Raw genomic sequence first — 922,746 nt, forward strand, 5'->3', positions numbered from 1 at the left:
ATCATACAAAGAAAGCGTGACACCCACTTGAATGGCAGGATTGACCGATTTAATCACCTCTCTTGCTTTTTCGTGGCATTTCATAATAATCAAATCGCCATTTTCAGTACGGGGCGCCAAAAAGGTATGCACATTCTGTGCATCTGTTCCAAAGGCTTCTGCTGCTGCTTTGTAATACTCTTCCATTCTCTTTTTCATATCCATATTGAGCCCAACCTGAACTTCTCCACTTTCTTGCTTAGACTCACCAGCCATATTGCTCATCATATCTTCCATGACTCTTTTAATCTGGATTCCCATATTAGCTTCATTAATTGTGCAAATATACGGAATCAAATCCCCTAATTCTGAAACTACAAATTTACAATATCGTCCAAAATGTTCAATAGTCGTTTCGCTTTCCCATCCACCCTCTGTAATCAGCCATTTAGGTGATGAAAAATGATGCAGTGTTACAATAGGGGTAATTTCCTGCTCATGACAAAAATTCAAAACCTCCCGATAATGCTCAATCTCCTGTTGATTATAGTTACCTAGCGACGGTTCAATTCTAGCCCATTCAATTGTAAATCGATAAGCATCTAGACCTGCATCTATTAAAAGTTTTAAATCCTCTTTGAATTTAGAATAATGCTCCATTGCATCCATAGATGACTCTTTAAATGTGGATCCGGGTATATTCTCCAATACCCAAAAGTCGCTATTTGTATTATTACCTTCTACTTGATGGGCAGATGTGGCAGCACCCATCAAAAAATCACTGTTAAACTTCCTCAAAACGTTCCCTCTTTTCTATATTTAATAAATGGCTTTTAGTTCAGAAGACAAGTACGGATCTTCAGAAAAGTATTCAAAGTTTCTTCTGCATTTCGGTGATCTTTTAATATTCGTACCGGTTCCAGGAAAAATTTGTATTTCTTCTGCCTGACACCCCTCGTCAAGTGCATTACCAACTAGTTTGAATAGCCCCCTGTTCCATGAGCTAGCAAGTCCTGCTGCGGTCGGAAACAGGTTGCCGACACACTTTGGATCAGCCCCATATGGTCTTGAGCACCCTTTTGTTTTCTTAAGCCATGCGGCCCGTCATGCGCCTATGCCAGAACATAAGCTTACTTTCTCTTCCAAGGTCATGCGTAATTACTAAATCGCCTCGTAAACTTCGCCTTCGGTTATCCCGATCTCATTAAAAGCATCCACCCGGACATATAGCGGCTGACCTTTGATCAATGCCTTAATTACCATCTGATTTCTTCCGAATATCATGTGACTATGATACAGCTTATCCGGAGTAAATCCCCAGAGCACGTTGTAACCGACCGTTTCAACACTCTTCCAGGAAACCGAAAGATCAATGTCACCTAAAAGTTCGAGTTGGATTCCGCTTGTTTTATCAGGGAGTGCTCCAACACCAATCCCGAACACGCGAAAACCCGAAATACATGCCTGTTGGTTAAAAGGAAGCTCCTTTACAATGCACCGGAGATACCTTGCCTTTATTCCGCCTTCATTCACTATGAGATCATGTGACAAATCAGTATTTGTATCCGACTTATCCTCAATTACAAAATAGTCTTTTCCGTCTACAGATCCTTCGAGAATCCATCTGGTATAGTGCTGACTTTCGTCGATGAATCGTCCCTCTGTCATAGCGGCTCCCTCTGGAAGCGAAAGATTTAACTGATCGTCGGCAAAATTGATTTGTACGGCATGTACGTCGCATGAATACTTCAAATCTACTTCAAGCCATTCTCCGGAAGCACTAGAAGCTGCTTGCCACCATGTTTGAGCATCCTCATCCATCGCTTTCGAAGCTTCTTTTCCTTCCATAAAGGATGATGCCTTAGCGGGTTTATTGTAAGACAACAGCATCCATTCCGGATTCTCCCATGGATTCATCTGTGCCTGTTCGATCCTGAAGGGCCAGTCTCCAAATCGCTGATTACAGAATAATTCCCCGTCCTTATCGAAACCTGCAGGCCATAACCCCAATCTTCTTTCAAAAATATAATTGACGCTGATTCTCATGGTTGAAGAATGCCAAAGATTCCCGTATTTATCTTCCATTGTCGATCCGTGCCCAGCACCTGGAATGAACCCCCCCGGCTTGTAGGAGAAAGGATTATTATTCGCCAGCGTAAACGGTCCTAATGGTTTATTGGATACGTAGACCCCATCCGAATAAACGTTATACTCCGCCCCAGGGCAAGAATATTGAAGATAGTATTTTCCGTTATGCTTATCCATCCATGCGCCTTCAATGTATGGATCATTCCCTACCGCCTGTCTAATCATATTCAGATGCTCATCTGTACTACCTGGATTTCCATTTGCATAGCCTTGCACTATCTCCTCAATTTGCTCAAGTGTTCTTGCGATATGATTTTCGCCTTTTCTCTCATAACCAATAACCGTATTATTGCTATAGATTAGTTCTAGCGGCTCCCCTTTGGGTTTCATATCCCTTGGATCGAGCTCGACCCCATAGATAGGCGTTTGACTGGAACATCCCCAGTAAAAATAAACCCTTCCATCATCATCTACAAATAGATTTGGATCCCAGAATGGAAATGTCCCTTCTATTTCCTCAAACTCACCGCGAATCGGATCTTTTGTTCTGTAAAAAGAGCAATTCTTCGATTGATTTGATGCAGAAAAATACATATATTCCCCTATAACCCTCACATCCGGAGCATAATCATGAATTGGCAAACCCCGCAAAGGGTAGAATTTCCAGTCATGCAGGTTATCGCTTGCAAGAAATCCCGCTGTCATTGAGGGAAACAGAAAGTATTTCCCATGAAATAGAATCATAGAAGGATCTGCGGCTTCCCTATAAGTAATCATCTTTCCTCTTTGTTCGATAAACTGATATTTGTATTCCATGTTAATCGGATTGCAAACGTACATGTTTTATACACACTCCCTAGAATTATCAATTTTTTGTTTTAAAGTACTACTATGCTTTTGCTCATATGAATCCTCCAAATGTAAATCTTTCAATTTTACTCTTTGACTGCTCCGGCCGTAGCCCCTTTAACGAACCATTTCTGGAAGATCGGGAACAACATGAGCATCGGTAAGACACCAACAACGGCAATAGCCATACGTATGGTAACTGATGGCAAATCTGCTGTCGTTACCGCTGTGCCTACATTGTTCTGCTGTAGAAATTTAATATTCTCGTTAATATTATTTAATATCGTTTGCACACTTTGAATTTTGCTGTTCGTTGAGAGAAAGTACATCCCGTTCATCCAATCGTTCCAATATGTTAAAGCAACTGTCATACCGACAGTGAAGAACATCGGCATGGACAAGGGAATCGCGATCTTGTAGAATATTTTAAATTCAGTGGCACCATCGATTCTCCCGGATTCCACAAGTGCTGCAGGCAGAGTGTACTCAAAGTAATTTTTAAACATGACTACAAAATACGCATTCATTAATAGATTAGGAAGCATCAAGCCCAATACAGTATCCTTAATATGGAATATTTGTGTATATACAATATAAGTGGCTGTCAAACCTCCATTAAACAACATCGTGAAGATCAACAGGAACATTAGCACCTTGCGTCCCGGTAGATCCGGCTTACTAAGCGTATACGCAAGCATTGAGGTTATAAAGACACCGGATACGGTACCGACTACGGTAACGAATATTGACACCAGATAGGCTTTCCCGATTACTTCCCATTGCCCGGCGATATATTTGTAAGCTTCCAGCGAGAATTTCTCTGGAAAGAAGCTATAACCGTTTCTAAGTGCAGTTGTTTCATCGGTGATCGAGGACATTAACAACAGAATAAAAGGTGCTACTGCCATAATGGACAGGATAATCATTACGACATGTCCAGTTATAGACCATTTTTTTTCTTTAATATCTATCATATTGATCACTCCATCTCAGAATAGGGAATCTTCCTTGCTATATTTGCGAAGAACAATATTTGAGGCCACAACCAGAATGAAACCGACTACTGACTGGTATACGCCTGTTGCTGTTGACATCGTGATATCACCGAGCTTCATAAGCGCCCGGAATGAATAAGTATCAATTGTTGTTGTGCTGTCATACAGTGCACCCGAATTCATCGGAACCTGATAAAATAATCCGAAATCGGAATAGAATATTCTTCCGATGGCCAAGACAGTCATCAAGATAATAACTGGCTTGAGAAGTGGTAAGGTAATATTCATAATTTGTTGAAGTTTCGTTGCTCCGTCCATCTTGGCAGCCTCATAATAATCCGAGCTGATGGTGAGAATTCTCGCTGTATAAAACAGTAAGTTGTATCCTATTGCCTTCCATATATTTACGAACAGGAGAATATAGGGCCAGTATTTAGGCTCGGAATACCAAGACACCAGATCAATTCCTAATGGTTTCAAGATGGAGTTATTGATGAACCCGGTTTCACTGCTGAGAAATGCAAAGCCTAAATAACTGACGACGACCATTGAAATAAAATAAGGAATCAATATGGCAGATTGATAAGCCTTGGCAAACTTTTTATTAATGATCTCATTAAAGAGAATCGACACCACAATGGCAACGACTGTGCCTACCACAATAAATAAAAGATTATACAGAACCGTATTCCTTGTCATCATCCAAGCATCGTCGGTTGTGAAGAGGAACTTAAAGTTGTCAAACCATACGAACTTACCCTCGAAAATGCTACCGGAAAAATCAAGATCCCGAAACGCGATTTGCATTCCGTACAAAGGCAAATAATTGTTGATGAACAGGTAAATTAACGCCGGCAAAGCCATCAGATACAAAGGAATATAGGACTTCCAATTTATCTTTTTTTTACGTGCGTTGGGCAAATTCACATCTGTTGTTACTTTCACTCATTCCGCCTCCCAATTTGTGCATTCTGTGAAGTATTTGATCTCCTACTGGACTTCCCTATCCTATCTTACACAGGGAATGAAACCTGACGTTATACATATGACGACGCAAAAGATATCCTTTTCCGACTTGATGATTTCTTCATGTCTGGAAATAAAAAAAGAGCTGTCCGCCTGTAAAAACACTACAGAAAGATAGCTCCAGTTCTTATTACACCAGATTCTATGACAATAGAAAAAGTTTACTTACCGTTTGCTGCGAGCCAAGCATCTAATTGTTGCTGTTTTTCGTCAATAACTTTTTGCAGGCCTGCAGAATAAAGACTCTCGTTAAATTTCTTTATCAACTTATCCGGATCTACAGAACCATTGCCGATCACCTTCGAATATTGTTCGGAAACCGCATCCAATGCCGCGATTTCCGTTTTCACCGGCGTTGGATCGAATAGAAAACCATAAGCTGGAGACTTCACCGTATTGTCATTCCATTCTTTCAGTTTTATCTTATAATCTTCAGGGCTAAATCCACTCGATTCTACAAATGCTGCACTAAGCGGTTTTTTATCATAATCGCCGAACATCAACCAGTTGTTCTGATTGTAATTCGCATTTTTGGTTTCGTCCACGGTCCCATCTGCGTTAAGCTCGTAATGTTCACCTTCTATGCCAAATTGTAACAACGTGGATAGCTCTGCGCTGGAATTCAGCAAGTTAAGAAGTTGTATCGCTTTATCTGGTCGTTTACTGGACGATGCTACTGCCCAAAGGAACAGCTGTGAGTCAGTGGTAGTAAGAACAGGCGGATGCAAAGCTACAGTTTTTTGCTCGATTGGTTTTAAACTGCCTCCATTAAATCCCACAGAACTAGCCGACGTTGCAAAAACCTTTCCATTGTACAACAAAGTGCTGCCATCGTCTTGTGAGGTGCTTACGTCCTTGGAAATGTACCCTTTCAGGTACCATTCCCGAACTTTTTTCACCACATTAATCCATTGCTCCGACTCGTACTCATTTATGACTTTCATACCACTGTCATCCATAAGCCCTCCATATTGATTGCCGAATCCATCGAAATAAACTAAGCTACTCGCAATATTGGATGAGCTTACTTCTGGCGCAATCATGGTCATGTCGGGTTCGCCTTCATTAATTTTCGCAAAAATCGGGTCCATGTCAGCGACCGATTTGATCGAGGTAATATCGATGTTGTACTTATCCATGATGCTTTTATTCATATTGAAGCCAAATGTATTTTTTTGTTCCACTTTTTGAGGAATAGCAAATTGTTTCCCACCAAATTGGCCGGCACCAAGTAGGTTGCCAAGTGTTTCTTTCAGCGCTGGCCCCCACTTCTCAAGCTCTTCGTCAATCGGACGAATCATTTTATTGTTAGCAAAAGGAGCAAGATATCTGTTTCCCGGCATGAGCATCAAAAGATCTACTTTCTCTCCGCTTGAAGCTTTGAGGGCATAAGTATTCGCCATGTTGTATAAGCTAACGCCTTCGAGATCGACTTTCGCATTAATTTCTTTTAAGGTAACCTCATTTAACTTTTCTTCAATTTTCGGGAGGTCTGGTTGCTCTTGCCCCAGAACCGCATAGTTAACTTTGATCGTATAAGGCTCTTCATTAAAATCAATTTTTCCGGATAATTCACTATCACTTTCGTTTGAAGCGCTTACATTATTTGGAGCCGGATTTGTCCCATTGTTGCTGTTACCGCTACTCTTGTTGTTACTGCACCCAACTAAAGATACCGCCAGTAAGGCAGCCAATAACGCTGGTGTGATTTTCTTTTTCATTTAAGTTCCCCCTTATAGTGAATAATCTCTTGCCTGTCTTCTCTTTATTATAGAAAACAGGTGGCAGTTAACGTTATACATGATCCGACTTAATAGATTCCGAATTCCGACCAATTACTGTGTGACGTTGCTAATTTTGAACTTCTGGGGAGACATTCCAGTCTCTTTGGTAAAGATGCGATTGAAACTCGAATAATTATAATAACCGACCAGCATGGCAATTTCACCAATACTTTTGTCCGTATGAATGAGAAGTTCTTTGGCTACTTCCATTTTTTTATTAATCATGTATTTACTGATGGATAAGCCAACTTCTTTTTTGAATATTCTTGTTAAGTAATCTGCATTCAGATGAACATTGTTAGCAATATGCTCCATCGAAAGCTCCTCCGATAAATGAAGATGAATATAATCCTTCGTTCTATCGACTGGATTAACGCAGTTTGTGTTCATCTTATCAAAGTTCTGCATACGATCCATGGCGTAAGTCACCCAATGAAGAAGGGCTGCCAACGACTCTGAAGCTTCCCCTAGTATTTGGTTTGATAGCTCATCACCAAACAGTTCATTCACAAAAATATGGCGGCCTCTGGCAAATTCAAAAATCAAAAAGTAAAATTCCATCGTAAATTTTTTAAGAAAATCACGTGTGATCCTCTGACCATGAGATAATAATTGTTCCCTTATTTCATTCAAAATCTGGACATATCTGCCTTGTAGCATCCAATCTCTCCATCGATTGATAAGTGTATCGGTAAGTATAAAGCCTTTTTGGTTACGTTCTTGATATAGAAAAAATATATCCGACTCATGAATCACATTGTTAAAATCCATCTCTTGCAGTGACTCAATAATAGCCGGCATTTCGTAAATATTGTTTTTTCCTCCTATATAACAACAGATGATTTCCTTAATATGCCATTTTACCATATCAGTCAATTGGCGGCAAGATGCGTCAATCTTTTTAAATAGATACTGTTCCTCTATACCCGCTTCCATATTCAGCATAACCAGAATTGATGTATCAGAAAAAGGAATGACCTCTTTTTCAGTTTCCGGAATAACGAGAAATTCCTCCGTTATGTTTCTCAATGCATACTGCAGTAACTTCTGATCTTCTTTCGTAACTTGTTCAGTCCATTTCTTGGTAACAATTAAGATGGGAAGATAGGAATTCTCGAGATCAATACCAAGTCGTTTCTGCCGCAAGTAATTCGTCAAGCTATCTTTATTGGGTGCAATATCACCAAGAAAAAAATCTTTCCAAAACTGTTTAATTACTGATTTCTTGTTTTGAATCCAAGAGTTGCTATTCTCTTTTAAAATTCTCTCCATTCGGATTTTCTCCATTGTATTTTCAAGAACGACCTCCACTTTAGGGAAGTCCAACGGCTTCAGAATATAATCAACACTGCCCAATTGCAGGGCATTTTGCAAAAACTGAAAATCAGCATGGCATGTCATAAAAACGCATTTTACATGCGGGTGGTGCTCGTTAACCCATTTCAACAGTTCCAACCCTGAACCCATTGGCATTTCAATATCGCTAAGTAAAATGTCAATTGGACATTCACTGAATCTATGAATCGCTTCTTGTAAACTGGCAGCTACATAAATATTCTGGACCCCTACCTTGTCCCAATGAATTCCGTTTCTCACAGCTTCAATCGCACTTAATTCGTCATCTACGATTAACACATTCATGTTCGGTACCCTCCTGCTGCCGTTTTGACATCCATTCCTCTAAGAGTATAATTGTAATAGCCCATTCGGGTTAAATTTCACATTATGGAGCTTGGTTATGAAACGACTTCGACACAAAGGATTTTACAACTCAATATTCTTTAAGTTATTAGCTATTTTCGCTATTTTACTTCCAGTGATTGCAATGTTTATCTACACCAACTATCAATCCCGTTCTACGCTGGTTAAGCAGGTCGAGAACACCCACCAGAATATGCTACAGTCCTATTGGATTCAAATAGACAACGAGCTTAATAATGCGGTAACCTTTGCTGTCAATACTGCCTGGTTCCAAAGTGATCTTCTACTCACGTTAAGCAACGACGAATCCGAATCTGAATTAGCCAAGCAAAGGATTTCCTTGAATCTTTCTAAGCAAATTCTTTATGGCACTAATATAGTCGACACTCTTTTTGTCTATACCGACAATGCTTATTTATCAGCTAGCACCAGCCAGACAAGCCAGAAATCGGAAGAGCGGAGCGCCGTTAAATCCTACGTTATGCAAGTTGCAGAATCTGTGCAGAAAAGTGACTTATCATTAAAAACGGACTGGAAATTCATAAAGATCTATAATCATTCTAGTATGATTCACTTTAGCAAAGGTGACAATGGCGTGCTAACCGGAGTTTACGTTAATCTAGACAGATCTTTAAACTATTATTCAAAAAATAATCCGAATTTCACCTTATACCTTATACCGAATAAGGACTTACAACGTGCAATTTCTGATATCCCTAAGAACAACCTAATTATTACAGCCCCTTCTTCTTCGGCACCAATCTCGTTCGTGGAAGTTATACCTAAAGACACCATTTTGAAAGCACTTCCTTTTATGCAAAAGTATACGCTAGCGATTTCGATAATTGTAGCAGCGCTGCTTCCGGTCCTGTTCTTCCTAGTAAGATTGACTGTGGTTCAACCGCTCCAAAAGCTGAACAAAGCGATGAGACATATTCAACGCGGAGACCTGCAGTACCGGATCTCACCTTACCGGGTATCAAATGAGATTGCTATTGTAAATCAAACCTTTAATCAGATGATGGATGAAGTCCAGCACTTAAAAATAAGCGTATACGAAGAGGAAATCAAGGTTCAGAAGTCCCTCCTTCGAAGTCTCCAAATGCAAATACAGCCGCATTTTATTATTAATTCACTGAATATGGTTTACAATTTGCTTGAGAACAAAGATCCACAGACGGCCAAACAGCTTATTGTTCATTCCGTTGATTTCTATCGGTACATGATCAAAGTAGATAACGACTTTGTCCCGCTTCATGAAGAAATTAAACACGTGGATACATATCTTCAGATTCAATCCATTCGTTACATGGATAAATTCACCTATTCAGTTGACATCAACAAAATGATAGCAGATATGCTTGTTCCCCCTATGCTTATTCAAAACTTTGTAGAAAATTCAATCAAGTATGCTGTGCAATTTAGTAAGTGCATTCATATAGCGGTGAATGTGGACTCATTCGAAATCGACTTCTATCCGTTTGCCAAAATCATCATTTCCGATACAGGAAACGGCTACCCGATAAACCAACTGGAGCTATTAAATCAGGGTAAAATTATTGCCGGCAGAGACGGCGAGCATATTGGTATCCGAAACACCGTGCAACGTCTTTCCTTATTATACGAAGGAAAGGCCAATTGGAGATTTTATAACGATAACGGTGCCGTAAGTGAGTTGATGCTCCCCGCTCTTTTCCCAGAGCTTGCAGAGCCCAGGGAGGGAGACGAAGAATAAGCCATTCCGAGGAATGACTTATTCTTTGCGGTAAAGCAATTAGAGCATTCTATTTCTTGGGATACGGTAAGGCGCCATTTAATAGAAAGTTTTGCTTCAGGCAAACCTTCAACGCTGATAGATAATACAATTTCCCCGACGGAACGGTAGTAGTTCTCCATAACGCTCATATCCATCCTTATTCCCACCTGAACATCACCATACTCTGGGTTGTTCTTGCTGTTCTTTTGACTCATGAAGTATTCCATAATTCTCTTGATTTGGACTCCCATATTGGCTTCATTGATTGTACAAATATAAGGGATCAAATCACCCAGTTCGGAAACCACATAATGAATGTATTCCCGGAAGAAATCAATTGTCGATATACTTTCCCAGCCACCCTCGGAGATGAGCCATTTTGGTGACGAAAAGTGATGCAGCGTTACAATCGGTGTTACACTATTTTCATGACAGCAATTTAAGACATCCCGGTAATGTTCAATTTCCTTCTGATCAAATTGCCCTTTGATTGTTCAATTCTTGCCCATTCAATTGTAAAACGATATGCATTCAGTCCTGCACCTGCCAACAATTTGATGTCCTTGCGATATCAGTTAAAGTGATCTGCAGTTTGAAGAGAGGGCTCCTTATACGTCGATCCCGTCATATCACCCAAAAATCATTATGGATATTATCCCCTTCTACTTGGTGAGCAGAAGTAGCAGCACCTAACATAAAATCACTGTTGAAACTCTTCATTTTATATTCCCCCTTTTACTAATTGATGTGTCAAGCCGTTTCACAATACGAGCCGGCATTCTGAATGCTCTGGTGCAGGTTGGCGACTCCGTTTGCAAGCATTAAACGGAGTACGCCGCCTTCAACCGGAAAAGTATGACGAAGTCCTCCCAACAAGCACAAAAAAGCACTCGTTCTTTCTGCATGAAAATTGACCCGGATCGTCTTCATGCAACTGAAGACGAATACGCGGTCCCCCCCGAGAAGGAGGAATCCTTAAGTTACCGGATTCCTGCTTGTTTTACAGCTGACCCACGTGCGATATGGTATTCATAAAAACGAAAACATTATGGATCTAGTGCAGCATATATTCTATTTTACAAAAGATATTGATTGTAACGGTATACATTAGCCGACGCGTTGATATCCATTATTTTGCTTCTACTTTTTAGCATCATGTTTGTATCTTCAGAAATGGTTAATAGAGTTTACAAACATAAGCTTGTATAACGTATAGCACTAATACAAGATCTCCATAATCTAGCCTATTAGAATTTATCTTTGGCTTCCTGCTTGGTCTTAAATCTGGGTTTATAGTAGATTAATTCACGCTTGAGAATGCTGGTGAAAGGATTCCATGCAGGCTTTGTAGTATCAATTTCCTTTTCGGCTCATACTGGCTTTCATTTTGGACCCACGGTCAGAATGGTGTAGCAGACCCTTACCCGGTTTCTTGGCTGCCTACGCTTGTTTGAGTGCATCCAGCACCAAGACCGTGGTCATCCGAACATTGAGACTTCAGCCTGCAATTTGCTTCTTGTACAGATCCAGGACGCTGGCTAAGTAAATTTTCCTTCGCGGCTAGGGATATACGATTACTGTTAAAAATGGAGTTGAGCATTCTATCAGGTGTCTCGGCCAACCTGGATACTTCGACACGCCCCAAAGCTATGATGTCATCTTCAAAGGCTTCAATAGACTGCTTCATACTGGTATCACTATGGGCGTCAATGCAATCGGCGATATCGCCATTATCAGCCTGATCCATAAAACAGGCCCGACAGATACCGCAACAAGAGATCTGGTGCACGATCTTCACGATCCGTCTTCCAGCCTCGCTTCCGGGAATAATGTCATGCTCGGCGTGACCGGTTTCACCGCTATCAATATTGAAATGTCATCCAAGCTTTCCGATGCATTCCCTGTTTATATCGGAATCATTGTAATTCTGTCGCTGCTCATCCTACTGCTTGTCTTCCACTCGGTCATCGTTCCCATCAAAGCAACCGTTGGCTTTATTCTCAGTGGCTACCTTCGGTCTGACTATAGCTGTCTATCCCTGGGGATGGCTGCACTCCCTGCTTGGTTTCGATACAGGAAGACCGCTGGTCAGCTCCACGTGAGGCTTACGTCCATGGACGCCATGGCAATGATTTCGTCGTTTACGGCTACGATCTCGCCAGCCGCGTCGTACTTGCCTCAGGCGTAATCATGTTTCCCTCTTCGCACCTGATGCGATGATCAAGCAAATCGGCTTCGCACTGGTCTTCGGTATCCTGATCGATGCCTTTATCATCCGTATGACGCTCGTTCCGGCCGAAATGACGATCTTCAGCGACAAAGCTATTCTAACAAAGTCTTCGAAAAGGTAACGGGAGTCACGCCTAAGTTTTATAGGGAAAAATATCATTTTCTGAACCAGTAATGTGCAGCGTTGACAAGAAATAATTTCAAATTTAGACCAAAACATACACCTGTATGTTTTGGCTTAAAAGGAAGTCTCTCATGACGGATTTTTCAAGTGTAAAAGGTAAAGTAGCCATTGTAACGGGAGCTGCGGACGGTCTTGGCAAGGCTATTGCACTGTGCTACGCCGAGAACGGCGTGAAGGTTGTCGTATCGGATATTCATGCTGAAAAAGGGTTAAAGGTTGTTGAAGAACTGGATGCGAACGACGGAGAAGTATCCTTTTTTCAAACGGATGTAAGCAAAGAGGATGAGGTAAAGGAACTGGTCGACTTTGCCGTTAAAACTTATGGCCGGTTGGACGGACTGGTAAATAACGCCGGTATCGCTGCCGACAACAGACCTGCACATGAATATTCAACAGCGGAATTTGAAAAAGTGATGGCCGTGGACTTAAAGTGCGTCTTCCTGGGGATGAAGTTTGCCGTGGAATCGATTCTGAAGTCCAGATCGGTGGGTGGTTTCATCATTAACATCGCTTCCTTGGCCGGAATATTGGGCAACAGTTCCATGTCCCTGTATGCTTCCGCTATGAAAACGTCAGCATCAATATCATTTATAGCCAGCTAAGCGTAACTCGCGGCTCATTCTATCATCACTTCAGCAACAAGAATGATTTATTGTTATATTGGTTTTCTTCTCAAATCAAACAGAATATTGTGATGGATGAAAGTTTGGATCTCCCAGGCAAACTCTAAAAAAACATGCGCTGGATTATGCGAAGATCATCGCCAAAGTCGGCCTTGATTTGATGTATCATATTCTAATGGCGGAGTTCGAGCTTGAGGGAAGCACTTTTATACTTATTTCGAGGCAATGGGCTCTTCTATTGAATTAACAATCAATCGACCAAAAGGAATGAGATTCATTCCCGGAAATCTGCCAAAGAGTTAATGGATACATTCATTGCTGCTATGATTGGCGTCATTGTGCCATGGAAGTTTGACAACGGTAAGTTTGCTATCTCAGAGAAAATCAATTCCATATTCGAAACGATACACCGATAATTTTTCTAAACTCAAGATTCTGAAATCCGGAAGCGTTCTCGCCAGAGCGAAGCTTCCGGACTGCAGAATCTTTTCTATTGCTGGACTTTAATGTGATAAGAGTCGCTGCCTACTTCCAATATGACACGCCCATCTTTATAGTATACACTTTCAAAGTCCGCCAACAAACGTTTCGTGTCCTCTTCACTTCCTTCCAGCATGACGGTTGCTGTTGTGTTGACAGGTACAACAATCCGATAGTCCACCCCTTCATCGGTCTTTTCCCAACTGGATTCGATTTGGCCATAGGGAGATTCATATGTCGCAGAAGCATACGTTAATGTACCACCGATCCAAGGCTTAATAACAAAATGCTCATCTCCCGGCTGCTCTGTGACAGGTCGAATACCGGCCACATCGGCAAAAGGAAATTGCATACCGCCCCATAGGAGTAGTGATTCAGCGAATAAGCCAGCTCTCCCTCCGGCGATACTCCATTCCAGCTTTCCCAAATGGTTGTTGCGCCTTTGGTCACGGCATACAACCAGGACGGACATGACTCCTGTTCCAGGAGTCGGTAAGCGACATCCAGATATCCGTATTCAGCCAGGACGTGGAGAAAAAACGGTGTGGACAGGAAACCTGTATTCAAATGGTAATCCTGTTCGATAACAAGTTCCGCCAGCCGATTGGTTACGGCTTCTTTCCGCTCCTCATTGGCTAGGTCGAAAGCCAATGCGCGAACATGTGAGCTCCTTCCCTCCCCAAGGTTATGTTGTCCTTAGGTTCTTCGGTACTATTAGCCTCTCGGACTCCCTACCTGCAGACGGTTCACTTCGCCTTTTGGACTTATAGAGTGTCTCTTTACGGGTTTCTAAAAAAAATCCCGTGCAGGGGAGGGTCTCCCCAGTATAGTATTAGCGGGTTACCACAAATAAGTTCAAACGACTTACCAATCGATTACATGCTTTCAGGATTGAGCTCAATTTCATAGATAAGCGTTATATTTAAACAACTCGATTAGAAATACATACGGCATCATTATCAATGAACAGATTTAAAAAAAGGAATCTCTAGGAATCTCTAGGAATTTCTAGGAATTTCTTAAAAATCGTAAAATATTCCCCTTACACATACATCCGATACATAGTATAAATCGGTAAGTCCTTCATAGTGTTTGTACATCCATTCTACCAAGTTAGTGCTGGAAAGAAATCTGGCTTACATTAAAAAAGTAGTATCTTTTTTGAAATGATGGAGCCGCTGCTTCTCTGCCTGCTTCCCTACACAATATATCAACCTTTACTATCCTCTATTCATATTTATACAATTCTATTTTTAAAGCTGAAGGTTTATTTCCTACCGAGATTCTGCTACCCTCATCTCCATTAAGCCTTCTGTTCATGATCCATTCATCATTATTGAATGTCCCCTCTTCAATACTAATATAATCAACTTTTGAGTTCTCTCCTCGTTTTGGAAGCCACTCTGCAGTAAATCTTATCCCTGCCAAGATAAATTGATCTTCTGAAACTTCAATGACAAGCCCACCAGAAATCGGGTAGTTTTCTTCCTCTCGTTGATAAGTAATTTTTAGATCATATTTCTCCAAGGATAAAATAGTGCCCCGGTCATGATTCTGCAAAAAGCCTGTCATTTTACCGGAGCCTCTATATTTACAAATTGTACCTGACATATTCCCTAATAACTTATAGCTCTCTGCAAGAAAAGGACCCGTACCATTCAGAGTAAAGCCTGACTTGTCTATATTTAATGCCAGAAGCAGAGCAGGATCAATCGAATGTGCCCATTTTGTCGGCTCCTTGAGAAACTCTTCGATTCCAAAGGGCGCAAAACAAATTGCGTTATGCTTGCCGACTGCATAAAAAACATTGGTTGCAGAAACAAGATCTCTTCGTGCTTCAGGTATAAACAGAGGATTTTTATCTGTTGTATATTCCTCACAAACCTCAGCGAAGTTGGGCAAGTAAATGTCAGGAGCGTATAAAGCTATTGATGGTGCAGCAAGTCTCCAAATTTTCATTACTTTGGCGATAGGTCCTCCACTTGGATACGCACCCGGCCGTTTTGGAAACTGTTCTAACCAGGCATTTACAAACAATGGCAAATCATACTCTGCAGCTCCAGATTTCGCGATCTTTTCTACTGCACAGGCATAATGATATGCCATAAAATATTCATCAGCATCTTCACCAAATAATTCACTCCATGTTCCAACCCTACCAGATGCCTCACAAATCTCTTGTGGAGCAACTTTTCCAAAAAGTGCTTCTGCCAAGGCAGAGAAGTCTCTCGCGCTGTTTAGAAAACCAATTTCATTTTCGACTTGCATCATAATTACTGTATTCTGTTCACCATCAATATCTTTTAAATGTTTCATTAAGCTGCTGAAAGCTTCTGCATCCGCTGTAACAGCGGCTTCACACAACGGGGAGATTGTATTTGAAGGAATACTTCCTCTGTAACAGGCCCGAAAATACGTTTTATAATCTCGTTTAATCCATCCTGGAGTGTACATGGAAGTGCCATTCTTCCAAAGTCCAAACCAAAGTAATACTAGACGAACTTTCTCTTCCCTCGCTTGTTTAACAATTCCGTCCACGATTGAAAAATCAAAATCACCCTTGGTCGGTTCAATTTGTTCCCAGTATACTGGGACAATTACCGTATTTAGATATAATCCCTTTAAATAGGGCCATACCTGTTCTGACATATAAGTTAAGCTGGACGAACTGGAATTATGAATCTCTCCTGCAAATGCGATATAAGGTTTCCCGTCCACAAATAGTGTCGAAAGCCCTTCTTCATTAATTTCAAGATAAGGTATTGGCTTCATATTTAAAGTTCCCTCACAATTTTTACATATAGAACACATTTAAGAAACTGCCAAAATCATTTTAGTCACCAAATCGAGTAAAGAATAGTAATAACCTACCCGCAGGCGGCGATGAAAATAAGAAACGAAGAAATCGAGTAATTGAATGCAGCAATGAAACAATCATCGGATAAACAACTCTACGAAAGGTACCTGGCAGTCCGTCTTCGTCTGGAAGGACACACATTTGAAGAGATCAATGATCTACTAAGTCGCGCGAGTCAAACCATCGGTCTCTATTGGAAAGCCTACCAAACGCAAGGTCTGTCCGGCCTGAAGTTGGATCATTCCCCTGGACAACCGACAAAGCTCACGCAGGAACAGCGTAACAGTTAGCGGCGATGCTGGAACAGCAACAACCGGTAGATATGGGGTTTTGAAGCTCGGTATACCTGGACTCTCCCGCTTGTGGCGGAGTAGATCGAACAGGAATTTGGTATCTAAATGAGCGTACGTTGGATCAGCGCGATGCTAAAATGGATGAATTCCAGTTTTACCAAAGCAACCTATACGCTTGCCTATGCGGACGAGGACACTCAAGCGTATTTCAAAAAGCATACCTTTGCATTGCTCAAGAAACAGGTTGAAGTCGAAAAAATCGATCATTTGCTCTTTGAGGACGAATTAATTCGTTCCTATCAAGCACTGCAATATAATTGGTTCCCTCGTGGCAGACAACGTAAAGTGTCAAGTATAGCAAACATGAAGCAGCCAATTTATGAAGCAAATCAATAAGCATCCGCTGGGGACCGTACATTGTCTGCTCGTCAGGTTATGATCTCAATTGCGGTCTATATAGTTAAATTCTCAACCATTAAACAACTCCAATTTAGCATACATGTCTTCCAAAATAAACCGCGCATCGATATCTCGATATACTCTGATTAATCTCTTCGTTTGATAATGGATATAAGTCATGTCTGGAGATATGCGGGGGGCAGGTTTCAATTCATAATCATAGGGTTGATCATTCATTAGCAACCCTACCGCAGGCGAATCTCCTAAAGTCCATACTTCCCCCCTTGGCCAATCCGGATTGTTTTCCCATTTCTCATATGTCTCCAATAATTGGCGAACTAAATATCGACCAATTGCGCCGTGTGGTTCTACTCTTTGTTTTAATTCAGTGATGCTGACCCGCATCTTGCTGTACACATTTCTAGGAACCTGCCAAAGCGGAATTGTAGAGTTGAATATGATATTTGCTGCGTGAATATCGTTACCCAGATTGTATTCCACCCCCCCGTTTGGCCAGGCTCCACCACCTATCCATACAGCTGTCAAACGATCGGCAATCGCCGGATTCATGAGGTAGGCCGTAGCCAAATCAGTGATAGCCCCTAGAAAAATCACGAACAAAGGTCTTTGATCATCGGACATGGCTTCACGAACAATAAATTCTGCACCGTCGGATAAAGAAGGCGTCCTCTCGTCTTGCATGGCGCGCTCGGCTCCACAAAGAACAGGATACTCGCCAGACAAGCCCATGAGGTCCAAAAGAAGTTCAATTTCCTTCACACTGTCTATCATTGAGGATGTGCTCCTCTCTTCGCCGAAATGGGCACCAATCAAGCCTTTCACGATAAATTGAGACGTTAGCAGTACATGAACGATTGCATACTGGTCGTCCGCTTCATTCTTGGCATCACTGTTGACAATCAAACGAATTTTTTTGAGATCTGACACTTTAAATGCATGCTTCACTAAATCGCTCCTTTCTTGAAATCCTTCAGCCATCCTACATCACTCATGGACATCAATCTCCTCAACATTCTATGGATGCAAAACAATTCGCCCCTGATAAATGTTATTGTTAAGCAAGCTGTGAGGGTGGCTGTCAGGCAAATCTATTCTCTGCTTGGTACCGCTGTGACGTACATGACTGACCGGAGTGGTAAACTAGGATGGACTGGCCAACGCTATCGTGGCCAATTGTGAGGATGATAGTTTGCCCCTATGTAAATTACATAGACTTCCTCCTATCAATTTTTTAATCACTCCACTTTAATGTCACATAGAGGCCAAATTAAGCTATCCGCTCGTTATTTTGATGAATCCGTTTACAATTTAACTATACAATTGATGAATTCCACACTCAATCGGGCATTTTTAAGTTCCTACACGGTTATTTTAATGATTCTTACTGATTCTTCACCACCAAACTGGTAACGTCAAGAAGTTTGTGTAAGAGAACAGCTACTCGGGTGTTTGTTTGTAGGTGTGGTTGTTACCCCACCCCCAGGAACAAGGGAATTAGGCGGGTTCTTCATGCCCTTCCTGCACCGGGTATCGCGAATCAAACATCTCTTTCTTTCTTTTTAACCTCCAGATCGCAAAGCCGCGAATCACCCGTTTGCTAAATCGTTAATTGTAATCCATCACGTCGAGGTAGACGATTTTTTCTCTGCCGCATCCATATTTGTTCGGCCACTTTGACTCCTTCTGCCGCAAGCTTTTCTTTTTCTTCCATAAGGATGGATTTTGCTTCCCTAAATTCAGAAACGGTTGCAATCATTGGGAACATAATTTTCAGATTACCATAGACGCCCGCACGCAATAATGCACGTAATTGTGTACGGAAAACAGCTTGTTCTTCCAAACATAAACGAATTTCCCTAAAGCCTAGAAAAGGGTTCATTTCTTTAGGCAGCTTTAAATAAGTCTCCTCCAATGTCCAAAGTACGGACAACCACCGGTTTCCCTGAGCTGGAATGGTAAGACTCTCCTCCGTTCGCGCTTTTCCAATATAACTGATAGGATCCCGTCTTGGAGTCAAACATGATTTTAGGGTCTTCAACCGCCAACCCTTCCGTATTTATCTAAACACACCGCTGGTTCTTAAAGGAAAGCAGATCGTCCGAATCCCACAAATAGATGGAAGTGCCACAGTTGTTCCCCAATGCAACCAAGCCATATGTCCCATCGAGCTTACGGAATAGGCTGGGCGAACCCATCTGCGCATGGGGATCAGCCTCCACCGAATCCATCCATTTAATACTTTAAATCCAGTCTTAGCGTGGATTCGCTGATAAATAGAGATTCGCTTAAATCATAAACATAAATCGGTTGTTTGGTTTGCACCAATTTTTTCAGAATATAAGCCATTCGTTCAGATTGAGTTTGCGGAATGGCTTTTTGTTCGTTGGTTATAAAGGTATTAGGCCTGTTGATTAACCAAAAAAAGGTAGAAAAAAGGCCGCTCATTCGGTAAAGTGTTTGTACCCCTACAAACGTCGGAAACGAGGCGACCTCATGAAAAAGTCTACTTCATTATCGAATATTCTGCAATTGGTGATTCCCGAAGAAAAAGTACGTTCTCTCCTCGAAGAATTGAATTATATCGATGTTGCACGTAAGTTTACGGTTTATGATTTATTTCTTTTTTTGAGCGAAGCCGCCTTCCAACAGTGGAGGGGTATCGGGACGGAGAACAGCGAATGGCCCTTTGTGGGCAACGTTCTGTAGATCACTCGACGCTCTCGAAAAAAGCCGAAGATATTCCATTTAAATTATTCATGCGTTTGCTGGATCTCATGATTGGGCTGTGTAATCGTAAGACTTGGCCTTCGATCGCGTCCGCCACTTCACACGGAACTGTTACCGGTTTAATCGTAGACATTACGCACGCACCTCCGTATCGTTGACGCCGGGGATAACGATGTTTAACGTGTTAAGCGTGAACTTAATTCCTTGCGCATAAGCTGAGTCCTGTGCAGCGTGACTACGCGCTCCTCTTCCGTTGGCGCAATAATCGTATGCCTCCGCGATTCTCACGTAAGCCTGCTCTTCCTCCGTTAGCTCGCGTTCATATCCGTCAAGCAGAGCGCGCATTAACGTGTTGAACGGGATAGATCGCAAGTGCGTGAGCGTATCGTTGTAACCACGCGTTGGGTTAATAACCTCGTATATTAACGTTTCGTTATCACGCCCCGCTCTCCGTAGAAACTCGATTGCGTCCGCCACCTCGCGTGGAATTGTTACCGGTTTGACTAACGTTGACATTGCACGTTCACTCCTTCGATTTTTATACCAAGCGTATTCAATACGTACATCATTCCGTTAGCGTACGCGATACTCTCCGTACGAAAGCGTTGATGCTCCGGCTCAGGGTAATAGCGGCTTACATAGGTTTAACGTATCATTTCGTGCGCTTCCTCTTCGTGTGGCGGACCGTCGGCGGCCTCGTACGTTTGCGCGAATATCTCCGGCTTACACGGATAGCGCTCGCCGGCAATACCGGTAATAATCCAATCGCCCGCGCTGATTTCGTGGAATCCTTCGAGCGTTCGGATTGCGGGAACCTTGCGGAATCCCGGCGGTATCGGCGTCCTTTTATCGTGATAGCCGACGAATCGGCCGGCGCGGGACCCTCCTTCAATTGCGTAACATGCGTAGCCGTCTTCGAGTCCCGGCGTGTATTGGACCGCGTCGACAATAACGGCTTTCTTGCGGAATTTCATAACGTAGCCCCCTTCGTTTAATATGACGTACGCCAAATTCATAACGTACACTCTACGCGCTAATTTTATCGTAAGCTTCGTAATCCGCGCGTACACGGAGGATTACTGAGCGGATGGCCTGGCGCGACATATCGAGTGAGCGCGCGACCTCCGACTGCGTATAGTCCGCCATTAACATGTGGATAACCCGCTGCGGCTTTGGCTTTAATCGCGCGATAAACTCGTCAGCGGCCAGGTGCGTATAGTCGTCCGTACTGCTGCGCTTATCTTCATCCGCCAGTCCGTCCGTCTTCGCTATACGTATACAGCGGAGGGCTTGGCGCGCTTGCTTAACAGTGATGCCGAGTTCCAGCGCTACGACTTTGGCGCTTGCATCCGCCAGGCCAGCGCGGTTAATCCGTTTAATCAGCGGATACAGCCAGTTCGGTATGCGGATGCCGGTAGATGGCCGCCGGGATAGTGCGTTTCGGATTTCTCCGTATATATGCGGAAAGGCGAACGAGCCGAACGGGACGGATGCGTCGTTATAGCGATCGTATGCGTTAATGAGTCCGATAGCGCCATCGTTCATCGCGTCGGTGCGCGGCGTATGTGTGGCGGCGAGTTGACCGCGAAAATAGCGCACGATTATCTTTTCTATGAGCGGCGTGTTAGCGGTAATGAAGTCTGCGCGGGATAGCGGACCGAGTAGCGGATTATCCGGGAATTTAGCGTTCATGTGCGTGATACCTCCGTTGGTTTAGATAATGAAAGTTTAGCGCGAGAAAGGGGCAGAAATAGGCGGACGCGGCGATAGTCGTAGAAATTAGCGGTTTACATTTGCGCGCACTTGGGTTATTTCTTTTAATTCTTTTAAAGATTTAATATCTTTTAAGTTCTTTTAATAATAGGGATCACGCGGATTAAGCACTGTATTACACATAGACTGGATTAACCCGTTCACCGCTATCCAGCTGCTGTTCATCAACCTGGCGAACGATTCCCTGCCCGCTATTGCCCTGGGCATGGAGAAGGCTGAGCCGGATGTAATGAGCCGCAAGCCACGGGACATTGGCGAAGGCATCTTCGCCGGAGGCATGATGCAGGCTGTCATTACCCGCGGTCTGCTGATCGGGATTGCCGTCATTGTCTCCCAGTACATCGGGCTGCAGCATTCCGATGAAATGGGCATTGCCATGGCCTTCACCACGCTGATTCTGGCGCATACGCTCCAGACCTTCGCAGCCCGCTCCAACAGCCAGACCTCTGTGGAAGCCGGCTTCTTCAGCAACAAATATGTGATCGGCGCTGTCATGGTCTGCTTTGCCTTCTACGGCATTGCCGTCCTGCCCGGCGTCAGAGACATTTTCTCCATCCCCGCTTCCTTCGGGATGGACCACTGGCTCACAGCCACTGGCCTTGCCGTTGGCTCGGTCATCGTGATGGAGCTGGCGAAGCTTGTCCGCCGCGCATTGCCGTCTAAGCAGGCCGCTTAGGCTTAGCTTAGAGGATTGGAAATAACAAAAAGCCTGCACGCCCGGTATGGGGTGCAGGCTTCTTTTATGAAACCAGCCTAATGTATGAAACATATTACTTCTTCAAATGATAAGGAACAGTAGTGACAATAACATCGCTGCGGAACAGTAACCGGGCACGTATTAGCAGACTCGATTGATTATGAAGGATGTTATGCCAGCCTTTCTTCGGAATGAACTGTGGAATGATGACTGTTACCCTATGGTTCAGCTCTGCGGCCTTCCAATTGATCGTATCAATGAATTTGGTCAACGGTTGTACGATGCTTCTATAAGGAGTATACAGTGTCACTAATCTTATTTCCGGCTGCCACTTTCTCCATTTCTCCTCGAATATTGCTTCCTCTTCTCTTTCGAAAGGCACATACACGGCGATAATCTGCTGCGGATTCAGCGATTTGGCATATTCCAGGGAGTTCATCACCACATGAGTAATTCCGGCAACCGGCACGATGATTACATTGCCTTCAATCTTAATCGTTTCCTCACAGGTGGTTATTCTGAGCTGGTCGGCAACGGCCTCGTAATGCTTATGAATCCGGTGGAACACCAGAAGGAGAATCGGCAAAAATACAAATACCGGCCAGACCTGTGTGAACTTGGTCAAGAAGAACATCATCGTAACGATGAGGCTGATTAGAGCACCAACGGTGTTGATGATGAATTTTTGCAGCCAGCCCGCCTGTTTTTCCCGGAGCCACTTAACCATCATTCCTGTCTGTGACAGCGTAAAGGGAATGAACATACCTACAGCATATAATGGGATCAATTGCTCTGTCTTCCCTTCAAATACATAAATCAGGAGCATAGACAGAACACCCAGGATAATAATACCGTTAGAGTAACCCAGCCGGTCTCCACGCATGGTGAACATCTGCGGAATGAACTTATCCTTGGCCAGATTCACAGCCAGCAAGGGGAATGCGGAATACCCGGTGTTGGCAGCCAGAATCAGTATTAATGCAGTGGTTCCCTGTATGAAGAAATACATCGCATTCTGGCCGAACGTTTGCTCGGCTATTTGCGACACGACCGTCACATCAGCACGGGGAGCTATACCATAGTAATAGGCTAGCACAACAATTCCTGAGAACATAACAGCAAGTAAGGCTCCCATGGCCACTAAGGTTTTGGCGGCGTTAGAAGCCTCCGGACTTTTGAAATTCGGAATGGCATTGGATATCGCCTCTACACCCGTTAACGCAGAGCTCCCGGAGGAAAATGCGCGCAGCAGCAGGAATAGACTGATCCCCGCTACCGGCGTGCCCAATGAGGTATGCAGCTCTGCCGGAACGTTACCGGTTAAAATGTTATACAAGCCTGTACCAATCAGAATGAATAAAGCCAGCACGAATAAATAAACCGGATAAGCAAGTACGGAAGCGGATTCCGTTACCCCTCTTAAGTTTAGAATCGTAATCAGGATCACGAAGACAATAGCGATAACTACTTTATGCTCATGCAGGCTTGGAAAAGCTGAGGTAATCGCGTCCGCACCGGCCGATATACTTACTGCCACCGTCAAAATATAGTCCACCAACAACGAACCGCCGGCAATCAGTCCGGGGTATTTCCCCAAGTTTTCCTTGGATACCACATAGGCTCCACCACCATGCGAATAAGCAAAAATTATCTGCCGGTAGGACAAAATGAGTGCGGTCAGCAATACTAATACGCCAATCGCAATCGGGATGGAGTACCAGAAGGCAGCGGCCCCAATTGTAACGAGAACAATTAAGAATTGTTCCGGCCCGTACGCAACGGAAGACAAGGCATCTGAAGACAATATAGCCAGCGCTTTCTTTTTATTTAGCTTTTGTTCTCCTAATTCGGTAGACTTTAAGGGCCTGCCGATCAGAAATCGTTTTAAAAATGAGATCACGTTCCGTTTCAAGATTCACATTTAATCGTTCAAAGATAGAATTTATAATAATATGCAAAAAAACACCTCTTTCTCTAAGCAAAATGAATAGAGCTAGTTGATGTCATTACTTGGCTATTTAGTTGGATTACTATTTTTTTGTTCCATTAATTCAGTAATTTCAAAAACCATGCTACCATCCCTTCCATTGGGTATAAGCATTAATCCCTTATCAATGATTCCATAGTATTTCTATTTTAACCGCATATGACTCACGTTATTCTAATACGGATAGTTTGCGCTGCATAATCCTCTATTAAGTTGAAAGCGATAAGCCATTAAACGATCTAAGGCAAAGTGTCCTAAACATCATAGAACAGGAATAACGAGTTATTGACGATACTGGGAGGGGGTACAATTGACAGCAAAAATTTACTTATTCTCTTATCAACCTGCTAAACCAGGCTGGACAGATCATTGTGTAAATTCACATCTGGATAGTCTATATGACATTAAACATGTCCATGATCGTATTTATCTGATCAAAACTGATGATGATATCGATTTATTGGTAACCGCTAAAACGGTTTCTTTTTTTAAAAAAGTTAAGTCGAGCAAACACATGAGAAGAAAAAAGGTTGAGTAGAAAGATCAAGGAAATCCAGGTTCCTGGTAAAAGAGTGGAAAAAAAGCCGAACGAAAATCAGGAGTTAATTCCTGATTTTCGGCGGCTTAGTGGTAAACTTTAAGTGGTGAGTGGCAGACTTTAAACAGGCGAGATGGAGATAAATGTCGCAATTATGATCAGCCAATTCGCTCAGTGATGAACCTTTGCGGCAAGCTGGCTCGTATTCTGGTTGCCAAAGCTCGCAGCGGTGAAGCTTACGACCGATCATCTCATAATTTTATTTACTCTTCATGCTCAGACAGATCGCCAACGAGCAACCGGATTGGCCCAAGCAACCCGCTTGGCTCGAGCTGCCCCATACGCGACAAGGAATCAGGCGTCTCAAGCACAAGCGTATTGGTCACTTCAATGGCAAGCGAATTGATGCCCTCCCGTGCCAAGTCACTGATGTCGAACCGATAAGGAGCGGCAATGCGGACACCTGCGGATTCCCCATTCAGGAATACCTCAGCCGTTTCGTAAGCTTCGCCAAGATCGATCGCCACGCGATTTCCGGACGCAGATGACCAATCGAATTCAGTCTCATAGCGAATCGTCCCTGAGAAGGAAGGTAGCAACTCCTCTCGGCTTAGATCCGATAACATCTCCAATTCACGCCATGGCGTAAATTCCGGATACTGCTCGGATTTGGCCGTAGAAACCGACCATGGTCCCTCGAGGCGCGAATGTTCGCATACTGCCCTCCGCGGCTCGGTGTTAATCTTGGCTACACCATTTCCTGCGACCACGACAATGCTTTCCGTTGGGTGTAATGTTAGCCGCAGAATGGATCCGTTGCCATCCGGCACGTATTCCAATTCTTGGAGCCTATTGGCATAGGCATCATACGCTAGCACACCCTCCGATACCGGCAGACGAACCTCCGTATCGATGGCCTTGCGTGGGTGCTCGTTGAAGAACATGAAGACGTCCATATCCGAATGTCTCACATGGTAGTAACGCAAGAACGGCTCGCTTTCCCTGACCTGCACTTCGTAATAACCGGATTGATTCATCCTATCCGCGAGTTTTTTGAGAGGAATGACCTCGATCCGCTCGTTCTCGGCAAGCCTGGCTAGCTCATTCGGATGATGCCCCCCCTCGCTAGACCTTCGCGGAAGTTCATCGATGAAGAAAATGGAGAGTCCCTGCTCCGCCAGCTCATGCATGCGAACCAATACAACTGTTGGAAGTGCGTCGCTGTAGGGAACTATAAGACAATCGAAGGTCTCGCCGTGCATGCAGAGCTTGCCGTCTTGAACCGTGACGTCTTGAACGATCGTATCGCATGGCAGCACGTCGCAGTCGATCTGATTTCGAATCAATTCTTTAACGGGCTTGTGAAAATACATGTAGTCCCCAGACCATTCCGCCTCGGCATGATAGAGCACGGCTGCAGATGCAACGTGCGTTCCGCCCGACAGGAGATGGCTCAACCGATTCGTATAAGCATTCAGATATTTGTAATATCGGTATTGCGGGTTCTTGCCTCTGGCATAGAGATGCGGTGGGCAATCCCAGTCCGGATATTCTCGCGGTGAGAAGGCATGAGGAACGAAGTAGTTCACGCCGCGGACAAGCATGTGATCAGTTAGCCACTTCATTAACTTAAGACCTTCTGTCCAACCATAAGCACCGAAAACCTCGGCCATCGTACGCCCTCTCTTCTTCGGATCCAAGTGGGCTAACGACACGGCCATCTTAGCCATGCCATAGTTGAAGAACTCCGAATCGAGTTCTCCTACTATTCCTTTTGTTGGAATTTCGTCGAATCCAGGACGAAGCTGCCAGAGAACGACATCCAGTCCGGACATGTCCTGTCCGCCAAGTGCTCGAAAGAAATGTCCCGCGCCGCTGCCGAGCCGGGCGTGAACACTGTTATCTTCAAGTACATGGCCGATATACTCGCCCCCGCGCTCCCGGCACCAATTGCCGATCTGATCTGTGAAATTTTCCGCGTACAGCTTGCTCACAAGATTCATGTAACAGTAACGAGTTCGAGATCCATTCTCGCCTTCATCATGCCAGAGCAAGGGAAGCAGCCTTTTATAGTCAGAACCTAGCTCCTTCTCCATCAGGCTGTGCATCTCTATGCTCCATGGAAGCGTGGCTCCCTTCTTGCCCGTTTTAGAATTAAAGTCCCATGTATCCCTATCGCTGTAGAAGCCAGGCTCGTCCGAGAAGAAGCCGGCCAACGTTCCACCGAAATCATTACGGTAACGTGCATAGAATGCCTCATGCACGGTATCGATCAGCACGCGAACGGACTCGGCCACGAGATAATTCACATAGTCGCTTTTCTTCGGATCCCCACCATGCTCTCCCTCGATAATCGTGAAGATGCGCCAATAGCCGTCGGGCACGCTCCAGAACAATTTGCCATTCTCTACGCTAGCCGTCAGGTCGATACTCTCCTCCGTTAATCCCCCAGTTACCGGATCACGCTTGACCGCGATTACCGCAACCATACTGCCTCCCCTGCTGAACGCTTCCGGGCGATAAGGCACAGGTGATACCAAGAAAGCGGAATGCGCACGCGGACCTATGGCATCAACATGACTTTCCCATAAAAAAAGACGACGGAGTTCAGGTGGCGCATCCTTCAATCGGCCTGCCGCATGTCCGGTCGGGAAGTGGTCGTCATCCAAAATCCACACCTTCATACCACGCATCCTAGCCTCATCCATAATGACGTCTATATCCATCCACCATTTGGGTCCCAGGTAATCCGGATGCGGCCTCGCTTCCACGCAAACCGCCCGAATGCCAGACTCGTGGATGCGGGCCATTTCTTCGCGCAGCACATCATCCCCTTCCCCATGCAGCCAAAAGAATGGTAAAATATAATTTTCTTCTTTGCCTGATAGCACTTCCAAAAGTTTCGACGTCATGGATGTATTCACTCCCTAGTCCTATTAGTTACTAAATTACGTGCGGTATTCACCAACGGATTCTCTCCATTCCAGTGTGGACGGCAATCGTCATGAAGCGGTTGTGCCCCCGTCGATGACTAGCTCTGTACCCGTTACGAACGATGCTTCATCTGACGCTAGGTACAATATACCGTTTGCGATATCGTTCGCCGTACCGAAGCGCGGCAGCGGCGTCCTCTCCTCGAACTTCTTCTTCAGCTGTTCATGGAGAAGGATGCCTTCCGTCATTGGTGTAATGATCAGCAAGGGTAGACGGAATTTACCCTAATATTGTCCTTTGCATTATCTACGGCCGCCGCTCTGGAGATAGCGCGGATTCCGCCTTTGGATGCGGCATAACCGTTGAACCCTCCTCCGACGAGTCCAGCAAGGGAGGCGATGTTCACGATTGAACCGCCGCCAGCCTGCTTCATGAACGGTATGGCGTGCTTCATTCCCAAGTAGCTTCCCGTCAGATTAATATCCAGCACGCGTTTCCATTCATCCGTCGTATCCGATTTGCTGCTACTGCCTGCGCTATTCACAAGCACGTTAACCTTCCCATAGGCGTAAATTGTCTTCGACATGATGGATATCCAATCTTCCTCTACGGCAACGTTATGCGTAAATGTGATCACTTCGCCATGCGAGGCCCCGATTTCTTCGGCTGCGACGTGCAAGTTCTCCGAGTGAATGTCCGTTAATACGACTTTAGCACCTTCTCGAGCCAACAGAATTGCGCTAGCCCTTCCGATGCCGCTTCCGGCACCAGTTATGATTGCGACTTTTCCGTTCGCGCGTCCCATTCTTCTAGGACTCCTCCTTCAACCGAATCAGCAGCCGCTCAATAATCTGATCCGCTCTCTCCGCACGGTTCGGATCGAAGTAGAACATCTTTCGCATCGGCATGCCCAGTACCATTTCCGCATGATCGCCTTGAAGCGCGTTTTCGATTTGCTCCTTCATGTTCTCCTCGGACAAGATCGCGAACAAGGTTCGTTTTCCGTGAATCGATGTTACCCAGTCTTTCACAAGACTATCGCCGGTTAAAGTTATTTCCAGTTTATCCGTGGATACCACGGTTACGGCTTGTCTCAGGCAAATATCTCTCGATGATTTGCCCAGACAAACTTCGAACTTGCCCGTCTCCATCACCCATTTCTTCCGGGTTGGGTCATAGTAGGAAAAATCCCTTTTCTCCAGCCGGATACGAATAGTTGTCGTTTCGCCTGGACGCAGGTTGACTTTCTCGAAGCCTTTTAGCTCTTTCTCAGGCCTGATTAATTTGGCCTTCGCATTCATCACGTACAACTGCACGATTTCTGCGCCTTCCATTGTGCCGATATTTGTAATGTCGGCTTCAACTATCAGGCCGTCCATATCCTTTACCGTATCCCCGCTAAGACGCAGATTTGCATAGTCGAACGACGTATAAGATAATCCATGCCCGAACGGGAACAGCACCGGCATATTCTTCTTGTCATAATAGCGGTAACCAACGAAGATGCCTTCCCGGTATTCGACCTTCCCTTCTTCTCCTGGAAAATTAAGGTATGATGGATTGTCTTCCACTTGACAAGCGAACGTCTCCTGCAGTTTCCCGGCCGGATTCGCTTTCCCGAACAAGATATCGGCAATGGCAGAGCCGCTTGCCTGACCGGATAGCCAGCCTTCCAGAACTGCCTTCGCATCATCGATCCAAGACATCGATGTTGCCGATCCGTTGCTTAAAACGACAATGATTTTGTCGTTAACATTCGCAACCTCTCGCAGTAGCGTGACTTGATCGTCAGGCAAATCGATATGCGCTCTATCGTAACCTTCCGATTCCATCTTATCCGGCAGTCCGAGGAACAGCACGACAGCCTCGGAGCCCTTTGCGGCTCGAACAGCTCCTTCCAGCAGTGTCTGGCTCATAAGCTCGTCTTCCAACGAATAGCCCTGAGCATATACCACTCCAACCGTTTCTCCAGCATGAGATAAGATGTGATCGAACGGAATATCGATTTGGGTCGCGTTGACCTTCGAGCTTCCGCCCCCTTGAAAGCGGGGTTGAACCGCCATTTGCCCGATGACCGCAACGGATGACGTCCCGTTCGCGTCCAGCGGAAGCAAATTGTCCTCATTCTTTAAGAGAACGATGCTGCTTACCGCGGCTTTCTTAGCCAACAAGTGGTGTGCCTCATAATCGACTGCAGAACCGGTATCCCGCCGACCCAACGCTTGGAACAGGATACGAAGAATTCTACGTACGGCGTCGTCCAAGACTTGCTCATCGAGTTGTCCCGATTTGACCGCTTCGACGATCCTCTTATCGTTCGCTGGAGAAGGGCCCGGCATCTCCAGATCGAGTCCGGCAGAAAGAGCATTGACCCGATCGCTCGTCGCCCCCCAATCGGACAATACGATTCCTTCATAACCCCATTCGTCTTTCAAGATCTCTCGTAATAAGTAGGGATTCTCTGTCGCGAATTGACCGTTCACTTTGTTATAAGCGGCCATGATCGACCATGGCTTCGCTTCCTTGACGATCTTCTCGAATGCGGGTAAGTAGATTTCACGAAGCGCCCGCTCATCGACTTCCGCGCTGATGCTCATCCTTTCGTGTTCCTGGTTGTTGCATGCATAATGCTTCACGCTGGCTCCGACGCCTTGATTCTGGAGTCCCTTAACGTATGCGGTTCCGAGCTCCCCAGCCAAATACGGGTCCTCTGAAAAATATTCGAAGTTTCTCCCGCCAAGAGGCGAACGCTTCATGTTGACGCCTGGGCCGAGCAGGATCTGAATATCTAGCACTTTCGCTTCCTTAGCCAGCGCTTCTCCGACTTCGAACATCAACTTTCTGTCCCACGACGATGCCAATGCGGAAGCGGTCGGATAACAAGTGCTAGGTCGATTGTCTGTCACGTCATGCATCCCGAAATCGTCTTCCCTGTTCGGGTTTCTCACACCATGTGGTCCGTCGCTCACGATCATGGACGGTATGCCCAGTCCGTCGAGCGATTCCGTCTTCCATCTGTTCATGCCCGAGCATAGGGACGCCTTCTCCTCTACCGTCATTTCGGCAATTAATGCGTTCAAATCGCGGATCATGATTGCAAAGCTCCCCTCTGTGCAATGCTCCCAAGATGGTAGGCACTTGGCTTGGGTATGCGCTTCTGCGTCGACCGGTCCACTGCCACGAGCCCGAACGTCTTGGAGTAGCCGAGCTGCCATTCGAAATTGTCCAGCAGCGACCAATGCATATAACCCTTGACCGGGATCCCGTCGGACACGCAAGCATGAACGCCCTTCAAAGCTTGATCAATGAAAGCCACGCGTCTCTCGTCATTGTCTGTTCCCACGCCGTTCTCCGTAACGAATATCGGCATATCCAGATTTTTGGATACGTAACGGATAACGGACTCTAACCCTTGCGGATAATATTCGTAACCCATCTGCGTTTTCTCCGCATCCTCCGGAACCGGCAGTTGACCGTCAGGACCGTATATTTCTCTGGTATAATTTTGAAGTCCGAAGAAATCATCATCCTTCAAATAAGGCAAGAATTGTTGGAATTCCTCCTGAAGGGCATGCTCCGCATGCTCTTCGCCGCCGGAGACGCTTTGGAAATCAAAGAGCGACAGCGTAATTCCGATCAGGATTTCCGGCCGAATTTGCTTCATTGTCCGTCTTGCCTCTTCATGCGCTTGGAATATAATCTGCAACCCCCTCTCCGTTCGAGGTGCTAGAAACGGGTGGACATCTTGCGGTGATATACCGAACGCATTCCCTAAAACCATGTAATATTCTTTCATTCGGTTTGCAAAATCGATATTAATGCCGACTTGCGCGGTAGAAGATGCCGATTGGAATTGCTTTATTATTTTGGCGATGCCAATTGCGCCGTTCGCCTCATTGATTGTGCATGCGTAAGGAATCATTTCGCCCAGTTCCCTAATGACGTAACCGCAGTAACGGGCGAAGCGTTCAGGCGTCTTCTCTGATTCCCAGCCCCCTTCGCGAATGAGCCATGCCGGAGAGCTAAAGTGATGGAGCGTCACGATCGGCGTAATCCTGAATGCCTTGCAGGTTCTTAGAACATCGCGGTAATGCTCGATCGCTTCTTCGTCGAATTTGCCCTCTTCAGGCTCGATTCTTGCCCATTCGATGGAGAAGCGGTATGCATTCAGTCCGAATCCGGCCAGCATAGCGATATCTTCGCGGTACAGCCGATAATGGTCTACGGCATCCCCCGATGGCTCTTTGAACGAGGTTACCTCCAAATGTTCCATGAGCCAAAAATCGGAATTCGTATTATTGCCTTCTACCTGATGTGCGGCGGTTGATGCCCCGAACAGGAACCCGGCAGGAAATTGAAGTGTCATTTTGTACATCCCTCCATGCAGAATTAATATAGTTTTACTTCTCTGATACTACTTTAATTGTAGGGGAAGCAGAACAAGTCAACTAACGTAAAAGCGACTTTCTCAATGGCGATATCTCGACATCTTTAACGATACGTTTACTCAAAACGAAAATAAAGGCCGCTCCCACTGTTTAGAGGGAGCAGCCTTACAATCTTAGTGTTGTTCTTTCGCAGCCACCCAAGCATCCAACTGCTTTTGCTTCTCTGCGATTACTTTATCGATCCCAGCCGTTTTCAATTTATCTATGAACTCTTGCAGCTTCTTAGCAGGATCAACCGTGCCGGTCTCCAGAACCTTCCGGTATTGTTGCATGACGTTATTGATAGCCGTGATTTCGTTCTTGACCGGCTCTGTGTTGAATGCGAAGCCAAGCGCTTTCGATCTAATGGCGCTATCATTATATGCCTTAGTTAAGTTCCAAGTTTCAGGATCTTCCGACTTCATGAGGTAAGTCAGGAAAGCATTGCCCATTAACCAGGATTCGTTGCGATAGCCAACTGTAGTCGCATCGATGCCGGCCGGATAATCGATGGTCGTATCCGTTACCTTCACATAATGTTGGCCCTCGATTCCCCACATCATAAGGTTAGTGATATCTTTGTCCGTATACATGAGGTCCAAGAACATCATGGCACGTTCCGGATTATTGGAGTTTTGGCTGATCGCCCACAACCCGGCCATTACTTTCGAAGTCGTCGCATAATGATCCGGCTGCAACTCAACGAATATCAATTCTTGCCCGATCTGACGCTCTTGTGAACCCTGCATGCCCGGATGATAATTCACGAAGTAGGAAAATGAGCTGCCGGATTTCACAAGATTCGATTCCGGAACCTGAGCCGTTGCCGCGTCCTTATTCACATAGCCTGCCTTGAACCAGTCATGCAACTTATTGACCAGACTTTCGTATTCATCGGATTCGAAGTAATTCTCCACTTTCAGCCCGTTATCGAATCCAGGCAATACGCCAATATGGTTACCCAGCGAATCATACGTTAGATAAGTGGAGGTAACGCCGCCTAATCCGATTCCAAGTGCAACTATTCCAGATTCATTGTCCTTAATGGTCTTAAACACGTTGTCCAAGTCATCCAGTGTCTTAATGGAAGCCACATCGATGTTATGCTTCTCGACCAGGTCCTTCCTCATCATTATTCCGCTTTTCCCCGCATAATCGTGAATCGTAGGCACGCCATAAATCTTGCCGTCGACTTCGGCGCTCTGTAAATATTCAGCCCCAACCGCTTGCACGATTCCCGAACCGTATTTGGACAACAGGTCATCCATAGGAATGATCTGTCCGTTTGCAGCTTGAGTCGGATAGCCTGAACCGAAAGTAAACGCTAAATCCAGCTTTTCGCCGCCGGACATCATGAGATTCATTTGTTGCTGCCATGCGCCGATGCTGATGGGGAGAATTTTCACCGTCGCATTGATTTTGGCTTGCGTAATTTTGTTGATCTCGGCTTGAACTGCTTCCATGTCTTTCGGGACTGTACCGAAGATCGGCATTGCTAACGTGATTTCATACGGGTCTTTCGTGGCGTCATCCCCGCCTTCATTAGCTTGTCCGGCGTTCTCCCCATTGGAAGTCGAAGAAGAATCAGGTGCAATGTTTCCCTCACCCTTGTTGTTTGACGCACAAGCGGCAAGCATGCTGACCAACATGAATACTGCAAGCAATAAACTAGCTAATTTTACTTTCCTTCTCATGATACTTCCCCCTGATTGAGATAATGGTTTGTTGCCTCTTCATATTAGCTCCCTGCGAATATTCAGGCTAACTCGATCTCGACTTCTCTGATAGCGCTTTCTCGACATCCTATTTACCTCGATAATGATTTCTGTAGTCGTTCGGGCCCAGATCGGTATATTTCTTGAATAATTTCGAAAAATGGGAAAAACTGGAATACCCTATAGCTGTTGCAATGTCACTGATCGGGTTGTCCGTTTGGAGCAATAACTCTTTGGCAATGCGAATCCTTTTCAGGATGATATACTCGAATATGGATTGTCCCGTATGTTTTTTGAAAATTCTAGTCAGATGATCGGGATGCAGGAACACTTGTTCAGCAACCATTTCCCGTGATAGGTCTTGATCAATGTTAAGGGCAATATACTGTTTGACGGTCTGGATGAGCGTATCGGTCTCCTGAATCGTTTCCGACTGATTCATCGCCTTGCCGACGGCATGCTCGACCCAGGCCATTGTATCTGTTACGGAACGACCTGCCGTCTCCGCCATGAGCTTCGACAAGTCGTCTCCGAACAATTGGTTCGCCTGGATCCCTTTACTATTGAGATGGGAATAGAGCATCTGCATAAAGGACTGGTTAATTTGATGTAGCGCCCTGGCATCCATTCCATGGTCCCGAACGCGTTCTGCAAGATACGACTCCAATTCGTGAATAACGGCTTCCTTCTTCCCAGCTTTCAACAATGAAGACAAAACGCTAGAGTCAGGTAATGTGATCAGCCGATCCGAATGCTTGGTATCCAGGTAAGTGTGGACTTGGTTTTCGAAAGCTACGTTATTTCGGTCCTGTACCCTTAAGTCAGCCACGATTTCGGCCATCTCATGCGCTTGTACGGGCCTGCCGATATAACAAGAAAGATCGCAATAGAAATAACGATGGCAGGCATTGATATATTGCAAGCAGGCCTCTTGAAACCGATCAGGGCTCCACTCGGTCGCGGGCTCGGCCGAAACGATGACAAGAAGCATTCCCGGCTCTAGATGAAAACAAATGCCATTACCATGGCTGTTCAGAATGATCTCTTCCGCCGTGTTCTTTAAGGCGTATTCCAAAATCTTCTCATCGCTTCGCTTCAACGGTTTGTTCCATCTATGGACGCTAATTAAGATCGGAAGAAAGATCGATTCTTCCGTAAACGGGATATGGTGACGCTCGATCAATTCGCGGACCGCAGCCGGTTGGATCGTTGTCGAATGGTTAACAAGATTGAACCAGAAATGCTCGATGATCAGAGAATGATGCTTTACCCAAAATTGATGGAACTGGTGAGACTTGTTGATCTCGGTGCTGCGGTCAATCGCGCTTTGCGCTTTGCGAATCGCACCTTCCAGATCGGCGGCACGCACAGGCTTCAACAAATAATCGAGACTCCCGAGCTGCAGGGCAGCCCTTGCATATTTGAAATCGGCATGACTCGTCAGAAAGATCGTTTCCGTAATCGGATGATGCTCCCGAACCCATTCTAACAGCTCCAATCCGTTGCCTTTCGGCATTTCGATATCGCAGAGCATGATATCGATGTATTCCCGCTCAAACACCTCTTTCGCCTGCCTGATGTTGTTAGCCGTGAACAATCCCGTGATTCCTAATTTGTTCAGGTCTAGATCCGATTTGACGCCTTCAATGGCATGCGCTTCGTCGTCAACTAGAAGAATTTGATAGGTCATGTCATTTCCTCCATTCTCGGATCGGTAGGAAGAATCATATCCACTTTGGCACCGCCGGTCTCCTCGTCGTTATCGAAGTGAATGGATACAGATTCGTCATATAACAGGCATACACGGCGCTGCACATTCCATATGCCGGTATGCTCTCCCTTGTCATTTTGGATGCTCTTTCCCTCTTGTAGTTCGCTCAGCACCTGTCTGCCGAATCCGCAGCCAGTATCCTTAATGCTTATCATCATCCTCGAACCTACTTCTTTGTCGAAGAAATCGATCTGCACGGTAATGTGTAGCGGATCATCCAACGTGACGGCGTGCTTGATCGAATTCTCTACAATCGACTGGATAATGAGAGGGGGCACAGGTATATCCATCAAATATTCGGGTACAGAGATACTCCAGGTCAATTGACCCGGAAATCGCATGTTCTGGATTTTCAGATAGTTCCGGGTATGCTCTAGCTCGTCCCTGAGCTTCACGAATGAAGTCGTGCTGCGGAACAAGAACCGGAAATAATGCATCAAGGATTCGATCATCTCCAGTATCGCCCCATAGTTCTTGACCTTCGCCAGGTTGTATACAATATTCAAGGCATTAAGGAAAAAGTGGGGGTTTACTTGCTGCTGTAAGCGCTGCAACTCTTCCCGCTGTTTATTCAATTGTTCTTCGAAGACATCCACGCGTAGCTTCTGAATCTCTGTCATCATGGCATTGAACGACTGGCCCAGAATCGTAAATTCGGAAGACGTCTTGCCCATATCGACCTGAATGCTCCAATCTCCTTCGCGGACTCGCTTCATAGCAACCAGAATTCGGTTTAAAGGGACCAAGAATGACTTTCTTAATAAATAGAGGCCAAGCGGGATGAAAATCAACGCTCCGAACATGATCAGCCAGATGATCCGTTGAAGGTACGGTAGGTTGCTCAATATGTTTTGATCCGGAATTAAGGTGACCAAACTGAAATCCCCCATAGCGGAACGTCCGTCTACCACCAGGAATTTCTGATCTGTACCGGATAAATAATAACTATCCATATCCTCACGCAAATCGATCCCATTGTCGAGAATAGCGGTTGTATTTGTGATCGCTTCTCCCTGATCGTTAGCGAGCAAGATTTCCGTTTCCTTCCCCGTCTTCAGCGACTGTGGCGGTGAGACCAACTTATCCGATCGAATCCATGCACTTAGATATGCGTCCCCTGCTTGAACGATATCAATGAGATAGTTATCCTGTCCAATTTCGTAGTTCTGCCACCGTTTCGTTATTTTATCCTTTGAATACTCGCCGCTATGAATCAGTTCCGCGATAAAATCCTTCACATGTTCCATTTCTTCGAACGAAAAATCCCTATTACTGGGGACGTCCAAAAAGTCTTGCCTATCCTCCTCATATACGACGAACGCATTCAGGATTGGATACAACGCAATATCATCTTTAAGCTTGTTAAACAGATAGTACTTTTCAGCGTAATAATCTTCATCCGTCACATTCTGTCCGACAGACAACAACTCGCTGCTGAATGCGATCGTATTCATGTAAGCATCCACGGCGTTCAAAGCATCGTCAATTTGATTCATATTGTGGCTCAGCGTCTCATAGTAGGATAAGGCAACTTGTTCCCGCACGACTTGAATGGCATAGAAGTTGTTGTAGAGCAGCATGCCGACCAGCGGTAGCGTCATTATCAATACGCTAAGCGCTAACTTCATCGGCAGGGAATTGTTCGATCCCAGCCATTTCCGATTGATCATGTTAACCGGCTCCTTACATCTCAGTTTACACCATCATACAAGTAAAGAATGCCCGAACGCCATAACCAGAATGACTCCCCAGTTATGGCGTTTCGGACATTTGCCGAATGACTGATGCTAATCCTTAGTCGATAGCTTTGTACACATTGCCTTCGGTTATCCCTGTCACATTGAAGACATCTACTCTTACATAGATCGGTTGGCATTTGATTAATGCTTTAATCGTTAGCTGATTGCTGCCGAATACCATATAACTGTGAACGATCGGGCATAATCATAAATGGGGACATCCTTCAGGGGATGGAATTCCCACCGTAAGATTATCGCTTACATGGAAGCCCGACATTCATGGAGGAAAAGAGATAATATCTCCCATGAAACCTAATCATCGAGGGAACTGCGGCTTCTCGGTATGCAACCATCGTCCCCCTGGCGTTGGTTAACTGATACTTGTATGCTATATGGATTGGATTGCATACATACTTCATTTCTCCATACCTCTTTTTCGATCGATCAGCCCTTCACGGCCCCGATCATGATTCCCTTGATAAAGTACTTCTGGAAAAAAGGATACGCGATCAGGATAGGAAGGACGCCGATAACTGCAATGGCCATTTTCACCGAGTCGGACGGAAGCTGTTGCATGGCGTCTCCTGCATCGCTGCTAGTCATGCTGGTCGTGATAAACTGAATATCCTGCATAATGCGGTTCAACAGATTTTGGATACTGAAGTAATTCGGATTCGTGATATATACCATGCCGTTCTGCCAATCGTTCCAATACATGATGGATTGGAACAATCCGATCGTTGCAAGCACGGGCGTCGACAGCGGGAGAACGACGGACCATAAGGTTCGGTACTCCCCTGCACCGTCGAGTTGAGCGGCTTCGAGCAGTGCAGTCGGTATGGTGGTCTGAAAGAACGTACGCATCAACATGACGTAGAATCCGTTCATCAAGAGCCCTGGGACAATCAGCGCCCATATCGTGTTCTTTATGTCGAACAGCTGCGTATATACCAGATACGTGGGCACTAAGCCGCCGTTAAACAGCATTGTGAAGAAAACGATGAACATAATGGGATTGCGATGCGGCGTTTCGCTGCGTGCGAGCGGATAGGCAAGCAGCGCGATCATCGCAAGGCCAATGATCGTTCCGAACACCGTGATAAATACAGTCACGCCGTATGCCTGCGCGATATCCCTTCTACTGTCGTATAAATATTTGTAGGCATCGGTGCTGAATTCTTGCGGCCAGAAGGCATATCCTTTTGCGATGATGGCATCCTGATCCGTCAAGGATGCGGAGATCAGCAATACGAATGGGATGAGGCAAGCTGCGGCGAACAGGAACATCGCGATATGACTAAACCATGTTAAGCTTCTGCTTTCTGTTTTCATATAGGCATCCTCCGATTAGAATAGTGCATTGTCTTTGTTATAGCGTCGTACGATGTAATTCGCCATGATGACGAGCACGAATCCGACGATTGATTGATATACGCCGGCTGCGGTCGACATGCCGATATCGCCTGAGCCCATTAAACCTCTGAAGACGTAAGTGTCTATGGTCGCGGTCGTGTCGAACAGCGGTCCGGAGTTCATGGGAATCTGGTAGAACAGGCCGAAATCGGAATAGAAAATACGTCCCACGTTAAGCAGCGTCAGCATGATGATTACAGGGGTCATCATAGGTAATGTAATGTGCTGAATCTGCTGCCAACGGTTCGCGCCGTCAAGCCTTGCCGCCTCATAGTACTCATCGTCAATTCCGAGCAGAGCTGCGAAGAATACGATACTGGAGTATCCGACTGATTTCCAGAAATGCACCACCGTCAGAATCGCAGGCCAATACTTCGTTTCGTTGTACCATAAGATACCTTCTTCAATACCGAACCATGGCAAGACCGTTTTATTCATGAACCCCGTTTCCGGACTCAGAAGGGCATATACCAGGTAGCTGACGATAACCATCGAGATGAGATGCGGCAACGTGATGATGCTTTGGTACGCCTTCAGCAGCACCTTGTTCTTTATTTCGTTCAACAGAATCGCGGATGCCAGCGATAATACCGTTCCGAGCACAATGAACACTAGATTATATAGAATCGTATTCCGGGTAATAATGTACGCATCCGATGTTTTAAACAGATACTCGAAATTGTCTAATCCGATCCAATCGCTTTGTAGAATACCTTTGGCAAAATTCACGTCTTTAAAGGCAATGACGATGCCCATCATTGGAAGATAGTTATTGATTAACAAGTATAAAAGACCAGGAACCATCATGATGAGTAACGGGGAATACTTCCTATAATTGTTCTTTTTTCTTACTTTCGCTTTAGCCTGCGGTGCTGAATCCAACGCAACTTGTCCCATATGCTGTAACCTTCCTTCTCAGTGAATTCGTAGTCTCTGAACGGGAGACACTAATGTTCTCTTTAATCATATTGCTTTGCACGCGTGGCTACTAACTGTATGTCGACATCTTCTTTAGTGCATTGTCGACATATTCATCCTAGTTGTTTTCCGGAAACTTAACCAAGAATCCAGCTCGAGAGAATTTCTGCTAACGAAGTATTGGATATTTGAGTTCAGTTGAGGAAACTGTCGAAGTAGAAACACGCAAAATGTTTGAAATCAACAGCTGGGCCCTCATGCATATGAGGAATACTGTTTTGTCTCCCATGAATACCAAAGCTCCGGATATATTATTATTTCTTCCATCTGGGTTTGGCTCCATTCTCTGAGGCGTTGGTTATTACAACGCATCGAAATATGCTATTGTAGGTGTATTCGAGGACCTTCCCAAGAGCTGGTGTCTGTCAACATCTATGTGACCGTGATCGAACCAAGCGGGTTCCGCGGAATTGGTCGGGCCACTCAGCAGCTAGTGCGAGGAATATCAACCTCTTGTTCTGGCTATGTAGATGGCGTAAATCTTGAAAGGAACCGGGAGATTCTAAAAAGACAGCGAAAGCGATTATTGACGTTGTAGAATCTAGCAACTCTCCACAGCGTCTATTACTTGGCTCTAAACGCATATCATATTGCCGTCTTAATATTTACAGAGTTACTAAAACAAATTGAGGATTCAAAATCAGTCTCCCTAGGAGCTGGCTTCTAAGCAGCCAAAAATGTATATTTATCCTTAATTTGGTTCCATGTGAAAAATATGAGAGTTCTAAATAAACAAAGAATCCCCCACTTGAAGTGAGGCCACTGAAAAACTAGCGTTTCTTAGAAAAAGTACAAACACACATCAAAAAGACGACGCCTATTCGGTTCCTCCGAATAAACGTCGTCATTTTCCCACCTATTTCTTCAACTTTGGTTACTCCATGAGTTTCAATATTCGTTTTAAATTGACAGTGAATATCGCCATGGCTCCCTGAATTTCCATGCCAACCAAACCCGAGGAGGACGCAACGTCGTACCCGTGTCTGTGTTTGAGTTCACTATTCTTGGCTTCAATTTTATATCGTTCTTTGGCCTTGGTCTTAAATATTTCACTTTCCTGAAACTCAGCTTACTTTACATGCACGGTGCTCTTTATGCTCACCGAGTACGTTTTGCTTTGGGCGCCTTCTTTGTAACAGCCTTCCTTCAGTGGACATCGCTTGCATTTTTCAATATCAAAATGGTAAGTGTTCGTTTGGTTTTTGCCCCGGCCTTTTTTCCCTTGCCGTGCTCTACGTATCGCTATATGCCCGGCCTTACAGACATACAGACCCGCATCTTTGTTATACTCAAACTCATCTTCCTTCTTGCGGTTCCTTGGGTAATCATTGGATTTAATTTGGTCACAAGCTCAATTTCATGTTCGGTGCTGTACCCAATGTTATCTCTTTCGGAATAGGCTGTATCTCCAATTACCGTTTCCACGCTCATGCCTGCGGCCTTGCTTTTTTCAATCAGGGTCTGTAACTCTTTCCCGTCCGACTTTTCCCCTGTCGTAATCGTCGCTGCCGTAATGATTCGTTCTTCGCTCATCGCGATATGTGTTTTATACCCGAAAAAGGAGGAGTCCGCACTTTTGTGGCCCACTTTGGCGTCGGGATCGGTAGAGGTTTGCAGATGTTCTGCGTCGTCAATAATCGTTTCTTTCAACAGGTTTAACGCCTCACTGACTTTGGGCAGTCCCGTGAACCGTTCGTCTTGCTCAATCACCGCAATGAGCTGCTGGCAATACTCCATTTCATCCTCCAGCACATTCGTAACGGGTTTCGTCGGAAAGATTCTTTTCCTGGACTCATCCAAGGCGTAAAGCGTTTTTCTTACCTTCTTCGAGCGTTCTCGCAGTACTTCTTGCGGACTCTTTTGGGTATATCGAGCTTTCGTGTGGGTCGCGTTCACAATGATGGATTTGCTGCGGATAATACCTTTTCGAATCGCAATCTCCACCGTTTTACTTATGAGTAAATCGAGCAACTTCATATCTTTCAGGCGTAACTTGCGAAATTTGCTTAGTAGGCTAGGATCAATAACCTCATCCTCTGGAGCCATATGTAGAAAAAACTTGAACGACAAATCAGTTTTGGAGCGTTCCACTAGATCGGCGTCGGACAGGTAATGTATGGATTTGAGCAGTAGATATTTAAACATTCGGACCGGGTCTACCGCAGTTCGACCATTATCTTGACAATACCTTTCGTTCAGTTCCTCATAAACAAAGCTAAAGTCCACCAAACTCGTCCATGCGTCGCAGCAAGTTATCTTTTGGAATGAGTATATTGTACAGCTCGATATATGGGCTCAAGATAAAGCTTTGCTGCTCAGGAAGCATGAAGACCACCCGCCTTTGAATGTGATCCTTTCAGTATATCGAAAAAAAGAGACACCCTTTGTGTAGAATGTCTCTTAAAGATCTTAATGGACTTTTTCAGTGGCCTCGTGTGAAGCTGGAAGCAATTTTAATTGAATAGACATCAGGCAATCAAACCCTCTCCAAATGAGATAATAAGAGTTCCATTTTAATACACACAACAATATAAAAAGTCTTTTCTCACTTATTAACCACTCTTCCATTTACATTTTCCAAATTTTTCGAAATTGAAACGTAGATAATGATATTATAATTTAGTTTGCGACGTATCCTTCTCATAATAAATAAGCTATATAGACCGCAATTAAGATCATAACCTAACAAGCAGACGATCGACGGTACCCAGCGGATGCTTATTGATTCGCTTCATAAATTGGCTCACATGAAACTTAATCTTATAGAATTTTTCAAAAAAGACATTGTTCACTACATCGGCTTTGAGCCACAGCCATAGCCCTTCAACCGGATTGAGGTTTGGGCTGTAAGGTGGTAGAAAGACCAACTCCAGACGCGGATGATCCGCCAAAAAAGGCTGTAACTCCGTAGCATGATGAATCCGGCTGTTGTCCAGAATCAAGGCGATTTCCCCACCTGGATACGCAGAGAGAAGATCCTGAAGAAATCGAATAAAGGCTGCGGTATCGGCCTTTTCTTCTTCTCGGTGATGCACCTGCCCGGTTTCATAATTAATCGCACCGAACAACTTGGCTCCTTCGTGTTTGCCGTACGTGGGCACTTTGCGTTGTCTGCCACGTGGGAACCAATTGTATTGCAGCGCTTGATAGGACCGGATCATCGATTCGTCTTCAAAAAGCAAATGATCGATTTTCTCGGCTTCAACCTGTTTCTTGAGCGCTGCAAAAGTGTGCTTTTTGAAATACGCCTGGGCATCCTCGTCAGCGTTGGCAAGCGTATACGTTGCTTTGGTAAAACTGAAGTTCATCCGTTTGAGCATCGCGCTGATACCACGCACGCTCATTGTGATGCCAAACTCTCGTTTGATCCACTCCGCCACCAGCGGGAGGGTCCAAGTATACCGAGCTTCAAAACCCACATCGGCCGGTTGTTGCTGCTCCAGCATCGCTGCTAACTGTTTTCGCTGTTCCTCCGTGAGTTTTGTCGGTTGTCCAGGGGAATGATCCATCTTCAGGCCAGGCAGACCTTGCGTTTGGTAGGCTTTCCAATAGAGGCCGATGGTTTGACGCGCGCGACTGAGCAGATCGCCGATCTCTTCAAACGTATGTCCTTCCAGACGAAGACGGACGGCCAGGTACCTTTCGTAGAGTCGTTTGTCCGAGGTTTGTTTCATCGCTGCATTCAACCGCTCGATTTCTTCGTTTCTCATGTTCATCGCCGCCTTCGGGTAAGTTATTACTATTCTTTACCCGATTTGGCGATTGGAGTGACTTTGGAAGTTTCTTAAATGCGTTCAATATAGCTGCTTATGGTCAGGAAAGCTTTGGAGACTAATAAAATATTCTTCCGTTCTGCTAAGTCAACTTTATCAAAAAATTGAAGGCTTTCGAATTGAATATAAAACAAAACAAAAATAAACAAGGGCTCCAACTCAAAAGTTGGAACCCTTAGTGTATTTAATTATAAATTAGCCTTTCTTTTTTAGGCATAATTTAACAGCAAGCCATTCCACCATCAACTGCAAGGACAGCCCCATTTATTTGCTTAGCATCATCACTACAGAGGAACAGACAAGCCTTTGCAATGTCCTCTGGTTGTCCATAACTATTCACAGGGAAGCTTGCCACAATTTTGGATAATACTTGTCCAGCTGGATGATATGCTCCCCCCGAATTCTTATGGATGTTAGTGTTGGTTCCCCCAGGATTAATGATATTGCAGCGAATGCCTTCTTTTCCATACCCGACTGCTATGCTTTTGGTCAATCCAGTGAGTCCAGCCTTTGCCGCTGTATAACTAGGACCATGGTTCCCTCTTTCGGAAGCGTAGGAGCCAATATTAACAATACTGCCCCCACCTGATTTAATCATAACAGGCACAGCTTTTCGGCAAATACGAAACGGTGCTTTCAGATCGATATCCATAACTCTGTCCCACCGTTCGTCATCCGTAGCATCTAGGGGATAGCTAAGATCATTGATGCCTGCAATATTACATACACAATCGAGTCTACCAAATTGTTGTTCGGCCTCACCAACCATTCGGTCTATATCTTCCAATTCTGTAACATCCCCAACTAGAGCAATTACATTCTCTGTGTTATCCCACTGTTTAATTGCTTCTTCGGAATAATCCACAGCCACAACCTTAGCCCCTTCTTCTACGAATAACTTAGTCGTGGCATACCCCATCCCGCTGCCGGCTCCTGTAATTAATACTACTTTTCCATTTAATTTACCCTGTACTGTTGACATCAGCTTCTCATCTCCCTGATTATTTTCGGTTTAGGCCTATACAGCATAACTTGCTAAATTAATTATCTAGCTTTACAATTACTCCATCAACCGTCAATAATCAAACATCTGTTGGAATAATGTTCAAGGAGGAAAGATGAACCGAAAAAATAATAAACGTTTTAAAGATACTGAACTATTAATTCAACAATCATTAATTGAATTACTTGAAGGCCGTGAACTCCGCCAAATTTCAGTTAAAGAACTCTGTGAAAAAGCAGGGATTAATCGCTCTACTTTCTATGCTCACTATTTAGATATTTTTGATCTTATGGAAAAAATTGATGTCAATATGAGTCAAAATCTCTTAGAGCAATTCGCAGGAATGGTGGAGCCACACAATTTCCTTTCAATTAGCAATTTAGAAGTTTTTTTTGAATTTATATATAGTAATCAAAAATTCTACCGCGATTTTGTGCACAATCAGCATACATACCCGATTCAAAAGGGGTTTGAGGCTTTGTGGCATGATGTAATGATTCCTCATTATGAATCCTTAGGAATAACCTCTGATGAAGAGATGATGTACCATTTTGTCTACTTTCAGGCAGGATTAACCACAGTCTTGAAACGCTGGCTCGATCAAGGGTGTGAGGAAAGCCCGAAGAAGCTTGCAGAGATTCTAAAACAAAATTTCCTCAAATAAGAAGCGCTGGATATCCAGCGCTTCTTATTTGAGTTATCACTATTTTTTTATAGAGCAGCGGTCCCCCCATCAATGACCAGCTCTGCTCCCGTAACAAATGAAGCCTCATCTGAAGCCAAGTATACTACTCCATTAGCAATATCTTCAGGAGTCCCAAACCGAGGTAACGGTGTATTTTGTTCAAACTGTTGCTTGATCTTGTCGTGATGAAGGATTGCCTCAGTCATAGGCGTAATGGGTACCGCTTATAACCGGAGGGAGCTGCCCGCCAGGGGAATGTACGATTAACGGAATGTTGAACATATCGGTATACCCGTATTCATGTCCGATTAATAAACTTAGCTGTTCCTTTTCTTCTATACTGAGCGTATACATCGGAACTCCCTGATGATCTCCGTAGAATACGATCAGGCTATCCTCCCAAAGCCCGCTGGACTTTAAGTCCTCTAAGAATAAGCCGATAGCATAATCCGCATAATTTTGTGCTCTGATATAGTTTCCGAGAAGCGTATCCTCATAGTTTGGGGGCAACTGTATCTTATATTTTTCCTCTGGAATATGAAAAGGATGATGAGCGCTCATAGAGATGACCATCGCATAGAATGGCTGCTCCTCAGTATCAAGCCTGGAAAGCTCTTGTGTTGTCTTGCTGAACAATACCTCGTCAGATGCTCCAAAGGCAATATGATCCTCGTCACCATAAAAAGACTGGTCGTAAAATTGCTCGAAGCCGATCGCCTTGTACAAAGCAGCTCGATTCCAGAAGTCTACACTGTTAGTATGAAAAGTTGAGGTGAAATAGCCGTTGTCCCTCAATAGGCGCGGCAGACTCGGTACCTTTTTGTTCATATATTCAGAAGAAGTGGCCGGCTTGTTCTCAGGCACATAGAAGGAAGTGTTCACAACAAACTCGGCGTCAGAGGTCGTACCTTGACCAGCGTTTGTGTAAAAGTTGTTAAAGTACGTGTTCTCCTTAACCAGTTTGTTTAGATTTGGCGTTATCTCCTGTCCATCAATGGTCAACCCGATTAGAAAATTCTGAAATGATTCCATTTGGACAACGATAAGATTGTTCCCCTTGTTCATTCCCCAATACTTCGGACTTTCCGGGATTTCTATTCCTTTCAGCTCATTCACAGCTTTCTGTGTTATTTCTTCAGAGTCAATTAACTCTTCCTTTTCAGTTGTGTCTGCAATAACCGTGTACAGCTCATAGCCGAGTATTCCCATGCTTTCAGCTTTTTTGTGCTCATTCATGCTGGCATGGTGAGGCCAGATATTAAAGGTGCAGAGTCCGAGAGAGATTACAGTCAAAGTAACAAGGATTTTACGGTTCATGCGGATTGAAGTGTTCGCCACCCACCTCTTAATGTATTTTGGACGAATGACAAGCAACAAAAAGAACACATTGTCCACAAAAGAGGATATCCCAATCCCAGGAGCATAAAGGTCATTTGAGTCAAATACATTTGGGTCGGTCACCAACTCTTGCTCTAGTCCATTTACGTGGTGAGATACTTGGCGATTGGGCCCTTTTATGAATTATATCTTTATAAATTCCCCTTCCCAAAGTGTAATCCAGTGCTAAAGATGGGTACATCTCTAGATGTCTTCTAAATCCTCTACCTTGTTAGCATATTGAATTAGAATCCTACAGTACCGTTTTTCTTCATCTACTCTATATCTGTCTTCTGTTCCAACCGTTCCATAACGCTCTATACTCGAAGAACCACAGTGTGGACAATATAAATGTTCGGCAATATCATCACGATATTTCTCTGGGCAATTAGCACTTTCCATAATATCTTCAAGAGTTGTCTCTTCACCCAAATTCACCACCATCATACGGTTGACAAGTTACACAATTTTTTAGAAGTGTTTGTAACTTTACACGATATTTTTCTGCAGTCTTATTTAGAACTGGCAAAAGATTAGAATAATCCATCCCTAATCCCCCTGGCCATATCATTACACATTCCGCACACATTCCGCCCTCTTAATCTCTTCTTTTAAGTTCAGAGGATTTAGTTAATACCAATATAATAGATTAAATTACTTGTATGAAAAAAGATAGATATCATCTACTTATTAGGAATCTCAACCCATCTTTTCAAAAGATACGATAAAGAGCGTTATCAGTCTAACCGGGCTTTATTCAACGCTCGAGCTACCCAGTATGAGTAAATCAAGAAGGAGCAATAATGGGATTGAAGTTATACTTGGGGTTACATGAAGAGCATGATTACTCGAAGCTATAGAGAACACCATAAATTGTTATGGTGAGATTCAAGCCTGTGTTCAAATGCCCGAGTTTTTTAACATAGTTACACCTTTAAAAGAGTTTCTGCAAGATTGGATGCGTCGAGATAGCTAAATGATATAAATTGTTAAAATACATGAAAACCAATACCAGGAGTGAACAAAAAAACAAGACCATAATAGTCTTGTTTAGCAGCAGTTTTTACCCTTGATGATCTTATCTAGTATATTCATACGATAGAATTTTATTCAATATTTTTATCTCTATAAATAAAACTATGATGAAAGCTTTAATGAAGTTTTAGAAACAACAAGTTAGTTGATTTCTTTGGTGAATTGTTCAAGCACTACAAAAATCACTTTCCTCTCCAATAAATTCAATAATTTCTTAATCCGCCCTAATTAGAATAGAATTTTCTTTCTTTGCCATCCACATAAGCATCAGATATAATCCGGAAACTGTCCTTCAATCTGATATCATTTGAGGAACTGCCGATCCAAACCTCGACATCACCAGCCTCGATTTTCCACTTCATGGTCTTATCTAAAAACGCGATCTGGCTAGGCTCAACTTGAAAAGTAATAGTATGCTGCTCGCCAGACTTCAATACAATACGTCTAAAGCCCGCCAGTTCCATTACGGGTCTCGTCATACTTGCAAAGCGGTCTTTTAAATATAACTGAACGATCTCAGTTCCCTTTAGTTTTCCTGTATTTTTAATATCAAAGCTTATAGTGACCGTACTATCAGGTGTAACTTCTTTATTCATGATTTGCAGGCTGGAATATTCAAAACTTGTGTAAGATAGTCCATGTCCAAAATAATATCTAGGGGTATGAGGCATATCCACATAATTGGAGAAGGCAATGCTTTCCCCTTGATGATAACTGGACCCGTTGGGATGATTGTAATATACAGGAATTTGACCGGCTACGTGGGCAACAGAAACGGGAAGTTTACCGCTTGGATTATATGCCCCAAGTAACACATCAGTAATGACCTCCGCACCTTTTTCAGCAGGATTCCAGGCTTCAATAATTGCATTTGCATAAGAGTCTGCAGCATCACTTGAAATTGGGCGCCCATTGAAATGTACCGCTACCACCAATTTTTGCAATTCGGATATTTTTAGCAAAAAGCTTTCTTGACAGAACGGTAAATTGATATCTGTGCTATCAATGCCTTCTCCCATAGATGCAATTGAACTTGTACCATGCTTTCCTCCCAGTGTAACAATGACGAGATCAGCATCTTTAGCCATTGCCAAAGCCTTCTCATGACCGGAAATATCATTCCCGGCAATCGGATAACCATAAGAATATTCAATTTCAGCTGCTGGCATGCTGTCTTTTAAATGCTCAAGCAGACTCTTGGTACCTGGCTTCTGTTGTTGCAACAATGCATCAAATGCTGGATCATTATCTACTTGAATAGGGGTACCAGGGATTGTCTCCATAGCCTGCTTCTGATCATCAGCCTTAGTTTCAAGACCTGCCATCGTAGAAATACTGGCCAATAGTCCTTCTGTCATACTGAAATGTGTGTATCCCCCAAAGAAAATTCGTGCGTTGTTTGCATGGCAGCCTATTACTGCAATTTTCTTTACATCCTTTTTAATAGGAAGTACTCCATCATTTTTCAACAGGACTAAAGACTCTCGGGCTGACTGGAGAGTAATTTGTTCATCTTTAGAATCATTAAATGCTTCATACAGTTGTTCACCTGTTAATGCAAACGGCTGCTCGAAAAGTCCCATGCGAAACTTAGCTTCCAACACCCGTTTTACAGCTCGATCCAAAAGAGTAATGTCAGCTTTTCCAGTGTTAAACCAGTCTGCCAATTCATCATTAAAACATTTAATGAAATGAAGCTCTACATCCATTCCTGCGCTTAGAGCTTGAAGCCCTGCTTCCGTGTCACTTTCATAGAGCTTTTGAACATGGTGAACATTCATAATAGCGCAGTAATCAGAGACAGCCATACCTTCAAATCCCATTTCCTCGCGCAAAAGCTTGGTCAGAATTTCTTCCGAGGCTGATATCGGCTCTCCATTAATGGAAGCATAGCAAGGCATTATTCCTTTCAGATCACCTTCAGTAATGGCTGCTTGAAAGGGTTTACCATAAACCTCCTGAAGCAGCCTAGGCGGTATATCGCAATGTGCCCCATGAATTCCACCATCCGAACCATGGAACCCAAGAAAATGTTTGGCAACTCCTTCAGATCGAAGTTTGCCGGTAGTTTCTTCCTGGATTCCTTTTAAGAAAGAAACTCCCATGGCTGAAGCCAATGTAGGATCTTCTCCATACGTTTCCCCTTGACGCCCGAATCTTGAATCTCTGGAAATATCCAGAACCGGAGCGAATACATGAGTAATCCCGACTGCCCGCTCTTGTCTGGCGACAATTCTACCGATCTCCTGTTCCAGTTGCGGATTCCATGAAGCACCACGCCCTATGCCTGAGGGAAAGCTGGTCGCACCTTGAATATAAGCCCCGCAAAGTCCTTCCATGTGAAAAATGGCAGGAATGTGATGTTTGCTCAGTGCCATCACTTTTTCTTGTACTTCCCTCTGAAGTCTCACGGCATCTTCAAGCGTTTCCAACGCTCTCATCTGAAGGCTGCTGACATGTCCGACACCATGGGCATAGTTTTTATCCAGTACATCATATTCCGAAAGTTTTTCCGGCATATAGCAGACGAGCTGCCCAAGTTTCTCATAAACATCCATTTCTTGCAGCAGAGCCTCTGCCCGGGTTTCAGGAGATAATGTGGCGTTTAAATAATCTCTCTTATTATTCATTAATACATTCTCCTTTTATTTACTATCTGCTGACTCTTTTATAGCACTCTTTCTTTTCTCAATAAACATCGCCAGCTTTATATAGAAGTCCTCTAGAATAAACCGGCTGTTTACATCGCGATAAACTCTAATAGGTCTGTTATTCCGTTCATGTACGTATCTCATATCTTGAGTAAACTCTGGAGCCGGCACCCAGTCGTAGTGATATTCGTGATCACATAATAATAGGCCAAATGCAGGTGAATCACCTAGGCACCAGCATTCACCTGTCCTTATAGTCGTGTTAAGAGCAGCCTCTGTATGTCCAAATTCAACCAGCTGTTCGAACAGGTAATTTCCAAGCTCACCATAAGGCTTGACCCGATATTCAAGCTCTGCCATTGAGACCATTACACGCTGATATACATTTTTGGGAACCTGCCAAAGAGGCACCTGGGACTTGAACACAACATTGGCCGCATGAATATCATTCCAGAGATTATATTCATCTTCCCCTGCCGGGTATGCACCTCCCCCAATCCAGATCACAGTCAGGCGGTCTGCAATGCGCGGTTCCATTAACAATGCAGAAGCCATATCTGTAAGCGGTCCTAAAAATGTAACAAACAACGGCCGTGGATCATCTGACATAGCTTCTTTGATGATGAGTTCTGCCCCGGCAGAAGGAACTGGTGTTTGTTCATCTGAAAGAGCTTGCGGAGCTCCCTTGAATACCATATCTTTACTCTCGAATTCCATAAGATCTAAAATCTTCTTAATTTCTTCATAACTGTCATCCATACTGGTGCTGGATCGCCAATTTCCAAAATGAGCAGCAATAATTCCTCTGTTATCAAACTTTGGGCTAAGAAGCGCATGAACGATTGCGTACTGGTCATCTGCTTCATTCTTTGCATCTGTGTCAGTGATGACACGAATCATTTTTTGATTCGGTACTTTAAACTTATAACTGTCATAAATCATAATATTTCTCCTTACAAGTACTCAGGGTATATGGAACATTTTAATTGTAGGCTGAACAGGCACCTCAGCAAAGGAGTGTTTCCGACATTTTTATAGGCATTTTCGGACAACATTAGCTCCTGTTTATCATGTATATCTTAAATTATTCATAGTCTTCTATTTTCCATTCATCCTTCCAATCCAGATATGCCTTATCGCCTTCAAACCGGACAGGAAGCCATACATAATTGGAAATAGAGGTGTTTATAGTTAAATCATTATGTTCGTCTTCTTCACTTTCAGGCTCGATATCATTGTCAAAAGCTGCTTTATACTGGTTTGCAATCTTGGAATAACGCTTTCCAGTGTGATAATCTTCACCGGCGATTTCCGGAAGACTTGGAATCCAACGGTCTGCTAACGCAATGTACAAATTTTTTTTAAACGGATGTTTAAATACAGATGTAATCTGTGAATTATATGATGTACGAGAAAGATCACCCGTATGCGGATCGCCCATTACTTCCCACGGGCCATGAAAAGATTTAGCATAAGCTACTTCTGAAGGGTTAGGATGATACCCGGTTGTGCCTGAGGTATATAAATAATGAAGTCCTTTTCGGTAAAAATAGGCAGGATCTTCCCGTACGTAAGGTGGTTGTACGTTCGGAAAATGCGTTGAATAGAAACCTGTTACATCCGTAAAATCAGCTGTCAGGTCGGCACAAACAAGCTCACTATGTACCCTTTCGAAATAATAGTATGCTTTACCGTCCGGAGCGATTACTAAGTCGAAATCACCAGCGCTCATATTAAGCGGACGCAGACCACTTCTTACGATAGTATAGGACCCTAAAATATGATCTGCCGTCAAAATCGTAGAGGCTTGTATTCCATCTTTTTTCATAATCTTTAGCCAGCATACGAACTTTTTTTGTTTTCTCGTTGTAGATAATGTGTGGTCTGTCCATAAATTGTTTAGGATGTAAAGGGGAGGATTCATCTTCAGTGTCAGGAAGAATAATGATTCCTTTATCCTCCCAGTTGTACAAATCTTTTGAAGCGTAACACTTAACCCCCCAATGCCAATTATCGTTCTGGCCATCAGTATTTTCTTTATTTTCTCCGTACCAATAAAATGTATCGTCCACTGTAATTATGGAACCACCATGCGCTTGAATACGTTCTCCATTTGTATCGAGCCAAATTTGTCCAGGTTTGATTGAGTTATATTTCACATCATACAGTCCTTTCATAATTATAAATATATTTTTCTAATGCCCATTCCCGGCTTAATCATAACTTGCAAATTTAGATCGATGCTATCAACAAAACGACCCGTAATTGTTCCATTTCTGATTACTTATCATTACACTGTTAGGAAAATATAATACATTAGGAGCATCCTATTATCCGCCCTACCATAATAGAATTGTATAGATCGTTTGAAGAATAAAATTTATTTATTTGTCAACGTAAAGCTATAATTTCCAGAGCCAAGCAGAAGTAACTGTTCTGAACCGGATTGCTCCACTTTGAGCAGACCAGAGGTTTGACTCAAGGATTTCTCTCCCTCCAGGATACTATCCATACTACTTGCTGGTAGTATTACTTCAGCCGATGTATTCGCAGGAATGACTACATCCAGCTTCACCGTACCGTCATCCTGTTTGTTCCAAGCCGTGCTGATCGTCCCGTATACAGAATCAAATGATGCTTCCGCCCATGAGAACTGGTCACCCATATGCGGCTGAATCCGAATTTTCTTGTATCCCGGTTCAATCAGGTCAATACCGCTAACGACGCGGTAGAACCAGTCACCAACCGCACCATAAGCATAATGGTTATAAGAGTTCATATCGTCACTCCAGAACGTACCATCCTGTTTGATTCCGTCCCAGTGTTCCCAGATCGTAGTCGCTCCTTGAATAACAGAATATAGCCAGGATGGATATTCCTTTTGCAGCACTAACTGATAAGCGAGGTCCGTATACCCGAACCGGGAAAGAACAAGACAGAGGTAAGGTGTACCCACAAAGCCGGTCGTTAAGTGTACTCCATTCTCTTCAATATGCTCGGCTAACATTTTGGCCGTGCGGAGACGATCATGCTCTTCCATTAAATCGAACATAAGAGCCAATACATATGCTGTTTGTGTCGGTGAAGCTACCCGGCCATTTGGCGTGACAAATTCCTGGCGGAAAGCATCCACGATATTTTTATGCAAGAAGGTATACTTATCAGCGTCTGCCTCTTTACCTATTACTGCCGCGGTTTTAGCCAGCAATTCGGTTGAATACGCATAAAATGCAGTAGCAATTAAGTCCTTTGGCGTAGCGCCGATGTAGCTGTTTTCTTTGGCGTCGAGACCGAGCCAGTCACCGAAGTGAAATCCTGTATTCCATAAGTATTCATTTTCACCCTGTGCCCGGATATATTCGACCCAAGCTCTCATGCTTGGATACTGCGTTTCCAGAACCCGGGTATCTGCATAACATTGATACAATGTCCAAGGACAAATAACAGCCGCATCTCCCCAAGCTGAAGATCCGTATCCTGCTACAGGAACATCTGGGATAACGTGCGGAACTCTTCCGTCTTCTTCTTGATCTGCAGCCAAATCCTTTAACCATTTCTCAAAAAAAGGAACTACGTTCATATTAAAAGCTGCTGTACGGATGAAGACTTGGGCATCTCCTGTCCAGCCTAATCTTTCATCACGCTGCGGACAGTCTGTAGGTACATCAAGGAAGTTTCCCTTCTGCCCCCATAAAATGTTGTGCTGGAGCTGATTGACCAATTCATCAGAACAACGGAAGCTCCCTGTTTTCTCCAAATCGGAATGAATAACGCAGCCTAGAAATTGCTCTAGCAATTGATCTTGTACCCCCGTCACTTTCACATACCGGAAACCCTGAAAGGAAAAGTTCGGATGAAACGTCTCCTTTCCGTTGCCTTTACAAATATACGTCACAGTCTGCTTTGCTGAACGCAAATTTCCGGTGTAGAAATTACCGTCACGGTCTAGTACCTCGGCATGCTGTAAAGTAATGGAGGTGCCTACCTCCGCACAAACAGTGAATTCCACAAAGCCGACCATATTTTGACCCATATCAAGCACGGTATCTCCGTTAGGAGTTGTAATGACAGCTACAGGCTTGAGCGTTTCAATTATTCTTGCCGGCTCGTTCTCTTGGGCAACCAATGCAGATACCGGAGCTTTAATAACCACTGCACTTTCCCAATGCTGGTCATCAAAATCAGGAGAGGACCAGCCCTCCACCTCCAGACGGGCATCATAGGTTTCCCCATGATATATTTCAGACATCAAGATTGGTCCGGAAGAAACTTTCCACCCATCATTTGAAATGAAAACTTGTTCAGAACCGTCAGCCAAAGTAACATGCATCTGGATCATTAAAGCACGGGTATTCCCGTAGTGCGAATTTTCTCCTTCCCATGCAAGGTATCCTTTATACCAGCCGTTACCTAAGATGCACCCAATCGCATTGGAGCCTGAATTCATTAAGGAGGTCACGTCATAGGTTTGGTATTGCAGCCTATTCTTATAACTTGTATAGCCAGGATTAAACAATGTATCATCTGCAGGTATTCCATTGATATATAGCCGATACATCCCTAGCGAAGTTGCATATACTTTCGCTGAGACAATATCTTGGGACAATGAAACCTCTGATCGTATATAATCACACGCTTCGTTTTCTAAATCATCATTCTGTGCCGGTGCCGTAATCCAATATGCCTGCCATTCATCAGCAAACATAAATGCTGTCTCCCAATGCCCCGGCTCACTCCACTCGGATTGGTCACCCTTAGAGTCCCAGATACGGACTCTAAAATAATATCTGGTATGAGATTTCAAAACAGGACCTGCGTATTCAATATGAACGTTTTTATCTGAATCTGTCTTTTTAGAGTCCCAGATAATTTCCGATTCAAAATCGGAACGATAAGCAACTTGAATCTGATAGGCAGATTGAACAAAACCTCTGGCTTCAGTGTTAATCTGCCAGCTAATCCGCGGCTTGGCATCATCGGTTCCGACGGGATTTTTCCGATAATTAATTCGAAGATTAGTGATCGTACAATTGGCCACATATATCACTCCTGATTCATTATAAAGTACATCTACATGTAATATTGTAAGAGGAAATAAGAGTCTGCTTATAGGTTAATATCGACTATTTTATAGGTGTCTATAGACATCCTATCATCAATTACGTAGAATGAGATCAACACTGCAGCCTCTTGGAAGGAAGGTTATTTATGAGTATCAAGCGAAGTACTTATATGATGACTGGCGAAAGTTTTTTTGAACCAGAAGTACCGATCTTTGTGAATCGTGCTTTTGAAACATTTGAGTTATCCGAACACTCTCATGAATTTATAGAGATAACTTACGTAAGTGAAGGAACAGGCGTTCATTACATAGCCAATGAGGCTGTTCCTGTTGAGCATGGAACGCTCTTCTTCATACCTGTTGGTCAAAGTCATGTATTCAGGCCTACAACACCAAAAAAAGACCGGCCGCTTATCGTCTACAATTGCTTGTTTCCATCGTCATTTTTAACAGAACTTCTGGCAGACTTTTCACCATATGCAGATATTTCCAATTCATTTACGGACAAGCACCTGTCCTGGTTCTCCATGAGGGATACCAGAGGGGAGTATCATGCTATGTTCCATGAGATGTACCGTGAATTCTCGGCTAAACCACCGGGGTATATGCTGATCCTCTCTTCACTCGTTTTGCGGATTATAACAGGCCTATACAGACATCAGTTGCAGCTCGGTATATCTGCTGGAGATAAGCCTCAATGGTTAACCGTTGATGAAGCAGTCATTTATATTAACAATTATTATGCAACCGGGCTTACGCTCGGGAACTTGCCGCCAAAGCAAACCTCAGTGAACGGCATTTTAGCCGCTTGTTTCAGCGTCAGACTGGCATGAGTTTTAAGGAGTATGTCCAGAATGTGCGGATGGATGCCGCTTGCCGTCTGCTAACAGGAAGTCGCAATAGTGTCAGAGAAATTGCTGAAGCTGTCGGTTATCTTGATTTAAAGTTCTTCCATCGGTTGTTTAAGAAAAAGATCGGATTGCCACCCAGACAGTACCGCGCTACTGTTCATAAAAACTCCAAAGAGTAACGAACTATATGCAATCAAACAGCGGGGCCGAAGCAGCATTTGATATCTGGTAGCGACCCTCTTTAATCTGAGTATGCAATTATAAATAATAGCCATTCCTTATACTGCCTAATACAATTCCCGTCATAAAGAATCTTTGAAGGAAAGGATACACTAGAAAAATAGGTAAAACTCCTAAGAATATTTGAGCAGATTTGTAAGTGTGGTCACTAATCTTCTGCAGCCCTGCTATCGTTTCCAGACTGGCTTAGTTGAAGTTTTGCTGAATGACTACAGTCTGCAGATAACTTTACAACGGATAGTGATGTGGTGAGTTCATAAAAATCAGTCCATCAAACCAGGAATTCCAATGAAAGACCCATGAAAAAAGTGTAATTGTAGCTAAAACCGGTGCAGATAACGGAACGTATACTTTCCACAGGGTGGTTCACCGACCTGCTCCGTCGATCAAGACTGCTTCTTTCAGTTCTTTAGGCAAGCCTCTGAAAGAGTTCAACAATAAAATTATATTATTAACCGGAACGGCTGACGGCAGGATCAGTGCCCAGACGGAATCGAGGACCCATACTTTACTGTCATATACAGCGGAAAAACCCCGCCGTTAAAGATCAGTCAGGCTGGATGTCCTTCTTCTGTCTGTCAATTCGATAACCTTCTAACGATTTGACTTTAATTACATTCATTCGACAACACGTTTTTTATAAAACTCAAGTTATAAGAAAACTAATCTAAAATTATTAAGAAGAATATCTTATTTTTTTGAAGATAATGTACCTTGAATATGCATATTATTTGTGTTAGTTTGTATTGCGAAGCTGATTTTCTGAAGATGCATTTAAGTTGGTTTAGGATTACTACGGAGGAATTATACGTATTTTTTCATCGCAAATCCCTCTCTCTGTCAAAGTTGGAGAAGCCACTTATCAGCCTTAATCCAAAGTAACAGCAGCTTAGAAAACCTTGGCAAGGGAGTTGGTGAACATGCCTAAGCCACGAATCACTCCTAAACTGGGGGGCATTGATGAACTACTGAAACTTTCGGAGCATCCATCTCATAATGCAACCCCTCTTTCATCAAAGGGAAGATCCAGTTTATTCCTATAAATAAAATCAGATTTTTTTAAAAACCATCCCTTCCACTTGTATGAGGGCGAACACCTCACTGACATGGTGGACAGTATTGCAGCCAAAGGCATCTTTGTACCAGTCATTATTCGTACAATTGAAAATGAAACAGGTTACGAATACAAAATGCTGTCAGGGAATAATCGCATGAATACTGCCCATCTTGTCGAGCTTGAGCAGCTTCCTTCTATTATTAAGGAAGATTTGTCAGATGAAGAGACTTTAATCTAAACATCGACTAACGTTTAGACGACTTTATATATGCCAATATCACGACTTTTTGATATCGCTTTCATTTATGTCGTCCATAACAAAGCTTTATCTTTGAGAAAAAGTCATGCAAACATAATCTTGTATCTATAGAATCGTATACACATATATCTTTACCAGTTGGATTATCTCCTAAGACCCAACTTTCTCCATGGGCAAATGGTATTCGCATCGGAGCTTGGCCGTAAAAATCGTTGAGTTTAATCATTTGCAAAAACAAATACTCACCGAGAGCACCATAAGATTTAACTTTATCAACCAGCTCAGAAAGTGTTTTTCCATTGTGCAGTATACTGACTTTGGCACCTACCAAATCTTAACAAGAGAGTTAAATGCGATTCTCAATGTAATCAAGTCCCCTTTAATATTCATTTCATCACCACCATTTGGTGTTTTAACTGTTCAAACTTTTTTGAACCTCACTCAAAGTGTGATGCTACAATGCCTCGCACCTCCAAACACGGAGACAGTAAATGATGAACAATGGCGAACTGATCGTCAGCTTCAGCTTTAATATCGCTATGTACAATCACCCGTTTTTCGGTAGAGAGAAGTACATAACAACTTTAATTTCTCTATTCACTCGCCTATATCAAGAGAAGTATAATTATCATTCTAAATACACTCCTATTTAGAGGTATTATCCAGAGAGCTTCATTCTTTTCTCCTTAAGAATGCAGGTGGATGTCCTTCAATCTTTTTAAATACTTGAGTAAAATAATTGTAATCAGAGAAACCAACCTTTTCACTGATTTCATAAATTAAATCATTTGTATTAATTATTAACTCTTTCGCTTTAGAGATTCTTAATCTGGTCACGTATTCTTTGAAGGTAATACCTAATTCACGTTTAAATAGGTGGCTAAAGTAATTAGGTGTTTTACCTATATATTCCGAAAGCATCTCAACAGTTAGCTCGTGGGTGAAGTTTCTATGAATAAATTCTTCTGCTCGAACCATTATCGGACTGAGCTTTTTTGATAATCTCTCTTCAATATTCTCCAGTACGTTAAGTACAATATTCTCCACATCATTAAAACTTAAATATTCTGAACGTTCTTCAAGAGAAATAATTTCACCTTGGACAAAATCAAATATATCACCAGGGAGATTTGCAAGTGTAATCATAATTAACTGAAGCAGGCTTCTTGAGTAAGCAGACACACTTTTCCTGCTATATTTACTTCCTGACTTCAAGTGTTCAAATTCATTATGAACCATCAAACCTACTGCTTTAAGATCTCCCCTGGCTAGATAGGACTTAAATTCTACATTTTCCAATAATCCTGATATTGCTCCCTCTTGCAATTCCTCCATTTTACTAAAAAGATGAATAGAACCATTTCCTTTATAAAACCTTACAGCTAATGCTTGATGAGCTTGGTTAAGTAATACTACAAATTCAGAAACATTAATAGGATTACTAATTCCAGCCGAGAAAGTATTTAGCCCATTAGATTTTAATTCCCTATTCCACATTCGTAACTGATTTATTATTTCACTGATATACTGCTGGCAGTAAAGCTGAGAAATGGTTTCAGTCTTTAGCAGGAAAAAGAGTTTGTCCTCTCTTATTTTCAAACATACCCCTCGAGAGGATAGCTCACTGTTCTCAAATATATCAATCATTTTATCTGCAGTTGTTTTTATAAAGTCGCCATTACCATTACCATCAATAATTACTGAAATGCCAATGAGTGTGCCAGTTGCGTCAAAGGAAAAATATTGCTGTAACCCCTCCAAAATAATCAACCGATCAGATATTCCCCCTGATAAAAGCTCAGTGGCAAAATTATTCTTATAAGATTGAAGGTATTTATTAAATTCCTGATTTGTCATTCGTTCTCGAATTATATCCTCTTTGACCTTCTGAATTAAGGCAATTAAGCTACGTGCCTTTATAGGCTTCATTTCATAATCTACTGCGTCCAGTTGAATTGCAGCCTTAAGATATTCAAATTCATTAAATCCGCTCAGAATTATAACTCTGGTAATTGGACTTATTTGTTTTATTCTTCTTAAAAGCTCTAATCCATCCATACCAGGCATTCTGACATCTGTTATAACGATCTCCGGCAAATGCTCGTTAAATCGTTCTAATGCTTCAAGCCCATTTGCAGCTGTAATAACATTTTGAATTCCTAAAGCAGACCAATCAATACCTTCCTGCATTCCTGTTCTAATCTGCTCGTCGTCATCTACGATTAGTAATATCATCTGAACCCCTCCTTCTTTATTTAATAAGGGGAATATGCACCTCAACTTGAGTGCCAATATTATATTGGCTTGCGAACTTGAGACCAAATTCTGAACCATAACTTATTTTGATACGGTCGTCAATATTTTTTAATGCAAAAACATTTCTAGTCTCTGTAGTATCATTCATCATCCGGTTAATTCTATCTTCATCTGTGCCTTTCCCATTATCTGTTACTACAAAGAGAATTCCTTGTTCTGCTTTTATAATTTCAACTTTGATAAATCCTCCTTGGACTACTTCCTCTAACCCATGTACAATTGCATTTTCCACAAGAGGTTGCAATATTAATTTCGGAGTTTTATATTCTAAGAGTTCTTGGTCAACTTCAATTTGATATGAAATTCTTTTTCCGTATTTTCGCTTTTGAATGAGCATATAACTTTCAATAAAGCTAATTTCTTGACGAATCGTGATCAATGAATCCCCTTTATTCAATACATGTCTAAATATTTCTGCGAGAGCTTCTATTTGTTCACTTACATCATAATTTTTATGTTTTACAGCAAGCCAGTGAATTGAATCTAACGTATTATATAAAAAATGTGGATTGATTTTGGATTCTAAGGCTGAAAGTTCCGCTTCTCTTTGCTTAATCTTGGAGAGATAAACATCATCAATCATTTCCTTTAATTGGTGAGCCATTCTTACGAATCCATTGCTGATCTCGCCTATTTCATCTTGAGAATCAATCGTTAGTGTAATGTTAAAATTCCCATTCTTCAGCTTTGCCATTTCTCTTCGTAACTGCAGAAGCGGCTTTAACAAATATTTGTGTTGAATAAAGGAAAAGAGTAGTCCAAAGAAAATACACAGCATAATGACAACAAGTAAAATAAGGTAAATCGCCTGTTGCAACATCGAGAATGATTCTACAGGGATGGTTTGCATTAGAGTCCAATTTGCTTCTTCAATTGTATAAAAAAACACAATTTTTTTAACACCATCGATTTCAGCGTTAAAAAAACCCTCTTTGTTCTTCAAGATTTTCCGGACATATTCTAATTTCCCCAAGTTAGTTCCATGCATACTTCTTTCTGATGAAGATATTACGTTTCCATTAGAATCAAGGAGGGAAATTTGAGAACCCGAATAAGATCCGATATTATTATAAATACGAAAAAGATTATCCTCATTTAAATTAAATCTTACTATTCCAAGCATTCTTCCCACCTTATTAATATCCATTATACCTCGATAATACTCAATCTCTCCTCGTTCAGTGACCCAGAAACCTTTTCCTTGGAGGCTAGAAGCACGATCCAAAACATTCAAATCTATATGCGGAACTTGAATTCTTTTCTGTAGGTATACTTCTTTATCTGTATATATACTAATGGAATTATAGTTATTTTGAGATCCTATAATATCATTCAACCAATTATTTATATTCCAATAGATTTTGTCATGTTCCAATATTTTCTGGTAATCATTTCTTGCGAATTCTTGGATTTGGTCATTTGTTAATATTCGAACTGATAGATCATTAGTATCAGTTATTATAGACTGAAAATTTTGTCGAGTTTGTTTCAAGGTTTCGAGAATGGTATCATTAGTTTTTCTTTGAGCCAAATCTGCAAAATGATTATTTAAGTACAATCCCATTATGATTAATGGAAGAATAATCAACATTGTGATACACGAGTACAATTTCATCTTTAAAGAAAAATCTTTAAATTTTATAATATTAATCAGACTCCGTAATGTGAAAAGACCAAGGTATGTTTAGCTATATAAGCATAACATTCCAATTACCTTGATACCAGTTTACCTTCAATACAAAACTCCCTTTAAAAAGAATGAGTTATTGGAAAAATCATCAACAACCCATTCAGATAAAATGTACCTTTCAACTTAGTTTCAAATACTGTTGTTAACCCTCCTGCAACTTCTGTAGATAGTAAGAAACATTTCCCAGATTCAAATGGTTGTTGTTTACCGTTAGGTTCCGCATAAAAAATAAAAACGTAAGAAGGGTTAGCTTCTACACCGAGTATGATCTCCGTGCTCTCCACATTGGCTTCTAGCTCTTCCACAAGGAACCTATCCGGCGTCGAAGAGTTACCTTACGACCATCATTTACATTATAGGTCAGCGCAATCTCATAGTGAAACTGGTCATTCATATATACAGTTAAGCCGGCTTCCAGGGTATTCCTTTTGTAAAAGCAATCGGTAAGCAAGATCATTGTATCCGAACTTTGAGAGAACAAGGCAAAGATACGGAGTTCAAACAAATGAATCGAGAATGAAATCATCAATTCCTACTGGATTTTCCCGGTAATTAACTTTATGGTGTTGTTAACTGTGCATATTTTCATCCACGATGAGCATCCACGAGGAGATTTGTTCATCCACTTAGGTTTATCTTAGTTAAAGTCAAACTCCATAATGAAGCTTGAGCTTTGCAAACATATCCTCAAGTGTAAATCTCGGATCGATATAATGATACCAACGTACCATTCGTTCATTTTGATAATGCAAGAATCGCATATCATCAGTGATGCGAGGCGCCGGTTTCATTTCATAACCAAACATATGTGAATCCATAAGTACACTGACTGCTGTAGAGTCCCCCATGGACCAACTCTCTCCGTTGGTCCAATCCGTTCGTTTGTTCATCATCAAATTGAAATCAACCAGTTGTTGGTACAAATAATTCCCAATATCTCCATGTGGTTTTACTTTTACAGCCAGCTCAGAGATACTAACCCTTGGATTCACATATACATCTTGCGGAATAATCCACAATGGAATCTCTGATTCTAATACCTCATTAGCTGCATGAATATCATTTGATAGATTATATTCCATATTCCCTTCAGGCCATACTCCACAACCAACCCAAACGGCAGTTAATCTACCTGCAATTGCGGGTTCTTTTAAGTAAGCTGCAGCTAAATCCGTTATTGGGCCCAAAAAGATAACATAAAGCGGTGTTGGATCATCAGTAAGAGCTTCACGGATGATAAACTCTGAACCTTCCGACAAGACTGGGGACTTCTCGTTCGGCATGGCCTTTTCGGCCCCCTTAAAGGCACAGATCTCATTTGTTAAGTTCATCAAATCTAAAAGTCTTTTGATCTCCTCATAACTTTCTAGCATTGAATGTTTTGTTCGGTGTTCACCGAAATGAGCCCCAATTATCCCTCTAACATTAAAAAGAGGAGTTAAAAGCGCATGAACGATTGCGTATTGATCATCCGCTTCATTCTTGGTATCGGAATTAATAATTAATCGAATTTTCTTATCTTCTGGAACATTAAACGTATGTTGAAGTATCATTAAAAATTGTACCTCCTCAGGCTTTATAACTAGAACTTATTAATAATTCAAGAGAATTTGTACAGTTACAGTTATTCTTTTACCCCACCTAATGTAATCCCTTTTACAAAGTATCTTTGGAAAAAAGGGTACATGATAAGTATTGGTAAAATTCCGATCGCTGCAATAGCCATTCTTATAGTGGTCGAAGGTAATTCAGAGACTTTAGCACCTAGCGCGGATGCTTTTGAAGCATTTTGCATCAACACTTGAATATTTTCGTTTATATTATTTAGGAAAATCTGAATCGTATATAGATGATTACCTCCGCGCCCTGACAGGTAGTACATACCATTTTGCCAGTCATTCCAATAGGACAGTGCAGTCATCAAACCAATTGTAGCTACTATTGGCAAACTTAACGGTATGATTATACTTGCAAATATACGGAATTCACTTGCTCCATCAATCGTCGCTGCTTCTTTTAACGCACCAGGAATGCTAAACGATATATAATTCCTAACTAAGATAACATTAAATGCGTTCATCAATAAGCTAGGTACAATCAATGCCCAAATGGTATCCTTGATATCTAGGTATTGAACATAAGTGTAATAAGTAGAAACAAGACCACCATTAAATAACATAGTAAATATCAGCATGAAGCTTATAAATTTCATCCCTGGTACATTTTTTTGGGAGATCCCATAAGCGAATAATGTTGTTATTATTACACTTACTGTTGTTCCAATTGCTGTTACCAACAGTGTCATTAAATAAGCTTTTCCAATCGTATCCCACTGTACACCGATATATCTGTATGCTTCTAAGCTAAACTTCCCAGGAAAAAATGAGTACCCTTTCGATGTTGCCCACGCCTCATCTGTTACAGAGGAGATGATCATCAGCACAAATGGCAACAAAGCACATAAAGCTATGAGTCCGCAAAAAATGTGGGAGATTAGCTGTACTATTCTTGTTTCTTTTGATTTCATTTTTCTCCCTCCTAAAATAGAGCATTTTCGCGGTTATATTTTTTAATCAACTGGTTCGCTGCTATGATAAGAACAAACCCTACGATAGATTGATAGAAACTAGCAGCACTTGACATCCCGTAATCACTATTTTTCAGCAATGCCTGATACACGTACACATCTAAAGTTCTTGTGACCGAATAAAGTGCTCCGCTGTTTTGAGGCATCTGATAGAACAAACCGAAATCAGAACGGAAAATTTGTCCTACGCTCAGAATTAACAGGGTAATGACTGTTGGTTTTAAGAGTGGCAAGGTGATTCCTTTAATTTGCTGCCATTTGCTTGCTCCATCTATCGTTGCAGCTTCATAGTAGTCTTGGCTGATCCCTACAATACTTGCAAGGTAAATAATCATACTATAGCCGATTCCCTTCCAGGTATTCACAAGGATTAGAATTAGCGGCCAATAGGTCTTATCCATGTACCAATTTATTGAATCTTTTCCCAATGGCTTAAGTATTGAATTATTGATCAACCCCGTGTCCGATGAGAGAAAGGCATATCCCAAATAACTGACTACGACCCAACTCATCAAGAATGGTAGCAATGCTACGCTTTGATAAAACTTCGAGGCGAATTTGCTCCGAATTTCATTTATTAATATTGCTAAAGCTACAGAAAGGATAGTACCAACAATAAAAAATGCTACATTATATAGAAGAGTATTTCGAGTAATAGTCCATGCATCTCTGGTTGCAAAAAGGAATTTAAAGTTATCTAAACCATTCCAATCACTTCCCAGAATCCCTTTTGAAAAATTCAACTTTTTAAAGGCAATAATGACACCAAACATCGGAATATAATTATTGATCAGCATATACAAAAGGCCTGGTAAAACCATAATGTAGACAGGGATATATTGCTTCCAGCGCTTTTTTTTCTTTTTATCTAACTGTTTCTCTCCGGTATTCTTCATGAGAATCCCCTTCCTTAAGGGATAGGGCTACTCTTATGGAATAGCCCTGTTCCTATATCCTATATTTTAGATATTTACTACTTCTTGTTTTGGAGCCACTCATCAAATTGGGTTTGATTTTCTTTAATAATTTTATCAATTCCTGCTGCCTTCAACGCAGATAAGAATTCAGGCAATTGCTTATCAGGATCCACTAATCCGCTATTGATTGCTGGTGTATACTGGTCAATTACAGTATTTACTGCTGCCATTTCTGTTGAAACCTTATCCTGAACAAAGGTATAACCAATAGCCGGTGAATATCTTGATTCAGGAATGCTCTCATCAGCTTTTTTCACGATTTCATTTTTGTTAATTGGAACTGTACCAGTCACAGGCCATTCCAATCGATTTCCGTAAATTCCATAAGGCTGATAATATGGAAGCTTCGAAGTATCTTTATTTAAATATTCAATTCTTGTTCCTTGGTCAGTCTTTTCAACGACCTTATAACTTTTTCCTTCAATCCCGAACTGAAGCAACCAAGCCGCTTCTTTATTCTTGTATATGTAATTCAATACTTCCATTGCTTTATCAGGTTTTTTTGAGGTTTTTGTTATATTCCAGGTAATTACTTGACCACCATTGCCCCCAACGTAAGGATCGTACATTGGAATTGCAGTTATATTCACGCCATTTGAAGCGCCATATTCCTCTGCGTTTAAAACATCATTCCAATAAAACATGCCAAAATACTTTTTAGTTGCGAGTAGTGAATCAACCGATTGTTTTGTGATAGCTGCGTCAGGAGAGATATAACCTTTTTGTGCCCAATCATACATGGTTTTTGCATAATTTGCATAGGCATCGGTGGCAAATAGATTCGTAATTGTCGTGTTATCGAATCCTTTGTCAAGCATCAACACTCCAGAAGCAAGAGAGCCACCAATTTTATCGTATTCATTAAAAGAATTGTTCGCCGGGTCTTGTGTTGTATTCCACGGAATCGTAAGGTAGAACTCTTTCCCTTCTCCCGCCTTAACTGTTGCAAAAATCTTGCTCAGATCTTCGTAGGTATATTTTTTATTAGGATCAATAGTAATTCCGTATTTATTCAGAATGTCTGTTTGTGCGTAGAAACCGTAACCATGGCCATTAATAAAAGCCGGTGGAACTCCATATATTTTTGAATTATAGCTCGAACCAAGCAATGCCGCTCCTGTCTGTTCCTTAATATCGGTTCCAAATTTATCAAGAAGATCATCTAAAGGAACAATCATTCCGGTATCAACAGATGGCCCCAAACCGGTAAAAGCAGTCAACATGATGTCTAGTTGTTCTCCTACTGACACAGAAAGAGATGCTTTTTTAGAGGATTCCATCAGGCCTACAGGCTCAAATTTAACACGAGCGCCAACATCTTTTTCTAACATGGCATTGAGAGTATCTTCTACTTCTTGAAAACCGGATCCTAAATTCCCCGGTGTAGGGTACTGCCAGATAATTGTTGGAATATCTGCCGCAGTCTTAGTATCGGCGATATTATTCTTAGATGATTCGGAATTGTTAGAGCAAGCTGTTAAGGCGGACAACGCAAGTACCAATGTTAGCGTTATCAATTTTTTCATATCGCTTTCCCCTTTTCGTTTGTTTGCTAAGTAATGAGCATTTTAACTCTAAGAATAAATACCTACTTTAAAATAAAATTTGAATGCGCGCGCTTTCATTACAAATTATACAAGCGTAGAACTGCTTATGATATCTAGAAAAACTACAAAAAGTACAGTTTTTCTTCGAATACCTAATCGACTGTAATAAGATTTAACAGGAACACACTAATATAGCATGTCCCTATTATCTGTTTTCAGAGTGTTCGAATCGATCTTACATCATTTTCTTATACTCGCTGCAGACGCACTGCGATATATGACCTGCCGGGTAGCTTTATTTGAAATACCCCTTCAAAAATTCCATCTACTTCTTCAATCGTCATGTTCCAAGTATCAAGAATATCCACTTTGTAGAATGAACCCGGTTTCATAATAAAATCGTAGTAACAAGGTTGTCTGGAGCTAAAGTAATACATATAAAATTCATCATTAACACCTGCAATAAACTCAAATTCATTCATCAACGGGTCGAGGACACCAGATGGTGCTTGTTCAATAACTTCACGTAAGAACTTAATTCTCTGAGGGCTGGAACCATGTAATACTCCCCCCTTTGACCACCATAAAATATCCTTAGGATCAAAGTAAGTTTCTCCATGACCGGCATACCCTCCACGCATAGCACCTTCCCAGAATCTCCGAACCATATCCTCACCAGTGATATTGCCCCAAAAAGGACTGATGTTGCCCTCGTAAGCACACTCATCAATTACGATCGGCTTCCCCCACTGTTTTCTCCATGCTGCGGAACAATCAGTTTCCGATTTTTGAAGACTGCAATGCGTAATCCAAGGCCGAGAATAATCAAAGACGTTCACAAAATTATGAATTGAGATTAGGTGTCCGTATGGATCATTATCGGTTACAATTTGTCCGAAACGCTCCCAATCCTCGTCTGGCTTGTCCCATAGCAATTCATGTTCATTAGCTAGCGACCACCAAACATTACGGAACGCTGATAATCTTGCTGTGATATATTTCAGATAACGGGCATCAACGGAAGGATCCATTGTGGAGAAGCCCCATCGATCATAAGGATGAAACAAAATTATATCCGCTTCAATTCCTAGCCGGTCCAAATCACGGATCCGGCGTTCGAGATGTTGGAAAAATTCTGGATTGAATCGGGAAAAGTCCCAGCCCTCTTCCAAAGATCCGGCAAATGGATAACGGAGCGGTTCATTTTCATTAAAAATAAAGGATTTTGGAAATACGCACATACGTATTTTATTAAACGCGGTCTTTGCAAGTGTTGATAGTGTTTGTTCTTCCAATTCCTCGGTTTGATGAGTCCAAACATAGCAAGTAGTACCGATGGGAATATAGCGTGTACCGTCTTCATAAGCGAAATGAAAGGTATCGGCAACACGGACAGGTCCTCGATTTCCCTCTTTGGTAGGCATACATGTAAATCTTCCTGTAATGTCGCTCAACGTTCGGCTATTGCTAGTTGTTCGGTATTCCCACTCGCCCTCAACATTCGGCATGAAACGAATTCGAAAGATCCCATTTCCTTCATAGAAACCACGAACGTTTACAGTCTTGTCTGCGCATGTGAATTGAGCGCCAAGCTCCAAGTCGATGTAGGGATTTCCATGGCTCGGGCCATGAAGTTCAATCTCAAAGATATCCCACTTTTCAGTCGTTCCAGATACTTGAACACTTGCACTACCACTCGCTGTAGTCAAATCTTCGTAATCGGGAGAAGGAGCGCCCTCTGTCTTCCATTCCCTCGAAATATCCACGTTTTCTAAATCTCGTAGTATGAATGAGACCCACTCGTCGGGATTCGGATGGACCAGTTTGCTTGATGCGTATTCAGCCAAAGAACTCGCTTGGACGATTACAAAGAGAGGTTCCTTTTCAATATCTGGGGTGTGCTTTAAAATAACTGACCGTCCAATTTCACTTGACCATATGTTTCCAATTTTCGTGTCCTTAGTTACCTTCATATTTATTCACACCTGTCTGACTGACGATCTCCAATCTTAGCTGTGGTAGGAATTCGTCAGTCCCTTATGGAATTTCACTACTTCACTCGAACGTTATAAACTGTAATAGGTCATCCTTGAGGAATATATTTAAACCAATCAAAATAGGCAGGTTCGGTACAAGGTTTTCCATTTCCCGTTGCGTAGAGACCGAAGTAAACACCTGTGAACCCCCCTGCCACTTCGGTGGATAAGAATGCACATTCTCCAGAACCAAATGCTACTCGTTCCCCGTTTGATTTGACATAGTAAAAAGAATACATAGTCTCATCAGCTTCCAGTCCTAGAACGACATCTGATCCCTCCAATGCTGATTCGAGTTCAATTTTCCAAAGCGATCCAATCCTACGCCTTAGAATCACCTTGCGTCCCAGACTAGAATCGTAAGTTATTGCTATTTCATAATGGAATTTCTCGTTCATGTATACAGTCAGCCCGGCTTCTTCGTCCTCCCGAGTGGGATCAAATCTAAGTAGTGGTTTTTGTATGGTCCAATGATGGAGGTCATTCTTCTCTCTCCTCTTTCTCAAATTTTTCTTTTCAGCCGGTAGGCCCTCCACGCTTTGATGGGAAGAAGATGGTTGCTTTCAATTTCTTTGACAGTCAACGTTTCTTTCTCAATGCAATTCCATGCGTCGTAGACGGTAACCTCATATTCAGGACGACTGCCGTCATATGAGCCGAACCAGAACCCTTTACCTGGCAGATCATAACGGCAGAAGAACAAATACTCATCGATTCCCTTCTTCAAAGCAAAGTAATGATGACCGTCCGAGTTCGCCCAATCTCGCTCCATTTCTTGATAAGGGCAAGACTCCAGAATCTCCTTCATAAACTTAAGCTTTGGTGCACTTTCCCCGATCAACGTTCCACCGTAGGACCAGAATAAGTCGTAGCATTCCCATTAATCTTGAAAACCTCACCATGCGAAGCGTACCCGCCGGCCATGGCGGACAGCCAGTGGCGGAACAAGGTTGTTGCCCCATCGCTGTTTCCCCACTCGTCCTTAATATTGCCTTCATACTGATATTCGTCGTTCACGATCGGTTTTTTATATTGATTCTTCAGTTCCGCAATGAGCGTATAGGTGTCGGGATGTTGGATTGATACATGGCTCAGCCAGTCCCGGTCAGGATAAATGTATCGCATTGGTAGATTATGAACGGAAATCGGGTGCCCATGAGGATCGTTAGCCTTAATAGTGGCACCAATAAGATCCCAATCTTTCCGATCTGTTCTAGCGCAGAACATTCCTTCAGGAGTGCTCGAGATATCGAATTCATTTGCAAGTGACCACCATACGTTGCGATAAGCTGCCAGTCTGGAGATCATATAGTTGACATATAAGAGATCATCAGCCTGCTGCATAAGGGAATCGATGCCCCAATTATCGTACGGATGAAACAAGATGACATCTGCTTCAATGCCTAGCTTCATTAGATCCTTCACTCGTTCCTCATAGTTCCGGAAGTACTCGGGGATCAGAGTCTGAAAATCAAATTCGTTCGGTTGTCCGACGAATGGGAATACTGGTGGATCGTAGTCAACATTGACGTCATTCACCATCCCCCGGTAATACTTTGGAAAGACGAGCATTCTGATTTTATTGAAACCGTTTTCGGAAAACGAATCGAGAGTTTGCTTTCTAATTTCTTCAGGGCGGTAGGTCCATGCATAAGCAGTGGTTCCCATAACGAAAAATGGCGTTCCATCCGCATAGTTAAAATGTGTCCCAGCTACTCGAACGGGTCCATGGCTACCCAATGTAGGCACAGTAGAAACAAAGTCCCCTGTTAGGCCGTTGAAAGCATCCATATTAGACGTGACCTGAAAATGGTGGTCACCGATTTGTTCCGGCATGAAACGGATTCTCCATACCGATTCACCGTCATAGAAACCATAGACGCGTTTATATTCATCGCCTATTTTGAAGGTCGCTTGAACCCAAACATCTCGAAAAGGATTACCTACAATCTCCGAAGCATTCAGCTCGAGTTCAAAAATCCCCCATTGCTCTACCTTTTGTGAATATTTCATGCCCTATCCTCCTTGTAATTGTTACCGCTTCTTTGTGAACAACTCCAACTTGGCGTACATATCCTCTAGAGTATATCTAGCGTCCACATGATGATATACTCGGATCATCCGTTCCTTCTGATGATGAATGAAGTGCATGTCAGCGGTAATACGCGGTGCCGGTTTCATTTCATATCCGAATTCGTGATCATCCAGAATTAGACAAATTTCTGGCGAGTCTCCCAAGCTCCACGATTCTCCCCATGGCCACCCATCCGCATTCTCATCGTTAAACTGAATCAATTGCTCGAACAAATATTTCCCGATTTCTCCGTGTGGTTTTACCCTGCACTCCAGCTCAGCTAAGCTTACCCGCATCATGCCATACACATTTCATGGCACCTGCCAGAGGGGAATACGGGAGTTCATGACCACATTAGCCGCATGGATATCGTTCATAAGATTAAATTCTACCTCTCCGTGTGGATAGGTTCCTCCACCGATCTAAATTGCAGTCAATCGGTCCTCAATCTTCGGTTCCATAAGATATGATGCAGCCAAATCGGTTAACGGTCCTAGGAAGACGACGAATAGTCGATGCGGGTCGTCTGAAAGCGCTTCTCGGATAATAGCTTCAGCGCCTTCAGATACAACTGGTGTATTTTCGTCTGGACGACCAATACGCAATCGTTCATGCACTTCTTACCCCGATCTCTTCTCCTCCTTTTTATATATTGATACTGAATATACAAGAATCGCCCGTCGAATTGTACTTAAAAAAACTACAAATCCCTTAGTTAATCTCTGATTTTTAATCGCCTTTCCTACAATATCTGCATTTCTAAATATGGATATAAAAAGTGATTTCATTATTGTCGTGTAAATAATATCAATTGAAACAATTTCATTTCATTCCCCGATCTGCAAGATCTTTAGCAATCATCTTTTGTGTTTATCTTCCGTAAGATCAAACCAAAATATTGACAACCCTAATGAACCAAGTACCGCAGGAACAATGAATAGGATTATCTTCAATCCAAACAGGGTAGTATTACTTTGTTCAATTTCTGGAACATAACCTATTACTATCGAAGAGTAAGTAAGTTTGAATCATCTGATAATGAAAAGTGTTTGGTGCGTTCCCTAACACTAAAGCCATTTTCTCTCGCAGCTTTAATTTTGGTTCTTCAAAATCATCAGCAGTTTCAGTAATCATTTCATTTGAAGTAACCATGATCCTTCACCATCCCCTCTTATGAATGACAAGCGAATTCAGTTTTCTTCATTTCACAACTACACGGACTCGGCAGATATTTATGACTTGTGTGTATAAATCATCTTTTTTCCCCTTGCGGTTTGAAGAAACTCGAACCATTGGAAAGTAAGTGCCTGGGTTTGAGAAAGAATTAGAAATCTCAGTCGTCCAAGTCAAATCATTATCGTTTATTGGATAGAAAGTAGAGACTCTAATGGGAATGTGCCCTCTCCATAGAAATCCCATTTTGCAGACACATTTCCCCCTGTATCTTGTGGCAAATCAATAAAGGCCTCGAATAGGACAGTCTCTCCCACTTGTTGAATCCCACCACGCACATTAGCTTCGTGTGGTACAATGACGTGATTATCTACAACTTAATATTTAGTGCTGGATGGCGGAATTGTTCCTTCTTCTACCCAAAGGCTTAAATCCCGTAATTCTTGATGCAGAACACTCACGTAGCTGACATCATGAATATTATCCATTCCCTTTTTTGCATCATGATGGAGTGAGTGTTCAACATACCATAACCGAAAGCGATCATGAAGTTGATCTCCCATTGATTCATGAACCTTGTTACGATACCAATCTGCTTGCCACGAAAATGCGCTCTCATCCATTAAGGATTCAACAACGATCATTTTCCATTCAAAATTACCACTTTGAATATGATTAATAATGAGCTACTTATTCGCTTTCAGAAAACCATCAAGATTCCTCTGCAGCACTTTGAACACTCAGGATTTGTACAGCACTATGGATCCAATGTTTTTCTACCAAACCCCGCAATTCATGTCTTGCCTAACGAAAAAAAACACCCCACCGGGTGTACTTTACTATTTCACATGACTTCTTTTATTACTGACTAATTAGATTACAAGGCGTAGACGAACACCTCGTTCTCGGGCCTGCAAATTTTTTTGATTGTACTCGAAAGCAAGCACAAAACATTTTAATCGAACTGCAACAACCAGTAACTTGAACAAACGAATTTATGCGCTGGCTTAATAAATTTCTTAACTGTGACATCGGCCAGTTCTGTGACATCTTGTTTTTTCTTGATTATTCTACTAATAGCATAACAGATGTGGAAGCAATATATATTCCGTATCAAGGCAGCAGTCCTATCCAGTCAAATGAAGAATTTGAACTTACATTTATGGAGCATGTCAATAATTTATGAGAAAAAGAAATGTTATCTTATGTGGAAGACGGCATGCCTGAAATGTTGGAATCGCTTTTGGATAATATCCAAACTCGAGTACACGCTTTTCCAATAGTCACTTCGGATGCAGTCCGCTCATTTAAAAACATTTTCATTTTCTCATCAGGAGTTGTCTCCAGATTTGCTATGAAAGGAGGATTAAACTTAGCAGAACAACTTGATATGAATTGTTCTTACATCTGTAGGCATTTTAAGCAAGAGATAGGAAAGACGATTATCCAGTACGTAAATGAAGTAAAAATTCTAGAGTCCAAAAGGCTGCTTGCAACAACAAATACAGATAGTAACTCAATTAAGCTATTCCTCTCAAAATTATTTTCAAACGGTATTTAAGAAAATAACTGGAATAACACCAGGCGAGTATAGGAATCTTCAAAACTGATTTTAAAAATAGTAATTCATTTCTAAATACGCCAAAAGACGTGTCTGCTCGCCTCTCTCACTGTGAGAAAAGGAACTCAATCCACGCCTGGCCTAATTCTTCTGTACATTACAATAATTTTAAGGAACAAGGATTTCTCCTAGTTCACTCCTCTAAAGTACGGCATGATTTACGTTCTACCACTTCTGTATTGACAAGAAGCTGAACATACTGATTTTCTTGAGTATTAATTTTATTAAGTAACATGTCCAGGGCTGTTATCGCCATCAAATCTTTTTTCACATGAATGGTCGTTAACTCCGGACTGATGACCTTGGCTTCTAAAATATTATCAAACCCCATTACAGCAATCTGATTAGGAACTTTAATATCAAATTCTTGAAAAGTTTTAATAGCACTTATAGCCATATAGTCATTTTCACAAAAGATAACAGTTGGTAGTTGTTTAGTTTCTTGGATAGCATTTCTGAACCGTTCTTGCGTTACAACAGACATAGGACTCATCATAAAGATGTTTTCCGGTTCAATTTCTATATTTTTCTTTCTCAAAGCTGCTAAAAAGCCTTCCTTCCGCTTATTAAAATTAAGTATGCGAACATTAGACTCAACATACCCGATGCTTTGATACCCTAACGACAGCAGATACTCTCCAGCTTGATATCCACCAAGGTAGTTATTAATTGCTACAAAACTAGCATCAATATGTTCAAAAAAGGTATCTAAAAACACAATATTTTGGTGAACAGAAAGAATAGATTCTATATTTTGAGCAGACAAATTAGTACCGAGCATTAAAATCCCTGCGGAAGGTTGCTCATCTTCGAGTGCTAATATCCCATCTTTTATATTCTGAATAGGAATCGAAGAAATAATTAAGGTATGACCTTGCTCACTCGTGTAAGCAGTCAAATGATGGATAAGTTCATTAAAAAAAGGTAAGGAATCATAATGTTCTGTAATAATATCAACGTTTTTACAAACAACAAACCTTAAAATCGAACTATTTTTCAAGGGTATTTTATTGGTTTTACCTGTTCGCGGGGTATAACCATTCGCTCGAGAAATTTCCAGAATATGCCGGCGCGTCTTTTCACTAACTCCAGCTTTATTATTCATAGCAAGTGAAACGGCTGCTTTAGAGACTCCTGCAAGTCTGGCAATATCGTCTATTTTCATGAATATCACTCCTGATTCAAACTGTTTAAATTATAGCACTATTATAAACAAAAGTTTATTAAGTAAACTTAACTCCACATACATTTTAGAGAAAGAAAGCAAGATTTTTGTTTGCTTTCTTTGTGCGGAATACCAATGAGCAATAACATTAAATTCAATCGTTATTTTATATAAATTAACAGCTTATTATCTCACAATTTTAGTTAATTTCAACTTAAATTAAGATTGACTCTTATTTTACCTGATGATAACATGGGGTTGTGATGGAAAACCATTCTCCTCACAAAAATTTATTTTAGTTTATTTAAGTTAAGTTTATCAATGAATTTTACTTTCTAGAGGAGATGTAAAAAGTGAAGAAACTAAAGCTAGGTTATGCCCCTACTCGCCGCTTCACATTCAGCGCTGAAGACGCCTTAAAGTACAAGGTGGAAATCCGTAAGCAAATCGAAAGCTTTGGTATGGATATCGATATTGTGGATTTAGAAGGCCTCAACGAAGAGGGACTTCTATACGATGACCATATCAACGCAGATCAAATTACTAAACGATTTAAAGAAGAAGAGGTAGATGCTGTATTTTTCCCTCATTGTAATTTTGGAACAGAAGATACTGTGGCCCGTGTCGGTAAGGCCTTGGGAAAACCCGTCTTATTATGGGGTCCGCGAGATGAGGCTCCATTAGCTGACGGTATGCGTTTACGTGACACTCAATGCGGTATTTTTGCTACAGGAAAGGTATTACGCCGTTTTAATGTTCCTTTCACATATGTTACTAATAGTTGGGTAACAGATCCGGTATTTGAACGTGGTTTTACCAATTTCATTGCTGCTGCTAATGTAGTGCGTCAATTCAAAAGTCTTCGTATTCTACAAATCGGCCCTCGCCCTTCTTCATTTTGGACAATGATGTGCAATGAAGGGGAACTATTGGAACGATTCGGTATTGAGATTCATCCGATTACACTGATTGATATTCAGTTGCGCAGTAAGAAAATCGCTGCAGGTAGTAGCTCAGAGTTGCAAGAAGCCATTGATTATATTAAGGAAAAATTGGATTACAGCGAAGTAACTGAAGACGATATTCGGCGTATCGCAGCGCTGAAGGTTGCCATGAAATCGTTCGCTCGTGAAACAGGTAGCAGTGCAATTGCAATTCAATGTTGGTCCTCGTTACAAGATGCTATGGGAATCATGCCTTGTTTAGCTAATGCAATTTTAACCGACGAACAAATTCCAGTTACCTGCGAGACAGATATCCATGGTGCTATCACTTCGGTCATGGTGCAAGCAGCTTCGATGAATACAGCACCTACTTTCTTTGCTGATATTACTGTCCGACACCCAGAGAACGAAAATGGGGAACTGTTATTCCACTGCGGAAACTTCCCAGTATCACTTTCTGTGGAGAACAAACCTAAGCTTAGAAAGCACTTCTTATTTGATGACCATGCTCCAGGTACCCATGAAGGAGAAATTCGTGGTGGTGGAATGACTATTGCACGTTTTGATGGAGATCATGGTGATTACTCAATTTTCCTGGGTAAAGCCAAAGGAATTCCAGGTCCTTATACGCGCGGTTCTTATGTATGGGTAGAAGTTAATGATTGGCCTCTATGGGAAGAAAAGCTGGTCAAAGGACCTTACGTACACCATTCTGTCGGTATCCATGCAAATGTCATTCCTGCTATTTATGAAGCATGCAACTACATTCCTGGTCTCAAGGCTGATCCTGTTGATCCAACGGAACAAGAAATTCAGCGCTGGCTTCGCGGTTCAGATCTTGCTCAAAAGAAACCTGCTGGAACACTTATCTGACAAAATAGACCACGGGTATTTCTAAGGAGGAGAAAAATGGACATTCAAGAGTTGAAAATTAAAGCTGCACAAATCCGTATGGACCTTCTCACAATTATTCATCGAGCCAAAACAGGTCACACCGGAGGATCGCTTAGCAACACAGATATTTTGACTGCCTTATACTTTGAAATAATGAATCTTGATCCTACTAACCCTAGACTCGAAAATCGTGACCGTTTTATCGCCAGTAAAGGACATTCTGTAGAATCACTATGGTGTATCCTTGCTGACCGCGGCTTTTTCCCTAAGGAAGAGCTTCTTACGTACAGCCAATTTGGTACCCGGCTTATTGGTCATCCTAACAACAAAGTCCCTGGAATCGAAATGAATACCGGTGCATTAGGCCATGGCTTGCCAATCTCGGTCGGTATGGCACTTGCCGCTAAAAGAGACGGACGACCCTACCGTGTATTCTGTTTGATGGGCGATGGCGAACAGGCCGAAGGCTCGAACTGGGAAGCTGCTATGGCTGGTGCTCATTATAAACTGGATAACCTGATTGGCATCATTGACCGCAATCGTCTGCAAATCAGCGGTTCTACTGAAGAAGTCATGGGACTTGAGCCACTGGAGGAAAAGTGGAGCGCTTTTGGCTGGCATGTTGTATCCATTGATGGCAATGACATGGAGCAACTAATTCACACCTTCCGAGCGGTTCCAGAAGTAACAGGTAAACCGACTCTTATCATGGCTAACACAGTTAAAGGAAAAGGTGTTTCTTTTGCTGAGAATGTTCCAGCATGGCATCATCATGTACCAAGTGATGAGCAGCTTCAATTAGCACTATCTGAACTGCAGGCACAAATTAATGAATTACAACGGAATGGAGAGGTGCATCAATAATGAACACAATTCCGAATCGTCAAGTAATTTGTGAGACGCTCCTGGAACTAGCTAAAGAAGATCGCGATATTATGGTTCTGGCAAGTGACTCCCGTGGTTCAGCTGCTATGGGACCTTTTGCTAACACCTATCCCGAACAGTTCGTTGAAGTTGGAATTGCAGAGCAGAATATTGTTGGTATGGCAGCTGGGTTAGCCCACAGCGGCAAAAAGACTTTTGTTACTTCTCCAGCCTGCTTCTTGAGCATGCGTAGTATTGAACAGATTAAAGTGGATGTTGCTTATTCTCGTACTAACGTTAAGCTCATTGGTATTAGTGGCGGAGTTAGCTATGGGGCACTTGGCATGTCTCATCACTCTGTTCAGGATATCGCGGTTGCCCGTGCAATTCCAGGACTAGCCATTGTGCTTCCCGCTGACCGGCATGAAACCAGAAAGTTGACAGAGGCCTTAGTGAAATATGACGGTGGTGTCTATGTCCGAATCGGTCGAAACGCCGTTGAAGATGTTTATGATAGTGATAACTATCCGTTTGAAATTGGAAAAGCTGTAACAATGAAGGATGGAAAAGATATTACTATTATCGCAGCAGGTGAAACTGTTCGTATTGCCATGGATGCAGCTAATGCCTTGGCTGTAGATGGTGTTTCCTGTCGGGTCCTCAATATGCATACCATCAAGCCACTTGATGAAGAAGCAATTCTCGCAGCAGCGAAAGAAACTAAAGCAATCATTACTGTTGAAGAGCACAGTATCCATGGTGGACTTGGTGCAGCTGTAGCTGAGGTCGTGGTGCAAAATCATCCGGTACTTATGAGAGTGCTCGGTATCCCAGATGAACCAGCAATAGCCGGCAAAACGGCAGAAGTGTTCAATCACTACGGTATTACAGGAGAGAACATCAAGCAAATTGCAATGGAATTGATCCGTACGAGATAAGGTGAAGCGAATGGGAACAAAGAAAAATTATATACTAACTGTCGATCAAAGCACATCGGGTACAAAAGTTTTATTAGTCGATCATCAAGGGGCTATAATAGAGCGCTCTTCCATGGAACATAGACAGTACTATCCTCGACCTGGATGGGTAGAACATGATCCGTTAGAGATTTATGAGAATGTATTAACCTGTATAGCCAAAGTTCTGGAGCAGTCCAATGTATCTGCTGAAGATCTTGCGGCCTTGACCATTACGAATCAGCGTGAAACAGCTGTAATGTGGGACAAAAAGACCGGAAAACCAGTTTATAACGCCATTGTGTGGCAATGCCAAAGAACCGCAGAGGTGTGCCAGAACCTGAAAGATTGTGGTTTTGAGGAAAATGTACGCTCTAAGACAGGGCTGTTATTGGACCCATATTTTTCAGCTTCCAAATTCAAATGGATTATTGACCATACAGATGAAGCTCCCCGTTTGCTAAACGAGAGTAGCCTACTTGCGGGGACGATTGATAGCTGGCTGGTATGGAAACTGACTGGTGGATTAACTCATGTGTCAGATTACACAAATGCCAGCAGAACATCCCTGTTTAACATTCATTCTTTACAATGGGACGAAGAAATGGCAGATCTGTTTGGGGTTCCAACCTCAATTCTCCCTGAAGTAAAAGCTTCGGATGCAGTCGTAGGATATACAGCAGTTGATAAGCTCTTTTCGACACCCGTTCCAATTGCCGGTATCATTGGTGACTCACAAGGAGCATTGTTTGGCCATCTTTGCTTTGAACCGGGGACAGTGAAAGCCACGTATGGTACTGGCACTTCGGTGTTGATGAATGTCGGTGAAAAACCTGTTAATGGCGGACCAGGCCTAGTCACAGCAATCGCATGGGGTGCTGGTGGAAAAATAACCTATGCACTTGAGGCAGTCATTCGTTCTTCTGGTGATAGCATAAAGTGGACCAGAGACAATCTAGAGCTATTTTCTACCTTCGACGAAATGCAGGTTTTAATTGATGAGCTCCCGTCTAACGAAGGTGTATATTTGATTCCTGCATTTGTTGGCCTAGGAGTTCCCTACTGGGATCCTTCTGCTCAAGCAGCTATTACCGGTATGAATCGTGGAACTCGCAAAGCCCACATCGTACGTGCAGCCATTGAAAGCATCGCTTATCAAGTACGTGATGCAGTTGAATTTATGCAAGAACGAACAACTTTTCCTCTAAAAGAATTGCGTACTGATGGAGGAGCATCATCTAATCCTTGGTTAATGCAATTCCAAGCAGACATTCTAAACAGATCTGTAACGCGTTCCAACTGCCCTGAATTATCTGCTCTAGGATCCGTGTACCTGGGCGGATTAGCAACCGGTTTTTGGATGAAACTAGATCATATTGCGCTCAATGAAGATCTCTATGAGACCTTCCAGCCGAAAATGGCTGAAGATACTCGAGAAAGCTATTATACCGGTTGGAAAAATGCCGTTCGCACCATCATTAGTTCCTCCGCACCTGCATAATTAAATCAAAACAATTTAATGGTTAGCAAGTTAATAAAAAGCAGAGCAGTTTATGATATGATCCCCCTATAGTAGACAGATAAAAGCAAGCCGATTAATCTGTCTACTATGGAGGGGATTTTTCTATGGGAGAAATGAGAAGAACGTACGATGAGAAATTTAAGAAAAAGGCAGTGGACCCCCCTACCGCGTTTACGATGCTTAATGACGAACTAGTTCAAGCTTTTTACGAAGAGGAAGAATTCAAAACGTACCACGGCTTTCGCCTACTGGCGATGGACGACAGTGTAATGGAACTACCCAATACATCGGAAACCCGGAGTGTATATGGATTCACGACAACATACAAGATAGGGTTTCGGATCGCCAGAGCCCTTTCCTCCCACCTATACGATGTAGAGAACAAGTTGGTTGTAAGTACCTGTCTGAGCCGCTATGACGATAATGAACGCGATCTAGCGAAGCGCAATATTGAACATTTTCTACAACTGAAAACCTCATCCATTCGGAATTTGATCCTGTTTGATCGTGGCTATCCGTCTGCAGACTTTTTGTTGTACTTGCAAGAGAAGGGAATCGCTTATTTGATGCGAGCTAAAGGTTCATTCTACAAAGAGATCATGAATACCACTCAGCCGGATGAAAACGTGACGATTGAAATTACGAAATCCAGAGCCTACGAACTCAAGAGGCAAGGAACAATAATTTTGCCAGGAACAATGATTCACATTCGAGTCTTAAAAGTAGAACTTTCCACCGGCGAGACGGAAATTCTGCTGACGAATGTCAGCGCAGATGAACTGAATTACGAAGCGTGCAAACCGCTTTATTTCAAAAGATGGGGGATTGAAACACGTTTCGATGATTTGAAACAGAAGTTTGAGATTGAGAACTTTTCAGGACAAAAAACCCAACTTATTGAGCAGGACTTTTACGCTACAGTACTACTAAGTAACATGGCTTCCGTATTGGAAAATGAGGCTGAGGAACAAATGAATGTAAGCCAACGAACGAAGGAACTGAAGTACACTGAATACCGAATTAACCGAAATATCTTGGTCGGCAAACTGCGTAACCGGCTCATTGAAATGGCATTAGAAGAGGATGATGGAAAGAGGGAGTCTCTGCAGGATCACTTTCTGGAAGAGCTTCAGCGCTATATCGTTCCAGTCGTCAAAGGCCGCTCTTTCATGCGAGATAAGCAGACAAGAGCTAATAAATTCACAAAAACCAAAAGGCGGGGGCTATAAATGCTTAACCTGACAACATTGGGGTTCCCCCGCCCCCCAGAAACACCTGCACCCCCAACCCGTAACCCGGGGGTACTTCTACTCTCTTACACAAACTTCTTGACGCTACCGTAGTCTGCAAAATGACCTTGTCCCCGTCCTTCTTTTAATCGTCTTTGCTCTATTTTCCACTGTGGTTGTCCCTTTCTAATCATCCAATTTTCCATTATGAAAACAAAAGTTCAAGATCAGCAAAATCAATTTATATCGACATGTATAACGCTGAAGGTATAGTAGATGCAGTGGTTTTTACGGCTGGGCAAGCTTACTTTGGCCCCATCCAGGAGTTATCGCCTGAGAATAACGAAATTGCTATTTTAGGTAAGATGAAAGGGCAAATTAACCTGGTATTACTTGGGTTAGGCCATGTTCAGGATCGCGGGAGCTTTACACTAATAACAGGTATTTTTATGGATCACCCTATTATAGGAGGTATTTCTTTAACAATGGCTGGAGGGCAATTAAAGCGTTTGTACAGTCTGCGGCTATCGAGTTGCCTAGAGGAATCCGGATTAATAATGTTAGTCCAAATGAAGAGTCTATGGATGTTTATGGACCGTTTTGTGCCGGTTTTGAACCCATCCCCGCCAGAAGAGCTGCATTAGCATTCCGAAAAAGTGTGGAAGGAGCTCAGACCGGATAAACTTATTCTGTCTACTAAAAGGCCTCTTCATGATGGGTAGCAAGACCCGCTTCGTAGGCGATGTTACCCAACGACAGTTAATGTTAGCTTTGAATTGCAATCTTAAGTCTTAGTCCTTTTGGAATCAGTTATAACATTCAAAGGTAGTAAAAAGCATCATAACTGAATGAGTTCATCACCCATATCAGTAGTGGCGTTTTATTTAAGTCAAAATACATTCAATCTTTCTTTAATTCGATACCGTATTACTCTCTTTCTTAGCCGGTTAACTATGAAAGCATCCATTATCCCCCCGCCGATCTTATAAAATAATCCTATCCTTGGAGAGCCGTACTTTCGCTTTTGGTGCGTAACGGACACTTCAATCACCGAATAGCCACTCATTCGGGCAAGTGTGGGTAAGAATCGATGCATCCCTTTAAAAAAGTACATGCTCTCAGCCACCTCTCGCTTAAACAACTTCAGCGGACAGGTTGCGTCATGGAATTTATCCCCGGATATCCAGGTTCGAATGCGATTTCCGGTTTGATAAGCTGTTTTGTTGACCCATGATTCCTTGCTATCTTTCCACCTTCCGTTCACAAAATCAATTTTATCAATGAAAGGCATTAAACTGAAGATGTCCCTCGGATCTGCCTGCAGACCGGCGTCCATCAAAGCAATAAGTTCACCTTCAGAATGCTGAATTCCCGCCCATATTGCAGCAGTCATTCCATACCTTTGTTCCAAATGAATTACCTTTACTAACGAGTTACCCTGTGCAATTTCATTCAGCAACCGAGCACTTTGATCGCGACTACCGTCATCTACAAAAACTATTTCATAATCGTTGAGCTTATCCTTCATAGCTCCAATAATATTAAAGTATAAGTCTATTATATTGTCTTCTTCGTTAAAAATTGGCACAACCACAGAAAGATGAGTCATTAGATGTTACCTCCTAGTTTCAATAATTATTATTTTTATTAATCAGATCACCACTTAAATCGTTGAATGGATGTCATTAAGTCATTCGATAATTCCGATTGTCTTGCCATAGAGTCATTAGTATTATTCATGACCGTACTAATATTTGATAAACTAGAGCTAATCTCATTTGTATAATTCAATGTTTTAGATGAGATGTCAGTAACAGTAACCAAAACCTGATTGATTTCTATAATGGCTCCAGTTACCGCATTAGTAGCTGTACTAACTTCCTCTGACAGGGTATTGATGAGCATTGCATCCTCTTGGTATTGTCTCCCCGTCTGAACTAACAATTCGTAGTCTTCCCTAATATTTTTATCAATATAATTAAGGATATCTTGAGAGCTACTGGCCAAATTATTAAATACAGACTTGATTTGAACTACTAGATAATCTACATCGAGGATAGCCTCCGTCGATTTCCCTGCCAGCTTCCTTACCTCCTCTGCCACAACCTCAAATCCCTTTCCATGTACACCCGCTCTTGCAGCCTCTATAGAAGCATTTAACGCAAGTAAGTTAGTCTGTGACGAAATCTCTTTTATACTCTCAGAAATAACTATAATTTCATCTACAATTTTTCCTGCCTCAAGGGCTCTCATTAAATTATCCTGTTTTTCGATATACGTTAAGTTGGCATACTCAAGTGATTTTGTTGCTTTGTGCTCCATTTGAGCAGCTCTAGCTTTCATATCATTTGAATTTTCAAGAGATAATTCAACTTTGTTTTTCAGAAATTCACTAGTGCTATTGATTTCTTTTACAGAAACATTCGCTTTCTTTGTCGCATCAAACATTTGAGAAGCATCAACTGATAGAGTAGAGGATTTTTTGTGTATACTGTTAATGCTTCCTACAGAATTATCAGTGGCCTCTACAAGACCATCGCTGGCACAATTTAGATTTGTAGAAATATTAGAAATATTTTCAATTAGTTTCTTTATCTTTTCGGTACTTTTGTCTAGTGATTTGCCTAACCTGCTAATATCATCGTTTCCCTTAAAATTCAGCTCACTCGTTAAATCCCCTTCACCCAGTCTCTCTGAGTAGATAAGGACTTTTTTAAGTCGTTTAAAAATTAATTTTTGATACAGAAAAATAAGGATAAGTACCGAAATTAAAATGCTTAAACCAGATGAAACACGAAATCCAATATTGTCCATGTACTCCGTGTTTACTCCTACTGTTTCTATTACTTGTTTTCCTTTCTCCATAAAGAAATTTACAACTTGACCGATATTTGTACTAAGAATCTGTACAATTATTAATGGAAATATCAGTTTAAATCTTAAGGAATACACCGTATGCTTCTTTAAAACATTAATTAATTTATCCATCGTTTTCTCCCTTTGGAACTCTCCTGTTGTCTTCACAATATATTTCTGGGAAGCAACATCATTATGAATATTAAATATTGTACAGTTGTTAGTCTCCTGTTAAAGAATTATTAAGCTCAGTTGTAAGATTGGGGAGATTAACAAAAGTTAAATATAAATATGTTACGATCAAAAATATGCTTGATAAGGGGGTATAACTTTGACCAATATTCTAGTTGTTGAAGACGATTTGGAATTTAACCGTCTGGTTTGTACACATTTGAATGATAATGGTTTTATGGCAACAGGTTGCAAGAATCCTCAATTGGCTTACGATCTGATGTACACAATGTCTTTTGATCTAATCATTTCTGATATTATGATGCCTGGAATTGACGGTTTTGAATTTGCAAAGACTATAAGAGGAACTGACCAAGATATACCTATTCTCTTTATGACCTCACGTGACGACATGTCCTCTAAACAAAAGGGATTTCGACTGGGTATAGATGACTACATGGTTAAACCCATTGAGTTAGATGAAATGATTCTTCGAATTAATGCTTTGATGCGCCGCTCATCTATTGCCAATGAAAAAAAGATCGTAGTTGGCAGCCTTACTTTGAACCTGGAGGAACGTGCTGCTTATTTAAATAGTCATGAGGTATCCCTCACATATCGGGAATTTAGCATTCTTTTTAAATTATTATCCTACCCAAAGAAAACTTTTACACGTGCACAGCTTATGTCTGAATTTTGGGGGATCGATACAGAGACAGGCCCTCGTGTAGTCGATGTGCATATTACAAAACTCCGGGAGAAATTATCTGAATGTAACGACTTTGAGATTGTTACAGTACGGGGCCTCGGCTATAAAGCGGTGATTAAATGAGAGAAGCCAAAGAAAAAAATAATACAGCATCCTTTATTTCGTTTAAAAATTATGTTCAACTGTTTCTTATAATGCTAGCTGTAACGAGCAGTTACAGCTATGTTTTCTTGCAATATACTAAAAGTGGAAGAGATGATTCCTTTATCTTACCCTTAGCACTGTTTGGAAACCTTATGGTTACAAACCTTGTGGTTCTCATAGTGCTTACTTTTTCAAAAAAAATGAGTTATGGCCGTCCGATCCAAAAAATTGCAGAAGCCGCCCGACGCATAACAGAGGGTGACTTTACTGCTCGAGTTGAACACAGCGGGAAAAATAGTCCTATGGAGCCTCTTATCAATGACTTTAATAAAATGGCTCAGGAGCTAGCTGGTATAGAAACAATGAAAAGTGATTTTGTCGCCAATGTCTCCCATGAAATTAAAACACCGCTAAATACAATTCAAAGCTACGCAACAGCACTTAAAAATAGAAAACTCACATCAGAGACTCAAGAAGAATATGTAGATGTTATTATCTCTGCCTCACAAAGATTATCCTTATTGGTTACAAACATTTTGAAGTTAAACAAATTAGAAAATCAGGAAATCTTACCACTCCCTGAGACATATGACTTATGTGAACAGTTACGTTACTGTGCCTTAGCTTTTGAAGAATTGTGGGAAAAGAAAGAGATTGAATTCATCTTTGAAAGCGATTCGGAAGAAGTTATCATTTCTAGCGACCCCTCTTTACTTGAAATCGTCTGGAACAATTTATTCTCTAATGCGCTTAAATTTACGGATCATGGTGGGACAATAAAAGTGACATTAAAGCAGCTTGAAAAGAATGTCTCAATCTCTGTTGAGGACACCGGATGTGGAATGGATGAGGAAACTACCCGGCACATATTTGACAAGTTTTATCAAGGGGATACTTCACATTCTGGTGAGGGTAACGGTTTGGGGCTTGCCATGGTTAAGCGAGTGCTTGATAAAATGAATGGTAAGATATCCGTAGTTACTAAACGCAGAGCTGGCACTACTTTTACCGTGATTCTTCCGTTAGTCAGAACACATTAACGAACAGATCGGCTTATCGCCGGTCTTTTTTTATATTAATAAATCTTTAACAAAAGCCAACCAAACTTAAAACAAATTCCGGATATTATGGTTTTGCTTCAATTAAAAAGTATTAGGAGGAACCCACCATGCCTGCAAAAACGACAAACATTATTGCCCACTTTTTGTTACCTGGATTGGCTATTGCATATTTGACAGGAGATCGCCAGGAAAGCAAAGGTTACTTAATAAGAACTTTATGGTTGAATTTATTATTGATTTTCCTCAACGCCATGAAACTTCTTCCAATCCCCTCAGACAATATGGTCTTTGTCCTAAGCACATTTGCATTATCTATGTTCTGGGGATATAGCTTACTCGGTGCTATCGCCGGTTTACCCAACCCTGCTAGGATTGCAGATGGTGAACATTTAATCCGAGGGATAAATAATATTCATAGATTACATGAACAGCGTGCTATCAGAATCAATCAAAGAAGTAATACTAATCATGACTCATTTTATGAGCCTAATTTTGAACAGCAGGATGAGACTGATTATTTTGAAGGCAGTCTAACCAAGGTTATTATCTACATGATTAAATTGTTCATCTCACTATTTCTTGTCGGGATGGCATTTGCTTGCACCATTTTAGCTATTGTATCCGTGCTTGTGGTTATTCGCGGCACAGTAACTGCAGTAACTCTTAATACATGGTCAATTCCATTTGTTTCGGCTTTATTTGGAGGAATATTAACTGCTACTGCCATTGCAATCCTCTTTGTTACTCTAGCAGTCACAATAATAAGCTTCGTCCGCAATTTACTGTATAATGCAAAAAAATCGTTTAGAAGAACTATTAAGGTTAGTTTTCTCATAGGAACTTTTTGTATGATCGTAGGTTGTGCAGGTTTGATGGTTGCTCTCTTACTTAATGACTTCTCATTTAACGATCTATTCTCGATATTTTGGATAAAATGATGCTTATGAATTACATTAAAGAATTTCTATCTAAAGCTAAGCAAAATGAAAAATACTTATTCCTCTGGGATATTACTTACATTGGCATCATTGGTATGAATAGCTTTATCATTCTCTTTCATCATAATTGGAATAAAGATATGGATTTGGGATATACAGATCCTTTGACCAAAGTAATTGGTGCAGCCACCCTAAGTTATCTGCTCACATTTATTTTTCAAGTCATGATACTAAGGAAAAAAAACATCTATGCTGCCCGCAGAACGATGCTGTATACAACCCGAAAAGTATTTCGTCTTATTTATATGACCGTTTGTCTGGTGATTATTATGATTAAGCAAATTAACATGGGTATATTTGACTCAGTGCCTGTGCCGCAATCAGCTGTATTCCAGAGCGCAACGATGTTCATGGGAACACTAATTATTGGAACTAGCTGCTTATGGTCAGGAAAGCTTTGGAGACTAATAAAATATTCTTCCGTTCTGCTAAGTCAACTTTATCAAAAAATTGAAGGCTTTCGAATTGAATATAAAACAAAACAAAAATAAACAAGGGCTCCAACTCAAAAGTTGGAACCCTTAGTGTATTTAATTATAAATTAGCCTTTCTTTTTTAGGCATAATTTAACAGCAAGCCATTCCACCATCAACTGCAAGGACAGCCCCATTTATTTGCTTAGCATCATCACTACAGAGGAACAGACAAGCCTTTGCAATGTCCTCTGGTTGTCCATAACTATTCACAGGGAAGCTTGCCACAATTTTGGATAATGCTTGTCCAGCAGGATGATATGCTCCTCCCGAATTCTTATGGATATTGGTGTTGGTTCCCCAGGATTAATGATATTGCAGCGAATGCCTTCTTTTCCATACCCGACTGCTATACTTTTGGTCAATCCAGTGAGTCCGGCCTTTGCCGCTGTATAGCTAGGGCCATGGTTCCCTCTTTCGGAAGCGTAGGAGCCAATATTAACAATACTGCCCCCACCTGATTTAATCATAACAGGCACAGCTTTTCGGCAAATACGAAACGGTGCTTTTAGATCAATATCCATGACTCTGTCCCAACGTTCGTCATCCGTAGCATCCAGAGGATAGCTAAGATCATTGATGCCTGCAATATTACATACACAATCGAGTCTACCAAATTGTTGTTCGGCCTCACCAACCATTCGGTCTATATCTTCCAATTCTGTAACATCCCCAACTAGAGCAATTACATTCTCTGTGTTATCCCACTGTTTAATTGCTTCTTCGGAATAATCCACAGCCACAACCTTAGCCCCTTCTTCTACGAATAACTTAGTCGTGGCATACCCCATCCCGCTGCCGGCTCCTGTAATTAATACTACTTTTCCATTTAATTTACCCTGTACTGTTGACATCAGCTTCTCATCTCCCTGATTATTTTCGGTTTAGGCCTATACAGCATAACTTGCTAAATTAATTATCTAGCTTTACAATTACTCCATCAACCGTCAATAATCAAACATCTGTTGGAATAATGTTCAAGGAGGAAAGATGAACCGAAAAAATAATAAACGTTTTAAAGATACTGAACTATTAATTCAACAATCATTAATTGAATTACTTGAAGGCCGTGAACTCCGCCAAATTTCAGTTAAAGAACTCTGTGAAAAAGCAGGGATTAATCGCTCTACTTTCTATGCTCACTATTTAGATATTTTTGATCTTATGGAAAAAATTGATGTCAATATGAGTCAAAATCTCTTAGAGCAATTCGCAGGAATGGTGGAGCCACACAATTTCCTTTCAATTAGCAATTTAGAAGTTTTTTTTGAATTTATATATAGTAATCAAAAATTCTACCGCGATTTTGTGCACAATCAGCATACATACCCGATTCAAAAGGGGTTTGAGGCTTTGTGGCATGATGTAATGATTCCTCATTATGAATCCTTAGGAATAACCTCTGATGAAGAGATGATGTACCATTTTGTCTACTTTCAGGCAGGATTAACCACAGTCTTGAAACGCTGGCTCGATCAAGGGTGTGAGGAAAGCCCGAAGAAGCTTGCAGAGATTCTAAAACAAAATTTCCTCAAATAAGAAGCGCTGGATATCCAGCGCTTCTTATTTGAGTTATCACTATTTTTTTATAGAGCAGCGGTCCCCCCATCAATGACCAGCTCTGCTCCCGTAACAAATGAAGCCTCATCTGAAGCCAAATATACAACTCCATTAGCAATATCTTCTGGAGTTCCAAACCTAGCCAACGGTGTTTTTTGTTCAAACTCTTGTTTCATCTTGTCATGCTGGAGAATTGCCTCAGTCATAGGCGTAATAATTAGTCCCGGATATATAGAATTAACCCGAATATTATCTTTAGCATAATCAACCGCCGCGGCTCTGGAAACAGCACGGATACCTCCTTTAGCAGCAGCATATCCATTGAACCCGCCCCCTGTGATTCCAGCCAGTGAACAAATGTTGATAATTGAACCGCCGCCGTTTCCCTGCATAACAGGAATGAGATATTTCATTCCCATATAACTTCCACGCAAGTTAATCCTGGTCACCCGGTCCCACTCTTCCATTGAGTCACCTCTACTATTTATACCGGCGCTATTCACAAGTACATTAACAGTACCGAATTTGTCTACCGAATCCTCAATAACAGATAACCATTCACTTTCAGAGGCAACATTATGGCACTTATAAAACACTTCTCCATTAAATGATTGAATTTCTTCAGCAACGGCCTCCAGCTTCTCTAACTGAATGTCTGTCAGTACAACCTTAGCACCTTCTTTAGCCATTAATATGGCACATGCTCTCCCAATCCCGCTCCCAGCTCCTGTAACTAATGCAACCTTGCCTTCCATACGATTCATACTCATTTCTCTCCTTTGTAATTTAATGTGAATTCATGGTATCAATATTTTGTTCATAAATTAATTAGATCACGTTAAAGAAATATTAATTTTAAACAAAAGGGACCTTCTGCACTTATTTTTGCAGTAGGTCCCTTTTAGTACTATCTATGCGCTGCTAAATTCGTTTTATCATATGAATGCATTAGGTTAAATTGCTTAGCTAAATAAGCAGGAGAATATGGCATATCAGCTCTTAACCAAGCAATAATAATCCCGATTAGAGCAGCTGAAATATACCAGATCGCAAAACCCTTTTGAATTGTTGATTTATCAGTAAATGGACTACTTTCAAATCGTGCGCTAATTGTTTCTGTTAAAAACTCTTTTAATTTCTCCATAAACAGAGGTGTTCGCTTAGATGCAAGAATAACCTTATAAAATTTAGAATTAGCACCTATATGAGTAAACAACCCTAACACAAATGGCCAATCTCCATTCTCGTCTTCTTGCGGATGCTTCAATACATCTCGTATATCTTCAATCATTTCATCCGCAAACTTCTCAATCATATCTGGAATACTTTGATAATGTAAATAAAATGTAACGCGATTTATTGTTGCCCGTTCAGCAAGGACGTTTACTGTTATTTTATTTATCTCTCTTTCTTCTAATAGTTCAACAAACGCCTCTTTGATCAAATGACGAGTTCTTATAACTCTGGGATCAGTACGCAGATTTACAGGTTCCAATAAAATCATCCTTTCTAATAAAGTATTACCTCTACAAATGTATAGAATCTGTCTTATATTCTGCCGATTTTAAACAACAAAATTATCATCTGTAGTTTAATTTACAAAACTCAAAAATCGGTCGCTTGTAAATATTTGGTTCATAACTATAATCTAATTTATATACAGTTGATTATGCAACAAGTTGTTAATTAGATGAGATCTTAGAGAGGATGACTGAACGTGAATGATGCCCCAGACACAGTTATTAAGAAAGTCCCAATAATTTTCATTGCAATAATAGGTGCTTTCTTAGCTACTTTAAATCAAACTATAATGAGTGTCGCTGTCCCCGAATTAATCCACGATTTCAACATAACTGCAGCCACCGCTCAGTGGTTAACAACAGGTTATATGCTGGTAAACGGCGTATTGATTCCAATTACAGCATTTCTAATGAATCGCTTTTCCACTCGCCAGCTCTTTCAGGGGTCAATGATGATTTTTCTGGTGGGCACATTAATCTCGGCTCTCGCAGTTAATTTTCCGGCATTATTGATCGGGCGTTTGATTCAAGCTGCCGGTGCTGGAATACTTATGCCGTTTCTAACTAACGTTGTACTCATCCTTTTCCCTCCCGAGAAAAGAGGCTCCGCAATGGGCATTGTTGGATTAGCCGTAGTCTTTGCTCCAGCTATCGGTCCTGCATTTGCGGGGTACATGATTGAGAATTACTCTTGGCAGTCTATGTTTTATTGGATGTTGCCATTTACCGTTGTAGTTATTGTTTGTGCATTTATTTACCTTAAAAACGTATCAGAGCCTAAGGAAACTAAGCTGGATTCATTTAGTTTTATCTTATCAAGTGCTGGTTTTGGATTAGTCCTTTATGGATTCAGTCGTGCAGGAAGTATTGGCTGGTCCAGCATTGAGGTCATCATAACACTAATCTTAGGTTTTGTAGCCCTTACATTGTTTACTACTCGACAATTACATTCTAAAGATGCCTTTCTAGATCTGCGTGTTTTTAAATTCAATATGTTCACCCTCACAACGTTGATTAATGTAGCCGTTACAATGGTTATGTATGCCGATATGATGTTATTGCCATTATATCTTCAAAACGCTCGGGGTTTACCGCTTTAGAATCCGGACTTCTTTTGCTTCCAGGTGCCTTAATTATGGGTTTACTCATGCCTGTATCTGGACGTTTATTCGATAAATTTGGAGCTAAGTGGCTCTGTATTATCGGAATGTTTATTATTATCCTTACAACCTTCGGATTTGTTAACTTAAAAGAATCTACGAGTTTTATCTACTTAATTCTATTTTCAACCGGTCGCCGGGTTGGTATAGCACTGCTTATGATGCCTGTTCAAACCGCTGGTCTCAATCAGCTTCCAAAACAGTTATACGCACATGGTACAGCTATCTCTAACACCGTCCGGCAAGTAGCTGGGGCAGTTGGCACCTCACTTCTCGTTACCGTCATGTCCAGTCGTTCAAAAAGTCACCTTAACGAATGGATGGCGTCCAGAACAGCGGTGGATGTTGATGGACAAAAACACATTCAACTAATGGCAACCATTGAAGGAATTAATGATGCATATGTTGTTATTGTAGCTATAGGCATATTAGGTCTTATACTTTCATTTTTTCTCAAAAAAGCTGCACAGCCTAAAGAAGAATCAGAAAATCGCAACCATCCTGCTGCAGTAAACTAAATTCCAATATACTCATATAAAGAATGCCACTGATTTAGTCCCTCGGCTGAATTGTGGCATTTCGAATTTTTAGTATGGTTTAAGCCTACCTAAATTTACTGAAATTGAATATGAGCACACACGTAAAAAGACGGCTTCTGTGTAGAAGCCGCAGTAATAGTAGTTGGAAAAAGGTCATCGGGGAAAACTAATTAACTGGAACAAAGACTGAAGTAACTTATCAAAAAATTCTTAACTAGCTCTGCAACGTCCTCTGCAGTGCTGAGCTGCAGTGCCTTGTCGGCCAACTCCTTCATCTCAGCAGCTGACAGTCTTGCAATTTGGTTGCGAGCAGGCAAAATTGAAGTCGCGCTCATGCTAAATTCGTCGAGTCCCAGACCTAGCAACAGTGGAATTGCTGTAGCGTCTCCGGCCATTTCGCCGCACATGCCTACCCATTTGCCTTGGGCATGAGCTGCATCGATGACGATTTTCACTAAACGCAATATTGCCGGGTTGTACGGTTGGTACAGGTACGATACCTGCTCATTCATGCGGTCTGCTGCCATCGTGTATTGGATCAGGTCGTTTGTGCCGATGCTGAAGAAATCTACATCTTTTGCGAACTGATCGGCTAGTATCGCTGTTGACGGAATCTCCACCATGATGCCGAGTTGGATATTACCACTAATTTCGTAGCCTTCCTCACGGAGTTTTGATCTCTCCTCAAACAGCAAGTCGCGTGCAACACGGAATTCTCTAAGTGTAGCGATCATCGGGAACATGATACGCAAATCTCCATGAACACTAGCTCTCAATAGAGCCCGCAACTGTGTACGGAAGATGTCCTGACGTTCCAGACAGAGCCGAATCGCCCGAAATCCGAGAAACGGATTCATTTCCTTTGGCAATTTCAAATAAGGTAGTTCCTTATCGCCGCCGATATCGAGCGTGCGCACAACGACTGGCTTTCCATTCATGTTTTCCAGTACTGTGCGATACGCATTGTACTGTATTTCTTCAGATGGTAGTTTATCACGGCCCATATACAAGAACTCTGTCCGGTACAGTCCGACTCCTTCGCCCCCGTTCTCTAGTACACCGACTACATCATTTGGTGTACCGATATTAGCGGCCAGTTCCACATGCTTGCCATCCTTCGAAATAGTCGGCTCCTCGCGAAGTTTTTTCCACTCCGCGATTTGCTCGTTATACGTTTCCTGTCTCTTCAAAAATTCAGTCACTTCAGCTTCACCAGGATTGATCAGGACTTCGCCACTTAAGCCATCTACAATCACTAAATCTCCCGATTTAACGGACGAAAGAACCGTTTTTGTGCCGACAACTGCCGGTATTTCCAGCGACCGAGCCATAATCGCCGAGTGTGAGGTGCGTCCGCCGATGTTAGTTGTAAAGCCCTTCACGTACTTGCGATTCAATTGAGCCGTATCTGAAGGCGTCAGATCCTCCGCAATGACAATGACTTCCTCATTGATTTCAGCCGGACTCACATAGTCGATGCCCAACAAGTGATTTAACACTCGCTTCGTGACATCGCGCATGTCGGCTGCGCGTTCCTGCAGATAGGCGCTCTTCATGCTCTCAAACATCGTAATGAACTGTGTGGCCACTTCTTGTAAGGCATAATCCGCATTAATGGCCTCTTCGCGAATTTTATCCTTTACGGGGTTAATCAGCTCTGGATCTTCTAAAATAAGCAGATGAGATTCGAAAATCTCTGCCTTTTTTTCACCGAGCTCAGTCAATGTTCTTTGTTTGATATGCTGGAGCTCACTCTTCGATTTTTTGAGAGCGACCTTCAGCTTAGCAATTTCAGCGTTTGCATCACTTACGGATGTTTTTGTGATCGTGTAGTCTGGATGCTCCAGGATAAATGCGCGGGCCACGGCGATGCCGGCGGAAGCCGCGATTCCTGTGAGTCTATTCATGGACTTCGCCCAGCCCTTCTTTAACCATCACTTCTTGAAGGGCGCTGAGTGCTGCCGATGCATTCCCACCTTCAGTATGCAATGTTACTTTGTCTCCGGGTTCAAGCCCAAGCGACAATACGCCGAGAATAGACTTCAGTGTTACCTTTTTATCCTTAACTTCAGCAAATACTTCTGTCTCTTTAAACTTCACAGCAGTATTAACCAAGGCAGTCGCTGGGCGCGCATGAATTCCATCTTCATCGATAATAGTAAATGTTTGTTGCATATGATTTCTCCACCTTTTACTATCTATTTTTCTACTATCTGCAGAAAAATTAGTTATTCTCCAGATCCTCGCCATTTGTAGCAATTACTTTCTTATACCAATAAAACGACTTTTTCGGAGTTCTCTGCAGTGTGCCTGTTCCATCGTTGTTCCGATCAACGTAAATAAATCCATACCGTTTTTTCATTTCACCGGAAGAGCAGCTCACTAAGTCAATACAGCCCCACGCCGTATAACCAATCAGCTCAACGCCATCCTTTATGGCTTCTTTCATAGCTTCAATGTGCTTTTGCAGATATTGAATACGGTGATCATCATTAATAACACCATCTACAACCGTATCAGATGCCCCTAGTCCATTCTCTGCAATAAATAGCGGCTTTTGATAGCGATCATAAAGTTGATTCAAATAGATTCTCAAACCAATCGGGTCAATTTGCCATCCCCATTCACTTGCCTCTAGAAACGGATTGCCTTCACCTTCCGAGAAGTTTCCTGTCAGCTTACGATCTTTAGTTTCTGTACTTATTACATTGGTCAAATAGAAACTAAATGCCATGTAATCACATGGGTATTTTTTGATCGTTTCTAAATCGCCATCTTCCATTTGAATGTGTACGTTGTTTTCTGCGAAATATCTTTGCATATACGAAGGATACTCTCCTCGCATCTGTACATCGGAAAAGAACAACAGTCTCCGGTTATTCTCCATATTTTTGAGAACATCAGCAGGGTTACATGTTTTAGCGTAAGAAGGTACCCCGCCGAGCATCATACCGATCTTTGCATCAGGAATGATTTCGTGACATGCTTTAACAGCCAAGCTGCTTGCTACAAATTGATGGTGTGCTGCTTGATAAACCTTTTGTAGAAACTCCGGATCATCGCGCTTGACTGGCATCCCTACGCCCAAATACGGGAGCATTTTCAGCACATTAATTTCGTTGAAGGTCATCCAGTATTTCACTTTATCTTTGTAGCGATTGAATACAGTCTTGGAATAGTTTTCGAAAAATTGAATTAACTTACGGTTAATCCAGCCTCCATAACTGTGCAACAAATTTAAAGGCATTTCATAGTGAGACAAGGTAATTACCGGCTGAATACCATAACTTAGCAGTTCATCAAACAAATCATCGTAAAATTGCAATCCTTTTTCGTTAGGTGTTTCGTCATCCCCATTAGGAAAAATTCTCGACCATGCGATACTCGTACGAAGTGCCTTAAAGCCCATTTCTGCAAAGAGCTTTACATCCTCTTTATACCGGTGATAGAAATCGATAGCTTCATGGCTTGGGTAGTATACGCCATCTTTGATTTCAGTTTGAATATTAAATAACCGTTCCCGGAAATCTCCACATACAAGTGTATCCGCAGTGCTTGGACCTTTTCCGTCTACGTTATACGCACCTTCGGTTTGATTTGCAGCAATAGCTCCGCCCCATAGAAAATCTTTCGGAAAACCTTGAATCATTACAACTTCCTCCTCAATTCGTATTATATTGGTAAAGCACCTGGTTCCTGAGCCACCAGTTCCTCTTGTTGTTCTTCTTTAAGTGCATCTTTATCAATTCTTCTGAAAAACGGATAGTAACAAGCGATCCATACCAAGACTAAGCAACCTTGAAACACAGCGAGCTTCCAACCCCCTTGTAGAAGTCCTCTTACTACAATTGGTGTTCCACTTGGAACCGAGGCACCCGACATTCTCGGGAGAACCCCCATTACTGTAAGCACATATCCAATTAACAATGAAATTACTGGAGTAAACACTTGAGGAATTAACATTTTAAAGTTCATTACAATTGGTGTACCGAAAATAAGTGGTTCTGTAATTTGAAAGGCACTCGGTAACACTGCCATTCTTCCCAGCGTCTTGTACCTTTTGCTTTTTGCAAATAGCATACAAATCGCAAGACCAAGGCCCCCACCGGCAAAAGTACAAAGCTGATAAAAAGCAACCCCTGTAATATTCGGTAACGGTTGGCCTGCATTTAAAGCAGCCAAATTGGCAAGGTCAGCAGCATGCCAAGTTACACCTACAATAGGAATTACTACCATTCCGCCATGCACACCAAGCATCCATAGTGATTGGGCAATGATTGTAGCGATGATGACAGCCCAAATATTTGTTCCCAATCCTTGCAGAGGAACTTGAAGAATCGAATAAATAGCTTGATGCAATGAGCCATAAGACGTATGTGTGAATATTACACCGATAATAGCAAAGAAAAGTGTGATCAGAAGCCCTGGAATGATTCCGGCAAAACTGTTGGCAACAACCGGAGGAACCGATTCAGGCAATTTAATGGTCCAGCCTCTTTTTTTGATAAACACAAACATTACTGAAGCCAAATACCCCACAATCAAAGCGCAAAACAATCCCTGACCACCTAACCATTGTGTGGGTAAAGCATACGCTGTACCACGTTCTGTAGCAGTTGCAGTAAATGGTGTAATGATCAGAAATGATGTGAATCCGATTATCCCCGCGGCCAAACTATCTTGTTCTTTTTGTTTAGCATAAGAATAAGCCATACCAAAAACAGTGTATAAAGCTACCAGGTTTGTTGTACATAATACGATTAAATTTAGAACATCCTTGATATTTGTTGATACAAGAAAATCCTGATAAGCTGTGATTTGTAAACTCATCAGAATTGAAGCTATTGATCCAATCATGATGACCGGGAAAGATGCCATCATACCGCCCATTAATGATTTCACAAAAATACTGTTTGAAATTTTCCCGATAACTGGATTAATTGTTTCTATAAATTTATCTAACTTGCTCATGCCTTATCCCCCCAACATAGTTCGCTTTATTTGTTAGCTAACAAATCTTTGGCAAACTTCAGTACTTTTTCCCCGTTCATCATTCCGTAATCAACCGTATTAATTACAGCCACCTTGATTCCGCGAGGTTCATATTCGTTCTTCAATTTACCGAGAGAATAACCGATTTGCGGACCAAGTAATAAAACTTCCGTATCATTAGCGTATTTAGAGAAATCAGTCTCAGAAACAGCCCGGATGGTAAGAGGCTCACCCGCTTTTTCAGCTGCTGCTTTAATTTTCTGTACCAGAATACTAGTCGACATTCCTGCTGCGCAAACCAAGGTAACCTTCATTTTGTAATCCCCTTTATGTTTTTTGAGTTAATAAACTACACTAAAGCTCGCCATAAAGATCAACGAATTCTCCAGCTAAATCCAGTATGGTTAGCGCATTCATTAAATGGTCTTGCGCATGAATCAGCAATACATTAATCTCAAGTTTGTTTCCAGCAGCCTCCTCCTGAATGAACATGGTTTGGATCTTGTGGGCTTTCTGAGAAGATGATTTGGCTTCAGCCAACAACTCCTTAGCCTTATCGAAATCCTTTTTTTTGGCCCATTGAATCGCTTCCATTGATTTGCTGCGCGCTTCACCAGAATTAGCGATCAGCATCATGACTTTTTCCAATTCATCCATTTCACTCTACTCCTTTAATTATCTAAATCAGATCTTCTTGCTGCGTCTTCGTTATCATTATATTAATGAGATTAACTTTTTTAAACTTATTGTTTTTCCATTTGCAAACGAAATCATTGCATCAATGAAAAAACCACCATTCTTTCTGGCGGTTTCATCGGAATTCATATATTGCTATGGATGAATTTGTAAAACTCATCATAACTTCCATAATTAATAATCTGCTGCACATAAGAAGAATCATCAGTGAATTTAACGAGTACATTGTACATAGCTGAAAGATCGCTAGTGCTTCCATCTTCTGCTATACAAAGCATAATCACACACTGAACAGGCTTCCCTTCCCAAAGCACTGGTTTCCGGAGAGTACACACCGCCCATACCGTTTGTTCTGTTTGCGGAATTAAAGGATGCGGTATCGCTATTAAATTGCCGTAAGCCGTTGAAGTGAACTTCTCTCTTTGTAGCACAAAATCGTATAGATTGCCTTTAGCTATTCCCTTTTCAATTAACTGATTACAGAGAAATCGAATTACATCTTCACGTGAGTCAAACTCCCTTGATAAAAACACCAAATCCTTGCGTAAAAATTCCAAATCCGACTTTGGAGCACCGCAAATTGCATTCTCAATCTTTTTTAATTCCTCAATCCCCAACAGCGGATTAACTATTACTACCGGCACAGGTATATCTAACTCGATAGGTACTGTACTTATAACAAAATCTATATTTGAAAAATCTGCTTTGTCTAACTTGTAATAGCCCATTGTCTCTGTGACTTCTATGCGCCCTGCAAATTGAGCACGCAGCCTATAATAAAGCAGCTGTGCGCTTCCCATTCCTGACCCGCACACCACTATGCATCTTCTTATAGGCTCTATTTGTTTTCTGCGTTCCATTGCTGCACCGATATGCAGAGCTAAATATCCGATTTCATTATCGCTAACTTCAAATCCGGTTTTTTCTTTCAATACCGTTCTCGCAATAACTCCTGCCTGAAACGGAAGTGGCAATCGTGTCTTTATAGATTCGAGCATTGGATTTCTTAGACTCATTCCATAACGAATACGATTCAATGCCGGCTTAAGATGTAGATACAACCCTTTGACCAGTTCTTCATCTTCGCCAATACCCAACATTAATTTGCTATCTACCGTTTTAATAATATCTAATGTATATTGGTAAACCTCCTGGTTTAAGTGTAACAATGAGTCGTTATCTTTAGCGGCTGATAGCATTTTGGTACCCATAAGATGGAGCATTATATAGTCTGTTTCTGATTGCGGAAAAGTCACTTTCATAATGTCACTTAATTCTTTGGTAATGCCTTGCGCTATTTGATATTCTGCACTCTGTTCATTGATTTCAATATCTCCTGGCATTGAATCAATGTGATGGTTTAGTAAAACTCTGTTGTAGGATATAGCTATATGAATAACAAGATCGTTTATTCCCACATCGGAAAGCTCTATGTTATGGCTACTCGTATGCTTTATCACTATGTTCCTAATAGTTGTAAGTTCGCTATCAGGAATGGGTACAATCCTTTTGTCCATGTATATTGAATTTTTCGAATCATGCGCAAATAAATATTCGGATATGGCAAATCGCAAATTCATTTCGCTTCCAATTACCTTCAATCCATAATAAGGTTTGGCATCAATAATAATATTGTAAGGTTCAAGCAATTTCTTCAATTCTTTAAGGTCATTCTGTAAAGTTGATTTGCTCACAAACATGTACTCCGCAAGCTCATCCGACTTTATATAATGATCCATGGTGAGAAGAAAACGAATCAGTTCCCTTACCCGTTCCTCTGAGTTCTCGTACTTTAAATGCTCCGTATGGATATGGTGATTTCTTGACAACCATGCTCGAAAATTGGATTCGTTTTCAATCTTTAATATGTAACCCACACTGTGAGCCGAATTAACAATGGCTCCGTTTGTTTTTAAAATATGGTTAATAGCATCCATATCATTTTTCACTGTTCTAGCAGTGACTGCTAGTTTGTCGGCCAGCTGCTTACCTGTGACGGATTTATCGGAAGCAAGCAGTTGTTTGATAATTTCCATTTGCCGTACCGTTAAATCCATAAAGAAGGCCTGCCTCCTCATAACATGATTAGTTTAGTTAATCATATTATACCTTACAGCCAACTTTTTTAACGATGGAAATGTAAAACAAAAAAGATGGCATATAACCTATGAACTTTTTAGAATCATAACTTCAGTAGCATTAATGTCTTTGTTACAACATAATTCAAGACATGCATCAGCAATTCTCTCAGACTGAACCGACTGGTTTTCAGTACAATGTATCACATTACAACGTATTCCATGTCGGATGTAACGATAGGCAAAATTTTTAGATAATCCGACTAGACCAGCTTTCCCAGGATTAAAGTTCAAATTTATATCACTAAGATGGTTTGTATAGAAACCAATATTAATTATTACGCCGCCACCCCCCCTGATCATTGTTGGAATTACTCGGTGGCAAATCTGAAAGGGCTCTTCTAAATCGAAACCAAATAAATCCTCATAATTATCTTCTGACCCATAATATTTTTGATTTGCTTTAATGAGATTGCATACTATATCCAACCCACCAAATGTTCCGTCCACTTAACCATTAAAGAGTCTATATCATTTGGATTGGTAATATCTATCGATAATAAATTCAGTTTGTTTTTAATGTATAAAGGATCTGCCGTTTCTTTACGACTATTATTTACTGCAATTACACTCGCACCCTCCTCCAAGAAACGGTTTATTAATACATCAACAATACTCTCTCCAATTACTAATATAATTTTCCCATCTAATTTTCCCCTTATATTATTCATTCCCTCAAATCCTTTTGTAGTTTTAAAGTTTTTTATAATATTCCATTAGAACGAGAACACCCAATAATATAATAATTAGATTACTTAACACGTTATCACTCCTGGAGTGTTTAGCTTATCACCTAACGGTGCATGCCGTTTGTGAGCACCTTTAATCAACCTCTCCTAACTCATGCATCTAATCCTCACTTATCTACATCAGATCCTTTCCATTTATCTTCACTAACAGAATTGTCGCCAGTCAATTTGGCATCATTACTCTTTTTTGAAGGTGAATAGAACCCCCATTGCAATCACAACAACAACTGCAATAACGAAAAACATCATTTAGTTACTCCCCCTCCTATGATGTAAAAAAGTGTTATGCATCACTTTTTTTGAGTTTGTTATTATGCTGAAAAAGATCATAGCTGCGAAAACTGTACCCAAGAAAATAATTATCATTCTAAAAGTCCTCCTTACAGACACTGACTAACCTGAAAAGATTGTATCCGTAGATTGTTGGATATTTGTGAAACACTCATTTAATATTTATTAACATCCTTGATGACTTGAAATAATCGTACACTACAAGCGATACATCCTTCGTAAATTCATTTTTAGAACAAAAAGAGGCTTTCACCGTCATAGGACAGCAAAAGCCTCAGTAGGTTGGAAAGAAAGCTCTATTGGGTGGTTATAAGAGGTTATCACAAGAGCTGAGATATTCAGGTTAATATTTTTTAAACAAATTACTAATAACTTCTGAACAATTCATCGATATGATGAGTCATATAATTCCATTTATCATTTCAATTAAAAAAATGGAGGTTACCCATATGAGAATTATTATATTCATAGCAAAGCGGTTATTTGGAACTATCGCATTGTCCATATTGATAATGGCTACTATAGCATTATATTTATGTTCCTATATCTGGATTAATTCTTTTTTGCAAACACTACAACAAACTCTCAATTAAGTTTATAAAGTCTATAATACATCTCTCACGTCTTCATAACATGATGATTATATAACCGGTTTTCAGATTAATCTAAGCTTTCTAAATACATTAAAAATCCCATCATTACTTATATCATCCGTTACAATATCTGCTACTTCTTTCACCAGATCATCTGCGTTTCCCATTGCTATACCTATTCCAGATTTCTGAAGTAACGTATAAAAAGAATTTTACGTCCACTTAGTTCTTCCTGATTAAAACTGTTCCGCTAGGAAGTAGCGGAGTAGATACTGTTTTTTCTGCCGGCAAAAAGGAAGCAATCTGTTCCTTGAACCAGCGCTTTATATCGTTGTCCTGTTCTCTCACAGCTCGTTGAGCGATTGCTTCAAGTAGTGTCCCGATTAGTTCTTTTCGCCCTTCAGCAATATTTATTGTGTTGTAGAAGTGTTACAAAGAGCTGCAAGACAATGTCCTCGTTATAAAAATGCTCCACTCGAGCCAGCAGCAGCGACAGCAAACTATTAAGCCTTTCCTCACTTATCAAGGATAGGTCAAATCGTTCGGCCAATGTTTTTGGAATGAGGGATAGTACTAAAAACAAGACAGAGGCACCGATAAATGATCTGGGGGTCCTGAGAATCGAATACTGGGGCAAATATCTCATCCAAATCCGAATTTTCCTCAGTTAAAATTAGCTGGGTTAGCTCACTGCTCTCCATCATTCCAAATAAAGCCTTCAAGAGGTCGTCGATAAGAACTCTTCGATCTGATACAGTTAATCCATTCGTCCGCTTAAGGACGTGTACCACTTACTACAGGGTGAAATCCTGCGAATTCATGAGCTAGAGTGAGGATACTAATCATTTCGAGGGAGTTTAATGAATCAGCGTGAGTCTACTACTTTATTTATTTTCTGAGTCTACAACTTTATGTGCCATTACTTTATTATTCAATCCAATACACTATTTTATTGGGGCGTTCACCGGTTACACGCTAACTTTAAGTTGTACACTTCGTAACAAAATATCTACTTCCTCAACTTATTATTAAAATTTCATAAACACGGATTGACAGAATTATGCTATCTGTATATTCTGTACTTATAAGTTAAGTACAGTTTATTTTCAAATGGTTGGAGGATAAGCATGGAGATTATCTTAAGCAGTGCGAGTAGTAGGCCAATTTATGAACAAATTACATCTCAAATTAAAGAAATGATTATGAAAGGAGAATTGAAACCGGAGGATATTCTTCCTTCCATGCGTAAACTGGCAAAGGATCTGCATGTGAGCGTTATAACGACCCAAAAGGCCTACGAAAATTTGCAACGTGATGGCTTCATTGAGACGATTCCTGCAAAAGGAACCTTTGTCTCCAGTCAGAACAAAGATTTTATTGTTGAGGAGAATCGGCGGAGAATTGAAGAAATGCTTGAAGAAGCAAGTGTTCTTGCTAGAGAAAATGGTATTTCCTTAGACGAAATTATTAAAGTTATAAGGGTAATGTATAAGGAGGATAAAGAATAATGAATGCCATTGAGGTAAAGAACATCTCAAAAACGTATAAGGATTTTAAACTGGGTGAACTGACGCTGGAAATTCCCCAAGGAAGTGTATTTGGCCTGATTGGCGAAAATGGTGCCGGCAAATCCACCTTTATAAAATCGATCTTAGGAATCACGAATTCAGATTATGATGAATTAAAATATTTCGGAAGAGATTTTCAATCGAATGAAAAGAGCATCAAAGAAGAAATCGCAGTTATTTTTGATCAGACACACTATGATTTGGAGTTTACACCGACGATTATAGGAAAGATCATGAGAAAAATGTATAAACGCTGGGACATGCTCAAGTTTAGTGAATATCTTCAACAATTCAATTTACCCGAGCATAAAAAACTCAAAGCTTTCTCACGAGGAATGAACATGAAATTAGAGTTTGCCATTGCGTTCAGTCACCATACAAAGTTCATCATCCTCGATGAAGCAACAAGCGGACTGGATCCGATATTCAGAGATGAAATTCTGGATATATTGCGAAAGTACAGCGAAGCGGAAGAGCATACCATTCTGATGTCAAGTCATATTACCAGTGATCTGGATAAGATAGCGGATTATATCGGTTTTATTCATCAAGGAAAGCTATTATTTGTTAAAAGCTATGAGGATATTAGGGAAAATTACGGAATTGTAAAATGTGGAAAGAATATGATGGATGCATTGCACGAAGGGGATATTGTATCTTATAGAAAAGAATCCTATGTATACAATATTCTAGTGAATAACAAGCACTCCATACGGGAAAGATTCCAGGATTTGGTGGTTGAAAATGCTTCTTTAGAAGATGTGATGTTATTTATGGTGAAAGGAGACAAAGTACAATGAAGGGGATTATTCTAAAAGATATCTACGAAATGATTCACATCAAAAAAAACAGAAACAATTTGCTTTTCCACTATTTCCTGATACTGTTAAGCTTGATTTTTTTCAAGAATGGATTCGGATTTGTGGTCAGCTCCCTTATACTTATTCTCATGTCAGTTTCGCTTATATTACAAGCCACAGTTGAACTTGATGAAAAGTATAACTTCGATAAAATACAATTGACTTTTCCAGTCACAAAAAAAGAAATTGTTTTATCAAAGTATTTTTTGGGTTTGGCTTTCTGTGCCGTAAACATGATTTTTCTTTTCTTAATCATGTTAGTCTATGCTTTACTTTATCAAACTTTCCCGCTAATACTTGGAATTCAATTCGTACTGTTAAGTATCATTATATCTCTGGCTTTGCTGGCTCTATATCATTATTCTTGTATTACTTTTGGCACCAAAGGTGGATTATTGTTATTTGCGTCTATCATGCTGTCTTTAGTTGGTGGATATGTATTAACGAAAATGAACGTAGATTGGCAAGTGGTTTTCGCCAGCGTAATGAGTCTTAATCCAACAATCGTATTATCGACGGGTATGATTTTATCAATTGTATTGCTTCTAATAAGTTATGCAGCTTCAGTTAAAAGCTATATTCGGAAACACTCGTAAAGAATCAAATAAACTCCAATTATTTGGCACCAGCCTCAGTTAAAGATAAATTCATAAAAAGTGTTTAACTCTCCGTCTTTAACGCGGTTCAATTACCAGTTCAGTCCTCCTCATTTCAATACGTGTGGACTTAAGAGTTGACTTTTTGTACTCTCTGTTTGCTCAACCGGATAATCGTATATAATTGTATTACGTTATCCTTGGAGCTGGTCGCTTATCGGCTATCTCAAAAAATGTGGAAGAGCTTGGTGATGGGCGATATAAACCGAATTGTACGAGGAGTGCGTTTATGAAAACGAAGAAAATTTTATATATTGAAGATAATCAGGACATTGCCCGATGGGTTAAGGATGAGTTGGAACAGCGAGGCTATGAGGTTCGCTGGTTGCAGTCTGGCGAAGACGTAGAACGAAAAATTCATGGGTGTGATGTGGTAATCCTTGACATCATGCTACCGGGGCTCGACGGCTTCACAATTGGCCAGCGTTTGAAAAAAATAATACCCTCCAGTGCCCATTTTATTGCTGTCTGCTCGGGCGGCAGTCGATGACAAACTGCTGGGGCTTCAGTTTGCTGATGATTATGTCACCAAACCATTTCACCTCGATGAACTAGCAGCGCGAGTAGAGGTTCTGCTTCGCCGCAATGGATTGGAAATCTCAGATCAAATAAAGCTCGGACAACATGTCATTGTAGACCTGTCTCGACATACAGTGACAGATGAGCGCACCGGAGAAGAAATTATACTGACAGGAAAAGAGTATCAAATTCTAATGTATTTCCTGCGCAATCCAAACCAGCTTCTTACAAAAGAACAGATTTTTGAAGCCGTTTGGGGCCAAACATATATCGATGGAGATAAAACACTTTCGGTTCATATTCGCCACCTCCGCGTAAAACTGGAACAGGATCCTAATGCGCCCGAGATTGTCCAGACAGTACGGGGTATCGGCTACAGGGTAAAACAATGAAACAGAGAATATTCTTCAGGCAATACATGCTGGTTCATTTTTTAATCCTCGTTCTGCTTCCGCTCATGATCCTTGTCATGGTTTTCGGGGTATACCCATCCCCTGATCCAAAGAATATTGATACATTAAATCATTATCGAGATATAGTAATCCTTATCGTACTCATCATTGTCTTATTTATTTTCATTTCAGGGGTATTCTTCCAGCGTCTTCGTCAACGGCTCATCCGCCTACAAAAGGCCATGTCTCTCTCCACAGAAGGTGTTAATCTCCCACATCCAGTTCCTACCCGAACCGCAGGGATGGATGAAATAGCTCAGTTGGAGGCTTCATTCAATCAAATGGTTAGGCAGCTTGAAGAGAGCCGTTTGCGCGAAAAGGAAGAAGGGGTACTCAGACAACAATTGATTGCGGATTTATCACATGACCTGCGGACACCCTTAACTGCCCTGCGTGGACACGCCTCAAAACTGCGCAAAGAAGCCCTTGGCCGGGAAGGTTTAGATTCACTGGAAGCAATTGACCATACTATCACACATGTTGGTAAATTAATGGACGATCTTTTAGCGTACACACTGCTTACATCAGGTAAATATCCGTACCACCCTGCCCGCACGAATATGGTCCGATTTGTAAGGTCATCTATTGCGTCCTGGTATCCAGCATTCGAGGATGCCGGTTTCCATATTCACGTAGACATGCCTAAAGAAGCAACCTTTTCGTGGGAGATAGACCCGCAATGGATGACCCGTGTGTTGGACAATTTATTTCAAAATGTCCTTCGTCATGCTGGAGATGGACGATATATCGCTATTGCCGTGGATGCCACACTGGATAGGTTAATGATTAAAGACCATGGCCCCGGGATGGATCAATCCTCCGCAAACCGCGGTGCCGGTATCGGACTGGGAATTTCAATGTATATGCTAAGCGAAATGAAGCTGCAGGCACGCTTTGTATCAGATACGGACGGAACAAGCGTGTGGATAGAAAAATTAGACCAAACTTAGACAAAGCCATCCCAGATTTTAGACTGAACCAGATATGATGAGAAGCATAACAAAACAAGAAAGGGTGTTATGCTTGCTCACTATCAATCAATTAACAAAAAGCCGTGGTTCTCTCAACATCCTGAATAGCATCAGTTTTCAAGCCAAATCTGGTCGAGTGACCGGGTTTTTGGGACCAAACGGTGCGGGAAAAAGCTCTACCCTTCGCATCCTGCTTGGACTTGATCGAGCTACATCAGGAACTGCGTTAATCAACGGAGTGCCTTATGCTAAGCTTCCCGATCCTCTCGCAACTGTTGGGGCTGTATTCGAAGGTTCAGGCGCTCATCGGTCGCGAACAGGACGGGCTCACCTGAACTGGGTGGCTCAATCTGCAGGACTCTCTCGCTTCAGGGTGGACGAGGTATTAGAAATTGTAGACCTTACAAGCGCCGCTTCAAAACGGGTGGGGTCCTATTCTCTCGGTATGGGGCGCCGACTTGCGCTTGCAGCCGCACTGCTTGGAGATCCGGAGATTCTAATTCTGGACGAACCTACCAATGGCCTTGATCCAGAAGGGATCCGTTGGCTCAGGAAATTTCTTCGTGAACGTGCGGCGTCAGGCCGAACTGTGCTGCTTTCGAGCCATCTTATGGGAGAGACTGCCGAGACAGTAGATGACGTTATCATTATCAATAAAGGGCAGATTGTCGCCGACGGCACCCTTACCGAGGTCGTTGGCTCTCACAGAACATTGGAAGATTCGTTTTTCAATCTCACTACCGGAAATGGAAGGGACATGTGATGAAGACATTTTCCGCAGAACTTTCCAAACTCATCTCCCTGCCTACCATCTGGGTCGCTTTGGTAGTCGGCATACTTGTCTCACCCGTAGTTGCCGCGATTAATTCCTTTTCAGCGCTCTCCTCAATTTCGCGAGGAATTGAGACTGCGGTCGAGGCTGACATTGGCTATCAGGAGTTGGCGTTTGGCGTCATAGGTGCGATTATTCTTGGCGTGGTCGCGATCAGCAGCGAGTATTTCACTGAGAGTGAAGAATCCGCCGGAGGACGCCAAATCACTACCAGCTTAACTGCAGTACCAAGTCGCCTTCGTTTTCTGTTGTCGAAAGCGACCGTCGTTGCAAGTGCTAGCGCCCTTCTCGCCATAGTTACTACCGCTGCCACCATGACTGTGATTCAAATAATTCTTGGCGAGCATGCACCTGCACTGGGAATTCTTGCTATTCCGCGACTGATCGGCGTTGTATGCTATTGGATACTCACCGCACTATTGGCATTTGGAGTCACCGTCCTAACACGAAACGGTGTCATCCCGCTCGCGATTTTGATTATGAATACCTCCGTTGTTACCGTGACCTACCTACTGACAAAAATCACACCTTTAGCGAACTATCTGCCGGATATGGCCGGAATTCGCATGTTTGTTAAAATCAAAGATACAGGTGTTGGGATCGACCCTCTTTGGGCTGGTATGATTATGACTGCTTGGGTAGCAGCATTTCTCACTGCTGCGGTCATTGCGTTTTGCCGGAGGGACGTATGAGTGCGCCGAGTATCCGGCCACGTAGCCGGGAATTCACCCGAGTATTATCTGCTGAACTATCGAAACTATGGTCATTGCCGTTCACATGGCTTACCCTTGTTGGTACATTCATTGTCAATATCATTTTGTCTATCACCTTCACCAGAGCAGGACTGCTGGACTTGACGGGCACACAAAGCATACTTGATATCGGGTTGACCTCTGTTAGCTACGCCCAGAGCGGGTTTATGATTTTCGGTATACTGGCTGCTTGTTCTGAATACACCGGTGGGCAGATCCGCACGACCCTGACAGCAATGCCTCGTCGAGGTATCCAGCTTGTCGCGGTGCTTTTCGCTTTAACAATCGTGCTTATTCCCACCGCGATAATTGTTTCATCTGCTGGGCTTCTGCTGACCGCAAGCCTTATTGGTAGTACCGCCGCACCTGTCGCTCTGGGTAATCTTGTGACGGTCATGATCGGAGTGTCCACCTACCTCACCCTGACTGCACTGATCAGTGCAGCAGTCGGAATCATTCTGCGCCGTTCGCTGCCTTCTGTTGCTGCCGTACTCGGTTATTACTTCATCGCTGGCCCGCTCCTGCGAGATCAGACTGTTTTGGCGAAGTATCTTCCCGACACCGCAGGACTTGTTATGTGGTTTCCCCAGCCCGATGACATGAGTGTGCTCACGCCTATACAAGGCGCTATCTTTTTATCCGCTTGGCTCTTTGCTGCAATTATAATCGCTGCGACTGTATACCGTAAACGAGATATGTGATTTAGGACTATTCCGTTGTTGAAGAATAAGAATAATCCCGAAGCTGTCGAAAAATCTTGTAAGGGATTAGCAGGTAACTGGACATCATCTGCAGAGTGTAATTCACTACCTGGAGTTCCGCAATGATTTGGTCACTAACGACGTAGTATCTTGTGGTGTTCACGCTTCCGTTGCTTCACCAACAAGCCGTCACCGTTGTAGTTGTAGCGGACCGTAATATTCCCCAGACAATGAGTCCCAAAGTTCCAATGGCCGACCGGCCATACCAATTGCCTTTGCGGCTCATACTGGCTTTCATGTGGTACTTTTTTAAACGTTTACGGTAATCTTTGGAGGCATATTGTGAGCCACAATCTGAATGGTGGATAAGGCCTTTCTTCGGTCGTTTCGCCTTATGAGCGTCGTCCAGGGCGCCTAATACGAGGTCGGTGGTCATCCGATCGCCGAGCCGACAGCCTACGATTTCCCGGGTGCATAGGTCAAGAACGCTGGCCAGGTACATTCGTCCCTCCCGGCAGGGAATATAGGTGATGTCTGTAACCCAAGTCTGATTTGGTTTTTCTGTCTTAAATTGCTGGTTTAGCAGTTCGGTGCAATGGGCAAATCGTGATTGGAGTCGGTCGTTTTCACACGAAACTTCTTGGCGACACAGGAGCACAGGCCCAGTTCTCTCATGTATTTTCCAACCGTGCGTTCGCTGACCTTATGTCCTTCACGCTGTAGGAGAATCGTGATTTTGGGCTGCCGTAGCGGTATGGGAATCGTAAAAATGATAAGTAATCCGCTGGCATAGCAACGTTTTCCGAGTTGCCTGCGGGCCCGGCTTGGCCGTTCTCCACTTGTAATAGCCGCTCCGTGACACTTAAAGAACGCCGCACATCTTCTACACACAGAAAAGGGAGCGATGATCCTCGATGAACTGGAATCTCAGTTCTTTGGGTTGCTGAAGATGTGAACTGCTTTTTTTAAGATTCCCATCTCTTCCGCCATTTTAGCGAGGGCTTGATCCTTTTCCTCCAGTTGCCTTTTGAGCTCACTCATTTGTTCTGGGCTGGACACTGGCTCGTTCTGGAACTGCCGGTACTTCCCCAACCATTGATGTATGGTTTTCGCAGGGATATCCAGCTTCTGAGCTAATTCCGCCACCGTCTTAGTCTGCTCTTGGATATACTTTACGGTTTGTCGTTTAAACTCGTCGTTGTAGCTTCTTCGTGTTCCACTCATTATTTGAGAGCATCGAATCACCTTCACATGACATTTTATAGGTTCCTGGATAGTCAATGTGTATCCAATAAAATATCGTTTCCTACCGGCATGGAGCCATCGCTAATGATTACGATCAGGAAGTAAAACCAGTGTGCCCTTCCTTCACCTCCCATTGTATTGCCTCTTCACTCAGATATAATGCAACTTGGACGACGCACAACCAATCAAAAATACCGATATTCTTCCGCTTCGGGTGTTGTTCTCCTACAGCATAACGGGTCTTTCCAATCGTCATGTAATAAGGACGAAGCAAAGTAGCTTTAGTTAGCCATGAATTTTGATGCCTTCACAGGAACCTTTTTGCTTACCACTACATCCGTTGTTTCAACCATTACAGATATCAACAGGAGCGAAAAAAAGATGACTCCTGTGCAATACAGGAATCACCCCAGTCGGTTGCTTTATGATAGTGTCGTGAGCTTACTAATTATCTTGTTGCAACCCGTTAACCCTTTACAAACATTCCGAAATACAGGCTACTAGCTCGTTCAATTATGTGCAGCTCTTCATGTCTCGTCCATGGCTGCAGTTATCTACAGCCTTTTTCAAGCATTTATATCATCAAAGCCATCTTAAAATAATTTAATGGACCAGCTTAAAGGTTGCATCCGCCTTCTCGAGCGTTGTAGAAATAGGCTGAATGGATAGAACATTATTGGAATGTCTGATATACCTGTCAGGATAATTGTAGGATTGGAATGATGACCATGTGCTGTCTGCCAACCCCGCTACTACCCTGAACGTTGCATCCTGTGCAAAACTACCTGTTCCATCATTTTGACTCAATGCTATATTGTAGGTGGAGTGTCTTAAATAATAGCCAGGTTTATTGACAGATTCAAAAGAAATACTTGATGGGTCGGCAAGTCCGGGAACAATCTTCCATTGCGAATCAGCAACCGGAGATACATTTGCATCGACCCGACCCACATAGTTTTGATGCCTCATGTATCTGGTCTGGAAGTTGAACGACTGAACCCGGTTATAGGCCTCTCCTACGGGTACAAAGTTGATATTGCCGGTATAATTGCCGACAGCAAAATTTCCTGCACTTGCACTGGTTATAACATTGCCGTTGACTTTCAGATTCTCAAAGATTACATTTTGAGTTATGCGGGTGGCACTATTGCCGTAAATCTGGTTAGTACCCGTAAGGGTTCCGTTATATGAGAAGTTCCTGATCGTCACACCATTGATTCCTCGCCCCGGAGCCTTACTGTATCCTGCATTTTTGTAAGTAATGATATCGATAAACTTTTGCACGAGCACATCTTCCCAACGAATATCCGTAAATAACACATTGGTCAGCATATTCTCATCACTGGCAGTCACAGAGATGAACCCTACTGCATATAAGGGATTGTGTGTCAGGATATCAATATTTGAAAAGGTAAGCTTATCAATACGATCCGGGTTATCATAGTTTCCATGTGTGCCTATATTAATCGGATGAGCCAGGCCATTCATAAGAACAGAGTTGGTAACGCTGATATTGCTGGTGCTGCCAAAAACATTAAAATCGGGACGTGATGAATAAACAGCAATGGCATCATCACCGGTACGTATATATACATCATTAATGCTAACATCGTTTGATGACATCATATCAATACCATCTGACCACTTTTTATAAGCGAGTAGTTTTACATTATTAATGTTAACATTGCTTGAATTCTGTAGGTCAATACCGTAACCGCCACTATTTAAATTAGCAAAGCCATTAACGATAACACCATCGATGGTAACTCCGCTTGATCGGTCAACAGAAATACCTTCTCCGCCAGGCTGGAGTAAAATACCACGGCCTCTTATTGAGATATTGGTAGTATCATCCGCATTGATTCCACCTCTGACCACAGCTCCACCAGCAAGGTACAGTGTCTTGCCGCTTGGAACTGTAATGTCCCCGCTATAATTACCAGGACCATAATAAATGACATTCGGGTCTGATGCATTAGGAATATTCGTTTCTAGTGAATTGGCAAAAATCATCAAATCGTTGTCTACATTATCATTAACATCCAAAACAAGCTTCATAGGACCGGGAACGGTAAATGTCGCCGTATTCCCACTGATACTAGGCGTAATACCCTTAGCTGAAGGACGGATTTTTACCGACGATATGGTTCCGGCGTTATAAGTTACCGACATTTCTACCGGGCCGTTACTATCGAAAGTTACAAAGGAGGCAAACGAAGCTCTGCTTGGTCCCCCGATTCTAGTTTGATATTCATCCAAATCTATCCATGCTCCTCCAGGAACACGTACCTTTACACTAAAGGTTGTATCCTGTGGAACCCCTGAAGGCGCTGCATAGGTATTTAAAGTAGTTGCAGCATGAGTTTCTGATGGATAAGATACCGACAATGTAACTAACAACATCACACATGCAATAAGAATGGATAAAAACTTTAAATTCTTTCTGCTTCTCATAGTTAACATTTTTCACTTCATCTCCTATAATTACCTTTTTCAATAAATTTTTGTTATCGTTCTACTCAAGTCCTTACTTTCGACATTTTCCAAATTCCAGCAGAAGACACTATCCGTATAGAACCAATGTATCACCCCCTTAAATTAAGCGCTTTCAATAAGTTCAGAATACAAGCGAATCTATTAGATACTCGCTTGAGAAAGCTATGATAAGCGATTTCCTGTTCCAGAAAAGAACAGGATTAATCGCTCATTGCTAATGGGATCATGGTGTCATGATACAATGAGTTCAAATATCCGAAAAAGTAATGCTAACGACAACACACTTTTCTCAAAACATTCGTTAATAACTAGGCTTGAATTTTAGGCAGAATGTTCGGTCTAATTTACAAAATGTGCCTTTATCTAACGTCATTCTTGACTACAACGTTTAAGGTTACTTTCTTTAAATGCGGATTCAGTTCTTCTTCCGGCGTCATGCTGAACACGATGTCGCCATCTGCCTTAAAGTGCACCCGCTTGATATGGGCATGTCTTCCAGGATCACCTAATCCGCCATTTCCCGATCCCTCTTTCTCACCAGGAGTTCTTGCGTGATATACAATCACCGGATTACCAAGTTCGTCTACGGTAAAAGAGTTGTGGCCAGGCCCTAACTGAATTGCCAAATCGTCTGTCGCCAGCACGGGATACCCGTTTTTAATCCAATTCTGTGGATCCAGAAGATTCGAACCCTCGCTTGCAGTCATAATTCCTATGCAGTAAGACCAATTAACTGAGGAAGCCGAAAATGCCAAGTAGACTGTCCCGTCGTGCTTAATAACCGCCGGTCCCTCGTCAATCATCGTATTTCCGTCTGTCGTCTTTTCCCAAGCATATTCCGGTGAGGACAGGATTACAGATTTACTGGTGAGCTCCCATGGTCGATTTGGATCAATTTTTGCAATTAACAGACAGGAGTGGTTAACATACTGAGCCCATGCAACATAATGTTCTCCGCCGCTTTCAAAATAGGTCATATCCAGCGAGAAGTTGCTAAAAGCTATCATATCCTCTTCCATTGGCTCACAATATTTCGCTTCCATATCCCAGTTCTCTGGTTTAAAAGGATCCCCATCGCCTCCGCAGGAAATAACTGACGGTCGAATCGCCCATATATCAGATTGACTCCGGCTTGAGGTAAGGAACACGTACCATTTATCTTGTATTTGATGAATCTCCGGCGCCCAGACAAAGCGGTGATTGGTATTGGAGTTCTTCTCATCCCAAATCACAATCTCATGCACTTCCTCCCTGGCGCTGCCATCCAGGTTAACGGTTCCGCCAAGTCCCTCAAGCGATTTCGAGCGTCGCAAAACAATCCGGTCATAACCCTCAGAGTCCTCGTCACCGTTAATGGGGTAACTTGCAGTAAAGTAATAATAGCCGTCCTTTCCCTTCGTAACATAAGGATCTGCGCGATACTTGATAAAAGGGGCGGCATAAACTTCTTGCTTGACTGTTCCGTTAAAGGTGTAGACCCCAGGAGTAAGAAATTCGATATGGGTTGTGTCCCATTCAACCCCCATATGCTTCGAAGACCCGTCACTGTACCAACACTTCACTTTATCCGGGAGCGCTGCGGTCTCTCCAAATCGGACGGTCGCGGTCTGAGGTTCTACTGCTGTATGGACAATTCTGGAGTATTTCCGAACAACTCGCTCATACTCCACTTTCGATAATTTCAGTTCCGAAACAGGCCCCGATACAACCGGGAAGGGGCTATGCACGACTGGCCGGTCGCTATTCTCAATTTCCGTAACTGACAATATTTCTATGAGGTTGGTTAGCGTCTCATAAAATCGGCCATTTCCTCCTGTCCAGCGGATACGGTAAGCCTGAATTTCATCATCGAATATAGCCCAGGGGTCCTTAACATCAATGCCTGTGGTGTTCAACAGCAGCAGGCGTTCATTTCGGTAGGCGATTAAATCGTCGGTATCCCAAAGATAAATCTGGCTTCCGGCGTTGTTATTTCCCGCAATCAATCCAAACGTTCCATCCGGTTTGCGAAACAGATGGGGCGACCTCATTAATCCCGAACCAATTGGATTAGCGGCATAGCTACTAACCGGGTACAGGATGGGTTTTCCACTATTGAGTAAGGTGTAGTCACTTTCACAAGTCCGCCGAACAGCGGCATACATTGCGGATTCACGCTCGCCAGAAACATGATTATCATCTTCGCCCGCACCCTTGACATAAGTAAGCAGGCTGCTGTAATCGGCAAGGTCCTCTGTGCGACTGGTCATATCCTCGCTTTCACTCACAACTCGGATACAGAGAGTTACCGCTCTGAACTCCGGCTTCAATTCCCGTTCCGGCGTCATATACAGAATTGGAGAACCGTCAAAGGCCCAATGCACAGTGCGCATCCCAGTGCAGCGTTCTTCTCCGTTTAGCCTGGCATGGAACACCAAGACATCATTTCCGTTCTCATCTTTAATAAATGCGTTATGCCCCGGGCCGAGTTGACCGGACACATGGTTGGACGCAAGCACCGGATAACCCGTTACCTTCCAGCTTCCCGGCCGCAGCAAATCAGCAGTCGCTTTGGCGGATAGAAGACCTACCGCATAGGTGTTGTCGGTGTTGCTGCCAGAGAATGTTACGTACACATCGTCATGGTGCCTGATCATATAAGGACCTTCATTTACTTCTCCCTGTCGGTCCCAGCCAAACTGCGGTTTGGCGAGGCAAACAGGGACGCTGGCAATAGAGGCCGGATTCTCGGGATTCATTGCCGCAATCATCAAATTGGCCGAATCCATTCCCTCCGCCAGGTCTCGCTGTGACCACATATAGTAATGAGTACCATTCACCTCGAAATAGGTCATATCCAAGGTGATACCAGTGCCGTTATATAACGGGACATTGGATTCCTTCTGCATAACGCGCTGTGATTGTCCCCAATCCGAGGCACTTAGCGGATCACTGCCGACAAGCTGCATTACTCGGCACTGGACGTTTTTCCACCAATTTTCGGGCGAACTTTCTGTTGAGGCGGCAAACAGTATGGACAGCTTGTTGCCTATAAGATGAAGTTCCGGCGCCCAGAAGAGTCCTGACATATCGCCGGATGGATTTCGATTCAGAATAAGGTGATCCGGTGCGTCGGCTATCCCCTCCAGCCTATCGGAAACACGAATGTATAAATGCTCCTGCAGGTCGTCATCTGTAGCAATAAAGTAATACTTGTTCTTATACAAGACCACATGCGGATCTGCACGCTGGGTGATCATGGGCCAGGCATATTCCCGTATGTCGGCCTTTCCTGTAATCATATAGGTTCCCGGCTGATGAAAAGGAATCGAATCAAATGCTGCTTGATCCCATTCCACCTTCTTCTCGGCAGTGGACGAATCGTTATACAGTGCGGTGAGTTTGGGCAAATGTTTAAAATCAGGCTTTGCTCCTACTCTTACCGAGAGGTCAGGGACCGGATTGACTCCGGTATTCTCCAACGGACCCAGCTTCCGGGTCAGATAATCTTTCTCCAAATCAGTAAGTTCAAAAACACACGACGCATCACCGTTATCCATAGTTACGCTTATCTCGTCACGAGGGACCGGAGAGTCATAAAGGGCGTAGAATGAAACAAAATTCGTGGTGCTGCTGACTTTCACCTCCCCGTAATCTCCCTCCCAGGAAATATAATAAGTGTCTGCCTTCCGGGTAACTTGAGGCCTAGAAATCGTCTCGTCCTCCGTGATCGTCAAGAAGCCTTTGCTTTCGTACGACACCAAATCCGTCGTCGTCCAGAACAGCAACTTACCCGGTGAAGCAGCAACGCTTACCTCTACCTGGTTATAACCACTGCTTTCTGTGCTCTGTGCTACAACGCCGATCGTTCCATCCGACATGCGGAAAATCCAGGGATTTACCAGTCCTCCTGTTGCCCCAGCCTTAGAATCAGATATATTTTCATAATGCGCCGGGGCAAATAGTACTCCGTATCCAAAGTTCAACAGAATCAGCCTATCGCTTCCATAAAGAGCCAAATGCATACTCTGGCCAAGTTTCCACTCTTGCGAGGTGTCAGTGTATGCGATAACCTTTTTGCCTAACATCTTATTCATCCCTCCAATAACGGAATGTCATCTGAAGAGTTATCATCTGACATGTGTTCTTCCATTGGTTCCCCTAGAGCTAAGCTTCTATTAGCGCTTGACAGGTCATCGGTGATCAATAGCATATAGCCCTTTTGAGCTGCGAATTGATCATCCAACAAGCACCATTCGTTCCGATCATTTCAAATATTTCCAGTGCAAATCATCCCTGCTTATAGAAAAAACACCTGTTCCTCGCCTGAGTCCTCAACCGTGAAATAAACAAATAAATACGCTTCGAACGGCTGATTGTAGATTAGCTTACTTTGCATCTGTATCGCCTTGTATTGATAATTCGATTTCGAAATCGTCATCGCGATTACATACGAGTAGGCCATTTATGACATCAAGTCGTGCCGCCTGGATGGACGAACGGCGAGTCTCCCGGCTTTCCTTCTGACCTTCTTTGTCCGGCGTCCTGCCTGGATGGGTAAAATAGAAGATATAGGCCTTCTCTCCCTGAACTACAACATCGGCATGCATTCCGATCATGCCGTCATCCTCGCGTGTTCCCGGCTGGTCCAGGATAAGCCCATTGCGCTCCCAGGTAATCAGGTCGTCCGAACGGAACACTCCCTGACCTCTCCACTCGTCGATAATCATCCAGTAATACCCTTTTAGTTGGAACACATTCGGTCCCTCATGCTGCCGATGTGTAAGAACGGGACCGACAATTTCCCAATGGTAAAGATCCTTACTGTCGGCGGCATACGTATGCGAGCCATGTTCCTCATCCTTGTACCACATGCGGAAGCCGCCCCCTGGAAGTTCATGGATACAGGCATCGATGACGCTGTCTGAACTCAGTTCAAGCTTGGATTGGAATGTCCAGTCGAGCAGGTTCTTACTAGTATAATGAACCAAGTCGCGCCGATGACCCGCCCACATGATTGGCACGCCTTGGATGTAACTGACGTACATGTGGTAAACCCCGTCATGCCAATAAATTTCCGGCGCCCAGAACGTATTCCGTCCCCACTCCAGATCGAGCCCCGTTAGCGTTCCCCGGTACAGCCAGCTTTTTCCGCCATCCCGTGACGACGCCACGCCGAGATCCGTTCCATGTACCCAAGCAACCCCCTCTGCCTCTATTGTCGCCCTGCGGTTGGTATAGATCATCCACCATTCCTGTACTTCACGGTTCCACACGATGACCGGATCCGCCGCGCCGTCATGAATCGGATCGCGAAACAAGGGTGCTTTCATATCTCTTCCTCTTTTCATTATTTTTATTAAAGAAAAAAAGGTGATGCGCTAAAGGTTCCCCTCTGCATCACCCTCCTTGTTTGCCGTTATTGGATTCCCTTTTCGGCGGCAACTTTGGTCGTTTCCTCGATAGCAGCCTGCAAGCCTTTGGCATCCAGAGCTTTAATTTCTTTTTTCCACATCTCAACAGGATCGTCCTTGCCCATGACCACTTTAAACAGGCTGTTCAGAGCATCAGTGCGCAAAGTGGCGACTTTGTCTTTGGCAGGTGTAGACATGGTCATGATTTCAAAATTGATAGGCACAGGTTTCGCCGTTGTTTTAAGTTCATTATACTTGTCAATGGACATTTGGTCGTATGCCGCAAGATTCGGATCCGAGCTTACAACTTTTTGGCCTGAATAGAGAAATCCGCCGTACCAAGATGCAAGAGAACCTAAGGCATCTGTAAAAGGATATTTATCAGCCAGCGTTTGGCCTTCCGGTAGCAGCGAAACAGCTTTTCCGTTCTCCACTTTATAATCCGTACCTTCAATACCGTTTTTTAGTTTTGCTGTATATTCATCGCCAATCATGTAATCAACGAGCCGTAACGCCCGATCAAACTTGGCATCATTCATTTGATTGCTGAAATAAAGTTCCGACCAGAACGGTGTCTCCGCGAACGTATACCGTTGACCGTCCGATGCCGGATACCAGTCCAAAAATCCGTAGGCATCCTTAAATTCAACATCGGGATTTGCCTTAATAAACGGTTCAATATTGGTGGCGGTAAGCTGACCGAAGAGCATGAAGGATTGCCCGTTCACAAACTTCATGGTGCCGTCGCTATCCTTTTGAATCGCGATATCCTTGTCCAACAGTCCTTCCTGATACAGAGTACGCAATTGTTTCACTCCTTCGTACATCCGTGGGGATGCAAAAGCAGGAATCCATTTTCCGTCCTCTTTGACCCAGGATTTTTCGTTTGATTCTTCCGGGAAGCTGCCGAGGAAGGCGGTGAGCAGATACGGCTTGTTCGCCAAAGAAATTCCGGTTACTCCAGGATGTTGTGCTTGAACAGCCTTGATCATGGCGACCAAATCATCAAATGATTTTGGCGACGAGGTATACCCTGCTTGTTCGGCCCAATCCTTGCGGTAAGAAATTGGTCTGTCCATCGACCAATCACTTGAACTAGGATAGGTCATCCGCGGAATCATATAATATTTACCGTCAATCTTAAAGGATTGAATGGACGGTTCCTTCATAAGTGCTTGAATGTTGGGATACGGGCTCAAATCTTCGGGCAACGGTTTAATGATCCCTTGCTTGGCCCAGGTAGTGTAAAGAGCCAGGTTACCTGCAAGATCATTTGGAAAGAGATCAGGAAGTTGGGAAGAAGCCGCCCAGACTTTCAATTTTTCGAGCCAATCATTCCAGGTAATTTGCACCGGCTCGATGGTTACATTAAACTTTTGTTGAAGATCGTTGAAGACAGTGTCACTCGTATTTCCAGCAGCATTAAATGTGTCCTGAATTCCCCACAGAGCCACTTTTAGTTTTTCATTTTCAGTTACAGTATCCGTTGATGTCGATGGCGACGATGCTGTCGATTTCAAATTTTCGTTCGAAGCCCCTTCGTTCGCCCCACCACATGCCGACAAGACAGTCGTCAACAACAGTGCTGCTGCAACCGTACCCATCATTCGATTCTTTCTCATAACAATATTGAGCCTCCCTTTAACTATATTTATCTATAACAACAATCCATGATTGTTATTATCAACCTTTGACGGAACCCAGCATAATACCCTGATTAAAGAATCGCTGTATGAACGGATAGATGATCAAAATCGGAAGGGCGGAAATCATAATGATGGCGGCCTTCACAGACTCCCCGTAAAATCTGGACGTGCCTTGTGCCATTTGTGTAGCCGTCGCACTGTTCAGCAGAGCGCTTAGATTAGTGATCGCATTTCGTAGCACCAGTTGCAGCGGGTAATATTTAGGATCATTGATAAAGAGCATTGCGAGCCACCATTCATTCCAACGATCGACCGCATAGAACAGTGTGATTGTTGCAATAATCGGAAGCGATACTGGAACCACGACACGAATCAATACTGTAATATCGTTTGCCCCATCCAGTTTGGCCGACTCCTCCAAAGCCGGAGGAACGGTACCAAAGAAGTTTTTCATCAAAATCAGATTGAAAGCGTTAACGGCAACCGGCAGAATCATGACAAACAAATTGTTCTGCAAGTGAAGATTTTGCAAAGTAAGAAAATAAGGAATCAATCCGCCGGAGAAAAACATCGTAAAAATGATGCCGTTCAAAATCGCATTACGGCCAGGCATGGTTTTTTTTGAAATAGCATAAGCTCCTGCTGTTGTTACGATCATGCTGACAACCGTGCCCACGACTGTCACAAAAATGGATACGAGCATCCCTCTTGTCACTAACCCCTCGGCAAATAGATATTGGTATGCCGAAAAGTCAATGGAACGCGGCCAAAGAAAAATATGACCGCTGCCCCTGTCATTTAAGGTTGAGAACGAAACAATCAAAGTTTGATAGAAGGGGAATATCGCAAGTATCGCAAGTATGCCGAGCGCAAGCGCTAGAAGTACATTTGTTAGGTTTATTCTCTGTCTCATTTATAGGCCTCCCCCATCCGACATCTTATTCACAATGGCATTTGTACTGAATAAAAAGACAAAACTGATGACTGATTTCAGCAATCCTACCGTGGTGGAATAGCCAAATCCCGTCGCATCGATAAATGCGGTCTTGTATACATATGTGTCCAGAATTTCCGAATAATCAGCCACGATCGGATTGTACAAGTTGAAGATTTGATCAAACCCGCCGTTCAACAGATTGCCCACTGCCAACACCAGAAGAATGAGAGCTGCTGCTTTTACCGCTGGCCACGTGACAGCTTTTACTTTCTGGAACCGGTTAGCTCCATCCACCGTAACCGCTTCGTATAATTCCATATTGACCCCGGCGATAGCAGCCAGGTAGATGATCGCAGACCATCCGGCTTCTTTCCAAATATTCGATATAAATATAAGGGCCGTAAACAAGCCGCTATTTGACAATATTGTGTTTTTCTCAAAACCCAACAACGACAATAGTTGATTAATTACTCCTTGATCACCCAATAATCCGATTAAGATGCCACTCAGAACGATCCAACTGATAAAATGAGGAAACGTAAGGGCAGTCTGATAAAACTTTTTCAATCGTTTGAAGGGTAATTCACTCAACAGAATAGCGACAATAATCGGAACAGGGAACTCAATGAGTAACCGGCCTAATCCGATCAGGATGGTGTTTCGAAAGGCTTGATGAAAATTTTGATCAGACAATACAATGCGGAAATTTTCAAAATGGTTCCATGGACTTCCCAAAATACCCTTCGAATAGTCAAATTCCTTAAAGGCAAGGAGAATTCCATACATGGGGATGTAAGAAAAGACAATAAAATAAATAATCATTGGCGCCACAAGCAAGTACAAGTACTTGTGTTTTTTCATTTCCGTCCAAAGATGCCTTTGCTGATTCAGGCCCCCGTTCGTGGAAGTCAATTGGTATGCAGATGAATCCCTCAAAAACCCTCACCTCTTTTTTGTTATGATTTAATTGTAAGCGCTTTTTATCCCGTTCTACATTAATTATCATTAGCATTATTTGCACAGGAATTATTGTTTTTTCGTAAACACATTTTGCTCCGACTAACAATTGTGCATATTTCTAAGTATGGTACATAATCATATCTGGAATTAATCCGCACAAAAAAGCCTTCAAGAATTAACTCCATATCTTACGATATGGTTGCCTCTTCTTGAAGGTCTGCTTTTTTAATAACGTTACACTTTATGAATCTCTCCGGTAAGCGCTTGGGGACATACCTTTGATACGTTTGAAAAGACGGCTAAAATAAAAATAGTCACTGTAACCGGACTTCTCTGCGATCTCGCTGATCGTCAAATCAGAATTCATTAAGAGTTCGCAAGCGTATCCAATCCTTAGATTCGTTAAGTATTCCGTAAATGTACGGCCTGTTTCTCTTTTAAATAACTGGCTTACATAATTTCCGTTAACGCTAAACATATTCGCAAGCAGCGGGATCGTAAGCTCTTCACGATAATGTTCATCAATATAGGAGCGGATAGCCATCAGCGTACGATTGCCTGCAAGCTTCTGTCCACCTTTGCCTGCCTGCCTATTCTTCACTTCAAGTAGTCCGTGCAGGTACTCAAGCATGTCCATAACGGAATGAAACGAGCTGGTTAGCTGGTCGAAAGAGTACATAAAATCTTCAAACGGCTCCTCATTCTCCTTATAAATTAACATAGTGATCATATTATATGTGTGCAGCGCATCCGGAATTTGCAGCTTGCCCCCGCTAAATTTTGCGGCCAGTTGCTCAAGATTGAAGCTCACAGCGGCGATATCATTCTCTGCAACGGCCTTCTCCAGGCCCTTCAAAGCATTCTCCTTAACAACTGCCGGCCTGAACTCAGAGATGGTGTTGGTCACAAAATATTGATATGCATGAATCTCAGCTTCTCGGATGGCTTTCTGAAGGGCAGCAAGGTCATAGAAGCGGTCGCTCCAACCAAAGCCCTTAAGGGCATCTGTATAAGGCTGATCCGTCAGTAAATTTTCGGGGATTATGTGGCCGGCGATCAACCAGGCATACTTCTCCAGCCCTATGCGGAAGGCAACTCCCCTATTCCGGGGGCCGAGTTTGCGGGTAAGCTTCCCAAGGAATACTACTATTCTCATTCCCTCCGCTGCTTGCGGATCTACACCTGCCAGACGGATTGCTTCCAGCTGATTTCTCTTATTCTCAGGCGGCTCTGCTTCAAGGAATGCCAGGAAATCCAGCTCTTGTTGTTGATGGCGTTCCAATAGTACATTCTTGGCCTTCTTAAGAAAAGGGACAATCTCCGCTTCATCAAAGGGCTTCAGGCAGTACCCGAACGCACCATAATGGATCGCCTTTTGGGCAAGGGCAAATTCAGCATAGCCGCTTATAATAATCATTAGGGCAGGACAGGAAGCCTCGTTCAACTGCTTGATTAGCTCAAGACCACTGATTCCCGGCATTCGGATATCTGTAAAAATAAGATCCGGCTTGACTTCATCCAGCACATTCAATGCTTCAGCTCCGCTTAGCGCATACCCGGCCACCTGGAAACCGTAGGCAACCCAATCTATGCTGGCAATCAAGCTTTTAATTACCAGCTCTTCATCATCCACAATAAAAACGTTATACACTGAAGTCCTCCTTGTACGGCAACCGGATGACGACTTCCGTTCCCGTTCCCCATTCGCTCTTTATGATAATACCGTAGTTTTCCCCATAACGCATTTTAATCCGATTGTTGACATTCACTAAGCCAATAGCCCGGGCCTGCTTAGCCTCTTGCCGAGCTGTTAAGCCTGTCTGAAGCTCCATGAGCTTATCCCTCCCGATTCCGACACCATTATCACGGATAGCAAGGATTAACTGGCCTTCCGATGCCATTCCCGTGATTATCAAGTGACCTTTGCCCATTTTGGGCTCAATTCCATGGAAGATGGCATTTTCAACAAGAGGCTGAAGAATCATTTTGGGAACCTGGCAGGTTAGGATCGAATCCTCGATCTGATAAGTAACTGTCAACCGGTTAACGAATCGGATCTGCTGGATGTAAATATGGCTTTGGACCAGCGTAATTTCTTCCTGCAGGGGGATGATGTCTGCAGCTTTGATGCTGTACCGGAAAACATAAGCCAGGGACTTGACCATATGAAAAATTTGCTCAGAGCCTTGCTCTACAGCCATTCCCTTGATGGATTCCAGTGTATTATACAGAAAGTGAGGGTTGATCTGGCTCTGGAGAAAAGATAATTCGGCCTGCTTCTTGACCAACTCGGCTGTGTAGAGCTTAGTATTGCTCTCCAACAGTGAATTTGTCAGCTCGTCAATTTCATCAAGCATCCGGTTAAACTGGTTTGCCATGATACTGATTTCAGCATATCCCTGCAGATGGATTCTCTTAGATAAATTATGGAGCAGGCCCAGTTTGAAATTGCTCATAAAGTTCATCAGCTTTTTCAATGGCCGTAATATATTGTTGACGACCAAATAGAACGGAAGGATCAGTAACAATATGGAAAGAATCAGGATTAAGAAAGACCGTCCCAAAATTTCTTCGATGCCGCTTAATAATTCCTTCTTGGGCAGTATAAATATCAACTTGCCTTCAAGGTCTTGAATCATTCCCTCCTGCATGAAAGAGTCCTCTTCTTCATCCTTCATCACGGCCTGGGAATAAGGGGAACCGGGCTTTACCGTTTCAACGTTGGAAGAGAACAACTGCCCTGTTCGGTCCAGGGCGTAAAGCCGTGCTCCTTCAATTTCGGCCAGCTTATGAGGAGATCCCAGTAGGGCATTGGCTTCAACCACTATCATCAGGGTTCCAATCCGGTCCTTTCGCTCAAAATTGGTTATTGAATAAATCGGACAGCCGATAATAAAGGTGCTGCGGTTTAACCCGCCAATCACAATGTTCTGAACACCGGAATAATAGTACAGCCGCTTTTCGGGAACTTCGCTTATAAAGGGAGCCAAATTATTGATATCGCCGTTCAGATTGATTTGTGTCCCATCCGTTCCGAATAGGGCAATATCCAAAATGCCTTCCTTCATACTCATCATATCGGACATGTAATCGGTCAATTCGGAATAACGTTCGTACTTCACTAACGGATCGGTTTCATTAAGGTAAGCCTGTACGATGGTACGGTTGTAGGCAGTCTTCTCCAGTATTCTTTTCAGTTGATTGCTGTTAGAGGAGATGGTCTGGTTGATCTGGCTAATCATTTGTGCTAAAAAATTGCTATTCTTCTTACCTACCACTTCCGCTGCTTTGGTATAGTTCATGATTAAATTCAGAAACACAACGATCACAACCACAGCTACCAGCATCGATAGCTGAATTCCAATCCGCAGTCTTTTTAATTTCTTCACAGTGTCACAACCTTATCCTGAGACTAATTCCATTATAATCACCCTCTCCTTGTTTTAATATATTCATTATAATTATTAGCTATTTGATGAAGATTGTGCATTGAGCATTTTTTTAATACGACATATTCTTTAGGATTCCCTAAGAGAGTGTGTTATTTACCGTAATCATAATAAAAGAAGCCCGTCAGCCAGAATGGATGACAAGCTTATTATTATTCATAATCGTTATTCTCAGAAGTGCTATTCTGTTTATTTCACAAGTACGTTGGTAGCTTTCCAAAAGCGCTCTTTATATTCATCGCGATACTTCTCGGGTTCAAAATTTTCCGTTAACTGTTCAATAAGACTTTTAGCCATATCCAGTTCCCTGCGGTCTGCTTCTCCTTATCAGGCAAGTTTGAAATTAAGGATCTGTGACAAAACTCCTCCGCATAGAACATCTTTACTAGAGAAAGCACTCCGTCCGTCTATCCCCCTACTGCGGCCAAGCTGCTTTTCTGGCAAATCGTTATCTGGGCGATGCCGATTTTTGTGTGTTGACTCGAGCGCACTCACAAGCAGCTTATACGCATGCTGACCGGTCTCTTCAGGAGACAGGTAATAGGATTTTGATAATAGATAGGATCAATCTCAGACAATTTCAACTGAGCTCTCCGAAGCCCCTCGACTCTCTCGGACACCTGTCGGGAACTCATTTTGAATTTCATGGCTTCACCCTATGTGGTGCTTGAGTAGCTAAGTACATTTAAACAATAGGCAGTTTTTTGCGGAAATCTCTAGGTTTACAGCCTGTGAATTTTTCAAACATTCGCGCAAAATGCTGTGCATCGAAATAACCGACCTTCTGGCAAATTTCGTATACTTTCAAATCTGTATTTTCCAGCAGTTCCTTTGCTTTATCGATTCGCAGCTGGGTCAAGTAATTCAAGTAGTTGTCGCCCGTTTTCCGTTTAAACAATTGGCTCAAATAATAGGGACTGATAAAGAAACGGGCGGCCAAGTCAGCAAGACTGACCTGTTCATTGTAATGCTGAGACACGTAGAGCTTAATTTCCGAGATAATATCCTTTCTATGGGATAAATGATGCTCCACCTTGAAACCGATGATTCCCCGAATGACTTGGATCATCCACTCCTCCAAATACTCAAGCGTCCTAAACCGCGAGAAGCCATCTAAAGACAGAATATGTCTGCCTACCAGCTCGTTCTGCTGCAGCTGCTGGAATGACAGCTTCCGGATACTTGACAGAAGAATGTTTAAACACCACAGCTGGAGATCTGCCGGGGACATTCCTGGCTCAGCTGTCATTCCCCGGAAAATCTCGTGGATTATAGTCACACACTCTTCCTCATCCATGTTATCAAGTGCAGCTTCCAGCTTGGATATAACTTCTTCAGGCACCGGATAACTGCGGTCTGTTATTTTTATAATCTCATTAAAGGAGATTACAGGATCTCCTCCCTTAATAACCTTGTAGCTTAATGCATTTCGCGCTTCTTCAAAGGACTTACATATCCCGGTTGCTTGCTTATACACACTACCCATTCCTATGCTGATCTGCAGATTCAGATCCCGGTAGGCCGCCTTTTTCAGCTCCTGAATCACATGAAGCAACCGGTTGTGCATAATATTGCTGTTGTGTGCAATCACAATGGCGATTTGCGGGCCGAAGTACCGGAAGCGGTATACTTGATGGTAACTTTTCAAAGTCCGGTCTATCAGATGCAGCAATGGCTGAAAACCAATCTCCTTCAGCGCATCAGTGCTCCCCTCAATTTCAATCAGTATAGAATTGAACCATATACCTGCTGTTGGAATTAGTGCACCGTGAAGCAGTTCGTCTACCAAACGGGTCTGATCATTTCCGATATCAAGAATATCCCGTAAGGTTTCTTCCTGAATTCGGCTATTCATTGCATGCTTTAATTCGTTTAATCCCTGTAGCTCGATCTTCTCTGCACGAATACGATCCGAGACCTGATTCACACTGTCGCGCAGCTCTTTTTCCTCAACTGGCTTGTTAATGTAGAACTGTACTCCAAGCTTCATCCCTCTTCGGGCATACTCAAAATCTGCATACCCACTTAACAGAATATATTTCGTCTGAACGTTTGTTTCTTCCAGCATTTTGATCATATCGAGACCATCTGCTTTGGGCATACGGATATCCGTTATTGCAATATCGGGACGAAGCTTTTGTATCATTTCGAATCCGTCCAGCCCGTTATAAGCTTCGCCGACCACCTTACATTCTGGAAGATAGCGGCCTATGATCTTTTTGAGCCCTTCCACAATACCTTTCTCATCATCTATAATTACTACTTTCATACCAATCTCCTCCTGCTGTCTTTTCTTTGCTACTGTCTTTTCAAATCCTCGGTATCAGAATTTCAATCATTGTCCCCTCCGCAACACTGGGTAAGATGGTTAAATAGTAGTGGTCACCGTAATGAAGCTTAATACGTTCCGCAATATTTAACAGTCCCAAGCCTTTTCCAGTTTGTTCAACGTTGAACTCCAGCTTATATTTATGCACATCCGCTCCGTTCAAAAGCGAGTTCAGCTCTGATTGCTTGTCCATACTCATGCCAGCTCCGTTATCCATAATCCGGAACAACATTTCTCCCTGTTCCGTCCAGCTGCCCTCGATCCTAATGTCCAGCATACGGCTATAGTCTTCAAAACCGTGATTTATGCTGTTTTCAACGATCGGCTGAAAGACCAAGGGGATGATGCTGCACTCCAGCATTTCATCAGGTATTTCAAGCTCAAGCTGGAACATCTGATCGAAACGGATATTCTGAAGCTGCAAATAGTTTGCGGTGTATTCCAGCTCATGCTTAACGGAATGCTGCTTGCCTTCCTTGGCTAAGACCAGCCGGAACATGCGTGCCAGAATTTTAATCATCTCAGCAGTCTCATCATCATCCTTCATCAAGGCTTTCATACGTATAGACTCTAAGGTATTATAGAGCATATGAGGATTGATCTGATTCTGGAGAGCCATGAACTTTGCCTGCCGCTGTTTGATTTCCCCGATATACACATCCTCGATTAACGTACGGATTGTTGTGATCATTTTATTATAGCTGTGTACCAGACTTCCAATTTCATCATTTGCCTGCTCCTTGTCTATAGCCAGATATTGGCCAACTTCCGCTTGTTTCATACTTCTTCGAAGCGCTTTTATAGGCTTTGTAATGGTATAACTTAAGCCAAACGAGAACAGCGTGATAACCAGACAGCTCATCAGAATGACAACGACCGTCATCACTTTAATTTGATTAATCTTTTGTAAAAGCCTTGAGCGGGGGATGTCAGTTTTAATTAAAAGCTCACCTTGGGAGGTCCTTCCCAATAACACAATATGATCCTTGATTTCGTTACTCTTGATGTAGCTGGCGCTTGAGTCCAGAACCTCCTTCCAGGATAACTTTCCGCTGGCAGCATCAGAATGATAGACTATTTGTTGATTAAGATTAGTAATAACCACACTTATACCGTACTTGTCCCGAGCCAGAATGAACTCATGATCAAGCTGTAGCAGGGTAAAGGGATCCAAATCGATTAGCAGCATGCCTGCATAAGCTCCACTCGAGTTGAACAGCACTCTTCCCGCTGTCACCACAGCTCCATCCCCTTTATCCTCATAGTAGGAACGGTCATGCAATCCGGTAATGAAGAAGGTTTCATTCGAATCCCGCAGCCCTTTATACCATTCCTGGGCCAGTAGCATGTTCTCATTCACTTTGTTCGTTGAACTGCTGAACTGATACACACTGTCCTCTCTGCTGACCAGCATCACCGTGCTCATCTCGGATTTGAGCAATGCGACCCGCATCAGTAAACGCTGAACAGCAAGTCTTTGATTAACCAATTCATCAAAAGGCAGGTTCTTCGTATCGCCGAGGCTGTAAATGATATCGTTATCTACAAGTACTGACTTTGTTACTTCCTCGTATTCTTTTAGAAACTCATTCAAAGTGCTCCTTATTTGCGAGGTATACAGAGAAGCAAATTCCTGAGAAGAATCCTCTAGCCCCTTTGCGGATTGCTGAAATATGAATGCGCTTACAGATAATAGCGGGATAACGCAGACCAACACATATCCGAGCATTAATTTGTTTTGCAGCTTCATATTTCTTATTCGTGAAATAAACTTCTTTGCAACCCGTTCCACTCTATATCCAATCCTTCCATAGTTTAAGTCACTTCAACATTATCATACATGAAAACACACTATAAGGAGTTAATGACTTTTGGAATTCAACAATAAAGGAGTCGATCTGTATCAAAATATATTAACCACATTCACTTTCCATACACAAGAAAGTGAACGTGGTTAAGTATTTGTCTATTTTAAATAATTCAACGTGCCGGAGCGATGCAGGTCAGACTTCTATCCACCCGTTAGATATCACTTTTTTATACCAGTAAAAGCTGTCTTTAGGGGTACGTATTAACGAAAGGAAATCCACATGAATCAGACCGAAACGCCTGTTATAACCATCCGCCCATTCAAAATTATCCATTAAGGACCAGGCCATATATCCTTTAACTGGGACGCCCGCCTCGATAGCCCGGCTTAACTGGGTCAGATGCTTGCTCAGGTATGCAATCCGCTTGGCATCCTCAACTTTCCCCTGGATCGGATCGCCATCATAACAGGCTCCATTCTCTGTGATATAGATGGGTATGGCTCCATAGCGGTCTTTAATATGGACCAGTACTTTAAATAAACCTGTGGGATAAATCGGCCAGTTAAAGTCCGTCCGGTCATATCCCTCATCAATATCCTCAAGCTCAAATAATCCGTTATCTTTCTTGTAACGCCCCAAAGAGCCTGTATAATAGTTGATTCCAAGAAAGTCGATTGGTTGCTTAATCTCTTCCATATCCCCTTGACGGATATTCACCTTCGCTCCCACAGCCTCAAAAGCCTCAGTCATAAATTCTGGATATTCGCCTTTAAAAAGTGGGTCCATAAACCATTCGACCATCCAGCCTATTCTCCGGCGGCATGCATCCATATCCTCTTGCTTAGAGCTAAAAGGTTCTCGCCAGCTTACATTCGGAGCATAGCCGATTTGCCCGGGAATCTCCAGCTTGCGGAACAGCTTTACTGTTCTGCCGTGAGCGACCATGAGATGATGGGCAACATCAAGCGCACTTTGCAGATTTTTTTCTCCGGGAGCCAGGTCTCCAATGTAGTGGGCTTTGAAGGAGATACACCAAGGCTCATTGAAGGTAGTCCAGTATTTAATTTTGTGCTGAAACTGCCTAAACATCTCTTCGGCATACCGGGTAAAAGCAATAATAGTCTCCCGGTTCTTCCAGCCCCCTGTATCCTGCAGCGCTTGAGGAAGATCCCAATGATAGAGGGTGCAAAAAGGTACAATTCCGTTCTCGAGCAACTTGTCCACCAGACGGTGATAGTATTCCAGCCCCTCCTTGTTCAGTTCCCCCGTTCCATCAGGAATAACTCTGGACCAGGAGATAGAGAACCGGTAAGTACGCAGCCCGAGTTCTTTCATATAAGCAATATCTTCCTCATACCGATGGTAGCTGTCACAAGCGACATCCCCGTTGTCACCGTTACGGATATTTCCGGGGGTATGCGCATAGGTATCCCAGATGGATGGGCCGCGGCCCCCCTCATTCCAAGCTCCTTCTACCTGATAAGCTGCTGTTGCGGCCCCCCAATAGAAATCTTCAGGAAACTGTATTAATGACAATCTGCTCACTCGCTTTCCTTATAGATAAAATAATCAAAATCTGCCTGGTACCGGGTGCCGCTTAAGTCCTGTACACACATGCCTACTAATGTACCAGTAAAGCGCAGAGGCTCCGCAGCTTCATCCGAAAGATGCAAAATATTGATCTCCCCGCCAATGGCACACCAACAGCCCGCTTCAATTGCATAATAGAACTGTAGGCAGTCACGATTGACAATGGCCTTTAAGTAGACCGGACGGGAATCCGGCAGCTGCAAATCAGCTTCGAGCAGCTCATCGTATACCCCATGCTTGGATTGGATAATCCCAATTACTCTGCCTTGCTGCTCAAGATGGGTAATCCTTAAATACACATAATCCTCTGTGTTGTAATACAGAATCAGGCCGGCCATTTGCTGAAAGCTCACAGGTTCAAATTCGATGACCGTCTCGGCTTCCATGCACAAGGACTGCTGACGACGAGCAACCAGGCTTTGTCTGTGACAGGAGCTTAAGGACTCCATTCCCTTTAATCGCAGAAAGCCTTGCCGCTCAACGAGTGAGAGCCAGCCCGAATTGGGCGGAATCCGCAGGGTGTTCCACTGGTTAGCCAATTCAGGTGTGTCGAAGTCATCTATCTCCGGTTCCTGCTCAAACAGATGAAGTGGCAAGACTGGGGCCTGTACCGTAGTATAAGGAGAATTGTCTCCCCCCTCCAAACGGAGCCACTCTTCCTCATCCCAGTAACATTTTTGCAGTGCTGTCTCCCTGCCCAACATACAATGATGACCGTCCACCGGTCTTGCGCAAAGATGAGCCATATACCATTCACCATTTTGAGTTTCAACTAAGGATGCGTGCCCTGCCTTTTGCAGTGCCAGACCGGGTTTGCCACTGCTGGTCAGCACCGGATTCAGCGGATCGACTTCGTAAGGGCCATGAAGACAAGCGGATCGCGCGACAGTAACCGCATGCTGATACCGGGTTCCGCCTTCTGCAGTAATCAGGTAGTAGTAGCCACCCCGCTTATACACATGTGGGCCTTCTGTAAATCCTAATTCTGTTCCTTTAAAGATGGTTATAACCGGACCCACTAGTCTTTGCTCCGCCTGCGAATATTCCTGAATGACAATGCCTCCGAACTTGTTCTTTCCCTTGCGGAAATCCCATAGCATGTTGAGCAGCCATTTCCGGCCGTCATCATCATGAAATAACGAAGGGTCAAAGCCACTGCTGTTCAGATATACCGGTTCCGACCACGGACCTTCTATGTTTGCTGCTGTTACCAGGTAGTTGTGCGTGTCCTTAAAGGCGCCTTTGTGGGATTTAACATCTGTATATATCAGATAGAAGAGACCGTTATCAAAAGTCAGGCAAGGTGCCCAGACACCGTCGGAATCTCCATTCCCGGACATTGATAATTGTGAAATCCGATCCAATGGCCGTTTCAGCAATCTCCAGTGAATGAGATCCCTGGAATGGTGGATTTGAACTCCCGGAAACCACTCGAAAGTAGAAGTGGCTATATAGTAATCGTCTCCTACACGTAAAATAGACGGATCAGGGTTGAATCCCCGCAGTACGGGATTGATAATGCTGTTCATTGGCTTCCTCCAATCATAGGGTTCGCTTAAACCGCTTGTTTCACAACGCCTTCGGTAATCCCCGATTCATTGAACGCATCCACTCGGACATATACCGGCTGGCCTTGGATCAAGGCCTTGATGGTAACCTGATGACTGCCGAGTACCATGTAACTATGATACAGTTTATCTGGCGCAAATCCCCACAACACATTGTATCCAACCGCATAATCCCGATCCCAGGATACGGAAAGATCAAGCTTACTCAAAAGTTCGGTACGGACACCGCTCACCTCACCAGGAAGTTCGCCCGCGCTGATTCCGAAAATACGGAGACCGGAAATACAAGCCTGCTGGTTATAAGGAAGCTTTCGCACCGTACAGCGTATATATCTGGCTTTCACTTCGCCTTCCAGTATAATGAAGTCATGCGGCAAATCGGAATCCGCTTCCGATTTGTCGGTAAGCATGAAATACGTTTCACCGTCCAAAGAGCCTTCCAGCACCCATCTTGTGCATTGACGGGTTTCATCGATAAATCTACCTTTATGCATCACCGAACCTGCAGGAAGCGGAAACTCCAACTGATCGTCAGCAAAATTGATTTGGATGGCGGCGATGCCACAGGGCTGCTGCAGATCGACTTCCAGCCATTGTCCGGGAGTGGAAGATGCCGCCTTCCACCATGTCTGTACATTCTCATTGGTTGCCAGTGAAGCCTCATATCCTGCTGCGCAGGAGGAGGCGTTGGCGGGCTTCCCGTAGGAGAGCAGCATCCACTCCGGGGCTTTCCAAGGGTCCATCGCCGTTTGTTCGATGCTATAAGGCCAATCTCCGTAACGTTGGTTGCAGAACAGTTCTCCGTCCGCATCGAAGCCTGCCGGCCACAGTCCCACCCGCCGTTCAAAAATATGATTCACACTAATTCTCATCGTTGAAGCATGCCATAGATTTCCGTACTTGTCTTTCATGGTCGATCCGTGTCCTGCCCCGGGAATAAATCCTCCCGGCTTGTACGAGAACGGGTTATTTGCCGCTAACGTAAATGGCCCCAAGGGTTGGTCCGAAATGTAGACGCCGTCGGAATAAATATTGTTCTCCGTGGCCGGGGAGGCATACTGCAGATAATACTTGCCATCATGCTTATCCATCCAAGCTCCTTCAATATAAGGAGCGTTGCCGAACTTAATTCTAAGAGCATTCATTTGTTCTTCCTTCAGGTCGGGAATCATACTTCCATAGCTTACAACCAATTCTTCAATTTGTTCGGGTGTCTTAGCCATGTGATTCTCGCCAACTCTTTCATAGCCATGGACAACGGGTTGGCCAAAAATAAGCTCCTGCGGCTCACTCTTCAGCTTCATGTTCTCAGGATTAAGCTCCACTCCATAAATCGGCGTCAGATTAGAGCATCCCCAATAGAAGTAAATCCTTCCGTCATCATCCATGAACAGGTTAGGATCCCAGAAAGGAAATGTTCCTTTAATTTCTTCAAAACCTTCGTGAATCGGATCTTTCGTTCTGTAAAAAGAACAAACTCTTGACTTGTTGGACGCGGAGAAATAAAGATATTCACCGATCACCCGTACATCCGGAGCATAGTCATAAATCGGCACATGCTCTAACGAATGAAAGGACCAGCCGGTCAAATTGTCGCTTACCAGAAAGCCCGCCGTCATAGAAGGAAACAGATAGTATTTTCCGTGAAAGAGCACCAGGGAAGGGTCCGCCCCTTCCCTGTGGGCTATTATTTTGCCGCTTTCATCGGTGAGCTGATATTTGTATTCCATGTTAAGCGGATTGCATACGTACATGTTTATAAATCTCACTTCCCTTCGTTACGCTGAATTGCCGCCTCCCCTATTTCATAGTGGCTGCACTTTTTTTTGCAATCGCTCTGATCTTTACAGGACCAAGCAGTCCGCTTGGATCTTGTTGGGAAAAGGAGGACAGGAAGTCACGCTGGTCTTTGGCCAAGGTATTGGTAACCTCAATAACCAACTTGTTGGTTCCCTTACGGATGAGTCCCACGATCTCCATGTGGTAGGGTGGACAGAGGTTTAGACCCGCATGCTCACCGTTCATCCATACTTCCGCAGTCTCATATACCTCCCCTAATTCAAGCAAAACTTCGTTACTTGACCCATCCCACTCGAATTCCGTTTCATAGCGGAGGGTTCCTGAGAATTCTGGCAAATCATCAGGTCCACCCATATTCTTCAAAGCAGCTATGGTCCCCCACTCCTTGAACAACGGATAATGATCCGCATCCGACAGGGAGAGAATCCATTCTCCGTTCAATTCCAGACTTGTCTCCGCCGCAATCCTCATTGGCTCGGCAAGCAGACCGTTCAAGGCAGGACCGTGGAGCAGGACGATTGATTCGTAGGGATGAAGCACAATCTCAACTGTTGCTGTACCGCTCTGTCCCACGATATCCATGCAGCTCAGCTTATTAAGAAAAGCATTATAGGCATAGACATCGCCTTGGACCGGCAGAGCAACCGTTGTAGAGAGGATCTGATTCGGGCTCTCGTTAAAAAACATAAAAACTTCCAGATCATCATGGACATAGTGATAATTCCGCAAATAAGGCTCGTATTGCTGAACTCTGACATCGTAATAGCCTTCTGCAATTTGGTCATGTGCCAGCTCATCCAAATCAACCGTCTTCACCTTCGGATGCGCCAGAAGCATCATGAGTTCAGCAGATACATCGCCCCCCTCACTTGAGCGTTCAGGCAGTCCGCCGACAAAACGGATAGGTAGGCCTTGCTCAGCCAACCGGACCAACCGTTGTATCACCGCTGCCGGGAGTGCTTCCGCATAAGGTACGATCAGGCAGCTGTAATTCTCACGATGGACATGCAGCTTCTGATCCTGGACATGCGATGCCTCCAGAAGAACATCTACAGGAATAACCTCGCAATCAATTTGATGCTGCATCAAGACTTTGACCGGCTGATGAAAGTACATAGAGTTGCCTGACCATTCAGCTTCGGCATGATAGACTACGGCTGCGGTAGCCACATGAGTTCCACCGGAGATTAAATGACTGATCCGGTTAATATACTGATTCAAATAACCATAGTAACGGTACTGGGGGTTTTTCCCGCCAGCATACATATGCGGTGGACAATCCGGCTCCGGAAATGCTTTTTGGGTAAACGCATGCGGGACAAAATGATTGACGCCGCGCACAAGCATATGGTCAGTCAACCATTTCATCAGCTTCAGCCCTTCTGTCCAGCCATACGCTCCATAGACTTCACACATCGTCCGGCCTTGTTTCTTCGGATCGATGTGCCCGAGCGACACCCCTAGCTTGGCGAGGCCATAGTGGTAGAATTCACTGTCCGTCTCTCCCCCAGTTGGCTGGCGGAAAGATAATTGATCGAAACCGGGAACAATTTGCCATAGCACTACATCAAGGCCGGACATGTCTTGTCCCCAGAGGGAGCGGAAGAAATGTCCGGTACCTGGACCAAGCCTCGCATGCACATTGTTGTCTTCAAGCACATGACCGATATATTCGACCCCACGGGCTCTGCACCACTCTCCGATTTGATTGCAGAAATTGTCCGCATACAACCTGCTGATGATATTCATATACGTGTAGCGGACAATGTCCGATTGTTCCCCGGCATCATGCCAGAGAAGATGCAGCTGCGCAAGGTAGCCCTCACCTAGCGCCTGCTCCAACAAGTCTGGCATTTCACTGCTCCAGGGAAGCGGCACTCCTTGTTTACCGGGCCTTGAATTGAAATCGAAGGTCGTCTTGTCATTATAAAATCCGGGTTCATCTGAGAAGAAGCCGGCAAAGGTCTTGCCAAAATCCGCTTTATAACGTTCAAATACAGGCTCATACACCGTATCGAGCAGGATGCGAACCGAATTCCGCACCAGCGGATTCAAATAATCCTCCTGCTGTATACTGCCGCCTTCCCTATTCTCTGAAACAATAAACACCCGCCAGTATCCTTCAGGAATATCCCAGTACAGGGTACCTTCCCGCACCAATTCAGTAAGGTCTACAGTTTCGCTGAGCAATCTTCCGTTGGCTGGGTCACGGCGGACAGCCACCACAGAAATCAGCTTGTTGATCCCTCCGGCGTAAGGCCGCAAGGAGAAGGTCGGTCGCAGTCCTGTCATTAGCAGAGTATCAATCAGCAGAGAGCTGCCCTTCGCGGGACCCAGAGTATCAATAAAGCGTTCTCCCAGGAACTTGCGCTGAAGCTCCTCTGAAGCCTCCTTCACCTTGCCTGCCGCATGTCCGGTAGGAAAATGATCGTCATCCAGCAGCCATACCTTCATGTTCCGCTTACGTGCCTCATCCATAATAATATCCATATCCTCCCACCACTTCGGACCAAGAAAGTCGGGATGGGGGCGTGCCTCCACACACAACGCTCCGATTCCGGATTCATGAACCCGGGTGATCTCCTCCCGAATGACAGCTTCTTCCTCGCCGTGCTGCCAGAGAAAAGGAAGAATATAATTGTGCTGCTTACCCTGCAGCACTTCCGTTAAACGACTGCTCATGTCTACCTCCTGCATAATCTAGTTCTGTCTTCCTTTCTTTTGCCTGTATCCTAGATACGTCCTGATACACTTATTTTAATAAATCAGCCCTTGACGGAACCCAGCATTGCTCCTTTGACGAAATACTTTTGCAGGAAAGGATATACAATAATAATTGGAATAATTGCAAAGATAACTGTTGCTGCCCTTAAAGTCCGCTCATTGTAATTAAGTCCCATCGTGGATGTAGCCCCCGCCATAATAACACTGTCATCGGTGATGAATTGGCGGATCTTGATTTGCAGCGGAAACCAATTAGTATCCTGCAGGAAAAGCAGCGGATGCTGGAACTGATTCCATAGTACTACACCATAGAATAAAGCAAGGGTTGCCAGCACAGCCTTGGACAGCGGAAGCACAAATTGGAACAGCATTCGGAAATATCCGCTTCCCTCCAGAAAGGCCGCTTCCTCAAGTTCCTTAGGGAATTGCTTGAAGAAGGTTCGCATGATGATTAGATTGAACGGATTTAAAATATGCGGTACGATCAGAACCAACGGGTTGTCATACAGACCAATACCGCGTACGGTCAAAAAGTACGGTATGAGGGGCGCCTTGAAAATCATCGCGACTACAACAGCCATCATAATGACCGAACCCCACCGGAATTCCGGTTTTGATAATGGATAAGCAAACAAAGCGGTCATCAAGAGGGCCAATACGGTACCAATCAGAGTCGTGCTAAGTGTCAAAAAGAATGATTTCCATAAATCAGGTCGATCAACAATATATTTCCAAGAATCTAAAGTGAATTGCTTCGGCCATAGGGTGACCAGGTTCATATCTACGGCACTTCTGGAGCTCAAGGAAGTGGAGATTACAGACACAAGCGGTATTAGCGCCATGACAGAGAGCAGAATGAGCAAGCCAGTAATGACTCCTACAAACACTTTCTCTTTTCTTGCTTCAAGCATAGTTACCAGAGCCCCCCATCTGAAATCTTATTGGACAACTTGTTAAATGTGTAGACCATAATAAATCCAATGACAGATTGGAATAAGCCTACTGCAGTTGCAAAACTATATTGCCCCTGCTGAATACCCGTCCGGAACACATACGTATCCAGGATATCCCCCACGTTATAGGTCATAGGAGTTAACAAATTATATACCTGGTCAAATCCAAGATCTAAGAAATTCCCGATATCGAGCAGGAAAAGCACAAGCACGGTAGGAAGCAGAATCGGGAATGTAATATGCCTGATTTGTCTGAGTCTGGAGGCGCCGTCAATCATTGCTGATTCATAGAGCTGAGGATCAATGGCACTGATTGCGGCCATGTAGACTACCGTTCCCCATCCCGCATCCTTCCATATGGAAGCCAGGACATAAATAGGTCTGAAGTATGCGCTTTCCTGCATCGCCAGAACAGGCTCAGCCCCAAACCATCCAAGGACAATGTTGAACATCCCGCTTAATGAAAAGAAATCGAACAGAATACCTCCCACGATTACCCACGACAAAAAGTGTGGAATGTAGAGTGCAGTCTGAACTCCTTTCTTCAGTGCTGATTTCCGGATTTCATTGATCATTAGTGCCAGCAGCACGGGAACCGGAAACACAATCGTAAGCTTAAATAGTCCCAGCAATAGAGTGTTGCTGAATACATTGAGAAAATCAGGATGCTGCAGCAGCGTTTCAAAATGCTTAAACCCTACCCAGGGACTATCAATAAATCCCCTGAAAACGGAATAGTCTTTGAAGGCGATTACAGCACCGGCCAGCGGAATGAATTTAAACACGATGAGAAATATCATGCCCGGAATTGCCATCACATAAAGCGGCCAATATACCTTCATCTGATGAGATGCAATAGATTTCAATGTTTCCCCTCCCAAATTCTCGTTGTTGAATTCGTTTACAGTGTAACTATATAATTAACAGATTCATGGCTCAATAAGGCGTTTTTAAGTTCCTACCAGGTCATTTAAAGGAACATTTTCTACTTACTTCATCTGAAATGCGCCTGATCTTCATCAACACTATATGCATCCACATCCCTTTACTGTGGTAGCAGTCTAAATCTAAAAGTATTACAAAAAAAGGCAGCCCGACTGTAACGTGTCGAGCAGCCTTGTAGCGATAACCCGTTTATTTCTTCACTTTTGTGTACCATTCTCTGGCTCGCTTAGTTACCTCTTCGCCACCAGACTTATTCCATTTCTCTACAAATTCGTCAAACTTGCTAAGCGGGTATTGCCCAATAATGATTTTTGAAGCGTATTCCACGTAAAGTGTACGATTGTTTATGTCCGGGTAGCCTTCGTATACACTGGCCGGCATGCCATCACCGGCAATAACCTTCGCATACTTCTGGGCCTCCTGCATATTCCGGTTAACCTGATCCATCTCCCACATTGTATCTTCTGAAGCTGTCGACTTGTTCAGATCGGTCATGAAATCAAGCGTGGATATTTTGGCATAGGGATCGAGAATCCGGTTCTCCTGCGTAGATTTATCGTCCGGAAGTTTGACGGCTTTACCGTCTTTCATCGTATAATGCATGCCTTCTACGCCAAGATACAAATCCTTCCATACTTTCTTGTCATACATATTGTTCAGTAGCTTCAGGGTAGCCATCAGCTTTTTCTCATCCTTGTTATTTTTCACTACCCAGGCAGGAGGCGTGAAGCGTTTCCATGTATAAAAGCCCTCATAACCATCAACTTTTGGAACTGGCAGTACAGTGAAATTAGCTTTCACGCCGGTATTTTTAAACAAGTTTTCAAGCGGCAGATAGCCAGACTCCACCCAGTGGAAGTAATTCCCGGCTTTATCTGACTGAATCTTGCCGTCCCATTTGTCTTTGCTGTTCAGCAAAGATTCTTTGTCGATCAGGCCTTCCTGATACAACTTGGACAAGAACTCCAACGAGGCTTTCATATTCGGAGTCACCGCAGAGTACGTCAGTTCACCGTTATAAATATCCCAGTCTGGATAGCCCTCGAACATCGCTACACCATACATTGCAAATATGTGGTCCATCCAGCGTGCCTGTTCCCGTCCGCCCGTTGGGATCTCATCCTTCTGTCCGTTCCCGTTGGGATCCTTATCCCGGAAGGCTTCTAGCACTTTTACATACTCCTCCTGGGTTGTAGGCATCTGTAGGCCCAGCTTATCGAGCCAATCCTGGCGGATCATACCAGCGTATCTTCCATAGTCCACTACACCCGGAATATAATATATTTTCCCCTGTCCGGTAGGATCGTTCGCTTTAACTACATCCCACATATCCTGCGGGATCGCATTCCACAAATTTGGCGCATATTTAGGCAGCAACTCAGTCAAATCTGCAATCGCCCCGTTTTTGGCCAGGCTGTCCTCAAGACCCTGCTGGGGGAGAAAAAGATCCGGCATTTCATTAGCAGCAATCTTCAGATTCAGTTGATTGAGATAATTCGTACCCCCGTTCCATTCCACATAGGGATGAAGAACTCCAACACCGAGTTTTTCCTTGTAGAATTCGTATAGCTTACTGCCCTTGATGATTGGCTTATACCCGATATTCGTTCCCCAGACTTCAATGTCAACAATCTCATCTCCGCCAGTGTTCTGGTCCTGATTCTGGTTGGCGGCAGTGGAATTTCCGGTGTTGTTATTGTTCCCACCACAGGCGGTAACAGTTGTAATAGCCAGGGCGCCAGCCGCCAGCATTAACCCAATTTTTTTAAATCTCATGATGCTCCCCCTCAAATATAATTATTGAATCCGCTTACAATTTAATGATACAATCATTCATTCTACTACTCAAATGGGCATTTTTAAGATTAAACATGTCATTTTCAATAAAATAAAAGCCGCTCTGAAGAGAATGACTAATATATTCACATGATTATCCAGGCAATCACTGTAGCTATTTACCTTGGAGTCTTGTACCTGCTCCAACTTGAAAACTACGCAATTGCCCATGACGTCACTCAAGATTAGATGATATATTCTTAACATAAAAACCGTCCTTAGTTAAAGGGCGGCTTTTATGTCAGTAATATTTCAGTCTAAGTCAGACCCGTTAGAAGCAATTACCTTCTTGTACCAGGCAAAGCTTTTCTTCTTTATTCTTCTAAGGGTTCCTTTACCATCATTGTCTTTATCTACATAAATGTAACCATACCTCTTTTTCATTTCTCCGGTAGATGCACTGATCAAGTCAATCGGCCCCCAGCTGGTGTATCCGATTAAATCGACACCATCCTGAATAGCCTTCGAGACCTCCAAGAGATGCTCCCGCAAATAATTGATCCGATAATCATCATTAATCGTATCGTCAGCTTCTAGATTGTCTGCTGCACCCAGACCATTCTCTACAATAAATAACGGCTTCTGATAACGGTCATATAATAGATTAAGAGCAATTCTTAGACCCAGCGGATCAATCTGCCACCCCCATTGCGATGAAGGCAAATATGGATTTTTGACACCACCGAACAAATTACCAGCTGTAGTCTCTTTCCCCTCCGGATCTGCACTCACAGCACGGCTCATATAGTAACTGAAGCCAATAAAATCAACCGGGTAGCTTTTCAGAATAAGATCATCCCCGGGTTCTTTTTCAAGTACCACTTCATTTTCCTTGAAAAATTGCGCTGCATAGGATGGGTAGCCTCCTCTGGCCTGTACATCGCCGAACATCAAGATTTCCCTTTCACCTTGCAGAGCGGCAAAGACATCCTCCGGCGCACTCGTCAACGGATATGCGGGAATATAAGCCAACATACAGCCGATTTGGGCATCAGGTATAATTTCATGACAAGCCTTTACGGCAAGTGCACTTGCTATGAACTGATGGTGTGCCGCCTGATATTGAACCTGTTTCTTATTCTCTCCTTCCCGGAGGATAATTCCACCGCCTGTAAACGGATAATGGGCCAGAATATTAATTTCATTAAAAGTCATCCAATACTTGACTTTCCCCTTAAATCTTTCAAATAGAACCTTGGCATACCGTTCATAGCATTCAATGGACTTACGGCTTCTCCAACCTCCATACTTCTTGGCCAATCCTAAAGGCATTTCATAATGAGAGATCGTAATGACAGGTTCTATATTGTATTTGAGCAACTCATCTATCAAGCCTTCATAGAAGCGGATGCCCTCTTCGTTTGGAATCTGTTCATCTCCCTCTGGAAAAATACGTGTCCAAGCAACCGAAGTCCGGAAACAGCGAAAGCCCATTTCTGCGAACATTGCGATGTCTTCTTTATACCGGTGATAAAAATCGATTGCTTCATGAGAAGGATATTCAGCTTCAGGAATCTCCATGATCGGCCCTGTAATACCACGCGGCAATACATCTGCGGTGGACAAACCTTTTCCATCCTCTAAAAAAGCGCCCTCTACCTGGTTGGCCGCTACAGCGCCGCCCCATAAGAAATTTTCCGGAAAACTGTTTGTGTTGGTTTTCAAAGTGAGTCTCCTTTCTGGCCAGTTCTGCTTAGACAACAAGAGTCAGCAACTTATCTTGGGCTGTAACCGATGAGCTTGTTGTTTCAATTACATCCAGGTAATCAGCAGTATTTGAGATAATGATTGGAGTGATCGGATTGTAACCAGCTTCCCTAATCTTTTCAAGCTCAAATTCAATCAGGAGATCCCCTTTTCGCACCTGATCCCCTGCTTTAACCCGAGGGGTGAAATATTGCCCTTTTAATTGAACGGTATTAATTCCAATGTGAATCAATATTTCCGCACCACTCTCAGACAATAGAATTACAGCATGGCCTGACTTGAGAATGGTTCCAATGGTTCCATTCACTGGGGATACGGCTTGGCCAACACTTGGAACAATAGCTATTCCTTTTCCCATAGCACCTTCTGCAAAAGCAGGATCAGGAACTTCAGTCAAGGATTTCACTTCCCCTGTTAGAGGGCTGAATAGCACCTCTTTCTTCAAGAGAGATGAATGATTAGAAGGATTGGCACTTGCCTCCGGTTGAACAGCCTTTACTTCTACAGCAGGAGCAGAATCACTTGTCGCAGTCACTGCAACAGTTTTTTTATCTTGGTATCCGAAAAGAAGTGTTAGAAGCAAACCAATTCCCATAGCAGCGACAATCCCGATTAAATAGTAACCCACCGGTTCAAATGCACCGATCGAGAAAATATTCTGAAAGACAAATGCTGTAGCATACGTATTGAAACCGCCATTAATTGCCCCACCGACAGCTCCGGCAAGAATAACATAGGGGATCGTGCGCTTGTAACGCAGCAATATACCATAAACAGTGGGCTCAGAGACCCCGGCTAACAACAGACTTAATGTAGAGGAACCAGCCAGTGATTTCAAAGTCTTTTCTTTAGATTTAAGGAAGACCGCCAGTGCCACCCCTGCCATTGCAAAGTTAGATGCTGCCCACATTGCAAGGATTGGATCGGTTCCATTCGTAAGATTTGCCAGCACGATCGGAATAATTCCCCAATGGAGCCCAAACACAACAAGGAAAAAGATTAACCCGCCAATCACAGCACCTGTTAACAGCCCGCTAACTCCCATGAGGTAATTGATAGCATCTGCGATCGCGTTTCCGAGATATACTCCAAACGGACCGAAGACTATCGCAGCAAGCGGCACAAGAATGACTAAAGACAACAATGGAACCATGAACGTCTGGAGCTCTTTATGAATAATTTTCTTTAAGTATTTCTCCACATAAGAGAAAATCCAAATGGATACGAATACCGGAAAGACCGTTGATGAATAATCCATTAGAACTACAGGAATGCCAAGAAAAGAAGAGGTATCTCCATTCGCCAATAATCCCGTAAAGTTCGGTTCCATTAAAGCTGCACCAATAACTCCGCCTACATATGGATTTGCCCCAAATTTGAACGATGCAGAAATGCCCAAGAATATAGGCAAGAAATAGAAAACGGCATTTGCTGCTGCTGCCAGAATGAGGTAGGTTCCACTATCCGCAGATAGCCAGTCAAAGTTTGTGAATAAGGTTAAAAAGGCTTTAAGTATCCCCGCTCCAGCCATTGCAGGCAATAGGGGAGAAAGACTTCCAGAAATTACTGCGAAAATCCTGGACATGATCTTCTCCTTGGGTTGATCTGCATCTGCGGAAGCAGAATTTCCTGCCCCTAATTTGCTGGTTTTCATAATTTCCTGATACACGTGAGCAACGTCATTTCCAATTACCACTTGGAATTGACCGCCACTTTCTACTACACTCAAAACCCCAGCTAAGCTTTTCAGTTTCTCCTTATCCGGTAGATGATTGTCTTTGAGATTAAATCTTAACCTTGTTGCACAATGGACAAGATTGTTAACATTCTCTTCTCCGCCGATATTTTGCACGATATCTTTGGCTAATCTTTCGTATTTCATTTGTACTCGCTCCTTTTGATCTCATTCTGGCTGGTTTATATGATATAAAAAAGCCTGAATAGGTGATAAAGCACACTGAAAAACAGTACACTTATCACGTATCCAGGCTTTGCCCAACTAGTGGTAACAACCCTGTTCTTTATTGTAATAGGTTAATCTCTGCTGGTCACACGCCTAATATGAAGCATAAAATAGACCATTTCACCTTCGGTTGTCTCAACTTGAAACTCTTCCCGTAAATAGAATCTTACCTTCTCACTACAGGCAAAGGCTTCAGGATATTTGGTAACAACTTGTTGGTAAAGCTCATCATCCTCAGAAGGAATCGATTCATGACGCATGGTGCGATAAGAGAAATATTTCAAGTGGGTCACAAAGCGACTATAATTTAAGGAATTCTCATCCAGCTCGATCCCATAGTGAAGTGTTACTATATTAAGAATGCCTTGAACCATCTCGGTAACCAGCAAGGTCTGTTCCATTTCTTGACCGTCTTGCTGCCCATTCACGAAATGCATGGCGATAAATCCAGCTTCATCTACAGCAGCTTAATTCCAGTTTCGTTTTCAATTAAATGTAATGCATGTGTTGCGGTTTGATATTCTTTCGGATAAAACTTCTGTATCTCCCACAGCAGCGCATTTTTAAGGCTCAATCCCTCCTTGGAGCGTGTAATGGCATAGCTAATATGATCCGTTAGAGCCAAGTAGATGTTATTACTAAAGGTTGTGCTTAGATCTTTTGCTGCATAACGAATAATTTGATCTGTCAATTCAAGATGCTTTGGGGGAATCTCACTCAGTAATGTAGAGAGCCGTTCAGATAACTCTTTGGTCTCCATCACGAATGTCTTCTCTATTTTTAACGGATCTATATCTTCACCTGGAGTTTTCTGATAGGCCAGTCCCTTTCCAATAACAATGATCTCAGATCGATTTGGTCCTTCAACCAATGCAACATTATTATTAAATACTTTTTTTATCCTCATGAGTTCGCCCACTTTATATTTTTTTACGGACAAAAAAAACCTAAACGAATCCATAACTAAAATTAAACTAGCATGAATTGGTTTAGGCTTTGCCTGCAATGCAGTAACAACCCTAATATAAATTGTATGTTCATTATATAAGAGGTGGAGAACGTTTTCAAGGGAAAGATAATGTAAAAATATTACTTTTTTTATTTTGTAAACATTAAAAATAACTTGTTGACTTTTGCAAAGTTCGTATATATGATTTCGTATGTAGATACGATGTGGATTGTAACCGCTTAATCGGGCAAAACCTAAATCGAATCAGACATGGATTTTTCCTATGTCGGTTCGAGTTAGGTTTTTTTCATTTCAAGCGACTTGATCCGACTCGTGTACAAATAACATAACTTTATAACTGGAGGTACGAAGGATGAACTTGAAAAAGGGTAGTGGCCTGATTCTGTCGGTAGTAATGGCAGCTTGCACCATGCTGACCGGTGGACTGCCTGCGAAAGCTGAAGCAGCTTCACCAGCGCAGATTACAGCAAACACGTATATCGGCGATACTGGACGAATGGTTAAATCATTTGAACTGCAGGTGAGAAGCACTAGCTTATATGCCGATTTGAAGGCATCCGACTTTGTCATTACCGGCAACTTCGACGGTTATCCTGTTAACGAGAAAAACGAGACTGTGCAACACGATTATGCGGATGACGGGGTTGAACTAAGTTGGTCGGATAACATTTTATCGCTTAAAGTAAAGCCATTTAAATATTCGGGGGGGCCAGTGTCAAAGTTTGCCGTGACGAACGAACGTTACCCCGAATTGTCGTTTAATGAGGCCACCGTGACGGATGTGAAAACACAGTCGATTGATGATTTTGTTCCGGGGGAGTATACAGGCACTAACGGGGAGAAGTTGAACTATCGCCTTAAACTTACCGAATCCACAACCCCGAACCCTCTGGTCGTATGGCTGCACGGCGGCGGAGAGGTCGGAACAGATAACCTCAAGCAACTCACCGAGAACAAAGGCGCTGTTGCCTGGCTAGACTCAGGGTACGATGCATCTGTTTTAGCGGTACAATTCCCAAAAAACTACGGGTGGAAGATCTATAACAATCCCGAGGAACTTACGCTAATGCGTGATTATTTTGAAGTACAGGCAGAGTTAATCAATAAGCTTGTCGATTCCGGCAAAGCAGATCCAAATCGGATTTATGTTGTTGGGGTGTCCAGCGGCGGTGGCGGTGCGCTTCGTTTCATGATGCAGTATCCAGATTTGTTCGCGGGTTCCATTATCGTTGCGGCGAAAGACGCCGTAGCCGATTACACAGGATCCGTAGATAAGTTTAAAATGGAACTCAAGGATCTGACGGATGTGCCAGTATGGCTCGTGCATGCACAAAATGACCCGATTACGAATAGCCGGACAAGCACACTGACGTATGCGGCATTGACTGAAATGGGCAACAAGCAGGCCAATCTAACTATCTATGATGATGCGTTTATGGCCTCTCAACAGCTGTTCGGAGATTTCAGACACTGTTCCTGGATACCAGTATTTAACGATAAGAATATGCTGGCTTGGTTATTTGAACAGAAAAAAACTGCTACCGCACCATTCTCTCTACAACAGGATGCTCAAGTGACACGTGCCGAGTTAGCTGCGTTATTGACTGACCGCCTGAAGCTAAGAGAAGTGATCGGTACGGATATTTATAAGGATACCGTAGATTCACTCAGGGATCTGGAAATCCGCCAAATTACGACGGCTGGGATTATGAAAGGAACCGGCGCAGGCCTGTTTAATCCAGATTTGGGTGTGACGCGGGCGCAGCTTGCGACGATCGCTGATAATATTATGCGGAATACGGGCCAAACACAAGCCTCATCTGCAACAAGCCTGGCAGCATTCAGTGACGTGCCGATCGGGCACTGGGCTTCCGGAGCTATTGGACGCTCCGTTGCGGCGGGGATCCTGAAGGGTGATTCCGCAACCCATTTCGTGCCCAATCGACTTGTGACCGGAGCGGAAGCAACCAAATTTGTAGAACTGCTGGCTAGTAGGATGTAGCAAACCGAATACAGTCTGGATGAGCAGTGCTATTACAGAAATGATAAAAGCGGCCTCCTCGGCCGCTTTTTCTGCATAATACTGCGCTCGCATCCTTGGCAGAGTAGTAACCGGCATGATTTTATTTAGGATATCCCCGATAATATCCTCTCGAAATCCAAATTCGTCAACTGTTTGGAGATTTCCCATAATCGTATGGCCGTATTTACATCTTTTGCAGTAGCCGGTATTTTGGCAGGTGCAGGGAATCCCCTTGTTTCTTTAACTCCATCCGGTCCATAATACTGTCCGCTGACGGCCTCCGGGGAGGTTGCTGCAAAAATCGTTGGCAAAGCCCCTTGTTCAGCCGACTGTATCATTATTGGTCCAATCAGACGAAGCGCAAGCGGCATCTTGCTTTTTTCTCTTGTTCCATTGTCAACCAAATCTGATCGAGATAAGCCCGGATGAACGGCAATGCTCATAACTCCCCACTCTTCAGCCATGCTACGGCGATGAAGCTCAAGTGAAAAAATCAAGTTAGCCAGTTTTGATTGACCATATACTGGCATGGGCTTATAAAGGTGTTCTGCCTGCAGATCATCAAAATTAATCACAGCACTATTGGCGGCCAGGGCACAGACATTGACAACTCGTGGGTTGTGTCCTTTTCGTAAAAGCGGCATAAGATGAGCTGTCAACGCAAAATGTCCAAGGTAATTTGTGCCAAACTGCAATTCAAAGCCATCCTTTGTAACTTGTCGTTGCTGGCTCATAATCACTCCGGCGTTGTTAATAAGGACATCCAGCCTTGGATACTTATCGCATATTCGTTTTACGGAAGCTTCTATGGAGGCAAGATCTCCAAGATCAAGCTGTTCAAAATGTATGTTTGCCGAAACAACATTTGACTGAATTTCTTTGACTGCCGCCTCCCCCTTACTTCTGTTTCGTCCTGCCAGAATAACTTCCGCACCTGCACGGACCAGAATTAAAGCGGTTATATAACCTAACCCCCCTGTACCTGTGACAAGAATCAAGCGGCCTTTCTGGGAGGGAATATCGGAAATCGTCCAACGCTCTTTATTCTTCATGTATTCATAACCTCTTCCCCTTCTTTTGCTTATTTGAATATCTTCTCTCATTCATCCTGTCTTATTCGTTATTAAGTTTGTTTGTATACTCTATCATACGGTTAACAATCGTTATCATTTGTTTAACATCATCTTCTCCGAGATGAGTTATGATTTTATCAAGCCTATCGTTAAACTCGTTATCCTTGTTCTTTAGAATCTCACGTCCTTTGGGGGTGAGTGTAACTACAAGGTTTCTACGATTATTCTTGTCTAAGTCTCTGTTTATATATCCTTTCTTCTCAAGTGTCCCCAACATTTGGGAAACTGCCGCTTTGGAGATTGACAGGTATCCCCGAACGTCGGGCAAACCGATGTTGTTTTCGGAATCGGTGGAATTGTCGGCGATTCCTTTCATTAGAACAAGTTCTGTCATGTTAATGTCACTCTTGTTCCCTCCCGTCTCCTTTCCGAGTCCCGCTCCATGTAGCCTCTTTAATTGAAATATCGAATGCACGAATTGAGTTTTTAAGTTTTGATCCATTTTTTATTCCTTTCTTTTAACTGTCAGTTCAAGTCACCTTAAGTTAATAAATTAACTGTTTAGTTATTTACAGTATAGTACTTAACTCTTCCGTTTTCAATATAGGATTTTCAATTCTGCCTGCTTCCCTTCACAATATGACAACCTCTTCAATATTAATATAATCCACTATTTCTCGAAACTATTGACAGCATCCATGAAAAGATATACTTTAAATAGAGTATTCTAAATAAAGTATATGGATGGTGTGAGCGATGAAATCATTTTTCAAAAACAAGGCAATTCTGAGTGGTGTTTTTATGATGATTTTTTACCAAATCATTATGATCGGAGTCTTCACTTCCGGTTATAGTGCGGTTCCGAAGAACATCGGCAATCTCTCGGTGGCAATTGTAAATGAAGATAAGCAGTACGGGATGGAATTTGCGAAGCAGCTTGAGCAGGAGCTGCCGTTTCAGGTGCAGACGGATACCGATCTAAAGACGGCTCAGCAAAAGCTTGAAGACCGGGACATTCATCTGATCATGCACATCCCTCAGGATTTTACACAGAAGCTCTCTGCTCCGGACCAGCAAGTTCAACTGGATTATTATATCAACCAATCCAATCCAGCTACCACCAACAGCACAGTACAAAATGTAGTAACGCAGATCACAGAAAAAATCAGTACCCAGCTGCAAACAAGCGGCATTGAAGGTGTACTGCAAAATATGAAGATGTCGGAGGTGCAGGCCAAGGAGATGGCCGCAGGCATTGTTAACAAAGTCCAGGCCAATGTAATAGATTCCAATCCTCAGCCAGCCGGGATGCATAATCAAATGGCTCCAATGTTTCTGACGATGTCCTCTTATGTCGGGGCTATGATATACTCCATGATGGCAATCGGTGCATTGAACCAATTAAAGGGTAAGCTTGGAAAATGGAAAGCCTTCCTTTCGCTGCAAGGTACCAATGCTATAATTTCTCTGATCGTCCCCTTGATCGGGCTTAGCATTTATTTCGCCATACACGGATATGGAGCTGGTACGTTTGTTCATTTGTGGCTGTTGCACGCTCTCGAATTATTCGCAGCCATTCAGTTCACCAGCATTTTCTGCCTCCTCTTTGGACAGGCAGGCATGATGCTAAATCTACCGTTCTTGCTGATTCAGACCATCGCCAATGGATCGGTGGTGCCACAGGTTATGATGCCAGGATTTTATAAAGCCATTAGCCATATTTCCGTAATGTTTTATACCGTTCAGTTGGACTACAATTTGCTATTCGGCGGAGGGCGTTCTGCTGTACTGCTGTTAGGTCTTAGCCTTATCATGGTTTCAGCGCTTGCTTTGAATACTGTAATCCACCATTTCAAGCCGTACACTAAATTAAGCCCCGGTGATGCACCTCAGCCGCTCTTCATGTAAAATAGAAAGAGCCGAATGCCCTTTACGGCAGACGGCTCTTTTCATATATATTCTAGGAGGAGTCTTATGTCGCTTCAAATATTTATCCTTGGTATCCTGAGCGAGGGGGAGCATCATCCTTACGATCTGAAGAAGCAAGTTCTAAAGCCTCTCGATAATTCATTTCCGATCAACGATGGAACCCTTTATTATAATTTTGAGGTTCTTTTAAAAAAAGGACTTATTCAAAAAATCAAGGTTGAGCAGACCGACAACCGTCCCGAGAAAACGACCTATGGAATTACAGAAAAGGGCCGTGAAACACTGGTGGAAGAAATCTATTCCGCATTTCAAAACTTAACAAATTTCACTTCCCTGTACTCCTCCCTCTTTTTTCTGGATAAGGTTGACAGCAGGAAGCTTGCTTATTTGATCGAAGATGCCATTGAACGGCTGAATAGAAGAAAGCTTTTGATTGAAAATGGCGATTCTGAATTATCAAACATTCCCGATTCTAAAAAATTCTCCGTCCGGCTGATTTCAGAACATGCCCATCAATCAGTCCAAAATGATATTGCCTTGCTGCACAAGCTGCTCCTAGAAGTGAAAGGATGAGCATACAGCAGAAAGCAACTCCAAACTTAGTTCAGTGAGACAAAAAATGCGCGTTACGCCCTTAAACACAAAACTAAATACTTTAGTTCTTGTCCAATTGCGTACCGCGCAAAATTGATGTCAGTTCTGCTGAACCCGCAGGCATTTATTTTCAAATCAAACACTTAGTTTGTTTTTCCTGAAATCTCTGGGTTTGCAGCCCACGAGCTTTTCGAACATCCTTGAAAAATGCTCTATATCTGAATATCCAACCATCTGGAAGATTTTTGTATATATTCAAACACCACAAATGGAGATCTGTGGGATTCATTCATGGCATGTCAACCATCCCTTGGAATATCTCGTAGATTGTCTCTTCAGAATCAGCATGGCTCTGATTATTGCAGGCGGTTATCCGTTACCAATCGTTCTTCCAGCCATTTTCAGAATTAATTTCACTTCTTCTTCCGGTGACTCTAAACAATCTGTGAGAATCCATTCTTTAAGAAGTCTTACTGTTCCATACTGGACATACGAGGCAATTGCCTTCTTTTCCTTCAAATCCAATTTTTCCGGTAAGTGTTTAATGACCATATGATCAAACTGCGGCAGTGAGATAGTAATGCGGGAGATGAGATCATAATTCTCAAGGTTAATTACGAGTTTTATAAATTCAATATTTTCTTTTATGTATTGCAGAATCCGAGTCAGACATTCATCTATATTTTTGCCTGCTGCAAGATCATTTATAACGGTAAATGAAGTATTTTGAATGTACGTCTCAGCAATTTCATTTAATACATCATATTGACTTCCATAGTGATTATAAAATGTAGTGCGATTAATCCCTGCAACTTGGCATAGTTCCCGTATGGATATTTTATTAATATTACGCGTCTTTAACATTTTTAATAAAGCTTCGCCAACCAAGCGTTTCGTTAGCATCACCCTCTGGTTGACATTATTTTTTTCTGACATAAGGCCTCCATTGTATTCGACATTTCCGAAGAATCTGTCGGTTGTAAAATAGACAGATGTTGATATTATTGTAAAGTACTCATGAAATAAGTCAATGAAACGGAGATGTACAAATTGAAAAAAAACAGAAAAAAGGTACTAAAAGTAAGCATTGCGTGTATTAGTCTCATAATAATTCTTGTTGCCGGGTATGAAATCAAAGAAAATATCCGCATTAATAAAATTGTCAAATCACACAAAACGGAGCAAAGCAAAATTGTAAAAAGTAAGGACCGGAATAATTCACAGCATATAACAACTGCAGTTCAACAGATTATGATAGGAACAATGAGTAATAATTATGATAATGCTTTACAAACATTACTTAATATCAAAAATGCAGGTTATGATTCTATCGAATTAAATGATTTTATGATTCACAAGTCTTCCATTCTTGTAAAACTAATGACAAAGTTCTCAGGAATGCCTATTGGCAATGGCGGCAAGCTTGATTGGCCTAAGCTGATTAAGGAAAGCGGACTGAAGGTCGTAAGCCTACATAGTAATCTGGGGAGCATTGAGAAGGATCCAAAAGCGATAGCCGTTGAAGCGAAAAAATTCGGTACAGATACAGTAATTATTACTGGTATGTACAAATTTGATTATAGTAGTTTAGATGACGTGGAAGAACTTGTTCAAAGTCTGAACCAGGCAGGAAAAGCCCTTTCTGAAGAAGGGATACGTCTTTTATATCATAATCATAATGTTGAACTGCAAAAGGTCACCCCTGATAAAACAGCTTACGACATTATTATTGAAAAAACAGATCCTGCATATGTTAATTTCGAGTTTGATAGTTACTGGATGGCCGATGGCGGGGCTAATGTTCCGGCTTTGATGGAAAAACTGGGCAGCCGAATGAAACTATGGCATATCAATGACCGCGGACATACCAAATCAGGTCCCTATATGACACCCATACTGAAAGAAAATGCTACTGAATTAGGATATGGAAATATGGATCTGGATACTCTCTCAGCAATTGCTATAAAAAACGGAGTAGAAGGTGTTATATTAGAAACTCATAAAAATTGGGTGGATAACGACCCAATCAAGAGTATCCAGGTTAGCGCAGGATACATGCAGGAAAAGTTTGGTGGCCAAGAGAAAGAAGTACAGAAAGATAATGCTACCGAACCATTTTAAATTGTGGAGCTGATTCTGCCACCATATTCTAAGCTACCGTTATGCAGTTGCTTCTCCTCCAAGCACCTTCTCTGTTTTTTTGCCCGGAAAGTAAACATATATAAGAGTGTCCCAAGCCATTCTTGGCATTTGGGACACTCTATTACATATTACCTGCCATAGCTCACCTACTACCCCGGCTTGCCCCAGTTCAATTGTGTACCCGAGATAAGCAGAATCATGCCCCTCTGTCTTCAGACTCGTTTGTTCTTGCTATTCAAAGTCAGCTACTCCTAGATAAAGGCTCTTACCCTTACGAGGACATCGAAATAGTGTTATTTATTAATTGATTATTGCTATTTAAGATAGATTTATATTGTTATAATGCTATTGCAAAGTGCATACAAATTAAGGAGAGATTAGAGATGGTTACATTATTGCTGATTATTATTTACCTGGCATTCATAGGTCTCGGTTTGCCTGACGCCTTGCTTGGAAGTGCATGGTCTATTATGAAACTTGATATTGATGCCACAACAGAAATGGCAGGTTATATATCGTTAACGGTCTCATTCTGTACGGTTGTATCCAGTTTATTTGCAAGCAGATTGTTGCATAGATTTGGCACTGGAAAGGTAACCTTGTTCAGCATTCTATTAACAACGTTCTCCTTATTCGGATTTTACTTTTCAAACGAGTTCTTATTCTTTATACTACTGGCAATTCCTTTGGGATTAGGTGCTGGTTCTGTAGATGCAGCATTAAGTAACTATGTAGCGCTACATTTTAAGGCCAGGCATATGAGCTGGTTGCATTGTTTCTGGGGGATTGGAGCAATGACGGGACCTATTGTAATGTCATTTTCGCTGGATCATGGAAATAACTGGCGTATGGGATACCTTACTATAGGGATAGTACTTACTATCATAGCTCTAATTTTATTGGGATCGCTGTCTTTATGGAAGGTTTTTGAGAACGGTAAGATAGAAGAAGGAGACGAGAAGACACTCATCAGTAACAGAGAAGCCTTACGAATCAGGGGTGTGAAAATGTCCATGGTCTCCATGCTTTGTTACAATGGTTCGGAAACAGCCGCTGGTCTATGGATGGCATCCTTCTTTATTGAAAGCAAAGGAATTACTCCTGGCACCGCAGCAGCCTTTTCTTCCCTATTTTATATTGGAATCATTATAGGGCGTATTTTTTCCGGATTTCTTTCGACTAAATTATCCAGCAAAAGGCTGATACGATACGGTGGATTAGTTGGCTGTGTCGGACTTCTAATTCTTATTTTACCGGTTCCACATTGGGTTGCTGCAGGAGCATTGCTCATTGTTGGACTAGGTGGAGCACCCATCTATCCGAGTATTGTTCATGCCACACCAGAACGGTTTGGGGAAAAAGCTTCTTCGAGTGTAATTGGACTTGAAATGGCAAGTGCTTATACAGGTTCTACATTGATACCTTTATTAATGGGGTTTATTGCAAGCCAATTTGGTATGTTTATGGTACCCATTATCTTGCTTCTACTTTTTAGCATCATGTTTGTATCTTCAGAAATGGTTAATAGAGTTTACAAACATAAGCTTATATAAAGTATTGCACTAATACAAGATTTCTATAATCCGGCCTAAGTCGTAGATGCTCTTCTGTCAAGAAAATGGTTGCTACTAATTCCCCCATTCGTTCATAGTAGCAATCTCTTTTCCATTTCACTGTAAATGGGAACACTGATCTTCTCCTAGATCAAATCCTTCATTTTATCAGCAATAAGATTTGACGCTCTTCTAGGACTCAAACGATAGAGTTTATCCATTATTTTGGAATCCTTGCCCGCCAACACTCGAATCCGGTCATTTTCAATCCCCTTCACAATAATTTCGGCAGCTTCTTTAGGCGTTAACAATTGGGACATTTGTTCCTTACTTATCTCCTTATTATCTGCAACATCCAATCCGGAATTCATCATAATGTTTGTGCTTACTCCGCCAGGAAAAACAACGGTTACTTTCACATTTGTATCTTTAAGTTCAGCTTGGAGGCCCTCTGTCAAAAGTTTCACAGCAGCCTTAGATGCGCCATAAATGGTTTGACCGGGAACCGGAAGAAATCCTCCCATACTGGATACATTGGCAATATGCGCAACTGGTCTATTCAGCAGATAAGGAAGAAATGTCTTTACCATATAAAGTGTCCCGTAAAAATTAATATCCATGACTAACTTGATTTTATCGTATTCCAGTTCATTGACTTTTAAAAATGGATGAATAATACCTGCATTATTTATGATTCCATCCACTTTTCCATGATGATCAATAACTTGCTCCGGAAGTGCTTCGACTGCATCCCGCTCCGTTAGATTTACGATGTGTGTAGAAAGCCTCCGGCTTTTATTGTCTGCTTGATTCACAGTTATCTCTAATGCTTCCTTACTTATATCTACAGCAGCAACACTCGCACCCTTTGAAAGCAGATTAAGAACCAATTCTCTACCGATTCCGCCTCCCGCTCCTGTAACAACAATAACTTTGTCCAATACCTTCATTTGTCTTAACACCCTCTCTTAAATAATCGCCTTTTATCAAAGAATCAGACTTTTATAGGAATTACTGATAATCCGTATGTATTGCAATACTACGGTCGCAGCTCTAAGCGCTATCATATCACTGAAAATTAAATCATTATGGTATTTTCGTACTTTTTTTTGTACAATTACCACATGAAGCATTGAGCTTATTGTACTTGAATGAGGAAAGGGGAAAGTGCATGGACTCTTACATTGATAAAAACAAGAAAATATGCGATCTCATTTCCAGTACTTTTGGTTTAAGCGTTTTATATATTGACCCAAACGGGAAAATAATATATGAATCCTCAAATCAACCGTTTTTCAATCCTCTTTATGAGAACCAAAAACAAAAATTATTTGCGCAATTGAATTTCTACGCGAGTAAACCGTATGAATTCCCATTAATTAAGAAGTCGGCATTTTCAGAAAAATTTATACTGATTACTATTTTTAACAATCAAACATTTGAAGGTACCGCATTAATTGGCCCCTCTGTTTCCTACCCTATATCTGAGGATAGAGTGAAAGGAATAATCCATGATTCACGCGGATTTTTTTATCGTGATAAAATCCTACAATATTACAAGTTGATCCCTATTGTTCTACACGAAAAACTGTTAAGTATAAGTACAATAGTATTCTACATGTTTAACCATGTCTTGTTTCCACCGGAATCCGTATGGAAGAAAAATGCTGAAATAACAGAACCTAATGTAAAAATAGAGAAAATGGAGTTAGAGCTCACTAGGAATTTACATTCAAGTCTTTTTCGCGAACGATTATTTGAAAAGAAAATAATAGAAATTATAAAAGAGGGAAAAGTAGAGGACCTAAAAGATCTTCCAATTTCAGAAGAAGAAGAAGCCAGTGTTTTATCGAAAACCAGTTATATTCGTTCTAATAAGAATCATATAATAATCCTCATCACTTTGGTGTCCAGAGCTGCTATTGAAGGTGGATTTCATGAGGAAATTGCCCATAGACTACTTAATCGTTACATTCAACAGGTGGAAGAGCTGGAGTCATTAGATGAGATTAGAGAATTGGCCAAAGAAGTACTTTATACTTATGCCAAAAAAGTTCGGCAAGTAAAAATAGAACGCTATTCTAAAACAATAATTTCATGTAAAAATTATATTTACCAACATATTTACGAAAACATAAGTCACAATGATATAGCCCGGACAGTTGGACTTAGCCCAAAATATCTTTCTGCATTATTTAAAAAAGAAGTCGGTCTCACCGTAAGTGAATATATTCAACAAATGAAAATCGATGAAGCAAAGAAATTACTCACCTATAGCAAAACATCTATTTCCGAGATTTGTACCTTGTTGTCCTTTAATGATCAAAGTTATTTTACTAAGGTATTTAAAAAAGTGACTGGAGTCACCCCCAAGTTTTATAGGGAAAGATTTCACTTTTTGAATGAGTAATTGCCAAAACCACCTATAACAGGTGCACTTGAAAAGCCTTATGGATCTTCGATAGGTGCGAGTTGCTCAAATAAAATACGAATTTCTCCATCCCAAGTTAAAATAAATTGTTGTTGGTTAGATTTCAATAATTCGTGTCATGTTTACTTATCTAATGCATTCTATTTTGAATAATTAGCAAGTTGGACAGCATGAGTGTAATGAAAAACAGCACGCACCGTTGTATCCCAGTACGCGCTTATGATCAGTTATTTACTACTTATCATCCTCGATACAATTAGGTCAAGCCTGATGTAAAGATTCCACTGAACTGACGCCAACCGCGAACATGCCTGCCCGACCGGTATGGACGTTCGATGAACTGGAGCGGCTGGTGACCAAGAAAAATACACATTATACTTTCCAAACGATATTTTGCCCGGCATCGATTAAGGAACTGCGGGCAGAGAAAATTATGTTTTTGGAAATGCTTGACTACTATGAACGTCATCAGACCGGGTAGTTCCTGGCATTGATATGAATACAGTCAAAAAGAAGCTAAATGAGCTATTTGAAGCACGCTCCCCTTCCTTGCCCACACCAAAAGAGGAGTGGCTGATGAATCCTGTTTCTGGGGGGTCGGGGTTCCCCCTTCCCCCTGAAACAACTACACCCCAACCCGTAACCCAGGAGGTACTTCTACTCTTTTACACAAACTTCTTGAAGCTACATGTATAAGTATGTTGTACGTTTATTAGTAGTGCCTAATTTTCTTCCTAGGATAGGCTGCTAATTATCTGACGTACGCCTTCAACGGTTGATGTTAAAGGACGACCCAACAGCTTTTCAAAATCGCCACTTGTGAAGTCCATATAGCCTTCACGATTACCCTGCTGAATACCAACTAGTACTGGGATAGCATATTCGGGTACACCTACACCTTTCATAATTTCAATGTATGTTTCATCATCCACATGCTGCACAATAACTTTTTCACCTATTGCAACTCCTACTGAAGCTGCAAGCTCATCCTGTGGGGGTCCGCTGAGTTCATAGACCGTGTTCTCATGTCCGCTACCAGTAAGTACAGCGGCAATGGCTATTGCATAATCTTCCCGAGTGGCCCAGCCTCCTCTGCCGGTACCAGAAGAGGTTATCCACGGTGCTCCAGCCATTGTAGCTTTAATACTTGATATTTCATTTTCAAGATACCAATTGTTGCGAAGGAACGAATATGGAATACCGCTAGCCTTGATTATCTGCTCCGTCACTCTATGTGCCGGAATTAGTGATAGCTGGCTCTCCTGAGCATTGGTCACACTAGTGTATGCAATAAAGGCGACTTTAGCTCGTACAGCCGCTTCCACCGCGTTAGTGTGCTGGCTAATTTGAATGTCATCAGGTCCACCTGAAGAGATGATCAACAGTCGGTCAACCCCAGTAAAAGCATCATCCAATGTTTCTGGCTTAGCAAAGTCTCCATAACGCACATCGACGCCCTGAGCACGGAGTTGCTCCGCTTTCTCCGGGTTTCGTACACTAACAGCAAGTTCACTAGCTGGAATGGATTTTAGCAGTTGGTTCATGATTTTGGAACCCAACTGTCCTGTTGCTCCTGTCACTAATATTGTCATTGTTATTTCCTCCTAAGTCGTTGTAACTTTTTTTGTTATAACATTATCGGTTACAACATATCTATAAAATAAAAGCCCTTTTTAAGAGCTATTATTGTCTATCCAAAATAATTGGGTTAATTGACCTAGAGTCGTCTGTGTTAATCGATTCTCCATTGCCTCCTGTGCTTCTTTCAGTTCGTCTTGTAATACCTTCTCAATATTTCGGCCTACTAAACAATTTAGACTCCGAGTGTTATGAATATCAAACAAATGATCTTCGTCAGCAACATGAACGGCCCGGTAAATATCTAAAAGTGTAATATGCTCAGGATCCTTTAGCAAATAAGCACCACCCACTCCTGCACGAACGCCTAATAATCCAGCCCTTTTTAACATTCCTATAATTTTGCGTATGACTACAGGATTGGTATTTACACTATTTGCAATAGAATCTCCTGTACATTCCAGAGGACACAGTGCAATCATCGATAGAGTGTGAACCGCCATCGAAAAACGCGAACTAATTCTTTTCATATTCATCACCACCACCGTTGTAACCATTTTATTTACAACGGTGGTTTATGTCAATAATAATTTTATATATGAGTTCGTTATTGGCGGTGAATGCGCACCAAGTTGTAATATATATCCATAATAAGTAAAAGATCAAAATATACTATTGATTAATTATACCTGCATTTACGAGACGAACAGCCTCTTTCTTAAAAAATCTTTACAATGTCGATTAAAAGTTTTGCCTTGCTTTGCTGGCATAACAAAAATCCTCTCGGGTTTAAATAGATCTTTTGTATCACCTTAAAAATGACATTGTATAAAATTGAAAATGACATATTGAGTAGTTTTTTTAAAAGTATAATATTTATATAGTAAGAAAGTAATGCAATTATTACATAGAGAAAATGCAATTTATTTTCGACAAATTTCATGCAATTTCATGCAATTCAAAGAATTCATATAACTTTATATTCACTTCATTTTCACAAATAAAGGAGTATACTTTTAACCCCCACCCTTCAGCAAAGAAGGGTTTTTTTAGTAAGTATGTTAGAAAAACTTCCAAATTTTATTAGTACTTTTCCATTTTATGAATGTTAATTGTATTTTTTTAAAAAAGTAGCCTTTTTCAACTGAAATCGACATTTAAAAATGAAAGGAGGGGATAAGTGTGAGATCTTACACCAAACAAGATTTATTTTCCACAGTTGAAAAAGGATTTAGTAGCTACGTTAAATCTTGTCTCATTCACAGAAGCATAACTTTTTTTAAACACTTCGATATGGAAAGTACACGATTTAGATCTTTAAATGAAATTAAAGAAAACGCTTTATTTAACAAAACGGATTATACAACTCATTTTAATATTCTTGAAGATGAATCATTGTATGAAGCGCTATCTTCCTTAAAACCATTAGAGAAGAGACTCATTTATTTAAAATTCTATAAGGAGTACACAGATCGACAAGTAGCAACAATACTAGGAGTTAGTAGACAAGCGGTAACAAAAGCAAAAAAGAAACTGTTAGAGAAATTAAAGATAAAGTTAGAGAAATAATCTCTATTCGCCTTTCATTTATTCTATATCTAAAATTGATAGGAGATGAGAAGATGCGAGAAGTATTCGAACTTATCAAATTATCACAAGAAGGAAATACTCAGGCTGAAACTGAACTTATACAACGTTACGAAGGGTTAATATATAAATTATCTTGGCATAATGGAAAATTTAATGAAGATTGTAAACAACAATTAACTATAGAGTTTATTATGGCCGTTAGACGCTTTGATCTAACACGTTATATGGGATTTTGAGAAGAATAAAAGTGGCAACTTGGTTGCCCTTTTTATAATTCGACCCTATTTAAAACTGTTACTATTTATAGCGCTCTTTGATAACTCCATAAAACAAATTTCAAGTACATTACTCTTGTATCCATTAGAATGGAAAGCGACTTAGCGGGACCGCCATGACACCTTATACAGAAATCTTAGGAATAGCGACCTATTTCCGGCTTAAATCAATCTGTGGTGGATTGACTCGCAATAACCTACAAGAGGGATAATGATACTCCTGCCCGGCCAACGTAACTGTATTGGGGGCAGCCTGCTCAGTTGAGGGGAGTCTCTGAGAAAATCAGAGCTGTGTTGTCAGCAACCACTGACAACTTGAAATGTTTCTAAAAGATAATTTGTAGTAGTATTTTAGTATTTTATTCGTGTAAATAAAGTGTATCCTTCTTTACTTGTACTTTAAAATCCCAGACAAAAATGGGGGTTGACTATGGACACTGAAGCCCACTTGATAATCAATCAGCAAGAGATTTATGCCCTCTTATTCCAAAGCTACCCAGACGTTGTTAATATAGCTGAAATGTGTGAAATGCTTGGTGGGATAAGTAGCAAAACTGCCTATAAACTTTTACAAGAAAATCAAATAAGTCACTTTAAAATTGGGCGAACTTATAAAATTCCTAAAGTAAATATTTTGTTGTATCTAAATATATTTACATTTGAAAGACCTCACTGTGACGCTTTAGTGCATTGAATCATCTCTACCGTACGTGTTATAATTAACACGTCAATGGTAGGATCAATGCGGGCTGCTATGAAGGAGGAATATTCATGGTAGCAGGCCACCTACAAGAAAAAAAAGGGCTTTTTTATATGGTCTTGAATTGCAAGGATGAAGAAGGCAAGAGAAAACCAAAGTGGATTCCAACTGGTCTTACGGTTAAAGGAAACAAAAAAAGAGCAGAAGCATTGCTATTAGAGACAAGGAGGGAATTTACTCTTCTTTTAGAGGTTCCTGAGGAAGAACCGATAGTTGAAGAAATTATCGAAGAAATGCCAGCTGAAGAGCCAGTCGATCAAGGACCACTATTTTCTGTCTTCATGCTTCAGTGGCTAGCAATGATGAAACATCAGGTTGAATTTATCACCTATGCTTCGTACCACAATGTCATTACTAATCATATCGTTCCTTACTTCGAAGACAAGGGGTTATTTCTAAAAGAATTATTACCAAGTCACATACAAGATTACTATCAGTATGAGTTAGAGGAAAATGAAGTGACAACCAATACGGTTCTCCATTATCACGCTAATATTCGCAAAGCGTTAAAGCATGCTCTCAAAAATGATTTAATTAACACTAATCCCGCAGATAAAATCGAACGACCTAAGAAGAATGATTTTGTAGGCAGTTTTTACAACAAGCAGGAGACTAATATTCTGTTTGAAAAAGTTAAGGGCGAACTGATAGAGCTAGCAGTCATTCTTGCCGCTTTTTATGGATTGCGGCGAAGTGAAGTAGTTGGGTTGAAATGGACAGCTATAAATTTTGAAAACAAAACGATTAGTATTAGGCATACTGTAACTCCGGTTTATTTTGAAGGTCAGGAACACATCATTGAAAAGGACCGGGCTAAAAACAAACCAAGCCGCCGCACCTTACCTCTTGTGCCAGCCTTTGAGGAATTACTGTTGCGTATTCGTGAGATTCAAGCTCTCAATAAAGCCATATGTGGTAAATCCTACTGCACTGATTACGAGGAGTATATCTATCTGGATAAGTTGGGACAACGAATTAAACCGGGCTATATCACACAGAACTTCACTAGAACTCTTAAAAAAAATGGTCTTCGTCATATTCGCTATCACGACCTGCGTCATAGTTGTGCAAGCCTCCTACTCGCAAATGGAGTCAGTATGAAAGAAATTCAGGAATGGCTGGGACACAGCAACTATTCTACAACGGCCAACATTTATTCTCATCTTGAGTACAGTTCCAAAGTATCTTCGGCATCAACAATGAGTGGTGTTTTGGTCTTTTAATAAAAAAAGATCGCACCACCCTCAATAATTCATGAGAGTCATGCGATCTTCTCCTCGTTCTCTCCTTCGGAAAAAGGAGAGAACTGCAGGAGAGAACTCGATAAAAAGTTCTCTCCCAAACTGTTTCAAAAACCAAGGTTTTTCGGAAAAAACCCTTATAAATCAAGGATGCCGAGGACGGGGGTCGAACCCGTACGGTACTCACGTACCGCAGGATTTTAAGTCCTGTGCGTCTGCCTGTTCCGCCACCCCGGCATGTTGTGTGCGTGGTTAACGCGACAAGAAATATAATATCACGTATTATGGGGATACGCAATAAATAATTGCCATTAAATTTTCCTGTATACAGACAAACAGCCCGATCAGCCGAAACTGATGCGGGCCCTTTGCAGTTACTAACCCGTCTAGTGGCGTTCGCGCTCGCCGCTTCTGCTGCGCATACCGACTAGCCCCAGAAGTCCGAGCAGGCCGAGCCAGCCCCAGTTAGAGCCGTTATCGTTATCGCCTGTGGTGCTTTGTGCCCGGTAGATGCCGGTTGGTGTAGTGTTGTTCAGCGGAGAGACGGAGCTGTTGTCTCCGGTACGGATTTTATCCTTCATGATCGTCTCATTCTTATGCATGGTGCCTGTCGTCTGGTTCATCATGGTATTGCCCCGGCCGTTCATCATTTGTGTGCTCCGGCCATCCATGTCACCCATGTTACCCATTGTGCCCATCCGGGTATCCGATGTTGTGCTGTTGGTAACGGGTGCCGTTCCGCCCATTCCTGTCGTGCCAGCCGCAGCAGATGTGTAACCGGCTCCGAGCAGACTCATGGAAAGTACTGTGCCGCATGCAAGGCTTGTAATCAGCTTGTTCAAGATGGTATGCCTCCTCTGTGGTTGTGGTTTATCGCTGATAATTTCCCCACACGGCACATCATCTATGCAACGCAGATTATTCCTTTATGATGTTCACGGTCTTGCTGAGCGCATCATAGGTCACTTTGGCTCCAAGCGCTTCGGCAATGGCGCGTACCGGAGCGTACGTGGTGACGTTATCCAGCACGCCGGTCGTGAGCTTCTGTCCGTTCAATGTGATATTTACTTTAACCTCGGTATTCACCTCTGGGTCACCTCCGTTAATCCGGCTTAATGCGTCCTTCACCTGCTGAACGGTGGGGTGCTTACCGGCCCGGAGCTCAGCAGTGGTTAGTCCGAAGGTCATCTGCAGATGAGAGTAGTCCTTGAAGGAACTCCAGTCCCCGCCCCACTCGAAACCGAGCTTCTTCGCCTCCTGTGCAACCTCCTGCCAGTCCGCTACCTTATCCCCGTCTCCGTCACGTTTCATATCCCAGGATACGCTTTTGCCATCCGGCAGCAGCAGTGCGTAATCAATTGCCAGGCCGTAATTGTGATAGCTGTTCCCGCCCTTGGCATTGGTTACAATAGCGCCTTTCTTCGTTCTTCCCTGCGCGTATAGCGCATTCTGCTCGGCAATGGTGCGCATTCCCTGGGTAATGAGGATCGGAATCCCTCTGGCATAACTCCGCCGGATGAGCTCTGTAGCACCCGCCAGCAGCACCGGATGCAGATTGCCCAGCCACCCTGCCGATTTACTCTTCACTTGATCCAAAGTCAGCATATACTCACCCCCTGGTATAGTAAATGCCCCCTTGTACAATGTTGCATGTACACTTTCCCCCCTGCATCCGCCCAAGTTTGCCAGGCTCCCTGAAGCATACGAAATAAGCCCCCAGGCAATCCTGAGGGCTTTAATGAGGCTTGATCCAGCTTAGCGTAAACAGGAGCCAACAAGGATGAATTGCTGCCCCACAGGCCACACTAACATGGAGTACCTTTAATCCTTAATCCCGCATGGAAAGGTGGACAACCATGGATATTCACAGTGACAGCTATAAGGTAGCCGCACTTAGCGATCAGGAGGATGTTGTTGAGGTGATCCGCGGGGCCGAGTCGGCCATCGCCCGGATGACCGGGAATCCCGGAGTCACGCTGATTGCTTATGAAAAGACGGAAGCCGCCCGGAGAAATTAACCGCTCCGTCCGCTCCGGCCAGCTTCGCCTGCACCCTCAGACGATATAGGCGTCCACAATATCATCCACGTTCAGCCACTTCCATTCCTCCGCCCACTGCAGCTTGATTTCGCGCGAGTGGGTGTGAATGGAGGTTACAAATCCGCTAAGCAGCTTGTGCTCAAGAGGGTCAAACAACACTACCGTTACCCGTACATGACTCCGCAGCGACAAAGCCAGCGTATGCTCAATCTCCTCCAGCTTGTGCTCATCCGGAACCGGCCTGACGCTCTGCCACGTCTCCCGTACACCTCTACTGATTACGCGCATCTGCTCCGGCAGTACTGTCCGGTTGCTGTCCCACAGGTTATTGCCCTCCAGCTTTTTGCCCATTGCCGCTCCCCCAATCTATGGTCTGTATACAATACCGCAATACGTTGTCCGCTCATCAACCGAACGTATGTTTGTATTATATCCGTGATCCGGCTTTTTAAGCAAGCAGAAATATATGTAAGCACCAAGACCTGGAAGGAACCATACCGGACTCCGCCGGCACAACAAAATAACCCCACAGCAGTGGGGCTAGCTTGAATTCATTCTGGTAATTACTCAGGCACTAAACGGGGATGAATACTTTTTAATTGGCCGTGTTTCCTGCCGTGCTCTCTGTCGTTGCAGCTCCCGTATCCGTCTTCGCAGCCGCGTCCGCTTCTGACGGGTCCACAATTAGACCTTCTGTGCTCTCTTCCGGGTCAATCAGTCCGGCGGCCGCTCTGGCTTCATTCAGCTTGGAGATGCCGTACAGCATCGCTACATCCGCCTGCTGGTTCATTGCATTGAATTCCTCGGCAGTTACATCGGGAGAAACCGCGCTTTTGGAGGCCTGCTCTTTAATGGAATAGGCACTTTTAAAAGCAATAATTGAATCTCTGAGCAGCGTCTGGATGGTGTCCGGCAGGCTCTTGGAAATCTTCACATCACTCACCTGATCGGCAATATCGGAGGCTGTATCCTGGAACTCGTCTACGGCCTTCTGCAGCTCCTTCTCGGTTGCCTCTCCGGTTGAATAAGAAGTTAAGGTGGTGTTGAAATTTTCCAGCGAGGATTTACCCATTTCATCGAATTTTGACATTTCATTGTAAAAGCTCTGAACTGTATCCTGCACTACTTCCTGCGAAGCAGGTTCTGCGCTGTCATTGCTGCAGGCACTTAGGACTACAACCATCATAAGTAATCCTGCAAATAAAAATCGTCTCATATTTATATCCCTCCACTTAACAGAATAATATCGAATTTTGTTAAGTGCAAATGAAATTAATGTAAAATCGGCCGGGATGAAACATTTTCCTGAGATAAAGCGTATTCACAGAAAGAAACACAAGAAGAACCCGGTAGTGACTGGGAATTCTTGTTATACTATAATCAAATTATCCGTTATACGAGAGGAAGATATCTTATGCCTTATTGCACAGCCTGTGGTGCGGAATATAAGCAAGGCGCCAAATTCTGCGGAGAATGCGGAGCAGGTACAGAGGATAATAACGCTCCGGCAGCAACACGCCGTCCGGCGGCAGGCCGGGTCTCCGGAACAAGCACAGAAACCGAGCTGTGGCAGGGTAAGCCTGCGGGCATATCCGACCGGCTCAAGGGGCTTATTGGACTCAATACCACCAGATACACAATTACAACCCAGCGGATTATGGTGAAGAGCGGACTGATCGGCAAGGATGTCGAAGAAATCGAGCTGCTGCGGGTCAATGATTTTTCCGTCACGCAGTCGATTCCCGACCGTATATTAGGCATTGGAACGCTTACGATCCTCTCGGATGACGCCTCGTCGCCGCAGCTTCCTTTCCGCAAAATCCGCAAGGTTCAGACCGTAAAAGACGTGCTGCGACAAGCCGTCCGCAACGAAAAAGTCGCCAACAACATCAGCTACCGCGAACAAATCTGACCTAAGGCCTTACTGTTAAGGAAGATACAAAGCCCCTGCCGGAATTACGCTTTTGACCTGGCTGGGGCTCTCCCACATCAGCACGGCCCGCGCATCCCCCTGGTTCTCGTAATACTCCACCTTCAGCTCATGCAGCTTACCCGCAATCAGCTTCACACTGCCTTGCCGTTCCTGCCCGCTCTGCTTCATCCAGCTGTCAATAATCAGCTTGCCGTCGATCCACACCCGGATGCCATCATCCGAAGAAGTATAGATGGTGTAAGTCTCACTGTACACCGCACTTAGCCTGCCGCTCCATCTTACCGAGAACAAATCTGCACCAATAGCCGGATCAGGGGCTGCCTGTCTCCAGATGAAGTTGATGTGGGCATCCGTCCGGGTGAGGGCGGGCGTACCGCTGAGCGTAATGTTATTATAGTACTGGCCATACAAGCCCGGCTTAGGAATACCGCCCGGTGATGGATCCATTGCTGCCGCCTTTGCTGCATATTCGTCTCTCGTGAACACGAAATTATCCTTCATAAAAGCTTTGATCACCGCATCACTGTTCTTCTCATACAGCAGCTTGCCCCAGGTCATCTGGTAGCTCCATTTGTTCTGGGAACCAGCCAGCAGGGCTGCCGGAGGAAGCTCCCCATTCTCGCCAATGGCGATCAGCTTGCCGCGCCCCAGATCCCAGAGGCTGTCATGATGGCTCCCCTTGAAGTCCGCGTCATAGATATCCAGTGCCAGCACATCTACTCTTCCGCTGCCCGGGTAATATTTCGCAGGTTCGTCACACCACTGATTCTTCGCATTCGGACTCCACACCCACAGCAGATTCTGCAGCTTGTGATATACGGTATACCGCTCGAACATAATCTCCCAGAGGGTGCTGAAGGAAGACTTCTGCCCCCACCAGAACCAGCCGCCGTTCATCTCATGGTAAGGTCTCCAGAGCACAGGTACACCAGCATCCTTCAGCTTTTTGAGATACACGGCTACTTTGTCCAGCTCTGCAATCATTGCTGTGTATTGGACGGTTCCCGGAGTAATATATTTGTTGAAATCTGCTTCGCTGAGGCTCATCGAGACATTCGCCCAGGCCGGAGCGGTTCCCGGCAGATTGGCATGATAACTCATCGTCACGATTCCCCCGGCCTGATGCCAGCGGACCGCACTGTCTGTGACGGCCTGCCGCTGGCTGCTGATTTGCTGCTCCGTCTGGTTGCTGATGGCACCCATTTCATAGCCGTGAAGTCCCGCATAGCTCCCGCCGGTATTCTTCAGCTTCACGCTGAATTCATCCGGGCTCTCCAGATAATCATGCTGTCCGCTGATCACGCCTTGCCCCTGCAGCCAGTATAAGGTGTTCAGCAATTTACGCGCCGGCAGGGCCAGCTCCGCATCCGCAGGACTCATCAGCACACTGCGGAAGGCGGCCTGCCATTGTACATCCCCTACCAGCCGTGACGCGGAATCCAGCAGATCTCTGAGTACACGCTGTTCCACTTTATCCACCATCCTTTTCCATCTGTTTGTACATTTTATGGCGAATTATGTAACATCAGAACGGCGGATAGACAAGAATTACGTCTGTTCCAATCCCGCAGTCATACGCTATACTATTGTGAGCGCAGGCTTCATGCGCCCACAATACTTAAGCGTATGCTTCCGAAGCGAGTTTTGCCGGAGCTTATCATTGGAAGCTATGCTAACAAAACTTTTAAGGAGCAGATATGAAAGCCAAAAAATTCATCACCAGTCTCATTATTGTTGTTCTGCTCAGCCTGGCTGCTTACTACTTCGGGGAGAATGGTCAGCTTCCGTCCCAGACGCCGTCTTCTGACAATTCGGAGGTTGTCCGGCTGGAATTCCCATCGGGCCGCTATCCGGAGACCGCCAGACATATTCAGGAAGCGATTGAGAACGGGGAGTCCCCCATCTGCACGATTGACCGGAATGAAGCCGAAGAGAACCGTAAGGAATCCCTGAAGGGCGTACCCACCAAAAAAGGTTATGACCGCGACGAATGGCCGATGGCGATGTGTGCGGAAGGTGGAGCCGGCGCTGATATTGAATACATAACTCCCAGCGATAACCGCGGAGCTGGAAGCTGGGTCGGCAATCAGCTGGAGGACTTCGCAGACGGTACCCGCGTAGAGTTCATGTTCAAATAGGCAGAATGCCTGAATGCTCCGGCTACCGCTACCGCAAATGATTGCTGATAAGAAACAGATCGCATATTAGCCGCTCTCCTCTCCGTCATATAAGGACATTTGCATGCCTGTTATGCGAACGACAGTTCTTTATGCAATTTCACCCAAATAAAGCGTAAAATAGGGTGGGATATTATTCCATAGACGGAGAGCAGGGAGTGTTCTATATCTGTTATCGGGGGAAAAGGCTGTACGGCCCTATGTCCGAGGCTGAAGCCTTACAGGAATGGTTTGCACTTGCAGGTACAGTCAAGGAGTTGTATATCATTGAAACGGATGAGCATACAGGCAGAATCAAACGCCAGATCGGTCCGGCGGCACGCAAAAAAAAGAAATAGCCCCATCCGGCCTCAGGCCAGACAGGGCAGCACTTGTTCAATGCGGTTCTAGAACAAACAGGCTTTAGTGATAATAACCAGCAGAATGAACAGAACCAGAATCGCACCAGTCGAAGTCCAAGGGCTTACAACCGGAACAATCGGAGGACCCTGATTAACTCCACCGACGTTATTTCCACAACCGCAACCATACTCTGCTCCCATAATTTAATTCCTCCTCTTGAATATTGAATACAGCACAGAATATGTGGAAATCTAACCGGTGGCATGGGCCAATTGGCAAAGAAATGCCATTCACCTAACGGCCAAGCCCTATTCGGTCGATATAAAAGGTGGATGCGCTGCTTCAAAAAATCTTGGAGGAGGAACACAAATGGATATTGCTGCACTATCGGTTGTCATGAACCAGTCGTCTTTATTGCAGGCTGCGGGATTACAGGTCATGAGTATTGCCAAAGATCAGGCACAGACGGATGCCCAGAATATGGTCCAGATGCTGAGTCAGGGCGCACACCCCACCTTGGGAAAAACACTTGATATTCGCGCCTGATTGCTTTATGCTTACATACATAGGAACACCCGTTCCATATCCATTCAGCTGCTGAATGTTGAGTGTGCTGATTGCTTAGCCCTTCTGGGCTTTTCTTTTGACCATTAATACGAACATACGATCTTATATTGAGGTGATTGATTATGCAATCCTATTATCAGATGACTGCGTTGGAGAAATGGACAGAGGATTTATATCAGCGCATCGGTGTCCGCCAGCCGTCCGACATATCCATTGAATACATAGCCGAGCGGCTGAATATCTGGATTCATTATTTGGATGTCCGTAGCAAGAGCATTGAGGCCAGCGCTGGAATGTACAGTATGTTTATCGACAACAGGCTTCCTCCCGAACTGCAGCGGCTGGAGTTCCTCCATGAGCTGTGTCATCTGCTCCGCCATGCCGGCAAGCATACTCTGATGCCTGAACAGTTCACGCAGGCGCAGGAGGATGAATCGGAACGGTTTATTCTCTATGCCGCCATGCCCTATTCCATGATTTCTGCACGGACACTGCCTGAACTGCGTGAGGATGCCGTGCCTGAGCTTGCCAGTACCTTCCAGGTTCCTGTGGAGCTGGCTCTGCAGCGAATTGACCAGATCCAGCGGCGGATTTTCCAGGGGCAATTGATGGCCGTAATGGAAAGAAACGAAGACAGAAAATTAATCCATAGACATATTCGCTAAGCGCTGCGGGGATAATACCGGCATAGACATTAGAACAACAGATGTACCTCTATGCATGGTTACATTTCAACCGTAAAGGGGAGCGACATGGAAGCCATAAAAGTCATTCAATTATTGCTGACCCATCCGGATTACAGCGTAGATGCAGTTCATCCCGAAATTCCGGATTTTGTCGGCATTGAGACCATTGAAGTGGACCACGAAACGCAGACCTTCTCCATCTTACTGCAGGAACCCAAGGAGTACGATTAAACCTCCGTGAAGAATAATCAGCATATAGAGAGCTAGCTCAGTCCATAACCTTTCACCCTATAAAAAAGTGACCCCGCCAATATCCGGCAGGGTCTAAGGTTTCTATCAGGGGGTATGTATACACTATACTCACTGTTGCTTAAACCAACCTTAAATCAGGCTGAGCAGGTTCTGATTATGGGCAAAGGGTCAGGGGACTGCAATTTTCAGTTTTCTCTTGTGCTACCATATTGTACAATAATGGGAGTAACTGCAATTTATTATCCCCGCGGACGGAGTGATTCTATCACTATCAGGACAATCAAGAAATGGATCGTAGCCGCTCTAGTCTTTCTAAGCCTATTGAGTATTCTTTACTATTTACTATCCAAGGTCGTATTCGAATACATAACGTTCTCAGATCCCTATAATAATATCTTTCAAATGATCGCAATGGGCATCATGCTTATTGTAGCGCTGGTCTGCACTTCTCTGCTGATTAATGACAAGAATAACGACTAGCCGCTGCTGACAAACTGGATAATCCCAATACCCGCCATTGCCAGGAAGATTCCGAGTATTACCGCAATCACGATCCAGACTACCTTTTTGGTGGACTGCGGGGGCGGGTTATAGTTCTCCATCATTGCAATCCGTTTCTCCAGCGCAGCAACCCGCTTCTCCAGTTCACGGTTGTTATCCTCTGCTTCACTCATTGCCACTCTTTCTCCACTCTCCTCTGGTTATATATTTTTAATCGTTTCATCATGTTTCTGTAACTTATATCCAGCTCCCATCCCTTACTATGGACAAGGGAGGTGTTTGTAGTGGAAATTCTAAGAAGTGTTTGGTTATTGCTGCAACTTGCAGCTGGCCTTTGGGGGTTCACATTTAATCCGATGCCCACACCAGCCGCTGATACAGGTGCTTCTGTGTCTACTGAGAACATTCAGACTTATCAATATAATTTGGATGAGATGCACGGTTGGAAGGTCACTTCGGCCGGTTCCGGGATGTTCAGAGCTGATAATGCGATCTACCAGACGGCCGATAGCGGCAAGACCTGGGATAAGCTCAGTGATTCGGAGAATGGAACCTTACCGTCCGGACCGGTTGGAGCATTTACATTCAGTAGTGCGGATAACGGCTGGCTAACCATCAACACTCCGCAGCCAGGGACCCAGCGGCTGTACACAACCGGAGATGGCGGAGCGCACTGGACCCAAGAGAAGCTTGAAGTGCCTGATCAATACGCCTCTTCCATGTTCGATCCTGCACCGCCTGTTTTTTTCAGCTCAACATCCTATGGAATCATGATTCCGGATCACACGGAGATACAGAATGCACAGGGCGGAAACACTTCGTTTTTCCTGTTTTTCGTGACCCAAGATTACGGGCGGCACTGGAATGCTATAACTGACCCTACCGCCGGTACATGGAACAGTTTGTCCTGGGACGCTGCTGAAATTCAGGATAAGGAGCATTATTCTTGGGAAATCCGCATTGGCCATGCCCTGTGGACTTCACCGGACGGCAAGGATTGGGCTACATCCATGGAAACAGCACATCAAAAATCTTCGTTCCATAAATGACAACCGCAAGACCCAGAAAGATCCCGAAGACTCCGCCCACCCGAAGAACCGTTTGCTGGCCTGGCGTAGCTGTAGACTCCATAGTTTCCCGGAAAGGCCTCCGGGTTCGAATCTTGACCCCTTTTCGGGAGAAGGCCAGCTGCACAGCCGAGTAGATAATTCCTATTCCCACCAGCCGCGAGAACCAATCCATAATGCTCCAGTCTGCGATATTCATAGCCTCACGCTCCTTTTACAAGTTATTACCCAGTAAATGGAATGTGAAGTCACTTCTCCCTGAAGTCATTCTTAGAACTTCGGAACTCTACTTCGCTCTTCTGCGCGCTAATAACCAATCGAACAATAATCCAAACCCCAGCCAGAAGAAGAAGTGAATACCGTACAGTATAGACTGGAACAGAAGTTCATTGTTCATGGTGTAATGCAGATCTGTCAGCTGAGGGTTAAGCCATAACAGTAAAGGACCGGTCAAAAAAAGCAGCAGGTTTTTATCATCTTGTCCTGACAGATTAATCATACATACCGCTACAGACAGAATCGGTAACCACAAACCCAATCTCTTCATTAATTTCATCTAAGCCCCTCCATTTACTAAATACTACCATATAATGATAGACGGGGACCATGATATACATCTTGAATCCATAGAGAAACCTCGCCAGAATATTATATCTATTAATAATTCTCCCCGGCATAATACCGCTCCAGCTTATGCTCCAGATGTATGAGCTGTATTTTCTTCGCTTCTATATCATCCAGGAGCTGTTTCTTCTGATTCTGAATAAGCGTAATCCGCTCCGGTAAGGTAGCCGTACCGGCTTTGACCATATCATGATACTTCTTGATCTCCTCCACACTCATTCCCGTTTCACGCAGACATCTAAGGAAGATCAGCCAGGTAATTTCCTGCTCGGTATACAGTCGGTTGTTCTGCTCATTGCGGGCTACTGCATCCAGAAGTCCTTTTCGTTCATAGAAGCGGATCGCCCCTATGCCCACCCCAACTTTTTTGGCGACTTGTCCTATCGTAAACATTCCGGTTCACTCCCAAATATTTTTGTTGACCTACACTTAGTGTAGCATAATAAGCTTTGAATTGTTGCTAGACCATATCCCACAGAAAGAAGGATTACGATGAACAGAACCGCTTTTGTAAGAGGCGCCAATAAAGGAATTGGATTTGAAATTGCGAGACAACTCGGTGAAGCCGGCTGGAAGGTGTTGCTTGGTGCACGCAGTGTTGAACGGGGGGGAAGCCGCAGCTTCCGAACTGCGAAATGAGGGTTTAAACGCAGAGTTTGTGCAAATTGATATGACTAATCAAGAGAGTATTGAACAAGCAGCCGGCAGCATTCAGGCCAATTACGCTGATCTGAAGCTTTTAATTAATAATGCCGGCATGCCGGGAGCCTTCTCGAGCTCATTCAGTGCAACCCAGGAGGCCGATTTGCGCAATGCCTTTGAAGTGAATTTCTTCGGAACGTTCCGCCTGAATCAACAGCTATTCCCTTTAATCCAAAAGAATGAAGGAACCATTGTGAACGTATCGACCGATATGGCTTCACTTCACTTCATGCAGAGCTCTGCATACGCGCTTAATGCTTTTGACTATAACGCCTCCAAAACCTCCAACAATGCAATGACCGTGGCCATGGCGATTGAATGCAAGGACAGCAATGCTCAAGTATTCGCCGTCACTCCCGGCTTCACCAAGACGGATTTGAACGGCAATGCCGAGGGCGGCAAATCCAAAGCAGACGGGGCAGCTATTATTGTCGGCTACGCAACGGATGGTAAGCGGCATAACGGGGAGTTTCTCGATGTAAATGGGGTTTATGCCTGGTAATGCAGGTTAGACTTGCCACGAAAGAAAAGTGCCCGCCAACGGATTACGGTTGACGGGCCTCAATATAACAGACTATCGTGTCACTTCCATGAAAAACTGCTGTAAATCCAATTCGGATTTTATATTTTCAATCACATTTTTCAAACCAGGAACCCAGAGCAAAGTGTCTTGCCGAATATAGTTTAAAACTAAGGCGCAACTCCGTTCAAATTTTTCAATATGGGGGCTGTGTTCATTTTTCAAAACTTTTCTGACCTCATCTGCTAATTCCATATAATCAGAGTCAATGTGATCTTGCTTATTTATTTCAGCGGGTTTTAATTTAGACCAGGCGTAAGCTCCTCCAGCCACTACTTCTTCAGATCCCTCCACATATTCCAGAGACGAATCCTCGTTAATGAATTCATTAATCCGCGCCTCTAGACCTTTGAAGGTTTGGACAAAATCAATTACGTCTTCCAAAAAGACACCTCCCAAATAGATAAGAAGATGTGATTTTCCGCTGCTGTAAAATTCCTTCAGTTAGCAATCACAATCTTGTGTGAGTCCAGTGTATCGCATTTAGAAACAAAAATACATTGTGAAAATTTGAACCTTCTCCAGAAAACTCACATTAGATCCTTAACAACTAAATGGAACTAATTAATGTATGACGATGAAATAGAATAGAGCTGCTAATACAAACCGATAGAGGGCAAACCATTCCAAGCGAAGACGTTTAATCAGTTTGATAAAGGTCACTACAGCAATCATTGCCACTATAAAGGATGCCGCAAAGCCAATTAACATTAGAAGCACATCGTCAGAATTCAACAAATCACGGCTATCATACAAATCCAACAAGCTTGCACCAAACATGACAGGGACAGAAATAAGAAATGTAAAATCTGCGGCGGCTTTTTGGCTAGTACCGAGCAAAAGGCCGCCTGAAATCGTCGAACCCGATCTCGAGAATCCCGGCCATAACGCCAGGCATTGGAACAAACCGATTCCGAAGGCTTGTTTATAGCTAATTCCATCCATCGTATCAGCGGTTTCTGTCCGCCTATTCCGTGCAGCGATGATCATCAACAAGCCCCCGACTACTAGACCGATCACGACAGGAGTCGGGCCGAATAAACGGCTTTTTATAGTATCCTTGAAGAGGAGATACATGATTAATGCAGGCAACATAGCTAATATCATATGAATGATGTTTAATCCTTTACTTTTGGAGAAATCCATTCTAACCATATTAGACCCAATCTCCAAATACCTTTTCCAGTAAAGAATTAAAACCGCCATTACTGCACCCAGCTGTATAACAATCTTAAAAGTGATTGCAGCTTCTCCCTCAAAGCTAAGCAAATCACCTGCTAAAATAAGATGTCCGGTAGATGATACCGGTAGAAATTCAGTTAAACCTTCGATTATGCCGAGAATGATTGCTTTCATAATGTCAGTCACCAGTGGATAGTCCCCTTTCGGTAATGGAAGCTTTTTATTTCCAGTATACGGGGGACATAATTATTTCCAAATCGATTGACCTTACAATCTTCCATTCAGCATGACATAATTGTCACATTGATCATTTATAATCAGCAAATCCGGATTTTGGCCCATCCCACCGATCAGTAATAAAATATACCGATTGAAACGCATCTACTGGCTTTTCTCGCTTCATAGGTTCACCTCATAGCAAGTTCTTTAGGGCAGCTGCCACACAGTTAATCCATTTCCACTGCTAAACATAGCCGCCTCTGGCCCTTCGTTATCTTCTCCTCTTAACGAAATCTCCAACACCATATTATTATATCTGTCCTAATGTAGGATGATACTAATGAATACCACTGAACTCATTTCTTTGCCTGAAATATCTCTTAGATGACTTACGGAATGCTTATTGGACATGGCTAATTCTCCCCACTAAAAATTTTGGCTGTTGAGCTGTAGCGTTATTTGTGTCCCACAAATTCGCAGGTCTATCCGAATCCGGCATGACAAGTCGTACAGAACAAACGGATCGCCGGTACATGCAGATAGGATTTCCTCTTGAAGACCGACAGATGGCTCATTGTGATTGACAAGCAGAATCTGGCTTACGTGTAACTCTGGTATGTTGAGAAGTTCGTTGATATACTGGGTTAGCATTTTACAATAATACAGGAGTGGCAGGAATGAAGTAGACCGATGAATTCCCGGATTGGCTTTCGTCTAAATAAACGAAGGCATCAATGACAACAAACCATTTTGAAGATGAGGTGTTAAAAATGGCATTAATGTCCACATTCACGAGCTTCAATCTGCCTGTAAACAACGTAGAACAATCGAAGGCGTTCTTCACCGGACTCGGATTCGAGCTCAACCCGCAATTCCCCGATAATGAGAATTCGGTAGCCATCGTGATCGGCGACAACCTGCAGATCATGCTGCTCACCAAAGAACTATTAAAGTCGCTCACGCAGAAGGAAACCGTTGATACGGAAAAGTATGCGCAAATGACGATCGCACTCACCTTCGAGAGCCGAGAAAAGGTGGATGAAATCGTGAATACTGCGGTCTCCTTGGGCGGGAAATCGTACGAAGAGCCTGAGGACTATGGATTCATGTATCATTGGGCCTTCGAGGACTTGGACGGCCATATGTGGGCAATCAACTACATGAACACGGATGCCGCTCAAGGTTAAGGATAACGGAGAGCGCACTGATACTTGGATTAACAAGGGAAGACGACGGGTGCCTTCCCCGGCGTCTTTTTTGCGACAGGGTTATTTTATGTATGCTCTTAATTCAAATCGTTGACCGCACGAACCGCGCACCATAGATTGATTTTCCTATACTTTTTTTCTTAAGGAAGGCCATGCTGAGGATATAAAGTGGCTTACTTTAAAGTGGATTACCCATAAAGGCGGCGATTCTGAAATCACGCAGGATAACCAAAATAAATATGATGTAAAAATCGAGTTTAAAGCTTGAACCTGTGGAATATAAGTCTCCGTTAGCAATTCCGTCAGCATCTCAAAATTAAGACCTTTCCCCACTCAAGCCTATTCGCTCCGTCGACTCTATAAACAGCAAAAAACCCTTACAGGGTAAGGGTTTTAGTGAAGTGGGCCCTACAGGACTCGAACCTGTGACCAATCGGTTATGAGCCGACCGCTCTAACCAACTGATATAGAGGAAAGGGATAAATACCCTAAATCCAGTTCGGGAATCGTTGATTTTCTTGGGTTTCGGGACTATAAGGTAAATTGGATTATAAAGAGTTCGTGACCAAATATGTGACCAATAAACCCTGGAGAAATCCAGGGTTTATTCACTGTCAGGCAACACTAACCAACTGAGCTTGGGGAAAGGTTAATTTATATTAAACTATGTTCCTAAATGATGATTTACATTGTGTATTCAAGACATATATTTATATCCGTTACAGTTGTTTTATATTCAAATAACATTTTTTAGTTTTTGAAGAGTTTCTGTATCAAATATATTATCTATTGATTTAGTTGGCAAATAATCTGCTAATTCTGTTATATAATTAATCCTATCACTATATTTATTTTTGATGAAACTGACATATGACTCGACTATTTTTTTTATATTCTTGTATCTCATAAACGAAGCGTCACATAATATATAATTTTCAATATATTTTATATACTGATCGTGGTGCTTCTCAACTGTTAAAATTACATTATAATCTCTAACTCTTCTACTATTCTCCTCATAATTTATGATAAATTCGGGTAAATGAATTCGGGCTTTTTCAATACCGTGTTTTTCAATATAATCAACAAGCATTTCATTTAAATGATTAAATTTGCTGATATAGATCAAAGAAATATTTTCTACACTATAGAAGTTTATAGGAAATAATTTTTCATGACGGATCTCTTTATAATCATGATCTATTATTCCATAACTATTTGGTTCAGATTCAACTTTAGCTTTAATAGTAGTACAATCACCACCATTATCTATAAATTTATTAGATAACTCATCTAATTGTTGATAAAAAATTTTGTTTGTTTTACCCTCAACATAAATAATTGGTTGAGTAACAAGTTTTAATTTCCCTCTATTATATTTCTCTTTATCATAGTTCATATCATTACACTTCTTTCGAAATATTTCCCTTAATTGCCAAAAAATCTTCGTAGATATATGGAGCGTGAGTTGCAATAAACAACGTCTTACCTTTAGTTAAAACGTGTAAATCAGTAATTATTTTATTTTGGTAATTTAAAGATAATGATAATTCTGGCTCGTCTATTAAATAAATATCCACATCATTTAAAAGTATCTCTAAAAAAAGAAATGTTATTTTTCTTTCTCCTGATGATAATTTATCAAAAGTAATATCTTTGTTATTTTTCCAAAAAGCTAGTTCGGTAATATTTATAAGATCTATTTTAATATCAGCATATTTACTTATAATCTGATTAAATTTAGAAATCTTATCCATTAAATTATTTCGTTTTTGAAAAAAATTACTGAACTCATTATTTAAATTGCTAATACATTCTTCGCTCCAAAAATAAGCTTTCATATCACTATTTATTGCATTAATTTCCAATTCAATTTTTTTGAATATATTGATAATTTCAATATTATCTGTAGTTATATAACGTGCAGATTTTAAAGATAGATTATCCATTATTTTTTTACTGTTTTCTTCTAAACGTAAAGTCAAATCGGGATCATTTAAATTCATATCTAAGATTTGATATTTATCTTTGAGGTATGGCACTATTATTAAAACTTCTTCAATATTATTTAATATAATTTTTGAATCGTTCTCTAAATAAAAATCCTTTGAATGATGCATATTATTTCTAAAACTATTAACCAATAAAAGAAGATCATTTATCCACATATCAAATCCATCAGGATAAAATACATCCCTATTTGACTTTTGGATGAGCCTATTTAGATACTCTAAAATTCGATTAGCTCTACTCTTCCTATTAACAGACCGATAATGATTTTCTAATGGAATTCCGTTTAGTAAAAACAACAATTTTTCAAAAGCCCCTATATTCTCATCTAAATACCGTTCGAAATTTTCTTTTCCTATTTTTTTAAACCTTTCGTTAGCTACAAATAAGGAATTGTAATTCACACCATTTATTTTTAATTTATCCAAATTCATACTATCAATAATTTTGGAGAAATTTTCTTTTTTTTTCTCTTTAGCTAACTCATATAAGGAATTAATTGTTTGAAGAATTCTAGTTTTACCCTGTCCATTGTTTCCAAAAAAAACGGTGTTTTTATTTAAGTCAAACTCTATTTTTTTATTATTATCCTTAAATTGTAAATATAAATTATTTTTTTGCATATAAGCCTCCTTAAACTTGGGTAAAATAAATATAGAGTTATTACAAAAGCCCTCAAAATTAATCTCATTATTATGTAAATCTATTCAACAGAAGGTTTATTCAACCCTATTCCAAATTTGTGAGGCCCCCTCTTCTCCTTGATTATCAAACGACTGAAGCGATAAAGTATCATCGTCAGTATTATAGGTCAAGGTCATTTCATACCACTGACCAGCGTCTCCTAAGTCATATAAATCATACTCATTTTCTTTTACTTTCTTCACATCACGCCATTTAACATTTCCTTGGGCAAAGATTCCTTTATCATCCGCTTTGGTCACTTTTGCTCGGTAATCACCACTATCCAGTTTCTCCAGAGTAACTTCCATCCCCTTGAACTGAGAATCACCATTTCTTACCCATGAACCGGCCATACTACTTTTGGAGTTTGAACAAGCAGTTAAAGTTAAAACTAATACAAATACCATAAATATAGAAAATTTATTTTTCATTTCACCCTCCAGAAGAAACAATTATTATAAAGCATATTTTACTATAATTGTTATCGGCAAAGAAGAGAAATATCTGCACTCTAGTAATGTGTCCAGTACTCTGTGTTCCACACTACAGGCGTATTCTGTGGCTTACTTGTACCTGTTTCAGCCTGTTCTTTATATTTTACGTCTCTTTCCCAAGCTTCAATAACAACGGCGGTTTCCACTGGCTGCTTCTCATCCCATTCAATATAATGACGTTCGACCAGTTGTAGCATACCCGCCTTGATCGCTCCAGTTCTTCGGCCACTCAGCCGTACTAATTCAGTCATTGTGGGCATCCTGCGAAAGTGTCCCTTAAATTGATACATAATCCGGAGCAACTTGCGTGGTGTATCCTCAAGCAAATCTACACCCCCAATACAAGAACATTTGTTTGTATTATAACTGTGAAATCAATTTTTTAGCAATAATTATATAGCTTGAAAAGCAAAAAAAGCCCGTCGACCAGTTAAGGTTGACGGGCTTTTGCCGATGCTTTCGGACACATTCAGATTATCATGAATGGTACATTTTGTAAATGAAATTTTTAGCGTTTCGGATCTACTCTTTGTCGGAATTACTTGCATCTGTGATCGCCTCTGCCAGCATATACACGGCGCAGGCTCCCACTGCCGCAATGATTCCTGTAATCTTGACCGCTGTATCATCCGATGCGCCAACGGCCCCGAGAATTGACGTAGCCAGGGCAACGACCAGCGCCCAAAACTTCCGGCTTGCAAGCTTTGCCTTCCATTCCACTTTGTTTTTCATGATTACTTATCCCCCTTTCTGAATATTCCGGCCCGGTCAAGGATCGTGACCATCCGGTAAAAGTCATAGCTGCCGTTCGCTGTGGTATCCAAATAGCCTGCGGCCTTTGCGGCCTCACAGGCGGCCAGTGCCCACTTAGGGATTTCCGGCAGCTTGGCCGCCTTCTCCAGCTCGGCGATCCGATTGGATAGGCCCAGCGTTACCTCCGCTTGAGCTTTAATCAGTAACTGCATGGCTTCAAACTCTTGCTTCTCTTGTGCGGTCATTTCTTCTATCGCCTCCGTATATTTGTTTACTACAGCGAATGCTTTTGCGATCAAAGACGCTGCAGGTTTCAAGCCGTCACGTAGTTGCGTAGTCGTCAAACCAAAAACCATTTCCAAGTGTGGCATATCCTTAAATGTCCGCCAGTCTCCACCCCACGCAAAGCCGAGCTTCTTTGCTTCTTCCACAACCTCGGACCAGTCCGGCAGGCTGTCCTTGTCATCGTCCCGCAGCGTGTCCCAGGAGACCGTGCGCCCATCCGGCAGGAGTAGCGCAAAATCATTCGCCCAACCGAAATTATGATTACTGTAGCCGCCACGCGCATTGGTCACAATGTCCTCTTTAGGTTGTGGCGTTACCTTGGATAGGCCCACGGCGGCAAGCTGCTTCGCGGTCCGCCCCTTGGCGTAAAGGTTGTCTTGCTCGGCATACGTGCGTAATCCCTGGGTGATGATGATCTGTACGCCGCGGTTATAGCAGCCTGTAATCAGCGCAATCATTCCAGCCGCAATAACCGGCTGCAGCCCGGTCAGCTTGGATTCTGATTTAAGCTTTACTTGTTCTAATGTTAATGACACCTGTATCCCTCCTATGCTGATTGATTATTATCCGGATGATCCGGCTTAGCCGGGTTGTTTTTGGACTTGTCTTCGCTTAGCTGCAGCAGAAAATCTTTAATTCCCTGCGGCAAAGGTATCCCCAGCACCCCGAGATTTTCAACGACAGACAAACCTTCGCGTCCGACGTAAAAGTAAATGGCAGCCGTCCGGAAGATCGGCGCGCCCGGCTGTATCCAATCATCCATAAGCGAAGACAACCCAACAACAAACAGCACTACCGCTTTGCGGATGCCTCCCCAAAACATCACATCACTGCTCACGGTCTTTGTCTTAATTGCTCCAAGAACGCCCGTGCCATAATCGAACACCATTAAGACGATAAGCACCAGCAGCCCCTTATCCCAACCTCCCAGCATCCCTGTAATCGTCGCCAGTAGCCCCGCCATAGCTGTAACTCCCCCCGTTGCTACTTCGCGGCTCCCGGAGCCTACAGCAGCCGTATATATAATTGTTGATAATTGCTTGATATGATTGAGCATCCCCCCGCTCCCTTCCGATGTAAAAAAGCCCCCGAAGCAGCTCCGAGGGCAAAATAAAAACGCCTCTATGGGCGCCAACTACTCTTTTTGTGGTGTGTCCAAGATCATGTCTATCTCATCGGATGTGATATATTTAGGGCTATACGTCTGCAGCTTAGTCTCTGTGACTTTGCCCATCACCCACATATTTAGTAAAAATGGATACATTGTATTCACCTCCCTCCATAAAAAGATCCTAAAGGCCGAAGTCTAACAGGGCCAGAATTGCTGCCTCGTTCGCCTCTGTTCGCTGTTCCAGAGTCGCGATTTGCTCAGTGAGTGGCTGCTGATAGACTGGATTGCTCGGTTCCCCCGGTACCTCGTTAGGATCAGGATAGCTAAACTCCAGCTTTCCATTGCCTGGGTTAACGCGGTATCCACTGCATTCTGCAAAGTCTTGATTATATTGACCGTATTCTAGTTTTATCATTCCTACGGTTTCGGGGATACGCTCTGAGATGGCAACATAAGAGGTAAAGTCTTGTTCCTGTGTAGTTTCCACAACATCACCTGACCGCTCTCCAGTGTCTACCAGGATGTTTCCGGTTGATTTTTCATAGTAGATTTTACGACCTATTTGCATTGTTAGGTTGTCTCCTTTCTTATCCCCAGGCTTCCCAGGGGATAGGCCCACTTGCGGGTTGTCTATATGCATACATTGTAAAACCATTAGATTGAATGCTACTGCCAGAACTTGCATCAACGGTAACGTTGTCTTGATATCCGTTACTTATAAAGTTCAATACAAGAAACCATATACCGTTAAAATATCCGTGAGTAACATTGTAAACACCGCTGACGAATCGGCATATAATTACTTTTGGAGTAAATGATAGTCCGTTGACGGTTAATATATTGCTACTTGTATATCCAGCTCCTGAAGCATATTGCTGGGGGAGCAGAGAGCCAACAAGCTGTCCGCCAAAGGCCGTTATACCGCTGCGTACATTAGAAGGAATCAATCCCGCCTCATGTATCCGCAACCAACTGACGCCTGAATAGTAACGGTTTGAAGTCATGCCCAAATAGATATAGGGCAATCCGTTACCGCTGTACGGACCATAACTGGAATTTATAGCTGTTAATTGATCGCTATAATCTGGATTAGTTATAGGCATTGTTCCCGCCGTACCCGCGACTGTATTCCCTACCAGCAATGCTGCAGCAGGGACAGCAACGGCCGCAACTGTTATCGCTGTATCATATATCCCCGCCGCTTTGACAATCGCAGACGGTCCCGGCGTTACCGTACCGCCCGTCTGAACAGTTAGAGATCCAGTTACATCCCCTGCATCTGTAGCTGCCGTTTTCCCCGCGCGAATATCTCCTGCTACCGCAGTACCGGAGCCACCCGCGCTATCTGCCAAAAAATCCGTTCCAACCTTGCGAAACATATAGGGTTTGCCTGCAAGCAGCTTCCCGGCGGCGTATGCGATACCTTTTTGATCTTTCAATGGAATAGCTCCGAGACCGTTCACATTAAGCGTCGGGCCTGCTGTATTTACCAGATTGGGTACAATTGTAATACCAAATCCTTCGGGCAAACTCGCTGGTGCAGGAGTCAAATTAACAGTATAAGCTGCACCAGTACCTGCCGTTATTGAATAAGCAGGCTGCCGCACGTAGTCCACAGTAGGGGACTTCCCATTCAGCTGCCCCTGAATCCCCGAGGTCACCCCATCCAAATACCCGAACTCCGCATTAGACACAACGCCTGTTCCGATCTTGGTCGCATCAATCGCCGCAGCGGCATTAACATCCGCATTCACAATTACCCCAGGTGCAATCGCCGTTACGCCATCCCCTGTACTGGTTACATCACCTGTATGATTAGGGTGTGTGTATACCGTGGCGTTCGTGCCATTGATGGTGATTACTCCGTTAGTGGCCGAATTGGCTACCACATTTGCCCCAGCTGCAACGCCGTCCAGCTTGGACTTATCTCCAGCCGACATAAGGCCAGCAGCTCCGGAGGTTGCGGTTGCTGTCGATGCCTTGGCATTCCAGGTAGACTTTTCCGTATCGCTGACAAAACGGTTTGAAGCATCTTGCGTAATGATCCCCGGTGGATGTGTGGCGGGGTGGACGTAAGCATTTGCCCCGGCCGCAACGCCATCCAGTTTGGATTTATCTCCAGCCGACATAAGGCCAGCAGCTCCGGAGGTTGCGGCTGCTGTCGATGCCTTGGCATTCCATGCGGTCCGCTCCGCAGCCGTGATATGTTTGACTGCATCGGCGGCATGATCCTGGAGAGATTTCACCGATGTGTCTAATAAGTCGGCATTATCGTTAAGGTCGTCAATATCCACCAAATCCGTGCCTTCGGGTTTCTTTAGTCCTAAATTACTTGTTGTCTTCATGCTGTTCCTCCTATCCGTATGTTCTTAACTCATTCCATGTTTTCAGCTTCGCCGCTGCCCACAACAATGATTTCACCGATTCCCAGAACGTGTAAGTATAGGCGAACTCATAGTCAAGGTGCGCTGGCTTTATTTCCTCCAGGATCTGAATCAGTCCGGCCATATTCGGCGGGATGCCCAAAACACCGATAAACCGCACGATAAATTTATATTCGTCCGGAACCTCTTCTACCGACACTTCACCGCCAGAAAATGCGGAAGCTGTTCGCTGGATCATTTGCGGCGTTGTTGTTCCGATGCCGCGCAGCTTCGCCTTGATGATTTCACGGCGGGCAAGGAGTGATTTCGAAGGATCTATAGATAAGCCGAGTTCAGCTTCCCAGCGGGATAAGCTCCATGTAGCAGTGTCTACCCAATTTTGCTGCCTTGTCTCTTCTGCTCGTTGATTCGATACCCCTATTTGCTCAGACAAAATATCTAATAGCTGCCGGAGCTTATCCTGCTTATTGTAAACATCCGGCAATTGCTTACTAATATCCGGTATCCATCCTGGTTCCGGATCGGCGGAATCCGCACTACCTGTATACAGCAACGTGCTATACAGTGAGTCCCCGTAGGCCATCTATCACACCCCCCTGAGCAGGTTCCAGGTCAGAGGACCTTTACTCATGTATTCAGTATGCGTGTGCGCGGCAGGCGGGAAGGTGGGCGGCTTACCGGAAACGCCAGTCCATGGTACAGCATCCGCATTCGCGGCATAATCCACCTTGCCGTCATTATTCGTGTCGTAGATGCTTTTCAGCATATCCCCCGACGTCTGCGCGGCTACCAGGAGCACATTGCCCGAGGCGGCAGTGCCGATATAGAGCTTGCTGGTGTCCGTACAATACCCCAGCTCCCCGACAGCAAGGGTGCCTATAGCAGATTCCAGGCCGCGCCGGATCTGTATTAATACTTCTCTTGCCATAGCTCCAGCCCCCTAAAATGTACCGCCATCAATGGCCGCTACCGTGAGTCGATTACCATTTGCTGCATCATAGACAAGACTGTCACCGTCGATATTGGCTTCGATCCCTGTCGCATTCACCAGGATACCCTTGCCCGGCTTTGCTGCTACGCTTGTAGCCCCTACCACAATCCCGTTTCCGGCTCCCACGGTAAGCGTTACGGTATCCGCTTGCCCGCCGCCCGTAAGTCCATTGCCAGCGGTAACAGTCTGTAGCGCCCCGCCCGTCCGTACCCAGGCGGTTCCGTTCCAGCTGTAAATTTTCTGCTCATCATCCACATAGGCCGTCCAGCCGACGGCGGGAACATAATACACCCAAGCACCGGAAGTATACTCCGCAATCTGACTGGTTTTCCCGGCCCAGGCTCCGGAAGCGCCTGCAGGAATAATGTAGCGGTCCGCCTCTGCTGGACTTACGGGTGGAGCCGTGATGTTCTGATCCTTCACGGATGCCTGCGGCTCAATATTATGCTTGGCAAGCTCGATCTCATTTTTGATCTTTTGGGCGGACCACAAATCCGTGATTGCTATCCCCGTATCATTAATGAGGCGGTGTTTTGTCACATCATCAATATGTGTCTTGATTTCAGCCGCTGTCTTCGTATTGGTGCCGTCCGACACCTTATTCGGATGACCTGCGGTGATGTCCGCCTTAAGCACCTTGCCATAGGTAGCACCATCAGCCACATTATCAATCGTGCCGGTTAGATCGGCCAGCGATAGCACGTTTACACGTATCCAAGCTGATCCGCTGTCAAAATACATATAGCCCACATTGGAGCCGCTCGTAATGTAATACAGCCGTCCGGCAGAAGCCGCAACTGGCCGGGATGCTTCTGTGCCGGAGAGCGCCCGGCCAACCATTGAATTCGATGTGCCGTCCCCGATGTAGATTTCCTTCGTGTCTGTGCAAAAGCCCATTTCCCCGGCTAACAGCGCTCCAAATGTAGCAAGCTGCGCCTTTGTGCCGCGCTTAATCTGTATGGTCTGCGACATGTTACACCCCTCTCGTAAATGATCCGCCGTCTATCCGTCCGTTTGTCTTATACCGCTCCAGCTCGGTTTGCGTGGCCGTGACGGATGCCTGTACAGCGTTAATATCATCGGCCTCCACGGTGTCGCCCGGCGTCTCATACGTCACATAGACTTCCGCCACGCTGGCAAATATCTTGATGGACCGGCGCCACGGTGTGGCGCTCGGCACGGATAATGTCCAATTTGTGATTTCGTCCCCAGTAAAGCGTGACCCGGTGAATACCCGAATGGATGGATTATTGATATTGTCATGCTGCAGCTCGCCGGTATAACTGCCTGCGGATAGTGCAACCCGCTCTTCGATCACATACGGATTTCTGGTCCCGCTCTTGTTCAATTTATCGTAAAACCTATCAATGCTGTCCGGATAAGCCACCTGCTACACCTCCAGTTCCACGGTCCCGATTAGTGGCACTTCTTCAGCGCCCAACGGAACATTGCCCGTGCCGCCGTTTAAGGTAAGCGCGGAGTAATCAATGACTCCCTCTGTCCCGAGCAGCAGCGCCCCAACTACCGCATGGCTGACATAGGTCACACCAAAGGCGGCATTTCCCCGCCAATCCTCGACCTTCTGTTCGAAGGAATTCAGCACAGATTGCAAAGTGTATCCAGCTGCCAATACCACCATTGCCGATATATGGATCGTCTTGGCAACCGCTGCGGCCACCGTTACAACTGCACCAATGGGAGCTTGCCCCTCCCCCTGTCCTGGGGCGGGATCGATGTAAGTTTGAACCTCCTGCACCAGCGCCACCGAAGCAGGTAGTTTATCCGCATCTGCAATGACCACCTTTACGGTCTTCGGACCGGCCCACAACGGAAATACTTTCGAAGCTCCCACGCCAGGAACCTCCCGGCTCCATCTCAGGTAATCGGCTTTGTTGCCGCTTGTCCCGGGATTCTGCCGACGCTGCAGCACCCGTTCCCTGAAAGCCGCATCCGTTTCCCTGTCCCGTCCATCCTGGGTCTGTTCGGCATTCGTGATACTCAGAATGTCCGGATTGGGATTTACAACAATATGGATTGACCCTGCAGGTACATTCCCTGCCTCTCCCATTGCGACGGCCTTAATTTCAACGGTGCCGCTCCCCTCGGCGGAAAGGGTAACCTCTTTGGTTGTTGCAAAGCGGACGCCGGACTCCGTAGCCAACAGAAACCCGGGAAGCAGTTCATAACCCGGTGTGCCGGTTACGGTGATACTACCGGTAGCAAATTCCTCACTATACACCGAGAGTCCGTCGTTCCCTCCAAGTTTATAGAGGATTGCACCGGTTGCCGCGTTAAGGGATGAGGTATTGTATACATCCTCAAGCCTCTCATCCATCAAGCCCAAATGCCAAGCAAACAGGCGCAGGATCATGCCCATAGGCGATTTTTCCGAGGTGTCCAATTCGTCACCAAAGACTTTTTTGGCCTTATCCGTGACAGCAGCTAAAAACTCCGCAAACCGCTGCCGCTTGAAGCCTTGATCATCCACCAATCTCCACCCCTTCCGCTGTAATGATTTCACCATCTGTACCCGTGGCGGTAAAGGATATGACAAGCCGCCGAAGCTTCCGGTCCACCTCAAAAGTAATCGAATCCACCGTCTGCACTCTCGGTTCCTGGAGCAGACCGGACATGATTTCGTCCTGCAGCTCGTCGCGGGACACGCCTTTACCTAAAAATTTTCTATGATCAATGCCCAGCTCCGGGTTTAGAAACCATTCACCCTTTTGGACGCCCAGGATTAACCGGCAGGATTGGGCGATTTCCTCCGGACCGGATACCATTTGTAGTTGTCCGGACGCAAGCACGATATCTCCGGTATCATCAAGCTTTAGAGTGAGCATGGCAGCACCCCCACAATGACGGCATCCATACGGCTGTGCCGCCTCACGGAGTCCGGAACAGCTACTCGCCCGGACAATGCATTTTTGATCTCTGCATCTGCACAAACGACATACACGGTGTCGCCCCGCTCTAGTGCCGGGCGCATGACCGTTTCAAACGGCTGGGGGCCATTGCCGATATCCAGTTCAAATTTCACCTTCTGCCCGGTGACAGGTACAGACATAATCTGTGCCGGTTCAGCTCCGAACAATTTAAGCAAAGGCTGCACTGAGGCTGTCAGCGTCACCCGATCAAAGGAAATCACCTTGCAGGGCAGGGCCACGTTGATGCCGTCCGCCTGCCTTTCCCCATGCTTCCCCAATATATGGGCCAGCGCTCCAGCCGGGTCTGTTTTACTCACATGATCGCCTCCACCTCTGTAATGAAATCGCCGGTATTTGAAAAGGTATGGCTTCCGCCGCGAACGTGCAGCTTACCGGACCACTCCCGGCAGGTCAGATTAATCACGGAAGCCGTGGTAATCCGGCGCTGCAGCTGCGCTTGAATCTTGTAGCCCTTGTAGCCGTTATCCTCGAAGTACTCCGGGCTGCCGATCAGTCCAGTCGCCGGGGACAACGCAAAGACCGCATCCGCGCCGCTGCGCAGGTTGCGGACATAGAGCTTGCTTTGATTGATATAGCAGGAGGTGCCGCAGTCCTTGCAGACCTCCGCAATGATGTCGGTGACCTTTCCCTTCGCCGTATACCCGTCCTGGTATCGGTAATCCTGGTTAAGCATGAGCTGCGCCACCGGCAGGCCGATATAAGCGGCCATCTGTTTAATGATCGCACTGGCAAGCGTCCCTTTGGCAAAGGCAATTTCGGTTACCTCGCGTTTCGTCAGATCCTCGCTATCCAGGACGTTGATCGTCGTCACCTTGTCCACGCCCTCCCAGCGCGTGCGTACCGCCGATATGCGTCCATGTAGAATGAGGCCGAGATCCCCGGTATAGCCCGCGTTAACCATAATCACACCGTTGCGCTTGATGTTATTAATCGTGGTCTGTGCCAGATTCCAGAGCCGCAGCTCGGATTCATTGGGTAGTGCATCGTTGTCAAATGGCACAGTGCCTTCCATGGTGTACTTACTCAAAGCAAAGGACATGTTGCCGGTCATGATCTCCGCGACCCGGCCAAAATTTGTTTTAGCCATCCGTCTCACCGTCCCACACATACAAAAAGACGCTCACTCCGAGCGTCTCCCAGGTTACGGCTGTGCTTTTTTCGGATTGGTCATACGGGACAAGAGGCAACTTCGGAAATCGATTGTCCTGAACATCATAAAAGAGCGTCTGTCCGTAAACCAGCTTTTCCCCGTACACCAGGACTTCCCCATCCCGGCTTAAATCCACCGTGAAGAAATCGTAACTGGAGTTGTAATGAACCTCAAAGGTGAATACTTCTTCCGCCAGGGAGAGTTCAAACCGATACGGGATAAGATCCTTTTCAATTTCAATGTATTCCATTATGCCTCCCACTTGCTGCCGGACTTGAACTTGACCTTTTCAACCTTGTCCTTGTCCTTATCCTTGGCGGCAGCGCCATCTTTAGGCTTGCCTGTGCTGGATTTATCCTTGGTCTGCTTGGTGCCACTGTTTACAATCGGCGCGGCCTGTGCCTTTATGGGAGGCGGCAGCGTATCGACATAAGAAGATGCGGCAATGCGGATCTCTCGCAGCTCCATCGTAAAAGTCATGCCGTTCGCCGTTTTGTAGCTCGTTGGCGTTGATAATCCGGTGATAATGCCGGTAAACGCATTGCGTCCGACATACTTCACAATCTGGCCTTTGTCCTTGGCCGTGATGAGATAAGCCCGGGTTTTCGCAGCATCCGGGCCGGAAATCACACCGGACAGGGATATGGTACGGGCCTGCGGCTGTACATGGTCTACCAGGGTAATGCCCTTCTCCACCGGCTGCTCCGTAGCGACAACCGGGAAGTCTGGAGACTCCTCTTCTACCGTGATGTATTTCCCATCAATTAGCGCCACTCAGTTCCCCTCCCATAATTCGGGATGCGGATTCCAGTATTTCCTGCATTTCTTCACGGATCGCAGCGCGTAAACTAGCGATCGTCTGATTATCCGCTTGCCCCTGTATATTGATATGGATCACCGGATTCACCTCTGCTCTGCTCGTGTTGTTAGTGGTGCGCGCTGGAGCATTCTCAGGCGTGTACTTGGAGTACTCTTCGTTTTCCTTTGCGGTTAAGACGCGTTCCCCTTTGTGTAGTTCTCCGATATATCCATCCCATGGAACATAGGAAAGCCCCTTGGCATGACTCCCATCCGGTTTTGCACCTAAAACCGCATCAGTATCTACAGAAACATTCGCAGTAGCCTTAAATCCAAATGTTCTTTTTACGGAACTCATAAAATCTTTCCCCATTGATTCAACTTTAGAAATGAGAGTTGAAGTCATAGAGCTGACACCATTAATTAATCCCTGGATAATGTTTTCGCCAATGTCGAAGAGGTTGATCCCATCAAAGAACCCCGTCACCTTGCCCCACATTTCAGTAACCGCCGTTAAAAGACTCACGCCCTTACCCTTGATCCCACTGACAATCTGGTCCCATATGCCGGTGATCTTGTTCCACACCTTAGTCATGAGGGAATTGGTGGTCTCAAATACCTTGTTCCAGGCCCCCTTAACCACTCCCCTAACGTTTGTTACCGCGCCGGATATGGTGTCGGTGATCTTGTTCCAAATATCCCGAACTTTGTCCCGCACCGCTGTAAGCATGGACACTGTGGTTGCTCTGATCTTATCCCAATTTTTATACACTAGGAGAGCAATCATAGTAAACGGTCCACCCAAGACGGCCAGAATCGTGATCCCCCATTTTTTAAGGAATGAAGTGACTGCATTGAAGGCCATCATAAAGTATTTCGGAATCGTCACTCTGAAAAAATTCAAAGTGGCCATCGTCGCCGTCTTGATCCCCGCCCACATCTTATCCATGAAGGCCCGGAACTTATCGGAACGCTTGTAGGCGACCACCAGGGCCACACCCAGCCCAACCAGCGCCAAGACGACAAGCATAATCGGGTTCATGGCAAGGACCGCATTAAACGCTGTCTGCACGGCCGTGAATGCCTTCGTGATCCCGCCCCAGGTTTGCGTAGCTAATCCCGCAATCTTGGTTGCCGTGGACACCGTGAACATAATCGTTTTGTAGGTCAACAATGCTGCTGCAATGCCGGAGACAATCGGAATGAATGGCTCCCACTCCACAATCGCTTTACCGACCTCGTAAATCTGCCCGGCGATGTTTTGAATGTCCGGCCAAAGAGCCGCAGCCTGAGCACCAAAGTCCTGCAAATAGGGTATTAATACCTGCACCCAGCCGCTCACCTTTTCAATTGCCATGCCCAGGACAGTGCCAATCATTGCGCCAAAGGCAGCAATTTCCGATTGATGGCTGGATATCCAGGAGCCGAACATACTCAGATACGGCAGCAGTTTTTGCCCGATGGGGATCAATATCCCTGTTTCGATATGCCGTTTAAAGTACTGCAGCGAATCCCCGATGCTCGTAAAGCCGTTAAATAGATTGGCAGCAGAACCCTTGCTTTGATCAAATCCGGTGTTCACATCATCCAGCGCAGAGAATGCTTTCACGCCAAGCTCCTCGAACATTGTCCCAAACAGTCCGATACCGACAGTATTTTGTTGCACCGGGTCCTCGATGTCTGAAATCATGGATACGATATCTTTAAATGCAGCCTTTGCCGCTGGCCCACCGCTGGAAAAGGTCTTCATCATTTTGTTAGCGTCCAAGCCCAAAGCCTGGAAAGATGCTTCTGCGGTGCCTCCAGCTTCAATTGATAGGATACTGAACTCATTCATCGCGTCACCGAGCAGGTCCGTATTTCTCGCTCCGGCTGCCAAGCCATTTGTAAGGTATCCCATGGTATCTTCCATTGTGAAGCCCATGCTCGCAAACGCCTGAGAATACTCATTGATGGAGTCAAGCATGTCGCCTTGTGTGTTTGTGCCGTTCTCCTGGCCTTGGGTCAGCAGGTTAAAAGCTTCGGTACTGGTCACTCCAAAGTTTTTCATGGCGACCGATACCCCGGCAATGGACTCCGTAACATCGCCGTCAAACGCGTCAGCGTATAACATGGACTCTCGGGAAGCCGACTCCAAAGCATTGCCTGTAAGCCCCGTAGCTTTAGCTACAGCAGATATAGAGCCGCCCAGGTCCGCCCAATTCTCGCCAAAATTATCATTGTATAGGTCCATGGCGATTCCTCGCGTGGCTTCCATTTGGTCTGTGGTCTGCCCGGTCGTAAGTTGTACCTTGGACATAGCACTCTCAAAATTGGACGCTGCGCTGAGTGCCGCCGTACCAATTCCGACCATAGCTGTGCCTGCCAAAGCCCCCATGCCGATTACACCCTTGGTTAGTGCCTTGACCTTGCTGTCTGCCTCATCTATTCCTGCACTATTGAACTTAAACCCCACCGCGTACATAAGTGATCCTATAATGCCGCCTGCCATTCACTCACTCCTTTCCAGCAACAAAAATAGACGCCCCAGAGGGACGCCTATGACTTGCTCTTATTCAAATCCTTTTGCTGCTTGATATGGATATCCAAAGCCGCGTTTGCCTCTGCAAGATCCTCATCATCCATGATCAGCAAATCAGAATACGTAATTCCCATATCTGACAGCAGCAAACGCCACTGGCTCCAATTTTCAATCGCGCGGCGTTTGGCTTCGCTCTTACTGATCCTCGGCATCGTCTTCTAGCTCGTCGGCATCGTCTTGCCCAGTGATAAAGGCATACGATTTCCCGATGATCTCAGTCAATTCAGCAAATGATTCGAAATCATCAAGCTTCAGCTTCGGTTCTACCACAACATGTGCAAGCATTTCTTCGGCTAACCGTTCATCGGAAGGAATGCCGTGTTTGTTCTTAATGCGGTCCGTAATTTTGGTGACCGCCCGGACACCCGGGAACTGCAAAGTATACTTACTACCGGATTTTGTTGTTACTTCTTTAAGTTTAAAATTTGCCATGATGAATAAGGCCCCTCTCGAATTTTAGATTAGTTCATGCTCAAATCAAGACATTGGAACTCATACGTTTTGTCGCCTGCTTCAGCCCCGTATTCCCGGTCCGCAGGTTTCTTGAGATATGCCTGTGTGGAAATGTTCGTTTCCTTCGGTGTTCCAGCATAAACAACGGAAACGGGAACCAATTTCCCGCTATTCGCCAAACCGTCCAGGTATGGCACCTGTGGACTGGTGCGCTGCAGAGTGACTGTGATTGTGCCCAAAGGATTGTTCACCTTGCTGCGGGTTACATCCCCTTGAGCACCTACAGTCACCGTAAACTGTTCTTCGTCCTTGACGACAGATACCAAATCCTCGCCGTACCCCGTCAAAAAGACGCCACCCACAATGGTGGTGACGTCCATCGGATCATATGTTTTTGGTTCAGCCACTCTTAACGCCTCCTATACAAATTTAATCGTGCCGCGAATCGCGGCCTTCTGAATCGATCCAGCAATGACAAAATCGAATTGTCCATCTGGATAATTGCGGGCGGCGACCTGCGCCGGGTCCACCTGGGATCTTGGCGGGAATGTCGTATTATACAACGGCACGTTGTCCTCATTCGCAGCAATCATCCCCTGCAAGTAAGCCCGCTGCAGCACCGTACGCACCGCGCTCTCGATCTGTGCAATCCCCCGGTTGTCATACGGAATTTTGGTAAGGGATGCCTGCGCCTGATTAAACAAGTCCTGAACCGCGTACTGAATCGAATACACGATGTAGTCCTGACTATGAATGAAGTCAATAAACTCCCCGCTGACAGACCGTCCGTCACTGGTGACATTTGTCCCCGCTGTGGTGACGTAGGTATTAGCACCCAGCGCGCGAATAGCATTCAGCTCCGTGGCGTCAATGTCTAACGGCGTAATGCCAACCAGCGTCCAGCCCTTCCAATCCACCGATCCCACCGGCAGACTACCAACAGCGCCCACCCATGCCGCATCAGGGTAGTTCGTGATGGTCGTGTGATACATCGGTGCCGTGCGGTCATAATTTTTCGCCTTGATCGTCGCTAAGTCGGCTTTGCTGCTGGTTCGGAACAAAAAGTAACGGGTCTTGTCCGCTTCTACCGCATCGGCGATTAAAATCAAGTCTTCGACCGTGGTTGTGGTCGTAACCAGGAAATGCCAATCCTTAAGAAACAGTGTCGGCAGCAGATCCGCCAGCGTCACGGGGCTTGCTCCAGTCTTGCGGGAAATAATCGCAATCTCTGCTGGCGGATTTTTCTGAGCGAATAATGCGGCAGCTGCCTTGTATTCCTCCGTGCTGGCGGTATAGTCTACCTTCACTGCATCAATATCTGCATAATTCTTAAAATCCTTACCTGCCGCGCTGGCCCCGAGAATCAAGGGCTTACCGAAACCGCCCAGGATAGGCGTCGGTTTAAGCACGGCAATGGTTACTGTAACGTCGCTAATGCTCAACATAATCACTCCTTTGTATTGGTGCTGTCTCGATCCAGCCGGACAGGTTGGTAATCACAAGATCTGTAGCCCGAAATTCAACGTCAAAACCCTGCCGCCGCTCCCACTCTTCACCGATGTTAATATCCCGGTTCTGGATTTCCCCGATCTCGATCACAATAACGTCCAGCGTGTCTTTCAGCAGTTCCCGGCCCGTCACCTTGAACCAGTCACGGGCGCGCATAGCATTGACCATAGCAACGTCTGAATCATCGGCATAACAGTTAAAAGAGACGGTGAATGTCACAGCCTCCCGCCTCTGCTGCTGCCCGGCCTGCTGGGTTATGATCGGTTGGCCCCCGGAGGACTCGAAGCCGCCTACAAAACTGTAAGTCATGAAATCGCCGGGAGGAATGTCCCCGCCGCCGTTCATCTCTATTACCAGCCTGCCGGAAACCAACTCCAGCCCCTCTACAATAGCAACACGGATATCCTCAAACGGGAGCATTGGCGACCACCTTCCGCAGCAGATATTGATTGATGTCGGAATACTCACGGTCTGGCGACTCCTCGACGGTATACTGCACGCCCAGGTACTCGATACGTTCCCCGGTGCTGTGCGTAGCCGTCGTATAGAGCATGCGGTCTGTCTTGGTGTAATTCCCACCCTCCGTGGCCTGTAGGATGGCACTGACCGGCTGTATGCTTCCGCTCCGTTGCACACGCTCCGGTGGGGAGGGCACCCATTTCCCTGTGACCCATGCACCGCCGCTGTCTCGTACCTGGGTATACGGCCGGAAATACTTCCGGACCACGGCAGCAAATCTAAAGCTCCGCATCCTTAATCCCCCTTCGGCACAATGTCATAGGTCAGGGAGTCGTGCAGTTCCTCTTCGCGCTGCAGCAGCTTCCGGGGGCCGGTCTTATGGGCTGCATACCGGGCAGACAATGGCGGCTGCTTGATCCGTTCAAAGTTCTTCTTCATCCGGTCAAGCCCCGTCTCGCCGATCTCGGCAAATAGCTCATCCACCGACTTACGCCCGTGAGCGATTTCTGTCACCCCGGCGCGGACCAGCTTCCCAATGGCGGCTTGCCCCTTCTTCTTGCCCGTGCCGATGAAAGACCGGGCTGGAATGTTCATTTTGATACTGCCGTATTCGTGGACGCCTGCAATCATAGCCAGCTCAGCGTCCCCTTGCATACCAATGCGGACCTTCTGTCCCGCAAGTGGCCGCAGCATTTCGGCCAGCTGCTGCAAGTTATCCTCGCCGCTGACCTGGACACCGACCCGCCGCGCCCGTGCTCTTGAACTTGCCATAGGTTCACCTCACAATTCTGGCCGGATATGCGGGGCTATCAAAGACTTGACCGCCAGAGGCATGTCCGCCTCTGCTGCCGCATACGCAACCGATATATCCCCGACCCGCTCCGAAGCAACTCCTGGCTCCCGCTGCAGATGTTTTGCCATCAGCACGCAAGCATATTCCAGCGTTTCCGGAAGGGTGGACGGGTTTTCCTCCGTGGCATCTTCCGGCAGGACGTAACCGGCGGTGTAGGTCACCGACAGCCCGCGCTCCCCGCCCGGCCAGCCGCAGCGCCGGAAGAACACACCGTTATCCAGTGTCTCCACATCCGTGAACGGGTGCTCCGGCTTCTGATACACGGATATAGAATGAACCGGATAGTTAGGCAGATACAAATACTGCCCGCTCATCCCGTTCACCCGCCCGGTGTACTCCTGGAGCTTGAAGGTCCGGCGGCATTTCTCTTCAATCGCTGCGGAAGCCACGATAAGCAGCGCCGTCAACTCTACATCTTGCAGGTCACCCGTCGGATCAACGCCCAGCAGCCTAGCTTTTGCCAGCGTCGTCAGCATCCGGCGTCACCTCGTCCGCTTTTCCCTTTTCTGACGTCTGCACATCCGGCTCTTTCTCCTTCTTTTCGCCGGATTTCGGGGCATCCTGTGCCTGCGGTTCAGCCGCCAGATAGCCCGCTTCCTGCAGCTCCATGACACGCTCCAGGTCCTTTCCGGGGTACGAAGCGCCCACAATGTAGCGCTTTTGGGTCTCCTTATCCCGGAATACCTTCAGAACCTCATACATTTCTGCTGTTTTAGCCATAATTGGCCTCCTTCTGCCGGATCATCCGGCCATGGGTTTAAAAAAGGGGCGAATTGCCCCTATGCTTCGTCCGAAATATCCAATTGGCCGAAAACAGCCGCGCCCGGGTCCCAAATCTTGATATCGTCCCGCATAATAGCCCGGAACTCCGTAGTATCCCGTCTCCAAGCGTCGCCGCCTTCTTTAGTGCTGGCCAACTCGAAAAATTTACGGGAAAACAGCTTGATCAGTTGTTTGAGATTACCAATAATGATAGGCGCTTTCCCGGTTACGGTATCGCTTGGCAAATACCGATTGGCAACCACGACAATCCGGCGACCCTTGTACACCATGCCGGTAGGTGAAGTGATATCCGGCTGCAAGAGTGGCCGTCCCTGGGTATCAACCAATTGATCCAACCAGTTAAACCCGTCTTGATTGGTCATGATTATGGACGTTTGGCTAATTGCCGGGTCCAAATCTACATTGAGAACGCGCTTGACGTCACCAAAATTAGCTAAATCCACCTTCGGGAGCGTTTTTGCAAGCGTCGTGATTAGAACATTCCGTGTGACTACCGCCTTGCGGCCCAGCCAATCTGTGATATATTCAATCAAATTCTGATCGCTATCAGCCAGAAGTTCATTCGTGAGTGGAAGGATACCCCCACGTTTCCGAACCTTATAGTCGATATCCTGGAAGGTTGGGTTGTCGGTTTCTGGAATTGGCGCATACTCATCAATAATCGGGAAAGGAACCATGTCCTGAATCTTCTCCATCACTCGAGAACCAGACAAAGAATTTACCGAAATGACGTCAACATACTGTGAAAGATCATCCAAGGAACGCATAAATGTATAAATCTTTGTTTGGATATCCTTCGGAACCAACAAATGCGAATCCCCAGCAGGAATGGCAGGGTTTGTCTCTCCTTCATTCATCACAGCCCGGCGTTCATATTCCTTAACCACACTCCGCATATCCGCCGTTACCCCTTGACGACGAAGGCCCCGTAAGAAGATACCTTGATACTCCTTCTCGAGTTCGGCATCCTCGCGCTTCTCCATGCCTGTAGCGCGGCCACCCAATTCCTCACCACCGCCCAGAATATCGCGTTCCTCATTCTCCAGCTCCTGCAGCATCTTCGCCTTCGCTTGCAAGGAACGGACTTCGTTCATTAAATCCTCTGCTTCTTTCGTCTTATCCTGCGCCAGGAAAGAGCGCACTTCCGTTTTACGCTGCTCTAGCTTCGCCAGCAGCTCACGCAATTCTTTATTCATAGGTTGTAACCCTCCGTATAATGGTTTTTGGCCAAACAAAAAGAGCCGATCAAATCAGCTCCAGTTCAATCAACATTTTCTGTTTTAACACCTGATCGGAAGCCCGCTGTTCGTTGGCTTTGAAATCCTCCAAGGATCGAACAGAAACTTCATTTTCAGGATAAGCAGCGAACGGTGTCGGTGAAATTTCTGGCAATGTAGCATTTAAAACAGTGCGTCGATAGAGTGTTTTTCCATCACGCTCAATTTTAGACCACCGGTCTCCGTTGGTCCGAACGTTAAAACCGAAGGAAATACCGTCCACATCACCACGGCGAATACTTTCATAAGCATCATTTCCCCAAGTGCTATTTGGAAGGTCCAGTTCAAAGCGCAACTCTGTTTGACCGTCAAATAATCGCAAAGTGTTTGATCGGGTATTCCCTAGGATCTGATCAGTACTATGGCACCAAAGGGATACGGTGTTACTCTCACGCATAAACTCCGTGAAAGCACCCGGGGCAATCACTTCTACAAAGTCGTCACCATACCAATCTCGCATAACGTGAGACTCGGAGTCATACTTGATTGAACCGCTCAAGGTTCGCTTACTCGCTTCCGTCTCCGTCGCTTCCGTCTCCCGGATCTCTAATGTCGCCGGCATTGCCCTCTTCTCCTTCGTCGGAGTCGGGTTCGTTTTCTTCTGGCTCAGTTTCTTCACCCCCCTTCATGTATTGCTGGCCTGCCATGGTCAGCGGTATGACATTTCCATTGAACACCAGCTGATCCCCGCCCGGCATTGGCGGCTTGTCTTCCGCTGCCCGTGCTTCATTGGGCGTAAGAAATCCACCCGAAATCCCTTTGGCATGGGCTTCATACCGGGTTTTCAGGTCAGCGCGCAAAATAGAATCCACATTGAACTTGCAATAATACCCGTCGTCCAGCTCCGAATCGATGAACAATTTGTAAGAGAGCTCCTGTTCATAAGTGGTAAGAATCGATTGCTGGGTATCACTGTAGAAAGCAAGCTGCTGCTGCTCCACGTTGCTGTACGTGGCCTTCGCTAAATCGTTCAGCTGGTGCATTTTGACGCCGAAGGCATTGGCAATCTGTCTGAACGTCAGTTCCGTGTTTTGCAAGAACTGAGCGTCGGCCATGCTGATGGCTATCGGCGTGAATTGATAGCCGTAAGGCATCATGGCGACCCGGTGACTGTTCTTCAGTCCGGATGTCATGCTTTCAAAATTATCCTTGAATACCTTTTTGGCTCCATCGTCCAGCGTACCGGTGTATTGCACCAAACCTTTGACCTGAAGCCCTTGCTTATAAAAATTGTTAATGAACTTGCCCGCAGAAGCCGCATTCTCGGCAGAAGTCCGCAAGTAATCCATGGTATGCACGCCGATTAAGCCGTCCAGAGTAATGCTCCCTTTAAAATGCAACACCTCTTCCGGCAGCAGCTTGCGCTTTTGCCCGTTGCCTATGTCCACCTCGTACCATAATCGTGTCTGGCTGGAAGCAATGCGAAGTGTGGGGTCCGGTAAGATCCCGGCATCATCCACAATGACCCGGACTTTGCTGGCATCCATCGGCCATAGCCCAATGACTCTACCTGTGCGTTTATCAAATTCAATAGAGGCATAGGCGTTCCCCATGGCCCGGTTCGCCTCGATGGCCTTCCAAAAGTCCGCAGCGGACATGTATGGATTCGGCCGCAGCTTGAGTAGCCGGTACAAGTAATGTTTGGCTGACTTGGTGATGCCTGAATCGTCCTCCTGGTACACCTTTAGCGGCAGCTTGGAAATAGCATCGGATAAAACCTTAATGCAGGCATATACTGTGTCAACCTTCAGGGCATTCCATCCTTTAATGTTGACTTCGCCCGGACCCACATCCAAACCCAACCACTCCAGCAGCTTGCGGTCATTTAAACCCACTTCCTGGCTACGTGTTTCCACTTTATCTCGACCAAACCCAAACATTCGCGTTAACAAATTCTGTCTCACACAAGCACCCCCTCCCCTCGGAACATCAGCCCCATAATTTTTTCAAGAAATCATCTTCGGCAAACTCATCCACGTTAGGATTGATCTCTTCAAACATCATGGCCGTAGCCATGGCGTTAATCATGGCGACAATTAAATCAATGCGTTCTTTCGACTTATTTTTCATGGGCTTCACGTTCTCGTTACCATCCACAGCAACGACGATATTCCCCCAGCACCAGCGGGCAACCGGATTGATTTCATGACTCATCAGTCCGCGCTTCATCAGCTGCTCAATCATCTTCATGGCCGGGCTCATGTTCTTCATGTCCTGGGCGATTTCTACAACCTCCATGCCTTCCCGCATTAAGTGCTGAGTTAGCATTCGGCTATTCCATGGGTCCGTTCCGAGCGTGTGGATGTCATACTGCTTGTTGGATGCCAGTAACCGGGCTTCCACAAAGTCATAATCCACCACATCCCCGGGCGTAGTGAGCATAAATTTCTGATCAACCCAGCGATCATATGGAACCTTATCCCGCTTGACCCGCTCCCGCATGTTATCTTCCGGAATCCAGGCATCAAAAATCACCCGCCAGTCTGGAATTCCTTCCTGCGGTGGAAACAGGTAGCAAGCAGCCGTAATATCCGTGGTGCTGGATAAGTCAACGCCCGGATAGCAGCGTTTGCCCACCAGCTCCGATAATCCCCACTTGCCCGCCGTCTTGTCCCACAAGGTCAGGGGCTGCCAGCCGGTCCGCTTCAGGCTGATCCATTGATTGAGTCGCAGCCAACGAAAAAGGCGCTCCGCCGACTCCTTGTTCCGAGCGGTTAGCGCCTCCTGCCTTACAGCATCTATGTCTATGGTATGCCCAAGGCTTGGATTCACCTGGTACCATAGATTTTCATCGTAAATATCAATCTCCTGGCCGTTTTCGTCTTCTCCATCCTCCGGTATGCCATATATTTTGACATACCATGATGGGTCAATCTTCACCCCGTCACGGATCTGCTTGGCATATTCATGCTGCTCCCAGCCGATAGAGCCCCGATCTGGATCGTCACCGGCCGTGGTAATCACCCACCACAGCGGTTCTTTACGGGCAGCTCCTGAACCAAAGGTCATAACATCCCACAAATCACGGTTCGGCTGAGCGTGAAGCTCATCGAAGATAACAACCGTCGGGTTAATGCCGTGCTTGGTGTATGCTTCCGCCGACAACACTTTCATGACGGTGCCAGTAATCAGATTTTTAATTTCCTTGGAGCTGTCTAGCACCTTTAGGATGCCTTCAAATTCCGGCTCCTGTTCAATCATAGCGGCAGCTGCTTTATAAACGAGCTTCGCCTGTTCCTTATCTGCCGCGCAGCAGTAAATCTGTCCGCCCGGCGGATCGCAAACCAAATGATATAAACCCACGGCAGCAATCAGACTGGTTTTCCCGTTTTTCTTCGGGACTTCCAAATAAGCATATTTGTATTGCCGGTATCCCCGCTCCGTTACGGTCCCATACACATTCCACAGAATTTCATGCTGCCAGTCCAGCAGGATAAACGGCTGTCCATAGAAATCATCAACCGCATGCAGCATCTGAATGAACTCAATGGGTTCAAGCGCCCGCTGTTTATCATGTGCCATGGCTGCCGCCAGCTCTCCGGCTCATAAATTGAGCCATCGCGGACTTCTTGTCCTCTTTTTTGGGAATCGTTACGTTCTTCACCTTAGCCAGCGGATTAAGGAATAGCCGGTCCTGCAATTTCAGCAGCATATCGACCTTTTTATTGATGGCCGTTTCCACCTTCAGAATCCCTTCCAGGCTGGCTAATTGCGAAAGATATTGAAGCGCCTTTAAATTGACGTCCAGCGCCGCTTCCGCTTCTCCGATATATTCATCCAGGATGTGTTCGTCAATGACGATGTTCTCCAGCTTTTGATATTGGTCCAGAAGGTTCTCATATTCGCTGTAGGTCTTACAGTAAAGAGCAAATGTCCCCACATCCGTACTGCTTAATAATGAAACTCCCTGATTAGCGGACTCTTGGTACTCTTTAATCAATTCGCCCCAAAGCTTATTCGCAACTTTGTCTTGAGAAATGTACTTTGGCTTTTTTAATTTTTTCAAATCATTTTTTCCAAGCTTCAATTCGGACTCCGTCCGCTGTTTAATTTCCTCCTTGGTCAAACGATTAGGGTTGCCCTCTGCAATGTGCAGAGCAACCGGCTTGGCGTTTCTCCCTGCCATGAGGGCGCACCTCCAATTTCTAAAAAGTTTCAAAAAACGAAAAAAATTAATACGAGAGTCCGATGCGGTCTCTTAGGGGGGGTAAAAAAAGTTTTTTTGGGGGCCCCCCGGGTCTAAAATATTTTTCAGAAGAAAATATTTTAAAAATAATTTAAAAAAAATATTTTAAAAATTAAAAAACAATTTTATTTCCAAATCCGCCGTCTTCTTTGGCCGTCTTCTGGCTGTGATGGGAAGCACAAAGCGGCTGCCAGTTACTACGACGCCAGAACAGCTTATCGTCACCCTTGTGCGGAATGATATGATCCACTACAGTAGCAGCCCCTGCCACACCTGAAGCCTTACAGACCACGCACAGCGGGTGCAGCTTCAGGTACTCCAGTCGTTCCTTCTTCCACTTGTGTCCATAGCCTCGACTCGCTGACGTTCCTCTGTGCTGCTCTCGCTGCTGTCTATGCTTGTCACAATAACCGCCGTTGCTGACCAGCTCACGGCATCCGGCCTTATTACACGGGCGTTTAGGTCTGCTCGGCATCGCCTGCACTTATCCCTACAGATACGTAGTCAGAGAGTGGGCGGCTCATCATTGACTCTACGCCAGCTATCACCTTCTCAAATTCCTTGGTGAACCTTTCGGAGAAGTCCTCTATATTAGAGACCATATTCACGTTAATGGTCAGGTCTCCAACGCCGTAACTCTTCGTGCCTTCCTGCTCGTCTACTTCTGTTATTGTCCACTCTATTACTGGAGGATGGCGTATACCGTCCTTATCACCAATCCTTGGCACGGGCTGTTTTATCGTCTTGGTGATGTTGTACTCCTTATCCAGAGAGTCCAGCGCCTCCATAGTCTTGTGAACTGCTCCTATTGTTTTAACTGTCTTTTGGTACATTGTCTTCACCCTTTCCTGTTCGATTGCCACATCATCAACACGAAAGAAGCGTTGAACAGCAGCCAATAAATCCACCACGGCATGTATTCAACCTCCCCAAATGGTCAATGTATAAATATTCATCGGCTTTTTTAAGCGTGCAACGCCAAATAACCCTTATTAGAAAAGGGCTCTTTCTGCTGCTATTCAATTCATAACAACCACCGAATGAGGCTAAAACTGCATACTTTGAATAAAAAGGCAGTTCCTCATATCTTATTATTCTGCATAACTCGATTGGCGGCTGCGATCCCTTGATACATAAGGGTTTATGAACACCTCTCCAGCATCAGTTATACACTCGCTAAATATGAATAACTTATAGGCCAAAACGATTCATAGCCGTGTTCATCATATCTTGATCCATACCAATGTAACCCATGGTGATACTCTCATTCGAATGGTTCAGCAGACGTTTCACAAGTGTAATGTCCTTCGTCTTTTGATACATATGATAGCCGAACGTCTTCCGTAAGGTGTGAGTACCGATGTCCACAAGGTCAAATTCATCCGCCGCTTTCCGCATGATCTTGTACGCCATATCGCGCTTGATGGGTCTATTCTTTCCACCTTGCCGAGAAGGGAACAAGTAATCATCCATGTCCATGTCAGCCGTATACTTTTTAAGTTCACGCTTAAGGGTTGGGTTGATCTGAATAATCTTCCTCTTTCCGGTCTTCATTTCGTTCATAACGATCTGATCCCCGATAACATCCCGTTTGCGGAACTTCAAAATATCCTGAATCCGCAACCCCGTGTTAATGCCCAAGACAAACATCATGCAATTTCGTTCACCCTGTTTGCCAAATTCCTTCCGAAAGAATCCCTTAATATTATCAATCGTCTCTTGATCGCGAATCGGCTGAACAAAGTTCATTTGCTCTCACCGTCCACCTTAATACAGCCTGACGGTTTGGAACAGAACTGAGCAGCTGCTTCCCACTTCCCCCAGATACAACCCTTGCAATTAACCGGCTGCTTCGGTTCTGGCGGTTCTCTAAGCCTCCTTATCTCTTTCATTGCTTTTCCCCCAATATAAAAAGCCGCCCTATAATAGGGCGACTTCGAATGTTCACATTGTACATAATCCCGTATTTGCATGGTGACGGACGGCAATGCCGTAACATATCCCCTATGCGCCTATCGCGCCCGGGTGGAGCGCGTTGAGAGCATTATGAACTCTCATTCCCCGCATCCATACCGCCGCGAACACCTACTTGCTACTTGTGCTACAGCTCCACTCCCTTTGCGTCTTGCGCTTGTCAAAGGTGCTTCATCACTGATTCAGCATGGCCGAGTCCTGCTGGGGTAAGGGGTAGCAGGGACACCCGGGAATAACTTCTTCCCTATGTCCCTACTGTAAATCCAAAATACAGACGCTTTGCTGACGTTAAACTGACCTAAAACAGACGCTTTACAGACAGATTACAGACACGTTTTAGATAATGCCGAGCATTTTAAGGGTACCGGCTACTGATTCTGTCCCTTCCTGGATCTTCCTATCAAATGATCGCTCCGAGAAAATGGACCATTTTATTAATGCTGCTTTACGTGGGTTTCGGTCAATGAACCGGTATTCCATGATCTCTTTAATTTCTAAGTCCAAAATGGCATGAATCGCCAACTCAATATTTTCAATTATGGGGTCCCACTTTTTAAGTGTAGATTTCTCTTTAGGGGAAAGCGAACCTCTTAACTTTAATCCATTGACGGTAATTGCCATTTTGGGATATTTGCGAAGCAAAACTTTTGTAATTTCGATATCAAATTCGGTCGCACTTGGAAACAATTCCCCTTGTTCCAATACCATTGCCATTCCCCTCGCCCCTTTATGCTATAATGGGTTTGAGGTATAATTTACCGTTTATTGACCCCCGGGACCGGCCAAGGATTAAGGGGTCTTTTTTTGTGCATTTACCTTGCGATTGTCATAATTATTTCCATTATCATCACAGTACGTGCAGCGCACAGGTGTAGCATACTCTTTTCCTTGAAACGTCTGAAGCAGGATGTACTCTTTTGCACCTCCACATTGCTTGCAGACACGAACATATTTCCTCTTGGCTTTCAGCATTCCAATGTTCACTCCTTCGCTACACTCTCGTACTGCGCATTACGTGGTTAGAATCTCCCCGACCCAGCCACATTTACAAAAATAGTTCCAGCATGTCGTTTCAAGAAATCCTTCAATCTTCAGCACCTTGCCAGTTTTAACAGATCTGATTCTTCCGACTGCTATTTGCTCATAAACCTTCAGGTTTTCATTTCCACATTGTGGACATTTCTCTTCTTCCATGAAACACATCTCCTCTAATCAATCTTGATCCCTATATGATCCTCCAGGCTGATCGGCTGTTTCCCCTTCATAAACATGGTGTGTCCAATTTGTTTCTCCAGATCAACATACCTGCGGTATAAGTCTGGGTTGCAGATGGCTCCATGTCGGAGGTCATTGACTGAACCCATGATGCAGAACACACAGCTCAGACGCTCATTTCCGTCAGCGTATGCCCAGAACGGTTCCTGCCCAGCATCTCCAATTACTTGAAATACCTGCTCAGTAGTTAAATCAAAAATCGGCATCCAGTTGTATACGTCTCGGCTCCGGCAACTCTCGGAAACGTTATATTGGAACGGCTGTTTCTTAGCTCTGGCTGAGGACTCCTCTGCCCGGATGCCCATGCAATTCACCGCTATGGAAGCACCACGTTGTTTAAGGTCATTTCGGATAAACTTAAATATCGGCCCGCGTTTCAGGTCACTGGTGCACTGTCTGCATGATGAAGAAGGCCATTTCCCCCGATCCTCAACCATGCCAAGCAGCGTCTTCACCTCACCGTTATGCTTAATCGCTCTGACTACATTTACAGGATGCCGGGTATTAGAAGTAATATGGTTTTGAACGCCCGTCCACTCAACTTCACCCAGGTCTGCATGAACCACAACCAATTGATCATTTGGAATGAAGCCCTGGAGCAAGGCATACATTGCTTGCGAATCCTTACCACCTGAATGAGAACAGTAGAAAATTGCTCCAGATTCTACTAAACCAGCAATCTCTTCTGGTAGATTCATAACCATGACCTCCCTTGATACGCCTTATAAGTCTAATCTTCATCAGGCATGTTTCTGATCTTTTCTATTCTCAAATATGTTCGCCGTCTTTGGATAGCAGACCCAGGCAAAACCTATTTGCCCGCCGCCCCAATCTTCCCGGATGTAGGAATAGCCTTTTGACAGGTATTCATCCGGGCGAATCCGTATATCTCCAAACGCCGTTTTTATCGTCTGGTACTTTGCCAACTCGGAATAGGGCCACACATACAATTGAAATCGTTCAGCCTTTCTCCCCTTGCGGACCACCTTGCCCAATGCCATATTGATCATATTCAGCGCCTGCGGATGAATGCTCATAGCAGCCTCCCTCCGGCAGCTTGACCCAAATGACCGCGCCTTGCGGGTGAATGTAAGGAATCGGTTCCGGGAAGATAACCGGATTTCCCATTACCCATGCATACGGGGTTTTATAATTGATATCTGCGTAGGGAACAAGGTGCTTGTCCTGGTTGGCATCCCAGACGAACATTGTAAGGGGAATGCATCCTAGTAGCTCAACCGTACCGAACACCTTGCCCGTGCCACTCTTAATAATTCCAATGCTCCCGCGCTTCGACGTCCGACTGCCTCTTATTTCCCATGTCTTTCCTCCAGATAGAATCAAGTCCGCCCATTTCGCTTTAATAATCAACCCGTCCACTTGGATTCCCTCCTTTGGTCATGACGCCGCATGTACCCTCTCATAATTAACAAATTTATTGAATTGCTTCAGGAATACTAGTTCCACCGTACCCACCGGGCCATTACGCTGCTTAGAAATGATAATTTCGATTATGTTCTTTTTCTCTGTATCCTGGTTGTAGTAATCATCCCGGTAAAGGAACGCCACAACATCCGCATCCTGTTCTATGGCTCCCGATTCCCGAAGATCGCTCATCATCGGTCGTTTGTCCTGGCGCTGCTCAACGCCCCGGCTGAGCTGGGACAAAGCAATGACAGGAACGTCAAGTTCCCGAGCAATCTGCTTCAGGGTACGGGATATTTCGGAAACCTCTTGTTGACGGTTCTCCCCCGACTTACCCCGGCCTTGAATCAATTGCAGATAATCAATCACTATCATACCCAGGCCATGACTCTTCTTTAGGCGACGGCAGCGCGCGCGTATCTCCTGAACAGTGATTACAGCCGGATCAGCGATGAAGATGTTTGCCCCACCTAGAATGGAAACAGCCCCAGCCATTTTGTCCCAGTCATGCCCTTTCATTTCCCCGGTCCGCATGGCATTGGAATCCAGATTACCCTCAGCGCTTATCATGCGCTGCACAAGTTGAGGCGCGGACATTTCCAAGCTGAAGATAGCAACCGTCTTCTTCGTTCGGACTGCGACATTCTGCGCGATGTTCAGGGCGAATGCTGTTTTCCCAACAGAAGGACGGGCTGCAACAACAATGAAATCGCCGTTTTGGAAGCCTGCAAGCATAGCGTCTAAATCGGTGTACCCGGAATAAAGTCCCGTTGTAATGCCATTTTTGACGTTTGTACAACGTTCCTCCGTCGTATCAATGACCTGCATCATCACCTTATTGATGGGCTGGAAATCATCGTCGGATGAAGCCTGATCCGATAAGGCCGACGCTTCGTTGAGCATGGTACTAACCACGAGTCCGGCGTCGTCGCTTTCATACGCCTGCCGCATCTGGCGTTCGGCGGCATAGATCGCCTTGCGCAGCGTGTGCTTGTCCTCCAGAATACCGATGTAATACCCAATCTCTGCCGCCGATGGCACCGAATGAGCCAGTTTGAGTAAATAGCTTGTCCCGCCAATCTTGTCCAATTGCTTTCGGCTCTGCAACTCATTCGCCATCGCCGGAAATTCAATAGGATCACCGCCCCGATGTAAAGTGACGATGGACCGGAATATCTCCTGATGCACAGGGTTTAAGAATGATTCAGGCTGAAGAGCGGACGCCAACTCTACCGCATCCCCCGTTTTGTCCATGAGGACCGCCCCCAGAACCGCAGCTTCCGCAGCCGGGCTATTCGGTAATTCTCGAATCTCTTCCAAGCTTTGCATATAGTGCCTCCTTCCAGCCCGCAGGCGGCAGCGCCACTTCTGCGCGATTATTTTGTCTCTCAGCCAGTACATGCGCGGCCTCTATTTTGCTTCGCATATCCTCAGTCATATCACCGTGCCCAGCACGTATCTGGGCGATTTTGGGTGCCCATGAATTTGTTAAAATATGATGCCGGACGTTTTCGATGGCTTTATCAAACGGGAAGTCTTTCAGCGCTTCGTAAAGCCGGGTAACTTCCTGGTCGCTGGTGTCTATCTGGTGCGTATACTCCCGTTTGAGTTCTATCAGGAGTTGTATCACTTGCGCTCTTTTCAAGGTCTTCGGCCTCCTTCATGCGACGTTGCAGGTCTTCCATTTCCTGCTGCTGCTTCGTTTTGCGCGGCGGCTCTGATGGAGCTGCCTTAGCTCCCGGCTGACTACCAGGCTTGCCGTCCGTCTTGCTGACAGTTTGGGTATTCTTCCAGGCTTTCTTGATGCCGCCTGTGTAGTAAGCGAAGCTATTAGCCTGTTCAAAGTCTTCGCCCTCACGCGCCTGTTTTTCCCTGTACATGGTTTCCATAGTTCGGATGGTAAAAGGGATAGGAATCCCTCCGGTGACCATCTTACCCATGGCTTCACGTTCTTTCGGGGAAACATGTATATCTGATCGGCCGTGTAAAACGCAGTAAGCTTTCATCAGGACGAACATGTCATTTTCTGGCGGGGTTTGGTTTGGTTCTTCTTCCCACCACTCTTTTTCTAAGTTAGTAATAGTAGTAGTAATAGTAATATCTTTTGCATCGGACATTTTTGTCTGATCACTACCTAAACCCGGCCTTTGATCGGACATATATGTCTGATCACTATCGTACTGAACGGACAGAAATGTCTGATCACCATCCGTGTGAACGGACAAATATGTCTGATCTCTGTCGTCCTGATCGGACATTCCTGTCTGATCACTTTCGTTCTGATCGGACACAATTGTCTGATCACTTTTTAATGTAGGAACACGTTTATCTGATCGCTTCAGAAGGTCTTTCTTGGATTTCCTAACCCTTATGATCAAACCCCGGGGCGCTCTGGTGATATGGAGGTAACCGTGCTCCTGCAGGTCACTTATCCATCTGCTGATGCTCTTGTCGGTAACCCCAAAGTTTCCGCCGATCTCAGATAGCTTCATCGGCTTCCCACCGAGGACAAGCCCCCAGACAGTTCCGTCCTCTTCGACTTCCTTAGTCGTGGAGCTGATGCACCAAGCAAATAGCCATATCGCGCTGCCTATGTTGTTGTAATGCTGCGGCGAAAACAGCCCGGAGAAGATCGGAAAAGGAAAGCTATCTGCTGGCATAAGCTCACCTCTGCTGTATCATCATCGTTTGCCCTTCTTTACAGGCGGGCGTTTCACAATCTCCGTTACATCCGTGCGGAGAAAGAATGCTAATTCTCCGTCTTCCTTTCGGAGCTTTGCCCATGGGCGGGCGATGCCCCATGTATCCAGTACCTCACCATACAGGCCGCAGCTTGTCCGCACCGTGTCACCTTTGAATACAAGCATATTGCGCCCCTTTACCTATCAAGGCGAAGCAGCAAGGCTTCACGCAGGATTTCAGTGCTCTTGTTGTCTAAGCGGTCAGCCTGTGAAAGATCTATTTTGTTGATGCCGTTAAAAAGGTGTAGCGCAACTTCCAACATGAATTTTTCGCATGGACTCCAACCCTTCGATGCTTTCAACAAAGCTTCTACATGCAAAGACAGTTCTTCAAAATCAAAATAATCCGGATTGGATAAGAATTGCTTAAGCTTGTTATGATTCGTGAAAATATGAAGCAGCCCCCGCCAGTAACGATCCTGAAATAAATGTTCAGGTATCATAATGCCATTCCCCTTTCATAAGATTATTGCGTCAGCTGCATCGTGCAACGCCAAACCGGAGGAAGGTTACTTCTAAGGTTCGACGCTGCACGATGCAGCTGCGGCGGATATCCGCGACCCCTTGCGGGGTTTCGGCCTGTATCCCTCAGGCCTCATCAGGCGGGAATGTTTTTTGATATGCATCATTCAAAGCCTTGATCTGTTCGAACTTTTCAGATTCAGAATCATAATTTTTAATTAAAATATTGCGGAGAAAAGAAGCCAAAAGCTTGCCGCAGTAACAAGACGCATACCATAAATCTTCACGACTCTCCTTTTCCCTCGTAAAAATTTCAAAGTAAGAGTTATAATAACGTTCATAATCCGACATATCCCTTGTCCCCCTTGCGCTCGGCACGATCTACGGTAAAAATGGACACAACGAGGCTCTTTAGATGGGTTCTCAACGGAGTCCGCCCTGCCAGGCGGGCTTTTTCATTTTCTGCTACGCGAATGACCATCATTAGATAATCTTCAATGGATTGAAATTCTCCATGTTTTACAGCCTCTGGATTTTTCTGAATTACCTTCAAGTTGTGCTTCGCAATCTGCCCGGCCTCAATGGCTTCGGCAATCAACGCTGTTCTTTCCATCCCTCTACCTCATTTCATGTAATTTTTAAGCTTTAATTCGGCGCGATGCTCTGACCAAAGCGCTATGTACGAAAATTCATACTTGCGGCACAGGGCGGCGGCATTATGAGTTAGTGCCGTTATTGCCTCAAGCTGTTCCATGATGCCGTTTTTGATAACATCCCTGTCCCCGGCCTTTAATTGGTCTAGGCTCTTCGTGATCGGTAGGGTAAGTAGTGCCTGCAAAGCTTCCTGAATCTCTTCAATAGTTTTGATATGTGTAGAACTTGGATGAAGATCAGCGTTATTGAGCCAGGGGACCGAAGCGCCCCCGGTTACCTCAGCTGCCGCAGCCAATAATAATTGAGCATCATCATAATAAGTCGCTGCTGCCTGCATCACCTGTTTGGATGCTTTGCGGCTACCATTAACAATTTTGCCGATCTGTGACCCGTCTACATGTGCGGCTTGACCAGCTTTAGCCAACGTCACACCCTTGCGCTGCATAACTTCCTTTAGCGCTCCAGGAAAATGTCCAATTGCCATATCAATTCCTCCTGTATTTGTCCAAATATAGGGAATGCTTTTGGACAGAGGCGTGATGTATGATTAATGCAAGCAATTCCCCTTGCCCACCATTCCCGGCCGCCGCATTGTACGGCGGCTTTTTCTTACTCATATCTCTCGGTCTTAAGCCATTGGTAAAGATCAGATTTAAGGACGGTAACGGCCTCGCCCTTTCGGCGGTTGCGATTTAAGTGTGGGAATGTCGGATGATTGGTAAGCTCATTTACCTTCGGAGGGCTGAGCCTAAGGAGTTTCTGAATATGTGCTGGTCGAAGCACTTCAGGATATTCCCCATTCAGCCGAAGTTCTGCGAGTTGCCGTTCTAGCTTTTCATTCTGTTCTGCCAAATCAGCAGCCAAGCGAAGAGCCTCTGCGAATGTTAAAGGTGTTTTTAATGCCTTTGCCATGATCAGACCACCTCATTAGCTAATGATTGTTCAATTCTTAGAGGAAGTAATTTTGTTTCGAATTTCAACACATCAGGATTAAAAAAAATATCTCCTAACGGACGCTTTAGAGCATCGGATATTTTTTTCATAGTTTCAGCACTAGGGTTATATGCTCCAGTCTCTATTTGTGACAAAGATGTACGCTCCATTCCTATAGAATCGGCTAGTTCTTGTTGTGTTATCTTCGATTCCTTACGGATTAGCGCGATATTGTTGCCTAATACCTTACTCATGTGCATCACCTCGCCCTCTGTTTTGTATTTCTAAACAAATAATAATCCTAAGTGTTTTGTTTGTCAACACATGTTTTGAAATTAAGAACATCTTTTGGTTATGTGTTGTGTTTTGTATTACAAAACGTTTAATATCTGATTAGGTGATGATAAATGAAAAACACTCTTCTGCTTGGGAAGAAAATTAAAGAGCTTCGCTTAAAAAACGATTTATCTTTAAGAGATCTCGAAAAGAAATCAAAGGTCAGTTATTCTTTCATCAGTTCAATAGAAAATAATAGATATCAAGCCTCAAGAGACAAAATTATCAACATCGCTAACGCACTTGAAGGTTCTAATATCAATGAACTGTTACTGTTGGCCGGTTTCGCACCAGAGGACAATACTTCAAGTGAGGATAATGAAGAAAAATCACTTACTTACGAAGAATTTATTAACAATCCCGAACATGGAATATTTTTCCGTGACTATCTATCTGCACCCGAAGAACGCCGGGAAGAAATGCGAGAAATTTTTAGAATACTGCAGGAAAAGGAAAAAGGCCGAAAGCCTGGTGATATCCAAGGCGAGAGCTGATTGGATACTACTAGCCAGAAATGGCTTTTCTTTTTAGTCTTAATAAGAACATACGATCCCATTTAGAGGTGAACAACATGATTATGAATTACAAGACCCCCCCACTCGAACAAAAGATAAACGAATTGTACAAAATGCATAGGATTACCAAACCTGCGCATTTATCTGTTGAATCATTGGCAGCAAAATTCAATGTGTGGGTCCATTACCATAATAAAAAAAGCAAAGGAATTGAGGTTTCCCCTGGCGTGTACACCATATTCCTAGATAACCGTCTTGCAGAAGATCAACAGCGTCTTGAATTCCTTCATGAGCTATGTCATATGCTCCGCCATGCTGGAAATCAGACAATAATGCCCGAGCTATTTACTAAAGCGCAGGAAAGTGAAGCGGACCGTTTTGTTTTTTACGCCGCAATCCCTTTCTTTATGCTAGAAAGGTTAAGTTTGTCATCCGTGAGAAGTGAAGCGATAGGGTACATATCCCGGGAATTCAATGTCCCGTTAAATTTTGCAAAAAAACGCTATGAACAAATTGAAGATCGTATTAAGCAAGGAGAATTTTTATCCGCTATTGAATCAGCTGCTGCGACTCATGAAATCATTCGTGACTCCCCAGAAAGCTACACCGCTAATCGCACCAACCTACTTATTCGTGCTTATTACAATTGGGATGGCGATTGCTCCCGGCCGGATACGCTGATCATCGAACAGCCCCATGGCTTTGACTGGGACAACCAGTTAGAAATTGAGGTTGATGGCAATTATGAAAGCTGCGATATGCCCTCATACATGTCTCATGATTCAGCAACTATACTTTCTGGAGATCTCTCTATCCTGCCAGATCGCAAAGGCTTTATTGCCATTAACCTATCGCGTGTAGCATGGCGACATGGCAAACTGTCAACACGGTTGTATTTAACGATGGAGGCAATAGACGACGCTTTGAATTTTTAAAATTTTGAAGGGAGTGATGAATATAGGAACTATCTGAAATTTTCGTTAATTCTAGGAGGTAATTTATGAAAGGGAAAGTATTCAAACGAGGGAAGACCTGGACTTATGTTGTTGATCTACCACCGGATCAGGGGACGGGAAAGAGAATTCAAAAAAAGAAAGGAGGCTTTGCAACACAAAAAGAAGCAGATCGTGCATTGATAGCTCTTCTTGCCAGTGTTGACAAAGGGGACTATGTTTCTGAAATCAATCTTACCATTGCTGATTTTTTTGATATATGGTTAAAAGATTATGCCCTTCAGAAGTATAAATCCACGGTTTACGATGTCGAAGAATCCATTATTAGAAGCCGCATTGTGCCCGTTATTGGTCGGCAAAAATTGCAGCAAATCAAGCCTTTGACCATAAACAGATTTTACAATGGATTATTAGAGAAATATTCTTCGGATTACGTTCGTCACGTCCATGCTATATTGCGTAAAGCTTTTGGTCAGGCCGTGAAATGGGAAATGCTTGTCTCTAACCCTATTGATAAAGTGGAAGCACCAAAACTGCGTAGGAAAGAAATGAAAACTTGGACTATGGAACAATGCTTGCATTTTCTTGAAACCGCCGAAGGACATGTTCATTATATTGTTTTTTCTCTAGCCATTCACACGGGAATGCGCAAAGGTGAAGTACTGGGTTTAAGATGGAGTGACATAGATTTTGAAGCGAAGAGTTTGATGATCCAGCAAACAGTCAATTGGACTCCATCCAAAGGCATTATCATCCAAGATACCAAGACATCAAGCTCAGCCCGCAGAATTCCTATTGGTAATATGCTTATCACTGACCTAAAGCATCGTCTACAAATTATTGAAGATAATAAGCAAAACATTGGGATAGAGAACTATAAAGATCATGATCTAGTGTGCTGCTATGCTAATGGTGAACCAATTAAGCCTCGACGTGTTACAGAAACGTTCGCATTCTTAACCGGAAAGTCAGAGCTACCCAAAATCCGGTTCCATGACCTTAGACATTCACATGCATCCATGCTATTGAATAATGGGATAAATGCAAAAATCGGCGCTGAACGTCTAGGTCACAGTAGCGTACAAATTTATCTTGATAGATATTCTCATTTACTCCCCGATATGCAGCGAGATGCTGCTGACTTGATTGATTCAAAAATGAAAATGAGCCAAAAACCTATTGAATGAATAGCCACCGTGACCAAAATGTGACCAATTCTTATTTTCACAATTTCATAGCTCGTCCTCTTCCAATCATTTGCACTCCCCAACACAGCAAAAAACCCTTACAAAGTAAGGGTTTTAGTGAAGTGGGCCCTACAGGACTCGAACCTGTGACCAATCGGTTATGAGCCGACCGCTCTAACCAACTGAGCTAAGGGCCCGGACTAGGATATCCGTATTATACAAGTGCTGTCTGATGAAATAAAATTGGTTGCGGGGGCAGGATTTGAACCTGCGGCCTTCGGGTTATGAGCCCGACGAGCTACCGGGCTGCTCCACCCCGCGTCAGTAATCATATTCAAACAGCGACAATAGATAATATACAATATAAGCATAGATAAAGTCAAGGATGAATTTGGTTAATTTGTTTATGGCAGAAAACGCACACCGTAGCGGCCCTTGCGCGAACGGTAAATTTCCACAAAACGCGGATCATGATAGCCGTAGATCCAGCCGTCCTGTTCGAGTCTTTTAGCCAGACAACCCGCTTGAAATCTTGTCCTGAACAATTTCGCGAAGTATATCCAATTCATGATGCCCTTCTCCTTTTTCGTATTAATGTTTGCTGCTGCTCTGATCATTATCATGCCCAGTTTTTCATTAATAACAGGAAAAAAGCCCTGCGGAACGGCTGGCAATTTCTGCACCGCTTGTCTGAAATTATTTTCCATTCAAGAATTCAGAGGATAGTTGTATAATGTACAATTAAAAACAGCAAAAAGGGATGCTTGCCTCTTATAACTGTAGTCTGTACAACTAAATCTGCCCGAATCGGGGAAAACCGTCTGCAACTCGAAGTTTAATTGCACGAAATACAACTAAACGATTATTTAGTTATAAATCAGACGATTTAGTTGTACAAAGTGCACTTAAGCATACCGGATCGGATATACCATAATGGGGTCACTACAAACCATTGGCAAATGATTTTCCAAAGTGGTTCTCACTAGTTTAAATTTGACGCTATACTACTTGCCCTTCGCACTTCGCTCCAGCCAGCCGTTGTCCAGATTGAACAAGACCGCGGGATCTTTGCGCATCGCGTTAAGCATATGGTTGCCCTGCTGCTCCCAGGCCTTGAGGGCATTCGCTACCGTCCGTTTGCCTTGAATGACTTCGCTGAACAGCATTTGTCCGGCCAGATTAATCTGATAAATATTAGGCATCTTGTACGCTAGACTCTCCACATTAGCGTCCGTCACCGGCACAGGCTTCACATTGTAAAAGGGTTCAAGGCTTACTCCAGCTTTCTGTGAACGGTTGAAATCCATCCGGGAGGTAAGCTGATAAGGATTGGCCGCCTTGATTCTGGCTACTTCGTTGCTGTTCACAAATTTGATCAGCTCCCAGGCATCCTCTTCATTCTGCGCGGTACTGCTGATGGCCAGCATCTGATCCAGTCCCGCGCCGACGGCCACGCCCGGCTTCTCGGCAAACGTAGGTACGGCGGCGATTCCCCAATCCACATGTCTGAAATTAATGTTCTTAATCAGGAGCGCATTGCGGTCCGCGGAAGCCAACTCGTTGATATAACCATATTCCCCGATGACCATTGCCGCTTTGCCCGTCAGAAACCAGTCTCCCAGAAACGGGTTAAATCCGGTCTCTGCAGGTTCGGCAACAGCTGCGGCTGCGGCTTCAATATCATCCGGGCCGGGGATAATCTTCTTCTGAATCAGATTGCTGAAGGTAGTCCAGCCTTTACTCCACAGCGCATTGTTCACTGTCATTGCCCCGCCTTGGTTATCGTACATAGCAGCTTGCAGAGGAGAAAGATACGCCTGCATATCCCCGAACGGATCGCCGACATAACGGCTCCTTGAGAAGCCATATATCCGCTCATCCATCTGCTTGGAGGTCTTCGTCACCATACCTGCAAGCTTGAAGAATTCATCCCAGGTCATCCCGTCCGTTGGATAATTCACTCCGGCAGCATCGAATATCCCTTTGTTATAGAAAACTACACTGGCGTTGAAAGTAGGTGCCAGCGCAAATAGATGGCCCCTTCCGAGCTCACGGACACCATTCAGCATCGTTGGTGCCATATTGCTGATATCATAGCCGTCACGGTCAATCAGCGGCTGCAGAGGCTCAAGCATGTTCTGGGCTGCCAGACTCCTGATCAGGCTGCTGTCTCCTATGACCACATCTACCGGATCACTGCCAACCATGATGTCACGCATATGCCCCAATGCTTCCGGTCCTTCCACCATGTACGTGTTGGTGAAGCGGAACTGCTCCTGATCCACCGCCGGAACAAACTCCAGCTTCACGTCCGGATGCGTGAACTCATAGAGGTCAGTCAGATTCTGGCGCAGATAGGTATCATCGCTGTTACTCCACAGACTGCCGATCCGCAGGACCCGCTGTCCTCCCGATGGCTGCGTCACCACGGATGCCGTCAGGGGTTTGGCCGAAGTGGCAGAGCTGACAGGGGCTGCCGCCGCTTCAGCCGAAATAACAGGCAACAGTACCGCCGCACAGAGTGCCAGCTGAAGACCGCGCCTGAGCAGAAGAGGAATCGTTGATTTAGCCATATTTATAGCCTCCTAATGAAATATCATAAGCCTGGACAAGTGGCTGAGCATGCCTTTATTTAGCATTATATAGCCTATTCGAATATCGGAAGTGACATCCCGTTTAAACTAAAAAGACAGTTTGTTCACCTTGGCACAGACTGCTTTTGTCTAACGCAAAAAAAGAAGCCCTGCTGTACCTGTGAAGGCACGGGGCTTCTTGCTGTATTTCTGGCCTGCTTCCGGGCGGCGGCTGTTGTCGCATGAATTTCCCGATTCATCCGCCTTTTATTGTAGGGATCCGTCAGCTTTACACAAAATCCTGCACAGAATACAACATTTTCCTCATCCTATCGGCCAAAATCGAAGATTGTTGTAGAAAATGCAGCATTTCCTCTTCACCAAGCGGCTTAGCAGGAATATTCTTGTATTTCATACAACAATCCTCCTAAACACCTGGCTATGCATGAGACAAAGTTGTAAAACGTACAACATTAATGTCCACACCGCTCACTAAGAAGTTTCATAAGAAGTTTCAAATGAGCCGGTAACAAATCAAGTGTGAGGTATTGATGTATCTGCAATCCAGCTTATACGCCGAACGCTGCCGGGTCTTTACGCCACGATTGCAGCAGCGCTACATCCGAGTCAGCGATCGTGCCTTGAGCCAGCGCCACATCAATGAGTGTGCTGTAATTGGACAGGCTCTGCAGCGGGATTTCCGCAGCGGCGAAGGCATCTACGGCGCGGTCCAGCTCATAGCTGAAGATAGCCAGTACGGCCAGCGGTACGCCGCCCGCTTCCTGCACAGCCTGCGCGGCCTTGATCGAGCTGCCGCCGGTGGAGATCAGGTCCTCGATCACGATCACCTTCTGGCCGGGAGCGATCAGGCCTTCGATCTGGTTCTGCTTGCCGTGGCCTTTGGCCTTGTCGCGGATATAAGCCATCGGCAGACCGAGCTTATCGGCCACCCAGGCCGCGTGCGGAATTCCGGCGGTTGCAGTCCCGGCAATCACCTCAGCGTCCGTATAGCTGCTTCTGATCAGCTCTGCGAAGGCCTCAGCAATATAGTTACGGACAACCGGGAAGGACAAGGTCAGGCGGTTATCGCAATAGATCGGCGATTTGATGCCGGAGGTCCAGGTGAACGGCTCCTGCGGGCGCAGGGCTACCGCTCCAATCTCCAGCAGGTAACGTGCAACTTGTTCACTTTTATTCTCTAATGGGCTCATACTTCGCTCATCTCCTCAATAATGGTAAGTGCTGCGGCGCGCGGATCTGCCGCCGCTGTAATCGGCCGGCCCACTACCAGGTAGTGGCTGCCCTGCCGTATAGCTTGTCCGGGTGTCATAACCCGGGACTGATCGTCAAGGGAGGCACCGGCAGGCCGGATACCCGGGGTCACCGTGCGGAAATCCGGTCCGCAGGCTGCTGCGATCACCGCTGATTCCTGCGGCGATGCTACCACACCATGCAGGCCGGCTTCCGCCGCAAGCTTGGCGTACCGTACAACCGTGTCCGTCACCGTTCCGGCGATGCCGATTTCGCTGTTCATAACCTCCTGGCTGGTGCTGGTCAGCTGGGTCACCGCGATAATGAGCGGAATATGCAGCGACGGATGCAGGCTGACGGCCTTCGCTGCGCCTTCCAGAGCAGCAGCCATCATGGCAGCTCCTCCGGCGGCATGCACGTTGAACATATCAACGCCCAGCATGGTCAGGCTCTCCGCCCCGCCCCGGACGGTGTTCGGGATATCATGCATTTTGACGTCCAGGAAGACCGAATAGCCGCGTTCCTTCAGCTCCCGGATGAAGTCCGGCCCGGCAGCATAGAACAGCTGCATGCCGACCTTCATATAGCAAGGGATACCTTCCAGCTGGTCGAGTAATAGCCTCGCCTGTGCCGCATCCGGATAGTCCAGGGCAACCATCAGCCGTCCGGCCATTTCATTACGCTTTTCTACTTGCCCGATGTTCTCATGTTCGTGGTGCTGCTGTGCTGCGGTCCCGTCCATTTGCCAGCCTTCTTTCTGTAATCAAGTGGTAATGAGCTCTTCAAGGTCCCGGGCATAGGTGAACGGTCTGCGCTAACGCAAACCGTCCTTGTAGCAGCCTGTAGCGGCTGCCCTCACCCTATTTATTATTGTCCGACAAAAGCAGGCATCGACTGTGACGAGAAGTTGATCGTCTGCAGCATTCTCAGCAGCGCGGTTACAGTATCCAGCGAAGTCATACATACAACGCCGTTCTCAACCGCTTCCCGGCGGATACGGAACCCGTCACGCTCAGGCGTCTTGCCTTTGGTCAGTGTATTGAAGACGAAGTTCGCCTGACCGCCGCGGATCAGATCCAGAATGGTCGGCTCACCTTCATCCAGCTTGTTGACGTTCATCACGTTCAGCCCGGCCTGCTCAAGCGCAAGCGCGGTACCGCCGGTAGCGATGATTTTGTAGCCCATGGCATGGAAGCCTTTCATCAGCTCAACCGCTTCAGCTTTGTCTTTATCTGCTACGGTAACGATGATTGCTCCGGTGGCCGGAATCTTCATTCCCGCACCGATCAGCCCTTTGTAGAGCGCTTTGGCATACAGCTTGTCGCGGCCCATAACTTCGCCGGTCGATTTCATTTCCGGTCCAAGCGTCGGTTCTACTCTGCGCAGCTTGGCAAAGGAGAACACTGGCACTTTTACCGAAACGTAGTCACTTTCCGGCCACAGCCCTTCTGTGTACCCGTCTTCCTTCAGCTTGCCGCCGAGGATGATCTTGGTTGCCAGATTAGCCATTGGAATGCCTGTCACCTTGCTCAGGAAAGGAACCGTACGCGAGGAGCGCGGGTTAACCTCGATCACATACACTTCGTTCTGATAGATGACAAACTGGATGTTAACCAGTCCGATCGTCTTCAGCTCCTTAGCGATCTTAATCGTGATCTCAGAGATTTTCTGCTTCAGGCCTTCATCCAGATATTGCGGCGGATAGACGGCGATGGAGTCACCGGAGTGAACCCCAGCACGTTCTACATGCTCCATAATTCCCGGAATCACTACGGTCTCGCCATCGCAGATCGCGTCGACTTCAACCTCTTTGCCCAGCATGTAACGGTCGATCAGCACCGGATGCTCCGGATTAACCTTCACCGCTTCGACCATATAGCTCAGCAGCTCTGTATCGTTGTAGACAATCTCCATCGCACGGCCGCCGAGGACATAAGATGGACGAACCAGCACCGGATAACCCAGCGCTTGTGCTGTTTCAACGGCTTCGTCAATGTTGATAACCGTCTTGCCTTTTGGCTGTGCGATATCCAGACGGGCCAGCAGTGCTTCAAATTTCTTGCGGTTCTCTGCTTCATCGATGCTCTCCAGGCTCGTGCCCAGAATGTTCACACCTGCTGCTGCGAGCGGTGCAGCCAGATTGATTGCTGTCTGTCCGCCGAACTGTACGATAACCCCGATCGGATTCTCCTGGGCGATAACGTTCATGACATCCTCGAAGAACAGCGGTTCAAAGTACAGGCGGTCTGATGTATTGAAATCCGTTGACACCGTCTCAGGATTATTATTGATAATTACGGCTTCATAGCCGGCTTTCTGGATGGCCCATACTGCATGCACGGTAGAGTAGTCGAACTCAATACCCTGGCCGATCCGGATTGGACCGGAGCCGAGCACGATAACCTTCTGTTTATCGGAATGTATCACTTCATTCTCGGTCTCATAGGTCGAGTAGTAGTATGGCGTTGAAGCTTCGAATTCGGCGGCGCAGGTATCGACCATTTTGAATACCGGAACCAGACCCTGCTGCAGACGCAGCACGCGTACTTCGGATTCCTTGGTGAATGCCCCGCCCGGACGCCCTTCGGCACGGATCTCGGCAATCGCCCGGTCGGTGAAGCCCTTGCGTTTAGCCTGATAGAGAATTTCTGCGGACAAGGTTTCTTCCGCGCGGATCTCGTCCTCGAAGTTCACGAGGCCTTCGATCTTGGACAGGAACCACCAGTCAATATTCGTCGTATCCTGAATATCCTGCAGCCCGTAGCCGCGGCGGAACGCTTCTGCAATCAGGAACAGGCGCTCATCATCCGCTTTGGCGAGTCTATTACGCAGTACACTGTCTTCAAGCAGCTCTGCGCCAGGCAGACGGAAACGGTGCACACCGATCTCCAACGACCGGATCGCCTTGTGAATCGACTCTTCGAAGGTACGCCCGATGGCCATCACTTCTCCGGTTGCCTTCATCTGGGTACCCAGCTTACGGTTCGCAGAGATGAACTTGTCGAAGGGCCAGCGCGGGATTTTGCTGACGATATAATCCAGTGTCGGCTCGAAGCAGGCATATGTCTGTCCGGTAACCGGATTGACGATTTCATCGAGCGTGTAGCCGAGGGCGATTTTGGCGGCCATCTTGGCAATCGGATACCCGGTCGCCTTCGACGCCAGCGCCGATGAGCGGCTTACGCGCGGATTCACTTCAATGACATAGTATTGATAGCTCTGCGGGTCCAGTGCGAACTGCACGTTACAGCCGCCTTCGATATTCAGCGCGCGGATAATCTTCAGGGAAGCGCTGCGCAGCATCTGGTACTCACGGTCAGACAACGTCTGGCTTGGCGCTACTACGATACTGTCGCCTGTATGTACGCCAACCGGATCAAAGTTCTCCATGTTGCAGACTACGATACAGTTGTCATTCTTATCACGCATGACTTCATATTCGACTTCCTTCATGCCGGCGATGCTCTTCTCCACCAGACATTGGCCGATCGGACTGTAACGGATACCTGCTTTGACGGTTTCACGCAGCTCTTCCTCATTGTCGCAGATCCCGCCGCCTGTTCCGCCCAGCGTGTAGGCCGGACGGACGATCAGCGGATAGCCGATGCCGGCGGCGAAGCCCATCGCTTCTTCCACACTTGTGATGATGGCACTCTCAGGAACAGGCTGATCCAGCTCACGCATCAGCTCGCGGAACAAATCGCGGTCTTCTGCTTTCTCGATGGATTCCAGCTGTGTACCCAGAAGCTTCACATTCTCGGATTTCAGTACGCCTGCACGGGCCAGCTCCACTGCCATGTTGAGGCCGGTCTGTCCGCCCAGTGTCGGCAGCAGGCCGTCCGGACGCTCCTGGCGGATAATCGCCGTCACGAATTCGAGCGTAATCGGTTCAATATATACTTTGTCAGCCATATTGGTATCGGTCATGATCGTAGCCGGGTTGCTGTTAATCAGCACAACCTCTACGCCTTCTTCTTTGAGCGCCTGGCAGGCTTGTGTGCCCGCATAGTCAAACTCGGCGGCTTGGCCGATGACAATCGGACCGGAGCCGATAACCAGAATTTTTTTGAGTTTATCGTTCTTAGGCATGTTATAGTGCTCCTTTCACGGCTTCAAGCTGTGCTGCAGGTTTCGGTGCCGTGATTCTGGCATTGGCCGCAAGCTGCGCCTGGCGCGAGCCTGCCGGCAGTTTCGCCTTGTGGTCTGCGATCATCTGCAGGAAACGGTCGAACAAGTAGCTGCTGTCATGCGGTCCCGGCGCCGCTTCCGGATGGTATTGCACCGAAAAAGCGGGGTAACGGGTATGCTTCAGTCCTTCGACGGTCTTATCATTGTTGTTAATATGCGTTACTTCCAGATCCGTGTTCACTACGGATTCTTCATTAACCGTGTAACCATGGTTCTGCGATGTGATGAAGCAGCGTCCGCTCTCCAGCTCTTTGACCGGATGGTTACCGCCGCGATGGCCGAATTTGAGCTTCTCGGTATCGGCGCCGCATGCCAGCGCGAACAGCTGATGACCCAGACAGATGCCGAAGATCGGATATTCGCCGAGCAGCTCGGATATGGTTTTAACCGCATAAGGCACATCCTTAGGGTCCCCAGGGCCGTTCGACAGCTGGATTCCGTCCGGATTCAGGCGGCGGATCTCATCTGCAGTCACATCGTGAGGCACGACAACCACATCACAGCCGCGGCTGTTCAGCTCGCGCAGAATGCCTGTCTTCGCGCCGTAATCTACCAGCACGATACGTTCCTTATTCCCCGGGCTGCTATATGTCTTGGTTGTGGAGGTACGGGCTACCTGATTGCGCAATTCTTCAATTGTAGTATCGCCCATCATTTCCATCAGTTCTTCCACACGTTTATTCGAAGTGGTGAGGATCGCCTTCATCGTGCCGTGATGGCGGATAATGCGGGTCAGCATCCGGGTATCAATCTCGCTGATTCCGGGAATGCCGTATTCCTTCAGCAGATCGTCTACACTGTATTCAGCACGCCAGTTGCTGGGCACAGTCTCGTGACGACGCACCACAAAGCCGTGCACAAAAGGGCGCACAGATTCGAAATCATCACGGGTAATGCCGTAATTTCCGATCAGCGGATACGTCATTGTGACGATCTGGCCGCAGTACGAAGGGTCCGACAGCACCTCCTGATATCCCGTAATTCCTGTGTTAAATACAACCTCGCCCGTCTTTTCGCCTTCCGCGCCAAATGCGGTGCCTGTAAACAGCGTTCCGTCCTGAAGCAGCAATCTCGCCTGCATTCCCTTCCACTCCTTCTTGTTTCTGTAGTCTGATGCTTATGTCACGGCCGGCAGCCTGGCTGCCATAACCGTCAGTTATACTTCACTCCATACGGCTCTGCCGTCTACCCAAGTCTTCACCGGCCAGCCCTTAAGCTTCCATCCGCCAAAAGGAGTATTCCGCCCTTTGCTGGCAAACGTTGCCGGGTCCACTTCCTTCTCTTCATTCAAATCAATCAGTGTCAGATCGGCAGGCGCCCCTACTGCAAGGCTGCCAGTGTTCAATCTGAACACCCGGGCCGGATCAGCGGTCATCCGCTGGACCAGCAGGGACAGATCCCATTTGCCAGTGGCCACAAAAGCGGTATACAGCAGCGGGAAGGCTGTCTCAAAACCGACAATGCCAAACGGTGCAAGCTGCATGCCTTTTGCTTTCTCTTCCGCACTGTGCGGTGCGTGATCGGTAACGATGATATCTAGTGTGCCGTCCAGCAGTCCTTCGATGCAGGCCTCCACATCGCGGCGCGAGCGCAGCGGCGGGTTCATTTTCCAGTTCGCGTCCATTCCCGGAATGTCTTCCTCCGAGAGCAGCAGATGATGCGGGCACACCTCAGCAGTCACCTTGATGCCGATCTGCTTAGCCTGACGGATCAGCCGTACCGATTGCTCGGTGCTGACGTGGCACACATGGTAGTGAACGCCAGTAGCCTCAGACAGCAGTATGTCGCGGCCTACATGGATGGCTTCCGACTCATTCGGAATTCCCTTAAGCCCATGCTTGTCGGCAAACGTACCTTCCGCTACCGCGCAGCCCTCAACCAGCGAGTTGTCCTCGCAGTGCGCGATGACCGGCATATCCATTCCTGCCGCCAGCTTCATGGCATCCTTCATCATTTGTGCGCTCTGTACGCCTACACCGTCGTCGGTGAAGCCGATCGCTCCAGCCGCTTTCAGTGCCGCAAAATCAGTCAGCTCAAGTCCGAGCTCATTCTTCGTAATGGCCGCATAAGGCAGCACCTTCACGAGTCCGGCTTCACGCGCCTTGTCTTTTACCAATTGAACGATCTCTGCACTGTCTGTTACCGGGCGTGTATTCGGCATGCAGGCGATGGTCGTGAATCCGCCCTTGGCCGCCGAACGTGCGCCGGTCTCAATCGTTTCCTTATGCTCAAACCCCGGTTCACGTAAATGCACATGCATATCGATCAGTCCCGGAATCAGCAGCTTGCCTTCCGCTTCAATAATCTCCCCGGCTTCTTCAACCACTTCCGCGGCATCCAGAATCTTAGAGATTACCCCGTCCAACACTACAATATGCTTACGCTCCAGCACGCCTTCTTGGCCCAGTACACTGGCGTTTTTAATGATCACGGTTATGATTCTCCTTTGTGCCTCAGGCCGCAGCCGTAAGCTCTTAAGTTATTATATAATAAAAATTCATCTTTGTGTATATTTATTAATGAAGTTATGTGAGGTTTTTTTGCGGAATCTTGCTATTGAAGTGCTCTCTCCATCACTGCCATCCGTACCGGGACTCCATTCGCCATCTGCGGGAAAATCCGTGACTGGCTGCTCTCCACCACTGCATCATCGATCTCGACATTGCGGTTGACCGGCGCCGGGTGCATGATGATCGTCCCCTTGTCCAGCTTCGCAGCGCGTTCTTCCGTAAGTCCGAAGTGCTCCCGGTACTCTGCTGCCGATAAAATAATACCGGAGGAATGCCGTTCCAGCTGCACTCTCAGCATCATAACCACATCCGCTTTCAGCGCTTCTTCCATTGAAACGTATGGGGCGTAGGCGGCAAGCTCAGGAGCCTGCATATTCGCCGGTGCGCAAAACTGAACGCTTGCACCCATCTTCGTCAGTGCCCACAGGTTGGAGCGTGCCACCCGGCTATGCATAATATCTCCGATAATCGACACTTTCAGGCCCTTCAGTTCTCCAAAATGCTTGCGCATCGTGTACAGATCCAGCAGCGCCTGTGTAGGGTGCTCATTGTTGCCGTCTCCGGCATTAATCAGCGGGATGCTTACCTTCTCGGCCAACTGCTGCAGCACGCCTGCAGGCTTCAAACGCACAACTCCGGCATCGATCCCCATCGATTCTAAGGTGCGTACGGTATCGTAGATCGACTCGCCTTTTTCTACACTGGAAGCTGCCGCCGTGAAGTTCAGGACCTGAACGCCCAGCCGTTTCTCGGCCATTTCGAAGGAGAAGCGGGTCCGTGTGCTATTCTCAAAAAACATGTTGGCAACAAAATGCGCTCTCAGTACCGGCGTGAGCTTCTCGCTCTGATTGTCCCAGTAAGCCGTTCTGTTCAAAAGCTGGCTGATTTCCGAAGCGTCCAGCTCCTTAATCCCCAGCAGACTGCGTTCCTTCACTTTGGTTGCCGTCATCATTGTTATCGTTCCTCCCGGTTTGAAATAATGTACACTTCGTCCTTGCCGTCGTATTCGGTCAGTGACACTTCAATCTGCTCATGCCTGGAGGTAGGTACGTTCTTGCCGATATAGTCGGGGCGGATGGGCAGTTCCCGGTGTCCGCGGTCAGCCAGTACCGCCAGCTGGATCATCCGCGGCCGTCCGCAATCCATCAGCGCATCCATCGCCGCCCGGATCGTTCTGCCGGTGTACAGCACATCGTCGAACAGAATCACTTTCTTATCCTGGATGCCGTTGCTGCCCGGGGGCAGGGTCAGATTGCTGTTGACCACAGCCTTGTCCATCGACTCCCTGTTGTCACCGCCGCCTTCGCGGTCATCGCGGTAATGCGTGATATCCAGCTCACCGTAAGGTATATCCACGCCTTCAATCTCCTTGATGCGCTCCGCAATCCGCTGGGCCAGATAAATCCCTCTTGTACGGATGCCGACCAGCAGACAATTCTCAATACCCTTGTTCTTCTCCAAAATCTCATGTGCAATGCGTGACAGTGCCCGGCGAATCGCCGTTTCGTCCATAATGACATTTTTTTCAGTAACCATCATCGTGCCATCCTCCTGCTTGATCGCCTGTTCAAGTTCCCGGATAAACAAAAAACTCCTTGCCCGAAACAGGCAAGGAGTGAAATCCGCAGATTCAAAAAGATGGCGTGTCCGCGCGCATAAAAAGGCTCTCCGTACTCATACGGATTCCTGCTTCCATGTTCGCGAACCTCGATTCACGTTACCTTGCCAGCCTCACGGGACTGAATTAAAGGCGCATATTCAACTATAGGGAATTATGACAGATGAAAGGGGTGGTGTCAAATTTTCTTCACAGGCAAAGGGCGGCTGCGTTTTGGTGAAGGGCGCGGCTGCGGTGATTTTGGACTTCCGGCCGCTGTTGTCTCCAGATTTATTTGATTAACCGCTAAGCGGATTAAATCCGGAGACAAAGGCGGACGCTAACGCTCCTACAGTTCCAAAAACCCCTCCGCCGCTTCCACCTAAACGGGGTAAACCATTACCGATTGCCACCACCCGGGGAGGGGTGGGGCAGGCAAGGTGCACTATAGCACTGCGCTGATAGTGCATATTTGGAACTAAAGCTATCCTGAAAAGCATGGCCTTTTCATTAAACATGTCTTTCTAAGCTAACATTTTCTTACATACAACAATGCTGAAAAGAGAATGAACCTTTTATTCAGATTCCTTCCGCAATAATGTCAAAAGATCATCAAAGATTCCGGGTGTCGTGAATACGGCCTCTTCACCATAGAGTTCATTAGGAATGTGTTCGGGCACCACATGTACATTGCAACTTAATGCTCCCGCCTCCCGTGCAATCAAGCCTGCGGCGGCTACGTCCCACGGTGAAAGACTTTCCGTATGCGCATCTAATTTTCCGGACGCCACATAACAAATGTCTACTGTCGGTGCGGCAAAACGCCTAATATCACGACAGTTTCTTCTGAGTCGGTTCACTCTTTCGATTGCTGGTTCGACTTTTGCTGGATCATGCGGAAAACCTGTGCCTATGACAGCATCTTGCAGCGAAGTACATGTACGAATTCGTAAACGCTCACCATTGCAAAAGGAGCCTTCCCCTTTAATCCCAACATAAGTACAGTGCAAATCCGGCGCATATACTGCTCCTGCCAGCACTACACCATCAAGGGCAAAAGCCAATGAAACGCCGTAATGCGGCAGGTTGCGGGCAAAATTAACTGTTCCATCTAAGGGATCAATTACCCAAACCGGACCGTCAAACTTGAAATTATCCCAGTTATGTACTCCATTTTCCTCCGAAAGAATTCGATGACCTTGAAATTTACCCATTATGGCTTCTTGAATGATTCTTTCCGATAACAAATCAGCGGATGTCACAAGTTCACCATAATCCTTGTAATTCACTTCAATTTTTTCCCGGCTGCGCAATTCGGAAATCCTGTCACCCGCTTTTGTTACAGCCTGCTCTGCAAACAACGCTAATTCTCGGGGGTCGAATTTCATTTCGTTCATTTTCCTCCTTATCGTGCGTTTCTTTTAAGTAATTTCTTAAAAACAGTAATGATTATGGTATCTGCTTAATAAGGAATCATCAACATTTTGAGAGACAACTTTGATGATCTCGCTTGCTTCAATTTAATCATACCTTCAAAAAATAATCATTGCGTAATTTATAAAATTATCCAGCTTATAAAAAGGCTTATTTTCGTTCCCGCCCCGCCTCTGCTATGATTAAAAATGGAGGCGAACAAATCATGGACCTGGAGTTTATTACAGTAGATAAATGGGATGAACAGCTCTGGAAGCAGATGGAGCCGGTGTACCGGGAGGCTTTTCCCAGCGGAGCCAAACCGGAAGGGATTCTGCGCGGTATGCTGGAGCGGCGAATTGCTTATCTACATGCGGGACTGGATCAGCAAGGGCAAGTTGCCGCTATGGCCGTTACTGGGGTCGTGGAAAAGACTGAAGATAAGGTACTGATCATAGATTACTTGGCTGTCGATAAGAAGCTGCGCGGGGCGGGTACGGGAACCCGGTTCCTCGGACAGATCAGGGACTGGGCAGTGCGAGATCACGGCATCCGAGGGATTATTATCGAAGCTGAATCCGGAACCTCGGATACACACAAGGAGCGCATTCGTTTCTGGGAGCGGAACGGATTCGTCCTGACCTCCTATGTCCACCAGTATATCTGGGTGCCGGAGCCGTATCAGGCGATGCTGCTGCCGCTGGATGGTAGCGGACATGTACCGGATGACGGCGAAGCATTGTTCCATCATATTAATGCCTTTCACAGCAAGGCCTACCGGAAGGGTTAGGCTATTGTTCATTAGGTCAGCCGGGAGTTCCCGGCTGGCTTATCTTTATATTCGAGGCTGCTAACGCCACCTCATTCTCAACACCGTCCCGTGCATGCTGTCCCCCCTGTTACCGGCCTGCCTGTCCAAGTAATGTTGCACATTTTACAGGATTTTTGCTCCGCAAATACATCATTGGACTAAATGTTGTATTTTTTACAGCATTTAGGATGAATATTTACTTTTCTGAAACGGATTGTTGTAAAAAGTGCAGGATTTGCGCTTTCAGGGCCTGTTTCGTCTGAGTAAAGTTGCAGTTTGTACAACATTTGACCAGACCGGAGCGGATAGTGAGGCTCGGGAGCGATCGGCTGCCATAACAAAAAGCCGCTGCAGATTTCTCTGCAGCGGCCCATCAACCAAACTTAAAATTCGAATTCAACGTCGCTCAGGCGTCTTTGAATTTCGGAAATTACACGCTTCTCATCTTCCTCGCCTTTGGCAACGAAAGTCACGGAGAAACGGACGAACGCGCCGGCATCATCCCAAGGCACGGTGGAGATCAGCTTCTCGCGGATCAGGAACTGTGAGAAGTCCTCGCCGGATTCGAAGCGGCGTCCGCCTTTAACCCCTTTTGGAGCAGCTACATACAGGAAGAATGAACCCTTCGGTTTCTCTGCCTTGAAGCCCAGGCTGTTCAGTGCATCCACCAGCATGTTGTGGCGGCGGGAGTACTTGGCGGCAATCGCTTCGGTAATCTCAGGATGAGACAGACCGTATGCGGCAGCTTTTTGAATCGCGATGAATTGACCGGAGTCATTGTTGTCCTTCACATCACTGAACGCCTTAACGATCAGCGGGTTGCCGGCAACGAAACCGATTCTCCAGCCAGTCATATTGTAGGACTTGGACAGGGAGTGCAGCTCAACGCCGACATCCTTGGCACCAGGTACGGACAGGAAGCTCAGCGGCTTCACGCCATCATACGTCAGCGCTGCATAAGGAGCGTCATGGATAACGACTACATCATATTTCTTCGCCCAGGCTACTACTTCGCTGAAAAATTCAGGAGTTGCGCTTGCGCCTGTAGGATTGTTCGGATAGTTCAGGTAGAGCAGCTTCGCCTTGTGGGCTACGTCTTCGGGAATAGAGTTCAGGTCAGGCAGGAAGTTGTTCTCCTTCTTAAGCTCAACGGAGTAGACTTGTCCACCCAGATATTTGGTGTGAGTGCCCAGCACCGGATAACCCGGAACGGTCATGATCGTGATGTCACCCGGATTAATGAAGACCGATGGCAGCATAGCCAGTGCAGGCTTCGAACCGATGGAATGTACGATTTCATTTACAGGGTCGATGCCGTCTACCTGGAATACTTCCTTCAGATAAACTGCAGCCGCCGCTTTGAATTCAGGAATCCCGTTGTCGGAATATCCGCGGTTTTCTTCTTTGGCAGCTTCAAGGGCAAGTCTGGCCACAATGCCTTCATCCGCCATTTCGTCCGGCTCGCCGACGCCCATGTCGATCAATTCAATGTTAGGAAAATCCTGCTTCGCCGATGCTTTGGCGCGTTTGATTTTCTCGAATTTGTAGATGGAAGTGTCCTTGCCATATCCGGCGCCGCCGATGCGGTCCGCAAAATTAGTCTGAATGAATGTTTCCTGATAGTGTTCAATACTCATAATCTTCGTCTCATCTCCTGGCTTTTGTTGTGAATCCATGATCTAAATATGAAGCAAAGCTGCCTTAGAAGCCATGGACTTATAATCTATTCATTTGTACTTATCTGCTGCGCAGTGTGTACAGCACTTCTTCCATATCTGCCGGAAGCGGCGTGCTGAACTCCTTATACTCTCCTGTGATAGGATGCACAAATCCCAGTACAGCGGCATGCAGAGCCTGTCCAGTCATCGTCGTGCCTTTGCTGCGTCCATAGATTGGATCGCCGACCAGCGGATGACCGATGAACTTCATATGCACACGGATCTGATGCGTCCGTCCGGTCTCCAGCTGCAGCTCAAGCAGTGTGCAGTCGCCGAAGCGCTCCAGCACCGTAAAATGCGTCACAGAACGTTTGCTGTTCTTCTCAGTGACCATATACAGCTTGCGGTCATGCGGATCACGGCCGATTGGCGCATCTACTGTGCCCTTATCATGAGACAGATTGCCATGCACCACTGCGATGTAGCGGCGGGTTACACTGTGCTCCTTCAGCTGGGCGGCCAGTGAAGCATGACTGGCGTCATTCTTGGCAGCCATAATCAGACCGGAGGTATCCTTGTCGATGCGGTGCACAATGCCCGGACGAATCTCGCCGTTAATGCCTGACAGGTCCTTACAATGATACATCAGCGCATTGACCAGGGTCCCTGAGGGATGTCCTACTGCAGGATGCACCACCATACCACGCGGCTTATTCACCACGATAACATCGCTGTCTTCATATACAACCTCAAGCGGGATATTCTCCGCAATTAAATCCGTAACTTCGGCTTCCGGAACCGTAACAGCCACCTTGTCGCCTTCATACAGCTTGTAGTTAGCTTTGACCGGAGCGCCGTTCACCGTCACATGGCCACCGCTGATCCACAGCTGAACCTGCGAGCGGGAAACCTCTTCTTCCCAAGACTCCGTAATGTACTTATCAATCCGTTCCCGGGCATTCTCCGCGGCAACCATCCATTCGGTGACGTCTCTTTCTTCTTCGAGGGCGCCAGAAACCGCCTGCTCATTGACGTCTTTATTCAAAATCATTCATTCCCTTCTTTGACTTCCTGTGATTCCTTAACTTCGGTGACTTCCTGCTCGCCTTTCACATCCAGCAGCGTATCGAGAATAATCAGGGCTACCCCGACCACGATGCAGGAATCGGCTACGTTGAAGATCGGGAAGGTATAGCTGCCGAAATTGAACATCAGGAAATCCACAACTTCACCGTTCAGAATCCGGTCGAGGAAGTTTCCGACGGCTCCTCCAAGCACCAGCGACAATGCCGTAGGCAGCAATTTGCGGGTCTTCCGGGCCTTGTTCAGATACCAGACGATACCGGCAACAACTATAACCGTAATTACAATGAAGAACCACTGTTGTCCTTCAAGAATTCCGAAAGCGGCTCCACGATTGCGGTGGGACGTGATAATGAAGAAATCCTTTATAACCGGAATCTGCTCTGCGATCTCCAGCCGGGTAGCAATCAGATATTTGGTACCCTGGTCAATCAAAAATACAATTAGCGCAATCAGAAAGTACACCACAGAAGTTGTCACTCCGTTCTTATTTTTCCCGCGGTCCGCGGTACGAATACTGTATAAAGACTTGTATATTGTAGCACAGGCCTCAAGATACCGTCCATTGCAAGGCACTCTAAACCCGCCAAAGTCCGGGCACTATTTTCCATCGCTAAAAAAGGGCCCCTGCGGCCAAGCTATACAAGCGGAAACGGCTTTGCCCTTCTTTATAAAGACGGTACCGTTTCAGCGAGGATTAAGCCACCGAAAGGAGCTCACAGCAATGAGCCATCTGACATCAACCCAGCTCTCCGGGCTGCGCGCATTACTGCTACAGCAGCAGGAGGACATCAAGCACAGGCTGCAAAATAATGAGCATTACGGACTGCAGGAGGCCATACGCGATAGTACCGGAGAGCTGTCCGAGATCGACAACCATCCCGGCGATGCCGCCACCGAGCTGTATAACCGTTCCATGGATATTTCCCTGCTGGAGCGGGACGAGCATGAGCTGGACGATATCGAAGCGGCGCTGCGGGCGATGGATGAAGGCACCTATGGCATTTGCATAGCCAGCGGCGAACCGATTCCTTATGAACGTCTGGCCGCGATTCCATCCACCCGTTACACCAAAGAGCATGCTCCCCGCCAGAGCGCTCCGTTTACCCGCCCGGTGGAGGAGGAGCTGCTGTCTCCGCCTTTTGGACGGACCAGCCTGGATGAGCGGGAGGACCAGAACGGCTTCGACGGGGAGGATGCCTGGCAGATTGTAGAGAGCTGGGGCAATTCCGATTCCCCTGCCATGGCCGAAGGCAATAACATCAGCTCCTATAATGATATGGAGATCGAAGCGGACGAAACCGAAGGCTTCGTGGAGCCATGGGAGAATTTCGTCGCTACCGACATTACGGGAAATCATCTAACCATCATCAAAGGCAACAGTTACCGCCATTACATGGACGACGGGGAAGGTGACTACCTGCTGGACCCGCTCAAAAAAGAAAGGGAGTAGCCGTGTGCTGCTCTTTTTTAATTTGGACCCGGTTCAGAAGGTCTTCAGCTCCAGCTGATGCTGCACGATCCGCACAATGTCCGCAATATAGTCCCCGATAATCGGCAGATTCAATGCCCCGAGCACCTGAAGCACATAAATAATCGTCGCCGCAAAAAAAGTAAACCCGAGCGCAATCCCCAGCCCCCGGGCTACTCCGGATAAAATATTCAGCCAGATCAGCCGGAACGGCGAATGCAGCAGCTCCGTATATTCCGAAATCCGCGATTTCTCCATCTGCTGGGCCAGCTGGGTGGTCATCCGGTACAGCGCGTTCAGCTTTTCCTCCTGCGGCAGATCCGCCGGATCACCGGCTGCTGCGAGCGCGGCTGCAGGCTTTTGAGAAGAAAATGGTGTCTGTATACGCTCCCCGGAATGCAGGAATTGCCGCTTCTCCTCCGGTACTTTACCGGTATCCCTGCTGCTGTCTACTCCCGAGGTCTGAATTGAAATTCTGCCCGGCCCTTCCGGCCTCTCCGGCTTCCCGGCCTCCGTATCTACATCTTTCCATCCGCCCATGCCTCCGGCACCTCCCTCGAATCTCTATGACCCGCAAAGCAAACGAGCCCGGTTAAAGAGACTTATCTCTTTAAGCACGGGGCTCGTCATTTTGCATTCTAACCCATAGAAGCTTTTCCTTTGCGGCTAGTATATGCCATATAGGGACAAGTGATGCAGGGTGTGTGTTACTTAAGCGCCGATATGAATTCCGATGCTCTTGCCGCCGGCATCCACAGTTTCATAGGTATAATCTCCGTCAAAATCAACCGTAGTCACCAGTACATTCTCGCGCAGCACATGCTCGAATGCGGTAACCGCTGCCTTCAACTCGTCATCCACATGCAGCGTAAGAGCAATCCGTTTGTCGATCGGCAGATCCAGGCGTTTACGGTAATCCTGCACCGCACGTACGACTTCGCGTACCCAGCCTTCCTGCACCAGCTCCGGTGTGATTTCGGTATTCAGCGCCACCGTCAATCCATAGCCGGAAGCCGAGGCAAAGCCTGGTTTGGCCTGCTTCTCAACCAGCAGCTCCTCGGATGTGATCTGCAGCTCTTCCCCGTCCGGCGATACAATGGCGAGTCCGCCGTCCTGTACGGTTTTGCGGGTAGCGTCACTGTCCATGGCCTTAAGGTAGCCCTGCAGGAAGCCGACGTTCTTGCCGTATTTCTTGCCTGCGACCTTCAGGTTCAACTTCAGGGTGAAGTCCACAAATCCGCTGTCGCTGTGCTCGATTACAATATGCTTCACGTTGATTTCGTCTTTGATCAGCTCTTCATAATCCGCCACATTGAAGTCATCATCAATCGATGCGATCAGCTCAGACAATGGCTGGCGGGTCTTGATGCCGCTCTCGTTGCGTACGTTACGGGCCAGTTCCACGATCCCTCTGGCGCTCTCCATATCTTTTTCCAGTGCAAGATCGATCAGATTCTCATCCGCTACCGGGTAATCCGCGAGATGCACGCTTTCGCCGCCGCCCAGGTTCGTAAAGATATCCTCGGACAGCATTGGTGTGAACGGTGCCATCAGCGTAGCTGTGGTCAGCAGGACATGCGTAAGTGTGCGGTATGCGTCCAGCTTCTCTTCGCCCAGCCCGCTGCCCCAGAACCGGTCACGGGAACGGCGGATGTACCAGTTGCTCAGCTCATCTACGAAATTCTCAATTGCTTTGGACGTATTCACGAAATCGTTAACGGCAAGACCTTTATCCACCAGCAGGATCAGACTGTTCAATCGGGACAGAATCCAGCGGTCGAGCTTATGCTCTGACAGCTTGAACGGGTGATCCGCAGGATCGTAGCCGTCGATACCGGCATACAGCGTCAGGAACGCATGCGTGTTAACCAGCGTATCCACAACCTTGGACTTCGTCTCTCCCACCAGACCGCGCGAGAACCGTTTGTTGTTCCATGGCGCACTGTCAGACAGAATGGCCCAGCGGAACGCGTCGGTGCCGTATTCGTTCATGATCTCCCAAGGGTCGATGACATTGCCCTTGGACTTGGACATCTTCTGGCCGTTCTCATCGAAAATATGACCATGGGCGATTACCGCCTTGTAAGGCGCTTTGCCCGTGAACAGCGTCGATACGGCAAGCAGGCTGTAGAACCAGCCGCGTGTCTGGTCGATCCCTTCGCAGATCATATCCGCCGGATACTGGTCTGCGAATCTGTCCTCATTCTCAAACGGATAGTGACTCTGGGCGAACGGCATCGAGCCGCTGTCGAACCATACGTCGATGACTTCCGGTGTGCGCACCATTACGCCGCCTTCACTGAACGGACTCCGCAGCTTGATGTTGTCCACATACGGCTTATGCAGCTCGATATCCTCTGCTACTTCGCCGATCGCCATCGATCTCAGTTCAGCAATACTATGCGGAGCGAACTCCTTGCCGGTGTCCTGGCAGACCCAGACATTCAGCGGCGTGCCCCAGTAACGGTTACGGCTGATATTCCAGTCCACCAGCTCCTCCAGGAACTTGCCGAAGCGGCCTTCACGCACATGGTCCGGATACCAGTTCACACTGTTATTGTTGGCGATCAGCTGATCCTTGATCGCTGTTGTCTGGATGAACCAGCTGTCTGTTGCATAATAGAGCAGCGGAGTATCGCAGCGCCAGCAGAACGGATAGCTGTGCTCGTACTTCTCTTTACTGTAGAGCAGTCCCCGTTCGGACAATACCTTCACGATATCGAGGTCGACGTCTTTGACGAACCGTCCGGCAAAATCGCTCACTACACTGGTGTATTTACCGGAGGTATCCACCACATTCACGAAGCTGATGCCATTCTCGCGGCAGCTCTTGTAGTCATCTTCACCATGTGCCGGAGCCATATGCACGATCCCGGTACCGCTGGAATCCGTAACAAACGATGCGCCTACGATCACATTATGCTTCTCTGCCTTGATATAATCGAACGGCGGAGTGTAGCTCTGGCCGATAAAGTCCGCACCGGTATGGGTGGACAGGATCGTATACTCGCCTTTGAGCACCTCATCCACTAGATTCTTGGCCAGTACATATACGCCGTCTTCCTGTTGGGCACGCACATATTCCATATTCGGGTTCATTGCCAATGCCATATGCGCCGGAAGGGTCCAAGGTGTGGTCGTCCAGGCCAGCACATAATCGCCGCTGCCGTCCAGCTTGAACTTAGCTGTAGCACTCAGGTCCTTGACTGTCTTGTAGCCCTGCGCCACTTCATGGGAGCTCAGCGTCGTCTGACAGCTCGGGCAGTACGGGCTGACGCGGTGTCCGCGGTACATTAAGCCTTTGTCATGCACGGTAGCGAGGATATTCCACACGCTCTCGATGTAGGTGTTATCCAGCGTAACGTAAGGGTTATCCAGATCCGTCCAGTAGCCGATTGCTTCGGTGAACTCACGCCACTGCTTCTCATAGCCGAATACACTTTCCTTACATTCCTTGATGAATTTCTCTACACCGTATTCTTCGATGTCCTGCTTGCCGGAGATGCCAAGCTTCTTCTGCACGCCGAGTTCAACCGGCAGGCCGTGGGTATCCCAGCCCGCTTTGCGGATTACGCGGAAGCCCTTCATCGTCTGGTAGCGGCCGACGAAGTCCTTGATGACCCGGCCCAGCACATGCCCGATATGCGGCACGCCGTTCGCCGTCGGAGGTCCTTCATAGAACACATAGTTCGGGCGTCCCTCGCGGTTCTCCATGGATCTGCGGAACGTATTCTCGTCGCTCCATTTTTTCAGGATACGGACATCTCTGGCCCGTGCTTTTTCTTTTACATCTACTTTATGCATGATGGTCAATCCTTCCGTGGTTTAGTCTTTAAACCTTTTCGATCCCTCCCAAACCCTCCCTTCGCCAAGGGAGGGCCCCAAGGGCTCCGCCCTCTGGACACCCGGAAAGTTTGTCGATCTCCAGGGGAAAGGTGTTTGGTAAGTTAATTTTGTTGTAATGCCCGCTTACGCCGCAAGCGGCACGCTCTACCTCAGGCACCCGGCCCGCGAACCCGTTAGGGCAGCGCTGGGCCGGGGCCTCGCTCTTGATCTTCGCCCTAGGTCTTCCGCAGTTAAGGCCCCGCAGGCGTACCCGTCAGGGCAGCCTAAGAAGGGCCGCGCCATTCGCCGCAGTAATCCTTCCCCTTCCGCCATCGTCACTCACCACTCGGAGCACTTGTTGCAGGTGTCCAGAGGGCGGCCAGCCCTTGGGGTCCCCCTTGGAAAGGGGGATTTAGGGGGATGGACCCACACAAAAAAAGCGTCATCCAGCCCCCAAAGGGGCGAGACAGCGCTCGCGATACCACCCTAATTTGCACCTCATGCACATCCTTAGGGGAGTGTATTCAGTACAATCTCAGTTCCGCATGCAGAAATGCCACACGGGTCCGGGATAACGTCCGGCAGACGGCATAGCTTACACACGTATGCATATACGCTTCAGCTTAGCTTCTAGGGGAGGATCTTCCGGCAAGGCGTGAACGATCGGCTCGCAGCAATCACCGACTCTCTGGAGAACGTTACCTTATCGTACTTGTCCCGTCATCGAATTTCGATTCAATGGATTACAGATATGTTCTAGTTATAGTCTGTTTAGAACCAATTGTCAAGATCCATAGGCCCGGAACCGGGAAGGCAGGGTTATATTAACAGCTCCCAGCTTACCGGAGTGCCGAGGGTAAGATCCTTTTTCATTTGTTTTCCTAACAGCAGGTCGTAGTATTTCGGATCTAGACCATATCCTGGACGAATTACTTTAATATTATCCCCCGTCAGCACTTCACCAGCCTTTATATCCTTAGATACATATATCGACCGCCTGAATTGAAGTGATTTCTCCTCGTCCTTCGTGGGACCGATGGAAACCCTGCCGAGTGCCCTCCAGGCCGTATCCGTCTCTCTCACGAGGGAAGCAAATTCCCCGGGCTCCAGAGAAAAAGCCGCATCAACCCCGCCATCCTCACGGTTAAGGGTGAAATGCTTTTCAATGACAGTGCTGCCCAGCGCTACACTTGCAACGGCGGCCCCCACGCCCAGGGTATGATCTGATAAGTCTACCTGGCAATGAAACACTTCGCTCAAATACGGAATGGTGTTCAGATTTGAGTTTTCGGGCGAAGCCGGATAACTGCTTGTGCATTTTAATAGAATATACTCACTGCAGTCTGCACCCGGTTATTGTGTTTACCGCATGTTCAATTTCGCCGAGAGAAGCCATTCCTGTAGAAATAATCATCGGCTTTCCCTTGGAGGCGACTTTGAGGTTTCATCAAACGGTGTACTGAGGGGAATCATCCCTAGTTCCCTGCAGGCATCAAATATTCTTCCGTGCCATTCCCAGGGGGTATACGCCTCCTTATAGAGCTCAAATAGAGACTTTCCCTACCAAAGCCCGTTGGATTCAGAATCATGAAATCTCTCTCCTGGATATTCAGCGTCATCGTTTCGGGTGTATACGTTTGAATTTTAAATGCGTGTGCGCCAGCCTTGGCCACCGCCTTAACCAGCTCAAGTGCCCGGTCAAGTGGCTGATTATGATTGCCGGACATTTCCGCGATGATAAAAGGAGGATCCCCGCTTCCTATACGCCGGTTACCGATCGTGATTTCCTTCATTTGCTCCAGCAGCCTCCTCTTTCAACACTTCACTGTGCTTCTCCCATTGCTCCTGAAAGATCGCCATTAATACCACATCGGTATATTGTTGATTTCTATGCCCCATTCACAGGTTTGGTTGGTGAGGTTGATCTGTGAGAATTGAACGAGACCTATAGGCTGTTCTTGATAAAAGCATAATTTCACAAGCTTGCTTGCATCCTTCTCCGCAGAATTCAGCCATCTGTAATGCTCATCTAAGGGAATGGGCTCAGCATGATTCATAAAAGGACTGATATGGCCGGCGTTGCGCCACTCCAGGACAAGGCTCTTATGTTCTTGACCCAGGTTCTCCAGCTTATAGTCATTAATGTCTGCCATAGTCCCCTCCCATGATCCTGTCTATAACCTCATTGAACCGGCCCTCTCCCATAAGCTGAAGTGCCTTCTCACACATATCTTTCACCAGTGAGGTGTTCCAGACCATCCTTAGGAATGTGTCTGTAGGACATCATGTTTTTCAGGTATTTGCCACAAACCAAGAGGATCTTCAGGGAGACATTACTGTAACTGGCCCTGTTATCATTACTGCAAAGGTTTTCGCGCCGCAATAAAACACAAAAAAACTCCTTTGTAGAAGTCTTGTTTATTAAACAAACAAGATCAATAACTTCTACTAAGGAGTTTTTTATTCAAATGAATGGCCCGGATTCCCGCTCACAAGGCGTTCTCAGTAACCTCGCGGCTCTCAAGCGCATTCCAGTCATCCTGCGACAGCAGCTCCAGCTGGGCCTCCAGCAGGGTCCGGAAACGGGTGCGGTAGATTGAAGCCTGCTTGCGCAGCTCTTCTGTCTCGATCGCTACCTTGCGGGATTTGGACAACGCTTCGTTGATGATCCGGTCCGCATTTTTTTCCGCTTCCTTAAGGATCAGCTGTGACTCTTTTTTGGAGTTGTTCTTCACATCATCTGCAGCCTCCTGAGCCACGATAATGGTCTTGGACAGGCTTTCTTCAATATTGACAAAATGATCAAGGCGTTCCTGAATGGATAAAAGCTGGTTGTGCAGCTCTTTGTTCTCACGAATAACGCTTTCGTAATCCTTAATGACCTGATCCAGAAATTCGTTGACCTCATCTTCGTCATAACCGCGGATTCTCCGAGAGAATTCCTTGTTATGTATATCGAGCGGTGTTAATGGCATGCTGTGCACCTCCTAGAAATTTCGGACATCCATTGTCCCTGAACGATAGTCTGTCCGGAAGACAAAGATGAAAGACTGCTTGCTTGGATATCCCCAAAAGTGAAGGGGGGTGTTTCCCTTGAGAATATCAATTTCGACAAGCACGCCTGTAATCCTGCAAAGAACTCAGACAAATTTGCCTACCAGAATCCGGTAACGGCCTTTCTTCGTCAAGCTGCCGATCTCCAGCACCTTGAACCGTCCGAAGCCCTGGATAGAAACTACATCACCGTCTTTCAGACTGCAGGACGGATCCTCCTCCACCTTCCAGTTCACCCGCACACGTCCGGCTTTGATGGGAGCCAGAATTTTGCTCCGGCTAAGCCGGGTCACATCCGCTGCAATTCCGTCAAGTCTCAGGGAAGCCACGGTGAAATCCATCGTCTCCAGCTTAACCTGGCTGCTGCGTAAGCCGGATAGCGGCAGTATCTCTGTACTAACGTTGATCCGGTGTACACCGGTCAGATTCATGGACAGATAATCGACGATATCCTCAGCTACCACAACGTGACAGCCGTCCTCCAGCACATGAATATCACCGATCTTGCCTCTTTTGATGCCCAGTCCCAGGATGGCCCCCATATAATCACCATGCTCCAGCGCAAGAAATTTCTGCTCCCCCGAGGTAATGGCCAGCACCTTCAGCTCCATGTCCTCACCCGTGAGATCACGGTAATCCGGCGCAACCATAGCCCGCTTCCGCTCGGCATCGTCAGAACCGCCCTCCCAGCGTACAATGACATCGGGGTGGCGGTTCACCAGGCTCTGCAGTATATATCCCTGACGGGGATCGAGAAATTCGGTCAGCTTGGTCTCATGGTACTCTCCTGCATTCGTAACCCATTCCCAGGCCTTGTCCACAAATTGCCGTTCATCCGGGTGGAAGTGGCCGTAAATTTCATTCTTCATGTGATTAGCCGAACACCAGGGCCACAATGGAATGAAGTCCGCCTACCGCAAACCGGAGCACGACAATCGCAATAATCGGGGAGATATCGATGGTTCCGAACAGAGGCGGGATGATTTTCCGGAATGGCGTAAGATACGGCTCCACAAGCTTGCCAAGCAGCTCACCGATAAAGTTCTCACGCAGATTAGGCAGCCAGGACATGAGAATGTATACGATAATCATGTAATAGTAAATTGTAAATAGGATGTCTATAATTGAAGATATTTGATCCAAAACCTGCTCACCTCATTCTGTTGTAATCTTGATCGTCACCAAGAATTTCTGTTATGGAGCCTTGAATTTCCACTGTATCCGGAGTGCACATAAATATATTGCCCCCAATCTTGGATATTCCTCCACCCAGGGCATAAACCGTTCCGCTTAAAAAATCAATAATCCTCATTGCCTGATCGTTACGCACCCGCTGCAAATTAATAACTACCGTGCGGTGCGCACGCAGATGGTCGGCAATCTCCTGGGCCTCGTCATACGAACGCGGCTCGTAGAGCACAACCTTCACATTTTTTTGCGAATGGATACTGACGACGTTGGCCCGCTGATTTTTGCGTGTTTCTACAGGGGCGGGTTCGTATTCATCCTCATCACGGGAAATTTGCTCCCGCTCCACTATTTCCTCTTCCTCCTGCAAACCCAAGAAACTCATAAACCGGTTCATCACGCCCATCAATCTCCCTCCTAATGACCTACTAGTACCGTACCCAGGCGCACCCGGGTGGCTCCTTCCTGTATCGCCACTTCAAAATCATTCGACATTCCCATCGACAGCTCTTGTATAGGCTCAGGTGTCAAAGCAAGCTGATTAAGCGAATCGCGCAGCGCACGCAGCCCCCGGAATACGGGACGGGTAAGCTCCGGATCTTCCTCATGCGGGGCCATGGTCATCAGTCCGATTACCTTCACACGGCTTAGCGGGGCGATGTCCTTCAGGAAACCCTCCACCGCTCCGGGCGGCAGACCGAACTTCGTATCTTCTCCGGAAATATTCACTTGCAGGAACACCTTAACATCCAGTCCGGCGGCGTCCGCCTTCTTGTGCAGCTCCCGTGCCAGCGATAGCCGGTCGAGCGAGTGTATATATTCAAATTTACCTATAACGTCTTTTACCTTATTGGTCTGCAAATGCCCGATAAAGTGCCAGATTCCCTTGTGTCCAAGCGCATTCCATTTAGGCTCTGCATCCTGCCAGCGGCTCTCCGCAATCTCCGTGAGCCCTGCTTCCAGCACAGCGGCTACCGTATCCAGAGGTACATATTTCGTCACCGCGATAACCTTGACGTCACTTACATCACGGCCGCTGACCGCGCAGGCCTGTGCGACACGTTCCAGGGTGATGGCGATTCTTTCCTGTAATGAGGCCAAAATTCAACTCTCCTTTATTCCGATCCAGCTCGTCATTCTCCCTGTAACCCCATTTTCCTTGCGGTACGAAAAGAACAGATCACTGTTACAGCTTGTACACCAAGTTGTACATTCGATATGAGTCGGCAATATTCCTGCTTTTATCATAATGCGTTGATTCATTTCTTTCAAGTTAAGCATACTTTTGCTGCTGTCCTTATCCGAGCTTCTATATAAGTCCGGCGCCCCTTCCACCATCATCAGCGGGTTCAGCCCGGCCTCCAGCCGGCGGACGTGGTCCATTACATAATCATCTACCTCGTAGCAGCATTCGCCAATCGAAGGGCCTATGGCAGCCTGGATATCCTCCGGACGGCTTCCATACTCCTGTTCCATTCTGTCCACCATCGCTGCTGCGATCTCTGCCACAGTCCCCTTCCAGCCTGCATGCGCCAGCCCCACAACACTGTGCACGGGGTCATAGAAGTAGAGCGGCACACAATCCGCATAAAAGGAAGTCAGCAGCACACCCGGCACATTAGTCAGGAGCCCGTCGGTAGCCTGAAAAGCTGTAGACCGGTCCAGGCTGCCTTTTCCGCGGTCCTGTTCTGTAATTACCGCTATATCTTTACCATGGGTTTGTTCTCCGCAGGTCCAGGACTGGAGCCCGAAACCAAGACTTTCGGCCAGCAGCTTTCTGTTGCTGAGCACAACAGCCGGATCATCACCGACATGAAACGCACAGTTGAAGCTGTCATACGGCTTCGTACCGCTGCCGCCCTCTCTGCCTGTGAATCCTGCTGTGATTGCATTATACTTCTCTCGCCACGGCTCCAGATGAAGCAGCATAGGCGTTCCGTCACTCCGCATAAACGGTTCCATATCTTCACCTCCGCTTAAGTGTAACATAAACTCAGCCCCACAAACTCTACCCCATAAACTCTACCCCATAAACTCTACCCCACAAAGTGATGTTATGCTCCGATGCCTATCCAAGTACTTTGCGGGGACCCCGAAAACCTGCCACACAAAATAATCCCCACAAAGTGACGTTATGCTGCACACTCCTGAGCCCACCCTATGCCTTTACCCATATACGCAGAAAAAAGACGCACCCGATTAATAAGTGCGCCGCTCGCTGCGTTCCGGCCGCTCCAGATACATCATCTCCCGCTCTTCCTGGCCCTGAGGCATCCGGGATTCCTCAATCTTCACCAGGACGACATCAGCACCGATCTTGACGATATTCCGCCACGGGATAATCAGATCCGCACCGCCTCCGAACAGTCCCATGAACCTTGTATATCCCGGTACGATGATGGCATCAATAACCCCCCGGCGCAGATCCAGCTCCAGATCACTAATCTGTCCAAGCCGCTTGCCGTCCACAATATTAATAACATCCTTGGTTTGAAAATGAGAGATTTTCATCTTTTTGCCCGACCCTACGGAATCTTCATTCATCCTGCCACCCCTGTACATTCAGACCTATAGCTCCAGTATATGTCCTTAAGGCTTGGCAACATGTCTTAATTCATTTCCGGCCTTCGCCGTTACATACAAAAGGATACCCCGGGCAGCCGCTCACGCGCCTTCCGGAATATCCCCCGCTTATCTATAGCCTGCTGTTTAAGACTTCACATGCTTTTGCATTTGCTGAATAGCCGACTTCTCAAGCCGCGATACCTGCGCCTGTGAGATCCCAATCTCATCCGCTACCTCCATCTGGGTTTTACCTTCAAAGAACCGCATGGACAAAATACGTTTCTCGCGCTGTCCCAGCCGCTGCATGGCTTCACGAAGAGCAATCTCTTCAATCCAGGATACATCTTTGTTCTTATCGTCGCTGATCTGATCCATAACATAGATCGGATCACCGCCGTCATGATAGATCGGCTCGAACAGGGATACCGGGTCCTGAATAGCATCAAGGGCAAAGACGACATCCTCTTTAGGTACACCGAGCGCTTCTGAAATCTCGAGGATCGTCGGTTCCCGCGAATTCTGATTGGTCAGGCTGTCACGGACCTGAAGGGCCTTATAGGCAATATCCCGCAGCGAGCGCGATACCCGGATCGGGTTGTTGTCACGCAAGTAACGGCGGATCTCTCCGATGATCATCGGCACCGCATAGGTAGAGAACTTGACATTCTGCGATAAGTCAAAATTATCGATGGCTTTCATGAGTCCGATGCAGCCTACCTGAAACAGATCATCCACGAACTCCCCACGATTATTGAACCTTTGAATTACGCTAAGAACAAGTCTAAGGTTACCATTTACCAATTTCTCTCTGGCGGATCGCTCGCCCTGCTGCTGCAGCGAAGTGAACAATGCCCGCATTTCCACGTTCGTAAGAACGGGTAGCTTAGCGGTGTCCACACCGCAAATCTCGACTTTATTTCGGGTCATGATGATTTACCTCCCAAGGAGAAACATTACTGTACATTATCTCCCCGGTCCGGCATTTTATTCCTCGGTTCCTTCAGCTTACACCATCTTGTTGAACTCCTTGCGCAGCCGCTTGATAATTCTTTTCTCAAGCCGCGAGATGTAGGATTGGGAAATGCCAAGCAAATCAGCAACATCCTTTTGGGTTTTTTCCTCACCGCCGCGCAGTCCGAACCGCAGCTCCATAATTAATCTTTCCCGTTCACTGAGCTTCTCCAGCGCCTTCTGCAGCAGCTTGCGGTCCACCTGTTCTTCGATATTCCGGTAAATCGTGTCATTCTCCGTTCCCAGCACATCCGATAGCAGCAGCTCGTTGCCGTCCCAGTCAATATTCAGCGGTTCATCAAAAGAAACCTCGCTTCTAGTTTTGCTGTTGCGCCGCAGATACATCAGAATTTCGTTCTCAATACAGCGTGAGGCATAGGTGGCCAGTTTTATTTTTTTCTCCGGATCGAAGGTGTTGACTGCTTTAATCAGTCCAATCGCCCCGATGGAAACAAGATCCTCGATATTGATCCCTGTGTTCTCGAATTTCCGTGCGATATACACCACCAGCCGCAGGTTGCGTTCAATCAGCATGGCCCGGACCGCCGCATCACCGCTTGAGAGCCGCTGCAGCAGGAATTCTTCCTCTTCCCGTGTAAGCGGAGGAGGAAGCGCTTCACTGCCCCCGATATAATAAATTTCCTGGCTCTTCAGTCCCAGCAGAAACAGCATGCGGTAATACTGCAGTTGCAGCACAAGTTTGAATTTGACCATTTATTGTTCCTCCTATATGTTCCTTAACTCATAGCCTTGTCTGCCGGCGCCTCTACAGCGCTCTCATTGTGGGTCAGGTCAGGATGTATGACCGCCCGGTACGCTCCGTCTCCCGACAGTGTCCCGCCATCCAGCCCGATGAGAACCCTCTTGCTGTAAAAGGTTTCGCCGCCAAGCTTTATCATCACTGAATCCGGCTTCAACGCGAGCATGAAGGATGCCCCGCGGTTAACGCCTCTGTACGGCACCAGCCGTATTCTGTCCTGCCAGGCAAACGACTGCCCGTCCGCTTCCAGCACAAGTGTATCTGCCCCTGTCTGTGTCAGCCTCCCTTTCCATGAGGCCGGCAGATGGCCTTCCCATAGTGAGGATTCCATAACCATGACCGGAATTCGCGTAAGCGGATCATTGAGCCGGTTTCCGGTGTCCAGCAGCCCTGGACAGGTAACAGATACTCCGTCAATCTCCACAGTCACTTCACCGATATATGTCTCCAGCTGCTCCCTGCGCCTGCGCGAGGATTGAATCAGCTTGAAGAGAAGAAGCACCAGCGGAAGCATCGCAAGCACGAACCAGAATCCAATTTTCAACCGGTAAGCTTGGCCGCCTGAAGAAGTAAAGATAATGCCGTTCCAGATGTCGCCTGAGCTTTGCAGCAAATAATGAATCCCTACTATACCTCCTGCCGCCGCAAAATTAATGATATAAAATGCCCCTAATGCACGAAGATAGCTTTGCAGACTTCTAAATCCGAACGCGATCCACAGCATCACTACCGACAACCCGAACTTGATGAGGAAGGTGTACATGAAGGACAGCTCCGGTACAAACATCATCACGACATAGAGCGCGCCAACCAGCGCAGAGAGAGACAGGCGCCACCAGGACACCTTCAGCTTGACCAGCCAGCTGGTCAGCCACAATAGAATTCCGTCGATCAGCAGATTGGCGGCGAAGATCAAGTCAATATAAACAACCAGTGTTTTCACCTGCCTGGTAACGGATATCTAGCCGGAGGCCAGGGTGAAGGCTCTCTTTTTAGACGATAAGATTAGTATAGGAACTCTCGCATTCAAAGTCTGTCTAAACTTGGGGGGCGTACTTACGTTTTTTTTGTCGAGTTATAGGTCAGCAGAGATATTAAGAGGATAAAAGAAAAAGCCAGCCTGTTGAGGCTGACTTCAAGTTCGAATATTCATTCAAGTGATAGATTTCAATTCTTCTTCAGTCAGTCCGGTTGCCTTTATTACAGCAGGAAGATCCAGCCCCATAGCCAGGAGATTTCTGGCTATTTCCAGTTTTGCCTCGAGCTCACCTTCTGCTCTGCCTACTGCTATGCCTTTAGCAAACCCTTCTCTTTGTGCACCGTCTCTCTGCGAGGCTTCGTCAAGCAGAAACTTCTGGCGGTCCTCATATTTACGCCGGGCTTCCGAATCCTGACTCAGAAACTCCAGGGTTTCCATCGCCTTCCTCAAAGCAGGCTCGTTCATCAACAGCACCTCCCAATCCGAGTGGTTTATTCCCTTCAAGAACAGCAGCCAGTTCACCAGACCGCCTTGGCCGGGAACAGCTCGCTGATTCAGCTTGGGTAATTCCAGAAAATGAATTTCAATATCATCCGTGAGCGGCGTTCCGGTTGCATCCTCCCGTAAGTGAAACACACTATGCGGATGTTCGTTAGGCAGCACCTTATAATTCATAATGTTGATTGTTACGCATTTCTTGAGGTCTGTATATTTGCCGCTTACCTGAAGCTGGCCCGCATAACGTTTGCTCCAGTAATATAAGGTCCTTTTCTCAATATCGTATTTGTTGAACAGCTGCATTTCAATATTGATCAGCTTGCCGTCTGCAGACTTCGCCCAAATGTCAAATATCGATTGCTTATCCAGCGGATCATCCTTATCCGTATACGGATTGAGCAGCACTACTTCCTCCAGCGGCGGATCTCCCGCATCCATGAATATCCGGTTCAAAAAAGCCAGCAGCACATCCTTGTTACTCTCGCTTGCAAATATCCGTTTAAATACGAAATCTACCCGGGGGTCCAGCAGTTCCATTCCATCGTCTCCCGTTATCGTTATTATAACAGCCTGAAAAACAAAAAAACACCGTATTCGTCCCGGCTAAATGCGGGTCGAATACGGTGCTTCCGTAAAAAGCTATGCAGTTCATTGCTCTTAGTTCTTAATCATTGTTGCCGCGTGTCCGGTTGCGCAGGAAGGTTGGAATATCCAGCTGATCAGAGGTTGTCTGATTGCCGAACGGACGCAGATTCGCATTCTTATCCTTGTCCGCTGCCGGCTCACTGCTGGATGCAGGACGGCGAGCAGGCGCTACAGGGGAAGGCTTATGTTCAAAGCCGGTAGCAATTACCGTAACCTTGATTTCGTCCTTCATGCTCTCTTCGATAATCGCACCGAAGATCATATTCACTTCAGGATCGGAAGCAGAGGTAACAATCTCAGCCGCTTCATTAACCTCATACAAGGAGAGGTTGGAGCCGCCTGTAATGTTCATAATTACGCCGCGTGCACCTTCGATGGAGGTTTCGAGGAGCGGGCTCATAATGGCTTTGCGGGCCGCTTCCGAGGCACGGTTCTCGCCGGTCGCAATACCGATACCCATAAGTGCTGAACCGCGCTCCGTCATAATTGTCTTCACATCGGCAAAGTCAAGGTTGATCAGGCCGGGAACGGCAATGAGGTCAGAGATCCCTTGCACAGCCTGGCGGAGTACATTATCCGCTTCGCGGAAAGCCTCCAGCATTGGTGTTTTCTTATCCACAATTTCCAGCAGGCGGTCATTTGGAATCACGATCAGCGTATCCACTTTTTCTTTCAACGCTTCGATTCCCAGTTCTGCCTGATTGGAACGTTTTCTGCCTTCAAAAGTAAACGGACGGGTCACGACGCCAACCGTCAATGCTCCGCACTCTCTGGCAATCTCAGCAATTACAGGCGCTGCGCCCGTTCCGGTACCCCCGCCCATACCTGCGGTTACGAATACCATATCTGCACCTTTAAGCGTATTTGAAATCAGATCGCGGGATTCTTCAGCCGCTTTCTTCCCCACCTCAGGATTGGCTCCAGCGCCAAGTCCGCGGGTCAGTTTATCCCCGATTTGCAGTTTATGCTCCGATTTGGCCATATGCAGCGCTTGGGCATCTGTATTAACCGTGATGAATTCAACACCCTGAACGCCATTTTCAATCATCCGGTTTACAGCATTGCTTCCGCCGCCGCCTACTCCGATGACCTTTATTTGGGCTAAGCTCTCCATTTCAAAATCAAATTCCAACATATTGTTTCCATCTCCCCCTTGAGTAGTGCTTGGATGGCCAGTCCAAGTATATCTGGACTTACAGTTATATGAACTCGCTGAACATATTCTTTAGACGTTCTACCAGTCCCGGCTTCTTGGAAGAATCCTGGCTAGGTGCAGCACTTTGCTTGCTGCGGTTAACCGTCTTCTTATTGGCGCTTCCACCGCTGCTTCGTCCGCGGAATCTGCGCACAACGGTATGGAGTATACCCACACCGCCGGTGAACCCGGGGTCACGTACTCCAATATAATCAGGTACGGCAATACGTACGGAGGCTGCCAGCTCAGTCTGGGCTACCTTCAGCACGCCCGGCATCGAAACGGTGCCACCCGTTAGTATATAACCTCCCGGAAGCTCATTGTAACCAAGCCGTTTCACTTCCTGGCGGATCAGATGGAAGATTTCTTGAACTCTGGGCTCAATAATCGCCGCCAGATCTTCCTGGTTGAATTCCTTCTCAACATTGCTGCCGATCCGCAGAACCTTGAACACGACATCCGAGGCAGCGTCATCAATCCAGGCACAGCCATATTTCAGCTTGACCTTCTCGGCCTGATCCGTAAGTGTTCGCAGACCGTATGCAATATCATTGGTTATAAATTCTCCGCCGATCGGAATCGTAGAGGTTGCGCACAAGGAACCTTCTTCATATACGGCTATCGTCGCCTGGCCGGCACCGATATCCACCAGTACTGCTCCCATTGATTTCTCATCCTTGGAAAGCGCTAATCCGCCTGCCCCGAGAGACATAAGCACAAGATCTTTAACCTTCAGACCTGATTTCTCCACGCAGCGCAGCAGATTATGTATTGGTGTCTTAGCCCCGGTAATGATCGTCGCTTCAACCTCGAGGCGAACTCCGATCATTCCGCGCGGATCTTGAATTCCTTCAAGCCCGTCGACGATATATTGCTTGGCGACAACATCAATGACTTCGCGCTCAGGAGGCAGTGCTATGACCTCAGCAGCCTTGATTACGCGGTCGATATCATCTTCGCCGATCTCACGGTCTTCATTCTGCACGGCAACTACGCCGTGACTGGATTGCAGGCCGATATGATTACCGGATATACCGACATACACCTCGGATATTTGAATACCGACCATTTGCTCCGCATGTTCTACGGCACTCTTGATCGATTGCACAGTCTGATCGATGTCTACAATCGCACCCTTGCGTATTCCTTCCGAATCAGCAGATCCAACGCCAATAATATTAAAGGTTCCATTGGTAACTTCCCCAATAATTGCCCGAACTTTGGATGTACCGATGTCCAAACTAACAATGATGTCATTGTTGCTCAAGCCCTATGGCACCTCCTGTTATAATCATAATGAATTGTGAAGCCAAATAAATAGAAAATACGCTTTGATCCCGGTCCCGGGAAACTTCTCTGTACATATTCAACATCCCTAATCCTTTCCCTCTTTTTTCTACAAATTTTTTGAATGGAATAATATAACAGCCTTTTGGCATGCAAACAACTGCTTTCAATTTTTTCTAAAGCATATAAGTTCTACCTTTTAAGAAATGACAGCTATATCCATGAATGCATTTCAAAAAATCCGCAGAAAAAAGAGGGATATTGCTTATTGCCCGTAAAACCGATTGTAGCATTTTTTCCGCTCTATTAGTAGGGACTATTTACTCTTGTGTGTCTGAATCCTCCCCGGAATCCTCCGCTTCCGTATGAAATGGGACATAAGAATCGGCCTCAAGCATCTTGATCAATCCCGGCTGCTCGTTTTCAATCACTTGATTCAGGTATTCCACCTTATCCTTAAGCAGTGAAATTGCCGTAATGACCTCAAACCGTGAACGTGTATACAGCTTAATACGGTCCGGAAAAGACAAAGTCGGGGAGGGGACGATCTCGGATATATCACTGGTCAGTTCATTCGGAATATCAGCCAGCGCCTGGCACAGCTTCGTCTTGTAAGGATCATCAGCTTTCCAGTTGGTTAATATCGGCTTCTCAACGGCAATCCCAGTATCCTTGACAGATACTGCAGCTCCGCTGGACAGAATCGCCTCAAGCGATCCAGCCTCATCCAGCTCGTATGCCACTGCGGGGAATTCCTTAATGCTGATGTTAATCACACCGGGGAATTTCTTGTCCACAGCCGCTTCCTGAACCGTCTTCAGTCCTGTCAGTGCACTTTCCACGGAATCTCCGGAGACCGCGAAGAACTGTCCGCCGATTGTAAGACCGCTTGCGGCAAGCAATTCCTCCCGGGATGTATATTTATCCCCCTGGAAATTGATTGCCGTAATCTTACTGACGGACGAACGGAAAAATATCACGGCCAGCAGCGCAATAAACAGCAGCAGCAGGATAATGGTGATTTTACGGCTCATTCTCTTACTGGGCTTGTCCTCTTTAAGAAGAGGCATTCGGGTTTTAGGCATTCTCATATCTCCGTAATAAGGCCCTGTCTCCTTCCCGCGCACTCGGGCCGAAGGAGACAGGGAGCTTTAATTGGCCAAATCCAGCGGGTCCGGTACAGGTACCTTGCGGCTAATGCGTGCACCCAGCTTCTGAAACAGTATCTCGATGCCGTCATATCCGCGGTCAATATGATGCGCCTGCTCAACAACGGTAGTTCCTTGAGCGGCAAGTCCGGCGATAACCAGGGCAGCTCCGGCACGCAGGTCGGTGGCTTCTACCGTAGCTCCGTATAATCTCTGCACTCCGCGTATAAACGCCCGGTTCAGGTCAATGGAAATGTCGGCTCCCATCCGGGCCATCTCTTCCACATGCTTAAAGCGTCCTTCAAATACAGTTTCTTTAATCACACTGAATCCGTCAGCCAGGGACAAAAGGACCATCACCTGGGATTGCAGATCTGTAGGGAACGAAGGATAAGGGGAGGTTACAATTCTTTCTACTGCACGCGGACGCCCCATACAGCTGATATTAATTATATCATTGCAAACTGTAATTTGAACACCGGCACGCCTCAGAACATGGATCAGGGATGTCAAATGTCCTGCGTTGGTGTGGGTCAGTGTCACATTCCCCCTTGTAGCTGCAGCTGCGATCATTACGGTCCCGGCAACTATCCGGTCGGGAATGACCTCATAATTGCAAGGATACAGCTTGGAGACGCCCTGAATGGTGATCGTATCTGTTCCCGCACCGATGATTTGCGCACCCATCGCATTCAGGAAATTCTGCAGATCCTGGATTTCCGGCTCTCTGGCCGCTCCGGACACCGTTGTGGTCCCCTCCGCCATAGCGGCAGCCATCATGATATTCTCCGTGGCTCCGACGCTTGGATAATCCAGATGAATATCACAGCCTGTCAGTTTGGCAGCCCGGCAGCAGATCATCCCGCTGGTCTCCTCAATCTCCGCCCCGAGCAGCTTCAGACCCTGCAGGTGAAGATCAATTTTGCGTTCCCCGATGGCACAGCCGCCCGGCTGATAAATCGTTACTTCACCAAACCTGGACAGAAGCGGTCCCATTAGAAAAATGGAGGATCTCATCTGCCGCATTAAATCCTCCGGAACATGGGAGGTTGCGACGCAGGTTGTATCGACCGTAACCGTTTCATCTTCATGCACGGCCCTGCAGCCCAGCCTTTCCAGAATATCCAGCATAGTTTCGATGTCCAGCAGCTTCGGCACATTATGCAGTGAGTGAACTCCTTCGGCCAGCAGGCTTGCCGCCAGAATCGGCAGGGCCGCATTTTTCGCTCCATGGATACGTATGGTGCCTGACAGGGGATTTCCACCCTCAATCACCAATTTGTCCAATGTATCACCTCCGAGATTACCGCTCACCCACCGTTGGGCACTTCCTGTACACAGATCAACAGAAATAGGCCGGGAAGCTACCCCGCTCCACATTTCATGAACTGGAAGTGCTCTGGGTGATTGTCACGATTATAGGATCATCCTATGTTCGTGACCTCTCGTGTGTGACAATGTAAGCCCGGGATTCTAGCGTTTCCGGCCTGCGGCCAGTCTGCGGAGCTCGGCGACAACCAGCGAGGCGGAGTCTCTTTTACCCAGCCGCCTTGAGGCATCGGACATACTGCGGCGTGCAGCGTCCGCTCCGATAATTTTATGCACCGCTGCGAATAGTGCCTCGCCGCTTAAATCCTTCTCCAGCAGCACAACGGCTGCCCCTTCACGTTCAAGCTGTCTGGCATTCGCTTCCTGGTGATTATTCGTCACATTGGGAGAAGGGATAAGCACAGAGGGAATGCCAAGCGCAGTAATCTCTGCAAGAAACGATGCCCCCGCCCGGTTCACGATGAGTGAAGTACAGGCCAGTACCTCGGGCATATTATGAATATACGGAAGAATATGCAGGGAGTTCGGCAAGCTTCCGAGCTTCTCGCGCACAGCTTTACGGGTTTCCTCGAAATAAGCCTCTCCGGTAACATACACATATTGAACACCATTACCCTTACCCACAAACGGAGCCATTTCAATCATCGCCCGGTTAATTGCCCTGGCGCCTCCGCTTCCTCCGACTACCAGCACAACCGTACTGCCTTCAGGAATCCCAAGTGAAGCGAATCCCCGCTGCGGGTTGGCAGTCATTACCGTAGTTGCCCGGGGGTTACCTGTGTAGATTACGTTCTTAGCCCCTGGAAAAGCCGGCTCCGTGCCTTCAAAGCTTACGGCGACCGTATCGGCATACCGGCTGAGGAAGCGGTTGGTCAGGCCCGGGATCGCGTTCTGTTCATGGATAAGCGTCGGGATGCCGAGCCGTGATGCAGCGTACACTACCGGCCCGCAGACATATCCGCCCGTGCCGATAACGACATCCGGCTTGAACTCCCGCAGCATGGCTTTGGAGGCCTTCACCCCCTTCAGGAAACGCATTACCGTCTTCACATTGTCCATCGAGAGCTTACGGCGGAAGCCGGTAATATCAATCGCTTTAAAGGGCAGATTCTCTTGGGGAACAAGCTTGCTCTCCAGACCGCGTTTGCCCCCGATATACAGGAAGACGGATTTCTCTTCTTCGGATTCCAGCTGTCTGGCCACGGCTACGGCCGGATAGATATGTCCGCCCGTACCGCCGCCGCTTAATACAATACGCATGTCTTTCACCTCGCATAACGGGATAAATTAAGTAGAATGCCAAGTGCTGTAAGCATCAGGGTCAGCGATGAGCCTCCATAGCTGATCAGCGGAAGCGTAATGCCGGTAACCGGCATGAGGCCGATAACCACACCGATGTTGATGATCACCTGAATAGCGACCATACAGACGATGCCCACGGCCAGATAGCTGCCGAAACGGTCCGGCAGACTCATCGCTACCTTCATTCCGCGCCAGATCAGAATCAGGAAGAGCAGCAGCACTGCCAGTCCCCCGATAAACCCCAGCTCCTCAGCCAATATGGAAAAAATAAAATCGGTCTGCGGCTCCGGCACATAGCTGTACTTCTGCCGGCTCATGCCGAGACCCAAGCCCCCCAGTCCGCCGGGGCCAATCGCGTACAGCGACTGTATGATCTGATATCCGGCCCCGAGCGGATCAGACCAGGGGTCCAGGAAGGCCGTAATCCGCTGCAGACGGTAGGGTGCGGCGGCAATAAGCCCCACGAACCCGGCAACACCCAGCGCGCCCAGGGAGAGCAGATGCTTCATCCGGGCCCCTGCCGTGAAGACCATCATCAACGCAGCCCCGAACATGACAGTGCCTGTACCGAGATCCGGCTGGAGCATGATCAGCGCAAAAGCGGAACCGATCAGCGCAAGCGGCGGAAGCAGGCCGCGGGTGAAGCTGGAAATATCGTAATCCTCTGTTCCGAGCCATTTGGCGAGAAAGAGGATCATCCCCATCTTCATGAACTCCGAGGGCTGAATGCCGAAAGAACTGATTCCCAGCCAGCTGCGCGCACCTCCGCGCACGACCCCGATGCCGGGAACCAGCACCAGCACCAGCAGTATGAAGCAGAAAATCAGGGCCGGCCTGGCGAACTTCTTCAGCACCACATAATCCGTATTCGCAGTGATGAACATGGCGATAAGACCCAGGCCTGCGAACAGCAGCTGTCTTTTGACAAAATAAAACGAGTCGCCATAATTGCGGAAGCCCAAAACGGACCCGGCGCTGTATACCATTACCATACCGATGGCCAGCAAAGCCAATATCGGAAGCAGCAGCCAGATATCGGGCGCATGACGGGATTTGTTCATCAGGAGCACACCTCTTGCATCCGTAGTAGGGGCTTATCCACCCCCCTACTTAAAGGTTATGCACCGCCTCTTTAAAAATACGCCCGCGCTCCTCATAGGATGTAAACATATCCCAGCTGGCACAGGCAGGAGAGAGGAGAACTACATCTCCTGCTTCCGCAAGAGCGGAAGCCTCCCGCACGGCCTCTTGCAGCACGGCGGCGGCGCTCTCCCCATTATCGACGGAGATGATTGTCTTTACTCCTGCCAGCTGCGCAACCGCGGCCAGCTTGTCCTTCGTCTCCCCAAGAGCCACCAGTGCCTTGACGTTCCCTCCGAGGACAGGCAGCAGCTCCATATAATCAGAACCGCGGTCCAGACCTCCGGCAACGAGGATGACCGGCTTCTTGAAGGACCCCAGCGCCATGGCTGTAGCTTTGGAATTGGTAGCCTTGGAATTGTTATAGTAGGCGGCCCCCGCCTTGTCTGTCACATATTCCAGCCGGTGCTCCACACCGCGGAAGGAAGCCAGCACTCCGCCAAGCACTGCCGGGTCCGCGCCTGCGGCAATAGCGATGCCGCAGGCGGCCAGCGCATTCTCTACATTGAAGCGGCCCGGAAGGCCGATCGAATCCACATCGGCTATTTCGGTCTCGCTCTCCGTATAATCCCGGTAAATGATTACCCGCTTCAGATCATCTTCTGTCTCCGGCACAAAGGATGGACGGACAAAAATGCCCTGAACCAGTTCTTCAGTCATGGAGAAGGGCAGGATGGCTGCTTTGATATATGGAACCAGCTCGCGGCAGACCGGATCATCCCAGTTCAGTACAGCGGTGTCGCCCGGCCCCTGATTCGCGAACAGCTTGGATTTGGAGGCCACATAATCCTCCATCCCCCCATGATAATCCAGATGGGTCTCGGCAACATTCAACAGGGCAGCGACCTTGGGCCGGAAGGCTTCCGTCCCTTTGAGCTGGAAGCTGCTGAGCTCGACAACCATCCAGTTGTCCACGTCAGCCTCCTGAGCGGCCTGACAGAGCGGCGTACCGATGTTCCCGGCAACTATGGGCCTCATCCCCGCTGCCTCCAGCATACGGCCAACCCAGGTCGTTGTAGTCGTCTTCCCGTTGGAGCCCGTAATACCGATCATAGGTGCGGCGCAGAGATGGTAAGCCACCTCTACCTCCGTTACGACTTCGATGCCAAGCTCAAGAGCCTGCTGCACCGGAGCCACGGAATAGGGAATCCCCGGATTCTTTACAACAAGCGCAACACCCTCATGAATCAGCCCTTCCGGATGCCCGCCGCATATAACAGAAATTCCCAAAGATTCCAGTTCGGAAGCTTCGGGACTTTGATCTCTTTCCTTTTTATCATTGACCGTCACAACCGCGCCGCGCTCATGCAGCACCTTGGCCACCTGGACGCCGCTTTTGGCGAGCCCCAGGACGACCACTTCTTCACCACGGTACAAATCCGGATGCTTCATATGTTACAACCCCTTGATGAGATATAGTCCAACAGCCGCTAGCACCAGGCTCACCGCCCAGAAGGAGACAACCACACGCCACTCCGACCAGCCGCCCAGCTCAAAGTGATGATGGATCGGGCTCATTCGGAATACCCGTTTGCCGCGTGTTTTGAACGAAGCGACCTGAATAATTACGGACAGCATTTCGACTACGAAGACACCGCCGATCACCACGAAGAGCAGCTCGGTCTTCGTTACAATGGCAATCGCGCCAATGGCGCCGCCAATCCCGAAGGAGCCGAAATCACCCATGAACACTTTGGCCGGATGGGCATTGAATACCAGAAAGCCAAGTACTGCACCAATCATCGCAGCAGCGCAGACACCGGCAGCAATGGAGGTTGCCTGCATGGCAACTACAGCAAAAGCAGCGAGCGCGATCGCACTGACACCGGACAGCAGTCCGTCCACACCATCCGTGAAGTTAACCGCATTGGTTACCGCCATCATCATCAGGACAATAAACGGATAGTAGAACCAGCCGCCCCAGTCAAAGCTCACCGATGTTCCCGGAATGCTGATGTTTGTATGATGTCCGCCGGAAATGAGCAGGGCGCATAGAACGATACCGACCAGCAGCTGGCCGGCAAGCTTCTGGCGTGCCGTCAGCCCGAGGGAACGTTTGAAGGCAATCTTAATATAGTCATCCAGGAAACCGATCAGACCGTAACCCAGCGTAGCTACCAGAAGTACGTAGAAATCCGAATTAATCACCGAAAATTTCAGAAAAGATAACGTGAATGCCACCATGATGATAATTCCGCCCATCGTAGGCGTTCCCGCCTTCTTCAGATGGGTCTGAGGCCCGTCGTCGCGAACCTGTTGTCCGAACTTCATCCGGCGCAGCAGCGGGATAATCAGCGGAGCGGCAATGACCGCAAGGATAAAGGACACAGCAATAGTCAGCAGAAGTAATTGATAATCCATGGGTACACCCCCTCCATTAGTTTAAGTCAGCTTCAGAATATTCTTTCAGGCGGTGAAGCACTTCCTCCAGACGCATCCCCCGGGACGCTTTGAAGAGTACTACATCCCTGGAACCACATTTGGTGTTCAAGGCAGTGATCAATGCTTCTTTGTCTTCAAAAGCAAATACATGTCCGGCCCCGAATCTCTCCGCCGCAGCCGCAGCAATATGAGCAGCGAGCGGTCCGTAAGTGTATACCGCATCCGTCAGTGCAGGATCGAGATAGGTACCGATCTGCTGGTGGAACAGAACTTCATCAGGCCCAAGTTCCAGCATGTCCCCCAGCACCGCGATTCTGCTCCCGCTGCACTTCATGGACTGCAGCACATCTATCGCTGCTCTCATGGACGTAGGGCTGGCATTGTAAGCATCGTTCAGCAGCGTCAGCCCGTTCGCCGCCTGCATCACTTCAATCCGCATGCCGGTCAGCTTAAGTCCGGCTATTCCGGTCTCTATATTCTCGTCAGTCACACGGAAATGGCGCGCAACCGCTAGTGCAGCGAGTGCGTTAATGACATTGTGACGCCCCGGCAGAGGCAGCGTGAAGGCACGCTCGGCATGAAGATGCGAAGTGAAGGTCATTCCAGCGCCATGAGTCATGAGACCTGTAGGATAGTCATCATTGTCTCCGGACTGCCCGAAACGGAAGCTGAGCATCCCTTCCGGCGGATTAAACCCTGGCTCTGCCATAACTTCTGCGAGCAGCGGTTCATCCCCGTTATAAATGAGCAGGCCGCCCGGCTTAAGTCCGTCCACAATCTCCAGCTTGGCCCGGGCAATTTCCTTGCGGGACCCGAGCTGCAGCAGATGGGATTCGCCCACGTTGGTAATCACAGCCACATCAGGGGCAGCTATCCTGGACAGCAGGGAAATCTCACCGCGCGAGCTCATGCCCATCTCCAGCACAGCAATCTCAACATCGCTGTCCATGGAGAGAATCGTAAGCGGCAGACCGATGTGATTATTGAAATTGCCCTGTGTTTTGTGTACCTTGTACTGCACTTCAAGAAGAGCGGTAATCATATCTTTGGTCGTTGTCTTGCCGTTGCTGCCTGTCACGGCGACTACACGCGGCGCGAGCTCGCCCAGATAAGCCGAGGACAGTCTCTGCAAAGCGGCCAGTGTATCCTCCACCAGAATGGCAGGACCGTCTTCAGGCGCAGGCCCCTTATCCCGCTGCCAGAGCGTAGCGGCCGCTCCTGCTGCCAGAGAAGCAGCAGCGTAATGATGGCCGTCAAAGTTATCTCCGGCCAGAGGAACGAACAGGCAGGCAGGCGTAATTTTGCGGGAATCGGTTACGACTCCCGCAAGTTCAATATCCTTATCTTCAGCAGAGGACAGCTCTCCCCCGCACATTTCCGCAATAGTATACAGCGTTCTTGTAATCAATAGCTTCGGCCCCTTATCACTTCTTTGGCTACGATGCGGTCATCAAAATCATGAACGACTCCGCCGATTAGCTGATAGGTCTCATGACCTTTCCCCGCAATCAATACTACATCGCCGGGGCTTGCCATTTCAATAGCTTTTCTGATCGCTTCCCGCCGGTCGGGAATCATCTCGTACCGTTCCTGTGACACGCCGTCCTCAAGAAGTCCCGCTTCAATATCGCGCAGAATCAGCAGCGGATCCTCTGTCCGGGGATTGTCGGAAGTAACCATGACACGATCACTGTATTTGGCAGCTATTTTGCCCATCAGCGGCCGTTTGGTCGTATCCCGGTCTCCGCCGCAGCCAAAGACGGTAATTACCTTGCCGGCAGCGAATTCACAGACAGCCTTCAGCACATTCTCCAGACCATCCGGCGTATGCGCGTAGTCTACGATGACTGCGAAATCCTGTCCGGCATCCACAGACTCGACACGTCCGTCCACACCGGCTACTGACTCCAGACTGGCTTTGATATCTTCCAGCGGCACATCCTCCAGCAGAGCAGCAGTAATGGCCGCAAGTGCATTATAGACATTGAACTTGCCGACCATCCGGAGCGAAATATCTGTCTTCCCCTTAAACGTATCCACATGGAAAAAAGTTCCTTTGGACGTGATCGAAATTTGAGAGGCCCGGACATTGGCAGGGGTGTCGATACCATATGTAATCACTTCCGCAGCGGTCTGGTCAGCAAAATAGCTGCTTGCTGCATCATCCGCGTTGAGAACTGCATATTTACGTTCTTCCTTCCACGGTGAAATCACATTGCCAAGCCGCGAGAAGAACAGCGCCTTAGCCGCGCGGTACTCCTCCATCGTATGGTGATAATCCAGATGATCCTGAGTCAGGTTAGTGAATATCGCTGTGCGGTAGTCCGTTCCCTTCACCCGTCCCTGCTGAAGTGCATGGGAGGATACCTCCATCACACAGCACTGCACACCTTTGGATGCCATTTCGTTCAAAGTGCGCTGAAGCTCAAGCGATTCCTGCGTAGTACCGGACATTGGATAACTTTGTCCGTCGTAACGCATCTGAATCGTCCCGATCAGCCCCGTTTTCACGCCATTGTCCTGCATAATTTTCTCAATGAGATACGTAGTGGTGGTTTTGCCGTTGGTTCCGGTAATCCCAATCATCTTCATCCGGCTGCTGGGTGAGCCGAAGAACGCATTCGACAGCACGGACATCGCAAACCGGCAGTCATCTACCACGATCTGCGGCAGATCGATTTCCAGCTTCCGCTCACAGACTAGTGCAGCCGCACCGCTTGCGGCTGCCTGCGGTGCATAATCATGTCCATCCACTGTATGACCGGGCAGGCAAATGAACAAATCGCCCGGCTTAACCTTGCGGGAATCCACCTGCAAATCCGTAATCTCGGTCTCACCTTCCCCGTATAGACGCGAAGCGGCAAGACAGGATGACAATTCATTAATTTTCATAGTAATCCCTCACTCTACATTTGTCAGACTATCCTATTATTCACTGGAAGTTCCCATATAAATCCGGATGGTTGAACCCTGCTCCACTCTTGCCCCCGCTTTGGGCGCCTGATTAATCACTGTATTGCCTGATCCGGAGCGGGCCAGCATGAAATTCATGTTCAAATCCTCATAAATATCCTGAACGGTAGCTCCTGTCAGATCGGGAACTGTCACAATCGGAGTCTCCCCATATTTATAGGTCTTCGGCAGCTGATCCTTACGCTGCGGAACCTTCAGATAATGAAGCGAATCCTCAAGAATATTCTGGACGATCGGAGCTGCTACCACACCCCCAAACTGAATTCCCTTGGGATTATCAACTGCGGTGTACACTACGATCTGCGGATCATCCGCTGGTGCAAATCCGATAAAAGAGACGATATGCTCCGTAGGAGAATACCGGCCGTTAATAACCTTCTGTGCCGTCCCTGTCTTGCCGCCCACACGGTAGCCGTCAATAAACGCCGGCCGGCCTGTGCCTTTGGCAACTACGCTCTCAAGGGCGGCCCGCACCTTCTTCGAAGTCTCCTCCGAGATCACCTGCCGCACTTCCTCCGGCTCAACCTCGGATACGACATTACCGGTATCCGGATTAATCCAGGCTTTGGCAACATGCGGAGTATACAGCCTGCCGCCGTTAATCGCTGCAGACACCGCAGCAATCTGCTGGATCGGTGTTACGGATACCCCTTGGCCAAAGGCCGTGGTAGCAAGCTCGACCGGCCCTACCTGCGCCGGCTTGAACAGAATCCCGTTCGCTTCACCGTTGAGGTCGATCCCTGTCTTCGTGCCAAACCCGAAATCACGGATATACTTAAACAGGGTATCCTTGCCGAGACGCTGGCCCAGGGCAACAAACCCAGGGTTGCAGGAATTCTCCACCACTTCAAGGAACGTCTGGCTTCCGTGGCCGCCTTTTTTCCAGCAGCGCAGCTTGGCACCGCCCACTTCAATATATCCCGGATCGAAAAAATGCTCATGCTGCAGATCAACCTTCCCCTCCTGCAGCGCAGCAGCCAGGGTAATGATCTTGAAGGTGGAGCCCGGTTCATACGTCATCCAGATCGGAAGATTCCGGTTATATACTTCGGCATCGTATTCCTTATAGGAGCCCGGCTCATAACCCGGCCGGCTCGCCATGGCCAGAATCTCACCATTGCGGGGGTCCATCGCAATCGACCAGGCACCTTGCGCCTGATACTTCACCATGGCCTGATCGAGCTCGCGTTCCATGATCGACTGAATCTGCTTATCAATTGTCAGCTGCAGGCTCAGCCCGTCCTGAGGCTCGGTATACTTCTCCGAGGAGCCTGGCATCAGCCGTCCTCCGGCATCGGACAGATACGATATATTGCCTGCGCTGCCTTGAAGCAGCTTATCGTAGATGCTCTCTATCCCGGTGATCCCCTGATTGTCAATTCCCGTGAAGCCGAGAATATGTGCGGCTAAATCGCCATAGGGATAATACCGTTTGTTATCCTCAGCCACAACGATGCCCGGCAGCTGCAAATCACGGATGCTCGCGGCAAGCTCCATCGTAATTTTGCGGCCGCCGGGCTGCAGTTTCACCGAGGCTTTCTTTTGGGTCAGCAGAGTGACCAGCTTCTCCTCGGTCATACCGAGCAGCGGAGCCAGCTGCTTCGCGGTCTGTTGCTTTTCCTTCACCTGCACAGGAATGGCATAGATCGTTGGCGAGCTGATATTATATGCCAGGGCAACGCCCTCCCTGTCCAGAATCTCGCCGCGTTTGGCGGTGAAGGGAATATTCCGCCGCCAGGATTCCTCAGCCTTGGCGCTCAGCTTCTCCCCTTGTGATAACTGTACATAGGCAAGACGCACGGCCAGCGAACCGAACAACACGGCCAGTCCCAGCAGCGTCCACAGCATTCTCCGCCGAGTTACGACTTTCGAAACCTTCATTCCGTTCTCCCCGCTTTCGCTCGTATAGACATGATCTCTTATCTTCATGACTATTCGGGACAAACAGGGGTTAGAACAAGCCTATATAGGCGCTACTCCGCAGGATCCTCTGCATCGGGGTCAACGTTGACGGCTACAGGGATATTCTCCCCGTATTCATTCAGGGGACTGAGCTTCAGAGAAATATGCGTTTTGTTGTTATTCTTGGTCTGCGTCTGCTCTGTGACATAACCTTCGCCCTCAACCGTTATCCCTACTTTGAGCAGATTGAGAATTTCCAGGGCATCACGCAAAGATTCTCCCTTCAAATCGGGAATGGTCATTGCTTCATCCTGCTGGGTAAGCAGATAAATCCGCTGTCCGGCGGCAAGCTTTGTGCTCTTATCCGGATATTGGCTGATTACCTTTGCCCCTGTGCCGACAATCTCGAAGTCAAAGCCTTGATTAAGGAGCAGCTGTCTGGATTCCTTAACGGTTTTGTTCACGAGATCAGGCGTACTGCGCAGCTCTGAGGAGTCAGCCGCCAGCTTGACTGACGTTTTACTTCCCACTGCTTTATCCGAATCAACCGTTTTGGGTACGCCCATATATTGCAGGGACTGCGAGACTATCTCTTTGAAAATAGGTCCGGCTGCGGCTCCTCCGCCGGCAGCATCCGCAGGCTCATCAATTACGACGAATACCGCGATCTTCGGATTATTGGCCGGAGCGTAGCCGAGGAAGGAAGCAAGCACCTTATCCCGGTCATACCCGCCCTTGCCGTCAGGCTTAATCGCCGTTCCGGTCTTGCCGGCCACCCGGTATCCTTCGATATAGGCATGCCGTCCGGTTCCGATTACCTGGTCTGCCACGACCTGCTCGAGATAGCTGCCGGTTTCACGGGCGCTGTCCTCGGAAATGACCTGCCGCACAACCTCCGGCTGAGTCACCGTCGTCTTGCCTGTATTAGGATCGGTAACTTCCTTCACTACATGCGGCACCATCAGCTTGCCGCCGTTCGCAATCGCCGCCATCGCCGTGAGCTGCTGAATCGGTGTAACCAGCAGCTTGCCATGGCCATAGGCCAAGGTAGCATTCTCTATCGGCCTGTTCGGATTCGGGTTGACAATACCGGTGGTTTCACCCGGGAGGTCAATGCCCGTCTTTTCCGTAAAGCCGAAATCCTTGATATATTTCAGCAGCTTTTCCTGGCCCAGCAGTTCATAACCAATCTTGACAAAGGCTACGTTACTGGAACGTTTGACCCCTTGAAGCAAGGTGATATCTCCGTAACCGGCTCTGTTCATATCATAGATCGGTTTGCTGTACCCTTTGATCCGGATAGAGCCCGAATGGACTGTCTCTTCCGGATTAAACAGCTTCTCCTGAACGGCACCGGCCAGCGGTACAATTTTGAACGTGGAGCCCGGCTCAAATCTCGACATGATCGCGTGGTTATAGAAGCCAGCCGCATCCTGATTAAGGTCATAATATTCATTCGGATTGAAGGTCGGCATATTGGCCAGTCCAAGAATCTCCATCGTATTCGGATCGGCAGCAATGACGCTTATCGACTTCGGTTTGTACTCGGCATAAGCCTTCTTCATCGCCTCTTCGATATAGTGCTGAATGGTGCTGTCGATGGTCAGCTTGAAATTACTTCCGTTCACTACAGGCTGGTAGCTATCCTGTGAATCGGGCAGCTTGATTCCCTTGCCGTCACTTTGATAATTCAGCTTGCCATCCGTACCGGCGAGCTGTTTGTCGAAGTACTTTTCCAGACCCATGACCGCATTGCCGTCCCTGTCGGTGTAGCCCAGAATATGCGCAGCCAGTGAGTCCTTCGGATAATAACGCTTCTGCTCTCTAACAAGCCCTACACCCGTTTCCAGGGTATCATGCTCTTTCTTAAGCTTATCCACAAAAGCCGTAACCTTATCGGCCAGATCCTGATTAATCTTCCAGCCTTCGTTGCGGATCTCCCGGTTCTTGTAGTAATTGCCCTTATCGTCTTTGGCCTCTACCAGCTTCTTCAGCTCATCTTCAGGCTTGCCAAGCAGTTCATGCAGTCCCTGGATGACCTCCTGGCCGATCCCCTTCTCGGCAATGACCTCGGGGTCAACCACAACAGTATAGGCAGGAACGTCACTGGCCAGAACACTGCCGTTACGGTCTTCAATCACACCGCGGACCGCCTTGATGGTTGAAGTATGTGCCCACTGCGTAGCTGCTTCCTTCTGCCACTTCTCACTCTGCATTACCTGAATCCAGAAAACTCTGCCGACTAAAACAAGAAAAAAGAGGGTAATACACCCTCCTATAAACAGCGTGCGAAGTTTTATTCTTTTTACCATAGCAAACCTCACAGATTCTATTATTGCGATTGAAGTCAATCGCTGATTAATTGCCGGCTTTGTCAGTGACCTGTTTACTAAGCGGTACATAGATTGTTGAATCTACAGGAGGAGTCTTATATCCCATCTCTTCCGCCCGCTTGACCACCGTCTGTTCAAGCGTCTGCTTCTCCATCTGATAGGTAGCAATTTGCTTCTTGCTCTTCGCGATCTCGCTGTCCAGCTTCTGTGCCTGCAAGTTCAAATCATAAATATGGACGTAACGCCAGATCAGGGCGGCAGATACCAGGATAAAGGCTCCCAGCGTCATCATATACAAAAGCTTCTCCTGCAGCGGAAGCACTCTCCGCCTGGTGACGACTTTTGTCTTCTCACGGTAAAGCGGGTTTACCTCTTCTTTTCTCTTGGGTTGAACTGCTAAATTGCCGCGGGTATAGGCCATCTCTGACTCTCCTTTATCGTCATTTACAATTTCTCTGCAATGCGCAGTTTGGCTGAACGGGCACGTGAATTAAGCTCCAGTTCCTCTTCTCCGGGTACGATGGGCTTGCGGTTAATCAGTTTCAGGGTTCCTTTGGCGCCGCATACACAGTAGGGCAGGTCAGGCGGACAGGTACATCTGCTTAAATAGCTGCTGAAAATCTGTTTGCAGATCCGGTCCTCCAGCGAATGGAAGGTAATTACGGATACTCTTCCCTCAGGTGCAAGGCAGCGTACAGCAGCATGCAGTCCATCCTCAAAAGCACCCAGCTCATCATTGACAGCAATCCGCAGGCCCTGGAAGCTCCGTTTGGCAGGATGTCCTCCTGTCCTCCGCGCAGCTGCTGGAATGCCCTCTTTAATCAGCTCAGCCAATTCTCCGGTGCCCTCCACCGGACGCTCTTCCCGGCGCTCCACAATTTTGCGGGCAATCCGCCGTGAGAACTTCTCTTCTCCATACTGGAAAAGCACACGGGCAATTTCCTGTTCACTCCAGGTATTGACGATATCGGCCGCAGTCAGCTGTGCCGACTGGTCCATCCGCATATCCAGCGGAGCATCGTGATTGTAGCTGAACCCCCGCTCCCCTTCGTCAAACTGTGGAGAAGATACCCCCAGATCGAACAGAATCCCGTCCACTTGGGGAACTCCGTCCTTTTGCGGAACAAAGGGCAGTTCCTTCAGTACTTGCTCGAGGTCACGGAAGTTGGTCTTAACCGTAACCACTTTGTCTCCGTACTCGGCCAATCTCTCTTTGGCATTGTTCAGCGCCCAGTCATCCTGGTCCAGACAGATCAGCCGTCCTTCGCCGCTAAGCTTGGATGCAATAAGCGAACTGTGCCCGGCTCCTCCGAGCGTACAGTCAACGTATATACCATCCTTCTTGATGTGCAGCCCTTCTGTCGCTTCTTCCTTAAGCACCGTGATGTGGTGAAACAAGCTGCATCCCTCCAAGGCAGTAATTCGAATTGTATGTTTTATAGATCAAAATTGAAATCAACCAATTTCTCGGCAATCTCGTTGAACGATTCCTCTGACTGTTCGAAGTACTGCTCCCATAGCTCCTTGTTCCAGATCTCCACCCGGTTCGAAACGCCCAGAATAACACAGTCCTTGTCCAGCTTGGCATATTGCCGCAGATTCCCCGGCAGATTCACCCTGCCTTGCTTGTCCCATACACATTCAGTCGCTCCCGAGAAAAAAAAGCGGCTGAAGGCACGGGCGTCCGATTTCATCAGTGATAGGCTTTTAAGCTTTTGCTCCATGATTCCCCATTCTTCCATGGGATAAACAAACAGGCAGGAGTCGAGGCCGCGGGTCGCCACGAAGGAGGTTCCGAGCAATTCACGGAACTTAGCCGGGATAATGATCCGGCCTTTGTCGTCAATGCTATGCTGGTATTCCCCCATAAACATGATCTTTCCCCACCCCTAAGTACCGATTCCCCACTTTGCCCCACTTTTCACCACTTAAGCATAATAGATTCGCCATTAAAAATCAAAAACCTTTTTCCGAAGCAAGGTAATTTTTTCTTGTTTGTCAAGTGGCTCTGCAATATTCCGCAAAAAATAAAAACCCGGGCCAGTTGATTGGCTCCGGGCTCTTGCAGATCCATTCTTTAGTCGTTCAGATTCCAGCTGTCCAGGTAGTCCACCTGTGCCTGCGTCAGGCTGTCAATGGCGATTCCCAGACTCTCCAGCTTATAACGCGCAACCTGCTCATCAAGCTCATACGGAACATTCTCCACCTTGACGCCGATATCTTTATAATTATCATTCACATATTTGAGGGATAAGGCCTGCAGCGCAAAGGTGGTATCCATAATTTCTGCCGGATGGCCATCGGCTGCGCCCAGGTTCACCAGACGTCCTTCAGCCAGCAGGTACAGCTTGCGTCCATCCTTCAGCAGATACTCTTCAATATTCTTCCGCACCGTCCGCTGGGAGGTGGAGCGTTCAGCCAGCTCCGGCTTGTTCACTTCAACATCGAAGTGTCCGGCATTGCAGAGGATCGCACCATCCTTCATGACATCATAATGCTCGCCGCGGATAACATACCGGTTGCCGGTAACGGTTACGAAGAAGTCGCCGCGCTTCGCTGCTTCCAGCATTGGCATCACATGGAATCCGTCCATGTGGGCTTCTACGGCCTTAATCGCATCCACTTCAGTAACAATCACGTTCGCTCCGAGACCCTTGGCCCGCATCGCTACACCTTTACCGCACCAGCCGTAGCCCACTACAACCACTGTCTTGCCGGCCACAATCAGGTTGGTTGTGCGAACAATGCCGTCCCATGCCGATTGGCCTGTGCCATAGCGGTTATCGAACAAATATTTACAATAGGCGTCATTTACAGCCACCATCGGGAACTTCAGCATGCCTTGCTTCTGCAGCGCCTTCAGCCGGATAATTCCTGTAGTTGTTTCTTCAGCGCCGCCGCGGACATTCTCCATCAGGTCAGGACGCTCGGAATGCAGCAGTGTGGCGAAATCTCCGCCGTCATCGATAATCAGATCCGGCTTGCTCTCCAGCGCCTTGATGTTCAGCGCCTTGAATTCTTCGGGTGACGGATTATATTTGGCGAACACGGTGATGCCGTCCTCAACTAATGCGGCACACACATCATCCTGTGTGGACAGCGGGTTCGAGCCGGTAATCGTAACTTCGGCACCGCCAGCCTGTACCACCTTAGCCAGGTAAGCGGTCTTGGCTTCCAGGTGAAGCGTGATCGATACCTTAAGGCCCTTGAACGGCTGCTCCGCTTCGAACTGCTCACGGATACGGTTCAGTACCGGCATATGCTGGCGAACCCAGTCGATTTTGAGATGCCCCTCGGGCGCGAGCGACATATCGGTTACGATACTATTTTCCTTGGACAAAGAACTCATGTTATAACCTCCTATAATATATTCCTACATACAAATAATGCGGTGTGTTCCGCTGTAATCGGCGGGTACGGCCATTAGTTCCTCCAGCCAGCCCGGACCGTAACGGTTCAGATAATACATCATATTATATACTCTCTCCTGCAGTTTACCCAGAGGCATAACGGACAGCTCAATCCGTTCCCACTGCCGCAGCGCCGCCTCATTCTGCTTCTCCATCGCATCCAGTGCTTTGCCCTGCAGGAAGGAGATCTGATCCATAATCTTGTCCTTGTTACTGTTCCCCAGCTTCAGCAGACCTGCCTGAATTCCGCCAAGCTGCTCAATCAGCGGCTCGTACATCGCGGAGAATGCGGCCTTAGTCTGTTCAAACCGTTCTTCAATCTTCAGCTCATCCTGCGCCGTTAACCACTCTTTGCGTTTATCATCCAGACCAAGACGTACATCCGTGAAGGACAGTCCGTATTTATCCATATGCTTGTGAAGCGTTCCCTCTATGACTGTAAAAGACATGCGCGGAATAATCAGCGGCATTTGTCCGCCCATCACCTTAAAGGCCTGATGCGGAATCGCCCAGTAAGCCATTTCTCCTTGTCCCAGCACCGTAGCCAGCACTGGCAGTACATAGTCCTGCATCAAAGGACGCGTCAGCACGTTGTTGCTGAACCGCTCAGGATGGCTCTCCAGCAGCTCCAGCAGCTCTGTACGGGAAAAAGATACCACGGATTTCCGGTCTGCGAATCTGTCCCCCTCCTTATGCAGCAGAAGCCGTGCGCCCTCATGTATATAAAAGAGGTTGGCATTCCCGGGTGTCACATCCGCCTGCAGCACGTATCCGCCCGCAGCAATACGATCAGCCGCTGCGGTGTAGGCAGCCTCGAGCTCGTCATTGCGCTCGATCATTGCAGCAAACATTGGCATTTCAAGTCTGCGCAGCGCGGAATCGGCAGAATCCAGCAGAATCAGCCCGTATTGCCCAAACAGAGAACCCATCAGCTTGGCAAAAGCGGCAGTCATATTGTCCGCACCCAGCGAAGCTGCTGTGACAAACTCCATAACCTGCGGCTTGAATTCGCTATCCTGCAGCAGTCCGTCCAGCTGCCCTATTGCCTGAAGCCAGCTCTCTGCTTCCACCTTGATTTCACTGACAGAAGAACGCGGACCTTCGCCTTTATCCAGCTTAATCCGCGTAATTTCGCCCGTCCGGTTCAGTACATAGGTATGATTGACTTCATCCCAGTCATGATCTTCACCGGCAATCCAGAACAGCGGAACAACGGGGCGCCCAAGCTGGGCTGCCGCTTCCCGCGCAGCCTGAATTGCAGTAATAGCCTTATATACTACAAAGAGCGGACCTGTGAATAAACCGCTCTGCTGGCCGCCTGTGACCACCAGCGTATCCGGCTGCTCCAATAAGTCAAGGGAGCGCATTACCGCTTCATGGGCATTATGCTCTCTGTTATAGCTGCGTAAGTATGAAACAACCGCGGTACGGTCTGCACGGAGCCCTGCCGTTCCATCAAGCCATTCTGCGCGCTTAACCCGGCTCTCCCGGTTGCGGAAATCACCGCCGTACAAATGTCCTACAGTTTCATATTGATGTATATAGTCACTGGCGAGCGCAGATCCGCCAGGAAGTGGTTCCGGTACAACATTCATATGCAATTGCCTCCTGTTCTACTATAACCTGCTGTATGTAATCATAAATCGGTAAACCCTTTATGATTGTATCCAAAGTTGGGTGCGGCGTCAAAGAAAGAAGCGCCGCCATGCAGCTGCACTTGCATGAATTGAAAGAATAGGCGAGAGCTGAACGCTCCCGCCTACGGTTATAATGCTGTTAATTTTAAGCGAATTGTTTAGCGACGAAATGTCCCTTGGACACTTCGACCAATTCATAATCGCTATCATTGGTTTTTTCATTTGCACTATAAATTGGGCTGCCCAGCTCATCATGCAGATGAATGCGTTTTTTGTTCGCTTCCACTTCCGGATCCGGAACCGGAATCGCTGAGAGCAGCGACTTGGTGTACGGATGGATCGGGTTAGCGTACAATTCTTCGCTTTCCGCGAGTTCAACCATTTTGCCCAGGTACATAACCGCTACACGGTCACTGATATGCTTAACCATGGACAGGTCATGCGCGATGAAGAGATAAGTAAGTCCGAGGCGGTCCTGAAGTTCTTTGAGCAGGTTGACTACCTGTGCCTGAATTGACACGTCCAGTGCGGAGATCGGCTCATCGCAGACGATGAACTTAGGATTAACCGCAAGGGAACGGGCAATACCGATACGCTGGCGTTGGCCGCCTGAGAATTCATGCGGATAACGGGTTGCATGATCATGGTTAAGACCAACCATGTCCAGCAGCTCTTCAATCCGTTTCTTGCGTTCAAGACGGCTTCCCGCAAGATTGTGAATGTCCAGTGCTTCACCAATGATATCCGAAACCGTGAACCGCGGGTTAAGCGATGCATACGGATCCTGGAAGATCATTTGCATATCACGGCGCATAGCCTTCATCTTGCTGCCGGACAATTTGTAGATATCTGTACCATTGTATTTCACGCTTCCTGCAGTCGGCTCGTACAAGCGGAGAACCGTACGGCCTGCAGTAGTCTTACCGCAACCGGACTCCCCTACCATACCCAGGGTTTCGCCTTCGCGAATCGAGAAATTAATATTATCAACAGCCTTAAGAACTCTTCCCTTGCCTACATTGAAATACTTCTTAAGACCTTCTACTTCAATCAGATTCTTACTCAAACGAACTGCACCTCCTTGGCCATCGAATGCAGATTCCAGCAGCGCGCCATATGCGTTTCGCTGAACTCTGTGGCGCCGGGATCGATCTGTTCGCAGACATGCATTGCTTCGCTGCAACGCGCTGTGAACGGGCAACCGACCGGCGGCTTAATTAGATCCGGGGGAGTACCGATGATCGGAATCAGCGGCTCACCCTTCTTTTGGTCAAGACGCGGCATCGACCGCAAAAGACCTTTGGTGTAAGGATGCTGGGGATTCTTGAAAATCTCCCAGCGTGTCCCTGTTTCGACCACTTCACCAGCATACATTACGATGACCCGGTCACACATGCCGGCAACCACGCCGAGATCATGTGTAATCAGGATGATGGAGGTCCCTAGTCTTTGCTGCATCTCTTTCATAACTTCCATGATTTGCGCCTGAATGGTTACGTCAAGCGCCGTTGTCGGCTCATCCGCAATCAGGAGAGCCGGGCGGCAGGCCAGAGCAATGGCAATCATTACGCGTTGGCGCATCCCGCCGGAGAATTCGTGGGGATATTGGTTAAAGCGAGCCTCCGCATTTTTAATGCCTACTAATTGCAGCATTTCAATACCTTGCTGTTTCGCTTCGGCCGCTGACATATTCTGATGTTTGATCAAAACTTCGGTTATCTGTTTGCCCACTTTGATAGTTGGGTTCAAAGAAGTCATCGGGTCTTGAAATATCATGCCAATATCTTTGCCGCGAATCGATTCCATTTGTTTCATGCTAAGGTCCAGCAGATTCTTTCCTTGAAAAACAATCTCGCCTTGCTTCACTTTGGAGAGCGGGGCAGGCAGCAGCCGCATAATTGACTGTGCAGTGACACTTTTGCCGCTGCCGGATTCACCGACAATGGCTACGGTCTCGCCTTTGCCTACTTCAAAGTTCATACCGCGTACAGCCTGAACTTCTCCGCCTTTTACAAAAAAGGAAACTTGCAAATCCTTGACTTGCAGAATGGGTTCCATCATTGTTCACCTCCTTATTTCTTCAGCTTAGGATCCAGTGCATCACGGAGACCGTCACCAAAAATATTAAAGGAAAGCATGGTCAAGCTGATCAGGATAGCCGGGAACAGGAAACGCCACGGATAATAAAGCCAGCCAGTCAGTGAATCATTGATCATCGATCCGAGGGAAGCTACAGGAGCCTGTACACCAAGTCCGAGGAAACTCAGGAACGCTTCAGCAAAGATGGCATTTGGTACAGACAGTGTAATGGTTACGATAATCGGACCTACCGCATTCGGCAAAAGGTGTTTGAACAACAGTCTTTTGGACCCTGCACCCATCGAACGCGAAGCCAGAACAAACTCACGGTTCTTCAGCTGCATAATCTCGCCGCGGACAATCCAGGACATGGTAATCCAGCCCGTTATCGTCAGCGCAAGGATGATCGTTCCAAGGCTTGGTTCAAGCACAACCAGGAGCAGGATAACAACCAGCAGGTAAGGAATGGAGTAAAGAATTTCAGATACCTTGTTCATGATATTGTCTACACGTCCACCGAAGTAACCCATGATTCCGCCGTAGATAACCCCGATCAAAAGGTCAATGGCAGCGGCAGCCAGGCCGACAATCAGTGAGATACGTGCACCGTACCAGGTACGGACAAAGATATCGCGTCCCAGATCATCTGTACCAAACCAGTGCTCGGATGAAGGAGGCTTGTTGGTACTGAGCAAATCATTTGAGTAGTAATTGTACTTTGAGAACAACGGAGCGATAAGCGCCGCAAGGATAATCAGTCCAAGAATACCCAGTGCTGTCATTGCCATTTTGTTCTGGCGCAGACGTTCCCAGGAATCCCGCCAGGCAGACAAACTTTCGCGCTGAATGACTTCAGCTTGCCGCTCATCAATTCCGATTTTACGGAAATCTTCCGGTTTCAGGTTCGCATCCTGCGATACCAATTTTTTGTCAGAAGCCAATCTTTAGCCCTCCTTTCCACCACTTAGTTTGATACGCGGATCTACAAACACATAAGCAATATCCGTGATAAAGCGTGCTAGCATGAGCAATACGCCGTAGAAGATCGTAATCCCCATAATAACGGTATAGTCACGCACACCAATCGCTTCGACGAATTGCTTACCGATACCGCCGACACCGAAGATCTGCTCGATAACTACAGAACCTGTTACGATGTTAGCCGTCATAGGTCCCATATAAGTTACAACCGGCAGAATTCCGTTCCGCAGTACGTGACGGCTTAGGATTGCTGCCCAGCTTAGGCCTTTGGCCTTAGCCGTCTTGATGTAATCTGCATGCAGCACTTCCAGCATACTTGAGCGCGTTAGCCTCGCTATAAAGGCTATCGGCTGTGCCGAGAGTGCGGTTACAGGTAAGACATAATACAGCGGACCCTTAAATCCGGAAACCGGGAACATGTGGAACTTGTAGGCAAACACATACTGAAGCAGCGAGGCGACTACAAAGCTCGGAACCGCAATTCCCAGCACCGCCAGCACCATAGCCGCACTGTCAATAAACTTGCGGTGATAGAGTGCCGCCATCATGCCGAGAAAGACTCCGACAATAACCGACACAATAATTGCGATAACCCCCAGCTTTAGAGACGCCGAGAACGTTTGTCCGATCAAGTGAGTTACATCCTGATTCAGACGCTTCATGGATACACCCAGATCACCCTGGACAATTTCACCCAAATACTTGAAATACTGATGATAGAGCGGCTTGTCCAGTCCATATTGCTCGTATAAACGCGCTTTTATTTCCGGCGGAACTTTCTTTTCAGAAGTAAACGGGTCCCCCGGAATGGCTTTCATCAGAAAAAAGGTCGCTGAAATTAGCACAAACAGCGAGACAAGCATATAGAAGAACTTATTGGCAACATAACGAACCATCCCCATCAACACCTCCTTCGACATTTTTTTGAGACACATAATTAGATTTTATGAAAAAAATGGCCATTTGTCTAATTTCTTATTTTGTAAGTTCGTGAAATCTTTAACAAAAAGCCTGAAATGCAAAAAAAAGGGATATATATGGAATTCCACATATATATCCCGAAGTATATTGCTACCTTCAGACAACCACTATTCAGTTAAGCTAACCGAAGGTTCTACAATTCTTAGTGCTCAAGCAGGTAAGCACGAGTGAAGTCAATTGCACCGCTGAAGTCAAGAGTTACACCTTTGAGGTACTCTTTAGTCAGGGAGTTGTTTGTGTAGTAGTAGAACGGAATCAGGATCATATCATCTTCAATGATCATTTTTTCAGCTTTAGCAAACATTTCTTGACGTGCTGCCAAGTCGGAGCTTGCTTTAGCGTCAGCGATCAGCTTGTCATATTCAGGGTTAGCGTAACCAGTATCGTTGTTACCGCCGCCTGTTACCCACATATCCAGGAAGGTCATTGGATCATTGTAATCCGCAGTCCAGCCAGCACGTGCGATCTGGTAGTTCAGGTTTTGACGGTTGTCGATGAATACTGCCCATTCCTGGTTAACAGTGTTTACAGTGATACCCAGAGCTTGTTTCCACATGTCAGCTACAGCCAAAGCGATTTTCTTGTGGCCTTCACTTGTGTTGTAAGACAATTCAACCGGTGGCAGTTCAGTCAGACCTTCTTCTGCCAGACCTTCAGCCAGCAATTTCTTAGCTGCTTCAGTATCTTCTGTGAAGTAGTCGTCTTTAATTGCAGTACGGAACTCGCCGTCAGCGCCAGCGATACCTGGAGGTACATAGCCGTATGCCGGAATTTGTCCGCCCAGTGTTACGTTGTCGATCAGCGATTGGCGGTTAACAGTCATTGCCAGGGCTTTACGGATTTTAACGTTGTCGAAAGGTTTTTCAGTGATGTTGAATTCATAGTAGTAGGTACTTGCGATACCTTTTCTCTGGAATTCGTTAGGAAGCTCTTTTTGTACGATAGGAATCTGTTCTTGCGGGATTTCGCCGTGTGGTGCACCAGCGCGGTCAAGTTCACCGTTCTTGTAGCTCAGCAGTTCAGTTGCACCGCTGTTAACCAGGGAGAAGTCGATTTTAGCAAGCTTGATGTTAGCAGCATCCCAATATTTATCGTTCTTGCTTACTTGCAGGGATTGGCCGGTAGTCCACTCAGTCAATGTGAACGCACCGTTAGTGATCATAGTATCTTTGTTTGTTGCCCATTTAGTATTACCCTCAACGGATTTGTGTACAGGGTAATAAGTATAGAAGGACAGAAGGCCAAGGAAGTATGGAGTTGGTGCTTTCAGCGTAACTTCAAGAGTTTTCGCATCAACAGCTTTTACGCCCACTTCGTTGAAATCTGTAACTTTCTTTCCATAATATTCTTCAGCGTTCTTCAGGTAGTACAATTGGTAAGCATAAGGTGCAGTTGGATCTGTGTTAGGATCCAGCACGATTTTCCAGGCGCGAACGAAGTCAGCAGCTTCTACAGGGTCGCCGTTGCTCCATTGTGCATCACGCAGTTTGAATGTATATACCAGACCGTCAGGGGAAATCTCCCAAGATTCGGCAATTCCCGGCTCAGCTTGGCCAGTTTCATCATTCATGCGGGTCAAACCTTCATACATAGTTTTCAGGACGGTATTAGCTTGGCTGTCCTGAGCTTGAGCAGGGTCAAAAGTAGGTGGTTCTGCAGTCAGGTTGACTCTAAGTGTCTGGTCAGCAGCCAGTTTCTCGTCACCAGTTGTTCCTGTGTTCGTGCTACCTTCATTACCAGCTGCATTTGTTGCTGCAGCATTGGTGCCGCTGTTAGCATTGTTATTGTTTCCGCCGCAGCCAGCAAGCACTGTGCCGATAACCAAAACTAATGCGAACATGAGCAATAGACTTTTACTCTTCTTCATCTAGCAGTTCCCCCTAAATAGAATGTGGTATATGGTTTATGATTATACAACCAGTGGTCAAAAAAATCTAGAGCAATATTTTCTGAAAACGACTTTTTTTTAATTCTTTAAAATTTTGTGACGTTGACGCTTCACCGGAGCAGTGGAACATTACATCGCTTGTGATATGTATCGTATGAGGCCTACAATCATAAATAATACGTAACTGGCACCCATAAAAAAGAAAGAAAGTCGCCAAACTGCCCGTAGTAACCGTTTTCCGTCGACCGATCCCTTGAGCCGGTTTTGCGCGCCTCCAATCAGTCCAGCGGATATTAATACAATAAGTAGTATAAGAAAGAACCCGAAATTCGAATGAAAGATCGTATTGAATAATCCTGAAACTGACAGCAATAAAAATAATGTAGTCACGTCCATCGCCAGCAAAAAAGTTTTTCTCTTCTCTTGCTTAAGACCAATGCCCGCGAAATAAACGATTAAAAAAGGAACAATCGGAATAACGCTTAACACGCCGAACGAATTCCGCAAAAATTCCAAACAGCCTCACCTCTCCCTCACAGTCATGCCCTCTACCAGTCCGCAGATCCAGCGGTGCAGCGGGACTTGAGCCCCCTGCTGCTGCCCCATATTCACAATGCTTCCGTTAATCCAGCGGATTTCCGTTTCCCTTGAAGCAAGCACATCGGCCAGCATAGATGAAATATTGCCCGATGTAGCCCGGCATACTTCAAGAATGGCCTCCCAGACATGCTTCTCATAGTTAATCCCGCAGGCATCATAGGTCTGTACGGCCTCTGTGTACAGTTCCTTCATGATCTGTACACGCTCAGGTGAAGCCAACAGCCCGCCGTTTGGGACCCGCCATATTGCGGTTAGAGGATTAATTACAGCATTGATCAAGAGCTTCCGGTAAATGATGGTATCCACTTCTTTCGACAGAGAGGCGTTGAATCCTGCTGCTGCAAGGGCCTCAGTAAAACTTATTACGCTGTCATGGTCCCAATCCTGTGCGTTTGATTCATTTTGACGTAGAGATTGACTGCTTTTCCCTATACAGATTTCCCCTTTACCTGCATGAATAACCTCTGTTAATGTTTTCCTCTTGGCAGCCTCAGTGGTTACCGCCACCCAGAGGGAGGATTCCGGCAGCAGCTCCTGCAGCAGTTCTAAATGTCCGCAGCCGTTCTGGAAACATATCAATGTAAGCTTCCGGTCATGAAGCGGCCGCAGAATCTCCGGAAGCTCATGATGCAGCACCGTTTGTTTGACGGTTAGCAATGTCACCTCTCCCGGATCAGCCAGCTGCCGCTGCGTATACTTACTCACCGGTTCGGCCGAGAAGCGGTCACCCTTAACGGATATCGCCTCCCCGCAGTCCTCATAGCTGACCGTTAGACCGCTGCTTGCTAATTCTCTGCACTGCTGCTCACTCCGGCACCACAGTCTGACCTCACTCCCCGCACTAATGAGCTTGCCGGCAAGCAGGAGCCCGAGCGCCCCCGCCCCTATAATATCAATTTTCATGCAAACACATCCTCCTGCCGCCCGGTAATTTTCCTAATTATATCCTGCACCTCAGCTCAAAGCAAAACACAAAAAATCCTGCAATGCCGGTGCCGTGAGGCACTGGGATGCAGGATTTGCGGGATTCATGTTCTATTCGATCCGTTCCAGGTTTCCATTCGCGTCCATTTTGAAGCGGGTTTTTTCCTCTTCTTCTTCATTTAGAAATGCGAGTCTGCGGGCCCGGTCCATAATCTGGATCAGCGCTTTGTAGTCATCATTGACTACACGGTAATCGCTCTGGGCTAGATTGACCTCCTTGGATAAGCGTTCATTCTCTGCTCTCAGCTCCGTCAGTTCATCTTCCTTCTCTCGCAAATCCCGCTCCAGCATCTTCAGCTGCCGCCCAGCCTCCTGGAACGTGCCTTTCCATTGTCTCAGAAACCGGATTACCGCATCAATCGATAAGCTGTTCTCGCTTAACCCTTCGCTTCGTCCGTAGTCCTCTTCAATGTCTCCAAGAATCAGTCCCGCTACCTGCGCACCTCTGGAAGCCGGCTGTTTCTTCAAATAACTTCGTTTCTGACGCTGGCCTTTAGCAATCCCGATAGCATCCTCGTAACTTTTGCGTACGCAACTGTTCCAGCGGAAACCGCAGGCAGCCGAGGTTCTGCCGATTTTTTCACCCACCTCTTCAAAAGCAGCAAGCTGTGTGCTGCCCTCACGGATATGACGCAGCGTTATTTCTGCCAATATCAGATCATCTTCCGCACTCCAAGCATCCTGTCTAACGGCTGTCATAAAGCCTAACCCTCCTAACAACATCATGAAATAACCATCTTCAGAACCGGCAGCTCTTGCCGGGTAGTGAATAAGGATAAAAGCTGCTTACTCCATTTCTATGCCTCTATTAGAGTTCATAGAATCTATTTGATACTAAATTGTATTGCCATTTTGGCTGAACATCATACTTACAATGCTATAAATTCTTAAATTCCAAGAGAAAAGCTTGTGTCAATTATAAAAATCATAAATATTATGATTTCCTGCCTTTTTTTTCAATGAATTCGTTTACAGTGTTTTGCAGAGCCGTTATAATGATAAATAAGCAGCAGTATCCGGATTCATACTGGAAGGGGGACTCTCTCTTGGACCGCATGTTTCGCGTATTGGGATTTTTCACACTCGTTATCGGACTTATGGCTTTCGCCGGTGATCTTACGGAAATGGCCCTGCTATTCTTTTTACAAACCGCTTTTTTTGTGATCCTCGGCTACATGAAATTCACGGAAAAGACCTACATTCTGCTCTTCTGGGGTTATATGATCCTGACCTTTACAGGCTTCAGTTATTGGACAGTCTTTCAGATGGGTCTGCCGCTGTAACGCATATACAGTACTGAAACGGATAGTGTTCCTTTATCTCAAGGAGCAACTCCGTTTTTTTTGTATGGGAATTTATATGTTTTCGCTGTAATTTTGTTTGTCCGAATGTAGTTCCCGGATGCCGAAACAGGGTATGATATTTTAACAGGCAGAAACATATTATTAGTACATACCTATTACTCAACTCTGTTCAAGGTGGTGATGTGGTGTTATTCCGCAGTTCCTTACGCCGGTTATTTGCAGCTCTACTCCTTCTCACCTGCACACTTCTGCCGCTGGCTTCACCGGTATATCTGTCCGCCGGCCCAGGTTCCGGCCTCAGTGCTTCAGCACCTGCCGTTCCGGATAATGAAGAAACCCGCAGGCTGCTCGAACAGACTCTGTCCTCAGCGGAGATTGAACGGGAGATTGTCCGGATTACGGCAGAACAACAAGCACTTGAAAGTGAAGTCGCCACGCTGACCCGGCAGTCTGCCGCCAAACAAACGGCCATTGCAGATCAGCAGGAACGCGCAGGCGCAGTTGTGCGGGCTTATTATATGGGGGAACGCGACGGATTGCTTGCAGCTTTACTGTCCGCCAAAAGCATCAGCAGAGTACTCGCTCTTTATGATTATTATGAGATTATTATGGGGCAGGACCGGGACACGCTGTCACAGTATGAAACACAATACAAGGATTTGAAAAAAACAATTGCGGCCGCACAGCGCAGCTCTGATGAGCTCGCCGGGCTCAAAACAGCGCTCCAGGAGCAGCAGAAGCGTGTGCTTGCTTTGAATGAAGAAATTGAGGGCGGTATTCAGGCCAGTACAGATCCTGAGCGCATGGGGGTACTGCTGGAGGAATTCAGTAAATATTGGGAGAATATCGGAATACATGAGGTTAAGACTTATTTCAAGGCGTTATCCTCGGCGATGAAGCATCTGCCGCAGTTCGTCCAGAACCGGGACGGTGTGCTGGTCCGTAAGGGGATGACTTATAATCTTGCGCTGAAGGAAGAGGATTTGAACGAATTCCTGGTCACGCAGAATACGCTGTTCAAGGATTTCGCTTTTCATTTCAAGGATAACGAGATTACAGCCACGGGGAAAAGCGGCGGACTGTCACTGACATTGACCGGTCATTACACCATTCAGGAGGAACCGGTCAACGGTTTAATGTTCCATGTGGACCATGTGGTCTTCAATGGACTGGAGCTGCCGGATACTACCCGTCAGGCGCTGGAGGAAGAGTTCGATCTGGGCTTCTATCCGTCAAAAATCGTCTCATTCCTGCATGCCACAGAAGTATCCAGCTCGGACGGCGTGCTCCATGTCAAGCTGTCCCTCTCATTCTGAGGCTGCGGCCGCTGCTTGATATCCTGCAGCATCCAGCTTGCCGGTCATGAGCAGCATTGCCGCTTCAGCCTTGCGGCTCCACTCGCCCTCAGAGTCTGACTCGGGGGCATTATCATCGGTGAGGAATAATCCGGAGTCGAACGGAAGCCGGGAGATTTCAGGCAATCCAGAGCGGTACAGCTCATCCAGTGCAGGCAGATGGTCTGTATTCTCCAGCCATTCCAGCTGAGCCGAGCTCGAGGTCACATAAGCAAGCCACTTGACCGCTGCCTCCGGGCTGCCGGATTGTGCCGGGAGCGCAAAAAAGCGGCTATGGATTGCCTCGTAGATGTTGTGGCCCGTCTGTTCCAGCGGCGCTTGGACCGCCAGCGTGGAGTTTCCATATTTTCTCCATTCGGAGAGCGGCACTACGGCCACCGCAAGCTTGCCATCCTGCAGCATATTCCAGATATCCTGATTAAACCGGCTGGTCAGATAAAAATATCCGCGGGCAGCTTCCGTCCAAGCCGCTTGCGCTTCACTCATAGACAGCAGTCCGCCTCCCATGCTCTGAAGTACAGCTGCATAACCATAAGGGTTCCGCGTATCCATTGCCAGCAAATAATGTTCCTTCGTCTCCTCCTCGTTCAGCCGGCTCAGCAGTCCGCTCCATTCTTCCAGACTTGACGGTGCCCCGGACAGCCCCCATTCCGCAAGCCGCTGCGGAGAATATACCATTACATAGGGATCGATATCGAGCGGAACGCCCCAGTCGTATCCGTTCCACTGCATTTGCGGGATCAGCATGGTAAGAGGGGTGCTCCCGGGAACACTCTGGTATATATCCACAGGCAGCAAATATCCCCGGGAAGCCAGATCAAAAATACTGTGGCCGTCCAGCATTACAATATCCGGACTATCCCCAACCGTCAGTTCCTCCCGTACCTGAGAGGCTCCATCTTCTTCAGTGTCCACATTGGTCAGTTGAACGCTGACCCCGCTCGACAGGCTGTAATTGTTGCTGATCCGCTGCAGTACGCCAAATTCCAAACTGCTGAGCGATACGCGGATGGTCAAGCTCTGCTCGTCCCCAAGCTCACCTGAAGGAGGGCGCTCCGATTGGTCCAGCGGCTGTCTGGGCGGATAGCTTCCCTCGTCTGTATCCAGCTCCATGCTGGGCGACAGGCTTGTCAGCGACAGCAGCAGAACAGCAAACAGCAGCCAATAGTTTTTGCGTCTCAGCACGTGCTTTTCTCTCCTCCCGTGATCCTCGTCTTCCTCATTTTAGCAGACATATACGTGCTTGTCTGCGTTTGTGAAAACGTTCTCTTTCTATTATATAGGTGTGAACGGCATGAGGGGGTGAGTCTGATGAACCGGTCGCCGGTTAGGCGGTATTCGCACCTGCGGTGAATATTTGGACTTCCGGCCGCTGTTGTCTCCAGATTTCTTCGATTGAACCGCTGTGCGCGGTTGAAATCCGGAGACAAAGGCGGACGCTCCCGCTCCTCCAGTTCCAAAATCCCCCTCCGGTGCTATCGCCTTTCCGCTCCAGCTATCTCAGAGATCCCCCTCCTGCCGTTCCGGGGGCGGGCAGACAAAAGCCGGGAGTGGTCATCTCCCGGCCGTGATTGTGCCAATCAACCGGCGGGCTGCCGATTGAAGAGCGGGTGCTGCCAGTTAAGCTTGCGGGCTGAAGCCCATTATGCCAGGCTGCGAAGAGCCTAAGGGCTACAGCAAATCTGCGGCCAGCTGAGCCAGATGCGAACGCTCACCCTTTTCAAGGGTAATATGGCCGCTGATGCCCTGCTGCTTAAATTTCTCAACGATATAGCTGAGCCCGTTGCTCGCGGCATCCAGATAAGGATGGTCGATTTGCTCCGGATCTCCCATCAGAATCACCTTACTGCCTTCACCGGCGCGGGAGACAATCGTCTTCACTTCATGCCGGGACAGGTTCTGCGCCTCATCGATGATGATGAACTGCGACGGAATGGAACGTCCGCGGATATAAGTGAGCGCCTCTACCTGGATGCTGCCCAGGCCCATCAATATTTTATCAATATCTCCGGCTTTTTTGGTATCGAACAGGAATTCGAGGTTATCATAGATCGGCTGCATCCATGGACGGAGCTTCTCGTCCTTCTCACCAGGTAAATACCCGATATCCTTACCCATCGGGACCACCGGACGGGCGATCAGCAGCTTCTTGTATTTATGTTCGTCCTCCACCTTGAACAGTCCGGCGGCAAGCGCCAGCAGCGTCTTCCCTGTACCCGCTTTACCGGTAATGGTCACCAGCGGAATATCATCATTCAGCAGCAGCTCAAGCGCCATCCGCTGCTGGGCATTCCGGGCGCTGATGCCCCACACCGCATCATTGCCGAGGTACAGCGGTTCGAGCCGGCTGGCATCGCTGTTCACCTTGAGCAGGGCCGATTTGCCGCTGCCAATCTCATCCTTCAGAATGACAAATTCATGAGGGTAGAGCGGGTAGGACAACGACAGCTGTTTGATGGACAAGAAACGGTGACTATAATATTCATCGATCAGCGAAGGATGCACCATCAGCGACTGGCAGCCGGAGTACAGCTCATTCAAATCTCCGGTGCGGTCGGATAAATAATCCTCCGGTGTTATGCCAAGCACATCCGCTTTGATGCGGACGAGTACATCTTTACTTACGAGTACCACAGGACTGGGATCAGCCTTTTCATTCTCCTCATGGAGATAATTGAGGGCAACAGCCAATATGCGGTTATCGTTCGAGACCTCACCGAACATTTCCTGTACCTTTACGAAGCTGCGGTGGTTAAGCTCTACCTTCAGCGTGCCTCCATGTTCCAGTACCACACCGCTGTGCAGGTGGCCCAGTTCCCGGAGTCCGTCTAACAAGCGTGACACGGTGCGGGCGTTGCGGCCGATTTCATCGGCATTACGCTTCTTGGAGTCGATTTCTTCCAGGACTACAGCAGGAATGACAACTTCATTCGCCTTGAAAGCAAAAATCGAATTGGGGTCGTGCAGTAGCACGTTAGTGTCTAGTACGAATATCTTTTTCATGTTATCCCCTCCACAGCGCCTGGTTTGATTGATCATACATAACTCTTTTCAGCAAGGGCAAGATAAGGTAAACCACTGAATTATGGCTGAAAGGAGTAAGCACATATGAGAAAATCAATGTGTCTGTTGCTGGTACTGCTGCTGCTGACAAGCTGCGGTATCGCTAATAAAGAGACATCACCCTCTCCTCAGGATAAACAATCATCAAAGGCCTTGAGCAGCCAGGGGAATCGCGGAGTACGGACATTGTCCGAAGATGGTACAGCCCTTGAACCTACACCAGAGAACGGACAACCTTCTGACGTTAAGGGCGAAAGCGATGTTGCACTTAAGGATCATTTTGAACAGTTAGCCAAAAGAGTTCCCGGTGTAAACGGAGCCCACTGTGTCGTAATGAACAACATTGCCGTTGTCGGCATTGATGTCGACGGATCGCTTACCCGCTCACGGGTCGGAAGCGTGAAATACACGGTAGCGGAAGCTATCCGCAAAGACCCGAGGGGTGTAAGAACGCTCGTTACTGCCGACATGGACCTCACCAGCAGGTTAGCCGAGATGGGAAAGCATATTACCAAAGGAAACCCGATATCCGGCTTTGCCTCAGAAATGGCCGACATTATCGGCCGGATCATCCCGCAGCTGCCGGAGGATACCAAACCGCAAGGCAACGGACAATAAGCTTGCACATTCCTGTACAAAGCACAGGATCTGGAGACAAAAAAAGCCTAGTGATGGCACACTAGGCTTTTTGCATGGCGGCAAATACTTGTCCGTCCAGCTTCTCAGCCGCACGTGCATCGTATACCTTCGCATATTTCGGAGCAGATTCCAGATGAGCACCATAGAACAGCGCATTGCGGACTGCTTCAATCTCAACATCAAAACAGCACATCTTAAAAGGAACATCCGGCAGCGGGTCCTGCTTCACAGAAGCACGGCCGTTGATGGCATGAACCGTTCCCTCACCAAACACAGTAATAGTTACCAGCGGGTTGACCTTCATGTTGTTCACAAGTCTCGAACGGTGATCTACCGATAAGCGCACAATAGAAGGGCTCACTGCATAGATCCAGGAAATCGCAGTAGATGTAGGACCACCTGATTCAGCATCCACAGTGTTTAGAAGAACAAAGGTTTCCGACTGCAGCATAGCTAGCAGTGTTTCGCCCAGCTGAGCAACGGCTTCGGACATAAGTACAGGCCCCCTATGCGGCGTGAGTGCATTCAATTTATTATATTATAGCACAGGATGAAACTTGCATTCAATTTGTAGATTCTTTTCCTTATGGACTGTCTGCGGCCGCAGAAGCAGCGGCACCGGAGAGGCCGGATATCTGGTCCTGAAGGCTTTGCTTGGCTGCGTCCAGTTCCTTATCGTCAATATATACATAGGGACTGCGCCAGGTTCCTGTCACCGGCACAAATTCTACATTCTCCTTAGATATATTCCAGTAAGTCGCTATCATGCTCTTGATCTGCGCATTCTCAATATCGCTTGCCAGATTATCGTCCACGGCATCCAGCACCTTGCCGATTTTGAGCACCCCTCCGAGTGACTGCATCTGCGCGATCAGCGAATTAAGCACTTCATTCTGGCGTTTATTGCGGTCAAAATCATCGGAAGGCTTCGTTGCCGGACTGCAATTGGATTTACGGTAACGTACATAATCAAGCGCCTTATCCCCGTTTAGCTGGGCTTGGCCTTTCTTGAGATTAATATCGGTTCCGTCCACACTGTCCGTGTAGCACATATTCTCGCTGATATTGACATCCACACCGCCGAATTCATCCACGATATCCCGGAAGCCCTGGAAATCAAGCACAGTGACATAATCGACCTGAATATCGAGATATTTGCTCATCATGGTCTTCATTTCATCCCCGGCCAGAATCCCAGAGGTCTTCTCCTTGCTCTTGAAGCGGGAGTAGAACGCATTGATTTTCGTTTTCTTATAGCCGCTAAGCTCTACGTAAGTATCGCGCGGCAGTGAGACTACGGTCGCCGATTGGGTCTCCGGGTTCAACGCCGCAACCATAATCACATCCGTCAGATTGGACGGGTGCTTCGGACGGTTGTCAGTGCCTAGCAGCAGCATCGTCAGCGGCTTCTCTGAAGCGGATTGCCCGGCCTGAACCGGCTGGTCCACTCCGAACCCTCCCTGATCAAACTTCCAGTACAAGTACCCTGCGTAGCCCAGCGCCGCAATTACGGCAACCAGGAGGATGATCAGCAGCAGTCTCATCAGCCGGGCGAAAAACCCGCGTTTCTTAGGCTTCTTCTTATTAGATTTGGTTGAGTTGGTTGATTTCTTTGATTTGGTCGAGGCAGCGGGTCTGGACTGCTGTCTGTTGGTTCCTTGCTGGCCGTTCGATCTGGGTGGCAGACTGCCCTTGCTTGTATTCATAATTGAATTAGGTCCTTTTCATTCAGGTAGAATTAGATAACTTTATAATAACTTAGACGATCCTGAGCACTAAAAGTTGCGCCTAGTGCCGTTTCGCCGCAGCTGCAGCTTTCCGCTTCTGCCGGGCCTCTACCAGGTAGCGGACCCGCACGAGCAGCATTAACCCTACCGCCACCAGCAGGCACTGGATGATCGGAAGCTTGTCATGCTGGAAGATGAGCAGCATCCCCGAGCCTATAGCCATCATAATATAAAGTACGATCTCTTTGCCGATGGGCAGCTTCTGGTTGACGCGAAATACACGGTTATACACATAAGTCAGTAGAATAAAGATGACAATGTAAGCGACAATTGGATGCTCAGCGAACCAGCTCTGCACAGCTCGTCACTCCTCCCGGATATAAGTATCGTTTACATTATATCATCCTCAGCGTTTTTATACTGCTTTTAATCCCTGCAATTTGAACGGTCTTCTGTCCGGGAAAATAAACAAGAAAAGCCGCCGGATTCTTCATCCGGCGGCTTGAATGGGTGACAGCTTACGCTTGGCTGGCTTGCGCCGCTTTACGCTGCTTCTCTACACGTTCGCGCTCACCCTTGTTCAGGATCTTTTTGCGCAGACGAACGGATTTAGGTGTAATTTCGCAATATTCATCATCATTCAGGTATTCAAGCGCGCCTTCCAGAGAGAACATACGCGGGGTCTTCATTTTAACAGTCTCATCCTTCGTTGCAGAACGAACGTTGGTCAGCTGTTTTTCCTTGCAGATATTTACAATGATGTCATTATCGCGGGTGTGCTCACCTACGATCATGCCTTCATAAATTTCAGTTCCTGGTTCCAGGAAGAGAATACCGCGGTCTTCTACGCCCATCATGCCATATAGAGTCGTATTGCCGGTTTCACTGGATACGAGTACGCCTTGGTGACGTCCGCCAACCTGTCCGCCAATCAGTGGAGCATAGCTGTCAAACGCATGGTTCATAACGCCATAACCGCGGGTCAGGGTCAGGAAGTAGGTGTTGTAACCAATCAGGCCACGTGCAGGAATCAGGAACTCCAGACGAACCTGGCCAGTACCATGATTGATCATGTTGACCATTTCTGCTTTGCGTGTTCCCAGACTTTCCATAACAGCGCCCATGCTTTCTTCCGGAACATCAATCATCAGGCGTTCAAGCGGCTCCATCTTGGCTCCGTCGATTTCCTTGACGATAACTTCAGGCTTGGAAACCTGCATTTCGTAACCTTCACGGCGCATATTCTCGATCAGGATACCCAGGTGAAGCTCACCACGGCCGGATACGACAAATGCATCAGGGGAATCCGTTTCATCTACACGCAAGCTGACATCCGTTTCCAGCTCTTTGAACAGACGTTCGCGCAGCTTACGGGAAGTTACCCACTTGCCTTCTTTACCGGCAAACGGACTGTTGTTCACGAGGAACGTCATTTGCATTGTAGGCTCGTCGATCTTAAGAACAGGCAGCGCTTCTGGATGCTGCGGATCGGCAATGGTCTCACCAATGTTGATATCTTTGATACCGGCAATTGCTACGATGTCGCCTGCACCCGCTTCTTCTGTCTCAACACGCTTCAGGCCCTGGAAACCGAACAGCTTCTCGATACGCGCTGTTTTGCTCTTGCCGTCACGCATGATAACAGTTACGGACTGGCCCTGCTTGATTACACCGCGGTTAACACGGCCAATGGCGATACGGCCAAGGTATTCATTGTAATCCATCAGAGTTACCAGGAACTGCAGGGGCTCTTCAACTTTTTCAGTTGGAGCCGGGATATGTTCAACAATGGTTTCGTAAAGGGCAAGCATCGTTTCATCCTGCTTCTCAGGGTCCATGCTCGATGTGCCGTTAAGCGCAGAAGCATAAACAACCGGGAATTCAAGCTGATCGTCACTGGCTTCAAGCTCAATGAACAGATCCAGAACTTCATCAATAACTTCCTTCGGACGTGCAGCCGGACGGTCAATTTTGTTCACGACAACGATAGGTGTAAGGTGCTGCTCCAGTGCTTTGCGCAGAACGAATTTAGTCTGCGGCATGCAGCCTTCATAAGCATCCACAACCAGCAGTACGCCGTCAACCATCTTCATGATACGTTCTACTTCACCGCCGAAATCGGCGTGTCCAGGGGTATCTACGATGTTGATCAGGAACTCTTTATAGGTAATTGCTGTATTTTTGGCTAGGATAGTGATTCCGCGTTCCCGCTCCAGGTCGTTAGAGTCCATGGCCCGTTCCTGCAAGTGCTCGTGCGCGCTGAAAATCCCTGATTGCTGGAGAAGCTGATCGACGAGTGTTGTTTTACCATGGTCAACGTGGGCAATGATCGCAATATTGCGAATATCTTTTCTTGAATGCATGATTTGTATCCAAATCCTCTCATTTATCAAATTAAAAATGTTTAAATTTATAGCATGTCACGGCAGTCTCACAAAAGAAGCGCCAGGCAGAAACCCGACGCTCCAACATATCCTTAATAGTATCGTGAAAGCACCATGAAAAGCAAGTCTTTTTCTGAAAAAAACGTTACCAACTTCGTTTAATTTTTCTAATTTTGCCTTACGTCAAATTCAGCGGTGTCCATTCCCTCAATCTGTGCCGTTTGCCTGGCTGTCTTACCAGCCGCCGTTCCACTTCTTGCGCCCGCCCGGTCTGCCCCGGCCCAGCATCAGCCAGAGGCCTGCGGCAACCAGAACGGCACCCAGCAGATACAAGGCTCCGGTCCCGAGCAGGGTGAAGATGAACAACACAATGCTTAGCAGCCCAAGGATAACAGCGGTTGTTGTTAGTCCTCTGGTTCTGGCTGAAGAATACAGCGAATATTCATAAAGTCCGACCGCAATGCCCAGCAGCAGGATAGGCCACAAATGCCTCATCAGGTCCCAGCCCCATGTATTGCATAGTCCAAATAGCAGACCGTATACCGTTAATATGCCCGCAGGTATCAATACAGATGCAGAAGCACGGCGGGTGAAGAAGAGCACATGCAGGAACAGGCCCGGAACCAGAATTACGAGCGGCCACAAGGCATGTCCAAGAAATCCGAACACCCCCAGCTTCCCGAACAGAATCACAATGCCGGCGGCGGCGATGAACACACCCAGTTTCATGTCGTTTTTGGAAGACATCTTTCACCCATCCCTTCAAAATTCGCGTCTTTTCTCTGGCCCTCGTCATTTTATATTTTATCTGAAAAATAATTAAAACACCATCATTCTTCGTGTATTCGGGGGAATTGCACAAAAAAGCTGCACCAAAGCTTTCCAGCTTTTGGCACAGCCTCTAGTATTGCCGCTTCTTATCCTGCAGATACCATCCTCCGCTTAAGCATACCTGTTACTACGACAAGAATCCCCAGCACCATCGGCAGCATGGAGTGGAATGTAGGCAGCATGAAGGAAATGACCGCACCAAATTTAGCATCCTGCAGCAGCATATTACCGGCCGTATACGCCAGAATATAGGCTCCGATGAAGACCAGCACCGGGAAACGGTGCAGCCAGCCCACGATGATGCCGCTTCCCCAGACCACAATCGGAATGCTGATGGCAATCCCGATTACGATGAGTGCCAGATCTCCTTTGGCCAAGCCTGCAATCGCCAGCACATTGTCCAGACTCATGATGAAATCGGCGAGCAGAATGGTGCGTACCGACTTCCATACACTGGAGCTCCCCTCAATCTTAAGTTCCCCCTCCTCCTCCAGCAGCAGCTTAAAGGAGATCCAGAGCAGCAGTATCGCGCCTCCGGCTTCAATATAAGGAATTTTGAGCAGCAGCACTGCGGCAAAAGTCAGGATGCAGCGCAGACCCACTGCCCCTGCAGCTCCCCACCATACCGCTTGCCTGCGGTGCTTCTCCGGGAGATTCTTGCTGGCCATCGCAATGACCATCGCGTTGTCTCCGCTCAGCACCAGATTGATCATCAGTATTTCACCCAGCAGCAATAAAGAATCCATTCTTTTCAACCTCCCTGAACTCCATGTAAATACATGTATGCCTCAGGGTGACAAGCTATGCATCCTGTCCTGCTTTTTTAGAAACTACGCATGAGCGGGGCTGTTCCAGCGTATACAAAATTATAGCCTGCCTGCCGTATGTCAAAAAAGCCCGTATATCTTCCAAACAAATTCGAGGAGTGACCCCTATTGAATCCATCCGTTACGGATTTCATACTATCCCTGCTGAATATTGTCTTCCTCGATCTGATTCTGGCCGGTGATAATGCCATAGTGATCGGCCTGGCCGCGCGGAACCTGCAGGGAAGTTCGCAGAAGAAGGCAATTCTGCTGGGCACAGGGGGCGCCGTGGTACTGCGGATTATCGCGACGATCCTTGTCGTGTGGCTGCTCAAAGTGCCCTGGCTGCTGCTATTCGGCGGACTGCTGCTTATTATGATCGCCTACAGGCTGCTGACAGGGGGGAATACGGAGGACACGGACATACAGGCCGGAGGAACACTGTGGTCGGCCGTACGGACGATCATTGTCGCAGATGCGGCGATGGGGCTGGATAATGTTATCGCGATCGCCGGGGCAGCCAAACACAATATTACGCTTGTGGTGCTCGGGCTGCTGATCAGTGTGCCGATTGTGGTCTGGGGCAGCACGCTGTTCATCAAGCTGATCAACAGATATTCCTGGATTATCTATATCGGCTCAGCCGTGCTTGGGTTCACGGCCGCAAGTATGATTACCAGTGAGAAGCGGATTGCCCCCTTCTTCGAACAGCAGCCGCTGCTCCACTATCTGTTTATTGCTCTGGTGATTGCAGGCATCCTTGCCGCCGGCCTCTGGCAGCGCCACCGCGCACAGGGCAGAATTCCGCATAGCGGCAATTCTACCCGGTAATGCATATATCGCCATATATCAGAAAGAGGTGCCCCGGCCAACCAGTATTACCGGCTGCAGGGCACCTCTTCTTCAGCTATTCTAGAACCATTCTTCCTGTAAACCTGCCTGTACAGGGATCACATCGCTCGGCTTCTCATCACCGTATGGTGTAATCGATACCGTCTCTGTTCCGGCAACCGCCGCTTCCAGGAGTGTCTGGTACCCGGGCAGCGTGGCTTCAATCTTGTCCACAATCCGCATGTTCGGATTCGTCGTCGGCGACTTGGGCACGAACAGCGTACAGCAATCTTCATAAGGAAGGATGGACAAGTCATAGGTGCCGATACTCTGGGAGATTCCGACAATCTCACTCTTATCCATCATCACCAGCGGACGCAGCAGCGGCAGCTCAGTGGCACGGCCAATGACATTCATGCTTGGCAGCGTCTGGCTGGCGACCTGCCCCAGACTGTCACCGGTGATCAGGGCCAGCGCCCCTTCGCGTTCAGCGAGAGCGGTGGCAATCCGCAGCATGGCCCGGCGCATTAGTGTAATAATCAGATTATCCTGGCCAATTCCGGTAAAGGAGGTCTGGACCTCCGTGAACGGAACCAGGTGGAGCTTGATCACTCCGGCATAACGCGACAGTACCCGCGTCAGATCTACAACCTTCTGACGGGCAAGCTCGCTGGTATACGGGTAGCTGTAGAAATGGACACATTCCACTTCAAGTCCTCTGCGCATGGATGACCAGCCCGCAACCGGGCTGTCAATGCCGCCGGACAGCAGCAGCATTGCTTTGCCGTTCGTACCGAGCGGGAACCCGCCGACACCGGCAATATTCTCGCAGAAAATATAGGTATGCCCTTCACGAATCTCAATTCTCAGCTCCATCTGCGGAGATTTCACATCCACAAGCAGCCCGGGATATCCCTGCAGCAGAGGAGTGGCAATAAGCTTGCCCATCTCAATGGAGCCATATGGAAATCCCTTCCATACCCGGCGGGCACTAACCTTGAAGGTCGTTCCTGCTGCCGGGGCAATAATATTCAGGAATGTCCTGCTGGCTGCAAGAATCTCTTCAAATTCCGACCGGGACACCTTCACCGGGCTAATTGAAGCAATGCCGAATACATTCTTCAGTGCATCCGTTAACTCTCCCGCCGGCTCACCGTTCAGTTCGACATATATCCGCCCGAATTCTTTGCTGAGCACCACACCGGGATAGGGTTTAACCATCTCCTTCACATGACGGAGCACTGTTTTTTCGAACCGGCTGCGGTTTTTTCCTTTTAAGATAAATTCTCCAAAGCGCAGCAGAAGCATATCCGCATATTCAATGCTGCTTCCAATCCCCGCAGCGTTTGCTCCGTGGTCTGACTCTATAATTGTCATTTGTTATTTCACGCCTCCTTCAGCAATCTTCAAAGACTGGACAGCGGCAAGCAGCGCCTGCTCCAGCTGCTGCACCTCCTGCTTCGTATGGCTGTCACCCAGACTGATACGGATGCCGCCAAGCGCAGCAGCCCGGTCTCTCCCGATGGACAGCAGCACCCGGCTCGGTTCGGCCAGCCGTGACGAACAGGCGGAGCGGGTGGCAACAGCCATTCCCAGTTCCTCCAGCTTCCTGGCCATAACCTCCCCCTTCATTCCGGGGTAAGAGAAATGGACAATATGAGGCGCCCCATCTCCGCTGCTGTTCAGCACAAGCTCCGGAATTCCGGATATATAATCCTCCAGCTGTTTTTTTAGCGGCGTAATCCGGCGGGTGAATTCCTGCCGCCGTTCGCCGCTCATGCGCACCGCCTTAGCTGTGGCTACAATATTCGGCACATTCTCTGTTCCGGCGCGGTTGCCCATCTCCTGTGAACCTCCGGTAAGCAGAGGGAACAAGGTTACGCCTTCCCGTACATACAGGATTCCTGTTCCGCGCGGGCCGCGGATTTTGTGCGCTGACAAGCTGTACAGATCCGCCTGCCATTCCTTCAGCCGGGTCTCCAGCTTGCCATAGCCCTGCACCCCATCGACATGAAACAGTGTCCGGCGGTTCACCGCCTTGACCTGCCGTCCGATCTCACGCAGCGGCTGCACCGTGCCAATCTCATTATTCACATGCATTACACTGACCAGTACGGTATCCGGCCGGACCGCAGCTGCAACCCGCGAGGGTTCGACGACTCCGGAGCTGTCCGGTGCAATAAAGGTAATCTCCCAGCCAAGCTGCTGCAGCTGAAGACAGCTCTCATAGACTGAAGGATGCTCCAGCTCGGTAGTTATTATATGTCGGCCTCTGCCCTGATATTGCAGCGCCGCCCCTTTGATTGCCAGGTTATTGCTCTCAGTAGCTCCAGAGGTAAACACTATCTCCTGCGGCTGCACGCCAAGCGCTGCCGCACACACTTCCCGCGCACGCTTGATCAGCTTGTCCGCCTCCGCCCCCGCACGGTGCAGAGATGAGGGATTGGCAAAGTGCTGCCTCATGACTTGTTCCATAGTCTGCACTACCTCCTCATACGGCGGAGCAGCAGCGGCATAATCCCAATACAGCATATATCGGCGTTCTCCTTTGCTTATCGTTTCAGCGAGAAAGAATAAGTATAGCAAAATTCATACTTTATTTATATGTTGCAAAAAGGATCAAACGGGCTGCTGCCGCCGGAGCGGCTGGATGCAGATTCCGTTTGATCCTTTATATTATAACGCGTATTGCGCGCGGGCGCGTTCTATTTTGGCAATATAGGCCTGAGTTTCCTTCGGAAGCTCTGAGAGATTAGCCATCAGTTCGGCATCGTTGCTGACGCCAAGCTTATTAACGCGGCCTGGTCCGGCATTATAAGCGGCCAGTGCCATATTCTCCTCGCCATTGTAACGTTTGAGCTGGTAAGAAAGGTAGCGTACGCCTCCGTCAATGCTCTGGGCCGGGTCAAACGGATCGGAGACACCCAGACCGTTCGCCGTTCCATCCATTAATTGCATCAGCCCTTTGGCCCCTGCAGAAGAAACAACATTAGGATTAAACGAGGATTCCGTATCAATTACAGCCTTGATCAAATCAACAGGAACGCCATATTTCGCGCTGGCCGTCTGGATCAGCTCTTCGTAATCTGTCGGCACCGTGTGCGTTATTTCCCCGGAAATGCCGTCATACGTTTCAGCTGTTCCACCAAGCTGCTGCCAGAGCAGATTACTTAGTGAAGAAGCATCCGTGAGTGAGGTTAAAGTGCTTCCGCTGCTGCCGCCGGTTGCGGATTGCAGGGCCGCCTGCTGTAGTAAAGCCGCGAATTCCGCTGCCGAAGAACCTGTTACTCCGGATGAAACCTTGCCGCTTCCGCCCTTCATGCTTGAACTCCTCAGATCAACCCATTTCAGTTGCCCGGTTCCGCTTGCTGCAGCGGGGTCGATTGCCATGCTCCCATTCCCTCTTTCATCATAAATCTATATAAACAAAATAAAGCATTTCTATTTAAATTTGAAATACGGCTTTATTTTACAATTTATTTTCAGTAATTACTATATGCCAAACAGAAAAAACAGACCTCAGACCCGCATAGTTAGGTCTGAAAGCCTGTTTTGAAATCATATTTCTGCATGCAGCTTACCCTAACGGGCAAAAGGAATTAAGACAAAATAACTTAAGGTAGAGACAATTCCAAGTCCCATGGACCAGGCGCCAGCAGTTTTTTGTCCCCTGGCATAGGCATAATACCCGAGCACTGCAGCAATAGGCCCCATAATTATTGACCAGATAAATAGGGAAACCACACCAAATCCGAGGCCAATATAACCGATTGTCCGTTCATCGCTTTCCTTTACACTGCCGGTTGTACGTTCTGTTTCCCTGCCTGCGGTACTATGGACCTGCACGGGAAGCGGACTGATTTCAGCAGCATATTCCTCGTTATGACTTCTGTCCCGGCGGGGATAATCCACTCTGCGCGGACGCAAAATAATCTTCCTGCGTTCCGAACGGTCCACTTTGGGTTCATCATTCTGATTGTCCATAAGGGCCTCCTCTAGGCGTTCGGCTTGAACGTCAGACAACAGGTTGCGGATGAAGTTCCGGCATGGTCATGATGATTATTTGCCGTCAGCTCTTCAGCATATTCTTCCTTGAAATGGCTGCCTGCATGCTTGTCAATTTCAATTACAATTTCTTCGGCACGGCACAGGTTCTGTTCTCCCCAATAATGACAGTTGCTCACACTGCATCTCACAAGCGGTTTTGCGTTTGTCATAATGATCACCTCGGCTTCATTATGTCCTCTCCGCATTACTGCTATGCGGCTGAATGGTTTCCAGCTGATGAATGGAGCCGTTCATATGTACATCCAATTGTGCACGCAAAAAAGACCAGGCTGTCATGTTGCTCATGACAAACCCGGTCCTTTACCTGAAACCGGCAGCTCCGGTATTACACCTGATTCTGCATCCGTTTCTCCGTTAAATAATCGTTCTCATAATAAGCCAGATCATCACGCAGCTCTTCATAGACCTTGGTAATCTCCATAATAATATCGCGTGCCGGACGAACCGGCTTCTTGCGGAAACGGATCGCATCCTGACCTGTGTAGGCATAGCGTCCATCTTCGGAGTAGCTTTCGTTCTTAGGATAGAAGAAGTTGTTCACTCCAAAATGATATACATTATATAGCGCTTTTTGCGCGAAGGCTTCATCAAAAGTGGCGCGGCGCAGAGCAACCCCAAGCTTCTCATAAGACATCTCCGAGAACACCAGCAGATGGCGGAGATCGGACAAGAACCCTTGATAGAAATGCAGTGTTTCTTCATCCTCTTCGGCAACCAGTTGCGGAAGCGCATGCTCGTTCAGGAACAGTTCCATTTTTCCGATTACGGATTTAAGTTTTTCTCTCGTCGATTCACACAATTTCTGCACATTAGCTGCTGACATGGCGATTGCTCCCCCTTATTAGTCCTTGCTTTGTAGTCGTTACGACATAATCATTTCGAGTAGTTCTATCTTGATAGTATCACAAAACTTCACCGGTCTCCACCCACCGTAAGTGAGGAGAATCATCCCGGTCCGTCAGACCGGATACAAGCCTCTGAAGGCGCTTATTTTCTGATATTAACATAAAACCCTGTACGGCGGTATCCTTTTCTCCGATGCATAAAACCGGCCCTCTCTTCTAAACCTAACAGGTATTACAATGCCAGGAAGGAGCGGAAACCATGTCACGAAAAAATTTAACCGTCGCCGGTCTGGTCACTGCTGCGCTGACGGTGGTGCTGCTTACTTTTGCCCTGCGGCCGGAAGACAGCGCCATAAGCGGTACCCTAAGACAAGCCTCTGTGCCGAATCCCTCTCAGGAGAAAACCATCAAGAAAACGGCCCTGGTACAGGATGTGAGTGCTACTGACCGCCTGAACCGCGTGGATGTAAGCAAGCATCTTAGAACTATGCTCTCGGATACCCACGGCGCTTCGCCTGAGGATATCTCAGCATATGCCAGGAACTTACAGCAGGGACACGGTCATATCACCATGCTGATGCTGATTGATTTCCGCACGCAGAAGACAACTACCTATAAATCCTCTCTTCCGGAAGGAACGGACCAGGAGAACAAGCAGCTGCTCAAATACCTGAACACAGCCAAATCGGCCATCAAGGGGCATCAAGCCTATGAGTCCCCGTCTTTTGTAATCGGCAGCAAGAAATATTATTTCGTGGCACAGCGTGACCAGGAGGGCCAGTTCGGCGTCATCGCCCTGATCAATCAGAAGATCCTTGACCGGGTAGCCCAGCACCAGCTGAAGAATCTCCGTCTGATCCCTTATCCTAAGGAAGGCAAGTACCGCGTAGAATCCGTTCATGCCGATACGCTGCAGGACCTCACTGTCAAGACAGGCCATGACAACGAGAATGCCAGCCACTACTACGAGAACGAGATCGTCGTCCGGTTCCGGAGCGGGCATCCTACAGCAGGCCAGCTCCAGACCATTGCCGCAGATATTCAGTGCAAGGAGCCGCGTAAGCTGGGATATGCCTATATTTTCCGCTCAGAGAAGATGAACTATTCCCAGCTCAAAACCTACTTCGCTTATAAATGGCACCCGCAATATTCCGAGCCTCACTATATGTATTTAACCAATGATACAGTGAGCGAAAATACAGGAGCCAATGTTATAACGCCTAATGATCTGCTCTTCTCCACCTATCAGTGGAATCTGCCGGCCATTGAAACAGAGCTGGGCTGGAATCTGTCCAAAGGCAGCAAGGAAGTCGTTGTAGCCGTGGTGGATACCGGAGTTCAGGCGGACCATCCCGATCTGCAGGGCCAGCTGCTGGCCGGATATAATGCGATAACTAACGGCGGAGCGCCGGATGATGATGTCGGGCATGGCACGCATGTCTCAGGCATCATCGGAGCATTGACCAATAATGAGGAAGGTGTGGCCGGCATCAGCTGGTATAACAAGATCCTTCCGGTAAAAGCGCTCGACAACTCCGGGGCTGGCACCACTTATTCCGTTGCCGAAGGCATCATCTGGGCTGCCGACCATGGCGCCAAAGTGATTAATCTCAGCCTGGGCAATTATGCCGACTCCCAGTTCCTGCATGATGCCATCAAATATGCCTATGACCGCGACGTTGTCATTGTCTCCGCTTCCGGCAATGACAATACTGAACGGCCGGGCTACCCCGCGGCCTATGAGGAGGTAATTGCCGTGGCCGCAACCAATTCCACCGGAGAGAGAGCGTCTTTCTCCAATTACGGGGATTATATCGATGTGGCTGCACCCGGGGAGAGTATCGCCAGCACCTATCCTGATAATCAGTATGCGGCATTATCCGGCACCTCGATGGCCAGCCCTCATGTGGCAGCGCTCGCCGGGCTGGTACGCTCGCTGAACCCCGAACTGACCAATAAGGAAGTAACCGAACTGCTGACCTCAAATGCGGTGGATCTGGGTGATGCCGGACATGATAAATACTATGGCTGGGGTCAGGTAGATATCTACAAGACACTGCAGGCTGCCGGCGGAGGTCAGGTTCCCCTGCAGTTATTCCCCCAGCATGTCGGTAAACAGCTAAAATCCATGCAATGAGTTAGGCGCTTGTCCGCCTGGCCTGACGCGGGAAGGCTTATTGGCGGATTGAACGCAGATGCCGGTCCAGCAGATGCAGGAACTGTCTGAGCCCGCGCTCCATGTCTTCTTGCGTAAGCTGCGAATAACAGAGCCGGATATGGCGGGAAGGCGTGTCTCCGGCATAACAGACATCTCCGGGCAGGAAGGATATCCCTTCCTGATCAGCCAGCGCATGCAGCTTGTCAATCCCGGGGGATTCGGGCAGCTGCAGCCATAGGTTCAGGCCGCCCTCAGGCAGCGTCCAGCTGACTCCGGCCGGGGCATACTGCTTCAGAAGGATCGCCGCCGCTTCCTTGCGAAGGCGCAGGGCGGTCCGCAGCTTCGCCGCGTAAGCCTCATACCTGCGGTCGATGAACGGCAACACCGCCCGCTGGGTCAACAGCGGACTGCCCAGGTCACTCGACGACTTGGCGGCAATCAGCCTGGACAGGATATTGCCTTCAGCGGCAACGCAGGCGATCCGGCATCCGGGCGCGAGCACTTTGCTGAAGCTCTTCATGTAGACTACATGCCCGGCGCCATCCATCGATTTGATCGACGGCGGGGGCGGCTGATGGAAATACAAATCACTGAACGGATCATCCTCCACAATGAGACAGCGGTAACTGCGGGCAAGCTCCAGCAGCCGCTGTCTTCTTGTTATGCTCATCGTAGCGCCGCTGGGATTCTGAAAGGTAGGATTCGTATAGATGAGCTTCGGCGGTCTGCGGTCACACATTGCAGTAAGCCGGTCCACCCGCATCCCTTGCTCATCCATCGGAACGAAGATCATCTCTGCCCCCCGTCCGGCAAAAACATCAATGGCCCCCGTATAGCTGGGTGCCTCCAGATACACGGTGTCCCCGGGACCAACGAAGGTCCGGGCCACCAGATCGATTCCCTGCTGTGAACCGCTGGTAATCATTAAGTCATTGGACCCAATCGCTATGCCCCGGCTCTGCAGATGCCTGCGCATCACCTCCCTCAGCTCCTGATCCCCCTGGAAATTCCCGTAGGAGGCCATCAGCTCCGGCTCTTCTTGTACCAGAGCCGCCATAGTGGCGCCAATCGGTTCAAGCGGAAGGAGGCTGCTGTGTATCGCTGCCAGATGGAAGGGATATTTCACTTCCGAATAATTGAAGTTGCGCCACAGCTGTGCCCGCGGCAGGTAGTCGTCATAACTGTCCTGCCATCCGGCTGAAGTATCGGGCAAATTCCGCTGCCGCTCCGCTACATAACAGCCTTTGCCCTGGCTGCAGACAATATGGCCGCGGGTTTCCAGATCAGCATAAGCCTTGCTTACGGTTACCTGGCTTACCTTCAAGGAGGAGGCCAGGCCTCTTACGGAAGGCAGCTTACTCCCCGGCTGGAGCAGTCCGGAAGTGATCCGCTGGGCGAATGTCTCACTGATCTGCTGCGGCAGAGATTTAGTGCTGCTGCGTAGTAAATCAATACGCATCCCGTTTCCCCCTGACTGTTATATTTAGCGCTTTACTGTTATACTGCTATACCGTTATGATACAACAAAATTCAGATTAGCGGGGAGCATGAACCATGAAGATCAATTATGCTGAGATGACGAACCACCTGGGGTCCTCAGCTGTCCGTGACATTCTCAAAATTACGCAGGGCAAAGATATTATCTCGCTGGCAGGCGGCCTGCCTGCTGAGGAGCTGTTCCCTGTAGAGGCTGTCCGCGATGCCTATAGCCGTGTACTCTCCAGTGATGTTTCAGCGCTGCAATACGGCTTAACCGAAGGATACCTTCCGCTGCGTGAAGCGGTCGCTGCAAGATTGGGACAGCAGGGTATTCCGGTGTCTGCACAGGAAATGCTCCTCACCACCGGTTCCCAGCAGGCTATAGACCTGCTCTGCAGAATACTTATTGATCCGGGTGATGCCGTACTGGTGGAAGCCCCGACTTACCTGGCTGCCCTGCAGGTGCTGGGCTCCTACCGCGCAGACATCCGTGTTGTAGACAGCGATGAACAAGGGATGCTGCCTGAGCATCTGGAAGAACAGCTCCGTACGCACCGGCCTAAGCTCCTGTATGCCGTCCCTACGTTCAACAATCCCTCAGGTGCAACCTGGAGCAAAGAACGCCGTGAACAAGTTGTAGGGCTATGCAGGAAATACGGCGTGCTGATATTGGAAGACAATCCGTACGGCGAGATTGCCTTCGATGAGACACCGGGAGCATATCCGCCTGCGCTCGCCGCCATTGACAGAAGTCTGGACGGGGATTCCTGTGTGGTCTACACCGGTACGTTCTCCAAAATCGTTGCACCCGGACTGCGCACCGGCTGGATCACCGGGCCCCTGGAACTGATTCGGGTCGTTGCCAAAGCCAAGCAGGCTGCCGATCTGCATTCCAGCGCCATTGATCAGCGCGCTCTGCATGAGCTTCTGCAGAGTTTTGACCTTGAGGGTCATATCCGAGTGATCTCCCGTGAATATCAGTCACGGATGAAGCTGCTCTCGGCTGAGCTCTCCTCGCGGAACTGGGAAGGTGCCAGCTTCCTTGAGCCGCGCGGCGGCATGTTCCTGTGGCTGACCCTGCCCGGCCGCATCAATACCGCAGAGCTGCTGCCGCTTGCAGTAGAGCAGGGCGTTGCCTTCGTTCCCGGCGAGGTATTCTACTCCGCCCGGCCGCTGAAGAATGCGATGCGCCTCAACTTCACCCATACACGGCCGGAGCTGCTGCCGCTTGCGGTGCAGCGGCTGGAGACAGCCATGTCCCGGTATGAGGAGCGCTTGCTCCCTATGTAGCCAGTCACCGGATGTTACCTATAACTGTATACAAAAGGCGGCCCCCTGAGGAGGCCGCCGTCTTAATGTCTGTATGTGTATTGAGTTACCGCACAGTGCTTATTTCGTTGTCAGTTAGGAAAGTTTGCCGTAAGCCGGGTTCTGTGCTCGTTGTGGTTCAAACGGGAACTACCCTCCCACCATAAGCGACAATCATCTATCTAGGCCATACATTACTGCACAGCTCCAGCGACCAACCTAGACACGCCTCAGGCGAAGGCTGCTTCTCCCGGTTAGGGAAGACGCTGCGTCTCATTAGGTCTTGCTCCAGATGGGGTTTACCAGGAACGAAGTCACCAGCGTTCCTCGGGGTCTCTTACACCTCGGTTCCATCCTTGCCTGTGCTGCCCGAAAGCAGCCATCGGCGGTCCATTTCTGTGGCACTATCCTTCGGCTCGCGCCGACTGGACGTTATCCAGCATCCTGCCTTATGGAGCCCGGACTTTCCTCCCGCGGCGTTCTCACGCACACCGGCGATTGTCTGTCAAACTTTCCGGAACAACATTGTATATTATACAGACTTGGACCAGCGGACACAAGTGTAAATAATTGCAGCCCAGCAAGCTTAGAGGAAATTAAAAGGCTCGGTGTTCAGCTTGGAGGCATGCACCACAGTACTGCACTTATGCTCCGTCAGCTTACCGGCAAGAAATTCCGCTACTTTCTCCTTCATGATCTTCTCCGCGTTATGCCCGGGATCGATCAGTGCGATGCCTGCCAGGTGTGCATCCTGTGCCGTATGGTAATCGATATCACCCGTCACCAGCACATCCGCTCCTTTGAAGATGGCACTGCTGTAATATTTGGCACCAGATCCGCCCATCACAGCTGCCTTGCGGATAGGACGGTTCAGATCGCCGACGACCCGCACATGGCCGACATCCAGACCGCTCTTAACGGTCTCCACGAATTCTCCCAGTGTGGTCGGCTCCTTAAGCTTACCCACTCTTCCGAGGCCGAGGCTGCGGCCCTTGAGGTCCATGGAATAGAGATCATAAGCCACCTCTTCATACGGATGAGCCTTCAGCATCGCCTGCACAACTTTGTTCCGGATCGGATGCGGCACAATGGTCTCAATGCGGATCTCTTCAGCCCGCTCCAGCTTGCCTTGCTTGCCGATATAAGGGTCTGTCCCTTCCTGCGGAATGAAGGTGCCATAGCCCTCAATGTTGAAGCTGCAATGGCTGTAATTGCCGATCCAGCCCGCACCGGCATTCAGAATCGCATCCAGCACCTTCTGATGGTGATCCTTCGGCACAAATACAACGAGCTTGGACAATTGCTCCGTATGAATATCCTTGATCGGTGCACCGTTCTCAATCCCCAGCGCTTCCGCCATCCAGTCGTTCATTCCGCCTTCCGCCACATCCAGATTGGTATGGCTGATATAGACGGCAATGTCGTTTTTGATCAGCTTCTCATACAGCCGGCCCATGGGAGTATCTGTAAGAATGCCTTTGACCGGCCGGAAAATAATCGCGTGATGTGCGATGATCAGATTGCAGCCCTGGGCAATCGCTTCGTCCACGACACTGTCGTTAACATCCAGCGCGACCAGCACGCCTGTGATCTCTTTCTGCAGACTGCCCAGCTGAAGCCCGACATTATCCCATTCCTCCGCCAGATGCTTCGGTGCAAGCTGCTCCATATATCCTATTACAGTCTGTCCTTTGGCAAACATTCCAGCACCTCCGCTATCCGCTTGATCTGTGCACTGATCTTACTGCGCTTCTCTTCTGCCGCCTCCAGCTCCGAACGCGATAATGAGGTCAGGATACCTTCCAGCTTAGAGATTTCCCCCTGCCACTTCGCCATGAACACTTCATTCGGCGCTTGCAGCAGCCAAGGGCCCATCTGCAGCAGCAGACCCTGATCAAGGGCCACCTTGCCGCCGGCGAGCGTTTGTTCCCGGTACAGCTGTTCATTCGTCCGGCCAGCTTCAGTGCCTTCAGGGACCGCTGTCAGGATCTCATAAGTTTTGCCGTCTTCCTCCAAAATATGCTCCGAGATCAGCACCCAGCCGTTACCAAGCAGCCAGCGGCGCAGAATATCCTCGCCCACATTGGGCTGCAGCGCAAGTGTCTTCACCCCTGCCAGCTTCCCCAGTTGCCGGCCGCGTTCAAGAATAGCAGCGATTAGCGATCCGCCCATGCCGGCAATTGTGATGCAGTCTGCTTCCCCCGGCTCCAGCACTTCCAGTCCGTCTCCACGCCGTACAGCAATCTGCTTGCTGAGGCCTGCTTCGGCTACACCTCTGCCTGCTGCTTCATACGGTCCCAGGTTCACTTCCCCGGCAATTGCCGACGGCACACGCCCGCTCATCACTGCAGCAACAGGCAGCAAGGCGTGATCTGAACCAATATCAGCAAGCCTGCTTCCTTCCGGCACCTGCTCCAGCAATCGCTGAAGCCGGTCTGATAATTTTACGTTGTTTACGTTATTCATGAGGCCACCCACGTTATCCATTTTTTTCTGAAGACGAACAGCAGCGCTAAGCCAACAGCGATCTTCAGTATTAATACAAGCGAAGTCCATTCCGGGAATCCCGATCTGAGCCACAGCGCATCGATTTCCGGCATCAGCCAGAGTGAAACGCCGACGCCCAGGTACACACCCGAGACCCCGCTAACCCGGTGATACAAAAGCCAGCTGAGCCAGATCATCAGCACACAGAGCGGAAGCCAGAGCAGTTCCAGCATGAGAATGGAAGCATCCGGCCTCGCCTGGCCGAAGAATCCCGCGTACAGCAGGGCCCAAAAGGCAAAACCGCAAAAATGAAGGAGTCCGATACGCAAAAAGAAGCCAAGTACACACCATAGAAGACCGCAGGCTGCAATCAGCAAAGGTCTCCAAAAGTCCGGATCCAGATCATGCAGAGCAATTAACCATAGCCCGAACCCAAGGGTTAACACGCTGCCGATTCCTGCCAGCACCAGACTGATCATCTTGTTGCGGTCCTGATAAATAGCAGAATAGCCATAACATACAATTAATACACAGAGCGCCGTGGCAAGTTGCAAAGGCCAGGGAAAAACGCTAAAATAAAGACTAATCAAGAAAATCAAGGAAATTATTCCAAAACCAAACAGCCATATTTTGATGCTTCCCTGTTGGAGATTCCGCAGCGACACCGGATTGCTATCCTTAATTTCTGCTTGATCATCATACAGGTTGGTCAGGAAGTCACAATATTGCTCCGGCAGCAGCTTGCTTCTTCTCCAGTACTGAATTTCTCTTAAAATAGTGTCACGTTTCTCCAAATTCAACGGCTCATCCCTCTTTCCAGATCCTGCCTCTGACCTGTTACATAACCCCCACACAGTGGGGCTTTAGCTTCGATGATGACTCAGGTACTTTGCGGGGACCCCCAGAATATACACAAAGGACCTCCTGCCACCGTGCAGCAGAAGGTCCGGCCTTATACGTCTATTCGAGGAAATCCTTCAACCGCTTACTGCGGCTCGGGTGACGCAGCTTGCGCAGTGCTTTGGCTTCAATCTGGCGGATACGCTCGCGGGTAACACCGAACACCTTACCCACTTCTTCGAGGGTTCTCGTCCGTCCGTCATCCAGTCCGAAGCGCAGGCGAAGCACGTTCTCTTCACGCTCGGTGAGCGTGTCCAGCACATCCTCCAGCTGTTCCTTCAGCAGCTCATAAGCCGCTGCATCCGCAGGCGCAAGCGCCTCCTGATCCTCAATGAAATCTCCCAGATGCGAATCATCTTCCTCACCGATTGGTGTTTCCAGTGATACCGGCTCTTGGGCAATCTTCATGATTTCCCGAACCTTCTCAACGGTCAGTTCCATCTCAGCCGCTATCTCTTCCGGCGAAGGCTCACGTCCCAGCTCCTGCAGCAATTGGCGGGAGACCCGGATCAATTTGTTGATGGTTTCCACCATGTGCACAGGAATACGGATCGTACGTGCCTGGTCGGCAATCGCGCGGGTAATCGCCTGACGAATCCACCAGGTAGCATAGGTACTGAATTTGAAGCCTTTATTGTGGTCAAATTTCTCAACGGCCTTGATCAGACCCATGTTGCCTTCCTGAATCAAGTCCAGGAACAGCATGCCGCGTCCGACATAACGTTTGGCGATACTGACTACGAGCCGCAGGTTCGCTTCAGCAAGTCTCCGCTTCGCTTCCTCGTCACCATTCTTGATTCTCATTGCCAGTTCCACTTCATCGTCAGCCGATAACAGCGGAACACGCCCGATTTCCTTCAGATACATCCGGACGGGGTCGTTGATCTTGATGCCCGGAGGCAGCGACAGATCATCGTCGAAGCTGAAATCATCGCTGTCTTTGTCCTCATTCTCCTCACTTGGCCGGAGGCTGTTAACCTCTTCATCATTCTCATTCACAACTTCGATCCCCAGATCGCTCAGCTGCTCGTAGAATTCCTCCATCTGCTCGGGGTCTTGATCAAACGGCGATAATTTCTCCATAATATCTTTGTAGTTCAATGATGATCTTTTCTTACCATGGTCAATAAGCTGGTCCTTAACCTGATCCAGAGTAAATTCCGCTTCCAGTTCAGTATGCTGATCGTTCGCCATAATTCGACTCCCTCCTCCCTAGGTACATCCTGTCAATGTCTCATTGTCTCTCTAGGGCTAAAATTTCACTTGCTATTTGTGCTGCACGCAAAAAGTCACCGGATTTTTCCGCCTGAATCATCTCTTCACGCTTGGGTTCTATTTTGCGCTGCAGAGGATACTTCTGCACTTCACGAATACAATCGTCCAGAACCTGGGTATTCCAGTCCGGAGGGGTATCCATCATGGAGATCGCCGTAGCAGTCTTCTCCAGACGGTCATCCTGAAGCGATGATAGAAACCGGCTGATGCCGGGTGGTTTGCCTTGCGCATAATAGGCATATAGATAAGCGGCAATTGCCGCATGATCATCAATATTGAACTCTTCCCCGAGGCGTTCGCCCACATAGGCCGCCGCTTCCGGATCTTGAATCATCAGTGATAAAAGGCGCCGTTCCGCAACATGGTAAGCAGGCAGCAGTGTAGGTGTCTGCACTTGCCCTTTTTTATGCCTACCATTATTCCACCTTTTGTCGTTATTATCCCCTTCGGGAATGTTTTTTTGCATGGACGCCCGAAGTAAATTGCAATCCTGCTTCAAGCTGTCATAGGACAGCTCCAGCTCGGAGGCGATTTCCCTCAGATATACCTCACGCTCCGTCGAAGAATGGAGTCCGGCAATAATCTCCAGAGCCTCCTTGACATAGGCAATTTTGCCGTCTTCCTCTAGGAGTATATGGTTTTTTTTCAGATATATAAGCTTAAATTTTATGGATGATACGGCGGAGTCAATCACCTGTTCCCTGAATCTGTCCCCGCCATGCCGGTTGATGAATTCATCGGGGTCCAGGCCGCTCGGGAGCAGCGCAACCTTAACTCTCAGCCCGCTTTCTTCGAGCAGCGGAATGGCCTTAAGTGCGGCAGCTTGTCCCGCCTTATCTCCGTCATAGGAGAGAACAATCTCATCCCCCAGGCTTTTCATCAGCGCCACATGGCCCTCGGTGAGCGATGTACCCATGGTCGCCACCCCGTTATGCACACCTGCATCCCAAGCCGAAATGACATCACCGTATCCCTCGAATAGGACGATTTGCCGCGTTTTGCGGATGGATGCTTTGGCCTGGTGCAAATTGTACAGGATCCGGCTTTTGTTGAATAACCGGCTCTCCGGGGAATTCAGGTATTTCGGCTGCCCCTCACCGAATATTCTTCCGGCAAAGGCGATGGTCTTGCCCATGCGGTTAGCAATCGGAAAAATGACCCGGCCGCGGAAACGGTCCAGATAACCCTTGCCTTCCCCCCGGGCAGACAGCAGTCCGCCCTTCTCCATCTCGGCGAGATCAAAGCTCCGTTTCTCCAGAAACTGCAGCAGTGTATCCCAACGGTCCGGCGCATAGCCAATTTGAAACTGGTCAATCATTCTATCGCTGAAACCCCGGGTTCTTAAATAATCCATGGCGGCTGTGCCGTATTCCGTGTTCTTCAGCAGATAATGATAATACTTCGCCGATAAATCATACGCCTGAATCAGCCGGTCCCGCTCTGGATCGGGTGGAGCGAGCGCTCCCCCTCTGCCCTCGGGCACGGGTATATCACTTTCTTCCGCCATTATTCTGACTGCTTCGGGAAAGGATAATCCTTCGATCTCCATCCTGAACTTGATGGCATTTCCGCCCATACCGCAGCCAAAGCAATGAAAAACTCCCCGGTCAGGGGTGACGGTGAAGGAAGGGGATTTCTCCGAATGGAACGGGCAGAGGCCCCATAAATATTTCCCCTGCTTGGACAAATGGACAACCTTACCGACTGTATCGACAATATCATGCCGCGCCAGCACGCTTTCGATAACCTCTTCCGGAATATTACCGTGTCCGCTAGCCACATTAGCCACCTTCATCTCTTAACAAATAAATATAATTCGCTACAGCTGTACATTCTCCTGCAAAAAAGTTAAAAGTTTTGTCAGTTTATGTTGAAAATAAATTTTTTCCTCTGCGGTAATCGCTTTTGGACCCTTGGAATAGTGGCCTCGCCTGCGTTCTACCGCCCGGGCATGCCTGCCCTCCAGCATAAAATCCATTTTGGAATCCTCATACTCCTGCCCCCGGTTCGAGAGCACCCTGCAGCGTTTGCCCAGCGCCAGCGCCGCAAGTCCATAATCCTGCGTAATTACGACATCTCCCGCAGAAATATGATTGGCGATATACAAATCGGCACTGTCAGCTCCCCGGTCCACCTGGACAACCGTGACACCCTCCTCAGCTTTGAGCACATGATCGTAAGAAGAAACCATCAGCACCGGTATCCCAAAGCTGCGGGCCACAGCATTAATCTCCTGTTTGACCGGACAAGCATCCCCATCAACGACGATCTTTCTTTCCTGGGACCTTACCATGATTCTCACCAAATTCCCGTGTAATATATATACGCTCCGCTTGGCAGAAATCCTTCTTTGTAAAGCATAAATACGGAACGAATGTCAACTTACGCATTGGCACCGTTCCGTATATTTATACCCTAAACCCTCAATCTATACCATAAGTCATAAACATTAGCTGAATTTTCAATCCTTGATTACCACACCAGCTTGCCGAAATCGGCAAATAATCTGGAATCCGCGTTAATGCCGGACAAGAGTGCCAGACGGTTAGCGCGAACCGCCTCGTCTTCAGCCATGACCATAACGGAATCGAAGAATCCGGTAACGGCATCCTTCAGCCCCGACAGAATCTGCAGTGCTTCTGCGGCATGCAAGGCAGCCAGAGCTTCGCGGTAAGGAGCATGAATACTCTGCCAAGTCTGATACAGCTTCTGTTCGGCTTCTTCTTTGAGCAGAGAAGGGTCGATTACCGTTCCTTCGGCAGCTTTGGCCGCCAGATTGCTGACGCGGGTCAGGGAATCCACAGTGATTTTGAAATCAGCTACGTCTGATACTGCATTCATAAGCGCAAGACTTCTGCCTACTACGTCAACGATATCATCGAAACCGGCAGCAATAGCTGCATCCACAACATCATAGCGGACATTGTTGTCGGATAATAGGCGTTTGACGCGCAGACCAAAGAACTCGTAAAGGTTTATACGCAGCTCAGGGGTGAAATGTTTCTCTGAACGTAAACTTTCATGAACTTCCAGCGCTGCAGCGAAAATTTCCTGCAAACTGATACTGAGCTGATGCTCCAGTACAATTTGCACAATTCCTGCCGCCTGACGGCGTAGCGCATAAGGGTCCTGGGAACCGGTCGGGATGATCCCGATCGAGAAACAGCCTACAATCGTATCGATTTTATCGGCAAGGCTGACTACCAGACCTGCCTCCGTTGAAGGAACGGCATCCCCTGCGAAACGCGGCTGATAGTGCTCGAAGATCGCTTTGGATACATTGTCAGCTTCACCGGCCTTACGGGCATAATCCTCACCCATTGTACCCTGCAGCTCAGGGAACTCGCCCACCATTTGCGTAACCAGGTCGAATTTGCAGATATCCGCAGTCCGGCTGACTTCAGCTGCGGCACTTGCCGGCAGCGCAAGCTTCACAGCCAGACGGTCAGCGATGGCACGGATGCGGCGCACTTTATCCCCTACACTGCCCAGCTCTTCGTGATAGACGATATTCTCCAGCTTGGCCAGCGCATCGTTAATCTGCAGCTTCTGGTCCTCTTCATAAAAGAACTTGGCATCCTGCAGCCGGGCGCGCAGCACCTTCTCGTTACCCTTGGCAATTACGTCCAGCGATACGGCATTCCCGTTACGGACAGTTACGAAGAACGGAAGAAGATTGCCGTCTTCGCCGAACACCGGGAAGTAACGCTGATGCTCGCGCATAGAAGTAATCAGCACATCCTGCGGAATGTTCAGGAAAGCAGGGTCGAATGTACCGAACAAGACGGTCGGTGTTTCTACCAGGAACAGCACTTCTTCGAGCAGATCTTCCTTAATCGCAATCTTCCAGCTCTTCTCTTCGGCGAGCTTGTTGATTCCGCTAAGGATCAGCTCTTCGCGTTCCTTCACATCTACGAGCACATGCTGGCTGCGCAGAGCTTCGGCATACAGGGCAGGTTCAGCGATAACTGCTTCTTCTCCGAGGAAACGGTGGCCGCGGCTCACATTGCCGGCTTTGACTCCGGTAATCGTAAGGTCAATAATCTCCTGACCGAAGAGCGCGACCATCCAGCGGATTGGCCGGACAAATTTGAAATCATAAGCGCCCCAGCGCATATTTTTCGGGAAAGTCATGGCATTGACAATACCTGTAAGACCTTCAGAGAGCAGGGAAGCTGTCTCAATCCCGGTGCTGCTCTTGGTGGCATAGATGTATTCTACGCCCGCCAGTTCCTTGAAGGTAAACTGCTCCGGCGCAACGCCCTGGCTGCGGGCAAATCCAAGTGCCGCCTTGCTCCACTCGCCGCTTGCGTCCAGTGCGATTTTACGGGACGGGCCTTTGACTTCTTCACTCACATCTTCCTGCCGCTCAGCAGCATCCTTCACCAGTACAGCAAGACGGCGCGGTGTTGCAAATGCGGTAACGCCATTGTGGCTGATCCGCGAGGCTTCGAGCCATTTGGCTGTTCTATCCTTCAACTGTTCCATGGCGGCGCGGATGAAGCGGGCCGGAATTTCCTCGAGACCGATCTCGAACAAAATGTCTTTAGACAAGGTCAGCACCTTCTTTCTTCAGCAGCGGGAAGCCGAGCTTCTCGCGTTCCTCCAGATATGTTGCCGCTACGGTGCGGGCAAGATTACGCACTCTTGTGATGAATCCCGTACGTTCGGTTACACTGATCGCTCCGCGCGCATCCAGAAGGTTGAAGGTATGCGAGCATTTCAGCACATAGTCATAGGCGGGGAAAACCAAATGGTTCTCCATCGCTCTGCGCGCTTCCTCTTCGTAGGTGTTGAACAGGGTGAACAGCATTTTGACATCGGAAACTTCAAAAGTATACGTGGAATGCTCCACCTCCGGCTGATGGAACACATCACCGTAAGTCATTCCGTCTACCCATTCCAGGTCGAATACATTTTCCTTATCCTGAATGTAGGAGGCAAGACGCTCCATACCGTAAGTAATCTCCACCGCTACCGGGCTGGCTTCAATTCCCCCTACCTGCTGGAAGTAGGTAAATTGCGTGATTTCCATTCCGTCCAGCCACACTTCCCAGCCGAGGCCTGCACAGCCCAGTGACGGATTCTCCCAGTTGTCTTCGACAAACCGCACGTCATGCAGCAGGGGATCTACGCCCAGTGCCTTCAAGCTATCCAGATACAGCTCCTGAATATTGTCCGGGGACGGCTTGATGATGACCTGGAACTGGTGATGCTGGTACAGGCGGTTCGGGTTCTCCCCGTAACGGCCGTCTGACGGACGGCGTGAAGGCTCGACATAAGCGACCTTCCAGGGCTCCGGACCGAGTGACCGCAAAAAGGTCATGGGATTCATCGTGCCCGCCCCTTTTTCCGTATCATACGGCTGGACGAGAATACAGTTCTGGGCTGCCCAGAACTGCTGCAGTGTCAGAATCATCTGCTGAAAGTTCATACTACCGACTCCTTCGCTTTACAAGTGTGTACTGCCTCTTTACTTATGACTGGCTCTTGCTGCTGCGCGATGGAGGCGGTCACCGGCTTCTTTCTGTATCCCTGCGGCAGGTTATGGAGAGTATATCCTTCATAAGTCCGCCACAAGGCAAAAAAGCTCCCGCCCCCATGCCTGATTAACAGACATAGGGACGAGAGCCTGAATTCTTCTCCCGCGGTTCCACCCTACTTGATTACGCTACGCGAAATCCACTTTTCATTCTGCCGCTTCCGTACTCCCGGGCGCCATGTTCATGAACGTTGTCCTGCCAGGCTTCCACTATCCCCGGCTCGCTGAAGCGACAAATCGATTCATTACTTTCCCGATCGCTGCACTCTCTCCATGTCTGGAGCAATCACGGCATTCCTATAAATTGCTGTAAAAAGAAACTGAACTTATAGTAACGGATAATTCGCATTTCGTCAAATATTGTATTTATCAAGCTGATCGAGGAAACTCTGCGATTTCAGCCGGAGCCCCAGCTGCATATCCATAAATGCCCGCATAATGGCCTTGAGCTCTGCGCGTGTCTCTGGCTTCACATCCACATTGCCAAGTCTGGTCAGATCAAGTAGTGCGAATAGACGCAGCAGCTTCAGTGCACGCGGAGAAATCTCCATCGCGGGAGGATCATTATGCCGGCAGCTGCGGCAGATTACACCGCCAAGAAGCGGACTGATTCTAAGCTCCTCATCCGGCTTGTCCATATCGCAGACTACACAGGTATCAAGCTGCGGGCCATAGCCTGCCGCCTGCAGCACTTTCATTTCAAAAACATTTATGATGATGCCGGGCTCTTTGTCTTCTTCAAGTGCATTCAGGCAGGCGCTTAATTGACGGAACCAAAAGCTTCCCGTCTCTTCATCATGCAGTACCCGGTCAAGCAGCTCGCAGGCATAGGATGCATACGCCGCTTTGACAAGATCCTCACGCAGCGGATGATGGGACTTCGTGATCTCCCCGGCATTCAGTGTTCCGAGTCCTCCATTGTTACGGAAAAATACAAATTCTCCTGTTGTGAACAACTGGATCAGGGCAGCATGGCGGCTTTTCACCTTCTTGGCGCCCCGTACCAGAACACCTACTTTACCGGCGTTCTCGGTGCAAAGCGTAATAATTGCGTTCCCTTCGCCGTAGTCCATGCTGCGGATGACGATCCCTTCCACCCTGTATAGCATGCCTCTTCTCCCAACCACTCGGCAAGCAACCAGTCCTTATTGTGCTTCTTCATCAGTGACCATCTCTTCCTCCGCCGGCAGCGGTCCGCTGCTCTCCGGCGAATCCCCAGCTTCTCTGTACAGCAAATAAGCATCGACATCTCCAGTCATTGCAAAATACTTCCACGAAAAGTTCCGCATTCGTATTCATCCTTTCTTCGGAAACACGATGTCTCTTCAGAAGTAGGATGTACGAAGCTCAGGGATCTATCCTTGCAATTCCTGCCAAGTAGAAGCGGAGGGAAGGTTTATTGGTCTTTATGGAAGCCCAAATCCCGCAGTACGCGGTCCTGATTGCGCCAGTCTTTTTTCACTTTTACCCATAGTTCCAGGAAAATCTTCGAACCCAGCAGGTTCTCAATATCCGTCCGCGCACGCCGTCCGACTTCCTTCAGCAGGGCACCCTGCTTGCCGATAATGATCCCCTTCTGGGAATCGCGCTCCACAAAAATAACCGCTGAAATATGCACTACGCCATTCGGTTCAACGCTCATGTCCTCAATCGCCACCGCAATGGAATGCGGCACCTCTTCGCGGGTCAGATGCAGAATCTTCTCGCGGATCAGCTCCGCACAGACGAATTGCTCCGGGTGATCGGTAATCTGGTCGTCCGGATAATACTGCGGGCCTTCCGGCAGATACTTCTGCACCTGCTCCAGCAGCGTATTGACATTGCTGCCCATTTTGGCAGAAATCGGCACGATCTCGGCGAACTCATGCAGCTTGTTGTATTCGGTAATCATCGGAAGCAGCGCTTCGGGCTCGATTTTGTCAATCTTGTTCATCACGAGAATGACCGGCGTCTTGATGGAGTTCAGCTGTTCCGCAATATAACGGTCACCGCCGCCCATGCCCTCAGAAGCATCCACCAGGAACAACACAGCCTCCACTTCATGCAGGGTGCTCATCGCTGTCTGGTTCATGTAATCGCCCAGCTTCGACTGTCTTTTATGGATACCCGGTGTGTCCAGGAATACGATCTGCGAATTATTGGCTGTATATACCCCGTGAATTTTGTTTCTGGTGGTCTGCGGCTTGTCCGACATAATGGCGATCTTCTGGCCAATCACCTGGTTCATAAGTGTCGATTTGCCTACGTTCGGTCTGCCGATAATGGCGACAAACCCTGATTTGAATTTCATATAATCCTCCTATTTATCTTACAACTTGGTCAAAAACGTTCATAACATTTTAGATCAATCTGGAAACCTTGATACTAGGTCAAAAGCGTTTCAATCAAAAACGTTTCAAAACCCTACGATCCCCCTAAGTCCCCCTTCGCCAAGGGGGACCCCAAGGGCCCCGGCCCTCTGGACACCCGGAATTGGCGTGGGCACAGCGTCCGGCGCGTGGAAGGGGGATTGGAGCAGGAGCGCTTACGTTCCCTGCGGGAACACGCTTTACTGCGGCGCAATAAGTGACTGACACGCTATACTGCGGCGCGGAAAAGACTGGTTACTTGAACAACCCAAAGCTTGGTCAAAAACAATACTTCCAAATCTTTTCGATCCCCCTAAGTCCCCCTTCGCCAAGGGGGACCCCAAGGGCCCCGGCCCTCTGGACACCCGGAACTGGCGTGGTCGCAGCGTTCGGCACGAGGAAAGCGGGGTTGGAGCATGAGCGCTTACGTTCTCTGCGGGAACACGCTTTACTGCGGCGCAATAAGTGACTGACACGCTATACTGCGGCGCGGAAAAGACTGGTTACTTGAACACCTAAACCATACTTGAACCCTCTAAAACAAACTTAATTGTATTTTGTACACTTATTCTGTTTAGAACCAGAGACTCTACAGGTTTAAATGTATTTCGTACAACTATTTCCTCAATGAGAGGCTGTTATTGGACAAACTAGCAAATATAGTTGTACTTTTTGCAGTTATATCGAAGTTTAGCGGATTTAGCGGGATTTTAATTGTACAAAATACAATTAAACTATGATCACAGGCATAATTAAACCCAACTAAATACTTCACCTGTCTTGCTGCTACTCCGGAGCCTGACCCTGCTCCAGGTCCGCAGGACCGAACGCGCCGGGCAGCAGGTCGCGCACTGTAGTCTCCACGATGTCGCCCTTCAGGTTGCCGAGAATGACCGGCATATCAGGGCCGCACAGCTCAACCATTACCTGACGGCAGACGCCGCAAGGCGAGACAGGTCCGTCCGTATCCGCGACTACAGCGATAGCCCGGAAGGTACCAGGCTTATGCCCGTCCGCAATCGCACGAAACATAGCGGTCCGTTCCCCGCAGTTGGTCGGTCCGTAGGCAGCATTCTCAATATTACAGCCGTGGTGAACATTCCCGTCCTGGTCCAGCAGTGCAGCGCCGACCCCGAAACGGGAATAAGGTATATATGCATTGGCTCTTGCCTTGATCGCTTCCTGAAGAAGTAGAGCAGAATCCATAGTTGTCCTCCTAAAAGTTTTGTGAGCATATACTTCTCTGATTAGTCTTCTTACAAAACTCACTTCGTAAGCATGGACCTAGTTTTGTGAGCATATCCTACTTCGATTAGTCTTCGTACAAAACTCACTTCGTAAGCATAACCTTAGTTTTGTGAGCATCCACCACTTCGGTTATTCTTCGTCTAAAACCCGCTTTATAAGCATGCACCGCATCCATTATTCTTCGTACACTACCGGCCGCTTAAACGTGGCCTGGTATTGTGGTTCTAAGTAAAGATGACGGAGCGCACAAAGCGGATCCGCCTCTCCCTAAGCTGAAGTTGTAAACTGATTATGACATAAGACTTGTGATCCAGTCCATCACGGGATGATAAAAAACATAGATTCCCGTAATAACAGCAAACACCGCCGTAAGCAGTACAGCTCCTGCGGCGGTATCTTTGGCCTTCTTGGCCAAGGGATGAATCTCCGGCGACACCAGGTCAATCGTCGCTTCAATCGCCGTATTCAGCAGCTCGGCGGTCAGCACCAGCGTAATCGCCAGAAGCAGCAGCATCCAGCTTGACAGGGGGAGCCTGAATACTGCGGCGGCAGCCAGTACAATAACAGCGAGGCCGCTGTGCACCTTCATATTCAGCTCCGACCGGAAAGCCGCAGCAATGCCATGAGCCGCAAAGCGAAAAGAATGCCAGAATTTTTTGTGGCCGACCGCCGTGTTCTTGACCATTAGCGTGTCAACCCGACCTGAGCCAGAACATTCTCCTGCTTAGACATCATCTCGGCCTCAGATTCCGGATCCTGATGGTCATATCCCAGCAAATGCAGGAAACCGTGGACGAACAGGAAGCCCAGCTCGCGCTCCAGCGAATGTCCATATTCCAGCGCCTGCTCTTGCGCACGCGTTACGGAGATAATGATATCTCCGAGCACGTTAGGTACTTCCTCCAGCACCTCGCCCTCACCATTGGGCACAGCATATATAATTTCCGGCTCATCTTCTCCGGTCTCATTCATCGCGAAGGACAGCACGTCCGTTGGACGGTCGATTCCCCGGTACTCCAGATTCAGCTCATGGATGCGTTCGTTATTAACGAAGGTAAGATCCACTTCACCCTCATCGATTCCTTCAGCGCTGCCCGCTTTCTGCAGAATGATCTCCAGCATGGCGATCAGCTCGCCGTTAATCTCATGCTCTTCCTGTTCATTGCTCCAAACGACGCTCAGGCTCATTTTTGATGGCCCCTTCCTCTTTTTTGGGCTTGCGCACATCCTCGGGGTACTCAATCCGGGAATGGAAAATGCCCATTACAGTCTCTTTAAGTGTCCGTGCAATAATGTCCAGCTCTTTGATGGTCAGGTCGCATTCATCAAACTGATGGTCATCCAGCCGGCTTTTGATAATCTTCTCGATCATCGTTTCTACCTGCACGACAGTAGGCTTGCGGAGGGAGCGGACCGCGGCCTCCACACTGTCGGCGATACCAACCACTGCAGATTCCTTCGACTGTGCCTTCGGTCCCGGATAACGGAAGTCCTCCTCCGTGAAGTCGGGCTCCACACCCTTCTCCTCCGCAATCTTCAGTGCTTTATGATAAAAATAATGCAGGAATGTCGTGCCGTGATGCTGCTCCGCGATATCGCGGATCGGCTTCGGCAGCTTGTACTCCTTCTGCATCTCCACCCCGTCACGGGCGTGAGCCACAATGATGGATTTGCTCAGCTTGGGCTCAATCGAATCATGCGGGTTCTCCATATTGTTCTGGTTCTCAATGAAATAGAACGGCCGTTTCGTCTTGCCGATATCATGATAATACGAACCCACCCGGCACAGCAGGCCGTCTGCACCGATCGCTTCAGCAGCGGCCTCGGATAAGTTCCCGACCATAACACTGTGATGGTACGTTCCCGGTGTCTCCGTAAGCAGCTTGCGCAGCAGCGGATGATTCGGGTTAGACAATTCGACGAGCTTCAGCGCCGACAGGATGCCGAACGTGGCTTCGAAGAATGGCATCAGGCCGATTACCAGCACGGCAGTCAGCAGGCCGCTGGCAAACGCGAACCCGATGGAATACAGCGTCTGCGTCTCATTCCACACGCCACCGCCCAGCATGGTCAGTATAGCTACCGTCAGGCAGCCGAACAGGGAGACCATAATACCGCCCTTCAGGAGGGTAGAGCGCTGTCCTGCCCGGTGAGTGGAGAAAATGGCCACATAGCTCACAATAAGTGCAAAGAAGCCGAAAGTGAAATCAAATACGGTGTTCTGCTGCACATTCAGAATGATACTGGCAAGAACGCTGAACAGAATGGAACAGAAATAAGCCAAGGTCATATCCAGCAGCATTGAGATCAGCATCGCACCTATCGCTACCGGAGCCAGGAAGCCTATATACGTCCGGACATCCGTCTGCAGGAATGCCGCAAGCTTCATCATAATAATTGTAATTATAAACACCAGCACCAGCATGAGCAGCTGGGAGTTATTATACTTGAAACCGGATGTACCGCCGTTATAGCGGATGAATGTCATCAGGCCAAAAGACAGCAGCACGGAGAGCAGCAGCAGTCCGAATTGCGGCCAATAATTAACTTCTTTGCTCAAGAGGCCGTTCTCGTCCAGCAGGGCATACAGTTCCGGAGTAATCTCCTGGTTCTTGGCGACCAGCACATCCCCCTGCTCGATGAATACATCAGGTGTATTCTGGCGGGCCAGCACCTTCGCTTCCTTGGTCGCATCCTCATCGTAGAACTTGTTGCTTGTAATGACCAGCCGCACCAGCTCCTGCACAACCTCACGGGCGGTCCGCTGGCTCAGCGAACTGACACTGACCTGCTCTGCCACCTTAGCTCGCGCGGTCTGGGCGTCAGTAATCTGGTCATTCATCAGTTTGGTGACAATATCCCGGGCAACAGGCTTCATCTCAATGATATCCTGGGAGGTTAGCCGCGGAATTTTAATATACGTTTCTTCAGGAATCACATAGGCCTGGTCCTTGATGACCGACTGCATTTCAGCGAGCAGATGCTCCGAATACGTTCCGGCTTTACTGCTGGCAGCAACAAAATTAAGAATAAAATCGTTGGCCCGCCGCGGAATTTCCTCACGGTAGATCGTCGTCTTATCGCTTTGCGAAATCGTATCATCCTGATTCAGCCGGTCAATCCGGTCGAGCAGCAGGGTTACTAGATTTTCAGCCCGCATGGGTATAATTGCATACCGGTTAGTTACATTCTCGGCCGCCTCTTCCTGGGCTTTCAGCTTGGCATTGGTGTCCGGGATTTGCTTGGGCGCCGTGATTTCCTTGGCACTGCGTGTACCCTCTTTGATATCGTACTTTTTGGGCAGCAGATCAGAGGACAGGCTGAAGTAGAAAACAAGCCCCAATAACAGGAAAAGAGCATAGCGCGAGACCGCGCTATACTTCCACCCGTTAGTGCTATATACAAATCCGCTTAATTTCGATGGTTGCTTTGAAGCCATGAAGACAATCCCCTTTTTTATTGGAGGTTTTCGGCAGAGCGGTCATAGGCAACGATAATTTTCTGCACCAGGGAATGCCGGACTACGTCCTGTTCTGCAAAATAGACAAAGCCGAGCTCCTCAATACCGGATAATATCGCTTTGGCTTCTATCAGCCCTGACTTCTTGCCGCGCGGCAGATCAATCTGGGTAACATCGCCCGTAATGACCATCTTGGAGCCGAAGCCCAGCCGGGTGAGGAACATTTTCATTTGTTCTGGTGTCGTATTCTGGGCCTCGTCGAGGATAATAAAAGCGTCCTCCAGCGTACGCCCGCGCATATAGGCAAGCGGCGCAATCTCGATCAGCCCGCGCTCCAGCGCCTTGGCTACCTGATCAGGACCCATAACGTCGTATAGGGCGTCGTAGAGCGGCCGCAGATACGGATCTACCTTCTCCTGCAAATCACCGGGAAGGAAGCCCAGGTTCTCGCCTGCCTCCACTGCCGGACGCGTCAGCACGATGCGCTTGACGGAGCCTTCCTTAAGCGCCGTTACCGCAAGCACAACGGCAAGATAAGTCTTGCCTGTCCCCGCCGGCCCGATGCCAAAGACGATATCACGCTTTTTGATGGTTGTCACATAATGTTTCTGGCCAATCGTTTTGACGCGGATGGGTTTACCGCGGAAAGTTGTTGTAATTTCACCTTTGAACAGGTCAAGCAGCTGATCGGCACGGAAATCCTTCGCCAGTTCTACGGCGTACTGCACATCGCGTTCACTTAGTATGTAACCGCCCCGCACCAGGGACAGCAGCACGTTGAACAGCTGGCCCAGCATGTCCACTTCACGCTCAGCGCCGCGTATGGTAACTTCAGCTTCGCGCGAGTCGATGACCGCCGGAATTTCTTTCTCGATAATTTTCAGGAATCCGTCCTGCGGGCCGAACAGGGATTGAGCTTCTCCCGCATTTTGCAAAGATATACGAATGCTTGCAGTCTGTTCTGACAAGTAGCCTCATTCTCCTCAATTGTTTACTATCGGAAGTTCTTCCGCGATTCTCTCTTCCACCTCAAACAGCACTTTCATATAAACTTTACCATTCTCTTTCTTCTCATGCAAAATTTTTTGACTTTTGATGACGCTGTCAGCACCGTAACGCGCGAAAATATCACTTTTGGCCCGCGTCAGGCCTTCCTCCCGCGCGGCCTCCGGAGTCAGCATTTCAGCGGTATATTTAATCTCCAGCTCCTTCTCGGTCATCATGCCCAGCGGCAGCTTAAAGGACCGCCAGGACAGCATATCGGGCTCCGTAAGCGTGCGTGACTTCTCAAAGCCGGAATCCCCGTACCCCCACAGCTGCACCGCCCATTTGCCAAGAACGAGATACGTGCGGTCTTTGCGTTCTCCTGTATAGGAACTGCCCGTTCTTTTGAGGGGCACCTCAAGATTATATTCATGCCATACCAGGCCTTTAACATCGCCTTTGGCTACTACAAACTCTGTATTCTCCTCGTCCCCCAGCGCTCCGGAGATGAGGATGTCCCCTTTTTTGACGCGGGAGTTGCGGCTCACCACAGGTCTGCCCTGCTCTGCATAGATTTCAGTGACAACCGCATCCGTCCTGCTGATCAGATGGCGCTGGCTGAGTAGCGGCTTAGTCTCCGGGCGGTCGGCTTCGACAACCTGGATCGTAATGCTCGTCCCCGTCCGGTGAAACCCTGCCCACGTCAGCCCCGGAACAAGGGTGGTCAGCTCCCTGGAGAGCTTGTCCGACTCTTCCATCCGCCAAATCCACTGAAAAGGGTACACCCCCTCCTTGCGTGCGGCTTCGAGAATGTCCTCGGTAGGAATGCGGGTATTCCCTTCAACCTTAATGCTCCACACCATAGAGGACAGCAGCAGCAGCCCCACACCGAAGATCAGCAGTCCTGCGGCAAAAAACTTCCGCTTCCACAAGCGGGCCGCCCGGAAAGGAATTCCGTTACGGGCCGTAACATGCATGCGGCAGCCTGTCTTCTTAAGGAGCGGACGGAGTCTGAAAAAATCATCCAGCAGCAGGTTCAGCGAAGCGCCGTCCCCGGCAGGCCTCACATCCCAGATGACGATGCCTACTCCGGTTACAGCGTTGATAAAGGTCTCCACCTGCGGTCCCGTCACATGCAGTGTAACGAACCCCCGCAGCGATGACAGAGGCGGCTCTTTCATGGATTCTCCCCACTTTCCTTATACCTGATTTCACCGATAATACCTTCAACGGCAAGCTCCTGGCCCAGAATATTGCGGATGACCAGCCCTTCACCGGAAATCTCCAGATATCCCTTGGCCAACGCCAGCCTGAGCTGCTCCGATGAGAAATGCAGCACGCCGCGGTGGTTCTCAATATACAATTCCTTATTGCCGATCAGGGTGATCCGGGGCATCTCCTGCAGCACATCCTGCGGAAGATCCAGTACCCCGTTTGTCCATCCCCGCAGCCTGCGGCCAATACGGGTCATATATAGACGCTCCCCCTTCCTGCCTTCTGTACACCTTATGCGGGAGGGCGTTTGTTTATGAGAAGAACTCACATCATTTGTACCGGGAGGCTCCTGCGGCTCCATCAGTCAGGCAGTGGTATATGCAGCGGATTCTGCAGGATAAGTCCACGGGATAACACGGCAAAAAGCCCGGATCTGCTCCTCTTAAGGAGCAAATTCGAGCTTTCAGGCAAAGCAAAGAGGTAACCGCAGTGCAAAGCAGCCGCTCTTCTGCCGGGGGTTCAGCCTTCCTTGCGGACAGAGGCATGCGGCTGCCGGGAACGGGGCGGTCCCAGAATCTCCGCCCACATCAGGCCGCTGCGCAGCGCCTCACGGTCCTGCACCAGCGGATGTTGCCCTGTACCCGCCTGAGACGGACTGGCGCCCTCTCCGGCAGTCATTGTGCCTGTGGAAGGCACTGCAGCCGCCATGCCGTCAAAAGCCGCCTGCAGCCGCTCCAGCTCCCGCTGCATGCGTTCTGTCCGCGCCTGCACACCGTCCATATCGCCGGTCTGCTCCATGGACATCCCTTCGCCTGTCTCATAGTCAGGCGAAGGCAGCTCTGGCCGCTCCGGCCACGCCGGCGAAGCATCGTACTCCCTCTCTTCCGGCGCGGGATCAGGCCGGCCCGAATTCCCCAGGCGCCCCCCGGGCTCCGGAAATCCGCTGCCCGGACGTTCAGGGCGCCCGCTATCCGCTGTCCGGGCGGGAGCACGGGGGCGGCGCAGCGGACCGCCTTCGCCCCCGCCGCCAAAGGTAGGCATGCCGCCGCGCGGGGCGGACTTGCCTTTATTTTTGTTCCAGTTACTGATGACCGCGATCACCGCAATGACCACGATGTAGAGTATGCTGCTCATGGGAAATCACATCCCTTTATTTGTGGGGCGGACGGCTGCTGTCGTCCCCGTCGTTTAATTTACCGAGGGAGCCGCGCATCTGCGTGTCGGCCTCAATATTTTTGAGGTTCATGTAGTCCATTACACCAAGCTTGCCGGAGCGCAGCGCTTCGGCCATCGCAAGCGGTACCTGGGATTCGGCTTCAACCACCAGCGCCTTCATCTCCACCACCCGGGCCTTCATCTCCTGCTCGTGGGCGACAGCCATGGCTCTGCGTTCCTCCGCTTTGGCCTGGGCGATGCGCTTATCCGCCTCCGCCTGCTCGGTTTGGAGGTACGCGCCAATATTCTTCCCAACATCAATATCCGCAATATCTATAGACAGAATCTCAAAAGCGGTACCAGAGTCCAGACCCTTGGACAACACCGTCCGCGAGATGGAATCGGGATTCTCCAGCACATCCTTGTGCGAATCACTCGAACCTACTGTGGTTACGATCCCCTCACCGACACGGGCAATAATCGTTTCTTCACCGGCGCCGCCGACGAGACGGTCGATATTGGCCCGGACGGTTACCCGCGCTTTAACCTTGACCTCAATCCCGTTCTTGGCCACAGCCGCAACAATCGGAGTTTCAATGACCCGCGGGTTAACGCTCATCTGAACCGCCAGCAGCACATCGCGTCCGGCCAGATCGATGGCTGCAGCACGGGTGAATTCCAGCGGAATATCCGCTCTCTGTGCCGCTATCAGCGCATTCACTACCCGGTCTACATTCCCTCCGGCAAGGTAGTGGCTCTCCAGCTGGTTGATATTCAGGCCCAGCCCTGCCTTGGTAGCCTTAATCAGCGGATTGACAATCCGGCTTGGTGTTACCCGGCGCAGCCGCATCGCTACCAGCGTAATAATGCTGATTCGAACGCCCGATGCCCAGGCCGAAACCCACAGCATGACCGGGAAGAAGCTGAAGAAGACGCTTAGTACAATGATCACGACAACCGCGATCAACAAAAAAGTAATCATAGATGCTTCCATCATACGCTTTACAACCTCCGTTATTTTTTGGGATTAACCTTATTTCCATACAGTATTACACGCTGCTGCCTGCTCATAACAGAGGTACAGCTATTTCACGGATTCCTTCACAACCACCCGGCCGCCTTCGACCTTTACCACCGAAATAGCGGTTTGCGCGCCGATGAATCCGCCCTCTGTCACCACATCAATCCGCTCGCCGCCAATAGCGGCAGTTCCGGCCGGACGCAGCGGAGTTACGCTGATTCCGGAAGCTCCGATCAAACTCAGCTTCTCCGTCACAGGCACAAACCCCTGCTCTTTGGTGAGGCTATCCTGGAGAATGAACCGGTTCCAGATCCCCCGCTCCTTGAAGACCACAGCCACAATCACAATCACCACTGCCGCTGCCGAAAAAGCAATGCCCAGACTGAACATCGCATGCGTAAAGCTGTAAGCAGCTCTTACAACACCAGCCACAAGGCTGACAGAGCCCAGCAGCCCCAGAATACCAAAGCTTGGCACAAACAGCTCGAGCACCAGCATTACGAGTCCCAGAATGAACAGCAGCAACGTCTCCGCCCCGGCGAAGCCAGCCACATAGTTCCCGAAGAAATAGAGAGCAAATGCCAGCGTCCCGATAATTCCGGGCACCCCAAAGCCGGGTACCAGCAGTTCAATGAACACCCCGGCGATGCCGACGAAGAGCAGAATCGTCATAATAACCGGATTCGTCAGAAAATGCGACATTTTCTCCGCACCGGTATGCTCTACGCGAAAAATGTCATCTGTAGAATAACCCAGCCAAGTAATGGCCTCATTGGCTGTACCCGCAATACGGTCGGCATAACCTGCCTGGAGCGCTTCCTCACTGCTCAGAGCGATGATTTCCCCCTGCCCCTTGGCCACGCCAAGTTCTGGCTTGTTCACCACCAGGTTGATATCCATCATCCCTGCAGCCACTTCCGGATCACGCCCGTTCAGCGATGCGGCTCCTACCATCTTGGATTTCCAGTAGGATACCATTTTTGCGTCTTCCACGCTATTGCCATTCCTGTCTACCAGTGAAGCGGCACCGATCATACTGCCCGGCTTCATGATAATGGCGCCAGCATTAAGCGCTATGTAACTGCCGGCGGAAGCGGCGTCGCCTTTGATGTAGGCCGCGGTAGGAATTTTGCTGTCCCTGACCATATTTCCGATTTGTTCAGCTGAATCCACCCGGCCGCCCGGTGTGTCAATCTCCAGCACAATCAGAACCGCGCCGTAATTGGCAGCCTCCTGAAATCCGCGTTCCAGAAAGCTCTGCAATCCGCGCTCAATCTCCTGATCCACCGGAATGATAAACACAGGACCGCCCACAACTGTACCCGCAGCCGCAGCCGGCGCGCGAACCGCTTCATTATCTGCATGGACCCTGCCCGCTAACGGCAGAATCAGCAGAATCATCATCGCGGCTATACAGGACAAGACCCCTATGCGTAACTTTTTCAAGCTTGCTGCCTCCCCTCTGCACGATTTAAAACCACCTGCATCCTTATCATATAATAAAACGCAGCATATAATCCTTAGTACGCCAGTTTCTGCACAGGCGTTTCAACAGTGGATAAAGTGTATCTATTAAGATCATCTTCACTGATGGATTGCAAAACTGTTTTGAGGAGGGAATACGGGAAGCTAGAGGTTAATAGAAAGGTTTAGAGAGGTTTATGTTGATAGAGGTAATAAAGAAGCTGATATTTTCATTATGTAAACTGCCTCATTCGAAGCTATTACTACTTGGAGTCCGCAACACTCCACATAACGAAAAACACCCCTAATTAAAGGGGTGCTAGCGTTATATTATTGCAGAAATTGCTGAACCGCCTGGTTCACGAGTTTACCATCGGCGCGACCTTTGACCTTAGGCATCAGTGCGCTCATCACCTTACCCATTTCACTTTTCGAAGAAGCACCGGTTTCCTGGATGGTCTGCTGTACAATTACTTTAATTTCTTCTTCGGAAAGCTGTTCAGGAAGATATTGAATGATAATCTCGATTTCTGCCTTAGTACTCGCGGCAAGCTCTTCGCGACCCGCTGCTTCAAATTCTTGGAGGGCATCTTTGCGCTGTTTGATTTCACGACTAAGGATATCAAGCACTTCGTTGTCGTCTAATGTTCTCTTCAAATCTATTTCAAGATACTTTATTGTAGAACGAACCATTCGAATGGTGGAGAGTCTGAACTTGTCCTTACTCTTCATCGCTTGCTTCATATCTTCGTTTAATCGTTCGCTAAGATTCATGCGTGGGTAATCCTCCTAAAACTTTCTCTTACGAGCAGCCTCAGACTTCTTCTTGCGCTTTACGCTTGGCTTCTCATAATGCTTGCGTTTCTTCACCTCAGCCAAGACACCATCTTTAGCAATGGAACGTTTAAAGCGACGAAGTGCAGCATCAATTGTCTCGTTTTTGCGAACTTTCGTTTCAGACACCAGTTTTCCCTCCCTCCGACCAGACCGTCCAAGAGCATAACAACACGGTTCATCAAATTTCATTATAGGTCAAACCTAAATAAGGTGTCAACCTTCGTGTTATTATTTTTTAGCCGGTCTGTTTTATTGAATTCCTGATTATGCGTGGGAAGCAGAATTCCCGACGAGGGCGCCGAGTTTGGCTCCGCCCAGCAGATGATAATGCAGATGAGGCACCGCTTGTCCGCTGTCCGGTCCGCAGTTGTTAATCAGCCGGTATCCGGAATCAGCGATTCCCAGTTCTACCGCAATTTGCTGCGCCACAGCATGGATCTCGCCGATCAGCGGCAGATCCTCAGGCGTGACATCATTCATCGAAGCGATGAACTTCTTCGGGATGATCAGCACATGCACAGGGGCTGCAGGCTCAATATCGTAGAACGCCAGAATCCGCTCATTTTCGAATACTTTGCTCGCCGGGATCGAACCTTCGATAATTTTGCTGAACACAGTTTCCATACAACGCTTCCTCCCCAAAATTTGTGATGCAGAAGCTTGCGTCCGGCACTTTCCGCGGTAAAATCTGTAGCACCGGCAGTCCTTATATTGTAAAAACAGGCGTATTCACGGCCGTTTCCACTTCATAAAAATCCACCGCTCACAGGGGCTTGCCCTGTAATCATTAGCTCAGCTTTTGGCCGGCGGGGCGCATTAGCCTGAATCTGTTGGTTATTCCGGCCTGATCCGCTTCGCGACAAATATAGTTTATGGCTCTAATCATACAGGAAATTAAACGATAACGAAAGGTGGAGTCCAAGCATAAAGGCTGCCTCAGGGAGAAGAAAATGAAACAAGGACAAGGAGGACAAGGCTGTATTATAACAGGCAGCATCATCCTGGTGCGGTGGAGCGAGGATGTAAAGCATAGAAATTTTCATTCAAAAAAAGACAAAAAAAAGAAACACCCTTCACAGCTCATATGAGCTGCTTCGGCGGCGGACGTATGAGAAGGAACAAATTCCCTGTCATACGTCCGCCGAGGTGTTTCAAATGATGTCGGCTTAGCTGTATTATAACAGGGGGTTGAAGGTGTATCTGTGATCGTTGTCACATTCAACCCCGTCTTTCACATTTTTTCCAAAAGAATGGTTGAACCCCCGCCGCCCTGTTCTGCAGGAACTACAATCAGCTTGCGCGGCAGACGGGCACGAAGCTCGGGAACATGGCTGATGATGCCTACGGACAGCTGGTCATTGTGCAATCTTTCCAGTGAGGTTATCACGGTATCGAGCAGATCCGGGTCCAATGTACCGAAGCCCTCATCCAGGAAAAAGAATTGCAGCGGGTATTGTCCGCGCAGCTGAATCTGGGCTGACAGGGCTAATGCCAGGGCAAGGGAGGTCAGGAAAGTCTCTCCGCCGGAAAGCGTGGAGACCGGCCGCTTCATACCGCCGTTCCCGTCATCACGGATGACAAAACCTCCGCCGGAGTCCACTTCCAGTGCATAACGCTGCTTGCTCAGGAAACGCAGGCGCTGTGAGGCAGCCTGACATACCTGCATCAGCTGTTCTTCCGCTATATATTCCACAAAGGCGTTGCCGCGCAGCACCGTCTGCAGCTTGGACAAGCGCTCCTGCATAGCAGCATGTCCTGCCCGCTGGCCTTCAAGCTCCATCCAGCGGATATGCCGCTGCTGCAGATCCTCCAGATCACGCTCCGCACGTGCGCGGGCCTGAAGTGAACTCTCATCCTCTTCCCTGCACTTCTGCAGTGACTCCTGGCTCTCCTGCCACTCCTCACCGCTAAGCACAGCACCATCCAGCTTCTCCTCTATGCTCCGCAGCTGCAATGCACACTCGGCTTCCTCCTCGCGGTGAGCCCGCACCCGTTCAGCCGCCTGTGCCCGCTCAGAGGTCTCCAGCGACGCAGCTTCAACCTCAGCGGCTGAAGTAAATGCCGAAGACTGCAGCGCCTCCTTCCACTGGGAGTCGGCTGCCGTATAATGCTCATGGGCAGACTCTGCCGCCTGACGGGCAACCGCTGCTTCCCGGGTCTGCTGCTGGGCGTTGTCCGCCGCCTGGCGGTGCTCCTGCCGGCTGCGTTCAAGCGCAGTCTGAAGCTCCAGCAGCCTGCGCTCGCATTCCGCCAGCAGCGCCGCCGGCGGACGTCCGCCGGTCCATTCCCGGAGCAGCTGCTCTTTGTCACGCGCGAGAGCTTCTTTGCCTTCAAGCTGGGCGTCCCACTGCGCGAGCTCCTTGTCGAGTCCGGCCAGCTGCTCCTGCAGCGTCTGTACAGCTAGACTCTTCTCGTCCAGGAACTTGACGCTGATCTCCAGCCGGCTGCGGATCTCCTCGGCCCGCTCATCCTTGGCGAGCAGCTCCTGATAGGCTTTCTCCGCCTCCTCAGGCGCAAGCTCCGGAAAGAGCCCGTTCCATTCTTCCCTAAGCTTATTCGCTGAGGCAGCAAGTTCCTCCGCCTTGGCAGCCAGTCCCTGCACCCAGGTCTGCTCGGCTTCGGCACCGGCCGTTTCCTTGTGATACAGCTGCTCCAGCTCCTGCATGGAACGCTGCCAGTCTGCGGCTGCACGCCGCAATTCTCCGGACCGTGCCTTCAGCGAGGACAGCCGGGCATTCAAACCGGATAATGCTGCTTCATCCGGGATGTCTGCGGCTGCAAGAGATGCAGCGGACGCAGGGGCTCCGAGGGAGTCAAGGGCAGCAGAGGACTCAAGAGCTGCGAGAGAGCCGCCGGCAGCAGTGGACTCAAGAGCTGCGTGAGAGTCGCGGGCGGCTGAGGACTCGAGAGCTGCAAGAGAGCCGCTGGCAGCAGTGGACTCAAGAGCTGCGTGAGAGCCGCGGGCGGCTGAGGACTCGAGAGCTGCAAGAGAGTCGCAGGCAGCAGTGGACTCAAGAGCTGCGTGAGAGCCGCGGGCGGCTGAGGACTCGAGAGCTGCAAGAGAGTCGCAGGCGGCTGAGGACTCGAGAGCTGCGTGAGAGCCGCGGGCGGCTGAGGACTCGAGAGCTGCAAGAGAGCCGCCGGCAGCAGTGGCAGCAGACTGCTCCATCGCCTCTTCGGACGCTGCTCCGCCCAGCTGGGCAAGCCATGATCCGTCCTGCTCCAGCAGGCTGCGGAACAAATGGCGCGTCTCCAGCGCCTGCCGGGCCAGAACGCGGACATGGCGGAGCCGTTGGTCCAGCTCTTCATGTTCCCCCTGCTCCTGATTAAGCGCAGGGGAGGGATGGTGCTGGCTGCCGCACACCGGGCAGGGCACACCCTCCTGGAGTTCACGGGCGAGCGCCAGCGAGAGCCTGTGGACCTCCTGCTCCTTCAGCGCAGCTTCAAGCGCGCTGGTGTGCTGCTCCAGGCGGCCGGCCGCGGCTCCCGCTGCACCTTCGGCCGCAAGCAGCTCTTCCTGGTGCAGGGCAGCGGCGGCAAGCAGCTCCCCGCGCCCTGCACCAAGCGCCTGCCGCTGCGAAGAAGCAGCGGCCAGCCGCGCCTGCGCCGCAGCGAGCACCGCTGCGCGCTCGCGGTGCTCGCGGGCTGCCGACTCCCGCTGGAGCTCGGCAGAACGCAGCCCTTGCAGTCTCTGCATGGCTTCCTGCAGAGACTGCCGCTCCTGGGAGCGGACCGCGAGCGGCTGCAGGCTCTGCTGCAGCTCGTGCTGTTTCTTTTGGCCACGGGCCAAAAGCTCACGCTCCCGGGCCAGGCTCTCCCGCCCGGCGGCCAGGCCCCGGGCGGCTTCGTCCTGGCGCGCCAGCAGCGCCGCGCGCTCCCGGCGCAGCCCGCCGAGCTCGGCTTCCAGCTCGAGCGCGCGGCGGAACAGGCCCTCCTCCTGCCGGAGGGCCGGCTCCCCGGCGGTAAGCGCGGCCTGTGCCGCTGCTTCCGCCTCCGCCTTTACCGCCGCCTCCTGACCGGCGGCGGAGGCCAGAGCCTCCAGGCCCTCCGCGCGGGCATGGCGGCTCTTCCAGGCCTCTTCCGCGCTGCGCCAGGCCTTCAGCGCGGGCAGCCTTTTCTCGGCATCGTCAGCCTTGCCGAGCTTCTGCTCCAGGAGGAGAATCTGCTCCTCCTGGGCTTGTAGAGCCTGCCGCTGCTGCCCCCGGCGGGCTTGCTCCTCCTGCAGCTCGCGGATGCGGGCGAAGCGCTCTGCGCGCGCCGCGGCTTCCGTGAGCCGCTTGCGGCATTCCTCCGCATGCCGGACTGCCTCCTGCACCCGGACAGCTGCCGCTTCCACGTCTGCCTTGCCCGCGCTGCCCAGTCCCTGCTGCTCGGCCTCCAGCGCGCGCAGTGCCGCCTCGTTCTCTTTGACGCGGCGGCTAAGCTTAAGGGCCAGCCCGTCCCCGTATTGCTCCAGATGAAACAGCCGCTGAAGCATCTGCCTGCGGTCTACACCGCGCAGGGACAGGAACTCGGCGAATTTGCCCTGCGGCAGCACCACCGCCCGGGTGAAGTCATCCATCTTCAGCCCGATATGCTCTTCCACACAGCGGGTAACATCCGCAAGCTTATCGGCCATCACAACATCGCCGTCATCCTTGACCTCGATGAACCGGCTGATCGTATTACTGACCGATTGCTCACCGGTCCGTTTAAATTTGCGTTCCACCCGGTAACGGCGCGCTCCGGAAGAAGAGGTCAGCTCGAAGGTGAAGGCTACACTGAGCTGGTCCTCAGAATGGTTCATAATGCCTTGAGTCCCGTTCACTGCGCGCTCCACTTTCCCGTACATTGCCAGCGTGACCGCATCCAGAAGACTGGATTTGCCGCTGCCCGTCGGACCAAAGATCCCGAACAGCCCGGTCTCGGTAAGACTGGTAAAATCTATTTCCTGCTGCTCTCTATAGCTTTGCAGTCCGGATAGTTTCAGTAGTATCGGCTTCACTTAAGCATCTCCTCCCCATCCGCAGATTCCTGCCTTTCTTCTTCAGCCAGCTCCAGGAACAGCTCAATCAGGCTGTCATCCGGTTCCGCACCGCCCGTCTGGCGCTGGTAGAACTTGCGGAACAATTCCTGCACAGGCATGCGTGAACGTGCCATCTCTTCCAGCTCCTGCTCCATCTGCGGATAAACCGGACGGATATGTACAATGCCTTCCCGAGACTTGCGCAGCCGCTGGATATCGTTCATCGACATCGCTTCCGTCAGACGTAGCTCCAGATCGATGAAGGCCCCCGCATCCCTGCCTTCATCCAGCCAGCTGTAGACCTCCTGCAATCCGCCGGTTGACTTCCAATTAACCAGCGGACGGCCGCAGCTCAGATAGATTTCTTCGAAGACCGGCTCCCCGCCGGGCGCAACGTCTATCAGAGCTACAGATTTTGCCTGACCCGCCTCTGAGAAGCTGTAGGCGAGCGGCGATCCGCTGTAGCGGATCATGCCGTCGCCCTTGACCCGCTGGGCCCGGTGCAGATGCCCGAGTGCCGTATACTGTGCACCGCAGGAGAGCGCCGAAGGATCTACGGTATAGGCACCGCCAACCTGGATCGGGCGTTCAGAGTCGCTCTCCACCCCGCCCAGTACATAAATATGGCTCATCGCCAGATTGACGGTCTGCGGTGAGAACTCCCGGCCGAGCAGATTCATCAGCCTGCCGACTCGTGCGCTGTAAGCCAGCCGCAGCTCAGCCTCTCCGCCGTCACCGGCGAGCAGCTCGCCAAGCCGGGCTTCAGAGGGGTAAGGGAGCGCAGCGATTTTGGCAATCTCACCGGTCCTTGCAGCATGCACCGTCACCGGCTCTGAGGTCGGCATCCCCACCAGTGTAATCCCCTGTCTGCGGACAAGCGGAGACACGGAAGCTACACGCTCCGGCTGATCATGATTGCCCGAAATGACAACCAGCGGCCTGCCGCCTGCCGTCAGTCTGGCTGCAGCCTCGTAGAACAGCTGCTCCGCCGCAGCCGGAGGATTGACCGAATCATAGACATCTCCCGCCATCAGAATCAGATCCGCCCCGGAGGAATCTGCAATCCCCACCAGTTCATCCACGAACTGCTCCTGCTCCTTCTGACGGCTTCTGCCCTCCAGCGTCCGCCCCAGATGCCAGTCTCCCGTGTGCAATATGCGCATTTCCGCCCTCTTTTCCCCGCCTGTCTGCGGCAATCATAGATTTATATATAGATGTTTGGATTTCCTGCTGCTGTAGCCAGAGCAAAATTTTGATAATCTTCCATATGTGTTGACCATCCGCGTATTTTGTTGAAATCCTGCACGAAATACAACATTTTCCTCATAATATCGATCCTAATCCAGAATTGTTGTATAAAAGGCAGCATTTCTGCTTCTCAAAGCGGATTAGAAGGATAATTCTTGTATTTCGTACAACAATCTTTCGAATAGCTATGAATATAAGAATTCAAGTTGTATAACGTACAACATTTGCTCCTGTGCAGCGTAAACGTAAGGCTTTCATTTCTTTTCTGCCACTAACAAATCAGATATAAAGATCAAAAGATTCCGAGTGACAGAATAGCGGTGGCCGGTTACTTGTTTGTTTACAGTCTAAGCGCTGTCTATATAGTAACTCTTCGTCAGTCTATCAGCTCAAACTATATCGTGACTCCAGAGAATACTTCGCCCTCCGGCCGCTGCCCGTCTGCAGATTTCTTGAAATATTTCGCTGTTCACGGTGGAAATCCGCAGACAATGGCAGACGCTGACGCTCCTATATTCCAAAATGGTTCCGCGCCACATTCCCCTGTCTATATACTTTCATGTTCAACCTATATATGTTAAATCTCTAAGTCTATGAGAATCCTTAGCCTCTTGTCTAATAGCATCCTAAGTCTCTTAGACTGTTAGCATAGTTAGCACTCTTAACACTCTTAGCACTCTTAGCACTCTTAGCCTCTTAGCACTCTTAGCACTCTTAGCCTCTTAGCACTCTTAGCCTCTTAGCACTCTTAGCACTCTTAACACTCTTAGCACTCTTAGCCTCTTAGCACTCTTAGCACTCTTAGCACTCTTAGCCCCTTAATCCCCTATTCTCACAGCCTCACAGCATGTCCGCCATCGAAAAAGTACAACCAGACCTCGCTGACCGGCTCGCCCAGAATATCAAGCAGCGCCTTCCTGTACAGCTCCAGCTGGAAGCGGTATTTCTCAGTCAGCGATTCGAGCCCGCCCTCTTGCACCGGGACGAAATCTGTTTTGTAATCGAGCAGAATCAGGCGCCCTTCTTCCCGGAACAGACAGTCGATTACCCCTTGAATCAGAACGGTCTCATTAAAAGCTCCGCTGGCGCCGTCAGCCGGGAGTCCCGCTGCCGCTTCGTCCAGGTATGCCAGCCCCCGGTAAGCCTCGTCTGCAGGAACGCTATAACTGAAAGGCTGCTCCCTGGTTTTCCAGGAAGACTTAAAGAGTCTGCGGCCCAGTTCACTAGTGCAGAAATCTTCAACTTCGCCCAGTTCAACCGCGTCTGCCTGCTCCTTGCTGAGTATGGCAAGCCGTTCAAGTCGCGCAAGTGTAGCCTCGAGAACAGACCGGTCCACCGGTTCATCCAGCGGAATATGCTGCATAACGGTATGATACGCGGTTCCGCGCTCAGCAGGGGTAAGTCCCCGCTTTTCCATAAATTTCGGGCGCTGCAGATGCAGGCTGTCCCCATATCCGGCACCGCCGCTTCTTGTCTTCTTTCCCCCGGGAATATAGGTTTCTTCCAGCAAATCAAGGGAGGGCTGGTCTTGCATGGACAGCAGTGCCTTCAGCTCGGTCACCGATGTTTTGGCGGGAATGCCGGAAGCAGCCGCATACGGATAGATCCACTGTAGCCTGTCCGCAATCTGCCCTGCTGAGGCCGTTCCCAGCGAAGGCACAGTCCTGCCCTGACGGAGCGCCTCAAGCGCTATACGGCGTTCTTCGTTCTTGTCACTGTCACCGTCTGCTGCCAGAAAAGATCCGGAGCCAAGCTCCGCAGCGCCGAGCACCGATATGCTCCAGTTGGACTCATCGCCGTGAAGCACCGTAGATACCGTGCCTTCACTACCCGCAAGCTTGCGCAGAATAGCGGCTGCGGGATGGCGGATCAGCGCCGGTCCCACCCAGTCCAGATAGCTGCGGCCCCGGGCCAGCAGATGGTCTGCCAGGAGCAGCTCCTCCCGGCCCTGCATAGCAGTCCAGCCGGATACTGTGCGCGGCAAATCGCGGACCGTGCCTACCAGGATCATTTTGTCGCGCGGACGGGTCAGTCCGACATAGAGCACGCGCATCTCCTCAGCCAGCAGCTCCAGCCGTGAACGGCGGTTGATGGCCAGGTAAGGCAGCGTCGGGTAGCTGACCCGTGTCTCCCTCTCCACGAAGCGGGGACCGAAGCCGAGTTCCTTATGCATCAGGAACGGGGAATGCAGATCCTGGCGGTTGAATATTTTGGCCATGCCTGCCAGGAATACAACCGGGAACTCCAGACCCTTGGATTTGTGTATCGTCATAATCCGTACACCGCCAGCCTCCTCGCTGCTACCCCCGGCAACGCCCAGATCGCCGCCGTTCTCTCTCAGCCGTGAGATAAACACGAGGAAGCGGAACAAGCCTCTGGCTGAGGTCTCATTCTCGAACTGAACAGCCCGGTCATACAATGCCTTCAAATTGTTCTGGCGCTGAAATCCGCCGGGAAGTCCGCCAACCCATTCCAGATATCCGCTTTCCCGGTAAATACGCCAGATTAGTTCGCTTAAGCTTCCCTGCCGGGCGGCGTTTCTCCAGTTCTCCAGCATGTCCCGGAAGGTCTTCAGCTTCATCCGCAGCTGCGGATGAATAGCCGTCAGCGCCGCAGAGGCTTCTGTCTCGGCAGCCCTGTCTTCAAGCAGAGTCTCTTGCTCTGATGTTGTAAATAGATCATACGCGGCAGCAGTCTCTGCCGTTAAATCACCGCCTTCATCGCCGCCTTGCTCCACCCGCAGTGCAGCACCCGCTGAACCCATCGCCGGAGGATTGTCCCCCGGTATATTCGCAGCTTCGGATGCCGCAACCAGCGCGTCATAGAACGTTCCGGTGCTGCATAGGCGCACCTTGGCCAGCTCCTCCTCGCGCAGATTCACCACCGGCGAGCGCAATACACCGGCCAGCGGAATATCCTGACGGGGATTATCGACAATCTGCAGCAGCGAGAGGGCGATCTCCACCTCGGTAGCCTGGAAGTACCCCTTGTTCTGGTCGCCGTATGCCGGAATGCCTTCATTCCGCAGCTCTTCAATCATCAGCGGCGTCCACACACGGGCGGAACGCAGCAGGATGACGATATCACCGTATACTACCGGGCGCATGATCCGCAGCGCCTTATCATAGATCAGCAGCGGTTCCCCGCCGGTCATTCCTGTCATCTGCGAGATGCGCCGGGCAATGGCCCGTGCTTCCAGCTGTGCAGTCTCACTCTCTACTGCCTCATTCTCCTGCTGGGGCAGCTCATCGTCCTCCCCGGGTTCCTCCGGCTGACCGGATGCAGAGGTCCCCTTATCAATCAGCAGCAGCTCCGGCGCAAAATAAGTATCGGGCCCTTTCTCCGCCGCTCCCGGGAAGTTGGCTCCATAGACCAGCTCTGCGCGCTCGTCATAGCTTATCTCCGCGACATTGCTGTCCATGATCTGCCGGAAAACCATATTTACGGCATTCACAACCTCCAGCCGGCTGCGGAAATTGCGGGCCAGATCGATGACCGAACCGCCGCCATTATCGTTCTGCCCGGGACTGGCTTCAGTCCGGGGATCCGCTTCACCGGCAAGCAGGCCGCTGCCGTTACCGCCAGCAGACGGCCCAGCGCTGAACCTGCGGTATTTGTCCAGGAACAACCCCGGCTCAGCCAGGCGGAAGCGGTAGATACTCTGCTTCATATCCCCGACCATAAAGCGGTTGCCGGGGAACTCACGGGAGATCAGCCGGACGATCTCCTCCTGTACGCTGTTGGTATCCTGATATTCATCCAGCAGCACCTCATCGAACTGGCTGCGGTATTCCATCGCGGCATCAGAAGGCAGGGAATGCCCCGGAACCGAGTCCGGATGGCGCAGAATCTGCAGGCAGTAATGCTCCAGATCACTGAAATCCACCAGCCCCCGGCCCGCCTTCTCCATCCGGTAACGTTCACCGAACCCGATAACCGTCTCCGCCAGCTCGTGCATCAGCGGTGCCGCTTCATGGAGTTCACCCAGGAAAGACTCCGCCGGGCGCCCGAATAAGGATTTTTGCAGCTCCAGCAGGCTCTTCTTCACTTGATCCCGGATTGCCTTAACACTCTCCTGCAGGCCGGGATCGGTTGCATCCTTCTTGCAGGGCTTCAGCTTGCCGAAAGAGATTTCCATGAAAATATCATAGAGTTCAGCCCATGGCTGCGATTCTACCGCATCCCGTAATCCCTGCGCCATATCCAGATCGGCCGCCAGGTTATCCGCATAAGGAGCAGGTCCGCCGGGTTGAAGCGCGATCTCGCGGGCCTGCAGCAGCTGGCTGATGGCACCATCCAGCGTCAGCCTGGCTTCAGCGAGAATGCTCTGTACCCAAGGGGTATGGCTCAAGGACTCCGCATCCGGCAGTGAGAAATCAGCAGCCGTATCCCGCAGCCACTGTGCCGGCCAGGGATGACTGCGCGCGAAATCATGCAGCCGCTGAATCAGCGAATGCACGGCGTCATCACTGCGCTCACCGCTGAACCAGTCCACAAGCCGGACAAATACGCTATCTTCCCCGTCTTCAGTGACCTCACCGTATTTCTCCTCCATCAGCTCTTCCAGCAGCTCCTGGCGCATCATTTCCGCTTCATGCTCATTGAGTATACGGAAGCCCGGATCAATCGGAATCAGCTGATAATACCGGCGGATCACTTCAAGACAGAAGGAATGCAGCGTAGTAATAGAGGCTCTGCCCAGCAGAGCAAGCTGGCGGCGCAGATATTCGTTCTCACCGCTTGTGTCCTCTTCCAGCTTGCGCTCCAGCGCCTCCCGGATCCGCTGCCGCATCTCGGAGGCTGCAGCCTTGGTGAATGTCGCTACCAGCAGCCGGTCCACGCTGAAGCCTGCTTCCTCATTGCTGATTTTGCGGATAATGCGCTCTACGAGTACCGCAGTTTTACCGGAACCCGCTGCTGCCGCGACGAGAATATCGCTGCCGCTCTCGGCAATGGCGCGCCACTGGTCGTCACTCCACAGACTCCCTTCCGGCTTCGCTTCCGTTACAGGATGTATGCTCACAATTTTTCTCCTCCTTTGCGGGACAGCAGATCCCAGATTACGTCTTTGCCAGGCTTACTCAGATTATTGTAGCCATTGCCCTCCACAGCCTCGTCGAACTGGCAGACCGGGCGGAAGGAGCAGAAGGTACAGGCAGTCTCCTGCTGGATGCGGTAAGGCTGAATAGCCACATCACCTTCCGTAATACGCGTACCGATATCCGAAATCGTGCTCCGCACTGAAGACAGCAGCTGACCCCATTGCTCCGGGGTAGCTACAGACGCGCTGCTGTAGAAGCTGCCGTCGCTCTTCAGCGCTACCGGAACAATAGAGGAATAGCCTTTGTCGAGTGTGGTATCCATCAGTGAGACCACTTCACGGTCAGCCGTCAGCAGACCCTTCATTTTGAAGCGCTTCATCAGCTCCTGCTCCGCCTGCTCCCGGTTCATTCCGTTGGCTGAGGTTAGCAGCGGATCATGAACATGGAAATAGAGCGCGCCTGCCGGGAGTGCAGCCTGGCCAAGCCATTGCTCGGAATAGGTGAGCAGCACATCAAGATAGGTCAGCATTTGCAGCGACAATCCATAGTAGACCTCGTGCAGCTTGAGATCCTTCTGGCTTGATTTGTAGTCAATGACCCGCAGCAGAATACCCTGCTCGCCTTCAGCCATATCCACACGGTCAATCCGGCCGACCACCTCCATTACGCAGCCGTTCGGCAGTGTAATTCTCAGCGGAGGCAGATCCTTCCCGGGACCGAAATCCAGCTCCAGCCCGACCGGCTCGAAGCTCCCTCTGCGCGAATGCTCGCCGAGGATCACTGAAGCGCGGCCGACAATATTCTTCAGCTTGCGTGAGATATAGCTGTAACGTTTGCTGCTCATCAGAATTTCGCCCTGCAGCAGCGGGGACAGACGGTCTACCGTCTCACCCGCCTCACGGCGGCATTCTTCGGCCGTCATGCTGCCCCAGCTGCGGCCCTCCTTCTGCAGCCGCTGCGCCATTTGGCTTAGAGCCGCATGGAACAGCTGCCCGATATCCGGGGCCTGGAGCTTATAGAGCTGGCGTTCCTTCAGCCTTAGCCCGTAAGAAGCGAAATGAGAGAAGGAGCAGGCCACAAATTTCTCCATGCGCGACACGCTGCCGCGCAGTGTGGAGCCGCCGTACAGCCGCAGGCTGGTCTCCCGCTTCAGCCTGATCCCTTCGTTGCGGTAGAACAGCGAGCCCAGCAGCCGTTCAAGCTGAAGCTTCATTGAGACTTCTGCCTGCCCAGCAGCCGCTGCCTGTGTGTTCACCGGTTTGTCCGCATGTCCATCGGCCGCAAACCAGTTATAGACATCCCACCACAAGCGGGGAATCTCTACCCCCTGGCGCCACTGCCGGAGCTGAAGCATCAGCATGCGGAGGGTTTGCTCAGGATGGCCGATGAAATTCATGTGGACCGCTTCCGTTTGTGCAGACATGCTGTCTTCAGCTGCCTCCCCTCCCTGGGGGAATCCTGATAGATACTTCTCATCCAGCCCTTCAGGGAACATGCCCTGAAGCTGGCGGATAATCTCCGAGGGCAGCAGCGCTTTGCCTTCATCATCAGCCAATGCGTAACTAATCCACAGCTTCCTGCTGGCAGTTGTAAGCGCATTGTAGATCAGGAAGCGCTCATCCAGCAGCTTGCGGGATGAGCCGGGAGCCAGCTCCATACCGGCATTCTCCAGCAGCAGACGCTCTCCCTCGGACAAAATCCCGTCTTCCTTGAACTGTGCCGGAACCACACCTTCATTGAAGCCCAGCAGGAAGGCATACTTCACTCCCGACACCCGCGTACGGTCCATCGTTCCGACCAGCACCTGATCAAGGGCAGGCGGGACTAGCCCCATCTTGAGCTCAGCCAGCCCTGTTTCCAGCACGCCGGCGAACAGTTCAAATTCCATTCTTTCCTTGCCCATCATCTCGGCAATCTGATCGAGCAGATCCAGCACAGCCCCCCACAGCTGGTTATGCTCACGGGCAGCTTCCGGGCGTCCCTGCTCCAGAGACTCCGCCCCCATCCGTTCCAGCTTGCGCGCCGCCTCTGTGTCCTCAAGCAGCAGATATACTGCTCTGCACAGCTCCAGGCCGCTGCGGCTGGCTTTGACCCTCTGCTCAAAAGCCTGCAGCGGTCCTGTGATCGCGCTCCGGCAGGCTTCCATTCTGGCCAGCATGGCTTCATCTACAGCCTCACTGCCCTCCAGCGAGAGGCGGGGAATGCCTTTCCAGGAACGGCCGTCAGTCCACCGGTACCCGTGAATACCGCAGGCCAGCACGTAATTCTCCAGTTCATCCATATTGGCGCGCGTAATACTTCCGTCCAGCGGAAGCAGCAGCTCGGTCTTCACGCAGCGGAACACATCCTCATAGCGCCAGCGGCGGCGGACTACATCCAGAGCGGAACGGATGAATTCCACCAGCGGATGGTGCAGCTCATTCAGCTTCTGGTCCAGGAAGAACGGAACGCCGAAGTCCTGGAACAGCGGAGCAATCAGCGGCTCATAATCACTCATATTCCGCATGAATACAGCCATCTCACCATACTTGGCCCCTGAATCTCTGGCCAGGCTCAGCATCTCGCGCAGCACGCCTTCGACCTCGATCCGGCGGGAGGCCGCAGCCCGGATACTGACTGCCTCCTCCGCTTGCCCGGCTGCTCCGTTCCAGCGCAGCCGGCGCTGGAATCCACGCTCCAGATGGGCGAGAGCCGGACTGTCCTTGAACCTTGGAAGTGCTGGCGGCGCCAGAAGCTGATCCCAGACTGTAAGGCCCATCTCCTCGGCCATTCCGCGCAGCTTGATATACGTAACCGCAGCCGGGTGAAACAGCTCCAGCTCATGCGGTGCCTGGCCTGCGGGATAGATCCTGTCCAGCGTCAGGGCAATGGTCACCCCCGAAGCATATTGCATAAGCTCACGCAGTACGATGAATTCCTGATTGGTAAACCCGTGGAACCCGTCTACCCAAATCTCGGATCCCCGGATATAGCCGGAATCCTGAATATGCTCAGCCAGCTCAGCCAGCCTGTCCTCCTGATCCATGTAGAGCTGTGACATTTCCTGCTCCAGCTCACTGAAGACCAGGTGCAGATCTTCCAGCTTGCCGGCCAGAATCGGACTTCCTCCCAGGGCATCCCGCATTCTGCCGAGCTGTTCTTCGAGGTCACCTGCTCCAAGGCAGCAGCGCTTGAGCTCCGTGTGCAGGTCGCTGAGCCGTTCCACGAATCCTGGCCGGTCCGAGGAGGCGCCGAACAGCTTCAGTTCCTCCTTGCGCCGGTTGACGATCTTATAGATCAGCATCTTCTTGCCTTCCTCGCTGATCGGCAGACTCGCGCTGCCGCCGGTCTCCTGCTTCACCCGGTAGGCCAGCCGCGAGAAGCTGAGTGTCTGGGCGCGGATGCTGCCCTTCACGTTGCCCGCAGCCAACAGACCGCGCTCCGCACCGAATGATCCCTGTTCAGGGACAAGTATAATTATCGGCGCTCCAAGCGGCTCTGTCTTCAGCCGTGAGGATACCGTCTCCCATATTGTAGTTGTCTTGCCGCTGCCCGAGCGTCCGATCAAAAAGTTAACCGTCATATCAGCAGACTCCTTCCGTGGCGGAGAATTAGAATGCAGGCCGCCCTGCTGCTGCACACACAGAAGCGGATTGCCTGATGAATATCAGAATCTATGAATAATCTCGTCCCAATAGTATAGCATACCTCCACCGCGCGCTCCAGAACGTACGTTTGCCATTGTTTGCAAATACCTGCCGCTTTTTTAAAGGCCACAGCAACCAAGGTCAACAACAAAGAAGACTCTCCCGGAGCCATGGATCGGCTGGTCGGGAGAGCCTGGATGGAGTGTATTATTTAGCCGGATCGGATATATAACCGGGATAGCCGCAGAATTAAGTGTCATAAATCCATCTAGCATCAATCCGGAAGTAGAAACCGGTTCATTAGATGGAGAAAATCCAATTAAATCAGCAGAGTCACTCCTCTGCTGATTCCGGCTCAAGTGCAGGGCAGCACCCAGCGCGATTCCGCTACGTAGTTCATGATCCCCAGCCCGGGAAGTGGACTGAAATTCCGTTATATGAGCAGATCAGGCGGATTCGCCGGGCAAACGGACTCAGATTCCGCTAAGGGACCAGTCTGAGCTGCTAATGGAATCCAGCCGGCAACATAACGGACTCAGTCCGCTTAAGCCCCATTCTGAGGTTTTTTGGAGAAATAGGAGCTTCTCAGTCCGCTTCGCTCTGCTGACGGTTCCCCGCTACAGTGCACAGCAACTTCCCTGTGAGAAAAAAAGAGAGCCTCAGTAGCTGAGACTCTCAAGACAAGCCTTCCGGCTTGAACTAACATCATTATTTGCTGCGCACTTCAAAGATGGCAAACTTCAGATAATGCCCTTCGTCCACGCCGAGGATCTGCGGGTGATCCTTGCCTGCGGCCCGCCACTCGATCAGCCGGAGCACTTTGCCGGCATCCTTGGCCGCTTCCTGGATGGTCTCCAGGAACAGCTGCGGCTGCATATGGTACGAGCAGCTGGCCGTAACCAGATATCCGCCTTCATTGACCAGCTTCATGCCATGCAGATTGATATCCTTGTAGCCGCGGACAGCGCCTGCTACAGCACTTTTGGTCTTGGCAAAAGCGGGCGGATCAAGTATAACGACATCCCAGGTACGTCCGCCGCCTGCTGTCATCGGCTTCGCGGTATCCGCCTTGGCAGCCGGCTTAGCGCCGGGTTTGCTCTCTGCCGCCGGACCTGTCGCCCGCTCAGAGCGTTCTTCCAGCCCCTTAACCTGATTGCGCAGGAAGGCAAACGCATCATCCACTACAAATTCCACCCGGTCGGTGAATCCGTTGATCTCCACATTGGCTTTTGCACTCTCAATCGCATGCGCGGACACATCAAGGCAGGTTACCTTCTTGGCGCCGTATTTACAGGCATGCAGGGTGAAGCTGCCGGTGTGCGCGAAGCATTCCAGCACGGTTGCGCCGTCCCAGAACGGGAAGGTGACCGGCTTACCGCTTTTGTTGACCGGCAGCGTCTGGAGTGATCCGTCCTCTGCCGCTACCTCCTGCAGCGTGATTCCGCTGCGCCCGCCCCAGCCCTTCATGAGCGGAGCGATGGAGGCTCTGTTCTCGCGCTGATCGAAGAAGTAGCCTGTCTTCTGGCCTTCTTCAATATCGACGATAACCTTCAATCCATTCTCGCTTACCGTGATGTGGCGCGGGCATTCCCCGTAGAGCACGCCTGTGGTCTGCTCTAAGCCTTCGAGCTCGCGGACGCTGACGTCACTGCGCTCATAAATGCCGCGCGGCGCCATAACCTGTACCAGCGCTTCCACAATCTCGGAGCGGTGCTGATCCATCGCCAGCGTCAGCAGCTGTACGACGAGAACCTCCCCGAAGCGGTCGATGATCAGCCCCGGCAGGAAATCCGCTTCCCCATACACCAGGCGGTAAGCATCCGCACCCGGCAGGAAACGCTCCCTATGCTGCAGAGCGCTTGCGAACCGGCCGGCAAAAAATACCGTGTCCATCGCCGCAAGCTTACTCTGCGAAAGAATTCTTACCCGGATCTGCGAGGCCGGATTGTAATACCCTGTGGCCAGATAACGCCCCTGATGATTCAGCACATCCACAAGTCCCCCTGCCTGCGGCTCCCCGTCTACCGAGGCTACTTCGCTGGCGTAGACCCACGGATGTCCCTGTTCCAGTCTTTTCTTACGGTTTCGTTCCAGAATTACCGATGCCAATGACTTCAACTCCCTGTTCTTGTAGCTCGATTTGTATACATGTCCCATGCAATGCCTTCATATATTGGTGTACAACCCCCGTCCAAAAAGGAGCCTGTCCTTATGATCCGTGACCTGCTGTTCCCTGTCATTTATGGCCTTGTCATCTTTCTCGCCGGCATGAAGGTGATGGAAGCCTCATTGTCGCGGCTCGCCGGCCCGCTGCTAACCCGGAGTCTGCATAAGGCAACCTCTACGCCGGCCAAAGGCCTGATTGCCAGCAGCCTGCTGTCCGCGCTGCTGCAGAGCAGCACGGCCGTAACCGTGCTGACCATCGGTATGGTCAATGCCGGGCTGCTGACCTATGCCCGGACGCTGGGCATTATCCTCGGCAGCAACATCGGCACCTGCCTGACTACAGAGCTGATCAGCCTGCAGATCAGCACACTGGCAGCGCCGCTGCTGGCCGCCGCGCTATGCCTCTGGGCGGCCGCAGTGATGGCCGGCGAGCTATCCCCGCAGGCATGGCGGCTGGTTGAAGCCTGCCGCCGGATCTCGGGGCCGCTGCAGTTCATCTGCCTCGCGGTGGCCGGCTTCGCCCTGGTCCTGTGGGGCATCGCGGTCATGCAGTCGGTCGGCCCCGCCCTTGAAGGCAGCGAATTGTTCCGCTGGTTCCTCGGGCATGCCGCCACAAGCGCACTGTGGGGACTGGCAGCAGGTGCCGTGCTGACCGCGATGGTGCACAGCAGCGCGGCGGTGATCGGCATGGCGATGGGCCTCGCGACCAGCGGCGTCATGCCGCCGGAGCTGGGAATCGCCATCGTGCTGGGCGCGAATATCGGCACCTGCGTCACGGCCGTAATCGCCGCCATCGGCAGCACGCCGTCCGGCGTATTCGTTGCCTGGTCGCATGTGGCGCTCAATGTCGGCGGCGCCCTGCTCTTCCTGCCCTTCATCGGACCGCTGCAGTCACTCTCTGCCTGGATCGGCGGCGGACCTGCCGCACAGCTCGCCCATGCCCAGACCATCTTCAATGTTGTGTGCTCGCTAGGGGTACTGCCGCTGTGCTACCTGCCCGTATGGACCAGGCTGGAGCAGCGGCTTCAGCTCTAATCCATACCGTCCGGCCAGGATTACAACTGTCTTATTATACTTCAATCCGCCCCGCAGTTCTACGGAAGCTCCACTTCCAGCATCCCCTTCAGAAAATACTATAAAACCGCGAGCCGTCATAAAAAGTAATAATCGTCGCGGCTGCGGCTATCCCCACCATCAGACACAGCGCAGCATAGTCGCTGCGGGTAAACGGCCGGGCCCGGTACCAGGTCCGGGTGCGGCCAGTTCCGAAGCCGCGCAGCTCCATCGCGGTGCTGATCTTCTCGATCCGCTCGATACTGGTCAGAATCAGCGGCAGCAGAATGGATACGATGTTCTTCAGCCGCTTAGGCAGCTTCTCCTTGCGGGAGATATCAATGCCCCGCGCCTGTGCCGAGAATGAGATGTTCTCATAATCCTGCTGGATGTCGGGGATATAGCGCAAGGCCAGCGAAACGGAATAAGCGATCTTGTAATTGACCCCGACCCGGTTCAGCGAGGCGGCAAATTCACTTGGATCTGTCGTCAGCAGGAACAGCAGCGCCATCGGAATGACCACGGCATACTTCAGAGCGATATTGAATTGGTAGAAAAGCTGCTCCGCCGTCAGCGTATAACGTCCGGCGAGATGCAGCAGATCATGCCGGGTGCCGTAGATGCGTGTACCTTCCAGCGGTGAGAAGGCAAAGATCGCGATGTGATTCAGCAGGAAGAAGAGCAGAATGAAGTAGAGCACAAAGGCATAGTCCTGAAACCGGACCCGTGAAATGCGGAAGACGGCCAGGCTGAAGAGCAGCATCAGCAGCAGGCAGCGGGTATCGTAGGTAATCATGGCAGAGACCGACCACACGGCAAAAATAATCAGCTTCGTTGCCCCCGTCAGCCGGTGCACCGGAGAATCCTGCCTGGTATAGGCTAGCATCTTAGCTTTCATCCGCGCCGGTTCCCCCTGTCATATTCGATAAACCGCCGGACAAATTCCACCGGCTGGTTAAGTCCCGCCTTCACTGCCAGAGCAAACAGTGATGTCTCCTTCAGGTTGGCGCTGCCCACAATATCCCTATCCGTCAGAATCACCTCCGGCCGGGCATCCGCCAGCTTCCTGCCCTCCGCCAGCACAATTGTCCGCTCTGCATACTCCAGCATCAGGTGCATGTCATGCGTAATCATGATCACCGTAATCCCGGTGCTGCCGAGTCCGCGCAGAAACTCCATAATCTCGTTATAGTGCCGGTAATCCTGTCCGGCGGTGGGTTCATCCAGAAGGAGCACCTCCGGCTCCAGCACCAGGATGGAGGCAATGGTCACCCGTTTCTTCTGCCCGTAGCTGAGCGCTGAAACCGGCCATTCGCGGAACTCATACAGTCCGCAAATCCGGAGCACCTTATGTACCCGCCCGCGTATCTCTTCATCCGCGAAGCCCCGCAGCTTAAGTCCGAGGGCAACCTCGTCATAGATCAGCGTCATGGAGATCATATGATTCGGATTCTGCATCACGAAGCCGATATGCTCTGCCCGCTCCTTGATCGTATCCGCTGCCAGATCCCGCCCGTTCAGCAGAATACTTCCCGCTGACGGCCGGTAGAACCCGCAAATCAGCTTCGACACCGTTGATTTGCCCGCTCCGTTCCTCCCGGCAATGCAGAGCATCTCGCCGCGGCGGACGCTGAAGGACAGTCCCTGCAGCACCGGAGCCTGCTTGTCATAGCCAAAGGAAAGATCCCTCAGCTCGAGCAGCACAGGTGCCGCTTCCTCCTTCTGCGGTACTTCGCTTGCCTCATACCAGGCGCGGAGCCTGGCAGCTCCGGTCTCCAGCCTGATCCCGTCCAGATGCTGCGGGTTCATCTCCGGCGTAATTTCACAGCCGGCATATTTGAGCGCGGTAAGATAGAGCGGCTCCCGGAGGCCTGACTCTGCAAGCAGCGGTGAACTCAGCAGCTGCGCAGCCGGCAGGTCCGCCGCAATCACTCCTTCATTCATGACAATGATCCGGTCCACCGGCCGGTGCAGCACTTCCTCCAGCCGGTGCTCGATAATAATGACCGTATTGCCGGTCTCACGCTGCACCCGGTCGATCAGCTCAATGGCCCCTGTTCCCGTATAGGGATCAAGGCTGGCCAGCGGCTCATCGAACAGCAGGACGTCCACATTACTGACCAGGACCCCGGCCAGCATGGTCTTCTGCTTCTGTCCGCCGGACAGCTCCTGCGGAGAAGCTGTCAGCAGCTCCTGAATATCGACCGCTCTTGCCGCAGCTTCTACCCGCTCATGCATCTCCCGCACCGGAACCGCTGCATTCTCCAGACTGAAGGCAATATCTTCGCCTACGGTCAGGCCGACAAACTGCCCGTCCGGGTCCTGCAGCACAGTCCCCACCACCTCCGACAGGCCGGCAATCCCCAGCTCCTTCGTGTCTGTCCCTTTAACGGTAAGAGTACCGCTTATTTCGCCCGGATACGCAAAAGGAATCAGGCCATTGATGCAATGGGCCAAGGTGCTTTTGCCTGACCCGGAGGGCCCGACAATCAGAATCTTCTCGCCTTCATGAATCTTCAGGTTAATCTTATGCAGTGTAGGTTCCTGCTGGGCCCTGTATTTAAAGGTGAAATCGGTGAATTCTATAACCGTTTTGCTCATGGGTAACCTTCCTCATATGCTGATTTACGTATCCTAACTGACCCGCTCAAACAGAAAGGCCGGTGACGGGCACCGGCCTTTCTGTTTGAATTATATATTATTGCAGTCTTTTCAGGCTACCCTGTTTCGTTCTTGTCTTGGAGTAGGCAATAGCGAGCAGTGTTCCGATGACCGCCACCGTTACGATGTTGGACGCTCCGGCGATCAGCCCCTGGGTGAAGACCTTGTTAGCCGGTTCCGCGTAGATGAGAATGTCCAGCACCGGCGCTACCAGGAACCAGGCAATGGCGTTGGCAACAATCTGCGCGAAATTGAAGGCTATAATCTCCTTCCGGCCGAACTCACCTTCCCTGATCGCTATTCTGGCTGCCAGCAGCCCGATAATCAGCCCGACCAGTCCCGAGGAGATGACCCAGCTGAACCAAGGGGAGCCATAGAATATCGCATCCTTCAGTGTGTGCCCGATCAGTCCGATGAAGAGCCCTGCAACCGGTCCGTACAGCAGCGCAAACAGCGCCAGAAGTGCGTATGTAGTCTCAATGTTGGTATTCGGGATACCCGAAGGAATGGAACCGAACCTCCCCAGTATTACGAATAACGGCGAACCGATGCCGATTGCCACAATCGTTTGAATGGATAATGCCTTGTGCTTAGCCACCTGCTTCATCTCCCTTAATGGACTTTATACTATGCTTTTCCGAATTATACATCGGTTTACTCGGGATTACTATAGGGGAGAGCAAATTAATATCCGAAACTGTTACACAATAAAAGACCTGAACACCGCCCAGAGGCAAATGTTCAGGTCTGATGATCATGCTTAAGGATAGCAGGCAGTACTGTACTATTTCACAGTAACTGATACCGTCACGGTCTTCGTGCCCAGCTTGCCTTTAACCGAAGTGGTTCCTTTGCTTACCGCTGTAATCTGCCCGGAGGAATTCACTTTAGCCACAGAAGGTTTGGAACTGGTCCAGACTACGTTTCCTGTGACAATAGCGCTCTTGCCTGTATCATACAGTGCGGTTACAACTACGCTTTTGCCTGCACCCGGAGCAAGAATCAGCTTATTCTCACTGACCGTAATCTTCATTAGCTTCGGCACCACTGAGATTTTGACGGTGGCAGGAATTCCCTGATAGGAACCGCTCAAGGTTACTGTACCTTCCGTAATCGCTTTGACTGACGTTCCCTTCACAGAAGCAACTTCCGGATTTGACGATACCCAGTTCATTCCGCCCGAGAAGTTCGCAGTTTTGCCGTTCGAGAAATATCCGGTGACCTTAATCGTTTTGGAGCCTTTGATATTCATCTCAAGCACAGCCGGTTCTACGACAAGCTTCACAACCTTCTGCTCAATCGTTACCGGAACACTGATCGTCTTATTGGAATACGTACCTTTGAGTGTTGCCGAGCCTTTGACCAGACCTTTAATGGTCTTGGCAGCTGCCGATTGCTTGAGAACCGCGTTGCTTCCGCCCAGTTCCCAGACAATAGTGTCTGTCACATCGAGCTCATCACCGTTCTCCAGTACGGCCTGAACCGCCGGGAGCGGCGTTTCTTCACCGATGACCAGACCCAGTGCATCTTCCGGTCCAATCAGGACAAGCACTTTATTCTTAACTGTAACTTTGAGCTCAACCGTCTTGGAGCGGATCGCGGTCGCAGAACCTACAGTTACTGCACCTGCTTTGATCTTGCCTGTCAGGGTAGCCGTACCTGCCTTGCCGCCGGTAAGCTTCCCGTCCTTAATCGAGACAATCTCTTCATTCGCCGAGGTCCACTCGATTTCATCGCTGATATCCAGCTTGGTTCCGTCATATTTCGTTCCGCTTACCTTCGGCAAGCCGGCGGAGTCTGCTGTGTATATTTCCTGTTCTGTCTTCTCGAGGGTCAGCTCCGTCAGGGTTGGATAGACCGTTACCTTGAAGGTTTTGCTGATTCCGAGGTGATCTGCTTTGATGACAGAAGTTCCTACCGCTTTGCCTGTCACTGTAGCAAAAGCATTGCTGGCATCGGTAACATTGGCAACTACCGTAGCTGCCATCAGGTTGTCCGAGGTCCAGGTAGCTGACGCCGTTTCGTTCGTGGTCGAATTGACCGCATTACGCATCTTTGCCGTTACATTTAGACTTTCTCCCAGGAAAATGGACTGGTCGCCGGATGGTGTCAGCAGGAGCGCTTCATAAGGCGCCCGCACATAGACGTCAACGGACTGTTCCACACCCAGGTAGCTTGCTGTAATGACAGCCTTACCCACGCCATGAATAGTAATCATGCCGTCTTTTACTGTAGCTACGCTCTCGCTTGAGCTGCTCCAATCTGCCTCTTTCTCGATAGGGAGCTCATCACTCACCGCTGTAGCTTTGGTTACTGCTTTCAGCTGCACCGGGTTGTCTCCAACCAGCATTTCAAGCTCTTTGACTTCCGCACCGCTCACTTTGTCTTTAAGCATGATTGCCGAATAAGGAAGCTCCACAACCGCCTTGAAAGTCTCGGTTAATCCCTTGTACTTGGCAGTAACTGTCGCCGTTCCTTCGCCAACCAGCGTAATCTTACCCTCTGTAATTGTCAGTACGCCTGAATTCGAGCTGCTCCAGTCGGCGTCCTTCGTCACATTTTTCTCTTCAGTGGCTGATTCGCCGCCCTTGGCCGTTGCGGTAACCAGGAGTGAGGCTTCTTTGTCTCCTAGTTTATAGCTGCCCTCCGTGCTGCGTTTCAGTGTCAGATCTTTATACGGATACGTAACAGATACCTCAACAGTATCTACCGCATTATTACTATAAGTAGCTGTAATCATTGCCGTCCCGTAAGTAAGCGGCTTGATCTGACCGTTAATTACGCTGACAACTTCATTCTTGGAGGAGGTCCATGTGGCGGATGCCGTCACATCCCTCTTGGAGGAAGAGCCTTCTACATTGGCATATACCTTAAGCTGCTTCGGTGTCTGGCCAACGGTTAGCTCTATTTTGTCAGAGCTGTCGATTTCAATAGAGTTGATGTCTCCAGCAGCGGCAAAGACGTTTACCGGAAAAGCTGCAGCAACGAGCAATATCATAATGAGGAGCGTTTTTGTCATTTTCCTGTACACGGTCATCTGTTCTCTCCTTAGACGGTCTTATTATCGGTGGCCTTTTACCACACTCTTCCACTATATCGACAAATGGAGCCCAAGTCTTTACCCCATTTTCAGTTAATTTTCAGTTTCTGCTGAATTCAGGTCTTTATAACTATAAAAATTGTGCTCTATATCTATACATTTAGTCCGGCAGGCAACCGCCAAAGGAAGTAGATAAAATACCTAATTTGCACCATTGTCTGAAATTTACATTTCCGATATGGTATTTTATAACATCCTCACTCTATGTATCTCCCCATCCGCATTTACTTCAACGAGAGTCTCTGCCTACTTCCTATAACAGTGTATTGCGTATGATCATTCATTAGGGTTCGCGGATAACAATGCAGAGGAGGATTATCATGAAGCGGCTTGCTCAACTGGATTCCATACGCGGACTGGCTTCGCTGTCTGTTGTGCTTCATCATCTGTGGCAGTCAGCTCCGGTATTGCCGGCTGTATTCTATTATTCTCCGGCCCGGATCTTCATCGGCGGCCATCAGGCCGTCATCCTCTTCTTCATCCTTAGCGGCTTCGTACTCGCCCTACCGTTCCTGAGTGGCAAAACTGCCCCGTATTCCGCCTACATCATCAAACGGATCTGCCGGATCTATCTTCCCTATCTTGCGGCCCTGATCCTTGCTGTCATTGCCGCCAGCCTGCTGCATAACAAGTCAGAGAGTCAGGTGGGTTCATTCTTCTACTTTTTCTGGCAGAGCGGGTTCAGCCTGCGGCTGATCGCCGAGCATCTGACGCTGCTCACCAACTTCAATACCAACGCCTACAATACCGTCATCTGGTCTTTGCTCCATGAGATGAGGATCTCCCTGATTTTCCCGCTGCTGATGCTCCTTGTGCTCAGGCGCGGCCTGGTGTTCAATCTCCTCATCTGCCTCCTGCTGAACATGGCCAGCGCAGCCAATGATATCTTCGGCCTGGAGTCCAGCAGAGGATTTCACACCTCATATATGGACACCGTCTATTACACCCCGTTCTTCATCATCGGCGCCTTGCTGGCCAAACACAGGGCTGAACTGATGAGCCTCTGCCGGCGTGCCGGACAGCTGTACAAGGCGGCCGGCCTGGCCGCAGCCATCCTGCTCTATGCCTACTCCCGTCTCCTCTCCGACAAAATTCATCTGCCGTTCAACCGCGTTATCGACGACTATGGGATCACTCTGGCTGTGGCATTCTTCATCATCCTGGCACTTACTTCAGCGCAGCTGATCAAGCTGCTCTCGCTGAACTTCATCAGCTTCCTTGGTAAAATCTCATACAGTCTCTATCTCTACCATTTCATCGTATTCCTCACTCTGGCCTACACCATCCAGCCTTATATCCCCTACTGGCTGTTCGGCCTGCTTACACTGGCTCTTAGCATTCTGGCGGCTACAGCAAGCTATTATGGGGTGGAGAAGCCGGCTATGGCTCTCGGACGGCATCTCAGCAGCTATGTCACCAGGCCCCGGGCGGGACGTTCCGCGCTGCACAAGGCACCTGAAGCTGAGGCTGTGACGCAGCAGATCTGATTTCTTGATACCGGCAGGCGGTTTGGGTCAGTAGACTAGTCAGCTATCGATCAGGAAGCAAAAAAAGGGGAGCCCTTAGAGCCGTTACCGGCTCTTGGAGGCATCCCCTGAGTGTTGTTCATATTTGCGTACGCTTACGCGCGGCGCGGTTCTGCTGTGGCTCTGCTCACACTGACAAGCTCACCGCGGCATTCATTTACACCAGCTTCTGTCACCTTCACCTCGCAGAGCTCGCCCTGCAGCGAATCATCGCCGCTGAAGAGAATCTGCAGATAGTTGTCGCTGAAGCCGTGCTGAATGCTGCGTCCCGGTGATCCCTTGGCTGCACGCTCAGGAATGACGGACAGTGTTCTGCCGACGAATTTCCGGGCATAAGCCAGCTGCATCTCCTCAGAGAGGTCAATCAGCTGCTGGACACGCTCATTCTTGATCTCTTCATCCACTTGGTTCAGCATCCGTGCTGCAGGCGTACCGGTCCGCTTGGAATACGGGAACACATGCATCTCGGAATAGTTGACCGCCTTCATGAAGTCATAACCGGCGCGGAACATCTCCTCGGTCTCGCCCGGGAAGCCGACGATAACATCGGTTGTAATGCCAACATCCGGCATCGCCTGGCGGATCAGCTGCATTTTGGCATAATACTCTTCGGTCGTATATTTACGGCGCATGGCCTTCAGCACGTCGTTATGACCGGCCTGCAGCGGAATATGCAGATGGCGGCACATCTTGGAGCTGCGGTTCAGCACCTCAAGCAGCTTGTCATCAATCTGGCTGGCTTCAATCGAGCTGATGCGGACCCGCTCCAGGCCATCCACCTGATCCAGCTCCCACAAGAGATCGGCCAGACGGTAATTCTCCAGATCATCGCCGTAGCCCCCGGTATGAATCCCGGTCAGGACAAACTCTTTATATCCCGCCTCCACAAGCTGACGTGCCTGGGCGACAATCGATTTCGGATCACGGCTGCGCGACAGCCCGCGCGACCAGGGAATGATGCAGAAGGTGCAGAAGTTATTGCAGCCGTCCTGAATCTTCATGAATGCACGCGTCCGGTCAGCGAATCCGGGAACATCCAGCTCCTCGAACTCCCGGGTCTTCATAATGTTGCGGACCGCATTCACGGGCTGGCGTGATTCCTGGATATTCTTCACATGGGTCATGATCTGCTCGCGGTCCTGGTTGCCGATGACCAGATCGACGCCGGGGATGTCGAGAATCTCTCCGGGCGAGGTCTGCGCATAGCAGCCGGTTACAGCGACGATCGCTTCAGGATTGCGGCGCACCGCGCGGCGGATCATCTGCCGGCTTTTTTTGTCGCCCGTATTGGTCACCGTACAGGTGTTGATGAGGTAGACATCGGCGGAACCTTCGAAATCAACCTGCTCGTAACCTTCATTTTTGAATAGCTGCCAGATGGCTTCTGTGTCGTAGAAATTGACTTTACAACCTAAAGTATAAAATGCTACGGATGGCATTGTTTAAGCTCCCCCCATTTCTCCGGATTCATATAGAATGCAGGCGGCGGCGACCATACCTGCGGTTTCACAGCGCAGAATGCGTGCTCCCAGGCCTACGGAGACCGCACCGGCCTCTTCGGCAGAGCGGCATTCCTCCGGACTGAAGCCGCCTTCCGGTCCGACAACAATCATTACCTTCGCAGTAGAATCCTGCGGCAGCGAGGACAGCCAAGGCGCGGCTGCGCTGCGGAGCTGCAGCCCTTCTTCTTTTTCATAACAGAAATAGACCGCGTCATACTCACTGAAGCTCTTCAGCAGCAGCTTCCAGCTAAGCGGCGAATGCACTTCCGGAACGATATTCCGGTGAGCTTGTTCAGCGGCCTCCTTGCAGATTTTGCGCCAGCGCTCTACCCGCTTGCTCTCCTTGCGTTCATCATACTGCACAATCGTCCGCTCGGAGAGGAACGGGGTGAAGGCAACCGCACCGATCTCGGTACATTTCTGGATCACCGTCTCCAGCTTGTCCCCCTTCGGCAGGCTCTGGGCTACAGTAATCTTAATCCGCGGCTCGTGGGTCATAGCCAGGTTCTCCAGTATGCTCACGGTTACGAGGCCAATCTCTATTTCAGCGATCTCAGCCAATGCCTCGCGGGAAACGCCGTCGCTGACGATCAGCTTATCCCCTGCCTTGCCGCGCATCACCTTGGCAATATGCCGGGCATCTTCGCCGTCAATGCTTACCTTATCTTGGCCGAACTGCGCCGGTGTTACGAAATAACGCTGCATCTTTTATCATCATCCTGTCCGTTATTCAGCGTAAAAGCGGCGGCGTTCCCGTCAAATCAGGTCCCGGCCGCCGCTTCACTCACATGATTAAACCTCGAAAATACCACATTATATTGTACAACGTTTAGAGCTGCATGAACATCCCTCAATCTGAATTCTAGCCGCCGAATAATCCGTAAAAGAATTGCACGGCTCCGGCGCTCATTTGATTGGCCCAGTTATCCAGCGGTGTAATCGTGTAGGCACGCAGACCCGGGATAAACAGAATCAGCAAAAAGATGAAGACCGCCCACTGCTCATACTGCTGCAGTCTCCCGCGGATCGGACGAGGAGCCAGATCCTCCACGATCCGGTAACCATCCAGCGGAGGCAGGGGAATCAGGTTGAACAGGAACAGGAAGAAGTTAAGTTGAATGAAAATGCCGAAGAACCAGTAAATAGCCTGAAGCACGCGGTCATTGCTGATAGACTCCAGCACTCCGGTCGCAGCCAGAGCCGAATAAATCATTGCTCCGAGGAACCCCAGCAGCAGATTGCTGATCGGACCGACCGCAGATACGATAACGCCCATCAGACGGGGGCGGCTGAAATTGTCACGGTTGACCGGAACCGGCCGCGCCCAGCCGAATCCGGCGACCACAAGCAGAATAATTCCGAAGAAATCGAAATGCACCGCCGGGTTCAGGGTCATACGGCCGAGCAGGCGTGCTGTCGGGTCCCCGAACTTATTCGCAAAGTAAGCATGGCTAAACTCATGTACTGTAAAGGCGATCAGCAGGGTAATGAGCAGGAACGGAAGCTGTTCCAGCGGCATTCGTATAAAGCTTTGCAGAAATTCCATCTCTACCTCTTTCCGGCTGTGAACGCCACCCAATCTTCTTCACGGGTTACTTCTATAATCTCGAAACCGGAAGACTTCAGCGCTTCCGCTACAAGTCCTTCCTTATCCTTGTAAATACCGGAGGTGATGTAGATTCCTTCCGGCTGGAGTGCACGGTACACATCATCTGTGAACAGCACAATAATCTCGGCGAGAATATTCGCTACAACAACCCGCACCGGCAGGGTAACTCCCAGTCCCTCAGCAGCCGGAGCAGCGGCAGGAATAGCTGCTTCCTGTCCAGCCTGTTCAGCAGTATAGCCCGGTCTGGCCGAAGGCCACATATCTCCGGCTGTAGTATCTGCCGCCCGTTCTCCGCCGAGCAGGGAGAGCAGATCGCTCTCCTTAACCGTGATGGCAGCCTCAAGCCGGTTCAGCGCCACATTCTCACGGGCACTCTCCACCGCCACCGGGTCGAGATCCAGGGCGAGAACGGATTTCGCGCCCAGCAGCACAGCGCCTACGGCAAGGATGCCGGAGCCTGTGCCGACATCAATTACTTCATCGCCGCTGGCGATATGCTTCTCAAGCGCGCGCAGGCACAGCGCCGTCGTCGGGTGCGTCCCCGTTCCGAAGGCCATGCCGGGGTCGAGCTCGATAATCTTTTCGTCCGGGGAGGCCGGGGTATATTCTTCCCATGTAGGCTTAATGGTCAGCCGTTCCGAGACGCGCAGCGGCTTGAAGTACTGCTTCCAGGCATGGGCCCACTCATCCTCATCCACCGTCTTCCAGGAGATCAGTGCTTTGCCGGGATCGATCCCGAACCCTCTCAGCTCTTCCACCCTTGGCGTTACCTCCGCCACAATCTCGTCCATTGCCGCCGTTTCGGCATAATAGCCCTTAATTACCGCTTCCCCCTCGGGGATGTCATTCAGCGGCTCATCGTATAATTCACCATAACGGGTATCCCGTACTTTATTCAGCGTTCCGGATTCCTCAATGGAAACTCCGCCCGCACCGGCCTCATACAGCAGATTGGATATCATCTCCTGTGCTTCCTCCGTTGTATGTACCGTCAGTTCGTGCCATAGCATGTTAGTAAATCCTCCTGAAAGTTTGGTAGCATATGCTCCGTTGGTTCTGCTTCGCAAAACTTGCTTCGAAAGCATACGCTTAGTTATGAGAGCCCAGTCTCCCTGAAATCACTCCGCGTAACTGGATTCGAAAGCGCGGCTTAGTTGTGTGAAGCATATCTAGGATAGTATAGCATTTCTTACCCGTGCAGCGCCAAACTGCGGGTCAGATCCCTTAATCCGTCACACCGGTGCGGCAAAAGCAATCCAGTACATGATCGTCCACCATCCCCGAGGACTGCATGAATGCATAACAAATGGTTGAACCGACAAACTTCATTCCCTTGCGCTTCAACGCCTTGCTCATGCTGTCAGACTGCGGAGTGGTAGCGGGAACCTCCGCTCTGCTCTTCCATTGATTCACCACCGGCGTTCCGCCGATGAAGCTCCAGAGATATTCTCCGAAGCTGCCTTCCTCCCGGACAATCTGCAGATAGGCCTCCGCATTGCGGATGACCGCATTAATCTTCAGCCGGTTGCGGATAATCCCCTCATTCTGCATCAGCCCGGCTATCTTGTCCTCCCCGTACAGCACAATCTTCTGCGGATCGAAGCCATCGAAGGCTTCGCGGAAATTCTCCCGCTTCTTCAGTACCGTATACCAGCTCAGTCCGGCCTGCATGCCCTCCAGCATCAGCAGCTCGAACAGCTTCAGATCATCATATAGCGGCTTGCCCCATTCCTCATCATGATAGGCAATATAAACAGGGTCCTCATTCACCCATGCGCAGCGTGTTATCATCAAGTATGGTTCTCTCCTTATGCACTGAAATGGAAATTCAGGATAGTTGTATTATGTACAATTAAAAACAGCGAAAAGGGATGCTTGGCACTTATAAGTGTAGTCTGTACAACTAAATCTGCCCAATGGGCGATAATCCATCTACATAGAGCTGTTTAATTGTATGAAATACAACTAAACGGATAATCGGTGGAAAATCAGACGTTTTAGTTGTACAAAGTGCACTTAAGTATACCGCATATCCCGTAATGGGGTCACGGCCAACCCTTTATATTTATCTACTGCGAGATCCGTCCGCCAAATGACGCGCCCGCTAGCTTACGGCATAAAAAGAGCAGCCCCGGCCGGGCTGCTCTTCCTAATTGGACTCGTTTATTCCTATACTCGCTACAAAATGCTGCCTATTATTCCATGAGCTTATCCATAAGGCGGAGGATCATCACTACCGATTCGGCGCGGGAAGCCGGTTCCTCCGGCTTGAACTGTCCATTGCCTTTTCCCGTTACGATACCTGCTCCCGCAAAGGCATTGATAGGCCCTGCTGCCCAGCCCGCAGTGACGTCAGAGAATGGAACACTATCGCTGCTCACATAATTCGTCAGACGGGACAGCATCGTCACCATCTCCGCCCGGGTGATCTCCTGCTTGGGATGGAAGGAGCCATCGGCGTACCCGGTGATCACTCCGTTGTCTTGAAGTGCACTAATGGCTTCCGCGGCCCAATGCCCCCGCGTATCCGAGAAGCCGGTGCCGCCTGAAGGGCTCAGGCCAAAGGCCTTGAACAGCATCGCTGCAAACTCAGCGCGGCTTACTTTGGCGTCAGGGCGGAAGGAACCATCCGCGTAGCCGGTTATAATCCCCATCCGGGCCGCACGTTCAATGAATGCGGCACTCCACAGAGCTGCAGGAGTATCCGGGAATGTCACAGCAGGAGCGGATTGCCCTTTTGCCATGATCGCTTTTACCTTATCAAGATCTACTCTGTCGTTGAACACAGGCTTCGTCACGGTTGGCAATGTTGGCTCCGTAGTTTCAGCCGGTGTCGGCGTTGCTGTAGGTGTCGGCGTTACCGTTGCCGCCTGAGTTGGCGTTGATGTTGGCCTTGGAGTTGCTGCAGGTACGGTGCCACCATCATTGTTGCCTGTAGCCGCCGTTACGGAGGCCTGAATCTCCTTCTTCACTCCTCCGTATGAAACTGTGATCTTTGCCGTTCCTGTACCCACTGCTGTGACTACACCCGCTTCGCTCACAGCTGCAACCGAAGGATTGCCGGTGGCATATTTCGCTTCCAGGGTCTTGAAGGCGCTAGAAAGGTCGGAATACTTTGCCGTTACCGCTATGCTCTGCGTTTGACCTGCCGTCAGGAAGATAGATGCAGGAGTCACCTCCAAGTCTACCACTGCCGGTGCGGAAACCTCCGTAATCACAATCGGTATCGCAATGGACTTGCCTCCGAACGAAGCCGTGACCGTTGCTTCGCCTGCCGCAACGCCCGTGATAAGCCCCTTGTCCGATACAGAAGCAACAGCAGGGTCAGAAGATACCCAAATGACTTGATCCGTAACCACCAGATTCTCTGCATGATCATATACTGCCGTTATTACAGAAGCAGCGGTCTGGCCCACTTGCAGCCTATGAGTGCCTGGATCAGCTGTCAGTTTCAGCAGAACAGGAACCGTGCTTTCCGCCTGAACTGTTACAGCAATGCTGACTGCCGGCAAGTTTCCATATTGTGCCTCGATTGTAGTACCGCCTGCTGCTACCGCGTGAATCACACCTGTGGCATCTACCGTAGCCACATTGTCATTAGAGGAAGTCCACATCGCTTCATTAGTGACATCTGCTGTGGACTTATCGCTATACGTAGCGGTGAGAACTGTCGCGCGTTCCTCCCCGGCCTGCAATGTCAGCTCCGTAGGCGATACCGCCACGGAAGTCACCGTAAGCTCATCCTTCTTCTCAATAATATAATTATCTATTAATGCATCGCTTTCTGTAGTACGGGCCTGGATGGTGATTTTGTCATGGCTGACTTGAATGGCAGAATACACCGGAACGTCCTCGTCAAACATGAAATTAAGATACTCATACTGCTTACCATCGTAGAATTTCCAGCCGGAGGCGCCCCCGTCCAGATAGACCGTCCCGCGCTCGCCGTTTAGCAGCGGCTTTCCTCCATTCATCGGATAGGTGCGCGCATACACATGGTCATGGCCTTCCAGCACCAGATCTACTTTCAGTTCCTCCAGAACAGGTGCAAAATACGTTTGCGTGTATTCAATTACATTCCCGCGTCCATCTTCGGTATGATAAGCAGGCTTATGGAACATCACAATCTTCCATTTTTTATCACTTGCCTGAAGATCCGCACGCAGCCATTCGGCTTGCTTAGCCATGGTTACTTCGTCCGCCTCAGAGTTCAGCACAATGAAATGCACCTCACCCGAATCGAAGGAATAGGCGTACTCCTTCTGAACGTCCGGGCCATTCTCCGGCAGATCCAGCCCCTTGGCAAAAATCTCTTTACCTTCACCCTTCACATCATGATTCCCCATCGTGTAGCCTGAAGGAAGCGTGGAGGCATAGACTGAAGAAGCTTCCCAGAATTGGTTCCACTCATTCAGGATTCCTCCGTCGTCAACCATATCGCCGCCATGCATCACAAATTGGGTATCCGGATAACGGGTTAGAGCATCGCTGATCAGCTGCTGATAGATTTCAAGCCCATTATCTCCTTTGGTATGTGAATCAGTTACGAATACGAAAGAAACGGGAGTTTCCGGTGCTGCATCCAGCGTCTTGTATTCGTACCAGGCACTCCAATGGCCTTCATAGCCCACCCGGTAATGATAAGCCGTACCCGGCTCCAGGCCGGCAACCAATGATTTGTGGAACTTTATTTCGCCCAGCGGCCCGCCCTCCACTTCATGGATGACCTCCACTTCGGTAAGTGCAGTCTGCTCTACCGCCTTTGGCTGAGCACTGTCCGGCCCATTGTCCACCCAATCGCTGTTCTTCACATATTGAATCGAAGTTGCTTGAACTCTGGGGGCCGTCTGCCAGCCCACGCTCAGCATCGTACCCATATCTTCGGTAACAAAGGTCTGGACATATTTCGGATCGTCTCCGCCGAACTGGGTCACAACGTTCATGCTGAAGCTCTCACTGGTGCCGCCATCCTTGACCGCCTGCACTTTCCAGGTGCCGACTGCAAGATTGGCCAGCGAAGTATGAATTTCACCCTTGGCATCCGTCAGTCCCAATCCTTCGGTAAGGCTCTTCTGCTGTACATCGGCAGAGGCAATATAGCCTATCCCTGTTCCATCCGGAAGATATACCTTGACGAATCCGGAGGTGCTTCCTGCTGTAGCGAAGAATTGCCCGTTGTTCTCTGCTGTAAGCAGCACGGCGGACGAATGATCAGCGCTTGTATATATACTCGAATTGGCGGCTGTTACCGTCACATAGGTCTGAGGGCCGCTTACATCGGTAAAATCAATCTCCGCCCCTTCAACCGGAGCTCCCGCATGGGTAGTAACGGTGATGATATTCTTCGTTTGCAGGCCCGATCCCTTGACGGTTAAGGCATACGGGAAACCAATCTTATAATTAACGGGAGAAGCAAACGAGCTTACAGCGGTCCCGCTGCCATAACCAAAACTGCCTTCCGCCATGGTGAACTGCTTGTAGGTCTCGCCACGTTCCATTTTTGCGGACCGGCTCACGGCGAAATCGATGCTGGCCAAGGCATCCGCAGAATCTCCCTGCAGTCCTTCTGCGCTAAATTCAACATAACCGCCTGTATTGTCGATGGTGCTCTGGACGTTGCTTAGTCCGTCACGAGCGTGCACAGCCTCCGCCTGCAGCGTCTGCGGGTCGAACTTAATCTTAGTCAACACGTTTGTTGCTCCGCCGGTATTCTTCGCCGCCAGCTTCAACCGGTAAGGCTCGTTGCTGACCGCTTCCTCCGGCCCTTCCAAGGTGAGCATCGCCCCATGCTCAATTGTAAAAGCATACTCCGCTGAAGCCGGATTACCCGCCAGATCCTTCACTTCAGCAACCACTTGATGATAACCGCCATCCAGCGGCACCTCCGGGTGATATGTGATTGCATTAGTATCCAGATCGTAAGCGTAAGCGGCCGGTGCAACGGACTGGCCATCCACAGTTAATTGGATCGAGTCTGGGTCAATGCCCGACTCCGCATCATCCGCCGACAGGATGATGTCGGATACGGGAGCAGTCAAGATTTGATCCGGTGCAGGTGAAACCGGAGCCAGCACGGGAACATCCATATCCTCATCCGCCGGCTCATCATAAATAAGTCTGACGTCATCGATCCAAATGGAGCCTTTGTTCTTTTTGCTCATTTGCCGTTCTTTCATCTGGAAGTAGAACGCCACGGTACCGGGCAGCGTCAGATCACTCCCTATCTCGGCCTCGACATATTTCCAGCCGCTCCAGTCTATCCCTGTCTCTTCGCTCCTCATCTCATACGTTTTGGACTTTCCGGTGGCTGAAACATAGAACTTGGAGGTTAGGCCATGCCCTTCGTTATTGGCGTAAATCCACATGCCGATTTTGTGGGGCGTTCTGCCTGTCAAGGCTAACTGGGTTGCAGGCCCGACTGCAACCTGGGAGGGATTATCGGTTATGCCGATAAAATCATAATCAATCCGCAAGGATTTTGCCCCGTCACGGACGTATTTCGGATCACTTTCAAGCGCCATATTGCCGCTGTAGATGCGCGCACTGTCAAACGTCAAGTCTGCCAGGCTCACCTGTTCAAAATCCTCCAGCATAACGACACCGTTAGGCTCAGCCGGATCCCCATACACGGTCGATGATGAGAAGGAGGGTGGAATGAACGGGATCAACACCGACATTGCCAATATCCCGGTTAATACTCTCTTTACAAGCGGATGCTGCTTACTCACTGCCTGCCACGCTCCTCGTTGTCTGTTCTTGTTCACCTGGGACAAGTTATTCCAGCATAACGCGGCAACGTATTCGTGAGATCATCGCAATGTAAGCACAATAAATACTTCAGCCCAATTTTCCCGGTGTCTCCTAAGAAAAAAAGGCGTCCGCCCCTTTTCAGGTTTGGACTGCCTTTTAAGGCTGCAATTGCACCCGCGTCTCTTTGTCCGGCTCGTTGGTGGAATAGAAGAACATGTATATAGAAGCTTCTGTTCCTTTGAAGTCCTTATACACATCAATGCTGTGGTTTTTTCCTTCTCCGCGGAAGTTCACTGTCACTATTTTACCTAAGATCCGGTCTTTCCCTGTGCCGATATGAGTCTGATTCACGCCGCCAAAATGGGGATCATCGCTCTTCGTCTCCACATAGAGATCTGCGCCCTGCATATAGTAGGTCCACTGTACCGGATAACCACCGGTTTCCCGGATCAGCGTCTGCTTCTCGCTGGAGATATTGGTCAATTGGAGTGGCACCTTATCGTCCCCATGCCGGGTAACTTTATATTTCCCTACAAGTGTCATTGGCGTCGTCTTTATAATCTCAAGATCTGCCGGCCGTTCGAAACGCAGGGTTGTCAGCTCCCTGTCCCCGGTTGTCGAATGCCATGCTCCGCCTTCCAGCTTCCGGCCGTCCACCTCGAGTGTATAATTAACATACGGCAATTCAGCGAATTTAGCTTTGCTCCGGACGGACACACGAATTTGCGTAGGCGTGACTACCATTTGCTCAATCCTGTTATCCGTGTCTCCCGCTTCCAGCGGCAGATCCAGCGCCGTCTTGATTGTGGCGTCTGCCATCTTCTTCTTGCTCAGTTCCAGATCAAACGTCCAAGGGCCGTCTATATTGCGTTCCAGCTTGGTATAACTGAGCTTATACACTGTATCAGCCTTGGGGACGTCATCCGGCTTATAATACTGAAGCGAGGTGTATTCCCCGTTGTCTCCCGGCTTGCCAAAAGCACCTGATTGAGAATTCCTGACAAGCTCTCCGTCTCTATAGGCTATGATTTGCGGGAAAGCTAAGTCCTTCGCTTCCGAATTATTAAAGACTGCCGCCGTGGACAGCATCAGACGCTCATTCCCCTCCTTAAAGGGCTGAACACTGAAGGATTCCAGTCCATCCCGGTTCACAGGGAAGCTCTGCTGCTGCGGTGAATCGGTATCCAGGTTCAGATCGACCTCCTGCTGTGAATACGACTCGATTCTCTCTGCCGTCAGGCTCACCTTGACCGTCTCCTGATCCGGCGTCCAATTCGACTCGAAATACCCGTTATACCGTTGATTCTTCTCGTCCCATTGCTGATAATTGTATTCCATTTCATCGCCGTTCCCCTTTGCATCCTTAAGGGACATGCCTTGGATATTCCATATTCCGCTTTCCCTGTCTGCACCGACATCCAGACTGTACAGAATCACCGTCCGGTTCTCATCGGTGAGCGCCGTATGCAGCGTCAGGGTTACTCCATCCTTAGTGATCGTCTGTCCAAGCGGCTGACCCAGATTCTGCGCCAGCGCGGCCTGTACACCGCCTCTATCTCTGAGCAGGATGCCCCAGTCATATTGCACAGCAGCATATACCGGTACAGCCACCAGCAGGGCGCTGAGCGAAGCAGCGATGGTGAACTTGCGCCAGCTGCGGTGACGGCGCGGAGCGGGAGCCCCTGCATCGGTTCTGCTTACTGTACCAGCATGTCCGGCCTGCTCCATCCGTCCCCACATCTCCTCAAAATCAGGATACAGAATCTCGTTATCGTCATTTAAGCGACGCTTTAGCAGTGCTTCGGTTCTGTCCATACTGCTCTTCCTCCTTAGCTATAATCTGAACTCCCGTATCCTCCAGAATTTTCTTCATCAGGCGCAGCCCCTTGTGCTGCCTGGATTTGACCGTTCCCAGCGGAATAGCCAGCATACCGGAAATTTCATCCATACTGAAATCATGCATATACCGCAGTGTCAGTACAGCCCTGATCTTTACCGGAAGACGGGACATATATCCGGCCCATTCCAGCTTCGTTTCCTTTTGCTCCGCCAGCTTCTCTACCGGGGGCTCCGGACTCCCCTTGAACAAATGCAGATTAGCCATCAGCTTCTGCTGCAGGCTATTCCTGCGTTTCAAGTGATTCAGGCAGGTATTAACCGTGACCTTCATAATCCAGGCCTTCAAATGATCTATGTTCTGCCACTGGCTGCGGAAAAGGGTAATGAATACCTCCTGGCATAGATCCTCAGCATCGGCAGCATCGTGCACCATATAGTAGCAGGTCCGGTATACCTCTTTACTGTAGGTTTGGAACAATTCCCTATTGCCCACTTGAGCATGCCTCCTTTCTTGTTTGGACTACCCTATATAACAACCGGGGGCTTCAAAAGGTTCATTTTCTACTCACAATAAGCAAAAAAAGCATGTCTCCACGTAAATGCCCGGGATACATGCTGTAAAAGGAACTTCTATGCGGAACTGGAACAGTATTCGGAGAAAGCAACCGTCAGACGATGTTCATTACTTCACGCGCCTGATTGTCCAGTTCCTGTGCGGAAGATGCAATCAAAGTGAATTCATTCAGGGCTACCTGAATCTGCTGCTGGCTCACACCCACATTCTCCTGAACCAGGTTAAGTCCGTTAGATATTCTTCCCACTTCCTCTGTGATGGCCTGGACGCTGTCGCGAACCTCCGTGATCTGATCCTGAACCATTGCGGACAGCTTGCGTACTTCTTTGGCCACTACGTCGAATCCCCGGCCGAACTCACCGGCATGAGCAGCCTCAATAGCCGCATTAAGCGCAAGCAGGTGGGTCTGTGACGCAATATTTCGGATTGTCTGCACAACGCCGTGAATGGCCGCTGCCTGCGTCTGCAAATTCAGCAGTGTATCGGTATTTTCGCTCGAGACTTCGGCAATTTTATCAATACTCACCAGCAGATCCTGACTGCGCTCAATTCCTTTTTCCGCACGCTGATTCAGGCTGTCAGCCATTTCCTGCATCTGTTCCACTACACGGTTCATATTATTCTGTCTGCCCGTGATATTGGTCGCCACCTTCGACACGCCAATGACATGCGTATCCGTCTCATCAAACACCGGCATATACGTGGCTTCAAGCCAGACTGATTCCCCGTCCGCGTCCATCCGTTCGATTTTATCCTGAAAGCTCCGGCCCGCAAACAGGTTCTCCCAGAATAGCTCATAGCCGGGACTGTTCACGAAAGATGGGAAACACAGCTCCTTGTGCTGCATTCCATACATGTCCTCAACCCTGTATTTCATCGAACCGGCAAACACCTCATTTACATACGCTACCCGGCGGTCCAGATCAAATCGGATCAATGCGAGATTCTTTTCCAAAGCTTTGACAACCAGTTCGTCTGTAACTACTTGGGCTGATAGATTCTCCATTATGACTACTCCCTATAAATCTCAATTTTTATCCGGCTTTTTGTTGGTTTTGGTATTCTTCGCTTTACTCATATTAACGGATATCCGGGCAGTTTGGATTATATTAATGAATTAAAAAAATCAGCTTAAATGAAGCAGCTGCACAAGGAAGGCTTCCCGATGCCAGTCACGGTCCAGCTATACAGAAAGCCCCACCCCCGGCTGGCGGAGAATGGGACTATCTTTCTTGGAATGGGGTTATGCGTCTGGTGAGAAATCAACCGATGTGGCCTTCTTCATATATGTACAGATTCCGCACTATTTTCTGGGTCCGTAATCCCCGATCTTAATTCCCCATACACTATCCTTCTGGTACGCAGCCGCTTCCTGCAGATCCGGGAGCCTGGCATCCTGGGGATAATGGCGCTCCAGATACTGGACGAAAGCCCGGCGCAGACCAATCTCATTCTCCAGCTTATTGAACTCATTAGGGTGCTTCTCCATTTCGGCAAGTGAAGTCTCCCAGCCTTCCAGATCAGCAGCCTCCGATTGTCCGGTGCGGACCTTCGCGGTAAGCTCCCGAAGCTCCCGGTAAGCCTTTTTTACTTTGGAAGAATAGACTTGCTTCTGGTTCAGGAAGGTTAGCAGCGCAACCAGCAACGCCAGTCCAATCCATAAAATAACAGTATCCACTTCAGTACCCTCCCGGTTTGGCATGTCTCTTCATTATACACGGCTGCGCACAAAAACACCCCACTTCTGTGGGGCATCTTTGGCAACAGTATCAAACTCACATTATAAGGAAGGTTTCCGCTATTCCTTCTTCAGAATCTCCTCCAGCTGTCTTTTATCAGCCTCCCGGGAGCGATCCATTGCCTCTATATCATCGTGGTCCGCTTCAGCCGCTGAGAATTCAACATCCTCTGCCTTTGCCTCATAGAGCATCTTCAACTTTTCCGTCTTGGAGAAAATTTTCGAGTTTTCTCTGTCCACCTTTAATCAGCCTCCCAAGTAGTGTTATCTGACAATCAAATCATCCCGCCGGCTTCCTCAATGAGTGACAGCGCCTGATCGTAAATAGCCGATTCTACAATTACAGTCAGCAGAATATTTCTGCCTGTCGGTCCGCCATCCCCGCCGTGACTCATCCCGCTGCCGCTCGTATGCGATGCAGAGAGGATGCCCGTATGCTCACTGACAGCGGTCATGGAATCCATACTTGCCAAATTGCCGGTGACCGGATTCACTCCGGACTGCAGCCCGCTTCCGCCAAATCTGCTGAATCTGTCAATGGAAACCTCTTCTACCCGCAGCGCCTGAAGCTTGCGGGAGACCCCTTCCGCTTCCTCCGGAGCCCTAAAGTACGCCAGTATATATCTTTCCAAGACCGTATCCCCGCTCTCTTGAGATTCAAGCTCTTAGTTGTACATGTTTATGTTGTCTTGGCAACGCCATTTTTATGCTTTTTTTTCAATAGCCCAGTATATTAATCGGATTTCGACAATTTATTCAGTACTTTACCGTAATATGGTACTAAAGTAGTATATTCCAATCTGTAAATCGACTGTAAAATAAATGTAATTTTCACAATTTATTTTTGTCTCATACCCAATATGAAACATAGGAGGGGAAGAACGGATTTAACCGGTTGCAGAAATTAAAACTAAATACTACTGGGGAGGATATTAAATGTTCAAACGCTCCATTCGAAAATTAGGCATAGGTGCAGCAAGTACAAGCTTAGCCATCTCTCTACTCTTTCCTTCCGCCTCTTATGCCAGTACGGGCACTTTCTTACCTGCAGCACCGGACCTTCAAGGCCCCGTTTCTCTTAATTCTAAGCTGGACTTATCCTCGGAAACTTTAAAGCAGTTCATCCAGAATTACAAACCTTCAACTGTAAAGCCGCAGAATTATGCCGGTACAAGCACTTCTTCAGCACCTGTCACCTTCATTGTGCAATTACAGAACGACCCTATTAAAGTTGCAGCGAACCAGACTCAAAAAAGTGCCGCTCCTTCGCTGCAGCACAACATTCTGCGGGCTGAGCACAGCAACTTCAAGTCGGCTGCCGCTCTTATCGGCGCAGTGACAGGAAATGAATATACCGAGGTCTTCAATGGTTATGAAGTGACACTTCCTGGCAACCAGGTAGACAAGCTGCTTGCGCTACCGGGTGTAAAGGCTGTGTTCCCTAACCAGACTGTTCATGCTCTGGAAACAGAAACCGATCTTGAATCGCCTCCAAGTTCAGGAGGATCAGCGCAAGAGACAGTGGGCAACGGGGATATTTTTCATACAGATGCTTTATATAGCAAGGGCGCTACTGGCGATGGTATCAAGGTAGCTGTTGTTGATACAGGTATTGATTTCAATCATCCTTATCTTCAACGTAATGGTGAAAAAGTATATAAAGGCGGATATGACGTCGTTGATAAGGACGATGAACCTTGGGAAACTGCTCCCAAAGAGGGCATGCTCCCCAAAGACGGAAACCCTTATGAAACTGCACATGGTTCTCATGTTTCCGGTATAATCCACAGTGTTGCTCCGGATGCGGATATTTATGCATACCGTGTTCTTGGACCTTACGGCTCAGGAACAACAGCCGATGTTATCAAAGGTATCGAATTGGCGGTGGAAAAAGGAGTCGACGTCATTAACCTGTCGCTTGGTTCTGATGTGAACCAGCAGTATTCGCCGGATGCCATTGCCGTGGATAATGCTGCCAAGGCAGGCGTTACAGTCGTACTTGCAGCGGGCAACGCCGGGCCGAACGCGGAAACTGTAGGCACGCCTGGAGGTGCACATCGGACAATCTCTGTAGGTGCTACTACAACTCCAGCCTTCGCTAATATATTTAAAGTTGGTGCAGTGGATAATATCTACGGCCTTTGGGCAGCGGAATCTGAACCCCTTCCTGATACAGCCGTCGGCAAAGAAATTGTCTATGCCGGACTGGGTGGTACGGTAGAGGATTATACCAAGGCTGGTGTCCAAGGGAAAATAGCTCTCGTTGACCGCGGCGGCGGCATTACTTTTGTATTAAAATCCGCTAACGCAAAGGCAGCTGGCGCCATAGGCCTGCTGATCGCCAATAACGCTGAAGGCGAATTGAATATGGCTATTGATTCTCATGGCGCTCCAACCTACGGCATCACCAAAGCCGACGGAGCTTTAATTAAAAAAGAGCTTGAAGCGAAGCGTAATACCGTTGATTTCAAAATTACTTGGGATACCAACAACTGGCTGGCCGGCTTCAGTTCGCGTGGTCCTGCACTCCCTGAACTCAATATTAAACCGGATGTCCTGGCTCCTGGCGTAGGGGTGAATTCTTCGGTTCCGGACTGGGAAAGCTCAACCGGATACGCCAAGTTCAACGGCACCAGCATGGCAAGCCCGCATGTGGCCGGGGCTGCCGCCCTTCTCCTGGACTGGAAAGAGGATTTGACGCCGGATCAGGTTAAGGTTCTCTTAACTAACAGCGCAACTCCTCTTAAGGATCGTGCAGGCAAATATTACAGTATATACGAGCAAGGCGCGGGACTTATCGATTTGTCTAAGGTGGTTGATGCTGATTCCATTGCCAGAATCTCTGAGATTCTGGATACAGGCCGCCCGGACATAGACAAAGTCGAATATGATACAGGCTCCCTGTCCTTTGGACTTCAATCGGCAGGTACTGTGACGAAGACGGTCTATGTGGATACCCTTTCCGGCTCACCAAAGACCTTCAACGTCAAGGTTAATTGGCTCACCGGACATGCGGGTATTGATGTTCCTGGCTTGGACGGCCTCTCTGTCAGCGGCGAACAAAATTTCCCTGTCTCGTTAACTATCGGTGCCAATGCCGCTCCTGGAGTTTATGAGGCTCTGCTAACACTTACGGAAGAAGATGCCGAGGGCACACCTGAAATACTAACCCTTCCTTTGGGTGTAGTGGTAGGTGACAAATACAAGCCGGATACCGTTACTGCACTCTATATTGGCGAAGATATTATCTCGCCAAATGGTGACGGCTTTCTGGATGAGACAGACTTCTCCTTCTCCGTCAACGAACCTGTAGAAAGCTTGCATATCGAAGTCGCTAATGCTTACACAGGAACCGTCGTCGGTGACGTATACGCCACTGGGGAGAAATATTATCGCGGATTGTATGAAACACTGCATTGGGATGGGTCCGTTATCGACCAGAATACCAAGAGTTCGGTCAAGCTCCCTGATGGAATCTATTCGATCACACCGGTTATCGACGGCACAACCAGTCTGGACGAGCAGGCCATCTTTATCTTTGTGGATACAACTGCACCGCTTGTTACCGGTCTGACTGTAACCGAACATACACGGGATAACGCTGATGAGCCAAGAAGTGCAACAATTAGCGGATATATCGCTGAGGACCTGCTGCTTGAACTTGTTGCCGAGGGTGAAGATCCCAATAATATATTCGGAACTTCCGCAGTCTTCGAGAGCCCTGACGGCGAGGTACTGCAGGCTAACGGATATATTGATCCGACCGGATATTTTGAAATTGAGGCTCCAGTAGCCGAGGGACTGAACCAATACTATATCTACGTCTATGACGTAGCCGGCAACGGCACGGCAGACGAAGATTATGCACAGCTGCTACGTTATAGTACTGATGCGGGCAGCACTAAGGTAACACCTGCCATATCTACAACACAAGCCGTCGTCGGTCAACCGGTTACCGTAGATATTGGCTTTACGGTTACCGACAATGTATATGGTATTTATGGCGCTACCTTCAATCTTTGGTACAACGACACCTTGAAGCAACCAACTGTAGTGCCAAGCGTACAGTTAGCCACCTATCAAGAAGAGAACTTCCCGGGCGAGCAGTTGCCTGTATTCACTGACCTTATTCATCTTGAGAACGGACAGGACGTGCTGCAATATGGCGTTCACGTAAAGGATGGAGCATACCTTGGTAATGGCGACGGTTCACTTGGACAGTTTACTTTCACACCAACAGCCGCCGGAACTTATACCTTCAAGGTCTCGGATGCTCTGATCTGGAGTGACAGCTACTCGGCTACAGTACCGGCAGGCCTGTCGACTGTAAGCGTAGTAGTCACTGCCCCTGTCGACCCTGTAACACCTAGCAATCCCGGCTCATCAGGACCTGCTGCTACAACACCTCCGGCTTCAGGCACTACTGCGGCTTCCGGACAGCTTACTGTAACAGCTGATCCTGCAGGTGGTAAGCCTACAGCGAGCCTGGCTGTTTCCGACTCCATTCTGGATGCGGCATTGAAGAGTGCGGTGAATAACAATGTCGTACTGAGCATCACTGATGTAGACTTCTCCAAATACGGACAAGTAAGCATTGTGCTCACACCTGCCCAGGCGGACAAGCTGAAGAGTTCCGCAAGTGCACTCAGTCTGAACGGCAAGGGATTCTCCTTAACCATTCCGGCTGGCACACTTCCGGACTTCATTACCGCCAGTGGCCTAACCGTCACACTCGGTCTGCATGAGGAAGCGGATACCGCTCCGCTAAGCGGCAGTACTGGAAGTATTGATATCGGCTCCTCCTCACTGACCCTCAAGAACGGCTGGACCACAAGCAAGCCTGTATTTGTACAGCTTGCCCTGAACCCTGACGGCTTGAAGGATGTCCGCAAGACAGGGGCTTATAAAGAATCTGCTGAAAACTCATGGAGTTATCTGCAGCCAGGCACCATTCCTGCAGACGGCCTGCTGCAGTTCAGCATTACCGGTGACGGCACCTACACTGCTGCCGCCCGTAATACCAGCTTCTCCGATATCGGCACACACTGGGCCAAGGATGCCGTCGAAGTTCTTGCCGCTCACGGTATCGTAGCCGGTAAAGGAACTACCGCCAGCTTCAAGCCTGCTGACAGCCTGAATCAGGCCGAACTGTTGACCCTGTTCGACCGTTTGCTTGGCAAAGGTGACACCTGGACAACGCACATCAAGGAAAGCGGCTCCCGTGATGTCCTGACCCGCGAAGAAGCAGCGGTAATATTGGCTGAGGCACTTGGTGCCGATGTCACTTCCTCTGCGCTGACCTTTAAGGATACAGGTTCTATCTCGGCTAACGCCAAGAACGCAATCGCTTATGCAGTAAGCAAAGGTTACCTCCAAGGTGTAGGCAACAACACCTTTAACCCGAAGGGTACCCTGACCCGTGCCCAGGCTGCTGTCATCCTGGAGCGTGTGCTCGAGGATCTGCGTAAACAGTAAGACAAGTAATCTGTGTCGTAACTAATATGCCCTACTAAAGCGGCGGCAGCATCCTGATTTGTGGATGCTGCCGCCGTCTTTGTGCTGATTTCAAATCGTTAAGGAAAACAAACCCGAGTTTGCCTGCCTCTTTGCCAGGTGACTTAGACAATAAATTCAGCCAACAGGCAGTAATTTTTAATTATAGACAAATTATATCGCCCCTATAGGATAGGATCCAATTAGAATAATATCAGATATGAATTGGCAAAAAGGGGAATCGAAAGGGCCTCCTACAGCCCATCTGGGCCCTCAGCTAATCAGACGGACTGAAAATCCGCTATTTTCCCTAATCTGGAAGGTTATCTGGTTAAGCGGACTCAGATTCCGCTAATGGGCCTGTCGCAGCCCTTTTCATGCCCAAAATTTTCGCCAGCCTCTGCCCGGCAAAGAACATATACCGCGGATAATTTAGATGTTTTGGAGCAGCCGGGATACTTAATTGGATAAAACGGCTTAAATCACACCATTGAAAATACTGCTTACCAGAAAGCTAAGCTAACGGAACAATAGTTAATTCATGAGGAGGAAATAACTCTGCAAATCATAACTGAACGGCTAATCATTACTGCATTTGACCAACAAAATTACAAGAAGGTATCTGAAACATACCCTATCGGGAAGCATACCGCCGGATATTTAGCTCATCTTGAGGAAGACCCTGAACTGCTGGGCTGGGGAGTGTGGTTTGTAACATTAGCTGACAATAACCAAATTATCGGAGACATTGGATATAAAGGGAGACCGGATATAAAAGGAATTGTAGAAATCGGATATGGAATAATTCAGGACATGCATAATAAGGGGATAGCTACAGAGTCGGTGAAAGCAATTATGGAATGGGCATTCTCCTCAGGACAAGTGAAAAAAATTGTGGCAGAATGCCTTATAGATAACCTTCCTTCCATTAAAGTTCTGGAGAAATTGGAAATGACCAGAGTTAGTATAAAGGATGGAATGATTCATTGGGAAATAACAAATAACCGGCATCGTTGAATTAAGGAGAAAAAAACGCCCGCCTCCAATTTCCATGGAGGCGGGCGCTGCTATGCGGCTCCGTAGGGCCGCAGGAATAATACACTTATGAAGATCAGTCCCCGCGGAACGCACGTTTCACGCGGTCAAAGAAAGATTGCTCCTGCTCATGAGTGTTCTCTCCATTATGGGAGGCGAACTGGCGGAGCAGGTCCTTCTGCTCATCACTAAGCTTGCTAGGCGTGACCACAATGACGCGGACATGCTGATCGCCGACTCCGCTGCCGCGCAGATGCGGAACACCTTTGCCTTTGAGGCGGAAGAAGGTTCCGGTCTGTGTGCCTGCAGGAATCTTGAGCTTCACTTTTTCGGTAAGGGTAGGGATTTCGATCTCGTCACCAAGCGCCGCCTGAGCGAACGTCAATGGAACCTCGCACATAATATCATCGTTCTCGCGCTCGAAGAAATCGTGATTTTTGACGCGGAAGACAATGTACAGATCTCCGGCCGGGCCGCCGCGTGTGCCGCCTTCGCCTTCACCGGTCATGCGCAGCTGTGCGCCGTCATCGACACCGGCAGGAATGCGCACATGAATCTTGCGCTGTTTCTTAACCTTGCCCTGGCCTGCACATGTTGTACATTTTTCTTTGATGATCTTGCCGGTGCCGCTGCAATGGGAGCAGGGACGGCGGTTACGCATCTGTCCAAGCGGTGTATTCTGCACAAATTCCTGCTGGCCGCTGCCGTGACATACGGAACAGGTCTCCGGCTTCGTTCCAGGTTTGGCACCGGAGCCAAAGCAGGTATCACAGGTCTCCGTACGCGGAATGGTAATATCGGTTTCTTTACCGAATACCGCTTCCTTGAATTCAATGGTCATCGTATACTGCAAATCGCCGCCGCGCTGCGGTGCATTCGGATCACGCCGTCCGCCGCCGCCGAAGAACATGTCGAAGATATCGCCAAGACCGCCGAAATCTCCGCCGCCGCCGCCAAAGCCGCCGCCCATGCCCTGGTTAGGATCAATATGTCCATATTGGTCATAACGAGCCCGCTGCTGCCCGTCACTGAGGACGTCGTAAGCTTCCTTAACCTCTTTGAACTTGGCTTCTGCATCGCCCGCTTTATTCACATCCGGATGATACTGGCGCGCCAGCTTACGGTACGCTTTCTTCACATCTTCGTCTGAAGCATCTCTACCGAGGCCCAGAACCTCATAATAATCGCGTTTATCTGCCACTGCTTTCACCTCCGTACATCGTTATTCTTCTGCCCTTAACATGGCAAGTAGAAACGGCTACGCCGTCCCGCGGGGACGGCACCGTTTCTTCGAGAAATGTAAGAAGAAATTTATGACGGGAAACCCATAAACCCTTACATTTTAAAGGGAAAGCCAAAACACGGGATGCCCCGGTTTTGACCTTCCCCTCTCACCAAATAGAAACTTATCGTTTAAGGTTATCCTTGATTCTTCTCATCGTCAACCACTTCGTAATCGGCGTCTACCACGTTGTCTTTCTTGGCATTGCCTTCAGAAGCTCCCTGGCCGCCTTCAGCGCCTTGCTCAGCTTGTGCAGCCTGTTCATACAGCTTCACGGACAACTGCTGTACGATCTCATTCAGCGCCTCTGTAGCGGCAGTGATTTCTTCCAGATTGTCGGTTTCCAGTGCAGCCTTCACTTTGTCTTTGGCTTCATTGGCTTTCTCGATTTCGGAAGCGTCGACTTTGTCAGCAAGGTCCTTGATGACTTTGTCCGTGGAGTATACGAGCTGGTCAGCGTTGTTCTTCGCTTCTACCAGTTCTTTACGCTTACGGTCTTCCTCAGCATGCAGCTCGGCATCCTTCATCATCTGTTCTACTTCAGCATCGCTCAAGCCGCTGGAAGAAGTGATAGTGATCTTCTGGCTCTTGTTGGTGCCTTTATCCGTAGCAGATACGTTAACGATACCGTTGGCATCGATGTCGAAGGTTACTTCGATCTGCGGTACGCCGCGCGGTGCCGGTGGAATCTCGTTCAGCATGAAGCGTCCCAGTGTCTTGTTGCCGTTCGCCATCTGGCGCTCACCCTGCAGTACGTGGATTTCCACGCTCGGCTGGCTGTCAGCGAAGGTCGAGAACACCTGCGATTTGCTTGTAGGGATCGTAGTGTTGCGCTCGATCATCTTCGTGAATACGCCGCCTGCAGTTTCAATACCCAGGGACAGCGGAGTTACGTCAAGCAAGACCACGTCTTTAACATCACCAGTCAGCACGCCCGCTTGAACAGCAGCACCAAGGGCTACTACTTCATCCGGGTTAACGCCTTTGTGAGGCTCTTTGCCTGTAAGCTTCTTGATCGCATCCTGTACGGCAGGAATACGTGTGGAACCGCCGACCAGCACGATTCTGTTCAGATCAGCTGGCGTCATGCCGGCATCGCTAAGCGCTTGACGGGTTGGTCCAAGCGTACGCTCTACCAGGCTTGCAGTCAGTTCGTCGAACTTGGCACGGGTCAGGTTGACCTCCAAGTGCTGTGGCACTCCGTCAACAACCGTGATGAACGGCAGCGATACAGTAGTTGTCAGTACGCCGGACAGCTCTTTTTTCGCTTTTTCCGCAGCGTCTTTCAGACGTTGTACAGCCGCTTTGTCTTTGCTCAGGTCAATGCCTTGCTCTTTCTTGAATTCAGCCACGAGATAATCCATAACCAGCTGGTCAAAATCATCCCCGCCCAGACGGTTGTCACCGCTGGTAGCTTTTACTTCGAAGAAGCCGTCGCCCAGTTCAAGGATCGATACGTCGAATGTACCGCCGCCAAGGTCATAGACAAGGATCGTCTGGTCTTCGGATTTCTCCAGACCGTAAGCAAGTGCTGCTGCCGTTGGCTCGTTGACAATACGCAGAACTTCAAGACCGGCAATTTTGCCCGCATCCTTCGTAGCCTGACGCTGGCTGTCATTAAAATATGCAGGAACCGTAATAACGGCCTGGGTTACTGTCTGGCCCAGATAGGCTTCAGCATCGGATTTCAGCTTCTGGAGAATCATCGCCGAAATTTCCTGTGCGGAGTAGTCTTTGCCGTCAATGCTTTCTTTGTGGTTCGTACCCATGTGACGCTTAATGGAAGCGATGGTACGGTCCGGGTTCGTAATTGCCTGGCGTTTAGCTGTCTCGCCGACGATACGCTCGCCGTCTTTCTTGAAGCCTACCACCGATGGGGTTGTACGCGCGCCTTCCGGATTCGGGATAACGACGGCTTCGCCGCCTTCCATAACGGCAACGCAAGAGTTGGTGGTTCCAAGGTCAATACCGATAACTTTACTCACTGTAATTTGCCTCCTCAGACATAAGGTGAAGCCCGGGGCTTCAACCATTCATATTGTTATTGTGGTGTAACATTGTCTTCATAGAATAATGCTCACTTATATAGACAGAACTACATGCTGACTTTGACCATGGCCGGACGAAGAACTTTATCTTTCAGGAGATAGCCCTTCTGGACTTCTTCTGTCACGATGCCTTCCTCGTGCTCCTCGCTCTCCACCTGCATGATCGCCTGATGATATTCAGGGTTAAAAGGCTGTCCTACCGTTTCCATAGCTGTAAGTCCTTCAGATCTCAGCACTCCATCCAGCTGCCGGAAAATCATATTGATGCCTTTGGTGAACGCTTCGGAATCCGCGCCTGCCGGAGATGTAGCCAATGCACGCTCAAAATTGTCGAGTACCGGAAGCAATTCAGTTACGAGCTTGGAAGTCGCATATTGCGCCAGCTCTTCCTTTTCCTTCTGTGTGCGGCGGCGGAAGTTATCGAAATCAGCCTGTACACGCAGTGCGCGCGCCTGATGTTCATTCGCAAGCTCCTGCAGCCGTCCGAAATCCTCTCCACTGCCTGAAGCCGCCTCGCCGGCCTCTTCAGCCGTAAATGTGCCAGTGCCTTCTGCAGCTTCCGCCTCATCAGCAGCCTGGTTTTCATTTATGGAGGGATCATTCTGTTCATTCATTTCCTGAACCTCTTCCTCTTTCAAGTTGTCTTCACCTCCTTATCATCATTCACCGTAATCAATTACGCTCTGTTCACTTATACCAGTGTGCCAGCATCGCTGTCAAATCCCGGGACAGAATCCCCAGAATGCCCATTACGCGCGCATACTCCATCCGGGTCGGACCCAGGATGCCGATGCTCCCCAGCGCCTTGCCATCCAGCGAATAGGTAGCGGTAATCAGACTGCAGTTCGCAAAAGCATCATGCTTATTCTCTGTACCAATGCGCACTTGCATCCCTGTTCCGCCGCTTGCCGGGGTCAGCATTTTGAGCAGGGTTGGCGTCTCTTCCAGCAGGTCCAGAATATTCTTCACCTTGTCGACGTCCTTGAACTCCGGCTGGGTCAGCATATTCGTTGCACCGCTGAGATAGATGCGCTGTTCATGGTCGCTTTCGAGCGCCGTGTCCAGCACCTGCATTAATTCTTCATAGTGGGAGATGTGACGCTGCATTTCCTCACCCAGCTCGGAATAGAGCTGGCTCTTCAGCTTATAGAGCGGTACATTCACCAGCTTGCTGTTCAGCAGATTGACGACCTTCTCCATCTCGGATACAGAAATATCCGGAGGAAGGTTGACGATCTTGTTCTCCACCTGTCCCGTGCTGGTAACGATAATCGCCACCGCAGTGTTGTCATCGAGCGGAAGCAGCTGAAAGTGGCGCAATGAAGTATGAAAAACCTCCGGTCCCAGCAGGATGGAAGTATAATTCGTCATATTGGAAAGAATCATTGCCGCATGTTGGATAACCTGCTCTGTCGCATTCAGCTTCTCGGCGAAAAAAGCGCGGATCGTGCCCAGTTCGGCCGTTTCGGCGGAATTCCACGGTACCAGATGGTCCACATAATAGCGGTAGCCCTTATGAGAAGGGATTCTCCCTGCCGAAGTATGAGGTTGCTCCAGGTATCCCAGGTCCTCAAGATCAGCCATTTCGTTGCGGATCGTTGCAGGACTGTAGCCTACATCGCCGCGTTTCGAGATACTGCGCGAGCCTACCGGCTCAGCGGAAAGAATATAATCATCTACGATTGCATTCAGTATCATTCTCTGGCGTTCAGTTAACATGTTATTCCCTCCTATCGGCTGTGGCTCCGATTCGTTAGCACTCTAGTCAGATGAGTGCTAACCACTAATACAAAAATACCAAACTGACCTTGGCATTGTCAAGTCAGTTTCACAAATCACAAAGCACTGGCAGATGCATTTTTTTCAAGATAAAACCATTATTTCGGATATGCCCCCGCAACCATTCATCCGCTTCATCGTCAGATAGAACAAGGGGTGATGAAATGCGCTTGATGAAACCATGGTTATTTGCCTTATCCGCCGTGATCCTATGTGTGCTGTTGCTTACGGCCTATACAGTGAAAACAACTCAGAACAAGTGTTACTTTGACGATGTGGATTATGCATCCGTCCTGCAATGGAATGGTGTCCTCTATGGCGGTGAAACGGATAGTGATCTCAGCGGACTGAGCAAAGGAAAGGCTATCGGCAAGATTACCTACAGCAAAACCGAGCATAGATGTCCCCGTAAGAAGATGCAGGATGGAGATGCCACGAATCTGAAGACAGGTACTCAGCTCTATGAAGTGAATGGATATAAACCTTCGGCGAGAATCTGGGCGGGTGACCAGCTCTATGAGGCGTACAGCAACCCTGCAGCCAGAACCCTTAACGATCTGCTGGATGCCGAGGGCAAAATACAAACCGTCCGTTTCATCAGCGGCAATGACGGTTCAGAGCTGATGGACTTTACTCCGGAGGCCAACGCCATATTTATCCGTGAATTCCCCAAGCTGGAGTACATCCCGCAAGAGGAGCTGTCCAAACAGACCAAGAGCTGGGTGGGCAATCTGTACTGGATGGAAATCGAAATGAAAGACGGGTCCACCAGAAGGATTGCCTATAATACAATGTTCCCTTCATTTCACTCTGCATATGCCACTCCGGAGCTGGCCGAGCTGATAGAGCAGCAGCGCAAGCTTATTTATGCCAGGTAACCGGTCAACAGCATGTGTGTGCAAAGCGGAATTGTTGTACGTTATACAACTTGAATGCTTAGAAGCAACAACAGCAGCACAGATCCAAATATTCACTATATAGAGTGAAGTGTAACATCCACATATCCGCGCAAAAAAACCACTCCCCCCCGGAGCTTCCGATCCGTAGGCAGTGGTTTCTTATTATATAGGCTGCCGCAGAACCTATGGCCCCCGGGTTAATCCAATCTCTTCAGCACAGCAATTTCATCGCAGGCATGCTGCTTCTTGCAGTGCACACAATCAGTCCAGACCTTCTCCGGGAAAATCTCCTTCTCCACCACATCGAAGCCGTTTCTGAGGAAGAAATCCACGGCATAGGTCAAAGCCATAATCTTCGGAATTTTCTGGCGTCTGGCTTCTTCCGTCAGCTTCTCCAGAATCATCGAGCCTACGCCTTTGCCCTTGCCTTCATCCCGCAGACCAATCGAACGTACCTCTACGAGGTCGCTTCCGAGTCTGAACAAGGATCCGCAGCCGACAAATCTGCCGCCGATTTCGGCAATCACGAACTGATCGATCTGGCGGGCCAGTGCTTGCCTGGAACGGGGCAGCATAATTCCGCGCTGAGCGTATTCCTCTATCATCAGATACAGCGGCTCTACATCCTCCACTGTAGCATTTCTGCATATCACTTGCTGATCTCCCGCAGGAGAAGACTGGCGGAACATATCCGTTTTGACAAGCACTTTGACTCACCCCTCGTTGTTAATATGAATAAATATACAACAGAGTGAATTACAATTCAAGGGGTATTTTAAAATTAAACTTCTGTCAAAGCACCGACAAATTCTCCAAATACATCGTTGCCGAACAGGATTCCCTGCTTGCTCAGACGATAGGTTTCCCCCGACTGCTCCAGCAGCCCTGCCTTAAGCATTTTATGCAGCGATCCCGCAAAAATATCCTCCAGCGACTTCCCGAATTGTGAGCGGAATGCCGTATCCGACACCCCTTCGCGCATCCGCAGGCCGACCATCATGAAATCCTCCATCGCCTCCTGCTCGGAGATAGGGAAGCTGTCCAGACGGGGCAGCCCGCTGCGCGTAGCTTCATTATACGGATTAACGCCCTTGATATTCATATGCCGCTGGCGGCCCACATATCCGTGCGCCCCGGCACCGAGGCCATAATAATCCTCGTTGCGCCAGTAGGTAATATTGTGGCGGCTCTCCAGCCCCGGCTTGGCAAAATTGCTGATCTCATATTGCGTATAACCCGCAGCTTCCATGGTGGACATAAGCAGCAGATACATCGCCAGCTCATCCTCTTCATTCGGCAGGGGAAGTTTGTTCTTATTAAATAGGGTGTGGAACAGCGTGTTCTCCTCAACCTTAAGACTATAGATAGAATAGTGGGGAAGATCCAGCGCCAGCGCCTTGTCGATGCTCTCTCTCAGCATATCCACCGTCTGGTTCGGCAGGCCGAACATCAGATCCAGCGAAAGATTATCCAGCCCGGCCGCGCGGGCATTCTCCAGACTGCGGTAGACATCATCCACATCATGAATACGGCCGATTCCGCTAAGCAGCTCGTTCTGAAACGCCTGAACGCCGAAGCTCACCCGGTTGACGCCGCCTTCCTTCATTACTCTGAGCTTATCTATATCGGTAGTGCCGGGATTAGCTTCCATAGAGAACTCGATATTCTCATCCCACTGCGGGAAGTGTCTGCGGACCGATTGCAGGAAATATGCCATCTCATCCGGTTTTAGCACTGTAGGCGTACCGCCGCCGACAAAAATAGTCTTGATTACACCGGGAGGCGTGTTCTTCACGGTCAACTCCATCTCACGGTCAAGGGCATACAGATACTCCATGACCGGCTGATCCTTCAGGACATAGGAATTGAAATCACAGTAGAAGCACTTATTGGTGCAAAACGGGATATGAATATATACGGCCTCAGGGGGACGGCCATTGTTTGCTGTGTTCATAGCTGTCTCCTTTGTTCTATTTAATGTAAAAGCTATTTGCAGCCTCTGCTGCTGAAAAGTAAGAAGAAACGGCTGCGCCGCCCTGCTTAGGACGGCACCCGTTTCTGCGAGAAATAAGCGATTGATTATTATCTTAATCCTGTTTCTCCGGGAAAAATAACATTTCCAGAAAAGGGAAGCCCTACGGCTTCCCTTGCAGGTCTATAATCCAGCTGTCAGCTCCAAGGAGCCTGCACGCTGCTACTCAATCTGAAGCACAGCCATGAACGCTTCCTGCGGCACCTCTACGCTGCCGACTTGCTTCATGCGCTTCTTACCTTCCTTCTGCTTCTCCAGCAGCTTCCGCTTACGCGAAATGTCACCGCCGTAGCATTTGGCCAGTACGTTCTTGCGCATCGCCTTAACGGTCTCGCGCGCAACCACCTTCGTGCCGACGGATGCCTGGATCGGCACCTCGAACATCTGGCGCGGGATAATGCCGCGCAGCTTCTCGCAGATGACCCGGCCGCGGTTATAAGCGCGGTCGCGGTGAACGATGAAGGACAACGCATCGACCTGCTCATTGTTGAGCAGGATATCCATCTTCACCAGATTCGACTGGCGGTATCCGGAGATCTCATAATCGTAGGAAGCATAACCCTTTGTTCCCGATTTCAGCTGATCGAAGAAGTCATATACAATCTCGGACAGCGGAATCTCATACGTAATGGTTACACGGTTCGTATCCAGATACTCCATGTTAACGAATTCGCCGCGTTTGTTCTGGCAAAGCTCCATAACTGTACCTACGAAGTCATTCGGTACAATAATTCCTGCCTTCACATATGGCTCTTCAATGAAGTCAATCGTCCCGATCTCCGGATAATGCGACGGATTGTCGATCTGAATGGTCTCACCGTTAGTCAGCTTGATGCGGTAAATAACGCTTGGTGCTGTAGTAATCAGCGGAAGATTGAACTCGCGCTCAATCCGCTCCTGAATGATCTCCATGTGCAGCAGTCCAAGGAAGCCGCAACGGAAGCCGAAGCCCAGGGCACTGGAGCTTTCCGGCTCGAAGCTAAGTGAAGCATCGTTCAGCTGCAGCTTCTCCAGCGCTTCACGCAGATCATTATAATCAGAGGTCTCAATCGGATACAGACCACAGTAGACCATCGGATTGATCTTGCGGTAGCCCGGCAGCGGTTCAGGCGTCGGATTCTTGGCATCCGTCACGGTGTCACCGACACGCGTGTCTCCTACATGCTTAATCCCGGCCACAATAAACCCTACATCGCCGATGTTCAGCTCAGGCACAATGGTCATACGCGGCATGAATGCCCCGACTTCGATAACTTCAAAGATTTTGTCGGTTGCCATCATCTTAATCTTGGAACCGGCACGGATACTTCCGTCCATAACGCGGACATAGACGATAACGCCTTTGTACGGGTCATAGTGGGAATCGAAGATCAGAGCCTTGAGCGGTTCTTCGGAGTTGCCTGTCGGCGCCGGAACCTGCTTAACGACCTGCTCCAGAATCTCCTTAATGCCGATGCCGGCTTTGGCGGAAGCCAGAACCGCTTCGCTCGTATCCAGCCCGATTACATCCTCAATCTCCTGCTTCACCCGGTCAGGATCGGCATTCGGAAGGTCAATCTTGTTGAGCACCGGAAGAATCTCCAGATTGTTATCGAGTGCCAGATACACGTTAGCCAGGGTCTGGGCTTCAATCCCCTGTGCTGCATCCACTACCAGCAGTGCGCCTTCGCAGGCGGCAAGACTTCGGGATACCTCATATGTGAAATCGACATGCCCCGGTGTATCAATCAGATTCAGATAATAATCCTGTCCATCGTCGGCACGATAAGTCAGGCGTACAGCCTGCAGCTTAATGGTGATACCGCGTTCGCGCTCCAGGTCCATTTGATCGAGTACCTGCTCCTGCATTTCACGCGAAGTGAGCGCACCTGTATACTCCAGAATACGGTCAGCCAGTGTCGATTTGCCATGGTCTATATGTGCAATAATCGAGAAATTGCGGATTTGTTGTTGTCGTTTCTGAACGTCAGTCATTCCTTACCCCCACAGACAGCCTAATGTTAATCCTCTTATTATAACAGTACGGGCTTCACCCATCAATCCCGCCAGCTGCGGGAAAATAAAGAAACACCCGGGGCAGCCAAAAATTACAGGAGAATCCGTGAAAAAGGAACGGCTGCGCGCTCCAATTTAAACGGCAACCGTTCCATAATGACATATTAACCTTCGAAGTCTGTCCGGCTGCACACGGACACTCCTTCACTCCTCCGATGAATCGAAGAGGGAGACTACCCAGCGGATGCTTTTCTGCGAAGCCTGCTGCAGCAGGCCGGCCGTCTTGTCCGCGAGCACATCTACGGTCGGCTTCTGTTCCCCGGGAATCAGAATCTGCTCAGGACTGAGGGTAGTGTAGTCCTTCACCTCCTGCTGCGGAAGGCTCACCGTCCCGGCTGCTGTATCCGTACCAGCTGCAGCCGGCTGCTGCACAGGCAGCACCTTATAGGCCCCGGTAGCCGGATCAATGACAACCGGCACATATACATAGGCTTGCCCGCCCTGAGCCCTACCCGCGGCCGGAAGAGACGCAGCTCCCGCTGTGCTGCTCTGCCCTGCAGGGAGCTGTCCACCGGCCGAAGAAGTATTCCCGGCCATAGTGTTCCAGCCCGGCAGCACGCCGGAGACTCCTGAACCGCTGCCGCCGCCGAATTGCAGACCCACCAGAAGCCCGACTCCCGCCCATATCCCGACCATGACCAGCTTTTTACCGAACCGCGTCATATTCCCCGCTCCTTTTTCAAGTGAATTAGCTCAGGAAGCACCGCCTGCGGATGTCTTCGCGCTCGTGCCCTCCAGTTTGACATCGCCCTCTTCAGGCGCCGCCGCCTTCTCTGCATCCCGGCTGGCCCAGTACACATCCGCGATGGCATCTGCCAGAATATCTGCTGTCCGCTTCAGCTCTTCGGCAGAATTATCGATTCCGCCTACCTCAATCAGCACGCTGTTCGGGGATAGTGTCTGGTTATACTCCCCATTATTCCCGTTTCCTGAGGATTTCCCCCATATGCCACGGGATACTCCCGGATAATTTTTCTCCAGCAGCTGATGAATCTGATTGGCGAAGGCCTCATTTTGTTTCCAATTCTCATTCGCATGCCCGAGGATGAAGTACACCTGTGCATAATTTTTACCATTGATTTCTGCTGTGGTTTTGCCATGCCGCTGCGAGTCGCGGTGGATATCGATCAGCTCACTCATTTCCTGATTGGCGGCCATCGCCGATTTCACAGTCATGCGTGAATATTTATAGGAGAAGTTCCAGTTATAATCCGGCACCTCCGTGGCGTAATCCTCTTGGGCATGGACAGTTCCTATCCCGCGGGCTTCCAGCCGCTTGGCAATATATGATCCTACCAGCATTACATTCTTGGAAGGAACCGCAGAGCTTGGATTATCGCTCGCTGCGCCAAGCAGAGGATTATAGGCCTCGCGGGGATGGGAATGATAGATTAGGATACGTTTGATCGAGGTATCCCCGGTACCGTTCTCCGCATCTCCGCTCCCCGAATAACCTTCGCTCTCACCAGGGTCTGTAACCGTACCGCTTGAATCCGGTGCAGGCGTAGCCTCCGGCTGCACAACTTCTCCGCCCGGGTTGTCCGTTTCGCCTCCGGCAGGCGGATCATTGGTCCCCGCCTCTGTGCCTGTGCCCAGGTCCGTTCCCGGATCAGCACCGGTTCCTGATTCGCCACCAGCCGCTAATTCATCGACACCGGGATGATAATCCGCAGGCGCCCCTGCCGTACCTGTCCCCCCGGAGCCTTCCCGGAGCAGGAAGGGATCATCTGCCGCAAGGCCGGGCATCTCACGCGATACCAGACTTTTGGGATCGCCCGGGTCGACGCTGGTGAGCAGCCGGAATACGAAGGAGGTAACCTTGTCGCCCGAGAATGCTGAAGGCTCCTCACCCTGCGGCAAATGCGGAACCTCCATGCCCAGCAGCTCCATGAAGAATCCGCTGGAGAGTGAAGCAGCCAAGCCCTTCATAGAGGGAATGGGTGAAGAGTTCAGCTTCTGTCCGGCCAATCCGCCGGCTCCAAGCAGCATGAAAAATACAAGTGAACCTCCGGCCAGCAGCAGCATCGTTCTCCCCAGCGACAGAACATCCAGCAGCCTTCCCCGCAGCCGGCCAATATTCCATAGCTGAAACCATTTTCTGTTCATGATTGTTATGTCCTCCTCTAAGCCCTCTGTAATCTCTCATACTCCAAATCTATGAGCGGAAGAGTAATGCTAGAACCTTAGAATGAGAGGACATAGAGAAGACCCGCAGGGCAGTGCTGCCTTGCGGCAGACTGTGCGGGCCTGTGAAGAACGGTGAAGATCAGTGCGTGTAGGCACCAACATTGCCAGGATCTACAGCTTCATGCAGTGCAGCGTTAAGTCCGCTGGCGACAATATTGGCGATCTCTTCAATAAATTCATCGATTTCCTTGGGAGTGACGATCAGGTCATGCCCCAGCGGTTCAAGCACTTCCTTAACCAGCGCCAGCCGCTCCTGCTCGGAGATATCATCCAGCAAACCCATAATCTCTTTGGTATGGGCACCGCCGCCTTCCATCTTCCCGAAATGATTGCTCATCATCTCCAGCACGTTGTTGACGATCGTTGAGGCGTAGCAGACAGTAGGGACGCCGATAGCGATGCAGGGGACACCCAGCACCTCCTTGGTCAGACCCCGCCGTTTGTTGCCGATGCCTGAACCCGGATGGATGCCGATATCGGCAATCTGGATCGTTGTATTGATTCTTTCCAGCGAACGGGAGGCCAGGGCATCAATGGCTATAATCACATCCGGCTTCGTACGGTCTACAATCCCCTGCACAACCTCACTGGACTCAATACCTGTCAGGCCGAGCACACCAGGGGCAATCGCACTCACATTCCGGTAGCCGGGCGAGACCTGATCAGGAACCAACTCATAGAACTGCCGGGTAATCAGCGAATTCTCCACGACCAGCGGCCCAAGAGAGTCCGGAGTTACATTCCAGTTGCCGAGCCCTACAATGAGTACGGAGGAGTTACGGTTAATGCCGATCCTGTCCAGAAAATGCTCAAATTCACGGGCAAACACAGTGGAAACCTTCTGCTGCAGGCCGGTATCCCCTCCGCGCAGTGCCGGAACCTCCAGCGTTACGTAGTTGCCGATGGCCCGTCCGATCGCCTGGGAACCGGCATTGTCTGCTACAGCAAGCCGGGTAACCTTGATGCCATCTGCTTCCTGCACCTCTTCATTGACGCCGGGAATGGGCGCATTGGACCGCGCTTGAGCCATTTCCTTTGCTTCCACTGCCAAATCCGTACGTACCGAATACAGCTGAAGATCCAGTTCCATTATTAGTTCAGCCTCCTTAAGCATATTGCCGATAGTGTGCGAGAGAAAGCCGCTGTTTATACAATCCCCGGTGCTATAATTCAAAAGCTTTTAGTGTTGCTTTTTGCTACCCTTCATGCTAAACTATTTTAAGTTGTGAATCATATGATGATTTCGAATGTCTTCCAGGAGGTGAATGCAATGCCAAATATCAAATCCGCGGTTAAACGCGTCAAGACGATCGAGAAACGCCGTGCACTGAACGCTTCCCAGAAGTCCGCGCTTCGTACAGCTGTGAAAACTGCTGATGTAGCACTGACAGGTACGGAAGTGGAAACTGCTCACGCTGCTTTCCAAGCTGCTTCCAAAAAGCTGGACAAGGCTGTAACTAAAGGCCTGGTTCATAAAAATGCGGCTGCCCGCAAAAAATCCCGCTTGGCTAAGAAATTGAACGCTCTGAAGGCTCAAGCTTAAGCCACGGGCGACAATCATAACGAGCACTTGAAGAACCTGACCGCTATGCTGCATACGGTTAGGTTTTTTTGTGCTATTTTTTCTTATACCGGAATAACCTAAGAGCCTGCCCACCCGCATGGATGCGGAGCGGACAGGCTCTTAGGCTACGCTAACCTGTACCTGATTACACGCCAAGGCGAAGCATAAACATCTCCAGCCCCAGCACTTTATCGATTGCACCTGTCTTCATCTGATAATCAAGATCGGCCAGTATGCTGAGAATCTGCCGCAGACGCTGGCTGCCGAACTTATGGGCCTGCTCTCCCGCAAGCTTGACCGCATACGGATGCAGCCCGAGCTGGGAGGCAATCTGCCCTTGCGAATAGCTCAGACCGGACAGATCCTTGACCTGCAGGATGATCCTGAACTGCCGCGCAATCAGTGCAGCGATCTTGATCGGCTCCTCCCGCTGCTTCAGCAGCTCATAGAGCGTATTCAGTGCCTTATCGAGGCGCAGATTCGCGATATCCTCCACCAGCGTAAATATGTTCTGCTCCGTGCCGCGGTGGACCAGACTCTCTACTGCCGCAGCATCCACCTTACCGCCAGTACCGGCGAACAGGCACAGCTTGTCCATCTCTGCCGACAGGCCCTGCAGCCCGGTTCCGGCACTTGCAATGAGCACCTCAGCTGTGCCCGGAGCAGCCGTACAGCCGCGGTCGCGGAAGCCCTTTTCCACCCAGCGCAGCAGCTCCTCCGCACCCAGCGGATTGAAGGCTAAGACGGTGCCGGAGGCCTTGGCTGTTTTGACGATTTTTTTGCGTTCATCCAGCTTATCGTTGTTCACCATAAATACAATCACGCTGAATTCAGCAGGATGCTGCATATAATCGCTTAGCAGCTCTACACGGTGTTCAATCTTGGCGTTCTCCTTGCCTGCCGTGAACAGGGCGGCATCCCGCACCAGCAGCAGCTTGCGCTCTACCATAAACGGAACCGTCTCTGCTTCTTCTATGACGGCCTGCACCGGCGTTTCGGAGAGATCGAAGGGAATCACCGCGAAGTCACGGTCCTCTTTGGCTATCAGGTGTTCCTCCAGCATGGCCGTGAATTCATTCATCCGGAATTTCTCGCTGCCATACAGTACATACAGCGGTGAAATTTTCCCCTGTTTGATGTCTTTGGCCGCCGTTTTGGCATCCATCCCGCCACTTCCTTTTCCATTTCATTGCCTGGTTGCGTACAACGTACAACACATACATTCATACATTTTAACAAAAAAACGCCTGCAAATATAGGCAAAAACGGAGCAACCTCGGCAGCCAGGGCCAAAGTTGCTCCGTTTCAGCGGCGCATCTATATAAACGACGGAGAGGGAAGCTCTAGAAACTTACCATCCGGCGGTCATACCGATGATACTCGCAAATCCTGTAATTCCTGTCCTCATACCCTAGCATATTCCGCAGGTGCTTAAAAAGTTCCAGTTCACGATTATTTATTGGACGTTGCCGCGTCCGGAGTAATCACCGGGCTGGACTGCGGGGAAGCGGAAGCTGATGGAGCAACGGAAGGAACCGGTGCTGATGTCTCTCCCGGAACCGTGTATGTCTTCGTTGCCTGCGTACCATCCTGCAGCTGTGTTACATAGGTGAACTGGCTGCTATCCTCCGACCACACGCCGGAGACCCAGGTCCCTTCCATGGGCAGAGAATTCAGCGCAACCCGTTCTCCCTCTGCACTGCCTGCAGGAGCGCTGTAGATTACAACCTGCTGTCCGGCCAGCTCAGCCGTATAACGGCCGTCCGGGGATGGCCATGAAGGCTGGGAAGCTACCAGAGCAGGCAACAGACCCATTGCTCCAGGCTCCGGTGCTGCGGAAGGCTGCAATGCACCCTCCTCGGGAGCTGCCATATCAGCCATTGCATCCTCCTGGGCCGTGCCCATGAATATCTGGCTCTGGGCAGCCGGATCAGCGGCAAGGTCATCATTCCCGCTGCTGCCCTTCCGGGAATTCTCTGCCGGCGGTGCTGTGGCATTGCGTTTGGCGGAAGGGGCTTGCGTTGCCGGAGGCTCCTTGGCCGGAGCCGGACCTGCGTCCGCTCCGTCAGCATTGTCTGCAACATCCGCACTATCCCCGGCAGCAGGCCCTGTACTGTTCAGAGGAGCACCTTCTTCAGCATTCGGCTCCGCCGTGGCTTGCTCTGAGAAGAAGATCTCAGCGCCGCCGTCAGTGCTGTTGTTCTGTCCTGTATCCGCCGGAGCTGCATTGTCTGCGGCTCCCGTCATCATCTTAGAGGAAGCTTCACTTCCTGCTGCATTATACGCCTGATCCATATCTGCCCCCGGCATACTCTCCGGCATGTTGAAGACGGCGAATAACAGAATTACCGCTGCCGCAGCAGCACCGATGCCTGTCCGTGTTGCTATTGAAGCGCCCTTGGGCTTCTTGCCGCGGGTGCTTTGGCGTGTAAAGGGAACAATCTTGGGATCTTCAGATCCCACCATAACAGGCTCCTCCCGGACGCCGCGGTCCAGCTGTTCAAGCTGCGGGAGGATAGAGTCGACCAGACTGAAGGGAGGCTTCACATCCGGCAGCTCCTCCAGTTGCCGGGAGAGCATCGTCAGCCGGTCAAAGACTTCCGCGCAGGAAGGACAATCGTCGATATGACGGAACATTTCAAGCATTTCTTCCTGACTGAGATCATGATCTAAATAGCGGTGCATCCATTCCATCACCTCCGCGCACTTCATCCTGACACACCACCTTTCTGATACTCCTGAAGTCTATTCTGCAGCTGTGCCCGGGCCCTGAACAGGTAGGATTTCACCGTGTTCAAAGGCAGATCCAGACAGTCTGCAATCTCGTTGTAAGAAAAATCCTGTAAATACCGGAGTACAATCACCGTCCGGTGATGTTCAGGAAGCTGATCGATCGCCTCGCGGATATCCTCCGCCAGGTAACCCGACATCACTTCGCGCTCTACGTTATGCTTATTATCCTGGAACACCATTTCGTGCTCATCGATAGAAACAGTAGGCTTCGTTCTCCGGAACTTGTCAATACAGATGTTTGTCACGATCCGCTGAACCCATGTTTTGAACTGGGCCTTCTCCTCATAGGAGCCGATCTTGGTATACACCCTGATTAATGCCTCTTGAGATGCATCCAGAGCATCCTGTTCATTATGCAGAATGTAGAAGGCCGTCTTATACACATGTCCTTCAATTTCTCGCAATAGGGTGATTAGAGCGTCGCGATCGCCCGCTTGAGCGGCTCTGATGAGTCCCTGCTCCACCACGAAGGTTCCCCCTCTCTATGCAATCTTACTGACGCGCAAGACTGCGAATTTGTTGCAAGCCTGTAATCAATATTTTTGGAATACCAAACTTGGATAATAACCCCATAAGGAAGACCAGGTTTCCGTTTTCTGCGGCTGCCGCAGACCGGTCCATAATCCTTACTAAGCATACAGGGGATGCTTCAATCATTCAAATACTCTTTTATAGAAGTTTGTTACAAAAATGACATGAAAAGCAGGCAGCCCCGCACGTTAACCCCCTGCGAATGAAGACTGCCCTATAATTTATAAAGTGTAGCTGCGCATAGCAGGAGGACGGCATAATTCTCCCTGGAATCATCATCAAGCACATATACTTCCCCCTGCGTAAAAAGTTGCGGGTGATTATAGTTCCGGTGCAGCTTATAAAAAGCCCCTATAGTCACCCTGCAGCCGTGTACAGCGGAGCGGATTTCTATATACTCCGCCTCTTCCATATTCAAAGTGGGATACAGCTTGCTGCGAATATCGTCGCCCGGCATAGCATCACCTTTCAGGAAAGCTCATCAATTTCGGCAGGCGCTTCAGCACCCCAATCCTAGTTGTAAGTATTGCCCTGATCGGCCCTTTTCCATCATTTACACATCCGGGAAATCAGGCAGACAAAAAAATGCCCTGCCCAATAGAGGCAAGACATTTCACATGGTATAAAGCTTCAGATCCGCGAACGGCTCTGCCAGCTTACAGACCTTGGATCTCTTTGAATTTCGCCACATACTGTGCAGCCAATTCTGTGACCTGGTCATAACGGCCTTCTTTGGCCGGTGCAGTCAGGTTGCCCCCGATGCCGACAGCGATACAGCCGTTCTTGATCCACTTCTCCATATTGTTCAGATCCACGCCGCCGGTAGGCATAATGTTCACATGCGGCATCGGGCCCTTAACTGCCTTGACATAGTCCGGTCCGAACGCACTGCCAGGGAACAGCTTCAGCACATCCACGCCCAGCTTCAGGGCTTCCTTCATTTCATTCAGCGTCATGCAGCCCGGCATATAAGGAATGCCGTAAAGATTACACATCTTGGCGGTATCTTCTTCAAAAGAAGGGCTGACCACAAATTCCGAACCGGCCAGAATAGCGATTCTTGCGGTAAGCGGGTCGAGCACTGTACCTGCACCGATCACAGCGCGGCTTCCATATTCGGCAACGAGGCGCTTGATCGCCACATCTGCATCCGGAGTCGTGAAGGTGACTTCAATGTTGTTCAGTCCGCCTTCAATACAGGCTGCCGACATTTTATAAGCATCATCGGCATTATCCGCGCGGATAACGGCTACAACGCCAACAGACGTGATGTTCTGCAATACTTTGATTTTCTTCATTTAGAAACTTCCTCTCTGGGTACATTCTGATAAGAATATTTAATTAGATAAACTAATTTATCTAATTTACTAACACCAGGCTTTATCCTTCTAAGAAAATAGTAATAATATTGTTGCCATCAGTCAATATATATTTATGTGAACAACGGAAATACACTTTAAATAAACGCATAAAAAGCTTATATATCAAGGAGTTACAGCTTAAGGGACGCAACTTCCTAATAAAATAAGACCGCTGAATGAGCAAAGCTATATTGTACAAAACCGTTTTATGTGATAATTTCAATTTATATTCGATCCCACAGCTTTATACGGGGTTCATGCTGAACCTTTGCTTATGCTTACCAAACATTTCGAGTACGCTTCCGTAGCGAGTTTTGCGAAGTGAATTCAGGAAGCCTTATGCTATCAAAACTTAAGCGTACGCTTCCGTAGCGAGTTTTGCGAAGTGAATTCAGGAAGTCGATGCTATCAAAACTTTTAGGAGGAACTATTAATGAGTAAACAGCTGGATGCAGTCACATTCGGGGAGCCTATGGCCATGTTCTACGCCAATGAAGCCGGCCCCTTGCATGAGGTTACTTCTTTCTCGAAAGCGCTGGCAGGTGCGGAGAGCAATGTGGCCACCGGATTGTCACGCCTGGAGCACCTGACCGGTTATGTGACCAAGCTTGGCGAAGACAACTTCGGCCAATTCATCGTCGGTGCGCTGAATAAAGAGAAAATTAATACGGACAGCATTACAACGACCAAGGAGTTCTCCACCGGCATGCTGATCAAATCCAAAGTGCTGACCGGAGATCCCAAGGTTGAATATTTCCGCAAAAATTCCGCCGCCTCCAAGCTGAGCCTGGCTGACTTCAATGAGGATTATTTCGCTTCTGCAGGTCATTTGCATGTCACCAGTATCTCTTCCGCGCTCTCGGCTTCCTGCCATGAGTTCTCGCTGCATGCCATGGAATTCATGAAGCAGCGCGGCAAAACCGTCTCGCTCGACCCGAATCTGCGCCCGACCCTCTGGCCGGACACAGAAACCATGGTCAATACAATCAATGACCTGGCGACCCGCTGCGACTGGTTCCTGCCGGGACACGGTGAAGGCAAAATCCTGACCGGCCTTGATACTCCGGAAGAGATTGCCGGTTTCTATCTGGAACGCGGCGTATCCCTTGTTGTCATCAAGCTCGGTCCTGAAGGTGCTTATTACAAAACGTCCGCCGGTGAAGAAGGTTATGTGGACGGCTTCAAGGTGGAGCAGGTTGTGGATACAGTCGGCGCCGGAGACGGCTTCGCCGTTGGCGTAATCAGCGCCATGCTGGAGAAGCTGAGCGTAGCCGAAGCTGTGAAGCGCGGCAATGCAATCGGCGCGCTCGCCGTAATGTCGCCTGGCGATATGGATGGGCTTCCAACCCGTGACGGGCTGGAGAAATTCATGAACGCTGGCGTGTAAACGGCTTCCCGCAGCTGCCGGGAACGTCTGATCCAAAAAAGTGCGATTCAGCAAACAGCATATGAAATCTTATATTTTGAAATAAGGAGCGTCATAATAAGCCACCCGGCTTATTATGACGCTCCTTTTCGTGCAGAACTTTATATAAACCGTTTTATTTCTTCAGCACCGGCGGCCGGACCGACTGGCCCTGCTGCAGCGAAGGCGGAAAACGGTAGGTAATCGGCACGGAGCCGTCCGCATCGTTGATTAGGGAGAGCATAATCTTCGCAGCCTGCATGCCCATCTCATAAGCCGGCTGGCGGATCGTAGTGATGTCCGGATTATAGATCCGGGCGAATTCCGCATCGTCAATCCCAATGACGGACAGCTGGCCGGGAATGGCAATGGCATTACGGTTCGCGTACTTAAGGATCTCCCCTAGTACAAGATCATTGGCGGCAATCAGCGCCGTCGGCGGCTGGGGAAGCCGTAGCAGCTCATCCAGCGCAATGGCGATTTCTTCCCGCGGCACACTGCGCATATAGGCATCCTGCAGCGGCAGGCCTGCTTCCTCCATCGCTTTTTTGTAGCCGCTCATCCGCTCTTTGCGCGGGGTAATAGCATTCAGGCCAAGCGGCAGTGACAATATGGCGACCGCCTCATGTCCGTGTTTGGTCAGCTCCTTGACCGCAGTCTTCACCGCCATCTCGTTATCGAGCAGCAGGCTCTGGGTCGAGATCCCGTCTACCAGCCGGTCCATGAAGACCAGCGGGTATTCCGCTTCAATCAGCCTGATGTATGGCGCAGGCAGATCGCCGGTCGGGAAAATAATCAGACCGTCCACCTGGCGGGCGACCAGGGTCTCCACATAAGTATTCTCCTTGTCCGCATTCTCGTCAGCGTTGCAGATAATGACCTGAATTCCGTGGCGCTGCAGCTCATTCTCAATCGCCCGGATACACTGGATGGACAACGAATAATCAATATTGGCCACAATAATACCCACCATATGCGTACGGTTCTGCTTCAGGCTGCGGGCCAGTCCATTCGGCTGGTAGTTCAGCTCATCGATAACCTCAGCGATACGCTGTCTGGTCGCCTCACTCATATATTTGAACCGTTTATTCAAAAATTGCGAAACCGTGCTTTTCGATACGCCCGCTTTCTGGGCCACATCTTCTATGGTCAGCTTTTTCATTTACCCCGCCCCACTCTTCTATATAGAACCAAACCCGGTTGTTACGTTACCGCTAAGATTACTAGTGATAAACGGAGAAAAACTTTACTTTCTGATATTACCAAAAAGTATAGCTTTTTTTTAGTAAATTATCTAGAGGGATGGAGCTAAGGGCGCGGAATTTGGAAATATGAGGTGTCGAGGGTTAGGGAAAGAGATTCCGAATTGGGCGGATAGTGCCGGGGCATTAGCGGCGGGCAGGCGATAGTAGAGGGTACTAAAAACACAGCCAGCACGATAGGCTCGGACTGAGATGCGCTTATTTTCTCAAAAAGCATCATTTCGCCTTGCTTGCGGACTCCAGTGCTCTTATTCACTGTAAATCACCTGAAAACTGCACGATTTGGAAACAATAAGCGCACTCCAGTCCGCAAGAGTGGTCAAATGTGCCAAATAGAGATAATAAGCGCTTTACAGTCCGTAAGGGGCAGGAGTTTGGCAGGAAACCGCAGAATGTGCGAAGCTGGGGATTTGGGAGCAAAAAGAAGAGGTCCCCCGTAATCTTACCGGGTTTCCTCCTGCATCTCCTCGCATGCGTCAGCTCCGGAGCCCCGGGAAGCATCAGCCGACATCTAAGGCAGCACCAAGCTCCAACTCGCGCAATCCGGAACACCTGCTACGATAGTGAAGCAATGTAACATGAATCTGTTCATCACTCAGCATCGTTGAGTTTTATCATTATTAAACCCTGATGCTCAATTTCCTTTTTGGCTGTGTAACTCACTGTCCTTTCAACATACTCAGCCATTCGGAATCGGAATACCACTTCCGGCCGAGGAGGAACACTACTTCCGCTTTACGTTTTGTCCCGTTCACTTCATAAGTAGCCGTCTGCTGCTGCCCCTGAATGTCCATGCCGATCTTGCTGACCACGTCCTGAATTCCGCCTGTTTCCATGTCGTATAGCCGGCCATGGACGTCGTAACCGTTATGACTATTGTCGCTATAATAGACGAGCAGCATATCATCATTCACTTTATCGATTGCAAGATAAGATCTGTATTCGAAGTGTTCATTCTTCAAAGTAAACAGATCAACTGGCGTAACGGTCTCACCGGCTGCGGCCGCAGTTACGTTAACGGCTGAGAGTTTTACCGGGGTTCTGATTCCGCCCTTGCCTAACGTATATGTGCTGCTGGTCATAACCACATGATCGCCGCCGGCAAAGATTACGCCCAACTCATAATAGGTCTGCGAACCTCCCGCATACAGCGGAAAGGAATAGATCCGCTTAGAGGTAGCCTCTGATAGCTCCGGCTGCCCTTTTGGAGACAGATACAAGGTGTACGGCTCAGTAGGATGTGTGTATTTAGGCTTACTGTAATTTACCATCGGGGGTGGAGGCGACCATACAATCCCGGCATTCGTTTCTACGGCACGCGCAAGTCCTTTATTTCTGTTTAAAGGAAGGGGCATGTAGTACTTCATCCCGCCTATCTCAAATTCAGCAGAGCCAATCGGCGGATTGTAAGATTGCGGCGATGAGGAAGAAGTAGCTGCAGGTGATGCCGAAGGCTGAATTGCCGCTGCACCAGAACTTTGGTTGAAGATCGCCGCCAGCTGCCCCATCGGATTGCTGTCCCCCCATTGTCCGAACGGCCATAGGAGCACTCCGAACAGCAAGACCGCTGCCAGTCCGCCAAGCCCTGCTATACGCCCGAACCGCAGACTGCGTTTTCCCGCAGAACGCTCCTCGGCAGCCTGTTCAATCTTGGCCATCAGCTGCGGTGTAAAGCCCGGCTCGGCCAGCGGGTTGCGTCCTGCTTTGCCATACCAATCCTGCGTTCCGCTCATTACTTGTACTTGTTCGTCCCCGTATTCCTTCTTCACAGGTCTTCCTCCTTTATCGCCGTTCTCACTTTATTTCTGGCCCGGCCGAGCCGGGATTTGACAGTCCCCTGCGCGATGCCGAGCAGAGCGGACATCTCGGCCACCGATAAGTCCTGCTGAATATCCAGCACCAGCACCTCTCTGTACTTATCCGGCAGCTCCATAATGATCTCCCAGATGCGGTTCGCATATTGATTGCCGATGGCTTCCTTCTCTGCGGACAAGGCTGCTTCTCCGGTATCCTCCCGGTCGCCAAGCGGAGCGAATCTGCGCCAGAAGCTGTTCCGCCTCCAGCTGAACGCGGTGTTGCGCGTGATGGTCAGCAGCCAGGTTTTCAAGGTGGCCTGGCCCCGGTACTTGCCGACACTCTTATATGCCTTAAGGAATACCTCCTGGCTGATATCACTTGCCTGCTCCCGGCTGCGGGTTAAGAAAAAAGCATAGTTCCACACATCCGAACCGTAAGTCTCCATCATTTCCCGCAGGGTTATGGACGGAGCGATGGTCACGCTATAAGGCATCTCTCTACTTTGCATGCTTCACTCTCCCCTCTTGCCCAATAAGACTCAGCAGATCCGATACGGTTCCCAGTAAACCCCATATTGATGTCAAAAATTATTTACGAATAAGAGATGCACACGATTGCCCTTAAATTTACGTTAAAAAAATTTATTTTTTACGTTGTTTTTTACGTTTTTTATCGTAGATTCCTATGGAATGGATGATTATAATAACAGTGCCGGAAGCGATATACTGCGGCAGCACGATAAAGCGGGGGATTCTTTTGAAGACTAAAAAAGTAACGATCACACATATCGCCCAGGCCATGGGCCTCTCACCTGTATCAATCAGCCGGGCACTCAGCAATCAACCCGGAATCAGCGACGAGCTGAAGGCAGCCATTGTACGGAAAGCAGCGGAAATGGGCTATATTAAGCCCAAAAAGCATACGCCTGCCCGAATTCTGGTGCTGCACCAGAAGCCCTATTCGCATGATAACAGCAATTTCAGCTACATGGTACAAGGGATTGAGCTCGCTTTGCAGAAGGCGGAGACCGATTACAGCATCGAGTTTCTGGATAAGGAGAATCAGAATAAGCTGATCCTGCCTTACCGCCTGAGCCGGGGGTTCAAGTTCGACGGGGTTATTCTGATCGGCAGGTTTAATCTGGAATATGCCTCTTTTATCCATGAGCAGATTCCGAATCTGATTTTCTATACCGGTTATTCACCGGCCTATGATTACGACAGTGTATGGTTCAGTTTCCTGGGCGCGGGCTATAAGCAGTGCAAATATCTGCTGGACCGGGGGCACCGCCGGATTGGTTTCATTGGAGATCCCAGTGCTTACCGCAACAAGGAAAAGAAAACCGGCATCACCTCTGCATTGGAAGAGCACGGGGTGCCTGTGGATGATGAGCTTTTTCTGGGGCGGGATGAGACTCTTCCCCTGAGACTGTCCAGACTTATTGCGGACGGCCTGCTGCCCAGCGCATTCATCTGTGATCATGATTTCACTGCGGTTGAACTGCTTCGCGAGCTGCAGGAGCAGAACATCAAAGTGCCCGGAGAGGTGTCGGTGCTCAGCAGCGGCAATACCGAGGTCTCGGCCTTCTCGCTGCCCGCTTTGACCACGATGGATCTGAATATCGAATATTCATGCCGTACGGTTGTTGCCACACTGCTGAAACGGATCGCTGAGCCCGGCAAGCCTGCCGAGAACATCGCCATTCTCAGCACACTGGTGGAGCGGGACTCCGTGCGGGAGCTGTGATTTTGTAAACCCCGGGCTCTTTATTTAACATGCGCACTATCTATAACAAGGGTATTGTAAAGGTGGGAAACCGATGAATTCATCTGTATTACTGCGGTTCTTCAAGTCACGCAAGCTAAGCTACATTATAGGCTTCGCCTTCATGTTCGCCGCCTCCTTCATTCAAACGCTGTTCCCCAAGGTGCTTGGCAGTGCGGTCGATCTGATGAAGAATAACGGCTTTGAGCCGGGGCAGGTGCTGACCCAGGTCTTCTGGATGGTGCTGATTGCCGCTATCGTCTTCCTCTGTACCTTCCTCTGGAGAAACATTATTATCGCGAACGGGCGGAACCTGGAATGCTACATCCGCGAGGAGCTGTACCGGCACTTCCTGAAGCTCTCTCCCGGATTCTTCAGCAGCCGCAAGACCGGCGACCTGATCGCTTATGCCATCAACGACATTTCAGCGGTGCGCATGACCTTCGGTCCGGCTACGGCGATGTCTTTTAACGGAATTGTTATCTGTATCTCCTCGGTCTATTTCATGTTCGCGTCAGTCTGCCCCAGCCTCACTCTACTCACATTGTCCCCGCTCCCCTTCATCATTCTCCTGATGCTCTTCAGCGGCCGCAAGGTTCAGACCCGGTTCAGAATCGTACAGAATCAGTTCGGCGCCGTCTCGGACAGGGTTCAGGAGAACATTTCGGGCATCCGCGTCATTAAGGCCTATGTGCAGGAACGCTCGGAAATGGAGAAATTCAGTGAGTTGAGCAGCCGTATGAAGCAAGCCAACCTGGATCTGATCAAAGTGTCCGCCGCCCTTCCTGCGATGATTGAATTCGGCTTCGCCGTCTGTTTCGTCATGAATCTGATGTTTGGCGGCCGGATGGTGCTGCGGGGGGAGATCAGTATTGGTGACTTTGTCGCTTTTAACGGCTACCTCAGTCTGATTGTAAGTCCTATTGTGTCGATCGGGCGGATCGTGACGATATTCCAGCGCGGGTTGGCTTCACTCGGAAGATTAAATGATATTCTGCGGGTTCAGCCTGAAATCACGGATCTCCCCAACGCTGTCCCTATTCAGCCGGAAGGATCTATGGAGCTGCGCCAGCTGACTTTCTATTACGAAGGTTCCGATGTTCCGGCACTGCATGAGATCTCGCTCGTTCTGCCAAAAGGACACACGCTGGGAATCATCGGCAGGACCGGCTCCGGCAAAAGCACCCTGGCCTCCCTCCTCTTCCGCTTCTTCAACGTGAAGCCTGGGCACATTCTGCTCGACGGGCGGGATATCAACGATTATGCCCTGGACCCGCTGCGGGAGGGGCTTGGGGTTGTGCCGCAGGATACCTTCGTATTCGCCGCCTCCGTGAAGGACAATATTGTCCTGTTCAAAGACGGCTATACGGACGAGGATGTGCAGCATGCCGCAGCGCTCAGCCAAATTGCCGGAAGTATCGAGGCGTTCCCGGACGGCTATGACACTCTGCTGGGTGAACGCGGTGTGAACCTGTCCGGCGGACAGAAGCAGCGGCTCGCAATCGCGCGGGCACTGATCCGGAAACCGGCCATCCTGATTCTGGACGATGCGCTGTCAGCGGTGGATGCGGTAACGGAAGGGCAAATTCTGAACAGCCTGCGGCAGACCCGCAAGGGGAAGAGCAATATCCTGATCTCGCACCGGGTATCGGGCATCATGGAAGCCGACGAGATCATCGTACTGGATAAAGGGCGCATTGCCGAACGGGGCACCCACGAGCAGCTGCTGAAGAAAGGAGGCATGTATTATGACATCTATACCGAACAGCTTGAAGAAGGAGAGGTCTGCTAGACGGGACAAATCCGAAGCTGGTGCAGTAAGGCTCCTGCTGCGGTTATCTTCCCCCTACAAGTTCCAGCTTCTGCTTGCCTGTCTGTGCGTGGTGATTGTAAATGGCGCTTTTCTGATCCAGCCGCTGATTCTGCAGCGCGTGATCGACCACTTCCTGATCGGAGGCGCTGCTCAGAGCGGACTGAATTCGATTGGGGGCTTAGCCCTGCTGTATGTGACCGTAGCCGCGGCTGGCGGGATCTTCTCGTATCTTCAGGCGCTGATTGCCGGCAAAGCGGGACAGAGCCTGATCCATGAGCTGCGGGTCAGAGTGTTCTCCATCATTGAACGGCTCCCCCTGCCTTATCTGGACCGGACCTCCTCCGGGCGGCTGATTACCCGGGCCACCAACGACACCGCTGAGATCAGCGAGCTATACACCGATGTGGTCATCTCGCTGGTCAAGGATGTCCTGCTGCTGCTGGGGATCATCTACACCATGCTGCTGCTCAGCCCGTCCTTAACGCTGGTCTCTTTTACTGTGATTCCGGTGATGGCCTTCCTGGTTCTCTTCATTAAGAACCGGATCAAAAAGAACTTCTTCCATATGAAGCACTTTATTGGACAGATCAACGGGTTCATTGCTGAGAGTATCTCCGGGATGCGTGTTATCCAAAGCTTCCGCGCAGAAAAGGAAAAAGAGGATCAATTCCTGAAGCTGAACGGGGAATATTTCAAAACCACCCTGATTCAGGTCCGGCTCAACAGTGTGCTGAAGCCCGCCTCGGATATGTTCCAGAGTCTGGCCGTAGCCATTCTGGTCTGGTACAGCATCAGCCGGATCTCCGGCGGCAACCTGCAGATCGGCGTGCTGTTTGCGTTCACGACGTACATCAAGCAGTTCTTTGGCCCCATCTCCGACCTGGCCGACAAGTACACCTCCATACAGTCTGCCCTCGTATCCACAGAGCGTATCTATGAGCTGATCCGTGAGGAGGACCGCCTGGAGCAGCCGGATCGCGGCTTATCGATGGACCGCCTGCACGGAACCATTGAGTTCCGCCATGTATGGTTCGCCTATAACGACGCCGACTGGGTGCTGAAGGATGTAAGCTTCGTGATTGCTAAAGGGCAGACCGCCGCCTTCATCGGTGAGACCGGTGCAGGCAAAACTACAATTATCAGTCTGTTCAACGGCTTTTACCGCGTGCAGAAAGGCGAGATTCTGATTGACGGTGTCAATGTGAACGATATCCGGCTGGATGATCTGCGGCGGAATATTTCCGTTGTCCTCCAGGATGTCTTCCTGTTCTCCGGCACGATCCGCGACAACATCACCCTTGGCGATGATATTGCCGAGGAGAACGTGCAGGAAGCGCTGCAGGCCTCCTGCGCGGAAGAGTTCGTGCTGGGCTCTCCCGGCGGGATGGAGGGCCCGGTCACTGAGCGGGGCGGCACTCTGTCTGCCGGCCAGCGGCAGCTGATCTCCTTCGCCCGGGCCATCGCCCATGATCCGGCGATCTTCGTGCTCGATGAAGCCACCGCTAACATCGACACACATACAGAGAAGCTGATCCAGAAGGCGATCGACAACGTCGCCAGCGGCAGAACGACGCTGATCATCGCCCACCGGCTGTCTACGATTGCCGGTGCGGATCTTATCATTGCGATGAAGGAAGGCCGGATCGCCGAATCCGGACATCCACGTGAGCTGCGGCAGCGGGGAGGATATTATGCCGAGCTGCTGGAGGAGAGCCGGAGTCATATTATGAGTTCGTGACGGCGCTGCTCACACGGGGAATAATATAGTGCTTGGCGGGGCTTATCTTAGCCCCATAGCCCATCGGGGAACCTCAGCCAGTCAGGCGGACTGAAAATCCGCTATTTGCCGAAATGGGGCAGATTTGCCGGCTAAGCGGACTCAGATTCCGTTAATTGGCCTGCGACAGCCTGTTTCAGGCTCAAATGAGCAAGATAGCTGATTCTCAGTCCGCTTAAGTCCCGGAAAAGGGTTTTTCAGGGAAATAAGGTCTTCTCAGTCCGTTTCATTCTGCTGACGGTGCGCTCACCTGCTAAAGCACCAAGCAAGCTGCAGCTTATCTTCGCCAGGCTCTGTCCTGCAAAAAAACAACAACCCCCAAGCGGCTTATCGCTTGGGGGGTTGGTCTGCACATTTGTCCGGGTACCGGTTGGCTGAGCGTCAGCGGCTGCAATGGGCAACTTCCCATTCTACAGGACCCAATTCTCGCCGGACACCGGCGCACAAAAAAGCTTAAAAAAAATACTAATAAATTATAAGAGAATAGAATGCAGGCGGGGCGTGGTTTTCTCCCTTTTTCATAGGCAAATCAGGGGGTTAGAAGGACCTGTGGGTCTATTGACTTTTCAATATATGGTAGTAAAATGATTAAACGTTACTAAATATAGTGTATATAATAGAAAAGCCAATAAATCTAGTGAAATTGCCCGTCATCATTTGTCAAGTAGAAATAGCTACATGTTATAGGAGGTTAGGGACCATGTTGATTGCTTACGATTCCAAGACCGGCAACGTTAGAAGGTTCATCAATAAGCTGAAGCTTCCTGCTGTTCAAATCGAAGAGCATATGACGATCGACGAGCCTTACGTGCTTGTTACATACACCACCGGATTTGGACAGATTCCAGAGAAGGTAGCTTCTTTCTTAGAGAAGAACCATTCCAGGCTCAAAGGCATCGCCGCGAGCGGCAACAAAAACTGGGGTGAGCTATACGCGCACAGCGCAGATTTAATTGCACAGCGTTACAACGTACCGGTGGTCGGCAAGTTTGAGTTGTCGGGAACATTTGGTGATGTACAGCGCATAAAACAGGAGGTGGACCGGGTTGCGGCATATTGAACTGAACAACATGTTGATGAAGAGAGACGAAAGCGGCTTTTTCCAATTGGATAAGGACCAGGAGGCGGTAGCCGAGTTCATGCGGGATGTGGAGCGGCGCAGCCTGACCTTCACAACAACCAAAGCAAAGATCGATTATATGATTGCCAATGATTACTACGAGGACCTGTATGACCGTTATTCCGCAGCTGAGATGGAGGACGTCTACCGGATTGCCCACGAATATAACTTCCAGTTCCCTTCCTATATGGCGGCTTCCAAGTTCTACACAGACTATGCCGTCAAAAGCAATGACCGTAAGCAATACCTTGAGCATTACCCGGACCGCGTAGCTGTGGTGGCCCTGCATCTGGGACGCGGCAACGTGGAGACAGCCCGCACGCTGGCCCGCTCGATGATGGAGCAGCGCCTGCAGCCGGCTACCCCGACCTTCCTCAATGCCGGCAAGAGCCGCCGTGGTGAGATGGTCTCCTGCTTCCTGCTGGAAATGGACGACTCGCTCAATTCGATCAACTATGTACTGAACACCTGCATGCAGCTGTCCAAGATCGGCGGCGGTGTTGCGGTCAATCTGTCCAAGCTGCGCTCGCGCGGCGAGACGATTAAGGGCGTCGAGGATGCTGCCAAGGGCATCATGCCTGTCCTGAAGCTCATGGAAGACGGCTTCTCCTACGCGGACCAAATGGGCCAGCGCAAGGGTTCGGGTGCGGCTTATTATAATATTTTTGGCTGGGACGTACTAGAATTCTTGGACAGCAAGAAGATCAACGCCGACGAACGGACACGCCTGAAGACGTTGTCTATCGGCCTGATCGTGCCTAACCGCTTCTACAAGCTCGCACAGGATAATCAGCCGCTGCATGTATTCGCTCCTTATACTGTGTATCAGGCGTATGGAACGCATCTGGATGATATGGATCTGGACGTGATGTACGATACCCTGCTTGCTGATTCGCGCGTGAAGAAGAAAGTTGCCATGAGCGCACGCGACATGCTGACCAAAATCGCCATGATCCAGCTCGAATCGGGCTATCCGTATATTATGAATAAGAGCAATGCCAATAACGCCCACGCCTTGCGTAATGTGGGTCAGATCAAGATGTCGAACCTGTGCACCGAGATTTTCCAATTGCAGGAGACTTCCGAGATTAACAACTATGGAGAGCAGGACGCGATCCGCCGTGATATCAGCTGCAACCTGGCTTCCCTCAACATTGTGAATGTGATGGAGCATGGCAAGATTCGTGAATCCGTTCATGAAGGCATGCTCGCCTTGACTGCAGTCAGCGATATGACTACGGTCTCCAATGCTCCGGGTGTGGCTAAAGCGAACAAAGAGATGCACTCCGTCGGCCTGGGTGTGATGAATCTGCACGGTTACTTTGCCAAGAACAAGATTGCTTATGAGAGTGAGCAGGCCCGCGACTTCGCCCGGACCTTCTTCATGACGATGAACTTCCATTCGATCGAAAAGAGTATGCAGATCGCTGCGGAGACTCGCGAGACCTTCCATGGCTTCGCAGAATCGGATTATGCATCCGGCGTGTATTTCGACCGTTACCTGACCACGGACTACCGTCCGGTTACTGCAAGAGCGCAGGAGCTGTTCGAGGGCATCTACATTCCTACAACCGAGGACTGGAAGCAGCTGCGTGATGACGTGATGAAGAACGGCCTGTACCATGCCTACCGTCTGGCGATTGCGCCGACTGCGAGCATCTCTTACATCCAGAATGCCACGTCCAGTGTAATGCCGATTGTAGAACAGATCGAGACACGCACGTATGCCAACTCGACCACCTACTATCCGATGCCTTACCTGCGTCCGGACAATGTATTCTTCTATAAATCTGCGTACCAGATGGACCAGTTCAAGGTGATTGACCTGATTGCGGAAATTCAGCCTCATATCGACCAGGGTATCTCAACGGTCCTGCATGTGAACAGTGATGTAACGACCCGTGAGCTGGCCCGTTCTTACCTGTATGCGGCGCACAAAGGGCTGAAATCCCTGTACTACACCCGGACCAATAAACTGTCTGTCGAGGAATGCCTGTCCTGCTCCATCTAAGAGCGGGCACAGGTACAGAAAGGGAGAATAGATCATTATGAGCGCAATCAAAGCCGTGAACTGGAACCGTCCCGACGACGACTACTCGCTGATGTTCTGGAATCAGAATATTATGCAGTTCTGGACCGACGACGAAATTCCATTATCCGATGACAAAATGTCCTGGCTCACGCTGAGCGAGATCGAAAAGGACTCTTATATGAAGGTGCTGGGCGGACTGACCCTGCTCGATACCATCCAGGGCGGCGTCGGCATGCCGCAAATTATGGAGCATGTGGACGGCTTGCAGCGCAAGGCGGTCCTCGGCTTCATGGGGATGATGGAGCAGATCCATGCCAAGTCTTACAGCAGTATTTTCACAACACTTGCTTCGACCGAGGAGATCGACGGCATCTTCCGCTGGGTGGAGGACAATACGTTCCTGCAGTTCAAGGCGGAGACCATCTCGGAATATTACAAGAAGATTGAGTCGCCCAAAGACCTCTATCTGGCAATGGCTGCCTCTGTTCTGCTGGAAAGCTACTTGTTCTACAGCGGCTTCTTCTACCCGCTCTATCTGGCCGGCCAAGGCAAAATGACCTGCAGCGGCGAGATCATCGACCTGATCCTGCGGGATGAGAGCATCCACGGCGTCTACGTCGGCGTGCTCGCCCAGGAGATCTTCGAGGAGCTGTCCGAAGACGATCAGCGTGATGTCTACCAGACGCTGGTCGGACTGCTGCGTCTGCTGCATGCCAACGAGGAGCAGTATACCGAGCAAATCTACGCCCAGATCGGGCTTGTAGATGAAGTGAAGGCCTTCCTGCGCTACAACGCCAACAAGGCGATGATGAACCTGGGGCTGGACCCGCTGTTCGCAGAGGAAGAGATCAACCCGATCGTCCAGAACGGCATCAGCACCCACACCAAGCAGCATGACTTTTTCTCCAAAAAAGGCAACGGCTACGTCCGCGCGATGAACGTTGAGCCTTTACGGGATGAGGATTTCAGCTTCTGAAATAGAAGCTGAATCTAAGAACCTAACTTAAAGCTCAGCCGTCACTACAGAGAATATTTGGACTTCCGGCCGCTGTTGTATACAGATTTCCTGATTATAACTGCTGTTCGCGGTGGAAATCCGTATACAAAGGCGGATGCTACCGCTCCTACAGTTCCAAAATTCCCTTCCGATCCTTCCCGCTTTTGGTTATATTCTTTTATTCAGCTTATATAGTTTTAATTAATAAGGCACCCGCCAGCTGAGAGACAAGCTGACGGGTGCTTTTTTTGAGACTTAATACTTGCGTGAAACGTACCAGTAGGAGTGAATTTGATTTTGTGGAAGGGAAGTGTGCCGGTGTGGCCTTGCATGTTCAGGAATCTGGAGATCAAAGTGCATCCTATCTGATGGTATTCTTACACGGTGGCGGAGTGAGCGGCTGGATGTGGGATAGACAAGTGAAGTATTTCGCCCATTATCATTGCATGGTTCCAGACTTGCCTGGACACGGGTTAAGTAATGATGACATTATATTTTCAATTCAAAGCAGTGCAGAACAATTAATCCAATTGATCGGAGAAAAAGCAGGCGGAAAGAAAGTCGTCCTGGTCGGATTCTCTTTAGGTGCACAGGTTGCTGTCCAGATGATAAGCCTGAGACCTGCGCTCATTGATTTTGCCATAATAAACAGTGCTCTGGTCAGACCCATGCCATACGCTAAAAAGTGGATTGGACCGGCAGTCAGACTAACCTTCCCTTTAATTAAACAGAGATGGTTCTCCAGGCTCCAGGCTAAGACACTATATCTGGGCGATGAATACTTTGAACGATATTATGCAGAAAGCTGCCGGATGCCGCCTGACGCCCTGATCGCAGTGCTGGAAGAGAATATGACGTTCACTATTCCAGCCGGTTTCAGTGAGGCCGCAGGCAAGATACTGTTTACAGTAGGTGAGAAAGAAAAAGCTGTGATGAAGCAATCCGCTAAGGATCTTGTTGCTGCCAGCTCCAATTGTAATGGCGTGATCATCCCTGGCATTGGACATGGGGTCTCTCTGGCGAGGCCTGACTTCTTTAATCAAATGGTCGACACATGGGTGCATAAAGGTGATGTACCCAAGGAATGCAAAAGGTTTGATGTATTTTTTTGTTCATCGTAAATAGTTTATTCCGTATCCTTCATATTAAGCTTATGTCTCATTATTATCGCTTCCTTACCCACCCTGAGCTGAATCTCGCCATGCTGGTCGGTCCGGTATACCTCTGTATTGGCGTCCTCCAGCCGGTCTAGTACATCGCCATTTGGATGCCCGTAGAGGTTGTTCACACCCGCAGAGATTACCGCCGCTGCCGGATGCCAGAAGGTCAGCCAGTCTGCGCTGGTGGCGGTTTTGCTGCCGTGGTGAGCGACTTTGAGGATGTCGATGGGCTTACCTGCCTGTATTCCGGCCTGCTGTGCGGATTGCAATATCGCTTCCTCCGCTGCCTGGTCCATATCGCCTGTGAAAAGAAAGCTGCGGCCGTTCATCTCCAGCCGAAACACGACCGATTCGTGGTTCTGATCCTCCACTTCATCCGGCAGAGTCTGCCCGTCCGCAGGCGGCTCCGGCCAGAGAAAATGCAGCTGCGCCGCCTCATCCGGAGCCAGGACCATGCCCTGCTGTACCGGATACAGCCGGACTCCTGCGGCAAGCGCTGTAGTCATCAGCTTGGTGTACGGCTCCGTATCTGCCAGCGTCCCGTTGAACAGCAGAGCAGACACTGGCATACCCTCCAGCACCGCCTGCAGCCCTCCGGCATGGTCCTGATCGCCATGCGTCAGGATCACCGCATCCAGCCGGTGGATGCCCCGCTGCTTCAGCAGCGGCAGCAGCGTCTTGGCTCCGACCTCGAACGGGCTGCGGCGGATTCGCCAGGCTTCCTTCTTCCCGAAACTCACCGTTCCGCCGCCGTCCACCAGAATATGGGCTCCGCCCGGCGTGGTAATCAGGATGCTGTCTCCCTGCCCCACATCCAGGTAGCTGATCGCTCCCGTCCCGTTCAGGTCTTCTGCGTAGTAGCCTTTGTAGAGCAGAAGGGCTAAACCTGCGGCGCACAGCATAGCGGCGAGACTGCTCCAGCGCGTAACGTCTGAATGCGGAAATGCCTGGAGGGCCAGCGCGGCTCTTCTGCTGTTCGCAGCTGCCGCTGGGACCGCCTTGTTACTGCTGGTATTGCCGGCCTTACCACGGCTCTTTCCCGGCAGCTCCAGCTCGGTCAGCGGCCGGGTCTCATCCTCCATATACTGTGGAGCAAGCGTAATCTCCGTCCGTCTCTTCAACGCATACAACACACCGTAAAGTAGCCCGTAGTATAGGCAAATCCACAGTAATGAAGGTGAAGCCCAGATCAGCACACCTGCTGTAAACCCGTTTACCCACTCCACTGCCTCAAACGTAGCATTATTCAGCAGCTCTGCAAGCTGCACAGTTAAGAGGGCGGCAGTATTCCAGAACCGTCCAAGCAGCAGCGCCAGCGTACCAAGCGGCAGCACCAGGAACGTGATGAAAGGAACGAGCAGCAGATTGGCGGCAAAGGACAGCAGCGAAAATTGGTAAAAATAATATATCGTTAGCGGGAAAGAGACCAATTGCGCAATGAAGGTTACCGAGAGGGCGCTGCCCAGCCAGTTAGGTAAACATCTGAACAATGGCGCGGCCAGCGGCGTATATACCATGAGACCTGCTGTCACCAGAAAGGACAGCTGAAAGCTGACGCTGAGCAGCAGATACGGGTTCCAGACCAGCATCATCAGCGCCGCAGCGGCCAGAATGTTCATTCCATCCTTAAGGATACCGAGCCTTGCGGCAAGCAGAGCAATCATGCTCATCAGCCCGGCGCGAACCACTGACGGTCCGGCACCGGACAGCAGTACGTAGGCTGGTACAAGCAGTAATGTTACCGTGAGTGCTGTTTCTCTCGTGAAGCGGCAGCGGCGCAGAAGAAATAAGATCACCCCGACATAAACCGCAACATGCATTCCCGAGATCGCCAGAATATGAGTCAGCCCCAGCTGTGAGAATTGCTTAAAGGTCTCCGGGTCCAGATCCTCCTGGATGCCGATGACGAGTCCCTTCATATAACCGGCATGCGGCTCCTCGAATAAGCGCTCCATCTCTGCGCCGAGGGTGGCGCGCATCCTATCATTCCAGCGCAGAATGCCGGATAGCTGCCACGATGCCGGAGGAGCAACCTTTACGCTGGCTGTTCCGCTCCCTTTTAACAGCCAGTGGATTTTGTTCGTGAGCAGATAAGCTTGGTAATCGAATCCGCCGAAGTTACGCGCTATCTGCGGCTGCGCCAGCTCTCCTTCAATGACTACCCGGTCTCCCCGCTGCCATAGGGCAGCTACAGCGATTTCGCTTTCTTCCTGAAGCTTGATTTGAACGGCAACCAGTTCCCCTTTTGCTTCCTCTTCTGCTCCTGTTATTGCGTCTGCCGCTACCACGACAGCTACTTTTTCTTTTGTAGCTACTTTAGCTCCCGTTTCTACATTCGCCGCTGTTTCGTCCACCTGACTTCCCTGCCGCTCGAGTCCGATCCGTGACAGCTTCACCGTAAAATCAACCCGGTCCCCGTCCCGCTCCACCGGAGACGCAATAACGCCAGCGGCTGTAACGTTACCCTCATTCAGTTCGGTTGCCGATCGCCCCAATTGCTCCGGCAGCAGGCTCACGTTACGCGCCTCACTCCACTCCCAGTACATGGCTGCCGCAGCAATCGCCAGCCCGAACACAGCAGCCGTTCTCCAGCGTATACCGCCGCTGACCGCCCAGATTGCAGGCAATAGCAGCAAGCCTGCGAGGTAGATCAGCAGACTGCGTCCGGAGAACAGACAGCCTGCCGCACTTCCGGCAATCCAGCAGATCGTGAAGCTTAAGAGCGGCCTTCTGTTCATCAACATCTCTCCTTTAATCATGGGTCTATTCTCTTCTTCCCGTCAAAATGGAACTACTCTTTTCCTGTCCCGCTGCCGCAGCAACGACAAAGAACCCCTGCAAACGCAAACACATGCGTAAGCAGAGGTTCTTCCCCTGAAGATCTGAAGCTATCCATAACACTAACCTGTCCCTATTCTGTGTGGTGACGCAAGTCCTCCGGTATGCTTCCGGTTATTCCGATACCGAGATCATTGTTTCCTTCGGCGGCTCATAGTTCTCCAATTGGCGGAACACAATTCCTTTGGAGGACAGCATGGCCTCAACCTTCTCCATATCCTTGCGGTACGGACGCAGATAGACAATCTCTACAATCCCGCTGTTGGCTAACATATTGGCACAGGTCCAGCAAGGTTCATCCGTGACGTAGACGGTACTGCCTTCCCGGTCACTCCGGTCTGTGAACAGCAGCAGATTCTGCTCAGCATGGATTGTACGGATACAGCGCTGCTTCTTCACCATGGTCTCTACGCCGTCAATGATCTCCCGCTCATATTGCTCGGAGACCATACAGCCTGCTTCCGAGCAGTCCGGAACACCCATCGGTGCGCCGTTATAGGCGGTGCCCAGCAGCTTCTTACCCTGCACCAGCACAGCGCCGACATGGCGGCGGGGACAGCGCGAACGGGTGGAGACCATGCAGGCAATATCCATGAAGTATGTATCCCAGTTCTTGCGGTAAGCCACAGTCATCAGCAATCTCCACTTCCTCTTAGATAGTTGTTCATTATTGTAACATAATGCAGCATTCTTTCACTATACAGCTTGTCCTAACACTAGCCTGCCAACCGTTCTCATTACAGCATCATGCTGCGTAAACCGCAATTGCTGATAGAAACGTCGATTCTGGCGTTAAGCTCAGTTTCCGGCAGGCTCAGGCTTGACCTGTTACTATTCCCTTTCATTTTCTGGACTTAACTGTATTCTGTACAACTAAAAAGACTGAAATTCGGATGAAAAGCAGTTTAATTGCACTTCGTACACTTATATCACGATCTGCTGAGCTAAAATCGCCACACAACGTATTTTAGTTGTACGAAGTGCAACTAACTTTAAGAAATTAGTAGTTTTACAGTTTTTAGTTGTACCAAATACACTTATCTGACTGGCGGAGCATACGGTTGGGCATGGCGGGTAGGCTCGGCTCCATCAGACAACTTTGTCTAACAACAACCCGGTAATTCCCTGCCAATTGTAGTTTATACAAGCGTCAGTATGGATGCTGCCGCCCGTTCGAATCATCCAGCGGGTCCCTGGACTCAAAATGCCACCAGCGGCTTCAGCTGCTCCAGCAGCTTCGGTCCGATCCCCTTCACCTTACCCAGATCGGTCAGGCTGCGGAACGCTCCCTTGCTGCTGCGGTACTCGATAATCGCCTGCGCCTTCTTCTCCCCGATACCCGGCAGGTCCATCAGGGCTGCGGTATCGGCAATGTTCACGTTGACCCTGCCATCAGCAGCCACTGCTGGAGCTGCGGCACCTGCTGCTCCAGCGCTCCCAACTGCACCAACTGTCCCGCCACCTGCAGCGCCGCTGCCCGCCGATCCAATCACTGCACCGCCAGTTACTTCACCACCGCTAACGGCTCCACTTCCTCCTGCTCCAGCCGTTCCGCTTACAGCGCTATTTCCCGCTACTCCAGCCGTCCCTCCATTTACACCGCCCTCATTTCCTGCTACTCCTGCCACACCACCATCTACAGCGCCACTCCCAACTGCACCAACCATCCCCCCACTAGCGGTCCCACTCCCAGCTACTCCTGCGTCCCCACCACCAACCGTTGCCCCGGCCTTACCGTTCGTATTCCCGTCATCCCCACCTGCCGCTGCCCCGGCTGTCCCCGCCGGAGCAGCAATCCCGGTGCCATTAATCACTCCGGCCTTATCACTTACAGCACTGCCCTCACCACCTCCGGCCTTATCACTTACAGCACCGCCCTTACCTCCGGCCTCACTTACAGCAGCGCCCTCACCTCCGGGCGCTGCCAGCGCCTTACTACTCCCGGCACCGCTGCCACTAATAGCCGCTGCCCCTTCAGCGCCGCTCCCACCATCTTCACCACGCACCCCTGCCGTTCCCGTGCCGCCATCCGCCACCCCCAGCGCCTGCGCCATCCCGGCGTTCAGGGTCTCCCACCCGGCGATGCCATTCTCTGCCCTGTGGTCTGCAGCCCAGACCAGACCACCGCCCAGCAGGGCAGCGGCGATGGCGCAGCCGATCATTCTTTTGCCCATGAAGCTGTCCTCCTTCAGTAAACTGGAATTTTATTCAAAAACAAGCTTAAAACCTGTCATTTGTCCAAGACTGCCGTGCATACATTGAACGAAGAGTATTCCTGTAAGCCCAGAACCCAGCAACATTAGAAAGGAGGTAACCACAGGATGAAAGTGGGATTTATCGGAACAGGCAGCATGGGCGGTCTGCTCATCGACACCTTTCTTCGTTCGGGAGCCCTTGACCCGTGTGATGTGCTGGCCAGCAACCGCAGCCCGGGCAAGCTGAGAGAGCTGAAGAAGCTTCATCCCGGAATCACTGTATGCTCGGGCAACATCGAAGCCGCGTCCGAGAGCGATATCGTGTTTCTGTGTGTCAAACCTTTGCAGTTCAAAATGTTAAGCGATGAGATTGCCCCTTACCTGCGCAGCGAGCAGATTGTCGTATCCATTACTAGTCCAGTTCAGCTGTACCATCTTGAATCCGTACTGCCCTCCAAAATTGCCAAGATTATTCCCAGCATCACCCATTCCGTCAAAAGCGGGACTTCTCTGTGCATCTTCGGAAGCAGATTAAATAAAAAAGACAGGCTGGTCCTGCTCCGGCTATTCTCATGTATTGGTGTTCCTGCGGAAATCCCGGAGAGTCATACGCGGATTGCCTCTGATTTCTCCAGCTGCGGCCCGGCGTTCATCAGCTATTTCCTGGAACGGTGGATCGAAGCGGCTGTAGAAGCAACCGGCATTGATGAGGCCCTGGTCAGCCGTCTGGCCGGTGAAATGCTGCTTGGTACAGGCAAGCTGCTGACAGAAGGCTCCTTCACCCCGCAGGGGCTGCAGGAACGGGTTGCCGTCCGCGGAGGCATTACAGCGGAAGCGCTGAACCACCTGCGTACGAGTCTGGAAGGGGTGTTCGAACGCCTGATCACCACTACGCATGACAAATACGATGAAGATGTGGAAAAGCTCGACGAGCTGTTCGGGCGCAGCAGCATCGTCCAGAGCCCACTTGACCGCTAAGGCAGCTGCGGCGATAGCCTTCTGCCAACGTCCATTGCCATAGCTTATTGCAAGGGCCGTATGCCTTGCCATCGTCCTTCCCCTCTTGCCATGCCCGCCTTATGCTACGCTCTGCCGCTCCGTTCTCCGCTTCCGGTGCACTGCCGGAAACCAATAAAACCCGCAGCACGGAGTCATCCGTTGCTGCGGGCAATGTTGCGTTCTTCGCTTAACCCACTACTATATTTACCAGCTTGCCGGGAACGGCAATAATTTTACGTACGGTTTTGCCTTCGACGGCTGCCTTCACGTTCGGCAGGGCCAGCGCATGGTTCTGCATGTCTTCCTGACCCATATCCATAGGGATCAGTGCGCGCTGAACGATTTTACCGTTAACCTGCACGACAATTTCCACTTCCGCATCTACGGTCCAGGCTTCATCATAAGCCGGCCATGCGACATAGCTGATGCTTCCTTCGTGACCCAGCAGCTGCCACAGCTCTTCGGCAATATGCGGTGCCAGCGGCGACAGCATCTGGACGAACTGTTCTGCCGCTTCTGTGGACAGGCTCTCCTGCTTGTAAGCGTCGTTGATGAAAATCATCAGCTGGCTGATCGCCGTATTGAACCGCAGATGTTCAAAGTCTTCGGTTACCTTCTTCAGCGTCTTATGCCAGGTCCGTTTGAATTCATCGGTACCGCCATCTGCCGAGATCTTAGCGCTGATGCTGCCATCTTCGTTCACGAACAGGCGCCATACGCGGGAGAGGAAGCGGTGGATGCCTTCCACGCCTTTTTCATTCCAAGGCTTAGTCGCTTCCAGCGGCCCCATGAACATTTCGTAGACGCGCAGTGTATCTGCGCCGTAAGCTTCTACGATTTCATCCGGGTTGATGACGTTGCCGCGCGATTTACTCATCTTCTCATTGTTGTTCCCCAGGATCATCCCCTGGTTCACGAGCTTGTGGAACGGTTCCTTCGTATCGACTACGCCGATATCATAGAGAACCTTGTGCCAGAAGCGGGCATACAGCAGGTGGAGCACCGCATGCTCGGCTCCGCCGATGTACAGGTCAACCGGCAGCCATTCCTTCTGCTTCTCGGGTGAACACAGCTCCTGATCATTGTGCGGATCAATATAGCGCAGGTAGTACCAGCAGCTGCCGGCCCATTGCGGCATGGTGTTGGTCTCGCGGCGGGCTTTCATTCCTGTCTCCGGATCAATTGTTTCGACCCATTCGGTTACATTCGCCAGCGGGGATTCACCTGTGCCCGAAGGCTTGATGGCATCCACATCCGGCAGTACCAGCGGCAGCTGGTCCACAGGAACGGTCTTCATTGTGCCGTCTTCCAGATGCAGAATCGGAATCGGCTCCCCCCAGTAACGCTGGCGGCTGAACAGCCAGTCGCGCAGGCGGTAGGTTACTTTGCCCTTGCCGCTGCCCTTCTCTTCCAGCCAGGCAATCATTTTGGCGATAGCTTCAGTATTCGACAGGCCATCGAGGAATCCGGAATTTACGTGCGGGCCGTCGCCGGAATAAGCCTCTTCTTCGACGTTGCCGCCTTGCACTACTTCAATAATATTCAAGCCGAACTGCTTGGCGAACTCCCAGTCACGGGTATCATGGCCCGGAACAGCCATAATCGCTCCGGTTCCGTAGCCGGCCAGCACGTAGTCGGCAATCCAGATCGGCACCTGTGCGCGTGTCACCGGATTGATTGCATAAGCGCCGGTGAAGACACCGCTTTTCTCTTTGGCCAGATCGGTACGCTCCAGATCACTCTTGCGGGAAGCCTTGTCGCGGTAGTCTGCAACGGCAGCCTTCTGCTCTTCTGTTGTAATCACATCAACCAGCTTATGCTCCGGTGCCACGACGCAATAGCTTGCTCCGAACAGGGTATCCGGACGGGTGGTGAACACTTCAAGCGTAGCCTCATGCCCTTCAATGGCAAAAGTCACCTCAGCGCCGGTCGATTTGCCGATCCAGTTGCGCTGCATATCCTTAATGCTCTCTTCCCAGTCCAGCTCATCCAGATCCTCGAGCAGACGGTCTGCGTATTCGGTAATTCTCAGAATCCACTGGCGCATCGGTCTGCGGACCACGGGATGGCCTCCGCGCTCGCTTTTGCCGTCGATCACTTCTTCATTCGCCAGGACGGTACCCAGCGCTTCACACCAGTTCACGGAAACCTCAGCTACATAAGCCAGACCGCGGTTGTACAGCTGGATGAAAATCCACTGCGTCCATTTGTAGTAACCCGGATCAGTTGTGCTAATCTCGCGGTCCCAGTCGTAGGAGAAGCCCAGCGACTTGATCTGGCGGCGGAAATTATCAATGTTCTTGAAGGTAATGTCACGCGGATGCTGTCCGGTATCCATCGCATACTGCTCAGCCGGCAGTCCGAAAGCGTCCCAGCCCATCGGGTGCAGCACGTTGTAGCCGCGCATCCGTTTGAAACGGGAAACAATATCAGTAGCGGTGTAGCCTTCAGGATGGCCTACGTGCAGCCCTGCGCCGGAAGGATACGGGAACATATCCAGGGCGTAGAACTTCGGTTTGCCTGCTTCTTCACTTGTCTTGAAAGTCTTGTTCTCGTCCCAGAATTTCTGCCATTTCGGCTCGATAGTCTGGGCACGGTAGCCGGTGTGGGCTTGGGTAAATGTGTTGTCGCTCATCTTATGCTCCTCCTTGGAGTGTTGCTGTCTTAGGTAAGGCTAATGTTATAAAAAGAAATACTGTAAATAAGGGTCACTGCAGAAAGTTTTGGGCTTCCGCCCGCTGTTATATTCGGATTTCCTGATTAGAACCGCTCATCGCGGTAGAAATCCGAATCTAAAGGCGGCCACTAACGTTGCTACAGCTCCAAAATTTCTATCCGTTCCTTTATCTTTACATAAGTTCTGTTAAACCAATCCGCTAGCCCTGGCGGAACAGCAAAGTCCAAGAACCCGCAATGCTTCGCTGGGGGCCGGAAGGGCTGAAAAGCCAAACCCGCCGTTGATTCGCCAGGTTGGCAGGAACCCGCCCAAGCTTCGCCGGACCGGCAGAATCCGCAAAGCCCAGGCCCCGCTTCGGATCGCGGAACTGCTGGAATATCCTTGACCGTGCGGCGCCGCTGGAACCATCCCAGGCTTCCCGCCGCTCCGCCGGACTAACCGCAAAAAAACCTCCCATCCCTAGCGTATTATCGCTAGGGACGAGAGGTTTGAATTCCCGTGGTACCACCCTAGTTAGCGGCGGACATTCTTTGTCCGGCACTCACTTTGACACCCTTTAGCGGGGGTGAGGCGACGACGGTTCACACGCCGGTCTCCTTATTAATGAAGCTTAAGGAACCTGCGGCTCGCGCCGTTACTCCGAGGTGAGTTCACTGCGGTCCGTTAACCGGCTCGCACCTGAGGTGCCGGCTCTCTGCAATAACGGTCTCACGAATTAATACTCCTCTTCATCGCACTGCTATGTGTACTGCTTCTTATTCGTAATATTCACCACATTATAACCAAAAGATACATGTACCGTCAATGATTTAGCAATATCCCTGCCTTTATGCCGGCTTTCTGCGGATATAATAGGCGATGATATGCTGAATGACCACTTTACCGGCTGCGAAGAACGGCACCGCCAGAATCAGTCCGATCATTCCGGCGATCTCCCCGCCGACCAGCAGCGCGAAGATAATCAGCAGCGGATGCAGATGAAGCTTCCGCCCGACGACCTGCGGCGAAATGACGTTGCTCTCCAGCATTTGGCATAGTGTATTCACCACAGCTACCATTAGTACCAGGCGCCACGAGAGGGTTGAAGCCATTACAATGGCCGGAGCCGCACCCAGAAACGGACCCATATAAGGCACAATGTTAAAGACCGCTACCACACAGGCGAAGAGCAGCGCATAAGGCATACCGATAATCATATAGCCGATATAGGCCAGCACGCCGATGATGATGCAGACAAGAAACTGCCCGCGGATATAATTGCCAAGCGCTTCATCAATGTCCTTCAGCAGGGTGACAATCGACTTGCGGCGGGAACGGGGCAGGCAGGATACAACGGTCCGTTCGAACACATCGAAGTCCTTGAGAATGTAGAACACCAGAAAAGGCACAATGAATGCATTGAACAGGATACCGATCGTCGACGCAATATTATTAAGGAAATGGGAGATACCTTCGGCCAGGCGGTTTTCCAGCTGATAGAACCAGTTATTCATCCCCGTCTCCACGCCGGGCGGAATCAGTCTGGAGTTCATGTTCCGCATCAGACCCTGCGCATGCAGTGTCATTTCGGGCAGATGCTCGTTAAGCTCCTCAAGCTGCTCGATGAACATGGGGATCAGGTTGATCAGAATTACCGCGAGTGAGGTGAGAAATACGGCATAGATCAGCAGGACGGCCACGCTGCGCGGCATTTTTCTCCTGGAGAGCATGGAAACCACGGGATTCAGCACATATGAGATGATCATTGCCGCCAGGAACGGGGCGAGGATCGCTTTTAGAAACAGGAATATTCCCTCCAGCATTGGGCGGAGCAGCCAGACGAAATAAAGAATGATCAGGGAGAGCAGCACGCCGATCATCAAGCGGAACCATTTACTTTGGGACCATTGCTCCATAATACCCCTCCTGAACATGTACAGCCTCTAACAGTCATGCAATATTAGTATGTGTGAGAGGGTAATGAAATACTCTTGCCTGCAAAAAATTGGTTTTTTGTTATTCGGGTTGGAAAGTTGGTATAGTGGCCGGCATCAAGGTCCGCTAAAATCATATTGTAAAACGCTTTCATTCCGAGGAGGGGTACTTTTATTATGAAAAGGTTAAAACGATTATGCGGTGCAGGTATGCTGTTGCTGCTTGCCGGATTGCTCACTGGAGCTCCGTCTGTTTCGGCAGCCACCGTCTTTGATGAGCCTCTGACCTACTTCAATTCCGCAACCTGGCAAAAAGCCGACGGCTATTCCAATGGCGGGATGTTCAACTGCACCTGGCGCGCTAACAATATCTCATTTACAAGCGGCGGACAGCTTCGTCTGGCACTGACCAGTCCCAGCAATAATAAATTTGACGGTGCAGAAATGCGGTCTGTCTACAAGTACGGCTACGGTAAATATGAAGTCAGCATGAAGCCTGCCAAGAACAGCGGAATCGTCTCTTCCTTCTTCACCTATACCGGACCTTCCGACGGCACGCCCTGGGATGAAATTGATATCGAGTTTTTGGGCAAGGACACCACTAAAGTCCAATTCAATTATTATACAAACGGGGTTGGCGGTCATGAAAAGATCGTGAATCTGGGATTTGACGCTTCCCAAGGTTATCATACGTATGCCTTCGATTGGCAGCAGGGCTACATTAAGTGGTATGTGGACGGCGTTCTGAAGCATACAGCCACCAGCAATATTCCGTCCCGTCCCGGTAAAATTATGATGAATCTCTGGAACGGAACGGGAGTGGACTCCTGGCTCGGTTCCTATAACGGAGCCAATCCGCTCTACGCTTACTACGACTGGCTGAAATTTACAGGCAACTAAAAACGAAATTTGGACTCCGGCGGCGCACAGAGCGCACCTGCCGGAGTCCTTTTACATCTGCCCGGAAGCCGTTATCTTCAGAATTTGTTATCCGGATTGACACATTGGTATAGCGGCCAGAGCCTGGGTTCTGTACGATAAAAGCAAGAAACATCATCACAGGAGGAACAGAATTGATACGCAACAGGTTAATCAAAGCATCCGTAGCCGTTGCTGCTCTGTCAGCAGCAGTATGGGGCCTATGGACCTTCAGTACAGCACCCCGATCCGAAGCAGGAGGCGTGAAGGACTATTTTACAGAATTCAATTCGGAGTTCTGGAAAAAAACGGATGGTTATTCCAACGGAGACATGTTCAACTGCACCTGGCGAGAAGATAACATCTCATTTGCCGGGGATGATCTTATGACCCTGTCTCTTACCAGCCGGTCCCCCGGCGAGTTCGACGGTGCAGAATACCGTTCGCTGGAAAAGTACAGCTATGGCAAGTATGAAATCCGTATGAAGCCGGCGGCCAATCCCGGTGTAGTCTCTTCTTTCTTCACGTATACCGGCCCTTCGGAAGGCGAGCCCTGGGATGAAATCGATATTGAATTTTTGGGTAAAAACACCCGCCAGATGCAATTGAACTACTTCACAGACGGCATCGGGGGACATGAAAAGGTGATTGACCTCGGCTTTGACGCGTCAGAAGAATTTCACTGGTATGGTTTCGACTGGAAGAGGGATTCCATTACCTGGTATGTAGACGGCCGCCCTGTTCATACAGCGACCGAGAGTATCCCCTTTACTCCGGGCCGTATTATGATGAATCTCTGGAACGGAACAGGTGTGGATTCCTGGCTGGAGGCTTATGACGGCAAGGCTCCGCTACATGCTTATTATGACGAATTCCGCTATACTCCAGCGCCAGACCGGGGCGAGTAAGAAGCTCCAGCGCCTCTCCGACAAGAAACCGCCTTGATGAAGGCGGTTTCTTGTCCCTGCGGACTCATCGGCGGCTGCGGTCCCAGGCATTGACCTCCGAGGTTTCGGACAATCCCCCGTAGGCCTTCCATTTGCCGACAAACTCGTCAAATTCCCCGATACCGCTGTCTGCAAAGATAATGTTTTGAAAGCTTTTTTGTTCCAGCTTCTTCAGCAGCTCACCGTCGCTCTTCATCGTCTTGGTGGGCGGTCCCGTGAACTGTTCCTTACGGGAAGCCTCCTTCTGGCCCAGCAGCACCGGGGTAATATCCTCCGGAATCTCCTTGATCACTTCGGAGGGAATTCTCGCCCCGTCGAAGGTCAGTGTGTAGGAGGCCACCCGGATGACGCCCATCGGCAGCGCAGAGGGCTCAATGGTCGCCTTGCCGCCCGCCATTGCCCAGTCATAGCCCTCTGCAAGACCATTAATGAACTCGCCGGTGGAGGTAGCATAATAATCAAACATATAATTCTGATAGGTAAAAAAGATTTCGGGGTGCTTCATTTTCTTGTTAATCAGTATTGCTCCGTTGACAGGTAAGGTGCCTCTTCTCATAGCGGTACCTTCCGGTCCGGAGGGTATCGCAACAGCCTTGACAGACGCCTGCGGGTCTGCGGCAGTCAGGGAAGACAAAGGCCAGCCGCGCATCCAATACGGGCCGGCAATCATGCCGGCCTTGCCGGAGACGAACCGGTTGGCAGCGCCCTCTTCATCAAGCCAGGCACTGTCGGTCGACAAGTACCCCTGCTGGACCCAATGCTTCATAAGCGCGACAGCCTTCCGGGCGCCGGGCTGCACGGAACCATATTCCAGGGTTCCGTCACTCCGGCGGTTCCATTGTTCGGGAACCGTGCCAAACGCTCCAAAAATCCAGCTGCTGTCCCCCATCCAGGTACTGGGACCGTTTCGGAATCCTAACGCAAGGCCGTAAGTATCCTTTAATCCGTTGCCGTCCGGGTCCTGGTTGACAAAAGCGTCCATGACCTGTTCCAGCTCATCCAGAGTCCGAGGTGTTTCCAATTTCAGCTTGTCCAGCCAATCCTGGCGAATCCAGAGCAGCGGATCGGAGTTGTATTCGTAATCCATGATGGGAATCGCATACTTATGCCCGTCCCGCACGAAGGCATTCCATGCCGAGGTGTCCTCGGCAACAGCCTTCTTCCACACCCGGGAGGCATATTGTTCAAATAAACTGCCGACTTCCATGAATTGCCCGGAGTCAATCAGCTCCTGAATGATGGCTGCATCCCTTGTAGTGACAACATCGGGCATATTGCCTTTGGCCAGCTCAAGCCTCAGCTTGTTGGCGTAGTTCTCGGAGGTGCCGGAGATGGTCCAGAGATAACGGATACGGATTCCCAACCGTTCCTCCGCCCAGGCCGTATGCACATTATGTTCAAGGCTCTCGCCTTTTTTAAAGGTCAAATTGGGGTTCACGGAGCCCACTGTGTACAGGTCTATGGGCGGATTATATTTACCCGCTTTGACGTCAAAATGAGGCGCCGTGCTCTCCGGGGAAGCGGCCGGGAGAGTGCCCCCGGAGCTGCGGAAGGTGCAGCCCGACAATATCAGGACCAGCGCGATCAACGGCAATCTGAATTTCATGGAACCACCTGCTTTTCGTAATGTTCTGGAGGGCCGGACAACTTGTATCATAATCTTCTTCGGCATCACATGGTACACTTCTTTTATTACGGCTAACAGTGAAAGCTTCTGAAAAGGATGATTTTATGGCCTGGCGTCCGAGTTTGTTTATTAAAATGGTTGCAATCCTGCTCTCCCTTATATCAACCACACTCTTATTCTACGGATTATCCTACCGCAAGGATATCGGAGTCATCACGAGTCAGATCAAGACAACGGACCTGAATCACCTGGAGTTCCTGACCCAGCAGATGGACAACAATATCAACCAATTGGCGGGCAGCATGTATGCTCTTCAGAGAGACCCGACCATCCGTGACTACGAGCAGATCCGGCAATTGGGCCATCTTATTGACCCCGCCCAGACCATTATGACCGTGCTGGAGAAGCTCTCCCTTCAGACCAGCTCCAGTACGTGGGAGAACCGGATTGTCCTGTACAAGCCGCACAACGGTGAGACCTTGGGGTCAGATTCCTCACTCTCCTTTGATTCCTCCGTACTGGAGAATCCGCTTCCGGCAGGCTGGGAGTATATTTCTGAGGACAGGGGCAGCACTGAAGCGGGCTTCCGCCTGCTGCTGTCAGATCCCGCTACAGAAAGCAGCCCTCCCCGAGAGGCGGAACTGCTGTTGTCGATGTATTTCCCTGTATCCAACATTGAACGAATGTTCGATGCCTACCAGTCACAGAACAAGGGCGATACCTTCCTGTTCCATCCGGTTTTCGGGATGATCCTCTCCCGCAATACCGACCGGGAAATGGCTGAACGGATCACCGCAACGCTTGATTCCGCAGACGGACAGGGCACATCGGAGATCCTCAACCTCAAGAAGGGCAGCTTTCTTATCAGTTCGGTTCCTTCATCGGCCATTAACTGGCGGGTCGTGCATTATTCGCCGCTGAAGCAGATTCTTCAGCCGATCCGCAGCAGCCGTTATTTCTTCCTGACGGGATCGGCTTTTCTCCTGGTCATGAGCCTGTTGTTCTCATTGCAGCTATATCGTCAAGTGCAGCGTCCGGTTAGCCTTTTACTGCGTTCGCTCAACAGGATGAAGGAAGGACGCTGGTCTACCCGTATTCATACCAAGACCAATCCTGAGTTCACAATGCTCAACGAAGAATTCAATGAAATGGCAGAGAAAATTCAATTGCTGATTGAACAGGTCTACCTGGAGCAGCTCCGGGCCAAGGATGCCCACTTGAAACAGCTTCAATCGCAGATTAATCCGCACTTCCTCTACAACTGCCTGTTCTTTATTAAGAGTAAGGCCGTTGTCGGCGACACCGATTCGGTGGAGGCTATGGCGCTTAACCTCGGAGAATATTACCGCTACATCACCAAGGCGGACCATTCCCTCACTACGCTGCAGGACGAGCTGAAGCTGCTGGAGAATTACCTGGAGATTCAGAATTTGCGGAAACAGCGCATCCGCTATGAGATGGATATCGCGGAAGATCTGCTGGGTCTGCCGATTCCCCGGCTGCTGATCCAGCCCTTGGTGGAGAACAGCATCATTCACGGCATTGAGAAAAAGATCGGCCAAGGCTCCATTCGGATCACCGCCTCCCATACACAAGAGAGTGTCATAGTCACCGTTGCAGACAACGGAGCTGGCATGACGGATGAGGCAGTTACCGCTTTGCAGGCCCGGATTTCCGAAACGGCGCGCGAGGACGGAGGCTGCGGGCTATGGAACATCCAGCAGCGCCTCAGGTCCCATTATGGTGATTCATCCGGCCTTCTGATCGCCCCTTCACCTGAAGGCGGCTTAAAAATCACTCTTCGCATGGAGAAGAAAGAGGAACCCTATGCATCAAATTCTTCTGATTGACGATGAACCTTATGTCGTCGACGATCTATCCATTTCGCTTCCTTGGACGGAAATGGGATTTGAACAAGTCCACAAGGCTTATTCAGGATACGAGGCACTGGAGCTGCTTCAGCGTTATCCTATCGACATTGTTGTCACAGACATCAATATGCCTGAAATTTCAGGCATCGAACTAATCGCCTCCATCCGTAGCCGCTGGAAGCATATCCGGGTCGTTATGCTGACCGGTTATGCCGAATTCGAATATGCCCGCAAGGCGATTGAAGAGCAAGCCAGTGCCTATCTGCTTAAGCCAATTGCCAATGACCAGTTGGTTGCCGTTATTGGCAGGCTCCAGGAAGAGCTGCGCGGCGAATGGGAGACTTGGTCCTCCTATCAGCGGACAATGCAGACCTTCCGCGAGCATCTTCCGCTCCTGCGGGACCGGCTGCTCGGCGAGCTCCTGCAGGGGCGGAAGATGTCCAGGCCGCAGCTGCACGAGCGGCTCTCCCAATTCGATCTGCCGTTCTCCACCAGCCTGCCGGTATGCCTTGTAATCGTCAGACCGGAGGAGTTCTTCCGGCGTCAGGACATGGGCAGCATGCTGCTGTTCGAATACGCCATTATTAATATCGCGCAAGAGCTGTTTCAAGACCGGTTCCACATCTGGTCAAGCAAGGATGTCCATGATTATCTTGTATTTCTGCTGCAGCCCAGGGAAGACATTGAACCCCGCCTGAATCTGGCAGATGATATCACCCAGGCCGCCTATCAGCTGCAGAATCATGTCAGCACGCTGATTGGCGGCGGCCTTTCTGTGGTCACTACGGGTTGGGGAGGATTCCCGGATCAGGTGTACACGCTCTATCAATCCGGCATCTCAGCTATCCGCCAGCATATCGGCAGCGAAACAGGCACCTATCTGGATGCCACGGACAACAGCAGCTTTAACCCTGTAGAAATTCTCCAGCCGCTCTACGAGCCTCCGCTTTTCTTCCATTTATTCGAAGCGAACAACTGGCAGGGGATCGAAGACAAGCTGAACGCCATCGCTTCGGAGCTGGCCCGGAATCCGGACCACTCTCTTGAGCATATCCATGAGGCCCGCCTGCATCTGGAGACGGCATTCTATTATTTCGCCCATAAGAATAAGAAGATGCTGGGCGAGATCGTGGGCAATCCGCTAATGAAGCAGGCCCCCTTCCAGACGGCAGACAAGCTGCGGGAATGGGCGCTGGAGATGGTTAAGCTGCTGAAGGAGCATTTCGAATCCGAGCGGCGGGACAGCCGGACAGTCCTGATTCGGAACGTACATGAATATATTGACCGCAATATACATTATGTCTCCCTTCAGGCCATCGCCGATCACGTCCAGATGCATCCGGTATATCTGTCCAAAATGTACAAGCTTGAGACAGGCAAGCGGATCAGCGACTACATTAGTCAGGTTAAGATGGAAAAAGCGGCGTATCTGCTCATTCATACGCCGCTGAAAATTTATGAGGTTTCCGCCGAGCTGGGCTACTCCAATGCCCATTACTTTATCAAGCTCTTTAAGGAGTACACGGGGATGACCCCGCATGAATTCCGTGACCGGGCATTATAACATCTTTACTCTTCAAACCGCAGCTCCACCTCGTGGGTGAGCCCGTCATCCGGAGTCGGAATAAACCGATCCTCCAGCGCCCGGCCATCCAGTGTCAGACGGGCATCACCGCCGTGCATCCGGCGGAAGCCTTCCGGTTTACTGATCCGGATACAGTACGAAGATTTGCCAAGCTTGAGAGTGTAAGAGAATTCTGTCTGCTCTTCCCGCAGGATCGGACTCAGTGCGATGCCCTGCGCCGTATATTCAATGCCCAGCGCTTCCATCAGCGAGAGGGTGAGCCAGGTCGAGGTGCCGCTTAGCATCGGACCGATATTCTCACCGGTCTCGCTGTTATTATATTGAGTGCAGAATCGTGGATTTCCGCAGACTGCAAACGGATCCTCCATCGTCTTGAACGGCATGATCCGGTCCAGCAGCCAATAGCCGAGGCGGCCCAGCTCGGCAGCAAGCCCTGAATCCGAGACTTCCTTGGCACCCTTGAACATCGCAGCTGCGGCCATCATGCAGGCATGCTTGAATACGCCGCCGTTCTCCCGGTCACCCGGAAAGTATTCGTCCGAAGCTGTGTGGGTAGAGACCCGGCCCAAGGCAACCGGCGAAACCAGCTTCAATCCGAAAGGAGTCATAAGATGCGACTTCATAGTGTCCAGCATCACCGAGATCTGCGACTCATCGGCACAGCCCGACAGGATGCTCCAGCTGAAGGAGTTTAAGAAGTAAGAACCCTCGGATGCCGGATCTGCTGACAGACCGTCTCCGGCAGCTCCCAAATAAGTGTATTCGCCATCCGGGTACCGGTTGAAGAGCACGCGGGCGAAGAAATCGCCCTTCCAGGCATGCTCCTGAATACGCCCGCGCAGCTTGGCTCCGAAGCGGTTCAGCTCATCGGCATCATCCTGCTCCCCTTTGCGGGCAGCCAGAGCAGACAGTCCATCTACCGCTACCTTCAGCAGGAAGGCGTTCATGACGCTCTCGGAATAATCGCTGTCCAGTGAATCCCCGAAGACCCCGCCTGCCTGCAATTGCTCCCGGTAGAGCTTTTCCTTAGCTGGACCGTTCAGATACGTGTCATCCAGCTTAAGACAGTCGTTCCAGTCTGCGAAGTCCAGTAAGGGCAGACCGTGGCGGCCGATTGAAATCTGCCCTGAATAGACAATAATCGCCTTGAGTGTCTCGAAGACCGGCCGGCTCGCGTCTTGTCCCGCTACCGGACAAGACTCGTCCAGGAACTCGAGATCGCCGGTAAGCATTACATAGCGGTAGACGGCTTGAACAAGCCATAACGCATCGTCGGACCATTTGCCCGGCTCCTTGCCGGCCCAGAAGAAGTTATGATAGGCATAGCCCAGTTCAAACACCATGCCGGTCCATTCCTTAAGCAGACTTTTCACCAGAGCGCTTCGTCCCATGCCGACAAAATAATACATCGATGCGTACAAATCCTGGATTTCGCGGAAGCCGATCTCCCTGTAGCCCTTCTGTGTCTGGCAAAAGGAACGGGAGACAAAGCTTTGATAGAGCACCTGAAACGGCAGATTGCGGTTGACAAAGACATCGAAATTCTTGTCATCGGAGAATACCTGCAGGAACTTGCTGTAATCCCGCACGAACCCGGCTGATTCCGCCAGCGCTGATTCCGCCGCGCATGGGTCGGAGAAACGGGCGACCAGAGCCCCCACTTCATCCGCCAGCACTGTGTCATTCCAGGGCGCCCCGCTCTTGTCGGAGACAAGACCGGTCAACTGGTCAACAGCTGTCTTAGTTCCCGCAGCCGCTTGAATTTCCCCGGCTACCGCGAAGAAGCCGGGCCCCTTACGGTGCAGAATGTTACTCAGTCTGAGCGCGCCGGACGGACGGTGCAGCGGGCCTGTGCCGACAAATTCATTGTAGCTGACGCAGTATTCACGGGGCAGCACCGGTCCTTCTGGCCCGTGAACGATCATTGTGTGGAAGCGCAGATCATGACGGCCGCCTTCGGGATAATAATCCGGACTGATGGCTGCCACGGCTCCCGTATTATCCTGGAGCACTCCGCCCTGCATAATAACGTTGCTGTACAGCACATCCTCAAACAATGCACCCGGTGCGGCGGAACCGAACATTCCCGTGTAGACGATCCGCAGACGGCGGTCGGCTTCCCCATGGTTCTCAATCTCAATCCGCTGTAATTCGGTAGCCAGAGGCAGGCCCTCGTATTGAGGCAGAATAGAGATGATTCGTGTAATCTCCAGTCCGCAGCGCGTGCGGCAGGTGATTCGGGTTACATTCTGTGAATGCCGGCAGACCGCCGATTCCATTCCCTCATCTCCGGGGTCCGCGGAATAGAAGATCTGCTTCCCGTCCTCGAACAGATAGAATTGCCGGTTAGCCGGGAACCCGTTCTCCTCCTGGCGCATATCCCAGCGGGTGGCCAGCACCTGGGTGGCCGCATGTGAACGGAAGCTGCCGCCGCCCAGCCGGTCAACAACGCTTTTCGGGGTGGTCTGAAGCGGATGGGGAAAGCTCAGACGGTTGCCCATCAGCAAATTGACCGCGAAATGCGGACCCGGCACGGGTGAACGCAGATCAATTACATGCTCGCCCTCAGCGTTAAGCGCGCCTGCCCAGCCCGGGGCAGCCTGCAAGTGCGCCAAAGCCACGCTTGCGGCAGCCTCCGGTACGTCAACAGTCTGCTCCTGTCTTCCGGTGTGCCGGATATACAGTGACAATTCCGTGGCATCTTCGTTTACGGCGAACAACGCGGAGGCACCCGCTTCACCCGGCAGCAGCGCTGCCACATCGGGGAGCTTGAGCAGCTCCTGAATGGCAGGCAGCCGAAGCGGCAGACCGGCTATGCCTACAGCCCCCCGGCGTTCCGAATCCGTAAAGAGGGCGCTGATGTGCGCCCCGGGGCCAATCCGGTCTGCGAAGGCTTGTCTCAGGATATCTTCAGCCGAAGCCATCGCTTCTCTTGCGGTAGTAAATTTCAGCATGATTGCTCTCACCTTTCCTGGCATGCTGCGGGTCAGCCCTTGACGGCCCCCGCGGTCATACCGCTGATAAAGTATTTTTGCGTCATGAAGAATATGACCATGACCGGCACGGTTACAACCGTGGAGGCTGCCATCAGCAGATCGTAGCGGGTATTGTATTGGCCGACAAACAAGCGGATACCGACCGGAATCGTCTGTACATCCGAGCTGGTTGTCAAAACCCAGGCGAAGAGGAGCTCATCCCACGCGGTAAGGAAGATGAAGATGCCTGTCGCAATAATGCCGGGCAGAGACAACGGCAGAATGATTTTGCAGAAAGCCTGAAATTTCGTACAGCCGTCAATCGTAGCCGACTCTTCCAGGTCTCTTGGAATTGAGACAAAGAAACTCCGCATAATCCAGATACTGATTGGGGTGTAGAACGCCGTGTAGACGAGAATCATTCCCCAGTACGTATTGATCATCGGCAAACCGAACGTATTCTTGATCCACAGGAACATCAGATAAATCGGGAACAGGAACATAATCCCCGGGATCAGCTGGGTGGATATGATACTCATGCTGAACAGCTTCGCTCCGGGAAAATCAAACCGGGCCAGCGCATACCCGGCCAGAACGGCAAAGGAGCCGGCAAGCAGGGTTGTCGCACCGCAGATCAGAAGGCTGTTGCGGAAATAGACGGCAAAATTAACGGTATCCCACATATTGATATAATTGACCCACTGCGGCTTCGGCAGGCTAAAGGTAGTGATACCGTTCAGAATTTGGTCATTAGAGTGCAAAGAGGTGAAGATCATCCACAAAATGGGGAATATCGTCAATACAACGATGACCCAGGTTAGTGAGGTCAGCAGGAACGAACTGACGGAACGTTTACGGTGTGTACTCATTGGGCATTCAACTCCGATCTAAAGGCGCGGTACCAGATACCGACGACCATCAGCATGGCAAACATCAGCATGATTGAAGCGGCAGAACCCGAACCGAAGGACCAATAACCGAAGGATTGGCGGGTCAAGGCTGTCATCAGGAGGTCTCCCCATTCCCCCGGATATCCGGCACCGTTGCCGAACATCGTGGAGACGATGTTGTAGGAGTACACATTGTTAATAATCTGGAATAAAAGCTGTACCGCAATAACCGGCTTAAGCATCGGCAGCGTCATGTTCCAGAACTGGCGGAACTTGCCCGCACCGTCAATGGTTGCCGCTTCATAGATATCTTCGGGAATAGTCTGGAGTCCAGCCAGGAAAATGACCATCAGGAACGGCCAGCCGCGCCAGATGGTTGGGATAATGATCGCCCAGATCGTATTCGGTCCCAGCAGCCAGAAAGGCTTCTCATTGAAGAGATGCAGGACATCGACCAGGAAATAGTTGATAATGCCTTCCTTCTGCCACATGAAACCCCAGAGCACACCGACCACATAAGACGGAACGACCCATGGGAGCAGCATGGCTGTACGGGCAATGCTGCGTCCGGGAAAATCACGGTTCAGCAGCAAGGCCATCATCAGGCCCATGATCATTACACCGATCGTTACAATGACTGAATAAATCGCGGTGTTGCGGATGGCAAAGTTGAGCCCCTGGCGGACCGGGTTATCGGTGTTGAACAACAGGCCAATATAATTGTCGATCCCCACAAACGGCGCCTTGAGATATTTGCCCAGTGTAAATTGGTTCAGCTTCAGGAATGACATCCAGAATCCCTGAATCATAGGGAGCAAATGCACCAACAGCATGAAAATGATGGTCGGCACCATCAGCATGTAAGCAAATTTATTCTCTCTGACCCGTTTGCGCCACAGTCCGCGCTTGTCGGAAGCAGCCTTCGCAGGCAGATTTTTTTCAGTATGGAGTCCCATCTCTTATCCCTCACTTTACTAATGGAAGAACCGCCGCACCCTATCGCGCGGCGGCATCCCCCTAATCCTCATAATTATTGGTTAATAATTGCTTTGACTTCGGCCGCTGCAGAATCCAGCTCTTGCTTGACGGTTTCTTCACTATATTTGCCCTTCACACCGGCGACAATATCCCAGATGTTGGCAAAATGCTTTTGCAGCGCCGTTTCCGTAGGTCCCCATTGAGGAATGGATGGATAGGTTCTTCCGTATTTCGTGGCTTCCGAGAATGCTTTCATGCTTGCATCCAGATCAGGCGATTCCAGAAGTGACAGTCGAGCCGGGAGCTGGCCGGATACGGCAGCATAAGCCTTCTGCGCTTCATCGCCAGTCAGGTACTTAATCAGATCCCAAGTCGCTTCCTTGTTCTTCGAGCCGCTGAATACGGTCAGCTCGCTGCCGCCGACGAAGGTAGCTTGTCCGCCCGGACCTGCCGGAAGCGGAGCCACCGCGAAGTTCTTGGCCGCTTTCTTGTCATCCATACCGCCGTTTGCTTTCGGTGTCGCAAAGTTCTTGGCGAGCCAAGGGCCGGAGATAATGACCGCCGATTTACCGTCGCCGAAGTCGCTCTCAATCTGAGACGAATTCTTCTCAAGCGAAGATTTATCCACAAGGCCTTCAGCGGCAAGTCCGGTGTAGAACATCACGCCGTCAAGCCCCTTCTCTTCGTTGAAGGCAACATTTTTGTTATCCTCCGAGAGAACATCGCCGCCTGCAGCCCAGATCCAAGGGAAGATATTATGCACTACGTTCCAGTCGTTTTTACCCGGAAGTCCGAGTGCAGCGATCTTTTTGCCGTCAACGGTCTGTCCGTTGACCGCTTGCAGCGCGCTTTTGAAGGAATCCCAATCCTTGAAGGCTGTGGCTGTATCAACCCCGGCTTGCTTGAATACATCTGTCCGGTAGTAGATAGCACGTGCATCTACGAACCAAGGTACTCCGTAGACTTCACTGTCGCCCGCGATGGAGGTAGTCTGCCAGATTGCCGGCAGGAAGGCTTCGGCGCCGCCCACATCAGCTACCTTATCCGTTACTTTATCAATGCCCCCCATGCTGGCGATAGCAGGGACCCAGGTCGAGCCGAGCTGAAGCAAATCCGGGCCTTCGCCGCTTGTAGCCGCCGTTGTAATCTTGGTCCAGGCGGAACCCCAGTCCAGCACGGTTACCTTAACGGTGACATTCGTATGCTCCTTCAGGTAAGGATCAAGCGTCTTCAGGAAGTCAGCATCCGGCTTGGGACTGTTCGGCATCACCCACGCGTTCAGGGTAACAGGGTCCGTGCTTGGCGTTGCAGGAGCGGCAGTTGCACTGGATACTTCTTTCTTTTCTCCGTTGTTAGCCGAACTTGATTGATTGTTATTACCTCCACATCCGCTGACCACTACTGAAAATGCCATGAGTAGTGCGGTGATGGATACTGCTGTCTTTTTCACAATAAATCTCCCCCATTGTCGTTTGAAAATCACGGAGAACGGCTGCCCGTCCTCCATGTATTGATTATAAAAGTGTTTCTTGCCGGTCTAAATACCAAATCGCAAGTCTGGATAACAAATTCTAAAGCTTGTTCAGGGTGCTGCTACGGTTCCGTTATTCATAAGCACAATATCATCGATATCCACTGCAAGCTGACCCGTGCCGCCATCCTTAATGTTGCCCAGCTCGAACGAAATGCGGCCGATAGAGGTACTGTCTCCGGCAACGTCGAATTCCAGGGTATATTCGGTGTATTCCGTACCCAAATCAACAATCTTGCTTGTGTACCCGTGCCAGGTGTAATTATTCGCCACATCCAGCCAGCCGATGCTGATATTCATTTTGCGCATAAGATCCGCCTTGGCCTTGAAGGTAAGTGTATAATGATTGCCTTCGTTGTAAGCGACTCCCTCATAAAAGACCTGCCGGTCCCAGCTGTTCGTTCCTGTGGAACCCACCTTTATCTTCAGCGCCCCATTCACATTGTCAATGGATAACTCGCCGCTGTCGGAGGAGAAGCTGCTCCAGCCCTTAAGCGGAGCGGAGAAGTCTCCGTTCGGAATCAGATTCTCCCTGTACGCCTCACCCGCCATGACCGGGCTCACCTGCAGCAGGGAAATATTGCTTAGTCTAACCGTATGTTCTCCCAGCAGCTCGTTAACCTTGCCCAGACTGAATTGCAGTACGGCAGCGGAATCGCTTGCCGGAGCGGTGAACAGATATTCATAATGTCCGCCCGCTTCACTCAGGCTGACCTTCTCATTCGTATATGGGGTCCAATTGCCGTCCAAGGAGCCGTCACGCTGAACCAGCACCCGCATCTCCCGGTTCATGGAGGCATCGGCATCGAAGCGAAGCAGATATTTCTTGCCTTGCTCTACGGGCATCGCTCCTTGCTTCACCTGTACATTCCAGTCCTCATCGCCGCTACCGCCCAGGTCAACCTGCAGCGCCCCATACACAGCAGTCATTACGGTATTCTTCACCGGATCATTGTCCCAGTCCCTCTTAAACAGCGTCCAGTTGTCGGTGGAAGCGTCCTTGAAGCCGCCGTTTTTCACGAGTTCGCGGGTAAGATCCAGCCAAGCCAGATTGTAGCCGCTGCCGCCAAGACGGAAGTAATAGGTTCCGGCAGGCAGCTCAAGCGGTGCCCCGATGATTGCGCGGTAGGAATGAAGTCCTCCGGTATCTCCGATTGCCGTACTATAGACAGAGGTCGTCACTACACTCTGTTTGCCGGCATCCAGCACCGACAGCGTAAGCTCCGAATCCGCTCGTACACTGGATACCCGGGTTACCGGAACAATACTGGCGGCCTGAGGGAGAACCACTTTGTATTCCACATAGTCGCCCTGGTCCATATCCGTGATGTCCTTGCCGCCTTCGCCGCTCGGAATCAGGCCGGTACCCGATGTTCTCCAGTACTGGTCGCCCCGCAGATGCAGGTAATCGTTCATTACAGGCGGATCAACCATCCGAACCAGACGCACATTGTCGATCTCGGTCTGCCCCGGAGTCTGGCCCAGAAGGAACGATAATGCCGCTGCTGTACCGGACCCGCCAGACAGCGCTATTTCCGCTGTATAGCTCTTCCACTCCGTTGTCAGCGTGAAGGTAGACCCGTCAGGATAGACGGTCTTCCCATCGCCGCCGTCCAGCTTGATGCCAACCGGCAACTCCTGCTCCGATCTCGCCTCAAACGCAAGCTGATAGACTCCGCCGGCTGTCACAGGGATTCCTGTCTGGATGAGCGTCACATCCTCAGCCGAGCCTCCGGCTTTCTGGACATCTGCCTTGAATTCGCGCTTCATCAGCGGCAGCTCCAGGACATTGGTTACACTGGCCTTCGCAGCAGCTCCCGATTCCGGCTTAACGGCGAAGCTCCAATAACCCAGCCGCCCTTCTCCCAGCTCAAATCCGCCATTGTAGATCAGGTTGCCGTCAGACAACGGAGTACGTACCACTGGCAGGGGCTGCGTCTCCACCACTCGAACGTTAGCGAAATAGGCGGCAATATCGCTCAGTCCCAGATTGAACTCGAACCGGACATTATTGTCGGAATTCTGGGCCATGGTAAAGGTATACTCAAATGACTGCCAGTCCGGCGAAAGCTGGAAATTTCGTTCCTTGGAATACGCCGTCCATCCTCCGCCGAATTCGGTCAGCTTGCTCATCAGCGGACGGTTTGCGTCTGCTTTGGCATCAAAAGTCACTTTGTAGGCTTTGCCCTTCTCCAGCAGAAGCGGCTTCTGGGTGAGCTGAATGGAATAATTCTGCGTTCCAGCCTGCTCGACGGCAACCTTCACTGCCGCACCCTTATCCTTGTCTTCAATGACCGAGGCTGTTCCCTCACCACCTGCATTCTTGATCATTTCCCAGTATTCCGGCAGGCCGTCCGCTGCTACCGCACCCTCGAACTCCCCGTTATAGATCTGATTGCCGTCAGCCAGGGCAGGACGCTGCGGAGTCGAGAGCTCCGGATTCGTTGGACGCTGTCCTGTCACATCAGGCCATTGACCCAGGTTCTTGTACTTGTAGACCCGGACATAATCTACATACATCTCGTCGGACTTGAAGTCAGCTGCCGGATTCCCCGGCCAGTCACCGCCTACCGCCAGATTAAGAATCATATAAAACGGCCGGTCAAACGGTGCGGGGTACGTATAGTAATCCGGCTGGCCCTCACTTTTGGTTCCCCAATCGCTCGTTTCAAAATACATTTTACCGTCCACGTAATACCGAATCAGGCCCGGAAGCCATTCAAGCGTGAAATCATGAAAATCGTCAGCGAACGTCTTGCCTTCCGGCAGAACGTAGGTCTTGGACTGGGACATATGCGGGATGTCGTAATGAAGTGAGCCGTGCACGGTTCTTGGATACAGATCCGCCTTCTCCTTATCCCCGGCTACCGGTCCTGTTAATTCCATAATGTCCATCTCGCCGCTTCCGGGCCAAGGTCCATATTGCTTCTCTTCATCCGTTGGCATCATCCAGATGGCCGGCCACATTCCCTGCTGAATCGGCAGCTTGGCGCGCACCGTGAATTTGCCGTAGGTCCAGTCGCCCTTCAGCTTGGAGGTCAGCTTGGCCGATGTATACTCTTTTCCGCCGTAAGCCTCCTTCCGCGCTTCCAGCGCCAGTACGCTGTGTCCGCTCTCTGTTGTAAGTGAAGCGTTGCCCGGATGATAATATTCCAGCTCGTTATTGTATACCGTTCCGGTATCCTGGACATTCCATTTGGTCTCATCTATGGAGCTGCCGTCGAATTCGTCATTCCAGACCAGCTCCCATGGATTGTCTTGGGTTGGCGGAGTAACCGCCGGCGTTACTGTCGGCGTTGCCCCAGGTGTCGCTGTTGGAGCAGGTGTCATAAGTGCAGGCGTTGGCGTTGGCGTTGACATCGCTCCGCCTGAACTCCCGCCACTCCCCGCAGAGGTGGCGGCTGCACTTGCCTGTGGTGTGGCTCCATTGCCGGACAAGCCCCGAAGCGTCTCACCTGCCTTGAGCGCTAGGCCGTTGAGAAGCACACGATCCGCTTGGGTCTCAAGCAAGCCGATGTCTCCCCGGTTCACAATCTCTGATCCGGCAGCGCCGGGACCGATAATCAGTGCTTCCACCCTTGTGCCGGCCCCAATCTCAACCTTGGCCGGCTGGAGCAATTCAATCCGGGCTACGGTGCTGCTATCCTCCAGAACGAGCCGTACCGGTGCTTTGGGCTTGTTCAGCTTGATCTGCCCCAGTGAAGATTTACGGAAAACTACCGAATGGTCACCGCCTCCAGAGATATGAGTGGTTCCCTGCACCTTGATTCCCGAGAACGTCACTTCTCCCTCTCCTACTCCGGCAGTCACATAGAGATTTCCGTTAACCGGCCCGTTCTCGATCTGCACATTCGCCCGGTTGACTATCACATTGCCAGACACCCTGCCAATCGAATGGCTTCCTTCGCCTGAGCTGATCCACCCGATCATCCGGCCCAGCAGCTCCGCCAGTTCAGCCCGGGTCATCTGCGTCTGCGGATTCAGCTTGCCATCCGGCCCGCCGCGCAGGTAGCCTGCGTCAAGCATGGCACTCACTGCTTCCCGGGCATAGTCGCTGACCGCTGACCCGTCAGGCTGCGCAGCCAGCGTAGTTTGCGAGGCCGCCTCCAGGCCGAAAGCCCGGCTCAGCATCGTCATGGCCTCCTGCCGGGTTACAGCTGCTCCCGGCTGAAACCGTCCGTCCGCGTAACCTTGGATTATGCCTGCTGCACTAACCCCGCCCACATCCTTGGCATACCAGGAAGAAGCGCTTACATCACTGAACACAGCCGTTCCCGGAGCTGAGTAACGAAACACACGGCCCAGGATAACCGCTATCTCTGCGCGTGAGATTGCACGGCTTGGTCCAAATCTCCCCTGCCCGTTCCCTTGCAGGATTCCGGCGGCTGCCAGCCTGTCCACCGCCGGCGAAGCCCAGTGCTGATTCATATCGGCAAATGCTGCCTTTTCGGCTGCAATAGCGCTGCTTGCTCCTGCGGCTGATACGGGAAGCTCTTCCAGTCCCTCTGCTCCTGCCACTCCCGTGTTTCCCGGAAGCTGAATCCCTGACAGCAGCATACCCGCAATCAGCAACTTGGATATTCCTTTACGGTACATTTCAATATTCCCCCTTATGCAGAACCTTGCAGAATCCGGCGTTGCCGCCAGTCGATTTCAGTATAGAGCCCGTATCCCGGAGGCGACATACCAATTCGTTAGCACATATAACAAAGATGCAACTTCCGCATTTATAGGAGAAGTTATCCTGTAAACAGACGCTGTCCAGGGTCCACACACAACAAAAACCAGCCAATCCTGGTCCAGGATTGGCTGGTTTTTGTGTTGCAGAAGATTGAAGAATCGTTACGTGGAACACCCACCGCAGGCTTGCGGATCTCCTGCTTAAGAGCAAACAAGGCTGACCCAGGCATCCATTCGACGCTTTGAGGTCAGCCCCACGGCGAATCTATGTAACTTTATCCGGGAATGAATCAGGCTAATGATCAGGAGGATGCATGGATCTGCGGGAAATCCTGTGCAACATCTTCACCCGAGAACAGATCGTCAAGCGAACTGAGCGTGCCATCTTCTTCAACCTGATAAACCGACATTTTCTCGCCGTTGACCGTTAGTTCGATGAAACAGCCCCAGCAATAGAACTGGTGGGAACCGATCTTGCCGATATCCTTGGAGTTGCAGTTTGGACACTTCATATAATACATTCCACCTATCCGTTAACAATATTAATGGCTTTTTGAAGCCGTTCTTCGCTCATCGCAGGAACCAGTACCGAATTCTCCCCGATAGACATTCCTTCAGAACAAGGCAGCCATTTGCGGCCTTCGATCAAATCAGTTACAAGCCCGTCACTGATTTCCAGCGCTACTATTGTGTTTCCCATCTTTTGGTCAAAATAAACATCCGATATTCGTCCAAGTATCGTTCCGGATGCTGTAAGCACCTGCAAATCCTTCAACTTGTTCTTTCCCAAGAGGAAAGTATAGGGTATATGGTCAGCGTCGGTCTTAATAATCGACTCTTTATTGCGGATCATGACAGCATCTTCGCCATAAGCGACAATATCATCCCATGCCACAACTTTCACATGACTGGAGAAAAAAGTTTTGCTTTCCAGTTCAATACCCGTAATGTTCCAGTTTGAATCCAGTCCAATATCGATTATTTCACCGACTTCAGTACCTTCTTCAACTTCATATACGGTGAGGCCAATCATATCTTGAAGTTTCATGGCGTCCAAAGTCCCCTCACCTTAAATAGTACTTACGAGTTCCCTGAGGCTAGAAACCTTCCAAACGGATGCCAGACCGCAAAAATGCCTAGTCTTTAGTACGCAGCCGGTTTAAGATGGTTCCAACTTTTTGGGCAACAACCTGCATTTCTTCATTAGTATTACCCAAACCTGTACTAAAGCGAATCGCCGAGTTCAAAAGTTCTTCCGGAAGCTTCATCGCCTGCAGGACATGCGAGATTTCCAGAGAGCCCGAGGTGCAGGCTGAACCGCTGGCGGCCGCAATCCGCTCCATATCGAGATTCATCAGCAGCACATCTGTCTTCGCACCCGGGAAGCTTACATTTAGAATTCCGGGCACCGTCTGCTGTTCATTTCCGTTAATTACATATCCGCCGGCTCCGGCATGCTTGTCCAGCTCCTGCAGCAGTGTACTCCGCAGACTGACAGCCTGCTCATGATGCTCCGCAAGTCCGCCTACAGCCAGCTCTACCGCTGTAGCGAAGCCGGCTGTACTGGCCAGGCTCTCCGTACCTGCCCGTCTGCCGCGCTCTTGAAGTCCGCCATGTTGCCTTGGCTGCAGCGGTGCTCCCCGCCGGACATACAAACCGCCAATTCCCTGCGGACCGCCAATCTTGTGGGCCGAGAAGCTCATATAGTCGACAGGCAGCTCGCGGAGCACCATAGGCAGCGTGCCCAGGGCTTGTACAGCATCCACGTGAAAAAGAATGCCCCGCCCGGCCGCCAATCTGCCAATCTCTTCTATAGGCTGTACAGTTCCCACTTCATTATTCACAAACATTACGCTAATCAATACTGTATCCTCACGCAGGGCAGACTCCACATCCCTCAGAGAGACAAGTCCTGTGGAATCTACGGGAAGATAAGTAACCTCGAAGCCCTGTTGCTCCAGTTGTCCGCATGTATGCAATACCGCATGATGTTCGACTGCTGTGGTAATAATATGTTTACCCTTATGAATAGAGGCATAGGCTGCGCCGAACAGGGCGAGATTATCGCTCTCTGTACCGCCGCTGGTGAACACCCACTCATCAGGGGAACAGCCCAAAAAGCCCGCGATCCTGTCGCGCGCTCCGTTTACGATTCTTTTGGCCGACCGTCCGAACTGGTGTACACTGGACGCATTGCCATACTGGTTCAATAACATATTGTACATAACCATAGCCACCTCCGGATGAACCGGTGTTGAGGCGGCGTGGTCCAAATAGATGGGTTTCATAACGAGATTCTCCGCTTCTTGAAATTCAGGATTTTCTTAAAATATAAGAATTTATATGCTTCACACGATAATTTATCCTTCTATTTTTCGCTGAAACGGTACCGTCCTTGAGAGAACGGCAAGGCCGTTTCCACTTGCAGGACTACTCAATTATACTGCTGAACAAGCCCTTTTACCACCTGTTAATAAACACAATATTGTAACATTTGTCCATGGAGTATTATTGGGAAAAACTATGGCTTGGCCGGTTCGTCAGCCCCGAGTTCTTGCAACCGCGCAGCCAGCTGCTCCTCGGAGATCACTTCAATGCCGTGCAGCCGCAAGAGCGCTGAGGTTACACCTTCTCCCGGCACCTTCACACCGGCAAATTCTCCGTTATAGATCATGGAACTGCCGCAGGACGGGCTGTTCTCCTTGAGCACCACCAGAGTTGCAGATAAGCTCCTTACCTGCTCAAGTGCGGCATAGGCTCCCTTTATATACATTGCAGTTACATCATTGCCTGTTCTATCGATCACCCGGGCCTGGCCTTCCAGTACATCTCTGCCATTGCCGCCTATGATCTCAGCCGGTTCCCGGGGAGTAGAGAAGCCGCCCATCAGTTCAGGACATACGGCAACCGCCTGCTGATTGTCCAGCAGACGCTGGATACCCGGATTCAGACAATCCGTGCCGTTATATCTAACCTTCATTCCGGCCAGGCAGGAACTTACGATAATCATAGCCGCCGCCCCTCCTTCACAATCCTTAAGTTTCTTCCTCTATAATGTAATGCTATCATGAGAAATATAGGCAGCATAGCACGAAGCGGCTATGCTGTAAACTGGCAGCCACTAAAGGGAGGCACGGGCAAAATGTGCGGAAGATATACGATTACCGTAACACTGGAAGAGCTGATGACCAGGTATTTCACCGGCGATCCTTCCTTCGACCATTATGCACCGAAGTTCAACGCGGCTCCGATGCAGTATATTCCGGCTGTTATTCATGATGGCAAGCGCAATAAGCTTGGCCAGCTGCGCTGGGGGCTTCTGCCTTCCTGGTCCAAGGAGGATAAGAACGCTGCGAAGCTAATCAATGCCCGCAGTGAATCGCTGCTGGAGAAAGCTTCATTTAAAGGGCTTGTATCGTCCCGCCGCTGCATCATTCCGGCAGACGGCTTCTATGATTGGCAGGTCAAGGAGAGCGGCAAGCAGCCGCTGCGCATCACCTTGCGGGACGGACAGCTCTTCTCCATGGCCGGCCTGTATGATATCTGGACTGACCCAAGCGGCCACAAAATCGCCACCTGCACCATCATCACCACAGCTGCGAACAGCCTCATGGAGGAGATTCATGACCGGATGCCGGTCATTCTGGGCAAGGACGCGGAAGCACAGTGGCTGGACCGCAGCAATCAGGATATCCCCTCCCTGATGAAGCTGCTGCAGCCTTATGATGCAAGGCAGATGCTGGCTTATCCGGTCTCGTCCGCAGTGGGCAATGTGCGTAATGACTACCGGGAGCTGATTAACAGAGCCGGGGCAGATGCGGTATAGGGCCTTAACGCTCAGATTGCGGAATTACCAGATCATCAATTTGCCACCCGGCGGCAGTTTTGACCAGATGGAGCTGCATTGTATGCTCTTGCGTCTTTGGCTTGTTATCGTCTTCTGTATACGTTAGAAAGGCTTCAGACGCAAGCCCATCCTGCTTAATATCAAACTGAATCTCCGAATGATAGCCTTCCAGGGCTTCCCGCCAGCCGCTACGATCTTCTCCTGTAATCTCAGTCCCGTCCTTATCGATACACAGCAGGGCCAACCGTTCTTCCGTTTCAGGGGACTGCTCAACCTGCAGGGCACTCAGATTCAAATACTGCAGGATCACACCCTTAATCTCCTGCGGGTATTCGGGAATCCCCACTTTTGTTGCCGTCAGCACCTCTTCTCCCCCCTTTAGAGCGTAAGTACGTTTCACCAAGTAATCAAAAGTATAATAGTCCTGTCTGTTCTGCTCATAACCGTCATACAGACCATCGCGATTGTTGTCCAGTATAATATCCTCGCCCTCCCCGTTAGCTGCAGCACTGTACACCTTCCGCAGCACCTGATCACCGGAGATCTCCAGCACCGCGAAGCCCGTCATTGCAGCATCATTGGTAAGACCACAATAAATGAAGGTCTGCGGCAGACCCTGCAGCCGGATCAGCTTAAATCCCCACTTCTGGTATCCGCCCTCAAAATCATGTGTAAGCTCCTCGATCTCCCCGTTCCTGTCCCTCAGCACATGCAGCTCCCACACGTCTGAATACTGCGGATCAGCCTGATTAAGATCTCCGTAGCCAAGCACAATCTCATCATATCCGTCGAGATCCAGATCCTGTTTGGCGGAGAACAGCAAATCCCCCCTCATGTCCCCGTGAACAGCATCCATATATTTCTGTAGCGGGTGGTCATCTTCCTTGGAACCAGGGGCTGGAACGGCCGTAATCTCCGGAATGGAGGCTGGCTGCTCAGACCTCCCCGGAGTGGGAGATGGCACTAATGCTATCACGGGCTGCTCAGAAGCCTTGGGCAACGGCGGTTCTGGAGATTCACTTAAGGGGGCTTCCGAACAAGCTGCTAACAACAAACTCAAGAATAACAATGAGGCAAATTTCGGTAGCTTAACGTTCACAGACAGAGCACCCCAAATTTCTTAGTATGTATGAAGCAAGTAATCATTGGTAAAAGTATTCTATAGTTCTCCCCCAAACCCTTTTCTCCGCTCCCGCTTACACACTATTTCCCACCATCACGCCCCTTCTATCTGGTGTTTAATTCCTATTTATCCCGGGTATTAACTAAAGCTCATAATTCATTCGTTATTTTATCCATTCATTATTGATCCCAGGAGGAATAGACATGGCTATCAGCAGACATGCACTGACATCAGCAACAGCACCAGGCAACTCCATTGAGCTCGAGTGCCTCTATCATTCTCCGCAGGGCAAATGGGCCTATGCTTATAACAGCACTACCTTTCACCTGCGTCTGCGCAGCAAAAAGAACAATGTGAAACGGGTATTTGCGCTAACGGGCGATAAATACGATTGGGAGCATCATCATCAGGAGCTGGAAATGCTCAAGGTGGGTTCAGATGCCTATTTCGATTACTGGGAAGCTGAGGTAACGCCCGAACGCAAACGTTTCTCCTACGGCTTCCGCCTGGAAACGGATGCGGAGACGGTATGGATGGTTGAATCCGGCTTCTATAGGAAAGAGCAGCCTACGCCTCCCGGAGGCTATTATGAAATGCCTTATATTCACGAGGTGGATCTGCTGCATGTTCCGGAATGGGCGAAGTCCGCGGTCTTCTATCAGATCATGCCGGACCGGTTCGCCAACGGCGATCCGGCGAATGATCCTGAAGGAACGCTCGAATGGGGCGCTACGCCGGCGAATGACAGCTTTTTTGGCGGAGACCTGCAGGGCATTATCGACCATCTGGATTATATTGTTGAGCTTGGCGTAACGGCGCTGTATCTGACACCTATCTTCCAGGCTCCCAGCAACCATAAATACGATACGGTAGACTACGGAACGATCGACTCCAGCTTCGGGGATGTGGAGCTGCTGAAGCAGCTGGTCAGCCTGGCCCATTCCAAAGGGCTTAAGGTAGTGCTGGATGCCGTCTTCAACCATACAAGCGCGGAGTTTCCGCCATTCAAGGATGTAATTGAACATGGGGCAGCCTCCAAATACGCCAATTGGTTTCATATCTATGATTATCCGGTTAAAGCCGAAGGTGACAATCCCAATTACGATACGTTTGGCTTCTTCGCCGGGATGCCCAAGCTGAATACGGCCAACCCGGAAACCAAAGAATATCTGCTGGATATCACCCGCTTCTGGCTCAGTGAGGTTCAAATCGACGGCTGGCGGCTGGATGTGGCGAATGAGGTGGACCATGTATTCTGGCGCGAATTCCGCCAGGCGGTCAAAGAGATTAACCCGGAGGCGTTCATCATCGGTGAGGTATGGAGCGACTCCCTCAACTGGCTGCAGGGGGATCAGTTCGATTCCGTAATGAACTATCCTTTCTCTGACCGGCTGCTGGAGTACTTCCGGGGAGAGGAGATAAATCCGGCAGCCTTCGCCTCCCATATCTACGGACTGCTGATGCGTTACCCGCGGCAGGCAAATGAAGTACTGTTCAATCTTCTCGCCAGCCACGATACTCCCAGAGTCCTTACCCGGCTGGGCGGGGATACCCGGAGACTGAAACTGACAGTCACCTTCCTGCTTACTTTTACCGGAACCCCGTGTATCTTCTATGGAGATGAAATCGGACTTACGGGAGAAGATGACCCGGATTGCCGTAAATGTATGATCTGGGAGGAGGACCGTCAGGACCGTGAGCTATTCAGCTTCTATCAGCGCATGATTGCCCTGCGCAAGGAACATAAGGTACTGCGTACCGGTCACTTCCGTTTCCTGCAGAGTGATGCAGATAGCCGGGGCCTCGTGTATGATCGGTTTGATGACAATAGCCGCTTTACCGTCTGGATGAACAATTCCAGCGAACCGTTAACCCTTCAGCAATCATTCACCGGGGGCAGCTGGCAGGACGCCTTCAGCGGTGAGCCGGTGGAGATGGACGGCGATGGAATCAGCATTACGCTGGAGCCGCTGGGGTTCCGGATACTGCGGAGTGTGGCTGAGGCTGCGGATGATGGTGCGAAGCCTGAGAATTAATTGACCCGGCAGGCTGCCAAAAAAGGAGGTGTTCCCGGAGCCATTACTGGCTGCAGGGACACCTCCTTTGCATGCTGGACAGCGACGTTTGCAGCTAAGAACGCCGCCGCACTGTAATCGCAGGGACCTTTCGGCCGCTCACTTCATCGTTTCCGTACTCGCGCACACTATTCGGTTGCTCACTTTGCCGATTCTCCTCACTGCCTGGACAAACATATAGTCGCCTCGCACTTCGTATACCGTTTCGCGACTCAAGTTCGCCGTACGCACCTGTAGACACTTGTTGGTCGCCAGTTTTGCCACACCGCCCAAAATAAGTGGATTTTCAGCATCTATTCCATCCCTTGGAATTCACTTTACGGGTAACAAGTGGATTAACGTCACTTATTTCCATCCCATTCCCCGTTATTAGGCAGCGTTAGTGAATATAAGTGTCGTTTATCCAACTAATCCTGCGCAAACAGTAAATCCCCCAACTTTAGATGTCGTTTATCCACTTATTTCCCCGGCGCAGATAGCGCTAATTAATAAATCCCATCCGCTGAATGCCCAGCTTCCTGATCCATTGCCCGGCAGCCCCGATCAGCTTCCGGCCATAGCCTTGGTGCCGGAGGAGAATGAGCAGGCTGCCGCCACCGCCCGGATTAATCTGAACATGGGGAATACGCCAAGATCGTCCATGCTGTATAAGCCCTTCCAGCCAAACTTTGAAAAGATGCTGCGCTCCTATTCCGACTACAATGCTTCCTTGACCGCAACTTTCGGTGACGGCATTCAATTTTATGGTTTTTATATGGATGACACGAACGTCAATCAAATGTTTGTCATCCCGGAAGGCTGCATAGGTAACCATATTCTTGTCCTAAATTGTTAATTTTCGGCTCATACCTAGTGAATTGTAAATGCAGATTGATCTTTACGATGAAATTGTCATAGCTTTATGCATGCTAAAGCTGTGAGGTATGAGGAAGCTACCCGAAGAAAGGCTATGTGCTCTGAGTTGGCTTTTTGCGTATACTTGTGAGTTCAAACGCCTCTTTAGGAATTCCCAATTCATGAGCCTTCTTCTTCTTAATCACCATGGCTTGTTGTAAGCTTGTAGCTTGAAATTCAATTGTAGTGCCAAGCGGATCCTCAAATGCATAGTAGCTTTTTTTATTGGACATTAACTTAGGGCCTCCTCATCTTATTCTCTAATGATTGTGCAATTCAAGGCCGCTCACCGAGTTTCCGGATCGCTGCAGCTGTATTTGCTTGCAATGAGACTGGATGGTAAATCGCCCTAATAGTGTGCGTCTCCTCTTAGAGATCTATTCCCGAAGACGGCCTTGAAACAAGCTGCCCTTTCGGTTTCTTGTTTCGCGCGGTTCAGGCACTCAACTGGCTAAAACCTAAATAAGATGACTCCTGATTCATTCAAGAGTCATCTTATTTACGCCTAGTGGCTATCCCTTTTCTGTCATCCGGCCGTTTGCCTGCCGAGCCGCGGCAATGCGGCCGGCACATTAACCGGGCGCCACTCTACCGTATTTCATCGCTTTCCCCGTTCCTTCATTACCCTTTCACACCGGACATCGTAATGCCCTGAATGTAATAGCGCTGCAGGAACAGAAACAGGATCAGGATCGGTACCGTGGAAATGGTGCTTGCGGCAAGAATCTTAGACCAATCTGTTCCTTCCACCGAGGAGAAAGTGGCAATGGCTACCTGGATCATCTGTTTCTTTTCGTCATTGATAACGATTAGAGGCCACAGATATGAATCCCAGTTGCCAAGAAAGGTCATCAGCGCAAGGGTGATCATCGGCGGGACAGCCGCAGGCAAGACAATACTGGAGAAAGTCCGGGACATCGAGGCTCCGTCGATTTTGGCCGCCTCCAGAATCTCATCCGGAATTTCCGCGAAGAACTGCCGCAGCAGAAAGATTCCGAACACAGACAGCATCGAAGGAATCACCAGCGCCTTATAGGAGTTAAGCCAGCCGAAATAATTCATCAGCAGATAGTTTGGGACCAGCGTTACTTCACCGGGAATAATCATCGCCGACATGAACAGGGCGAAGACAACCGCTTTTCCACGGAAACGCAACTTGGCAAAAGCAAACGCCGACATCGAATTCACCAGCAGCACCAGCAGGGTTACAATCCCTGCCACAAACAGTGTATTAGCGATATAGCGGAGAAAAGGGTTGCCCTCACTGAAGATAACTTCTTTGAAGTTATCCAGCGTTGGCTGGACAGGAACGAACAAATGAATATTCAGGCTGGAGGAGTACTTGAACAATTCCTCATAAGGGCGTAGTGAACCCGAGATCATCCAGAGGATCGGGATAATTGAAATGACAGCCAGGACGGTCATAACCGTATACTTGGCAATGCTTGCAAAGCGGTTCATGTGGATTCCTCCTAGTAGTCTCATTAATATTCCGCGTTCCGGAACAGTCTCATCTGTACGAGCGAGATGGCGAGAACAATCGCGAACAGAATAAAGGCGGCAGCGGTGCCGTAGCCCATCTGCATCTGCTGGAAGGCCATTTTATAAATATAATAGACTGCGGTTTCGGTAGCCCCGTTGGGTCCTCCACTGGTCAATACAAAAACAAGGCCGGACAGCTTAATGGCATCAATTGTCGTCATAATCACAACGAAGGCCGTGGTACGGTTCAGCAAAGGAAGCGTAATGCGGAAGAACTGCTGTATTTTTGTAGCACCGTCTACCCGGGCCGCCTCGTATAAATCTTGCGGAATGTTGTTCAGTCCGGCCAGGAAGATAATCATGAAAAAGCCTACGCCTTTCCATATTCCCAGCATGATCACACCGTTCATCGCCGTATCCGGGTTGGACAGGAAATTGGTAGTGGGCAGATGAAATGTCTTCAGCACATTGTTCAGAATCCCGAATTCCTTGTTGTAGATCAGTTTGAACACCGTTGCGGCCACTGCCGTAGAAATGACAACCGGAATGAAATAGAGGGTGCGGAACAGACCGGTAAGCTTGAACTTTTTCTGGATTAACAGTGCTAGGCCCAGTGAAATCGAGGTCTGAATCGGAATAACTACGATGGCAAAATGAAACGAATGCCTGAGACTGGCCAAGAAATCCCTGTCCGTCACCAGAGTCTTGTAATTATCCAGCCCGATAAAGCTGCGGGTCGATCCCACCAGGTTATAATTCTGAAAGCTGATCACAAAGGCTTGCAGCATCGGATAGAACACAAAGATGAGCAGCAAAGCAAAAGAAGGCAGCACGAACCACCAGGCGGTCATTTCTTCTCCCCGCAGAAACCGGCGGGGCTTTTTGCTTGATGGGGCAGTTTTGGAGGCAGACTCAGCTGCCGCTGTAACGCTTGTCATGATCTTTTCACTCCATTTCAATCCGGTTTATAGACGTACACGTTCATTACGGCATACACTTGCCCACCCGGGGCAAGAGCTTTAATCTCCGTCTGGCCTTCCTTCAGCCCCTTTACGACAGCGGATGTTCCGGCACGGCTCTCCACCTGTGCAACTGCCTCATCACCCGACACCCAAGTAAGATCCTGGGGAGCTGTCAGCGGAACGACCGCCGCTGCCGCTTCCACAGTGCCGCCAAGCGGAACATCCACACTGGATTGGCTAAGCAGGACTCGAAGCGGTTCCGAGCCGTCCGGATCCTCATTCCGCCATACACTGGCCATCGGATAAAAGACGGCCTGGTCCAGCATCACATCACCCTTTTTCACATACAGCTCCAACCCGTTGCTGGTAGCCCCCGGGAAAAGAATACTGGAAACCACAGTCTCACCGTCTGCGCCGAACACCTCCAGCGTCGATTCATCCACATAGATATGCAGCCTGATTTTACCGTTTACCGCTCTTAAGGGAGCCTGAACCGTTTCGGCAAACCCGGCTTCAAATGAACTGTCGCCTGATCGGGTTCGATCCACTGTTAGTGTCGAATTAACGTTGTTATAAGATATAATAGTTTCCTGATCTCCGCCTTTTCTCAGTTTGAATCCGAATTCCGCCTCTCCCTTCACGGTGAACTCGGTATCGAGTTCATAGGAAGTCCCGTGCAGACTGGCCAGGGGATTGTTGCCTGGCTTGAGCCGCTGGGTTCCCACCTTGACCGCTTGGCCACGCAAGGCTTCCAGCTCTTGTACCGGCTGCTGGACGAGGCGCAATCCCTCACCGGGAATGTCGCGCAGCTTCAGCTCCCGCGGCAGCGACATATTCCCTTTCCACGGAGCGCTTGGCATAGAGAACGGATAGCGCCAATTGGACATCCAGCCGGCATAGATCCGGCGGCCGTCACTCTGCGGAATATCAGAGTAGGACACTGCGGCGTAGAAGTCTTTTCCGTAATCGGTCCACAGCACTTTGGAGGGCTCATTCTCGTTCTTGAATGTCTGTCCGTCAAAGCTACCGATGAAATATTGCGCCGCCGAGCCACGGGTTGAGCTGTTATTGCCGATGCTGAGCGCCAGCACCCACCGGGTCTCCTTGCTGCCTTCCACGGGAAGTTCAAACAGATCCGGACATTCCCAGACGGCGGCATGCGAGCCCTGATCGGCGCCGAATTCGCTGGCCAGCTGCCAGGTCTTCAGGTCTGGAGAGGTATAGAATCTCACCCGGTTGTCCACCGAGACAACCATCACCCAAGCGTGCGAAGGCTCATGCCAGAACACCTTGGGATCTCTAAAATCCTTGAGTCCCGGATTCGGAATCACGGGATTGCCCTCATATTTGATCCAGGTGCGTCCTTTATCAGAACTGTACGCCAGGCTCTGCGACTGCATTCCACCTTTGAAATGGGTGAAGATCGCAACCAGTCCCGCTTTTCCGCCAAAAAAACCGCTCGTATCCTTCCAGTCCACCACGGCGCTGCCTGACCAAATCTCCCCGAGCGAATCGCGCAGGAGCGCTACCGGCAGATGCTGCCAATGGATCAGATCCGTGCTGACGGCGTGACCCCACTGGCCGCTGTTCTGGTAGAACTGGTGATATTCACCTTCGAAATAAACCATTCCATTCGGATCGCTCATATTCCCGCTTTCCGGCGACAGATGATACTGCGGGCGGTATAGCTCCGTGTAGTAATCAGGAACCGCAGAAAACTGAAAGGCCGCAGGTGCAGTAGCAGAGATGGCATTGGACGGAGTTTTAGAGTCAGAAGTATTGCTGGTATGATTACCGTTGCCGCCAATAGTGCACCCTGCGATAACCAGCAGTACTACGGCCACACATGCCAGTTTGCTTGTAGCTTTGCTCTCTTTATGTGCTTGCTTCTCTCCAGAAACATTCATGCTGCATACTCCTATTCCTTGTTTGGTTGACACTATTGTAGCTGAACGGCTAGAGAAATCATTTCAATATGATCGGCTCAGAAGTTGTGATGTTTTCAGGGGTGATTCTTCAAATACCATTCACGGTATTCTTTGGGGCTTTTGCCGCTATTTTTTTTGAAAGAGGTGCTGAAATAGCTGGAACTGGAATAGCCGACAAGCATGGCGATATCGGTCAGCTTCAGTTCGTTCTCTTGCAAAAGCTGCTCCGCCTTGGTCATTCTCAGCCTGGTGACATAGTCGCTGAACGTAATGCCCACATGCTGCTTGAACAGCCCGGATAAATAGGTCTCATTCAGATGAAACATTTCGGCGAGGGAAGAAAGCGTCAACTCGTAGGAGAAATTCTCCTCCACGTATTTTCTGACCGCTTCGACCATATGCTGTCCGCTGGAGAAGCGGAGCTTCCTCACTTCGTCCATAACCAGCTGCGCCAGCTCATCGATCTGTCCCCGCACGCCTTCACGCGACTGGTAATCGGCAATGGTCATCTGACAGTTCCACAAATACTTCTGCAGGGCGGAGCCGCCGAGCTCGAACTTCTTGGCGATGGAGCTGAACATCAGCAGCATCCGCAGGGCCAGAAAGGTAAAAGCAAACATCGGCGTATCTCTTTCGCTACTGAAAATGGTGTCAAGCTGCTGGCGGAAGGTGCTCATGTCCAAATTTTCAATCGCCTGCACCAGCTTCCGCTCCACCTCCGGGGTAAAAGCCTGCGTAAGCTCCATCACCCGGCTCCGTTCGCCCTTTCCATCTTTATACACGGTGCTTTGGCTCCAGGACAGCATGCATGAAGCATAACCGTTCTTCAGCCGCTTGAGTCCGTTCACTTCCTCGCCAATCCCCGTCACACATTCCAGCTTCAGGTAACTGGCGATGTTTCGTTTCAGTTCTTCTACGAACCTGTCCGTTCGATCGGCATGCTCCGGCCCCGGCTTCATAATAACCAGAAAATACATCATCGCTGAATTGGCGACATCGCTGAACGGATAGATTCCTTTCCGCTTAGCAGCCGTCTCCCGGCATAACATCTGAAAAGCCAAATTGAGCAGATCCCGGCGCTCCTGCCGGTCCGCCATCCGCCCCGCCGGCACTCTCATCTCCACAGCAACAAACTGCAGCTTCAGATCATCCGCCGTCAGCGGGGTCAGCTGGAGCTGCTGCAGCCGTTCCCTGATAGCCGCCAAGCTGTACCACTCGTCCTTGACCATTTGCAGCAAAAAATTCTCCTGCAGCAGCCGCAGCTGCTCATTTTTCTGCAGCAGATCCTGCCGTGAGGCCTGCAGGTTTTTTTGCTCCTGTCTAATTTCTTCACCCAGCTTGCCAAGCAGCTCATTCAGTTCTGCGCGGGCTACCGGCTTCAGCAAATAATCCTTCACTCCAAGCTGTATGGCCGATTTCAGATAATCAAAGTCAGAGTATCCCGACAGCACAACCGTCCTCAGCAGCGGATACTTCTTTTTGCAGATGCGGATAAATTCAATGCCGTCCATCTGCGGCATACGGATATCGGAGATGACCAGCTGCGGCAGCGGTCCCTGCTCCAGCAGCTGCAGCGCTTCATTGCCGCTTGAGGCCTCCGAGACCACCCGGAAGCCGGCGGCTTCCCAATCGATTTTGGCTTTGATACTGTTGCGGACCCCCTTCTCGTCATCCACCAGCATAATCTCATACATGATTATCACCTCTCTATCATCGGCAGCTTCAGTGTAATGGTTGTTCCTGTATATAGCTTCGAATCAAGCACGGCTTCAAACTGCTCGCCGTAATACAGGCGGCAGCGGGAGAGCACATTGCGTAGTCCGATGCTGTCCCCTTTATGATTTAAGATTCCCACACTGTTCCTAAGCTCCGTATCGGCAAGAATGCTGGCGATCAGTTCCGGTGTCATTCCTGGACCGTTATCCTGGATCTGCAAGTGCAGGCGCTCTCCACACACACTGGAGGTGATCGCCACCTCGGCGACCCCCCCTTTTTCCAGGCTGTACTTCACCGCATTCTCTACCAGCGGCTGCAGAATAAACTTGGCGATGAGCAGCTGATCCGCGGCGGAATCCTGCCGGACCGTCACCATCAGATGATCCTCATGCCGCAGCTTTAGGAGGAACAGGTAGTCACGGATATAGCCAAGTTCCTCGCTGACTTGTACCAGATCCGTATCGAGACTCAGCGAATAACGCATCATTTTACCCAGTGCTTCCGTGGCGTCCATGACCAGATCCTCCCGTTTCATCGCCGCCAGACCGCTGATGATCTCCAGTGTATTGTTGTAAAAATGTGGATTGATTTGCAGCAGGAGCGCTTTGTATTCGGCATTTTTCCGGCGCAGATTGGTCTCGAATTCCGTCTCAATCAGATACTTCAGCTGATGGGTCATCTGCTCAAATACACCGGCCACATAGTCCACTTCGCTCTGCCGTGATCTAACCTTTGGCATGTCCTTAATCGCCAGCTCGAACTGCCCGTTTTTGACATGCCGCATGGCCCGGGCCATGGCACTTAATGGCTTCGTTATGCCGGTGGAGAGCCACAGCGCGACAATAATGACAAGGATCAGCAGAACAAAGCTGGCAACGAGCAGCGTTTCTTTGAGCATTGTGATGGTGGCATACAGCTCCGCCTCCGGCACCTCGCCGACGATCAGCCAGTTCTGCGCAGGCAGCCTGCGGTAAAAGAACAGATAGTCGGTCCCCCCTTGGCGAAGCGGAAACATACCGCTGGTCTGTCCTCCACTATGTTTCTGCACAGTAGCAAGCCCGTCTCTAAGCAGGCCCTCAGATCCTTTCAGATCCTGATTGAGTACACTGAGGCCTTCAGCCGTCAGCAGGAAGGCTTTGCCGCTTTTGCCGAAGCTGATTTTATCCAAATCCTGGCGCAGCAGCACCGTAGGATAATTGATTTTGATCACTCCGACATCCTTAAGGGACTGGAGCTGCACCAAAGGGAGCACAAGGCTATTGACATCGCGCGAACGTATGTTGTCGTCGGCCTGATCCCTGTCCTTATGAGCCTGCGTCCAGCGTACATCCTGCTCCTTATACTGGCTGTACCAGCTGCTCTTCAAGTAGCTCAGGTCCTGTGTCCATAACCCGCCCTTTCCCTCCGCAAAGGTGGAAATGGAAATCACATTCGAATTATTGATCGCATAAGAGGATAACAGCTCCCGCATCTTTTGCTTGGCCAGATACTTTTCACCCTTAGTGCTCTCATCGTTCAGGTCGGCGGTTATCCATTCCTGTGTGATGTCGCTGCTCAGCACCTGGTTGCCCATATCCTCAATCTGCGTCAGCAGTGTGCTGACATGGGAGGCAAATTGGTCTATGGTTTGCAGCGTGGAAGTCTGGGTAGATTTTCGGATCTGCTCCGACGATTCCTTGCTGAGGATAAAGACAACCGCCGTAATCGGAAGGATCAGCAGAATCGAAAAAGCCAACATCAATCTGCTGCGTAACGAGTAGAACATGACAACCGCGCCCCTTGCTATCATTATGGTCCAAAAATTCAAAATAACCCCACAACGTGGAGCTAAATCTAAAGCTTCTTTAAGCTGAAAGAAGAAACAGCTTTACCGCCCTTTTGATAAAGGGCGGCTGCCGTTTCTGCAATGTTTGGAAATTTTATTATTTTTGCGGCAGATCTGCATATGCCTTGTCAATCTTTTTGATGGCGTCGGCAATGGCTGCATCCGTGTTGCGTCCGGCGATGGTCACTTCCTCAATCATCTTGTTTACCGCTTCGGACATTTGCGGGAAGATCGGTGTAATCGGACGCGGTCTGCCGAATTTCTGATTCTGTACGACAAAGATATTCTTCGGATATTGACCTAGCTCAGGGAACTCGTTGGCTACTGAATAGCGGGCCGGAATATCTTTTGTGATAGAGCAATAGGTCTTAGCCCCTTCAGTACCAGTCACCCAGTTTACAAACTGCCAGGCAGCTTCGGCATTTTTACTCTTCGCGGAAATGGCCAGCGACCAGCTTCCGTTCGCGACAGCCTGCTGGGTTTCCTTCGGGAGTGGTGCGATATCATAATCTTCGCCTAATTTGAAATTAGGGAACTTGTCGGCATAATTGCCCAGTGACCAGGAGCCGTCAACCGTCATCGCCAGCTGGTTGTTCGGGAACGGATCTGGCGGGTATTCCAGGGAGGACACTTTATCTTTATTATACAGGTCGGAGAAGAATTGCAACGCCTTTTTGGTCTCTGGCTTATCCAGGTAGCCTTTGGATGTTGTTCCATCCGGGCTCATGATCTCGCCGCCAAACTGCCAAATAATCGGATATTTAAAGTATGCTGTTGTTCCTGCATTACCGAAGCCTTGCGCCGGATCAATACCGTACACGCCTTTGGCCGGGTCGTTAAGCTTTTTAGCTGCATCCAGCACCTGATCCCAAGTCCAAGGCTCTTCCGGGTTCTTGGAGGGAAGAGGGATTCCCTTCGCTTCAAACATTTTTTTATTATAGAAAAGAGCAATGGAGGATTCGGTGAGCGGAGCCATGTAAATTTCATTATTATAGGTATACGTGGCAATGGTCGATTCCGGAATATCCTCCAGGTTACCGTCCTTCTTGAAATAGGCGGTCAGCGGCTGTAAGGCACCCGCATGGGCGTAAGAAGCCATATTCGGACCGTCGACGGCCATAATATCAGGGGGACTGCCCGAAGCAATGGATGTTCTCAGCTTGGTATCGTAATCGGCATACGGAATCGGACTCATCTCAACCTTGATATTAGGATGCGCTTCATTAAACGAGGCCACCAGCTTGTCATAGGCTGAATTCTCGGCGTCATTGCCCGAGTTTCTCCAGAACGTGAGCGACACCTTCTCTTCTTTGGGTGCCGACGAACTTCCCGCCTCCGGCTGCGCGTTATCCCCTTTGCTTCCACATCCGGCGAGCAGTCCGCATGCCAACATCGCGCTTAGTACCACTTTACTCTTACTGTTCAATAATGCCCTCCCCTTTCATCTACTGTCTGCGCTTACAACTGAATATTATCAAACATGCCCGATGATAAAATTCATTATCCTCTGCACTAAACTTTCAAAATGTTCGGTATTTCTATCAAAAGCAATTATACCGGATACGACCGGGTGACAAATAATTAGAGGCAAGGCAATATCTACGAACAGAGGCAGACCCTTATCTTTTTTCAAAACTGCGCGAACGGACCGTTGTTCCAATCGCTGTTTAAACGGGAAATGGACAATAGTTATAAAAACGCAAAGCAGCGATCCTCTAATACCAGGAGAATCGCTGCTTTGCTGAGTTTTACCGTTTAACAATGAAGGTTTGCTATGACAACTAACAATCAGGGTTGGAATAAATAGCTTATATCCGCTTACAATACGACTCTTCACTTTTCATCATATGTTCTTCTCTATACTGGCCGGGACTTACGCCCACAACCTTCTTGAACACCTGGCAGAAATACCGCTGGTTATCATATCCGACATTTTGGGATATTTTGAAGATTTTGAAGCTGCTTTCTCTTAGCATCTTTTTCGCTGTCTGAATGCGCAGCAATGTAACATATTCCAGAATGGTCTGTCCGGTCGACTTGGAATATAAGTTGCTTACATAGGAAGAATTGAGGCCGAACCGTTCTGCCAATTGATCCAGCCCAATATTTTCATGGTAATGGGATTCAAGATACGCTTTGATTTCTTGAACCACCTTTTCCTTCATGGTAGTCTTGGTTACACTCAAATAAAATTGCACACTCTTCGCTAAATCCTGCAACTGTTGCTGCAAAGACGACCAATCCGGCGTTTCCAGTATCCTGTCAATCAGCTGCATGCGGGCGCCGATCACTTTCTCAATCTTGATTCCATAGTCCTGTTCGATCAGATCGAGCATCCGGTTCACCCACTCTATGCCTGCCTTCTTCAGCAGAACAGGAGCCATCAGCCGTCCCGTCCCCCATTCCGTCCAACGTTCAAGCATCTCCTCGAACTCTTTCTGTTCGTAACGGACGAAGGATTGGGTGTTGTCAGACCAACGGGTCAGCCACTGCCCGGATACGCGGGTAATCTCCTCTAAGCGGCTCCCCTCCATAACCGGAACCCCAAAGAACACCCCCATTTCACATGCCTTGTCGGCTGCCGCAAAAGAGAGATTTGCATCTATAATTCCAGCTACAACCGGACCCAATCCAAACGACAATGAAATATCGTCCGCTGAGCTGTCATTCGAGAAGGCTTCGGCTGCAGACAGCAAAATTTCTGTTAATGGCTCGTTGTCCTCCATGGCCGCCATGCATAATAAGATGACTTTCTGTTGCTCGTAGAGTAGGTCCACAACGATTCCGTGATTCGTCAAAAAGCTAAGGAGAGCATCTGTAGCGCCATTGTTCTTCATTCGTTCGAGCCACAGCGTCTCCGTGCTTCCAATCACTAGGACCGCAAACTGGTTATATCGTTCGTAGGGCGTCTGATCAAACGATGGGCGTTTGGCATGGACGATTAGATCTGTAAACGCCGCCCGGTCCAAGGCTGTTGCATTCCGAAGCTCAGGGTGATTCCCCGTTGTATCCGCTTTACGCTCCAGACGCTTGAGCGCCCTCGAGACAGTCTTGGCTACTTCCTCAAGCTCTGCCGGCTTGATCAGATAATCCACCGCCTCCAGCTCAATGGCTTCTTTGGCGTATTCAAACTCGGAATACCCGCTAATGATGATACATTCCGCCTTACGGCCTTTCTCCTTCAAGGCACGGATCAGCTCCAGCCCATTCAGGCCGGGCATCCGAATATCTGTCAGCACAATGTCCGGATCGGACTGAAGAATCCGTTCCAGGGCTTGTTTGCCGTTAGTTGCCGTCCCCACGATCACTATGCCATACGAGTTCCAGTCGATCACAGCCGACAATGTCTCCACCACCAGCTGTTCATCATCCGCTATAAACAGTTTATACATGATGTAATCCCACCTTCATAGCCGGTCTTAATCCATTATTCCGATCCTTAGGGTAACTTTGGTTCCGATGGCTGGAATGCTGTCTATGCGCAGCCCGTGGTTCTGGCCATAATGCAATTGAATCCTCTCCTGGATATTCCTTAATGCATATCCCTTAGGCTGCGTAACCGCAGGATCAAAGCCTACGCCGTCATCCTCGACTTCGAATACAAGCGTCTCTCCTTCGATACGTCCCCGAATGTAAATATTCCCTTGGCTCTCCTTCAGCTCGATTCCATGAAAAATCGCATTCTCCACCAGCGGCTGTATCAGGAGCTTAAGCATACGGATATGCTCAATTTCCGGTTCGAGCTCAATGGCCACCTCGAATTTTCCGTTATAGCGGATATTTTGAATCTCCAAATAATTTTTCACCTGGTCGATCTCATTGCGGACAGTGGTAATGTAATCTCCATTATTCAAGCTTAACTTAAACATGTTAGACAGCGACATGACCATTTTCGAAATGTTTTTGGCACCGATTCGTTCGGCCATTAGATAGATGGAATTCAGCGTATTGTATAGGAAGTGAGGGTTGATTTGACTTTGCAGCGCGTGCAGCTCTGCTTCCCGCTCCTTCAGCCTGGCTTCTATTAATTTGTCCGATAATTCAGAGTTGGTGCGGAAGGTCCTCAAGAACTGATTGCCTATTTTCCCAATTTCATCTTCCTCCTGAAAGAGGATTCCTTCGATCATCTCCCGTTTGGCCGCTTTTCTGGCGACGGAGGAGAGTAACGTCAATTGCTTCGTGATACGCTTCGAGATTAAATACGAACCATAGGCAGCCAACAGGAAAGCCACCATTGTCAGTGTGAGCGTAACATTACGTATCCAGACAATCTCCGAATTGATGTTAGAATAAGGGATCATGCTGACCACTTTCCACTGGGTTACCGGATTGGTATCGAAGGTGATAACATACCGTTCTCCGCCCATCGTTTCGATGCGGGTACCCCGTTCAGGCAAGCCATAGAGCAGATTCATTTCTTTGGGAGGAAGCTGTTTCAAGTCGGCAGTGCGGGAATTATAATAAATGACTTTATTTTGCTCCAGGATCATCAAATTCCCGTTTTCCGCATTGGAAATATTCCGGAACATTTCATCGAAGACCCGCCTGTCGATTGAAATAATTAACATGCCGATCGGTTCGAGCGTCTCCAGGTTGTTTAACTGTTTACCGTACAGCAGCAAGTTCGGACTGTCCTTGACAAGCCGGACTTCATCGCTGTTCAGCCACAAGCCCCGCCCGCCCATACCTCCCACCTGTTGATACCATTTCGTCCGTGAGACCGCCTGGTAGATATTGTCGTACGTTAACCTGTCCCATTGGTTCGTGGTAATCAGTTCCCTTTGCCCGCTGCCCACGTAAACGTAACGTATATAGGATTTGTTGTTGGTAATATTGACGATCAGATTGCGGGTCGCATTTTGAAGGTCATAGATCTCCTTGAAATCATTTTTAGTATAGGAAAGGAAATTCTGAACGTCACGGGAGGACAACATCAGCTTCGAGATCGCTTCCACATCATTCACGAACGTCTGGATATTCCAATTGATGGAGCCCAGCAAGTTGGAGGTGGTATCGGACATCTTGTTTTCGATCACTTTGCTTAAATAGACGAAGGTTAAGGAAGCAATCAGGACAAGCGGCAGCAAGGAACAGGCGATGGACAGTATAATGATTTTGCTGCGGATGCTGATTGACAGGAACAGCCGGTGTATTTTCATGAGATCCCCCTGACCCAGCAAAGTTGCAGCCTGGTACTTTCAGTATACCTTCTGACAAAGGGATGCGGGAGATCAACCTTTCGTTGCTCCTGCGGTCATGCCGGAAATAACGCTCTTGTTGAAAATGAAATAGACCACCATCGTCGGAATGGTCGTGATGCTGATTGCAGCAAAGGTCGCTCCCCAATCCGTCAAACCGTACTGTCCAATATAATCCATTAAGCCAACTGGAATGGTCCGTGATTTCAGATCATGAATAAACGTATTGGCAAAAATAAATTCATTCCAGACAAATATCAGATTCATAACGACAACTGTGACGATCGTATTCCGGGATAGAGGGAAAATCATCCGCCAGAACACCTGGTACACACCGCAGCCATCCATTACAGCGGCCTCCATGATCTCATTCGAAATGTATTTATAGAAGCTCACGAACAGATAAATCGAGATCGGCAGGGCAAAACCCACTTGGGGCAAAATAAGAGAAGCGAGCGTATTGATAATTCCTATTTTGTTATAAAGTATGAACAGCGGGATGAGCACGACCTGAATCGGGATCATAATGCCGCACAGAAATAAGAACAACACACTTTGGCTCCATTTAAAAGACATCTTCTCGATCACGAAAGCGGCCATGGCACTGAATAAGATCACAAGCACGATGGTCGTCACGGCGACTATGAAACTATTGGAAAAATAAGTCCCCAGGTTCCCTTTGCTCCACACATTGAAATAATTATCGAAAGTGTATTGGCTTGGCAGGCTGAGCGGATTATCCCCTGAAAAATCGTTAGGCCCTTTAAAACTGGAGATGAACACCCAGACCAGCGGATACACTTGAATGACAAGCAGAGCAAAGGAAACAACTAGAAGAACCGCCTTGGAATAGCCAGAAATTTTCATCATCAGGTCTCCTTACTGTCCATCATCCGTCTGATAAAGGCAACTGCAATGAGGCTTTCAATGACGATAAATACAGCCATCGCGCTGCCATAGCCGAAGTCCAGACTGGAGAATGCGGTTTTATACATATAGGTTGGCAATAATTCTGTTACGCGGCCAGGTCCCCCGTTCGTCATGATATACGGGATGTCGAACCCTTTAAGCGCCCCCGTAGTCGCCATAATGATTGAGACCATCAGAACCGGCTTAATCAGCGGCATTTTGATCGAACGAAACAGATTCCAGGAAGAAGCTCCGTCAATTCTGGCAGCCTCCTCGATATCGGAAGGTATGGAAATTAATGCACTATACAGGATAATCATATAAAGACCGATATAACGCCAGCCTTCGGGTACCGATACTGCACCCAGAGCCCAATTGAGGTCGGACAGCCAAGGTTTGCTCCAGTCTCCAAGACCTATCTGCTGCAGACAAAAGTTCAGGATTCCGACCGGCTCAAACGAGTACACATTTTGGAACAACTGTGCTATCGCTACTGATGTGATGATGGCAGGGGCAAAATATAATGTTTTGAACAATTCTCTCCCTTTGGTGATGCTGGTCAGCAGGATGGCAACCAACAAACCAAGAAATACCTGCATGGCTACAATAATGGAAACATAGATCAGATTGTTGCTGAACGCCTTCCAGAATGTTTTGTCGCCGCCGAACATCTTCGTGTAATTGTCAAAGCCGATATAGAGCATATCTGAAACTCCGTCCCAGGAGAAGAAACTGAAATACATCGACCAAAGGATAGGCGCCAGCACGGTGAGCAAATACACCAATAATGCAGGCAGCAGAAAGACGAGAGCGGCTTTGCGGTTGCGCAGGACTTTATCCATAGGCTTGCTCATTCCCTAATTTTAGTTTTATTGTACTTACAGCAGCCAACCGGCTTGCGGCTGGCCGCCATGTTTAGAATCGCTATTTGAAGTATTTCGGCGCGTTTTCTTTAATCGCCTGATCCATTAGTTCGGCAAATTCTTCCGGAGTATGGGCTCCCAGAGCCAGGGCATTCAATTCGTTGCCCAGCAGCTCATTCGTGGCCGGATCAAGGCGCGTATCCCACGGGACCGCAAAGACGTTGCCGGATTTCGCGATTTCGTCCTGAATTTTATAGAAGAGCTCCGGCATCCCCTGTTCTTGATCAAGTGAATAATTGAAAGGCGAGAATTGGCCTTTCTCCGTATAGGCCTTCGGGTATTGCTCCAGAAGGAATTTGACGAATTCCTTCATCGTATCATCGAAGGTCTCCTGGTTGAAGGCAACGCCGATACCCGAGTTGATAAAATAATCATTGTCAGCCGTTGTGGCGCCTTCCATCATGGGAAGCCGGAAAAACCCGATATTATCCTTCATTTCTGCGCTTACTTTATCATTTACGAAGTTCATGGTCTCCCACGAACCCATGTAATACATGCCGGCTTTGCCGCTCAGGTACAAGTCGCGCGCTGCGGTGTAATCCGTTGCAGTGAATCCTTGCTGAAAGTACCCTTTGGTGCCCAGATCGTGAACGAACTTAATCCCTTCCATGCCGGCCGGGTCCTTGAAGGATGCTTTGCCTTGCTTTACATTTTCGATAAAATCATTGCCTGTCATGCGGAACGGTTTGTACGCCAGGTACCGGAGAACCGGCCATTTATCCTTGCCGTCGACGGCAATCGGTGTAACCCCGCTTTGCTTCAGCTTCTCGGCAACCTCCATGAACTCATCGAACGTCTTCGGCGGCTCCAGGCCAAGATCCTTGAACATCTTGATGTTGTACCAGAATACCTCGATTCCATATTCCAGCGGGAAAGTATACATGCTGCCGTCTGCGAACTGCTGATATTGCAGGGCCACCGGACGGAAATCTTCATATTTCCCAAGCTCCTCCAGCAGTTTTTTCATATCTACCAGTTTGCCTTGCTCCACGAGCTTGGAAGCATAGGCATCCGGATCTGTATCAAACATGGCGGGCATCTCATTGCTCGCAATCAATGTCCGCAGCTTCTGCAGATAGGACGGGCGATCACCCGTGCCCTCCAGAACCAGCTCGAATTCCGGATGCGTCCTTGAGAACTCATCTGCAATCTCCTTTACAGTAACAGCCGGAGGGCTGTCTACGCCGCGGGCCACGAACCACTTGTATGTTTTCTTGTCCACCTTCTGCGGATTTGCCGATCCGGTTTCTGAAGCGCCGTTATTAGTATTTTTGCCTCCGCATGCGCTCACCATCGCCGCCAGGACAACCAGTGATAACGAGAGAGTCAGCCATTTGACATAACGTTTCATTTATAAGACCTCCTGTTAGTTGGGAACCGAAATGGATGCCTGTTCGAAATTCGCCCGGCCTTCCTGAACAAAACAGCCCCAGTTGCCGGTTTTTAAATTATACAAACGTGTAGTCATGGCGACCTGGTCGGCCAAGTATACGACGCAAACCGAATTCTCCACAACGATCTCGATATTATAATCCGTATCGGCATGCAACTCTATGGGTACTTCCAGCTCTACCGCATGCGGGTGGTCTCCTTTGATATGCCACTGCATCTCACCCTCTATCCGGCGGGGCCACATGTCGAACACCAGGCGGTTATGAATGGGTTCCAGGCGAATATAATAGGCATCGTCGTTGTCCTCGCTAACACGAAGCATAATACCGCAGCTTCTGGTTCCTTCGGAGAAGGATAACCGGGCCGAAATTTTGCAGATTTCCGGCATGGAACCCGCAGATATGCAAGAGAAGGTCTCGTCAGCCACCGCCGCTATGCCTCCCTCTGACTCCTTCCAATCCCCAAGCCGGGAACCCCACACGGCAGCCTGTTCATTGGCAAAATGACGGGAGACTGTCTCCGGGATACGAACCGTTAATGTTCCATCCTGTTCCTGAACGAGTTCATGCACGACCAGATTCCCCGCCCATTGCCAATCACCGTAGTCATCCTCGTTTTCCTTGCTGGGGTCCCAGCCAAAAGCATATCGCTTGTTTCCGTCACTCCATGTTTTGGCGGCATAGAACGCCCTGGCGTCAAACGCATCGTTTCTCGGTGCCGTCCAAGGACCGCTTAAAGATTTACTCATGCGGTAATGGGTGACAAACCGCTCCGAGAACGTGGAGTAGACCAGATACCACCATTCCCCGATTTGAAATAAGTCCGGGCATTCGTGGGTCACATACATTTTCGGATTCCAGAACGGTTCGCGGATTTCCCATTGCCTCAGATCCTTGGAAGCACAGAGTCCGATACTTCCCCGGCGCCGGGAAGGCCCTTCTTTGTTCCTTGCGGCGAGAAGCATCCAGTACTCTCCCGCCTCTTCGTTCCAGAATACAAAGGGATCGCGCCAGTCATGCCTTTCATATTGAATTCCGTCGGAATAGAAGGTATCCTCGGGGATTTTCCGCCACTGCTCCATATCCGTGCTCACCGCGTGCATGACGCATTGGAGCGGCACTCCGTTCTCCACGAATTCCGGATCCGGATTGAGGCCGGTGTAGAACAGATGATATTCTCCATGGGCTTCGATGATCGAGCCGGTGTAACAGTTGAGATCCTGCTCGCTCACACTTCCATGCTTCAGCATTTCGCCCATTTCTTCATAGTGTACAAAATCGCTTGTGCGGAGCTCAAACCAGGAAGTTCCCTCCCCGTGAATACTCTTATTCTCCCTCCAGTCATGAAGATAGAACAAACGGAATGTACCGTCTTTATAGTAGGGAATGAGGTCTCCCACCCAGGCTCCTGCCGGCCTGTAAAACAAATTCGACAATGTTTGCAACCCCTTTCTTTTAACGTGCCTTGAGTATATAACATTAAGAAAGCGCTTTATATTCCAAGTTCTTTATCCTGTGTTCAATATTTTTGGTTTTCAAAAAAACCTCCGTCTGCCATCACAACGTGGCAACCGGAGGTTCTTTTGAATTATTAGTTTAAAGTGCTGCCTCGGCATTTCCTCTGATCTCAAGATTTGTAAAGACCGCTTCACCGTTCTCGATGAACAGGCCGGCTCCCCCTGTAGGGAAATCATAGGCTCTGGCGGCCAGCGCAACATCATTGGCATAGGCGACAACGATGTTGCCGCTGATGAATACCTTGATCCGGACCGGCTCCCCTGCTTTGAGGGAGATTGGACGTTCTTCGATATAATGATAATCATCGTGGAATTTGTTCGAACGATCAAACAGGAGTCTCCCCCTCTCAGGCTCTATACGAACCTGGCACCATTGTTCCAGCTTGTCTCCACCCGTGTGCAGCATCCAGCCAAAGGCACCGGTTCCCGGCTTCCAGTCTACATCCACCTGGAGCAGAGCTTGTTCCGGAAGCTGCACGAGCTCCTGCCAACCAAAACCATAACGCTCAATACCCGTGATGCTGGTTGTCCCGCTCCATTCACCCAGATGGACTTCGGGGTCAAGCACCAGCGAGCGGTCGAAGGACTGCTCCACCGCTGGGACCGGCATCACGCCAAGCGTCCCATCCGGACGCTGCACCAGTTCATGAACCAGCACACTGCCTCCCCATTGATACTTGGCGTTGTCGTCCATGTTCATCCGGATGCCCTGCCAGCCCACCAGATAATGGCGCTCACCGTCGGTTACGGTCTTAGCTGCATAGAACGCCCGTCCGTCAAACATATCATCGAAGCTTGGCGTGATCCATGGCCCATCGGGGCTGTCAGCCATCCGGTAACGGGTCTCCCACCAGCGGGTCAGGTTGGAGAAGATCATATACCATTTATCGCCGATCTTGAAGAAGTCGTGACATTCCTGGGAGTCGAACATGCGAGGGGCGTACAGCTTCTTGCTGTGCGTCCATTCGTTCAAATCCGGAGAAGTCATGATATGGGTACAGCTGCTCCGGTGGAGCAGTTCATCCTTCTCGGTCGCCGTCACGGCCAGCCAGTAACAGCCCGCTTCTTCATTCCAAAAGGCATGCGGGTCACGCCAGTGCAAATTGCCGTAATGCTCCACATCCGGTGTCACAAAAAAGTCAGGATCAAAAGTCCAGCTTCTGAGATCCGTGCTCGTTGCCCGCATCAGCACCTGCTCGAATTTCCCTTCAATATCCTTATGCCCCTCATTAAATGCCGAGAAATAGAAATGGAAGACGCCGTCCCGGTGGATGACGCTGCCGGTGCCAATATGCCAATGCTGATCTTCGGGACTGCCGCAAATGAGTGCGGGCTCCGGGTCGGTGTAGCTTACGAAATCCTTCGTGGTGGTATAATAAATACAAAATTTATACAAATAGAACAGGTAGTAAACACCCTCATGGTAAAATGGCATAAAATCCCCGCATACGTCAGTACCAGGCATCGGCGCCCGTTCCTTTTCCGGCATAAAGAAAATATGTCTGCTGCCCTTCATTAAAAATTCCTCCTCGGGAAATATTGAATAATTAATTCTCTCGCCTGCTAGAAGCCCTGATAAAATTTGCGTGCGCTCTCCTTCTCGGGCAGCGGAAGCCGGAGATTCACCGGCAGCATTTCCGGAAATGCCTTATGCGGCTCACGTTGATACCAGTAAGCGACCGAAGAATAGTCATTGGATTGACTATTGCCGTGGCCATGCTCAATGCTGAAGCGCAAGGACTTGCTGAATATAATCGGGTCCAATAGATGGAACCGGTACATGGTCCATTTACCGGAATAATCTTTAAAGGGAATCGTTGCCTTCGAGCGCCATGCAGGTCCATAGCCCCGAAGCGGTGCCGCTAGTGAGATCCCGTGATACGGGGAATCATATTTCCCCGAGGGGTATCCCCAGGCCGCACAGAAATAATCCTCCGTACCCGTGCCATGCAGCGTCGGCGGCCACTGGTCTCCGTCGATGAAGAACATATCGTCGCCTTCCCCCGGCCAGCTGAAGCCAGGAATCGGGTCGATATGGTCTATGCTCAGATTACAGCCAACGTAGTGACCTTCTCCTTCTGCATCCAGGATGCAGTAATTCTCGGTTCCCGACAGATTTTTGGCCGCATTCACCTGATTCTCGCTCCACCACGGATCGGTTTGCAGATCATGCGCCGGACGCAGCGCCGCAAGGTCCATGTTGCCCGCCGTTGGATTCTCGCGTCTCCACTGGGCATGAAAATAAAAGCAATCATCGCTTACGGCCATTTCTGTGTAATCGATATAGTAATACAACACGATATCCTGCTCGCATTCATTCACGATATCAATGACCGCCTCTTTGCGGTAGGGCATCTGAAAGAAACAGTTCATCGCCGCTTTGGTCTCTATCTCATGCTGCGAAGTAATCATATTCAGAGGCTGAGACACAAAATGGCTGGCTACTCCGTGTCCGACTCCGAAAAAATCACCGATCGGGCAATCGACACTCGGCGCGGCTTCACCATCCCAAAACATGCGCAGACGCATTTTTCGGAATACATACTGCTCTTCAGAAGCGATTGTGATCCAAATGTGACGGATTATTCCTGATCCCTTCATTTGACCGATGGATAAGGAGGCACCTGCCTTGACCGTGACATTATCCCGGTTCCCCCCGGTTTGGTCCCAGCTCGATTGCCGTCTGCTTTTGCCGGGTTGTTTGTGGATCAGATTGTATAGTTCACTCATCTCTTTATAATCTCCCTTCAGATCCGGGCCTGCATTATTTGATAGCGCCGCTTACGATCCCGTTAATAATGTATTTTTGCAGGCCGGAATATACAAGCAATACCGGCAGCATAACCAGCAGATAGGACGCGAATGCCAAGCTGAAATCCGTAGAATATTGTGTCTGGAATACATATTGGAGCAAAGGCAGCGTATATTCGCCCGGATCGGACAGCATAACCAGCGGCAGCAGGAAATCATTCCAGATCCAGATCGTATTCAGAATGATCAGCGTGGCGGTCATCGGCTTCAGCAGCGGGAAAATGATTTTCCAGAACAGCCTGAACGGCCCGTATCCATCCACCTGAGCCGCTTCCTCCAGTTCCTTCGGAATCGACTTTAGATAGCCAGTGTAGAGAAAGACGCTTTGAAACAGGCTGTAAGTCGTATAGAGCAATATAACACCGTATTTATTCAGTAATCCAAATGCGCTGATCTGCTTCAGCAGAGGCAGCATAAGCACCTGAAACGGAACGAACATTCCACTGATAAAGAAGTAGTACAGAATGCGGGCAGACTTGGAACGGCTTCGGGAAATGCCATAGGCAGTGCTCGCCCCGAACAAAATGATCAGGAACAGGGAGATGACTGTAATGAAGGTCGAATTCAGCAATCCCTCGAAATATCGTCCGAGCTCAATGGCCTGTTTGAAATTCCCAAAGTATATTTCTTTGGGAAAAGTCATAATATTGCCGCCCTCCCCAGGCTTCTTCAGTGCAACGGTAACAGTCAGATAGAGCGGAAACAGCATCAGTGCGGCCCCAAGCCATACCAGAAGCTGTATAGCCCAATTTGCATAACGCTTCGACTTCATTACAGCTGCACCTCCTTCCGCCGCAACAGCACAACTTGCAGCAGAGCGGTCAGGAGAATAATGATAAACAGCAGAATCGAAGAGGCCAGCCCATAGGCATAGCGGTTATTTAGAATTCCGACGTTATAGATCAGCATCGTTACGGACTCGGTACTGAAGCCTGGTCCGCCACCGGTCAGGGCGACGAGCAAATCGTACACCATCAGGTTATTCTTCATGGCCAGGACAAAACATATCGTAATGGATGGCATGATCAACGGAAGCGTAATTTTAGCAAATTCATTGAACCGGTTTGCCCCGTCGATGCTTGCCGCCTCATACAGATCGGTAGGAATGGTCTGCAGTCCTGCCAGGTAAATCACAAGCAGCAGAGGAGCTGACTGCCATACCGTAACTAACGCAACTGCCCAGAATACTAAGTCAGAATCGGATAGCAAATTACTTTGCAAAAAACTGATATGAAGAGAATTTCCTAGTAAAGGAATCACTTTGCTGAAGATTTCCCGCCAAATATACCCGATAATTAAGAGGCCAAGAACAGATGGTAAAAAATAAATCGAACGGAGCATATTTCTGAACCGCATCTTGCGATTGAGCGCGAGGGCCGCGGCCAGAGCCACTACATTGGCTATGACCGCGCACACCAGCGCATACTTAAAAGTGAATAATAGTGTATTTAGAATTCGGGCATCCGTCAGCAATGATACATAATTGTCCAACCCGATGAAGTCAAAGCTTCTCGCCACTCCGTTCCAGTCCGTAAGACTGTAAACAAATCCAGATATCAGCGGGTACGTATGAAAGACAATCAGCAACAGCAACCCGGGCAGTATAAACCCGGCATTTATCCAGGAGGCACGCCCACCTTTCTGTCGCATGTGTCAACACCCTTTCTCTATCTATAATTTCTCTATTCTTTATACATTATGAACATGTCGTTCAGATTCTTTAGATACGCCTTGCTGTCTCTGCTCATCAGGAATTGCTGCGAGTATTTACGGAAATCGTTCTCCGCTCCAGTCCCTCCGTGCCAGTAGTGGTTAGGCCAGTTCGAGGAACGTCCCTCTTTCACTAGCTCAGCGATCTGTTTCACTTGCTCCTTGTTCATTTGGACATCCTTCACCGCACTGATACTGCCTTCATAGTCGGAGAACTGTTGTGCGCTCTCTTTAGAGGTGAGGAAGGCAAGGAACTTCTTAGCTTCTTCCGGATACTTGGCTTGGGACGATATCGTGAATCCGGTGTCCACTCCGCCAAGAACCAGATTCTTGTCTTTATCATTGGTGGCCGGGAACGGGAACATGCCATATTCAAATTCCGGGTTCAGCTTTTCTAATTGCGGCAATATAAATGTCCCCATGACATACATGGCGCCTTCACCATTCACGAACCTTTGGTTGATCTGATCCGCCTTGGTTGCGATCGAATCCTTTTGCGCATAATCATAAGCTACTAGCATTTTCTTGGCGATATCTTCCCAAAGCGGGTCACCCTCGATTTTCGCTTCTCCCTTGTTGGCTTTCTCCCAGTATGCCTTGTCAAACGAGTTGGCCAACAGGTTCATATTGAAGGCGCTAACATCGGCTGTCGCATTAGGCATCAGAATCGGAGTTATGCCGAGCTGCTTGAATTTCTCCATGGTAGCGACAAATTCATCCCAGGTTTGAGGAATCTCGATCTTGTTCTCAGCGAACATTTTCTTGTTGTAAATGACGCCCATTGCATTCTGGCTCAAGGCCACTCCATACATTTTGCCGTCGATCAAATAACGGTCCTGCACTTCCGGGATGATATTCTTAACGAATTCTTCGTTAGTAAGATCAAGCAGATAGTCGTTTTGGGCGCGAAGTACATAGTCTTGTTCAATCGGGTAGGAAATGAAGATATCCGGTATATCCCCCCGGGCAACTCTGGTCTTCAGCACCGCGGGACCGTCGGGAACATTGACCTGCTCAATTTTGACCCCGGGATTAGCAGCTTCGAATTCTTTGATCTTTTCATCAAAAAAGTTAACCGCTTCCACTTTCCATTGAAAAAATTCAATTTTCTTCTCAGCTTCACTGCCCTTTACTTCTTCTGCCGCATTATTCTTGGCCCCGCAGCCACCAAGAACCAGCCCTGCCATTAGCATCATGCTTACCCATTTGACCCCATGATTCTTCAAAAGTCATTACCTCCTCTTTGTTTGTAAGTGCTCTCAATAACTTGTCCTCTCTGTCTACAACCCTATTATATTTTTTGTAAGCGTATCTAAAAACGAGGTGTTTCTATGATTCATGTTGAAAAATCTATTCTGTCATTCATTCATATAAGGTCATACATCTGCGTTCCGGGACAATCCCGCCCGGTATTCACTCGGCGTCATGTTCATTTTGCGCTTGAACACCTGGCTGAAATAACGCTGATCGGTATAACCTACCTGGTTTGCAATCTCATACGTCTTCATGTTGGTTCCAGAGAGCAGCATACAGGCCTGCTGTATTCTCAGCTCCGTCATATGCTCTAAAAAAGTGCTGCCCGTCATCTGCTTAAGCAGTGCGCTGAGATGGCTAGTGCTCATGGCTACATGCTTCGCCACCTGATCAATAGCCAAATCCTCGCGATAATGCTCATTCATATATGCGAGCGCTGCTCCAATCTGTTTGGCCGGCGTTTTGCGGCTCGACAGCGATTGGTCCACCTCCTGAATCGTCCACACCCGGTGCTGAGAAGTCTCCGCCGAATTCAGCGTTTGCAGCAGATCCAATATGCCGACGGCCTCATCATACGATTCCGCGAGTTCCTCCAACCCGCTTACCACCGACCCGGCAGCGATCAACATGTCATCCCCGAGGAGACTGCCCAGGTACTGCAACTCAGTCGCAGTCAACTCCGCAAAACCATCTTTCTCACTTTCTATGTAAAATACGACCACAGCGTAGCGCTTAGAGGTAGAATAGACGAATCTGCGAAGTCCTTCAGGAGTCGCCCTTCCTTCCCATTGCACCAGATGCAAACCGCTGGAATCGTCAGCCAGAATGACTGCAGTCCGGTACATGGCGGTACTGCGGAACTTACTGGAGTCAAACCGGCTGCCCATCATCGCATCGTATAGCTGCTGTTTCATTGTGGAGTGTCTGACTTGCTCCTTTTCCTGGAACCATGCGATCATGCTGTGGATGCATTTCTCAAGCTCCAGAGGATCAATCGGCTTGAGTATATAGTCGAACACCCGGTATTGCAGTCCTTTGCGGGCATATTCAAAATCGCTGTATCCACTGAGAATAATCACTTCCGGGCGCTCGGGCCAGCGGCTTATCTGCTCCAACAGCTCGATACCGTTCATGCCCGGCATGGAGATATCGGTTAATATGATGTCCGGAAGTCCTGCCTGCATCAGCTCCAGCGCTTCCTCGCCGTCTTCCGCGATTCCGATGACCTTACAATCCATGCCGCTCCAGTTGATTGAAGTTTGCAGACTTTTTAGGATCAGTGGCTCATCGTCAACGATCAATACCTTATATTTCATTTAGCTGCCTCCCGTTTCAGTGGAAAGTTCAATTGAATGGCCGTTCCTTCATGAGGGTGGGAACAGATCATCAGACCATAGGTGTCCCCGTACCACATACGCAAGCGCCCCTGCACATTGGATAGTCCGTGAACGAGCCCGGGCTTGGCAGCCGACATCTGTTGCAGTATACGCTGTAAAGTGTCGTCATCAATCCCGGTTCCGTTATCCTGCACCCGAAGATAGCCATCCCCCCGCGCATTGATTCCTCCGGTAATATGGATGGAAAAATCGGGCTTCTTCTTGCTGTATCCGCGAAGCAGACTGTTCTCGACCAGCGGTTGCAGCACCAGCTTAAGTACATGGTGGTCCAGCAAGGCATGATCTACGTCTATCTTGTAGGAGAAGCGGTCATCGAACCGTACCTTCTGAATTTCAATATAGCTGACCACATGATTCAGCTCGTGATTGACTGTAACCTCATCGTCCGCATGAATGCTGGACCGCAGCAGCTTGCCCAGATTGATCACAATATTGCTGATTGGCTTCTGATGGTTCATCAGCGCCAGCGCGTTCACCGATTCAAGCGTATTGTACAGAAAATGCGGGTTGATCTGGTTTTGAAGCACCTGAAATTGGGCCTTCCGCTTATGCTCCTGCTCCAGCCTAACCTCCTCGACCAGTTGGCGGAGCCTGTTGCTCATCCGGTTGAAACCGTAGGCCAGCCGCGACAGTTCTACCGAACGGTATTCAGGCATGGATGCATTCAGGTTACCGCTTTCTATTTTTTTCATGCGGGCCAGCAATTGAATGATGAAGCTTACGATTTGCCGTACATACAGAAAATTAAACAGCACAGCCAGCAGGATGACAAAACCAACCAGCCAAACCGTCGTATTGCGGATGTAATCGGTCTCCTTGGAAACCGCGCTCCAAGGCTTGATAGATATCAGATAGTATGGGGCATCCCCCGGATGCAGCGAATCCGATGTGATATAGGAAATCAGGCTCTTCTGACCGCTTTCCGTATCGATCAGGGTACCTTCGGTCCCAGAGGACAGGCTATTCACGATCGGCAGTTCCAGACGTTTTCCAATGTTGTCGTGATTGGCTTCATAGAGAATGTTCCCGTTGCTGTCCATCAGGAGTTCCCTAGATCCATCCGGGTAACGCGTGAGGAAGATATCATCGAAGCGTTTGATATTAATTTCGAGAATCAGGTAGCCGAGATTTTTCAACGTTAACGTATCCTTGATTGTCCTCCCGAGCATGAACGACCATTTTTTTTGATCCGGATATCTTTCCGTGGGCGGCAACCATACACTCCTCCCCTCGGCTTCCAGCATGCGGCGATAAAAATCCGTTTGCTGAAAATCCCGAAACGGGAGAATGTCCCCATTCATAAAGTGATAGTCGCTTCCCCCAGCGCTATACAGAATCAGATCATCCAGTGCATTTTGACCGTACAGAATTCCGGCAATGGCCTGGCGCTGGTAGTAGAAGTCCAGCAGGGAATCCTTATTATTATGTTTTAAGAAACTCTGTATTTCTTCGGATGCAATCACATATCCGGAGAAGGAATCTGCCTGCTCTACCACATTTCGAATATTCAGGTCTGTCGCCCGCAAGGTTTGAAGTGTTTCTTGGCCCACCTTTTCCTTGATCGCGGCGTAAGACAAACGGTAGGACACGATCCCCAACAAACTGATCGGAACCAATATAAATACAACAAAGGCAAGATAAATTTTACGATGCAGCGCCATCACAAACTTCCTCCATTAAGATTCCTAATATAGTCTATCCAAAAGCCATTGTATCAACAGCTCTAATGCCTCCTGCACCTTCTCCATGTCCTTCCCCGTTACAGCTTCCTCAATTCCGCTTTCGAAAGGAACTAATTGCAAAGAAGGCTCCTTTGAATTGTAAGCGATATCATTATGAATAGCGGGTCATGCATCACAAACAGCTCCGCCGGGATTGAGAGGAGTATACCTGAATAGGTGGAGCTCACCGCCAAAAACTCAACTTTTAGGAAGAATAGCAATAGAATAGCTCCTGAAATCGCCCGCGTCAAAAAAATGCTGCCATCTCCTAGGCCTCTTTCCCTCTTGTCTCTAATAACAATGCTTCAAATGCCAGCCGAAGAGTCAGTTGATCAGTGACCAAGTCACATTCAAGATTACTATCAGTGCGAGCTTGACGAAAATAGTGTGACAACCAATACTGTTCTCACGGAAGCGCGCTCCAGATTGCCCATGATGCCTTCAAAGGGTCTGACGACAAAATTAATGGGCAAGAAAAAAAGGCCTCCTTAGAGACCTGTAATATAACATGAGATTACTATACTCGAAGGAGGCAGGGCTTCAGTATACAAGAGTTTCAACGTGCAATGAAGTGGCAAAAAGACTGTTCTGACTCCTTGGGACCTAAAAACGTTGGAGCACCACAGCACCGGCTAAGCTGGTGTTATAATTTCTGATGATCCTTCAGTGCTGCCCCGAGCTCCGCTGTATATTTGGTCAGCCTTAAGCTTATTTCCGTGCGCATCACATCACGCGTAAGTCCGAACCGTTCCTGATACCCCCGGCACAAGATTTTGTGATACACCAGGAACTCCTCCTGCTCATCGGGCAGCACTTTGATATTGCGCTGCTTCAGCTCTTTTTGCAGCTGGTAGGTATCCTGCATGATCCGGCGCTGTATCGCTTGACCGGCAATCACAAAGGCGCGCTTAAGAATACTGCTGGACAGCTCGATCTCCTTCAGGCTCCGGCTGACCATAGTATCTATGTAAGGGAGCAAAATGAGGTCACGCACCATCGTCCGCTCCTCGACAGTGATCATTTTTCTAACCGTATCCTCTTGCTTCTCCTCAAACTGATCCACATGCTCACTCATCAACATCTTAGTTTTCCACCGCTCATTTCCGTTTAATTTGCTCATTTATAATGACCCCCAATCTGCTGCGCCCGTTCCAGTGCAACCCCGGATTCCAGCAAAGAGGATGCGCGGATAAGCGCCCGGCTGCCGTATCTGGTTTTGATCTGATCCACTGCCCGTTCTCTGCTCAATGTGCGGAGGCGGTCATCGAATAAGGTGAGCTGCATGACACTGTCATCGGTCAGCTGGGAGATAGAGATCGCCAGACGGCTTAGCGGCATCCCCGTCCAATGATCCACAAATAAGCGGTAGGCCGCCGCTGCCACCTCATGCGTTAAAGACGACGGCTCCGGCAGTGTCACTTGTCTGCTGTAGGAGTTAGATTTGTTACCGTCCGTCTCTGCCACCACGATAGACACCACCGACCCCATATACCGGTATTTCCGCGCCCGCTGGCACACCTCGATCACCAGCTCCAGCAGAACAACCTCAATTTCCGGCAGCCGGGTATAGAGATTCCAGCGCAGCGCCTTCCCGTGCCCGACCGACTTAATCTGGTGCCGAATCCCGGTAACGACCGGGCTGGGATCGATCCCGCGTGCCGTCTGCCAATAATATTCCGCCTGGATATCGCTCTGCTTGCCCATGGTTGTGCGCATTCTCCGCTTGAATTCCCCCAGCTCCATCCGGGCAATATCGCCAATCGTGGTAATCCCCATACGGTAAAAATTCTTGGTCATCCGTCCAGCCACCATGAACATTTCATGCACCGGCAGCGGCCAGAGCTCTGTGTCTATATTGTCGTAATCGAGCCTGAAGATCCCTCCTTCCTTCTTCTTGGCAAAGTTGTTGGCCATCTTGGCCAGAATTTTGGTCGGTCCGACCCCCACCCGGGTCCACACCCCCGTAGATAACAGGACATGATGCTGGATGGAACGAATCATATCCGGCAGATCTCCTCCAAAAACACTCAAAGAACCGGTCACATCCAAAAACTGCTCATCGATGCTGAAGGCCTCAACCTGGTCGGTATACCCCTTATAGATTTCTGAAATCATCAGCGAGACCTTGATATACGTACTCATCCGCGGGCGGATCACTACGAGATTCCGGCATTTGGTCATGGCTTCACCCACGCGTGATGCGGTGGTTACACCATGAGATTTGGCGATGGGGCAGGCAGCCAGGACAATACCGTTCATCCGCGTAGGATCGCCGACTGCGACAGGCATATCTTTATACTCGGGATGCGCAGCCTTTTCGACACTTGCATAGAAGGATTGGCAATCCGAGAGCAGAATGATCCGGTCTTTAGGCATATTTCTGCCTCTGTACCGGGTGCCAGGACAAGATGCTGTCCGTCAGGAAAACACGGGGCAGGCCGGTGCTCAGACAGGTAGCCCGTATGCGGCCGTCACGAATTCCATGCACTTCAATTTTCCGCTGCGTAATCTTGCCCGCTTTGTCCAGGTATATCATTTCAATCGTTTGGCCGATACTCATTTTCATGACTGATCGCCTCCGGTATAATAAGAACATTTGTTTGTATTATAACCAGGATTAAGTTTTTTAAGCAATGGTAAAATAGAACAGGCGTTCTTGTTTGGTAAGAGTAGCTTATGCATTGCAGATAATTATTAGAACCGGATATGGTGGGGATGGGTTAAGGGAGAGATAACAGTGGGGATAAATCTTATGAGGAATAATGTGAGCCTTAGGCTCATCCAAAAGGCAGGCTTATAAAGTCTCCTTTTTTTGTTTGCGGCGTTATGCGTAAAGATGCTACGGAATTTATTGGAAAATCGGGATAAAAGCATCCGGACTGCGAGGCGGCTGATGTTGACGCAAGAATTCCTTGATCCAGCGATATCTGTGGCAGAGATCAGGGGGTTTTTTATAGAATCCTGCACATAATACAACATTTCCCCTCATCCTATCGGCCCAAATCCAACATTGTTGTATAAAATGCAGGATTTCACCTCACCCAAGCGGCTTAGCAGGATTATTCTTGTATTTCATACAACAATCCTCCCAAATACCTCGCTATCTATGAATCAAAGTTGCAAAACGTACAACATTTATCTCTAAAGAGATGTATATCCAGCAACACAACAAAGCCCCTTCAAAGTCGCGGACGACTCGAAGGGGCTTTGTGTCCTAATTACCTTAAATATAGAACATATAATTATCCGCGTGGCTCTCTTCCTTGAAGTTGATCAGATCGGATAATGTGGTGGAGTCCAGCACATCGGCAATGCTGTCGCGGATACGCAGCCAGAGGTCGCGCTTGGCCGGGTCATCCTCTTCTGTGAAGTCCACAGGAGAAATCGGGCCTTCCAGTACGCGGATGATATCTCCGGCAGTAATGGTGCTGGTCTCGCGGGACAGAATATACCCGCCGTATGCGCCGCGGATACTTTTTACAAGTCCGGCATTACGCAGCGGGGCGATCAGTTGCTCCAGATAATGCTCGGAAAGTCCGTTTTTCTCGGCAATGCTCTTAAGTGATGTTGGCCCTTCACCAAATCTCAGGGCAAGCTCCATCATAATGGTTAATCCGTAACGTCCTTTGGTTGATATTTTCAAAGGGGCACCTCTTTCGGTTTAGTTGCTGGTTCTGTGGTTCCTGTTTCGCTGGTTAGACATGAGATATGTCATATCAACGTATTCCGATGTTTGCTCTCAGCTTATGTTATCATATCTTTGGACACATTTGGAACACCCAACGGGAATAATTCGCGATTTTGTTCACCAGTGGTGGACAAATTGTCAATTTTGGACTCTTTTTCGCAGGAATTTATACCAGCCTTCTCCTGTTTGGGGTAGACAGGTATGTTATAATACACAATGAGCCGGGTGTTCAGTCAGAACGCCGGTATTTTGTGCATAGAAAATGGTGATCACGATGACAAAAGCTAATCAGGATATCCGTGTCGTCGTCGGTATGTCGGGTGGGGTCGATTCCTCTGTTACAGCGCTTCTGCTGAAGCAGCAGGGTTATGATGTCATCGGCATCTTCATGAAGAATTGGGATGATACCGACGAGTTCGGCGTATGTACGGCTGAGACCGATGCCGAGGATGTGCGCCGCGTGTGCGAGCAGATCGATATTCCTTACTATACCGTTAATTTCGAGAAGGAATACTTTGATAAAGTCTTTTCCTATTTCCTCGAAGAATATAAGGCCGGCCGGACACCGAATCCGGATGTGATGTGCAACCGCGAGATCAAGTTCGGGGAATTCCTGAACAAAGCGCTGCAGCTTGGCGCAGATTACGTAGCTACCGGACATTACGCCCGGGTCATAGAAGAGGACGGCATGTTCAAGCTGCTGCGCGGCGTGGACAACAACAAAGATCAGACTTATTTCCTCAACGCACTGAACCAGTATCAGCTCTCCAAGGCCATGTTCCCGATCGGGCATCTGCCGAAGCCGGAGGTGCGGAGAATTGCCGAGGAAGCCGGACTCTACACCGCCAAGAAAAAAGACAGCACCGGCGTCTGCTTCATCGGAGAACGTAATTTCCGTGAATTCTTAAGCCAATACCTGCCCGCACAGTCGGGCAATATGGTCGATATCGCCACCGGCGAAGTCAAAGGCCGTCACGACGGGCTCATGTATTACACGCTGGGCCAGCGTCAGGGCCTTGGTATCGGCGGCTCCGGCACAGGCGAACCCTGGTTCGTGGCCGAGAAGGATCTGGCAAGCAACACCCTGTATGTTGTGCAGGGCGAGAAGCATGTCAGCCTGTACTCCACCAGCCTCACGGCTTCAGGCGTGAACTGGATCGATGCAGCTACACTGGGCGATACGCCGCTGAAGTGTACCGCCAAGTTCCGTTACCGCCAGCCGGATCAGGGCGTTACGCTGACGAAGCAGGCAGATGGAACCGTGCATGTTGCTTTTGATGTTCAGCAGAAGGCGATCACGCCGGGACAGGCTGTGGTGTTCTACCTTGGTGAAACATGTCTCGGCGGCGGAACCATTGAGACTGCCGAGAAGGTTGTGCCCCTGCCGCAGGTGTAACTGCATCACCTGCCTGAGACGAGCCCCTAATGCATACAAAAGAACCTTCAACACCACCGGATCGTGGAGCTGAAGGTTCTTTTATTCGTTATTGTACGGGATAATGCTCAGACCAGCAGACTCCGGCCGGATTCCCGGCAACAGAATGTCCGCTTTATTACGGCTGAACCCCCCATACCCGTACACCATTCAAGTACAGTGGTACCCGGTTCCAGTCTGTATAAGCCGTTTTGGTTGAATCATAGGAATAATCATCGGCCTTATTGTAATTGCTCCAATCGGTTTTGTTGATGCGCAGCTGAATTTCCCCGGTGTTCGCCCCGGGTGCCAGACTGCCGGCACCGGCGCTGAAGGAAATCTCCACATAATAATCCGCTCCTGCAACCGCAGGATCAAGCTTCACGAAGCTACCCAGCACATTGCTGCCGCCGAGTGTTGCATAATCGACATTGAACTGCTGAGGTTTCTCTCCGTCAATCGTGTAATAGTAACGGAGCTTGACCTTACTGAGGTCCACCGCTGTCGTCCCGTTGTTGACAATCCGCAGCTGCGGACGGAACTGCGAATCTGTGGCGTTCGTATCCGTTGTACGGTATTGAACCACCAGGTTCGCCGCAGCAGGCGTAGCCGTTGGCGTGACCGTTGGTGTAGCCGTTGGCGTCGGCGTAGCTGTTGGTGTGGCCGTTGGCGCTACTGTCGGTGTGGCCGTTGGTGTGGCCGTTGGCGCTACTGTCGGTGTGGCCGTTGGTGTAGCTGTTGGAGTGACCGTCGGCGTGGCCGTTGGCGTTGTGGTCGGTGTAGCTGTCGGTATTGGACCGCTGCCGTTATTGATTAGCCGGTCGTATTCCGCATAGGCTGTAGCGATGTCCACCTGTGACCAGAAGCGGTGATAGGTGAACTCAGGTGCGCCATTGTCCCATGTCTTGGTTGTTTTGTTGTACGAGCTGTTGTACTTGCCTTCCAGATAACTCCACTTGGGATCATTTTTGATATCGGGAAGCACATCGGTATAGCTCGCATAGACTCCGTTTCCGCCCTTGGCCGGATCAGAAGGTACTGTCGCACTGCCCGGTATAGTGTTTCCTTGGCCGAAGGTCCCCGTCCAGCCCGCAGGGAAATATACCTCTTTGGTGAAGAACCGGAAATAATCCGCACGCTTCTCAAGCGTCGTAATTCCCAGTCCATCATTGTAGCCCCAGGCTGTATCCAGCAGGGACTTGGCCAATTGTGAAGCGGTTCCGCCGAGCGCAGTATAACTGCCGTGTTCCGCTTTGTTTCCTGCGGCAAAGAACGTAAGCGCTTTAATATAGCTGCCCAGCACGCCGGTATCCTGTCCGGGATCTTTGGTCACTGCCTTGAGGCCGCTGTTGCCGCTAAAAGAGTTGAAGCCGCCCCATGTATCCGGCTGGCCCTGCCACTCCACATTGCCCGGAATCCAGAACTCGCCGGGTGCGGACACGGTGGCAATCTGCGGATCATCTCCGCCCAGAATCCGGTTTCCCTGCAGGTCCAGATAATAGCCGGCGGCATCCGTTACCGGACGGCTGCCCGCAAAGGCATAATCTGTAGACCAGTCAATCCAGTTCTCAATCACCCGTTTGGCCATTTTGAAATTGGCCGAGGTGGTATCCCCGCTGGAAGCCAGAATGTAATACAGCTCGGCTACCCGTTCAACACTCCAGGCCTGCATCCCGAACCAATTGTTGGATGGCGGGTCATGGTAGACTGGAGTCTCGTCATAGGCCATGCCATAGAAGGTGCTTGTTCCGGCGGGATAAGCGCTGTATGAACCGCCATAACTGTTCGTGGCACCGCCTGCAATAGCTCCTTCAGAGGATTGCAGCCAGTTGTAGAATTCCAGCTGGCGGGTCAGCGATTTGCCCCAATCCTCTCCGGCCGTTGCCGAAGCCGGAATCAGGCCGCCGTCTGCAGTGGACAGTGCATAGGCTGCAACCACATTCTGATAACCCTGGTGCGCATGGCTCGCGCCAATTCTCCAGGCCCAGTTGCCGGTTGTTCCAAGGCCCCCGCCCCAGGCAGTATACCAGGCCAGCAGATACTGGCTGGAATCCTTGCCGGTTCCCGCTTCAGGTGTGCCGTCAGCAGCGCTGCCGACTTTCTGGAAGTACTTATCGTACATGCCGTAACGCAGGAAGTCGCCCATTTTCTTGGCTTTGTTCAGATAGACCGTATTGGTGTATCCAAGGTCCTTGGCCCAGTACATCGCTTGCACAGCGCGCGCATCCGCGTCTGTAGCATTCGTATAACGCCATTGTGCGGAAGGTACGCTATTTTCCTTGGTGAACAGGCTCATGAAGCCTTCATTCGTCTTGCCGAACGATTTGTCATCCTGTGAAGGATGCGCCACCGCTTCCCAGACAGATTCCTGCACTCCGCGCTGGAAGGTATTCACATAGGCAGCGGTATGCGCAGGATTCAGCAGATTGCCGAAGCCGTACCAGTTGTCCACATCCACCAGCCAGTGCATCAGATAGGTCTGGTTGTTGCCGTAGGTCGACTTCAGCTCTCCATCCAGCGGGTCCTTGCCCGGCGTATATTTGCCGTTCAACGCACTTGGATACAGGTCCGGCTGGGCAAGCTCCGAGGCGTAGGTTGCCGGACTGTTCGGGTTGTAATTGCTCATCGTCGGCTGCTCCTGCACGCCGTCGCCTTCATTAACCGGGATGATGTATTTCTCCATATTGTCCCAGGCGGCTTCGAGCTTGCTCCAGTCTCCGGTATTATAGCCATACAGCACTTCAAGCCACATCCAGTAGCTGTAGGCCTCGGAGGTGGTCATATGCCCGTAGTTGGGCGCCTCGCTAAGCAGGGTCTCCACCGCGTGATAAGGAATGCCTTCCGCCGAGAAATAGCCGCTCGCCGGGTCTTTCAGCTGGGCATATAATTGCAGAAATCTTGTCTTTTCTACCGATGCAGCCTTGGCTGTCCCGGGTCTGAAATTAAAGATACCGCTTGTAAGAGAAATGATCAGGATGGCAGCCATTACTATGGAGAATGGTTTCTTGATTGAACTCAGCTTCATCATTTCGGCATACTTCCTCTCTGGAATGATTTATGGTTCCAAGCCCCACACAAGCGTTCCTGCACGGTAAAGTGTAGCTTTCTCCCAATCCGCGAAGGTCTGCTGGGTTCCTCCATAGGAATAGTCATTGCTCTCATTGTAGGCCGTCCAGTCGGTCTTGTTGAACCGCACCTGAATCTCCCCGCTATCCGCCCCCGGAGCCAGGCTTCCTGCCCCTGCGGCAAAGGAAATCTCCACATAAGAATCCGCCAGGGATACCGGCGCGTCCAGCTTCACAAAGCTTCCGCTCAGGTTGCCGCTGCCGACAACAGCGTAGTCACAGTGAAATTCCTGCGGCTTGTCCCCGTCCACGGTGTAATAATAGCGCAGCTTCAGACCACTGAGTGCAATGGTCTCGGTCCCTGTGTTGACAATCCGGAACTGGCTGCGGATCTGCGAATCGCCGGGACTTGTGTCATTGGTGCGGTACTGTACACGCAAAGCTCCAGTAACCGGCGGGGTGGTCTCGCGCGGCCGGGCCGTAGCCTGTGCAGACGCCGTACTCTCCCCCACACTGTTCGATGCGGTCACCACGTAATAGTAGTCCACTCCGTTCGTCAGCCCGCTGTCGCTGTAGACGGCTCCGTTTGCCGTGCCAATCACCGTGTACGGTCCGCCGCTCACCAGAGAGCGCTTGACCGTATACTGGGAAGCACCGCTGACCGCATTCCAGCTCAAGGCCACGCTGGCATTGCCGGGTACCGCCTGCAGGCCGGACGGACGGCCCGGAACCTGGGGTTCACCGGGGGTTCCGCCGCCGGGAGGCAGCTCCCCGTACACCTTGACACCCGCATCAAATACCGGAATATACGGATTCTTCGTCGCCGAGGAAGCACCTGGAGCCACTCCCTTGAACGAGAAGTCATTACTGTTGTCCCAGAAGGTGGTGTTCAGCGGCCCGGCAATCCGGAACTGGACCTCCTTGCGGTAAGCGGATTGTCCGCCCGGATAAATCGGTGTGCCGGAGAAATCTACTTTGGTGTAGTAGATATGATTCGCTTCATCATAAGGCAGCAGCTGCGAGACGGTTGCCCCCTGATTGTAGCCTCCCGCCTTGACGGTGATATCTGCTGGTCCATACCCTGCAGCCACAGCCTCACTTATGTCCATATAGTAGTTGAAGGACATTTGACTGCTGGAGCGGGCAGGCCACCCGGAGCGGTTATTGAGCAGCGCACGGATTTCCACAAAATTGCTGCCGCTGGCGTTCACAGAGGTCTCGGTGAACATTTCATCCTCACGCGTTTCGGCCGGCGGGAAATTCACAAGCGGCTGCTGGCCCTGCCCGTGGAGCAGCATCATTTTGGCCAAAGCGCCGGTAAAGGCTGAATTGTAATCGGTTGCAACCTCATTGGAGACATAATCGCTGATCGTATCGGTGTAGCTGTCTGTCTTGGAAGGTCCTCCGACCAGTGCGCCGTACAGCACATGCCGGTGGTTCGCAGGAGTCGTCTGGCTGTCGCTCCAAGAGCCGTGTGAGGTGCGGTGATGGGGATGCTGGGGCGAATTTGCGCCGAAGCCAATCACATAGCTGCTATTGCGCGGATTATCGCCCAGCATATAGGTAATCTGCCGCTCCGCAAAGGTCTGGGCGGTGTTCTTCTTCACCGGATCTGAAACCCAGTCCGCATAGACAAAGGCCATGAATGCCTGGTTGGCCGCATACCGCAGCGCCCCCCATTGGTCCAGATGGGCCAGCCCCCCGGGAGTATAAGCTACCCGGTCAGAGGTACCGTTCACTCCGGTGGTCCAAAACTGCATATTCCGTTCAGTGGATTGAATGAATTTGGGATCACCCGTAATGCGGGACAGCAGGAGCTGTGCACCGTAGTGCTTGTCATCCCAGGATTGGGTCCATTGATAACCCCAATCTCCGGCTTGGTTCGTGCCCCACAGATTGCTGGCGGCAGTAGCCTTATCCAGATAGGTCTGCTCGCCGGTCGCTAAGTACAGCCAGACACCGCCCCAGCTTAATTCATCGGCGTAGCTGCTCCACGAATTGTAATACTGCTTGGCATCAGTGATTGTATCGGAGTAAGCCCCGCGGTACGTATCGGCAAAATTGTATAATTGCTTGGCATGCAGCAGCAGCTTGTCCGCATAAGCGGCATCCGAATCCCTGAAAATAATGGAAGCTGAGGCAAGCGCAGCAGCGGTCTCCGCTGCCAGATCAGAGCCGGGATGCGCAGCATCAATCTTGTAGGATGGACGTGCCATTTGCATGACCTCCGCCGGTCCCCACCAGTTATGATCCGCCGTGCCGTTGCCGACCTGTCCCCACAGCTCATTAGGAGCCGTATGCGCTTTCACAAAATAGTCTGTTGCCCAGCGGATATTGTCCAGAATCTCATCCAGCTGCCCCGATTGCACGTATCCATCCTTGTATTCATAGACCGACCATGCCAGCATGGTGGAGGTGTACGCCATAGGAAATCCGAATTTAACATGATCCCCTGCGTCATACCAGCCTCCCGTCAGATCGTGGCCGACATCCGCACCGTCCTGCAGCCCCGAATCGCCCCGCCATTCCACACGATTGTTCGCCGGCAGATCACCCGACCGCTGTGTCTCATAGAAATAGATAGATTTCTGCAGTGCCTCTGCATAATTAATCCCTGCGGTTGCAGCTTTGCTGACTTGCGGATGAATAACAGTCCCTGAAGCAATAGTGCAGGTTAGCATTAAGCTCAGTGCTGCGATACAGCCTGTCTTCCGTCTCGTTTGCTTCACCTTAACTCATCTCCCTTCGATTCTTACGTTTCAGCCCGATCGGGTGACTCACGCGCAGATACCTCCCCAGCGTCCATTGAAGACATTTCATAAGACATTCTATTCAGTACACTCCATCCTCCACCCCCACTTACAAATTAAGGAAATAATCTCCCTATCTACACATATACCACATAAAGTAATTTAATTCTATATATTTACAATTATATCCACCGAAAACAGACTCGTTTTGTCAAAAAATTTCCATTTTTATCATATTTGCCGTTTCATCAACCGAAAAAAATGCCTAACATGCTTCAGGTGCACGCCGATACGCAAGCAAAAGACCACCGCAGTTGAGTGCATGCGGTGGTCTCACTTTACTTCTCTTCCTTTATTGGTCTTCCCATGCATCTGAGTGGAGCGCTATTGCCCGCGCCGCAGCTGCTGGTTATGGCGGATCTTCGCCTCGTTGCCCTGCTCGGTCGCCTGATAGAACACTCTCCGGGAGATCGCCTTCGGAAGATAGTCCTGCTTCACATAATGGCCGGGGAAATTATGGGGATACTGGTATCCCTCATGCCCCAGCTGGGCTGCGCCTTTATAATGCGTATCCCGCAAATGCAGCGGCACCTCAGCCGACTTCAGATCCTCCAGGCTATCCATAACGTTCGCGATTGCCATTACCACGCCGTTTGATTTCGGGCTCTCCACCGCAAACAGGATTGCCTGTGCGATATTCAGCTTCGCCTCCGGCCAGCCGTTGTTGCGGTAGGCATCCAGCGCACTGACAGCCTGAACCATCGCCTGCGGGTTAGCCAGGCCGATATCCTCGCTGCTCGCGGCGATCAGACGGCGGATGAAGGTCATCGGGTCCATGCCGAGCTTCTCCACGGCGTAGAGGAACCAGAACAGGGCGGCGTCGCTGGAGCCGCGGATGCTTTTGTGAAAAGCGGACAGCACATCATACTGCGTAGACTCGTCCGCTTTGACAATCGGCCGGCGGATGGACTCCTCCGCCACCTCCAGCGTGATATGCACGCTGCCGTCACTCTCCGGGGCAGTGGTCATCGCCGCCAGCTCCAGCGCGTTCAAGGCGCGGCGGATATCGCCGTTAGCCATCGTGGCGATATGCTGCAGCGCGTCCTCATCCGCCTTCAGATCCATGAACCCCAGGCCCCGCTGCTCATCGGCGAGCGCCCGCTTCATGGCAATCAGGCTATGCTCACTGGTCAGGGACTCCAGCTGGATCAGCGTGGAGCGGCTCATAAGCGCCCCGTTCACATAATGGAACGGATTCTCCGTCGTGGCGCCGATGAAGGTAATCGTCCCCTTCTCCACTGCCGGCAGCAGCGCATCCTGGCGGGAGCTGTTGAAGCGGTGGACCTCGTCCAGAAACAGAATGGTCTTCGAGCCGTACAGCGCCTTGTTGCTCTGGGCGCGTTCAATAACCTCGCGGACATCCTTGACCGAGGCTTCCACCGCGTTCAGCCGGACAAATTCACCTTGGGTATGATGCGATATGATATGAGCCAAGGTTGTTTTGCCGCAGCCCGGAGGCCCGTACAGCAAGATGGAAGACACCTGGTCGGCCTCTATGGCTCTGCGCAGCAGCTTGCCGCGGCCTACAATATGCTCCTGTCCAATATATTCATCGAGATTCACGGGCCGCATCCGGTCTGCAAGCAGCCGTCCGCTCCCGTTCCCGTTATCCTCACCCAGCGAGAATAAATCCATAACTCCACTTCCTTGCTAGTAATCTGGTATTTCGCTATTTCTTCGATAGAAAGAACTGGCTGCCTTCTATCATACCATACCCGCAGCTTTCATTAAAAAGAGCATGACCTCGCCATCACCGGCGGGAGCATGCTCTTTGTTCTATTCTTAGAACTTATATGTTGTGGGGCTGTTTCAAATATTAAGACTAGCTGTTCAGCGCCAGCCTCATTTTTGAAATGATTTTGCGGATGCTTTCTTCGGATAAATGATATCTCTTCTGCAGCTCGTTCACCGAGCAGCCACTGCTGTGACTACAGAAGATCTCTTCATTGCGGTTCGCAATTTCTTGCCGGGAGCCGCTGTTCTCGCCCCATCGTACCCGCTCTTCCGTCTTCTTCGGGATGTATAGCAATTCACCCTGGATGTAGCCCTGTAGCTCTTCGAGCAATCCCGGGGGGAGCACATCCTTTCCATTTACGTAACTCACGTTCTGGTTCCTCCTTCAACAGGTGTGTTCCGTTAAGTCCGATCACTGCGCTGTTCTTGATAATCATGCCACCTGCCTCCTTTCTTCTCCTCAAATTTGGTAAATAACCTAAATTCATTATATTAAACCCTGCGGTTAGCGTCTACATTCATTGTTTATCAGTAATCTATCAGTGGTTTGTCAGTGTACTTCTATATATTTTAGCTAAGCCTGAAATATATAGCCGCTATCTATACATAAGGAGGCCTCGCGGCCTCCCCTTAAACAGGCTTCCGTCTTAGACGGAAACCACCTCGTATTCTGAAAACATTGCCATCAGCCTCCTTCCAGAAGTAATCTTGCCCGGCCGGACACTTATTATTAAGCCACAGGTATCCGCGGGTTACAAGTTCAAGAATAGTTATAATCGTTCTCCACCTTGAGCTCACGTTAATCATAACTTTCAGGAGGAAGGCATAGCGGTAATTTTAGCCAAAAAAATTTTGACGAAAAACTAATTTTTTAGTCGATTAGTGTCGAAATATATATTAAATTATCTATTTACTTCGAGATATGGAAATTAATTTAACCCCATCCATTCAGAAATTCAGGAGGAACCTTCTATGACAACCCCACGGAATCCTTTAAAGCGTGTATTTCACATCACCAAGCTCAGAACGGAACTCATGCTGCTAATCATCATAGCCATTGTGCTCCCCTCCCTTGCCCTGGTTGTCATATCCACAGAAACCTCAGAGTCGGCACTGCGCTCCAAGATGGAAGAGACCACAAACTCAAGCATTCATATTCTCGATAAAACCCTTTCGCAATTAATCCAGCTGGAGAGCGCAGGTGTGAATGAGCTTGCTTACCAGATTAGTGCCGCCGATCTCACCAGCGATACTGCAAAAGTACGCAGCCTGATCGACAAATTCAAGCTGGAGCATCCTGAAGTGGATATCGTAGCTCTGGGCAACGATGAAGGTAAGTACATGTTCGCTCCGGATTCAGAGCAGCAGGATTATGATCCCCGCATCCGGGACTGGTACATAGACGCTCTAAAGTCACCGGAGACAACATCGGTTATTGATCCTATTTTCTCCAAAGTGACGAACAGCTACATTCTGCCGGTTTCCAGGGCTTTTCCGGACGGCAAGGGTGCCGTTACCATCAGCATCAGCATGAACGAGCTTATGGAGCTGACCAAAAATGTCAGTCTGGGCGACAGCGGTTATGTATATATTCTAGACGGCAATAACAAGGTGATCTATCACCCTACCATGGAGGTGGCTTCTGATGCAACAAGCCAGATGCTGGCTGAAATGGGTAAAGGCCCGGCAGGCAAAATCTCTTACAAGGACGATACAGCCAATACACAAATGGACGGCTTCTACATTACGAACGAGCTGACCGGATTCAAAATGGCCGGTGTGCTGCCGGAGAATGAATACACCAAGGCTGTATACCCGATTCTGTACAAGTCAGGTATCGTGCTTGTCGTCTCCCTGCTGCTTGCTTCGATCGTAACCTTCCTTATCATCCGCCGCATTACCGGCGCTGTGGAACGCTTGAACCGTTCGGCCAAACGGGTAAGCGAGGGTTATCTGGATGAGTCCGTGGAAACGAACCGCAAGGATGAGATCGGTCAGCTTGCCGGCAATTATAATGCGATGGTGTCTTCCCTGCGCAAAATGGTTCAGGAGGTCGCTGAAACGTCAGGCCACCTGGCGGCAGCCAGTGAACAGCTGACAGCCAGCACCGGCGAGAACAGCAAAGCGGTCGAATATGTGACTGAGCTGGTCGAGGAATCCACCCGTGGTGTGGAAACCCAGGCTTATGCTTCCGCCGAAGTGGCTATAACGATGGATGAAATGTCAACCGGCATTCAAAAAATCGCCTCCGCCTCAGAGATGATAGTGGGCGCCGCAGTACAGACGGAACAGGATGTCTCCACCGGCAGCGCCAAGATGCAGCATGTCGGAGAACAGATGAAGACGATCCGCGAATCCGTACATCAGTCCGGCACGCTGATTGCTGAGCTTAACGGATTAAGTGCCAAGGTGGCGGACACCAGTACGGCCATCTCTGCCATTGCCAAGCAGACCAATCTCTTGTCGCTGAATGCCGGCATTGAGGCTGCACGGGCCGGAGAACATGGCAGAGGCTTCGCTGTAGTCGCCGGTGAAGTGCGCAAGCTGTCCGAAGCTTCCAATGTCAGTGCAGGACAAATCCAGGAGACCATCTCTGAGATGGTGGACCTGATTGCCAGCGCCTATGATGTGATGCGGCATAAAGTGGTTGGAGATGTGGAGCAGGGAATGGCGCTTACACAGGAAGCCAGCGAGGCCTTCCACCAGATCGAGCAGTCCACCCGGCATGTAGGCGAGCAAATCCATGAAGTATCTGCGATTACCGAGCAAATGTCAGCCAGCAGCGCAGAAGTAGCAGCATCTGTTCAGGAGATGGCCAAGATCGCCCAGGCCGCGCTGGAATCCTTCCAGAGTGTAACAGCGGCGACAGAAGAGCAGCTTGCTTCCATGGAGGAGATCACTTCATCCTCCGCTGCGCTCTCCGCCATGGCTTCGGATATGCAGGGACAGGTGGAACGGTTCCACTTCGAGCCGAAGGGCAAGGCTTAAGAACTTCCGGCGTAATGAGGGGCACTAATGCCCCTCATTTGCTCATTCAGCACGCAAAAAAAACCTCTCTTTTGAAATGGTTAATACATTTCACCAAAGAGAGGTTTCTTTTTTGCGTTTTTTAAGATTGCATATACGTTTCCCGCTTAAATAGCGGATCGGACCGGACGGCCCGCGGAAAAAGCGTTAGCGGTCGCCTTGTGTCCGGATTTTCACCGCTAAGGAAATTTTAATAATTGGGCAGCGATTGGAACAACGTTCCGTTTGCGGAGTGTTCTCACCAGGCGCAACCCTATCCCATTCCAAAACAGGGCTGCCCTTGCCCAAGATAATGTAAACCTTAATTCCCTTCGGGTACCGGCCAGCCGGAGACTGTTTCGTCTCCAAGCAGCTGTACGTAATGCGGAAGACCGCCGTCATGCAATAGCCACAGCTCATGCAGGGCACGTGTACAGCCTACATACATCAGCTTGGCATCCCAGGCTGCTCCTCCATAGTGCGCACTGTCCGCATCCGCCAGGATGACGGCATCGAACTCCAGTCCCTTGGACAAATATACGGGCAGTACGGACAAGCCGCCGCGGTATTCGGTGATGCTGCCGTCAATGAGATGAATATCCTCGAACTGTCCGGCAAGCTCAGCGTACAGCTCAGCGGCTTCCCGCAGGCTGCGGGTCAATACAGCCACTGTGCGGTATTCGCGCCCGGAGAGCGACGACAGGGCGCTTCTGACAGCGCTGAACCGCTGGCTGCCGCCTGTAGCCGGTTCCGGCTGCGCATCCTCATAGGAAATCAGCCGCACAGGATTACCGCTGCGGAAGACCGGCACGGCCAGCAGCGCGCTGCCGACGCCGGCGGACAGAATCCCGTTGGCGAATTCAATAATCTCCATCGTTGAACGGTAGCTGCGGGTAAGCGCATGATACGCTGTATACTCCCCGGCAAACAGCGACTGCATCTCATTCCACTCATGTACCCCTTTGTAGGCATGAATCCCCTGGGATAAGTCACCCAGAATGGTGAAGGAGTGTCCCTTCACGTACAGATCCAGCACGGCGATCTGGAACGGGGAGAAGTCCTGCGCTTCATCAATGACGATATGGTCGAAGCGTTGGGTTCCCTCATTGCCGTTCAAAAGATAATGAATATAGAGCAGCGGCGGAAGATCCTCTTCGCGCAGAATACCTTTCTTCAGCTCTTTCACCGTTTCCTTCAATACAGCCTGCGGAATTTCTTCCGGCGCCTCTGCCGGCCAGTCCTCCGGAGTCTTCGCCGCACGGAATATCTGCTTGTAGATGGCCAGCGGATCATATTTCGGCCACTTGGCGCTGTACGCCTTCTCGCGGGCCGCGCCTTTTTTCTTGCGGTCCTTCAGCGCAGCGGCCGACGGGCTCTTCTTCAGCTCCATCTCGATCCAGCGGTGAATCCGCGCCATCACGCGTTCCTTGCGTTTGGCCGGCGGATACGGAGCATATTCCTCATTATGCCAGCGCAGAATCATCGAGCGGCGCAGCACAGCCCCGTCCCACGGGCTGAAATCCCCTTCAGGCACGGCGCTGGTCTCCAGCAGCTTAATGCTGGATTCAATGACACTCATCAGCACCGTGGAGCCTTTGAAGCGTCCCGGGGTCTCTTCTGTAATGACAGGCATCGCTCCTGCTGTTTCGAACCAGCGGTTCATCGTTTCCGAAGCGTCCTGCTCCGGCAAAGTTACGCCCAGTACACCCGCCGCCCAGTCCGGGAAGGTGCTCTGGGCAATATTGCCGACACCGAGCTCCGGCAGCACATCTGAAATATAATCCAGGAACATCCGGTTCGGAGCGAAAATAATCATTTTCTCCGCCGAGACCTGATCCTTGTATTGATACAATAAAAAAGCCAGCCGGTGCAGCGCGACGGTGGTTTTACCGCTTCCCGCCACCCCTTGAATAATCAGCGCCGTGTTCTTCGCTGCCCGGATAATCTTGTCCTGCTCCTCCTGGATCGTCGAGACGATATCACGCAGCCGGTTGTCCTTGTTCTCACCGAGCCGGTACACCAGGAATTCATCCGACACCGCCGGCGCATCACTGTCGCGGTTATACGTATCCGCAACCCGCTCCAGAATCTGCTTGCGGATGACCACGTTGCGTTTGAGGTAGACGAGCCCTTCAATCAGCCCTTCCGGTGCTTCATAGGAGGCCGCTTCTGTCCCTCCTGTAAACGAATAGAACAGGCTTGCCACCGGTGCCCGCCAGTCAATGACCAGCGGACGGTCGCTTACCTGCTCACGGTCTACGCCGATTTTACCAATATAAAGTGCCTTGCGTTCTTCCTCGTCATTGCCCTGAAAATCAAGCCGTCCGAAATAAGGCTCCTGCCTAAGCTTGGCAAGATCTTTGCGCTTCTGTTCCCTGGAGTCCTCCAGCACTTGCTCCGTATACTCGTGTCCCGTGTACACCGGAGTGCTGCGCAACCGCTCAAGGGTAGAGTCAATCTCTATAAGCGCATGGTTCAGCCTGTCTTCTTCCTCTTGATAGGCACTTTGAAAGTTGTCTTCCAATTTCAGTTACCTCCTAAAAGTTATGCGGGCATTAGCTTCCTGAATCTCTCCGAGCAAAACTCGCTCCGGAAGCATGCACCTTAAGTGATGTGAGCAGTACATCATATCACAAGAGGACAGGGAAAGCCATATATTTCAAACTGCCGTATAGAACGGCTCACCTGCCCTATATGAGGCGCATTTAGCCCATCAGCGCATGGAGCACAAAGTTCGCTACGAACAGCCCGGCAATGCCGTACAGCGCCGGCGGGACATCCTTGCCTTTGCCTGTAGCCAGCTTCACAACCGGGTAAGTGATGAACCCAAACGCCATCCCGTCCACGATGCTGTAGGTGAATGGAATCATCACCATAATCAGAAACGCGGGGAACAGCTCCGTCATGTCGCTGAGATCCATCTCGCGCACACTCTGGACCATCAGTCCGCCGATCACGATCAGAATCGGCGCAATTGCGCTGTCCGGCACATAAGCCAGCAGCGGAATGAACAGGAACGTCGCCCCGAACAAGAGACCGGTGACGAGTGAGGTTAAGCCGGAGCGTCCGCCGGCAGCGATGCCGGCTGTAGATTCGGCAGCGGCTACTACGGGACTGCTGCCGAACAGACCTGCTGCGATGTTGGCTATGGACAGCGCCCGCAGACTGCTTTTGAAGCGTTCCGGACGGCCTATCATCAGTGTCTGGGAGGAGATCAGGCCGATGTTCTCGAAGACAACGATCAGCAGCAGCAGGAATACGGCAATCCAAAAGACGAGGCTGATGAAGCCGCTCCATTGCATACTGGCGAACACATCGCCATATCCGCTGAACACATGTCCGGATTCGGTATTCTCAGGCGCATGAGCCGCTCCCAGCAGGTAGGCCAGGCCTGTCCCCGCCAGCATGCTGATCAGCAGGCCGCCGCGCGTGCCGCGGATGAACAGGACCAGGGCGAGCAGCAGCGTCACCACCGAGGTAATGACGGCAGGATCGCTGAAATGCCCGATGGCGACAAATGTCGTGGCATGGGCAATGACAATCCCGCTTTTTTGCAGGCCGATAAACGTCAGAAACAGACCGATTCCGACAGTTATCGCATGCTGCAGATTATGGGGTATGGCATCACTCAGTATGCGGTAGAGCGAAGTGAACGCTACAATGGCGAACAGCACACCCGTCACCACAACAACGGCCAGCGCCTCACGCCAATCCAGCTTCATAGAATGCACCAATGTATAGGTGAAAAAGGCATTGATGCCCATACCCGGGACGACGATAATCGGCGTTTTGCCGCCAAAAGCCATTAGCAGACAGCCTGTAATCGCTGTCAGCAGTGTGGCCACCATTCCCGCCCGCAGCGGCATTCCTGCATCATGCAGAATCGCTGCATTGACCATAACAATATATACCGAAGCGAAATACGATAGGATGCCTGCCGCCCACTCCCGTTTCCAGTTGTCGCCCGGCGCAAGTCCCACGCTATCCCGCCAAAAATTCGATTTCATCTAAAAACCTCCACTAGAGAACATGAACTTAAGGATGTTATACAAGAAGCTGCAATAATGCTGCAGCCCACTGCTCCATCTTAAGTTTTCTTATATTATGATGTTAAGTTCCGCTGGCTATTACCCGGTTTGTCTGATCTGTAATCAGCCATCTCACCGGTATGCTGCTCCAGGCAGCAATAAAAGGGCATGCAGCGGGGAATCAGCTGCACGCCCTTGAATCCTGTCAAACCCTCATTCAAACGTGATGCCGCCGGTCTCCAGCAAATCACGTACCGTAACACTGACCATAATCAGACCAACTACCGGAGGCACGAAGGACGTACTGGCCGGAGGCTGCTTCGCCTTACGCCGGTCCGGCGCATTGGCGGGAACAATCTGCTCGGTTACATCCTCACGCGGCTTTACCGGCTTCTCGGTCGAGAATACAACTTTGACGCCTTTCTTGATGCCTTCCTTGCGCAGCTTTGTGCGGATCACCCGCGCAATCGGGTCCATACTCGTCTTGGAAATATCGGCCACCTGGAAACGGGTCGGGTCCATCTTATTCGCCGCTCCCATGCTGGAGATCATCGGGATCTTCCGGGTCAGACATTCCTTGATCAGATGAATTTTGTAGATAATCGTATCCGAAGCATCAATGACATAATCCAGCTTGTATTTGAACAGCTCCTCATAGGTCTCTTCGGTATAGAACATGTTTAGGGCAATTGCTTCGCAATCCGGATTGATCAGCTTGACGCGGTCTACCATCAGATCGGTTTTGTTCTGGCCGATGGTCGTCGTCAGCGCATGGATCTGGCGGTTGATATTGGTAATATCGACCGAATCCTTATCAATCAGGATAATGCGTCCGATACCGGTACGGGCGAGGGCCTCTACAGCCATCGCGCCCACTCCGCCAATCCCCAGCACAGCCACTGTGCTGTTCTTCATGATCTCGAGACCTTCCGGTCCGATCGCCAGTTCCGTTCGCGAGAACTGATTCAGCATGATGTCAGCCTCCTTATGCAGGCCTGCGGGGCATAGCCGCTTAAGTCTGCTCTATGCCCCGTCAGCCATTTATGTTTTATTTCTTTTCTTTTTCCGGTTTTGGCGCCAATTTGATATGCAGCTGCTCAAGCTGTATAGCATCTACCGGGGACGGAGCGTCCATCAGCAGGTCGGTTGCACTTGCGGTCTTAGGGAAGGCAATGGTTTCACGCAGGTTCGTGCGTCCGGCCAACAGCATGATCAGACGGTCGAAGCCGAAGGCAATCCCGCCGTGCGGAGGTGTGCCGTATTCGAAGGCATCCATCAGGTAGCCGAATTTCTCATACGCGAGTTCCTGTGTGAAGCCGAGAGCTTCGAACATTTTCTCCTGAACCTCACGTTTATAGATACGCTGGGAGCCGCCGCCCACCTCGTAACCGTTAAGCACGATGTCATAAGCCTGCGCACGGATCGCACCCGGATCTGTATCGAAGAGATGGAGGTCTTCATCCATCGGGCGTGTGAACGGATGATGCTCCGCCATGTAACGCTTCTGGTCTTCGTCATAGCTGAGCAGCGGGAATTCTGTAACCCAGGCGAACTTGAACACACTGTCGTCGATGAGGCCAAGCTGACGGCCGATCTTCAGGCGGAGTGCGCCGAGTACATCCGCAACGACCTTCTTAGTGTCAGCGGAGAAGAGCAGAAGGTCGCCCTCTTCAGCACCCGTGCGTTCCTTCACGGCGGCAATTTCCTCTTCGGAGAAGAACTTCACAATCGGGCCTTTGAACTCGCCGTCTTTGACTTGAATCCAGGCCAGGCCTTTGGCGCCGTAGCGTGCAGCATACGGTCCGAGATCATCAATTTCCTTACGGGTCCAGGTGCCGCAGCCCTTGGCGTTAAGGCATTTCACTTCTCCGCCTTTTTCGATCACGGAGGCGAACACCTTCACACCGCTGGAAGCAACGATATCGTTCATCTCTACCAGCTCAAGGCCAAACCGCAGGTCAGGCTTGTCCGAGCCGTATTTGCCGATAGCTTCGGCATAGGTCAGCCGCTGGAACGGAGTGGCAACCTCAACACCAATGGTTTCCTTCAGCAGGCGCTGCATCAGAGTTTCCATCATGGACAGCAATTCATCCTGCGGCATGAAGGAGGTCTCGATGTCGAACTGGGTGAATTCCGGCTGGCGGTCTGCACGCAGATCCTCATCGCGGAAACAGCGTGCCATCTGGTAATAACGCTCGATGCCGCCGACCATCAGCAGCTGCTTGTAGATCTGCGGTGACTGCGGAAGCGCGAAGAATTCCCCTTCATGCACACGGCTTGGCACGAGATAATCACGTGCGCCTTCCGGTGAGCTTTTGGTCAGAATCGGAGTTTCCACATCGATGAAGCCTTCGCTGTCCAGGAAGTCACGGAAGATCTTCGCCGCTTTCGAACGGAGCAGCAGCGTCTTGTGCATTTCCGGACGGCGCAGATCCAGGTAACGGTATTTCATCCGCAGCGATTCATCCACTTCCACACCGTCTTCGATGAAGAACGGAGGCGTCTTGGCAGCATTCAATACTTCAATATCTGTAATCTGGACTTCAATCTCGCCGGTCGGCAGGTTGCGGTTGATGGTTTCATCATCCCGTTTAACCACTTTACCCGTTACGGCAAGCACGTATTCACTGCGCACCTTATCGGCAATCTGCAGCGCTTCTCCGGAATAGTCGGGGTTGAATACAATCTGTACAATCCCTGTGCGGTCGCGCAGGTCAATAAACAGTACGCCCCCAAGGTCACGGCGGGTCTGTACCCAACCGTTCAGTGTTACTGTCTCGCCGATGCTCGCCGTTGTTAATTGTCCACAGTTATGGCTTCTGGTCATCTCTTATCCTACCCCTTCATGGTTAAAATTACATGTGCTGACTGCAGCTTACTTGCGGATACATCCATACTTAAATCCTAACTCAACGCCTGCGCCAGCTCTTCCAGCTTAACGGTCCGCTGCTCGCCGGTTTCCATCGACTTCAGGGCGATAACGCCGCTGTTCAGCTCATCTTCGCCAAGAATCGCCGTATACCGGGCCGACATGCGGTCCGCCGACTTCATCTGTGCCTTCATCTTCCGCCCCAGGTAATCGCGTTCTGCGGAGAAGCCCAGGCTGCGCAGATGGAACAGCTGCTTCGTGATCTCCAGATCTGCGGCTTCACCGAGTGCGACAAAGTACACATCCAGCGGCTTCACTGCTTCCAGCTCTACCCCCTGATTCTCCAGAATCAGCAGAATACGCTCAAGGCCGATCCCGAAACCGATACCCGGCTGATCCGGTCCGCCGATCTCTTCCACCAGGCCGTTATACCGGCCGCCGCCGCCCACCGTGTCGATGGAGCCGATGCCTGCCGCTTTATACTCAAACGCTGTATGCGTGTAATAATCCAGGCCGCGTACCAGACGGGGGTTAATGCTGTACTCCACGCCCATCACGTCCAAATGGCCCTTTACCTTGGCAAAATGCTCTGTGCACTCTTCATCCAGACTGTCCAGAATAGACGGGGCACCGCCGAACTTATCCTGATCGACCTTGCAGTCCAGCACGCGCAGCGGATTACGCTCCATCCGGCGCTGGCAGTCGCTGCACAGGCTCTCTCTCATCGGTCTCAGGAAGTCCAGCAGCTTCTCGCGGTAAGCCGCGCGGCTAGGCGCGTTGCCCACGGAATTCAGCTCCACTCTGACATCCTTCAGCCCCAGATCAAGATAGAACTGGTACCCGAGCGAAATCACTTCCGCATCGATTGCCGGGTCCACTGCACCGAAGGCTTCAATGCCGAATTGGTGGAACTGGCGGTATCTGCCTGCCTGCGGACGTTCGTAGCGGAACATCGGGCCGATATAATACAGCTTGCTGACATCCGGCTCACCATACAGCTTGTTCTGCACATACGCGCGTACAACGCCTGCAGTCCCTTCGGGACGCAGTGCCAGATCGCGGTCGCCTTTGTCCTTGAAGGTATACATTTCCCCTTCTACAATATCCGTTGTCTCGCCTACACCACGCTCAAACAGCCCGGTGTGCTCGAACAGCGGTGTGCGGATCTCCCGGTAGTTGAAGCGGCGGCAGAGATCTCTTGCTTTGCCCTCAACGTACTGCCATTTCTCCACTGCACCCGGAAGCACATCCTGCGTACCGGTTGGTTTCTCGAATCTTTCTTTAGCCACAGCCTATCCCTCCTGAAAATAACCCCTCTTACTCCTCATGGAACCCATTGTCTCTGCTTCTAAAAACAACAAAAAATCCCCCGCCCTGTTTAATTACAAACAGGGACGAGGGATTATCATAACCAATAATTCACCCGTGGTACCACCCACATTCCGGACTTAAGCAGCTGCGCTGCTCCAAATCCGCTCTAAGCGGTTAACGCCCGCCTACGCGCAATCGGCTACTGACTCTGGGCAACCTGCTGCTGCCTGCTTTCGCCGTGCGTTCTCGGGGAGGTCATTCATCCGTTCATCAACAGAATCCTTACAGCCGTGCGGATCAGGTGTTGCCGTCCTTCACTTGGACAGCCGCCGGATCAGCGGGATTCCTCTCTGGGGTTGTGGGTTACGGATTACTTGGTCCCGTCATCAAAACAATATAACATACCGTATATTGTTAGATTCTACTGAACCACTGCGCTAAAGTCAAGGAATGAATTGAATTGAGTTAAGTATCCCGGCTCGCAGCCAAGGTGAATCAGCCGGAGCTGTGCAAGCCCCCAGTTCCTGCGCAGGAACTGGGCGCGCCTCAGGATTACCTGCAGCCAGGAGGACTCAGATTCTGTTATGTGTCCAGAGATGCCTCATTTCGAGCTCGAATGAACAAGATAACGGAATCTCAGTCCGTTTCATCCTCTAAAGTAAGCTTTTATGGAAAATAAGGGCCTCTCAGTCCGCTTCACGGCCCGCTAGACGATCCACTACACGATCCGCTTCACGTTGCCGGCTACTGACGCCCTTCGGCTCCAAGCATACCCGCTACAGCCGCAATAAGTCACAAATCCCCTCTAAAATCCCCACACAAAACGGGGCTTTGGCGTAGATAGATGACTCAGGTACTTTGCGGGGACCCGAAACATGTAGATTCTGATATTGTAAACAAGTGGAAACAGTTTTGCTGTCCTTGTATAAGGACAGAACCGTTTCAGCGAGAAATATGAGGATAATTTATAGCGCGAAGCATGTAAATTCTTAGATTTCAAAAAAAATGACCTGCAGCCGATTGCTGCAGGTCCATCATCATATATTATAAAAAAGGGGGTCATGCTTCTATTATAAACACGCTATATTAAGGAATCATGAATGTAATATTACAGTTGCATTACAGAAAAGAAAGCGTTTTATTGAGTGGTCCATGCCTGTGTCTAAACCCTACACAACAGGTTACACTACAACCCTATTCCCTGTCTAGAGAATTCATGCAGTTTCCGCTGCCCTGCGGGTAAATAAACAGCTCCAGCCTCTCCCTGAGGGAGGACTGGAGCTGAATTGGTTATCCGGACTAAGCAGGGCCTCCTGCTTAATCAAAAATCTCCACATAGGCCTGCTTGCCGCGCAGAACCTCAACAACCTCATTGTAATGATTCTCGGCCACTTTGAGATCCATGACGTAATGCAGGTTCTCCAGATCGCTGTTTTTCAAATCAGAGCCGCTGTGAACCTCTCCCGCCGTACGTTCATCATCTGTCCGGCCCAGATCATCATCAACAGTAACTCCAGGCACAATGGCTGCTCCGGTAAGCGGCCCTGTCGCGCCCCCTGCTGCGTAGACCCCTCCGGCAGCTGTAGCCGAAGTATTGTAGGGAGCCAGCGGAATCAGAATATTGCGGCGGTTGTTTCCGCCCGTATCCAGAGGATCTGTCAGCGCCGACACTTCAATTCCTTCCACACCGTATGGAATCAGTGCAGTCTTGGCACCTTCCGCTGCATCTTCCGTGCTGAAATAGGCTTGGATTCTTTTAGTCATTGTCAATCCCTCCCAGTGGTTTGTTTAAATGTATTACAACACCTTAAGCAGCTCACGCACAAATGCGGGCTCATCCTTGGGTGTGCGTGAAGTAATATAATTGCCGTCCAGGACGACCTCTTCATCCTTGAATTCCGCACCGGCATTGATGAGATCATCCTTCAGCGGCGGATAGGAGGTAAGCGAGCGGCCTTGTACCAGACCGGCACTGATCAGAATCTGCGGCCCGTGACAGATAGCAGCTATAGGCTTGCCGGCACTGTCCGCATCTTTTACAAATTGCAGGATATCCTGGTCAAGACGAAGGTTCTCCGGCGAAGATCCGCCCGGGATGACTACAGCATCATACTCTCCGGCTTTCACCTCGCTGACCGCTTTATCGGCGGCATAAGACACGCTGCCTTTTTTACCGAGCAGGGTCTCATTTTTCTTCAGACCAATAATCTCTGCCTGATGTCCTGCCTGCAGTACTTCTTCATAAGGCACCTTCATTTCGGAATCTTCAAAACCATTAGCGAGCAGAAATGCTACTTTACTCATTGAGATTAATTTCTCCTCTCTACGCTATTCTGTTCTCGTCATTCTATTACCCGCATTCCCCGGCTTTCTAACGAGCCCTCACAGGTTTCGCGAATTCCCGCCGGCTAAACACCATTTGTACGCTCCAAAAAACAGAGAAATAGGCCGCCTTCCCCGCACTCCTTACGTTCGCGGCAGAAGATTGCGGCTTGTTCCTTTCAGCACCTGCAGATCCCTCTGCTCCCCGGCTCCCCTTGCCGTTGCAGAAGCTTCTGTCATCGACCCCGCCGTATGGCCCTGTATACTGTTCCATATCCATGCTTTCTGTGATTGTCTCATGCTACTGGCTCCCCGCAACTTGTGAATATTATTCGTTCATCACTAGTTTATCCAGCAGGGGAGAACGCTATCCTATATCAAAAAAGACCCCACAACGTGGAGTCCTCACATCAAGCTGTAAAATTAGACCGGCATATTAAGCCCGCTCTGCTGCGCCTCATTCAAGGCCTAGCCCCGGCTGTCCAGCAGCAGGGTAACCGGTCCCCAATTCGTCAGGGAGACGTCCATCATCGCTCCAAAAATACCGGTCTCCACCTGAAGCCCGCCTCTGCGCAGCTCCTGGTTGAAGTAGTCGTAGAGCCGCTCGGCCTCTGCCGGAGCCGCCGCAGCCATGAAATTGGGCCGCCGCCCTTTGCGGCAGTCCCCGTACAGGGTGAACTGGGACACGGACAGGACGCTGCCTCCGGCATCCGTTACGCTGAAGTTCATTTTACCGGCGTCATCCTCAAAAATCCGCAGTCCGGCTACCTTATCAGCCAAATACTTGGCATCCTTCTCCGTATCCTCATGGGTTACGCCGACCAGCAGCATCAGGCCCTCCCCAATCGCTCCGGTCACTGTTCTGTCCACCGTAACACTCGCATCCCTGCAGCGCTGTACAACCACTCTCATACCATCCTTCAGCTCCTTGCCTTGTTGCCTTCAAGCCTTATTGCATAATACGGTTAACCGTATAGACATCCTTCACGCGCTTGACCTTATCCACCACAGACTGCAGATGATCGGTGTTACGGATCAGAATCGTCATATGAATCATCGCCATCTTGTTCTTGTCAGAGCGTCCCGTAACCGCCGAGATATTGGTCTTGCTCTCCGATACCGCCTGCAGCACTTCATTCAGCAGTCCGTTGCGGTCATGGCCCGTAATCTCAATATCGACGCTATAATTGGCTTCCATGCTGCCTTCCCATTCCACTTCAATGACACGGGCTGATTCCTCCCCGTCCCCTTCACCCGGAATATTCGGACAATCCTCACGGTGCACGGATACGCCGCGTCCGCGGGTTACATAACCGATAATATCGTCGCCCGGCACGGGATTACAACATCGTGCGAAGCGTACAAGCAGATTATCAATCCCTTTGACACGCACACCGTTGGTCGGCTGATTGCGCTTCTCCCCGCTGGACTTGATCTCCTTCATCTCAGAAGTAAGCTCCAGATGACCGGCAGCTTCTTCCTGGTCCTTACGCAGCTTCTCGGTCAGCTTGGAGGCAATCTGCGCGGCCGTAATTCCGCCAAAGCCTACTGCGGACAGCATATCCTCTACATCATTAAAGGCAAATTTCTTCGCCGCTTCTGACAATTTATCTTCCGTCAGCCAGTCAGAGATCTCCACGTTGAGGCGCTTCAGCTCGCGTTCGATCGCTTCACGGCCCTTTTCAACGTTCTCTTCCCGCTTCTCCTTCTTGAACCATTGCTTAATCTTGCTGCGTGCATGTGAAGACTGGGCAATCTTCAGCCAGTCACGGCTCGGCCCGTACGAGTTCTTCGAGGTCAGGATCTCCACGATATCCCCGGTCTTCAGCTTATGGTCGAGCGGTACGATGCGCCCGTTGACCTTGGAGCCGATCGTCCGGTTGCCGACCTCTGTATGGATGCGGAAGGCGAAATCAAGCGGCACAGAGCCTGCAGGCAGCTCTACAACCTCACCCTTAGGCGTGAACACGAAGACGAGGTCGGAGAAAAAGTCCATTTTGAGCGACTCCACGAATTCCTCCGCATCCTTGGCTTCATGCTGCAGCTCCAGAATCTCGCGGAAGAACGGCATCCGGTTCTCCGGATTCACATTGTTGCTGCTGCCTTCCTTATACGCCCAATGCGCGGCTATCCCGAATTCGGCAGTGCGGTGCATCTCCCAGGTACGGATCTGCACTTCAGTAGGCTCCCCGCCGGGACCCACTACCGTTGTATGCAAAGACTGATACATATTCGCTTTGGGCATGGCGATATAATCCTTGAACCGGCCAGGCATCGGCTTCCAAAGAGTATGGATAATTCCTAACGTAGCATAACAATCCTTAATATTGTCGACGATAATGCGGATGGCCAGCAGGTCATAGATTTCGTTGAACTGCTTGTTCTTGGTGCTCATCTTGTTATAGACACTGTAAATATGCTTCGGACGTCCCGAAAGATCGCCTTCGATGCCCATTTCATCCAGCTTGGCGCGGATTCGCCCGATAACGCTATCGATAAACTGCTCACGTTCTGCCCGTTTCTTGTGTACAAGATTGGCAATCCGGTAGTACTGCTGCGGATTCAGATAACGGAGGGCAATATCCTCCATCTCCCATTTAATCGCAGAGATCCCCAAGCGGTCTGCAATGGGACAAAAAATCTCCAGAGTCTCATAGGAAATTCGGCGCTGGCTCTCTTCCGACTGGTACTTGAGCGTGCGCATATTATGCAGACGGTCCGCCAGCTTGATCACAATGACCCGGATATCCTGAGCCATAGCGATGAACATTTTGCGGTAATTCTCGTTCTGCTGCTCTTCCTTGGAGCGGAACCGGATGCGTTCCAGCTTGGTCAGACCATCCACCAGCATTGCGCAGGTATCGCCAAATTTCGCGCGAATCTGGTCCAGTGACACCGTCGTATCTTCTACAACATCGTGTAACAGCGCTGCAATAATAGATATAACATCCATTTGCATATTGACGACAATATCTGCGACCGCCAGCGGATGCAGAATGTATGGCTCCCCCGATTTCCGAACCTGCCCGTGATGAGCCTGATCGGCAAACTCATAAGCTTCCCGGATGCGGAGAAGATCTTTTTCTTTTATATAGGCGCCGGCCTTTTCGGTTAATTGCTCTATGCCCATTCTCGTCGTATCCGTTTCCCTTCTATAATAAAATGAACCCGCAAGCCGTGCAGAATTTGCAGGTTCCATATGTTCCAAACTGCACTACGCACAGATTAAAGTTGTCTATAATTATGACGCTTACGGAGGATTACGTCAACACTTGCCATAGCGTGGTATTCCTGTAAGGGAAAGGGACAAGAAAAGACAATTTTGTGGCGCGCGCAAAAATGTTGTTGTAAAAAGGCGCCGATCTATTTAATCTAGTAAAGGCGGTTTTTTAGCGCCAGGCTTACATCAAATTAGATCAGAAAGAGAAGTGAACTCCATTGCAACGCGAAATTCAAGTTAACGAAAGACTCCCTTGGGGCCCGGGTTTCCTCCTGAGTCTTCAGCATTTGTTCGCCATGTTCGGCAGCACAGTGCTTGTTCCCAACCTGTTCGGGGTAGATCCCGGCATGATCCTGCTGATGAATGGTATCGGCACCTTGCTTTACATTTGGATCTGCCGCGGCAAAATCCCCGCATATCTTGGCTCAAGCTTTGCTTTTATTTCGCCGGTACTTATGGTCCTGGCTAAACACACAGACGATCATGAGCATGGATATTCGCTTGCACTTGGCGCATTTATTGTTACCGGTGTTATTTTTATTCTAGTCGCTTTGATCGTTCGTTATGCGGGCACCGGCTGGATTAATGTCGTATTCCCTCCGGCGGTTATGGGCGCTATCGTAGCCACCATCGGACTGGAGCTCGTTCCTGTTGCAGCACGTATGGCCGGACTGATCGCTCCTGAAGGTGTGGCCGCCACTGACTGGATTCCGGACGGCAAAGCTATTACCTTATCCATGGTCACGCTGGGCGTTACCGTACTCGGCTCCGTGTTATTCCGCGGCTTCCCCAAAATCATTCATATCCTCATCGGTATCGTTACCGGTTATGTACTCGCTTATATCCTGGGCCAGGTAAATACTGGTGCTATCTCTGAAGCCCATTTCCTGTCCCATCCAACGATTATCACCCCATCCTTCGACTGGCAGGTTATCTTGACGATCATCCCTGTATCGCTTGTTGTAATTGTTGAGCATATCGGCCACCTGCTGGTTACCAGCAACATTGTCGGCAAAGACCTGACCAAGGATCCCGGACTGGACCGCTCACTGATGGGTAACGGGATTTCCACGGTACTCTCAGGATTCCTGGGCTCCACCCCGAATACCACTTATGGTGAAAATATCGGCGTTATGGCGCTTACCAAAGTCTACTCGGTATACGTAATCGGCGGCGCTGCAGTGATCGCTATCCTGCTCTCGTTCTCCGGAACGTTCTCGTCGGTCATTGCCAATATCCCCCAGCCGGTCATGGGCGGTGTCTCACTCTTACTGTTTGGTGTAATTGCCGCATCGGGCCTGCGTATTTTCGTAGAGCAGAAGGTCGATTTCTCCAAAGCCACCAACATGATTCTGGCTACTCTGGTACTGGTGGTAGGTATCAGCGGCATCACATTAACGGTTGGCGGTGTACAGCTGAAAGGGATGGCATTGGCGACTATCGTCGGTATGCTTCTCTCCTTGCTCTTCAAGCTGTTTGAAGTTCTTGGCCTGTCCAATGAACAGGAAACAGAGAAATCCGCTCATTAAGCCTCTTACCATTTACCACGTTCAACCTATAATACAAAAAGCGGACTGCTGTCTTAAATCGACAGCAGTCCGCTTTATATTTCCCGGGAAAAGTTGTCCGGGCGAATTAATCCTCGTAAGTCAACAGGGTAACCACTTCAATATCGGACAGCTTATTGCGTCCGGCCAGAGCCGTTAGCTCAATCAGGAAGGCAGCGCCGACAACTTGTCCGCCAAGCTGTTCCACCAGGCTTACCGAAGTAGCGATCGTGCCGCCGGTAGCGAGCAGATCATCGGCAATCAGAACCTTCTGTCCCGGCTGGATAGCATCCGTGTGTACAGCAAGGGTATCTTTGCCGTATTCCAGATCGTATCCCACTTCAATCGTCTCGTAAGGAAGCTTGCCGCTTTTGCGGATGGGCACGAAGCCAACGCCCAGTGCGTACGCCAGCGGTGCGCCTACTACAAAGCCGCGCGCTTCCGGTCCGGCAATGACATCAATCTCCAGATGGGCAACGAGAGCCTTAAGCTCATCAATAGCGGCACGGTACTTGGCCCCGTCTTTAAGCAGGGTAGTAATATCCTTAAAGCTGATTCCCGGCTGCGGGAAATCCGGAATCACACGAATACTGTCTTTGAAATCCAAAAGTATCATCTCCTAAAAGTTATGAGGATAGGCTATCCTCACCTGAATTCTCTGTAAAAGCTCTTACTCTGAAAGCACGCTACACCCGTTACGAGGCGCCTAACCGGCGTGACAGCATGAATTCCTGCAGTTCGCCGCGGCTGCCCTCCATGAAATACTGCTCCATTTCAGCAGTCTTGCCCAGCCTGATGAAGTGCTCTGACGTCGTCAGGCTCTTGGCGGCAGGCTGCGTGACAAAGGTAATGCTGCCGCCGCTGCGTTCAATGAAATCAAGCTCAGCGAACACATCAAGCATCCTGCCCAGCATACGCACACCCAGTGCAGACTGGCGGCTGAGCCGCAGCAGTACTTCATGCTCGGGGGTTGCCGTTGCTGCGATCGAGGCGATCAATTTATATAATGACTTGAAATGATCCCGTGTAGGAACCTGCAACCGGTCACGGCCGTCGCGGATCGAATGCAGCAGGGCAATATTCTCTGTGCGGGGAAACGCAGTGAACAGTGCTTCCAGCTGCTCCGGCGTTTCCGGCATATCCAGCAGACAGAGCAGCGTTATCTCTGCTTCGTCATTCCCCGGCTCACCCTGATGCACCTGTGAAATTCCTGCATCCTCATCGTAGACCCACAGCGACATGCCCTTCAGCTCGCGCAGTGGAGATCTGCGGCTGTTCTGAAATACCGCCGCTGTCTTAACCGGACTGCTGCCGTTGTACGAACGGAGCAGCTCCTGAATATGCGCTGCCTGCTTAACCGCATCGGCAGCACCGCGCAGGTCGAACAGCTGCGCGGCAGGCACTGCAAGATCCTGCAGCATCAGCTGAGGCTTGCGTGAGCCGTTCCATTCATTCACCGACAGCTCCGCCAGTACATCAATGATTGTACCCTCAGGCAGCAGATCAGCCAGCGATCCCTTGCCGAAGGCCACCGCTTCGATCGTCACCTTATCCTGCTGCAGGACAAGCTTCAGATGTTTGCCGTCCTGACCCATCTTGCGGGTCTCCTTCACAGCAGCTCCGCGCAGAATGAATCTCGGCAGCGGGTTAGCCATCCCGAAAGGGGCAAGCCGCTCCAGTTCAAGCGCAGCCTGGAGTGAAAAATCAGCAATAGAGACCTCACCGTCTGCAGCCGTCACGGCTACAAAGTCCTCTGGTGTCAGGATAGATGCAGCATAAGCATTAAGCGCTGCATCAAAGTCTTCAAGCTTGTCCTGCGGCAGGCTCATTCCGGCCGCAGCCGGATGCCCGCCGAAATGGTCCATCAATCCGGCACATGAAGACAAGGCCGCATAGATATCCAGCCCGGGGATCGAGCGGGCAGAGCCTTTGCACATCCCTGTATCCGGGTAAATATCCAGAATAATAACCGGACGATAATATTTTTCCAGCAGCTTAGAGGCCACAATCCCGACAACACCGACATTCCAGCCCTGCTCAGCCAGCACAATAATATCCGGAAGCCCGGTTTGACTGATTCTCTGCTCCAGCTTGGCCGTAGCTTCTCCTACAATTCTCTCCACGACCAGTTGACGTTCCTTATTCAGGAGGTCAAGCTCTCCGGCAAATTGTTCAGCCTCTTCAGCATCTGCGGTAGTGAGCAGTGTGACCGCCCGGCCTGCATGGTCCAGCCTTCCGCTGGCATTAATGCGCGGAGCCATGCCGAAGGCAATATTAACAGCGCTTACGGTGCTCATCGTAATTCCGCTGACAGAGAGCAGCGCCCGAATTCCAGGAAACGGCGAATTCCGCATGCTGGTCAGCCCCCGGCGCACTAGACTCCGGTTCTCCCCAAGCAGCGGCATCAGATCCGCAACGGTACCGATAGCGGCAATCTCACACCATTCTTCAGGAACTCCGCTACCAAGAAGAGCCTCGGCCAGCTTGTAAGCTACCCCCACTCCGGCAAGCCCCTTGAAAGGATACGGGCAGTCCGGCAGCTTCGGATTAATGAGTGCATAGGCCTCAGGCAGCAGCTCCGGCGGCTCATGATGATCTGTGACTATGACATCAATGCCCAGCTCTGAAGCGTAGGCAATCTGATGGTAGGCACTGATACCAGTATCCACAGTAATAACGAGAGATACTCCCTGCTGCAGCGCCCAGTCGAGCGCATGATTATGCAGACCATAGCCTTCGTTGGAACGATGCGGGATATAAATGTCAAAAGAAGCACCCAGATGACGCAGAAGAAAGATCATCAGCGCAGTACTGGATACCCCGTCTGCATCATAATCGCCATACACCAGAATATGTTCTTCATCTTGCAATGCCTTTCGAATCCGTGGCACAGCCTCGGCCATTCCTTTGAGCAGGAATGGATCATGACTATCCTCCGCTCCGCCATCCATGAATACCAGCGCCTTATCGGCAGTATCCATGCCTCTTTGCACGAGCAGTGAGGACAGAAGCGGAGAAATAGAAAGGCTCCGGGCCAGTTCCCGGTTTTTCTCGGGATCGGCTGCCGGAGATTGCCATCTTGTTTTTGAATGAAGCAATACAGCTCACCTTTCTCTCACCTTGCAGACTACTGAAGCAGCGTGGGAATATCATTATCCACGAGCTCATGGTTGCTTTTATAGGGATAACCCGGGTCATACGGCACCACATCCATTTGAACCTCGCCTACATGAACGAACCGGTGCTGCAGCAGCTTCCGGGCACATTCCGAGATATCCTGGGCTTCCATCACGCTAATCCGCGGATTTACGCTGATCTTGACATGAAGATTCACATAACTGCCTTCCTCCATTGCCTTGAGCTGCTCCACCCGGATGACTCCATGCACACGCTGGACGGTCTCAATGAAGCTGGCGGCCTCTTCGGAAGGAAGCTCCTGAATCTTTTTGCTGTAGACAGAGGAAGTAATCAGAGAATAGCCTTTGCGGATAACCAGACATCCGGTCAGCAGTGCGGCAATCGGGTCCATATAGAGCATAGGATGCCAATTGAAATACCCGCCAGTCATGGCCAGAGCAATACCTATAAATACGGTTATGGAAGTATATAGACTGAAACGGTGGGTATCCGCATACGCGGCATGACTGCCATCGTTCTTTTTTTTATAATAACGGTATTGGTATTGAAAGATAGCCTCTTTGAACACAATGCAAATCAGGACGGTTACAAGTGCCGACTGCCCAGGTGCCGATAAATGTCCCCGGGTTAAATCACGAATGGCCGAGAAAGCAATCTGCAGCCCGCCCATAAGAATAAGCACAGAAAAAAGAATGGCCGCCATCGGCTCTTTATTTCGTTGACCGGCCCGGCTGCCCGATGATGCTTCATACTTGTGACTCTGCTTCGAGTTCCACGGAATAACCCCTGCCAGCTTGGCGGCGGCATCTGCTCCGGAATAGATGGCATCCCCCATCAATGCTTTGCTGCCTGAAAGATAACCGAAGGCGCCTTTGGCCAGAGCCAGCCCAACATCACTGAGGATTCCGGTCCAGGCAACGGTGTCTTTTGCAGCTAATTGTTTGTCATTCATAACGAGGCCCTCCTTACCACTAGCAAGTAATCTCATGATGATGAAACCAGCTAAGATGCTGATCCAAAGATTCCGAAAAGCCGCGTCGCTTGTGACACGGCTTTCCGGGAAACTTAAGTTTTAGGCTTTGACCGGGTTGCTCTTTACCGGTGTCTTCTGGCGTTTCTTGAGCAGCAGCCAGAGCGGGCTTGCAATAAAGATCGAAGAATAGGCTCCGAAGAGCAAACCGATTACCATGGCAAGTGAGAACATTTTGATCGACTCTCCGCCCATAATCAGCAGGAAGAATGCGGCAATAAATACCGTAAAGGCTGTATACAGGGAGCGCATGAGGGTCTGGGACACACTCTTATTGACCAGGGACTTAAGATCCTCATACGACTTCTGTTTACCGAACCGCAGGTTCTCGCGGATCCGGTCGAAGATAACGATCGTATCATTAATGGAATAACCGATAATGGTCAGCACCGCAACAATGAAGGTCAGGTCTACCTCCAGACGGAAGATGGAGAAGATCGCTACAACCATAAAGGCATCATGGAGCAGCGCCACGATGGAAGCCAGCGCAAACCGCCATTCAAAGCGGATACTGACATAAATAATAATCCCGATACTGGACAGAAGCACAGAATAGATCGCATTGCGGGCCAATTCCTTAGCCATCTCTGTATCTACTGTGTTGACTTCGAAAGATGCCTGATCGTCAATCTTGTTGATTGCCGTTTTCAGGGTTTCACTCTGAGTATCATCCAGTTCTTCATCGTAGCGGATATTAACCCGTTTATCCCCGACGGTAATTGTAGGATCATGACCAATTCCAGCTTCATCCAACGCCGGCTGCAGCTGAGCCAGCGTCATGCTCTTGGATAGAGCAACGTCCACGTTAGAACCGGCCTTGAAATCAACGCTGTAATTCAGGCCGAAGGTTGCCAGAAAGACCAGACCCGCGACAGTAATGGCGATAGAGAAAATATAGAAAAATTTACTTAAATGTACGAAATCAAGCTCTTTCTTAAAGCGCACTGATGTCACTCTCCTTTACCCCAAATTGCTTCGGCTTTTTGAGTGCGCCGGCTTTAACCAGCACTGTCAGCAGCCAGTGGGCAAAATAAAGGTTTGTTACAATACTAAGTACAATTTCCACGATCAGAATCAGCGCGAAGCCTTTAACCGCACCTGTACCGAAGGCGAACATGACAGCCGCTACAATGATCGTAGTGACATTCGCGTCCATAACGGTACGGAACGAAGTTTTGTTACCTGCTTTGACGGAAGACAAAATGCTCTTACCGCTGCGCATTTCTTCCCTTATCCGTTCATTGGTAATGATATTGGCATCGACCGCCATCCCTATACCGAGAATGAACGCGGCAATACCGGGAAGGGTCAAGGTAAAATCAGCTATAACGAACACCAGAATCAGCAGCCAGGTATGAAGAATCAGCGCGAAGCTGGCCAGTACACCCGGAAGACGATACATAAACATCATGAAGACCAGAATGATCAGGGAACCTACAATACCTGCCTTAACCGTTTGGTCAAGAGACTGTTTACCAAGTGTTGCCCCTACGCTCTGGGAATATTTCTCCGTAAGCTTCAGCGGCAATGCACCGAGATTGATCGTATCTGCGATCTCACGGGCTTCATCTAGTGTATATCCTCCGGAAATAGAAGCTTTACCATCGGTCAGGACTGCCCTAACATAAGGAGGCTCGGACAACAATGTCTCATCCAGATAAATGGCGAGCTGCTTACCCAGCAGACGCTCGGTAATTTCCGCAAATTTATCTTTGTCCTTAATAGAGATGCTGATCTCCGGACGGTTGAGGTTATCGCGTTGCACGTCTGCCGCGCCTTCAACAAAATCACTGCCTACCAGTTCAATCTTGCTGAAGACTCCGGGTACATCACCATCAGCGGCACTGCGGAAGGTCAGAACTGCCGGTTCTTTCATTTTCTTGCGGACCTCGGCTTCGTCAGTAACGCCCGCAATCTTCAGACGGATGCGGTCCGTACCTTCAGTTGTAACCTCAGGCTCGCTTGTTCCGAGTGCATTCGCCCGTTTCTCCAGGCTCTCCGCTGTTTTTTGCAGCGAAGCACGGGTCAGGGTTCCTCCCGTATCCATCGGCTCGGCGTGGTACAGAATCTCAAATCCGCCCTTCAGGTCAAGACCTAGACGGACCTTGTCCAGCAGCCCGGGAGTTGTAAATCCCATGACGCCGGTTAGAACGACCACGGTGATGATAAAGCTCAACATTCTCTTCATGCTCTAGCTAGTTCCCCTTTCATTACTCAATATTCCTATTATAGCTACGTGCGAAATCACCGTCAATTCAAGAGGAATGACGGTGCCGGATTCACACAAAGAAACGGCCGGTTCTGCTTCTGGGCACAAACCATCCGTTTGGATAGGAACTGTTGAATTACTCTTCTCTTACTTTACTGCTTCCTGTAGCCGTTTGCAAAAGAAAATCGTTCCTTTTGGGCAAATTAGGCCGTCAGTTCAACCCCCGGTAGGCTGCCATGGTCAGATAATTCATGTAACTGCCCGATTTCAGTGAATAAATATCATTGACCAGTTTATGCAGAGGAGGTCTTCCTTCCTTAACATAATTACGGCTGACACAATCCCAAATATCCTTACCGGTCACATATTCATAGCCGAGGAGCCGGAATTCCTCCGCTTTGCTGATGCACATGGCTTCGATTTCTTCACTAAGCTCGTCATATCTCCATTGTTCCGATTCCACGTGTTGACACCTCCAAAGATTCCCCGTTACGTATGCTCAGAGATAAATATTCGACCCCTCTGCCGGTCTTTCCTTCTTTCGGCCAAAAACTTGTCATATGGAAAGCTTGTCATGGAGTTGACCTGTAGCAGCATATCCTTATACAAGCCTGCTTGGAAGAGGAACAAATTCACCGGAAGTTTTCATCTAATTTGGGAAGAAGGAGTGCCCTTTGAGGAAACAGACCTTTATACAAGGAACATTAATCCTGTTATTTGCAGGCATCATTAACCGGATGCTTGGTTTTATTCCCCGGATTGCTTTGCCGCGGATCATCGGCGCCGAAGGAGTAGGACTATACCAGCTTGGATATCCGTTCTTTATCGTATTGGTAACCGTCATTACCGGTGGGCTGCCGCTGGCAATTGCCAAAATGGTTGCTGAAGCAGAAGGAGAGAACCGCCCGGAGCAGTCCCGCAAAATCCTGCATACGGGCCTGGCAATCAGCCTGACGCTGGGTATTTTTTTCACCATTGTAGCTCTGCTCAGCGCCTCTTGGGTATCAAACGTTATTCTGACCGACCAGCGGGTATATTACACCTTTGTCAGCATGACTCCAATGATTGCAATCGTGGCCGTTTCGTCCATCTACCGCGGATATTTCCAGGGCAGGCAGAATATGCTTCCCTCGGCATTTTCCTCTGTGCTGGAATCAGTCATCCGGATCTTCTTTATGCTTTGGTTTTCCTGGCTGCTGCTCCCGAAAGGAATTGCTTTTGCGGCAGCAGGTGCGATGCTGGGCGTTACTGTAGGTGAAATAGGCGGAATGCTGGCCCTGCTGCTGCAATATTATTATATCGTCAAAAAGGACAAGAATGAGGCTCCGCCTCCTGCCGGTACGGCTGTTCCAGGTAGTGCTGCAGAGTCCGGAGATAAACCGCAGAGACAACCCGGAGGTGTGCTGAAGCGGCTGATCGGCATCTCTGTACCTGTAACCGCCGGACGCCTGATCGGCTCCTTTTCGTATCTGCTGGAATCCATTATTACCGTGCGCAGCCTGGCCCTTGCCGGTATAGCTGCCGCAGCCGCAACTGCACAATATGGTTCCCTGCAGGGAATGGTTATCCCGCTGCTGCTGCTGCCGGGTGTGCTCAGCTCCTCGCTGGCCGTTTCCCTCGTCCCTTCCTTATCCGAGGCAGCTGCCCGAAATGACCTGCCCACGATTCATAAAAGAATGCATCAGGCCCTGCGGCTGGCTATGGTAACGGGCGCCCCGTTTGCTGCTGTTATGTACGTTCTTGCCGTACCTTTATGTACACTGATGTACGGCAATGCAGCGGATACGGCACCTATGCTGCGGATGATGGCACCGTTCGCTTTATTCCTCTATGTCCAGGCCCCGCTGCAGGCCGCACTTCAGGCAATGGACCGCCCGGGCAAGGCACTGATTAATACACTGATTGGTGCGGTCGTCAAAATTTTGCTGATTCTGCTGCTCGCCTCCAGGCCGGAATACGGGATTCAAGGAGCCATTATCGCCATTATTGTCAATAGCCTCCTCGTGACTATACTTCATGCATACAGTGTTATCCGGCTGACAGCCATGTCCTTAAGATGGTCGGATCCGGTCAAAATTATAGCGGCTACGATCATCATGGCTGCCGGAATGACTTACGTCTATACCTCAGTTCACGTCTCCTCCTCACAGTGGATACAGTTTCTGGCTGCCGCTGCCAGCGGGATGGGCGTATACTTTAGCATTTGCCTGTTATCGGGCCTGATTTCCAGACGTGATCTGGAGCGTGTGCCTTTCTTCAAACGCTGGCGCAGCTAACATCTTCTTCTTATCTGGAGCCGATCGGATCAATATATATCTGACCCTTATGATCAATTGAGCATAGGAAAACATCACGGAAATCAGAGACACCCTTCTGGCGGATCTGGGTTCTAAGCCAGAATCTGTTCTTGCCGATCATCTCCAGATTGTCGTCCTGCACCTTTCCGTCCATAATCAGCGGAATCGGGAGGCCTTCGTAGCGGATTTTATGCTTCGGAAGCTTAACCGTACTTGAACTGTCTGATTTATCTGAACTGCGGGAGCTCTGCTGGTCTCCGCTGCTCCGTTCTTTCTGCTCCGCGCCTGAACTGCTGTTTCCTGATTGGTTGGTTGAAGATACCCCTTTATTCTTCTCAATTACAGTAAGCTGCCCGCTGGTTTCAAGAATGGCGAACTCTACATCAGCCGGACTGTCGATGTTCTGCCCGCGGAGCTGCAGCAGCAGATCATCAATGTTATATCTCTGTTTACGCATCTCGCCCCGGTGCAGCTTGCCGTCCGAAATGAGAATACTCGGCTTGCCATCCACCAGCAGGCGAAGCTTCCGGCTCTTCAGACTGAGCTGTGCGACCAACACCTGAATCAGAACCAGCGTTGCCATGGGCACGAACCCGTCATAGATGGGCCGCTCGATATCTTCAATTACAAAAACAGCAATCTCAGCAATCATAATGGAAATCGTGAGGTCAAACACCGACAATTTGCCGATCTCCCGTTTACCCATGATCCGCATACTCAGGAAAATGAAGATATACATCAGCACGGTCAGAAAGATGTGGGCAGTAATATGCTGGAACAACATATTCTCTTCGCTCCCCTTCCGCTTCTCACCCGGCGGCTGAGAGCCGTAACGGGCGGATTAATGTACCCCTATTCTGACCTGCCTGCCAAGGGAACATTCGGAAGCCTGCTGATTAATTACTGGTAAAAGTCCAGTCTGCCATTCTTGTACTATTGGGGCAAGCCTTCCCATACAATGATTAGTACCAGATCAACAGGACACTTTTTCAAAGCCCAACCAGAAAGTATCGCAAACAATCTTAGCGTATGCTTTCCAAGCCAGTTTAAGGAACCCGTCCAGGAAGTAACGCAAACAAACTTTTAGGAGGTTTTACCATGTCGTTAATTAGGCGTCTATTCTCATGGAAAATATCTAGTCCTGTATTGTCGGGTTTATGCCGGTCGTTCCTGTGGATGCTGCTGGGCGCATTCGTTCTCTCCCTGCTGCTCTGGGGCAGCGGACTGCAGGAACAGGATCTTACCATGTACACCTATATTGTACACGGCATAGCTGCCGCTTTCGGAGGCTTGACCGCAGGCGGCAGAGCTTCAAGCAAAGGCTGGTATCAGGGAGCACTCACCGGCGCATTCTACGGATTGATTGTTCTGCTGATCGGATTCCTGGCTCTGGACAGCGCACCGGCAGGGATTGATTTCCTTTGGGTATTGGCTGCAGCAGGCATTGGTGCACTCGGGGGAATATTTGGGGTTAATTTGCAAAAATCCTAATTAATATAATTTTTTCGAAATTTGAAACCTATCCTTGAAAATATGTTACACTGAGTGCATCTGACTTCATATGAGGGATTTATCAAGGAGGCTTTGAATGCTTTGCTTTACCAGTCCATGAATCTTGTAGTTGTATACACCGTTGCCATTGTAGTGGTATTGATTTGGATCGGCGCCCGGCGCAATCCGCTAATGGCTCTAGTTGAAATCGGGAGAGAGTTGCTGCGGTCCTATAAATTCACTCTGATTATTATAGGAATGTTCAGCGTGCTTGCTCTGAATAAATATGAGCTGCAGATCGAGCAGAAGATGCACCTGACTTCGGATTACACAGCCTTTGTCTTTGGTCTCGAGGGCCACTTTGTCAGACATGTGCAAGAGCTGTTCTTTACGCCTTGGCTGACCCCAATCATCGTCTTCTTCTATATCTTCATGCTGCAATCGGTGCTCGCCGCCTCGCTAGGTATCTATCTGCTGGATAAGAACCGCGTGATGCTCTATGCGACCTGCTACACGATCATGATAACCTATGCTGTTGCTATTCCATTCTATCTGTATTTCCCGGTAAATGAGGTGTGGTCCTATCTGCCCGCAGGGGTGCGATTTACCATGCTGGATGTTTTTCCGAAGTTTGAACAGGAGTACCGGCCGCTATCGGGCCTTAACAACTGCTTCCCCAGCCTGCATACTGCCATTTCCGTATCCATGGCGCTGCTGGCCTACCGTTCCGGCAACCGCCGCTGGATGGTGATTAGTACAATCTCGGCCGTTGCTATCGTCTTCGGAATATTCTATCTCGGTATCCACTGGCTGACCGATATGCTCGGCGGCACTTTGCTGGCCGTTCTGTCCACAACTGTCGCAGTGCAGCTTGCCAAATTCACCCTGCGCAGCGGGGAAGAACGGCTGAGAGTACGAAGCCGGGCAACCGATGTACGTTAACATTAGCCTTTGAACTGTATAATATAAAAAAACCGGCGTTCTCTTACGAGAGACGCCGGTTTTTATGTAATTTGGTACAGACAAATCAATCTTTGTCTTCTACTTCCGTGACAGAGTGACTGATCGAACCCCGGTCAAAGGTCAATCGGGTCACGTCATTAACCCGCAATACAACGATGTCATCAGAAATCTCCATAATTGTTCCGTGAAGACCGCCGATAGTAACTACCTTATCGCCTTTTTTCAAAGACTTGAGCATCCCGTTACGTGCTTTGGTTTTCTTCTGCTGCGGACGAATCAGCAGGAAGTAGAAGACAACAAACATAAGTACAAATGGACCTACCAGGCCAAGAATATTGCCTCCGCCGCCTGAAGCTGCTGCCAGTTGAAAATGTGACATATCATTCCCCCCTTTCCAAAAAATTTAACATATCACTCAGTACTTTTAGAAGCCTTTTAGATTATCATATAATCCGTATTGTGCAAAAAACTCATCGCGAAAATCAAGCAGCCGATCTTCCATGATGGCTTCACGCACTTTACGCATCAATTCCAGCAGGAAGTGTAAATTATGGTATGTCGTTAACCGCAAGCCGAAAGTTTCGTCAGCTTTGATCAGATGGCGCAAATAAGCGCGGGAATAATTCCGGCAGGTGTAGCAATCACACTCCGGATCAAGCGGCCCGAAATCACGGGCATACTGCGCGTTGCGTACAACGAGTCTTCCCTGACTGGTCATCGTCGTTCCATTGCGGGCAATACGGGTAGGCAGAACACAGTCGAACATGTCTATTCCGCGGATTGACCCTTCCAGCAGCGCATCCGGTGAACCTACGCCCATTAAATAGCGCGGTTTCCCTTGCGGCAGCAGTGGAACTGTATAATCCAGCACTTCATACATTAGCTGCTTGGACTCTCCGACGCTGAGCCCTCCAATAGCATACCCCGGGAAATCCATGGAAGTCAAATCTGCCGCGCTCTGACGGCGCAGATCCTCGTGCATGCCCCCCTGTACGATTGCGAACAGCCCCTGATCATTAGGACGTGCATGGCTCTTGAGGCATCTTTCTGCCCAGCGGGTGGTGCGTTCAAGTGACTTTTTGACGTATTCATATTCTGCCGGATAAGGCGGGCATTCATCGAAGGCCATCATAATATCGGAACCGAGTGCATTCTGGACTTCCATCGCTACTTCCGGCGAGAGAAACTTCTTGTCCCCATTTAAATGAGAGCGGAAATGAACGCCTTCTTCGGTAATCTTACGCATGTCGCTCAGCGAGAATACCTGGAAGCCGCCGCTGTCAGTCAGGATGGGCCGGTCCCAGTTCATGAATTTATGCAGACCGCCGGCTTCGCCGATGATCTCATGGCCCGGACGAAGGAACAAATGGTAGGTATTACTCAGAATAATCTGCGCATTCATTTGCTTAAGCTCTTCTGGACTCATTGTTTTGACGGTGGCTTGTGTGCCTACCGGCATGAAGGTCGGTGTTTCAATAATTCCGTGTGGAGTATGGACTCTTCCGAGCCGTGCTCCGGACTGCTTACAGGTCTTAATGTGTTCATAAGTGATTGCTGCCATAGGTTTAACCCTTCCTCTTGCTTAATAAATGAACATTGCATCGCCAAAGCTGAAGAACCGGTACTGCTGCTTAATCGCTTCTTCATAGGCGGCGAGAATATGCTCCCGGCCGGCCAAAGCGCTCACCAGCATGACCAAAGTAGACTTTGGCAGATGAAAATTGGTAATCAATGCATTGACGACAGTGAATTCGTAGCCGGGATAGATGAAAATATCCGTCCAGCCGCTTGATGCCTTCAGCGGTCCGCCCGCCGCTTGTCTCCCGGCCGTCTCAAGGGTCCGGCAGGAGGTTGTGCCGACAGCGATAATTCTTCCGCCTCTGGCTCTCGCGGAGTTCAGCATCTCTGCCGTCTCTTGGGATAATTCGTAATATTCGGCATGCATCACATGCTCTTCCACGGTTTCTACAGACATCGGACGGAAGGTGCCAAGACCTACATGCAGGGTAATATAAGCGATATTCACGCCGGCCGCTGCAATCTGCTCCAGAAGCTCTTGGGTGAAATGCAGTCCTGCCGTAGGGGCGGCCGCCGATCCTTCGTGCCGCGCGTAGACTGTCTGATAACGTTCGCGGTCATCCAGAGTTTCCTTAATGTACGGAGGAAGCGGCATCGATCCGAGCCTGTCCAGTATCTCCTGGAAGATTCCCTGATAGATAAAGCGCAGCGTCCGGCCGCCCATATCCGCTTCGTCCTCTATTACGGCGCGAAGCTCTTCGCTGAAGATAATCACCGCTCCGGTCTTCAGCTTCTTGCCGGGCTTAACCAGCGCTTCCCAGCGGTCTTCACCGAGATTCTTCAGCAGCAGAACCTCTGCCTTCGCCCCGGTATCCTCCTTGACACCGAACAGTCTGGCCGGAATAACTCTCGTATCATTCAATACCAGTGTATCTCCGTGACGGAATTGCTGCAGTATATCTGTGAAATGCCCGTGTTCCAGCTGACCGTTCTCCTTGTTTACGAGCAGCAGTCTGGATGAGCTGCGGTCGGCAAGCGGAGTCTGGGCAATCAGTTCCTCCGGCAAATTAAAATCATAATTATCTACATTCATGATGGGATCTTCATTCCTTAACTATAGTAACGTTATTAAAATAGTGTTGCAATATTTGACGATAATCATACCCGCTATCTGCCATGCCCTTTACGCCCCATTGGGACATGCCCAGGCCGTGCCCGTTGCCCCAGCCGATGAAATAGAATCCGGGACTGCTGGTGACCACTCTGGAAGATTGATCAGCACCCATGACTACGGTTCCGCTGCCATTTGCAGTTACTTTGCCGGTTGCAGAGAGCACCCCGGCGCTTGTTGAACTACCAATAGTGGCTGTAGTGCCGTCAGCGCCTAGTACAGTATAACTGCCTGCCGGGACAATATCAAACAAAGTACTGGGCAATCCGCCAAAGGAAGAACGGAACAAATCCGGGTATTTCACCTGCAGAATCTGGCCGTTAGCCTTGACTTCCACCGCTCTCCCCGAAGGCCCGCGCTTAGTCACCTGGAGACTGGTTATGGAAGACGGAAGAGCGTTGCTTGTTTTGCCGGACAGGCTTTTGAGCAGCTCTGCCGAGGTATACGGCCCTTTGATCCAGCTGTAGCTGCCGGATTCATAGACCTGGCCCAGCACTACGGCGTTATCGCCGGGGTTCAGCTTGCCTGCGGGAGTAACACTGCTATCAATAATAGGCAAAGGCCGGATATTCACATCCTTGGTGGTAGCCGTAGCCAGCGGAAGTCCGGCTGCCGTTGTGTTCCCGGTTAATTTGATATTGTCTTCACGGGCATAACCGGAGATACCGCTGTTCAGCAGCACATAATACCACTTTTTAGATGAAGCAACTGCCGCAGCATCCTCGCTGCTGACTACACTGACGAAGGTATCGCCGCCGTTGTTCCACACCTCAGACGGGTCTGCGGTAACGCCGCCGCCGTTGGAGGAGAACACGGCTTCTACTATTTTGCCGCCGCTCATTAGCACTTCGCCTGCGGTAGCATCCACTGCCTTGGTAATGACTGGAGCTTCAGCGCCTATGCCGTTGTACACCTGGCTCAGCGTGGTATCGACAACATTGGCTACATCGAAGCGGTTGCCCTGGGCCAGCGCATAGCTGCGCGCCGCAACGGCCTGGGCTTTGAGCGCCTCTTCCGGCCAGCCGGATGAAACCTCTCCGCCGACAACCGCATACAGATATTGCTCCAGCGGCACTACGTTGATTACAGACAATGAACCGTTCAGATTGCCCAGCTCCAGATTGCCTCGGTAAGTACGCTTGGATCTCTCCGTAAGCAGAATCCCCTTCTCATTGCCGGCGGCTGTGAACTTCGCGTCGCTTCCGGATAACAGATAATGAAAGGCCTGGACTTCACTGCTGAAATCAAGTCCTGCGTCCATCCGGATAATTAGTCCCGCTGTACCTGCCGCCACCGGCGACAGAACAAGCTGCGGGAGCAGTGCAGCTGCCGAGGCAGAGACCGCTGCAAGATCGCTGTCGCTCGCCGCTTCGCCTACCCAAACTTCAGTCCGTGCACTGCCGCCTTCTCCGGACACGAATACCGGCCAGGCATCGAACCCGGCAGCGGTTAGGCTGCCGACAACCGCCTGCGCTTCCTCCAGCGTCGCGTAGGAACCTGCGGACAGATGTTTGGTCCCGGCAACAGCCGGTGTCTGTCCTTCCGGAAGGCTTACTCCGGCTTTCATCACGGAGGTCAGCCCTGTTTTGGCGGCAGCTTCACTGGCATAGCTTCCAGTGTAGAGCTGATACACCTTAGCTCCACGCCGTGATGCCATAAACAGCTGGGGTTTATCGGAGGTAGCCTGCAGCTTCTTGGCTGCATCCGCTGCCACCTGCCAGGTTGGCGTTTCCAGCACCTTCACCCGGTAGCCGTCCAGACTGACACGTACTTTGTTCTGGGCAGGAACCGACAGCAGAGGTGTTCCGGCCTGCGAGAGCAGGCTGAAGCCCAAATCGGACTGAAGCGTGACCAGCGGTACGGTAGATTTATATTTGCTGCCAATATCGGCATACAGTGCAACCCGGATCGCCCCGCCGGTATCGGCGTGAGTGGTACCCGCAAAGGTCAGAAGGCTGCCTGCTACCATTGATGCGGCCAATACTCCGCGGCCCAGCAGCCCTAACCCTGTTTCTTTCCACCTGGCAAGATTCATTGTAGGCCTCCTAAAAGTTTTGAGAGTAGCTGCTCCCGAAGCAGGCTTCGTTCCAAACCCTGCTTCGGAAGCATACATACTCTTTAAGTTTTGAAAGCATGACATCCTCAGAAAGCTTCGTTCAAAACCCGCTTGGGAAGCATACTCTTAATTGTGTTATATAAAACGCACTCTAGACTGCAACCAATTAAGCACCCGGTCGGGCACTTATGTGACGAGCGGTTTATTCAACTTCTCGCACCTAATCCATTGCAAAGAGCATTCAAATTCTTAAGTTTCTCACTTGTTTAGGCTTAATTGTTGTACGGATTGCAACTTGATCCCCTAGATATCTGGCGGTTGGGACAGATTGTTGTATGAAATACAAGATTTGTCCCGCCAAACCGCTTGGAGGAGAAGGAATGTTGCCTTTTATACAACAATTCGGGATTGTAGCCGGGATCATACGAAAAATGTTGTATTACGGGCAGCATCAGTTCTGCTGCGGAGGGAGCGGAAGTCCCAGATGATGATACGCCGCCGGGGTCACTATGCGCCCGCGCGGCGTGCGCTGCAGGAAACCGATCTGCAGCAGATAGGGTTCGTATACGTCCTCAATAGTCTGGCTCTCTTCGCCTATCGTAGCGGCGATGGTATCGAGCCCGACCGGTCCGCCGCGGAAGGAGCTGATCATCGACTGCAGCATCTTGTGGTCGATGCTGTCCAGTCCGCGCGGATCTACCTGAAGCATCTTGAGCGATTCAGCGGCAATCTCCGGCGTAATAATACCGTCGCCGCGGACCTGCGCATAATCGCGCACCCGCTTCAGGAGACGGTTGGCAATCCGCGGAGTCCCACGGGCCCGCAGGGCAATCTCTTCCGCAGCATCGCCCAGAATCTCGATGCTGAGCAGCTCGGCGTTGCGGGCTACGATGAAGCTCAGCTCATCGATTGTGTAGTACTCCAGCCGGCTGACTACGCCGAAGCGGTCGCGCAGCGGAGCGGACAGCAGCCCCGCGCGTGTCGTTGCTCCAATGAGCGTGAAGGGCGGCAGGTCCAGCCGCACCGAACGGGCACTCGGGCCTTTGCCGATCATAATATCCAGCGCGAAATCCTCCATCGCCGGATACATAACCTCTTCCACCGTGCGGTGCAGGCGGTGGATCTCATCAATGAACAGCACATCGCCTTCCTGAAGGTTGGTCAGCAGCGCGGCCAGATCGCCCGGCCGCTCAATTGCCGGGCCGGAAGTGGTCCGCAGATTCACACCCAGCTCATTGGCGATAATATTCGCCAGCGTTGTTTTGCCGAGACCCGGAGGCCCGTACAGCAAGACATGATCCAGCGCTTCGCTGCGCATCTTGGCTGCTTCAATATATATTTTCAGGTTTTCTTTCACCTGGTTCTGGCCGATATATTCACCCAGATAACGGGGCCGCAGACTTAATTCAACCGCCTGCTCGTCCATCATCAGATTTGCTGATATAATCCGGTCATCCATTATTCCTCACTCCGTTCTTCAAGGACCTATTTGGCTATAAAAAGCAGCCCCAGCGCCTTTTTCATCAGCACGTCAACCGGTCCGGTATCCGTTCCCTCTTGCTTCATCTTCAGCCATACGCGGTCCAGCTCGGTATCGGTATAGCCCAGCGCCCTCAGGGCATCCCTGGCCTCTTCCCACGGGAGTGCCTCGGCCTTAGCCTGGGCTTCAGCCGCTACAGCGAACAGGCCTGTCTGCAGGGCAGCTCCACCGAAGCCGTCCAGCTTGTCCTTCAGATCCAGAATCATCCGCTGCGCCGTCTTCTTGCCGATGCCCGGCAGCTTCGTCAGGAAGGTGATGTTCTCCTGATAGATCGCCGAGATCAGCTGATCCGGCGTTCCGCCGGTCAGAATGCCCAGCGCCACACGCGGGCCGATGCCAGACACCTCGATCAGCTTGCGGAACAGCTTCTGCTCCTCACGGGTCGGGAATCCGAACAGGAGCGTCGCATCCTCACGGGTCTGATAATGAATGAAGATGGTCACCGGACCCTCCACCTTGGCAAAAGCATACGGATTCGGGCAGAAGACCCGGTATCCTACGCCTTGAACATCCAGTACTACATATTCTGACTCCAAATGTACAACCGGTCCTCTTAGGAAATCTATCATTTTCGCAATACCTCATTTAATTTGGAATTAAGACTCACGGAATGGGCGTGGCATACCGCCACCGCCAGTGCATCCGCCACATCATCGGGCTTCGGTACAGCCGACAGCTTAAGAAGCAGCTTGACCATCTCCTGAACCTGTTTCTTCTCCGCCTTGCCGTACCCTACTACTGCCTGCTTCACCATCATAGGGGTGTATTCCGCCACTGGCAGCCCGCGCTGCACGGCCGCCAGAATCAGCACTCCGCGCGCCTGCGCCACCGGCAGGGCCGTTGTCACATTGCGGCTGAAGAACAGCTTCTCTACCGCAACCGCATCCGGCTTATATTTATCAATCAGCTGCACCATGCCTTCATAGACATGCAGCAGACGTTCTTCTTCCGGAGTATGCGCCTCAGTCTGGATGCAGCCGTACTGGACCGGAGTCAATTTGTTTCCAACCTTATCTACAAAACCAAAGCCGACAATCGCCAGCCCCGGATCAATCCCCAAGATGCGCAAGATCCTTCTCTCTCCTCTGTGCCAGGGCAGAATAGCCCCTGCGGGTTCATCCATGAATCCGCCCTAAAGCGAACATATGTATTCCTTCTACCCATTATAGCAAAAAAATTTCCCCGGGGAGACAAAAACTTTGTCCCGGGGAAATTAAAATCAAGCTGTATTTTAAACAAAAAAACCCGTGAGCCTCCTGCCCACGAGTCTTCAAACAGTTAGGTCCTTCACTTCATTCCGCATGCATCACCTGTTCCGCCGAGTCCCGCGCATAGTCGCTGAAGGTAGACAGTACACTGTTGTACTCCTCCATGTCCTGTACCCGGATGCCCTGATGAAGCTGCTCCCAGATCCCCTCCGGCAAAGAGGATTTCATCGAGCCCATATCCAGCTGGAAAAAGGTCTTCATCACCTTTTCCGACGTCGGCGGTCCTTTGAACAGCGTCAGATTCCCCTGCTCATCCACTCCGAAGTAGGCTTCTTTTTTGGTGAGCAGCGACAGATCATTGACTCTCTGCTCCAGCCACAAATCGCCTTCCTCGCTGAGCCAGCCGCTCCAATCGGAATGCTGTCCGATCATCATCTTCAGCTGGGCCGGTGTCTGCTTGCCGGGCAGTGTCTGCACCTCTTCACCGGATACATAAATTGTCTTCAGGTGCACCGTTCTGCTGACCGCTTCCCGGCTGACTGCTTCAAGCAGCTCTTTGCTGTCCATCACAGCAGCTTCATCTTCTGTTTCATTCCCTGTATGGTTATAAACGGCTGCCACAGCCGGAATGCTGCTGCCGGGTTCCCGGTTCTGCTCTTCTATTCCGCTTAGTGTTCCGGGCAACGTCCAGGCCGTATGCTCCAACAGCAGGCTGATCTCTTCCGGAACCTGCATGCCACGCCACGCCAGCACCGTAAGCGCAATGCAAGCCGCTCCCACCCAGGGAGCCTTTTTCCAACGTCTCCACCGCCGCCACAGTTGTTTTTTCAAGCGAAAAGCATTCACGTTAATCCCTTCATTCTGGTTTTTCCCTATTGTGACCTGTGAAGGGAGCATTTATGCGTAATTGCTTGAAATTCATTCCAAGCGGAATTAATCTGTGTCCAGCGGATTCTCAATGGCTCCGAGGAACAGGACCACCTGAGTCTGCACATCCTTGATCATGAACAGAAACGGCCGGTTGACCGTCATTTCAAAAGGCGTACCTGCAGGAGCAGCTGATCCTGCCCGCATCTGGATTACTGTGGACGCCGCCGCCTCTGTTCCCCGCTCATTCACATCGATGTAGGTTTTGTGGATGACCTTGCTGAAATAAATCGGGCGATTCAGGTCCGCCAGCAGCGGGAAATCCCCCTGGTCCGGGTCGAAAGCCAGCTTCACACCCAGCGCCAGCAGAACCTTTGTAAGCTCTGCCCCGTAGCTTGCTGTAAAACGCGGCAGCCGCAGCGTCCCCCGGGCACTGGCGAAGCCCTCATCAAGCGGGAGTCTTCCCGCCGCAAGCTGATCCGCAAGCTCCTGTAAGGAAGATTCCCCGCCCGGCAGGATTACGGTCATCTCCATCTGGCCCTCTCCATAAGGAAGCTTCACAGCCTGCCAGTCCTTATTCTCAGCATACTGGAACAATCCGCTCCGCTTCATCATCATTGCCCGCACTGCTGCCCCGTCCGGGGGATAGAAGTCTGCTGGCGCAGTCGCCTCCTCCGGAAACACATCACTCCAGCCGGCTTTGAAATACAGTGCGTTGACAAGCACCGCAACTGCCTGGTCACCCGGCGGCTCCGTGAGCATCTGCCTGATCTTATGCCCGGTATGCTTCGAGACCCAATCATTAATCTGCGTCACAGATTTCTCTGCAGCTAAGTCTGTCGCCCTGATCTCTGCGTTATAGAAATCCTCGCCTGTCTTGAGATAGTCCTTGCGCAGCGGCAGCCCCTTCATGCCCCAGACCGAATTCGCTATCTTCAGCTCAATTCCCGGTCCGGCGTCATTCAGCAGCTGCAGCAAAACCTGATGCCTGGTATTCAGCTGCTCCCGCTCATCAGGTGCATAGCCCAGCAGCGTTCCCAGCTCCTCTGCCGTCTCTCCGTCCGCACCGTTATAAGCAAGGGCCAGCGCAGCGGCAACACTATAAGGTGACACCGTCAGATTCCCGCCGCCCGGCTTCCACAACTGGCCAAACAGCATCGCGCCCAGCCGGTTACTCTGCTCGGCCAGCCCAAAATCAAGCCCGGCTGCAGCTGCCTGTCTCTCTGAATAGCTCATTTTGGAACCTCCTTTACTGCAGCCGGCCAGGAGCAGCACGGCTAACAAGAGTACGGATATTCTTTTGATCATCATAGCTCCCTCCTTGAGTCCATCCGAAGCGGCAAGGATATGTACCAGATGCCCTTTCACATTTCATGGACGATCCCAATTGGAAAAAGTTGCAAATGACCGGCTCAGATATTCATTAGAAATTCGGCACCACCGGCAGCTTAATATGGCTCGGATACTCCTGGTTATGGCAGATCGTCTGCTGCACAATGACTGCTTCCGTATCTTCATACGGATTGTTTCCGGTGTTAGTGTTAGGAAAGGCCACGAATTTGCTGGAAGAAGTGACTGTGAAGCGGACCCGGTGTCCAGCGGCAAACGTGTGGGCGATGTTCTGCAGGAAAATATCGTACCGCTCCACCTGCCCCGGCACCAGCAGCTGCGGCTGTTCCAGCCCGTGCCGGTATTTCGCCCGCACGATGTAATTGGACAGGCGGATGGAATCCCCTTGTTCATTCACATCACTCAGCGTCACGACCCAGTCCGTATCCAGACCCGAGCTTGCCGCATAGATGACCGCTGATAGTTCCCCCGCTACCGTCAGCTTCTCCGCCAGCGGCTCACTGGTATAGACGACAATGTCGCTTCTCAGCTCATGCTTCCGCATATTCTCCGGCTCCCGCTCTCCGCTGTCGGCAACCGGGTCAGCCGGATTATAGATATAAGTGTCTGCTGCTGAATGTTCCTCCGGCTCCATAACCAGCCGTCCATCGCCCAGGGATGAATTCGCCCGGCCGTCTCCGCCCAGATAGAACGGAGTTACCTTTGCTTCTGCCGGTGTCCAGTCCTCCGAGGTTCTCCAGCGGTTCTCGCCCACCACATAATAGGAAGCCCGCGGCTCCTGGTCGATGCCGTTCGGAATCCCCTTCAGGAACCGGTCAAACCAGCGCAGCACAGATATATCATAATCGTACACCACTGCATCATTGCCGAAGGATACGCCCAGCAGATCCCGCGCCCGGTTCGGTCCGTGCTCCCAGGCGCCGAGGCGGATTTTGCGGCTCTTCACATCATGCTCCGTCAGCATCCGCCAGGTCTCCGATACCCCCGGGCTGTCACCGTCATACCAGCCGGAAATCACATACATTGGAACCTTAACCTGATCTCCGCGTTCGGTGAACGTACAGTTTCTCCAGAAATCGTCATACTCGGGATGCTGGCTCCACAGCTCCCACGGCCCCGAAGTGCGGCCGATCATCTGCTGCGGAATATCCCTGATCGGTCTGGCATCGACCGCCGCTTCAGGGTCCACTGTAATGCCGCCAAAAATATCAAAGTCCGTCCGCGTCCCCACCGACTGCGCAAGCGTCCAGGACAGCAGCGGCCAGGAGCAGAGCGTCCCGCCTTTGCGCGCAGTATCCACGAACGGTGAACCTACATTAACCTCATCCACAACCGCCAGCAGGTTCGGATGGCCGCTGGTAGCGGCTGCTACAACGACATAGCCGAGATAGGAGGCGCCCCACATCCCAACTTTGCCGTCAGACCATTCCTGGGCGATAATCCAGTCAATGGTATCGTAGCCGTCATCGCGTTCATTGTAGAAGGGAATCAACTCCCCTTCCGAATCCGCGCGGCCTCGTACATCCTGGGAGACCACGGCGTAGCCTTTGTTCGCCCAGCGCATGAAGATTTCTTTTTTACCATTCCGGTCGTAACAGGTTCTCACCAAGATAGTCGGCACCTTCGTTCCCGGCTCAAGCCCTTCAGGAAGAAACACATCGGTAGCCAGCTTCACGCCGTCCCGCATCGGCACTAGGTACGTACCCAGATCATTCACCCCGTATTCGGGCTGCGACAGCAGCGGTTCAGCATAGAGGGCGAGCGGGGTCAGCTGCTCATATCCTGCCTTAACGATCAGCTCAATGCCATAGCGGTTAGGGGTCAGAAAAGCGATTACCTCCCCGTCCAGCGTTACAATATCCAGCGCCGTGCCCCCGCGGTAAGCCCATACCTGCGAAGTCCGCTCTACACCGGAGATCTCCGCCTGATAGGTAATATGCTTCTGATATTTGTCCCCGTTCTTGAGGATAACCTCGTCCCCGGCCCATTCCGCATCGGTGTACACATGAAGCTGCCCCGCGATCCGCGCCAGCGGAAGAACATATTTCGCGCCAGCATCCAGCACATTCTCCTGCATCTGTGTGCGTCTGCGGGTGTCAACCTTGGCGTGCATGACCTCCTTGTCCGTGAAACGGATGGTGCCGCTGTATATCCCCGAGCAATAGAAGTTGAAGCTTGTCTGCTGTAAGTATGAATTCATCTGTAAAAGTCCCCTATCCGCAAATTTGTTCGAACACACGCAGCCAGTTGCCTCCCATAATCTTAGCGATCTCTTCATCGCTGTACCCGCGCGCCACCAGTCCCCGCGTGAAATTGCTGAAATAACTGTATTTCTCAAGCCCTGCTACGGTTTCCGTGGAGGGACCATCCCCTTTGGCGAATCCCAGCTTAGGTGCAATCTGCTCCTTGAAAAAGACCAGTGACCACTCCAGGTCACTCATAGGCCAGTCCGTTCCGATGCCCACATGCTCTACGCCTACCAGCCTGATCACATATTCAATATGATCCAGCACATGCTCAATGGTGGTATGATCCGGATCTTCATGCACAAACCACGGCATCGCAAAAATACCAATCACCCCGCCGGTCGCAGCAATCGCGCGGATCTCCTCGTCACTTTTGCAGCGCATATGCGGATAGATGGCTTCCACGCCGGTATGCGAGGCGATAACCGGCGCTTTCGAGGCTGCACAGGCATCCAGGGTGGTCTGCCTGCCGCAATGTCCGGTATCGACGATGATTCCGAGCGTGTTCAGCCGTTCCACAAACCGCAGACCGTATTTAGACAGCCCGCCATTGCCCGGCTCCGCACAGCCGGAACCTATCAGATTCTGGTTGTTGTACGTTAACTGCAGAATCCTTAGACCAAAGCCATGCAGCGCGTCAAGCAGCTCCAGATTTTTCCCAAGCGCATCCGTTTCCTGTGCCGTTACAATACCGGCCTTCCTGCCCTCACGCTTAGCCCTGCGGATATCCTCCGCCGTCAGTGCCTTCACCAGCCAGTCCGCGGAATCGAACTGCAGCTGAACCTCGCCCATACTGGTAATCATGCTCTCTATATCATTCAGGTGCAGCTCACGGTTCCCCGCCGTAATGCCGGACTTGTACCATTCCTCTTTGTACTCCGCAATCTCACCGCCGGCCGACAGCCGGGTAATGATCTGCGCCGGCATGGCGCTGTAGACCATCGGTTCATCCTTGTACGGCTCGCACAGCGCCTTCACCTTAAGCGAGACGCTCTCCGGGATAGCGCTTGGGGACAAGGGCCCCTGGAACAGCAGATCAATATTGATATTCTCCTCATGCAGGCGTTTCGCCCGCTCCTCCTGTGCAGCACTCAGTCCGAACTCATACCAGCCTTCCCGTTCCTGTAAATTCACTTGATCCGGCCCCTCCTCTATGAAACTACCTATTTACTTGATGCTCGCTCGTCCCTGCGGTGAATATTTGGGCTTCCGGCAGCCGCCGCTCCTGCCATTCCAGAGATCTTTTTCTGTCCTTGGTCGTTGTTGTAAGATCTAAACTAGTGAAAACCACGTTGTTGTCACGCCGCTTGCTGAGGCTTTGCAGTAACGAATTACGCTAAGCTTAACTGCACTTTGTACAACTAAATCGTCTGATTTTCAACCGATTATCCGTTTAGTTGTATTTCGTGCAATTAAATTGACCAATGTAGTTGGTTATCACCCATTCGGGCAGATTTAGTTGTACAGACTACAGTTATAAGAGGCAAGCAGCTCTTTTCGCTGTTTTTAATTGTACATTATACAACTATCACTGAAGTTTCACTTGGAGCTGAATACATCCATTGCCGCTTGCTGCATTGTTGAATCGACACACTTCATTAGATCTGATGTCGGACTAGTTACTCTTAATAGAAATACCGAGATCTATTTAAAATGAAATCTCCACGCCTTTGTGCAGAGCAACCGCCTGTTTATAAATATAGAAGGCTGCGGCAAGATCCTGAACGGCAAGCCCCAGTCCCTTAAAAAGGGTAATCTCATCGCCGCTTCCCCGGCCGGGGACCCGCCCCTTCAGCAGCCCGCCAATTTCGCCAATAATATGGTCCGCCGTAATCGCCCCTTCACTGAGCGGGATCAGATAATCTCCCGCTTCATGGACCGCCGACTCCAGCCGGTCCACATAGAGCCTCGCCCCGGCTACCAGCGCCGTGTCCAGCTCCCGTTCATGCGCCCTGCATGCGCCGATCGCATTGATATGCGCGCCTGGTTTCACCCAGGCGCCGTGCAGCACCGGCTCGCCCGCCGCCGTTGCCGTACAAATAATGTCCGCGTCCATCACCGCGTCCTGCACAGACAGCGCTGCCGTGATCTCTGCGTTCCACCGGCTGCTCATGGCATCGGCGAACGCCCGGGCCTTGCCCGGCGTTCTGCTCCAGACCTTGGCGCGCTTAATGCCGCGCACCTGCAGCATCGCCTCCAGATGGCTCCGGGCCTGCTCCCCGGTGCCGAGAACCGCCAGGGACTCCGCCTCTTCCCTGGCGAGCAGCTTCGTCGCCGCCGCACTGACCGCCGCCGTGCGGATGGCTGTAATCGACTGGCCGTCCACTATGGCCAGCGGCACGCCGGTGGCGGCGTCGAACAAAGACACCATCCCCTGATGCGACGGCAGACCGCTCCCGTGGTTGCCAGGGAATACGCTGATGATCTTAGCACCAGCGATCCCTTCACGCCGCAGATACCCGGGCATCATTCCCAGCACATTCCGCTCCTCCAGCGGCAGGACCTGGCGGAGGCTCTGCACGGCCTCCCCCTCCGACAGGTCAGCGAGGACGGTTTCCATCACAGCGATGCAGGACTCCATCGTTAGAATCTCCGCAACTTCCTTCCCGTTTACCATCAGCACATTTAGACCCTCCCGGATTCTTGATAACGCATATCCATTCTTATCTTTTCAAAAAAAGATTCAAGCTTATCTTTCTATGCCATCATTTGCTATACTCTATATTAGCGAAAAAAGTTAAAAACTAAAACAAAGGGGATATCCTTGATGATTATTCAGCCAAAAACACGCGGCTTTATCTGCACGACTGCTCACCCGGAGGGATGTGCCAGACAAATACAGGAACAGATTGACTATGTACGGGCACAAAAGAAACTTACCGGTCCGGCCAACGTGCTGGTCATCGGCGCTTCTACCGGCTACGGGCTGGCTTCCCGGATTGCGGCTGCATTCGGCGCAGGTGCCAATACCATCGGTGTCTTCTTCGACAAAGCTGCTGAAGGTGCCCGCACAGCATCCGCAGGCTGGTACAATTCCGCTGCTTTTGAGCAGGAAGCGGCCAAGCAGGGGCTGAAATCGTTCAGCATCGTCGGCGATGCCTTCTCGGATGCCATTAAGACCAAGACCATCGACCTCATCAAAGCTGAATTCGGAACCGTTGATCTCGTTATCTACAGCGTAGCTTCCCCCCGCCGCACCCATCCGGTTACAGGAGAAGTCTTCTCTTCTGTGATTAAGCCGGTTGGAGAAGCTTACACGAACAAGACGATGAACTTCCACACTGGTGAAGTATCCACGGTTACTATTGAGCCGGCTACGGATGACGAAGTCCGCCAGACCATCGCTGTTATGGGCGGAGAAGACTGGGGCATGTGGATCAATCAGCTGCAGGAAGCAGGCGTGCTTGCAGACGGCGCAACAACCGTGGCCTATTCTTATATCGGACCTAAGATCACCCATCCCATCTACCGGGACGGAACCATCGGCCAGGCGAAGAACCATCTGGAACAGACGGCGGTCGCGCTGAACGAGCAGCTCTCTGCTACAGGCGGACGGGCCTTCGTATCCGTGAATAAGGCTCTGGTTACCCAGTCCAGCTCCGCCATCCCTGTGGTGCCGCTGTATATTTCCGCACTCTATAGAGTAATGAAGGAAAAAGAACTGCACGAGAACTGCATTCAGCAGATGTACCGCCTGTTCGCAGACCACCTGTATAACGGCGGCGAAGCTGCAGCAGACGGCAGCCACCTGATCCGGATTGATGACTGGGAGATGCGCGAGGATGTGCAGATCGAGGTCATGAGACGCTGGAATGAGCTTGAAACGGATAATGTTCCTGAACTTGCAGACCTTAAGGGCTACCAGGATGACTTCTTCCATCTGTTCGGCTTCCGCACCGGAGGCGTGGATTACGAAGCCGAGACTGACCCTGCTGTTGCTATTCCCAATATGGCATAAGCATTCCGCCTAATACATGAAGCCGCTCCCTTTACCGGGAGCGGCTTTTTGGCGTGCAGATTCCAGGTTACCGCTCCACTTCGGGCATAAAATAAGGTTTGACTTTAGGTTATCCTTGCAGTATTTTATATCTAAAAGATATATCTTACAGATTGGATGCGTGCATATGGCTGCTAACAGGAGCAAGACAGGTTACGTGTTACTGGGACTATTAAATGAAGAGAACTTGACTGGGTATGAGATCAAAAAGATCGTAGATACCCGGCTTTCCTTTTTTTGGAGCGAGAGCTTTGGCCAGATCTATCCGGAACTGAAGCGTCTGGCTGCGGGGGGCCTGATCGCTGTGTGTGAAGAACCTGTTTCTTCAGAAGGCAAGAACAGCAAACAAAGCATCAAGTATCAGATAACCGTATCCGGAAGGTACGAATTACAGGAATGGCTTAAGACACCGGTGGAAAAAGAAACCGTGCGCTACGAGCTGCTGCTTAAGCTGTATTTTTCCAATTCTTCCTCTTCCGCCACCATGCTGGAGCATGTCCGGGAGTTTGAAATCAACCACCGGCGGCAGCAGCAGCTGTTCGGCAAATTCGAGGAACAGCTGAAGCAGAATCTGGATGTCCACAGTAATCACAGCCGCATTCTGATGGTCCTGTCCTTTGGCCAGAAGCTGTGGGAGTCTTACGCCGACTGGTGCGGGCAGACTATAGCTTTGCTGGAGCAGGAAATCGCAGAACATGAGAACCCGCCGAATGAATAAAACCGTGGATTTGTATTACTTTTCAGGCACGGGCAATACGAAAGCGATTGTAGACTTTGTGGGCAGAACCCTTAAGACCTATAACATCCGCACTTCCCTGAATCTGATCGGCAGCGAATCTATGCCAAGCAGTCCGGTTAATGACCTGTGGCTGGCCTTCCCGGTCAATTCGCAGTCCGTATCCCCGTTCATCTGGAGATTCCTCCGGCAGCTCCCGAAGAGCCAGGGCACCAGAGTATATGTGATCGCTACGCTCAATAACTCAGCCCATATTCTGGAGCCGCTCTATACCCTGCTGAAGAATAAGGGCTACATCCCTGTCTCCGCCTGCGAGATCAGTATGCCTAATAATATGCTGAATGCTGAAGCAAGACCGGAGGATGATCAGGCCCGGCTGAGCGCAGCCTATCAGAAAGCTGAGACTTTTGTCCATCAGGCACTTGCCGGTGAATCCGCCTGGAAGTCAGAGTATCCCGGGTCGAAGGCCGTCTCCGTTCTCTCCAGAAGAACCGTGCTGCCCTGGATGTCGATGCGGCTGATGCTCAGATTGCGGACGGTCCCTTCCAAATGCATCAGCTGTGAATTATGCGTTCTGCAATGTCCCACCGGTAATATAGTAGTGGTCGATGATCTGCCATACCATGGGTACAAATGTGATTTCTGTATGAAGTGCGCGGCGAACTGTCCGCGGAACGCAATCGTAGTATCGGGCAAAGAGAACCTTCATTTCCGCAATGCCAGAATGCATCAATCTACTTTGGAACAATAGGACGGAGAGTTCACATGGGTCTGCACATTAAAGGATTCATCATACCCTTATTAGTATTGCTGCCGAATCTGATCTTCATTTTCTTCCCGCCCCGGAATGCTCCTGATTCTTTGGCCTCTACACCCCTGATCTTCACGATCTTGGAGCGGGCAGGCCAGATCACTTGCTTCATGATACCTATTGTTCTGGGCCGCAAGCTTGCAGAACAGCCCCTTGGCCTGTCTGCCGGACTGATGGCTGTCTGCCTGCTGATTTATTATATATGCTGGGCCCGCTTTTACTGGAATGCGAGAGAATTTGCCGTGTTGTTCACGCCTTGGCTTGGAATTCCTATTCCTATGGCCGTCTTTCCGGCAATCTACTTCATGCTGCTTGGATTCTGGCTTGAGTCCTGGCTGCTCCTGATCCCCGCTTTTCTGTTTGCCATGGGTCATTTGGTGAACAGCTGGAATGTTTATGCTCAGGTGCGCTAGAAGCCCGCTGGTATCCGCTTCACAACATATCGATCCTGTCTTTCATAAAAAAACCGCCATTCCCATCAGGCTGAAGTTTTTGCAAACTTGCCCGGAGGATGGCGGTTTCTTGCAGATCTATTATGCTTCTGATACGGAAGCCGCAAGCCAGTCCGTTAACCGTGTAGGGGCAATTCGCGGATGGTCTCCGGCCGGAACAAGCGAGTGATCCTGCAATGCTGTTCCGAAATAATGTGCCTCCGTATCGCCGACCACCTGACGCGCATCCCCCTTAGCCTTCAGCGCTTGCCGGACGAATTCATCCAGAGACAGCTTATCCGGTCCGGCCAGCTCGGCTATCCCGTTCACTGGGGCTTCAAGGGTATAATCAACCAGCGCAGCTGCTACATCCCCAGAGGCTATGGGCTGTACCCATGCCGAAGGCAGACGGACGATATCCCCCTCTGTAGCGGTATAGGCAATGCCCTCCGCGAAGTCGAAGAACTGGGTCGCCCGCACGATGGTGTAGGGAACCGGGGAAGCCTGGATCAGCTCCTCCTGAGCCATTTTTCCGCGGAAATAACCGCTCTGCAGCAATCCGTCAGTCCCCACTACAGATAGCGCCACATGATGCTTCACTCCTGCTTCAGCTTCAGCAGCCAGCAGATTGCGGGTCGTTGTCGCGAAGAATTCCAGCACAGCATCGTCTGCGAATGAAGGTGAATTTGCTACATCAACAACGGCATCAGCCCCTTTAAGCGCTTCTGCCAGCCCCTCACCAGTCATAGCATTGATGCCCAGAGAAGGTGATGCGGCCACAGTTTCATGACCCAGCCCCTGAAGCCGGCTCACCAATTGCTTTCCAATAAGTCCGCTCCCGCCAACCACTACAATTTTCATGTCTATTTCCTCCTGGTTTATAGCCTATATCCATAGGCCGGTATTTAGTAAACGCTTTGCAACAGACACAAACCGCCCTGCCACGGGCGCTCTGCCTCCATCCTATTTTCTTTGCTGTACATCCTGTAGACAAACTAGACCGGAGTTCTGTGACAAACAGCTCTCTCCCCGCGTAACAGGTTCCGGCACCGTTCCTACTAAACCGCAATTCACCTAAGAATTCGCGCAACAAACCAACATAGCAGCAGGCTTATAATAACCATAAGAACAATATAGCGATATTATGGAGGTTATTATGAACTGGAAAAATGCGATTGAGCACACGCTCTCTACCACCCGCCTTAACATCAAGCGCTTTGGTGACAAATCTCCAATTGTAAGCCTGGGCGACGGCAAATATCATCTGACTGACCATACCAGCTGGACGGAAGGCTTCTGGTCCGGCATTCTGTGGCTGAGCTATGAATACAGCCAAGACCCTGAGATTCACGCCGCCGCCATCCGGACGGTTGACTCCTTCAACAAGCGCATGATTGCCGGGAAGGAGCTTGATCACCATGATATTGGCTTCCTATATTCGCTGTCCGCCAAGGCACGCTGGATCACCGATAAGGATGAGGCTTCGCGTCTGCTGGCCTTGCAGGCAGCCGATGTACTGATGAAGCGCTGGCGCTCTGCCCCGCAGCTCTTTCAGGCGTGGGGACCGGAAGGGGATGCAGACAACGGGGGCCGGATTATTATCGACTGCCTGATGAATCTTCCGCTGCTCTGCTGGGCCACTGAACAGACCGGAGATCCCAGCTATGCCGAGTATGCCCGGATTCACGCCGAGAAAAGCCGGCGCTTCCTGGTGAGGGGAGATGACTCCTCCTACCATACTTTTTATTTTGACCAGCAGACGGGGAATGCCCTGCGCGGAGGAACCGCACAAGGTTATCAGGACGGCTCCACCTGGACGCGGGGACAAGCATGGGGGGTCTACGGCTTTGCCTTGGCATACCGCTATTTTAAAGAACCTCATTATCTGGAAACCTCCAGAAGAATGGCCCGCTATTTCCTGGAGCATCTTCCCGCCGACCATGTCGCGTATTGGGATTTCGATGCCCCGCAGGAGGAGTCCACTCCACGTGACAGTTCAGCTTCCGCCATCGTTGTATGCGGTCTCCTTGAGCTGCTGGAGCACCTGCCGGAGGAGGACCCGGAACGGGTATGGTATGAGGAAGCCGTCAACAAATCGATGGATTCCCTGCTGAACCGCTACTTTACCGCCGGCAGCCCGTCGGAAGAAGGCTTTCTGCGTCATGGCTCCTATTCAGTCAGAGGGAACTCATCTCCGGATGATTTCATGATCTGGGGAGATTACTTCTTCCTGGAGGCGCTGCTGCGTCTGCAGCAGGGTGTTCCGGGGTATTGGTACGAACGGGGATAGCATATTACTGCATCTTCATTGACTAGAATCTGATCTGCAGGTGCGCAACATCAACTGCGGCACCCGGTTGAAACCCTTTATACCGGCAGGCTCTTTTACAGAGTCCTGCCGGTTTGTGCTCCTCTAGAATGAATGCTGCCGGTGGATACTGTTACAATCCTGCAAGAAATACAACATTCTCCTCATCAAATCAGCCCAAATCCGGAATTGTTGCAGAAAATGCAGCAATTCCCCTCCTCCAAGCGGCTCAGCGGGACAATTCCTGTATTTCATACAACAATTCTCCCGAACACCCAGGTATCCGGGAACCAAAGCTGTATTACTTACAACATTTTAGGAATGGAGGATGGGATTTTCACAGTTGCACTGCCAAAGAGCCATGGATTGGCTGGTTGTTTGGTTCGTTGCTTGGTTCGTTGCTTGGTTCGTTGCTTGGTTCGTTGCTTGGCTGGTTGCTTGGTTCGTTCGTTGGTTCGTTGCTTGGTTCTTTGCTTACTTGCTTGGTTAGTCGGTTGCTTGCTTGGCGATTGTAGTCTTATAAGTGTGGCCGAAATCGCAGTTTTATTTTTAGCAGCCTTCTATTTATACTGAAGTTAACAGTAATGGAATTAATAGCAGTGAACTATGGTTGATAAGGGAGCGTCGTATGAGCATGGACAGGAACAGGAACGATCATCCGCCCGAGGGAATGGACCCCGGTTTGTTTATGTACAAATATAAATATATTGACGGGGAATCCCTCTATTTTCATGCGCATAGGGGAATTGAAATCCTGTACATTTACAGCGGCTGCGGTGAGATCATGGTGGAGAATCAGACCTACCCTATTGAGGATCATACACTGGTCTTGTTTCAGCCCTATCAGCTGCACCGTGTAATGGTTCCTCCGGCAGAAGGCCGTTCCTATATCCGGACCAATCTGACCTTTGATCCTGGTTTCATGGACCATTATCTTTCCGCGTTCCCTATCCTGGGGCAATTCTTCCGGAACCTGTGGAGGGGCAGCCTGCGGCAGCCGGTATTCTACGGAATGAATGACACCCGTATTCCCGAGGTGCTGGAAGAGCTGCATCAGTGCACCAAGCACGCTGCTGCCTGCCAGGAGGAGAACACAGGTCTGCTTATGCTTCAGCTTATCCGGCTGTTTCAGACCCGGCTGCCTGATGTCCTGTCCAATCTCCTCCATTCACGCGGCAGCTCACATGTCCAGCGGATTACCGAATGGCTGGATGAACATTACAAGGAGCCGTTCAGCCTTGAGGCGCTGGCCGCCAGCCTGCATCTGTCTCCCTACCATATTTCGCATGTATTCAAACAATATGCCGGCATCACACTGTCCGAATATCTGATGCAGCGGCGTGTCAGAGAAGCCTGTATCCTGCTCGCCAACACCAGCCAATCTATCGGGGAAATCGCGGTAGAAGTAGGCAATCTGTCCCCGTCCTATTTCAGCCAGATGTTCAAGAAGAATAAAGGAATCTCCCCTGAGAAATATAGGAACAGCATCCATTGAATCTATAACGCGGTGAACCGCTTTTAAGGTTTTAAGCTAACAGGCAGGTTAATGAAACCACACAGTTCTTCGAAGCGTATAACCATTATTCAAATTTTCCCAATACGGCTCATACGGAGGTGAACTTGACTGGAGCATTTTTATGACTTGGTTCAATTGGCACTCTCAATTGCACTCATCTCTTCCTTAGTATTAATTCCATTCACCCATTTTTCTTTACAAGAGGTACACTGGGGTCATGAAACACTTGCTGCAGCCGGTTCAACCTGGTATGTGGCTGTCAGACTGTCTCAACCGAACAGCATTCAGAAGTGGATAGTTCGTACCGTCAGACGAAGAGAAGCACCTGATGATGAAGACCATAGTCCTTCCCCACATTGATATTCATACTTTCAATTAGGGAGGACAACGATTAAAAAGATTATGTTGCTACAAAAATGGGCCAAGCCCATTCTCGTCATGTTGATTGGAGTTATTCCGGTCATTGTGCTCAGCGGGTGTTCGGCAGCATCCCAATCCAACCCGATTAATGCCGGTTCACCAGGCATATTTAACCATTTTTTTATTTATCCATTTTCGATCTTGATTAAATTTTTCGCGGATACCTTTCACGGAGACTACGGATTAGCGATCGTGCTGATGACATTCATCATCAGACTTGCGATCCTGCCGCTCATGATGAATCAAACCAAGAAACAAATGGTTATGAAAGAAAAGATGGCCGTCCTCCAGCCGGAATTAACTGCACTTAAGGAGAAGTATAAGAACGATGTCAGTACGGATGCCAAAAAACAAGAGCAAACCGAGATGATGCAGCTCTACCAGAAGCATCAATTCAATCCCTTAAACATGGGGTGTTTACCGATGCTTCTCCAATGGCCGATCACTCTCGCATTTTATTATGCCATTCGCCGTACCCCGGAGATTGCCGCTCACGATTTTCTGTGGTTTAACTTGGGGACAACAGATATGATTTTGCCGCTGATTGCCGCTGCGGTGTATTACGTTCAGTTCCGTGTGTCTCAATCTGTTTCAGCACAGCCTCAGCAGAATCAGAATAGCCAAATGGCTTTTATCGGATTGTTATCACCGGTCATGATGGGTTTATCTTCTTTTGCTATGCCCGCCGCGTTGCCGTTATATTGGGCAGTAGGCGGTATATTTATTATCGTGCAAACAGTGATACTCAATAAAATGTACACGAAGCCAAATGCAGCGGGTAAAAATCTGCCTGCCAGTGTAGAAGATTTATAAGATTTCAACCAGTCATAGAACAATACTAAATACAAGGCATCTGAGGCGCGGCCTCAGATGCTCTTTTTTGTTGGCGGCTTGTTAACGTGGGAACATAAACACTCCTCTTAGATTCCCAGCCTGCTCAACTGTAAAAGCGCCCTTCCCGCAGGAAGAGCGCCCTCGAAGCTTAGATTAGTTTTATGGCAAGACCGAGAAAATAATATCATCGAACAGCATATAAGCGAAGCCGCTGGTATAGAAGCCGACCTTGCCGGACGGGCGGTGCCCCGGATCGCTGCCGGAGAGCCTTAGCGAGCCGTCCACAGATACGGCGATATCTCCGTCCCGGGCCGTCACCTTCACCTCATACTCCGTATCCGGCAGCAGGTCATGTCCAGGCAGGACCGTCTCGGTCAGCTTCTGCCAGGCTGTGTCGTACAGTATCCAGGCGGAGGTTCCGTCTGCCCGGGTACGGTAGCCGATCCGAGTGGAGCCGGAGCTGTCCTGGCGGTCGAAGATGTACAGGATGCCGTTATCCGGCATCACAAGCGGCGTCTTCAGCTTGAACTCCAGCTGATAAGAAGTGAAGCTGCGGTCGAGCAGGCCGGTAGCACCGTTCAGCAGTTTATAGCGGCGGTTCCCGTCCGGATCAGCGGCGATGCTGCGGTTAGGGTCTACCGGCCAGCCGTTGCCCCCGTTCTCAAAGTCTGTCTCATGCATAATGCTAGAGACGGTTACTGTAATGTCCGCCTTAATGAGCGGATTTACCGTAGACACAGCCGAGATAAGGGTCTCCCCTTCGTATACGGCGTGGACCACTCCGGTGCTATCCACCGTGGCGACCGCCGGATTGGCCGACTGCCAGGATACGCCTGTATCCGGCGTATCCGCAGGATCAAAGGATAGCTGCAACTGCCGCTGTTCCCCTGCGGCAATACGCACCTTGCTCTCCGCAGGAATGATTCCGGCCAGCGTAGTCGTAGGAGCCTTGAACTGAATGTCATCGAAGTGCATCTGGCTGACATTGCTGACGTAGAAGCCGACCTTCCCCTCCGCATTATGGCCTGGATCATTGCCCTTCAGGCGGAAGGCTCCATCCAGGTACACGCTGATGTCACCGCCTTTAACGAGCATTTTGACCGCATACTCTGTATTCGGCTGCAGGTCATGCCCGGGCAGCTTCACTTCCTTCAGCACCGTCCAGGCTGAATTGTACAGCAGCCAGGCGGAGGTGCCGTCCGCCCGCGTCTTGTACCCGATCCGGCTGGAGCCGCTGCCGGCCTGGCGGTCGAAAATATACAGGGTTACATTATCCCCCATAATCTCCGGCGTCTTCAGCTTGAAGCTCAGCTCGTAATCGGAGAAGGACTTGGGACTGAGCGCTGAGGCTCCGTTCAGAATCTTGTACCAGCGGTTTGGCCCAATCTTCTCAATGCTGCGGTTCGCATCCTGCAGCCAGCCGTTCGCGCCGGATTCGAAATCCGTGAAATCCATTACGCCGTCGCCAGCCTCCACGTTGACCGTAACCGTAGCCGTCAGCAGCGGATTCTCCGCCGAGGCTACCGTAATGACCGTGCTGCCGACCGCCTGGCCGGTTACAATACCTGCCGTATCCACAGCTGCGATACCGGGATCGGCCGAAGTGAAGGTCAGGACGGGATGATCCGCGTTCCAAGGAAGCACCGCCGTGCGCAGCTTCAGCGTTTTCCAGCGGTCCACGGTAACTTCGCTGTCATAGACGGCTATTCCCTGAACAGGATAGCTGTCCGTGCCTGCTGTCGTGCCAGCTTTGCCAGTAACGCCGATGTCGTTAAACGGAATGTCTGGAAACCCGGGAATAACATCGAAGACATCCGCATCCGGCCGCAGCGACAGATCGCCTCCCGCCAGGTCGGTGAAGCCGGGATCTGCTGCGCTCACCCAGTTATTGGCGTACTGCACAAGCCCAAATTTGTCATACGCCCCGTACACATTGGTCGTTACACTGCGCGGAACCGACGGGTTGTAGACGACATTCCCCTGGAACGTATTGGTGTCGGGATAATACCGGTTCTCCGTGAAGAAATCCGCCAGCTCGGGATACTTCGTCAGATAAGGGGTCCCGGTGAAATTATTGTTTGCCGCGAACAGCGCCTGCCACTTCGGCATGTAGTTCAGCGGTACCTGATCATCCGGCTCATCGCCCAGGAACATATCCGCATAATCATAAGGAATTTTGCTGTCGATAAAAATATTGTTGCGGGTCAGGATATGCGCGCCGCCGTTGTTTTTAATAGCCGAATTGCCCATCTTGTAAAAAATATTCTCGTCGATAGTCAATCCCATCGTGAAATTGTCGGGATATACCCCCTCCACTCCGGCCTTGCTCTCGCCGATGTTATGGAAGTAATTGCGCCTGATGACCGTGCCGCGCTCATGGGGCTGCTCGCCGGCATTCATGTAGATCGCGCCGAGATCCGAGAAAGTGGTGCATACATCATAGATCTCGTTATACTCCACGGTATGATCATTGCCGAAGATCAGCACGCCCGGATGGGGCGCATCATGCAGCTCATTGTGCGACATGCGGTTGCCGACGCCGGACAGCAGCACCCCGGGATTGTAGGCTTTATGATAGTAGGCAAAATCATGAATATGCGAATTCTCCACCACATTATTCCCTGGCGCAAGCGTCGTTTTGTTGCCGCCTGTCAGCGTGACGGCGGTGCCGCCGATATGGTGAATATGGGTGCTGATAATGGCGTGGTCCGTTCCCGGTGCCCCTTCAAAATTGTTGTAATAGAACCGGCTCTGTGTGTTAACCAGTACCCCGCTGTTGGTGAAATTGCGGATCTCGCTGTTCAGAATACGCATATGGCTGCCGCCCATGAACACTGCAGCAGAATCGCGGCCATTCTCAAGCACAAGCTCGGTGAAGTCAATGTACGAAGCATTCAGCGCGTTGATCATCGGACTCTTCAGCATCGTGACTTCAATATCCGGATTCTCGGCGGCTGCAAACTCGGCGTTCGGCAGGAAATACAGCTTGCCCGCCTGGCGGTCGATGTAATATTCGCCCGGCATATCGATTTCCTCCAGCAGATTTTGCGCAAAATGGAAATCAGGGTACCAGTTTTTGAAGATGCCGCTCATTTCCCCGTAACGGAGGGTGATGCTTCGGGCAGCCGTGTCAATGGAAGCAATCTTGTTATACGACCACTCCCAGCTGTAGCCGAAGATCCCGTCCAGCCAGATATCGTCTGCCTGCGTCCAGTACTGGGGCCGGTCATACGTATAAGTGAAGGTGCCGCCGCGCGTATGCACCTCCCCGTCCGGGTCCTTCCTTGTCGGACCGGGATCAAGGATTTCATCCATCTGGACGGTGCTCTCATTGGGCCAGCGGGCCAGCGTCATGCCCTGTCCGGCCACATACAGTTCCATTGGCGGCACCTCGCTCAGATCATTGGCCAGATAATAGCCATGACGGCTGAGCTGGCCGTAATCGGTGATCCCGAGCGCTGCCAGATCAGCTACCAGTACCTCACTTCTCGCCTCCGGGCTGATGATTCGGCTGAGCACCGACGTGTCCGTAACCGGAACGAACGCTGACTTGGCCAGCTGCTCCGAACCTGACAAAGTCACGGACTCACCCGGATAAGCCGTGTAAGTGACCGGCTTGCCGGCTTCGCCTGAATCCTGCTGCCGCAGCTCGAAGCTGGACGTCTGTTCATACCTTCCTTCGCGCAAATACACAGTGACGCCGCCCTCCGGCAAGCCATCCTCCGCTTTCAGCGTCCGGATGGTATCACGGGCTTTTTCCAAAGTCAGAAACGGGGCATTCTGCGTCCCATTATTGGAATCGCTTCCATTAGTGGCGACATAAATAACCGCCCCCGGAGACCCTCCCTCCGCCGATACAGTACCCGCAATCTGCGGGGCAGGATTGATCGTGAACAACATACTGGCGGCAAAGGCTGCAAGCAAACGTTTTTTCACCAAGGCTCCTCTTCCTTTCCGGTTGGAATGATAACGGCTCCGCCGGTATTATATCTTGGCGAAGCCGTCCATGAGCAGCAGGTTCCTGTGATCTCCTCCAAAGGTGCAGGTATATTCTCTATGAGGCTTATTTCTTCAGGCCTTTATCCTTAAGGAATTGCTCGAATTGTTTGGTTACCTCTGCTACGTATTTCTCTTCGCCCGCTTCCTTCAGCTTACCGTATAATGCAGGCCAGGTTTCTTCGAAGTCGAGTGTTCCCGTAACCAGTCCCCGTTTATATTCACCCCAGACCGCATTCAGGTTGGCGATCTCCGTATTCACCGGCTCGGAATTGAACTTGAAGGCACCTACAGGATTGACCTCTGAATTGGAATTGATCTTTTTGGTCTCTTCCCAGACATTCTCCGGTTGCCCTTCTTTCAGATAGGAGTTGAATACGCTGCCAAAAACCCAGTCCATATTCGGCAGATAACGGGAATCCGCCTTTGCCTTGATGTAATCCCCATCGGCCTTATCATAGTGTTCACCGGCAACACCATTGCAGAGCAGATTGTACAGCTCCTTGTCGGTATTCACCAGATTAAGGAACATCATCGCACGTTCCGGATTAGGGGCCGTACGGCTGATCGACTGGTTGGTCGTAGCCGAATAGCCGTTGGAGAACCAGTCGCTAAGCGGTACAGTAATAACTTCGTTGCCGCCGTTTTTGGCCTTCACCTCAGCCTCCACACCCGGCTTGAGAGTAACGTTGAAATCGACTGCAATTTGGCCTTTAGCCAGGTAATCATTCGCTTTTTCGGTAGCGGCATCCTTGTAAATATAGCCTTCCTTATACCATTTGCTGGCCAGCCGGAAATTGTCCAGCTCTTCTTCCGGATAACGCTGCAGCGTATACGTAGGATCATCCGTTTTGATATAGAAATGGTCATCCAGCCCCGGAACTACCCAATATTTGTCGTCATGGGACTGCGGATTGATGAAGGAAGTGCCGAATACGCCAAACGGAATGATGTCCGGTTCATTTTGCTTGATTTGGGCCAGGAACGGTTCGATATCCGCTATCTTCTTGATGGAAGCGGTGTCAAGTTTGTACTTGTCGGCGAAGCGCTTCTGGATGATGAAGCCGTAACGGGAGCCGTTGATCTGCTGGTTCGGGATACCGTAAATTTCCCCGTCGACCGACAGACCGTCCCACATTACCTGCGGCACATCCGCCTTCAGCTCCGGCGCATATTCATCCAGCAGGGCATCCATCGGCTGGATGGCACCTTTGCGCACCAGCTCTTCGGGCTTCAGCATGTAGCCGGTCCAGAGAATGTCGAACTTCTCGCCCGCTGCAAGCACCGTGTTCATCTTCTGCACATAGTCCCCGATCGCAACAGGCATCAGCTTCACTGTGGCATTAATCTTCGCCTTCACAAGCTTGTTGACTTCTTCCTGCACCTTCTCCTGATCGGCCTGCAGCTGCGACAGCGGATAATACCAGGTCAATTCGACCGGCTTCAGCTCGCCTGCGTTTCCTGATTCCGGAGCTGCACTTTGCGTGCTTTCCGCTCCGCTGCTTCCTTCGGTACCTTTCCCAGCATTACTGTTGCCGCCGTTATTGTTGCCTCCGCAGCCGGATAGCACCGATGCAACAAGCAATACAGATGCCAGAACTCCAAACAGCTTCTTTTTCATGTAAGTGACCTCCTGTACTTTGTACATGTAATTGTATGTTAACCCTTTAGGGAGCCAACCGTAAGCCCTTTGACGAAAAACCGCTGAAAAAACGGGAAGATCACCAGCATCGGTCCGCCGGCCAGTACGGCAATCGCCATCCGCGCCGAGCTGTTGGGGAAACTCGATAGATCGATGCCCAGCTGTCCGGTAAATTCAGAGTTCGTCGTGAGAAATTCAATGCTGTTGAGCGTCCGCACCAGCAGCAGCTGCAGCGGCACTTTGTTCGGATCGTCGATGTAGAGCATCGCGTTGAACCATTCGTTCCAATACGTGAAGGATATCAGAAGACCCAGAGTAGCCAGCGCAGGCGTCGACAGCGGCAGGATAATCTTGAAGAAAATACGGAATTCACGCGCCCCGTCAATCTTGGCCGATTCAATGATCTCCAGCGGAATTTTGGACATGAAGCCTTTCATGACCATGATGTTGAACGGCGACAGCAGAATGGGCAGAATCAGCGCCAGCAGACTGTCTTTCAGATGCAGATATTGCGTAATGAGAATGTAGGAAGGAACGAGCCCCCCGCTGAACAGCATGGTGAAAAATACATAGAAGGTCGTCGCCCGGTTATACCGGTAATCCTGCCGTGAGATCACGTATGCAGTCATCGCAGTCAGGAGCAGGCCGGCCAGCGCGCCAATAATGGTCACCGTGAAGGTCACTCCATAGGCGCGGAGCAGAATGTCAGGAGCATCCAGCAGATAGCGGTAGGCATCCAGACTGAAGGTTTTGGGGATAAACTGATACCCGTTTTCGGTCAGCGACTTCTCATCTGTCAGCGACACGGCGATGACCAGCAGAAACGGCAGGACGACCACAATCGACAGCACCGTAAACAGCAGATTAATGAACAGCTTGGAAAATTCGAATTTCTTGCCCACTGTCAGGGCACCTCCTTACCACAGGGAATTATCAGAATCAATTTTGCGCACGATTCCGTTTGCCGTCAGCACCAGCACCAGACCTACAACCGACTGGTAAAAGCCTGTAGCCGCGGACATGCTTACATTACCGACTTCACGCAGCGCACGGTACACATAGGTATCGATGATATCCGTAGAGCCGTAGAGAAAACCTGAGTTGTTCGGGATAAAATAATGCAGGCCGAAGTCGCCGCGGAACATGTTGCCGATAGACAGGATCAGCATAATGATGATGATCGGGGCCATCAGGGGGATTGTGATTTTGAACGCCATCTGCCGTTTGGTCGCCCCGTCGATCCGCGCTGCCTCGTAATATTCGCTGTTAATGCCAATAATGCCGGCAAAATAAATCAGCGTGTTGAACCCCACCACTTTCCATAATTGAACCAGAATGAGAATCACCGGCCATGGCCCCGCATTCTGGTACCAGCTCACCGGATTCAGCCCGAAGGATTCCAGGGTGCGGTTGATAAAACCATCCGAATGGTTCAAGAAGGCATAGGCCACATAACCCACAAGTACCCAGGAAAGGAAGTGTGGCAGAAACAAGGCTGTCTGGTAGAACTTGCTCCACTTGGCCTTGATTTCGTTCATCAGAATCGCCAGCAGCAGTGCTGCCGAGGTACCTACCACAATGTAGGCGGTATTATATAGAACCGTATTACGGGTTATCCGCCACGCCGTATCCGTAGTGAATAAATAACGGAAATTATCCAGTCCCACCCACTTGCTGCCGAAGATGCCGAGATCATACCGGTAATTTTTGAAGGCGATAATCAGGCCGATCATTGGAATATACGCAAAAATCAATTTGTACAGGAGTCCCGGCAGTGAGAGCAGAAACAGCTCCCGGTTGTTCCGGAAATGGTGAAGCTCTCTTCCAATCCACGTTCTTCTGCGCGTTCCCGGCGGCGCACCTGAACTTGCTCTTTGTTCCGCTAGTGGAACCTTATTCAACATAACCAAAGCCCCTTCCTTTCCTTCCTTAGCTGCAGCTGTTTGCCTGTGTACCAGGCTTTGCATGACTAACAATAGCGTGAATCAGGCTTCGGCGTTACTGTACAATTGCAAGATTGCTGTAAAGAGGGGCTGTATTGTTGCCAGTTTCCTGTTCCGGCCGGGCGAAGCCATGCGTGGCGCAGCAAAAAGCCCGCTAAATGAACATCGCTCATTTAGCGGGCCTGGCTTAAGGCTGAAAAAACTTGTTTATTTTCTTTTTTTATTTGCTGCGGTCAATGGCGGACTTCAGGCGGTATTCCTTCGGTGTCGTTCCGTAGCGGCGTTTGAACAGGCGGTAGAAATAGCTTTCGTTGCCGAAGCCGACCTTTTCCATAATCTCCGTAACGGTCAGGTCCTTCTGCTCCAGGTACTCTTTGGCATAGGCTAGGCGGGCTGAGTTGATCTGATCCACGACTGTCGTGCCTTCCTGCGCTTTGAACACCTGGCCCAGATAGACTTGGTTCATCTTGAGCATATCAGCAATCCGCTGTACATTCAGATCCGGATCGGCGTAATGCTTATCAATAATTTCCTTCACCGTTTCGGCCAGCAGCCGGTTCTTATCCGCCCGCCCGCTGCGCCGCTGCTCCGCCACCTCGCGCACAACCTCCAGAAGTACGGTCTCAATCTCATCCAGCGTCTCTTTTTCCAGAATACGCCGGTTAACGGCCTGCAGGTTGACCGATACCGGGTTGACGTTGCGGTTATTCATCTCGCCAAGCGTATTGCTTAAGGTAACCGCAAGATGAAGAACCGCCGAGAACATATTCTCGTAGCTGAAGCTGCCAAGCAATTCTCTCCATTTGCGGATCGTCTGCTCTGTCTCTGCCAGATCCCCGCCCTTCAGTCCTTCTGTCAGCTGCCGTTCCAGCTCCTGCGGGATACGCAGCGATTCATTCCGCTCATTCTCCTGCAGCATTTCAGGCTCAATCACTGCTCCCTTGCCGAAGACCATCCGGTAGTTCGAGTGACGCATGGCCAAATTGTAATGCCGGGTGATGCAGCGGTAATCCGTGAACACTTCGCTCAGCGTAACCGTAAAGGTAATATGGTAGTAGTCAAAAATCGTCTGCTGAAGCTCCCGGAAGCGCTCTTCCAGCTTCGCAAGTGTCCCGGCTCCGCTGCCGGTGATGAAGACCAGATGGCCGCTTTTCATATCGGCCGCTTCACAAGTGCCTTCCAGCCGCAGCTGCTCCTGGCCGATATTGGCAATGGCAAAGTACAGCAGGGATTCCATAGGCAGCCCCGGATCTGCCGCAAGCCCCTGCAGATTGTCGATCTGCACCAGCGCCAGCCGCAGCGGCGACGGATAAGCGATGTCTATTCCGTGCTGCTCCCTGATCTGCAGGAATGCCTGTTCATCGAGGCTCTGGCTTGACCCGATCAGGCTGCGCAGCTGGTAGAGCTTCGCAATATTCGACTGCGAGGCCCGTTCCAGCTCCAGACCCTTCAGCTTGCTGATCATCTCGGTTACATTCGCCGCAATCAGCGACAGCTCATCCTTCGCCTGCGGAGCACCGCGTACATCCTGCGGCACCAGCGTCAGCAGCTGCCCCACCGGCTTATACAGCCTTAAGGCAAAGAACACGGACAGCAGGATAGCGAGCAAAGCAACAGACAGCGTGACCGTTATCTCCGTCCATTTCATCTGCCGGACGCTACCCAGCACAACATCGTAATCCTGCATGCTGACAATCTGCCAGTTATTCAGCGCTTTGCTCAGATAAGTGACCTTGTACTTCCTGTCTCCAAATGTATAGTTAAAAGAATTAAGCGGCGCAGCCGAAGAAGCAATCCGCGGCAGCAGGTCCGCTTTGATATTAAGACCGGCCGGAAGCAGCCCGTCGGTTGAAATAAGCACCTCGCCGTCACTGTCTGTAATGAAGAGTACATCATCTTCCCGCTCCGCCACATGATTAAGCGCTTTCATGTTATCCAGCATCCAGCCCGGCTTCACCGTCAGAATCAGCACATTGTCATTAATGGAACCGAGAGTGTCCCCGTCATATATAAAGATCGCAAATACGTCTATCCCCTCATCCTTTCCGTCAAGGTCCAGCGGAATCAGCTGCAGCTTCGGCAGATCCGCCCGCGAGGCCATATAGTTCTTAAGGGAATCGTACAGGAGACTATTGTTAATTTCATGGTTAAGCGACGAGAAGAACCGGTGCTGGGCCCCATTGTAAAAGACGGCAGCATGCAGATACGGGGAAGCTGCCACAGTATGGTTGAGGCGCTCAATCTTGAGAATGCTCTGCCTGTAATCCGCGCCGGACTTCAGCGCGAGCAGCTCTTCGTCATTGTACAGCGAAACCGCCAAATCCTTCACGATACCATTCATATTCTCAATATTGTAATTGATTTGGGTCAGCAGCTTGCGGTCGGCTTCGTTCTGCAGGCTGAGCACCTTGCCGCGGGCATTCGAGTTCACAAATAGCGAAGCCACAGCCAGTGTGGCAACAACAAGCATAAAGCTGAGTATAATCCGCTGTAAATATTTCCGCGAGCGGATCGTCTGCAGTACATTCATAGGTGATCTCTCCCGGCTCATAGGGTGACCTTAATATAATCCCGCGCCATTTTGCTTGTCAATCCGCTTTTCCGCGGGCCGCCTCCCCCGATTCCTCCGCACCCGGCAGCGTATCCGGCTCTGCATCGAACAAATTCCGCAGAAATGTCCGTGCGATTACCCCGTGTCCCGCTGTGTCCGGGTGGATTCCGTCGCCATAGCTATACGAGGCATTCAGTGACCGCTCCTGCCGGATATGCTCCAGCAGCGGAATGCGCAAATCCATGATGCCATCCGCAGGACATTCACCGGACAGAAGCCAGCCCGCATAACACTCCAGCACCTTGTCATAATCCTTGTAAGGAGCCAGATAGCTGAAATCAGCCGCATCCGCCGGCTGTAGCCGGCCGTTCATGGATGGAGCATCGAACGGCGGCGGTGTCATCAGCACGACAGTGGCCCCCGCTTTACGGATTTGTGTGCTCAGCCGCAGCATTCCCGCCTGATAAGCTGCGAAACGCTCTTCCGACAAGGGATGATAAATCCCGTCGTTCATTCCATAGCAGGCTACGACCACATTAGGAGACGCTGTCGCAAGCTCTCTTGCCAGCCGTTCATGGATACAGGGACGCGGAAACGGATGCGCCGCTTCGCTCAGTCCCGAGGCCGTCTCGCTGGGGACACCGCACGGGATGAGCTCCACCGCCAGATCCGGGCGGTGCTGCTTCAGCCATTCCCGGATTAAGCGGATATACAGGCCATCCGCCGTAATGCTGTCCCCGAGGAACATAATCTTGAGATTCGCGGTTTTTTTTGTCACGCTATCAATAATCGTATTAATATTTAAAGGCAGCATATCTTCCCTCCTGATCATTGCGCCATTTCCCCGGCTTGGCCTATGCCAAGCGTTTCTCCTGCAATCTAATGGTAGCGCCACCTGCCCTTTTCCGCCTTAACGATCCCGACTTTCTTTAGCATGATATCGACATGACTGAGCTCTTGGCAGCACCCGCAGCGGCTCTTAGATTTCCTCCGTGCCGGTAGAGGCAGCTGTATCTTCCCTCTGACGCAGCCGCCGGCGGTACGCTCCGGGAGTCAGTCCAAATCTCGAACTGAACAGGCGCGTCATATAGTTGGGATCTTGAATGCCTACCCGTTCGGCAATTTCCGAAATACCCAGCACCGTACCGCCCAGCAGCTTTTTGGCTTCTTCCAGACGCAGATGGAGTACATATTGCAGTGGCGTAGTGCCGATATGCTGTTTCATGCACCTCGTAATATAATCCGCCTGGAAATGCAGCTCCTCTTCAAGTCCGGCAAGATTAAACGGCTGTCTCCAGTGGACATCCAGGTAGCCTGCCGCTGCCCGGGCCAGCCGGACCGCCGGCTCCGGCTGTGCAGTCCGTGTGCATTCCGCCTGAAGTGCCTCCAGCAGCCCGGCCAGCAGCAGATGGAGACGCAGCGCATTTTCAGCACTCAGCCGGTTGTGAATCTCGTTCATCTCATGCAGAATCGGCTCCAGCGCTTCTACATCGACTATGGCGTATTTCGGCATATACAGACGCTGCTGTGCAGAGGGCTCCTCATCCTCCACCGTTCCCTTGGCCAGCAGGGATGACCAGGGAATATCCTCCCGCCGGATATACGCCGGCTTAGATTCATGGATGAAGTGCACCCAATAAATTTCTGTATCCTCCTCACATGCCCGGTAACCTTCATGCGGCAGTCCCGCCTCCAGCACCAGCAGTTTTCCCGGACCCACCGCATACTCCTTGTCCTCTTCTCTCATATAGAGCGTTCCGCGCTTCACCAGCAGCAGATCATACACACCGAAGGTGCGGGCGAAATGCCGGTCCCCCGGCGGCCAGACGGCATGTCCCACCGTGACGAATTGCGGCAGCGGCGGAATCGCTAATTCCAGACACAGCACTGGCTATCTCTCCTGTCCAAGTCGATTTTGTGCTATTCAAAGTCTATAATATCACTGGCTGCCCCGGCATAAAAGAGGTACATTGACTGGGAATCCGCTTTTCATCCAAATCGTATAAGGGGCTGTGTATCCATGCGTTTTCGTCAGGTTCACCTGGACTTCCATACTTCTGAATTCATTCCCGGCATCGGCAAAGATTTCTCCAAATCCCAATTTCAATCCATGCTGCGTGCCGGCCATATTGACTCTGTTACGGTATTCTCCAAATGTCATCACGGCTGGGCCTATCATCCCAGTGAAGCCAATGAAATTCATCCGCATCTCTCCTTCGACCTTCTGGGGGAGATGATCGGTGCAGCTCACGAAATCGGAGTCAAGACACCGGTATATCTGTCCGCTGGCCTTGATGAGAAGCTGGCCCGCCGCCATCCCGAGTGGCTGATCCGTGATGCAGAGGACCGCACACGCTGGGTGAAGGACTTCATGACGCCGGGTTATCATGAGTTTTGCATGAATACACCTTATCTGGACGTTTTGCTGGCGCAAATCCATGAAGTAGTTTCCCGTTATGATGCTGACGGTATCTTCCTCGATATCGTCGGCGGCCGTAAATGCCGCTGCCAGTACTGCGTCTCGGCACTGCAGGCAGCCGGCCAGGATCCCCGCGATGAAGCAGCCGTCACTGCCCTCGGTGAACAGACTTATCTGAATTATGCACGCCGTGTCCGGGAGACGATTGACGCGGTAAAGCCAGGCCTTCCGGTGTATCATAACAACGGTCATCAGCAGCGGGGCCGCCGTGATCTTGTCCAGGTTAACAGCCACCTCGAGCTGGAGTCACTTCCGACCGGAGGCTGGGGCTATGATCACTTCCCGCTGTCAGCACGGTACGCCCAGACCCTGGGCATGGAATTTCTCGGCATGACCGGCAAATTCCATACCTCCTGGGGCGAATTCGGCGGCTACAAGCATCCGAACGCGCTGCGGTATGAGGCCGCGCTCAGCCTTGCCCACGGTGCCAAATGCTCCATCGGTGATCAGCTTCACCCTTCGGGCTTCATGGATGAAGCGACCTATGCCCTAATCGGCGCTGCCTATGCCGAGGTAGAGGCGAAGGAGCAATGGTGCAACGGAGTGGAGTCCGTTGCGGACATCGCTGTCCTGTCCCTGGAGGCGGCCCGTGAAGCCTGCCCAGACGGACAAGCGCTGAAGGGACAGCGGAATCTGGCTGATGCAGGAGCAGTACGTATACTGAGTGAAGGACACTACCTGTATGATATCGTAGATACGTTCAGTGATTTTGCCGCTTACAAAGTCCTGATCCTGCCGGATGAAGTGCCGGTATGGCCGGAACTGGCTTCCGCTATTGAAGCCTTTACAGCAGGGGGCGGCAAGGTGCTGGCCACCGGACGTTCGGGCCTGAATCCGGCAGGTGATACCTTTGCGCTGAATCTGGGTATCCGCTGGCAGGGAACAAACCCGTACCGTCCGGCGTATTTCCATCCGTATTTCACGCCCGGCGCCCTCCTGCCTGCCTCTTATGTAATGTATGGTGAAGGTCAGCTGGTAGAATTGCGGGAAGGACAATCGCTGGGTCACCTGGAGAATCCGTATTTCAACCGCGATGTCTTTACTTTCTGTTCGCATCAGCATACACCCGGTACCAGAGAAGATAATGGACCGGCCATGGTTGAGAGCAGCAGTGGAATTTACATCGCCTGGGAGGTGTTCAGCGACTATGCGGAAGGCGGCCACCTTATCCTCAAAGAGATGGTGCTCCATGCACTGTCCCGGCTGCTGCCGCGTCCCTCCCTGCGCACCGGTCTGCCGGCCCGGGGAATAACGACCCTGCAGTACCAGCCGGCGGAGAAGCGCTATGTACACCATCTGCTCTATGCCGCCCCTGCACTGAAGGGCCGGATCGAAGTCATCGAGGACATCGTGCCGCTGCGTGACATTTCTGTCAGCCTGAAACTTCCGTCTCCTGCCCAAATCCAGCGGGTCTATCTGGCTCCTTCGATGACTGAACTGCCGTTTACGGTAAGTCCGGAGGGTGAAATCTCGTACACAATTCCTTACATGGAGAATCACCAGATGGCAGTGATAGAGCTTGCCCCTTAAAAACAAAATTCACCCTACTGGTGAATCCAGATCATACTTATTGATTGCATTTCACCTCAGTTGAAGTTTACCGGGCGGGCTCTATATGAACTATCCGCTCAGCAGGCGGACTGAGATTCCGTTATTTGAGCAGATCTGGCGAAATCACGGAGTATCCGGAATGAGATTCCCCTAATTGTCCTGAACTGCCACATTTTAAGTCCAAATGAACAACATAGCGGATTCTCAGTCCTCTTTCACCTTAGGAGGCATGTTTTCGGCAAAATAACGACTTCTCAGTCCGCTTCAGCAAGGATCTCCTGTTTGTTGCATAGTAGTCACAGTCACCGGGCTCTTATTAATTACTGCGGGTAATCATAACAATGAAGAAAACCGGCGGCGGATGCCGGAAGAGTCAGAGGAATTATACCGCTTGGAATGACAGGCTTATTGGGAGCTAAGTTAAAGGTAATCGACAATAGCTTAACCTGTATAATTACCTTAAAGAAAAAACAGGCTTACAAATTTGCCCGAAAGCAAATCTGTAAGCCTGTTTATGATGATACCGGCGAGAGGACTCGAACCTCCACGGTTTCCCTCTCGATTTTGAGTCGAGCGCGTCTGCCATTCCGCCACGCCGGCAAATTATAATAATAAATCCATTACGGACCATTTAATTTGAAATAATGGGGCGCCCTGAGAAATGCAGATGCTACGCATCCGGTTGCGACGTAATTCTATCGAAGCTTATGCTGCAACGAACTCGTTCGAATCTTAAGGACACTTTGAGTATTCAATAAAGTTATAAATGGCGCGCCCTGAGAGATTCGAACTCCCGACCTTTTGATTCGTAGTCAAACGCTCTATCCAGCTGAGCTAAGGGCGCAAAATATGGAGCGGACGACGGGAATCGAACCCGCGACCCTCGCCTTGGCAAGGCGATGCTCTACCGCTGAGCCACGTCCGCACACGGTATGTATTCAATATGTTACTTAAGTAAAAATGGCGGAACCGACGGGATTCGAACCCGCGATCTCCTGCGTGACAGGCAGGCATGTTAGGCCAACTACACCACGGTTCCAAAATAATTGCGGGGGCAGGATTTGAACCTGCGGCCTTCGGGTTATGAGCCCGACGAGCTACCGGGCTGCTCCACCCCGCGTCAGTAATAAATGTATCCACTTCAATCTTGCAAGTCTCCATGGTGGAGGCTGAGGGGTTCGAACCCCCGACCCTCTGCTTGTAAGGCAGATGCTCTCCCAGCTGAGCTAAGCCTCCATCGAAGAAGCAACTTAATGATCATAACACATTCTCATGAGATATACAATCATTATTTATTTCAACCTTAGAGATTGAAGAAGATTATGGTGACTCGTATGGGATTCGAACCCATGTTACCTCCGTGAAAGGGAGGTGTCTTAACCCCTTGACCAACGAGCCATATCAACAAATAATCTTTCGACAACAAAAAGTATTATATCAAATATATGAGTATAGTGCAATAGAAAACACAATGATTATTAAAATCTATTATCCGTCCACTTCAACACTATTCTAAACAGGCCATTACAGATCTCCGTTTCCTATTCCGTGGTCTCCAACAGAGACATAATAATTCCAGCTACCTCTGGAATGGATATCTGCTCAGTGTCCACATAACACTCAAAGACCTTGTTCTCCAGCCCTGTAAGACATCTCTCCATCTGTACAGCAGCCCAAGAGCCCCTGCCTTCACCACGGCGCTGCAATCTGCTATACAGGGTCTCAGTGGAAGCAGTCAACGTGAAATGACGAACTACTATCCCTTCGCTTCTCAGTCTGCCCACAATCTGCATAAAGTAGTCTGTATCTACTAGGGTCATAGGTACAATAATCGTTCCATTATACTCTGAATCTATGTATCTAAGCATTGAATACGTAAGCTCACGCCAGAGCGGATGGCTCTGAAAATCGTTTTTTGACATGCCTCCTGGAAGGTTATCACGGATATAAAAGCCGGCATTCTCCGGATCGAATACATAAGAATGTGGAATACTCCGGTGGAGCTCAATCGCTGTTTGCGTTTTTCCTGAACCAAAGGTTCCATTCAGCCAAATAATCACATACGCACCTCCCCGATACATACACCAATTATAATCCATATACAAATAGACTATATAAACCATACTTTAGATTACAACTAAATTAGTAACCGATTACTGCTTATGTGATACGTAATTTATTAAATTACCTACACCTGATTCGTCGCTTTCAGATTTGATATTCTTAAGTTACCACTGCACAGGCTTAAATGTTGTTCGTATTTTGCAGGAAATACAAGAATTGCCCGGCTATGTCGCCTGTAGGAAGAGAAATGCTGCTTTTCATACAATATTTTTGGATTATAGCCGAGATTATGAGGAGAATATTGTATTATGAGCAGGAATTTTAAATGCATTCCGTTTCTTCCCCTCAGGCAACGGGCTAAAATCGTGAAATTCATGTGTTATCTGTACAACAAAAAACCACCGTTGAATATCAACAGTGGTCTTAAGTGCTTGGCGGCGTCCTACTCTCCCAGGACCCTTCGGTCCAAGTACCATCGGCGCTGGAGGGCTTAACGGTCGTGTTCGGGATGGGTACGTGTGGAACCCCTCCGCTATCGCCACCAAACGGGCATTTACAGGATAAATGCTATAATTCAGGTCTCAGCATCGCCAAATGCTGAAAACAAATTTTCTCTATAGAACTACTTGAGCTCTATAAATTACAATTTGATTCCTGAAAACTGAATCCGAAACGAATCTGCGCTCTAAGAATTTGGATAAGCCCTCGACCGATTAGTATTGGTCAGCTCCATGCATTGCTGCACTTCCACCTCCAACCTATCTACCTCGTCGTCTTCAAGGGGTCTTACTAATTGGGAAATCTCATCTTGAGGGGGGCTTCACGCTTAGATGCTTTCAGCGCTTATCCCGTCCGTACGTAGCTACTCAGCCATGCTCCTGGCGGAACAACTGATGCACCAGCGGTACGTCCATCCCGGTCCTCTCGTACTAAGGACAGCTCCTCTCAAATTTCCTGCGCCCACGACAGATAGGGACCGAACTGTCTCACGACGTTCTGAACCCAGCTCGCGTACCGCTTTAATGGGCGAACAGCCCAACCCTTGGGACCTACTTCAGCCCCAGGATGCGATGAGCCGACATCGAGGTGCCAAACCTCCCCGTCGATGTGGACTCTTGGGGGAGATAAGCCTGTTATCCCCAGGGTAGCTTTTATCCGTTGAGCGATGGCCCTTCCATGCGGTACCACCGGATCACTAAGTCCGACTTTCGTCCCTGCTCGACTTGTAGGTCTCGCAGTCAAGCTCCCTTATGCCTTTGCACTCTGCGAATGATTTCCAACCATTCTGAGGGAACCTTTGAACGCCTCCGTTACTCTTTAGGAGGCGACCGCCCCAGTCAAACTGCCCGCCTGACACGGTCCCCGTACCCGATTAGGGCACCAGGTTAGAACCTAGATACGATCAGGGTGGTATCCCAACGGCGCCTCCGCAGAAGCTTGCGCTCCTGCCTCACCGGCTCCCACCTATCCTGTACAGATCGTACCCAAATTCAATATCAAGCTGCAGTAAAGCTCCATGGGGTCTTTCCGTCTTGTCGCGGGTAACCTGCATCTTCACAGGTATTAAAATTTCACCGGATCTCTCGTTGAGACAGCGCCCAAGTCGTTACGCCATTCGTGCGGGTCAGAATTTACCTGACAAGGAATTTCGCTACCTTAGGACCGTTATAGTTACGGCCGCCGTTTACTGGGGCTTCGGTTCACAGCTTCGGATTGCTCCTAACCACTCCCCTTAACCTTCCAGCACCGGGCAGGCGTCAGCCCGTATACTTCGCCTTGCGGCTTCGCACAGACCTGTGTTTTTGCTAAACAGTCGCTTGGGCCTTTTCACTGCGGCCCCCTCGGGCTATTCACCCTACCGAGGCACCTCTTCTCCCGAAGTTACGAGGTCATTTTGCCGAGTTCCTTAACGAGAGTTCTTCCGCGCGCCTTAGAATTCTCTTCTCGCCTACCTGTGTCGGTTTGCGGTACGGGCACCTTCTCCTGGCTAGAGGCTTTTCTTGGCAGTGTGAGATCATGACCTTCGCTACTACAATTTTCGCTCCCCATCACAGCCCAGCCTTCACGATGTGCGGATTTGCCTACACATCAGCCTCACTGCTTAGACGGACATATCCATCAGTCCGCGTCACTACCCTCCTGCGTCACCCCATCGCTCATAGCGGATTACGGTGGTACAGTAATTTCAAACTGTTGTCCTTCGACTACGCCTTTCGGCCTCGCCTTAGGTCCCGACTTACCCTGAGCGGACGAGCCTTCCTCAGGAAACCTTGGGCTTTCGGCGGATCAGATTCTCACTGATCTTTTCGTTACTCATACCGGCATTCTCACTTGTATGCTGTCCAGCGCTCCTTACGGTACACCTTCAACCTGCATACAACGCTCCCCTACCCCAGATGCAAAGCATCTAGCCATAGCTTCGGTGGTGTGTTTAGCCCCGTTACATTTTCGGCGCAGAGTCACTCGACCAGTGAGCTATTACGCACTCTTTCAATGGTGGCTGCTTCTAAGCCAACATCCTGGTTGTCTGTGCAACTCCACATCCTTTCCCACTTAACACACACTTGGGGACCTTAGCTGATGGTCTGGGCTGTTTCCCTTTTGACAATGGATCTTAGCACTCACTGTCTGACTCCCGGCAAGAAGTTAATGGCATTCGGAGTTTGACTGAGCTTGGTAACCCTTGCGGGCCCCGCACCCAATCAGTGCTCTACCTCCACCACTCCATTCACCGAGGCTAGCCCTAAAGCTATTTCGGGGAGAACCAGCTATCTCCGAGTTCGATTGGAATTTCTCCGCTACCCCCACCTCATCCCCGCATTTTTCAACATGCGTGGGTTCGGGCCTCCAGTGCGTGTTACCGCACCTTCACCCTGGACAGGGGTAGATCACACGGTTTCGGGTCTACGTCCACATACTTAGTCGCCCTATTCAGACTCGCTTTCGCTGCGGCTCCGGCTTCTCACCTTAACCTTGCATGTTAAACGTAACTCGCCGGTTCATTCTACAAAAGGCACGCCATCACCCATAGATCGGGCTCTGACTTTTTGTAAGCACACGGTTTCAGGTTCTATTTCACTCCCCTTCCGGGGTGCTTTTCACCTTTCCCTCACGGTACTGTTTCACTATCGGTCGCCAGGTAGTATTTAGCCTTAGCAGATGGTCCTGCTGGATTCATACGGGGTTTCACGTGCCCCGCACTACTCGGGATCCGTCTCGGAGAGAACACAGTTTAGGCTACAGGGCTTTTACCTCTATCGCGGGCCTTTCCAGACCTCTTCGCCTACCATATTCCTTTGTAACTCCATGTGAGACGTCCCACAACCCCAAGAGGCAAGCCCCTTGGTTTAGGCTGTTCCGCGTTCGCTCGCCGCTACTGACGGAATCACTATTGTTTTCTCTTCCTCAGGGTACTTAGATGTTTCAGTTCCCCTGGTCTGCCTCTGCGTATCCTATGTATTCAGATACGAGTAACTGCGAATTACCACAGCTGGGTTTCCCCATTCGGACACCCCCGGATCAAAGCTTGCTTACAGCTCCCCGAGGCAGTTTCGTTGTTCGCCACGTCCTTCGTCGGCTCCTGGCGCCTAGGCATCCTCCGTGTGCTCTTATTAGCTTAACCGTCACTCCGGTGTTTCGCTTGCTTGCTCATCTTGTTTTGAATGCCGCTCATGGATTGCTCCATTCACCAACACATTCAAAGCCAAAGGTCGCTGCACAATCGAAAACCTTCGTTCTGCACTAATAACTATTCCAACTTGCTTACACAAGTTTCAGCTAAAAGATGTTCTAAAACGCAAATTCGTTTCGGTATCCAGTTTTCAAGGATCAAGGTGCTGAAGTTTCGGGACAATCACGACTGTGATGTTCGAAAATTCAGACAGTTTAAAGATGAGAGCTTAAACTCTCAAAACTGACCAACGAGTGAGTGTTTGAACCCTAAGGTTCGTTTTGGAAGTAATACTTCCGATTTGAATGTCACCGTTGCAGGTGACGATTCTCCATAGAAAGGAGGTGATCCAGCCGCACCTTCCGATACGGCTACCTTGTTACGACTTCACCCCAATCATCTACCCCACCTTCGGCGGCTGGCTCCCTTGCGGGTTACCCCACCGACTTCGGGTGTTGTAAACTCTCGTGGTGTGACGGGCGGTGTGTACAAGACCCGGGAACGTATTCACCGCGGCATGCTGATCCGCGATTACTAGCAATTCCGACTTCATGCAGGCGAGTTGCAGCCTGCAATCCGAACTGAGACCGGCTTTGCTGGGATTGGCTCCGCCTCGCGGTTTCGCTTCCCGTTGTACCGGCCATTGTAGTACGTGTGTAGCCCAGGTCATAAGGGGCATGATGATTTGACGTCATCCCCACCTTCCTCCGGTTTGTCACCGGCAGTCACTCTAGAGTGCCCAGCCTTACCTGCTGGCAACTAAAGTCAAGGGTTGCGCTCGTTGCGGGACTTAACCCAACATCTCACGACACGAGCTGACGACAACCATGCACCACCTGTCTCCGATGCTCCGAAGAGGGGCACTATCTCTAATGCTTTCATCGGGATGTCAAGACCTGGTAAGGTTCTTCGCGTTGCTTCGAATTAAACCACATACTCCACTGCTTGTGCGGGTCCCCGTCAATTCCTTTGAGTTTCAGTCTTGCGACCGTACTCCCCAGGCGGAGTGCTTACTGTGTTAACTTCGGCACCAAGGGTATCGAAACCCCTAACACCTAGCACTCATCGTTTACGGCGTGGACTACCAGGGTATCTAATCCTGTTTGCTCCCCACGCTTTCGCGCCTCAGCGTCAGTTACAGCCCAGAAAGTCGCCTTCGCCACTGGTGTTCCTCCACATATCTACGCATTTCACCGCTACACGTGGAATTCCACTTTCCTCTTCTGTACTCAAGTCACCCAGTTTCCAGTGCGACCCCAGGTTGAGCCCAAGGTTTAAACACCAGACTTAAATGACCGCCTGCGCGCGCTTTACGCCCAATAATTCCGGACAACGCTTGCCCCCTACGTATTACCGCGGCTGCTGGCACGTAGTTAGCCGGGGCTTTCTTCTCAGGTACCGTCACTCCGGCAGCAGTTACTCTACCGGACGTTCTTCCCTGGCAACAGAGCTTTACGATCCGAAAACCTTCATCACTCACGCGGCATTGCTCCGTCAGGCTTTCGCCCATTGCGGAAGATTCCCTACTGCTGCCTCCCGTAGGAGTCTGGGCCGTGTCTCAGTCCCAGTGTGGCCGTTCACCCTCTCAGGTCGGCTACGCATCGTCGCCTTGGTGGGCCGTTACCCCACCAACTAGCTAATGCGCCGCAGGCCCATCCCCAAGTGGCAGATTGCTCCGCCTTTCATTCTCTCTTCAGGAGAGGAAAGAAATTATCCGGTATTAGCTACCGTTTCCGGTAGTTATCCCAGTCTTGAGGGCAGGTTGCCTACGTGTTACTCACCCGTCCGCCGCTAAGTAAGAATGGAAGCAAGCTTCCATTCAAACTCCGCTCGACTTGCATGTATTAGGCATGCCGCCAGCGTTCGTCCTGAGCCAGGATCAAACTCTCCAAATTGTATTTAGAAAGAGCGATTGCTCATTTTGAAACATCTGACGAGAATTTTCATTCTCTTTTTTTGGAAGTCACTTTCGTGAATCCCCACTCACTCGTTGTTCAGTTTTCAAAGATCAAGTTCGTTGTCAGCGCCGCTCACCGCGTCACCAGCAACTTTTATAATATATCATGTTTCTCATCTGAATGCAACACTTATTTTTCAGAAGCTGTTTGCATACTTGTCAGATTAACATGTCCAATCTTGTGAAAAGGCTTCTGCCTCGCGACTGGATTTATAATATACCATGCATTTATTACTAAAAACAACCCTCAATATTTACCATTTTAAAAATGGTTCTATAGAACTCCATAGTTATACTATACAAGTCTCTGTACCTGCAAAACTCCAAAAAGTGCAGCAAGCCCGCATCCTATGCGTGACCTGCATGCACTCCATAAACTATCGTTTCAGACTTAATTAGAAATCCATGGATTCTTATTCTTTTTGGCTGTACTTGAACGTCCGTTTGAGCTTGAACTTGTTTTGGAAGAAGTCTTAGCTTTGGCTGTGGTTGTCTGGCTGGAAGTTTTCACTTTTCCCGCTGCCGGTTTGGAAGCTCCACCTTTGGAGTTCTTAACAGTCTGTGCTTCGGTGCGTCCTGCTTCAGGAGTCTCTGCTGCTTCCTGCACTGCAGGCTCAGGGACCTGGATTTCAGGTACACGGTTATGGGCAAAGTTCTCCATACCAGGGTAGGATGGATAAGGCGGGATATTCGATACCATTGGCTGATCGTACACCGGTGACAGCGCACTAGGCATTGAATTCATTTCTGCTGAATAAGGGGATACCATTCCCTGCTGCGGCATACCATACACCGGATACGTATTGTACATAGGCTGCATTGCTTGCTCATACGGATAAGGCTGAATAGACATTCCGCCGCATCCGCAGGAAGGCCAAGGGAGATTGACCGGCTGGCCGCTATACTGCGGAGATACAAAAGATACGTTATCGTTCACAGGGCTCACTGCGGACATTGCCGCATTGTTATAGTCTGGCGCAGCGTTCGGGTACCAGGCTCCGGGATAATCTCCTTCAGGATAAGCATAGTACGGCGGGCAATCCGGCATGAAAGCTGCAGGCTGAATGTAGTTAGGTGCAGCGTTTATATCCATCATCCCCATTGGCTCATACACAGGATACACCGGCGGATAATTCATGAAATACGGGTTTTCATTCAGACCTGGATAACCTTCGGTCTTGTCGCATGGAGAGACTTTACCATCGTTCCATGCCGCTGGCTGAACCTCAGTTTTATGTGCTTCTTTGGGCATCTCATATGTGATGGCTTCTTGTGCCGGAACTGAGATTTGTACATATAAGCTTTGTTTCTCATGGACGATTTCCTGGATCGGCATCACTTCGGGTGCCTTATTGGGCGCAGGGTTAGGCGCTGGCACAGGAGCAGCAATGGGAACCGGGACAGCTTCTGCGGCAGGGGACACGACAGGAGCCGGCTTTTCTATGGGCCCGGTATAGGTTTTTCCGCCAATAGCTGTTTTGTCTACGACTGCAGGTGCTGTGGATTGTGCCTGAATGGGAGTAGTATTAGCTTTTGCCGGAGAGACAGACTGAGCCTGAATAGGAGAAGCAGTATTAGCTTTCTTAGGGATATTCACTACTTCCCCTGTCATCAGAACATTGGGATTCTTAAGCTGCGGATTGGCATCAATCATGTCCTTCAGCGTAATGCCCCATGCTTTGGAGAGCTTCCACAAGGTATCGCCTTGCTTGACGGTATGCTTGTAATAGACCTCACTGTTATCTGGTACAGGTATCGGGGCTGCCGGTATTTTGACCTTATCTCCGACAGCGAGTACATCTGGATTCGTGATTTGCGGATTGGCCTCAATTATTTTTTGCAGCGGCACTCCATACTTCTGCGATAACGCAAACAGCGAATCGCCTTGCTTAACAATGTGTATTTTCACGCAGCATTTACCTCCTAATAAGTATCTGTTGATCGACGTTGCCCCCCGGTTCAGGGATTACTGCACTTCAGCATGGTATATGCGGTACAGCCGCCTCCTTCGTTACTACATCTTATGCAGCCCATGGGCGAATGACATCCCTAATACAAAAAAAATCCTCCCAGGGCTCCATGGGAGGATTGCTTCTATATTCATTCATTGGTTTGCGGAATAACTATTAAGGAACTATCCCCACACCTTATAACCGTCTTTATCCACAACATTGCGGAATTCTTCAAGCAGCTGCAGGGTAATCGGGCCAGCGTGACCGGAACCGATAATCCGGCCATCAATTTCACGGGCCGCAATAACTTCGGCTGCGGTACCGGTGAAGAACACTTCATCAGCAATATATACATCATGCATGGTGAACGGTTCTTCCTTCAGCGGCAAGCCCAGTTTCTCACATAGCTCGATAATCGCCAGACGGGTAATTCCTTCAAGCGCGCCCAAATAGCAGGGAGGCGTGTAGACTACTCCTCTTTTGATAATGAAGATGTTGTCGCCCGATCCCTCGGTTACATATCCTTGCGCATTCATCATGATCGCTTCATCGGCTTCCGCCAGATTAGACTGGATCTTCACCAGAATGTTGTTGAGATAGTTCAGCGATTTGATCTTCGGATTCAGCGCATCCGGGATATTACGGCGCTGGGATACCGACACGGCACGGAGTCCGTTCAGATAAGCCTGTTCCGGGTAGATCGCCAGCTGCTCTACAATAATAATGACACTCGCTTTGGGACAGCGGCGCGGATCAAGCCCCAGGTTACCGGGACCGCGCGAAACAATCAGACGGATATACCCGTTGCGCATTTCATTAAGGCGGATAGTCTCAGCCATAGCCTCCAGCATCTCATCATACGTCAGCGGAATCTCCAGCATAATCGATTTGGCCGAATCATACAGCCTGTCCAGATGCTCTTTGCATTTGAAAATGTTGCCGTTATAAATACGGATTCCTTCGAAAATACCGTCTCCATATAAAAAGCCGTGATCAAATACAGATACCTTAGCATTGTCCTTCGTTACATGTTGTCCATCCAGATAGATCCATTGTTCAGCCATGAACTTACTGCACCTCCGCTTTCTCTTCCTCATAGGTGTATGTGGGATAGGACCCCAGAATCCGTACCTGGCAACCCAAGGCCTTGATCTCTTCGATCGCCCCCGGGAGAAGCACCGACTCTATCGGTTCCAGCACATCAATATAGAAATAATAAGTACCCAGTTTCTTCTTGGTCGGACGTGATTCAATCCGCGACAGATTCAGCTTCCGCCAGGAAAATGCAGCCAGCACCTGATGCAGCGCACCCGGAAAATCCTCAGGCAGCGTCACAAGAATACTCGTCTTGTCCCCGCTGCTCTCTAGCGGGAGCTCCAGCTTCTCCTGGCCAACAAGTACAAAACGCGTGTAATTGTTGTTATGGTCTGTAACCTGCCGCTCCACGATCTCCAGCCCGTGCGTAGCTGCCCCCAGTGACGTACCGATGGCGGCCCAGCCCTTGCCGGGATTATTCTTTACAATCTCAACGGCTTCGGAAGTGCTGCCCACAGATTCCAGCTCCGCCCAAGGTGCGGCTTTGCGGATGAACTGCAGACATTGTGCCATAGCAACCGGATGGGACAGGATTTTGACAATCTTCGTATAATCCTTATGTCCGCTCCCATCCGTGAATTCCTGCGGATTACCGATCAGATTCTGCACCGACGGAAAAATCCACTCCGCCTGCATCGGCAGATTCACCTCGTTAATGAGCCAGTCAATATGCAGGCTGACCGAGCCTTCAATCGTATTCTCAATCGGAATCACACTGTAATCCGTAACTCCGTTCGCCGTAGACAGAAAGACATCGGATATCAGCTTATGATGCTCAATATTTACCGGGTTACCCCCAAATAAATGCAGCAGCGCTTCATGCGACACCGAGCCCTGAGGCAATACCGCTATTGATTTCATGACTGTAATTCTCCTTTTATCATATCCAAAAATGATCCGTTTTGCATCCCGTTTCTTTCAAGCACCTCCGTAGTAACACCTGAAGTACATGGCGACAGCCATACAGTCCGGGAAGGAATCCCGTTCTCCTGCATCGTTTCTGTCAGGAAATGCTCCAGTTCCTGCTTCTTGTCGCTGCTACGGTCCACCATACATAACAATGTAGGGCCTGCGCCGCTTAGTGCAATCCCCAGAGCACCACGTCCCGGCGCCTCGGCAAGCAGCTTCTCCATACCCGGCACCATAGGAGCACGGTACGGCTGATGCAGGCGGTCCTGCATCGCTCTGCCAATCATATCGAGCCGGCCGGCGGATAGTGCTGCAGTTAGCAGTGAGGCACGGCTGATATTATGGACAGCATCGCCCATTGTAACTTCGGCAGGCAGTAGCCCTCTTGCTTTGACTGTCTCCAGCTCAAATTCAGGAATAACCACAAGCACTTCCAGCGCCTGTGGAGGCTCTATCCGGATATAATCAGCATGCTGCCCATCCCATGCTGCTGTGATAATCCCCCCGAAGATGGAGGCTCCAACATTATCAGGATGCTTCTCAAGCGCTGTGGCCATATCAAACAGCTTCGCAGACCCAAGCGGTGAACCAATCATAGCATTAGCTGCGGCCAATGCGCCAACAATCGCGGAAGCACTGCTGCCGAGACCCCGGGTAAGCGGAATTTCTGAATACATCGAGATGGATAGTTCGGGGACCGAAACCCCGGCTTCTGCAAACACCATCTGGGCTACCTTGTACAGCAGATTGCTTTTGTCACGGGCGATACCCTTCATCTCATCACCATACAGGTGAAATACCGTTTCTGCCGCCTCTTCCATCTCAATCCAGGCATACAGTGACAGTGCCATGCCCAGTGTATCGAATCCCGGACCGAGATTGGCGGTGCTGGCAGGGACTTTTACTCTAGACCTTCCGTAAATACTCATGGCGTGGGAAATCTCCTTCGTTATATTTGCACGCAGCCGATGAATTTCGGAATGCGGTACTCAGCCTTCTACACGATAATGGCTTTTGATGCGGTGAATGACGTTCAATTGCTCTAAATGCCGCATTACTTTATTCATACTCGCCTTGCTGGCATTGTGCGTTACAATAATGATTTCTGCATCCGGGTTATTGGCATTAGCCTGCTGCACTACGGAATCCAGACTGACATCATATTCGGCAAACACTTGAGTAATCTTCGCCAGCACACCCGCTTTGTCATCTACGTGCAGGAGGAGGAAGTTCTTGTAGAAGATATCTTCATCGCTCTTCAGCTTCTTCTGCTTATAGGGGACAATCTGCTTAAGCCCATTCACACCCAGCTTCAGATTCTTAATTACAGCCACAAGATCTGCCACAATCGAGGTTGCGGTAGGCATTGCGCCTGCTCCGGCACCATAAAACATCGTTTCCCCTACAGCTTGCCCATACACATATACGGCATTATATACTCCGTTCACGGATGCAATCGGGTGGCTGGCACGGATCATCGTAGGCTGCACACTGATGCTGAATTCTTCATCCTGGCGTTCGGCAATGCCGAGCAGCTTCATCTCATAGCCCAGCCGCTTGGCAAAAGCAATATCCTCTTTGCTCACGCCGGAAATCCCGCTCACACTGACATCGCTGAGTTCAACGTTGGTCCGGAAGCCAAGGGTGCCCAAGATCGCCATCTTGCGGGCAGCATCCAGACCCTCCACATCGGAGGTTGGATCAGATTCAGCATACCCGAGTTCCTGTGCTTCCTTCAGCACATCCAGATAAGACGCGCCTTCCTGGCTCATTTTGCTAAGTATGTAGTTGGTTGTCCCGTTAACGATACCCATAATCTTCATAATCTTGTCGGAGGAGAATCCTTCAATCAGTGTACGGATAATCGGAATGCCTCCAGCCACGCTGGCCTCGTAGAATACATCACACTGCTTCTCCTGAGCCTTAGCCAGAATCTCCGAGCCATGCAGGGCCATCAGGTCCTTGTTGGCTGTAACGATATGTTTGCCGCGCTCCAGCGCCTCTAGAATGTACTCTTTCGTTCCCGCAATACCGCCCATGACCTCGACAATGACATCAATTTCCGGGTCCCGGATAACCTCCCACGGGTCATCGGTGATCTTGGATGGATCGACTTCAATTTCCCGCGGCTTCTCCGTATTCTTCACGGCAATACGTTCAATCAGGATCGGCGAGCCTACCTGGCTGCTCAAATCCTCCTGATTCCCTTCAACGATACGGACTACGCCCGTACCTACTGTACCCAAACCCAGCAATCCCACTTTAACCGGCTTCATTTGTATCCTCCTAAAAGTTTTGCGAGCGTCTGCTCCTTGTATTCACTTCAAGCAAAACTCACTTCGTAAGCATAGGCTTAAGTTTTGTTAAGCAATACTAGCCCTGGCCGATAATTAACGCCCGCTTCACACCCGAGATTGCCTTTAGACTATCCAGTAAATCGCCTAATTCTTCATTTAAATGAGAAATTTCAACAGAGATCACCACGTTGGCCCGCCCCTGCAGCGGGATACTCTGGTGAATCGTCAGCACGTTGGCCCCGTGGACAGCTACTGAACCCAGCACTTTAGAGAGCATACCTGATTCGTGCTCCAGATCTATCGAGATGGTTACTATACGCTCACGTTCCAGCTGATGAATTAAATGAATTCCGTCTTTGTATTTATAAAAAGCGCTGCGGCTAAGCCCAACCTGCTCCACGCCCTCGTGTACCGTTTTGGCATCTCCTGCTTCCAGCAGCTGCTTGACCTGCATGGTCTTCAGTACAGCATCGGGCAATATGTCCTCCCGGACCAAATAATAGCGTTCTTTCACGAACGTCCTCACCCCAAAGACTTTTGTATGTACATAGTGGACATTATACGGGATTGAAGACTTAAATTGCAACACTTTTTCCTCTGACAGCATGTGACCTTGAATTTTCAAAAAAGGCTATTCCACCCGTTAATCAGGAGGAACAGCCTTCACTTAACTGTAAGAGACGGTCGTACCGCAGTAGTCACAGCTCTTGGACTGAAGAGGGGAGACTGTATTCTGCGCACCACAGCCAGGGCAGCGTATGGACTTCGGCTGCTGCTGCGGTCTTGGCGGCTGATATACCGCTTGTCCGCCCGGGGAAGAAAATGGCGATGAATCCGCCTGATTAACCGGAGCATCAGGCTCAGTATCCGCTCCCTCACTGAAGAGCAGCCCGGAGTCCAGCACCCCATACTTCTTGAGGTAGATCAGATCTCTGTTCACATCGCTCTCACTTTGGCCGGTACGGTCAGCCAGATTCCCAATATAACGTACTCTTCCCGCAGTAATTAGCTGCACATATTGATTAGCCAGCTGTGAGAAGCGGAATCTGGCTTTGGCCGCCCTTTTGGCAAAAGCTGACGCGGGCAGGAGCAGAACAAGGGCAAAGAGGATTAACATTATAATTAACGTCATGACATCGATCCCGTCGTCACTATATATCGAATAAAGGATAAAGCCCATCATCTGTACAAAACCCCCTACAAAAACATGATACAGCAGGCTGTAGTTGACGGGTTTGCGGTAATTTTTGTAATGTGTTCCAAAGAAGCGGATCAAAGCAAGCACAAGGCCGATTGGCATCACAAGGTAGCCCACTCCAATAGTTACATAGTCAAATGTTGTCCGCTCATATTTGGGCAGACCGTCAGACGGCTGGCCTTCCCGGCCCGGCAGCAGTCCCTCTAGCTCATTCACGATACCCATTCCGTAATCTTCCTCCTATTTAAGTGCCGCCAGCTCCCGGTTGCGCCGCTGGAGCGTGCCGGCAATACTATCCGTCAATTCCTGTGTTTCCGCTTCCCAGCCGCCTGGCGGCTCCTTCAGTACAAGCAATAAGGCAACATGATCATGAAGCAGAGAAATCTGCTGGCTTATCATATCCTCGGTTGCGGCCAATTCCGGATTCGAAACCGGATCACTGTACTGGAACCTTTCCTCTAAGGAACCCACCAGCTCAGTCAAACGAATGGATTCCGGATGCTTCCAGCTCCCCGCAAGCTCTCTAATCTCTCGCAGTTCCTGCCGGTAACGCCGCAGATTCCTTGAGGCATCGGCATCCCTCTGTTCCTGTGACGCTGCATTCCGGCCATATAACCCTATCGCTTCCAGAACAGCCACAGCAGTAACCAACACAACTAGCTGCACTCCCGCATACCAGAGCGGGCTCAGTTCCAGAATCCAGTCAAGCAGCACAGCTAAAGCAATTACCACGAATACATATAGGGCAACAATCCAAGCCCCGCTCAGGAGTAGCGGTGAAGTCCTGCTGACATCAGGAGCGGAACGCAGCCAAAATACGCAATAACCATATACGGCAGTCTCAGCAATGCATACGGCAAGCAGAGTCACTATGAAACGCACCAGCGACTCAGAAAATCCAAGCATGAAGAAGGAGAAAACAGTGACCGCCAGAACAGCAGCATAAATGACAGTGATAAGCCCCGTGTAAGACCTCTGTTTATTCATCCGGCTCACCCATTAGCCGCCCTTGTTCCGCATTCCGCGCAGAATTTCTGTCCGGGCTGCAGTTCATGCCCGCAACCCGTGCATTTAATGATCAGGCTCTCCCCGCAGTGCGGGCAGAATTTGGCGCCGGGAATTACCGGCTTGCCGCAGCTGCGGCAAGTACTGCTAGCTGCAGCAGGCACCGGCTGCAGGCTCTGACCGCAGCCGGTACAGAACCGAGCATCTGCCGGGTTAAGCGTTCCACAGCCTGCACAGGATTTGGAATTTGTTCCCGGTGCTGCCGCCGTACCGCCGTCCAGTGACATGCCGCGTGTCATCCTGTTCATCATATCAGTCGCAGGTCCGGCAAGGCCAAAGCCCATACCGAGCCCCAGGCCGGTATTCATCATCCCGGCGCCTAAATTACCCGGATTCCCTGCGGCTTCCTCCATGGTATCGAAGCTGCGTTCCTGCTGATAGGTGAAGCCGATGATGTCCATCTCTGCTTTTTTGGCTAAAGCCTCTTTCAATCGGAGTATGGCCGGATCATTATCAGGAATGTTAATGGAATCAATAAAGAAATTATTCAGCTCGATCCCGCTATCCAGGAAGGACGACGCCAGACGGCCTTGTATATGCTTCGAAATTTCTACGACATAGGCATTGATCTCCAGAATGCTGATTTTTTTGTGCACCAGATAAGAAGAGATCAGTTCATTAATATTGGACATCAGCAGCCCGCGGAAATAACTCACCATAGTGTCCTGATCAAATAAAGGCAGCGTCCCCACCAGCTTCAGCAGGAATTTGCGGGGATCCTCAATCTTGACTCCGAATTGGCCGAAGGCGCGGACAGAGATCATGATTTGGTATTTGGGATCCTGCAGCTGCAGCGGCGAACTTGTCCCCCACTTGACGTTCATAGAGTTCATCTTGTTCACGAACCATATTTCCGCTGTAAACGGTGATTTGCCGCCGAACGGCAGATTCACTACATTCGACAGAATCGGGATGTTCGCCGTGCTGAGCGTGTGACGTCCCGCTGTGAAGGAATCGAGTGCCTCACCGCCTTTGAACAGAATCGCCTCCTGGGATTCATTCACAATCAGCTGTGTCCATGTGCCCAGCTCCTGATTAGGATATTTCCAGGCGAAGACGCCTGCAGGCCCGTCATATTTGACTACTTCAATAATTGCCATCTGCCTATTCCCTCTTTCATGACAGGTTTGTATTTATATTATCGGTTGGTTCAGCTGGAAATTAGTGCTTATTGCCCTTAATTATATACGGGGATTTCCTTATTTGGATTCGGTTGCAGATAAATCCGTCCGCCCATGACCTATTCCCGTTCTCGGGCCCACATATGATTGTAGTAAATTTAGCCAAATATTTAAAGCAGACTTTATAAAAAGCAGTTCTTTTATTCCCCTGTCTATTAAAAAAGCCGGCTGTGTCCCCTCACGGGAAACACAGCCGGCATATTCAAAGCCGCTTGACAGCATTCAGCAACAAGCGCAGATATTAATAGTAGCTGCTGTTCTCAACAAACTCGAATTCGAAATCAGCAATGCGCACAATAGTGCCTTCTACAGCACCGCGCTTGCGCAGTTCGGCATCCACACCCATATGACGCAAGGTACGGGCCAGCTTGAGGATAGCATCATGTGTACTCAGCTGCATCCGCTTCAGCATCCGCTCAATACGCGGACTGGTGACTACAAATGCTTCATTGTCGCGGGTAATGGTGAAGGAATTATCTTCTTCCGCTTCCAGCTTGTACACCTTGCGCTCAGTAGTTTCAGCCACTTCTTCAACGACCGGTGCGACAGGAATACTATCCAGCACGTCCGTTGCCCGGTAGAGCAGTTCCTGCACTCCCTGACGGGTAAGCGAGGATATCGGCATGATTTCAAGATCCGGACGAAGCTCCGCCACACGCTCGCGGAAGGCGGCAAGATTCTCTTCGGAATCAGGCATATCCATCTTGTTCGCCGCAACAATCTGCGGACGGTCAATCAGGGCAGCGTTGTATTGCCTCAGCTCGTCATTAATCATCACCCAATCCTCGAAGGGATCACGGCCTTCAGAGCCGGACATATCCACGACATGAATGATGATACGTGTACGTTCAACGTGGCGCAGGAACTCATGTCCAAGCCCCACACCTTCACTCGCACCTTCAATCAGGCCCGGCAGATCCGCCATAACAAAGCTGCGGCCATCCCCAACGTCAACTACACCAAGGTTTGGTGTAATTGTTGTGAAGTGATAGGCACCAATCTTCGGCTGGGCAGCAGATACTACCGACAGCAATGTAGATTTACCCACACTCGGGAATCCTACCAGACCTACGTCTGCCATTACCTTCAGTTCCATTACGATATAACGCTCCTGGCCTTCTTCGCCGTTCTCGGCAAGCTCCGGCGCAGTGTTGTTTGCAGTCGCAAACCGGGTATTCCCCCGGCCGCCACGGCCGCCGCGGGCCACAACGACCTGTTGTCCATGACGGGTCATATCGGCAATGATCTCCTGGGTATCATCATCGATCAGCACAGTTCCCGGAGGAATGCGCACGATCATGTGATCAGCGTTCGCCCCGTGCTGGCTCTTATTGCGTCCCTTAATTCCCTTATCGGCCTTGAAATGGCGCTGATAACGGAAATCCATCAGTGTACGCAAGCCTTCATCTACCCGGAAAATCACATCTCCGCCGCGGCCGCCATCTCCGCCGGCAGGACCGCCCTCCGGTACATACTTCTCACGGCGAAACGCCACGAGACCATCTCCGCCGTCGCCGCCCTTAACATAAATCTTAGCTTTATCTACGAACATTAATGTTCACCTTCCTTACATCTCCAGCGGTAAACGCAGTTCTACATAGCTTGTGCTCGGCTGAAACTGCTCCGCCTTCATGATTTTTCCTTGTACTATATTATAAATTTGCCCCTGCAGCAGTTCGGGATTGCCATGATCTCCCTCACCTTCGAAAGAGATAAGAATGTCTCTTCCCTCCTGTGAAAATCCGAGCCGAAGCTTCCGCGCTTCTCCTTGCGGTGCAAGTCCGCTGTACTGATACGCCCTAACGGTCTGCATAATCACAGACGTCAGCTCATCGCCTGTTTCGGGACTGAGCTTGTCCTCCAGCTGTAGCCCTTCTTCCACCTCTATTTCCAGCTCCAGGCTGCTTCTGTAGGTACGGAAGGATTGCAGGTAGAATACCAGTGAAGGAACCCCCAGTTTGGCGATACGGCTGTCCAGCGCGATACGCTCCTTTATTCTTTCCACACATAACACGGATTTATCAGGCTTGCCCAGCTGGATATATCCGTAAAGCACCTGCAGATCGTTCATCCAATCATGACGATGGTGATTCAGTGTCCGGTTTGCCGCCTGCTGCAGAGTCTTCTCCTGTATACGCAGTTCCTCTTCATAATGACGCCGGTTGTAAAGAAAGCTGAATGCAAGCACTGCCGCTACCCATACACCGAGCAGCAGGCATGTGAAAAGGGAGGGTTGCCAATACACGAGACCTAAAGGAAGCACTGCGGATAACATGACTGCCCAGACAATAATTTTCCAGGATTTCATTCTTTCTCCCCGTCCCTCGGTTCGCAAAATTCATTCCAATGTAGCGGTTGCTTATCTTGCTTGATATTTTCCATTTCCCAGTATAACACAGGCTTTCCCTGCAATCACCAGCATTCCTGCCGGGTGTTTGACTTGAATTCTATAGGTGCGAATATTTTCAAAAAAAGCCCCCGGCACTCATGCCGGAGGCTTCTCATCTAAATAGGTTCCGAAAGCTTACGCTTCCAGTGCCGCTGCTACCGGAGCGACATCAACCGGATACACGCTCACTTTTTTGCGATCGCGACCCCAACGTTCGAACTTCACTACGCCGTCCACAAGTGCGAACAGTGTATCATCCTTACCGATGCCCACGTTAGTGCCCGGGTGGATTTTTGTTCCGCGTTGACGAACCAAGATGTTGCCGCCGGTTACTGCTTGACCGTCAGCACGTTTCACGCCAAGACGTTTAGAGTGGGAATCACGTCCGTTCTTTGTGGAACCTACACCTTTTTTCGATGCGAATAATTGAAGATCCAATTTCAACATGTTGTCAACCTCCTTCTTCAAATAATGACTTCCTGTATCTGAACAAATTTTCTGTAAGATTTAGCGATATCTTTGAGCATCAGCACCATGGATTCCAGCAAAAGCTGCACCTTGGCGGAGACTTCAGGATCATTCACGGGAACCAGGGTTCCACTCAGAAAACCATCCTTCATCGAAGTATCCAGGACTACACCGGTCAGGCTTTCAATCGCATTCACAGTTCCAACCGTAACGGTCGAAACACCCGCGCAGACGATGTCTTTACCATTCCTTGCGTATTCCGCATGCCCTTTGACGGCAAAACCGACAATGACACCTTGAGCAGAAGCCCGTGTAATCCGCACGTTAATCATTAACGCACCTTCTTACGCCTGAATCTTCTCGATAGTTACTTTGGTGTACGGTTGACGATGGCCTTGTTTCTTGTGGTAGTTCTTCTTAGGTTTGTATTTGTAAACTACAACCTTATGACCTTTACCATGTTTCTCGACTTTGGCTGTTACAGACGCGCCGCTTACCAGCGGAGTTCCTGCAGTCAAACCACCTTCGTTAGAAACAGCCAAGACACGGTCAAACGTTACGCTTGCGCCGTCTTCAGCTTCCAGCTTCTCAATGAACAACACGTCGCCCTCTTGGACTTTGTATTGTTTACCGCCAGTTTCGATAATTGCATACATTGTACTTGCACCTCCTCATGTCTCAGACTCGCCTAGTCTAGGTGGCAACCCCCGGAGGAATTGCACTTGATATACCCGATCGGAGCGGTTACAGCATGTGCAGGAATTTAACAACCAAACACATACTTGAAGATATTATCATACTAATTAGCCTAAGTCAAGTAGAAAGCGGCTTTATCATCCTTTTAACAGACGGTACCTTCTTAGCGTGAAAAAACTGCCCTACTCCAGCCATGTCCCTACTTTGCCGGTCCCGCCGCAGCATTGACAGATCACCGGAGCAAATCCGGCCGAATCATGCCTTGCCTTCTTGCGGGTCATTTCCAGCAGGCCCAGATGGGTCCAGCCGAGAATATGCGTCTTGGTGCGGTCACGGCTGATGATGCTCTCCAGCTTCGCGATGACCTGCTTCCGGTGCTCCTCCCGCTCCATGTCAATGAAATCAACGATAATAATGCCGCCCGTATCCCGCAGACGGACAAGCCGCCCGATCTCTTCCGCCGCCAGCAGATTGGTCCGTGTTACAGTATCCTCGAGGTTCGTCCCGCCGGTGTACTGAGCCGTATTCACATCAATAACGGTGAGCGCCTCTGTCTCATCCCAAATGAGCGTAGCCCCGCCTTCAAGGATGATTTTGCGGCTGAAGCTCTTATGGAGCTGATCTCCCACACCATATGCCGAGAAGATGGACTCTTGTCCACGGTAGAATCCTACAGGCTTGTACCCTTCGGGAGCCATATCTGTAAGGAATGCTTCCGCCTCTTTAACCGCCTTGGCCGAATCAATCATCAGCTCATCACGCTGCGGGTTGAAGGCATCCCGGATAAACCGCTGAACGATGCTCAGATCACAGTGCAGCAAAGCCGGCGCGTCCGCTTCCTTAGCCCGCCGGGTAATTACTTCCCACTGGGCCCGCAAAAAGGCCAGATCCCCTTCAACAGCCTCCACAGGCTCGTCTTCGGAGACTGTACGCATAATGATTCCTTCTTCACCCTGGCGCAACCGTTCGCCGATTCCTTTAAGCCGGCTGCGCTCGGATTCGCGGCTGATTTTTTTGGAAACCCCGACATACTCGGCAAAAGGCATATACACCATCCAGCGTCCGGGCAAGGTATAATGGGTAGTCACCCGCGCCCCCTTGCCGCCACGCGGCTCTTTTCTAACCTGGACGACGATCTCCTGACCGGGCTGCAGCAGCGTCTCAATAGAGGGCTTCACCTCCGGCTGCTTCTCCAGATGGGGATGCAGCACATCGTCTACATACAGAAAGGCATTCTTTTTCTGTCCGATATCTACAAAAGCCGCCTGCATACCCGGCAGCACATTCATAACCCGACCTTTATAATAACTCCCGACCAGACCTTGCTGCTGATCGCGTTCAGCCGCATATTCCACCAGCCTCCCGTTCTCCAGAAGTGCCATACGAGTAATATGCTGTGTGCAGTGAACGATCATTTGTTTCATGGCTTCACCTCTGGTTTGAATCATTCTAGCTTTATATTCCGAAATAAGAAGAAATCAGACGCTGCTCAGGGAGAACAGCCACTATATCCCTGTCATCGTTCATTACATAGATAAAATGATAATGGTTACGTTTAAATAGACGCAATATATCATCCAAAGGTTTCGCAGAGAACGCAACTATTGGCCGGGCAACGCTCTCCGACTGCAGGTACCGCTCATAGATCTGTTCCCTGTTCATCAAAAAGGCAACAAACCGGTAAGGCAGGTTGCGCTGGTCCGTTACATTGGAATAGAGCAGAAAGGCACCAATCATCAGCAGGTTAAGACGGAGTCCGCCGCCGGTTCCCAGCGGAAGCAGGGCGAACACCACAACAAGCAGACTGGCCGCAATACTGACTCTGCCGATCCACAGCAGGGTGTAATAATACGGAAGCAGCAGGCTTAGAGCTGCCTGCAGGATTTTGCCTCCGTCGAGCGGAAGCACCGGCAGCAGATTGAACAGCGCGATCATGGCATTGGCCCCGATGAAATAATCCAGATAAGCACTGCTGCCATACTCCGCTTGCTTGAGCGCCAGCGCCAGCAGGATCATAATCCCGTTCTGAAGCGGTCCGGCAACGGCAATCCCCATTTCACGTCCGGCTGTTAGCCGTCCATGATCCTCTATGACCGCAACTCCCCCGAACGGCAGCAGCTGCACGGACTTGACGGTAACCCCGGTCAATAGTGCCGCACATACATGTCCGAGTTCATGGATAAATACAATTGAAAACAGAGTAATAATTTCAAGGAACTGTCCGGTAAGCACGGAGAAAAACAGAATCAGCACGAAGAGCGGATGCAGAGACAGCTCAATACCGAAGATCCTAATCAAACGATACCACTTCAGCAGGATCAATATAAGACTTGTCTTTCATAATCGCAAAAAAAAGCATCGGAATCTGTGCATCCTCTGTCCCCTGAATCCAGCCTACTGCATCTCCGCTCTGTACCCAGTCATCCACCGCGAGCCGCGTCCCGCTCAAATGGCCGTATTCCGCCGTTATATTTCCGGTATGGCGGACGGTGATCCGGATGCCTCCCTGTGCTTCTTTGGACACGGACAATACGCGGCCCGTATCTACACTTTCTACTGTGACACTCGAGCCTGAATCATCTGCCGGTATCACTTCGACCCCCTTAAGGGACGCGGCAAAGGGACGCACAATGCTTCCCTCCAAGGGGGCGCTCAGTTCATGAACGGCTGTCACTTTCTCTGCCGGCACCTCTTTATCTCCGAAGATCGGAATGAACGAAGGGGCTCCATTGAAATGCTCCTCATACCACACCTGCACTGCAGCGAAATCCATATCATTACTGAGGGCGCCAGTGATGAAATACTGCGACTTCACGGCCCACGGCTCACTCACTGCGAAGATTCCCCACACCGCTCCGAAGACCAGCAGGCTGGCTATCGTCCTCCGCATGAAACCTGCGCCAAAGCGCGGCCCATCCCCGCCTTCGTCCTCCCAGCTGCTGCGCTGCTTCTTCCACATCACCTCAGGATCAGGTTCCGTTGAAGCAGTGAATTCATTTCGGGGAGCCGCCCCCCATTCCCTGAATGGGATAGTGTTGTCAGGCAGCGTGAAAAGCGCAGGCGCTGATCCGGCTTCGGTCTGATCCTCTAATAAGCTCTGTATACGTTTCTTACGGCGATTTTTGATATCTCTCTCGTATTCCATATTGATCCCTCCGGACGGGCTTGTTTTACTTCCATTTTATGAGTAGCGGAAGCTGCTTTAGAACAAGCCCTGGGGGGAGATAACTACCAAGCGTAAGTGATTGTACCGGCCTTACTCCGTATATTCGCACAAAAAAACCCGCCAAGGATTTCTCAGCAGGCGGGTTAAGACGAAAGATCGCTATAAACAAGTGCCTGGCCAGGGTTCAGCCCATTCCAAAAAATTTCTTGAACTTCTTAAAAGCACCCGGTTTCTGGTCCAGCTGCATCAACGGCACCGCATCGCCAAGAATACGCCGGGCAATATTGCGGTAAGCAATTGCTGCTGAAGAATTCGGATTCATCACGGTAGGTTCACCGCTGTTCGCCGCCTTGATGACCAGCTCATCATCAGGTACAATCCCGATCAGATCAATATTGAGCACCTGCAGAATATCCTCGATATCCAGCATATCGCCGGATCTCACCATACCCGGACGGATACGGTTGACCACCAGCTTCGGCGATTCCACATGTGACTGCTCCAGCAGACCGATGATCCGGTCCGCATCCCGCACCGCAGCATGCTCCGGAGTAGTGACCACAATAGCTTTGTCGGCCCCTGCAATGGCATTGCGGAAGCCGTGTTCAATCCCGGCCGGACAATCGATCAGAATATATTCGTATTCCTTCTTGAGTTCAAGAATAATATCCTTGACCTGCTCCGGTGTGACTGAGGTCTTGTCTTTGGTCTGGGCTGCAGGCAGCATATACAGCTCTTCAAAACGCTTGTCTTTGACCAGCGCCTGATTCAGACGGCAGCGGCCTTCCGCCACATCCACAAGATCGTAAATGATCCGGTTCTCCAGCCCCATGACTACATCCAGATTCCGCAGTCCAATGTCAGTATCGACCAGACATACTTTTTTGCCCTGCAATGCAAGCGCGGTCCCAATGTTGGCTGTTGTGGTTGTTTTGCCAACTCCGCCTTTGCCCGAGGTTACGACAATCGCTTCTCCCATGGAGGCTACACCCCTTTAAACACATTTAAATCCTGACGTAATTTGACTATATTATGAATTTTGTCGATTTGCATAGCACCGTCTGATAAATAGGCAAATTCCATGCTGCTCTCCCGGGTTCCCCATTCGTCCGGCGGTCTGCTGATAATATCAGCAATCCGGAGCTGGGTAGGAGCCAGCAGCGAAGCCGCAATAATCGCTTCCTGATTGCCGTTGATTCCGGCGTGTGCCATCCCTTTAAGCGCTCCAAGAATATAGATATCCCCCGAGCAGGTAATGGTTCCCCCCGGATTCACATCGCCGAGAAACAGCAGATTGCCCTCATGATGCAGTACCTGGCCGGAACGGAGCATTCCGCTCATCATAAATAATGCTTCCGTATCCTTCTCTTCAGGGTCCTCCAAGGCTTCAACGGAACGGATTAATAAATTCCCCTGGCTTTTGAGGATATCCAGAACTGCCTCTTTATCTTCTTCGGTAACAGGACGGTTGCCCAGCTTGATGTCCACATGCACAATCGGTCCGGTCAGAATATTTTGATGGCTGTGCTCCAGCTTATAGCGAAGCTCGCTTAAGAGATCTTCAAAGGGACACTTGTCGTCTAGCAGGAATACCAGGCCATCCTTGATGCCCTTAATCCTTACATGCTTGGATTTAACTGTCATATGCCTGTCCCCCCATCCTCATTCATTCGTGCCGGGCCGGGCAAATTCCTTCTTTATGGGATAAGAAAATGCAGCAGCGGCTTAAGCAGCTTCTTCTTTGCGGGTCTCTTTCTTCAGCAGCTCCAGCTGGCGCCGGAGCGGGATGTAGAGAAGCAAGCCGATAGCAAAATGAAACAGCATAGTAGGCAGCATATGGTGCAGGAGCGCCCAGTTATAGGGTTCTTTACTCAGATTAAAGACACTGTAAATGGCAAAAAGCATGCTGTCCTCCAGCAGGCTGCCCAGCAGCACCACCGTCATCATCAGCGGCAGCGGTGCACGCGGAATCTGGAATATCAGACCAATCAGATATGCGGATAATCCCATTGCAAAAGAATGTGCCCCAAGAATGCGGCCATAGAACACCACGTCATGCAGCATTCCGAAGGATAAACCAAGAATAAGTGCCGTATGCCGGTGATGGTATACCGTCACAAACAGGATTACAATGAACACGAGATCAGGGATAATCCGCATCTCCCAGGCATTCGGAATCAGCCAGGGGAGAATAGTGCCTTCAAGGATAAATAAGAGGAACAACAATAGAATTAGAACGGATCTGCGCATCCTCACTATTCCGCACGCTCCTCCGTAAAGACAACGAAGAGTTCCTTCCAGTCCTGGAATCCTGCCGCCGGCTTAATGATTGCAGTAGAGGTTAAACCAAACTCCCCAGTCTTCACCTCTTGAACCGTACCGATGGTCATTCCGAGCGGATACAGTCCGCCGATGCCGGAAGAGATGATCAGGTCATCCTTGGCAACCGGATTTCCTGCCGGAATTTTGTTCATCATCAGCATACCGGTCTGCTGGTCGTATTTCTCAATCATCCCAAAGGTTTCGCCTTCCTTGTTGAACACCGTTGCCGCAATCGCCGGCTGGGAGTTGGGATCATTGATATCCATCATCGTCATCAGCTTGACGGTGGAGGTGAAATTACTCACGTTACTTATTACTCCAACGAGTCCCTCAACGGAGGTCACGGACATATTCAGCTTAATGCCGTCCTTAGCCCCGAGATCAATGACCAGCATGTTGTTGCTTGGCTCTGTCGTCAGGCTGACTACGTTAGCGATATGATACTCATAGTTATACAGATTCTTTTGAGCTTCAGTGAATTGAAGATCTATTTTATATTGCTCATTCCGGGCTTTAATGAAGTTATACTGCGCCTTATCCCGGGCGTATTGCGCCGCCAGTATTTTGAGCCGCTTATTCTCTTCAGCCAGATCATGCAGGTTCCCGATATCTTGGAACAAGCCCGCTACGTATCCAGCGGGCTTGTAGAACAAATTCTGCACGAATCCGGTCGTATCTCTGAGGAAATTCTCCGGCCAGGACAAGTTTTTCCTCTGTCCCAGGCTGAAGCCCATCACCACGATAAACATGACCAGTGTAATCAGCAATATAAATAAACGTTTATTATTAAACAGCTTAAACAGTTTCAACACCCTCTAACAACCGAATTTCTCCCACATCAGGGGTTGACGTTCACAGGTCAGAATTGTCCTAGCGTTTGGAACGGAGACTCGAACTGCTGCGGCTCTTGAACAAATGAATATTCTCGAGTGCCTTGCCTGTACCAATAGCTACACAGTCCAGCGGATTCTCGGCAACGATAACCGGCATTCCGGTCTCACGCGCCAGCAGCTTGTCCAGGTTACGTAAAAGCGCACCGCCGCCTGTAAGCACAATACCGCGGTCCATAATGTCGGCAGCAAGCTCAGGCGGACATTTCTCCAGCGTTACTTTTACAGCTTCAACAATAGCATTCACTGTATCCGACAAAGCTTCACAGATCTCATCAGAGGTAATAGTCAGCGTCTTAGGAAGTCCCGTTACCAGATCGCGGCCGCGGATTTCCATAGTTTCGGCTTTCTCGAGCGGCAGAGCAGAACCCACATCCATCTTCAGCTGCTCCGAAGTGCGTTCCCCGATCATGAGATTATACTGGCGTTTGATATATTGGATGATGGATTCATCCGCTTCATCGCCGGCTACGCGGACAGAACGGCTTGTTACGATACCGCCGAGTGAGATGACCGCCACTTCGGTAGTTCCGCCGCCGATATCCACAACCATGCTTCCTGTAGGTTCCCATACCGGGAGATCTGCTCCGATGGCAGCGGCAAAAGGCTCTTCAATGATATAGGCCTCACGCGCTCCCGCCTGCTTCGTTGCATCTTCAACGGCGCGTTGTTCAACAGCCGTAATTCCGGATGGTACACAGACCATGACATTCGGGTGGCGCTGGAACATCGAGCGCTGCTTCTGTGCCTGGCGGATAAAATATTTGATCATTGTTGCCGTAGTATCAAAATCGGCAATGACCCCGTCCTTCATCGGACGAATGGCACGAATGTTGCCCGGTGTGCGTCCGATCATTTTTTTGGCGGACTCCCCTACAGCTTCAATCGTCTTAGTATCAGTATTAATGGCTACCACGGAAGGCTCTCTTACAACAATCCCTTTACCGCGCACGTAGACAAGCGTATTCGCTGTCCCCAAGTCAATTCCTAAATCTTTCGTAAAACCACCTAACATCTTGTATGCTCCTTTTCCTTGTGGATCTAGACAATTGTATTACATATAACCTTTTTCTTTCAAACTTACAAAGCTGCTGTCACCAATGACCAGGTGATCCAGCACGTCGATGCCGACAATTTCACCTGCCTGTATCAGCCTTGAGGTCAAGGAGATGTCTTCAGGACTTGGCGTCGGATCACCGCTCGGATGATTATGTGCGCATATAATAGCTGCGCTGCTGCATTTCATGGCTGCCCGGAACACCTCGCGGGGATGCACAATGGAGGCGTTAAGGCTGCCCATGGACAATGTTTCCTGCGCAATAACATGATTCTTCGTATTCAGAAACAAGCAGATAAAATGCTCCTTCTGCAAATAACGCAGCTGCTCGGTCAGAATCTCCGCCGCGTCCTGGGGACTGCGGATGATAACCGGTTCTGTAAGCCGGGAGTTCGCCATCCGTCTTCCCAGCTCTATGCCTGCTTTCAGTTGCACGGCCTTGGCAGGGCCAATGCCTTTGATTGTTGTCAGTTCTTCAATGCTCAGGTCCGCCAGCCCGCGGAGGCCGCCTGTAATCCCCAGCAACCGCTGGGCGATATGAATAGCCGATTCACTCTGCGCACCTGTGCGCAGCAGAATTGCCAGCAGCTCCGCCTGACTTAATGATTCCGCCCCATAATGCATCATGCGCTCTCGTGGTCGTTCTTCATGGGGGAGGTCACGCAGCATAAATGTTTGCGACTCCATCCCTAACCCTCTTTCTTCCTGCTATCCTTGCCGGTTCAGTACAGAAATGCCGAACCCGGACAACATGCCGCTTAGCAGCGACAACGGCAGACCGACCACGTTAAAATAACAGCCTTCAATTTCGTCCACCAGGGTGGCACCAAGCCCTTGTATTGCATAAGAGCCGGCTTTGTCGGCAGGCTCCCCGGTCGCTATGTAGGCGCAGATTTCATCTTCGCTCATTGCTCTCATAGTTACAGAGGTTACCCTGTGATCTACCAGGGTCCGACCCTCTGCGAGACCGATACAGGCCACCCCGGTATATACCTGATGTGTCCTTCCCTGCAGCATGGCCAGCATCTTAGCGCTGTCCTGCTCGTCCACCGGCTTGCCGAGCACCTTGTCGTCAAGCACGACAATCGTGTCGCTGCCGACAATAACAGCATCCCGGTCTCCGGCTGCAGGGAGTACTGCCTCCGCTTTGCGCACCGCCAGATTACGCACGATGGTCTCAGGCGTCCATTCCGGCGGCGTACTCTCATCAGCATCACTGACCAGAACCTCGAAAGGCAGGCCAAGCGAGGCTAACAGTTCACGCCGCCGCGGCGAACCCGAAGCAAGAATAATGTGTCGCGTGTTGTTATGCTCCACTGTAATAAACGTCCCTTCTAGATGCCGGCAGCGAACGCTACAGTCTGCGGTACAGCCATACAGCTGTTATCATTCCGGCAAGACTGAGCAGGCACAATTTCAAATGGATAGTGATGTCATAGGTTATGATGTCCAAATCAGCTTGCGGCGACCACTTGAGTACAGTCGAGGTTGTAAGAAAAGACAGAGCTTTTACAGGTTCCAGCAGCTTGGCAATCCATGCTCCGGCCAGCCAGCCCAGAATTAGAAATAACAGCAGTGTTCCTACATTTTTCTTCTTCATTTTGGTCTTCCCTCGCCATTTTTTGACACCCTAATTATTATACGGTGAAACGGAGTTCAATACAAACGCAAAATCCGTTCAGGGAATGTTTACCACAGCCGTGCCGCATAAAGCCCGATTTCACCAGTCTCCGCCGGGTGTGGTCCACTAACATTATCCGACTCCGGCACAATAGGCAACTGATTTATCATGCAGCAGCTATACTGGCGAGAAACACAGCAATCCCCCGTCCGGCAAACAGCCGGTACGGGGGATGGGCAACATCTTATTCAATGGGGTGAACGTTCAGCTTATCGCAGACAGCAGACTTTTCTGGCCGGTCAAAAAGCTCATCATAGCCTCCTGCACTTCCCAGAGCAGGCCCTCTGCCTTATTCTTGCCGTACTCGTTCAGTGCGGATATTCCCCGGCTCATGGATTTCTCCAGCCCGGTGGCAATACTCTTCCCTTCCGGAGACAGCCCGGACTCGAGCTGCTTGACGGTTTCGGTCCACTGCATATGAAGATCACTTACCGCTGAGCTGTCTGTACCGCTGGCCATACCGCTCAGCAGCGAAGCAGACAGGCCGCTCAGCTCACTCAACAACTGGCTGCTGACTGCAAAATAGCTGTCCACTGCTTCCGCCGTTCCGTTATAGCTGACCTGATCCACAGCGGGCAAGGCCACTTCCCTTACATACAGCTCGATGCCCTGATTCTTCAGACCGCTGCTGAGCAGCTTGGCCTGCTCGCGCTCAGGCGACATCCCGGCATACACCCGGTTGCCGTCCGCTGGGTCCAGACCTGCGGCAAGCCCTGCGGCAAGCAGCTCCTGCTGAGCCTGCGCAGCACCAGCCGGTGTGCTGAATACGCCGTATTGGAGCAGATAATAGCTCTGCGCCGCAATCTGTACCGGAACATGCACTGCCACCGCTTCACCGGTTCCTTCAACCGGCACGCCTGTGATATCTGCTTCCGCTCCCCCGCCAGTGTCATTCTGGCTCTGAACGATCCCCGTCTGAACAGCGGAACTGCCGCTTCCATTCCCGGTGCCCGTCCCTCCGCCGCTGATGAAGGACAGCGCTGCATAGCCGAGCAGGATTCCTGTGCCTAATGCTCCTGCTACTGACAAAGCGAACTTCCACCAATAAGAAGGGCGGCGGGTATGGTAGGAGCCTCCATACAGATTCCCGTGTGTGCTGAACTGCCCGAACCGTTCCTGCTCAGCGCCCCGCTCATCCTCAAACAGCGGGTAGTGCTCACCTGGTGGTGCATTATCATCGTCCCTGTAAACCTCCGCATAAACTGGAATTGTGCGCGTACTTGAGTCTGGGAGATATGAATACTGTCCAGTATCATACTCTCCATCTGAATCATCCCAGTTGCGGCGGCGCGGACCAGAGGATTTCATATAAGATACTTCAGCTGCACGGGGGATTTCCACCCGCTCCAGATCAACTATATATTCATCTGCACGGAGATTCGGGGCCGTTCTGATCTCCTCACGCTGTTCCCTGTCCTCAACCTCCAAGGCTCTAACAGGTTCTCTTCCTATACGGCGGTCTGCCATTTCCGCCTTACGTTCTGCCGTCTCCCTATCAAACCGGAATGTCATTCTTCCGCTATTCAATGCTCCCACCTCGCTATCTTCAGTTCTATACTGAAATATATGATAGATGTGAGATGGATATGCTATTTTAATATATTTACACCAAACTAAGTACTTTCTCCCTGACCCCTTCCGCCGCGTAATGCTTGAGCAGTGTCCGGTAAGCCTGATCCGCAATAATGGAGCCCAGCTCAGGCGTTGTCAGCAGCTTCACCAGCTGGCCGGCAAAGACTGCACTCGTGCCTGCGAGCAGAATATCCCGTCCCGTCTCACAGATTAATTCCTCCGAACCGCTCAAGCTGCAGACGACCGGCGTCCGCAGCGCCCAGGCTTCCAGGATCTTAATCTGCCCCCCGCAGCCTTCGCGCAAAGAAGCTACCACGGCGCTGGCCCGCCGGATGTAATCGGCTGTATGTTCAAATTCCCTGACAATTTCAATAGAAGCATCATTGCGGGCCAAGGCGGCAACCTCCGGATGTACTTTATCGCTAATCATATAGCACCGGAAATCCGGCACCTCAGCTTTGACCAGCGGGTATATCTTCTTTAAGAACAATAAAGCCACATTCTTGCCCTGGCCGGTATTCATATTCCAATGAAGGACTATGGATTTCTCCTTGATTACGGTCTCACCGGAGGCATAAGCAGGCTCCTTCAGGTCAATGTAAGGCGGAATTACATGCACCTTGCCTGCATCCGCAAAGGATAATGCCTTAAAAGAAAGGGCATCCCATTCTGTAGCGGTCAGCAGCAGACTGGTCTTGTTCATTAATCGGCGCTCTTCCCGGCGGATCAGTGCGGCATTCAGCTTATGATAGCTTTTGCTAATTCCGCGTTTGCCGGCTGCCCTATTCTCCAGCATTCTGCTCCCGAAACGGTGGGCATCTGTAATGATGACGGCCTCCGGAAGCATTGAGGCTACAATATCCAGGCAATTACTCAGCATATAATACGAAATAAACACATGACTGTATGTATTCAAGCGGCACATTTCTGTGATTTCCGCCCGCAAAGACTTGTCAGTACCGATCAGCGGAGAATGTGAGCGCAGCTTGTTCAGCGGGTGCAGCAGTGACCTCTGTGAAGCAGAAGACCTCTTCACCTGGTGCACCGTAAGCGCAGGTCCAGACTCTACCACTGGCTCCCGGCGGCAATGACAATACTCGAGCAGATCAATATCAAACCGCTCCAGCAGAATATCAAGAAAATTCTCTGTTCTTATTTCTCCTTCTAAATCTTCGGGATAACGACTCTGGGCTGATAGGAACAGCATTTTCTCTCTCATGGCTATAGCTCCTTGGTTCTATGTAAATGGTTATTATTGTATACAAAGAAAAATAGGCCGGATTACATCCAGCCTTCATTTATGAATCTTTAGATGTAGATCAATAGTAACGCAGTTCCCGGAAAAAGATTGTCGATTTATGGGATGAAATAATATTTTTTTTGTATTCCCCTTACAATTAGACAAGACTTAGCAGCTTTTCCCGGACACTTTCCGCCTCATAGTTAGCCAGCAGGGTCTGGTAGGCACGGTCCGCAAGCACTACTCCCTTTTCGTGATCCTGAAGTAATTGAGTCACGCTTTCGGCAAACGTAACCGGATCATCGGCAATCATAATATTCGCGGAATGCTCATACAGCAGCCCTTCTGCTCCTTTGGTGCTTGAAACGACAGGAGTCTTGAGCGCCCAGGCCTCCAGTATCTTCAGGCGTGTTCCGCTGCCCTCCTGCAGAGGGGCAATCACAACCTGCGCCTTCCGTATATAGTCCGCCACACTGTCCACATATCCGGTGATGATGATGGAAGGGTCCTGGTCCGCCAGAGCGGCAACTTCCGGATGCACATCCCGGCCGACGATATACCATTTGATGCCCGGAACCTTGGCTTTGATAAGCGGATAGATCTGACGGTAGAAATAGGTAGCTGCATTAATGTTCGGGAAGTAGTTCATATTGCCCGGAAGAATAATCCACGGCTCTTTCGGAAAAAGCGTATTTGTCCGATAATCGCCCATACGGATGAAGTTAGGGATTACGTGGACCTTGAAAGAATTTTTAAAAGAAAGTGCCTTAAAGCTCAGCCCGTCCTGTTCGGATGTTGTAAGCAGCAGATTGGTCTTGTCCATCAGCTTAAGCTCATCTCTGCGCGTCCATACCGCATTAAGGGAATAAAAGAGTTTGGCGATCCCCCTCTTCCTGCGGGCAAGCTGTGCAGACAATCCGCTCTCGAAGTTATGCGCGTCCGTGATTATAACAGTGCCAGGCAGGGAACGGCGCACAATGTCAATGCAGCAGCCGAGCAGACTGTGCGAAATAAAAACATGGCTGTACGCATGCTGTACGCAGAGCTCTGTAATCTTCTCTTTCATATCCACATCTACATGGCTCATATAAGAGCAATTGCGCCATTTGTACAAGGAGCGAAGCATCGCCTTGCGGTAATTCATTGTGCGCTTCACCTTATGCACGGTAAGGGACGGTATGGCCTCCGTATCTTTGGAACCTGAATACGTTAAGAGATCCACATCGTATTTGGCGAGTAAAATATTCAGAATATTGCCCGTTCTCAGCTTGCCACCGCTATCCTGCGGAAATGGATTCTCTGCAGATATGAACAGCAATTTTTCCCTCATGGCTTTTTCTCCTACTCTCCATTTATCTGTCTGTGTCTGGCAGTGCCAGGTATCTAGCATATATTACCCCAAAGTTCTGCGGAGTTTTGTCGTTTCTTGGCTAATGCGAAAATAATTTCAAAAAACTGTCATTTCACGAAGCCCGGACACAAAAACAGCGCTGCTCCAGTAAAGGGAGAAGCGCTGTTTTTCCTGATTTATGTGATTTTATTTAAATTGCAGTTTAGACTTATGGTCAGTACATTCAGGAATGTACTTCAAGCTCCCTCGCTGCATGGCCTTGGCTGCGGACCACACAATTGCGTCCGCGCTGCTTCGCCTGGTACAGGGCGGTATCGCTCAGTTTGTACAAGGTATTGAGCGGGACGCGCTCGCCCGAGACGATCGTAATCAGACCGATGCTCACTGTATACGAGAGCGTTATCCCATCAATGGTGGCGTCCAGCACGGACCGGCGCAGCCGCTCAGCCACTTCCCCACTCGCTTCCTCATCCGCCCGGTGCAGCAGCACAGCGAATTCTTCGCCGCCGAACCGTCCGAACAGGTCCCCGTTGCCAAGCTGGCGCTCAATTCTGCGGGCAAAGTCGCGCAGCACCTTGTCACCCGTGTCATGGCCATAGGTATCATTCACCTGTTTGAAATGGTCCACATCCAGCAGCAGGAAAGAGAAGGGCGCGATCTCCTTGGCAGCCGCAGCAATCAGGGGCCGGGCACGCAGCACGAAGGCTCTGCGGTTAAGAATGCCGGTGAGCTCATCGTATGTGGCTGCACGCTCCAGTTCAGCATAGGACTGCTCCCTGGAGAGCAGCATGAAGCCGGCGGTTCCGAGAAACATCAGCAGGTATATTCCAATATAGAAAAAGACTTGCATCCACTCACCAATGGGTGAGCCCTCAGGCGGAGGATATACCAGTCTGCTTGCATTGCAGAGCATCGAGAGGATAACAATTCCGTAGAGCAAGCCCATAATTTCCTGAAGCGGTGTTTTTTTCACTTTCCAGCATAGCATATACGCAGGATAGATCAGCAGCAGTGCCCCGGCAAGCGAGGCAGCTGCAATTAGCCGCGGTACGTCCGGAGACAGCAGATACAGGAGGAGCAGAGCAAGTGCGGCACATCCGGTTAGTGTATAATAAATCCGCTTTATCCGTTCGGAATGGACCTCCAGCATCTTGAGCAGCGCGAAGATTTCTGCGGTTCCACCGGCCAGATTCAAGAGAATAATGCAGGGAAGCACAACCTTAAATTCACGATATTCCCTTAACAGCAGAAGGATCATAATCACCAGCTGCAGAATTTTGGCGGTCAGGAACAGCAGGGATGTACCATCTTTCGGATAACGCGACCGGTAAGCCAGAGTGAGCATAACCGTAAAGAAATTACCAAAAAAGAGACACGCCAGCAGTGTCTTGAAATCCAAACTGGCAGCCATAGCGTCCACCCCCTTGCTCATTGATGTCATATGTATGATGTGTATAATCCCGTTCTTTTACCCGGCTCTGACCACACGGTCCCGTCCGTCCTGCTTCGCCTGATACAGGGCTCTGTCACTAAGCTTGTACAAGGTATTCAAGGCGGTCTGCTGATCAGGAAGCACTGTAATCATTCCGATGCTTACGGTGTACCCGCCGGCAAGACTGTCTCCCGAAGCCTCCTTGACGGCTTGGCGCAGTTCTTCCGCCTTGCGGCTGCTGTTCTCCACATCCTGCCCATAGAGCATAATGGCGAATTCTTCGCCGCCAACCCGGCCGAACAAGTCACCGATTCCCAGCCGGCTCTCAATGGTAAGCGCGAAATCCTGGAGTACTACATCGCCCTTGTCATGTCCATATGTATCATTCACTATTTTGAAATGGTCCAGATCCAGCAGCAGCATTGAGCAGTATTCCCGCTTTCTTGCGGCCATCGCCAGCTTCAGCTCAGCCTCTATCAGAAAAGCCCTGCGGCCAAGGATTCCGGTAAGGCTGTCATAAGCGGCTATGCGCTTCAGCTTCTCATATGAATGCTCATTGGAGAGCAGGATGAAAGCCGCAATTCCCCCGACCAGCATCAAAAACATCCCCAGGTAATACAAATACTGTGCCGGATTAGCTGTCAGCGGCCCCATCTCCGGTTCCAGAATCAGCGCGACAAAGGACCGCAACAGCATCACGGCAGCAATGGTATAAAATACGCCACCCATTATTTTCTGGAGCGGAGAACGTTCTTTCCCCGCCGTCAAACGGTACCCGGGGTAGATCACAAACAGCATTACCCATAGCGAGGTCGTGGCCACCCGCAGGTTCGCATGGTTAAAGAACAGGGCGACGATACAAAAGCTCAGAACACTGCCCGCAACCAGCCCCGAATAATAGAGCTTCGCCTTACGGTCCATCATCCCCATCATCATCAGCAGGGCCGAAATTTCCAGACCTCCTCCAGCCAGAATGAGCGCATTGCTTAGAGGTATGGCGATCCAATGGGGAATATAATCCCATAGCAGAATAGAGCCCCAGAAGACGACCTGAAGCCACTTTGCAGTTATAAAAAGGACCGAGGCGGTATCCTTGGCGAAATGGTAGCGGTAGAAGGTAATCAGCAGTCCGGAAAACAAGTTCCCCAAGATGAACAAGTACAACAATGTATTAATATCAAGCTGAAAGCTCATGAGTACACCACCAAATATGCGGGAATACCTTCTTTTAATTGAGGACAATATCATTCACAAGCTATATCGGCAAAATGGCGGTGTAATTTCACTTCTAATTTCTTAGACCGCCAGATACCTCCAGACATAAAAAGAAGAAACGGCTTCGCTGTCCTTATTCAAGGAACGGAAACCGTTTCTGTTAAAATGCCTAGCTATCCTATTACTGTAAAGAGATATGTGTAATCTGCATAGAACGGCCTAAGCCTTATTCACGATTCTTCAGATTATCAGCCAGAGCATACCCGACCTTCCAGATATCACCCGCACCCATTGTAATCACCAGATCACCGGGAGCAATGCGGTCCTGCAGGTCAGCCAGCACAGCTTCCTTCGTCGGCAGATGCCGTGCACCGGCGTTGCTGTTCTGCACAATCAGCTCCACCAGCTTCGCGGAGGTGACTCCCTCGATCTGCTTCTCTCCGGCAGGCGAGTAGATATCGGTAATAATCACTTCGTCCGCTTCGCTGAACGCACGGCTGAACGCATCCAGCAGGAAGAAGGTACGCGTGTAGCGCTGCGGCTGGAACACGGCGATAATCCGTTTGCCTGTAGCCTTGGCAGCACTAATGGTAGCCTGAATCTCCGTTGGATGATGCGCATAATCATCAATGACGAGAATCTCGTTGATCTCTCCCAGCACCTGGAAGCGCCGCTTGGCACCGTGGAATTTCACAATTGCTGCAGCGATCGCTTCAAAGGCAATGCCGGATTTCAGACAGGAAATTACCGCCGCCATTGAATTATACAGATTGTATTGCCCCGGAATGGAAAGCTCAATACGGCCCAGAACCTCCGTACCGCGATTCATCGTGTACGACACCTGGCGGTCGCCCAGAACGATGTCGGTCGCCGTGTAATCTGCAGTCTCCGAATGAATTCCGTAGGTGATAACCGTACCTTTTACTTGAGGCAGCAGAGATTTCACATTCTCATCATCCGCGCACACAATAGCCGTTCCGTCCTCACGCAGCTGGTTCATAAACTGCACATAAGCTTCCTTCAGCTGGCCGAAATCACCGCCGTAGTTCTCCAGATGGTCGGCTTCAATATTCGTTACAATGCCCAGCCAAGGATGGTACTGCAGGAATGAGCCATCGCTCTCATCCGCTTCGGCTACGACGAATTCCCCTTGTCCTGCCTTGGCATTCGTACCGACGTTCATAATCTCCCCGCCAATAATATACGTAGGGTCCACTCCGCAGTCTTCCATAACCAGAGCAATCATCGACGAGGTGGTAGTCTTGCCGTGCGCACCCGCAACAGCCACACCCTTGCGCTCATTCAGCAGACGGGCAAGCATCTGCGAACGGTGAAGAATCGGTATTTTGAGACGCTCCGCTTCTACCCATTCTACGTTATCCGACGCAAGCGCCGTAGAATATACGACCAGATCCGCGCCTTTGACCTGTTCGGCCGTATGTCCGATGTAGACCTTGGCACCTTTGGCAATCAATTTCTCCGTTAACTCTTGTGCAGCTACGTCAGAGCCCGTAACTGTATATCCCATCTCCAGCATCACCCGGGCAATCGCGCTCATACCGTAGCCGCCGATCCCTATAAAATGCACACGTTCAGTAGTATCCAACAGTTCGTCACCAGCCTTTTTCAGAATCGGGTTGCCGTAAAAGCGTACTGCGTACATCAGAAATCAAATACAGCGTTCCGGACACGACCGCAAGGTCATCGTCCGCTGTGATCGTCTGCAGCAGATGCAGCGCTTGGCCCCAATTACGTTCTACTATGATTTCCAAGTTTTCCTTGGCATATTTATTCCGCAGACTTTCTGCGATGGCCTGCAGATCTTCCGCGTCCATTTTCTTCCGGAAATCCGGTTCGGTCAGGATGAGCGTATCCACTATAGGCAGTATATGCTTGAGATACGACTCGTGATGCTTATTTGCCAGCATCCCCATGAGCAAATTTAATTTACCGTATGGCCCAAACTGCGGAAGACTCTTGGCCAGGCTCTCTGCACCTTCCGGATTATGTGCTCCGTCCAGAATAATTCTGGGTGAAGTGCCTACTTCCTCCAGCCTTCCGGCCCAGAATGTACCGCGGAATCCCTCCAGCACATCCTCGTCCTCCAGCATGAAGGCCATATACTGCCGCAGCACCTCAAGGACCATCATAGCTCCCGCTGCATTCTCCAGCTGATGTTCGCCTTTCATAGCGATATCAAGCTCTAGCGAGCGGAATGGACCCTGGAAGGTGAAATGCTGGTGGCCGTCCCTGAGCTCTACACCACTATAGCTGAAATCTTCTCCAGCCAAATATAGAGTAGAACGGGTAGACGCCGCTTTAGCCTTCAGTACTGCGATGGCCTCCGGCTGGCTCACGCAGCTGACTGCAGGAACGCCCGGCTTAATAATTCCGGCCTTCTCACCGGCGATCAGCTCCAGTGTATCTCCGAGTACATCGGTATGATCATGTCCGACATTCGTGATTACAGACACTACCGGAGTAACAATATTCGTTACATCCAGCCTTCCCCCAAGACCTGTCTCCCATACGACTACATCCGGATAACAGACTTCGCCATAATAGAGAATGGCCAGTGCCGTCGACACCTCGAACATTGTCGGCGAACCCAGCTCACCGCCCGCGATCTCTTGAACCAGCGGTCGCAGTTTATTTACGAGTTCCAGCAAAGTCTCTTCGGAAATATCTGCTCCATTGTACTGGAAACGGTTCGTGAATTTCGTGATATAAGGAGAAGTAAAGGTCCCCACCGTGTACCCGCTCTGAATAAGTACACGGGTCAAAAAAGCACAGGTAGAGCCTTTGCCATTCGTCCCTGCCACGTGAATGAACTTGAGCTTGCGGTGCGGATGACCCAGCTTCTCCATCAGAAGCTCTATCCGCTCCAGCCCTGGCCGGATTCCGAAAGGAATCAGGCTGTTGATCCAGTCTACCGCTTCTGTATAAGAACTTAAGGGAGCGGCACCGCCGCTCCGGGTGATCTCTTCCATATCCCTTATCCTCTCAGCTCTGCGATACGGGCCAGCACTTTCTCGCGTCTATCAGAATAGTCCGCCTGCTTCGCCCGCTCCTCTTCGATGACTTTTGCTGGCGCCTTGGCGACAAAACCCTGATTGCCGAGCTTTTTCTCCACGCGCTCAACCTCGCTGTTCAGTGTCTGGACTTCTTTTTCCAGACGGGCAATTTCCTGTTCAATGTCGATCAGTCCTGATAACGGCAGAAGCAGCTCGGCTCCTGTAACCACAGCAGACATCACTTTATCCGGTGTCTGCGGCGCAAGCCCTGCTTCGAAGGAAGAGGTATTGCAGAAGCGCCCGATGTAATTGTCGTTGCGGGAAATAATGTCCAGGGTTTCCTGACCCCCGGCTTTGATAATCAGTTCTACCTTCTTGCTCATCGGCACGTTCACTTCCGCACGGATATTACGAACGGCACGGATAACATCCATCAGGAGGTTCATCTCTGCCACTGCCTGCGGATTCTCAAGCGCAGAATCATACTTCGGCCATTCAGCCAGCGTGATGGTGTCGCCCTGATGCGGCAGATGCTGCCAGATTTCTTCCGTAATGAACGGCATGAACGGATGAATCAGGCGCAGCGTGCGGTCCAGTACATAGGCCAGAACCGATTGTGTCTTGGCCTTCGCAGCCGCGTCCGCTCCGTACAGCGAGAGCTTGGCGAATTCGATATACCAGTCGCACAGATCATCCCAGATGAAGTTGTACAGCAGCCGGCCGGTCTCGCCGAACTCGTACGAGTCAATTAGACGCGTAATATCGCGGGAAGTTTCGTTCAGGCGGTGCAGAATCCAGTGGTCCGCCGTGCTGAGCTCACCTGTGATGTCAATATCTTCAAAAGAAACACCTTCGAGATTCATCAGTGCAAAGCGTGAGGCATTCCAGATCTTGTTGGCAAAATTCCGCGCCTGCTCTACCTTTTCCATCCGGAACCGGAGATCCTGACCGGCTGTGCTGCCTGTAGTAATCATGTAGCGCATAGCGTCTGCACCATACTGCTCGATTACATCCAGCGGATCGATACCGTTGCCGAGTGATTTGGACATTTTGCGCCCTTCAGCATCGCGTACGAGACCATGCATCAGCACGTCGGAGAATGGCTTCTGTCCGGTGAATTCCAGAGCCGAGAAGATCATGCGGGCTACCCAGAAGTAGATGATATCGTAGCCGGTAACCAGCACATTGTTCGGATAGTAACGCTGATAGTCGCTGCTGTTCTCATCAGGCCAGCCCAGTGTAGCGAACGGCCAGAGGTTCGAGCTGAACCAGGTATCCAGAACATCCTCATCCTGCTTCAGGTCCGTCAGACCGCTGATTGTGCGCGCTTCTTCTTCATCATTCGCAACAACGATCTCTCCCGTAGATTCGGAGTACCAGGCCGGAATACGGTGGCCCCACCACAATTGGCGGGAAATACACCAGTCGCGTACATTCTCGATCCAGTTCAGGTAAGTCTTCTCGAAGCGGTCCGGTACGAAGTTAACACCGCTGCCATCCTTCTGCGCTGCGATGGCCGCTTCTGCCAGCGGCTGCATCTTCACGAACCACTGGGTGGACAGGTAAGGCTCAACTACGGCTCCCGAACGCTCGCTGTGTCCAACCTGATGTACGTGGTCCTCAATGGATACAAGTACGCCCTGCTCCTTCAGGTCAGCAATGATCGCCTTGCGGCAGTCGCTGCGGTCCAGTCCCTGGTATTTGCCTGCTTCCGCATTCATAATTCCGCCTTCATCCATCACATTAATCTGTGGAAGATTATGGCGCACGCCCATCTCAAAGTCGTTCGGATCATGTGCCGGGGTAATCTTCACCGCGCCGCTGCCGAATTCCTTATCTACATAATCATCAGCGATAACCGGAATTTCCCGCAAGGTAATCGGCAGGATCAGCGTTTTGCCGATAAGATCCTTGTAACGGTCATCTTCCGGATGCACGGCAACCGCAGTATCGCCCAGCATCGTTTCCGGCCGGGTTGTAGCTACAGTAATATAGCCGCTGCCATCCTTAAGCGGATAGCGCAGATGGTACAGATGGCCATTTACCTCTTTATATTCAACTTCGATATCCGACAGAGCCGTGCGTGCAGCCGGATCCCAGTTGATAATGCGTTTGCCGCGGTAGATCAGGCCTTTCCGGTACAGCTGAATAAACACCTGGCGGACACCGCTGGACATTCCTTCATCCAGGGTGAACCGTTCGCGCGAGTAGTCCAGCGACAAGCCCATCTTGGCCCACTGCCCGTGAATCGTCTCCGCATATTGCTCCTTCCAGGCCCATACCTGCTCCAGGAACTTCTCGCGTCCCAGATCATGGCGGGAGATCCCCTGCTCGCGCAGCTTCTGCTCTACCTTAGTCTGTGTAGCGATACCCGCATGGTCCGTTCCCGGCAGCCACAGCGTATCAAATCCCTGCATCCGTTTGGTACGGATCAGAACATCCTGCAGTGTGAAATCAAGCGCATGCCCGATATGCAGCATTCCTGTTACATTCGGCGGGGGAATAACAATGCTGTAAGGCTGTGCATCCGGACGTTTGCCTGCTTCGAAGAAGCCGTTCTCCATCCAGTAAGTATACCATTTCTTCTCCGCCGACCCCGGATCATAGGTAGTCGGCATATCGCTTTGCTTGTGATTTGCAGTAGCGGTGTCTTCTGCCGCTTCCAGCTGGTTCGTCAGCTCTGCTGCTGTATTGTTGTTATCAGCCATTGTGAACCCTCCATTAGAGAAAATGATGAGAAGCTTTTTGTATTCTGTAACGATCTGACTAGTGGAAACGGCTTTGCCGTCCTGTCTAAGGACGTTACCGTTTCAGCGAGAAATATAAGGATAATTGATAGAGTGAAACATATAAATCCTTATATTTAAATACAAAAAGACCCTTCGTCTCAAAGGACGAAAGGCCATTCTTTCGCGGTACCACCTTTGTTTCGCGCTAATCAGGTGTAAACGGCTGTGCCGTCCTTCAAGGGACGGTATCCGTTTCAGCGGAAATACAAGGATAAAGTATAATGTAAAACCTATACTTTCTTGTATTTCAAAAATAAACCCCTGCCTCGGACCCCTTACAGGTCCGGAAGCTTAGCGCGACACTCATGCAGATAACGGCTGCGTCCGGCCACATCCTAACCTGGTCTCCATAAACATGGAGGCAAGCTCAGAAGGGCGACTCCGGGGCGACTTCGGGGGCTGCATCCTGCGGAAATTCACAGCAACTACAATTCCGCTCTCTGAAGGGCTGACCGCCTACTCTTCCCGTTCCCAGTCTTTATGCTAGTTATTACTTATGTCAATAATACATTCAGTCCTATTCCTAGTCAACCAGCATACACACAAAGGTCAGAGTTTATACCGCCCGGTTCAAAAAAATGTCTAACGGAGTTGTATACACAGGGCTAACAGAGATAAATACACAGAGAGCTGCCCATCTACCGCTTACTTCCCGCTCCAGATCACGTTGACGATATTGTAGCCTCCATAGCTGCCAGTTCCCAGGTAGGCGTCCAGTGTAACAGAAAACGTGCTTCCGGCATCGATAATCGAGAAGGCTTCCGCGGAGATCTCCTCGGATTTGGCGGTGGCGCCTTTGCGCACAAAATACTCTTTGTACGTATTGCCAAGCGTCTCCAGGTCCTGCTTCGTCAGATAGCTGAACGTCGCAGACGGCGTGCCGGTCGCCGAGCCTTCAATCAGATTGAATACTTTGGCATCGGACGGCAGCGGGAAGTCGGACGGCAGGCTCTTCGGACGCTGTACCGGTTCCGCGGCCGGTTCCTGAGAGGATATGCCAGGAGAAGCGGAGCCGCCGATGACGACCCGGCTGTTTGCGGCGTCATAAGTGACAGAGGTGTTCAGCGCTTCACTGATTGAGCGTACAGGCAGGTACGTTGTGCCATTGTACGTGATCGGGGCAAGCGTTTTACCGTTGCCGTCTTTCATCGTATAGACCTGCCCGTTCACGATGATCCCGAGCTTGTAATTCAGTGATGCCCGGATCTCCTGCAGGTTGCCCGCGCCATAGACGCCGGCCGAAGCAGTCAGCGCCACGCCCAATGCGATCGCGGCTGCCGTCACTTTTTTCTTCATAAATATCTCATCCTCCCAAGAAGTGGTGTATACCGGCGCACAGCTGGTTGAATCTGCCAAGACATAAGCCGGTAGTGACCATTAACCCTGCCTAAGCGAATATGAACCCGCAACAGGCCGGGCCAAGATATACCCTATGTAAAAAAATAAGGCTGCCCCAAGCAGCCATGTCATGGCTTGTGGGACAGCCCCCCGCAACTTCCTGCCGCATTCCCCAGTCCATCCTAGGGAATATACAAAACCTGACCTTCTTCTACATTCTGTCCGGAGAGCCGGTTATACATGGACAACTCTCTGGTACTGAGCTGATATTTCTCGGCAATCGTATCCAGCGTTTCTTCCCGCTGGACGATGCAGAGCCGCACTTTGCGGAACAGCTCTGTACCGCCAAGGCCGCCGATGAACCGGCTTTTCCATTCGGTATCATTCCCTGCCTCAGGAATAACCGCCGCTTTGGAGGCTACTTCCTCGGAATGAAGAATCTCCTGCTCCTTGCGCGCACGGCTGGAGCTGAGCAGCGAAGAGAAGGTCAATGGCTCCTGCTCGGCAATTGCCGGATCTTTTTTGCTGCCCAGCGCAATCTTGAGATCCTGCTTCTCCTCCTGGGGAGGTAAGAACTCCTCGGACACGAAGCTCTCATTGTCTATAGCCTGAACCTCTTCAGGCACTTCTTCATTCTCGGCCAGCACTGCTGTATCATCACTGGCTGCGGATGTGAATACCGGCTCTGCCTGATTGACTGCATGAAGACTGGCAGTACCCCAATGATCCACAGTATTCAACGCGGCTGTCCCCGTCTGGAAACCGGGCTCCTCCGTACCTGCCTTGAACGAATCATTTACCGCACCAGGCTCTTCTGTCTTCTCCCGGGAAGGAAGAAAATGACTGGAGACCGGCTCAGCCGCAGATTTGCTGTAGTTCTGCCCGGAATCCGCTGTTCCGGATGGAACGGTTGCGGGTGGGGAATCCAGGTTATGCGTTCTTACCTTGGGTTCCTTGTCCTTCAACTGAGCGGATACTAAGGCCGAAGGCTGAGTGTATAAAGAGCCTTCCAGGAATAGCGGATTACCCGCGGCTTCCACGGAATCCGCATATTCCTGATCCTCCACTGAAACCTCCGCGACACCTTCCCCGTAGGTCCAGAGCGAATTTTCATATAGCGCATCATTCTCCGGCCCGCGGTTATCCGCTTCAGCCTCAGGGGAGTAGGCTACTGTATATTCCTCCTGCTGCCAGGCCGGCTGGGCATCCGCGTTTCCGATTCCGCGCAGCGAGAGCACCCCTGTTATGTTGACGGTTCGCATCGTAAGCAGGTCAATATCGAAATTCTCGATCTCAACCCCTATGTCTTCAAGTGAGCTGACCCGTGTCAGCGGGACTGTGATTTCAACAGGAATCGCATGCTCCAGACGCTGTGTGCGATCATCTTCCCCCCGGTAGAGTCCGGTGAGCAGCAGTTGCCCGTGCAATTCCGCCCGGTCCTCCCGCTGGATTACCTGGATGTCGGGAATCAGCTCGACTTCCTCCAGCTCAGCTATTCCCGGAAGCTCTTCCGAAAGGTGAATGCGTTCATAAATATCAAACCGCAAGCCGTGTGACTGGTCAAACACGGGAAATGTCCTCCTTCTTGGCATAATCTATCCCTGAGACAAGCCCAGAGCATAAGCCCAAAATGTTACTCCACTCATGTATATGCTTCAATCAGGAAGGCATGACAACTTTGCCGCCTACTTCGGCGGACAGGAAATTATTTCGGATCGGTGAGTACCGTAAGAGGGTCCGGAATGGAATAATCCTGCGGGAGCCTTGCCCGCATGCTCGCCGCAAGCGGAATGCCGGGATACATTGCATTCAGCACATCGGCTGGATGGAAGGCTCCGGGAACGGGTCCTGCCGCCGGCTCTGCTCCCAAGGCCGAGCGGACTGCCGGGCTTTGTACGCTCTCCAGCATACTTATGGCTTTACGGTATACATTCAGCGTTCCGGCCGCCATGACATCCAGTGAACGGCTGCGCTGCGCCCACTCCCTTGCCTGGAAGCCGGTACGTACTCTCAGCTCCTCATTATCCAGCAGCTGTTCCAGCAGCCCGGCCAGCCGGGCGGCATCACCGGGCGGAACGATCCAGCCGGTCTCCCCGTGGCGGACCATTTCCGGCATACCTGAAGTGCCGGCAACAATCGGGGCAATGCCTGCAAGCTGAGCCTCGGTGACCGAGAACGGCTGAGTATCCTGCAGGGAAGGCTGTACATAAATATCAGCCTCACTTAGTGCTGCCGGAATATTATCCAGCTTCCCGGCAAAGCGGATATGCTCCAGAATCCCAAGCTGGCGCGCCTGTTCCCTGAGCTCTTCCAGCAGGCTGCCTATGCCGGCCACTACACAGGTCCAGTCTGTGCGGTGCTTCTGCAGCATTCCCAGAGCCTCGATCAGTACATGCACACCTTTGATATATTCGAGGCGTCCGGCATACATGATTACTTTGGTTCCGCCTCCGATCTTAAGCGGTGAAGGCCTCGCCGCCCTGGCCGCATACTGCTCCAGATTCACTCCATACGGCAAAGTATGAATCCGTTCTCTGCTTACACCGAGCTCCTGGGTCAGCTGACCAATCCAGTTCGAAGAGACCATAATCAAGTCAGCTGACCGGGCCGCGAGCGCCTCCATCCGCCGGAAATACCGCCAGATCGGCCGGCGCTCATATTCCTCGCGGGTAAGTCCAGGCTCAAGCCCTTTGTATTCATAATAAGCTTCCCGGGACAATGCCCCGTGCACACTGGATACGAGAGGAACCGGACGTCGCATAATCCGCCGCAGCGCGTAGGAGGCAATGGGGTCCTGGGCATGAATGACATCATAATTCTCCAGCCCCAGAACCGCTGCTCCACCCTCAAATACATAACGTCCCAGCTCAAAGCTGAATATCCCATGCTCCAGATGCAGATGCGGGAATAAGGTAATATCAAGGTGCGGGAGCAGCAGGGTATAGAAAGCTTTTTTATCAAAAGAAGCATTCTGCCCGAGCAAATACAAGGTGTTGTTCTCCACATGGCTTCCCATGAGTGTGACGGAGTGTCCCTGTTCGCTCAGCTTATCGGCAAGCTGTTTCATATACGTCCAGATCCCGCCCATATTGGTAAGGCCCCAGTAGGTAACCAGCAATATTTTCATAACTTCCTCTCCCCGGCTTATAGATTCACTTCTGCACGAGAGCAGACGGCTCCACATTAACAAAGTATTATATGACCGCTGCCGGATATAGGACATGGGTGTATGGTTCAATCTATAAAAATCCCAAAATAACTTTATAATCAAAAAACGTCTTTTCGGTTATAATCGGTATAAATCCTGAAAGGAAAACTTCTGTCATGTCTAAAGCACGGGTATTTGACCTTTCCCTGTTTGCCGCTTCCGTTGCTATAGCTTTCATTCCCAAACATGCTATAGTTCTGGACGATACATATATCAAGGCGCTGGTGCTCTATACGCTCTTCTCCAGCTTCTACTTTCAACTGCGCATCGTGACCCGGAGCGGGAATTCTACGATCGATTATGCTATCAGCTATACCTCTTCGTTCGGAATTTTCGCCGGACCGCTGGGCACCTTTCTGTTCGAAACCGTATACCGCTTCGTTGTATTTTTCTATAAAAAGAAGACAAAAACCGCCGATCCCGGCGAATTTCTGGACACCTTCTACAATATTGGGTCCTTTACACTGGGCGGCTCGGCCGCGTATTATCTGTACACTGTGCTTCACCCTTTTGCGGAGAGATTTCCGCTCGGATACTGGCTCCTGTTTCTCCTGGTCGTCTGTGTCACCACATTGCTGTCCTCCACGTTCCTGATCATAACCTTCGCGCTCTCTGGAGACATCAAGACACGCAAGGAAGCCCGTCACCTGCTGTTCCGGAGCCGTAACCTGCTTGATTTCAGCAAGGTAGCCCTGACCAATGCGCTGCTCCTGCGCCTGCTGCAAATGGAGAAATGGGAAATGCTGATTGCCCTCTTCCTGCTCAATTACATCGTCAGCCTCTCCTTCTATTCCAAATCGCAAAGCGCCCAGCACAAATATGAACGCGACAAGTTCGAGCAGATGGCTTACCGCGACTTCCTGACAGGAACCTATAACCGGGCCCACATGGACAAGATGATGAAGGAGCTGAACCAGAGCGGGGAATATATCGGAATTGTAGTGGCGGATATCGACCGTTTCAAAAAAATCAACGATTCCTTCAACCACGCCGTCGGTGACCGCGTCATTATTGATTTTGCCGATACACTGAAGCAATTTCTGCAGGAAGAAGACATCCTGTTCCGCAGCGGCGGGGAAGAGTTCACCGTGTTTCTCAGGAACAGAACCTTTGAGGAGTGCCAGTCACAGATTCAGGCAATCCTGGACAGCCTTCACGGACACAGCGTAGCCGCAGAATTCGAGGACCAGATGATCCGCGTGCCGTATTCCGCCTCTTTCGGACTGTACTATTACAAGGCAGACCCCGGCCAGAAGACTTCTATGGAAAAAGGCTATGTCTACGCCGACCAGCTTCTGCTTGAATCCAAAAAACTCGGCCGCAACCGGCTCTCGTACCGCAATGACCTTCGTCCGTAGCCGGACTTTAGAACGGTGAAGATCAGGTACGGGAGCGCTGTGCATTGCAAGCAAGAGGGAGCTGTCCCAAAAGCCATGAAATGGCCGCTTGGATGGACGCTCCGCTGTTTAAGCGGGAATGGTTACAAAAATCTTTAAAGAACTATAAACAATAACGCAAAGCAGCGATCCTCCAATGACCAAGAGAATCGCTGCTTTATTGACATTTAAAGGCTTTTGAGAAGACAGAGGGCCTGTCTTCGCCAGTATAAACCAGCATTGGGACGGATACGCTTGCCTCTACCGTTCAGTATCTACAGCTTAGCCTCTACAGCTCAGTGGCATTAAAAGTATCTCCGCCTTCAATGGTGCCGGAGTTGAACCCTTTGTAGAACCAGCGTTTGCGCTGCTCGGAGGTGCCGTGAGTGAAGCTGTCAGGCACCACATAGCCTTGTGCCCGCTTCTGGATCGTGTCGTCCCCCACTGCGCTCGCCGCGGTTAAGGCTTCCTCCAGATCCCCTTCCTCCAGCAGGTTCATTCCTTGGGCATGCTTCGCCCATACCCCGGCGTAATAATCGGCCTGCAGCTCAAAGCGGACCTGAACTTTGTTGAATTCGGTCTCGCTCAGGCTCTGGCGCAGCGAATTCAGCTGCTCGGAAGCACCCAGCAGTGTCTGCACATGGTGACCCACCTCATGGGCAATTACATAAGCCATGGCGAAATCGCCCGGAGCATTGAATTGCTGTTGCAACTCGTCGTAGAAGCTGAGATCGATATACAGCTTGGCGTCCCCGGGGCAATAGAACGGCCCGACTGCCGAACTGGCGGTTCCGCAGGCAGAGTCCACGCTGCCGCTATAGAGCACAAGCGTAGGGTCCTGGTACGTCTTCCCCTGCTCCTGGAAGACTTCGGACCAGACATCTTCGGTATCTGCCAGTACTACGGATACAAATTCCGACAACTCCTTCTCCTGTGCGGTCTGCTCGTAAGGAACATTAGAGCTGGTGCTGGAGCCTGTGGAAGTCAGATTGCCCATAATATCACCGATATTCCCGCCGCTCAGCAGCGTAACAATCACCACAATAATGATCCCGCTAATTCCGCCGCCAATCAGCTTGCCGCCTCCGCCTCTGCTTCCTCTGCGGTCTTCTACATTCGAACTGCCTCTTCTGCCCTGCCATTTCATGGCCCAACCCCCAGTTATGAATTCCGGTTTACAGGATGTATTTCATCTTAATACTGTTATACCCATAAACACAGGGGTCCCACTCGCCTCTCCCCGTAAAGCGGACATAAAAAAGACTCCCGCACAGCCGCAGCCGTGAAGGAGTCCCGTAAGCAAATATGAAAAGGGCAATTATTTGGCAGCTTTAGCAGCGTCCAAAATTGCTTTCAGATAGTTAGAGGTATCCACCAGAGTAGCACCGCTTACAGCATCAACTACTTGCTCTGCGGACTTCTTGCTAAGCGTCATTTCAAGGGATTTGATTGTTTTGCCTGTAGCGAATTTCTCAACAGCAGCAATGTTCTTGTCATAAGAAACTGTGGAGCCTGCTGCTTCAGCCATATGCTCGCTGTAGTATTTAGCGTTAGCTTTCTTGGAAGCCAGAACTACGTTAGGGTCTTTGTAGCCGTTCAGGCCAAATTCTTTGTCGGAGTTAGGAACGCCAGTTGCTACATCTGTACCCAGGAATTGATAATCATCCAGCGAAGCTGCAACGATTACACCGTTCTGTACTACAGCAACAGCTACTGTGAAGCATTTGGTACCATGGGCAGCCGCTTCCACCCGGCCTACCTTAAGTGGTGCGCTCGCTGCAGATGTTACACTGTTCAAGGCGCCGCTGTTGCCTACCCCTACAAGTGCCAACGAGATACCAGCTACGAGCATTAGTTTTGTTACTTTTTTCACAAAGATTCCCCCAGTTAATGTTATGAGATACGCTTACATACTATATTTATCAATATATTGGATATCCGTCTGTTACAAATGTTACTAGTAAACTGCAAAAAATTGGAATATGTATTTTTAACAGGGAAATGAAGGGATAACTGGAGGTGAAACGCGCTAAAAAGCAGATCGCCCCCATAAAACCAGCAACAATATCAGCTGCAATTCTCTTTCACAGTCACTTTATTATTCGTTATCGTGACCTTGGAATATCCGGATAAAGATTCGGTGTAGGAGCATATTCCAACCGTTTGAGCTACCTCCGGCGCCCTTGGATCTGTATATTTCAGATAAATGCCCCCCTCGCCGCTTAAGCTAAGCCGGGGTCTGATTTTGATTGTTTTTCCGCTGCTGAGCGTTTTCCCGAGTTCATCAGTGGAGGCACCGGCAGCTGCGTTCGTAACCACACCAGTCTCAAGGATGCTCAGATCAAAGTCGGACTCATTGTATACTGTCACCTTGAAGCTCTGGAACTGGGCAGCCATACTCAAAATGCCGTATTTGCTGTTCAACTGTGCGGCCAGTATCAGTCCGGTGGCAATAACCGCTGCACCCAGTGCTGTTGCCAGGATTACTCTGCGTTTGCGTCTCATAGACTCATCTCCTTTTCAGTAAGACGAACAGCAATGCGGAAATGTATCAGCGGAACCCTGCGCTCCGCCGGAATATTTACAGCCGGATAGGCTTGGGTAACAGAACAGCAAGGGCCGGAAAAGAAATAGCGGCATTGGCCTTGTTCAGCCAATCTCTGTCACTTCTATTAATTTGTTCTGCAGATAGCAAAAAAAAGCAGCAACCTCCTATGGGAGAATCGCTGCTTGGTTAATTTACATAGCTTCGCGGATGACGATCAGCCGCTATATGAAATTCCATTTCAAATGGAAACTCGGTGATAGTTGTATTCTGTACAATTAAAAATAGCGAAAAGATGTGCTTGCATCGTATAACTGTATTCTGTACAACTAAATCCGCCCGAATCGGTGAAAACCTTCTATAAACGGCAGTTTAATTGCACGAAATACAACTAAACGGATAACTGGTTGTAAAACTGACGATTTAGTTGTACAAAGTGCAATTAAGCATGCCGCATACTCCTAAGCGCTATACTAGTTCAGCGGCTCCCCGCCTAATTGCACGCGAAGCTTCCGCATATCCTCCGGCCATGGATCGGATACTTCGACCCTGCTTCGGGTCCAGGGGTGGGCAAAAATAAGCTTCTCGCCATGCAGCGCCTGCCGGTCTGCACCTGCCGGCTTCGCCTTGGCCTTAAGCTTAACCTCCGGCCGGCCCGGACCAGCCAGCTTGCCCGGCTCCTGCAGTCCCGGTGTAATGCCCACCTTCTCCTGCTCTTCGAACCAGGCTGTAATCGCCGACTTCACCTTACCCGGCTCCGTACGCAGCGGCAGCTTGTCGTTCTTGCTGCCGCCCGCACGGACACTTGCTGTATGCCAGCCGGGTCCGCCGTAGAGGTCATCCCCGTACAGCGGATGACCCGCATGACTGAGGTGGACACGAATCTGGTGCGTGCGCCCCGTCTCCAGCTGCACCTTCAGCACAGTTCCGCCAGGCAGCGCTTCCCGCCCTATGATTCGCGTGACCGCCGCCTGTCCTCCCGGCGAGACCCGCCGGCGCGCCGCATGATGGCGGTCACGGCCGATCGGGGCATCGATCACGGTAAGCTCAGGCGGCACAATGCCTTCCACAATCGCCGCGTAGAGGCGGGATACGGTTTTGTCGCGCATATCCTCGTCCAGCACAAGCTGGGCGTATTCGTTCTTCGCATAGAGCACAGGTCCTGTTGTATCCTTATCCAGGCGGTGAATATGGCGGACGGCTACTCCTCCGCCGGAAGCGGCGTAATGCGCTGCGACGATATGATCCAGCGTTACGCCCGCTCCGCTGCCATCCGGATGAACCGCCATGCCGGCCGGTTTATGGACCACGAGGCAGAAGTCATCCTCGTACAGTACTTCAAGCTCCTGCCATACCGGCTCAATACCTGCTTCCCGGTAAGGGAACAGGGATAGCATCAGCCGGTCGCCCTTCCACTGGATGCCGCCTTCGCGGCGCAGCCGCGAGTGCAGCTTCTCCGGCATCCCGGCCGTGCCGAGCAGCCAGGCGTCAATGGCGGCCTGCCTGTCGGCCGCAGCCGTAATCACCCGGCCCGGCATGACTTGAAGCCACTCTCCGCGCCGGGTCCATTTGCCGCCGCCGGTGATGTTCCTGATGACCGCGCCAGTATTCCCTGTATCTGCATCCGCTCCACTAGGGATACTTGTGCAGGACAACTCCTCCGGCCCGCCTGTCATAGCGACTTCAGGGCATTATAATGGCCCTCAATCGTATCATCAATATCCTGCTCACTGTGCACAGCGGATACGAACATGCCTTCAAACTGGGATGGGGGAACGCTGATGCCCTGATCAAGCATTTTGCCGAAATAACGCTTGAACAGATCCAGGTTGCTGGTCTTGGCCGTCTCGAAGTTGACAACCGGTCCTTCAGTGAAGAACGGGCAGACCATAGAGCCCACACGGTTAATCGTGAGAGGGATGCCAGTTTCCTGCGCGTTACGCTTAAGGCCCGCTTCCAGACGTGCACCCAACACCTCCAGACGGGTATATACTTCAGGTGTCAGCAGCTTCAGCGTGCTGTAACCAGCCGCCATGGCCAGCGGATTCCCGCTGAGTGTGCCTGCCTGATAGATCGGGCCAGAGGGAGCGATCTGCTCCATAATCTCTCTTTTGCCGCCATAGGCACCTACCGGGAGACCGCCGCCGATAACCTTGCCGAAGCAGGTCAGATCAGGGTCCAAACCGTACAACCCTTGCGCACAGCCGCGGTCCACCCGGAAGCCGGTCATCACTTCATCAAAAATCAATAGCGCGCCATACCCCGTCGTCACCTTGCGCAGACCCTCCAGGAAACCCGGAAGCGGAGGCACTACGCCCATATTCCCGGCAATCGGCTCAACAATCACAGCGGCAATCTCATTGCCGTAACGTTCGAACGCGATTTTGACCCCTTCCAGGTCATTGTAAGGTACTGTTATGGTGTTGATGGCTACACCTTCCGGCACACCGGGGCTATCCGGCAATCCCAATGTGGCAACCCCGGAACCGGCTTTGATCAGCAGGCTGTCGGCGTGGCCGTGGTAGGAGCCTTCGAACTTGAGGATTTTGCTGCGTCCTGTATATCCGCGGGCTAGCCGGATGGCACTCATCGTAGCTTCTGTTCCCGAGTTCACCATGCGCACAATGTCCACCGATGCTACACGTTCCACCACGGTCTTGGCCATTTCGGTCTCCAGCAGTGTCGGTGCGCCGAAGCTTGTCCCTTTAACCGCAGTCTCCTGCAGCGCCTTCACCACTTCCGGATGGGCATGGCCCATAATCAGCGGTCCCCACGAGCAGACGTAGTCGATGAAGCTGTTGCCGTCGATATCGAAGATACGCGAGCCTTCGCCTCTGTCTACATAAACCGGGGTCAATCCTACGGATTTGAATGCCCGGACCGGGCTGTTGACCCCTCCCGGAATATACTGTTTCGCTTCTTCAAAAGCTGTGCGGGAAGCCTCTTCCCTGCGTGTAAGCGGCACATTGCCCATGCTTCTTCACTCCTGCTCTGCTGAATTATACAGCTGAATATAGTCTAGCCGCGCAGCCAGCGGGCTGCATCCTTGGCGAAATACGTAATAATAATATCTGCTCCGGCGCGCTTCATGCCGGTCAGCATTTCCAGGACAACTGCCTGCTCATCGATCCAGCCCTGCTGTGCAGCCGCTTTTACCATTGAATATTCACCGCTCACGTTGTAAGCCACCAGCGGCAGATCGAACTGGTCGCGGATCGTCCGGATGACATCCAGATAAGCCAGCGCGGGCTTAACCATCAGCATGTCAGCGCCTTCCAGCACATCTGAATCAGCCTCACGGATCGCTTCCCGCAGATTGGCCGGGTCCATCTGGTACGTTTTGCGGTTACCGAATTGCGGTGCAGAATCTGCCGCTTCACGGAAGGGGCCGTAGAAGGCGGATGCGTATTTTACCGAATAGGACATGATCGGCACATGCTCAAAACCATTCTCGTCAAGGCCGTTGCGGATCGCCTGCACGAACCCGTCCATCATATTGGAAGGCGCGATAATATCCGCACCGGCCCGGGCCTGGGATACCGCCGTGCGGGTCAGCAGCTCCAGCGAAGCATCGTTAAGCACATCGCCATGTACTACGCCGTCAACTGTATGGGTATGTACCATACCGCAGTGGCCGTGGTCGGTGAATTCACACAGACAGGTGTCGGCGACAACCAGCAGCTCGGGATACCACTGCTTAATCAGCCGGGTAGCCTCCTGCACAATGCCGTCCTCAGCGAATCCGGAGGAGCCGATGGCGTCCTTCGTTTCGGGAATGCCGAACAGTAATACGGCCGGAATTCCCAGGGAGGCAATCTCATCCACTTCCGCCTTCAGGGTATCCAGCGAGAAGTGATACACGCCGGGCATGGAGCCAATCTCATTCTTCACACCGGTACCGTAGGTTACAAATATCGGCTGGATAAAGTCCAGCACGTTCAGGACGGTCTCCCGCACCATTCCTCGGATTCCGGCTGTACCGCGCAAGCGGCGGTGTCTAGTTATTGGAAAGCTCATTGCTGTTTCCTCCTGTACAGTAAGTATTTAAACACATCTATCTGTCTCAAGCCTTATTCGAATATGAAATCACAAAACGCAAAGTTGAAATGCATTGTTCAAAATTGCAGGGCCCAGACTGCATAGCGGAATAGCGGAAACCAGGCCGCAGGTTATCTGAGCCTCGTTGTTTCATTCCAGCGGCAGAGCTCCTGCACCAGCCCTTCGATCGTCGCTTCGTCCGGGAGCAAGCCCGGAGTCAACCCGGCCTTCACAGCAGTCTGTTCGGTTACCGGACCTATGCAGGCGATTTTGACCCCCGCCAGCAGCGTCAGCGGATCTTCCAGGCCCATCCGTTTCAGGATAGAGATGAAGTTGCGCACCGTGGAAGAGCTGGTGAAGGTGACCGCATGAATCCGTTTCTCTTCGAGCAGCTTCACCAGTTCAATATCATCTTCACCAGTAACCACAGTCTCATACGTATCCACTTCAGTCACTTCCAGCTCCAGCTCCTTCAGCTTGCCGGGCAGCCACTCGCGCGCCAGATCGCCGCGCGGCAGCAGCACCTTCTGCCCCGGCTGCAGCTGATCGCCGAAGGCTTCAATCAGCCCTTCTGCCTGGAAGCGTCCAGGCAGTTCTTCGGCAATCAGCCCGCGCCCGGCAAGCGCCGCAGCCGTACCCGGTCCCACCGCACATATCCGCGCACGGTACAGACCGCGCAGATCAGTCTTCAACTGCGCCAGATGGCGCATGAAGAAGTCCACGCCGTTCGGACTGGTGAAGAACACCCAGTCGTACTCTGGAAGCCGGCCAAGCGCTGAAGCAATCTCTGCCTGCTTGTCCGCATCACGCTGCATAACCGTCTCAATGACAGGGAACTCATACGGTTCGCCGCCAAGCTCCTCGATCCGGTCTACCAGTTCGCTGGCCTGGCTGCGGGCCCGCGTCACCACAATCCGCTTGCCGAACAGCGGCATCGCTTCAACCCACATGAGGTGCTCCCGCTGGAGCACTACATCGCCGACAACGATAACGGCCGGCGGCTGGAAATCCGCCGCCTTGACCTTCGCTTCAATGTCGGCAAGCGTGCCGGTTAGTGTCTCCTGATCGGCACGTGTCCCCCAGCGCACCAGCGCCACCGGCGTTTCCGGCGGACGCCCGTGCTTCATCAGCTGGGCGCTGATATATCCGATTTTGGCGACGCCCATCAGGAACACCAGGGTTCCCGTGGCATTCGTCACCTTATCCCAATGAATGGAATGATCCAGCTTATCCGGGCTCTCATGTCCGGTAATGATCGACAGGGAAGACGCAGCCTCCCGGTGGGTTACCGGAATACCGGCGTACGCCGGGACGCTGATAGCCGAGGTAATACCCGGCACAATCTCGTAGTAGATGCCATGCCGCCGCAGCAGCTCCGCTTCTTCACCCACCCGGCCAAAAATCACCGGGTCTCCGCCCTTCAGACGCACTACCGTTTTGCCCTCCAGAGCGAGATCGACAAGCAGCTGATTAATGTCCTCCTGCTTCATCGTATGGCGGTCCGGCAGCTTGCCTACGTATATTTTCTCCCCGCCCGGCTTCATCCACTTCAACAGCCTTGGACTCGCCAGCCGGTCATAGACCAGCACATCTGCCTTCTGGATACACTCCAGACCTTTAACCGTAATCAGCTTGGCATCCCCCGGACCTGCACCTACAAGATAAACCTTCCCCGCCATCTCCGTCATCCCCTTATCACCTTATCCCTGAGTATCCTGTCCCTTTACATCCGCCAAAATCTTCTCTGCGCCCCTGGCAATCAGCTTGCGGGCAACCTCCGCACCGAGCTGCACCGGATCTTCTCCCGTGCAGGTTTCTTTAAGGATTACCGATCCGTCCGGTGTTCCCACCATTCCGGTTAAAGTGATTAACAGGCCGCCTTCTCCAGAAGTCCCGCCGGAATGAATAGTCCCGGTTGTTCCCGTTGTCCCGGCCTTCTCCGTCTCCAGCACAGCGTAGGCGCCGATCGGCACCTGACAGCCGCCATTCAGGGCGCCGAGGAATGTGCGCTCCGCCGTCACCGTAAGAGCGGTGCGCTCATCATTGTAGAGCGCGAGCAGCTTGCGCAGCTCCTCATCGTCTTCACGGCATTCGATGCCGAGAGCTCCCTGGCCCACAGCGGGCAGGCAGATTTCCGGCGGCAGATAAGCCGTTACCCGGTCCTGCCAGCCCATCCGCGACAAGCCTGCCACTGCCAGCAGAATCGCGTCGTATTCGCCGTTCTCCAGCTTCTTCAGCCGCGAGTCAATATTGCCGCGCACCGGCTCAATAACCAGATCCGGCCGGAGCGCGGCCAGCTGGCTGGAGCGCCGCAGGCTGCTTGTGCCTACGCGCGCGCCCTGCGGCAGATCCTCAAGGATTGCTCCGCTGCTTGAGATCAGGCAGTCCCGCGGATCTACCCGCTTCGGCACTGCACCATTAATCAAGCCTCCCGGCAATTCGGAAGGCATATCCTTCATACTATGTACTGCCATATCGATTTCTTTGGCCAGCATGGCCTGCTCAATTTCCTTCACAAAAAGACCCTTACCGCCAACCTTGGACAGGGTGACATCAAGAATCCGGTCGCCTTTGGTAACAATCTTATGCACCTCAAAAGTAAAATCAAAGCCATGCTCCCCGCTAAGCCGCTCCAGATCGGCAATCACATGCCCTGTCTGCGTCAGCGCCAGCGCACTCTGTCTGCTGCCCACAATAATCTTCCGCATGAACCATTCCCCCTGTTCAAGTTACCTGCACCCGCCCTGTTTCCTGCACGATACCTCTCATTTGCTCAATTGTGTCACTTTCGCTGGAATCAAGGGAACTTTTGCCCTTCATTTGCTCATTCGCGCCACTTTCGCTGGAATCAAGGGCACTTTTACCCTTCATTTGCTCATTCGCGCCACTATTGCTGGAATTAAGGGGATTTATACCACTAATTTGTTCATTTCGGGCGATTTCGCCCGAATTAGAGGGATTTATCCCTCTAATTTGCTCATTTCGGCGGATTTAGCCCAAATCAAAGGGATTTATCCCTCTAATTTACCGCACAACAGTCAGCTTTGGTCATTCCAGCCACATTCCCGCGAATCCGCCCACTTCAACGTCATAAACACATCCACTTATTCTACTTATTCGTCTATTTCTCTGATCATTCGGCCGTTCAGCCGTTGGTCCATTCAATCGTCTATTCAAATAAGCAGGCCGTCAAGCATTAACCCGCCAATTCGTTTGGAACAGATTCATCTGCACGATTCAATCGGCAACTTGAGTCAACTTCTGCCGCAGCTTATGTCTTTGCAGACTCAGTTTCAAAGCAGTCTCAATGATTGATGAATTAGTTTTGAAGCAGCCAGAGCAGATGCAAACTTACTCCGCAATCGCAGCAGTTGTACTTGATGCTTGCTCCATCCGCTTGTTCGATCTACGTGATGGCCTGCTCTACCCAATCAATCTATCTACGCCTCCCGATAACCTGCTCCATCCGCTCTTTCGATCTACGTCTCCCGATGGCCGACTCCACCCGATCATTCCGCCTACTCCTCCCGGTTACATGCAATCCAGGATTCGATTACCTCTGATGTCCATGGTATAAAGGTGCCCTGCCGCATCTCATCCAACACATCAAGCTTCCCCAGCCTCCGCAGCAGCCGGGCGCGAATCTCAGCTACAGGCTCCAGCCGCTTGATTTCAATGCGCAGCTCATGCAGGAAATCCAGATAAGGCTCGTATTCCTCGCCCAGCAGCCCGGCGATCTGCGCCGTGATCTGCGCAGCAGCGGACGGTCCCGCCCCGGAGGTCGAGACCGCAACCGTCAACCGCCCCCGCCGGAGGATACCGGGCGTGATGAAGCTGCCCGCCTCGGCGTGGCTGGCGACATTGACCGGCAGGCCCAGCATCCGGGCCTCCCCGGCCACCGCTTCATTCACCGCCCTGTCGCTGCTGGCGGCATAGACCAAGACAGCTCCCTGGAGATCTCCGGGAGCATAGGGGCGGCTGACCCATTTCAGCCGCCCCTCCGCAGCCGCTGCGGACAACGTCCCGCTAAGCGCAGGACTGACAATCACCAGCTCCGCTCCTGCCTCCAGCAGCGGAGCCGCTTTACGTTCAGCCACAGCTCCGCCGCCGATCATTACCACCAGTCTGCCCTGAACATCCAGCATAATGGGCAAATATTTGCTCATCCCGCCTCACTCCAGCATCCGAAAATTCACTATACTCCACACCACAATACCCCAGCTTGCTCAACTAAGAAATCAGTCCCCGGTTGCCACTACAGCAGGACAGCAGTCCGGCGCACTAGAAAAGCTCTCTCATTAGGCCCATAGCACTTCAGTTCAATCACTCGCTTCATAAGTCACCATAACACTTCAGTACAATCACTCACCCCATAAGCTGCCATAGCACTTCAGTACAATCACTCGCCCCATAAGCCACCATAGCACTTCAGTACAATCACTCGCTCCATAGCCACCATAGCACTTCAGTACAATCACTCGCTCCATAAGTCACCATAACACTTCAGTACAATCACTCGCTCCTTAGCCACCATAGCACTTCAGTTCAATCACTCGCCCTATAAGTCACCATAACACTTCAGTTCAATCACTCGCCCATAAGCTATCGCTCCATAGCCACCACAACATGCCCATATAACTTCCCGTTTCTTGCCTGTACATTCCAGCATAACCCCTTGCCTCTCATCCACCTGTGCTCTCGAGCACAATTCAGGCCGCCTCCGCACTTCAGCCGCCTCTCCACTTCAACACACCAGCCGCCTCTGCACTTCAGCACACTAGCTGCCACCGCACTTCAACACACCAGCTACCTCTTTCAACACACCAGCCGCCTCCGCACTTCAGCACACTAGCTGCCACCGCACTTCAGCACACTAGCTGCCACCGCACTTCAGCACACTAGCTGCCACCGCACTTCAACACACCAGCTACCTCTTTCAACACACCAGCCGCCTCTGCACTCCAACACACCAGCCGCCTCCACACTTCAGCACACCAGCCGCCTCCACACTTCAGCACACCAGCCGCCTCCGCACTTCAGCACACCAGCTGCCACCGCACTTCAGCACACTAGCTGCCACCGCACTTCAACACACCAGCCGCCTCCGCACTTCAACACACCAGCCGTCTCTCCACTTCAACACACCAGCCGCCTCCGCACTAACACACTAGCCGCCTCCGCACTTCAGCACACCAGCCGCCTCTGCACTTCAGCATACAAGCCGCCTCCGCACTTCAGCACCCAGCTTACAGCCCTACTACCCGCCCCAGCCATGGAACTCAGACCATGAATTCAGCAGGAAATTAAGGATGATAAAGCCATAGCCAGTAATGGCCCAGCGTGCCATCGCCGTACCGCTTCTGCGGCCGGAAACCTTCAATACTATATAGAGTATGTAGACTCCGAGGCCGATAAGCGTAGTTAGCACCTTCAGATCCTGGAACAGCGGCGTCCGCCCTTCCGCAATAATCGATAAGCCTGCCAGGATCAGCGAGGCCAGCAGCAGCGGCACACCGGCAAGGATAGCAGTATACGAATATTTGTCCATTGTCTCCAGGCTTGGCAGCCTGCGGACACGGTCATCCCACTTCTTATTCTTAAGCTTGGTATGCAGAAACAAATACATTATCGCAAATACGGTCCCCAGTGTCAGTGCGGCAAAGCTCAAATTGGCCAAAATCACATGCATCGCCAGCCAGCCGTGCACCGCACTCCAGCTCTGCAAGGCATGATCCTCTGCGGTCAGCCATACCCGGTTCAGCAGGAACACGCTGAACCCTGCCATGCTGAGCAGCAGAATTGTAAACTCGCCGCCCCGCGTGTACGCAATGGCAAGTGAGATCACCACCATACTGAAGGAGAACCAGAACAGGAAGTCATACGGTGTGAAGATCGGCAGACCGCCCTCCTGGGAGAAGCGGATCGCCAGCCCCGCGAGCTGCAGCAGGCCCACAACAGCAAGAAGCCCTGTGCCCAGCCGCTTTCCGCCCGGATTGCGCCGAAGGCAATCCGAGAAAACAAACAGCAGGCTCAGGGCATATAGCAGCAGAGCGGCATCATATATTCCGTTCAGCAGTTGCATGTCGCTCACCCGCCCAGCATGCCGGCCGGAGCAAACACCGTCCCCGGCACCGCGAACTTTCCGCCGGAGGATACTTCAGCAGGCGCCTCCTCAACCGGTATAGCACTACGGTCATCCGGACCCGGGTCCAGCTGCTCCTGCAGTGCAAAAATCTGGGTGAAGTACTCCAGAGCTTCATTCCCCTGCTTCCCGCCAGACAACTCCTTGATGACATTGATCGGATCATGCATCATCTGGTTCACAATACTTTTGGTCAGGCGGCGGATAACCTTACGCTGATGCTCATCCAGTTCAGGCAGCTTGTTGAACAGACTGTCCATCGTTTCTTCATAAATCCCGTTCGACTTGTCCTGCAGCGCACGGATCACCGGTCTGACACCTAGCGTCTTCAGCCACAGCTGGAATTCATCCATTGCCTCACTGATCATCACTTCAATCTTGGCAGCTTCACTGCGGCGCATTTCCAGATTGCTCTCCACAATGCCTTCCAGATCATCGATATCATAGAGGAAGACATCCGGCACACTTGCCGCAGCCGGATCAATATCGCGGGGCACGGCAATGTCGATCATGAACAGCGGCCGTGACGGCCGGCGCTTCATCCCTTCAGCCACTTGGGCAGCCGTCAGCACATAACCGTCGGCTCCCGTGGAGCTGATGACTATATCCACTTCATCCAGACGCTTTAGTGCTTCCTCAATCGTGCTCGGCTTGCCCGAGAACTTCTCGGCCAGCTCCACCGCCCGGGACAACGTCCGGTTGGCGACAATAACCTCAGCCGCGCCGCTGCTGTATAGATGCTTCACTGTCAGCTCACTCATTTTGCCGGCGCCGAGAATGAGCACTCTTTTGCCGGTAAACATCCCGAAGATCCGCTTGCCCAGCTCCACCGCTGCATAACTGACCGAAACCGCACTTTCACCGATGGAAGTCTCGCTATGCGCCCGTTTGCCGAGCGTCACCGCCTGCTTGAACAGCCGGTTGAACCACGTTCCGGTTACACCCTCCGCCTGGGCAGTCAAAAAAGCACTGCGTACCTGTCCCAGGATCTGCGTCTCGCCGATCACCATGGAATCCAGGCCGCAGGTTACACGCAGCAGGTGGGCAATCGCCTGCTCGTCTTCATATATATACATATGCTGCGCAAATACATCACTTTTTACACCGAACCACTGCTCCATGTAGCTGCGGATGAAATATCCGCACATATGAAGGCGGTCCACGACCACATAAATTTCCGTCCGGTTACAGGTGGCGACTACGACCCCTTCCAGAACGCTCTTCGTCTGCATCAGCTGATGAAGCGCAGCAGGCAGATCCTTCTCGGCAAAAGCGAACTGTTCTCTCACCTCTACGGGAGCCGTACGGTAATTCAGGCCAACGACGACAATATGCATCGCTTGTTCACCATCCTAATCTCTATTCATTGGTGTAGGCACTGTTACTGCTTATTAGCATGTATTAGTATCAATTTCACAAGATCTCAAATCGCTGTGTTAAGTATATCACATCAAAATACGGCTTTTTACAAAACCTTTGAACTATTTATGAATTGCAGATAATAATTATTATAAATAAAAATCCGCCAAAGCACCATGCTTTAGAATGGGTTATTTAGAGTTTTTTTATGAATCCGCAGGTTATCTGTATTAAATATAATCCGGTGAGGGTCCGGCACAAATAAACCGGCTTAAAAATCAATTCAAACACGTAAATGTTATCTTATATAACATTAAAACAAAATATTGACACACATTATTGCGGATGATAGCATATAACAAATGATCTGCGTAATATTATATAACACCAAAATCGTAAACAATCATTTATAAACCATCCGATTCATTAATATGTCAGATTCTCTAATCAAACATCTCTTGTATAAGCTCGTTAATTTGGAATGAGCGTATCTACAGGCAACCGTAAATTGCCCCAGGCTACAAGAGGCCAGACAAGATACTGGAGCAACCAGTGAAGGGAACACGGCTATGCCCGGCTTCTCCTCCTGACATACCAGTCTTGTCCTGCGCCTCTTGGTCCTGGGGTTTTTGGCATCTATAATAGAAGGAGTGAGGGCAATGAGTGCATCCTACGCACGGTTAAGTGAATCGATCAGCCAAGCCAAGAATGTGAGGATCTACAAGAATAAAGATACAGCCTATGACTTTAAGCTATACCCTTTTGGAGAACGCGGAACCTACATCACCCCTGAGCTGATCAGCGAGATTACCGACAGTCTGGCAGAGGCCGTTACGGAACAATTCCCGGATTTCGATTACATCGTATCGCCTGAACCGGGCGGGCATACCTGGGGCATGCTTGCGGCCTATAAGCTGATGAAGCCGATGAATATCCTGCGGCTCAGCACGGAGCTGTATGAGAATTACGAGGTCAGCATCAAACGCGAAACGGCGTATAACGAGAATTATATTTATTTTGACGGATTCTCCGCCGGTGACCGGGTGCTGCTGCTGGATGATGTGATCAGTTCAGGCGCTACCATCCGCTGCATCGCTGAGCAAATGTCCGTTATGGGCATTGAGCTTGTGGGTGTGCAGGCAATTCTGGCAAAAGGGGAACACTACAAGCAACTGGAAACGGACATCGGGGTGCCGGTAAGGTTTCTATCCAAGGTATGAAGTGTATAAATCAACAACCGCAGAATTGATGAAACTTTAGCAGGGGAGTGACAAGCCATGGCTTATTATTATGAGCAGCCTTCAAGAACCTTCAGTGAGTTCCTGCTGGTGCCCAGTCTGACCACCAAAGAGTGCATCCCGGGGAATGTCGATCTCCGGACGCCAGTAACCAAATTCCGCAAGGGCGAGACTCCGGCGCTGACCATGAATCTGCCCGTTACTTCAGCAGTCATGCAGGCCGTATCCGACCATAACATGGCGATTGCATTGGCCAAAAGCGGCGGCATCTCCTTCATCTATGGCTCGCAGTCGATCGAGCAGCAGGTCGAGATGGTCCGCCGGGTCAAAAAGTTCAAAGCCGGCTTCGTCCTCAGCGACTCCAATCTGAAGCCGGAGGATACACTGCAGGATGTACTGGCGCTGAAAGCGCGCAGCGGCCACTCCACCATTGCCATTACGGACAACGGGGAACCGACAGGCAAGCTGATGGGCATTGTCACAAGCCGCGATTACCGCGAGAACCGTCTGCCGCCGGAGTGCCCGATTACTGAATTTATGACGCCGTTATCTTCACTGATCTATGCCGAAGAAGGCATCACCTTAACCGAAGCCAATGATATGATCTGGGATCATAAGCTGAACTGCCTGCCGATTGTTAATGCCAGCGGCCATCTCGTCCACCTTGTGTTCCGCAAGGATTATGACAGCCATCAGGAGTATCCGCTGGAGCTGCATGATGACAACAAACAGCTCATTGTCGGCGCGGGCATCAACTCCCGGGATTATAAGGAGCGCGTACCGGCGCTGGTGGAAGCCGGGGCGGATGTTCTGTGCATTGATTCCTCTGACGGTTATTCCGAATGGCAGGCCGAAACCATCCATTATATTAAGGATACTTTCGGGGAGAAAGTGAAGGTCGGGGCGGGCAATGTCGTCGACAAGGAAGGTTTCCTGTACCTCGTGGAAGCCGGGGCGGATTTCATCAAAGTCGGCATCGGCGGCGGTTCCATCTGTATTACCCGGGAGCAAAAAGGGATCGGACGCGGCCAGGCCTCCTCCGTCATTGAAGTCGCAGCCGCCCGCCAGGAATATTACGAGCAGACCGGCATCTATGTCCCGATCTGTTCCGATGGCGGGATTGTCCATGATTACCATATTGTGCTGGCGCTGGCGATGGGAGCTGACTTCGTGATGCTGGGCCGCTATTTTGCCAGATTCGATGAAAGCCCCGGACGCAAGCTGCTGGTCGGCGGGAACTTCGTCAAGGAATATTGGGGTGAGGGGTCGAGCCGCGCCCGCAACTGGCAGCGTTATGACTTCGGCAATGCCGACAAAGAGAGCAAGCTGGAGTTCGAGGAAGGCGTGGATTCCTTCATTCCTTACGCCGGACGGCTCAAGGATAATCTGGATCTCAGCATCAGCAAAATCAAATCAACCATGTGCAACTGCGGCTCGCTGACCATCCCGGCACTGCAGAAGCAGGCGAAGATAACACTGGTTTCCTCCACAACCATCTTTGAAGGAGGCGCACATGATGTTATGCTGAAGGAAAAGGACAGATCATCCTCCTGATCACATCCTAATCCATAAGGAGCGTCAACCATGACACAAATTACCAAAGTTCTGGTCAGCAAGGACCAGCTGCAGCAAAGAGTTCAAGAACTGGGCGCTGAAATATCGCGTGACTATGAAGGCAAAGAGCTTGTACTTATCGGCATTCTCAAAGGCGGCGCTGTATTCATGTCCGACCTGATGCGCGAAATCACTTTCCCGGTCGGCATCGACTATATGTCAGTGTCCAGCTACGGTGCAAGCTCCACCTCCTCCGGTGTCATCACGATCAAGAAGGATATCGACATGGATATCCGCGGCAAGCATGTCCTGCTCGTCGAGGATCTGATCGACACCGGCCTGACACTTCAGCATTTGAAGGAGCTGTTCGCACTGCGTGAAGCGGCAAGCGTGCGAATCTGCACCATTCTAAGCAAACCTTCCCGCCGCCTGGTCGAAGTTCCAATCGAATACTGCGGCATTGACATTCCCGATGAATTCGTTGTCGGCTATGGTCTGGATTACGCCGAGCAGTTCCGCAATCTGCCTGAGGTCTGGATTGTGGAGACGGGCGATTAAACTAGGATTAAGAAACCGTCAATTCTCCTATAGCTGGAGAATTGACGGTTTCTTTGTTCAGCAGAGAGATGGTTCCACAACCGTCTCCCCTGTCAGAAACGGTCCCAGCAGCCGGATTTGCTCATAAGGTGCCAGCGGATTGGCAATCCGCCGCAGCATCAGCTCAGCCGCCCGCTCCCCTGCCTCCTGGACCAGCAGCGCCGGGCGCGACAAGCCGGGACAAGCCTCCAGTTCCCCATGCTCCATCGCAACAATTGATATCTGATCCGGAATATTAAGTCCCAGTTCCTGCACCTTCCGCAGAATGGGCCAGGCTTGTCCATGATTCGCCGAGAGAATAGCCGTAGGGCTTCCTGTCTGAAGAATGGCCGATAAGTCAGCAAGCCATTGAGGATCAGCGGGGTTCACATGATACATCTGTTCAGCAGCGGAAATTCCCCGGCTTGCACAGGCGGCCCTGAAGCTCTGATAGCGCAAGCGGAATCCCCGCTGTCCGTCCGGCTCTCCCACGTACAGAATTCGGCGATGACCGCTGCGGCAGAGCGCATTTACCGCAAGAATGATCGCATGCTGGACATCCCAGATTACACTGTCCACCTCGGCACCTTCGGGCGGGAAATTGATCATTACCTTCGGAAGACCAAGCTGCAGCAGAATGGTCTCTGCCCAGACGGGCAGCAGCGGCGACAGAAACAATCCGTCGCAGTATAGAATGCCGCTCTCCTCCAGCCAGTCCGCCAGCTTGTCCGGCTGGGGCCCCTCAAACGGCAGCAATACGGATTGTACCTGATGGCCCAGTTCATCCATGCGCTGATGCAGACCATGGAACTGCAGATTCAGAAATGAGTGGTCTGCAGGCATCAGCATGACGAACCGGCGGGGCTTGCCCGCCGCATAGGCAATGGATTCAGCGGCAAGCCCCGCTTCCTGCGCTTTGGTCGCATAATTCATTGCCCGGGCAGTAGCGAATACCAGCCTGCGGGTCGGTTCCGACATGCCCGGCAGCCCGCGCAGCGCTTTGGACACTGTGTACACGCTCAGCCCCAGGCGGTCCGCCAGATCGCGCAGCGTGACCGTTTTTCTCTTTGACACACGGCTTCCCCCTTTTACTTGGCCATTCCATTCTTCCATAGCTCTCCTGCAATGCAAGCCCACAATCCCCTAAGTACAACTAAAATCAAGCTATAATCCCTTGTTCCTTATATCTATTATAAAGCTAAGCTCTATATAGAAAGGATGAATATGGTGAAAAAAGAACAGATAAATCTGCAGGTGGCTGCAGAGATATATGAGGAGGCCGATGTCGTCGTGATCGGGGGCGGTCCGGCCGGGACAGCGGCGGCGATCTCCGCCGCCCGCTGCGGACAGAAGGTAATACTGCTGGAGCAATCAGGGCAGCTTGGAGGGATGGGAACACTGGCTAATGTCAGCATCTATATGAGTGTCGGCAACGTGACCGGCATCTACCGTGAAATGCTTGAAGAGACAACTCCCGAAGCCGTTCCCGGCTCCCACCTGACGTCGCTGCACTCCCGGAAGGACCAGTACTCCCCCTTTGCAGTGCGCCATTATCTGAACGGCAAACTGCACCGGGAGAAGGTTAAGGTCTTCTACCATACCGTCTATGTCCAGCCCGTCATGGAGGGGCAGCGGGTACGCGGAGTACTGGCCCGGACCCGCGAAGGGCTGAAGGCCTTCATGGGCGGGATTGTGCTGGACTGCTCAGGGGACGCCGCTGTGGCCAGTGATGCCGGAGTGCCTATGCGCTACGGCCGGGAACAGGACGGATTAACACAGCCTATGACCCTTATGTTCACCATGCAGAATACCGGTAAGCCGGTTGTCCCTTATCTTCCTGAGGACTGTGAGATATATGAGTCCGTAGACGATCTGCCGCAGGGACGCCACCTGTACTGGGAAAAGAATGATGACGGCACGCTTTTGGTCAATATGACCCGCGTTAAGGGCAACGGTGCCCGTATTGAAGACACCAACTTCGCGGAGCGCGAGGCTCTGCGCCAGGTTTTCTCAACGGCCCATTATTTGCAGCGCAACGGCTTTGAGAATTACATTATTGCCCATATTCCCGGCCAGACCGGTGTGAGGGAAACCGGGCAAATCGTTGGCCTGCATACATTGACCGAACAGGATTTGCTTGAAGCCCGCAGGTTCGGGGATGTCGTGGCGCAGACCAATTATGAAATCGATATTCACAGCCCTGACGGGCAAAAAACGACGGAGGAGCGCCAGCTGGGAAGCTACGATATTCCGTACCGCTGTATGGTACCTGCCGGTGTGCAGGGGCTATTGGTAGCGGGACGAAGCATTTCGGCGACTCATGTAGCCATGTCCTCCATGCGCGTGCAGGCCACCTGCTATGCGCTGGGTCAGGCGGCCGGAGTCGCAGCAGCTGTCGCCAAGGAAGAGGGCACCGTCCATATGGCGGATATTTCAATACCGCGGCTGCATCAGCTTCTGGCTGAGCAGGGCGTACAGTTTCATGGAACTGCGCTGTCTGCCGGGAACAACGGCAAGCAGGTTGCCCCTGAATGTTCCGGGAAATTATAAGCCTTTACAGCAACCGGCCCCGGCTATCTACCGCCCTGCCGGAGAAGCTTACGATAACGGCCCGGAGGTACACCTGTCAGGCGTTTGAAGCTGCGGCAAAAATAAGACAGATCTTGAAATCCGGCTGTCACCGCAACCTCGATCAGCGGCATACTCTCAGCTTCCAGCAGCTCCTTGGCACGGTTGATCCGGTAATGTGTTAAATATTCCAGGATCGCAATGCCGGTCTCCTGCTTAAAGATCCGGTGCAAATAGGAGCGGGAGAAATGAAAATAACGGACCATCTCTTCCATCCGGAAGGGGAGCTTGTAGTGGTCGGCAATGTAGCCGGTCATCTGCTCCGCGAGCAGCTTCCTGCGCTCCTCCGCTTGCCGGGGCGGCGGGCCAGCCTTCTGCCGTGTCAACACAGCGAACAGCCGGAGCAGAAGGCTTTGCACTTCCAGGGTGTACGCTTCCCTCTTGCCTGCAAGCTCGCTCTCCAGCTCGAGCAAAATAGCCCGGACGCTCTCCAGCTGTCCGGTATTCAGCTGCCAGAGCACAGAAGCAGACGCTCCATCGGGCAGCCATTCGCAGACTTGCTCCGCTGTGGAGCGGTCTACGCTGCAAAGCCTGTCCAGATACCTCTCGTCTACTGAAAGAATCAGCCGGTGCAGCAGCTGGCCATTGGCCGGTCTGGGCATATGCAGCACGGACGGCCTCACAATAATCAGGCTGCCCGCGAAGATCCCGTAGGCTTGATCTCCCGCAATGAATCCCCCGCTTCCTGCCAGGCAGAAGTACCATTCATAACCGTGATGCGAGTGCAGTTCCGCCTGCTTGATGCCATTAATGCGCTGTACACATTGAACCGGGTAATCTGCAAGCGCCCTGTTCGTCATATCATCGACCATATAGGAATTCTGCTTCTTCAATCCCGCTGAAGAAGCAGAATCCAACTCATTTACAGATCTCATTCCAGACATGCCAAGCTTCCTTTCCTCATCAGTATAAGTGTACAATTCTCCAATATATCGGGCAGGATCGCCCAAGAATTCATACAGGCAAGCCACTTATACTGCTTAATATAAGCTCAACTCTAGATCACAGGAGGACTAGTAGATTATGACAACCTTACCTTCATCACAAACACTTGAGTATGCAGCGGGCAAAGTGTACTCCTATATGCTGCGGAACCATTCCGGTAATTGGGGAATGGACATGGCGCATTGGGATTGGGTTCCCGGCGTAGGTGCCGCCTCTATTCTGGAATATTATCAGCAGGACGGCGGCGATGAGATTATAAACCGGCTGTCAGAATGGGCCCTTGCGCATTTGCACCAATCCGGGCATGCAAAGGTTATTAACTCCATGGCTCCGTTTGCCATCTTTCCCGCACTGTACAGCGTCACAGGGAATCCTGTCTTTAAGGAGAGCGCAGTCCGTACCGGTCAATGGATGCTGCATGAAGCGCCAAGAACCCGGGAAGGCGCTTTCGAGCATACGGTGACCGAACAGGCAAGCTTTCCGGAGCAGGTCTGGGCGGATACCGTGTTTATGGCTGTGCTGTTTCTGGCCCGTCTGGCCCGGCTGACCGGAGAAACCGGGTATGCCCGGGAAGCCCTCAGCCAGCTGGAGCTTCACCTGAGACTGCTTGAGGATAAACAGAGCGGCGTGCTGTTTCACGGCTGGAACTGTATCACCGGTGACCATATGTCTGCAGCCAGATGGACAAGAGCCAACGCCTGGATTGCCCTTGCAGCGCCCATGATTCTGCAGGAGGTGGAGGGCCTGCTGCCTGTGCCTGCCTCCATTACGGAGAGATACCGCCGCTTGATGGCGGCGTTAATCGGTTATCAGAGTCCGTCCGGACTCTGGCATACAGTCATGGACCGGACAGACTTCTATCTTGAAACCTCCGGGAGCGCCGGCATCGCAGCCGGGATATTCAAGGCTGTACGGATGGGCCTGCTCGGCGAAGCAGCTCTGGGACCTGCCAGAGCTGCACTTGAAGCGGTGCTGGGCACGATCAAGGCCGATGGGGAGGTCGGCGGCGTGTCCGGCGGCACTCCGGTGATGCCCACTGTGGAGGACTATAATGAAATCTCCTGCATTCCCACTCTCTACGGTCAAGGCCTGGTGCTCATTCTTCTGGCCGAAGCCATGAAGTGAAGGCTGACCGTTCACAAGACCCTGCCTATGCGGGGGGAAGCCAGACCAAAGGCACCGCAATCCTTGCGGTGCCTTTGGTCTGTGCCGGGCTTGTATACCGCAGCACTTAATGTTCAGATACCGAAGATCAGTCTCCGGGCCTCCTTACCCCTTAGTCCTGTCCTCTGAGCGCTTCCACCATGTCCGGTTTCAGCCGCAGATTAAGCGCCAGTTCCCCATCGTCCGTACTCCAGCTTGCAGTAACTTCTTCCCCGTTGCCTGCGGCCGACATGGTTACGAAGAAGGAGTCCGGGCTGCTGTCCCGTCCCTCATCCTCGCGTACCGACAAGGTAAAGACGACCGCTGCCTCGTCCAGAGCCGTAAAATCAATTCTCCGGCGTTCACCGCTGTACAGCACCAGATCAAGGCAGAGGGTATCGCCGCTGTGGACAATTTCCCATTCCGGATTCTGGACCAGCGAAGTTGCCCCTCCGGCAAACCGGGTATACAAACCGCGAAGGGAAAGCTTCACCCCGCCTATGGATACCACCGCCCCGCCGTCCACGGCATTGGCGGTTACACCGTCAAGACGGCCGCCGATTTCCAGCCGCAGGCGCAGATCCTCTGCCTGGATGCCGCCGTCGATCCGGTCCAGACCGATATGCGTATCCCCGCCGTTCAGCGAGAGCTGAAGACCGCACAGCACGTTCCCCTTGCGCTGCTCGGCGGAAAAGACGGGTGCGGAAAAATCATAGCCGTCATGCAGCATCCGCAGCGCCGCATAGACCGTTCCGCCGGGACCGTCCACATAGGCCAGCAGATTGCGCCGCTGATTCCACATGACCTCCTTGCTGGCCGAACCAAGCGCATAGCGCGTAGTCATGTAAGTAACAGCGGTTTTTTCATAGCCGTCTTCACTGCGGTAATACACCTCGCGTACTTCCCTTTCAGCGGCTTCCCTGAACAAGGCGCGGTAGGATTCGGGACAGGAAATACCAAGGTTGTACCATTCCAGATCGTAGAACATATCCGCTGGAGCACAAAAATCCAGTTCTCCCTCCAGCGCCAGCTGCAGGAACGCCCTAGCTGCATCCGGCAGCAAGGTGGAATAACAGCGGCTATGTGGCCCCGCCCATTGCCCTGTGGACGCGTGAAAATGCCGTGCCACCCCATCCCAGGCCAAATTTAGCATATCCTCGCATATTTCCAGCGCCCGGCCGATCCTGGTCGCGGAGCGGATGCGCGATAATTCAATAATCGCCACCTTAGTGTACGTCGGACTGTTGTATTCCTGAAACGTCCGGGTTCGGCTGGCATATTGATGGAAGGCCTCGAATTTCTGCAAGCCATAATCCAGATAGCGCGGATTCTGAAACACTTCTCCCGCGAGCAGCGTCACAAACGATCCCATAATGGCAATATTCGTATAATGCGGACCCATGTTGCGCCGGATGATGGACTCGCAGGCGTGAAATACCGATTCCCGCACCCTATCCAGCAGCTCCGCAGGCATCCGGTGCTTATGCCGGATTACTGTTGTTAGAAGTACTTTCCCGATAAAATCCGCCCAGTTCCAATCCGGGGGCCTCATGCTGGACAAGGGCTCTTCCAGATAATACGACCAGATACCATAAGTCACGCTGGCCGGATCATGGTCCTGAAGTGAAACGATTTGCCGGATCACGGCAAAAGCCCTATCCTCAGCATCCGTAAGCCCGGTATCCAAAAGCCCTTGGGCATATTCAATGGAAGAACGTATGGAATGCACCTGTTCCACATTCTGAAGTGCGGTGTGGTAGCCGTTGGTTGTATATTTCTCTCTGATCATCGAATGCACCGGGCTGAATTGGTTCTCCAATTGTTCAAGCCTCCACCGCAGGAGAGCCTGTTCATCGAGCATATTATTCATTGTGATCCTACCCTTCATATAGGAAGGAGAAGCCGCCAATGCCCCGGCTTCTCCCGCTCCCTGTTACTTGCGCCGCTGCTCCCGGTATTCGGAAGGCGTCAGCGCAGTGAACTTTTTAAAAATGCGGACAAAGCTGTTGACGTTGCCGTAGCCGACCGCTTCGGCAATATCCATAATTTTGCCGTCCGTCTCCTCCAGCAGCCGTTTGGCCTCAGCCATGCGCAGCGCCATCAGATAGTCGATGAAGTTGCCCTCGGTCTGCTCCTTGAACAGCTTGCTCAGATGGGACACGCTGACCCGGTATTCCTCAGCCAGCAAATTCAGCGAAAGATCGGTTCGGCTGTAATTGTCATGAATATATTCCAGCACCTTCAGAATCAGGCCGTTTTTCTCCCTGCTGCTCCGTTTCTCTTTGATGGCTTCCATATGCCCCTGCAGGGTCTTCATTAGAAATTCCTTGATCTCTTCCAGGCTTTTGTGCAGATTTAGCGACTCCTGCAGCTCCTGGGGCATTTGGATATTATTGTGGCCGATGCCAACATCCTCGGCGATTTCCGCCGCCTTCATCAGGCATTGAAGGCTGAGCTGCCGGATGATCTGGGGCGGCACGCCATATTCGGCGAAGGCTTCGAACCATCGTTCCACCTGCTCGCGCAGCTTCGTGCCGTCCAGCAGCTTCAGCGAATCCATCATATCCTCCGTCATCGCCACCAAACGGTAGAAGCGGGGAGAAAGATCGCCGTGAATATCCTCACGGGTAATGATCGAGTTCGCGCCGAAGACAAGGCGGTAGGATAAGGCTTCTTTGGATTGCTTAAAGGACTTGTGAAGCTCTGTCATAGACTCCACCAGCCCTCCCACCCCAATGGAGATGGTGCGCCGGAAGTGCTCTTCCACATACGATTTGATCAGTTCCGCCACAGCCACCGCCCGCAGCTCGGCATCGGCATCATCGTCGGCAAAGCTGATGATGATCGCACAGGTGCCATTCTCCAGCTCGATGGCAGCGCCCTTTCCCTCTGCCAGAATCAACTCTTCGGCCAAATTGCAAAGCGCATAATTGTACAGGTGCACATCCCGGATCGCGGCAATCTCCTCCCGCCGGTCCAGCTCCGCGTTCAGCACGACAAAGCGGTTCGGATGAAACTGGATTCCGAGCATCTCCATATACTGCACAACATTGTAGATATTGATCTTATAGTTGGAGAGCAGCTCCATCAGCAGCTGCCACTTAAGCATGGGATGGGTTTCCCGCATCTGCTTGTGCAGCTGGTCGCTCTGAACCAGAATCCCTTCAAAAGCGGACTCCAGAAATTGCAGATCATCTGCCCGGTCTGTCTCCTTAGCCTGTGGAGAATATTCGTTCAATTTGACGGAGAGTGTGTGCAAAAACCGGTTCAGCGGTCTGAAGGTCCACTTGCCGAGCGCCAGGCCCATGGCGGCAGCGGCAATGAGGATCATCGCCGAAATCACGGCCAACGTATTGCGGAGTGCAATAAGCGGCTGGTTGAGCTTAAGATCGGAAACGGTGCGGATCAGCGTCCATCCGGTGTAAGGAGAGTCCGTATAGAAGACCATCGACGGCTTCTGATCCACCTGTGAGTGAAAATTCCCCGTTCTGCTCTTGCGGCTCAGTGCCTCATGAATATATGAGGACTGGCCGATGTTCTGCCCCAGCTTGTTCTCGGCGGGATGAAGCACGATCTGCCCTGTCTCATCCACAATAAAGGTCTCCCCAAGATCCTCATCCTCATTGTGAATCAGCGAGAGCAGCATTTCCGTCTTCAGATTCAGTGCCATTGCCCCTTTGCGGGCACCCACGGAATGAAGCAGCGGATAGGTGCGGACCAGCGTGACCACATTTCTGTAGATCGGCGAGCTGGACCGGTTAATGACCAGCTGGCGGCTCGGCAGCCACTCAAAATAGCCATCGAACGTCTCGAACGTATTGATCCAGCCGTAATCCTCCAGCTTGCGTTCCTCGGTCAGCACATCCCCGGAAACCAGCCTGTTCTGGCTGTAAGAATACATATCAATGGAGAAGATGTAATCGTCACTGCTTATGAGCCGGTCGATCTGTCCGCCCAGCCGGAAATCATTGCCCGCCGCTTCCTCGCTGGGAAGCTTCTCATCAAAAAACTTCTGGACCTCATCATTCTGAACGAGCTGCACGGACTCATTGTCCACACTCTTCAGCACCAGCTCCAGCTTCTGGTTCATATGCTCCAGCAGCTCCATATTCGTCCGCGTCAGGCGGTCCTTAAGATCGCCGGTGAAGATGAAATAAAACAACAGCCCCGATATGCACACAATCAGGAACAAAAGAATCAGCAAGCCCGCCATCAATTTTTTTGCCCATTTATTCTGCAAAGCTCCCCATCCTTTAGTTCCCGACTGATCTCAGCCGTTACTCAAAACTTGCCTTGTTCTGCTCGTACCATTCCTGCGCCTGGACCTCTACCTGCTCTCCGCCCAGCCGTTTCCATTCCTTACGGATTTCCTCAAGCGCCCAGGCACCGGTATACTTGCTTCCCTGTGTGGTAACCTTGGCGCGGATCTCATTGATAAAGGGCGTCATGGATGTCTGGATTTCATTGAATTCCACAAAGCTTGGCTGATATGGAATATCCCGTCTGAATTCATTCTTCATCGCCAGCTCAAGCCCCTGCTGGCTGAGCGCGGCGAGGCGCTGGGAAACTTCGTCCGCAGCGGCCTTCACCAGCAAATCTTCCGGTTTGAACGTATTGTTGCGCAGGACGGCGTATTCTCCGGCGTATCCTACTTCTTTCTTGAATTTGTCAGGGTCGATCACCTTGGCGACTCCGTTCACGTCGGTGTAGTGCTCGCCCTCAAAGCCGTTGTTAAGTGCCTTCCAGCCTTCATCCACCATCCAGTCCAGATAATTCACAGCCGCTTCGGGATCGGCCATATCCTTGTTGAAGGCAACATAAATGAATGGGGAAGTCTCCTGATACAGGCCGAATTTGCCGTATTTCGTGGATACCGGCTCCATTGGCACAGGCTGCGCATCCGGCACATTGGCCAGCATATCCTTCAGCTGAGATTCCATCGTTCCACCGCCCCAGTTGGCGATATAGATGCCTGCTTTGCCGGTGGTCCAGAGCTGGATGGCCCGCTGATTGTTCTTGTCGGTCAAATATTCCTTATCGACCAGCCCCTGCTCGTATACCTGCTTCTCCAGGGACATGACATCGCCAAACCGGTCAAGCAGGGCACCGTACGCCATCTTGCCGTCTTCCAGATACCACTGGTTATTCATATCCGCATAAATGGCCGAATAGAAGTCAAAGGTGGTTGAGCCTACGATCGGCGTCGTATCCGCGGCGCCGTTGCCGTCCGGGTCTCCATCCTTGAAGGCCTGGGCGACCTGAAGCAATTCGTCAATGGTTGTCGGCATGGCCAGTCCAAGCTTATCCAGCCAGTCCTGGCGAATCCAGGCGCCGTGATTGGCAACGGAATTCATGGTCCGCTCCGTGGCAACCGCATACATTTTTCCGTCGAACGTCAGGTACGGCTTAAGTTCTGGATGCGCTTCCAGATAGGCTTTGTAAGAGGTGCTGTACTTCTCGATATATTCATCAATCGGCTGGATCGCCCCTTGAGTAACCAGCTTTCCGATATAACTGCGGTCAAATTCCCAAATCAGGTCCGGCGCCTGGTTGGAAGCGATCAGCACATTTAATTTATCCTGGGCCTGTGCCCGGGGAACCGGAATAATCTTCACGTCTATCCCGCTCTGCTCCTTGATCCATTTGACCCAGCGGTTGTCCTCATAGGTGCCCTCATCGCTGGAAACGCCGCCGCGGTCGAACATTGAAACGCTTACAGCCTTGGACTTGCTGTTTGTCGCCTCGGGGCTGGAGGTTGCCGGCGAATCTGTCTTGTTATTCGCCGTGTCCGTGTTGTTCGCGCACCCGCTCAGCAGCGTGGCCGCCGCTATCCCCAGCGTCAACGCTGAGGACAGCCATTTGGTTTTGTGCATTTTCATTTTTAAATAACCTCCCTTATTAATCTAGCATATCTTCAAGCTTGTGGTAAGCTCGTGATATCAGCCTTTGACCGAACCCAGCATAACGCCTTTGACAAAATGCTTTTGCAGGAACGGGTAAACACAGAGAATCGGCGTGATCGAGAAAACAATGGATGCCGCGCGTATTCCCTCCGGTGTAATGGAAATCTGCCCTACGCCTTCCCCGCTCTTCAGCAGTTCGGGACTGACCATTTCGATCATCTGATACAATCTGACCATCAGGGACATTTTGTCGGTGCTCTGGATATAAATCAGCACATTCATATAAGAGTTCCACCAGCCCACTGCATAGAACAGGGTCAGAGCCGCAATGACCGGCATGGACAAGGGAAGGATAATTCTCCAGAGTATGGTCAATTCATTGGCTCCATCGATAGCGGCGGATTCTTCCACCTCTTCCGGAAGTCCCTCGAAAAAGGACTTCATGACAAACATGTTATAGACGCTGATTAATGCGGGCAGCCAGAGCGCCCAATACGTGTTGACCAGCCCCAGAGCGTTAATTAACAGAAAATGGGGAATCATCCCGCCGCCAAACAGCATGGTGAACAATACAGCCATCAGAATAGCATTTCTTCCCCGCAGCCTGCTTTTGGACAAGGGATAGGCGCACAGCACGGTGAACAGCATGTTAAAAGCAGTCCCCGCAACGGTGATGAACACCGTATTTTTCATGGCTACTACCAGTTGCCCGTCGTCCAACAGATTGCGGTAGGCGTCCAGATTAAAATCAACCGGCCAGAGGAAAACCTCCCCGCCGCTGATCGCCCGGCTGCCGCTGAAGGATGTGGCGATAATATTGATAAAGGGAAACACTGTCGCCGCGGCAAACAAGGCAAGCGCGATATAATTCAGCCACCGGAAAAATACGGATGAGAACTCGGCTTTGGCTTTCATAAATGTAATCGACCTCTTTCTGTAAGCATGATTCCTCCTACCACAGGCCCCGCTCTCCCATAGTCTTGATCAGCCGGTTGACCGAAATGACCAAGATAAAGGCGATAAGTGACTGGAACAGCCCCAGGGCCGTTGTATAGCTGTATTGAAGATTTTCGATCCCGCGGGTATAGACATAAGTACTGATAACCTCGGCAACCTGGCTGACGGCGCTGTTCTTCATGGCGTAGACCTGCTCAAAGCCGACATCCATCATTTGGCCTACCCGGAGAATCAGCAGAATTGCCGCGGTACCGCGGATACCCGGCAAGGTGACATGCCAGATTTGTCTAAATTTACTGGCTCCGTCGATTTTGGACGCCTCGTACAGGGTAGGGTCAATGCCGCTTATAGCCGCCAGATACAGAATCGTTCCGAATCCCGCCTCCTTCCATATGCTTGAAGCAATGAAGGATACCGGCCACCAGAAGGTGTCTGCCATGAAATAAATCGGCTCCAGACCAACCCATTGCATCAGTTGATTCACAATCCCGGTGGATGGGGACAGGATGGCGATGACTATGCTCCCCAGAACCACCCAGGAGATGAAATGCGGGATGTACAGCAGATTTTGCAACACACGCTTGTAGCTGCTCCGGGTCACCTCGTTGAGCAGTATAGCCAGAATAATCGGCACCGGGAAAGCAAATACGAGACTGTACAAATTAAGCAGCAGCGTATTCCGCAGTACTGTATAAAATTCCGGGCTGGCAAACAGCTTCCTGAACTGCTCCAGACCTACCCATTCGCTCCCCCATATTCCATCCGCCAGCCTGTAATTTTTAAATGCAATAATTTCTCCGAATAATGGGCCGTATTTGAACAGCACAAAGAATACAGCAACCGGAATAAGCATGAAATACAAATATTTATCCCGCTTCAGCTGTTTCCGGAATCGGCTTTTGGATACTGCGGCTCCGGAGCCTTTCTGCATCGCCGGTGGTATATAGGGCTCTGCGGATTGTGACAAGTTAATCTCTCCTTTCTTGTTTCTTGCTAAAGGCTCGTTCAGCAAGCGCATCCTCTGTCTGAACGGCTGCCCTCAAATTAGCATGAAAGAAGGAGCTTCCGAAACCTTCACTTTCCCGTTTTCTACACCATTTCCCGATCTGGCACCCTTCATCATTTGTTCCAACCTTCATTTTTTAAGCCGGGCAGTACATTCGGTTCCTTTTTTGGAAGATTATATAGCACAAATAGCGGCATTCCCGAAGGAATGCCGCCCGTGCAAACATTATAAAGATTCGCCGCCCTCTATCTTAATTTAAGACTCAGACACAGCCGTTTCCTGCTCCATTATTCTCAGCAGGACCACTACCGCTTCGGCGCGGGTCGCGGTCTTCAGTGGAAAGAATTTCCTCTGAGCGTCACCTTGGAGGAAGCCTGCTTCGGTTGCGCCGGATACCGCTGCTTTGGCCCAGACCGGAATGTCTGCTTCATCCTTGAAGGATATCTTCTCCGCAGCCAGCTTCACTTCCGTTCCGTAGTGCGCCCGCATGAGCAGAACCGCCAGCTCCGCCCGGGAGAGCGGCGCTCCGGGACGGAGGGTGCCATCCGCGTAGCCTTCTATCCATCCGGCCTGCACAGCCGCGGCCGCAGAGCTTCGCGCCCAGCTGCTTACCGACTGCGCATCCGTAAAGGACAGGCCGCTCAGACTCTCTGCCGGCTGCAGCGCCCGGGCCAGCAGCGCCAGGAACTCCTCGCGGACAACCTGCTGATCCGGCCGGAAGGTTCCGTCCGCATAGCCGTTCGCGAGCCCTGCGGATATTGCCTGCAGGATGCTGTCCTTGGCCCAGTGGCCGCCAATATCGCTTGGAGCGGCTCCGGTGCTTGTTCCATCCTTCTCCGGTTCAGCCGGAGAAGGGCTGAGCGCGAATACGGCAAACTTCGTGAACCTATTCACCCCGGCAGTAAGCCGGTCCCCGTCCACCGTTCCTGCAATCTCCACCCAGATACGCTCCTGCTCGCTCCAGGCAAACATTGCGGGCTGCTGATGCGCCTTCAACTGCGCCTTATCAAAGCGGATGCTAAGTGTAGCAGATTTGGCGGGCATCAGGTCAGGCTCCATGGTGATCTCATAAACCGGACTGATCAATCCTCCCGGCAGGGTCCCGCCGGAACCCTGCCCTGTCTGCAGCTTGTTGATGGAGAAGCTCACTGCAGTATCTATAAACCCACTGGGGAGAAGGAGTCTGACTTCATCTCCGAGCTGTACCTCCCCGGCCTGCCCTGCCGCCAGACTCAGCTTGCCCGGCAATGTGACGCTGTCCGTGGTGACGGGATTGCTGCCCGGATCAGGATTGCCGCCCAGATCGGGATTGCTGCCAGGATCGGGATGGCCGCCCTCTACGGTTCCCAAGTTAAGCAGCTGCGGCGTGAACGGGGCAAGCGTTACGGCCGATGCTCCAAGAATCTTGCCCTGAATCAATTCCTGTATGCTTTCCGGCGCCTGTCCGTTGAGAAGTATATTTACCTGTTTGGTCTGCCAGCTGTAATTGGCGACATTCAGCAGCAGTCTGCCTTCGTATACACTGGTTCTCCACTCCACATTGGAGACTGTTTCTCCGGTTTGAGCATCCTTCAATTCCACCTGAAGCAGATTCAGCTGTCTGAGCAGCGGAATAAGCTGCGCTTGCAATGCCGGGAGAGTCGGCGAAGTTAACGCGTTTGCAGTTCCTGTTACAGTAATAACTGCAGCATGCGCCATAATATAGCTTCTGGCCGCTTCCGGATGCGTCTGGTTATGGGCATCCCGGATAAAGGAATCCTGGCCCAGCACAACCGCCTGCCCCCCTTGTTCAATATAGGCTTTGACGGCTTCTATAGTCTCAGAGTCCACATTCCGGGCATCCGGAATAATCAGCAGCTTGACGGAAGACAGCTTGCCTTCCCCGATCTGCTTCTCACTGACAAAGCCGACCTTCTGCCCGGAGAGGGACAGAGCGGAATAGGCCCGGTCCACCGCCTCCAGATAAGCCGGACGGTAGAGGTTGGACGCCTTAGAATACAGAACGGCCGTTTCTGCCGGAGCGTTCTGGAAGGAGGTCACCTCACGGGCCAGACGGTTCAGGTCCATGCCTGTTGTGCCGATAGCCGAAACGACATCCGGACGGTACAATACACTGCCCTCGAAATCGCTGGCGGGATCAGTGGTTCTTTCCCATACCCAAATGGTGGAAGCGCTTCGTCCATGGATAGCTCCCTGCCATATATCGTTGCGCACATGGGGCGCCTGTTCAGGCACATAGCGGCTGTCGCGGTCGGGAATGATGTGGTCTTCCGAATTGAACACAGGAGCCGTTTTAAAGGAGGACAGCAGATCATAATATTTAAGCTTCTCTATAATCGTTGCTCCCTCGTCATGCAGATAATTCCAGGCATCCAGACCATTCAGATCACTGAGGCCGGATATCTGCTCCGGATCTATCCCCCAAGATAACGGGGACTTGGCCAACTGGGACTTGGCCAGCACTCCACCCATGATTTTTACACTTACAGGAATATCCGGCGCCATTTCATGGATAATATCTGCCATCCATTCATGCCACTCAGCAAACAGCTGGTCATTAAAGCTGATCCAGTCATAATAAAGTGCTGTCCGTTCCTCCGCCTGCGGCATCGCAACCTGCTCAAAGGATTCATAGGCGGTATTGTACACGGCATTCAGCTGTCCAATATCCGAATACATCTGCTTCAGATAAGACTGCCATGCGGGCTTTTGCGCAGGATCTTTATAAGAGATGAACACCGGCTCATTGGACAATACGATATTCTGGAGAGCAGGATAATCCTTGACCATGGGAATCAGAGTGCGCAGATAATCCTCAATCGCCTCCCTTGCCTTCGGATGATTAAAGTTGAATTTGATGAAGCCGCTGTTAGTAGAACGGATTTCAGGGTACTTTTGCAGCAGGAATTCCGGGAAATAGTGCGGTGACAGCAGCAGGCTCACCGCCTGATTATGTTCACCGGCACTTTGCAGCGCCTGCTGGATATCATTGCGGATGGTGGCCGTAGAGATGAGATAATCCTCTTTCACTACCGTACCGTCATCCTCAAATCCGGGATACGCCGCCAGATTGGCGGTGGTCCCGCTTTCCACAATGCCAATACTGTCGATCAGCAGAGAATCGGTTACATTCTCGGACACGATGCGGAAATCCAGCGAGGTCTCGGCACTGCCCGTGCGATAGGTTTTGGTGATTTTCTGCCAATCATAGGTTCCCGCCGGGATACCCAGCCGGGTTGCGAAGGTCCCGAACCAGACGTTGTTTACATTGGCGCCTTTGACCCACATGCTGAATTCATAATTGGTGTTTGGCTTGACGGCTATTTTCTGCCATACCGTTCCGTACACATTTGCAGCCTTGGGCGTAAGGTTGACTATCTTCAAGGCACGGCTTCCTTCGTGAACCACTTCTGTCCCGTAAGAAAAGCTCGCCTTGGCTCCCCCCCTGAGCTCCGTGCTCCACCCAAGTATCGTATTGGGCGATTGGAGGATACGGTTAGGCCCGGTCTCCATCTGGATCATGTTCGACCCAAGCTGGGACAGAACAGGAATATCCTTTTTCACCTGGGCAAAATGCCCGTAACCGGTAAAGAAGACCGGTCTTGACTCCTCTGTCCCTGTCTGCGAATTGATCGTGTTGCCAATGAAAGATTGCCGGTCGATAGTCACATCGCCGGTAACATAATGCGGAACCGGGAAACTCGTCTGTGTCCCAGCCAAATAAGCCTCAAGGCGGTCCTCGGTCTGCTGGTACAACAGCAACAGCTGGTCCCTGACATATTGCGCCCGTTCCAGTTTATTTTGGGCAATATCTTCCTTGCCGTAAGGAATAAATTTATCGATGACCGCGATATCCAGCTTTTCATAATCCACTGCAATCCCCTGCGCCTCCACCTGCTCCAGCAGCGCTTTCAATTCACCCATATTATCTTCAAGCTGCTCTATGTCCTGTTCAATCTGAGTGCCGGAAGGAAGAATGTCGAGCTCCCACTCCAGTGTCCTCTCTTCGCCCGTTCCCGTTTCCCTGACCTCTGCCGTGAGCGATTGCTCTCCGGTTCCGGCAAAGAAGGCCGTAATCGGATACTGCAATACGGAATGCGCAGGTACTGTGATATTCCTCCATGCCGGGTCCACTTGAGCTATCTTTGTCTGGAATTGCTTCGCCTGATCTGTGGAATTTACCAGCTTCAGCTGAAAGTCCAGCGGCTCATTCTGCTCCGCTGTGTAGCGGTTCTCTTCCGGTTGCATATAATCTCGGTCCAGCCATGCCGCCCACGTACTGTTTTGCGGGATGAAGAACAGATTCCCGAAGCTGTACTGGTCCTTCAGTTTCCCTATGCCCGGCGTCCATTCCACCCAATTCTTCCGTCCGGCTCCGTCATTGTCATTCAGCACAAAATTGAAAGGCATGGATGCCCCCGGTTCATCCGCATGGAGCGCACTCCAGGGAATTTCAGCCTCATAGATGGTTTCGGAGCCAACCCGTTTGGTCTGCAACCGGATAGGCTGCTTATCTGCGGGCGTATCTCCCTGATTCCATGTCCATACCTCAGGCGCTCCGTTCACCTGGGCGAATCCATACTCCGGACCATACAACACACTTGTTCCCGAAGCGAACTGGATACTGTCCCCTGACCACATCGCTGCTCCGGCCACACCGGATTGCACATCATCGCGCACCTTCACGGCAAAATAGAGGAGATTCTGATTATAAGCAAAATATACTCTGCCTAATAAATCGTCAGGTCCCTGCCAGCTGGCCAAATTGGCCTGGCTGCTTCCGGGCAGCGGCAATTCGATGTAGGAGGCTTCGTCCCATTCACTTAAATCACCGTCCAGGACGATCCCGTCCGCATAATAGACAGGCACCGCCTTTCCTTCCGCCAGACTTCCAAGGAAAGTCTGCTCATCCGTCACCGTGCCTGCCCCGGCTCCGTTTACGCTATAGCTGAAGGTTGAGACAGGACTGTCTGCATATCCTAGGCTTTTTGCATACGTTTTCAAAACTAATGAACGATCGATGGCGACCGGCCCGGTGTACCATTGCTTTGTCGGAGACAAAACAGGGTCCGTGTTATCTGTTGTGTAGTAAACGGCAGCAGAGACGGTTGCTGTAGCCAAGCTGACAGTCGTGCCTGATTCCACGGGTCCAGAAGGAGGATCGGCGCTGACGGCCGCGGCTTGCGGCACAGTCTCAAAGTCCCCGTTCTGCAGCAGATTGGTATCCGTTCCTGCCTCCACCATCGTCAAATCATCAAGCCAAAGCGCCCCTGTTACGCCCTCGGAGAGAACGGTGAACGGGTAAGAGGTGGCCGAGGCATCTGTTGTAATATTAAACACCATGGACTGCCAATCGAAGGTTCCCGTCGGCAGAGCCTTTTTTAGCGACCAGCCGGCATTCAGTGCGATACTTGAGTACGAGGCTTGAGCCCCCTTGACCTTCAGGCTTACCTGATAGGTGGTATTGGGCTTCACCGGAACATTCTGCCGGATCGCCAGAAACACATTGCTGGCCTTGGGCGTCCGGTTCACTATTTTTAACGCGGCCTGACCTGCGCTGAATACGGTTTGGTCGATGTAGACTTCCCCGTCCACCCCATTGTTATTGTAGCTTGTTGGCCAGCCTGGAATATTGGCGATCGGCGCAGATGCGGCATATGCAGGGGGGATGTTAATCCCGCTGTCCAGGATCAGCAGCACACTGAGCAGTACGGCAGCAACTCTTGCGGAATACCTTTGGGTTCTCAAAATCGAATGCCTCCTTTGCGGCTATAATTGGCTTCGCTTATTCTCGCTCTCCGGCCGGAGCTCCGGACGTTCCTCCTTTCTTTCAGAGTCTAAAGCACCTATAACCTACCATCTGGCATCGTTTTGTGTTATCTGCACCTTTTGTGACGGTCTGCTTTATTTGTGATTTTGAGGTTTCTATTTTTGTGCTTCTCTCTATCTAATGCTTAAGATGCGGGATGGCTATTCAACTGAGCCCCATTAATCCATAGAAAATAACACCCGCAGCAGGAGATATATCGCATCTCCATTCTGCGGGTGTTATCGTATATCTTGCTTATAGCTAGTAGCTGCGGCTGTCCTGAACATGAATATAGTTAACGCCTTGTGCGGTCAGTTTAGAGCCGCTCGTATTCGCAACGCGGACTGCTTTTTTCCCTTTGCCGCTGAGGGAGAAACTGATATTATTGGCCAGCTTATTCTCCACAATCTGTTCCAGTGCACTATGGTATCCCCCGATTGTTATACCCTCCAGGTTCTCCAGCACCGGTTCTTTGCCCTCTTCAATCGTCTTGAGAATCTGATAGATCAACGACTTGCTTCCGTCCATCTTCCATTCGCCTCCCGGGTCTATTGTGAGCGTTTACATTTTTTCAGCTGCGTACACAAAGTGAATGCTTTTGTATATGTATGTCTTATTCGACAATGTATACCCATTACCTCTTATTGGAAAAGCGAAAAAGGTTGTCAATAGTATGTTTCGTCCATATGTTTCCCGTACAGGCTGGAGGTTCCGACAAGTCTGAATTCCCCATTTACTTTGGCATACGTATAGTTCACATCAGGTTCATCTTTGAATAGTACATCTGCATCATAGTCGCCCGATTTGAAGCTGTAGCCTCCCCGGATTTCCTGAATATTTGCAGCCGGGTACAATCTTGTATGAACCAGATATTCTTTCACTTCACTAGCGATCTGAATTTTCTTATGAGGTAATCCGGTAAGCGAGAAATATATCCCCCCGGCCAATATAGTCATTACCACTAACACAATAATTGAAATCCGGTTTTTAAACCTCAAAGGATAGCCTCCGTTACAAATTAGATTTTTAAAATGGAATAGAATAACATATTTTTACATCCGACTCTATTTTAGCATAATAACATCAAAAAAAGCACCGGTTAAGGTGCTTCTCTCATTACAACATGCTTAAGCGTTCTGCCGGTAAACCGGTGCACCCAGGGGAGAACTGCCCGCTCCGCCGTCTACAGCGATATCGGCACCTTGGATATAAGAGGAATCATCCGAGGCAAGGAACAGCGCCACCTTGGCAATCTCTTCCGGATCACCCGCACGGCCCAGCGGAATGGAAAGCGACATGCCTGCTTCCACCTGGCTCCAGTTATCCATCGCGGATTGTCCCCAGATGGGTGTGCGCGTCACGCCAGGGGCAATGTTGTTAACCCGGATGCCCAGCGGGGAGAGCTCCGAAGCCAGCACTTTGGTCATGCTGCTGACCGCCCCTTTGCTGGCGGCGTATGCGGAGTTGCCGGGTCTGCCAGCCTTAGCCAGCACGGAGCCGGTCAGAATAACTGATGCCCCGGCCTTCAGATGAGGCAGTGCGGCCTGAACGGTGAAGAAGACACCGGTCACATTAATCTTGAGCACTTCCTCAAAAGTCGCCAAGTCTGTGCTGCCGAGCAGTGTTGAAGCCGCTATGCCTGCATTGGCATAGACAACATCCAGTCTGCCGAAAGCCTCCATGGCTGCATTCACAGCCGTCACAGCGCTCTGCGGATCTGTCGCATCGGCTTGAACCGCAATGGCATGCTCCGCGCCCAGTTCTTCTACCGCCGCCTGCAAAGATACCGGATTGCGGCCGGTAATAACGACTCTGGCACCTTCAGCAACAAACAATTTGGCGGCAGACAACCCGATTCCGCTATTCCCTCCTGTAATCAAGGCAACCTTACCCTCAAGCTTTCCCATCGTGAACACTCCTTAAGTTATAAGTTTATTTGTTGTTACTGTGTAATCAAGCTTCTGACTGTTATTGAGACCGAACGTTCTACTATTATCAAAAAAAATTTATCCGCCTCACATTTGCAATCTTAGCATATTGAGAACGAACGGTAAAGTATTATTTTAAACAGTCGTTCTCAATAATGCCCCTCAGTTAACTCTCTCCATGAATTTGCTTGGTCACCGAGACCTCCAGCTTCTCAATAAAGCGCAAAGCCTGATTGCTGCCGGGCTCAAGCTCCAGCAGTTTACGGGCTATTCTTAGTGCCGTCTCGTAGTCTTTCAGTTTTGCATGGCAATAGATGATGCCGGTCATGCACTCCGTTTCATCCGGCTGGATTTTGGCCGCCAGCCCGAATGCATCCAGCGCCGCCTTAAATTCACGCATTTCCAGAAGAACAAGACCTTTATTACGCACAGCATCATAACAGGACGGATCCAGTTCAAAGGCTCTCTCAAATTCCTTGAGGGCTGACTTGGAATCAGACATCCTAACGTAACACATTCCCAGGTTCAGATGCGTTTCAGACTGCGCTTCATTGAGCTTCAAGGATTGCTCATAACATTGCTGCGCCTGTACATAGTCCTCAACCTCATAATAATAGGTTCCCATATAATATAGAGCATCTTCACTGGCCGGATTCATTCTCAGAGCTGTCTCATAATAACGGAACGCTTTGTCCAGCTCCCCCAGTCTGAAATACACCCGGCCGAGATTAAACACTGGTCTTTCCCACTCCTCCGTGAACAGTGCAAGCGCGCGAACGAAATCCCCGCTGATATACGCTTCTTCACCCTGATCGTAAAGACTATCCACTTCCATCCCCTCCCTTTTATCCAGCTCCTCTATATAGACAGCCATGCAAAAAGGAACAGATATCCCGCGATCCACAGCAGCGCAGCAATAATAATTAAAGCCCCTAAGTACCCCACCCAGCTGGCCGGTTTCCAGTTAAATTTAAAAATACAAAGCGAGACAACAATCAGAGCCGCCGATGGAACTCCAACAATTTGCAGCACTACCGTACTGATGATATCCATGATCCACCCCTGGGTAAGCCAATGATTTGTCAGCATGAAAAAGAACACGATTGATGCGATATTCAGCACAACCGCGCCGATCCACAGTATTTTAACGGCTTTAACCATGCTCCACCTCCCACCTCTATCTCATTACCCGGCATACTGGTAAATTTTTCACAGCACCAGATATTCTGCAAATTGGATTGAAACAGGGTATCTGCTATTCACCACCGTAACTACACTTGCCCACACTTTAACTGTACTTTCTACAACTAAAAGTGATTTTTAATCACCCTTGAGAACTTTAATTGCAGTTCGTACACTTAAAAAATCCACTTTTGCCATAAAGGTACACTTTCCTTAATTTTAGTTGTACAGAATACACTTCGCCCGGTAAATCGGGTTTTTCTTCGTCTTTTAATTGCAGGAAATACAGTTATCCATTGACGCTGAACGGATGCCGAACGAAACGCTTTACAAACTCCGTACGCAGGCTTCCGCGTTATATGTCATGTACCTTTTTCAGTTCAATCAATATATATCTATGGTGTACAAAAAAAACGGGTCGCCCCTCGCCAGGACGGCACCCGTTTCTTCATTCATTAAAAACCTTACCGCCCCGTAGTCTCAAAAGAAAACTTGGACGTCCAGGTGGCACCTGCATCCTTCGTCACATAAAGTGTCGAGCTGTTCAGGTCTCTCACCGCAAGCCAGCCTTGACTATGATCGGTGAAGGAGATCGTCCCTTCGTAGCCGGGAACCGTCATCTGATTACTCCAGGCCTGCCCGTTATTCTTGGTGAATCCGATCCCCACTTGTTCCGCTGCGGGCTGGAATCCCACCAGGAAGGCGGTTGTTTTGCCGATCACCACCAGATTGCCGGGGCTGCCCGAAGCGGGCCCCTTCTTCACCTTGGCCGCGCCGCTTCCCGGAGCCGGACCGCCTCCAGCCGTCTCTTGGGCAATCACCCGCGTCCAGCTGCCGCCGGAGTTAGCGCTGCCGTAGAGCGAATACGAAGTCTGCGACATTCCGTAACCGCCGTACAGTACGGCATACACCTGACTGCCGTTCGCATAGATTTGTCCGTATGAGGGTTCAGCGTAAGAAGATTTCAGCATCAGCTTCCAGTTCGTTCCGCCGTCTGCCGTCCGCATCACCTGATACCCGCTGCCCGGTACAACGACCACGGCCCATCCGCTGCTCAGGCTGGTGAAATACGCTCCGCGTGTATTCGCTGGTGTCTTAATCAGACTCCAGCTCTCTCCGCCGTCATTCGTATAATAGGTGGACGCACGGTTGTAGCCGAATCCTTTGCTGCTGTCCAGAAACTCCACCCGCTCAAAGGTCACAGCCTTATTCGACAGCCTTTTCCAGGTAGAGCCTCCATCCGTGGTCCGGATCAGATATTTAGCCTGACCGTCATTGACCGCGGCAAGCGCCCAGCCATGGATATTATCAGGGAAGTCGATCTGCTGAAAGCTCCACTGCCCTTCATAAATCTTCTGGAAATGGCAGCCTCCGTCCGAGGTTCCAATCAGGAATCCGTTCCCGGCTGCCCGCCCCGTATCTGCACTCAGAAACTCTACATCAGAGAAGCTAAGCGGGATCGCATCTGCTCCGCTATGTGCTGCCTGCAACTCCTGAAGCAGTCCATGATCTCCCGTGCTGCAGGACGGAGCCGGGGTTGGCGCCGCCGCCTGCACCGGAGAAGCCGAGGTCCCCCAGCCTAGAGTAAGGAGACTAGCGGTAAGGAGAGTTAATGTGATCTGCTGCAATCTGGTTGTCCAATTCATTGGTGACACCTCCTAGAATATATATACCCTGTATGCGGACTGCTACTCTGCGCTGTGTAATTGCTTTTCCGGCACAATCCACAAGAGCATTCAAGATGAGATTATCGCTTGTTCGAGAAATCAACCTGTTAGCCTAACCTCGGAGGGTTGCGGGTCTATATTCACTTATGAGTATAGTAAGAGTAAAACTCCTGCAATTCAACGTATATTATAAATGGTACAAAACTGTAACCAATTGAACTGTTACATTATTGCTCTGTGGTTTAAATAATAAGTACAGAAGCTTACTAACATACAGTTACTAAGAGCAAATAAGGGAAGTGAACGAGTATGATAAAAAAGGACATTCAACATGCGCTCCTCTCCAATCTGTGGCAACGCGTTCACTTGATCAGCGGAGAAACTTACACCGGAGTATGTAAAATAGATCACTCAACAGATGCACTACACATTGCAACGAACAAAGGCAGCTTCACTGTTCCTTACTGGACAATCAAGCGTTTCGTGTAAGGTCCGGGTTCCGGAACTGTCACCAAAATAAAGTATCTACCTCTGTTTCCTTCGCCGGCCTCACTTTTGGCGGAATGAAGCAGGGGTATTTCTGCTTCTTATTCCTGCGCCGGACCCACTTTGGAGCCGAATTAGATGCCCACGTTCCCTCTGTACGCGGAATTCTGACGGTTGGGCGGCTTCAGATCCGGTATTGTTGTACTTTTTGCAGGATTTCTGGCGGTCGAGCGCTTCAAATCCGGTATTGTTGTACTTTTTGCAGGATTTCTGACGGTTGGGCAGCTTGAAGCCCTTTATTGTTGTATTTTCTGCAAGATTTCTGCGTATCGGCAGTTTTGAGTCCGGTATTGTTGTACTTTTTGCAGGATTTCTGGCGGTGACCTATACTCCCCTCCTTTCCGCGTCATTCCCGCCTCACTCCCGCGCCGGCGTGTCCTGCTCCCGGCCAGCCCGCTGTCACTCCCCTACAGGGGGAGTAGTTCCAAATACAACAAAGACCCCATCCTCCACATGCGTGGATAAAGAGGTCTTGTTGTCGTCAAAGTCAAATCACCGGATTCGGCACAAAGCTGCCTCCGCGGCAATGCTTCAAATAATTCAGGGCATGTACCTGGCCGGTCATCTCCAGCTCATCGCGGTAAACCGGATCATGCCAGCCTTCGATGTCGATTGTGCCCTTATAGCCGCCCTGGCGGAGAATGGTGATAATATCGGTCCAGTTGGTATCGCCGAAGCCGGGCGTGCGGTCCCATACATAAGGCTTCGGACCATGAATCCCGTATTCCTTGATAATGTCCCAGGCGATAGTGACATCCTTACCGTGCACATGGAAAATCTTATCCACCCATTTGCGCAGCTGCGGGACCGGATCAATCAGCGCAGTCAACTGGTGGGCAGGCTCCCATTCCAGCCCGAGATTATCTGCCGGAACGCTATTGAACATCTTCTCCCAAGCTGTAGGGTTATGCGCGATATTCCAGTCGCCCTTCTGCCAGTCCCCGCCCATCGCACAGTTCTCAAAAGCAATCCGCAGACCCTTGTCCGCGGCCCGCTTCGATAATCCTCCGAATACTTCGGCGAATCTCGGCAGGGACTCGTCAATTGAAGAGCCGGGCAGCCGCCCGGTGAAGCCGCCGACAATATCCGTGCCGAACAAGTGGGCATGTTCAATCAACTGCTCCCAGCCGGCAAGGGTATCTCCACTCTCGGGGTTGCCGCCAAGCGGATTACCATAGATCCCGACAGCAGAGATCACGAAGTGATGCTCAGCCGCCAGCTCCCGAATCCGGGCCGCTGTCTCCACCAGATCGGTATCGCCAATCGTCTGCCAGAAATTCAATTGGAAGGATTCGAAGCCATGCTTCACAATCTGCGGAATGACCTGGACGGCTTCACCGCCCCGGACCAAAGTGCCTATTCTCAAAGATTCTTGCATCCTGGATATCAACTCCAATACGTTTATAGTCAGCGCCCTGCTGTTATCGGCTCTTGATCATTTTGCAGGAGCCCCGTTTGAGCAAGACTGCATCATAGACAATATGCTGATGGTTGGTGCGATTCGAAATAAGATCAAATAATACCCCTACACTGGATAGAGCCATTTCCGTACCCGGCTGGCTGATCGTATCCAGCGCAGGATGATAATATTCTGCCATCTCAATGCCGTCAAAGCCGATAATCGAAATATCATCAGGGATGGACAAGCCGGCGGTAAGCACAGCCTTGGCCGCACCGATGGCAATGGTATCGGAAGCAGCAAATATTGCGGTCACCGCTCTGTCCCGGTTCAGCAGTCTGCGTGCAGCGTTGAAGCCCGAGCTCGGACTGTATTCACAATCCTCTACAAGCCCGGCATTGTAAGGCAGATTATTTTCTTCTAATGCCAGCTTATATCCCATAAGCCGCCGGCTGCCCGTAGTTTCATCCAATAAAGGTGATTTGGCCAGGAAGCCAATGTTCTTGTGTCCAAGTGAGATTAAATAACTGGTCGCCTTGTAGGCCTCTTTCGATTCATTGATGGTTACGCTGGAGAATATGGCAGGGTCCACTTCCTGGGATGTAGTGATCGTCGTCAGTACAAACGGAACCGTCAGCTGCTTGAACTTCTCTTCGGAATGATTATACGTACCGCCCATGAAAATAATCCCGCTTAAGTTCTTCTCCTTCACCAGTTGAATCGCCGCATTGATCTCATCAGTCCCATCCTCTACCTGATGGATGAGAAACGGATAGCCGCGCAGATTGACCTGCCGTTCAATTTCCTTGATCATGATGGCGAAGAACGGATTGGTAATCCCCTTGACCATGAGTGCAATGTTCTTGGACTGCGTGGTTTTTAAATTCCGTGCGTTGGAATTCGGAATATAATTGTATTCCTTCACGACACTCAGAACCTTCTCGCGGGTCGCATCACTCACCAGTCCCTTATTGTTGATAACCCTGGATACAGTCGAGATGCCGACTCCGGATATCCGCGCGATATCCTTAATATTAACGTCCACACTACTCCCCCATTTATAGGTAAGGGAGCTATAGACTATAGCTCCCCTGTAACCTATTTCATTCTTTAGTTAACAGGTGTAAATTCTGCCAATTGTTTCTCTACTTCGGCAATGACCTTGTCAACTCCTGCTTTTGTCAGCTGATCGCGGTATTCTGCTACAGCTGCCTTTGGATCTTTGCTTGTTTTACCCAGCATCAGCTGAATACCGAGCTGTGCATTGACGTTCGAGATCGAAGCAATTTCAGTTGTTACATTCGAAGGATCGAAGCTGAAGCCGTTATACGGATCATCGATTGCTTCTTTATCCCATTCAGCAAACAGGTCTTTACGGATCGGGTTCTCAGTATCACTCGGAATCACGAACTTGTCGTTTCTGAGGGACCAGGCCGAGAAGCCTCCGCCATCTGTTTTTTCATTGAAGCCTTCCGGCTGCTTCTTCACGCCATCTTCAATGACGTAGTGCTTGCCTTCGATACCGTATTGCATCAGGTTGTAGTAGCTTTCATCGGTCATGAATTTCTCAATTACCATCAGAGAGCGCTCTGGATTAGAGGAATTCGCGCTGATTACTGTCGAGTTGTCTACACCCATTTTACGCTTGATTTTCTTGTTCGCTTCAGCAAAAGTATAGAAGCTTGTAGGAGAGTCAGGCAGTGCCTTGATATCTCCGCCGTACTGCCCGATCCAGTCCTGGGCATGAGTCAGATAACCCGCAGAGTTCGCTGCTCTGAAGTTGTCCTTGCTGCCGAGGGAAGCGGACAGAACGTCTTTGCCCCAATAGCCCTTGTCGCCCCACTCACGCATTTTCACAGCCCAATCCTCGAATTCCTGGGTGAAGGCTGGATGGAATACGGTCTTGTAATCCTCCGGGCTCTTGGTGACCAGATTCAATTCATTCAGCGAGATACCAGGTGCGTTCAGCCACATGTCTGTAGTATCTACGAGCATTCTGTACATGTTCTGTGCATCCTCAGCCTTACCGTTGATTGGCGGGAAGGATTCGTTGGCAACCACATTATCCATGTATTTAACCATGTCATCGATTGTCTTAATTTCGGTCATGCCGTATTTCTTCAGCAGATCCGTACGGTATGCATAACCGGCAGGCGTGTATTCACTGAACAGACTCGGTACGCCGTAGATTTTGCCATTGACCTTGGTGTTCTGCCAGGAGGCTTCAGGAATCTCCGCCTTCAGCTTAGGCGCCACCTTGTCCAGCATGTCGGTAATGTCAGTCAGCGCCCCTTCAGTAGCCAGGGTGTAGTAAGACACAGCGGCACCCGGAGAAGCATGCGACAGATCGAACGATTCGCCGGAAGCGAACAGCAGCGGATACTTGGTAGCTACGTCCGGCCAGTCAATGTACTTGATTTCAAGTGTAGTATTCAGATCAGCCTTAAGCTTCTTATTGATCTCAGCCAGAATTTCTTTATTGGTAACTCCTTCACTGCCCCACAGGTAGTACACCAGCTTTGCTTCCTTAGAGGTGTCTACTCCTCCGGCATTAGTGGAACTGGATGGAGTGTTGGACGAACCTGAATTATTTCCATTTGCATTATTGCTTGACGAACAAGCGGATAGCACTCCAGTAAGCATGAGGACAGCAGCTAGAGAAGAAGCAATCTTTTTACCTTTCATTCGGTAAGCCTCCCTTTTCTTTTCTATATTATGGATTTTGCATCTATAACAAACACCCTTCGATTGAAGCAGGCGTCTATTAACCCTTAACAGCACCGACGGTAAGACCGGTTACGAAGTAACGCTGAATGAATGGATACAGGAGAATGATCGGGCCTGTGGCCAGCACGGCTGTAGCCATTTTAATGGATTGGGTTGGCAGATCGGCTGTATTAATGACCGCTCCCGAGTTGATGAGACTGCCCATATTCGCCTGGTTGATCATGCGCTGCAGGAAGTACTGGAGCGGGAACTTGGTCGGAGAGTCCATGTACAGCATCCCGTTGTACCACTCATTCCAGAAGCCCAGCGCCGAGAACAGCCCGATAGTCGCCAGTGAAGGAACCGCCAGCGGCATGAAGATCCGCCAGTAGATGCGGAAATCGCCTGCGCCGTCAATCGTGGCTGATTCATACAGGGAATCCGGGATCGCCTTCATGAAGTTACGCATCAGGAAGATCGACCACGCCCCTACCACAGCCGGCAGAATCATGGCGAACAGGTTGTCTTTCATATGCAGATGCTTGACCATCAGAATATAAGTCGGAATCAATCCTCCGCTGAACAAGGTTGTGAAATAGATCAGGAAGGAGAAGAAGTTACGGTATTTGAAATCCTTGCGGTTCAGGACAAATCCGGCCATGGACATCATGAACAGCCCGAGCACCGTACCTACGACTGTGATAAAAATCGTAACCTGATAAGCATCCACCAGTTTGGAGGAGTTACTGAGCAACAATTCGTAGGCCTTGAAGGAAACTTCATTCGGAATCAGCTTATATCCCTCGCGGACAATCTCCTGCTCATTCATGAAGGAGGAAGAGATCATCAGCGCAAAAGGAAACACACAGAACAGTGCAAAGATCGTGATGCAGATGTAACTGATCACTTTTATGAAAACACTGCCGGAATCCTGTTTGATTTTAATAGATGTACTTGCCATTTTCATCACCCCTGTTTCGTGTCTTGTCTTAGAACAACGCGCTGTCCGGTTCAACCTTGCGTACAATAAAGTTAACCACAAGCACCAGGACCAGGCCGAATAAGGATTGGTAGAATCCTACTGCAGCACCCATCGAGAAGTTAAATTGTCCCACCAGGGAGCGGAAGACATACGTATCTATGATATCCGTCTGCGGATACAGCACGGAGTTTGTGCCAATGAGATTGTAGAACAGGTCGAAGGAGCCCTTGAGAATTCCGCCCATACCGAACAGCAGGAGCAGTATAAAGGTCGGCTTCAGAATCGGCAGGGTCATGTAGCGGATCCGCTGCCAGGTAGTAGCACCATCCATGTAGGCAGCCTCGTACAGATCATGGTTGATCCCTGTGATCGCAGCCAGATAGACAATCATACCGTAGCCGGTACCGGCCCAGATCTTGAAGGCCACAATAATGTATTTCCAGATGCCAGGATCGGAATAGAACTCATGACGGTCCAGCCCGGCTCCCGAGATCATCGTATTGATGAATCCGGAGTTGAAGTTGAAGAGATTGTAAGCAAACACACCAACGATAACCATCGAGATGAAGTTTGGCAGGAGAATAACGGACTGGGAGATCTTCTTGAACCATTTCCCGGTTATCTCCGACAACATGATGGCAAACACAATCTGAATAATATTACCTAAAGCAAGGAATACCAGATTGTAGAGCAGCGTATTCTTGGTGATATTCCAGAGCTCTCCGGTCTGCACCAGGAATTCAAAGTTCTTCAGACCGATGAAATCACTGCCAAAGATACCTTTGTTGAGCTTGTAATCCACGAATGCAACATAAGCGCCGGGCATTACCGCATAATGAAAGACCGCGAAATACACAATGACAGGCAGCAGCATGAGATACAGCACTTTGTTCTTAAATAGTTCCCGGACGATATTTCCGCCCGCATGTACAAATCTTGCCAATGAGCCCACCTCCAAATTGAACGATGCATTCTTACAACATGCATATCTTTGTTTCACTTCTTGTCCTGCAGCCGGAATGACAACTGCGTGCATACCTTTAATAATTAACCGTATTGGACAGTATAGAAACGTTTCCATTATTTCTTTGTGTTTCCCCTTGCTCAGAGCATACTCCCAAGTTGTATACGCTGTCAAACATTTTTTATTTTCGAATTACAAGTAAAAAAATTACATTCAGCGTTACAAAAACGATAATTCGGTCGTTTTTTCGCAGATAATTGACTTTTTTTCGTCTTCAGACTAATATCGAGATGTATCACTTATGGAAACGTTTCTATTTATTCTTTACACGGACATGTCACCTTATTCTTGTGACATCTGATGATGAATTCCCCCTAACTAATTCATGTCCCAATCACGTACTGGAAAGAGAGGGTTATTATGATTTTCAAACAACAATCAAACATGATTACCTTAACCCGGGATGACCTTAGTTATACGTTCCTGCCAACAGGAGACATCTTCGAGTTCACCCATGAGTCTACTCTCATTAATCAGTTCCAAGGCAATCCTGTAGATGGTTCAGCTAATAATATCTATCTGCGCGTGCATACGGAGCAAGGAATCAGCAGCTATCCTTTACTCGGAATCCGCTCGGGCTCCAAGCTATCCCATAGTCAAGACCACCTGATTTTTGAAGGTTCTATAGAAGCAATCAGCTACCGTGTCACCTTCGCGCCCGCCCGGGACGGAATCTGGTTCTGGCATATTCAACTCTCCGGCAGCGGTGAGACCGTGGATGTGATCTACGGACAGGATATCGGTGTCGCAGGCAAAGGCGGCGTGCTGGCCAATGAGCTGTACATGAGCCAATACCTGGATCACAGCATCTGGGAAGGCACGAACGGCTATGCCGTATGCTCCCGCCAGAACCAGCCGCAGGGGACTGCCTTCCCTTATCTGCAGCAGGGTGCAGTGGGTACCCGCGCAGTAGGCTATTCTACTGACGGTATGCAGTTCTTCGGCGTGTCCTACAAAGGCAGTTACGTGCCTGAGGTGCTCAGCCGCAATCTGCAGAACCGCAATTATCAATACGAGCTGGCCTATACCGCGCTGCAGACAGAGCTTATGACGCTGTCCGCTCCCGCCGAATTCGCCTTCTACGGGCTCTTCCGCCCTACTCATCCGGCTGCTGTAACAGAGCTAGAGTTCCAGGCCGAGCTGCAGGCAGCTTACGATGAAATCGACTGGAGCGCGGGTGAGGCTGCGCCGGCCAGAGATGTGCCTGTGCTAAGTACTGATATTGGCGCACCTTATGTCTCCGCCCAGTGGTCACAAGCTGAGATTGATGCGGCTTACCCTAACCGGAAGCTTGAAGAAATTGAGAACGGGGAACTGCTCTCCTTCTTCACGGATGAGCATGTCCATGTTGTACTGCAGCCCAAAGAACTGCTGGTTGAACGTCCGCACGGCCATATCATCACTACGCTGCTCGATAAAAGCCAAGTCGATAACAACCTAATTTCTTCCACTAACTATATGTACGGAATCTTCAACGGCCAGACGGTTGTCGGCAATACCTCTTTCCATAAACTGCTCTCCACACCACGCGGCCTGCTGAATATTCAGCGGAACAGCGGACAGCGGATCTATATCCGCCTGGATGGGGTCTACCGGATTCTTACGCTCCCGGCAGCTTACGAAATGGGCGTTAACTTTGCCAGATGGCATTACCAGGTTGAGGATGATCTGCTCACGGTTACCGTCTTTGCCGCAGCAGGCCAGCCGGATGTTGCCCTGCAGGTTCAGTCGAAGCTCGGCAAATCCTATGATTATCTGATCACGAACCAGCTTGTTATGGGTGAGCATGAATTCCAGCATCCGGTAAGAGTTGAAGCCAAGGACGGTATTCTGCAGGTTCTTCCTGACGAAGCGTCCGTGCAGCAGCTTCCTTATCCCGGTCTGCATTTCGATATCCAGCTTCCGGGAACTGCCTATACGTACAGCGATGACCGGATATTCTATACGGACAGACAGCCGCGCAACGGAACGCTGCTGACGATTTCCGTCACGCAGTCAGCAAGCTTCCAGCTTGTAATCCAAGGCCGGCTCACACAGGCCGACAGTCTTCCCCTGGTCTCTCCTTACACTCCGGAAACCGAGGAAGCGCTGTTTAAAGGCTTCTATGAAGCATTTACTTCGGGCTTCCACCTCCAGCTTGAAGGAGAAGAGCAGTCACGGATTGATATTCTGAACGAAACTGTATGGTGGTACACCCATAATGCGATGACCCATTTCATTATGCCGCATGGCCTTGAACAGCCGGGCGGAGCCGCATGGGGCACACGCGATGTATGCCAGGGGCCGATGGAGTATTTCCTGATGACCCAGCATTATGAGCTGGCCAGAAATGTACTGCTGAAGATCTACTCCCATCAGCTGTGGGAGAGCAAGGAATGGCCGCAATGGTTCATGTTCGACCAGCATCCGGTACAAGCCCATGAATGGCATGGCGATGTCGTACTCTGGCCGCTGAAATGCATCAGCGATTATATTATGGCTACAGGAGACTACACGATCCTTCAGGAACAGGTAGCTTACCACCATCTGGCAGATGCCCTGCCAAGCCAGCAGACCGAAACGGTGCTTGAGCATGTCAAAGCTGCTGTAGAGACGATCCGCGAACGCTTCGTACCGGGCACTTCCCTGATCAATTATGCCGGCGGCGACTGGGATGATACGCTGCAGCCTGCTGATGAAGCCTTGAAGACCAAGCTCGTGAGTGCCTGGACTGTCGCTTTGGCCTTCCAGGTCATCCGCAACCTGTCGCAGGTCACTACAGCCGATGCCGAATTCTCCGCCAGCCTTGCTGTAATGGCCGAAGAGATGAAGGAATCCTTCCGGACGCTGCTGATCAAGGATGGCGTAATCGCCGGCTTCGCCTACTTCCAGGAAGACGGAAGCATTGATTATATGCTTCATCCGCTGGATCAGCAGACGGGCATTAAGTACCGGTTACTGCCGATGACACGCAGTATCATCGCTGAACTGGTCACCCCTGAACAAGCGGTTGCCAATTTCCGCCTGATTGACGAGTATCTGAATCACCCGGATGGCGTACGTCTGATGGATCGTCCCGCCCGCTATGAAGGCGGCGTAAGTACGATCTTCCGCCGTGCCGAGCAAGCCGCCAGTGTCGGCCGCGAGATCAGCCTGCAGTATGTACATGCTCATATCCGCTACCTCGAAGCTTCCGCCAAGCTTGGCGAAGCAGACCGCGCCTGGGAAGGCCTGTTCCAGATCAACCCGATCAACATCCGGCAGAGCGTCCCTAATGCCCAGCTGCGCCAGAGCAATATGTACTTCAGCAGCTCGGACGGGAATTTCCCTGACCGTTACAGCTATCAGCAGAACTTCGATCAGCTGCGCGACGGCAGCGTAGAGGTCAAAGGCGGCTGGCGCCTGTATTCCAGCGGTCCCGGAATCTATCTCAACCAGCTCATCTCAGCAATCCTGGGTATCCGCTTCAGCGAAGAAGAGCTGATCATTGATCCGGTACTGCCGGCCAGTCTTGACGGACTGCGCTTCACTTATGAGTGCTTCGGCCGTCCGTTAACCTTTGTTTATCACATCGGCTCAGGCCCGGCTCGTACTCCGGAGCTGCATGCAGCGGGAGTTGCGGTTACCGGCCAGGTCCTGTCCAATCCGTACCGCCCGGGTGCCGTAAGCATCGCCAAGAACAACCTGCTTACACTGCCTGGTGATGAACTGCATATCTATTTGGCACAATAATATATACAGACGATAACTTTCAGTACGCTTAACGAAGGAGTTAGCCATGACTAAACCGTTTATCCAAGATCTCGTGAACGATATGACACTAGACGAAAAGATGGCCCAGCTAACCCAGCTCGGTCCTTACTATTGGGGTCTGGATGATACCGTGGATTTAACGGGTCCATTCAAAGAATTGAACATCAAGCCGCAGGTGATGGAGAACATCGGAAGTGTTCTGAACGGCATTGGCGCACGGAATGTCATTGAGCTGCAGACCCGGCATCTGGAATCCAGCCGCCAGAAGATTCCGCTGCTCTTCATGGCGGATGTCATTCACGGCTACCGGACCATCCTGCCGATTCCGCTGGCGATGGGCAGCAGCTTCGACCTTGAAGCCATCGAACGCTTCGCTGAAATCGCAGCCAGAGAGAGCGCCGCTGCCGGTATTCACGTCACCTTCTCCCCTATGACTGACCTCGTGCGCGATCCGCGCTGGGGCCGGGTGATGGAGACCTCCGGTGAGGACCCTTACCTGAACGCCCGCGTGACCGAGAGCATGGTCCGGGGCTATCAGGGTACAGACCTGAAGGAGCCGGGGCGGATCGCAGCCTGCGTGAAGCATTTCGCCGGCTACGGCGCGCCCGAAGGCGGCCGTGAATACAACACGGTGGATATGTCCACCGGTGTACTGCGCGAATTCTATCTGCCGGCTTATAAAGCTGCAGTAGATGCCGGTGTCGCAATGGTCATGGCCGCGTTCAATACCATTGACCGGATTCCGGCCAGCGGCAACAGCAAGCTGCTGCGCGGAATTCTGCGGGAGGAATGGGGCTTTGACGGCGTGACTATCGCCGACTTCAACTCTGTGAATGAGCTGGTGCCCCATGGCGCTGCGCAGGATGGCCGCGAAGCCGCCCACAAAAGCCTTGCCGCAGGCCTGGATATCGAGATGATGTCCACGCACTATCTGAACCACGGGGCCGCACTGGTCGAAGAAGGGCTGCTCGATATCAGCCTGATCGACGAAGCGGTCACCCGGGTACTGGAGCTGAAGGATGCCCTCGGGTTGTTCGACAACCCGTTCAAAGATGCCGATCCGGTGGCAGACGAAGCGGATAAGCCCAGCGCTGAGCACCTGCAAGCTGCACGGGAACTCGGTGCAAGCTCGGTGGTGCTGCTGAAGAACGAGAATGAAGTGCTGCCACTGAAGCGGGGGATGAAGCTCGGTCTGGCCGGTCCATTCGCCACCTCTATTCATGTACTGGGCGGCTGGGCAGGCGCCGAGAAAGATCCGGCAGTCTCCCTCTACACCGGCATCACCGGCAAAATCCCGGCAGCAGATATTGTTACAGCGATGACCGGCGAGCTGGGAAGCATGCTGGAGGGTGTCTTCGATGTGGAAGACCACGCTGAGGAAGCCTTCGAACAGCTGAAGGATTGCGATGTCATTCTAGCCGCTGTCGGCGAGAATCAGCATGACACCGGGGAAGGCGGCAGCAAAGCCAGCCTCCGGCTGTCCGCAAACCAGGAGAAGCTGATCCGGCGTCTGAAGGATACCGGCAAGCCTGTCGTCACTATCGTATTCAGCGGCCGTCCGCTGGAGCTTGCGCCAGTGCTTGATGCAAGCGACGCGCTGGTACAAGCCTGGTTCCTGGGCAGCGAGTCGGGGAATTCCATTGCGGATGTGCTGTTCGGCGATTATAATCCGTCCGGACGCCTCTCCATGAGCTTCCCTTACTCTGTAGGACAGATTCCTGTGTACTATAATGCTTATCAGACGGGACGCCCGTATGATCCCCAGTATCCGAATGTGCGTTATGTAACCCGGTATCTGGATATCCCGAATGATCCGCTGTTCTGCTTCGGCTATGGTCTGAGCTACTCCAGCTTTGTTTACAGCAGCTTCAACGTTGAAGCTGCGGCTGATGGCCGGGTGCTCGCCTCCATTGAGGTAGAGAACACTTCGGAGGTTACCGGCAAGGAGACCGTCCAGCTCTATATCCGCGATGTTACCGCAAGTGTGGTCCGTCCCGTGAAGGAACTGAAGGGCTTCAAGCAGGTTACCCTCGCCGCGCATGAGAAGCAGGTTATCACCTTCGAGATCACCCGCGAGATGCTGATGTTCTACGGCCAGGACGATGAGCTTGTGTTCGAGCCTGGAGACTTCGATATAATGATCGGCCGGAACTCCGGCGATCACGCTACGCAGCGGATCTGGATCGGCTGAGATGTTGCTAATGGCTGCACTTAGCCTCAGGCAGGTGAGTACAGCTTCAGTTAGCTGCATATAACTTCAGGCGGGTGAGCACAGCTTCAGATCGCTATCCATAACCAGCTAGCTGTACACCAGAAAGCCGCCTATAGCTGGCGGCACACCAGAAAGCGCCAATCTTCCTCACCTTAGGGTGTAAGAGGATTGGCGCTTTTTTGAATTTTCTATGCGGCTTCTGTAAGTTATGCTCCTGTATGTTATGAACCTGTCAGCAGCTCTATATCCAGCCGGGCAAAAGTATCCTTCCACTCCCGGGTGCAGCCGCTGTCGGTCAGAACCATGGAGATATGTTCCAGCGGGGCAATCTGCGCAAAGGTAGTGACTCCGAATTTCGAATGGTCGGCGACCAGAATCGATTCTTCGGCCCGTTCCATCATTTTGCGGGAGATGAGTGCTTCTTCAAGATGATAATCGGTAATTCCTTCTGAGAGTGACAGACCTCCGGCAGAGATAAAAGCCTTATTCACCTTGAACTGGCCCAGCAGCTCATGAGCAGTGATGCCTACAGCCGCCTGATAAGCGGCATTCACCTCACCCCCGGCAAAAATAATCTTTCCCCGAAACTGTTCCAGCGCACAGTTCAGAACCGGAACCGAGTTGGTAATGACCGTCACGTGGGCGCGGTCTGTAAGCTGGCGCATAATCTCAAGCGTGGTCGTCCCGTTATCAAGGATTACTGTCTCGCCATCCTGAATAAGCGAAGCCGCGAGCCTGCCAATGGCCTGCTTGTCCGTCAGATTCATCTGGGAGCGCTTCATGAAGGTGGGTTCATTATTCCCGGAACGAATCCGCACGGCTCCCCCATACACCTTGCGCAGACGCCCTTCCTTCTCCAGACGGTCGAGATCGCGCCGGATCGTCTCTGTGGTTACAGCGAACCGCTCAGCCAAAAAATGCACCTGCACTTTCCCCTCCAGATCCAGCTGGGAGAGGATGGTCTGCCTGCGTTCTTCATAGGTCAGGGACATGTATGATTCCTCCAGTTATAGTGAATTCGCGTTCGCGAATGCTAATTACCTTATCCGATTTAGGTTATCCATATGTATATGTAATGTTGTTTTGAGTGTATTGTTGTTGATTTCCTCAGTATATGGAGCCGAATCCCACTTGTCAATGCAACTGCTTTTATCAAAAGATTTCTCTAGTGGACGAGTATTCTGCTTACGCTTACGGATCAGAAACTTTAATTCCTTAAGTTTCTTTACTCCACCAATGCTCCCTGCACTTAGCGTCATTATCTTCTGTTCACACACATGCCTGCGGTTTGCGTACGTATCGAAGGTGGCATGAATTGAATAGTTGTATTTCGTACAGTTAAAAGTTAGCTAAAGCGTGAATTTATTGCGATAAATGTATTCTGTACAACTAAACATGGCGTGTAGCGATCATTCAGGGAATGGCGGTCTATTTAATTGTATAGAATGCAGTTAAAATGCTCTGGCGCACCTATCCGGTAACTTTAGTTGTACAAAATACAGTTAAAGCCTGCGAAGCGAGAAATCGCTCTGCTTCAAGCAGGAGTAAAGTTCCGCACCGGTTATACTTCCAACTATAGTTCTATTGCACTTTCTGCAGCAGATAGCCCCTAAATCCGCCGAAAAATAGAATCTAATGCACTCCGTACACTAGAATTTTATGAAAGGAGTCTTTTGGAGCGAAATGAGAGGAATCAGTTGTATGAAATACAGCAGAATAAGATTTCACACCGGTTTGAGTGAATTCTATTGCAGAAAGTGCAATCCATCCAATTATAGATTGACAGAAACGGATTATCGCCCTAAAATCAACATGAAACAACATAATAAAATACAAAACAACACAAAAGCACTTTAACACCTAATGAACTAAATTCATAACTTTATTCAGGCAGAGAGGGGATTTTCACATGAAGCACAAATTATCATTCCGCCAGGACGGAACCTTTACCATCGTACAGTTCACCGATCTTCACTGGATGGATGGAAGAGCGGAGGATCAGCGGACGAGGGAGCTTATGGAACGCGTGATGGAAGCGGAGCAGCCGGATCTCGTTATTTTCACAGGAGATCTGATCTATACCGGACCTGTCCCGGAAGGAGAGACGGCATGCGAGCAGCCCAAGCAGGCATTCCGGGAGGCTGTGGCTGCTGTAGAGAAGAGCGGTACTCCCTGGGCCTTCGTCTTCGGCAATCATGATACCGAGCAAGGTGTCTCCTATAGTGAGCTGATGGATATTGCACTGGAGCATCCCCACTGCCTGGCTGAAGCAGGTCCGGCAGAGCTGGCCGGTTCTGGCAATTATACGCTTGAGATCGCGGGCACCGGCACTACGGCGGGCGCCATTCTCTATATGCTGGACACCGGCGCCTACTCCGGGCTTGCGCAGATTCCCGGCTATAACTGGGTCCGGCAGAGCCAGATCCGCTGGCTGACGGAGCAATCGGCCCGGCTGAATCCCCAAGCAGGTGAGGACAAGCTGCCTGCACTGGCATTCTTCCATATCCCGCTCCCGGAATATGCCGAGATGTGGTCCACGCAGACCTGCTACGGCCATAAATTCGAGCAGGTCTGTGCTCCGGTGCTTAATTCGGGACTCTTCACAGCTATGGTGGAAATGGGCGATGTGGCAGGTACTTTTTGCGGACATGATCATGTTAACGACTTCACCGGCAGCCTGCATGGCATCCGGCTCAGCTATGGGCGGGCCACCGGCTACAATACTTACGGGCGGGAAGGCTTCATGCGGGGTGCACGTGTCATCCGGCTGACTGAGGGCGATAAGCAGTTCGAGACTTGGCTCCGGCTTGAGGATGGCTCGGCTCTGCTGGAACAACCCTCCCATCCCCCTGCACCTGCCGCTGATGAACACTAATCATTTCTTAAGGGGTTGAAATTTAATGCTGCTGCCAATTCTTTTGGTTCTGGCTTCCGGGATGTGTCACGCGGTGTGGAGCATGTTCACCAAAAGAAGCCGGGACAAAAGCATCTTCCTCTGGTCGATCATGATGATCTCTACTATTCTGCTGCTCCCTATCCTAATAACCGAGCTGTGGACTCATCCGCTTGCAGCCGGAGCTTATGCCCTGCTGCTGCTGTCTGTAGCAATGCAGGCCTTGTATTCCTGGCTTTTATCCAGAACCTATGAGATGGGTGACTTATCACAGATATATCCGGTGATGCGGGGGACGAGCACGCTGCTCATCCCGCTGATCGGTGTTCTTTTTCTGGGTGAATCGCTGTCTGTCTATGGATGGGCCGGTATTGCCTTCATGCTCGGCGGATTCGCAGTGCTCAGCGGACTGGGCTCCAGAAGCTTAACCACATCCCTCTCTGCATCCACATCCGCCGCCTCCCGGAAGTCCGGATATACGCCGATTCTTATGGCGCTCTGCGTGGGACTCTGCACAACCTGCTATGTATTCGTCGATAAGCTGAACCTCCAGCATATGTCTCCGCTGGCGCTGCTTGAGGTCACCAATATCGGTTTTGTCGCCGGTCTGACTCCGGCAGTCCTGAAATCGCGCAAGCTGCTTGAGGAGTGGAAGAGCAACAGGTTCACCATCCTGCTGGGAAGCGTGCTGAATCCGGGCTCATATCTGCTGTTCCTCTTCGCGCTGCAGCAGGCGCCGCTCGCCCATATCAGCCCGTTGCGGGAGATCGGAACCATATTCGCTACGTTCCTGGGCATCCTCCTGCTGAAAGAGCAGCAGGGCTTGCGGCGGATTCTGTGCTCTGTAGTCATCTTCGGCGGCATTCTGCTTATCGGGGTATGGGGGTAAAGCAGGCACCCGCCATTTCCCGGCAGGATAACCTCGAAACATGTCGAATAAAGAACGTATGATGAAGACTAACTTACGAAAGCAAACCATGATCAATACCAAAAGCATATTGAATCTGAAGCATGCTCTGTTGCTGCTATTATATCTGACCCTCCTGATCAGCATACGTTATCTGTGGTTCAACGCGTATGAGGCGGCTGAGCATCCGGAAGCAAAGCAGGGTGTCCTGGATATGCGGGGCTGGGACTTCGAGAATTCCCGGTCTGTGCGGCTGGATGGTGAATGGGAATTCTATCCCGGCCAATTCCTCACCTATGAGAGCTTCGCGGGGCAACCCCCGGATGCGCAGCAGGTTGTGCAGGTTCCCGGCGACTGGAGCAGCGGCTTCCCTGAGGAGGGGCACTCCTCCTTCGGCTACGGCACTTACAGGCTGCGTATACTGGTAGACCCGTCGCTGCAGAAGCCTTACGGCTTCTGGATTCAGCGTATCCAGGCAGCCTCCAGCATTGAGGTTAACGGGCAGACCGAAGGCAGCTTCGGGCAGCTGGCCGCAAACCGTCAGGACTATAAACCTGAGGCGGTCTCCTATACAGCAGCCTATAATGCGGCAGGACAGCAGGAGATCACACTGCTGGTCCGTGCGGCCAATTACGACCACCCGCTGGAAGGCGGGATTGTCCGCTCCATCCGTTTCGGCTCCCAGGCAGCGGTGGATACGGAACGGATGTATTCTATCGGCTTCCAGATGGTCACCTTTGTGATCATGCTGCTGCATGCGATGTATGCGGGAATTCTATTCTTTTTCAACCGCCGGCAAAAAGCGTTCCTGGTGTTCTTCCTGCTGCTCCTGGCGGTAGGTGCTTCAATAGTGACCGATAATGATACCCTGCTGCTGCTCTGGCTGCCAATCAACTATACCTGGGCGCTGAAGCTCAAAATGCTGGCTTATCCTGCGATCTCCCTGTTCATGCTGCTGCTGACCCGGAGCTTCTCTGCGCAGGAGCGGCCAGGCCGTTTACTCAAAGGGTATCTGCTTGTCCTGTCCCTCTATACCGTCTATATACTGGTGCTGCCTGCGCAGTACGCCCTGTATGCAAGGCCCTTCTTCTCAGTACTCTACCTGCTTCCGGTCGCAGGCGTCGTATACTCCATTGGCCGCATGGTTGCCCGGCAGGAGCAGGACTCCGTATTTCTGCTGTTTGCCGCCGCGGCTATCGGCTCCAGTGTCCTTGGCGGATCCTTGGAATCGAGCAGCAAAGCAAGTATTCTGTATTATCCGGTAGATGTCATCGCAGCCATCATCGGGTTCTCCGCTTACTGGTTCAAGCGGTATTTCCGCAATGCAGAAGAGAACCGGCTGCTTAACCAGCAGTTGAAGGAAAGCGATCATCTGAAGGACCAGTTCCTGGCGAATACCGCACATGAACTCAGAACACCGCTGCACGGCATCATCAGCATCGCCCAAACCGTAACAGCGAAGGAGAAATCCCTCCTGGATCATCAAAGCTACCAGGATCTGGAGCTGCTCATTACCATCAGCCGCCGGATGTCCCATATGCTGAATGATCTGCTCGATGTGACCCGTCTGCAGGAGAAGCGGATTGTATTACAGCGTGAACCGCTGGCCATCGGGCCGCTGGTAACCGGAATTCTGAATATGTTTGAATTCATGACGGACAGCAAGCAGCTGCAGCTGCGTAACGAATTACCCGCTTCCCTGCCGCCCGTATGGGGTGATGAGAAGCGGATTGTGCAGATTCTCTATAACCTGCTGCGCAATGCCATCAAATACACGCAGGCCGGAACAGTCACCATATCTGCCGAGGTTACCGGCAAGACCGCAAAGATTAGCGTGTCCGATACCGGTATAGGCATCGACAAGGAGACACAAGCGAGGATCTTCTCCCCTTATGAGCAAGGGAGTAAAGGCATCAATGACGGAGGCGGAATCGGGCTCGGCTTAAGCATCAGCAAGCAGCTGGCAGAGCTTCACGGCGGAGACCTTACCGTGGATTCCGAACCCGGGAAGGGGTCCATGTTCACCTTCACCCTTCCCCTCGCATCTGCTACTGAGGTCCGGCATGCGCCGGAAGAGGCCGCTGCTGCAAGGATGAATGACAGCCCGGACATGGAAGACCTTCTGCTTGAACAGGGGAGACTGTTATTCCGGCAGTCTGATACCAGCAGTATCACTGCAGTTGCATCACAAGAGATCCCTTCGCACCCTCAGATGCAGCTGCAGGAGACCTCCATGACGGCCAAGACTCTTATTCTCGCCGTGGATGATGATCCGGTCAATCTTAAGGTGCTCGCCAGCATACTCTCGGATGAACAGCATCAGCTGGTCACGGTCACCAGCGCCCAGGAAGCCCTGGAGCTGCTCGGCACCGAACCCTGGGACCTGCTGATCGCCGATGTCATGATGCCGTACATGTCCGGCTACGAGCTAACGCGGATCGCCCGGCAGCGCTTCTCTGTCTCGGAGCTGCCGATCCTGCTGCTCACTGCCCGCAATCAGCCGGTGGATATCTATACAGGGTTCTTATCCGGAGCCAATGATTATGTCGCGAAGCCTGTGGATGCTCTGGAGCTGAAATACCGGGTCCGCTCCCTGACCGGACTGAAGCAGTCTATTAATCAGAGCCTGCGGCTGGAGGCTGCATACCTGCAGGCGCAAATTCAGCCGCACTTCCTGTTCAATACGCTGAACGCACTGCTGGCCTTAAGTGAATTCGATCTCCCGAAGATGCGTGATCTCGGAGAGGCGTTCTCCTCCTATCTGCGAATTAGCTTCGACTATATGAACTCGCAGCAGCGGGTCGGACTGTCCCATGAGCTGGAGCTGGTCGAGTCCTATCTGTTTATTGAGAAGGCCAGGTTTGACGAACGCCTGCAGATCGAATGGGATGTGGAACCGGGGATCGAGCTGCTCCTCCCGCCGCTCACCCTCCAGCCGCTGGTCGAGAATGCGGTCAGACACGGCCTGCTGAGCCGGAAGGCCGGCGGCCTGCTGCATATCCGCATTCACCGCCGGCAGGGGTACACATCGTTTGAAGTAGAGGATAACGGCAAAGGGATGCCTGACGAGCAGGTTCTTCATCTGCTGGACGACAGCGGACTCGGCTTGCCTTCCCGCGGCATCGGACTGCTGAATACCAACCGGCGGCTGACACAGCTGTATGGCCAGGGACTGGTCATTCACAGCCAGCTTGGAGCCGGCACCACCGTTTCTTTTGTCATTCCGGAGCGAGTGCATCAGCACTCTTAATACTCCATTCACCAATACATATAAGGGCCGTGGATTTGCATTGATCCACGGCCCTTATATGCTTTTATGACATCAGCTTGTCCCATAGCTGCTGATAAGACTTATACACCTGCGGGTACTTCCGATTCATTTGCCGGATGCCGGAACCCTTCCGTGGTGAAGAACTCATAGGCTTTGGCCTGTACACCCGGGTATATGCTTTTGTCTTTGAACAGCCGGTCGGTTTTCTTCCAGCCTCCCTATAGTTCAGCATTAGTCCATAATAGAATTCTTATAACCAACACCTCACCAACACTATGTAAACTTAATTATATACAAGATTGGCTGGGAGGGCTCAAGTAATATAGTCTCCCGCCGGCTTCGACAATACCGTACAACTTACTGGCCAGTCGCTGTGGGAGTGACGGAATACGCCGATTCCCCATACTTGATTCGTTACCGGCAGTATGAAAGCTCCCAAGGATGTACAGTAGACATAAATATTGTACGTTTTGCAACTTTGATTGATTGGTAGCAGGGTATTCGGGAAGATTGTTGTATGAAATACAAGAATAATCCGGCTAGACCGCTGAATAAAGTTGAAATCCTGCCTTTTATACAACAATTTTGGATTTAGGCGGATATGATGACGGAAATGTTGTATTATGGGCAGGATTTTATAAAAAATCAACAGATCACTACCACATAAAGCCGATGAACCAAGGAATTCCTGCGAATACATCAGCCGCCCGAAAGTCCAAATATTCGCAGGAAGCAATCCTTATTACTTCCCCCAGAGGCACCCACTATAGTAGAGTAAGGGGGCTCTGGCAGGACAGACATTTATCAATGAAGAATATACAACCAGCTAAGGTAGTATATAGAAATAACTATTTTGTACCATTGTCCCTGCCACTTATATCCGATATCGTAGGCTATAACACACCTATGGAAGGGGGCAGATGTCACCCCATGCAAGCATCACAGCCTTCATTATCCGCAGGAAATGGCAGTGCGCCGAAGACCACACGGTTGAAAGTTATCGATATGGTCCGCGGCATCACCATCCTGCTGGTTGTCGTTGGACATGCCGGCCTGACTCCAGCTGTACTGAACGATATGTTCAGAGATTTCCGCCTCCCGCTGTTCTTCATCGTCTCCGGTTACTTATTCAGCGCCTCCAGGTATTTTGACAACCTTAAGCTATTACTGCGGACCAAGCTCCTGACTCTCGTCCTCCCCTACTTCACCGCCGGGCTGCTGACTTACTGCCTCTGGGCACTCCTGCGGATGCTCGCCAGCGACCATAGTCCGGGTGTTGGCTGGGTCCAGCCGCTGGCCGCCCTCCTCTACGGTAACTATTCCGATGGACTGCTGCTGAACATCCCCATCTGGTTCCTGACCTGCCTGTTCGTCACACAGATCGTCTTCTGCATCACCATGCGCTACATACACACACGCTCCTGGCAGCTCCAACTCGGGATCATGCTTGCCTTAAGCCTGACCGGCTACGGCCTGGGACGGGTTATCTTCCTGCCCTGGAACATCGATGTGGCCCTCGTCGCCCAGCTCTATGTGTTCATCGGCTATAAGCTGAAGCAGCATCAGGCACTGAGCAATATCCGTATTTTCAATCTGAATACGCTAATCCTGCTGTTCATCTTCCTGGCTGCCGCCTACTTCAACTCCTATGTCGATATGAACAACCGGGTGTACGGCAACCTGCTCCTCTTCTACCTCGCCGGTATCGCCGGAAGCCTGCTCGCCATCAAAGGCACCCAATTACTGTCCAAATCTAAATTATTCGCGGCCCTCCTGACCTACATCGGCCAAGAATCCCTGGTCATCCTGATCTTCCATTACGGCGTCTTCATCCTGCTGCTGAACTTCCTCGAACGTTATGTGCTGGGGACCTATCTGGGCTGGTTGCCGACCACTATAATTGCAGTAGCCGGATCGCTCGCCTTGAACCTGTTGATTCAGAAGGTACCGGTGCTTAGCTTGCTGATTAGCGGGAGGATGGGGAAGGGTAGTAGACAATCATCCTCTGAGCACGATGGCAGAAATGCTATTACACTAACTGGTGGATAAACGTACTGATTTTCCTATACAACGAAAAGAAGACCTTGGGTACTCTCACTCACCAAGGTCTTCTTTAGATTATTATAGTTATATATCTATTCAAAAAGCTCTCTTACATCAGCTTCTTAATCTCATCCAGTGGTAGCTCAACGGCTTTGGACACAGCTTCAGGAGTAAATCCATGAAGCAGCAATTTACGGATAATCTCCGCTTGGGCTTCTTCTTTTCCTTTTTCTTTTCCTTCTTCTATTCCTTCTTCGTATCCCCAACGTTTCCAGTGTGGCATCAACTCCATTATTGCTTCACCTTCCTCCGGGTATTGTTTCATTAATTCTCTTAGAATCTCTTCATCAGAAACCGGCTTTCACTGTAATCAAGTATAGAATCCAGCTCAGGAAAAAACAATTCAATAAATTCCTAGAAGAACATCATGCGGCATGGATACTTAACGTCAATGAGCAGCGCAAAACGACGGAAACCAATCAGGTTCCCATCGTCATATGAACAAGATTTCACGAGCAAAAAGCAATCAAGCCCGCTCACGCACAACCTCCGGAAGAGCTGCCTCCCGCCGCGCCGACGTATTTGCCGACATCAGGCTGGAGAGCTGCTTATAATTCATGGCGAACAGCATACCCAGCGCCGCCTCCATCAGGATGATGAGGTCCCTGTTCGGGATCACGAGCGGAATGGCAATCACACTAATGACGATGATCCCCCAAGGCAGGAGGTGTTCCAAATACGGCACTATGAAGCGGTTAAGCCACAGCAGGATATGCATGCCAACATAGGTGCAGATCAGCACCAGCCCCCATATCAGCACAATGTGCAGACGGCCCAGACCCAGCCGGTCAAACGCGAGGATCAGGAACAGATGGGTAAACAGAAACAGCAGCGAATGCCTGCCGACATACAGCAGCGGACTTGCGGGAGCATAGCTTTTGATACTTCGGAAGAGAGCGAACGCCCCGAACAGCACAGTCATAGACAACAGCAGATAGGGCATGGACATATTATATTTCACGTAATCTGCCTCACTCACGCCACCGTAACTTACAATCCCCAGCAGTGCGGCGGCAACCAAAGTCATGATGAGGTTCACCCGGTTACTGGCCCGGTACGCAAAGACTCCCGCCAAGAAAGCAAACAGCCAGGGAAAATACGTAAACCCGACCGTCTCTGTGAACACAACAGATTTAAGCGGAAAGTCCGGCAGCCGGTGCCCGATGAACGAATGTACCGCAAACACGGCCAGCGACAATAGCAGATACAGATAGAGCGGGGGCTTAAAAACCTTCTCCAGCAAATAGACAGTGAGGACGCCAAGCGCGATGATCTGGGGAACATCCATGATGCGAAAAGCCTGTACATCCGGTCTCCACATCAGATTGTAGGCGAACCCGATGACTGCGAACAGCACATAGAAGCCGAGCAGGGAACTGAAGCTGCGCCGCTTCACCTGCAACGTAGTAGTCACACCTGAGACCGCGAAGAACAGGACAGGGGCCACACCCGCAACAATCTGGAACACCCGTTCATTGCCGTGGAAGTACAGCGGAATATGCGCAATAATCATCAAAATACAGCTAATCCCCTTAATCGCATCCAAGGAATAATCATATGGCTTCAACCCTTCACCTTCCTCTCCGTTCATATGTATTTCAACTAGAGTATAGAGTGAAATCCAAGATCCGCCATCCCTCCAAAGTGTAGCCTTCCATAACATTTTTGCGTGTATGTATTTGAAAGTACACTTGAAGCCAAAAAAATAGAGACCCCTCAGGTCTCATTAGGTCTCTGTCGTCTCTATATCCCGTTTGCGAAGCAGCTGCCTCCGCTGTTTCCCCCGTTTAATCCACATCCGATTCGCATCATCACGGTAGAACCGGATCTGTATCCATCGCAAAGGTGTCCATCTCTCCCAGACTATAAATAGATTTGCTTCTAATTATAGACCGGGATACCTAGTTTGTTTGTCGGTTTGTGGATGGAAGGGCTAGAATATTATGTACTGTATAAAAGAACAACGCTCCCGGAATTCCGGGAACGTTGCTTAGTCTGCGGAATTAGATTATTGCTGTCCGGCAAGTATCAACCATCACCTAAACCGTGTCCCATAGTTTGCATCAGAAGTTGAGTGCTGCTGTTTGCTACGGGCTCAGTAGTACCCACAGGTATAATAATTACAATAGCCAGACTACAGGAAGCTAGAAGCTTGAACAATTTTCTTTTCATGTGAGTCCTGCACCTCTCTAATTAGAAGTTTGTATTGCGCTTGCTCTTCTTCATCTGCCAGATGCCGATGCTGTTCGAACAGATCAACACATTTGATGATATTAGTCTCGTTATTGATTCTAACAGACGATTCCAAACTTTTAAGTATAAAGATAATCCCCTTTTTGTTCTTATTATGTAGATAATAAGTTGCTAATTCAGCGAGAAATCTGGCGTATTGGTTGGCTATAACTTGTTTGTTATGAACAATGCCATACTCTGCAAGATTTGTCCGGTAAGGGATGTAGGCTGCAAACCTTTCAAGAATTGAATCAACATTCCAATCATAGCGGTTAGCCGATGAGGTAATATTGTACAAAGCTAAGAATATCTCATCTGGTCGCTCAGAGATAAAATCGACATATTCTGAGAGAACTTCATACTGCCCTGCCATCACCCGATAGAGTAGGCGGTTCGCGGTACCCCACTCCTGGAACTGGGCTACAGTCCGCTTCACTTCTTCATTATCTTCCTGTATCCAGCTTCCATCCATATAGAGGGACACCCAATCCAATGCCGATTGATAGTCACCTATTTCCTCACACACACTTGAACGGATAAGCTGTGCGTACAGGATGTAGAAGTATAGGGGTTTCTCAGTTTTTCTCTCGTTGTCTTCTCTACGGTCCGACTGACGCTGGAGATTATAACGAAGAGTCGCTAATTGCAGCATCTCCTTCGCCAGCTCATCCACCTTATGCCACTTATGCATTGAAACATAAACATGAGCGAGATGCTTCAACCCGTCCAATTGATCCGCTTCATCCAGCCGGTCCAGGTAACATTCAAAGAGATGCGCCGCCTGCAAATTCCGCGTCTGGTCGTCACCAATGGCGATTCGGAATAGACGGTATTGGCATACCGCGAGTCTCTCGGAATTCTGATACTTCTCACTGGCACTCACATTCTTATACAACAATTCGGCAGCTTGCCACAGCCCTTCTTGAAACAGTCCCTCAGCCACTTCGAACAGCATGGGGCCATAGACCAGATTCTCTAGCAGATTCTGAACCACCTGTTCAACGCAATCCAGACGGCCTAGCGCAGCTGAACGCACAAGAAACGGCCGCAGACGCCGCCAGGTTGGTGACGAATAATAGAAACATTCATCCACGTATAAGCTGTAGAAATAGTCCTCCGGCAGATCCATCGCCTTAGTGATTCGCTCCAGATGGTCCATAGCAATCGGCTGCTGACCACTAAGTATCCGGCTGAGCGTTCCTGAATTAATTCCGGATTGTCCGGAGAATTGATTAATGGACATTCTCTTCTGCGACAGATACATCGCCAGTGCATCGCGAATCATAGTTGTAGTAGGGACCACGCAGACACCACCTAACTGGAATCCAAATATTATATATTTGTTTATAGATGTAATATTATGTCACATTATTCCAATGGTCAATAGTATGGAATAGTGCAGATTAGTATAATCCGTGAACTGCGGGCAACCCACTTGCCAATCGCACTCGATTTTATTGAAATTAGATTACGCTTCCCGGTTATTGCAAAAAAATAGAGACCCTAGTGGTCTCGTAAGGTCTCTGTCGTTTCTATTCCCTGTTTACTCAAAAGCCGCCGCCGCGATCCCCGCATTATCCCGGTAGAACCGGATCTGTATTCATCGCAAAGGTGTCCATATTTCCCTAAAATGATAATTAGGCATGGTACATCACTTCCAAGACTATAAATAGCTTTGCTTCTAAGTATAGACCGGGATACCTAGTTTGTTTGTCGGTTTGTGGGTGCAGAGGGTAAAATATTAATTTCTGTATAAAAGAACAACGTTTCAGGTATTCCTGGAACGTTGCTTAGTCTGCGGAATTATATTATTGCTGCCCGGTAAGCATCATGCACCACCATAACCGTGCCACATAGTTTGAATCAAAAGTTGAGTGCCGCTGTTTTCTACGGGGTCAGTCAAGTGATAGTACCGATAGGTATATAAAAATGGTAACCAGACTACACGAAGCTAGAAGAAGAATGAATTTTCTTAGCATTAGAATTTTTCACTGTTCTGATCAGAAGTTTGTAACGCTCCATTTCTTCTTCCCCAGCTTCATACTGATATTGTTCAAACAAATCAACACAAGCGATTGTTATACTCTCATTGTTAATCGTAGGATTGGATTCCAAGCTTTGCAGCACGAAAATAAATTCATCATTTTGTTTATTGCGCAGGTAATAGACTGCCAGCTCAACTAGGAATCGGCTGTGTTGGTCCGATATAATCTGCCGATTGTAATCGCCAAATTCTGTAGAATACGTCCGGTAGGGAATATAGGAAGCAAATCGCTCCAGAATATAATCAACATTCCAATAATAGCGGTTAGCCGATAAGATAATACTATATAACGCTATGAATATCTCATTTGGTCGCTCGGAGATATATTCGACATATTCAGATAGAGCCTCATATTGTCCTGCCATCACCCGATAGAGCAGACGATTCGCGGCACCCCACTCCTGGAACTGGGCTACAGTCCGATTCACTTCTTCATTGTCCTCCTGTATCCAGCTTCCATCCATATAGAGGGACACCCAATCTAATGCCGATTGATAGTCTCCTAATTTCTCATACACAGCTGAACGGATAAGCTGCCCGTATAGGATGTAGAAGTACAGGGGTTTCTCAGTTTTTTTGTCGTTACTCTCTCTACGGTCCGACTGGCGCTGGAGATTATAACGAAGAGTCGCTAATTGCAGCATCTCCTTCGCTAGTTCATCCACCTTATGCCACCGATTCATTGAACCATAGACATGACCCAAATGCTTCAACCCGTCCAATTGATCCGCTTCATCCAGCCGGTCCAGATAACATTCGAAGAGAAGCGCCGCCTGCAAATTCCGTGTCTGGTCGTCACCAATGGCGATTCGGAACAGACGGTATTGGCATACCGCGAGTCTCTCGGAATTCTGATACTTCTCACTGGCACTCACATTCTTATACAACAATTCTGCAGCTTGCCACAGCCCCTCTTGAAACAGTCCTTCAGCCACTTCAAACAGCATGGGGGCATAGACCAGATTCTCTAGCAGATTCTGAACCACCTGTTCAACGCAATCCAGACGGCCTAGCGCAGCTGAACGCACAAGAAAGGGCCTCAGACGCCGCCAGGTTGGTGACGAGTAATAGAAGCATTCATCCACGTATAAGCTGTAGAAATAGTCCTCCGGCAGATCCATCGCCTTGGTGATTCGCTCCAGATGGTTCATAGCAATTGGCTGCTGACCACTAAGTATCCGGCTGAGCGTTCCTGAATTAATTCCAGATTGTCCGGAGAATTGATTAATGGACATTCCCTTCTGCGACAGATATGTCGCCAGTGCATCGCGAATCATAGTTGTAGTAGGGACCACGCAGACACCACCTAACTGGAATCCAAATATTATATATTTCTTTTATAGATGTAATAATATGTCACATTATCCCAATGTTCAATAGTGTAGAATGTTGCAGATTAGTATAATCCGTGAACTGAGGGCCACCCACTTCCCATTCTCACTGGATTTTACTGAAAATAGATTACGACTCCCGGTGTTTATCAGCTTTGGACTGGATAGATTGGCATTATGGCAAAAAAATAGAGACCCTAGTGGTCTCGTAAGGTCTCTGTCGTTTCGATACCGTTTGCGAAGCAGCTGCCTCCGCTGCGATCCTAGCTTCATTCACAGCCGATCCGCATTATCCCGGTAGAACCTGATCTGTATCCATAGACTATAAATAGATTTGCTTCTAAGCATAGACCGGGATACCTAGTTTGTTTGTCGGTTTGTGGATGCGGCCGTGAATATTATTAATAGTTATGTCTGAAATGTCTTATCGGCGGAACCAGCGTTTAATCTGTTTGAGAGCACTCTTCGCTTCACTTCTACAAAACACTCATGGAACAGTTCGGATATACGTTGATATTTACTGGGATGGTACCAAAGCACATCTGCAAGGTGAAATTGAACTTATATGTATATTCAACGGATCTATATAAGTTGAACTAATTTATCAGACAAGAAAATGACCATAACCAAAAGAGGTGAGGTCGATGAAAACTCGGAAAACAGAAATTGAATCCCTAATTGAGGCTATGCGAAAGACTCAAAATAAACGATTGTACGAGCGATACCAAGCCGTTTGCCTTCATTTAGAAGGGCAAAAAACGAAAGATATTTGTGCTGTTGTCAAACGAAACCGACAAACTATCGAACGGTACATCCAGGCTTTCAAGCATTATGGAATCGAAGGATTGGCCCCTGGTTATTCCACAGGAAGGCCCCATAAACTAGAGCCAGATCAAGAGAAGCGGTTGGCTCAAACCATCTCCAGCAAGCAACCTGTGGATGTTGGATTTGAAGCTCAATATAATTGGACGCTACGTCTGGTGGTTCATTATATTCAGCGGGAATTTGGTCAGAGCTTTACGCTACGGGGAGCATCTAAAGTCCTTCATTACTTAGGCTTTAGCTATACAAAGCCTACGTACACGCTCGCTCGTGCAGATCTAGACAAACAGAGGGTTTAAAGAAGAGATTTTCCCCGCTTTAAAAAAAAGTCCTTAATAACGAAATTGATCGTCTTTTGTTCGAAGATGAATCGATGATCCGAGATTACCAAGCCCTGCAATACAATTGGTTTCTCAAAGGGAAGCAACGGAAAATAAAAACACATGGACAACATCGAGGAGCCAAGTTGCTCGCTACGCTGAACTATGAAACGGGTCAAATTGTTTGTCATGAAGCCGAAAATTACGATATGTTGACCTTTGAATCTTTTCTAAAGCGTGTACTTCAGACGTATCCCGAAGGTACAATTGTGATGATTTTAGACAATGCTCGTATTCACCATGTTAATCACATTCAATCTTTCCTGAAGGAACATCCACGGCTAACTTTTGTCTTTTTACCGCCATATAGCCCTGAATTAAATATGGTCGAAGGTTTATGGAAATGGCTCCGAAGTGATGTTATTAATAACGTGTTTTTCGGGAAATTTTATTATATCCGTACTCACGTCCGTGAATTTATCCAGAGACTAAACCGTTCTTCCCATGAGGTTATTGATCGATTGTGTGTGCGGCTTTAATCTTTTGTTCAACTTATATAGTCCTTCTTTGTATGCAATAAAATCCATTTATTGAATCGTGAAATGTTGGAAATTTGCTCTACTTGTCAAATAAGAATAGATTCCCAGAGACTGTAAGCCTATGTACGATCCGTAAGCAAGTTTGTATGTAGTATTATCTTACGCATCTGGAACGGACGGAGATAGTAACCATATTTTCAGCACAGCAGGAACAGCACGACGTGTTTAAGAAGGCAATGAAGAGGTGTATTTTTTCAGCTGAGCCGTCTCGCTAGTAAACAAGCGTGTACTCGTGCCTTGCAGTGTGCACAAACCAAACACTGGATTATGGTTGACTGTATAGTAAAAACTATAATTCAGGGAGAAATGACATATCCCTCCCTGTTTATTCACCTTAATTCGGAAAATTATAGATTTGCAGTAGTAATTAAATATTTGGTGAATCCACTCAATTCAGCATAGTTTTAGCAAAATCATTGCGGAGTTTCACTATTGATTTCTTTAATTAAGTTAGTGTATGAAGAAGCAAATTTATTATTATTAAATTCCTCTTTAAACACCTGTTTATTTAGCCCACCTAATTTATCAATTGAATCTCTTTCTAATGACGACAACATCAAAATTTGATTAGCTAAATCATCTGCATTTCCGTTATCGAAACCTATTATACCTTCAGACATTCTTTCAACCTTCTTATTTCCACCAGTTTTTGAGACCACCGTTGTTTTACCTAAAGAAAGCACTTCTAAAAGTACCAAGTCAAAATAAGTTCTTCTATTAGGCAATACGAAGATATCTGATGCATTTATGAGACTACCTGGATCACTTGTCCACCCTACCTCAATCCATCTTTTATCTTTTAAAGGATTCAATGGACTCATTAAACCACCAATTAGAAATTTCACTTTTGAATTTTTTTTCCAAACTTTTTCTGCTGCCTCTTTCAATAGATCGTAACCCTTTATAGATTCATGTCTACCAACAAATGAAACAACAAACTCATCTTCACTAATATTTTTATCATATCTATATGACGTTTTGTCTATTTCATAATTCAATTCATTAGTACCAGTAAGAATATACTTTATTTGTTTGTTTTTTATAATTTTTTCAAATAAAGGCCATGTTTCAAGATATGGGTCCATTGCCTCTTCACAAGGAAAAATCAATACATCTGCTTCCGTAAAAGCTTTCTCATTTAATTTTTCATGAATATCTTTAAAACCACCCGCTCTTTTTATGCCATATCTTAAAACGTAATATTTATACATTTCTAAAAAATGAGCCTCTGGGGAATGAGAGGTCAGTATCTTTATAACTTCTTTCTTTTCTTCCCCCAAAAAATTACTTACTTTAATATAATCAATTGGAGAATGTGCATGCATTGATTTTATTGAGAAATCATTAAAAGTTCTCATATCACTTTCACAAATTATTAAATCATGTTCCCAATCATTATAAAAACCCAATTCTTTATTATAATCAAAATATTTATTCTTTAAAGATTTTAGCTTCTTAGACATTCCTGGAGGCATTATCATATCTATTTTCTGAAAAATACTTTCATCAGTTTTTTCTTTAGTTATAAATTTAAAATCACTTTCATTATTTTGTTGTAAACCTTCATGTAAATTGGCTAAATATCCTGATGGGCCGCCTTTTCTCTTGTTCATTTCTCCATCAAAGTAAATCACATGCACTGATCAATCACCACTTTTTATAATTTTTTCATTAAATACTCTAAGAGCCTTTGCGATAACTGCATCCATATCATAATATTGATACTCAGCTAATCTGCCAATGAAATGTACATTATCGAGTTGACGCGAAAGAGATTTATATTTTTTTAATATCTCGAAATTCGCATCATTTTTAATTGGATAATACGGAACATTAACGCCCGGTATATAAACTTCAGAAAACTCTTTAACAATAGAAGATAAATCGTTTTTCTGACCTGTCAAATGTTTGAATTCAGTTATACGTGTAAAGTCATAATCATTAGGATAATTCACAGTACCAACTTCTTGATACGAGGCCTGCTGAATGTCACTAAACTTAAAATTTATGGATCGATATGGTAGTTCGCCATACTTATAATCAAAAAAATAATCTATGGGGCCTGTATATATTAACTTACCATTAAATTTATTATTCATAAATCTAATTTCTGATGTATTAGTATCTATATCTATTATCTCTTTATAATCAGTGTTTGTTAACACCTTAATATTCTCGTTGTCTAAAATTTTCTCAAATAGATTCGTATAACCAAATTTAGGAGTTCCTTGGTACCTATCTTGAAAATATCGATTATCTCTGCTTATATATACTGGTACTCTTCCAGTTACAGATGCATCTAAATCCTCAGGTTGCAAACCCCATTGTTTCAATGTATAATTCAAAAAAACTTTTTCATAAATAAAATCCGCTAGATACTTTAAATCTTCATCTTCACTTTCTTTAAGTTTTAAAATTGGAATTTTGATATTATAACCAAAACTTCGAATTAGCTTTTCTTCTAATTTTGATGCAATACTCTTTGGAAACACTCCATACAGGCTATTAATATTAAAAGGAATTGGAACTTTAGCTCCATCGATAACCCCTAGTACTTGATGATGGTAAATATTCCAATCAGTAAACTGCGACAAGTAGTCCCAAACTTCTTTAATTTTTGTATGGAAAATATGTGGGCCATAATTATGCACTAGTATTCCTGCTTCATTATATGAATCAAAAGCATTACCTGCAATATGCTTTCTTTTTTCAATAATCAATACTTTTTTTTGAAGTTGATTTGCAATCCTTTCAGCTATGACACTACCTGCAAACCCTGATCCAACAATAATATAATCAAACATTAAAACTCCCCCTCTTTATTATTCCTTTTTTGCTAATAAAATAGTACATTAAAACTGTAACAAATGTCTCTGTTAATACTATAGTCAAGGCGGTTCCTTTTGCTTCAAATGCTCTTATTAACCAAAGTGACAAAATGATATTAAATATACTCCCATATACTATGATTCTAGCGAATTGCTTTTTGTAATTAAGAGGTATCATAATGAGAGTTCCAAATGTATGGTTTAGAGATAAGATTAATGGGACAATTGATAAAATCTTCAAAATCAAAATAGAATTCTCATATTGTTCTCCTAAAACTAAATAAACAATATCTTTTGAAAAAATAAAAACCACTAGAAAAATAAATATATTTATAATAGTAACAATCTTCATATATTTATTCAAAAATTGAAATGCTTTAATTTTTTGACCATTCACGTTTGTATTGAAAAGCTTTATCACATAAGGATAAACCGCTTGAGAAACTGGAGATAATATCCCTTGCAACGCTTTGATAATTTTGTCAGCAGCAGTAAAATAACCAACATATATATTGCCTGCTAGCAATCCAAGTAAAAATGTATTAGTTATCGTATATATGCTGACGGCAATAGTTGATATAAATAAATGCCATCCCTCTTTCAAATGGCTTAACAGAACCTTTCCCGATACTTTTCTTAATTTAATCTTTAATATACTTGAAACTATAATCAAGCTAATTATTCCGATCAGAATAGATGAGATACTGTTAATTAATGGTAATAAAAGATAATCTTCTTCTTTCCTAATTAATAGAAAAATTGAAATGGTAGATATAATCTTCAGAAACATATTCATATAAGTAATATATCCCATTCTTTCAATACCTTGAAATAACCATATTGGGAAGAGTGTATTACCAACTACCAGTCCAAATGTACTGATATATATATATATATTATCTTTAAACATAGGAATAGTAACTATCAATATAATAAAAGTAGTGAAACTTAATATCATAATCATTAATTTTAATATAATAATAGCAGAATATATCTCACTAACTTTTTCCTTATCATCTCTAAAAATTGAAATTTCTTTAGTTGCAGACAAATTAAACCCATAGTCAGTAAAGATGATAAAATATGTAATAAACACCTGTGCAAAGTTTATTAATCCAAATTTTTCAGGTCCAATAATTCTAACTAAATAAGGAAGCGTTATGAGGGGCAATATATAATTAAATACTTGCAACGTAAATAATGATAATATATTCTTTTTTTAATCTTTTGCTTCCTGATTCCATAATTGCTTCCTCATTCTTCTTAAATTATGTTTAAATATATATTTCAAATATACTTAATAAGTTACCTTTTTGGAGAAAAACAACGAAATTTTAAAATCCTCCATTATACAAAGTGTAGTAATATCAGAATGAACACTCGAATAAAAAACATAGAATTAATCATAAATCTAACGCTTTAGTATAAACACTTTCTAAAATACTCAATACATTTTTTATATCATATTCTTTAGATTTAATTTTACTTTCAGTCCCCATTTTATTTTTTAATTTTATATCTTTCATTATATTCTCCATTTTTTGAGCAGTAGAGCTAGAATCATCAACTTCCACTAAATAACCATTCACTCCACTTTCAACCAACTCGCGATTCCCACGAACATTTGTTGTAATGATAGGTTTTCCAGTAGCTAGGGCTTCTAATAAGGCTTTAGGAAGTCCCTCTTGTCTGGATAATAACACAACCACATCTGATAAATTCATTAATTCAGGAATATCCCTTCTAAACCCAAGAAAAGCAATTGTGTTTTTTAATCCAAGTTGATTTACTCTTTCTTCAAGCGTTTCTTTGAGAGTACCGACACCTACAATCAAACATTTAACATCATACCCTTTATTCTTCAACTCAAGGACTGAATTAATTAATTGTCCATAATTTTTCCTTTCTATAAGTTCTGCCACCTTTAGTATAATGAATTGATTCTGAGCAATATTCAATTCAATTTTCAATTCCGTTTCAACTTCCGCCGAATTCCCATTACTAAATTTTTGTAAATCCACTCCTACACCAGGAATATAAAGTACTTCTCGCTTAACTTTAAAATTCTTAGCCCTTAATGTATCCTCTTCATTTATCGTAATTAAAATATCTGTAAAATATGATAAACAGTATTCAATTATATAAAAGGCTATCCAATTAATTATTGAAGCACCTTTATAAAAATGAAATCCATGGCAGTATAAATAATTGTTGGCACTCTAGCAAACTTAGCAGCTATTCTTCCTAATACACTCGCTACTGGAGTGTGAACATGAACAACATCAATTTTTTCTTGTAAAAAACTTCTTTTTAAATTAGAAACAACTTTAAAATTATTTTTATTAAACGGATTCCTAATTAAATCAATGTCATGACAAATTATATTTAAGGCAAGCAACTCTTCCTTATGACCATCATCATAGGCGTAAACATGAACTTCTATACCTCTATCTCGTAATCTAAGAATAATTGGAATATGAAAGGCTTTTATATGGCCATATATTGAAGCAACAAAAGCAATTTTTTTTTGTTTTTTATTCATTATTATCTCCTGCATTTATTAATATAGTAATTTTTTTATTTAGCCAAGTTCTTATATAATTCCAGTAGTCTGATCGCCATAATATTCCACGAATATTTTTCTTCATACAAGAGATTTGCTTTTACTCCCATCTCTTTTGCAATATCATTGTTATTAGCAAGGAATTCAAATGCCTTCAGAATATTATTTTCATCACTATAATTAACTGATATTCCAATTTTATTATCATCTACTAAGATATCAATTCCTGTATTTTTAGCAACGATAATAGGCTTACCTAACATCATAGCTTCATATAATTTATTCGGACTTGAAAACTTATGATTAGGTACGCTCGGATCGTAAATGGCAAATAATACACTTGCATCTCTCGATACATTTAATCCTTCTTCATAACTTACCTTACCAATAAAACTTATATTATTTGAGTTTTTAATTGTTTCTACTATTTGTTGTTCTAATCTTCCAAATCCCGCTATAACAAATTCCCAATTTGTATTTCTTTTAACAAAATCTATAATCTCAAGTATGCATCTACCATTTTGGAGTATACCTATATATACAATTTTGAATTTAGAACTTTGAAAATCATTTTTGATAATACTAATTTGTTTAGGAGAGTTATGTATTACCTCTAAAATATGCGGGTGACTTCCCTCTATTTGTTTTTTTCTAGTTTCGTTAACTATTATTACAGCATTGCTCATGTTGATTACTTTTAAATCAATAAATCTAATAATAGATTTTAAAAATGCTGGTACACTAAAAGCATCAGTATAAAAATCAAAAATATCATAAACTAATTTTTTCTTGAAAGCATATTTTAGTACAAGAGATGGAAGCACCGTGTCAAAATCACAGGCATGAATTGTGTCAATTGTTTTTCTGTTTTTTAGTAACCAAAATAAAAGTCTTAGTTGAAACATAAACAAGGGAATTAAAGTTTTTATTCCATTCCCAAAACCAGCTTTTACTCCAATACGATTGATATATACGTTTTTCCCACCTAGGTGTAGACTTCCTTCACTATTTCTATTTTCATTTCGATCCCATCCAATTATTCTAACATCATACCCCCCTTCTATAAGAGTCTCTACTTCTTTTTCAACTCTTGGGTCTGGATTAACAGGGGTTGGATCTTATAAATATTATTCTCATCTTTCATCCGACTCTCATTATTTAGTATATGTGTGCATGAGTATTTTCCCTTGTATTTGATTGTCTATAAATTTCTCAATAGTCCTATAACCAGCTTCAGAAATGGAATTATAATCAATACTATTTTCCAGAATTCCTAAAATTCTCTCATACATTTCCTTATGATCATTTTTTTCAACAATGATTCCAGTACGCATATGAGAAATTATATCCTTTACACCTTCTACTTCATAACATACAACAGGTAACTTTGCAGCCATAGCTTCTGAAAGCACTACTGGCATTCCTTCATACCTTGACGTTAGGATAAAAAGGTCTGCTGCAAAATAATATTTCGCTATATCATTTTGGTTGCCTATTAATTTCACATATCTACTTAGATTATATTCAAGGATTTCTCTTTCCAGCCTTTTCCGTTCTATACCTTCGCCTACAATAAGAAAGCAAAACTTTTCATATCTTTTTTTTAGTAAATCGGCTATTTTGATTACATCTTCAAATCCTTTCTGAGGACTCAACCTTCCCACGCATAGAATAGTAAAAATCCCTTCTTGTAGATTTAAAGAATTGCGAATTGTAGGTTTGCTTATCTCTCGCCATTCAGATTTCATTATTTTTTCTCCAGAAAATATAGTAGGTAAAATTATAATTTTTTCCAATGGAACATTCTTTTTTTGGTGGATATATTCTTTCACTTCTGAAGAAACACATATAAACTGAGAAGTAGTATTAACTATTTTTTTTTCCAAATAAAGAACAATTTTCTTTCGCCAAGACTCAACTAAATGCTGAGTATGAACATGTTTAACTTTTGTTAACTTAAACTTTAATAGTACCTGTACTGACATAGCCATTTTACTTTCATGAGTATGAATTACATTAGGTTTATATAGCTCAACAAAATTCTTTATCATAACTAATCTCTTCAAAAAAGAGATTCTGCTTTTATACTTGACTACCTGTACCCTTTTATCTATATATTCTTTGAAAGACTCCTCAACGAAATCAGGAACTAGCAACGTGACATCATGATTTAATACTGCTAAATTATTCGCATATTCGATTTGAACTCGCTCAGCACCACCAAAGGCTAAAGCATCGCTAACTTGTAGGATTTTCAATTGAACCCTCTTCTTTCCTTTTATATCCGAATAAAATCACAAAAACAGCTATGGAAGAAATAACAGATATTAATATATAATCTCCAACTAAACAAGATAATACAAACGCCAGTAACGGGTAAATCGCATAATCATTAATTGGATAATTATGGTTAATTATAATGAAAATTAAGCCTGCTAATAATACAAACATTAATGTTAGTCCAATCACACCAATTTGACTAACTAATAGTAAATAAGAATTTTCCATTGATATACTTCTTCCAGTATTCAAGCCATTTCCAAAAAAAATAGTCTTATCTATATTATTGAAAAAGTACGACCAATCTTCTGATCTTCCATTCAACCCAACAGTATCATTTCTAAATCTCAACCAGTCAAAAATCTTTTCTTTAATCTCACCTTTACCAAAGACATATAAAACAGCGATTAATATCCCTCCAGAGGCAAAGGATATCAAAAGAATATTTCTTTTATAATTCCTAATTAAAAAAACAATGAAATAAAAAAACAATATAAATAGAGCTTGCCTAGAATTTGTTAATATAATTGCCCCAATAACTAATAATAAAAATAATATTTTTTTGGCTTTACCAATATTTTTAATTTCATCAAATAAGAATATTGTGGGTAATGATAATAATAAATAAAGGGCAAGAACATTAGGATCATTAAAAACCGAGATAGCTCTATTATAATTAGAAAAAGCAATAAAATCAGTTTTCCATCTAAGGATAGAATAATAATCAGGACTATGAATACTAACTATTATTTCAGGATATACAAATTGTACGATGGCTAATGAGCTAATAGTCAATAATACTAATACATTCAATTTCAAAATTTTGAAAGCATCTACAAAAGAATACTTAGACAAAATAATAATTGAGAGACTTAGAATTAAAGGTTCAATATATAGCCTCAACGCAGAAATTGAATCTATAATATCCTTTGACCCTAATGTAAAAAGTACTAATATGATAATGATAGCACTATATAGCAGAACTACATTAATTATAAATCTTGTGTTGTTTATCGCAATTATTCTAATAAGCGCTACACATAAAAGTAAGATTAATATTATTTCAAGCATATTCCCAAAATTAAGAGACCACTCTTTTATCAAGGGGAAAAAGGGCATACTCCCTAAGAGAATACTTGACGACAGCCTAAGAAAATAAAATTGATTCTTATAGATATCGTTTGAATTCAGAAGATTCATTTTATCATTCCTCAAACTAGTATATAAAATACTAATAATAATTAAGCTAATGTGATAAACATAAAATTAGATTCAAACTAAAATAGATATTTAATAAGTTTAATAATTTGAAATTGATCATCATAAGATAATGTACTTCCAGAAGGTAAACAAATTCCTTGCTCAAAAATCCATTTACCAGTAGATACATGCGCATGAGAAAAATTCGCATTGCCCTTATATAGTTCTTGCATGTTCATTGGTTTCCAAGTATGTCTTGATTCAATGTTATTGCTTTCTAATTCTTTAATAATCGTACTTGGTGTTATTGAATATCCTTTATTAATAGTCATTACTGTTAACCAATAATTTGGATCACCATTTTTATTAATTGGCATAAATTGAATTGGTAAATCCTTCAGTTCATTAACATATCGTAGATGTACCTCTTTCTTTTTCAAGACGCGTGAATTTAAAACTTCTAATTGTCCTCTCCCAATCCCAGCACAAATATTTGATATTCTATAATTATAACCAATTTCCTTGTGCTCATAATGGTTTGCAGGTTCTCTTGACTGTGTTGCCCAAAAACGCATCTTCTTAATTGCAGCCTCGTCATTGGATACAACCATCCCCCCACCAGAGGTTGTAATGATCTTGTTCCCATTAAACGAGAAAATACTAATATCACCAAACGTGCCACACTTTTTCCCTTTATAGGTTGCACCTAACGCTTCTGCAGCATCCTCAATTACGGGTACACCGTATTTTTTGCAAATAGGAAGAAGTTGATCATAATCAGCACTTTGTCCATAAAGATCTACGATAATAATAGCTTTAGGCATTTTATTTTCTGTTTTTGCCCATTCAAAAGCTTTTTCGAGTGCAATCGGAGACATATTCCATGTTTCTGGTTCAGAGTCAATAAATACTGGATTAGCATATTGGTATAAGATCGGGTTACAACTGCCTGCAAAAGTTAAACCTGAGCAGAATACATAATCCCCAGGGCCGACTCCGTAGTATTTTAATGCCAGATGAATCCCAGCAGTGCCTGAAGAAAGGGCTAATGCATGATCCACCCCAACATATTCACACACTTCCTCTTCAAACTTGTCTACATTTGTTCCTAAGGGCGCTATCCAATTCGTATCAAATGCTTCTTGGATATATTTCATTTCATTTCCGCTCATGTGAGGAGGAGATAGGAATATACGTTCTCTAGTCATTTTATCGTCACCTTTTATATTAATTAAACTTTATAGGTTTAGCTGGCGAACCTACCGCCGTACAATTCGCTGGTAGATCTCTAACTACCACAGCACCAGCTCCAACAATAGTTCCTTCTTCGATGGTTATACCTTGTATCACTTGAGAGCCTGTTCCTAATTCTACATTATTGTTAACCAAAGTATTTCCAGAGAGGTTAACACTTGGATACAATGTAGAATAATCGCCGATTACAGCATCGTGTCCAATAGTGCAATCTAAGTTAACAATAACATGGGTACCTAGTGTGATATTTACTGTTAGTATAGAGCCTGCACATATAATACTGCCTTCACCAATGTCTACCCATTCCGACATTACTACAGAAGGATCTATTAATGTCACGTAATTGATATATGAGAATCTTGATAATTCAGAAATTGATTTCCTTCTGGTCTTTGCATTGCCTATAGTGGAAACTACTGAAATATTTGCTTCTCTTGTACCGAACCATTCCACGCCCCCCAAAACCGGAATGCCATTGATAGTTTCACCTTTAAGGGCTGAATTGTTATCTATAAATCCAATAAGGTTCCAAGTTTCCTTAACCCGATTAATATTACTCACTAACCAGGCAACTTCTCTTCCGAATCCACCTGCTCCTATAAGTACAAGGTCCTGCATGGATATTTTTCCTCCTAGTCTTTCCCTAATACAAATGTATAGTTTGTAGTTGCAGATCCCCCAATGTTTAACATCATCGCATTTTTGGCATTCTCAACTTGATAATCTCCAGCTTTATTGGCAACTTGTTTATACAAGTCCAACAACATCCTTACACCAGAGGCTCCGACCGGATGACCTCCTCCTATTAATCCCCCACTTGGATTTACTGGCTTATCACCTTCAAAAGTGATTAATCCGGATTCAATTGCTTCGTATTCCTTTCCAGGTTCCGTTAGACCCAGACATGATAATGAAGCATATTCACTAGATGTAAAGCAGTCATGCACTTCAAATAAATCCATATCCTCAACTGTCAAACCGGATTTTGTATATGCATCTTTAACTGCAACCCGAGTCCATTTAAGAAGATATGGATCGTTTATACTTTCCTTTATTTTCGAGTCAAAAGTTAGTGGAGCATTTCTATGTCCCCATCCTTTGATATATGGAAGCTCACTAATTTGCAGGTTATTCCTTTTACAATAATTATGAGCATACTCTTCTGAAGCAAGGAATACCATTGCTGCCCCATCTGTCGTTTGAGAACAATCACTAACAGCTAATCGTCCGCCCACAAGTTGGTTAGATTCTGTCTTTCTCATTTTAGCCTGCGCTTTACTCATAAACCAGTTTCTTGTTTGAGCTTTAGGGTTCCTTTTAGCATTAGAATAGTTAATATAAGAAATTTCCGCCAAATTGTTCATATAACGCTCAGTTTCAAGCTTATATTTTTCAATAGTAGCATCGGCCAGCTTACTAAACAAATTAGGAAATGGAAAGTCGATACCCTGCGCTTCCTTCTCGTAGTATGATGCACTCCCAAGAAAAGCTCCACTAAGCTTACTGTCGACCGTTTTCATCATCTCGATACCCACAACAAGTGCCAAGTCATATTCTTGACTCTTAATTTTTGCTACTGCAGCATCAATGGCAACTGAACCCGATGCACAAGCTGCTTCGTATCGGGCAGATGGAAGACCATAAAACACATCATCAACTTCAGTCAAGAATGCACCTAAATGGCCTTGCGACAAGTAGTTTTCTGCTGCAAAATTCCCTACAAAAGCGCCGACTTTATTCTGAATATTTAATTTCCCTATCTCTTCTACTGATATATTGGTAGATAGTAATCCATCTTCTATTATTTCTCTAAACATCCCAGTAAGAGACTTGCCTTCCTTACTCCAGTTTCTTTCATAATCACTTTGTTCTCCACCAAGTACGTATACTCTGCTCATTCTTATCCTCCATGATATATCTAGAATTTGGCCCTCAAGTACCTTCTGTAATTTAGCTTTGAAGGATAAATTTCCGTTTCACTGAATGCTGATATGAACGGGAGTAGCCTATTGTCCGTTTTCATAGATTCAATTATTGCTTCTTTACCACCAAACAACTCAAGTAGGCCAAGCGGTGGAACCCAGTTGAACCCATATGACATTACGGTATCCGCATCATGAATACTATCCGCAATTTCTTTTGTGACAAATACAGAATAGACAACATATTTTATCAAGAAGTAAGTACATATTTTCGCTTCTTCGGAGTCATTATTAAGGAGTATTCTAATAGCTTCCTCGTATTTAGACTCTTTAATTGCAGCAACCATCTTCTCGACGAAATAGAATGAATATTTAATCTTAGCTCGATAAGTCTGAGATTTAATATCGTAAACGAATAAATGCTTTTTACCAGTACTGTCTCTATCAAGTTTATATAATCCCTGTCCACATTTCCTTCCCAGCTTACCCTCGTTAATAAGACTATCTACAAATCGAGGCAAGATAAAGGAGTTACTATATAAATCCGAAATACTATGATAGAGATTATCTGTAATTGCTTTATAAACATCAAGACCTATAAAATCAACTGTTACTAATGGAGCCATTCCTCTGCCTGTGAAAGGGCCTAAAATAGCATCGATATAATCAATACCACCTCTATCTTCATAGAGTTCGGCAAATTGAAGTGCTTCATTCATGAATTGGAACCCTATACGATTTGCTAGAAAGGCTGGAGCATCCTTCAGTACAACTACTTTTCTGATTAGAACTTGCTCTAGATATAGTTTAAGTGATTCGATAGTATCCGCATCGGCAGACTCATTAGGTATTAATTCACATAATGGCAAACTATACGGAGGATTGAAAAAATGAGTCACAAAATACAAAGATTTAGCCTCTTCATCAAACACATTCTTTAATTTTTCTATCGAAAGCCCTGATGTACCTGTACTAACAATCGTCCCTGGCTTTCTATATCTTGCAATAACAGTATTAATTTCATCTTTAATCTCATAATCTTCAGCTACTGATTCAAATACCCAATCGGACTCATGGATACATGCCGCTAGGTCTTCATATGTACGGGCAAACAAATTACTCCTGATGGAATCTGCCCTAACAGATTTAACCGCTTTTTCAATTCCTTCCAGAGACTTATTAAGCGTTCTGCTTACCATATTTACTTTAACATTTCCAAAAGAAGCAAAAATACCAGCTACAGCTGCTCCCATAGCACCATTAGCCCCTATAACTGTCACTATATTAATGTTTAGCATAGAATCCTCCATACGAGAATATTCAAAGAATTATAAGTTGTGCTTTCTTAAAGAGGATAAAGAAGACATAGTAACGACTTCTGAACTATTAATGTTTGTCTTCCGAATAACATTTAATAATGTTTTGATAACTATTTTCAAGTCAAGAAATAAACTAATATGATCAACATACCAAAGATCTAATTCAAACTTTTCATCCCATGATATTGCATTCCGCCCATTTACTTGGGCCCATCCCGATATCCCTGGAGTTACATCATGTCTGCGTAGTTCTTCTTTAGAATAGTAATCTAAATATTCAACAAGGAGAGGTCTTGGTCCAATAAAACTCATATCACCCTTCATGACATTTATTAATTGGGGCAACTCATCAATACTACTTTTTCTTAAAAAGGATCCTACACGCGTCATTCTTTCTATATCAGGTAATAAATCACCATGCAAATCTCTTTCTAATGACATCGTTCTAAACTTTAGCACCGTAAAAATATTGGCATGTTTTCCGGGACGCTTTTGACGAAAGAGAATAGGACCATTAGAACTGACTTTTATAGCTATTGCCGCTATTAGCATAATAGGAGAAGTAATGATGAGTAGTATGCAAGCAAACAAACAATCGAGTACTCTTTTCACAATTAAATATGGCTTCATTTCACCCTCAACCTCTTCTATTAAGAAATAAGAGGCGGAGATTAGTCCGCCATACCTGCAACTGCTTGTAAGCCATTCTGAAGCTCTGAGTCAAAAGCACTTCTATATTGAGCAATTATATCTGTACTGTATCCATTTGCTTTGAGTTGTACTTCGGCATCTGCAACGATACTATTAAAACTTGCTGTGAAGGATGCCAATTGCTGCTTCCCTTTTGCAATAATGCTCTGCTTACTAGCATCGTCCTGAGCAGCAAGATATTCCATAGCGGTGCCAAATAACGTTGATTCACTTTGCGATTTCAGGGTATTAAGTCTGGCTTCTGTTGCACTGGTTATAGATTCATAAGAAATTTTCACGGGTTTTTCTTTTGAAGTATCCGTCTGTGATGGCGTGGCAGTAGTTGAAGGTACTGTTTCTTTATTACCTTCTCCAATTTGTGCTTGATATGCCTTAGAGGTAGCCGTAATGACTTTTGCCTTCTGATCCCACTCAATCAAATTCCCTGCCGACTCTGAAAGGAATCGAAGTGGTACATATAGAGTTCCATTTAATATATAACTAGACTGGCTGTTAGGAATTGTTTTGGCAGCTCCATTAAAAACATAGCTAGCCTTCACCTCAGATAATGTAACACTCTTGGATGTATCCAAAGTTCTTTGGATATTCGCTGCATTCATTAAATACTCTTTAATTATGACTAACTCCGTACTGTTTGGTTCGTTTACTGAGACCTTAAGATTTTTAGCATCCCATGTTACGCTCTTCTGAAGCGCGTAAGACATGAATCTTACGGGTACATAGGTTGTATTCTTATGGATAAATACTAATTGTCCTGACGGCGGAACCATACCTACACCATCAAATATCATCTTAACATCCATATTTCGAACTTTAATTAAGTCAGTTTTCACAGATGGAGTTGTTACTGCCGCTACTGATGCAGCTGAGGCAGATAAAGGCGCTGATGCTGTTAATGGAGCAGCCCCTATTAATAAAAGCAACAGCAAAACTGTTGCCGGGATTTTAATTTTGTTCATTGCTATTCACTTCCTTCTTCCACAGCTTTTTCTTCTGCTATAACCTGTTCTTGTGTCTTTCCTTCACTCACTCCGTACTTCTTAGCAATTGAGGAAAGTTCATTATATTGATCCGCCGAGACATTATCAAGAATGATCCTGCGTGCTTCGCGTTTCTCTTCAATAGTTAATCCACCAGAAGCCAACTCCTGCAATCGTTTGATATCCGATACACTTAATTGACCCATTACAATAGAGGCGACATCTGCCTTTTCTTTCACAGTAACATTTTCTTGAATCTGCTTAGCTTTATCAGTTGAGACCTGCGCAGTGTATCCTTCAGTTCCTGTCACCTTCTCAGAAGATGGAGTACTTGCAGGTTGAGCAGTTGTAGCGGGAGTAGCCGCTTTCACACTCTCCCTTGAAGTATTAGGAGAACTTATTGGCTTATTCACCTCATTTGTAACTGATGATGCTGAGGGAACAATCTTTTCAATATCACTCTTCCCAATAGTAGCTGTATTTGCCGGTTCAGTAGTAGGTTCCACAGTTGGTTCAATAACTACACTCTCGCTATCTGAAGTGTTATCCTGTTCTAAATCCAATCCACCAGCCATTGAGCTCATAAATTTATCAACCGCATAGTTTGCAGCGAACAATCCACCAATCACTATTACTAAAACTACGGACAGAGACCACACTAGCACTTTCTTCCATCTCTTGTTGAACATCGTTATCCTCCGTTAATGTTAGTTAACTAATGGCGGCTTGGGCAACAGGCTGCATCGGAACAATCTGATTAATCACCTCGCGAATTGCACTTGGCTCTTCAGTAAGAACTCGTTCCAATCGTTTGAATTCCAGTTCTAATTGATTCTGACTTATAACGTTAGGTCTGCCAATGAATATACGATCATGCTGAGTCGAGCCAAGATTCTCTTCGTCAGTAAGCAGCTCTTCGTACAGTTTCTCACCTTCACGAATACCTGAGAAGGTAATATCAATATCTGTATACGGCTCATAACCGGATAAAGTAATCAAATCCTCTGCTAAATTCAATATTTTTACCGGTTCACCCATATCTAGCACAAACACTTCGCCACCCTTGGCAAAAGAACCTGATTGAATCACCAGTTGAACTGCCTCAGGTATTGTCATGAAATAGCGGACCATCTCGGGATGTGTGACGGTGACTGGGCCTCCGGCTGCGATCTGCTTCTTGAAGGCTGGAATTACACTACCACGACTACCGAGCACGTTACCGAATCGAACTGCCGAGAACTTCGTATGGCTTGATGCATTTAAACTCTGCACGTACATCTCAGCAATCCGTTTCGTTGCTCCCATAACACTGGTTGGGTTAACCGCTTTATCCGAGGATATCATTACAAAGCGTTCTGTTCCATATTTGTCTGCACAATCCGCCACATTCCGGGTACCGAACACATTGTTCTTTATTGCTTCCGATGGATTACGCTCCATTAAGGGAACGTGCTTATGCGCTGCCGCATGAAAGACGACATGCGGTTTGTAACACTGGAATACATCCATCAGTCTTACACGATCCTGGACATCAGCAATAATTGTAACAATGTTCAGATAAGGAAAGCTCTTGCGTAGTTCCATCTCTATGGTATAGATGCTATTTTCTCCATGTCCGAGGATCAACAGCTTATCAGGGGCGAAGGGGGATATCTGACGGCATAGCTCCGAACCGATTGAACCACCTGCTCCTGTAACGAGTACTGTCTTATTATGAACATAACCCAGAATACTGTTCATATCAGCTACTATCGGCTCACGGCCTAGTAAATCTTCCACACTAACATCACGGAGCTTCTTAACAGAAATCTTGCCAGCGATCAGATCATTCAAGGCAGGGATAATCTTCAGCTTAGCGCCGGTTGTCTTAGCTAAGTTGATTATCTCCGATATTTCAGTTCTGGAGACTGAGGGCATGGCAATAATAATCTCATGAATATTCTTCTCTTTCACCAGACGAGGCAAATCATATCTGTTCCCTAACACAGGCAGTCCCAAGATAGACATATGATGTTTATTCGGGCTGTCATCAATGAAGCCTACTAGCTTCGTATGCGCAAACGAAGGTCCCATCATTTCCTTGGCGATTAGCATTCCACAATCCCCTGCCCCGACAATTAACGCATGGGTCTCAGTATCCTTATCATTCATTCGTTCCTTCCGAAGGAATCTCCAGAGAAAACGAATACCGCCAACAAGAACCAGAGTTGTCTCCATAACCCGGACTTCGACTCCAAAAGGTACCCGTGCCGGTAGAATTATTAAAGAAATACCATAAGCAATGATAGCCCCAAAGACAATAGCTTTAAGAATGGATACTATTTCTCCTATACTGGCATATTGCCACATCCGGCGATACAGCCCAAAATAGATTAAGGTCCCCCCGATAGCAACCGTCGAAATTGATCCAAATTGCAGCATTTGAACAACATACTCATGAGGAATACCATCGAAGAAGCGAAACATGTAGGAGGTGACTACACTGAACCAAATAATCGCAATATCGATCATAAATAACATTAACACTCTAGTTTTCGCTGTCATTTTTAGTGCCTCCAAAAATAACAATTTTCTTCAATAGGAAATTTAATTGCCATAATAGTAATAATAATAACCTTCGCTGGCTTTACGTTTCACATTGTTCAGTACTACGCCCAGCATTCTTGCCCCTACCCGATCCAGACCCGCCTTTGCCTTAGCGGCAATATCCCGTTTAACTTTGCCATAACTAACGACCATAATGACACCATCGCTCTTGGAGGCCACAATCTGCGCATCTGTAACTGCCAATAGTGGTGGCGTATCAATCAGAATAACATCGAACAGCTGGCGCAGCTCCTGCAGAACTGCACTCATACGGTTGGAGGCCATCATCTCTGCCGGATTTGGCGGAATCGGCCCAGATGTCATCAGCGAAAGGTTATTTACACCGGATTCTTGAATGACTTCAGACAAATCCGCCTGCTGGGATAATAATGAAGACAAGCCATAACGGTTACTAAGAGAAAAGGTCTTGTGTGCGGTCGGCTTACGCAAGTCACCGTCGATGAGCAGCACCTTCTTATCCGCTTGAGCATACGCAGCGGCAAGGTTAGCTGTCACTGTAGACTTCCCTTCCTCCGGTCCGGAAGAAGTAACCATAATAATCTGAATCCGTTCATCTACCGAGGAGAAATCAATATTCGTACGCAGTGCCCGAAAGGCTTCAGATACAGGTGAGCGCGGGTTCGTCACGGTAATCAGATGGCGTTGTTTATTTGGCTGCTGTGACATGTTCGAGTTCCCCCGCCTTTCTGGTCTGCGTCTGTACTTGCTGCTCTGTAGTCTTCGTTTCTTCTTGTCCAAGCCGTGTAATCATTGCGATCGTTGGCAGTCCAAGGTATTTCTTAATGTCATCCTCTGTCTTCAGCGTATCATCTAAGTATTCCAGCAAGAAGGCAATTCCCAGACCGATCATCAAGGATACAATGAAGGCAATCGCGAGGTTCATTACCACATTGGGTTCTACCGGTCCTGGAGCAACCGGGGGATTAAGCTTAGCTTCATTGAGGATGGACACATTCTGCACATTGAACAGGGAAGGAATCTCCTGCTTGAACACAAGTGATATGGCATTCACGATTTCTGCGGCTCTCTGGTATGAATTATCTCGAACGACAAGTGTCATCACCTGCGTATTATTTACGGAACTCACATTAACTTTCTTCAGCATCTCCTCTGCAGTAATAGCGAATTGCGGATAGTCTTTGGCCACAACATCGAGGATTGCCGGTGTCTTAATAATTTCCTTGTACGTATTAATAAGCTGAATATTCGTATTAATCTGGTTAAGATCCAGCTGCCCTACTGTAGATTGAGTAGGTGTCTGATTAACAATAATCTTCGTTGAAGCCTCATACACCGGATTCTTGATGTATAAGCTGTAGACCCCGGCAAGAACACATGCCACGATAACAATACTAACAATCATCCACAGTCTCTTCCTGACAATCTGGAAATAATCGCGCAGATCCAATTCTTGTGCTGACAAGTGAATTTCCCTCCAAGCTGTTTCTGTAATATTTCGTTCCACTTAAAAAAGCGCCCCCTCTCTAATAGACGAGAGGAGGCTCTCCACACTTACTATTTACTTACTTGAAGTTGATTGTACGGTAGATGATAACTGCTGCTTCTGCACGTGTAGCAGTGTTGTTAGGATTGAACTTACCGGCGTTACCGATAACTAGGTTGTTGCTGGCAGCGAAGGCAACTCCATCTCTCAGCGATGCACTGATCTTAGCAGCATCAGAGAATTTGCTAAGTGCACTTGCACTTGTAGTTGCAGCAGGGTTAACCGACTTAATCGCACGGGAGATCATAGTCGCCATTTCTGCACGGGTAATAGTTGCATTAGGATCGAATTGTGCAGCGCTGCGTCCGGTGATGATCCCCTTCTCAGCAGCTACAGCAACATATGGAGCATACCAGGAAGTAGAGCTTACATCATTGAAACTCTGCTTAGCGGAGTTGTTCTCCAGGTTCAGTGCACGAATCAGCATCTTGGCGAATTCAGCACGGGTCACATTGCTCTTCGGAGCAAAGTTGCCGTTACCCACACCTTCAATTGCGCCCTTAGCAGCTACAACGGCAATTTGTCTTCCCGCCCAAGCCTGTACACTTGCAATGTCTTTGAAGCTTACTTTGTTCTCTACTACTGCGTAGGAAGAGAAAGTATCACGTGGTTCTACGATATAGTCACCGTCTACAACACCGCCCTGGAACTGCAGCGCGCCGTATACAACCTTAGCAACGGAGAGCAATTCTTTGTCAAGGCCAGTTGCATTCTTCAGTGGCAGCTTAATGATGATTGGCTGCTGGAAGGTTGTTGTTGCAACGCCGCCTACAGTCAGATCAAATTCATATACGCTGGATGCCAGCTTCAGGCTGGAAATCGACGTTACAGTAGAATCAGCAATTGTAGATGCTGTAAGTGTAATAGCTTCACTGAATTGGCCTACCGGAATAGTTACTGTCAAGCCGTTGAAAGTAATTGCGATATTAGCAATACCTTTAGCCTTGGCAGCTTCGATGATTGCTTTGGACAGTGGAACTTCAACAGTTGCAGCATTCACTGTACCCAGGTTCAGGGTAAGTGTAAGACCTGTCTTACCGGCATTAGCAGCAACTAGGGCATCAAATGCCTTCAATACATCTGCATCAACCAGCTTCAAGGTAGCTTTATCTCCAACAATAGTTACCAGCTTGGATACATCGTAAATTCCAGGTGTAGCTGTTGGATTGGTAACTGGAGTTGTTACTACAGTTCCACCTCCACCACTTCCGCCGCTTCCACCATCACTGCCGCCACTGAAGCCGTAAGCTTTGATATAAGCAGTAGCAAGGGCTTTCACTGCAGGCTTCGCTGTTGGGAGTGTAGCATTCAGGTTCTTCAGACTGAGCTTCACATCAGCAGGAGTAATATTAAGATTGTATACTACTTGGCTAACTGTAAGGGCTCCTGCACCTGTTCTGTGGTTAAGCACAGTTGTAATAGCATCGTCCAGCAAAGCGTCCTGGCTTGTGGAATTAGCGATAATCTCCAGCAATTGGGCACTTGTCTTGCTGCTGACCAGTTTGCGGAGTTCTGCTTCCACACCATTGTCACCCAGCAGGAATTCAATCAGATCGTCAAATGTAAGCTCAGCCACGCCAGCTTTTGCTGCGATTCTGTTGAGCAGGTCCACATTGTCTACATCATAGCGGATAGCCTTGATCTCAGCAAAATCGTTAGCATATACATCATAAACTACACTGGATACACTCTTGAATGCTTTATGGGCAGTTGCAACATCAGCTTCATTCAAAGCAAGCTTGTCCAGTACTGGCTTAAAGATATCTCCGAAAGTCGAAAGACTAATATTTCCTGCTTCTAATTCATAAGCCAGAAGCTTTTGCTTGTCTGCTGGAGTGAGTTGAGCATAAATCTTCTCCACTTTTGTCTTCGCGTCTGCGTGGGTAACCGCTGCCGCAGAAGCCGTTCCTACGATCCCCAGATGCTGGGCCAGGCCTTTACTGCTGAACGGGAATCCGGCAACGGATGCCGCCGCCATGCTTACTGCTAATGTAGATACTGCTAATTTTTTCTTCAAACTCACTTGTCATCCACCTCTTTGTATGTAGTTTTATAAAATTTATAGCTTTAATCCAGTAATACCCATTCTACCATTAAAAACTAGGAAGGTCATCCCTTACGAGAGAAAAATCCGAACAATCTATGAAGTTTGCTGCCATATTGAACAGGATTAACTCGAATTATCTCCTCGTTATCAACAATTCTACGCGCATTATGTAGAAAAAAGTCGAATGTCTCGTTTCCCAAATGTTTCTTCACGACTTCGTAAGCTTCGCTTAAACCAAACGGACGATTACTAGAATCATGGGCATCTGATGCAATCACATGTATAGTCCCCCGCCGGCACAAGTCGATCGACAGCTTCTGCAGCTTACTCCCGAAGGTCCCGGCAAGACTCTGTGCCGTCAGTTGTCCAAGCGCTCCCAGTTCGGTTAGCCGCTCCAGCTTGGACGGATTCTCGGCGACTTCGGCATTACGCTCCGGATGGGCAATTACCGGAACATAGCCCTGAATGATCAGTTCATGGCAGGTCTCCTCCATGTTGCGGGGCACACGCGAGGAGGGCATCTCCAGCAGGATGTACCTGGAGCCGGCAAGCGTCAGCAGTTGTCCCTTCTCCAGATCATCCAGCAGATCGCCGTAGATACGAATCTCCTGGCCCGGCAGCACCTGAAGGGGATTGCCCGCTTCTTGGAGCTTCTCATTCAGCAGCCGCACAGCTGCTTCTATATCTGGAGCCGGATTCATATAAACTCCGTTAGCATGGTGCGGGGTGGCAATTACAGTTGTAATACCATCGTTATTGGCGTCTTGCGCCATGGCGAGAGCGGCGTCAACATCAGCGGCTCCGTCATCCATGAAGGGTAGAATGTGGCTATGGATATCTATCATATGTAGTTTATCGGTCCTTTTCGAGGAGATATGTATAGTTTACGTAAAAAAATACAACCATTTCACTAGGAAATGATTGCTAAATTTTAAAATAAATTTCGTTAAGCTTCTAATTGAAACAGCCGATAAGTTGCCAGCCTAAGCTGTTCGTCTACTTCACTGATGGCCGCTTCCTGCTGACAAGTATTGCGGAGATCCAGCAGGCTATTAATCTTCCGGCGCTCCTGTTCTATCTCCTGCTCTACCGTCTGCAGCTTGTAAATAGACATCATCTCTACTAATGAATATTTATGCTGATAGATCAGCTTGGTGCCGCCGGGTCTCACTTCCGAGATCCGGCGCACCGAGCCACCCTCATAGTAATACATCATGGTTAATTCCTTATAAATCCGGTTCACGGTTCCCGTGCCCTTATACATGAAGAAGAGCTTACGGACCGCATTGATCAGATGAGGATTCACTACCCTGCAGGACAAGGAACCAATATAGATGCCGCCTTTGCGTTCAAAAGACAGATGTACCTCCTCGCCTCCGGCTTCCTCCAGCACAATCTCCTGTTCACCCGCGCCAAGGATCTTCACACGGTGGCTGATATAGCTGGTATCGGCGGTAAGCAGAAACTGGTTCAGCTGAAATTCGGTCATTTGCATTGTTGCATTCACATATTCCATAGCCAGACGCTGAGCCATAACCATCCCTCAATTCTATGACAAACCCTTAAGTCTCAGAAGAGTCTTCGTGCTGTGGTTCATCCCCGGAATCCTGATCGTCCGGTTCTGCCGGAGGTTCTTCTTCGGTAGGAAGAGTATGTCTATCGATAAGTTCCCATAGTTCGTCTTTGCCAAGTCCAATCTCTGAAGAATAGGCAATGAAGTTATCACCCGGCAGCACACCGAGCTCCTGCTTCATCACTTTGATATGCTTCGGCCAGCGGGTCTTCGGAATCTTATCCGCCTTGGTTGCCACTACACAGAGCGGCAGATCATAATGCTTCAGCCAGTCGAACATCATCTTGTCATTGCCGGTTGGCGGATGACGAAGGTCTACAACGAGCAGGACCATCTTCAGCGTTTCACGCTCGGACATGTATTTCTCAACCATTTTGCCCCAGGAGGCGCGCTGTGTCTTGGAGACCTTGGCGTATCCGTAACCCGGAAAGTCGACGAAATACATACTTTCATTAATACGATAATAGTTCATATGCTGTGTCTTACCCGGTGTAGAACTGGTGCGGGCAAGATTCTTGCGGTTAATCATACGGTTAATCAGAGATGACTTCCCTACATTGGAGCGCCCTGCCAGAGCAATCTCCGGCAAGGCATCCTCAGGGTATTGATCAGGGCCCACGGCACTGATCACAAATTCGGCATTGTTAACTTTCATAATACTCCCCTTCTAATGCACACTACTTGGCGCTTCAATACTTATTTCTGTATCCGTATCTGTGTCTCTGCCGCTGACGGCGTCATGATCCACAAGTGCATGCTTCAGCACCTGATCCATATGGGCTACCGGCACAAACTCCACATCGTTCAGGACACTCTCGGGAATATCCTTAAGGTCACGCTCGTTGTCCTTAGGAATGAGGATCTTCTTATAGCCTGCACGGTGGGCAGCCAGCGATTTTTCCTTAAGGCCCCCGATCGGTAGCACACGCCCGCGCAGCGTAATCTCGCCGGTCATCGCCACAGTCTTCGAGACATAACGTTTCGTCAGGGCAGAGATCAGGGCTGTTGCAATCGTAATCCCTGCAGACGGACCGTCTTTGGGGATCGCACCTTCGGGAATGTGGATATGAATATCGTTCTTCTCATGGAAATCCGGTGCCAGTCCCAGCTCCTCCGCCTTAGAGCGGGTATAGCTGAAGGCGGCCTGCGCCGACTCCTTCATCACATCACCCAGCTGTCCGGTCAGCGTCAGCTTGCCCGTACCCTGTACAACCGTTACTTCGATCAGCAGCGTGTCGCCGCCAACCTCGGTCCAGGCCAGCCCGGTCACGGTGCCGATCTGATCCTCCAGCTCCGCCATTCCATAGCGGTACTTGGAGGCGCCCAGATAATCCTTGATCTCTTCCGGAAGAATGCTTACGCGTTCCTTCTCTTCCGAGACAATCTGCTTGGCGGCTTTGCGGCATAGGGCAGCAATCTGCTGCTCCAGGTTCCGCACCCCGGATTCCCGGGTGTACTCGCGCACAATCTTCAGCAGCGTATCGTCCTCAATGGACAGCTGTTCCTCTTCCAGCCCATGATTCTTACGCTGCTTCGGCAGCAGATAGCGGCTGGCAATCTGCAGCTTCTCAAGCTCCGTATATCCCGGAATGAACAGCATCTCCATCCGGTCCAGTAACGGACGCGGAATATTATGCACGGCATTCGCTGTCGTTACGAACATGACGTTCGAGAGATCGAACGGCAGCTCTACGAAGTGATCGCTGAACGTATTGTTCTGTTCAGGGTCAAGCACCTCCAGCAGAGCCGCCGACGGATCGCCGCGGAAGTCCGCTGCCATCTTGTCGATCTCATCCAGCAGGAAGACCGGGTTGATACTGCCCGCAGTCTTCATCCCCTGGATAATACGCCCCGGCATAGCACCGACATAGGTACGGCGGTGACCACGAATCTCCGCTTCATCCCGCACGCCGCCCAGCGAGATGCGGACGAACTTACGGTTCAGCGAGCGGGCGATGGAGCGGGCGAGCGAGGTTTTACCAACACCCGGAGGACCTACCAGACACAGAATCGGCCCCTTTAGACTCTTGACCAGCTTCTGTACCGCCAGATATTCCAGTACGCGTTCCTTCGGCTTCTCCAGACCGTAGTGGTCTGCATCCAGCACCTGCTCCGCCTTCTTGATATCCAGATCATCTTCGGTTGCTTCGCTCCACGGCAGACCCAGCAGCCAATCCACATAGTTGCGGATGACGCTGCCTTCGGCCGAGCTTGCCGGCATTTTCTCCAGACGGTCGATTTCCTTCTCGATCTTCTCCAGCACACGCTCCGGCAGATTCTTCTCTTCCATCTGTGTGCGCAGCTCATCCGCTTCGCCTGCCCGGCCTTCCTTCTCGCCAAGCTCCTTCTGGATCGCTTTCATCTGTTCGCGCAGGTAGTACTCCTTCTGGGTCTTCTCCATCTGCTTCTTCACGCGCTGGCTGATCTTGCGTTCCAGCTCCAGCACTTCACGCTCATTATTGAGGATATCGAGCAGCTTCTCCAGACGTTTGCTGACGTCAATGGTCTCCAGAATCTCCTGCTTCTCCTTAATCTTCAGCGCCAGATGACTGGTGATCACGTCGGCCAGCCGGCCCGGCTCTTCAATATCGGAGACAGCGGCCAGCGTCTCGGGAGTAACCTTCTTCGACAAGGTGATGTAGTGTTCGAACTGGCTCAGTACGGTACGCATGAGAGCATCACTCTCCTGATCGACATCCTCCTGCTCCGGCAGCTCACGCGCCATTACCTCGTAGTACTCCTCGTTATCCGTATAATGAATAATCTCGGCACGCTCTACGCCCTCCACCAGCACTCGGATCGTGCCGTTGGGAAGCTTCAGCATCTGCCGCACATTCGCAACTGTACCCACCCGAAAAATATCTTCCTGTCCCGGTTCCTCTATATTCACTTCCGACTGGGAGCAGAGGAGAATCAGGTTATCTTCAACCATAGCTTTTTCCAGTGCCCGGACTGACTTCTCGCGGCCTACATCTAAATGCAGAACCATGCTGGGATATACAAGAAGACCTCTAAGCGGTAATAAAGGAAAACGACGACCTTTCGATTTGCTTTGTATCATCGCTTTCGCACCTCCCATGGTTCATAAGTAGTGTCATATGCATTCATTCTAACAAAAGCGGCATGAAAACACCAACAAGCCTTGTGCCGCGGCAAATGCTGTGGCGCAGTCGTCTTTTAGTATTCGCTGAACTTAAGTGTACTATGCCGTTACCTTTACTTAAAGGGTGCCTGATCCATTAAAAGAAAAGAACGCCCGGCATGGACGTTCCGCGAATGTATTGTTATTTTGGACGATTAGCCCTGATCACGCATTTACACTTTGTGCCTTACGGTCCTGCCTTGCATGCAACGTCTTCATTGCCAATCTTGCGATCGGCTGCGCAACCAGCAGTTCAATCCAGAAGGCTATTCCAAAGTTCCTTGGCCAGATATGAAGGAAGTTTCTGACGGGCTCCAGACTTACATGTCCCGTTCCAACCCATGTGCCGATAACCGACATTGAAACCGATAATACTGTAACATTCAAAATAATATTCAGGAGAACCCTGGCATTAAATCCGTCGGTTTGTCCCGTGAATTTCGGCAGCACTTTGCGGACAATAGGTCCGGCCACCAGCCGTACCAGCAGAACTACGATTACCCACATGAATGGAAGGATCTTCAGTGTATCCAGATACACTTCCTTGCTGAACCCGAGCTCCAGCCCTACGATAAGAGGAGCAATCGTATTTACTGAAATGATTGAAACAATTAACAAAAATAATAAACCTTCTTTGGCGTTTCTGGGCAGTCTTGTTTCTCCGTGCATGTACGTCATCTCCATGAAAATAGTATTTCAGATGGCAGACGTATCCTGAGACATATATTTTTAGTCTATCAAAGACTAATATCTCCACACACTGATCTATTCATTATATCATTTCAGGCGGAGGAATGTCAGCACTTCTTCTCAAGAAACATGATCCTTTACCAAGTGGAAACGGCCCGCAAGGTCGTGTTTTAGCTTGGACGGTGAATCAAGTACTTTACAGGGGGGGGACCCCCAAGAGCTACATTCTGCGGACAAAAGGGGAGGAACCGCGCGGATACGGACTGATGCCACAAGCAAGTGGATAAAGGTATCTTAATTTGTTGATTTCGGCGGATCGGGGGCAAGCAAGTGGAAAAACTACATTTAATTCGGGTGATTTAGCTAGTTTGAGTGAAAGACAATAATTTAAGTGCCGTTTATCCAACTGCTATGAACGAATTTGTCAATTCCCCTGTTCCTTCCCCTTTTAACCAAGGCTTTTTCAATCCCTTGGGCATAGAGACAAAATGCGAGTCGTCGGCTGGCACACTGCTATCCGTGGGTTGGTTCCACATGTTAGGCCTACGTCGAAGGAGCTTCCGTAAACTATTGTCGCACGTCAAACCCACCCGGGTTTTGTGCAGTTGGATTTCGTGGATTCTCCTCGAACCTTTCTCTTTGTCTCCATGCCCCAAGGATTCAACCCTTTGGGGACTGGCCTTCCGTTGTTCTACACTAGGCTATTTGTGCTTCTGCTTTCACCGCAATACACCAAATGAATCCGACTAACTCCCGTCCCACCGCTGCAATCACCAAGTTTCGGTGTTTTCCCCGTTTGACCATCTGCACATATTTTTTGTGCAATCTCTCCTGCGCCTTCCATGACGTTTCCTGGACATGAGCACTTTGCCCTTCTAACCGCTTTTCTAAATCGCCTTTGACCGCCGGGCGGTAACGGTAACTCCAGGCCGATTCCACCAAAGCACGCCTTACGGAGGCATTTCCTGTTTTAGTCAGACGGCCCCGTCTTGTCTTGGGTCCTGTAGAAGATTCCCGCGGAACCAGTCCCAGGTAACTCATCAGCTGCGCAGGCGAACGGAACCGCTCAAAATCCCCGATTTCAACGACGAGCGTCATGGCCGTGAGCAGGGCAATCCCCCGAAGACCCTGGAGCGCTTGAATCACAGAGGCGTACGGGCAGATTTCGGCTTCTTTCCGCATGGCCTCCTCTAGCCGTTTAATGCGCTCCTCCACCTCCCGCAACTGTTGTTGCATCTCGGTGAATACCCGTTCTTGCGCGGTATGCTCAAACGTCAAGGTAGAGAGCCACAGCCGGTATCGTTTCGTCCAGCGTTTTTTCATCCCTTCCGGGGTGTGGATCTGGTGCCGTAACAGAAAATGAACGAGGTGCTGCCGAGCCCGGTGCAGTTCTTCCCGAGCATTCTCCCGGGCTCGGATGAGATCCCGAAGAGCCTCGAGTTCCGGAGTGGGTACATGAATGGCCGTCAATTCTCCCGCACGGTGGAGCTGAGCGAGCCGCTCTGCATCCCGCCGGTCGGTTTTAATGGCATCGCCTGAACGCTGAGGAATACGTGAGGGGGCGATGACCGTGCAGGAAATTCCCATCTTGGTCAGCCAGCGATACAAATCATACCCGGTGGGTCCCGCCTCATAGCAGACTTCAAGAGTAACCTCCGGGCTTTTCAGTTTCCGAATGAGTCGTCCTACAGCATCTGGCGTATGGGCAATCGCTCCGTGATACCGTGCGGGGTCCCGTCCCTCGTCTGCAATCGCCACTGCAATTTTTTCTTTAGACACGTCCAAACCTACGTATTTTATGGTATTCTTCATACTAACAGCTCCTTTCGCATTTAGCTCTGAAATGGTTGTCCTTACTCCCATTTTAACCTAAGGTGTGCGAACAGGGGCTGCCTTTCGTTCATCATAACTGCTGTTTCCGAAGGGTTCATTCGTTCCTCAGCAAGTGTAGAAAATCCATCTATTTCCGGTCTAGCTCCGGTACCGTTCCGGCAAATTTCGCAAAAAAAGGTCCCCCAGTATATGATCTGAGGGACCTCTTCATATAGACTGCTGCTATCCCGGCAAGCTCTCCCCGGAAGCATCCGCCTTCAGCAGGGAAGGTGCCGAAGAGAAGGTCTCGCCCGACACGGCAGGCATTCTCACGTCTGCCGTATCCGCGCCGAACAGATGGCGGAAGACTTCTTCGACGGTGTCCATCGGGATGACCCGCAGGGGACCGAGGTCGGCGAACAGCGACTGCCAGTTCTCCTTAGGGATCAGCACGGTGGTTGCACCGGCCTGGAACGCGGCCTCGACCTTGGCGACCACGCCGCCGACCGGCTTCACACGGCCGTGGATGCCGATCTCCCCGGTAATCGCTACCGTATTATCCACCGGCAGCTGCCGTATGGCGGAGACGATAGCGACCGCCATGGCTACTCCGGCGGACGGGCCGTCAATCGGCGTGCCGCCGGGGAAGTTAATGTGCAGGTCGTAGTGGTCCGGGTCCAGCTTCATCGTACGCAGTACGGTCAGCACGTTCTCGATGGAGCCTCTGGCCATACTCTTGCGCCGGGTCGTCCGTGAGCCGCCGCGCAGCTCCTCTTCATCGACTACACCGGTTATATTCAGTCGGCCTTGTCCATTAGCAGCAGGTGCGGCGGAGACTTCAATCTCCAGCAGCGTGCCCATGCCCGGCCCGTAGACGGCAAGGCCGTTAACCAGCCCGATCTGCGGAGACGTCGGAATCTTGCGCTCCGTCCGCAGCGGCAGCTGGCTGCTGCCCGCGACCCATTCCACTTCGGCAGCGCTCAGGGTATCCCGGCCTTCGGTCAGGGCCAATCCGGCGGCCAGCTGGATCATATTCACGGCCTCGCGGCCGTTCGTGGCATATTGCTGCACCACTTCCACCGCTTCGGGGCTTGGCTTCAGCCCGACCTTCTGGACGGCATCCCGTCCGATCACCGCAATCTCCTCCGGCAGCAGCGGCCGGAAATAGATCTCCATGCAGCGCGAACGGAGCGCAGGCGAGATTTCATCCGGCGAACGTGTCGTTGCACCAACCAGCCGGAAATCGGCGGGCAGGCCGTTCTGGAAGATATCATGGATATACGCCGGTGTGTTGCTGTCTTCTGAATTATAGTACGCACTCTCCAGCAGCACCTTGCGGTCCTCCAGTACCTTCAGCAGCTTGTTCATCTGAATCGGATGCAGCTCCCCGATCTCATCCAGGAACAGAATCCCGCCATGCGCCTTGGTTACCGCTCCCGGCTTCGGCTGCGGAACTCCGGCCACCCCCATGGCCCCCGCACCCTGATAGATTGGATCATGCACCGATCCGATGAGCGGATCGGCAATCCCGCGCTCATCGAAGCGCGCGGTAGTGGCATCGATCTCTGTGAATTTGGCATCGCGCTTGAACGGGGACAGCGCATTCTTCTTCGCTTCCTCCATGACCACACGCGCAGCGGCTGTCTTGCCCACACCAGGCGGCCCGTAGATAATAACATGCTGCGGATTGGCACTGCAGAGCGCGGCCTTAAGTGCGCGCAGCCCGTCCTTCTGTCCGACGATATCATCGATGGAGGCCGGACGTGTTTTTTCTGAGAGCGGCTTGGTCAGAGAGATCATCCGCATCTTGCGCAGCTTATCCAGCTCCTTGCGCGATTCCCGGTCTACCGCCGTCTTGTTGGTCTTCTGTCCACGCAGCAGATTCCAAAAATAAACGCCGATGACCAGCGCGAAAAAGAGCTGCACGATCATCAGCAATATACTTAGTTGCATAGCACACCCTCCTGTTTCCTTCCGTCTGCCTGTCCAGTATTTAACTACTACTAGGTAGTATAGCCGTTTCAATCATTCATAAACGCCTGTGCCAAAAAAACAGAAGACTCCTGCACCCTTCCCGGCCCGCAGATTGCATACGATTCCCATAAACGGAAAGACTATACCGGATAACAGGAGGCGAATGCACATGACGCAGCTGGAAAATGCAGGATCACCGCAGGAGAAGCTGCCGGAATCTCTGTCCGTTTTTATAGAGGGAATGCAAGTCCGCCTGGGCAAAAGTACAGATATCATCTACCGGTTCATCACACTTGGCCCTTTGTCCGCTGTGCTTGTCTTTATTGAAGGCCTGTCTGATCCGCAGTCTCTCATTCAAGCGGTTCACGAGGATGCCGGCCTGTTCCATGAACTGGACGAATTCACGCCGGTAACCTGCCTCAAGCTGCTGCAGGAACGGACGCTTACCCTGGGCAAGGTTGGAGAGATCAGCAACTATACAGAGGTTGAGACGGAAATTCTGGCGGGCAACACGATTCTCTTCATTGAAGGCAGCGTTACGGCGCTGTCTGCCGGTACAGAGGCTCTCAAGCAGCGTGCGGTGGAGGATGCGGTCTCCCAGTCGGTAGTCCGCGGGCCCCGAGAAGGCTTCACCGAATCCCTGCGGGAGAATACCGCTCTGGTCCGCAGGCGCATCCAGAACCCGAAGCTGCGGATCGAGTCACGCAAGCTGGGGGAGCAGACCCAGACGGATGTCGCGGTGATGTACATTGAAGGCAATGCCGATCCCGTCGTACTGGAGGAGCTGCGCAGACGGCTGGATGATGCCAGGCTGGATAGCGTACTGGAGAGCAATTATATCGAGGAGATGATTCAGGACAAGCGCTACAGCCCTTTCCCGACCGTCTATAATACCGAGCGTCCGGATGTCACGGCATCGGCACTGCTGGAAGGGCGGATCGCCATTCTGGTGGAAGGGACTCCGTTTGTGCTTGTGGTTCCCGCACTGCTGGTGCAATTCTTTCAATCCAGTGAGGACTACTACCAGCGGAGCGATTTCGCCAGTCTGGTGCGGCTGCTGCGATTTTTTTGTTTCGCCATTGCTCTGCTGACCCCTTCCTTCTATATCGCCATCACTACTTTTCATCAGGAGATGATTCCGACCACACTGCTGATCAGCCTGATCGGGCAGCGCGAGGGGATTCCTTTTCCGGCATTCCTTGAAGCCTTCATCATGGAGATTACCTTCGAGATTCTGCGCGAGGCCGGTATCCGGCTGCCCAAATCCATCGGCCAGTCCGTGTCTATCGTCGGAACCCTGGTTATCGGTCAGGCAGCGGTTGATGCGGGGCTGGTCTCAGCAGCCATGGTCATCGTAGTGTCGATCACAGCGATCGCTAATTTCGCATTACCGGCCTTCAATGTCGGCATTTCTGTGCGGATGCTGCGTTTCGTGCTAATGGCGATTGCCGCCTCCTTCGGCCTGTACGGGATGATTATCGCGATGATTATTCTGGGCCTGCATCTGTGCAGCCTGGAATCGGTAGGCGTCCCTTACATGACCTCCTTCGCGCCTATGCGCTGGCAGAGCCAGCGGGACACCTTCATCCGCGTCTCGCGGCGCAGCATGAAGAAGTTTTTTGGACGAAACTAGAGGTTGCCTGTGAATCTATAACGAAAGGAACGCTGCCTAATGCGGGGAAGACGTGCCCTTACGATCCTCCTGATTCTAAGTCTCATGTCACTTACCGGATGCTGGAGCCGCAAAGAACTGAATGATCTCGCTCTGGTCATGGCGCTTGGCATTGATCTGGTTCCGGAGGGGTATGCGGTCACCGTCCAGGTTATGAATCCCAGCGAGGCCGGTAACCAGAAGGGAGCCTCCTCAGGAAGCCTGCCTGTCGTAACCTACAAATCCGTAGGCCGTACCGTCCCCGATGCGCTGCAGCGGATGCTGGGCATGACTCCCCGTATGCTGTATCTGGCCCATATCCGTGTGCTTGTCTTTGGGGAAGAACTGGCCCGCAGCGGGGTCAGCGATGCGCTGGACTTCATCTCACGCGACCATGATCTTCGTACCGATTTCTACCTGCTGGTAGCCAAGAACTCGAAAGCTTCGAAGATCCTGGAGATTATCACACCTTTCGAGCATATTCCGGCGAACTCCCTGTATTCTTCCATTCTCGTCTCCCATAAGAAATGGGCAGCGACCGGGAAGGTAACCCTGCAGCAGTTCATTACCGAGCTGGAGCGCGGCGGCTCGAACCCGATCATGTCGGGAGTACAGTTAAAAGGAGATCTGGAGGACGGGGAGTCCGCCAAAAATGTGCAGAGCATCAGCCCGAAGGCCCTGATCCAGCATGCCGGCATCGCCGTGTTCAAAAAAGACAAGCTGGTCGGCTGGCTGGGCGAACCGCTCAGCAAGAGTGTTAATTATACGCTGAACGATGTAGACTCAACGGTTGGAAATGTCCCCGGCCCGGATGGCGGAACCGTAGGCTTCATTGTTTACCGGGCAGACACTTCGATGGATATCAAGCTGAATGACCAGGCCAAACCCGAATTCACGGTGCGGCTGAATATAGAAGCGAATCTGACGACAGTGGAAGGAACCCTAGATCTGAACAAGCCGTCCAGCATTGAGGGCATTGAGAAGAATCTGGAGAAACGCTTCGACGACAGAATGGCCAGTGATATCCGGGAGATCCAGCAGAAATATAACTCGGATATCTTCGGCTTCGGAGAAGCGCTGCACCGCAAATATCCGAAGCTGTGGAAGGATTACCGCGACCATTGGGCGGACACCTTCAAGACCGTTAAGATTGATGTTCATTCCAAGGTGGCGGTCCGGCGCATCGGCTCGGTCATACAGCCGCTCAAAAGGGAGCTCGAGGAGAAATGAACTGGAGTCTGCTGCTACTGTTCTTCCTGCTGTTTGTACTCTTCCTGAAGACACCCGGCGTTCTTAGGCTCCGTTCCGCCCGGGATACCGCTGCTTTCTATGGCATCTGGGCTCTGACTGTCATAGTTACTCTCGCAGATAAGGCGGATCTGCCCCAGCTTAGGCCGCTTGACTGGGTTCGCAGCATAATGGAGCTGCTGTCCTGAATATTTTTTTGCGGAAAGGATGTGAGATAGAGGTGAAAAGCCGTACCGGTATTGCCGCGAGGCAGTTCTACATTATGACATTCGGTTTAACCATCGGCACCTCTATTCTGGTCATCCCGAGCGGACTTGCGCATACCGCCAGAGAAGATGCCTGGATCGCCTCGCTCTGCAGCCTTATGATCAACCTGGTCATGGTGGTGCTGTATCTATTCATCGCACGGCTTCACCCCGGCAAACATCTCTTTGAAATTCACGAAGCTGCCTTCGGTAAATGGCCCGGTAAAATAATTTCACTGCTGTATCTGTTCTATTTCCTCATTCTCACCGGCACTCTGCTGGGTGACCTTGGATTCTTCATGTCGAGTGAGATTATGCCGGAAACGCCGATTGAGGCCGTCCAGATTGTGTTCCTGATTGCTGCGGTTATGAGTGCCGGCATGGGGGTTGTCATACTCGCCAGATTGGGGGAGCTGCTGTTTCCCTGGGTATTATTTCTGTTCCTGATCCTTGTCCTCACGCTGATCCCCCAGATTGAATGGAATCATATCAAGCCTGTGTTGGAGGGAGGCACAGGTCCCGTTTTCCAGGCCGGTTTTCAGGCCGCCATGTTTCAGGAGCTGATTGTGATGATGACGTTCCTGCCCCTGGTCCATAAGCGAAAAAGCGGGGAGAAGGCCTTCTTGTGGGGCACTCTGACCGGCGGTATCGTGCTGCTCCTTATTGTACTGCTCAGCATTCTGGTGCTTGGCATTGAGCAGACCGAGAATAGCACCTTCCCTGCTTACGCCTTGGCCAAAACGATCAATATCGGGAACATTCTGCAGCGCGTCGAAGGATTACTGATCACCATCTGGATATTAACCTTTTTCATCAAAATTTCGCTGCTCTACCTCTCCATCCTGAAGGGTATCCAAACGGTCTTCGGGCTCAAAGCTCCACAGCATCTGATCTACCCGTTGGCCGTATTGTTCCTCATCATCGCCTGGAATACATATATCAACACCGTCTACGTCAATGACATTATCGGAACGGTATGGGGGAAATTCTCGTTCATTTTCCTCCTGCTGATCCCGTTCATGATCTACGTTCTAACCCTGCTGAAGAAGGTTGTTTTCCGGAAAAGAACATAAAATAACCCCCAAAACATCTAAATTCTTAGCTATTAAAAAGCGCCCCGCCGCAGTCGGTCTGAACGAACCAGACCTCTGCAGCGGGGCGCTTCATGTATATAAACATAGTTGCTATTAGGATAGGATGCGATAGAATCAGTTCAGTTAATTGCTGCCCTCTGGGTTACCAACAACTACAGCCGGAGCCAGTCCCGCATGCTTGCGGCCGGGAATCTCACCCGTTTCTTCAAAATGCGCCACAATGATGTCAATTTCCTTCTTCAGCTCGGAGACCAGCTCTGCCTCAGGAACCTTACGGATCATCTTGCCGTAACGGAACAGCAGACCTTCCCCGCGTGCGCCGGCGATGCCGATATCGGCTTCCCTTGCTTCACCCGGCCCGTTCACTGCGCAGCCCAGTACAGATACCTTAATCGGCACCTTCAGCTTGGAGATGTACTCTTCTACTTCATTGGCGATAGAGAAGAGATCAATGTCCAGGCGTCCGCAGGTCGGGCAGGAGATCAGTGTAGCCGCGTTCGAGATCAGACCAAAGGTCTTGAGCAGCTCACGTGCCACCTTCACCTCTTCTACCGGATCAGCACTCAGTGAGATACGTACCGTGCTGCCGATCCCCATGGAGAGCAGCGCACCAATCCCGGCGGAGCTCTTCACGGTTCCTGCGAACAGTGTACCGGACTCGGTAATCCCCAGATGCAGCGGGTACGGAATAACCTCCGCCGCTTTGCGGTAGGCTTCAATGGCCATCGGCACATCGGATGCCTTCAGCGATACGATAATATCATGGAAATCCAGCTCTTCGAGAATTCCGATATGGTACAGGGCACTCTCCACCATAGCTTCCGGTGTAGGATAGCCGTATTTCTCCAGCAAATGCGTCTCCAGGGAACCGGCATTAACCCCGATACGGATTGGAATCCCTTTATCCTTGCAGGCTTTAACTACAGCTTCCACCTTATCGCGGCGTCCAATATTGCCGGGATTGATCCGCACCTTGTCGATGCCGTTCTCAATCGCCAGCAGGGCCAGCTTATAGTTGAAATGAATATCCGCTACCAGCGGGATATGAATCTGTTTCTTGATTTCCTTAATTGCCGCCGCCGCTTCTTCATTATTAACCGTCACACGCACGAGCTGGCATCCGGCTTCCTCCAGCCGCAGAATCTCGGCTACGGTCGCTTCCACATCGGCGGTTTTGGTCGTACACATGCTTTGGATAGCAACCTCGTTGTTTCCCCCAATAATAACCCCGCCGACATTGACGGGACGGGTCTGGTGTCTCAGGAACATGGTTTTCTCCCCCATAACGATCAAAGCTCCACCCTCTCCGCTCCCGCAGGTACTGCGGGGTGTGCGGGAGAAAGTGGAGACCCTGAATTGTATTGTTAAGCTGCACTAAGCAGATGATTACTCATTGCTTACGCACTTTCTTCTTTTTTCTTATCCTTTTTGAGACTAAGCTCCGGCAGGGACTTCTCCTGGACAACCTTCTCGGTAATGACACAATCCTTGATGTCATCACGCGAAGGAACCTCATACATCACGTCGAGCATAATGCTCTCGATGATTGCACGCAGTCCGCGGGCACCGGTGTTGCGTTTGATCGCTTCCTTGGCAATAGCTTCCAGGGCAAGCGGTTCAAACTTCAGCGCTACATTATCCATCTCGAGCAGCTTAATGTACTGCTTCACGAGCGCGTTCTTCGGCTCGGAGAGGATACGTACCAGTGTGTTCTCATCAAGCGGCTCCAAGGTCGAGATGACCGGCAGACGGCCGACAAACTCAGGAATGAGGCCGAACTTGAGCAGATCCTCAGGCAATACCATGGAGAGGTATTCGCCGGCTTTGAGATCCTTCTGACCTTCAGCCCCTGCGTTGAAGCCGATGACTTTTTTGCCGATACGGCGTTTGATCATTTGCTCCAGGCCGTCAAAAGCACCGCCTACGATGAACAGAATGTTCGTGGTATCGATCTGGATGAATTCCTGATGAGGATGCTTACGTCCGCCTTGCGGTGGAACAGAAGCCACTGTACCTTCCAGGATCTTCAGCAGAGCCTGCTGTACGCCTTCACCGGAAACGTCACGGGTAATGGACGGGTTCTCGGATTTACGTGCTACCTTGTCAATTTCGTCTATATAGATAATGCCGCGTTCGGCCTTCTCCACATCATAATCAGCCGCTTGAATCAGCTTCAGGAGGATGTTCTCAACGTCTTCACCGACATAACCTGCTTCCGTAAGGGAAGTGGCATCTGCAATGGCAAAAGGAACGTTGATGATCTTCGCCATCGTCTGCGCCAAGAGGGTCTTACCCGAGCCTGTAGGTCCGAGCAGCAGGATGTTGCTCTTCGTCAGCTCCACATCTTCAATCTTGCTCTGGCTGTTCACACGCTTGTAGTGATTGTATACGGCAACGGAGAGCGATTTCTTCGCCTGCTCCTGGCCGATTACGTATTGATCCAGAATATCGCGGATTTCCTTCGGTTTCGGAATATCCTTCATATCCAGTTCTTCTTCGTGACCGAGCTCCTCTTCCACGATTTCCGTGCACAGCTCGATGCATTCGTCACATATATAAACGCCAGGTCCTGCTACCAGCTTACGAACCTGCTCTTGCGATTTGCCGCAAAAAGAACATTTCAGTTGCCCTTTTTCATCATTAAATTTAAACATCTTACCACCCCTTTAAGATATGATCGGTGAAGAGAGTACCTGGTCAATGAGCCCGTATTCCTTCGCTTCTTCCGCGCTCATGAAGTTATCGCGGTCCGTATCCCGTTCGATTTTGTCAAGGGGCTGACCTGTGCGCTCTACATAAATCTGATTCAGCTTCGCCTTCGTCTTCAGAATCCAGTCGGTATGGATCCAGATATCGGATGCCTGCCCCTGAACGCCGCCAAGCGGTTGATGAATCATAACCTCGCTGTTGGTCAGCGCAAATCTCTTGCCAGGCGCTCCAGCTGTAAGGAGCAATGATCCCATACTGGCAGCCATCCCTACACAAATCGTTGAAACATCCGGTTTGATATATTGCATCGTATCATATATACCCATGCCGGCTGTGACAGAACCACCGGGCGAGTTGAGGTACAAGTGAATGTCTTTTTCGGGGTCATCTGCTGCCAGGAACAATAACTGGGCAATAACCAGATTGGCGACATCATCGTCAATCGCACTGCTTAGGAAGATGATGCGATCCTTGAGCAATCTCGAATAGATATCGTATGAGCGTTCTCCCCGACTTGTCGTTTCCACAACCATTGGTACCAGACTCATGCCACCAACCTCTTTTCTCTATACAGATTAGTCTTTCCGTTTCAGAAATATTTTAACACGTTCAAAGCGGGATGTCATTTATTCACTGCTGCTCTTAACCGCACTGCTCATGTGCATGCCATTATATCGCAATTCCGCGGGCAATGCCAATTCTTGATTCGTGGTATGTACTCACATAACGTCCGCCCCGATAAAAATAAGGCACGTAACAAAAACTTACGTGCCTTATCTGCTCTTTATGGAGGCCTAATGGAAATGGCCGTGCTAGGTAAAATTTCTAAAGAAGACTACTCAGCAGATGACTACTCAGCGCTTGCTTCTTCTGCAGCCGTTTCTTCAACGGGCGCTTCTACAACAGGAGCCGGAGCATCAACTTCTACGCTATTGCTAACGAGGAACTCAATAGTCTTGCGCAGCGAAATTTCGTCACTCAGGCTGCTCAGGGAACCATTGGCCGCCAGAATGCTGCGGATTTCTTCAGGAGTACGTTTGTAAGCTTCTGCCATAGTAGCAAGCTCTTGAGTAACTTCCTCTTCGGAAACTTCGATCTTCTCTTCCTTAGCGATGACTTCCAGAACAAGGTTGTTGCGAACGCGCTTCTCGGCATCGCCCTTCATCTGTTCCTGCAGGTCTTCACGTGTCTGGCCGGAGAAGCTGAGGAACATATCCATGTTCATGCCCTGCTGGCGAAGACGGGTGTCGAAATCACGAACCATGTTCTCTACTTCACTGGCGATCATAGCTTCAGGAATTTCAACTTCAGCATTAGCAGCAGCTGCATCAACTACTGCAGTTTCGCGAACGCCTTTGAGTTCTTCCTGTTTGCGGGATTCCAGCTGTGCCTTCAGATCTGCCTTGTATTCTTCCAGAGTGTCGAATTCACTTACATCCTTAGCGAATTCATCATCCAGTGCAGGAAGCTGTTTGCGTTTGATTTCGTGCAGCTTCACTTTGAATACAGCTACTTTGCCGGCAAGCTCAGCAGCATGGTAAGCCTCAGGGAAAGTAACTTCAACATCTTTGAAGTCTCCGGTGGACATGCCAACTACTTGCTCTTCGAAGCCCGGAATGAAGGAGTTGCTTCCCAGTTCGAGGGAATGACGCTCAGCCTGTCCGCCTTCGAAAGGAACGCCGTCAACGGAACCGTCGAAGTCGATCACAGTGATGTCGCCGTTAACAGCTGCTTCATCTTCAACTACAACAAGCTCAGCATGACGCTCTTGCAGACGTGTCAGTTCAGCGTCCAGCTCTTCATCAGTTACTTCAGCCTTCTGTACAGGAACTTCCAGACCTTTGTACTCGCCCAGCTTCACTTCTGGCTTAACAGTGATCTTCGCTTTGAAGATGAACGGCTGGCCTTTGGCGAATTGCTCGATGTCTACTTCAGGACGGTCTACAGGGAAGATGTCGGTTTGTTCAACTGCTTCGCCATAAGCTTCAGGAAGAAGAATGTCGATGGCATCCTGGTACAGGCTTTCCACACCAAAACGGGATTCGAAAATCGGCCGCGGCACTTTACCTTTACGGAATCCAGGTACGTTTGCTTTCTTAACCACTTTATTAAAAGCTTTGTCGAGTGCTGCAGCTACACGGTCTGCTTCTACTTCGACTTCAAGAACTCCAAGGTTCTTCTCTATTTTTTCCCAGGTTGCTTTCATAATATACTTTTCCCTCCAAAATTGGTTACATGTTTACTTAAAAAAAGTCATACAATTCACGCACAGAATAACCATTATATTATATACAACATTACTTTATTTATCAAGTAGAGAACTCTTTACAAATCCTTTGAGCGAACGGTAGGCCGCTTCGAATTGAAAGCGCATGCTGTCCGTGATCCCGTACATACTCCGTGTTTCCTCTTCATTGCGGTTTCCGTTCAGGCTCTCCGACACCATCTGGTGCAAGGCTCCGGCCCAAATATCCAGCAGTGAATACTCTCCGTCCAGCAGCTCGCGGTATTCCTTCGTTCCATAAATCGACATGATGAACTGCCCCCAGAGCTCCTGGGCAAAATAGTACAGCGTCGGCTCATGCACCTCGGCCTGCTCCGCCACCCGCTCCAGCACCTGGCTTACCTGCGGCGGGAACTCGTCATTCTGCAGCGGCACAGCCTCGATCTCCACCTCAGCGGCTTCGTGGCCGCGGCTCAGCCTGACCGCCCCCTGGGCCCCGCGGCGGCGGAGCGTCTGCAGCGTGCGGAACTGCAGCAGCGGATGCACCTCAGCCTGCTGCAGCCAGCCGGTCAGCGCTTCATCTACATGGCTTCCCTCCAGGTAGGAGAGCTGCTCCAGCGCCAGCACGGTCGCTTCGGACAGCGGCTCATTCATGACCCGCTTCAGCAGCTTATCGGGATAATCCGCATCCTCCTCCAGCTTGGATTTGGCCAGAATCCGGGCCATATCCTCTTCCTTCAGATCCTGCTCTTCTGCAGAGGGGGCATCATCCGCATCCCCGCCCTGTGCGGCGTAGGGAAACGCCGCCTCCAGCCAATCCAGCAGCGACTGCCACTCCTCGTAGTGCCGCTCTTCCTGTCCTTGGCACTGCAGCAGAAAACGCAGCAGTTCCATCGCTTCCCCGTAACGTTCACTTTCCAGCATTACCGTAAGCTGGATCTGATAATAATCCAGCGTCTTCGGGAACAGCACGATATTCTCTTTGGCAGGGGAATTGAATTGATTCATGAGGGCACCTCCTTTTCTCCGTTCCTCTTCATCCGAACCCTAATCAATTGTTGATTATAGCATATCCCCGTACGGTTTCAAAAAAACAAGTTGAAAAAATAATCTATGTATGATAACATAATTTTTGCTTGCTTTTCAGTCAGGCACCATGTCCCGGTAGCTCAGTTGGATAGAGCATGCGCCTTCTAAGCGCACGGTCGGGGGTTCGAATCCCTTCCGGGACGTCATAGAACAGCCTCCCTTCGGGGAGGCTGTTTGTGCGTCCGGAGGATGAGAACCCTCGCGCCAACGGGGACGTTGGAGCATACGCTTCGTTAGGATCTGCTTCGCAATCAGCCCGAATGGGCTGTATTCTTCCGGGACGGTACGTGCCAGCACATAGCGGGGCCCTTGCGGACTGGAGGGCCCTTATTTGGGCGGATCGCGCCATTCCGCAGGCCATGCGGACACAGATTCCGTTAAGTAACCCGTTTCACCTCATTCTGAGCTCCAAATTACAATATAAGCGCTTCTGAGTCCGCATATATCCTGGAATGCTCTTTTTCCTCGCATACAGTCTACAGCGCCCCTCATCGTCTTCACCTTATTCCTCACCGCTTCTTCTATCTTGCCTGTTACTCCCTACACTTGCATCATCCTGCCGCTTACCTTCACTTACCTTCACTTACCCTCACTTCGCTTCATCCCTGCCACCCGCACCCGTATCCCTGCACTCAGACGCTCTCCTTCACTTCGCCCCTACTTCTCACTGCAACATAAACAAAGAGCGCCCACGCAGCCACAAGGCATACAGGACGCTCTAATATTACACTAACCCTCTCCCGGACTCCGCTGACAGCTTCATGCTCCGCAGACTCTCGGCGTTGAAGACCAGGTTCTCCACCGGCTCGGTGATGTCTGCGGTATAGCGGTCAATGGTGACTTTGCCCAGGTACATTTTGCGGACGGAGATGCTTTGTTTGGCCTTGAGGTAGGATTGTGCGCCGCTCTCCCCGCCGACATAAAAGGCAGAAATGCTGCCCCCGGCCTCCAGCTTGGAGCCGCGGCAGACGGAGAATGTTTTGAGAAACGTAATATTGCCCGAAGAGAACAGCTCACTCTGCACAATCCCGTCCCGGTGGATGATGATATCGCCGTTGGATTTCAGCGTGCTGTTCTGGCATTTGCCGATGTTAACCTCGACCTTAGTCTCCTGCATCCGGGCCACACCCATATGCAGCTCCTCCAGCATGCCGATCACTCCGCTGAGCGAAGCTTCACTCATATAATCCACCAGCTGGGCCGGCTTCAGGAACAGATTCAGGAAATGCAGCGTCTGCTCCAGATCCTGATGGTAAGAGGCCTGAACCGTTGCCAGCACCGAGAGCAGCTCCTTGATCAGCTGCGGGATCTTCTGGAACTTGCTCTCCAGCAGCAGCAGCACAGCCTGTCCGTACTTCACGCTCTGCTTCCGCCCCTGGACGGCCTGAACCAGCATCCGGACCGCGGTCTGGAGGATCTTGGTCTCTTCAATCAGCAGCTTGGAGCAGTTGTAGATCCGGTTGTACATCACGCCGAAATACCCGGAGTACAGATTGCTGTTCACTACATTGCCTTTGACAAGAATACTGCCGGTGGCTGTGATGGTGGAGTTATAGATGCTGCCGGCAACATAGACGTTACCCAGCGACTCAATGATCATATTGTCCTCGACATCGCCCCGTATAATGACATCGCCGGAGAATACAATATTGCCGGATTTAATGTTCACATTGCCGGGTACGATGTAGGACGTGCAGATGTCGAAATATTTGATCCGGTCACCGGTCACCCGGGGCCGGCCTTCACGCAGGGCGCGGATTTCATTGCCGATCAGCAGGACTGTATTATTTTTGGCGAGAATCGTAAGGTCTGCAGGCTGCGGGGGATATAGAATCTCTCCATATACGTCATAGCCGGGAATCCCCTCGATAACCGGAATTTTGCGCGCCAGCACTTCACCGCGGATCGCGGAAGGAATACGCAGATGGCTGCGGTAATCCACCTGGCCTTCAATCTCGTTGAATTCATTCTCAATCGTCTCGGAGAAAAACAGTTCAAGATACGCATTCTCCCCCGGCACAGCCGCTCTGCCCTGGGCAGCGGTAATTGGCTGATAAGTGGGATTCTGCAGTTCAGCATGAATTCCGGAGATATTCAGGTTCTGAATGATTCCCCGGCGCTCAAAGTCGGCAATAATCTGGTTCAGGCCCAGAATTCCGACAACATTCTCCGTATTCATCACGGCGTCTACTTCCACCATTCCGGCGGATAAATGATCATTCAGCTTCCAGGAGAATTTCTTCGTGGAATGGAGGGTGAAAAAAGCCAGCAGACGATCCTCCGACACGGTAATCGAATACAGCGGCGGCTCCGAGATTTCCCACTCTATAGTATCCTCCGTAGTTACCTCGGCCGGGCCGGAAACCGGCTCGCCGTTGACATATAGATTAACCGGAAGAACTCCCATAATCACTGCGGGCGAACCGCCGGGCAGCGGGTCCTGTACGAAGATTTTGTCAGCCCGGACCAGCACCCGCCCCCCGTGGTCATGATCCGGGTCACCGGATACCATAAATGAAATATCAAACTCGATATCACCGTCACCCTGCGACAGCTCCAGCATATTAATCAGCTTATTCAGTTCCTGCTCGGACATACGGTCAGGCATTCGGCATACCCCCTGTTCCTTATAACCGCTTTCATTCATTCTAGTATTATTATAATTTTAAGCAATGGAAATAGATAGGCTCCCCTGTGAAAAAAAGCCCTCCGGCGCCTGCGATCCTCCGCGTCTCCTGTCACGTCAAACAGGCTGCCCGCCGTGGATTATCCACAGCAAAGGCAGCCTGTCATTCACATATACCGCTCCAAGTCTAAGTCTCAGCGCCCCCGGCGGCGGTTCCCCAGCCACAGCGGAAAGCGGAAAATAAAGTTAATCAGCAGGACTACGAACACCAGCACCGCAGCGGACTTGTCCGCGATCTGCCGCGCATCCTCGACAATCGCCTCGGACTGCACGTACCACAGATGGACCGCCAGGGTCTCACCCGGCGAGAACAGATTGAAATCCCACATCTCACCGGAGGTGCTGAGTCCGGCGGTCAGGATAATAACCGCCGATTCCCCGAAGGCGCGTCCGGCCACGAGGCAGACGCCGGTGATGATAGCCGGAAGGGCTACCGGCAGCACGACCTTGCGGATGACATGGAACTTCGTCATGCCGAGTGCATAGCCGGCTTCACGGATCTCGCCGGGGACCGCGCGCACGGCTTCTTCCGTGACGCGGGCCAGCATCGGCAGGTTCAGCAGTGCCAGGCTCACGCCTCCGCCGAGGATGGTCAGGCCGACACCGAAGTACTCGGCGAAGATCGCCAGGCCCAGGAGGCCGAACACGATGGACGGAACGGAGGCCAGGGATTCCACACAGATGCGCAATGCGCCTGTGAAGGCATTATCCGGCGCATACTCTGCCATATAGATACCTGCCCCGATCCCGATCGGAACCGAGATCAGCAGCGAGATGAACAGAATATAGAAGGAGTTGAAAAGCACAGGGCCGATCCCCCCGCCGGCATCCATCTCTTCCGGCTGCTTGATCAGGAAGTCGGGCCGGAGCGCCGGCAGGCCTTTGCTTAAGATGGTGAACAGCAGCCAGAAAATCAGCAGCATCACCAGAGCGCCCAGTGTGTAGAAACCGATGGTTGCTATTTTGTTGCGCCGCTGCGCCCTTGCCGTATATCGTGTACGAGTAAATCCGTTCATCAGGCATCCCTCCGTTTCCGGCCCAGCACGCGGATAATTAGAATCAGCACAAAGGAAATGAGCAGCAGCAGGAAGGCCATCATATGCAGGGAGTAGTTCCAGGTGGACTCAAACTCAACATTAGAGATCTGCATTACAATGTTGCTGGTCAGCACGGAGGTTGGCGTGAACAGGGTCTTCGCCAGCTGAGGCGTATTGCCGATCACCATAACCACCGCCATGGTCTCGCCGATCGCACGGGTCATGCCGAGAATAACGGCTGAGACAATCCCCCGGCTTGCTGCCGGCAGTACAACGCGCATAATGACCTGAAGACGGGTCGAGCCCAGCGCATACGCGGCGTCACGGTATTTGCGCGGAACGGACACAATGGCATCATCGCTGATCCGGCAAATGGTCGGCAGCACCATCAGCGCCAGCACGAGGGCTGCGGCGAGCAGTCCGTCCCCCAGGCCTTCTCCGCTCACTCTTCGCAGGAAGGGAAGCAGTACGGTCAAGCCCAGATAACCATATACAATAGAAGGAATACCGACCAGCAGATCCAGCACCGGACGGATGAAGCTTGTCAGCCATTTAGGCGCGATCTCCGCACAGAGCACGGCCATAGCGACTGAGATTGGTACGGCGATGACCAGGGTCAATGCGGTAAGCGATAATGTATTTACAATAAAGGCAGCGGCGCCGAAGGCATCCTCTTCCGGTGTCCAGTTGAACGAGAAGAAGAAATCGAGCGGCGAGACGCTCCCGAACAGCAGCAGCGCCGTTTTGCCGATGAATACAATAACTAGTCCAAGCACCACACAAAGCGCAAGGATACTGAACAGGAAATAATAACGGGATATCGTGTTGCCAAGCAGATGTCTCTTATGTCTTCTGGTATTTACTTTAACTTCCTCAAGGCTCTTCTGTGTCTGTGCTGTCAGGCTATGAACCGGTGCCCCCATACTTTCCCTCCTGTAAGAGGCCAACCCCGCATGAAGCTCCGGAGCTGGCCGCTGTTACCTATCAGTCTGTTACCTTGTACTATGGTTGATCCTAGGATTGCATGGCGGCAATCGGAATGAATTTAAGCTTTTTGAGCGAACCCTGCTGGAACTTCTTGCTCTGCACGTATTCGATGAATTCTTTGGTAGCGCCGGTAGGCTGGCCTTTGGTCATGTAGTAGCCGTAAGCCCAAATCTTGTATGAACCGTTGATAACATTGTCCGTAGTCGCTTCCACACCGTTGAACTTCACGGCTTTGATGTCACTGCCGGTCACGTAGACAAGGTCGATGTATCCGATAGCGTTAGGAGTAGTGCCCACAGCTGTTTTCATGTCGCCGCTGGAGCCGGTTTCCTTGTAGTTCTTCTCTTTCTTCACAATATCTCCGCCGGCAAGTGCCTTCGCCTGATAGTTGACACGGGTACCGGAACCGAAGGCACGGGTGATAACCACGATGTTGGCATCAGCTCCGCCGACTTCTTTCCAGTTCGTGATTTTGCCGGAGTAGATTCCTTTAAGCTGTTCTGTAGTCAAGTTGTCTACACCGACGTTTTTGTTCACGATGGTTGCAAAAGGAATGACCGCTACCTTGTTCGCTACCTGTCCTTCAAAAGCTTTGAAGCCCGGAACATCGATGCTGGCATCCCAGTCGCAGGCGCCGATATCCGCAATGCCCTTCTTCACGGCTTGAGGTCCGGTTACGGAGCCTTTGCCTGAAGCGGCGATTTTCACTTTAGGGTGAAGCTTCTGGAATTCTTTGGCGGCCTGCAGCGTCAATGGAAGCAGTGCGGTCGAACCGTTAACGGTGATTTTACCCTTGAGACCGTCCGCAGCAGCGGCAACCCCTGCAAAAGCTGCGGTAACCGCGATAACCGCGGTGAGCGCTGTAACTGTTAATTTCCGGAAAACCTTCATGTATAATTTCTCCTCCCGGCGGCCAGCGCCGATATATGTTGTTGTGAATCAGTGAAGCTCAGTATTAGTCAGTATTAATTGGACAGCTGCACTGCTTTGCCGTTCTGAATTACAAGGATTTTGCCGTCGCTGACAATGGCCACCTTGCTGCCGTCATTCGAGACAGACACCTCGGACACATCTTCTGCCGTGCGGAATAATTCAACCGGTGCCGCGCCGCCTGCAATAGAGTAGATTACAGTGCTGCCATCTGCGCTCAAGCCTGCAACCACCAGACCTGTACTTGTTCCGGCAGACCAGTTGGCTTCAGCACTCAAGGTGATATCTGTGCTGGTGCCGTCAGCTGTAATCGACTTCAGGGTGTTGGCGGCAGTGCCCTCCGGATCTGCACTCAGGTACACTACGCTGCCATTAGCAAGGATCTCCGGGTACAGCTTGTTGTCGAGCGCAGTAGTCAGGGCTGCCGGCTTCGCGCCTTTGGTGGCCAGATCCAGCTTGTACAGCTGTTCTCCGGCTTTGCTGAAGTCTACAGTCAGTGAATCTTCTGTACTGTCGGCATCATTCTTGGCTGTGCCTGTTACATTGACAATGTACACGGCAGTTTTGCCGTCCGCCGATACGCGAAGCTCCGATTTATTCTCCACTTTATCCTCAAGCAGCGCTTTGACCTCTCCGGTCTCTACAGAAATCTGCGCCAGCTTCTCCTGCTTGTCGCCTTGAATGAAATAGATTGTCTTGCCGTCGCTGGACCATACGAGGTCAGTCTTCACGCTGGTGTCTTTGCCAAGGGTAGTGATCACTCCGCTGGACAGGTTAATCAGCTGCAGAAGGCCTGTCTCACCGCTGAACACACCCCACTGCTGATCCGCAGAAACTGCATAATCCACAGCACTGCTATTGGAAGAGAACCATTCATAATTGCCCGGCACCTGGCTGAATTTATAGAGCAGTGTGGATTCAGCGTCGCTTTGGCTGGCGATCAGGCCGCCGTCCGCACTCCAGTGAAGGGTATCGAATTGGCCGGCCGGCCGGGCGAAGCTCAGGATACTGCTGGTTTCAGCCTGCAGTTCACCGCCAAGTGCGGTAACCAGCTTCGTGAGTTCAACATAGGTTTTGCTGTTATGAACGACAGGTGCTACTGTAAATTCCTGTGCTTCACCATCAACCTGATAGCTTTTTACACCCGCCTGAATCTGTACATTATGTAGGCCCTTGCTGTCATTTAATAGAAATCCGCTGCTGCCGAGCACAAGTCCTGCTCCAAGCTCCCCTGCCACCTGGCTTAACGAATAGAGTTTATATCCACCGCTGTTGATTGTGCTGAGTGCAACCGGCGTACCATTGATACTCCATGTAGTACTTCCCTCCCCGACTGCGGCTGTCTTGACGGCGGCGGCGCTCACACTGCTGCTTGTAGCCAAAACACTTACTGATCCCCCTGTTACGAGAAGTGCTGAAGCCAAAGCTGCGCCGATCCATTTACTGTTTGTCAATTAGATTCACCCTTTTCCTATAGGTAACTGCTAATGTTATTTTCATCTACGAATGTCAATTCTGTTGCAGAGGAATGTTATGGAAATATTAATTGTAAAAGTAAATACAAAAAGGCCAGCCCAGGAATGAATCCCGGGCCGGCCTTACCGTAAAAGTTATGTTAATTCAGTATCCACGTCACAATAATCTCATTACCGCCGGGCTTCGAGTCTGAGCTGCTGCCGATAATAGAATACGAATAAGAACCGCTCACCTTGCCATTAATTAGAATGTTGTTGCTGTCGACAATCTCTGTGCCGCGTTCCAGGTCCTTGTCCCTTACATATTTCTGATATGTACTTCCAAGAGCGGCCATACTTTCCTCTGTCTCATAGATCAGCATAGAGGATTTCTTCCCCTCTGCCACCTCACCTTGGGTAAAAGTGATGCCCGCGCCTTCCGGTATCGGCAGATCGTCAGGCAAATACTGCTGCGCGTCCGCATTCTCTTCCGCCAGGGTATGAAAAGCTCCGCTGTCCGCTTCTGCTCCGTCTGTACTGCTGCAGCCGCTAAGTCCGGCCGCTGCCAGAAGCACTCCCAGAGTAAGGAGCAGCTTATGTCCTGCCATGATTCGCACCACCTTCTAATGTAATGGGTTCCGGTTGCCGGCAATCTCCAGTATTCTCCTTATTACCCGGATAACCGGTATAAGGAAACGGGTAATCCATAAAATTTAATATGTTTGATGCGGCGGCAAGCGGAAACGGCTCCACGTCCTTAATACATCGTGCATGTGCTCTGCGGGAGCCTGACGAAGCTTCTCATAATCTGTCCGCCAGTCTGGCGGACTTACAATCAGCTATTTCGGGTAAAACATGCAGATTCCCAGGTTAATCGGACTCAGATTCCTTTATTTGTCCGCAATAGCGGAGATCAATAGAGCGTCAGATATATATTTTTGTGTACTTGGAAAAGAGATTTACTTTTACCAAGCGAATCATTATTATAATGAGTGAGTACTCACTCATTATGCTGAGAATTGAGGAGATCACAATGAAACAAGCCAACCCAGTGATTACAGTAACTCATGTTGACCGTGCTTTCGGCAGCAAGAAGGTATTGAAGGATATTACGCTACAGGTGGAGCATGCGGAAACCTTCGGGATTCTGGGCCCGTCCGGCTCCGGCAAAACCACGCTGGTCAAGCTGCTCACGGGCATAGACGAAGTTACCTCCGGCGAGATTAATGTGCTCGGGGTACGGATGCCGAAGCTTGCCATGCTGCAGCAGATCGGCTATATGGCCCAGTCTGATGCGCTATACACGGAACTGAGCGCCAAGGAGAATCTGGAGTTCTTCGCTTCCCTCTACGGGCTGAAGGGCGGCAACCGCACACGGCGGATCAGAGATGTAATGGAGCTGGTGAACCTGCAGGAGCATTTGCGCAAAAGAGTAGACCAATACTCCGGAGGCATGAAACGCCGCCTGTCACTGGCCATCGCGCTGCTGCATGAGCCGCCCCTGCTGCTGCTGGATGAACCCACGGTCGGGATTGATCCGGTGCTGCGCCAGTCGATCTGGAAGGAACTCAAGGCGTTGAACCGTAATGGCACCACGATTGTACTCACCACACATGTTATGGATGAAGCGGAGAAATGCAGCCGGCTGGCTATGATCCGGGATGGCGTTCTGCTCGCAGTAGATACTCCCGCCGGACTGCTGCAGGCAACCGGCTCCGCTACCATTGAAGAAGCCTTCCTGTACTATGGAGGTGTACGTCCATGAGAATCCGTGCGATTACCTTGAGAATTCTGCAGCAATTCATCCATGATAAAAGAACTATGGCGCTGATGTTCATCGCGCCCCTGCTGGTGCTCAGCCTGATGAGCCTGGTCTTTAACGGTGATGCTTATGAGCCGAAGATCGGTGTAGCCCCCGGTGCTGCAGTGTTCAGCACCGCGCTGGAAGCCCAGAAGGCTGAAATTACCGGCTATGATAATGATGAATCCGGCAACGCCGCCCTTCAGGCCGGGGACATTGATGCTTATATTACAATGAAAGGAACCACTCCTGAGATCATGCTGGAAGGCAGCAACCCGACCGCTAACCGTGCCGTAATGATGGCCCTGCAGGAAGCTATGCAGAGCCTGCAGCCGTCAGCGGCAGGCAGTGTACAGAATCAGCCGCAGATCAGCTATCTCTACGGCGCCGAGGATATGAAGACGATCGACCGTTTCGGCCCGATTATGATCGGGGTATTTGTATTCTTTTTCGTCTTCCTGATCGCGGGTGTCTCCTTCCTGCGCGAGCGGACCACGGGAACACTGGAACGCCTGCTCTCCACTCCGCTGAAGCGCTGGGAGATCGTGCTTGGATATGTCTGCGGCTTCGGTATCTTCACCGTCTTTCAGGCGCTGCTGATCTCCTGGTTCTCAATCCAGGTGCTTGGCATTATGATGGCCGGCAGCTTCGGCTACGTTCTGCTGATGACCTTGCTGCTCTCGATGTCGGCGCTGACGCTGGGCACCCTGCTCTCGGCATTTGCCGCCAATGAGCTCCAGATGATCCAGTTCATTCCCCTGGTCATTGTGCCGCAGATTTTCCTGAGCGGACTATTTCCGCTCGATACCCTTCCGCTCTGGCTGCAGCGCGTAGGACTGGCAACCCCCATCTACTACGGCGCCCAGGCGCTGATGGATATCATGATCCGCGGCAAAGGCTGGAATGATATCGCCCTTGATGTATTCATGCTGATCGGCTTCTCCCTGCTGTTCATGCTGCTGAATGTGCTGGCCTTGCGCAAGCACCGCAAAATGTAACTTCGAATTAGCGGTATAGGCTGTGGTACACTTGGAGGTAAGAGCAAGAGAGTTGGAGGGTCCATCATGGAGAAAGACAATGCTGCTGAGCAGCAGGGGCAGGAGCAGTGGATTCAAGAGCTGCTGGCCCTCAGTGAAAAGGAACAAATGACTCCCAAGCAGATATCCATTCTGCAGGCGGCCATTGATACATTCTCGGAGAAGGGGTTCTCGGCAGCGGCCACCAGTGAGATCGCCCAGAAGGCAGGCGTGGCTGAAGGAACGATTTTCCGCTACTACAAAACCAAAAAAGATCTGCTGCTGGCCATCGTAGTCCCCACCATGAGCCGGATGATCGCTCCGTTTGTGATGCGTAATTTCAGCGGTGTGCTGGATGTATCCTTTGAGAGCTATGAAGCCTTCCTTAAGGCATTTATGGTGAACCGGCTCGATTTCGCCCGTAAGAATCTCAAAATTATCAGAATCCTTATCCAGGAGATCCCCTTCCAGCCCGCGCTCAGAGAACAGCTGGTCGAGAATATTCTCAGCCAGGTGCTGGAGCGTGTCACTGTAATTACGGAGCATTTCAAGGAGCAGGGCCAGATTATGGATGCTCCTACTCCTGCGATCATCCGCTTCACCATCTCTTCGGTCATCGGCTATCTGCTGGCCCGCCTGCTGCTGATGCCGGACCATGACTGGAATGACGAGGAAGAAATTGAGCAGACCGTCAGCTTCATCATGCACGGAATTGGCGGGGCAAGGACACTGTAGGCGGCTGGATGGGACATTGCTGGAGCAGCTACGCCATTTCGGTACAGTCTGAGCCGGTCTGGGAGCACATCGTGCTGGCCAGGCTGGCTTTTACTTGGTTGGCTGCTGCCAGTTCTACTGGTTCAACAATACAACAATTGATGTAATCAGTTCCTCCAAGTGGACATTCAGTGATAGTTGTATACTATGCAATTAAAAACAGCGAAAAACGTTGCTTGTCTCTTATAACTGTAGTCTGTACAACTAAATCTGCCGAATTGGTGATAACCAGTCTACATAAGGCAGTTTAAGTGTACGAAATACAACTAAACGGAGAATCGCCTGTAAATCAGATGATTTAGTTGTACAATGTACAATTAAGCATACGCATAAGCCATAATCAGGTCACTTCAAACCCTCAGCAAGCGATTTACCCATGTGATTTTCACTACTTTAAATCTGACGCTATACTAGTTCTGCCGCTTCTACTCCCTCACTTATACCTTGCGAACTGCTGCTTCTCTGCTATTCTTGCTCATGCACCTGCCCGGTTCTATTTGCCACCTTACTACTCTTTGTACACAATTTACACATAAATAACTGTAATGGGGTCCGCAGGCGCGGTGAATGATATTGTCCGGGCAAATAGAGCACCCCAGTCCGCTGCTATCCATCAAGATAACTCCCGCATTGCTTAATTCTTCAGGACAGAGCATACAGAACTGCTCTCAGCATAAACCCTTTTGAAGGCGTACGCCTGTTCTGTTATTATGGGTACTATAACGATTGTCGAACGGGACAAACCAGGCTTTGGCTTGGGAGCCAGTTAGCCATCAGGAATAGAAGGAAGTGAGGATTACATTGGGTTTCCAGGTACCGGAACGGGTAATCAAGCTGCTGTGCGGCAGGGCCGCTTTTGATCAGGGGGTAGCTTATTATCACGCTCATAAGGTTGATCTTATCTATACAGAGCACAACGTTGAAGGGGAATATTCGAAATACCGCGCTGCGGTTCATGGTCTGGAAAGCCATGAAGTAGTGCTGACCATAGATAGTGACGATGATGTTAACGGGGAGTGTACCTGCCCGGCCTACTACCGCGGCGGACCTTTCTGCAAACATATTGCAGCTGCACTGGTTAGTGTCCTTTATCTCGGCAAAGATATGGACATGGGCCAGACTCCCGATCCGGATGGGCAAGAGCCGGAGGCGTTCACGGGAGAGACCGGTATACTTACACCCCGCCATTCCGGCTCTGCCGGAGACGGATACACCGGGCGCAGTGGGGACCGGCAGCTGGTGAGCAGCATGCTCGGGATGTTCACCGGAGTGCGGCAGCGGCCGAGCGGAGCCGGAGCTTATATGGATCTGCGGACACCGCTTCAGGTAGAGTTCATCTGCAAGCCTTTCTCTTACAGCTTCGGCAGCACAATGCTGGGCATAGAACTGAAAGTAGGCCCTAAGCGCCTCTATATCGTGCCCAAAATCCGGGGGTTTCTGGAACGTGTTCACCGGGGTGAGCCTTTTGAATTCTCCAGACATTTCAGTTATGATCCCGCCCTGCACAGCTTCTCGAAGGAAGATAATGAGGTGCTCGTGAAGCTGATTGAAATCATGCTGAATGAAAAAATATACCGCAGCAGCATCAGCCCTTACGCTCCGCATACCGGCACTTCGGGAAATGAACGGCTGCTGGCTGTTCCTCCCTTCTTCTGGGAGAGCCTGCTGCCGGCACTCTTGGCTGTACCTGCAGCCCGTCTGCAGCACGGCCAGGTCCTGCACGAACGTCTATCTCTCTCCGCTGAGGCACTCCCGCTGAGCTTCCAGTTCGATCAGGCGCAAGGAGAGGGGTACCGGCTGGATGTCCAGGGGCTTCAGCAGCTTACGATTCTGGAAGATTACGGGCTTGTCTTGTCTGAGGGCAAGCTGCTGAAGCTGCCGGTGCAGGAATGCGGGCGTCTCGCTGAGCTGAAAAAGCTGCTGAACCCCTCGCGGCAGGACGGAATTGCCATTGCCCCGGAGCAGATGGAGCCATTCATGGAGGGCGTCATTCCCGGACTCAAAAAATTGGGCCAGGTATTCATTGCCGATGCCATCGCGGACAGAATCGTTCAGGCGCAGCTTCACGCCAGACTCTATCTCGACCGGGTCAGAGACCGGCTGCTCGCCGGGCTTGAATTCCAATATGGCGGGATTGTCATTAACCCGCTGGATGAGAAGGCGCATGAGCGGAGCAATGAAGTGATTCTGATGCGGGACGGGGAGGCCGAACGGCGGATTCTCGACCTGATGGCCCATGAGTCCTTCGCACGGACGGAGAGCGGATATATCATGCGGGATGAGGACGGGGAATTCGATTTTCTCCACCATACCATTCCGCTGCTGGAGCCGCTGCTTCAGGTCTATGCCACTACTGCGGTCAAGGAAAGAGTGCTTACGGAGCATGCCATGCCCAAGGTCAGCCTGAGCTGGAATGAGAAGACCGACTGGCTGGACTTCAAGTTCAGCATGGATGGTATTCCGGAGAAGGACATCGTGCTGGTGCTGAAATCCCTGCAGGAGAAGCGTAAGTATTACCGGCTGCCGGATGGTGCGCTGCTCCCGCTGGAAACTGCAGAATTCCTGGAAATTATCGCCCTGATGAATGAGCTTGGCGTTCAGAACGGGGACTTCAATCATGCAGAGTTCTCCCTGCCGCTGGTGCGGGGTCTTCGCCTGCATGCGGATACCGGCAAAGGCGATTCCGTCCAGATCGGCCGGTCGTTCCGGCGGCTGCTGGCCAATATGGCGAGTCCCGAGAATCTGGACTTCCCTGTGCCGGAGAGTCTGGCCTCTGTACTCCGCGACTATCAGCAGTACGGCTACCAGTGGATGAAGACGCTGGCCCACTACCGCTTCGGCGGCATTCTGGCGGATGATATGGGTCTCGGCAAAACGCTGCAGAGTATCGCCTTCCTGCTCTCCGAGCTTGATGATATCCGTCAGGGCGGAGTCCCTGCGCTCATTGTCACCCCGGCCTCGCTGCTCTACAACTGGCATAATGAGCTGAAGCGTTTCGCCCCGGACATCAAGGCAGCCATTGCCGACGGCAGTGCGGACGAACGCAACCGGACGCTGCGGAATTCAGCCGGCCATGATGTCATCATTACCTCTTATCCGCTGCTGCGCAGAGATGCCGTGGAATACGCCAAGCGGTCTTTCCATACCCTCATCCTGGATGAAGCGCAGATGATTAAGAACCATGAGACGCAGACTGCCCAGGCAGTTAAGCTTCTTCAAGCGCGGTACCGTTTCGCGCTTACGGGAACGCCGGTGGAGAATGCGCTCGAGGATCTGTGGTCAATCTTCGGCGTGGTATTTCCCGGGCTGTTCCCCGGCAAGAAGGCCTTCCATGACCTTCCCCGGGAGACTGTGGCAAAGCGTATCCGCCCCTTCCTGCTGCGCCGCCTCAAAAGCGATGTCCTGAAGGAGCTGCCGGACAAAATCGAATCACTGCAGGCCTCTGAGCTGCTGCCGGAGCAGAAAAGGCTCTACGTCGCTTATTTGGCCAGACTGCGCAAGGAAGCGCTCAAGCATCTGGACAGCGACAGCTTCGGCAACGGCCGGATCAAAGTCCTCGCCGGTCTCACCCGGCTGCGCCAGCTGTGCTGCCACCCCTCCCTGTTCGTGGACGGGTACACTGGAGGATCGGGCAAATTCGAACAGCTGCTGGAGATTATCGACGAATGCCGCAGCTCCGGCAAACGGATGCTGATCTTCTCACAGTTCACGCAAATGCTGGGGATGATCGGGCGCGAACTGGCCCTGCTGGGTGTGCCGCACTTCTATCTGGACGGACAAACACCGGCTTCCCAGCGTACCCAGCTGTGCACCCGTTTCAATGAAGGGGAACGTGATCTATTCCTGATCTCGCTGAAGGCGGGCGGCACCGGCCTTAATCTGACCGGAGCCGACACGGTCATTCTCTACGATCTGTGGTGGAATCCGGCTGTCGAGCAGCAGGCTGCTGACCGCGCCCACCGGATCGGACAGAAGAAGGTCGTGCAGGTCATCCGCCTGGTTGCGCAGGGAACCGTAGAAGACAAGATGTACGAGCTGCAGCAGAAGAAGAAGAATCTGATTGATGAAGTAATTCAGCCGGGACAGGAAGCCCTGTCCAGCCTGAGCGAGCAGGACATCCGCGAGATACTCGCGATATGACAACGGCAGGCTTGCAATAGAATAGCTTTCTGCGCCAAATCTCACGACTTCTGTTGTATAAAGTACAATCATGCTGAAGATCTCCTGTGATGCTTGGGGAATGAAGGTAATCTTGCTCAGTTTGGAAGCGTTTGGCAAGTCCGGTATAATACAAGGGAAGGCTTGTATCTTATTCAGGAGGTGCTTGTAAATGAGCTTTACGTTGGCGCTTGGAGACTCAGCCCCTGACTTCGCCCTGAAGGCGACGGACGGACAGACTTATTCCCTGGAGCAATTCGCGTCCGCCAGGTTCCTGGTTGTTTTTTTCACCTGCAATCATTGCCCGTTTGTAGTCGGTTCCGATGAGCTTACCCGTGAGGCAGCGGAGAAATTCCGCGATCAGGGTGTCCAATTCGTTGGCATCAATGCCAACAGTGAAACCACGCATCCCGATGATTCGTTCGAGCATATGGTTGCCCGGATGGAGGAGCATAAGTTCCCTTGGACTTATCTGCGTGACGATACGCAAGAGACCGCCCGGGCCTATGGCGCACTGCGCACGCCCCACTTCTATATCTTCGATGAAGCCCGCAAGCTGGTCTACACCGGACGCGGCGTTGATAATCCGCGCGAGACCGGCAAGCTGACCGTCAACAATCTGGATAACGCCCTGACAGAGCTGGTATCCGGGCAACCGGTCAGTGAACCCCTGACCAACCCGATCGGCTGCAATGTGAAATGGGACGGCCAGGATGCCCACTGGATGCCGGCTGAGGCTTGCGATCTGGTGTAACACGGCCGGCTATATAAACCACACTTATGACAACAACCTAACCAGCTTACTGGTTAATCGCGGCGGGACGAGAGGAATTTGTTAATTCCTTACACACAATTCATTGCCGGCAGAATGTAGGCTTCTTAGTACGCACGAAGGCATAAATGTTGTACGTTTTGCAACTCTGATCCCTAGATACCTGGGTGTGCGGGAGGATTGTTGTATGAAATACAACAATAGCTTCGTTGATCGGCCTGGAACGAGGGAATTGCTGCCTTTTGTACAACAATTATAGATTTAGGGCGTGTTAATGGGGGGGAATGTTGTATTCTGTGCAGGATTTTAATAAAGTTACCTGATCTGTGCCACCAACAACGGATGAAATCAGCCCCCCCTACTTCAACATTAGCTATACAGAAGTACAAATATACAACTACAATTGAGTGCTCTATGTAAATAAAACAGGGACGCTCCTGAGCCTATAGGCTTGGGAGCATCCCTGTTTTATTTCTTTTGGCTTGCAGCGCCGGGTTTAGACAATTGTAACTCCACCGCTGGCATAACCGGCAACCGTTGTCGCTACATCAATTCCGGCTGATACCGTTGCCGAGAAGACCATCAGCAAACGAGTGCCGGCAGTTACCGGTATACTAAGCCCGGTAGTCAGACCGCTGCTGATCGTACCGAGGGAAAGAACTCCTGTCAATGGCGGAGCTAAAGTTACTGTGGCGCCCGGTACTGCCGTGAAGCTATTATTGGGTGTAGTCGATTGGAATAATCTCGCAGTTATGGTTACGGTTGAACCCACTAAGCTAAGTCCCGCAGTCGTACTGAAATAGCCTGCCAGTGAGGTAATGGTGCCTGCACGCGGTACTGAGAAGGCAAAGTTGAGTAAGGTTCCAGCCGCACCTGTCAAATCAATGATCCCGCCTGTAACACTAACACCTGCAGAGCTGCTGCCAAAACCTACAAGACTGGACGTATTCAAGAGTCCGCCGAGTACCGTTGTCAAAGATACTGGAAGGCCGGAAGCATACGGAATGATTGCCCCTGAACCCGTTGCCCCTGTCGCGCCAGTAACACCGGTAACCCCAGCTGTGCCTGTCGCTCCAGTAACCCCAGTCGCTCCAGCTGTGCCTGTCGCACCGGTAACCCCAGTCGCTCCAGCTGTGCCTGTCGCTCCAGTAACCCCAGTCGCTCCAGCTGTGCCTGTTGCGCCGGTAACCCCAGTCGCTCCGGCTGTGCCTGTCGCTCCAGTAACCCCGGTCGCTCCAGCTGTGCCTGTCGCGCCGGTAACCCCAGTCGCTCCAGCTGTGCCTGTTGCGCCGGTAACCCCAGTCGCTCCCGCTGTGCCTGTCGCGCCGGTAACCCCAGTCGCTCCAGCTGTGCCTGTTGCGCCGGTAACCCCAGTCGCTCCGGCTGTGCCTGTCGCACCCGTAACCCCAGTCGCTCCGGCTGTGCCTGTCGCACCCGTAACCCCGGTCGCTCCGGCTGTGCCTGTCGCGCCGGTAACCCCAGTCGCTCCGGCTGTGCCTGTCGCACCCGTAACCCCAGTCGCTCCAGCTGTGCCTGTTGCTCCAGTAGCCCCAGTCGCTCCGCCGCCAGAACCCGTCGCTCCTGTAGCGCCTTGAGCCCCGGTGGCACCTGTTGCTCCTGCTGCACCTGTGGCACCGGTAGCTCCGCCACCCGAACCTGTCGCTCCTGTGGCGCCTTGAGCTCCGGTGGCACCCGTTGCTCCGGTAATACCGAAGATTTCGCCCAGCAGTTCTGCAGAAACCAGACGGTGCGCGGTTACCAGTGCCCCGGTGCTGCTCTTACCCCAGAGCGAAATCTGGACCGGATCATTCACAGTGGCAGGTGTTAAGAAAGTAAACTCTAAACCATCCAGATCAGCAAAGTAGGTAGTGGTTATCGATTGATTCGGAGCAACATCGATCGCCTCGCTGACATACAGGTTTCTGACGCCGCCACTCAAATAGTATCCCTGAACCGATACTGTGGAGGCAGTGATATCACTGCGGTTATCAATTCTGACTGTAACCTGGGTAGTTGGTCTCACACCGCCAACCATATTATTTTCTATCGGTCCCGTGGATAAAAAACTCATCGTTTCAGCACTCCTTTTCCTAGTAGAATAGGATGAATCTCTATACTTCGGAGCTTAATTTCTCATGTGTAACAATGCGATGGGCATTCACCAGCTGGCCGGTAGAAGACTTGCCCCATACTGAAATCCCGATCTCCTCCCCGGTTGCTTCTCCGATCGTAAAAATAAATTCGAACGCATCCAAATCGGCAAAGTAATCCCTGGTTACCACTTCATTCGGAGCAATATTAATAACCTCACTTACATACAATATTCTTGTCGCTCCCAGCAAGTAGCCCTGAATACTGACTGAAGAGCCTACCATGCCATCACGCTTCACCAGCTTTACCGTAACTGTCTGCGTAGGTCTTATTCCCGAAACGGCATTGTTCTCGATAGGTCCTGTTGATAAAATCGGCATCCCGTCTCATCCCTCCTTCCATATCTAGCATTTACGGCGTGAAACTCAGTTACTAGCGACGGTTGATCTTTAATCGCACAATATAATAATATTCTGGCGTCCTCCGGTCGGTGTGGACATAAGACAGGTTCCATTCACCAATATCTGCGGGGGCGCATATCTTTTAATTAAGGAGAGACCGCCCTTGCTGCCGCTTTCCTGCAGAATGACCAACGGAAGAAGGGAGTCCCATGCCCCCTCCTGGAAAAGGAAAGAGACCTGCCGCCAAAAAACCACCAGCCAGCTCCAAAACACAAACTCCAAAAGGGCTTGAGTTCGCCGTGGCTGCCCTTCTTTTGACCGGCAAGCTGAAAGTAGACTCCATCCAGATGTACACGGACGCATCCATGTTCGTCAGTCTGGTAGGCAAATATAAAACCTTAAGTGATCTGAGCAACGACAACGTCGATAAGCTGGTCAGCTTCCTTGATGACAACAGCAGTCTCACCCTGAACGAGATTATGACCGCTTTGAAAAAGAAAGCCGAAAACTCCTGACCACCTAATTAGAAAGTGAAAGTGAGGCGCGGGGATATGGACAGTTTTGACGGGGAGGGTTTCGCCGGTGGTCTGCTGCTGGTGATTGTAATTGCCCTGCTGATTTATGGTTCTACGGACATCAAGAATCTGACCGGTGCGCCTACTGCGGACTAGGCATTTCCTCTATCAGAGATTCTGAAGAGGTCTGCTTGCCGAGCTGGCTTTGTAGTCCATTGCCAAGCGGCATCCATGTGATTACTTATGATACAAAAAGCTGCCTTAACTTTACTGGGGACTGTACCCTGTTTGTGAGGCAGGGATCAAAACGCCTGGTAAGTTTAAGCAGCCCGTCACCGACAATCCATCGGTGACGGGCTATTTAGCTTCACTGAAATCCGAATATCTCTGAATTCTACTCTGCCAAGCTTAGTTTATTTTTTGAATCAGGATAGAGGCGTTGGCATTGGCTTGTGTTCCGCCTGACAGCGTCTGCAGCGTAATTGCCGCTGAACTGGAATGATTGCGCAGAGTCAGGGAATCTCCCGCTGCCGCTACAACAATCACCATTCCGGGATTGGCCTGAGTTCCGGCGCCGGAACCATATATGCCGCCTGCAACAGAAGTACCATTTTGAAAAAGTGAAAATTGATTGGGCTCCACTCCCGTTGCGTTGAACCAGACTGCATAATCTCCAGCAGTACCTATAGTAATCACAGAGCTCCCTGGCGTGTGTGTAATCGCCCCAATTATGGGACCATTATTACTAAAAGTGACATCGGCCTCCAATGGAACCGTTTGGGCAGCCAAATTATAAATATACGCATACTCGGAAAGACCAGCCGGACTGGTTCCTGTCGCACCTGTGATTCCCGTCGCACCCGTAACCCCAGTCGCTCCTGCTACGCCCGTCGCACCCGTAACCCCGGTCGCTCCAGCTGCGCCTGTCGCACCGGTAACCCCAGTTGCGCCTACTTCGCCCGTCGCTCCCGTAACCCCAGTTGCTCCTGCTTCGCCTGTCGCACCCGTAACCCCAGTCGCGCCTGTGATGCCCGTCGCACCTGTAACCCCAGTCGCTCCTGCTTCGCCTGTCGCACCTGTAACCCCGGTCGCGCCTGTGATGCCCGTCGCTCCTGTAACCCCAGTCGCTCCTGCTTCGCCTGTCGCTCCCGTAACCCCAGTCGCTCCGGCTGCGCCTGTCGCACCTGTAACCCCGGTCGCTCCTGCTGTGCCCGTCGCACCTGTAACCCCAGTCGCTCCTGCTTCGCCTGTCGCACCTGTAACCCCAGTCGCTCCTGCTTCGCCTGTCGCACCTGTAACCCCGGTCGCGCCAACTTCGCCTGTCGCTCCCGTAACCCCAGTCGCTCCTGCTATACCCGTACCTGTAACCCCAGTTGCGCCAGCTATGCCTGTCGCACCTGTAACCCCGGTCGCGCCTGCTATACCCGTCGCACCTGTAACCCCAGTCGCTCCTGCTGTGCCTGTCGCACCGGTAACCCCAGTCGCTCCAACTGTGCCTGTCGCACCCGTAACCCCAGTCGCTCCTGCTACGCCCGTCGCACCGGTAACCCCAGTCGCTCCTGCTGTGCCCGTCGCACCCGTAACCCCAGTCGCGCCTGCTGTGCCTGTCGCACCTGTAACCCCGGTCGCCCCAGCTTCGCCCGTCGCACCCGTAACCCCAGTCGCGCCTACTTCGCCCGTCGCTCCCGTAACCCCAGTTGCTCCTGCTTCGCCCGTCGCACCCGTAACCCCGGTCGCTCCTGCTGTGCCTGTCGCACCTGTAACCCCGGTCGCTCCTGCTGTGCCTGTCGCACCTGTAACCCCAGTCGCTCCTGCTGTGCCTGTCGCACCTGTAACCCCAGTCGCTCCTGCTGTGCCTGTCGCACCTGTAACCCCGGTCGCGCCAGCTGTGCCTGTCGCACCGGTAACCCCAGTTGCTCCAGCTACGCCCGTCGCACCTGTAACCCCGGTCGCGCCAGCTGTGCCTGTCGCACCTGTAACCCCAGTTGCTCCTGCTTCGCCCGTCACTCCCGTAACCCCAGTTGCTCCTGCTACGCCCGTCGCACCCGTAACCCCGGTCGCACCAGCTTCGCCCGTCGCTCCCGTAACCCCGGTTGCACCCGTAACCCCAGTCGCTCCTGCTTCGCCCGTCGCTCCCGTAACCCCAGTCGCGCCTACTTCGCCCGTCGCACCCGTAACCCCAGTCGCTCCTGCTACGCCCGTCGCACCTGTAACCCCAGTTGCTCCTGCTGCGCCCGTCGCACCTGTAACCCCAGTTGCTCCTGCTGCGCCTGTCGCACCTGTAACCCCAGTCGCTCCTGCTTCGCCCGTCACTCCCGTAACCCCAGTTGCTCCTGCTACGCCCGTCGCACCGGTAACCCCAGTTGCGCCAGCTATGCCTGTCGCACCTGTAACCCCAGTCGCTCCGGCTGTGCCCGTCGCACCTGTAACCCCGGTCGCACCAGCTACGCCTGTTGCACCGGTAACCCCGGTCGCTCCGGCTGCGCCTGTCGCACCCGTAACCCCGGTCGCGCCTGTGATGCCCGTCACTCCTGTACTCCCAGTCGCTCCTGCTGTGCCTGTCGCTCCCGTAACCCCAGTTGCTCCTGCTATACCCGTCGCACCTGTAACCCCAGTCGCTCCTGCTGTGCCTGTCGCACCTGTAACCCCAGTCGCACCAACTACGCCTGTCGCACCTGTAACCCCAGTTGCTCCTGCTACGCCCGTCGCACCCGTAACCCCAGTCGCTCCTGCTACGCCCGTCGCACCTGTAACCCCAGTTGCTCCTGCTTCGCCTGTCGCACCCGTAACCCCAGTCGCTCCTGCCGTGCCCGTCGCACCTGTAACCCCGGTCGCACCAGCTACACCTGTTGCACCGGTAACCCCGGTCGCTCCGGCTGCGCCTGTCGCACCCGTAACCCCGGTCGCGCCTGTGATGCCCGTCAATCCTGTGATAGCTCCCAGAAGTTCAGCAGAAACCAGGCGGTGTGGCGTTACTAAGCCGCCTGAGCTATTTTTTCCCCAGACTGAGACTTGCACCTGTTCATCAATGGTTCCCGAAGTGACAAAAACAAACTCAAATGCATCCAGATCCGCATAGTACGTGGTAGTCAATACCTGATTAGGCAGCACATTCAGCGTTTCGCTGACATATAGCGTGCGGATTCCATCCAGATAGTAACCCTCTACCGTCACAAAGGAAGACATGGTATCACTTCGGTTATCGATTTTGACCGTGATCTGCTGAGTGGGTCTAAGCCCGCCTACCGCATTATTCTCAATCGGTCCTGTAGATAAAAAGCTCATCTTGATTTCTCCTCTCCGAATATTTTAATAGTGATAACAACTTACTATATTCGAGCCATCACCGGAGGTGTGGACAAAGCCGGATATCTATTGCAAATACCGGATGTTATGGGTTGCATTTTCCGGAAACAAGGTTCCGCTTGACATTCCGCTATTGCTTTCTTCCAGAAATTCGCTATACTGATAAAAATCATATTGAATCGATGACCGGGAGAGTAATGTCCCTGAATCTAGTCCCCAGCGAGCCGGGAGAGTGTAAGCCGGTACAGATCAGGATTATGAAGCGCACCCGTGAGATGGACTTCTGAACCTTAAGAGTAGGAAGCCCCGGCTAAAGACCGTTAACCTGTAAGGTGGTTGAACTGTAGGTTCAGCAACGAGAGTGGTACCGCGAGCGCATAAGCCTCGTCTCTTTTGAGACGAAGGCTTTTTTTGTTGTTTTTTTCACCTTACGGACCCTTGAAGTCTTCCGCCCTCAGCCACTGCTTACACCATTCACAACTATTTCGGGAGGTACTTATTCATGTTAAGCGAGCTAATTAAAGACAGTCTGGAACAATGTATTCACAAAGTATCTGAAGGCCTGGGGATTCCCGGCAGTTCTGCGGTAAAAGTGGCTCTAGAGCAGCCTGCGAATGCGGACCATGGGGACTACTCCAGCAATATAGCCATGCAGCTGGCCCGTACCCTACGCAAAGCCCCGGCCGTCATCGCAGAACTGATCATCGCCGAGCTGAAGTCATCGGGCTCCGTAAACGGACTGCTGCAGAGAATCGAGGTTGCGCCGCCGGGTTTCATTAATATGTACATCGATTGGCAGGTGTGGGCCCAGACTGATTTTGCAATTCCGCAGGCTGGCGGTGAGAAGGTTATTGTAGAGCATACTAGCGTTAATCCGAATAAGAGCATGCACATAGGACACCTGAGAAACTCCTGTATCGGGGATGCACTGGTTAGAATTTTGAGAAAAACCGGCTATACGGTCGAGGTACATAACTACGTGGATGATCTCGGCAATCAGCTTGCAGATACTGTAGTCGGCCTTTTGAATGTCCCGCTTGCCGGGGAGCATGTCCGTTTCGGAGATTACTGCTGGGATATTTACGCTGAGATCAACAAGGAGTACGCGGAGCATCCTGAAAGTGTAAATAAACGGACTGAAATTCTTCACGCGCTGGAAGAGGGGCATGGCAATACCGCCTGGATTGGCAACCTTGTCGCCGGACAGATTGTAAAAGAGCATGTGGAGGAGATGCGCAGCTTCGGCATTCACTACGACCTGCTGGTCTGGGAGAGCAGTATTCTGAAAGAAGGCTTCTGGTCTTCCGCCTTCGCCCTTTTGTCGCAGACAGATGTGTTCGTTCAGGAGAAGGAAGGCAAGCTGGCCGGCTGCTGGATTCTGAAGCAATCCGCTGGCACTGGCGCACAGGAGACACAGGAGACAGAAGAGGAGCATCTGAAGGATAAGGTGCTGGTGCGCTCGAATGGGATTTTGACCTATACGGCCAAGGATATCGCTTATCATCTGTGGAAATTCGGCCTCTTGGACAAGGATTTTGCCTACAGCGAGTTTGGCAGCGGGCTGTGGACGACCGGCTTGAGGGGTGAGACGCTGCCTTTTGGACGCGCAGACAAGGTCGTGAACGTGATCGACTACAGACAGGAGTATCCGCAGGCGATGGTAAAGCAGGCCTTCCAGGCACTGGGCTACAGCGAGCAGGCGGATCGGCTGCATCATGTAAGTTATGGTGTAGTTTCGCTAAGTCCGGCTTCCGCCGCTGAACTTGGTATTGATACCTCCGCCGGCAAAAGCTCCTACGCCATGTCCGGACGCCAGGGCATCGGCATCAAGGTTACCGAGCTGGTCCGGCTTATGGAGCATTCCATTGAGGCTACCCGTTCCGACAAAAACGGCCTGTCCAGCCGGCTCATCGCCACCGCTGCCATCCGCTACTATCTGCTGCGCTTCAATCTGGGTACAGAGATTGTGTTTGACTTCAAACAGGCCATGGAGATTTCCGGCAACACTGGCGTTTATCTGATGTATGCCTATGCCCGGGCAAGCCGTGTGCTCAGTAAAGGCAGCGCCTTGGCGGAGAGAGGTACCGGAAATAGCGGCGGCAACGAGCATGGCGGGAGCCGGGAGTACGGGGGACACGGGAATAGCGGGGATAACGGGAGCAGCAAGCATAGCGCGAGCAGCGGGCCTGACGGGAGCAACGCGCATGGCGGGCTTCCGCTCTTTCCGCCGCAGCTTGAGGCAGCCGAGCTCGCCCTGCTGAGACAGCTCAGCCTGTGGCAGGACACCCTATATACGGCAAGCCGGGAGCTTACGCCGAATACGATCTGTAACTATGCGCACAGTCTGGCCGTACTGTTCAGCAATTTCTACTCCGCCTGCCCGATCCTCAAAGGAGAGGCTTCCAGCGTAGCCTTCCGTCTATGGCTAACCCGGAGCTTCACCGATACTTTAGGCGAGGCGCTGGATGTACTCGGTCTGCCTAAGCCGGAGCGGATGTAAGCTGGGACGAAGAAGCGGTAGAGAGTCCCGCATAGTTCAAGTAGGGCTTATAATAGATAACTGTACTCATCGGGTGAAAATGATGTTGGTTACTTGGGGGATCGCTGTAGGCGAGCGGGGGTTTGGGTTTGAGTAACAATAGTAATAGTCTAGCGGATGGCTGTACAAAGAGTGACTTGAATGCTCAGACGCTTGGGTATCCCCGCTGCCGCCCGGCTTCTCATCCTCCGGACGACAAAACAGCCTTCCCGAAGGAGGGCTGTTACTTGACGTCCCGGAAGGGATACAGCCAAATTTCGGCTGATTGCGATGTGTTCCTATCGAAGCTTATGCTCCAACGTCCCCGGCTGGCGCCTAGGCTTCTCATCCCCCCGGACAACAAAACAGCCTTCCCGAAGGAAGGCTGTTACTTGACGTCCCGGAAGGGATACAGCCACACTTCGGCTGATTGCGATGTGTTCCTATCGAAGCTTATGCTCCAACGTCCCCGGCTGGCGCCTAGGGTTCTCATCCCCCCGGACAACAAAACAGCCTTCCCGAAGGAAGGCTGTTACTTGACGTCCCGGAAGGGATACAGCCAAATTTCGGCTGATTGCGATGTGTTCCTATCGAAGCTTATGCTCCAACGTCCCCGGCTGGCGCCTAGGCTTCTCATCCCCCCGGACAACAAAACAGCCTTCCCGAAGGAAGGCTGTTACTTGACGTCCCGGAAGGGATTCGAACCCCCGACCGTGCGCTTAGAAGGCGCATGCTCTATCCAACTGAGCTACCGGGACAAATGAAGAATCATGAAACTTAAAGCTGTAAAGATCATATGTATTAATGCAACGTTATTTATTATACCTGAATCACAGAATTTATCAAGACTAAACTCTCCCAGCCGGCAAAAGAAGCCCCTACATCCCACCGTGCAGGCGACTTCTGATCAGTCCATGAGATTTCCCGATACACAAACCCCAATAAAAAAGAAGCCTCCCGCATCCTGAATGCGGCAAGCTTCCTGCTCTATGGCCCATCCTATAGGTTATTGGTTGGTAATTGTGCAGTGAAGCTTCGAAGCAAGAGGTCCCGCCGGAATCAAGAGTACTGCCTGAAATGCTCACCCAGCTGCTTCTTCAGCTCTCCGAAGATCAGCAGCTCACGCTGGAACTTGGACCGTTCATCCTCCGGGCTCATTACAGTGCTGCCGGTGAAGCCGTTGACCGTCACATCCTTGAAAGCATCATGCAGATTGTTATCAAACCAATCGGTGGCGGTGTCCGCGTCATTCGTCAAAATACGGACAATTTCGTAACCCTCCTCACGCTGGTCCTCAACAATATACACCAAAAGTGCTGAATCGCCCACAGCTCCAGGCAATACGCCAACCTCTGCGCAAGGTGCTCCGTCATACTCGGTCATTCTGCGGATTTTGGCGTCTTTAATGTAATACACTTGTCATCCATCCCTCCTGGCAAATTTCCCTCTCCCCTAGTGTTCGGATAAGGACATACATTTTATCCCTTCCTTCGGCATATATCTGTATTACTTGGCAAAAAAGAAAGGACAGACAACAATCGCACAAAAGAGAGGATGAACCAACATGTGCGGAATAACCGGATTTGTCCAGTGGCGCGGTGATCTTACAGGGCACTCGCAACTGCTTGTCAGAATGACTGAAACTTTAGCGAACCGCGGACCGGATGCAGCCGGAACCTGGATTTCAGGACCCATTGCCTTCGGACACCGCAGACTCAGCGTCATTGATCCCGAGAACGGCGCACAGCCGATGATTGCCCGCCATGACGATAAGGTGTATGCAATTGTGTATAACGGCGAGCTATATAATGCCCCTGAGCTCAAAAAAGAGCTGAAGCAGCGCGGCCATCATTTCCTCACAGAATGCGATACCGAGGTACTCCTGCATGCCTATATCGAATGGGGACCGGACTGCACGGAGAAGCTGAATGGCATCTTCGCTTTTGCCGTCTGGGACAGCTTGCGCGATCAGGTCTTTCTGGCCCGCGACCGCCTGGGCGTGAAGCCTTTGTTCTACAGCCAAGTGGACGATGTCTTCGTATTCGGGTCCGAGCCGAAGGCGCTGCTGCAGCATCCCAAAGTCCAGCCGAAGGTTGGACCGGAAGGCCTTGCCGAAATCTTCATTATCGGTCCGGCCCGGACACCGGGACATGGTGTATACAAAGATATATTCGAGCTTCGTCCAGGTCATGCCATGATTTATAGCCGCAGCGGTATCCGTACCTACGCATATTGGAAGCTGGAGAGCGACCCGCACACGGATAACGTGGATGAAACGGCAGCCCGGGTGCGGGAATTACTCCAGGATACGCTGGAGCGCCAGCTTGTTTCCGATGTTCCGGTCTGCTCTCTGCTCTCCGGCGGACTGGACTCCAGCGCCTTAACTGCGCTTGCCGTAGATTATTACAACCGGACCGGCCAAGGCCGGGTTGATACCTACTCGGTGGATTATGTAGACAACGACAAGCATTTCAAAAGCCATTCCTTCCAGCCCGGAGCCGACGGCCCCTGGATTCAGCGGATGATCGATGAACTGAATACGAACCATCACTTTATTGCTTTTGATACACCTGAACTGGTAACAGCGCTCGACAACGCCCTCTACTCCCGCGATTTGCCGGGGATGACCGATGTGGATTCATCACTTTATTTATTCTGCCAGGAGATCAAAAAGAAGGCGACTGTCGCTATCTCCGGCGAAGCGGCAGATGAAATTTTCGGCGGCTACCCCTGGTTCCACCGTGAGGAGATGCTGTCTTCCGGCACCTTCCCCTGGTCGGTAGCACCCAAAATGCGTGCCAGTCTATTGTCGCCGGAAATGAATGAGTGGATACGTCCGCTGGAATATTTGGGTGACCGGTACAGCGACGCCGTGGCCGAGGTGCCGAAGCTTGACGGTGAGACCGGCAAACAGGCGCAGATGCGCGTCATGTCCTACCTCAACATTACCCGCTTCATGCCTACGCTGCTGGACCGCAAGGACCGGATGAGCATGGGCGTGGGCCTGGAGGTACGCGTTCCTTATTGTGACCACCGCCTGGTGCAGTATGTATTCAATATTCCCTGGGAGATCAAGACCGTAGGCAACCGTGAAAAAGGCATCCTGCGCAAAGCACTCGAAGGTGTACTGCCGGACGATGTGCTCTACCGCAAAAAAAGCCCGTACCCTAAAACACATAATCCTGCCTATCTGAACAAGGTGCGCTCACAGGTACTGAGTATACTGGATGATCCTTCTTCGCCAATCCTTCCGCTGATTGATCCGGCCAAAATCCGGGAAATCGCCGCATCACCGGAATCCTCCAGCAATCTGCCGTGGTTCGGCCAGCTGATGTCCGGCCCGCAATTATTCGCTTATCTGGCCCAGGTAGATCTGTGGCTGCGGAAATACAATGTCTCCATCGGCTAATGCCAAATAGATGTGAACATGCCCGCCAAGACCGTATAGCATACGTTCAGGCGGGCATGTTTTTTTACATTAATATGAACTAAGCCTGTACAAGCCCGCCTACAGCCGCATACTCCGGAATATTAAGCGAAACGTTAATATTGAACCGGAATTCCAGCTTGTTGTCCTCAAAAATAATCGTGTACGTGACCACATAAGGAGTCTCAATGTAGTACAGCGTAAGCTTCAGCGTATCCTCAGCCAGCCAGTTTACGTAAGTGATTACCTGTTGCCGGTGTAACGAGAGGTCTTTGCTGAAAACATCCTCCGTCCATACCGGTTTGCTGAAATCGAATGGCAGCACATTGTCCCGCTGAACGCCATACACCATTTGCAGCTTAAGCAGCGTGTTATTCCTGGTAAAAGAAATCTCCCGCAGCCCGTGGGGATTGCTGCTGATCTGGTATGTACCGCTGAGACCATACATCAGCCATTTCTCCGAAAAAGACTGCTGCGCCACAGGTAAGGCTGAAGTACTCCAATCGGACAATAGCTCCTGCAGACCGGCGTTATCCCCGGAATCCGGCAGCGGACTGCCTCCAAGCGTATCAAAAATATGCTCAAAAATCAGATCCAGCAATACCTGCAGCCGGTTCATACTCCCGAAGCTTGCCGCCACAGCAATGACTATATTCTGCTCCGGAGCCACCAGACACAGCTGTCCAAAAGATCCGTCTCCCCGGTAGCAGCCCCTACGGCATAGATGAAATTGGTAACCATAGCCCTGCGCCGAGTCAATCCGCTGCGCTCCGGCCCGGTTGTCGCTCTGCTCACTTGCAGCCCGCTGTATGTACTGCTCCGATACAATTCTCCGCCCGTTATATACGCCTTTATTCAGCAGCATCTGGCCAAACCTGGCTACACTTTCTGTAGACAGGCTGAGTCCCATCCCGCCAGCCGTGATTCCCCGCGGACAAGTCTCCCAGGATGGCCGAGGAATGCCCAGTGGCCCGAACAAACGCGGCATCAGGTAATCGACCATACTTTGCCCGCTCACCCGTTCGAGGATGGCCGCCAGCATATAGCTGGAGGGGGTGCTGTAGCGGTAATAACTTCCCGGCTCATGCTCAACCTGCTGGGCGAGGAAGGCGGTGATCCAGTCCTGTTCCTTGACCACAGCAGGATAAATATCTTCATGATGGCCCGCATTCATGGAGAGCAGGTGATGCACTGTCATTTGCACCAGATTAGAAGACACAGCCTCAGGCAGCTTGTCCGGGAAAAAGGAGATCACCGCATCCTCCAACTGCAGCAATCCCTCGTCCCAGGCAATACCTATGGCTATAGAGGTGAAGCTCTTGCTAAGAGAGTAGAGCAGCTGCGGGGTATCCGGAAGGTAAGGCATCCGGGTGAACTCGGCCGTAACTTGGCCGTCCTGCAGCAGCATGAAGCTGTTAACCTCAAGCCCCCGTTCCCTGACCTCCATGACAAAACGGCTTAAAGCCTGCGAAGATAATCCATGCTTCTCCGGATAATCTTTTATCAATTCCAACGTTGTGCCCTCCCATTGATTCCTTCTTTTCTCAGCATAAAAGCCGGGGCAGCGGATGTCGATGAGCTTTGATTCCAAGTCGTTTGGCGCGTTGTCGCCAAATGCAAAGAGCAGACCACCTGAAAGGGGCCTGCTCTTTGCATTCATGGCTTATACGCCGCCACCCATAGATTGAACCGAGATAGTCAATAAAAAGATGAAAGTACGGAGGGGAATTTTGGAACTGTAGGAGCGTCAGCGACCGCCTGAAAGCTTTCCGAAGGAAAGCTCGCAACGGAAGCATAAGCAGTCCCCGGATTTCCACCGCTTATAGCGGTATGAATCAAGAAATCTGGGGACAACAGCGGCCGGAAGTCCAAATATTCACCGCAGTCACGGCTAACATCAATTTTATTAATAATTCCTCTGTTCAATCTACATCAACCCTAGAAATTGAAATTATCCGGGTCCGGGCCGAAGCGGTGATTCTGATTCAGATCCTCAATGGCCTTGACATCGTCATCGCTGAGGGTGAAGTCGAAGAAGCCGGCATTCTCGATGATCCGCTCCGCATGCACGGATTTCGGAATCGTGATAACCCCCTGCTGCAGGTCCCAGCGCAGGACAATCTGCGCCACGGTCTTGCCGTACCGCTCCGCCAGCTCCTTCAGCAGCGGCACATCCAGGTTCCCCTGCATCAGCGGGCTCCACGCTTCCAGCTGAATGTCATGCTCCCGAGTAAACTTAAGCAGCTCACGCTGGGTCAGCAGCGGATGGAACTCGACCTGGTCAACCACAGGTACCACACCGCTATCATCGATGATATCCTGCAGGTGATGGGTCTGGAAGTTGCTGACACCGACCGATTTGACCAGACCTTCCTTTTGCAGATGAATCAGCGCTTTCCAGGTCTCTTTATATTTGCCGGCAACAGGCCAGTGAATAAGGTACAAATCGATCTGCTCCAGACCCAGCTTCTTCCGGCTGACTTCAAAAGCCTTCAGCGTAGATTCATAGCCCTGATCAGGATTGCGCACTTTAGTGGTAATAAACAGCTCTTCTCGGGGTACCCCGCATTCACGGATGGCTTGTCCAACGCCTTCTTCATTGTTGTACCCGGCTGCCGTATCAATGCTGCGGTACCCGGTCTCCACGGCAGCTTTCACTGCCTGGATAACTTCATCGCCATCCTTGGTCTGCCATACGCCAAGACCCAGCCAGGGCATGGTCACTCCGTCGTTCAAGGTAGGCCCGCCTGTAAATGGTGCGTTTAATTGACTCATATGTTTACCCTCCAAGCCTAATTTGAGTTCATCAAGCATCCTTAACCTTAAAAGCGCCTTCATAATCATCCAAAATCAGAATCAGTATGCCAGATAGGAGTAAAGCCGCCAAAAGTGACAAAAACATGTCTGGTCATCGTTGGCTGGTTCGGATAAAAAAATGGAGTACAGCCTATCCTGCGGCTGTACTCCATTTCATTCCTGCCCTTATTTCTTGTCAATCAGCTTGAAATCATCAAAGTGGAACTCCGGTGATACGATGCAGGAGACCAGCACCGGCTCTTCACCCAGCGGACGGGCTGCCTGCCATACTCCGGCAGGAATAACTACCTGCGGCTGCTGGCCTGCGGCGATGTCCAGCCCCAGAATCACTTCCGTCACGTTCTCCGGCTGTTCACCGCTGCCGCCCAGGCTTAGCACAATCGGACTACCGGAATGATACAGCCAGATTTCGGAGGACAGCACAGTATGCCAATCCGAAGTCTCGTCAGCATGAAGCAGGAAATAGATCGAGGAAGCTGAAGCACGCGGCCCCGAATAGCTTCCGCCCAGAGTCTCCTGGGGAATCTCGAAGGATGAATTCCAAAGTCTCTTGTACCATCCGCCTTCAACGTGAGGCTGCAGCCCCAGCGTTTCTACGAGCGGTGAAATCTCTTTTTGCGTCACAGTATCTTCTCCTTAAAGTTTTGCGTAGCAAAACTGTCTTCGTAAGCATAGGCTTAGTTTTGCGTTGCATGCTTCGTAAGCATAGGCTTAGTTTTGCTTTTAACTTTAACGGAATGTGCCGCAATTGTAAAATAGTTCTGAGCTTATTTGCCGTCCTTGCTCGCCTTGAATACTTCTGCAATAGCTCCGATACTGCCAAGCGTTTCAACAGCACTGGTCGGCAGGAACACTTTGTTCGCCGGTCCCTTGGAGATTTCAGTCAATGCTTCGAAGGACTGATAAGCCAGTACTCTTTCATCCAGTCCTGCACTGGCGATCAGGGCAATCCGCATCTTCTCGGCTTGCGCGACCGCTTCGATCGCCTTGGCCTGGCCTAGGGCTTCCAGCTCCTGCGCCTGGCCGAGACCTTCCGCCTGACGGATACGCGCTTCCTTATCCCCCTCAGCCTTCAGGATCTTACTCTGCTTATCCCCTTCAGCGCGAAGGATCATATCCTGCTTGGCGGCTTCCGCCTCCAGTACAATCGCACGCTTGCTGCGCTCAGCCTTCATTTGTTTGTCCATTGCTTCCTGGATATCCAGCGGCGGCTTGATGTCGATAACTTCTACACGCTCAATCCGCACGCCCCATTTCTCAGTGGCTTCATCCAGCGCGAGACGGATATCCGAGGAGATTTTTTCACGGCCGGACAAGGTTTCATCCAGCTCCAGCTTACCAATAATCTGGCGCATGGTGGCAGTAGAGATATTACGTACACCATAGACATAATCGGAAATTCCGTAAGTTGCTTCTTCCGGTCCTACCACTTGATAGAAAATAATCGTGTCGATCTGTACCTGTACGTTATCCTTCGTGATTACCGTCTGCGGCGGTACATTCGCCTGTTGAATCCGCAGGTCATGATAGACCCGCACCTGATCAATTACCGGAATCAGAATATTCAGACCCGGTGTAAGCAGGCGGTTAAATTTACCGAGACGCTCCACGACCCCCACTCGTTGCTGCGGGACAATCTTGATAGTCAGTGCGATAAATACTACGACAACAACAACAATAATTCCGATAATAGCTAACTCCATCAGTACATATCCCCCCATCGTTCTACTTCAATAATTGTGGTGCCTCTTCTTACAACAATAACCTCTTGATCCTTGCCTAGCGCCACTGTGGATGTTGCACTCCATGTATCGCCGCCTACCTTGACCTGCCCGTAACGGCCGGGCTCAATCGCTTCGACGACCAGACCCTTTCGGCCGACAATATCGATACCGGTATCCTTGAAGCCCCTGGAATTGCGTAATCTCGCTGCCAAGGGTTTGGTGAAAACCGTCAATATCAAGGCCACCAGTGAACCGGCCACCACTTGCAGCAATAATGCTTCCGGGAGCAGAAGCGCGACCAAGCCGGCAACCAATGCTCCGAGACTAAGCCATAATAGGTAGAATGTAAACGTAAACATTTCTACAACAAACAAGACGCCAGCGGCAATCAACCATAATACCCAAACAACCATCGGTGAATCCACCACCTTCCGCTATATACTACTATAACGAAATAAACAGCATCACGTTTCATAAATAAATTAAAACCGGGACAGCAGCCTGCCTCTTCATTATATTTCAGCTTATGGAAGCTTATGAACGCTGGCAGTACTTCTATGTATTACAACTCATAATTTCCACCTAAGTATATGTAAACATTTAATTATTCAAACGAAGCAGTAAAAGGCGGGAATGGCAAAATGATACTCTGGCTAGAGCGCATAAAAAACGGTGCAGGCTTATGCCGGCACCGTTTCTTCGTGTGGAGATATATTATTGCTGATAAGTCTTCATTTCTTAGTTCAGCTTCCAAAGAGCCGGTGTTGTAGACGGTTCCCAGCTTACCAGCGAGGTGTGTGCCTGCAGACATGTATATGATTTCCCGCTGTAGGTTACAACATCACCCGCTTTATAAGCAATTCCGGCAGCCCAGGCTGAGGCACCCGTGGTTGCCGTCGGGGTTGCCGTGACCACAGGCGTCGCGGTTGGTGCTGCTGTCGGCGTAGCCGAAGGACTTACAGTGGGAGTGGCTGTAGCGGAAGGCTGCGGTGTAGTGTTGCCGCAAGTGCCGACAACCCTCCAGACTCCGAAGGCACCGCTGAGATCCGGCCGTTCGCCCTGCGTCCACCACTGGGCTTGATAGAGCAGTCCGCCGTAGGAGGCCTGCTGTCCTTGAGTGTAGACGGCGGTTGAACTCCAAGCCGCTGCCGTACATTGACCTGGTGTTGCAGTAGGTGTAACTGTTGCGGTCGGTGTGGCTGTAGCAGTCGGTGTGGCACTCGGCTTAACCGTTGCCGTAGGTGTCGGCGATGGCGTTGCCGACGGTTTCACTGTTGCTGTTGGCGTAGGGCTTGGCGTCGCCGAAGGCGTTGGTGAAGGAGTCACCACTCCGCCGCTAAGATCAGCGCTTAGCTTCGTCTGCAGTGTCCGGTTACGGTCGCCGCTGGTCTCCCAGAACATGGCTCCGGCCAGGCCTTTGGATTTCAGATAACTTGTTTTGTAGCCAATGGATTCTACATCATCGTAGCTGATAAATGTCTGATTTGAAGGATTATAAAGATAAGGAACCTTGGAAGTGTTGTTCCAGTAGCGGGTGTAGCCGTTCTTGTTGATGTAGTTGGCTTCCAGATCACTGAAATCATAGTTGCCCTTCTCCCAGGTGCCTGTGGAGGAGATTCCCGCCGAGACCTGGTACTGGCCATTCCCCGCAGCCGGAGCACCTCCCCAGCCTCTGCCATAGAACGGCATGCCGAGCACGAGTTTACCCGCCGGCACGCCGGCACTCAGATAGCTGGTAACCGCTTTGTCGATATTGTAATTCGCCGGCTCGGTCAGCCCCGATGAAGCTGCAGCCGGATCATAATAGAGCGGCGCGTTGTGTCCCGTAGTTGTATTCCAGCTTCCGTTGAAGTCATAGGTCATGATATTAATCCAGTCCACCACTGCAGCGATCCCGCTGAGATTATTGTTCTGGATATAAGCAGGTCCTGCGCCGGAAGCAATGGTCAGCAGATACGTTTTGCCGTCGGCAGTTCCTGCCGCATTCAGCTTCTCGCGGATCTTCTGCAGCAGAAGAACATAGTTCTGTTTATCCTCCGGACGGTAGCTGTTGCCCGCCAGTCCTCCGCTGACCGGGTATTCCCAGTCCAGATCAACGCCGTCCATCTGGTATTTGCGGATGAAATCAACGGCTGAATTGGCGAATACCTCACGGGTTGCCGCACTAGCAGCCACATCCGAGAAGCGGTTCGACCACGTCCAGCCGCCGATGGAGATGACCGTCTTCAGGTTTGGATTCTTCTCCTTCAGCTTCCAGAGCTGCTTCAGGTTACCCTTGATCGGGTCATCCCATTTATCGTCGCCGAAGCTTTTCTGGGCATCGATCCAGGGATCACCCAGCACAATGGTTCCGTTCGGAACGCTGATCGTCTGGCCTTGCTCGTTCTGACAGGACCAGGTTACCGGATTCGGACCGGTAGGGTCTGGATTGCCATGTATCCCGTTCCAGCAAATATCCGCAAACGCATAGTTGATTACATTCATTTTATTAGGATCAATATCCGTTACATTGTACGCCCGCCCGTAAGCGGCCCAGGAAGCATAATACCCGACAAGCTTGTAATCCGAAGCTGCATTAGCCGTTCTGGGATTTGTACCGAAAGCCGAAAAAAGGGTAAGGATAAGAACTGCCGCCAAGCCAAGCACAAAGGGTTTACGAGCTTTACTTTTGATAAAGAACATTTCGTTATTACCTCCCCGGTTCAATGCGTTACCCAATCAGAAAGCTTCAGCGCTCACCTCCAGGACCCTATTGACCCCCACCCTGTAAATCTATTAAATTCACAACTAGCAGGCTGAAATGCTATAGGCCAGCCCAAAAAAGCGCAGCTAAGCTGCATACCTGCGGATCTCGTGCTCTCTTGCCGGGTGTCTACTCGTAACTATGGCTTATGCTTGTGTAGCAAGTTTTGCGTCATTCAGCTAGGCTGCCTCTGTTTGCAAAACTTGTGAAGGGAATGGGGTAGCGGAAGAATGCAGAATGTTCGAAAGGGGTGAAGTCAACTCTTATTCTCATACAAAGTACGCTGCTGCGCTAGGGGTAAATTTCCATACTGAGGGGGGATTATCATCTAATTTCCATATCTCAACAAGTGGAAACGGCTTTGCCGTCCTTTTAAAGGACGGTACCGTTTCAGCGAGAAATAGAAGGATAATTTATAGCATGAAATATATAAATTCTTATATTTTAAAAAATCCGGAAGCCCCGTGCATGTTACACATGCATGGAGGCTTCCGGATAAGCTTCAGCTTCTATTTCACGTCCCGCTGCCGGCAGCAAGCTTCTCTGTCAGCAGACGCAGTGCCGCGCCACGGTGGCTGACCGCCTGCTTGTCTTCCAGCGTCAGCTCCGCCATCGTCTTCTCAAACTGCGGAAGATAGAAGAGCGGGTCATAGCCGAAGCCTCCTCCGCCCGCAGGCTCCGAGGTAATCCAGCCTTCCACTGTTCCTTCCGCCGTCAGCTCCCGCCCGTCCGCCGGATCATACAGCGACAGAGCACAGACGAACCGGGCCGGACTGAGCAGCGGCTGGCCGGTATCCTCACCCTGCTTCAGCCTCTCCAGCTCGCTCAGCAGCTTCAGGTTGTTCGCTTCATCATCTGCAGGCTCCCCGGCGTAGCGGGCCGAGTATACTCCCGGACTGCCGTCCAGCGCTTCCACGCATAGACCGGAATCATCCGCAAGCACCGGAAATCCGAGTGCATCCCCTACCGCCCGGGATTTTTTGAAGGCATTCTCGGCAAAAGTCACCCCGTCCTCCACCACATCCGGCAGATCGGGGTAATCGAACATGCTTTTGACGGTGAGTCCAAGGGGAGCAAAGGCGTGCTGGAACTCCCGCACCTTGCCTTTATTCTTCGTCGCGACAATCAGAATCCCGCTGCCGGACTTCATATTACACCTCTTGGCCAGGCTGGCCGGAAGGGATTTTGAGCGCAATGGGGCCCAGTACTTCTTTTTGAACGGCGATCAGCTCGTAGATCCCCTTCTCGCCCAGACCCAGCAGCTGGTCAAGCTCCTGGCGGGTAAACGGCCGCTCTTCGCCTGTACCCTGCACTTCAACAAACGCACCGCCGCCTGTCATAACCACATTCATATCAACCTTCGCTTTGGAATCCTCTTCATAGTTCAGATCGAGCAGCGTTTTGTCACCGACGACACCGACGCTGATCGCCGCCAGGTAATCCGTAATCGGAAATACGGCCAGCTTGTGCTGCAGCGCAAGCTTATTCATGGCAAAGGCCATCGCTACAAAAGCGCCCGTAATCGAAGCTGTCCGTGTCCCCCCGTCCGCCTGAATCACATCGCAATCCAGCGTAATACTGCGTTCGCCCAGTGCCTGCAGATTCACTACGGAACGGAGTGCCCGTCCGATTAGACGCTGAATTTCCATCGTCCGTCCGGTAAGCTTGCCGCGTGCTGCTTCGCGCTGGTTACGGGTCTGGGTGGCCCGGGGAAGCATGGAATATTCGGCAGTGACCCAGCCTTTGCCTTGTCCTTTCAGAAACGGCGGAACTTTCTCATCCACGGTTGCCGTGCAGATGACTTTGGTATCTCCCATCTCAATAATTACAGAGCCCTCTGCATATTTGTTGGTTTGGGTGGTTATCGTCAGCGGCCGGAGCTGGTCTTCTTGGCGCCCGTTTGATCTCATCTTTTCTGCCTCCTACATCGTATAGCCCTAAGTTTGTGTGTACACGAATCCATCCCTTATCTTATACGCAGAAACGGGTGCCGTCCTCTGCTTCAGAGAACGGCACCGCTATTCCTGTCAAGATATCCGGATCAATGAACCTTTATTCTATCAAAGAGCAGGCACAAAAGCATCTTTTAGGCATGCATATCATTCTACAGCGGCAGCTCGTTCACATATTCCGGTGCCGAGACCGGCTGGCCGTAATCGATATTATTGGTTCCCGTAACTGTTTCTTTACCGTTCAGGCGGATCTGCACCAGGGCATCGTCCGTATTCTGGGCAACCGTCAGCACGACCGATTCCAGCATTTCCTCAGGAACGCTTGTGCTGCCTTCGAACATCTCATCCTTCAGGGAAACGGTAACTACCCCATTCTGGCCTGCTTCCACGGAATCAACCACCGTGCCCTGCGTCATGACCATCTCCAGGCCATTCTCGGACTGTGGTCCGGCAATCAGCTCGTTCAGAGCTGCCTTCACCGAATCTCCCCCTGCGGGTACAAAGCGCGTAACCGGAACATAATACTGATGAATGCCATCCGGAGAAGCAGCAGAGAAGTAGACGGTCACTGCGCTGGAGTTCATCATGAGCGCACTCTGCTTCGGCAGGTTAATGCCCATGGCGCGGGACAGCGGCCGATCCAGCGGAGTACCCTGCAGCGGCATTTCGGTAAGCTTTTTGCCATCGACCCAGAGCTGTACGCCCTGGATATCTTCCTGACCCGTCAGGGTCCAAGTGACTGCCTCCAGAATTTTGCGTTCATCCGCCGGATCATAGTCATTGAATGCCGAATTGAATTCAACGATGGCCACCTTATCCTGGCCGATAGATACATTGTTCACTTCCGTCCCTGCCGGCAGTACGCCCTGGAAGCCTTCGGGCAGTACAGATTTGTATGCCCCCTTGCTGACTAGCGCAGTAAGAGAATCCTCCAGCATTGCTGTGCCCTCCCCTTGCGGAAGAGCCAGAGACACCGGTGCCAACAGGCCGTGCTGATCCTCCAGGTACACGGTTGTCCGTTCTCCAGCCGCAGCGGAGACTGCCGCATCTTTAACCCCCGCTGCGAGATCACTCTCATCCAGCGAGACCGGTCCCAGAACCCCGGTGTCGAGTGTGCCTTCTCCGCTGACCTGCAGCATTTGTGCTTCGACTTCACCCGGAGGCGGGTCTACCGCTGCCGATTCCGAACCGAACAGACTGCAGCCGGAGAGCATAATCGGAACGGCCAGCAGGCAAGCCGCGGAAACCCCGCGGATGTGTTTCATAGGCTTATTCAATCTTCATTACCCCTTTCAACGCTAAGATCAGTTTGTACTGCTATGTATACGAGCCCTTAGTCCAAAAAATAACAACAGCTTATCCTAAATTGCAGAAGTTCTGTCCGGACGGGCAGATACAGCCAGGGTCCGGACCGATGCAGCCAGATACAGCCCATGAATCCGCACGGTTCTGGACATCAGTCTGCCGCTTGCGTACAATTTAGTACAAACAGCTATCCTAACTTAATTACGAATGGAGGACTTCTCATGACTGATTCCAAAATCCCTTACAGCCTCAACAGCAAAGCCGTCGCCGAAGCCACCCGGTTCTGGCTGCAGAAACGCGGGGTAACCATACTTGAGATTGCCGAGCTTGTCATGCTGCTGCAAAAGAAGTATTATCCGAACCTGACCATGGAGGAATGCGTTCATAATGTGGAGATGGTACTGAGCAAAAGAGAGGTGCAGAATGCGGTGCTGACCGGCATCCAGCTTGATGTACTGGCCGAGGAAGGCAAGCTGTTCGCTCCCCTGCAGGATATGATTGAGAATGATGAAGGGCTGTACGGGGTGGATGAGATTCTGGCGTTCTCCATCGTGAATGTATACGGCAGCATCGGCTTCACTAACTATGGCTATGTGGACAAGCTAAAGCCCGGAGTACTGGAGAGGCTGAATGACAAGACAACCGGCCAGATCCATACGTATCTGGATGACATCGTAGGTGCTGTAGCCGCAGCTGCCAGCAGCCGTATTGCCCACCGGAAGCAGGCAGAACGCGAACAGGAGCTTGGGCTGCCGCATGCACCGGAGGATGTTGAAGAGGCCGCGCGGAGAAAGGTTCCGGAGAATGAGGAGCTGGAGTAAGCCGATATTACATTGATTTTATTTTGAAAGGTGCGAAGTGTGAATGACCTATTCGTTTGTAGTTGAGCCTGTGTCCGTTCTTGATTTTGACAGTGAAGATGAGCTGATTGACCGGTGTAAGGAATGGAATCTCCTGCCCGCTACAGCCACCCGGGTCAAAACTTATCAGTATAAAAGAAACGGCCTGACACTGCCGGTAGAAATTGTAGGCTACGTGGACAGCCTGACCGTGGTGATACAGTTTGAGAATAAACAGCAGCACTGCATACATCCCGCTTATCTGAAAGAAATGCAGACGGCTGCTTTTGGACAACGCGCTTCGGCGGCTGAAGCAGCCAAGGCGGATGATTCCACAGAGGTAACGGAAGAGACTCTGCCAGCCGTGAACGTTCTGGAGGAGCAGGAAAGCCAGGAAGTACCGGAAGCAGAAACAGCAAGCAAGGAGATTCTGGCTGCTCCGGACAGCGCAGATTCAGATTCACCAAAGCAAGCGATACCGGAAATTCCGCAGAAAAAAGCAGCCGCCTCCAAAAAGAAAGCCGCTGTCCAGCTGCCTGAAGACAAGCTCGCGATTACCGCTAGGGTCAAAGAGTTCACAACCGTCCCCAATCATTTCTCGGACAACGATGATGAAGTTATTATATATGAAGCCGTTTCGGTCGAAGGCCATGATCTGGCGATTGAGGAAGTCTGGTCCAGCCATAGCGCCACGCTGAAGAAGCTGGAGCTTAATCCCGGCGATAAAGTATCCTTCGAAGCCAAGATCGTCGCCAAGAAGCTCACGCAGCATCCGGTTAAATACAAGGTCAACAACCCGTCCAAAATGAAAAAAATCGATCCGGATTCATAGGATTCCTAGAGTCCTAGTAAATTGCTTGCTGAAGATATGCAATGACCCGATTGCGTATCAGGCGGTATGCTTAATTGCACTTTGTACAACTAAATCGTCTGATTTTCAACCGATTAACCGTTTAGTTGTATTTCGTACAATTAAACTGCGATTTATAGATTGGTTCTCACCATTCAGGCAGATTTAGTTGTACAGAATACAGTTATATGATACTAGAGTACCGTTTAGCTGTTTTTAAGTGTACGTTCTACAACTATCACTGAATTCCGCTCGGAGCTACTACATCAATTGCTGCATATAAACAGCGGGATGTCTTTTTTTCGGAATAATGTTGCAACCTACCAGCTTCTACAGATCTATTGCACAGTATCCAGCGGCCGTGGTGCCATTTGATTGCGCTCCATCAGAGCCAGGATGTCTTCGATCATTTCGTTGGCCGGGTATGGCATCGAATGGGTGATCCACCACTCCATTACACCTACTACAGCCGATGCCAGGAACTGGATCAGCATCTCTTTGTTCATCCCGCGGTTCAGGCCGCTCATGTCGATCTGCTCACTTAGACCCTGCAGCAGAATCGCATGCAGACGGGTCCGGAAGGCCGGAACGCCTTTATTGTTAAGCAGTGTAGTGAAGACCCATGCGTGCCGCTCCAGATATTCGGCTGTGCGCAGCAGCGCGCCCCCGGAGGCGATATGGGCGTCCTCCCCGCCGGCCAGGCAACTCTCGCACAGCTGTTCCATTTGCGTCTCTATACACTGATCCAGCAGATCGTACTTGTCTACATAATGGAGATAGATTGTTCCTCTGCTTACATTGGCACGCGCTGCAATCTCATTTACCGTAATCTGCTCAAAGTTCTTCTCGGCCATCAGGCTGATAAAAGCCTCGAAAATAGCTTCCCGCGTTTTGCCTATACGTCTGTCCATAAGCTTCTCCCTTTCACTTGTCGTCCAGTTGCTTAGTGCACTTATTATATTTAACAAATGTCAATAAATCAACAAGTGTGCACATCGTCACCGTGCTCTGCTCTGCCCGCCATACTGCGCTATATGCGCCCAGCGGTTCAGCACAACGGGATACATTGGGCTGGTTACCTTCGCGGTAGCACATTATATTCAATTTTTCGCATACATTGGGCTCGGTTACCTTCGCGCTGGCACATTGTATTCGATTTTTCGCATACATTCGGCCTGATTACCTTCGCGCTGGCACATTGTATTCGATTTTTCGCATACATTCGGCCTGATTACCTTCGGGGTAGCTCATTGTATGCGATTTTTCGCATACATTTGGCCCATATGCCCACTTCCGGCGGTTTCAGAAGCTTCTTATTCTCACCACTCAGAGTAACTTGGTACTTTTCTAACTAACACAAAAAACGGGTACCCTCCTTAGCGGATAGTGCCCGTTTCTCTTAAGTATGCTGTATTCTGGTAGTTGTTTGGTATTGGAAATAGTCGTAGTAGTCGTAGTAGTCGTAGTAGTCGTAGTGGTAACAGTAAAGGGTAAGGTTCCCGCGACGGTTGTAAGAACAGCCTCAAGGAGAGACGGCAACGGGCACAGATGGACTTATGTCTGCAACAAGCATCCTATTGCAGCTTACCCGGACACCGCCGCCGTGAACAATATGCTCCCGCCGGGGCCGCCCTCCGTCTCGGCCGCCCGCTCCCGGCGCACCAGCTCGGCCAGATGGGCCAGCGCCTCGCTCATCGCGAACCGCATCTGATGCGCAGTCGCGATCCGGCTGCGGAACAGCCCCTCACAGACGGCGAACCCGCTCAGCGGTCCGCCGGCAAGCAATGCGGCTGTAGTATCCAGCCGCTCCTCATGATGCCGGAGCAGGCTGTCCGCCCGCGCCGTGAACCCGCTGAACGGTTCCCGGTGGCCCGGGAACGCCAGCTGCACCTCAAGGCTGCGCAGCTCCCGCAGCCCCTGCAGATACGTCCGCAGCGGCTGCGGATCGCTGCCCGGCTGCAGGCCGACATTGGGCGAAATCTGCGGCAGCACAGCATCGCCGCAGAAGATTTGCCCGCTGCCGCCGTGGTAGAGCGACACATGACCCGGCGCATGCCCGCCGGTCATCAGAACCTGCCATTTGCGGCTGCCCATTACAAACGGCTCCGCCTCATTGATATAGGTGACCTCCGGCTGCGGGGTCACCTCCGGCCGGAAGCTCTCCAGATGCTCCCGGATGCCCTGAATCCAGGCATCCGGCATGCCGTGCCGCAGGAAGAACAGCGGCAAAGCCTCATCCAGAATCGCCCCGCTGCCCCAAGCCAGGCCGGCTTCAGCATGAGCCCGCTCCGACATCCATACCCGAGCACCGCTGCGCGACTGCATCCAGCCGGCAAGACCATAATGGTCGGGATGATGATGGGTAACAACGATATCCCGCACCTTGGACCAGGACAGATCCAATTCCTCCAGCACGCCCTGCCAGGCAAGCTCTGCATCCGGGGTGTGCGGACCCGGGTCAATCACCGTAATCCTGCCGTCCCGGTCAGGCAGAATATAGCTGTTCACCTGACGGAGCGGCAGCCCCATCGGCACAGAGACCTGCAGAACTCCGCCATCCCAAGATTGAATATCCGCCTTGTGCAAAATCCTCTCTCCTCCTCTGGCTCTTCTTCCCGCCGCCATCTATGGTCTAGCTCCTGTGAAGATCATCCGGGTTGAGGACTCAGCATCATATTCCTCTTCATCGTAGCTGCCATGCACAGCTTCAAGCCGCAGCCCGGCAGCAGCGATCATCTCGCGGAAATTGTCCACGGAATAGAGCTTCACCCGTTCATGATATTTCCGGGGCGCCCCTCCGGCCTTCGAGATCAGAAGGATATCCTTCTTCACGTAACCCTCCTCAATCCGGCGTGATTCATCGATCAGAGTATCCCCGTCCTCACGGACAGAGTGGGGCACCAGATGGCGGATGACATAAGCCGGATTCAGAAAATCAATAATAAATTTGCCCTCCGGCTTCAGCATCCGGCAGATTTCCTTCAGCACCTTGATCTGCTCCTCGTCTTCTTCGAAATATCCGAACGAAGTAAACAAATTGACCACTGCATCGAATCCGCCCTCCAAGGGAAGCTCACGCATATCAGACCGCAGCCAGGTTACGGCTTCCGCACCCGCCTGCGAACGCGCTTCATGCAGCAGCGCCTCGGATAGATCAACCCCGGTAACCTCATAACCGGCCTCCGACAAAGCCAGCGAATGGCGGCCCATACCGCAGCAGAGATCAAGCACCCTGGCACCCTTGTGCAAGTCCAGCCAGCCGATCATCGTCTCCACCTCATGGCGTGCACCGCCGAAGTCCCTGTGTCTATAAACGATTAAATAGTCCTCGCCAAAGCTTGTTTCGTACCACTCACTCATCTCTCTATTACTCCCTCCACAGCCTTTTTCCCAGTACGGTCTTATGCCTCTCTTTAATAACGCTTATTGTACCGTCTTTTACTGTGGAAACAAAGCATCAGGATCACAATTCGCCGGAACATAGATTGAATAATTATTTATTTTCGTGAAAAAAAACAGCAATCCCCGGAGACCACTCCCGGACTGCTGTTTTGGTTTCTTCAGCCGGCGGTCCGGGGAACCCGGGTCCGGCCTTACGCCTTGCTGCTTAAGCGCTGCAGATATACGCGCGCCTCATACGGACGCAGCTTTAGACTGCGCAGATCATCCTCTTTGGCTGCTGGATAATTAGAGATCAGCAGCTCCAGCTTCTCCGCCGCCTGAAATTCCTCCGGAAGCTCAAATACCGGCTCACGTTCATAGAAATTCAGAATGACCAGCAGCCGCTGGTCCTCCAGCGTCCGGGTGTAGGCATAGATTTCAGGATGCTCTTCCAGCAGCAGACCATATTCGCCGTAGACGATCACCTGATGTTGTTTTCTAAGCTGAATCAGCTTTTTATAGTAATTGTAGATGGAGTCCGGGTCCTTGACTGCATTAGCCACATTAATCTCCCGGGAGTTCGAGTTCACCCTGATCCAGGGAACCCCCGTCGTAAATCCGCCATCCTCACTATCGTCCCACTGCATCGGCGTGCGGGCATTATCGCGGCTTTTGGTATGAATAGCGGCCATAATGTCGGCTTCGGGTACGCCGGCGGTCCGCTTTTCCTCGTAGAAATTCAGCGTCTCTACATCCCGGTAATCATCAATCGACTCGAAAGCGACATTGGTCATCCCAATTTCTTCACCCTGATAAATGTAGGGGGTGCCTTCCAGCATGTGGATGAAGGTGGCCAGCATTTTGGCTGACGGGATACGGTAGAACAGATCATTGCCGAACCGCGACACCGAGCGCGGCTGATCATGGTTGCACAGATAGTTGGCGTTCCAGCCCCGGTTATGCAGAACGGTCTGCCAGTTGCTGATGATCTTCTTCAGGTCACCCAGCTTCCAGGGCACGACATCCCATTTCCCGCTGCCTGGTGAAGCGGCATCCAGATTCATATGCTCGAACTGGAAGGTCATGTTCAGCTCGCGCCGTCCGTCACCGACATAATCGAGCGCCTGCTCCGGCCCAAGACCCGAGGTTTCCCCCACCGTCATAATATCGTAGTAATAGAGCACCTGATCATGCAGATTCTGCAGCAGCGTATGCACATGGTCAAGGTTCGAGAACATATCATACGCGCGCACGGTCGGCGTGCCGCCGGGATTCAGGGCATCCGGATAACCCTCGGCCTTCACAATATGGGCAATCGCATCAAACCTGAAGCCGTCAACCCCCTTCTTCAGCCACCACTCCACCATCTCATGCAGCTTGTCGATCACCGCGGGATTCTCCCAGTTGAGATCGGGCTGAAAACGGGAATACAAATGCAGATAATATTCATCCGTACGGGGATCGAGCTCCCAGACCGAACCACTGAAATAGGATTCCCAGTTGTTCGGCGGACCGCCGTTTTTCCCTTTTCTCCATATATAATAGTCCCGTTTGGGATTATCCTTCGAGCTTCTGGATTCAACGAACCACGGATGCTCATGCGAGGTATGATTCAGCACCAGGTCCATCATCAGCTTCATCCCGCGGGTATGCATCTCACGCAGCAGCAGGTCAAAATCATCCATCGTGCCGAATTCCTTCATAATGTCGCAATAGTCGCTGATATCATAGCCGTTGTCATGGTTCGGTGATTTATAAATCGGGCAGATCCAGATCACATCTACACCGAGGTCCTGCAAATAATCGAGCTTCGATAACACTCCGCGCAGATCACCCTTCCCGTCACCATTGCTGTCCATGAAGCTGATCGGATAAATCTGGTAGGCAACACTTTCTTTCCACCATTTGGGGTTCAATTTAGATTCCCTCCGCTTCTATTGGTTCCTGCCTCTGTAAGACATATTAATATATCTTAACCAGACCGAAGGAAGAGGATAACAATTTATTCGAAAAGCATGCGCCTACTCCGCCGCAATCAATCCCCGTATGGCTGCCTTCAGCCGCTTATCGAGCTGCTCATTCCACTTCTGCCCCTCTGCCGCAGATTCCCCGTGGATGTAGAACATAAGTATGGCCCCTTCCTGATAGGCTTTAAAAGGAATCAAATCCGCAGCAGCCGTCAGCTCCCCGAATTCTCCCCAGCCTGCAGCCCGCTCCTCTGCTGAAGCGAAGAGATATAGCGACAGCTCCACTCCGTCCATGGAATAGACCTGCGGCTTAAGCCCGTTCAATTCCAGCTGAAAAATAGCGCCAGGTACCTCTTCCCCCGTCTGCAGCGCCAGTCCCTGATCGGCAAAAACAGCAATGACATCCTCCCGGGACAGCACACGGACCTGTTCCGGTGCAGAATTCTCCGCCTGCCTGCAGCCTGCTAATAGCAGGGCGAATCCGGCCGTCAAGATCAGCACAATGATCATCATCAGATACCTGTAGTTAACCTTTGCGGCTACACTCATGATCTCCCCCCTCTCCCTCTCCAGCTCTTAATCTGACGGAGGCTAATGGTTCTAGGTTGCGGCGATACCCTATATTTTGTAATTTCCTGCACAACAAAAAGACAGGATACCCTCTACCCGGTACCCCGCCTCCCTCCAAGCCTGTTCTGTAACCTTCAATTCACTCTGCTTTCTGCTACTGCTAGGCCAGCTGCTTAATGACAATCGACGCATTGACATTCGCCTGTGTTCCGCCAGCCAGTGTCTGCAGTGTGACTGCTGCCGACGAGCTGTGATTTCTCAGCGTCAGCACATCTCCGGATGACAGGGAGAAAATGGCCTGCCCGGTATTCTGCTGCGTTCCTGCACCCGAACCATATACCGTCCCCGGAACCTGGGCACCATTCACGAATAGGGCAAACTGGCTCGGCTCTACACCGGATACCGAGAAATTAACCTCGTAGACACCCGCATTGGTGACCGAAATGGTGGTTGTACCCGGAGCATGCGTAATCCCGGGTGTAAGAAACCCATTCGTATCAAAAGAAACATCCGCCTCAATCGGCACCACCTGTGCGCCGAGGTTATATACATAACCGAACTGGGCAATCCCGCCAGCGGGTCCGGTTGCTCCGGTAGCCCCCGCCGGACCTGCCGCTCCTGCGGCTCCCGCCGGGCCGGCCGCACCTGTGGCACCAGTGGCCCCGGCTGCCCCCGCTGCTCCTGCCGGTCCTGCAGGCCCCACTGCCCCGGCTGCTCCTGCCGGTCCTGCAGGCCCCACTGCTCCGGCTGCTCCGGCTGGCCCTACAGGCCCCACTGCTCCTGCCGGTCCTACAGGTCCTGCAGGTCCTGCTGCGCCCGCCGGCCCTGCGGGACCGACCAGTCCGGCAATTCCCGCCGGACCGATCCCGCCCAGCGCTCCCGCTGCACCGGCAGCTCCGGCAGCACCCAAGGCGCCGGCGACTCCCGCAGCGCCGAGTGCGCCTGTGGCTCCAACTGCGCCTAGCGCTCCAGCGGCTCCAGCCGCTCCCAGCAGCCCGGCGGCACCTACGGCGCCCAATGTGCCGGTTGCTCCACGGGCACCCAAAGCACCCGCTGCGCCTACAGCGCCCAGCGCTCCGGCCGCGCCGACTGCGCCGAGTGTTCCGGCGGCGCCCGGTGCACCGAGCGCTCCGCCTGCACCTGCTGCGCCAAGCGCACCTGCCGCACCTGCAGCGCCAGCTGCTCCCAGCGCCTCTACAGCTCCGGCAGCACCCAGGGCACCTGCTGCCCCGGCTGCCCCCAATGCCCCTAATGGAATATTAACGCGTACGATCTGCTTTTTGACGATAATCTTCTTGCAGTTGCATTTGTTATCATGCACTTTTCTTTTCGGACGTTTAATTTTTGGCAGCGGACACTCCAATACATCGTCTTTGCAAATACGTTTTTTTCTCTTAAGTTCCGGACGACCCATAATTAGCACCTCCAATAGACTTTATGTATCCTACTCCGTTGACCCAGATAGGGCATGGACATTCATCCCGTAGGCAAATATTTATTTTTGGAGAAACGGGTTGTTTGTACCGGCTGGACAACCTGTTTTCAACCGGGCAGAGCCAAAATTGTTCACCCGCCTTATCACACCCCGTCCAGCCAAAACATATACTATTGCCGGACAACCCGCCCTTTGGAAGCCGGGCACAAAAAAAAGAGCATCCTACTGCACAATCTGCAATAGAATACTCTTTCGGCATCTCTCAGGCCAGGTAACGCCCGGCTTCCGCTTACACCATCCATCCCTGCCTTACAGCAGTCCGACCATCTTCAAGCCTTCGTAAATCCCGTCCTCGCTTACATGCTTCGTTACGTAAGCGGCGGCAGCCTTCGCTTCAGCTTCCCCGTTGCCCATAGCAATACCGTAGCCGACGAACCCCAGCATCTCTACATCATTCAGACCATCGCCAAAAGCATATACATCTTCCTTCCGGACGCCGATAACCTTCAGCATTTCCGCAATTCCGTTAGCCTTGGAGCCATTGCCCGGCAGCACATCCATACACAGCGGGTGCCAGCGGATGAAGTTCAGCTGCGGATACCGCTCAGTGTATATAGCCTGACTCTCCTGCGGGCAGAAAATCATCGCCTGATGCGTGTCATTCTTCAGGAAATATTCTGCATCATGCGTCGGAAACACCAGCTTCAGCGAACCGATGCTCGTCTTGATATACTCATGATCGGCCACGTTTACTTTCATGCCCGCCGTATCTGTGTATGCCACCGGATGATCCAGCTTCTCAGCGAACAAGGTAAGCTCCTCCAGTGTAGGCTTCTCAATCGGATTGCTGTACACCGGCTTTCCTTCATATACTACATATTGCCCGTTAAGCGAAACATAGGAATCGATCCCCAGCTCCGCGCGCAGCTCCTCGAACATATAGTCCGCTCTTCCGGTAGCAATCGCCACATGGTGGCCGCGTCTTTTCAGTTCAGCTATCGCTTCTTTGGCGGACGGGGGAATCTGCTTTTCCTCATCATAAATCGTGCCGTCAATATCAAAAAAGATCGTTTTCCTCAATGTCATAGCTGCCCATTCTCCTTGCTTTCTTCCGAAGTAACATCCTGCTCAAAGTGTAGATGCTTCCTGCAAGCGATGCAAGTTATCTTTTCTGAAAATGGCGGTTTCACAGCAAAAAAGCAGCACTGTTCTCCCTAAGGAAAATCAGCACTGCTTAAAATAATCAACATTCCAAAGCTGTCCTATACCGCATTCTGGGCCCGCTGCTGCTCTTCCATCAGCCACTGCACCAGCATATACTCCGGTACGGTGCCTTTGCGGGCTTCCGCATATTCACGCACCTTCTCCAGCAGACGGCCGGCCGTATCGGCACTGACTTCAAGCCCCCGCTGCTCCAGCACATGGGTCACACCGCCGCTGCCGGAATGCTTGCCGAGCACGAAGCGGTGAGCCCGGCCTACCTCCGCAGGATCGAAGGACTGATACGTGGACTTCTCCTTCATCAGCCCGTCCACATGAATCCCCGATTCATGGGTGAAGGCAAGCTGCCCCACAATCGGCTTCGCGTCGCCGACACTGCGGCCGGAGGCGGCAATCACCATGTCAGCCAAGCCTTTGAGCAGCTCCAGCCGGACCGCACATTCTCCGCCGTACAAATAGCGCCAGGCCATGGCTACTTCCTCCATGGCCGCATTGCCGGTCCGTTCACCGATTCCGGCTACCGTTGTGCTGGCCCATACCGCCCCTGCCGCGATCCCGCTAAGCGTATTCGCGCAGGCCAGACCGAAATCATTATGGCAGTGCACCTCCAGCTCCACATCCCCAGGCACTGCACCCCGCAGCCGGCTCACGCGGTCTGCCATCTGCCCCGGATGATGCGCCGAGACGGTATCCGCATAACGGAACCTGCGGATACCTTCCTTATATAATGTATTTACCACTTCAATGAGGAAATTCATATCTGCCCTGGAGGAATCCTCCATGCCTACCGACACCGTCATGTCCTGCCGTAGCCCGTATTCCACTGCACGAAGCAGCTTGTTCAGACCTTCACGCTGCGACAACCCCAGCTTACCCTGCAGCTGAATCTCCGACACCGGAATGGAGATATGACTCCAGTTCACTCCGGTAGCCTTTGCCTTGTCAATATCTCCGGGAACCGAACGGTTCCACGTCATCAGCTTCATGGGGAGTCCCAATTCAGCGATGGCCGCGATATCCTCCTGCTCCCGTTTGCCCATGGCAGGAATTCCTACCTCTGCTTGCTCTACTCCGCACTCCGACAGCAACTTTGCGATTTCCAGCTTTTCCGCCCTCGTGAATGAAACTCCAGCCGCCTGTTCACCATCCCTCAGTGTCGTGTCACATAGCTTGAGACTTTTCACGGTTTACCTCCTTCTCCGCAGCAAGCGCAATTCGGATTACGGGTAATATGGACGCTATAACAGGCGAAGTCGAGTGAGCTGAAGCGATGCATTACGCCCGCATAAGTTGTCCCTACCCCTGTAATCCATTTTACGGCTTCCAGCGCTGCCAGACAACCTGCAATCCCGGAAGTCGCACCCAGAACAGGAAATCCGAACGGCTCCCACTGCGGCTGCACATCCGGATACAGGCATTCGAGGCAAGGCGTCAGTCCCGGAATCACAGTAGTCAGCGATATTTCAAAGCCATACATTGCCGCTTCCACCATCGGCGTGTTCGTATCGACACACAGACGGTTCAGCGCGTACCGCTCAGGGAAGTCATACCGGGCGTCAATTACAATATCGGCAGCCTCTACCCAGGGTCTGGCCGCGTTATATTCAATCTTAGAATTATAGCCTTCAATTGCCACATACGGATTCAGCCGCTGCAGCTGGGCAATAGCCGTACTCATCCGCTCCTGCCCCAAATGATCACTATCCATCAGAATCTGCCGGTTAAGATCCGGCGCGAGAATGTTTCCCTCATGGGCCAAAATAAGCCTGCCGACACCCGCCGCCGCCAAATAGAGTGCAGCTGTTCCCCCAAGTCCGCCGATGCCGGCCACCATGACCGTTGCTTCCTTCAGTGCCTTCTGCCCGTCTTCCCCGAGCAGCTTCAGCTGCCGGGTATACCGTTCCAGCTCCAACTCTCCGGCAAGCTGCTCCATCCCTGAATCCCCCTGTAACTGCGAATTGAGATCTGCCCTAGCCCTCCAGGCTGAGCAGCCCGTGCTCTGAAGTCATCGCCTTGTATTTATCCAGAAAAGCCTGCCCTTCTTCTATACACTCCACCCCGTACCGGATCGTCTTCTCTGCAGAAGTGAACGGGAAAGGTGCGCCCGCCCGTAAGCTTTTGAGCACCAGGATAACTCTGCCGCTATACAGCAGCCCCCGTCCAAAACCCTCGCCGTTAATCTCAGCGGTACTCTGGATCATAAGGCCCGTTCTTTCTTCCATCACTCCGGCCATCGCCTGGAACAGCAGCGGTACCTGCTGGCGCACCTTCGGTGACACGGCACAATTGAATTCGGATTGATTCTGATCCTCGGCAGTAGCCAGGAACAGCTTCCCGATCTTCTCCAGCGGCGGAAGCATGGCATTACGCCCGAAGAAATCTCCGGCATCCAGCAGATGGCACAGCCGCCGGACCAGAGCATCCGCTGTCTCCTGATTCAGTTCCTTGCGCACTTTCCGGCTGCGCAGCCTCATTGCCGGGGCTTCCGTGTTCCCCGTATCCTGCTGCACCGCATGCTCGTTAGCCATGGGTTCCATTTGCTTCTCCCCTTTCACTCCCGCTATTCTCCTCCGCCCGCAGAACCTTGGCCAGCCACATGGGCGGCTTACCCTGAAGCATCTCCACCAGCCGTTTCAGCTGTTCCTCTATGGGACTTCCGAAAGGCACCTTCACCGGCATGATCTTGCGGCGTGTCACCCGCGCGGCCGCTGACGCACCGATCTGCATGATGAAGATCAGGGTACAGTCGCTTACCGCATCCAGCCGGCTGTCGATTTTGCCTGCTTCATCCTGGTTCAGCACCGCTGGCAGCTTGCGCAGCTCAACCAGTGAGGCGCCTGATTTCGTTACATTATATACAGCAAACATCGGACTTTGTCCGAAATGGGCATTCACACGGTTTCCATCATCTGTGGCGAACGCTACTTTCACGGTGTCCTGCCTCCCTTTGCATTAACAAGTTCCCTGCTTTATTACTCCATTCCATAGCGCCTCGGTACCCGACCGAGACAGACATATAAGCACCCAGCTCATTCCAGACCGGGAATCCGGCCGGCATAAACGCTGCTTCGATCCGCTGCGCACCTGCGAGCCCGTGGGAATTGCTGATCCACAAATCCGCTCCTTTGCCGAGTACCTCGGCATCATCCAGATCCCCCACCCATACCTCGCGTTCCATTCCGGCAACGAGCGGAGTTTCGTATGAGGTAATCAGCGCCTTCTGCTCTACCCCCAGCTCCTCCAGCCATCCCGAGACCGAATACAAATGATCCGGTTCCAGCGCCGTCAGAGCCGACATTCCGGCAAACTGAAAATGGGCATCCAGCATGCTGTCGAGCAGATTCTCCCTCTGCCAGCAATAACGCAGCGGCACCGGCTCCCCGCTGATCTGATGCAGGAAATGCAGCAGTTCATCAGAAGCCTTTAGCCCCATTGCGCCTTCGAATACCTTATAAGGCGTGCCCAGAGCATTGTGCAGCCGCCGGGCCGGACGCTCCATGCTGCCGCCTATGGCAATCGTCAGCCCGGACTGCAGGCTCTGCAGCATGGAATCCAGCGGAACCCCGCCCCGGGTCAGCGGCGAGAAGCCTGTCAGCAGATGGCCCGACAGGGACGTTGAGATATCCGGCAGCGCAATCACCTCGAACCCGAAGGAGGAGATGATCTCCTTCAGCTCCATTACATCGGCCGGGGTTAAGAATGATCCCGGCAGCAAGGTGATCTGCCGGGTGTTTACACTCCTGGATCCCCGGTGTCCGACCTGCTGGATCATCTCGTCAATCATGGCTTCTACCGTAGAGCTGAAGCCCGATTCCAGTGATCCGCGAAAATCAGGAAGCACGACGGAGAAGGCGAGGCCGCCGCGCATATTCCGCTCTCTTTTATACGTCTTAAGCATGTTCTGATAATCCACACCCGCCACATCAGTCAGCTCTGTTCCAATAATGCCGATGATATCGGGACGGTGCTTGCTCAGCACCAGATTCAGCGCCTCTTCCAGATTGCGGTTGGCGTCGAAGATGACATCCATCTCCTGCAGCGCCGAGGTCTGCACGGCAATCGGTTCCCGGAAATGCCGGGTCAGCAGCGCCTTCGGAAAAGCGGAGCAGCCTTGGGAGCCGTGAATCAGCGGCATGGCCCGGTAACAGCCCTGCAGTGCCAGCACGGCACCCAGCGACTGCCCGATCTTCATCGGGTTGACCGATGCCGGCTTCTTTCTCCGGTTAACGGTCATAAGGAGGATCCTCCTTATCCCATGGAGCAGGACTTGCGGCCAGCTTCCAGATTGGATTAGCCAGCGAATAGGTCAGCTCCTTGGCCAGCCTCAGCAGTCCCTCATATCCGGCATATGCCTTGTGCCGCTCCTGATTAATATCAATGAACGGGATCTGCTCTTTCATTGCCACGTACATATTGCGTCCGCCGGCAATCATAATGTCAGCCTTGCGTTCCCTGACCGTCTTAATAATTCGGCTTGCTCCGCCTTCGGGAATGTATTCCGTATCGTCGCCCACCCGGTCGGCAATCCGCCGCACATCATCCTCAGTACTTTTGTTCGTGCCTACCCCGACTACCTGGACACCCAGCTCCTTCAGCGCCGAGATCACCGACCAGCTTTTGACACCGCCGGTATAGAGCACCGCCCGTTTCCCTTTCAGCAGCTTGCGGTATGGGCGCAGATCCTGGCTTAACCGGGCCTCTTCCCGTTCGGTGAGCCGGTCCACCCGCCGCTCCATCTCACGGTCATTCATCAGAAACGCCATCTGCCGCAGCGAATAGGTCGTTTCCTTGGCACCATAGAATGAACCTTCGAAATATGGAATGCCGTATCTGGATTCCATCTCCTTGGCAAGGCCCAGCAGCGCCCGGCTGCAGACCACCATATTCACCTTCGCCCGGTGCGCCCAGGTAATCTCCTTGTAACGGGCATCTCCCGTTATCCGTGAGGTTACCGCTATCCCTGCGCTGTTCATCAGCTTCTCGATATCCCACATCTCGCCGGCGATATTATACTCTCCGATCAGATTCACGCCCAGCGGCGTCAACGGCTCCGGCTCTCCCGTACCGATGACGTACTGCAGCAGGGCATCCCCGGCCAGGCGGTTACCGAGATTCTTGCTGCCGACGAAGCCGGGACTGTTCACGGGGATCACAGGAATCCCGATCCGCTCTGCCGCAGTCTTGCAGACCGCATCCATATCTTCGCCAATCAGCGCTGTCACACAGGTTGAATATACAAATATTGCCGGAGGCGCAAAGCGCTCGGCAATATAGTCGATACTTTCCTTCAGTTTCTTCTCGCCGCCAAAAATAATATCAGAATCCGTAAGATCCGTAGCGAAGCCATATTGGGACAGGGAGGGGCCGCTTGATAACGTTCCTCTGCTCTCCCAGCTATTACCGGCACAGGCAATCGGTCCATGGACAAGATGTGCAGCGTCCATAATCGGCAGCAGCGTAATTTGGGCTCCGTCGAAGGAGCAGCCCCCAGCTGCTTCACCCGGTTTGGGCCGCGGACAGGGCTTTGCTTTTGGGGCTATGCTCCCGCAAGCCTCGGAATCAAATTCGTCTTTTCGAACAGGGTCCATCGGCTCTTCATCTCCTTCGCTTAAGATGCTGTGTTTCACGCAAATCTTGCGCTATTCCTGAGGCGGCATTTGCACATGATGGCAAGAATCCCGGCCCTCCGCTGCCCCCGCGGATTCCGGTCATAATAACCGCTGCCGAAATGTACCGGGGGACGAAGGATGCCAGGTTGAGTATTTTTACATTTATTCAAATAATTACATTGATAATATACATTTCATTTCAGAAATTTTCAGTAATCCCTCTCACTCTTAGTGATCACTTTAACTTAGATAGCTGATAAAACTATGTTTAGCGCACCAGCTCAAAGTTAAATCCGGAATTATTATCATCGAGCTGCTGGAGGATGGTATTCACAATCAAGCTAAGCAGATTTAACGTCCCCTGATACCCGATAATGGGATAACGGTGCATATGATGACGGTCAAAGATCGGGAATCCGACCCGGATCAGCGGAACATCGGCATCCTTGGCGGCGAATTTCAGATGGGAGCTGCCGATTGCCAGATCAACCGTATCATTCAGCAGCAGCGAGCGCATATGCCACAGGTCTTTACCCACATGCACAGTTGCTTCTGAACCGTAGGGACTTGCCGCCAGCAGCGCCTCTGCTTCATCCTTGAACTTCACTTCATTGTAATCAACATCACCGTTCGAGCAGACGATATGCACCGGCTCCATCCCGGTTTCCAGACAGAATCCGATCAGACCGATCAGCAGATCCGGATCACCTACAAGCGCAACCCGCTTGCCGTGCAGGTAAGGATGACTGTCCATGAGCGCATCTACTACGCGGCCGCGTTCTTCGGTAAGTGGAGCAGGAACCGGCAAGCCGGTCAGTTCGCTGATCGTTTCCAGCAATTTATCAGTACCTTTAATCCCAAGCGGTGTCGATAATGCGGAGATTTGCTGCTTCCAGGTTCCGCTGATATATTCCTGCGTCTTTTTCAGCGTATATTTTTGCAGAGACAGGGTTCCCAGTGCATTCGCTGCCTGCGGAACATCCTCAAGCTTCGTGCCGCCATAGTAATACTCGTATTCTCCTGTAGCAGGTGAGTCATAGTTTCCGCTGTGGTCTCCCAGGATGGTGTACTTCGTATCAAAAGCCGCCAGAATCTTGCGCAGTTCAGCAAAGTTGCCGGTGTACGGCTCGAACCCCAGCAGAACATTCAGTTTCTCTCCGCTTTCCGCACCGCTTCCCGGCTTACTCTCGATTCCCGAACGGGTATAGAGGTAGCTCAGAATGCCTTTGATCATGGCGTCATAGCCTGTGATATGCGAACCTACGAAGCTTGGTGTGTTGCAGAAAGCTACCGGGTATTCTTCACTAATCACCCCTTTGATCCGGGCATTGCCGATAAAAGAGTTGAGGTCATCCCCGATAACCTCAGCCATACAGGTGGTACAGATGGCAACCATCTCCGGTTTGTACAGCGCGACACTGTTCTCCAGACCGTCGATCAGGTTATTCATTCCGCCGAATACGGCCGCATCCTCGGTCATTGAAGTGGAAACGGATGGCGTGGGTTCTTTAAAGTGACGGCTGAGATGGCTGCGGAAGTAGGCGTTGCAGCCCTGCGAGCCGTGTACAAACGGCAGTGTTTTCTCGAATCCGAGCGCGGCCATTACGGAACCCAGCGGCTGGCAGGCTTTATGCGGATTGATGACCACATTCTGGCGGCCAAAGTTCTTTTCCATATATTCAGCGGATTTGGAGTAAGCGAGTGCTTCAGCAGTTTCCTGCTCGCTGCAAGGCGCTTCGAACTGTTTCTTGTTCTCCCGCTGCTGAACATAACGTTCTTCCTTAAACAAGCTGGTATTGTCTTTAATGTTCAGATCGTCCTTGCTCATATGCTCGCCTCCTCTGGCTGGATTTTGGATTTCCGGGTCACCAGATCCCATACCGGGCTGTTCACTGTCATATCCATGTCCTTGGCAAAAACCTTAAAGCCGTCGAAGCCGTGGTACGGGCCGCTGTAATCCCAGGAGTGCATCTGGCGGAACGGAACCCCCATTTTGTGATACACATACTTCTCTTTCACACCTGAACCTACCAGATCTATGTTCATTCTCTGGGTGATCTCTTCCAGCTCATAGGCTGTTGGGTCATCCATAATGATCGTTCCTTCCTGCAGCATCGGAAGCATCTTCTCATAATCATCCTTATGGGCGAATTCGTAACCGGAAGCTACGATATCCATCCCCAAATCCTCATACGCTCCGATGGTATGGCGGGAACGTAATCCGCCGATCATCAGCATGACCGTTTTGTTCTCCAGCCGGGGTCTGAATTTATGGATAATGGCATCCATCACCGGCTTATATTTGGCAATCATTCTCTCGCAGTTTTCCTGAATCGTAGCATCGAACAGAGCGGCGATCGCCCGCAGACTCTCATAGGTCTTGGTCGGTCCGAAGAAGTTGTATTCCAGCCAAGGTATACCGTAGGCCTTCTCCATATGATCTACCATATAGTTCATCGAACGGTGGCAGTGAATCAGGTTCAGCTTCGCCTTGTGGGCTACTTCCAGCTCATTGAGGGAGCCGTCACCGGACCACTGGGCAATCACGCGCAGGCCCATCTCCTCCAGCAGAATACGGGATGCCCAGGCATCACCGCCGATATTATAGTCGCCGATAATGTTGACATCATACGGACCGGTCTCCGCCAGCTCCGCACGGCCCATGACGAAATCGCGGATTGCATCGTTCGCAATATGGTGACCCAGGGATTGGCTGACCCCCCGGAACCCTTCACAGCGGACGGGAACAATCGGCATATCCAGCTCTTTGGACATCTTTTTGGATACCGCTTCAATATCATCACCAATCAGACCGACCGGGCACTCGGATTGAACCGAGATCCCTTTGGCCAGCGGGAACATCTCGGTAATCTCACGCATGATTACGGCCAGCTTCTTGTCTCCGCCGAAGACAATATCCGTCTCCTGAAAATCACTGGTGATCTGCATAGCTGTAAAATTATCAATACCGAGCGTCCCGTTCGCAAAGTTACGGCGTGAGCCCCAGCTGTATTGACCGCAGCCGACAGGGCCGTGACTAATGTGAACCATATCCTTGATCGGGCCCCATACTACCCCTTTGGAGCCTGCATAAGCACAACCGCGCGGGGTCATCACACCCGGACGGGATTTAATATTGGACTTGACTGCGCAGGTCCCGCAATCTATTGCATTATCTGTAGCAACCTGGAAATGCTTCTCGCGGTCTTTCTTCGCTTTTTTCGGGTAAGCTTCCAGAACTTCTTCTACCAGTTTTTTATTTTCTTCGATATTCAGTCCCATGTATTGACCCTCCTTTTCTTGATGCAGGACGTCTAAGCCGCCTGCGTGGCTAATACCACCTGAGATGATCCGGCGAAGGCCGTCTCTCCACTCCCGTTCACCGGATCACTCTGTAGATTACGGCTTAGAGTCTTATTGACCGGAAGCCTGCAGCTTCTTGATCGCAGCTTCTTCATCTTCGATGATGCCGAATTCCATCAGCAGCTCTTCCAGCTCTTCCATGGAAATCGGAGTAGGGATGGTCAGCATTTTGTTATTGAGGATTTTCTCAGCCAGCGTTTCATATTCTTTCGCCTGCTGATGGGTAGGGTTATATTGGGCAACGGTCATTCTGCGCAGCTCGGCATGCTGAACGATGTTATCGCGCGGCACAAAGTGAATCATCTGTGTGTTCAGACGGCGGGCCAGCTCCATAATCAGCTCATCTTCACGGTCCGTGTTACGGCTGTTGCAGATCAGGCCGCCCAGTCTTACACCGCCGCTGGTAGCATACTTCAGGATACCGCGGGCGATATTGTTCGCTGCGTACATCGCCATCATCTCACCGGAACAGACAATGTAGATCTCTTGCGCCTTGCCTTCGCGGATTGGCATTGCGAAACCGCCGCATACAACGTCACCAAGCACGTCATAGGATACGAAGTCCAGATCCTGATAGGCACCTTCCTGTTCCAGGAAGTTAATGGCGGTGATGATCCCGCGTCCTGCGCATCCTACTCCAGGTTCAGGGCCGCCGCATTCTACGTTGATAATGTCACCGAAACCTGTCTGCAATACATCTTCAAGCTCAAGATCCTCTACCGAGCCAAGCTCAGCCGCCAGTTCAAGCACCGAGTTCTGGGCTTTCGTGTTCAGGATCAGACGGGTAGAGTCTGCCTTAGGGTCACAGCCTACGATCATTATTCTTTGTCCGAATTTTGTAGCCAGCTGAGCCAGGGTGTTTTGTGAAGTTGTCGATTTACCGATACCGCCTTTACCGTAGAAAGCTATTTGTCTCATTGTTCATCATCCCTTCGAAATGTTTATATTTTCAAAATAAGAGCTGTACTTGACGCTTTCGAGAATGGCTTCCTGAATTCCGCCTTTGCGGACGAGGGGCAGGACTCCGATCTTGTTCAGGCTGGCTCTTGGAGCATCGCCGATACCGGAGCAGAGAAGAATGCGGCAATCACTTAGAATGGAGATGATTTCTTGCAGCGTGGCGGCTTTGTCGCCGTTACAGTCTGCTTTGCCATGACAGTATGCTTGTATTTTGCGGACACCCAGGAGTTGTACATCTGCGCCGTCAGTGTCGTAAATCAGAAACTCAGTGGCATGACCGAAATGCTGATTCACCTTATCGCCGCCTCTAGTGGCAACTGCGACTCTGGTCTTCGGCCCGCCTGCCTGAATGCGTCTGGCCTGCTTGGCTTTAACGCGCTCGCGGATTTTGGTATCCAACTCACTCTGGAACATTGCCCTGGCTTCTTCATTAATGACCGGTTCAGCTTCCATCGCTTCAAGCGGGAAATCCTGATTGCGGTCCTGGCCAAGCAGCCCGATCGCATCCGCCCGGCATTGGCGGCAATGGCGCATGACCTTCATCCCGTCACGGCCTAGCAGCTCCTGCAGGTTAAGCAATTCCTTCGGACGGGGCGCTTTGCGTCCATCCGCTTCGTATTGGCTGCCCGGCGCGATAATCAGCGGTGTTACATTATGCAGCGTGGCCCCGAGTTCTTTTACTCTTTGGGACACGGCGGGCAGATGATGATCGTTGACCCCCGGAATCATAATCGAATTCACTTTGACCAGAATCCCCAGCTTCGCCAGCATCTCAAGCCCCAGCAATTGGCGGCTGATCAGCAGCTCAGCTGCTTCCCTTCCTTCGTACCGGACCCCTTCATCGAATACCCAGGGATAAATCGCCTGGCCGACATCAGGATCAATGGCATTGATGGTGATGGTGACATGCCGGATGCCAAGCTCGATAATCTCATCCACATGCCGGTACAGCGTAAGTCCGTTGGTACTGAGGCAAAGGGACACGTCTGGCACATACTTCTTGACCCGGGCAAAGGTATCAAATGTCTGCTCCGGATTCGCCAGAGGATCTCCGGGTCCGGCTACACCCACAACCGAGAGCTGCATCAGCTGGGCGGCAACGCCCCTCACCTTGCGTTCTGCCTGCTCCGGAGTAAGCACTTCACTGACCACACCCGGCCTGCTTTCATTTACACAGTCGAACTTGCGGTTGCAGTAATTGCACTGGATGTTACAGGCGGGAGCAACCGGGATGTGCATCCGGGCATAAAACCGGTGGGCCTCCTCGCTGTAGCAAGGGTGGCGGCTAATCTCCTCCTCCGCTTCACTTGATATACATGACGGCTGCATCATTTCCCACCTCCTAAAAGATTTGTAAGCTAAGCTTCCTTGTACAATCTTCGTACAAAACTCGCTTCGGAAGCATTCGCTTAGATTTACGGAGTATCCACTCCTTGAAACCACTTCGCAGTAAAACTCGCTTCGGAAGCATCACTCAAGTTTTGTAAGCTAAGCTTCCCTGACATTCCCATATGCGACAGTCAACTGGCTGCCAGCTCGGTTTAATGTTATGTTAATTAACACAAACCTTGCTTGCTGCTTTAATTAGTCTCATCATATTTTCATAACAGGGCATCGTCAATTAGCTTAAAGCTTGATTTGCCCTTAATTTCCTTATGTTTGCAGTTTCGACATATGGTATGTCAAGTTATATGACTCGTATATGCCATGTTTCCGTTTTCAAAACAATCATTTCCTGATGATATTTATTCTCATAAACATTGACAACGCCTCTCAACTCATATATGATACTTTTAGTCAGATACGTAAATCCTAAAATTTCATATATCCCGTAAAGGGGAGTAGCTGTTAGATAAAATCGTCAATACGAGAATATGAGGATATTCTCCGGTTTTATCGGCAATTTATCATTGTTAGCGAGACCTTTACCAATCAGGTTACCTTTATTCCAAAGGCTAATCTGTTTGGTAAAGGTCTTTTTTATATAGTTTTGGTTACAATAATGGTAATAAGGGTATTTTTTACGAAAAGTATCCAGAGCCACATGAGGAGGAAACAGCAATGGATTGGGGATTATTATTAGAATACGGATGGGTATTGCTCGTTCTGGTCGCACTGGAAGGGCTGCTTGCCGCAGACAACGCACTTGTATTGGCAATCATGGTTAAACATCTTCCTGATGAGGAACGTAAGAAGGCGCTCTTTTACGGATTGGCAGGAGCGTTTGTGTTCCGGTTTGGATCACTTTTCGTCATCTCTTATCTGGTCGACATCTGGCAGGTACAAGCTATCGGCGCAATTTATCTGTTATTTATCGCGGGGAATCATATCTTCCGGAAATTGCTGTTCAAGAAACCGGTCACGGATGAAGCAGCTGAAAGCGGCACTTCCGGGGCTGTCAACAAGAAGAAATCCAGCTTCTGGTTCACCGTACTTAAGGTTGAGATTGCAGATATCGCCTTTGCAGTAGACTCCATCCTCGCAGCTGTTGCCCTCGCCGTTGCTCTTCCGCCAAGCGGAATCGGCCACATTGGCGGACTTGACGGCGGACAGTTCCTGGTAATCTTTGCGGGCGGATTCATCGGCCTGGTTATTATGCGGTTTGCCGCTTCTTTCTTCGTCAAATTGCTCCACACACGTCCAGGTCTCGAAATTGCCGCCTTCTTCATTGTCGGCTGGGTAGGGATTAAGCTTGCCGTCATCACTCTTGCACATCCTTCGCTGGGTGTATTGTCTGAAGACTTCGCGCATAGCACCTGGTGGAAACTGACCTTCTACGTGGTTCTGATTATTATTGCGGCTACAGGCTGGTTCATGAGCAGCATCAAGACCGAAGACAATGTCGGCGAGAATCCCGTCAAGGAAGTCGACAAACAGCTCGGCAAATAAGCTTCTCCACTTCATAATGCGACGTCAAAAAGCCCGTTCCCGCCATAGTGGCGGAAACGGGCTTTGCTGTGCTCCATTCTCTATTGGCCGATCACCTGATCGGTTCTGCCCTGCAGCTCTACGAGCTTCATGATCACATTAGCTGCCTGCGCTTTGGTTACAATCTGCTGTGGATTGAACTTCCCGTTCTCTCCCTGCAGCAATCCCAGCTTAACAGCCAGTGCTACTGCCCCTTTATCCTGAATTGCCGCATTGTCACTGAAGCCGGTTATGACAGAATCATTACCCAGAAAAGCCGAAAGCTTATCGTACTTCAGGAAGGAGGCCAGCAGAACAGCAAGCTGTTCGCGGCTTAACTTACTCTCAGGCTGCAGCGCAGCCCCTCTGCTGATCCATTCACGCTCTGCCGCATAGCTGACGGCTTCATAATAAGGGCTGTCCGGACTCACTCCAGCCACGGCTTTAGGTTCAGAACCATTCGAATACCCTGCATAATACGGTGTTGAGGATCTGGCAATCAGGGTGAACCAGTCTCCGGCCGTTATCTCCTGGTCCGGATTCACCTTCTTATCCGCATCTACGCTCAGCACGCCGTATTTCAGCAGCTCGGTCAGTGCCTGCTCTGCTGCATGCCCCTTAAGATCAACTGCCCCCGCTCCACTCCGTGACTGCAACGGGCTCTCGTAGGTCGTGACCCATTCCTTAGTTTGCGCATCCAGTACCTTATAGGTATCCTGAGAATCTGCCGGAGTCGGAGCATATACCAGCTTAACTACCGGTTCAACATACTTATTGTCTATATTATATCCGCCTATACTGCTGTACTGCAGCTTCAGATCATATCGGCCGAGATAGCTCTGAAGTGCTTCCGCCCCGGAAACTGCCGGAACAGGCTTATCTTTGAGCGCTTCATAACCGGTGTTGCCTGTATTCATGTAGCTTTGCAGTCTGCCGTAAACATCCATAGTCATGACTATATTACTGTCACTAACCGGAATACCCTGATAATAGCGCAAGAACTGGTAACGGTACCCCTTCCCGTCCTCAAGGATACTCCACTTCCCTCCATGCTCAGCCAGCTTAAGACTTCCGCTGGCCTTAGGATACAGACGGTTGATAAGTTCTATCGCCCTCTCCTTAGCTTGTGCCTGCGTCAGTTTGGTTCCGCCTGCAGGTGCAGGCTGTTCCTTCAATGCCTGGCCTCCATACTGCTCCAGCTGGAATTGAATGATTTCTCCGGTGCTGGAGTCTACTTCAGCGTACGTACGCTCCGGCATTGCCATATTAGCAGCCGTGCGACTTGCTTCCCAGGATAATCTCCAGAGCTTTTGCTTATCATTCTGGGAATTCACGCCAGAGTTCTGGCCTGAAAGCTTGCGTTCTGCAGGAATCGCAGCGACCTGCTGTACCAGCTTCGCCGCTGCAGCTGCGGTCAGCCCGGCGGCGCTTGCAGGCTGGAAAGTATTCTTCCGCTCTGGAACCGCCTCATAAGTGACAGCCGCCGTAATTGCTTCGCCTTCATTATCTATGCTTTTGCCAGTCTGGGCATCTACAAGGGAAAGGGATTCACTCTCAGGGCGCCAGCCCAAAATCCAGCGCACTGCCGCGCCATCTTTATATATAGGGATATAATAGAGGCCAACCTTAAAGTTCCCGGCAAATTGCTTGCTAGCTGATTCCGGGGAGACCGCCGGCTTCGCTGACGGATACACTCCGTCTGTAGCCGGTTTGCTGAATTGAACGATATTCCCGTTTCCATCGACGGAGATGTTCAGCATATCCGCTGCCGAGGGAAGCCCGTTTCTCAAGATTCTGAACGGAAATCTATATTCAAACATACCAAAGAGCGCGTCCCTGCCCATATAAGTCGGGTCGTTATCATCCAGTACAAGGTCCTTGGCTGCCAGGGATGGTGCGGCCGCGGCAATGAAGCTGCGGGCTTTCGCCAGCGCCTCCTCCCGGGAGAATTCCGGAGGGTAAAAGGCATTCTCCCTCAACATAGGATAAGAAATATACGTATTCACCAGATCACCTGTCATCGCATCGACCAAACTGGAGAACCCGTAACCTGAGCTGCCCAGCTGGTACTGCCACTGGACATTCCACACCATCTGGTTCCCGGAAGGAGGGTAAGAATCCGTGCCAAGCCGTACATTGGATACCGTCGCTTCCTTCAGAACGGGAAACAGCTCTCTTAGCTTGGCAATGGCCTGCTCCTGTGTGATTTTGGCCTTGGCCGGGTCCGGGGCTGCGGAATTGGCGGCCTGTCCGGCAGCTGCTGTGGAGAGAGGCACCCTTACCGAAGTGTAGCTGGAATCCGCAGCAGCCAGCCCGCCAGGCAGCAGTAATGCAAGCGCTACCGAAGTAATCAGGGCTGTCCGGGCGGTTTGCTGAATAAATTGATTGCGTTTACTGTTCAAAACATTTCATCCTCCTCAAATAAGTAACATGAATATTCTAATTATAATTATATTTAGATATATTTACCATGTTATATTTGCGACAGGAAATTACAGCATTCTCAAACAAGTAGAAACGGCTTTGCCGTCCTTTTAAGGGACGGTGTTGTTTCAGCGAGAAATAGAAGGATAAGTTATCGTGTGAAACATATAAATTCTTATATTTCAAAAGAAACGGGCACCGTCCTTATGCGGACAATACCCGTGTACAGACTACCGCCGCCACTTCATAAACCGGTAATCCAGCAGATCCACCAGCAGGAAAAGGACAAAGCCTACCAGACTGAACAGCATAATTCCCGCATACATCTCCGGATAATCCAGCCGCAGCCAGGCATCCATAATGAAGAAGCCCATGCCATGCTCCGTACCGTAAATTTCGGTGAAGAACAGCACCGATATTGCCGTTCCAAGGGAGATACGAATGGTGCTGAGAATGACCGACAATGCGCCGGGGAGCGTCACATTCCAGAACTTCTGCATGGAGCTGGCGCCGATGCTCGTCAGAACATCATATGTACTCTCAGGGATCGCCTTCACACCATCACGTACGGATATGATTACCTGGAACAGCAGGATCAGCATGATCATCAGCACTTTGGAGGTCTCTCCGAGGCCGAAGAACAGCATCACTACAGGCAATAGCGCAATCTTGGGAATCGGATAGGTCAGATACACTACCGGATCCAGCAGCCTGTTCCAGAGTGGAGAGCGGCCCATCAGCAGGCCTACCATCAGTCCGAGCAGCAGCGCCAGCAGCACACCCTCGAAGATCCGGAGCAGGCTGTAGCCGACGTTCAGCGCCACATCACGCGCACCCAGATGAAACATAGCTTCATAGACTGCACCCGGACTTGGCAGAATGGAATGATTCATCAGCAGATAGGCTATATACCAGATTACATTCATGCCCGCAAAAACGAACAGCAGCCGCAGCAGGTGAGGGAGATGCCGTTTTTTCACCATTTCTCCATCATTACCTTTCTGATTCTCTTACTTTGCTCGAAATACTCATCGCTCTCCCGCTTGTCCACATGCTTCATGGCAAACACAGCGGAGTTATCGAGAATCTCCGGCGGCTCCTGTTGCCCGGGCAGCATCACGATAATCTTCTGTCCCAGGAGAATCGCTTCTTCTATATCATGGGTGACGAACAGCGTGGTTGCCGGATGCGCCTGCCAGTTGTCGATAAAAATCTGCTGCAGCCCTTCCCGCGTAATGGCATCCAGCGCCGAGAACGGCTCGTCCAGCAGCAGAATAGTCGGCAGAATGGCGAATGCACGGGCAATAGCCACCCGCTGCTGCTGTCCTCCGCTGAGCGAGAGCGGAAACCGGCCGGCCAGCCCGGCTATGCCCATGGACTCCAGCCAATGCAGGATTTGCCCGTCCTGCTCTTGCCTGTTTGTGCTCCCGCTGCCGGGGCGGGCAATCTTCATGGCAATCCTGATATTGTCACGGACTGTCTTCCAGGGCAGCAGGCCATAATTCTGCGGCACCAGGCCAATCAGCGTCTCCTTCTCATGGACGGATCTGCCGTTGAAGAGCAGTTCCCCCTCATACCCCGGCAGCAGGCCGGCAATCGCCCGCAGCAGCGTGGATTTGCCGCTGCCGGAAGGACCGATTACTGTGTATATTCCATGCTCCGGCAGGGTCAGATTCATCTCTCTGAGTGCCAGCTGTCCCTTTTCGTAGGCTACATGAAGGTTGTTAATGCGGAGTCCGCTATTCTTTAAACTGGACATCGGAGATCACTTCTTCAGCCGATATATTTTTGGTGAGCAGTCCTTTTTCACGCGCCCAGGCGAAGGCCGCTTCTACTTCCTTCACATCCACCTGGTAAGCAGGGAGATATTCCGGCACCTTAATCTCATTCTTCAGCGTGTCCGGATAACCCACTTCCTTGATAATCAGATCGATATATTCCGACTGGTCATGCGTTTTCATATAATCTACAGCTTCATCATAAGCGGCGTACATATCACGGATACCTTGTCCCTTGGCATCAATCGCACTCTGCGGGAAAGCCAGCACGAACGGATTGATTCCCGCACTATGGGTCGAGCTGAGGACACGCAGGCCAGCAGTTTTGCCCATGGTCACGAACGGCTCCGGAAGGACGGCTGCATCGGCTTTATTATTCTTGAGCAGCTCCAGACGGGTTGGAATCTGCGGCACTTCGGTCACTGTAATATCGTCTTCAGTCAGACCGGCCTGCTTCAGCATCATCGCCACGGTATATTGGGTTGAGGTATTCTTGGACAGAATGACAGTTTTGCCCTTCAGATCCTTCACCTCTTTGACTTCAGCATTTCCGGTCAGCAGATCAAATTCACCCGTGGTAGTACTGGTAATTTTGACATCCAGTCCCGCTTCATTATAGATGGAAATCGCTACAAGATCTGCGCTGAGACCATCTACTTTGCCGGCTTGAAAAGCTACATCACGGTCCTTGGCGCTCTTGAAGGTCTGGATATCGAGGTTTACATTATGCTGTTTATCAAAGCCTTGCTCATGCGCAATAATAAACGGAATCGCATCAATAGAAGGCAGCAGACCCAGCGATATTGTAACCGCCTCGGCGGGAGCTTCCGCAGCATTTCCGGTACTTGCAGTATTGGCATTGCCTGCATTGGCATTATTCGAATTTCCGCAGCCAGCCGCTACCAGACCAACCGCAGCAGTCAACATTGCTATTTTCATAAGGTGCTTCCAGTTTTTTCTCTCCATGAATCTTAATTCCTCCGTCTCTTTTCTCTTCATCTGCTTGCTGTTGCTTCGCTTCTGCTTCCGGGAACAGGATCATCCTGTGGTGTAGTGCGGCATAGCCCCCTCAGGCCAGAGGTCCATGCGCATTTATTCACATATGGGCATAGAAGTAGAAACGTTCATGCCGCCCTTCAAAGCACGGCACTCGTTTCTATGGATACCGATTCCTATTCTGCTCGCCGGGAAGACCTAGTTAATGCAATTTTACACCCATTGCCCTATTTTGTATATTTATAAATTGAAATAATTATTGATGTGTGATCACAGGCGGGCAAGCATACGTGACTCCGCCAGGATTCCGTTTATTTGGCATACCGCAATAAAAAACCCTCTTTCATCACGCAGGATAAAAGAAGGCTCTTGGACATGCTCTGCTCAAATTACAATTACATTGCCGTACCGGTAACGCTCGTTCCGCTCTTGGTGATTTTGTAATTCACGACTTCGCCGCTCCAGAAATGGAACTTCAGGATTACGTCACCATTGTTCACTTCATTGAAGAACGCCGGCAGCAGACTGATTTCACCCGTGGTATAGGAAGGCGTAAACGTATAAGCAAATTCTTTATAAGACGTCCAGTTTTGCGGGCCGGCATTCCCTCCTGAAGCATAAACGGCTTCCATGGTAGCCAGAGTATCGCCATTAAACACAGCGGGTATTTTAAAAGCACTGACCGTTCCCTGAACATTGCTCAACTTAGGCGTATTATAGAGAATTACATTTAAAATCCAATCCGCGGCCTTATTGAAGCGGGCCGTCAATACCGCATTGACACCAAGCTTACCGGAAGATGTCAGGCTGGTGAGCTTCGCTGCTTTGAACGTCAGCTGGTCACCGCTTAGGGTATAATCCGTTCCCTGCACCAGCTGCTGGCTGCCGTATAGAATTGAAGAGAGCGTATTGCCGTTCAGATTCAGCTTAACCGTCACATCCTTGGCTGCGGCACCCTTTTTCAAATGAATGAGATCGCTTTCAGCAGTGGACGAGCGGCCGGTCCAGCTGGCCTTCATCATATTGTAGAGCTGCGGATCGGACCACTGGAAGGATGTACGGCCGAAATGCTGGCCATTGTCCCACAGCATCGGTGTAATTTGCTTGGACTTCAGATAATAAGCCAGATATTCAAAAAATTTCAACTTCTCCCCCTGCTCGATCACATCTGTATTCTTGTCAAAACCAAGCAGCCCATACTCGCCCACAATAACGGGAATGCCTCTGGCGGTAAAGGTGTTATAGACATTATTAAAGGTAGTCACGATATCGTTCTGGGTATCGGTCTCGAACCTGGTATAACCGGCAATATTGACACTGAACGGCCAGAACCCGTAATAGTGTACGGTCGCGATCAGATTGGAGTCGTTCAGCCTGCTGATGGTCTGGTACAGTGCATCCATCCGGGTCTGCGTCGGTGAAGCTTCCAGCGTGGACAGCACCAGCGGACGGGTCGCATTATTTCCGCCGGAGGCTCTGACGATGCCATGGAAAGCCACATTCAGCTCATCTAGCATCTGAATAGCCTTCGCTTCATCCGTCGTTCCGCCATCGGTGAAACGCGGCTCATTGACGCTCTCGAACATCAGCTTGCTGGAATATCCCTTGAAGCGGTTCGCAATCTGTGTCCAGACCGCCTTATAGCGGGCCAGTACCAGATCATGCTGCTGCTCCATTCTGCTGATCCACAGCCAGGAATCATGATGAACGTTGATCATGACATACAGATTTTCCGCTACTGCCCAATCAACAACCTGCTGGACACGGGACAGATAGGCTGCATCCACTGTATACGGGGCAGCCGCTCCTGTATGTACATCCCAGGTCACGGGAATCCGGATGCTCTTATAGCCTTGGGCAGCAATTTTCTTGATTAGAGCCTGTGTGACAGCCGGGTTGCCCCAGGAAGTCTCATCGGCTCCGGTCGCATCCAGTGAATTGCCCAGATTCCATCCCGGCTGCATGGCATCTACGTAGGATTGAAGACCTGTGGATGCAGCGGCAGCTACGGCTGCCTGCTCCTGCGGCGCCTGTTCTTCCGTTGCAGCAGAGACCATCGGTGTGACCATAGCGAGCAGCAAGACCGTGGTGAAGATGAATGACAGAAACGATTTCTTTTTTGGCATGGATCGTTTATTCCTCCCGGTTTGTTGTGATCGGCTGATGCATAAAATCAGCTTCATGATTTTATGCAACCGCTTACCAAAATCAATATAGCATCTTTTTTGATTGGTAAATATCCCAATTATTAGTGTAAAAAACACTCATAATTAGAGAATTTCTGTGCTCCAGCAGGAATGCCTCGCTTCAGCTATTTTGCTCTTTTTCCACAGCCTGTCCATCCGGCTTATGCTATAATAGTTAAACATAATTACAAGAGCCCGCTTCTAATGTAAATAATATTCGAGGAGCTGTGACGATGAGTGATCCGATTTTGCAGCAGATTCTTACGGAATTACAGGGAATGAAGTCCGAGCTGAGCATATTGAAGGCTGATATTGACAGCATCAAAGAAGATACGAAGCTGATCCCGCTGATCCAGCAGGCTGTATCCGAAGTCAATGCTGAAGTCAGTGTAACCCGGGACACTCTTGAGCGGATAGACAAAACATTGACCTTACATGATGCTACACTGGACATACTGGCCAGACGTTCTATTGATCAGGAAGCCGCATTGAAACGTATCAAATAAGCTTTCCCTACAGGAGTTTGCTGCAAGCGACCGCCATATCCGGCAGTCGCTTTTTCTTTTACCATTCCTCATCCCCTATTGTCTCTCCCACAAGGACATAACTCCTTTCACAAAGTACAAAGCCTCTCCAATTCACACTTTGTACTCTTTTATTGTCTATTTCACACGGACACACCTTTGATTTTCGACTGATCCGTGTTATAATGAAAGCGTAAACAAAAGTGATCGAAACCCTATTTTCCATCGGATTTCATCGCCAAGGAGGATGAATGCAATGCTGGCAGGAATTAAGGAACTGAAGAATTGGGTAACCGGAATGTGGCAGCCTGGGATGGCTTCGGGAGAAGAAGACTACCGGAAAATGGAATACAGCGTAGAGCGCCATTTGCACACACCGCAAACGCCAAGCCCGCTTACTTACGAACAGGAATCACGGATCAAGACTGTCAAATTCCATTAATCTAACCGGATGTATATAGATTGAACAATATTTGATACTTAAAAATCCACACTCAAACAAGGCCGCAAGGAACCGGATCATCCGGTTCATGCGGCCTTTTATTTATTTCGTGCGCCTAACCCTGAACCGAACCCTTTGATATAGCTCTTTGGATACCGGCGTGCGGATTGCATATAGTGCAGCCGCGAGGATCGCCCAAATGACCGCAGTTCTTTGCTTTGTTGCCTATGGAATTCCCCATATCCTATATAAACATCTACACCTATTATCCCCCTGGGGGGATATGTGTCAAACTAAATATCAAGCGCTGCATGATATCCCTGATAAATTGCAGTAGTGATCGTTGACGCTTTTACACAGTCCCCGATCTGAGCCACATAAGGAGCACAATCAATTAACTCCTCTACGATATCTCTTCTTGCCCGTTGTCCAAGTGCACATATTACGGAGGTTCCCGGAATCAGCTGCTCTTCCCCGCTTGGATTCAGGCAAACTACGCCCTCCGGCGTAACACATAACCCTTTATACCCCAGATGAACCTTAATATTCAGCTTGTCGATCTCCTTCAGCATAATCGGGCGATGTCTGATATTGGCATCCGGTGCCAGCTCAGTTCTCATCTCGACCAAATGTACCGTTTTGCCTTCCTGGGCAAGGTGAATCGCTGCTTCACTGCCCGCAAGGCCGCCTCCCAGTACAACCACACTATCGGTAATCTTATCTTTCTCCAGATAGTAGTCATTAACTACAACTACATTATCACCATCAAGTCCCGGGATTGGCGGAACAATGGCTGCGGAACCGACAGCTATAATTAACGCATCCACATTTTCATTATCAACATACGCTTGGGTCACAGGTGTATTTAGACGAATCTCGACGCCTGCGTCTTTGGCTAATTTCCCGAGAGTAACTCCCAGCTCATACATCTCATATTTGAAGGGCAGCGCCTGCTCTCCCCGCAGAATACCGCCCACATCATCCGACTTCTCACATAAAATGACCTGATGTCCGCGTTTGGCAGCAGTCATCGCCGCATACAGCCCGCCTGGGCCAGCACCCGCTACCAGAACCTTACGCGGATTAGCCGAAGGATAAATTTCTGTCCCGTCCATTTCACGGCCGATTAACGGGTTCACCGTACAGCGTCTTGTAGAGGTCTCCGCACGCTCCGCCATACAGGTGAAGCATCTCAGACATTTAATAATGTCCTCGTCACGGTTGCTCATGACCTTCCGGGGCAGCTCTGGATCAGCCAGCAGTGCGCGGGCCATCTCAACCACATCCGCCTGACCGCTGGCAATGATCTCTTCCATCTGAGCCGGGTCATTTAAACCGCCGACCGTAGCAACGGGGACACTTACATGCTTCTTGATCTCTGCAGCCAGATACACATTACTGCCATGCGGCAAGAACATCGACGGATGGGTGATTCCGAAGCCGGTCTGATACGTGCCCGCAGATACATGCAGCAGGTCGACTCTAGATTCGACAAGCTTGGCAATTTCAATACCTTCAGTAAGGTCATATCCGCCTTCAAACAACTCCGAACCGCTTATTCTGAACTCGATAGGGAAGCCAGGGCCTACAGCGTTGCGGACACTGTCAAGAACCTCCTGGGCAAACCGTACCCGGTTCTCCAAAGTTCCGCCATACTTGTCGGTTCTACGGTTGAAGTACGGAGAAAAGAACTGATTGATCAGCCAGCCATGTCCGCCATGGACCATAATCATCTCATAACCGGCTCTCTTAGCCAGTCCGGCACATCTGCCATAGGCTGCTACGATGTCATCAATTAGTGCTTGTGTAAGCTCCTTCACTTCCCTGCCGTCTGGGCGTACTCCGGGGCTGGGCCCCCACTGGGCCAATTCCTGCTTCTTATTCTTGTCCGTCAGATATGTACCGGCGTACTGTCCGGAATGGGATAGCTCCACACTCGCAATAGCTCCGTGACGGCGGATGGCATCTGCAGTATAAGTAAAGCTGGCAAGAGAATCTACAGTTCCCAGGTCCAGATGGTACATATGGGAGGCTTCGGTTTCGGGATGTACAACAACTTCACTGACTGTAACTGAGGCAGCGCCGCCTTTAGCTCTTAATTCATAGAACGCTGTGGATTTGGGTCCAATCGTACAGTCTGCTGTAATATCGGTTCCGCCCATAGGAGAGCCAAACATTCTATTTCTGAAGGTTACATTACCAATTGTGATGGGTTTAGACAGGTTCGGATATTTTCTAATCATGATTTCATTCTCCTTCTCTCTATACATTGCTTCTGTTCTTTATATACTAGCTTCCTGAGGCTTAGCAGCAGTTCTCGCCTGATATTTGACAGCCCACTTATAGACAAAGGTCAGGATAATTCCGGTGATGCCAAAGATGGCCGCAATCACAAAGGCTCTCTGATAGCTGCCGTCTGCACTGTACACATTCTTCATAATGGACGGGCCAAAATAGCCCGCTAATGCAAAGCCGATAAACATAATTCCATAATTCACACTATTATTCTTGGCACCGAACTGATCTGCAGTAAATCCGGGGAATACGCCCATCAGGGAGCCAAAGCTTAAGCCGATCACAGAAATACCGATATAGAAGGTCGCCACACTATTAGCTCCTGAAATATACAGCAGGGTGAGCCCCACTACAGATAAGAGTGAAGCAAAGGTAAGCGTGTTGATCCGGCCGATTTTGTCAGAAATATAGCCCGCCAGGATGCGTCCGCCCGTGTTGAACAGAGCCAGTACAGAAACCACAGTCGTTGCCGCCGCCGCAGACAGGCCAACCATTTTTTGAGCGATAGGTGAAGCTTGTGAGGTACACATTAGTCCGGCAAAAGCACCGCTGATTAATAACAGGATCATTACGTAGAATAGCGGACTTGCCAGCATGCCTTTCCAGTCTTTGTCGCCTTTTAGAGAACGGCCAGTACCCGGCACCTTGGGTGTCCAGCCTGCCGGAACGAAATCAGACGGACATTTCTCAATGAAGAAAGAAGCGGAGCAGATGATAAGAAGAAATGCGCTGCCGATGATTAAGAATGCTGATTTCACTCCAGACGAGCTAATCAAGCCATTGGCAATTGGAGGGATGATGACCGAGCTTAATCCATAGGCAGCAGTGGTTACTCCGCCAACCAATCCCCGTTTGTCAGGGAAGAACTTGATGGAGTTACTGATAGTGCAGCCGTAGACCATGCCAGTTCCAAGGCCAAGTACGATGCCGTACGTAAGAACCAGGAAGCTAACCGAGGTTGCAAACCCGGACAATATCATCCCGCCCCCGAATAACAGGCCACCTACCAGAATTACCCGCTTAGGCCCGAATCTGTCATTAATCCATCCGCCTGAAATCATCGTAATTGGACCGACTGAATTGGTAATCGTAAAAGCGATAGCCAAATCCCCCGGCGTTAAGCTGAGTCCTGTCAGCCCGCTCAAATACGCTGCCATCGGGGCAGCAAACACACTCCAGGCGTAGATTGAGCCAATACACAGGTTAATAAAGCAGCTCGCAATCAGAATAATCCATCTCTTCTTTGTAAGTTCCACTGCAATCTTCTTCTCCTTCATCAATCGTATTGTGAATTTATTCACATCTAATCCGATTTCATATTAGCACAGGCTCTTATTTATATCAATACAAACATGTATATATTTATATGTTTAATAAAACACGTTTATTCACATATGTAACAAATGTTATTGTCGACTGGCTAAATATGCTATACTAACGAAGTAGAAAACGACGAATATGTATAGGAAGCGAAGCTTATGAGAACTTTGAAATACGCTATTTTGGGGTTATTAAACAAAGAGCCAATGACTGGCTATGATATAGGTAAGGAATTCGGCAAGGATTTAGGTGAGTTCTGGAATGCCAAGCACAGTCAGATCTATCCGGAATTAAAGAAGCTGCTGGATGAGGGACTTATTGTATTCGAGATCCAAATTAGCGGAGAAATACTGGAGAAAAAACTGTATTCGATTACGGAGCAGGGCAAGAAAGCTTTTTTGCAATGGCTGAAAAAAGAAGAGCCGCTTGAGCCTACGCCTAAAGATGTATTCCGGCTGAGAATGTACTTCTCCAATAATCTGGATATAGCCACCCGGATTCATCTATTGGAGCATCAGCTGCATCAGCATCAGGAGAGACTGAAGCATTTAAGCAGGAATAAAGAGCGGTATGACAGCATCCCCCCACTCGACAGCGATAATTTCGGTGATTATCTTGTGCTGGATGGCGCAATTCTGCGTGAGACGGTAACGATAGAGTGGCTGGAGAATTTCATAGCCCACTGCAAGCAATAAACAAACAAATAGAAAGCATAAAGATTCGAGATTTTGTCACCTCGGATCTTTATGCTTATTTTGGTTAAAATTCTCTTCTCAGCCACTCCAGAACAGTCTCCGCTGCTTCCAGATACCGCTGCCCTACGAGCAGACCGGTATGCGTGGTGTCCCACAGGCCTTTGTAGTCTGCATGGAAATGCTCTGCGTTCACTTTGCCCCGGCGGTCGTCCTCCGCACAGTTAACAGCATGGATAACCAGACAAGGGCACTTAATGGACCGGCTGTCCACCGGGATTCCGTCCGCACCGTAATGATAAGAAAAAGCGCTAAACGCCTTGGCAGACTCCATAGTCAGGTACTTTCTTTGAAAAGCTATATCCTCTGCCGATTCATCTATGCCCGTCAGCTCCTCACGAACCGGGGCAGGCACTACGAGGCCAGGTTGTGTCCGGACGATGTCCCGGTAAGGCACCTGGTCATGAACTTCCTTACAAATACTTGAATCGATCAGCACGAGCCCGGCCGGATCTGCCGTTTCCGCCAGCTTTTGGCTTAGAATCCCGCCCATGCTGAACCCGATCACAATAGGCGGAGCCCCGCATTCAGCGATAACCTCGCTTATATCCTCCAGATAGTCCCCGAAGGTTATCTCCGTCATATCCAGCACCCGGCTTCTGTAATGGCTTCTCAGATTCATGACATAACAGGTCCATCCTTCACGGATAAAATGGGGAATGTATTTGCTCCACATCCAGCTTCCGGTAAAGGCACCATGCACGAACAGTAAAGGAGGCCTGCGGTCAGCATCCTCCGGGAGGTTCCTTCCTGCAAATATCTGCAGATACAGATCGTTCTCTCCGATGTATTTCTCTGTGTGCGGCGGCAATTCTGTCGTGTAATCTCTCACAAGTATTTCCTCCTTTGAACTTTAGTTTGATATCAAACTATATAATATATTTTTTTAGAAGTTGTTATTGATTTTAATTAGAATGCCCAGCAGCGCTTCCTTCTCCTGTTCGGTGACATTGAGGTAAAACTGCTCCAGCATGTCTGCAGATATCGCCTCAAAAACCGTTTCCAGCTCCCTCCCCTTCCCCGTCAGAGCAACGTATACAAACCTGGTGTCCTCCTTCTCCCTTTCCTTCGTCACCATGCCAAGCCGGACCAGCTTATCAACCAGTGCCGTGACGGTCGATTTGTCTTTATTAATTTTGGCGGAGATCTCTGCCATTGTAAGTCTGGGCTTCTGCAGCAGCGCATAAATAATGTCCCCGTGCGAAGTGCCGATACCTTCCAGCCCCTGCTTCACCATCTCTGCAACAATGAACCGGTTAACCTTCTCCCTGATCTTGGAGATCAGCGAAATCACATCTCTAGTTTCCATACAGGGATTATAGTTTGATATCAAACCATTGTCAATGGCGGGCATTTTATATAGTGAGGCAACGCAGGTTTACTCATCGTCCGGAATATTTTCCAGCAACACCACATCTTCACCCTGCTGCTGTCTGATTGCAATGTTGGCTCTGCCCCATGAACACATTACGTCAATAATTCCATTGGCTGTAGTTCCATATTCCGTTATATAATATTCAACTTTGGGCGGCATTTGATTATAGACCTGTCTGCCGATCATTCCGTCCCTTTCAAGTTCGCGGAGCTGCTGGATCAGAACCTTTTGCGAGATGCCCGGGATACTGCGCTGTAATTCACTTGTCCGTTTCTTACCCGACATTAGATTACATATGATTAACGCTTTCCACTTTCCTCCGAGAATTTCAAGCGTTGCTTCTATGCCTAAATGATATTCTTTCATACCTTCCACCTCATCACACCCTAATTAATTTAGCCTATCTTATCTTATGATTTCTATCATGCCATATAACGATCCGGAGTCCAATGCACACTTTGAGGTAACCATGTTACTTTATTGTGTGTATTTACATTTTTACAGGCATCCAAAATAATATAAACAGCTGCACAAAACCAATATCCGCCAGAAAGGTGATTAAATATGAAAACCCTTGTGATCCTAGCACACCCTCATATTGAGAATTCAAGAGTAAATAAAAGATGGAAACAGGAGCTGCTGCAGCATCCAGAGGAAGTTACGATCCATGAGCTTTACAAGGAATATCCGGACTGGAGCATTGATGTTCCGAAAGAGCAAAGTTTACTCGAAGCACACAGCCATATTATTTTTCAATTTCCTTTATATTGGTATAGTTACCCGCCTTTACTGAAAAAGTGGCTGGATGACGTCTTCACCCACGGCTGGGCGTATGGTTCAAACGGGAATAAGCTGAGAGGAAAGAAGCTGGGGATAGCTATGTCCATTGGGGATAAGCAGGAAAATTACCTGCCTGCCGGTTCCGTTTCTTTTACTGTAGATGAGGTTATTGCACCCTTTAAAGCCAGCGCAGGACATGTGGGTGCGATCGCATTACCCTATTTCGCCGTCTTCGGAGCCTCCTTTCAGGCGGGTGATGAAGCAATCAATCAGAGCGCAGCAGACTATCTTCAATATATTATTGAGAATAGATACGGGCCCACAAACCTCCCTCTCACTTACTTTTGAGAATCCTGTACAAAATACAACATTTTCCCACTCATCTCGGTCAAAATTCAAAAATGTTGTACAAAAGGCAGGATTTCTCTTCCTCCAAGCGGCTTAACCGGATAATTCTTGCATTTTATATAGGCGTGTTGATTTCCCAAAAAAAGGGACAAAAAAGGCCGCCATTTCGGGTAATGGTAAGTACGACCAAACCAAACCGAAATGAGGCGACCTCATGAATAAATATACCCCATTCTTAGCTGTTTTCAAACAAGTGTTAACATCGGATGAAGTCGAAATGGTGACCGGACAAACCAAGGACTACGTGGATAGAGGAACCAAAATGACCGTCGGGTTGCTACTCGATTACTTTGTCCAAGCCTGCTACCACAAATGGGACGGCTTCCGGCAAAGTGCCCGCTTAGGCCCAAACTTTGACTTGCCTGAGATTCATTACTCCACCCTTTCCGGCAAGGCCGGTGAAGTCCCTTACGAAATCTTCAAACGTATCTTTCAAATGCTCGTCACGAAATGTAACCGTCAAACCCGGCGGCATCTGAATCTGCCTAAAGATCTTCTGCTGATTGACTCGACTACGGTCACGGCGGCGAACTCCCGAATGCCTTGGGCCTCGTACAAAAAATTCAGAGGGGGCATTAAGCTGCATGTTGCTCTTTCGCAGGGTCAGCGTTCACCCGTGAACGTGGAGGAATCGATCGCGAAGCGCAATGACGCTCCGTTTGGAGAAGTCTTGGCAGATACGGACTACATTTTGGTACAGGATCGGGCGTACGGAAAAATCAGCAGATTGGATCAATATGTGCTCCAGGGCCAGTCGTTTGTGATTCGACTCAAAGACAATCTCCATTTGGTGAAGCCGAGAAACCTCCAGCGACCCGCAGAGGGAGAAACGAACATTGTTCGTGATATTACTTGTTATATCGGTCAAGGGAAGTGCCAATCCGCTAAGCGCCACCGGGTCGTAGAATTTGAGAATGACCGGGGGGAAGTCGTACGGGTCGTGACCGATTTGAGAAAAGAGTCTGCTTATGTGATCGCTGAAATCTATAAGGCACGCTGGGAAATTGAAGTCTTTTTCCGCTGGATTAAACAGCATCTGAACGTGCCATGTCTATTTGGAACCACTGAAAATGCAGTATACAGCCAATTGTTTGTGGCCCTTGCGGTCTATGTACTTTTGAGACGTGTTTATGATGAAATCCACCCCAACGTGCCTGCCTTTGCTCAACTGACCCTTTGGGAATTTATGCAGCATTGGCGTATATTTAGTCTTCCGCTGGAGTGGCAGGTTCAACTTAGTCTGCTCAGGAACAAGGTTGTTTTGGGAATTATATCCATACCATAATATGGGGAATCAACAGGCCTGCATTTTATACAACAATCCCTATGAAATACCTTGATATCTAGGGCTCAGAGTTGCAATATGTACAACATTACTGCCGGTAGGGTGTGAAAAAACCTTCCCTCACCCAAAGGGTAAAGGAAGGTTTAAACGCGTCGCCTCAGAAGACGGAAGCTATACTTTCAATTCGCCAAGGCAGCTATTCCCGTTTCTTCCCCACTGCGCCAAGATAGATAACAAACTCCTCATCGCCGTCTAACTCTAAAACCTCATCAATCAGCTTCTGATCATAGATGCCAATGGCGCAGGCACCTGCACCAATGGATTCGCTGGCTAAATACAGGTTCTGGCAGACATGTCCTACATCGATGAGGATTTTTTTGTGGGCGGAAATATCATATTTCCATTCGGAGCGGTAGGGTGTGGTACTCCAGGCAAACAGCACAGAAGCTTTGCGGGCAAAGTTAGGGACAAAGGGCTGATCCAAAGTGATCGCATCAATCTTCTGTTCCAGCTGATCTAATTCAAACATAAATAGGAGCTTATGCTCCACCGGGAGGTATCTGTAGATCCCTTGCGGAATGCCCTCTACCCGCATAATCATTAAATAGGTTTCAAAGGTGTGTGTCGCCCCACTGCAGGGCACGGTCCGCAGCGTAAGCCCGTTCTTGCTCATGCCGGTGATCCCTTGGGTCGCCCATAATAAATAGGATAACTCCTCCAGACTCAAAGTGTCGGCAGAATAGAAGCGTGTACTTCTTCTTTGCCCGATACAATCAAAAAAATCCTCTTTACTCACTACGTCTCTGCTAACCTTCGGCAGATCAATAATTAGTGATTCCGGATCAAACGGCTTAACAATTGGCGGCTGGGCAATTCCTTTGATCTTGTCTGTTTTAATATGTTTGAATTCATGAAAATTGGATTTCAGAAAATTTCTTTGTTGTTCATATCTGGTCATAACAGTTCCTCCCGGATTAACTTGATAGCTTTAATTTACCACTCCGGCAAAAATAGATTGTGATTTCATTCACTTTACACCTTGCAAAAATTCAAATACCAAAAAACCTCCCCCACCCGAAGGGTAAGGGAAGGCTTAAACATGTCGTCTGAAGCGCGGGCGCTATAATTCCACCTTCACCAAGCATGATGAGTCAGGAGAACTGTTTACGCTTGGCTTATTACTTTACTGCCTGGCGCTGTGCTCTGCCGATATTGCACTCTGCCGATTATATTCCAGCCTCCGCTTCCAACGTCAGCCGGTATCCGTTCTTTCCATCCCTGGCAGCAAGTCCCCAGGCTTCGGCGGCTCTCCAGGCTGGATCACTCCCCAGCCGGACCTCAAAGGCCTGACAGGCTTCGGCCCGCTTGCGCAATTCTTCACCGGCTCCGGGCAGAGGCGTCCCGGCAACCTTCTGCCGCAAGGCTCTCCACAGCTCTACATCCGCCAGGGCTCTTTGCAGCCAGGGCCCTGCCTCTTCCTTAAACTTGGAATTCTCCATTTCAAGTAACCGGTAGGAGACGCTCTCCAGGCGGTCGAAATACAAATCAAGCCTCGGGATATCTTTGCTCTGCAAGGCCTCTTTCAGTTCCTCATACCCGCCGCTATAGAGCTGGCTATTTAGATTCTGGCTGCAGAAGAACATCATATCCTCTGCCAGCTCTCCGGCGAATTCCCGGACCGACAGCTCCCAGGAAAGCTCCGGCATATAACGCTCACTGTTCCACATATAGTGGGCCATTGTGTTCAGTGTAATCTTGGAGCATTCCCATTGAACCATCGGATTCGCTACCACTGCCTGATGCCCGGTCTGACCAAGCTGCGAATAACGTCCGCGAACCGGGTCCAGAAACAACCGGTCGTAGTCGGCATCATTGACGGGAATGTTATCCCACAGCCACAGCTCATGTCCGTAATAGCTGTAATTATTCCGTGCATCCCTGCTTCCGACTTGCCGGGCAAAGACGGAAGAGCCGGTCCAGAATATGTTGATGTCCGTATGCAGCTTCTCGCGGATATCCCGCTTATATTCGGTATCCCAGTTAGACCAGTATTCTGAGGGGCACATCACCAGAGTAACCTTCTGCAATTGACGGCTTAAATAGTCATAGACACGGTTTGCCACATAGGCGTGCGCCAGTCCGGAGCGCTCCAGGTAATGGAGGTTCTCCCCTGACAATGCGTAGTCGATGTCGTCCATGAGCAGGGCGAAATGCCGGACACCGATGGCGATCATCGCTCTCAGCTTTGCTTCCAGACTGGCAAAATCATCTTCACTGCGAAACTGCAGATCATTTCCCGGACTAATGCAATAATAGAAGTCCACCAGCTGGGCATCACATTCCTGCTTGAGCTCACGAATCTGGGCAAACATAGCCTCAGGATAAGGCTCACGCCACAGCTCACGGTGATAGGGATCATCCTTGGGAGCATGCATGAAGGCGTTCATGCGGTGAGCCGCCATATAGCGCACAGCATCTATCCGGTCATCAAAGCTCCACGGCGTGCCATAGAAACCTTCAATAATGCCGCGGACTGGAAAAGAAGGCTCATCGTGAATTGTAGCGACAGGCAACCGGCACTTGCCTTCATCTATGCTCAGCAGCCGGTGCAGAGCATCCATCCCATACCTTAGTCCTCTCTTATTGGAGGCTGCAATTGTAATTTTTCCGTCCTTACGGATGTCCAGCCGGTAGCCATCCGCCTTAAGCGATCCCTCAAATTCAAGCTCCAGCGTGGCATTGCCCGGTGCGGGTGTCTCTCCTTCTTGCGGCGGTTCAATAATTACAATCAGGCCATCCGCAGCAAGCGGCCACTCCCACTTCTGGATCATGGAGAACTTTGAAGTCAACCCGATTCTCAGCCGCTGCCCTTCCAGCACCAGCTCCTCACCCTGATCGTAGTAGTCCCGGAAGTAATACTGCCGTTCCCGTAGCGGCATAGTCATATTCACGCCTCCTTCAGCCTGCCTATCAAAGTAAACTTCATTTCCCGGCTCTTAGGCTTAATCCGTAACCTTCACATTTCCAAACACGGCCTTGCCCCGCGAATCATTCCCCGGATTGCTGAGGGCTATGCCGATATACACCTTGCGTTTCATGGGGATCTGAACCGTTCCGACTGTCTGCCAGTTGCTCCCGTTTGCCGAAATCGACCCTTTGAACGTATTTCCGGTTCTGGTCAGCTTCAGCCATTTCGGAGCCGAGCCGGCCGCAGTATGGTCGGTCATATCGCCTGCGGTTTCAGCACGATACTGGAAGGTCGCCCCATTCCCGGGGGTAAGCATCATATCCGCGTGCCTGGAATTATGGCCCATGGACTCCCGGATCATAATGCCGGCCTTGGCCCAGCTGTCCAGCCAGCTGGTGGACTGCACCTTAACAACAATCTCCGCATTGCCGCTCACGGGCTGGTATATATAATTCAGCTGATCTGCATTCCCCCAAATATCCGTCGAGCTGCTGCTGAGTGTAAATTGCTTATTGGAAGCATTGTAGGTGGCGTTCCCCGGCATGGAACCGATATTCCGCGCCTTCCACACAGCGGGCAGCTGGGCCGGATAATCTTGCTCTACCGGAGCCGTCCAGCCTGGCGTCGGCCAGGTCTCACGTTCATGGATGTTCGCCAGCTCATCTTCCGGCCAGGCCCCGTAGGCAAAGAACGACAGGCGCTTCACGTCCGGATAATTCTCGCGGATGCCTTTGTAGACCTCCTGATATTGATCATCGGTCCAGTCATTATCCAAGGTGGCTACGATGTCCGCAGCACTGCCGCTGATCCGGTCGCTCGTATCCTTCAGGATGCCGTAGGAAGTGCTGTATACCCAATCACTGTTGAACTCCCAGTCATCGAAGTACGCCATCGGCGCGACAAAGTCGATCTTGTCCTTGAACTTGGCTACATTCTGTCCCACCTCTGTAAATTCCGGCGGCAAAATATACACACCAAGCTGCACATCCGAATTCGAGGATTCAGAGATATCCTCACGGATATCGCCTACATACTGCCCAATTTGTTCGGTTCTCCATTCGTTCCACTGCTGACGCTGCGGCGAATCCGTATCAAAGTCAATGCTGAGCGGCGAATACCCGAACTCCGCCTGATACTTCGCAACCGTATAATCACTGACGTCCATGTTGTAATTGTCGAAGCGGATCCAGTCCAGCACAACGCCGTCCACATCATAATTCTCAATCACTTCCTGAATGATGGAACGCTCATACTGCTGCACTTCATGATGAATTGGATTGATGAAATATTCGTTGCCGTTAGAGCCTGTAAACGGAGTCTGAACCCCGTCCACCAGCGCCTGCATCTGCCATTCATCGTGAGCCAGGAAGGCCTGCTGGTCATGGAACTGGGGAATCCAGGCATGAACCTTGATTCCTGCGGCATGAGCTGCCGTAATGACAGCCTGCAGAGCATCGAAATTCTGGTAGCCCTGGGCAATGGGCGCGATATCACTCTGATAAAATACACTGCCGGACGGAACCTCATCATCTTCATCCTGCTTCACGTTCATGCTGATGACATCGACCCCGTAGCTGGTGGACAGACTGATGAAATTCTGGACATCCGCCATGTTCTTGAACTGGTTCACGGTCCGTACAATCACTTCCGTCTCAAAAGGGGGATTGCTCCCCTCCTCGGCCTGGGCCGGCACGGGAAGGGAACCACCCGCTACCGAAGAAACCAACACGATACCCAGCACCGCCATGAACCCCGATCTCAGTGCAAATGTCATAATCTCGCCTCCACATCATAGTCTTATTGAACTTCTAACAAGAGTTATTTCGTAGCGTTGATTTTCTTAACATTCTCCTGCCACTTTTCAGTTCTGAACTCAAGCAGCTTATCCAGCCCTGCCTTTGCAGTGTTCTTCTTAGCCGTCTCCAGTGCCGCCAGTACCTCTTCATCCGACTTCGCCTGAACCATCTGGGCGTAAGCAAGGGTATAGATATCCGCGACATTCTGTGCGATGATGCCGGTCTCCGTATCGGGAAGCGGATCGGTATTTACAAATTCCGTAATGTCCAGCGCGGTTTTCCAGGTCACCGTGGACTGCGCTACGGTCTCCCATGATTTCTGGTTCGCCGAGAGCAGCGCCTCGAGGCTCATTTTCGCAGTATCAATGAAGGTCGTATTTCCCGCCCAGTTAAAGTCCTCGAATTTTCTCATCGTATCCGTACGCTCGTTAGCAGGAGTGGTCTTGTATTTCTCGTTCGGGATGGGCGCTCCATCCGCGTCCTCTTCATCCCAGTATAAGCCCTTAGGGCCGAAGAACAGCACCTTTTGTCCCTCCGGACCCGTAATCCAGTCAAAGTAAGCGAAGATAGCCTCCGGGTCCTTGGCCTTTTTCGTAATAACACTGACGTTCCAGCCCAGCGTCTCAAAGCCGCTTACAAATACTTTGGTCTTATCTATACCGGCTTTATGGATCGGCCAAATAATCTCATAACCGCTGTCCGGATGGCTTGCTGTCAATGCCCGGTGCCCCTCGGCTCCATACGTAGTGATATTGGATTCAACCATGACCGCTACCCGGCCGGTATTGACCTTTTCCTTGACCGCATCCTGGGTTTGCTGCAGCGCATCCTGTGTAATCAGCCGTTCACGGTACAGCTTATTGATATACAGCACCATCTCCTCGTAAGCGGGATCGTCCAGGATAGATGTCAGCTTGTCGCCCTCCGGATGCCCCATGAGTGTAACGAACTTGCTGGTGGAGTTCTCCCTGAAACCGCCATACATAATTTCCAGACCTGCACCCTTCTCCCCAACCTCCAGAGGGACTACATCCGGGTACTTGTCTTGCACCATGAGCAAATACTGATATAAGTCATCAAAGGTCTCCAGCGCCGGTCTGCCGAGTGCGTTATAAATATCCTTATTCACCATCCACCCGCCGTTGCCGAATTGCCCGGAGGTATACCAGTTCGGGATTTGATAGATTTGCCCGTCATCTGAACGGAGCAGATTCAGGGTGGATTCTTTGACATATTTCTTGAAGTTCGGATATTTCTCATAGTAATCATCCAGTGCAACAAGCTGCCCTGCCTGCACCAGCCGTTCTACTGAGGACCCCCGGTCCGTAAAAATAACATCCGGCAAATCACCGCCGACGATCATCGTGTTGAGCTTTTCTCCAGCTGCTCCTCCGGATTGTATTGGTTCAACCGTAACCTTGCGGTTCTCCTGAATCCACCTCGTCGCCTCGTTCTCCCCCCAGGGTGAGGTCGTAAGCCAATCGTAGTTTCCATAAAAGCTGAAGGTAACGGGCTTGATCCCGCTGCCGTCCTCTGTGCCGGCCCCTGTATTCAGATTGTTCTGCGAAGCGTCAGAATTCCCACCTCCGCTGCAGGCCGTGAGCAGAAGCACCAGCGAAGTCAGCAACAAAGCTATCCATTTCAGGCGTTTACGCATTCTTTTCCCTTCTTTCTACGTAATATGGACACTGCTATTCTTTCAATGAACCGATCATTACGCCCTTCACAAAGTACTTTTGGAGAAAAGGGTACGTCAGGATAATCGGAAGGGTAGCGACCATCATCGTAGCCATAGTCAGTGACTTCGTGGTAATCGTCCGGTTCCGGTTCATATGATCCAGCGCGATCGCATTCGAGGAGCCAATCTGGGTCATAATGTTGGAGTTCATCACCTGCCGCAGCAGCGTCTGTATAGGAAGCAAGTGATCCTTGGTGATATAGATCGCTCCCGTAAACCAATCGTTCCAGTAACTTACTGCGGTGAATAAAGATATCGTGGCCAGAACCGGGCCGGAGACGGGAATCACGATCCGGAAGAAAATGCCGTAGTTGCTGCTGCCGTCGATTTTGGCTGATTCCTCCAGTCCCTCCGGCAATGCGCTGAAGAAGGTGCGGACGACAATCATGTTCCAGACACTGATGATGCCGGGGATAATCAGAACCCAAAAGGTGTCCAGCATGCCCAAAGAGCGAATTAGTAAGTAACTGGGGATGAGCCCTCCGCTGAAGAACATCGTAATCATGAAAAACACCATATATTGTTTGCGGAAAAGCAAAGTCTTCTTGGACATTCCGTAGGCTAACAGGGCGGTGAAGAAAACGGATAATGCTGTGCCGATGAGCGTTCTAAGAATGGTGATCAGAAAAGAATTCAGCAGGCGGTCATCCTGAAACACAATATAATAATTCTCCAGGGTAAATGCTCTTGGCAACAGGGTTACACCGCCGAGCGCCGTATCACTGCCCAGATTAAAAGAAATGACTAACGCGTTCCAAAACGGGTACAGCATGAGTAGCGCCAGCAGTGTCAAAAGGATATAAATAGTCCGCTGCATCACTTTGTCGCCCAGGCTTAGTCTCATTGTTCACCCCTCCTACAAGGTTTATGGAGCATTACTCATAGTCGATACACCGCAGTAAAACTTGCACACAGAAGCATTCGCTAAGAGTAGTAGTACCTACCAGAGACTAACATTTGCCCGGCGGGCGATTGTGTTGGCCGTCACCAGCAGAATGATACTGATTACCGCTTTGAACAGCCCTACAGCTGTCGCATAAGAGAATCTGGCATTTAATATCCCAACACGGTATACATAGGTGTCGATAACATCGGAGTAGGGGCGCAGGATCGGATTGGTTGCCAGCAGCAGAATGTCCTCGAAGCCCGCACTGAGCAGACTGCCGATGGCAAGAATCATAAAGATGACAATAATAGGGGTAATGCTGGGGAGTGTAATCAGGTGAATTTGCTTAAACCTGCTTGCTCCGTCTATAGAAGCGGCCTCATATAGGGTCGGATCAATACCTGCTATCGCAGCCAGATAGACAATGCTCCCAAACCCGACTTCCTTCCATACATTTACACTTACCAGAATGGACCAGAAGTACTTGGGTACCGCCAGGAAGTTAATGGGCTCCCCGGCCAGATTGAACCGCTCCAGCACATAGTTCACCGTTCCGTTATCTACGGATAGCAGCGAAAATACGAAACCGGATACAATAACCCAGGACAGGAAATAAGGCAGATAGCTGACGGTCTGGATCACGCGTTTAAAGCCCATATGACCGACTTCATTCAGCATCAGCGCAAGCAGAATCGGGGCTGGAAAAGAGATAATCAATTTAAGCAGGCTAATCACAATCGTATTTCGCATCACATTCCAGAACTCCGGGGCTTCGAAGAACATTCTGAATTGCATAAGTCCAACCCAGGGGCTCTTCATCATGCCGCTAAAAATATCGTATTGCTGGAACGCCATCACCACGCCATACATAGGAATATAGCTAAAAATGAATACAAAGATAATGCCCGGCCAAACCATGGACTGCAAATCCAACTGACTGGTAAATCTCTTCCACCTGCTCGCTTTTCCGGCCGTGTTCATCCGCTTTACCTCCTCTGGACGATTCTAGTGAAATAACGGTAAATACGGTTTGTTCTTCTCCAGCATTTCATCCAGCAGCTGTTCAGCTACGGTGACTGATGGCATGAGCGGATGATGGACCATAGCCTGCAGAGCCACACCCCGGTCTCCGTGAACAGCCGCCTCGATGGTGAGACTCTCATACTGCTTGACCGCAGCCAGCAGGCCTCTGACGGACTGAGGAACTCTGCGCAGAGGAATCGGCAGCGGACCCTGCTTGGTGACCACACAGTTCACCTCAATGGAGGCATCGTCCGGCAGGAAGTCAATAATTCCGTTATTCCTTACATTCAGCGTCTGGATATCGCGGGAATCATTATGAATGGAGCGCATCAGCAGCACTGCCGCCTCCGAGTAATAGGCTCCGCCGCGCTGTTCCAGCTGCTTCGGCTTCTCCTTCAGCTCTATGTTCCGGTACAGCTCAAACAACTCTTCCTCCACCTTCTTCACAACTTCAGCGCGTGATCCGGTCGTTGCCGCTGCTTCCTTCTGTTCCGCCAGCATCTCGTCTGTCATATAGTAATAGCTCAAGTAATACGAAGGAATAGCCTGCAAACTATTCAGAAACCGGTGGTCCCAGGCATCAAACGGCACATTGCCTGCCTTATAGCTCTCGGGGTAATCAATAAGCTCCTGCAGCTTGCTCTTCCCGTCAATTACGACATCGGATACCCAGTGCAGATGGTTGATGCCGACAAACTCGGCATAGATCTTCTCCATGGGAAGTCCGAAGAACCCGGAGAGCCACTTTTGGAAACCGATCGGCGAGTTGCACAGGCCTACGCTTTTGACCGATGAATACTTGTGGACAGCTTCAGTCACCATTCCGGCCGGATTCGTGAAATTCAGCAGCCAGGCATCCGGGGCCAGCTCCTCGATGTCCCTGCAAATATCCAGAATAACCGGGATGGTCCGCAGGCCTTTCATCATTCCTCCGGGACCGGTTGTCTCCTGGCCGATGACACTGTATTGAAGCGGAATCCTTTCGTCCCATTTGCGCGCTTCCAGCATACCCACCCGGATCTGCGTGCAGACAAAGTCCGCTCCGGCAATAGCTTCCCTGCGCTCAAGCGTCTCTACTACAGTAATCGGCAGTCCGGACTCAGCAATCATGCGCTTGCTCAGCTCCGCAATCGTATGCAGCTTCTCCCTGCCCTCCTCAATATCCACCAGCCATATTTCGCGGATGGGAAGCTCCTGGTGATGCAGGATGATCCCTTCAATTAATTCAGGTGTATACGATGACCCCGCTCCGATGACAACCAGCTTCAATGTTTCCTCCATGACAATTGTCCCTCCTTACCCTCTGATAGATGATCAAGAACCTCCTGATTCACATGCACACCGCTGCTTTCCATTGCCAGAATGACCGATCCTACAACCGGTTCACGGGTTAGAATCCTTAAAGTGCCATTCGGAGCCGCCAGCTTCACTCTTCGCTCAATGGCCCGCCGGATGATGCCTGAGCGGTCTCCCTTGGTCAGCAGGCTGCCTGCAAGCACGATATCGAAGATGTCCTCCTCCATGGCCAACCGGCGGATGGCCGACGCCGCAGCCAAACCCAGCTCATCCCCTTGCTTGACCAGAAGCCCGGTGGCAACGGGGTCCCCCTCCTCTGCCGCTTGAAACAACAGCTCGGCAATTTGGGGAGGCAGGTCTCTGAAATGATCGAGGTAATCCTCTCTTAACTCTGAAACGGTGGTATAGCCCAGCAATTGAGTTAAGCCTTTGCTAAGCACTGTCTCCATTTCTCTTCCGTCATCCGCCCTGAGGACGCTGCGGAATACCTCCATACTCAGATCATAGCCGCCGCCGAAATCTCCGAACCGGTAGCCGAAACCACCGCATTGGTAGGTAGCACCAGACGGATTTTTCCCACTGCAGTTCACGCCCGATCCGCAAATCAGCACGATCCCATAGTTCTTCTCTGTACCTGACCGCAGCGCATTCCAGGTATCGCAGGAAATCTCCGTCCGGGGAAGGCCAAGGCTGCCGATGATCGGCCGCAAAATTCTAAAATCAGCCTCTCTGTCCGCTCCCGCCAGTCCGAACCAGGAGTAATCCAGCTGATCCCGGGTCAGCCCTGAAGCCGTAATGGCTTCCGATACGGCCTGGTGCAAGCTGTCCGCCGCCTGCTCACGGCCCAGCTGATGATTCCCGTTCCCGCTTTTGCCTGCACCTATGACCTTCCCCTGTTCGTCTGCAATCATTGCGCAGGTCTTACTTCCACCTGCATCCACTCCCAAAAAATACTTCACAGATGATTCACTCCTATAATTCAAGTTAATCTGACAGATGCGGTGGATTCACGAATGAGCAGCTGAGGAGCGAGCTTCGTTACAGCGGGCTGCGTCACCTCCCCGTTGATCAGTTTCAGCAGTAATTCAACGCCTATATTGCCCATTTGCGCCTCGGGCTGCCTGACTGTCGTGAGCCGCGGGTAGAATTCCCCTACGAACTGCTGATCATCAAAGCCGACCACGGAGATATCCTGCGGTACCAGAATTCCTTCCTCACGCAGGGCTTGAACAACCCCGAGCGCAATAAAGTCGTCTCCCGAAAAGATGGCTGTCGGCAGCTTATCCTCGCGAATCCATCTCTTCGCTACCTCATAACCGCTGCTTACCGTAAATCCGCAATATTCTGTGCCGAAGGGCGTTAGCCCCGCTTCATCCAGCGCCTGGACATACCCCCGTTTGCGCTCCGTTACACTCAGAAACACCGAAGGGCCGCCGATATAGGCGATCCGGGTATGCCCAAGACCAATCAAATGCTTAGTAGCCTCATACCCTCCCTGATAGTTATCAACGAGTACACTCGGAACATCCTCATGCTGAAACTGGTTATCCAGCAGGACAACCGGAATGTTTTTTCGTTTCAGCTCCTCCACGTATTCCTTCTCCTCAAGCGGAGATAACAGGATAATTCCGTCCACGCGGTCCTTCTGAAACAGGAAGTTCACACCGTCATCCTCATTCTCAGCTATAGACAAGGCCAGGAAGTACCCTTGCTCTGCCAGCTTCCGGTTCACCACGCGAATCACGCGGTCATAGAAAGAGTCGTTAAAGTTGGTAATCGACATCCCAATGACTCCAGTCTTGCCGCGAACCAGACTACGCGCTGCTGAATTGGGCTGATAATTCAACTCCTCAATCGCACTCAGCACTTTCTGGCGGTTGCCCTCACGTACAGAGGGTGAATTGTTTAGAACTCTGGATACGGTCACTACAGAGAGCCCCGACTTCTTGGCTACATCATGAATGTTCATTTAAGTATCTATGCCTCCAAGTTCAAAAGTTTAATCGATTTAACTTTTAGAGAAATAAAAAAGAGTAACTCCTCTCGCAAAAACTGCATTATAACTGAAAATCGAACATTAGATGTGAGTTTTCTCTTTATCCAAAACTTCAAAACCGTTCTTTAAGTTTAAAGGTTTATACTTTAATACGAATATACAACCATTCCCAATATCCGTCAATCTATAAAATGGAGATCAGTTACAATGACAATCACCGCACTCACTTCCGTCATCCTTAAACATCTATGCTATACTAAAAATGTGATAATCCAAGCGAGGTGAAGCCGATGAAATGGGGAGAGATTACGAAATTGCACCCAAGCCGCTTTGTACTGGTGGAAGCAATCAAGGCAAGCTTCAGCAACCGTGTACGCCAATTAGAGGATATGGCAGTCATTCAAGACTACGATAAATCCGAGGAGGCATGGACCGGTTATAAAGAGATGCATAAGCTACATCCGACTCGTGAGCTGTATGTTTTCCATACGAGCAGAAGCGATGTTGAAGTGGTAGAGGAATTCTTCTCAGGAGTACGGCAACCGCTTTTGACTCCGATGCATTAGCTGCAATAGGTATCCACATCGATTTTATATAAATGGGCGAGCCAGCGGATGTATGGAGTATGGGGAAAGAGTGAAATTTGTTATGAGAAGCAGATTACCAGCTTCAGCTTGGTTCGATTCAAGAGCCTTATGGCTTTGACGGAATTATTGGTATTGATTTTATGATGAGAGCCAAATGCAAGGTGGATTTTGAAACCATGATTATTAAGTTTGAGAAATAGACCGGGCAACGCTTACCCTCAAGGGACAGCAATCGCTTGGTCTATTTGTATTTTATTCACAGTTCACTTATAACTGAAACAAAAAACCTCCCCTCACCCCAAAGGATAAGAGAAGGCTTAAACGCGTCACCTCTGAAGCACGGCAGCTATATTTTCAGCTCCCCAAGCTTGATCAGCTCGACAACCGCTTGCGAACGGCCTTTTACGTTTAATTTTTGCATGACGTTGGAAATGTGGTTGCGGACGGTTTTTTCGCTAATGAATAACAGTCCTGCAATATCCCGTGTAGTTTTGTCCTGCACTAGAAGCTCGAATACTTCGCGCTCACGATGCGTCAACAGAAATTTGCTATGATGTTCGTTCCCTTTCAATGGTGTCACCCCTCCTTGCTCTGGGTTTGTTTGGTATAACAAGGTAAAGGGATACAGTCAAACCATACTATGTAGGGGGGCAGTTAATGGTGCTGTTGCAGCATTAATTTGGGCGGGGACAGACGCGGATCGGGGACAACCCTGGCATTCCTGACCAAAACGCATAATAAAAACGGCTTCAGCTCCTATCGTTAAGGGCGTCATCCGTTGGGGCAAAGTCTATAGAAAACACGCTGCTAAGTAATGCTTAGGCAAAAAAATGTTGCTGTGAATCCGTCCGCCCGCAGCGTTACGCCGCAAACTTTACCGGTCCGTCACGCCCTTTCGGTCACGCCGGCTTAATCCGGTAAGGCTGCTAACAACCCCAGTGTAATTTATGAAATGGATTCCATAGCAAGCTTTTTTATATGCGAAAATGTGAAAATTTCTATGGTAAAATAAAACCATTCCAATTCTGACTCGGGGGGCAGCATACGCCATGGCTAATATTAAAGAAATCGCCCGGATTGCCGGAGTTTCCGTAACGACCGTCTCGCGGGTGCTGAATAATCATCCTTATGTCAGCAAAGACAAAAGAGCCGCCGTCCTCGATACGATTGAGCAGTTAAACTACACCCGCAATATGAACGCCGTCCACCTGATTACCGGACGTACCGGTACAGTGGCGGTGATTCTTCCGTATATCAATGCTTTTTATTTCTCGATTATTATGAATGGTCTTGCCCATGAGGCACTGCTCGCGCAATACCGGCTGATCCTGTGCCAGAGCAATTATTTGGCAGATGAAGAGATTAAAGTGCTGGAGATGCTGCGCAATAAAGAAATTGATGGTGTGGTCATTGTATCGACTGCGCTGAAGCCTGAGTTGATTGAGGAGTATACCGCGTACGGTCCGGTTGTAACCTGCCAGGACAGCGGGCAGCGCCGTTATTCCTCTGTATATATTGAGCATTATGCGGCTTTCAAGCAGGGGCTGCAGTATTTGAAGGGCAAAGGGTACCGCACCATCGGCTATTGCGAAGGCAGGCAGAATGGCAGCAGCGCCTCTATCCGGCAGACCGCTTTTCGCGAATTCATTGCTGAGCACAAGCTGGTTTTTCAGGAGGAATGGATGATCTATGACTGCACGACGGAAGAAGACGGAGCGGCCGTGGCACGGTCGCTGCTGGAGATGCCGAAGCGGCCTGAAGCCATGATTATTACCGGAGATCATGTGGCAGCCGGACTGATGATTGAGGCGCGCAAAGCCGGTCTTAGTATCCCCGGAGACCTCGCTGTCATGGGCTTCGATAACCAGCCGATCGGCCGGTTGCTGGAGATCACCACCATAGATAACCACCTGTATGAGATGGGTGCATCCGCCTTCCGTATTATTCATGAGCAGATTAGCTCAGACAACCCTGATCCGGTCTACCGCAAGCTGGATTACCGGATTATTGAGCGGTCCACGGTGTAGAATAAGTAATCTGCGATCACTGCTTGTTTCCTAACCAAACGGTCTATTGCCGGCAGGTACGCGGAATAATTCGTGCTGAGTTAATCCAGCGCTGTCACGAATGCTATAAACTTCAATGTGGCGGAACGTTTAAAAAACATTGCGTATACCAGGCATTCCGCCCGGGTTTACGCTGTTGACTCTGGGACCCGGCAACAGAGCGAGCTTAGAGTAAGATAATTAAGTTTTGCTTCAGCTTGTAAAAGCATGATGTTGTACGTAGTGCAACTCCGGTTCATGAATACCCGGGTGTCCGGGAGGAATGTTGTACGGAATACAGGAATTCCCCCGATCTTCTGCTGGAACAAGAGGAATTGCTGCCTTTTCTACAACAATTCTTGAGTTCGGCCGTTTTTATGAGTAAATTGTTGTATTTCGTGCAGGCATCAAGTAGAAACAGCTATGCTGTCTGTTTAAAGGACGGTACCGTTTCAGGGGAACTTGAAGGATAAGTTATCATATGAAAAAGTATATATTCCTATATACTCAAAAAATTAAACTGCGTCTTCCGCCTGTCGGGAGGCGTTTTTGGTGTTTTATTTGTGTGAGTCAGCACGGATATGATAATTATCACATTTTTATTGACAGGTACTGGATGGAGATTTATGATAGGTCCATCATTGATAACGATTATCATTTACATAAACAAAAGGGGTGTCCAACAGAATGAAGATAGGTTATGCAGTACCCGCGGGTTTGCTTGCGGCTTCCCTCCTGTTTGCCGGCTGTGCAAGCAATGATAACAATAATAATGGCAACAACGGCAATAACAGCAATACCTCCGGGAATAATGCCGCAGCCCAGACGGGCAATGTGTCAACCGGAACACCTGCCGCAACTGCAGATTCAACTGCTGCTGGCGTTACGGCGGATTTCACCACGGCCATCGACGAGTACCGGAAATATGTAATTGAACAATGCGACGAATTCGTGAAACAGACCGAAGGCTTCACCAATGCGGTGAAAGCAGGCAAGCTTGAAGACGCCAAGGCGCTGTATGCTCCGGCACGCATGTATTATGAACGGATTGAGCCCATTGCTGAAGCGCTTGGAGATCTGGACCCCAATATTGATGCTCGCGAGAACGATGTTGACGCTGCGGACTGGCGCGGCTTCCATAAGATTGAACAGGCCCTCTGGCAGAACAATACCACAGATGGAATGACTGATGTCGCGGACCGTTTACTGAAGGATGCGCAGCTGCTGCGCGCCAAGGTGGAAACCGCTGAGATTGACGCCAACCTGCTCGTTACCGGAGCTGTGGAGCTGCTGAATGAAGTATCCTCCTCCAAAGTAACCGGTGAAGAGGAACGTTATTCACACACGGATTTGTATGATTTTGTCGCCAATGTAGAAGGTGCCCAGAAGATCTATGAGCTGCTGAAACCCGAGCTGGCCAAAAAAGACCCTGAGCTGGAGCAAACGATCGGCGAGCGGTTCACCGCACTGCTGAATGAGCTGGCACCGTTCAAATCCGGTGACGGCTACGTTTCCTACGAAACGCTGAAAGAAGCTGAGGTCCGGACGTTAAGCCAGAATCTGGACGCCTTAGCTGAGCCTCTATCCAACATGGGAACTATTCTGGGAGTGTGACGGTATGAAAAAGAAAGACAGGACTTCCCGGGAAACTCCCGCGACAGAGAGCGTTCTCTCCAAGGATGCTTCTAAAGATCAGCTATTATTCGATAAAAAACTAAGCCGCCGCGATATGCTGCGGCTTACTGGCGCCTCCGGACTCGGCCTGCTGCTCGGCGGCGGCGGGGTAGGCAGCATTCTGGCGGCACGCAAAGCAGCCGGGCAGCCGGGACAGGCACTCTCTTCCCCGCAACACGCGGGAGCGGACATTATTCCATTCTACGGGAATCATCAGGCGGGAATCATTACGCCTGCGCAGAATTTCCTGTGCTTCGCCTCGTTTGATCTGACAACAACCAAGCTCAGCGAGGTCAAAAAACTGCTGGAGGCCTGGACCACCGCCGCCGCTGCCCTTACTGCCGGTACGCTGATCGGCAGCGTGAACGACAATCCCAATCTTCCGCCTGCCGACACAGGCGAGGCCGATGGTCTTACCCCCTCCAAATGTACGCTTACCTTCGGGGCGGGTCCTGCCTTCTTTGACAGCCGGTTCGGACTGGCTGCGAAACGGCCGGCCTCCTTCACCGATCTCCCGGCATTCACGGGAGACAGCCTGGAGCCGCAGTGGTGCGGCGGCGATCTCTGTGTGCAGGCCTGCGCCGACGATCTGCAGGTGGCGTTCCATGCCATCCGCAATCTGGCCCGCATCGCCCGGGGCACAGCCGTGCTGCGCTGGACGCAGGAGGGCTTCCAGCGCACCGGCAGCGCCGACCCGGCAGGCGGCACACCGCGTAATCTGCTCGGCTTCAAGGACGGCACGGGTAATCCCGACGTCACCGATGACGCCGAGATGCGAAGTGTCGTCTGGAGCGGAAGCGGCGATGGCCCAGCCTGGATGAATGGCGGCACGTATCTCGCGCTGCGCCGTGTTCGCTTTCGTATTGAGGTCTGGGACCGCTCTACCCTCAGCGATCAGGAAGCAACGTTCGGGCGTCACCGGCAGAGCGGCGCTCCGATTGGAGCGCGGGATGAATTCGCCGAGCTCAATCTGGAGGCGGCGGATGCCAGCGGCAAGCCTGTCATTCCGCCGGATTCCCATTCGGCCCTCGCCCATGGGGACGGTTCAGTCAAAATGCTGCGCCGCTCCTACTCCTATTCCAGCGGCATGGATCTCAAAACCGGACAGCTGGATGCAGGGCTGGTCTTCATCAGCTTCCAGAAGGATCTGGTGAAGCAGTTCGTGAGCATTCAGCAGCGCCTCTCGAAGAATGACCGGCTGAATGAATATATGGTCCATACCGGCAGCGCCGTATTTGCCTGCTTCCCCGGAGTACGGGAAGGTGGTTATATCGGGGAGACGCTGCTGGGGTGACGGCAGATATAGCTAAGTCCGGATTCAGCGTGAGGAAATGACGCTGAATTCGGCGCTGGATATATCCGGGTTCGTAGGGCTGCGCAGTGTGACCAGAATCAGCGGGATGAACGATATGGAACGGATGTTCAGGGACAAATAATCCGGAGCAGACTGGAGATTTGAGAACAGGAAAGTGCGTCGCGGAAATTGCGGGATGAACGAGTTGTGGGACGAACGATCAAGAACAAATAATCCGGAGCAGACTGGAGATTAGAGAACAGGATGTGTGACAGGGAAATTGCGGAAAGAAACGGAGTATCGGCGGGATTGAGTAAATGGAGGGGCGGCTGGCAGCTGGCACGGCGGCAAACGGAATCAGGCAAAATGTTGCACTGGGTACAACTCGAATAACTAGTTTCCTGCCTAATTGGACGGATTGTTGTATGAAATACAACAATCGCTTCGTTTACCAGCCTGGAACCGGTGGAATGCTGCATTTCATACAACAATTTTAGTTTAGGGGCGATATTTCAAAAGAAATGTTGTATTTCGTGCAGGATTGTTAGCGGAGAATCAGGTACAACAGTTACTGCCGCCCCGAAGTCCCAATGTTCACTACAGTGACAACCACGCTTCAGACGCAACACTTAAGTCCGCCTTCTATAGAGGAAAGATAATAGCATGCCTATTCGCGAAGGGAATGATCCCGATGATCATAACGGTTAAAATCAGTCCATGGCGGCAGATCCGGGCAGCGCTGCTGCTGATCTGCCTGCTTCTGCTGCTGCCCGGCGCGCCGGCTTCTGCGTCAGGCGCGCCGCTCGATGAGCTGCTGCCGCCTGTAGGCAGCGCGCTGGTAGAGTCCGGCCAGAGCCGCTGGGATGCGGCGGCGGCCGATGTGGAATCGTTCGCGGCGCTGTGGCGCAGCGCGAACGAAGGCACGCCGGACCCGGCACTCGCCGGTCCGGCAGCTGAAGTCGACGCCGCGCTGGCAGCCGCGGCGCAAGCCCTTGCGGCCGGCGGCGGAGCGCCCGCCAAGGCCGCCTTGTCCACGCTCGCCAGAAGCGTGGACGCGTACGTCACCGCCGCCGCAGGCGGGGGCGGCGGTGACTCAGGCGCCGCCGGGCGCGCAGCGGCGGCGAAGCTGCTGCCCGCGGCGGAGCGCACGCGGGATGCGGCGCGCAGCGCCGACTGGACGGCGGCGGCGGAAGCCTACCGCGCCGTCGTGAACGGCTGGACGCCGGCGGAGCGCGGCATCCGGGGGGACAATCCCGCCGTCTACGGCCTGCTGGAGACGAAGATGAGCCTGCTGCGCATTGCGCTGCAGGCTGAGCCGCTCCGCGAAGAAGCCGCGCTGGCGGAAGCCGAGGCGCTGGTTGCGCTGCTGTCCGGCTACAGCGAGGGCAAGGCGGTCGATACGGGTAGTGCGCCAGCAGAACCGGCCTCTATTGAAGGGCTGATCAGCTACCTGAACAAAGCTGCAGCCTCCGCCGAAGCCGGAGACAGTCCGGCAGCAGCCGCGGTAATGGAGCAGTTCATCACAGCTTGGCCGTCGGCAGAAGGCGCCGTGCAGATTGCCTCGCCCAAAGTCTATGCCAATATCGAGAATGAGAGCACCGCCGTCACCGGCTACCTGCTCTCCGATCCTCCAAAGCTTGCCGGGGCACTGGAGATCCTGGACAATATGCTCGCCGAGCTGACTCCGCTGGCCGGAGAACAGACGTATACTGCGTGGGATGCGGCACTCATTCTGCTGCGTGAGGGGCTCGAAGCGATTCTTGTGCTCGCCGCTCTGCTCGCTTATCTGCGCAGAGAAGCAGAACCCGCGGCCCGGCGCTGGGTCTGGTCCGGGGCTGCGGTGGGGCTGGCCGGAAGCATCGGCATCGCCGTGTTGCTAACCTATACCATCTCGCAGGCAGCCTCCGGAGGAGCACGTGAGCTGATCGAAGGCATTGCCGGTCTGGTCGCCGTGGTCATGATGCTCACCATCGGCCGCTGGCTGCATGGTAAATCCAGTACGGCCGCCTGGAATAAGTATGTGGACCGCCAGATGCAGGGTGCGCTTGCCAAAGGCAATCTATGGTACCTGTTCTTCATCGCTGCGCTGGCAATCCTGCGCGAAGGAGCGGAAACAACTATCTTCTATGCAGGCATGGCTCCTGCTATCGCTACTTCCCAGTTGCTGCTCGGGATTGGCGGCGCACTTGCAGTACTGGTCGTTCTCGGCTACGCAATCATTGCACTGAGCGCCAGACTGCCGATTGCGGCCTTCTTCCGCACCGCCACAGTGCTGATCTATTATCTCGTGTTCCGCTTCCTTGGTGAGAGCATCCACGCGCTCCAGGTAGCCGGCAAAATACCGGCACATGCGGAGAGCAGCCTCCCATCCATCGGCTGGCTCGGCCTGTATCCGACCTGGGAGACCTTTGTGCCGCAAATACTCATTCTCGCTTTCATCCTCTGGGAGCTGCTGCGCGGCAGACAAGCTTCCCGCAGAATGCGCACACCAAACCGGTTAACCAAATAAACACACTAACATACAGCTGTCATCAGCGTGAGTGACCTCAAACACGCAGATGGCAGCTTCTATTTTGCCAGCGCCATATTCATTGTCCCCCTCTACTCCCTGCTCCCTACTCACCGCTCACTGCTCTCCAGCTTCTACCCGCCGCCTTCTGTTCTCTCTTCTCTATTTTCTGCCCTTTGCTTCCTATTATCTGTTCTGCCCTCTCCTTTAACCTTTATTTCTTACCCCAGCTTCTCCTTTCTGCCCTTTGTTGTCTGTTCTCTGCTTTCCAACGCCTGCTCTCTGTCCCCTGCCACGATCTGCTTCTTCCTTTTGCCCTTCCTATGATGCCATTGTTAGCTCAAATGCGCTTTCAGCCTCTCCCTGACTGTTAAACCCAGCCTGCAAAGGAGAATTAAGTGGAAAAACGTCACCTAATAATGGAAGAAATCCTGTTTACAGTATCACAGTTGGAAAAACAACACTTATTTTTACTCAAATAGCAAACGACGAAGATATGGATAGAATTAAGTAACATAAATCCACTTAAACCCATCAAAAAGCAGAATAGGACTGGTTTAAATGACGAAAATCCAACTAATTCCCCGGCGGACGGACGTATCCCAGCAGATGCTTTATCGGCACATTTCCAGCTGGCCCCCCCTCCGGAGGGCCGTTCCCCAACAAGCGCATCTTCGCCGGACATATCTCCAGCAGATGGGTTCCATCAGACGCGTCTATAGCAGGCGCGTCTACGGCAGGTGCATTTCCAGCAGCTCCCTCCGGCGGACACGTTCCCCAACAAGCGCATCTTCGGCGGACATATCTCCGGAGGGCCGTTCCCCCATACGCATTTCCAGCAATCACATCACTGGCAGACACGTCCCCGACAGACACACCCTCCCAATCGCATCACCAGCCGCAGCCGGTACGGTACATCCCGCATCGCATCCATGTTCCGGCAGGCGGCCCCCAATAAGCACCTCCTCAGCTATCACACACTTCCAGCCGGCATGTCTCCCGCCCCCTTAGGGCAAACTCACTATTGCATCCTTCGGTGATTTGTTTTATTCTGAGTATGAAAATAATTTTCGTTATTATCGCCTTGTTAATTAAAATAATTTCAGGAAATATTTCAGATTGACTGTTCATCTATTCCACAAAACACAGAAATCAGCGTCAGCTTTAGCGTCAACATAAGTACAAACAAACTACAGGATTACAAAGAACGAAAGAAAAGAAGGTGAGTACTTGTCTCCAATCCTGCATGCCCTGCAGCATGACAAGCCCAAGCTGTCGCAAATGGAACGCAAGCTGGCGGAGCGCATACTGGCTTCCCCGGGAGAAATTGTCCATATGGGGATTACGGATCTGGCCGAAGAGTGCGGCATCAGCCCGGCAACCATTACACGGTTCTGCAAGGTGCTGCATTTCAAAGGGTTCCCTGATTTCAAAGTCAAGCTGGCGGCTGAGCTCGCCCACAGCGATGCTTCGCCGCAGGACGGCGGCTCCTCTTACCAGGACATCGTAGCCGGCAATCCGCTGCCGTTCATTGTCGAGGCGATGCAGGCTAATCATCTGGCCTCCATCCGGGATACCACCTCGCTGCTTGATCTCGGACGGCTGCAGAGCGTGATCGATCTGCTCTGCCGGGCACGGCGGGTCGATCTGTACGGGATGGCAACCTCATCCATTGTCGCCCAGGATTTCTATCAGAAGCTGATCCGCATCGGCGTGAACTGCACGGCTTTTGCCGATTCGCATATGCAGATTACTTCCGCTTCTTCGCTCGCTGCCGGTGATGTCGCGTTTGCAGTCTCTTATTCGGGTGAAACCCCGGAGACGATCGATGCGTTAACCTGTGCTGCGGCAAGCGGCGCAGCGACAGTCTCATTGACCTCATACGGAAGCAGCACACTGGCAACACTGGCCGATATCCCGCTGTTCTCATCATCACTTGAGCAGGGTATGCGGCGCGGTGATATGGCTTCACGGATCGCACAGCTGCATATTATCGATATTCTGTTCACCGGCATGGTCAGCACCCGGTTCGGGGATTTCATTCCCAAGCTGGAGCAGTCGTATCTGAATGTACAACACTACCGTCATAAACGGGGAGGACAATCATAATGAATATTTTGAAATTCCAGAACGAAGAAGATTTCGCAGTAACCGGGGCGAACCTGATTGCCAGCCTGGTGCAGAGCAATCCCAAGGCCGTGCTGGGTCTGGCTACCGGAAGCTCTCCGGTCGGCGTGTACGCGAAGCTGGTGGAAATGCACCGCAAGGGCATTGTGAGCTTCGCCAAAGTCTCTTCCTATAACCTTGATGAATACGTCGGTCTGCCCGTAGATCATCCGCAGAGCTACCGCAGCTTCATGAATGAGCATCTGTTCAACCATATCGATATCGATCCTGCCCGCACTCATGTCCCTAACGGAAATGCACCGGATCTGGATGCCGAATGCCTGGCTTATGACCGGATGCTGGAAGATAACGGTCCTGTGGACCTGCAGATTCTCGGCATCGGCAGCAACGGCCATATCGGCTTCAATGAGCCGGATGCCAGCCTCAGCAGCGGCACACATGTCGTTGATCTGCTGGAGGAAACACTGGAAGCGAATGCCCGCTTCTTCGACAAGCTGGAGGATGTGCCCCGGCAGGCCGTAACGATGGGTATCGGCGGTATTCTCAAGGCCAAGCAGATTGTGCTGCTGGTGCGTGGGGAAGAGAAGGCGGAAGCGGTAAAAAATGCGCTGGAGGGTCCAATCACGACCCAATGCCCCGCCTCGCTGCTGCAGAGCCATCCGAATGTTGTGGTCCTGCTTGATGAAGGAGCAGCAAAATGGCTGAAATAAACGGTTCAACCGGTGAACTGCTGTACGGCAAAGTCCTTACTCCTGACGGAGTCATCCAAAAGGGCGTAATCGCCGTCTTGGAGGGACTGATCCAATATGCCGGAGAGGCCGCCTGGCTTCCGGCAGCCTATGCTAGCTGGCAGACGGGAACTTCACCTGAGCCGGAAGGACTGCTAATTCCCGGATTTGTTGATGTGCATGTGCATGGGGGGGCAGGTCATGACTTCATGTACAGCGATGCCGCTTCACTGGATACCATTACGCGCTTCCATGCTTCCCAAGGCACAACGTCTATGCTGGCTACAACTATGACTGCCGCCAAGGCTGACATTGACCGCGTGCTGTCTGAAGTGAATGCTTATCGTAACGCTGACGGCGGCATGCCTTATGCCCAGCTGGCAGGCGTACATCTGGAAGGGCCGTTCATCAGCCCGAAATGGCCCGGAGCACAGAATCCCGGGCATATTGTCCCGGCCAATACGTTATGGCTGGAGGAATGGGAAGCCCGGTATCCGGGGATGATCCGCCAGGTTACACTGGCTCCGGAACGCGAAGGCGCACTGGAAGCCATCCAGTGGCTGCGAAAGCATGGAATTACGGCAGCGCTCGGCCACACGGACGCCACGTTCGAAGAGGTTATTGCCGCTGCAGATGCCGGCTTAAACCAGGCTGTGCACATGTTCAATGCCATGACGCCGCTGCATCACCGCAAACCGGGGACCGCAGGAGCCGTCCTGTTCGATCCGCGCATCCGCGCGGAGGTGATTGCTGACGGCATTCATGTTCATCCGGCAGCGATCAGCATTATCGCCCGGCTCAAGAACGGGCATAACCTGTTGCTGATCACAGACGCCATGTCGGCGACCGGACTCAGCGACGGGGAATATGCCATCGGCGATTTGCCCGTTATTGTCAGCGGCGGGATTGCCACGCTGAAGGAACATCCTGAGTCGCTCGCCGGTAGTACACTGACCATGATCCGCGGCTTCCGCTACCTGGTTCAGGAGATCGGACTCAGCCTGCAGGAAGCTTCACAGGCAGCCAGCCTTACCCCTGCTGTATCGCTTGGCATGCAGCGGTCTATCGGGTCGCTGGAGGCAGGCAAACGCGGCGATATCCTGCTTCTGGACGATGAACTGAATCTGCGCGGAGTATGGATTGGCGGACGCAAGCTTGAGGCTGAAATCGGGTAAGCTGCGAGCTGTCTGCCGCTTCCCTGATCTATATATGTATAAGCAAGCCAAGCAGCCCTTCGGCCCGGATTCGGGTGCGGTGGCTGCTTGGCTGTTTGTGTCTGTGCTATGCCCTCATGCTGAATAAGCTTCATATTCTGCTGGAATACTAGCCTAATTGAGACAGGGCAGTTTACTTAATGCTTCACGCTTCATGCTTAATGCTTAAATACTTAATACCCGCTGCGCGTAGGGAAAATCCGTTCGACCATCGTGCGGAATTCATTCGCAAAGCCTTTAAGCGGATGCCCTGCACGGAATTCCTGCGCATAATAATCTGCCCGCTCAACGAAATCGGGGTTGGCCGATACATACACATTGTTAAGGTCTGTCTTCCCCTTTTTAACTTCTGCGGCGATCTTATCCTTCATGTCCTGGGTAAGCGTGTCCTTATCCGTAATCGCGGTTCCGTTACCCGGCGATACGCTGCGGATTCCAATGGTATTGCCCAGACTTTCATCGATGTCGCGTTTCATATGGCGTCCATCGACCATATTGCTGCGGGACATGATACCGTTGTTGCCGTTCCCCAGATAATTCTCCGGATCTGCAACGCCCGTACCGCCTACAGTACCCGTGCCTGTCATGCTTCCCGGAATTCCGGCAATGGAACCGCCTGTTCCTGTCATGCCCGGATTACCGGCTGCGGTTCCTCTACCGGTACGCGTACTGTTGTCCATTCCGCCCATTCCGGCACCTATCCCTGTTTCCAGTCCGCCTGCCGGTCTGCCCGTACCGCTCAGCATCCCGGATGTGCCGCTGCCGCTGGTACTGCCATAGCTGTACGACTGGATTCCCCGGGTGCTCTTGGCATGGACTCCTCCGGACGCCTCTTCCAGCATTACGGCTACATAGGCGCTTTTGCCTACCAGCATTACGTTGGCTGAACGGACTTCCGGCATGGCCGCCACACGATTCGCCAGTTCCTCACTCATCTCCATACTGTCGAAGGAATTCGCACGCATTCCGTTCTGCGCAGAGTTGACGTAAATACGTCCGTCCGTCCCCCTTACACTTTTTGTTTCCACCGTATTGTCCGTTGCAGAGTTATTCGCACCGCATCCTGTAATACTCACCGCGCCCAGCAGCAGCGCAGCAGAAACCGTTAAACCGAATTTCGACCGTAACATCCGTTCATCCCCCGTCATAAGAATAGTTAATTGCAGCGTAACAAGCTTTAGCATGGCCTCTGCCCTGCCAAGCTATCCTGAAAGGATTTGGCACATCGCCCTTTAACCGTCACGCGTAAGTGAAACTTGGCGTATCTTATAAACAGCAGACTGTGTTTCTCCGCAAGGTTAATGTCAGGAGGGGTGATCTTGAAGGTTTTATTCACGTTTTATGTACCAAGCGGCGGGGTAGAGACACTTAACAAGCTGCGGTGTGAGAGTCTTCAGAAAAGCGGCATCGAATGCCATGTGCTCTACCTCATGCCGGGGTCCGGAAGCCACAACCAGACAAACTTCCCGGTGTTTATCACTTCCGTGGATGCAGAGATCAAAGCGGTGCTGGATACGCATAATTATGATGCCATTATTGTAACTTCAGACTATTTACTGCTGGAACGTCTGCGCCGGTTGGGGTATGGCCGTATTCTGATATATGAATCTCAGGGACTTGGCAAGCGCAGTGATGCAAGGAATCTGATTATTGATTCTGTACCTTTTCTCCGCTCCTACTGCAATGCCGTGCTGATTCCCCCCACAGATCATTTACTGGAGCTGTTTATCGAGATCTGTCCCTGGCTGCACCGTTATGTCATTCCCAACATTGTGGATGTGCAGTCCTTCCAGCATATCCCCGGTGAACCGCCCTGCGATCCGGTCATCGCCTGGGTAGGACGGCTGGAAACCAATAAGAACTGGAGTGAATATCTGAAGATTGCCCATCAGATCCGGCTCCACAAGCCTGATCTTCATCTCTGGATGTTCCATGATCCCGATCTCGCTGCAGATGACCAGAAGGAGCAATTTAACAGAGAGCTGCAATCCCTGGGCCTGAAAGACCGCCTCAGTGTGTTCACCAACATTCCGAATCATATTATGCCGGTATATTACTCATCCATCGCCGGTTCCGGGGGATTCCTGCTGTCAAGCTCTATCACAGAGGGCTTCGGGTATGCTGTAGCTGAGGCCATCTGCTGTACCTGTCCTGTACTTAGCACCGATTCTGACGGGGTCAGATCGTTTATTACCCACAACATTACGGGTAAATTTTACCCGATCGGAAATTTGGAAGCGGCTGTAAACGAAGGGCTTGAGCTAATGAACAACATTCCGCTGCGTGAAGCGATCCGCCAGCAGGGCCGGCAGCATATGGTATCCCGTTTTGGATTCGAGCAATATGCCCACTCCTTCCGTGAAATGATGAATTCCTTCTCGATCTTCTGAAAATAACGTAAAAAAGAACCCTCAACCCCGTACAGCTTCCGGGTTTTGAAGGTTCTTTTAGGTTATACGCCCTGTTTGGATACAATCTCAAACAGCTCAGTCTGAAAGATCTGCATGCTTCTTTCCCAGGTGAAACGCCCCGAATCCAACTCTCCTCTCGCGGCTAGACGCTGACGGAGCTCTTTATTGTAAACAAGTGCAGAGACATCCTCGGCCAACCGGTTCTCGTAACGGTACGACATCAGGCAGTTATGCCCGTGTACACAGTATTCGAGATTGCCCCCGGAATATACGGTGACCAGCGCGGCACCGCAGCGCATAGCTTCCAGCCCCGGCAATGAGCCGGTGTCATAGGTGCTGGAGCTGACAAAAATGTCGCTCTCATTATAATGATACGACAGCTCAGAATCATTACCCGGAGTACGTATTTGAAACCGTCCATCCCCAAGCATCGCTTGCAGCGTTTCGGAGGAAGCATATTCCGACGGTGGCGTGATAATATATATCTCCACTTCAGGATGCCGCTGTTTCACTATGTCCAGCTGCTGAAGCAGATAATCCTGTTCCCGGTGGCCTGAGAACCCGCCCTCGGGACGGCGCATAATGGCCGAGACGACAATCTTATTCCCGCCTCTGCCGCGTAAATGGGTATTAGTGAAATCAGGGTTTAGACCAATCGGAACAATTCTGCCCTTAATGCCATGATTAATCCGTACGATCTCCTGCTGCCAGCGTGAGAGTACAAGCAGGTTGCGGGTGATATTATAAGAGGCGAACGACAGATTATTATTGGGTAAAAAAGTCGGCTCATAGCATAGGGCCAGCCGGATATGCAGCCCCTTGCCCTGTTTACTGGCCCGCTCTGCAACCGGCACCGTTGTATAATAGTTGGAGATGATCACATCCCCGTATGGAAAATCATCTTCGGTCAGCACCGTTGCCGGTGCAGTGATAATGGGGCATTTCATTTCATATTCCACAATGCCGTGACTGGGTAAAAGAACAACCACCTCATGGCCGATTTCCGCCAGACGGTTAGCCAGCTCGGCCAGCATCCGTTGCGCACCGCCTCTGGACAACGTCAGAATCGGGAATGTCAGTCTCATTTCCCTCTCTCCTTTCTCAGCAGCTGCGTCAGAATGCCTTGATGCCTGCTCTGCACCAGAGCAATCTCCCGGTTCTGCGCTTCACTGTGTATGACAGAGCCCATCTCTTTGTGCACACGGTAATCCAGCAGCGGCTCCTCGATATAGGACCATTCATAATACGGCAGGATACGCAGCCACAGATCATAATCCTGTGTATACAGGAATTTCTCGTTAAACCGTCCTACCTTATTGAAAATCTCCATGTCGAGCAGAACTGAGCTGCCGTTCACCGGACAGCCCGACATCATGGTCTCAATGAGATCACCCCTGTTATGAAACGGCATGCTGATGACTCCCGAGAACCGCTCTCCGAGCTCATTAATATAGTAATAGGCCGTATGGCTGAAGGAGGTTCCAGAGCTGCGGATGGCTTCCATTTGCCTTTTGATTTTATCCGGGTGGAACAGGTCATCAGCACTTAACCAGGCAAAATAAGCTCCGCTGGCCGCCTTGATTCCCATGTTGAGCGCCGAGGCGGTACCGCCGTTGGTTTTGCGGATATACACAATATTGTCCTTGTACGCCTCAAGCTTCTCCATATAGCGTGTAGAACCGTCATCGACAACGATCAGCTCAATGTCCGGGTAGCTCTGAGCCAGCACACTCTTCACCGCCAAATCCACATAAGGGCAATTGTAGAAGGGAATCACCACCGAAACCTTGGTTTTTGGAATCATGCGCTCACCTCCTTCCCGATTCAATTTATACTGTTTTGCAGGCCAGCAAAGCATCCAGCGGCGCATGATCCTCGCCAAACGCTTCACGGAATGAAGGATTCTCCGCATGATGGAAGCCTTTCAGTACGGTTACAGCGTAGCCCAGCTTCAGGAAATCCTCAGGCTCCCAGCCGCTCCAGTGCTTCTGGTAATACTCTCCGTGCAGGTTGAAATGATCCTTTCCCTCCTGCGGGAAGAACCCCCGCGGCGTGAATACGACTACCCGGTTCGAAGCAATGATCTCCGCTTTCCGCAGCAGCTCCGTGCCTTCTCTCATCGAGAAATGCTCCAGGGAATCAATCAGTGTAACCGCAGAGAATGTTCCCGGCAGAAACAGCTTATCAATATGGCTGGCATCGGCATGAACCGGAATGATATGCGGGGATTTGTATTTGCGGTGCAGCAGATAAGGTCTGTGGATATCCAGCCCCAGCACAACAGCCGCTTCATATCGTTCCAGCAGCGTACCGGTACCGCTGCCGATATCCAGGATACTCTCGGAGAATTTCAGCTGCTCCAGCAGGACCGGCAGGAAGTCTTTCACTTCTATTTCCCGGTACATATGCTTTCCCTCCTAATAGTTGTGATAACATCAACTTCCTGAATTCTCTTCGCAAAACTCAATTCGGAAGCATGGGCTTAATTAGTTGCACCCGCTTCTTATTTCTACTCCTGCTTAGCCGCCCATGGAAGCGATCAGGCTGCTCAGCGGGGCATGATAGCGGGCATTGGTCGCTGCGGCTTCAGCCATAATGACATCATAATGTTTGATCGTCCCCATGCCGTCATGCCGGCGGTAGGCCGTTAAAGACTGATTGAGCATAATAGGAGGGTATCCGTTCAGAATCGCCCGGTACCACAAATCATAATCATGAGTGTACGGAAGAGCTTCATTGAACAGGCCGATGGCTCCGAATATCTCCCGCTTGAACATCACGGTGCAGCCGTTGATGGGATTGCCCTGCAGGAAACAGCGTAAGTAGTCCAGCTGGTTATGAAACACTGCCGCTGCGTTCAGCTGGGTCAGCTGCGAATCCCCGTTAATGAAGTTGAAATTGGTGTATGTGATCAGCAAACGGTTCTGCTCCATGAACAGAACCTGGTTGTTGATCTTGTCACGATAGAACATATCATCCGAGCTAAGCCAGACTACATAATCCCCTGTAGAATGGGCAATACCGTGATTCAGTGCGGAGGCAGTACCACCATTGGCTTTGCCCAGGTAGTGAATATGCGGCAAATATGGGGTAATGCGCTCTGCATGCATGAATGATCCGTCATCAACCACGATAATCTCATAAGGCTGCCAGGATTGAGCCAAGGCGCTTTGCAGCGCCTGCTCAATATAAGGGCAATTATAAAAGGGAATGATTACCGATACTCTGGGCTTCATCATATTCTTCCTTCCTTGCCGGCCCTTGTATAGCCGATAATATCCGCAAGTGACCGGTCCAGACCAATCCCCGGCTTCCAGCCGAGAACGGCGGCATTGTCCTCAGGTTCTTCCTGCAGTACTTCTCTATCAGCAGATGCAGAGGAAGGCTGCACTGGAACGGCAGATGCTGGGGAAGCAGCAGATGCAGACGAAGGCTTCGCCGGAACGGCAGATGCTGGGGAAGCAGCAGCCTGACCTTCCTCCGCATGCTGCGGTCCCCAGTCCATCTCCACCGGAGCCGCTGCATGAGCCAGCAGCTTCCCGGCAATCTCCCCAAGCTCCCGCTGCGTCCCGGAATCGATCCGGTAGATCTTCCCGCTCTCTCCGTGATCCAGAATATAGCCATACGCTCTAACGGCATCACGCACATCCAGAAAGTCGCGCTGCACATGCCGCGAGGAGATCCGGAATGCGGCGGGTGGAGCTTCTCCCCTGCCGGCCGCAGCTTCACTGCGCACAATATGCTGCGCCAGTAAGGAACAGAAGCCGGTGGACGGTCCGGGACCAATCAGATTGGAGGGCTCCGCCATCAGAACAGGCTGTTTGAACAGCGTCCCCCAGGCCAGCGACACCAGTTCCTCCAGCGTCTTGCTGAGACTGTAGGGATGTGGCGGACCTGCCGCGGAATCCGGTCTGTACTTAAGCCGGGAGCCGGCCACCAGGATACGGCTGGCCGGCTGGAAACGCAGCGCCTCAAGCAAATACAATGTAGCCATTACATTAGTCTCCATATAGAGCAGCGGGTCTTGCCAGGACTCTGGAACCGAGTTCTTGCCTGCCAGGTGCAGCACCTGATCCGGCATGACCTCTCCAATCATCCCGGCGACAGCCTTACGGTCGCCGAGATCACAGATATATTGCTGAACGCCTGCCGGGAAGACGGAAGCTTCCGCTGCGCAGCGGCGTACCACAGCGGTCACTTCAGCTCCCTCAGCCGCAAAATAAGCTACGGCATGCCTGCCGGTAAAGCCGGCGGCTCCTGTTATCAGCAGCCTCCGGCCCTTCATGTCGGCATCTCTGAGCCGTGCATAAAGTCAGCCAGCTCCGCAAGCATCTCGGGATAGGACGGTAATTCGAAGTTCACGTCGCTTCTGGTGCTGATCAGCGTCCGGTCCTGCACATGGACCCGTTCGGGGATGATCTTGACATCCTCCTTATGAAACGCCGACTGCATCATCTGCAGCAGTTCATATTTGCTCACCGGCCGGGGATGGGCCAGATGGATCAGCCCGGACAGATCAGAGTCCAGCAGGGAACTGATCACTTTGGCCAGCTCCAGTGTGGTGACTCCGTTCCACATCACACGTTCATAGCCGGTTACCCGGCCCTTCTGGGCCAGGAACCATTCCATGAGCCCGATGCCGCCGGAGCGGATTTCGGGACCAATAATGGAGGTGCGGATCGTCAGGTGGCCGGGGTCACGCACTTCTCCAAGGCTTTTGGTGATGGCATAAACGGATGTGCCGTCAGTGGCATCCTCTTCTGTGTACCCGCCGCGCGTTCCTTCGAACACGCAGTCGGTACTGATGTGGATGAGCCGGGCATGGACGCTGTCCGCTGCCCGCCGCAGACGGTGGGGAAGGAATCCGTTGACATGGTAAGCGCCGATTACGTCACGTTCGGCGAATTGATTCAGTACACCCATTGCATTAATCATGCAATGGGGAGAGACGATTTCGACCAGTTTCTCTACGCCGGCAATATCATCGGCATCCACATACAGCCCGCCAAGATCGTTCTTATCCCGGGTTGTATGGAAGACGTGATGCTTGCCCTGGCGGCGAAAAAAATCCGCCAGCATGTGACCCGCCATACCGTTTCCGCCGAGGATAAGCAGCTTCACTTGAGGAACCCTCCCCGGATCAGAATGTCCTTGATCTCTGCCTGATCCATCAGATTGTTCTCCGAGCTGAAGCTGTTGAAGGACACATGCGGGTATTCGCGGTAGTGCTCCTTCAGCTCCGGCATATCCAGGGTAGGAAGAATAACCAGATACTGCTCATCGTAGACAACGGTAGTTAAGCTCTCGAAATCACTCATGAGAATCTCATGGATTTTTTCACCCGGGCGGATTCCAGCCTCGATCATGCTGACATCTCTTCTGCCCGAAGCTTCGATCAGTACCTCGGCCAAGTCCACGATCCGGCAGGTTGGCATGGTCATGACGAAGATCTCGCCGCCGATGCTGACCTCAGAGGCTTTGAACAGCAGCGTGATGGCATCGCGCAGGGTGAAGAAGAAGCGGGTCATATTCATATCTGTGATCCGCACCTGTCCCTTGTCCTTGATCTGCTTCATAAACAAGTGGACGACACTACCGTTCGTCCCCAGAACATTGCCGCCGCGCACCGTTACAAAACGGGTGCCTGAACCGATCAGGTTGGCGTATACGAACAGCTTCTCGCCGATCGCTTTGGTCATGCCGTAGAAGTTCGACGGATTGGCTGCTTTGTCGGTGGAGATGTAGATCGCTTTTTCCACATTGTTGGCAATCGCTGCTTCGATCACATTCTGCGTGCCGACCACATTGGTCTTCAGCGCCTCGTACGGCTGGTCTTCGCAGACAGGAACATGCTTGAGCGCCGCCAGATGGAACACATAATCCACTCCGCGGCATGCAGCCACGAGGGCATCCTTGTCACGGATATCGCCGATGACGAAGCTGAGGCGCTTATCTTCAAATTCACGGCTCATGGCTACCTGTGCAGACTCGCTGCGGGAGAATACGATGATTTCTTTGGGATGCTGCGGCAGCAGTTGCCGGATAAGCTCATGCCCCCAGGAACCGGTACCGCCTGTAACCAGAATCCGTTTATTATTGAACATGCAGGTTCCCTCCAAGCAGAAATTTAACTACTTTAACCGAGACATCGGGGGTCAGGTACCCCTCCGGCGCCTCCCAGGCAGGCTTAAGTGACGTCATCAGCCGGGTACAGCGCAGAATGCTGTTCTGCTCTACGCCGGACACTACATTACTTCCGCAATCGACCGTCTCCGGACGTTCTGTGGTCCGGCGGATGGTCACTGTCGGCACCCCCATCAGGCAGCATTCCTCTTGAACGGTGCCGCTGTCCGTAATGGCGCACAGGGCATTACGCTCCAGATGGACAAAATCAAAAAATCCGAAGGGCTCATGGAATTCCACCAGCGGGTTCATAGTCAGCGGGAACTGCTCCGTAAGCTTGGAGCGCGTACGGGGATGGATGCTGCAGATCAGGCGGAGTCCATAATGTTCAGCCACAAGGTTAAGTCCCGACATAATCTGGAGCAGGGATTCAGGATCATCGACATTCTCGGCCCGGTGGGCAGTCACCAGCAGATACCGGCCTGCTTCAAGGCTCAGCCGGGACAGAATATCGCTGGACCCGATTTGCTCCTCATAATGCGTAATCACCTCATGGATCGGATTGCCGGTTAACACGATACGCTGGCTGGGAAATCCTTCGCTGAGCAGATGTCTTTTACTCTGCTGGGTATAAGGCATATTTATGGTCGAGACGGCATCTATGACACGGCGGTTTTTCTCCTCCGGCACTTTCAAATCGTAACAGCGGTTGCCTGCTTCCATGTGGACCACAGGAATGCCCATCCGTTCGGCAAGGATTGCACACAGCGCGCTGTTCGTGTCACCCAGCAGCAGAATCCGGTCGGGCTTCTCCTGAAGCAGGATGCTCTCCAGGCTCCCGAACATGGCGGCCAGCTGGCCCCCGAGTCCGGCCTGCTTATCCTGCAGCACATAGTCCGGTGCGCGGAGTCCCAGCTCGGCGAAGAAAATCCCGCTGAGGCTGGCCGTGAAATTCTGTCCCGTATGCACCAGCACATGCCGCTCCGCATGCTCATCGAGCAGCGGAATGATGACGCTGAGGCGGATGATCTCGGGCCGTGTGCCCAAAATCGTCATGATCTTCATGGGTTCACTCCCCTTTGATTATGGCCTGCCCTTAAGGAAGGGCAGACGGTTCTGTCAGAGCTGGCAGCCGGTCCGGCGCAGCGGCGGTGAAGGACTGGCTGCCAGGAGCGGTGGAATCAGGGGTAGTTGTGCCCCTGATTGGCGCGATTCCGCCGGGTGGAGCGGATTCAGGGGCATTTGTGCTCCTGGTTGGCGCGATTCCGGCGGGTGGAGCGAATTCAGGGGCATTTGTGCCCCTGATTGGTGCGATTCCGGCGGGGGCGGCGAATTCAGGGGCATTTGTGCCCCTGATTGGTGCGATTCCGGCGGGTGGAGCGAATTCAGGGGCATTTGTGATCCTGATTGGCGCGATTCCGGCGGGTGGCGGCGGATTTAGAGGGAGTTATCCCTCTATTTAGCGCGATGCCGGCGGGTAGTGCGGATTCAGAGGGATTTATCCCTCTAATTAGCGCGATTCCGGCGGGGGCGGCAGATTTAGAGGGATTTATCCCTCTAATTAGCGCGATTACGCCTGGTGGAGCAGATTTAGAGGGATTTATCCCTCTAATTAGCGCGATTCCGGCGGGTGGCGGCGGATTTAGAGGGAGTTATCCCTCTATTTAGCGCGATGCCGGCGGGTAGTGCGGATTCAGAGGGATTTATCCCTCTAATTAGCGCGATGCCGGCGGGGGCGGCAGAATTAGAGGGATTTATCCCTCTAATTAGCGCGATTACGCCTGGTGGAGCAGATTTAGAGGGATTTATCCCTCTAATTAGCGCGATTCCGGCGGGTAATGCGGATTTAGAGGGATTTATCCCTCTAATTAGCGCGATTCCGCCGGGTAGTGCGGATTTAGAGGGATTTATCCCTCTAATTAGCGCGATTCCGGCGGGGCGGCGGATTTAGAGGGAGTTATCCCTCTATTTAGCGCGATTCCGGCGGGGGCGGCGGATTTAGAGGGAGTTATCCCTCTATTTAGCGCGATTCCGGCGGGTAATGCGGATTCAGAGGGATTTATCCCTCTGAGGGATGCGATGCCGGCGGCGGCTGGCGCAGCGCCGGCAAAGTGCCGGTCCGCGGACTCCCCCGCGGACCTCAGCCCGCCTTGCGCCGCCGTCTTCCCCGGCGGCGCGCATGGCCCGCGCGGCGGTGCTTGCCGCCGCCGCTGGCCTTCCGGCGCGCGGAGCCTGCCGCGCGCTTCTTACGGCGCGGGCGCGTTCCCGCCGCGCGCGCCCAGGCCTTGGCGCGGCGCAGCCTGCCGCGCCGGAGCTTCGCGCCCCGCAGCCGTGCGGCGCGGCGCGAGGGGCGTACCCGCGGCGCCTCTGCCGCGGGGGCATCTTCCCCGCCCGCCGGCGGAGCTGCGGGCGGGGCTTCTTCGGCGCCGCTGACTTGCGGCGGCGCGAGGCAATAGCGGAGATACCACCTCTCCGCTAAGCCGTACAGGCGGGCGCGGTAAGCCGCCGGGCCGTAGACGGCCTCGATGCGTTCCCGCGCCAGGCTGCCAATGGCCGCCGCCATGGCCGGAGCGGCCAGCAGCGTGTTCACCCGCTCGGCCAGCGCACCGATGTCGGCCGCAGGCACAAGCAGCTCACCGCAGCCCGCAGCGTTCAGAATCTCCCGCAAGCCGCCGGAATCATAAGCGACTACCGGCTTGCCGAAGGCATAGCCTTCCAGTGCCGTCATGCCGAAGCCTTCACGGATCAGGCTGGGAACGACCAGCAGATCCATGGCGCAGTAGGCTGCGGGCAGACATTCTTCATAGCCGACAAATCTGAACCGGGAGGTTAACCCCTCCAGCTTCACTTTGCGGACACAGCGTTCATAGTAGCTTTTGTCTCCAGGGGAACCCACTACAATGTAGCGGGCTGCCGGATGCTGCTCATGCACAAGGACAGCCATTTTGACGAAATGCTCCAGACCTTTTTCTTTATTAATGAAGGAAGAGACATAACCGATCAGCGGTTCCTCCGGCGCTACCTTCAGTTCACTCCGCCGTTCTCCCCGGAGCTTGCTCCAGGCTTCAAACATCATTTCCGTTTCATTCCAGGACGGGGGGAGCTGGGTCACCTTGCCTTCACGGATATCCTCGGGGAAGCAAGCCGCAGCCGTCTGCGAGATGGCCAGAATCTCATCGCTGTTGTTATGGATCAGCTCCACGCTGATCGGAGTGAATTCGTTATCCGTAATGGTCTCGGAGATCTTCCACACCACCGGAATGCCCAGTGATTTCGCTGCCATCGGCGGCAGAGCGTGCACACAGGTACTGGAAATAATGAACGACGGGCGCACACCCGCAAGCCAGTCACTCAGTTCCTGGTACTCCCGGCTCTCCTGAAGCTTGCGGATGTCTGCCGGAAGGCCTGCGTATGGAGTGTACATTCCATAGACAAGCGGAATAGATAACAGCTGGACATTGATTCCGTAGCTCCGAGCCAGGCGCGTCAGCTTCCCGTCCTGCGGGGCTACGAGAATACAATTAAAGTAAGGAGACAGCTCCCGGCTGAAGAACAACAGCAGCTTCTCCGCACCCGTAATACTGCGTGTATTGGAAACATGGGAAAAGAGGACGATTGTAGCTTTGTCGGCCATGGTGTCTCGGCGCTCCCCCGCGAGGGGCTGTGGAGCAGCCATTCACCTCCCTAAAAGTTTTACGAAGCTTAGCATCAAGGCAATTTCATCGCAGTAAAACTCGCTTCGGAAGCGTAAACTTAAGTTTTACGAAGCATTCACTGCAGAGCATTTCTTCGTGTGAAACTCGCTCCGGAAGCATCATCTTAAGTTTTACGAGCATGCGCTAAGCTTTACTTTCTTTCATCCGGTGGATATCCGCCGCAGGCAGGCTAACATCATAACCCGGTACTCCATCCAGTATATTGAGGGGGCACAGATGCCGGCACGACACCTGTCCCCGGTGATGCGCACATTTTTCAATCGTTCTGCGGGGATTTAGCCGTAAATGACCGTCAGCAGCTGGTTCAGGCGTATGGTGTAGGTGTGGTCCTTCAGGGTCCGTTCAAAAGCGCGCAGCGCCATATCCCGGCGTTCCTCCTCATGCGTCAGGTAGAAACGGATTTTATCCATCATTTCCTGCGGGCTTGAGAAGGTGTCAATCTCTTCCCCGACCTTATAGAAGGAACCCATGTCATCCCGGGCGTCACTGAGCTGCAGCGTGCCGCTGGCGGCGATTTCGAAGGTGCGGGGATTCGGCGATGCGGCCGGAATATACAACGTATTGTTATTGGCTACCTCATCAATGTGGGAGCGGTGCAGGTTGATGACAATCTTCGAACCGCTGTAGGTGACTGCCGTTTCCTGCGGAGACATCCATTTGCCGATCTCAATCCGGTCACCATAGATAGGCGCTTCCGGCAGACGGTCCCACCAGATTCCGTTAATCACCGTGTTGTAGCTCATCAGCTCCGGCATGATATCGCGGAAGAAATTGATCCGGTTCCAGTAAGCAGACCCGATGAAGCTGACATCGCGGCTGACCGGCGAACGTCCGGTAGTCGGGCGGTAATGCTCGCGGTGGGCGGCAAAAGGCAGATAATGAACTTCAGAGCACCCGAGGCCGCGGTAGAACTCCACGCAATTACGCTCCAGAGTGAATACATAGTCATAGTGGGCGACGATTTTCATGGTGAAATCCGTATAGTACGGATCATCGGTGAGCCATATCGCAGTTTTAATGCCTCTGCCGCGCAGAACGGCGACCTGATCCAGCGGTAAATCCAGACCGTCCAGGACCAGGACCAGATCCGGACGCTGGGCCGAAGCCAGCTCCACCAGATTCTGGCGTACATCCGTAATTGTTACCTGCGTGGTCAGTCTTTGCAGGGCGAAGAGTACCGCATCATCAAGCGGAGAATACGGATACCCTTTGCCTGAAGCCACATACATGACATGGATATTGCGTACCGGAAGCGGCTCTTCCGGCCGGCCATCCAGAATCGCCAGGCGTCCGCGCAGGTAACCTTCGTCGTATCCGACCTTGAAGCCGGTAAGGCGGCCACTCAGTTTCTGCTCTTCCGCAGGGGTCCGCGGCAGAGGCGGCGCAGGCATTATAAATTGATTATTCATGTTTATTCGCTCCTTCTATCCCATAATGGATTTCACCCTTGTGCAGCAAGAACTCCCAGCAAATGAGGCAGACGCGCGGTAAACGTGTGGTGGCGCAGTGTCGTCTGCAGTCCCCGCAGCGCATACTTGCGGCGCTCCTGCTCATGCTTCAGGTAATAGTCAATTTTGCGTTTTAGCTCGTCGGCAGAAGCAAAGGTCTCCAGGTCATGACCCGGACGGTAGTGGCTGCCCAGGTCCTCGCGGATGTCGGTCAGCTGCATCGTTCCGCAGGCACTGATCTCATAGGTCCGGGGATTAATGGAGAGGGACGGCAGCTGGAAGGTATTCCGGTTGTCCTGCCCGCCTTCCCACGGACGGTGAATATTAATGACAAGCTTGGCACCGCTGTAATAGTTGGCCGTTTCCTCGGGAGGGATGAAGCCGCTTTTGATGAATGGAGACAGTTCTTCGAAGGTGTTCAGCCGTTCCCAGAAGCCGCCGGCGATCAGCACCTTCTTGCCGCGGAGGAACGGGGCCAGTTCATCGAACAGCTCCGTCCGGTTGCGGAAGGCATTGCCGATAAATACAACATCGTATTGATACTGCGGTCCGGTACGGCGCGGGTAGAACATCTGCGGGTTGACGCACAGCGGAAGGTAATGCACCGAAGTCACACCGAGGGAACGGTAGAATTCTACGCAGCCCAGTTCGTGTGTAAACACGTAATCATAGTGCCGGCAAATGACTGATGTGTCCTCGGTAAAATACGGGTCATCCACAAACCAGATCGCTGCCGGAATACCCAATTTTCTTATTTCCGTAATTTGTTCCAGATGATTCTCGGGAAACACATGCAGCCCGTTCATCACAAGCACCGCTCCCGGCGACTCACGCGCTGCCACCTCCAGCATGGTTTCCGGAGAACAGATAATTAGCTCACTGACCAGCTGCCGCAGCGCTTCTGTTACTCCCGTGTCTATCGCCTGAAACCCTTGGGGCACATACATCAGCTTAAACGGCCGGCATGCACCCACTACAGGAGAATTCAGACGCTTCACGGCTTCACACAAGCCGAGACGGTATCCTTCCGTGTAACCGTCACGGTAATCCCGCGGACGCACGTTTCTATTTTTTGCTTTCACGGCCTTCACCCTGCCCCGTCATATTCTCAAGACAGTGTACTATATGCGGAGTCAGCATCCGCCTCATGGACATCTGTCTGTATCACGGCGAAATTGGCACATGCCCCCTGTCTTTCGCCCGCATGGCCCGAACCTTTGCAGATTTCATCCACTCCAGTTCCCCGGAAAGTGAGGGGGAGCGCCGAAGCCTTTAGTCAGGTGCTTTGCGGGCACCCCAAAATTCATATAGAATCGAAGAAACAGCTTTCCATCTATCCGGCTAAGAGGAGGGATTTAGAAATGAGTTCGATGTATGACCCGATGCTCTATCTCCGCCATGTAGACCTGCTTCGTGAACAGGTGCCTTCCTTTGATACCTATCCGTTTAATCTGCCGGTGGTGCGGGCTTTGGAGCGGATTGCTTTTCAGAAGCAGGTTACATTTCTTGTAGGGGAGAACGGAACAGGGAAATCGACTGTACTGGAGGGAATCGCAGCCGCCTGGGGGTTCAACCCGGAAGGCGGAACGCTGAACTTCTCATTTAACACCCGAGCCTCGCATTCGAGTCTCTATGAATATCTGCGGATTGCCAAAGGGGTCAAGCGGCCGAAGGACGGCTTCTTCCTGCGTGCGGAGAGTTACTACAATGTGGCTACTTACATCGATGAGCTGGACGAGGACCCGGAGGCTGGGAGATCCATCAAAGACTCCTACGGCGGCAATTCTCTGCATGAGCAATCCCATGGAGAATCCTTCTTCTCCACTTTCGTCCACCGCTTCGGCGGACAGGGCATCTATATTCTGGACGAGCCGGAGGCGGCCTTGTCCCCCTTGCGGCAGATGTCGCTGCTGGTGCGGATGCATGAGCTGGCAGCACAGAATTCCCAATTCATCATCGCTACTCACTCCCCGATTCTGATGTCCTATCCGGGTGCGGATATATTCCAGCTGGAGGGTGAGCGCATTACGCCTGTGGCTCTGGAAGACACAGACCACTATACGGTGACGCGGGCCTTCATGACCGACCGGCAGAGAATGCTCCGTGAGCTGCTGGGAGATGACTATGCTTCGGATGCTTCGGACATATAACAGAACAAAGTCCCCTAGCAGGTGAATTAGGCTGGAGCTATGCAGCCGGTGCAGCTGATGTAGATTTTAAGCCCATCTCACATTGCTCTATTCTGACTACTTTGTTTGGGGCAGCCGCCGGTAAAATCAGGGGGACTTTTGCCCCTCATTCTTGCCTTGGGCCAGCGTCCGGCGAAATCAGCAGAGGGATTTATCCCTTTAATTTCCTCCTGCAGCCCACTTTTGGGGAATCAGAGGGATTTATCCCTTTAATTTCCTCATATCGTCCACTTTCAGCGGAATCAGAGGGATTTATCCCTCTAATTTCCTCATATCGCCCACTTTCAGCGGAATTAGAGGGATTTATCCCTCTAATTTCCTCATATCGCTCACTTTCAGCGGAATCAGAGGGATTTATCCCTCTAATTTCCTCATATCGCCCACTTTCAGCGGAATTAGAGGGATTTATCCCTCTAATTTCCTCATATCGCTCACTTTCAGCGGAATCAGAGGGATTTATCCCTTTGATCTTCTCCTGCCTTCAGGGGCACTTTTGCCACTCTTTCCTGCCTGCCGCCCACTTTCGGCAGATTCAGGGGCACTTTTGCCACTCATTCTTGCCTTGGGCCTGCGTCCGGCGGGATCAGCAGAGGGATTTATCCCTCTAATTTCCTCATATCGTCCACTTTCAGCGGAATCAAAGGGATTTATCCCTTTGATTTCCCAAGTCTCCGGCTTCCGGGGATTCAGTGGAATTCCTGATACAAGAACCAATTTGTCCTTCAGACGGACCTGCTTCAAATTCCAAAGAAAATGATCCACAACAGACGAATATCCTACTTTCCTATACAATCAAAAAAGACACTTTAGCGGCATATCTGCCGTTAAAGTGTCTTTTGAATTTACAAAGCTGCTCTTTGATTCTCTAATAAAGCTGGTCGTCCTTCTCTGTATTGCAATCACTGTACTCATTTAGGAGCGCATCCAGCTTCACCGATTGGCGAAGCACCCTTACATCCTGCATCCCGTGTTCCAGGGCTAGTTTGTTCAGTTCCTGCCTTGCCTGTTCAATCTTGTCCTTGTAATCATCATTACGCATAGCGGCCCCCTTGTAGAATGAGGCTGTTCCAAGCCATTTTCCACTCTTTTACTAAAGTTCCAAACACATTGTATTCTATAATCCGTAACGGGTCAATTAGCGGTTTGCCGCTAAAACAGGTTTCAAAAGCATAACGAGTTTATGCACAGCCCAGCCAAACATCGCTACGGCCATCATATCGAAACAGACATTGAACAGGAACAGATGCTTGCCGATATCCGCCCGGCCGTCGCCGAGGATTGGCACCAGGAACGAGAACAGTCCAATCAGCCCCAGCAGCATCATCATTTCCCCGGCAATCCTCGCCTGCCGCCCCCTGCTTCGGAAGTAGTGAGCCAATACAATCGCATAATACACCAGATAGAATAGAACCAGAAACCCGAGCGTATGCGGCAGATGGTTCTTCTTGAACTGGCTCCATGTACTATAGGTATAGTCGATTGCCCTTTCGGGCTTCCCCATGCTCTTCTCATAGCTTCCGAGATAATAGGGACGGATGGACATGCTGTTCTTCGCTGCATATTTCATATTCTCTACCAGACGCGAAGGATGTCCCAGATAGAAGAAAAGCACGTCTTTGTGAGATACGAGATTATAGAAATCTGTTGTAAGCGAAGGATCATCCTGCTTGATCGCTGTATCTCCCTGAAAATAATTCGTCCCCGCCAGAACCTCCAGCCGCTCCGGTAGACCCAGATCACGAAGATCACCGCGCACATCCGGCGACCCGTTCAGAATTCCGAAAAACACCGTCTGATAGAGGTTGATATGCCTCAGTTCCTTCGGTGCAGCCACGTACAAAGCCACGGACACGAGCGCCGTCGCCACCGCGAACCGGAGCGCCAGCTTGCGCCAGTTCCCTGTTCCATTCAAGGTTCGCAAACGCAGGAAGATCAGGGCAAACGCCAGGCCGACGGGTGCGTTCTGGATTTTGGAGCAGACCAGAAACAGCACGGCAATAAAGAACAGCTTCAGCCCGCCTGCCGGCGGCCGCTCTGATCCGGCCAGCCGGAGTCCGAGCGCGAAGGTGAGCAGCATGAACACCATCGATACCGGCTCACCGAACAGCGAATTGAAATAAGCCAGATAACCGATATCATAGAAGACAAACAGCAGCCCCGCCCCCAGCAGCAGCCCCGTAATATAGGAGCCTCTGGCCCCGAGCTTCACGAGCAGCCATGTCGCCCACAGCAGCAGCATAGCGTAGACGCACGCAACCAGCCGGATATCGAAGTAACTTCCATGCACCAGCCCGGCAAGCAGTCGCGGCACCAGCACAACGAGAATTTGTGAGGAAGGATAGAAGCCCTTGAACAGATTTTCATAGGAAAACCGGCTATGGCTATAGCTGAAAAAGCGGTCCGCATAGCTTTCTGTGTTGTCATAATAATTCAGTCCGACCGTCTCCATCATGCGCTTGAAATCCCCGTTGTCGGCAACGCCGGAGAAGGGTTTCAGGAACAAGAGATAGAGGATCAGAACGCAGCCCGCAAGGGCCACAAGAGTCTCTGCTTTATTCAGCTTTTTCAAATCCCTGTCTCTCCTCCTAACGCTGCGGAAGCAGCTTCACGTATTCATCGGACAAACCCATCAGCTTCAGGATATAGTCGTAATCGGTCTGATATTTACTGAAATCCTCCACCGGCTCATACGTATCCAGCGAGATGGCCTCTCCGTCCGCGAAGCTTTTGCCGGGCACGAACATCACCTCATCATTAAAAAAGGAGCCCGTAGGCAAATAATAACGCATCCCCACCACATTGCTGTCAATATTGAGCAGATCATGCCCAAAAGCGGTAAAGCCTTCGTCCTTCAGTGATACCCCCAGCAGGTTGGCCACCGTAGGGAGCACATCCAGCTGTCCGCCGGTCCGCTCCACGACCTGTCCCTGCTCCATCCCGGGCACATGAATAATCAGCGGAATGTTAAACCGGCTGATCCGGTCATCATACGGGGTTCCGAGCGCTTCCTCCACCTGCTCCGCCGGGACATCCTTCGGCTGCAGGCCGAAATGGTCGCCGTACAGCACCAGCACAGTATCATCCCACATGCCCTGCTGCTTCAGCCCGTCAATCAAAGTGCCAACCGCATAATCCGTATAATTCACTGCCGTCAGGTAATCGCCCAGCATTGTGCCCTGCAGATCCTCCGGAACCTTAATCTTCTTGAAGCTGTCCGGAATCTGGAACGGATGATGGCTGGAGGCCGTTACGAGCTGGGCATAAAAAGGCGTACCCTTCTTCTGCAATGCCGCCAGCTTCTCCACCGCTGTAGCATAGAGCTGCTCATCCGAAGCCCCGAAGGCGTTGAAATGATCATTTTTAAAATACCCTTTATCATAGTAGCCATTGAAGCCAAGCGCCGGGTACAGCTCGTTGCGGTTCCAGAAACCAACCTTGTTCACGTGGAAAGTGTACGCTTCATACCCTTTATCCCGCAGCAGACGCGGTAGCCCCGGCAGTTCCCGGTCTCCGAAGCCCGTTGACATCGCAAGCGTTGCAATGGGATAAACCGAAGTATTGCTCATGAACTCCGCATCCGAGGTGTTGCCCGGACCAACCTGCTGGAAGACATGCGGGAAATAAAAGCCCTCTCCGGCCAAGCCGTTCAGCACCGGTGTCAGCTCCTGGCCATCCAGCGACTGATGCAGCGGAAAATTCTGAAATGCTTCCATTTGGATTACAATTACATTTTTACCCTTTTGCGATCCAAAATATTCCGGCAGTCCCCCTGCGATATCCTTGTATGGATAAGCAGCTTCCAGCGCCTCCACCTTGGCAATCGTTTCGTTGATATCCCCGGTGCCGATGAGACCGTTATCCTCCTGGGCTTTGATCGCGGCAACCACCTCATAGTTCAGAAATCCGGCGCTTTCCGCCTGAACCAGCTCATTCGTAATTCCGCGTGCAGAATCAATGGAATAGGCCGACAACGAACCGCCGCCGATAATAGCCACCAGCAGGGCGATCAGATAGACTCTCCGGGCTCTGCGTGAAGGCTGACTGCCACGCTGCTGCTGTACAGGACCATTCTTCCATCTGCGGAACAGCAAATAAATGATCATAATGACCAGATCGGCAAAAAACAGATAATCGATCAGCTCAATCGTAGATTCTACGCTTTCCTTCACCTGGAACACCTGATTCAGCTCATAGAGCGCCAGATAAGTCGGCACCGAGCCGAAATGATTGAAGTACACACTGGCCGCGAAGAACAGCAGCGACAACAGACCATTGAAGCCCCAGAAGACGGCCTTCCTCATCCGCACAGGTGTAATAAGAGCCAGCACCCCCATCATCAGCAGCACCGGTGCAATATCCGCAGCAATCCATTCCCACGCAATCCGGTCAAAAAACAAACCCCTCAGCAGCAGCAGCTTTAGCCAGACCAGTCCGATAACGATATAGAAATGAGCCTGCACCGGCACATGTTTCTTGTCGTTCATAATAATACTATCCCCTCTTACTCTCTTTATTGAAAATCTCTGTAAACTCTATTGCATTTTTCTGTAAAAGTTCAGATTTCTCTAGTATAGCAATACTTGAAATAGTTATCAAAACTGGAGGTTCTATTAAAGTAAAAAGACGCCGCCCTTACGGGCGTGCGTCCTTGTTCAATCTTATGAAAATGATAGATTATTCGGCAGTGGCTGGCGTCTGCTGGATCATGTAAAAAGTGCCGTCCAGATTATACGACCCGGTAATGATTGTTGCTCCGTCAGGACTTTTAAAAGCAATCGATCCTATGCCTGACATCTCCTTGACGATTGTATACTCCCCCAGCCGAATGCCGAACATTTCGTCGGCGATGGCAGCAGCAGAGCGCTGGAACTTCGCCTTATCCATATCCAGCAGATTCGTGTTTGGATCGGCGGAGCTGAATGACTTCTCATCGTAAAGTGAAACATCGAACACTTGCAGTATGTCTTGTGTAGCATAGTCCATCATAACTGTAGTAGCCCCGCGTTCACTCTCTCCATACGTCAAAACGAGTACATCCCATTTCTGCGCAACGGTGCGCTTGATGGAATAGAGGTGATCGGTGCCCTTTTCCCTTAGCAGCTTAATTGCCTTAAGACCTGCCTGCTTCACTTCCGCACTCACCTCATTCTCACCCATTTTGAAGGTCGAGCTGCGGTAGACGCCGTTCTCGTAATCAATCTGCCCTTCCTCCGCTATGAGACTGTCATCAGTCTGTATGCCCTGTTCATCAGCGTTTGTCCCGTAGTGGACGGAATGGTGAAGCGCAGTAACTGTGAATTCTCCCTTGTAACCAGCTTTCCGCAGCTGATCCATCGCTTCATCAATGAATTTAGAATCGATTTGTTCAGGAGCGAAAAAGGTATCCATGTACGTTCGCACTACCTTGCCTGTCTCTGTTTCAAACCAGATTTTAGCAAAACTATCCCCATCTTTAAAATCGGCCAAAGTTTCTCCTTCCTCCACGAGCGGCTCCAGGTTCACAAAGGGCAGCTTCTTCCCAAGCTGCTCCTGCATTACCTGTTCTGCAGTTTCCCTAAACCCTTCATCCGTAAGATCAGCCTGCTCCGCAACCGGAGGATCGATTATTCCGGTGCTGCTTACCTGTAACGGATTAAAACCCCCGTGCTGACCGGACCAGCCACTTCCCCAATACACTGCCCCGGCTCCGAACAACAGGAGGATGACGGCGGCGGAGAGTATCCGCAGGCGGATTGCCCTGCGCCGCCGGCCGGATGGCAGCACCTGGTTTAGTGAGGAACCGTCCATTCCAATCTGCCGGGCCACCTTGCCAGCAGCTTCTTCCGTAAATTTCATTTCCGGAAACGGGCCTTTACGGGCCTGCTCATACCACTGCGGCTCCTGCTCACGCTTATCCATTACTCCATCCTCCTTAGTTTGTCCTGGATTTTATGACGTGCGCGGTGCAGCCTCGATTTGACAGTGCCCGGGGATATCCGGATCAGCTCTGCGATTTCCCGGACCGACAGCTCTGCCTTAAGATCAAGCACCAGCACCTCACGCAGCTTATCCGGCAGCTTCATTATCATGCTCCAGATCTCATCCACCTGCCGGTTGCCGAGATATTCCATCTCCGCCGAACGGGCAACAACCGCCTGCCCCGCTGCCTCTTTCCGATGCTGAGCCGTAGCGGGTAACGGCTGCATCCCGCCCCACAGCCCGGAGCGGAAAAACCGCGATTTGCGGTAGGAGAATACCGTATTGCGGGCAATCGTGAACAGCCAGGTTTTGAGCGATGAAATCCCCCGGTAGGTACCGATCCGGTAAAAGCATTTGATGAACACCTCCTGCGTGAGCTCATCCGCCTGATCACTGTTTTTGGTCAAGAAATAAATATAATTCCACACATCTTCCCCATAAAGCTTCATTATCTGCCGCAGCTGCTCTTCACTGATAGCCTCCGCCTGCTCCAATCCATCCAGTTCCAATGGGTTCACCTCACTATATTTGACCTCAAGAATGGAGGGAGGGTTCACTTCTTATAATAAAAATCAACTCATTCCTTCATCCAGCCTGCTCCTCAGTGTTAAAAGCGGACTTCCCGGGCAGCCGACGTTGTTGCGTAAATTTTTTAATTTAAAAATCCTGCACAGAATACAACATTTCCCTGGTTATTTCGGTTCCATTTCGAAATTGTTGTACAAAAAGCAGCATATCTCCTCCTCCAAGCGGGTTAGCGGGACAATTGTTGTAATTTGTACAACAAGCCTCACGAACACCATGGTATCTTGCGATTCAAGTTGCAAAAAGTACAACATTTCCGCCAGTACAGCGTGTATTTAACTCAAAAAAACAAAAAAACAGAGGACCTGAGTCCCCTGCATAGTATATAGCTTGAACGAAAGGCTTGCCCACTGTTCGCACCGATTCCAATTGCGGTGAATATTGCGACTTCCGCCGCTCAGTTCCCGGAACACCGGTTAGTTAGCTCTTAAGAGCGATATGTGTGATGATCCTGAGCGTGCTTCAGAAATAGAGCCATTACCCCAGCGGAGTGTTCACCAGCAGTCTTTTGATGGAACGGTTAGCTTCATGGAGCACGGTTTCCTTATCGACGGTCTTCAGCAGGCCTTTATGCATCAGGATTTGTCCGTCCACAATCGTCGTTTCCACATCCGCACGGGTGGCGGAATAGACAATCCGCGAGATCGGATCTACATCATAGGAAGGGAAGGTATGGAAATTGTACAGGTTGAGGATCGCCAGATCGGCTTTTTTGCCAACCTCGATGCTGCCGATTTGATCCTCCATGCCCACCGCCTTCGCACCGCCAATCGTTGCCATCCGGAACACACTTCTGGCGTCCATCGTGGTCGGCCCATGCTGCGGCTTCTGGATCACCGCCGCCAGACGCATTTCATTGAACATATCCAGGTTGTTGTTGCATGGAGCACCGTCCGCACCAAGGCTAAGATGGATATGATCATGCAGCATTCCCGGAGTATCGGCGATGCCGGAGGCCAGCTTCAGGTTGGAGCCCGGGCAATGGCTGACATGAACTCCGCGGTCCCGCAGAATCCGCTTCTCTTCCTCATCGAGCCAGACGCAGTGGGCCAGAATCAGGCGCTCATTCGCCAGCCCCAGATGATCCAGATACACCACGTTACGCATACCGGTCATCGCCTGCACAATCTCGATCTCCCCCAGATTCTCGGAAGCATGGGTGTGCACCTTGACCCCATAGTGCTCCGAGAGGTTACGTACCTCTTTCAGCAGCGGCTCCGTGCAGGAAATGACAAAACGCGGGGAAAATGCATATTGAATCCGCCCGTTGCCATATCCATTCCACTTCTCCAGCAGATCTACGCTCTCCTGAAGAGAAGCTGCCGTATCCTCCTGCAGCGCCGCCGGTGCATCCGCATTCTTCTGATCCATCATCACCTTGCCGGATAGGGCACGGATGCCGCTTTTGGCGATTGCCTGGAAGGCAAAGTCTGTATGGTTCACCGTCTCCATATCCACTATGGTCGTTGTGCCGCTTGTAATTAACTCCCCAATGCCGAGCATAGCGGAATAATACAGCGACTCCTCATCATGCGCCGCCTCCAGCGGCCAGATCCGCTTGCGCAGCCAGTCCATCAGCTCCAGATCATCGCCTTTGCCGCGGAACAGTGTCTGGCACAGATGAATATGGGTCTGCACAAAGCCGGGAATTACCGTGCGGTTCTTGGCATCAAGTACCGTCTCATCCCCCTGCACCTCAAGCCCGCTGCCGATCTCTACAATCAGATTATCCTTGATGCGGATATCCCCGTATATAATCTCCTCTTGCTTGTTCATTGTAATAATCTCCGCATGCTTGATCAGGATGTTCGCCATAACCCATTCCCCCTTGTCCTTGTTGATGTCCAGCTGGCTTATAACACAAAAAGGCCACAAAAATATGCCTCAGCATATTTTCGTAGCCAGAAATTTACGGTTCCCGGTAGAGACCCTTAAACCAATTATTAAGGATATACGAAAAGGACTATTCAATTGCTTCTGAATAATCCCATCATAAAGTAAAGACAACTTTCCTGTCAACATAAGTTATAAATATTAACACGAAACTATTTCCAGCAGATAAAAATGGATTATCCGCTATTATTATCTTCAAATATGTAATATAACATTACATAAACTATCCGAAAATCTCCGTCAGCACCTTCTCAAATACAGGAAAAGCCGCTACCCGGCCGGGAAAATGAATCTCGCCTCTCTGCACATAGCCAAGCGAGGGATAAATTTTGAGTACCCGTTCATTCTTGGCATAAGTATCCATCCGAATACTGCTATACCCGCTGTGACGGGCGTGCTCTTCAGCGAAAGCAATCAGCTGCCGGGCGATCCCTTTACCTTGGAACTCCGGATGAACCGCGAGCCGGTGCATGATCAGATGCGGCCCCTGCTGCTGTAACCATTCAATTGCCCCATATTGCTCCGCCTGATTCTCATCCAGCACAATAATACCGGCAATGGCTTCGTTGTCCAGACAGACAAATAATGTGCCTGTAGCAATATCCGCTGCAATGATCTCACGGTTCGGATAGCTCTCATCCCATTGATCGCTTCCGCCTGCCTGCATAACTTGTACACATTTGGCAATCAGATCCATAATCTCTCCGATTTCATTGCTCTGTGCTCTTCGTATCTCATTCCCAATCATGTATAGTCCCCGCTTTCCTACCTGGCATTCGAACCCGGTAAAGTTCTGTTAAGAAGTCTACCATATCCGGGCGAAAATTCCGATAGGCCGCCATTTCCAGTATCGTCCATAGGCTATAGAGGCGGCAGGAGAACTTGCCAACCTCTATAGCCGCTCATCTTCTAAGCCACAGCTGCTGCTCGCTCAGCCCAGCTCCAGCTTATGCCCGTCCTCGAAGCCCTTGGCGAAACCTGCGTCGAACCCCACGTTGTATGCTTCGGTGTAGCCCTGCTGAAAGGCGTCTCCCGGCGGCAGCTCCGGAGGGACGCCCAGATCCGGGGGGAGCGGGACTACCTGCGCTACCGGCGGCGCTTCGACTGCCGGAACAACCTGTACCGGCGGCTGAACCACATGCACCCTGCGGACAAGCCGGCGGCGGAGTCTTCTTTTCTTGCGCAGCAGCGGCGCTCTCTTGCCCGTCTTGCGGATCAGTCCTCTGCGCGTTTTGCGTCCAAGGCCTCTGCGCACCCTGGTCTTCCGTGACAGCAGCAGTGTGCGTCTGCGGCCCTTGCTGCCTGAGCGCAGCTTGCCAAGTCTCTTTCTCTTCATCTGTCTACTCCTCCTGTACTTCATCTACTTCTTGCAGCAGTACCCTCTGAGCAATCCTTGCTCAGCCATGGCGCAGCAGGAACTCCCTGTTTGGGCTCATGCAGTGAAATGCCGGATATCATCCGGCACATTGAACTTTGGTACCCGCTCAGAATCCTGATATTGTCGCTCAGCTTGCGGGCTGTCAGCTCCGATTGCCCCGTAACTTCGGCAATGCTCTCGAGGATGGCTGCGAGCGCAGCTTGACTGCGGGCGATCGAGCGGATCATCTCCAGCTTGACGGCATGTTCGGAGAGAAGCCCGCCGCTCATTTGCTATCGTCTCCGAAGCTGAATCCATCCCCGCCGTCTCCGCCGAAATCACCGCCGCCCTCATCTTCACCGCTGCCCAGTACTGCTTTCAGATTACTGTACAGCCCGTTCTCCAGCTTCGTCAGCCCCTCCACCATCTCTACGATCACTTCGTGGATGGAGAGTGATTCCTTCAGCTGGTCTTCATGGGAGTCGAATGCTCTAGCGTGGATATGATGATGGGTCCACTGCTTCACTTTTTCCGCTTCCACCGCTTTGGCCTCGAGGATCATCGCGATGTTCCACTGGATTACAGCGGTCGACTCCAGCATTTGCAGATAAGCCTTTTCTCTGCTCATCTTCCGCCTCCTTGCTCTGGTTACGCGCTACTCTTCTTCCTGACCGTTTAGTTCCTTGATCACTCTGCCTACTCCCTCTGCCATCGCTTCTTCAAGATCGGCAAGTGCATTCAAGTAAGCAATAATGTTCTTGTTAACCTGACCTGAGCTTTCTACCAGCCCACTGAATCCGCCGAAATCAGGGTCCGCATCCGGCAGATCGTGAACTATTTGCGACATACGGACGGCTACGTGGCGTTCGGCGTCGAGAATCCGAGCCATCTGTTCGTGCGTATGGGCCATGTGCTGCAGGACTTTTGTAATTTTACTCTGCACCTTCATGTCTCCTTTGCTCAAACGCCCTGCTACAGCATATGCGGCATCAGCCGTGACGGTGCCGGAGAAGCTCCGCAAGTTATGGAGGTCCGCGTGTCACAAGACAGCTAAGCGCAGCGGCTGCAAGTGCTGCGGCTGCTAAGTGGAAAAACGTCACTTAATTTATTCGAATGACCGGGAATCAGAGCAACAAGTGGAAAAAGGACAACTATTTCTATATTGCCGGGCAAAAAAGTACATTAGTGAAGAATTAAATGCCTTTTTTCCACTTAGGGTGGATACAAAAGACAAAACGGGATTATTAAGTGGAGAAAATCCAACTGCTACCGGGCGAGAAGGACTGAAGGGGCAGCGACGGAGGACTCGAGGGGACTGGCGGGGAACTCGTGGGGCATGGAGGGGAGACTGGCGCGGATAATGCCGAGGCTTACGGGAAGGTTACCAACTGGAGGATATTGACAAGCAGCTCAACAGCAGACTATGCTTGGCTGAAATCGGAGCTATATATAGTTGTCCGGATCTATGTATCCGGAATGGAACTGGAGGTAATCTATGAAACTTACAGACAACCGTCTGAATCTGCGGCCCCTGACTGCAGCCGAGCTGGCACTGGCCTTGGACAATTACGCGGAGCTGGAGCAGTCGCTGGGCTTGAACGTAACCGCAGCCCCAACCCTGCTGGATGACGAAGAAATGCGCTATGCCATGCGGGTGAGGCGCGCCAAGGTTCTCCAGGATGAGCAGAACTATCCGTGGCTGACCAATTGGGCCCTTATTCATCGGGAGGAGCAGCGGAGTATCGGCTTCCTGATCCTCAAAGGCGGGCCGAATGAACAAGGCGAGGTCATCCTTGGTTATGTCATCGATGAGAAGTACCGGGGGCAAGGCTACGCTACGGAAGCGGTGCGGCACATCACGGCCTGGATCTTCAATCATCCGGATGCACGCTGGGTCATCGCGGATACCGAGAAGGATAATACCGCCTCGCACCGCGTGCTGCAGCATCTGGATGCAGAGCTGTACCGGGAGACCGAAGACCTGCTCTGGTGGAGAATCGCCCGGCCCGCCATTAGCTTCGATGATGATACTGGTATTTTGCGGGGACCCCACAACATATAAATACTTATCTATTAAAAAAGCTGCCCCTCAGGGCAGCGTATCTCTCAGCTTTTCTCCGGCTTCGCGTAAGGACTGGAACGTTCCCGCATCACTCCACCAGCCCTTGAGCACATCATAACTAAGCTTGCGCTCTGCGGCATAAATATTGTTCACGTCGGTAATTTCCAGCTCCCCTCTCTTGGAAGGGGATACGCGGCGGATAATATCGAATACCGCTTCATCGTACATATAAATACCTGTAACACAGAATTTAGTCTTCGGATGCTCCGGCTTCTCTTCAATATAAGCAATCAGGGACGAATCCCCGCTGTCAAACACCGGAACCCCGTATCTCCGCGCATCATCGACCGGTTTCAGTAACACCTTCGCCGATCCCTGCGGCTGCTGCAGATAACTCTCCACATAAGGCTTCAGATCATCCATAAAAAGATTGTCACCAAGCAGCACAACAAACCGTTCCCCCGGCAAAATAAATCCTTCTGCCAGCTCGAGCGCTTCCGCGATGCCTCCTGCAGCTTCCTGGATTTTGTAAGTCAGGGATACACCGAATTCCGCGCCGCTGCCCAAAAAGTCGGTGTACTGTCCTGCGGACTGTTTGCTGATGACCAGGAGAATATCGGTTATACCCCCCCGGCGCAGCCGGTCAATGCCGTAACACACCATAGGATATTTGCCGACCGGAAGCAAATGTTTGTTCATAAGCCGGGTCAACGGGTAAAGCCTTGTTCCTGTTCCGCCCGCCAGTATGACTCCTTTCACTTACTTTCCTCCTCTTTATCTATGTCTTTAGCCTTTGGCCTGGCCCCTCAGATGAATTGTGCGGGATCTACATGCCATTTCTCCATAAATAATCTGCGGTTACGCTCCACCAGCTCCTGAAGTGAGGAAGAGTAGACTTCCCTGAAGCTGGCGCTGCCTTCATGATGCACCAGACAATCTCCCGCGATCAGCAGCCGGTATCCCTTCAGTCTGGCGCGGTAGCAGTAATCATCATCCTCGAAATGTCCCGGTGAAAAGCGTTCATCCAGCAGGCCGATGGTATCCATGAGCTCTCTTTTGAATAATAAGCACAGCCCTACAAGCCTTCTGGCCTCCAGCCGTTTCGCCGCATCCGGAGCATTCGCCAAACGGGCTTCAGCATGATAACCCGGAATATCCGTATACCCCGTCTCCACCTGCTGCCGTCCGCTGGCATAATTGGTCACCGGACCCACCATTCCGATATCCGGGGCGCTGTACAAAGCGCTCTTCAGATTCGCCAGCCAGCCCTGCGACACAATAACATCATTGTTCAGCAGCAAAAGCTCATCTCCCGCAGCCAGCTGCAGCCCCAGATTGCAGGCCAGCGGAAAACCGCGGTTCTCCGGAAGGGAAACAAAGGTCAGCTTATTCGCGCGGCAGTAAGCATCCGTTTCGTCACTTGAAGCATTGTCGACCACAATAATTTCATAGGGTGAATCCGTATACGCCCTGATTGATTCAACACAGGAACGCAGCAGGCCGAGCCTGTTATACGTCGGAATAATAATGCTGGTCAGTGTCATAGGGCATTCCTCCACGCTGCCATCTGCCGGCGCTGCTCCTGCAGATGGTTCTCGGACAGCCGCCCGCTTGCCTGCTGCTCTCCAAGAACCTGGGCCAGCGCCTCGGCATGATCACCGGCGATCAGCTGTTCCATCGCATTTCCGGCCCCTGTGTTGCTCTGGCGCAGCCGGTTATGCTTGATCACATTCACCGTGCCTGCCTTCTCCACCCGCAGCTGCCGAATAATCGAGAGCGCATGCGCTTTCGGAGGCACCATAAGCTCACGGTAGCCGATCCGCTCCAGCGCCTTCCTTGACAAGGCATGGGGAACAGCTGTCATCGAGCTGACGCCCAGATCACTCCGCCCCAGTACGGCATTCAGATACATTTTGCAGCGGGTGACCGCATCACTGAGGGCAAAGGGGGGCAGCAGATGATCAAGATCATTCAAGGCTACATCAACACCGCCATCCACCGCCTCCGCAAAAAGAGACATTTGCCGGGCGGGAATCACCATATCCCCGTCCAGGAACAGCAGAATATCCCCCCGGCTGAGCTTGGCGCCAAGCGACCGTCCCACATCATGTCCGGCAGATTCCGGAATATGCACAATTGTCGCCTGTGGGCATAGCCGGGTACGCTGGAAGCTGCGGTCGCTGCAGCCGTTAAGCACGACAATAATCTCCAGCGGCTTGAGCCGGGTTACCTGATCAAGCAGCTTCAACAAGGTCTGCTCCTCATTCCTGGCCGAGATAACCACGGACAATGAACCGTACAGAGCCGGCAGCTGCCGTCCTGCTCCGCTGCCGGCAGCATTGCCGGCGGCAGAAGCCCCCGCTGCCGCGCGGCGGGAAACCGCTTTGCCTGCCGCCTGCCGCCGGACAGCTGCAGCTTTGGCGGCGCTGCTCCGGCGGGGCGCAGCGGCGGCTGGTTTGGCCGCCTTGCTCCGGGAGGCGGAGCTGCCCGGCCGGGTACGCCGGGCAGAAGCCCTGCTTCTGCCCGATGCTTTTGCACGGGAAGATACGTGAACCTCCTGCCGGTGTCCGGATGAAGGCTCCGGTGCTGCTGTCATCTCACCATCCCCCTTCGCCGGTTGCCGTCAATGAAGCCCGCTCTTTCGCCTCTGCGCTGAAGGACCAGACCTGCCGCATCCAGATGATCCGTGAGAATAATCTCACGCAAGGGATCTGTTCCCGCCTGCTTGGGCCGTACGGCATTCAGCCTGCCGACCGGCACCTTATGCACAGCCTTCACCTGCAGGCCCTCAAGCACCGCCTGCGCGTGTGCCAGAGGCGGCCGTGATAACAGGCCGCTCCCCAGAGAGGCAAGAGCTCTGCGGCTGAGTGCATGAGGCACCGCCGTCAGCGAACAGCCCTTCAGATCCGGACGGCCAAGCATAATGTTGAGCACATGCTTGGAGAGCACCACCGGATGCGGGAATTCCTGACGGACCGGACCGGAGTAATCATTCAGAGCCACATCTGTTCCATGACTGACCGCGGCCACAAAGGGACGCAGCTGTGAAGCGGTAAGCACAAAATCCCCGTCAATGAAAAGCAGGACCTCTCCTTTGGCCGCCTCTGCTCCAACACTGCGGCCCACATCATGACCGAGCGGCTGCTCGAAGTGAATGACATGTGCTCCCAGTGACAATGCAATCTTTGCCGTATTGTCGGCAGAACCGTTAACCACAACAATAACCTCACAGCGGGGATGGACTTCCCTGGCTCCGGCAATCACCTTGCCAATCGTTCCGGCTTCATTCATAGCCGGAATGATCACCGACACATAGGGAGCGGGGTGGTTGGCCGCAGGGAGCGGCACGGCAGGGCGCGCCGGCCGGGAAATCCGCCGTTTGGGTTGCAAAGCCCGCCGCCCCGTGCGGCGGGCAGATGTACGTATGTGCTTCAAGCTCATCCACCTTCCTTGCAGGGCATGGTCTCCGGGCTGAGGGTTACATCACAGTCTATGTAATCCGCTGTCCCGGGTAACGGCAAGTGTCTCCCTTCTTGCAGAAATTTGGACAAATGCCCTCCCGCTGCCGCAGTCCGGTTGAACCCGGATTTTGCCGCCCTTATCAACACAAAGAGCGCAGCCGGCGGCTGCGCTCTTTGTGGTTCATCTTCCTGCTCTAATCAAACACCCGATGATCTGCAGCCGGCTTCACCAGAGGCGAACCGAGGGCGATCCAGGACAGCACTCCATAGAAGTGAGGAGTTTCGCGCAGGCGCACTACTTCAATCGTCGCGTCCCCGCCCGATCTGTTCTTCAGCGAAGCATGGAAATACGGCTGGTTGGTCATGGCGACCAGCACATAGCCGGTATGGCCGAAGCTCTCATCAAAAGATACAGTTACCTCAACACTCTGCGCGTCTCCATTAAACATGAAGGCTGTCATGCCGAACTGCTGCAGAACCTCCCGGTTCCCGGCACTCTGTACCGGACTGAACGACAGATGCTCGGGATTAACCGTTCCGGGCGCCAGATGGTCTCCGGTCACTGCACCTTGAGCAATATGATAGCTCTGCACGCTGTCTTCTTCCAGATGGCGGGATTGAATGGCAAATGAAGTGATTTTGGAAGCATCCACCGCTTCGTCCTGAAGCTCTGCACTCCCTACCGAACCTTCGGTCAGATGTTGGGTTCCGATGCTGCCAAGAGCAAGCTTCTCGCCGGTAATGCTGCCGTCCGTCAGCTGCCCTGCACCGCGCGTTTCCTCTGTAAGCTGCTCAAGCTTCTTCACAATGCCGCTGCTCAAATGACGCTCTTCCAGTGCGCCGTCTGCCAGATGCTCTCCTTGGATGCTCTGCCCTTGCAGATGCTGGGCACTTACTGCGCCTGCCGCCAGCTTGCTGCCAGTGATGCTTCCGTCTGCCAGCAACTCGGAGGTCAGCGTATCCTCTGCCAGATGGTCCAGACTGATGCTGCCGGTGCGGATATGGCGGCCGTCTACCGCGCCCGGGGCCATATGGCCCCCGAATATGCTGCCCGGAGCCAGATGATAGGAACCCACTGCGCCTGCCGCCAGCTTGCTGCCGGTGATGCTGCCGTCTGCTATCTGCCCTGCATTACGCGTTTCCGCTGCGAGATGGTCCAGCTTCTTCACAAGGCCGCTGCTCAAATGACGCTCTTCCAGTGCGCCGTCTGTCAGATGTCCGCTCCGGATGCTCTGCTCCTGCAGATGCTGGGCACTTACTGCGCCTAGCCCCAGCTTGCTGCCGGTGATGCTGCCGTCTGCTATCTGCCCTGCATTGCGCGTTTCCGCTGCGAGAAGCTCCAGCTTCGTCACAATACCGCTGCTCAAATGACGCTCTTCCAGCGCACCGTCTGTCAGATGTCCGCTCTGGATGCTCTGCTCCTGCAAATGTTGGGCACTTACAGCGCCTACCGCCAGCTTGCTTCCGGTGATGCTGCCGTCTGCTATCTGCCCTGCATTGCGAGTCTCCGCTGCGAGATGCTCCAGCTTCGTCACAATACCGCTGCTCAAATGACGCTCTTCCAATGCGCCGTCTGCCAGATGCTCTCCTTGGATGCTCTGCCCTTGCAGATGCTGAGCACCTACAGCACCTTCCGCCAGCTTGCTGCCGGTGATGCTGCCGTCTGCTATCTGCCCTGCATTGCGAGTCTCCGCTGCGAGATGCTCCAGCTTCGTCACAATACCGCTGCTCAAATGACGCTCTTCCAATGCGCCGTCTGCCAGATGCTCTCCTTGGATGCTCTGCCCTTGCAGATGCTGAGCACCCACTGCACCTTCCGCCAGCTTGCTTCCGGTGATGCTGCCATCTGCCAGCAGCTCTGAGCTCAGCGTATCTTCAGCCAGATGCTCACGCTTGATGCTGCCAGCGCGCAGATGGCAGCTGTCCACTGCTTCCGGTGCCAGGTGACCGCCATAGACGCTGCCGGAAGCCAGATGAACAGAGCCCACTGCACCAGCCGCCAGCTTGCTTCCTCTGATACTGCCGTCCGGCAGCAGCTCAGAGCTGCGGACTTCCTGCGCCAGATGTTCCAGCAGGATGCTGCCGGAGGCCAAGTGATGCCCTTCCAGCGCCCCTTCCGCGACATGCTCTCCGTGGACGCTCTGCGGCTTCAGATGCTGCGGCCCCACTGCCTCTGCCGCCAGCTTGCTGCTTCCAATACTGCCGTCAGGCAACAGCTCAGCACTTCGTACTTCGTCTGCCAGATGCTCAAGCTTAATGATACCCGAACTTAAATGCCGCTCCTCAAGCGATTCATCCGCAAGATGCTCGCCGTGGATGCTCTCCAGCTGCAGATGCTGTGAATGTACAGCTCCTGTGGCCAGCTTGCTTTCGTCAATGCTGCCATCCGGCAGCAGCTCGGCACTCAGCGTCTCGGAAGCCAGATGTGCAAGCTGGATGCTGCCGGTGCGGATATGGCGGCTGTCCACAGCATCTGGAGCCAGATGACCGCCATAGATGCTGCCCGCAGCCAGATGGAAGGAGCCTACCGCACCTGCCGCCAGCTTGCTTCCGCCAATACTGCCGTCCGGCAGCAGCTCCGCACTCCGGGTTTCATCTGCCAGATGCTCAAGCTTGATCAGGCCGGAATGCAAATGCCGTTCCTGCAGTATACCGTCAACCAGATGCTCGCCATAGATGCTCTCCTGCTGCAGATTCAGCGAGCTTACCGCACCTGCGGCCAGCTTCTCGCTGCTAATGCTGCCATCCGGCAGCAGATCTGAGGTCAGTGTATCCTGGGACAGATGTGCCAGCTGGATGCTGCCGGGCCGGATATGACGGCTGTCTACGGCACCCGCAGCCAGATGGCCGCTATAGACGCTGCCTGCCGCCAGATGAAAAGCGCCTACAGCGCCTGCTCCCAGCTTGCTGCCTACGATGCTGCCATCCGGCAGGAGATCTGCACTGCGCGCTTCTTTCGCCAGATGCGCCAGCGTAATCTCACCTTCACGGATGTGCTGCCCTTCTACGGCTTCCGGCGTCAAATGGATAGTCCGCACACTGTCCGGGGCCAGATGGACGGATTCCACAGCCCCCGGGGCCAGCTTCTCCCCGCTGATGCTGCCGTCCGGCAGAAGCTCCCCGCTGCGGACTTCTGCCGCCAGATGAGCCAGGCTGATGCTGCCGCCAGCTATATGCTGTCCTTCTACCGAGGATTCAGCCAAGTGGCTGCCAGCTACAATTCCGGCTGCGAGATGGCGGGAGGCTACAGCACCCTCCGCCAGCTTAGCGGCACCGATGCTGCCATCCTGAATCTGGATAGAGGATACAGAGCTAGGAATGATATGTCCGTTACCGATCGACATCGGACGGATATGCGCTCCGCCCACACTTCCCGGCGCGAGATGTCTGCCCTGCACCGATGTATCGCTGATGGAATCCGGTCCAACGGCACCTGCTGCTAAATGTTCGCTCTGCACGGCTAAAGCTGCCAGCTTTGAAGCACTCACACTGCCGTCAGCCAGCTTGATCGAGGTAACCGATAAATCGCCAAGTTTGTCTGTTGAGACACTCTCCGGCGATAATTTCAATGAAGTTACAGCATGGTCGGCCAAATGATGCGGCTGTACAATGCTGGCAGCGAGGTGCGCCTCCTTCACTGCTCCGGAAGCCAGCTTATCTCCCGATACCGAACCGGACTGCAGGGCGGATGAAGTTACACTATTTTCCCCGAGATGCCTGCGCTCTACAGCTCCCGGAGCCAGATGTTCAGCGTCAACCGCTTCCTCCTGCAGCACGCGGCTGCTGATGCTGCCATCGGCCAGGTGCTTCTCTTCAACGGCACAGACTGCGATATGTTCTCCACTTACCGCTTCCCTGGCGAGGGCATTTCCGCCAACCGCACCGGTGGCCAGCTTGGCGGAAATGACACTCCCGTCCGCCAGCTTGGTTGAGCTGACACTCTGGGGACTAAGATGTTCTCCCGTAACAGAGTCATACGCCAGCTGCTCTTCCGTAACGGCCCCGGGAGCCAAATGCCCGGCAAGAACGGCATGCTGCTGGAGCTGCGCAGATCCGACAGATTCTATAGCCAGGTGGGAATTGTCTACGGCTTCGCGCTGCAGATGGGCCGAGGTGATGGCCTGCAGGGCAATCTGCGGTCCGCGTACTGCGGATTTGGCGATATGGCGTGTAGTTACCGCTTCATCAGCCAGCTTATGCGGCAGGATGCTCTGGTCCGCGATCTTGGAGGAAGTCACCGCCTGCTCGATCAGCTGTGTTGTACCCACTGCACCCTCTGCCAGCTTCACGAATGAAATACTGCGGTCCGCCAGATGCCGGCTGCCAATTTCCCCGTCAGCGATATGCTCCGCATTTACGCTCTCCGGGCTTAAGTGCTGGCTGCGGACAGCCTTCTCCTTGATCTGCCGTGATCCGACTGCTGCGTCCGCGAGATGCCCGCCGTCAATGATGCCCGCCTGAAGCTGCTCTTTCCCGATCAGCCGGGTAGCCAGCTGCTCCCGTCCAATTGCGCCAGGAGCCAGATGCTTCGATGTAATGACGCCTTCACCTACGTGGCGGCCTTCAATCACCGCGTCGCCCAGCTTGACGCCGCTGATCTCTCCATCGGCGATTTTGTCCCCGGATATGGCTTCATCTGCCAATTTCGAGCGGTCAATACTGCCGTTGCCGATGTGGCGGCTGACAATACTGCTGCTGAGAATTTTCTCTCCGGTAACCGCACCGTCATCCAGCAGCTCCGCCGTGATGATGAACTCGCTGAGATGCCGGCTGCTGATGGCTCCGTCGGCAATCTGCCCTCCGCCAATAATCCGGTCAGCCAGCTTCTCCGGACCGATGCTGCCATTCTTCAGCTTTTCTCCGCCAATGGAATGATCCAGCAGCTTCCCTCCGCTGATACTGCCTTCCGCCAGATGCTCGCCGGCAATGGATTCCGGAGCAATCTTAGAGGAAGTAATCGCCTTGTCCGCGATGTTGATGTTCTGCACGGCATAGTCCTGCAGCCATGGCGTACCAATGATGCCGAACTTCAGCTTGGACCCGTCAATCGTGCGCGGAGCAATCTTGGCACCGGTGACTGCCGCATCAGACAGATCATCGGTGTAGACGGGCTGCAGGCGCTCTTTTTCCACAGTTACAATGACGGCCGGCTCAATTAAAGAATCATCATCTTCATGCTGCTGCTCCTGTTGCTCTTCCACTGCGGTTTCCTGCAAGGCCTCTTGTTCTAGCAAAGTCTGCTGGACCGCCTCCGGCGCCTCCAGGATTTCCACCCCGCTGACCTGCAGCGTCCGGTCCACTGTATCCACCGCTTCTACGGCGGCAGATTCTTTCACTTCTTGTATTTTGGGACTGCTTTTCAACATGCTAAGTTCAGTCTTATTGGGATCATCTACATAATAGAGCGGCTTTTTTGAACTGCGATGCTGATTTCTTTTGGAACTCTTCACAAGCAGTCTCCTCCTTCCATCTGTTGTTTCTCCTAGGCATCATATGCAGTAGTATGGGCTGATGACACCATTCCTCCGGCTAAGCTTTGTTAAGAAAAGGGTGTAGTGTTCAAAAGAATTTCATTCCCGCCTCTCAAAAAAGGGCATCTGCCGCCGCGCATCCGTCCAACCCTGACGGGCACGTACACACATACAATGACAGGAGACGAAAAATCAGCCGGGAAGCTACTTCAAGATAACGGGAGGAACGAACATGGGGCAAAAGCTCGTTGGGATACTGCTAAATGCCGCTGTGCACGGGGGCGTTCCCCGGTTAAAAACCGGACAGGAATCTCTGGCCAACTACGAGGAGGCCGCCGCCGCATACGGATTAACCCCTTGCTTTCTGAAGCTGTCCGGCATCGATACGCAGACCGGCTTCAGCAGGGCATATATAAAGGGTCTGCACGGATACCGGAGTCAAGTCATCCCGACGCCGGAGGTCATCCATAACCGGGCGATCTATGACCCGGGCAGCAGCGGCGTCCAGCGGCTGCTCCGGCAGGGTATTCAGGTATACAATACATGCAACCGCTACGGCAAGGATCAGATTCACGGCCTGCTGGAGCAAAACCAGGAACTGCAGACGGTTCTGCCAGTCACATCCGCCGGAATGTCCGGCCTGAAGGAAATGATGGAGAGATATCCGGATCTCATTCTCAAGCCTTGCCGGGGAAGTGTAGGCAACGGGGTTATGCGTCTTACAAGGGTCAGCGGGGCCGGGCGGTGGAAATGGAGCTACTCTCCTAACGGCTCAAGACGCTGGTACAGTGTGCCGGTGAATCAGGGCGCCATCCCCCGGGCACTCCGCGCCAGACTCTCTTCGGTACCGTACCTGGTGCAGGAGCGGATACCACTGGCTGAGATAAACGGCCGCCCCTTTGATCTGCGCATTACTGTACAGCGCGGCTGGGGCGGAGACTGGCAGGTGACCGGCATGTTCGCCAAGCTGGCGGCACCGGGCGGCTTCGTGTCCAACATCGCCAGGGGAGGCGAAGCACTGAGTTCGTCCTTCGCTCTGGAGAAGGCTTTCCCCGGCGAAGCAGCCGCGCGGATCCGCATGTCAGTCCTTTCCCTCAGTCTTGCCATTGCCCGTGAGCTGGAGCAGAGCCTCCCAGGCCTTGCCGATGTCGGTCTGGACATCGGCGTTACGGGGAGCGGACGCTTATATTTCATCGAATGCAACGGGCGCGACCAGCGTTACGGATTCAAGAAAGCCGGGCTCGGCCCCATCTGGAAAGAAAGCTACCGCCGCCCAATGGGCTATGCCAGATACCTGTATGAAGAGGCTGCACGGCATAACTCTTATTGATTTGTCTTCTATTCTATGTCAATATAATGCAGAGCGGGTGAGGTCCTTGGCTACCGGGACCTTGCTGCTGCATGATGGAAGGGAGATGGGCATGGTTAAACAATTGCTGCGGCTGATGACCGAGCTATCCTCACACAGATGGCTTTCCCGGGTAATGGGCGCTTTTTCCCATAGCAGACTCAGCCGCTTTATGATTCCGGTATTTATTCGTTCCTATCATATTCCTGCCGCCGAGGCGGAGAAGACTGCCGGAGAATACCGTACACTTAATGAATTCTTCAGCAGACGCCTGAAGCCGGGAATGCGGCCGGTGGCAAGCGGTGAACAGGCTGTGGCAAGTCCTGTGGATGCCATGATTACGGCAATGGGCGACATTAACTGCGGAACAATAATGAATGTGAAGGGTCAGGATTATACGCTGGAGGATTTGCTTAATCATTCACCACACCTCGAATTGTATAAAAAAGGCTATTATTTCGTCCTCTACCTGAGCCCCACCGATTATCACCGGATTCATTCCCCGTTAACCGGACAGCTGCGGGAGAGCGATTATATCCGCGGGCGGGCTTATCCCGTGAATGATTTCGGCATGCGGCATATGAAGAGTGTCCTGAGCCGCAACGAACGGCTGATTACTTATATAGCCGGCAGCTATGGCGAAACCGCCGTGGTCAAGGTAGGCGCAATGAATGTGAGCAGTATCCGCTACACGGATGAATCCGCTACTGAATGGCAAATAGGCGACGATCTGGCCTATTTCGAGTTCGGCTCTACCGTAGTTCTTCTGCTGGAGAGCGGCACCTTCACCCCGCGCCACGGGCTTACCGTGGACACGAAGGTGAAGATGGGCGAGCTGCTGGGTGAGATGCAGCGGGCTACTTAGCTGCCGGGCAGAGTCCGGCTTGAATGAAACAGCTCAAGAGGGATTTATGAAATGCTTCACAGACAGGCAAAGCCCCGCACAAAGATACGTGAGTGTATCTTGTGCGGGGCTTTGTTATTGCTGAAGAAGCGTTTCGCAAAAGTCCGGACCGTTTACTTCTGCTATAATTTTACCGTATAAAGGTGTTCCTTACCTGCTTCGCTCTCTGAGCATCAGTATACCCGGCTTACCTTCGGCTCATCTACCCAATCGCTGGCGCATTGCACTCGGTTTTTCGCATACATTCGCCTCGTTTGCCCTGTCTTTGGTGCAATGTATTCGGTTTTTCGCATCCATTCGGCGCGTCTACCCTATCTTTGGTGCATTGTATTCGGTTTTTCGCTTACATTCGGCTCGTCTGCCCTATCGTTGGTGCATTGTACTCGGTTTTTCGCATACAATCGGCTCGTCTGCCCTAACGCTGGTGCATTGTACTCGGTTTTTCGCATACAATCCCTCGCCTAGCCCATTTCCAGCGTAATCAAAGGGATTTATCCCTCTAATTCCCTCGTCCAGCCCACTTCCAGCTTAATCAAAGGGATTTATCCCTCTAATTACCCGAGTTACTCCGTAACCTTACTCTGATTAGCCACCTCGCGCGCTTTCTCCTGTACCTCTTCCGGCTCGCCGAGATAGAAGCGGCTGATCGGCTTCACATCATCATCCAGCTTGTAGACCAGCGGGACGCCGGTTGGAATATTGAGATCCAGCAGCGCCGTCTCATCAATATCCTCCATGTATTTGATCAGGGCCCGCAGCGTATTGCCATGCGCCGAGATCAGGACGCGTTCCTTCTTGCGGATCAGCGGCACAATCCGGTTGCCCCAGAAATCGCCAACCCGGTGCACGGTATCCTCCAGGCTCTCTCCGCGCGGAATATCGCCGGGACGCACTTCCTTATAGCGGATATCATTTCTGGCATAACGCGGATCATCCGGCTCCAGCATCGGAGGCCGGACCGAGAGGCTGCGCCGCCAGATATGGAGCTGTTCCTCGCCGTATTTCAGTGCGGTTTCACTTTTGCTGAGGCCCTGCAGTGCTCCGTAATGGCGCTCATTCAGCTTCCACGATTTCTGCACGGGAATCCACAGCAGATCCATCTCATCCAGCACATAGTTTAGTGTCTTAATTGAACGCTTCAGCACCGAGGCGAAGGCAAGATCGAACGTGTATCCCGCATCCTTCAGCAGCTTGCCTGCTTTCTTCGCCTCTTCCACACCCTTCTCCGTCAGATCGGGATCGCTCCAGCCCGTAAACAGGTTCTGCCGGTTGTATTCACTCTCTCCATGCCGTATCAGTACTATTTCGTACATAAGTTCTCTCCTTCTCCCGTGTGTTTATTCAGCTGCTCTTAGCGGCAGCTTCTCAGTTCTTATGCGGATCATTCTTATATTCTGTCACAGACAGGTGCTCTCTTCAACTTTACGTCCCCGGCTTCCCAGCAGCCATTGTAATAGAAGAAACGGCCCCGCCCTGAATGGGCGCGCCGTTCCGTCAGAGGTCTATATTATCTATTCCCCAAAAAGCCCTGCCGGTAATCCGGCAGGACTGACCTTCTCCCGCCTGGACGAGAAGGGCTTACATACTGTTTCGCTGTGCTCCCGGGTCACCGGGCCATCCAGCCATATTCGGGAGCGCTGGTTGTCAGCGTATTTCCGATGGGCTTTTGCCGGTGTGCTGCTTGAACTGGCGGCTGAAGAAGAAGATATCGCGGTAGCCCAGCGCATCCGCCACCTCAGTCACATTCATACCGGCGTACAGCAAGAGATGCTGGGCCCGTTCAATCCGGGTGCGGATCACATAGGACTGAACCGAGGAGCCGGTGATCTCTTTGAACTTGATCGAGAAGTAACGCGGCGACAGCCCTGCCCGTGCGGCCAGATCCTCCACCCGGTGCGCAGCCCCTGGATGCTGGCTGACATAGTTAGCCACCTCGTGGATCACCTCAGCCAGCTGGTTGCTGACATGGCGCTCAATTGGCACGACCTGGTCCTGCCGCAGCAGATGAATCATCAGCTGCTTCAGGATCAGGCGGCCTTCTTCCTCTGCAGCGTAGGTCTGCACCAGGAACAGGCGGACGTAACGGGCCAGCAGATGCTCGAACTCCACGGTCTCCGTCAGTTCGTGATAAGGCGCAGGGATCTCCGTCACCTCTTCAGCGACATCGAAATGAATATATGTAAGCACAAGCGGTTTCTGCGGATTATGTGTAGCACTGGTGTGATCTCCCGGGCGGAACAGGAAGCAGCTTCCCTTCCCCACCTGATAGGGCACCCCGCTGCGCACAACGGTTCCTTCCCCGCTCCAGACATAGAACAAATCATAATTTTGCAGCGGCTTCTCTCTTTTTTGCCACTTCCAGCCCGGTTCACAGACGATCTTCGCCAGGGCCGGGAGGATTACAAAAGAGGATGGCGATGCATGCAGCATATTGGTCCCTCCTAAAGTTTTGTGGGCATGCCTTCCCTGTATTCCTTCGAAATAACGGGCAGTAACACCCGCTTCGAATGCGTAAGCTTACTTTTCATAATACCTTGTCCGGTTCCCTTTTGTACATCTTCCCCTACCCGCAGGACTGTTCCTATCAACCCTCTATCTGTTAAAATATAGGAATCATCCTACTATAGATCGGCGGGAAGTATATGGACTACCACTATCTCTTTCACTATTATGATGAATCCACCGGCCCCTTCCGGAATCTGTCTGACCTTTCGCCTGAAACAGCGGAGACGGTGCTGCAGGATATCCGGGAGCAGAGTAAGGGCTTTGCCAGCCAGCGTTCCGCAGATTATCTGCAGATCCGCCGCAGCCTTGAACAGAGGGCGAGAGAGCAATTTATCGCCAAAGGAGGCAAGCCGGTCCGCCGGCATCCGCATTACATGACTTTGGGGCGATGCCCCTGGCTGCAGCAGTGGTATCCACAGGGGATGGAGCTGAATATCCCGGTTGCGGCCTTCAACCCTGAGCGGATCAGCTTCACCTACGGCGATTTATTTCCCACCATGCGCTATGCGGACGGCAAACCTTACCGCGGGCAGGTCTACACACTGAAAGAGATCCTTGAGGTGGTCCGCGAATACGGTCTGCCGCAGAAATGGAACGCAGCAGGAGACTCTGGCCCTGAGCGTTACGTCGAAGTCCAGATCTGGGAGGAGCCGCCCGGCTTATTCCAAAAGTATTTGTGAAAACGCGGCATTCCTCAGTGACGGCGGCAATTCACGGTGATATAATGTTAGGCAATGTTAGCGTATATATCCCAGAAGAATACCGGAAGGATGAAACTGATGAATCCACTGGCTGGACAATTGAATGACAGCATCAAGGCAGGCAATGAACATGTGTACGATATGCTCTCTAATCTCGGCAAAGCAATCTATTTCCCCAAAGAGGGAATCCTGAGCCAGTCTGCAGAAGCGACGGCTCATGCCAAGAAGTATAATGCTACCATCGGTATTGCTACCGAGAACGGAATGCCGATGCACCTTGGTGTGATCCAGGATAAACTCTCCGCCTACAGCCCCAAAGACCTGTACGGCTACGCGCCTCCTGCAGGCAAGCCGGAGCTGCGTACGGTATGGCGGGAGAAGATGCTGCGTGAGAATCCGTCGCTTGAAGGCAAATCCTTCAGCAATCCTGTCGTTACGAACGCCCTGACACACGGGCTTAGCATAGTTGCCGACTTGTTCGCAGAACAAGGGGATGCCGTCATCTATCCGGACAAAAACTGGGAGAACTACGAGCTGACCTTCGGCATCCGCCGTCTGACCGAAACCGTTAACTATCCGCTGTTCACCGAAGATATGAGCTTCAACAGCGAAGGACTGCTGGATGCGCTGCTGGCCCAGAAGGACCGCGGCAAAGCCATCGTCCTGCTCAATTTCCCTAATAACCCGACAGGGTATACACCAGGCATTAAAGAAGGCGAAGCCATCGTTGCCGCAATCCTGCGTGCCGCTGAAGAAGGCGTTAATGTCGTAGTCGTCAGCGATGATGCTTATTTCGGACTCTTTTTCGAGGATTCACTGAAGGAATCGCTGTTTGGCAAGCTCGCGAATCTGCATCCCCGTGTCTTGGCAATTAAGATCGACGGAGCTACTAAAGAAGAATTTGTCTGGGGCTTCCGCGTCGGCTTCATTACCTATGCTTCCGAGAACAAAGAGCTGCTGGCTGCCCTGGAGCAAAAAACACTCGGTATTATCCGGGCCACCATCTCCAGCGGAGCGCATCCGTCCCAGACCTTTGTACTGGATGCGCTGAAGGCGCCGGAATTCGCCGCCCAGAAGGAAGAGAAGTTCCAGATCATGAAAGGCCGGGCCAACAAAGTGAAGGCGCTGCTGGACAGCGGCAAATACGGCGATGATGTATGGACTTATTATCCGTTCAACTCCGGGTACTTCATGTGCCTGAAGCTGCTCACCGTGCCGGCTGAAGCCTTACGGCTCCATCTGATCCACAATTACGGGCTGGGCACCATCGCCCTTGGCGAAACAGATCTGCGCATTGCCTTCTCCTGCATCGAAGAGGATCAGCTTGAGGATCTGTTCGATCTGGTCTATGCAGGCATCCGCGATTTGGAGAAAGCCTGATTCCCAGCCTCTGCACACGTAAGTCAGCTCCGGATTTCCGGGGCTGACTTTTTTTGCCCTGCCCTATGGCATTGGCCTATACACGTTCTTCCCTCCGCACATACAATACGATGTACTCAAGTACAACAACTCAAACGCGAAAGGGGAATGAACATGAGCGAAGAAGTTAGAGGCGGATACGGATACGGACACGGTGCATTCACAAGCACAGGCGCAATTCTGGTTCTCTTTATCCTGCTGGTTATCATCAGCCGTTCACTCTTTGTCTAACCGGGAATAAGTCCCTGGAGGGAGCCCAGCGCTCTCTCCGCTCCCCGTGTTGCAGCATTCCCTGTTCCACCCAAGTAGAAACGGCTTTGCCGTCCTTTTAAGGGACGGTGTTGTTTCAGCGAGAAATAGAAGGATAAGTTATCGTGTGAAACATATAAATTCTTATATTTTGTAATTAAGAGGGCAACTCCCTCTATATAAAAATGGCCTCACGCTCCGCGTCAGCAGAGTATGAGGTCATTTTTCATGTGCACATTTTTGTTGCTAAAAGAGTCTGTTCTACAAGTCATCCTCATCCGTCCGGGCTTCCTTGCGGGTGGAGTAGGCCTTGAACAGATAGGCCAGCAGCGCTCCGCACGCCAATGTTCCCAGAACCGGCAGCGGACGCGCTCCCGCCTGAAGCAGAAGAGGCAGTCCGGTCAGCAGAGCCAGCACCAGATGCGCCCGGAATACAAACTGGATGGTTCCCTTGCTCTTGCTGCCTTCCGGCAGCGGATACACGGTCAGCCAGAACGACTCGCTGTGCAGCTTGCGCAGCGCCGTCAGCTGAATCCCCATCAGGAAGAGGAAGAAGATATAAATGCCGCTGCCGGTGTAGCTGTCCTGATTCATCCAGACCAGGAACAGGTCCAATACGGCAATCCGCAGAACGATTCCGAAGATATCGCCTCTGGCGAAGCTTTTGGTCAGGAGAAAGCGGTAGGCGGAATTCCGCTGCCAGGTTATGCCGCCGCCCCACCGGGACAGGTAGCGCCGGGCATAGACCCGCTGCTCACGTCCAGGGACATCAACGAACCAGCCGAGGACCATAAGCGCCCGGGTCCCCTGATTCTTCTCCATCGTAATCAGGCGTTCCCACGGAACAGAATGCCGGCCGGGTACGGCCAGCGCTGCCGCGTAGGCTGCGGCCAGAATTACGATGAAGATCAGCGCACGGACCGGCGGCTGCCATACCCAGGCCGCAACCATCAGGGTGCCCACTGCCCAGCGCAGCAGGTTGTAGCCTATGGCAGCCGGCCGGGAGAGCATAGCGGTCTCCCGCCATAACCCGAAGCTGGCGAGCAGCTTCACCAGGATCAGGACCAGCAGCGTGGCCAGCAGCCCCTGATGGGATTCATCCGTGCGTATGTACAGCGGCCATAAGGTAATGAGGACAAAAGCCAGCCGCAGGATCTTCCACACATTCCCGCTGACCCAGGAAGGGGCGAAGTACTCCTTCATCCGGTGGCCCTGCGGCAGCAGGAAGATCGTATCCGGAGTCTGCAGATAGGTCCGGAAGCTGCTGTGCACCGCCGCCGGCACCAGCAGGACGAGCATAATCCAACGGATGGGAATACCTGCCGGGATATCGCGCAGCAGGGAAGTGTACCAGGCGGAGAAGATGATTAGCACCAGCAGGAACACCATTGCTACCCCGCTCTGGATGATATACCCCATATAGGGGATCAGGCTTCCTGTAAACCGGCTGCGCCGCTGCCGGCGCAGCTCCTTCAAATCCATATCATTTCCCTCCCTGAACCAGTTCGTAGAACAGCTGCTCCAAGTTCAAGCCCTGCAGCCCGGCCTTCGCGGTCATCTCGGCGAGTGTTCCCTCCGCAATTACCATTCCACGGTGCAGCACAATGAACCGGTCGCAGTAATTCTCGATGGTGGAAAGGATATGCGAGCTCAGCAGAATGGACGCCCCGGATTTCTTCAGGTCCAGCATGAAATCCAGCAGCGAGCGGATGCCGAGCGGATCGAGGCCGAGGAACGGCTCGTCAATCACATACAGTGCCGGGCGTGCTACGAACGCACACATAATCATCACCTTCTGCTTCATGCCTTTGGACAGATGGGACGACAGCGTATCCATCTTGTCCTCCATATTAAAGAGTGCGGCCAGCTGGCTGGTGCGCGATTCATAATCGCTGCGCTCCACCCCGTAAGCTCTGGCCGTAAATTCAACATGCTCGCGGACGGTCATCTCCTCATAGAGGAGGGGGGACTCCGGAACGAAGGAAAGCGCGCTGTGGTAGCTCTCGGGATCGCTGCTGCGCGTCTTGCCCTGCACGGTAATCTCACCTTTATGCGGAGACATGAGTCCTAGAATATGCTTCATGGTTGTACTTTTGCCTGCGCCGTTCAAACCGATAAGCCCGACCATTTCACCGGGCTGAACCTGCAGGCCGATATCATGCAGCACCGGCTTGTTCAGGCTGTATCCTCCGCTTAAGCCCGTAATTTGCAATACGGGAGCTGTGTTCATTGGCCGTCACCTCTCGGGGTTTTGTTCTTGAGCCACTTCGGGGCTCCCTTGTTCTTGCGGTTCTTGTCCCGCTCCGCATTGCTGCGTGCCTTGCCTGCGGGTGATGCCGCGCTGCGCGTGCTCGCGGCAATCCCCGGCCGGTGCTGCTCACGCCGCACCGTACCAGCCCCAGCACCAGCTGCGCCCGGCTGCCCTGCCGGAGCTTCGCCGCCCGTCCCTCCGGCTGTTCCAGCCGCCGAGGTCCGCACCTGCGGCTTGCCGGTGCGCGGCCCGGCTTCGCCGCCGCGCGGGGCAGTGCCTTCGCGGCGGGCTGCACCTGCGCCGCCGCCGCGGAATTCACTGCGCTCGCCCTCCGTCAGCGCCTTGCCAAAGGCCATCTCCCGCTCGTCCAGCTGGATATCCAGCTCGCGGGCGAATTTGCGCATGATGAACGTCTGCTGCTCCGTAACAATCGTTACGGACAAGCCGCGTTTGCCCATGCGCCCCGTGCGTCCGGCACGGTGGACATAGTGCTCGGAATCAAAGGCCGGATCGAAGCTGACGACCAGTGTCAGATTCTCAATGTCCAGGCCTCTGGCCGCCACGTCGCTGGCGACCAGCACCTTGAGCTTGCCGTCACGGAAGCGGGCCAGCACGTTTGCGCGCGTAACCTTGTCGGCATCGCCGTACAGCGCTGCGGCAGGTAGGCCCAGATGATTCAGCTTCGCGGTCACCTCAGCAATATCGTCGGTGGCATTTACGAACACAATCGCCCGCTCGGGCTTGTAGTGGCGGATCACCCGGCGCAGCATATCCACCTTGTTCCGCTCCTCGGATACCACGTAGTGATGTTCAAGACTCTGGGCCGTCATCATCCCGGGATCAATGCCCACCTCTGCGATGTTCTTCATTTCCTTGTTGGCCAAGAGCTTGGTTTCCGGTCCGATGGTCGCGGACAGCATAACCAACTGGCGTGTGCGCAGCGCGCTGCTGACGATCTTCGTCACTTCGCCCGCGCCGCTGAGCTGGAACATCTGGTCCGCCTCATCGAGAATAATCGTCGTCACCTCATGCATCTTCAGCTTGCGCAGCCCGATCAGCTCCCGCACGCGTCCCGGTGTACCTACAACCAGCTGGGGATGCTCGCGCAGCTTGTCAATCTGGCGTTTGATCGCCGCCCCGCCGATCAGCCCCATCGCCCGGATGCCCCGGTGGGCTCCGTAGCGCTCTGCTTCGCGGAGAATCTGCATCGCCAGCTCCTGGGTTGGTGCCAGCACCAGCTTCTGCACCGATTTCTGGTCCGGATTGATCCCTTGCAGCAGCGGCAGCAGGTAGGCCAGAGTTTTGCCTGTCCCTGTCTGGGATGCGGCCAGAACATCTCTTCCTTCCAGCAGAAGCGGGATCGTCTGCTCCTGTACAGGGGATGGTTCGGTGATGCCGAATTCAGACAATCGGGCAACGAGGTCTTCCTGAATGCCGATAGCTGCAAAAGAAGCTTTATTCATAATAGTAATTCATCCTTTTCGCTTAAGATAATATGTTCATTATATGCCAAAAAGGCCTCTCCACCAAATGGAAGGCCATAAGTTCCAATCTACGCCATATTTTATATATGTAATTCCATCCTGCATGCAAAAGGGGACAAGCCGTTTGCTTCATAGCTGAGCAATCATTTTCTGTTCATTGCGTTATAGGTCAGCTTATCCGCCAGCCGCGGAAACAAGCCGTATAGACGAATCCCGAAGGCTGCCAGACCGGGCAGATCCACTTCTTCCATGCCTTTGTCCATCAGCTTCACGATCTTCGCAGACACATGCTGCGGAGTCATCATGATCCGGCTCACGCTTTTCTCATAATTGCCTGAAGGATCGGCGGTCTTGAAGAATTCGGTGGCGATGGGTCCGGGGTTCACGGCCGAGACAATAATTCCGCTCTTGCGGAGCTCCTGGCGGAGCGCATTGGTGAAGCCGAGAACAGCATGTTTCGTAGCCGTATAGGCAACTGCGCGGGCTGTGCCGATTTTGCCGGCCATAGAGGCCACATTCACGATCTGACCGCTGCCGCGCTCCAGCATATGAGGCACTACCGCCTTGGTGCAGCGGACAATCCCCATATAGTTCACGTCCATCATGGCATCGAATTCGCCGGACTCCATTTCCGTAAAAGCCGCAAATTTGCCATAACCGGCATTATTGAGAAGAATGTCGATTCTGCCGTACTGTTCAAGAATCTCCGCGAAGGTACGCTCCACTGCCGCCTCATCGGTCACATCACAGACGAACAGTCCAAAAACGCCCGGTATCCCGGCCGCGGTTTCTTTCAGCTTGTCTTCCGAACGGGCCAGCAGAATGGGAACGGCCCCACGCTGGCTGATCATCTGTGCCGTAAGCGCACCGATACCGCTCGAAGCTCCTGTAATAACAACAACCTTGCCTTGTAATGCCATGAAATGTGTTCAGCTCCCGAATATCCGCCTAAGAGATCATAACCTGAATATCAAGCTCCCCGATGCCTTCCATCATAAGCGGAATACTCAGCGCTCTGCGCGGAAGGACGGACATGCTCTCTGTCTTCATTAACTTCGGCGGTGTAATGTCTACCGAAACCCCTTGATTGGAGAGAATAGTACTGGCATTGCCGCTGATCATGTTGCCAAGCTCCGAAATGGCACTCTGGCCCATCTCGTCCATTTCCGTAATCACATAGCCGCCCATCATGGCCGAAACCATCTTAAGCGCCACGTGCTCGGCGATTCCGAAGATAATATTCCCGCTGAGCTGACCTGTCATTCCCACTTGAATCCATATATGATTATCGATCAGTTCAATGTCCTTAATACCCAGAATACCGGTAGACGGCGAGACTTGTATCACCTGTTCAATTACAATTCGTGCAGACTCTAGAAACGGATTGATTACTTCTGCTTTCATGAAAGTGCTGTCCCCCCTCGACCAGGCTTTAGTCATATACCAAAAGTCCTAAGCAATAATGATTTATTATACTTCATATATCGGCATTATTCATCAAAAATTAATGGTCTTGTCGAATGAATTCACAAGATAGTTTGGACGGCGACATTGCCCTGCCGGGTGTAATCTCCTATAATTTAATCAAATGCCAACACTGAACGTAAGATTTGCGGCGCATTTCCCTCCGGGTGCAGCATTCACTGCGTATTTCCCCCTCATTCCTGGCAGACAATCCGCAGCATGCAGACCCTGGCCCATCAAGCTGTTAACGGCGCAAACGTCCTCTGGAAAGAAGTCACTTTCCCACAACGATACCAATATACGGCGGCACCAATCCGGTAGCCATTAGGGGGCAGTCCATGAATATCAGCCAGCTTGAAACACTGATTACCATTTCCAAAACCATGAGCTTCCGCAAGGCGGGAGAACTACTCAATTTGACCCAGCCGGCGGTTTCAGCACAGATCAAAAGTCTCGAAGAAGAATTCAAAACCCAGCTTGTGGACCGGAATCAGCCTGTAACCCTGACAGACCGGGGCCAGGTATTCCTCACGCATGCGGAGCAGATTGTAGGTATCGTTGAAGAGCTTAAGCAGCGTCTTGCGGATCTTGAAGAGAATCCCCAGGGGCATATTATTCTCGGCACGACCACCTCCATTGCCATTCAGATTCTGCCGCGGATTCTGTCCTATTTCCAGGACCAGTTCCCGCATATCAAAACCTCGATCTCGTCCATGTCCTCTTCACAAATCTATCAGCATGTCGAGAACGGTCTCGTTGATGTCGGCATCGGCTATCTGATCGGCCGCAGTCCCGGAATGACAACTTCCGTCCTGTATTATGATACCTTTGAACTGGTCGTCTCGCCCCGCCATCCTCTGGCCCAGGTCAAATCGGCCGGTATTGAGGCACTTGGCAAAACACCGCTCATCCTGCTGTCCCCGGACACCGTCGGCCGGAGATTCGCCGATGAAGTACTCGCCAAACACGGTATCCAGCCCCAGGTCATCATGGAGCTGACCAGCAGCGAAGAGGTGAAACGGATGGTGGAGCTGGATCTCGGGGCAGCCGTTATTTCCAAACAGTCTGTAACCGCCGAGGTCCGAAGCGGCACGCTCAAAATCGTCCCGATCATTGAGCTTGAGGTCACCCACCCTGTAGGCGTCATCACCAAATCCGGGAAGTACGTCAATTCGGCCATGAGGCAGTTTCTGAGCGATCTTAAGGGAATGCCCGAAACCCAGTTCATCGGCTCAGAGTAACTAATGATCAGCAACCTGCAACCTATTCTGCCACCTTGGCCTAAGGAGATGTTACCTCTATGAATTTCGACCTGCATACCCATCATTTCCGCTGCGGTCATGCTGACGGAAGCATCAGGGATTATATTGAAGCCGGAATAACCGCGGGTCTTGATGTAATCGGAATTTCCGATCACACGCCCTATTTCGGAAGTCCGTCCGAGCAGGCTTTTCCGCGTATCGCGATGGCCAAATCGGAGCTTGTCCACTACGTAGAGGAAGTACTGGCTCTGCAAAAGGAGTACGAAGGCCGCATTGATGTCCTGCTCGGCATTGAGTCCGACTATTTCCCCGAGCATGCGGAGCTGTACCGGAAGACGCTGGCCGCCTATCCGTTTGACTATGTGATCGGTTCGGTGCACAGCGTGGACGGCAACAGCATCTTTAATAAAAGCCGCTGGAAGGGTCTGGGTCCAAAGCAGAAGCTGGCAGCCAAAGCGGAGTATTACCGGCTGATTGCCGAATCCGCGCGCAGCGGCATGTTTCAGATCCTCGGACACATTGATGCGATGAAGGGCAACTATCCCCAGTTCTCGGAAATCTCCGCTCCCCGGGAGATTGATGAAGCCTTAAGCGCAATCAGCGAATGCGGGCTGGCCATCGAGATCAACACCTCGGGCGGCACCAAGCTGTGCGGCGGCTGGTATCCGTCGGATGAGATTCTGGAGCGGGCGCTGCATTTCGGCGTGGAGGTCAGCTTCGGCTCCGATGCCCATAAGCCTTCCCGGGTGGCTGATCAGCGCAATAACGTTGCCGCGCGGCTTAAGGAGATCGGATTTAAGCACTGGGTCTACTACAAACGGCGCGAGAAGATTACAGTAGGACTATAGCTGTAGGATAACGGAGACGGCTTAATTCTCTGCTGGACAAAATAAATGCACCGCATGCGGTCCGGCTGTTGACGATGCTTGCCATCGTCCGCCGTTACCGCTGCGGTGCATTTTTGCTATGGTTATTCCTTATTCAGATTATCGCAGGTGAAGCCCTGCTGCTTCAGCGTCCGCCCGGCGTCGCCGTACTGCGGATTCAGGGCATAGAAGCGGGCAATTGTACTGCTCCAATCCCTCTCGGTCAGCCCTTGAGCCCTAAGTGACTCGCGGTGGGTCTCATTGTACTCTTGGATCAGGGCTTTCTGATCAGGGTTATATGTTTCTTCATGATACACAGCCGCCATAGGCAGGCGCGGCTTCTTCGGCAGCTCTTCACCCGGATAGCCAATACACAGGCCGGCCACCGGGAATACATATTCGGGCAGCTGCAGCAGCTCAATCACTTCCGCTGTGCGGCGGCGCACGCCGCCGATCGGGATAATCCCCAGTCCCAGCGACTCCGCAGCAGCCACCGCATTCGCTAAAGCGATGCCGACATCGGTTGCACCGACCAGCAGCGCATCCACATCTCCTGCCGCTTCAAACGGCTGGTCTTCCAGCTCTGCCGCCAGCCGGGCCCGGTGAAAGTCCATGCAGAACACCAGGAATACCGGCGCTTCGGCAACATGCTTCTGGTTCCCGCTCAATACCGACAGCTGCCGCTTCCGTTCTTCGCTGCGTACCGCAATGACCGATACCTGCTGGCCGTTCACCCAGGATGGTGCGGCCTGGGCTGCCTCAATTATGGTCTTCAGCTTCTCTGGTTCTACCGCCTGCCTTGTATATTGCCGGAAAGAGCGGTGGTTCGTAAGTAGTCTAATCACTTCGTTCAAGAGTTATGTCCTCCTCGCCAAATGCTGTTTCGATATATCCATCATAGCCTAATGACTCCGGCTACCGCCAGCAGAATGCGGTGAAACCGGAATCGGCATACGGCACGCCACAAAAAAATGGACCCGAATCATCGGGTCCCAACAGCAGTTATATTTTCAAAAGGGGGTCATGTACTTAGTTTAACCGGAGACTGTTAGAGTTTGATAACGGCATTATTTCAATTGTGTAACAATGTGAATACTTTCATTACATCGCCCGAGCCGTCCGCCATCGGCAGTGTCCGCTCCAGGGTCAGACCATTCTTGAGCATCACCTGCTCCGATCTGAGGTTGTCCCCGCGGCAGCGTCCCTCCACCTTCAGCAGCTCCAGTTCGCGGAACCCGTAGGCCAGCAGCAGCCCCAGTGCTTCAGTGGCGAAACCGCGCCCCCACCATGCAGGATTAAGCATATACCCCAGCACCGCCTTGCCCTCATGCCGGTTCCAGTTCTGCAGGGAGACCGATCCGATCAGCTCCGGCTGTCCTTTGAGATAGATGCCTGCATGCAATGCGCAAGGGTCATAACCATGCAGCATCCGGTTCACCAGCTTATCCAGAACGCCCTGCTGGGAGGATGAGCCCTGGCGCAGCTGAATATGCGGCTGCACCTCCGGATGGGAGAGCAGCGCCCGCAGCACTGCACCGTCAGCGGATGCCATACTTTTCAGTTCTACCGCCGCTCCCTGCAGCGCCATACCCATAATCGCTTCATAAGTGCTCATGAACTTCACCCTCTTCTGCTGCTCTCGTTAAGCCGCATCCTCAAGCTCTGCCGTCTTACTCCCGGCGCAGAGTCAGTACAGTAAGCTCCGGCCGGCACATGAAGCGCAGCGGCATCATGGTTTCGCCGAATCCCCTGTTCACATACACCGGCATCGCCTTATTCTCTGTGTAATACAGGCCGTCTATGTATTTCTGCGAGCCGTAAGGCGTGAACGGCGCACCCAGCAGCGGCAGACGGATCTGACCGCCGTGGCTGTGCCCCGAGAGCTGCAGGTGAAACGGATACCCTTCCGCCGTATCGGCGTAATCCGGCTCATGCATCATCAGCACCGTGAACGTGCCGTCCGGGATGCCCTGGATTGCGGCCTCCGGGTCCGGCTTGCCATGCAGCATATCGTCCAGTCCAGCCACCGCCATCACGGCGCCGCCCTGATTGATCAGGTAGGACTGGTTCCGCAGCACCCGGAAGCCGGATTCGTTCAGCAGGCGGGTAAGCAGCTCCGTATTCTTGTAATCATGGTTGCCCAGGATGGCGTACTTGCCCAGCGGAGCTTCAAGCTCTGCCAGTATAGCGACCGAGTCTGTCAAATCCTCGGCGTAGCTGTCCACAATATCCCCGGTGAAGCAGATCAGATCCGGCTTCTCCTCCTTGATGTGCTTAGTCAGCCGGGCCAGATCATGCGCATCCTTGTTGAAGCCCAGATGCACATCGCTGAAATGAACGAGCCGGGTACCGGCAAAAGCCGAAGGGAGATCCTTCAGCGGCAGCTCCCTCCGCGTAATCTCCAGCCAGTTCGGCTCGCCCTGCCAGGCATAGCCGCCGGTAAGCAGGCCGGCGCCAACTACGGTTGCCGCCCCCCGGGCGAGGAACTGGCGGCGGGTCATTTTGCGGCCGCCGGCCCCCTCTTTCTGCGGAGGGGTATGACCGCCGGTGCCTGCTGCCGGCAGGTCAGACCTGGGAGAGCCCCCGGACGATTTTGTACTCATAGGGAGATTCTCCTTTCTATCCTGAAATCTATTCGGTTAATGCCGCTTATGTTCGTATACAGAGCATGCTGCGCTTATTGGCAATATTTCCTCCGGTTCATTCATCAGCGCCTGAGATACGGCTAATCGTCAGGCTAATCCGCTGGTTCATCAGACATCTTATTGCTTCCAGGCCGCTTCGGCGGGGTTCCGGCATCCGGTGCTTCCCGTTCATCCGGTGCTTCCTTTTCTTCCTATTCTTCCTGCTCTCTCTCCTCATGCTTATCCGTTACAGCTTCTTCCACTTTGTCATCAATGTCCACTTCTATAGCCGCCTCAATCTCCTCTTCAGTGGTGCCGGGTCCGAGAATTTTGCGGAACAAGCCCAGCATGGACAGGGCATAGGCAACGGTTATGAAGCTGAAGCAGATCTGCATAACTACAACAAGCCGCGAAGTGTTATCTATGGGGGCCACATCCCCGTAACCGACTGTCGTAAATGTAGCTACGCTGAAGTACAGGAAGGTGATCAGCTGGCTGAGCAGATCCTGGCCTATCCCCTCGCCCTGGAAGGAGGACTGGCCAAACAGCTTATATATGGATGTATATACGACTGTAAAAAAAATAATGCAGGTAAACGCCGCGATGCTGATCCGGACCAGTGTCTGCTGCAGCCTGACTTCCTTGCTGTTGGAGTCCTTGATCTCATGAAAAATAAACAGAATATAGAACAGGACCGAAGCCAGGACAAAAATCAGAATCAGACCGCGCAGTCCCCGGTTGCCGGGTACAATGGTGCCCAGATCGATCAGGTTCAGCAGATCCTCAACCGAAATCAGGGCATAGATCAGAATGGGAGCCAGCAGAACGCCTTTGCCCATCCAGCTCAGCTTAATCCGGAGAAACCACAGCGCCAGCAATATGATTACAGCAAAATTGAAAATCCATATCCACCACGCCATGCCTTACTCTCCTGTTCTACGGCCCCGGACTCCTGTCCTGCCCTGAAGGTACCGTTATCCTCACGGATAAAATGCTGCGACCCGTCCCTGCCCCCTGTGCCTAACCGGCAGTGCGTTCACCGGTACCTGTCTTCACCTGCACATCGTCTTCTCCTGCTCCGCTGATTACGGTGATCCGGCATTCTTCCTCCGGTGTCTCCTTGTATGCCAGAGCGATGCCTTTATGCTCTATATCCTTGCGGCTGACCCGCCGCAGCTTGAAGCTTACTCCGATCTCTTTCGTGAACGGGAACGGGGTAAGCGTCAGCGTAGCGTTGTCCTGCCACTCTGCCTGAATCGCACGTCCGGATGTGAAGCTGAATTCCTCGCTGCCCGAGAAGCCGTCTGCGAACCAGGGATGCTTCTCGGACTCGGCGCTGCCCGGCTCGCTCAGCGCCAGAAACAGCGACAGGTCATCACAGAACTGCAGCAGTCTGGCGTCATAATACAGTTCGCCTTCTTCAAGCGGCCGGCTCTGCTCCAGCTCACGGTGGATACGGGCTCTGCGCTCCGCTTCATCCTGCAGATACCGGGTGAGCTCCGGGCATTCCTCTCCCGATACCTCGATCAGCCGTTCGAAATGAGAGCTGCACAGCAGCGCCCCATAAGGCGTATCCGCTTCAACCTCGTTGATGCCCCGTCTATAAAAAGTCAGCTTAGGCACAACCGGGAAGTCGATGAAGCTGTACGGCGCATCTTCCGCATCGTTCCAGAACGGCGTCTCATCCAGATCGATCCAGCCCCGGTCATGATTGCTCACCGCCCGCAGCACCTCCTCCCGGCGGTCTTCCGCAGGCGTATGCTCCTCCTTGAACCACTTCGCAAATTCCCCGGCCAGCAGCCCGTGCTCATGCTGCTTCACCATCACAAACGCTCCGTCCTGTTCACGACAAATCACTGTAATTCCTCCCCGTTATCCGCTGTCTGAATCCTGCCATCCACTATGTAGATTATAACATATCCACCTATATTTATTGGAATGCGGCGCACCTTAACGGCTCTATTGTATGCGCAACACAATATAAGACTGTCTAAAAATGTACCCTTTTTCCACCCTGAAAGAAACATATCCGGCTGCAATAGCCCTTTCCAGTTCCAACCGGATCAGGAAATGAACTCCTGGCGCAAACAGGCCGTTCAGGAAATACTCCTGAACGGCCTGTGGTTTAAGGATAGCAGCTGATTACACTGCCGCAGATATAAATCGTAACGAAAATGCAAGCTGTATCGTTACACGCCCAGCCAGCGCTTGAACATATGCTTCGTCGTCTGCTTGTTGATCTCGGCAATGGAGGTGGTCAGCGGAATTCCCTTCGGGCAGGCGCGCACGCAGTTCTGCGAGTTGCCGCAGCCGTCGATACCGCCGTCTTCCATCAGTGCCTCCAGGCGCTCATCAGAGTTCATCTCACCTGTAGGGTGGGCGTTGAACAGGCGCACCTGCGAGATGGCTGCAGGACCGATGAAATTGGTCTTCTCATTGACATTCGGGCAAGCCTCCAGGCAGACACCGCAGGTCATGCACTTGGATAACTCATAAGCCCACTGGCGCTTCTTCTCCGGCATCCGGGGTCCCGGACCCAGATCATAAGTGCCGTCGATCGGAATCCAGGCCTTAACCCGCTTCAGGGCATTGAACATCCGGCTGCGGTCAATCACCAGGTCACGGACTACCGGGAAGGTCTTCATCGGCTCAATGCGCACCGGCTGCTCCAGGTTATCGATCAGCGCTGCGCAGGCCTGCCGGGGCTTGCCGTTGATCACCATGGAACAGGCGCCGCATACTTCCTCCAGACAATTCGATTCCCAGCACACCGGAACCGTATTGTCACCCTTCGCGTTCACCGGATTGCGCTGGATTTCCATAAGCGCGCTGATCACATTCATTCCCGGACGGTAGGCAAGCTCGAACTCCTCCGTATACGGGTTCGTTTCCGGCTCGTCTTGGCGGGTAATGATAAATTTTACGTTTTTGGGAGCTGCTGCAGTTTCCGCCATGTCAGTTACCTCCTAAAATTTTGGATAGCATAGCCTTCTCCGAATCCAGTTCGCCAAACTCGCTCCGGAAGCACACGCTTTAAGCTTTTAACGTATTGATGATCTTTCGATTCCGGCGCTAACTGCACTTTGTACAATTAAAACCAGGGGTTCCAGCCTAATTTACGATTTAACTGCACTTTATACATTTATATTTCATAAAAAGGCTCATTCCAGCCAGTCCAGAAGATTCTAACTGCACTGAGTACAGTTATTCGTCTCCCATGCGGCAGCGGTGCAGGAATAGCTGTATGAAATACAGTTAAACTGCAGATTCCCCGCCGCCAGGACATGCCAGCAATTCAGCGTCCCTACTGTACTGCCGCTTCGTCCTATCAGTCCTTCGAGTAATCCCGGACCCGCGGAGGAATCAGCGAGACATCGACTTCGTCGTATGAGATTTGCGGGCCGTCAGGCGTCCAGGCGGCTTTGGTCGTCTTGAGGAATTCCTCATCATTGCGCGTCGGGAACTCCGGCTTGTAATGCGCCCCCCGGCTCTCGTTGCGCAGCAGCGCTCCGAGGGTCATTGCTTCTGACAGCTCCAGCATATTCCACAGCTGGCGCGTGAAGGCAACGCCCTGGTTGCTCCAGCGTGAAGTGTCGCTCATGTTAATGTTGCGGTAGCGTTCCTTCAGCTCTTTGATTTTGCCGATGGTCGCTTCAAGCTTCTTGTTCTCACGCACCACGGTCATGTTAGCCGTCATCCATTCGCCAAGCTCCTTGTGGATTACGTAAGCATTCTCCGTGCCTGTCATCCCCAGCAGAGACTCATATTTGTCTTCTTGCGTCTTGTGGAAGCTGTCGAACACCGTGGAGGAGATATCCTGCACCGACTTCTTGAGCCCCTTGATATATTCCACAGCCTTCGGCCCGGAGACCATACCGCCATAAATGGCCGATACCAGCGAGTTCGCGCCAAGGCGGTTCGCCCCGTGGTACTGATATTCACATTCCCCTGCGGCGAACAAGCCGGGAATATTCGTCATCTGGTTATAGTCAACCCACATGCCGCCCATCGAATAATGCACAGCGGGGAAGATTTTCATCGGAATTTTGCGGGGATCATCGCCCATGAACTTCTCGTAGATCTCGATAATACCGCCCAGCTTGACGTCGAGCTCCTTCGGGTCCTTATGCGAAAGATCCAGGTATACCATGTTCTCGCCGTTAATGCCCAGTCCCTGATCCACACACACATTGAAAATCTCACGTGTTGCGATATCGCGCGGCACCAGATTGCCGTAGGAAGGATATTTCTCTTCGAGGAAATACCACGGCTTGCCGTCCTTGTAGGTCCAGATACGTCCGCCTTCGCCGCGCGCCGATTCCGACATCAGCCGCAGCTTGTCATCGCCCGGGATGGCTGTCGGGTGGATCTGGATGAATTCCCCGTTCGCATAATGCACACCCTGCTGATATACAGCGCTTGCAGCGGTTCCAGTATTGATGACCGAGTTCGTTGTTTTGCCGAAAATAATCCCCGGGCCGCCGCTGGCCAGAATGACCGCATCCGCCGGGAAGGTCTGAATCTCCATCGTCTTCAGATTCTGGGCGCTGATGCCGCGGCATACACGCTCGTCATCGAGAATAACGGAGAGAAATTCCCAGTTCTCGCTCTTGGTCACCAGGCCTTCGGCTTCCCAGCGGCGCACCTGCTCATCCAGCGCATACAGCAGCTGCTGGCCGGTTGTCGCTCCGGCGAACGCTGTCCGGTGGCGCTTCGTCCCGCCGAACCGGCGGAAGTCGAGCAGCCCCTCCGGCGTGCGGTTGAACATGACGCCCATCCGGTCCATCAGGTGGATAATGCCCGGTGCGGCTTCGCACATGGCTTTGACCGGGGGCTGGTTGGCCAGGAAGTCGCCGCCGTAGACGGTATCGTCAAAATGCTCCCAGGGCGAGTCGCCCTCGCCCTTTGTATTTACTGCGCCATTGATGCCGCCTTGCGCGCAGACCGAATGTGATCTTTTGACAGGGACCAGTGAGAATAGATGTACATGCGCGCCGGATTCGGCGGCCTTAATGGTAGCCATCAGGCCGGCCAGACCGCCGCCCACGATGATAATATCGGCTGATGCCATGATTGTTCCCCTCCTGAATTAAAATCTGTATATTCCTAAATAAAGCTGCGGAGCGACTGCATCGCCGTGGCTGCGGTTTGAAATTCATCGTCACGGAAAGTCACCAGTGACAGTACGAACATGAAGGTAACAAGTACGAACACACCGAGACAGAGGATAGAGGACACCCGCTGCGAACGCGGCCCCACAGTAATACCCCAGCTGATCAGGAAGGACCACAGGCCATTGGAGAAATGGAAGCAGGCTGCTACAATACCGATGATATAGAAGGTCATCAGCAGCGGATTAGTCACAATATTGTGCATGACACCGCCCAGTTCTTCATGCTCTACATTGCCAAGCGCCACCTGGACACGGGTATCGTACAGATGCCAGACAATGAAGATGAAGGTGACGATTCCGCTGATGCGCTGCAGCGTATAACGCCAGTTTCTTTCCAGATTGTAGCGGTTCAGGTTCGGCTTCGACTGATAAGCGATGTACAGGCCGTACACTCCGTGGTACAGCAGTGGCAGCCAGATGCCGAACAATTCCAGGAAGAAGACCAGCGGCAGGCTGTTCAGCCAGAGCACACTGTCTGTGAAACCGGAAGCACCACCCTCTACTGCTGCGAAGTTCGTCAGCATGTGCTCAAGGAAAAAGGCCCCGAGCGGGATAATGCCGAGCAAGGAATGAATCTTTCTGGAATAAAATCCTCTCATGCAAAGTGTCCCCTTTCCAATTAAAACAGCGTTTTCAAATTATCTTTTTAAAGAGCATACACCGCCGGGAGTACAGTTGAAACAGGGCAGCGGCAGGCTGCAGTAAGCAGCAAAATGTCTATTTGCACCACTTTTCATTGTTTTCCCGGACTTTGCTTTATTATTCACAATATGTGAATATCTTGTGTCACTTTTCATGTTACTCTTTTTTCGCTTATAAGGGAATTGCAATCTAATTATTAATCGTTATACAATAAACGCATAAGAATATTTTTAATATGATAATAATTCTCATTTAGACTGAGAATTCACTTCAGTTTCAGACGAATACTCCTATAAATCAACGTATCTCCCGGCTCCCGGCTATGCTTTTTATCACTAATTCATTGGAATCCTTAACCAGCAATCATCTAATACAATCCGCCGTTTACAGATTGGGACAAAGGAGTGCTTGTAATGTACGATGATTTAGACGCTTTTGCTGCAGTTGTGGAGCATTCCAGCCTGAACCGGGCCTCCCGCCAGCTTAACCTGTCCCAGCCCGCTCTGTCCCGCAAAATATCCAAGCTGGAGGAACGGCTCGGGGTCGCCCTGTTTCACCGTTTCGGCAAGCGGCTGGAGCTTACGGAGGTAGGACGGCTCACTTATACCTACGCGCTGGAGCAGCGGCAGCAGCGTTCCAAGTTCCTGGAAGCGTTGTCCAAGTTCAAGGAAGGCGAACCGCAGCTCGTCACGCTGGGGGCCAGCCTGACCACACTGCAAACCACACTGCCTCCGCTGGTGAATGCCTACATGGAGAAATACCCGGCGGCCGAGCTGAAGCTGATCACCGGGAAGACACATGAGATGGTTACCGCAGTCAGCGAGGGCAAATGCGATGTCGGCATCATCGCCTCCCAGGTTCAGGAGCCGGGGCTGCGCTGCATCCCGCTGTTCGAGGACCAGCTCCGGCTGGTCGTCGCCGAGCACCACCCGCTGGCCCAGTCTCCGCGGCTCACGATGGAGCATCTCTCCCGGCTGCCGATGATTCTCTTCTCCAAGGGCACCTGGTACCGCCGGACGACTGATGATCTGTTCCAGCGCTGCGGCGTTGATCCCGATGTGCGGATGGAGATCGACTCCTTCGAAGCGATTGTCCGGCTGCTGCCGACCATCAAGGCGGCCGCGCTGCTGCCGAAGTCTTATCTCCGCCCGGAGCTGCTGAACGGCGGGGGACTCGTCTCCCTGCACATCAAGGAGCTGGAACAGACGCAGCGGACCACCTGCCTGATCTACCAGGGTAGCGGCGGACTTAGCACTGCAGCACGCTGCCTCGTGCAGGTAACAGAAGAAGTGTTCCTGTCCGGACGCGAATAACAGAAATCACCCGGCAAGCTTCCATATTGCTACGGAATAGCCTGCCGGGTGAATGTGTTACAGAGATTTTATGACATAGGATTAGCGGAACTTACCTGCATCAATGGCAGCTTGCTTCTCATCCAGAACTTCCTGGTAGCCTGCATCCAGGTAAGTCTTCTTGGCTGCTTCATAGGTAGCATCGAATTCAGCTTCAGGAGCCAGCACGACCTTCACATACAGTTCCTGGAACAGTGTATTCAGGTCCGCTTTGTATTCGTTTACCTTCTCCAGTACAACGTTGAACAGGGCATCCGGTGTACGGAATTCGGCAACTTCATCGTAATACTTCACCAGATCATCAGCAAGCGTCTCATAGCCGGCCGGTGCCCAGTTGCGTAGATTAGCCGTGCGGGTTTTGGCTGCATCCGGATACTGGGCAATTTCAGTTACAAGGCCCCAGTAATCTTTGTTATTGTTCTGTGCCAGAACAGCTTCGCCTTTGTAATCTGGATTCTTCAGCGCAATACCGTCTGCATCAAGTGTATAGTTCTCCCCTTCGATACCGTTCTGGAATTTGAACAGGTTCTCCGGCTGGCTGAGCCATTCCAGATACATCCAGACTGCAGCACGTTCCTCAGGTGTAGATTCATAGTTAATCCCCATGATGAAGCCGAACGGCCAGTAGGCGCGTCCTTGAGGCTTATTGCCTTCCGGAACACCTGCATAAGGAGGCACTACAGCAAATTCAGCATCCGGGTTGTTCTGCAGGGTAGCAGCAAAGACATCCGTATTGTTTGCCAGGTAGAAGGCGAAGTTCCCTGTTTTGCCGGAAACAAATTCAGCTTTGACCTTAGGCTCGTCGTTACGCAGATAGAATTCCTTATCAAGCAGACCGTTATTATACTGATAGTTCAGGTTTCGTAAGTAAGCCTCTGTATCAGCCGTGGTAAGGTCAGCTACGCTAAGATCGGAATACAGCGCACGGTATTTCGCGTCAACCGGCCATTCACGGAAGGCATAGTTAAAGTTATAGAAGTTCTGCAGCAGGTTGCCGCCGGTCACACCGAGTCCGGCCTCTTTCCATTTCGCCAGCATCTCGTTGTATTTCTCCAGGGAAGTCAAATCTTCAACCTTCATGCCAACCTTTTCAACCCAGTCCTTGCGGATAATGTTGACGAAGTTGTCGGCTTCAGGGCGGGCAGCGAAGAAGAAGGTTTTCTGATCATCCACTGTACCATACTGCTCAATAGTGGAGCCCATGTTTTTCCAATAGGTTGGTGCGTAATTTTCGATTTCAGCATAATCCAGCGGCTGCATAACATCCTCACCATAATAAGTAAGCGCTTGCGGCATGTCGTAATGGAAGATGATATCAGGGGCTTTATGCGATGCCAGCAGCTGCTCGTAATCTGTTACCTCTTTGGCGCGGGTAATCGGTACATAATTGACTTCGATATTGTACTTGTCGCCAAATTCCGCTTGTACCCAGCGGGTATAATAGTTATCGGACACATTCCAGCCCTCATACGCCCGTTCGTAGACCGGAATATCCAGCGAGACCTTCTTCTCGAAGCCCTTGGAGTAATCAGGGAAACTTCCTTCAGTCTGGTTCGTGGCTGCGGCTGATTCTGCCGGGGCTGTGGTAGGCTCGGTGTTGCCATTCTTAGCGTTGTTATTTCCCCCGGAGCATCCGGCCAGCATACCGGCCGTCATCACAGAAGCCATCAATAATGAAACAAAACCTTTTTTGTTCATCGCAATTCCCCCATTTGTAATTTTCGGATTCAAATAGAATTACTATATACTAGAGCGCTGGACTACTCCTTGACCGCCCCGAGCATAACACCTTGAACGAAGTATTTCTGGACGAACGGATACACACAGAGAATAGGCAGAGTAGCAAATACTACAACGGATGCCTTAAGGACCTCCGGATTACTGAGCTGTACCTGGGTGGCTTCCAGCTGGAAGCTTTCACTCGCCTGGATAACCAGATAATAGAGCTTGAGCTGCAGCGGCCGCAGGGAGATCTCATGCTTAATATAGAACAGGGCATCCTGGTAAGCATTCCAGCGGCCGACTGCGTAGAAGAGGGCAAGTGTCGCCATAATCGGCTTGGACAGCGGCAGGACAATGCTGAACAGGATCCGGAAATGCCCGGCACCGTCGATCCGCGCCGATTCTTCCAGACTTACCGGTATACCGTGCGTTAGCGAAGTCTTCATAATCAGCAGATTGAAGGCACTGAACGACAAGGGCAGAACCAGTGACCAGATCGTATCCATCAGTCCCAGATTGTTAATATTCATATAGTCCGGAATGATGCCTCCACTGAAGTACATCGTGAACAGGAAGATGAAGGTGATAACCCGGCGGCCCTTGAACTGGGCTCTCGACAGCGGGTAAGCGGCACAGATGGTCAGAATCATTCCCAGAATCGTGAATAGTACAGTCACGATAACCGTGATATACAATGAACGGAGGATACTGGCATCCGCGAAGATTTTTTTGTACGCTTCGATGGTGAAGCCCTGCGGCCACAAAAAGACCTTATTGGCAATGACGAAGGAGTCAGAGCTCAGGGATTTCGATACGACATGAATAAACGGCAGCAGGCATATTAGCGAGACTAAGACGATTGCGAAGCGGATCAGAAATTCCCAGATATCTATACGTGCTTTATGGGGTGCGGCAGAGCCCCCGGCTGTTGCTTTCATGGTTCCTCTCCTTTCTACAATATTCCATCCTCGCCAAGTTTCTTGGCTACACGGTCCGCTGAGATGACCAGAATAATACCGATGACGGACTGGAATAATCCGATGGCTGTCGCCCGGCTGAAGTTGCCGCTCTCGATCCCCCAGCGGTACACCAGCACCGGAATGGTCGTGGTGAACTCTGTGGTGGCCTTATTCTGCAGAGCGTAAATACGCTCGAATGAGCCGTCCATCACTTTCCCCAGAGCCATGATCAGCAAGGTCACAATAGTCGCACGGATGGAAGGCAGCGTGATATTCCACACCTTTCTCCAGCGTCCTGCTCCATCGACCGTAGCCGCTTCATACATCTCCGGATTAATCCCGCTCATCGCCGCCAGGTAGATAATGGTGCCCCAGCCCATACTCTGCCACACACCGATGGCCAGATAGCTGATCAGCCAGTTATTGTCTTCCTGCAGGAACGGAATACGGGTACCGCCCATGAGTTCAATCAGATTGTTAACAACACCGCCGCCTTCACTAAGAAGCTGATAAGCGATAGCCCCGATAATGACCCAGGACAGGAAGTGAGGCAAGTACAGTATCGTCTGATTAATGCGCTTGAAGCGTATGCTTTTGACCTCATTCAGCAGCAGCGCCAGCACAATCGGCATTGTGAAGCTGAAGCAGAGGTCAAGCACGTTGAGCAGCAGCGTATTCCGGACGGCCTTAATGAAATCAGCCTTGGCGAACAGCTCCTGGAAGACTTCCATTCCGACCCAGTCACTGCCCCAGAAGCCCCGTGCAATTTTGTAATCCTTAAAGGCAATTACAAGTCCGGTCATCGGCAAATATTTGAATACGATTACAAATGCCAGCGGAAGCATAACGAGCAGGTAGAGCTGCCAGTCACGCTGCAAATAATATCCGAATCCCTGTTTCTTTCTTAATAGAGGACTGTTGTTTGTTTGTGAAGCGCTTGCAACTTTCAAAATTTTCACCTCCTGCCTTCAATGTTCTTCTTGCCGGCCAATGTCCTCCGGCTCGATTTCTATGCTAGCCCCTTTGCCTGATCTTGAAAATCATGAGTATTGATGATCACCATCAAATTTGATTGAAGTGCCGTTCTAAAGGCCTTTGCAGCACAATTATGATCAAATGTGATAGGCATTCCCAAAAATAATAAAGCGCTTTCAAATGTAGACAAAAAAATCCGGCCAGGAGAAGGCTCTTAGGAGCTCTTACTCTTGGCCGATTTAAAGCTGCTTGGCGGCATGCCTTCATATTTACGGAAAAAGCGGTTGAAGCTCTGAACATTATAATAGCCAACCTCTGCTGCGATTTGCTTGATTGAGCATTCCGTATCCAGCAGCAGCTCTTTGGCCTTCTCGATCCGCAGCTGATTCACAAAATCAATCATGCTATTGCCGGTTTGCTCATAGACGATCTTGCGCATATAAGAATAGCTGATGCCGATTTCCTTGGCCATATCCTCGAACACAATCTCTTCACGGAAATTTTTCTTCAAATAATGAATGATTCGTTCCGCATGATTGGTTTCACTCGTGCTGCGGTCCAGGCTCTGTACGATTTCAGTGAAGAAACCATGCAGATATTCCTCCAGCTCATCCAGTGTATCCATTGCAGCAAGAATGGAGTACACATTCCCTCTGCCCATAACCATCCGGCCCGTGCTGATATGATTCTCACGGAGGTGCTTGATCGTTGCCCCCATCAGCTGATAGTAGATAAACATAATATTATCGTAGGAAATATTCTCTTCCGAAGCGATCTGGCTGCGGATGCTCTGAAGCTCTTTGAATATCCCGGCCAGTTCACCGGCATCCAGGAAGTTGAGAATCCTCCGCTCACTACTCTCGGAATCGAGGTATTTACGGCCGCCCTCCTCTTCATCGTGCCAGTACATAATGCTTCCCGCCCCGTTAATCATCCGGCGTTTGATGACTTCCATCGCTTCAAACAGCCGCAGGGCAACCCTCTCGGGTGCATCAGCCAATTCACTTACACCGATTGTGACTGAATGCTCCAGCAATTCAAGTGATTGATCCCGGATCTGCTCCAGCGCCTGACGGATCAGCCCCTCCTTCTCCCCGGACTCATCCGGAGCAAAGTTCAGCACAATCACTATACAGCCATCGTTATGATAGACACTGCGGGCGAGTACCCCCTCCGGGAAGAAGCTCTCATACTTCGCATTGAGCAGATACCGGTGATAGCTGCGCGTCTCCACATTGGTATTGCCCACATACCGCCGGTACTGGTCAATAGACACGACAACAACTCTGTAGCCTACTTCCGGAAAAGCCTCCGTGATCCGGGGCGGAATCTCACCGCGCAAAAGACGGTGAACTGCAAGACTCCGGGTATCCTGTTCACGCTCCTGCAGCAGCTGGAACAGGCTTTCCTCTTCCTCCTGCATGCGTTTGAACGCCATATCCAGGAAGGCCAGCTCATTCTTATTGACCACACCCAGGTCGCTCTTCGAGCGGATCGTCCGCACCAGCTGCCGGAGGGGCCTGGACAGCCAGGTCGCAAGAAAGATGGCAAGCAGCGTCCCGAGCAATATGATAGCTCCGGTAAGCAGAATGATATTCCCCTGCATATCCCGTGATTTGATCATCAGCTCATCCATGGAGCTCCAGCTCACATTCCACCACCCGGACACTGCCGAACGGCTCCATGCGTATATCATCCGCTTGCCGTCCAGCTCGTGGAATGTATAGCCTTCACTGGATTCCTGGTTCAGTATTTCCTGAAGGTAAGGCAGCTTCTGACCGTCAGAGAGCAGCAGTGAATGATCATTGTAGGAAATGACCTTACCGTCTGAGTCCAGCAGCAGGTAGTTGCTGTCTCCGATCTCTGTAGCATGCAGATATTTGCCGATCTGGCTCTCTTTCAGGTTGACTACGATAATCCCGCGGGTGGTGGAGGACAGGCGGTTGAGGGGATAAACATACGACACCACATTTTCACCCGACTCCAGCTTACGGGGAACCCACACCCCGCTGATGCCTCTGCGTCCTTCAAGCGCTTCTGTAATCCAATCGATGGACTCGTACCGTTCCAGCGTCGTGATGCTACTGTCAGTAGAGAACACATAATCCGAATCATTCAAATAAAAGTACGAAGAGTACACACCGTCTACCCGGCGGTTCAAGTTCAGCAGCTCTTTCGTCACAGAGAGTGCCAGGCTCACGTTGTTGTAATTTGCGTTAATTTCATCGTACGTCTCAAGGCTTCGGATACGGTCAAAAATATTCGTCGCCGCCAGACGCGACGTGTCCTGGGCCAGATTGGCAAGCGCATTCTCATTTAACTTGCGGTTGGCATTCAGCCCGGCAAGCGTGGATTCTCCAATGGCTACTTCTGAGTTCTGTATAATCTGTGACCCGCTGTACCAAGTCAGAATCGCTGTGGGAATCGCCATGATGCAGAATAGAATCAGTGCCAGCTGCAGGATCATCGGTGTTTTTTTCATATTGCTATCCCCCTAAGGATGTCTCTATATATAACTGCCTTGAAATTATCTTCTGTCCATACCTCAGCTGGCTGTATTAATATGTTACCGCTTACATTTGGATTTTCCAACCCCCTGAGACAATTAATCTGTGCCTCGCGGCAAATCTCTCCGTCCGGATCACTTCAATGTTTTTATTTTAACATTTCAGATTACATTTTACATATGTGTATAGGAAATTTTTTCAAACAAATTCGAAAACGAAGCCCATTTCCGTCATTTGCAGGTGAATGTACTTGACACCGGACTGATTTCCGCTTAAGGTTAGTTACATGAGTAATTAACCAGTTAGGTGGTGAAGCGGTGGGTATCCAGATGGATGACAACCGGCCGATTTTCGTGCAGATTGCGGAGCTGATTGAGAATGACATCATCGATGGAACCGTGCCCGAGGAGACCCAGGTGCCTTCCACGAACCAGTTCGCAGCCTTTTACAGCATCAATCCGGCAACGGCGGCCAAAGGCGTGAATCTGCTCGTAGAGCAGGGAATCTTGTATAAAAAGCGGGGGATCGGAATGTTTGTTGCAGCGGGAGCACGCTCCGAATTGACGAATAAGCGCAGGCAGCAGTTCTATGAGCAATATGTGGTGGCAATGATCCGTGAGGCCGCGAAGCTGGGCATTACAACGGAGCAATTGTCTGAAATGATCCGTAAGGGGGATGAGAACCGATGATGGTTACGGGGAAGAAGCATGCAGCAGCGGCAGTTCCATCCGGCGCAAGGCTCGATTTAAGCCATGTAAGCAAGGTTTTCCGCGGAGGCCAGGGCGTACATGATATCTCGCTGAGCCTGGAGCCGGAGATGATTCATGGATTGATCGGAGCCAACGGCAGCGGCAAAAGCACCCTGCTCTCCCTCATTGCCGGCCAGAGGTTCGCAGACAGCGGACTGATCACGTATGGCGGCGATCATGTGAATGAGCATGTAGCGGCACTGAGTCAGATCTGTCTGGTCAAGACCTATGAACGCTCCTGGGAGAACTACTCATTGAAGGAAATCTTCAAGTTTGCCTCGATCTTCTACCCCTATTGGGATGAGCAGCTGGCCAGTGAGCTGATGGACAAATTCCAGCTAAAGGGCAGCAAAAATTACCAGCAGCTGTCGCGCGGCGGCCAATCCATGGCAGGGATCATTAAGGGGCTGGCCAGCCGTGCTCCGCTGACGCTGCTGGATGAGCCGGTAATTGGCCTCGATGCCTCGATGCGCGAAATCTTTTACCGGACCCTGCTTGAGGATTACAGCAATAATCCACGCACCTTTGTAGTGACTACACATCTGATCGAAGAAGCGGAGAACCTGTTTGAACGGATGGTTTATATCAAAAGAGGTCGTGTCGCCTTCCAGGGTCCTGTAGAGGATTTTGCCGCCAACGCCGTCTATGCTTCCGGACCTGCTAACGTGCTGGAGAAGCTGCTGGGGGATGTCCGGGTACTGCACAGTGAACGCCTGGGGGGTAAGCTGCTGCTTGCGCTTGAGGATCTCTCCGGCCCCGCCGAACGCAGAATGCTCCAGGATCAGGGCGTTGAGCTGTCTCCGGTTCCGCTGCAGAAGCTGTTCGTATATCTGACGCTGCGCGATGCAGAGAATTCGCAAGGAGGCGGAAACCGATGAGCTACCGGAGTCTAATGAAGTTTCATCTGAAAGATTACCGCAGAGGCGCCTTGATTCTGCTGAGTATATTCGTTTGTGTAGACACCGCCCTGGTACTGTTGATGAAGTTTCTGCCCGCCTGGGATATGGGAACGGCGGACAATATCTTCAGCGTTAACCGGAATATTATGTCTATCTTCATGATTGTCAGCATGATCGTTACCGTGGCTATTACCTTTCCGCTGATGAGCAGCTTCAGTGTGACCCGCCGCAATTTCTACGTCAGCTCGCTGCTGGCCCTGCTGGCCTTCTGCATAACGGCTGCGCTGGCGGAGACTGCCGTGTATCTGATCGGCCGGGCTGTTCTTCCTTCGATCGGACTCCCGGTTGATGTGGACCGGCCGATCCTGCTCTCTGCGTACGTGTTCATGCTGACCCTGCTCGATGTGTCGGTAGCCACCTTCCTGATCGGCGCCTGTTATTACAGATTCAAAGTAATCACCGGAACCCTGCTGGCCATCGTGTATTTCGGAGCTGTCGCCCTCATTTCCCAAATGTTCCCTTCCATGGAGTACATGGAGAACTTCGCATTATTCTCGTCAGACCCCGCAATGCTCGAGCCTGGAACCACTCTCCTAGTATGGGGGATGATCGCCCTGTGCGCCGGGGCCGGGTGGCTGATATACCGCCGGACTGACATCCGGATGTAGCCGTCTTTCTGAAGAGCAAAAAACGTCCGGCTGCACGTCAGCCGGACGTTTTTTTGCATTCTTTTATAGAGATACGCAGACTGGTCTTCCGCACCTAATCCGCATTCACCGCTTCATCCTCGAACTCTCCGATGCTGTCATTGGAGCCGATTACCACCATAATATCCCCCTGATGCACATGGTCATGCGCCGTCGGGGCAACGATGATGCCGTCCTCACGGTTCAGGGCAATGATGCTGCAGCCGTATTTGGCGCGCGTGTTCAGCTCGGAGAGGCTTTTGCCGTCCATACAGGCAGGCACTGTCAGCTCAACAACCTTGTAATCCTTGGAGATCTCAATATAGTCCAGTAAGTTCGGTGTCACCAGCTGGTGGGCCACACGGATTCCCATATCACGCTCCGGAAAAATCACCCGGTCCACGCCCAGCTTCGACAATGCGCGCCCATGCAGAATCGAGATCGCTTTGCCGACCACCTGCTTGACGCCGAGCTCCTTGAGCAGAATTGCGGCCAGTATACTCCGCTCCATATTATCGCCGATCGCCACAATCCCGCAGTCGAAATTGCGCACTCCGAGGGAGCGCATAATCCCTTCATCCGTAGCATCCGCCATCACCGCATGGGTCAGCCGGCCGGTCATTTCCTCCACCCGCTCCTCCTGATGGTCGATCCCAAGCACCTCATAGCCCATGGACATCAGCTCTAGCGCCAGACTTGAACCGAAGCGGCCCAGGCCGATTACAACAAACTGTTGTGCTTTCATGTCTCTATTTCCCCTTATCCAATTATCATTTTGCCTTCCGGATACTTATACAAAGGTTTACCCTGTTTCGGACCCAGTGCATAGGCCAGCGTCAGAAGTCCAAGCCGTCCGGCGAACATCGTCAGACAGATCAGGATTTTGCCGACCTGTGTCAGCTCCGGCGTCAGTCCCAGACTTAGTCCCACATTGGCGAAGGCCGAGGTCGTCTCGAACAGAATCATCAGAAAAGGCAGACCCTCCGTAGTCGAGAGCATCATCGATACCGCAACGATCAGCAGCAGAGCCAGCAGCGTAATGGTCAAGGCCTTGAATACGCGCTCCTGGGCCAGCCGGTAACGGAAGAGTACGATGTCCTCCCGGCCGCGCAGCATGGAGATGACTGCTCCGATCATCAGCGTGAAGGTTGTCGTCTTGATGCCGCCGCCGGTTGAACCCGGGGAAGCGCCGATAAACATCAGAATGACGATGAAAAACTGTGTCGCCTGGCGCAATCCTGTAATATCCAGCGTATTGGCTCCGGCTGTACGCGGTGCAACGGACTGGAACAGGGACGCCCAGATTTTGGTTCCGAGATTCATAGGTCCCAGCGTCCGTGCGTTGGTGAACTCGAAGATGAAGATCACTGTCATCCCTGTCAGAATAAGTCCGAAAGTCATCGACAGCACTACCTTACTGTGCAGCGACAGCCGGCGTTTCCGCCAGTACTCGGCCAGATCGGACATCACGATGAAGCCGATCCCGCCGGAAATGATCAGGAACATCACGACCAAGTTGATCACAGGATCACCGACATATGCTGTCAGGCTGTTATCATGGCCGCCAAACAGATCAAACCCGGCATTGTTAAACATCGACACCGCATGAAACAGGCCATAATATAAGGCACGCGGAAGCGGCATATCAAAGGCAAAGCGGACGGACAGCAGGATGGCTCCTGCCGCCTCAATAACCAGCGAGTAGATCAGCACTTTGCGGATCAGCCGCACAATCCCCTCCATCGAACTCTGATTCATTGCTTCCTGGAGAATCAGCCGGTCCCGCAGCGAGATTCTGCGTTTAAGCACAAGCGCAAACAGCGTGGCCATCGTCATGAAGCCGAGTCCGCCGATCTGGATCAGCACCAGAATGACGGCCTGTCCGAATCCGGTGAGGTGGGTTCCGGTATCCACAACGGCAAGTCCGGTCACACATGCGGCAGAGGTCGCAGTAAACAGCGCATCCATGAAATGAAGCGGCTCCCCGGCTACACTTGATACCGGAAGCATGAGCAGTAAAGTGCCTATCATAATTACTGCGGCGAACCCAAGCACCAGGATTTGCGGAGGAGCAAGCTTCAGAAATCTGAAGCCCGTTATTTTGGGAAACGGTGAAACCAAACTCCTCATCCTTTCAGGTTCCTTATTGGAAGTTAAGAATTGTACAATATCAAATAAACATACAAAATTATATACGTTATTGCCTAACTTCACAAAGAATCATTTTCAAAATAAGCTGGAGTACAAATAAAGAACAATCTGCAAATAAACAAGCATAAGCTTGGACCTCTCCACGTAAAAGGATAATACGGCAATTTTTTGTAACTGCCGGGCAAGTAATATTATAATGAAATGTACAAGAGTATTTCATTTCAAGGAGGCGTTTCATGAATCCCGTCGGCCAGCCCCTACAGCAGCGGCCCCTTACCACCAAACTTATCCTTGCTGGAATTCTCGGACTTATTGTGTTTGTCATGTTCCAGGTCGCCCCCCAGCTCTTCCAGGGCTCCGGTGAGGACACAGCAATTATCAGCAAAAGCGAAGTGCAGGACAAAGCCGCCGCATTCGCAGCACAGCAGCTCGGCCACGAAGCAGGAGTGAAGGATGAATGGACTATCCTCTATAAGACAGACTCCTCTTTCTACGGCTATATGTCCAGGGAGAAGCTGCTTGAGGATTACACCAAGAACAAGCTGGACCAGCGGTACCCGTTCGATGTCTACCATGCCGCACTTTATCCTTCCAGTGAAGCGGATGCCCTGCTCTCCGTGGATATCAATATGTATACCGGTGAAGTAGTTGCCTTTGCCCGCGGAGCCGATGCCGGTGCCGCAGGACTCGATTACGGGGAAAGGCCGGCCAAGGTTGTAACGAGCCCTGCCGGTACTGCAATAACTGCAAGCAGTGAAGCGGGTCTTACCCTTGAGCAAAAAGAAAAGCTGGCCCGCCCGTGGCTGCAGCTATGGGGTGCAAATCCGGCGAAGCTCCAGATCGAGACGGGCAGCGATGAGTACGGGCTTGTCTACACGGAGAGCTCGGTTAAGGTCGGAGAAGCGCTGTTGCATTATAACTTTAACTTCTCCGGTGAGCAGGTCTCCTACTTCCGCGCCGGATTCACTGCCCCGGCCTGGCATGATAGCTATGTTGAAGACCAGACCGCTCTTGCCAAGAAGCTCACCTTGTTCGGCTATGGCCTGCCTACACTGCTTCTGGGTATTCTTGCGCTGATCTACAGCATTCTGCGCCGGGGTCACACGTCCTGGAGGCGCGGGCTCTTCCTTAGCTCCGCCCACTTCCTGATTATGATGGTCAGCAGCTACAATGTGCTTCCCGAATCAGGCGGTGACAGTGCCGAAGCGCGGATTACCGCTGTAGTGATGTTCATCATCTATGTTCTGTACAGCCTGCTAATGTCCTCACTGCTCTACTTCTCACTGGTTGGAGGCGACGGCCTGTGGCGCGCAGAAGAGAAGCTTAACCCCTGGCCCCGTGCCAAAGAGCCCGGTTACGGCCAGTATGTACTGGACAGTATCCGCGCCGGATATGTATGGGCATTCGTCCTGCTCGGCGTGCAGACCATCATGTTCATTATTCTGTCATTCGCCTTGGATAACTGGTCCACTACAGATGCCAGCCAGTCTCCCTACAATATGAAATACGCCTGGCTGCTGCCGATTGTCGCCTGGCTTGCCGGTCTCTCTGAAGAGGCTGTCTACCGGTTGTTCGGCATCCGGATGCTCAAGAAGCTCGTGAAGAATACCTTCATCGCTGCACTGATCACTACGCTGATCTGGGCGCTCGGGCATACCCTCTATCCGATCTATCCGGTCAGTTCGCGCCCGATTGAGCTAACCGTAATCGGTTTGCTGTTCAGCTATATTTTCCTGCGCTACGGCTTCATCGCTGTGATGTTCAGCCATGTGGTGTTTGACAGCATCCTGATGGGGGCCACGCTGATCTTCATGCAGGATACGGTGAACATCGGCGCCGGTATTGTCACGATCATCCTGCCGTTCATCGTCGGCTACATCGTGTACCGCTTCAACCCTCCGCGGGGGCCGGAGCAGGCGGAGCCGGTCCAGCCTCTGACCTAGACATAGACGGAGCCGTATTCATCGGTCCTGCATATCCAAATGGGGCTGTCCCACAAGCCATGAAATGGCTGCTTGGGACAGCTCTTTATTTTGCAGTAGCATCAACGTGGGCACTTGGGTGGACGCTCCGCGAACGGACCGTTGTTTAAGCGGGATACAAAATACTTTTTTCAACAAACACAAAAAAGAAATCGCCTTTTTGGTAGAATGGAGGTACCACCCAACCATTTCAAAAGGAGCGATTTCTTTGTACATTCAATAGTCCATGGACCCACTTTGCTTGCCAAGGGATCTGGAAGAAGACATTCCTTTGGACCCCTCGCTCGTGTCGTGGATGCAGCCGTCAACCGGCTGAACGAAACCTCTATGACGCTGCCTATTCCCGGTGGCGGCCGCGACAGCCCCCCTCCTGAAAGGCTCACCATAGCCATCATCTACGCCAATACCCAGCGCAATTATTCGTCCCGCCCAATCGTTTACAGTGACCCGATTACGGTATGCGGTATACTTAATTGCACTTCGTACAACTAAATCGTCTGATTTATAACCGATTCTCCGTTTAGTTGTATTTCGTACAATTAAATGGCCAAGTGAACCTTCATTTTCACCATTCTGGCAGATTTAGTTGTACAGACTACAGTTATAAGAGGCAAGCCTGCCTTTTCGCAGTTTTTAATTGCACAGTATACAACTATTAGTGAATTCCCACTTGGAACTGAATACATCAATTGCTGCATTGTTGGATGAACTCGGCGAGTCCTCCAAATCCAAATCAGTGGTGAGAAACTTGAACTTGCGACGCGGAGCTCGAAGAACAATTGCTGCAGAAGCCCAAAGATAAACCGCTGGGAGCCCGAAATAGGTATCTTAAGTAGAAGAAATTCTACTTACGGGACAGCCCCTTCTGCTCATAATCCGGTAGGCACACCGTTTCTATGACTCGTCCTGCACAGATTGATACGGACGGCAGGGAAACCGGAGCCGGATCAGCGTCCCTTCACCAAGCGAGCTGTGAATGGCTACGCCATACTGCCTGCCGTACTGCAGCTGAATCCGCTGGTCCACATTGCGGATGCCATAGCCGATTCCCTGGCCCGCAGGCTCCAGAATCTGCCCAATCAGCTCTTCCTTCATCCCGAGCCCGTTATCCTCCACCTCGAAGATCATATCCGCTCCTTCCCGGTAAGCCCGGATGATCAGCGAAATCTCATCATCGTACCAGGCATGCTCCAGCGCATTCTCCACAAACGGCTGCAGAATAAACTTCACGCTCTCGCTCTCCAGAACCTCCGGTGCAATATCATAAGTCACCTGGATACGGTCCACATTCTTAATCCGCTGAATATCCAGATAAGACTCGGCAATCTGCAGTTCCTGCTCCACCGGAATGATCATCTCCCCGCGGTGCAGCGTCAGCCGGTAGAACCTGGCCAGCGAACGGATGACCTCATGCAGCTTATCGATCTCCCCCAGCTTGGCCATCCGGCTGATCGAAGAGAAGGTATTATACAGGAAATGCGGATTCATCTGGGAATGCAGCACCTGCAGCTCGGTCTCTTTCTTCTCCAGGTTGACGACATAGACCTCGTCAATTAACCGCTGTATAGTTGAAGCCATGTCGTTAAAAGCACTGCCGATTTCCGCAAACTCATCATTGCCCTGCACCGGCATCCGTTTGTGGAAATCCCCTTCCTTAAAAGACTTCAGGGAAGCGATCAGCTTCTGGAAGCTCCGTGCGAAATACTGGGACATCACCAGACTGATCAGAAAGAGCAGGATCAGAGTGATCAGACAGATGCCGATGGTCACATTACGGACCTGCTGTGAATTCTTCTGCAGTGAAGAATACGGAATCCAGGCTACTACGCTGGCGGGCATATTCGTAACCGGCTGTTTAATTTGCATATAGGAATCCGGCTGCTGAATATAGTCTGAAGCAGCTGAGGGCAGCAAATCCGGTTTAACCTTGTTGCGGGAGCTTATGAAGAGCAGGCGGTTGTCATTATCCACGATGAACAGAATACTGTTCTCGCCCAGCTGTCCCGAGCCGGCATCAGAGAAGATATACTTCATATTCGCCGTCATCTTGATCAGGCCGTTCAGCTGCAGTGTATCGTAATTGATCAAGGGACGCAGGTAGGAGATGCTCGCGTCCGTCCTGTCGTTGCCCACCTGCCGCCATTCATAGGAGCCGTAATGCAGCTTCAGCCCTCTATACCAGTCTTCATTCTCAATACGGTCCATGTGAAATAGGGAATACTTACGGACATCGCCCGCTGCACTCTCGTTGTAATAGAATTCTCCGACATTAGGGTTGCTGACATACACGGACAGCTTAACCTCCGGGTCCGGCAGATTCGCAGCATTCTCCAGCCTCGGAAGAATATACTGCGACATGATGCTATATTTCTCCCAGCCGGAATGATAACCTGTCAAATAACGCGAGAGGGTCTGATCCGTATATAGCTCGTCGGTGCTGCGGACCACATCCTTCAGCCGGTAATCGACGTTGCTGGCAATTTGCCTGACAGCCACCTCCAGATTGCTTCTGGTGTGCTCCTCAGTGGAACGCACGGAGGAGACATAGGCGTAGCTTCCGATGCCGATAACCGGTGTCAGCACCAGCAGCAGATAGGAAATAAGCAGCTTGTAGCCCAAAGGCATGTATAGGGGTTTCGTACGCTTCCTCTGCATGCCGGATCAGCTCTGCTTTCTGTAATCGGCTGCGGTAATATTGAAATATTCACGAAATTGCCTGCTGAAATAAGCGATATTCTTGTAGCCAACCTTATCAGCCACTTCGTAGATTTTGTATTGATGCTGATCAAGCAGAAGAATCGCCTTCTCCATCCGGATCCGCACAAGGTACTCATTGAAGCTCTCGCCTGTGTGCTCCTTGAACAGGACCCCGAGATGGTTCGGTGAATAGGCGAAATGGCTGGCCACCAGCCGTAAGGTAAGATTCTCCGTCAGCCGCTCCTGAATATAGACCTCAATTTGCTCCATCAGCCGGCGGTTCTTATGCTGCTTCTTCATGAACAGGATCTCGGAAATCTGGAACAGCGTATACCGCAGCCAGCGCTTAATATCATCCACCGTCTCCAGATGATGAATGGTGTCCATTTGCTGCAGACTCTCATAGGTTTCGTTCAGCGTCCCCAGATAGGCTTCGAGCCGGGTGACGATATGAATGGAGAAATGATAGACCTTCACCGGATGCTCGAACAGGGCCGCCATCTCGAACAGCTCATCAATGCAGTCGCAAATATCAGCCAGCCTGTAGCCTGCCATAGCCCCGAACATTCCCTCCAGCACAACGCTCAGCTCTTTAATATCCTGGGTCATTCCCGGCTTGTTCATTACGGGGGGAATCACTCTGTTCTTGCCGAGGAACATTTTGCCGTTCATATATGCCTTGGCCTGGGAAAAAGATGAGCTCAGCGCTTCCAGAGCAAACACCTCAGCACCATAACTCACAGTAATAGTGTAAGCAGTGTGCCCGCGAACCTTCAGCACCAGCTGCTGAAGCCACTCCTCCAGCTCCAGGCGCTGCCCGGTATACACGAAACCAAGCTGTGAACGGTTCAGCCGGCACCATTTCCCCGCACTGGCAGATTCAATCTCTGTCCCAATATACTGGAACAGCCTGTCCAGACCGGCATAGACCTCCTCCGGATGCTCCTGTACCCGCCGGAGGACATCATCTGCCTCAATCAGCACTGCGGAGGCGCTGGAGAAGGCCAGATCCAGCGGATACCGGGCCAGGAAGGCCCCCAGTGTCGCACCGTCAATACTGCCCTCCAGCAGGTGCTGCAGCACATCATTTTTGATGAAATCAAAGGACGCGATTACGCCGCCGTCTTCCGGACCTTTGCTCCGCTCAAGATTCAGTTCAGCCGTAGCGGTGCGCAGCACGCCGATGAGCTCCTCATCATCAACCGGTTTCAGAATATAGGCATGCGCCTTCAAATCAAGCGCCTGCTTCGCATAGTGAAATTCCTGGTATCCGCTGATGAACACGATCTTCAGCCCCGGATTCAGCTCCAGCGCCAGGCGGGACAGCTCCATGCCGGAAACCACGGGCATCCTGATGTCCGTAATCAGCAGATCAATCTCATGATTCTCGATATATTGAAGAGCGGCAAGCGGATTGCTCTCGCTGCAGACCACTTCAATGGCAAGCTCACTCCAGGGAATCAGGCAGCGCAGACCCTCCAAGTCATAATTTTCATCGTCCACCAAGACGGCTCTGTACATCGCAATCAGCGCTCCTTCATGCGGAAAAGAGGGTACGTATCGTATCCCTCTTCGTTCCAAACGTTTAGTATTGCGGGGAATAGGCCTTGATCTTCTTAAGATTGTTCCGCCATACTCCAGTTTTCCAGGCGAGCAGCCTGTCATATCCCAGACCCGCTGCTTCCCTGTCTGCTTCCTCCATCAGTTGCCTGACCTCTTCCCCGCTTGCCGCAAAAATCATCCGGGGGAGTACCTGCGCATACTGTTCTTTCAGTCTTTGCAGAATGATTCCCTCTTCGGAGGCAGGCGCCGGATCGAGGTTGGAGAATTCGGTGATGTTCATCGCCGTCCTGAACGTTACATTCGCTTGCCCGAGTGTTGTCCAGTCCCGGGCCTCCGCAGGCAGCAGCTTCTCGCGTCTGGCTTTGGCTGAATCAATATATGAGGTATTACCATACCAGTTGAATTCTCCGATCTTCAGAGTATCATACTGTTTCAAATTACGGCCAATATAGGAATCATTTGGAACCGGAATTCCATCCTCCACTTTATCATAAAACATTCCCTGCGGCCCGAAGAAAATAATACGCTGTCCCTCCGAGCTCGTCGCCCAGTTCATATAGGAGAAAATGGCCTCCGGATCTCTGGCCCCGGTTGTAATCACATTGACATTCCAGCCCAGCGTATTGTATCCGGAAGGGTATACCTTATCCGGGTCCACACCTGCCCGGTGCACCGGCCAGATGATATCGTATCCGTCTTGCGGATCTTTGGCCGAGAGCTGATTATCCGCCTCGCGGCCGATCCCTTCCACGATGGCGTCATACGCGCCGAATACAGCGATCCGGCCGGTTTTGAGCTTCTCCAGCACCTGATCCCGGGTTTCGGTTAATAGATCCGGAGACGTCAGCCCTTGGCGGACCAACCGGTTAGCCAGCAGCAGCGTCTCCAGAAATGCCGGATCCCGGTACACAGAAGTCAATCGGGAGCCGGCGGGCACACCGAAGATTTGTCCTGAACCGGGAGAGATGAAGCTTGGTGTCCGGTTATCCGCCGCACCGCTGTACAGCATGCCGATCATCTGTATATCCGCTTCGTCCCGGGTCTCCCCGAAGTCAATCGGGACGAGTTCAGGATACTTTTGCTGCACCCGCTTCAGATAAGCCTCCAGATCATCCCATGTCTCCAGCTTAGGGGAGCCAAGCGCCCGGTAGATCTTCTTCTCAACCAGGAAACCGGCGTTACCGCTGCCGTTGCTGCCGTTAATATACCAGTTCGGAATCTGGTACAGCTTGCCGTCTTCACTGCGCAGCATATTCAATGTATCCTCGCCTATGGTCTGGACAAATTCAGGATATTCCACCAAATAAGGGTCGAGTGCCACCAGCTTGCCTGCTTTTTGCAGCCGTTCCACATCCTTGCCCCGGTCCATGACCAGCACATCGGGAAGCTGATCCGAGACAATCATCGCGTTCAGCTTCTGGGCGGCAGCCCCGCTGGATTGTACCGGAGTGAGCGTAACCTTCAGATTATCGGAGATCCACCGGCTATGCGGCCTGCCCTCCCAGGTCGGCGCCGTATACCAGTCATAGTTCACAAAGACGGTGAACCGGACCGGCTTCACCTTGGCAGCCAATGCTGAAAGGGCGGTGGCCGGATGATCCGCAGGCAACGTATTGCCGGGATCACCGGAACTGCCGGAATTGCTGCGATTAGCGCTATCAGCATTCCCAGTCCTGTCAGTGGTATTGGCGTTACCGGCGCTACCGGCATTGACAGTTCGGCTTGAGCTCAGTGCGTTAGGGCGGTCCTCCGCAGTGGCCTCCTGCGTTTGAAGGGCCGTTAGTTGACCGCCGTTTGAGCAGGCAGCAAGACCACCCAGAACCAGCATAACTAACAGCAATTGCAGCAATTCGCCTCCCATTATCCTATTGGAGGCAGCCTGGTTCTGCCTTTCCTGCAAGAACCGTAATAACATTGACCTGTGCATAATCCTCACCATTTCTTTACGTTGATGCCTCTATTCTATCGCCAATGCCGCCCTGATTAATAGACCGACATTTCCCATAAAGAATAGCCGTACTGTGTGCCCCGCTCCGTACCGTTCACCTTCACATACCGCGCGCTGACCGGGGTGAAGCTGATATCGTCCAGTTCCCCGTCTCCGGTTGCCGCCGAATAGGCCATTGTCCAGTTCGTGCCATCTGCCGAAGTCTCAATGGTATAGGATTTGGCATACGCTCCCTCCCAGTTCAGCAGGACTCGGCTGACCGTCTGAGCAGAGCCGAGGTCAACCTGAATCCACTGCGGATCACTGAAGGCCGATTCCCAGCGGGTGCCAGGATTCCCATCTACTGCTCCCGCAGCGGGCTGTTTCGGATTCTCCGAAGCGGTAACTGCCTTATTCAGGGCAAGGTTCACTGACGGCGGTGTTCCGCCGGTAATCACCTGCTGCACGGAGGCATCATTGTATCCAGCTGCAGTTACCGTAACCGCGTAAGTCTTCGCAGTTGGGAACAGCACGGTGTTCAGCGTAATTTTACCGGCAGTCACGGTATAATCCGCTGCCGCCGCTGTAGTTCCATCCACCTTCACCGCACTGATTGCGCCTCTCCAGGCTGCATTATCCGTGAATGTCAGCTCAACCGGCTGGCCGGCTGCATTCTGCGTTGTATCGGCTGCCAGGGCAGGCGGAGCAAACGGTGTCACGGTGCCGCCGCTGCCGTACACTTCCAGTTCCCATAAAGAATACCCGTACTGTGTGCCGCGCTCCGTCCCGTTTACCTTCACATAACGGGCGCTGACCGGGGTGAAACTGACATCGTCGAGGGTCCCGTCTCCAGTTGTGGTTGAATACGCTGGCGTCCAGTTCGTACCATCTGCTGAAGTCTCGATCGTATACGATTTGGCATATGCTCCCTCCCAGTTCAGCAGGACACGGCTGACCGTCTGATTCGAACCGAGGTCGACCTGAATCCACTGCGGATCACTGAAGGCCGATTCCCAGCGGGTACCCTGATCTCCGTCCACTGCACCCGCAGCCGGCTGTCTCGGATTCTCCGAGGCAGTAACCGCCTTGTTCAAGGCCAAATTCGCAGAGGTTGCTCCGCCAGTGACCACTTGCTGCACTGAAGCATCGTTGTAGCCCGTTGCCGAAACCGTAATCGTGTAGGTCTTCGCCGCAGGGAACAGCGCGGTGTTCAGCGTGATTTTACCGGCTGCCACGGTATAATTCGCTGCCGCAGCAGAAGTTCCGTCCACCTTCACCGTACTGACCGCACTTCTCCAGGCCGCATTATCTGTGAATGTCAGCTCAATCGGCTGGCCGGCTGCATTCTGCGTTGTATCCGCTGTCAGGGCAGGCGGAGTGAGCAGCGTCCCCGAATTCACCTTCGTCGGGTCAACCTTCACCAGCTTCTTGGCTTCAACTACAGCTGAGCCCGTAATTCCTCCCGCGTTGCGGAACGTAACGGTAATTGCCGCATTCGTCGGGTTCCAGACCAGTGCACTATATGCCGATCCTTTCTTATACACAGTTGCACTATACCCGTTCGCTGCCCAAATGTCTTTGGTGCGTGATCCAAGAGTTGCCATGTTATGCACGAACCAGTACGTATTGAACAATTCATTCTGCTGCGGCAGTGCCGGATTCCATTTATTCAGTACAGCCTGCGGATCGCTCAGCGCCTGAATCGGCCAGACAATATGGTACCAGTCCGTTTCCGGCCCGCCGTTATCGGCTACGAAGCCGCTGTATAATCCGGCAGCCTTAGCTGTGTCGAACCCGTAGCTGGTCAAATATTCTGCCGTAGGCAGCCAGTGAATCCCATAGACATACACCGGATTGCCGTTGAAAAAGGTTCCGAAGAAGTTCGAGCTTCCGTAAATCTGCCCGACAGATTTATGCGTATAGCCCGGCAGCCAGTTATCCTGGTCGTAGTTGAACCAGTATTGCTGCACCGCTCTAAGCTCGGTCGTGAAGCCCATAATGGAAGCATCCCGGAACGCTGTGTTGCCGGTCAGTGTGCTCCACATATACTGGCCTACCCAGCCGAACAGTGATTCTCCTGCCGCTTCCTGGTTATTGCCGCTGTCATTGTCTGCATAACCGCCGGCCCATGAATGTCCTTCATACGGGTCGAAGTTGCGGAAGTACGGATATTTCGGATCGGTCTTCGACGGATTGGCATAGTCGCGGATCAGCTCATCAACCATCCCGCTGAATTTGTTCCTGAAGTCGGTATCGTAAGTGGCCAGTACAGCAGAAGCAAAGACATAATAGCCATACGTAAAATGATGGTCTGTAATGCCGGAGTTCGCGCCGAACTCGCTGTTCTTATAGATTAGTGTTCCCCAGTCGGTGTTGTAGTCGAAATAGTAGTTAGCTTCTCCCGAAGTATACGTGTACCAGTCTGTAAGCACCGTCTTCATCCGGGAAAGGAACAGATTCTTGTAGCTCTCGCTGCCTATTTGATCGGCGATCAGCACACCCATTGCCAGCGGATGCAGCTTCTTGCCCTGCCAGTACGCATCGGCCTGCATCAGATTGGTGGCGGTGTCCGTATCCAGCAGCGCCAGATAATTGAGCAGATCCTGGCGGGAGTAGCCGGAATCGCCCGGCTCGGTGAACTGCGGCACAATGCCGTAGAATTTATCGGCAGTGGCAAAGGAATTGCCCTCCGTAACCTTCATCGTTCCGCGGATCGACGGGAAGGAGACCGCAGTCAGCGGCGTAGTAGTAACCTTCCACTGGTGGGGAAGCTGCGCCATCAGCGTTGTATTCGGAAAGCCCGAACGCTTGAGTTCTGTAGTCGCATTGAAGGTGGTCGTGACATCCGATGTGGTCTCGTTGAAGGTATAAGCCACCTTTGTATCCGTCACGAATGCATATCCGTGCTGGTAGAAGTAATTCAGATTTGCGGGTGCCGGAAGAGCCGACAAGCTCAGGTAGTTCTGGCCACCGCCCAGCTGGATTTTGAGCTTGGCGCCGACTTTCTTGAAGGTTGTGCCGGCCGGTGCATACAGCCCATAGTTTCTGGTCACCATTACGGGCGTTGGCGCGCCATTGGAATTCGTGACCGCAATGCCGATATGGTCTGCAGTAACCGTGGCGCCGTCAGCCGCCAGAATCGTATTATTGCTGTCATCGAAGAAGCGGGCCGTTGCCGGCAGGTAGACTTCAGGACTGGCCGGATCGCTGAATTGTGAATAGAGATAAGGCGAGCCTTTGACGAAGGTCGTCTTCATCTTCTCAGCAGTACCATCGCTTAACACGGCAGTTGCTGACCAGTCGCCGTAAGCGGTTATCCGGTTCGACATCCCTGAAGTATTAATGTTGCTGGCCATCAGGAACAGATCCGGGCTGCCTGCGGCTTCCTGCGCCTTGCCGTCGGCACTTAAGTAGCCTGCGCCCGGGTTCAGAACGCTTAGTCCCTGCTTGGTATATTTCGATTTGAGCGGAAGGGTAATGATGCCGTTGCCGAGCTGATTGATCATGATCGACTGCCACCAGTCATTGGAAGGCAGCGGCGCAGTCAGTGCATCCGATTTGTACAGCGGATATTTGGGCTGGGGAACCGAGAGGTCACCCGCGGCATAGCTGCCTTGACCTACGGCCACTGTTGTCAGCGCCGGCAGTGCAGGAATGTTATAGACCGGCTTGGGGTCGCCCGTCACATAATCATACGCCTGGAATTCAAAGATTGAGTAACCGAAGGAGGTCGCTCTGCTGATACCGTTCATCCGCAGATACCGGCCGGTGGCATAGATTGGAAGATTAAGTGTGCCTCCGTCACCGTGAAGCTCCCGGTAGATTGTAGTCCATGAACTGCCGTTATTTGAAACCTGGATATCATAGGTCCGGCCGGCGGCAGCCTCCCAATTGAGGATGACCCGGCCAAGTGTCCGTACGCTGCCAAGGTCTACGCTAAGCCATTCATTATCGGTAGCGTTGGAGGACCAGCGTGTGGTCAAGCTGCCGTCAAACGCCAGTGCCGGCAATGTGGAGCCAGCCGGGAGATAGTCAGCCACCTGATAAGACGATGCCGTCGCCGGCTTGTTCAAGGCCACATTCGGACCCAGCACTACCGGAGGAGGATTAACGCCGCCCGTGCCGTATACCTCGAACTCGAAGAGGGAAATACCGTATTGCGTCAGGCTCCGCACGGTTGCAAATACCCGCACATAACGGCCGGTGCCGCTGAGCGTGAGATCATCCACGCCGCCATCTCCCGTAGTTGTGGAATAGACATCACTCCAGTTCAATTCGTCCGCGGATACCTGGATTTTGTAGGACTTGGCGTACGCCCCTTCCCAGCGCAGGACAACGCGGTCTACTGCGGCAGATGCCCCGAGATCAACATAAATCCAGTTCGGGTCGAGTCCCCACGCGCTGCTCCATCGGGAACCCGTATTGCCGTCAACGGCCAGATCCGGGGTGTTATTGCCCTCCGTGCCCGACGCATAAGCAGGGCTGTCCTGGGAGAGCAGATAAGAGCCGGCGGCATGCGCACGGCCGGGCGGAATGACCAATGCGACACTTAGCAGCATGATTATGCTCAGAAAAAAAGCGGTGCCGTTTATACCTTTCTTGCGTTTTAACCTTTTGGAATATGTCATTACCCTTAATCCTCCTCATGTCTATTGGTATGCAGCCATCCAGTTCATAAACAAAATCTTTCCCGGAGTGATCATCAGCCTCCTTTACCTTGGTTTAAGCAGTCTACATCCCACGTATATAAGCGCTTTCATAGATTCAAGATAAGCGTACCTTTTACCGAAACCGGTTGCAATTATACAAATCAACGATTTTATGCAGAAAGTAAGGATTAACTTATTTTCGCAGCAAAAGCCCGGTACTTCATCATCTAACCGATAAAAATCGAGACTACTTGTGGGGCAGCCTCCGGCGAAATTAAGGGCACCAATGCTCCTCGTTTCTTTCGGGGAAACACATTGTATTCGATTTTTCGCATACATTTGGTCCGGTTACCTACACTGAAGCACATTGTATTCGGTTTTTCGCATACATTTGGTCCGGTTACCCTCACGGAAGCACATTGTATTCGATTTTTCGCATACATTTGGTCCGGTTGCCCTCACGGAAGCACATTGTATCCGATTTTTCGCATACATTTGATCCTCCATTGGCCCGTCTTCCGGGGGTTCAGCGGGATTCCTGACGAATAGCATAATTTCCTATGTCACCAAAAAACCGGCCCCCATGGGGCCGGCCTCTGTTTCGTTACCGTTTGAGCCTATTTATAATGACGGTTCCTCATCCTTGAGCGCATCCAGAATCTGCCGGGCCAGCTTCTCGCCAATAGACAGAACACGGAAATCTTCCACGGAAGCTTCCTTGATCTTCTTCAGCGAGCCGAAATGCTTCAGCAGCGACTTCCGGCGCTTCTCCCCGATTCCCGGAACCGAATCCAGCTTCGAGGTGACCATCGATTTGCCGCGCTGTTCGCGGTGGAACGTAATTGCGAACCGGTGAACCTCATCCTGAATCCGCTGCAGGAGATAGAACTCCTGGCTGTCCCGGGCCAGCGATACCGGTTCGGCGGAATCCCCGACCAGCAGCTGCGCCGTTCTGTGCTTATCATCCTTGACGATACCGCAGACCGGAATGAACAGACCCAGCTCATTCTGCAGAATATCGATCGCCGAGGAGATCTGGCCTTTGCCTCCATCGACCACAATCAGGTCAGGCTGCGGCAGATTCTCCTTAAGCACCCGTTCATACCGGCGGCGGATGACCTCACGCATCGTCTCATAATCATCCGGCCCCTGCACAGTGCGGACCTTATATTTGCGGTACTCTTTGCGGGCCGGCTTGCCGTCAATGAACACAACCATCGCCGAGACCGGATTCGTACCCTGAATATTCGAGTTATCGAATGCTTCAATCCGGTTAAGCGATTCAAGTCCCAGGCTCTGGCCCAGACTGCTCGCCGCACCGGAGGTGCGCTCCTCATCCCGCTCAATGAGGCGGAACTTCTCATCCAGCGCCACCCGGCTGTTCTGGCAGGCCATGCCGACCATCTGCTTCTTGAGCCCGCGCTGCGGCACAAGTACCTTGATGCCCAGCCATTCCTGCAGGGCTGCCGCCCCTCCGGCCGCGTCCACGGTTCCTTCAGCAGCCGCTTCCTGTTCCGCCTGCTCCTGCGGCGGCGCTGCAACCTCCGCCCTATCTTCCGCCTCCAGCGCTGCCTGCATTTCCCGGCTGCCCAGCATGCCTGCAGCAGTCTGCAAGCCCGTTACCGCAGCACCTGTACCGGTCTCTGGCGTTAGCGCTTTGACGGCTCCGTCACTCAGCATATCCGGCAGCAGGATTTCCTGCGGCAATGCCGGGTTATCGCTGTAATACTGCGTCACATAGGACATGAAATCACTGTACGCTTCCCCGTAGAACGGAAAAGCCGACGAGTGGCGCTGAATCATTTTACCCTGCCGCATATACAGGATTTGCACACACATCCAGCCCTTATCGACTGCATAGCCGAAGACGTCCCGGTCCTTGGTATCAACCGTGTTGATCTTCTGCTTCTCCATCAGGGCATCGATATGAATGATCTGGTCACGCAGCTCCTTGGCCCGCTCGAAATACAGCTCTTCTGCGGCTTCCTGCATTTTCTTCTGCAGATCCTTCTTCACCGCATCATGCCCCCCGTTCAGGAAGGACGAGATACTCTGCGTAATCTCCTCGTAAGCGGACTTCGGCACTTCCTTCTCGCAGGGAGCCAGACACTGGCCCATGTGATAATACAGGCAGACTTCCTTCGGCATCACCCCGCACTTGCGCAGCGGATACATCCGGTCCAGCAGCTTCTTGGTCTGCTGGGCCGCATAGCTATTCGGATACGGGCCGAAATATTTAGCTTTATCTTTCAGCACCCGCCGCGTGACCTCAAGGCGCGGATGCGTTTCATTCGTTATTTTTAAATACGGAAAAGTCTTATCATCCTTCAGCAGCACGTTATAACGCGGCATATGCTTCTTGATCAGATTGCACTCCAGAATGAGTGCTTCCATATTGCTCGATGTGACGATATATTCGAAATCAACAATATTGGCGACAAGCCGCTGCGTCTTGCCGTTGTGGCTGCCGGTGAAATAAGAGCGCACGCGGTTCTTCAGCACTTTGGCCTTGCCCACATAAATAATCGTACCCTCATCATTCTTCATCAGATAGCAGCCGGGCAGATCAGGCAGCAGCGCCAGTTTGTTGCGGATATTATCCATATATTCCATGAGTTCTCTCCCACCTGTTACTACACTGTTATAAGGTAAGTTTAGAATAGAATGTACTACAGATTCAAGCCTTATTATAGAACACCCGTTTCTATTTGATACACAAAGCGCCTTCGGATGACCGAAGGCGCTTTGTGTGAAGGGGCCGCGAGGCCCCCGGATACGGCGGAATTAATCTTTTATTGATGTTTAGCTACGATATTCTTAAGGGAATCCTTGGAGTTCAGTCCTACGACTTTGTCCACGGGTTGGCCGTCTTTGAAGAAGATCAGAGTAGGGATACTCATCACTCCAAAACGGGAAGCCGTCTCAGGATTCTCATCTACATTCAATTTAGCAATTTTTACGCCGTCTCCCAGCTCGGTGGACAATTCCTCCAGAATAGGGGCAAGCATTTTGCAAGGGCCGCACCAAGGTGCCCAGAAGTCTACTACTACAGTACCTTGACCTTCCACTTCATTAACGAAGGATTGGTCAGACACGTTCACGATAGCCATGATATTGTTCCTCCTCAAAGTTTTGTGAGCATCCGCTTCCTGAAACAGTATTGTTCAAAATACTTGGAAGCCTAAGCTTAGCTGTACGAAATAAGATCCGCTTCTATAGCCTGAGCCAAGATGGCGAAAATTACTCCGAGAATATAGCGGGATAAAATGCTTCATGTAATATGATAACCAGATTACCATTTAGCGACACATCCACAGTATAACATAAATACAATGCATTTGTTATATGTTTTATAAAATTATATTGTATAAAATCAAATTAGCCTAAGGTTTAACTTCATCGTCCGGGAGGTTCCGGATATCCCGAAATATTCGAATCCAAGCTTGTCATATAAGCGGACGGCCGCCTGATTCTCCGGATCTACACTAAGAGAAACCGATGGGTATCCATCGGATACGGCTTGCTGGATGATAGCCTGCATTAGTCTGATTCCCAAGCCCTGCTTTCTATAGCCGGGCCGTATAGCGACACCTAATTCCGGGGTTTCAGCATCCACGAATCCATAGCCTTGGTTCGTCTCATCAAACAGTCTGTACCAGGCAGCACCTGCGGGCTGGTTGTCAATCAGAGCGATTAGCGCCCTATCACCTTCTTTCCCCCACTTCTCGTTGTACTTCACGATATCCGGTGAACTCAGCAGTTCACTCCTGGAGGGCTTCCCTTGTACTATATTGATTGACTCATAATGCATATCCATTAGAAGATCGTATTCCTGCGGTTCCATAGGTCTAATACTTATCATCGAATCACCTCTTTGCATCTCATACAAGGCTAGGCGCCGATCTTATCTTTACAACTTCCCGGCAAGTTCGTATACTTAAAGAAAGCGCATTAATTGTCAATGACTTCTCTCACATGTATAACTGTAACTTACTTTGCACAGTCATGCAACAGCAAGGAGGAAGAAACGATGGATGTCAACGCGCAAGTCCGTGACCCGCGGGAGCATGTCAACGAAGAGCCCCGTAATGACCTTGGCGACCTAATGGCCGGTTTTTTTGGAATGACAGGATTTATGACCGTAGTTTTCTTCGGGATGGTTATCATCAAGTTTATTATGTCCGAATAAAGCTGCAGGCAGCAGAGCAACACCGAAGTCTACGCATAAGCTAGATGCATACGGAGAACTCATACCAAACAGCGGCGGGGCCAGTGACTTCAATGTCCGGGTCCCGCCGCTGTTTGTGTGCGGGCAGAGCAGCTCTTATTTCTGCTGATTTGAATGGTTGAGTAACGCAAAATCCTGCACCAAATACAACATTCCCTTCGCTTAAGCGGCCCAAATCGACAAACACCCCGTTTCTTATGCTCACAAGTTGCATTCCTTACAACATTCAGGCCTCTTAAGCAACAAAAGACGGACCACTCATAACCTCCGCAGCCAGTAAGCGGCGGGATTATAAATGATCCGTCCAGTAATATATATCATGCAGCGGAATTTATCTTACCGTACCCCGCTGATTGTCCCCATGGAGCGGAATGACATCCACAAACGGGGCGATCCGGTCCATCAGCCGCTGGCCTTTGTAGACTTCTTCGCCATCCTTGCTGGTCATGCTCAGATGCTTCTCCAGCCCATCCAGCGGATAGTTCGAGGTGTAGAAGGTCGGCTTGCGGTTCATCCTGTAATTCAGGATCGCACCCAGCACATGGTCACGGGCCCAGGGATTCAGGTTCTCGGCACCGATATCGTCAAAAATGAGCAGATCGCAGTTTTTCATCGTATCTACCATTTCCTTAAGCTTCTGGTTGTCCATCATGATTAGCTTCAACTCTTCAATGAAGTCGGGCATGTACACAATTACGCCGCTGTGACCGGCAATCGCAAGCTCATGGAGCAGATAGCACATCAGGAAGGTCTTGCCTGTCCCGAAGCTGCCCTGCAGGTAGATTCCCCGGGAAGTCAGGCCCTCTGCCCGCACAGTTGCAATGTAATCAAATATCCGGTTCACGGCACTGGCCCGCCGGGGGTCCTTGCCCATAATGTCCATCTCATCATATCCGCCGTTCAGCACACGCTCATCCACATAGAAGCTGCGGATCCGCTTGCGGATGTTATCCTGGTTATCCTGCGCGATCTTCAGCTTGCAGGGTGTCTTGCGCTCATACAGATCAGGTATCCCGTTAACAGTCTCCACTGTAAGCTTGCTGTAGTGTCCCTGGAAATCATTCGGACAGTTCTCAAGGCCCGGACAGTTCTTGCAGTGGCGGTCCTCCTCGACATACTGGTAAAGCCGGCTTAAATGCAGCCGCAGCCGTGACTCATCCAGCTCCGGATGATCAGCCTGAAGCTGCTTGACCAGGGGATTATTAAACAGTCCCTGCTCCAGATCACGGGAGCGCTGGCGCAGAGCAGAATTGTTCATCGAACGCAGCACTTCGCCCATAGACTCCATCGCCGCACCTCGCTTTCTTTAGGGCGTTCTCAGGACGCCCTTTTTCTTACTTGCCTTAATCTCGGCCGCTTTCTTCATCATCGCCGCGAATTCCTCATCCGATACGGTCCCGGCACTGCCGTCATCCAGCACAATCGGGATCTCCGGCTTGCCGGAACGTCCGGTATTCTTCGTATATGAACGCTGGCGTGTTCCCGCCGCGGCCGTGCCGGCAGAGCCGGAAGCCGCTCCTTTGCCCTTCACCTTGGACTGGTCGCGGATATAACGCACAGCCTTCTCGTAAGTATTCACCTGCTTGACCAGCATGTTGGAGGCAATGGCCTCGACGAAATTGCGGTTCATCCGCTGGTCGCCGCCGGAGGCCACCATTGTCATCAAATAGTGAATCAGTACATTGATGACTTCACCGTTCAGCTTGTAGTTCAAATCGATCTTCTCGAAGATATCCATCAGCTGGCCCGGAACAGCCCCGGGGAAAAACGTCTGCAGCAGACGTGTATAAGGTTCGTTGCGCAGCATCATATTATATTGGTGAATGTCGCATTTGGACATAAATTGCGGAGGCACTTCTACATAGAACTCCATTTCGACAGACTGCTCCACCGGCGCACCGGAAGGATCACTCTCATCAGCGGCAGCAGAGCGCAGCGACACCACCTTGGCAGCGGCGATCTCACGTTTCTCCTGGCGCTTCATATCCTGGCGGAAATGCTGGCTGGCCTTGTACTGCAGTGTATCCAGAATCACCTCGCCATCCGGCGTGAAGACATCGTCCTCGTCCAGCAGGCGGCATAGATCCTGCGGGCCAAGCTCGTACTTGCGGGCCACATAATTAATAACGCCCATCTGGTTATGATCAAAACGCAGCTTCTCCACATGCGCACGGTTGACCGACTCACGCGGGAACCGCAGAATGATGTCACTGTAGCCGATATTCGGCTCGCCGCCATCAACCGTTCCCGGCTGACGCACGGTAGCTACCTCGGCCAGCGCCTGCTCCAGTTCGTAATCAATGACATGAGTATTGAGCTCAAAAATATCATAAAAGGGCAGCGAAATATTCTCTTTACCGACCGACCGCCGGCTCCATTCTTCCGGTTCCCGGTTCCAGAACTGCTCGCGCAGCGACAATACGGCGAATTTGCCGATCTTATCCCTGAGCAGCAGCGTTAAATGCTGGGTCGCAAAAAATTCCGACGGCGACAACGGCGGCATTAATTCGTACTCGTACATATAATCATCGTTCTCCGCGGCATAAATCCGGCAGGTCTGCAGCAGCCCCACCGCTTCCAGCCGTGAAGCCTGGTCAACTAAATATTTGCGGCCCTTCTCATTAGGCTCCACGCCCAGGGTCATAAAGAGCCTGCGCTGCTGCTCCACACCGGAATACCCGATGGATTCAGCAGGAATATGCTCGAACAGCAGTCTGTACAGGCTGATGGCAAAAGCGCCGACCATCGGCTGATAGACCGAACCGAGCATTCGTCCATCCACATGGCTTAGACCGAATTCGCGGGAAACGCAGTACCGATGATGTTCGGTGAAATGATGCAGGTTGCTCATACGCATCTGCGGAAAACCTCCCCCTCTTCTATACGAATTCATATAGATTTCTATTCTATCACAAAACACCCGGCCGGAAATGTAAAAAAAGGCCCAAAAAAGCTGCTTTTCCCCCTATTATCGACAGCTTTGTAACACTTGCTGATTCTAGCGGAAAAGATAAGAAAAAACGGCTTCCCCTTAGTTTTGAAGGAGATCAGCCGTTTGTTGTCTTGCCTGCTCTGCACATTCCTCAGAACATTTTGTATCCGCCCAGACGCAGCTTCTGAATGGTCCAGCCGCTCAGTACAGCACCGGCAAGGCCGGCTATACCGGTAAGATAGTCGACTACATGGAAGGTAGAGAGATGCTCCCATAACGACATGGAGCTCCGGTCCCAGATGGAGTAGACCACTACGGGAAGAATAACGATTACGAACAGGTATGCGGGAAACCACGTAGTCTTCATTAACATGTTAAGGATAAAGCCAATGCCAAACATCATGACAAAGAACAAAACGGCCAGAACAAACACTGGAATAAATCCCATCGTACCGCCATCCCCTCTCTCTATAAAGAACCGCACACCAAACCTTATTTAATAGTAAGTTTACTAGAAAAAATGTAGCGAAGCAATGAACATTATCGTCCAGTGGTTTGCGATCAGCGCAAATGGCGGCTGCAGAGTTTGCTCTTGGCCGTTCGCATGCGATACAATGCAAATAGCAAATGGAAACGGCTGCAGCGTCTTCATAAGAACGGTGCACGTTTCTTTTCGGAAATATGTTTATACATATTAAACGTATGCAAATTTTAAAGGAGTGAGAACATGAACGAAGCCGCTTTGACACTGGAAGGCTGGTATGCCCTGCATGACTTCCGCTCTCTCAATTGGAATGCCTGGACGGCAGCCGATGATGAAGAACGCGCAGTTGCCCTGGAGGAGCTGCATGCTTTCATGCAGGAATGGGGGCCCGTGGAAGAAGCCAAGGAAGGCAGCTCCACCGTGTATTCCATCGTTGGCCAGAAAGCTGATTTCGTAATGATGTTTCTGCGGGAAAGCCTGGAAGCATTGAATGCGCTTGAGACTGCTTTTAACAAAATCGCCTTCGCCCAATATACTACCAAAGCCTATTCATATGTAAGTATTGTGGAACTCAGCAACTACGCCGCAGGAGGAACTGCAGGAGACGGCAGCGATCCGATGCTGAATCCGCATGTTGCCGCCCGGCTGAAGCCTATTCTGCCGCAAGCGAAGCATATCTGCTTCTATCCGATGAACAAGAAACGCGAGCTTGCGGACAACTGGTACATGCTCGACATGGACAAACGCCGTGAGCTGATGCATTCCCATGGCCTGATCGGCCGCGGATATGCCGGCAAGGTGAAGCAGATCATCTCCGGCTCCGTCGGATTCGATGACTGGGAATGGGGCGTGACCCTGTTCGCTGAAGATGCCCTGCAGTTCAAGAAGCTGGTCTATGAGATGCGCTTTGATGAAGTGAGTGCCCGCTACGGCGAGTTCGGTCCCTTCTATGTCGGCAATCTGCTGACTGAGGAATCGTTCGAAGAGATGCTGAAGCTCTAAAACGAAGAATAACCACAGTATATAAAGGGAAGTCTTCCTCACAGGAAAGCTTCCCTTTATTTGGACTTTTGCTATAGTAACAAGAAACTTGCTTATGACGCTGCTGTCCAATAAACGCAAATAGACCGCCCTCTCGCGAAGGTATGCGGTCTATTGGTCGTGTCCTATTCACAAATCTATATCCTCAATCGGACGTATTCTTACCTTCAGCCTCTTCGTCCTCATCATCCTCGTCCCCATCCCGCAGACTCTCCAGATATTCAGCCGTCGCCCGGTCACGGGCGCGGCCCTTATCCTTCAGGCGCTCTATGGCCGGGAGAATGAGAATGTCGATTTCCTTCTGGATATTGTAAGCCAGATCATAACGTGTCTGATCTTCAAGATAGGAACCGACCTCAATTAGAGCATTGTAACGGTCCAGCTCCTCACGCGTGAGCAGTCCGCGAACTTGTACGCTGCAATGGCGCATCTTAGAGGAATCTTCCCTTCTTGAGTACCAGCGGAATGCCGCCGATAATGAGCAGGTAGCGCATGTCTACAACCTTCTTCAGCTGCGCCGCTGTCCAGCCCTTATAGGTCTTATCGCCCACTACTGCAATCCCCTGGCCTTTGCCCAGCGAGGCTACGGTGCCCTTGTTGCTGAACGCAAACTTCTTCGGCTGCTGGCTGCGGATGGCCGCTACAAGATTATGCGCACAGCATTCTCCCTGCTGCATTGCAATCTGTGCCGTTGGAGGGTAAGGACGCCCTTCCGGATTAATCATGAGGGAGCCGTCACCAATGATGAAGATATTCTCATGTCCCGGAGCACGCAGGTATTCGTCTACCTTCACACGTCCGCGCATGGCTTCGAAGCCGGCAGCTTCAATCAGACGGTTGCCGCGGATCCCGCCGGTCCATACGATCGTGGAAGCTTTGATTTCTTCACCGGTTGCAAGGATGACACCGCCAGGCAGGCATTCCTTGATCGCCACGCCGAACTTGAAGGTTACCCCCTTCTTCGTAAGCACTGTCATGGCATGCTCGACAAGCTCCGGAGCAAAGCCAGGCAGCGCAGTAGGTGCAGCTTCTACATTATAGATGTTGACCATACTTGGATCGACATCATATTCTTTGCACAGTGCCGGAATCCGGTCTGCCAGTTCAGCCACAAACTCAATGCCGCTGAAGCCCGCGCCGCCGACAACAAAGTTGATATGCTCTTGTGCATTATTCTCATTCTTGTATTTGGCAAATTGATACTCAATATGTTCACGGATCAGCCGCACGGAGTTAATGCTGCGGATGGTCAGCGCATATTTGTCGAGTCCCGGGATTCCGAAGGTCTCAGGCTCGCCGCCAAGTGCGATTACGAGATAATCATACGAGAGGGTTCCGTCTTCCAGAATAACCTTCTTCTGCTGGGTACGGATCTCCTGTACGGAAGATTTAACAAGATCGATTTTGAATTCATCGATAAGCTTGGAGATGGATACGCGGGTATGCTCGATGCTGTCCGTTCCTGCTGCTGGCATATGCAGATGGGTCGTGAAATAATGATACTCATGGCGGTTCACCAGGGTTACATCCGCTTCATTATAGTTCAAAGCTTTCTGCAGCCGCTGGGCGGTCAAGATACCTCCATATCCCGCGCCTAGGATAACAATTTTGGGAATACTGCTCATGTTCCGGCTCCTTCCAACAGGTGAATCTGTCTATGTGTTATTTTTTGTAAAAAAATTAGGTTTCTTTTGTGAATTTATACACTTAAATTCAGAAGAATTTCCAATAAAACTTAAAGGATTTCTAAAATAACCATATCCATTGTAAACCTTAGTATCGTTTTAATCAAATACAATCATACAACAAAATGTCACATTTTTCAGTGAAATCAAAGGCTTTGCAGCGGGGTGCCACAATGTTTATAATGAGTAGGTACGCAAGTATGGCAATTTGAAACTATCAACTCGGAGGTGTAATATTACGTGACACTAGAGCAATCCGTTCCTATGAGCGATCTCATCATCATAGGCGGGGGACCAGCCGGTATGTTTGCCGCTTTTTACGGCGGTATGCGCCAGGCTTCGGTAACACTTATTGAAAGTATGCCCCAATTGGGGGGGCAGCTTGCTGCTCTTTATCCCGAAAAATATATTTACGACGTAGCCGGTTTTCCCAAGATCACCGGACAGGAGCTGGTGGATAACCTTTCACGGCAGATGGAGCTCTTCCAGTCTGATATCCGTCTGGAGGAGAAGGTTGTATCTGTTGTGAAGCAGGACGAGCGCCACTTCATCGTCACCACCGATAAAGCTGAATATCACAGCAAAGCTATTATTGTCACAGCAGGTGTAGGCGCATTCGAGCCGCGGCGCTTGGAAGTGCCTGATGCGCAGCGTTTCGAGAAAGCCAATCTGCATTATTTTGTAAGCGATCTGAATGCATATAAAGGCAAGAAAGTGCTGATCAGCGGCGGCGGCGATTCTGCCGTGGACTGGGCACTTATGCTTGAGCCTATCGCAGAGCAGGTAACCCTGATTCACCGCCGGGATAAATTCCGCGCCCATGAGCACAGTGTCGAGAATCTGATGGCCTCCAAGGTCAATGTTATTACGCCATCCGAGATCACTGAGCTGCATGGTGAAGAGTTCATCACCAAGGTAACCTTGTCTCATATCAAGACCAAAGAAACGCAGGAAATCGAAGTAGACAGTGTCATTGTCAATTTCGGCTTCGTTTCCTCACTGGGACCGATTGCGGAATGGGGAATTGAGATCGACGGCAACTCCATTGTGGTAGACTCCCGCATGGAGACCAGCATTCCGGGTATCTTCGCCGCAGGCGATATCACCACGTATCCGGGCAAGCTGAAGCTGATTGCTGTAGGCTTCGGAGAAGCGCCGACTGCTGTGAATAATGCCAAGGTGTATATTGATCCGGAAGCAAAGCTGTCCCCGGGACACAGCAGTAATCTCAAACTCTAGGATTGCGTATAACCTAAAACTTACAATAAAAGGGTATCCTTTCAGGTTGATTCCACCTCAACTTGAAAAGATACCCTATTCTGTGTTACTTGCGGTTTGATTAATTCTGGGTGCTGTAAAGGTATGCTCTGATCTTTAGTGAAGAACCGCATGAACTGGAGAGTGTAAGTTCCGTTTGCGAATTTCAGCGAGTAGCAGAGCGATGAAATCATGCTCCAATTGCAGCTCTATCGCTCTATGATAAGAGTCCAGCAGCATCTCATCCGACAATTCAACCATAACGTTCACCTACCTTTCCTTTATTTGGATCTGAATCTATCATAGCAAACTATCATTATTCGAACAAGCGTTCTCATTATCCACAAGCTACTGTGGAGATCCTGTGCATAATATGTTAGTAAGGGTTGTAATGTCAGGTACTGCACGGTGGACTATGGGGATAATAGTTATGCACAGGGCAGATATCCCGCTTATCCTTAAAAATAATTTTTAGAATGTTCATAATTGGCTGGGATATTTATGTTCATATTACCTCGGAATTGACACGACTAAACGCAATATTAGCTTATTAATGTATTTATCGTCAATTATTAAAATTTTCTTAATCAATTTTCGGTTATTTTGGTCTTGTATTTACTTCCAGAATCCATATTTTCCCCCGCTGATCCACAGCATAATCGAAGCCCAGCTCACCGATGCCGGGGAAATGCCGCTCCAGCAGCTCAATGCAGACTAAAGTCAGCCGGCGCATCTCCGCTTTCTTGGCGGAGGTCCGGATTCTCGGCAGCGATCTGTTCAGTCCCTGACGGCAGCTGAGCATCGTTCCCCCTTTACAGAGATTAGTAACGAACAATCCCGGCCGGGCTACTCTGCCTACCATGGAGCGGAATTCCCAGTGATCGCCGTTTTTCACCACTTTGACCCGGTAATCAATCGGACGCCCGGAAATCCGGGCAAGGGAAATGCCTTGCTGGATCAAATATCTCCGCTTTACCTTGAAGCGGTCCAGCGCGTACCTCATCGAAGCAAAATCACGATATATACGTGTATTATGCATATACGTGAAGCCGTAACCCCTGTGATCCCGGAACACCTTGATCACCCCGTAGCCTCCGCCGCCGACAACCGGCTTAATCACAACATTCCCGTATCTTCCCAGCATCGCCAGCAGTCCGGCAGCACTATATTCCCGTGTTCTCGGAATGTAACCGGCAACCCGTGAATCGCTAAGCAACGCCGCGGTCTTCAGCAACTTGCTTGCCAGTTCTCTCCCCGCCATTTTTTCGCCCTCTCCTTTCGAATTCCCAGCCTACCCTATAGATTACTCACGAAAGACCGCACCCTCCTGTATGATTGTCCGTGGTAAGGGAGTCCGCAGCAAAAAAGGGCATATAGCCGCAAGGGCCGTATATCCCGGTGTTCCGTTTATTCCAGAGCTGGAATATTCTTAAAATTCGTTGTATTATAGCCTGGAGGGGAGGGTTTCCTAATGGCACAGTTTTTTGAAATCCTGTATTGGTTTGCGATGGTCGGCATGTCTGTTGTACTGGCAGGAACCACGATACTCGTCTGCGCGCTGGGCTTCAAATTCATCAAAGACCGCCGCAGGGTTCTGGGCGCCGGCTGTATCGCCTTTTCCCTGGGGGCCGCTGCCCTGATCGTGTTCATGATTAATTTCAAATTCATCCTTCCGGCCTGAAGCAAAGCTCCCGGCAGCTATGGCAAAAGACATCCGTAGAGCAGACTGCCTTTTATCATTGCTGCCTTTGAGCGGAATCTCACGTATACATGCCTCATAGATTTGCCTGAGATACTATATTCTATGAATCCGTAAAGGGTTGGCCTGTGCCAATGGACAGCTTCATTAGCTGAGTCTTATCCGGCCCTTAACACCCGGCTGCTCTCCAAAATCCATCCCCGGACCCGCTATGAATATGCCTCCCGGCTTCAAACCTGCTTATCCTCCTCCGGATTTTCAAAATACCATCCATAATTTCACATTATCATCATTTTACACAATATACCTTAAATGGTTCTATGTTAGAATTAGTAGCGTGAATACTCGAAAAAAGGAGAATATAACGTGTCGAAACCTGTATACGGCAAGCAAGCGGCTCCGTCCAAGACGATCGAAAAGAATTCCGGACCCGCATGGGCGCTCTGCATTGCCTTCATCCTGTTCCTGGGGTGGACCCCCTTCCAGGTTGGATTGTTCAACGGAATGAGAGTGGAATTTGAGAAGCCTATTTATATGGCTGCCTTGCTGAGCGGTCTGCTCCTGCTGGCCTGTGCTGTCCTGTACTTCAAGACCTTCAGGCTGGACGGGCAGCGCGATCTGCTTACCCTCGCCGCAATCCTGCTCCCGTTAACGTACGCCCTGTCACTGTTTGGCGCTGCCTCGCATTATATGGCTATGAACATGCTGTTCACCCAATTTACTTATGCGGCGGTCTTCATTATCAGCGTGTATCTGCTCCGCCAGAGGCAGCTCAATAATGTTATTCAGCTGGGTATCCTCGCAATCGCTTATCTGATCGTCGGTTTCGGTCTATTGAACTGGCTCGGAAGCTGGAAGCTTGCCGGCAGTCTTGTAGGCTGGTTCTCGGATACTGTGGTCAACGGCAAGTACACTGAAGCAGTGATGACCGATTCGAACGGGCTTCGCCTGACTTCCATTTTCCAGTATGCCAATACATATGCAGCGTTCCTGATGGCTTTTCTGTTCGTCGCCTTATTCGCGCTGATCCGCTCCCGGAAATGGTACGGACGGCTGATGCACGGATTTATGCTGGTTCCCTTCATTGTCTCGCTGCTGCTTACCTTGTCCCGCGGCGGTCTGGTCCTGATGCCTGTAGTATTCATTATTCTGCTGCTCTTCCTGAAGCCTGTGCAGCAGATACTCTGGATTATTAATCTCGCCATTGCCGGCGTATTGTCTCTGCTGATTACTAATCCGGTAACCAGACTGGGCCTGGAGCTGAATACGGCCTTCACTTCCTCTGCAGCCCTTGAGGGCTGGGGATACCTGCTGGGTGCATCATTCTGCGCCGCCGCTCTCTGCTGGGTTGTCCAGCATTACTTTGCCCCTTGGCTGAGCCGCAAGCTCGGCAGCACAGAATCACGCCGCTGGAGCGGAGTATGGATTCCTGTGGTATCCGTTGCCGGTGTGTTGCTTATCGCCTTCCTGTTTATCGGAACCCGTGCGCGTAATATTCTGCCGGAGAATATCGGAACACGGCTGGAGAATATCAACTTCAAGCAGCACAGTGTACTTGAACGCTTCACCTTTTACAAAGATGCCATGAAGGTGGTCAAAGATTATCCGTTACTGGGGACCGGAGGCGGGGGCTGGGCGTCACTCTATGAGCACTACCAGAACAACCCTTACCTGAGCCGCCAGGTCCACAACTTTTTCCTGCAGTACCTGATTGAAGTGGGCATTCTCGGCTTTATCGTGTTCATGGGCTTCATCCTGTTCATTTTCTGCAAGTATGTAAGAGGATACCTGAAACGCGACAAAGACGATTACAATAACGGGTTCTTCTATCTCATTATCGCGTTGTCGATTCTTGTTCACAGCCTGCTTGATTTCAATATGAGCTATGCGTTCATGGGGATTCTGGTCTTCCTCGCTCTGGGAGGGATGACCGTTGTCATGGAGAGCAGACCGCTCCGTCTCAAGTGGAACAAGCTTTGGATCAGAGCCGGGTATTTCGGGCTGCTGGGAATCGGCACCGGGTATCTGCTGTTCCTGTCTCTGGGGTATATCAGTTCCAGCTCTGAAGCCTATACCGCCAAGAAGCTGGTCAAAGTCAGCCAATCCTATGAAGAGATCAAGGCCCCTCTGGTAAAAGCACTCAAAACCCGCCCGAATCATCCCGAATCGGCGGCTTATCTATCCATGCTGGATCAGCAGGTATTTACCCAAACACAGAATACACAGTTTCTGGACGAATCCTATACGGTGTTAACCCGCGCACTTGAAGGTGAGCCCTATAACAAAGATCTGCTATCCCAGCTGGCGAAATACTATGATTTGAAGGGCCAGAGTGAAGAATCTTACCGGGTGTATCTCGATAATGCGGACAAGTTCATGTGGGATATTAACTGGTATGATCATCTGATCAGCCGGACCTCGCTCCTTGGGCTGCAGGCCTATGCGAAGCGAGATGAAGCAGGGGAACAGAAGTATTTCAACAGTGCGCTGGCTTCCTACAAACATGTAACGGACGGCATTGAGCATTTGAAGACTCTTCCACCCGAGCAGCTTCAGGGCCGTGAATTCTTCGTTACCTCAACGATTGCTCTGAATGCAGGGCGAATCCAATCCATGTCCGGAGACGAGGAAGCTGCTGGGGCAACGGTGAAGCAAGGCTTCACCAACGGTTACGAAGACTTGACGGAGACCGCAACCCTCTGGGATACAGATTGGTACAGCGCGGTGATCGGCCGTTCCCAGGAGCTGGGAGCCGCAGCCTTGAAGCGGGCACTGGAGGCTTATGCACTGGGCCAGACGGATCTGGGGGATCAGGAGACGGTTAATAAGGAACGGTATTTCAAAACCGGTCTGGACGCTTATGCCCATGCGGCTGCGGATGAAGAATGGTTCAGTACCCTTCCGGCTGAAGATCAGCAGGGACGGGGATCGATGATTACTTCAGTTATGCTGCTGAACGCCGGTAAGATCCAATATTTATCGGAACAATGGCAAGCCGCCGCAGCCACACTGCAGCAAGGGCTGACTGAGGATTATAACGATGCCGTCAACCGGGAAACGGCCCGCTGGTACCTCGCTGTACAGCAGAGAACCCAGAGTGCCCAGGATCAAGCAGTGTATGACAAGCTGATTACGGCTGATCCGGAAGAAGCAGTCAAGATTAACGAAGTTGCCGTTATGCCGCTCTAACTGTACTATTTCAAATTAGAGAACAGTAAAAACAGGCTGTCCCAAAAGCTGTAAAATGGCTTCTGGGACGCCTTCTTTTTTTTGCGTAAGATCAACCACACCGGGAATCGTCACGTTAACCGTGCGTTCGGCATTCTCCGTTTAACCGCTGCAATGGTCCAGGGATGCTGCGGCCGGCAGGAAGGAGACCTGTGGAAGATTGCATCAACCGGATTAACGAATTATTATTTATATCAGGTCTGTTGGTGTCTGGGAGGTAGTCAAATGTCAAAAACGATATTAGTTGTAGACGATGATGAAGAAATCGTAAAACTCATCACCAAAAGTTTAAGGTACGAGCAATTTGAAGTCATCACAGCCAGGTCCGGGGAAGAAGCCTTATCTGCAGTGGATGATAACCACATTGATTTCATTGTTCTGGACATAGTGATGCCTGATATGAATGGACTTGATGTCTGCAGAAATATCCGGACATCCTATAATGTTCCCATCCTTTTTTTAAGTGCGCGTGATCAGGACATTGATAAAATCGTCGGTCTCGAAATAGGAGCAGACGATTACATGACCAAACCTTTCAGTATTCAGGAGCTGGCCTCCAGGATAAAAGCCCATTTCCGAAAAGTGGACAGGCTGCATAAAGAGTGGGATGAGCTTAGCCCCGGTAGAGAAAAGGCAGATGCTCCGCTTATTTTGAACGATAAAACGTTTGAAGCCTTCCTGCATACCCGGAAGCTCGACTTATCCGCGAAAGAATTTCAAATTCTGTCTATCCTTATGCGTCATCCCAATCAGGTACTCAGCCGTGAGCAGATCTATGAGAAGGTCTGGGGAGACGAGTACGGAGAAATCAATACCGTAACGGTCCATATCAAGAATATCCGCAAGAAGTTGGGTCCTGAACATAACTTCATTAAAACCATTTGGGGTATAGGCTATAAATATACGGAAAGAGAGCAATAGGATGAAACTGAAAATAAAACTTCCCCTTTTATTCCTGCTGATGCTTCTCATTCTTATGTTTTCCATTGGACTGTACTTGAAGTTTGTCTTCGCAGTATATTCCCCTATACGCACTACATTGCTGGACTCACGATATATAGCATTGCTGCTGCCCATCTTCGTCATCGCCTGTTGTGTATTTATTATTCTGATCATCTATATTTACTTTTGCATAGAGAAGCCCATCCGGCGTCTGAATACCCGGCTGGGGGAAGTAAATGTTGTCCATCCCCTGCCTCCGCTGGCTTCGAGGGGTAATGACGAGATCGGAGAGCTTTATAAGCACTTCAATAAGATGGAGCATAAACTGCAACTCGCCCACAGAGAACAAACCGATATGATTGCAGCCATCGCCCACGATTTGAAGACACCCCTGACCTCTATTAACGGTTTCACCGAACTGCTGGCTACGCACAAGGACTTACCCGACACTGAAAAGCAGGAATATTATGAACTGATTCAAAAGAAGTCAGCATATATGGTTGAGCTCATCAATGATCTCTCCAGCTTCACCAAACAAAAACTGGAGCTTGAATCCATGGTAGCCGGGCCTGTAAGGGCAACAGAGTTATTTGAAGACATTGCTTTTGAATATGAGTACGAGCTGGCTGGACTTGACAACGAACTGACTTGCCGCCATTCATTCACGGACAGTATATGGCTAATGGTCAATGAACCGATGATCCGCCGGGTGTTCGGCAACCTCTTCAGCAATGCTGTAAGATATGGGGGGAAGAATAAGCTGAACGTGTATATGACCGGATACCTGAGGGAGCATCATGCCTATTTCCAAATCGAGGATAACGGAATCGGCGTGCCGGATAAGGATCTCTCTTCTCTGTTCCTTAAATTCTTCACGGTGGATAAATCGCGGCAAATCCAAAAAGGCGGACTTGGGCTGGGCCTGGCAAGCTGTAAATCTATTATTGAGCATCACGGAGGAGAGATTATGGCCTTCCCTTCCGAATATGGCGGTTTGGGGATAAGATTCAGCCTTCCCCTGGCTTCACTTCACTGATTGTATTTACGCACTTCTGCTTCAACAACCAAAGATTACAGGCTGCTGCCGGGTGTGACACCCAGGCAACAGCCTTTTTGTGTTTTAGCAGTTTATAGTTTTTTATATTCTCTTTATAAACATTTATTTTTCTTTTACCGAAGCTTCATCTTTGGATGTAAAAATAATTTCTATATTAGAAGCACTAAAGAAATAAACAAAAAGCAAAAGAAGCGGAGGGGAAATTTGGAACTGTAGGAGCGGTAGCGACCGCCTGAAAGCTTTCCGCAGGAAAGCTCGCATCGAAAGCATCAGCAAGTCACCGGATTTCACCCGCGAACAGCGGTTCAAAATCAAGAAATCTGGGGACAACAGCGGCCGGAAGTCCAAATGTTCACCGCAGTGACGATGAAGCTTCAAGTTCAAAAAGGAGGATATTAAAATGTCAATTGAGTTCAGCCGCTGGCCCAACAATTACATGATGTCATACCAGGTTACCAAAGCTTTGGGTATGGCAAGCCTCGGTGCTACGGATGTCACCGAAATCTACGAGGCCTGCAAAAGAATTGACCCCGATGACAAAGCTACGTGGCACAGGGAGTGGCTCATCACCGCTCAGGCATTGGAAAAACACGGCAAGGAGGCCGAAACGGCCGGAAACTGGTATACCGCACGGAACTGCTATATTCGTGCCTGCAATTACTATAGAATCGCAGAGTATTCGGTGATGGATGATGATACCCGGAAAATCCGTATCTTTAAAAAGGTTAATGAACTCTTCGAAGCCGCCGGAAAGTACTTCGATGTCCCGCCGGAGAAGATTGAGGTTGATTACGAGGATGTTAAGCTGGATGGTTACTTCTTCTCCCCTTCCTGGATAGAAGGCCCCAAGCCGACCGTATTTGCGCTTAACGGTGGTGACGAGTGGTCCATTGAGAATTATTTCTGGCTGGGTCCTGCCTTCATTGCATGCGGATATAACTTTTTGGTCTATGATCAGCCCGGCACCGGTCTCTCGATGTATGAAAAGGGAAAGGGCAGACGGGCGGACAGCGAAGCGTTTCATTCCCGGGCCATCGACTTCCTTCTGACACGGCCGGAAGTCGATCCGGATAAGATTATCGTGCACGGGGAGAGTTTTGCGGCTTACGACTCCTTGCGCTTCGCTTCGTTCGATCACAGAATTGCTGCCGTCATCTCCGACGGAGGTACGCATGCCTTCGACTGGAAAGCCATGCTGTCCTGGATGCCGCCAAGTCTGGCCGCACACGGCATGCGAATTCTGGGGGCAGACAGCCTGGAGGATTTTGCGGGGAATCCGCGTTTTGCCTATGATCTTGAGGGCGTACTCCACCAGATCGAATGTCCGCTGCTTGTCATGCATGGAGCGGAAGAAATATTGGTTCAGCCCAATCCGCTGACACAAGCTATGAAGAATTACGAGCAGGCAGGTTCGGCAAACAAGACATTCTTCGCGATAGAGGATAGACGGCTTGGCGGATTAGAGCACTGTCAGGTAGATAACATCAACGTGCTGCATGAGGTAGCGCTGAATTGGCTCTGTTCCATTGGGCTTGGGCCAGCCGCACCCCGCCAATCTTAGGGATTGTCATAGGAGGAGTTAACAGCTATGCGAATTTTATCAGAGAAAAGAAGCGGCAGCACGCCCGCTATACAGATTGACGGAGTGCACAAAAGGTTTGGCGATTATACCGTATTAAACAATCTTTCGCTGGAGGTGAGCCAAGGAGAGATCTTTGGATTCCTGGGTCTGAATGGCGCCGGGAAGACAACGACGATCAAGATGCTCCTGGCGATGCTGAAGCCAACCTCCGGCAAGCTCTATATGTTAGGTGAAAAGGTCGATGCCGGAAACTCTAAATTATGGAGCAAGGTCGGATATTTGGAGGAGGCTACTTTTTATCCCGATCTCACGGTAACTGAGAATCTTGACATCGCAAGGCGCATGCAAGGGGTGGCTGACAAGGATGCCGTACATCAGGTGATCTATAAGCTGGGACTTGAGCCGCACCAAAAGAAAAAAGCAAAGCATCTCTCTTTGGGTAACAAGCAGCGCCTGGGACTTGCGAAAGCGATGATTCACAATCCGGAAATTCTAATCTTGGACGAGCCGATCAACGGCCTTGATCCCGCAGGCGTGGCGGAGATACGGAATATGTTATATAATCTGGCAACCAATTTCGGCGTAACTATTTTTATATCCAGCCATCTGTTAGAGGAGCTCTCGAAAGTGTCCACACGCATTGGGATTATTCATAATGGGCGCCTTGTTAAGGAAGTCGCAATGGATAAGCTGGAGCAATCCTTACAGAAAAACCTGGTGGTGAACGGACTGAACAAACCTGCCTTAAAGAAGGTGCTTGAAGAGCATGGCTATGCCTTTGAGGACACCCTGGACGGCTCAATTAAACTAACCAATGAACATGCGGCAGATCATCCTGAACGGCTGGCCGAACTGCTCGTTCAACGCAATCAGCCGCCAACATCGCTCCGGGTGATTACGGAGGATTTGGAAGGGTATTTTCTCCGCACCATTGGTATGACCAGGGGGATTAAATAATGAATATTCTATCTGTGTTACATTGTGAGATTCGCAAGATTATCCGCTCCAATGTGTTCTGGATCATGTTTCTTGTGTTAGGCTTCGGCCCCATCATGATGGGCGTCGGAAATGTATTATCCAGTGACGCCGGCGGTGTCAGCTGGGAGCAGTATTTAACCGGATTGCTTGATACACTTGCCCCGCTGGGGCTTATCGGATATACCTTTGTTGCGGCATGGGTATTCGGACGGGAATTTGCGGATAGAACCATCAAAGATTTGCTGGCAAAGCCCGTGTCCAGAGCGAAAATTGTATTGTCCAAATTCCTTGTCATTTTAGCATGGTGCCTGTTACTTTCCGTCTATATGTTTGCCGTGGGTTTTGCCGTAGGGGCGATCATGGGCGCCCAAGGCGGGTCCGCTTCCTTCATTTCGAGCTTGTTCTTTAAGTTCCTGATCACCTCGCTATTGTACATTTTTGTGACCGCACCAACCATTCTTTTGGCTAATGTGACCAAGGGCTATCTGGCACCCCTGGGGCTCATCCTGATCATCGTCATTCTGTCCAATGTGTTGGCCTCATTTGGATTTGCACCCTATTTCCCATGGACCATCCCGTCGGTATTTCAAAGCACCGGTTCCTTACATCTCAGCAGTATATTGATACTTGCGTATACAGGGATATTCGGAATAGCCGGAACATTTGCCTGGTGGAGATATGCGGAGCAGCCATAAACAAGGAAAGCAACTACTGACAAGCTGATCGCAGCTGATCCGGAAGAAGCAGGCAAGATTAACGAAGTTGCCGTTATGCCGCTCTAACTGTACTATTGCCAGACTAGAGAACAGCAAAAAGAAGCTGTCCCAAAAGCCATGAAACGGCTTCTGGGACGCCTTCTTTTTTTGCGTAAGATCAACGTGTGCACTTGAATGGACGCTCCGCGAACGGGCTGTTGTTCCAATTCAGCCGCGTGCCGCCATATACTCGTTCTTCAGGATAGAGTATTGGTAAGAGTCCAGCCACTTCCCCTTATGGCGCATATGTTCTCTCAGATGTCCTTCGTATACCATTCCTATGTGTTGCATGACTCTGGCAGATCCGATATTCTCCGGGCGGCAGGTCGCGTAGATCCGGTGAAGATCAAGGCCATTGAAGCCCCATTCCAGCAGCACGGCGGCAGCCTCACTTGCAATACCCTGTCCCCAATACAACCGGTTATAGCAATAACCGATTTCTCCCTGCCCTTCTCCGCTGATATGTATCCCGCAGCCGCCTACCAGTACATCCTCCTGCTTCAGAACGACTGCATACTCGAACCCCCGGCGCGGCTCCTGCTGCTGCATATCCAAGGTCAGCCGGATGTAGCTCCGGGTATCCTCCAGGGAATTGGGTCCCCAAATCATATACTTGGCCACTGCCGGATCGGAGGCATATTCATGCACCCGCTGGACATCCTCGGACATGAATTCCCGGATCAGCAGCCGGTTTGTTTCAAACTGCATGCTTGGTCACATCCTTATGCTTACTGTTGTAATCCGGGGAGACTTCATGGCTCAGCAAGTTCAATTCTTGCATATTGCTCTGCGAAATCTTCCCCTTGGTTCAACGCTTGGATTAACTTGAGAAGCCCATCTTCTCCTGCACGAGAGAACCACCGCGTAACTTCATAACAAGCCAAATTGTAATTCTTCCAGGCTTCCGGAGTTCCATAACTGAAAGCATCATACGAGTCTAAAAGGCCGTAATCCACAGGCTTCTTCCCTTTATCCGTTACCTGTTCCCATGCGGCTGTGCTATTAGACAATCTCCCGTCTACCATTGAAGCCAGCCCTTCATCAAACCACACAGGCACTACATTGCGGTTGCGCAGTCGTTCCCTCAATTCAGCGTGGGTGAATTCATGCGAAATCACATTTTCATTAAACCCGTCCGGGCCGATCACAATATAGTTATTCCAGGGCAGGTAATAGGTTTGTCCGGTCGGATTTTCAGTGTATTTCCCCAGACTCCTGGAAGTTAGCGCCACAATCAAATACGGAGTTGAAGTTCGCTCACCAAAAATAGCCGTAACCTTCTCTTGGGCAAGCTCAACGTAAGATAGCAGCTGATCCTGCAGTTCCTTCGACATATCCGGCTCTATATAAACATCCGGTGCCACTTCAACCATGCTAGAGTAATTGACCAAGGCAGCATGCACCGGCTTGGCATAGACTCCCCAAGAGATCATCAGCAGTGCTATTAACAATATACCCGACGCAGCTATTACCTTCATTTTCCGGGTCAATTTCAGCATTTAGTTAAACAGTCCTCTGCCAATAAAGTTAGCCGTAACCGGCGGCTTCCCGATCTCCCGTGACCATACAGACAATTGACCGGTGTGATGGATCTCGTGGGCAATCAGATGCCGCATAACCTCGCCGTATTTATGGAATTCGCGTTCCCCTTCATCCGTGATATCAATCATGATCCGGTCTTCCAGGCTGTCATTCCAGCCGTACACGAATGGAGCCAGCTCCTCATGGCACCGCGCGGATAAATCCTTGACCTGCTGCAAGCTGGCCACTTCCTCGAATGAAGGAATCTCAATCTCTTTCTCTTGTATCCCGCCACAGATCCAGCCATACTCGACGGTCACAATGTGATAGAGCGTAGGAAGAATGTATCCTATGCCTCCAGTGCGTAATTTCATCAGCTCTTCCCCGTCCACCGTCTCACACCAGTCGAACCAGTCTTTGCGCACCTGCCAGTTATACTCGAATAGCTTCAACATGCCGCTGCCTCCAATACTCGTAAATTTCATTACGCTTACTATTCATGATTCGCGATATTCCCCTGTTATCCTCCCTCGTAAACCAAGTGTCATTAACTCATATCCTTTCTCTGCACCACTATATCCGGCGGTTTGTGAAGTATTGATTATAGCTGTACTTTTCACACGTAACGTATAATCTCGTAGATCAGACTTTTACATTGATCAAATCGTTCCAATAAGGAGAGGTTTTAATCATTGTGAGAAAATCAAAACGCTTGTCAGCTATGTTTGTAATTTTCCTGCTCCTGTTCTCGTCTATTCCACTATCTCTGTCTGCTGAGGAAGTACGCCAAGAAAAACAGGTGGATCTGGGACCTTGGGCGTTCAGCGCCTTCGGACCGGGTACAGTACCAGCTACGAACCCCGAACCTATTGTTCAAGATCCAAATACAGTAATAATGAGTACGTACGGCGGAAAGATTGCTTCTGGAGAGGAGGGACTTTCCTTTTATTACAAAGAACTTCCCGTTGACACGAACTTTGAGCTCCAAGCCAAAGCTACAGTGAATTTATTTAACAGCAGATCCAGCGTCAGCACGCCTAATCAGAAATCCTTCGGACTTATGCTCAGGGATACTGTTGGAACAAATGGAGATGACAGCAAAACCATTTCTAATTATGCTGCAGTCGGTGCGTTGGATCAGGTAATGAAAGGATTTTATAAAAAAACCTCGCAAATAAAGCTTCCTGCATTTAGCGGAATCAATGCTCCTGCTGCGGGAGAAACCTATAATCTCAGCATTAAAAAATCAGGCAATACTTATCTGCTAAGCATCGGTGAACAAACTCAAATTGTAACACTCGACGATACATTCACGGATACGATCTTTGCCGGAATCTATGTAGCAAGAGATGCGGAAGTAACCTTCAGTGAACTAGACATCAAGGTCGAGGCCAAACGTGTATCCCACTTAATCGCTGATACGAGCGGGATGACCAAAACCTCCTATCTGATGGGTGAACCCCTTGATCTGACCGGACTGGCCGTTAAGGCTGTCTTTTCTGATAACAGTGAAGCCGTGTTGTCTTCCGCTGATTATATTGTTACCGGCTTTGACAGCACTAAGGCTGGAGAGAATACGATCAGGATTAATTATAACGGCGCTTCGGCAACCATCCCGCTGCAAATTATCCCGCTGACAGTGACCTCCTTATCGGTAAAATATGAGCCGGCCAAAACGGTCTATTATCCGGGAGATACGTTTGATCCGGAGGGACTTGTGGTCGTTGCTGACTATAATGATCATTACCTGATCACAGAACTGGACAGCCGTCTCTATTCGCTCTCCATCGGCGGACAGCCCGTTACTGATACATCGCCGCATGTGTTTACGGATTCAGGTCCATATGAAATCAATATCACCTCCACAGAGACTCCATCCATGGCGGCTGCCTTTAACGTTGAAGTCATTGACGCTGCCCTGTCCAAGCTGGAGATTAGACATGAACCCAAACAAACCGTCTATTATACCGGTGATTCCATCCAATTAGAAGGATTAGCAGTTTATGCCCATTATTCTGATGGCACTCAGATCCGCCTGACCAAAGATGAATATACCGTCACTCCCCTCAACACCTCGGTACCAGGAGATAAAGAAATCACAGTAACTCATAAAGGATCAACAGCAACCTTCCACGTTAAGGTCCAAATGAAAGAGCTAACCGGTATCGAAGTAACAGGCTATCCGGCAACGACCTTTTTTATAGGCGATAACTTTAACAGCGATCATCTGATCGTATCGAAAGTCTATGACAACTTGGACCGGGAAGTCCTAAGCGATTTCATCCTGGACAGCTCCAAGTTTGATAACCAAAGGGCCGGAGTGTATGACATCGGGATCATCCCTGCGGATACATCCATTCAGCCGATTACGTATTCAGTCACGGTAAAAGAGAAGCTTGAACCCGTCTGGCGCAGCATTCAATTCGGCCAATCCACATCCGCTGCTAATAACAAGATGCTTCTACAAGAGGACGGAACGGTAGAGCTGATTGCCCTGGAAGGCGGCGGCAAGGTGACTGAAGACCACGATGGCATTACCTTCTATTACACAGAGCTTGATGCGTCAGAAGATAATTTCATGCTGTCTGCGGATATCTCCGTGTCGGCTTTTGCCAAAACTCCATATGACGGACAAGAGTCATTCGGCATCATGGCACGGGATGCTATTGGGACGCCTGGAAATTCCAGCGTATTCGCCTCGAATATCGCTGCTATCGGCGGCTACAGCGGCGGTACCAAAAGCGCCATCGGCACCCAGCTCTTTGTCCGGTCCGGCATCTTGAAGTCTGACGGAACCGGAAGTAAAGGCATTCAGACGATCATGCTGAGGAATGAGCGGCCTGCCCCCGGCAACACGGCTCCTGCAGCTCCTTATCGTCTAACGCTCTCCAAGACGAATAGCGGCTTTACTGGACAGCTTAACAATGATCAGGAAGCTATCATTTTTGAGCCGGATATTCTTAACGTACAAGACGCCAAAATGTATGTCGGATTCTATGCGGCACGTCTCGCTACAATTAATATCCGCAATATCCAGTTGACGGTGACATCAGCAGCTACAGATTCTCCTAAGGTTGAACCACCGGCAGCTCCGGTTATACCAAGCTTGAGCATACTATCTCTAAGCAAGACTTCTACACCAGAATATCAAATGATTGTTCGTCCGAATGTCAACGGAACCGTAACGGTGAAGCAAGGCTCTAAAATCATCGCCCAGGATATCGAGGCTAAAGCCGATAAGCGTCTTGCGGTTCCGGCGGTACTCGCTGATCAGGGGGATACGAACTTCAGCGTTACTTTTGTACCAGATGATACCCAGTATTTGACCTCTTACGATAAAATCGTCCATAACTTCACAGTAACCCTGAGCAGCTATGGGGAGGGAGAACATATCTATGTATCTCCTGCAGGAACAAGTGCCGGGGAGGGTACGGCTGATCTCCCGCTTGATCTCGACACCGCCATTGAATATGTCAGACCAGGCCAGCATATTATCGTGCTTGACGGCCATTACGTGCGGAAATCACCGCTTGTCATTCAGAGGTACAATGATGGAACCGCAGCCGCTAAGAAGTACCTGGAGGCGGCACCAGGGGCAAGACCCGTCATCGATTTTGACAAAAAAACAGAAGGCGTGCTGCTCAGCGGGAACTATTGGCATGTGAAGGGGATTGATTTCACCCGCTCGGCGCCAAATACGAAAGGCTTTACGGTTGGAGGGAATTATAACATCGTGGAGAATAGCCGCTTCTATGCTAACGGGGACACAGGCCTCCAAATCAGCCGTACGGACGGAACGGCACAAGAAATAGCCGAATGGCCATCCTACAACTTAATTCTAAACAGCACCTCCTTCGATAACCGTGATCCGGCAGACAATAATGCAGATGGCTTTGCCGCGAAATTGACTTCAGGTATTGGGAATATTTTCAGAGGATGCCTGGCACATAACAATATTGACGATGGCTGGGACTTGTATACCAAAGCAGGCTCAGGCGCAATCGGTCCAGTATTAATCGAGAATAGCGCAGCCTTCAACAATGGATTTTTAACAGACGGAACGGTTGGCGCCGGCGATAAAAACGGATTCAAGCTGGGGGGAGAAGGCATCAAAGTCCCTCATACCATCCGCAATTCCATTGCCTTCGGAAATGGCGCGTATGGCTTCACCAGTAACAGTAATCCGGGTGTAATTGCTATGAACAATATCGGATTTAATAATACACGCGGAAATATGAGCTTCACCACTTATGGCCAAATCACTGCAGACTTTAGGATCGACGGCTTCGTATCCTACCAGACGGGCAGCATCGGGAAAGACCAGTATCCAGCTGCTTTGGCTGCCGACAATAACTTCATGTACGATGGTACAGCGTCAGTCAATAAGTCAGGCAAGCAGCTGACAGATGCTAACTTTGCTAGTTTGAATCCAGTGAACTCTTATACGAGGGATGCGGAGGGAAATATCATCTGGGGTGACTTCCTGAAGTTCATTCCCTTTGAGGAGCCGGGACCGGGAACTCAGCCAGAGCCAGAACCGGAACCAGAAACAGAGCCAAGTCCGGGTCCTTCTGCTACACCGGCGCCTTCTGCCACACCGGGTTCTACGGCAACACCGGGTCCCACGGCTACACCAATTCCAGCTGCTGCTCCAAATACCGGCGGCTCCGGATCAACAGCTGGAGATTCTTCGACTACAGTACTCCTGCTGGACGGCAGCGTCAGAATTGAACTGCCCATAACGGTTGATGCAGGGAAAGCCAGCGCCCTACTGATGGATTCCTCTTTACAAAAAATAATTGCTTTGGCCAAAGCGGATTCAACCGGTAATAAAACAATCCGGATTCCGCTTACTGTTGATCCGGCCAAGGACATCAAGGAATATGAGTTGCGCCTACCTGCTTCAGCATTTCGCCCAGGAGCTTCTGCCTTGCAGATAGAGGTCAGCTCGTCACTGGCCACGATTATGTTACCAGACAGTCTCTTCCCTGCAGCAATCCTCGACGGCGTGAAGACTGTAACTTTACTAGTAAGAACAGTCGATACGGAAGGAACGCTTAAAGGGAAGTTAGGAGACAGTCCGCTAATCGGGTATGAGCTTCGCCTGGATGGGATAAAGCTTCAAGCAGACAGCCTGCAATCAGCCATACAGATCGGACTTCCGCATTCACCAGCTGTTCCTGCAGCGGACAATGCCTTTATTGTTGTGTGGCATGTCAATGACAAGGGAATCATCCTGCCTGTAATCAGCGGGGATTATAAGGCAGAGAGGCAGCAGGCCATTTTCTCAACCACTCTTTCGTCCGGCCACTATGCAGCGGTCTATAATCACAAGACATTCCAGGATATCCCCCATTGGCATTGGGCAAAGTCCGCAGTGGAAGTACTTACTTCCAAGGGCATAATTAACGGTATATCTGAAACTGAATTCCGGCCGGATCAGGCCGTTACACGTGCGGAATTCGCGCTTTTACTGGTGCGGGCTTTGGGACTGAGTGCAGCAGAAGGGGGCGGCCTCGCGGAGACATCTTCTACGCATCCGAATGAGCCGCTCTCCCGGCAAGAGATGTTTGTTATGGCAGCTAGAGCCCTACAGGCTGCAGAAGTTTGGAATCCGGGTACGATACCTGCCTCCGGTTTAGACAGCTTTACAGATCGCCACCTAATTAACATTGATGCGGCCGATGATATTGCGGCACTGGCAGCAGCTGGTCTCATTAAGGGAGACGGCCGGCAGCAGCTCAAGCCCACTGCATATTCCACGCGTGCCGAAGCGGCGATGTTGATATACCGGATTCTTATGCGCAAATAAAAGAGACCCCCAAAACCATGTTGAAGTGGTTTTGGGGGTCTTTTATCCTATAGTGGGCCTATTTTTGCAATTTTTCTTCGATATAAGCATAATCAAGTAAACTAAGTAAACTTGGGGTAAAGTACTTTATCTGGTATTGATCCAAATCACTATTGACAATTAGCTGACCGTTCTCTTTTCTAAGCAGCTGATCTGAACCATTTTCTAAAAACAACAGATTCCCACCATATTGTTTTATTAATTTCCCTATAATTTTAATCAAAGCTTCTAGTCCTTGATAAAAGGTGTCACCAAATAACTGCACCCTAATGGAAATATTAACATCTAAGTCATAATGGCTTCTAACAAAACTTATGTCAGAAATATCCTCAAGCTCAAGAGCCAATGAAAAGTATTCAGTTCCGATAACTATTTCTTCTTCATCACTGTAAACCGATACCTTTTCGTTCAAAATTTTAATTATAATTTTTTCAATAACTTCTGCCAATGCACTACAACTCAATTTAGATTCTAAAAACAATTCAAAATCCATGCATATCTATCCTCCAAATATCCGTGTGATTTTTCCGTCAACCACAAATAATATTTCTTGCAAGTTTTTTAAATCTCCGTTTGGATTAGCTTTCCTTAGAACCCCTTCAGTGATCTCAGTTATTTTTGCTGAAGTAAAACCATCTAAATTTAGTACAATTCTCTGACATAAAAAACAGGTCAACTATGGTGGAATCACCAATAATGACCTGTTCTATACGACACAGTGATTTACACTCAATATTAAAGACGAGGATGATGAAGTTTAGTTCATGAAAGAATTACCCAGCTGTTCAGTCTTTAATGATCAAAGAAATTGATTTCATACAATAAATGTGCTTCCTCAGTCTGGTTGTTTATAGTAACTTCACTGTTGTTTCTTGTAACCAAAGTACTGCGTTTCTGTTTCCAATACCCTTGCTTTACCGATAGCTCGTAATCCCCTGGCAATGCATTTGTGAATTGCTTGAAAAATCGTAGCATCTTCTTTAATCTTAAAATATCTTCATGTGCAAAAATATGACCACAGGATAAATTTATTGTTGCACCAGTATTACTAATATTAATCTGTATATCTCCCCAGTTGAGCATAAATTCAGAGGTGTAATCGGGATCTTCTACCACACTGACGTTATATTCTTTCTCATGTTCCTCAACTAGTTTTATGCTTTCAAGCTTGATCTCTTCTGTAGTAAGGCCTGCATCAATTCGCACTCCGAATTTTTTGTATGTTCCCTGAATATAAGTAAGTGATAGAACCTCAATATCACCATTGAAAAAGTGGCTGTCCA

756 protein-coding genes, 12 tRNA genes, 3 rRNA genes, 1 other RNA gene, 14 pseudogenes, 2 riboswitches and 2 other annotated features (2 of these 790 running past the window's edge) are annotated in these 922,746 nt (G+C 50.0%); of the genes and pseudogenes, 170 read left to right on the forward strand and 616 right to left on the reverse strand.

Features of this window, described 5'->3' with window-relative positions; genetic code table 11:
* From P40081_RS26460 to P40081_RS26485, 7 genes and pseudogenes are all read right to left on the reverse strand, one after another.
* Positions 1–777, reverse strand: the 5' portion of a protein-coding gene (locus tag P40081_RS26460; protein ID WP_042139188.1) for a glycoside hydrolase family 1 protein. The gene continues 516 nt to the left of window position 1, outside the view; only the first 777 of its 1,293 coding nucleotides appear in the window; it begins with the start codon at positions 775–777; its stop codon lies beyond the left edge, outside the window.
* Positions 778–807: 30 nt separating this feature from the next.
* Positions 808–1,131: pseudogene (locus P40081_RS38705) on the reverse strand (glycosyl hydrolase); the annotation flags it as partial.
* 9 nt (positions 1,132–1,140) lie between these two features.
* Positions 1,141–2,907, reverse strand: a complete 1,767-nt coding sequence (locus P40081_RS26465) for a family 43 glycosylhydrolase (protein WP_042139189.1) — start codon at positions 2,905–2,907, stop codon at positions 1,141–1,143.
* A 95-nt stretch (positions 2,908–3,002) separates the two neighbouring features.
* The gene (locus tag P40081_RS26470) at positions 3,003–3,890 is read right to left on the reverse strand and encodes a carbohydrate ABC transporter permease (protein WP_052422021.1); all 888 of its coding nucleotides are present in this window, start codon (positions 3,888–3,890) and stop codon (positions 3,003–3,005) included.
* A gap of 15 nt (positions 3,891–3,905) precedes the next feature.
* Entirely contained in the window at positions 3,906–4,856 is a 951-nt protein-coding gene (locus tag P40081_RS26475) for an ABC transporter permease (RefSeq protein ID WP_331281682.1), read from the reverse strand.
* Positions 4,857–5,098: 242 nt separating this feature from the next.
* Positions 5,099–6,658 (reverse strand): ABC transporter substrate-binding protein, encoded by a 1,560-nt coding sequence (locus P40081_RS36695; protein WP_052422022.1) that lies wholly within the window; start codon positions 6,656–6,658, stop codon positions 5,099–5,101.
* Between the two features lie 114 nt (positions 6,659–6,772).
* A complete protein-coding gene (locus tag P40081_RS26485; protein ID WP_042139190.1) occupies positions 6,773–8,362 on the reverse strand; it encodes a response regulator transcription factor in 1,590 nt (529 codons plus the stop codon).
* A 97-nt stretch (positions 8,363–8,459) separates the two neighbouring features.
* Here P40081_RS26485 and P40081_RS26490 point away from each other — a divergent pair, with 97 nt between their 5' ends.
* Positions 8,460–10,157, forward strand: a complete 1,698-nt coding sequence (locus tag P40081_RS26490; protein ID WP_042139191.1) for a sensor histidine kinase — start codon at positions 8,460–8,462, stop codon at positions 10,155–10,157.
* On the opposite strand, the gene P40081_RS37845 is transcribed toward P40081_RS26490, so the two are convergent.
* On the reverse strand, positions 10,070–10,669 hold the full coding sequence (locus tag P40081_RS37845; protein WP_331281733.1) for a family 1 glycosylhydrolase: 600 nt from the start codon (positions 10,667–10,669) through the stop codon (positions 10,070–10,072). The two genes, P40081_RS26490 and P40081_RS37845, sit on opposite strands and share 88 nt — an antisense overlap.
* 1,208 nt (positions 10,670–11,877) lie before the next feature.
* Here P40081_RS37845 and P40081_RS26505 point away from each other — a divergent pair.
* The 4 genes from P40081_RS26505 (at position 11,878) to P40081_RS40145 (ending at position 13,321) form a co-directional block, all read left to right on the forward strand.
* Complete coding sequence (locus P40081_RS26505) at positions 11,878–12,366, forward strand: hypothetical protein (RefSeq protein ID WP_156118698.1); 489 nt, start codon at positions 11,878–11,880, stop codon at positions 12,364–12,366.
* Positions 12,367–12,394: 28 nt separating this feature from the next.
* A complete protein-coding gene (locus P40081_RS39845) occupies positions 12,395–12,529 on the forward strand; it encodes a hypothetical protein (protein ID WP_269323133.1) in 135 nt (44 codons plus the stop codon).
* A 133-nt stretch (positions 12,530–12,662) separates the two neighbouring features.
* Entirely contained in the window at positions 12,663–13,193 is a 531-nt protein-coding gene (locus tag P40081_RS26510; protein WP_052422023.1) for an SDR family NAD(P)-dependent oxidoreductase, read from the forward strand.
* The gene (locus P40081_RS40145) at positions 13,178–13,321 is read left to right on the forward strand and encodes a TetR family transcriptional regulator (protein ID WP_442950233.1); all 144 of its coding nucleotides are present in this window, start codon (positions 13,178–13,180) and stop codon (positions 13,319–13,321) included. Before P40081_RS26510 ends, P40081_RS40145 begins: the two co-directional genes overlap by 16 nt.
* A gap of 383 nt (positions 13,322–13,704) precedes the next feature.
* Here P40081_RS40145 and P40081_RS37855 read toward each other — a convergent pair whose 3' ends face one another.
* From P40081_RS37855 to P40081_RS26520, 3 genes are all read right to left on the reverse strand, one after another.
* On the reverse strand, positions 13,705–14,046 hold the full coding sequence (locus tag P40081_RS37855; RefSeq protein ID WP_442950234.1) for an alpha-L-rhamnosidase C-terminal domain-containing protein: 342 nt from the start codon (positions 14,044–14,046) through the stop codon (positions 13,705–13,707).
* The gene (locus tag P40081_RS40150; protein WP_042139194.1) at positions 13,947–14,345 is read right to left on the reverse strand and encodes an alpha-L-rhamnosidase-related protein; all 399 of its coding nucleotides are present in this window, start codon (positions 14,343–14,345) and stop codon (positions 13,947–13,949) included. The genes P40081_RS37855 and P40081_RS40150 overlap by 100 nt, the downstream gene beginning before the upstream one ends.
* A 576-nt stretch (positions 14,346–14,921) precedes the next feature.
* Entirely contained in the window at positions 14,922–16,466 is a 1,545-nt protein-coding gene (locus P40081_RS26520; protein WP_042139195.1) for a DUF5597 domain-containing protein, read from the reverse strand.
* A gap of 483 nt (positions 16,467–16,949) precedes the next feature.
* Here P40081_RS26520 and P40081_RS36705 point away from each other — a divergent pair, with 483 nt between their 5' ends.
* Complete coding sequence (locus tag P40081_RS36705; RefSeq protein WP_052422025.1) at positions 16,950–17,240, forward strand: hypothetical protein; 291 nt, start codon at positions 16,950–16,952, stop codon at positions 17,238–17,240.
* A 72-nt stretch (positions 17,241–17,312) separates the two neighbouring features.
* On the opposite strand, the gene P40081_RS26530 is transcribed toward P40081_RS36705, so the two are convergent.
* Both P40081_RS26530 and P40081_RS37860 read right to left on the reverse strand, forming a co-directional pair.
* Positions 17,313–18,242, reverse strand: coding sequence for a nucleoside hydrolase (locus P40081_RS26530; RefSeq protein ID WP_042139196.1), 930 nt, complete (start codon positions 18,240–18,242; stop codon positions 17,313–17,315).
* A gap of 679 nt (positions 18,243–18,921) precedes the next feature.
* Positions 18,922–19,207: pseudogene (locus P40081_RS37860) on the reverse strand (putative PEP-binding protein); the annotation flags it as partial.
* Positions 19,208–19,757: 550 nt separating this feature from the next.
* On the opposite strand from P40081_RS37860, the gene P40081_RS26540 reads away from it, so the two are divergent.
* Positions 19,758–19,970, forward strand: coding sequence for a hypothetical protein (locus tag P40081_RS26540; RefSeq protein ID WP_042139198.1), 213 nt, complete (start codon positions 19,758–19,760; stop codon positions 19,968–19,970).
* 153 nt (positions 19,971–20,123) lie between these two features.
* Here P40081_RS26540 and P40081_RS26545 read toward each other — a convergent pair whose 3' ends face one another.
* The 3 genes from P40081_RS26545 to P40081_RS26555 form a co-directional block, all read right to left on the reverse strand.
* On the reverse strand, positions 20,124–20,507 hold the full coding sequence (locus P40081_RS26545) for a hypothetical protein (RefSeq protein ID WP_042139199.1): 384 nt from the start codon (positions 20,505–20,507) through the stop codon (positions 20,124–20,126).
* 128 nt (positions 20,508–20,635) lie between these two features.
* Positions 20,636–20,965 carry a hypothetical protein gene (locus P40081_RS26550; protein ID WP_042139200.1) on the reverse strand — a complete coding sequence of 110 codons (330 nt, stop codon included), beginning with the start codon at positions 20,963–20,965 and terminating at the stop codon, positions 20,636–20,638.
* Between the two features lie 52 nt (positions 20,966–21,017).
* On the reverse strand, positions 21,018–21,683 hold the full coding sequence (locus P40081_RS26555; protein WP_042139201.1) for a sigma-70 family RNA polymerase sigma factor: 666 nt from the start codon (positions 21,681–21,683) through the stop codon (positions 21,018–21,020).
* Between the two features lie 196 nt (positions 21,684–21,879).
* On the opposite strand from P40081_RS26555, the pseudogene P40081_RS26560 reads away from it, so the two are divergent.
* Positions 21,880–22,440: pseudogene (locus P40081_RS26560) on the forward strand (cation transporting ATPase C-terminal domain-containing protein); the annotation flags it as partial.
* Between the two features lie 94 nt (positions 22,441–22,534).
* Here the strand turns inward: P40081_RS26560 and P40081_RS26565 are convergent.
* A complete protein-coding gene (locus P40081_RS26565; protein ID WP_042139203.1) occupies positions 22,535–24,361 on the reverse strand; it encodes an APC family permease in 1,827 nt (608 codons plus the stop codon).
* Positions 24,362–24,758: 397 nt separating this feature from the next.
* Between P40081_RS26565 and P40081_RS26570 the strand changes: the two genes are divergently transcribed.
* Positions 24,759–24,986, forward strand: a complete 228-nt coding sequence (locus P40081_RS26570) for a hypothetical protein (protein WP_042139204.1) — start codon at positions 24,759–24,761, stop codon at positions 24,984–24,986.
* A 263-nt stretch (positions 24,987–25,249) separates the two neighbouring features.
* On the opposite strand, the gene P40081_RS26575 is transcribed toward P40081_RS26570, so the two are convergent.
* From P40081_RS26575 to P40081_RS26630, 12 genes and pseudogenes are all read right to left on the reverse strand, one after another.
* Complete coding sequence (locus tag P40081_RS26575; RefSeq protein ID WP_042139205.1) at positions 25,250–27,898, reverse strand: glycosylhydrolase-like jelly roll fold domain-containing protein; 2,649 nt, start codon at positions 27,896–27,898, stop codon at positions 25,250–25,252.
* A gap of 90 nt (positions 27,899–27,988) precedes the next feature.
* Positions 27,989–28,650: pseudogene (locus P40081_RS40155) on the reverse strand (SDR family NAD(P)-dependent oxidoreductase).
* Positions 28,651–28,729: 79 nt separating this feature from the next.
* Positions 28,730–31,012: a beta-glucosidase family protein gene (locus P40081_RS26585; protein ID WP_042139206.1), complete on the reverse strand. Its 2,283-nt coding sequence runs from the start codon at positions 31,010–31,012 to the stop codon at positions 28,730–28,732.
* Positions 31,009–32,286, reverse strand: coding sequence for a glycoside hydrolase family 1 protein (locus tag P40081_RS26590; RefSeq protein ID WP_042139207.1), 1,278 nt, complete (start codon positions 32,284–32,286; stop codon positions 31,009–31,011). The genes P40081_RS26585 and P40081_RS26590 overlap by 4 nt, the downstream gene beginning before the upstream one ends.
* A gap of 195 nt (positions 32,287–32,481) precedes the next feature.
* A complete protein-coding gene (locus tag P40081_RS26595) occupies positions 32,482–34,041 on the reverse strand; it encodes an ABC transporter substrate-binding protein (protein WP_042139208.1) in 1,560 nt (519 codons plus the stop codon).
* A 109-nt stretch (positions 34,042–34,150) separates the two neighbouring features.
* Positions 34,151–35,752 (reverse strand): response regulator, encoded by a 1,602-nt coding sequence (locus tag P40081_RS26600; RefSeq protein ID WP_042139209.1) that lies wholly within the window; start codon positions 35,750–35,752, stop codon positions 34,151–34,153.
* The gene (locus P40081_RS26605; protein ID WP_042139210.1) at positions 35,749–37,503 is read right to left on the reverse strand and encodes a sensor histidine kinase; all 1,755 of its coding nucleotides are present in this window, start codon (positions 37,501–37,503) and stop codon (positions 35,749–35,751) included. The genes P40081_RS26600 and P40081_RS26605 overlap by 4 nt, the downstream gene beginning before the upstream one ends.
* Positions 37,504–38,016: 513 nt before the next feature.
* Complete coding sequence (locus P40081_RS26610; protein WP_042139211.1) at positions 38,017–38,904, reverse strand: carbohydrate ABC transporter permease; 888 nt, start codon at positions 38,902–38,904, stop codon at positions 38,017–38,019.
* Between the two features lie 15 nt (positions 38,905–38,919).
* Positions 38,920–39,882 (reverse strand): ABC transporter permease, encoded by a 963-nt coding sequence (locus tag P40081_RS26615; protein ID WP_063779807.1) that lies wholly within the window; start codon positions 39,880–39,882, stop codon positions 38,920–38,922.
* A 955-nt stretch (positions 39,883–40,837) separates the two neighbouring features.
* A pseudogene (locus P40081_RS26620) lies at positions 40,838–42,289 on the reverse strand (IS1182 family transposase).
* Positions 42,290–42,638: 349 nt separating this feature from the next.
* Positions 42,639–43,679: an IS630 family transposase gene (locus tag P40081_RS26625; RefSeq protein WP_081970138.1), complete on the reverse strand. Its 1,041-nt coding sequence runs from the start codon at positions 43,677–43,679 to the stop codon at positions 42,639–42,641.
* Between the two features lie 277 nt (positions 43,680–43,956).
* On the reverse strand, positions 43,957–44,718 hold the full coding sequence (locus P40081_RS26630) for an SDR family NAD(P)-dependent oxidoreductase (protein WP_042139213.1): 762 nt from the start codon (positions 44,716–44,718) through the stop codon (positions 43,957–43,959).
* Positions 44,719–44,854: 136 nt separating this feature from the next.
* Between P40081_RS26630 and P40081_RS26635 the strand changes: the two genes are divergently transcribed.
* Entirely contained in the window at positions 44,855–45,403 is a 549-nt protein-coding gene (locus tag P40081_RS26635; protein WP_042139214.1) for a TetR/AcrR family transcriptional regulator, read from the forward strand.
* A gap of 47 nt (positions 45,404–45,450) precedes the next feature.
* On the opposite strand, the gene P40081_RS26640 is transcribed toward P40081_RS26635, so the two are convergent.
* From P40081_RS26640 to P40081_RS26665, 8 genes are all read right to left on the reverse strand, one after another.
* The gene (locus P40081_RS26640) at positions 45,451–45,630 is read right to left on the reverse strand and encodes an SDR family oxidoreductase (RefSeq protein WP_042139215.1); all 180 of its coding nucleotides are present in this window, start codon (positions 45,628–45,630) and stop codon (positions 45,451–45,453) included.
* Complete coding sequence (locus P40081_RS26645; protein ID WP_052422027.1) at positions 45,623–46,885, reverse strand: LTA synthase family protein; 1,263 nt, start codon at positions 46,883–46,885, stop codon at positions 45,623–45,625. The genes P40081_RS26640 and P40081_RS26645 overlap by 8 nt, the downstream gene beginning before the upstream one ends.
* Before the next feature lie 120 nt (positions 46,886–47,005).
* Entirely contained in the window at positions 47,006–47,233 is a 228-nt protein-coding gene (locus P40081_RS38710; RefSeq protein WP_156118700.1) for a hypothetical protein, read from the reverse strand.
* An 827-nt stretch (positions 47,234–48,060) separates the two neighbouring features.
* On the reverse strand, positions 48,061–50,466 hold the full coding sequence (locus tag P40081_RS26650) for a glycoside hydrolase family 3 N-terminal domain-containing protein (protein WP_042139216.1): 2,406 nt from the start codon (positions 50,464–50,466) through the stop codon (positions 48,061–48,063).
* 15 nt (positions 50,467–50,481) lie between these two features.
* The gene (locus P40081_RS26655; RefSeq protein WP_042139217.1) at positions 50,482–51,429 is read right to left on the reverse strand and encodes a nucleoside hydrolase; all 948 of its coding nucleotides are present in this window, start codon (positions 51,427–51,429) and stop codon (positions 50,482–50,484) included.
* A gap of 142 nt (positions 51,430–51,571) precedes the next feature.
* Complete coding sequence (locus tag P40081_RS26660; protein WP_231575202.1) at positions 51,572–52,315, reverse strand: family 43 glycosylhydrolase; 744 nt, start codon at positions 52,313–52,315, stop codon at positions 51,572–51,574.
* Positions 52,221–52,646, reverse strand: a complete 426-nt coding sequence (locus tag P40081_RS39515; protein WP_231575203.1) for a glycoside hydrolase family protein — start codon at positions 52,644–52,646, stop codon at positions 52,221–52,223. Before P40081_RS39515 ends, P40081_RS26660 begins: the two co-directional genes overlap by 95 nt.
* Positions 52,647–52,867: 221 nt before the next feature.
* The gene (locus tag P40081_RS26665; protein WP_042139218.1) at positions 52,868–55,525 is read right to left on the reverse strand and encodes a glycoside hydrolase family 78 protein; all 2,658 of its coding nucleotides are present in this window, start codon (positions 55,523–55,525) and stop codon (positions 52,868–52,870) included.
* 197 nt (positions 55,526–55,722) lie between these two features.
* Here P40081_RS26665 and P40081_RS26670 point away from each other — a divergent pair, with 197 nt between their 5' ends.
* The 3 genes and pseudogenes from P40081_RS26670 (at position 55,723) to P40081_RS26675 (ending at position 57,935) form a co-directional block, all read left to right on the forward strand.
* On the forward strand, positions 55,723–56,382 hold the full coding sequence (locus tag P40081_RS26670) for an AraC family ligand binding domain-containing protein (protein WP_231575441.1): 660 nt from the start codon (positions 55,723–55,725) through the stop codon (positions 56,380–56,382).
* Positions 56,355–56,579 (forward strand): annotated as a pseudogene (locus tag P40081_RS39520) (helix-turn-helix domain-containing protein); the annotation flags it as partial. The gene P40081_RS26670 and the pseudogene P40081_RS39520, both read left to right, overlap by 28 nt.
* Before the next feature lie 1,104 nt (positions 56,580–57,683).
* Positions 57,684–57,935 carry a ParB N-terminal domain-containing protein gene (locus P40081_RS26675; RefSeq protein ID WP_442950235.1) on the forward strand — a complete coding sequence of 84 codons (252 nt, stop codon included), beginning with the start codon at positions 57,684–57,686 and terminating at the stop codon, positions 57,933–57,935.
* 693 nt (positions 57,936–58,628) lie between these two features.
* Here P40081_RS26675 and P40081_RS26680 read toward each other — a convergent pair.
* The 14 genes from P40081_RS26680 to P40081_RS38725 all read right to left on the reverse strand — a co-directional run bounded on the left by P40081_RS26680 (position 58,629) and on the right by P40081_RS38725 (position 73,000).
* Complete coding sequence (locus P40081_RS26680; RefSeq protein ID WP_042139220.1) at positions 58,629–60,191, reverse strand: response regulator transcription factor; 1,563 nt, start codon at positions 60,189–60,191, stop codon at positions 58,629–58,631.
* Between the two features lie 16 nt (positions 60,192–60,207).
* Positions 60,208–61,863 carry a sensor histidine kinase gene (locus P40081_RS26685; protein ID WP_197074284.1) on the reverse strand — a complete coding sequence of 552 codons (1,656 nt, stop codon included), beginning with the start codon at positions 61,861–61,863 and terminating at the stop codon, positions 60,208–60,210.
* A gap of 158 nt (positions 61,864–62,021) precedes the next feature.
* Complete coding sequence (locus tag P40081_RS38715) at positions 62,022–62,267, reverse strand: hypothetical protein (protein ID WP_156118701.1); 246 nt, start codon at positions 62,265–62,267, stop codon at positions 62,022–62,024.
* Positions 62,255–62,488 (reverse strand): beta-xylosidase family glycoside hydrolase, encoded by a 234-nt coding sequence (locus P40081_RS40160; RefSeq protein ID WP_442950236.1) that lies wholly within the window; start codon positions 62,486–62,488, stop codon positions 62,255–62,257. Before P40081_RS40160 ends, P40081_RS38715 begins: the two co-directional genes overlap by 13 nt.
* A gap of 121 nt (positions 62,489–62,609) precedes the next feature.
* Complete coding sequence (locus P40081_RS26690) at positions 62,610–63,515, reverse strand: nucleoside hydrolase (RefSeq protein ID WP_042139222.1); 906 nt, start codon at positions 63,513–63,515, stop codon at positions 62,610–62,612.
* 71 nt (positions 63,516–63,586) lie between these two features.
* Entirely contained in the window at positions 63,587–64,489 is a 903-nt protein-coding gene (locus tag P40081_RS26695) for a carbohydrate ABC transporter permease (protein WP_042139223.1), read from the reverse strand.
* A gap of 11 nt (positions 64,490–64,500) precedes the next feature.
* Positions 64,501–65,445 (reverse strand): ABC transporter permease, encoded by a 945-nt coding sequence (locus P40081_RS26700; RefSeq protein ID WP_042139224.1) that lies wholly within the window; start codon positions 65,443–65,445, stop codon positions 64,501–64,503.
* Between the two features lie 77 nt (positions 65,446–65,522).
* Complete coding sequence (locus P40081_RS26705; RefSeq protein WP_042139226.1) at positions 65,523–67,052, reverse strand: ABC transporter substrate-binding protein; 1,530 nt, start codon at positions 67,050–67,052, stop codon at positions 65,523–65,525.
* Between the two features lie 269 nt (positions 67,053–67,321).
* Positions 67,322–69,046, reverse strand: a complete 1,725-nt coding sequence (locus P40081_RS26710; protein ID WP_042139227.1) for a DUF5605 domain-containing protein — start codon at positions 69,044–69,046, stop codon at positions 67,322–67,324.
* Between the two features lie 110 nt (positions 69,047–69,156).
* Positions 69,157–69,645: a beta-xylosidase family glycoside hydrolase gene (locus P40081_RS26715; protein WP_269323141.1), complete on the reverse strand. Its 489-nt coding sequence runs from the start codon at positions 69,643–69,645 to the stop codon at positions 69,157–69,159.
* Positions 69,612–69,950: a hypothetical protein gene (locus P40081_RS38720; protein ID WP_197074285.1), complete on the reverse strand. Its 339-nt coding sequence runs from the start codon at positions 69,948–69,950 to the stop codon at positions 69,612–69,614. The genes P40081_RS26715 and P40081_RS38720 overlap by 34 nt, the downstream gene beginning before the upstream one ends.
* Positions 69,947–71,122, reverse strand: coding sequence for a DUF5060 domain-containing protein (locus P40081_RS26720; protein ID WP_052422029.1), 1,176 nt, complete (start codon positions 71,120–71,122; stop codon positions 69,947–69,949). The genes P40081_RS38720 and P40081_RS26720 overlap by 4 nt, the downstream gene beginning before the upstream one ends.
* Before the next feature lie 21 nt (positions 71,123–71,143).
* Positions 71,144–71,491 (reverse strand): hypothetical protein, encoded by a 348-nt coding sequence (locus P40081_RS39525; RefSeq protein WP_231575204.1) that lies wholly within the window; start codon positions 71,489–71,491, stop codon positions 71,144–71,146.
* Between the two features lie 1,242 nt (positions 71,492–72,733).
* Positions 72,734–73,000 carry a hypothetical protein gene (locus P40081_RS38725; RefSeq protein WP_197074286.1) on the reverse strand — a complete coding sequence of 89 codons (267 nt, stop codon included), beginning with the start codon at positions 72,998–73,000 and terminating at the stop codon, positions 72,734–72,736.
* Between the two features lie 846 nt (positions 73,001–73,846).
* On the opposite strand from P40081_RS38725, the gene P40081_RS40165 reads away from it, so the two are divergent.
* Entirely contained in the window at positions 73,847–73,966 is a 120-nt protein-coding gene (locus P40081_RS40165; RefSeq protein ID WP_081970143.1) for a helix-turn-helix domain-containing protein, read from the forward strand.
* 144 nt (positions 73,967–74,110) lie between these two features.
* Here the strand turns inward: P40081_RS40165 and P40081_RS26735 are convergent, their stop codons facing one another.
* Positions 74,111–75,142 (reverse strand): LacI family DNA-binding transcriptional regulator, encoded by a 1,032-nt coding sequence (locus tag P40081_RS26735; RefSeq protein ID WP_042139230.1) that lies wholly within the window; start codon positions 75,140–75,142, stop codon positions 74,111–74,113.
* A gap of 353 nt (positions 75,143–75,495) precedes the next feature.
* Here P40081_RS26735 and P40081_RS26740 point away from each other — a divergent pair, with 353 nt between their 5' ends.
* The 6 genes and pseudogenes from P40081_RS26740 to P40081_RS40170 all read left to right on the forward strand — a co-directional run.
* On the forward strand, positions 75,496–76,959 hold the full coding sequence (locus P40081_RS26740) for an L-fucose/L-arabinose isomerase family protein (RefSeq protein WP_042139231.1): 1,464 nt from the start codon (positions 75,496–75,498) through the stop codon (positions 76,957–76,959).
* 36 nt (positions 76,960–76,995) lie between these two features.
* Positions 76,996–77,844, forward strand: coding sequence for a transketolase (locus tag P40081_RS26745; RefSeq protein ID WP_042139232.1), 849 nt, complete (start codon positions 76,996–76,998; stop codon positions 77,842–77,844).
* Entirely contained in the window at positions 77,844–78,782 is a 939-nt protein-coding gene (locus P40081_RS26750; protein WP_042139233.1) for a transketolase family protein, read from the forward strand. The genes P40081_RS26745 and P40081_RS26750 overlap by 1 nt, the downstream gene beginning before the upstream one ends.
* Positions 78,783–78,792: 10 nt before the next feature.
* On the forward strand, positions 78,793–80,301 hold the full coding sequence (glpK, locus tag P40081_RS26755) for a glycerol kinase GlpK (RefSeq protein ID WP_042139234.1): 1,509 nt from the start codon (positions 78,793–78,795) through the stop codon (positions 80,299–80,301).
* A 125-nt stretch (positions 80,302–80,426) separates the two neighbouring features.
* Complete coding sequence (locus tag P40081_RS26760; protein WP_052422030.1) at positions 80,427–81,551, forward strand: IS4 family transposase; 1,125 nt, start codon at positions 80,427–80,429, stop codon at positions 81,549–81,551.
* Between the two features lie 553 nt (positions 81,552–82,104).
* Positions 82,105–82,233 (forward strand): annotated as a pseudogene (locus tag P40081_RS40170) (short chain dehydrogenase); the annotation flags it as partial.
* A 207-nt stretch (positions 82,234–82,440) separates the two neighbouring features.
* Here P40081_RS40170 and P40081_RS26770 read toward each other — a convergent pair.
* Positions 82,441–83,160, reverse strand: coding sequence for a glycosyltransferase family 2 protein (locus P40081_RS26770; RefSeq protein WP_042139236.1), 720 nt, complete (start codon positions 83,158–83,160; stop codon positions 82,441–82,443).
* Between the two features lie 47 nt (positions 83,161–83,207).
* Positions 83,208–84,539, reverse strand: coding sequence for a methyl-accepting chemotaxis protein (locus P40081_RS26775; RefSeq protein ID WP_042139237.1), 1,332 nt, complete (start codon positions 84,537–84,539; stop codon positions 83,208–83,210).
* A 199-nt stretch (positions 84,540–84,738) separates the two neighbouring features.
* On the opposite strand from P40081_RS26775, the gene P40081_RS26780 reads away from it, so the two are divergent.
* From P40081_RS26780 to P40081_RS26795, 4 genes are all read left to right on the forward strand, one after another.
* Complete coding sequence (locus tag P40081_RS26780) at positions 84,739–85,410, forward strand: response regulator transcription factor (protein WP_042139239.1); 672 nt, start codon at positions 84,739–84,741, stop codon at positions 85,408–85,410.
* Positions 85,407–86,471, forward strand: a complete 1,065-nt coding sequence (locus tag P40081_RS26785) for a sensor histidine kinase (protein WP_042139240.1) — start codon at positions 85,407–85,409, stop codon at positions 86,469–86,471. The genes P40081_RS26780 and P40081_RS26785 overlap by 4 nt, the downstream gene beginning before the upstream one ends.
* A 128-nt stretch (positions 86,472–86,599) precedes the next feature.
* On the forward strand, positions 86,600–87,430 hold the full coding sequence (locus P40081_RS26790) for a hypothetical protein (RefSeq protein ID WP_042139241.1): 831 nt from the start codon (positions 86,600–86,602) through the stop codon (positions 87,428–87,430).
* Positions 87,431–87,435: 5 nt separating this feature from the next.
* A complete protein-coding gene (locus P40081_RS26795) occupies positions 87,436–87,981 on the forward strand; it encodes a hypothetical protein (RefSeq protein ID WP_156118704.1) in 546 nt (181 codons plus the stop codon).
* A 75-nt stretch (positions 87,982–88,056) separates the two neighbouring features.
* Here P40081_RS26795 and P40081_RS40175 read toward each other — a convergent pair whose 3' ends face one another.
* Entirely contained in the window at positions 88,057–88,191 is a 135-nt protein-coding gene (locus P40081_RS40175) for an SDR family oxidoreductase (protein ID WP_197074287.1), read from the reverse strand.
* Positions 88,173–88,817, reverse strand: coding sequence for an SDR family NAD(P)-dependent oxidoreductase (locus P40081_RS26800; RefSeq protein ID WP_052422031.1), 645 nt, complete (start codon positions 88,815–88,817; stop codon positions 88,173–88,175). Before P40081_RS26800 ends, P40081_RS40175 begins: the two co-directional genes overlap by 19 nt.
* A gap of 136 nt (positions 88,818–88,953) precedes the next feature.
* On the opposite strand from P40081_RS26800, the gene P40081_RS26805 reads away from it, so the two are divergent.
* Positions 88,954–89,502 carry a TetR/AcrR family transcriptional regulator gene (locus tag P40081_RS26805; protein WP_042139214.1) on the forward strand — a complete coding sequence of 183 codons (549 nt, stop codon included), beginning with the start codon at positions 88,954–88,956 and terminating at the stop codon, positions 89,500–89,502.
* 47 nt (positions 89,503–89,549) lie between these two features.
* Here the strand turns inward: P40081_RS26805 and P40081_RS26810 are convergent, their stop codons facing one another.
* Both P40081_RS26810 and P40081_RS26815 read right to left on the reverse strand, forming a co-directional pair.
* A complete protein-coding gene (locus P40081_RS26810) occupies positions 89,550–90,287 on the reverse strand; it encodes an SDR family NAD(P)-dependent oxidoreductase (protein WP_042139244.1) in 738 nt (245 codons plus the stop codon).
* A 143-nt stretch (positions 90,288–90,430) separates the two neighbouring features.
* Positions 90,431–91,027 carry a TetR/AcrR family transcriptional regulator gene (locus P40081_RS26815; RefSeq protein WP_042139245.1) on the reverse strand — a complete coding sequence of 199 codons (597 nt, stop codon included), beginning with the start codon at positions 91,025–91,027 and terminating at the stop codon, positions 90,431–90,433.
* Positions 91,028–91,240: 213 nt separating this feature from the next.
* On the opposite strand from P40081_RS26815, the pseudogene P40081_RS26820 reads away from it, so the two are divergent.
* Positions 91,241–92,721: pseudogene (locus P40081_RS26820) on the forward strand (DHA2 family efflux MFS transporter permease subunit).
* Between the two features lie 191 nt (positions 92,722–92,912).
* Here P40081_RS26820 and ptsP read toward each other — a convergent pair.
* The 10 genes and pseudogenes from ptsP to P40081_RS37890 all read right to left on the reverse strand — a co-directional run.
* Complete coding sequence (ptsP, locus tag P40081_RS26825; protein ID WP_042139246.1) at positions 92,913–94,649, reverse strand: phosphoenolpyruvate--protein phosphotransferase; 1,737 nt, start codon at positions 94,647–94,649, stop codon at positions 92,913–92,915.
* Positions 94,642–94,917 (reverse strand): HPr family phosphocarrier protein, encoded by a 276-nt coding sequence (locus P40081_RS26830; protein ID WP_042139247.1) that lies wholly within the window; start codon positions 94,915–94,917, stop codon positions 94,642–94,644. The genes ptsP and P40081_RS26830 overlap by 8 nt, the downstream gene beginning before the upstream one ends.
* Positions 94,918–94,966: 49 nt before the next feature.
* Positions 94,967–96,391, reverse strand: a complete 1,425-nt coding sequence (locus tag P40081_RS26835; protein ID WP_042139248.1) for a glycoside hydrolase family 1 protein — start codon at positions 96,389–96,391, stop codon at positions 94,967–94,969.
* 23 nt (positions 96,392–96,414) lie between these two features.
* Positions 96,415–97,713 carry a PTS sugar transporter subunit IIC gene (locus P40081_RS26840; RefSeq protein WP_042139249.1) on the reverse strand — a complete coding sequence of 433 codons (1,299 nt, stop codon included), beginning with the start codon at positions 97,711–97,713 and terminating at the stop codon, positions 96,415–96,417.
* A 26-nt stretch (positions 97,714–97,739) separates the two neighbouring features.
* Positions 97,740–98,048 (reverse strand): PTS sugar transporter subunit IIB, encoded by a 309-nt coding sequence (locus P40081_RS26845; RefSeq protein WP_042139250.1) that lies wholly within the window; start codon positions 98,046–98,048, stop codon positions 97,740–97,742.
* 40 nt (positions 98,049–98,088) lie between these two features.
* Positions 98,089–98,391: a PTS sugar transporter subunit IIA gene (locus P40081_RS26850; RefSeq protein ID WP_042139251.1), complete on the reverse strand. Its 303-nt coding sequence runs from the start codon at positions 98,389–98,391 to the stop codon at positions 98,089–98,091.
* A 164-nt stretch (positions 98,392–98,555) separates the two neighbouring features.
* Complete coding sequence (locus tag P40081_RS26855) at positions 98,556–100,487, reverse strand: BglG family transcription antiterminator (protein ID WP_052422032.1); 1,932 nt, start codon at positions 100,485–100,487, stop codon at positions 98,556–98,558.
* 108 nt (positions 100,488–100,595) lie between these two features.
* Positions 100,596–101,018 (reverse strand): SDR family oxidoreductase, encoded by a 423-nt coding sequence (locus P40081_RS40180; RefSeq protein ID WP_081970149.1) that lies wholly within the window; start codon positions 101,016–101,018, stop codon positions 100,596–100,598.
* Positions 100,988–101,239, reverse strand: a complete 252-nt coding sequence (locus P40081_RS26860) for a hypothetical protein (protein WP_042139252.1) — start codon at positions 101,237–101,239, stop codon at positions 100,988–100,990. Before P40081_RS26860 ends, P40081_RS40180 begins: the two co-directional genes overlap by 31 nt.
* Positions 101,240–102,263: 1,024 nt before the next feature.
* Positions 102,264–102,389 (reverse strand): annotated as a pseudogene (locus P40081_RS37890) (HAD hydrolase family protein); the annotation flags it as partial.
* Between the two features lie 939 nt (positions 102,390–103,328).
* Between P40081_RS37890 and P40081_RS26865 the strand changes: the two are divergent.
* The 8 genes and pseudogenes from P40081_RS26865 to P40081_RS26900 all read left to right on the forward strand — a co-directional run bounded on the left by P40081_RS26865 (position 103,329) and on the right by P40081_RS26900 (position 109,512).
* Positions 103,329–103,709 carry a GntR family transcriptional regulator gene (locus P40081_RS26865; RefSeq protein ID WP_042139254.1) on the forward strand — a complete coding sequence of 127 codons (381 nt, stop codon included), beginning with the start codon at positions 103,329–103,331 and terminating at the stop codon, positions 103,707–103,709.
* Positions 103,709–104,569, forward strand: a complete 861-nt coding sequence (locus P40081_RS26870; RefSeq protein WP_042139256.1) for an ABC transporter ATP-binding protein — start codon at positions 103,709–103,711, stop codon at positions 104,567–104,569. The genes P40081_RS26865 and P40081_RS26870 overlap by 1 nt, the downstream gene beginning before the upstream one ends.
* Positions 104,566–105,225 (forward strand): ABC-2 transporter permease, encoded by a 660-nt coding sequence (locus P40081_RS26875; protein ID WP_042139258.1) that lies wholly within the window; start codon positions 104,566–104,568, stop codon positions 105,223–105,225. The genes P40081_RS26870 and P40081_RS26875 overlap by 4 nt, the downstream gene beginning before the upstream one ends.
* 289 nt (positions 105,226–105,514) lie before the next feature.
* A pseudogene (locus tag P40081_RS26880) lies at positions 105,515–106,196 on the forward strand (response regulator transcription factor).
* On the forward strand, positions 106,193–107,206 hold the full coding sequence (locus P40081_RS26885; protein WP_042139259.1) for a HAMP domain-containing sensor histidine kinase: 1,014 nt from the start codon (positions 106,193–106,195) through the stop codon (positions 107,204–107,206). Before P40081_RS26880 ends, P40081_RS26885 begins: the two are co-directional and overlap by 4 nt.
* 73 nt (positions 107,207–107,279) lie before the next feature.
* Positions 107,280–107,990, forward strand: coding sequence for an ABC transporter ATP-binding protein (locus P40081_RS26890; protein WP_042139260.1), 711 nt, complete (start codon positions 107,280–107,282; stop codon positions 107,988–107,990).
* Positions 107,990–108,751, forward strand: coding sequence for an ABC transporter permease (locus tag P40081_RS26895; protein WP_042139262.1), 762 nt, complete (start codon positions 107,990–107,992; stop codon positions 108,749–108,751). Before P40081_RS26890 ends, P40081_RS26895 begins: the two co-directional genes overlap by 1 nt.
* Positions 108,748–109,512 (forward strand): ABC transporter permease, encoded by a 765-nt coding sequence (locus P40081_RS26900; protein ID WP_042139264.1) that lies wholly within the window; start codon positions 108,748–108,750, stop codon positions 109,510–109,512. The genes P40081_RS26895 and P40081_RS26900 overlap by 4 nt, the downstream gene beginning before the upstream one ends.
* A 175-nt stretch (positions 109,513–109,687) precedes the next feature.
* Here the strand turns inward: P40081_RS26900 and P40081_RS40185 are convergent, their stop codons facing one another.
* From P40081_RS40185 to licT, 23 genes and pseudogenes are all read right to left on the reverse strand, one after another.
* Positions 109,688–110,170 carry a DDE-type integrase/transposase/recombinase gene (locus P40081_RS40185; protein ID WP_197074289.1) on the reverse strand — a complete coding sequence of 161 codons (483 nt, stop codon included), beginning with the start codon at positions 110,168–110,170 and terminating at the stop codon, positions 109,688–109,690.
* Positions 110,092–110,403, reverse strand: coding sequence for an IS3 family transposase (locus P40081_RS40190; protein WP_197074290.1), 312 nt, complete (start codon positions 110,401–110,403; stop codon positions 110,092–110,094). Before P40081_RS40190 ends, P40081_RS40185 begins: the two co-directional genes overlap by 79 nt.
* A 36-nt stretch (positions 110,404–110,439) precedes the next feature.
* Complete coding sequence (locus P40081_RS26910) at positions 110,440–110,736, reverse strand: transposase (protein WP_042139265.1); 297 nt, start codon at positions 110,734–110,736, stop codon at positions 110,440–110,442.
* A 624-nt stretch (positions 110,737–111,360) separates the two neighbouring features.
* A complete protein-coding gene (locus P40081_RS26915; protein WP_081970153.1) occupies positions 111,361–113,220 on the reverse strand; it encodes an AbfB domain-containing protein in 1,860 nt (619 codons plus the stop codon).
* A 392-nt stretch (positions 113,221–113,612) separates the two neighbouring features.
* A complete protein-coding gene (locus tag P40081_RS26920; protein WP_042139266.1) occupies positions 113,613–117,320 on the reverse strand; it encodes a family 43 glycosylhydrolase in 3,708 nt (1,235 codons plus the stop codon).
* A 300-nt stretch (positions 117,321–117,620) separates the two neighbouring features.
* Positions 117,621–118,565, reverse strand: coding sequence for a glycoside hydrolase family protein (locus P40081_RS26925; RefSeq protein ID WP_042139267.1), 945 nt, complete (start codon positions 118,563–118,565; stop codon positions 117,621–117,623).
* 86 nt (positions 118,566–118,651) lie between these two features.
* Positions 118,652–120,268, reverse strand: a complete 1,617-nt coding sequence (locus P40081_RS26930; protein ID WP_042139268.1) for an extracellular solute-binding protein — start codon at positions 120,266–120,268, stop codon at positions 118,652–118,654.
* A gap of 61 nt (positions 120,269–120,329) precedes the next feature.
* Positions 120,330–121,205 (reverse strand): carbohydrate ABC transporter permease, encoded by an 876-nt coding sequence (locus P40081_RS26935; RefSeq protein ID WP_039298828.1) that lies wholly within the window; start codon positions 121,203–121,205, stop codon positions 120,330–120,332.
* On the reverse strand, positions 121,206–122,165 hold the full coding sequence (locus P40081_RS26940; protein ID WP_231575206.1) for an ABC transporter permease: 960 nt from the start codon (positions 122,163–122,165) through the stop codon (positions 121,206–121,208).
* A gap of 265 nt (positions 122,166–122,430) precedes the next feature.
* Positions 122,431–123,840 (reverse strand): response regulator transcription factor, encoded by a 1,410-nt coding sequence (locus P40081_RS26945; protein WP_042139269.1) that lies wholly within the window; start codon positions 123,838–123,840, stop codon positions 122,431–122,433.
* Complete coding sequence (locus P40081_RS26950; RefSeq protein WP_042139270.1) at positions 123,833–125,578, reverse strand: sensor histidine kinase; 1,746 nt, start codon at positions 125,576–125,578, stop codon at positions 123,833–123,835. Before P40081_RS26950 ends, P40081_RS26945 begins: the two co-directional genes overlap by 8 nt.
* 745 nt (positions 125,579–126,323) lie before the next feature.
* Positions 126,324–127,907 (reverse strand): response regulator, encoded by a 1,584-nt coding sequence (locus P40081_RS26955; RefSeq protein WP_042139271.1) that lies wholly within the window; start codon positions 127,905–127,907, stop codon positions 126,324–126,326.
* 40 nt (positions 127,908–127,947) lie between these two features.
* Positions 127,948–129,561: a sensor histidine kinase gene (locus tag P40081_RS26960; protein ID WP_331281685.1), complete on the reverse strand. Its 1,614-nt coding sequence runs from the start codon at positions 129,559–129,561 to the stop codon at positions 127,948–127,950.
* A 409-nt stretch (positions 129,562–129,970) separates the two neighbouring features.
* Positions 129,971–131,314 carry a GH1 family beta-glucosidase gene (locus P40081_RS26965; RefSeq protein ID WP_042141510.1) on the reverse strand — a complete coding sequence of 448 codons (1,344 nt, stop codon included), beginning with the start codon at positions 131,312–131,314 and terminating at the stop codon, positions 129,971–129,973.
* A gap of 5 nt (positions 131,315–131,319) precedes the next feature.
* A complete protein-coding gene (locus P40081_RS26970; protein ID WP_042139273.1) occupies positions 131,320–132,897 on the reverse strand; it encodes a glycoside hydrolase family 43 protein in 1,578 nt (525 codons plus the stop codon).
* Between the two features lie 26 nt (positions 132,898–132,923).
* Positions 132,924–134,690: a family 43 glycosylhydrolase gene (locus P40081_RS26975; protein WP_042139274.1), complete on the reverse strand. Its 1,767-nt coding sequence runs from the start codon at positions 134,688–134,690 to the stop codon at positions 132,924–132,926.
* A 46-nt stretch (positions 134,691–134,736) separates the two neighbouring features.
* Positions 134,737–137,418, reverse strand: a complete 2,682-nt coding sequence (locus tag P40081_RS26980) for a glycosyl hydrolase (protein WP_042139275.1) — start codon at positions 137,416–137,418, stop codon at positions 134,737–134,739.
* A gap of 83 nt (positions 137,419–137,501) precedes the next feature.
* A complete protein-coding gene (locus tag P40081_RS26985) occupies positions 137,502–138,371 on the reverse strand; it encodes a carbohydrate ABC transporter permease (RefSeq protein ID WP_039298806.1) in 870 nt (289 codons plus the stop codon).
* A gap of 2 nt (positions 138,372–138,373) precedes the next feature.
* Complete coding sequence (locus tag P40081_RS26990) at positions 138,374–139,279, reverse strand: ABC transporter permease (protein ID WP_039298803.1); 906 nt, start codon at positions 139,277–139,279, stop codon at positions 138,374–138,376.
* A gap of 268 nt (positions 139,280–139,547) precedes the next feature.
* On the reverse strand, positions 139,548–141,134 hold the full coding sequence (locus P40081_RS26995) for a type 2 periplasmic-binding domain-containing protein (RefSeq protein ID WP_042139276.1): 1,587 nt from the start codon (positions 141,132–141,134) through the stop codon (positions 139,548–139,550).
* A 312-nt stretch (positions 141,135–141,446) separates the two neighbouring features.
* Positions 141,447–142,859 (reverse strand): 6-phospho-beta-glucosidase, encoded by a 1,413-nt coding sequence (gene ascB, locus P40081_RS27005; protein WP_042139278.1) that lies wholly within the window; start codon positions 142,857–142,859, stop codon positions 141,447–141,449.
* A 28-nt stretch (positions 142,860–142,887) separates the two neighbouring features.
* Positions 142,888–144,783: a beta-glucoside-specific PTS transporter subunit IIABC gene (locus P40081_RS27010; RefSeq protein WP_042139279.1), complete on the reverse strand. Its 1,896-nt coding sequence runs from the start codon at positions 144,781–144,783 to the stop codon at positions 142,888–142,890.
* A 152-nt stretch (positions 144,784–144,935) separates the two neighbouring features.
* A pseudogene (licT, locus tag P40081_RS27015) lies at positions 144,936–145,771 on the reverse strand (BglG family transcription antiterminator LicT).
* Positions 145,772–146,186: 415 nt separating this feature from the next.
* On the opposite strand from licT, the gene P40081_RS27020 reads away from it, so the two are divergent.
* Entirely contained in the window at positions 146,187–147,836 is a 1,650-nt protein-coding gene (locus P40081_RS27020) for an S-layer homology domain-containing protein (RefSeq protein WP_042139280.1), read from the forward strand.
* Between the two features lie 125 nt (positions 147,837–147,961).
* Here the strand turns inward: P40081_RS27020 and P40081_RS27025 are convergent, their stop codons facing one another.
* Positions 147,962–148,909, reverse strand: coding sequence for an oxidoreductase (locus P40081_RS27025; RefSeq protein WP_042139281.1), 948 nt, complete (start codon positions 148,907–148,909; stop codon positions 147,962–147,964).
* A gap of 61 nt (positions 148,910–148,970) precedes the next feature.
* Positions 148,971–149,432: a MarR family winged helix-turn-helix transcriptional regulator gene (locus tag P40081_RS27030; protein WP_042139282.1), complete on the reverse strand. Its 462-nt coding sequence runs from the start codon at positions 149,430–149,432 to the stop codon at positions 148,971–148,973.
* 254 nt (positions 149,433–149,686) lie between these two features.
* Here P40081_RS27030 and P40081_RS27035 point away from each other — a divergent pair, with 254 nt between their 5' ends.
* Positions 149,687–150,838 carry a YhgE/Pip domain-containing protein gene (locus P40081_RS27035; protein WP_042139283.1) on the forward strand — a complete coding sequence of 384 codons (1,152 nt, stop codon included), beginning with the start codon at positions 149,687–149,689 and terminating at the stop codon, positions 150,836–150,838.
* Positions 150,839–150,904: 66 nt separating this feature from the next.
* A complete protein-coding gene (locus tag P40081_RS27040; protein ID WP_042139285.1) occupies positions 150,905–151,432 on the forward strand; it encodes a PadR family transcriptional regulator in 528 nt (175 codons plus the stop codon).
* Positions 151,433–151,822: 390 nt separating this feature from the next.
* Here the strand turns inward: P40081_RS27040 and P40081_RS27045 are convergent, their stop codons facing one another.
* Positions 151,823–152,389: a TetR/AcrR family transcriptional regulator gene (locus tag P40081_RS27045; RefSeq protein WP_042139287.1), complete on the reverse strand. Its 567-nt coding sequence runs from the start codon at positions 152,387–152,389 to the stop codon at positions 151,823–151,825.
* Positions 152,390–152,503: 114 nt separating this feature from the next.
* On the opposite strand from P40081_RS27045, the gene P40081_RS27050 reads away from it, so the two are divergent.
* Positions 152,504–153,574: a sugar phosphate isomerase/epimerase family protein gene (locus P40081_RS27050; RefSeq protein WP_197074291.1), complete on the forward strand. Its 1,071-nt coding sequence runs from the start codon at positions 152,504–152,506 to the stop codon at positions 153,572–153,574.
* A 404-nt stretch (positions 153,575–153,978) separates the two neighbouring features.
* On the forward strand, positions 153,979–155,148 hold the full coding sequence (locus P40081_RS27055) for an MFS transporter (protein WP_042139288.1): 1,170 nt from the start codon (positions 153,979–153,981) through the stop codon (positions 155,146–155,148).
* A 146-nt stretch (positions 155,149–155,294) separates the two neighbouring features.
* Here P40081_RS27055 and P40081_RS27060 read toward each other — a convergent pair whose 3' ends face one another.
* Positions 155,295–156,098, reverse strand: coding sequence for an SDR family NAD(P)-dependent oxidoreductase (locus P40081_RS27060; protein WP_042139289.1), 804 nt, complete (start codon positions 156,096–156,098; stop codon positions 155,295–155,297).
* 221 nt (positions 156,099–156,319) lie between these two features.
* Here P40081_RS27060 and P40081_RS27065 point away from each other — a divergent pair, with 221 nt between their 5' ends.
* Positions 156,320–157,558: a helix-turn-helix domain-containing protein gene (locus tag P40081_RS27065; RefSeq protein ID WP_042139290.1), complete on the forward strand. Its 1,239-nt coding sequence runs from the start codon at positions 156,320–156,322 to the stop codon at positions 157,556–157,558.
* A gap of 755 nt (positions 157,559–158,313) precedes the next feature.
* Here P40081_RS27065 and P40081_RS27070 read toward each other — a convergent pair.
* Together P40081_RS27070 and P40081_RS27075 are read right to left on the reverse strand one after the other, a co-directional pair.
* Entirely contained in the window at positions 158,314–159,171 is an 858-nt protein-coding gene (locus P40081_RS27070; protein ID WP_042139292.1) for an SDR family oxidoreductase, read from the reverse strand.
* An 81-nt stretch (positions 159,172–159,252) separates the two neighbouring features.
* A complete protein-coding gene (locus tag P40081_RS27075) occupies positions 159,253–159,687 on the reverse strand; it encodes an Rrf2 family transcriptional regulator (protein ID WP_042139294.1) in 435 nt (144 codons plus the stop codon).
* A 652-nt stretch (positions 159,688–160,339) separates the two neighbouring features.
* Here P40081_RS27075 and P40081_RS27085 point away from each other — a divergent pair.
* From P40081_RS27085 to P40081_RS27100, 4 genes are all read left to right on the forward strand, one after another.
* Positions 160,340–160,726, forward strand: a complete 387-nt coding sequence (locus P40081_RS27085; protein WP_042139296.1) for a sigma-70 family RNA polymerase sigma factor — start codon at positions 160,340–160,342, stop codon at positions 160,724–160,726.
* 53 nt (positions 160,727–160,779) lie between these two features.
* Positions 160,780–160,983, forward strand: coding sequence for a helix-turn-helix domain-containing protein (locus tag P40081_RS27090; protein WP_042139297.1), 204 nt, complete (start codon positions 160,780–160,782; stop codon positions 160,981–160,983).
* A 469-nt stretch (positions 160,984–161,452) separates the two neighbouring features.
* On the forward strand, positions 161,453–161,716 hold the full coding sequence (locus tag P40081_RS27095; RefSeq protein WP_042139298.1) for a helix-turn-helix domain-containing protein: 264 nt from the start codon (positions 161,453–161,455) through the stop codon (positions 161,714–161,716).
* A 77-nt stretch (positions 161,717–161,793) separates the two neighbouring features.
* Positions 161,794–163,005, forward strand: a complete 1,212-nt coding sequence (locus tag P40081_RS27100) for a tyrosine-type recombinase/integrase (protein ID WP_042139300.1) — start codon at positions 161,794–161,796, stop codon at positions 163,003–163,005.
* Between the two features lie 169 nt (positions 163,006–163,174).
* On the opposite strand, the gene P40081_RS27105 is transcribed toward P40081_RS27100, so the two are convergent.
* The 3 genes from P40081_RS27105 to P40081_RS27115 all read right to left on the reverse strand — a co-directional run bounded on the left by P40081_RS27105 (position 163,175) and on the right by P40081_RS27115 (position 164,628).
* Positions 163,175–163,260, reverse strand: a tRNA-Leu gene (locus P40081_RS27105).
* 149 nt (positions 163,261–163,409) lie between these two features.
* Positions 163,410–163,865, reverse strand: coding sequence for a WGxxGxxG family protein (locus P40081_RS39540; RefSeq protein ID WP_052422035.1), 456 nt, complete (start codon positions 163,863–163,865; stop codon positions 163,410–163,412).
* Between the two features lie 76 nt (positions 163,866–163,941).
* Entirely contained in the window at positions 163,942–164,628 is a 687-nt protein-coding gene (locus P40081_RS27115; RefSeq protein ID WP_042139301.1) for a M15 family metallopeptidase, read from the reverse strand.
* 251 nt (positions 164,629–164,879) lie between these two features.
* Here P40081_RS27115 and P40081_RS39130 point away from each other — a divergent pair, with 251 nt between their 5' ends.
* The gene (locus tag P40081_RS39130) at positions 164,880–165,041 is read left to right on the forward strand and encodes a hypothetical protein (protein WP_197074292.1); all 162 of its coding nucleotides are present in this window, start codon (positions 164,880–164,882) and stop codon (positions 165,039–165,041) included.
* Between the two features lie 36 nt (positions 165,042–165,077).
* Here P40081_RS39130 and P40081_RS27120 read toward each other — a convergent pair whose 3' ends face one another.
* Both P40081_RS27120 and P40081_RS27125 read right to left on the reverse strand, forming a co-directional pair.
* Entirely contained in the window at positions 165,078–165,413 is a 336-nt protein-coding gene (locus P40081_RS27120; RefSeq protein ID WP_042139302.1) for a YolD-like family protein, read from the reverse strand.
* Positions 165,414–165,657: 244 nt separating this feature from the next.
* On the reverse strand, positions 165,658–166,278 hold the full coding sequence (locus tag P40081_RS27125) for a hypothetical protein (RefSeq protein ID WP_144026073.1): 621 nt from the start codon (positions 166,276–166,278) through the stop codon (positions 165,658–165,660).
* Between the two features lie 198 nt (positions 166,279–166,476).
* On the opposite strand from P40081_RS27125, the gene P40081_RS36725 reads away from it, so the two are divergent.
* On the forward strand, positions 166,477–166,974 hold the full coding sequence (locus tag P40081_RS36725; protein ID WP_052422036.1) for a zinc ribbon domain-containing protein: 498 nt from the start codon (positions 166,477–166,479) through the stop codon (positions 166,972–166,974).
* A gap of 15 nt (positions 166,975–166,989) precedes the next feature.
* Here the strand turns inward: P40081_RS36725 and P40081_RS27135 are convergent, their stop codons facing one another.
* On the reverse strand, positions 166,990–168,465 hold the full coding sequence (locus P40081_RS27135) for a glycosyl hydrolase (RefSeq protein ID WP_052422201.1): 1,476 nt from the start codon (positions 168,463–168,465) through the stop codon (positions 166,990–166,992).
* 227 nt (positions 168,466–168,692) lie between these two features.
* Between P40081_RS27135 and P40081_RS27140 the strand changes: the two genes are divergently transcribed.
* Together P40081_RS27140 and P40081_RS27145 are read left to right on the forward strand one after the other, a co-directional pair.
* Positions 168,693–169,133, forward strand: a complete 441-nt coding sequence (locus P40081_RS27140; protein ID WP_042139305.1) for a NucA/NucB deoxyribonuclease domain-containing protein — start codon at positions 168,693–168,695, stop codon at positions 169,131–169,133.
* Between the two features lie 239 nt (positions 169,134–169,372).
* Positions 169,373–169,510 (forward strand): hypothetical protein, encoded by a 138-nt coding sequence (locus P40081_RS27145; protein ID WP_156118708.1) that lies wholly within the window; start codon positions 169,373–169,375, stop codon positions 169,508–169,510.
* A 48-nt stretch (positions 169,511–169,558) separates the two neighbouring features.
* On the opposite strand, the gene P40081_RS38750 is transcribed toward P40081_RS27145, so the two are convergent.
* Entirely contained in the window at positions 169,559–169,714 is a 156-nt protein-coding gene (locus tag P40081_RS38750) for a hypothetical protein (protein ID WP_155991357.1), read from the reverse strand.
* Positions 169,715–169,883: 169 nt separating this feature from the next.
* On the opposite strand from P40081_RS38750, the gene P40081_RS37900 reads away from it, so the two are divergent.
* The 3 genes from P40081_RS37900 to P40081_RS38755 all read left to right on the forward strand — a co-directional run bounded on the left by P40081_RS37900 (position 169,884) and on the right by P40081_RS38755 (position 170,998).
* Positions 169,884–170,060, forward strand: coding sequence for a YjfB family protein (locus P40081_RS37900; protein WP_076243860.1), 177 nt, complete (start codon positions 169,884–169,886; stop codon positions 170,058–170,060).
* Between the two features lie 143 nt (positions 170,061–170,203).
* Positions 170,204–170,746 carry an ImmA/IrrE family metallo-endopeptidase gene (locus P40081_RS27150; RefSeq protein WP_042139306.1) on the forward strand — a complete coding sequence of 181 codons (543 nt, stop codon included), beginning with the start codon at positions 170,204–170,206 and terminating at the stop codon, positions 170,744–170,746.
* 87 nt (positions 170,747–170,833) lie between these two features.
* A complete protein-coding gene (locus tag P40081_RS38755) occupies positions 170,834–170,998 on the forward strand; it encodes a hypothetical protein (RefSeq protein WP_156118709.1) in 165 nt (54 codons plus the stop codon).
* A 497-nt stretch (positions 170,999–171,495) separates the two neighbouring features.
* Here P40081_RS38755 and P40081_RS27160 read toward each other — a convergent pair whose 3' ends face one another.
* Positions 171,496–171,693, reverse strand: coding sequence for a hypothetical protein (locus P40081_RS27160; RefSeq protein ID WP_042139308.1), 198 nt, complete (start codon positions 171,691–171,693; stop codon positions 171,496–171,498).
* Between the two features lie 111 nt (positions 171,694–171,804).
* On the opposite strand from P40081_RS27160, the gene P40081_RS27165 reads away from it, so the two are divergent.
* Positions 171,805–172,569 (forward strand): WD40/YVTN/BNR-like repeat-containing protein, encoded by a 765-nt coding sequence (locus P40081_RS27165; protein ID WP_042139310.1) that lies wholly within the window; start codon positions 171,805–171,807, stop codon positions 172,567–172,569.
* Here the strand turns inward: P40081_RS27165 and P40081_RS38765 are convergent.
* The 3 genes from P40081_RS38765 to P40081_RS27175 all read right to left on the reverse strand — a co-directional run bounded on the left by P40081_RS38765 (position 172,523) and on the right by P40081_RS27175 (position 173,604).
* On the reverse strand, positions 172,523–172,786 hold the full coding sequence (locus P40081_RS38765) for a hypothetical protein (protein ID WP_156118712.1): 264 nt from the start codon (positions 172,784–172,786) through the stop codon (positions 172,523–172,525). The genes P40081_RS27165 and P40081_RS38765 overlap by 47 nt on opposite strands.
* 87 nt (positions 172,787–172,873) lie before the next feature.
* Complete coding sequence (locus P40081_RS27170) at positions 172,874–173,143, reverse strand: hypothetical protein (RefSeq protein WP_042139311.1); 270 nt, start codon at positions 173,141–173,143, stop codon at positions 172,874–172,876.
* 101 nt (positions 173,144–173,244) lie between these two features.
* Positions 173,245–173,604: a MerR family transcriptional regulator gene (locus tag P40081_RS27175; RefSeq protein ID WP_042139312.1), complete on the reverse strand. Its 360-nt coding sequence runs from the start codon at positions 173,602–173,604 to the stop codon at positions 173,245–173,247.
* A gap of 202 nt (positions 173,605–173,806) precedes the next feature.
* Between P40081_RS27175 and P40081_RS27180 the strand changes: the two genes are divergently transcribed.
* Positions 173,807–174,415, forward strand: coding sequence for an SDR family NAD(P)-dependent oxidoreductase (locus P40081_RS27180; RefSeq protein WP_269323281.1), 609 nt, complete (start codon positions 173,807–173,809; stop codon positions 174,413–174,415).
* A gap of 72 nt (positions 174,416–174,487) precedes the next feature.
* Here the strand turns inward: P40081_RS27180 and P40081_RS27185 are convergent, their stop codons facing one another.
* Positions 174,488–174,877, reverse strand: a complete 390-nt coding sequence (locus P40081_RS27185) for a hypothetical protein (protein WP_042139313.1) — start codon at positions 174,875–174,877, stop codon at positions 174,488–174,490.
* Positions 174,878–175,057: 180 nt separating this feature from the next.
* Positions 175,058–175,861: an undecaprenyl-diphosphate phosphatase gene (locus P40081_RS27190; protein WP_042139314.1), complete on the reverse strand. Its 804-nt coding sequence runs from the start codon at positions 175,859–175,861 to the stop codon at positions 175,058–175,060.
* An 803-nt stretch (positions 175,862–176,664) separates the two neighbouring features.
* Between P40081_RS27190 and P40081_RS27195 the strand changes: the two genes are divergently transcribed.
* On the forward strand, positions 176,665–177,081 hold the full coding sequence (locus tag P40081_RS27195; protein WP_042139315.1) for a VOC family protein: 417 nt from the start codon (positions 176,665–176,667) through the stop codon (positions 177,079–177,081).
* 757 nt (positions 177,082–177,838) lie between these two features.
* Here the strand turns inward: P40081_RS27195 and P40081_RS27200 are convergent.
* From P40081_RS27200 to P40081_RS27455, 52 genes are all read right to left on the reverse strand, one after another.
* Positions 177,839–178,501 (reverse strand): hypothetical protein, encoded by a 663-nt coding sequence (locus P40081_RS27200; RefSeq protein ID WP_042139317.1) that lies wholly within the window; start codon positions 178,499–178,501, stop codon positions 177,839–177,841.
* A gap of 4 nt (positions 178,502–178,505) precedes the next feature.
* The gene (locus P40081_RS37905) at positions 178,506–179,735 is read right to left on the reverse strand and encodes an AAA family ATPase (protein WP_081970159.1); all 1,230 of its coding nucleotides are present in this window, start codon (positions 179,733–179,735) and stop codon (positions 178,506–178,508) included.
* A 96-nt stretch (positions 179,736–179,831) separates the two neighbouring features.
* Positions 179,832–180,227, reverse strand: coding sequence for a hypothetical protein (locus P40081_RS27210; RefSeq protein WP_042139318.1), 396 nt, complete (start codon positions 180,225–180,227; stop codon positions 179,832–179,834).
* An 80-nt stretch (positions 180,228–180,307) separates the two neighbouring features.
* A complete protein-coding gene (locus P40081_RS27215) occupies positions 180,308–180,541 on the reverse strand; it encodes a hypothetical protein (RefSeq protein WP_156118713.1) in 234 nt (77 codons plus the stop codon).
* Positions 180,542–180,812: 271 nt separating this feature from the next.
* Positions 180,813–181,022, reverse strand: a complete 210-nt coding sequence (locus P40081_RS27220) for a hypothetical protein (protein ID WP_042139321.1) — start codon at positions 181,020–181,022, stop codon at positions 180,813–180,815.
* Between the two features lie 2 nt (positions 181,023–181,024).
* Positions 181,025–181,864, reverse strand: a complete 840-nt coding sequence (locus P40081_RS27225) for a M15 family metallopeptidase (protein WP_042139322.1) — start codon at positions 181,862–181,864, stop codon at positions 181,025–181,027.
* An 11-nt stretch (positions 181,865–181,875) separates the two neighbouring features.
* Positions 181,876–182,385 (reverse strand): phage holin family protein, encoded by a 510-nt coding sequence (locus tag P40081_RS27230; RefSeq protein WP_081970161.1) that lies wholly within the window; start codon positions 182,383–182,385, stop codon positions 181,876–181,878.
* A 235-nt stretch (positions 182,386–182,620) separates the two neighbouring features.
* On the reverse strand, positions 182,621–183,007 hold the full coding sequence (locus P40081_RS27235) for a hypothetical protein (RefSeq protein ID WP_042139323.1): 387 nt from the start codon (positions 183,005–183,007) through the stop codon (positions 182,621–182,623).
* 19 nt (positions 183,008–183,026) lie between these two features.
* On the reverse strand, positions 183,027–184,784 hold the full coding sequence (locus P40081_RS36730) for a hypothetical protein (protein WP_052422038.1): 1,758 nt from the start codon (positions 184,782–184,784) through the stop codon (positions 183,027–183,029).
* Between the two features lie 10 nt (positions 184,785–184,794).
* Complete coding sequence (locus P40081_RS27250) at positions 184,795–185,406, reverse strand: putative phage tail protein (protein ID WP_042139324.1); 612 nt, start codon at positions 185,404–185,406, stop codon at positions 184,795–184,797.
* Between the two features lie 3 nt (positions 185,407–185,409).
* The gene (locus P40081_RS27255) at positions 185,410–185,751 is read right to left on the reverse strand and encodes a hyaluronate lyase N-terminal domain-containing protein (RefSeq protein ID WP_081970163.1); all 342 of its coding nucleotides are present in this window, start codon (positions 185,749–185,751) and stop codon (positions 185,410–185,412) included.
* Between the two features lie 12 nt (positions 185,752–185,763).
* The gene (locus P40081_RS27260; protein ID WP_042139325.1) at positions 185,764–186,786 is read right to left on the reverse strand and encodes a DUF2793 domain-containing protein; all 1,023 of its coding nucleotides are present in this window, start codon (positions 186,784–186,786) and stop codon (positions 185,764–185,766) included.
* Position 186,787: 1 nt separating this feature from the next.
* Positions 186,788–187,201 carry a hypothetical protein gene (locus P40081_RS27265; RefSeq protein WP_042139326.1) on the reverse strand — a complete coding sequence of 138 codons (414 nt, stop codon included), beginning with the start codon at positions 187,199–187,201 and terminating at the stop codon, positions 186,788–186,790.
* A gap of 3 nt (positions 187,202–187,204) precedes the next feature.
* Positions 187,205–188,302 (reverse strand): baseplate J/gp47 family protein, encoded by a 1,098-nt coding sequence (locus P40081_RS36735; protein ID WP_052422039.1) that lies wholly within the window; start codon positions 188,300–188,302, stop codon positions 187,205–187,207.
* Positions 188,295–188,657: a DUF2634 domain-containing protein gene (locus P40081_RS27275; RefSeq protein WP_042139327.1), complete on the reverse strand. Its 363-nt coding sequence runs from the start codon at positions 188,655–188,657 to the stop codon at positions 188,295–188,297. The genes P40081_RS36735 and P40081_RS27275 overlap by 8 nt, the downstream gene beginning before the upstream one ends.
* Positions 188,645–189,058 (reverse strand): Gp138 family membrane-puncturing spike protein, encoded by a 414-nt coding sequence (locus P40081_RS27280; protein ID WP_042139329.1) that lies wholly within the window; start codon positions 189,056–189,058, stop codon positions 188,645–188,647. The genes P40081_RS27275 and P40081_RS27280 overlap by 13 nt, the downstream gene beginning before the upstream one ends.
* Positions 189,055–189,849 carry a phage protein gene (locus P40081_RS27285; protein ID WP_052422040.1) on the reverse strand — a complete coding sequence of 265 codons (795 nt, stop codon included), beginning with the start codon at positions 189,847–189,849 and terminating at the stop codon, positions 189,055–189,057. Before P40081_RS27285 ends, P40081_RS27280 begins: the two co-directional genes overlap by 4 nt.
* Entirely contained in the window at positions 189,842–190,162 is a 321-nt protein-coding gene (locus P40081_RS27290; protein ID WP_042139330.1) for a phage baseplate plug family protein, read from the reverse strand. Before P40081_RS27290 ends, P40081_RS27285 begins: the two co-directional genes overlap by 8 nt.
* Positions 190,162–190,686 (reverse strand): phage baseplate protein, encoded by a 525-nt coding sequence (locus tag P40081_RS27295; RefSeq protein WP_042139331.1) that lies wholly within the window; start codon positions 190,684–190,686, stop codon positions 190,162–190,164. The genes P40081_RS27290 and P40081_RS27295 overlap by 1 nt, the downstream gene beginning before the upstream one ends.
* The gene (locus P40081_RS27300; RefSeq protein ID WP_042139332.1) at positions 190,673–193,201 is read right to left on the reverse strand and encodes a phage tail tape measure protein; all 2,529 of its coding nucleotides are present in this window, start codon (positions 193,199–193,201) and stop codon (positions 190,673–190,675) included. Before P40081_RS27300 ends, P40081_RS27295 begins: the two co-directional genes overlap by 14 nt.
* A gap of 47 nt (positions 193,202–193,248) precedes the next feature.
* Complete coding sequence (locus P40081_RS38770) at positions 193,249–193,443, reverse strand: hypothetical protein (RefSeq protein WP_156118714.1); 195 nt, start codon at positions 193,441–193,443, stop codon at positions 193,249–193,251.
* Positions 193,427–193,723: a hypothetical protein gene (locus P40081_RS27305; RefSeq protein WP_042139334.1), complete on the reverse strand. Its 297-nt coding sequence runs from the start codon at positions 193,721–193,723 to the stop codon at positions 193,427–193,429. Before P40081_RS27305 ends, P40081_RS38770 begins: the two co-directional genes overlap by 17 nt.
* Positions 193,724–193,752: 29 nt before the next feature.
* Positions 193,753–194,151: a phage structural protein gene (locus P40081_RS27310; protein ID WP_052422041.1), complete on the reverse strand. Its 399-nt coding sequence runs from the start codon at positions 194,149–194,151 to the stop codon at positions 193,753–193,755.
* 12 nt (positions 194,152–194,163) lie between these two features.
* The gene (locus P40081_RS27315; RefSeq protein WP_042139335.1) at positions 194,164–195,189 is read right to left on the reverse strand and encodes a DUF3383 family protein; all 1,026 of its coding nucleotides are present in this window, start codon (positions 195,187–195,189) and stop codon (positions 194,164–194,166) included.
* The gene (locus tag P40081_RS27320) at positions 195,176–195,673 is read right to left on the reverse strand and encodes a phage neck terminator protein (RefSeq protein ID WP_042139337.1); all 498 of its coding nucleotides are present in this window, start codon (positions 195,671–195,673) and stop codon (positions 195,176–195,178) included. The genes P40081_RS27315 and P40081_RS27320 overlap by 14 nt, the downstream gene beginning before the upstream one ends.
* Positions 195,660–196,004 (reverse strand): hypothetical protein, encoded by a 345-nt coding sequence (locus tag P40081_RS27325; RefSeq protein WP_042139338.1) that lies wholly within the window; start codon positions 196,002–196,004, stop codon positions 195,660–195,662. Before P40081_RS27325 ends, P40081_RS27320 begins: the two co-directional genes overlap by 14 nt.
* Positions 196,005–196,006: 2 nt before the next feature.
* Positions 196,007–196,483 (reverse strand): hypothetical protein, encoded by a 477-nt coding sequence (locus P40081_RS27330; protein WP_042139339.1) that lies wholly within the window; start codon positions 196,481–196,483, stop codon positions 196,007–196,009.
* A 9-nt stretch (positions 196,484–196,492) separates the two neighbouring features.
* Positions 196,493–197,041 carry a hypothetical protein gene (locus P40081_RS27335; RefSeq protein WP_042139340.1) on the reverse strand — a complete coding sequence of 183 codons (549 nt, stop codon included), beginning with the start codon at positions 197,039–197,041 and terminating at the stop codon, positions 196,493–196,495.
* On the reverse strand, positions 197,016–197,285 hold the full coding sequence (locus P40081_RS27340) for a hypothetical protein (protein ID WP_042139341.1): 270 nt from the start codon (positions 197,283–197,285) through the stop codon (positions 197,016–197,018). Before P40081_RS27340 ends, P40081_RS27335 begins: the two co-directional genes overlap by 26 nt.
* Before the next feature lie 59 nt (positions 197,286–197,344).
* Positions 197,345–198,544, reverse strand: a complete 1,200-nt coding sequence (locus P40081_RS27345; protein ID WP_042139342.1) for a phage major capsid protein — start codon at positions 198,542–198,544, stop codon at positions 197,345–197,347.
* 49 nt (positions 198,545–198,593) lie between these two features.
* Complete coding sequence (locus P40081_RS27350) at positions 198,594–199,187, reverse strand: HK97 family phage prohead protease (RefSeq protein ID WP_042139343.1); 594 nt, start codon at positions 199,185–199,187, stop codon at positions 198,594–198,596.
* Positions 199,132–200,505 (reverse strand): phage portal protein, encoded by a 1,374-nt coding sequence (locus P40081_RS27355; protein WP_042139344.1) that lies wholly within the window; start codon positions 200,503–200,505, stop codon positions 199,132–199,134. The genes P40081_RS27350 and P40081_RS27355 overlap by 56 nt, the downstream gene beginning before the upstream one ends.
* A 49-nt stretch (positions 200,506–200,554) precedes the next feature.
* Positions 200,555–202,147, reverse strand: a complete 1,593-nt coding sequence (locus P40081_RS27360) for a terminase large subunit (protein WP_042139345.1) — start codon at positions 202,145–202,147, stop codon at positions 200,555–200,557.
* Positions 202,137–202,751, reverse strand: a complete 615-nt coding sequence (locus P40081_RS27365) for a P27 family phage terminase small subunit (RefSeq protein ID WP_042139346.1) — start codon at positions 202,749–202,751, stop codon at positions 202,137–202,139. Before P40081_RS27365 ends, P40081_RS27360 begins: the two co-directional genes overlap by 11 nt.
* A gap of 172 nt (positions 202,752–202,923) precedes the next feature.
* Complete coding sequence (locus P40081_RS27370; RefSeq protein ID WP_042139347.1) at positions 202,924–203,286, reverse strand: HNH endonuclease; 363 nt, start codon at positions 203,284–203,286, stop codon at positions 202,924–202,926.
* Positions 203,270–203,722 (reverse strand): hypothetical protein, encoded by a 453-nt coding sequence (locus P40081_RS27375; RefSeq protein WP_042139348.1) that lies wholly within the window; start codon positions 203,720–203,722, stop codon positions 203,270–203,272. The genes P40081_RS27370 and P40081_RS27375 overlap by 17 nt, the downstream gene beginning before the upstream one ends.
* 280 nt (positions 203,723–204,002) lie before the next feature.
* Positions 204,003–204,560: a site-specific integrase gene (locus P40081_RS27380; RefSeq protein WP_042139349.1), complete on the reverse strand. Its 558-nt coding sequence runs from the start codon at positions 204,558–204,560 to the stop codon at positions 204,003–204,005.
* A gap of 561 nt (positions 204,561–205,121) precedes the next feature.
* Positions 205,122–205,499, reverse strand: coding sequence for a hypothetical protein (locus P40081_RS27385; RefSeq protein ID WP_042139350.1), 378 nt, complete (start codon positions 205,497–205,499; stop codon positions 205,122–205,124).
* 75 nt (positions 205,500–205,574) lie between these two features.
* Positions 205,575–205,757, reverse strand: coding sequence for a hypothetical protein (locus P40081_RS27390; protein WP_042139351.1), 183 nt, complete (start codon positions 205,755–205,757; stop codon positions 205,575–205,577).
* Between the two features lie 39 nt (positions 205,758–205,796).
* Complete coding sequence (locus tag P40081_RS27395) at positions 205,797–205,979, reverse strand: hypothetical protein (RefSeq protein WP_042139352.1); 183 nt, start codon at positions 205,977–205,979, stop codon at positions 205,797–205,799.
* 14 nt (positions 205,980–205,993) lie between these two features.
* Entirely contained in the window at positions 205,994–206,758 is a 765-nt protein-coding gene (locus tag P40081_RS27400; RefSeq protein WP_052422042.1) for a phosphoadenosine phosphosulfate reductase domain-containing protein, read from the reverse strand.
* 42 nt (positions 206,759–206,800) lie between these two features.
* Positions 206,801–207,097: a hypothetical protein gene (locus P40081_RS27405; protein ID WP_156118715.1), complete on the reverse strand. Its 297-nt coding sequence runs from the start codon at positions 207,095–207,097 to the stop codon at positions 206,801–206,803.
* On the reverse strand, positions 207,021–207,440 hold the full coding sequence (locus P40081_RS27410; protein ID WP_081970167.1) for an ASCH domain-containing protein: 420 nt from the start codon (positions 207,438–207,440) through the stop codon (positions 207,021–207,023). The genes P40081_RS27405 and P40081_RS27410 overlap by 77 nt, the downstream gene beginning before the upstream one ends.
* 18 nt (positions 207,441–207,458) lie before the next feature.
* Positions 207,459–208,814: a replicative DNA helicase gene (dnaB, locus tag P40081_RS27415; protein WP_042139355.1), complete on the reverse strand. Its 1,356-nt coding sequence runs from the start codon at positions 208,812–208,814 to the stop codon at positions 207,459–207,461.
* Positions 208,815–209,008: 194 nt separating this feature from the next.
* On the reverse strand, positions 209,009–210,145 hold the full coding sequence (locus P40081_RS36740) for a hypothetical protein (protein ID WP_052422043.1): 1,137 nt from the start codon (positions 210,143–210,145) through the stop codon (positions 209,009–209,011).
* 21 nt (positions 210,146–210,166) lie between these two features.
* Complete coding sequence (locus P40081_RS27425; protein ID WP_042139357.1) at positions 210,167–210,352, reverse strand: hypothetical protein; 186 nt, start codon at positions 210,350–210,352, stop codon at positions 210,167–210,169.
* Positions 210,353–210,363: 11 nt separating this feature from the next.
* Positions 210,364–210,669: a hypothetical protein gene (locus P40081_RS27430; protein ID WP_042139358.1), complete on the reverse strand. Its 306-nt coding sequence runs from the start codon at positions 210,667–210,669 to the stop codon at positions 210,364–210,366.
* A gap of 145 nt (positions 210,670–210,814) precedes the next feature.
* Positions 210,815–211,039 carry a hypothetical protein gene (locus P40081_RS27435; protein WP_042132765.1) on the reverse strand — a complete coding sequence of 75 codons (225 nt, stop codon included), beginning with the start codon at positions 211,037–211,039 and terminating at the stop codon, positions 210,815–210,817.
* Positions 211,026–211,301, reverse strand: a complete 276-nt coding sequence (locus P40081_RS27440; RefSeq protein WP_042139359.1) for a hypothetical protein — start codon at positions 211,299–211,301, stop codon at positions 211,026–211,028. The genes P40081_RS27435 and P40081_RS27440 overlap by 14 nt, the downstream gene beginning before the upstream one ends.
* Positions 211,302–211,310: 9 nt before the next feature.
* Complete coding sequence (locus tag P40081_RS27445; protein WP_042139360.1) at positions 211,311–211,826, reverse strand: helix-turn-helix transcriptional regulator; 516 nt, start codon at positions 211,824–211,826, stop codon at positions 211,311–211,313.
* A gap of 125 nt (positions 211,827–211,951) precedes the next feature.
* Positions 211,952–212,254: a hypothetical protein gene (locus tag P40081_RS27450; protein ID WP_042139361.1), complete on the reverse strand. Its 303-nt coding sequence runs from the start codon at positions 212,252–212,254 to the stop codon at positions 211,952–211,954.
* A 2-nt stretch (positions 212,255–212,256) separates the two neighbouring features.
* A complete protein-coding gene (locus tag P40081_RS27455; RefSeq protein ID WP_144026080.1) occupies positions 212,257–212,529 on the reverse strand; it encodes a helix-turn-helix transcriptional regulator in 273 nt (90 codons plus the stop codon).
* A gap of 153 nt (positions 212,530–212,682) precedes the next feature.
* On the opposite strand from P40081_RS27455, the gene P40081_RS36745 reads away from it, so the two are divergent.
* The 3 genes from P40081_RS36745 (at position 212,683) to P40081_RS27475 (ending at position 215,266) form a co-directional block, all read left to right on the forward strand.
* The gene (locus P40081_RS36745) at positions 212,683–213,105 is read left to right on the forward strand and encodes a helix-turn-helix domain-containing protein (RefSeq protein WP_052422045.1); all 423 of its coding nucleotides are present in this window, start codon (positions 212,683–212,685) and stop codon (positions 213,103–213,105) included.
* Between the two features lie 77 nt (positions 213,106–213,182).
* On the forward strand, positions 213,183–214,061 hold the full coding sequence (locus P40081_RS36750) for an ImmA/IrrE family metallo-endopeptidase (protein ID WP_052422046.1): 879 nt from the start codon (positions 213,183–213,185) through the stop codon (positions 214,059–214,061).
* 65 nt (positions 214,062–214,126) lie between these two features.
* A complete protein-coding gene (locus tag P40081_RS27475) occupies positions 214,127–215,266 on the forward strand; it encodes a site-specific integrase (protein ID WP_042139362.1) in 1,140 nt (379 codons plus the stop codon).
* 123 nt (positions 215,267–215,389) lie between these two features.
* Here P40081_RS27475 and P40081_RS27480 read toward each other — a convergent pair.
* The 13 genes from P40081_RS27480 to P40081_RS27535 form a co-directional block, all read right to left on the reverse strand.
* Positions 215,390–215,463, reverse strand: a tRNA-Ile gene (locus tag P40081_RS27480).
* Between the two features lie 47 nt (positions 215,464–215,510).
* Positions 215,511–215,587, reverse strand: a tRNA-Met gene (locus P40081_RS27485).
* Between the two features lie 83 nt (positions 215,588–215,670).
* A complete protein-coding gene (locus P40081_RS39135; RefSeq protein ID WP_019909365.1) occupies positions 215,671–215,835 on the reverse strand; it encodes a hypothetical protein in 165 nt (54 codons plus the stop codon).
* A gap of 435 nt (positions 215,836–216,270) precedes the next feature.
* The gene (locus P40081_RS27495; RefSeq protein ID WP_052422047.1) at positions 216,271–217,839 is read right to left on the reverse strand and encodes an extracellular solute-binding protein; all 1,569 of its coding nucleotides are present in this window, start codon (positions 217,837–217,839) and stop codon (positions 216,271–216,273) included.
* Between the two features lie 289 nt (positions 217,840–218,128).
* On the reverse strand, positions 218,129–218,254 hold the full coding sequence (locus P40081_RS39855) for a hypothetical protein (protein WP_256703856.1): 126 nt from the start codon (positions 218,252–218,254) through the stop codon (positions 218,129–218,131).
* A gap of 154 nt (positions 218,255–218,408) precedes the next feature.
* The gene (pyrE, locus tag P40081_RS27500) at positions 218,409–219,050 is read right to left on the reverse strand and encodes an orotate phosphoribosyltransferase (protein WP_042139365.1); all 642 of its coding nucleotides are present in this window, start codon (positions 219,048–219,050) and stop codon (positions 218,409–218,411) included.
* Positions 219,047–219,763, reverse strand: a complete 717-nt coding sequence (gene pyrF / locus P40081_RS27505; protein WP_042141534.1) for an orotidine-5'-phosphate decarboxylase — start codon at positions 219,761–219,763, stop codon at positions 219,047–219,049. Before pyrF ends, pyrE begins: the two co-directional genes overlap by 4 nt.
* A gap of 194 nt (positions 219,764–219,957) precedes the next feature.
* Positions 219,958–223,179, reverse strand: coding sequence for a carbamoyl-phosphate synthase large subunit (gene carB / locus P40081_RS27510; RefSeq protein WP_042139366.1), 3,222 nt, complete (start codon positions 223,177–223,179; stop codon positions 219,958–219,960).
* A gap of 1 nt (position 223,180) precedes the next feature.
* Positions 223,181–224,359 carry a glutamine-hydrolyzing carbamoyl-phosphate synthase small subunit gene (carA, locus tag P40081_RS27515; RefSeq protein WP_042139367.1) on the reverse strand — a complete coding sequence of 393 codons (1,179 nt, stop codon included), beginning with the start codon at positions 224,357–224,359 and terminating at the stop codon, positions 223,181–223,183.
* 75 nt (positions 224,360–224,434) lie between these two features.
* Positions 224,435–225,715: a dihydroorotase gene (locus tag P40081_RS27520; protein WP_042139368.1), complete on the reverse strand. Its 1,281-nt coding sequence runs from the start codon at positions 225,713–225,715 to the stop codon at positions 224,435–224,437.
* A gap of 116 nt (positions 225,716–225,831) precedes the next feature.
* Positions 225,832–226,740: an aspartate carbamoyltransferase catalytic subunit gene (locus tag P40081_RS27525; protein WP_039304360.1), complete on the reverse strand. Its 909-nt coding sequence runs from the start codon at positions 226,738–226,740 to the stop codon at positions 225,832–225,834.
* Positions 226,741–226,742: 2 nt separating this feature from the next.
* Positions 226,743–227,324: a bifunctional pyr operon transcriptional regulator/uracil phosphoribosyltransferase PyrR gene (pyrR, locus tag P40081_RS27530; protein ID WP_039304472.1), complete on the reverse strand. Its 582-nt coding sequence runs from the start codon at positions 227,322–227,324 to the stop codon at positions 226,743–226,745.
* 636 nt (positions 227,325–227,960) lie between these two features.
* A complete protein-coding gene (locus P40081_RS27535) occupies positions 227,961–228,782 on the reverse strand; it encodes an inositol monophosphatase family protein (RefSeq protein WP_081970173.1) in 822 nt (273 codons plus the stop codon).
* 242 nt (positions 228,783–229,024) lie between these two features.
* Between P40081_RS27535 and P40081_RS27540 the strand changes: the two genes are divergently transcribed.
* Positions 229,025–229,588, forward strand: coding sequence for a GNAT family N-acetyltransferase (locus P40081_RS27540; protein ID WP_052422048.1), 564 nt, complete (start codon positions 229,025–229,027; stop codon positions 229,586–229,588).
* A gap of 404 nt (positions 229,589–229,992) precedes the next feature.
* Here the strand turns inward: P40081_RS27540 and P40081_RS27545 are convergent, their stop codons facing one another.
* The 3 genes from P40081_RS27545 to lspA form a co-directional block, all read right to left on the reverse strand.
* The gene (locus P40081_RS27545; protein WP_039304354.1) at positions 229,993–231,246 is read right to left on the reverse strand and encodes an LL-diaminopimelate aminotransferase; all 1,254 of its coding nucleotides are present in this window, start codon (positions 231,244–231,246) and stop codon (positions 229,993–229,995) included.
* A 100-nt stretch (positions 231,247–231,346) separates the two neighbouring features.
* Positions 231,347–232,318 (reverse strand): RluA family pseudouridine synthase, encoded by a 972-nt coding sequence (locus P40081_RS27550; protein ID WP_042139372.1) that lies wholly within the window; start codon positions 232,316–232,318, stop codon positions 231,347–231,349.
* On the reverse strand, positions 232,315–232,818 hold the full coding sequence (gene lspA, locus P40081_RS27555; protein ID WP_039304467.1) for a signal peptidase II: 504 nt from the start codon (positions 232,816–232,818) through the stop codon (positions 232,315–232,317). Before lspA ends, P40081_RS27550 begins: the two co-directional genes overlap by 4 nt.
* A gap of 256 nt (positions 232,819–233,074) precedes the next feature.
* Here lspA and P40081_RS27560 point away from each other — a divergent pair, with 256 nt between their 5' ends.
* Positions 233,075–233,803: a TraR/DksA C4-type zinc finger protein gene (locus tag P40081_RS27560; RefSeq protein WP_042139373.1), complete on the forward strand. Its 729-nt coding sequence runs from the start codon at positions 233,075–233,077 to the stop codon at positions 233,801–233,803.
* A gap of 33 nt (positions 233,804–233,836) precedes the next feature.
* Here P40081_RS27560 and P40081_RS27565 read toward each other — a convergent pair whose 3' ends face one another.
* The 40 genes and pseudogenes from P40081_RS27565 to P40081_RS27760 all read right to left on the reverse strand — a co-directional run bounded on the left by P40081_RS27565 (position 233,837) and on the right by P40081_RS27760 (position 278,596).
* Positions 233,837–234,139, reverse strand: a complete 303-nt coding sequence (locus tag P40081_RS27565; protein WP_144026082.1) for a DUF5665 domain-containing protein — start codon at positions 234,137–234,139, stop codon at positions 233,837–233,839.
* A gap of 393 nt (positions 234,140–234,532) precedes the next feature.
* Entirely contained in the window at positions 234,533–237,625 is a 3,093-nt protein-coding gene (ileS, locus tag P40081_RS27570) for an isoleucine--tRNA ligase (RefSeq protein WP_042139374.1), read from the reverse strand.
* An 840-nt stretch (positions 237,626–238,465) separates the two neighbouring features.
* Positions 238,466–239,439, reverse strand: a pseudogene (locus tag P40081_RS27575) (N-acetylneuraminate synthase family protein).
* Between the two features lie 66 nt (positions 239,440–239,505).
* Positions 239,506–239,799, reverse strand: a complete 294-nt coding sequence (locus tag P40081_RS27580; RefSeq protein WP_052422049.1) for a hypothetical protein — start codon at positions 239,797–239,799, stop codon at positions 239,506–239,508.
* A gap of 336 nt (positions 239,800–240,135) precedes the next feature.
* On the reverse strand, positions 240,136–240,621 hold the full coding sequence (locus tag P40081_RS27585; RefSeq protein ID WP_042139375.1) for a DivIVA domain-containing protein: 486 nt from the start codon (positions 240,619–240,621) through the stop codon (positions 240,136–240,138).
* A 165-nt stretch (positions 240,622–240,786) separates the two neighbouring features.
* On the reverse strand, positions 240,787–241,569 hold the full coding sequence (locus tag P40081_RS27590; RefSeq protein WP_042139376.1) for a YlmH family RNA-binding protein: 783 nt from the start codon (positions 241,567–241,569) through the stop codon (positions 240,787–240,789).
* 4 nt (positions 241,570–241,573) lie between these two features.
* Complete coding sequence (locus tag P40081_RS27595; protein WP_039304304.1) at positions 241,574–241,843, reverse strand: YggT family protein; 270 nt, start codon at positions 241,841–241,843, stop codon at positions 241,574–241,576.
* A 7-nt stretch (positions 241,844–241,850) separates the two neighbouring features.
* On the reverse strand, positions 241,851–242,294 hold the full coding sequence (locus P40081_RS27600) for a cell division protein SepF (RefSeq protein ID WP_039304302.1): 444 nt from the start codon (positions 242,292–242,294) through the stop codon (positions 241,851–241,853).
* An 11-nt stretch (positions 242,295–242,305) separates the two neighbouring features.
* A complete protein-coding gene (locus P40081_RS27605) occupies positions 242,306–242,989 on the reverse strand; it encodes a YggS family pyridoxal phosphate-dependent enzyme (RefSeq protein WP_042139377.1) in 684 nt (227 codons plus the stop codon).
* Positions 242,990–242,992: 3 nt separating this feature from the next.
* Positions 242,993–243,850: a peptidoglycan editing factor PgeF gene (pgeF, locus tag P40081_RS27610; RefSeq protein ID WP_042139379.1), complete on the reverse strand. Its 858-nt coding sequence runs from the start codon at positions 243,848–243,850 to the stop codon at positions 242,993–242,995.
* Between the two features lie 237 nt (positions 243,851–244,087).
* A complete protein-coding gene (locus tag P40081_RS27615; protein ID WP_042139380.1) occupies positions 244,088–244,432 on the reverse strand; it encodes a YlmC/YmxH family sporulation protein in 345 nt (114 codons plus the stop codon).
* A gap of 165 nt (positions 244,433–244,597) precedes the next feature.
* Positions 244,598–245,380: an RNA polymerase sporulation sigma factor SigG gene (gene sigG / locus P40081_RS27620; RefSeq protein WP_039304289.1), complete on the reverse strand. Its 783-nt coding sequence runs from the start codon at positions 245,378–245,380 to the stop codon at positions 244,598–244,600.
* Between the two features lie 78 nt (positions 245,381–245,458).
* Positions 245,459–246,178 (reverse strand): RNA polymerase sporulation sigma factor SigE, encoded by a 720-nt coding sequence (gene sigE, locus P40081_RS27625; protein WP_039304286.1) that lies wholly within the window; start codon positions 246,176–246,178, stop codon positions 245,459–245,461.
* A 23-nt stretch (positions 246,179–246,201) separates the two neighbouring features.
* Complete coding sequence (gene spoIIGA, locus P40081_RS27630; RefSeq protein ID WP_171721024.1) at positions 246,202–247,167, reverse strand: sigma-E processing peptidase SpoIIGA; 966 nt, start codon at positions 247,165–247,167, stop codon at positions 246,202–246,204.
* Positions 247,168–247,377: 210 nt separating this feature from the next.
* Positions 247,378–248,238, reverse strand: coding sequence for an Rpn family recombination-promoting nuclease/putative transposase (locus tag P40081_RS27635; protein WP_042139381.1), 861 nt, complete (start codon positions 248,236–248,238; stop codon positions 247,378–247,380).
* A 127-nt stretch (positions 248,239–248,365) separates the two neighbouring features.
* Entirely contained in the window at positions 248,366–249,481 is a 1,116-nt protein-coding gene (gene ftsZ, locus P40081_RS27640) for a cell division protein FtsZ (RefSeq protein WP_042139382.1), read from the reverse strand.
* 64 nt (positions 249,482–249,545) lie between these two features.
* The gene (gene ftsA / locus P40081_RS27645; protein WP_039304274.1) at positions 249,546–250,808 is read right to left on the reverse strand and encodes a cell division protein FtsA; all 1,263 of its coding nucleotides are present in this window, start codon (positions 250,806–250,808) and stop codon (positions 249,546–249,548) included.
* Between the two features lie 340 nt (positions 250,809–251,148).
* Entirely contained in the window at positions 251,149–251,913 is a 765-nt protein-coding gene (locus P40081_RS27650) for a cell division protein FtsQ/DivIB (protein WP_042139383.1), read from the reverse strand.
* Between the two features lie 66 nt (positions 251,914–251,979).
* Positions 251,980–253,263 (reverse strand): UDP-N-acetylglucosamine 1-carboxyvinyltransferase, encoded by a 1,284-nt coding sequence (gene murA, locus P40081_RS27655; protein ID WP_042139384.1) that lies wholly within the window; start codon positions 253,261–253,263, stop codon positions 251,980–251,982.
* Between the two features lie 186 nt (positions 253,264–253,449).
* Positions 253,450–254,565, reverse strand: coding sequence for an undecaprenyldiphospho-muramoylpentapeptide beta-N-acetylglucosaminyltransferase (gene murG, locus P40081_RS27660; protein ID WP_042139385.1), 1,116 nt, complete (start codon positions 254,563–254,565; stop codon positions 253,450–253,452).
* 5 nt (positions 254,566–254,570) lie between these two features.
* Positions 254,571–255,668 (reverse strand): stage V sporulation protein E, encoded by a 1,098-nt coding sequence (gene spoVE / locus P40081_RS27665; protein ID WP_042139386.1) that lies wholly within the window; start codon positions 255,666–255,668, stop codon positions 254,571–254,573.
* Between the two features lie 49 nt (positions 255,669–255,717).
* Positions 255,718–257,139, reverse strand: a complete 1,422-nt coding sequence (murD, locus tag P40081_RS27670; RefSeq protein ID WP_042139387.1) for a UDP-N-acetylmuramoyl-L-alanine--D-glutamate ligase — start codon at positions 257,137–257,139, stop codon at positions 255,718–255,720.
* A 3-nt stretch (positions 257,140–257,142) separates the two neighbouring features.
* Positions 257,143–258,108 carry a phospho-N-acetylmuramoyl-pentapeptide-transferase gene (gene mraY / locus P40081_RS27675; protein WP_039304257.1) on the reverse strand — a complete coding sequence of 322 codons (966 nt, stop codon included), beginning with the start codon at positions 258,106–258,108 and terminating at the stop codon, positions 257,143–257,145.
* A gap of 16 nt (positions 258,109–258,124) precedes the next feature.
* Positions 258,125–259,537: a UDP-N-acetylmuramoyl-tripeptide--D-alanyl-D-alanine ligase gene (locus tag P40081_RS27680; RefSeq protein ID WP_042139388.1), complete on the reverse strand. Its 1,413-nt coding sequence runs from the start codon at positions 259,535–259,537 to the stop codon at positions 258,125–258,127.
* Entirely contained in the window at positions 259,534–261,021 is a 1,488-nt protein-coding gene (locus tag P40081_RS27685) for a UDP-N-acetylmuramoyl-L-alanyl-D-glutamate--2,6-diaminopimelate ligase (protein WP_042139389.1), read from the reverse strand. Before P40081_RS27685 ends, P40081_RS27680 begins: the two co-directional genes overlap by 4 nt.
* A 36-nt stretch (positions 261,022–261,057) precedes the next feature.
* A complete protein-coding gene (locus P40081_RS27690) occupies positions 261,058–262,983 on the reverse strand; it encodes a stage V sporulation protein D (RefSeq protein ID WP_042139390.1) in 1,926 nt (641 codons plus the stop codon).
* Positions 262,984–263,075: 92 nt separating this feature from the next.
* Positions 263,076–265,220 (reverse strand): PASTA domain-containing penicillin-binding protein, encoded by a 2,145-nt coding sequence (locus P40081_RS27695; protein ID WP_231575207.1) that lies wholly within the window; start codon positions 265,218–265,220, stop codon positions 263,076–263,078.
* Between the two features lie 142 nt (positions 265,221–265,362).
* Positions 265,363–265,758: a hypothetical protein gene (locus P40081_RS27700; protein WP_042139392.1), complete on the reverse strand. Its 396-nt coding sequence runs from the start codon at positions 265,756–265,758 to the stop codon at positions 265,363–265,365.
* 23 nt (positions 265,759–265,781) lie between these two features.
* On the reverse strand, positions 265,782–266,735 hold the full coding sequence (rsmH, locus tag P40081_RS27705) for a 16S rRNA (cytosine(1402)-N(4))-methyltransferase RsmH (protein ID WP_039304239.1): 954 nt from the start codon (positions 266,733–266,735) through the stop codon (positions 265,782–265,784).
* Positions 266,736–266,773: 38 nt separating this feature from the next.
* Positions 266,774–267,211, reverse strand: coding sequence for a division/cell wall cluster transcriptional repressor MraZ (mraZ, locus tag P40081_RS27710; protein ID WP_039304237.1), 438 nt, complete (start codon positions 267,209–267,211; stop codon positions 266,774–266,776).
* 203 nt (positions 267,212–267,414) lie between these two features.
* Positions 267,415–268,686 (reverse strand): adenosylhomocysteinase, encoded by a 1,272-nt coding sequence (locus P40081_RS27715; RefSeq protein WP_042139393.1) that lies wholly within the window; start codon positions 268,684–268,686, stop codon positions 267,415–267,417.
* Positions 268,687–268,710: 24 nt separating this feature from the next.
* Positions 268,711–270,342, reverse strand: coding sequence for a bacillithiol biosynthesis cysteine-adding enzyme BshC (bshC, locus tag P40081_RS27720; protein ID WP_042139394.1), 1,632 nt, complete (start codon positions 270,340–270,342; stop codon positions 268,711–268,713).
* A gap of 187 nt (positions 270,343–270,529) precedes the next feature.
* Positions 270,530–271,450, reverse strand: a complete 921-nt coding sequence (locus tag P40081_RS27725) for an ABC transporter ATP-binding protein (protein ID WP_042139395.1) — start codon at positions 271,448–271,450, stop codon at positions 270,530–270,532.
* Positions 271,447–272,442 carry an ABC transporter ATP-binding protein gene (locus tag P40081_RS27730; protein WP_042141541.1) on the reverse strand — a complete coding sequence of 332 codons (996 nt, stop codon included), beginning with the start codon at positions 272,440–272,442 and terminating at the stop codon, positions 271,447–271,449. The genes P40081_RS27725 and P40081_RS27730 overlap by 4 nt, the downstream gene beginning before the upstream one ends.
* 14 nt (positions 272,443–272,456) lie before the next feature.
* Positions 272,457–273,404 carry an ABC transporter permease gene (locus P40081_RS27735; RefSeq protein WP_042139397.1) on the reverse strand — a complete coding sequence of 316 codons (948 nt, stop codon included), beginning with the start codon at positions 273,402–273,404 and terminating at the stop codon, positions 272,457–272,459.
* A 3-nt stretch (positions 273,405–273,407) separates the two neighbouring features.
* Positions 273,408–274,340 (reverse strand): ABC transporter permease, encoded by a 933-nt coding sequence (locus tag P40081_RS27740; protein WP_039304450.1) that lies wholly within the window; start codon positions 274,338–274,340, stop codon positions 273,408–273,410.
* Positions 274,341–274,567: 227 nt separating this feature from the next.
* A complete protein-coding gene (locus tag P40081_RS27745; RefSeq protein WP_042139399.1) occupies positions 274,568–276,292 on the reverse strand; it encodes a peptide ABC transporter substrate-binding protein in 1,725 nt (574 codons plus the stop codon).
* Positions 276,293–276,442: 150 nt separating this feature from the next.
* Entirely contained in the window at positions 276,443–276,802 is a 360-nt protein-coding gene (locus P40081_RS27750) for a DUF3397 domain-containing protein (protein ID WP_305954203.1), read from the reverse strand.
* 33 nt (positions 276,803–276,835) lie between these two features.
* Positions 276,836–277,816, reverse strand: coding sequence for a ketopantoate reductase family protein (locus P40081_RS27755; protein WP_042139401.1), 981 nt, complete (start codon positions 277,814–277,816; stop codon positions 276,836–276,838).
* A gap of 132 nt (positions 277,817–277,948) precedes the next feature.
* On the reverse strand, positions 277,949–278,596 hold the full coding sequence (locus P40081_RS27760; protein ID WP_039304213.1) for an RsfA family transcriptional regulator: 648 nt from the start codon (positions 278,594–278,596) through the stop codon (positions 277,949–277,951).
* A 347-nt stretch (positions 278,597–278,943) separates the two neighbouring features.
* On the opposite strand from P40081_RS27760, the gene P40081_RS27765 reads away from it, so the two are divergent.
* Positions 278,944–279,180 carry a DUF2626 domain-containing protein gene (locus tag P40081_RS27765; protein ID WP_039304209.1) on the forward strand — a complete coding sequence of 79 codons (237 nt, stop codon included), beginning with the start codon at positions 278,944–278,946 and terminating at the stop codon, positions 279,178–279,180.
* 206 nt (positions 279,181–279,386) lie between these two features.
* Positions 279,387–280,517, forward strand: coding sequence for a hypothetical protein (locus P40081_RS27770; RefSeq protein WP_052422050.1), 1,131 nt, complete (start codon positions 279,387–279,389; stop codon positions 280,515–280,517).
* Here the strand turns inward: P40081_RS27770 and P40081_RS27775 are convergent.
* Both P40081_RS27775 and P40081_RS27780 read right to left on the reverse strand, forming a co-directional pair.
* Positions 280,509–281,741 (reverse strand): extracellular solute-binding protein, encoded by a 1,233-nt coding sequence (locus P40081_RS27775; RefSeq protein WP_042139402.1) that lies wholly within the window; start codon positions 281,739–281,741, stop codon positions 280,509–280,511. The two genes, P40081_RS27770 and P40081_RS27775, sit on opposite strands and share 9 nt — an antisense overlap.
* Positions 281,742–282,227: 486 nt before the next feature.
* Positions 282,228–283,559 carry a PhoH family protein gene (locus P40081_RS27780; protein WP_039304201.1) on the reverse strand — a complete coding sequence of 444 codons (1,332 nt, stop codon included), beginning with the start codon at positions 283,557–283,559 and terminating at the stop codon, positions 282,228–282,230.
* 105 nt (positions 283,560–283,664) lie between these two features.
* Here P40081_RS27780 and P40081_RS27785 point away from each other — a divergent pair, with 105 nt between their 5' ends.
* Positions 283,665–284,237, forward strand: coding sequence for a YhcN/YlaJ family sporulation lipoprotein (locus tag P40081_RS27785; protein ID WP_042139403.1), 573 nt, complete (start codon positions 283,665–283,667; stop codon positions 284,235–284,237).
* Between the two features lie 61 nt (positions 284,238–284,298).
* Here the strand turns inward: P40081_RS27785 and P40081_RS27790 are convergent, their stop codons facing one another.
* The 6 genes from P40081_RS27790 to P40081_RS27815 form a co-directional block, all read right to left on the reverse strand.
* A complete protein-coding gene (locus tag P40081_RS27790; RefSeq protein ID WP_042139404.1) occupies positions 284,299–284,751 on the reverse strand; it encodes a PNPOx family protein in 453 nt (150 codons plus the stop codon).
* A 91-nt stretch (positions 284,752–284,842) separates the two neighbouring features.
* Positions 284,843–285,964, reverse strand: coding sequence for an LCP family protein (locus P40081_RS27795; RefSeq protein ID WP_042139405.1), 1,122 nt, complete (start codon positions 285,962–285,964; stop codon positions 284,843–284,845).
* Between the two features lie 82 nt (positions 285,965–286,046).
* Positions 286,047–286,343, reverse strand: a complete 297-nt coding sequence (locus P40081_RS27800; protein WP_042139406.1) for a YlaH-like family protein — start codon at positions 286,341–286,343, stop codon at positions 286,047–286,049.
* A gap of 160 nt (positions 286,344–286,503) precedes the next feature.
* A complete protein-coding gene (gene typA / locus P40081_RS27805; RefSeq protein WP_039304185.1) occupies positions 286,504–288,348 on the reverse strand; it encodes a translational GTPase TypA in 1,845 nt (614 codons plus the stop codon).
* Positions 288,349–288,603: 255 nt separating this feature from the next.
* Positions 288,604–289,116, reverse strand: coding sequence for a hypothetical protein (locus P40081_RS27810; RefSeq protein ID WP_042139407.1), 513 nt, complete (start codon positions 289,114–289,116; stop codon positions 288,604–288,606).
* Positions 289,117–289,286: 170 nt separating this feature from the next.
* The gene (locus tag P40081_RS27815; RefSeq protein WP_042139408.1) at positions 289,287–289,946 is read right to left on the reverse strand and encodes a TerC family protein; all 660 of its coding nucleotides are present in this window, start codon (positions 289,944–289,946) and stop codon (positions 289,287–289,289) included.
* Positions 289,947–290,135: 189 nt separating this feature from the next.
* Between P40081_RS27815 and P40081_RS27820 the strand changes: the two genes are divergently transcribed.
* Positions 290,136–290,837 (forward strand): TerC family protein, encoded by a 702-nt coding sequence (locus tag P40081_RS27820; RefSeq protein WP_039304177.1) that lies wholly within the window; start codon positions 290,136–290,138, stop codon positions 290,835–290,837.
* 81 nt (positions 290,838–290,918) lie between these two features.
* On the opposite strand, the gene thiI is transcribed toward P40081_RS27820, so the two are convergent.
* The 6 genes from thiI to P40081_RS27850 all read right to left on the reverse strand — a co-directional run bounded on the left by thiI (position 290,919) and on the right by P40081_RS27850 (position 295,728).
* A complete protein-coding gene (thiI, locus tag P40081_RS27825; protein WP_371916271.1) occupies positions 290,919–292,145 on the reverse strand; it encodes a tRNA uracil 4-sulfurtransferase ThiI in 1,227 nt (408 codons plus the stop codon).
* A 72-nt stretch (positions 292,146–292,217) separates the two neighbouring features.
* Positions 292,218–293,369: a cysteine desulfurase family protein gene (locus P40081_RS27830; protein WP_042139410.1), complete on the reverse strand. Its 1,152-nt coding sequence runs from the start codon at positions 293,367–293,369 to the stop codon at positions 292,218–292,220.
* 144 nt (positions 293,370–293,513) lie between these two features.
* A complete protein-coding gene (locus P40081_RS27835) occupies positions 293,514–294,227 on the reverse strand; it encodes a lytic transglycosylase domain-containing protein (RefSeq protein ID WP_042139411.1) in 714 nt (237 codons plus the stop codon).
* 192 nt (positions 294,228–294,419) lie between these two features.
* Complete coding sequence (locus P40081_RS27840; RefSeq protein ID WP_042139414.1) at positions 294,420–294,821, reverse strand: hypothetical protein; 402 nt, start codon at positions 294,819–294,821, stop codon at positions 294,420–294,422.
* Positions 294,822–294,832: 11 nt separating this feature from the next.
* Positions 294,833–295,054 (reverse strand): DUF1540 domain-containing protein, encoded by a 222-nt coding sequence (locus P40081_RS27845; protein ID WP_042141544.1) that lies wholly within the window; start codon positions 295,052–295,054, stop codon positions 294,833–294,835.
* 176 nt (positions 295,055–295,230) lie between these two features.
* Positions 295,231–295,728, reverse strand: a complete 498-nt coding sequence (locus tag P40081_RS27850; RefSeq protein WP_042139416.1) for a YpuI family protein — start codon at positions 295,726–295,728, stop codon at positions 295,231–295,233.
* 281 nt (positions 295,729–296,009) lie between these two features.
* Here P40081_RS27850 and P40081_RS27855 point away from each other — a divergent pair, with 281 nt between their 5' ends.
* A complete protein-coding gene (locus tag P40081_RS27855; protein ID WP_042139417.1) occupies positions 296,010–297,887 on the forward strand; it encodes a S8 family peptidase in 1,878 nt (625 codons plus the stop codon).
* Positions 297,888–297,924: 37 nt separating this feature from the next.
* Here the strand turns inward: P40081_RS27855 and pdxR are convergent, their stop codons facing one another.
* Positions 297,925–299,367: a MocR-like pyridoxine biosynthesis transcription factor PdxR gene (gene pdxR / locus P40081_RS27860; RefSeq protein WP_042139418.1), complete on the reverse strand. Its 1,443-nt coding sequence runs from the start codon at positions 299,365–299,367 to the stop codon at positions 297,925–297,927.
* A gap of 95 nt (positions 299,368–299,462) precedes the next feature.
* On the opposite strand from pdxR, the gene P40081_RS27865 reads away from it, so the two are divergent.
* Positions 299,463–300,677 carry an aminotransferase-like domain-containing protein gene (locus P40081_RS27865; protein WP_042139419.1) on the forward strand — a complete coding sequence of 405 codons (1,215 nt, stop codon included), beginning with the start codon at positions 299,463–299,465 and terminating at the stop codon, positions 300,675–300,677.
* 115 nt (positions 300,678–300,792) lie between these two features.
* Here the strand turns inward: P40081_RS27865 and rnpB are convergent.
* The 30 genes from rnpB to P40081_RS28010 form a co-directional block, all read right to left on the reverse strand.
* Positions 300,793–301,209: RNase P RNA component class A (rnpB, locus tag P40081_RS36915), an RNA gene on the reverse strand.
* Positions 301,210–301,281: 72 nt separating this feature from the next.
* Positions 301,282–302,397 (reverse strand): Nif3-like dinuclear metal center hexameric protein, encoded by a 1,116-nt coding sequence (locus P40081_RS27870; protein WP_042139420.1) that lies wholly within the window; start codon positions 302,395–302,397, stop codon positions 301,282–301,284.
* On the reverse strand, positions 302,373–303,161 hold the full coding sequence (locus P40081_RS27875) for a tRNA (adenine(22)-N(1))-methyltransferase (protein ID WP_042139421.1): 789 nt from the start codon (positions 303,159–303,161) through the stop codon (positions 302,373–302,375). The genes P40081_RS27870 and P40081_RS27875 overlap by 25 nt, the downstream gene beginning before the upstream one ends.
* Entirely contained in the window at positions 303,158–303,982 is an 825-nt protein-coding gene (locus P40081_RS27880) for a hypothetical protein (RefSeq protein WP_042139423.1), read from the reverse strand. Before P40081_RS27880 ends, P40081_RS27875 begins: the two co-directional genes overlap by 4 nt.
* 160 nt (positions 303,983–304,142) lie before the next feature.
* The gene (rpoD, locus tag P40081_RS27885) at positions 304,143–305,276 is read right to left on the reverse strand and encodes an RNA polymerase sigma factor RpoD (protein WP_042139424.1); all 1,134 of its coding nucleotides are present in this window, start codon (positions 305,274–305,276) and stop codon (positions 304,143–304,145) included.
* A gap of 40 nt (positions 305,277–305,316) precedes the next feature.
* Positions 305,317–307,137 (reverse strand): DNA primase, encoded by a 1,821-nt coding sequence (gene dnaG / locus P40081_RS27890; protein WP_039304434.1) that lies wholly within the window; start codon positions 307,135–307,137, stop codon positions 305,317–305,319.
* Positions 307,138–307,176: 39 nt separating this feature from the next.
* A complete protein-coding gene (locus tag P40081_RS27895; protein ID WP_042139425.1) occupies positions 307,177–307,650 on the reverse strand; it encodes a YaiI/YqxD family protein in 474 nt (157 codons plus the stop codon).
* 179 nt (positions 307,651–307,829) lie between these two features.
* Positions 307,830–309,911, reverse strand: a complete 2,082-nt coding sequence (gene glyS, locus P40081_RS27900) for a glycine--tRNA ligase subunit beta (protein WP_042139426.1) — start codon at positions 309,909–309,911, stop codon at positions 307,830–307,832.
* On the reverse strand, positions 309,904–310,791 hold the full coding sequence (gene glyQ, locus P40081_RS27905; RefSeq protein WP_039304138.1) for a glycine--tRNA ligase subunit alpha: 888 nt from the start codon (positions 310,789–310,791) through the stop codon (positions 309,904–309,906). Before glyQ ends, glyS begins: the two co-directional genes overlap by 8 nt.
* Before the next feature lie 461 nt (positions 310,792–311,252).
* On the reverse strand, positions 311,253–312,008 hold the full coding sequence (gene recO / locus P40081_RS27910; RefSeq protein WP_042139427.1) for a DNA repair protein RecO: 756 nt from the start codon (positions 312,006–312,008) through the stop codon (positions 311,253–311,255).
* Positions 312,009–312,044: 36 nt separating this feature from the next.
* The gene (locus P40081_RS39545) at positions 312,045–312,188 is read right to left on the reverse strand and encodes a YqzL family protein (RefSeq protein ID WP_076244089.1); all 144 of its coding nucleotides are present in this window, start codon (positions 312,186–312,188) and stop codon (positions 312,045–312,047) included.
* A gap of 107 nt (positions 312,189–312,295) precedes the next feature.
* Complete coding sequence (gene era / locus P40081_RS27915) at positions 312,296–313,189, reverse strand: GTPase Era (protein ID WP_039304132.1); 894 nt, start codon at positions 313,187–313,189, stop codon at positions 312,296–312,298.
* Positions 313,190–314,033: 844 nt separating this feature from the next.
* Positions 314,034–314,453, reverse strand: coding sequence for a cytidine deaminase (locus P40081_RS27920; protein WP_039304130.1), 420 nt, complete (start codon positions 314,451–314,453; stop codon positions 314,034–314,036).
* 331 nt (positions 314,454–314,784) lie between these two features.
* On the reverse strand, positions 314,785–315,180 hold the full coding sequence (locus P40081_RS27925; protein WP_042139429.1) for a diacylglycerol kinase family protein: 396 nt from the start codon (positions 315,178–315,180) through the stop codon (positions 314,785–314,787).
* The gene (gene ybeY, locus P40081_RS27930; protein ID WP_042139430.1) at positions 315,180–315,683 is read right to left on the reverse strand and encodes an rRNA maturation RNase YbeY; all 504 of its coding nucleotides are present in this window, start codon (positions 315,681–315,683) and stop codon (positions 315,180–315,182) included. Before ybeY ends, P40081_RS27925 begins: the two co-directional genes overlap by 1 nt.
* Positions 315,655–317,934: an HD family phosphohydrolase gene (locus P40081_RS27935; RefSeq protein WP_042139431.1), complete on the reverse strand. Its 2,280-nt coding sequence runs from the start codon at positions 317,932–317,934 to the stop codon at positions 315,655–315,657. The genes ybeY and P40081_RS27935 overlap by 29 nt, the downstream gene beginning before the upstream one ends.
* A gap of 17 nt (positions 317,935–317,951) precedes the next feature.
* Complete coding sequence (locus P40081_RS27940; protein ID WP_039304117.1) at positions 317,952–318,923, reverse strand: PhoH family protein; 972 nt, start codon at positions 318,921–318,923, stop codon at positions 317,952–317,954.
* A 15-nt stretch (positions 318,924–318,938) separates the two neighbouring features.
* Complete coding sequence (gene yqfD, locus P40081_RS27945) at positions 318,939–320,120, reverse strand: sporulation protein YqfD (RefSeq protein WP_042139432.1); 1,182 nt, start codon at positions 320,118–320,120, stop codon at positions 318,939–318,941.
* On the reverse strand, positions 320,117–320,410 hold the full coding sequence (yqfC, locus tag P40081_RS27950; RefSeq protein WP_039304110.1) for a sporulation protein YqfC: 294 nt from the start codon (positions 320,408–320,410) through the stop codon (positions 320,117–320,119). The genes yqfD and yqfC overlap by 4 nt, the downstream gene beginning before the upstream one ends.
* A 263-nt stretch (positions 320,411–320,673) precedes the next feature.
* Complete coding sequence (locus P40081_RS27955) at positions 320,674–321,288, reverse strand: hypothetical protein (RefSeq protein ID WP_042139433.1); 615 nt, start codon at positions 321,286–321,288, stop codon at positions 320,674–320,676.
* A gap of 16 nt (positions 321,289–321,304) precedes the next feature.
* Positions 321,305–322,306 carry a flotillin-like protein FloA gene (floA, locus tag P40081_RS27960; RefSeq protein WP_039310446.1) on the reverse strand — a complete coding sequence of 334 codons (1,002 nt, stop codon included), beginning with the start codon at positions 322,304–322,306 and terminating at the stop codon, positions 321,305–321,307.
* Between the two features lie 87 nt (positions 322,307–322,393).
* On the reverse strand, positions 322,394–323,734 hold the full coding sequence (locus P40081_RS27965) for an NfeD family protein (RefSeq protein WP_063779841.1): 1,341 nt from the start codon (positions 323,732–323,734) through the stop codon (positions 322,394–322,396).
* A gap of 390 nt (positions 323,735–324,124) precedes the next feature.
* Positions 324,125–324,568, reverse strand: coding sequence for a GatB/YqeY domain-containing protein (locus tag P40081_RS27970; protein ID WP_039310385.1), 444 nt, complete (start codon positions 324,566–324,568; stop codon positions 324,125–324,127).
* Between the two features lie 15 nt (positions 324,569–324,583).
* Entirely contained in the window at positions 324,584–324,757 is a 174-nt protein-coding gene (rpsU, locus tag P40081_RS27975) for a 30S ribosomal protein S21 (protein ID WP_005547957.1), read from the reverse strand.
* A 138-nt stretch (positions 324,758–324,895) separates the two neighbouring features.
* Positions 324,896–325,255 carry a histidine triad nucleotide-binding protein gene (locus P40081_RS27980; protein WP_042139435.1) on the reverse strand — a complete coding sequence of 120 codons (360 nt, stop codon included), beginning with the start codon at positions 325,253–325,255 and terminating at the stop codon, positions 324,896–324,898.
* Positions 325,256–325,862: 607 nt separating this feature from the next.
* A complete protein-coding gene (locus tag P40081_RS27985) occupies positions 325,863–329,615 on the reverse strand; it encodes an AAA family ATPase (protein WP_042139436.1) in 3,753 nt (1,250 codons plus the stop codon).
* The gene (locus tag P40081_RS27990) at positions 329,612–330,799 is read right to left on the reverse strand and encodes an exonuclease SbcCD subunit D (RefSeq protein ID WP_042139437.1); all 1,188 of its coding nucleotides are present in this window, start codon (positions 330,797–330,799) and stop codon (positions 329,612–329,614) included. Before P40081_RS27990 ends, P40081_RS27985 begins: the two co-directional genes overlap by 4 nt.
* Before the next feature lie 917 nt (positions 330,800–331,716).
* Entirely contained in the window at positions 331,717–335,907 is a 4,191-nt protein-coding gene (locus tag P40081_RS27995) for a UvrD-helicase domain-containing protein (protein ID WP_042139438.1), read from the reverse strand.
* A complete protein-coding gene (gene addB / locus P40081_RS28000; RefSeq protein WP_042139439.1) occupies positions 335,904–339,488 on the reverse strand; it encodes a helicase-exonuclease AddAB subunit AddB in 3,585 nt (1,194 codons plus the stop codon). Before addB ends, P40081_RS27995 begins: the two co-directional genes overlap by 4 nt.
* Before the next feature lie 772 nt (positions 339,489–340,260).
* A complete protein-coding gene (locus P40081_RS28010) occupies positions 340,261–341,661 on the reverse strand; it encodes a class I SAM-dependent rRNA methyltransferase (RefSeq protein ID WP_042141546.1) in 1,401 nt (466 codons plus the stop codon).
* Positions 341,662–341,763: 102 nt separating this feature from the next.
* Here P40081_RS28010 and P40081_RS28015 point away from each other — a divergent pair, with 102 nt between their 5' ends.
* Positions 341,764–342,753: a Na/Pi cotransporter family protein gene (locus P40081_RS28015; RefSeq protein ID WP_042139442.1), complete on the forward strand. Its 990-nt coding sequence runs from the start codon at positions 341,764–341,766 to the stop codon at positions 342,751–342,753.
* An 88-nt stretch (positions 342,754–342,841) separates the two neighbouring features.
* On the opposite strand, the gene P40081_RS28020 is transcribed toward P40081_RS28015, so the two are convergent.
* The 4 genes from P40081_RS28020 to P40081_RS28035 form a co-directional block, all read right to left on the reverse strand.
* A complete protein-coding gene (locus P40081_RS28020) occupies positions 342,842–343,669 on the reverse strand; it encodes an energy-coupling factor transporter transmembrane component T family protein (protein WP_042139443.1) in 828 nt (275 codons plus the stop codon).
* A complete protein-coding gene (locus tag P40081_RS28025) occupies positions 343,666–345,372 on the reverse strand; it encodes an ABC transporter ATP-binding protein (RefSeq protein ID WP_042139444.1) in 1,707 nt (568 codons plus the stop codon). Before P40081_RS28025 ends, P40081_RS28020 begins: the two co-directional genes overlap by 4 nt.
* 97 nt (positions 345,373–345,469) lie before the next feature.
* Complete coding sequence (locus P40081_RS28030) at positions 345,470–346,039, reverse strand: ECF-type riboflavin transporter substrate-binding protein (protein ID WP_042139445.1); 570 nt, start codon at positions 346,037–346,039, stop codon at positions 345,470–345,472.
* Between the two features lie 177 nt (positions 346,040–346,216).
* Positions 346,217–348,469 (reverse strand): Ig-like domain-containing protein, encoded by a 2,253-nt coding sequence (locus P40081_RS28035; RefSeq protein ID WP_042139446.1) that lies wholly within the window; start codon positions 348,467–348,469, stop codon positions 346,217–346,219.
* A 383-nt stretch (positions 348,470–348,852) separates the two neighbouring features.
* Between P40081_RS28035 and P40081_RS28040 the strand changes: the two genes are divergently transcribed.
* A complete protein-coding gene (locus P40081_RS28040; protein WP_042139447.1) occupies positions 348,853–350,019 on the forward strand; it encodes an acyltransferase family protein in 1,167 nt (388 codons plus the stop codon).
* 134 nt (positions 350,020–350,153) lie between these two features.
* On the opposite strand, the gene mtaB is transcribed toward P40081_RS28040, so the two are convergent.
* The 12 genes from mtaB to P40081_RS28100 all read right to left on the reverse strand — a co-directional run bounded on the left by mtaB (position 350,154) and on the right by P40081_RS28100 (position 364,702).
* The gene (mtaB, locus tag P40081_RS28045) at positions 350,154–351,497 is read right to left on the reverse strand and encodes a tRNA (N(6)-L-threonylcarbamoyladenosine(37)-C(2))-methylthiotransferase MtaB (protein WP_042139448.1); all 1,344 of its coding nucleotides are present in this window, start codon (positions 351,495–351,497) and stop codon (positions 350,154–350,156) included.
* Positions 351,498–351,500: 3 nt separating this feature from the next.
* Positions 351,501–352,265, reverse strand: coding sequence for an RsmE family RNA methyltransferase (locus P40081_RS28050; protein WP_042139449.1), 765 nt, complete (start codon positions 352,263–352,265; stop codon positions 351,501–351,503).
* A 157-nt stretch (positions 352,266–352,422) separates the two neighbouring features.
* Positions 352,423–353,106: a site-2 protease family protein gene (locus P40081_RS28055; protein ID WP_042139450.1), complete on the reverse strand. Its 684-nt coding sequence runs from the start codon at positions 353,104–353,106 to the stop codon at positions 352,423–352,425.
* A gap of 2 nt (positions 353,107–353,108) precedes the next feature.
* Positions 353,109–354,179 (reverse strand): 50S ribosomal protein L11 methyltransferase, encoded by a 1,071-nt coding sequence (prmA, locus tag P40081_RS28060; RefSeq protein ID WP_042139451.1) that lies wholly within the window; start codon positions 354,177–354,179, stop codon positions 353,109–353,111.
* A 214-nt stretch (positions 354,180–354,393) separates the two neighbouring features.
* Positions 354,394–354,960, reverse strand: a complete 567-nt coding sequence (locus P40081_RS28065) for a DNA-3-methyladenine glycosylase I (RefSeq protein ID WP_197074413.1) — start codon at positions 354,958–354,960, stop codon at positions 354,394–354,396.
* Positions 354,961–355,364: 404 nt separating this feature from the next.
* Complete coding sequence (locus P40081_RS28070) at positions 355,365–359,897, reverse strand: S-layer homology domain-containing protein (protein ID WP_042139454.1); 4,533 nt, start codon at positions 359,895–359,897, stop codon at positions 355,365–355,367.
* A 178-nt stretch (positions 359,898–360,075) separates the two neighbouring features.
* Positions 360,076–361,734, reverse strand: a complete 1,659-nt coding sequence (locus tag P40081_RS28075) for a DUF4179 domain-containing protein (protein WP_042139455.1) — start codon at positions 361,732–361,734, stop codon at positions 360,076–360,078.
* Positions 361,694–362,191, reverse strand: a complete 498-nt coding sequence (locus tag P40081_RS28080) for an RNA polymerase sigma factor (protein ID WP_231575442.1) — start codon at positions 362,189–362,191, stop codon at positions 361,694–361,696. Before P40081_RS28080 ends, P40081_RS28075 begins: the two co-directional genes overlap by 41 nt.
* 235 nt (positions 362,192–362,426) lie before the next feature.
* Positions 362,427–363,338 carry a methyl-accepting chemotaxis protein gene (locus P40081_RS28085; protein ID WP_042139457.1) on the reverse strand — a complete coding sequence of 304 codons (912 nt, stop codon included), beginning with the start codon at positions 363,336–363,338 and terminating at the stop codon, positions 362,427–362,429.
* A 297-nt stretch (positions 363,339–363,635) separates the two neighbouring features.
* Entirely contained in the window at positions 363,636–364,010 is a 375-nt protein-coding gene (locus P40081_RS28090; protein ID WP_052422052.1) for a hypothetical protein, read from the reverse strand.
* A 120-nt stretch (positions 364,011–364,130) separates the two neighbouring features.
* Complete coding sequence (locus P40081_RS28095; RefSeq protein ID WP_039300782.1) at positions 364,131–364,310, reverse strand: YfhD family protein; 180 nt, start codon at positions 364,308–364,310, stop codon at positions 364,131–364,133.
* Positions 364,311–364,345: 35 nt separating this feature from the next.
* A complete protein-coding gene (locus tag P40081_RS28100; protein ID WP_042139459.1) occupies positions 364,346–364,702 on the reverse strand; it encodes a hypothetical protein in 357 nt (118 codons plus the stop codon).
* Between the two features lie 304 nt (positions 364,703–365,006).
* On the opposite strand from P40081_RS28100, the gene P40081_RS39860 reads away from it, so the two are divergent.
* The gene (locus P40081_RS39860; protein ID WP_042139461.1) at positions 365,007–369,545 is read left to right on the forward strand and encodes a S8 family serine peptidase; all 4,539 of its coding nucleotides are present in this window, start codon (positions 365,007–365,009) and stop codon (positions 369,543–369,545) included.
* Positions 369,546–370,199: 654 nt separating this feature from the next.
* A complete protein-coding gene (locus tag P40081_RS28110) occupies positions 370,200–370,580 on the forward strand; it encodes a GNAT family N-acetyltransferase (RefSeq protein WP_269323282.1) in 381 nt (126 codons plus the stop codon).
* Positions 370,581–370,674: 94 nt separating this feature from the next.
* Here the strand turns inward: P40081_RS28110 and dnaJ are convergent, their stop codons facing one another.
* From dnaJ to hrcA, 4 genes are all read right to left on the reverse strand, one after another.
* On the reverse strand, positions 370,675–371,799 hold the full coding sequence (gene dnaJ, locus P40081_RS28115) for a molecular chaperone DnaJ (protein ID WP_042139464.1): 1,125 nt from the start codon (positions 371,797–371,799) through the stop codon (positions 370,675–370,677).
* 218 nt (positions 371,800–372,017) lie between these two features.
* A complete protein-coding gene (gene dnaK, locus P40081_RS28120; protein WP_042139465.1) occupies positions 372,018–373,865 on the reverse strand; it encodes a molecular chaperone DnaK in 1,848 nt (615 codons plus the stop codon).
* A gap of 110 nt (positions 373,866–373,975) precedes the next feature.
* On the reverse strand, positions 373,976–374,542 hold the full coding sequence (gene grpE / locus P40081_RS28125) for a nucleotide exchange factor GrpE (protein WP_144026116.1): 567 nt from the start codon (positions 374,540–374,542) through the stop codon (positions 373,976–373,978).
* A gap of 73 nt (positions 374,543–374,615) precedes the next feature.
* Positions 374,616–375,647, reverse strand: a complete 1,032-nt coding sequence (gene hrcA / locus P40081_RS28130; protein ID WP_039309603.1) for a heat-inducible transcriptional repressor HrcA — start codon at positions 375,645–375,647, stop codon at positions 374,616–374,618.
* A 224-nt stretch (positions 375,648–375,871) separates the two neighbouring features.
* Between hrcA and P40081_RS28135 the strand changes: the two genes are divergently transcribed.
* Entirely contained in the window at positions 375,872–376,585 is a 714-nt protein-coding gene (locus P40081_RS28135; RefSeq protein ID WP_042139466.1) for a hypothetical protein, read from the forward strand.
* Between the two features lie 218 nt (positions 376,586–376,803).
* On the opposite strand, the gene P40081_RS28140 is transcribed toward P40081_RS28135, so the two are convergent.
* From P40081_RS28140 to gpr, 6 genes are all read right to left on the reverse strand, one after another.
* The gene (locus P40081_RS28140) at positions 376,804–377,295 is read right to left on the reverse strand and encodes an N-acetyltransferase (RefSeq protein ID WP_042141548.1); all 492 of its coding nucleotides are present in this window, start codon (positions 377,293–377,295) and stop codon (positions 376,804–376,806) included.
* Positions 377,296–377,387: 92 nt separating this feature from the next.
* Entirely contained in the window at positions 377,388–378,560 is a 1,173-nt protein-coding gene (gene hemW, locus P40081_RS28145) for a radical SAM family heme chaperone HemW (protein WP_042139467.1), read from the reverse strand.
* A gap of 240 nt (positions 378,561–378,800) precedes the next feature.
* Positions 378,801–380,612 carry a translation elongation factor 4 gene (lepA, locus tag P40081_RS28150; protein WP_042139468.1) on the reverse strand — a complete coding sequence of 604 codons (1,812 nt, stop codon included), beginning with the start codon at positions 380,610–380,612 and terminating at the stop codon, positions 378,801–378,803.
* Positions 380,613–380,837: 225 nt separating this feature from the next.
* Positions 380,838–381,356 (reverse strand): hypothetical protein, encoded by a 519-nt coding sequence (locus tag P40081_RS28155; protein ID WP_042139469.1) that lies wholly within the window; start codon positions 381,354–381,356, stop codon positions 380,838–380,840.
* Between the two features lie 30 nt (positions 381,357–381,386).
* Positions 381,387–382,799 (reverse strand): stage II sporulation protein P, encoded by a 1,413-nt coding sequence (locus P40081_RS28160; protein WP_042139470.1) that lies wholly within the window; start codon positions 382,797–382,799, stop codon positions 381,387–381,389.
* 160 nt (positions 382,800–382,959) lie between these two features.
* The gene (gene gpr / locus P40081_RS28165) at positions 382,960–383,970 is read right to left on the reverse strand and encodes a GPR endopeptidase (RefSeq protein WP_042139471.1); all 1,011 of its coding nucleotides are present in this window, start codon (positions 383,968–383,970) and stop codon (positions 382,960–382,962) included.
* Positions 383,971–384,150: 180 nt separating this feature from the next.
* On the opposite strand from gpr, the gene rpsT reads away from it, so the two are divergent.
* Complete coding sequence (rpsT, locus tag P40081_RS28170; RefSeq protein ID WP_039309591.1) at positions 384,151–384,423, forward strand: 30S ribosomal protein S20; 273 nt, start codon at positions 384,151–384,153, stop codon at positions 384,421–384,423.
* A 166-nt stretch (positions 384,424–384,589) separates the two neighbouring features.
* On the opposite strand, the gene holA is transcribed toward rpsT, so the two are convergent.
* The 4 genes from holA to P40081_RS28195 form a co-directional block, all read right to left on the reverse strand.
* A complete protein-coding gene (gene holA / locus P40081_RS28175; RefSeq protein WP_042139472.1) occupies positions 384,590–385,609 on the reverse strand; it encodes a DNA polymerase III subunit delta in 1,020 nt (339 codons plus the stop codon).
* A gap of 287 nt (positions 385,610–385,896) precedes the next feature.
* A complete protein-coding gene (locus P40081_RS28180; RefSeq protein WP_042139473.1) occupies positions 385,897–387,156 on the reverse strand; it encodes an anti-sigma factor family protein in 1,260 nt (419 codons plus the stop codon).
* Positions 387,153–387,704 carry an RNA polymerase sigma factor gene (locus P40081_RS28185; protein ID WP_039309588.1) on the reverse strand — a complete coding sequence of 184 codons (552 nt, stop codon included), beginning with the start codon at positions 387,702–387,704 and terminating at the stop codon, positions 387,153–387,155. Before P40081_RS28185 ends, P40081_RS28180 begins: the two co-directional genes overlap by 4 nt.
* 720 nt (positions 387,705–388,424) lie before the next feature.
* On the reverse strand, positions 388,425–389,066 hold the full coding sequence (locus P40081_RS28195) for a bifunctional 2-keto-4-hydroxyglutarate aldolase/2-keto-3-deoxy-6-phosphogluconate aldolase (protein ID WP_042139475.1): 642 nt from the start codon (positions 389,064–389,066) through the stop codon (positions 388,425–388,427).
* 496 nt (positions 389,067–389,562) lie between these two features.
* Between P40081_RS28195 and P40081_RS28200 the strand changes: the two genes are divergently transcribed.
* The gene (locus tag P40081_RS28200; protein WP_042139476.1) at positions 389,563–390,516 is read left to right on the forward strand and encodes a sugar kinase; all 954 of its coding nucleotides are present in this window, start codon (positions 389,563–389,565) and stop codon (positions 390,514–390,516) included.
* 154 nt (positions 390,517–390,670) lie between these two features.
* On the opposite strand, the gene P40081_RS28205 is transcribed toward P40081_RS28200, so the two are convergent.
* The 3 genes from P40081_RS28205 to P40081_RS28215 form a co-directional block, all read right to left on the reverse strand.
* Positions 390,671–391,696 carry a LacI family DNA-binding transcriptional regulator gene (locus tag P40081_RS28205; RefSeq protein WP_042139477.1) on the reverse strand — a complete coding sequence of 342 codons (1,026 nt, stop codon included), beginning with the start codon at positions 391,694–391,696 and terminating at the stop codon, positions 390,671–390,673.
* Between the two features lie 759 nt (positions 391,697–392,455).
* Positions 392,456–393,565, reverse strand: coding sequence for a hypothetical protein (locus P40081_RS28210; RefSeq protein WP_042139478.1), 1,110 nt, complete (start codon positions 393,563–393,565; stop codon positions 392,456–392,458).
* Positions 393,562–394,101: an RNA polymerase sigma factor gene (locus P40081_RS28215; protein ID WP_042139479.1), complete on the reverse strand. Its 540-nt coding sequence runs from the start codon at positions 394,099–394,101 to the stop codon at positions 393,562–393,564. The genes P40081_RS28210 and P40081_RS28215 overlap by 4 nt, the downstream gene beginning before the upstream one ends.
* A gap of 248 nt (positions 394,102–394,349) precedes the next feature.
* On the opposite strand from P40081_RS28215, the gene P40081_RS28220 reads away from it, so the two are divergent.
* From P40081_RS28220 to P40081_RS28250, 7 genes are all read left to right on the forward strand, one after another.
* Complete coding sequence (locus P40081_RS28220; protein ID WP_042139480.1) at positions 394,350–395,339, forward strand: LacI family DNA-binding transcriptional regulator; 990 nt, start codon at positions 394,350–394,352, stop codon at positions 395,337–395,339.
* Positions 395,340–395,412: 73 nt separating this feature from the next.
* Positions 395,413–397,149, forward strand: coding sequence for an ABC transporter ATP-binding protein (locus P40081_RS28225; RefSeq protein WP_042139481.1), 1,737 nt, complete (start codon positions 395,413–395,415; stop codon positions 397,147–397,149).
* Entirely contained in the window at positions 397,106–398,908 is a 1,803-nt protein-coding gene (locus P40081_RS28230) for an ABC transporter ATP-binding protein (RefSeq protein WP_042139482.1), read from the forward strand. The genes P40081_RS28225 and P40081_RS28230 overlap by 44 nt, the downstream gene beginning before the upstream one ends.
* A gap of 739 nt (positions 398,909–399,647) precedes the next feature.
* Positions 399,648–400,007, forward strand: a complete 360-nt coding sequence (gene nrdI / locus P40081_RS28235) for a class Ib ribonucleoside-diphosphate reductase assembly flavoprotein NrdI (protein WP_042139483.1) — start codon at positions 399,648–399,650, stop codon at positions 400,005–400,007.
* Positions 399,994–402,078, forward strand: coding sequence for a class 1b ribonucleoside-diphosphate reductase subunit alpha (nrdE, locus tag P40081_RS28240; RefSeq protein WP_042139484.1), 2,085 nt, complete (start codon positions 399,994–399,996; stop codon positions 402,076–402,078). The genes nrdI and nrdE overlap by 14 nt, the downstream gene beginning before the upstream one ends.
* 37 nt (positions 402,079–402,115) lie before the next feature.
* The gene (gene nrdF / locus P40081_RS28245) at positions 402,116–403,075 is read left to right on the forward strand and encodes a class 1b ribonucleoside-diphosphate reductase subunit beta (protein WP_042139485.1); all 960 of its coding nucleotides are present in this window, start codon (positions 402,116–402,118) and stop codon (positions 403,073–403,075) included.
* A 341-nt stretch (positions 403,076–403,416) separates the two neighbouring features.
* Positions 403,417–404,217, forward strand: coding sequence for an alpha/beta fold hydrolase (locus P40081_RS28250; protein ID WP_042141550.1), 801 nt, complete (start codon positions 403,417–403,419; stop codon positions 404,215–404,217).
* 5 nt (positions 404,218–404,222) lie between these two features.
* Here P40081_RS28250 and P40081_RS28255 read toward each other — a convergent pair whose 3' ends face one another.
* The 3 genes from P40081_RS28255 to P40081_RS39865 all read right to left on the reverse strand — a co-directional run bounded on the left by P40081_RS28255 (position 404,223) and on the right by P40081_RS39865 (position 409,268).
* The gene (locus P40081_RS28255; RefSeq protein WP_042141552.1) at positions 404,223–406,994 is read right to left on the reverse strand and encodes a ComEC/Rec2 family competence protein; all 2,772 of its coding nucleotides are present in this window, start codon (positions 406,992–406,994) and stop codon (positions 404,223–404,225) included.
* Between the two features lie 214 nt (positions 406,995–407,208).
* Complete coding sequence (locus P40081_RS28260; RefSeq protein WP_039300969.1) at positions 407,209–407,727, reverse strand: deoxycytidylate deaminase; 519 nt, start codon at positions 407,725–407,727, stop codon at positions 407,209–407,211.
* Positions 407,728–408,293: 566 nt separating this feature from the next.
* Positions 408,294–409,268, reverse strand: coding sequence for a ComEA family DNA-binding protein (locus P40081_RS39865; protein WP_052422055.1), 975 nt, complete (start codon positions 409,266–409,268; stop codon positions 408,294–408,296).
* Positions 409,269–409,415: 147 nt separating this feature from the next.
* On the opposite strand from P40081_RS39865, the gene comER reads away from it, so the two are divergent.
* Entirely contained in the window at positions 409,416–410,267 is an 852-nt protein-coding gene (comER, locus tag P40081_RS28275; RefSeq protein WP_042139487.1) for a late competence protein ComER, read from the forward strand.
* A 208-nt stretch (positions 410,268–410,475) separates the two neighbouring features.
* Here the strand turns inward: comER and leuS are convergent, their stop codons facing one another.
* The 3 genes from leuS to P40081_RS28290 form a co-directional block, all read right to left on the reverse strand.
* Positions 410,476–412,923: a leucine--tRNA ligase gene (gene leuS / locus P40081_RS28280; protein WP_042139488.1), complete on the reverse strand. Its 2,448-nt coding sequence runs from the start codon at positions 412,921–412,923 to the stop codon at positions 410,476–410,478.
* 241 nt (positions 412,924–413,164) lie between these two features.
* Positions 413,165–413,506, reverse strand: coding sequence for a hypothetical protein (locus tag P40081_RS28285; RefSeq protein WP_197074293.1), 342 nt, complete (start codon positions 413,504–413,506; stop codon positions 413,165–413,167).
* A gap of 286 nt (positions 413,507–413,792) precedes the next feature.
* Positions 413,793–414,860 (reverse strand): AI-2E family transporter, encoded by a 1,068-nt coding sequence (locus P40081_RS28290; protein ID WP_042139491.1) that lies wholly within the window; start codon positions 414,858–414,860, stop codon positions 413,793–413,795.
* 228 nt (positions 414,861–415,088) lie between these two features.
* Between P40081_RS28290 and bglS (P40081_RS28295) the strand changes: the two genes are divergently transcribed.
* Together bglS (P40081_RS28295) and bglS (P40081_RS28300) are read left to right on the forward strand one after the other, a co-directional pair.
* Positions 415,089–415,778 carry a beta-glucanase gene (bglS, locus tag P40081_RS28295; RefSeq protein ID WP_371916283.1) on the forward strand — a complete coding sequence of 230 codons (690 nt, stop codon included), beginning with the start codon at positions 415,089–415,091 and terminating at the stop codon, positions 415,776–415,778.
* 191 nt (positions 415,779–415,969) lie between these two features.
* Positions 415,970–416,704, forward strand: coding sequence for a beta-glucanase (gene bglS / locus P40081_RS28300; RefSeq protein ID WP_442950237.1), 735 nt, complete (start codon positions 415,970–415,972; stop codon positions 416,702–416,704).
* Between the two features lie 64 nt (positions 416,705–416,768).
* Here bglS (P40081_RS28300) and P40081_RS28305 read toward each other — a convergent pair whose 3' ends face one another.
* Positions 416,769–418,349, reverse strand: coding sequence for an extracellular solute-binding protein (locus tag P40081_RS28305; RefSeq protein ID WP_042139492.1), 1,581 nt, complete (start codon positions 418,347–418,349; stop codon positions 416,769–416,771).
* A gap of 125 nt (positions 418,350–418,474) precedes the next feature.
* Between P40081_RS28305 and P40081_RS28310 the strand changes: the two genes are divergently transcribed.
* Positions 418,475–420,220, forward strand: coding sequence for a sensor histidine kinase (locus P40081_RS28310; protein ID WP_042139494.1), 1,746 nt, complete (start codon positions 418,475–418,477; stop codon positions 420,218–420,220).
* Positions 420,198–421,805 carry a response regulator gene (locus tag P40081_RS28315; RefSeq protein ID WP_042139496.1) on the forward strand — a complete coding sequence of 536 codons (1,608 nt, stop codon included), beginning with the start codon at positions 420,198–420,200 and terminating at the stop codon, positions 421,803–421,805. Before P40081_RS28310 ends, P40081_RS28315 begins: the two co-directional genes overlap by 23 nt.
* Before the next feature lie 5 nt (positions 421,806–421,810).
* Here the strand turns inward: P40081_RS28315 and P40081_RS28320 are convergent, their stop codons facing one another.
* The 9 genes from P40081_RS28320 to P40081_RS28360 form a co-directional block, all read right to left on the reverse strand.
* Entirely contained in the window at positions 421,811–424,780 is a 2,970-nt protein-coding gene (locus tag P40081_RS28320) for a GH36-type glycosyl hydrolase domain-containing protein (protein ID WP_156118719.1), read from the reverse strand.
* Positions 424,781–424,812: 32 nt separating this feature from the next.
* A complete protein-coding gene (locus P40081_RS28325; RefSeq protein WP_042139498.1) occupies positions 424,813–425,670 on the reverse strand; it encodes a carbohydrate ABC transporter permease in 858 nt (285 codons plus the stop codon).
* The gene (locus P40081_RS28330; protein ID WP_081970185.1) at positions 425,667–426,647 is read right to left on the reverse strand and encodes a carbohydrate ABC transporter permease; all 981 of its coding nucleotides are present in this window, start codon (positions 426,645–426,647) and stop codon (positions 425,667–425,669) included. The genes P40081_RS28325 and P40081_RS28330 overlap by 4 nt, the downstream gene beginning before the upstream one ends.
* 74 nt (positions 426,648–426,721) lie before the next feature.
* Positions 426,722–428,119 (reverse strand): sugar ABC transporter substrate-binding protein, encoded by a 1,398-nt coding sequence (locus tag P40081_RS28335; RefSeq protein ID WP_052422056.1) that lies wholly within the window; start codon positions 428,117–428,119, stop codon positions 426,722–426,724.
* A gap of 132 nt (positions 428,120–428,251) precedes the next feature.
* The gene (locus tag P40081_RS28340; protein WP_052422057.1) at positions 428,252–432,796 is read right to left on the reverse strand and encodes a carbohydrate binding domain-containing protein; all 4,545 of its coding nucleotides are present in this window, start codon (positions 432,794–432,796) and stop codon (positions 428,252–428,254) included.
* A gap of 386 nt (positions 432,797–433,182) precedes the next feature.
* The gene (locus tag P40081_RS28345; protein WP_039300906.1) at positions 433,183–433,392 is read right to left on the reverse strand and encodes a hypothetical protein; all 210 of its coding nucleotides are present in this window, start codon (positions 433,390–433,392) and stop codon (positions 433,183–433,185) included.
* Positions 433,393–433,406: 14 nt separating this feature from the next.
* Positions 433,407–433,928: a PRC-barrel domain-containing protein gene (locus P40081_RS28350; protein ID WP_039300903.1), complete on the reverse strand. Its 522-nt coding sequence runs from the start codon at positions 433,926–433,928 to the stop codon at positions 433,407–433,409.
* 88 nt (positions 433,929–434,016) lie between these two features.
* Entirely contained in the window at positions 434,017–435,168 is a 1,152-nt protein-coding gene (locus P40081_RS28355; RefSeq protein WP_042139499.1) for a cysteine desulfurase family protein, read from the reverse strand.
* 233 nt (positions 435,169–435,401) lie between these two features.
* Positions 435,402–435,890: a 2-thiouracil desulfurase family protein gene (locus P40081_RS28360; RefSeq protein ID WP_042139501.1), complete on the reverse strand. Its 489-nt coding sequence runs from the start codon at positions 435,888–435,890 to the stop codon at positions 435,402–435,404.
* A gap of 132 nt (positions 435,891–436,022) precedes the next feature.
* Between P40081_RS28360 and P40081_RS28365 the strand changes: the two genes are divergently transcribed.
* Positions 436,023–436,706, forward strand: coding sequence for an SOS response-associated peptidase (locus tag P40081_RS28365; protein ID WP_042139502.1), 684 nt, complete (start codon positions 436,023–436,025; stop codon positions 436,704–436,706).
* Positions 436,707–436,710: 4 nt separating this feature from the next.
* Here P40081_RS28365 and P40081_RS28370 read toward each other — a convergent pair whose 3' ends face one another.
* Positions 436,711–437,703 carry a hypothetical protein gene (locus tag P40081_RS28370; RefSeq protein WP_156118720.1) on the reverse strand — a complete coding sequence of 331 codons (993 nt, stop codon included), beginning with the start codon at positions 437,701–437,703 and terminating at the stop codon, positions 436,711–436,713.
* 350 nt (positions 437,704–438,053) lie between these two features.
* On the opposite strand from P40081_RS28370, the gene P40081_RS28380 reads away from it, so the two are divergent.
* Positions 438,054–439,886, forward strand: coding sequence for an alpha-glycosidase (locus P40081_RS28380; protein ID WP_081970189.1), 1,833 nt, complete (start codon positions 438,054–438,056; stop codon positions 439,884–439,886).
* Between the two features lie 421 nt (positions 439,887–440,307).
* Positions 440,308–440,760 carry a hypothetical protein gene (locus tag P40081_RS38780; RefSeq protein ID WP_156118721.1) on the forward strand — a complete coding sequence of 151 codons (453 nt, stop codon included), beginning with the start codon at positions 440,308–440,310 and terminating at the stop codon, positions 440,758–440,760.
* A gap of 112 nt (positions 440,761–440,872) precedes the next feature.
* Here P40081_RS38780 and P40081_RS28390 read toward each other — a convergent pair whose 3' ends face one another.
* The 24 genes from P40081_RS28390 to cymR form a co-directional block, all read right to left on the reverse strand.
* Positions 440,873–441,052, reverse strand: a complete 180-nt coding sequence (locus tag P40081_RS28390) for a hypothetical protein (protein ID WP_039300892.1) — start codon at positions 441,050–441,052, stop codon at positions 440,873–440,875.
* 388 nt (positions 441,053–441,440) lie between these two features.
* Positions 441,441–442,280, reverse strand: coding sequence for a carbohydrate ABC transporter permease (locus P40081_RS28395; RefSeq protein ID WP_042139506.1), 840 nt, complete (start codon positions 442,278–442,280; stop codon positions 441,441–441,443).
* Between the two features lie 23 nt (positions 442,281–442,303).
* Positions 442,304–443,239 carry a carbohydrate ABC transporter permease gene (locus P40081_RS28400; protein WP_081970191.1) on the reverse strand — a complete coding sequence of 312 codons (936 nt, stop codon included), beginning with the start codon at positions 443,237–443,239 and terminating at the stop codon, positions 442,304–442,306.
* A gap of 17 nt (positions 443,240–443,256) precedes the next feature.
* The gene (locus P40081_RS28405; RefSeq protein ID WP_052422058.1) at positions 443,257–445,170 is read right to left on the reverse strand and encodes a GH32 C-terminal domain-containing protein; all 1,914 of its coding nucleotides are present in this window, start codon (positions 445,168–445,170) and stop codon (positions 443,257–443,259) included.
* A gap of 95 nt (positions 445,171–445,265) precedes the next feature.
* Positions 445,266–446,885: a response regulator transcription factor gene (locus P40081_RS28410; RefSeq protein ID WP_042139507.1), complete on the reverse strand. Its 1,620-nt coding sequence runs from the start codon at positions 446,883–446,885 to the stop codon at positions 445,266–445,268.
* 5 nt (positions 446,886–446,890) lie between these two features.
* Positions 446,891–448,672, reverse strand: coding sequence for a cache domain-containing sensor histidine kinase (locus P40081_RS28415; protein WP_231575208.1), 1,782 nt, complete (start codon positions 448,670–448,672; stop codon positions 446,891–446,893).
* Positions 448,673–448,829: 157 nt separating this feature from the next.
* A complete protein-coding gene (locus tag P40081_RS28420) occupies positions 448,830–450,158 on the reverse strand; it encodes an ABC transporter substrate-binding protein (RefSeq protein WP_042139508.1) in 1,329 nt (442 codons plus the stop codon).
* A 382-nt stretch (positions 450,159–450,540) separates the two neighbouring features.
* The gene (locus P40081_RS28425) at positions 450,541–452,124 is read right to left on the reverse strand and encodes a response regulator (protein ID WP_042139509.1); all 1,584 of its coding nucleotides are present in this window, start codon (positions 452,122–452,124) and stop codon (positions 450,541–450,543) included.
* Positions 452,125–452,151: 27 nt separating this feature from the next.
* Entirely contained in the window at positions 452,152–453,891 is a 1,740-nt protein-coding gene (locus tag P40081_RS28430; RefSeq protein WP_042139510.1) for a cache domain-containing sensor histidine kinase, read from the reverse strand.
* A 72-nt stretch (positions 453,892–453,963) separates the two neighbouring features.
* The gene (locus P40081_RS28435) at positions 453,964–454,800 is read right to left on the reverse strand and encodes a carbohydrate ABC transporter permease (protein WP_081970193.1); all 837 of its coding nucleotides are present in this window, start codon (positions 454,798–454,800) and stop codon (positions 453,964–453,966) included.
* Positions 454,800–455,681 (reverse strand): carbohydrate ABC transporter permease, encoded by an 882-nt coding sequence (locus P40081_RS28440; RefSeq protein WP_042139512.1) that lies wholly within the window; start codon positions 455,679–455,681, stop codon positions 454,800–454,802. The genes P40081_RS28435 and P40081_RS28440 overlap by 1 nt, the downstream gene beginning before the upstream one ends.
* A gap of 82 nt (positions 455,682–455,763) precedes the next feature.
* The gene (locus P40081_RS28445; RefSeq protein ID WP_042139513.1) at positions 455,764–457,113 is read right to left on the reverse strand and encodes an ABC transporter substrate-binding protein; all 1,350 of its coding nucleotides are present in this window, start codon (positions 457,111–457,113) and stop codon (positions 455,764–455,766) included.
* Between the two features lie 15 nt (positions 457,114–457,128).
* A complete protein-coding gene (locus P40081_RS28450; protein WP_042139514.1) occupies positions 457,129–458,589 on the reverse strand; it encodes a glycoside hydrolase domain-containing protein in 1,461 nt (486 codons plus the stop codon).
* 160 nt (positions 458,590–458,749) lie between these two features.
* A complete protein-coding gene (locus P40081_RS28455; RefSeq protein WP_042139515.1) occupies positions 458,750–460,186 on the reverse strand; it encodes a glycoside hydrolase family 32 protein in 1,437 nt (478 codons plus the stop codon).
* Between the two features lie 47 nt (positions 460,187–460,233).
* Positions 460,234–461,400 carry a glycoside hydrolase family 172 protein gene (locus tag P40081_RS28460; RefSeq protein WP_042139518.1) on the reverse strand — a complete coding sequence of 389 codons (1,167 nt, stop codon included), beginning with the start codon at positions 461,398–461,400 and terminating at the stop codon, positions 460,234–460,236.
* A 34-nt stretch (positions 461,401–461,434) separates the two neighbouring features.
* Complete coding sequence (locus tag P40081_RS28465) at positions 461,435–462,253, reverse strand: carbohydrate ABC transporter permease (protein WP_042139520.1); 819 nt, start codon at positions 462,251–462,253, stop codon at positions 461,435–461,437.
* On the reverse strand, positions 462,253–463,131 hold the full coding sequence (locus P40081_RS28470; protein ID WP_042139521.1) for a carbohydrate ABC transporter permease: 879 nt from the start codon (positions 463,129–463,131) through the stop codon (positions 462,253–462,255). The genes P40081_RS28465 and P40081_RS28470 overlap by 1 nt, the downstream gene beginning before the upstream one ends.
* Positions 463,132–463,163: 32 nt before the next feature.
* Positions 463,164–464,417, reverse strand: a complete 1,254-nt coding sequence (locus tag P40081_RS28475; protein ID WP_042139522.1) for an ABC transporter substrate-binding protein — start codon at positions 464,415–464,417, stop codon at positions 463,164–463,166.
* A 150-nt stretch (positions 464,418–464,567) separates the two neighbouring features.
* Positions 464,568–465,761 (reverse strand): response regulator transcription factor, encoded by a 1,194-nt coding sequence (locus P40081_RS28480; RefSeq protein ID WP_042139523.1) that lies wholly within the window; start codon positions 465,759–465,761, stop codon positions 464,568–464,570.
* A complete protein-coding gene (locus P40081_RS28485; RefSeq protein ID WP_042139524.1) occupies positions 465,758–467,503 on the reverse strand; it encodes a sensor histidine kinase in 1,746 nt (581 codons plus the stop codon). The genes P40081_RS28480 and P40081_RS28485 overlap by 4 nt, the downstream gene beginning before the upstream one ends.
* Before the next feature lie 703 nt (positions 467,504–468,206).
* A complete protein-coding gene (locus tag P40081_RS28490) occupies positions 468,207–468,683 on the reverse strand; it encodes a YhjD family protein (protein ID WP_042139525.1) in 477 nt (158 codons plus the stop codon).
* Complete coding sequence (locus P40081_RS28495; RefSeq protein ID WP_042139526.1) at positions 468,680–469,939, reverse strand: DNA polymerase IV; 1,260 nt, start codon at positions 469,937–469,939, stop codon at positions 468,680–468,682. The genes P40081_RS28490 and P40081_RS28495 overlap by 4 nt, the downstream gene beginning before the upstream one ends.
* A complete protein-coding gene (locus P40081_RS28500) occupies positions 469,932–470,129 on the reverse strand; it encodes a hypothetical protein (RefSeq protein WP_081970197.1) in 198 nt (65 codons plus the stop codon). Before P40081_RS28500 ends, P40081_RS28495 begins: the two co-directional genes overlap by 8 nt.
* A 657-nt stretch (positions 470,130–470,786) precedes the next feature.
* Complete coding sequence (cymR, locus tag P40081_RS28505; RefSeq protein ID WP_039294546.1) at positions 470,787–471,206, reverse strand: cysteine metabolism transcriptional regulator CymR; 420 nt, start codon at positions 471,204–471,206, stop codon at positions 470,787–470,789.
* Between the two features lie 319 nt (positions 471,207–471,525).
* On the opposite strand from cymR, the gene mnmA reads away from it, so the two are divergent.
* Positions 471,526–472,647, forward strand: coding sequence for a tRNA 2-thiouridine(34) synthase MnmA (mnmA, locus tag P40081_RS28510; protein WP_042139528.1), 1,122 nt, complete (start codon positions 471,526–471,528; stop codon positions 472,645–472,647).
* A 157-nt stretch (positions 472,648–472,804) separates the two neighbouring features.
* Here mnmA and P40081_RS28515 read toward each other — a convergent pair whose 3' ends face one another.
* From P40081_RS28515 to P40081_RS28530, 4 genes are all read right to left on the reverse strand, one after another.
* Positions 472,805–475,690, reverse strand: a complete 2,886-nt coding sequence (locus P40081_RS28515; protein ID WP_081970562.1) for a glycoside hydrolase family 48 protein — start codon at positions 475,688–475,690, stop codon at positions 472,805–472,807.
* A gap of 30 nt (positions 475,691–475,720) precedes the next feature.
* Positions 475,721–478,411, reverse strand: coding sequence for a glycoside hydrolase family 9 protein (locus P40081_RS28520; RefSeq protein ID WP_042141562.1), 2,691 nt, complete (start codon positions 478,409–478,411; stop codon positions 475,721–475,723).
* A 453-nt stretch (positions 478,412–478,864) separates the two neighbouring features.
* The gene (locus tag P40081_RS28525; RefSeq protein ID WP_042139530.1) at positions 478,865–480,175 is read right to left on the reverse strand and encodes a replication-associated recombination protein A; all 1,311 of its coding nucleotides are present in this window, start codon (positions 480,173–480,175) and stop codon (positions 478,865–478,867) included.
* Between the two features lie 187 nt (positions 480,176–480,362).
* On the reverse strand, positions 480,363–480,644 hold the full coding sequence (locus P40081_RS28530; RefSeq protein WP_039294537.1) for a CD3324 family protein: 282 nt from the start codon (positions 480,642–480,644) through the stop codon (positions 480,363–480,365).
* 602 nt (positions 480,645–481,246) lie between these two features.
* Between P40081_RS28530 and P40081_RS28535 the strand changes: the two genes are divergently transcribed.
* Positions 481,247–483,262 (forward strand): methyl-accepting chemotaxis protein, encoded by a 2,016-nt coding sequence (locus tag P40081_RS28535; RefSeq protein WP_042139531.1) that lies wholly within the window; start codon positions 481,247–481,249, stop codon positions 483,260–483,262.
* A 340-nt stretch (positions 483,263–483,602) separates the two neighbouring features.
* Here P40081_RS28535 and P40081_RS28540 read toward each other — a convergent pair whose 3' ends face one another.
* The 10 genes from P40081_RS28540 to P40081_RS28580 all read right to left on the reverse strand — a co-directional run bounded on the left by P40081_RS28540 (position 483,603) and on the right by P40081_RS28580 (position 496,940).
* Positions 483,603–485,804: a HelD family protein gene (locus P40081_RS28540; protein WP_042139532.1), complete on the reverse strand. Its 2,202-nt coding sequence runs from the start codon at positions 485,802–485,804 to the stop codon at positions 483,603–483,605.
* Positions 485,805–485,985: 181 nt separating this feature from the next.
* Positions 485,986–487,287: an NCS2 family permease gene (locus P40081_RS28545; RefSeq protein ID WP_042139533.1), complete on the reverse strand. Its 1,302-nt coding sequence runs from the start codon at positions 487,285–487,287 to the stop codon at positions 485,986–485,988.
* Positions 487,288–487,521: 234 nt separating this feature from the next.
* Complete coding sequence (locus P40081_RS28550; protein WP_039294521.1) at positions 487,522–488,280, reverse strand: tRNA threonylcarbamoyladenosine dehydratase; 759 nt, start codon at positions 488,278–488,280, stop codon at positions 487,522–487,524.
* Between the two features lie 76 nt (positions 488,281–488,356).
* Positions 488,357–490,135 carry an aspartate--tRNA ligase gene (gene aspS, locus P40081_RS28555; protein WP_042139534.1) on the reverse strand — a complete coding sequence of 593 codons (1,779 nt, stop codon included), beginning with the start codon at positions 490,133–490,135 and terminating at the stop codon, positions 488,357–488,359.
* A gap of 77 nt (positions 490,136–490,212) precedes the next feature.
* Positions 490,213–491,466: a histidine--tRNA ligase gene (gene hisS, locus P40081_RS28560; protein ID WP_042139535.1), complete on the reverse strand. Its 1,254-nt coding sequence runs from the start codon at positions 491,464–491,466 to the stop codon at positions 490,213–490,215.
* A 1,339-nt stretch (positions 491,467–492,805) separates the two neighbouring features.
* Complete coding sequence (locus tag P40081_RS28565) at positions 492,806–493,252, reverse strand: hypothetical protein (protein WP_039294513.1); 447 nt, start codon at positions 493,250–493,252, stop codon at positions 492,806–492,808.
* A gap of 33 nt (positions 493,253–493,285) precedes the next feature.
* Positions 493,286–493,792 (reverse strand): type 1 glutamine amidotransferase domain-containing protein, encoded by a 507-nt coding sequence (locus P40081_RS28570; protein WP_042139537.1) that lies wholly within the window; start codon positions 493,790–493,792, stop codon positions 493,286–493,288.
* Between the two features lie 162 nt (positions 493,793–493,954).
* Positions 493,955–494,110, reverse strand: coding sequence for a hypothetical protein (locus tag P40081_RS38790; protein ID WP_156118723.1), 156 nt, complete (start codon positions 494,108–494,110; stop codon positions 493,955–493,957).
* 168 nt (positions 494,111–494,278) lie between these two features.
* Positions 494,279–494,722, reverse strand: a complete 444-nt coding sequence (gene dtd / locus P40081_RS28575; RefSeq protein WP_042139538.1) for a D-aminoacyl-tRNA deacylase — start codon at positions 494,720–494,722, stop codon at positions 494,279–494,281.
* Between the two features lie 37 nt (positions 494,723–494,759).
* Positions 494,760–496,940, reverse strand: a complete 2,181-nt coding sequence (locus P40081_RS28580) for a RelA/SpoT family protein (RefSeq protein WP_039294505.1) — start codon at positions 496,938–496,940, stop codon at positions 494,760–494,762.
* A gap of 308 nt (positions 496,941–497,248) precedes the next feature.
* Between P40081_RS28580 and uraA the strand changes: the two genes are divergently transcribed.
* Positions 497,249–498,559, forward strand: a complete 1,311-nt coding sequence (gene uraA, locus P40081_RS28585; RefSeq protein WP_042139539.1) for a uracil permease — start codon at positions 497,249–497,251, stop codon at positions 498,557–498,559.
* Between the two features lie 106 nt (positions 498,560–498,665).
* Here uraA and P40081_RS28590 read toward each other — a convergent pair whose 3' ends face one another.
* The 6 genes from P40081_RS28590 to P40081_RS28615 all read right to left on the reverse strand — a co-directional run bounded on the left by P40081_RS28590 (position 498,666) and on the right by P40081_RS28615 (position 505,417).
* Entirely contained in the window at positions 498,666–499,184 is a 519-nt protein-coding gene (locus P40081_RS28590; RefSeq protein WP_039294499.1) for an adenine phosphoribosyltransferase, read from the reverse strand.
* 88 nt (positions 499,185–499,272) lie between these two features.
* Positions 499,273–501,675, reverse strand: coding sequence for a single-stranded-DNA-specific exonuclease RecJ (recJ, locus tag P40081_RS28595; protein WP_042139540.1), 2,403 nt, complete (start codon positions 501,673–501,675; stop codon positions 499,273–499,275).
* 29 nt (positions 501,676–501,704) lie between these two features.
* Positions 501,705–502,667, reverse strand: a complete 963-nt coding sequence (locus P40081_RS28600; RefSeq protein ID WP_042139541.1) for a cation diffusion facilitator family transporter — start codon at positions 502,665–502,667, stop codon at positions 501,705–501,707.
* Positions 502,668–502,787: 120 nt separating this feature from the next.
* Positions 502,788–503,690 (reverse strand): protein translocase subunit SecF, encoded by a 903-nt coding sequence (gene secF / locus P40081_RS28605; protein WP_042139542.1) that lies wholly within the window; start codon positions 503,688–503,690, stop codon positions 502,788–502,790.
* The gene (gene secD / locus P40081_RS28610) at positions 503,680–504,933 is read right to left on the reverse strand and encodes a protein translocase subunit SecD (RefSeq protein ID WP_042139543.1); all 1,254 of its coding nucleotides are present in this window, start codon (positions 504,931–504,933) and stop codon (positions 503,680–503,682) included. Before secD ends, secF begins: the two co-directional genes overlap by 11 nt.
* Before the next feature lie 232 nt (positions 504,934–505,165).
* Positions 505,166–505,417 carry a post-transcriptional regulator gene (locus tag P40081_RS28615; RefSeq protein WP_039294483.1) on the reverse strand — a complete coding sequence of 84 codons (252 nt, stop codon included), beginning with the start codon at positions 505,415–505,417 and terminating at the stop codon, positions 505,166–505,168.
* A gap of 211 nt (positions 505,418–505,628) precedes the next feature.
* Here P40081_RS28615 and spoVB point away from each other — a divergent pair, with 211 nt between their 5' ends.
* A complete protein-coding gene (spoVB, locus tag P40081_RS28620; protein WP_042139544.1) occupies positions 505,629–507,230 on the forward strand; it encodes a stage V sporulation protein B in 1,602 nt (533 codons plus the stop codon).
* Positions 507,231–507,240: 10 nt separating this feature from the next.
* Here spoVB and P40081_RS28625 read toward each other — a convergent pair whose 3' ends face one another.
* Complete coding sequence (locus P40081_RS28625; RefSeq protein WP_042139545.1) at positions 507,241–508,035, reverse strand: YetF domain-containing protein; 795 nt, start codon at positions 508,033–508,035, stop codon at positions 507,241–507,243.
* A 314-nt stretch (positions 508,036–508,349) separates the two neighbouring features.
* Between P40081_RS28625 and P40081_RS28630 the strand changes: the two genes are divergently transcribed.
* Positions 508,350–508,742, forward strand: a complete 393-nt coding sequence (locus P40081_RS28630; protein WP_039294476.1) for a TIGR04086 family membrane protein — start codon at positions 508,350–508,352, stop codon at positions 508,740–508,742.
* Between the two features lie 93 nt (positions 508,743–508,835).
* Complete coding sequence (locus tag P40081_RS28635; RefSeq protein ID WP_231575209.1) at positions 508,836–509,684, forward strand: phosphatase PAP2 family protein; 849 nt, start codon at positions 508,836–508,838, stop codon at positions 509,682–509,684.
* 85 nt (positions 509,685–509,769) lie between these two features.
* Here the strand turns inward: P40081_RS28635 and yajC are convergent, their stop codons facing one another.
* The 12 genes from yajC to P40081_RS28695 form a co-directional block, all read right to left on the reverse strand.
* Entirely contained in the window at positions 509,770–510,084 is a 315-nt protein-coding gene (yajC, locus tag P40081_RS28640; protein ID WP_039294472.1) for a preprotein translocase subunit YajC, read from the reverse strand.
* Between the two features lie 45 nt (positions 510,085–510,129).
* Positions 510,130–511,266: a tRNA guanosine(34) transglycosylase Tgt gene (tgt, locus tag P40081_RS28645; protein ID WP_042139546.1), complete on the reverse strand. Its 1,137-nt coding sequence runs from the start codon at positions 511,264–511,266 to the stop codon at positions 510,130–510,132.
* Between the two features lie 21 nt (positions 511,267–511,287).
* The gene (gene queA, locus P40081_RS28650) at positions 511,288–512,316 is read right to left on the reverse strand and encodes a tRNA preQ1(34) S-adenosylmethionine ribosyltransferase-isomerase QueA (RefSeq protein WP_042139547.1); all 1,029 of its coding nucleotides are present in this window, start codon (positions 512,314–512,316) and stop codon (positions 511,288–511,290) included.
* Positions 512,317–512,326: 10 nt separating this feature from the next.
* The gene (locus tag P40081_RS28655) at positions 512,327–514,429 is read right to left on the reverse strand and encodes a SpoIID/LytB domain-containing protein (protein ID WP_042139548.1); all 2,103 of its coding nucleotides are present in this window, start codon (positions 514,427–514,429) and stop codon (positions 512,327–512,329) included.
* 472 nt (positions 514,430–514,901) lie between these two features.
* Positions 514,902–515,909, reverse strand: coding sequence for a Holliday junction branch migration DNA helicase RuvB (ruvB, locus tag P40081_RS28660; protein ID WP_039294462.1), 1,008 nt, complete (start codon positions 515,907–515,909; stop codon positions 514,902–514,904).
* Positions 515,910–515,935: 26 nt separating this feature from the next.
* Complete coding sequence (gene ruvA / locus P40081_RS28665; protein ID WP_042139549.1) at positions 515,936–516,559, reverse strand: Holliday junction branch migration protein RuvA; 624 nt, start codon at positions 516,557–516,559, stop codon at positions 515,936–515,938.
* Positions 516,556–517,059 (reverse strand): crossover junction endodeoxyribonuclease RuvC, encoded by a 504-nt coding sequence (gene ruvC / locus P40081_RS28670; RefSeq protein WP_039294456.1) that lies wholly within the window; start codon positions 517,057–517,059, stop codon positions 516,556–516,558. Before ruvC ends, ruvA begins: the two co-directional genes overlap by 4 nt.
* Positions 517,060–517,282: 223 nt before the next feature.
* Positions 517,283–517,978 (reverse strand): BofC C-terminal domain-containing protein, encoded by a 696-nt coding sequence (locus P40081_RS28675; protein WP_052422059.1) that lies wholly within the window; start codon positions 517,976–517,978, stop codon positions 517,283–517,285.
* A gap of 153 nt (positions 517,979–518,131) precedes the next feature.
* Positions 518,132–519,376: a serpin family protein gene (locus P40081_RS28680; protein ID WP_081970201.1), complete on the reverse strand. Its 1,245-nt coding sequence runs from the start codon at positions 519,374–519,376 to the stop codon at positions 518,132–518,134.
* 112 nt (positions 519,377–519,488) lie between these two features.
* On the reverse strand, positions 519,489–521,615 hold the full coding sequence (locus P40081_RS28685; RefSeq protein ID WP_042139552.1) for a CocE/NonD family hydrolase: 2,127 nt from the start codon (positions 521,613–521,615) through the stop codon (positions 519,489–519,491).
* Between the two features lie 13 nt (positions 521,616–521,628).
* The gene (locus P40081_RS28690; protein WP_052422061.1) at positions 521,629–522,795 is read right to left on the reverse strand and encodes a dipeptidase; all 1,167 of its coding nucleotides are present in this window, start codon (positions 522,793–522,795) and stop codon (positions 521,629–521,631) included.
* Positions 522,796–523,309: 514 nt separating this feature from the next.
* A complete protein-coding gene (locus P40081_RS28695; RefSeq protein ID WP_231575446.1) occupies positions 523,310–524,278 on the reverse strand; it encodes an ornithine cyclodeaminase family protein in 969 nt (322 codons plus the stop codon).
* A gap of 150 nt (positions 524,279–524,428) precedes the next feature.
* Between P40081_RS28695 and fabV the strand changes: the two genes are divergently transcribed.
* From fabV to P40081_RS28715, 4 genes are all read left to right on the forward strand, one after another.
* The gene (gene fabV, locus P40081_RS28700; protein ID WP_042139554.1) at positions 524,429–525,619 is read left to right on the forward strand and encodes an enoyl-ACP reductase FabV; all 1,191 of its coding nucleotides are present in this window, start codon (positions 524,429–524,431) and stop codon (positions 525,617–525,619) included.
* Between the two features lie 166 nt (positions 525,620–525,785).
* Positions 525,786–526,376 carry a PadR family transcriptional regulator gene (locus P40081_RS28705; RefSeq protein ID WP_042139555.1) on the forward strand — a complete coding sequence of 197 codons (591 nt, stop codon included), beginning with the start codon at positions 525,786–525,788 and terminating at the stop codon, positions 526,374–526,376.
* Complete coding sequence (locus tag P40081_RS28710; RefSeq protein ID WP_042139557.1) at positions 526,369–527,145, forward strand: EFR1 family ferrodoxin; 777 nt, start codon at positions 526,369–526,371, stop codon at positions 527,143–527,145. Before P40081_RS28705 ends, P40081_RS28710 begins: the two co-directional genes overlap by 8 nt.
* Positions 527,146–527,159: 14 nt before the next feature.
* Positions 527,160–527,618, forward strand: coding sequence for a hypothetical protein (locus P40081_RS28715; protein ID WP_042139558.1), 459 nt, complete (start codon positions 527,160–527,162; stop codon positions 527,616–527,618).
* A 120-nt stretch (positions 527,619–527,738) separates the two neighbouring features.
* On the opposite strand, the gene P40081_RS28720 is transcribed toward P40081_RS28715, so the two are convergent.
* A complete protein-coding gene (locus P40081_RS28720) occupies positions 527,739–528,497 on the reverse strand; it encodes an SDR family oxidoreductase (RefSeq protein ID WP_042139560.1) in 759 nt (252 codons plus the stop codon).
* 295 nt (positions 528,498–528,792) lie between these two features.
* Here P40081_RS28720 and P40081_RS28725 point away from each other — a divergent pair, with 295 nt between their 5' ends.
* The 3 genes from P40081_RS28725 to yidC all read left to right on the forward strand — a co-directional run bounded on the left by P40081_RS28725 (position 528,793) and on the right by yidC (position 532,693).
* Complete coding sequence (locus P40081_RS28725) at positions 528,793–529,926, forward strand: glycoside hydrolase family 88 protein (RefSeq protein WP_042139561.1); 1,134 nt, start codon at positions 528,793–528,795, stop codon at positions 529,924–529,926.
* A gap of 652 nt (positions 529,927–530,578) precedes the next feature.
* Positions 530,579–531,439 (forward strand): AraC family transcriptional regulator, encoded by an 861-nt coding sequence (locus P40081_RS28730; RefSeq protein WP_197074295.1) that lies wholly within the window; start codon positions 530,579–530,581, stop codon positions 531,437–531,439.
* A 423-nt stretch (positions 531,440–531,862) separates the two neighbouring features.
* On the forward strand, positions 531,863–532,693 hold the full coding sequence (gene yidC / locus P40081_RS28735; protein WP_042139563.1) for a membrane protein insertase YidC: 831 nt from the start codon (positions 531,863–531,865) through the stop codon (positions 532,691–532,693).
* A 180-nt stretch (positions 532,694–532,873) separates the two neighbouring features.
* Here yidC and P40081_RS28740 read toward each other — a convergent pair whose 3' ends face one another.
* The 7 genes from P40081_RS28740 to P40081_RS28770 form a co-directional block, all read right to left on the reverse strand.
* Positions 532,874–536,650 carry an Ig-like domain-containing protein gene (locus P40081_RS28740; RefSeq protein ID WP_042139564.1) on the reverse strand — a complete coding sequence of 1,259 codons (3,777 nt, stop codon included), beginning with the start codon at positions 536,648–536,650 and terminating at the stop codon, positions 532,874–532,876.
* Positions 536,651–536,777: 127 nt separating this feature from the next.
* Positions 536,778–538,331 carry an ABC transporter substrate-binding protein gene (locus P40081_RS28745; protein WP_042139565.1) on the reverse strand — a complete coding sequence of 518 codons (1,554 nt, stop codon included), beginning with the start codon at positions 538,329–538,331 and terminating at the stop codon, positions 536,778–536,780.
* A gap of 38 nt (positions 538,332–538,369) precedes the next feature.
* On the reverse strand, positions 538,370–539,254 hold the full coding sequence (locus tag P40081_RS28750) for a carbohydrate ABC transporter permease (RefSeq protein WP_039294420.1): 885 nt from the start codon (positions 539,252–539,254) through the stop codon (positions 538,370–538,372).
* Positions 539,255–539,269: 15 nt separating this feature from the next.
* Positions 539,270–540,256: an ABC transporter permease gene (locus P40081_RS28755; RefSeq protein ID WP_042139566.1), complete on the reverse strand. Its 987-nt coding sequence runs from the start codon at positions 540,254–540,256 to the stop codon at positions 539,270–539,272.
* A gap of 259 nt (positions 540,257–540,515) precedes the next feature.
* Positions 540,516–542,825, reverse strand: coding sequence for a helix-turn-helix domain-containing protein (locus P40081_RS28760; RefSeq protein ID WP_042139567.1), 2,310 nt, complete (start codon positions 542,823–542,825; stop codon positions 540,516–540,518).
* A gap of 58 nt (positions 542,826–542,883) precedes the next feature.
* Positions 542,884–543,660, reverse strand: coding sequence for a DUF459 domain-containing protein (locus tag P40081_RS36760; protein WP_052422062.1), 777 nt, complete (start codon positions 543,658–543,660; stop codon positions 542,884–542,886).
* A gap of 165 nt (positions 543,661–543,825) precedes the next feature.
* Positions 543,826–544,734 carry a helix-turn-helix domain-containing protein gene (locus tag P40081_RS28770; protein WP_042139568.1) on the reverse strand — a complete coding sequence of 303 codons (909 nt, stop codon included), beginning with the start codon at positions 544,732–544,734 and terminating at the stop codon, positions 543,826–543,828.
* A 132-nt stretch (positions 544,735–544,866) separates the two neighbouring features.
* Here P40081_RS28770 and P40081_RS28775 point away from each other — a divergent pair, with 132 nt between their 5' ends.
* Positions 544,867–546,855, forward strand: a complete 1,989-nt coding sequence (locus tag P40081_RS28775; RefSeq protein ID WP_042139569.1) for an alpha-amylase family protein — start codon at positions 544,867–544,869, stop codon at positions 546,853–546,855.
* A 542-nt stretch (positions 546,856–547,397) separates the two neighbouring features.
* Here the strand turns inward: P40081_RS28775 and P40081_RS28780 are convergent.
* The 47 genes from P40081_RS28780 to P40081_RS29010 form a co-directional block, all read right to left on the reverse strand.
* A tRNA-Leu gene (locus P40081_RS28780) sits at positions 547,398–547,476 on the reverse strand.
* A gap of 167 nt (positions 547,477–547,643) precedes the next feature.
* A tRNA-Arg gene (locus P40081_RS28785) sits at positions 547,644–547,720 on the reverse strand.
* A 6-nt stretch (positions 547,721–547,726) separates the two neighbouring features.
* Positions 547,727–547,801, reverse strand: a tRNA-Gly gene (locus P40081_RS28790).
* Positions 547,802–547,837: 36 nt separating this feature from the next.
* Positions 547,838–547,915, reverse strand: a tRNA-Asp gene (locus P40081_RS28795).
* Between the two features lie 7 nt (positions 547,916–547,922).
* Positions 547,923–547,996, reverse strand: a tRNA-Met gene (locus P40081_RS28800).
* Between the two features lie 40 nt (positions 547,997–548,036).
* A tRNA-Val gene (locus P40081_RS28805) sits at positions 548,037–548,112 on the reverse strand.
* Between the two features lie 87 nt (positions 548,113–548,199).
* A tRNA-Glu gene (locus P40081_RS28810) sits at positions 548,200–548,274 on the reverse strand.
* A gap of 143 nt (positions 548,275–548,417) precedes the next feature.
* Entirely contained in the window at positions 548,418–548,936 is a 519-nt protein-coding gene (locus P40081_RS28815; RefSeq protein WP_042139570.1) for an AAA family ATPase, read from the reverse strand.
* 433 nt (positions 548,937–549,369) lie between these two features.
* A 5S ribosomal RNA gene (gene rrf / locus P40081_RS28820) occupies positions 549,370–549,486 on the reverse strand.
* Between the two features lie 147 nt (positions 549,487–549,633).
* Positions 549,634–552,562 (reverse strand): 23S ribosomal RNA (locus tag P40081_RS28825).
* Positions 552,563–552,947: 385 nt separating this feature from the next.
* Positions 552,948–554,505, reverse strand: a 16S ribosomal RNA gene (locus P40081_RS28830).
* The 16S, 23S and 5S rRNA genes sit together here, the layout of an rRNA operon.
* A 453-nt stretch (positions 554,506–554,958) precedes the next feature.
* Entirely contained in the window at positions 554,959–556,476 is a 1,518-nt protein-coding gene (locus tag P40081_RS39140; protein ID WP_042139572.1) for a LysM peptidoglycan-binding domain-containing protein, read from the reverse strand.
* A gap of 225 nt (positions 556,477–556,701) precedes the next feature.
* Positions 556,702–557,583: a branched-chain-amino-acid transaminase gene (ilvE, locus tag P40081_RS28840; RefSeq protein WP_042139573.1), complete on the reverse strand. Its 882-nt coding sequence runs from the start codon at positions 557,581–557,583 to the stop codon at positions 556,702–556,704.
* A gap of 4 nt (positions 557,584–557,587) precedes the next feature.
* Complete coding sequence (gene pheA / locus P40081_RS28845) at positions 557,588–558,475, reverse strand: prephenate dehydratase (protein WP_042139574.1); 888 nt, start codon at positions 558,473–558,475, stop codon at positions 557,588–557,590.
* Positions 558,472–559,452, reverse strand: a complete 981-nt coding sequence (gene thrB, locus P40081_RS28850; RefSeq protein ID WP_042139575.1) for a homoserine kinase — start codon at positions 559,450–559,452, stop codon at positions 558,472–558,474. Before thrB ends, pheA begins: the two co-directional genes overlap by 4 nt.
* A gap of 60 nt (positions 559,453–559,512) precedes the next feature.
* The gene (locus P40081_RS28855) at positions 559,513–560,799 is read right to left on the reverse strand and encodes a homoserine dehydrogenase (RefSeq protein WP_039300481.1); all 1,287 of its coding nucleotides are present in this window, start codon (positions 560,797–560,799) and stop codon (positions 559,513–559,515) included.
* Positions 560,800–560,896: 97 nt separating this feature from the next.
* Positions 560,897–561,334 (reverse strand): ACT domain-containing protein, encoded by a 438-nt coding sequence (locus tag P40081_RS28860; protein ID WP_039300484.1) that lies wholly within the window; start codon positions 561,332–561,334, stop codon positions 560,897–560,899.
* A gap of 153 nt (positions 561,335–561,487) precedes the next feature.
* Positions 561,488–562,243: a hypothetical protein gene (locus P40081_RS28865; RefSeq protein ID WP_042139576.1), complete on the reverse strand. Its 756-nt coding sequence runs from the start codon at positions 562,241–562,243 to the stop codon at positions 561,488–561,490.
* 15 nt (positions 562,244–562,258) lie between these two features.
* Positions 562,259–563,005 (reverse strand): hypothetical protein, encoded by a 747-nt coding sequence (locus P40081_RS28870; protein ID WP_144026194.1) that lies wholly within the window; start codon positions 563,003–563,005, stop codon positions 562,259–562,261.
* A 5-nt stretch (positions 563,006–563,010) separates the two neighbouring features.
* Complete coding sequence (locus P40081_RS28875; RefSeq protein ID WP_042139578.1) at positions 563,011–564,183, reverse strand: SPFH domain-containing protein; 1,173 nt, start codon at positions 564,181–564,183, stop codon at positions 563,011–563,013.
* Between the two features lie 322 nt (positions 564,184–564,505).
* The gene (gene obgE / locus P40081_RS28880; protein WP_042139579.1) at positions 564,506–565,816 is read right to left on the reverse strand and encodes a GTPase ObgE; all 1,311 of its coding nucleotides are present in this window, start codon (positions 565,814–565,816) and stop codon (positions 564,506–564,508) included.
* Between the two features lie 15 nt (positions 565,817–565,831).
* Positions 565,832–566,572, reverse strand: a complete 741-nt coding sequence (locus P40081_RS37100; RefSeq protein ID WP_042139580.1) for a Spo0B domain-containing protein — start codon at positions 566,570–566,572, stop codon at positions 565,832–565,834.
* 216 nt (positions 566,573–566,788) lie between these two features.
* Complete coding sequence (gene rpmA, locus P40081_RS28890) at positions 566,789–567,100, reverse strand: 50S ribosomal protein L27 (protein ID WP_020429282.1); 312 nt, start codon at positions 567,098–567,100, stop codon at positions 566,789–566,791.
* Between the two features lie 17 nt (positions 567,101–567,117).
* The gene (locus P40081_RS28895) at positions 567,118–567,453 is read right to left on the reverse strand and encodes a ribosomal-processing cysteine protease Prp (protein ID WP_042139581.1); all 336 of its coding nucleotides are present in this window, start codon (positions 567,451–567,453) and stop codon (positions 567,118–567,120) included.
* A gap of 12 nt (positions 567,454–567,465) precedes the next feature.
* Complete coding sequence (gene rplU / locus P40081_RS28900) at positions 567,466–567,777, reverse strand: 50S ribosomal protein L21 (protein ID WP_036698983.1); 312 nt, start codon at positions 567,775–567,777, stop codon at positions 567,466–567,468.
* A 14-nt stretch (positions 567,778–567,791) separates the two neighbouring features.
* Positions 567,792–567,877, reverse strand: a sequence feature (ribosomal protein L21 leader region).
* Positions 567,878–567,999: 122 nt separating this feature from the next.
* Entirely contained in the window at positions 568,000–569,241 is a 1,242-nt protein-coding gene (locus P40081_RS28905) for an Rne/Rng family ribonuclease (protein WP_039300508.1), read from the reverse strand.
* 31 nt (positions 569,242–569,272) lie between these two features.
* A complete protein-coding gene (locus P40081_RS28910) occupies positions 569,273–570,115 on the reverse strand; it encodes a M50 family metallopeptidase (RefSeq protein ID WP_042139582.1) in 843 nt (280 codons plus the stop codon).
* Positions 570,108–570,962, reverse strand: coding sequence for a M23 family metallopeptidase (locus P40081_RS28915; RefSeq protein WP_042139583.1), 855 nt, complete (start codon positions 570,960–570,962; stop codon positions 570,108–570,110). The genes P40081_RS28910 and P40081_RS28915 overlap by 8 nt, the downstream gene beginning before the upstream one ends.
* Before the next feature lie 205 nt (positions 570,963–571,167).
* Positions 571,168–571,962, reverse strand: a complete 795-nt coding sequence (gene minD, locus P40081_RS28920) for a septum site-determining protein MinD (protein WP_042139584.1) — start codon at positions 571,960–571,962, stop codon at positions 571,168–571,170.
* Between the two features lie 5 nt (positions 571,963–571,967).
* Entirely contained in the window at positions 571,968–572,627 is a 660-nt protein-coding gene (minC, locus tag P40081_RS28925; protein WP_042139585.1) for a septum site-determining protein MinC, read from the reverse strand.
* Positions 572,628–572,708: 81 nt separating this feature from the next.
* Positions 572,709–573,239 (reverse strand): rod shape-determining protein MreD, encoded by a 531-nt coding sequence (mreD, locus tag P40081_RS28930; protein ID WP_081970209.1) that lies wholly within the window; start codon positions 573,237–573,239, stop codon positions 572,709–572,711.
* Complete coding sequence (gene mreC / locus P40081_RS28935; protein ID WP_042139587.1) at positions 573,239–574,117, reverse strand: rod shape-determining protein MreC; 879 nt, start codon at positions 574,115–574,117, stop codon at positions 573,239–573,241. Before mreC ends, mreD begins: the two co-directional genes overlap by 1 nt.
* A 58-nt stretch (positions 574,118–574,175) precedes the next feature.
* Positions 574,176–575,210 (reverse strand): rod shape-determining protein, encoded by a 1,035-nt coding sequence (locus P40081_RS28940; protein ID WP_039300524.1) that lies wholly within the window; start codon positions 575,208–575,210, stop codon positions 574,176–574,178.
* 39 nt (positions 575,211–575,249) lie between these two features.
* Positions 575,250–575,939, reverse strand: coding sequence for a RadC family protein (gene radC / locus P40081_RS28945; RefSeq protein WP_042139588.1), 690 nt, complete (start codon positions 575,937–575,939; stop codon positions 575,250–575,252).
* 21 nt (positions 575,940–575,960) lie between these two features.
* A complete protein-coding gene (locus P40081_RS28950; protein WP_042139589.1) occupies positions 575,961–576,569 on the reverse strand; it encodes a Maf family protein in 609 nt (202 codons plus the stop codon).
* Positions 576,570–576,606: 37 nt separating this feature from the next.
* Positions 576,607–576,852, reverse strand: a complete 246-nt coding sequence (locus tag P40081_RS28955; RefSeq protein WP_039300531.1) for a DUF4321 domain-containing protein — start codon at positions 576,850–576,852, stop codon at positions 576,607–576,609.
* 285 nt (positions 576,853–577,137) lie between these two features.
* Positions 577,138–578,460 (reverse strand): hypothetical protein, encoded by a 1,323-nt coding sequence (locus P40081_RS28960; RefSeq protein ID WP_052422063.1) that lies wholly within the window; start codon positions 578,458–578,460, stop codon positions 577,138–577,140.
* Between the two features lie 76 nt (positions 578,461–578,536).
* A complete protein-coding gene (locus P40081_RS28965) occupies positions 578,537–579,724 on the reverse strand; it encodes a glycosyltransferase (RefSeq protein ID WP_042139590.1) in 1,188 nt (395 codons plus the stop codon).
* A 178-nt stretch (positions 579,725–579,902) separates the two neighbouring features.
* On the reverse strand, positions 579,903–581,075 hold the full coding sequence (locus P40081_RS28970) for a glycosyltransferase family 4 protein (RefSeq protein WP_042139591.1): 1,173 nt from the start codon (positions 581,073–581,075) through the stop codon (positions 579,903–579,905).
* Positions 581,076–581,319: 244 nt separating this feature from the next.
* Positions 581,320–582,507, reverse strand: coding sequence for a GGDEF domain-containing protein (locus P40081_RS36770; protein ID WP_052422064.1), 1,188 nt, complete (start codon positions 582,505–582,507; stop codon positions 581,320–581,322).
* A 57-nt stretch (positions 582,508–582,564) separates the two neighbouring features.
* On the reverse strand, positions 582,565–583,722 hold the full coding sequence (locus tag P40081_RS28980) for a GGDEF domain-containing protein (RefSeq protein ID WP_042139592.1): 1,158 nt from the start codon (positions 583,720–583,722) through the stop codon (positions 582,565–582,567).
* A gap of 247 nt (positions 583,723–583,969) precedes the next feature.
* Positions 583,970–585,349, reverse strand: coding sequence for a UDP-N-acetylmuramate--L-alanine ligase (murC, locus tag P40081_RS28985; RefSeq protein ID WP_042139593.1), 1,380 nt, complete (start codon positions 585,347–585,349; stop codon positions 583,970–583,972).
* Between the two features lie 7 nt (positions 585,350–585,356).
* Positions 585,357–586,733 (reverse strand): bifunctional folylpolyglutamate synthase/dihydrofolate synthase, encoded by a 1,377-nt coding sequence (locus P40081_RS28990; protein WP_042139594.1) that lies wholly within the window; start codon positions 586,731–586,733, stop codon positions 585,357–585,359.
* 5 nt (positions 586,734–586,738) lie between these two features.
* The gene (locus tag P40081_RS28995; protein WP_042141572.1) at positions 586,739–589,375 is read right to left on the reverse strand and encodes a valine--tRNA ligase; all 2,637 of its coding nucleotides are present in this window, start codon (positions 589,373–589,375) and stop codon (positions 586,739–586,741) included.
* An 816-nt stretch (positions 589,376–590,191) separates the two neighbouring features.
* Positions 590,192–590,842, reverse strand: a complete 651-nt coding sequence (locus P40081_RS36775) for a stalk domain-containing protein (protein ID WP_052422065.1) — start codon at positions 590,840–590,842, stop codon at positions 590,192–590,194.
* Positions 590,843–591,066: 224 nt separating this feature from the next.
* Positions 591,067–592,452: a LysM peptidoglycan-binding domain-containing protein gene (locus P40081_RS29005; protein WP_042139595.1), complete on the reverse strand. Its 1,386-nt coding sequence runs from the start codon at positions 592,450–592,452 to the stop codon at positions 591,067–591,069.
* Positions 592,453–592,589: 137 nt separating this feature from the next.
* Positions 592,590–594,011 carry a glycosyltransferase family 4 protein gene (locus tag P40081_RS29010; protein ID WP_052422066.1) on the reverse strand — a complete coding sequence of 474 codons (1,422 nt, stop codon included), beginning with the start codon at positions 594,009–594,011 and terminating at the stop codon, positions 592,590–592,592.
* A 197-nt stretch (positions 594,012–594,208) separates the two neighbouring features.
* Here P40081_RS29010 and P40081_RS29015 point away from each other — a divergent pair, with 197 nt between their 5' ends.
* Positions 594,209–595,450: a GGDEF domain-containing protein gene (locus tag P40081_RS29015; RefSeq protein ID WP_042139596.1), complete on the forward strand. Its 1,242-nt coding sequence runs from the start codon at positions 594,209–594,211 to the stop codon at positions 595,448–595,450.
* Between the two features lie 307 nt (positions 595,451–595,757).
* On the opposite strand, the gene ypfJ is transcribed toward P40081_RS29015, so the two are convergent.
* The 11 genes and pseudogenes from ypfJ to hemA form a co-directional block, all read right to left on the reverse strand.
* A complete protein-coding gene (gene ypfJ / locus P40081_RS29020; RefSeq protein ID WP_042139598.1) occupies positions 595,758–596,615 on the reverse strand; it encodes a KPN_02809 family neutral zinc metallopeptidase in 858 nt (285 codons plus the stop codon).
* A gap of 171 nt (positions 596,616–596,786) precedes the next feature.
* Positions 596,787–597,341, reverse strand: coding sequence for a hypothetical protein (locus P40081_RS29025; protein WP_042139599.1), 555 nt, complete (start codon positions 597,339–597,341; stop codon positions 596,787–596,789).
* Between the two features lie 194 nt (positions 597,342–597,535).
* On the reverse strand, positions 597,536–597,973 hold the full coding sequence (locus P40081_RS29030) for a hypothetical protein (protein ID WP_042139600.1): 438 nt from the start codon (positions 597,971–597,973) through the stop codon (positions 597,536–597,538).
* An 864-nt stretch (positions 597,974–598,837) separates the two neighbouring features.
* Positions 598,838–599,599 (reverse strand): annotated as a pseudogene (locus P40081_RS29035) (RluA family pseudouridine synthase); the annotation flags it as partial.
* Between the two features lie 86 nt (positions 599,600–599,685).
* A complete protein-coding gene (gene hemL / locus P40081_RS29040; RefSeq protein WP_042139601.1) occupies positions 599,686–600,987 on the reverse strand; it encodes a glutamate-1-semialdehyde 2,1-aminomutase in 1,302 nt (433 codons plus the stop codon).
* A gap of 44 nt (positions 600,988–601,031) precedes the next feature.
* Entirely contained in the window at positions 601,032–602,030 is a 999-nt protein-coding gene (hemB, locus tag P40081_RS29045; protein ID WP_042139602.1) for a porphobilinogen synthase, read from the reverse strand.
* Positions 602,031–602,182: 152 nt separating this feature from the next.
* Positions 602,183–603,730 (reverse strand): uroporphyrinogen-III C-methyltransferase, encoded by a 1,548-nt coding sequence (gene cobA / locus P40081_RS29050; RefSeq protein WP_042141576.1) that lies wholly within the window; start codon positions 603,728–603,730, stop codon positions 602,183–602,185.
* 21 nt (positions 603,731–603,751) lie between these two features.
* On the reverse strand, positions 603,752–604,759 hold the full coding sequence (gene hemC / locus P40081_RS29055) for a hydroxymethylbilane synthase (RefSeq protein WP_042139603.1): 1,008 nt from the start codon (positions 604,757–604,759) through the stop codon (positions 603,752–603,754).
* A gap of 810 nt (positions 604,760–605,569) precedes the next feature.
* Entirely contained in the window at positions 605,570–606,217 is a 648-nt protein-coding gene (locus P40081_RS29060; protein ID WP_042139604.1) for a precorrin-2 dehydrogenase/sirohydrochlorin ferrochelatase family protein, read from the reverse strand.
* 1,091 nt (positions 606,218–607,308) lie between these two features.
* On the reverse strand, positions 607,309–608,133 hold the full coding sequence (gene ccsA, locus P40081_RS29065) for a cytochrome c biogenesis protein CcsA (protein WP_042139605.1): 825 nt from the start codon (positions 608,131–608,133) through the stop codon (positions 607,309–607,311).
* A 5-nt stretch (positions 608,134–608,138) separates the two neighbouring features.
* On the reverse strand, positions 608,139–609,530 hold the full coding sequence (hemA, locus tag P40081_RS29070) for a glutamyl-tRNA reductase (protein WP_042139606.1): 1,392 nt from the start codon (positions 609,528–609,530) through the stop codon (positions 608,139–608,141).
* A gap of 460 nt (positions 609,531–609,990) precedes the next feature.
* Positions 609,991–610,093, forward strand: a riboswitch (purine riboswitch).
* A 118-nt stretch (positions 610,094–610,211) separates the two neighbouring features.
* On the opposite strand from hemA, the gene P40081_RS29075 reads away from it, so the two are divergent.
* The 3 genes from P40081_RS29075 to hpt are packed head-to-tail and all read left to right on the forward strand — an operon-like array spanning position 610,212 to position 612,902.
* Positions 610,212–610,772 (forward strand): phosphoribosyltransferase, encoded by a 561-nt coding sequence (locus P40081_RS29075; RefSeq protein ID WP_039308084.1) that lies wholly within the window; start codon positions 610,212–610,214, stop codon positions 610,770–610,772.
* Between the two features lie 57 nt (positions 610,773–610,829).
* On the forward strand, positions 610,830–612,344 hold the full coding sequence (locus tag P40081_RS29080; RefSeq protein WP_039308082.1) for an IMP dehydrogenase: 1,515 nt from the start codon (positions 610,830–610,832) through the stop codon (positions 612,342–612,344).
* Positions 612,345–612,374: 30 nt separating this feature from the next.
* The gene (gene hpt, locus P40081_RS29085) at positions 612,375–612,902 is read left to right on the forward strand and encodes a hypoxanthine phosphoribosyltransferase (RefSeq protein ID WP_042139607.1); all 528 of its coding nucleotides are present in this window, start codon (positions 612,375–612,377) and stop codon (positions 612,900–612,902) included.
* Between the two features lie 57 nt (positions 612,903–612,959).
* Here hpt and P40081_RS29090 read toward each other — a convergent pair whose 3' ends face one another.
* Complete coding sequence (locus tag P40081_RS29090) at positions 612,960–613,994, reverse strand: LacI family DNA-binding transcriptional regulator (protein WP_197074296.1); 1,035 nt, start codon at positions 613,992–613,994, stop codon at positions 612,960–612,962.
* Positions 613,995–614,144: 150 nt separating this feature from the next.
* Here P40081_RS29090 and P40081_RS29095 point away from each other — a divergent pair, with 150 nt between their 5' ends.
* Entirely contained in the window at positions 614,145–615,470 is a 1,326-nt protein-coding gene (locus tag P40081_RS29095) for an FAD-dependent oxidoreductase (protein WP_063779808.1), read from the forward strand.
* A 23-nt stretch (positions 615,471–615,493) separates the two neighbouring features.
* Here the strand turns inward: P40081_RS29095 and P40081_RS29100 are convergent, their stop codons facing one another.
* Positions 615,494–616,432, reverse strand: a complete 939-nt coding sequence (locus P40081_RS29100) for an AraC family transcriptional regulator (protein ID WP_042139610.1) — start codon at positions 616,430–616,432, stop codon at positions 615,494–615,496.
* A gap of 139 nt (positions 616,433–616,571) precedes the next feature.
* Between P40081_RS29100 and P40081_RS29105 the strand changes: the two genes are divergently transcribed.
* Positions 616,572–617,618, forward strand: coding sequence for a glycoside hydrolase family 88/105 protein (locus tag P40081_RS29105; protein ID WP_042139611.1), 1,047 nt, complete (start codon positions 616,572–616,574; stop codon positions 617,616–617,618).
* Positions 617,619–617,769: 151 nt separating this feature from the next.
* On the opposite strand, the gene P40081_RS29110 is transcribed toward P40081_RS29105, so the two are convergent.
* From P40081_RS29110 to P40081_RS29190, 17 genes are all read right to left on the reverse strand, one after another.
* On the reverse strand, positions 617,770–619,506 hold the full coding sequence (locus P40081_RS29110; protein ID WP_156118725.1) for a DUF8769 domain-containing protein: 1,737 nt from the start codon (positions 619,504–619,506) through the stop codon (positions 617,770–617,772).
* Positions 619,507–619,569: 63 nt separating this feature from the next.
* Entirely contained in the window at positions 619,570–621,876 is a 2,307-nt protein-coding gene (locus tag P40081_RS29115) for a helix-turn-helix domain-containing protein (protein WP_042139613.1), read from the reverse strand.
* Positions 621,877–621,913: 37 nt separating this feature from the next.
* Positions 621,914–623,515, reverse strand: a complete 1,602-nt coding sequence (locus P40081_RS29120) for an extracellular solute-binding protein (RefSeq protein WP_231575210.1) — start codon at positions 623,513–623,515, stop codon at positions 621,914–621,916.
* 60 nt (positions 623,516–623,575) lie between these two features.
* Entirely contained in the window at positions 623,576–624,454 is an 879-nt protein-coding gene (locus P40081_RS29125; RefSeq protein ID WP_042139614.1) for a carbohydrate ABC transporter permease, read from the reverse strand.
* A 37-nt stretch (positions 624,455–624,491) separates the two neighbouring features.
* The gene (locus P40081_RS29130) at positions 624,492–625,463 is read right to left on the reverse strand and encodes an ABC transporter permease (RefSeq protein WP_231575211.1); all 972 of its coding nucleotides are present in this window, start codon (positions 625,461–625,463) and stop codon (positions 624,492–624,494) included.
* A gap of 294 nt (positions 625,464–625,757) precedes the next feature.
* The gene (locus P40081_RS29135) at positions 625,758–631,250 is read right to left on the reverse strand and encodes an S-layer homology domain-containing protein (RefSeq protein WP_042139616.1); all 5,493 of its coding nucleotides are present in this window, start codon (positions 631,248–631,250) and stop codon (positions 625,758–625,760) included.
* Between the two features lie 322 nt (positions 631,251–631,572).
* A complete protein-coding gene (locus tag P40081_RS29140) occupies positions 631,573–631,839 on the reverse strand; it encodes a hypothetical protein (RefSeq protein ID WP_042139617.1) in 267 nt (88 codons plus the stop codon).
* A gap of 137 nt (positions 631,840–631,976) precedes the next feature.
* Positions 631,977–632,309, reverse strand: coding sequence for a DUF3139 domain-containing protein (locus P40081_RS29145; protein ID WP_042139618.1), 333 nt, complete (start codon positions 632,307–632,309; stop codon positions 631,977–631,979).
* Positions 632,310–632,438: 129 nt separating this feature from the next.
* Positions 632,439–633,218 carry an SDR family NAD(P)-dependent oxidoreductase gene (locus P40081_RS29150; protein ID WP_042139619.1) on the reverse strand — a complete coding sequence of 260 codons (780 nt, stop codon included), beginning with the start codon at positions 633,216–633,218 and terminating at the stop codon, positions 632,439–632,441.
* Between the two features lie 187 nt (positions 633,219–633,405).
* Complete coding sequence (locus P40081_RS29155) at positions 633,406–634,068, reverse strand: tetratricopeptide repeat protein (RefSeq protein WP_197074297.1); 663 nt, start codon at positions 634,066–634,068, stop codon at positions 633,406–633,408.
* 29 nt (positions 634,069–634,097) lie between these two features.
* Positions 634,098–634,400, reverse strand: coding sequence for a hypothetical protein (locus P40081_RS29160; RefSeq protein WP_042139621.1), 303 nt, complete (start codon positions 634,398–634,400; stop codon positions 634,098–634,100).
* A 485-nt stretch (positions 634,401–634,885) separates the two neighbouring features.
* On the reverse strand, positions 634,886–636,067 hold the full coding sequence (locus P40081_RS29165; RefSeq protein ID WP_042139622.1) for a beta propeller repeat protein: 1,182 nt from the start codon (positions 636,065–636,067) through the stop codon (positions 634,886–634,888).
* Positions 636,068–637,121: 1,054 nt separating this feature from the next.
* A complete protein-coding gene (locus tag P40081_RS29170) occupies positions 637,122–638,000 on the reverse strand; it encodes a sugar phosphate isomerase/epimerase family protein (protein ID WP_305954229.1) in 879 nt (292 codons plus the stop codon).
* Between the two features lie 55 nt (positions 638,001–638,055).
* A complete protein-coding gene (locus P40081_RS29175) occupies positions 638,056–639,078 on the reverse strand; it encodes a LacI family DNA-binding transcriptional regulator (RefSeq protein WP_042139624.1) in 1,023 nt (340 codons plus the stop codon).
* Between the two features lie 65 nt (positions 639,079–639,143).
* Positions 639,144–640,718, reverse strand: coding sequence for a DUF3502 domain-containing protein (locus P40081_RS29180; RefSeq protein WP_081970221.1), 1,575 nt, complete (start codon positions 640,716–640,718; stop codon positions 639,144–639,146).
* A 79-nt stretch (positions 640,719–640,797) separates the two neighbouring features.
* Entirely contained in the window at positions 640,798–641,685 is an 888-nt protein-coding gene (locus P40081_RS29185; protein WP_042141583.1) for a carbohydrate ABC transporter permease, read from the reverse strand.
* Positions 641,686–641,728: 43 nt separating this feature from the next.
* Positions 641,729–642,664 (reverse strand): ABC transporter permease, encoded by a 936-nt coding sequence (locus tag P40081_RS29190; protein WP_231575212.1) that lies wholly within the window; start codon positions 642,662–642,664, stop codon positions 641,729–641,731.
* 441 nt (positions 642,665–643,105) lie between these two features.
* Here P40081_RS29190 and P40081_RS29195 point away from each other — a divergent pair, with 441 nt between their 5' ends.
* Together P40081_RS29195 and bglX are read left to right on the forward strand one after the other, a co-directional pair.
* On the forward strand, positions 643,106–646,456 hold the full coding sequence (locus P40081_RS29195; protein WP_042139627.1) for a GH36-type glycosyl hydrolase domain-containing protein: 3,351 nt from the start codon (positions 643,106–643,108) through the stop codon (positions 646,454–646,456).
* A gap of 46 nt (positions 646,457–646,502) precedes the next feature.
* Positions 646,503–648,668, forward strand: coding sequence for a beta-glucosidase BglX (gene bglX, locus P40081_RS29200; protein ID WP_042139628.1), 2,166 nt, complete (start codon positions 646,503–646,505; stop codon positions 648,666–648,668).
* A gap of 242 nt (positions 648,669–648,910) precedes the next feature.
* On the opposite strand, the gene P40081_RS29205 is transcribed toward bglX, so the two are convergent.
* Positions 648,911–649,681, reverse strand: a complete 771-nt coding sequence (locus tag P40081_RS29205; protein WP_042139629.1) for a DeoR/GlpR family DNA-binding transcription regulator — start codon at positions 649,679–649,681, stop codon at positions 648,911–648,913.
* A gap of 917 nt (positions 649,682–650,598) precedes the next feature.
* On the opposite strand from P40081_RS29205, the gene P40081_RS29210 reads away from it, so the two are divergent.
* From P40081_RS29210 to P40081_RS29225, 4 genes are all read left to right on the forward strand, one after another.
* On the forward strand, positions 650,599–651,564 hold the full coding sequence (locus P40081_RS29210; RefSeq protein ID WP_042139630.1) for a metallophosphoesterase family protein: 966 nt from the start codon (positions 650,599–650,601) through the stop codon (positions 651,562–651,564).
* 25 nt (positions 651,565–651,589) lie between these two features.
* Entirely contained in the window at positions 651,590–652,471 is an 882-nt protein-coding gene (locus tag P40081_RS29215) for a DMT family transporter (protein ID WP_042139632.1), read from the forward strand.
* Positions 652,472–652,511: 40 nt separating this feature from the next.
* Complete coding sequence (locus P40081_RS29220; RefSeq protein WP_231575213.1) at positions 652,512–655,739, forward strand: hybrid sensor histidine kinase/response regulator; 3,228 nt, start codon at positions 652,512–652,514, stop codon at positions 655,737–655,739.
* 951 nt (positions 655,740–656,690) lie between these two features.
* Positions 656,691–657,809: an acyltransferase family protein gene (locus P40081_RS29225; protein WP_042139633.1), complete on the forward strand. Its 1,119-nt coding sequence runs from the start codon at positions 656,691–656,693 to the stop codon at positions 657,807–657,809.
* Between the two features lie 103 nt (positions 657,810–657,912).
* Here the strand turns inward: P40081_RS29225 and P40081_RS29230 are convergent, their stop codons facing one another.
* From P40081_RS29230 to P40081_RS29245, 4 genes are all read right to left on the reverse strand, one after another.
* Complete coding sequence (locus P40081_RS29230) at positions 657,913–658,128, reverse strand: hypothetical protein (RefSeq protein WP_042139634.1); 216 nt, start codon at positions 658,126–658,128, stop codon at positions 657,913–657,915.
* Positions 658,129–658,329: 201 nt separating this feature from the next.
* A complete protein-coding gene (locus P40081_RS29235) occupies positions 658,330–659,430 on the reverse strand; it encodes a hypothetical protein (protein WP_042139636.1) in 1,101 nt (366 codons plus the stop codon).
* A 567-nt stretch (positions 659,431–659,997) separates the two neighbouring features.
* Entirely contained in the window at positions 659,998–661,398 is a 1,401-nt protein-coding gene (locus P40081_RS29240) for a helix-turn-helix domain-containing protein (protein WP_156118727.1), read from the reverse strand.
* 638 nt (positions 661,399–662,036) lie between these two features.
* The gene (locus P40081_RS29245) at positions 662,037–663,434 is read right to left on the reverse strand and encodes a helix-turn-helix domain-containing protein (RefSeq protein WP_052422069.1); all 1,398 of its coding nucleotides are present in this window, start codon (positions 663,432–663,434) and stop codon (positions 662,037–662,039) included.
* Between the two features lie 680 nt (positions 663,435–664,114).
* Here P40081_RS29245 and P40081_RS37925 point away from each other — a divergent pair.
* Positions 664,115–665,151: pseudogene (locus tag P40081_RS37925) on the forward strand (IS630 family transposase).
* A 473-nt stretch (positions 665,152–665,624) separates the two neighbouring features.
* Here the strand turns inward: P40081_RS37925 and P40081_RS29260 are convergent.
* The 26 genes from P40081_RS29260 to lonB form a co-directional block, all read right to left on the reverse strand.
* Positions 665,625–666,824: a glycosyltransferase family 4 protein gene (locus P40081_RS29260; RefSeq protein WP_156118728.1), complete on the reverse strand. Its 1,200-nt coding sequence runs from the start codon at positions 666,822–666,824 to the stop codon at positions 665,625–665,627.
* Between the two features lie 30 nt (positions 666,825–666,854).
* Positions 666,855–668,015 (reverse strand): UDP-galactopyranose mutase, encoded by a 1,161-nt coding sequence (gene glf, locus P40081_RS29265; RefSeq protein WP_042139640.1) that lies wholly within the window; start codon positions 668,013–668,015, stop codon positions 666,855–666,857.
* A complete protein-coding gene (locus P40081_RS29270) occupies positions 668,008–669,249 on the reverse strand; it encodes a flippase (RefSeq protein WP_042139641.1) in 1,242 nt (413 codons plus the stop codon). Before P40081_RS29270 ends, glf begins: the two co-directional genes overlap by 8 nt.
* A gap of 193 nt (positions 669,250–669,442) precedes the next feature.
* Positions 669,443–670,060 carry a glycosyltransferase gene (locus P40081_RS37105; protein WP_197074298.1) on the reverse strand — a complete coding sequence of 206 codons (618 nt, stop codon included), beginning with the start codon at positions 670,058–670,060 and terminating at the stop codon, positions 669,443–669,445.
* Between the two features lie 140 nt (positions 670,061–670,200).
* Positions 670,201–670,581: a glycosyltransferase gene (locus P40081_RS37930; protein WP_052422072.1), complete on the reverse strand. Its 381-nt coding sequence runs from the start codon at positions 670,579–670,581 to the stop codon at positions 670,201–670,203.
* A 35-nt stretch (positions 670,582–670,616) separates the two neighbouring features.
* Positions 670,617–671,426, reverse strand: coding sequence for a glycosyltransferase family 4 protein (locus P40081_RS29280; RefSeq protein WP_197074299.1), 810 nt, complete (start codon positions 671,424–671,426; stop codon positions 670,617–670,619).
* Between the two features lie 330 nt (positions 671,427–671,756).
* On the reverse strand, positions 671,757–672,860 hold the full coding sequence (locus tag P40081_RS29285; RefSeq protein ID WP_042139642.1) for a glycosyltransferase: 1,104 nt from the start codon (positions 672,858–672,860) through the stop codon (positions 671,757–671,759).
* Complete coding sequence (locus P40081_RS29290; RefSeq protein WP_042139643.1) at positions 672,841–674,082, reverse strand: O-antigen ligase family protein; 1,242 nt, start codon at positions 674,080–674,082, stop codon at positions 672,841–672,843. Before P40081_RS29290 ends, P40081_RS29285 begins: the two co-directional genes overlap by 20 nt.
* A 77-nt stretch (positions 674,083–674,159) precedes the next feature.
* Positions 674,160–675,290, reverse strand: a complete 1,131-nt coding sequence (locus tag P40081_RS29295) for a DegT/DnrJ/EryC1/StrS family aminotransferase (protein ID WP_042139644.1) — start codon at positions 675,288–675,290, stop codon at positions 674,160–674,162.
* Positions 675,291–675,309: 19 nt separating this feature from the next.
* Entirely contained in the window at positions 675,310–675,954 is a 645-nt protein-coding gene (locus P40081_RS29300; RefSeq protein ID WP_042139645.1) for an acetyltransferase, read from the reverse strand.
* 14 nt (positions 675,955–675,968) lie between these two features.
* On the reverse strand, positions 675,969–677,234 hold the full coding sequence (locus tag P40081_RS29305) for an acetyl-CoA acetyltransferase (protein WP_042139647.1): 1,266 nt from the start codon (positions 677,232–677,234) through the stop codon (positions 675,969–675,971).
* A 20-nt stretch (positions 677,235–677,254) separates the two neighbouring features.
* Entirely contained in the window at positions 677,255–678,556 is a 1,302-nt protein-coding gene (locus P40081_RS29310) for a 3-hydroxyacyl-CoA dehydrogenase family protein (protein WP_042139649.1), read from the reverse strand.
* A 30-nt stretch (positions 678,557–678,586) separates the two neighbouring features.
* Positions 678,587–679,207: a sugar transferase gene (locus P40081_RS29315; protein WP_042139650.1), complete on the reverse strand. Its 621-nt coding sequence runs from the start codon at positions 679,205–679,207 to the stop codon at positions 678,587–678,589.
* A gap of 41 nt (positions 679,208–679,248) precedes the next feature.
* Positions 679,249–680,247, reverse strand: coding sequence for a copper amine oxidase N-terminal domain-containing protein (locus P40081_RS29320; RefSeq protein ID WP_042139651.1), 999 nt, complete (start codon positions 680,245–680,247; stop codon positions 679,249–679,251).
* A gap of 2 nt (positions 680,248–680,249) precedes the next feature.
* Positions 680,250–680,957, reverse strand: a complete 708-nt coding sequence (locus P40081_RS29325; protein WP_042139652.1) for a superantigen-like protein SSL4 — start codon at positions 680,955–680,957, stop codon at positions 680,250–680,252.
* Positions 680,958–680,979: 22 nt separating this feature from the next.
* On the reverse strand, positions 680,980–682,812 hold the full coding sequence (locus P40081_RS29330) for a polysaccharide biosynthesis protein (RefSeq protein WP_042139653.1): 1,833 nt from the start codon (positions 682,810–682,812) through the stop codon (positions 680,980–680,982).
* Between the two features lie 42 nt (positions 682,813–682,854).
* Entirely contained in the window at positions 682,855–683,541 is a 687-nt protein-coding gene (locus P40081_RS29335) for a CpsD/CapB family tyrosine-protein kinase (RefSeq protein WP_042139654.1), read from the reverse strand.
* Positions 683,522–684,298 carry a YveK family protein gene (locus P40081_RS29340; RefSeq protein ID WP_081956666.1) on the reverse strand — a complete coding sequence of 259 codons (777 nt, stop codon included), beginning with the start codon at positions 684,296–684,298 and terminating at the stop codon, positions 683,522–683,524. The genes P40081_RS29335 and P40081_RS29340 overlap by 20 nt, the downstream gene beginning before the upstream one ends.
* 100 nt (positions 684,299–684,398) lie before the next feature.
* The gene (locus P40081_RS29345; RefSeq protein WP_042139655.1) at positions 684,399–686,402 is read right to left on the reverse strand and encodes an S-layer homology domain-containing protein; all 2,004 of its coding nucleotides are present in this window, start codon (positions 686,400–686,402) and stop codon (positions 684,399–684,401) included.
* Positions 686,403–686,488: 86 nt separating this feature from the next.
* On the reverse strand, positions 686,489–687,271 hold the full coding sequence (locus P40081_RS29350; protein ID WP_042139656.1) for a tyrosine-protein phosphatase: 783 nt from the start codon (positions 687,269–687,271) through the stop codon (positions 686,489–686,491).
* A 101-nt stretch (positions 687,272–687,372) separates the two neighbouring features.
* The gene (locus P40081_RS29355) at positions 687,373–687,960 is read right to left on the reverse strand and encodes a hypothetical protein (protein ID WP_042139657.1); all 588 of its coding nucleotides are present in this window, start codon (positions 687,958–687,960) and stop codon (positions 687,373–687,375) included.
* A gap of 28 nt (positions 687,961–687,988) precedes the next feature.
* Positions 687,989–688,654, reverse strand: a complete 666-nt coding sequence (gene yihA, locus P40081_RS29360) for a ribosome biogenesis GTP-binding protein YihA/YsxC (RefSeq protein ID WP_039296666.1) — start codon at positions 688,652–688,654, stop codon at positions 687,989–687,991.
* A 12-nt stretch (positions 688,655–688,666) separates the two neighbouring features.
* Entirely contained in the window at positions 688,667–691,060 is a 2,394-nt protein-coding gene (gene lon / locus P40081_RS29365; protein WP_042139658.1) for an endopeptidase La, read from the reverse strand.
* A gap of 246 nt (positions 691,061–691,306) precedes the next feature.
* Positions 691,307–691,810 (reverse strand): DUF2798 domain-containing protein, encoded by a 504-nt coding sequence (locus tag P40081_RS29370; protein WP_042139659.1) that lies wholly within the window; start codon positions 691,808–691,810, stop codon positions 691,307–691,309.
* A gap of 717 nt (positions 691,811–692,527) precedes the next feature.
* Positions 692,528–693,643 (reverse strand): IS110 family RNA-guided transposase, encoded by a 1,116-nt coding sequence (locus P40081_RS29375; RefSeq protein ID WP_042139661.1) that lies wholly within the window; start codon positions 693,641–693,643, stop codon positions 692,528–692,530.
* Positions 693,644–693,886: 243 nt separating this feature from the next.
* On the reverse strand, positions 693,887–695,596 hold the full coding sequence (lonB, locus tag P40081_RS29380; protein ID WP_042139662.1) for an ATP-dependent protease LonB: 1,710 nt from the start codon (positions 695,594–695,596) through the stop codon (positions 693,887–693,889).
* A 184-nt stretch (positions 695,597–695,780) separates the two neighbouring features.
* Between lonB and P40081_RS29385 the strand changes: the two genes are divergently transcribed.
* The 4 genes from P40081_RS29385 to P40081_RS29400 are packed head-to-tail and all read left to right on the forward strand — an operon-like array spanning position 695,781 to position 699,834.
* Positions 695,781–697,250, forward strand: coding sequence for a spore germination protein (locus P40081_RS29385; protein ID WP_042139663.1), 1,470 nt, complete (start codon positions 695,781–695,783; stop codon positions 697,248–697,250).
* A gap of 39 nt (positions 697,251–697,289) precedes the next feature.
* Complete coding sequence (locus P40081_RS29390) at positions 697,290–698,498, forward strand: Ger(x)C family spore germination protein (RefSeq protein WP_042139664.1); 1,209 nt, start codon at positions 697,290–697,292, stop codon at positions 698,496–698,498.
* Positions 698,495–698,704, forward strand: a complete 210-nt coding sequence (locus P40081_RS29395) for a hypothetical protein (protein WP_042139665.1) — start codon at positions 698,495–698,497, stop codon at positions 698,702–698,704. The genes P40081_RS29390 and P40081_RS29395 overlap by 4 nt, the downstream gene beginning before the upstream one ends.
* 32 nt (positions 698,705–698,736) lie before the next feature.
* Positions 698,737–699,834, forward strand: a complete 1,098-nt coding sequence (locus P40081_RS29400) for a GerAB/ArcD/ProY family transporter (RefSeq protein ID WP_076248582.1) — start codon at positions 698,737–698,739, stop codon at positions 699,832–699,834.
* Between the two features lie 144 nt (positions 699,835–699,978).
* On the opposite strand, the gene ispG is transcribed toward P40081_RS29400, so the two are convergent.
* From ispG to P40081_RS29425, 5 genes are all read right to left on the reverse strand, one after another.
* Entirely contained in the window at positions 699,979–701,124 is a 1,146-nt protein-coding gene (ispG, locus tag P40081_RS29405) for a flavodoxin-dependent (E)-4-hydroxy-3-methylbut-2-enyl-diphosphate synthase (RefSeq protein WP_039296744.1), read from the reverse strand.
* A 128-nt stretch (positions 701,125–701,252) separates the two neighbouring features.
* Positions 701,253–702,509, reverse strand: a complete 1,257-nt coding sequence (clpX, locus tag P40081_RS29410) for an ATP-dependent protease ATP-binding subunit ClpX (RefSeq protein WP_042139666.1) — start codon at positions 702,507–702,509, stop codon at positions 701,253–701,255.
* Positions 702,510–702,521: 12 nt separating this feature from the next.
* Positions 702,522–703,112 (reverse strand): ATP-dependent Clp endopeptidase proteolytic subunit ClpP, encoded by a 591-nt coding sequence (gene clpP, locus P40081_RS29415; RefSeq protein WP_042139667.1) that lies wholly within the window; start codon positions 703,110–703,112, stop codon positions 702,522–702,524.
* A gap of 302 nt (positions 703,113–703,414) precedes the next feature.
* Positions 703,415–704,770 (reverse strand): trigger factor, encoded by a 1,356-nt coding sequence (gene tig / locus P40081_RS29420; protein WP_042139668.1) that lies wholly within the window; start codon positions 704,768–704,770, stop codon positions 703,415–703,417.
* 96 nt (positions 704,771–704,866) lie between these two features.
* Positions 704,867–705,796: a hypothetical protein gene (locus P40081_RS29425; protein WP_042139669.1), complete on the reverse strand. Its 930-nt coding sequence runs from the start codon at positions 705,794–705,796 to the stop codon at positions 704,867–704,869.
* 150 nt (positions 705,797–705,946) lie between these two features.
* Between P40081_RS29425 and P40081_RS29430 the strand changes: the two genes are divergently transcribed.
* Positions 705,947–706,020 (forward strand) — tRNA-Arg (locus tag P40081_RS29430).
* Positions 706,021–706,601: 581 nt separating this feature from the next.
* On the opposite strand, the gene P40081_RS29440 is transcribed toward P40081_RS29430, so the two are convergent.
* The 6 genes from P40081_RS29440 to P40081_RS29465 form a co-directional block, all read right to left on the reverse strand.
* Positions 706,602–708,485, reverse strand: a complete 1,884-nt coding sequence (locus P40081_RS29440; RefSeq protein WP_042139672.1) for a FapA family protein — start codon at positions 708,483–708,485, stop codon at positions 706,602–706,604.
* 212 nt (positions 708,486–708,697) lie between these two features.
* Entirely contained in the window at positions 708,698–709,579 is an 882-nt protein-coding gene (gene pstA, locus P40081_RS29445) for a phosphate ABC transporter permease PstA (RefSeq protein WP_042139673.1), read from the reverse strand.
* Complete coding sequence (gene pstC, locus P40081_RS29450) at positions 709,579–710,523, reverse strand: phosphate ABC transporter permease subunit PstC (protein ID WP_042139674.1); 945 nt, start codon at positions 710,521–710,523, stop codon at positions 709,579–709,581. The genes pstA and pstC overlap by 1 nt, the downstream gene beginning before the upstream one ends.
* Before the next feature lie 91 nt (positions 710,524–710,614).
* Complete coding sequence (locus P40081_RS29455; RefSeq protein WP_042139675.1) at positions 710,615–711,478, reverse strand: phosphate ABC transporter substrate-binding protein; 864 nt, start codon at positions 711,476–711,478, stop codon at positions 710,615–710,617.
* Between the two features lie 74 nt (positions 711,479–711,552).
* On the reverse strand, positions 711,553–712,971 hold the full coding sequence (locus P40081_RS29460; RefSeq protein WP_156118729.1) for a TolB family protein: 1,419 nt from the start codon (positions 712,969–712,971) through the stop codon (positions 711,553–711,555).
* A 161-nt stretch (positions 712,972–713,132) separates the two neighbouring features.
* Entirely contained in the window at positions 713,133–713,579 is a 447-nt protein-coding gene (locus tag P40081_RS29465; protein ID WP_042139677.1) for a hypothetical protein, read from the reverse strand.
* Between the two features lie 425 nt (positions 713,580–714,004).
* Between P40081_RS29465 and P40081_RS29470 the strand changes: the two genes are divergently transcribed.
* The 5 genes from P40081_RS29470 (at position 714,005) to P40081_RS29490 (ending at position 721,474) form a co-directional block, all read left to right on the forward strand.
* Positions 714,005–714,736, forward strand: a complete 732-nt coding sequence (locus P40081_RS29470) for an ABC transporter ATP-binding protein (protein WP_042139678.1) — start codon at positions 714,005–714,007, stop codon at positions 714,734–714,736.
* Entirely contained in the window at positions 714,733–715,770 is a 1,038-nt protein-coding gene (locus tag P40081_RS29475) for an ABC transporter permease (RefSeq protein ID WP_042139679.1), read from the forward strand. The genes P40081_RS29470 and P40081_RS29475 overlap by 4 nt, the downstream gene beginning before the upstream one ends.
* Positions 715,771–715,836: 66 nt before the next feature.
* Positions 715,837–716,523, forward strand: a complete 687-nt coding sequence (locus tag P40081_RS29480; protein ID WP_042139680.1) for a TetR/AcrR family transcriptional regulator — start codon at positions 715,837–715,839, stop codon at positions 716,521–716,523.
* A gap of 828 nt (positions 716,524–717,351) precedes the next feature.
* Entirely contained in the window at positions 717,352–720,702 is a 3,351-nt protein-coding gene (locus P40081_RS29485; RefSeq protein WP_231575214.1) for a DEAD/DEAH box helicase, read from the forward strand.
* A gap of 190 nt (positions 720,703–720,892) precedes the next feature.
* A complete protein-coding gene (locus P40081_RS29490; RefSeq protein WP_042139683.1) occupies positions 720,893–721,474 on the forward strand; it encodes a thioredoxin family protein in 582 nt (193 codons plus the stop codon).
* 514 nt (positions 721,475–721,988) lie between these two features.
* Here P40081_RS29490 and P40081_RS29495 read toward each other — a convergent pair.
* Entirely contained in the window at positions 721,989–723,563 is a 1,575-nt protein-coding gene (locus tag P40081_RS29495) for an exosporium glycoprotein BclB-related protein (RefSeq protein ID WP_042139684.1), read from the reverse strand.
* Positions 723,564–723,603: 40 nt separating this feature from the next.
* Positions 723,604–723,963, reverse strand: a complete 360-nt coding sequence (locus tag P40081_RS29500; RefSeq protein ID WP_042139685.1) for a hypothetical protein — start codon at positions 723,961–723,963, stop codon at positions 723,604–723,606.
* Between the two features lie 230 nt (positions 723,964–724,193).
* On the opposite strand from P40081_RS29500, the gene P40081_RS29505 reads away from it, so the two are divergent.
* The gene (locus P40081_RS29505) at positions 724,194–724,499 is read left to right on the forward strand and encodes a hypothetical protein (protein ID WP_039310734.1); all 306 of its coding nucleotides are present in this window, start codon (positions 724,194–724,196) and stop codon (positions 724,497–724,499) included.
* Positions 724,500–724,907: 408 nt separating this feature from the next.
* Here the strand turns inward: P40081_RS29505 and P40081_RS29510 are convergent, their stop codons facing one another.
* Positions 724,908–727,784: a beta strand repeat-containing protein gene (locus tag P40081_RS29510; RefSeq protein WP_081970232.1), complete on the reverse strand. Its 2,877-nt coding sequence runs from the start codon at positions 727,782–727,784 to the stop codon at positions 724,908–724,910.
* A 194-nt stretch (positions 727,785–727,978) separates the two neighbouring features.
* Positions 727,979–728,200: a binding site (T-box leader), on the forward strand.
* A gap of 107 nt (positions 728,201–728,307) precedes the next feature.
* On the opposite strand from P40081_RS29510, the gene P40081_RS29515 reads away from it, so the two are divergent.
* Entirely contained in the window at positions 728,308–730,305 is a 1,998-nt protein-coding gene (locus P40081_RS29515) for an arginine--tRNA ligase (protein ID WP_042139686.1), read from the forward strand.
* Positions 730,306–731,007: 702 nt separating this feature from the next.
* Here the strand turns inward: P40081_RS29515 and P40081_RS29520 are convergent.
* Both P40081_RS29520 and P40081_RS29525 read right to left on the reverse strand, forming a co-directional pair.
* Positions 731,008–731,081 (reverse strand) — tRNA-Arg (locus tag P40081_RS29520).
* A 301-nt stretch (positions 731,082–731,382) separates the two neighbouring features.
* Positions 731,383–731,739 carry a hypothetical protein gene (locus tag P40081_RS29525; protein ID WP_042139687.1) on the reverse strand — a complete coding sequence of 119 codons (357 nt, stop codon included), beginning with the start codon at positions 731,737–731,739 and terminating at the stop codon, positions 731,383–731,385.
* A 148-nt stretch (positions 731,740–731,887) separates the two neighbouring features.
* Between P40081_RS29525 and asnB the strand changes: the two genes are divergently transcribed.
* Entirely contained in the window at positions 731,888–733,732 is a 1,845-nt protein-coding gene (asnB, locus tag P40081_RS29530; protein WP_042139688.1) for an asparagine synthase (glutamine-hydrolyzing), read from the forward strand.
* Positions 733,733–733,811: 79 nt separating this feature from the next.
* Here asnB and P40081_RS29535 read toward each other — a convergent pair whose 3' ends face one another.
* The 9 genes from P40081_RS29535 to P40081_RS29575 form a co-directional block, all read right to left on the reverse strand.
* Entirely contained in the window at positions 733,812–735,263 is a 1,452-nt protein-coding gene (locus P40081_RS29535; protein ID WP_042139689.1) for a serine hydrolase domain-containing protein, read from the reverse strand.
* A gap of 425 nt (positions 735,264–735,688) precedes the next feature.
* Entirely contained in the window at positions 735,689–736,525 is an 837-nt protein-coding gene (locus P40081_RS29540; protein ID WP_042139690.1) for an aldo/keto reductase, read from the reverse strand.
* A gap of 207 nt (positions 736,526–736,732) precedes the next feature.
* Complete coding sequence (locus P40081_RS29545) at positions 736,733–737,191, reverse strand: cupin domain-containing protein (RefSeq protein WP_039297676.1); 459 nt, start codon at positions 737,189–737,191, stop codon at positions 736,733–736,735.
* A 143-nt stretch (positions 737,192–737,334) separates the two neighbouring features.
* Entirely contained in the window at positions 737,335–738,270 is a 936-nt protein-coding gene (locus P40081_RS29550) for an SPFH domain-containing protein (RefSeq protein ID WP_099052495.1), read from the reverse strand.
* Positions 738,270–738,704 (reverse strand): NfeD family protein, encoded by a 435-nt coding sequence (locus P40081_RS29555; RefSeq protein WP_042139691.1) that lies wholly within the window; start codon positions 738,702–738,704, stop codon positions 738,270–738,272. The genes P40081_RS29550 and P40081_RS29555 overlap by 1 nt, the downstream gene beginning before the upstream one ends.
* Before the next feature lie 325 nt (positions 738,705–739,029).
* A complete protein-coding gene (locus tag P40081_RS29560) occupies positions 739,030–740,973 on the reverse strand; it encodes a glycosyl hydrolase family 18 protein (protein ID WP_042139692.1) in 1,944 nt (647 codons plus the stop codon).
* 575 nt (positions 740,974–741,548) lie between these two features.
* Positions 741,549–742,184 (reverse strand): XTP/dITP diphosphatase, encoded by a 636-nt coding sequence (locus P40081_RS29565; protein ID WP_042139694.1) that lies wholly within the window; start codon positions 742,182–742,184, stop codon positions 741,549–741,551.
* A gap of 1 nt (position 742,185) precedes the next feature.
* Positions 742,186–742,944 (reverse strand): ribonuclease PH, encoded by a 759-nt coding sequence (gene rph, locus P40081_RS29570; protein WP_042139695.1) that lies wholly within the window; start codon positions 742,942–742,944, stop codon positions 742,186–742,188.
* A 194-nt stretch (positions 742,945–743,138) separates the two neighbouring features.
* Positions 743,139–744,251 (reverse strand): GerMN domain-containing protein, encoded by a 1,113-nt coding sequence (locus tag P40081_RS29575; RefSeq protein WP_042141592.1) that lies wholly within the window; start codon positions 744,249–744,251, stop codon positions 743,139–743,141.
* A 261-nt stretch (positions 744,252–744,512) separates the two neighbouring features.
* Between P40081_RS29575 and P40081_RS29580 the strand changes: the two genes are divergently transcribed.
* Both P40081_RS29580 and P40081_RS29585 read left to right on the forward strand, forming a co-directional pair.
* On the forward strand, positions 744,513–745,112 hold the full coding sequence (locus P40081_RS29580) for a phosphatidylglycerophosphatase A family protein (RefSeq protein WP_042139697.1): 600 nt from the start codon (positions 744,513–744,515) through the stop codon (positions 745,110–745,112).
* Positions 745,113–745,155: 43 nt separating this feature from the next.
* Positions 745,156–745,962 (forward strand): hypothetical protein, encoded by an 807-nt coding sequence (locus P40081_RS29585; protein WP_042139698.1) that lies wholly within the window; start codon positions 745,156–745,158, stop codon positions 745,960–745,962.
* Between the two features lie 356 nt (positions 745,963–746,318).
* Here P40081_RS29585 and P40081_RS29590 read toward each other — a convergent pair whose 3' ends face one another.
* From P40081_RS29590 to nifB, 17 genes are all read right to left on the reverse strand, one after another.
* Positions 746,319–746,891 (reverse strand): TetR/AcrR family transcriptional regulator, encoded by a 573-nt coding sequence (locus P40081_RS29590; protein WP_042139700.1) that lies wholly within the window; start codon positions 746,889–746,891, stop codon positions 746,319–746,321.
* Between the two features lie 673 nt (positions 746,892–747,564).
* Entirely contained in the window at positions 747,565–748,566 is a 1,002-nt protein-coding gene (locus P40081_RS29595; protein ID WP_231575215.1) for an MBL fold metallo-hydrolase, read from the reverse strand.
* A 39-nt stretch (positions 748,567–748,605) separates the two neighbouring features.
* Positions 748,606–749,340: a class I SAM-dependent methyltransferase gene (locus tag P40081_RS29600; RefSeq protein ID WP_042139701.1), complete on the reverse strand. Its 735-nt coding sequence runs from the start codon at positions 749,338–749,340 to the stop codon at positions 748,606–748,608.
* Positions 749,341–749,573: 233 nt separating this feature from the next.
* Positions 749,574–751,277: a glycoside hydrolase family 13 protein gene (locus P40081_RS29605; protein ID WP_042139702.1), complete on the reverse strand. Its 1,704-nt coding sequence runs from the start codon at positions 751,275–751,277 to the stop codon at positions 749,574–749,576.
* A 105-nt stretch (positions 751,278–751,382) separates the two neighbouring features.
* Positions 751,383–751,877: a hypothetical protein gene (locus P40081_RS29610; protein WP_042139703.1), complete on the reverse strand. Its 495-nt coding sequence runs from the start codon at positions 751,875–751,877 to the stop codon at positions 751,383–751,385.
* A 181-nt stretch (positions 751,878–752,058) separates the two neighbouring features.
* The gene (locus P40081_RS29615; protein WP_052422075.1) at positions 752,059–753,312 is read right to left on the reverse strand and encodes a BclA C-terminal domain-containing protein; all 1,254 of its coding nucleotides are present in this window, start codon (positions 753,310–753,312) and stop codon (positions 752,059–752,061) included.
* A gap of 330 nt (positions 753,313–753,642) precedes the next feature.
* Positions 753,643–754,419, reverse strand: a complete 777-nt coding sequence (locus P40081_RS29620; RefSeq protein WP_042139704.1) for a Cof-type HAD-IIB family hydrolase — start codon at positions 754,417–754,419, stop codon at positions 753,643–753,645.
* 176 nt (positions 754,420–754,595) lie between these two features.
* Positions 754,596–755,738, reverse strand: a complete 1,143-nt coding sequence (locus tag P40081_RS29625) for a homocitrate synthase/isopropylmalate synthase family protein (protein ID WP_042139705.1) — start codon at positions 755,736–755,738, stop codon at positions 754,596–754,598.
* The gene (locus tag P40081_RS29630) at positions 755,735–756,487 is read right to left on the reverse strand and encodes a HesA/MoeB/ThiF family protein (protein ID WP_042139706.1); all 753 of its coding nucleotides are present in this window, start codon (positions 756,485–756,487) and stop codon (positions 755,735–755,737) included. The genes P40081_RS29625 and P40081_RS29630 overlap by 4 nt, the downstream gene beginning before the upstream one ends.
* Before the next feature lie 37 nt (positions 756,488–756,524).
* Entirely contained in the window at positions 756,525–757,091 is a 567-nt protein-coding gene (locus tag P40081_RS36790; protein WP_052422076.1) for a DUF269 domain-containing protein, read from the reverse strand.
* The gene (gene nifX, locus P40081_RS29640) at positions 757,075–757,485 is read right to left on the reverse strand and encodes a nitrogen fixation protein NifX (RefSeq protein ID WP_042139707.1); all 411 of its coding nucleotides are present in this window, start codon (positions 757,483–757,485) and stop codon (positions 757,075–757,077) included. The genes P40081_RS36790 and nifX overlap by 17 nt, the downstream gene beginning before the upstream one ends.
* The gene (nifN, locus tag P40081_RS29645; RefSeq protein WP_042139708.1) at positions 757,460–758,788 is read right to left on the reverse strand and encodes a nitrogenase iron-molybdenum cofactor biosynthesis protein NifN; all 1,329 of its coding nucleotides are present in this window, start codon (positions 758,786–758,788) and stop codon (positions 757,460–757,462) included. Before nifN ends, nifX begins: the two co-directional genes overlap by 26 nt.
* Positions 758,778–760,142, reverse strand: coding sequence for a nitrogenase iron-molybdenum cofactor biosynthesis protein NifE (gene nifE, locus P40081_RS29650; protein ID WP_042139709.1), 1,365 nt, complete (start codon positions 760,140–760,142; stop codon positions 758,778–758,780). Before nifE ends, nifN begins: the two co-directional genes overlap by 11 nt.
* 289 nt (positions 760,143–760,431) lie before the next feature.
* Positions 760,432–761,991, reverse strand: a complete 1,560-nt coding sequence (gene nifK / locus P40081_RS29655; RefSeq protein WP_042139710.1) for a nitrogenase molybdenum-iron protein subunit beta — start codon at positions 761,989–761,991, stop codon at positions 760,432–760,434.
* Positions 761,988–763,445 (reverse strand): nitrogenase molybdenum-iron protein alpha chain, encoded by a 1,458-nt coding sequence (gene nifD / locus P40081_RS29660; RefSeq protein WP_042139711.1) that lies wholly within the window; start codon positions 763,443–763,445, stop codon positions 761,988–761,990. The genes nifK and nifD overlap by 4 nt, the downstream gene beginning before the upstream one ends.
* Positions 763,446–763,577: 132 nt before the next feature.
* Positions 763,578–764,444 carry a nitrogenase iron protein gene (nifH, locus tag P40081_RS29665; protein WP_039297719.1) on the reverse strand — a complete coding sequence of 289 codons (867 nt, stop codon included), beginning with the start codon at positions 764,442–764,444 and terminating at the stop codon, positions 763,578–763,580.
* 6 nt (positions 764,445–764,450) lie between these two features.
* Positions 764,451–765,818: a nitrogenase cofactor biosynthesis protein NifB gene (gene nifB / locus P40081_RS29670; RefSeq protein ID WP_042139712.1), complete on the reverse strand. Its 1,368-nt coding sequence runs from the start codon at positions 765,816–765,818 to the stop codon at positions 764,451–764,453.
* Positions 765,819–766,547: 729 nt separating this feature from the next.
* On the opposite strand from nifB, the gene P40081_RS29675 reads away from it, so the two are divergent.
* Entirely contained in the window at positions 766,548–767,375 is an 828-nt protein-coding gene (locus tag P40081_RS29675; RefSeq protein WP_042139713.1) for a TerC family protein, read from the forward strand.
* 80 nt (positions 767,376–767,455) lie between these two features.
* Here P40081_RS29675 and P40081_RS29680 read toward each other — a convergent pair whose 3' ends face one another.
* The 5 genes from P40081_RS29680 to P40081_RS29700 all read right to left on the reverse strand — a co-directional run bounded on the left by P40081_RS29680 (position 767,456) and on the right by P40081_RS29700 (position 774,717).
* Positions 767,456–769,795, reverse strand: coding sequence for an S-layer homology domain-containing protein (locus P40081_RS29680; protein WP_042139714.1), 2,340 nt, complete (start codon positions 769,793–769,795; stop codon positions 767,456–767,458).
* A 252-nt stretch (positions 769,796–770,047) separates the two neighbouring features.
* Positions 770,048–770,800: an ABC transporter permease gene (locus tag P40081_RS29685; protein ID WP_042139715.1), complete on the reverse strand. Its 753-nt coding sequence runs from the start codon at positions 770,798–770,800 to the stop codon at positions 770,048–770,050.
* Entirely contained in the window at positions 770,794–771,576 is a 783-nt protein-coding gene (locus tag P40081_RS29690; protein ID WP_042139717.1) for an ABC transporter ATP-binding protein, read from the reverse strand. The genes P40081_RS29685 and P40081_RS29690 overlap by 7 nt, the downstream gene beginning before the upstream one ends.
* Positions 771,557–772,534 (reverse strand): ABC transporter substrate-binding protein, encoded by a 978-nt coding sequence (locus tag P40081_RS29695; RefSeq protein ID WP_231575216.1) that lies wholly within the window; start codon positions 772,532–772,534, stop codon positions 771,557–771,559. The genes P40081_RS29690 and P40081_RS29695 overlap by 20 nt, the downstream gene beginning before the upstream one ends.
* A 452-nt stretch (positions 772,535–772,986) precedes the next feature.
* Positions 772,987–774,717 carry a cellulase family glycosylhydrolase gene (locus P40081_RS29700; protein WP_042139719.1) on the reverse strand — a complete coding sequence of 577 codons (1,731 nt, stop codon included), beginning with the start codon at positions 774,715–774,717 and terminating at the stop codon, positions 772,987–772,989.
* Positions 774,718–775,010: 293 nt separating this feature from the next.
* On the opposite strand from P40081_RS29700, the gene P40081_RS29705 reads away from it, so the two are divergent.
* Positions 775,011–775,283, forward strand: coding sequence for a hypothetical protein (locus P40081_RS29705; RefSeq protein WP_042139720.1), 273 nt, complete (start codon positions 775,011–775,013; stop codon positions 775,281–775,283).
* A gap of 274 nt (positions 775,284–775,557) precedes the next feature.
* A complete protein-coding gene (locus tag P40081_RS29710) occupies positions 775,558–775,743 on the forward strand; it encodes a hypothetical protein (protein ID WP_039297739.1) in 186 nt (61 codons plus the stop codon).
* Between the two features lie 293 nt (positions 775,744–776,036).
* Here P40081_RS29710 and P40081_RS29715 read toward each other — a convergent pair whose 3' ends face one another.
* Positions 776,037–777,986, reverse strand: coding sequence for an NAD(P)/FAD-dependent oxidoreductase (locus tag P40081_RS29715; RefSeq protein WP_042139721.1), 1,950 nt, complete (start codon positions 777,984–777,986; stop codon positions 776,037–776,039).
* 39 nt (positions 777,987–778,025) lie between these two features.
* Positions 778,026–779,294, reverse strand: a complete 1,269-nt coding sequence (locus tag P40081_RS29720) for an L-lactate MFS transporter (protein ID WP_042139722.1) — start codon at positions 779,292–779,294, stop codon at positions 778,026–778,028.
* 222 nt (positions 779,295–779,516) lie between these two features.
* Between P40081_RS29720 and P40081_RS29725 the strand changes: the two genes are divergently transcribed.
* Positions 779,517–780,053 (forward strand): PadR family transcriptional regulator, encoded by a 537-nt coding sequence (locus P40081_RS29725; RefSeq protein WP_039297747.1) that lies wholly within the window; start codon positions 779,517–779,519, stop codon positions 780,051–780,053.
* 64 nt (positions 780,054–780,117) lie between these two features.
* On the opposite strand, the gene P40081_RS29730 is transcribed toward P40081_RS29725, so the two are convergent.
* The 3 genes from P40081_RS29730 to P40081_RS29740 form a co-directional block, all read right to left on the reverse strand.
* Positions 780,118–780,942 (reverse strand): alpha/beta hydrolase, encoded by an 825-nt coding sequence (locus P40081_RS29730; RefSeq protein ID WP_042139723.1) that lies wholly within the window; start codon positions 780,940–780,942, stop codon positions 780,118–780,120.
* Between the two features lie 54 nt (positions 780,943–780,996).
* The gene (locus P40081_RS29735) at positions 780,997–781,404 is read right to left on the reverse strand and encodes a MarR family winged helix-turn-helix transcriptional regulator (protein WP_231575217.1); all 408 of its coding nucleotides are present in this window, start codon (positions 781,402–781,404) and stop codon (positions 780,997–780,999) included.
* Positions 781,405–781,488: 84 nt separating this feature from the next.
* Positions 781,489–781,851 carry a winged helix-turn-helix transcriptional regulator gene (locus P40081_RS29740; protein ID WP_042139724.1) on the reverse strand — a complete coding sequence of 121 codons (363 nt, stop codon included), beginning with the start codon at positions 781,849–781,851 and terminating at the stop codon, positions 781,489–781,491.
* A 198-nt stretch (positions 781,852–782,049) separates the two neighbouring features.
* Between P40081_RS29740 and P40081_RS29745 the strand changes: the two genes are divergently transcribed.
* Positions 782,050–782,613 (forward strand): NAD(P)H-dependent oxidoreductase, encoded by a 564-nt coding sequence (locus P40081_RS29745; RefSeq protein WP_042139725.1) that lies wholly within the window; start codon positions 782,050–782,052, stop codon positions 782,611–782,613.
* A gap of 214 nt (positions 782,614–782,827) precedes the next feature.
* Positions 782,828–783,958, forward strand: coding sequence for an IS4 family transposase (locus P40081_RS29750; RefSeq protein WP_042135621.1), 1,131 nt, complete (start codon positions 782,828–782,830; stop codon positions 783,956–783,958).
* Positions 783,959–784,154: 196 nt separating this feature from the next.
* Here the strand turns inward: P40081_RS29750 and P40081_RS29755 are convergent, their stop codons facing one another.
* The 9 genes from P40081_RS29755 to P40081_RS29795 form a co-directional block, all read right to left on the reverse strand.
* Positions 784,155–784,916 (reverse strand): SagB/ThcOx family dehydrogenase, encoded by a 762-nt coding sequence (locus P40081_RS29755; RefSeq protein WP_042139726.1) that lies wholly within the window; start codon positions 784,914–784,916, stop codon positions 784,155–784,157.
* 268 nt (positions 784,917–785,184) lie between these two features.
* On the reverse strand, positions 785,185–786,903 hold the full coding sequence (locus P40081_RS29760; protein ID WP_042139727.1) for a protein O-GlcNAcase: 1,719 nt from the start codon (positions 786,901–786,903) through the stop codon (positions 785,185–785,187).
* A gap of 57 nt (positions 786,904–786,960) precedes the next feature.
* On the reverse strand, positions 786,961–788,700 hold the full coding sequence (locus P40081_RS29765; protein ID WP_042139728.1) for a family 10 glycosylhydrolase: 1,740 nt from the start codon (positions 788,698–788,700) through the stop codon (positions 786,961–786,963).
* A 44-nt stretch (positions 788,701–788,744) separates the two neighbouring features.
* On the reverse strand, positions 788,745–790,379 hold the full coding sequence (locus P40081_RS29770; RefSeq protein WP_042139729.1) for an extracellular solute-binding protein: 1,635 nt from the start codon (positions 790,377–790,379) through the stop codon (positions 788,745–788,747).
* Between the two features lie 34 nt (positions 790,380–790,413).
* Positions 790,414–791,304: a carbohydrate ABC transporter permease gene (locus tag P40081_RS29775; RefSeq protein WP_042139730.1), complete on the reverse strand. Its 891-nt coding sequence runs from the start codon at positions 791,302–791,304 to the stop codon at positions 790,414–790,416.
* A 96-nt stretch (positions 791,305–791,400) separates the two neighbouring features.
* A complete protein-coding gene (locus tag P40081_RS29780) occupies positions 791,401–792,327 on the reverse strand; it encodes an ABC transporter permease (RefSeq protein ID WP_042139731.1) in 927 nt (308 codons plus the stop codon).
* A 24-nt stretch (positions 792,328–792,351) separates the two neighbouring features.
* Positions 792,352–793,650, reverse strand: a complete 1,299-nt coding sequence (locus P40081_RS29785) for a 6-phospho-beta-glucosidase (RefSeq protein WP_042139732.1) — start codon at positions 793,648–793,650, stop codon at positions 792,352–792,354.
* Complete coding sequence (locus P40081_RS29790) at positions 793,635–794,624, reverse strand: N-acetylglucosamine kinase (RefSeq protein WP_042139733.1); 990 nt, start codon at positions 794,622–794,624, stop codon at positions 793,635–793,637. Before P40081_RS29790 ends, P40081_RS29785 begins: the two co-directional genes overlap by 16 nt.
* A 20-nt stretch (positions 794,625–794,644) precedes the next feature.
* On the reverse strand, positions 794,645–795,634 hold the full coding sequence (locus P40081_RS29795; RefSeq protein ID WP_042139734.1) for a LacI family DNA-binding transcriptional regulator: 990 nt from the start codon (positions 795,632–795,634) through the stop codon (positions 794,645–794,647).
* Positions 795,635–795,951: 317 nt separating this feature from the next.
* Between P40081_RS29795 and P40081_RS29800 the strand changes: the two genes are divergently transcribed.
* Complete coding sequence (locus P40081_RS29800) at positions 795,952–796,227, forward strand: hypothetical protein (RefSeq protein ID WP_042139735.1); 276 nt, start codon at positions 795,952–795,954, stop codon at positions 796,225–796,227.
* A gap of 367 nt (positions 796,228–796,594) precedes the next feature.
* Here the strand turns inward: P40081_RS29800 and P40081_RS29805 are convergent, their stop codons facing one another.
* Positions 796,595–796,819 carry a helix-turn-helix domain-containing protein gene (locus tag P40081_RS29805; protein WP_019908812.1) on the reverse strand — a complete coding sequence of 75 codons (225 nt, stop codon included), beginning with the start codon at positions 796,817–796,819 and terminating at the stop codon, positions 796,595–796,597.
* Between the two features lie 478 nt (positions 796,820–797,297).
* On the opposite strand from P40081_RS29805, the gene P40081_RS29810 reads away from it, so the two are divergent.
* The 7 genes from P40081_RS29810 to nagA all read left to right on the forward strand — a co-directional run bounded on the left by P40081_RS29810 (position 797,298) and on the right by nagA (position 807,800).
* Positions 797,298–798,275 (forward strand): LacI family DNA-binding transcriptional regulator, encoded by a 978-nt coding sequence (locus tag P40081_RS29810; RefSeq protein WP_042139736.1) that lies wholly within the window; start codon positions 797,298–797,300, stop codon positions 798,273–798,275.
* Positions 798,276–798,980: 705 nt separating this feature from the next.
* Entirely contained in the window at positions 798,981–799,907 is a 927-nt protein-coding gene (gene efeO, locus P40081_RS29820; RefSeq protein ID WP_042139738.1) for an iron uptake system protein EfeO, read from the forward strand.
* A gap of 4 nt (positions 799,908–799,911) precedes the next feature.
* Positions 799,912–801,261: an iron uptake transporter deferrochelatase/peroxidase subunit gene (efeB, locus tag P40081_RS29825; protein ID WP_042139739.1), complete on the forward strand. Its 1,350-nt coding sequence runs from the start codon at positions 799,912–799,914 to the stop codon at positions 801,259–801,261.
* Positions 801,262–801,952: 691 nt separating this feature from the next.
* Positions 801,953–803,770 (forward strand): FTR1 family iron permease, encoded by a 1,818-nt coding sequence (locus tag P40081_RS29830; RefSeq protein WP_231575218.1) that lies wholly within the window; start codon positions 801,953–801,955, stop codon positions 803,768–803,770.
* 1,230 nt (positions 803,771–805,000) lie between these two features.
* A complete protein-coding gene (locus P40081_RS29835) occupies positions 805,001–805,879 on the forward strand; it encodes a MurR/RpiR family transcriptional regulator (protein ID WP_042139740.1) in 879 nt (292 codons plus the stop codon).
* The gene (gene nagB / locus P40081_RS29840) at positions 805,879–806,607 is read left to right on the forward strand and encodes a glucosamine-6-phosphate deaminase (protein WP_042141601.1); all 729 of its coding nucleotides are present in this window, start codon (positions 805,879–805,881) and stop codon (positions 806,605–806,607) included. Before P40081_RS29835 ends, nagB begins: the two co-directional genes overlap by 1 nt.
* Entirely contained in the window at positions 806,595–807,800 is a 1,206-nt protein-coding gene (gene nagA / locus P40081_RS29845; RefSeq protein WP_042139741.1) for an N-acetylglucosamine-6-phosphate deacetylase, read from the forward strand. Before nagB ends, nagA begins: the two co-directional genes overlap by 13 nt.
* Positions 807,801–808,012: 212 nt before the next feature.
* Here nagA and P40081_RS29850 read toward each other — a convergent pair whose 3' ends face one another.
* Positions 808,013–809,023, reverse strand: a complete 1,011-nt coding sequence (locus P40081_RS29850) for a YhcN/YlaJ family sporulation lipoprotein (RefSeq protein WP_042139742.1) — start codon at positions 809,021–809,023, stop codon at positions 808,013–808,015.
* 129 nt (positions 809,024–809,152) lie between these two features.
* On the opposite strand from P40081_RS29850, the gene P40081_RS29855 reads away from it, so the two are divergent.
* Positions 809,153–810,229, forward strand: coding sequence for a glycosyltransferase family 4 protein (locus tag P40081_RS29855; RefSeq protein ID WP_305954227.1), 1,077 nt, complete (start codon positions 809,153–809,155; stop codon positions 810,227–810,229).
* Between the two features lie 62 nt (positions 810,230–810,291).
* On the opposite strand, the gene P40081_RS29860 is transcribed toward P40081_RS29855, so the two are convergent.
* From P40081_RS29860 to wecB, 8 genes are all read right to left on the reverse strand, one after another.
* Positions 810,292–811,335: a glycosyltransferase family 4 protein gene (locus P40081_RS29860; RefSeq protein ID WP_042139746.1), complete on the reverse strand. Its 1,044-nt coding sequence runs from the start codon at positions 811,333–811,335 to the stop codon at positions 810,292–810,294.
* Entirely contained in the window at positions 811,332–812,054 is a 723-nt protein-coding gene (locus P40081_RS29865; protein WP_042139747.1) for a glycosyltransferase family 2 protein, read from the reverse strand. Before P40081_RS29865 ends, P40081_RS29860 begins: the two co-directional genes overlap by 4 nt.
* Before the next feature lie 25 nt (positions 812,055–812,079).
* Positions 812,080–812,655 carry a class I SAM-dependent methyltransferase gene (locus P40081_RS29870; protein WP_042139748.1) on the reverse strand — a complete coding sequence of 192 codons (576 nt, stop codon included), beginning with the start codon at positions 812,653–812,655 and terminating at the stop codon, positions 812,080–812,082.
* A 114-nt stretch (positions 812,656–812,769) separates the two neighbouring features.
* Positions 812,770–813,486: a glycosyltransferase family 2 protein gene (locus P40081_RS29875; protein ID WP_042141602.1), complete on the reverse strand. Its 717-nt coding sequence runs from the start codon at positions 813,484–813,486 to the stop codon at positions 812,770–812,772.
* Positions 813,486–814,535 (reverse strand): SDR family oxidoreductase, encoded by a 1,050-nt coding sequence (locus P40081_RS29880; RefSeq protein ID WP_042139749.1) that lies wholly within the window; start codon positions 814,533–814,535, stop codon positions 813,486–813,488. Before P40081_RS29880 ends, P40081_RS29875 begins: the two co-directional genes overlap by 1 nt.
* Positions 814,532–815,371, reverse strand: coding sequence for a dTDP-4-dehydrorhamnose reductase family protein (locus P40081_RS29885; RefSeq protein ID WP_042139750.1), 840 nt, complete (start codon positions 815,369–815,371; stop codon positions 814,532–814,534). Before P40081_RS29885 ends, P40081_RS29880 begins: the two co-directional genes overlap by 4 nt.
* Complete coding sequence (locus P40081_RS29890) at positions 815,368–816,354, reverse strand: polysaccharide biosynthesis protein (protein ID WP_042139752.1); 987 nt, start codon at positions 816,352–816,354, stop codon at positions 815,368–815,370. Before P40081_RS29890 ends, P40081_RS29885 begins: the two co-directional genes overlap by 4 nt.
* Positions 816,344–817,438 (reverse strand): non-hydrolyzing UDP-N-acetylglucosamine 2-epimerase, encoded by a 1,095-nt coding sequence (wecB, locus tag P40081_RS29895; protein ID WP_042139753.1) that lies wholly within the window; start codon positions 817,436–817,438, stop codon positions 816,344–816,346. The genes P40081_RS29890 and wecB overlap by 11 nt, the downstream gene beginning before the upstream one ends.
* Positions 817,439–817,524: 86 nt before the next feature.
* Here wecB and P40081_RS29900 point away from each other — a divergent pair, with 86 nt between their 5' ends.
* Positions 817,525–817,836 carry a hypothetical protein gene (locus P40081_RS29900; protein ID WP_042139754.1) on the forward strand — a complete coding sequence of 104 codons (312 nt, stop codon included), beginning with the start codon at positions 817,525–817,527 and terminating at the stop codon, positions 817,834–817,836.
* A gap of 677 nt (positions 817,837–818,513) precedes the next feature.
* Here P40081_RS29900 and P40081_RS29910 read toward each other — a convergent pair.
* The 3 genes from P40081_RS29910 to P40081_RS29920 all read right to left on the reverse strand — a co-directional run bounded on the left by P40081_RS29910 (position 818,514) and on the right by P40081_RS29920 (position 822,628).
* Positions 818,514–820,007 (reverse strand): glycosyltransferase, encoded by a 1,494-nt coding sequence (locus P40081_RS29910; protein ID WP_042139757.1) that lies wholly within the window; start codon positions 820,005–820,007, stop codon positions 818,514–818,516.
* Positions 820,008–820,364: 357 nt separating this feature from the next.
* A complete protein-coding gene (locus P40081_RS29915; protein WP_052422079.1) occupies positions 820,365–821,498 on the reverse strand; it encodes a CgeB family protein in 1,134 nt (377 codons plus the stop codon).
* A gap of 32 nt (positions 821,499–821,530) precedes the next feature.
* Positions 821,531–822,628, reverse strand: coding sequence for a CgeB family protein (locus P40081_RS29920; protein ID WP_371916299.1), 1,098 nt, complete (start codon positions 822,626–822,628; stop codon positions 821,531–821,533).
* Positions 822,629–822,907: 279 nt separating this feature from the next.
* On the opposite strand from P40081_RS29920, the gene P40081_RS29925 reads away from it, so the two are divergent.
* On the forward strand, positions 822,908–823,687 hold the full coding sequence (locus P40081_RS29925; protein WP_042141605.1) for an AAA family ATPase: 780 nt from the start codon (positions 822,908–822,910) through the stop codon (positions 823,685–823,687).
* A gap of 904 nt (positions 823,688–824,591) precedes the next feature.
* Here P40081_RS29925 and P40081_RS37935 read toward each other — a convergent pair.
* The 11 genes from P40081_RS37935 to P40081_RS29980 all read right to left on the reverse strand — a co-directional run bounded on the left by P40081_RS37935 (position 824,592) and on the right by P40081_RS29980 (position 834,468).
* Positions 824,592–824,765: an aspartyl-phosphate phosphatase Spo0E family protein gene (locus tag P40081_RS37935; protein WP_081970240.1), complete on the reverse strand. Its 174-nt coding sequence runs from the start codon at positions 824,763–824,765 to the stop codon at positions 824,592–824,594.
* A gap of 96 nt (positions 824,766–824,861) precedes the next feature.
* Positions 824,862–826,295 carry a glycan biosynthesis hexose transferase WsfD gene (gene wsfD, locus P40081_RS29935; RefSeq protein ID WP_042139760.1) on the reverse strand — a complete coding sequence of 478 codons (1,434 nt, stop codon included), beginning with the start codon at positions 826,293–826,295 and terminating at the stop codon, positions 824,862–824,864.
* Positions 826,296–826,311: 16 nt separating this feature from the next.
* Positions 826,312–828,210: an LTA synthase family protein gene (locus P40081_RS29940; RefSeq protein WP_042139761.1), complete on the reverse strand. Its 1,899-nt coding sequence runs from the start codon at positions 828,208–828,210 to the stop codon at positions 826,312–826,314.
* A gap of 190 nt (positions 828,211–828,400) precedes the next feature.
* Entirely contained in the window at positions 828,401–829,624 is a 1,224-nt protein-coding gene (locus P40081_RS29945) for a hypothetical protein (protein ID WP_042139763.1), read from the reverse strand.
* Positions 829,624–830,202, reverse strand: a complete 579-nt coding sequence (locus P40081_RS29950; RefSeq protein ID WP_331281689.1) for an RNA polymerase sigma factor — start codon at positions 830,200–830,202, stop codon at positions 829,624–829,626. The genes P40081_RS29945 and P40081_RS29950 overlap by 1 nt, the downstream gene beginning before the upstream one ends.
* A gap of 544 nt (positions 830,203–830,746) precedes the next feature.
* Positions 830,747–832,084 carry a 5'-deoxyadenosine deaminase gene (locus P40081_RS29955; protein WP_042139764.1) on the reverse strand — a complete coding sequence of 446 codons (1,338 nt, stop codon included), beginning with the start codon at positions 832,082–832,084 and terminating at the stop codon, positions 830,747–830,749.
* Positions 832,085–832,147: 63 nt separating this feature from the next.
* Positions 832,148–832,246: riboswitch (purine riboswitch) on the reverse strand.
* 139 nt (positions 832,247–832,385) lie between these two features.
* Positions 832,386–832,910: a GNAT family N-acetyltransferase gene (locus P40081_RS29960; RefSeq protein ID WP_042139765.1), complete on the reverse strand. Its 525-nt coding sequence runs from the start codon at positions 832,908–832,910 to the stop codon at positions 832,386–832,388.
* 183 nt (positions 832,911–833,093) lie between these two features.
* Entirely contained in the window at positions 833,094–833,498 is a 405-nt protein-coding gene (locus P40081_RS39575) for a FliH/SctL family protein (RefSeq protein ID WP_216626658.1), read from the reverse strand.
* A gap of 20 nt (positions 833,499–833,518) precedes the next feature.
* The gene (locus P40081_RS29970) at positions 833,519–833,809 is read right to left on the reverse strand and encodes a hypothetical protein (protein ID WP_042139766.1); all 291 of its coding nucleotides are present in this window, start codon (positions 833,807–833,809) and stop codon (positions 833,519–833,521) included.
* A complete protein-coding gene (locus P40081_RS29975) occupies positions 833,806–834,147 on the reverse strand; it encodes an alpha-helical endospore appendage domain-containing protein (protein ID WP_039306867.1) in 342 nt (113 codons plus the stop codon). The genes P40081_RS29970 and P40081_RS29975 overlap by 4 nt, the downstream gene beginning before the upstream one ends.
* Before the next feature lie 27 nt (positions 834,148–834,174).
* Positions 834,175–834,468, reverse strand: a complete 294-nt coding sequence (locus P40081_RS29980) for a nucleoside-diphosphate sugar epimerase (RefSeq protein ID WP_081751236.1) — start codon at positions 834,466–834,468, stop codon at positions 834,175–834,177.
* 546 nt (positions 834,469–835,014) lie between these two features.
* Between P40081_RS29980 and P40081_RS29985 the strand changes: the two genes are divergently transcribed.
* Entirely contained in the window at positions 835,015–835,581 is a 567-nt protein-coding gene (locus P40081_RS29985; RefSeq protein ID WP_042139769.1) for a GNAT family N-acetyltransferase, read from the forward strand.
* Positions 835,582–835,608: 27 nt separating this feature from the next.
* Here the strand turns inward: P40081_RS29985 and P40081_RS29990 are convergent, their stop codons facing one another.
* The 5 genes from P40081_RS29990 to P40081_RS36795 form a co-directional block, all read right to left on the reverse strand.
* Positions 835,609–836,340 (reverse strand): sugar phosphate nucleotidyltransferase, encoded by a 732-nt coding sequence (locus tag P40081_RS29990; RefSeq protein WP_042139770.1) that lies wholly within the window; start codon positions 836,338–836,340, stop codon positions 835,609–835,611.
* Positions 836,341–836,387: 47 nt separating this feature from the next.
* Positions 836,388–837,125 carry a glycosyltransferase family 2 protein gene (locus P40081_RS29995; RefSeq protein WP_042139771.1) on the reverse strand — a complete coding sequence of 246 codons (738 nt, stop codon included), beginning with the start codon at positions 837,123–837,125 and terminating at the stop codon, positions 836,388–836,390.
* The gene (locus P40081_RS30000) at positions 837,122–838,177 is read right to left on the reverse strand and encodes a glycosyltransferase family 2 protein (RefSeq protein WP_052422080.1); all 1,056 of its coding nucleotides are present in this window, start codon (positions 838,175–838,177) and stop codon (positions 837,122–837,124) included. Before P40081_RS30000 ends, P40081_RS29995 begins: the two co-directional genes overlap by 4 nt.
* Positions 838,174–839,022, reverse strand: a complete 849-nt coding sequence (locus P40081_RS30005; protein ID WP_042139772.1) for a glycosyltransferase family 2 protein — start codon at positions 839,020–839,022, stop codon at positions 838,174–838,176. Before P40081_RS30005 ends, P40081_RS30000 begins: the two co-directional genes overlap by 4 nt.
* A 214-nt stretch (positions 839,023–839,236) precedes the next feature.
* Positions 839,237–844,492: a WIAG-tail domain gene (locus P40081_RS36795; protein ID WP_052422081.1), complete on the reverse strand. Its 5,256-nt coding sequence runs from the start codon at positions 844,490–844,492 to the stop codon at positions 839,237–839,239.
* Positions 844,493–844,745: 253 nt separating this feature from the next.
* Here P40081_RS36795 and P40081_RS30015 point away from each other — a divergent pair, with 253 nt between their 5' ends.
* On the forward strand, positions 844,746–845,843 hold the full coding sequence (locus P40081_RS30015) for a YheC/YheD family endospore coat-associated protein (RefSeq protein ID WP_042139773.1): 1,098 nt from the start codon (positions 844,746–844,748) through the stop codon (positions 845,841–845,843).
* A gap of 91 nt (positions 845,844–845,934) precedes the next feature.
* A complete protein-coding gene (gene asd / locus P40081_RS30020) occupies positions 845,935–846,726 on the forward strand; it encodes an archaetidylserine decarboxylase (RefSeq protein WP_042141610.1) in 792 nt (263 codons plus the stop codon).
* Between the two features lie 602 nt (positions 846,727–847,328).
* Here asd and gpmA read toward each other — a convergent pair.
* Entirely contained in the window at positions 847,329–848,078 is a 750-nt protein-coding gene (gene gpmA / locus P40081_RS30025) for a 2,3-diphosphoglycerate-dependent phosphoglycerate mutase (protein WP_042139774.1), read from the reverse strand.
* 331 nt (positions 848,079–848,409) lie between these two features.
* Positions 848,410–849,195, reverse strand: coding sequence for a helix-turn-helix domain-containing protein (locus tag P40081_RS30030; RefSeq protein WP_039306903.1), 786 nt, complete (start codon positions 849,193–849,195; stop codon positions 848,410–848,412).
* Between the two features lie 212 nt (positions 849,196–849,407).
* Between P40081_RS30030 and P40081_RS30035 the strand changes: the two genes are divergently transcribed.
* The 3 genes from P40081_RS30035 to P40081_RS39580 all read left to right on the forward strand — a co-directional run bounded on the left by P40081_RS30035 (position 849,408) and on the right by P40081_RS39580 (position 851,621).
* Complete coding sequence (locus P40081_RS30035; protein WP_042139775.1) at positions 849,408–849,950, forward strand: hypothetical protein; 543 nt, start codon at positions 849,408–849,410, stop codon at positions 849,948–849,950.
* 99 nt (positions 849,951–850,049) lie between these two features.
* Positions 850,050–851,351: an aminotransferase class I/II-fold pyridoxal phosphate-dependent enzyme gene (locus tag P40081_RS30040; RefSeq protein WP_042141612.1), complete on the forward strand. Its 1,302-nt coding sequence runs from the start codon at positions 850,050–850,052 to the stop codon at positions 851,349–851,351.
* 153 nt (positions 851,352–851,504) lie between these two features.
* Positions 851,505–851,621, forward strand: coding sequence for a YjcZ family sporulation protein (locus P40081_RS39580; RefSeq protein ID WP_209994562.1), 117 nt, complete (start codon positions 851,505–851,507; stop codon positions 851,619–851,621).
* A gap of 279 nt (positions 851,622–851,900) precedes the next feature.
* On the opposite strand, the gene P40081_RS30045 is transcribed toward P40081_RS39580, so the two are convergent.
* From P40081_RS30045 to P40081_RS30065, 5 genes are all read right to left on the reverse strand, one after another.
* Positions 851,901–853,121 (reverse strand): ABC transporter permease, encoded by a 1,221-nt coding sequence (locus P40081_RS30045; RefSeq protein ID WP_042139776.1) that lies wholly within the window; start codon positions 853,119–853,121, stop codon positions 851,901–851,903.
* Between the two features lies 1 nt (position 853,122).
* Positions 853,123–853,869, reverse strand: coding sequence for an ABC transporter ATP-binding protein (locus P40081_RS30050; RefSeq protein ID WP_042139777.1), 747 nt, complete (start codon positions 853,867–853,869; stop codon positions 853,123–853,125).
* Positions 853,866–855,353 carry a DEAD/DEAH box helicase gene (locus P40081_RS30055; protein ID WP_042139778.1) on the reverse strand — a complete coding sequence of 496 codons (1,488 nt, stop codon included), beginning with the start codon at positions 855,351–855,353 and terminating at the stop codon, positions 853,866–853,868. The genes P40081_RS30050 and P40081_RS30055 overlap by 4 nt, the downstream gene beginning before the upstream one ends.
* A 164-nt stretch (positions 855,354–855,517) precedes the next feature.
* Positions 855,518–856,294, reverse strand: coding sequence for an SDR family NAD(P)-dependent oxidoreductase (locus P40081_RS30060; protein ID WP_042139779.1), 777 nt, complete (start codon positions 856,292–856,294; stop codon positions 855,518–855,520).
* Between the two features lie 28 nt (positions 856,295–856,322).
* Entirely contained in the window at positions 856,323–856,778 is a 456-nt protein-coding gene (locus tag P40081_RS30065; protein WP_042139781.1) for a chemotaxis protein CheX, read from the reverse strand.
* Between the two features lie 398 nt (positions 856,779–857,176).
* Between P40081_RS30065 and P40081_RS30070 the strand changes: the two genes are divergently transcribed.
* Both P40081_RS30070 and P40081_RS30075 read left to right on the forward strand, forming a co-directional pair.
* Positions 857,177–858,079: a LysR family transcriptional regulator gene (locus P40081_RS30070; protein ID WP_042139782.1), complete on the forward strand. Its 903-nt coding sequence runs from the start codon at positions 857,177–857,179 to the stop codon at positions 858,077–858,079.
* A gap of 59 nt (positions 858,080–858,138) precedes the next feature.
* Positions 858,139–858,948 (forward strand): histidinol-phosphatase, encoded by an 810-nt coding sequence (locus P40081_RS30075; RefSeq protein ID WP_042139783.1) that lies wholly within the window; start codon positions 858,139–858,141, stop codon positions 858,946–858,948.
* 122 nt (positions 858,949–859,070) lie between these two features.
* Here the strand turns inward: P40081_RS30075 and P40081_RS30080 are convergent, their stop codons facing one another.
* The 8 genes from P40081_RS30080 to P40081_RS30115 form a co-directional block, all read right to left on the reverse strand.
* Complete coding sequence (locus P40081_RS30080; RefSeq protein ID WP_042139784.1) at positions 859,071–859,820, reverse strand: NADPH-dependent oxidoreductase; 750 nt, start codon at positions 859,818–859,820, stop codon at positions 859,071–859,073.
* Positions 859,821–860,038: 218 nt separating this feature from the next.
* The gene (locus P40081_RS36800) at positions 860,039–860,581 is read right to left on the reverse strand and encodes a GNAT family N-acetyltransferase (protein WP_052422082.1); all 543 of its coding nucleotides are present in this window, start codon (positions 860,579–860,581) and stop codon (positions 860,039–860,041) included.
* A 55-nt stretch (positions 860,582–860,636) separates the two neighbouring features.
* Positions 860,637–861,569, reverse strand: a complete 933-nt coding sequence (locus P40081_RS30090) for a metallophosphoesterase (protein ID WP_052422083.1) — start codon at positions 861,567–861,569, stop codon at positions 860,637–860,639.
* Between the two features lie 233 nt (positions 861,570–861,802).
* Positions 861,803–862,510 (reverse strand): ion channel, encoded by a 708-nt coding sequence (locus tag P40081_RS30095; protein ID WP_052422084.1) that lies wholly within the window; start codon positions 862,508–862,510, stop codon positions 861,803–861,805.
* A gap of 100 nt (positions 862,511–862,610) precedes the next feature.
* A complete protein-coding gene (locus P40081_RS30100) occupies positions 862,611–863,447 on the reverse strand; it encodes a DUF3891 family protein (protein ID WP_156118731.1) in 837 nt (278 codons plus the stop codon).
* A 332-nt stretch (positions 863,448–863,779) separates the two neighbouring features.
* Positions 863,780–864,544, reverse strand: a complete 765-nt coding sequence (gene sdhB, locus P40081_RS30105) for a succinate dehydrogenase iron-sulfur subunit (RefSeq protein ID WP_042139785.1) — start codon at positions 864,542–864,544, stop codon at positions 863,780–863,782.
* 374 nt (positions 864,545–864,918) lie between these two features.
* The gene (sdhA, locus tag P40081_RS30110; RefSeq protein ID WP_042139786.1) at positions 864,919–866,661 is read right to left on the reverse strand and encodes a succinate dehydrogenase flavoprotein subunit; all 1,743 of its coding nucleotides are present in this window, start codon (positions 866,659–866,661) and stop codon (positions 864,919–864,921) included.
* Between the two features lie 35 nt (positions 866,662–866,696).
* The gene (locus P40081_RS30115; RefSeq protein ID WP_042139787.1) at positions 866,697–867,362 is read right to left on the reverse strand and encodes a succinate dehydrogenase cytochrome b558 subunit; all 666 of its coding nucleotides are present in this window, start codon (positions 867,360–867,362) and stop codon (positions 866,697–866,699) included.
* Positions 867,363–867,818: 456 nt separating this feature from the next.
* Here P40081_RS30115 and P40081_RS30120 point away from each other — a divergent pair, with 456 nt between their 5' ends.
* A complete protein-coding gene (locus P40081_RS30120) occupies positions 867,819–868,718 on the forward strand; it encodes a LysR family transcriptional regulator (protein WP_039306940.1) in 900 nt (299 codons plus the stop codon).
* Between the two features lie 81 nt (positions 868,719–868,799).
* Here the strand turns inward: P40081_RS30120 and P40081_RS30125 are convergent, their stop codons facing one another.
* The 4 genes from P40081_RS30125 to P40081_RS30140 all read right to left on the reverse strand — a co-directional run bounded on the left by P40081_RS30125 (position 868,800) and on the right by P40081_RS30140 (position 874,895).
* A complete protein-coding gene (locus tag P40081_RS30125) occupies positions 868,800–870,455 on the reverse strand; it encodes a type 2 periplasmic-binding domain-containing protein (protein WP_042139788.1) in 1,656 nt (551 codons plus the stop codon).
* A 62-nt stretch (positions 870,456–870,517) separates the two neighbouring features.
* Complete coding sequence (locus P40081_RS30130; protein WP_081970242.1) at positions 870,518–871,417, reverse strand: carbohydrate ABC transporter permease; 900 nt, start codon at positions 871,415–871,417, stop codon at positions 870,518–870,520.
* 14 nt (positions 871,418–871,431) lie between these two features.
* On the reverse strand, positions 871,432–872,388 hold the full coding sequence (locus tag P40081_RS30135) for an ABC transporter permease (protein ID WP_039306946.1): 957 nt from the start codon (positions 872,386–872,388) through the stop codon (positions 871,432–871,434).
* A 239-nt stretch (positions 872,389–872,627) separates the two neighbouring features.
* Positions 872,628–874,895 (reverse strand): AraC family transcriptional regulator, encoded by a 2,268-nt coding sequence (locus tag P40081_RS30140; protein WP_042139790.1) that lies wholly within the window; start codon positions 874,893–874,895, stop codon positions 872,628–872,630.
* A 342-nt stretch (positions 874,896–875,237) separates the two neighbouring features.
* Here P40081_RS30140 and P40081_RS30145 point away from each other — a divergent pair, with 342 nt between their 5' ends.
* The 3 genes from P40081_RS30145 to P40081_RS30155 are packed head-to-tail and all read left to right on the forward strand — an operon-like array spanning position 875,238 to position 877,236.
* Positions 875,238–875,609: a GntR family transcriptional regulator gene (locus P40081_RS30145; RefSeq protein WP_144026186.1), complete on the forward strand. Its 372-nt coding sequence runs from the start codon at positions 875,238–875,240 to the stop codon at positions 875,607–875,609.
* Complete coding sequence (locus P40081_RS30150; protein WP_052422086.1) at positions 875,606–876,547, forward strand: ATP-binding cassette domain-containing protein; 942 nt, start codon at positions 875,606–875,608, stop codon at positions 876,545–876,547. The genes P40081_RS30145 and P40081_RS30150 overlap by 4 nt, the downstream gene beginning before the upstream one ends.
* Entirely contained in the window at positions 876,544–877,236 is a 693-nt protein-coding gene (locus tag P40081_RS30155; protein WP_042139792.1) for a hypothetical protein, read from the forward strand. Before P40081_RS30150 ends, P40081_RS30155 begins: the two co-directional genes overlap by 4 nt.
* A 94-nt stretch (positions 877,237–877,330) precedes the next feature.
* On the opposite strand, the gene P40081_RS30160 is transcribed toward P40081_RS30155, so the two are convergent.
* Together P40081_RS30160 and P40081_RS30165 are read right to left on the reverse strand one after the other, a co-directional pair.
* Positions 877,331–877,999 (reverse strand): potassium channel family protein, encoded by a 669-nt coding sequence (locus tag P40081_RS30160; RefSeq protein WP_039306954.1) that lies wholly within the window; start codon positions 877,997–877,999, stop codon positions 877,331–877,333.
* 14 nt (positions 878,000–878,013) lie between these two features.
* Positions 878,014–879,384, reverse strand: a complete 1,371-nt coding sequence (locus P40081_RS30165) for a TrkH family potassium uptake protein (protein ID WP_042139794.1) — start codon at positions 879,382–879,384, stop codon at positions 878,014–878,016.
* A 257-nt stretch (positions 879,385–879,641) separates the two neighbouring features.
* On the opposite strand from P40081_RS30165, the gene P40081_RS30170 reads away from it, so the two are divergent.
* Positions 879,642–881,348: a CPBP family intramembrane glutamic endopeptidase gene (locus tag P40081_RS30170; RefSeq protein ID WP_042139795.1), complete on the forward strand. Its 1,707-nt coding sequence runs from the start codon at positions 879,642–879,644 to the stop codon at positions 881,346–881,348.
* Between the two features lie 933 nt (positions 881,349–882,281).
* On the opposite strand, the gene P40081_RS30175 is transcribed toward P40081_RS30170, so the two are convergent.
* The 7 genes from P40081_RS30175 to P40081_RS30205 form a co-directional block, all read right to left on the reverse strand.
* Positions 882,282–884,042 carry a sensor histidine kinase gene (locus tag P40081_RS30175; protein ID WP_042139796.1) on the reverse strand — a complete coding sequence of 587 codons (1,761 nt, stop codon included), beginning with the start codon at positions 884,040–884,042 and terminating at the stop codon, positions 882,282–882,284.
* A gap of 6 nt (positions 884,043–884,048) precedes the next feature.
* The gene (locus tag P40081_RS30180; RefSeq protein ID WP_042139797.1) at positions 884,049–885,605 is read right to left on the reverse strand and encodes a response regulator; all 1,557 of its coding nucleotides are present in this window, start codon (positions 885,603–885,605) and stop codon (positions 884,049–884,051) included.
* Between the two features lie 64 nt (positions 885,606–885,669).
* Positions 885,670–887,496, reverse strand: coding sequence for an extracellular solute-binding protein (locus tag P40081_RS30185; protein WP_052422087.1), 1,827 nt, complete (start codon positions 887,494–887,496; stop codon positions 885,670–885,672).
* 134 nt (positions 887,497–887,630) lie between these two features.
* Complete coding sequence (locus tag P40081_RS30190) at positions 887,631–892,202, reverse strand: galactose-binding domain-containing protein (protein ID WP_042139798.1); 4,572 nt, start codon at positions 892,200–892,202, stop codon at positions 887,631–887,633.
* A gap of 642 nt (positions 892,203–892,844) precedes the next feature.
* Positions 892,845–894,836 (reverse strand): excinuclease ABC subunit UvrC, encoded by a 1,992-nt coding sequence (uvrC, locus tag P40081_RS30195; protein ID WP_042139799.1) that lies wholly within the window; start codon positions 894,834–894,836, stop codon positions 892,845–892,847.
* Between the two features lie 179 nt (positions 894,837–895,015).
* Positions 895,016–895,333, reverse strand: a complete 318-nt coding sequence (gene trxA, locus P40081_RS30200; protein WP_039306971.1) for a thioredoxin — start codon at positions 895,331–895,333, stop codon at positions 895,016–895,018.
* Positions 895,334–895,596: 263 nt separating this feature from the next.
* Complete coding sequence (locus P40081_RS30205; protein WP_042139800.1) at positions 895,597–896,085, reverse strand: GNAT family N-acetyltransferase; 489 nt, start codon at positions 896,083–896,085, stop codon at positions 895,597–895,599.
* 168 nt (positions 896,086–896,253) lie between these two features.
* Here P40081_RS30205 and P40081_RS38810 point away from each other — a divergent pair, with 168 nt between their 5' ends.
* Entirely contained in the window at positions 896,254–896,412 is a 159-nt protein-coding gene (locus tag P40081_RS38810) for a YqzM family protein (protein ID WP_144026185.1), read from the forward strand.
* Between the two features lie 370 nt (positions 896,413–896,782).
* On the opposite strand, the gene dnaI is transcribed toward P40081_RS38810, so the two are convergent.
* The 3 genes from dnaI to P40081_RS30220 form a co-directional block, all read right to left on the reverse strand.
* Positions 896,783–897,739, reverse strand: a complete 957-nt coding sequence (dnaI, locus tag P40081_RS30210; RefSeq protein WP_039306977.1) for a primosomal protein DnaI — start codon at positions 897,737–897,739, stop codon at positions 896,783–896,785.
* Positions 897,740–897,757: 18 nt separating this feature from the next.
* Complete coding sequence (locus P40081_RS30215) at positions 897,758–899,308, reverse strand: replication initiation and membrane attachment family protein (protein WP_042139801.1); 1,551 nt, start codon at positions 899,306–899,308, stop codon at positions 897,758–897,760.
* A gap of 226 nt (positions 899,309–899,534) precedes the next feature.
* The gene (locus P40081_RS30220; protein ID WP_039306983.1) at positions 899,535–899,831 is read right to left on the reverse strand and encodes a YuiB family protein; all 297 of its coding nucleotides are present in this window, start codon (positions 899,829–899,831) and stop codon (positions 899,535–899,537) included.
* Between the two features lie 279 nt (positions 899,832–900,110).
* On the opposite strand from P40081_RS30220, the gene hemQ reads away from it, so the two are divergent.
* The gene (gene hemQ, locus P40081_RS30225) at positions 900,111–900,869 is read left to right on the forward strand and encodes a hydrogen peroxide-dependent heme synthase (protein WP_042139802.1); all 759 of its coding nucleotides are present in this window, start codon (positions 900,111–900,113) and stop codon (positions 900,867–900,869) included.
* Positions 900,870–901,053: 184 nt separating this feature from the next.
* Here hemQ and P40081_RS30230 read toward each other — a convergent pair whose 3' ends face one another.
* Both P40081_RS30230 and P40081_RS30235 read right to left on the reverse strand, forming a co-directional pair.
* The gene (locus P40081_RS30230; protein ID WP_042139803.1) at positions 901,054–901,338 is read right to left on the reverse strand and encodes a hypothetical protein; all 285 of its coding nucleotides are present in this window, start codon (positions 901,336–901,338) and stop codon (positions 901,054–901,056) included.
* 1 nt (position 901,339) lies between these two features.
* Positions 901,340–902,533 carry an NAD(P)/FAD-dependent oxidoreductase gene (locus P40081_RS30235; protein ID WP_039306992.1) on the reverse strand — a complete coding sequence of 398 codons (1,194 nt, stop codon included), beginning with the start codon at positions 902,531–902,533 and terminating at the stop codon, positions 901,340–901,342.
* Between the two features lie 324 nt (positions 902,534–902,857).
* Between P40081_RS30235 and P40081_RS30240 the strand changes: the two genes are divergently transcribed.
* The gene (locus tag P40081_RS30240; RefSeq protein ID WP_039306995.1) at positions 902,858–903,832 is read left to right on the forward strand and encodes an NAD(P)/FAD-dependent oxidoreductase; all 975 of its coding nucleotides are present in this window, start codon (positions 902,858–902,860) and stop codon (positions 903,830–903,832) included.
* Positions 903,833–903,967: 135 nt separating this feature from the next.
* Here the strand turns inward: P40081_RS30240 and P40081_RS37940 are convergent, their stop codons facing one another.
* Positions 903,968–904,111 (reverse strand): sporulation histidine kinase inhibitor Sda, encoded by a 144-nt coding sequence (locus tag P40081_RS37940; protein ID WP_042217282.1) that lies wholly within the window; start codon positions 904,109–904,111, stop codon positions 903,968–903,970.
* 337 nt (positions 904,112–904,448) lie between these two features.
* Positions 904,449–905,111: a YheC/YheD family protein gene (locus P40081_RS30245; RefSeq protein WP_042139804.1), complete on the reverse strand. Its 663-nt coding sequence runs from the start codon at positions 905,109–905,111 to the stop codon at positions 904,449–904,451.
* A 210-nt stretch (positions 905,112–905,321) separates the two neighbouring features.
* Here P40081_RS30245 and P40081_RS30250 point away from each other — a divergent pair, with 210 nt between their 5' ends.
* The 7 genes from P40081_RS30250 (at position 905,322) to P40081_RS30280 (ending at position 914,031) form a co-directional block, all read left to right on the forward strand.
* Positions 905,322–905,531, forward strand: a complete 210-nt coding sequence (locus P40081_RS30250) for a hypothetical protein (protein WP_042139805.1) — start codon at positions 905,322–905,324, stop codon at positions 905,529–905,531.
* Between the two features lie 384 nt (positions 905,532–905,915).
* On the forward strand, positions 905,916–908,738 hold the full coding sequence (locus tag P40081_RS30255; protein WP_042139806.1) for an O-antigen ligase family protein: 2,823 nt from the start codon (positions 905,916–905,918) through the stop codon (positions 908,736–908,738).
* 264 nt (positions 908,739–909,002) lie between these two features.
* A complete protein-coding gene (locus P40081_RS30260; RefSeq protein ID WP_042139808.1) occupies positions 909,003–909,698 on the forward strand; it encodes a response regulator transcription factor in 696 nt (231 codons plus the stop codon).
* Position 909,699: 1 nt separating this feature from the next.
* Positions 909,700–910,755 carry a HAMP domain-containing sensor histidine kinase gene (locus tag P40081_RS30265; RefSeq protein ID WP_042139809.1) on the forward strand — a complete coding sequence of 352 codons (1,056 nt, stop codon included), beginning with the start codon at positions 909,700–909,702 and terminating at the stop codon, positions 910,753–910,755.
* Between the two features lie 421 nt (positions 910,756–911,176).
* Positions 911,177–912,337: an alpha/beta hydrolase gene (locus P40081_RS30270; RefSeq protein WP_042139810.1), complete on the forward strand. Its 1,161-nt coding sequence runs from the start codon at positions 911,177–911,179 to the stop codon at positions 912,335–912,337.
* 27 nt (positions 912,338–912,364) lie between these two features.
* Positions 912,365–913,315: an ABC transporter ATP-binding protein gene (locus P40081_RS30275; protein WP_042139811.1), complete on the forward strand. Its 951-nt coding sequence runs from the start codon at positions 912,365–912,367 to the stop codon at positions 913,313–913,315.
* Positions 913,315–914,031: a DUF2705 family protein gene (locus P40081_RS30280; protein ID WP_042139812.1), complete on the forward strand. Its 717-nt coding sequence runs from the start codon at positions 913,315–913,317 to the stop codon at positions 914,029–914,031. Before P40081_RS30275 ends, P40081_RS30280 begins: the two co-directional genes overlap by 1 nt.
* Positions 914,032–914,259: 228 nt before the next feature.
* Here the strand turns inward: P40081_RS30280 and P40081_RS30285 are convergent, their stop codons facing one another.
* Genes P40081_RS30285 through P40081_RS30295 form a run of 3 tightly spaced genes read right to left on the reverse strand, consistent with a single transcriptional unit; the run spans position 914,260 to position 916,067 of the window.
* Complete coding sequence (locus tag P40081_RS30285; protein WP_042139813.1) at positions 914,260–914,799, reverse strand: GNAT family N-acetyltransferase; 540 nt, start codon at positions 914,797–914,799, stop codon at positions 914,260–914,262.
* 44 nt (positions 914,800–914,843) lie between these two features.
* Positions 914,844–915,590 (reverse strand): hypothetical protein, encoded by a 747-nt coding sequence (locus tag P40081_RS30290; RefSeq protein WP_042139814.1) that lies wholly within the window; start codon positions 915,588–915,590, stop codon positions 914,844–914,846.
* A complete protein-coding gene (locus tag P40081_RS30295) occupies positions 915,591–916,067 on the reverse strand; it encodes a DinB family protein (protein WP_042139815.1) in 477 nt (158 codons plus the stop codon). It abuts the gene before it with no gap.
* 239 nt (positions 916,068–916,306) lie between these two features.
* Between P40081_RS30295 and P40081_RS30300 the strand changes: the two genes are divergently transcribed.
* Complete coding sequence (locus tag P40081_RS30300; RefSeq protein ID WP_081970244.1) at positions 916,307–921,424, forward strand: right-handed parallel beta-helix repeat-containing protein; 5,118 nt, start codon at positions 916,307–916,309, stop codon at positions 921,422–921,424.
* A 58-nt stretch (positions 921,425–921,482) separates the two neighbouring features.
* Here the strand turns inward: P40081_RS30300 and P40081_RS30305 are convergent, their stop codons facing one another.
* Positions 921,483–921,956: a hypothetical protein gene (locus P40081_RS30305; RefSeq protein WP_042139816.1), complete on the reverse strand. Its 474-nt coding sequence runs from the start codon at positions 921,954–921,956 to the stop codon at positions 921,483–921,485.
* Positions 921,957–922,255: 299 nt separating this feature from the next.
* On the reverse strand, positions 922,256–922,746 hold the 3' portion of the coding sequence (locus tag P40081_RS30310) for a hypothetical protein (protein ID WP_042139817.1). Its footprint extends 385 nt past the window's final position; 491 of the gene's 876 nt are visible here — the last part of the coding sequence; its start codon lies beyond the right edge, outside the window; the stop codon is at positions 922,256–922,258.

Source organism: Paenibacillus sp. FSL P4-0081, from assembly GCF_000758565.1.
Taxonomy (GTDB): Bacteria; Bacillota; Bacilli; order Paenibacillales; family Paenibacillaceae; genus Paenibacillus_AQ; species Paenibacillus_AQ phytohabitans.

Bases quoted from the DNA above. Each gene is read 5' to 3' on its own strand.
- P40081_RS26635 (WP_042139214.1), top strand. From the start codon at position 44,855: ATGAACCGAAAAAATAATAAACGTTTTAAAGATACTGAACTATTAATT.
- radC (WP_042139588.1), bottom strand. From the start codon at position 575,939: ATGGAGTCGCAAACATTTATGCTGCGTGACCTCCCCCATGAAGAACGA.
- murD (WP_042139387.1), bottom strand. From the start codon at position 257,139: ATGAAGCATCCGGATTTGTACCGTGGTGAAGAAGTGGTCGTCCTGGGG.
- P40081_RS26835 (WP_042139248.1), bottom strand. From the start codon at position 96,391: ATGATTCAAGGTTTTCCGAAAGATTTTCTATGGGGCGGAGCTATTGCT.
- P40081_RS26550 (WP_042139200.1), bottom strand. From the start codon at position 20,965: ATGAAATTCCGCAAGAAAGCCGTTATTGTCGACGCGGTCCAATACACG.
- P40081_RS29215 (WP_042139632.1), top strand. From the start codon at position 651,590: ATGCTGCTGCCAATTCTTTTGGTTCTGGCTTCCGGGATGTGTCACGCG.
- P40081_RS28855 (WP_039300481.1), bottom strand. From the start codon at position 560,799: ATGAAGCCGGTTAAAGTGGGATTGCTGGGTTTGGGTACAGTAGGTACG.
- P40081_RS27600 (WP_039304302.1), bottom strand. From the start codon at position 242,294: ATGGGCGTGATGAACCGGTTTATGAGTTTCTTGGGTTTGCAGGAGGAA.
- P40081_RS30000 (WP_052422080.1), bottom strand. From the start codon at position 838,177: ATGACAGCAGCACCGGAGCCTTCATCCGGACACCGGCAGGAGGTTCAC.
- P40081_RS29455 (WP_042139675.1), bottom strand. From the start codon at position 711,478: ATGAAGGTTTTCCGGAAATTAACAGTTACAGCGCTCACCGCGGTTATC.
- P40081_RS30235 (WP_039306992.1), bottom strand. From the start codon at position 902,533: ATGAGCAGTATTCCCAAAATTGTTATCCTAGGCGCGGGATATGGAGGT.
- P40081_RS36695 (WP_052422022.1), bottom strand. From the start codon at position 6,658: ATGAAAAAGAAAATCACACCAGCGTTATTGGCTGCCTTACTGGCGGTA.
- P40081_RS30035 (WP_042139775.1), top strand. From the start codon at position 849,408: ATGGACTACCACTATCTCTTTCACTATTATGATGAATCCACCGGCCCC.
- P40081_RS30215 (WP_042139801.1), bottom strand. From the start codon at position 899,308: ATGCGTATGAGCAACCTGCATCATTTCACCGAACATCATCGGTACTGC.
- P40081_RS29925 (WP_042141605.1), top strand. From the start codon at position 822,908: ATGTATGACCCGATGCTCTATCTCCGCCATGTAGACCTGCTTCGTGAA.
- fabV (WP_042139554.1), top strand. From the start codon at position 524,429: ATGATTATTCAGCCAAAAACACGCGGCTTTATCTGCACGACTGCTCAC.
- P40081_RS27305 (WP_042139334.1), bottom strand. From the start codon at position 193,723: ATGGCAAATTTTAAACTTAAAGAAGTAACAACAAAATCCGGTAGTAAG.
- P40081_RS26585 (WP_042139206.1), bottom strand. From the start codon at position 31,012: ATGATCCGCGATTTGAACGCATTAATTGCCGAAATGACGGTAGAGGAG.
- P40081_RS26690 (WP_042139222.1), bottom strand. From the start codon at position 63,515: ATGATACTTCAACATACGTTTAATGTTCCAGAAGATAAGAAAATTCGA.
- P40081_RS26995 (WP_042139276.1), bottom strand. From the start codon at position 141,134: ATGAGATTTAAAAAAATTGGGTTAATGCTGGCGGCTGGCGCCCTGGCT.
- P40081_RS30175 (WP_042139796.1), bottom strand. From the start codon at position 884,042: ATGCAGAGGAAGCGTACGAAACCCCTATACATGCCTTTGGGCTACAAG.
- P40081_RS26895 (WP_042139262.1), top strand. From the start codon at position 107,990: ATGAAGACATTTTCCGCAGAACTTTCCAAACTCATCTCCCTGCCTACC.
- P40081_RS27330 (WP_042139339.1), bottom strand. From the start codon at position 196,483: ATGGCAAGTTCAAGAGCACGGGCGCGGCGGGTCGGTGTCCAGGTCAGC.
- P40081_RS26775 (WP_042139237.1), bottom strand. From the start codon at position 84,539: ATGGATAAATTAATTAATGTTTTAAAGAAGCATACGGTGTATTCCTTA.
- P40081_RS26970 (WP_042139273.1), bottom strand. From the start codon at position 132,897: ATGAACAGCATTATCAATCCCGTACTGCGGGGATTCAACCCTGATCCG.
- P40081_RS29585 (WP_042139698.1), top strand. From the start codon at position 745,156: ATGACCTATTCGTTTGTAGTTGAGCCTGTGTCCGTTCTTGATTTTGAC.
- P40081_RS27370 (WP_042139347.1), bottom strand. From the start codon at position 203,286: ATGCCGAGCAGACCTAAACGCCCGTGTAATAAGGCCGGATGCCGTGAG.
- P40081_RS28410 (WP_042139507.1), bottom strand. From the start codon at position 446,885: ATGTATGAGATTATGCTGGTGGATGACGAGAAGGGGGTCCGCAACAGT.
- P40081_RS28490 (WP_042139525.1), bottom strand. From the start codon at position 468,683: ATGAGCAAATTAAACGGAAATGAGCGGTGGAAAACTAAGATGTTGATG.
- P40081_RS27120 (WP_042139302.1), bottom strand. From the start codon at position 165,413: ATGGGCAAAAAGCTGGAGGGCAATAACCTGTGGGACAGCAACCGGACA.
- P40081_RS29745 (WP_042139725.1), top strand. From the start codon at position 782,050: ATGAAAACCCTTGTGATCCTAGCACACCCTCATATTGAGAATTCAAGA.
- P40081_RS27965 (WP_063779841.1), bottom strand. From the start codon at position 323,734: ATGATGATTCTGCTGATTCTGCCGTTAGCGGGCAGGGTCCATGCAGAT.
- P40081_RS29060 (WP_042139604.1), bottom strand. From the start codon at position 606,217: ATGAGCAAATATTTGCCCATTATGCTGGATGTTCAGGGCAGACTGGTG.
- P40081_RS26470 (WP_052422021.1), bottom strand. From the start codon at position 3,890: ATGATAGATATTAAAGAAAAAAAATGGTCTATAACTGGACATGTCGTA.
- P40081_RS30040 (WP_042141612.1), top strand. From the start codon at position 850,050: ATGAATCCACTGGCTGGACAATTGAATGACAGCATCAAGGCAGGCAAT.
- P40081_RS29180 (WP_081970221.1), bottom strand. From the start codon at position 640,718: ATGAAAGGTAAAAAGATTGCTTCTTCTCTAGCTGCTGTCCTCATGCTT.
- P40081_RS28685 (WP_042139552.1), bottom strand. From the start codon at position 521,615: ATGAATTCATACTTACAGCAGACAAGCTTCAACTTCTATTGCTCGGGG.
- P40081_RS28570 (WP_042139537.1), bottom strand. From the start codon at position 493,792: ATGAGTAAAGTAGCATTTCTGCTCGCTAATGGTTTTGAAGATTCCGAA.
- P40081_RS29490 (WP_042139683.1), top strand. From the start codon at position 720,893: ATGAGCTTTACGTTGGCGCTTGGAGACTCAGCCCCTGACTTCGCCCTG.
- P40081_RS36775 (WP_052422065.1), bottom strand. From the start codon at position 590,842: ATGAAGAAAAAAGTGACGGCAGCCGCGATCGCATTGGGCGTGGCGCTG.
- P40081_RS27830 (WP_042139410.1), bottom strand. From the start codon at position 293,369: ATGCTGTATTGGGATTATGCCGCTGCTGCTCCGCCGTATGAGGAGGTA.
- P40081_RS30120 (WP_039306940.1), top strand. From the start codon at position 867,819: ATGTACGATGATTTAGACGCTTTTGCTGCAGTTGTGGAGCATTCCAGC.
- P40081_RS27580 (WP_052422049.1), bottom strand. From the start codon at position 239,799: ATGGCAGACATTAATGACTATAAGCTGGAGAACCTGGGTCAAGAACAT.
- P40081_RS38750 (WP_155991357.1), bottom strand. From the start codon at position 169,714: ATGGGAGCAGAGTATGGTTGCGGTTGTGGAAATAACGTCGGTGGAGTT.
- P40081_RS26915 (WP_081970153.1), bottom strand. From the start codon at position 113,220: ATGTTAACTATGAGAAGCAGAAAGAATTTAAAGTTTTTATCCATTCTT.
- P40081_RS36800 (WP_052422082.1), bottom strand. From the start codon at position 860,581: ATGAGCACTTATGAAGCGATTATGGGTATGGCGCTGCAGGGAGCGGCG.
- thiI (WP_371916271.1), bottom strand. From the start codon at position 292,145: ATGCTTCTGCTGCGCTTTGGAGAATTTATCTTAAAAGGAAAAAACCGC.
- nifE (WP_042139709.1), bottom strand. From the start codon at position 760,142: ATGGACCCTGTTCGAAAAGACGAATTTGATTCCGAGGCTTGCGGGAGC.
- P40081_RS27685 (WP_042139389.1), bottom strand. From the start codon at position 261,021: ATGAAAATTAATGAATTGTCATCCTGTCTTGCCGCTTCGCGTCTATAC.
- P40081_RS27215 (WP_156118713.1), bottom strand. From the start codon at position 180,541: ATGACTGAATTAGTACGGCTGAGTGGCCGAAGAACTGGAGCGATCAAG.
- P40081_RS29760 (WP_042139727.1), bottom strand. From the start codon at position 786,903: ATGACTATGCCGCTACGGGAACGGCAGTATTACTTCCGGGACTACTAC.
- P40081_RS27545 (WP_039304354.1), bottom strand. From the start codon at position 231,246: ATGAGTATTGAACACTATCAGGAAACATTCATTCAGACTAATTTTGCG.
- P40081_RS29695 (WP_231575216.1), bottom strand. From the start codon at position 772,534: ATGAAAATAGCAATGTTGACTGCTGCGGTTGGTCTGGTAGCGGCTGGC.
- P40081_RS28345 (WP_039300906.1), bottom strand. From the start codon at position 433,392: ATGAAGTGTCCAAACTGCAACTCCAAGGATATCGGCAAGATCGGTTCC.
- P40081_RS36730 (WP_052422038.1), bottom strand. From the start codon at position 184,784: ATGAAGACAACAAGTAATTTAGGACTAAAGAAACCCGAAGGCACGGAT.
- P40081_RS29370 (WP_042139659.1), bottom strand. From the start codon at position 691,810: ATGCACGGAGAAACAAGACTGCCCAGAAACGCCAAAGAAGGTTTATTA.
- P40081_RS26920 (WP_042139266.1), bottom strand. From the start codon at position 117,320: ATGTTAGGCAAAAAGGTTATCGCATACACTGACACCTCGCAAGAGTGG.
- P40081_RS27275 (WP_042139327.1), bottom strand. From the start codon at position 188,657: ATGCTCACTCTAAAGCTTGATGATACCGGAGATATCGTGCTTGCGTCC.
- P40081_RS26935 (WP_039298828.1), bottom strand. From the start codon at position 121,205: ATGAGACAGAGAATAAACCTAACAAATGTACTTCTAGCGCTTGCGCTC.
- P40081_RS29685 (WP_042139715.1), bottom strand. From the start codon at position 770,800: ATGGTGAAAAAACGGCATCTCCCTCACCTGCTGCGGCTGCTGTTCGTT.
- P40081_RS29700 (WP_042139719.1), bottom strand. From the start codon at position 774,717: ATGCCAAAAAAGAAATCGTTTCTGTCATTCATCTTCACCACGGTCTTG.
- P40081_RS28020 (WP_042139443.1), bottom strand. From the start codon at position 343,669: ATGAAAGCTAAGATGCTAGCCTATACCAGGCAGGATTCTCCGGTGCAC.
- P40081_RS30045 (WP_042139776.1), bottom strand. From the start codon at position 853,121: ATGGATTTGAAGGAGCTGCGCCGGCAGCGGCGCAGCCGGTTTACAGGA.
- ptsP (WP_042139246.1), bottom strand. From the start codon at position 94,649: ATGAATAGACTCACAGGAATCGCGGCTTCCGCCGGCATCGCCGTGGCC.
- P40081_RS28710 (WP_042139557.1), top strand. From the start codon at position 526,369: ATGAATAAAACCGTGGATTTGTATTACTTTTCAGGCACGGGCAATACG.
- ftsZ (WP_042139382.1), bottom strand. From the start codon at position 249,481: ATGTTGGAATTTGATTTTGAAATGGAGAGCTTAGCCCAAATAAAGGTC.
- P40081_RS28485 (WP_042139524.1), bottom strand. From the start codon at position 467,503: ATGGCGCTGCATCGTAAAATTTATCTTGCCTTTGTTGTATTTATATTG.
- P40081_RS29765 (WP_042139728.1), bottom strand. From the start codon at position 788,700: ATGACATTTGCACTGAGATCGGGGTTCATGGCGGTGCTGGGTATCGTG.
- hemB (WP_042139602.1), bottom strand. From the start codon at position 602,030: ATGAGCTTTCCAATAACTAGACACCGCCGCTTGCGCGGTACAGCCGGA.
- P40081_RS26555 (WP_042139201.1), bottom strand. From the start codon at position 21,683: ATGAACGCTAAATTCCCGGATAATCCGCTACTCGGTCCGCTATCCCGC.
- prmA (WP_042139451.1), bottom strand. From the start codon at position 354,179: ATGCTATGGCACGAACTGACGGTACATACAACGGAGGAAGCACAGGAG.
- nifN (WP_042139708.1), bottom strand. From the start codon at position 758,788: ATGACCGTTAACCGGAGAAAGAAGCCGGCATCGGTCAACCCGATGAAG.
- P40081_RS27925 (WP_042139429.1), bottom strand. From the start codon at position 315,180: ATGGTCAAGAACACGGCGGTCGGCCACAAAAAATTCTGGCATTCTTTT.
- P40081_RS30280 (WP_042139812.1), top strand. From the start codon at position 913,315: ATGAATATTCTATCTGTGTTACATTGTGAGATTCGCAAGATTATCCGC.
- P40081_RS28580 (WP_039294505.1), bottom strand. From the start codon at position 496,940: ATGGGCATAGAGCAATTAACCGAAAAGGCCGGCGCCTATATAAAAGAA.
- wecB (WP_042139753.1), bottom strand. From the start codon at position 817,438: ATGAAGATCATGACGATTTTGGGCACACGGCCCGAGATCATCCGCCTC.
- P40081_RS26520 (WP_042139195.1), bottom strand. From the start codon at position 16,466: ATGAAGCCAATACCTTATCTTGAAATTAATGAAGAAGGGCTTTCGACA.
- P40081_RS26540 (WP_042139198.1), top strand. From the start codon at position 19,758: ATGAAAAAGTCTACTTCATTATCGAATATTCTGCAATTGGTGATTCCC.
- P40081_RS27590 (WP_042139376.1), bottom strand. From the start codon at position 241,569: ATGAAGAATGAAATTTACGGCCACTTCCACCCGGATGAACGGCAATTT.
- P40081_RS29945 (WP_042139763.1), bottom strand. From the start codon at position 829,624: ATGGATAAGCGTGAGCAGGAGCCGCAGTGGTATGAGCAGGCCCGTAAA.
- P40081_RS30170 (WP_042139795.1), top strand. From the start codon at position 879,642: ATGAATCCCGTCGGCCAGCCCCTACAGCAGCGGCCCCTTACCACCAAA.
- P40081_RS30005 (WP_042139772.1), bottom strand. From the start codon at position 839,022: ATGAGCTTGAAGCACATACGTACATCTGCCCGCCGCACGGGGCGGCGG.
- lonB (WP_042139662.1), bottom strand. From the start codon at position 695,596: ATGCAACTAAGTATATTGCTGATGATCGTGCAGCTCTTTTTCGCGCTG.
- P40081_RS26465 (WP_042139189.1), bottom strand. From the start codon at position 2,907: ATGTACGTTTGCAATCCGATTAACATGGAATACAAATATCAGTTTATC.
- P40081_RS30140 (WP_042139790.1), bottom strand. From the start codon at position 874,895: ATGAAAAAAACACCGATGATCCTGCAGCTGGCACTGATTCTATTCTGC.
- P40081_RS26660 (WP_231575202.1), bottom strand. From the start codon at position 52,315: ATGAAAAAAGATGGAATACAAGCCTCTACGATTTTGACGGCAGATCAT.
- P40081_RS27150 (WP_042139306.1), top strand. From the start codon at position 170,204: ATGCAATCCTATTATCAGATGACTGCGTTGGAGAAATGGACAGAGGAT.
- P40081_RS29910 (WP_042139757.1), bottom strand. From the start codon at position 820,007: ATGGCCGACAAAGCTACAATCGTCCTCTTTTCCCATGTTTCCAATACA.
- P40081_RS26875 (WP_042139258.1), top strand. From the start codon at position 104,566: ATGAAGGGGATTATTCTAAAAGATATCTACGAAATGATTCACATCAAA.
- P40081_RS26655 (WP_042139217.1), bottom strand. From the start codon at position 51,429: ATGATTTATGACAGTTATAAGTTTAAAGTACCGAATCAAAAAATGATT.
- P40081_RS26625 (WP_081970138.1), bottom strand. From the start codon at position 43,679: ATGAACATGAGAAACGAAGAAATCGAGCGGTTGAATGCAGCGATGAAA.
- P40081_RS28395 (WP_042139506.1), bottom strand. From the start codon at position 442,280: ATGAACCGCTTTGCAAGCATTGCCAAGTATACGGTTATGACCGTCCTG.
- P40081_RS30060 (WP_042139779.1), bottom strand. From the start codon at position 856,294: ATGGCATTACAAGGCAAGGTTGTTGTTATTACAGGAGCTTCGAGCGGT.
- P40081_RS28895 (WP_042139581.1), bottom strand. From the start codon at position 567,453: ATGATTAACGTGCGGATTACACGGGCTTCTGCTCAAGGTGTCATTGTC.
- P40081_RS26850 (WP_042139251.1), bottom strand. From the start codon at position 98,391: ATGGATGAATTGGAAAAAGTCATGATGCTGATCGCTAATTCTGGTGAA.
- P40081_RS36705 (WP_052422025.1), top strand. From the start codon at position 16,950: ATGAGCGTACGTTGGATCAGCGCGATGCTAAAATGGATGAATTCCAGT.
- P40081_RS29225 (WP_042139633.1), top strand. From the start codon at position 656,691: ATGCAAGCATCACAGCCTTCATTATCCGCAGGAAATGGCAGTGCGCCG.
- P40081_RS29500 (WP_042139685.1), bottom strand. From the start codon at position 723,963: ATGCCGATTTTATCAACAGGACCTATCGAGAACAATGCCGTTTCGGGA.
- P40081_RS39845 (WP_269323133.1), top strand. From the start codon at position 12,395: ATGATCAAGCAAATCGGCTTCGCACTGGTCTTCGGTATCCTGATCGAT.
- P40081_RS29150 (WP_042139619.1), bottom strand. From the start codon at position 633,218: ATGGGAAAGCTTGAGGGTAAGGTTGCCTTGATTACAGGAGGGAATAGC.
- P40081_RS26815 (WP_042139245.1), bottom strand. From the start codon at position 91,027: ATGATTTTATTGGAACCTGTAAATCTGCGTACTGATCCCAGAGTTATA.
- P40081_RS26695 (WP_042139223.1), bottom strand. From the start codon at position 64,489: ATGAAATCAAAAGAAACAAGAATAGTACAGCTAATCTCCCACATTTTT.
- P40081_RS29495 (WP_042139684.1), bottom strand. From the start codon at position 723,563: ATGAGTTTTTTATCCACGGGACCGATAGAAAATAATATGGTTGGCGGT.
- P40081_RS27755 (WP_042139401.1), bottom strand. From the start codon at position 277,816: ATGAAAATTGATATTATAGGGGCGGGGGCGCTCGGGCTCCTGCTTGCC.
- P40081_RS38770 (WP_156118714.1), bottom strand. From the start codon at position 193,443: ATGCCGAGGATCAGTAAGAGCGAAGCCAAACGCCGCGCGATTGAAAAT.
- P40081_RS27440 (WP_042139359.1), bottom strand. From the start codon at position 211,301: ATGGAAAGAACAGCGTTGATTGCCGAAGCCATTGAGGCCGGGCAGATT.
- nrdI (WP_042139483.1), top strand. From the start codon at position 399,648: ATGTTGATTGCTTACGATTCCAAGACCGGCAACGTTAGAAGGTTCATC.
- P40081_RS28305 (WP_042139492.1), bottom strand. From the start codon at position 418,349: ATGAAATTCAGATTGCCGTTGATCGCGCTGGTCCTGATATTGTCGGGC.
- P40081_RS26750 (WP_042139233.1), top strand. From the start codon at position 77,844: ATGAACACAATTCCGAATCGTCAAGTAATTTGTGAGACGCTCCTGGAA.
- holA (WP_042139472.1), bottom strand. From the start codon at position 385,609: ATGGATGCCAAAACGGCGGCCAAAGACATCAAACAGGGGAAAATTTCA.
- P40081_RS27170 (WP_042139311.1), bottom strand. From the start codon at position 173,143: ATGAAATTAATGAAGAGATTGGGTTTGTGGTTACCGATTCTGTCTGTA.
- P40081_RS29325 (WP_042139652.1), bottom strand. From the start codon at position 680,957: ATGTTCAACAAGAGATGGAAGAAAGTGCTAGTGTGGTCTCTGTCCGTA.
- P40081_RS28545 (WP_042139533.1), bottom strand. From the start codon at position 487,287: ATGAAATCGAATTTTTGGCGGGATAGCGTGGGACTTGCGCCGGGCGAC.
- glf (WP_042139640.1), bottom strand. From the start codon at position 668,015: ATGTTTGATTATATTATTGTTGGATCAGGGTTTGCAGGTAGTGTCATA.
- P40081_RS29860 (WP_042139746.1), bottom strand. From the start codon at position 811,335: ATGAGACTGACATTCCCGATTCTGACGTTGTCCAGAGGCGGTGCGCAA.
- aspS (WP_042139534.1), bottom strand. From the start codon at position 490,135: ATGACCAGAAGCCATAACTGTGGACAATTAACAACGGCGAGCATCGGC.
- P40081_RS27875 (WP_042139421.1), bottom strand. From the start codon at position 303,161: ATGAATAACGTAAACAACGTAAAATTATCAGACCGGCTTCAGCGATTG.
- P40081_RS26510 (WP_052422023.1), top strand. From the start codon at position 12,663: ATGACGGATTTTTCAAGTGTAAAAGGTAAAGTAGCCATTGTAACGGGA.
- P40081_RS29390 (WP_042139664.1), top strand. From the start codon at position 697,290: ATGCGGGGAAGACGTGCCCTTACGATCCTCCTGATTCTAAGTCTCATG.
- P40081_RS37940 (WP_042217282.1), bottom strand. From the start codon at position 904,111: ATGGTTGAATTGTCGGATGAGATGCTGCTGGACTCTTATCATAGAGCG.
- rpoD (WP_042139424.1), bottom strand. From the start codon at position 305,276: ATGGCGAACGATCAGCATACTGAACTGGAAGCGGAATTTACTCTGGAT.
- P40081_RS27635 (WP_042139381.1), bottom strand. From the start codon at position 248,238: ATGGAACTGCTGGACCCCCGGGTAGATTTCGTATTTAAACGGATATTT.
- P40081_RS27395 (WP_042139352.1), bottom strand. From the start codon at position 205,979: ATGGAAGAAGAGAAATGTCCACAATGTGGAAATGAAAACCTGAAGGTT.
- yqfC (WP_039304110.1), bottom strand. From the start codon at position 320,410: ATGACCCGTATTGGCCGCAGGCTGCGGGGATGGACAAACGGGGTACTG.
- P40081_RS27095 (WP_042139298.1), top strand. From the start codon at position 161,453: ATGGACACTGAAGCCCACTTGATAATCAATCAGCAAGAGATTTATGCC.
- P40081_RS39580 (WP_209994562.1), top strand. From the start codon at position 851,505: ATGAGCGAAGAAGTTAGAGGCGGATACGGATACGGACACGGTGCATTC.
- P40081_RS27840 (WP_042139414.1), bottom strand. From the start codon at position 294,821: ATGGACAATCAGAATGATGAACCCAAAGTGGACCGTTCGGAACGCAGG.
- P40081_RS30295 (WP_042139815.1), bottom strand. From the start codon at position 916,067: ATGTTGAAGCTATTCGAGTATAACTGGCAGGTGCGCAAAGACTGGTTC.
- secD (WP_042139543.1), bottom strand. From the start codon at position 504,933: ATGAAGAGAATGTTGAGCTTTATCATCACCGTGGTCGTTCTAACCGGC.
- pyrE (WP_042139365.1), bottom strand. From the start codon at position 219,050: ATGAGCCCATTAGAGAATAAAAGTGAACAAGTTGCACGTTACCTGCTG.
- P40081_RS29940 (WP_042139761.1), bottom strand. From the start codon at position 828,210: ATGAACGACAAGAAACATGTGCCGGTGCAGGCTCATTTCTATATCGTT.
- P40081_RS29305 (WP_042139647.1), bottom strand. From the start codon at position 677,234: ATGAGCAGAGTATACGTACTTGGTGGAGAACAAAGTGATTATGAAAGA.
- P40081_RS27540 (WP_052422048.1), top strand. From the start codon at position 229,025: ATGGACCTGGAGTTTATTACAGTAGATAAATGGGATGAACAGCTCTGG.
- P40081_RS26575 (WP_042139205.1), bottom strand. From the start codon at position 27,898: ATGACGTCGAAACTTTTGGAAGTGCTATCAGGCAAAGAAGAAAATTAT.
- P40081_RS27060 (WP_042139289.1), bottom strand. From the start codon at position 156,098: ATGAAGGTATTGGACAAAGTTATTGTTGTTACAGGAGCGGGAGGCGGA.
- ileS (WP_042139374.1), bottom strand. From the start codon at position 237,625: ATGCATAAAGTAGATGTAAAAGAAAAAGCACGGGCCAGAGATGTCCGT.
- murG (WP_042139385.1), bottom strand. From the start codon at position 254,565: ATGCGTATTGTATTAAGCGGCGGCGGTACGGGCGGACATATCTATCCG.
- P40081_RS29565 (WP_042139694.1), bottom strand. From the start codon at position 742,184: ATGAAGTCCGGCAGCGGGATTCTGATTGTCGCGACGAAGAATAAAGGC.
- P40081_RS27140 (WP_042139305.1), top strand. From the start codon at position 168,693: ATGAAAGCCAAAAAATTCATCACCAGTCTCATTATTGTTGTTCTGCTC.
- P40081_RS28225 (WP_042139481.1), top strand. From the start codon at position 395,413: ATGAATTCATCTGTATTACTGCGGTTCTTCAAGTCACGCAAGCTAAGC.
- P40081_RS28870 (WP_144026194.1), bottom strand. From the start codon at position 563,005: ATGAATAAACAGAGGTCTTACACGGGGCTTATCACTGTCATTTATGCT.
- P40081_RS28215 (WP_042139479.1), bottom strand. From the start codon at position 394,101: ATGCAAAGTAGAGAGATGCCTTATAGCGTGACCATCGCTCCGTCCATA.
- P40081_RS26805 (WP_042139214.1), top strand. From the start codon at position 88,954: ATGAACCGAAAAAATAATAAACGTTTTAAAGATACTGAACTATTAATT.
- P40081_RS39865 (WP_052422055.1), bottom strand. From the start codon at position 409,268: ATGGGCAAAAGAATGATCGGCTGCGCCATCGCCGCTGCCCTGCTGGGC.
- P40081_RS28730 (WP_197074295.1), top strand. From the start codon at position 530,579: ATGGACAGGAACAGGAACGATCATCCGCCCGAGGGAATGGACCCCGGT.
- P40081_RS28390 (WP_039300892.1), bottom strand. From the start codon at position 441,052: ATGTCCAATAAAAAAAGCTACTATGCATTTGAGGATCCGCTTGGCACT.
- P40081_RS29785 (WP_042139732.1), bottom strand. From the start codon at position 793,650: ATGGAGGAAACATTGAAGCTGGTTGTCATCGGAGCGGGGTCATCGTAT.
- hpt (WP_042139607.1), top strand. From the start codon at position 612,375: ATGACACAAATTACCAAAGTTCTGGTCAGCAAGGACCAGCTGCAGCAA.
- ilvE (WP_042139573.1), bottom strand. From the start codon at position 557,583: ATGGCTGAACAATGGATCTATCTGGATGGACAACATGTAACGAAGGAC.
- spoVE (WP_042139386.1), bottom strand. From the start codon at position 255,668: ATGAACAAATCCCGTCATGCGCCCGATATCTGGCTGCTGCTTCCGATA.
- P40081_RS27390 (WP_042139351.1), bottom strand. From the start codon at position 205,757: ATGCTGAAAGCCAAGAGGAAATATGTTCGTGTCTGCAAGCAATGTGGA.
- P40081_RS29295 (WP_042139644.1), bottom strand. From the start codon at position 675,290: ATGACTAGAGAACGTATATTCCTATCTCCTCCTCACATGAGCGGAAAT.
- ypfJ (WP_042139598.1), bottom strand. From the start codon at position 596,615: ATGAAATGGCAGGGCAGAAGAGGCAGTTCGAATGTAGAAGACCGCAGA.
- P40081_RS26605 (WP_042139210.1), bottom strand. From the start codon at position 37,503: ATGATCAATCGGAAATGGCTGGGATCGAACAATTCCCTGCCGATGAAG.
- P40081_RS26870 (WP_042139256.1), top strand. From the start codon at position 103,709: ATGAATGCCATTGAGGTAAAGAACATCTCAAAAACGTATAAGGATTTT.
- P40081_RS28705 (WP_042139555.1), top strand. From the start codon at position 525,786: ATGGCTGCTAACAGGAGCAAGACAGGTTACGTGTTACTGGGACTATTA.
- P40081_RS28630 (WP_039294476.1), top strand. From the start codon at position 508,350: ATGTCGTTAATTAGGCGTCTATTCTCATGGAAAATATCTAGTCCTGTA.
- P40081_RS30165 (WP_042139794.1), bottom strand. From the start codon at position 879,384: ATGAGGAGTTTGGTTTCACCGTTTCCCAAAATAACGGGCTTCAGATTT.
- P40081_RS28325 (WP_042139498.1), bottom strand. From the start codon at position 425,670: ATGAGTACACACCGTAAACGTTCCGTCAGTTCGTTCCTGCTGACCTCA.
- P40081_RS29320 (WP_042139651.1), bottom strand. From the start codon at position 680,247: ATGAACAAAATTAAAATCCCGGCAACAGTTTTGCTGTTGCTTTTATTA.
- rph (WP_042139695.1), bottom strand. From the start codon at position 742,944: ATGAGATCAAACGGGCGCCAAGAAGACCAGCTCCGGCCGCTGACGATA.
- P40081_RS39575 (WP_216626658.1), bottom strand. From the start codon at position 833,498: ATGAAGAGAAAGAGACTTGGCAAGCTGCGCTCAGGCAGCAAGGGCCGC.
- ccsA (WP_042139605.1), bottom strand. From the start codon at position 608,133: ATGCAACTGCTGAACGGAATATATGATGCCGCTCTGCTGCTATATGCC.
- P40081_RS29015 (WP_042139596.1), top strand. From the start codon at position 594,209: ATGTCTAAAGCACGGGTATTTGACCTTTCCCTGTTTGCCGCTTCCGTT.
- P40081_RS27065 (WP_042139290.1), top strand. From the start codon at position 156,320: ATGGACTCTTACATTGATAAAAACAAGAAAATATGCGATCTCATTTCC.
- P40081_RS28600 (WP_042139541.1), bottom strand. From the start codon at position 502,667: ATGAATGACAAACAATTAGCTGCAAAAGACACCGTTGCCTGGACCGGA.
- P40081_RS27425 (WP_042139357.1), bottom strand. From the start codon at position 210,352: ATGCTTGTATTCAAAGGTGACACGGTGCGGACAAGCTGCGGCCTGTAT.
- P40081_RS29870 (WP_042139748.1), bottom strand. From the start codon at position 812,655: ATGTACCGGGAAATAGAAGTGAAAGACTTCCTGCCGGTCCTGCTGGAG.
- P40081_RS27075 (WP_042139294.1), bottom strand. From the start codon at position 159,687: ATGAAAAGAATTAGTTCGCGTTTTTCGATGGCGGTTCACACTCTATCG.
- P40081_RS26955 (WP_042139271.1), bottom strand. From the start codon at position 127,907: ATGAAAGTAGTAATTATAGATGATGAGAAAGGTATTGTGGAAGGGCTC.
- P40081_RS30245 (WP_042139804.1), bottom strand. From the start codon at position 905,111: ATGGCGGGGAGAGAACTGGCAAGCAAGTTGCTGAAGACCGCGGCGTTG.
- P40081_RS29810 (WP_042139736.1), top strand. From the start codon at position 797,298: ATGGCTAATATTAAAGAAATCGCCCGGATTGCCGGAGTTTCCGTAACG.
- P40081_RS38790 (WP_156118723.1), bottom strand. From the start codon at position 494,110: ATGAGACAATCACAGAAAGCATGGATATGGAACAGTATACAGGGCCAT.
- P40081_RS29710 (WP_039297739.1), top strand. From the start codon at position 775,558: ATGCTGGCAGGAATTAAGGAACTGAAGAATTGGGTAACCGGAATGTGG.
- P40081_RS27320 (WP_042139337.1), bottom strand. From the start codon at position 195,673: ATGCTCCCGTTTGAGGATATCCGTGTTGCTATTGTAGAGGGGCTGGAG.
- P40081_RS28350 (WP_039300903.1), bottom strand. From the start codon at position 433,928: ATGAAACTTCAAGATATGATTGGCCTCACCGTATATGAAGTTGAAGAA.
- P40081_RS28200 (WP_042139476.1), top strand. From the start codon at position 389,563: ATGAGTAAACAGCTGGATGCAGTCACATTCGGGGAGCCTATGGCCATG.
- P40081_RS29980 (WP_081751236.1), bottom strand. From the start codon at position 834,468: ATGAAGGTGCAGAGTAAAATTACAAAAGTCCTGCAGCACATGGCCCAT.
- P40081_RS39545 (WP_076244089.1), bottom strand. From the start codon at position 312,188: ATGCGGAACTTTTCGTGGAAGTATTTTGCAATGACTGGAGATGTCGAT.
- P40081_RS28180 (WP_042139473.1), bottom strand. From the start codon at position 387,156: ATGAAGTGCGCGGAGGTGATGGAATGGATGCACCGCTATTTAGATCAT.
- P40081_RS37855 (WP_442950234.1), bottom strand. From the start codon at position 14,046: ATGCAATTTCCTTTTGCCGATGTGGCCGGTATTCGACCTGTCACAGAG.
- P40081_RS26985 (WP_039298806.1), bottom strand. From the start codon at position 138,371: ATGCTTGAAGCAAGAAAAGAGAAAGTGTTTGTAGGAGTCATTACTGGC.
- P40081_RS29780 (WP_042139731.1), bottom strand. From the start codon at position 792,327: ATGAACACGGCCGGAAAAGCGAGCAGGTGGAAGAGATTTACCAGTCAG.
- P40081_RS27345 (WP_042139342.1), bottom strand. From the start codon at position 198,544: ATGAATAAAGAATTGCGTGAGCTGCTGGCGAAGCTAGAGCAGCGTAAA.
- P40081_RS28460 (WP_042139518.1), bottom strand. From the start codon at position 461,400: ATGAGTGAACTATACAATCTGATCCACAAACAACCCGGCAAAAGCAGA.
- P40081_RS29975 (WP_039306867.1), bottom strand. From the start codon at position 834,147: ATGAGCAGAGAAAAGGCTTATCTGCAAATGCTGGAGTCGACCGCTGTA.
- P40081_RS27145 (WP_156118708.1), top strand. From the start codon at position 169,373: ATGTCCGAGGCTGAAGCCTTACAGGAATGGTTTGCACTTGCAGGTACA.
- P40081_RS28160 (WP_042139470.1), bottom strand. From the start codon at position 382,799: ATGAACAGAAAATGGTTTCAGCTATGGAATATTGGCCGGCTGCGGGGA.
- P40081_RS37930 (WP_052422072.1), bottom strand. From the start codon at position 670,581: ATGAATAAAAAACAAAAAAAAATTGCTTTTGTTGCTTCAATATATGGC.
- P40081_RS29080 (WP_039308082.1), top strand. From the start codon at position 610,830: ATGGCTTATTATTATGAGCAGCCTTCAAGAACCTTCAGTGAGTTCCTG.
- P40081_RS27325 (WP_042139338.1), bottom strand. From the start codon at position 196,004: ATGCGGAGCTTTAGATTTGCTGCCGTGGTCCGGAAGTATTTCCGGCCG.
- P40081_RS37100 (WP_042139580.1), bottom strand. From the start codon at position 566,572: ATGAAATCCTGGAAAATTATTGTCTGGGCAGTCATGTTATCCGCAGTG.
- P40081_RS29830 (WP_231575218.1), top strand. From the start codon at position 801,953: ATGATCATAACGGTTAAAATCAGTCCATGGCGGCAGATCCGGGCAGCG.
- clpX (WP_042139666.1), bottom strand. From the start codon at position 702,509: ATGTTTAAATTTAATGATGAAAAAGGGCAACTGAAATGTTCTTTTTGC.
- P40081_RS29915 (WP_052422079.1), bottom strand. From the start codon at position 821,498: ATGAATAATCAATTTATAATGCCTGCGCCGCCTCTGCCGCGGACCCCT.
- era (WP_039304132.1), bottom strand. From the start codon at position 313,189: ATGAAATTCAAATCAGGGTTTGTCGCCATTATCGGCAGACCGAACGTA.
- P40081_RS28140 (WP_042141548.1), bottom strand. From the start codon at position 377,295: ATGTTCCGCCAGTCTTCTCCTGCGGGAGATCAGCAAGTGATATGCAGA.
- P40081_RS28340 (WP_052422057.1), bottom strand. From the start codon at position 432,796: ATGTACCGTAAAGGAATATCCAAGTTGCTGATTGCGGGTATGCTGCTG.
- uvrC (WP_042139799.1), bottom strand. From the start codon at position 894,836: ATGGAATATATGGATAATATCCGCAACAAACTGGCGCTGCTGCCTGAT.
- P40081_RS28965 (WP_042139590.1), bottom strand. From the start codon at position 579,724: ATGAGAGAGAAAATGCTGTTCCTATCAGCCCAGAGTCGTTATCCCGAA.
- P40081_RS27650 (WP_042139383.1), bottom strand. From the start codon at position 251,913: ATGCCTAAAACCCGAATGCCTCTTCTTAAAGAGGACAAGCCCAGTAAG.
- P40081_RS27865 (WP_042139419.1), top strand. From the start codon at position 299,463: ATGAAGATCAATTATGCTGAGATGACGAACCACCTGGGGTCCTCAGCT.
- P40081_RS28400 (WP_081970191.1), bottom strand. From the start codon at position 443,239: ATGACAAGCGTTACAGCGGCAGCTGAGTCTGCCTCCAAAACTGCCCCA.
- P40081_RS29630 (WP_042139706.1), bottom strand. From the start codon at position 756,487: ATGGAGCAGCTTGCCGGAGAGTTGGAGCTGGAACGGTATACCCGGCAG.
- P40081_RS28440 (WP_042139512.1), bottom strand. From the start codon at position 455,681: ATGGATAAAGTCCTGCGCAACCGCAAAGCCGCTCTCGTCTTTCTGCTG.
- P40081_RS28290 (WP_042139491.1), bottom strand. From the start codon at position 414,860: ATGGAGCAATGGTCCCAAAGTAAATGGTTCCGCTTGATGATCGGCGTG.
- P40081_RS28405 (WP_052422058.1), bottom strand. From the start codon at position 445,170: ATGAATGTTTCTGGAGAGAAGCAAGCACATAAAGAGAGCAAAGCTACA.
- ruvA (WP_042139549.1), bottom strand. From the start codon at position 516,559: ATGATAGATTTCCTAAGAGGACCGGTTGTACATTTGGAGTCAGAATAT.
- P40081_RS27560 (WP_042139373.1), top strand. From the start codon at position 233,075: ATGAGCCATCTGACATCAACCCAGCTCTCCGGGCTGCGCGCATTACTG.
- P40081_RS27340 (WP_042139341.1), bottom strand. From the start codon at position 197,285: ATGGCTAAAACAGCAGAAATGTATGAGGTTCTGAAGGTATTCCGGGAT.
- yidC (WP_042139563.1), top strand. From the start codon at position 531,863: ATGTTGCTACAAAAATGGGCCAAGCCCATTCTCGTCATGTTGATTGGA.
- P40081_RS29615 (WP_052422075.1), bottom strand. From the start codon at position 753,312: ATGGGTCGTCCGGAACTTAAGAGAAAAAAACGTATTTGCAAAGACGAT.
- yajC (WP_039294472.1), bottom strand. From the start codon at position 510,084: ATGTCACATTTTCAACTGGCAGCAGCTTCAGGCGGCGGAGGCAATATT.
- P40081_RS28425 (WP_042139509.1), bottom strand. From the start codon at position 452,124: ATGTATAAACTGTTTATAGCGGATGATGAACAGCTGGTGGTGGAGACA.
- leuS (WP_042139488.1), bottom strand. From the start codon at position 412,923: ATGAGCGACAACACATTTACCCAAGCCCACACCGGCTACCGTGCCCAG.
- P40081_RS28040 (WP_042139447.1), top strand. From the start codon at position 348,853: ATGAAGCGGCTTGCTCAACTGGATTCCATACGCGGACTGGCTTCGCTG.
- P40081_RS29480 (WP_042139680.1), top strand. From the start codon at position 715,837: ATGGAGAAAGACAATGCTGCTGAGCAGCAGGGGCAGGAGCAGTGGATT.
- P40081_RS27045 (WP_042139287.1), bottom strand. From the start codon at position 152,389: ATGTCAGAAAAAAATAATGTCAACCAGAGGGTGATGCTAACGAAACGC.
- P40081_RS29030 (WP_042139600.1), bottom strand. From the start codon at position 597,973: ATGAGACGCAAACGCAGAGTAATCCTGGCAACAGCACTGGGTGCAGCG.
- P40081_RS30270 (WP_042139810.1), top strand. From the start codon at position 911,177: ATGTCAATTGAGTTCAGCCGCTGGCCCAACAATTACATGATGTCATAC.
- cobA (WP_042141576.1), bottom strand. From the start codon at position 603,730: ATGGCGGGGAAGGTTTATCTTGTAGGTGCAGGTCCGGGGGATGCCAAG.
- P40081_RS29160 (WP_042139621.1), bottom strand. From the start codon at position 634,400: ATGGTTAAAGCCGTTAAAATACTGTGGATCGGCGCGGTTGTGCTGAAT.
- minC (WP_042139585.1), bottom strand. From the start codon at position 572,627: ATGACAGTTAAATCCAAGCATGTAAGGATTAAGGGCATCAAGGATGGC.
- P40081_RS27090 (WP_042139297.1), top strand. From the start codon at position 160,780: ATGCGAGAAGTATTCGAACTTATCAAATTATCACAAGAAGGAAATACT.
- P40081_RS28515 (WP_081970562.1), bottom strand. From the start codon at position 475,690: ATGAAGCTGAGTTCAATCAAGAAACCATTCTCCATAGTAATGGCTGCC.
- hemW (WP_042139467.1), bottom strand. From the start codon at position 378,560: ATGAACACAGCAAACAATGGCCGTCCCCCTGAGGCCGTATATATTCAT.
- comER (WP_042139487.1), top strand. From the start codon at position 409,416: ATGAAAGTGGGATTTATCGGAACAGGCAGCATGGGCGGTCTGCTCATC.
- pstC (WP_042139674.1), bottom strand. From the start codon at position 710,523: ATGGGGGCACCGGTTCATAGCCTGACAGCACAGACACAGAAGAGCCTT.
- P40081_RS28955 (WP_039300531.1), bottom strand. From the start codon at position 576,852: ATGAAGAAGAAAAATGTAGGAACACTGCTGTTATTTCTAATTCTGGGC.
- sdhB (WP_042139785.1), bottom strand. From the start codon at position 864,544: ATGGCGGAAACTGCAGCAGCTCCCAAAAACGTAAAATTTATCATTACC.
- P40081_RS29750 (WP_042135621.1), top strand. From the start codon at position 782,828: ATGAATAAATATACCCCATTCTTAGCTGTTTTCAAACAAGTGTTAACA.
- P40081_RS36750 (WP_052422046.1), top strand. From the start codon at position 213,183: ATGATTATGAATTACAAGACCCCCCCACTCGAACAAAAGATAAACGAA.
- P40081_RS28470 (WP_042139521.1), bottom strand. From the start codon at position 463,131: ATGCGACAGAAAGGTGGGCGTGCCTCCTGGATAAATGCCGGGTTTATA.
- P40081_RS38810 (WP_144026185.1), top strand. From the start codon at position 896,254: ATGGATGTCAACGCGCAAGTCCGTGACCCGCGGGAGCATGTCAACGAA.
- P40081_RS39135 (WP_019909365.1), bottom strand. From the start codon at position 215,835: ATGAATTGGATATACTTCGCGAAATTGTTCAGGACAAGATTTCAAGCG.
- bglX (WP_042139628.1), top strand. From the start codon at position 646,503: ATGACTAAACCGTTTATCCAAGATCTCGTGAACGATATGACACTAGAC.
- lon (WP_042139658.1), bottom strand. From the start codon at position 691,060: ATGATACAAAGCAAATCGAAAGGTCGTCGTTTTCCTTTATTACCGCTT.
- P40081_RS28360 (WP_042139501.1), bottom strand. From the start codon at position 435,890: ATGATTATCGTAAGTTCCTGCCTGGCCGGAATGAAGGTTAGATATAAC.
- P40081_RS27020 (WP_042139280.1), top strand. From the start codon at position 146,187: ATGAACTTGAAAAAGGGTAGTGGCCTGATTCTGTCGGTAGTAATGGCA.
- P40081_RS27055 (WP_042139288.1), top strand. From the start codon at position 153,979: ATGGTTACATTATTGCTGATTATTATTTACCTGGCATTCATAGGTCTC.
- tgt (WP_042139546.1), bottom strand. From the start codon at position 511,266: ATGGCAGCAATCACTTATGAACACATTAAGACCTGTAAGCAGTCCGGA.
- P40081_RS29550 (WP_099052495.1), bottom strand. From the start codon at position 738,270: ATGGAGTTAGCTATTATCGGAATTATTGTTGTTGTTGTCGTAGTATTT.
- P40081_RS28745 (WP_042139565.1), bottom strand. From the start codon at position 538,331: ATGAAAAAGAAGCTGTTTGGAGTTCTGGCATCTGTATTGCTTGTTGCA.
- P40081_RS27585 (WP_042139375.1), bottom strand. From the start codon at position 240,621: ATGCCATTAACACCGCTCGATATACATAACAAGGAATTCTCTCGGAGA.
- P40081_RS26830 (WP_042139247.1), bottom strand. From the start codon at position 94,917: ATGCAACAAACATTTACTATTATCGATGAAGATGGAATTCATGCGCGC.
- P40081_RS27870 (WP_042139420.1), bottom strand. From the start codon at position 302,397: ATGTTTGCCAAAGGACAGACTGTAATAGGATATATGGAGCAGCTTGCA.
- P40081_RS30055 (WP_042139778.1), bottom strand. From the start codon at position 855,353: ATGAATAAAGCTTCTTTTGCAGCTATCGGCATTCAGGAAGACCTCGTT.
- P40081_RS28065 (WP_197074413.1), bottom strand. From the start codon at position 354,960: ATGATAACACGCTGCGCATGGGTGAATGAGGACCCTGTTTATATTGCC.
- P40081_RS28030 (WP_042139445.1), bottom strand. From the start codon at position 346,039: ATGAAGCAGGTGGCTAAGCACAAGGCATTATCCATTCAAACGATTGTG.
- hemC (WP_042139603.1), bottom strand. From the start codon at position 604,759: ATGCGGAAGATTATTGTGGGCAGCAGACAGAGTGCGCTGGCGCTGACG.
- P40081_RS26840 (WP_042139249.1), bottom strand. From the start codon at position 97,713: ATGAGCAAGTTAGATAAATTTATAGAAACAATTAATCCAGTTATCGGG.
- P40081_RS26855 (WP_052422032.1), bottom strand. From the start codon at position 100,487: ATGGATTTAACGGTACGGCAAATGGAAATTATCAAACAACTGCTTGCT.
- nifH (WP_039297719.1), bottom strand. From the start codon at position 764,444: ATGAGACAAATAGCTTTCTACGGTAAAGGCGGTATCGGTAAATCGACA.
- P40081_RS27955 (WP_042139433.1), bottom strand. From the start codon at position 321,288: ATGAGCAGCATACTCTACATCGTGGTCATTGCGGTGATCGCGGTCATC.
- P40081_RS26795 (WP_156118704.1), top strand. From the start codon at position 87,436: ATGAATTACATTAAAGAATTTCTATCTAAAGCTAAGCAAAATGAAAAA.
- P40081_RS30150 (WP_052422086.1), top strand. From the start codon at position 875,606: ATGATGGTTACGGGGAAGAAGCATGCAGCAGCGGCAGTTCCATCCGGC.
- P40081_RS27850 (WP_042139416.1), bottom strand. From the start codon at position 295,728: ATGTCAGCAGCTAATGTGCAGAAATTGTGTGAATCGACGAGAGAAAAA.
- addB (WP_042139439.1), bottom strand. From the start codon at position 339,488: ATGACGGTTAACTTTTTGATCGGACGCTCGGGCAGCGGCAAGACAACT.
- P40081_RS27435 (WP_042132765.1), bottom strand. From the start codon at position 211,039: ATGTCGGATTATGAACGTTATTATAACTCTTACTTTGAAATTTTTACG.
- P40081_RS27690 (WP_042139390.1), bottom strand. From the start codon at position 262,983: ATGAAGGTTTCGAAAGTCGTAACTCGGCGGAGAATGCTGTGGACGCTG.
- P40081_RS29355 (WP_042139657.1), bottom strand. From the start codon at position 687,960: ATGGCTCAGCGTCTGGCTATGGAATATGTGAATGCAACAATGCAAATG.
- P40081_RS27785 (WP_042139403.1), top strand. From the start codon at position 283,665: ATGAGAAAATCAATGTGTCTGTTGCTGGTACTGCTGCTGCTGACAAGC.
- P40081_RS37905 (WP_081970159.1), bottom strand. From the start codon at position 179,735: ATGCAAAAAAATAATTTATATTTACAATTTAAGGATAATAATAAAAAA.
- P40081_RS27315 (WP_042139335.1), bottom strand. From the start codon at position 195,189: ATGTTGAGCATTAGCGACGTTACAGTAACCATTGCCGTGCTTAAACCG.
- P40081_RS27100 (WP_042139300.1), top strand. From the start codon at position 161,794: ATGGTAGCAGGCCACCTACAAGAAAAAAAAGGGCTTTTTTATATGGTC.
- P40081_RS28445 (WP_042139513.1), bottom strand. From the start codon at position 457,113: ATGAAACGTTATGTCAAATGGCTGACTCTCTCGTTATCACTGGTTGTC.
- P40081_RS29165 (WP_042139622.1), bottom strand. From the start codon at position 636,067: ATGAATTGGACAACCAGATTGCAGCAGATCACATTAACTCTCCTTACC.
- sigE (WP_039304286.1), bottom strand. From the start codon at position 246,178: ATGGTCAAATTCAAACTTGTGCTGCAACTGCAGTATTACCGCATGCTG.
- P40081_RS29795 (WP_042139734.1), bottom strand. From the start codon at position 795,634: ATGAACATTCATGATGTAGCCAAGAAGTCGGGGCTCTCTGTAGTGACC.
- dtd (WP_042139538.1), bottom strand. From the start codon at position 494,722: ATGAGAGTGGTTGTACAGCGCTGCAGGGATGCGAGTGTTACGGTGGAC.
- P40081_RS39130 (WP_197074292.1), top strand. From the start codon at position 164,880: ATGGATATTCACAGTGACAGCTATAAGGTAGCCGCACTTAGCGATCAG.
- P40081_RS27780 (WP_039304201.1), bottom strand. From the start codon at position 283,559: ATGAAAAAGATATTCGTACTAGACACTAACGTGCTACTGCACGACCCC.
- P40081_RS28365 (WP_042139502.1), top strand. From the start codon at position 436,023: ATGTGCGGAAGATATACGATTACCGTAACACTGGAAGAGCTGATGACC.
- P40081_RS30155 (WP_042139792.1), top strand. From the start codon at position 876,544: ATGAGCTACCGGAGTCTAATGAAGTTTCATCTGAAAGATTACCGCAGA.
- P40081_RS28720 (WP_042139560.1), bottom strand. From the start codon at position 528,497: ATGAAAATTGTAGTGGTTGGCGGGAGCGGACTTATTGGAAAGCAATTG.
- obgE (WP_042139579.1), bottom strand. From the start codon at position 565,816: ATGTTCGTAGATAAAGCTAAGATTTATGTTAAGGGCGGCGACGGCGGA.
- P40081_RS36740 (WP_052422043.1), bottom strand. From the start codon at position 210,145: ATGCCAGCAGATAGCTTTCCTTTTCCGATCTTCTCCGGGCTGTTTTCG.
- P40081_RS27010 (WP_042139279.1), bottom strand. From the start codon at position 144,783: ATGAAATACGAAAGATTAGCCAAAGATATCGTGCAAAATATCGGCGGA.
- mraY (WP_039304257.1), bottom strand. From the start codon at position 258,108: ATGGATTATCAATTACTTCTGCTGACTATTGCTGTGTCCTTTATCCTT.
- P40081_RS28725 (WP_042139561.1), top strand. From the start codon at position 528,793: ATGAACTGGAAAAATGCGATTGAGCACACGCTCTCTACCACCCGCCTT.
- P40081_RS27035 (WP_042139283.1), top strand. From the start codon at position 149,687: ATGAAATCATTTTTCAAAAACAAGGCAATTCTGAGTGGTGTTTTTATG.
- P40081_RS29505 (WP_039310734.1), top strand. From the start codon at position 724,194: ATGCCCCCTCCTGGAAAAGGAAAGAGACCTGCCGCCAAAAAACCACCA.
- P40081_RS29800 (WP_042139735.1), top strand. From the start codon at position 795,952: ATGAAATGGGGAGAGATTACGAAATTGCACCCAAGCCGCTTTGTACTG.
- P40081_RS27855 (WP_042139417.1), top strand. From the start codon at position 296,010: ATGTCACGAAAAAATTTAACCGTCGCCGGTCTGGTCACTGCTGCGCTG.
- P40081_RS26910 (WP_042139265.1), bottom strand. From the start codon at position 110,736: ATGAGTGGAACACGAAGAAGCTACAACGACGAGTTTAAACGACAAACC.
- P40081_RS30305 (WP_042139816.1), bottom strand. From the start codon at position 921,956: ATGGATTTTGAATTGTTTTTAGAATCTAAATTGAGTTGTAGTGCATTG.
- P40081_RS28135 (WP_042139466.1), top strand. From the start codon at position 375,872: ATGCGCTTGATGAAACCATGGTTATTTGCCTTATCCGCCGTGATCCTA.
- P40081_RS28380 (WP_081970189.1), top strand. From the start codon at position 438,054: ATGGCTATCAGCAGACATGCACTGACATCAGCAACAGCACCAGGCAAC.
- hrcA (WP_039309603.1), bottom strand. From the start codon at position 375,647: ATGTTAACTGAACGCCAGAGAATGATACTGAATGCAATCGTAGATGAT.
- P40081_RS28015 (WP_042139442.1), top strand. From the start codon at position 341,764: ATGATCCGTGACCTGCTGTTCCCTGTCATTTATGGCCTTGTCATCTTT.
- P40081_RS29465 (WP_042139677.1), bottom strand. From the start codon at position 713,579: ATGGCAGGACATAAGCTGCTCCTTACTCTGGGAGTGCTTCTGGCAGCG.
- P40081_RS30015 (WP_042139773.1), top strand. From the start codon at position 844,746: ATGGGGCAAAAGCTCGTTGGGATACTGCTAAATGCCGCTGTGCACGGG.
- P40081_RS29300 (WP_042139645.1), bottom strand. From the start codon at position 675,954: ATGCAGGACCTTGTACTTATAGGAGCAGGTGGATTCGGAAGAGAAGTT.
- P40081_RS27290 (WP_042139330.1), bottom strand. From the start codon at position 190,162: ATGGAATACATTGAAATTGAAAAGGATCTTATCCCGTATCGGTTTGAA.
- P40081_RS27445 (WP_042139360.1), bottom strand. From the start codon at position 211,826: ATGGCAATTGGACATTTTCCTGGAGCGCTAAAGGAAGTTATGCAGCGC.
- glpK (WP_042139234.1), top strand. From the start codon at position 78,793: ATGGGAACAAAGAAAAATTATATACTAACTGTCGATCAAAGCACATCG.
- P40081_RS26720 (WP_052422029.1), bottom strand. From the start codon at position 71,122: ATGAAATATTCACAAAAGGTAGAGCAATGGGGGATTTTTGAACTCGAG.
- P40081_RS26975 (WP_042139274.1), bottom strand. From the start codon at position 134,690: ATGTACGTATGCAATCCGCTTAACATGGAATACAAATATCAGCTCACC.
- P40081_RS29010 (WP_052422066.1), bottom strand. From the start codon at position 594,011: ATGAAAATATTGCTGGTTACCTACTGGGGCCTTACCAATATGGGCGGG.
- P40081_RS30290 (WP_042139814.1), bottom strand. From the start codon at position 915,590: ATGCTGAAATTGACCCGGAAAATGAAGGTAATAGCTGCGTCGGGTATA.
- mnmA (WP_042139528.1), top strand. From the start codon at position 471,526: ATGACAAAAGCTAATCAGGATATCCGTGTCGTCGTCGGTATGTCGGGT.
- typA (WP_039304185.1), bottom strand. From the start codon at position 288,348: ATGCATTCAAGAAAAGATATTCGCAATATTGCGATCATTGCCCACGTT.
- P40081_RS26590 (WP_042139207.1), bottom strand. From the start codon at position 32,286: ATGACACTTCAATTTCCTGCCGGGTTCCTGTTCGGGGCATCAACCGCC.
- P40081_RS27125 (WP_144026073.1), bottom strand. From the start codon at position 166,278: ATGAGACGATTTTTATTTGCAGGATTACTTATGATGGTTGTAGTCCTA.
- P40081_RS26865 (WP_042139254.1), top strand. From the start codon at position 103,329: ATGGAGATTATCTTAAGCAGTGCGAGTAGTAGGCCAATTTATGAACAA.
- P40081_RS28480 (WP_042139523.1), bottom strand. From the start codon at position 465,761: ATGAAATATAAGGTATTGATCGTTGACGATGAGCCACTGATCCTAAAA.
- P40081_RS29375 (WP_042139661.1), bottom strand. From the start codon at position 693,643: ATGAAGAATACCATAAAATACGTAGGTTTGGACGTGTCTAAAGAAAAA.
- P40081_RS29290 (WP_042139643.1), bottom strand. From the start codon at position 674,082: ATGAATCTTCTGAATTCAAACGATATCTATAAGAATCAATTTTATTTT.
- P40081_RS27250 (WP_042139324.1), bottom strand. From the start codon at position 185,406: ATGGCCTACGGGGACTCACTGTATAGCACGTTGCTGTATACAGGTAGT.
- pheA (WP_042139574.1), bottom strand. From the start codon at position 558,475: ATGAAATCAATAGCGGTATTGCCTCAGGGCTCGGTGTCGCATGAAGCG.
- P40081_RS29095 (WP_063779808.1), top strand. From the start codon at position 614,145: ATGGTGAAAAAAGAACAGATAAATCTGCAGGTGGCTGCAGAGATATAT.
- P40081_RS29210 (WP_042139630.1), top strand. From the start codon at position 650,599: ATGAAGCACAAATTATCATTCCGCCAGGACGGAACCTTTACCATCGTA.
- P40081_RS27525 (WP_039304360.1), bottom strand. From the start codon at position 226,740: ATGATGACGGCAACCAAAGTGAAGGAACGCAGTCTGCTGGGGATTAAG.
- tig (WP_042139668.1), bottom strand. From the start codon at position 704,770: ATGAAAGCAACCTGGGAAAAAATAGAGAAGAACCTTGGAGTTCTTGAA.
- P40081_RS27740 (WP_039304450.1), bottom strand. From the start codon at position 274,340: ATGGTTCGTTATGTTGCCAATAAGTTCTTCTATATGCTTGTCTCGCTG.
- P40081_RS27285 (WP_052422040.1), bottom strand. From the start codon at position 189,849: ATGGCTAAAACAAATTTTGGCCGGGTCGCGGAGATCATGACCGGCAAC.
- lepA (WP_042139468.1), bottom strand. From the start codon at position 380,612: ATGACTGACGTTCAGAAACGACAACAACAAATCCGCAATTTCTCGATT.
- P40081_RS29440 (WP_042139672.1), bottom strand. From the start codon at position 708,485: ATGCCTGACCGTATGTCCGAGCAGGAACTGAATAAGCTGATTAATATG.
- P40081_RS30065 (WP_042139781.1), bottom strand. From the start codon at position 856,778: ATGAAAGCAGAAGTAATCAATCCGTTTCTAGAGTCTGCACGAATTGTA.
- P40081_RS26785 (WP_042139240.1), top strand. From the start codon at position 85,407: ATGAGAGAAGCCAAAGAAAAAAATAATACAGCATCCTTTATTTCGTTT.
- minD (WP_042139584.1), bottom strand. From the start codon at position 571,962: ATGGGAGAAGCGATTGTCGTAACCTCGGGCAAAGGCGGAGTTGGCAAA.
- P40081_RS26615 (WP_063779807.1), bottom strand. From the start codon at position 39,882: ATGGGACAAGTTGCGTTGGATTCAGCACCGCAGGCTAAAGCGAAAGTA.
- ybeY (WP_042139430.1), bottom strand. From the start codon at position 315,683: ATGAGCCTGAGCGTCGTTTGGAGCAATGAACAGGAAGAGCATGAGATT.
- P40081_RS30205 (WP_042139800.1), bottom strand. From the start codon at position 896,085: ATGATAAGTATTAGACCTATGGAACCGCAGGAATACGATCTTCTAATG.
- P40081_RS28195 (WP_042139475.1), bottom strand. From the start codon at position 389,066: ATGAAGAAAATCAAAGTATTGCAGAACATCACGTCTGTTGGCGTTGTA.
- P40081_RS27455 (WP_144026080.1), bottom strand. From the start codon at position 212,529: ATGAGTAAGGTATTAGGCAACAATATCGCGCTAATCCGTAAGGAATCG.
- nifB (WP_042139712.1), bottom strand. From the start codon at position 765,818: ATGATGCAGCCGTCATGTATATCAAGTGAAGCGGAGGAGGAGATTAGC.
- P40081_RS28465 (WP_042139520.1), bottom strand. From the start codon at position 462,253: ATGAAGTCGAAGCGTTATGCAAATTGGGCTATACAGCTTCTGGTATGG.
- P40081_RS27810 (WP_042139407.1), bottom strand. From the start codon at position 289,116: ATGTCTTCCAAAAACGACATGAAACTGGGTGTGTTCATCGCCGCCGCC.
- P40081_RS27200 (WP_042139317.1), bottom strand. From the start codon at position 178,501: ATGAACTATGATAAAGAGAAATATAATAGAGGGAAATTAAAACTTGTT.
- P40081_RS29705 (WP_042139720.1), top strand. From the start codon at position 775,011: ATGAGTGATCCGATTTTGCAGCAGATTCTTACGGAATTACAGGGAATG.
- P40081_RS27845 (WP_042141544.1), bottom strand. From the start codon at position 295,054: ATGACAAACGCAAAACCGCTTGTGAGATGCAGTGTGAGCAACTGTCAT.
- P40081_RS29385 (WP_042139663.1), top strand. From the start codon at position 695,781: ATGCACATGACGCAGCTGGAAAATGCAGGATCACCGCAGGAGAAGCTG.
- P40081_RS29560 (WP_042139692.1), bottom strand. From the start codon at position 740,973: ATGTTCTTTATCAAAAGTAAAGCTCGTAAACCCTTTGTGCTTGGCTTG.
- P40081_RS29100 (WP_042139610.1), bottom strand. From the start codon at position 616,432: ATGTCTGGAATGAGATCTGTAAATGAGTTGGATTCTGCTTCTTCAGCG.
- P40081_RS29075 (WP_039308084.1), top strand. From the start codon at position 610,212: ATGAGTGCATCCTACGCACGGTTAAGTGAATCGATCAGCCAAGCCAAG.
- P40081_RS30265 (WP_042139809.1), top strand. From the start codon at position 909,700: ATGAAACTGAAAATAAAACTTCCCCTTTTATTCCTGCTGATGCTTCTC.
- P40081_RS27360 (WP_042139345.1), bottom strand. From the start codon at position 202,147: ATGGCACATGATAAACAGCGGGCGCTTGAACCCATTGAGTTCATTCAG.
- rpmA (WP_020429282.1), bottom strand. From the start codon at position 567,100: ATGTTGAAATTGGATCTTCAATTATTCGCATCGAAAAAAGGTGTAGGT.
- P40081_RS36760 (WP_052422062.1), bottom strand. From the start codon at position 543,660: ATGCTGCCTTTAAATATTAATACGATTATTGATAGCGTGACAAAAAAA.
- P40081_RS28535 (WP_042139531.1), top strand. From the start codon at position 481,247: ATGACAACCCCACGGAATCCTTTAAAGCGTGTATTTCACATCACCAAG.
- P40081_RS36745 (WP_052422045.1), top strand. From the start codon at position 212,683: ATGAAAAACACTCTTCTGCTTGGGAAGAAAATTAAAGAGCTTCGCTTA.
- P40081_RS27030 (WP_042139282.1), bottom strand. From the start codon at position 149,432: ATGGATCAAAACTTAAAAACTCAATTCGTGCATTCGATATTTCAATTA.
- P40081_RS30115 (WP_042139787.1), bottom strand. From the start codon at position 867,362: ATGAGAGGATTTTATTCCAGAAAGATTCATTCCTTGCTCGGCATTATC.
- P40081_RS28995 (WP_042141572.1), bottom strand. From the start codon at position 589,375: ATGCCGACTACCTATGATCCGGGGTCGGCGGAGAAGAAATGGTATACT.
- P40081_RS29350 (WP_042139656.1), bottom strand. From the start codon at position 687,271: ATGATAGATATCCATAGCCACATTCTACCCTTCATGGATGACGGAGCC.
- P40081_RS27230 (WP_081970161.1), bottom strand. From the start codon at position 182,385: ATGCTCAATCATATCAAGCAATTATCAACAATTATATATACGGCTGCT.
- P40081_RS26810 (WP_042139244.1), bottom strand. From the start codon at position 90,287: ATGAATCGTATGGAAGGCAAGGTTGCATTAGTTACAGGAGCTGGGAGC.
- P40081_RS40160 (WP_442950236.1), bottom strand. From the start codon at position 62,488: ATGATTTCATTCTCGATTCATTTGTTTGAACTCCGTATCTTTGCCTTG.
- P40081_RS30190 (WP_042139798.1), bottom strand. From the start codon at position 892,202: ATGACATATTCCAAAAGGTTAAAACGCAAGAAAGGTATAAACGGCACC.
- P40081_RS29515 (WP_042139686.1), top strand. From the start codon at position 728,308: ATGTTAAGCGAGCTAATTAAAGACAGTCTGGAACAATGTATTCACAAA.
- clpP (WP_042139667.1), bottom strand. From the start codon at position 703,112: ATGAGTCTGGTACCAATGGTTGTGGAAACGACAAGTCGGGGAGAACGC.
- P40081_RS28055 (WP_042139450.1), bottom strand. From the start codon at position 353,106: ATGGAATTTCTGCAAAGCTTTATACGAATGCCGCTGGAACAGCTTCCG.
- P40081_RS27335 (WP_042139340.1), bottom strand. From the start codon at position 197,041: ATGCTGACGACGCTGGCAAAAGCTAGGCTGCTGGGCGTTGATCCGACG.
- P40081_RS29620 (WP_042139704.1), bottom strand. From the start codon at position 754,419: ATGACATTGAGGAAAACGATCTTTTTTGATATTGACGGCACGATTTAT.
- P40081_RS29850 (WP_042139742.1), bottom strand. From the start codon at position 809,023: ATGCTAAAGCTTGTTACGCTGCAATTAACTATTCTTATGACGGGGGAT.
- P40081_RS29310 (WP_042139649.1), bottom strand. From the start codon at position 678,556: ATGCTAAACATTAATATAGTGACAGTTATAGGGGCTAATGGTGCTATG.
- ispG (WP_039296744.1), bottom strand. From the start codon at position 701,124: ATGTTCCTGAGACACCAGACCCGTCCCGTCAATGTCGGCGGGGTTATT.
- P40081_RS27980 (WP_042139435.1), bottom strand. From the start codon at position 325,255: ATGGAAACTGTGTTCAGCAAAATTATCGAAGGTTCGATCCCGGCGAGC.
- P40081_RS29725 (WP_039297747.1), top strand. From the start codon at position 779,517: ATGAGAACTTTGAAATACGCTATTTTGGGGTTATTAAACAAAGAGCCA.
- carB (WP_042139366.1), bottom strand. From the start codon at position 223,179: ATGCCTAAGAACGATAAACTCAAAAAAATTCTGGTTATCGGCTCCGGT.
- P40081_RS26545 (WP_042139199.1), bottom strand. From the start codon at position 20,507: ATGTCAACGTTAGTCAAACCGGTAACAATTCCACGCGAGGTGGCGGAC.
- P40081_RS26505 (WP_156118698.1), top strand. From the start codon at position 11,878: ATGGGCGTCAATGCAATCGGCGATATCGCCATTATCAGCCTGATCCAT.
- P40081_RS30250 (WP_042139805.1), top strand. From the start codon at position 905,322: ATGGCACAGTTTTTTGAAATCCTGTATTGGTTTGCGATGGTCGGCATG.
- P40081_RS26885 (WP_042139259.1), top strand. From the start codon at position 106,193: ATGAAACAGAGAATATTCTTCAGGCAATACATGCTGGTTCATTTTTTA.
- ruvB (WP_039294462.1), bottom strand. From the start codon at position 515,909: ATGGATGACCGGATTATATCAGCAAATCTGATGATGGACGAGCAGGCG.
- P40081_RS29960 (WP_042139765.1), bottom strand. From the start codon at position 832,910: ATGATTGGGAATGAGATACGAAGAGCACAGAGCAATGAAATCGGAGAG.
- P40081_RS27790 (WP_042139404.1), bottom strand. From the start codon at position 284,751: ATGTCCGAAGCCGTTGCTCAGCTGGGCGAAACACTGCTAGCTATGCTG.
- P40081_RS28625 (WP_042139545.1), bottom strand. From the start codon at position 508,035: ATGTTGTTCCAGCATATTACTGCCCACATCTTTCTGACCGTGCTGATG.
- P40081_RS27920 (WP_039304130.1), bottom strand. From the start codon at position 314,453: ATGGATTCTGCTCTACTTCTTCAGGAAGCGATCAAGGCAAGAGCCAAT.
- P40081_RS27385 (WP_042139350.1), bottom strand. From the start codon at position 205,499: ATGGCAATGGTATTGGAACAAGGGGAATTGTTTCCAAGTGCGACCGAA.
- P40081_RS30285 (WP_042139813.1), bottom strand. From the start codon at position 914,799: ATGCAGTTTGAAACAAACCGGCTGCTGATCCGGGAATTCATGTCCGAG.
- P40081_RS26680 (WP_042139220.1), bottom strand. From the start codon at position 60,191: ATGATATTACTAATCGTAGATGACGACGAGCAGATTAGAACAGGAATG.
- P40081_RS26705 (WP_042139226.1), bottom strand. From the start codon at position 67,052: ATGAAAAAATTGATAACGCTAACATTGGTACTTGCGTTGTCCGCCTTA.
- trxA (WP_039306971.1), bottom strand. From the start codon at position 895,333: ATGGCTATCGTGAACGTGTCTGACCAATCCTTCGTTAATGAAGTGGAA.
- P40081_RS26530 (WP_042139196.1), bottom strand. From the start codon at position 18,242: ATGGCTGAAGGATTTCAAGAAAGGAGCGATTTAGTGAAGCATGCATTT.
- P40081_RS29970 (WP_042139766.1), bottom strand. From the start codon at position 833,809: ATGAGCGGCGGGCTTCTCTCCGAACATGCCGTCAAGCTGGAGATGATC.
- P40081_RS30095 (WP_052422084.1), bottom strand. From the start codon at position 862,510: ATGGCGTGGTGGATATGGATTTTCAATTTTGCTGTAATCATATTGCTG.
- P40081_RS27175 (WP_042139312.1), bottom strand. From the start codon at position 173,604: ATGTTTACGATAGGACAAGTCGCCAAAAAAGTTGGGGTGGGCATAGGG.
- P40081_RS26900 (WP_042139264.1), top strand. From the start codon at position 108,748: ATGAGTGCGCCGAGTATCCGGCCACGTAGCCGGGAATTCACCCGAGTA.
- P40081_RS29675 (WP_042139713.1), top strand. From the start codon at position 766,548: ATGGATTGGGGATTATTATTAGAATACGGATGGGTATTGCTCGTTCTG.
- P40081_RS28455 (WP_042139515.1), bottom strand. From the start codon at position 460,186: ATGAAGGGCAGCAGACATATTTTCTTTATGCCGGAAAAGGAACGGGCG.
- P40081_RS27235 (WP_042139323.1), bottom strand. From the start codon at position 183,007: ATGCAAATAGGTCGTAAAATCTACTATGAAAAATCAACCGGAAACATC.
- P40081_RS27730 (WP_042141541.1), bottom strand. From the start codon at position 272,442: ATGGAACCCATTCTGCAAGTCAAGGATTTGCAAGTTTCCTTTTTTGTA.
- P40081_RS26670 (WP_231575441.1), top strand. From the start codon at position 55,723: ATGACTGGCGAAAGTTTTTTTGAACCAGAAGTACCGATCTTTGTGAAT.
- P40081_RS28565 (WP_039294513.1), bottom strand. From the start codon at position 493,252: ATGACTAAAAGAATCCAAGCCTATTTCAGCACGGAAGATGCAGCGGAA.
- P40081_RS28080 (WP_231575442.1), bottom strand. From the start codon at position 362,191: ATGGTGCACGATGCTGCCGATGCTGAGGATCTATGCCAGGAGGTATTC.
- P40081_RS28875 (WP_042139578.1), bottom strand. From the start codon at position 564,183: ATGGCAATTATTGAAGTAGTCAAATATGACGGGCCTGCAGGCGTCTTC.
- P40081_RS26595 (WP_042139208.1), bottom strand. From the start codon at position 34,041: ATGAGAAGGAAAGTAAAATTAGCTAGTTTATTGCTTGCAGTATTCATG.
- P40081_RS27745 (WP_042139399.1), bottom strand. From the start codon at position 276,292: ATGAAGAAGAGTAAAAGTCTATTGCTCATGTTCGCATTAGTTTTGGTT.
- P40081_RS27355 (WP_042139344.1), bottom strand. From the start codon at position 200,505: ATGTTTGGGTTTGGTCGAGATAAAGTGGAAACACGTAGCCAGGAAGTG.
- P40081_RS26710 (WP_042139227.1), bottom strand. From the start codon at position 69,046: ATGAAGGTAACTAAGGACACGAAAATTGGAAACATATGGTCAAGTGAA.
- mtaB (WP_042139448.1), bottom strand. From the start codon at position 351,497: ATGCCATCCGTAGCATTTTATACTTTAGGTTGTAAAGTCAATTTCTAC.
- P40081_RS28075 (WP_042139455.1), bottom strand. From the start codon at position 361,734: ATGGACAGAACCGAAGCACTGCTAAAGCGTCGCTTAAATGACGATAAC.
- P40081_RS30260 (WP_042139808.1), top strand. From the start codon at position 909,003: ATGTCAAAAACGATATTAGTTGTAGACGATGATGAAGAAATCGTAAAA.
- P40081_RS36770 (WP_052422064.1), bottom strand. From the start codon at position 582,507: ATGGCTGCCAGTTTGGATTTCAAGACACTGCTGGCGTGTCTCTTTTTT.
- P40081_RS39860 (WP_042139461.1), top strand. From the start codon at position 365,007: ATGTTCAAACGCTCCATTCGAAAATTAGGCATAGGTGCAGCAAGTACA.
- gpmA (WP_042139774.1), bottom strand. From the start codon at position 848,078: ATGTACGAAATAGTACTGATACGGCATGGAGAGAGTGAATACAACCGG.
- nrdF (WP_042139485.1), top strand. From the start codon at position 402,116: ATGAGCGCAATCAAAGCCGTGAACTGGAACCGTCCCGACGACGACTAC.
- P40081_RS29890 (WP_042139752.1), bottom strand. From the start codon at position 816,354: ATGTTCAATAATAAACGGATTCTGGTTACAGGCGGTACCGGTTCCTGG.
- hemL (WP_042139601.1), bottom strand. From the start codon at position 600,987: ATGGGCAATGTGCCGCTTACACGCAGGGAAGAGGCTTCCCGCACAGCT.
- P40081_RS29575 (WP_042141592.1), bottom strand. From the start codon at position 744,251: ATGAAACACATCCGCGGGGTTTCCGCGGCTTGCCTGCTGGCCGTTCCG.
- P40081_RS28550 (WP_039294521.1), bottom strand. From the start codon at position 488,280: ATGCTGAATCAGTTCTCGCGAACGGAACTGGCGATCGGACCGGAAGGT.
- P40081_RS30180 (WP_042139797.1), bottom strand. From the start codon at position 885,605: ATGTACAGAGCCGTCTTGGTGGACGATGAAAATTATGACTTGGAGGGT.
- P40081_RS29995 (WP_042139771.1), bottom strand. From the start codon at position 837,125: ATGACACTGACCAGCATTATTATTCCGACGTATAACAGGCTCGGCCTG.
- P40081_RS29775 (WP_042139730.1), bottom strand. From the start codon at position 791,304: ATGAGACTAAGCCTGGGCGACAAAGTGATGCAGCGGACTATTTATATC.
- nagA (WP_042139741.1), top strand. From the start codon at position 806,595: ATGGCTGAAATAAACGGTTCAACCGGTGAACTGCTGTACGGCAAAGTC.
- P40081_RS29425 (WP_042139669.1), bottom strand. From the start codon at position 705,796: ATGAATCAATTCAATTCCCCTGCCAAAGAGAATATCGTGCTGTTCCCG.
- floA (WP_039310446.1), bottom strand. From the start codon at position 322,306: ATGATGGAAGCATCTATGATTACTTTTTTGTTGATCGCGGTTGTCGTG.
- P40081_RS30130 (WP_081970242.1), bottom strand. From the start codon at position 871,417: ATGAAAGCAACAGCCGGGGGCTCTGCCGCACCCCATAAAGCACGTATA.
- P40081_RS27260 (WP_042139325.1), bottom strand. From the start codon at position 186,786: ATGTCGCAGACCATACAGATTAAGCGCGGCACAAAGGCGCAGCTTGCT.
- P40081_RS28035 (WP_042139446.1), bottom strand. From the start codon at position 348,469: ATGACCGTGTACAGGAAAATGACAAAAACGCTCCTCATTATGATATTG.
- P40081_RS28415 (WP_231575208.1), bottom strand. From the start codon at position 448,672: ATGTTCTACTCGTTACGCAGCAGATTGATGTTGGCTTTTTCGATTCTG.
- P40081_RS28320 (WP_156118719.1), bottom strand. From the start codon at position 424,780: ATGCTGAAATTTACTACCGCAAGAGAAGCGATGGCTTCGGCTGAAGAT.
- P40081_RS27255 (WP_081970163.1), bottom strand. From the start codon at position 185,751: ATGGCAAGAGAAGTATTAATACAGATCCGGCGCGGCCTGGAATCTGCT.
- hemA (WP_042139606.1), bottom strand. From the start codon at position 609,530: ATGCATATTGTCGTCGTTGGCCTGAATTACCGTACGGCTCCCGTAGAG.
- P40081_RS30030 (WP_039306903.1), bottom strand. From the start codon at position 849,195: ATGCTGCATGCATCGCCATCCTCTTTTGTAATCCTCCCGGCCCTGGCG.
- P40081_RS26845 (WP_042139250.1), bottom strand. From the start codon at position 98,048: ATGAAGGTTACCTTGGTTTGCGCAGCAGGAATGTCGACTAGTATTCTG.
- P40081_RS28430 (WP_042139510.1), bottom strand. From the start codon at position 453,891: ATGAAAATACACCGGCTGTTCCTGTCAATCAGCATCCGCAGCAAAATC.
- P40081_RS38755 (WP_156118709.1), top strand. From the start codon at position 170,834: ATGGAAGCCATAAAAGTCATTCAATTATTGCTGACCCATCCGGATTAC.
- P40081_RS26760 (WP_052422030.1), top strand. From the start codon at position 80,427: ATGGGAGAAATGAGAAGAACGTACGATGAGAAATTTAAGAAAAAGGCA.
- P40081_RS29590 (WP_042139700.1), bottom strand. From the start codon at position 746,891: ATGGACAGACGTATAGGCAAAACGCGGGAAGCTATTTTCGAGGCTTTT.
- asnB (WP_042139688.1), top strand. From the start codon at position 731,888: ATGTGCGGAATAACCGGATTTGTCCAGTGGCGCGGTGATCTTACAGGG.
- P40081_RS29330 (WP_042139653.1), bottom strand. From the start codon at position 682,812: ATGACAGCGAAAACTAGAGTGTTAATGTTATTTATGATCGATATTGCG.
- P40081_RS29715 (WP_042139721.1), bottom strand. From the start codon at position 777,986: ATGATTAGAAAATATCCGAACCTGTCTAAACCCATCACAATTGGTAAT.
- P40081_RS29755 (WP_042139726.1), bottom strand. From the start codon at position 784,916: ATGACCAGATATGAACAACAAAGAAATTTTCTGAAATCCAATTTTCAT.
- sdhA (WP_042139786.1), bottom strand. From the start codon at position 866,661: ATGGCATCAGCCGATATTATCATCGTGGGCGGCGGTCTGGCCGGCCTG.
- P40081_RS30075 (WP_042139783.1), top strand. From the start codon at position 858,139: ATGAATTTCGACCTGCATACCCATCATTTCCGCTGCGGTCATGCTGAC.
- P40081_RS28255 (WP_042141552.1), bottom strand. From the start codon at position 406,994: ATGAACAGAAGGCCGCTCTTAAGCTTCACGATCTGCTGGATTGCCGGA.
- P40081_RS29110 (WP_156118725.1), bottom strand. From the start codon at position 619,506: ATGAATAATATGCTCGATGAACAGGCTCTCCTGCGGTGGAGGCTTGAA.
- P40081_RS29335 (WP_042139654.1), bottom strand. From the start codon at position 683,541: ATGTCACAGCAGCCAAATAAACAACGCCATCTGATTACCGTGACGAAC.
- P40081_RS28085 (WP_042139457.1), bottom strand. From the start codon at position 363,338: ATGGAGAATCTATCAGCCCAAGTAGTTACAGACGAACTGGTTGTCAAA.
- pgeF (WP_042139379.1), bottom strand. From the start codon at position 243,850: ATGGAACCGTTTATGCGGAGTGACGGAACGCCTATGCTGCTTCATCTG.
- P40081_RS28155 (WP_042139469.1), bottom strand. From the start codon at position 381,356: ATGACGCGGTTCGGTAAAAAGCTGGTCATGGTCGGGATATGGGCGGGA.
- recO (WP_042139427.1), bottom strand. From the start codon at position 312,008: ATGCTATACAGGGTGGAAGGGATCGTCATCCGCAGCATGGACTACGGC.
- P40081_RS39855 (WP_256703856.1), bottom strand. From the start codon at position 218,254: ATGAAATACAAGAATATTCCTGCTAAGCCGCTTGGTGAAGAGGAAATG.
- P40081_RS29220 (WP_231575213.1), top strand. From the start codon at position 652,512: ATGTCGAATAAAGAACGTATGATGAAGACTAACTTACGAAAGCAAACC.
- P40081_RS30090 (WP_052422083.1), bottom strand. From the start codon at position 861,569: ATGAGTACAAAATCGTCCGGGGGCTCTCCCAGGTCTGACCTGCCGGCA.
- P40081_RS27970 (WP_039310385.1), bottom strand. From the start codon at position 324,568: ATGAATCTTAGCGAACGATTAAACGAAGATATGAAGCAAGCGATGAAG.
- P40081_RS29205 (WP_042139629.1), bottom strand. From the start codon at position 649,681: ATGTCCCTGACCTATGAAGAACGCAGGCAGACCATCCTCTCCCAGCTG.
- dnaI (WP_039306977.1), bottom strand. From the start codon at position 897,739: ATGGAGTCTATGGGCGAAGTGCTGCGTTCGATGAACAATTCTGCTCTG.
- P40081_RS29580 (WP_042139697.1), top strand. From the start codon at position 744,513: ATGACTGATTCCAAAATCCCTTACAGCCTCAACAGCAAAGCCGTCGCC.
- P40081_RS27400 (WP_052422042.1), bottom strand. From the start codon at position 206,758: ATGAATCTACCAGAAGAGATTGCTGGTTTAGTAGAATCTGGAGCAATT.
- P40081_RS27350 (WP_042139343.1), bottom strand. From the start codon at position 199,187: ATGCCGGCGACATTAGAGATCCGGGAGACGGAAGCGACGGAGACGGAA.
- P40081_RS26800 (WP_052422031.1), bottom strand. From the start codon at position 88,817: ATGTCAACAGTACAGGGTAAATTAAATGGAAAAGTAGTATTAATTACA.
- P40081_RS26490 (WP_042139191.1), top strand. From the start codon at position 8,460: ATGAAACGACTTCGACACAAAGGATTTTACAACTCAATATTCTTTAAG.
- P40081_RS26600 (WP_042139209.1), bottom strand. From the start codon at position 35,752: ATGACCTATCAAATTCTTCTAGTTGACGACGAAGCGCATGCCATTGAA.
- P40081_RS27380 (WP_042139349.1), bottom strand. From the start codon at position 204,560: ATGAACTTTGTTCAGCCGATTCGCGATCAAGAGACGATTGATAATATT.
- P40081_RS28980 (WP_042139592.1), bottom strand. From the start codon at position 583,722: ATGAGCTTTCAGCTTGATATTAATACATTGTTGTACTTGTTCATCTTG.
- P40081_RS30160 (WP_039306954.1), bottom strand. From the start codon at position 877,999: ATGAAAGCACAACAGTTTGTTGTAATCGGCCTGGGCCGCTTCGGTTCA.
- P40081_RS30050 (WP_042139777.1), bottom strand. From the start codon at position 853,869: ATGAACACAGCTCCCGTATTGCAAATTACGGGCTTAAGCGGAGGATAC.
- P40081_RS29985 (WP_042139769.1), top strand. From the start codon at position 835,015: ATGAAACTTACAGACAACCGTCTGAATCTGCGGCCCCTGACTGCAGCC.
- P40081_RS27895 (WP_042139425.1), bottom strand. From the start codon at position 307,650: ATGGTAAGGTCCCAGGAAAGAAAGATCGTCGTTGATGGGGATGCTTGT.
- dnaB (WP_042139355.1), bottom strand. From the start codon at position 208,814: ATGCAAAGCTTGGAAGAGATTCGAGAATTACCGAATAGCCCGGCTGCG.
- P40081_RS27495 (WP_052422047.1), bottom strand. From the start codon at position 217,839: ATGGCTAAATCAACGATTCCTCTTCTGCTCAGGCGCGGTCTTCAGCTG.
- P40081_RS27160 (WP_042139308.1), bottom strand. From the start codon at position 171,693: ATGAGTGAAGCAGAGGATAACAACCGTGAACTGGAGAAGCGGGTTGCT.
- glyQ (WP_039304138.1), bottom strand. From the start codon at position 310,791: ATGAACTTTCAGCAGATGATTCTGACACTGCAGCAGTTCTGGGCAGCC.
- P40081_RS27815 (WP_042139408.1), bottom strand. From the start codon at position 289,946: ATGGATTCTTTATTGCTGCTGGGTGAAATACTGATGATCAATCTGGTG.
- P40081_RS28230 (WP_042139482.1), top strand. From the start codon at position 397,106: ATGACATCTATACCGAACAGCTTGAAGAAGGAGAGGTCTGCTAGACGG.
- asd (WP_042141610.1), top strand. From the start codon at position 845,935: ATGGTTAAACAATTGCTGCGGCTGATGACCGAGCTATCCTCACACAGA.
- P40081_RS29230 (WP_042139634.1), bottom strand. From the start codon at position 658,128: ATGAAACAATACCCGGAGGAAGGTGAAGCAATAATGGAGTTGATGCCA.
- P40081_RS29395 (WP_042139665.1), top strand. From the start codon at position 698,495: ATGAACTGGAGTCTGCTGCTACTGTTCTTCCTGCTGTTTGTACTCTTC.
- P40081_RS28970 (WP_042139591.1), bottom strand. From the start codon at position 581,075: ATGAGGGAAAAATTGCTGTTCATATCTGCAGAGAATCCATTTCCGCAG.
- P40081_RS27115 (WP_042139301.1), bottom strand. From the start codon at position 164,628: ATGCTGACTTTGGATCAAGTGAAGAGTAAATCGGCAGGGTGGCTGGGC.
- pdxR (WP_042139418.1), bottom strand. From the start codon at position 299,367: ATGCGTATTGATTTACTACGCAGCAGCACTAAATCTCTGCCGCAGCAG.
- hemQ (WP_042139802.1), top strand. From the start codon at position 900,111: ATGAACGAAGCCGCTTTGACACTGGAAGGCTGGTATGCCCTGCATGAC.
- P40081_RS26610 (WP_042139211.1), bottom strand. From the start codon at position 38,904: ATGAAAACAGAAAGCAGAAGCTTAACATGGTTTAGTCATATCGCGATG.
- efeO (WP_042139738.1), top strand. From the start codon at position 798,981: ATGAAGATAGGTTATGCAGTACCCGCGGGTTTGCTTGCGGCTTCCCTC.
- P40081_RS29690 (WP_042139717.1), bottom strand. From the start codon at position 771,576: ATGTCCAGTTTAAAGAATAGCGGACTCCGCATTAACAACCTTCATGTA.
- P40081_RS28050 (WP_042139449.1), bottom strand. From the start codon at position 352,265: ATGCAGCGTTATTTCGTAACACCGGCGCAGTTCGGCCAAGATAAGGTA.
- P40081_RS28525 (WP_042139530.1), bottom strand. From the start codon at position 480,175: ATGGATTTATTCTCGCTGGGTGAGGATAACGGGAACGGGAGCGGACGG.
- P40081_RS28990 (WP_042139594.1), bottom strand. From the start codon at position 586,733: ATGGAAGAGATCACCCGGAGCGGCGGTGCCGCTCCCTTAAGTTCTTAT.
- P40081_RS28760 (WP_042139567.1), bottom strand. From the start codon at position 542,825: ATGAATGTACTGCAGACGATCCGCTCGCGGAAATATTTACAGCGGATT.
- P40081_RS28310 (WP_042139494.1), top strand. From the start codon at position 418,475: ATGGCCTGGCGTCCGAGTTTGTTTATTAAAATGGTTGCAATCCTGCTC.
- P40081_RS29475 (WP_042139679.1), top strand. From the start codon at position 714,733: ATGAGAATCCGTGCGATTACCTTGAGAATTCTGCAGCAATTCATCCAT.
- P40081_RS27040 (WP_042139285.1), top strand. From the start codon at position 150,905: ATGTCGCTTCAAATATTTATCCTTGGTATCCTGAGCGAGGGGGAGCAT.
- P40081_RS30220 (WP_039306983.1), bottom strand. From the start codon at position 899,831: ATGGGATTTATTCCAGTGTTTGTTCTGGCCGTTTTGTTCTTTGTCATG.
- P40081_RS29610 (WP_042139703.1), bottom strand. From the start codon at position 751,877: ATGAGTGTAGCCGCAAAGGTTAACTACAGGTATCTGATGATGATCATT.
- P40081_RS28260 (WP_039300969.1), bottom strand. From the start codon at position 407,727: ATGACTGTGGCTTACCGCAAGAACTGGGATACATACTTCATGGATATT.
- P40081_RS26735 (WP_042139230.1), bottom strand. From the start codon at position 75,142: ATGAAAATAGACGATATTGCCAGACTTGCAGGAGTCTCTAAAGCAGCC.
- queA (WP_042139547.1), bottom strand. From the start codon at position 512,316: ATGAATGTAGATAATTATGATTTTAATTTGCCGGAGGAACTGATTGCC.
- P40081_RS28495 (WP_042139526.1), bottom strand. From the start codon at position 469,939: ATGCCTAAAGACCGGATCATTCTGCTCTCGGATTGCCAATCCTTCTAT.
- yqfD (WP_042139432.1), bottom strand. From the start codon at position 320,120: ATGAAAGAGCCGCCTCTGTCATCGCTGCGGGGGTTCGTTACACTGCAT.
- P40081_RS27195 (WP_042139315.1), top strand. From the start codon at position 176,665: ATGGCATTAATGTCCACATTCACGAGCTTCAATCTGCCTGTAAACAAC.
- nagB (WP_042141601.1), top strand. From the start codon at position 805,879: ATGAATATTTTGAAATTCCAGAACGAAGAAGATTTCGCAGTAACCGGG.
- P40081_RS27365 (WP_042139346.1), bottom strand. From the start codon at position 202,751: ATGGCAGGGAGAAACGCCAAGCCGGTTGCTCTGCACATTGCAGAGGGC.
- P40081_RS28355 (WP_042139499.1), bottom strand. From the start codon at position 435,168: ATGAAACCCATCTATTTGGACCACGCCGCCTCAACACCGGTTCATCCG.
- P40081_RS26770 (WP_042139236.1), bottom strand. From the start codon at position 83,160: ATGACTCATCTTTCTGTGGTTGTGCCAATTTTTAACGAAGAAGACAAT.
- P40081_RS29555 (WP_042139691.1), bottom strand. From the start codon at position 738,704: ATGGTTGTTTGGGTATTATGGTTGATTGCCGCTGGCGTCTTGTTTGTT.
- P40081_RS27405 (WP_156118715.1), bottom strand. From the start codon at position 207,097: ATGAGCATTCATCCGCAGGCGCTGAATATGATCAATATGGCATTGGGC.
- P40081_RS28025 (WP_042139444.1), bottom strand. From the start codon at position 345,372: ATGAGCAAAACGGTTATAGAATTCACCGATTTCACCTTTAAATACAGG.
- P40081_RS29470 (WP_042139678.1), top strand. From the start codon at position 714,005: ATGAAACAAGCCAACCCAGTGATTACAGTAACTCATGTTGACCGTGCT.
- P40081_RS38765 (WP_156118712.1), bottom strand. From the start codon at position 172,786: ATGAATATCGCAGACTGGAGCATTATGGATTGGTTCTCGCGGCTGGTG.
- P40081_RS26860 (WP_042139252.1), bottom strand. From the start codon at position 101,239: ATGAATAATATAAGGGGAAAATTAGATGGGAAAATTATATTAGTAATT.
- P40081_RS27760 (WP_039304213.1), bottom strand. From the start codon at position 278,596: ATGACAGCCGTTAGACAGGATGCTTGGAGTGCGGAAGATGATCTGATA.
- nifK (WP_042139710.1), bottom strand. From the start codon at position 761,991: ATGAGCAAGGACGATCTGAACATTAAAGACAATACCAGCTTGTTTAAG.
- yihA (WP_039296666.1), bottom strand. From the start codon at position 688,654: ATGAAAGTTAACAATGCCGAATTTGTGATCAGTGCCGTGGGCCCTGAT.
- P40081_RS28695 (WP_231575446.1), bottom strand. From the start codon at position 524,278: ATGGTAAACGGGAAGGAAGTTGCGGAGATTCTAACGATGGAGTCCTGC.
- P40081_RS30070 (WP_042139782.1), top strand. From the start codon at position 857,177: ATGAATATCAGCCAGCTTGAAACACTGATTACCATTTCCAAAACCATG.
- P40081_RS28655 (WP_042139548.1), bottom strand. From the start codon at position 514,429: ATGAATCTTGCCAGGTGGAAAGAAACAGGGTTAGGGCTGCTGGGCCGC.
- P40081_RS28715 (WP_042139558.1), top strand. From the start codon at position 527,160: ATGGGTCTGCACATTAAAGGATTCATCATACCCTTATTAGTATTGCTG.
- P40081_RS27550 (WP_042139372.1), bottom strand. From the start codon at position 232,318: ATGATTTTGAATAAAGACGTCAATGAGCAGGCGGTTTCTGGCGCCCTC.
- P40081_RS28775 (WP_042139569.1), top strand. From the start codon at position 544,867: ATGCGTTTTCGTCAGGTTCACCTGGACTTCCATACTTCTGAATTCATT.
- P40081_RS29540 (WP_042139690.1), bottom strand. From the start codon at position 736,525: ATGAGTCAATTAAACGCACCATTTACAGGCGGGCCTACCTTGAACGAC.
- P40081_RS37935 (WP_081970240.1), bottom strand. From the start codon at position 824,765: ATGCGTAATGATGATTACAAGGACAAGATTGAACAGGCAAGGCAGGAA.
- P40081_RS26790 (WP_042139241.1), top strand. From the start codon at position 86,600: ATGCCTGCAAAAACGACAAACATTATTGCCCACTTTTTGTTACCTGGA.
- P40081_RS27835 (WP_042139411.1), bottom strand. From the start codon at position 294,227: ATGGCAATCGACCCCGCTGCAGCAAGCGGAACCGGGCAACTGAAATGG.
- pstA (WP_042139673.1), bottom strand. From the start codon at position 709,579: ATGAACGGATTTACTCGTACACGATATACGGCAAGGGCGCAGCGGCGC.
- P40081_RS28905 (WP_039300508.1), bottom strand. From the start codon at position 569,241: ATGAAACAAATGATCGTTCACTGCACACAGCATATTACTCGTATGGCA.
- P40081_RS28940 (WP_039300524.1), bottom strand. From the start codon at position 575,210: ATGTTAGGTGGTTTTACGAAAGATTTAGGAATTGACTTGGGGACAGCG.
- bglS (WP_371916283.1), top strand. From the start codon at position 415,089: ATGCTGTTGCTGCTTGCCGGATTGCTCACTGGAGCTCCGTCTGTTTCG.
- P40081_RS27300 (WP_042139332.1), bottom strand. From the start codon at position 193,201: ATGGCAGGCGGCATTATAGGATCACTTATGTACGCGGTGGGGTTTAAG.
- P40081_RS26925 (WP_042139267.1), bottom strand. From the start codon at position 118,565: ATGAAAGCACCCTTGTTTCGCGATCCGATTCATGACGGCGCGGCGGAT.
- mraZ (WP_039304237.1), bottom strand. From the start codon at position 267,211: ATGTTTATGGGGGAATACCAGCATAGCATTGACGACAAAGGCCGGATC.
- P40081_RS27715 (WP_042139393.1), bottom strand. From the start codon at position 268,686: ATGAGTTCTTTGTCCAAGGAAAATAGTATCGTAACCGATATGTCGCTC.
- P40081_RS29140 (WP_042139617.1), bottom strand. From the start codon at position 631,839: ATGGACGGAAGCAAGTCGTTGATCTATCAGATTCTCAAGACGATTGAA.
- thrB (WP_042139575.1), bottom strand. From the start codon at position 559,452: ATGAGTATTTACGGAAGGTCTAGAGTAAAAGTCCCTGCCAGCACCGCC.
- sigG (WP_039304289.1), bottom strand. From the start codon at position 245,380: ATGACCCGAAATAAAGTCGAGATTTGCGGTGTGGACACCGCTAAGCTA.
- P40081_RS26650 (WP_042139216.1), bottom strand. From the start codon at position 50,466: ATGAATAATAAGAGAGATTATTTAAACGCCACATTATCTCCTGAAACC.
- P40081_RS29315 (WP_042139650.1), bottom strand. From the start codon at position 679,207: ATGAAGCCATATTTAATTGTGAAAAGAGTACTCGATTGTTTGTTTGCT.
- P40081_RS29865 (WP_042139747.1), bottom strand. From the start codon at position 812,054: ATGATTCCAAAAACCAAGGTTTCGGTGGTGATTCCCTTCTACAATTGC.
- P40081_RS27700 (WP_042139392.1), bottom strand. From the start codon at position 265,758: ATGGCCTATACCCGCGGCAATTTAGCAGTTCAACCCAAGAGAAAAGAA.
- P40081_RS27220 (WP_042139321.1), bottom strand. From the start codon at position 181,022: ATGAAAAACAAAGTGGAATGGAAGGCAAAGCTTGCAAGCCGGAAGTTT.
- P40081_RS28205 (WP_042139477.1), bottom strand. From the start codon at position 391,696: ATGAAAAAGCTGACCATAGAAGATGTGGCCCAGAAAGCGGGCGTATCG.
- P40081_RS26685 (WP_197074284.1), bottom strand. From the start codon at position 61,863: ATGTTGATTATTCTTCCATTAATCATAATGGGATTGTACTTAAATAAT.
- P40081_RS30230 (WP_042139803.1), bottom strand. From the start codon at position 901,338: ATGCGCCATTGCAGCGTACAAGTTCGCGGACTGCTCACGCGTGAGGAG.
- rplU (WP_036698983.1), bottom strand. From the start codon at position 567,777: ATGTATGCAATTATCGAAACTGGCGGTAAACAATACAAAGTCCAAGAG.
- P40081_RS27025 (WP_042139281.1), bottom strand. From the start codon at position 148,909: ATGAAGAATAAAGAGCGTTGGACGATTTCCGATATTCCCTCCCAGAAA.
- P40081_RS29195 (WP_042139627.1), top strand. From the start codon at position 643,106: ATGATTTTCAAACAACAATCAAACATGATTACCTTAACCCGGGATGAC.
- P40081_RS26745 (WP_042139232.1), top strand. From the start codon at position 76,996: ATGGACATTCAAGAGTTGAAAATTAAAGCTGCACAAATCCGTATGGAC.
- P40081_RS29600 (WP_042139701.1), bottom strand. From the start codon at position 749,340: ATGAGTGAGTGGTACGAAACAAGCTTTGGCGAGGACTATTTAATCGTT.
- P40081_RS30275 (WP_042139811.1), top strand. From the start codon at position 912,365: ATGCGAATTTTATCAGAGAAAAGAAGCGGCAGCACGCCCGCTATACAG.
- P40081_RS29875 (WP_042141602.1), bottom strand. From the start codon at position 813,486: ATGAAGCCCAGAGTATCGGTAATCATTCCCTTTTATAATTGCCCTTAT.
- P40081_RS28500 (WP_081970197.1), bottom strand. From the start codon at position 470,129: ATGAAAATGAGTATCGGCCAAACGATTGAAATGATATACCTGGACAAA.
- P40081_RS28330 (WP_081970185.1), bottom strand. From the start codon at position 426,647: ATGGGACTCCATACTGAAAAAAATCTGCCTGCGAAGGCTGCTTCCGAC.
- P40081_RS26700 (WP_042139224.1), bottom strand. From the start codon at position 65,445: ATGAAGAATACCGGAGAGAAACAGTTAGATAAAAAGAAAAAAAAGCGC.
- P40081_RS36725 (WP_052422036.1), top strand. From the start codon at position 166,477: ATGCCTTATTGCACAGCCTGTGGTGCGGAATATAAGCAAGGCGCCAAA.
- gpr (WP_042139471.1), bottom strand. From the start codon at position 383,970: ATGGAACTGGATCTTCAGCTGTATTCGGTACGTACGGATTTGGCAGTG.
- P40081_RS38725 (WP_197074286.1), bottom strand. From the start codon at position 73,000: ATGATCGTTGTTGAATCCTTAATGGATGAGAGCGCATTTTCGTGGCAA.
- P40081_RS28755 (WP_042139566.1), bottom strand. From the start codon at position 540,256: ATGTTGAATAAGGTTCCACTAGCGGAACAAAGAGCAAGTTCAGGTGCG.
- P40081_RS29770 (WP_042139729.1), bottom strand. From the start codon at position 790,379: ATGCGTAAACGCCTGAAATGGATAGCTTTGTTGCTGACTTCGCTGGTG.
- P40081_RS37900 (WP_076243860.1), top strand. From the start codon at position 169,884: ATGGATATTGCTGCACTATCGGTTGTCATGAACCAGTCGTCTTTATTG.
- P40081_RS29105 (WP_042139611.1), top strand. From the start codon at position 616,572: ATGACAACCTTACCTTCATCACAAACACTTGAGTATGCAGCGGGCAAA.
- P40081_RS27210 (WP_042139318.1), bottom strand. From the start codon at position 180,227: ATGAAAAATAAATTTTCTATATTTATGGTATTTGTATTAGTTTTAACT.
- P40081_RS27430 (WP_042139358.1), bottom strand. From the start codon at position 210,669: ATGATACCTGAACATTTATTTCAGGATCGTTACTGGCGGGGGCTGCTT.
- P40081_RS26630 (WP_042139213.1), bottom strand. From the start codon at position 44,718: ATGTCAACAGTACAGGGTAAATTAAATGGAAAAGTAGTATTAATTACA.
- P40081_RS28680 (WP_081970201.1), bottom strand. From the start codon at position 519,376: ATGATGATCAAAAGAATATCCGTACTCTTGTTAGCCGTGCTGCTCCTG.
- P40081_RS30125 (WP_042139788.1), bottom strand. From the start codon at position 870,455: ATGAACAAAAAAGGTTTTGTTTCATTATTGATGGCTTCTGTGATGACG.
- P40081_RS27475 (WP_042139362.1), top strand. From the start codon at position 214,127: ATGAAAGGGAAAGTATTCAAACGAGGGAAGACCTGGACTTATGTTGTT.
- P40081_RS26640 (WP_042139215.1), bottom strand. From the start codon at position 45,630: ATGACTGAGGCAATCCTTCATCACGACAAGATCAAGCAACAGTTTGAA.
- P40081_RS27695 (WP_231575207.1), bottom strand. From the start codon at position 265,220: ATGCAGAGTGAGAAGTGGCAGAAGGAAGCAGCTACGCAGTGGGCACAT.
- P40081_RS27990 (WP_042139437.1), bottom strand. From the start codon at position 330,799: ATGCGCATATTGCACACGGGAGACTGGCATCTGGGGCGGACGCTGGAG.
- rpsT (WP_039309591.1), top strand. From the start codon at position 384,151: ATGCCAAATATCAAATCCGCGGTTAAACGCGTCAAGACGATCGAGAAA.
- P40081_RS29880 (WP_042139749.1), bottom strand. From the start codon at position 814,535: ATGAAGGGCCGGAGGCTGCTGATAACAGGAGCCGCCGGCTTTACCGGC.
- P40081_RS29125 (WP_042139614.1), bottom strand. From the start codon at position 624,454: ATGAAAGCCAAAGCCGAGTTCTCATCCGTATTTTTCCGGTGGCTGAAT.
- P40081_RS30240 (WP_039306995.1), top strand. From the start codon at position 902,858: ATGAGCGATCTCATCATCATAGGCGGGGGACCAGCCGGTATGTTTGCC.
- P40081_RS26980 (WP_042139275.1), bottom strand. From the start codon at position 137,418: ATGAGCAGTCGTTTAACGGAAGTGCTGCAGGGTAAGCAGCACAATTAT.
- P40081_RS29955 (WP_042139764.1), bottom strand. From the start codon at position 832,084: ATGGCGAACATCCTGATCAAGCATGCGGAGATTATTACAATGAACAAG.
- P40081_RS29740 (WP_042139724.1), bottom strand. From the start codon at position 781,851: ATGAAAGAATATCATTTAGGCATAGAAGCAACGCTTGAAATTCTCGGA.
- P40081_RS29260 (WP_156118728.1), bottom strand. From the start codon at position 666,824: ATGAACAAGAGAAAAGGCGGCCCATCAGGATATTTAGCCAATTTACAT.
- P40081_RS27450 (WP_042139361.1), bottom strand. From the start codon at position 212,254: ATGGCAAAGGCATTAAAAACACCTTTAACATTCGCAGAGGCTCTTCGC.
- grpE (WP_144026116.1), bottom strand. From the start codon at position 374,542: ATGAATGAACAGAATGATCCCTCCATAAATGAAAACCAGGCTGCTGAT.
- P40081_RS26485 (WP_042139190.1), bottom strand. From the start codon at position 8,362: ATGAATGTGTTAATCGTAGATGACGAATTAAGTGCGATTGAAGCTGTG.
- pyrF (WP_042141534.1), bottom strand. From the start codon at position 219,763: ATGGCCGGACGGCTGATGGTTGCCCTGGACTATCCGGATGCGGCACAG.
- P40081_RS27795 (WP_042139405.1), bottom strand. From the start codon at position 285,964: ATGAATACAAGCAAGGGCAGTCTGCCACCCAGATCGAACGGCCAGCAA.
- P40081_RS28865 (WP_042139576.1), bottom strand. From the start codon at position 562,243: ATGGGTATCGTGAATGAGCTAGAGGGACTGCTGCCGGGCCGGGAAGGC.
- nifD (WP_042139711.1), bottom strand. From the start codon at position 763,445: ATGGGACTGAATATCGAAGAAAATAAAAAACTGGTAGAAGAAGTTCTG.
- P40081_RS27070 (WP_042139292.1), bottom strand. From the start codon at position 159,171: ATGACAATATTAGTGACAGGAGCAACAGGACAGTTGGGTTCCAAAATC.
- P40081_RS27535 (WP_081970173.1), bottom strand. From the start codon at position 228,782: ATGAACGAAATGAAATTCGACCCCCGAGAATTAGCGTTGTTTGCAGAG.
- P40081_RS29510 (WP_081970232.1), bottom strand. From the start codon at position 727,784: ATGAGCTTTTTATCTACAGGACCGATTGAGAATAATGCGGTAGGCGGG.
- P40081_RS36790 (WP_052422076.1), bottom strand. From the start codon at position 757,091: ATGGAACCCATGGCTAACGAGCATGCGGTGCAGCAGGATACGGGGAAC.
- P40081_RS27615 (WP_042139380.1), bottom strand. From the start codon at position 244,432: ATGAATGAAGATTCCGTAGGGTCGGGCAAAAAGATGAAAATCTCTCAT.
- P40081_RS27935 (WP_042139431.1), bottom strand. From the start codon at position 317,934: ATGGCTTCAAAGCAACCATCGAAATTAAGCGGATTTGTATATAGCACT.
- P40081_RS28520 (WP_042141562.1), bottom strand. From the start codon at position 478,411: ATGCTAACCTGCACTATTGCTTCAGGGACTGTTATTCATCCGCAAGTC.
- P40081_RS26930 (WP_042139268.1), bottom strand. From the start codon at position 120,268: ATGAGAAAGAATCGAATGATGGGTACGGTTGCAGCAGCACTGTTGTTG.
- pyrR (WP_039304472.1), bottom strand. From the start codon at position 227,324: ATGGTTACTGAAAAAAATGTCATTATGGACGAAACGGCGATTCGCCGG.
- P40081_RS28315 (WP_042139496.1), top strand. From the start codon at position 420,198: ATGCATCAAATTCTTCTGATTGACGATGAACCTTATGTCGTCGACGAT.
- P40081_RS28435 (WP_081970193.1), bottom strand. From the start codon at position 454,800: ATGATGAAAATTTCTGGCTATTCCAAGGCGGTTCTTCTAGTTGTTTCC.
- P40081_RS28915 (WP_042139583.1), bottom strand. From the start codon at position 570,962: ATGGAATACGAGAGAGATATCAAAAATCGCCGTAAGAAACGTATACAG.
- carA (WP_042139367.1), bottom strand. From the start codon at position 224,359: ATGCAGGCGAGATTGCTGCTTCAGGACGGAACGCTGTTTACAGGCACC.
- efeB (WP_042139739.1), top strand. From the start codon at position 799,912: ATGAAAAAGAAAGACAGGACTTCCCGGGAAACTCCCGCGACAGAGAGC.
- bshC (WP_042139394.1), bottom strand. From the start codon at position 270,342: ATGAATGTTGTACCGGAACCACTTCCTGGCGGATCTGCGCTCGCCAGT.
- P40081_RS29120 (WP_231575210.1), bottom strand. From the start codon at position 623,515: ATGAAAATGCACAAAACCAAATGGCTGTCCTCAGCGTTGACGCTGGGG.